This window comes from Microbacterium sp. CGR2 (genome assembly GCF_003626735.1).
Classification (GTDB): domain Bacteria; phylum Actinomycetota; class Actinomycetes; order Actinomycetales; family Microbacteriaceae; genus Microbacterium.
In genome coordinates, this window is the sequence record NZ_RBHX01000001.1 from 1,748,952 (window position 1) to 2,663,374 (window position 914,423).

At 67.5% G+C, this 914,423-nt stretch carries 861 protein-coding genes, 9 tRNA genes, 1 other RNA gene, 6 pseudogenes and 2 riboswitches (1 of these 879 only partly in view); of the genes and pseudogenes, 525 read left to right on the top strand and 352 right to left on the bottom strand.

Annotation, left to right across the window (positions count from 1 at the left end; genetic code table 11):
- Positions 1-332 precede the first annotated feature (332 nt).
- The 17 genes from D7252_RS08920 to D7252_RS09000 all read left to right on the top strand — a co-directional run bounded on the left by D7252_RS08920 (position 333) and on the right by D7252_RS09000 (position 10,212).
- Positions 333-656 carry a hypothetical protein gene (locus D7252_RS08920; RefSeq protein ID WP_147406717.1) on the top strand — a complete coding sequence of 108 codons (324 nt, stop codon included), beginning with the start codon at positions 333-335 and terminating at the stop codon, positions 654-656.
- A complete protein-coding gene (locus D7252_RS08925) occupies positions 656-1,240 on the top strand; it encodes a hypothetical protein (RefSeq protein WP_120775071.1) in 585 nt (194 codons plus the stop codon). Before D7252_RS08920 ends, D7252_RS08925 begins: the two co-directional genes overlap by 1 nt.
- Positions 1,237-1,653: a hypothetical protein gene (locus D7252_RS08930; RefSeq protein ID WP_120775072.1), complete on the top strand. Its 417-nt coding sequence runs from the start codon at positions 1,237-1,239 to the stop codon at positions 1,651-1,653. The genes D7252_RS08925 and D7252_RS08930 overlap by 4 nt, the downstream gene beginning before the upstream one ends.
- Complete coding sequence (locus D7252_RS08935; RefSeq protein ID WP_120775073.1) at positions 1,650-1,829, top strand: hypothetical protein; 180 nt, start codon at positions 1,650-1,652, stop codon at positions 1,827-1,829. Before D7252_RS08930 ends, D7252_RS08935 begins: the two co-directional genes overlap by 4 nt.
- Positions 1,826-2,530, top strand: coding sequence for a hypothetical protein (locus tag D7252_RS08940; RefSeq protein WP_120775074.1), 705 nt, complete (start codon positions 1,826-1,828; stop codon positions 2,528-2,530). The genes D7252_RS08935 and D7252_RS08940 overlap by 4 nt, the downstream gene beginning before the upstream one ends.
- Positions 2,531-2,569: 39 nt before the next feature.
- Positions 2,570-3,274 carry a hypothetical protein gene (locus D7252_RS08945; RefSeq protein ID WP_120775075.1) on the top strand — a complete coding sequence of 235 codons (705 nt, stop codon included), beginning with the start codon at positions 2,570-2,572 and terminating at the stop codon, positions 3,272-3,274.
- A gap of 61 nt (positions 3,275-3,335) precedes the next feature.
- Positions 3,336-3,464 (top strand): type II secretion system protein, encoded by a 129-nt coding sequence (locus tag D7252_RS08950; protein ID WP_120775076.1) that lies wholly within the window; start codon positions 3,336-3,338, stop codon positions 3,462-3,464.
- Between the two features lie 3 nt (positions 3,465-3,467).
- Complete coding sequence (locus D7252_RS08955) at positions 3,468-4,412, top strand: SPFH domain-containing protein (RefSeq protein WP_120775077.1); 945 nt, start codon at positions 3,468-3,470, stop codon at positions 4,410-4,412.
- A 37-nt stretch (positions 4,413-4,449) separates the two neighbouring features.
- Positions 4,450-7,131 (top strand): bifunctional DNA primase/polymerase, encoded by a 2,682-nt coding sequence (locus D7252_RS08960; RefSeq protein ID WP_259461144.1) that lies wholly within the window; start codon positions 4,450-4,452, stop codon positions 7,129-7,131.
- Positions 7,128-7,517, top strand: a complete 390-nt coding sequence (locus tag D7252_RS08965) for a hypothetical protein (RefSeq protein WP_120775079.1) — start codon at positions 7,128-7,130, stop codon at positions 7,515-7,517. Before D7252_RS08960 ends, D7252_RS08965 begins: the two co-directional genes overlap by 4 nt.
- Positions 7,514-7,885 carry a hypothetical protein gene (locus D7252_RS08970; RefSeq protein WP_120775080.1) on the top strand — a complete coding sequence of 124 codons (372 nt, stop codon included), beginning with the start codon at positions 7,514-7,516 and terminating at the stop codon, positions 7,883-7,885. The genes D7252_RS08965 and D7252_RS08970 overlap by 4 nt, the downstream gene beginning before the upstream one ends.
- A complete protein-coding gene (locus tag D7252_RS20575) occupies positions 7,878-8,402 on the top strand; it encodes an NUMOD4 domain-containing protein (protein ID WP_120775081.1) in 525 nt (174 codons plus the stop codon). Before D7252_RS08970 ends, D7252_RS20575 begins: the two co-directional genes overlap by 8 nt.
- The gene (locus tag D7252_RS08980; protein WP_120775082.1) at positions 8,399-9,049 is read left to right on the top strand and encodes a hypothetical protein; all 651 of its coding nucleotides are present in this window, start codon (positions 8,399-8,401) and stop codon (positions 9,047-9,049) included. The genes D7252_RS20575 and D7252_RS08980 overlap by 4 nt, the downstream gene beginning before the upstream one ends.
- The gene (locus D7252_RS08985) at positions 9,046-9,261 is read left to right on the top strand and encodes a hypothetical protein (RefSeq protein WP_120775083.1); all 216 of its coding nucleotides are present in this window, start codon (positions 9,046-9,048) and stop codon (positions 9,259-9,261) included. Before D7252_RS08980 ends, D7252_RS08985 begins: the two co-directional genes overlap by 4 nt.
- Complete coding sequence (locus tag D7252_RS08990; protein WP_120775084.1) at positions 9,258-9,776, top strand: hypothetical protein; 519 nt, start codon at positions 9,258-9,260, stop codon at positions 9,774-9,776. The genes D7252_RS08985 and D7252_RS08990 overlap by 4 nt, the downstream gene beginning before the upstream one ends.
- The gene (locus D7252_RS08995) at positions 9,773-10,024 is read left to right on the top strand and encodes a hypothetical protein (protein WP_120775085.1); all 252 of its coding nucleotides are present in this window, start codon (positions 9,773-9,775) and stop codon (positions 10,022-10,024) included. Before D7252_RS08990 ends, D7252_RS08995 begins: the two co-directional genes overlap by 4 nt.
- Positions 10,021-10,212: a hypothetical protein gene (locus D7252_RS09000; RefSeq protein WP_120775086.1), complete on the top strand. Its 192-nt coding sequence runs from the start codon at positions 10,021-10,023 to the stop codon at positions 10,210-10,212. The genes D7252_RS08995 and D7252_RS09000 overlap by 4 nt, the downstream gene beginning before the upstream one ends.
- Positions 10,213-10,292: 80 nt before the next feature.
- On the opposite strand, the gene D7252_RS09005 is transcribed toward D7252_RS09000, so the two are convergent.
- From D7252_RS09005 to D7252_RS09075, 15 genes are all read right to left on the bottom strand, one after another.
- Positions 10,293-10,766: a hypothetical protein gene (locus tag D7252_RS09005; protein WP_120775087.1), complete on the bottom strand. Its 474-nt coding sequence runs from the start codon at positions 10,764-10,766 to the stop codon at positions 10,293-10,295.
- A 32-nt stretch (positions 10,767-10,798) separates the two neighbouring features.
- Positions 10,799-12,091, bottom strand: coding sequence for a hypothetical protein (locus D7252_RS09010; RefSeq protein ID WP_120775088.1), 1,293 nt, complete (start codon positions 12,089-12,091; stop codon positions 10,799-10,801).
- A 51-nt stretch (positions 12,092-12,142) separates the two neighbouring features.
- Positions 12,143-12,586, bottom strand: a complete 444-nt coding sequence (locus tag D7252_RS09015; protein ID WP_120775089.1) for a hypothetical protein — start codon at positions 12,584-12,586, stop codon at positions 12,143-12,145.
- Entirely contained in the window at positions 12,586-13,095 is a 510-nt protein-coding gene (locus tag D7252_RS09020; RefSeq protein ID WP_147406718.1) for a hypothetical protein, read from the bottom strand. Before D7252_RS09020 ends, D7252_RS09015 begins: the two co-directional genes overlap by 1 nt.
- Positions 13,096-13,167: 72 nt before the next feature.
- Entirely contained in the window at positions 13,168-13,860 is a 693-nt protein-coding gene (locus tag D7252_RS09025; RefSeq protein ID WP_120775091.1) for a hypothetical protein, read from the bottom strand.
- Positions 13,860-14,537: a hypothetical protein gene (locus D7252_RS09030; protein ID WP_120775092.1), complete on the bottom strand. Its 678-nt coding sequence runs from the start codon at positions 14,535-14,537 to the stop codon at positions 13,860-13,862. The genes D7252_RS09025 and D7252_RS09030 overlap by 1 nt, the downstream gene beginning before the upstream one ends.
- A 35-nt stretch (positions 14,538-14,572) precedes the next feature.
- A complete protein-coding gene (locus tag D7252_RS09035; protein ID WP_120775093.1) occupies positions 14,573-14,926 on the bottom strand; it encodes a hypothetical protein in 354 nt (117 codons plus the stop codon).
- 23 nt (positions 14,927-14,949) lie between these two features.
- Positions 14,950-18,714 carry a hypothetical protein gene (locus tag D7252_RS09040; protein WP_120775094.1) on the bottom strand — a complete coding sequence of 1,255 codons (3,765 nt, stop codon included), beginning with the start codon at positions 18,712-18,714 and terminating at the stop codon, positions 14,950-14,952.
- Positions 18,711-20,255, bottom strand: coding sequence for a hypothetical protein (locus D7252_RS09045; protein ID WP_120775095.1), 1,545 nt, complete (start codon positions 20,253-20,255; stop codon positions 18,711-18,713). Before D7252_RS09045 ends, D7252_RS09040 begins: the two co-directional genes overlap by 4 nt.
- Positions 20,252-21,130: a hypothetical protein gene (locus D7252_RS09050; RefSeq protein ID WP_120775096.1), complete on the bottom strand. Its 879-nt coding sequence runs from the start codon at positions 21,128-21,130 to the stop codon at positions 20,252-20,254. The genes D7252_RS09045 and D7252_RS09050 overlap by 4 nt, the downstream gene beginning before the upstream one ends.
- Positions 21,130-24,792 carry a phage tail tape measure protein gene (locus tag D7252_RS09055; RefSeq protein ID WP_183055246.1) on the bottom strand — a complete coding sequence of 1,221 codons (3,663 nt, stop codon included), beginning with the start codon at positions 24,790-24,792 and terminating at the stop codon, positions 21,130-21,132. The genes D7252_RS09050 and D7252_RS09055 overlap by 1 nt, the downstream gene beginning before the upstream one ends.
- 74 nt (positions 24,793-24,866) lie before the next feature.
- Positions 24,867-25,262, bottom strand: a complete 396-nt coding sequence (locus D7252_RS09060; RefSeq protein ID WP_120775098.1) for a hypothetical protein — start codon at positions 25,260-25,262, stop codon at positions 24,867-24,869.
- 35 nt (positions 25,263-25,297) lie between these two features.
- Positions 25,298-26,041 carry a hypothetical protein gene (locus D7252_RS09065; protein WP_120775099.1) on the bottom strand — a complete coding sequence of 248 codons (744 nt, stop codon included), beginning with the start codon at positions 26,039-26,041 and terminating at the stop codon, positions 25,298-25,300.
- A gap of 115 nt (positions 26,042-26,156) precedes the next feature.
- A complete protein-coding gene (locus D7252_RS09070; RefSeq protein WP_120775100.1) occupies positions 26,157-26,912 on the bottom strand; it encodes a hypothetical protein in 756 nt (251 codons plus the stop codon).
- A gap of 11 nt (positions 26,913-26,923) precedes the next feature.
- On the bottom strand, positions 26,924-27,517 hold the full coding sequence (locus tag D7252_RS09075; protein WP_147406719.1) for a hypothetical protein: 594 nt from the start codon (positions 27,515-27,517) through the stop codon (positions 26,924-26,926).
- A 612-nt stretch (positions 27,518-28,129) separates the two neighbouring features.
- Here D7252_RS09075 and D7252_RS20580 point away from each other — a divergent pair.
- Entirely contained in the window at positions 28,130-28,363 is a 234-nt protein-coding gene (locus D7252_RS20580; protein ID WP_374225786.1) for an endonuclease domain-containing protein, read from the top strand.
- Here D7252_RS20580 and D7252_RS20040 read toward each other — a convergent pair.
- From D7252_RS20040 to D7252_RS09110, 6 genes are read right to left on the bottom strand one after another with little or no spacing between them, the layout of a single operon-like run.
- Entirely contained in the window at positions 28,311-28,565 is a 255-nt protein-coding gene (locus tag D7252_RS20040) for a hypothetical protein (protein WP_120775103.1), read from the bottom strand. The genes D7252_RS20580 and D7252_RS20040 overlap by 53 nt on opposite strands.
- 29 nt (positions 28,566-28,594) lie before the next feature.
- The gene (locus D7252_RS09090) at positions 28,595-29,059 is read right to left on the bottom strand and encodes a hypothetical protein (protein ID WP_120775104.1); all 465 of its coding nucleotides are present in this window, start codon (positions 29,057-29,059) and stop codon (positions 28,595-28,597) included.
- The gene (locus tag D7252_RS09095) at positions 29,059-29,517 is read right to left on the bottom strand and encodes a hypothetical protein (RefSeq protein WP_120775105.1); all 459 of its coding nucleotides are present in this window, start codon (positions 29,515-29,517) and stop codon (positions 29,059-29,061) included. Before D7252_RS09095 ends, D7252_RS09090 begins: the two co-directional genes overlap by 1 nt.
- Complete coding sequence (locus D7252_RS09100; protein ID WP_120775106.1) at positions 29,510-29,962, bottom strand: DUF6093 family protein; 453 nt, start codon at positions 29,960-29,962, stop codon at positions 29,510-29,512. Before D7252_RS09100 ends, D7252_RS09095 begins: the two co-directional genes overlap by 8 nt.
- A gap of 40 nt (positions 29,963-30,002) precedes the next feature.
- A complete protein-coding gene (locus tag D7252_RS09105) occupies positions 30,003-31,445 on the bottom strand; it encodes a recombinase family protein (protein ID WP_120776880.1) in 1,443 nt (480 codons plus the stop codon).
- Between the two features lie 10 nt (positions 31,446-31,455).
- Positions 31,456-32,208, bottom strand: coding sequence for a siderophore-interacting protein (locus tag D7252_RS09110; RefSeq protein ID WP_120775107.1), 753 nt, complete (start codon positions 32,206-32,208; stop codon positions 31,456-31,458).
- A gap of 100 nt (positions 32,209-32,308) precedes the next feature.
- Between D7252_RS09110 and D7252_RS09115 the strand changes: the two genes are divergently transcribed.
- Genes D7252_RS09115 through D7252_RS09130 form a run of 4 tightly spaced genes read left to right on the top strand, consistent with a single transcriptional unit; the run spans position 32,309 to position 36,113 of the window.
- Positions 32,309-33,292, top strand: a complete 984-nt coding sequence (locus tag D7252_RS09115; RefSeq protein WP_120775108.1) for a siderophore ABC transporter substrate-binding protein — start codon at positions 32,309-32,311, stop codon at positions 33,290-33,292.
- A gap of 46 nt (positions 33,293-33,338) precedes the next feature.
- Positions 33,339-34,325, top strand: coding sequence for an iron chelate uptake ABC transporter family permease subunit (locus D7252_RS09120; RefSeq protein ID WP_120775109.1), 987 nt, complete (start codon positions 33,339-33,341; stop codon positions 34,323-34,325).
- Positions 34,318-35,361, top strand: coding sequence for an iron chelate uptake ABC transporter family permease subunit (locus D7252_RS09125; RefSeq protein WP_259461075.1), 1,044 nt, complete (start codon positions 34,318-34,320; stop codon positions 35,359-35,361). The genes D7252_RS09120 and D7252_RS09125 overlap by 8 nt, the downstream gene beginning before the upstream one ends.
- Entirely contained in the window at positions 35,358-36,113 is a 756-nt protein-coding gene (locus D7252_RS09130) for an ABC transporter ATP-binding protein (RefSeq protein WP_120775110.1), read from the top strand. Before D7252_RS09125 ends, D7252_RS09130 begins: the two co-directional genes overlap by 4 nt.
- 34 nt (positions 36,114-36,147) lie before the next feature.
- On the opposite strand, the gene D7252_RS09135 is transcribed toward D7252_RS09130, so the two are convergent.
- The 3 genes from D7252_RS09135 to D7252_RS09145 form a co-directional block, all read right to left on the bottom strand.
- Positions 36,148-36,345 carry a DUF3329 domain-containing protein gene (locus D7252_RS09135; RefSeq protein ID WP_120775111.1) on the bottom strand — a complete coding sequence of 66 codons (198 nt, stop codon included), beginning with the start codon at positions 36,343-36,345 and terminating at the stop codon, positions 36,148-36,150.
- Positions 36,346-36,366: 21 nt separating this feature from the next.
- Complete coding sequence (locus D7252_RS09140; protein WP_120775112.1) at positions 36,367-37,326, bottom strand: DNA-3-methyladenine glycosylase; 960 nt, start codon at positions 37,324-37,326, stop codon at positions 36,367-36,369.
- 157 nt (positions 37,327-37,483) lie between these two features.
- Complete coding sequence (locus tag D7252_RS09145; protein WP_120775113.1) at positions 37,484-38,203, bottom strand: winged helix-turn-helix domain-containing protein; 720 nt, start codon at positions 38,201-38,203, stop codon at positions 37,484-37,486.
- 327 nt (positions 38,204-38,530) lie between these two features.
- Here D7252_RS09145 and D7252_RS09155 point away from each other — a divergent pair, with 327 nt between their 5' ends.
- The 3 genes from D7252_RS09155 to D7252_RS09165 all read left to right on the top strand — a co-directional run bounded on the left by D7252_RS09155 (position 38,531) and on the right by D7252_RS09165 (position 43,267).
- A complete protein-coding gene (locus D7252_RS09155; RefSeq protein ID WP_120775115.1) occupies positions 38,531-38,839 on the top strand; it encodes a GNAT family N-acetyltransferase in 309 nt (102 codons plus the stop codon).
- A gap of 264 nt (positions 38,840-39,103) precedes the next feature.
- Positions 39,104-40,273: an exonuclease SbcCD subunit D gene (locus D7252_RS09160; protein ID WP_120775116.1), complete on the top strand. Its 1,170-nt coding sequence runs from the start codon at positions 39,104-39,106 to the stop codon at positions 40,271-40,273.
- Positions 40,274-43,267, top strand: coding sequence for an AAA family ATPase (locus D7252_RS09165; RefSeq protein ID WP_120775117.1), 2,994 nt, complete (start codon positions 40,274-40,276; stop codon positions 43,265-43,267). It abuts the gene before it with no gap.
- A gap of 29 nt (positions 43,268-43,296) precedes the next feature.
- Here D7252_RS09165 and D7252_RS09170 read toward each other — a convergent pair whose 3' ends face one another.
- Complete coding sequence (locus D7252_RS09170; protein ID WP_120775118.1) at positions 43,297-43,854, bottom strand: nucleoside phosphorylase; 558 nt, start codon at positions 43,852-43,854, stop codon at positions 43,297-43,299.
- A gap of 109 nt (positions 43,855-43,963) precedes the next feature.
- Here D7252_RS09170 and nadE point away from each other — a divergent pair, with 109 nt between their 5' ends.
- The 3 genes from nadE (at position 43,964) to D7252_RS09185 (ending at position 49,151) form a co-directional block, all read left to right on the top strand.
- Entirely contained in the window at positions 43,964-44,782 is an 819-nt protein-coding gene (nadE, locus tag D7252_RS09175) for an ammonia-dependent NAD(+) synthetase (protein ID WP_120776882.1), read from the top strand.
- 113 nt (positions 44,783-44,895) lie between these two features.
- The gene (locus D7252_RS09180; protein ID WP_120775119.1) at positions 44,896-48,366 is read left to right on the top strand and encodes a bifunctional RecB family nuclease/DEAD/DEAH box helicase; all 3,471 of its coding nucleotides are present in this window, start codon (positions 44,896-44,898) and stop codon (positions 48,364-48,366) included.
- Positions 48,363-49,151 (top strand): hypothetical protein, encoded by a 789-nt coding sequence (locus D7252_RS09185; protein ID WP_120775120.1) that lies wholly within the window; start codon positions 48,363-48,365, stop codon positions 49,149-49,151. The genes D7252_RS09180 and D7252_RS09185 overlap by 4 nt, the downstream gene beginning before the upstream one ends.
- A 24-nt stretch (positions 49,152-49,175) precedes the next feature.
- On the opposite strand, the gene upp is transcribed toward D7252_RS09185, so the two are convergent.
- Entirely contained in the window at positions 49,176-49,808 is a 633-nt protein-coding gene (upp, locus tag D7252_RS09190) for a uracil phosphoribosyltransferase (protein ID WP_120775121.1), read from the bottom strand.
- 72 nt (positions 49,809-49,880) lie between these two features.
- On the opposite strand from upp, the gene tadA reads away from it, so the two are divergent.
- Positions 49,881-50,336 carry a tRNA adenosine(34) deaminase TadA gene (gene tadA / locus D7252_RS09195; RefSeq protein WP_120775122.1) on the top strand — a complete coding sequence of 152 codons (456 nt, stop codon included), beginning with the start codon at positions 49,881-49,883 and terminating at the stop codon, positions 50,334-50,336.
- Positions 50,337-50,444: 108 nt separating this feature from the next.
- Here the strand turns inward: tadA and D7252_RS09200 are convergent, their stop codons facing one another.
- Positions 50,445-51,416 carry a cation diffusion facilitator family transporter gene (locus tag D7252_RS09200; RefSeq protein ID WP_120775123.1) on the bottom strand — a complete coding sequence of 324 codons (972 nt, stop codon included), beginning with the start codon at positions 51,414-51,416 and terminating at the stop codon, positions 50,445-50,447.
- A 59-nt stretch (positions 51,417-51,475) separates the two neighbouring features.
- Here D7252_RS09200 and proC point away from each other — a divergent pair, with 59 nt between their 5' ends.
- Positions 51,476-52,315 (top strand): pyrroline-5-carboxylate reductase, encoded by an 840-nt coding sequence (gene proC / locus D7252_RS09205; protein WP_120775124.1) that lies wholly within the window; start codon positions 51,476-51,478, stop codon positions 52,313-52,315.
- Between the two features lie 18 nt (positions 52,316-52,333).
- On the opposite strand, the gene D7252_RS09210 is transcribed toward proC, so the two are convergent.
- The 4 genes from D7252_RS09210 to D7252_RS09225 form a co-directional block, all read right to left on the bottom strand.
- The gene (locus tag D7252_RS09210) at positions 52,334-53,926 is read right to left on the bottom strand and encodes a hypothetical protein (RefSeq protein WP_120775125.1); all 1,593 of its coding nucleotides are present in this window, start codon (positions 53,924-53,926) and stop codon (positions 52,334-52,336) included.
- Positions 53,908-54,684: an ABC transporter ATP-binding protein gene (locus D7252_RS09215; RefSeq protein WP_120776883.1), complete on the bottom strand. Its 777-nt coding sequence runs from the start codon at positions 54,682-54,684 to the stop codon at positions 53,908-53,910. Before D7252_RS09215 ends, D7252_RS09210 begins: the two co-directional genes overlap by 19 nt.
- Positions 54,685-54,755: 71 nt before the next feature.
- Positions 54,756-55,427 (bottom strand): TrkA family potassium uptake protein, encoded by a 672-nt coding sequence (locus D7252_RS09220; RefSeq protein ID WP_042538973.1) that lies wholly within the window; start codon positions 55,425-55,427, stop codon positions 54,756-54,758.
- Positions 55,420-56,850: a TrkH family potassium uptake protein gene (locus D7252_RS09225; RefSeq protein WP_120775126.1), complete on the bottom strand. Its 1,431-nt coding sequence runs from the start codon at positions 56,848-56,850 to the stop codon at positions 55,420-55,422. The genes D7252_RS09220 and D7252_RS09225 overlap by 8 nt, the downstream gene beginning before the upstream one ends.
- Positions 56,851-56,956: 106 nt before the next feature.
- On the opposite strand from D7252_RS09225, the gene D7252_RS09230 reads away from it, so the two are divergent.
- A complete protein-coding gene (locus D7252_RS09230; RefSeq protein WP_120776884.1) occupies positions 56,957-57,373 on the top strand; it encodes a helix-turn-helix transcriptional regulator in 417 nt (138 codons plus the stop codon).
- Between the two features lie 45 nt (positions 57,374-57,418).
- Here D7252_RS09230 and D7252_RS09235 read toward each other — a convergent pair.
- Together D7252_RS09235 and D7252_RS09240 are read right to left on the bottom strand one after the other, a co-directional pair.
- Positions 57,419-58,204: pseudogene (locus D7252_RS09235) on the bottom strand (ABC transporter permease); the annotation flags it as partial.
- A 45-nt stretch (positions 58,205-58,249) separates the two neighbouring features.
- Entirely contained in the window at positions 58,250-59,134 is an 885-nt protein-coding gene (locus D7252_RS09240) for an ATP-binding cassette domain-containing protein (RefSeq protein ID WP_215110930.1), read from the bottom strand.
- A gap of 100 nt (positions 59,135-59,234) precedes the next feature.
- Between D7252_RS09240 and D7252_RS09245 the strand changes: the two genes are divergently transcribed.
- From D7252_RS09245 to D7252_RS09280, 8 genes are all read left to right on the top strand, one after another.
- On the top strand, positions 59,235-60,173 hold the full coding sequence (locus D7252_RS09245) for a TetR/AcrR family transcriptional regulator (RefSeq protein ID WP_120775129.1): 939 nt from the start codon (positions 59,235-59,237) through the stop codon (positions 60,171-60,173).
- A 107-nt stretch (positions 60,174-60,280) separates the two neighbouring features.
- Positions 60,281-60,472, top strand: a complete 192-nt coding sequence (locus D7252_RS09250) for a helix-turn-helix domain-containing protein (protein ID WP_046013605.1) — start codon at positions 60,281-60,283, stop codon at positions 60,470-60,472.
- A gap of 17 nt (positions 60,473-60,489) precedes the next feature.
- On the top strand, positions 60,490-60,975 hold the full coding sequence (locus tag D7252_RS09255; RefSeq protein WP_120775130.1) for a hypothetical protein: 486 nt from the start codon (positions 60,490-60,492) through the stop codon (positions 60,973-60,975).
- A gap of 115 nt (positions 60,976-61,090) precedes the next feature.
- Positions 61,091-61,189 carry a 30S ribosomal protein bS22 gene (locus D7252_RS09260; protein WP_003792170.1) on the top strand — a complete coding sequence of 33 codons (99 nt, stop codon included), beginning with the start codon at positions 61,091-61,093 and terminating at the stop codon, positions 61,187-61,189.
- Between the two features lie 79 nt (positions 61,190-61,268).
- The gene (locus tag D7252_RS09265; RefSeq protein ID WP_120775131.1) at positions 61,269-61,571 is read left to right on the top strand and encodes a rhodanese-like domain-containing protein; all 303 of its coding nucleotides are present in this window, start codon (positions 61,269-61,271) and stop codon (positions 61,569-61,571) included.
- Entirely contained in the window at positions 61,568-61,867 is a 300-nt protein-coding gene (locus tag D7252_RS09270) for a glutaredoxin family protein (protein ID WP_120775132.1), read from the top strand. Before D7252_RS09265 ends, D7252_RS09270 begins: the two co-directional genes overlap by 4 nt.
- A complete protein-coding gene (locus D7252_RS09275; protein ID WP_120775133.1) occupies positions 61,864-62,166 on the top strand; it encodes a Dabb family protein in 303 nt (100 codons plus the stop codon). Before D7252_RS09270 ends, D7252_RS09275 begins: the two co-directional genes overlap by 4 nt.
- 32 nt (positions 62,167-62,198) lie before the next feature.
- Entirely contained in the window at positions 62,199-62,822 is a 624-nt protein-coding gene (locus D7252_RS09280; RefSeq protein ID WP_120775134.1) for a 4'-phosphopantetheinyl transferase superfamily protein, read from the top strand.
- On the opposite strand, the gene D7252_RS09285 is transcribed toward D7252_RS09280, so the two are convergent.
- From D7252_RS09285 to D7252_RS20045, 3 genes are read right to left on the bottom strand one after another with little or no spacing between them, the layout of a single operon-like run.
- Positions 62,803-64,122 (bottom strand): M1 family metallopeptidase, encoded by a 1,320-nt coding sequence (locus tag D7252_RS09285; protein ID WP_120775135.1) that lies wholly within the window; start codon positions 64,120-64,122, stop codon positions 62,803-62,805. The two genes, D7252_RS09280 and D7252_RS09285, sit on opposite strands and share 20 nt — an antisense overlap.
- Positions 64,119-68,069 (bottom strand): Pls/PosA family non-ribosomal peptide synthetase, encoded by a 3,951-nt coding sequence (locus tag D7252_RS09290; RefSeq protein ID WP_120775136.1) that lies wholly within the window; start codon positions 68,067-68,069, stop codon positions 64,119-64,121. The genes D7252_RS09285 and D7252_RS09290 overlap by 4 nt, the downstream gene beginning before the upstream one ends.
- Positions 68,059-68,712, bottom strand: a complete 654-nt coding sequence (locus D7252_RS20045) for a hypothetical protein (protein ID WP_183055248.1) — start codon at positions 68,710-68,712, stop codon at positions 68,059-68,061. The genes D7252_RS09290 and D7252_RS20045 overlap by 11 nt, the downstream gene beginning before the upstream one ends.
- A gap of 196 nt (positions 68,713-68,908) precedes the next feature.
- On the opposite strand from D7252_RS20045, the gene D7252_RS09305 reads away from it, so the two are divergent.
- The 3 genes from D7252_RS09305 to D7252_RS09315 are packed head-to-tail and all read left to right on the top strand — an operon-like array spanning position 68,909 to position 71,311.
- On the top strand, positions 68,909-69,727 hold the full coding sequence (locus D7252_RS09305; protein WP_120775137.1) for a transporter substrate-binding domain-containing protein: 819 nt from the start codon (positions 68,909-68,911) through the stop codon (positions 69,725-69,727).
- Positions 69,728-69,761: 34 nt separating this feature from the next.
- Complete coding sequence (locus D7252_RS09310; protein ID WP_120775138.1) at positions 69,762-70,559, top strand: amino acid ABC transporter permease; 798 nt, start codon at positions 69,762-69,764, stop codon at positions 70,557-70,559.
- Complete coding sequence (locus tag D7252_RS09315) at positions 70,556-71,311, top strand: amino acid ABC transporter ATP-binding protein (protein ID WP_120775139.1); 756 nt, start codon at positions 70,556-70,558, stop codon at positions 71,309-71,311. Before D7252_RS09310 ends, D7252_RS09315 begins: the two co-directional genes overlap by 4 nt.
- Before the next feature lie 82 nt (positions 71,312-71,393).
- Here the strand turns inward: D7252_RS09315 and D7252_RS09320 are convergent, their stop codons facing one another.
- From D7252_RS09320 to D7252_RS09340, 5 genes are all read right to left on the bottom strand, one after another.
- Complete coding sequence (locus D7252_RS09320) at positions 71,394-72,485, bottom strand: ABC transporter ATP-binding protein (protein ID WP_120775140.1); 1,092 nt, start codon at positions 72,483-72,485, stop codon at positions 71,394-71,396.
- The gene (locus D7252_RS09325) at positions 72,482-73,276 is read right to left on the bottom strand and encodes an ABC transporter permease (RefSeq protein ID WP_120776885.1); all 795 of its coding nucleotides are present in this window, start codon (positions 73,274-73,276) and stop codon (positions 72,482-72,484) included. Before D7252_RS09325 ends, D7252_RS09320 begins: the two co-directional genes overlap by 4 nt.
- Positions 73,273-74,211: an ABC transporter permease subunit gene (locus D7252_RS09330; RefSeq protein ID WP_120776886.1), complete on the bottom strand. Its 939-nt coding sequence runs from the start codon at positions 74,209-74,211 to the stop codon at positions 73,273-73,275. Before D7252_RS09330 ends, D7252_RS09325 begins: the two co-directional genes overlap by 4 nt.
- On the bottom strand, positions 74,208-75,347 hold the full coding sequence (locus D7252_RS09335) for an ABC transporter substrate-binding protein (protein WP_120775141.1): 1,140 nt from the start codon (positions 75,345-75,347) through the stop codon (positions 74,208-74,210). Before D7252_RS09335 ends, D7252_RS09330 begins: the two co-directional genes overlap by 4 nt.
- Before the next feature lie 137 nt (positions 75,348-75,484).
- A complete protein-coding gene (locus tag D7252_RS09340) occupies positions 75,485-76,000 on the bottom strand; it encodes a GNAT family N-acetyltransferase (protein ID WP_120775142.1) in 516 nt (171 codons plus the stop codon).
- A 25-nt stretch (positions 76,001-76,025) separates the two neighbouring features.
- Between D7252_RS09340 and D7252_RS09345 the strand changes: the two genes are divergently transcribed.
- Entirely contained in the window at positions 76,026-76,856 is an 831-nt protein-coding gene (locus tag D7252_RS09345) for a TSUP family transporter (RefSeq protein ID WP_120775143.1), read from the top strand.
- A 91-nt stretch (positions 76,857-76,947) separates the two neighbouring features.
- On the opposite strand, the gene aspS is transcribed toward D7252_RS09345, so the two are convergent.
- Positions 76,948-78,726, bottom strand: coding sequence for an aspartate--tRNA ligase (gene aspS, locus D7252_RS09350; RefSeq protein WP_120775144.1), 1,779 nt, complete (start codon positions 78,724-78,726; stop codon positions 76,948-76,950).
- A 126-nt stretch (positions 78,727-78,852) separates the two neighbouring features.
- Here aspS and D7252_RS09355 point away from each other — a divergent pair, with 126 nt between their 5' ends.
- The 6 genes from D7252_RS09355 to ccsB are packed head-to-tail and all read left to right on the top strand — an operon-like array spanning position 78,853 to position 84,185.
- Positions 78,853-79,248 (top strand): DUF5684 domain-containing protein, encoded by a 396-nt coding sequence (locus D7252_RS09355; RefSeq protein ID WP_183055249.1) that lies wholly within the window; start codon positions 78,853-78,855, stop codon positions 79,246-79,248.
- Position 79,249: 1 nt separating this feature from the next.
- On the top strand, positions 79,250-79,879 hold the full coding sequence (locus D7252_RS09360; protein WP_120775145.1) for a histidine phosphatase family protein: 630 nt from the start codon (positions 79,250-79,252) through the stop codon (positions 79,877-79,879).
- A gap of 52 nt (positions 79,880-79,931) precedes the next feature.
- A complete protein-coding gene (locus tag D7252_RS09365) occupies positions 79,932-80,600 on the top strand; it encodes a TlpA disulfide reductase family protein (protein WP_259461077.1) in 669 nt (222 codons plus the stop codon).
- Positions 80,601-80,613: 13 nt separating this feature from the next.
- Positions 80,614-81,405 carry a cytochrome c biogenesis CcdA family protein gene (locus D7252_RS09370; protein WP_120775146.1) on the top strand — a complete coding sequence of 264 codons (792 nt, stop codon included), beginning with the start codon at positions 80,614-80,616 and terminating at the stop codon, positions 81,403-81,405.
- On the top strand, positions 81,386-83,203 hold the full coding sequence (locus D7252_RS09375; RefSeq protein WP_120775147.1) for a cytochrome c biogenesis protein ResB: 1,818 nt from the start codon (positions 81,386-81,388) through the stop codon (positions 83,201-83,203). The genes D7252_RS09370 and D7252_RS09375 overlap by 20 nt, the downstream gene beginning before the upstream one ends.
- 4 nt (positions 83,204-83,207) lie before the next feature.
- Positions 83,208-84,185, top strand: a complete 978-nt coding sequence (gene ccsB, locus D7252_RS09380; RefSeq protein ID WP_120775148.1) for a c-type cytochrome biogenesis protein CcsB — start codon at positions 83,208-83,210, stop codon at positions 84,183-84,185.
- A 22-nt stretch (positions 84,186-84,207) separates the two neighbouring features.
- Here ccsB and D7252_RS09385 read toward each other — a convergent pair whose 3' ends face one another.
- The 3 genes from D7252_RS09385 to D7252_RS09395 all read right to left on the bottom strand — a co-directional run bounded on the left by D7252_RS09385 (position 84,208) and on the right by D7252_RS09395 (position 89,606).
- Positions 84,208-84,804 carry a 2'-5' RNA ligase family protein gene (locus tag D7252_RS09385; protein ID WP_251050676.1) on the bottom strand — a complete coding sequence of 199 codons (597 nt, stop codon included), beginning with the start codon at positions 84,802-84,804 and terminating at the stop codon, positions 84,208-84,210.
- 63 nt (positions 84,805-84,867) lie between these two features.
- Positions 84,868-86,838: a YhgE/Pip family protein gene (locus D7252_RS09390; protein WP_120775149.1), complete on the bottom strand. Its 1,971-nt coding sequence runs from the start codon at positions 86,836-86,838 to the stop codon at positions 84,868-84,870.
- Positions 86,835-89,606, bottom strand: a complete 2,772-nt coding sequence (locus tag D7252_RS09395; RefSeq protein WP_120775150.1) for an efflux RND transporter permease subunit — start codon at positions 89,604-89,606, stop codon at positions 86,835-86,837. The genes D7252_RS09390 and D7252_RS09395 overlap by 4 nt, the downstream gene beginning before the upstream one ends.
- Before the next feature lie 121 nt (positions 89,607-89,727).
- Here D7252_RS09395 and D7252_RS09400 point away from each other — a divergent pair, with 121 nt between their 5' ends.
- Entirely contained in the window at positions 89,728-90,351 is a 624-nt protein-coding gene (locus D7252_RS09400) for a TetR/AcrR family transcriptional regulator (protein WP_120775151.1), read from the top strand.
- 6 nt (positions 90,352-90,357) lie between these two features.
- On the opposite strand, the gene D7252_RS09405 is transcribed toward D7252_RS09400, so the two are convergent.
- A complete protein-coding gene (locus D7252_RS09405) occupies positions 90,358-91,335 on the bottom strand; it encodes an o-succinylbenzoate synthase (RefSeq protein WP_120775152.1) in 978 nt (325 codons plus the stop codon).
- A gap of 141 nt (positions 91,336-91,476) precedes the next feature.
- On the opposite strand from D7252_RS09405, the gene D7252_RS09410 reads away from it, so the two are divergent.
- Genes D7252_RS09410 through D7252_RS09435 form a run of 6 tightly spaced genes read left to right on the top strand, consistent with a single transcriptional unit; the run spans position 91,477 to position 96,856 of the window.
- On the top strand, positions 91,477-91,809 hold the full coding sequence (locus D7252_RS09410) for a PadR family transcriptional regulator (RefSeq protein WP_120775153.1): 333 nt from the start codon (positions 91,477-91,479) through the stop codon (positions 91,807-91,809).
- A 1-nt stretch (position 91,810) separates the two neighbouring features.
- A complete protein-coding gene (locus tag D7252_RS09415) occupies positions 91,811-92,809 on the top strand; it encodes a permease prefix domain 1-containing protein (protein ID WP_120775154.1) in 999 nt (332 codons plus the stop codon).
- Positions 92,810-92,818: 9 nt separating this feature from the next.
- Positions 92,819-93,757 (top strand): 1,4-dihydroxy-2-naphthoyl-CoA synthase, encoded by a 939-nt coding sequence (locus D7252_RS09420; protein ID WP_120775155.1) that lies wholly within the window; start codon positions 92,819-92,821, stop codon positions 93,755-93,757.
- A gap of 17 nt (positions 93,758-93,774) precedes the next feature.
- Positions 93,775-94,935, top strand: a complete 1,161-nt coding sequence (locus tag D7252_RS09425) for an AMP-binding protein (RefSeq protein ID WP_120775156.1) — start codon at positions 93,775-93,777, stop codon at positions 94,933-94,935.
- Between the two features lie 28 nt (positions 94,936-94,963).
- Positions 94,964-96,061, top strand: a complete 1,098-nt coding sequence (locus tag D7252_RS09430) for an AAA family ATPase (protein ID WP_120775157.1) — start codon at positions 94,964-94,966, stop codon at positions 96,059-96,061.
- 3 nt (positions 96,062-96,064) lie between these two features.
- On the top strand, positions 96,065-96,856 hold the full coding sequence (locus D7252_RS09435) for a class I SAM-dependent methyltransferase (RefSeq protein ID WP_120775158.1): 792 nt from the start codon (positions 96,065-96,067) through the stop codon (positions 96,854-96,856).
- A gap of 33 nt (positions 96,857-96,889) precedes the next feature.
- On the opposite strand, the gene D7252_RS09440 is transcribed toward D7252_RS09435, so the two are convergent.
- Positions 96,890-97,741: a hypothetical protein gene (locus D7252_RS09440; RefSeq protein ID WP_120775159.1), complete on the bottom strand. Its 852-nt coding sequence runs from the start codon at positions 97,739-97,741 to the stop codon at positions 96,890-96,892.
- 121 nt (positions 97,742-97,862) lie between these two features.
- On the opposite strand from D7252_RS09440, the gene D7252_RS09445 reads away from it, so the two are divergent.
- The 6 genes from D7252_RS09445 (at position 97,863) to D7252_RS09470 (ending at position 103,428) form a co-directional block, all read left to right on the top strand.
- Positions 97,863-99,071, top strand: a complete 1,209-nt coding sequence (locus D7252_RS09445) for a sensor histidine kinase (RefSeq protein WP_120775160.1) — start codon at positions 97,863-97,865, stop codon at positions 99,069-99,071.
- Positions 99,068-99,703: a response regulator transcription factor gene (locus D7252_RS09450; RefSeq protein WP_120775161.1), complete on the top strand. Its 636-nt coding sequence runs from the start codon at positions 99,068-99,070 to the stop codon at positions 99,701-99,703. The genes D7252_RS09445 and D7252_RS09450 overlap by 4 nt, the downstream gene beginning before the upstream one ends.
- A gap of 93 nt (positions 99,704-99,796) precedes the next feature.
- A complete protein-coding gene (locus D7252_RS09455; RefSeq protein WP_120775162.1) occupies positions 99,797-100,558 on the top strand; it encodes an ABC transporter ATP-binding protein in 762 nt (253 codons plus the stop codon).
- On the top strand, positions 100,555-102,015 hold the full coding sequence (locus tag D7252_RS09460) for an FtsX family ABC transporter permease (protein ID WP_120775163.1): 1,461 nt from the start codon (positions 100,555-100,557) through the stop codon (positions 102,013-102,015). Before D7252_RS09455 ends, D7252_RS09460 begins: the two co-directional genes overlap by 4 nt.
- Before the next feature lie 18 nt (positions 102,016-102,033).
- A complete protein-coding gene (locus D7252_RS09465; RefSeq protein ID WP_120775164.1) occupies positions 102,034-102,702 on the top strand; it encodes a 2-phosphosulfolactate phosphatase in 669 nt (222 codons plus the stop codon).
- Positions 102,703-102,978: 276 nt separating this feature from the next.
- Positions 102,979-103,428, top strand: coding sequence for a DUF3054 domain-containing protein (locus D7252_RS09470; protein WP_120775165.1), 450 nt, complete (start codon positions 102,979-102,981; stop codon positions 103,426-103,428).
- 7 nt (positions 103,429-103,435) lie between these two features.
- Here the strand turns inward: D7252_RS09470 and D7252_RS09475 are convergent, their stop codons facing one another.
- The 4 genes from D7252_RS09475 to D7252_RS09490 form a co-directional block, all read right to left on the bottom strand.
- Positions 103,436-103,924 (bottom strand): SprT-like domain-containing protein, encoded by a 489-nt coding sequence (locus tag D7252_RS09475; protein WP_120775166.1) that lies wholly within the window; start codon positions 103,922-103,924, stop codon positions 103,436-103,438.
- 46 nt (positions 103,925-103,970) lie between these two features.
- The gene (locus D7252_RS09480; protein ID WP_120775167.1) at positions 103,971-104,498 is read right to left on the bottom strand and encodes a hypothetical protein; all 528 of its coding nucleotides are present in this window, start codon (positions 104,496-104,498) and stop codon (positions 103,971-103,973) included.
- 164 nt (positions 104,499-104,662) lie between these two features.
- The gene (locus D7252_RS09485) at positions 104,663-105,523 is read right to left on the bottom strand and encodes a spermidine synthase (protein WP_120775168.1); all 861 of its coding nucleotides are present in this window, start codon (positions 105,521-105,523) and stop codon (positions 104,663-104,665) included.
- Between the two features lie 29 nt (positions 105,524-105,552).
- Positions 105,553-106,815, bottom strand: coding sequence for an LCP family protein (locus tag D7252_RS09490; protein ID WP_120775169.1), 1,263 nt, complete (start codon positions 106,813-106,815; stop codon positions 105,553-105,555).
- 148 nt (positions 106,816-106,963) lie between these two features.
- Between D7252_RS09490 and D7252_RS09495 the strand changes: the two genes are divergently transcribed.
- The 5 genes from D7252_RS09495 to D7252_RS09515 are packed head-to-tail and all read left to right on the top strand — an operon-like array spanning position 106,964 to position 112,473.
- A complete protein-coding gene (locus D7252_RS09495) occupies positions 106,964-108,256 on the top strand; it encodes a sugar ABC transporter substrate-binding protein (protein ID WP_120775170.1) in 1,293 nt (430 codons plus the stop codon).
- Between the two features lie 13 nt (positions 108,257-108,269).
- Positions 108,270-109,244 carry a carbohydrate ABC transporter permease gene (locus D7252_RS09500; RefSeq protein WP_120775171.1) on the top strand — a complete coding sequence of 325 codons (975 nt, stop codon included), beginning with the start codon at positions 108,270-108,272 and terminating at the stop codon, positions 109,242-109,244.
- Positions 109,241-110,074, top strand: coding sequence for a carbohydrate ABC transporter permease (locus D7252_RS09505; protein WP_120775172.1), 834 nt, complete (start codon positions 109,241-109,243; stop codon positions 110,072-110,074). Before D7252_RS09500 ends, D7252_RS09505 begins: the two co-directional genes overlap by 4 nt.
- On the top strand, positions 110,071-111,582 hold the full coding sequence (locus D7252_RS09510) for a glycoside hydrolase family 3 N-terminal domain-containing protein (RefSeq protein WP_120775173.1): 1,512 nt from the start codon (positions 110,071-110,073) through the stop codon (positions 111,580-111,582). Before D7252_RS09505 ends, D7252_RS09510 begins: the two co-directional genes overlap by 4 nt.
- A 12-nt stretch (positions 111,583-111,594) precedes the next feature.
- Entirely contained in the window at positions 111,595-112,473 is an 879-nt protein-coding gene (locus D7252_RS09515; RefSeq protein WP_120775174.1) for a MurR/RpiR family transcriptional regulator, read from the top strand.
- A gap of 54 nt (positions 112,474-112,527) precedes the next feature.
- Here D7252_RS09515 and D7252_RS09520 read toward each other — a convergent pair whose 3' ends face one another.
- A complete protein-coding gene (locus tag D7252_RS09520; RefSeq protein WP_120775175.1) occupies positions 112,528-113,448 on the bottom strand; it encodes a sugar kinase in 921 nt (306 codons plus the stop codon).
- Between the two features lie 173 nt (positions 113,449-113,621).
- Between D7252_RS09520 and D7252_RS09525 the strand changes: the two genes are divergently transcribed.
- The 9 genes from D7252_RS09525 (at position 113,622) to D7252_RS20050 (ending at position 128,260) form a co-directional block, all read left to right on the top strand.
- Positions 113,622-115,295 carry an ABC transporter substrate-binding protein gene (locus D7252_RS09525; RefSeq protein WP_120776890.1) on the top strand — a complete coding sequence of 558 codons (1,674 nt, stop codon included), beginning with the start codon at positions 113,622-113,624 and terminating at the stop codon, positions 115,293-115,295.
- A gap of 143 nt (positions 115,296-115,438) precedes the next feature.
- On the top strand, positions 115,439-116,443 hold the full coding sequence (locus D7252_RS09530; protein WP_120776891.1) for an ABC transporter permease: 1,005 nt from the start codon (positions 115,439-115,441) through the stop codon (positions 116,441-116,443).
- A gap of 34 nt (positions 116,444-116,477) precedes the next feature.
- A complete protein-coding gene (locus D7252_RS09535) occupies positions 116,478-117,443 on the top strand; it encodes an ABC transporter permease (RefSeq protein ID WP_120775176.1) in 966 nt (321 codons plus the stop codon).
- On the top strand, positions 117,440-119,173 hold the full coding sequence (locus tag D7252_RS09540) for an ABC transporter ATP-binding protein (protein WP_251050678.1): 1,734 nt from the start codon (positions 117,440-117,442) through the stop codon (positions 119,171-119,173). The genes D7252_RS09535 and D7252_RS09540 overlap by 4 nt, the downstream gene beginning before the upstream one ends.
- Positions 119,174-119,406: 233 nt before the next feature.
- Positions 119,407-122,910, top strand: a complete 3,504-nt coding sequence (locus tag D7252_RS09545; protein WP_120775177.1) for a DNA-directed RNA polymerase subunit beta — start codon at positions 119,407-119,409, stop codon at positions 122,908-122,910.
- Between the two features lie 79 nt (positions 122,911-122,989).
- Entirely contained in the window at positions 122,990-126,865 is a 3,876-nt protein-coding gene (gene rpoC / locus D7252_RS09550) for a DNA-directed RNA polymerase subunit beta' (protein ID WP_120775178.1), read from the top strand.
- An 86-nt stretch (positions 126,866-126,951) separates the two neighbouring features.
- Complete coding sequence (locus D7252_RS09555; protein ID WP_120775179.1) at positions 126,952-127,881, top strand: PfkB family carbohydrate kinase; 930 nt, start codon at positions 126,952-126,954, stop codon at positions 127,879-127,881.
- 86 nt (positions 127,882-127,967) lie between these two features.
- Positions 127,968-128,049 (top strand) — tRNA-Tyr (locus tag D7252_RS09560).
- 13 nt (positions 128,050-128,062) lie between these two features.
- On the top strand, positions 128,063-128,260 hold the full coding sequence (locus D7252_RS20050; RefSeq protein ID WP_183055250.1) for a hypothetical protein: 198 nt from the start codon (positions 128,063-128,065) through the stop codon (positions 128,258-128,260).
- A gap of 15 nt (positions 128,261-128,275) precedes the next feature.
- On the opposite strand, the gene D7252_RS09565 is transcribed toward D7252_RS20050, so the two are convergent.
- Entirely contained in the window at positions 128,276-128,605 is a 330-nt protein-coding gene (locus D7252_RS09565; RefSeq protein WP_120775180.1) for a hypothetical protein, read from the bottom strand.
- A gap of 132 nt (positions 128,606-128,737) precedes the next feature.
- Between D7252_RS09565 and D7252_RS09570 the strand changes: the two are divergent.
- The 4 genes and pseudogenes from D7252_RS09570 to D7252_RS09585 all read left to right on the top strand — a co-directional run.
- Positions 128,738-128,992, top strand: a pseudogene (locus tag D7252_RS09570) (integrase core domain-containing protein); the annotation flags it as partial.
- Positions 128,993-129,163: 171 nt separating this feature from the next.
- Positions 129,164-129,808, top strand: a complete 645-nt coding sequence (locus tag D7252_RS09575; protein ID WP_120775181.1) for a hypothetical protein — start codon at positions 129,164-129,166, stop codon at positions 129,806-129,808.
- 188 nt (positions 129,809-129,996) lie between these two features.
- Positions 129,997-130,302, top strand: a complete 306-nt coding sequence (locus D7252_RS19830) for a hypothetical protein (RefSeq protein WP_147406720.1) — start codon at positions 129,997-129,999, stop codon at positions 130,300-130,302.
- 585 nt (positions 130,303-130,887) lie between these two features.
- The gene (locus D7252_RS09585; protein ID WP_120775183.1) at positions 130,888-131,445 is read left to right on the top strand and encodes a Rho termination factor N-terminal domain-containing protein; all 558 of its coding nucleotides are present in this window, start codon (positions 130,888-130,890) and stop codon (positions 131,443-131,445) included.
- A gap of 42 nt (positions 131,446-131,487) precedes the next feature.
- Here D7252_RS09585 and D7252_RS09590 read toward each other — a convergent pair whose 3' ends face one another.
- Positions 131,488-132,540 (bottom strand): hypothetical protein, encoded by a 1,053-nt coding sequence (locus D7252_RS09590; RefSeq protein WP_147406721.1) that lies wholly within the window; start codon positions 132,538-132,540, stop codon positions 131,488-131,490.
- Between the two features lie 462 nt (positions 132,541-133,002).
- On the opposite strand from D7252_RS09590, the gene D7252_RS09595 reads away from it, so the two are divergent.
- From D7252_RS09595 to D7252_RS09625, 7 genes are all read left to right on the top strand, one after another.
- Entirely contained in the window at positions 133,003-133,494 is a 492-nt protein-coding gene (locus tag D7252_RS09595) for an FBP domain-containing protein (RefSeq protein WP_120775185.1), read from the top strand.
- Positions 133,495-133,540: 46 nt separating this feature from the next.
- Positions 133,541-134,341 carry an enoyl-CoA hydratase/isomerase family protein gene (locus D7252_RS09600; protein WP_120776893.1) on the top strand — a complete coding sequence of 267 codons (801 nt, stop codon included), beginning with the start codon at positions 133,541-133,543 and terminating at the stop codon, positions 134,339-134,341.
- Positions 134,342-134,457: 116 nt separating this feature from the next.
- On the top strand, positions 134,458-135,459 hold the full coding sequence (locus D7252_RS09605; RefSeq protein WP_120775186.1) for a hypothetical protein: 1,002 nt from the start codon (positions 134,458-134,460) through the stop codon (positions 135,457-135,459).
- Positions 135,456-136,250 (top strand): inositol monophosphatase family protein, encoded by a 795-nt coding sequence (locus D7252_RS09610; protein WP_120775187.1) that lies wholly within the window; start codon positions 135,456-135,458, stop codon positions 136,248-136,250. The genes D7252_RS09605 and D7252_RS09610 overlap by 4 nt, the downstream gene beginning before the upstream one ends.
- A gap of 149 nt (positions 136,251-136,399) precedes the next feature.
- Positions 136,400-137,722, top strand: coding sequence for a M23 family metallopeptidase (locus D7252_RS09615; RefSeq protein WP_259461078.1), 1,323 nt, complete (start codon positions 136,400-136,402; stop codon positions 137,720-137,722).
- A 68-nt stretch (positions 137,723-137,790) separates the two neighbouring features.
- A tRNA-Thr gene (locus D7252_RS09620) sits at positions 137,791-137,862 on the top strand.
- 34 nt (positions 137,863-137,896) lie between these two features.
- A tRNA-Met gene (locus tag D7252_RS09625) sits at positions 137,897-137,970 on the top strand.
- Positions 137,971-138,136: 166 nt separating this feature from the next.
- Here D7252_RS09625 and D7252_RS09630 read toward each other — a convergent pair.
- Entirely contained in the window at positions 138,137-138,958 is an 822-nt protein-coding gene (locus tag D7252_RS09630) for a hypothetical protein (RefSeq protein WP_120775189.1), read from the bottom strand.
- 319 nt (positions 138,959-139,277) lie between these two features.
- Between D7252_RS09630 and D7252_RS19835 the strand changes: the two genes are divergently transcribed.
- The 4 genes from D7252_RS19835 to D7252_RS09645 all read left to right on the top strand — a co-directional run bounded on the left by D7252_RS19835 (position 139,278) and on the right by D7252_RS09645 (position 142,626).
- The gene (locus tag D7252_RS19835) at positions 139,278-140,150 is read left to right on the top strand and encodes a sce7726 family protein (RefSeq protein WP_147406722.1); all 873 of its coding nucleotides are present in this window, start codon (positions 139,278-139,280) and stop codon (positions 140,148-140,150) included.
- A 51-nt stretch (positions 140,151-140,201) separates the two neighbouring features.
- Positions 140,202-141,137 carry a sce7725 family protein gene (locus D7252_RS09635; RefSeq protein ID WP_120775190.1) on the top strand — a complete coding sequence of 312 codons (936 nt, stop codon included), beginning with the start codon at positions 140,202-140,204 and terminating at the stop codon, positions 141,135-141,137.
- Between the two features lie 280 nt (positions 141,138-141,417).
- Positions 141,418-142,071, top strand: coding sequence for a hypothetical protein (locus tag D7252_RS09640; protein WP_120775191.1), 654 nt, complete (start codon positions 141,418-141,420; stop codon positions 142,069-142,071).
- 285 nt (positions 142,072-142,356) lie between these two features.
- Positions 142,357-142,626, top strand: coding sequence for a hypothetical protein (locus D7252_RS09645; protein WP_120775192.1), 270 nt, complete (start codon positions 142,357-142,359; stop codon positions 142,624-142,626).
- 64 nt (positions 142,627-142,690) lie between these two features.
- Here the strand turns inward: D7252_RS09645 and D7252_RS09650 are convergent, their stop codons facing one another.
- On the bottom strand, positions 142,691-142,990 hold the full coding sequence (locus D7252_RS09650) for a hypothetical protein (protein WP_259461079.1): 300 nt from the start codon (positions 142,988-142,990) through the stop codon (positions 142,691-142,693).
- Positions 142,991-143,204: 214 nt separating this feature from the next.
- On the opposite strand from D7252_RS09650, the gene D7252_RS09655 reads away from it, so the two are divergent.
- From D7252_RS09655 to D7252_RS09700, 10 genes are all read left to right on the top strand, one after another.
- The gene (locus tag D7252_RS09655; protein WP_251050680.1) at positions 143,205-143,645 is read left to right on the top strand and encodes an Asp23/Gls24 family envelope stress response protein; all 441 of its coding nucleotides are present in this window, start codon (positions 143,205-143,207) and stop codon (positions 143,643-143,645) included.
- Positions 143,642-143,833 carry a DUF2273 domain-containing protein gene (locus D7252_RS09660; protein ID WP_120775195.1) on the top strand — a complete coding sequence of 64 codons (192 nt, stop codon included), beginning with the start codon at positions 143,642-143,644 and terminating at the stop codon, positions 143,831-143,833. Before D7252_RS09655 ends, D7252_RS09660 begins: the two co-directional genes overlap by 4 nt.
- Positions 143,830-144,177, top strand: coding sequence for a hypothetical protein (locus tag D7252_RS09665; protein WP_120775196.1), 348 nt, complete (start codon positions 143,830-143,832; stop codon positions 144,175-144,177). The genes D7252_RS09660 and D7252_RS09665 overlap by 4 nt, the downstream gene beginning before the upstream one ends.
- Positions 144,174-144,740 (top strand): hypothetical protein, encoded by a 567-nt coding sequence (locus tag D7252_RS09670; RefSeq protein ID WP_120775197.1) that lies wholly within the window; start codon positions 144,174-144,176, stop codon positions 144,738-144,740. The genes D7252_RS09665 and D7252_RS09670 overlap by 4 nt, the downstream gene beginning before the upstream one ends.
- The gene (locus D7252_RS09675) at positions 144,737-145,354 is read left to right on the top strand and encodes a hypothetical protein (protein WP_120775198.1); all 618 of its coding nucleotides are present in this window, start codon (positions 144,737-144,739) and stop codon (positions 145,352-145,354) included. Before D7252_RS09670 ends, D7252_RS09675 begins: the two co-directional genes overlap by 4 nt.
- A gap of 97 nt (positions 145,355-145,451) precedes the next feature.
- Positions 145,452-145,625 (top strand): CsbD family protein, encoded by a 174-nt coding sequence (locus D7252_RS09680; protein WP_120775199.1) that lies wholly within the window; start codon positions 145,452-145,454, stop codon positions 145,623-145,625.
- 125 nt (positions 145,626-145,750) lie between these two features.
- Positions 145,751-146,317, top strand: coding sequence for an RNA polymerase sigma factor (locus D7252_RS09685; RefSeq protein WP_120775200.1), 567 nt, complete (start codon positions 145,751-145,753; stop codon positions 146,315-146,317).
- Positions 146,314-146,913, top strand: coding sequence for a hypothetical protein (locus D7252_RS09690; protein ID WP_120775201.1), 600 nt, complete (start codon positions 146,314-146,316; stop codon positions 146,911-146,913). The genes D7252_RS09685 and D7252_RS09690 overlap by 4 nt, the downstream gene beginning before the upstream one ends.
- A gap of 20 nt (positions 146,914-146,933) precedes the next feature.
- Positions 146,934-147,281, top strand: a complete 348-nt coding sequence (locus D7252_RS09695) for a hypothetical protein (protein WP_120776894.1) — start codon at positions 146,934-146,936, stop codon at positions 147,279-147,281.
- 130 nt (positions 147,282-147,411) lie between these two features.
- Positions 147,412-148,953 carry an APC family permease gene (locus D7252_RS09700; RefSeq protein ID WP_120775202.1) on the top strand — a complete coding sequence of 514 codons (1,542 nt, stop codon included), beginning with the start codon at positions 147,412-147,414 and terminating at the stop codon, positions 148,951-148,953.
- Between the two features lie 17 nt (positions 148,954-148,970).
- On the opposite strand, the gene D7252_RS09705 is transcribed toward D7252_RS09700, so the two are convergent.
- Positions 148,971-150,977 (bottom strand): acyltransferase family protein, encoded by a 2,007-nt coding sequence (locus D7252_RS09705; protein ID WP_183055251.1) that lies wholly within the window; start codon positions 150,975-150,977, stop codon positions 148,971-148,973.
- A gap of 265 nt (positions 150,978-151,242) precedes the next feature.
- Between D7252_RS09705 and truA the strand changes: the two genes are divergently transcribed.
- The 5 genes from truA to glmM all read left to right on the top strand — a co-directional run bounded on the left by truA (position 151,243) and on the right by glmM (position 155,324).
- A complete protein-coding gene (gene truA, locus D7252_RS09710) occupies positions 151,243-152,094 on the top strand; it encodes a tRNA pseudouridine(38-40) synthase TruA (protein ID WP_120775204.1) in 852 nt (283 codons plus the stop codon).
- A gap of 43 nt (positions 152,095-152,137) precedes the next feature.
- Positions 152,138-152,806, top strand: a complete 669-nt coding sequence (locus tag D7252_RS09715; protein ID WP_120776895.1) for an endonuclease/exonuclease/phosphatase family protein — start codon at positions 152,138-152,140, stop codon at positions 152,804-152,806.
- A 185-nt stretch (positions 152,807-152,991) separates the two neighbouring features.
- Positions 152,992-153,438: a 50S ribosomal protein L13 gene (gene rplM, locus D7252_RS09720; protein ID WP_120775205.1), complete on the top strand. Its 447-nt coding sequence runs from the start codon at positions 152,992-152,994 to the stop codon at positions 153,436-153,438.
- 27 nt (positions 153,439-153,465) lie between these two features.
- On the top strand, positions 153,466-153,951 hold the full coding sequence (gene rpsI, locus D7252_RS09725) for a 30S ribosomal protein S9 (protein ID WP_120775206.1): 486 nt from the start codon (positions 153,466-153,468) through the stop codon (positions 153,949-153,951).
- 14 nt (positions 153,952-153,965) lie between these two features.
- Entirely contained in the window at positions 153,966-155,324 is a 1,359-nt protein-coding gene (gene glmM / locus D7252_RS09730; RefSeq protein ID WP_120775207.1) for a phosphoglucosamine mutase, read from the top strand.
- An 88-nt stretch (positions 155,325-155,412) separates the two neighbouring features.
- Here the strand turns inward: glmM and D7252_RS20055 are convergent, their stop codons facing one another.
- Genes D7252_RS20055 through D7252_RS09740 form a run of 3 tightly spaced genes read right to left on the bottom strand, consistent with a single transcriptional unit; the run spans position 155,413 to position 158,374 of the window.
- Entirely contained in the window at positions 155,413-156,144 is a 732-nt protein-coding gene (locus D7252_RS20055; RefSeq protein ID WP_183055252.1) for an alpha/beta fold hydrolase, read from the bottom strand.
- Entirely contained in the window at positions 156,141-157,592 is a 1,452-nt protein-coding gene (locus tag D7252_RS20060) for a hypothetical protein (protein ID WP_183055253.1), read from the bottom strand. Before D7252_RS20060 ends, D7252_RS20055 begins: the two co-directional genes overlap by 4 nt.
- On the bottom strand, positions 157,589-158,374 hold the full coding sequence (locus D7252_RS09740) for a glycosyltransferase family 2 protein (protein WP_183055254.1): 786 nt from the start codon (positions 158,372-158,374) through the stop codon (positions 157,589-157,591). The genes D7252_RS20060 and D7252_RS09740 overlap by 4 nt, the downstream gene beginning before the upstream one ends.
- Before the next feature lie 55 nt (positions 158,375-158,429).
- Here D7252_RS09740 and D7252_RS09745 point away from each other — a divergent pair, with 55 nt between their 5' ends.
- Positions 158,430-158,867 (top strand): GtrA family protein, encoded by a 438-nt coding sequence (locus tag D7252_RS09745; RefSeq protein ID WP_120775209.1) that lies wholly within the window; start codon positions 158,430-158,432, stop codon positions 158,865-158,867.
- A gap of 42 nt (positions 158,868-158,909) precedes the next feature.
- On the opposite strand, the gene D7252_RS09750 is transcribed toward D7252_RS09745, so the two are convergent.
- Positions 158,910-160,367, bottom strand: a complete 1,458-nt coding sequence (locus D7252_RS09750) for a polysaccharide biosynthesis tyrosine autokinase (RefSeq protein ID WP_120775210.1) — start codon at positions 160,365-160,367, stop codon at positions 158,910-158,912.
- A gap of 112 nt (positions 160,368-160,479) precedes the next feature.
- Positions 160,480-161,838, bottom strand: a complete 1,359-nt coding sequence (locus tag D7252_RS09755) for a polysaccharide biosynthesis tyrosine autokinase (protein WP_183055255.1) — start codon at positions 161,836-161,838, stop codon at positions 160,480-160,482.
- Between the two features lie 75 nt (positions 161,839-161,913).
- Between D7252_RS09755 and D7252_RS09760 the strand changes: the two genes are divergently transcribed.
- From D7252_RS09760 to D7252_RS09820, 13 genes are all read left to right on the top strand, one after another.
- Positions 161,914-163,098, top strand: a complete 1,185-nt coding sequence (locus D7252_RS09760; RefSeq protein ID WP_120775212.1) for a hypothetical protein — start codon at positions 161,914-161,916, stop codon at positions 163,096-163,098.
- Positions 163,099-163,171: 73 nt separating this feature from the next.
- The gene (locus D7252_RS09765) at positions 163,172-165,046 is read left to right on the top strand and encodes a nucleoside-diphosphate sugar epimerase/dehydratase (RefSeq protein ID WP_259461080.1); all 1,875 of its coding nucleotides are present in this window, start codon (positions 163,172-163,174) and stop codon (positions 165,044-165,046) included.
- Positions 165,043-166,173 (top strand): DegT/DnrJ/EryC1/StrS aminotransferase family protein, encoded by a 1,131-nt coding sequence (locus tag D7252_RS09770; protein ID WP_259461081.1) that lies wholly within the window; start codon positions 165,043-165,045, stop codon positions 166,171-166,173. Before D7252_RS09765 ends, D7252_RS09770 begins: the two co-directional genes overlap by 4 nt.
- Positions 166,170-166,790 (top strand): sugar transferase, encoded by a 621-nt coding sequence (locus D7252_RS09775; protein ID WP_120775213.1) that lies wholly within the window; start codon positions 166,170-166,172, stop codon positions 166,788-166,790. Before D7252_RS09770 ends, D7252_RS09775 begins: the two co-directional genes overlap by 4 nt.
- Positions 166,783-167,448 (top strand): NeuD/PglB/VioB family sugar acetyltransferase, encoded by a 666-nt coding sequence (locus tag D7252_RS09780; protein ID WP_120775214.1) that lies wholly within the window; start codon positions 166,783-166,785, stop codon positions 167,446-167,448. The genes D7252_RS09775 and D7252_RS09780 overlap by 8 nt, the downstream gene beginning before the upstream one ends.
- Positions 167,445-168,668, top strand: coding sequence for a glycosyltransferase family 4 protein (locus D7252_RS09785; RefSeq protein WP_120775215.1), 1,224 nt, complete (start codon positions 167,445-167,447; stop codon positions 168,666-168,668). The genes D7252_RS09780 and D7252_RS09785 overlap by 4 nt, the downstream gene beginning before the upstream one ends.
- The gene (locus D7252_RS09790) at positions 168,665-169,717 is read left to right on the top strand and encodes a polysaccharide biosynthesis protein (protein WP_120775216.1); all 1,053 of its coding nucleotides are present in this window, start codon (positions 168,665-168,667) and stop codon (positions 169,715-169,717) included. The genes D7252_RS09785 and D7252_RS09790 overlap by 4 nt, the downstream gene beginning before the upstream one ends.
- Positions 169,714-170,808 carry an NAD-dependent epimerase/dehydratase family protein gene (locus D7252_RS09795; protein WP_120775217.1) on the top strand — a complete coding sequence of 365 codons (1,095 nt, stop codon included), beginning with the start codon at positions 169,714-169,716 and terminating at the stop codon, positions 170,806-170,808. Before D7252_RS09790 ends, D7252_RS09795 begins: the two co-directional genes overlap by 4 nt.
- A gap of 1 nt (position 170,809) precedes the next feature.
- Positions 170,810-171,937 (top strand): non-hydrolyzing UDP-N-acetylglucosamine 2-epimerase, encoded by a 1,128-nt coding sequence (gene wecB, locus D7252_RS09800; protein ID WP_120775218.1) that lies wholly within the window; start codon positions 170,810-170,812, stop codon positions 171,935-171,937.
- A 286-nt stretch (positions 171,938-172,223) separates the two neighbouring features.
- The gene (locus D7252_RS09805) at positions 172,224-173,171 is read left to right on the top strand and encodes a glycosyltransferase (RefSeq protein ID WP_183055256.1); all 948 of its coding nucleotides are present in this window, start codon (positions 172,224-172,226) and stop codon (positions 173,169-173,171) included.
- A gap of 78 nt (positions 173,172-173,249) precedes the next feature.
- A complete protein-coding gene (locus D7252_RS09810; RefSeq protein WP_147406725.1) occupies positions 173,250-174,491 on the top strand; it encodes a lipopolysaccharide biosynthesis protein in 1,242 nt (413 codons plus the stop codon).
- Positions 174,492-174,496: 5 nt separating this feature from the next.
- Complete coding sequence (locus D7252_RS09815) at positions 174,497-175,624, top strand: hypothetical protein (protein WP_120775221.1); 1,128 nt, start codon at positions 174,497-174,499, stop codon at positions 175,622-175,624.
- 168 nt (positions 175,625-175,792) lie between these two features.
- Positions 175,793-177,529, top strand: a complete 1,737-nt coding sequence (locus tag D7252_RS09820) for a DUF4012 domain-containing protein (RefSeq protein ID WP_183055257.1) — start codon at positions 175,793-175,795, stop codon at positions 177,527-177,529.
- A gap of 92 nt (positions 177,530-177,621) precedes the next feature.
- Here the strand turns inward: D7252_RS09820 and D7252_RS09825 are convergent, their stop codons facing one another.
- The gene (locus D7252_RS09825) at positions 177,622-178,746 is read right to left on the bottom strand and encodes an acyltransferase (RefSeq protein ID WP_120775223.1); all 1,125 of its coding nucleotides are present in this window, start codon (positions 178,744-178,746) and stop codon (positions 177,622-177,624) included.
- Between the two features lie 51 nt (positions 178,747-178,797).
- On the opposite strand from D7252_RS09825, the gene D7252_RS09830 reads away from it, so the two are divergent.
- Positions 178,798-180,039: an O-antigen ligase gene (locus D7252_RS09830; protein ID WP_120775224.1), complete on the top strand. Its 1,242-nt coding sequence runs from the start codon at positions 178,798-178,800 to the stop codon at positions 180,037-180,039.
- Positions 180,040-180,083: 44 nt separating this feature from the next.
- Here the strand turns inward: D7252_RS09830 and D7252_RS09835 are convergent, their stop codons facing one another.
- Both D7252_RS09835 and lepB read right to left on the bottom strand, forming a co-directional pair.
- The gene (locus tag D7252_RS09835; RefSeq protein ID WP_120775225.1) at positions 180,084-180,869 is read right to left on the bottom strand and encodes an SGNH/GDSL hydrolase family protein; all 786 of its coding nucleotides are present in this window, start codon (positions 180,867-180,869) and stop codon (positions 180,084-180,086) included.
- A 38-nt stretch (positions 180,870-180,907) separates the two neighbouring features.
- Positions 180,908-181,588, bottom strand: a complete 681-nt coding sequence (gene lepB, locus D7252_RS09840) for a signal peptidase I (protein ID WP_120776899.1) — start codon at positions 181,586-181,588, stop codon at positions 180,908-180,910.
- A 48-nt stretch (positions 181,589-181,636) separates the two neighbouring features.
- Here lepB and D7252_RS09845 point away from each other — a divergent pair, with 48 nt between their 5' ends.
- Positions 181,637-182,707 carry an acyltransferase family protein gene (locus D7252_RS09845; protein WP_120775226.1) on the top strand — a complete coding sequence of 357 codons (1,071 nt, stop codon included), beginning with the start codon at positions 181,637-181,639 and terminating at the stop codon, positions 182,705-182,707.
- 147 nt (positions 182,708-182,854) lie between these two features.
- The gene (locus tag D7252_RS09850; RefSeq protein WP_120775227.1) at positions 182,855-183,949 is read left to right on the top strand and encodes a hypothetical protein; all 1,095 of its coding nucleotides are present in this window, start codon (positions 182,855-182,857) and stop codon (positions 183,947-183,949) included.
- On the opposite strand, the gene D7252_RS09855 is transcribed toward D7252_RS09850, so the two are convergent.
- From D7252_RS09855 to D7252_RS09870, 4 genes are all read right to left on the bottom strand, one after another.
- On the bottom strand, positions 183,895-185,328 hold the full coding sequence (locus D7252_RS09855) for a polysaccharide biosynthesis tyrosine autokinase (RefSeq protein ID WP_120775228.1): 1,434 nt from the start codon (positions 185,326-185,328) through the stop codon (positions 183,895-183,897). The two genes, D7252_RS09850 and D7252_RS09855, sit on opposite strands and share 55 nt — an antisense overlap.
- A 91-nt stretch (positions 185,329-185,419) precedes the next feature.
- Positions 185,420-186,211 (bottom strand): low molecular weight phosphatase family protein, encoded by a 792-nt coding sequence (locus tag D7252_RS09860; protein ID WP_259461082.1) that lies wholly within the window; start codon positions 186,209-186,211, stop codon positions 185,420-185,422.
- On the bottom strand, positions 186,208-186,681 hold the full coding sequence (locus tag D7252_RS09865) for a VanZ family protein (protein ID WP_120775230.1): 474 nt from the start codon (positions 186,679-186,681) through the stop codon (positions 186,208-186,210). Before D7252_RS09865 ends, D7252_RS09860 begins: the two co-directional genes overlap by 4 nt.
- Before the next feature lie 35 nt (positions 186,682-186,716).
- Positions 186,717-187,661 (bottom strand): Ppx/GppA phosphatase family protein, encoded by a 945-nt coding sequence (locus tag D7252_RS09870; RefSeq protein WP_120775231.1) that lies wholly within the window; start codon positions 187,659-187,661, stop codon positions 186,717-186,719.
- On the opposite strand from D7252_RS09870, the gene coaA reads away from it, so the two are divergent.
- From coaA to tsaB, 9 genes are all read left to right on the top strand, one after another.
- Positions 187,639-188,643 carry a type I pantothenate kinase gene (gene coaA, locus D7252_RS09875; protein WP_251050682.1) on the top strand — a complete coding sequence of 335 codons (1,005 nt, stop codon included), beginning with the start codon at positions 187,639-187,641 and terminating at the stop codon, positions 188,641-188,643. The two genes, D7252_RS09870 and coaA, sit on opposite strands and share 23 nt — an antisense overlap.
- A 122-nt stretch (positions 188,644-188,765) precedes the next feature.
- Positions 188,766-190,613 (top strand): glutamine--fructose-6-phosphate transaminase (isomerizing), encoded by a 1,848-nt coding sequence (glmS, locus tag D7252_RS09880; RefSeq protein ID WP_120775233.1) that lies wholly within the window; start codon positions 188,766-188,768, stop codon positions 190,611-190,613.
- 75 nt (positions 190,614-190,688) lie between these two features.
- On the top strand, positions 190,689-191,048 hold the full coding sequence (locus D7252_RS09885; RefSeq protein WP_120775234.1) for a holo-ACP synthase: 360 nt from the start codon (positions 190,689-190,691) through the stop codon (positions 191,046-191,048).
- Positions 191,045-192,151 carry an alanine racemase gene (gene alr / locus D7252_RS09890; RefSeq protein WP_120775235.1) on the top strand — a complete coding sequence of 369 codons (1,107 nt, stop codon included), beginning with the start codon at positions 191,045-191,047 and terminating at the stop codon, positions 192,149-192,151. Before D7252_RS09885 ends, alr begins: the two co-directional genes overlap by 4 nt.
- Positions 192,148-192,630: a tRNA (adenosine(37)-N6)-threonylcarbamoyltransferase complex ATPase subunit type 1 TsaE gene (gene tsaE / locus D7252_RS09895; protein ID WP_120775236.1), complete on the top strand. Its 483-nt coding sequence runs from the start codon at positions 192,148-192,150 to the stop codon at positions 192,628-192,630. Before alr ends, tsaE begins: the two co-directional genes overlap by 4 nt.
- Positions 192,627-193,463: a response regulator transcription factor gene (locus D7252_RS09900; RefSeq protein WP_120775237.1), complete on the top strand. Its 837-nt coding sequence runs from the start codon at positions 192,627-192,629 to the stop codon at positions 193,461-193,463. Before tsaE ends, D7252_RS09900 begins: the two co-directional genes overlap by 4 nt.
- 208 nt (positions 193,464-193,671) lie before the next feature.
- Positions 193,672-195,270 carry a cell wall metabolism sensor histidine kinase WalK gene (locus tag D7252_RS09905; protein ID WP_120775238.1) on the top strand — a complete coding sequence of 533 codons (1,599 nt, stop codon included), beginning with the start codon at positions 193,672-193,674 and terminating at the stop codon, positions 195,268-195,270.
- A complete protein-coding gene (locus D7252_RS09910; RefSeq protein ID WP_183055259.1) occupies positions 195,267-196,466 on the top strand; it encodes a hypothetical protein in 1,200 nt (399 codons plus the stop codon). Before D7252_RS09905 ends, D7252_RS09910 begins: the two co-directional genes overlap by 4 nt.
- Positions 196,463-197,080, top strand: a complete 618-nt coding sequence (gene tsaB, locus D7252_RS09915; protein ID WP_120775239.1) for a tRNA (adenosine(37)-N6)-threonylcarbamoyltransferase complex dimerization subunit type 1 TsaB — start codon at positions 196,463-196,465, stop codon at positions 197,078-197,080. Before D7252_RS09910 ends, tsaB begins: the two co-directional genes overlap by 4 nt.
- A gap of 45 nt (positions 197,081-197,125) precedes the next feature.
- Here the strand turns inward: tsaB and csrA are convergent, their stop codons facing one another.
- From csrA to D7252_RS09950, 7 genes are read right to left on the bottom strand one after another with little or no spacing between them, the layout of a single operon-like run.
- Positions 197,126-197,377 carry a carbon storage regulator CsrA gene (csrA, locus tag D7252_RS09920; protein ID WP_120775240.1) on the bottom strand — a complete coding sequence of 84 codons (252 nt, stop codon included), beginning with the start codon at positions 197,375-197,377 and terminating at the stop codon, positions 197,126-197,128.
- Between the two features lie 4 nt (positions 197,378-197,381).
- Positions 197,382-199,451, bottom strand: a complete 2,070-nt coding sequence (locus D7252_RS09925; protein WP_120775241.1) for a flagellar biosynthesis protein FlhA — start codon at positions 199,449-199,451, stop codon at positions 197,382-197,384.
- Positions 199,448-200,539 (bottom strand): flagellar biosynthesis protein FlhB, encoded by a 1,092-nt coding sequence (locus D7252_RS09930; protein WP_120775242.1) that lies wholly within the window; start codon positions 200,537-200,539, stop codon positions 199,448-199,450. The genes D7252_RS09925 and D7252_RS09930 overlap by 4 nt, the downstream gene beginning before the upstream one ends.
- Positions 200,536-201,297, bottom strand: coding sequence for a flagellar biosynthetic protein FliR (locus D7252_RS09935; protein ID WP_120775243.1), 762 nt, complete (start codon positions 201,295-201,297; stop codon positions 200,536-200,538). The genes D7252_RS09930 and D7252_RS09935 overlap by 4 nt, the downstream gene beginning before the upstream one ends.
- 4 nt (positions 201,298-201,301) lie before the next feature.
- A complete protein-coding gene (gene fliQ, locus D7252_RS09940; RefSeq protein WP_025104366.1) occupies positions 201,302-201,574 on the bottom strand; it encodes a flagellar biosynthesis protein FliQ in 273 nt (90 codons plus the stop codon).
- Positions 201,571-202,386 carry a flagellar type III secretion system pore protein FliP gene (gene fliP / locus D7252_RS09945; protein ID WP_120775244.1) on the bottom strand — a complete coding sequence of 272 codons (816 nt, stop codon included), beginning with the start codon at positions 202,384-202,386 and terminating at the stop codon, positions 201,571-201,573. The genes fliQ and fliP overlap by 4 nt, the downstream gene beginning before the upstream one ends.
- Complete coding sequence (locus D7252_RS09950; protein ID WP_259461145.1) at positions 202,383-202,772, bottom strand: flagellar biosynthetic protein FliO; 390 nt, start codon at positions 202,770-202,772, stop codon at positions 202,383-202,385. The genes fliP and D7252_RS09950 overlap by 4 nt, the downstream gene beginning before the upstream one ends.
- On the opposite strand from D7252_RS09950, the gene D7252_RS20380 reads away from it, so the two are divergent.
- On the top strand, positions 202,677-202,940 hold the full coding sequence (locus D7252_RS20380) for a hypothetical protein (protein ID WP_259461083.1): 264 nt from the start codon (positions 202,677-202,679) through the stop codon (positions 202,938-202,940). The two genes, D7252_RS09950 and D7252_RS20380, sit on opposite strands and share 96 nt — an antisense overlap.
- Here the strand turns inward: D7252_RS20380 and fliN are convergent.
- From fliN to D7252_RS09975, 5 genes are read right to left on the bottom strand one after another with little or no spacing between them, the layout of a single operon-like run.
- Positions 202,895-203,554, bottom strand: coding sequence for a flagellar motor switch protein FliN (fliN, locus tag D7252_RS09955; protein ID WP_120775246.1), 660 nt, complete (start codon positions 203,552-203,554; stop codon positions 202,895-202,897). The genes D7252_RS20380 and fliN overlap by 46 nt on opposite strands.
- A complete protein-coding gene (locus tag D7252_RS09960) occupies positions 203,551-204,480 on the bottom strand; it encodes a flagellar motor switch protein FliM (RefSeq protein ID WP_251051209.1) in 930 nt (309 codons plus the stop codon). The genes fliN and D7252_RS09960 overlap by 4 nt, the downstream gene beginning before the upstream one ends.
- Positions 204,481-204,532: 52 nt before the next feature.
- Entirely contained in the window at positions 204,533-205,342 is an 810-nt protein-coding gene (locus D7252_RS09965) for a flagellar motor protein MotB (RefSeq protein ID WP_120775247.1), read from the bottom strand.
- Positions 205,339-206,148 (bottom strand): motility protein A, encoded by an 810-nt coding sequence (locus tag D7252_RS09970; protein ID WP_120775248.1) that lies wholly within the window; start codon positions 206,146-206,148, stop codon positions 205,339-205,341. The genes D7252_RS09965 and D7252_RS09970 overlap by 4 nt, the downstream gene beginning before the upstream one ends.
- The gene (locus D7252_RS09975) at positions 206,148-206,402 is read right to left on the bottom strand and encodes a flagellar FlbD family protein (protein ID WP_120776901.1); all 255 of its coding nucleotides are present in this window, start codon (positions 206,400-206,402) and stop codon (positions 206,148-206,150) included. The genes D7252_RS09970 and D7252_RS09975 overlap by 1 nt, the downstream gene beginning before the upstream one ends.
- A gap of 334 nt (positions 206,403-206,736) precedes the next feature.
- Here D7252_RS09975 and D7252_RS09980 point away from each other — a divergent pair, with 334 nt between their 5' ends.
- The gene (locus D7252_RS09980) at positions 206,737-208,110 is read left to right on the top strand and encodes a peptidoglycan DD-metalloendopeptidase family protein (RefSeq protein WP_120775249.1); all 1,374 of its coding nucleotides are present in this window, start codon (positions 206,737-206,739) and stop codon (positions 208,108-208,110) included.
- A 3-nt stretch (positions 208,111-208,113) separates the two neighbouring features.
- Here D7252_RS09980 and D7252_RS09985 read toward each other — a convergent pair whose 3' ends face one another.
- The 20 genes and pseudogenes from D7252_RS09985 to D7252_RS10080 form a co-directional block, all read right to left on the bottom strand.
- On the bottom strand, positions 208,114-209,046 hold the full coding sequence (locus D7252_RS09985) for a cytochrome c oxidase assembly protein (RefSeq protein WP_120775250.1): 933 nt from the start codon (positions 209,044-209,046) through the stop codon (positions 208,114-208,116).
- A gap of 75 nt (positions 209,047-209,121) precedes the next feature.
- Positions 209,122-209,376 (bottom strand): annotated as a pseudogene (locus D7252_RS20385) (DsbA family protein); the annotation flags it as partial.
- Between the two features lie 89 nt (positions 209,377-209,465).
- The gene (locus D7252_RS09995) at positions 209,466-210,128 is read right to left on the bottom strand and encodes a copper resistance CopC family protein (protein WP_120775252.1); all 663 of its coding nucleotides are present in this window, start codon (positions 210,126-210,128) and stop codon (positions 209,466-209,468) included.
- 229 nt (positions 210,129-210,357) lie between these two features.
- The gene (locus tag D7252_RS10000; RefSeq protein WP_120775253.1) at positions 210,358-210,735 is read right to left on the bottom strand and encodes a hypothetical protein; all 378 of its coding nucleotides are present in this window, start codon (positions 210,733-210,735) and stop codon (positions 210,358-210,360) included.
- Positions 210,736-210,962: 227 nt separating this feature from the next.
- On the bottom strand, positions 210,963-212,123 hold the full coding sequence (locus D7252_RS10005; protein ID WP_120775254.1) for a flagellar hook protein FlgE: 1,161 nt from the start codon (positions 212,121-212,123) through the stop codon (positions 210,963-210,965).
- A gap of 32 nt (positions 212,124-212,155) precedes the next feature.
- A complete protein-coding gene (locus D7252_RS10010; RefSeq protein WP_120775255.1) occupies positions 212,156-212,611 on the bottom strand; it encodes a flagellar hook assembly protein FlgD in 456 nt (151 codons plus the stop codon).
- 18 nt (positions 212,612-212,629) lie between these two features.
- A complete protein-coding gene (locus D7252_RS10015) occupies positions 212,630-214,141 on the bottom strand; it encodes a flagellar hook-length control protein FliK (protein WP_120775256.1) in 1,512 nt (503 codons plus the stop codon).
- On the bottom strand, positions 214,138-214,560 hold the full coding sequence (locus D7252_RS10020; protein WP_120775257.1) for a flagellar FliJ family protein: 423 nt from the start codon (positions 214,558-214,560) through the stop codon (positions 214,138-214,140). The genes D7252_RS10015 and D7252_RS10020 overlap by 4 nt, the downstream gene beginning before the upstream one ends.
- Positions 214,557-215,852, bottom strand: a complete 1,296-nt coding sequence (locus tag D7252_RS10025) for a FliI/YscN family ATPase (protein ID WP_120775258.1) — start codon at positions 215,850-215,852, stop codon at positions 214,557-214,559. Before D7252_RS10025 ends, D7252_RS10020 begins: the two co-directional genes overlap by 4 nt.
- Positions 215,849-216,454, bottom strand: coding sequence for a FliH/SctL family protein (locus D7252_RS10030; RefSeq protein ID WP_147406726.1), 606 nt, complete (start codon positions 216,452-216,454; stop codon positions 215,849-215,851). The genes D7252_RS10025 and D7252_RS10030 overlap by 4 nt, the downstream gene beginning before the upstream one ends.
- A complete protein-coding gene (fliG, locus tag D7252_RS10035; RefSeq protein ID WP_120775260.1) occupies positions 216,444-217,448 on the bottom strand; it encodes a flagellar motor switch protein FliG in 1,005 nt (334 codons plus the stop codon). The genes D7252_RS10030 and fliG overlap by 11 nt, the downstream gene beginning before the upstream one ends.
- Positions 217,445-219,076, bottom strand: coding sequence for a flagellar basal-body MS-ring/collar protein FliF (gene fliF, locus D7252_RS10040; protein WP_120775261.1), 1,632 nt, complete (start codon positions 219,074-219,076; stop codon positions 217,445-217,447). The genes fliG and fliF overlap by 4 nt, the downstream gene beginning before the upstream one ends.
- Complete coding sequence (gene fliE, locus D7252_RS10045) at positions 219,076-219,381, bottom strand: flagellar hook-basal body complex protein FliE (protein ID WP_120775262.1); 306 nt, start codon at positions 219,379-219,381, stop codon at positions 219,076-219,078. Before fliE ends, fliF begins: the two co-directional genes overlap by 1 nt.
- Entirely contained in the window at positions 219,381-219,773 is a 393-nt protein-coding gene (locus D7252_RS10050; RefSeq protein ID WP_120775263.1) for a flagellar basal body rod protein FlgC, read from the bottom strand. The genes fliE and D7252_RS10050 overlap by 1 nt, the downstream gene beginning before the upstream one ends.
- Positions 219,770-220,111: a flagellar basal body protein gene (locus tag D7252_RS10055; protein ID WP_120775264.1), complete on the bottom strand. Its 342-nt coding sequence runs from the start codon at positions 220,109-220,111 to the stop codon at positions 219,770-219,772. The genes D7252_RS10050 and D7252_RS10055 overlap by 4 nt, the downstream gene beginning before the upstream one ends.
- A 112-nt stretch (positions 220,112-220,223) precedes the next feature.
- Positions 220,224-220,538 (bottom strand): hypothetical protein, encoded by a 315-nt coding sequence (locus tag D7252_RS10060; RefSeq protein ID WP_120775265.1) that lies wholly within the window; start codon positions 220,536-220,538, stop codon positions 220,224-220,226.
- On the bottom strand, positions 220,535-220,927 hold the full coding sequence (locus D7252_RS10065; RefSeq protein WP_308162482.1) for a flagellar export chaperone FliS: 393 nt from the start codon (positions 220,925-220,927) through the stop codon (positions 220,535-220,537). Before D7252_RS10065 ends, D7252_RS10060 begins: the two co-directional genes overlap by 4 nt.
- Positions 220,924-222,312 carry a flagellar filament capping protein FliD gene (fliD, locus tag D7252_RS10070; RefSeq protein ID WP_120775267.1) on the bottom strand — a complete coding sequence of 463 codons (1,389 nt, stop codon included), beginning with the start codon at positions 222,310-222,312 and terminating at the stop codon, positions 220,924-220,926. The genes D7252_RS10065 and fliD overlap by 4 nt, the downstream gene beginning before the upstream one ends.
- A gap of 79 nt (positions 222,313-222,391) precedes the next feature.
- Entirely contained in the window at positions 222,392-223,222 is an 831-nt protein-coding gene (locus tag D7252_RS10075; protein ID WP_120775268.1) for a flagellin, read from the bottom strand.
- Positions 223,223-223,327: 105 nt separating this feature from the next.
- Positions 223,328-224,128: a sigma-70 family RNA polymerase sigma factor gene (locus D7252_RS10080; protein ID WP_120775269.1), complete on the bottom strand. Its 801-nt coding sequence runs from the start codon at positions 224,126-224,128 to the stop codon at positions 223,328-223,330.
- Between the two features lie 196 nt (positions 224,129-224,324).
- On the opposite strand from D7252_RS10080, the gene D7252_RS10085 reads away from it, so the two are divergent.
- The 9 genes from D7252_RS10085 (at position 224,325) to D7252_RS10125 (ending at position 232,000) form a co-directional block, all read left to right on the top strand.
- Complete coding sequence (locus D7252_RS10085) at positions 224,325-224,807, top strand: flagellar protein FlgN (protein WP_120775270.1); 483 nt, start codon at positions 224,325-224,327, stop codon at positions 224,805-224,807.
- Positions 224,808-224,820: 13 nt separating this feature from the next.
- A complete protein-coding gene (flgK, locus tag D7252_RS10090) occupies positions 224,821-226,230 on the top strand; it encodes a flagellar hook-associated protein FlgK (RefSeq protein ID WP_120775271.1) in 1,410 nt (469 codons plus the stop codon).
- Positions 226,231-226,243: 13 nt separating this feature from the next.
- Positions 226,244-227,125, top strand: a complete 882-nt coding sequence (locus D7252_RS10095; RefSeq protein WP_259461084.1) for a flagellin — start codon at positions 226,244-226,246, stop codon at positions 227,123-227,125.
- On the top strand, positions 227,122-227,493 hold the full coding sequence (locus tag D7252_RS10100) for a flagellar assembly protein FliW (RefSeq protein WP_120775273.1): 372 nt from the start codon (positions 227,122-227,124) through the stop codon (positions 227,491-227,493). Before D7252_RS10095 ends, D7252_RS10100 begins: the two co-directional genes overlap by 4 nt.
- Before the next feature lie 106 nt (positions 227,494-227,599).
- A complete protein-coding gene (gene rimI, locus D7252_RS10105) occupies positions 227,600-228,088 on the top strand; it encodes a ribosomal protein S18-alanine N-acetyltransferase (RefSeq protein WP_120775274.1) in 489 nt (162 codons plus the stop codon).
- Positions 228,085-229,173: a tRNA (adenosine(37)-N6)-threonylcarbamoyltransferase complex transferase subunit TsaD gene (tsaD, locus tag D7252_RS10110; RefSeq protein WP_120775275.1), complete on the top strand. Its 1,089-nt coding sequence runs from the start codon at positions 228,085-228,087 to the stop codon at positions 229,171-229,173. The genes rimI and tsaD overlap by 4 nt, the downstream gene beginning before the upstream one ends.
- Entirely contained in the window at positions 229,170-229,670 is a 501-nt protein-coding gene (locus tag D7252_RS10115) for a hypothetical protein (RefSeq protein ID WP_120775276.1), read from the top strand. The genes tsaD and D7252_RS10115 overlap by 4 nt, the downstream gene beginning before the upstream one ends.
- Before the next feature lie 4 nt (positions 229,671-229,674).
- On the top strand, positions 229,675-230,766 hold the full coding sequence (locus D7252_RS10120; protein ID WP_120775277.1) for a hypothetical protein: 1,092 nt from the start codon (positions 229,675-229,677) through the stop codon (positions 230,764-230,766).
- Positions 230,750-232,000, top strand: coding sequence for a hypothetical protein (locus D7252_RS10125; RefSeq protein WP_120775278.1), 1,251 nt, complete (start codon positions 230,750-230,752; stop codon positions 231,998-232,000). Before D7252_RS10120 ends, D7252_RS10125 begins: the two co-directional genes overlap by 17 nt.
- 3 nt (positions 232,001-232,003) lie before the next feature.
- Here the strand turns inward: D7252_RS10125 and D7252_RS10130 are convergent, their stop codons facing one another.
- Positions 232,004-233,206, bottom strand: coding sequence for a THUMP-like domain-containing protein (locus D7252_RS10130; RefSeq protein ID WP_120775279.1), 1,203 nt, complete (start codon positions 233,204-233,206; stop codon positions 232,004-232,006).
- Positions 233,207-233,365: 159 nt separating this feature from the next.
- On the opposite strand from D7252_RS10130, the gene groES reads away from it, so the two are divergent.
- From groES to D7252_RS10145, 3 genes are all read left to right on the top strand, one after another.
- Positions 233,366-233,662, top strand: a complete 297-nt coding sequence (gene groES / locus D7252_RS10135) for a co-chaperone GroES (RefSeq protein ID WP_120775280.1) — start codon at positions 233,366-233,368, stop codon at positions 233,660-233,662.
- A 121-nt stretch (positions 233,663-233,783) separates the two neighbouring features.
- Positions 233,784-234,716: an EamA family transporter RarD gene (gene rarD, locus D7252_RS10140; protein WP_120775281.1), complete on the top strand. Its 933-nt coding sequence runs from the start codon at positions 233,784-233,786 to the stop codon at positions 234,714-234,716.
- A gap of 144 nt (positions 234,717-234,860) precedes the next feature.
- Positions 234,861-236,114 carry an ABC transporter substrate-binding protein gene (locus tag D7252_RS10145; protein WP_120775282.1) on the top strand — a complete coding sequence of 418 codons (1,254 nt, stop codon included), beginning with the start codon at positions 234,861-234,863 and terminating at the stop codon, positions 236,112-236,114.
- A gap of 118 nt (positions 236,115-236,232) precedes the next feature.
- On the opposite strand, the gene D7252_RS10150 is transcribed toward D7252_RS10145, so the two are convergent.
- From D7252_RS10150 to D7252_RS10165, 4 genes are read right to left on the bottom strand one after another with little or no spacing between them, the layout of a single operon-like run.
- The gene (locus D7252_RS10150; protein ID WP_120775283.1) at positions 236,233-237,000 is read right to left on the bottom strand and encodes an ABC transporter ATP-binding protein; all 768 of its coding nucleotides are present in this window, start codon (positions 236,998-237,000) and stop codon (positions 236,233-236,235) included.
- Positions 236,997-237,998, bottom strand: a complete 1,002-nt coding sequence (locus D7252_RS10155; RefSeq protein WP_215110934.1) for an ABC transporter ATP-binding protein — start codon at positions 237,996-237,998, stop codon at positions 236,997-236,999. Before D7252_RS10155 ends, D7252_RS10150 begins: the two co-directional genes overlap by 4 nt.
- Positions 237,988-238,965 carry a branched-chain amino acid ABC transporter permease gene (locus tag D7252_RS10160; RefSeq protein WP_120775285.1) on the bottom strand — a complete coding sequence of 326 codons (978 nt, stop codon included), beginning with the start codon at positions 238,963-238,965 and terminating at the stop codon, positions 237,988-237,990. The genes D7252_RS10155 and D7252_RS10160 overlap by 11 nt, the downstream gene beginning before the upstream one ends.
- 3 nt (positions 238,966-238,968) lie before the next feature.
- Positions 238,969-240,318: a branched-chain amino acid ABC transporter permease gene (locus D7252_RS10165; protein ID WP_259461085.1), complete on the bottom strand. Its 1,350-nt coding sequence runs from the start codon at positions 240,316-240,318 to the stop codon at positions 238,969-238,971.
- A 249-nt stretch (positions 240,319-240,567) separates the two neighbouring features.
- Here D7252_RS10165 and guaB point away from each other — a divergent pair, with 249 nt between their 5' ends.
- From guaB to D7252_RS10210, 10 genes are all read left to right on the top strand, one after another.
- A complete protein-coding gene (gene guaB, locus D7252_RS10170) occupies positions 240,568-242,070 on the top strand; it encodes an IMP dehydrogenase (RefSeq protein WP_120775286.1) in 1,503 nt (500 codons plus the stop codon).
- A 51-nt stretch (positions 242,071-242,121) separates the two neighbouring features.
- Complete coding sequence (locus D7252_RS10175; protein WP_120775287.1) at positions 242,122-242,436, top strand: DUF2277 domain-containing protein; 315 nt, start codon at positions 242,122-242,124, stop codon at positions 242,434-242,436.
- Between the two features lie 152 nt (positions 242,437-242,588).
- On the top strand, positions 242,589-243,632 hold the full coding sequence (locus D7252_RS10180) for a response regulator (RefSeq protein WP_120775288.1): 1,044 nt from the start codon (positions 242,589-242,591) through the stop codon (positions 243,630-243,632).
- The gene (locus tag D7252_RS10185) at positions 243,632-244,621 is read left to right on the top strand and encodes an ATP-grasp domain-containing protein (RefSeq protein WP_120775289.1); all 990 of its coding nucleotides are present in this window, start codon (positions 243,632-243,634) and stop codon (positions 244,619-244,621) included. The genes D7252_RS10180 and D7252_RS10185 overlap by 1 nt, the downstream gene beginning before the upstream one ends.
- Positions 244,618-245,337, top strand: a complete 720-nt coding sequence (locus D7252_RS10190; RefSeq protein ID WP_120775290.1) for a PHP domain-containing protein — start codon at positions 244,618-244,620, stop codon at positions 245,335-245,337. The genes D7252_RS10185 and D7252_RS10190 overlap by 4 nt, the downstream gene beginning before the upstream one ends.
- Positions 245,330-246,817 carry a glycosyltransferase gene (locus D7252_RS10195; RefSeq protein WP_120775291.1) on the top strand — a complete coding sequence of 496 codons (1,488 nt, stop codon included), beginning with the start codon at positions 245,330-245,332 and terminating at the stop codon, positions 246,815-246,817. The genes D7252_RS10190 and D7252_RS10195 overlap by 8 nt, the downstream gene beginning before the upstream one ends.
- Positions 246,814-246,957, top strand: a complete 144-nt coding sequence (locus tag D7252_RS20065) for a hypothetical protein (RefSeq protein WP_183055260.1) — start codon at positions 246,814-246,816, stop codon at positions 246,955-246,957. Before D7252_RS10195 ends, D7252_RS20065 begins: the two co-directional genes overlap by 4 nt.
- Positions 246,954-247,301 carry a response regulator gene (locus D7252_RS10200; protein ID WP_120775292.1) on the top strand — a complete coding sequence of 116 codons (348 nt, stop codon included), beginning with the start codon at positions 246,954-246,956 and terminating at the stop codon, positions 247,299-247,301. The genes D7252_RS20065 and D7252_RS10200 overlap by 4 nt, the downstream gene beginning before the upstream one ends.
- Positions 247,298-249,088 (top strand): ATP-binding protein, encoded by a 1,791-nt coding sequence (locus D7252_RS10205; protein WP_120775293.1) that lies wholly within the window; start codon positions 247,298-247,300, stop codon positions 249,086-249,088. The genes D7252_RS10200 and D7252_RS10205 overlap by 4 nt, the downstream gene beginning before the upstream one ends.
- Before the next feature lie 75 nt (positions 249,089-249,163).
- Positions 249,164-250,852, top strand: coding sequence for an ABC-F family ATP-binding cassette domain-containing protein (locus D7252_RS10210; RefSeq protein WP_120775294.1), 1,689 nt, complete (start codon positions 249,164-249,166; stop codon positions 250,850-250,852).
- Positions 250,853-250,883: 31 nt separating this feature from the next.
- Here D7252_RS10210 and D7252_RS10215 read toward each other — a convergent pair whose 3' ends face one another.
- On the bottom strand, positions 250,884-251,969 hold the full coding sequence (locus D7252_RS10215) for an FAD-dependent oxidoreductase (protein ID WP_120775295.1): 1,086 nt from the start codon (positions 251,967-251,969) through the stop codon (positions 250,884-250,886).
- A gap of 73 nt (positions 251,970-252,042) precedes the next feature.
- Between D7252_RS10215 and D7252_RS10220 the strand changes: the two genes are divergently transcribed.
- From D7252_RS10220 to D7252_RS10230, 3 genes are all read left to right on the top strand, one after another.
- Positions 252,043-253,158 carry a GuaB3 family IMP dehydrogenase-related protein gene (locus tag D7252_RS10220; protein WP_120775296.1) on the top strand — a complete coding sequence of 372 codons (1,116 nt, stop codon included), beginning with the start codon at positions 252,043-252,045 and terminating at the stop codon, positions 253,156-253,158.
- Positions 253,159-253,215: 57 nt separating this feature from the next.
- Positions 253,216-253,974 carry an SURF1 family protein gene (locus tag D7252_RS10225; protein WP_120776903.1) on the top strand — a complete coding sequence of 253 codons (759 nt, stop codon included), beginning with the start codon at positions 253,216-253,218 and terminating at the stop codon, positions 253,972-253,974.
- A 273-nt stretch (positions 253,975-254,247) separates the two neighbouring features.
- Complete coding sequence (locus tag D7252_RS10230) at positions 254,248-258,894, top strand: ExeM/NucH family extracellular endonuclease (protein WP_120775297.1); 4,647 nt, start codon at positions 254,248-254,250, stop codon at positions 258,892-258,894.
- A gap of 176 nt (positions 258,895-259,070) precedes the next feature.
- Here D7252_RS10230 and D7252_RS10235 read toward each other — a convergent pair whose 3' ends face one another.
- Entirely contained in the window at positions 259,071-259,874 is an 804-nt protein-coding gene (locus D7252_RS10235; RefSeq protein ID WP_120775298.1) for a DeoR/GlpR family DNA-binding transcription regulator, read from the bottom strand.
- A 231-nt stretch (positions 259,875-260,105) separates the two neighbouring features.
- Between D7252_RS10235 and D7252_RS10240 the strand changes: the two genes are divergently transcribed.
- The 11 genes from D7252_RS10240 to D7252_RS10290 all read left to right on the top strand — a co-directional run bounded on the left by D7252_RS10240 (position 260,106) and on the right by D7252_RS10290 (position 272,045).
- Positions 260,106-261,404: a sugar ABC transporter substrate-binding protein gene (locus tag D7252_RS10240; protein WP_120775299.1), complete on the top strand. Its 1,299-nt coding sequence runs from the start codon at positions 260,106-260,108 to the stop codon at positions 261,402-261,404.
- An 86-nt stretch (positions 261,405-261,490) separates the two neighbouring features.
- On the top strand, positions 261,491-262,414 hold the full coding sequence (locus D7252_RS10245) for a carbohydrate ABC transporter permease (protein ID WP_120775300.1): 924 nt from the start codon (positions 261,491-261,493) through the stop codon (positions 262,412-262,414).
- 2 nt (positions 262,415-262,416) lie between these two features.
- Positions 262,417-263,262, top strand: coding sequence for a carbohydrate ABC transporter permease (locus tag D7252_RS10250; protein ID WP_120775301.1), 846 nt, complete (start codon positions 262,417-262,419; stop codon positions 263,260-263,262).
- 47 nt (positions 263,263-263,309) lie between these two features.
- A complete protein-coding gene (locus D7252_RS10255; RefSeq protein WP_120775302.1) occupies positions 263,310-264,173 on the top strand; it encodes a ketose-bisphosphate aldolase in 864 nt (287 codons plus the stop codon).
- A gap of 31 nt (positions 264,174-264,204) precedes the next feature.
- Complete coding sequence (locus tag D7252_RS10260; RefSeq protein ID WP_251050687.1) at positions 264,205-265,413, top strand: ADP-dependent glucokinase/phosphofructokinase; 1,209 nt, start codon at positions 264,205-264,207, stop codon at positions 265,411-265,413.
- Positions 265,410-266,384 (top strand): class I mannose-6-phosphate isomerase, encoded by a 975-nt coding sequence (locus tag D7252_RS10265; protein ID WP_120775303.1) that lies wholly within the window; start codon positions 265,410-265,412, stop codon positions 266,382-266,384. The genes D7252_RS10260 and D7252_RS10265 overlap by 4 nt, the downstream gene beginning before the upstream one ends.
- Before the next feature lie 54 nt (positions 266,385-266,438).
- Entirely contained in the window at positions 266,439-266,927 is a 489-nt protein-coding gene (locus D7252_RS10270; RefSeq protein ID WP_120775304.1) for a DUF3817 domain-containing protein, read from the top strand.
- Positions 266,924-268,510 (top strand): glutamine-hydrolyzing GMP synthase, encoded by a 1,587-nt coding sequence (gene guaA / locus D7252_RS10275; RefSeq protein ID WP_120775305.1) that lies wholly within the window; start codon positions 266,924-266,926, stop codon positions 268,508-268,510. The genes D7252_RS10270 and guaA overlap by 4 nt, the downstream gene beginning before the upstream one ends.
- Positions 268,501-269,892 (top strand): glycosyltransferase, encoded by a 1,392-nt coding sequence (locus D7252_RS10280; RefSeq protein ID WP_120775306.1) that lies wholly within the window; start codon positions 268,501-268,503, stop codon positions 269,890-269,892. Before guaA ends, D7252_RS10280 begins: the two co-directional genes overlap by 10 nt.
- Positions 269,893-270,309: 417 nt before the next feature.
- The gene (locus D7252_RS10285) at positions 270,310-270,735 is read left to right on the top strand and encodes a YciI family protein (RefSeq protein WP_120775307.1); all 426 of its coding nucleotides are present in this window, start codon (positions 270,310-270,312) and stop codon (positions 270,733-270,735) included.
- The gene (locus D7252_RS10290) at positions 270,735-272,045 is read left to right on the top strand and encodes an RNA polymerase sigma factor (RefSeq protein WP_120775308.1); all 1,311 of its coding nucleotides are present in this window, start codon (positions 270,735-270,737) and stop codon (positions 272,043-272,045) included. Before D7252_RS10285 ends, D7252_RS10290 begins: the two co-directional genes overlap by 1 nt.
- 77 nt (positions 272,046-272,122) lie before the next feature.
- Here D7252_RS10290 and D7252_RS10295 read toward each other — a convergent pair whose 3' ends face one another.
- Both D7252_RS10295 and D7252_RS10300 read right to left on the bottom strand, forming a co-directional pair.
- Positions 272,123-272,395 carry a GlsB/YeaQ/YmgE family stress response membrane protein gene (locus D7252_RS10295; protein ID WP_120775309.1) on the bottom strand — a complete coding sequence of 91 codons (273 nt, stop codon included), beginning with the start codon at positions 272,393-272,395 and terminating at the stop codon, positions 272,123-272,125.
- Positions 272,396-272,577: 182 nt separating this feature from the next.
- Positions 272,578-273,504 carry a Bax inhibitor-1/YccA family protein gene (locus D7252_RS10300; RefSeq protein ID WP_120775310.1) on the bottom strand — a complete coding sequence of 309 codons (927 nt, stop codon included), beginning with the start codon at positions 273,502-273,504 and terminating at the stop codon, positions 272,578-272,580.
- A gap of 91 nt (positions 273,505-273,595) precedes the next feature.
- Here D7252_RS10300 and D7252_RS10305 point away from each other — a divergent pair, with 91 nt between their 5' ends.
- Positions 273,596-274,582: a glycerophosphodiester phosphodiesterase family protein gene (locus D7252_RS10305; RefSeq protein ID WP_120776905.1), complete on the top strand. Its 987-nt coding sequence runs from the start codon at positions 273,596-273,598 to the stop codon at positions 274,580-274,582.
- A gap of 7 nt (positions 274,583-274,589) precedes the next feature.
- On the opposite strand, the gene D7252_RS10310 is transcribed toward D7252_RS10305, so the two are convergent.
- Entirely contained in the window at positions 274,590-274,988 is a 399-nt protein-coding gene (locus D7252_RS10310) for a YccF domain-containing protein (protein WP_120775311.1), read from the bottom strand.
- An 89-nt stretch (positions 274,989-275,077) separates the two neighbouring features.
- On the opposite strand from D7252_RS10310, the gene D7252_RS10315 reads away from it, so the two are divergent.
- The 6 genes from D7252_RS10315 (at position 275,078) to ligD (ending at position 284,958) form a co-directional block, all read left to right on the top strand.
- Positions 275,078-276,055, top strand: a complete 978-nt coding sequence (locus D7252_RS10315; RefSeq protein WP_120775312.1) for an ABC transporter ATP-binding protein — start codon at positions 275,078-275,080, stop codon at positions 276,053-276,055.
- Positions 276,052-277,068, top strand: a complete 1,017-nt coding sequence (locus tag D7252_RS10320; RefSeq protein ID WP_120775313.1) for an ABC transporter permease — start codon at positions 276,052-276,054, stop codon at positions 277,066-277,068. The genes D7252_RS10315 and D7252_RS10320 overlap by 4 nt, the downstream gene beginning before the upstream one ends.
- A 132-nt stretch (positions 277,069-277,200) precedes the next feature.
- Positions 277,201-280,086, top strand: coding sequence for a lamin tail domain-containing protein (locus D7252_RS10325; RefSeq protein WP_120775314.1), 2,886 nt, complete (start codon positions 277,201-277,203; stop codon positions 280,084-280,086).
- Positions 280,087-280,190: 104 nt separating this feature from the next.
- Complete coding sequence (locus D7252_RS10330) at positions 280,191-282,668, top strand: ATP-dependent helicase (RefSeq protein ID WP_120775315.1); 2,478 nt, start codon at positions 280,191-280,193, stop codon at positions 282,666-282,668.
- Between the two features lie 48 nt (positions 282,669-282,716).
- On the top strand, positions 282,717-283,835 hold the full coding sequence (locus tag D7252_RS10335; protein ID WP_120775316.1) for an SseB family protein: 1,119 nt from the start codon (positions 282,717-282,719) through the stop codon (positions 283,833-283,835).
- Positions 283,836-283,884: 49 nt separating this feature from the next.
- A complete protein-coding gene (gene ligD / locus D7252_RS10340; protein ID WP_120775317.1) occupies positions 283,885-284,958 on the top strand; it encodes a non-homologous end-joining DNA ligase in 1,074 nt (357 codons plus the stop codon).
- Positions 284,959-284,980: 22 nt separating this feature from the next.
- On the opposite strand, the gene D7252_RS10345 is transcribed toward ligD, so the two are convergent.
- Positions 284,981-286,024: an ATP-dependent DNA ligase gene (locus D7252_RS10345; protein WP_120775318.1), complete on the bottom strand. Its 1,044-nt coding sequence runs from the start codon at positions 286,022-286,024 to the stop codon at positions 284,981-284,983.
- Between the two features lie 43 nt (positions 286,025-286,067).
- Positions 286,068-287,519, bottom strand: coding sequence for an NAD(P)/FAD-dependent oxidoreductase (locus tag D7252_RS10350; RefSeq protein WP_120775319.1), 1,452 nt, complete (start codon positions 287,517-287,519; stop codon positions 286,068-286,070).
- A gap of 71 nt (positions 287,520-287,590) precedes the next feature.
- Between D7252_RS10350 and D7252_RS10355 the strand changes: the two genes are divergently transcribed.
- Entirely contained in the window at positions 287,591-288,076 is a 486-nt protein-coding gene (locus tag D7252_RS10355; protein WP_120775320.1) for a hypothetical protein, read from the top strand.
- An 11-nt stretch (positions 288,077-288,087) separates the two neighbouring features.
- Here the strand turns inward: D7252_RS10355 and D7252_RS10360 are convergent, their stop codons facing one another.
- A complete protein-coding gene (locus tag D7252_RS10360; protein ID WP_120775321.1) occupies positions 288,088-289,323 on the bottom strand; it encodes an acyl-CoA dehydrogenase family protein in 1,236 nt (411 codons plus the stop codon).
- 190 nt (positions 289,324-289,513) lie between these two features.
- Here D7252_RS10360 and D7252_RS10365 point away from each other — a divergent pair, with 190 nt between their 5' ends.
- The 8 genes from D7252_RS10365 to D7252_RS10400 all read left to right on the top strand — a co-directional run bounded on the left by D7252_RS10365 (position 289,514) and on the right by D7252_RS10400 (position 298,781).
- Positions 289,514-290,722, top strand: a complete 1,209-nt coding sequence (locus D7252_RS10365; RefSeq protein WP_147406727.1) for an ROK family transcriptional regulator — start codon at positions 289,514-289,516, stop codon at positions 290,720-290,722.
- 91 nt (positions 290,723-290,813) lie between these two features.
- The gene (locus D7252_RS10370) at positions 290,814-292,115 is read left to right on the top strand and encodes a 6-phospho-beta-glucosidase (RefSeq protein WP_120775323.1); all 1,302 of its coding nucleotides are present in this window, start codon (positions 290,814-290,816) and stop codon (positions 292,113-292,115) included.
- Complete coding sequence (locus D7252_RS10375; protein ID WP_120776906.1) at positions 292,112-293,155, top strand: N-acetylglucosamine kinase; 1,044 nt, start codon at positions 292,112-292,114, stop codon at positions 293,153-293,155. The genes D7252_RS10370 and D7252_RS10375 overlap by 4 nt, the downstream gene beginning before the upstream one ends.
- Positions 293,156-293,182: 27 nt before the next feature.
- Positions 293,183-294,847: an ABC transporter substrate-binding protein gene (locus tag D7252_RS10380; protein WP_120775324.1), complete on the top strand. Its 1,665-nt coding sequence runs from the start codon at positions 293,183-293,185 to the stop codon at positions 294,845-294,847.
- Positions 294,848-294,897: 50 nt separating this feature from the next.
- On the top strand, positions 294,898-295,893 hold the full coding sequence (locus D7252_RS10385) for an ABC transporter permease (RefSeq protein ID WP_120775325.1): 996 nt from the start codon (positions 294,898-294,900) through the stop codon (positions 295,891-295,893).
- Positions 295,886-296,998 (top strand): ABC transporter permease, encoded by a 1,113-nt coding sequence (locus tag D7252_RS10390; protein ID WP_308162485.1) that lies wholly within the window; start codon positions 295,886-295,888, stop codon positions 296,996-296,998. The genes D7252_RS10385 and D7252_RS10390 overlap by 8 nt, the downstream gene beginning before the upstream one ends.
- Entirely contained in the window at positions 296,995-297,918 is a 924-nt protein-coding gene (locus tag D7252_RS10395; protein ID WP_120775326.1) for an ABC transporter ATP-binding protein, read from the top strand. Before D7252_RS10390 ends, D7252_RS10395 begins: the two co-directional genes overlap by 4 nt.
- Positions 297,915-298,781 (top strand): ABC transporter ATP-binding protein, encoded by an 867-nt coding sequence (locus D7252_RS10400; RefSeq protein ID WP_120775327.1) that lies wholly within the window; start codon positions 297,915-297,917, stop codon positions 298,779-298,781. Before D7252_RS10395 ends, D7252_RS10400 begins: the two co-directional genes overlap by 4 nt.
- On the opposite strand, the gene D7252_RS10405 is transcribed toward D7252_RS10400, so the two are convergent.
- On the bottom strand, positions 298,774-299,436 hold the full coding sequence (locus tag D7252_RS10405; RefSeq protein WP_120775328.1) for a TetR/AcrR family transcriptional regulator: 663 nt from the start codon (positions 299,434-299,436) through the stop codon (positions 298,774-298,776). The two genes, D7252_RS10400 and D7252_RS10405, sit on opposite strands and share 8 nt — an antisense overlap.
- A 146-nt stretch (positions 299,437-299,582) precedes the next feature.
- On the opposite strand from D7252_RS10405, the gene sucC reads away from it, so the two are divergent.
- Both sucC and sucD read left to right on the top strand, forming a co-directional pair.
- Positions 299,583-300,749, top strand: a complete 1,167-nt coding sequence (gene sucC / locus D7252_RS10410) for an ADP-forming succinate--CoA ligase subunit beta (RefSeq protein ID WP_120775329.1) — start codon at positions 299,583-299,585, stop codon at positions 300,747-300,749.
- A gap of 18 nt (positions 300,750-300,767) precedes the next feature.
- Entirely contained in the window at positions 300,768-301,670 is a 903-nt protein-coding gene (gene sucD / locus D7252_RS10415) for a succinate--CoA ligase subunit alpha (RefSeq protein WP_120775330.1), read from the top strand.
- A 63-nt stretch (positions 301,671-301,733) separates the two neighbouring features.
- On the opposite strand, the gene D7252_RS10420 is transcribed toward sucD, so the two are convergent.
- Positions 301,734-302,315, bottom strand: coding sequence for a TetR/AcrR family transcriptional regulator (locus tag D7252_RS10420; RefSeq protein ID WP_120775331.1), 582 nt, complete (start codon positions 302,313-302,315; stop codon positions 301,734-301,736).
- Between the two features lie 73 nt (positions 302,316-302,388).
- Between D7252_RS10420 and D7252_RS10425 the strand changes: the two genes are divergently transcribed.
- Positions 302,389-302,793 (top strand): VOC family protein, encoded by a 405-nt coding sequence (locus D7252_RS10425; RefSeq protein WP_120775332.1) that lies wholly within the window; start codon positions 302,389-302,391, stop codon positions 302,791-302,793.
- 136 nt (positions 302,794-302,929) lie between these two features.
- Here D7252_RS10425 and D7252_RS10430 read toward each other — a convergent pair whose 3' ends face one another.
- Positions 302,930-304,408, bottom strand: coding sequence for an NCS2 family permease (locus tag D7252_RS10430; protein WP_120775333.1), 1,479 nt, complete (start codon positions 304,406-304,408; stop codon positions 302,930-302,932).
- A gap of 92 nt (positions 304,409-304,500) precedes the next feature.
- Between D7252_RS10430 and D7252_RS10435 the strand changes: the two genes are divergently transcribed.
- The 8 genes from D7252_RS10435 (at position 304,501) to D7252_RS10470 (ending at position 315,271) form a co-directional block, all read left to right on the top strand.
- Positions 304,501-305,880, top strand: a complete 1,380-nt coding sequence (locus D7252_RS10435) for a DUF6350 family protein (protein WP_220659886.1) — start codon at positions 304,501-304,503, stop codon at positions 305,878-305,880.
- A 20-nt stretch (positions 305,881-305,900) separates the two neighbouring features.
- Complete coding sequence (purN, locus tag D7252_RS10440; protein ID WP_120775334.1) at positions 305,901-306,488, top strand: phosphoribosylglycinamide formyltransferase; 588 nt, start codon at positions 305,901-305,903, stop codon at positions 306,486-306,488.
- Between the two features lie 37 nt (positions 306,489-306,525).
- On the top strand, positions 306,526-308,133 hold the full coding sequence (gene purH, locus D7252_RS10445; protein WP_120775335.1) for a bifunctional phosphoribosylaminoimidazolecarboxamide formyltransferase/IMP cyclohydrolase: 1,608 nt from the start codon (positions 306,526-306,528) through the stop codon (positions 308,131-308,133).
- A gap of 83 nt (positions 308,134-308,216) precedes the next feature.
- Complete coding sequence (locus D7252_RS10450) at positions 308,217-309,785, top strand: DNA-3-methyladenine glycosylase 2 family protein (RefSeq protein ID WP_120775336.1); 1,569 nt, start codon at positions 308,217-308,219, stop codon at positions 309,783-309,785.
- Positions 309,782-310,276 (top strand): methylated-DNA--[protein]-cysteine S-methyltransferase, encoded by a 495-nt coding sequence (locus D7252_RS10455; protein ID WP_120775337.1) that lies wholly within the window; start codon positions 309,782-309,784, stop codon positions 310,274-310,276. Before D7252_RS10450 ends, D7252_RS10455 begins: the two co-directional genes overlap by 4 nt.
- Positions 310,277-310,591: 315 nt before the next feature.
- Complete coding sequence (locus D7252_RS10460; RefSeq protein WP_120775338.1) at positions 310,592-312,529, top strand: ABC transporter ATP-binding protein; 1,938 nt, start codon at positions 310,592-310,594, stop codon at positions 312,527-312,529.
- Positions 312,526-314,340 (top strand): ABC transporter ATP-binding protein, encoded by a 1,815-nt coding sequence (locus tag D7252_RS10465; RefSeq protein WP_120775339.1) that lies wholly within the window; start codon positions 312,526-312,528, stop codon positions 314,338-314,340. Before D7252_RS10460 ends, D7252_RS10465 begins: the two co-directional genes overlap by 4 nt.
- Before the next feature lie 115 nt (positions 314,341-314,455).
- Entirely contained in the window at positions 314,456-315,271 is an 816-nt protein-coding gene (locus D7252_RS10470) for a hypothetical protein (RefSeq protein WP_120775340.1), read from the top strand.
- Between the two features lie 16 nt (positions 315,272-315,287).
- On the opposite strand, the gene D7252_RS10475 is transcribed toward D7252_RS10470, so the two are convergent.
- The 7 genes from D7252_RS10475 to D7252_RS10505 all read right to left on the bottom strand — a co-directional run bounded on the left by D7252_RS10475 (position 315,288) and on the right by D7252_RS10505 (position 323,975).
- Positions 315,288-316,727 (bottom strand): GH1 family beta-glucosidase, encoded by a 1,440-nt coding sequence (locus tag D7252_RS10475; RefSeq protein WP_120775341.1) that lies wholly within the window; start codon positions 316,725-316,727, stop codon positions 315,288-315,290.
- Positions 316,724-318,958, bottom strand: coding sequence for an alpha-xylosidase (gene yicI / locus D7252_RS10480; RefSeq protein WP_120775342.1), 2,235 nt, complete (start codon positions 318,956-318,958; stop codon positions 316,724-316,726). The genes D7252_RS10475 and yicI overlap by 4 nt, the downstream gene beginning before the upstream one ends.
- The gene (locus D7252_RS10485; RefSeq protein ID WP_120775343.1) at positions 318,958-319,845 is read right to left on the bottom strand and encodes a carbohydrate ABC transporter permease; all 888 of its coding nucleotides are present in this window, start codon (positions 319,843-319,845) and stop codon (positions 318,958-318,960) included. Before D7252_RS10485 ends, yicI begins: the two co-directional genes overlap by 1 nt.
- The gene (locus D7252_RS10490) at positions 319,845-320,807 is read right to left on the bottom strand and encodes a carbohydrate ABC transporter permease (protein ID WP_120775344.1); all 963 of its coding nucleotides are present in this window, start codon (positions 320,805-320,807) and stop codon (positions 319,845-319,847) included. Before D7252_RS10490 ends, D7252_RS10485 begins: the two co-directional genes overlap by 1 nt.
- 55 nt (positions 320,808-320,862) lie before the next feature.
- Positions 320,863-322,170 carry an ABC transporter substrate-binding protein gene (locus D7252_RS10495; RefSeq protein WP_120775345.1) on the bottom strand — a complete coding sequence of 436 codons (1,308 nt, stop codon included), beginning with the start codon at positions 322,168-322,170 and terminating at the stop codon, positions 320,863-320,865.
- Positions 322,171-322,292: 122 nt separating this feature from the next.
- Positions 322,293-323,306, bottom strand: a complete 1,014-nt coding sequence (locus tag D7252_RS10500; protein ID WP_120775346.1) for a LacI family DNA-binding transcriptional regulator — start codon at positions 323,304-323,306, stop codon at positions 322,293-322,295.
- A gap of 210 nt (positions 323,307-323,516) precedes the next feature.
- A complete protein-coding gene (locus D7252_RS10505; RefSeq protein ID WP_120775347.1) occupies positions 323,517-323,975 on the bottom strand; it encodes a GNAT family N-acetyltransferase in 459 nt (152 codons plus the stop codon).
- 175 nt (positions 323,976-324,150) lie between these two features.
- Here D7252_RS10505 and D7252_RS10510 point away from each other — a divergent pair, with 175 nt between their 5' ends.
- Positions 324,151-326,370 carry an NADP-dependent isocitrate dehydrogenase gene (locus D7252_RS10510; RefSeq protein ID WP_120775348.1) on the top strand — a complete coding sequence of 740 codons (2,220 nt, stop codon included), beginning with the start codon at positions 324,151-324,153 and terminating at the stop codon, positions 326,368-326,370.
- Between the two features lie 144 nt (positions 326,371-326,514).
- Here D7252_RS10510 and D7252_RS10515 read toward each other — a convergent pair whose 3' ends face one another.
- Both D7252_RS10515 and D7252_RS10520 read right to left on the bottom strand, forming a co-directional pair.
- Positions 326,515-328,002 (bottom strand): L,D-transpeptidase family protein, encoded by a 1,488-nt coding sequence (locus tag D7252_RS10515; RefSeq protein ID WP_259461087.1) that lies wholly within the window; start codon positions 328,000-328,002, stop codon positions 326,515-326,517.
- Between the two features lie 105 nt (positions 328,003-328,107).
- Positions 328,108-328,512, bottom strand: a complete 405-nt coding sequence (locus tag D7252_RS10520; RefSeq protein WP_120775350.1) for a RidA family protein — start codon at positions 328,510-328,512, stop codon at positions 328,108-328,110.
- Positions 328,513-328,581: 69 nt separating this feature from the next.
- Here D7252_RS10520 and D7252_RS10525 point away from each other — a divergent pair, with 69 nt between their 5' ends.
- The 4 genes from D7252_RS10525 to nagB all read left to right on the top strand — a co-directional run bounded on the left by D7252_RS10525 (position 328,582) and on the right by nagB (position 334,897).
- Positions 328,582-331,860 (top strand): family 20 glycosylhydrolase, encoded by a 3,279-nt coding sequence (locus D7252_RS10525; protein WP_120775351.1) that lies wholly within the window; start codon positions 328,582-328,584, stop codon positions 331,858-331,860.
- A gap of 74 nt (positions 331,861-331,934) precedes the next feature.
- Complete coding sequence (locus D7252_RS10530) at positions 331,935-333,122, top strand: ROK family transcriptional regulator (RefSeq protein ID WP_120775352.1); 1,188 nt, start codon at positions 331,935-331,937, stop codon at positions 333,120-333,122.
- Between the two features lie 37 nt (positions 333,123-333,159).
- Positions 333,160-334,125: an ROK family protein gene (locus tag D7252_RS10535; RefSeq protein WP_251050689.1), complete on the top strand. Its 966-nt coding sequence runs from the start codon at positions 333,160-333,162 to the stop codon at positions 334,123-334,125.
- The gene (gene nagB, locus D7252_RS10540; protein ID WP_120775353.1) at positions 334,118-334,897 is read left to right on the top strand and encodes a glucosamine-6-phosphate deaminase; all 780 of its coding nucleotides are present in this window, start codon (positions 334,118-334,120) and stop codon (positions 334,895-334,897) included. Before D7252_RS10535 ends, nagB begins: the two co-directional genes overlap by 8 nt.
- 9 nt (positions 334,898-334,906) lie before the next feature.
- Here nagB and D7252_RS10545 read toward each other — a convergent pair whose 3' ends face one another.
- The 6 genes from D7252_RS10545 to D7252_RS10570 all read right to left on the bottom strand — a co-directional run bounded on the left by D7252_RS10545 (position 334,907) and on the right by D7252_RS10570 (position 342,405).
- Positions 334,907-335,314, bottom strand: coding sequence for an NUDIX domain-containing protein (locus tag D7252_RS10545; protein ID WP_120775354.1), 408 nt, complete (start codon positions 335,312-335,314; stop codon positions 334,907-334,909).
- Positions 335,307-336,671, bottom strand: a complete 1,365-nt coding sequence (locus D7252_RS10550; RefSeq protein ID WP_120775355.1) for an FAD-binding oxidoreductase — start codon at positions 336,669-336,671, stop codon at positions 335,307-335,309. Before D7252_RS10550 ends, D7252_RS10545 begins: the two co-directional genes overlap by 8 nt.
- 38 nt (positions 336,672-336,709) lie before the next feature.
- Positions 336,710-337,081 carry a YrdB family protein gene (locus D7252_RS10555; protein WP_120775356.1) on the bottom strand — a complete coding sequence of 124 codons (372 nt, stop codon included), beginning with the start codon at positions 337,079-337,081 and terminating at the stop codon, positions 336,710-336,712.
- A 9-nt stretch (positions 337,082-337,090) separates the two neighbouring features.
- On the bottom strand, positions 337,091-339,271 hold the full coding sequence (locus D7252_RS20515) for a sigma-70 family RNA polymerase sigma factor (protein ID WP_120775357.1): 2,181 nt from the start codon (positions 339,269-339,271) through the stop codon (positions 337,091-337,093).
- Positions 339,272-339,724: 453 nt separating this feature from the next.
- The gene (gene nagA, locus D7252_RS10565) at positions 339,725-340,897 is read right to left on the bottom strand and encodes an N-acetylglucosamine-6-phosphate deacetylase (protein ID WP_120775358.1); all 1,173 of its coding nucleotides are present in this window, start codon (positions 340,895-340,897) and stop codon (positions 339,725-339,727) included.
- Positions 340,894-342,405: a family 20 glycosylhydrolase gene (locus tag D7252_RS10570; protein WP_120775359.1), complete on the bottom strand. Its 1,512-nt coding sequence runs from the start codon at positions 342,403-342,405 to the stop codon at positions 340,894-340,896. Before D7252_RS10570 ends, nagA begins: the two co-directional genes overlap by 4 nt.
- A 53-nt stretch (positions 342,406-342,458) precedes the next feature.
- Positions 342,459-342,543, top strand: a riboswitch (ZMP/ZTP riboswitch).
- Positions 342,544-342,579: 36 nt separating this feature from the next.
- Between D7252_RS10570 and glyA the strand changes: the two genes are divergently transcribed.
- Positions 342,580-343,854, top strand: a complete 1,275-nt coding sequence (glyA, locus tag D7252_RS10575; protein ID WP_120775360.1) for a serine hydroxymethyltransferase — start codon at positions 342,580-342,582, stop codon at positions 343,852-343,854.
- Positions 343,851-344,729: a bifunctional methylenetetrahydrofolate dehydrogenase/methenyltetrahydrofolate cyclohydrolase gene (locus tag D7252_RS10580; RefSeq protein WP_120775361.1), complete on the top strand. Its 879-nt coding sequence runs from the start codon at positions 343,851-343,853 to the stop codon at positions 344,727-344,729. Before glyA ends, D7252_RS10580 begins: the two co-directional genes overlap by 4 nt.
- Positions 344,730-344,765: 36 nt before the next feature.
- Here the strand turns inward: D7252_RS10580 and D7252_RS10585 are convergent, their stop codons facing one another.
- From D7252_RS10585 to D7252_RS10615, 7 genes are all read right to left on the bottom strand, one after another.
- A complete protein-coding gene (locus D7252_RS10585) occupies positions 344,766-345,488 on the bottom strand; it encodes a DUF6882 domain-containing protein (RefSeq protein WP_120775362.1) in 723 nt (240 codons plus the stop codon).
- A 117-nt stretch (positions 345,489-345,605) separates the two neighbouring features.
- Complete coding sequence (locus D7252_RS10590) at positions 345,606-346,406, bottom strand: HpcH/HpaI aldolase/citrate lyase family protein (RefSeq protein WP_120775363.1); 801 nt, start codon at positions 346,404-346,406, stop codon at positions 345,606-345,608.
- The gene (locus D7252_RS10595) at positions 346,391-347,176 is read right to left on the bottom strand and encodes a 2-keto-4-pentenoate hydratase (protein ID WP_120775364.1); all 786 of its coding nucleotides are present in this window, start codon (positions 347,174-347,176) and stop codon (positions 346,391-346,393) included. The genes D7252_RS10590 and D7252_RS10595 overlap by 16 nt, the downstream gene beginning before the upstream one ends.
- Before the next feature lie 77 nt (positions 347,177-347,253).
- The gene (hpaD, locus tag D7252_RS10600; RefSeq protein ID WP_120775365.1) at positions 347,254-348,390 is read right to left on the bottom strand and encodes a 3,4-dihydroxyphenylacetate 2,3-dioxygenase; all 1,137 of its coding nucleotides are present in this window, start codon (positions 348,388-348,390) and stop codon (positions 347,254-347,256) included.
- 91 nt (positions 348,391-348,481) lie between these two features.
- Entirely contained in the window at positions 348,482-349,978 is a 1,497-nt protein-coding gene (hpaE, locus tag D7252_RS10605) for a 5-carboxymethyl-2-hydroxymuconate semialdehyde dehydrogenase (protein WP_120775366.1), read from the bottom strand.
- Positions 349,975-350,661 (bottom strand): GntR family transcriptional regulator, encoded by a 687-nt coding sequence (locus D7252_RS10610; protein ID WP_183055262.1) that lies wholly within the window; start codon positions 350,659-350,661, stop codon positions 349,975-349,977. The genes hpaE and D7252_RS10610 overlap by 4 nt, the downstream gene beginning before the upstream one ends.
- Positions 350,658-352,178: a fumarylacetoacetate hydrolase family protein gene (locus tag D7252_RS10615; RefSeq protein WP_120776910.1), complete on the bottom strand. Its 1,521-nt coding sequence runs from the start codon at positions 352,176-352,178 to the stop codon at positions 350,658-350,660. Before D7252_RS10615 ends, D7252_RS10610 begins: the two co-directional genes overlap by 4 nt.
- A 116-nt stretch (positions 352,179-352,294) precedes the next feature.
- Here D7252_RS10615 and D7252_RS10620 point away from each other — a divergent pair.
- From D7252_RS10620 to D7252_RS10650, 7 genes and pseudogenes are all read left to right on the top strand, one after another.
- A pseudogene (locus D7252_RS10620) lies at positions 352,295-353,673 on the top strand (MFS transporter).
- A 30-nt stretch (positions 353,674-353,703) separates the two neighbouring features.
- Positions 353,704-355,575: an FAD-dependent monooxygenase gene (locus D7252_RS10625; protein ID WP_120775367.1), complete on the top strand. Its 1,872-nt coding sequence runs from the start codon at positions 353,704-353,706 to the stop codon at positions 355,573-355,575.
- Positions 355,576-355,657: 82 nt separating this feature from the next.
- Positions 355,658-356,641, top strand: coding sequence for an ABC transporter ATP-binding protein (locus D7252_RS10630; protein WP_120775368.1), 984 nt, complete (start codon positions 355,658-355,660; stop codon positions 356,639-356,641).
- Complete coding sequence (locus D7252_RS10635) at positions 356,638-357,438, top strand: ABC transporter permease (protein WP_251050691.1); 801 nt, start codon at positions 356,638-356,640, stop codon at positions 357,436-357,438. The genes D7252_RS10630 and D7252_RS10635 overlap by 4 nt, the downstream gene beginning before the upstream one ends.
- Before the next feature lie 9 nt (positions 357,439-357,447).
- Positions 357,448-358,653 (top strand): sensor histidine kinase, encoded by a 1,206-nt coding sequence (locus D7252_RS10640; protein WP_259461089.1) that lies wholly within the window; start codon positions 357,448-357,450, stop codon positions 358,651-358,653.
- Positions 358,650-359,279, top strand: a complete 630-nt coding sequence (locus tag D7252_RS10645) for a response regulator transcription factor (RefSeq protein ID WP_120775369.1) — start codon at positions 358,650-358,652, stop codon at positions 359,277-359,279. Before D7252_RS10640 ends, D7252_RS10645 begins: the two co-directional genes overlap by 4 nt.
- Positions 359,280-359,477: 198 nt before the next feature.
- Positions 359,478-359,858 (top strand): VOC family protein, encoded by a 381-nt coding sequence (locus D7252_RS10650; protein WP_120775370.1) that lies wholly within the window; start codon positions 359,478-359,480, stop codon positions 359,856-359,858.
- Between the two features lie 100 nt (positions 359,859-359,958).
- Here the strand turns inward: D7252_RS10650 and D7252_RS10655 are convergent, their stop codons facing one another.
- The 6 genes from D7252_RS10655 to D7252_RS10680 form a co-directional block, all read right to left on the bottom strand.
- The gene (locus D7252_RS10655; protein WP_183055263.1) at positions 359,959-361,533 is read right to left on the bottom strand and encodes an HNH endonuclease signature motif containing protein; all 1,575 of its coding nucleotides are present in this window, start codon (positions 361,531-361,533) and stop codon (positions 359,959-359,961) included.
- 592 nt (positions 361,534-362,125) lie between these two features.
- Positions 362,126-362,602 (bottom strand): hypothetical protein, encoded by a 477-nt coding sequence (locus D7252_RS10660; RefSeq protein ID WP_147406728.1) that lies wholly within the window; start codon positions 362,600-362,602, stop codon positions 362,126-362,128.
- 338 nt (positions 362,603-362,940) lie between these two features.
- A complete protein-coding gene (locus D7252_RS10665) occupies positions 362,941-363,795 on the bottom strand; it encodes a PhzF family phenazine biosynthesis protein (protein ID WP_120775373.1) in 855 nt (284 codons plus the stop codon).
- Positions 363,796-363,821: 26 nt separating this feature from the next.
- A complete protein-coding gene (locus tag D7252_RS10670; RefSeq protein WP_120775374.1) occupies positions 363,822-365,477 on the bottom strand; it encodes a thiamine pyrophosphate-binding protein in 1,656 nt (551 codons plus the stop codon).
- A gap of 154 nt (positions 365,478-365,631) precedes the next feature.
- On the bottom strand, positions 365,632-366,036 hold the full coding sequence (locus tag D7252_RS10675) for a DUF6157 family protein (RefSeq protein ID WP_120775375.1): 405 nt from the start codon (positions 366,034-366,036) through the stop codon (positions 365,632-365,634).
- A gap of 41 nt (positions 366,037-366,077) precedes the next feature.
- Positions 366,078-367,601 (bottom strand): ATP-dependent DNA ligase, encoded by a 1,524-nt coding sequence (locus D7252_RS10680; protein ID WP_120775376.1) that lies wholly within the window; start codon positions 367,599-367,601, stop codon positions 366,078-366,080.
- Between the two features lie 69 nt (positions 367,602-367,670).
- Here D7252_RS10680 and D7252_RS10685 point away from each other — a divergent pair, with 69 nt between their 5' ends.
- Both D7252_RS10685 and D7252_RS10690 read left to right on the top strand, forming a co-directional pair.
- Positions 367,671-368,072 (top strand): hypothetical protein, encoded by a 402-nt coding sequence (locus tag D7252_RS10685; protein ID WP_120775377.1) that lies wholly within the window; start codon positions 367,671-367,673, stop codon positions 368,070-368,072.
- A gap of 178 nt (positions 368,073-368,250) precedes the next feature.
- Complete coding sequence (locus D7252_RS10690; protein WP_147406729.1) at positions 368,251-372,909, top strand: DUF4132 domain-containing protein; 4,659 nt, start codon at positions 368,251-368,253, stop codon at positions 372,907-372,909.
- Between the two features lie 15 nt (positions 372,910-372,924).
- Here the strand turns inward: D7252_RS10690 and D7252_RS10695 are convergent, their stop codons facing one another.
- The 7 genes from D7252_RS10695 to D7252_RS10725 form a co-directional block, all read right to left on the bottom strand.
- The gene (locus D7252_RS10695; protein ID WP_120775379.1) at positions 372,925-373,695 is read right to left on the bottom strand and encodes an enoyl-CoA hydratase/isomerase family protein; all 771 of its coding nucleotides are present in this window, start codon (positions 373,693-373,695) and stop codon (positions 372,925-372,927) included.
- 14 nt (positions 373,696-373,709) lie between these two features.
- The gene (gene paaE / locus D7252_RS10700; protein WP_120775380.1) at positions 373,710-374,873 is read right to left on the bottom strand and encodes a 1,2-phenylacetyl-CoA epoxidase subunit PaaE; all 1,164 of its coding nucleotides are present in this window, start codon (positions 374,871-374,873) and stop codon (positions 373,710-373,712) included.
- Positions 374,873-375,373 (bottom strand): 1,2-phenylacetyl-CoA epoxidase subunit PaaD, encoded by a 501-nt coding sequence (gene paaD, locus D7252_RS10705; protein ID WP_120775381.1) that lies wholly within the window; start codon positions 375,371-375,373, stop codon positions 374,873-374,875. Before paaD ends, paaE begins: the two co-directional genes overlap by 1 nt.
- Positions 375,367-376,236, bottom strand: a complete 870-nt coding sequence (paaC, locus tag D7252_RS10710; protein WP_374225787.1) for a 1,2-phenylacetyl-CoA epoxidase subunit PaaC — start codon at positions 376,234-376,236, stop codon at positions 375,367-375,369. Before paaC ends, paaD begins: the two co-directional genes overlap by 7 nt.
- Positions 376,237-376,241: 5 nt before the next feature.
- Positions 376,242-376,532: a 1,2-phenylacetyl-CoA epoxidase subunit PaaB gene (paaB, locus tag D7252_RS10715; protein ID WP_120775383.1), complete on the bottom strand. Its 291-nt coding sequence runs from the start codon at positions 376,530-376,532 to the stop codon at positions 376,242-376,244.
- The gene (gene paaA / locus D7252_RS10720) at positions 376,532-377,509 is read right to left on the bottom strand and encodes a 1,2-phenylacetyl-CoA epoxidase subunit PaaA (RefSeq protein WP_120776913.1); all 978 of its coding nucleotides are present in this window, start codon (positions 377,507-377,509) and stop codon (positions 376,532-376,534) included. The genes paaB and paaA overlap by 1 nt, the downstream gene beginning before the upstream one ends.
- 85 nt (positions 377,510-377,594) lie before the next feature.
- A complete protein-coding gene (locus tag D7252_RS10725) occupies positions 377,595-378,014 on the bottom strand; it encodes a pilus assembly protein CpaE (RefSeq protein WP_120775384.1) in 420 nt (139 codons plus the stop codon).
- 143 nt (positions 378,015-378,157) lie between these two features.
- On the opposite strand from D7252_RS10725, the gene D7252_RS10730 reads away from it, so the two are divergent.
- Positions 378,158-380,287 carry a RecQ family ATP-dependent DNA helicase gene (locus tag D7252_RS10730; RefSeq protein WP_120775385.1) on the top strand — a complete coding sequence of 710 codons (2,130 nt, stop codon included), beginning with the start codon at positions 378,158-378,160 and terminating at the stop codon, positions 380,285-380,287.
- Between the two features lie 20 nt (positions 380,288-380,307).
- Here the strand turns inward: D7252_RS10730 and D7252_RS10735 are convergent, their stop codons facing one another.
- The gene (locus tag D7252_RS10735; protein ID WP_120776914.1) at positions 380,308-381,075 is read right to left on the bottom strand and encodes an IclR family transcriptional regulator; all 768 of its coding nucleotides are present in this window, start codon (positions 381,073-381,075) and stop codon (positions 380,308-380,310) included.
- A gap of 151 nt (positions 381,076-381,226) precedes the next feature.
- On the opposite strand from D7252_RS10735, the gene dhaK reads away from it, so the two are divergent.
- The 4 genes from dhaK to D7252_RS10755 all read left to right on the top strand — a co-directional run bounded on the left by dhaK (position 381,227) and on the right by D7252_RS10755 (position 386,837).
- Positions 381,227-382,219 carry a dihydroxyacetone kinase subunit DhaK gene (gene dhaK, locus D7252_RS10740; protein ID WP_120775386.1) on the top strand — a complete coding sequence of 331 codons (993 nt, stop codon included), beginning with the start codon at positions 381,227-381,229 and terminating at the stop codon, positions 382,217-382,219.
- Positions 382,216-382,863, top strand: coding sequence for a dihydroxyacetone kinase subunit DhaL (dhaL, locus tag D7252_RS10745; RefSeq protein WP_183055265.1), 648 nt, complete (start codon positions 382,216-382,218; stop codon positions 382,861-382,863). Before dhaK ends, dhaL begins: the two co-directional genes overlap by 4 nt.
- Positions 382,860-385,403, top strand: coding sequence for a phosphoenolpyruvate--protein phosphotransferase (gene ptsP, locus D7252_RS10750; RefSeq protein ID WP_120775388.1), 2,544 nt, complete (start codon positions 382,860-382,862; stop codon positions 385,401-385,403). Before dhaL ends, ptsP begins: the two co-directional genes overlap by 4 nt.
- Before the next feature lie 138 nt (positions 385,404-385,541).
- Entirely contained in the window at positions 385,542-386,837 is a 1,296-nt protein-coding gene (locus D7252_RS10755; protein ID WP_120775389.1) for a hypothetical protein, read from the top strand.
- 9 nt (positions 386,838-386,846) lie between these two features.
- On the opposite strand, the gene paaZ is transcribed toward D7252_RS10755, so the two are convergent.
- Genes paaZ through D7252_RS10790 form a run of 7 tightly spaced genes read right to left on the bottom strand, consistent with a single transcriptional unit; the run spans position 386,847 to position 395,246 of the window.
- Complete coding sequence (gene paaZ / locus D7252_RS10760) at positions 386,847-388,916, bottom strand: phenylacetic acid degradation bifunctional protein PaaZ (RefSeq protein WP_120775390.1); 2,070 nt, start codon at positions 388,914-388,916, stop codon at positions 386,847-386,849.
- Entirely contained in the window at positions 388,913-389,800 is an 888-nt protein-coding gene (locus D7252_RS10765) for a 3-hydroxyacyl-CoA dehydrogenase family protein (protein WP_120775391.1), read from the bottom strand. Before D7252_RS10765 ends, paaZ begins: the two co-directional genes overlap by 4 nt.
- Positions 389,797-390,531 carry an enoyl-CoA hydratase/isomerase family protein gene (locus D7252_RS10770; protein ID WP_120775392.1) on the bottom strand — a complete coding sequence of 245 codons (735 nt, stop codon included), beginning with the start codon at positions 390,529-390,531 and terminating at the stop codon, positions 389,797-389,799. The genes D7252_RS10765 and D7252_RS10770 overlap by 4 nt, the downstream gene beginning before the upstream one ends.
- Complete coding sequence (locus D7252_RS10775) at positions 390,528-391,715, bottom strand: thiolase family protein (protein ID WP_120775393.1); 1,188 nt, start codon at positions 391,713-391,715, stop codon at positions 390,528-390,530. Before D7252_RS10775 ends, D7252_RS10770 begins: the two co-directional genes overlap by 4 nt.
- A complete protein-coding gene (locus D7252_RS10780; RefSeq protein ID WP_251050693.1) occupies positions 391,715-393,076 on the bottom strand; it encodes a dihydrolipoamide acetyltransferase family protein in 1,362 nt (453 codons plus the stop codon). Before D7252_RS10780 ends, D7252_RS10775 begins: the two co-directional genes overlap by 1 nt.
- A complete protein-coding gene (locus D7252_RS10785; protein WP_183055266.1) occupies positions 393,073-394,107 on the bottom strand; it encodes an alpha-ketoacid dehydrogenase subunit beta in 1,035 nt (344 codons plus the stop codon). Before D7252_RS10785 ends, D7252_RS10780 begins: the two co-directional genes overlap by 4 nt.
- Entirely contained in the window at positions 394,104-395,246 is a 1,143-nt protein-coding gene (locus D7252_RS10790) for a thiamine pyrophosphate-dependent enzyme (RefSeq protein WP_120775394.1), read from the bottom strand. Before D7252_RS10790 ends, D7252_RS10785 begins: the two co-directional genes overlap by 4 nt.
- A 155-nt stretch (positions 395,247-395,401) precedes the next feature.
- On the opposite strand from D7252_RS10790, the gene D7252_RS10795 reads away from it, so the two are divergent.
- Entirely contained in the window at positions 395,402-395,836 is a 435-nt protein-coding gene (locus D7252_RS10795; protein WP_183055267.1) for an Lrp/AsnC family transcriptional regulator, read from the top strand.
- A gap of 33 nt (positions 395,837-395,869) precedes the next feature.
- Here D7252_RS10795 and D7252_RS10800 read toward each other — a convergent pair whose 3' ends face one another.
- Together D7252_RS10800 and D7252_RS10805 are read right to left on the bottom strand one after the other, a co-directional pair.
- Positions 395,870-396,166, bottom strand: a complete 297-nt coding sequence (locus D7252_RS10800; RefSeq protein WP_120775395.1) for a hypothetical protein — start codon at positions 396,164-396,166, stop codon at positions 395,870-395,872.
- A gap of 115 nt (positions 396,167-396,281) precedes the next feature.
- Positions 396,282-396,878, bottom strand: coding sequence for a gamma carbonic anhydrase family protein (locus D7252_RS10805; protein WP_120775396.1), 597 nt, complete (start codon positions 396,876-396,878; stop codon positions 396,282-396,284).
- Between the two features lie 140 nt (positions 396,879-397,018).
- On the opposite strand from D7252_RS10805, the gene D7252_RS10810 reads away from it, so the two are divergent.
- The 3 genes from D7252_RS10810 to D7252_RS10820 all read left to right on the top strand — a co-directional run bounded on the left by D7252_RS10810 (position 397,019) and on the right by D7252_RS10820 (position 399,272).
- Positions 397,019-397,672: a hypothetical protein gene (locus tag D7252_RS10810; protein WP_120775397.1), complete on the top strand. Its 654-nt coding sequence runs from the start codon at positions 397,019-397,021 to the stop codon at positions 397,670-397,672.
- An 18-nt stretch (positions 397,673-397,690) separates the two neighbouring features.
- Complete coding sequence (locus D7252_RS10815) at positions 397,691-398,491, top strand: HNH endonuclease signature motif containing protein (protein WP_259461146.1); 801 nt, start codon at positions 397,691-397,693, stop codon at positions 398,489-398,491.
- Between the two features lie 172 nt (positions 398,492-398,663).
- A complete protein-coding gene (locus D7252_RS10820) occupies positions 398,664-399,272 on the top strand; it encodes a TetR/AcrR family transcriptional regulator (protein ID WP_120775399.1) in 609 nt (202 codons plus the stop codon).
- Between the two features lie 29 nt (positions 399,273-399,301).
- Here D7252_RS10820 and D7252_RS10825 read toward each other — a convergent pair whose 3' ends face one another.
- From D7252_RS10825 to D7252_RS10840, 4 genes are read right to left on the bottom strand one after another with little or no spacing between them, the layout of a single operon-like run.
- Positions 399,302-399,685 (bottom strand): DUF202 domain-containing protein, encoded by a 384-nt coding sequence (locus D7252_RS10825; RefSeq protein WP_120776918.1) that lies wholly within the window; start codon positions 399,683-399,685, stop codon positions 399,302-399,304.
- Positions 399,682-400,038 (bottom strand): YidH family protein, encoded by a 357-nt coding sequence (locus tag D7252_RS10830; RefSeq protein ID WP_120775400.1) that lies wholly within the window; start codon positions 400,036-400,038, stop codon positions 399,682-399,684. The genes D7252_RS10825 and D7252_RS10830 overlap by 4 nt, the downstream gene beginning before the upstream one ends.
- A 33-nt stretch (positions 400,039-400,071) precedes the next feature.
- Entirely contained in the window at positions 400,072-400,722 is a 651-nt protein-coding gene (locus D7252_RS10835; RefSeq protein ID WP_215110937.1) for an HAD-IA family hydrolase, read from the bottom strand.
- Between the two features lie 42 nt (positions 400,723-400,764).
- Positions 400,765-401,625: a MurR/RpiR family transcriptional regulator gene (locus D7252_RS10840; protein WP_120775401.1), complete on the bottom strand. Its 861-nt coding sequence runs from the start codon at positions 401,623-401,625 to the stop codon at positions 400,765-400,767.
- Positions 401,626-401,689: 64 nt separating this feature from the next.
- Here D7252_RS10840 and D7252_RS10845 point away from each other — a divergent pair, with 64 nt between their 5' ends.
- From D7252_RS10845 to D7252_RS10860, 4 genes are read left to right on the top strand one after another with little or no spacing between them, the layout of a single operon-like run.
- On the top strand, positions 401,690-402,595 hold the full coding sequence (locus tag D7252_RS10845) for an N-acetylglucosamine kinase (RefSeq protein WP_120775402.1): 906 nt from the start codon (positions 401,690-401,692) through the stop codon (positions 402,593-402,595).
- A complete protein-coding gene (murQ, locus tag D7252_RS10850; RefSeq protein WP_120775403.1) occupies positions 402,582-403,517 on the top strand; it encodes an N-acetylmuramic acid 6-phosphate etherase in 936 nt (311 codons plus the stop codon). Before D7252_RS10845 ends, murQ begins: the two co-directional genes overlap by 14 nt.
- Before the next feature lie 38 nt (positions 403,518-403,555).
- Positions 403,556-404,221 carry an SDR family oxidoreductase gene (locus D7252_RS10855; RefSeq protein WP_120775404.1) on the top strand — a complete coding sequence of 222 codons (666 nt, stop codon included), beginning with the start codon at positions 403,556-403,558 and terminating at the stop codon, positions 404,219-404,221.
- Between the two features lie 50 nt (positions 404,222-404,271).
- Positions 404,272-405,318, top strand: coding sequence for a winged helix DNA-binding domain-containing protein (locus tag D7252_RS10860; protein ID WP_120775405.1), 1,047 nt, complete (start codon positions 404,272-404,274; stop codon positions 405,316-405,318).
- Positions 405,319-405,323: 5 nt separating this feature from the next.
- On the opposite strand, the gene D7252_RS10865 is transcribed toward D7252_RS10860, so the two are convergent.
- Positions 405,324-406,766 (bottom strand): XRE family transcriptional regulator, encoded by a 1,443-nt coding sequence (locus D7252_RS10865; RefSeq protein ID WP_120775406.1) that lies wholly within the window; start codon positions 406,764-406,766, stop codon positions 405,324-405,326.
- Positions 406,767-406,877: 111 nt separating this feature from the next.
- On the opposite strand from D7252_RS10865, the gene D7252_RS10870 reads away from it, so the two are divergent.
- On the top strand, positions 406,878-408,740 hold the full coding sequence (locus tag D7252_RS10870; protein WP_183055268.1) for a phosphoenolpyruvate carboxykinase (GTP): 1,863 nt from the start codon (positions 406,878-406,880) through the stop codon (positions 408,738-408,740).
- Positions 408,741-408,867: 127 nt separating this feature from the next.
- On the opposite strand, the gene D7252_RS10875 is transcribed toward D7252_RS10870, so the two are convergent.
- A complete protein-coding gene (locus tag D7252_RS10875; protein ID WP_120775407.1) occupies positions 408,868-410,769 on the bottom strand; it encodes an ABC transporter ATP-binding protein in 1,902 nt (633 codons plus the stop codon).
- Between the two features lie 79 nt (positions 410,770-410,848).
- Complete coding sequence (locus D7252_RS10880) at positions 410,849-411,055, bottom strand: AsnC family protein (RefSeq protein WP_120775408.1); 207 nt, start codon at positions 411,053-411,055, stop codon at positions 410,849-410,851.
- A gap of 186 nt (positions 411,056-411,241) precedes the next feature.
- Here D7252_RS10880 and D7252_RS10885 point away from each other — a divergent pair, with 186 nt between their 5' ends.
- A complete protein-coding gene (locus D7252_RS10885) occupies positions 411,242-411,883 on the top strand; it encodes an HAD family hydrolase (RefSeq protein ID WP_251050697.1) in 642 nt (213 codons plus the stop codon).
- A gap of 36 nt (positions 411,884-411,919) precedes the next feature.
- Here D7252_RS10885 and D7252_RS10890 read toward each other — a convergent pair whose 3' ends face one another.
- On the bottom strand, positions 411,920-413,380 hold the full coding sequence (locus D7252_RS10890) for an MFS transporter (RefSeq protein WP_120775409.1): 1,461 nt from the start codon (positions 413,378-413,380) through the stop codon (positions 411,920-411,922).
- A 148-nt stretch (positions 413,381-413,528) separates the two neighbouring features.
- Between D7252_RS10890 and D7252_RS10895 the strand changes: the two genes are divergently transcribed.
- Together D7252_RS10895 and D7252_RS10900 are read left to right on the top strand one after the other, a co-directional pair.
- Positions 413,529-414,026, top strand: coding sequence for a metallophosphoesterase (locus tag D7252_RS10895; RefSeq protein ID WP_215110939.1), 498 nt, complete (start codon positions 413,529-413,531; stop codon positions 414,024-414,026).
- A gap of 8 nt (positions 414,027-414,034) precedes the next feature.
- Positions 414,035-414,538, top strand: coding sequence for a GAF domain-containing protein (locus D7252_RS10900; RefSeq protein WP_120775411.1), 504 nt, complete (start codon positions 414,035-414,037; stop codon positions 414,536-414,538).
- Between the two features lie 9 nt (positions 414,539-414,547).
- Here D7252_RS10900 and D7252_RS10905 read toward each other — a convergent pair whose 3' ends face one another.
- The 4 genes from D7252_RS10905 to D7252_RS10920 form a co-directional block, all read right to left on the bottom strand.
- Complete coding sequence (locus D7252_RS10905; RefSeq protein WP_120775412.1) at positions 414,548-416,302, bottom strand: beta-galactosidase family protein; 1,755 nt, start codon at positions 416,300-416,302, stop codon at positions 414,548-414,550.
- Positions 416,303-416,372: 70 nt separating this feature from the next.
- Positions 416,373-417,731 (bottom strand): sugar ABC transporter substrate-binding protein, encoded by a 1,359-nt coding sequence (locus D7252_RS10910; RefSeq protein ID WP_120775413.1) that lies wholly within the window; start codon positions 417,729-417,731, stop codon positions 416,373-416,375.
- Positions 417,732-417,798: 67 nt separating this feature from the next.
- Positions 417,799-418,644, bottom strand: a complete 846-nt coding sequence (locus D7252_RS10915; RefSeq protein WP_120776922.1) for a carbohydrate ABC transporter permease — start codon at positions 418,642-418,644, stop codon at positions 417,799-417,801.
- 49 nt (positions 418,645-418,693) lie between these two features.
- Entirely contained in the window at positions 418,694-419,611 is a 918-nt protein-coding gene (locus D7252_RS10920) for a carbohydrate ABC transporter permease (protein ID WP_120776923.1), read from the bottom strand.
- Positions 419,612-419,782: 171 nt separating this feature from the next.
- On the opposite strand from D7252_RS10920, the gene D7252_RS10925 reads away from it, so the two are divergent.
- Entirely contained in the window at positions 419,783-420,769 is a 987-nt protein-coding gene (locus D7252_RS10925) for a LacI family DNA-binding transcriptional regulator (protein WP_120776924.1), read from the top strand.
- Between the two features lie 5 nt (positions 420,770-420,774).
- Here D7252_RS10925 and D7252_RS10930 read toward each other — a convergent pair whose 3' ends face one another.
- The 7 genes from D7252_RS10930 to D7252_RS10960 all read right to left on the bottom strand — a co-directional run bounded on the left by D7252_RS10930 (position 420,775) and on the right by D7252_RS10960 (position 426,384).
- Positions 420,775-421,128 carry a Fe-S protein gene (locus tag D7252_RS10930; protein WP_120775414.1) on the bottom strand — a complete coding sequence of 118 codons (354 nt, stop codon included), beginning with the start codon at positions 421,126-421,128 and terminating at the stop codon, positions 420,775-420,777.
- Positions 421,129-421,176: 48 nt separating this feature from the next.
- Positions 421,177-421,650 (bottom strand): 6,7-dimethyl-8-ribityllumazine synthase, encoded by a 474-nt coding sequence (ribH, locus tag D7252_RS10935; protein ID WP_120775415.1) that lies wholly within the window; start codon positions 421,648-421,650, stop codon positions 421,177-421,179.
- Positions 421,647-422,915, bottom strand: coding sequence for a GTP cyclohydrolase II (gene ribA / locus D7252_RS10940; protein WP_120775416.1), 1,269 nt, complete (start codon positions 422,913-422,915; stop codon positions 421,647-421,649). The genes ribH and ribA overlap by 4 nt, the downstream gene beginning before the upstream one ends.
- Entirely contained in the window at positions 422,912-423,574 is a 663-nt protein-coding gene (locus D7252_RS10945) for a riboflavin synthase (protein ID WP_120775417.1), read from the bottom strand. The genes ribA and D7252_RS10945 overlap by 4 nt, the downstream gene beginning before the upstream one ends.
- Complete coding sequence (gene ribD, locus D7252_RS10950; protein WP_120775418.1) at positions 423,574-424,617, bottom strand: bifunctional diaminohydroxyphosphoribosylaminopyrimidine deaminase/5-amino-6-(5-phosphoribosylamino)uracil reductase RibD; 1,044 nt, start codon at positions 424,615-424,617, stop codon at positions 423,574-423,576. Before ribD ends, D7252_RS10945 begins: the two co-directional genes overlap by 1 nt.
- Positions 424,618-424,904: 287 nt before the next feature.
- A complete protein-coding gene (locus tag D7252_RS10955) occupies positions 424,905-425,768 on the bottom strand; it encodes an Fpg/Nei family DNA glycosylase (RefSeq protein WP_120775419.1) in 864 nt (287 codons plus the stop codon).
- Between the two features lie 52 nt (positions 425,769-425,820).
- Positions 425,821-426,384 (bottom strand): GNAT family N-acetyltransferase, encoded by a 564-nt coding sequence (locus D7252_RS10960; RefSeq protein WP_120775420.1) that lies wholly within the window; start codon positions 426,382-426,384, stop codon positions 425,821-425,823.
- A gap of 75 nt (positions 426,385-426,459) precedes the next feature.
- Here D7252_RS10960 and mfd point away from each other — a divergent pair, with 75 nt between their 5' ends.
- Positions 426,460-430,035 carry a transcription-repair coupling factor gene (mfd, locus tag D7252_RS10965; RefSeq protein WP_120775421.1) on the top strand — a complete coding sequence of 1,192 codons (3,576 nt, stop codon included), beginning with the start codon at positions 426,460-426,462 and terminating at the stop codon, positions 430,033-430,035.
- Positions 430,036-430,060: 25 nt separating this feature from the next.
- Here mfd and D7252_RS10970 read toward each other — a convergent pair whose 3' ends face one another.
- Positions 430,061-430,429 carry a glyoxalase/bleomycin resistance/extradiol dioxygenase family protein gene (locus D7252_RS10970; RefSeq protein WP_120775422.1) on the bottom strand — a complete coding sequence of 123 codons (369 nt, stop codon included), beginning with the start codon at positions 430,427-430,429 and terminating at the stop codon, positions 430,061-430,063.
- A gap of 74 nt (positions 430,430-430,503) precedes the next feature.
- Here D7252_RS10970 and D7252_RS10975 point away from each other — a divergent pair, with 74 nt between their 5' ends.
- Complete coding sequence (locus tag D7252_RS10975) at positions 430,504-431,106, top strand: gamma carbonic anhydrase family protein (RefSeq protein WP_120775423.1); 603 nt, start codon at positions 430,504-430,506, stop codon at positions 431,104-431,106.
- A 39-nt stretch (positions 431,107-431,145) separates the two neighbouring features.
- Here the strand turns inward: D7252_RS10975 and gdhA are convergent, their stop codons facing one another.
- Positions 431,146-432,516 (bottom strand): NADP-specific glutamate dehydrogenase, encoded by a 1,371-nt coding sequence (gene gdhA / locus D7252_RS10980; protein ID WP_120775424.1) that lies wholly within the window; start codon positions 432,514-432,516, stop codon positions 431,146-431,148.
- Between the two features lie 138 nt (positions 432,517-432,654).
- The gene (locus tag D7252_RS10985; RefSeq protein WP_120775425.1) at positions 432,655-435,348 is read right to left on the bottom strand and encodes a phosphoenolpyruvate carboxylase; all 2,694 of its coding nucleotides are present in this window, start codon (positions 435,346-435,348) and stop codon (positions 432,655-432,657) included.
- Between the two features lie 83 nt (positions 435,349-435,431).
- Between D7252_RS10985 and nhaA the strand changes: the two genes are divergently transcribed.
- From nhaA to D7252_RS11005, 4 genes are all read left to right on the top strand, one after another.
- On the top strand, positions 435,432-436,610 hold the full coding sequence (gene nhaA / locus D7252_RS10990) for a Na+/H+ antiporter NhaA (protein ID WP_120775426.1): 1,179 nt from the start codon (positions 435,432-435,434) through the stop codon (positions 436,608-436,610).
- Entirely contained in the window at positions 436,607-437,260 is a 654-nt protein-coding gene (locus tag D7252_RS10995) for a MazG family protein (RefSeq protein WP_120775427.1), read from the top strand. The genes nhaA and D7252_RS10995 overlap by 4 nt, the downstream gene beginning before the upstream one ends.
- 72 nt (positions 437,261-437,332) lie before the next feature.
- Positions 437,333-438,613, top strand: coding sequence for a HisS family protein (locus D7252_RS11000; protein WP_215111036.1), 1,281 nt, complete (start codon positions 437,333-437,335; stop codon positions 438,611-438,613).
- A 24-nt stretch (positions 438,614-438,637) separates the two neighbouring features.
- The gene (locus D7252_RS11005) at positions 438,638-439,585 is read left to right on the top strand and encodes an SGNH/GDSL hydrolase family protein (RefSeq protein WP_251050699.1); all 948 of its coding nucleotides are present in this window, start codon (positions 438,638-438,640) and stop codon (positions 439,583-439,585) included.
- Here D7252_RS11005 and D7252_RS11010 read toward each other — a convergent pair.
- Entirely contained in the window at positions 439,554-440,081 is a 528-nt protein-coding gene (locus D7252_RS11010; protein WP_120776926.1) for a glyoxalase/bleomycin resistance/extradiol dioxygenase family protein, read from the bottom strand. The two genes, D7252_RS11005 and D7252_RS11010, sit on opposite strands and share 32 nt — an antisense overlap.
- Before the next feature lie 94 nt (positions 440,082-440,175).
- Here D7252_RS11010 and D7252_RS11015 point away from each other — a divergent pair, with 94 nt between their 5' ends.
- Positions 440,176-441,042 (top strand): helix-turn-helix domain-containing protein, encoded by an 867-nt coding sequence (locus D7252_RS11015; RefSeq protein WP_120775429.1) that lies wholly within the window; start codon positions 440,176-440,178, stop codon positions 441,040-441,042.
- Here D7252_RS11015 and D7252_RS11020 read toward each other — a convergent pair.
- The gene (locus D7252_RS11020; RefSeq protein WP_259461090.1) at positions 440,968-442,197 is read right to left on the bottom strand and encodes an APC family permease; all 1,230 of its coding nucleotides are present in this window, start codon (positions 442,195-442,197) and stop codon (positions 440,968-440,970) included. The two genes, D7252_RS11015 and D7252_RS11020, sit on opposite strands and share 75 nt — an antisense overlap.
- A gap of 266 nt (positions 442,198-442,463) precedes the next feature.
- On the opposite strand from D7252_RS11020, the gene D7252_RS11025 reads away from it, so the two are divergent.
- From D7252_RS11025 to D7252_RS11055, 7 genes are all read left to right on the top strand, one after another.
- On the top strand, positions 442,464-443,321 hold the full coding sequence (locus D7252_RS11025) for a CPBP family intramembrane glutamic endopeptidase (protein ID WP_251050701.1): 858 nt from the start codon (positions 442,464-442,466) through the stop codon (positions 443,319-443,321).
- A gap of 31 nt (positions 443,322-443,352) precedes the next feature.
- Positions 443,353-444,012 (top strand): O-methyltransferase, encoded by a 660-nt coding sequence (locus D7252_RS11030; RefSeq protein ID WP_120775431.1) that lies wholly within the window; start codon positions 443,353-443,355, stop codon positions 444,010-444,012.
- A gap of 111 nt (positions 444,013-444,123) precedes the next feature.
- The gene (gene eno / locus D7252_RS11035; RefSeq protein WP_120775432.1) at positions 444,124-445,404 is read left to right on the top strand and encodes a phosphopyruvate hydratase; all 1,281 of its coding nucleotides are present in this window, start codon (positions 444,124-444,126) and stop codon (positions 445,402-445,404) included.
- Positions 445,405-445,453: 49 nt separating this feature from the next.
- The gene (locus D7252_RS11040; RefSeq protein ID WP_120775433.1) at positions 445,454-445,972 is read left to right on the top strand and encodes a septum formation initiator family protein; all 519 of its coding nucleotides are present in this window, start codon (positions 445,454-445,456) and stop codon (positions 445,970-445,972) included.
- Between the two features lie 47 nt (positions 445,973-446,019).
- Complete coding sequence (locus D7252_RS11045) at positions 446,020-446,562, top strand: DUF501 domain-containing protein (RefSeq protein ID WP_120775434.1); 543 nt, start codon at positions 446,020-446,022, stop codon at positions 446,560-446,562.
- The gene (locus D7252_RS11050) at positions 446,559-447,878 is read left to right on the top strand and encodes a S8 family serine peptidase (RefSeq protein WP_120775435.1); all 1,320 of its coding nucleotides are present in this window, start codon (positions 446,559-446,561) and stop codon (positions 447,876-447,878) included. Before D7252_RS11045 ends, D7252_RS11050 begins: the two co-directional genes overlap by 4 nt.
- Positions 447,879-447,916: 38 nt before the next feature.
- Entirely contained in the window at positions 447,917-449,440 is a 1,524-nt protein-coding gene (locus D7252_RS11055) for an NAD(P)/FAD-dependent oxidoreductase (RefSeq protein ID WP_259461091.1), read from the top strand.
- A gap of 51 nt (positions 449,441-449,491) precedes the next feature.
- Here the strand turns inward: D7252_RS11055 and D7252_RS11060 are convergent, their stop codons facing one another.
- Both D7252_RS11060 and glsA read right to left on the bottom strand, forming a co-directional pair.
- On the bottom strand, positions 449,492-451,132 hold the full coding sequence (locus D7252_RS11060; protein ID WP_120775437.1) for an MFS transporter: 1,641 nt from the start codon (positions 451,130-451,132) through the stop codon (positions 449,492-449,494).
- A complete protein-coding gene (gene glsA / locus D7252_RS11065) occupies positions 451,129-452,160 on the bottom strand; it encodes a glutaminase A (protein ID WP_120775438.1) in 1,032 nt (343 codons plus the stop codon). The genes D7252_RS11060 and glsA overlap by 4 nt, the downstream gene beginning before the upstream one ends.
- A 334-nt stretch (positions 452,161-452,494) precedes the next feature.
- Between glsA and D7252_RS11070 the strand changes: the two genes are divergently transcribed.
- Complete coding sequence (locus D7252_RS11070; protein ID WP_120775439.1) at positions 452,495-453,382, top strand: cation-transporting ATPase; 888 nt, start codon at positions 452,495-452,497, stop codon at positions 453,380-453,382.
- 8 nt (positions 453,383-453,390) lie between these two features.
- On the opposite strand, the gene D7252_RS11075 is transcribed toward D7252_RS11070, so the two are convergent.
- Positions 453,391-453,463 (bottom strand) — tRNA-Leu (locus D7252_RS11075).
- Positions 453,464-453,541: 78 nt separating this feature from the next.
- On the opposite strand from D7252_RS11075, the gene D7252_RS11080 reads away from it, so the two are divergent.
- From D7252_RS11080 to D7252_RS11090, 3 genes are all read left to right on the top strand, one after another.
- Positions 453,542-454,789, top strand: coding sequence for an alanine racemase (locus D7252_RS11080; protein ID WP_120775440.1), 1,248 nt, complete (start codon positions 453,542-453,544; stop codon positions 454,787-454,789).
- Positions 454,786-456,099, top strand: a complete 1,314-nt coding sequence (locus D7252_RS11085) for a D-arabinono-1,4-lactone oxidase (RefSeq protein WP_120775441.1) — start codon at positions 454,786-454,788, stop codon at positions 456,097-456,099. Before D7252_RS11080 ends, D7252_RS11085 begins: the two co-directional genes overlap by 4 nt.
- A gap of 88 nt (positions 456,100-456,187) precedes the next feature.
- Positions 456,188-456,754: a LemA family protein gene (locus D7252_RS11090; protein WP_120775442.1), complete on the top strand. Its 567-nt coding sequence runs from the start codon at positions 456,188-456,190 to the stop codon at positions 456,752-456,754.
- Positions 456,755-456,785: 31 nt separating this feature from the next.
- On the opposite strand, the gene D7252_RS11095 is transcribed toward D7252_RS11090, so the two are convergent.
- A complete protein-coding gene (locus D7252_RS11095) occupies positions 456,786-457,688 on the bottom strand; it encodes a hypothetical protein (protein WP_120775443.1) in 903 nt (300 codons plus the stop codon).
- The gene (locus tag D7252_RS11100; RefSeq protein ID WP_120775444.1) at positions 457,685-458,944 is read right to left on the bottom strand and encodes a winged helix-turn-helix domain-containing protein; all 1,260 of its coding nucleotides are present in this window, start codon (positions 458,942-458,944) and stop codon (positions 457,685-457,687) included. Before D7252_RS11100 ends, D7252_RS11095 begins: the two co-directional genes overlap by 4 nt.
- A 69-nt stretch (positions 458,945-459,013) precedes the next feature.
- On the opposite strand from D7252_RS11100, the gene D7252_RS11105 reads away from it, so the two are divergent.
- Positions 459,014-460,210 carry an AI-2E family transporter gene (locus D7252_RS11105; protein WP_120775445.1) on the top strand — a complete coding sequence of 399 codons (1,197 nt, stop codon included), beginning with the start codon at positions 459,014-459,016 and terminating at the stop codon, positions 460,208-460,210.
- Entirely contained in the window at positions 460,207-461,436 is a 1,230-nt protein-coding gene (gene ilvA, locus D7252_RS11110) for a threonine ammonia-lyase (RefSeq protein ID WP_120775446.1), read from the top strand. The genes D7252_RS11105 and ilvA overlap by 4 nt, the downstream gene beginning before the upstream one ends.
- A 59-nt stretch (positions 461,437-461,495) precedes the next feature.
- Here ilvA and greA read toward each other — a convergent pair whose 3' ends face one another.
- Together greA and D7252_RS11120 are read right to left on the bottom strand one after the other, a co-directional pair.
- Positions 461,496-461,984: a transcription elongation factor GreA gene (greA, locus tag D7252_RS11115; RefSeq protein ID WP_120775447.1), complete on the bottom strand. Its 489-nt coding sequence runs from the start codon at positions 461,982-461,984 to the stop codon at positions 461,496-461,498.
- A gap of 98 nt (positions 461,985-462,082) precedes the next feature.
- Positions 462,083-462,469: a DUF4307 domain-containing protein gene (locus tag D7252_RS11120; RefSeq protein WP_120775448.1), complete on the bottom strand. Its 387-nt coding sequence runs from the start codon at positions 462,467-462,469 to the stop codon at positions 462,083-462,085.
- 67 nt (positions 462,470-462,536) lie between these two features.
- Here D7252_RS11120 and D7252_RS11125 point away from each other — a divergent pair, with 67 nt between their 5' ends.
- Complete coding sequence (locus D7252_RS11125) at positions 462,537-462,824, top strand: hypothetical protein (RefSeq protein ID WP_120775449.1); 288 nt, start codon at positions 462,537-462,539, stop codon at positions 462,822-462,824.
- Between the two features lie 20 nt (positions 462,825-462,844).
- Here D7252_RS11125 and D7252_RS11130 read toward each other — a convergent pair whose 3' ends face one another.
- Positions 462,845-463,537, bottom strand: a complete 693-nt coding sequence (locus D7252_RS11130) for a hemolysin III family protein (protein ID WP_251051271.1) — start codon at positions 463,535-463,537, stop codon at positions 462,845-462,847.
- A 163-nt stretch (positions 463,538-463,700) separates the two neighbouring features.
- Between D7252_RS11130 and D7252_RS11135 the strand changes: the two genes are divergently transcribed.
- The 3 genes from D7252_RS11135 to D7252_RS11145 all read left to right on the top strand — a co-directional run bounded on the left by D7252_RS11135 (position 463,701) and on the right by D7252_RS11145 (position 467,204).
- Entirely contained in the window at positions 463,701-464,480 is a 780-nt protein-coding gene (locus tag D7252_RS11135) for an isoprenyl transferase (protein ID WP_120775451.1), read from the top strand.
- Between the two features lie 214 nt (positions 464,481-464,694).
- Positions 464,695-466,077, top strand: a complete 1,383-nt coding sequence (locus D7252_RS11140) for a PhoH family protein (RefSeq protein WP_120775452.1) — start codon at positions 464,695-464,697, stop codon at positions 466,075-466,077.
- 296 nt (positions 466,078-466,373) lie between these two features.
- A complete protein-coding gene (locus D7252_RS11145) occupies positions 466,374-467,204 on the top strand; it encodes a DUF559 domain-containing protein (protein ID WP_120776928.1) in 831 nt (276 codons plus the stop codon).
- Between the two features lie 172 nt (positions 467,205-467,376).
- On the opposite strand, the gene D7252_RS11150 is transcribed toward D7252_RS11145, so the two are convergent.
- Genes D7252_RS11150 through xseA form a run of 5 tightly spaced genes read right to left on the bottom strand, consistent with a single transcriptional unit; the run spans position 467,377 to position 471,660 of the window.
- Entirely contained in the window at positions 467,377-468,771 is a 1,395-nt protein-coding gene (locus D7252_RS11150; protein WP_120775453.1) for an aspartate ammonia-lyase, read from the bottom strand.
- Positions 468,768-469,472, bottom strand: a complete 705-nt coding sequence (locus D7252_RS11155; protein ID WP_120775454.1) for a carbonic anhydrase — start codon at positions 469,470-469,472, stop codon at positions 468,768-468,770. Before D7252_RS11155 ends, D7252_RS11150 begins: the two co-directional genes overlap by 4 nt.
- Positions 469,469-470,113: a DUF4245 family protein gene (locus D7252_RS11160; protein WP_120775455.1), complete on the bottom strand. Its 645-nt coding sequence runs from the start codon at positions 470,111-470,113 to the stop codon at positions 469,469-469,471. Before D7252_RS11160 ends, D7252_RS11155 begins: the two co-directional genes overlap by 4 nt.
- Positions 470,110-470,346 carry an exodeoxyribonuclease VII small subunit gene (locus D7252_RS11165; RefSeq protein ID WP_183055270.1) on the bottom strand — a complete coding sequence of 79 codons (237 nt, stop codon included), beginning with the start codon at positions 470,344-470,346 and terminating at the stop codon, positions 470,110-470,112. Before D7252_RS11165 ends, D7252_RS11160 begins: the two co-directional genes overlap by 4 nt.
- 36 nt (positions 470,347-470,382) lie before the next feature.
- Entirely contained in the window at positions 470,383-471,660 is a 1,278-nt protein-coding gene (gene xseA, locus D7252_RS11170; RefSeq protein WP_120775456.1) for an exodeoxyribonuclease VII large subunit, read from the bottom strand.
- A gap of 112 nt (positions 471,661-471,772) precedes the next feature.
- Between xseA and D7252_RS11175 the strand changes: the two genes are divergently transcribed.
- Positions 471,773-472,813 carry a 4-hydroxy-3-methylbut-2-enyl diphosphate reductase gene (locus D7252_RS11175; protein ID WP_120775457.1) on the top strand — a complete coding sequence of 347 codons (1,041 nt, stop codon included), beginning with the start codon at positions 471,773-471,775 and terminating at the stop codon, positions 472,811-472,813.
- Between the two features lie 314 nt (positions 472,814-473,127).
- Positions 473,128-473,655, top strand: a complete 528-nt coding sequence (locus tag D7252_RS11180; protein ID WP_120775458.1) for a DUF6264 family protein — start codon at positions 473,128-473,130, stop codon at positions 473,653-473,655.
- A 72-nt stretch (positions 473,656-473,727) separates the two neighbouring features.
- Here the strand turns inward: D7252_RS11180 and fbaA are convergent, their stop codons facing one another.
- Positions 473,728-474,756: a class II fructose-bisphosphate aldolase gene (fbaA, locus tag D7252_RS11185; RefSeq protein ID WP_120775459.1), complete on the bottom strand. Its 1,029-nt coding sequence runs from the start codon at positions 474,754-474,756 to the stop codon at positions 473,728-473,730.
- Positions 474,757-474,941: 185 nt separating this feature from the next.
- Between fbaA and glpX the strand changes: the two genes are divergently transcribed.
- Both glpX and D7252_RS11195 read left to right on the top strand, forming a co-directional pair.
- Positions 474,942-475,928, top strand: a complete 987-nt coding sequence (gene glpX / locus D7252_RS11190) for a class II fructose-bisphosphatase (protein ID WP_120775460.1) — start codon at positions 474,942-474,944, stop codon at positions 475,926-475,928.
- A 204-nt stretch (positions 475,929-476,132) separates the two neighbouring features.
- The gene (locus D7252_RS11195) at positions 476,133-476,417 is read left to right on the top strand and encodes a hypothetical protein (RefSeq protein WP_120775461.1); all 285 of its coding nucleotides are present in this window, start codon (positions 476,133-476,135) and stop codon (positions 476,415-476,417) included.
- Position 476,418: 1 nt separating this feature from the next.
- Here the strand turns inward: D7252_RS11195 and D7252_RS11200 are convergent, their stop codons facing one another.
- A complete protein-coding gene (locus D7252_RS11200; RefSeq protein ID WP_120775462.1) occupies positions 476,419-477,717 on the bottom strand; it encodes a DNA recombination protein RmuC in 1,299 nt (432 codons plus the stop codon).
- An 85-nt stretch (positions 477,718-477,802) separates the two neighbouring features.
- Entirely contained in the window at positions 477,803-478,396 is a 594-nt protein-coding gene (locus D7252_RS11205) for a 3'-5' exonuclease (RefSeq protein WP_120775463.1), read from the bottom strand.
- Between the two features lie 59 nt (positions 478,397-478,455).
- Here D7252_RS11205 and D7252_RS11210 point away from each other — a divergent pair, with 59 nt between their 5' ends.
- From D7252_RS11210 to D7252_RS11220, 3 genes are all read left to right on the top strand, one after another.
- Complete coding sequence (locus D7252_RS11210; protein ID WP_120775464.1) at positions 478,456-479,196, top strand: class I SAM-dependent methyltransferase; 741 nt, start codon at positions 478,456-478,458, stop codon at positions 479,194-479,196.
- A 47-nt stretch (positions 479,197-479,243) separates the two neighbouring features.
- Entirely contained in the window at positions 479,244-480,317 is a 1,074-nt protein-coding gene (gene ychF, locus D7252_RS11215) for a redox-regulated ATPase YchF (protein WP_120775465.1), read from the top strand.
- A 105-nt stretch (positions 480,318-480,422) separates the two neighbouring features.
- A complete protein-coding gene (locus tag D7252_RS11220; protein ID WP_120775466.1) occupies positions 480,423-481,088 on the top strand; it encodes a hypothetical protein in 666 nt (221 codons plus the stop codon).
- Positions 481,089-481,262: 174 nt separating this feature from the next.
- Here D7252_RS11220 and D7252_RS11225 read toward each other — a convergent pair whose 3' ends face one another.
- Complete coding sequence (locus tag D7252_RS11225) at positions 481,263-481,622, bottom strand: MerR family transcriptional regulator (protein ID WP_120776930.1); 360 nt, start codon at positions 481,620-481,622, stop codon at positions 481,263-481,265.
- A gap of 311 nt (positions 481,623-481,933) precedes the next feature.
- On the opposite strand from D7252_RS11225, the gene D7252_RS11235 reads away from it, so the two are divergent.
- Together D7252_RS11235 and D7252_RS11240 are read left to right on the top strand one after the other, a co-directional pair.
- Positions 481,934-483,259, top strand: coding sequence for an NtaA/DmoA family FMN-dependent monooxygenase (locus D7252_RS11235; RefSeq protein WP_120776931.1), 1,326 nt, complete (start codon positions 481,934-481,936; stop codon positions 483,257-483,259).
- A 14-nt stretch (positions 483,260-483,273) separates the two neighbouring features.
- The gene (locus D7252_RS11240; protein WP_147406730.1) at positions 483,274-483,747 is read left to right on the top strand and encodes a flavin reductase family protein; all 474 of its coding nucleotides are present in this window, start codon (positions 483,274-483,276) and stop codon (positions 483,745-483,747) included.
- Between the two features lie 75 nt (positions 483,748-483,822).
- On the opposite strand, the gene D7252_RS11245 is transcribed toward D7252_RS11240, so the two are convergent.
- Positions 483,823-484,602 (bottom strand): alpha/beta fold hydrolase, encoded by a 780-nt coding sequence (locus D7252_RS11245; RefSeq protein WP_120775469.1) that lies wholly within the window; start codon positions 484,600-484,602, stop codon positions 483,823-483,825.
- A 74-nt stretch (positions 484,603-484,676) separates the two neighbouring features.
- Here D7252_RS11245 and D7252_RS11250 point away from each other — a divergent pair, with 74 nt between their 5' ends.
- A complete protein-coding gene (locus D7252_RS11250; RefSeq protein WP_215110941.1) occupies positions 484,677-485,996 on the top strand; it encodes a condensation domain-containing protein in 1,320 nt (439 codons plus the stop codon).
- Positions 485,997-486,017: 21 nt separating this feature from the next.
- The gene (locus D7252_RS11255) at positions 486,018-487,679 is read left to right on the top strand and encodes an ABC-F family ATP-binding cassette domain-containing protein (protein ID WP_120775470.1); all 1,662 of its coding nucleotides are present in this window, start codon (positions 486,018-486,020) and stop codon (positions 487,677-487,679) included.
- Positions 487,680-487,686: 7 nt separating this feature from the next.
- On the opposite strand, the gene D7252_RS11260 is transcribed toward D7252_RS11255, so the two are convergent.
- Positions 487,687-488,316 carry an isochorismatase family protein gene (locus D7252_RS11260; RefSeq protein ID WP_120775471.1) on the bottom strand — a complete coding sequence of 210 codons (630 nt, stop codon included), beginning with the start codon at positions 488,314-488,316 and terminating at the stop codon, positions 487,687-487,689.
- Positions 488,317-488,451: 135 nt separating this feature from the next.
- On the opposite strand from D7252_RS11260, the gene D7252_RS11265 reads away from it, so the two are divergent.
- Positions 488,452-489,036 (top strand): ABATE domain-containing protein, encoded by a 585-nt coding sequence (locus D7252_RS11265; protein ID WP_120775472.1) that lies wholly within the window; start codon positions 488,452-488,454, stop codon positions 489,034-489,036.
- A gap of 45 nt (positions 489,037-489,081) precedes the next feature.
- Here D7252_RS11265 and D7252_RS11270 read toward each other — a convergent pair whose 3' ends face one another.
- Positions 489,082-490,062 (bottom strand): SDR family oxidoreductase, encoded by a 981-nt coding sequence (locus D7252_RS11270; RefSeq protein WP_183055271.1) that lies wholly within the window; start codon positions 490,060-490,062, stop codon positions 489,082-489,084.
- A 328-nt stretch (positions 490,063-490,390) separates the two neighbouring features.
- Between D7252_RS11270 and D7252_RS11275 the strand changes: the two genes are divergently transcribed.
- The gene (locus D7252_RS11275) at positions 490,391-490,969 is read left to right on the top strand and encodes an alpha/beta fold hydrolase (protein WP_120775474.1); all 579 of its coding nucleotides are present in this window, start codon (positions 490,391-490,393) and stop codon (positions 490,967-490,969) included.
- 19 nt (positions 490,970-490,988) lie between these two features.
- On the opposite strand, the gene D7252_RS11280 is transcribed toward D7252_RS11275, so the two are convergent.
- On the bottom strand, positions 490,989-491,333 hold the full coding sequence (locus tag D7252_RS11280) for a LysR family transcriptional regulator (RefSeq protein WP_120775475.1): 345 nt from the start codon (positions 491,331-491,333) through the stop codon (positions 490,989-490,991).
- A 79-nt stretch (positions 491,334-491,412) separates the two neighbouring features.
- Here D7252_RS11280 and D7252_RS20070 point away from each other — a divergent pair, with 79 nt between their 5' ends.
- Complete coding sequence (locus D7252_RS20070; protein ID WP_183055272.1) at positions 491,413-491,586, top strand: hypothetical protein; 174 nt, start codon at positions 491,413-491,415, stop codon at positions 491,584-491,586.
- A 96-nt stretch (positions 491,587-491,682) separates the two neighbouring features.
- On the opposite strand, the gene D7252_RS11285 is transcribed toward D7252_RS20070, so the two are convergent.
- Positions 491,683-491,982, bottom strand: a complete 300-nt coding sequence (locus tag D7252_RS11285; protein WP_120775476.1) for a Fe-S cluster assembly protein HesB — start codon at positions 491,980-491,982, stop codon at positions 491,683-491,685.
- 107 nt (positions 491,983-492,089) lie between these two features.
- Positions 492,090-492,578, bottom strand: coding sequence for a GNAT family N-acetyltransferase (locus D7252_RS11290; protein ID WP_120775477.1), 489 nt, complete (start codon positions 492,576-492,578; stop codon positions 492,090-492,092).
- 110 nt (positions 492,579-492,688) lie between these two features.
- Between D7252_RS11290 and D7252_RS11295 the strand changes: the two genes are divergently transcribed.
- Positions 492,689-493,234: a Dps family protein gene (locus D7252_RS11295; RefSeq protein ID WP_120775478.1), complete on the top strand. Its 546-nt coding sequence runs from the start codon at positions 492,689-492,691 to the stop codon at positions 493,232-493,234.
- A gap of 30 nt (positions 493,235-493,264) precedes the next feature.
- On the opposite strand, the gene D7252_RS11300 is transcribed toward D7252_RS11295, so the two are convergent.
- On the bottom strand, positions 493,265-493,786 hold the full coding sequence (locus tag D7252_RS11300; RefSeq protein ID WP_308162491.1) for a DUF6328 family protein: 522 nt from the start codon (positions 493,784-493,786) through the stop codon (positions 493,265-493,267).
- Between the two features lie 63 nt (positions 493,787-493,849).
- On the opposite strand from D7252_RS11300, the gene D7252_RS20075 reads away from it, so the two are divergent.
- The gene (locus D7252_RS20075) at positions 493,850-494,053 is read left to right on the top strand and encodes a hypothetical protein (protein ID WP_183055409.1); all 204 of its coding nucleotides are present in this window, start codon (positions 493,850-493,852) and stop codon (positions 494,051-494,053) included.
- A gap of 21 nt (positions 494,054-494,074) precedes the next feature.
- On the opposite strand, the gene D7252_RS11305 is transcribed toward D7252_RS20075, so the two are convergent.
- Complete coding sequence (locus D7252_RS11305) at positions 494,075-494,659, bottom strand: 1-acyl-sn-glycerol-3-phosphate acyltransferase (protein ID WP_120775479.1); 585 nt, start codon at positions 494,657-494,659, stop codon at positions 494,075-494,077.
- 50 nt (positions 494,660-494,709) lie between these two features.
- Between D7252_RS11305 and D7252_RS20080 the strand changes: the two genes are divergently transcribed.
- Positions 494,710-494,856 (top strand): hypothetical protein, encoded by a 147-nt coding sequence (locus D7252_RS20080; RefSeq protein ID WP_183055273.1) that lies wholly within the window; start codon positions 494,710-494,712, stop codon positions 494,854-494,856.
- 31 nt (positions 494,857-494,887) lie between these two features.
- Here the strand turns inward: D7252_RS20080 and D7252_RS11310 are convergent, their stop codons facing one another.
- Entirely contained in the window at positions 494,888-496,366 is a 1,479-nt protein-coding gene (locus tag D7252_RS11310) for an MDR family MFS transporter (protein ID WP_120775480.1), read from the bottom strand.
- A gap of 161 nt (positions 496,367-496,527) precedes the next feature.
- On the opposite strand from D7252_RS11310, the gene D7252_RS11315 reads away from it, so the two are divergent.
- Entirely contained in the window at positions 496,528-498,576 is a 2,049-nt protein-coding gene (locus tag D7252_RS11315; RefSeq protein WP_120775481.1) for an ABC transporter ATP-binding protein, read from the top strand.
- A 97-nt stretch (positions 498,577-498,673) separates the two neighbouring features.
- Here D7252_RS11315 and D7252_RS11320 read toward each other — a convergent pair whose 3' ends face one another.
- The 7 genes from D7252_RS11320 to D7252_RS11350 are packed head-to-tail and all read right to left on the bottom strand — an operon-like array spanning position 498,674 to position 506,068.
- Positions 498,674-499,447: an SDR family NAD(P)-dependent oxidoreductase gene (locus D7252_RS11320; RefSeq protein ID WP_120775482.1), complete on the bottom strand. Its 774-nt coding sequence runs from the start codon at positions 499,445-499,447 to the stop codon at positions 498,674-498,676.
- Positions 499,448-499,467: 20 nt separating this feature from the next.
- Positions 499,468-500,415 carry a glycosyltransferase family 2 protein gene (locus tag D7252_RS11325; protein ID WP_374225765.1) on the bottom strand — a complete coding sequence of 316 codons (948 nt, stop codon included), beginning with the start codon at positions 500,413-500,415 and terminating at the stop codon, positions 499,468-499,470.
- 38 nt (positions 500,416-500,453) lie between these two features.
- The gene (locus tag D7252_RS11330) at positions 500,454-501,590 is read right to left on the bottom strand and encodes a cysteine desulfurase family protein (protein ID WP_120775483.1); all 1,137 of its coding nucleotides are present in this window, start codon (positions 501,588-501,590) and stop codon (positions 500,454-500,456) included.
- Positions 501,591-501,592: 2 nt separating this feature from the next.
- Entirely contained in the window at positions 501,593-502,444 is an 852-nt protein-coding gene (gene nadC / locus D7252_RS11335) for a carboxylating nicotinate-nucleotide diphosphorylase (RefSeq protein WP_120775484.1), read from the bottom strand.
- Positions 502,444-504,024 carry an L-aspartate oxidase gene (gene nadB / locus D7252_RS11340; protein ID WP_120775485.1) on the bottom strand — a complete coding sequence of 527 codons (1,581 nt, stop codon included), beginning with the start codon at positions 504,022-504,024 and terminating at the stop codon, positions 502,444-502,446. Before nadB ends, nadC begins: the two co-directional genes overlap by 1 nt.
- A complete protein-coding gene (nadA, locus tag D7252_RS11345; protein ID WP_120775486.1) occupies positions 504,021-505,355 on the bottom strand; it encodes a quinolinate synthase NadA in 1,335 nt (444 codons plus the stop codon). The genes nadB and nadA overlap by 4 nt, the downstream gene beginning before the upstream one ends.
- Positions 505,352-506,068: an NrtR DNA-binding winged helix domain-containing protein gene (locus D7252_RS11350; RefSeq protein ID WP_120775487.1), complete on the bottom strand. Its 717-nt coding sequence runs from the start codon at positions 506,066-506,068 to the stop codon at positions 505,352-505,354. The genes nadA and D7252_RS11350 overlap by 4 nt, the downstream gene beginning before the upstream one ends.
- A gap of 243 nt (positions 506,069-506,311) precedes the next feature.
- Here D7252_RS11350 and D7252_RS11355 point away from each other — a divergent pair, with 243 nt between their 5' ends.
- The 13 genes from D7252_RS11355 to D7252_RS11415 all read left to right on the top strand — a co-directional run bounded on the left by D7252_RS11355 (position 506,312) and on the right by D7252_RS11415 (position 522,631).
- The gene (locus D7252_RS11355) at positions 506,312-508,000 is read left to right on the top strand and encodes an ABC transporter substrate-binding protein (protein WP_120775488.1); all 1,689 of its coding nucleotides are present in this window, start codon (positions 506,312-506,314) and stop codon (positions 507,998-508,000) included.
- A 40-nt stretch (positions 508,001-508,040) separates the two neighbouring features.
- Positions 508,041-509,036: an ABC transporter permease gene (locus tag D7252_RS11360; RefSeq protein ID WP_120775489.1), complete on the top strand. Its 996-nt coding sequence runs from the start codon at positions 508,041-508,043 to the stop codon at positions 509,034-509,036.
- Entirely contained in the window at positions 509,029-510,018 is a 990-nt protein-coding gene (locus D7252_RS11365) for an ABC transporter permease (protein WP_120775490.1), read from the top strand. Before D7252_RS11360 ends, D7252_RS11365 begins: the two co-directional genes overlap by 8 nt.
- Positions 510,015-510,866: an ABC transporter ATP-binding protein gene (locus tag D7252_RS11370; protein ID WP_120775491.1), complete on the top strand. Its 852-nt coding sequence runs from the start codon at positions 510,015-510,017 to the stop codon at positions 510,864-510,866. Before D7252_RS11365 ends, D7252_RS11370 begins: the two co-directional genes overlap by 4 nt.
- Positions 510,863-511,726 (top strand): ABC transporter ATP-binding protein, encoded by an 864-nt coding sequence (locus D7252_RS11375; protein WP_120775492.1) that lies wholly within the window; start codon positions 510,863-510,865, stop codon positions 511,724-511,726. The genes D7252_RS11370 and D7252_RS11375 overlap by 4 nt, the downstream gene beginning before the upstream one ends.
- A gap of 40 nt (positions 511,727-511,766) precedes the next feature.
- Positions 511,767-511,862, top strand: a riboswitch (glycine riboswitch).
- 260 nt (positions 511,863-512,122) lie between these two features.
- On the top strand, positions 512,123-513,313 hold the full coding sequence (locus tag D7252_RS11380; RefSeq protein ID WP_120775493.1) for a glycine cleavage system aminomethyltransferase GcvT: 1,191 nt from the start codon (positions 512,123-512,125) through the stop codon (positions 513,311-513,313).
- Positions 513,310-513,690 (top strand): glycine cleavage system protein GcvH, encoded by a 381-nt coding sequence (gene gcvH, locus D7252_RS11385; RefSeq protein WP_120775494.1) that lies wholly within the window; start codon positions 513,310-513,312, stop codon positions 513,688-513,690. The genes D7252_RS11380 and gcvH overlap by 4 nt, the downstream gene beginning before the upstream one ends.
- Positions 513,691-513,751: 61 nt before the next feature.
- The gene (gene gcvP, locus D7252_RS11390) at positions 513,752-516,574 is read left to right on the top strand and encodes an aminomethyl-transferring glycine dehydrogenase (RefSeq protein ID WP_374225788.1); all 2,823 of its coding nucleotides are present in this window, start codon (positions 513,752-513,754) and stop codon (positions 516,572-516,574) included.
- Positions 516,575-516,794: 220 nt separating this feature from the next.
- Positions 516,795-518,429 (top strand): ABC transporter substrate-binding protein, encoded by a 1,635-nt coding sequence (locus D7252_RS11395; RefSeq protein ID WP_183055274.1) that lies wholly within the window; start codon positions 516,795-516,797, stop codon positions 518,427-518,429.
- 99 nt (positions 518,430-518,528) lie between these two features.
- Positions 518,529-519,455: an ABC transporter permease gene (locus tag D7252_RS11400; RefSeq protein ID WP_120775496.1), complete on the top strand. Its 927-nt coding sequence runs from the start codon at positions 518,529-518,531 to the stop codon at positions 519,453-519,455.
- The gene (locus D7252_RS11405; protein ID WP_120775497.1) at positions 519,448-520,392 is read left to right on the top strand and encodes an ABC transporter permease; all 945 of its coding nucleotides are present in this window, start codon (positions 519,448-519,450) and stop codon (positions 520,390-520,392) included. Before D7252_RS11400 ends, D7252_RS11405 begins: the two co-directional genes overlap by 8 nt.
- Entirely contained in the window at positions 520,389-522,062 is a 1,674-nt protein-coding gene (locus D7252_RS11410; protein WP_120775498.1) for an ABC transporter ATP-binding protein, read from the top strand. Before D7252_RS11405 ends, D7252_RS11410 begins: the two co-directional genes overlap by 4 nt.
- Positions 522,063-522,064: 2 nt before the next feature.
- Positions 522,065-522,631: a PH domain-containing protein gene (locus tag D7252_RS11415; RefSeq protein ID WP_120775499.1), complete on the top strand. Its 567-nt coding sequence runs from the start codon at positions 522,065-522,067 to the stop codon at positions 522,629-522,631.
- A gap of 16 nt (positions 522,632-522,647) precedes the next feature.
- Here D7252_RS11415 and D7252_RS11420 read toward each other — a convergent pair whose 3' ends face one another.
- Positions 522,648-523,454 carry a CPBP family intramembrane glutamic endopeptidase gene (locus tag D7252_RS11420; RefSeq protein ID WP_120775500.1) on the bottom strand — a complete coding sequence of 269 codons (807 nt, stop codon included), beginning with the start codon at positions 523,452-523,454 and terminating at the stop codon, positions 522,648-522,650.
- 101 nt (positions 523,455-523,555) lie between these two features.
- Here D7252_RS11420 and typA point away from each other — a divergent pair, with 101 nt between their 5' ends.
- Together typA and D7252_RS11430 are read left to right on the top strand one after the other, a co-directional pair.
- Positions 523,556-525,469, top strand: a complete 1,914-nt coding sequence (typA, locus tag D7252_RS11425; RefSeq protein ID WP_120775501.1) for a translational GTPase TypA — start codon at positions 523,556-523,558, stop codon at positions 525,467-525,469.
- A 146-nt stretch (positions 525,470-525,615) separates the two neighbouring features.
- Entirely contained in the window at positions 525,616-526,578 is a 963-nt protein-coding gene (locus D7252_RS11430; RefSeq protein WP_251050703.1) for a phospholipase, read from the top strand.
- A gap of 3 nt (positions 526,579-526,581) precedes the next feature.
- Here the strand turns inward: D7252_RS11430 and D7252_RS11435 are convergent, their stop codons facing one another.
- Positions 526,582-527,130, bottom strand: coding sequence for a helix-turn-helix domain-containing protein (locus D7252_RS11435; protein WP_120775502.1), 549 nt, complete (start codon positions 527,128-527,130; stop codon positions 526,582-526,584).
- A gap of 104 nt (positions 527,131-527,234) precedes the next feature.
- Here D7252_RS11435 and D7252_RS11440 point away from each other — a divergent pair, with 104 nt between their 5' ends.
- From D7252_RS11440 to D7252_RS11465, 6 genes are all read left to right on the top strand, one after another.
- On the top strand, positions 527,235-527,951 hold the full coding sequence (locus D7252_RS11440) for an AzlC family ABC transporter permease (protein WP_120775503.1): 717 nt from the start codon (positions 527,235-527,237) through the stop codon (positions 527,949-527,951).
- Positions 527,948-528,262 (top strand): AzlD domain-containing protein, encoded by a 315-nt coding sequence (locus D7252_RS11445; RefSeq protein ID WP_120775504.1) that lies wholly within the window; start codon positions 527,948-527,950, stop codon positions 528,260-528,262. Before D7252_RS11440 ends, D7252_RS11445 begins: the two co-directional genes overlap by 4 nt.
- Positions 528,263-528,311: 49 nt before the next feature.
- Positions 528,312-528,722: a histidinol dehydrogenase gene (locus D7252_RS11450; protein WP_259461093.1), complete on the top strand. Its 411-nt coding sequence runs from the start codon at positions 528,312-528,314 to the stop codon at positions 528,720-528,722.
- A gap of 9 nt (positions 528,723-528,731) precedes the next feature.
- A complete protein-coding gene (gene fdxA, locus D7252_RS11455; protein ID WP_120775505.1) occupies positions 528,732-529,052 on the top strand; it encodes a ferredoxin in 321 nt (106 codons plus the stop codon).
- 9 nt (positions 529,053-529,061) lie between these two features.
- Entirely contained in the window at positions 529,062-530,174 is a 1,113-nt protein-coding gene (gene dapC, locus D7252_RS11460) for a succinyldiaminopimelate transaminase (protein WP_120775506.1), read from the top strand.
- A gap of 193 nt (positions 530,175-530,367) precedes the next feature.
- A complete protein-coding gene (locus D7252_RS11465; protein WP_120775507.1) occupies positions 530,368-531,657 on the top strand; it encodes a citrate synthase in 1,290 nt (429 codons plus the stop codon).
- 153 nt (positions 531,658-531,810) lie between these two features.
- Here D7252_RS11465 and D7252_RS11470 read toward each other — a convergent pair whose 3' ends face one another.
- A complete protein-coding gene (locus tag D7252_RS11470; RefSeq protein ID WP_120775508.1) occupies positions 531,811-533,190 on the bottom strand; it encodes a DEAD/DEAH box helicase in 1,380 nt (459 codons plus the stop codon).
- 238 nt (positions 533,191-533,428) lie between these two features.
- Positions 533,429-534,382, bottom strand: a complete 954-nt coding sequence (gene dapD / locus D7252_RS11475; RefSeq protein WP_120775509.1) for a 2,3,4,5-tetrahydropyridine-2,6-dicarboxylate N-succinyltransferase — start codon at positions 534,380-534,382, stop codon at positions 533,429-533,431.
- Positions 534,383-534,445: 63 nt separating this feature from the next.
- Here dapD and dapE point away from each other — a divergent pair, with 63 nt between their 5' ends.
- The 3 genes from dapE (at position 534,446) to D7252_RS11490 (ending at position 536,987) form a co-directional block, all read left to right on the top strand.
- Positions 534,446-535,519 (top strand): succinyl-diaminopimelate desuccinylase, encoded by a 1,074-nt coding sequence (dapE, locus tag D7252_RS11480; protein WP_120775510.1) that lies wholly within the window; start codon positions 534,446-534,448, stop codon positions 535,517-535,519.
- Positions 535,501-536,718 (top strand): hypothetical protein, encoded by a 1,218-nt coding sequence (locus tag D7252_RS11485; RefSeq protein ID WP_120775511.1) that lies wholly within the window; start codon positions 535,501-535,503, stop codon positions 536,716-536,718. The genes dapE and D7252_RS11485 overlap by 19 nt, the downstream gene beginning before the upstream one ends.
- Before the next feature lie 95 nt (positions 536,719-536,813).
- Complete coding sequence (locus tag D7252_RS11490; RefSeq protein WP_017203323.1) at positions 536,814-536,987, top strand: DUF3117 domain-containing protein; 174 nt, start codon at positions 536,814-536,816, stop codon at positions 536,985-536,987.
- An 81-nt stretch (positions 536,988-537,068) separates the two neighbouring features.
- Here D7252_RS11490 and D7252_RS11495 read toward each other — a convergent pair whose 3' ends face one another.
- Positions 537,069-537,707: an O-methyltransferase gene (locus D7252_RS11495; protein WP_120775512.1), complete on the bottom strand. Its 639-nt coding sequence runs from the start codon at positions 537,705-537,707 to the stop codon at positions 537,069-537,071.
- A gap of 88 nt (positions 537,708-537,795) precedes the next feature.
- Here D7252_RS11495 and D7252_RS11500 point away from each other — a divergent pair, with 88 nt between their 5' ends.
- Positions 537,796-538,167 carry a Sec-independent protein translocase TatB gene (locus tag D7252_RS11500; RefSeq protein WP_120775513.1) on the top strand — a complete coding sequence of 124 codons (372 nt, stop codon included), beginning with the start codon at positions 537,796-537,798 and terminating at the stop codon, positions 538,165-538,167.
- 402 nt (positions 538,168-538,569) lie between these two features.
- On the opposite strand, the gene D7252_RS11505 is transcribed toward D7252_RS11500, so the two are convergent.
- Genes D7252_RS11505 through D7252_RS11515 form a run of 3 tightly spaced genes read right to left on the bottom strand, consistent with a single transcriptional unit; the run spans position 538,570 to position 541,471 of the window.
- Entirely contained in the window at positions 538,570-539,691 is a 1,122-nt protein-coding gene (locus tag D7252_RS11505) for an Mrp/NBP35 family ATP-binding protein (protein ID WP_120775514.1), read from the bottom strand.
- Positions 539,688-540,203: a DUF1003 domain-containing protein gene (locus tag D7252_RS11510; protein ID WP_120775515.1), complete on the bottom strand. Its 516-nt coding sequence runs from the start codon at positions 540,201-540,203 to the stop codon at positions 539,688-539,690. Before D7252_RS11510 ends, D7252_RS11505 begins: the two co-directional genes overlap by 4 nt.
- Positions 540,203-541,471, bottom strand: a complete 1,269-nt coding sequence (locus tag D7252_RS11515) for a magnesium transporter MgtE N-terminal domain-containing protein (protein WP_120775516.1) — start codon at positions 541,469-541,471, stop codon at positions 540,203-540,205. Before D7252_RS11515 ends, D7252_RS11510 begins: the two co-directional genes overlap by 1 nt.
- Positions 541,472-541,557: 86 nt before the next feature.
- Here D7252_RS11515 and D7252_RS20400 point away from each other — a divergent pair, with 86 nt between their 5' ends.
- From D7252_RS20400 to D7252_RS11530, 3 genes are read left to right on the top strand one after another with little or no spacing between them, the layout of a single operon-like run.
- Positions 541,558-542,394, top strand: coding sequence for a general stress protein (locus D7252_RS20400; RefSeq protein ID WP_251050705.1), 837 nt, complete (start codon positions 541,558-541,560; stop codon positions 542,392-542,394).
- Positions 542,391-543,092, top strand: coding sequence for a DUF4870 domain-containing protein (locus D7252_RS11525; protein WP_120775517.1), 702 nt, complete (start codon positions 542,391-542,393; stop codon positions 543,090-543,092). The genes D7252_RS20400 and D7252_RS11525 overlap by 4 nt, the downstream gene beginning before the upstream one ends.
- Positions 543,092-543,745: an alpha/beta family hydrolase gene (locus tag D7252_RS11530; protein WP_120775518.1), complete on the top strand. Its 654-nt coding sequence runs from the start codon at positions 543,092-543,094 to the stop codon at positions 543,743-543,745. The genes D7252_RS11525 and D7252_RS11530 overlap by 1 nt, the downstream gene beginning before the upstream one ends.
- Before the next feature lie 47 nt (positions 543,746-543,792).
- Here the strand turns inward: D7252_RS11530 and D7252_RS11535 are convergent, their stop codons facing one another.
- Together D7252_RS11535 and D7252_RS11540 are read right to left on the bottom strand one after the other, a co-directional pair.
- Positions 543,793-545,211: an aminopeptidase P family protein gene (locus tag D7252_RS11535; RefSeq protein WP_120775519.1), complete on the bottom strand. Its 1,419-nt coding sequence runs from the start codon at positions 545,209-545,211 to the stop codon at positions 543,793-543,795.
- Positions 545,212-545,248: 37 nt separating this feature from the next.
- Positions 545,249-546,271: an endonuclease/exonuclease/phosphatase family protein gene (locus D7252_RS11540; RefSeq protein WP_120775520.1), complete on the bottom strand. Its 1,023-nt coding sequence runs from the start codon at positions 546,269-546,271 to the stop codon at positions 545,249-545,251.
- Positions 546,272-546,327: 56 nt separating this feature from the next.
- Between D7252_RS11540 and D7252_RS11545 the strand changes: the two genes are divergently transcribed.
- Both D7252_RS11545 and D7252_RS11550 read left to right on the top strand, forming a co-directional pair.
- Positions 546,328-547,203, top strand: coding sequence for a PHP domain-containing protein (locus tag D7252_RS11545; RefSeq protein WP_120775521.1), 876 nt, complete (start codon positions 546,328-546,330; stop codon positions 547,201-547,203).
- 63 nt (positions 547,204-547,266) lie between these two features.
- Positions 547,267-548,196, top strand: coding sequence for a DUF817 domain-containing protein (locus D7252_RS11550; RefSeq protein WP_120775522.1), 930 nt, complete (start codon positions 547,267-547,269; stop codon positions 548,194-548,196).
- Here D7252_RS11550 and D7252_RS11555 read toward each other — a convergent pair.
- A complete protein-coding gene (locus D7252_RS11555) occupies positions 548,183-549,706 on the bottom strand; it encodes a DEAD/DEAH box helicase (RefSeq protein WP_120775523.1) in 1,524 nt (507 codons plus the stop codon). The two genes, D7252_RS11550 and D7252_RS11555, sit on opposite strands and share 14 nt — an antisense overlap.
- A 192-nt stretch (positions 549,707-549,898) precedes the next feature.
- Between D7252_RS11555 and D7252_RS11560 the strand changes: the two genes are divergently transcribed.
- Positions 549,899-550,612 (top strand): ferritin-like fold-containing protein, encoded by a 714-nt coding sequence (locus D7252_RS11560; protein WP_120775524.1) that lies wholly within the window; start codon positions 549,899-549,901, stop codon positions 550,610-550,612.
- Between the two features lie 25 nt (positions 550,613-550,637).
- Here the strand turns inward: D7252_RS11560 and D7252_RS11565 are convergent, their stop codons facing one another.
- Both D7252_RS11565 and D7252_RS11570 read right to left on the bottom strand, forming a co-directional pair.
- On the bottom strand, positions 550,638-550,925 hold the full coding sequence (locus tag D7252_RS11565; protein ID WP_120775525.1) for a hypothetical protein: 288 nt from the start codon (positions 550,923-550,925) through the stop codon (positions 550,638-550,640).
- 7 nt (positions 550,926-550,932) lie between these two features.
- Positions 550,933-551,157 (bottom strand): DUF3107 domain-containing protein, encoded by a 225-nt coding sequence (locus tag D7252_RS11570; protein WP_046013903.1) that lies wholly within the window; start codon positions 551,155-551,157, stop codon positions 550,933-550,935.
- Positions 551,158-551,305: 148 nt separating this feature from the next.
- Between D7252_RS11570 and D7252_RS11575 the strand changes: the two genes are divergently transcribed.
- Both D7252_RS11575 and D7252_RS11580 read left to right on the top strand, forming a co-directional pair.
- Complete coding sequence (locus D7252_RS11575; RefSeq protein WP_120775526.1) at positions 551,306-554,512, top strand: ATP-dependent DNA helicase; 3,207 nt, start codon at positions 551,306-551,308, stop codon at positions 554,510-554,512.
- Positions 554,509-558,021, top strand: a complete 3,513-nt coding sequence (locus tag D7252_RS11580; RefSeq protein ID WP_120775527.1) for an ATP-dependent DNA helicase — start codon at positions 554,509-554,511, stop codon at positions 558,019-558,021. The genes D7252_RS11575 and D7252_RS11580 overlap by 4 nt, the downstream gene beginning before the upstream one ends.
- Here D7252_RS11580 and D7252_RS11585 read toward each other — a convergent pair.
- Positions 557,967-559,364 carry a phosphotransferase gene (locus D7252_RS11585; RefSeq protein ID WP_251050707.1) on the bottom strand — a complete coding sequence of 466 codons (1,398 nt, stop codon included), beginning with the start codon at positions 559,362-559,364 and terminating at the stop codon, positions 557,967-557,969. The two genes, D7252_RS11580 and D7252_RS11585, sit on opposite strands and share 55 nt — an antisense overlap.
- Before the next feature lie 64 nt (positions 559,365-559,428).
- On the opposite strand from D7252_RS11585, the gene nudC reads away from it, so the two are divergent.
- Positions 559,429-560,310, top strand: coding sequence for an NAD(+) diphosphatase (gene nudC / locus D7252_RS11590; RefSeq protein ID WP_120775529.1), 882 nt, complete (start codon positions 559,429-559,431; stop codon positions 560,308-560,310).
- Positions 560,307-562,028 carry an ATP-dependent helicase gene (locus tag D7252_RS11595; protein WP_120775530.1) on the top strand — a complete coding sequence of 574 codons (1,722 nt, stop codon included), beginning with the start codon at positions 560,307-560,309 and terminating at the stop codon, positions 562,026-562,028. The genes nudC and D7252_RS11595 overlap by 4 nt, the downstream gene beginning before the upstream one ends.
- Positions 562,029-562,832: 804 nt before the next feature.
- On the opposite strand, the gene D7252_RS11605 is transcribed toward D7252_RS11595, so the two are convergent.
- On the bottom strand, positions 562,833-564,263 hold the full coding sequence (locus D7252_RS11605; protein WP_251050708.1) for a zinc-dependent metalloprotease: 1,431 nt from the start codon (positions 564,261-564,263) through the stop codon (positions 562,833-562,835).
- A gap of 116 nt (positions 564,264-564,379) precedes the next feature.
- Between D7252_RS11605 and D7252_RS11610 the strand changes: the two genes are divergently transcribed.
- The 4 genes from D7252_RS11610 (at position 564,380) to D7252_RS11625 (ending at position 570,951) form a co-directional block, all read left to right on the top strand.
- A complete protein-coding gene (locus D7252_RS11610) occupies positions 564,380-565,471 on the top strand; it encodes a PDZ domain-containing protein (protein ID WP_120775532.1) in 1,092 nt (363 codons plus the stop codon).
- 73 nt (positions 565,472-565,544) lie between these two features.
- Complete coding sequence (locus D7252_RS11615) at positions 565,545-568,463, top strand: UPF0182 family protein (RefSeq protein WP_120775533.1); 2,919 nt, start codon at positions 565,545-565,547, stop codon at positions 568,461-568,463.
- 158 nt (positions 568,464-568,621) lie between these two features.
- On the top strand, positions 568,622-569,446 hold the full coding sequence (locus D7252_RS11620; protein WP_120775534.1) for a nitrilase-related carbon-nitrogen hydrolase: 825 nt from the start codon (positions 568,622-568,624) through the stop codon (positions 569,444-569,446).
- A 14-nt stretch (positions 569,447-569,460) separates the two neighbouring features.
- The gene (locus D7252_RS11625; RefSeq protein WP_215110943.1) at positions 569,461-570,951 is read left to right on the top strand and encodes a cytosine permease; all 1,491 of its coding nucleotides are present in this window, start codon (positions 569,461-569,463) and stop codon (positions 570,949-570,951) included.
- Between the two features lie 122 nt (positions 570,952-571,073).
- Here D7252_RS11625 and D7252_RS11630 read toward each other — a convergent pair.
- A tRNA-Met gene (locus D7252_RS11630) sits at positions 571,074-571,147 on the bottom strand.
- Between the two features lie 79 nt (positions 571,148-571,226).
- Here D7252_RS11630 and D7252_RS11635 point away from each other — a divergent pair.
- The gene (locus tag D7252_RS11635; protein WP_120776938.1) at positions 571,227-572,036 is read left to right on the top strand and encodes a carbon-nitrogen hydrolase family protein; all 810 of its coding nucleotides are present in this window, start codon (positions 571,227-571,229) and stop codon (positions 572,034-572,036) included.
- A 14-nt stretch (positions 572,037-572,050) separates the two neighbouring features.
- Here the strand turns inward: D7252_RS11635 and D7252_RS11640 are convergent, their stop codons facing one another.
- Complete coding sequence (locus tag D7252_RS11640; protein WP_120775535.1) at positions 572,051-573,256, bottom strand: aminotransferase class I/II-fold pyridoxal phosphate-dependent enzyme; 1,206 nt, start codon at positions 573,254-573,256, stop codon at positions 572,051-572,053.
- A gap of 83 nt (positions 573,257-573,339) precedes the next feature.
- Here D7252_RS11640 and D7252_RS11645 point away from each other — a divergent pair, with 83 nt between their 5' ends.
- From D7252_RS11645 to D7252_RS11655, 3 genes are read left to right on the top strand one after another with little or no spacing between them, the layout of a single operon-like run.
- Positions 573,340-574,821 (top strand): S1C family serine protease, encoded by a 1,482-nt coding sequence (locus D7252_RS11645; RefSeq protein WP_251050709.1) that lies wholly within the window; start codon positions 573,340-573,342, stop codon positions 574,819-574,821.
- A 47-nt stretch (positions 574,822-574,868) separates the two neighbouring features.
- Positions 574,869-576,125 carry a CDP-glycerol glycerophosphotransferase family protein gene (locus D7252_RS11650; RefSeq protein WP_120775536.1) on the top strand — a complete coding sequence of 419 codons (1,257 nt, stop codon included), beginning with the start codon at positions 574,869-574,871 and terminating at the stop codon, positions 576,123-576,125.
- Entirely contained in the window at positions 576,122-577,558 is a 1,437-nt protein-coding gene (locus tag D7252_RS11655; RefSeq protein ID WP_120775537.1) for a CDP-glycerol glycerophosphotransferase family protein, read from the top strand. The genes D7252_RS11650 and D7252_RS11655 overlap by 4 nt, the downstream gene beginning before the upstream one ends.
- Positions 577,559-577,572: 14 nt before the next feature.
- Here the strand turns inward: D7252_RS11655 and D7252_RS11660 are convergent, their stop codons facing one another.
- A complete protein-coding gene (locus D7252_RS11660) occupies positions 577,573-578,670 on the bottom strand; it encodes a glycosyltransferase family 2 protein (protein WP_120775538.1) in 1,098 nt (365 codons plus the stop codon).
- Between the two features lie 87 nt (positions 578,671-578,757).
- Between D7252_RS11660 and D7252_RS11665 the strand changes: the two genes are divergently transcribed.
- From D7252_RS11665 to D7252_RS11690, 6 genes are all read left to right on the top strand, one after another.
- Positions 578,758-580,041 (top strand): CDP-glycerol glycerophosphotransferase family protein, encoded by a 1,284-nt coding sequence (locus D7252_RS11665; protein ID WP_120775539.1) that lies wholly within the window; start codon positions 578,758-578,760, stop codon positions 580,039-580,041.
- Positions 580,038-580,802, top strand: a complete 765-nt coding sequence (locus tag D7252_RS11670; RefSeq protein ID WP_120775540.1) for a biotin--[acetyl-CoA-carboxylase] ligase — start codon at positions 580,038-580,040, stop codon at positions 580,800-580,802. The genes D7252_RS11665 and D7252_RS11670 overlap by 4 nt, the downstream gene beginning before the upstream one ends.
- 91 nt (positions 580,803-580,893) lie before the next feature.
- Positions 580,894-581,409, top strand: coding sequence for a PH domain-containing protein (locus tag D7252_RS11675; RefSeq protein ID WP_120775541.1), 516 nt, complete (start codon positions 580,894-580,896; stop codon positions 581,407-581,409).
- Between the two features lie 67 nt (positions 581,410-581,476).
- Complete coding sequence (locus D7252_RS11680) at positions 581,477-582,598, top strand: 5-(carboxyamino)imidazole ribonucleotide synthase (protein WP_120775542.1); 1,122 nt, start codon at positions 581,477-581,479, stop codon at positions 582,596-582,598.
- A 122-nt stretch (positions 582,599-582,720) separates the two neighbouring features.
- Entirely contained in the window at positions 582,721-583,188 is a 468-nt protein-coding gene (gene purE / locus D7252_RS11685; protein ID WP_120776940.1) for a 5-(carboxyamino)imidazole ribonucleotide mutase, read from the top strand.
- The gene (locus D7252_RS11690) at positions 583,185-584,639 is read left to right on the top strand and encodes an LCP family protein (RefSeq protein WP_120775543.1); all 1,455 of its coding nucleotides are present in this window, start codon (positions 583,185-583,187) and stop codon (positions 584,637-584,639) included. Before purE ends, D7252_RS11690 begins: the two co-directional genes overlap by 4 nt.
- Positions 584,640-584,814: 175 nt before the next feature.
- On the opposite strand, the gene D7252_RS11695 is transcribed toward D7252_RS11690, so the two are convergent.
- The gene (locus tag D7252_RS11695) at positions 584,815-585,399 is read right to left on the bottom strand and encodes a hypothetical protein (RefSeq protein ID WP_120775544.1); all 585 of its coding nucleotides are present in this window, start codon (positions 585,397-585,399) and stop codon (positions 584,815-584,817) included.
- A 143-nt stretch (positions 585,400-585,542) separates the two neighbouring features.
- Positions 585,543-587,306, bottom strand: a complete 1,764-nt coding sequence (locus tag D7252_RS11700) for a DUF4012 domain-containing protein (protein WP_120775545.1) — start codon at positions 587,304-587,306, stop codon at positions 585,543-585,545.
- 121 nt (positions 587,307-587,427) lie between these two features.
- On the opposite strand from D7252_RS11700, the gene D7252_RS11705 reads away from it, so the two are divergent.
- The 12 genes from D7252_RS11705 (at position 587,428) to D7252_RS11760 (ending at position 603,261) form a co-directional block, all read left to right on the top strand.
- Positions 587,428-588,501, top strand: a complete 1,074-nt coding sequence (locus D7252_RS11705) for a glycosyltransferase (RefSeq protein ID WP_120775546.1) — start codon at positions 587,428-587,430, stop codon at positions 588,499-588,501.
- A 194-nt stretch (positions 588,502-588,695) separates the two neighbouring features.
- Complete coding sequence (locus D7252_RS11710; RefSeq protein WP_183055276.1) at positions 588,696-591,965, top strand: LGFP repeat-containing protein; 3,270 nt, start codon at positions 588,696-588,698, stop codon at positions 591,963-591,965.
- 30 nt (positions 591,966-591,995) lie between these two features.
- The gene (locus D7252_RS11715; protein WP_120775548.1) at positions 591,996-592,991 is read left to right on the top strand and encodes a GDP-mannose 4,6-dehydratase; all 996 of its coding nucleotides are present in this window, start codon (positions 591,996-591,998) and stop codon (positions 592,989-592,991) included.
- Complete coding sequence (locus D7252_RS11720; protein WP_120775549.1) at positions 592,988-594,145, top strand: LegC family aminotransferase; 1,158 nt, start codon at positions 592,988-592,990, stop codon at positions 594,143-594,145. Before D7252_RS11715 ends, D7252_RS11720 begins: the two co-directional genes overlap by 4 nt.
- Positions 594,142-595,305 (top strand): UDP-N-acetylglucosamine 2-epimerase, encoded by a 1,164-nt coding sequence (gene neuC, locus D7252_RS11725; protein ID WP_147406731.1) that lies wholly within the window; start codon positions 594,142-594,144, stop codon positions 595,303-595,305. Before D7252_RS11720 ends, neuC begins: the two co-directional genes overlap by 4 nt.
- The gene (locus D7252_RS11730; protein ID WP_120775551.1) at positions 595,302-596,420 is read left to right on the top strand and encodes an N-acetylneuraminate synthase family protein; all 1,119 of its coding nucleotides are present in this window, start codon (positions 595,302-595,304) and stop codon (positions 596,418-596,420) included. Before neuC ends, D7252_RS11730 begins: the two co-directional genes overlap by 4 nt.
- Positions 596,417-597,463, top strand: a complete 1,047-nt coding sequence (locus tag D7252_RS11735; protein ID WP_120775552.1) for a nucleotidyltransferase family protein — start codon at positions 596,417-596,419, stop codon at positions 597,461-597,463. The genes D7252_RS11730 and D7252_RS11735 overlap by 4 nt, the downstream gene beginning before the upstream one ends.
- A complete protein-coding gene (locus D7252_RS11740) occupies positions 597,460-598,158 on the top strand; it encodes a cytidylyltransferase domain-containing protein (protein ID WP_120775553.1) in 699 nt (232 codons plus the stop codon). Before D7252_RS11735 ends, D7252_RS11740 begins: the two co-directional genes overlap by 4 nt.
- Positions 598,155-599,591, top strand: a complete 1,437-nt coding sequence (locus D7252_RS11745) for a hypothetical protein (RefSeq protein ID WP_120775554.1) — start codon at positions 598,155-598,157, stop codon at positions 599,589-599,591. The genes D7252_RS11740 and D7252_RS11745 overlap by 4 nt, the downstream gene beginning before the upstream one ends.
- Positions 599,592-599,690: 99 nt before the next feature.
- A complete protein-coding gene (locus D7252_RS11750; RefSeq protein WP_120775555.1) occupies positions 599,691-600,629 on the top strand; it encodes an ABC transporter permease in 939 nt (312 codons plus the stop codon).
- Entirely contained in the window at positions 600,626-601,363 is a 738-nt protein-coding gene (locus D7252_RS11755; protein WP_120775556.1) for an ABC transporter ATP-binding protein, read from the top strand. Before D7252_RS11750 ends, D7252_RS11755 begins: the two co-directional genes overlap by 4 nt.
- The gene (locus D7252_RS11760; RefSeq protein ID WP_120775557.1) at positions 601,360-603,261 is read left to right on the top strand and encodes a DUF6541 family protein; all 1,902 of its coding nucleotides are present in this window, start codon (positions 601,360-601,362) and stop codon (positions 603,259-603,261) included. Before D7252_RS11755 ends, D7252_RS11760 begins: the two co-directional genes overlap by 4 nt.
- On the opposite strand, the gene D7252_RS11765 is transcribed toward D7252_RS11760, so the two are convergent.
- The gene (locus D7252_RS11765) at positions 603,245-603,598 is read right to left on the bottom strand and encodes a DUF2304 domain-containing protein (protein ID WP_120775558.1); all 354 of its coding nucleotides are present in this window, start codon (positions 603,596-603,598) and stop codon (positions 603,245-603,247) included. The genes D7252_RS11760 and D7252_RS11765 overlap by 17 nt on opposite strands.
- A gap of 2 nt (positions 603,599-603,600) precedes the next feature.
- Positions 603,601-604,299 (bottom strand): glycosyltransferase family 2 protein, encoded by a 699-nt coding sequence (locus D7252_RS11770; protein ID WP_251050711.1) that lies wholly within the window; start codon positions 604,297-604,299, stop codon positions 603,601-603,603.
- A 108-nt stretch (positions 604,300-604,407) separates the two neighbouring features.
- Here D7252_RS11770 and D7252_RS11775 point away from each other — a divergent pair, with 108 nt between their 5' ends.
- Genes D7252_RS11775 through D7252_RS11805 form a run of 7 tightly spaced genes read left to right on the top strand, consistent with a single transcriptional unit; the run spans position 604,408 to position 612,458 of the window.
- Positions 604,408-605,535, top strand: coding sequence for a glycosyltransferase (locus tag D7252_RS11775; RefSeq protein WP_259461095.1), 1,128 nt, complete (start codon positions 604,408-604,410; stop codon positions 605,533-605,535).
- A gap of 47 nt (positions 605,536-605,582) precedes the next feature.
- Complete coding sequence (locus D7252_RS11780) at positions 605,583-606,194, top strand: acyltransferase (protein ID WP_251050712.1); 612 nt, start codon at positions 605,583-605,585, stop codon at positions 606,192-606,194.
- Entirely contained in the window at positions 606,191-607,288 is a 1,098-nt protein-coding gene (locus tag D7252_RS11785) for a DegT/DnrJ/EryC1/StrS aminotransferase family protein (RefSeq protein ID WP_120775561.1), read from the top strand. The genes D7252_RS11780 and D7252_RS11785 overlap by 4 nt, the downstream gene beginning before the upstream one ends.
- Positions 607,285-608,271, top strand: a complete 987-nt coding sequence (locus tag D7252_RS11790) for a Gfo/Idh/MocA family protein (protein WP_183055396.1) — start codon at positions 607,285-607,287, stop codon at positions 608,269-608,271. Before D7252_RS11785 ends, D7252_RS11790 begins: the two co-directional genes overlap by 4 nt.
- Entirely contained in the window at positions 608,268-609,524 is a 1,257-nt protein-coding gene (locus D7252_RS11795; RefSeq protein WP_120775563.1) for a glycosyltransferase, read from the top strand. The genes D7252_RS11790 and D7252_RS11795 overlap by 4 nt, the downstream gene beginning before the upstream one ends.
- Positions 609,521-611,380: an ABC transporter ATP-binding protein gene (locus tag D7252_RS11800; protein ID WP_251050713.1), complete on the top strand. Its 1,860-nt coding sequence runs from the start codon at positions 609,521-609,523 to the stop codon at positions 611,378-611,380. The genes D7252_RS11795 and D7252_RS11800 overlap by 4 nt, the downstream gene beginning before the upstream one ends.
- Positions 611,373-612,458 (top strand): glycosyltransferase, encoded by a 1,086-nt coding sequence (locus tag D7252_RS11805; RefSeq protein ID WP_120775565.1) that lies wholly within the window; start codon positions 611,373-611,375, stop codon positions 612,456-612,458. Before D7252_RS11800 ends, D7252_RS11805 begins: the two co-directional genes overlap by 8 nt.
- Before the next feature lie 175 nt (positions 612,459-612,633).
- Here D7252_RS11805 and D7252_RS11810 read toward each other — a convergent pair whose 3' ends face one another.
- Genes D7252_RS11810 through D7252_RS11820 form a run of 3 tightly spaced genes read right to left on the bottom strand, consistent with a single transcriptional unit; the run spans position 612,634 to position 616,021 of the window.
- On the bottom strand, positions 612,634-613,788 hold the full coding sequence (locus D7252_RS11810; protein ID WP_120775566.1) for a glycosyltransferase family 1 protein: 1,155 nt from the start codon (positions 613,786-613,788) through the stop codon (positions 612,634-612,636).
- Positions 613,785-614,891: a glycosyltransferase gene (locus D7252_RS11815; RefSeq protein WP_120775567.1), complete on the bottom strand. Its 1,107-nt coding sequence runs from the start codon at positions 614,889-614,891 to the stop codon at positions 613,785-613,787. Before D7252_RS11815 ends, D7252_RS11810 begins: the two co-directional genes overlap by 4 nt.
- A gap of 47 nt (positions 614,892-614,938) precedes the next feature.
- On the bottom strand, positions 614,939-616,021 hold the full coding sequence (locus tag D7252_RS11820) for a glycosyltransferase family 4 protein (protein ID WP_120775568.1): 1,083 nt from the start codon (positions 616,019-616,021) through the stop codon (positions 614,939-614,941).
- Positions 616,022-616,084: 63 nt separating this feature from the next.
- On the opposite strand from D7252_RS11820, the gene wecB (D7252_RS11825) reads away from it, so the two are divergent.
- Genes wecB (D7252_RS11825) through D7252_RS11850 form a run of 6 tightly spaced genes read left to right on the top strand, consistent with a single transcriptional unit; the run spans position 616,085 to position 623,214 of the window.
- The gene (gene wecB / locus D7252_RS11825) at positions 616,085-617,167 is read left to right on the top strand and encodes a non-hydrolyzing UDP-N-acetylglucosamine 2-epimerase (RefSeq protein WP_120776942.1); all 1,083 of its coding nucleotides are present in this window, start codon (positions 616,085-616,087) and stop codon (positions 617,165-617,167) included.
- Positions 617,164-619,236, top strand: a complete 2,073-nt coding sequence (locus D7252_RS11830) for an acyltransferase family protein (protein ID WP_120775569.1) — start codon at positions 617,164-617,166, stop codon at positions 619,234-619,236. The genes wecB (D7252_RS11825) and D7252_RS11830 overlap by 4 nt, the downstream gene beginning before the upstream one ends.
- A 10-nt stretch (positions 619,237-619,246) precedes the next feature.
- Positions 619,247-620,542 carry a nucleotide sugar dehydrogenase gene (locus D7252_RS11835; RefSeq protein WP_120775570.1) on the top strand — a complete coding sequence of 432 codons (1,296 nt, stop codon included), beginning with the start codon at positions 619,247-619,249 and terminating at the stop codon, positions 620,540-620,542.
- The gene (gene glf / locus D7252_RS11840) at positions 620,542-621,678 is read left to right on the top strand and encodes a UDP-galactopyranose mutase (protein WP_120775571.1); all 1,137 of its coding nucleotides are present in this window, start codon (positions 620,542-620,544) and stop codon (positions 621,676-621,678) included. The genes D7252_RS11835 and glf overlap by 1 nt, the downstream gene beginning before the upstream one ends.
- A 10-nt stretch (positions 621,679-621,688) precedes the next feature.
- Positions 621,689-622,480 carry an ABC transporter permease gene (locus D7252_RS11845; RefSeq protein ID WP_120775572.1) on the top strand — a complete coding sequence of 264 codons (792 nt, stop codon included), beginning with the start codon at positions 621,689-621,691 and terminating at the stop codon, positions 622,478-622,480.
- Positions 622,480-623,214, top strand: a complete 735-nt coding sequence (locus tag D7252_RS11850) for an ABC transporter ATP-binding protein (protein ID WP_120775573.1) — start codon at positions 622,480-622,482, stop codon at positions 623,212-623,214. The genes D7252_RS11845 and D7252_RS11850 overlap by 1 nt, the downstream gene beginning before the upstream one ends.
- Before the next feature lie 79 nt (positions 623,215-623,293).
- On the opposite strand, the gene D7252_RS11855 is transcribed toward D7252_RS11850, so the two are convergent.
- Genes D7252_RS11855 through D7252_RS11865 form a run of 3 tightly spaced genes read right to left on the bottom strand, consistent with a single transcriptional unit; the run spans position 623,294 to position 626,760 of the window.
- Complete coding sequence (locus D7252_RS11855; RefSeq protein ID WP_120775574.1) at positions 623,294-623,887, bottom strand: hypothetical protein; 594 nt, start codon at positions 623,885-623,887, stop codon at positions 623,294-623,296.
- Positions 623,888-623,890: 3 nt separating this feature from the next.
- Positions 623,891-624,853: a glycosyltransferase gene (locus D7252_RS11860; RefSeq protein ID WP_120775575.1), complete on the bottom strand. Its 963-nt coding sequence runs from the start codon at positions 624,851-624,853 to the stop codon at positions 623,891-623,893.
- Positions 624,850-626,760: a glycosyltransferase gene (locus tag D7252_RS11865; RefSeq protein WP_120775576.1), complete on the bottom strand. Its 1,911-nt coding sequence runs from the start codon at positions 626,758-626,760 to the stop codon at positions 624,850-624,852. Before D7252_RS11865 ends, D7252_RS11860 begins: the two co-directional genes overlap by 4 nt.
- A gap of 149 nt (positions 626,761-626,909) precedes the next feature.
- Between D7252_RS11865 and galE the strand changes: the two genes are divergently transcribed.
- Positions 626,910-627,899, top strand: coding sequence for a UDP-glucose 4-epimerase GalE (gene galE / locus D7252_RS11870; protein ID WP_120775577.1), 990 nt, complete (start codon positions 626,910-626,912; stop codon positions 627,897-627,899).
- A gap of 3 nt (positions 627,900-627,902) precedes the next feature.
- On the opposite strand, the gene D7252_RS11875 is transcribed toward galE, so the two are convergent.
- Both D7252_RS11875 and D7252_RS11880 read right to left on the bottom strand, forming a co-directional pair.
- A complete protein-coding gene (locus D7252_RS11875; RefSeq protein ID WP_251050715.1) occupies positions 627,903-629,183 on the bottom strand; it encodes an O-antigen ligase in 1,281 nt (426 codons plus the stop codon).
- Between the two features lie 14 nt (positions 629,184-629,197).
- Complete coding sequence (locus D7252_RS11880) at positions 629,198-630,613, bottom strand: O-antigen ligase (protein WP_120775579.1); 1,416 nt, start codon at positions 630,611-630,613, stop codon at positions 629,198-629,200.
- 68 nt (positions 630,614-630,681) lie between these two features.
- On the opposite strand from D7252_RS11880, the gene manA reads away from it, so the two are divergent.
- The 4 genes from manA to D7252_RS11900 all read left to right on the top strand — a co-directional run bounded on the left by manA (position 630,682) and on the right by D7252_RS11900 (position 636,852).
- A complete protein-coding gene (gene manA / locus D7252_RS11885) occupies positions 630,682-631,848 on the top strand; it encodes a mannose-6-phosphate isomerase, class I (RefSeq protein ID WP_120776943.1) in 1,167 nt (388 codons plus the stop codon).
- Between the two features lie 95 nt (positions 631,849-631,943).
- Positions 631,944-632,261, top strand: a complete 318-nt coding sequence (locus D7252_RS11890) for a WhiB family transcriptional regulator (protein ID WP_116635434.1) — start codon at positions 631,944-631,946, stop codon at positions 632,259-632,261.
- A gap of 128 nt (positions 632,262-632,389) precedes the next feature.
- On the top strand, positions 632,390-635,473 hold the full coding sequence (locus tag D7252_RS11895) for a glycosyltransferase (RefSeq protein ID WP_251050716.1): 3,084 nt from the start codon (positions 632,390-632,392) through the stop codon (positions 635,471-635,473).
- Positions 635,470-636,852, top strand: coding sequence for a DUF5719 family protein (locus D7252_RS11900; protein ID WP_120775580.1), 1,383 nt, complete (start codon positions 635,470-635,472; stop codon positions 636,850-636,852). The genes D7252_RS11895 and D7252_RS11900 overlap by 4 nt, the downstream gene beginning before the upstream one ends.
- 28 nt (positions 636,853-636,880) lie before the next feature.
- Here D7252_RS11900 and D7252_RS11905 read toward each other — a convergent pair whose 3' ends face one another.
- Complete coding sequence (locus tag D7252_RS11905; RefSeq protein ID WP_251050717.1) at positions 636,881-637,309, bottom strand: metallopeptidase family protein; 429 nt, start codon at positions 637,307-637,309, stop codon at positions 636,881-636,883.
- Between the two features lie 76 nt (positions 637,310-637,385).
- On the opposite strand from D7252_RS11905, the gene D7252_RS11910 reads away from it, so the two are divergent.
- Together D7252_RS11910 and ahcY are read left to right on the top strand one after the other, a co-directional pair.
- Positions 637,386-637,592, top strand: coding sequence for a DUF3499 family protein (locus D7252_RS11910; RefSeq protein ID WP_120775582.1), 207 nt, complete (start codon positions 637,386-637,388; stop codon positions 637,590-637,592).
- 51 nt (positions 637,593-637,643) lie between these two features.
- Positions 637,644-639,107, top strand: a complete 1,464-nt coding sequence (ahcY, locus tag D7252_RS11915; protein ID WP_120775583.1) for an adenosylhomocysteinase — start codon at positions 637,644-637,646, stop codon at positions 639,105-639,107.
- Positions 639,108-639,117: 10 nt separating this feature from the next.
- Here the strand turns inward: ahcY and D7252_RS11920 are convergent, their stop codons facing one another.
- Complete coding sequence (locus D7252_RS11920) at positions 639,118-639,927, bottom strand: RDD family protein (RefSeq protein ID WP_120775584.1); 810 nt, start codon at positions 639,925-639,927, stop codon at positions 639,118-639,120.
- 16 nt (positions 639,928-639,943) lie between these two features.
- On the opposite strand from D7252_RS11920, the gene D7252_RS11925 reads away from it, so the two are divergent.
- The gene (locus tag D7252_RS11925; protein ID WP_120775585.1) at positions 639,944-640,936 is read left to right on the top strand and encodes a stage II sporulation protein M; all 993 of its coding nucleotides are present in this window, start codon (positions 639,944-639,946) and stop codon (positions 640,934-640,936) included.
- 10 nt (positions 640,937-640,946) lie between these two features.
- Here the strand turns inward: D7252_RS11925 and D7252_RS11930 are convergent, their stop codons facing one another.
- The 5 genes from D7252_RS11930 to D7252_RS11950 form a co-directional block, all read right to left on the bottom strand.
- Positions 640,947-642,254 carry a DUF58 domain-containing protein gene (locus tag D7252_RS11930; RefSeq protein ID WP_120775586.1) on the bottom strand — a complete coding sequence of 436 codons (1,308 nt, stop codon included), beginning with the start codon at positions 642,252-642,254 and terminating at the stop codon, positions 640,947-640,949.
- Complete coding sequence (locus tag D7252_RS11935) at positions 642,255-643,178, bottom strand: MoxR family ATPase (protein ID WP_251051322.1); 924 nt, start codon at positions 643,176-643,178, stop codon at positions 642,255-642,257.
- A gap of 97 nt (positions 643,179-643,275) precedes the next feature.
- Positions 643,276-644,463 carry a DUF4350 domain-containing protein gene (locus D7252_RS11940; RefSeq protein ID WP_120775588.1) on the bottom strand — a complete coding sequence of 396 codons (1,188 nt, stop codon included), beginning with the start codon at positions 644,461-644,463 and terminating at the stop codon, positions 643,276-643,278.
- Positions 644,460-645,101: a DUF4129 domain-containing protein gene (locus D7252_RS11945; RefSeq protein WP_120775589.1), complete on the bottom strand. Its 642-nt coding sequence runs from the start codon at positions 645,099-645,101 to the stop codon at positions 644,460-644,462. The genes D7252_RS11940 and D7252_RS11945 overlap by 4 nt, the downstream gene beginning before the upstream one ends.
- A complete protein-coding gene (locus D7252_RS11950) occupies positions 645,098-646,480 on the bottom strand; it encodes a hypothetical protein (protein WP_120776944.1) in 1,383 nt (460 codons plus the stop codon). Before D7252_RS11950 ends, D7252_RS11945 begins: the two co-directional genes overlap by 4 nt.
- Before the next feature lie 97 nt (positions 646,481-646,577).
- On the opposite strand from D7252_RS11950, the gene mtrA reads away from it, so the two are divergent.
- From mtrA to hpf, 5 genes are all read left to right on the top strand, one after another.
- The gene (mtrA, locus tag D7252_RS11955) at positions 646,578-647,258 is read left to right on the top strand and encodes an MtrAB system response regulator MtrA (protein ID WP_120775590.1); all 681 of its coding nucleotides are present in this window, start codon (positions 646,578-646,580) and stop codon (positions 647,256-647,258) included.
- Positions 647,259-647,265: 7 nt separating this feature from the next.
- Positions 647,266-648,951: an MtrAB system histidine kinase MtrB gene (mtrB, locus tag D7252_RS11960; protein ID WP_120775591.1), complete on the top strand. Its 1,686-nt coding sequence runs from the start codon at positions 647,266-647,268 to the stop codon at positions 648,949-648,951.
- Complete coding sequence (locus D7252_RS11965) at positions 648,948-650,666, top strand: GerMN domain-containing protein (RefSeq protein WP_251050719.1); 1,719 nt, start codon at positions 648,948-648,950, stop codon at positions 650,664-650,666. The genes mtrB and D7252_RS11965 overlap by 4 nt, the downstream gene beginning before the upstream one ends.
- Before the next feature lie 96 nt (positions 650,667-650,762).
- Entirely contained in the window at positions 650,763-651,455 is a 693-nt protein-coding gene (locus D7252_RS11970) for a ComF family protein (RefSeq protein WP_120775592.1), read from the top strand.
- An 87-nt stretch (positions 651,456-651,542) separates the two neighbouring features.
- Complete coding sequence (hpf, locus tag D7252_RS11975) at positions 651,543-652,199, top strand: ribosome hibernation-promoting factor, HPF/YfiA family (RefSeq protein ID WP_120775593.1); 657 nt, start codon at positions 651,543-651,545, stop codon at positions 652,197-652,199.
- Between the two features lie 70 nt (positions 652,200-652,269).
- Here the strand turns inward: hpf and D7252_RS11980 are convergent, their stop codons facing one another.
- Together D7252_RS11980 and D7252_RS11985 are read right to left on the bottom strand one after the other, a co-directional pair.
- Positions 652,270-653,610 (bottom strand): hypothetical protein, encoded by a 1,341-nt coding sequence (locus D7252_RS11980; RefSeq protein WP_120775594.1) that lies wholly within the window; start codon positions 653,608-653,610, stop codon positions 652,270-652,272.
- A gap of 75 nt (positions 653,611-653,685) precedes the next feature.
- Positions 653,686-654,285 carry a PadR family transcriptional regulator gene (locus D7252_RS11985; RefSeq protein ID WP_120775595.1) on the bottom strand — a complete coding sequence of 200 codons (600 nt, stop codon included), beginning with the start codon at positions 654,283-654,285 and terminating at the stop codon, positions 653,686-653,688.
- 189 nt (positions 654,286-654,474) lie between these two features.
- Between D7252_RS11985 and secA the strand changes: the two genes are divergently transcribed.
- On the top strand, positions 654,475-657,279 hold the full coding sequence (gene secA / locus D7252_RS11990) for a preprotein translocase subunit SecA (protein ID WP_120776946.1): 2,805 nt from the start codon (positions 654,475-654,477) through the stop codon (positions 657,277-657,279).
- A 68-nt stretch (positions 657,280-657,347) separates the two neighbouring features.
- Entirely contained in the window at positions 657,348-658,574 is a 1,227-nt protein-coding gene (locus tag D7252_RS11995; RefSeq protein WP_120775596.1) for a pyridoxal phosphate-dependent aminotransferase, read from the top strand.
- On the opposite strand, the gene D7252_RS12000 is transcribed toward D7252_RS11995, so the two are convergent.
- Both D7252_RS12000 and D7252_RS12005 read right to left on the bottom strand, forming a co-directional pair.
- Complete coding sequence (locus tag D7252_RS12000; RefSeq protein ID WP_120775597.1) at positions 658,498-659,760, bottom strand: P-loop NTPase; 1,263 nt, start codon at positions 659,758-659,760, stop codon at positions 658,498-658,500. The genes D7252_RS11995 and D7252_RS12000 overlap by 77 nt on opposite strands.
- Positions 659,757-660,377 (bottom strand): SAF domain-containing protein, encoded by a 621-nt coding sequence (locus D7252_RS12005; protein ID WP_120775598.1) that lies wholly within the window; start codon positions 660,375-660,377, stop codon positions 659,757-659,759. The genes D7252_RS12000 and D7252_RS12005 overlap by 4 nt, the downstream gene beginning before the upstream one ends.
- Before the next feature lie 97 nt (positions 660,378-660,474).
- Between D7252_RS12005 and D7252_RS12010 the strand changes: the two genes are divergently transcribed.
- On the top strand, positions 660,475-660,753 hold the full coding sequence (locus D7252_RS12010; protein ID WP_120775599.1) for a helix-turn-helix domain-containing protein: 279 nt from the start codon (positions 660,475-660,477) through the stop codon (positions 660,751-660,753).
- Here D7252_RS12010 and D7252_RS12015 read toward each other — a convergent pair.
- On the bottom strand, positions 660,741-661,352 hold the full coding sequence (locus D7252_RS12015; protein WP_120775600.1) for a hypothetical protein: 612 nt from the start codon (positions 661,350-661,352) through the stop codon (positions 660,741-660,743). The two genes, D7252_RS12010 and D7252_RS12015, sit on opposite strands and share 13 nt — an antisense overlap.
- Positions 661,353-661,480: 128 nt before the next feature.
- On the opposite strand from D7252_RS12015, the gene D7252_RS12020 reads away from it, so the two are divergent.
- Both D7252_RS12020 and D7252_RS12025 read left to right on the top strand, forming a co-directional pair.
- The gene (locus D7252_RS12020; protein ID WP_120775601.1) at positions 661,481-661,867 is read left to right on the top strand and encodes an Rv3235 family protein; all 387 of its coding nucleotides are present in this window, start codon (positions 661,481-661,483) and stop codon (positions 661,865-661,867) included.
- Positions 661,868-661,891: 24 nt separating this feature from the next.
- Positions 661,892-663,376 (top strand): sensor histidine kinase, encoded by a 1,485-nt coding sequence (locus D7252_RS12025; protein WP_120775602.1) that lies wholly within the window; start codon positions 661,892-661,894, stop codon positions 663,374-663,376.
- Positions 663,377-663,447: 71 nt separating this feature from the next.
- Here the strand turns inward: D7252_RS12025 and D7252_RS12030 are convergent, their stop codons facing one another.
- Entirely contained in the window at positions 663,448-663,696 is a 249-nt protein-coding gene (locus tag D7252_RS12030; protein ID WP_028503730.1) for a WhiB family transcriptional regulator, read from the bottom strand.
- Positions 663,697-663,927: 231 nt separating this feature from the next.
- On the opposite strand from D7252_RS12030, the gene D7252_RS12035 reads away from it, so the two are divergent.
- Positions 663,928-664,314 (top strand): hypothetical protein, encoded by a 387-nt coding sequence (locus tag D7252_RS12035; RefSeq protein WP_120775603.1) that lies wholly within the window; start codon positions 663,928-663,930, stop codon positions 664,312-664,314.
- 24 nt (positions 664,315-664,338) lie between these two features.
- On the opposite strand, the gene bcp is transcribed toward D7252_RS12035, so the two are convergent.
- From bcp to aroA, 3 genes are read right to left on the bottom strand one after another with little or no spacing between them, the layout of a single operon-like run.
- The gene (bcp, locus tag D7252_RS12040; RefSeq protein WP_120775604.1) at positions 664,339-664,812 is read right to left on the bottom strand and encodes a thioredoxin-dependent thiol peroxidase; all 474 of its coding nucleotides are present in this window, start codon (positions 664,810-664,812) and stop codon (positions 664,339-664,341) included.
- A 9-nt stretch (positions 664,813-664,821) separates the two neighbouring features.
- Entirely contained in the window at positions 664,822-665,892 is a 1,071-nt protein-coding gene (gene rsgA, locus D7252_RS12045) for a ribosome small subunit-dependent GTPase A (protein WP_120775605.1), read from the bottom strand.
- Positions 665,889-667,211 carry a 3-phosphoshikimate 1-carboxyvinyltransferase gene (gene aroA, locus D7252_RS12050; protein WP_120775606.1) on the bottom strand — a complete coding sequence of 441 codons (1,323 nt, stop codon included), beginning with the start codon at positions 667,209-667,211 and terminating at the stop codon, positions 665,889-665,891. Before aroA ends, rsgA begins: the two co-directional genes overlap by 4 nt.
- Positions 667,212-667,280: 69 nt before the next feature.
- Between aroA and D7252_RS12055 the strand changes: the two genes are divergently transcribed.
- Genes D7252_RS12055 through D7252_RS12065 form a run of 3 tightly spaced genes read left to right on the top strand, consistent with a single transcriptional unit; the run spans position 667,281 to position 669,520 of the window.
- Positions 667,281-667,943 (top strand): sigma-70 family RNA polymerase sigma factor, encoded by a 663-nt coding sequence (locus D7252_RS12055; RefSeq protein WP_183055279.1) that lies wholly within the window; start codon positions 667,281-667,283, stop codon positions 667,941-667,943.
- Positions 667,940-668,185: a zf-HC2 domain-containing protein gene (locus D7252_RS12060; protein WP_120775607.1), complete on the top strand. Its 246-nt coding sequence runs from the start codon at positions 667,940-667,942 to the stop codon at positions 668,183-668,185. The genes D7252_RS12055 and D7252_RS12060 overlap by 4 nt, the downstream gene beginning before the upstream one ends.
- 33 nt (positions 668,186-668,218) lie before the next feature.
- On the top strand, positions 668,219-669,520 hold the full coding sequence (locus tag D7252_RS12065; protein ID WP_120775608.1) for a GNAT family N-acetyltransferase: 1,302 nt from the start codon (positions 668,219-668,221) through the stop codon (positions 669,518-669,520).
- A 78-nt stretch (positions 669,521-669,598) separates the two neighbouring features.
- Here the strand turns inward: D7252_RS12065 and D7252_RS12070 are convergent, their stop codons facing one another.
- Entirely contained in the window at positions 669,599-673,267 is a 3,669-nt protein-coding gene (locus D7252_RS12070) for a multifunctional oxoglutarate decarboxylase/oxoglutarate dehydrogenase thiamine pyrophosphate-binding subunit/dihydrolipoyllysine-residue succinyltransferase subunit (protein ID WP_120775609.1), read from the bottom strand.
- Between the two features lie 160 nt (positions 673,268-673,427).
- Here D7252_RS12070 and D7252_RS12075 point away from each other — a divergent pair, with 160 nt between their 5' ends.
- From D7252_RS12075 to D7252_RS12085, 3 genes are all read left to right on the top strand, one after another.
- On the top strand, positions 673,428-674,882 hold the full coding sequence (locus D7252_RS12075; RefSeq protein WP_120775610.1) for a GuaB1 family IMP dehydrogenase-related protein: 1,455 nt from the start codon (positions 673,428-673,430) through the stop codon (positions 674,880-674,882).
- A gap of 111 nt (positions 674,883-674,993) precedes the next feature.
- Positions 674,994-676,310, top strand: coding sequence for a hemolysin family protein (locus D7252_RS12080; RefSeq protein ID WP_120775611.1), 1,317 nt, complete (start codon positions 674,994-674,996; stop codon positions 676,308-676,310).
- The gene (locus tag D7252_RS12085) at positions 676,307-677,368 is read left to right on the top strand and encodes a hemolysin family protein (protein WP_120775612.1); all 1,062 of its coding nucleotides are present in this window, start codon (positions 676,307-676,309) and stop codon (positions 677,366-677,368) included. Before D7252_RS12080 ends, D7252_RS12085 begins: the two co-directional genes overlap by 4 nt.
- A gap of 66 nt (positions 677,369-677,434) precedes the next feature.
- On the opposite strand, the gene D7252_RS12090 is transcribed toward D7252_RS12085, so the two are convergent.
- Entirely contained in the window at positions 677,435-678,502 is a 1,068-nt protein-coding gene (locus D7252_RS12090; RefSeq protein ID WP_120776948.1) for an NADH:flavin oxidoreductase/NADH oxidase, read from the bottom strand.
- Positions 678,503-678,557: 55 nt separating this feature from the next.
- Here D7252_RS12090 and D7252_RS12095 point away from each other — a divergent pair, with 55 nt between their 5' ends.
- From D7252_RS12095 to D7252_RS12105, 3 genes are read left to right on the top strand one after another with little or no spacing between them, the layout of a single operon-like run.
- Positions 678,558-679,394 carry an ADP/ATP-dependent (S)-NAD(P)H-hydrate dehydratase gene (locus tag D7252_RS12095; protein WP_120775613.1) on the top strand — a complete coding sequence of 279 codons (837 nt, stop codon included), beginning with the start codon at positions 678,558-678,560 and terminating at the stop codon, positions 679,392-679,394.
- A complete protein-coding gene (locus D7252_RS12100; protein WP_120775614.1) occupies positions 679,391-680,629 on the top strand; it encodes a hypothetical protein in 1,239 nt (412 codons plus the stop codon). Before D7252_RS12095 ends, D7252_RS12100 begins: the two co-directional genes overlap by 4 nt.
- 3 nt (positions 680,630-680,632) lie before the next feature.
- Complete coding sequence (locus D7252_RS12105) at positions 680,633-680,962, top strand: thiamine-binding protein (RefSeq protein WP_120775615.1); 330 nt, start codon at positions 680,633-680,635, stop codon at positions 680,960-680,962.
- Positions 680,963-681,078: 116 nt separating this feature from the next.
- Here D7252_RS12105 and D7252_RS12115 read toward each other — a convergent pair whose 3' ends face one another.
- Positions 681,079-681,516, bottom strand: coding sequence for a DUF2000 domain-containing protein (locus D7252_RS12115; RefSeq protein ID WP_120775617.1), 438 nt, complete (start codon positions 681,514-681,516; stop codon positions 681,079-681,081).
- Positions 681,517-681,624: 108 nt separating this feature from the next.
- Here D7252_RS12115 and D7252_RS12120 point away from each other — a divergent pair, with 108 nt between their 5' ends.
- Genes D7252_RS12120 through D7252_RS12130 form a run of 3 tightly spaced genes read left to right on the top strand, consistent with a single transcriptional unit; the run spans position 681,625 to position 684,267 of the window.
- Positions 681,625-682,407 carry an AraC family transcriptional regulator gene (locus D7252_RS12120; protein ID WP_120775618.1) on the top strand — a complete coding sequence of 261 codons (783 nt, stop codon included), beginning with the start codon at positions 681,625-681,627 and terminating at the stop codon, positions 682,405-682,407.
- Positions 682,408-682,416: 9 nt separating this feature from the next.
- A complete protein-coding gene (locus tag D7252_RS12125; RefSeq protein WP_120775619.1) occupies positions 682,417-683,646 on the top strand; it encodes an MFS transporter in 1,230 nt (409 codons plus the stop codon).
- Between the two features lie 9 nt (positions 683,647-683,655).
- On the top strand, positions 683,656-684,267 hold the full coding sequence (locus D7252_RS12130; protein WP_120775620.1) for an NUDIX domain-containing protein: 612 nt from the start codon (positions 683,656-683,658) through the stop codon (positions 684,265-684,267).
- Positions 684,268-684,291: 24 nt separating this feature from the next.
- Here D7252_RS12130 and D7252_RS12135 read toward each other — a convergent pair whose 3' ends face one another.
- Positions 684,292-685,497, bottom strand: coding sequence for a homoserine O-acetyltransferase (locus tag D7252_RS12135; RefSeq protein WP_120775621.1), 1,206 nt, complete (start codon positions 685,495-685,497; stop codon positions 684,292-684,294).
- A gap of 154 nt (positions 685,498-685,651) precedes the next feature.
- A complete protein-coding gene (locus tag D7252_RS12140; RefSeq protein WP_120775622.1) occupies positions 685,652-686,974 on the bottom strand; it encodes a bifunctional o-acetylhomoserine/o-acetylserine sulfhydrylase in 1,323 nt (440 codons plus the stop codon).
- A 210-nt stretch (positions 686,975-687,184) separates the two neighbouring features.
- On the opposite strand from D7252_RS12140, the gene D7252_RS12145 reads away from it, so the two are divergent.
- The 4 genes from D7252_RS12145 (at position 687,185) to D7252_RS12160 (ending at position 690,030) form a co-directional block, all read left to right on the top strand.
- Positions 687,185-687,799, top strand: a complete 615-nt coding sequence (locus D7252_RS12145) for a hypothetical protein (RefSeq protein ID WP_147406732.1) — start codon at positions 687,185-687,187, stop codon at positions 687,797-687,799.
- A 61-nt stretch (positions 687,800-687,860) separates the two neighbouring features.
- Positions 687,861-688,643, top strand: a complete 783-nt coding sequence (locus D7252_RS12150) for an SDR family oxidoreductase (protein WP_183055280.1) — start codon at positions 687,861-687,863, stop codon at positions 688,641-688,643.
- Between the two features lie 2 nt (positions 688,644-688,645).
- On the top strand, positions 688,646-689,374 hold the full coding sequence (locus tag D7252_RS12155; RefSeq protein WP_120775624.1) for a uracil-DNA glycosylase: 729 nt from the start codon (positions 688,646-688,648) through the stop codon (positions 689,372-689,374).
- Positions 689,375-689,412: 38 nt separating this feature from the next.
- On the top strand, positions 689,413-690,030 hold the full coding sequence (locus tag D7252_RS12160; protein WP_120775625.1) for a GNAT family N-acetyltransferase: 618 nt from the start codon (positions 689,413-689,415) through the stop codon (positions 690,028-690,030).
- Between the two features lie 108 nt (positions 690,031-690,138).
- Here the strand turns inward: D7252_RS12160 and D7252_RS12165 are convergent, their stop codons facing one another.
- The 6 genes from D7252_RS12165 to D7252_RS12190 all read right to left on the bottom strand — a co-directional run bounded on the left by D7252_RS12165 (position 690,139) and on the right by D7252_RS12190 (position 696,084).
- Positions 690,139-690,936: an ABC transporter ATP-binding protein gene (locus D7252_RS12165; RefSeq protein WP_120775626.1), complete on the bottom strand. Its 798-nt coding sequence runs from the start codon at positions 690,934-690,936 to the stop codon at positions 690,139-690,141.
- Positions 690,933-691,724 (bottom strand): ABC transporter ATP-binding protein, encoded by a 792-nt coding sequence (locus D7252_RS12170; protein ID WP_120775627.1) that lies wholly within the window; start codon positions 691,722-691,724, stop codon positions 690,933-690,935. The genes D7252_RS12165 and D7252_RS12170 overlap by 4 nt, the downstream gene beginning before the upstream one ends.
- Complete coding sequence (locus D7252_RS12175) at positions 691,721-692,590, bottom strand: ABC transporter permease (RefSeq protein WP_120775628.1); 870 nt, start codon at positions 692,588-692,590, stop codon at positions 691,721-691,723. The genes D7252_RS12170 and D7252_RS12175 overlap by 4 nt, the downstream gene beginning before the upstream one ends.
- Positions 692,587-693,537 (bottom strand): ABC transporter permease, encoded by a 951-nt coding sequence (locus tag D7252_RS12180; protein ID WP_120775629.1) that lies wholly within the window; start codon positions 693,535-693,537, stop codon positions 692,587-692,589. Before D7252_RS12180 ends, D7252_RS12175 begins: the two co-directional genes overlap by 4 nt.
- 16 nt (positions 693,538-693,553) lie before the next feature.
- Positions 693,554-695,074: an ABC transporter substrate-binding protein gene (locus tag D7252_RS12185; RefSeq protein WP_120775630.1), complete on the bottom strand. Its 1,521-nt coding sequence runs from the start codon at positions 695,072-695,074 to the stop codon at positions 693,554-693,556.
- 92 nt (positions 695,075-695,166) lie between these two features.
- A complete protein-coding gene (locus D7252_RS12190; RefSeq protein ID WP_120775631.1) occupies positions 695,167-696,084 on the bottom strand; it encodes an alpha/beta fold hydrolase in 918 nt (305 codons plus the stop codon).
- Between the two features lie 33 nt (positions 696,085-696,117).
- On the opposite strand from D7252_RS12190, the gene D7252_RS12195 reads away from it, so the two are divergent.
- From D7252_RS12195 to D7252_RS12205, 3 genes are all read left to right on the top strand, one after another.
- On the top strand, positions 696,118-696,594 hold the full coding sequence (locus tag D7252_RS12195) for a carboxymuconolactone decarboxylase family protein (RefSeq protein WP_120775632.1): 477 nt from the start codon (positions 696,118-696,120) through the stop codon (positions 696,592-696,594).
- Positions 696,591-697,307 carry a tyrosine-protein phosphatase gene (locus D7252_RS12200; RefSeq protein ID WP_120775633.1) on the top strand — a complete coding sequence of 239 codons (717 nt, stop codon included), beginning with the start codon at positions 696,591-696,593 and terminating at the stop codon, positions 697,305-697,307. The genes D7252_RS12195 and D7252_RS12200 overlap by 4 nt, the downstream gene beginning before the upstream one ends.
- A 61-nt stretch (positions 697,308-697,368) precedes the next feature.
- Positions 697,369-697,842 carry an SIP domain-containing protein gene (locus D7252_RS12205; RefSeq protein WP_120775634.1) on the top strand — a complete coding sequence of 158 codons (474 nt, stop codon included), beginning with the start codon at positions 697,369-697,371 and terminating at the stop codon, positions 697,840-697,842.
- 4 nt (positions 697,843-697,846) lie between these two features.
- On the opposite strand, the gene D7252_RS12210 is transcribed toward D7252_RS12205, so the two are convergent.
- The 4 genes from D7252_RS12210 to D7252_RS12225 all read right to left on the bottom strand — a co-directional run bounded on the left by D7252_RS12210 (position 697,847) and on the right by D7252_RS12225 (position 701,988).
- On the bottom strand, positions 697,847-698,284 hold the full coding sequence (locus D7252_RS12210; protein ID WP_120775635.1) for a Fe-S oxidoreductase: 438 nt from the start codon (positions 698,282-698,284) through the stop codon (positions 697,847-697,849).
- A complete protein-coding gene (locus D7252_RS12215; protein WP_120775636.1) occupies positions 698,281-699,084 on the bottom strand; it encodes an arginase family protein in 804 nt (267 codons plus the stop codon). Before D7252_RS12215 ends, D7252_RS12210 begins: the two co-directional genes overlap by 4 nt.
- Before the next feature lie 62 nt (positions 699,085-699,146).
- Positions 699,147-699,890, bottom strand: coding sequence for a PspA/IM30 family protein (locus tag D7252_RS12220; protein ID WP_120775637.1), 744 nt, complete (start codon positions 699,888-699,890; stop codon positions 699,147-699,149).
- A gap of 58 nt (positions 699,891-699,948) precedes the next feature.
- On the bottom strand, positions 699,949-701,988 hold the full coding sequence (locus tag D7252_RS12225; protein ID WP_120775638.1) for a TPM domain-containing protein: 2,040 nt from the start codon (positions 701,986-701,988) through the stop codon (positions 699,949-699,951).
- 122 nt (positions 701,989-702,110) lie between these two features.
- Between D7252_RS12225 and D7252_RS12230 the strand changes: the two genes are divergently transcribed.
- Genes D7252_RS12230 through D7252_RS12250 form a run of 5 tightly spaced genes read left to right on the top strand, consistent with a single transcriptional unit; the run spans position 702,111 to position 706,176 of the window.
- A complete protein-coding gene (locus D7252_RS12230) occupies positions 702,111-702,953 on the top strand; it encodes a DUF3097 domain-containing protein (protein ID WP_120775639.1) in 843 nt (280 codons plus the stop codon).
- 50 nt (positions 702,954-703,003) lie between these two features.
- Positions 703,004-703,729: a tRNA (guanosine(46)-N7)-methyltransferase TrmB gene (gene trmB, locus D7252_RS12235; protein WP_120775640.1), complete on the top strand. Its 726-nt coding sequence runs from the start codon at positions 703,004-703,006 to the stop codon at positions 703,727-703,729.
- Positions 703,726-704,616 carry a CPBP family intramembrane glutamic endopeptidase gene (locus tag D7252_RS12240; protein WP_120775641.1) on the top strand — a complete coding sequence of 297 codons (891 nt, stop codon included), beginning with the start codon at positions 703,726-703,728 and terminating at the stop codon, positions 704,614-704,616. The genes trmB and D7252_RS12240 overlap by 4 nt, the downstream gene beginning before the upstream one ends.
- A 46-nt stretch (positions 704,617-704,662) precedes the next feature.
- Positions 704,663-705,055, top strand: coding sequence for a DUF1304 domain-containing protein (locus D7252_RS12245; protein ID WP_120775642.1), 393 nt, complete (start codon positions 704,663-704,665; stop codon positions 705,053-705,055).
- 41 nt (positions 705,056-705,096) lie between these two features.
- A complete protein-coding gene (locus tag D7252_RS12250) occupies positions 705,097-706,176 on the top strand; it encodes a DNA polymerase IV (protein ID WP_183055281.1) in 1,080 nt (359 codons plus the stop codon).
- 23 nt (positions 706,177-706,199) lie between these two features.
- Here D7252_RS12250 and D7252_RS12255 read toward each other — a convergent pair whose 3' ends face one another.
- The 5 genes from D7252_RS12255 to D7252_RS12275 are packed head-to-tail and all read right to left on the bottom strand — an operon-like array spanning position 706,200 to position 710,165.
- Positions 706,200-707,177: a zinc-binding dehydrogenase gene (locus tag D7252_RS12255; protein WP_120775643.1), complete on the bottom strand. Its 978-nt coding sequence runs from the start codon at positions 707,175-707,177 to the stop codon at positions 706,200-706,202.
- Between the two features lie 19 nt (positions 707,178-707,196).
- A complete protein-coding gene (locus D7252_RS12260) occupies positions 707,197-707,619 on the bottom strand; it encodes an organic hydroperoxide resistance protein (RefSeq protein WP_120775644.1) in 423 nt (140 codons plus the stop codon).
- A 26-nt stretch (positions 707,620-707,645) separates the two neighbouring features.
- A complete protein-coding gene (locus D7252_RS12265) occupies positions 707,646-708,107 on the bottom strand; it encodes a MarR family winged helix-turn-helix transcriptional regulator (protein ID WP_120775645.1) in 462 nt (153 codons plus the stop codon).
- Positions 708,108-708,147: 40 nt separating this feature from the next.
- A complete protein-coding gene (locus tag D7252_RS12270) occupies positions 708,148-709,287 on the bottom strand; it encodes an AI-2E family transporter (RefSeq protein WP_259461096.1) in 1,140 nt (379 codons plus the stop codon).
- Positions 709,288-709,331: 44 nt separating this feature from the next.
- Positions 709,332-710,165: a mechanosensitive ion channel family protein gene (locus tag D7252_RS12275; RefSeq protein ID WP_120775646.1), complete on the bottom strand. Its 834-nt coding sequence runs from the start codon at positions 710,163-710,165 to the stop codon at positions 709,332-709,334.
- A gap of 102 nt (positions 710,166-710,267) precedes the next feature.
- Here D7252_RS12275 and D7252_RS12280 point away from each other — a divergent pair, with 102 nt between their 5' ends.
- Genes D7252_RS12280 through D7252_RS12290 form a run of 3 tightly spaced genes read left to right on the top strand, consistent with a single transcriptional unit; the run spans position 710,268 to position 714,554 of the window.
- On the top strand, positions 710,268-710,897 hold the full coding sequence (locus D7252_RS12280; protein WP_120775647.1) for a hypothetical protein: 630 nt from the start codon (positions 710,268-710,270) through the stop codon (positions 710,895-710,897).
- A 2-nt stretch (positions 710,898-710,899) separates the two neighbouring features.
- The gene (locus tag D7252_RS12285) at positions 710,900-711,958 is read left to right on the top strand and encodes a DUF998 domain-containing protein (RefSeq protein ID WP_120775648.1); all 1,059 of its coding nucleotides are present in this window, start codon (positions 710,900-710,902) and stop codon (positions 711,956-711,958) included.
- A gap of 49 nt (positions 711,959-712,007) precedes the next feature.
- On the top strand, positions 712,008-714,554 hold the full coding sequence (locus D7252_RS12290; RefSeq protein ID WP_251050722.1) for a LuxR C-terminal-related transcriptional regulator: 2,547 nt from the start codon (positions 712,008-712,010) through the stop codon (positions 714,552-714,554).
- A 42-nt stretch (positions 714,555-714,596) separates the two neighbouring features.
- Here the strand turns inward: D7252_RS12290 and D7252_RS12295 are convergent, their stop codons facing one another.
- Together D7252_RS12295 and D7252_RS12300 are read right to left on the bottom strand one after the other, a co-directional pair.
- Positions 714,597-715,019 carry a DUF6325 family protein gene (locus D7252_RS12295; RefSeq protein ID WP_251051337.1) on the bottom strand — a complete coding sequence of 141 codons (423 nt, stop codon included), beginning with the start codon at positions 715,017-715,019 and terminating at the stop codon, positions 714,597-714,599.
- A gap of 26 nt (positions 715,020-715,045) precedes the next feature.
- Positions 715,046-715,432: an SHOCT domain-containing protein gene (locus D7252_RS12300; RefSeq protein ID WP_120775650.1), complete on the bottom strand. Its 387-nt coding sequence runs from the start codon at positions 715,430-715,432 to the stop codon at positions 715,046-715,048.
- A 133-nt stretch (positions 715,433-715,565) separates the two neighbouring features.
- On the opposite strand from D7252_RS12300, the gene D7252_RS12305 reads away from it, so the two are divergent.
- From D7252_RS12305 to D7252_RS12340, 9 genes are all read left to right on the top strand, one after another.
- Complete coding sequence (locus D7252_RS12305) at positions 715,566-716,693, top strand: AI-2E family transporter (RefSeq protein ID WP_120775651.1); 1,128 nt, start codon at positions 715,566-715,568, stop codon at positions 716,691-716,693.
- Positions 716,694-716,797: 104 nt separating this feature from the next.
- A complete protein-coding gene (locus tag D7252_RS12310) occupies positions 716,798-718,495 on the top strand; it encodes a SulP family inorganic anion transporter (RefSeq protein ID WP_120775652.1) in 1,698 nt (565 codons plus the stop codon).
- Positions 718,488-718,922 (top strand): DUF6325 family protein, encoded by a 435-nt coding sequence (locus D7252_RS12315; protein ID WP_120775653.1) that lies wholly within the window; start codon positions 718,488-718,490, stop codon positions 718,920-718,922. The genes D7252_RS12310 and D7252_RS12315 overlap by 8 nt, the downstream gene beginning before the upstream one ends.
- A 1-nt stretch (position 718,923) precedes the next feature.
- Entirely contained in the window at positions 718,924-719,265 is a 342-nt protein-coding gene (locus tag D7252_RS12320) for an SHOCT domain-containing protein (protein ID WP_120775654.1), read from the top strand.
- Between the two features lie 32 nt (positions 719,266-719,297).
- The gene (locus D7252_RS12325; protein WP_120775655.1) at positions 719,298-719,972 is read left to right on the top strand and encodes a GAP family protein; all 675 of its coding nucleotides are present in this window, start codon (positions 719,298-719,300) and stop codon (positions 719,970-719,972) included.
- 49 nt (positions 719,973-720,021) lie between these two features.
- Positions 720,022-721,422, top strand: a complete 1,401-nt coding sequence (locus tag D7252_RS12330) for a hypothetical protein (protein WP_251050723.1) — start codon at positions 720,022-720,024, stop codon at positions 721,420-721,422.
- Positions 721,423-721,439: 17 nt separating this feature from the next.
- On the top strand, positions 721,440-721,598 hold the full coding sequence (locus D7252_RS20085; RefSeq protein ID WP_183055282.1) for a hypothetical protein: 159 nt from the start codon (positions 721,440-721,442) through the stop codon (positions 721,596-721,598).
- A 2-nt stretch (positions 721,599-721,600) separates the two neighbouring features.
- Positions 721,601-722,155, top strand: a complete 555-nt coding sequence (locus D7252_RS12335; RefSeq protein ID WP_259461147.1) for a GAP family protein — start codon at positions 721,601-721,603, stop codon at positions 722,153-722,155.
- Positions 722,143-723,834, top strand: a complete 1,692-nt coding sequence (locus tag D7252_RS12340; protein ID WP_215110948.1) for a SulP family inorganic anion transporter — start codon at positions 722,143-722,145, stop codon at positions 723,832-723,834. Before D7252_RS12335 ends, D7252_RS12340 begins: the two co-directional genes overlap by 13 nt.
- A gap of 32 nt (positions 723,835-723,866) precedes the next feature.
- Here D7252_RS12340 and D7252_RS12345 read toward each other — a convergent pair whose 3' ends face one another.
- Together D7252_RS12345 and D7252_RS12350 are read right to left on the bottom strand one after the other, a co-directional pair.
- Positions 723,867-724,823, bottom strand: coding sequence for an HAD family phosphatase (locus tag D7252_RS12345; RefSeq protein WP_120775658.1), 957 nt, complete (start codon positions 724,821-724,823; stop codon positions 723,867-723,869).
- Positions 724,824-724,911: 88 nt separating this feature from the next.
- Positions 724,912-725,625 carry an ion channel gene (locus D7252_RS12350; RefSeq protein ID WP_120775659.1) on the bottom strand — a complete coding sequence of 238 codons (714 nt, stop codon included), beginning with the start codon at positions 725,623-725,625 and terminating at the stop codon, positions 724,912-724,914.
- A gap of 113 nt (positions 725,626-725,738) precedes the next feature.
- Between D7252_RS12350 and D7252_RS12355 the strand changes: the two genes are divergently transcribed.
- Complete coding sequence (locus D7252_RS12355; protein ID WP_120775660.1) at positions 725,739-727,439, top strand: long-chain-fatty-acid--CoA ligase; 1,701 nt, start codon at positions 725,739-725,741, stop codon at positions 727,437-727,439.
- 2 nt (positions 727,440-727,441) lie between these two features.
- Here D7252_RS12355 and D7252_RS12360 read toward each other — a convergent pair whose 3' ends face one another.
- The 6 genes from D7252_RS12360 to D7252_RS12385 form a co-directional block, all read right to left on the bottom strand.
- Positions 727,442-728,476 (bottom strand): NAD(P)-dependent alcohol dehydrogenase, encoded by a 1,035-nt coding sequence (locus D7252_RS12360; protein WP_120775661.1) that lies wholly within the window; start codon positions 728,474-728,476, stop codon positions 727,442-727,444.
- 70 nt (positions 728,477-728,546) lie between these two features.
- Positions 728,547-728,795 carry an alpha-L-rhamnosidase C-terminal domain-containing protein gene (locus D7252_RS12365; RefSeq protein ID WP_183055284.1) on the bottom strand — a complete coding sequence of 83 codons (249 nt, stop codon included), beginning with the start codon at positions 728,793-728,795 and terminating at the stop codon, positions 728,547-728,549.
- Between the two features lie 69 nt (positions 728,796-728,864).
- Positions 728,865-729,548, bottom strand: a complete 684-nt coding sequence (locus D7252_RS12370; RefSeq protein ID WP_120775662.1) for an SGNH/GDSL hydrolase family protein — start codon at positions 729,546-729,548, stop codon at positions 728,865-728,867.
- A gap of 74 nt (positions 729,549-729,622) precedes the next feature.
- Positions 729,623-730,663 (bottom strand): acyltransferase, encoded by a 1,041-nt coding sequence (locus tag D7252_RS12375; protein WP_120775663.1) that lies wholly within the window; start codon positions 730,661-730,663, stop codon positions 729,623-729,625.
- 70 nt (positions 730,664-730,733) lie between these two features.
- Positions 730,734-730,806 (bottom strand) — tRNA-Arg (locus D7252_RS12380).
- 16 nt (positions 730,807-730,822) lie between these two features.
- Positions 730,823-731,635, bottom strand: coding sequence for an SGNH/GDSL hydrolase family protein (locus D7252_RS12385; protein ID WP_183055285.1), 813 nt, complete (start codon positions 731,633-731,635; stop codon positions 730,823-730,825).
- A 92-nt stretch (positions 731,636-731,727) separates the two neighbouring features.
- Here D7252_RS12385 and argS point away from each other — a divergent pair, with 92 nt between their 5' ends.
- Positions 731,728-733,392, top strand: a complete 1,665-nt coding sequence (gene argS / locus D7252_RS12390) for an arginine--tRNA ligase (RefSeq protein WP_120775665.1) — start codon at positions 731,728-731,730, stop codon at positions 733,390-733,392.
- Positions 733,393-733,432: 40 nt separating this feature from the next.
- Positions 733,433-734,284 (top strand): DUF2993 domain-containing protein, encoded by an 852-nt coding sequence (locus tag D7252_RS12395; protein WP_120775666.1) that lies wholly within the window; start codon positions 733,433-733,435, stop codon positions 734,282-734,284.
- A gap of 10 nt (positions 734,285-734,294) precedes the next feature.
- Here the strand turns inward: D7252_RS12395 and D7252_RS12400 are convergent, their stop codons facing one another.
- Positions 734,295-735,341 (bottom strand): YihY/virulence factor BrkB family protein, encoded by a 1,047-nt coding sequence (locus tag D7252_RS12400; RefSeq protein WP_183055286.1) that lies wholly within the window; start codon positions 735,339-735,341, stop codon positions 734,295-734,297.
- A gap of 146 nt (positions 735,342-735,487) precedes the next feature.
- Between D7252_RS12400 and lysA the strand changes: the two genes are divergently transcribed.
- From lysA to prfA, 5 genes are all read left to right on the top strand, one after another.
- Positions 735,488-736,906, top strand: a complete 1,419-nt coding sequence (lysA, locus tag D7252_RS12405; protein WP_120775667.1) for a diaminopimelate decarboxylase — start codon at positions 735,488-735,490, stop codon at positions 736,904-736,906.
- Positions 736,907-736,927: 21 nt separating this feature from the next.
- Entirely contained in the window at positions 736,928-738,232 is a 1,305-nt protein-coding gene (locus D7252_RS12410) for a homoserine dehydrogenase (RefSeq protein ID WP_120775668.1), read from the top strand.
- Between the two features lie 2 nt (positions 738,233-738,234).
- Positions 738,235-739,182, top strand: a complete 948-nt coding sequence (thrB, locus tag D7252_RS12415) for a homoserine kinase (protein ID WP_120775669.1) — start codon at positions 738,235-738,237, stop codon at positions 739,180-739,182.
- Between the two features lie 143 nt (positions 739,183-739,325).
- Positions 739,326-741,407, top strand: coding sequence for a transcription termination factor Rho (gene rho / locus D7252_RS12420; RefSeq protein ID WP_120775670.1), 2,082 nt, complete (start codon positions 739,326-739,328; stop codon positions 741,405-741,407).
- A gap of 9 nt (positions 741,408-741,416) precedes the next feature.
- Positions 741,417-742,490, top strand: a complete 1,074-nt coding sequence (gene prfA / locus D7252_RS12425; protein WP_120775671.1) for a peptide chain release factor 1 — start codon at positions 741,417-741,419, stop codon at positions 742,488-742,490.
- Between the two features lie 11 nt (positions 742,491-742,501).
- Here the strand turns inward: prfA and epsC are convergent, their stop codons facing one another.
- Together epsC and cysK are read right to left on the bottom strand one after the other, a co-directional pair.
- Positions 742,502-743,071, bottom strand: coding sequence for a serine O-acetyltransferase EpsC (epsC, locus tag D7252_RS12430; RefSeq protein ID WP_120775672.1), 570 nt, complete (start codon positions 743,069-743,071; stop codon positions 742,502-742,504).
- An 8-nt stretch (positions 743,072-743,079) separates the two neighbouring features.
- Positions 743,080-744,018: a cysteine synthase A gene (gene cysK, locus D7252_RS12435; protein WP_120775673.1), complete on the bottom strand. Its 939-nt coding sequence runs from the start codon at positions 744,016-744,018 to the stop codon at positions 743,080-743,082.
- Positions 744,019-744,115: 97 nt separating this feature from the next.
- Here cysK and prmC point away from each other — a divergent pair, with 97 nt between their 5' ends.
- The 16 genes from prmC to D7252_RS12515 all read left to right on the top strand — a co-directional run bounded on the left by prmC (position 744,116) and on the right by D7252_RS12515 (position 759,964).
- Positions 744,116-744,976 (top strand): peptide chain release factor N(5)-glutamine methyltransferase, encoded by an 861-nt coding sequence (gene prmC, locus D7252_RS12440; protein WP_120775674.1) that lies wholly within the window; start codon positions 744,116-744,118, stop codon positions 744,974-744,976.
- Between the two features lie 52 nt (positions 744,977-745,028).
- The gene (locus tag D7252_RS12445; RefSeq protein ID WP_120775675.1) at positions 745,029-745,751 is read left to right on the top strand and encodes an L-threonylcarbamoyladenylate synthase; all 723 of its coding nucleotides are present in this window, start codon (positions 745,029-745,031) and stop codon (positions 745,749-745,751) included.
- On the top strand, positions 745,748-746,917 hold the full coding sequence (locus D7252_RS12450) for an MraY family glycosyltransferase (RefSeq protein ID WP_120775676.1): 1,170 nt from the start codon (positions 745,748-745,750) through the stop codon (positions 746,915-746,917). Before D7252_RS12445 ends, D7252_RS12450 begins: the two co-directional genes overlap by 4 nt.
- A complete protein-coding gene (locus D7252_RS12455; RefSeq protein WP_120775677.1) occupies positions 746,917-747,435 on the top strand; it encodes a hypothetical protein in 519 nt (172 codons plus the stop codon). Before D7252_RS12450 ends, D7252_RS12455 begins: the two co-directional genes overlap by 1 nt.
- 93 nt (positions 747,436-747,528) lie before the next feature.
- A complete protein-coding gene (gene atpB / locus D7252_RS12460) occupies positions 747,529-748,365 on the top strand; it encodes a F0F1 ATP synthase subunit A (RefSeq protein WP_120775678.1) in 837 nt (278 codons plus the stop codon).
- 59 nt (positions 748,366-748,424) lie between these two features.
- Complete coding sequence (atpE, locus tag D7252_RS12465) at positions 748,425-748,661, top strand: ATP synthase F0 subunit C (protein WP_025103147.1); 237 nt, start codon at positions 748,425-748,427, stop codon at positions 748,659-748,661.
- 27 nt (positions 748,662-748,688) lie between these two features.
- Positions 748,689-749,234, top strand: a complete 546-nt coding sequence (locus D7252_RS12470) for a F0F1 ATP synthase subunit B (protein WP_120775679.1) — start codon at positions 748,689-748,691, stop codon at positions 749,232-749,234.
- A complete protein-coding gene (locus D7252_RS12475; RefSeq protein ID WP_120775680.1) occupies positions 749,234-750,025 on the top strand; it encodes a F0F1 ATP synthase subunit delta in 792 nt (263 codons plus the stop codon). Before D7252_RS12470 ends, D7252_RS12475 begins: the two co-directional genes overlap by 1 nt.
- Before the next feature lie 47 nt (positions 750,026-750,072).
- Positions 750,073-751,713: a F0F1 ATP synthase subunit alpha gene (atpA, locus tag D7252_RS12480; RefSeq protein ID WP_120775681.1), complete on the top strand. Its 1,641-nt coding sequence runs from the start codon at positions 750,073-750,075 to the stop codon at positions 751,711-751,713.
- A gap of 20 nt (positions 751,714-751,733) precedes the next feature.
- Positions 751,734-752,633, top strand: a complete 900-nt coding sequence (locus D7252_RS12485; RefSeq protein ID WP_120775682.1) for a F0F1 ATP synthase subunit gamma — start codon at positions 751,734-751,736, stop codon at positions 752,631-752,633.
- 21 nt (positions 752,634-752,654) lie between these two features.
- The gene (atpD, locus tag D7252_RS12490) at positions 752,655-754,109 is read left to right on the top strand and encodes a F0F1 ATP synthase subunit beta (protein WP_120775683.1); all 1,455 of its coding nucleotides are present in this window, start codon (positions 752,655-752,657) and stop codon (positions 754,107-754,109) included.
- A gap of 2 nt (positions 754,110-754,111) precedes the next feature.
- Positions 754,112-754,372 carry a F0F1 ATP synthase subunit epsilon gene (locus tag D7252_RS12495; protein WP_120775684.1) on the top strand — a complete coding sequence of 87 codons (261 nt, stop codon included), beginning with the start codon at positions 754,112-754,114 and terminating at the stop codon, positions 754,370-754,372.
- 91 nt (positions 754,373-754,463) lie between these two features.
- A complete protein-coding gene (locus tag D7252_RS12500; RefSeq protein WP_120775685.1) occupies positions 754,464-755,210 on the top strand; it encodes a YaaA family protein in 747 nt (248 codons plus the stop codon).
- Between the two features lie 138 nt (positions 755,211-755,348).
- Positions 755,349-756,143: a large exoprotein gene (locus D7252_RS12505; RefSeq protein WP_183055287.1), complete on the top strand. Its 795-nt coding sequence runs from the start codon at positions 755,349-755,351 to the stop codon at positions 756,141-756,143.
- Between the two features lie 160 nt (positions 756,144-756,303).
- Complete coding sequence (locus D7252_RS12510; protein WP_120775686.1) at positions 756,304-757,158, top strand: PP2C family serine/threonine-protein phosphatase; 855 nt, start codon at positions 756,304-756,306, stop codon at positions 757,156-757,158.
- Between the two features lie 58 nt (positions 757,159-757,216).
- Positions 757,217-759,964 carry an FtsK/SpoIIIE domain-containing protein gene (locus D7252_RS12515; RefSeq protein WP_120775687.1) on the top strand — a complete coding sequence of 916 codons (2,748 nt, stop codon included), beginning with the start codon at positions 757,217-757,219 and terminating at the stop codon, positions 759,962-759,964.
- 5 nt (positions 759,965-759,969) lie between these two features.
- Here the strand turns inward: D7252_RS12515 and D7252_RS12520 are convergent, their stop codons facing one another.
- Positions 759,970-760,965, bottom strand: a complete 996-nt coding sequence (locus tag D7252_RS12520; protein ID WP_120775688.1) for an asparaginase — start codon at positions 760,963-760,965, stop codon at positions 759,970-759,972.
- A 108-nt stretch (positions 760,966-761,073) separates the two neighbouring features.
- Here D7252_RS12520 and D7252_RS12525 point away from each other — a divergent pair, with 108 nt between their 5' ends.
- On the top strand, positions 761,074-761,547 hold the full coding sequence (locus D7252_RS12525; protein WP_120775689.1) for an OsmC family protein: 474 nt from the start codon (positions 761,074-761,076) through the stop codon (positions 761,545-761,547).
- A 24-nt stretch (positions 761,548-761,571) separates the two neighbouring features.
- Here the strand turns inward: D7252_RS12525 and D7252_RS12530 are convergent, their stop codons facing one another.
- A complete protein-coding gene (locus tag D7252_RS12530; protein ID WP_120775690.1) occupies positions 761,572-762,384 on the bottom strand; it encodes a 1-acyl-sn-glycerol-3-phosphate acyltransferase in 813 nt (270 codons plus the stop codon).
- A gap of 123 nt (positions 762,385-762,507) precedes the next feature.
- On the opposite strand from D7252_RS12530, the gene D7252_RS12535 reads away from it, so the two are divergent.
- Positions 762,508-763,464 carry an FKBP-type peptidyl-prolyl cis-trans isomerase gene (locus tag D7252_RS12535; RefSeq protein WP_120775691.1) on the top strand — a complete coding sequence of 319 codons (957 nt, stop codon included), beginning with the start codon at positions 762,508-762,510 and terminating at the stop codon, positions 763,462-763,464.
- Between the two features lie 35 nt (positions 763,465-763,499).
- Positions 763,500-764,582 carry a 1-deoxy-D-xylulose-5-phosphate reductoisomerase gene (gene dxr / locus D7252_RS12540; protein ID WP_120775692.1) on the top strand — a complete coding sequence of 361 codons (1,083 nt, stop codon included), beginning with the start codon at positions 763,500-763,502 and terminating at the stop codon, positions 764,580-764,582.
- A 12-nt stretch (positions 764,583-764,594) separates the two neighbouring features.
- On the opposite strand, the gene D7252_RS12545 is transcribed toward dxr, so the two are convergent.
- The 3 genes from D7252_RS12545 to D7252_RS12555 all read right to left on the bottom strand — a co-directional run bounded on the left by D7252_RS12545 (position 764,595) and on the right by D7252_RS12555 (position 767,666).
- Entirely contained in the window at positions 764,595-766,211 is a 1,617-nt protein-coding gene (locus D7252_RS12545; protein WP_183055288.1) for a Mur ligase family protein, read from the bottom strand.
- Positions 766,212-766,305: 94 nt separating this feature from the next.
- Positions 766,306-766,980: a YcnI family protein gene (locus D7252_RS12550; protein WP_120775693.1), complete on the bottom strand. Its 675-nt coding sequence runs from the start codon at positions 766,978-766,980 to the stop codon at positions 766,306-766,308.
- Positions 766,981-767,081: 101 nt separating this feature from the next.
- Positions 767,082-767,666 (bottom strand): hypothetical protein, encoded by a 585-nt coding sequence (locus D7252_RS12555; protein ID WP_120775694.1) that lies wholly within the window; start codon positions 767,664-767,666, stop codon positions 767,082-767,084.
- A gap of 64 nt (positions 767,667-767,730) precedes the next feature.
- Between D7252_RS12555 and D7252_RS12560 the strand changes: the two genes are divergently transcribed.
- Positions 767,731-769,044 (top strand): RIP metalloprotease, encoded by a 1,314-nt coding sequence (locus tag D7252_RS12560; RefSeq protein ID WP_120775695.1) that lies wholly within the window; start codon positions 767,731-767,733, stop codon positions 769,042-769,044.
- 14 nt (positions 769,045-769,058) lie between these two features.
- Here the strand turns inward: D7252_RS12560 and D7252_RS12565 are convergent, their stop codons facing one another.
- Complete coding sequence (locus D7252_RS12565; RefSeq protein WP_120775696.1) at positions 769,059-770,942, bottom strand: chorismate-binding protein; 1,884 nt, start codon at positions 770,940-770,942, stop codon at positions 769,059-769,061.
- A gap of 228 nt (positions 770,943-771,170) precedes the next feature.
- Here D7252_RS12565 and ispG point away from each other — a divergent pair, with 228 nt between their 5' ends.
- Both ispG and D7252_RS12575 read left to right on the top strand, forming a co-directional pair.
- Positions 771,171-772,322: a flavodoxin-dependent (E)-4-hydroxy-3-methylbut-2-enyl-diphosphate synthase gene (gene ispG / locus D7252_RS12570; RefSeq protein WP_183055289.1), complete on the top strand. Its 1,152-nt coding sequence runs from the start codon at positions 771,171-771,173 to the stop codon at positions 772,320-772,322.
- Between the two features lie 22 nt (positions 772,323-772,344).
- Positions 772,345-773,208 carry a hypothetical protein gene (locus tag D7252_RS12575; RefSeq protein WP_120775698.1) on the top strand — a complete coding sequence of 288 codons (864 nt, stop codon included), beginning with the start codon at positions 772,345-772,347 and terminating at the stop codon, positions 773,206-773,208.
- A gap of 15 nt (positions 773,209-773,223) precedes the next feature.
- Here the strand turns inward: D7252_RS12575 and D7252_RS12580 are convergent, their stop codons facing one another.
- Positions 773,224-774,639, bottom strand: a complete 1,416-nt coding sequence (locus D7252_RS12580; protein WP_120775699.1) for an RNB domain-containing ribonuclease — start codon at positions 774,637-774,639, stop codon at positions 773,224-773,226.
- 75 nt (positions 774,640-774,714) lie between these two features.
- Between D7252_RS12580 and D7252_RS12585 the strand changes: the two genes are divergently transcribed.
- From D7252_RS12585 to D7252_RS12600, 4 genes are all read left to right on the top strand, one after another.
- Positions 774,715-775,485 (top strand): isocitrate lyase/phosphoenolpyruvate mutase family protein, encoded by a 771-nt coding sequence (locus tag D7252_RS12585; protein WP_120775700.1) that lies wholly within the window; start codon positions 774,715-774,717, stop codon positions 775,483-775,485.
- A gap of 43 nt (positions 775,486-775,528) precedes the next feature.
- Positions 775,529-777,283: a proline--tRNA ligase gene (locus D7252_RS12590; protein ID WP_120775701.1), complete on the top strand. Its 1,755-nt coding sequence runs from the start codon at positions 775,529-775,531 to the stop codon at positions 777,281-777,283.
- 124 nt (positions 777,284-777,407) lie between these two features.
- Positions 777,408-778,499: a TIGR00730 family Rossman fold protein gene (locus D7252_RS12595; protein WP_120775702.1), complete on the top strand. Its 1,092-nt coding sequence runs from the start codon at positions 777,408-777,410 to the stop codon at positions 778,497-778,499.
- 43 nt (positions 778,500-778,542) lie between these two features.
- Positions 778,543-780,597 carry a PhoX family phosphatase gene (locus D7252_RS12600; protein WP_120775703.1) on the top strand — a complete coding sequence of 685 codons (2,055 nt, stop codon included), beginning with the start codon at positions 778,543-778,545 and terminating at the stop codon, positions 780,595-780,597.
- A 24-nt stretch (positions 780,598-780,621) separates the two neighbouring features.
- Here D7252_RS12600 and D7252_RS12605 read toward each other — a convergent pair whose 3' ends face one another.
- Positions 780,622-781,980, bottom strand: coding sequence for an NAD(P)/FAD-dependent oxidoreductase (locus D7252_RS12605; protein WP_120775704.1), 1,359 nt, complete (start codon positions 781,978-781,980; stop codon positions 780,622-780,624).
- A gap of 132 nt (positions 781,981-782,112) precedes the next feature.
- Here D7252_RS12605 and nusA point away from each other — a divergent pair, with 132 nt between their 5' ends.
- The 5 genes from nusA (at position 782,113) to D7252_RS12630 (ending at position 789,052) form a co-directional block, all read left to right on the top strand.
- Complete coding sequence (nusA, locus tag D7252_RS12610; RefSeq protein ID WP_120775705.1) at positions 782,113-783,096, top strand: transcription termination factor NusA; 984 nt, start codon at positions 782,113-782,115, stop codon at positions 783,094-783,096.
- Positions 783,097-783,156: 60 nt separating this feature from the next.
- Positions 783,157-783,411, top strand: coding sequence for a YlxR family protein (locus D7252_RS12615; protein WP_120775706.1), 255 nt, complete (start codon positions 783,157-783,159; stop codon positions 783,409-783,411).
- Between the two features lie 94 nt (positions 783,412-783,505).
- A complete protein-coding gene (gene infB, locus D7252_RS12620) occupies positions 783,506-786,277 on the top strand; it encodes a translation initiation factor IF-2 (protein WP_120775707.1) in 2,772 nt (923 codons plus the stop codon).
- Between the two features lie 96 nt (positions 786,278-786,373).
- The gene (gene rbfA / locus D7252_RS12625; RefSeq protein ID WP_120775708.1) at positions 786,374-786,802 is read left to right on the top strand and encodes a 30S ribosome-binding factor RbfA; all 429 of its coding nucleotides are present in this window, start codon (positions 786,374-786,376) and stop codon (positions 786,800-786,802) included.
- 90 nt (positions 786,803-786,892) lie between these two features.
- Positions 786,893-789,052, top strand: a complete 2,160-nt coding sequence (locus tag D7252_RS12630; RefSeq protein WP_120775709.1) for a response regulator transcription factor — start codon at positions 786,893-786,895, stop codon at positions 789,050-789,052.
- 14 nt (positions 789,053-789,066) lie between these two features.
- On the opposite strand, the gene D7252_RS12635 is transcribed toward D7252_RS12630, so the two are convergent.
- A complete protein-coding gene (locus tag D7252_RS12635; RefSeq protein WP_374225766.1) occupies positions 789,067-789,966 on the bottom strand; it encodes an A/G-specific adenine glycosylase in 900 nt (299 codons plus the stop codon).
- Between the two features lie 86 nt (positions 789,967-790,052).
- Here D7252_RS12635 and truB point away from each other — a divergent pair, with 86 nt between their 5' ends.
- From truB to D7252_RS12665, 6 genes are all read left to right on the top strand, one after another.
- The gene (truB, locus tag D7252_RS12640) at positions 790,053-790,946 is read left to right on the top strand and encodes a tRNA pseudouridine(55) synthase TruB (protein WP_120775710.1); all 894 of its coding nucleotides are present in this window, start codon (positions 790,053-790,055) and stop codon (positions 790,944-790,946) included.
- The gene (locus tag D7252_RS12645; protein WP_120775711.1) at positions 790,943-791,311 is read left to right on the top strand and encodes a hypothetical protein; all 369 of its coding nucleotides are present in this window, start codon (positions 790,943-790,945) and stop codon (positions 791,309-791,311) included. Before truB ends, D7252_RS12645 begins: the two co-directional genes overlap by 4 nt.
- Positions 791,312-791,369: 58 nt before the next feature.
- Positions 791,370-791,807: a hypothetical protein gene (locus D7252_RS12650; protein ID WP_251050724.1), complete on the top strand. Its 438-nt coding sequence runs from the start codon at positions 791,370-791,372 to the stop codon at positions 791,805-791,807.
- On the top strand, positions 791,804-792,766 hold the full coding sequence (locus tag D7252_RS12655; protein ID WP_120775713.1) for a bifunctional riboflavin kinase/FAD synthetase: 963 nt from the start codon (positions 791,804-791,806) through the stop codon (positions 792,764-792,766). The genes D7252_RS12650 and D7252_RS12655 overlap by 4 nt, the downstream gene beginning before the upstream one ends.
- A gap of 199 nt (positions 792,767-792,965) precedes the next feature.
- On the top strand, positions 792,966-795,140 hold the full coding sequence (locus D7252_RS12660) for a DEAD/DEAH box helicase (protein ID WP_120775714.1): 2,175 nt from the start codon (positions 792,966-792,968) through the stop codon (positions 795,138-795,140).
- Between the two features lie 194 nt (positions 795,141-795,334).
- Positions 795,335-796,363 carry a 6-phosphofructokinase gene (locus tag D7252_RS12665; RefSeq protein ID WP_120775715.1) on the top strand — a complete coding sequence of 343 codons (1,029 nt, stop codon included), beginning with the start codon at positions 795,335-795,337 and terminating at the stop codon, positions 796,361-796,363.
- A gap of 12 nt (positions 796,364-796,375) precedes the next feature.
- On the opposite strand, the gene D7252_RS12670 is transcribed toward D7252_RS12665, so the two are convergent.
- Positions 796,376-798,475 (bottom strand): S9 family peptidase, encoded by a 2,100-nt coding sequence (locus D7252_RS12670; RefSeq protein ID WP_120775716.1) that lies wholly within the window; start codon positions 798,473-798,475, stop codon positions 796,376-796,378.
- A 155-nt stretch (positions 798,476-798,630) separates the two neighbouring features.
- Here D7252_RS12670 and D7252_RS12675 point away from each other — a divergent pair, with 155 nt between their 5' ends.
- From D7252_RS12675 to D7252_RS12690, 4 genes are read left to right on the top strand one after another with little or no spacing between them, the layout of a single operon-like run.
- Positions 798,631-799,971 (top strand): inorganic phosphate transporter, encoded by a 1,341-nt coding sequence (locus D7252_RS12675; RefSeq protein ID WP_120775717.1) that lies wholly within the window; start codon positions 798,631-798,633, stop codon positions 799,969-799,971.
- The gene (locus D7252_RS12680; RefSeq protein WP_120775718.1) at positions 799,968-800,303 is read left to right on the top strand and encodes a peptidase; all 336 of its coding nucleotides are present in this window, start codon (positions 799,968-799,970) and stop codon (positions 800,301-800,303) included. Before D7252_RS12675 ends, D7252_RS12680 begins: the two co-directional genes overlap by 4 nt.
- 28 nt (positions 800,304-800,331) lie before the next feature.
- Positions 800,332-801,261 (top strand): metallophosphoesterase, encoded by a 930-nt coding sequence (locus D7252_RS12685; protein WP_120775719.1) that lies wholly within the window; start codon positions 800,332-800,334, stop codon positions 801,259-801,261.
- Between the two features lie 51 nt (positions 801,262-801,312).
- Positions 801,313-802,773 (top strand): aspartate ammonia-lyase, encoded by a 1,461-nt coding sequence (locus D7252_RS12690; RefSeq protein ID WP_120775720.1) that lies wholly within the window; start codon positions 801,313-801,315, stop codon positions 802,771-802,773.
- Between the two features lie 33 nt (positions 802,774-802,806).
- On the opposite strand, the gene D7252_RS12695 is transcribed toward D7252_RS12690, so the two are convergent.
- Complete coding sequence (locus D7252_RS12695; RefSeq protein ID WP_120775721.1) at positions 802,807-803,676, bottom strand: fumarylacetoacetate hydrolase family protein; 870 nt, start codon at positions 803,674-803,676, stop codon at positions 802,807-802,809.
- A gap of 90 nt (positions 803,677-803,766) precedes the next feature.
- Here D7252_RS12695 and D7252_RS12700 point away from each other — a divergent pair, with 90 nt between their 5' ends.
- The 3 genes from D7252_RS12700 (at position 803,767) to D7252_RS12710 (ending at position 806,339) form a co-directional block, all read left to right on the top strand.
- A complete protein-coding gene (locus tag D7252_RS12700) occupies positions 803,767-805,068 on the top strand; it encodes a PrsW family intramembrane metalloprotease (protein WP_120775722.1) in 1,302 nt (433 codons plus the stop codon).
- Positions 805,069-805,236: 168 nt separating this feature from the next.
- Positions 805,237-805,605, top strand: coding sequence for an FKBP-type peptidyl-prolyl cis-trans isomerase (locus D7252_RS12705; RefSeq protein WP_120775723.1), 369 nt, complete (start codon positions 805,237-805,239; stop codon positions 805,603-805,605).
- 179 nt (positions 805,606-805,784) lie between these two features.
- On the top strand, positions 805,785-806,339 hold the full coding sequence (locus tag D7252_RS12710) for a YceI family protein (RefSeq protein ID WP_120775724.1): 555 nt from the start codon (positions 805,785-805,787) through the stop codon (positions 806,337-806,339).
- 32 nt (positions 806,340-806,371) lie between these two features.
- On the opposite strand, the gene D7252_RS12715 is transcribed toward D7252_RS12710, so the two are convergent.
- Entirely contained in the window at positions 806,372-807,664 is a 1,293-nt protein-coding gene (locus D7252_RS12715; protein WP_120775725.1) for an MFS transporter, read from the bottom strand.
- Positions 807,665-807,839: 175 nt separating this feature from the next.
- Between D7252_RS12715 and rpsO the strand changes: the two genes are divergently transcribed.
- Entirely contained in the window at positions 807,840-808,109 is a 270-nt protein-coding gene (gene rpsO, locus D7252_RS12720; protein ID WP_046014407.1) for a 30S ribosomal protein S15, read from the top strand.
- Between the two features lie 121 nt (positions 808,110-808,230).
- Here rpsO and D7252_RS12725 read toward each other — a convergent pair whose 3' ends face one another.
- Positions 808,231-809,235: an isopenicillin N synthase family oxygenase gene (locus tag D7252_RS12725; RefSeq protein WP_120775726.1), complete on the bottom strand. Its 1,005-nt coding sequence runs from the start codon at positions 809,233-809,235 to the stop codon at positions 808,231-808,233.
- A 160-nt stretch (positions 809,236-809,395) separates the two neighbouring features.
- Between D7252_RS12725 and efeU the strand changes: the two genes are divergently transcribed.
- The 3 genes from efeU to efeB are packed head-to-tail and all read left to right on the top strand — an operon-like array spanning position 809,396 to position 812,913.
- Positions 809,396-810,340 carry an iron uptake transporter permease EfeU gene (gene efeU, locus D7252_RS12730; RefSeq protein ID WP_120775727.1) on the top strand — a complete coding sequence of 315 codons (945 nt, stop codon included), beginning with the start codon at positions 809,396-809,398 and terminating at the stop codon, positions 810,338-810,340.
- A complete protein-coding gene (gene efeO / locus D7252_RS12735; RefSeq protein WP_120775728.1) occupies positions 810,337-811,569 on the top strand; it encodes an iron uptake system protein EfeO in 1,233 nt (410 codons plus the stop codon). Before efeU ends, efeO begins: the two co-directional genes overlap by 4 nt.
- A gap of 36 nt (positions 811,570-811,605) precedes the next feature.
- The gene (efeB, locus tag D7252_RS12740) at positions 811,606-812,913 is read left to right on the top strand and encodes an iron uptake transporter deferrochelatase/peroxidase subunit (RefSeq protein ID WP_120775729.1); all 1,308 of its coding nucleotides are present in this window, start codon (positions 811,606-811,608) and stop codon (positions 812,911-812,913) included.
- Positions 812,914-812,924: 11 nt separating this feature from the next.
- Here the strand turns inward: efeB and D7252_RS12745 are convergent, their stop codons facing one another.
- Both D7252_RS12745 and D7252_RS12750 read right to left on the bottom strand, forming a co-directional pair.
- Positions 812,925-813,788: a serine hydrolase gene (locus tag D7252_RS12745; protein ID WP_120776956.1), complete on the bottom strand. Its 864-nt coding sequence runs from the start codon at positions 813,786-813,788 to the stop codon at positions 812,925-812,927.
- 23 nt (positions 813,789-813,811) lie between these two features.
- Positions 813,812-814,942 carry an acyltransferase family protein gene (locus D7252_RS12750; RefSeq protein ID WP_120775730.1) on the bottom strand — a complete coding sequence of 377 codons (1,131 nt, stop codon included), beginning with the start codon at positions 814,940-814,942 and terminating at the stop codon, positions 813,812-813,814.
- Positions 814,943-815,053: 111 nt separating this feature from the next.
- On the opposite strand from D7252_RS12750, the gene D7252_RS12755 reads away from it, so the two are divergent.
- Positions 815,054-816,280 carry an LLM class flavin-dependent oxidoreductase gene (locus D7252_RS12755; protein ID WP_120776957.1) on the top strand — a complete coding sequence of 409 codons (1,227 nt, stop codon included), beginning with the start codon at positions 815,054-815,056 and terminating at the stop codon, positions 816,278-816,280.
- Position 816,281: 1 nt separating this feature from the next.
- A complete protein-coding gene (locus tag D7252_RS12760) occupies positions 816,282-816,926 on the top strand; it encodes an FMN reductase (protein WP_120775731.1) in 645 nt (214 codons plus the stop codon).
- Positions 816,927-816,939: 13 nt separating this feature from the next.
- Here D7252_RS12760 and D7252_RS12765 read toward each other — a convergent pair whose 3' ends face one another.
- Both D7252_RS12765 and D7252_RS12770 read right to left on the bottom strand, forming a co-directional pair.
- Positions 816,940-817,632, bottom strand: a complete 693-nt coding sequence (locus D7252_RS12765) for a response regulator (protein WP_120775732.1) — start codon at positions 817,630-817,632, stop codon at positions 816,940-816,942.
- Entirely contained in the window at positions 817,629-818,915 is a 1,287-nt protein-coding gene (locus D7252_RS12770; protein WP_120775733.1) for an ATP-binding protein, read from the bottom strand. Before D7252_RS12770 ends, D7252_RS12765 begins: the two co-directional genes overlap by 4 nt.
- 149 nt (positions 818,916-819,064) lie before the next feature.
- On the opposite strand from D7252_RS12770, the gene D7252_RS12775 reads away from it, so the two are divergent.
- Positions 819,065-820,504, top strand: a complete 1,440-nt coding sequence (locus D7252_RS12775; protein ID WP_120775734.1) for a cation:dicarboxylate symporter family transporter — start codon at positions 819,065-819,067, stop codon at positions 820,502-820,504.
- 57 nt (positions 820,505-820,561) lie between these two features.
- On the opposite strand, the gene D7252_RS20090 is transcribed toward D7252_RS12775, so the two are convergent.
- Both D7252_RS20090 and D7252_RS12780 read right to left on the bottom strand, forming a co-directional pair.
- Positions 820,562-820,738, bottom strand: a complete 177-nt coding sequence (locus D7252_RS20090) for a DUF5302 domain-containing protein (protein ID WP_183055290.1) — start codon at positions 820,736-820,738, stop codon at positions 820,562-820,564.
- A 37-nt stretch (positions 820,739-820,775) separates the two neighbouring features.
- On the bottom strand, positions 820,776-821,360 hold the full coding sequence (locus D7252_RS12780; protein ID WP_259461097.1) for a DedA family protein: 585 nt from the start codon (positions 821,358-821,360) through the stop codon (positions 820,776-820,778).
- A 140-nt stretch (positions 821,361-821,500) separates the two neighbouring features.
- Between D7252_RS12780 and D7252_RS12785 the strand changes: the two genes are divergently transcribed.
- Positions 821,501-823,441 (top strand): GDSL-type esterase/lipase family protein, encoded by a 1,941-nt coding sequence (locus D7252_RS12785; RefSeq protein WP_120776959.1) that lies wholly within the window; start codon positions 821,501-821,503, stop codon positions 823,439-823,441.
- Positions 823,442-823,462: 21 nt separating this feature from the next.
- On the opposite strand, the gene D7252_RS12790 is transcribed toward D7252_RS12785, so the two are convergent.
- Positions 823,463-824,773, bottom strand: a complete 1,311-nt coding sequence (locus tag D7252_RS12790) for a UDP-glucose/GDP-mannose dehydrogenase family protein (protein WP_120776960.1) — start codon at positions 824,771-824,773, stop codon at positions 823,463-823,465.
- Between the two features lie 366 nt (positions 824,774-825,139).
- Between D7252_RS12790 and D7252_RS12795 the strand changes: the two genes are divergently transcribed.
- From D7252_RS12795 to D7252_RS12815, 5 genes are all read left to right on the top strand, one after another.
- Positions 825,140-827,431: a polyribonucleotide nucleotidyltransferase gene (locus tag D7252_RS12795; protein WP_120775735.1), complete on the top strand. Its 2,292-nt coding sequence runs from the start codon at positions 825,140-825,142 to the stop codon at positions 827,429-827,431.
- 223 nt (positions 827,432-827,654) lie between these two features.
- Positions 827,655-828,680 carry an aldo/keto reductase gene (locus tag D7252_RS12800; RefSeq protein ID WP_120775736.1) on the top strand — a complete coding sequence of 342 codons (1,026 nt, stop codon included), beginning with the start codon at positions 827,655-827,657 and terminating at the stop codon, positions 828,678-828,680.
- Positions 828,681-828,749: 69 nt separating this feature from the next.
- The gene (locus D7252_RS12805) at positions 828,750-829,352 is read left to right on the top strand and encodes a histidine phosphatase family protein (RefSeq protein ID WP_120775737.1); all 603 of its coding nucleotides are present in this window, start codon (positions 828,750-828,752) and stop codon (positions 829,350-829,352) included.
- A gap of 59 nt (positions 829,353-829,411) precedes the next feature.
- Positions 829,412-830,152 (top strand): 4-hydroxy-tetrahydrodipicolinate reductase, encoded by a 741-nt coding sequence (dapB, locus tag D7252_RS12810; protein ID WP_120775738.1) that lies wholly within the window; start codon positions 829,412-829,414, stop codon positions 830,150-830,152.
- Positions 830,152-830,586 (top strand): hypothetical protein, encoded by a 435-nt coding sequence (locus D7252_RS12815; protein ID WP_120775739.1) that lies wholly within the window; start codon positions 830,152-830,154, stop codon positions 830,584-830,586. The genes dapB and D7252_RS12815 overlap by 1 nt, the downstream gene beginning before the upstream one ends.
- Positions 830,587-830,594: 8 nt before the next feature.
- Here D7252_RS12815 and D7252_RS12820 read toward each other — a convergent pair whose 3' ends face one another.
- The 3 genes from D7252_RS12820 to D7252_RS12830 form a co-directional block, all read right to left on the bottom strand.
- Positions 830,595-831,020 (bottom strand): OsmC family peroxiredoxin, encoded by a 426-nt coding sequence (locus tag D7252_RS12820; RefSeq protein WP_120775740.1) that lies wholly within the window; start codon positions 831,018-831,020, stop codon positions 830,595-830,597.
- Between the two features lie 83 nt (positions 831,021-831,103).
- Positions 831,104-831,679, bottom strand: a complete 576-nt coding sequence (locus D7252_RS12825) for a DUF4395 family protein (protein ID WP_120775741.1) — start codon at positions 831,677-831,679, stop codon at positions 831,104-831,106.
- 19 nt (positions 831,680-831,698) lie between these two features.
- Positions 831,699-832,112, bottom strand: a complete 414-nt coding sequence (locus D7252_RS12830) for a thioredoxin family protein (RefSeq protein WP_120775742.1) — start codon at positions 832,110-832,112, stop codon at positions 831,699-831,701.
- Positions 832,113-832,227: 115 nt separating this feature from the next.
- Here D7252_RS12830 and D7252_RS12835 point away from each other — a divergent pair, with 115 nt between their 5' ends.
- The 16 genes from D7252_RS12835 to dapF all read left to right on the top strand — a co-directional run bounded on the left by D7252_RS12835 (position 832,228) and on the right by dapF (position 847,764).
- Positions 832,228-833,037 carry a thymidylate synthase gene (locus D7252_RS12835; RefSeq protein WP_120775743.1) on the top strand — a complete coding sequence of 270 codons (810 nt, stop codon included), beginning with the start codon at positions 832,228-832,230 and terminating at the stop codon, positions 833,035-833,037.
- Positions 833,034-833,531 (top strand): dihydrofolate reductase, encoded by a 498-nt coding sequence (locus D7252_RS12840; RefSeq protein WP_285229035.1) that lies wholly within the window; start codon positions 833,034-833,036, stop codon positions 833,529-833,531. Before D7252_RS12835 ends, D7252_RS12840 begins: the two co-directional genes overlap by 4 nt.
- On the top strand, positions 833,531-834,292 hold the full coding sequence (locus D7252_RS12845; RefSeq protein ID WP_120775745.1) for an SDR family oxidoreductase: 762 nt from the start codon (positions 833,531-833,533) through the stop codon (positions 834,290-834,292). The genes D7252_RS12840 and D7252_RS12845 overlap by 1 nt, the downstream gene beginning before the upstream one ends.
- Before the next feature lie 50 nt (positions 834,293-834,342).
- Positions 834,343-835,320: a 4-hydroxy-tetrahydrodipicolinate synthase gene (gene dapA / locus D7252_RS12850; RefSeq protein ID WP_120775746.1), complete on the top strand. Its 978-nt coding sequence runs from the start codon at positions 834,343-834,345 to the stop codon at positions 835,318-835,320.
- 53 nt (positions 835,321-835,373) lie between these two features.
- The gene (locus D7252_RS12855; protein ID WP_120776961.1) at positions 835,374-837,050 is read left to right on the top strand and encodes a ribonuclease J; all 1,677 of its coding nucleotides are present in this window, start codon (positions 835,374-835,376) and stop codon (positions 837,048-837,050) included.
- 99 nt (positions 837,051-837,149) lie between these two features.
- On the top strand, positions 837,150-839,870 hold the full coding sequence (locus D7252_RS12860) for a DNA translocase FtsK (protein ID WP_120775747.1): 2,721 nt from the start codon (positions 837,150-837,152) through the stop codon (positions 839,868-839,870).
- Between the two features lie 2 nt (positions 839,871-839,872).
- A complete protein-coding gene (pgsA, locus tag D7252_RS12865; RefSeq protein WP_120775748.1) occupies positions 839,873-840,448 on the top strand; it encodes a CDP-diacylglycerol--glycerol-3-phosphate 3-phosphatidyltransferase in 576 nt (191 codons plus the stop codon).
- Positions 840,445-840,933 carry a CinA family protein gene (locus D7252_RS12870; protein ID WP_120775749.1) on the top strand — a complete coding sequence of 163 codons (489 nt, stop codon included), beginning with the start codon at positions 840,445-840,447 and terminating at the stop codon, positions 840,931-840,933. Before pgsA ends, D7252_RS12870 begins: the two co-directional genes overlap by 4 nt.
- A gap of 141 nt (positions 840,934-841,074) precedes the next feature.
- On the top strand, positions 841,075-841,383 hold the full coding sequence (locus D7252_RS12875) for a helix-turn-helix domain-containing protein (protein ID WP_120775750.1): 309 nt from the start codon (positions 841,075-841,077) through the stop codon (positions 841,381-841,383).
- Positions 841,384-841,407: 24 nt separating this feature from the next.
- Positions 841,408-841,644: a DUF3046 domain-containing protein gene (locus tag D7252_RS12880; RefSeq protein WP_120775751.1), complete on the top strand. Its 237-nt coding sequence runs from the start codon at positions 841,408-841,410 to the stop codon at positions 841,642-841,644.
- Between the two features lie 259 nt (positions 841,645-841,903).
- Positions 841,904-842,953: a recombinase RecA gene (recA, locus tag D7252_RS12885; protein WP_120775752.1), complete on the top strand. Its 1,050-nt coding sequence runs from the start codon at positions 841,904-841,906 to the stop codon at positions 842,951-842,953.
- Positions 842,953-843,765: a regulatory protein RecX gene (locus D7252_RS12890; protein WP_120775753.1), complete on the top strand. Its 813-nt coding sequence runs from the start codon at positions 842,953-842,955 to the stop codon at positions 843,763-843,765. Before recA ends, D7252_RS12890 begins: the two co-directional genes overlap by 1 nt.
- 46 nt (positions 843,766-843,811) lie before the next feature.
- Positions 843,812-845,359, top strand: a complete 1,548-nt coding sequence (gene miaB / locus D7252_RS12895; protein WP_120776962.1) for a tRNA (N6-isopentenyl adenosine(37)-C2)-methylthiotransferase MiaB — start codon at positions 843,812-843,814, stop codon at positions 845,357-845,359.
- On the top strand, positions 845,356-846,270 hold the full coding sequence (miaA, locus tag D7252_RS12900) for a tRNA (adenosine(37)-N6)-dimethylallyltransferase MiaA (protein ID WP_120775754.1): 915 nt from the start codon (positions 845,356-845,358) through the stop codon (positions 846,268-846,270). Before miaB ends, miaA begins: the two co-directional genes overlap by 4 nt.
- A gap of 37 nt (positions 846,271-846,307) precedes the next feature.
- Positions 846,308-846,841 (top strand): dihydrofolate reductase family protein, encoded by a 534-nt coding sequence (locus D7252_RS12905; protein ID WP_120775755.1) that lies wholly within the window; start codon positions 846,308-846,310, stop codon positions 846,839-846,841.
- Positions 846,842-846,891: 50 nt separating this feature from the next.
- The gene (dapF, locus tag D7252_RS12910; protein ID WP_120775756.1) at positions 846,892-847,764 is read left to right on the top strand and encodes a diaminopimelate epimerase; all 873 of its coding nucleotides are present in this window, start codon (positions 846,892-846,894) and stop codon (positions 847,762-847,764) included.
- 72 nt (positions 847,765-847,836) lie between these two features.
- On the opposite strand, the gene D7252_RS12915 is transcribed toward dapF, so the two are convergent.
- The gene (locus D7252_RS12915; protein ID WP_120775757.1) at positions 847,837-848,478 is read right to left on the bottom strand and encodes a class I SAM-dependent methyltransferase; all 642 of its coding nucleotides are present in this window, start codon (positions 848,476-848,478) and stop codon (positions 847,837-847,839) included.
- A gap of 68 nt (positions 848,479-848,546) precedes the next feature.
- Here D7252_RS12915 and hflX point away from each other — a divergent pair, with 68 nt between their 5' ends.
- Positions 848,547-850,058 carry a GTPase HflX gene (hflX, locus tag D7252_RS12920; protein ID WP_120775758.1) on the top strand — a complete coding sequence of 504 codons (1,512 nt, stop codon included), beginning with the start codon at positions 848,547-848,549 and terminating at the stop codon, positions 850,056-850,058.
- Between the two features lie 5 nt (positions 850,059-850,063).
- On the opposite strand, the gene D7252_RS12925 is transcribed toward hflX, so the two are convergent.
- Positions 850,064-850,726 (bottom strand): SIMPL domain-containing protein, encoded by a 663-nt coding sequence (locus tag D7252_RS12925; RefSeq protein ID WP_120775759.1) that lies wholly within the window; start codon positions 850,724-850,726, stop codon positions 850,064-850,066.
- Between the two features lie 141 nt (positions 850,727-850,867).
- On the opposite strand from D7252_RS12925, the gene ssrA reads away from it, so the two are divergent.
- Positions 850,868-851,237, top strand: a transfer-messenger RNA (tmRNA) gene (gene ssrA, locus D7252_RS12930).
- A 201-nt stretch (positions 851,238-851,438) separates the two neighbouring features.
- Entirely contained in the window at positions 851,439-852,524 is a 1,086-nt protein-coding gene (locus D7252_RS12935) for an ATP-binding protein (protein WP_120775760.1), read from the top strand.
- A gap of 8 nt (positions 852,525-852,532) precedes the next feature.
- Here D7252_RS12935 and D7252_RS12940 read toward each other — a convergent pair whose 3' ends face one another.
- Genes D7252_RS12940 through D7252_RS12950 form a run of 3 tightly spaced genes read right to left on the bottom strand, consistent with a single transcriptional unit; the run spans position 852,533 to position 854,450 of the window.
- Complete coding sequence (locus D7252_RS12940; RefSeq protein ID WP_120775761.1) at positions 852,533-853,033, bottom strand: GNAT family N-acetyltransferase; 501 nt, start codon at positions 853,031-853,033, stop codon at positions 852,533-852,535.
- A 44-nt stretch (positions 853,034-853,077) separates the two neighbouring features.
- Positions 853,078-853,635, bottom strand: a complete 558-nt coding sequence (locus D7252_RS12945; protein ID WP_120776963.1) for a hypothetical protein — start codon at positions 853,633-853,635, stop codon at positions 853,078-853,080.
- A 17-nt stretch (positions 853,636-853,652) separates the two neighbouring features.
- On the bottom strand, positions 853,653-854,450 hold the full coding sequence (locus D7252_RS12950) for an inositol monophosphatase family protein (protein WP_259461098.1): 798 nt from the start codon (positions 854,448-854,450) through the stop codon (positions 853,653-853,655).
- A gap of 154 nt (positions 854,451-854,604) precedes the next feature.
- Between D7252_RS12950 and D7252_RS12955 the strand changes: the two genes are divergently transcribed.
- Positions 854,605-854,677 (top strand) — tRNA-Lys (locus D7252_RS12955).
- A 93-nt stretch (positions 854,678-854,770) separates the two neighbouring features.
- Here the strand turns inward: D7252_RS12955 and D7252_RS12960 are convergent.
- Positions 854,771-855,967 carry a site-specific integrase gene (locus D7252_RS12960; protein WP_120775763.1) on the bottom strand — a complete coding sequence of 399 codons (1,197 nt, stop codon included), beginning with the start codon at positions 855,965-855,967 and terminating at the stop codon, positions 854,771-854,773.
- Between the two features lie 36 nt (positions 855,968-856,003).
- Here D7252_RS12960 and D7252_RS12965 point away from each other — a divergent pair, with 36 nt between their 5' ends.
- Both D7252_RS12965 and D7252_RS12970 read left to right on the top strand, forming a co-directional pair.
- Positions 856,004-856,201, top strand: coding sequence for an AlpA family transcriptional regulator (locus tag D7252_RS12965; protein ID WP_120775764.1), 198 nt, complete (start codon positions 856,004-856,006; stop codon positions 856,199-856,201).
- Positions 856,191-856,451 carry a hypothetical protein gene (locus D7252_RS12970; RefSeq protein WP_120775765.1) on the top strand — a complete coding sequence of 87 codons (261 nt, stop codon included), beginning with the start codon at positions 856,191-856,193 and terminating at the stop codon, positions 856,449-856,451. Before D7252_RS12965 ends, D7252_RS12970 begins: the two co-directional genes overlap by 11 nt.
- Here the strand turns inward: D7252_RS12970 and D7252_RS12975 are convergent.
- The 11 genes from D7252_RS12975 to D7252_RS13025 form a co-directional block, all read right to left on the bottom strand.
- Entirely contained in the window at positions 856,448-856,789 is a 342-nt protein-coding gene (locus tag D7252_RS12975) for a hypothetical protein (RefSeq protein WP_120775766.1), read from the bottom strand. The two genes, D7252_RS12970 and D7252_RS12975, sit on opposite strands and share 4 nt — an antisense overlap.
- 65 nt (positions 856,790-856,854) lie before the next feature.
- Positions 856,855-857,730 carry a hypothetical protein gene (locus D7252_RS12980; RefSeq protein ID WP_147406736.1) on the bottom strand — a complete coding sequence of 292 codons (876 nt, stop codon included), beginning with the start codon at positions 857,728-857,730 and terminating at the stop codon, positions 856,855-856,857.
- Positions 857,727-858,152 (bottom strand): hypothetical protein, encoded by a 426-nt coding sequence (locus D7252_RS12985; RefSeq protein WP_120775768.1) that lies wholly within the window; start codon positions 858,150-858,152, stop codon positions 857,727-857,729. The genes D7252_RS12980 and D7252_RS12985 overlap by 4 nt, the downstream gene beginning before the upstream one ends.
- Before the next feature lie 4 nt (positions 858,153-858,156).
- Positions 858,157-858,621: a hypothetical protein gene (locus tag D7252_RS12990; RefSeq protein ID WP_120775769.1), complete on the bottom strand. Its 465-nt coding sequence runs from the start codon at positions 858,619-858,621 to the stop codon at positions 858,157-858,159.
- A gap of 42 nt (positions 858,622-858,663) precedes the next feature.
- Positions 858,664-859,242 (bottom strand): recombinase family protein, encoded by a 579-nt coding sequence (locus D7252_RS12995; RefSeq protein ID WP_120775770.1) that lies wholly within the window; start codon positions 859,240-859,242, stop codon positions 858,664-858,666.
- Positions 859,243-859,393: 151 nt separating this feature from the next.
- Complete coding sequence (locus D7252_RS13000) at positions 859,394-859,849, bottom strand: hypothetical protein (protein WP_120775771.1); 456 nt, start codon at positions 859,847-859,849, stop codon at positions 859,394-859,396.
- Positions 859,846-860,127: a WhiB family transcriptional regulator gene (locus tag D7252_RS13005; RefSeq protein ID WP_120775772.1), complete on the bottom strand. Its 282-nt coding sequence runs from the start codon at positions 860,125-860,127 to the stop codon at positions 859,846-859,848. Before D7252_RS13005 ends, D7252_RS13000 begins: the two co-directional genes overlap by 4 nt.
- A complete protein-coding gene (locus tag D7252_RS13010) occupies positions 860,124-860,606 on the bottom strand; it encodes a hypothetical protein (protein WP_120775773.1) in 483 nt (160 codons plus the stop codon). The genes D7252_RS13005 and D7252_RS13010 overlap by 4 nt, the downstream gene beginning before the upstream one ends.
- A 280-nt stretch (positions 860,607-860,886) precedes the next feature.
- Positions 860,887-861,264, bottom strand: a complete 378-nt coding sequence (locus tag D7252_RS13015) for a hypothetical protein (RefSeq protein ID WP_120775774.1) — start codon at positions 861,262-861,264, stop codon at positions 860,887-860,889.
- Entirely contained in the window at positions 861,261-861,869 is a 609-nt protein-coding gene (locus D7252_RS13020) for a hypothetical protein (RefSeq protein WP_120775775.1), read from the bottom strand. The genes D7252_RS13015 and D7252_RS13020 overlap by 4 nt, the downstream gene beginning before the upstream one ends.
- The gene (locus tag D7252_RS13025; RefSeq protein WP_120775776.1) at positions 861,866-862,432 is read right to left on the bottom strand and encodes a hypothetical protein; all 567 of its coding nucleotides are present in this window, start codon (positions 862,430-862,432) and stop codon (positions 861,866-861,868) included. The genes D7252_RS13020 and D7252_RS13025 overlap by 4 nt, the downstream gene beginning before the upstream one ends.
- A gap of 920 nt (positions 862,433-863,352) precedes the next feature.
- Here D7252_RS13025 and D7252_RS13030 point away from each other — a divergent pair.
- Together D7252_RS13030 and D7252_RS13035 are read left to right on the top strand one after the other, a co-directional pair.
- Positions 863,353-863,955 (top strand): hypothetical protein, encoded by a 603-nt coding sequence (locus D7252_RS13030; protein WP_120775777.1) that lies wholly within the window; start codon positions 863,353-863,355, stop codon positions 863,953-863,955.
- A gap of 285 nt (positions 863,956-864,240) precedes the next feature.
- Positions 864,241-864,609: a hypothetical protein gene (locus tag D7252_RS13035; RefSeq protein WP_120775778.1), complete on the top strand. Its 369-nt coding sequence runs from the start codon at positions 864,241-864,243 to the stop codon at positions 864,607-864,609.
- A gap of 165 nt (positions 864,610-864,774) precedes the next feature.
- Here the strand turns inward: D7252_RS13035 and D7252_RS13040 are convergent, their stop codons facing one another.
- Complete coding sequence (locus tag D7252_RS13040) at positions 864,775-865,563, bottom strand: IclR family transcriptional regulator (protein ID WP_120775779.1); 789 nt, start codon at positions 865,561-865,563, stop codon at positions 864,775-864,777.
- Between the two features lie 102 nt (positions 865,564-865,665).
- Between D7252_RS13040 and D7252_RS13045 the strand changes: the two genes are divergently transcribed.
- Genes D7252_RS13045 through D7252_RS13055 form a run of 3 tightly spaced genes read left to right on the top strand, consistent with a single transcriptional unit; the run spans position 865,666 to position 868,286 of the window.
- A complete protein-coding gene (locus D7252_RS13045; protein WP_120775780.1) occupies positions 865,666-866,439 on the top strand; it encodes a CoA transferase subunit A in 774 nt (257 codons plus the stop codon).
- Position 866,440: 1 nt separating this feature from the next.
- Complete coding sequence (locus tag D7252_RS13050; protein WP_183055292.1) at positions 866,441-867,109, top strand: CoA transferase subunit B; 669 nt, start codon at positions 866,441-866,443, stop codon at positions 867,107-867,109.
- On the top strand, positions 867,102-868,286 hold the full coding sequence (locus D7252_RS13055) for an acetyl-CoA C-acetyltransferase (protein ID WP_120775781.1): 1,185 nt from the start codon (positions 867,102-867,104) through the stop codon (positions 868,284-868,286). The genes D7252_RS13050 and D7252_RS13055 overlap by 8 nt, the downstream gene beginning before the upstream one ends.
- Before the next feature lie 23 nt (positions 868,287-868,309).
- Here D7252_RS13055 and D7252_RS13060 read toward each other — a convergent pair whose 3' ends face one another.
- Positions 868,310-868,609, bottom strand: a complete 300-nt coding sequence (locus tag D7252_RS13060; RefSeq protein WP_120775782.1) for a hypothetical protein — start codon at positions 868,607-868,609, stop codon at positions 868,310-868,312.
- Positions 868,610-868,821: 212 nt separating this feature from the next.
- Here D7252_RS13060 and D7252_RS13065 point away from each other — a divergent pair, with 212 nt between their 5' ends.
- The 7 genes and pseudogenes from D7252_RS13065 to ilvC form a co-directional block, all read left to right on the top strand.
- Positions 868,822-870,087, top strand: a complete 1,266-nt coding sequence (locus D7252_RS13065) for an MFS transporter (RefSeq protein WP_120775783.1) — start codon at positions 868,822-868,824, stop codon at positions 870,085-870,087.
- Between the two features lie 71 nt (positions 870,088-870,158).
- A complete protein-coding gene (locus D7252_RS13070) occupies positions 870,159-871,589 on the top strand; it encodes a trehalose-6-phosphate synthase (RefSeq protein ID WP_120775784.1) in 1,431 nt (476 codons plus the stop codon).
- 27 nt (positions 871,590-871,616) lie between these two features.
- Positions 871,617-872,414 (top strand): trehalose-phosphatase, encoded by a 798-nt coding sequence (otsB, locus tag D7252_RS13075; RefSeq protein WP_120775785.1) that lies wholly within the window; start codon positions 871,617-871,619, stop codon positions 872,412-872,414.
- A 9-nt stretch (positions 872,415-872,423) separates the two neighbouring features.
- The gene (gene ilvD, locus D7252_RS13080) at positions 872,424-874,142 is read left to right on the top strand and encodes a dihydroxy-acid dehydratase (RefSeq protein ID WP_120775786.1); all 1,719 of its coding nucleotides are present in this window, start codon (positions 872,424-872,426) and stop codon (positions 874,140-874,142) included.
- A 52-nt stretch (positions 874,143-874,194) separates the two neighbouring features.
- Positions 874,195-875,997 carry an acetolactate synthase large subunit gene (locus D7252_RS13085; RefSeq protein ID WP_120775787.1) on the top strand — a complete coding sequence of 601 codons (1,803 nt, stop codon included), beginning with the start codon at positions 874,195-874,197 and terminating at the stop codon, positions 875,995-875,997.
- A gap of 3 nt (positions 875,998-876,000) precedes the next feature.
- Positions 876,001-876,513: an acetolactate synthase small subunit gene (ilvN, locus tag D7252_RS13090; RefSeq protein WP_120775788.1), complete on the top strand. Its 513-nt coding sequence runs from the start codon at positions 876,001-876,003 to the stop codon at positions 876,511-876,513.
- Between the two features lie 30 nt (positions 876,514-876,543).
- Positions 876,544-877,587: pseudogene (gene ilvC / locus D7252_RS13095) on the top strand (ketol-acid reductoisomerase); the annotation flags it as partial.
- A 54-nt stretch (positions 877,588-877,641) separates the two neighbouring features.
- Here ilvC and D7252_RS13100 read toward each other — a convergent pair.
- Positions 877,642-880,475, bottom strand: a pseudogene (locus tag D7252_RS13100) (FAD-binding and (Fe-S)-binding domain-containing protein).
- A gap of 72 nt (positions 880,476-880,547) precedes the next feature.
- Here D7252_RS13100 and D7252_RS13105 point away from each other — a divergent pair.
- Positions 880,548-881,210, top strand: coding sequence for a GntR family transcriptional regulator (locus D7252_RS13105; protein WP_120775790.1), 663 nt, complete (start codon positions 880,548-880,550; stop codon positions 881,208-881,210).
- Between the two features lie 14 nt (positions 881,211-881,224).
- Here D7252_RS13105 and D7252_RS13110 read toward each other — a convergent pair whose 3' ends face one another.
- Positions 881,225-882,166, bottom strand: coding sequence for a hypothetical protein (locus D7252_RS13110; RefSeq protein ID WP_251050727.1), 942 nt, complete (start codon positions 882,164-882,166; stop codon positions 881,225-881,227).
- Positions 882,167-882,244: 78 nt separating this feature from the next.
- Here D7252_RS13110 and D7252_RS13115 point away from each other — a divergent pair, with 78 nt between their 5' ends.
- The 3 genes from D7252_RS13115 (at position 882,245) to serA (ending at position 884,795) form a co-directional block, all read left to right on the top strand.
- The gene (locus D7252_RS13115) at positions 882,245-882,709 is read left to right on the top strand and encodes a hypothetical protein (protein WP_120775791.1); all 465 of its coding nucleotides are present in this window, start codon (positions 882,245-882,247) and stop codon (positions 882,707-882,709) included.
- Entirely contained in the window at positions 882,706-883,041 is a 336-nt protein-coding gene (locus tag D7252_RS13120) for a hypothetical protein (protein ID WP_120775792.1), read from the top strand. The genes D7252_RS13115 and D7252_RS13120 overlap by 4 nt, the downstream gene beginning before the upstream one ends.
- Before the next feature lie 149 nt (positions 883,042-883,190).
- Positions 883,191-884,795, top strand: coding sequence for a phosphoglycerate dehydrogenase (gene serA / locus D7252_RS13125; RefSeq protein WP_120775793.1), 1,605 nt, complete (start codon positions 883,191-883,193; stop codon positions 884,793-884,795).
- Between the two features lie 62 nt (positions 884,796-884,857).
- Here serA and D7252_RS13130 read toward each other — a convergent pair whose 3' ends face one another.
- Entirely contained in the window at positions 884,858-885,400 is a 543-nt protein-coding gene (locus tag D7252_RS13130; protein ID WP_120775794.1) for a TetR/AcrR family transcriptional regulator, read from the bottom strand.
- 61 nt (positions 885,401-885,461) lie between these two features.
- Here D7252_RS13130 and D7252_RS13135 point away from each other — a divergent pair, with 61 nt between their 5' ends.
- The 7 genes from D7252_RS13135 to D7252_RS13165 all read left to right on the top strand — a co-directional run bounded on the left by D7252_RS13135 (position 885,462) and on the right by D7252_RS13165 (position 893,061).
- On the top strand, positions 885,462-886,997 hold the full coding sequence (locus tag D7252_RS13135; protein WP_120775795.1) for an MFS transporter: 1,536 nt from the start codon (positions 885,462-885,464) through the stop codon (positions 886,995-886,997).
- A gap of 73 nt (positions 886,998-887,070) precedes the next feature.
- A complete protein-coding gene (locus D7252_RS13140) occupies positions 887,071-888,114 on the top strand; it encodes a 3-isopropylmalate dehydrogenase (protein WP_120775796.1) in 1,044 nt (347 codons plus the stop codon).
- Positions 888,115-888,176: 62 nt separating this feature from the next.
- Positions 888,177-889,277 carry a branched-chain amino acid aminotransferase gene (locus D7252_RS13145; RefSeq protein WP_120775797.1) on the top strand — a complete coding sequence of 367 codons (1,101 nt, stop codon included), beginning with the start codon at positions 888,177-888,179 and terminating at the stop codon, positions 889,275-889,277.
- Positions 889,278-889,305: 28 nt separating this feature from the next.
- Entirely contained in the window at positions 889,306-890,082 is a 777-nt protein-coding gene (locus tag D7252_RS13150) for a fumarylacetoacetate hydrolase family protein (protein WP_120775798.1), read from the top strand.
- Positions 890,079-891,368, top strand: a complete 1,290-nt coding sequence (locus D7252_RS13155; RefSeq protein WP_120775799.1) for an MFS transporter — start codon at positions 890,079-890,081, stop codon at positions 891,366-891,368. Before D7252_RS13150 ends, D7252_RS13155 begins: the two co-directional genes overlap by 4 nt.
- Before the next feature lie 12 nt (positions 891,369-891,380).
- The gene (gene gltX, locus D7252_RS13160; protein ID WP_120775800.1) at positions 891,381-892,886 is read left to right on the top strand and encodes a glutamate--tRNA ligase; all 1,506 of its coding nucleotides are present in this window, start codon (positions 891,381-891,383) and stop codon (positions 892,884-892,886) included.
- 100 nt (positions 892,887-892,986) lie between these two features.
- Positions 892,987-893,061, top strand: a tRNA-Gln gene (locus D7252_RS13165).
- Between the two features lie 47 nt (positions 893,062-893,108).
- Here D7252_RS13165 and D7252_RS13170 read toward each other — a convergent pair.
- On the bottom strand, positions 893,109-893,924 hold the full coding sequence (locus D7252_RS13170; protein WP_120775801.1) for a hypothetical protein: 816 nt from the start codon (positions 893,922-893,924) through the stop codon (positions 893,109-893,111).
- Positions 893,925-894,009: 85 nt separating this feature from the next.
- Here D7252_RS13170 and D7252_RS20405 point away from each other — a divergent pair, with 85 nt between their 5' ends.
- From D7252_RS20405 to pepN, 4 genes are all read left to right on the top strand, one after another.
- Complete coding sequence (locus tag D7252_RS20405) at positions 894,010-894,798, top strand: MFS transporter (protein WP_374225767.1); 789 nt, start codon at positions 894,010-894,012, stop codon at positions 894,796-894,798.
- Positions 894,753-895,307: an MFS transporter gene (locus D7252_RS20410; RefSeq protein WP_259461099.1), complete on the top strand. Its 555-nt coding sequence runs from the start codon at positions 894,753-894,755 to the stop codon at positions 895,305-895,307. The genes D7252_RS20405 and D7252_RS20410 overlap by 46 nt, the downstream gene beginning before the upstream one ends.
- A 114-nt stretch (positions 895,308-895,421) precedes the next feature.
- A complete protein-coding gene (locus D7252_RS13180; RefSeq protein WP_120775802.1) occupies positions 895,422-896,435 on the top strand; it encodes a DNA topoisomerase IB in 1,014 nt (337 codons plus the stop codon).
- A 61-nt stretch (positions 896,436-896,496) separates the two neighbouring features.
- The gene (gene pepN / locus D7252_RS13185; RefSeq protein ID WP_120775803.1) at positions 896,497-898,986 is read left to right on the top strand and encodes an aminopeptidase N; all 2,490 of its coding nucleotides are present in this window, start codon (positions 896,497-896,499) and stop codon (positions 898,984-898,986) included.
- Between the two features lie 30 nt (positions 898,987-899,016).
- On the opposite strand, the gene D7252_RS13190 is transcribed toward pepN, so the two are convergent.
- Positions 899,017-899,655, bottom strand: a complete 639-nt coding sequence (locus tag D7252_RS13190; protein WP_120775804.1) for an MBL fold metallo-hydrolase — start codon at positions 899,653-899,655, stop codon at positions 899,017-899,019.
- A gap of 149 nt (positions 899,656-899,804) precedes the next feature.
- Between D7252_RS13190 and D7252_RS13195 the strand changes: the two genes are divergently transcribed.
- A tRNA-Glu gene (locus tag D7252_RS13195) sits at positions 899,805-899,877 on the top strand.
- Positions 899,878-899,941: 64 nt separating this feature from the next.
- Here D7252_RS13195 and D7252_RS13200 read toward each other — a convergent pair.
- The 3 genes from D7252_RS13200 to D7252_RS13210 form a co-directional block, all read right to left on the bottom strand.
- Positions 899,942-901,057 (bottom strand): DUF4349 domain-containing protein, encoded by a 1,116-nt coding sequence (locus D7252_RS13200; protein WP_120775805.1) that lies wholly within the window; start codon positions 901,055-901,057, stop codon positions 899,942-899,944.
- Complete coding sequence (locus D7252_RS13205; protein WP_120775806.1) at positions 901,054-901,611, bottom strand: RNA polymerase sigma factor; 558 nt, start codon at positions 901,609-901,611, stop codon at positions 901,054-901,056. Before D7252_RS13205 ends, D7252_RS13200 begins: the two co-directional genes overlap by 4 nt.
- A gap of 62 nt (positions 901,612-901,673) precedes the next feature.
- Positions 901,674-902,306: a TIGR00645 family protein gene (locus tag D7252_RS13210; RefSeq protein WP_259461100.1), complete on the bottom strand. Its 633-nt coding sequence runs from the start codon at positions 902,304-902,306 to the stop codon at positions 901,674-901,676.
- 206 nt (positions 902,307-902,512) lie between these two features.
- Here D7252_RS13210 and D7252_RS13215 point away from each other — a divergent pair, with 206 nt between their 5' ends.
- A complete protein-coding gene (locus tag D7252_RS13215) occupies positions 902,513-903,517 on the top strand; it encodes a TerC/Alx family metal homeostasis membrane protein (protein WP_120775808.1) in 1,005 nt (334 codons plus the stop codon).
- A gap of 22 nt (positions 903,518-903,539) precedes the next feature.
- On the opposite strand, the gene D7252_RS13220 is transcribed toward D7252_RS13215, so the two are convergent.
- Together D7252_RS13220 and D7252_RS13225 are read right to left on the bottom strand one after the other, a co-directional pair.
- Positions 903,540-904,853: an LLM class flavin-dependent oxidoreductase gene (locus D7252_RS13220; RefSeq protein WP_120775809.1), complete on the bottom strand. Its 1,314-nt coding sequence runs from the start codon at positions 904,851-904,853 to the stop codon at positions 903,540-903,542.
- Entirely contained in the window at positions 904,850-906,145 is a 1,296-nt protein-coding gene (locus D7252_RS13225) for an O-acetylhomoserine aminocarboxypropyltransferase/cysteine synthase family protein (protein ID WP_120775810.1), read from the bottom strand. The genes D7252_RS13220 and D7252_RS13225 overlap by 4 nt, the downstream gene beginning before the upstream one ends.
- A 188-nt stretch (positions 906,146-906,333) precedes the next feature.
- Here D7252_RS13225 and leuC point away from each other — a divergent pair, with 188 nt between their 5' ends.
- Genes leuC through D7252_RS13255 form a run of 6 tightly spaced genes read left to right on the top strand, consistent with a single transcriptional unit; the run spans position 906,334 to position 912,716 of the window.
- Entirely contained in the window at positions 906,334-907,815 is a 1,482-nt protein-coding gene (gene leuC / locus D7252_RS13230) for a 3-isopropylmalate dehydratase large subunit (protein ID WP_120775811.1), read from the top strand.
- Entirely contained in the window at positions 907,815-908,411 is a 597-nt protein-coding gene (gene leuD / locus D7252_RS13235; RefSeq protein ID WP_120775812.1) for a 3-isopropylmalate dehydratase small subunit, read from the top strand. The genes leuC and leuD overlap by 1 nt, the downstream gene beginning before the upstream one ends.
- Positions 908,412-908,470: 59 nt before the next feature.
- On the top strand, positions 908,471-909,838 hold the full coding sequence (gene murA / locus D7252_RS13240; protein WP_120775813.1) for a UDP-N-acetylglucosamine 1-carboxyvinyltransferase: 1,368 nt from the start codon (positions 908,471-908,473) through the stop codon (positions 909,836-909,838).
- Positions 909,839-909,843: 5 nt separating this feature from the next.
- Positions 909,844-910,599: a 1-acyl-sn-glycerol-3-phosphate acyltransferase gene (locus tag D7252_RS13245; protein WP_120776966.1), complete on the top strand. Its 756-nt coding sequence runs from the start codon at positions 909,844-909,846 to the stop codon at positions 910,597-910,599.
- Complete coding sequence (locus D7252_RS13250; protein ID WP_120775814.1) at positions 910,589-911,722, top strand: NAD(P)H-dependent glycerol-3-phosphate dehydrogenase; 1,134 nt, start codon at positions 910,589-910,591, stop codon at positions 911,720-911,722. Before D7252_RS13245 ends, D7252_RS13250 begins: the two co-directional genes overlap by 11 nt.
- Positions 911,628-912,716: a D-alanine--D-alanine ligase family protein gene (locus D7252_RS13255; protein ID WP_120775815.1), complete on the top strand. Its 1,089-nt coding sequence runs from the start codon at positions 911,628-911,630 to the stop codon at positions 912,714-912,716. Before D7252_RS13250 ends, D7252_RS13255 begins: the two co-directional genes overlap by 95 nt.
- Before the next feature lie 36 nt (positions 912,717-912,752).
- Here D7252_RS13255 and D7252_RS13260 read toward each other — a convergent pair whose 3' ends face one another.
- Positions 912,753-913,235: a DUF3515 domain-containing protein gene (locus D7252_RS13260; protein ID WP_120775816.1), complete on the bottom strand. Its 483-nt coding sequence runs from the start codon at positions 913,233-913,235 to the stop codon at positions 912,753-912,755.
- Positions 913,236-913,258: 23 nt separating this feature from the next.
- Here D7252_RS13260 and thiL point away from each other — a divergent pair, with 23 nt between their 5' ends.
- Positions 913,259-914,254, top strand: a complete 996-nt coding sequence (gene thiL / locus D7252_RS13265) for a thiamine-phosphate kinase (protein WP_120775817.1) — start codon at positions 913,259-913,261, stop codon at positions 914,252-914,254.
- Here thiL and rsmD read toward each other — a convergent pair.
- Positions 914,224-914,423 carry the final stretch of a 16S rRNA (guanine(966)-N(2))-methyltransferase RsmD gene (gene rsmD, locus D7252_RS13270; protein ID WP_120775818.1) on the bottom strand. 418 nt of this gene lie beyond the right edge of the window, so 200 of the gene's 618 nt are visible here — the last part of the coding sequence; its start codon lies beyond the right edge, outside the window — the gene reads right to left on this strand; its stop codon occupies positions 914,224-914,226. The genes thiL and rsmD overlap by 31 nt on opposite strands.

Consider the following 914,423-nt stretch of genomic DNA (forward strand, 5'->3'; position numbering starts at 1 on the left):
CAAAATGTCCAAGAAATAACGTTCAGATCCTTGACCTGTCCGGCGGGGATGTGTAATTTAGTTCTTGTTCCACTACGGGACACAGAAGCCAGATCACACACGAACGGGGACCATGATGAACGGATGCGGAGGCCTTCCAAGGAGGAGGCCGGGATGCGCCAAGCATCCCGAGAAGTCACTGGCAGCGAGGGCGAAGCGCCCGCCGGTGAACACCAAGCGTTCGAGGTGGGTGGCTCGCTAACGACCTGCCACCCGCCTCGAATTAAGCGCGTATTACACATCTAGACTGGTCGAACGCCCCGCGCACGACCACGGCAAAAGGGAGAAGCACCATGAGCATGACCATTGAAGAGATGGTGGCCCGGAGGGTTCACCTCGACGAGCAGATCGCCCGTCTGACGGACGAGAAGAAGCAGATCGACGAGAAGCTCCGCGAAGAGCACGACTACGGAACGATCCCCGCCGGTGAATGGCGGGTCAGCATCGGCCGCAACCCTCAGTTCCTGAAGGAAGACTTCGAAAAGCGCTTCCCGGTCGCCATGTACCCGCACCTCTACAAGCCGGTGCCGGACACCGCTCAGGTCAAGGAGTTTTTCGCCCCCGTGGAGCTGAAGAAGTTCTACGCCGAAGGCGCCAAGAAGATCACGGTCAAGTGATGAGCGCCACCACTCTCGCCCCGCCGCTCGACGGCCTGCGCTACGAGGTAGTCCACGCGATCGACGAGACCGAGGACTACACCGAAGGCGAATCGCGCCGCCTCACTGACGACATCGCCGAAGCGAACGTGATCACGTCGCGCGTCTCCGGCGAGGAGAACCTCCACAAGGTGATCCTTGATATCGACTTCCCGGCCAAGCTCGTGCCCTCGAGCACAGACGGCCACTTCCACTTGTACATCGACAAGGCCATCCACTGGGAGGCATACGTCGACCTGCTCGGCGCGATGGCGGATGCCGGCCTGGTCGAGGAGGGCTACGTCTCGGCATCACTCGAGCGCGGTCACACTGCCGCCCGCCTGCCGTGGGTGAAGAAGTCCGACGGGCCGCGCCCCATCTGCGTCGGGTGCCGCAAGCGACCCCACGAGTTCTCCACGTACCGCTACATGGTCGCGGAGGATGGATACGCCGACGCCGACGAGGCGGTGCGTCGCAACGAAGGCACCTACAACCGCGAGAACGGCCACTTCTGGTGCGACGGCTGCTACATCCGCGCCGGTCAGCCGCTGGGGGTCGCGCAGTGAGCGCCATCACGATCGCCTACGGCCCGACCGCTTCCGGCAAGTCGACCGCGGCTCACGCCTGGCGGAAGGAGGCGCAGAGTGCGGACCTCCAGCGTGTCATCATCGACGAGGCCACGTTCAGCGCCGCCGAGCTGCGCCGCGTCGACAACCTGCTCGACGGCGGGACGGACGTCTGGCTCAACTATCTGACCGATGCGGCCGAGCCCGCGCTGCCCAGCTTCCCGAATCACGATGTCGCGATCCGGCGTTTCCACCGACGGATGCATGATGCCGTGCGTACGTACGGACTGATGCAGGAGTGCAATGGTGTCGCGATCTACGCTCCCAACCCTTACCGCGAGGAGCTGTGGGGAGACGTGAATCCTGAATGGATGTGCGCCTGCCAGCGGTACGAGGCGGCGATGGACATATGAGCGCCCACGACCTGAACTCGGCCGACTACGAGCGGATTGAGGCCGCCCTCCGCCACCTCATCCCCGAGACCAAGCGCACCGCTGCCAAGTGGCACCCGAAGGGGCTGCGGGCCTTCAACCGCACGCTCCGCAAGATCGAGCGGATCAACAAGACCGGAGAGTTCACCCAGCAATGACAAACCCCGTCCGCGCCGAGATCGACGCCATCCTCGAGAAGGCAATGATCGGCGAGCCCCGCAACATGCAGCAGGCGATGGGGCCCAGTGAGATCGGGTCCGACTGCGACCACTGCGTCGCCGCCAAGCTCGCGGGCTGGGTCCAGATGGACGAGGCCGCATGGCTGCCGTGGGTCGGCACCGCCATGCACGCCTACCTCGAGGGCGTCTTCAAGAACCTCACCGACTGGCTCACGGAAACGCGCGTCTGGGTCACCTCCGAGATTCCCGGCACGTCCGACCTTTTCCACATCCCCACCCGCACTGTCGTCGACTGGAAGCTGGTCGGCGCCACCACGCTGAAGAGCGCCAAGCGCGGCCCGACGCCGCAGTATCGCGTCCAGGCTCACGGCTACGGCCTCGGATTCTTCCGCGCCGGCTTCGACGTGCAGAACGTCGCCATCTATTACCTGCCGCGCAACGCGATCAGCCTCAAGTCCGGCATCTTCTGGTCCGAAGAGTGGGATCCCATGGTCGCACTCAACGCGCTCGACCGCCTCGACGAGATCCGGGCGACTCTCGCGAAGTTCCGCACCACCGAAGCTCGCGATGCGTACATCAGCGGCCTGCCCCGCGCAGACCACTGCTGGGACTGCCATCGCTACCCCGACGCCCCCAAGGCGGCGGCTCCAAGCTCCCTGGAAGCCATGATCGGCCTCTAGGAAGAACAAAAGAATCCACAGAGACAAAAGGAGCACAACATGAACGAATCCCTCGACGACCTGCTGGCAGGCGGCGGAAAGACTGCGAAGTTCGAAACCGTCGGCACGCGCTGGAGCGGCGTGGTCACCAAGGCGGAGCCCCGCCAGGCGACGAACTTCGACACCGGCAAGCCCGACTTCTGGGACGATGGCCAGCCCAAAATGCAGGCGGTCGTCTCGATCCAGACGGACGAGCGCATCGACGAGACCGACGACGGCGTCCGCGCCATCTACATCAAGATGTGGGGCGACCAGAAGAAGGCGTTCCGTCTCGCTGCGCAGGCGGCCGGCGGATCCCCGAAGCCCGGTGACACGTTCACCGCGACCTACATCGCCGACGGCGAGAAGCCGCAGCGTGGCTTCGCTCCGAAGATCTTCAAGTACGAGATCCAGAAGGCCAGCGCGCTGGACGCGATCGTCAACGGCACCGCACCCGCGGTGCAGCAGCCGGTCGCTCAGCAGCCGGTCGCTCAGCAGCCGGTCGCTCAGCAGGTGCAGCAGCCGGTCGCTCAGGCGGCCCCGGTGCAGCAAGCCGTGAACGTGCCGCAGGCAGGGCTCACCGCCCAGCAGGAGGCTCAGGTGAAGCTGCTGATCGGGAAGTCCCTCGAGGACGACGCGATCGCCGCGGTCATCGACGGCGCGACGCCCCAGGCCATCCAGGCGGTGCGCCTGCAGCTCGCAGCCGCGAGCAGCAACGGCTTCTGAGTCACGTAGCCGGGGTCCGCGCTCGCCCGCGGACCCCGGCACTACAGAAGGGAGGGCGACCGTGACACTCATCGGAGTCCTGCTCGTCGCGCTGATCGTCGGCGCACTGGCAACGCTCATCATCATCACCCTCGTCGGCGCGGATCGAAAACTCCGCAGGGCCCGACGTGAATCCGAAACGGAGAAATAGACCATGTTCCTGTTCATCCTCGCGATCATCCTCGCGATCATCGCAGTCGTCGGCGTGTTCGTCGCCACATCCTCAAAGGATCTGCGCTTCGGCGCGATCATCACCACCGCAATCACAGCGCTGGGCGCCATCATCGCTATCTTCTTCGCCACCTTCTACGCCAACGGCGTCGGTGAGGCGAAGGTCAAGGTCAGCTCCGTCGACCGGCAGGTCGTCGGGACTGTTGAAGAGCCTGGATCCGGCTTCAGAGCGCCGTGGGAAGACTTCGTCGAGTTCGACCTGTTCTCTCAGGAGCTGCTGTTCGCCGGCAGTGACGGCGGCGCCCCGAGCTACACCGGCGGCACGGTCAACGGCCGCGAGATCACCGTCTCTGTCGGCGGCGTCTCGGGCGGCTCCACGCAAGCCCAAGTCGACATGACCTTCGTCTACTCCGTGAACGCCGACGCCATCAAAGAGATCTACTCGGAGTACCGGTCGCAGGAGCGGTTCACTGAGCAGATCGTGACCCGCCAGGTGCTCTCGATCTCTCGGCAGGTGCCCTCCGAGTACAGCGCCATCGAGTTCCGCGGCTCCAAGCGAGGCGAGGCCGAGACGCGCATCCTCGACGCGCTCAACGAGAAGCTGGGCAAGTACGGGGTCGAATTCTCTGCGGTGACCATTCAGGACGTGCGATTCTCTGAGGACGTCGAGAAGTCGCTCACGTCCATCGAGCAGGCCAACCAGAAGGCGCAGGAGGCCGAGGCCAACCAGCGCACGAAGGAAGTCGAGAATGAGACGCTGATCGCATCCGCTCAGGCTGAGGCGGACGCCAACAAGATCCTGTCGCAGTCGCTGTCGGCACCCGTGCTGCAGCAGCGCTACCTCGACACACTGGCGAAGCTCGCCAAGGAGGGCAACCTCGTGGTCGTCCCCGAGGGCTTCAACGGCCTGGTGAACGTCGGCAAGTAGCCCAAGACCACAACTGAATACTCCGGTGAATGCACGCGTGGGGACGCGCGAGGGGAACCGGCGGCCTGGCCCTCCGAGGAACGGGCTTCACGGGCAGGAGTGCAGTAGGGCACAGCGCAGCGCGCATGCGTTACACGGGTTCGATCCCCGACCTGCCACGCAGATCAAGATCTTAAATTCGACCGAAAGGAGCAGCGTCATCAATTCCATCGACAAAGCTCTGGCACTAGCCGACCTGGACATCTACGTCTTCCCCGCCTATGAGGCGGACGAAGTCGTGGACGGGCGACTGAAGGAAGCGAAGACGCCGCGCACGCGCAGGGGTCACCACGAGGCGGTCACAGACCGCCAGCAGATCATCACCTGGTTCACCCGCTGGCCGCATGCACTCGTCGGCGTCAACGCCGGCAAGTCAGGGCTCATCTGCGGTGACATCGACATGGGCGAGGACAAGCACGGCAACGTGCACGACGGCTGGGCCACCCTCGTCGAGAACGGGCTGGACGAGCTGCCCGACACGTTCAACTACGAGACCCGCCGCGGCGGCAGTCACTACATCTACGAGCCAGTCGACGGGCGGTACCTGAACGGCACGAAGAATCACGTCACCCCCCAGGGTGTCGTGCTCGACTCGATCGACCGCCGCGCCGGCTCCTCGTACTTCATCTGGTGGGGCGACGAGGTGCCCACTGCTCGCGACGAGTTCGCGCCGGCGCCGGAGTGGCTCCTCACCCCGGCCACCGAGCCCGACTACTCCCCGTTCGGTGGCACCGCCGATGAGTGGCTCGCGAAATGCGAGCCCGGCGAGCCCGGCAGCTTCCTCCTCGAGTTCGTCGACAACATCCCGAAGGAAGACTTCGGCCACGACGAGATGATCCAGATGCAGGCGGCCCTCATCGGCCTCGGCGCATCAGGCAAGCCCGGCGTCCCGTGGGCGCTCGACCAGCTCCGCCGGGAGTGGCTGCGACCGCCTTACGACACGGAGGTCTATCAGGCCGACTGGCTCATGGGACTCCGCGGTGCGATCGACAAGTACGGAGCTTTCGAGGGCGACATCCTGGCCGACTTCGCGGGGCCGAAGGCGGCGCCCGTGGAGATCGACTACGTGGATGCTGCTGGGCGCGTGAACGACCCCGCATTCTTCACCGCCTGGACGTCGCTGCCCGCTGCAGTGACACCCGAGTCGCTCACAGAGCGCGTGCGGCACGTCCTCACCCTGGTCCTTGCAGATGGTGCAGTCAGCCGCCGGGAAGCCGTCGAGATCGCATGGAACGCAGCCGCGCGGAAGCACGCGGACTGCACGATTCAATCGCGCGAGGGTGTGGAGGCCCTCGCCGCCGACACGTTTCCGGGCGAGCGGCTATTCACGATGGAAGAGGCGCAGGCCCAGCCCGAACTAACCCAGGGCGCGAAGTCCAGCAGGCGCGTTCACCTACTCAAGCCGACCGAAGAGGCCGCGCTGGAAAGCATCACCTGGTGGGGCGACGGAAAGAGAGAGGAGAACTTCATGGCACGCATGCACGAGATCAACCCCGTCATGAGCGAGGCGTACTACCGCCTGACGCGCTGGATGCTGCTCTCGCTCATTTTCGCGAGCAAGGCGGTCATCCCCGCGGAGAACGGCACCATGGTGCCCCTGAACTTCTACGGCATTCGCCTAGGCCCGTCCGGCTCCGGCAAGTCGGAGTCGCTGCAGCCGATCCAGGACATGATGGCGGCCTACTACCTCCCCGAGGAAGACCCCGACATTGGTGGAGACTCGACGACCGCCGGCCTCACGCAGGCTCTGATTCGCAGAGACGGCCGCACGTCGTTCTTCCACGCAGACGAGGCCGACGCGGTCTTCCGCAGCTGGTCTGAGTCGCAGGGCGCGTTCAGCGGCATGAAGAACCGAATCATGGACATCTTCGGCAGCAAGGTGCCGATGCTCAACCGCACTGGGGCTAAGGAAATCTCCGGCATCCGCGCCACGGCGTACCTGTGCGTCGATCTCACCGGAGTCGACGATCGAATCACCGACGCTATCGAGCCGCACGATTGGGAGAGCGGGTTCGTCAACCGCTTCGTCTGGGCGAAGGGCGAGCGGAAGCGGATGTCCGACGAGCAGAAGATGTTCCGCATCAGAAGGCCTGGCCAGACCGGCGGCAGAGGGATCGAGAACTGGTACGGCCAGTGGGCAGCACAGTTCCGTGCAGTCTCCGAGACCCGACTGACGTCGCCGGACGGCAAGCCGGTGTGGATCGACATGAAAGACGATGTCCTCCTGCGAGATGTCGAGGTGCAGAACCGCTTCGAGGCGCTCGCTCAGAACAGCGCCTACCCGGAGAGACTCAGGCCTACGTTCACTCGAATGACGATGACCATCCGCAAGTGCGCCGCGCTCGTGGCAATCACGAAGAGGCGCACTGTCATCGAGATGGAGGACTATCTCATCGCGCTCGAGCAGGCGGAGGAGTGGGTCGAGAACATCCTCGAGATGGTGGAAGCCACCGACGAATCCCCGCGGGCTCGCCAGGCCAACCGTCTCGCCGCGCTTATCGCCTCGCGGCCGGGCCGGTCCATGAAGCGCACCGAGATCCACGCGCAGAAGGGCTACGCCGGCAACTCGAAAGACACCAACTCGCTGATCGACGAACTCGTCCAACAGGGGCGAGCGGAGATCCTGCCCATCGGCAAGACCGAAGCACTCATCCGCCTCGAAGAAGGGAGCGCAGCATGAACCTCACGCCGCTAGAAGAGGCCCACTGGGTCTACACGCACCGCGAGGAGTATGACCGTCAGCAGCGCTATGACGCCGCCGTCTCGCTCTCTCAGTGGGGGCGATTCTCGCTCCGTCAGGTGGCCGCGATCTGCGGGATCGCCCACTCGACCGTGAAGGTGGTCGCGGGCTCCAAGTCCGAGAAGACCGGCGGACGGTTCAACCCCGCCTGTCTCCCGATCCTCATCGACATCCGCGGCAGAAGGGTGCGCGGTGAGGCCGTCGACGCGGACACCGTCAGGCGTCTCGTCTCCACCGGCACATCCCTCGGCTTCGCGGCACGCCTCAGCGAAATCCCCGAGTCCTATCTCAGGCGCAGGCTCGAACGATCCGAGGAGGCAGCGTGAACGACGAGACCATGCCACTGCCCGTCTACCCGTGGCCCATCAGCGAGGCGCGCATGGCGCTGCTCCGGGAGGCGAAGGCCCGTATTGACATCCCGATCCGCGTGGTCCCTGTGGAGGCCGCTCATGGCTCGCCTGGGCGCGTTCTGTGCTTCGGCCTGACGCCGCCGTTCATGTGCAAGACGGCGCCGATTGCGCCGCAGAACGTGTTGAGCGTCGACTCGATCGAGAACGCGCTCCGGTTCTGGCTCAACCCGTTCTCCGATGAGCGTCAGTTCGACGAGGCGCACTGGATGAGCAACGTCATGGGGTGCGACGTCACCCTCGTTGCCGAAGAGGACCACACGGGCAAGGTTCGATTCGATGTCTGATTCCTGGGCACCCATCCCCGGCTGGGAGAAGCTCTACGAGGTGTCGAATGCCGGCCGGGTCCGCAGCTTGGATCGGCACTGTAACCGCGGGTTCCGAGGATTTGGCCTGGTGCCGGGTCGCCTACTGAAGGCGATCTACCGCGAGGGCTACCCCTCCGTCAACCTTCGGGATGGCGAGCGAGTGGAGCAACACGGTATCCATGTCCTCGTGGCCAGCGTCTTCGTTCCAGGCCGTGGTGAAGGGCTCGAGGTATGCCATCGCAACGGCGACCGCCGCAACCCCCAAGCTTCGAACTTGCGGTGGGGCACTCGCCAGAGCAACATCCTCGATCAGATCGCGCACGGCACACACGCGCAGTCGTCGAAGACGCACTGTCCGCAGAGACACCCGTACACCAAGGCGAACACCTACTCGCCTCCATCTAGGCCCACTGCGCGCCATTGTCGAGCTTGCATGAGAGCCCGGCACCAGGGGATCGATCCATCGTCCGTCATCGTTGAGGAGGAGATCCGATGAGCCTCTCGCCCGAAGGGACCGCCTGGGACGCCTACTTCGAGAAGTACGGCATGAAGGGCACCGGCGCCAAGGCGAAAGCCGACCAGGACGAGTCCGACGAGACGAAGTTCGACCTGCTGGAGACGCGACTGCCGCTGGGCGAGCTGACCGGCACGCAGGCGCGCATCTGGTCGGAGGCCGAGCAGGCAGGCTTCGAGCTGCAGGGGTACTCGTCACTCGTGCACTTCTACGACAAGGTGCAGAAGACCAACGGAAAGACGGCCAATGCCGGCGACATCACCAAGCCCGCGCACGACTTCCGCAACATCTTCATCGGCGGGCACCTCGCGAAGATGAAGCTGCGCTTCCACGCGAGCTGGCTGGAGAGCGGATTCACGGCGTTCGTGTGGGATCCGGTGGGTCGCTACATGTACGCGAACTCGCGCGCCGAGGACGAGCGTGAGACCCACTGGGTGATCCGCGGCTCCCAGGAATTCGAGCTGTGGATCGACGAATGGCGCGAGAGATTCACCGGCGACAGTCGCCGCCTCGAGAAGGAGCGCGCGGAGGCCCGCAAGCAGGCGCGACGGGACGCGATCTACCAGGACTACCTCGACTACCAAGACGGCGTCGGAAAGTACGCAGACGAGCGAGAGGAGGCGGCATGAGCAAGGTTCGACCGACACAGGGTCTGCGCAACAAGCGCGCGAGAAGGACCAAGGAGCTGGTCATCGCGCTGAACGACGAGGAGCACAAGGCGATCTTCGGCGCCGCGGCGTTCACCCGCGACTTCGCTGCTGTCTGGGCGCGAGACGTGCTGCTCTCGCGCGCCGCTGGCCTCTACAGGCAGCGGAATCTCCTGGACGGGGTCACCTCGTGACCTTCCAGCTGAGCGCCGACCCCGGCAAGAACACCGGCATCTCGCTCGGATACTACGACGCCACCACGCCGTACCAGCTGCTCCAGCGTTGGCAGGTCCATCACGGGCTCGAGGGCTTCCTGCGGTGGCTCGACGCGGTCGTCGACGAGCTGGAGCACGTCGACGAGATCATCGTGGAGCGGTTCATCGCCAACCACGACGAGGACGGCGACCTCTCCGGCGTGCCGATCGAGGGCGCGATCGCGCTCTGGGCCCGCCAGATCGGCGCGGTGGTCATCTGGCAGACGCGCTTCGACAAGGGCGCACTCACTGGCTACCCGGACGACGCGGTCACCAAGGCGCAGCGTCAGCGGGTCCGGTTCGACTGGCTCGCCGAGCACGGCTTCGCGAAGGCCGGCACCGAGAACGACGACACCAACGACGCAATCACCCACGGCATTGTCTCGCTCAGGAAGCGGAAGCACATGCCGACAATCAGGGCCTTCTGGGGTCGTGGAAGGAAGGATGCAGCATGAAGGAAGTCTGCAGTTGCAACGCGAGCTTCGAGTACGACCGCACCGGCGGGACCATGCCAGACGACCGGGTGGAGCGTGTCCACGAGATGCTGCTCGATTGGCGGAAGAGCCACCGCCACGAGTTCGCGCCGGAGCCCGAAAGCCATCCGACGATCCTCGAGTCCAGCTCGTCGCACGAGCGGGTCGACCAGTACCTGAGCACGGAGAACGACATCCCGTTCGGATTCACGCGGAACGAGGTTCGATGAGCGTCGCGGCGAGGAAAGCGCGAAAGAGGCTCCAGCGAAGCCTCCGCCTGTTCGACCAGCGCGAGGCAGCGGCAGCACTGTGGCGCCCGAAGGCGAAGACGCCGACCGGTCGCTACGGCGATCCTCGCGGGCTCGGGTGGATCAGCGGTCCCGAGATCATGGCTCGGATCCTCGCGCGCAGGGCATAACTCGCCGATATAGCTCACCTGCGCATGCGCCAAGCGGGCGACCCGAAGGTCGCCCGCCCAGAGATGGGATCACGCTCCTCTCAGACGGCGTTGCCCCACGGGGGCGTGGTGGGGTTGCCGTCATTCTCGACGATCTGCTCAACCTGTTTGATGTAGCCTGCACCGATCGTGTCGACTGCATCCTCAGAGAGAACGACTTCGCCTTCGTTGATCACGGCGACTTCCGACTCAGGGGTGACAGTGGCGGCGACTTCAGGCGCGACATAGACCGGCTGCGAGGAAGAACCGATCAGCCACTTCTCGGCGGCGGGCCAGCGGCGACCGATCTGCCGCGCGACCCAGTAGTAGGCGTAGATCACGGCGGCCGCCGCAATGAAACCAGCGAGCTGACGCCAGCCGGAGCCAACCTGCTCGTCGATGAAGGCGAAGAAGTCGGCCACAGCCGGGATCTGCGCGGCGAGGAACGCCAGGAGCGAGCCCCACCACACGGGCACCGCCGTGCGGAAGTATGCGGTCGCGTCAATCTTCGGGAGGATGGGTGCGAGGTTCGTCATGCGTTCTCCTTCTATTCAGTGGGGGTGGGTGGTCAGAGGATCGCGAGCGAGGCCAGGTCAAAGCCGTCTTCGGTCACATCGAAGATGAGGGTGCCGGGCAGCGAGTCGCGGCCCTTGACGTTGCGATACCAGTCCGAGCCGCTGTCGAGCGTCGGGGCTCCGACCCAGAAGCGCTCGCGCTTGGTGAACGGGTTCTGGCCGGCGACGCCGGCGCCGAACGAGTGGTAGTGCGCGGTGACCATGACGTCGGCGCGGGTGACCGCCTGGTCGCCGAAGGTCTGCCCCTGCCACCAGTCGATGGCTTTACCGGGCGCGAACTGGTTGCCGTGGACGAGCCCGATCGGCGTGCCGGCGAAGTCGACGCAGAGCGACTCGTCGAACTCGGCGGGGAAGTGCCAGGTGGCGTCGATGCCGGCGATCTCCGCGGCCTGCTGCACGCGCTTGTGAGCGTGGATGCCCCAGTCGTCGGACGGGTTGCCGAGGTTCTGCTTGCCGTGCCGCCACGCGGCATGGTTACTCGAGACGACGCCCACTTCGATGTCGTCGACATGGTCTTTCGCCACGTGTACGAACTTCAGCAGCTCGGTCGCGTAGCAGGCGATCTGGTCGGGGAGTGACAGGTCGTTGGTGAACATCGGGTTGCCACCGGACTCGAAGCCCTCGATGCCGTCGCCGCCGTCGAGGATAAGCACGGACTCGGGAGCGCGCTTGGCCAGCTCTTCGTCGACCTTGCGCCGTGCCTCCGTCAGGCGGGCGAGCAGCTCAGGGGTGCCACCGCGGCGGCCAGTCTTGCCGATCTGCCAGTCAGCCACCACGACCACGGTGGAGCGACCAGAGGCGGGTCCGCGGAGCACGGGCGTCACGCTCTCGGCAATCCTGCGTGCCTCGGCGTACAGCTGCTCGAGCGGGAGCGCCTCGGCCATCGCGATCCCGGTCTTCGGCCACGCGCTAATCTTGTTCGACGACTGGTCGATGCCATAGGCGATCGTCCTGATTGCGAAGTTGTAGAGGTCCGGGTTATCGCCGGACGAGCGGACGAGTTCGCGCGCGTCCTCGAGGGTGACGGGGCGATGCCTGATGAACCGGAACTCCTTCCCCTTGTCGGTATCTTTGCTCTCGTTCTCCTCACCGGGCAGGAGGCCGTCGGCGCCGGGGGCCGCGGACGACGCGGTCAGGACGCCCGCCTCACGCGCCTTCCTGCGGCGAGACGAGACGTAGCCGGCGCTGGCGTTCCACTTCTCGCAGACGGCGTCACGGGTCAGCTCGTCGTCGAGCAGGTCGGCATAGAACTCAGCGTTGTCCTCAAGGTCCGGTCGTGAAGGCATTTCGTGTGGTCCCTCTCGTGGTCGATTAGCGCTCTAATCGCGTGGTCGTGGTCAGGCGGATTCGGGGGCCTCATGGGCGGGCAGCAGTGTGAGATGCCCGATACCCAGGCGGCGGAGGATGGGGAGGGGAAGCTCGGGCATCGGGCCCAGTCGCTTCTCGATGTTGTTCCAGAGCCAGAGCCGGGTCTCGCGGGAACGGATGGCGTCGTTCATCTCGTGGGACTCCTGCTGGACGACGGCCAGCTTCGCGGCGAGATCGGTGACCTGCGTCTGTAGGTCTGCGACTGCAGCAGTGACTCGCTGCTGAACGACGCCTTCGACAAACTCCTGGAACTCGACCTGGCCGTTGAGGAAAGCGGTCGTGGCCGCCGATTCAGTCTTCGTCTCCTCGGTTTCCGCCTCCACCTTCTTTCCGCGGAACAGCAGCCACGCGCCGCCGAGGCCAACCGAGATGCTGCCGAGCACCGTCAGCGCAGTCCGAACAATCTCATCCATTACGACACCTGGGCGATGGCTGCAGCGACGACCGCATCCTGCGCATCCTGCTTGCGCCGCTCGCGGTTGATGCGCCAGAGCGTCCACATGGGGAAGGCGAGCAGGGCGGTGAAAGCGCAGGCGACTACGCCGCGGTCCCCCACGCCCTGGAACACCAGCGTCCAGAGAGCTGCCGCGTAGCCCCCAAGGACGAAGAGCATCAGGAGCTTGCCGGCTCCCTCGAGGTACCAGAAGCGCGGGAAGATGAGCCCGAAGGCGGCGCTCACCGATGCGACGAGGAGGGTCCAGGAAGAGATCGACGAGATCTCGGAGTTGAGGACGATGTCGAAGCTCGGCATGCCCAGCTTGATCGCGAGGATCGCCATGACGATGAGCACGCCGTCGAAGTACGGCAGGACGTACCGCTTGAGTTCCGCGGACGTCGCGTCCCGATCCACGCCCGCGGGGATCGCATCTGGATGCCAGATGGTGGCTCGGAAGATGCGTGCAGCCAGCACTTTGAGGATCAAGGTCTCACCTGTTTTCAGTCCTGCGGGTGGAAACGCAGGGGCGTTGGCGGCTGCCGAGCGCCCCTGCGTTTATCAGGCGTTCTTGATCTCGTCGACCTGCGCCTTGGTGGCGTCCCACGCCTTGGCGCCATTGAGCTTCGCGGCCTCCCATTCAGCCTTGGAGAGAGGGCGCTTCTTCCCGGTGATCGGGTGGATCACGTAGACGCGGTCGTACGGTGCTCGGTTGTAGACGTAGCTCGGTTCCATGTCGTCCTCCTCGGACTCGTCGGGCTTGGGTGCCGGCTTCGGAGCCGGCTTGGGGTTGAGGTGGGATCCGCTGCCACTGGAGGCGAACGCGGGGATGACCCAGGGGTTGTTGAAGTCGCCGACGTGCCACTGCTCGCGCGGCGAGACGAAGTCGACGCGGAGGCCGGCGAGGCGCATGAGCGCGGCGAAGCGGGCCCAGCCCATCTCGGCCCAGTTGTCCACGTCGATCGCGAAGACTTCCTGGTTGTGGTACCAGCCGCCGTGGCTCGACCATCCCGGCACCGCGGCTAGCTGGCCGAAGGCGTTGCGGTAGAGCTTCTGCGCGCTCAGAGGCCGGTAGCCGTTCCAGGTGTACTTCCCGGTACTGTTCTGCCCGGTGATGCGCAGGCGAACGCCGTACTTCTTGACGCCCTGCTGCACGGCCCAGTTCCAGCGTGCGAGCGTGCCGGCGGGCAGCCAGATGTTGTTCTGGACGTGGATCAGCTTGTGGAGGGGGACTTCGCCGTTGCGGTAGGCCATCACGCCACCTCGTATTCGAATGTCAGGTAGGCGTTGGTGCCCACGGCATGGGCGGCGCTCGTCGGATAGGTCGCGTTGACGTTGGTCCCGTGCGTGAGCGCCGATCCGACGACCTGGGGGAGACTGATGGTGAAGCTGCTTGCGCCGGTGTAGCGGGCGATGGCGATGTACGCCGTCGTGTTGTTCGCGAGGTAGAAGGACCCGTCGCCGAGGCTGCGTACCGACGTGGTGTCGAGCGGGGTGACAGGCAGGGAGACGCTGATGTTGCCCGAGGGCGAGCCGGCGCCTGTGCGCTGGATGCGGACACGGCCGCGGACCACCTTCCCTTCCTGTTCGTAGGAAGCGGTGACGGAGATCTGCGAAGCGGTGAGCCCGGTGACCGTCGGCGTGTAGGCGGTGCGGGGGCGGCTCTCGATGCTCCAGGCGCCGGCGGTGTAGCGCCAGGTCACGCCTGTCTCGACGACCAGCCAGCCGACCCCGTTACGGAGCTTCGGGGCGGCGAGGGCGAGGCGGTCGGCGTTGCTGCCGGTGTAGTAGCCCTGGCTGACGGCGATCTCCTCGACCATGTCGTCCAGGGCGTCATTGACCGCAGTGGCCATGGCGTTGAGGGTCGTCTGGATCGGGTTGACGATGGTTGTCTCGTCAGCCAGAGGGATCCCTCTCGGAGTGCTCGCCATACGTTCAACGCTAGACGCGAATTTGGCGCTTAATTCTAGAGCGCGGGAGGCATGTGAAACCAGCCGGTGAGCCAGACGTTCGCATTCTCCTTCGAGAGGAGCGCCGGGTTCACCGGGGTAACGCTCGTGCCCATGTAGAAGAAGATGTCGGCGTAAGCCAGCCCCACGCTCGCGCCAACGCGCACATTCGCCGCCGTGAATTGCTCATCGGGCGTCGCGTGGAACGAAGACACCTTTGCAGCGGTGAACGTGTAGTGGACGCGCAGCCGGTCGAGCTTCAGCTCCACGGAGGCGATCCCCGTGGACGTGTGGCCCGCGTCATTGATGGCTTGCCACGCTGTCGCGGAAACGCGACGAATGGTGCCCGAGATGTCGGGAAGATTGCTCATGATTCTCCTTGGGTGGTGGGCGGCTATGAGAACACCGGGGTGGCGGCGATGTAGCGGTCGCGCAGTACGACGGACTGGGTGCCGGTCGCGTTGGATACTCCGAACGTGGAGAAGTCCATGTCGAGTACGTAGGTAACGCCCGGCGTGGTGTCGATCCGCGTTCCGCCGCGCGCCTGCACCCAGCGCCGGGAGCCATCTGACTGCCAGGCTTGGAGGTCACGGGTCGGGCTCGCGTTGATACGGTGACCCGCGGTGGTCGCGGGCGTTCCGTTGATTCGCAGACCGACGAAGGGAACCACAACCGCGTTGGAGCTGGCGCTGTACGCGGTCGTCCATGCTTCACTGAAGTCGACGATGTAGACGGAGGCGACTGCAGTGAAGGTCAGGGTGCAGGTGTCGCTACTGTGCCTGGTGAATGCGGCCTGCGTACCTGCGGCCGACACTGAAGCGTTGTAGACGAGCGCATCCGAGTTCGCGACGCTCACCAGTCCGAATGCTGCGTTCGCCAGGGGCACCAGGGTGCCCGTGGCGGGGTTGCGCACCTCCATCCCGGTCGCGATGCCGTAGCCGATCCGCACGAGTTCCTGATTGCTCGCGTTGAGCGCGCGGAAGCCCTGGTTGGTCATCTCCGTCCGGGCGCCCGATGCGGACGAGCGGATGAGAGCACCTGTGATCGTGTGTTTCGCGGTGATGGCGTTCGCATCGAGCTTGTCCACCGTGACCGCGTTGGCCGCGAGCTTGTCCGTGGTCACGGCCAGCGCGTCGAGCTTCACCGTACTAACGGCGCCAGCGAGGATCTTGTCGGCGGTGACCGCGTTGGCCGCGAGCTGCCCTGCCGTGACCGCCAGGGCCGCGATCTCGCGTGTCGTGATGGAGTTGATCACGAGCTTGTCGCCGGTGATCGTGTTGGCGAGGATCTCATTGGCCGTGACCGCGCCGGCGGCAATCTTCGCGGTGGTTACCGCATTGGCCTCGAGCTTCGCCGTGGTGACCGCCAGCGCGTCGAGCGTCCGCGTGGTGATGGCGCCGTCGACGATCAGTTCACCGGCGACCATCCGGCGGATCCGCACGTCGCGAACGCGAACGCGGGTGGTGGAAGGCATGTCGGCAAGAGTGAAGAAACCGACTCGGACAGCGGTCGCCCCGGCCGGGATTTCGCGCTCGGCGGTGAAGGTCCCTGCCGTCGGCAGATCCATGAGGACCACCGCGCTGGCGCCATCGAACGCCAGGTTGACTCGTGCGGTCCCGACGGATCCGGCCACATTCTCGCGGGTCACGGTGAAGCGGAAGCGTTCGCCTGGAGTCACGGGGAAGCTGGTGCTTGCGTGGTACGCGCCTTGCTGCGTGCCTGTTCCGTTCTTCTCCAGTCCGCCGTTTGCCGGGGTCCATGGCGCATACCCCGCTGGGTTAGCAAAGGTGGGGTCGTTGAAGTAGTTCTGAAAGTCGGTGACCAGAAGCTTCTCAACGGAGACGGTGTTCGCCTCGAGGCGGTCGCCTTTCATCAGGCCGTACGTGCCGGAGCCGATGTTCACCAGCGGCAGGTAGGTCTCGTCGAGGGTGCCCTTCACCCACGCGTCCCCACTCCATCGCCAGAAGGCGAGCAGCTTGCCACCGACGCCAAGGGAGGACCACTGCTCCCATGTGTCCTCCACAGCAGTGCCCACACCGGATGGCTCGGTGGTAGCCCGGTAGGTTTTGGACTTGCCGGATGCGGTCTCCTGGGCCTGGTTGGCGGTCGTTTGAGCGTTCCCGGCAGCGGTCTGCGCGGCGGTCGCGGTCGTCTGTGCTGCGTCGGCGGCGGCCTTGGCCTGCGAGGCGCGGAGCTGCGCCGCGTTTGCCTCAGAGAGGGAGACGCCGGCGAAGAGTTGCTTCGAAGTGCCGCCCGAGACCATGTAGTTAGCGAGCAGGAGAACCTTCGCCTGAGACGTGGCGGGCGGGAAGGACGTGGTGGCGGCCCCGTCCGTGCTGAGATGTACCCCCTGGTAGGGAGCCGTAGCAGTGAGCTTCGTCCACTCGCCAGAGGCGTTGGGCACGACGGCTGCGCTGATGCCTGGCGCGTACATGAAGCTTCCGCCAGCCGCGTTGTTGCTGACCGGAGTTCCCGCCGGAGCGGCGGGAAGAGACCAGGGTGCGGGCAGTGTCACGGTGTTTCCACTGATGGCGCCGTTCGCGTAGACGACGAGGTTGCGGGTGTACTCGCCTGCCGCCCACTTCTTGCCCTTGCCGTCGACATAGTTCCACACAGCGAGGTAACTATTCGCCGGGGTCGAGCCATTGTGCCAACCCGCGGTGGAGGCGAGCTGGACGACGGTATCGCCAGGGTTGAGGGGGGCAGCGAGGACCGTTCGCGTGCCCGCCCGCTCGGAGTACTGGGGCACCGCGATGGCAAGTCCATCCACGTCATACGGCTCGAGGGCGAAGTACACGCGAGAAGCGACACCGGGGTTAACCTGCTTCACCCAGGTCGAAGCGAGGAGGGGCTTCGATGGGTCGATAGGCACGAACTCATCCAGCTTGCGCGAGACCGCTGTACTCGTCCCGGCGTAAAACGCTCCAGAAGTGCCCGTCGGCTGGTCGCCGACCTCGAGGGTGAACTGCGAGAAGTTCAGCGAGCCGAGGGCGGCGTCACCGTTGGTGATGAGGTCTGTGCCACGCGCCTTGATTGCATCTGCGTCAAGCTGCGCGGCGTCGGCGGCCGCCTTCGCGCTGTCGGCTTTCTGCTGGGCGGTGGACGCGGCGGTGGACGCGGCGACCGCGACGCCGGATGCAGTACCAGCGTCGGTGAGTGCTTGATCGATCTTGCCGTTGACCGCGTCCGAAATCTTCTCTTCAGTGATCGCACCGGCCTTGATGACTTCGGCCTGAATGGAGTCGAGCTTGAGGTTCCCGCCGTCGATGATGCGGCCGATGAGATCCGTGTCGACGGTCGGCTTGGTGGTGACGGGGACGCGATCGGACTCGAGGGAACGGTTGCCCGAAAAATCGACTGCTACGACGGCGTAGTGGAAGGTGGCGTTGTAGGCGGTCTCTGGGGCGACGATCGTGTCGACCCGGTCGATACGCCCGACGGGCACGGCCGTGCCGCCTGTCGCGGCGGCGTAGCGGAGCACCTCGCCGTGCGAGAAGTCAGCGGGCTGGGAGGCGCTCGTGGAGGTTCGCCCGGCCCAGGAGAGCAGCACCTGGCCTTGGCGAGACGTACCCGTAAGGGGCTCGGGCTTCGGTGGCGGCGTGGTGTCCTTAGCAAGCGTGAGTACGACGGGCGCCGAAAACTCGCCCGCGACGCCGGTGCCGGACACGGCGCGGATCTTGAATGCCCACTCCATCCCGGCGGGCAGGCCGAGCGCCTTCAGCTGCGGAGCGCCCTCGGTGCGAGGTTCCTCGGCGACATTCACCCACGACTCGCCGGCGACGTTGGGGCGCCCGAACAGCTCGTAGCGAGCGATGCTCAGCGGGAGCCCGTCGACGTCGGAGTCGACCTGCGTGGAGGTCGCGAAGACGGTCGCTCGCGGGTAGCCGTACTCATCGAAGTAGGCATCTGACGTGGCGCTGGGCTCGGCGGGAGCTGCGGGCACGCGCGCGGCCTGCGCGAGCTGCTCCTGCTGGTCGGCGAGGCTGAGGTTCGCGTCCGCGAGCGCACGGCGCGTAGCGGCGGACCCCTGCTGTGCAGCCTTGCTGTTGGACTTCGCGATGGTCGCGTTGCGAGCCGCGAAGTCCAGGTTCTCCTCGACCTTGCGGCGCCATGCCTGCGACACGTCGTCCAGGTTGGAGTCGGGCCAGTTGATAGTCACGCGGAGGCTCCGTTCATGGGGTTGGCGCTGAGTTCGCCTGCAGTGATGCCGGCCGGGTGGAAGTCGTTCCACTGCGCGGCGGTGCGGATGGTGGTGCGAGTGGCGAAGTCGAACATGGAGGACCACCAGGGCCCACCGCAGTGCTGCTCGGCCTTGAATGTGGCGCCGTCCGGGGCGTAGGTCACCGAGCGGATACGGAACAGGAGACCGTCAGCCACGAAGAAAGACCCCTCGAGGTTCCCGAGCGGGTGCGTAGCCGGGTCCTGCTGAGCTACCACTTCACCTCCGAAGAACGCCTCGGGAGTCGTGAAGAGCGTCTCGATCGTGCCGATAGTTCCGGTGATCGAGTACGTCGCAGAGGAGTGACGGGAGAGCAGCGCCTGTGCTGCGCGCCACGCCTGTTCGTACGAGTTCAGGAACGGCATCTCGACGATCGGCGCGACCTCCTGCGGCGCCCGATCGGCGCTCAGCCCGGTCGACATACGGAGCACGCTGCGCTGATAGAGCATCCCGGTGCCGTAGATGCGGAGCGAGGAGTAGTCCCCCTCGCTGGCCGTCATCGAGATTTGATACGGCGCGTACTGTTCGTCGCTCGGGCCCGTGATCGTGACCTTGATGCGGGATCCGCCGTCGAGCAGCTCGAGCTTCATGTCTCCGCCGCCCGCCTTCCACTGCGCGGCCTTGATCGGCAGGTTATCCTTGCCGGAGACGGCGTAGACCGAGGCGGAGCCGACGTACTCTCGAAGCACGGAGTCGACCACGGAGGGCTGCAGGATGGAAGTGGCGCTAATTCCATAGGCGCCGGAGGTGTCCTCGTCGGGCGTGAGGTCGATGTTGTACTCGACGATCTCGTTGGCGTCGACCTGGAAGACCTGGACGTCCTCGTTCCAGCCGCCGACGGGGTAGATGAGCTGGTTCGCGGGTGCGAAGGTCTTGCTCCACGCCACCTCGACGTTCTGAGCCAGCTGACCTTCGCTCGCAGACCAGCTGTAGTCGGCGAAAGACCGCGCGCTAATGACGGAGCAGCCGGTGAGCGTGCGGAACGCGTACTTGTCGCCGATGAGGGAGAGGGCGATCTGTTGCGCGATGCACAGATCCTTCAGGTGGTCGAGGACGTTCCCTTCCCAGCCGATGTAGTTCACCGGCCGGGCGGATGCAGCGGCGGAGACAACGATGTTGGTGGTGATGCCGCACAGGCCGAGGTAGTAGAGGATTGCCCCTCGCAGCGTGCCGGAGTACGCCTCCGCCGTGCGAGTGACGTTCAGCTTGGCGATCTTCGACAGCCCGGTCACGCTGGCGTTCACGCCGTTCCCGCTCCCCAGGCCCAGCTCGCCGGTGGTCGTACCCATCTCGGCGTCGCGAAGCGTGACAGGCTTCCCTTTCAGCACGCGGGTCGAGGGTGTCTCGGGCAGCGTGAAAGACATGGCGCCGGCGCCACCTGTCGTGTCGCCAGGGATCAGCGGGGTGGAGTCAGCGACGACAGACCAGTCGCTCAGGTTGTGGTGCCAGACATCCCCGACCTTGACGTCGACGGCGCTCACGGCCCCACCTCGACCAGTCGGGCAGAGACGCTCATCCGGCCGAAGTACGCGGAGATCGGAACCTCGGTCGGCGGGTCGAACATCCGGCAGCCGGAGTTCCCGCCGCCGCGAATGAAGCCGGCGCCGACCGGGGACTGGCCGATGGGGAGGACTTCCACCATCATCCCCGCGATCGTCCCGGAGCTGGGAAGGAGGGTGCCGCCGACGTTCAGGCCAGGCTGCACCCGGATGCCGATGCCCGTCATGTTTCCGGCCTGGGGGATCACGGTGGTGAAGCGCGTCGGGTCGCTCGCGGCGATCGCCGGGAGCGCCTGTGACGGAGCGAGTGCCGTGTGCCCATTGAAGGTCTGCAGGCTGACGATGCTGCGCTCCGCGGCGGCACTCGCAGAATGGATGCCGACGTGTGCGGCAAAGCCGGGCGGGACGGGGACGTAGCAGACGGGGGCCTGGCCGCCGGTGGTCGTGAACAGCGCGGACACCTTCGGCAGCTTCTTGGCGTTCGCTGCGGTCACTACCCCAGTCGGGCGCTGGAGGGCACCGATGATAGGCCCGTCCGTCACGCTGAGCCCAGGGAAGGACCAGTGGGCGGGGAGGGCGTTCTTGATCATGGGATCAAGCCAGTGGACAAGCTCGTCGACGTTCGTCGAGTCGACGCCGTAGTACATGTCGCTGAGCAGGCGTGCCGTCTCGGTGGGGACCGTGTTCCACGAGAGGTCGTATTCCATGTGGGTCGCGCGCGAGCGCCGCCCGGAGGTGCGTCCGTTGCGGTCTTGCGTCGTGGCGCTCCAGCCAACGGGTTGGAACGCGGTTCGCGGCGCGGGCGCCTTGATCCACTGCTCCGAGCCCCGAAGGCCCATCCAGACCGTGCTTCCCATTACGCTGCCCCTCTCCGGGCGGTGACGACGTTGTGCGAGCCCACCGAGCCCGCAAGTGCGGCGCCCGGCAGGATGAGCTGCAGGTTCGCTGCCAGCAGGTCGGCGAGGAGGCGAGCGGAGGACGCGGAGATGTCCATGGGGCCGCCGCCACCGGCTCCGATGCCTGCGGGCGCGACAGCCTTGCCCTGCTTGGCCATGCGGTGCATGAATGCCAGGTTGTTGACGCCGATCGTGCGGGTGGCGTCGGCATTGAAGACGAACTCTTTGCCGTGGACGGCGCCGCGAACCTCAGAGGAGCTAGCGCCGCCGGTGTAGCCGCCGCCGGAGAAGCCGGCGCCGTCCACCTGGATCGAACCGGTGCCCCTGTCGAACTTGGCGCCGATACGCCGTCCGGCGAGGGTCGCTCTGAGGCCCTCGGCGAGACCACCGCCGACCTGCGAACCGAGGCGAACGCCGCTGTTCCAAGCGTTGGCGCCCTGTCCGTTGGCCCAGTTGCCTGTCGGGTTGTAGCCCTTGAGGCCCTGCTCGAGACCTGCTCGAACCCCGCCGGAAGTCTTCGATCCGACCTGACCACCCGCGGCCTGGCCGAGCGTCTGCTGCTCGTTGGCCCAGCCGCTACGGATGACGTCGATCTCGCCCATGTCTGCCTTGAGGCGGTTGTCGAAGGTGTCTGCGACGCCGATCGCAAGCTCGTCACCGGCGTAGAAGGCGTCGAGCAGGCCGCCCTCGGCTGCGATGGCGATGGAGCGGCCCACGGCGTCGCCCATCTTGCGGCCGCCTGTGTTTTCGCCGAGGCCAAGGTCGAAGCCCTCACCGAATGCCGCGCCCGCGCCTGCTCCGCCCGAGGCGGCCGTAGTGGCGGCCTGGGCCATGAACTCGCTGAGCGCCTGCATGGCGGGATCGCCATTGAATTCGACCGTGATGTTGCGCGGGACGTGCTGGATGATCGTTCCCATGTCGCCGAACGACTTGGCGTACTTCTCGATCTCCGCACGGTTGTACCCGAGCCCCGTCGCCTGGTTGACGAACTCGCCACGGAGGCGAGCGGCGATGCGGATCAGCTCCTCCTGGCTGGTTCCGGAAGCGGCCAGCGACTGGAGGTATGACTGGTAGTTGCCGACGAGGCCGAGGATCTCGCCGCGGTTCTCTGCGGCCGCAGCGTTGTTGCCGACGAGGCTCTTGTTGGCCTTCGCCTGCTCGGCTGCCAGGTTCTTCTTCTCGGCGGCCATGTCGGCGTCCAGCTCTGCCAGTTCAGCGCGCAGCTTCGCGGCGCGCAGCTCGTCCTTGTAGTTGACGGCGACGGACAGCCAATACTGCTTGATGGAGCGGTCGGCGCCCATCTCGGAGAGCTTGCGCTGATGGGCTGCTGCTGCCTCGCGCGCGGCATGCGCGGCGTCGCGGATCTTCTGCCAGCCGCTGAGGATTGAGTCGAAGCTCTGGTCGCTGCCGAAGCGGATGTCGGTGGACCGCTTCATCACGGTCTGGAGGTCGTTGGCGTAGTCGGCGAGGGTGCGTACCTTCTGGGCGGCGTCCTCCGCTGCCCCGCCCAGACCCTCTGCGCCGTCGGTCGGGGCCTCCCAGTCGAGGCCTGCCAGAGTGTCGGTCAGCTCGTCACCTGCGCCGGCGGCCAGTCCGAACCCTTCAGCGAGGCCACCCGTGGCGGCGCCCGCGCCGTTGGCCGAATCGGCGAGCCCGAACAGCAGGTCGGCTGCGGCAGTGACGATACCGATGACGATGGTAGCGCGGCCGAGCGCGATGAGCGCTCCTCGTGCGGTGAGGGCGGCACCAGCGAGCGTGCGCATGCCGCCTGCCGCTCCCGCGGCAGCATTGCCGGCGGTGGCGGCGCCCGCAGCGGCCACCGTCCCTGCCGTACGTAGCCCGAGCAGGGAGGCAATGAGTCCGCCGACGCCGCGCGAGGTACCGGCCGTGACGATACCCAGCTCGATGGCAGCGAGGCGCATGGCGAACAGAGATCCAGCCCACACGGCCGCGACCGACCCGATGCCGGCGAGAGTGGCGAACAGCGCGGCCGCAGTGCCTGCGAGCCGGAACATGTAGGCGCCGAAAGGGGACTCGGCGAACGAAGCGAGCATCTGCAGGAGGCCCGACAGCGCGTCGATCGCCTTGATGATGTTCGGGGCCAGGGTGGCACCGATCGCGCCGCCGGCCTCCGCGAGGGCGTTGACGAAGATCTGCCACCGCGAAGCCAGGTCGTCGAGGACCTTGTTGAACTGACTGCTCAGCTCCGTGCCCTCCGTCCACCCCTGGTTGGAGTCTCCGAGAGCCTTGTTGAAGACGTCGACGTTCGAGGCGACACGGCCGAAGACCTCACCGGCGCGGATGCCCTGCAGGCCCAGCGCCTCGAGGGCACCCGTGCGGGAGATGGAGTCCATCTTCCCGAGTCCGACGGCAACGCGCTCGAAGAATTCGACGGGGTTGGAGCGGACGAGTCCCTCCACCTCGCCAGTGGCCACACCTGCGACGCTGGCGAAGGAGTCGAGGCGAGCCCCACCGTTCGCGATGGCGGTATTTAGGCGGTTGAAATACACCTCCATCACACCCTGAGCACGCTCGGGGGCGACACGGAGGGATGCCAGGGCGCCGGACAGTGCGATGACTTCCTGCGCGGAGAAGCCCGCGCTGGTGGCGGAGGCCGCAAGGCGAGTCGACATGGACACGATCTCCGCCTCGGTGGCGACCGAGCGGCGGCCTACGAGGGCGATGGCGGATCCGAGGTTCTCGAACTGGTCGACCCGAAGCTCAGTGCCGTCGGTGTTGCGCAGCAGCTCACCGAGTGCACCGAACGCGGTAGCGGATGCTTCCACGGTGAGTCCGGTGACGGCAGCGAATCGGGCGGTCGTCTCGGTGAAGCCTGCTACCTCGCCCGACGTGATGCCGAGCTGGTTGCCGAGGGTCGCGATCTCCGACACCTGCGTGAATGTGAGGGGGATCTCGCGGGTAAGCCCCATGAGTTCGCTACGCAGCGCGGCGACACCCTCAACGCCCATCGACTCACTGCCGTCGAGGGTACGCTCCACGTTCGTGAACGCAGACTCCTGAGCAGCGGCCAGCGCGGCCACAGCGATAGTGGCGCCGCCGAGAGCGATGGAAGTGGTGCGGGCGGTGGTGGCCACGTCGTAGAGCGCGTAGCGAAGACGGGGGGAGGCCTGGTCGGCGAGTTCACGTTCTGCCTGAGCGAGCGAGCGAACCTGCGCGGCGGCCTGCTTGGACTCGTCAGCGAGGAGGTTCGCCCCGGAGCCCTGGCGATACTGCGCGACATCCTGGCCAGAGACGCCCTGGCTGGCCATGAACCTGCGGGGGTCGACGGGAGCCCCGCCAGCTGCTGCTTGCGTCTTCGAGATGGCGCGGTAGGCATCCTCAGCCTCGCGGATGCGCCCGGCGAGGGCCCGCCACTCGTCGGATGCGCCCTCGGCGCCTGGCCCGAGATCCTTGCGTGCGGCGCGGGCAGCCGTGCCAGTCTCCCTCAGCGCGCCAGTCGTCTTCTCGATGAAGCGAGCGGCCTCCCGGCTGGAAGCACCTACCCGGTCGAAGAGATCGTCGAGATCGCCGCCCCGTTCACGGAACGTCTCCATGTCGTTGAGCGCTTGGCGCAGGTCAACGGCGATGGATAGCGCTGCCCGTGCGTCGAATGCGTCTGCCATCATCCTCCGCCTGGGGCTCGTACTGCCGCGATCTCTTCAAGGCTAGGCTCGAATTTGGGCCTTAATTCTGGGGCTCAATCGTCTTCATCTTCGACCTCTTCGGCCCGCTCGGCAGCGAGCTGCTCGTAGTACAGCGAGCGGAAGTCGCTGAGGGGAGTGTCGTCGGTCGAGTAGAACTCGGGGTAAGCGACTCCTGACTTGCTGTCGTCGTTTACGTGCTTCTTCTCCTCCTTCTTCACCTCGTTGGAGGCGTAGCAGTCGTCGAACTTGACCTTCACCTGGAGGCGCGGGTCGGAGTTCCTGCAGAGCCATCGAGGCAGGCCGCACTGCGAGCACTGCTCGTCCTTGACGATTTGATACGCCTGCATGATGAGCACGTCGAGGTGTGACCAGGGCTTGCGGTTGTCCTCTCCGAGGATCATGGTGGTGGGCCGAACGCCGGCGGCCAGACTGGCCTTGATGAGGCTCAAGTACCTGCCGCCGGCGTTAGACGACAGGTACTCGGCTAAAAATCCGCGTCGTCGGTGGCGTTGTGCTCGATCGCGACTTCGTACGACAGCTCCAGCATCGCGCGCTCAAGGCGCGGGAACTGGCCCTCGGGGAGGTAGTCGCGAAAGGTCCGGGCTCGTTCGATCGACAGCGACGAGTGCGTTTCGTCCTGCTCGACGTCCGTCCAGGATTCGACGGAGGCGACAAGCGAGACCGCGGAGTGCTCCAGCTCGTACTCGTCCACCATGTCGGCGGGGACGTTCTTGCCCCTGATGCCGAGGTTCAGGCGGGCTCGACGACGCATGTCCCGCTTGATGATGTCGGGCAGGCTGTGGAGGGTGAACTTGAAGGCCGTGGCCTCGAGGCGCTTCTTGAGCGCCGTGACTTTTCGCTTCTCCTTCGCCAGCTCGGCCTGGATCTCCTTGGCTCGCTCGGTGTCGGCCTCCGGGACTTCCAGCCCTGCCTCGACCTGATGCTCGATGCGCTTCACGAGGGAGTTGCCTTCCTCCTCGAGCTGGTCAATGCGGCCGGCGATGCCCCTACGGACGCGGCGGCCGGTTCGGATCCCGCCCTCGGTCTGGTCGAGCGCGTACCCCAGCTGGGCTCCTGCTTCCGAGTCGGTGTAGATCGTCACGGACTTGCGGCGCTTCGACTTGCCGGCCAGGCGGTTGACCAGCTCGAAGTCCGTTCGAGCTGATTCCTGGATGCCGTCGAGTTCCGCTTCGATCTCGGCGGTGGCGTCCTTCTGCTTCTTGGCCATGAGGCCCTCCTTCGTTCGTGGTCGATTCCAGGCTATGTGCGATTTAAGACGCTAATCAGGGGTGCACGACGAAGCCCCCGATTCCTCGAGGGCTCCGTCGTCCTAGGTAGCGAGACTAGGGAGCGGTGACCGTGATTGCCTTCGTCGTACCGGCGGCCGAGCCGGGGTATGTCGCCGTGATGTCCACGGAGCCTGCGGCGATGCCGATCACGATGCCGTGCTTGGTCACGATGGCCTTCGTCTCGTCGGAGGAGACGTAGGTGGCGCCGATCGTGATGTCGTTGCCCTCGTAGACCGACTTGAGCTGGATCGAGGCGCCCGCAGCGACCGTGGTGCCACCGGTGACGGTGACAGCCGTGGGCGTGGCCGACGGGATGATCCGGTTGATGCCCACGAAGCCCTTCGGCTTGAAGTCCACCGAGTAGTACCGGTTCTTGTCACCGCGCTGCTCGGAACGCGCGTCGGTGATCGTGTGGAAGACGTTGACGACCTGGCCGGGTGCGAACGGCGTCGAGGCGGGGTAGCCGTCGCGCTGAATCAGCACCAGCTCCGTGTGCGGAACTGCGACCAGGTTGCGAGTCTGGCGATAGATCGAGGACGTGTCGGCGGGCGTCGGGGTGTAGAACGAGATGCTGCCACCGAAGTTCTCGTTGCCTCGGGTGGAGGCGCCGGCCGCGTCGGTGAGGGCGCGGTCCTCGTCCTGCTCCGATGCTTCGATGCCGAAGTCGTAGCCGTCCCACTTCGTGGCCTCGGAGATGTTCTTGGCGCTGAGGAACTCAGACAGCGCCGGCGTGAGCACGCTGGCGAAGGAGGCCTTCGGGGCGACGGCGAGCAGCGTGTTCTTGTTGCTGGCGATTTTCTTGCTGGGCATGACTCGACTCCTTACGCCGCGAGGACGTAGTTGGGCTTGGCCGTGGACTTGGAGATGAAGACCTGCTGGATCTTCTGCTTCTGGCCATCCGCGTGAACGTTGACCGGGAGGTCCGTGTGCGAGTAGTACACGTCGATCTCCTGGCCGACCGCGAACGGGACGGTGGAGGCGTAGCCCACGCGGTGGACGATGATGTAGGGCACGTCCGGCGCGAAGGTGAGAGCCTTCCACAGCGCGAACACGCTGTCGGCAGCGGCGGGGTTGGCATCCCGGAAGCCGGTCATGTCGTTGTCGAAGCCGAAGTCGGTCAGGTCGACGGAGTTGGCGGGCTCGCAGAGCGTCTTCTCATCGTCCTCCTGAGAATCCGTGAAGCTCAGCGTGAAGCCGTCGGACACGATGGCGCAGGACACGTTGCCGCCCGCGCCCGCATTCGCGTGGCCGGTGCTCGTGATCGGCGCGTAGCGGTTGAGGACCGCGGTCGTCAGCGCGTCGTACGCGACGAGACCCGTGGGGGTGATGGCATTCGGGATGCCGAGCACCTCGTGGGCAGGGATGAGAAGGACCGTGTCTGTCTCATTGATCAGCTTGTCAGGAATGGGAACCACCACCTTGTCTATGGGCCCACACCTGGGGCTTCAGGTTCAAGGCTAGGCGGGTTTTGCTCCCTTAATTTTGGAACACAATGTTAGCCTTGCTGCATGCCATCACGCCCGCATTCGAAATCCCAGCCGTTCTGCCACGTAGAGGGTTGCTTCAACTTCCGCCGAAGCAACCGATACTGCCCTGGGCATACGAAGCAGGAGCGAGCGGGGCTCGCATTCTCGACGCTCCCCAAGCAAAAGCTCGAGGCGTGGGCCGTCCCGGAGTGCTCGTTCGAGGCATGCGAGAACTTCGCGTCCCGTCGAGGCCTGTGCGATGGTCACTATGCCCAGTCGAAGCGAGGTGAGGGGTTGCGCCCGCTACGCAAGCACTCATGGCAGCGTGGAGGTGTGTGCTCCTTTGATGGATGTATGCTCCCGATGAAAGCGAACGATCTCTGCGCGACACATGCCAGCCAGCGTTACTTCGGGCACGAGCTTCACCCGATTCGCGGCCGCATTTCGTGCCCGGTGCCAGACTGTGAAGGGACCTACACCGCGAAGTCGTCGATCGAGTTCTGCGCGAAGCACACACGAGTCCTGCGCCTCTATGGGCTCACTCCCGAGCGGCTCATGCAGATGTACGTCGCTGGCTCAGTTTGCGAACTCTGTGGCGACCGGACGAAGACCGCGATCGACCATGACCACGCCTGCTGCGCTGGTGAAGGCTCTTGCGGCGAATGCGTTCGCGGGACCCTTTGCCTGAACTGCAATCACATGCTGGGCAGCGCCCGTGATAGCCCGGAGGTCCTGCGCGCGGCTATCGCTTACCTGCAGAGTCACGCCGAGCGGTCTTTGCGTCTCGCCGCGTGACGTTCCCCTCACCCGACTTCTCTTCGTGGGACGCGAGATAGTCGGCGACTGCCTCGCTGGGGATCGGGGTGAAAGCGAGAGGCTTCGCATCGACGTCAACTTCGATGAGGTTTGGATCCTCGAGAGCGACTCGGCGGTCGTAGACGCCGATGAGCCCGGTGCGTGCATGGCGGTACGTCCTCGGCGCGTTCAGGTCATCCATACGCTCAAGGCTAGGCGCGATTTTGGCGCTTAATTCTGGACGGAGTGGTCCCAGTCGACGCCCTGATTCACCGTGGTCTCCAGGTAGAGCCCCTCGATGTACCGGGTAGGGACGTTTTCGGTTGCGGGGCGGCGCGATCCGAAGCCGCCCTTCGCCTCGTAAGCATCAGCGGATTCTGACGGCTTCCAGTCGACCAGCAGCTCGATGACGTCAGCCATGAGATCCTGCGCGTCATCGGGGTCGCCGGCGACGCACGCGATAGTGGCGCCCAGGACGTGAGGCTGGCCCAGCTCGCTGTTGGTGAGGTTTCGGTCGCGCTTCGTCTTCACGGGGGCGCCGAACGTGATCACCGCGTAGGCCATCACTGAACCGTCTTCGGTGTGACGCGGGATGATCGCTTCGTCGTCGACCGACCCTTGCCAGGCGCGGCCGCCGTTGATCGTCTTCAGTTTCGCCAGGGTGTTGCGTCGCTCCTGGAGTCCGTGTGCGGCCATCAGCTCACCTTCAGTCCTGCGTTGCTCAGGCGCTCGAGCATCATCTCTCGCGCCTCGACGTACGACTGCTGGAGGGCCATCATTCCTTCGATGTCCGCGGTGCCGTACTCCTGGTAGAGGTAGTAGATCTCGAGGCCAAGCTCCCAGCCCCACGAGCCTTCGACTCGGCTGCCGCCGAAGAGGTCGATGTTGGATTGGATGTCGTCGATCATGTTGCCGCTGTCAATGCGGCCGGGATGTCCGCCGCTCGTAGCAGCGCGCTCTGCACCCGTCCTGGTGATCGCCGTCTCGATGATCTCCTTCATGCGGTCCTCGCCGAAGAGGGTGGCGTCCTCGATGATCCCGTGGGCGAAGTCGAGAAGCTGCTCTTCGAGTTGGCCGCGCATCCAGTCCTCGATGTCGCCGATCGCGAGAGTCACCGATTTGCGCGCGGTGCCGTGGCGACCGCGATTAGCCACGGCCGCCCTCGGTGACTGTCTCGATCGTTCGGAGTGCGGCATGCGACGAGTTCGTGGCGAACCGCACCTGGAACTTCATCTTCGCAAGCTCTGGATCGCGGCCGCCGGTGAACTCCACGACGAGTCCCTGAGTGACCGACTCCTCGGTGATCTCCGGGTCGCCGGCGAGGATCTCGCACTGGAAGCGGTAGCGACGACTCGACTGAGCACCGCCCCCGCTGCTCGTCTCTTTCGGCGCTTGGAGGTGCTGCGCGCGGGCCCGCCGTCGACTAAGCACGATCTCGCCGGGCGTGTACGGCCCGTAGTCGCCGGTCACCTTGTCGCGTGTGCCTCGCGTGCCTTTCGTGCTGACGGTGATCTCGCCGTTGAACTCGAGGACGGCCTCGTCGCGGATCTCGTCAGCCCAGCTCGAGCTAGTGCGCGAGGGGGGACGGGAGAGGGCCATTCGTCCAGTTTAGGTTCGACCTCGTTGCCTAATTCTGGCGTCAGATGCGGCCGATCTCATCGCCGCCGGTGGTCATCCAAACGATCCGCTCGCCACCCCGCCCCTCTCGCGTGAGGTGGCCGACGACGGTCGCCTGCGCCAAAGAGCGCTTCCGCTCCGTCTCCATTACCCGGAATGATCGCGCGAAGGTCGAGAGGGACTGGCTCCACAGATCGAAGTCGATCCCGCTCGCCGCCCACGCGCCGCGTGCGCCCTCGAGGATCCGCTCCGTCCCCCGCTGAGCGAGCGCCCGATCCAACGCTAGGCGTACCTCACCGCGCTCGGCCGAGTATCGCTGCAGCAAGCTCAGTGACGTCGTCGAGCCGGTGAGCGCGTACACCTCCTCGGCACGAGCGCGCTGCTCGTCAATGCCTGCCAACTGGGCGCGGAGATCGGCTACCGCGGTGTCCTCGCCTGTTTCGGCGCCGGCTCCGAGGGCGGCGTAGAGGGCAGCCATCGCAGAACTCTCGGCGATGGAGGCGGCGATCGAGACGTGTTGCCCGTCGAATCCGTCGGTCGTCTCAATGACCGCACGGCAGACGTATGTGCGCGTCTTGGATCCCCGAGAGTGCTTCCAGCTGGACCCCAACCGCGCACCGCATGGGCAGGTGAGCACTCCCGCCAGCCACGCCTCAGAGGGGGTGCGCCCTCGGTTTGCTCGCCGATCCGGGTCAAGGATGATCGCACGCAGCTCCTCCCAAGTCTCACGATCGAGGATCGGCTGGATTTGGCTCACCGGCTGCGCGATGCCTCCGCGGACCAGGATGCCCGCGATCCGATGCCGGGTCAGGAGCGTGCGGACAGATGCATTCGTCCAGCGCCCGCCACGCGGCGCCGAGATCTCATGAGACTCGAAGTACCGGATCACCGAGCGCAGCGAACCGCCTTCAAGGATGATCCGCGCCGCCTCTCGGATGTGTACGGCCTCCGACTCTCGAACCTGGTTGCCCCCCAGTTCCCACCCGAACGGACGGTTGCCGCGGTGAGAGAACCCGCGCTCGGCGTTCTGTTCATTCGACCGTTTCTGGCGTGCGCTCTTCCGCTCGACCTCCGCGCGCGCGACAGACGCCTTGATGCGCGCGTACATGCGTCCGCCATCCGTGGATAGGTCGGCCTCACCGTTCGCCGTGACAACGATCAGGTCGCGATCGGTGGCGAGGTCGATCCAGTCCTCGAGTTGCCGCGGCTGGCGCGTAAGGCGGTCGAGATCCCAGCACACGAGGGCGTCGAAGTTGCCCGCCTCGTAGTCCGTACGCATCCGGTCATACCCCGGACGCCGGACGTCGCGCTTGCTGGCGCTGACACTGTCGCTGTAGGTCTGCGTGATCTCCCAGCCGCGGTCCCGAGCGATCTTCTCGCAGTCGCTTCGCTGGCGGTCGATGGCAAGCCCGTCGCCGTGACGGTCAATGGATATTCGGAGGTAGATCGCGGCACGGACTGACATGCCCATAAGGTTATCCCGCTTCGCCACGCTTCCAATAGCCCTTCACCACAGCTCGCGAAGGATCGACCCCCCACCGTTCGAGCAACGCCCGCCCCGGCTTGACGACGGACTGCTCGGCGGCGATGAAGACGAACGGATCATCCCCGATGGCACCTTCGGTCGTCAGTGCATCGAGAAAGGCGATGAGCGCCGAGCCCGCGGGTGCGTCGCCGCGGGGCAGCCACTCGACATCCACAGGAGCATCGATGTCGACCTCGCCTGCGGAGGCGGTGGTCTCGATCACGATGCGTGCGGATGCCGCAGCGGGGACCTGAGCGGCGAAACGGCGGATGGCGGGGATCGCGGTCTCGTCGCCGGCGAGCAGCCAGGCGCCGGGAGAACCGCTGATGATCGCAGACCCCCGCGGGCCGCCCACTCCGATCGTCGAGCCCAGGGGAGCTGTCGCCGCCCATCTCGCGGCGATGCCCGTGTCGCCGTGCACAGCGAACTCGACGTCGAGCCAGTCATCGCCCCACGCCAGAGGGGTGTACTCACGGCTCGGCGACGCGCGCAGCTCCTCGACGGAGTTCGTCGGACCGGTGGGGAAGAACAGCCGCATGTGATCGTCGGCGCCGAGAGATGTGAAGCCTTCCAGATCGGAGCCAGCGAGCCGCACTCGCACGAAGCCGGGTGTCAGCCACTCGCGCTCGCTCAGCCTGACGTTGCGGAAGCGCAGGTCGAGGCCGCGACGCTCGATCGTGAAGACGGATTTCGTATCGCTCATAAAGTAAGGCTAACCTAATTCAAGCGAGGGAAGGTTACCCTAAGCTCGCTCGTCCGGCGCCCATCGTGTGCGCAGCATCCCGCAGAACAGGAGCCTCTCCATGTCCGTGCCCAGAACCCTCACCGTCACCAGCTTCGGCCTCGTCGGACTCCTCGCTTTGGCCGGTTGCGCCTCACCGAGTGCCGCCGAACCCGAGGAGACCGGATCGGGAGCGGCATCCGTCACCATCGAGGACAACACCGGCGAGCACGAGATCGCGACGCCGCCGGCATCCGTCGTCGCCCTCGACAACCGCACGTTCCAGACGCTCTCGGACTGGGACGTCGATCTGTCGGCGGGGGCGGTCGCGCTCATGCCGGAAACCGTGTCCTACGTGAAGGATGACGGCATCGTCGACGTGGGTCTGCACAGCGAGCCCGACCTCGAGGCGATCGTCGCCGTCGAGCCCGACCTCATCATCAGCGGCCAGCGCTTCACGCAACACAACGCCGCGATCGCCGACCTCGTTCCCGAAGCGACCATCATCGATCTCGAGCCGCGGGAGGGCGAGCCGTTCGACGATGAGCTGAAGCGACAGGTGACCGTGCTCGGTGAGATCTTCGGCAAGCAGGACGAGGCGAAGGAACTCGTCGACGACTTCGACGAGGCCGTCGATCGCGCCAAGGCCGCCTACGACGACGCCGAGACGGTGATGGCCGTGAACACCTCGGGCGGCGAGATCGGCTATCTCGCCCCGACGGTGGGTCGTTCGCTCGGTCCGGTGTTCGACATCCTCGAGCTGACTCCGGCACTCGAGGTCGACGAGGCGACCGACGATCACCAGGGCGACGACATCTCCGTCGAAGCGATCGCCTCCGCGAACCCCGACTGGATCCTCGTGCTCGACCGCGACGCGGTGTTCGCCGCCGAGACGCCCGACTACGTCCAAGCCGCCGAGATCCTGGAGAGCTCCGAGGCGCTCTCGGGCGTCACCGCCGTGCAGGAGGAGCAACTCGTCTACATGCCCACCGACACGTATCTGAACGAGGGTATCCAGACCTACACCGCGTTCTTCAACGACCTCGCCGACGCTCTCGAGAAGTGAATCCTGCCCGGTCGTCGAGCATCGCCTCGACGACCGGGACCTCATCATGACCTCCACTGACACCACGATCTCCCTCCGCCCCCGGGCCCGACTCGTCGACGGGAAGCTCCTCGTCGGCGTGCTCGTCGTCGTCGCGCTGCTCGTCGTCTCGCTCTTCACCGGCGTGTACGACGTCACCGGGGCCGACGACGGCGCCGAGATGTTCCAGATCACGCGCGTCCCGCGAACCATCGCTCTCGTCCTCGCCGGCGCAGCGATGGCCATGGCCGGGCTCGTGATGCAGCTGCTCACGCAGAACCGCTTCGTCGAGCCCACGACGACCGGCACCACCGAATGGGCCGGCCTCGGGCTGCTGGTCGTGATGGTGCTGGTGCCGCAGCCCTCGCTCACGCTGCGGATGGTCGGCGCCGTCATCGCGGCGTTCATCGGCACGCTGGTCTTCTTCGCCTTCCTGCGGAGAGTGGCTCTGAAGTCTTCGCTCATCGTCCCCATCGTGGGAATCATGCTCGGTGCGGTGGTCGGCGCGGTGTCGACCTACCTGGCCTTGGCCACGAACTCCCTGCAGGTCCTCGGTGTCTGGTTCGCCGGCAGCTTCACCTCGGTGATGCGTGGGCAGTACGAGATGCTGTGGATCGTCGCGATCATCGGGGCGATCGTCTTCTTCGTCGCCGATCGCCTGACCATTGCCGGGCTCGGCCAGGAGATCGCGACCAATGTCGGGGTGAACTATGACCGGGTCATCCTGCTCGGCACCGTCCTCATCGCTGTCACCACGGGCGTGGTCACCGTGGTCGTGGGCAACCTGCCGTTTCTCGGACTGATCGTGCCGAACGTGGTGTCGATGGTGCGCGGCGATGACCTCCGCAGCAACCTTCCCTGGGTGTGCCTGCTCGGCATCGCGATCGTCACGGTGTGCGACCTCATCGGTCGCACGATCATCCAGCCCTTCGAGGTCCCGGTGTCGCTCATCCTCGGAGTCGTCGGGGCGATCGTGTTCGTGCTCCTCCTGCTGAGGCAGCGCCGCCGTGGTTGACAGTCTGGTGCGGCACAGAACGGCGGATGCTCCGTCGCGCTCGGCCGGCGCCTTCACGAGCCGGCGGTCGCAGCGTCGCTATGTCGTCGTCCTCGGCATCCTGGCCGTGCTGGCCGTCGGATCCGGCGTGGGCCTGCTGACCTGGGACAACCCGATGCCGGCCGGCTCGCCGGGATTCTGGCGGATCGCGCAACTCCGCGCGACCGACGTCACGGTGATGGCGCTGGTCGCGGTCGCCCAGGCCGTCGCGACGGTCAGCTTTCAGACCATCACCAACAACCGCATCATCACCCCGTCGATCATGGGCTTCGAGTCGCTGTACCGCGTGGTCCAGACATCGACGGTGTATCTGTTCGGCGTCGCCGGGCTGGTCGCGATCCAGGGCGTCGGCCAGTTCGCGATGCAGGTCGCGATCATGGTCGGGCTGGCGGTGGCACTGTACGGCTGGCTGCTGTCGGGGCGGTACGCCAATCTGCAGATCATGCTCCTCATCGGAATCGTGATCGGCGGCGGCCTGGGGGCTGTCTCGACCTTCATGCAGAGGCTTCTGACCCCCAGCGAGTTCGATGTGCTCACCGCCCGTCTGTTCGGGAATGTGTCCAACGCGGATCCGTCCTACTTGCCGTTGGCGATTCCCCTGGTCGTGGCGGCATCCGCCCTGCTGTGGCTGCGCTCGCGTCGCCTCAACCTGATGGCGCTCGGCCCGGATGCTGCACGATCGCTCGGGCTCGACCATCGGCGCGAACTGTTCATCGTGCTGTTCCTCGTAGCGGTCCTGATGGCGACGTCCACGGCGCTGGTCGGACCGATGACATTCCTCGGTTTCCTCGTCGCCACTCTCGCCTACCAGTTCGCCGACACGCACGACCATCGGCTGATCTTCCCCGTGGCGGTGCTCACGGCGTTCACCATCCTTGCGGGCGCCTACTTCGTGATGAAGAACATCTTCTATGCGCAGGGGATGGTGTCGATCCTCATCGAGCTCGTCGGCGGCACCGTGTTCCTCATCGTCATCCTCAGAAAGGGCAGACTGTGATCACACTCGACGGCGTTCGCCGGCAGTACAGCAGTGAAGTCGCGATCGGCCCGGTCGATCTGCGGATACCCGCCGGCGGCATCACCGCGCTCATCGGTCCGAACGGCGCGGGCAAGTCGACCCTGCTCACGATGATCGGGCGCCTGAACGGGATGGATGCCGGTGCCATCGAGATCGCGGGCCTCGACGTCGCCTCGACGAAGTCGAAGGACCTGGCGAAAGTCGTGTCGATCCTGCGGCAGGAGAATCACTTCGTCACGCGGTTGACGGTTCGCCAGCTCGTCGGGTTCGGAAGGTTTCCGCATTCGCAGGGGCGGCTGAACCGGGCCGACGAGGAGATCGTGAGTCGAGCGATCGACTTCCTCGACCTCGGTTCGCTGGAAGGGCGCTATCTGGATGAGCTTTCCGGCGGGCAGCGTCAACGCGCCTACGTGGCGATGGTGCTCGCGCAGGACACCGAGTTCGTCCTGCTCGACGAGCCGCTGAACAACCTCGACATGCGGCACGCGGTGCAGATGATGAAACACCTGCGCCGCGCTGCGGAGGAGCTCGGACGCACCATCGTCATCGTGCTCCACGACATCAACTTCGCGGGGCATTACGCCGATCACATCTGCGCGATGAAGGACGGTGCCGTGGTGGAGTTCGGTTCACCGGCCGAGATCATGACGGACGAGGTCCTCACGCGGGTGTTCGAGACACCGGTACGCGTGGTCGACGGCCCGTCCGGGCCGCTGGCGGTGTACTACTGACAGGCGGTCAGCGGAGTGGCGCGGACGAATGCTGTCAGAGTTCGATGCCGTGGTCTTCGTCATTGACCCCGGCGTTGTTGCCGCGTCGCGACTCGTATCCGAGGAACCAGGCGAGCCAGACCAGGGCAGCGATCGCCAGCCCGAGCCACACGTTCTCGAAGATCAGCCCGATCACCACGCCGAGGATCAGCAGGCCGACGGTGACGGAGGTGCGGAGCGCGCGGCGGGACATGACGTCAGCCTACGCGGATGCTCACCGGTGGCGGTGATTCTCCGGGGCCAGACGCGGTCCTCGACGGGGCTCCTTCACTCCGCTGGCGAAGATCAGACGGATGACACGCTGTCGCTGCCCGACCCACGGTTCCAGAAGCTCCAGCATGCCGTCGTCGTCAGTGCGCGAGCCGGTGAGCACGTAACCGACCTCGTGTGCGAGGTGATAGTCGCCGACGCTCACGGCATCGGGGTCGCCAAGGGAGCGTATTCGGGTCTCGGCGGAGGTCCACACGCCGACGCCGGGAAGACTGGTGAGCACCCGGTCGCGATCAGGACCGTCGACGGCTCCGCGCACGGCATGCTCGATGCGATCACCGCGTTCCGCGGACCGCACGATGGTCTTCGACTGGGGCGGTTCCACGCCCGCGCGGTGCCAGGACCAGGAGGGGATCGTCCGCCAGACGGATGCCGCGGGTGGAGCGAACATCGGTCGCGGGGTCGGCCCTGGCGCGCGTTCCCCGAACCTCGAGACGAGGTAGCGCCACGCCCCGAAGGCCTGCACTGCGGTGACCTTCTGTTCGAGGATCGAGCACGCGAGCGCGTCGAACACCTCCCCCGTGCGGGTCAGCCGGAGTCCGGGGTTGCGCCGCGCCGACTCGGCGATGAGCGGATGCTTCGACGCGTCGAAATCAGCCGCATCATCGTCTGCGCCGCATAGGGCGGGTACGACGTCGAGCGCATGCGCGGCACCTGCGCCCCAGGCCGTCACCCTGACCTCACCGCCGATCGCGCGCAAGGCCAGCGTTGCGGCTCCGAGGGGAGTTCGTACAGCGCGCCAGATGACGGAACCGTCAAGCACAGTCGTCGGGTCGATGCCTCCGCGACGGAGCACGCCCACGGTGCGGGCGAGATCGAGGTCGTGCGGAGGGCGGTAGACCGTCTTCAGCGGAGCATCCGTCGGCGCGGCTTCGGCCGCTCCGGGGCCTGCTGTCAGGGTCATGCGCCCCACCCTACGCGCGGGCCCTGACAGTCGGGCCCGGACAATCGGGCCTGACAGTCCGGCGCGGCCGCGACGACCGTGGGGACTTCGAAATCGCTCGTATGGTCGCATCCGGGCCGAAGGCCGGTCGTTCGGCGATTCGCAGCGGGGACGCGAGTCAGAAGCGGTCGGGCGAGGGGGTGCCGTGGCCGTAGCGGATGACCACGTCGGCATGCCGATCGAAGCGGTAGCCGATACCCCGGACCGTGCGGACGATGTCTTCGTACCGGCCGAGCTTGGCGCGCAGGCGGCGCACGTGCACGTCGATCGTGCGTTCGCCGGGCGTCTCGTCGTCCTGGGCCTGCCAGAGTGCGGAGACCAGCTCGCTGCGCTCGATGGTTCGTCCCTCGCGGAGCACCAGGTACTGCAGCAGCTCGAACTCCTTGTAGGTGAACGCCGCCGACTCGCCGTCGATGAGCACGCGCTTGCGGGAGATGTCGACGGTGACGCCGATCTCCTCTTCAGTGATCTCCTCCTCGGCGGCCGCCTTTGTGCGGGCGATGGCGCCCGGCTCCTGCAGCGCCAGGCGGACGACATCGAGATCGCGGCCACCGGAGCCGTGCGGGGCGAGCGCCACCGTGGCATGTGTCTCGGCACCAGGGGCGAGCTCGGCGAGGGTGCGGCGCAGGGCGTCGACGAGAAGGGGGAGGCTCACTCCTGCCTCCGCGGCCTTGACTTCGTCGAGACCGACGTAGAGGGCGAAGCCGCGCGGCGAGCGGACGGCGGGCAGGTCGGCGCCCGCGTTGCTCAGCGGGGCGGAACCCTCGGGCTGCGGCGTGCGGACGGGGCGAGCGGACGTGGTGGTGGAGGGACGCTCGAGAAGTGCGATGTTCGACATGATGATGAGTCCTCAGGACGTGAGCCGAAGAGCGGCTCTGATGCGTTGCATGAATGACCGGCGGAGCCGGGAAGCGAGCAAAGGGTGGGTGCTCGGAGACTCTGACTTCGCAGATCGCGAAGGGTCAGGTCAGGCGGGGTGGCTGATCGTTCAGCGACACATTCGGCAACACATGCCAACGCGACCGGGCATCATCATCCCGGCAGTCCTGTTCGCCTCCTGGGCGGACAAAGGGCGCGCGTTGGTGGTCATGGGGGGATTATGTCCGATCGTTTCCCTCCGTGTCAAAACGACCCGGCGCGCAGATGCGGGCGTAATCTTGCTCGAATGACGATCTCGACCAGCGTCGGCGGCTTCCTCCTGACCGATGAGAAAGATGAATCGCGCTACACCCTCATGCGAGACGGCAAGCTCGTCAGCGTCCTCGACTACCGCGACGACGGCCGCACCATCGCCCTGACGAGAGCGTTCACCGTCCCGACTTTCCGCGGCCACGGCTATGCGGGGAAGGTCGTGGAAGGTGCGGTGGCCGACATCCGGAGACGCGGGGACCGAAAGGTCGATGCCGTCTGCTGGTACGTCGCCGACTGGTTCTCCGCACACCCCGAGCAGGCGGGTCTGCTGCGCTCGCGCTGATCGCGGCGAAGTGTGACGCTCTGTTACCGAGCGAAGATCTTCCGCGCGGATAGACGTTCATCGCGGCGGCCGAGCCTGCCGGTTGCCGCCTGCCGGTTCACCTGACGGGAGAAAGCACGGATGCCGGCCCGAAACGTGCGTTTCGGGCCGGCATCCGTGAAAACGCCCGACAAGTGTGGCCGGCTCCCTGTGATTCGGCTGCCAGGAGTGGATGCTGCGGCACGCCTCGGACCGAATGTCGGAGGGGGTTCGTAGCGTGTGAGTATGCGAATCCTGCACACCTCCGACTGGCACATCGGTCGCACGTTCCATGGCAACTCGACCATGGACGCGCTGACCGAGGTGCTCGGCGCGCTCACGGAGCAGGTTCGGCAGAATTCGGTCGATGTGGTGTTGCTGGCGGGCGACGTCTTCGACTCGGCGACACCTTCGGGCGCGGCGTACACCCTGCTCGGCGATGCCCTGGTCGCGCTGCATGAGACCGGTGCCCACGTCATCGTGACGAGTGGCAACCACGATTCGGCGGCGCGCCTCGGCTTCCAGGCCCGGCTGCTGCGCGACGGCATCCATGTGCTGACCGACCCGCTGGCGATCGGCACGCCGGTGACCATCGCCGACGGCGACGGTCCGGTGCACTTCTTCGGCATTCCGTACCTTGAGCCGGCGATCGTACGCCAGCATTGGCCGGACGGAGATGCAGGCGGGCGTCAGTTGCGTACGCAGGCGCTGACCATGGCACACGCGATGGATCTCGTCCGTGCGGGCATGCGCGAGAACACGGGGCGGTCGGTTGCCATCGCTCACTGCTTCGCCGCCGGTGTCGATGCGACGGTGGGCCTCGAGCGCGAGGTGCGCCAGGGCGGCCTCGACGTCGTGCCGCTGAGCGTTTTCGATGGCCCCGACTACGTGGCTCTCGGTCACATCCACGGGCGCCAGCAGATCAGTGAGCGCGTGCGATACGCCGGGGCCCCGCTGCACTACAGCTTCGGCGAGCAGCACAAGCCACGCGGCTCCTGGCTGGTCGACCTCGACGCTCGCGGACTCGCGTCGGTCGAGTGGCTCGAACTGCCCGTCCCGCGCCGTCTCGTCACTCTCACGGGTTCGCTCGATGAGATCCTCGCTGAGGCGATGGTCGCCGAGCACGCCGGCGACTGGGTGTGCGCGATCTACACCGACGCGACCCCCCAGGCTGAACCGATGCGACGTCTCCGGGCGAGTTACCCGCACTGCGCCATGGTGCAGCATCAGCCCGGCGTCGCACCCGACGACAGCGATCGGTCGTACTCGCGGCGATTGCGAGATGCGGTCACCGACGCCGACCGCATCGAGGCATTTCTCGAGCACGTGCGAGCGGGCCGAGGTCCGACCGATGTCGAGAGCGAGCTGATCCGCGCCGTGCTCGACGAGCGTGCGCTCGCGGAGGCGCTCGTCTAAATGCGTCTCCATCGCCTGGAGGTCGAGGGTTTCGGACCGTTCCGGTCACGACAGAGTGTCGACTTCGACGCGTTCGCCGACGACGGCATCTTCCTGATCGGCGGGCGCACGGGCGCGGGCAAGTCCAGCATCCTCGACGCGGTCTGCTTCGGTCTGTACGGCGGAGTGCCTCGCTACGAGGGAGGAGAGAAGCGGCTCCGGAGCGATCACTGCGAGCCCGATGACCCCTCCGAGGTCGTCGTCGACTTCAGCACACCCTCTGGCCGCTTCCGCGTGACCCGGTCGCCCGAATACCTGCGTCCGGCCAAGCGCGGCGGGGGCATGACGAAGCAGGCAGCGGGGGTCTCTCTCGACGAGTGGACGGACGCCGGCTGGGTCGGCCGTGCCGCCCGTGCGGTCGACGTCGCCAACGAACTCGACGAGATCCTCCAACTCAGCCGCGAACAGTTCCTGCAGGTGATCCTGCTCGCTCAGAACCGTTTCTCGGAGTTCCTCCTCGCCGGCAGCAAAGACCGTCAAGCGCTGCTGCGCCGACTGTTCGGCACGCAGCGGTTCGAAGATGTGCAGGCCCGCTTCGACGACCGGCGCAGAGCCGCAGAGCAGACGCTCGGCGCGCGACTCGCGACGGTCGCGGCGCGTGTCGAGGAAGCGGAGCGGTTGGTCGTCACCGCCGACCTTCTCCGCGACGGCGAAGAGGCGAGCGAGCTCTCGACCGAGGCGTCTGCAGCCCCGCCTTCGATCCCGGAACGCCTCGAGCAGTTGCGGCGCGCTCGGGCCCGTGCCGACTACCGAGCCGAGCGCAGCGCAGCGCAGCGTACGCAGGCCGAGAAGGATTCTGCGGCGGCGGACGCCGCACTGACATCGGCGCGCGAAGAACGGCAGGCTCAAGCGGAGCGCGACCGCGCGCGAGTGGCACTCGAGCGACTGGAGGTCGAAGAGCCTCGGATCGCCGACGCGCGGGCCGAGCTCGCGGCGGCACGCGCCGCGGAAGCTCTGCGGTCCACGATCGCGGCGACGGCCCGTACACGGGTCGCCCTCGACGAGGCGACGGAATCAGAACAGTCCGCCAGACAGACATGGGCCCTTCTGGAGCTCGACGCGGGCGACGACCTCGAGTCATGGACCGCCGAGCGCACGAAGGAGGCCGGCGGGTGGGAGCATGCCCTCGAACTCGAACGGCGTGCAGAAGAGCTCGACGCTCAGGTGCGGGCGGCGCGCGAAGCAGTGGACGAGGCAGCCGCACGCGTGGCAGCGGGGGAGTCGGAGCGCGCCGCTCTGCCTGCCGAGATCACCGTGCTCACTGCCGATCGTGACGAGGCTCGCCGTGCCGCAGACCGGGCGGCCGACCTCCTCACCGCCCGAGAGGCCGCCGAGGCGCGACTCCGTGCTGCGGGCGAGACGGATCGGCTTCGGACGGCGTACACCGCCGCCGAGCAGGAACTGGCCGCCGCGAGTGCAACACATGCCGCGGCGCAGACCGAGCTGGCACAACTGAGGCAGCGCCGATTCGAGGGGATGGCAGGCGAACTCGCGGCAGACCTCGCCGACCATCAGCCGTGCCCCGTCTGCGGATCGCCCGAGCACCCGCAGCCCGCCACGCACTCCGATCCCGTGTCGGCAGACGACGTCGCCGAGGCCGAGTCGGCCCGCGACGCAGCGGCGGCGAACGAACGGGATGCCGCGGCGAGATCCTCGGCACTGCGGGCCGAGCTCGCGGCAGCTGAGACGAGAGCCGACGGGCGCAGCATCGAGCAGGCCGAGACAGAGCATGCGGCAGCAGGCGACGAGTATCTGCGAAGCCTTGCCGCCGCCGACCGGCAGACGGAACTCGACGCCCGTCTCGGCGAGCTGACGGCACGGACGGAACGGCTCGACCAGGAACGGACCGAAGATGCCGCCGCTCTGGCTGCCGCGCGTGAGAGCCATGTGGTCCTGGTCCAGCGTCAGGCGGATGCTCAGGCGCAGATAGCCGAGGCACGAGGACCGTTCGAGACAGTCGCTGAGCGTCTCGCCGCGACCGAAATCCATGTGGCGACTGCACGAGCGCTCCTTGACGCTGTTGCCGAGCGCGAACGCCGCACGCAGGCAGCCGATGAAGCCGAGCGCGATCAGGCCGCCCAACTCGCTCGGTCATCGTTCGAAGATGTGGCATCGGTAGAGCGCGCGCTTCGCCCGGCGTCGGTACAGGAATCACTCGACGCGCAGATCAGCCGCCATGCGGTGCAGCGCGAGAAAGAGCGAGCGATCCTGTTCGATCTGGAACTCCGCACGCTTCCCGAGGAGCCCATCGACCTCGCTCCGGCTGAGGACGCATCCGCGGCCGCCCGCGCCGCGTGGGTGCGCACCGTCGACGAGGCCAGTGAAGCCTCCGGCATCGCGGCGAGGCTCCGTGGGCTCATCGAGTCGGCTGCAGCGGAGCACGCCCGAACCGCCGAAGACGCCGCCGAATTCGAGGTGCTCCAGAACCTCGCCGACACGATCGCCGGTCGAGGGGCGAACACGCGCAAGATGACTTTGGAGACGTTCGTCCTCGCTGCCGAACTCGAAGAGATCGTCGAGGCGGCCAACCGGCGACTGCTCGACATGTCGACGGGGCGATATCAGCTGCAGCACTCCGACGCTCTCGCCGCCCGAGGCGCAGCATCCGGCCTCGGCATCGTCGTCTTCGACGCCTTCACCGGGCAGACCAGGCCGCCGCAATCGCTGTCTGGCGGAGAGACCTTCCTGACCTCACTCGCGCTGGCCCTCGGCCTCGCCGAGGTCGTCACCGCCCGTGCGGGCGGCATCCGCCTTGACACCCTCTTCATCGACGAAGGATTCGGATCGCTCGACGGCGACACGCTCGACGTGGCGATGCGCACGCTCGACGAACTGAGGCAGGGCGGCCGTACCGTCGGCGTGATCAGCCACGTCGAGGCGATGCAGGAGCAGATTCCCGCTCAGCTGAGAGTGCGTGCCCTCCCGAACGGACCCAGTGTCATCGAGACACGCTGAGACGGTGACACCGGCCCACGACGGTCGGCTCAGACCCCGTACTCACCGCGGATGAAATCGCGGAGCTGCACGCTGCACCGCGCCACGGCCTCGCGCCAGTCAGTGAGCGCGCCGTCCTCAGCCTGATCGGACACCGCGCGGAACACCCGGATCGGTACTCCGAACTGCTCGGCCACCCAGATGTAGGCGTAGGTCTCCATGTCGACCAGGGCCGCCCCGGACGGGCGGATGACAGCCGTGACCTCCGCATCGTCGACGAAGTGGTCGCCGGTGGCGATCAGCACGCCCTCACGCCCCGTCGACACCCGAGCGGGCAGCGAGACATGCTGTCCGGAGACGCCGTCGAGGTCGGTGACGTCGTGCTGGAAGGCGGTGCCGATCTCATGCACGGTCGTCTCCAGGCCGGGCTCGATCGCCCCGGCGGTGCCGACGACGACGATCTCGTCATAGGTGCTCGCGTCGAGAGCCCTGGTCAGCGCATACGTGGCCTGCAGTTTTCCAGGTCCCGTGATGAGACGGTCGAAGCCGTCGAGAGCCTCCGGGAATGCGGACAGTTCGGAGGCAAGGGCGGCGACGAGGAGTTTCACTTCCCCATTCTCGCAGGCCGCAGCCGCGGTCAGAGCCTCCGTGCGGGGTTCGTCACCCCCGCGTAACACGCAGGGGTGATACTGGTTCGAAGGAAGAGTGGAGGATCACGTGACGTTGCAGCAGCAGATCTCTGAAGCCCTCGGTGTCCAACCCGAGATCGACCCCGGAGCGGAGGTCGAGCGCCGGGTCGCATTCCTCGCCGAATATCTCCGGACGACCGGAGCCAGGGGCTTCGTGTTGGGTATCTCCGGCGGTCAGGACTCGACTCTCGCCGGGCGTCTCGCGCAGCTCGCGGTCGAGCGCGTGCGCGCGGAGGGCGGCGAGGCGAAGTTCCTCGCGGTGCGTCTGCCCTACCGAGTTCAGGGCGATGCGGCGGATGCCGACGCCGCCGTCGCGTTCATCGAACCCGATGCGTCGGTCGAGGTCAACATCCAGAACGGGGTCGACGGCGTCGAGGAAGACATCGAGTTCGCCGTCACCAGCGATATCAGCGACTTCAATCGGGGGAACATCAAGGCGCGCGTCCGCATGGTGACGCAGTACGCGCTCGCCGGGCACGAGGGACTCCTGGTCATCGGAACCGATCACGCTGCCGAAGCGGTGACGGGTTTCTACACGAAGTTCGGCGACGGCGCGGCAGACGTCCTGCCCCTTGCCGGTCTCACCAAACGTCAGGGGCGGTCTCTGCTGCAGTTCCTCGACGCGCCGGATCGCCTGGCCTTCAAGGTTCCGACCGCCGATCTGCTCGATGGCCAGCCCGGTCGCTCGGACGAGGACGAGCTCGGACTCACCTACGAGCAGATCGACGACTTCCTCGAAGGACGCGACGTGGAGCCCGATGCCGCGGGGCTCATCGAGGCGAAGTATCTCGCCACGCAGCACAAGCGTCATCTGCCCGTCACTCCGCACGACGACTGGTGGCGCTGACAGACCTTTCGAACGCCTCATCGTCGGCCCCGCGGCGCGCGTGACAGCCTCGGGTGTCCGGCGGTGTCGGATGCCGCGGATAGTGTCGAAGCATCCGAGAGAGCGGGAGTATCGTGCGGATCGACACTGAGGCGCAGCGCGTCATCTGGAGCGCCAGCGACCTGAAGGCGGCCGCCGAGTGCGAGTTCGCCTGGTGCCGGGCGATCGATGCGAAGCTGGGGCGGGTCCCCGCGGTCGAAGAACCTGAAGACGCCACCCTCCGACGTGCCGCGCTGCTCGGCGACGTGCATGAACGCAACGTGCTGCAGCGCTACATCTACGAGCTCGGCAGCGCACAGGTTCATCAGATCGCTCAGGTCTCGTCGGTCGACGCCGAGGCGTTGCGCTCTGCGACCACGGAAACCGTGACAGCGCTCCGGTCCGATGCTCTCGTGGTCTTCCAGGCGGCTTTCGCCACCGACGAGTTCGTCGGGTTCGCCGATTTCCTGCGCAAGGATGCCGACGGCAGATGGCGCGTGCAAGATTCGAAACTGGCGCGAAAAGCCCGAGTGACAGCGCTCATGCAGCTGGCGGCATACGTCGATCAGCTTGACCGGCTCGAGATTCCGCGGTCCGACGAGGTCGACCTGATCCTGGGCGATGGCACGCTCAGCACACACGCCGTCGACGATCTCCTTCCGCTGTTTCACGTGCGCCGGGCTCGCCTGCGTGCACTGATCGCCGACCGCCGCATCGGCGACGGCGCCAGCGGGCTTCCTCTTGCCTGGGGCGACGATCGGGGCGATCTGCAGGTCGTCGCGTGCGGGCGCTGCGCCACCTGCGAGGAGCAGGTGCTCGCCCACCGCGATCTGCTGACGATCGCCAGGATGCGCCCGGTCCAGCGGGCTCGGCTACGGGCTGCCGGCATCACCACTATCGACGCCCTGGCGACAGCCGTCGCGGTGCCGGCGGGCATGAACGTCGACACGTTCGAGAACCTCCGCGCCCAGGCACGGCTCCAGCTCCGAGCCGACGCCGAGGGGGCCCCGACGTACGAGGTCCATTTCGCCGAGGCGATCCACACGCTGCCCGTGCCGAGCCATGGCGACATCTTCTTCGACTTCGAGGGCGACCCGCTGTACACCGAGCCCGCCGCTGACGGCGAAGGGCAGTGGGGGATCGACTATCTCTTCGGGTGGGTCGACGACACCGACCAGTATTCGTCGCTGTGGGCGCATACCTTCGCCGAGGAGAAAAAGGCTTTCGAGACATTCCTCGATTTCGTGAAAGTCCGAAGGGCCGCCCATCCGGGGATGCACATCTACCACTATGCGCCGTACGAGACCTCCCATCTCGTCGCCATGGCCGCACGATACGGCGTGCGCGAGGGCGAGGTCGACCGGCTGCTGAGGGAGGGCGTCTTCGTCGACCTGTATCCGCTCGTCCTGCGTACCGTCCGCGTCGGTTCACGCTCCTACTCCATCAAGAAGCTCGAACCGCTGTACATGGGCGCCGACGTACGCACCAGCGACGTGCAGAAGGGCGATGACTCGATCGTGCAGTACGTCGCCGCTCGCGAGCTGGCCTCGGCAGGGGAGCAGGAAGAATCCGATGCCGTCCTCGCGGACCTGGCCGACTACAACCGATACGACTGCGTCTCCACCCGCCGCCTGCGCAACTGGCTCATCGACATCGCTCGGCAGAAGGGCGTGAGCCCGGCTCCGCCCGACCAGACCGATGACGTCATCTACGAGCCGTCACCGCGTTCAGTGGCGCTGCTCGCCGATGCGGAACACGCCGTGGAAGCGGGGGGCGACGGTCTCGTGCACCGCATCGCCGCTGCAGCGATCGACTACTTCCCCCGCGAATCGAAGAGCTTCTGGGTCTCGCATTTCCAGCGGCTCCGCGAACCCGTGAGCATGTGGGACGGGACCAGAGATGTCGTCCGCGTCGACGGATCGTCGTCGACGATACGCCGTGAATGGAGCGTGGGCGAGGGGCGGCGGGTGATGTCGCGCGAGGTCGAGATCCGTGGCGAGGTGTCGCCCGGGACGACTCTCGGCGTCGGATCACAACCGTTCGCGCTCTACGGCGTACCCGCACCGTTCGACACCGAGGTGCCGTCGCGTGCGGTGCACGTCCCGCACGCGGTGACCGTGACAGAAGTGCTCGATGACGGCTATCTCATCACCGAATCCGCCGTACAGGGGCAGACGTGGGACGAACTCCCGGTGGCTCTCACGCCGGCTGCTCCGCCGCGGGTGGTCTCCCTGCAGGGCGCGATCGACGAGTGGGCCGACGCCGTGCATGATGCGGCCCCCGCGTACCCGTACGACGCGGCGACAGACATCCTTCGACGAGTACCCCCGCGGACGCTGTCGGGCGCGGCGATCCCCGCCGCCGGTGACGACACGATCGACGCGATCGTGCGAGCCGTTCTCGACCTCGACCGCAGCTATCTTGCGGTTCAGGGCCCTCCGGGTACCGGCAAGACCTTCACCGGATCCCGGGTGATCGCCCGGCTCGTCAACGAGCACGGGTTCAAGGTCGGGGTCGTCGCGCAGTCCCACGCCATCATCGACACCCTGCTCGAGAGGGTGGTGGCCCATGGGGTCGCGCCGGCACAGGTCGCCAAGTCTCCCAAGGAGGGCGCTCCCGACCCCTCCTACACGCCGATTCCCAAGACCGGGATGGCGCCTTTCCTCGCCGAACATGCCGAGCAGGGCGTCGTCGTGGGCGGCACCGCCTGGGATTTCAGCAACATTCAGCGCGTGGAGCGCGACGGTTTGGATCTGCTCGTGATCGATGAGGCCGGTCAGTTCTCGCTCGCCTCGACGATCGCTGTCGCGGCGGGTGCGCGACGATTGCTGCTGCTGGGCGACCCGCAACAGCTTCCTCAGGTCAGCCAGGGTGCACATCCCGAGCCGGTGGACACCTCGGCGCTCGGCTGGGTGATGGACGGCGACCCCGTCATCCGCCCCGAGTACGGGTACTTCCTGGCACGGTCCTGGCGGATGAACCCGCAGGTCGCCGCCCCGGTGTCGAAGCTCTCCTACGCCGGTCAGCTCGCGTCGGCACCCGGAACCGAGCAGCGATCGATCGAGGGCATCGCGCCCGGTCTGCACGTCGTGCCGCTTCGGCACCGGGGGAACGCGACACAGTCGCCCGAAGAAGCGGCCGAAGTGGTTCGTCTCGTGCGGGATCTCGTCGACAGGACCTTCACCGACAACGACCCGGACGCATCGACGAGGCCGCTCCGGCAGACCGACATCATCGTGGTCACGCCCTACAACGCGCAGCGCCAGCTCGTTCTGGACGCCCTCGCCGATGCCGGCTTCCCCGATGTCCCGGTCGGCACGGTCGACAACTTCCAGGGGAAGGAAGCCGTGGTGTCGATCACGTCGCTCGCCGCGTCGAGCGGACGAGATGCTCCACGTGGTCCGGAATTCCTGCTCCTGCAGAACCGGCTCAACGTGGCTATCTCACGTGCCCAGGTGACGGCCTACCTGATCCACTCGCCGGCACTGCTCGACGACCTTCCGTTCACGCCCGAAGGTGTTGCCCGCCTCAGCGCTTTTGCTCGCCTGACAGGGGTCGCCGGATGAGCGCTCACTCCACGGACGACGTCCTTCGTGCTGCTGCCGCCTGGGTGTGGTTTCCCCGCGACAGTGAGCAGACAAACGACCATCTCCAGCTCGTGCGCTACCCGGCCCGGTTCGGTGGCGGCGTGCGGGGGTCGCAGGTGCGATCCTCGTCGGATGCCGCCACAGTGCTCGACCACGCCATCGAGCGCACAAGAAGCTGGGGCGAGCCCCGGCTGACCTTCTGGACCAACCCGTCCGACACCCCTGACCTCGAGGAGGAACTGCAGCGGCGCGGGGCCGAGCACGTCGACACGGTCACGGTCTTCGCTCGGCCGCTGGAAGAACTCCGGATCGACGTTCCGGCAGAGGCCACAGCCGAGGTCGTGCGCACCCTCGAGCAGGTCCGCGAGGTCGACGCGATCAACGTGCCGGTGTGGGAGCAGGCTCCGCTTGATGAAGAGGGACTCCGCGTCGAACTCGCCGAGGTCACCGCGACGCTGCGTGACCGACAGAACGTGCGCGTCCTCGGTCGACTCGACGGTCGGGCGGTGAGCACAGGCGGCTGCACGCTGGTCGACGGCTTCACTCGTCTCTGGGGTGCGGCCTCCCTCGAAGAGGCTCGCGGGCGCGGCGCCTACCGGGCCGTCCTCGCGGAGCGTCTGCGCGTCAGCGCAGAGTTCGGCGCGAAGACAGCCCTGGTGAAGGGGCGAGTCGCCACGTCCGCGCCGATTCTCTCGCGAGTCGGGTTCCGTCGTTTCGGCGAAGAGCGCGCCTATCGCCTCGACCTGGCCCGGGATTCGGGATAGGAGGCGCTGGGCCGCGCCGACGGGTCAGACGGTGCCGTAGAGCCGGTCACCGGCGTCCCCGAGCCCGGGAACGATGTAGCCCTTCTCGTTGAGACGCTCGTCGAGCGCACCCAATACCAGCGTGACGTCGCGGTCGCCGGCCATCGCCTCGATCGCCGCCACACCCTCAGGCGTGCCGAGCAGGCAGATCGCCGTGACATCCTTCGCCCCACGGTTGAACAGGAACTGGATCGCCGCGGCAAGCGACCCGCCGGTGGCGAGCATCGGGTCGATGGCGAAGCACTGCCGGTCGCTCAAGTCGTCCGGGAGCCGCTCGGCGTACGTCGTCGGCTCGAAGGTCTGTTCGTCTCGGACCATCCCGAGAAAGCCCACCTCAGCCGTGGGAAGCAGCTTGACCAGGCCCTCGAGCATGCCCAGTCCGGCGCGCAGGATCGGCACCACGATCGGACGGGGCTCCGAGATCTTCACGCCCATGGTCGTGGTCACGGGAGTCGTGATCTCGATCGGGCTGACCTTCACGTTGCGGGTCGCCTCGTAGGCGAGCAACGTCACCAGCTCCTCGGTCAGCTGCCGGAAGACCGGCGAGGGGGTGCGCTGATCGCGCAGCACCGAGAGCTTGTGGGTGATGAGGGGGTGGTCGGCCACGTGAACACGCATGGGTACAGGCTAATGTGCGCCGCAGCTTCGTACGACATCGGACGCTTCGGGCGGCTGTCGTAGGCTCGACGCATGACCGGCGCCGACGACCTCGCGATGCGGCGCGCGCTCGCCCTCGCCGAAGAGGCCGCCGCAGCTGCAGAGATCCCCGTCGGCGCCGTCGTGATCGGCCCCGACGGCCGCATCATCGCCGAGGGGCGCAACACGCGCGAACAGACCCACGACCCCACCGGACACGCAGAGATCGAGGCCCTGCGAAGTGCGGCAGCATCCATCGGATCGTGGAATCTCGCCGACCACACGCTGGTCGTGACTCTGGAACCCTGCATCATGTGCGCCGGAGCGATCCTCCAGGCCCGCATCAGTCGTGTCGTCTTCGGGGCGTGGGATGACAAGGCCGGCGCGGCGGGCTCGATGTACGACGTCCTGCGCGACCGGCGCCTGCCGTACCGGGCCGAGGTGCTCGGAGGCGTGGAAGCGGATGCGGCCGGGGAGCTCCTCCGCGCCTTCTTCGATCAGCGCCGCTGACGCCGACTCTTGCGGCCGATCCGAACTTCTGCGGCCGACCCGGCCGAAAGGGCCCGCAAAACGTCGAGTGGCCCGCAGAACATCACGGCACGGCGACGACTCGACGACTCAGTCGGATGACTTGAGCACGAAGACGTCGGTCGACGGCTCCGGGTCGATCGCCGGGCGGTAGACATCGGGTTCGATGTAGACCACACGTGCGACGGGTACCGCCTCGCGGATCCGTGCCTCGATCGCGTCGATGTCGTCCGCCGCCTCGCGCAGCGGCTTGTCGGCGCTGAGGGCGATCTTGGCCGCGACCATGAGCTCATCCGGCCCCAGGTACAGCGTCTTCATGTGGATGATCTTCTGGATCTCGTCGCCGGCGTTGATCGCGTCGACGATCCGGTCGTAGTCCGCCTGCGTGGCGCCTTCACCGACGAGCAGGCTCTTGGTCTCCACACCGAGCACGATCGCGATGAGCACCAGGAGCACCCCGATCATCACGGTGCCGAGGGCGTCGAAGAGCGGGTTGCCGGTGAGGAGCGTGAGACCGACGCCGAGAAGCGCGAAGGTGAGGCCGGTCAGCGCGCCCGTGTCTTCGAGGAGGACGACGGGAAGTTCGGGCGCTTTGGACCGGCGGACGAACGACACCCACGACTGGCCCTTCTCGCGCACGAGGTTGCTCTCTCGGATGGCCGTGCGCAGCGAGAACGACTCGAGTCCGATCGCGATGACCAGCACGACGAGCGGCAGCCACCACCATGTCCGATCGAGTTCGTGCGGGTTGGTCAGTTTGTCGACGCCTTCGTAGATCGCGAACAGCCCGCCGACCGAGAACAGGATGATGGAGACGACGAACGCGTAGACATACCGTTCGCGGCCGTACCCGAACGGGTGAGAGCGGTCGGCTTCGCGCCGGGCCTTGCGTCCGCCGAGCATCAGGAGCAGCTGGTTGCCGGAGTCGGCGACGGAGTGGATGGCCTCGGCGAGCATCGATGCGGACCCGGAGAGCGCCCAGGCGACGAACTTCGCGAGGGCGATGCCCAGGTTCGCCAGGAACGCCGCGACGATGGCTTTGTTTCCTCCGGATGCACTCATGGCAAGAGTCTAGAACTGCGCGCCGATGGATGTCGGAGAGCCCGCCGTAGGATGACGACATGGCTGACTCGCTTCCTTCGCTTGCTTTTCTCGGTGCCGGTTCGATGGGAGGTGCGATCCTTCGAGGTGTGGTCGCGTCAGGCATCCTGATCGACGGCGGCATCACCGCGACCAATCGCACCGCGGAGAAGGCCCAGACGCTTGCCCAGGTCGACGGCGTGACCAGCATCGCGCTGTCCGAGAAACCGCAGGGCAATGCGGATGCCGTCGCCGGCGCACGCATCGTCCTCGTCGGGGTGAAGCCCGGCATGGTGCCGGACCTGCTCCGGGAGATCGCGCCGCACCTCGCCGACGATTCGATCATCGTGAGCCTCGCGGCCGGGGTGACGCTGCAGACATTCGCCGAGGTCCTCGGTGCCGACGCGCGCGTCATCCGCTCCATGCCGAACACCCCGTCGACGGTCCGCAAAGGCGTGACGGGCCTCGCTGTCGGAGCTGCGGCGACCCCCGGCGATCTCGCGCTCGTCCGCCGTCTGTTCGAGACGGTGGGGGCCGTCGTCGAGGTGCCGGAAACGCAGATCGATGCGCTCGGCACCATCTCGGGCTCCGGGCCGGCCTATGTGTACCTGCTCATTGAGGAGTTCACCAAGGCGGCCGTCGGGATGGGCTTCCGAGATGCGGACGCACGTCTCATGGCCGAGCACACGTTCATCGGCGCGGCCGCCCTGCTGGATGCGTCGGAAGTTGGCCCCGCCGACCTCCGCCGAGGCGTGACCAGTCCGAACGGCACGACCGAGCGCGCCATCGCCGTCCTGCAGGACGCACATCTCGATCGCACTTTCGCGGATGCCGCGGCCGCAGCGCTCGCCCGGTCGAAGGAACTCGCCGCCGGCGGGTGAGCGAAGCGCCGAGCGCGCTCAGCCTTCGCTGGACACGTCGGCGAGAACCTCGGGCCAGCGGCGATCGAGGATGCGCCCGCCCAGCACCGTCCCGCCCCACAGCGCGAGCGCGCCCAGCACGATCCCGCAGACGAGGCTCACCCAGCCGAGTGCAGGATTCCAGATCGCCGCGATGGCGAACCCGAGCGCGGGGGCGCCGAGGACCAGCGTGACCGGCCCCACGATGATCATCGCGAGCAGTGATTGCACCCCACCCGATGAGCCACGGCCGAAGGGGTTCGCCTCGGGTGCCGGGGCCCGACCGGGAAGGAAGCTGCCGACCCAGGCGCCGGCACCCGCGGCGATCGCTGTCAGTCCGAGGGCTGCGCCGATACTCGCCGGTATCAGATCGGGGCGACCCGCGAGCAGGCACGTGATCACACACAGAGCGACCGTCACGGGCAACGCGATCACTCCGAACCCGAGCAGGCGCCCAGCGCGGTCCGCGGCACCGCTCACGCCGGCGATGGCGTGCGCCGCGATCGCGTCGTTGTCGTACGCGATCGCCATCTGCACGATGGTGCCGGTGAGGAGGGCGTTGACCGTGGGGATCAGAACCATGCCCGGGCCGAAGCCGGTCGAGGCGTCCTGCAGGCCGTTCATGAGCGCGAGCCCGACGAAGATCGCCGGGAACAGCAGCAGCATCACGATGTTCACCACTTGTCGTGGGTCCCGCCGGAAGTAGCGCAGCGAGCGTGCGGCGATCGCGCCCGCGGGGCTTGCCGGCAGCAGGCGATCGAGCACGCCCCCCGAGCGCACTCGTCCGCCGCCGCTGCTCTGGATCGGGGAGACAAGGCGTGCGGCCAGCAGACGCTGCGCCGCGAACCACAAGACTCCGACCGTCGCCAGGGCGATGAGCAGGCGGAGCGCTGCGGTGGAGAGATCGCCCTGTGCGACCGATGCGGGCACGCCGAACACGGCGCCGACCGGCGTCCAGGCGGCGATGTCGGCGATCAGGGCGAAGCCTCCGCCGAGGTCGGTGACGTTGCCGAGGGCGCCGATTCCGAGATTCAGCAGGAGACCGGATGAGGCCGCGAGCACCACGCCGAGGGTCACCACCAGGTCGCGGGTACTGCGCCGCGCCAGCCATCCGGCGAGCACCCCGCTCACGACGCGGGCACCGAGCACACAGGTGAGGACCGCTACGGGGATCATGATCAGCGCAGTGAGGAGCGCGGACAGGCTCACCGACCAGCCGAGGAGCATGAGCAACAGTGCGACGGTCGTGCCGATGCCGCCGATGGTGGTCGCGCCGGCGACGGCAAAGCCCGGCAGCAGTGTGCGCGCAGTCACCGGCAGCAGGGCGAATCGCTCGGGGGCGAGCGAGTCGTCGGCGCTGACGAGGATCGAGCCGATCCACCAGCCGAGGACGATCACCGTACCCGTGAGCACGAGCGCGACGACTGCGGCGTCGGGAGCGGCGAAGCGCAGAGCCACGAGCCCCGCCGTCAGCCCGGCGAGAAACCCGAGCGCGATCATTCCGGTGATGACCAGGGTCACGATCATCCACGGATTGCGGGACAGCTGATGGCGCAGCTGGCGCCACCGGAGGCTTACGAGGAGCGCAACCACGCGAGCGTCTCCGTCCCGAGGTCGTGGGCACCCACGAGGGTGAGGAACCGCTGCTGCAGCGTCAGGCCGTCGCGCACCTCGTCGAGTGTGCCGTGTGCGAGCAGCCGGCCCTCCGCGACGATCGCGACTCGATCGCACATCGACTCCACCAGCTCCATGACATGGCTCGACAGGACCACGGTGCCGCCGCCGTCGACGAAGGCGCGCAGGATCTGACGGATCGTCTCTCCGGACACGGGATCGACAGCTTCCAGGGGTTCGTCGAGGATGAGCAGGCGGGGTGCGTGGATCAGCGCGCAGGCGAGGCCGATCTTCTTGCGCATACCCGCCGAGTAGTCGACGACCAGCCTGTCGCGGGCGTCGGTGAGACCGAGCGCGGCGAGAAGCTCACCCGTTCGGGTCACCACATCCGATTCGTCCATGCCCCGAAGCAGGCCGGTGTAGCGCAGCAGTTCGGCGCCGGTGAGACGGTCGAGCATGCGGATGCCGTCGGGGAGCACACCCATCCGCGCCTTCGCTTCCGCGGGGTTCTGCCACACGTCCGCGCCGAGCACCCACGCGGTGCCGGCATCCGGCCGCAGCAGGCCCGTCGTCATGGCCAGAGTCGTGGTCTTACCGGCACCGTTCGGGCCGAGCAGCCCGAGCATCGAGCCGGCCGGCACGTCGAGAAAGAGATTGTCGACGGCGACCTTCGGCCCGAATTGTTTGCGAAGGCCGCGAAGGGCGAGAACGGGCGGGGCCGCGGTGGGGTCGGTCATGGCTCCCATCCCATCACGACGACGGGTGCCCCGACATCCGCCCTGCGGGGGAGTCGGAGCGTGTGGGGCGGTCAGCGGTCGAGGGCGGCGAAGCGCTCGATGTCGCTGTTCGTCCCGGACACGATGATGAGGTCGTGGTTGGTGACGATCGTGTTCGCCTCGGCGTAGCGGAACGGCTTTCCGGGGCTTTTCACACCGACGACCGTCACCTTGTACTTCGAGCGCACGCCGGACTCGTTGAGTCCGACGCCGCGGATGAACTTCGGCGGGTACATCTTGGCCAGGACGAAGTCGTCGTCGAAACGGATGAAGTCGAGCATGCGGCCGCTCACCAGGTGGGCGACGCGCTCGCCGGCTTCGCGTTCCGGGTAGATGACGTGGTTGGCGCCGACCCGGGCGAGGATCTTGCCGTGGGATTGCGAGACGGCTTTCGCCCAGATCTGCGGGACCTTGAGGTCGACCAGGTTGGCGGTGATCAGCACCGATGCTTCGATCGACGATCCGACGGCGACGACGGCGACCTGGAAGTCCTGCGCACCGATCTGTCGCAGGGCGTCGATGTTCTTCGCGTCCGCCTGAACGGTGTGGGTGACCCGGTCCGACCACTTCTGCACGAGTTCGAGGTTGCCGTCGATCGCGAGGACCTCGCGGTCGAGACGGTCGAGCTCGCCGGCGCAGGCTGCTCCGAACCGGCCGAGACCGATGACGAGGACGGGCGCGTCGCCCCGGAGAACTTCAACCAACGATCGGCCTTTCCACGGGCAGCGAGTAATACTGCGATCGCGATGTCGCGGCGACTGCCGCGGCGAGTGTCACTGTACCAACGCGGCCCATGAAGATGGTCGCCGCGAGGACGTACGAAGCCGAGTCGGGGAGCGACTCGGTGAGCCCGGTCGAGAGGCCGACCGTGCCGAAGGCGGAGATCACGTCGAAGAGCACATGGCTGATGTCGGCTTTGGTGATCTGCGCGATCACGATCGTGGACAGCGCCACGATGGTCGCTCCCCAGGCGACGACGCTGAGAGCGACACGCTGCACGTCGCTGGGGATGCGGCGGCCGAACGCCTCGACGGATTGGCGTCCCTTCGCCTCGGACCACACGGCGATGGCGAGGATGGCGAGCGTGGTGACCTTGATGCCGCCTGCTGTCGAGGCTGAGCCGCCACCGACGAACATGAGCATCGACCCGGCAACCAGCGAGGAACCGTTCAGATCGCTGATGTCGATGACGGAGAATCCGCCGGATCGGGTCATGGCCGAGAGGAAGAAGGCCTGGAACGTGGTGTCGACCGCGTCCATCGAGCCGAACGTCTTCGGGTTGTTGTATTCGAGGATGAGGAAGACCGCGGCACCGAGCACGAACAGCAACACGGTGGTGATGAGGGTCAGCTTGGTGTGCAGCGACCATTTGCGGACGTGCCACACGTGCTTGGCCAGGGTGTAGATGACCGGAAATCCGATGCTGCCGAGGAACACGCCGATCATCAGCAGCGTCAGCACGAAGTAGTCGTCGGCGAACACCGCCACGCCACCCACGTTCGGGGTGAAGCCGGTGTTGGTGAAGGCCATCGCCGAGTAGAAGGGGGCTTCCCAGAGGGCGGTGAGCGGGTCGATCCCGGCCATGACGAGACCGGGGTACAGCAGGACGGCGAGGACGCCTTCGATGACGAGAGTGGACAGCGCCACCGTGCGCAGCAGTTGACCGACTTCGCCGAGACGCACGGTCTGACTCTCGTTCACGACCCCGCCGTGCGCGCGAAGCGGGTTCGTGTCGCCGGCGGCGATGAGTTTGGCGCGCAGCCCGAGTCGCTTCGAGATCGCGAGACCCATGAGCGATGCCAGCGTCAGCACGCCCATCCCGCCGATGTTCACGCCGATGAAGATCACCACGTGGCCGAAGGCGGACCAGTGCGTGGCCATGTCGACGGTGGCGAGTCCGGTCACGCAGATGGTGGAGACCGCGGTGAAGAGGGCGTCGCTCAACCTCGTCACCGTGCGGTCCGCGGAGGCGATCGGCAGCGACAACAGCACTGTGAAGACGAGGATGAGGAGCGCGAAGATGACGATCGCGAACCGCGAGGGCGATGACGTCACCAGATGCTTGGCCCACATGACGGAACGCTGCAGACGCTCTGCGGGAGACGACGCCGAAACGGAGCTCGACATCGCAGTCCCCCTTCGTCCGTTGCCCGCCGCTCGCGGCGATCGCACGGCGCCTTTCGCCGAGCCTTCGTCATGGTACTCCGTGCCGGGGGAGACTACCCTGATCTTCATGACGGACATCTTCGACGTGATCGCAGACGGTACGAGGCGCGATATCCTCCAACTCCTGTTGCGACGCACATCCGAAGGAGAGTCCGGCACGAGCGTGAGTCACATCGTCGCCGACCTCGGCATCAGCCAGCCGACGGTCTCCAAGCACCTCAAGGTTCTCCGGGACGCGGAGCTGGTGACCGTCCGCGAAGACGGACAGCGCCGTTTCTACAGCCTCTCGGTCGACCCGCTCGAGGTCGTCGACGATTGGCTCGTCCCTTTCCTCGTCGACCCGTTCGGCGACCAGGCGCCTGACATCGACTACCCGGGTCTCCCGCTGACCGACAGCGCAGCGCACGCAGCCGAGGTCGTGGGTCGTGCTGCGGCATCCGCCAAGCATGTCGTCGCCACCGCGCTCAAGAGGCTCGGCGCCTGACAGCCAGACCCCGAGCCTCGAGCGGGCAGGCATGCTGCCGTCCCGTCAGCGGCGACCGGACTTCCTGCGGAACAGCCACGCGCCCCAGGTCACGGCGATCAGCAGGATGACCAGGCACCAGCCGATCGCCCACCACGGCTCGGTCTCCAGAGGAGCGTCCGTCAGCAGACCGCGGATCGTCTCGACGATCGGCGTGATCGGCTGGTGCGCGGCGACGGGCTGCAGCCATGCGGGCATGCTGTCCACCGGAACGAACGCACTGGACAGATACGGCAGGAAGAGCAGGATGAAGCCGTAGCCGTTGGCTCCCTCAGGGCTGCCCGCAGCCAGTCCGATCGCGGCGAACAGGTAGGTGATCGCGAGGATGTACAGCGCGATCAGGCCGGCCAGCGCGATCCACTCCCATGCGGTCGCGGTCGGGCGGAATCCGACCAGCACGCCCACGCCGATGACGATCGCCGTCGCGACGAGGTTCCGCAGCAGGCTGGCGACCACGTGGCCGGTGAGGACCGCACCGGCACGCAGCGGCATGGTGCGGAAGCGGTCGATGATGCCGGTGCGCAGGTCGTTGGCGACGTAGACGGCCGTGGACGATGCCCCGAAGCCGGCGCAGGTGAGGATGATGCCGGGCACCACGTAGTCGACGTAGGCGCCGGACGGATCGATCGCACCGCCGAACACCCAGGTGAACATCAGCATGAGCATCACCGGCAGCAGGATCGCCATCAGGAGCGATTCGCCGTCGCGCAGGGAATGACGAAGACTGCGGCCGACGAAGACCGCTTCGGCGGTGAAGCCGCCGAGACGGGGGCGCGGTGCGGGGGAGGGCGGGACGGATGCCGTGGCGCGTGGCGCGTGGCGCGGCGGTGGCGGTGTTCATGCGAGCTCCTTCGTCGCGGGAACGGATGCGGTGACGGCGAGGAAGACGTCGTCGAGGGTGGGGCGGCGCAACGTGACGGTGCCGTCTTCCCCTTCCTCGTCGAGCTGGTCGAGTGCGCGGCGAAGATCGGCGACCGACCCGTCTGTGGGAATCTCACGGCGGAGCTGTCCACGGCTGTCGTGGAGTTCGACGGTGTCGCCGCCGATGCGTGCCTTCAACTCGGCCGGCGTGCCGAGAGCGGCGATCCCGCCGTCGTGCAGCACGGCGATCCGGTCTGCCAGCTGGTCGGCTTCCTCCAGGTACTGCGTGGTGAGGAAGACGGTGGTGCCGGCGCCGGCGAGAGCGTGAATGATGTCCCAGAGGTCTCGTCGGCTGCGGGTGTCGAGACCGGTGGTGGGTTCGTCGAGGAAGAGCACCTCGGGCGTCACGACGAAGCTCAGAGCGAGGTCGAGGCGTCGACGCATGCCGCCGGAGAAAGTGCGGACCACCCGGCGGGCGGCATCCGTCAGGTCGAACTGCGCGATGAGCTCGGCCGCACGTCGCTTCGCGGCGGTGCGCCCGAGGCCGGAGAGTCGGGCGAACATGACGACGTTCTCGGTGGCGGTCAGGGCGTCGTCGACGGCAGCGGACTGGCCGGTGAGGCTGATGCGGCGTTGCACTTCGACGCTCTGCGTGCGCACGTCCCACCCCGCGACCCGCGCGGAGCCGGCGTCGGCGCCGATGAGCGTGGTGAGGATGTTGATCGTCGTCGTCTTGCCCGCGCCGTTCGGCCCGAGCAGCGCGAAGACTTCTCCTCGGGCGACGGCGAAGTCGAGACCGTCGACCACGTTCTTTCCTCGGAATGCCTTCCGGAGTCCCTGTACATCGATGGCGGTGTCCATCATCTTCCTCTCTGTGTATGTCACAAACTGTGTATGACCGAAGCAACTGTGTATGACGGTAACACACTGTTTACTGAATAAACAGAAGTAGGATGAGCGGATGACCGACACCGACATCGAGCCGCCGGAACTCCCCCGAGGAATCGCACTCGCCTGGGGGGTGGCGGCCGACCCGCAGCGCGGGCCGAAGCGCGAGATGAGCGTCGAGAAGATCGTCGACGCAGCCGTCGAGCTGGCGGACGCCGACGGCATCGGAGCTGTGTCGATGGCCGCTGTGGCGGCGAAGCTGGGCTTCACGCCGATGTCGCTCTACCGCTACGTGAGCGCCAAAGACGATCTGCTGCTGCTGATGCAGGAGTATGCGACCGGTCTTCCGCCGGAGAGCCACCGCGCTGTGGAGGGCTGGCGTGAGCGGCTCATCGCTCTGTATCAGGAGCAGGTGCTGCTCTTCCTGCGGCACCCCTGGATGCTGTCGCTGCCCATCACCGGGTCGCCGATCACACCCAACAGCTCGGCATGGCTCGACGCCTTGCTCGCCTCCCTCGAGGGCACGCCGTTGACGGCGGAGGAGCGAGTCGCCGTGGGGCTCGCCGTCACCGGACAGGCCCGCTGGTGCGGGATCGTGCAGGCGGGTTATACGGAGCAGTCCCGAGGGACGGGCCTGACCCCCGAGGAGGTCTCGATCCGCGAAGCGAGCCTCTACGAACGCGTGATCACTGCAGACGAGTTCCCCGCTCTGCGTCGTGCGATCGAGGAGGATGTCTTCCTCTCACCGGCCGACCCGTTCCGGTTCGGAGTGGAGCGGCTGCTCGACGGTGTCGAGTCGTACATGGCCTCGCTCGGCCGCGACGAATCGCACGAGAGCGCGACCGAGTGGATCGACCTCGACCCGGCCGAACTCGCGGGGGACCGACGGCTCAAAGAAGCGCAGAAGGCGGTGCGCGAGGCCGAGAAGGCGCTGCGGATGGCGCACAAGATCGAGCGGCAGGCCCTGCGCGAAGCGCGGGTTCGGCTGGCGAAGGTGAAGAAGTCCGGGTGATGCGCCTTCGTGAAGGTCACCGGTCCCACTGACCACACGAGCCACATGGGTTTACAGGCGTCCCAGCTAACCCTTAGAGTGTGCACATCGAGAAAGGGGTACGTGGGATGCCCGAAGTACCTGACGTCCGGTTCCTCACAGTGGCCGAAGTCGCCGAGTTGATGCGCGTGTCGAAGATGACCGTCTATCGACTCGTCCACGCCGGCGAGCTGCCCGCCATCCGGTTCGGTCGAAGCTATCGCGTGCCCGAGTCGGCCGTCGCCGACGCCCTGCAACGCCCCATCGCCGACGTCGGCTGAAGCTCGAGGAGAGCGCCGTGGACGTCGGTACCTTCTATGCCCTCTTCTCCACCACGTGCTTCACCCTCACCGGACTGTGGTGGAACGTCGTCAGAGCCCGGCGCGACTGGAGCGCTGATCCTGCGATGCGCCGCACCATCGGCGGGATCTACCTCTCGTTCCTGCTCCCGGCGCTGATGGGTCTGTTCGCCCAGGTCGGCGGCACGGACAATCCGATCCTGTGGCGGTTGTCCTTCGTCGTCATCGCCCTCGTCGGCGGCGTCTCGATGCTGCGCCTGGTCGTGCAGGCCCGCGGCGACGGCACGCCCGGCTCCGTCCGTTGGGCCCAGGCGGGAACCGTCGTGATCTACGCCGCGATCGCCGTGATGGGCGTCGCCCCGCAACTGGCAGCGCCGCTCGGCCTCACCGGCATCCAGGTCGAAGCCCTGCTGCTGATCGCCCTGGTCGCTCTCGGACACGCTCTCGTCTGGCGCTTCCTGGTCACCGAGAACGTCCCGGAATGACCCCGCACAGTCGGAGTGCTCGGGTTTGCTAGACTGATCCGAGGCATTTTTTCCGTGCCCGTACCCGGGTGTCCGATTTTGCGCGACGCCCAGCCCCTGACTTAGTGAGGTTTCCGTGGGTTCTGTCATCAAGAAGCGCCGCAAGCGCATGGCGAAGAAGAAGCACCGCAAGCTGCTTCGCAAGACTCGTCACCAGCGCCGCAACAAGAAGTAAAGCGGTCAGACACGAGCGCCTGTCTTCGGACGGGCGCTTTGTGTCTCCGCCCGCATCTTTGAACTCTCGAGAGGACGCCATGAAGTCGATCACCGTCACCGAACTCGCCGAACGGTCGAACAGGCCTCTGGTCGACGTGCGTGAGGCGTCCGAGTTCGCCGCGGGGCACGTGCCCGGCGCCGTCAACATCCCGATGTCCGAGATCGGCGACCGCCTCGACGACCTCCCGGCCGAAGCGTTCGACGTGATCTGCCAGATGGGCGGACGGTCGGCGCGCGTGGTCGAAGCGCTCGAGGGTCGCGGCTTCGACGTGACCAACGTCGAGGGCGGCACCGGCGAATGGATCGCCCAGGGTCGCGCGGTGGAGGTGCCTTCGGCGTGACCACCATCACGCTGATCGGCAAGCCCGACTGCCATCTCTGCGCTGTCGCGTCGGACGTGATCGATGCGGTCGTCGCCGAGCTTCCCGATGCTGCCGCAGAAGACATCCAGATCGTCGAGGCCTCGATCAACGATGATCCCGCTCTCTATGAGCTGTGGTGGGAGAAGATTCCGGTCGTTCTGATCGACGGCGAGTTCCACGCGCACTGGAGGCTCACGCCCGACCGGTTCCGGCAGGCTCTCGAAGATGCGGTGAACCGCGATGCGCTCGACGATCAGAAGGAGTCCGCGCGATGACCATCCGTCACGTCGTGATGTGGAAACTCGCCGCAGAGGATGCCGCAGAGCGCGCAGCGCACGGTGCTGAGGTGGCGCGCAGGCTCAACGCCCTCCACGACGTGGTGCCGCAGCTGAAGTCGATCTCCGCGGGAGCGAACGCGGCGTATCACGGGCAGAACTGGGACGTGACCCTGGTCGCCGACTTCGATTCGATCGCGGCGATCGAGGAGTATCAGGTGCACCCCGCGCACGAAGAGGTCGCGGCCTTCATCCGTTCGGTGGTCGCCTCGCGTGCCGCCGTCGACTTCGAAGTCTGACGATCGGGGCTGCGCGATCGCCTCGCGACGGCATGGGTGAGGCGACCTGGCGCGACGTCACGATCCTCTGGGCCCGCGTGTCGGACATGCGCGATTTCACCGCTGCCGACCTCGCGCAGATGGGTGAGCGTCAGCTCGCTCGATCGCGACAGCTCAGCGAAGACCGCGCCGCGGCGTTCCTGGCCGGACGTGCCCTGATCCGTGATGTCGTGAGCCGGCTCGGCGGCGGTGCGGACATCCGCCTCGACAGTCGCTGCGAACGCTGCGGAGAGGATCACGCCGCGCCGAAGACTCCGGGTTTCGTGGTGAGCGTCGGTCACGCAGAGGATCTGGTCGCGGTCGCCGCGGCCCGGGGGACTGCTGCGCTCGGGATCGACGTCGAACCGAACCATGCCGCTGGCCGTGTCGCCGAGCTCGGTCGTCTGTTCGCCCCGGCGGCTGTGCCGACCCTCGCCGCATGGACGCGCATAGAGGCGGCGATCAAGGCTGACGGGCGCGGCATCGCCATCGATCCGAGTGCGGTGCGGATGCAAGAGGAGCCGCAGACATCGGACCAGCGCCTGTGGTCGGTCGTCCTTCCTGGAGCCGTGTCGCGACTGCAGGTCACGACGTTGCCGGGGCCGGTCGGCTTCACCCTCAGCGTCGCGCGGGGCTGACCTCGACGGCATCCGGGAATCGCGGCAGTGACAGTTCGTCGAGCCAGGAGCGCATGAGTGCCCGCCCTTCTGTTCCGACGACTTCCTCGACCAGGCCGAGGAAGTCGTCGGTCGTCACCGAGAGGCCGGCGAACCTCGACGCCCATTCGCGCGTGAACGTGAAGAACAAGTCGGGTCCCGCACTCAGTCGGAGCGCATGCAGGGCCAACGCGCCGCGCTTGTACACCCGGTCGTCGAACATGTACACGGGACCGGGATCGGCCAGCAGAAGGTTTTGGGGAAGAACATCGAGACGCGCGTGATGCGACAGGGCGTGGGCGTGCGCGGATGGGCCGCCGGATGCCTCGGACCAGAGCCACTCCGCGTAGCACGCGAAGCCCTCGTTGAGCCAGATGTCCTGCCAACGGGCGACCCCTACGCTGTTCCCGAACCACTGGTGGGCGAGTTCATGGGCGATCAATCGATCGAACCCGCCGGCGCCGTCGACGTGGTTCGCTCCGAAGATGGCCATGCCCTGAGCTTCGAGCGGGATCTCGAGGTCGTCCGGCGTGACGACGATCTTGTAGGACTCCTGCGGGTACGGCCCGAAGGCGTCGACGAACGCGCGCATCATGTCGGCGAGCGGGGCGAAGTCGCTGCGCACCCGCGAAGCGAGTTCGCGGGGGTAGTACAGACGCCCCGGCGTTTCGCCGAGGGCGACATGATCGTCGGCGTATCGACCGATCTGCACGGTCATCAGGTATGTCGCGGTGAGGACGGGCTGCGTGAAGGTCCATCGGATGCGGCCGCGCTGGGTGGAACGCGTCGCCTTTCCACCGCTCACCACGGTGTAGCCGGGGTCGGTCGTGAACTCCATCCGATAGGTCGCCCGGTCGGCGGGGATGTCATTGCAGGGGAACCAGGTGGGCGCTCCGGTGGGCTGGGAGGCGACGAGTGCGCCATCCTCGAGTTCCTCCCAGCCGATCATTCCCCAGCGGCTGCGTCGTGGCGCCGGGAGTCCTGCGTAGTTCACCGTGATCGTGAACTCCTCGCCCGCAGCCCGCGTCTCCCCGAAAAGCACCTTCACCCGACGCTGGTCCTGCCGGTACGTCGCGTCGCGGTCTCCGCTGACCCGCACCTTCGTCGCCTTCAACCCGACGAGATCGAGCGACACCTGTTTCGTCTCCTCGTGCAGACGCACGTGAAGCACGGCGGTGCCGATGAGGCGGTTGGTCGGCAGGCGGTAGTCGAGTTCCAGGTCGTAGTGCAGCACCCCGAAGCGGTCGTCGCCGCTGTGCGGGGTGTAGACGTCGGCGGTCATGCGTCGGACGCCTGGTACGAACGCACCTTCACGGCTCGCCAGGGGCCGATCGGGTTTCCGCTCCAGCGGCTGCCCACGGGGACGAACTCGCCGCGCATGACAAGAGATGCCGGGCCCACTGTGGCATCCGCTCCGATCGTGGCGGCAGGGAGGATCACGCTGTGGGGTCCCAGCGTCGCACCGTTCTCGAGGGTCACTGCGTCGATGCTCATCACACGATCATGGAACAGATGGGTCTGAACCACACAACCGCGGTTGACCGTGGCGCCGTCCCCGAGGGTCACGAGGTCGGGTTCGGGCAGCCAGTAGCTGTCCGTCCACACACCGCGACCGATCTTCGCTCCGAGGGTGCGGAGCCAGATGGCGAGCGCGGGAGTGCCCGATGCCGCGTTGGCGAACCAGGGGGCGGCGACCATCTCGGTGAAGGTGTCCGACACCTCGGTGCGCCAGACGAAACTCGACCACAGGGGATGCTCACCCGGACGGATGGGCCCCACGATGAGCCACTTGGCTGCCGTGGTGATCGCTGCGGCAGCGGCGCCGGCGATGAGCATCACCGCGGGCGAGAGGGCGATGGCCCACGCCACTCCCGCGGTGTCGACGATGGCGGCGAGCGTCATCATCACCGCGAGTCCGATCGCGCAGGTGACGAGCACCGGGATGATGCGACATGCCTCCCACAGCGCCCGGGCGACGCGCAGCCCTGGGCGTGGACGATAGGTGCGCTCGAGGTCGGCGTCGTTGACCACACGTCGAAGGCGCGTGGCGGGTGAACCCATCCACGACGATCCGGCTTTGGCTTTGAGGGGAGCGACCGACAGCACGGCCACGAGCCCGTCGCGCGGGACGTTGTGTCCGCCGGCGGCCAGGCCGGAGTTGCCGAGGAACGCACGCTTGCCGATGCGTGCCCGTGCCAGTCGCATCCAGCCGCCCTGCAGCTCGTACGTCGCCACCATCGTGTCGTCGGCGAGGAACGCACCGTCGGCGATCGTCGTGAGCTTCGGGATGAGGAGCACGGTCGAGGCCTCGACATCGCGTCCGACGTCGGCTCCCAGCGCGCGTAGCCACAGGGGCGTGAGGATGCTGGAGTACAGCGGAAACAGGAACGTGCGCGCCGAGTCGAGCAGGCGCTCGGTCGTCCAGGCCTGCCACGCGACTCTCGACCGTACGGGGTGGATCCCCTCGGCCAGCCCGATGCCGAGGAGGCGGACGAGCGCCAGCACCAGGATCGCGAAGAGGGCTCCGGCGAGCAGCACGGCGGGTGCGAGCATCGCCAGCATGCCGGGGATCGCGTCGAGCAGGGAGTCTGCCCCGCGCATTCCCGTCGCGAGGACGGCGCCTCCGCTCGCGAACGCCAGGAGCGGCAGGATCCCGAGAACGGCGGACGACGCTGCGAAGGCGAGGAGCCACCGTCTTCTGCTCGGCGGACGCGTACGGGCGAAGGGCTGTGATGCGCCGCCGATGCGTGCCGCCGGTGATCCGGCCCAGCGCTGGTTGGCGCGCACTCGGCCGAACACAGCCGACCCCGGTGCGATCTCGGCGCCGCGACCGATCTTGGTACCGGGGGCGAGGGTGCTGCGCGCCCCGATCGTGGCGTCCGCCCCGATGCGGATTCCGCCGATGCGCACGGTGTCGCCGTCGATCCAATAACCCGTCAGGTCGACTTCGGGTTCCACCGATGCCCCGGCCCCGATGTCGAGCATGCCGGTGATGGGCGGAACCGTGTGTAGATCGACGTCTTTGTGGATGCGGGCACCGAGCGCCCGGGCGTAGTACACGACCCACGGCGCACCGGCGAGGCCGACCGGGTCGACCTGTTGGGCGATCTGCTCGGCCAGCCACAGGCGCAGGTGCACCGCGCCTCCGCGAGGGTGGTCCCCGGGACGCACGCCGGCGAGCAGGAGCCGGGCGGCCACCGCTGCGATCGTCATCTTGCCCACCGGTGTGGCGAAGAGCAGCAGGCCGCCGACGATGATCCAGCCCGACACATCGGGGAGGAACTCGAAACCGGGAGCGAGCCGCAGCAGCCAGCTCGCGGCGAGGACGAAGAGCAACCAACGGATGCCGGTGAAGACGAACAGCGGGAGTCCGGCGATCGTCTGCACCCACTGCATCCGCCGCGGCGTCGGTCGCGGTTGGCTGAAGACGCGGTCCTCCTGCTCGTCCTGCGCTTCGTCCTCGACGGCATCCGCCATCTGACGCAGGCGCGGCAGGTCGTACACGTCGGTCATCGTGAATTCGGGTGCGCGGGTGCGCAGGCGGGAGACGAGCTGGGCCGCGGCGAGTGAACCGCCGCCGAGTTGGAAGAAGTCGGCGTCCTCATCTGCGGGCCGGATGCCGAGGACCGCGAACCACTGCTCGGCGAGCCACGCCGCCGTGCCGGACAGGGTGGAGTCTCCGGCGTCGGGGGATTCGAGTGGCCAGGGCAGGGCGGCCTTGTCGACCTTGCCGGAGGTGCGCACCGGCAGATCGTCGACGATCGCGAGCAGGGGGATGAGCGGTGCGGGAAGAGTCTCGGAGAGTTCGGTGCGTGCCGTGTGGCGGTCGAACCCCTGGTCGGGAACGACGTAGCCGACGAGCAACGGCATCCCGGTCTCGGTCTTCTGCACCACCACGGTCGCCGCCGACACGGCGGTGAGTGATTGCAACGCCGCTTCCACTTCGCCGAGTTCGATGCGCCGTCCACCGATCTTCACCTGGTCATCGGCGCGGCCCTGGAAGATCAGCCCCGCCGACTCGAGCCGCACGAGGTCGCCAGAGCGGTAGGCGCGATCCCAGCCGAGCGAGGGCATCGCCGCGTACTTCTCCGCATCCTTCTGCGGGTCGAGGTAGCGGGCCAGACCGACGCCGCCGATGATCAGCTCGCCGGTCTCGCCCTCGGCGACGCGCTCGCCGAGGGCGTCGACGACGGCGAGGGACCAGCCGTCGAGAGGCAGCCCGATGCGTACCGGGCCTCGGCCGTCCATGCGGGAGGCGCAGGCGACCACGGTTGCCTCGGTCGGGCCGTAGGTGTTCCAGACCTCTCGGCCGTCGGACGCGAGCCGGGCCACGAGCTCGGGCGGGCAGGCCTCTCCGCCGAAGATCAGCAGGCGCACGTTCTCGATCGCGTCCTGCGGCCAGAGCGCGGCGAGGGTCGGGACGGTCGACACGACGGTGATGCCGTGGCCGAGCAGCCACGGGCCGAGGTCTTCGCCGGAGCGCACGAGCGCACGGGGCGCGGGCACGAGGCATGCACCGTGACGCCACGCGAGCCACATCTCCTCGCACGAGGCGTCGAAGGCGACCGACAGGCCCGCGAGCACGCGGTCGCCGGGTCCCAGGGGAGCATCCTGCAGGAAGATCTTCGCCTCGGCGTCGACGAACGCCGCTGCCGAGCGCTGCGAGACGGCCACGCCCTTCGGCACTCCGGTCGAGCCCGAGGTGAAGATGACCCAGGCGTCGTCGTCGATGGTCGGCGGAGCGATCGTGGGGGCCGCAGCGGTGCTCGGGTGCGGCGTGCCGCTGCGGAAGAGCGCGACAGACCGGGACCCGGCCTCCGGGGCGGCGGGACCGCCAGACGAACGATAGACGCCGTTGCCCGTGATGCTGCCGGCGATGCGGGCCTCGCGGAAGACCAGGTCGGCGCGCTCTTGCGGGTCATCGGTGTCGACCGGCACGTACGCGGCACCGGCAGCCATCGTGCCCAGGATCGCGATGTACAGCTCGCGTCTGCCCGACGCGAGCCGGATGCCGACACGATCGCCCTGCTGCACGCCGTGTTCGCGGAGCAACGCCGCTGTCCGCCAGACGTGGGCGAGCAGCTCGGCGTAACTCACCGCTCCGTCGGCGTCCTCGATCGCGGAGGCGTCCGGATGCTGCGCTGCGGTGTCTCGGAGGATGTCGATGAGCGTGCGAGGCGGTGGTGCCGCGGCGGTGCGGTCCAGCGCGCCCTGTCCGTCAGCGCTCAAGGAAGTCGATCAGCGCGGCCTTCGAGAGTCGGGAGTAGCCGGTGCGCCCGGCCATGCGGGCGCGGGCCCGCAGTTCGACCACGGTCAGACCGGAGAGGTCTTCGACCGGCGGTACAGCGCGGACGGGGGTGACCGGGGTGGTGGGCGGCACCGGGGCGGTGGGCGGCACCGGGGCGGTGGCCGGCACCGGCGAGGTGACGGGCGACGGCGCAGCGACGGGGGCCGGGGTCGCCTTCGTCGGCGTCGCTTTCGTCGGCGCCGCTTTCGTCGGGGCCGCTTTCGTCGGGGCCGCTTTCGTCGGGGCCGCCTTCTTCCGGGCGTCCGTCATGCGGGCGTCCTTCTTCGGAGCATCCTTCTTCGACGAATCCGACTTCTTCGCCTTCTTCGGCGTCTGCAGACGCGCCGTCGCGTCCTGCAGGCGCTCCGTCGCGGCCGCCGCGGACTTCGTGACCTTCTTCGGGCGGTCGGCGATCTTCTTCTTCGACACCTTGGCGGCGTCCTTGGCATCCTCGACGAGTGGCTTGAGCTTCTTCGCGTCCTTCTTCGGAAGCGACTTGATCAGCTTCTTGGCGTCTTTCGCCGCATCCTTGGCAGCATCGACGGCCGCCTCCGCGTTGCGATGCGCTGTGGTCTTCTTCGCCATCTCTGGTCTCCTTGCGTCGGAGGGCACACTCTCGTGTGTTTCGGCCATGAGGATAGCGCCCCCGAGTTAACGGCAGGTTGCAACACAAATGTGATCAGCCCGAAACATGTCGGGTTGGTCGTCGCGAGCGAGCGCATGTTTAGATGAACTCCTACCCGTCCGTGGGCAGCAACGCCCTCGTCACACTGGAGCCGACATGCCTCGTCGCAATCTCTTCGCCGGCCTTGCCCTCGCGGCGACGGCCACCCTCGCACTCTCCGGCTGCGCGACCGGAGGTTCCGACGACACCGACGCAGGCGCTCCGGCAGCGGGCGAAGACTACGGTCTGATCGAAGACGGCACGCTCACGGTCTGCTCCGACATCCCCTACGCACCGTTCGAGTTCGAGGGTGGCGACAACGGCACCGGCTACACCGGCTTCGACATCGACCTGCTCGACGCGATCGCCAAGAAGCTCGACCTGAAGCTCGCTGTGCAGGATGTCGCGTTCGAGGCTCTGCAGTCCGGCACGACACTCGCGTCGGGACAGTGCGACATCGGTGCGTCGGCGATGACGATCACCGAAGAGCGCAAGGCCAACATCGACTTCTCGGACCCGTACTACGACTCGCTGCAGTCGCTGCTGGTGGGCACCGACTCCGGCATCGAGTCCATCGACGACCTCGACGGCAAGGCCGTCGGAGTGCAGCAGGGCACGACGGGTGAGGCTTACGCCAACGAGAACGCCGAGGGCGCGGAGATCGTGCAGTACCCCTCCGACGGGGAGCTGTGGCCGGCGATGCAGTCGGGCCTGATCGACGCGATCCTCCAGGACCAGCCGGTGAACCTCGAGCACGAGAAGGCCGATGACGCCTACGCGATCGTCGAGGAGTACGAGACCGGTGAGTCCTACGGCTTCGCCTTCGCGAAGGGCGAGCGCGACGAACTGCTCGAAGCAGTCAACGGTGCCCTCGCAGAGCTGAAGGACAGCGGCGACTACAAGACGATCTACGACACCTACTTCACCGCGAAGTAATCGGCGAGCGCAGCAGGACAGGGAGTCCTTGACAATGGCGTTGAGGCGCACCACGAAGAGCAAGCTCTATCGGTACATCGTCTACGCGGTGCTGATCGCGATCGTCGTCTGGGCGGCGGTCACCACGGACTGGGCGAAGATCGGTCCGCTGTTCTTCAACCCCGAAGTCGCGGCCCAGATGTTCCCCGCGATCATCACGACCGCTCTCGTCAACACGCTGTGGTTCACGGCCGTGGCCTTCGCGGCCGGTCTGGTGCTCGGCGTCATCCTGGCGCTGTTGAAGCTGTCGAGCATCGGCCCGTTTCGCTGGATCGCCACAGCCTGGATCGAACTCTTCCGCGGGCTTCCTGCGATCCTCACCATCTTCGGCGTGGCGTACGTGCTGCCGATCGCCCTCGGCGTCTCGGGCCGAGACCTCGGCGGACCCGTGGTGCTGGGGCTGATCGGTCTGATCCTGGTGGCGTCGGCCTACATGGCCGAGACCATCCGTGCGGGTATCCAGGCGGTCCCCAAGGGGCAGACCGAGGCGGCGCGCTCCCTCGGGATGTCGCCGATGAAGACGACCTTCTGGATCGTCGTGCCGCAGGGTTTCCGCATCATCATCCCGCCGCTGACCAACGAGTTCGTGCTTCTGCTGAAGGACACGTCGTTGCTGTTCGTCGCGGGCACGTTGATCTGGTCGAAAGAGCTCACCAACTTCGCCCGTGACGCGACCACGCAGACCTCGAACGCGACACCGCTCATCATGGCGGCGGTCCTGTACCTGATCGTGACGATCCCCCTCACACGCTTCAGTGCGTGGCTGGAACGACGGATGGCGAGGCAGCGATGAGCACCGACCTGATTGATGTGCACGCCCCCGCGATCGACCTGCAGGGGCTGGTGAAGAGCTTCGGGGACAACGAGGTGCTCAAGGGCATCGACCTCACGGTCACGGCCGGTGAGGTCGTCTGTGTCATCGGTCCGTCGGGCTCGGGCAAGTCGACACTGCTGCGTTCCGTGAACCTGTTGGAGGAGCCGACCGGCGGCAAGGTGCTGATCGAGGGCATCGACATCACCGATCCCGACGTCGACATCGACCGGGTGCGCACGCGAATCGGCATGGTGTTCCAGAGCTTCAACCTCTTCCCGCACCTCAACGTGCTCGGCAACCTGACCATCGCTCAGCAGCGGGTGAAGAAGCGGTCCAAGGGGGAGTCCGAGAAGGTCGCACACGCCATGCTCGAGCGGGTCGGTCTCGCCGAGAAGGCGGACGCCTTCCCCGGACACCTCTCCGGTGGGCAGCAGCAGCGCGTGGCCATCGCGCGTGCACTCTGCATGAACCCCGACATGATGCTGTTCGACGAGCCGACCTCGGCCCTCGACCCCGAACTCGTGGGAGAGGTGCTGCAGGTCATGCGGCAGCTCGCCGACGAAGGCATGACGATGTTGGTGGTGACCCACGAGATGGGCTTCGCCCGTGAGGTCGGGTCGCGGCTGATCTTCATGGACGGCGGACACATCGTCGAAGAGGGCGACCCGCGCGAAGTGATCGGCAACCCGCAGCATCAGCGCACGAAGGACTTCCTCTCCCGCGTGCTGTAACCGGGACCACCTCGGTCGTCGAGCGTCGTCTCGTCGCTGCGCTTCTCGCTCGACGACCGGTGCGGGCGAATGAGCCCGCCGCTCAGCCGCGCGGATGCACGGCGACGGGCTCCGGCGCGACGGCGATGCGCACCCGTTCGCCGAAAGCGGGATGGATGCCGGGGGCATGCTGCACTCGGACCAGCTCCCCGGATTCGGTGCGCACCAATGTCCGCCGCATGCTGCCCAGGAACGTGCTCTCCTCGACCACCGCGTCGGCGGCGGCATCCGCATCGGAGGCGAAGTACACGTTCTCCGGTCGGAGATAGACGTCGACCGGGCCGTCTGCCGGACCCTGAAGTGGCAGGGCCTGCCCCCAGACGAACACGTGATCGCCGTCGGCGACGCCGGAGACGACGCTCGACAGACCGACGAAGGCGGCGACACCTGCGGTCGACGGCGTCGTGTACAACTGCTCGGGGGAACCGATCTGCTCGATGCGTCCCGCGTTCATCACCGCGATCCGGTCGGAGACGGCGAGCGCCTCCTCCTGGTCGTGCGTCACGAAGACCGTGGTGATGCCGAGCCGCAGTTGGATGCGGCGGATCTCGTCACGCAGCTGCACGCGCACCTTGGCGTCCAGGGCCGACAGCGGCTCGTCCAACAGCAGCACCTTGGGCTCGGTGACGAGAGCTCGCGCGAGCGCTACGCGTTGCTGCTGACCGCCGGAGAGCTGATGGGGGAACCGATCCGCGAAGTCGGCGAGACCGACGAGCGCCAGGGCGTCGAGGGCCCGCTTCGCGGCATCCGCTCTTCCTGCCCCTCGTCGGCGGAGGCCGAACGCAGTGTTGTCCACGACTCGCAGGTGCGGGAACAGCGAATACGACTGGAAGACCATGCCGATGTCGCGCTTGTTCGTGGGCACGCGTGAGACATCCCCACCTCCCAGCAGCACCGCACCCTCGTCGGCCCCTTCGAGCCCGGCGAGCACCCGGAGCAGGGTCGTCTTCCCGCAGCCGGAGGGGCCGAGCAGCGACACGAACTCGCCGGGAGCGATGTCGAGGTCCACGCCGTGCAGAACGCGTGTGCCGGCATAGCTCTTCACGATGCCCTGCAGCTCGACCCGGGTGCCCTCACCGGCTTCGGCGAGCAGCAGGTTGTCCTTGGTGCGGGGGAGGACGTGGTCGGCGGTCATGAGCGGGCCTTTCCGGTGCCGCGAGCGACGCGGCCGATGATGAGGAGCAGCAGGAAGACGAACAGCAGCGCCAACAGGGTGAAGATCGCGGGAGCGTACGGGTCCTGCTTCTGCACGACGACCATGGCGGTCTGGAAGACCTGACGGTTCAGCAGCGAAGCGATCGTGAACTCGCCCAGCACCACCGCGATCGAGATGAGGGATGCGGCCAGCAGGCCTTGGCGGAGGTTCGGAGCGAGCACTTTCAGGACGACGGCCGGCCAGCTCGCGCCGAGCGAGCGGGCCGCCTCGGCGAGGGTGCGCAGGTCGGCCGCGTCGATCGAGGCCTGGATGGACCGGAAGGCGAACGGCAGCACGGTGATGCCGTAGGCGAAGGCGAGCGTCCACGTTCCGGTACCGAGAGCGCGTCCGATCTGCAGGTAGATCGGCGCGAGACCGACGACCAGCACGATCGCGGGGATCGAGATGGGCAGCAGCACCACGAACTCGAACATCGACTTGAGCTTCGGGAACCGCAGGTTGACCAGGATCATGGTCGGAGCGAGCAGGAGCAGCACGATCGCGACGGTGATGACCGCCAGGATCAACGAGTTGCCGAGCCCGAGCCAGATCGGTCTGATCGCGGCGGATGCGGCGGGGTCGAAGAGCGCCGTCCAGCGAGCGAACGACATCCCGCCGGACGGATCGCGCAGGGTGAAGAGGAACGTCGACACCAACGGGATGAGGAAGAACGCACCGACGACGATGCCGATGATCCACCGGGTCGCGGGGGCAGGGCCGAGGCGGTTCACGACTGCCACCTCGCGGCTCGTCGCTGCACGAGGGAGTACAGGGCCATCACTGCCGCGACGACGATGATCATCCCGAGCGCGAGTGCTCCGGCGAGATTCTCGCGTCCGAGCACGGTCTCGCTGGTGAGCGCCGCCCGGATCTGCAGCGGCACGATCTGTGCGCCCTGGCTCGCGAGGGCCGCGGCCGTCGCGTACGAGGAGAACGCGTTGGCGAACAGCAGCAGCGCGCTGGCGAGGAACGAGGGGGCGAGCACCGGGATGCCGACACGCAGCCAGAAGCTCATGCGGGTTCCCCCGAGGGTGAGGGTCGCTTCGGACCACTGCGGCTTGAGTGCGGCCAGCGCGGGCATGAAGGTGATCACCATCAGCGGGACCTGGAAGTAGATGTACGGCAGGATCAGGCCGGGGAGTTCATACAGCCACGTGCCGTCCGCGAAGATGTTGAACCCGAAGGTGTCCTGGAGGAAGAGGGTGACGACGCCCTGGATGCCGATCGTCGCGATGAACGCGAAGGCCAGCATGACGCCACCGAACTGTGCCAGCACTCCGGCCGCGGCATCGACGCTCGAGCGGGTCGCGCCCTCGGGGTTCATGCCCAGCAGGGCGTAGCAGACGAGAGCTCCGACGACGGCTCCGACGACGGCCGTCAGCAGCGACAGGCCGGCGGAGTTCGCGAAGGTGGTCAGCACGACGGGATCACCGAGCGCCGACACATTCCCCCAGGTGAAGACGCCGTCCTTCGTGAAGAAGCCGGAACCGATCGCGAGCACTGTCGGTACCGCCAGGAACAGGACGACGTAGGCGGCGAACGGCACGAGTCCCAGCCAGGCCCAGGCGGGAGCGGACCGCCGGGGCCTCGCGTCGTGCGAGGGCCCGGCGGGTGTGACGGGGGCGGATGCCGCAGCATCCGCCCCCGCGGGGGCGAGGGTCGTCACTGGACGGCCGCGGCCCACTTCTCGCCGAGCAGCGTGCCGGCGTTCTCGCTCTGCGCCTCGGTCGGCACGACCGTGTCTGCGGGCACCTCGGGGAGCGCCGCTGCGAGGTCGGCGTCGATCGTTCCGGCCTCGGTCATGGCCTCCATCCGTGCCGGCCGTGCGCCGCCCTTCAGCCAGAGGTTCTGCACGTCGTCGCTGTAGAGGAACTCCTGCCACAGGCGAGCGGCCGCCGGGTTGGGAGCGTCCTTGTTGATCGCTTGGTTGTAGTACCCGGCGTAACCGGTGCCGTCGAGCACGACGACCTCCCAGTTCTCGTTGTCGGCCGTGTGCGCGGCGTTCAAGTAGTCCCAGTCGAAGACGACGGGCGTCTCACCGCTCGTGACGGTCGCGGTGGTGACGTCGACCTTGAGCATGTTGCCGGCCTTCTGCAGGTCGGTGAAGAAGTCGATGCCCGGCTGAAAGTCGTCGAGCGTGCCGTCGGACTGGACGGTCGCGAGGCCGACGGCTGCGAACGCCGCGCCCGCCTGCGTCGGGTCGCCGTTGATCGCCACAGCGCCCTTGTAATCGGCGCCCAGCAGGTCGTCGAGGGATTCGGGGGCGTCGAACTTCGAGGAGTCGTAGCCGATGGACATGTACCCCCCGTAGTCGCCGACGAACAGGCCGGTCGACTCCTTGAGGGCGTCGGGGATGTCGTCCCAGGTCTCGACCTTGTAGGGGGCGAAGACGTCGGTGTTCTGCAGGGCGACCGTGAGCCCGAGGTCGAACACGTCGGGAGCTGTGTCCAATCCTTCGTTCGTCTTCGCCGCCTGGATCTCTTCGGCGCTGGAGACATCGGGTGACGCCTCGTTGATCGTGATCTCGGGGTACTTCTCCGCGAAGAGATCGAGGATCTCGCCGTAGTTCGCCCAGTCGCGCGGAAGGGCGATGACGTTGAGCTGTCCTTCGGCCTTCGCCGCAGCCTCGAGGTCGGCGAACGAGCCGAAGTCGGCGACGGAAGTGGCGTCCGCGGCGTCGACCGCGTCGCTTCCGGAAGCCGGAGCGTCGGTCGCGCCTGCGCAGGAGGTGAGCGCGAGTACGGCGGCGGTGGCCAGGGAGATGCCTGCGCCGATGCGAGCGCGGCGGGTGATGCGAGCCATGAGTGTCCTCTCGTGTCCGGCGGGTCGCCGGGGTGCGAGTGGACACTATTGGCGGCGGGTTACCGGTGATCCTGCGCCGAGTGAACACGGGGTGACCGGGCGGTGGCGCCTCGGCTCGGGTCGCTGGTGCCGTCGATTCAGCCCTGCGGGACGTTGTACTTGAAACCCCTGTGCGAGCCGACGTAGCCGAGCCGCTCGTAGAACCGGTGGGCGTCGACGCGCTTCGCATCGGACGTGAGCTGCACCATCGCGACCCCGAGTGTCGGCGCAGCGATGTCGGAGACCCAGCGCATCGTGGCGGAGCCGATCCCCGACGAGCGCAGGTCGCTGCGCACACGCACCGCCTCGACCAGCAGGCGGCGTGCGCCGCGGCGAGCCATGCCAGGGATCGAGGTGAGCTGCAGTGTGCCGACGATCGAGTCGTCGAGCTCGACGACAAGCAGATCGTTGGCGGGATCGGCAAGGATCTCCCGGAGCGCCGCCGCGTAGGCCGGGCGATCGGATTCGGATGCCACGTCGCCCCGCGCCGCACTGATCGGGTCGTCGGACAGCAGAGTGATGATGGCATCCGCATCTTCGGTCACCGCGCGACGCAGGGTGGCGTTTCCCGCCCTGGACTCGAGGACATGCGGGAGGGCGAGGGCGTCGAGCATGTCCCCAGTCTGGCATCCTGAAACGATGGATATCGGCGCTCTCCTCGGACTCGAGCAGCTCACGTGGGGCGTGCTGATCCTCGTCATCATCGCCGCTTTCTGTGCCGGCTGGATCGACGCGGTCGTCGGTGGCGGGGGACTGCTGCAGCTTCCCGCCCTGCTGCTGATTCCGGGGATGTCGCCGGTGCAGGCACTGGCGACCAACAAGCTCGCCTCCGTCTTCGGCACAGCCACCAGCAGCGTCACGTACTACCGCCGCGCGAAGCCCGACATCCGCACCGCGATTCCGATGGCCGCCGTCGCGTTCATCGGGTCATTCGGTGGAGCGGCGGTCGCGATCATCCTCCCGCCGGCCGCCTTCAAGCCCATCATCGTGGTGGCGCTGCTGGCCGTCGCCCTGTTCACGGCGTTCAAGCCGCAGATGGGTGCCGCCACGCAGCTGCGCTTCCACGGGCACAAACACCACATCATGGCCGGCGTCTCGGGCCTCGCCATCGGCTTCTACGACGGGATGATCGGTCCCGGCACGGGCACCTTCCTCGTGATCACGCTGGTCGCCCTGCTCGGGTACGACTTCCTGCAGGCGAGTGCGAAGGCCAAGATCGTCAATCTCGCCACCAATGCCGGCGCGCTGATGCTGTTCATCCCGCACGGTGCCGTGCTCTGGCTCCTCGGTGGAATCCTGGCGGTCGCGAACGTCGCAGGCAGCTACCTGGGGTCGCGCATGGCGATCGCGCGGGGGACGACGTTCATCCGTGTGGTGTTCCTCGTCGTCGTGATCGCGCTGATCGGCAAGCTCGGCGTCGACGTCTGGAACGAGAACATCGTCCCGGCGTTCGCCGGTCTTGCGGGGTGAGGCGTTTCGTCTCGCTGGCGCTCGCTCAACGACCGGTGGGTGAAGCCCCCCGGTCATCGAGCGAGCAACGAGACGAAACGCCTCGACCGCGTCAGGCCTCGTCGTCGGGCTCGAAGTCGACGCCGGCCTCGGCGCGCTGGGCCGGGGTGATCGGTGCCGGAGCTGCGGTCAGCGGGTCGAAGCCGTTGCCCGACTTCGGGAACGCGATGACCTCGCGGATCGACTCGGTCTTCGACAGGTGCTGCAGCACGCGGTCCATGCCGAGCGCGATGCCGCCGTGGGGCGGGGCGCCGAACTTGAACGCCTCGAGTAGGAAGCCGAACTGCTCGTCCGCCTGCTCCTCACTGATGCCCATGACCTCGAACACGCGCTTCTGCACGTCTTCCCGATGGATGCGGATCGAGCCGCCGCCGAGCTCTGAGCCGTTGCAGACGATGTCGTACGCGTAGGCGAGCGCGGAACCCGGGTCGGTGTCGAACGTGTCCTGGAACTCGGGCTTCGGGCCGGTGAACGCGTGATGCACGGCGGTCCAGGCGCCGGCGCCGACGGCGACGTCACCGGAGGCCACGGCATCCGCCGCAGGCTCGAACATCGGGGCGTCGACCACCCAGGTGAACGCGAAGTCGTCCGGGTTCAGGTAGTCGAGGCGACGGCCGATCTCCACGCGTGCGGCACCGAGGAGCGCGCGGCTCTCCTTGGTGGAGCCGGCGGCGAAGAACACGCAGTCACCCGGTTCCGCGCCGACGAACTCCGCCAGACCCGCCTGCTCGCTGTCGGACAGGTTCTTCGCTACGGGGCCACCGAGCGATCCGTCTTCGTTGAAGAGCACATACGCGAGCCCACGGGCGCCGCGCTGCTTCGCCCAGTCCTGCCACGCGTCGAGCTGCTTGCGCGGCTGGCTCGCACCACCCGGCATCCGCACAGCGCCGACGTACTCGGCCTGGAAGACGCGGAACGGTGTCTCAGCGAAGTATTCGGTCGCCTCCACGAGTTCGAGACCGAAGCGCAGGTCGGGCTTGTCGGAACCGTATTTGGCCATCGCCTCGGCGTAGGTCATACGCGGCAGCGGCAGAGCGACCTCGACCCCGATCGTCGACCACATCGCCTGGATGAGCGACTCCATCAGCGTGATGACGTCTTCCTGGTCGACGAAGCTCATCTCGATGTCGAGCTGGGTGAACTCCGGCTGGCGGTCAGCGCGGAAGTCTTCGTCACGGTAGCAGCGGGCGATCTGGAAGTACTTCTCGACGCCGCCGACCATCAGCAGCTGCTTGAACAGCTGCGGCGACTGCGGCAGGGCGTACCAGCTGCCGGGGCTCAGGCGCGCGGGCACGAGGAAGTCGCGGGCGCCTTCCGGAGTCGAGCGGGTGAGCGTGGGAGTCTCCACCTCGGTGAAGTCCTCGGAGTGCAGCACGTCGCGGATCGCCTTGTAGACGTTCGAGCGCAACCGGAGAGCGGACGCCTGGGCCGGCCGGCGGAGGTCGAGGTAGCGGTACTTGAGACGCGCTTCCTCGCCGACGGTCTCGGTGTCGGCGAGGGCCGTGGACACCTGGAACGGCAGGGGAGCGGACTCGTTGAGCACCTCGACGTCGGTCGCGATGAGCTCGATCTCGCCGGTGGGAAGGTTCGGGTTCGCGTTTCCCTCGGGGCGCTGCGACACTTCCCCGGTCACCTTCAGGACGAACTCGTTGCGCAACGGGTGGGCGATCTCCTCGTCGCGGATGACGACCTGGGCGATGCCCGACGCATCCCGCAGATCGATGAATGCGACTCCTCCGTGGTCACGACGGCGATCGACCCACCCGGTGAGGGTGACGGTCTGACCGATGTGCTCGGCTCGCAGTGAGCCTGCCGAGTGGGTGCGAAGCACGGAGGATTCCTTCTGATCTGGGGAATGGTGAACCCGCCCATTCTACGGGGGCCGTGCGTGGCTCCTCGGCCCCGTTCCCCGTCGGCCGCGAAGGCTCAGTATGATCGCCTCGAACGAAAGGCGCCCATGAACACCGCTCTGGTCCACGCGGAAGCCAACGGCATCCCCGACCTCTTCTCCCAGATCTTCTCCGGAACCCTCGGCGTCGTCGCCCTCGTCTTCTACATCCTCGTCGCGGTCTCCCTGTGGAAGGTGTTCACGAAGGCCGGCTACCCCGGCATCCTCGCGCTCATCCCGCTCGTGAACCTGGTCGTCCTCGTGCGGATCAGCGGCATGAGCGGCTGGTTCGCCCTGCTCTATCTGATCCCGGTCGTCAACTTCGTCTTCGGCATCATCGTGGCGTTCAAGTTGGGGGAGCGCTTCGGCAAGGGCGGATTCTTCTCCTTCTTCCTGCTCGTCCTCTTCCCGTACATCGGCTACCTGATCATCGGATTCGGCGACGCCCGGTACCGCGAGGCGTGACGTGGCGGCCTCCCGACTCCATCTCGTCCGTCATGGTGAAGTGCACAACCCGAAGCGGGTGCTCTACGGTCGCCTCCCCGGCTACCACCTGAGCAAGGCCGGGCGGGGGATGGCGCAGGCCGCTGCGGACCATGTGGCGGGTCTCGACCGCGTCGTGACCGAGCTGTACGCCTCGCCCCTGGAGCGCGCGCAGGAGTCGGCTGAGCCGTTCGCCGCCCGATTCGACCTCGTTCCGGAGATCGACATCCGGGTGATCGAGCCGACCAACGTCTTCGAGGGGACGCAGATGCGCCGCTCACTCATGAACCCGCTGAACTGGTGGCACCTGCGGCAACCGTCTCTGCCGAGTTGGGGGGAACCCTATGCATCGGTCGCGCAGCGGATGCTCGGCATCATGGACGAAGCATGGGATGCCGCCGACCACGGCGACGTGGTGATGGTCTCGCACCAGGCCCCGATCTGGATCACACACCTCCGCGTCGCAGGCCTGCCGTTGCAGCACGACCCCCGCACTCGGCGGTGCGCGCTGTCCAGTGTGACGTCCTTCGAACGCGTCGGCGATGTGTGGCGCGAAGTCGCCTACGCCGAGCCCGCCGCGACCGGCAGTGCCGTCGACGTCGGGGCGGTCTGACAGGCCGGATCGTCCGGCCGACGCATAGGAATCCGCACGTAAACTGGGGATCGTGCCACTTGCCAGCCTGGTCCCCGAGCCCGTCGCAGGGCACCCGACTCGCAGCGACCGCCGCACCCGCACCCGCCGTTCCCGACGCGCGGGCGTCGCCGCGCTCGCCGCAGTACTCGCCATCGGTCTGAGCGCCTGCGCGTCCGATCCGGTCAGCGAATCGTTCCTCAACGGGGAGAACACCGGCTACGTGGCCGCTGATGGGGCGATCGTCGAGATCGCCGAATCCGACCGCGGGGAGCCGGTCGAGTTCGGCGGTGTCACCGAGACCGGCGAGACGTTCGACAGCGCTGACATCGCGGGGCAGGTCACCGTCGTCAACTTCTGGTACGCCGGCTGTGCTCCGTGCCGACTCGAAGCGGACGCGCTCGAAGACGTCTGGCAGGAGTACGAGGGCGAGGGCGTCTCGTTCATCGGCATCAACACGCGCGACCAGGCCGACACCGCGATCACATCCAGCAAGGACTGGGGCGTCACCTACCCCAGCCTGATCGACGTGAACACGGCCGAAGCGAAGCTCGCGTTCGCCGAGGTGACCCCGATCGCCGCCACGCCCACCACGCTCGTCCTCGACAAGCAGGGGCGCGTCGCCGCTCGCATCATCGGGCCCATCGACGGAACGTCGATCCTGTCGACGCTCGTCAAGGACGCTCTCGCGGAGTCCTCATGATCGCCGAAGCGCTGTGAACCCCGAAGCGATCATCGGATCCGGCGCCCTCTGGCTCGCGATCCCCGTCGCCATGCTCGCGGGTCTGGTGTCGTTCCTCTCTCCGTGCGTGCTGCCGCTCGTCCCGGGGTATCTCGGCTTCATCGGCGGTGCGGTGACGCCGCGCGGTGGCTCGGCTGCCCCACGAGCGCAGCGAGACGGAGCATCGTCGTCCGGGACCGATACGCCCGCGCGTGGCAGGCTCGTGCTGGGGGTGCTGCTGTTCATCCTCGGGTTCAGCGTCGTCTTCGTCGCCCTGACCGCTCTGGGCGGTGCCGCGAGCGTGTTCCTCATCCAGTGGGGTGAGCTGATCACGCGCATCCTCGGTGTCGTCATCATCCTGATGGGCCTCGTGTTCCTCGGCCTGTTCGGCTTCGCGCAGCGCGAGTTCCGCTTCCACGTCGACTCGAAGTACGGCATCATCGGCGCTCCGTTGCTGGGTGTCGCCCTGGGCATCGGGTGGGCGCCCTGCCTCGGGCCGACGCTCACCGCGATCTTCGCCCTCTCTTTCAACTCCGGCGACCCGGTGCGCGCCGGCGCACTCGGCCTCGCCTACTCCCTCGGCCTGGGCGTCCCGTTCCTGCTCGTCGCGCTCGGCTTCGGATGGGCGACGAAGACGATCGGGTTCCTGCGCCGCCACATCCGCGTCGTGAACGTCATCGGTGGCGTGCTGCTCATCGTTGTCGGCATCCTCATGGTGACCGGATTGTGGACTGAGATCATGTCTCGGCTGACGGCGGTGATGGGCAGTGTCATCCTCCCGCTCTGACGATCCCGCGACGAAGACCGATGCCACGACCAACAAGGATGCTGTGAACAGCGACGCCAGCGACCCCCTCCGCCCGTCCGACCACGTCGACGGCGACGACTCGATCACTCAGCCGCGCCTCGGCCTCGTGGGATGGCTGCGATGGGGGTGGCGTCAGCTCACGTCGATGCGGACCGCGCTGGTCCTGCTGCTCGTGCTCGCGATCGCGGCCATCCCGGGGTCGATCTTCCCGCAACGGATGGCCGACCCGAACGGCGTCACCCAGTGGGAGCGCGACAACCCCGACCTCTTCCCGGTGCTCGACGCGCTCAAACTGTTCGACGTGTACCTGTCGCCGTGGTTCTCGGCGATCTACCTGCTGCTGTTCGCCTCGCTCGTCGGCTGTGTCATCCCACGCATCAAACATCACGCCAAGGCGCTGCGCGCACGGCCGCCGCGCACTCCCGCGCGACTGCAGCGACTCGAGGACTATCGCGCCGTGGTGCGGGAGCCGGCGAATCCGTCGGCCGTGCAGGATGCTGAAGCTGCGGCATCCGCATCGATCGATGTCGCGACGAAGCAGCTGAAGGCCCTCGGGTATCGCGTCGAGCGCTACGACCGTGGTCGGGCGTTCTCGGTGTCGGCCGAGCGCGGCTACTGGCGCGAGACCGGCAACCTGCTCTTCCACCTGGCGCTCGTGGGTGTGCTGATCACCGTCGGCATCGGTGGCGGGTTCTCCTACACGGGCCAGCGTGTGCTGGTCGAGGGGGAGACGTTCGCGAACACGCTCGTCGACTACGACTCGATGAACCGCGGGCGTTTCGTCGGCGATGACGCTCTCGCGCCCTATTCGATGCGCCTCGACTCCTTCGACGTGTCGTATCAGCCGTTCGGCGAACCGGGGTCCGGTCAAGCCGGCGACTTCTCCGCCAACGTCACGGTGCAGGAGAACGGCGACGAGCGCACGGGTGCGGTGAAGGTGAACGAGCCCCTCGCCGTGGCCGACGACGACGTGTTCCTGCTCGGCAACGGTTACGCGCCGACCGTCACGGTGCGCGACGCCGACGGCGACGTGGTCTTCACCAACAGCACACCGTTCCTCCCGCAGGACAACAACATGACTTCGCTCGGCGTCCTGAAGATCCCGGACGGGCTCGCGGAGCAGGTCGGTCTCGTCGGATTCTTCTACCCCACGACCGGTGTGCTCGAATCCGGTGCCTTCTTCTCGGCGTTCGGCGACCTCACGAACCCCACGTTGACGCTCGACGTCTACACGGGCGACCTCGGAATCGACGACGGTGTGCCGCGGTCGGTCTACGTGCTCGACACGACGGGCATGACCAAGCTGACCGGGCGGACCACCGACGTCGAGTCCATCGAACTCACCCCGGGCGAGACCGCCGACCTGCCGAACGGCCTCGGCACGGTCACCTTCGACGATGAGTCTCCGGAGGGCGCCGCCGACGCCTCGGAGTCGGTGAAGCGGTTCGCCTCCCTGCAGATCCACCGCGACGACTCGGGTCCGTGGGTTCTCGCGTTCGCGCTGCTCGCGCTCGGGGGACTGATGATCGCCCTGTTCGTCCCCCGTCGCCGCGTCTGGGTGAAGGCGACCGCCGATGACGGTGCCGTGTCACTCGAGTACGCCGCCCTCGCCCGCGGTGAAGACCCGACCCTCGCGGGCGCCCTGGACGACCTCGTCACCGGGCACACGCGGTTGCTCGACGCGGCGGGCGACACCACCGCACGCACCGCCGACGAAGCCGCCGATTCTGCCGCAGCACCACAGCCGACGGCATCCGAAACCCCGAAAGTAGACTGACACCATGCCCGAGCTCACGGAGATCTCGCCCATCCTGCTGTGGACGGCGATCGCGATCTATGCGGCGGCGTTCGTGGCCTACGCGTTCGATCTCGCGCAGCGCTCGCAGGCCACGGTCGATGCGAAGATCGTCCAGGAGCCTGCCTTCGTCGGCGCCCGCGGCGGGACGCGCGGCGCGTCTGCCGTCGACGCCGCCGGCGCGGGTGCGAAGCCGCAACGCTTCGTGATGGCGCGGGTCGGCACGTCGCTCACCGTGCTGGCGTTCGCCTTCCATCTGGCCGCGACGCTCACCCGCGGATTCGCGGCCGGCCGTGTCCCGTGGGCCAACCTGTACGAGTTCGCGATGACGGGCACGCTGCTCATCGTCGCGGTCTTCCTGATCGTGCTCACGCGCATCGACCTGCGCTTCCTCGGCACCTTCATCACGGGTCTGGTCGTCGTCCTCCTCGGACTCGCCGCGACGAACTTCTACGTCGAGGTCTCGCCGCTGATGGATCCGCTGAAGAGCGTGTGGCTGGTCATCCACGTCTTCGTCGCCTCTCTCGCGACGGCGTTCTTCGCCCTCGCCTTCGCCCTGTCGGTGATCCAGCTCATGCAGTCGCGCCGTGAGCGCCTGATCGGCGAGAACGCGGCGAAGACCGGCCAGGGGTTCCTCCGCACGTTCCCCACCGCCGAGCGTCTCGAGAGCCTGGCCTACCGGTTCACCATCATCGGATTCATCCTCTGGACGTTCACCCTTATCGCCGGGTCCATCTGGGCGTACTACGCGTGGAGCCGCTTCTGGGGCTTCGACGTCAAAGAGACCTGGACGTTCGTGATCTGGGTCATCTACGCGGGGTACATCCACGCCCGTGCCACACGCGGATGGCGCGGTAACCCGTCGGCCTGGCTCGCGATCGTGGGCTTCTCGGCCGTGATCTTCAACTTCACCATCGTGAACGTGTTCTTCAAGGGCCTGCACGCTTACTCCGGCCTGAACTGAGTCCCCGGCGGCATCCTCGATGTCAGGCGCGGGTGCCCAGCGGCAGCACCTCGGCGTGCTCGACGCCGTCCTGATACCAGACCAGTTCCACCTCGTCGATGACCTCGGTGGGCGGGAGCGCCACCGCGCAGCACGCGGCACGTTCGAAGGCCGCCCATTCCGCGGCCGCGAGCGAACTGTCGTAGACGACGGAGAGGTGGAAGGTCCAGTCATCGAGGGTGCGCTCTTCGAGGCGGCGGAGATCCGTCCGTTCCAGGGCTGTCGTCAGGCTGGCGTAGGCCGCGACGAGCGACGGCGTGCGCGCCAGCCGCACGACGAGGATCTGCCACGGCGCGGGGAACGAGTCGATCGCTTCTGCTGACACGGTGATCGGATGCTGCTGGGCCGCCCACTCGGCCAGCAGCGCACCCAGCTTCTCGCGGCGTTCCGGCTCGACGAATCCGCGGAGCGTGACGTGCTCGGTGTGCGGATGCGGGACACCGGCGCCGAGACGGGCGAGGCTGGCGTCCTGAACCTCCCGATACAGCGAAGCCACGGCGGTCGTCGGACGCAGCACCAGGTACTGCTGCCCCGTCAGCGCGTCGATCTGAGCGGGGTCCTGCATGAACGGGCGGCGCATGACGCGAGCGTACGCGGTGGCCGTGCCGCGGCGATAGCCCACCGCAGCGTCACCGTTACGCGGCTACGCCGTGGCGAGTACCGCCTTCGCGGAGGTCGTGCGTCGCAGAGTCACCGCGAGTGTCGTGGCCACGAGCGACAGCACACCCCAGACGACCAGCGCCGCGACGGCGGAACCGTTCGCCTCGATGAGTCCGGCGAAGGCCGGGGCTGTCGGCAGGGCTGCGCCGATGTCAGCAAGCCAGTCGGGCACGGTCGAGATCAGGCCGGTCGCGACGCCGAGGACGCCGACGAGCGCAGCGACCCAGCGTCCGACACCGCCCAGCAGTGCGACGAGTGCCTGATTCACCGCGGCGAACACGATGCCCGCGAGAATGGCCGTCCCGGCGAACGCCCACCAGGCCGGCGCGTCGTACTTGGCGATGATCTGCACGACCAGCGCGACCAGGAGACCCTGGCCCGCCCCGATCAGGGCGGCCGGCGCGAACGCCCGGAGCGTCAGCGCGGCCGAGGAGCGTCGCGAGGTGAGCGTGCGCGCGGTATGCGCCCGCATCACGATGTACGAGGCCAACCCGCCGAACCACAGCACCGCGGCGGCGAGCAGCGGGATCGCGGTCGGACCGAAGATGGTGCCTGCCTGCGAGTTCGTCGAGACGGGGTCGGCGATGACGGAGGCCAGCGACGTCGACTCGTCTTCGCTGAACGAGGGGAGCGAGTCGGATGCCGTGCGCAGACCGCCTGCGAGGTCACCGGTACCGGTCGCGAGGGTGTCCAGGCCGGTGGCGAGTTCTGTGGTCCCGGTCGCCAGCTGGGTGGCGCCGTCGGAGAGCTGGGTCGCTCCCGAGGCCAGGGCCCGAGCGCCGGCCGCCGACTGGTCGATGCCCTCGCTCGCGAGCTGGTTCAGGCCACCCGAGAGCTCTGTGGCTCCGGCACCGGCCTGGGTCATGCTCGAGGCGATGGTCGTGAAAGTGCCGGGAATCGCGGCGAGCCCGGAGGACACCTGGTCGTTGTTGAGGATTCCCGATGCCGTGCCGGCGGACGTCGCGGCGTCTCCCGCCTTCGCGGCGGCAGCGGTAACCTGTTCGCAGAGTGCGGGGTCGGTGGTGGCGGTGTTGCACGAAGCTGCCATGGCGCCGAGCTGCTGTGCCAGTGCGGCGGTCTGATCTGCGGCGGTCCGGGCCGAGGCAGAGCCCTGCTGCACGGTGCCGACGAGCTGGTTCACGCCGCCGACGCTCTGCTGAAGGGTCGACGCTCCGCTGGTGAGCCCTGATCCGATCTCCCCGGCCCCCGCAGCGGCCTCACGCGTGCCGCCGGCGATCGTGTCGAGGCCCGACGCCAGCGACGACGCCCCGGTGCCCAGTTCCCCGGCGCCGGAGGCCAGCTGCGTGGCGCCCTCGGGGATCTCGGCTGCACCGGTGGCAGCATCCCGCGCACCGGTCGCGAGCTGTGCGGCGCCGTCGGCAGCCTCACCGATCTGGTCGCCGATGGTCGTGAAGCCGACGAGGACGTTCTCGGTGGTCGCTTCGGTGAGCATCGTGCCCATGGTCGAGGCGGCGACATCGGCGATCTGGCCGGTGATGAGATCGTCCGCCACGAGTCCGTCTTCGGGAGTGGTCACCATGATGGTGGCCTTCTCCGCTTCGCCCTCCCCGTCGGCGATCGCCTGACCCGCAGAGGTCGCCGCGGCCGAGAACTCCTCCGGGATCGTGATGACGGCCTGGTAGGAGCCGTCGGCGAGGCCGTCGGCGGCATCCTCTTCGTTGGAGATGACCCAGGCGAGATTGGAGTCGAGCTCGTCCGACCCTTCGACCAATCCGGAGGCCAGCTGGCGTCCGAGCGGCGTCACCTGATCGTCGATGGTCACCGGCTCATCGAGGTTGACGATGGCCGCGGTCATCGATTCGAGGCGCTCGGTGGGGTTGTGCAGTGCGGCGACGAGGATGCCGCCGACCGCGGCCGGCAGCAGCAGTACGCCGAGGACGGTCAGCCAGGTGATGGGCTTGCGAGAGCGGGCGCGCTCGATGGGGAGGGTCATGCGGTCACCTCGGTCGATTCTGCGGCGGGTCGGCGCGGAGCGCGCGAGTCGAGAGTGTCTGCGGTCGGCCAGCCGGCCTCCGCGAGAGTGGTGCGTGCCGATGCGGCATCGGATGCGGTCGCGAAAACGGCGAGCGGGCGAGAGGACACAGCATCCCGCAGCATCGCCGTCGCCTGATCCCGCTGGCTTCCGGAGAGACGATCGAGCCCGTCGATCACGACGACCTCCGACGTGCCGCGCAGTGCTTCGGCGAGATCGCCGAGCGCGGCATCCGCATCGTCGACCAGGACGCAGCCGACGTGCGAACGCACCCATGCGGCGCGTCCGGGCAGGAGATGGCCGGCCACGCGCAGGCGCCCGTCGGTCGGAGCGATGCGTCCGGCGATCGTGAGAGCGAGAGCTCGACGGGTGTGGGAGTCGCCACCGGTCGCGATGACGGCGGCGCCGGACGCCAGCCGCACCGACAGTCCCTCGACGACCGGCGCATCCGCGCTGATCACGAGTTCGTCGGCCGCCACCACGGATCCATCGCCGGGCCAGTCGGCCAGGTGACGCTCGCGTTCGACCGCCTCGCCCTCGATGTCGACCCGCGGGAGGATCTTCTCCAGCCAGGTCGGGATCTCCCAGGCGCGTTCGCCGAGGATCGCCATCAGCGCGGGGATCAGCGTCATGCGAACGAGGAAGGCGTCGATCGCGATTCCGGCGGCGAGGCCGAGCGCGATCGGCTTCAGCGAGGAATCACCCTCGGGGACGAACGCGACGAACACCGCGAACATGATGAGACCGGCGGCGGTGACGACCTTCGCCGATCCGGTGAAGCCGCTGCGGATGGCGCGGAGCGCGGCTGCCCGGCGTGTGGCACGGTCCGGGCTCTTCGAGTCGGGGTCGTGCACGAAGTCCTCGCGCATGCGGGAGACGAGGAACACCTGGTAGTCCATGGCCAGCCCGAACAGCACGCCCATGAGCACGATCGGCATGAAGCTGATGATCGGTCCGACCTTCGCGACGTGCAGCAGATCGGCGAACCAGCCCCACTCGAACACCGCGCCGACGATACCGAAGGCGGCCACGATCGACAGCAGGTAGCCGAGCGCCGCGGTGACCGGAACCCAGATCGAGCGGAACACGATCGTCAGCAGGATGAGCGACAGCCCGATCACGAAGATGCCGAAGGGGAGCAGCGCGTTTCCGAGCTGATCGGAGATGTCGATGGCCACGGCCGTGAAACCGGTGACCTTGAGGTCGATGCCGAACTCGTCGAGCCACTCGTCATGGTGCGACCGGAGTTCGCGGACGAGGTCGGCGGTCGCGGGGTCGTCGGGCGCCGTCTCCGGGATGATCTGCACGATGCCGGTGTCGGCCGTCTCGTTGGGCACCGCCAGTGCCACTTCCTCGACGCCGTCGATCTCCGCCACGGCGTCGCCCAGGTCTTCCATCACTCCGAGCGGATCGGTCGAGGTGACGATGGTGCCGGTGAGGATCAGCGGGCCGTTGAAGCCTGGGCCGAACTCCTCGCCGACGAGGTCGTAGCTCTGGCGTGCCTCGGAGTCTTCCGGCAGCACTCCGGCATTGGGGAGCGCGAGGTTGAGGCTGAGGGCCGGGACGGCCACGATCCCGAGACCCAGCACGACAGCGAGCGAGACGAGGACGGGATGCCGGGTGACGCCGTTGACCCATCGGGCGCTGCCCTTCACCCGGGGCCTCACCGAGGTGGCGCCCTTCTTCGGCGCGCGGGCCCGCGGAGGTCGACCCGCGACCCTGCCCTTCATGAAGCCCAGAAGGGCGGGGGTGAGCGTCACGGCGATGGCGACGGCGATGGCGACGGCCACGGAGGCGGCGATGCCCATGGTGGTGAGGAAGGGGATGCCGGCGAAACCGAGCCCGATCAGCGCGATGAGCACGGTGATCCCGGCGAAGACGACGGCGGAACCGGCAGTACCGACGGCGCGGGCGGCGGATTCCTCGGGGTCGACGCCCTCGCGCACCTGGTCCTGATGTCTGGCCATGATGAACAGCGCGTAGTCGATGCCGACGGCGAGTCCCAGCATGAGGGCGAGCAGGGGAGTCGTGGAGGACACCGTGGCGAACGCGGTCGCCGTGAAGATGCCGGCCATCGAGATTCCGACACCGAGGATCGCTGTGAGCAGGGGAAGACCTGCCACGACGAAGGAACGGAAGGTGACGATGAGCACCAGGAGCGCGATCAGGAGCCCGACGGCTTCGGTGATGGTGACGCCGGGGATCGACGTGGCGAAGAGGTCACCGCCGAGGGCCGCCTGCGCTCCTTCGGGGAGTTCGCCGGCGAGGTCATCCACGACGGCGTTGAGTTGATCTTTGGTCTCATCCGAGACATCGGTCGACTGGCCGTCGAACTGCAGTCGCACGATCGCGGCGGTCTCGTCGTCGTTGATCATGCCGTCGACCATCTCGTCGTACGGCGACGTGGCAGCGAGCACCCCGTCGAGGTCGGCGAGTTCGTCGACGGCGCTCTCGATCTGCTCTCGGTAGTCGTCGTCGGTGACCTCATCGCCCGGTGCGGCGACCACGATGAACTGGGCGTTCGTGCCGCTCACCTGGGGGAAGGAGCGGGAGAGCTGCTCTAGGCCGGCTTGCGACTCAGTGCCGGGGATGGAGAACGAGTTGTCGGTGCCTGCGCCCAGGACGAGGGCGCCCGCACCGGCGATGCCGAGGGCGAGGAGCCAGGACACGAGGACCCGCCACGGATGCCGGAACGACCAGCGGCCAAGCGAAGACAGGAGAGTGGACACGCGTTCCTCCGGAGGATGCCGAGTGGATACACAGGTGTATCCAATACATAGATGTATCGTATGGGGGACGGCGTGCCAGAGTCTGTGTGCCGGGTGGGAAAAGAAGGGCCAGGATGTATCGATGACGACGCCAGCGACCCGCAGCCGTGAGAACACTCGCGCCCGTCTGCTCGATGCGGCGACACAGTTCTTCGCCGAAGTCGGGCTCGACGGTGCATCGGTGGAAGCCGTCTGCGAACGCGCCGGCTTCACCCGAGGCGCCTTCTACTCCAACTTCGAGTCGAAGGACGAACTGTTCCTCGAACTGGCCGGCAGCGTCTCGGAGGTGCGCCTCAACGCCGTGCGGACGCGCGTGGATGAGATGACCGCCGATGGCGCCCTGGCGGACGGCTGCGACCCCGTCGTGCTCGTCAAGCAGATCATGGACCTCGGCGGCGACGACCGCCTCGGCGTCATGCTGATGAGCGAGATCCGGATCCGGGCACTGCGCGACGAGCAGTTCGGCGCGGCCTACCTCGCGCAGGAGCGGGAGATGGTCGACAGCATCGCCCACATCATCGACGACATCGTCGCCGCGGGTCGCTTCGAGTTGCGCCTCCCTGCAGAGGCCGCGGCGGGCATGCTGATGATCGTGTGGGAGGGCATGACCGTCCGTGGCGCGATGGCCGGGCAGGATGCTGCCCAGCTGCGTCACGCCGGCAGCGAAGAACTCGGACGATTGGTGCAGTTGCTCATCGCCGAATGAGCAGGGTCAGTCGGACGCGAGCACCCGGTGGCATCGCTCGAGGCGCTCGAGCCACCAGTCCCGACGATCCCCGGATGCCGCCAGGCGGGTGAGGGCGGCAGCGTCCGGGGTCACGCGGCCGACAGGGATGGACCCGTCGACCGGCCGCAGATCGGCGACGTCATCCAGGAACAGGGACGCCGTGCCCAGGCCGCAGTCGTAATCGAGGTTCGGCAGAGCCGCGGCGAGGGCCGCACCCTGCGAGAGGCCGACTGCGGTGTCGAGCGCGCTGGAGACCACGACCGGGAGCCCCGCTGCCGTCACGATCTGCAGGGCATGCGTCACGCCTCCGAGTGGCTGTGCTTTGATGACGAGCAGGTCGGCGGCACGCGCGCGGGCGACGGCCAGGGGGTCGGAGGACTTGCGCACGCTCTCGTCGGCGGCGACCGGGATGCCCATGTACTTCACCCGTTTGCGAAGATCCGCGAGCTCGGGCACGGTCGCGCAGGGCTGCTCCACGTACTCGAGGTCGAATTCGTTCAAAGCGTGCACCGCATGCTCTGCCTCATCGACGTTCCACATTCCGTTCGCGTCGACACGGATGCGCCCCTCCGGCCCCATCGCCTCGCGGATCGCACGCACCCGCGCGACGTCGTCCTCGAGGGTCTGACCGGGCTCGGCGACCTTCACCTTGGCCGTCCGGCAGCCGGCGAATCGCGCGAGAACGTCCGCCACTCGCGCTGCATCGACCGCCGGGACCGTGGCATTCACTCGGATGCGATCGCGCAGGGGGGCCGGCTGCGGCTGAAACGCGAAGTCGATGGCGGCGGCGAGCCAGGTCGCGGCCTCAGCATCCGCGTACTCGATGAAGGGGGAGAATTCGGCCCACCCCTGCGGCCCCTCGAACAGCAGTGCCTCGCGGGTGTCGACGCCGCGGAAACGCGTGTGCATAGGCAGGGTGACGACTCGGGCGGATGCGGTGAGGTCTGCGAGCGGCGGGAGCATGTCCTCACCCTACGGCCGCTCCTGTGGGCCGTGTGGTGACCTCGCGGAGGAACGGTCCATCGCGGCGGCCACGATTGGTAGGTGGCTGCCACAAGTACGTGTGATTGACAATGGTGTGTGACGCACAGTAATGTGAGGGACATGAACGAGACCCTCGACACGCACCTGCAGGAGTTGCGGCGCGGCACCATCGTGCTCGCGTGCCTGCAGCTGCTGCGCACGGCGGGCTACGGCTACCAGCTTCTCGAAGAGCTCGAACGCCGCGGCTTCGCCACGGATGCGAACACCTTGTACCCGCTGCTGCGCCGACTCGAGAAGCAGGAGTACCTCACGAGCGAGTGGAACACCGACGAGGCCAGGCCCCGCAAGTTCTACCGCACCTCGGACGCCGGCATCCGCCTCGCCGACACCCTCACCCAGGAATGGCTCGCGCTCACCGACGCGATCGCCTCACTCACTGCACAGGAGAACTGACATGCGTACATCCTTCACCGAGCGGTACATCGCTCAAACCGTCAAGAGCCTGCCCCCGGCGGCGCAGAACGATGTTCGCGACGAGCTCGAGGCATCCATCGCGGATGCCGTCGAGGCGCGCATCGACCAGGGCGAGACCCGCGATTCCGCGGAACGCGCCGTGCTCACCGAGCTCGGAGACCCGGGCGTGCTGGCCGCCGGGTATGCCGATCGTCCGCTTCACCTCATCGGGCCGCGCTACTTCCTCGTGTGGTGGCGCCTGCTGAAGATGCTGCTGTGGATCATCCCGCCGATCGCCGCCGCCGGTGTGGGCGTCGCGAAGGTGCTGGAGTTCGCCACCATAGGCGAGACCATCGGTGCGATGGCGGTGGTGAGCATCCAGGTGATCGTCAACCTCGGATTCTGGACCACGCTGGTCTTCGCGATCTTGGAGCGCACCGTCCCGATCCCGGATGCCGCCTGGACCGTCGACCAGTTGCCGGAGACGGTCGAGAATCGTGCCGGGCTGAGCGAGATGATCGGCTCGATCATCTTCCTCATGCTGGCAACGGCGGCGATCCTGTGGGACGCGCTGCGCGGTTTCATCCGCCCGGAGGGAGAAGCACTGCCGATTCTCAATCCGGAGCTGTGGCCGTGGTGGATGACGGCACTGTTCGTGTTGATGGCGGCCGAGCTCCTCCTCGCGATCGGCGTGTATCTGGTCGGCCGATGGAACGTCGCGTTCGCGGTGATCAACACCCTGCTCGCGATCGCCTTCGCCGTCCCCGCGCTCTATCTGCTCGCCTCGGGTCAGCTCGTGAACCCGGATTTCCTGCAGTATCTCGCGACCGACCATGCCGACGACCTCGCGAACGCGAACGCCGGAGCCGCCGAACAGGGAGGCGTCCTGCGCATCATCGGCGTGCTGTTCGGAGCCGTCATCGTGGGAAGTTCTGTGTGGGACATCATCGACGGATGGCGGAAGACCTTCCGCAAACCGACCGTGCGTCGTCACCAATAGGCTGGGGCCATGGTCTCCGATCTGTTCGACCCGGCCGAATGGCAGCTCGCCCCCGGTGCTGAGGGTTACACCGATATCACCGCTCATGTGACCCACGACGGCGGCATCGCGCGCATCGCGTTCAACCGTCCCGAGGTGCGCAACGCGTTCCGACCGCACACCGTCGACGAGTTGTATCGGGCGCTCGACATCGCCCGGCAGGATCCGCACATCGGAGCGGTGTTGCTCACCGGCAACGGACCGAGCCCGAAGGACGGCGGATGGGCGTTCTGCTCCGGAGGCGACCAGCGAATTCGAGGTCGTGACGGCTACAAGTACGAACCGGCCGTCGAGGGAGCGGAGTCGGACTCCCCAGTCGACCCGCGAGCGCAGCGAGACGAAACGTCCGCTCGCGTCGGGCGCCTGCACATCCTCGAGGTCCAACGCCTGATCCGCTTCATGCCCAAGGTCGTCATCGCCGTCGTGCCCGGCTGGGCCGCCGGTGGCGGGCATTCCCTGCACGTGGTCTGCGACCTCACGATCGCCTCCGCCGAAGAGGCGCGCTTCAAGCAGACGGATGCCGACGTCGGAAGCTTCGACGCCGGTTACGGCTCCGCGTACATGGCGCGACAGACCGGTCAGAAGTTCGCCAGGGAGGTCTTCTTCCTCGCCGAGGAGTACTCGGCCCAGCGGGCCTATGAAGCAGGAGCGGTGAATCGCGTGGTTCCGCACGCCGACCTCGAGCGGGAGGCGCTGAAGATGGCACGCACCGTGCTCACCAAGTCGCCCACCGCGATCCGCATGCTCAAGTTCGCCTTCAATGCGGTCGACGACGGACTCGTGGGCCAGCAGGTGTTCGCCGGCGAGGCGACCCGCCTGGCGTACGGCACCGACGAGGCGGTCGAAGGGCGCGACTCGTTCCTTGAGAAGCGCGACGCCGACTGGTCCTCGTTCCCCTGGCACTACTGAAAGATCGCGGCCCGAGCATGACCACGCTGATCCCGACGGATGCCGCAGACCCGCAGCTGTTGCGGGTCGCGCTGCGGCGTGCGCTCGACGGTGGCCCCGCTCTGGGGTTCGGGATGCTGGCGGGGTCATCCGACGTGGTCACCGATGGTGTCGCTGCCGTCATCGCGACGTCGGGATCGAGCGGCATTCCCAAACGGGTCGCGCTGAGCGCGGAGGCCCTGCGTGCGAGCGCGGAGGGGACCGCCGCGCGGATCGGCAGCGGGCGATGGCTGCTCGCGCTCCCGGCCGGCTACGTCGCCGGTCTGCAGGTGATGGTGCGCTCGATCCTCGCCGGCACGGAACCCGCGACGATCGAGGGCCGCTTCTCGCCGGAATCCTTCGCGGAGGCGACGGTGCGCCTGCAACGTGCCCGGAATGGTGGCGAGGGGATCCCCGAACTGTTCACCTCGCTCGTTCCCGTGCAGGTCGCCACGCTGCTCGACGCGGCCCTCGAGAGTGCCGCCGTGCGGTCGTCGCTGCAGGCGTATCGCGCCATCCTGGTCGGCGGCCAGTCGCTGCCGGAGCCTCTTCGGGAGCGCGCGGCCGACCTCGGCGCCCGACTGGTGCGCACCTATGGATCGACGGAGACCAGCGGCGGCTGCGTCTACGACGGCGTACCGCTCGACACCGCGGCCGTGCGCACGGTGAACGGCGAGTTGCACATCGCGGGTCCGATGCTCGCCGAGGGGTACCTGGGCGACGAGCCCCTGACCGCCCGTACTTTCATCCGCGACGAGCACGGCATCCGGTGGTATCGCACCGGTGATCTCGGCCTCGTCGAAGAGGGGATCGTGCGGGTGCACGGCCGGGCAGACAACGTGATCGTGTCGGGTGGGATCAACATCTCCCTCGATCGGGTCGAGCGGGTGGTGCGACAGATTCCCGGCCTCCATCCGGCCGTGGTCATCGGTGTGCAGGACGATCGCTGGGGTGAGGCGTCGGTGATCGTCGCCCCACGGGGAGAGGCGCTGCGGCGCAGCGAGGCGGAACAGCTCGCGCAGGCGAGGGAAGCCGTCGCCGCAGAGCTCGGCGCGCACGCTCGCCCGGCGCGGCTCATCATGGTCGACGAGCTCGAGACGCTGGCATCCGGCAAACCCGACCGGGATGCGATCCGACGCGCTGTCTCCGCACTGCACTGACCGCGGGGCTGATGCCAGACTGAGCGCGATGGACGTGCTGCGGTTGGCGGGAGTGCCCGGAGTGGGCAAGAGCGCAGTGGCGTGGGCGGTCGCTCAGCACCTGGCTCAGGAGGGCGTGCCCCTCGGCTACGTCGACATCGATCAGCTCGGCATGTGTTATCCGGCTCCGCCCGATGATCCTGACCGGTGGGTCATGAAGGAGACCGCGCTCGCTCGACTCGCAGCGCAGTTCCATCGCACGGGAGTCGAGCGGCTCGTCGTGTCGGGTGTCGCCGAACCGATCCTGCCGCCTGCGACCTCGGGCCACCCGACCGTGTCGCTGTGGCTGGACGCCGACGAGGCGACGCGGCGAGAGCGCCTGGCTGCCCGGCGGTGGCCGACGGAACAGCTCGATGCGACGCTGGCCGTGGGAACCGAGGAGGCCCGAACGGCGCACCCGTCATGGACGCGAGTCGACACGGACGGGCGATCGCTCGGAGAGACGGTGCACGCGGTGCTCGAGCTGGCGGCGCCCGTGCCGCGGGCGATTCCGACCGCGGTGTCGGAGGACGACTTCGCGCCCCGCGCCGGCGTGACGGGCCGAGTCATCTGGATCACCGGCCCGAGATGTGCCGGCTCTTCGAGCATCGGTTGGGCGATGGCGAACACCTTGTGGGGCAACGGGCAGCGAGCGGGATTCGTCGATGTCGCGCAGCTGGGGTTCGTCTGGAACGTCGGCCAGGCGATCGCTGTGCGCAACGCCGCGGAAGTGCAGGGGCTGTTCGCAGCGGCCGGCGCGCGCATATTCATCGCCGTCGCACCGTTCGAGATCGAGCCGGACGCGGTCGAAGCCGCGTTCCCGGGTGCGGAGGTGGCATTCATCCGGCTCGACGCCGACGACCGTTCTCGTCGTGATCGCGCCCTTCAGCGGGCACGCGGCGACGGGGGCGCGCTCCTCGCCGGCGATGACCTGATCGGCGCCCCGCCTCCCGTGATCGACGAGGTGGTGGCGGCGGATGCGCGCGAGCGGCCGACGCCTGTACGCCCGGGTGAACGGATCGTCGACACGTCCGGTCTGTCCGTGTCCGAAGTGATGGTGCAGGTGCGCGCGCTCGTCGATCCACGTCGTCGCGCGATGCCAGACTGAAGCATGGCCTCGTACACGCATGGACACCACGAATCCGTCCTCCGGTCGCACAATTCCCGGAACATCGCGAACTCCGCGGAATACCTTCGGCCCCATCTCACGGAGACGACGCGACTCCTCGACGTCGGCGCGGGACCGGGCACCATCACGGCTGACTTCGCAGGCACCGTCGCCCGGGTGACCGCGACCGAGATCGATGAGAACGCCCTGTCGCTGTCGCGCGGTCTCGCTGCAGAGCGCGGCCTCACGAACCTCGACTTCTCGGTCGAAGACGTGCACGCACTGAGCTTCGCGGACGACTCCTTCGACGTCGTCCACGCCCACCAGGTGCTGCAGCACGTCGGCGATCCGGTGCAGGCGCTTCGGGAGATGCGCCGGGTGACAGTCCCCGGCGGGATCGTCTCTGCCCGGGATGCGGACTACGCCGGTTTCCTCTGGTTCCCGGTGGTGCCGGAACTCGACCGTTGGCTGGCCCTGTATCGGCAGGCCGCGCGCGCCAACGGTGGAGAGCCCGATGCCGGGCGCCGCCTGCTGGCGTGGGCGCGGGCCGCGGGCTTCGAGCAGGTCACGGCGACGGCATCCACCTGGTGCTACGCGTCACCGGAAGAGCGCGATTGGTGGGGTGGGATGTGGGCAGATCGCATCCTCGAGTCGGCGCTCGCCCGGCAATTGGTCGATGAGGGGATGGCGACGTCCGCCGATCTGCAGGACATCAGCTCGGCGTGGAAACGCTGGGCCGCCGACGACGACGGCTGGTACCTGGTGCCGCACGGCGAGATCCTCTGCCGCGCCTAGCGTCCGTCCGGCGGGGTCAGGTAACGGACTCCGTCATCGTCGTGATGCCGTAGACCGCGCGGACAGCACCCGCGTGCACCCCCAGCCCATTGCCAGAACTCCGGCGACGACGAGCAGCACTCCGAACAGCCAGGCCGCTTCCTGCCCATCGACGACGCCGTGCGAGATCCCGTCGAGGAACCGGCCCAGATCGCGCGGGAACTCGAGGATGCTTCCGCCGTCGCCGAACACCCAGAGCACGATGCCCAAGATGGTCGCGCCGAGGCCGCAGAACACGAACGCCGCCGTCGTGTCGCGCTTCGCACCCTCCACCTTCTCGATGTGCGAGCCGCTGATCACCACGTCCGGTGCTCGCAAGGACAGGATCGGCAGCGTCACGATCAGACACACGCCCAGCGCGACGCAGGCGCCGACCATCCAACCGGCCAGCGGCACGAGGAGCAGTTGGGACACGATCCCCTCGGACCAGTAGTAGTGGAATCCGCCGTTGTCCGCCTGGGAACTCGCGATCGCCTCGCGCATCCCCGGGAAGATCACGGCGATCGCGAGGATGACGCCGACGGGGACGGCGACCAGGGCAGGAGCGATAAGGCAGGCCGACAACAGGCGCAGGATCACCAGCCCCACGCCCGTCGATCGCCGCAACGCCGGCTCGAACATGCACCACCCGGCATAGACCCCAGGGCCGGCGATCGCCAGGTTTCCCCAGAAGCGGTCTCCGTCGGCATCCGTCACGCTGTCGAAGACACCCCAGGTCGCCGCGGCTATCGAGAGCAGGAGCACCGCGAGGTTCACGCCGGAGAGGAGTCGGCGCAGATCCGAGCGGAGGGCCGTCTCATCGTGCGCTGCTGCTGAGCGGGAATCCGCACCTGAGCCGTCGTTCATCGGTTCTCCTCGATCAGCGGCGACACCCGTCGCGACGACGCCAGGCTATCCGAACCCCAGGCGGGCCGGGATACATCGGCAGACGGATGCTGACGCTCGGGTGCTCGCGTAGCGTGGGGGAGTGATCCGCCCGCTCTCCCGCACGGCGCTCGTCCTCGACATCGTCGGGGCCGGGCTGCTGTTCGTCGTCTTCACGCCGATGTCGATCATCTTCTACGCGCCGGGCGTGGGCGGTGCGGGAGTTCCGGGAGCTGCCGCGGCCGCGGTGGTCCTCGCCGGCGCCCTGATGTTCGGGGGTGTCGCGATCGGCCGCCTGGCTCCCGGACTCGCGCTCGCCGCTGCCTGGGCCGGTGCGGTGGTGCAGATGCTGACCGGGTTCGGACCGCTTCCGATCGATGTGGCGATCCTGCTCGTGCTCTACTCGACTGCCGCGTGGGGGACCAGACGTGTGCTCTGGTGGGGGTTCGCTTCCGCGCTCGTGGGCGGCCTCGTCGCGGCGGTGTACATGGTGACCGTGAACGGCGTCATGCTGGGCAACGGCAGCGGGTGGGATCAGCTCAACGTCGGCGTTCTCCTCCTGGTGGTCTCCGTTCTCGCTCTCGGCTTCGCCTGGGTGTGCGGCCTGCTGTGGCGGGTCGTCCTGCGGGCACGCGCCACTCGGTCGGCGCAGCTCCAGGCCGAGTCCCTCGCCGCCGAAGAGCAGGAGCGCGTGCGCATCGCCCGAGACATGCACGACATCGTCGCGCACTCGTTGGCCGTCGTCATCGCCCAAGCGGACGGCGCCCGGTATGCGGCCGCCGTGCAGCCGGAGATCGCGACGGAGGCGCTCGGCACGATCGCTCAGACTGCGCGCAGCGCCCTGAGCGACGTGCGCCTGCTGCTCACACAACTTCGCCACCGGCAAGGCGATGGTCCACAGCCGACGCTGGCCGACCTGGAGACACTGTTCGCTCAGGTGCGGCAAGCGGGCGTCGAGCCCCGCGTCACCGTCGATCCGATGCCACCGGGGGAACCGCCCGGCGCGATCCAGCTCGCCGTCTACCGCATCCTCCAGGAAGCACTCACCAATGCCATTCGGCACGGCGACGGCACCGTGGATGTGCACCTCGCCTGGCTGGCCGACAGAGTCGACATCGAGGTACGCAACGCCGTGAAAGCAGAGAGAACCGTCGTCCCGGGCGGCCATGGCCTCATCGGCATGCGCGAGCGCGCGCAACTCGTCGGCGGTAGTCTGCAGGCCGAGCAGCAGGGGAGTCAGTTCGTCGTGCAGGGTTCCCTCCCGATCGGCCCATGGACGGTCGCAGAACCCGAAAAGGAAGAGAACCGATGATCAGAGTCGTGCTCGTCGACGACCAAGCACTGTTCCGCGCCGGCATCCGCATGCTCGTCGCATCCCAGCCCGACCTCGATGTCGTGGGAGAAGCGGGCAACGGACGAGAAGCGATCGACGTCATCGGCGCCTCCCAGCCGGACGTGGTGCTCATGGACATCCGGATGCCGGTCATGGACGGGCTCACCGCCACCGCCGAGATCCTCACCCGGCCCGACCCGCCGCGCATCGTCATGCTGACGACCTTTGACCTCGACGAGGCGGCGGCGAGGGCGATCCGGCAAGGCGCGAGCGGCTTCCTCCTGAAGGACGCCGACCCGGAGTTCCTGCTCGCGGCGATCCGAACGGTGCACGCGGGGTCCAGCGTGATCGCGGCATCCGCGACTCGCGACCTCTTCGAGCACTTCGCCGAGGCGCCGAAACCGGTGCCGGCGACCTACGGCTCCCTCACCGACCGCGAGCGCGAGATCTTCGCGCTCGCCGCCCGCGGTCTCTCGAACGCGGAGATCGCCGGTCGGGAGTACCTCAGCGAGGCGACGGTCAAGACGCACATCAGCCGTATCCTCACCAAGCTCGCGCTGCGTGACCGGGTGCAGCTCGTGGTCTTCGCCTTCGAGCACGGCCTGGCCTGAGCGGCATCCGCCGCCGTGGATCATCCTTCCGATGTACACGGATGCGCCGCCGGAGCGACGCGCCGACCGTGGGGCGCGAAATAACGTCGAAGCATGGAGATCACGACCACCGACCTGGGGCTCGCCGCCCGCGTTCAGCACTTGAAGAAGACCTACGGTTCCGGCGAAGGGACCGTCCGTGCACTCGACGATGTCAGCGTCGGAATCCGGCGCGGTCAGTTCACCGCGATCATGGGGCCGTCCGGCTCCGGCAAGTCGACACTCATGCACATCATGGCAGGCCTCGACAGCCCGACCGAGGGGCGCGCGTGGATCGGTGACACCGACATCACGGGTCTCGGCGACCTCGACCTCACGATCCTGCGCCGACGCCGCGTCGGCTTCATCTTCCAGGCGTTCAACCTCGTGCCGACCCTCGACGCACTGGGAAACATCATGCTTCCGTTCGAGCTCGACGGCCGCCGTCCGAGTGCGCTCGAGCGTGCCCGTATCGAAGGACTGATCGACACCCTCGGGCTGGGGTCGCGACTGGCTCACCGCCCTCATCAACTCTCCGGTGGGCAGCAGCAGCGTGTCGCCATCGCCCGCGCACTCGCCACCGCGCCCGACCTCGTCTTCGCGGACGAGCCCACCGGCAATCTCGACTCGCAGACCGGTCGCGAGGTGCTGGGGCTGCTCGCCACGGCCAGCCGCGAGCACGGCCAGTCGATCGCCATGGTCACGCACGACGCCATCGCGGCCAGTCATGCCGATCGGGTGCTCTATCTCGGCGACGGCCGAATCGTCGCCGATCACCCGCGTCAGACCGCGGAGGAGATCTCCGCCTACATGCTCGCTGCGGAGGTGGCAGCGTGACCGCCGTCGCCACGGTCGTTCCGGAGACCACCGCGACCGGACCGCGCTTCACGTGGCTCCGCGATCGGGGTATGGGCGCCAGCGTCCTCGTCGCCGCGCTTTCGGCGGCATTCGGGGTGGTGCTGGTCGAAGCGACCGCGTACATCGGCGCGGTGCTGCAGGCCGACCCGTTCATCGGAGACAGCGGGACGCTCGCGGTCGTCGTCGCGATCCTTTCGGTCCTGCTGACCGCGGTCGCGATGTATGTGGCCGCCATCGTCACCGCGAACACCTTCTCGACCATCATCGCCGGGCGCACGAGGCAGATCGCGTTGATGCGGCTCATCGGCGCCACCGCCCGAGCACAGCGCGCGGAAGTCGGACGCCAGGGCTTCGTGGTCGGCGTGCTCGGCGCCGTCATCGGGCTTCTCATCGGACTGCTCATCGCGGCAGCCGGGGTGCAGATCGGGGCGCAGTTCATCGCCAACGACCCGTCGGACTTCACACTCGCGCAGCCGTTCGTCGCGCTGCCGGCCATCGGAGTCGCGCTCACCACCTGGGCCGCGGCCTGGGCGGGGTCGCGAAGAGTCCTCGCCGTGACGCCCCTCCAGGCCCTCGGCGGGTCGGTCGAGCGGACGCGGGAGGAAGTCTCCGGTAAGCCGGGTCGTCACATCGGAGCGTGGGTGCTGTTGATCTCCGGGGCTGCGCTGCTGGCGGGCGGGGTCGTGCTGGGGCTGCTGACCCCTCTCGGTGTCGTGGTGGCGTTCTTCGGCGGCATCCTCTCTTTCACCGGACTCGCGATCGGCTCGGTGCTGTTCATGCCGCCGGTGCTGCGCCTGGTGGGCCGGATGTTCGGTTCGAGTGCGACGGCGCGTCTCGCCGCCGAGAACGCCCTGCGCTACCCGGAACGTTCCTCGCGGATGGCCATCGGTGTCGTGATGGGCGTGACCCTGGTGACGATGTTCGCGGTCGCGCTGGAATCGGCCAAGCGCCTGATGATGAGTCAGGTCACCGGGGAGGTCCCGGAAGAGTTCTTCGCACCGTTCGACGCGTTCGCCGCGATCATGATGGTGCTGGTCGCGGTGTCTGCGGTGATCGCCGCCGTCGGTCTGGTCAACCTCCTCACGATCGGGGTGGTGCAGCGCCGTCGCGAGCTGGGTCTGCTGCGCGCGATCGGCCTGTCCAACCGGCAGGTGCGACGCATGGTCCTGCTGGAGGCGACGCACATCACTGTCGCAGCGACTCTCACCGGACTGCTGTTGGGCGTCGTCTACGGCTGGATCGCCGCGCAGTCGCTGCTGGGCTCCGTGCCCACCCTGCCGGAGTTCACCCCGGCCGGACTGGTCGCCCCGCAGGTGCCGTGGGTCCCCGTGGTCGCGATCGTGGTGGCGACCGCCGTTCTCACCTTGGTCGCAGCAGCCACCCCGACGCGGCTGGCGACACGAGTGGCCCCGGTCGAGGCGCTCGCGGGCGACTGACAGCTTTAGGCTGGACGGATGCCGTCGCCGTTCGATCAGTCCACGTACCAGGTCCGTCTCGACTGGGGGACCGCCGGCCTCGCTCGGCTGGCCCCGGCCGACATCGTCGTGGTCGTCGACGTGCTGCGGTTCTCTTCGACGGTCGCAGATGCCGTCGCCGCAGGCGTCGCGGTCGACCTGGCGGACGCGCGGGAGTGGTCACGGAACGGGGCGGCTGTCGCGGCGGGCGCTGCGGCCGCTGCCCCAGACGTGGCGGTGTTCGTCGGAGGTCTCCGCAACGCATCGGCGGTCGCACGCGCGGTGCAGCTCGTGCAGGAGCGCAGGCAGGCACGAACCTCGGTCGCGATCATCGCCGCGGGTGAGGCGGATGCTGCGGGGGAGTTGCGGTTCGCCGTCGAGGATCAGCTCGGTGCGGGAGCGATCGTCGCAGCGCTGACCGACCTGGGCATCGACCACACGGCGCCGGATGCCGCCGTCGCGGCCGAGAGCTTCCGCGCTCTCCGTCGTGCACTGCGGCACCTCATCGGCGCGAGCGGCTCCGCGCGCGAGATCGACGCCGGAATCGAGGCCACCGCCCGAATCGCGGCATCCGGCCTGGTGCCGACGTCGACGACGGATGCCGCCGTCCTCGATGCCGTGGAGGTCGTGCCGGTTCTTCACGACGGGTGGTTCACTCGTTTCGAGTGACTCGCTCTCGAGTGCGGGTCTGGGTGCGGATGCAGGGGTGCGGGTGCGGATGCTGCGTTCCGGTCGCAGTTCCTGTCGCTTGCCGGCCGGGGCCGCGGCTCCGGTCGCAGTTCCTGCCGCCTGCGCGAAGATAGAGCGGCAGAAAGTGCGACCTAAGCGGGGGCGGGTGCGGATGCTGCGCCGGAAAACAGGTTCGAGCGGGCTTCCGGCGGTCGGGTGTGGGGACTCTGAGCCTGTCGGAGGGCCCGGCTCCACACAGACCCGTATGGTCGTGGCATGAGGTACCTCCCCGCAGTCATCGTCGACGCCGTTCTCGTACTGATCTTCGCCGCGATCGGGCGCGCATCGCATCAGGAGGATCCGGCCGGTTTCCTGCTCACCGCGTGGCCGTTCCTCGTCGCTCTGGTGCTCGGGCATCTCGTGGCCGCTTTGTTGCCCGGCCGGCCCCGCCGGCCGTGGTCAGTCTCCTGGGGTGCCGTCGTCTGGGTCGTCACGGTGGCCGGTGGCATGCTCGTTCGCGTCGTCAGCGGTGACACCGCAGAGGTGCCGTTCATCATCGTCGCAACTCTGGTGCTCGGGGTGTTCCTCGTCGGCTGGCGTGCGGTCGCCGCCCTGCTGCGTCGACGTCGCAGCGCGCAGTACGGGGACGATCGTCAGCACGACGATGAGAGCGAGGAAGACGCCACGGCATCCGAGTCTCCCGCTTCCCGCGACCCCCGCGAGTGAGCCCGGATCAGCGCGGCGCCTGCGCAGCCAGACGTGCGTCGGCGGTGATCTCTCGCCGGGTCCACGAGAACACGTAGCGAGCGTCGAAGGAGCGCGAGCACCGCGCACAGGAGGTGGGCCGCGTGGGGCGGCGGTGTCGGTAGGTCACGTGACCCGCGGGGCAGCGGCCCACCCACGGGGCGAGCTCGACCGCGGTCTCTCCGTGGTGAGTGGTCCCGCCGACGTACCCGAGGTCGCGGGCGATGCGCTTCCACGCCGGGCCGTGCGCGGCCGCGTGCCCCGCAAGCGCGTGGGCGACCTCGTGCAGAAGCACCTGGTGGATGTCGTCGTCTTCGAAGCGAGCGGCCAAGTATCGCGACACGGTGATCTGCTTCTTCGTGTAGTCGCACAGACCCGCGCGACGCTTCGCATGATCGAATCCGAAGGACCAGCTGTCATCGAGATGCAGCGTGATCAGTGCCTCGCCCCAGACGCGCACACGGTCAAGTTCCGCCATGCGCTCAGATTAGGCCATGCCGCCGACATCGCGGTTCAGGCCGGGATCAGCCGGCGACGAGCTGCGTGGAGCGCCGCCGTTCGGCCGCCTCGATCGCCAGCAGAGCCGTCTCGAGAGCGGCATCCTCGGCGCCCGATTCCCGCCTCAGGAAGAGCGAGCGCTTGAAGCTCTCCCTCGCCGTCTCGAAGTCGCCGGCGTCGTAGGCGTTCTTGCCGTGATGTTGGTGCGCGAACGCCGCGATCGACAACCAGCGCTGCCCCTCTGCTTCGTCGGCGCAGGTCGCGAGCTCCTGCTCGGCGGCGGCATGAGCCCCGCGATACTGCAGGATCGTCGCGTGCAGCACTCGAGCACGCAAGACGTCTTTTCGGGTGCCCGCCATGCGTGCCTGGCGTACCGCTTCGTCGGCGAGCACGAGAGCCTCGTCCAGTCGGCCCAGCACCTTGAGCAGCCACACGCGCTCGAGCAGCGCGGGAAGACTGCGCTGCGATTCGATCTCCGCGAGGCGTGCGGCGCACTCGTCGAGATCGACCACTTCGCGGAGGGTCTCCTGGTCGTATCCCTGGATGAAACTCATTGCTCTCCTTCCGCAGCGTCCCCGTCCAGTCTGCCTGGCTGTTGCGTTCTCGACGAGGCGGCGCGCCCTGGTCGCGGCATCCGATCTGCGGAGGTGGCACGAAAGGTCGCTCGCGCAGCTGCAGTGCGGCGTCTTGCGACCCTGCGGTGCGCGTGCCGCAGAAATCAGCGAAGGAAGATGGAGGCGTCCGGACGGGGGGAGTCCACAGCGTCGGCATCCGTCACGACGCGCGCACCCTGCATGAAGGCGCGTGCTTCGGCGCCCTCCGCGATCTTGGCCGGGTGCGGTCCCGCGGCCAGCAGGCGCGGCAACCACTCGGTGGGCAGCGGTGTGGCGGATGCCGCGATGACGAGGTTTCCGAAGCGACGCCCCTTGAGCACCTGAGTGTCGGCGAGGATGCCGATCTCGGGCAGCACGTCGGCGATGGTCGCCGCCTGGCGCCGGGCGAAGGCGAGCCCAGGGCCGTCGGCGACGTTCACCAGGAGCACACCGCCCGGCGCCAGCAGGCCGGAGAGCTCACGGTAGAACTCGACGCTCGTCAGGTGCGCGGGTGTCTGCGCGCCCGAGTACACATCAGAGACGACGAGGTCGCAGTGGTCCTGCAGGGCGGCCGGAAGACGGCGTACTCCTTCGCGGGCGTCTCCGATGCGGATGCGGATGCCCGCGCCCTTCGGCAGGGGCAGGTGCTCGCGCACGAGGTGCGCCAGCGGCGCTTCGAGCTCGATGACCTGCTGGCGCGATCCCGGCCGCGTCGCCTCGATGTAGCGGGGAATCGTCAGCGCGCCCGCACCGAGGTGAACCGCGGTGAGCGGACCGGGTGCGAGCTGCTCGATGACGGCGCCCATGCGCACGATGTACTCGAAGTGCAGGTGGGTCGGATCGTCGAGGTCGACATGCGACTGCGGAGTGTCATCGACGACGAGTTCGAAACCGGTCGTGAACTCCGACGGCACGATGCGTGCGATGCCCCCGTGGTCGAGCCGGGCCTGGGGATGCTCGGTGTCGCGCGATCGCATCCGGCCCATCACACGAGCCTACGCGCTGGGGAGGGGACTCATCGCTGGTTCCCGACCGAGCAGGTCTCCTGCTCCAGGGTCTGCCCGGAGATGTCGGGCGGAAGGGTCGCCCTGACCGGGGGGCTCGTCGTCTCCGATCCCGCCGTCGCCGTGGGGGCAGGCGCCTGGGTCGGTGCGGGGGTCACGAGCTCCACACCCTCGTGGGTGGCGACGTCACCGGTGAGCTGCACCGGCTGCCCGGATTTCAGGGCGGCCCACAGGGCGTCGGCGGCTTCGTAGTTGGGCACGACGCGGTTGCTGTCGTCGGGGTCCTCGAGATTGGGGTACTGCACGAACACGAAGTCACTGAACGGCACGTCGTTGAGGGCGAGTGCGAGCTGGGCGAGGCGGAGGGGGTCGCGCAGCTCCTCGCTCGGAACGATGTTGTCGGCGATCGCGTTGGCCAGGCGCAGCACCTTGGGCACGTCCGTCAGGGTCTCTTCGCTGAGGACCTTCTTGGCGAGGCGGGACATGTACTGCTGCTGATTGGAGATGCGCGCGAGGTCGCTCTCGTCGCCGACCCCGTGCCGGGTGCGGATGAACTGCAGAGCTTCCACCCCGGAGATCGTGTGGGTGCCCGGAGGCAGATTGAGTCCGGTGTGCCGGTCGCGGATGCCGTCGCCGGCGATGCAGACCTCCACGCCGCCGATCGCCTCGGTGATGGCCATCACGCCGTCGAAGCTGAGCTTGGCCGCAAACCCGATCGGGATGTCGGCGAGGTCGCTCACCGTCTTCGCGACACAGGACAGGCCGGCTTGGTCGAACACCGAGTTGATCGACGCCTTCGCCATCGCCGGGCTGACCGTGCCGTCTTCTCTGGTGCATTCGGGGACCTCGATCATGAGGTCGCGGGGGAGCGAGACGACGGTGACGTTGCGTGGCTCCGCGGAGACGTGGACGAGGAGGTTGACGTCGTTGCGGCTGAGCCCGTCCGCTTCTTCGCAGCGCTCGGCGAAGAGCGCGGTGGCCTTCTCTCCGCACTCGTCCGTGCCCACGACGAGGATGCTGAACGCCTGGTCGGCCGGGTATGCGCCGAGCGACGGCGGCTCGACCTCCGGCGCGCCCTCGAGCGCGACGGCGTCGTCGCCGACCCGGTTGAAGACATCGACGACGAGATAGGCCCCGACGGCGACAGCCGAGACGACGACGACGCCCAGGGCGATGCCGAGGAACTTCAGGAAGCTGGAGAGCGGGCTCGGAGTCGGCAACGTCGCATGGCGCGCGACGGTGGGTCGAACGGCGTCCTGATCACGGCGGGGCATGGCGCGAGCCTAGCGGCGAGAGGCGATGTTACGGCCGTATGACGTTTGTGGGAATAACTTGCAGGCAATTAGTTAGTCGTGGATACTTTTTCCTACCGGTGAGCACCCGACGCCCGCCAGGAGCTATTTCAAAGAGGAGAACACCCTGATGCACAAGCGCATTCTTCCGGCCCTGGCGCTCGGCGCCGTGGCCACGCTGGGTCTCGCCGCCTGCGCCGGCGGCGGCTCGAACGAGGGCAGCACCGACGGGGAGGGCCAGGAGCTCACCGTCTGGATCATGAAGGGCACCAACCCCGACTCGACCGCCTTCTACGACGAGGTCTCGACGGCCTTCGAAGAGGAGACCGGAGCGACGGTCAACATCGAAGAGGTGCAGTGGGCCGACGCTCACGACCGCTTCGTCACGTCCATCGCCGGTGGCACCACCCCCGACATCGCCGAGACCGGCACCACCTGGACCGCCGAGTTCGCCGACGCCGGTGCGCTCGAGCCTCTCGGCGAGTACGTCGACGCCGAAGACGGCCTGCGCGACGACCTGGTCGAAGGCCTTGCTGTCGCGGGCACGTACGAGGACGAGCTCTACGGCATGCCCTGGTACGCCGGCGTGCGTTCGCTGGTCTACCGCACCGACGTGTTCGAGGAGCTCGGTCTCGAGGCCCCGGAGAACTGGGACGACATCGTCGCCGCCGGTGAGGCCATCAAGGCAGCCAAGCCCGACATGCTCCCGTTCCCGGTTCCCGGCGACGCCGAGTTCCAGGTGTATCCGTGGGTGTGGGGTGCGGGCGGAGAGGTCGCGACGCAGGACGGTGACACCTGGACCAGCGAACTCGACAGCCCCGAGTCGCAAACGGGACTGGAGTTCTACACGGGCCTCGCCACCGAGCACGGCTTCTCATCGGCCGGCGCGACCACCTGGAAGGAGACGGACCTTCGTGACGCGTTCACGCAGGGCAACGTCGGCATGATGCTTTCCGGCTCATGGACCCCGAAGGCGCTCATCGAGGCGAACCCCGAGCTCGAAGGCAAGATCGGCGCCGCCGTCATCCCCGGCCAGGACGGTGGCATCGCTCCCTCCGTGCTCGGCGGATCGCACCTCTCGGTCTTCAACACGACCGAGAACGCCGACCTCGCGTGGGAGTTCGTCAAGATGATGACCACGGGTGAGTTCGCCGAGCAGTGGGCGGCCGAGACCGGCTACTTCCCCGGCGTCCAGTCCGCGATGGAAGAGGCTCTCGCCTCGACCGACCCGCTCGTCGCACCGTTCGCCGAGCAGATGGTCGAGGGTGGAGCATCCGTCCCCGTCACGCCGAACTTCGGCGCCGTGCAGGCGAAGAAGACGACCAACTCCATGATCCAGGCCATCGTCAGCGGCCAGAAGGACGTCGAGACCGCGACGAAGGATGCCGCGGATGAGATGACCGAACTGCTCAACCAGAAGTAAGGCAATACCCTCCATGTCGATGGTGCAAGCGCCACTGCCGACCACGAAGGCGGAGTCCTCCTCCGCCTCCGTGGTCGGCGGCCGGCCGAAGCGAGGCCTCTCGCTCGTCTCGGCCCGTCCCTGGCTCCTCCTCGCGCCCGGGCTGATCATCCTCGCGGTGCTCATGCTCTGGCCGCTCGTCCAGGTGTTCATCTACTCGCTGCAGGACTACGGGCTGCGCGAGATCAACACCGGCGAGAGCAACTGGATCGGTCTCCAGAACTACGTCGAGGCACTCACCGATCCGCAGCTGTGGACCGTGGTGCTGCCGAACACCGTCGGCTTCGCGGCCGTCGCGGTGTTCGTCACCGTCGCCGTCGGCACGCTCGTCGCTCTGCTGCTCGCCCGCTTGGGTACGGTCTGGCGCACCATCGTCTCCAGCTGCATCATGGTCGCGTGGGCGATGCCCGCCGTGACCGGCACCTACGTCTGGACGTTCATCTTCGACCCCGACCGGGGTATCTTCAACGCCGTCCTCAAAGACGTGGGCCTGATCGACGAGTCCGTGAACTGGTTCACCAACCAGTGGTCGTTCTACGCGATCGTGCTGCTGAACGTCGTCCATCACGGCTTCCCGTTCGTGGCGATCACCGTCCTGGCCGGGCTCCTCGGCGTCTCCAAGGAGATGCTGGAGGCCGCAGCGCTCGACGGCGCGAACTCATGGCGACGGTTCTGGCAGATCATCTTCCCCACCCTGAAGCCGGTGTTCACCGTCGTGATCATCCTGTCGACCATCTGGGACTTCAAGGTGTTCGCGCAGGTCTATCTGATGCCAGGCGGATCCGGTGGCAACCGCTCCGTGCTGAATCTCGGTGTCTGGTCGTACGTGGAGTCCTTCGGTCAGAACCGGTACGGATTCGGCGCGGCCCTCGCCGTGCTGCTCACGCTCGTCCTGATCGGCATCACCATCGTCTATATTCGGTCGCTCACGAAGGAGGACGAGCTGTGAACCCCCGTGCCTCGCTCCGATCGCGGATCGGCATCGGGATCGCCGTCGCCGCCGTCCTGATCTTCACGCTCTTCCCCGTCTACTGGATGGTCTCCAGCGCCTTCGACGCGAAGGCATCCAGCGGAGGACAGTCCCTGCTGCCGCAGGAGTTCACGTTCGACAACTTCGCCTACGTCCTCACCGAAGGCGGATTCGGCACCTACCTGCGCAACTCCGCCATCGTGGCGTTGGTCACGGTGTTCGTCAGCGCGCTCGTCTGCCTGCTGGCGGCGGTCGCCGTGGCGCGCTTCCGCTTCAAGTTCCGCACCACGATGCTGATGATGATCCTCGTCGTGCAGATGGTTCCGCTGGAAGCGCTCGTCATCCCGCTGTTCCTCCAGGTCAAGAGCCTCGGCCTGCTCAACAGCATCCTCGGTCTGATGGTCGTGTACGTCGCGCTCTCCCTCGCCTTCGGCATCTGGATGCTGCGAGGTTTCGTCGCCGCGGTCCCGGTCGAGCTCGAAGAGGCCGCCTACATCGACGGTGCGAGCTGGTGGCGCATGTTCCGCTCGGTGCTGCTGCCGCTGGTGATGCCGGGGCTCGTCGCGACCAGCATCTTCAGCTTCATCACCGCGTGGAACGAGTTCATCTTCGCCATGACGATCCTGGGTGCGGAGAGCGACCAGTACACCGTCTCGATCGGCCTGAAGTCGTTCTTCGGGCTGCACTCCAACGACTGGGGCAGCATCATGGCCGCGTCGACCATCATCACGATCCCGGTGATGATCTTCTTCGTCATCGTGCAGCGACGTCTGTCGGCCGGCATGGTGGCGGGAGCCGTGAAGGGATGAGCGCCGACCTCGAGCGCCTCGCCAACGGCGTGCTCTGGCCGGGGTTCTTCGGCACCCGCGCGCCGGAATGGCTCCTCCACGAACTGCGCCAGGGGCTCGCCGGAGTCGTGTACTTCGGGCAGAACGTCGGCGAGGGACTCGCCGCGCTCAGCGACGAGATCCGACAGGCCAACCCGGATGCGCTGATCGGCGTCGACGAAGAGGGCGGCAGCGTCACGCGGCTGGAATCGGCGACAGGCTCCACCGTCCCCGGCGCCGCCCAGCTCGGGTTGCTCGACGACCTCGTCGCGACGGAGACGACCGGGGCCGAGCTGGCGCGCCGTGTGCGCGCCGTCGGCGCGAACGTCGTCCTCGGGCCGGTCGCCGACGTCAACACCGACCCCCGGAACCCCGTGATCGGCGTGCGAGCCTTCGGGGCGGATGAGGCGCTCGTCTCGCGTCACGTCGTCGCCTCCGTCGACGGCATCCAGGACGCCGGCGCAGCTGCGTGCGTCAAGCATTTCCCCGGGCACGGCGACACGCACCTCGATTCGCATCACGCCCTCCCGGAGATCTCCCTCGACATCGAGGAGTTCGAGCGCGTGCACCTCGAACCGTTCCGTGCGGCCGTCGCGGCCGGGGTGGATGCGGTCATGACCGCGCACATCGTCGTCCCCGCCTGGGGTGAAGCACCGGCGACCCTGAATCCTCGCGTTCTCGGGATGCTGCGCCAGTGGGGCTTCGACGGCGTCATCGTCACGGATGCGCTCGACATGGCCGCCATCCGTGAGACCGTGGGCATCGGCGGCGGAGCTGCTCTCGCACTCGCCGCGGGTGCCGACCTGCTGTGCATCGGCAACCCGACGAACCCCGGTGACGACGCGTTGGCCGATCAGGACCTGCAGGACTTCCTCGCCGCGCGTGACGGTATCGTGACAGCGCTCCGCGACGGCTCGCTGTCGCGGGAACGCGTCGAGGAGGCGGCCGCGCGCGTGGCCGCGCTCGCCGCCAAGCTTCACGAGGCGGCCGATCGGGATCAGGAAACCGACGACGAGTATGACGCGGGTGCGATCGTGCGCCGGGCGATCAGCATCGTCGGGACGGCTCCTGCCTCGGCATCCGAACTCGCCGTCATCGACGCGCGCCGTCGATCGTCGCTCGCCGTCGACAGTGCAGCCGGCTACGTCTCGGGCGGCCTCGCGGCAGACGGTCCGCGCGTGCGCCTCGACGTCGCCTCCACGCCCGTCGCCGAGCAGGACGAGGTACTAGACCGCGTCGCGGCGGGTCCGGGGACCACGGTGCTGCTCATCGACCGGCCCGACGCGGATGCCGCGCAGCGTGCCCTCGTGGAGCGTGCGGCCCTGAAGGACGCCGGGGCCGTCGTCGTCAACGTCGGATTGCCGGCGAAGCATCCGCTGCCGCTTCCGACCATGGAGGTGGCCGCCGCCAGTCTCGTGGGTGCGCAGGTGGCCCGCGAGCAGCTGCTGGGACGCTTCGCCCCGCCGGAGAGCACCCGTACCGCCGGCTGAGCGGGACCGCACATGGACGATGACGTTCTGGGGCTGGTGCGCCGCTCGATTCCGAGGCTGAGTGCCGCGGAGGGCCGCGTTGCGGAGACGATCCTCGGCGACCCGACGCTCGTCGTCGACCTTGCGATCAACGACCTCGCGAAGCTCTGCCGCACCTCGTTGTCGACGGTAGCCCGCTTCGCGCAGTCGCTCGGTTTCAGCGGCTACCGCGAATTGCGGGTCGCCGTGGCGCGCACGGTCACTCTCGCTCAGGCGCAGCAGGCCCGATTCGGCTTGGACAGCACGGCCATCGACCCCGACGACGGGCCTGCGGCGATCGCCGCGAAGCTGGCGGCGATGGAGATCGACGCCATCGAGAAGACCGCCCACGCGCTCGACGGGGTCGCTCTTGATCGCGCGGCCACCGCTGTGGCGTCGGCACGTCACATCGACCTGTTCGGGCAGGCATCGTCGTCGCTCACCGCGCAGGACCTTCAGTTGAAACTGTCACGGATCGGATGCTCCGTGTCGCACTCCCCGGATCCTCATCTCGCAGTGACGACCGCCGCGCTCCGGTCGGCCGACGACGTGGCGATCGCGTTCTCCCACGGAGGGGAGACGTCGGAGACCGTGCGCGCGCTCGAGGTCGCCCGCGACGCCGGGGCGTTGGCGGTCGCCGTCACCAGTGCCGCGGAGTCGTCGCTCGCTCTGGCCGCTGACGTGGTCCTGCTCACCCACGCACACGAGTCGCCCTTCCGGATGGCAGCGATGTCGAGCCGCATCGCGCAGCTGGCCCTGGTCGATGTCCTGTTCGTGCGGGTCGTGCAGCATCGGGGCGAACCGGTCGCCGTCTCTCTGCAGCTCACGCACGACGCGGCAGCACTGCGCCGTCAGACCCCCTCGGGTCGCTGATCGCCCCCGTTCGTCTCGTCTCGCTGGCGCTCGCTCAACGACCGGGATAGGGCCTCAGTCGACGTGGTCGCGGGTGCTCGCCAGAGCCCGGGTGGCGATGCGGTGGCCGCGCGCGAGACTCCCCGCAAGGGAGAGGCCCGTGAGGACGCCGGCGAGGAAACCGGCGGCGAAGGCATCCCCGGCACCGATCGTCTCCACGACGGGCACATCGAGTGCGTCGCTCGTCGCACGCTCCTCGCCGTCGAATGCGACCGCACCGCTCGGGTCGGTCAGCAGCAGATACCGCGGTTCCGGGAAGAGACGACGCAGCGCTGCCGGGTCGCCCGTCCCGAACACGGCTTCGGCGTCCGGCCTTGTGCAGAAGAAGATGTCGGCGCGCCGCGCGAAGTCCGAGATCAACGCCGCGCCCTCGTCTTCGCGTCCTCGCCACAGTGCCGGCCGCCAGTTCACGTCGAAGCTGAGCAGGCGGTCGGGTCGACGCTCGGCGAAGAGCGCCTCCTGCGCCGCACGGGCCGATGCCGACAGGGCCGGGGTGATCCCGGAGGTGTGCACGAGCGCCGCGCGGTCGAGAAGAGCGGATGCCGCGGGTGACTGCAGCGTCTGCGGTGACAGGCCCGCGGCGGCGGAACCCGCGCGGTAGTAGTGCATCGTGCCGTCCACCGCCCCGTCCGGACGCGCAGCGAGTTCCTTCACGTAGAGCCCGGTGGGAGCAGCCGGATCGACCTCCACGGCGGAATCGTCGATGCCGTGACGATGGAGCTCGGCGGTGAGGAAACGACCGAACCCGTCGTCGCCGACGCGGGAGATGACGGCGGTGGAGATGCCGGCCGATGCCAGGGCGATCGCCGTGTTCCACTCCGCTCCGGCAAGGGAACGGTGGAAGGTGCGGCTGTCTTCGAGGGGTCCTGCGTCAGCGGCGACCAGAGCGACCAGGCCTTCGCCGACGCCGACGGCGAGAGGGGAGGAGTCGGGCACGATCAGGACACTACCCGATCCGGTATTACGGGGAGATGTCGATATCGGATTGCAACGTGCCGGTGTTTGGTATCTGGGAAACCACTGGGTAGTTTCAAGGAATCACCGTGTCCGGAGGCGACGACGCTCACCGGGACGTGCAGAGAAGCGCCCTACAGGGAAGGTTCACCACCATGCACCACTCAATCACACGTCGGCGAGGTCTCATCGCCGTCACCGGAGCCGCACTCGCGGCGCTCGTCCTCTCGGGATGTGTCGCCAGCGATCGCGGAGACGACGGGGAAGCAGCCGCTGGCGACGTCGACGGCACATTCGTGTTCGCCGCATCGTCCGACCCGGCGAGCCTCGACCCGGCCTTCGCGCAGGACGGCGAGTCCTTCCGCGTTTCGCGCCAGATGTTCGAGGGTCTCGTAGGCACCGAGCCCGGCACCGCCGACCCCGCTCCGCTCCTGGCTGAGTCGTGGGAGTCGTCCGAAGACGGCATGACCCACACGTTCGCCCTCAAGGAGGGCGTCACCTTCCACGACGGCACCCCGTTCAACGCGGAGGCCGTCTGCTTCAACTTCGACCGCTGGTTCAACTGGACCGGCCTCGCCGCATCCGAGGCGTTCGGCTACTACTACAACAAGCTCTTCAAGGGCTACGCCTCCAACGCCGCAGACGCTGTCTACAAGTCCTGCGCGCCGGACGGCGAGTCGTCGGTCACCATCGAGCTCAACAAGCCCTTCGCCGGGTTCGTGGCATCGCTGTCGCTGCCGTCGTTCTCGATGCAGAGCCCGTCGGCTCTGGCAGAGTTCGGTGCAGACGAGGTGGCGGGTTCCGCCGAGGCGCCCCAGCTCTCCGAGTACGCGATGGGACACCCGGTCGGCACCGGCCCCTACCAGTTCGACGAGTGGGCTCCCGGCGAGCAGGTCACGCTCGAGTCCTACGACGACTACTGGGGCGAGAAGGGCCAGATCGACGAGATCATCTTCCGCACGATCGACGACCCCACCGCCCGCCGGCAGGCGCTCGAGTCCGGTTCGATCGACGGTTACGACCTCGTCGGCCCCGCCGACACCAAGGCGCTCGAGGACGACGGCTTCACCATGGTGTCGCGCCCGCCGTTCACGATCCTCTACCTCGCCTTCAACCAGGCGATTCCGGAGCTGCAGGACCCGAAGGTCCGCGAGGCTCTCTCCTACGCCATCGACAAGGACGCCCTGATCAGTCAGGTGCTGCCGGAGGGCACCGAGAAGGCGACGCAGTTCCTTCCCGACGTCGTCAACGGCTACAACAAGGACGTCACGACGTACGACTTCGACCAGGACAAGGCCAAGGAACTGCTCGCGGATGCCGGCTACACCGAGGCGAACCCGCTGAAGCTGACCTTCAACTACCCGGTCAACGTGTCGCGCCCGTACATGCCGGACCCCGAGCAGATCTTCACCGTGCTGTCGACGCAGCTCGCCGAGGTCGGCGTCGAGACCACCCCGGTCTCGGAGGAGTGGGTCGAGTACCTCGACCGCACCACCGGCACCGCGGATCATGGCATCCACCTGCTCGGCTGGACCGGTGACTACAACGACACCGACAACTTCGTCGGCGTCTTCTTCGGTCAGAAGAGCTCGGAGTGGGGCTTCGACAACCCCGAGCTGTTCCAGAAGCTGACGGAAGCGCGTGGAGTGCCGAACCTTGACGAGCAGACCGCGCTGTACGAGCAGATCAACGAGGATGTCGCGCAGTTCATCCCCGGTGTCCCGCTTGCGCACCCGGCGCCGACCCTGGCGTTCGACCCGCGCGTGGAGAGCTACCCGGCCAGCCCGGTGAACGACGAAGTCTTCACGGACATCGTCCTCACCAAGTGACGGCCACCGGTTCCTCTCTGATCGGTCGTTGAGCGAGGAGCGAAGCGACGAGACGAAACGCAGTGACCTGCGGGAAGCTGCGTTTCGTCTCGCTTCGCTCGCTCAACGACCTCAGGAGTGACCGGGCAATCATCGGAGATCTTTTGCTGCGCACCATCGGCGGGCGACTGCTGTTCCTCATTCCCACCCTGATCGGCCTCAGCATCCTGCTGTTCGCCTGGGTCAGGGCCCTCCCCGGTGGCCCCGCCGTCGCTCTTCTCGGTGAGAAGGCGACGCCCGAGGCCATCGCCCGAGTCAACGAACTCTACGGCTTCAACAAGCCGATCCTCGAGCAGTACTTCATCTGGGTCGGCCGCCTTCTTCAGGGCGACTTCGGCACGTCCATCCAGACCAACCGGCCGGTGACGGAGGAGTTCCTCCGTCGCTTCCCGGCCACCCTCGAACTGAGCGTCATGGCGCTGATCTTCGCCGTCGGCGTGGGCATCCCGCTCGGGTATTGGGCTGCCCGTCGGCACGGCAAGTTCACCGATCACGCCTCGGTCGTGCTGAGCCTGGTCGGCATCACCATCCCGGTCTTCTTCCTGGCCTTCATCCTGAAGTACATCTTCGCGGTGCAGCTGGGCTGGTTGCCGTCGGACGGTCGACAGGATCCACGAATAGACGCGACACATCCCACCGGGTTCTACGTGTGGGACGGCATCATCACCGGGGAGTTCGACGCGTCCTGGGACGCGATCCTGCACTTGATCCTGCCTGCGCTCGCGCTCGGCACGATCCCCCTCGCGATCATCGTCCGCATCACCAGGGCCAGCGTCCTGGAGGTGCAGAACGCCGACTACGTGCGCACCGGACGCGCCAAGGGCGTGGGATCGTCGACGTTGCGCAGCCGCTTCATCCTGCGCAACGCCATGCTGCCGGTGATCACGACGATCGGTCTCCAGACCGGACTGCTCATCTCGGGGGCGGTGCTCACCGAGACGGTGTTCGCCTTTCCCGGTATCGGATCGTTCCTGGCGAGGGCGATCTTCACACGGGACTTCCCGGTGCTCCAAGGATTCATCATCTTCATCGCGATCGCGTACGCGCTGATCAACCTCGCGGTCGATGTGTCCTACAGCTTCATCGATCCGAGAGTGAGAGTGCAGTGAACTCCTTCACCATCCCTCGCGAGGAGGACGCCTCATGACCATCGCGCTCCCTCCTGCCCAGGGGCCGTCTGCCGAGAGCGGCGGCAACATCGACACCGTCGCGCTCGCACAGGCCGACCTCAAGGGCGGCTCCGGCGGCTTCTGGAGCGATGTCTTCCGTCGACTCCGCGGCAACCCGACGGCGTGGATCGGTGCGGCCATCGTGCTGCTGTTCCTTCTCGTCGCCGCTCTCGCGCCTTTGTTGGCTCCGTACCCGGAGACGGCGCTTCCTGGCGCGAAGTTCATCACGCCGACCTACATCCCCGGACCGGGGGAGATGCCGGAGTTCCCGCTCGGTCTCGACCGGTTCGGTGGCGACGTGCTCTCCAAGCTCATCTGGGGTGCGCAGGCCTCGCTGCTGGTGGGCGTGATCTCGACGGCGATCGGCCTGGTCGGCGGCATGGTGCTCGGCCTGCTGGCGGGAACGTTCGGCGGGTGGGTCGACACCCTCATCATGCGCATCGTCGACATCATCCTGTCGGTCCCGAACTTGCTGCTGGCCGTGTCGATCGCGGCGATCCTCGGTCAGACGCCATTCGCGATCATGATCGCCATCGGTGCATCCCAGGTTCCGATCTTCGCGCGTCTGCTGCGCGCGTCGATGCTGCAGCAGCGCTCCAGCGACTACGTGCTGTCCGCGCAGACGCTCGGCCTCGGCCGGGGCCAGATCACCATGTCGCACGTGCTGCCCAATGCGATCGGTCCGGTGATCGTGCAGGGCACCCTGACGCTCGCGACCGCGGTCATCGATGCCGCTGCGTTGTCGTTCCTCGGCCTCGGCGGTGGGCGCCCGGAGACGGCGGAGTGGGGTCGCATGCTCACCTACGCTCAGGCCGAGCTCGCGATCGCACCGTGGCTGGCATTCCTCCCCGGTATCTGCATCGCCGTGACCGCGCTCGGCTTCACCCTGCTCGGTGAGGCGCTGCGCGAGGCGATGGACCCGAGGACGAGGGCGCGATGAGCGCCACGAAGGAGAATCAGATGTCCGCTGTGCCGCTGCTCTCGGTCAAAGACCTGGCGGTGGACTTCGCCACGATGGACGGCGTCGTGCACGCGGTCGAAGGCGTCGATCTCGAGATCAACCCGGGGGAGACGGTCGCGATCGTCGGCGAATCCGGATCGGGCAAGTCGACGACCGCCATGGCCATCATCGGATTGCTCGCCGGTGGCGGCAGGATCGCCGCGGGCAGCATCCGCCTCGACGGGAAGGACATCGGTCGCGCCTCGGAGAGCGAACTGCGCTCGATCCGTGGTCGAGACATCGGTCTCGTGCCGCAGGACCCGATGTCGAACCTGAATCCGGTCGCGAAGATCGGCACGCAGGTCGCCGAAACGCTCCTGGCGCACGGTCTCGCCAACCGTCAGAACGTGCAGGCCAAAGTCGTCGAGGCCCTCACCTCGGCCGGCCTGCCTGACCCGGCGAAACGGGCGAAGCAGTACCCCCACGAGTTCTCCGGCGGCATGCGCCAGCGGGCGCTGATCGCGATCGGACTGGCGTGCAAGCCGCGCCTGCTGATCGCCGACGAGCCCACCAGCGCACTCGATGTCACGGTGCAGCAGACGATCCTCGACCAGATCGGGGCGATGACCCGTGACCTCGGGACCGCCGTGCTGCTGATCACCCACGACCTGGGGCTCGCCGCCGAGCGGGCGGAGCGGGTCATCGTGATGCACCGCGGTCGGGTCGTCGAGCAGGGGTCGGCGCGGCAGATCCTCGAGGATCCGCAGCATCCGTACACCCAGTCGTTGGTGAAGGCGGCACCGTCCGTCGCAGCAGCGCGCCTCCGCCCGGAGACGTTCGCCGTCGACGCCCGGCCGTCGAACGAGTCCGCGGAGACGGAGACTGCGGACGCCAGGTCGTCGAGTCGGCCGAGCGAGACGAAGCGCCCCGACGGGGCCCGCACCGAGAACATCGTCGAGATCGAGAACCTCACGAAGGTGTACCCGGTGCGCGGTCGTGGTGAGGACTTCGTCGCCGTCGACGACGTGTCGCTGGCGATCCCGCGCGGTGAAACGGTGGCGATCGTGGGGGAGTCGGGGTCGGGCAAGACCACGACGGCTCGGATGCTGTTGAAGGTGATCGAGCCGACCAGCGGTTTGATCCGTTACGAAGGCAAGGACATCTCGACTCTCAGCCGAGGGGAGAAGCGGGACTTCCGCCAGCGAGTTCAGCCGATCTTCCAGGACCCGTACTCGAGCCTGAACCCGATGTTCACGATCGAGCGACTCATCGGGGAGCCTCTGGACTTCTACAAGCGGGGGAGCAGCAGCGATCGACGCAAGCGCGTGCGGCAGCTCCTCGACGACGTGGCTCTGCCGCAGTCGATGCTCCGCCGGTATCCGTCCGAGCTCTCCGGAGGTCAGCGGCAGCGGGTCGCGATCGCGCGGGCCCTCGCGCTGTCGCCGGAGCTGATCGTGTGCGACGAGCCGGTCTCCGCGCTCGACGTGCTCGTGCAGGACCAGATCCTGAAGCTGCTCGGCGACCTGCAGAAGGAGTACGGACTGAGCTACCTCTTCATCTCGCACGACCTGGCGGTGGTGCGGCTGATCAGCGACTACGTCTGCGTCATGAAGGACGGCAAGCTCGTCGAGGCCGCCTCGAGTGAGGAGATCTTCACGAATCCGCGCGACCCGTACACCCGGCGTCTGCTCGCGTCGATCCCCGGTAACGAGCTCAACATCGCATCCTGAGATCACCGGGTCGGGGGTCTCCCGGCCCGGTGATCCGATGCTTTTACCGCAGCATCCGAGATTGGTCAAGGACTGAGCTTGCCATGTCGTGGAATCGCACGTATAGTTGCTAGTTGCGCTCGCTTCTCCCTGCCCTCATATGGTGGTCGGCATTTCGTTGAGTCTTTGAGCGCACACTCCACCTGACGACAAAGGAATCGAGAAGCCCTGCGGGGCTCACGGAGGTTATTCCCTTGGCTGCTGCTCGCAACGCATCCACATCCACCACCACCAAGAACGGACGCGGAGCATCCCGTCTTTCGTTCGCCAAGATCTCCGACACGCTGACGGTCCCAGACCTTCTCGCATTGCAGACCGAATCCTTCGGTTGGCTCGTCGGTAACGACGCCTGGAAGGCGCGCGTTGCCGAGGCCAAGAAGGCCGGCCGCAACGACGTCAATGAGAACAGCGGCCTCGGCGAGATCTTCGAGGAGATCTCCCCGATCGAGGACCTCGGCGAAACGATGCAGCTGTCGTTCACGAACCCTTACCTCGAGCCGGAGAAGTACTCGATCGAGGAGTGCAAGGAGCGTGGCAAGACCTACGCCGCTCCGCTGTACGTCGAGGCCGAGTTCATGAACCACCTCACGGGTGAGATCAAGACCCAGACGGTCTTCATGGGCGACTTCCCGCTGCAGACCGACAAGGGCACGTTCATCATCAACGGCTCCGAGCGCGTCGTCGTCTCGCAGCTGGTGCGCTCGCCCGGTGTCTACTTCGACAAGACCCCCGACAAGACGTCCGACAAGGACATCGTGTCGGCGCGCGTCATCCCGAGCCGTGGTGCCTGGCTCGAATTCGAGATCGACAAGCGCGATCAGGTCGGCGTCCGCGTCGACCGCAAGCGCAAGCAGTCGGTCACGGTCTTCCTCAAGGCGCTGGGTATGACGAGCGAGGAGATCCTCGCCGAGTTCGCCGGCTACACCTCGATCGAGGAGACGCTCGCGAAGGACACCATCGTCACGAAGGAAGATGCCCTCCGCGACATCTACCGCAAGCTCCGTCCGGGCGAGCAGGTCGCCGCCGAGGCCGCCCGCGCGCTGCTGGACAACTTCTACTTCAACTCGAAGCGCTACGACCTGGCAAAGGTCGGTCGGTACAAGATCAACCACAAGCTCGGTCTCGACCAGCCGCTGAACTCGTCGGTGCTGACCGTCGAAGACATCGTGGCGACGATCAAGTACCTGGTGCGTCTGCACGCCGGCACCGAAGAGACCTTCACGGGAATCCGCGGTGGCAAGAAGGCCGAGATCCGTCTCGCGACCGACGACATCGACAACTTCGGCAACCGTCGCATCCGCGCGGTCGGCGAGCTGATCCAGAACCAGGTCCGCACCGGTCTCTCCCGCATGGAGCGCGTCGTTCGCGAGCGCATGACCACGCAGGACATCGAAGCGATCACGCCGCAGACCCTGATCAACGTGCGCCCCGTCGTCGCCGCGATCAAGGAGTTCTTCGGAACGTCGCAGCTGTCGCAGTTCATGGACCAGAACAACCCGCTGGCCGGTCTGACGAACAAGCGTCGTCTCTCCGCGCTCGGCCCGGGTGGTCTGTCCCGTGACCGCGCCGGTGTCGAGGTCCGTGACGTTCACCCGTCGCACTACGGCCGTATGTGCCCGATCGAGACCCCGGAAGGCCCGAACATCGGTCTGATCGGTGCTCTCGCGACCTTCGCGCGCATCAACTCGTTCGGTTTCATCGAGACCCCGTACCGCAAGGTCACCGGTGGCGTCGTCACCGACCAGATCGACTACCTGACGGCTTCCGAAGAGGTCGACTTCAACATCGCGCAGGCCAACGCCCCGCTCGATGCGAAGGGTCGCTTCCGCGAGAGCCACGTCCTGGCCCGCCCCAAGGGCGGCAGCGGCGAGGTCGACCTCTTCCTCCCGGAGGAGATCGGCTACATCGACGTCTCCCCGCGCCAGATGGTGTCGGTCGCCACGTCGCTGGTGCCCTTCCTCGAGCACGACGACGCACAGCGCGCCCTCATGGGTGCCAACATGCAGCGTCAGGCTGTGCCGCTGCTCCGCAGCGACTCGCCGCTCGTCGGAACCGGTATGGAGGGCTACACGGCCATCGACGCCGGTGACGTGCTCACCGCCGAGAAGCCGGGTGTCGTCTCCGAGGTCTCCGCTGACCGCGTCGTCGTCATGCTCGACGAGGGCGGAACGCAGGAGTACCACCTCCGCAAGTTCGACCGCTCCAACCAGGGCACGTCGTACAACCAGAAGGTCGTCGTCAACGAGGGCGACCGGGTCGAGGTCGGCGAGGTCGTCGCAGACGGTCCCGCGACCGAGAACGGCGAACTGGCGCTCGGGAAGAACCTGCTCGTCGCGTTCATGACGTGGGAGGGCTACAACTTCGAGGACGCCATCATCCTCAGCCAGGACCTCGTGAAGGACGACACGCTCTCCTCGATTCACATCGAGGAGTACGAGGTCGACGCTCGCGACACGAAGCTCGGCAAGGAGGAGATCACCCGTGACCTCCCCAACGTCAGCCCTGAGCTGCTGAAGGACCTCGACGAGCGCGGCATCATCCGCATCGGTGCCGAGGTCCGCCCCGGCGACATCCTCGTCGGCAAGGTCACGCCGAAGGGTGAGACCGAGCTGTCGGCCGAGGAGCGTCTGCTCCGCGCGATCTTCAACGAGAAGAGCCGCGAAGTCCGTGACACCTCGCTGAAGGTGCCCCACGGTGAGCAGGGCACGATCATCGCGGTCAAGGAGTTCAACGCGGAAGACGGCGATGACGAACTCGGCTCCGGCGTGAACCGCCGCGTCGTGGTCTACATCGCCCAGAAGCGCAAGATCACCGAGGGTGACAAGCTCGCCGGTCGTCACGGCAACAAGGGTGTCATCGCGAAGATCCTCCCGATCGAGGACATGCCGTTCCTCGCGGACGGAACTCCGGTCGACATCGTGCTGAACCCGCTCGGCATCCCGGGCCGAATGAACTTCGGTCAGGTCCTGGAGACCCACCTCGGGTGGATCGCGAAGCAGGGCTGGAAGGTCGAAGGCACTCCGGAGTGGGCTGCGAAGCTCCCGAAGGAAGCGTTCGAGGCCGCTCCCGGCACGAAGGTCGCCACCCCGGTGTTCGACGGTGCGAGCGAGGAGGAGATCGCTGGTCTCCTCGACGCGACCACGCCGACTCGTGACGGTGACCGCCTGATCGGTTCGAGCGGAAAGGCCCTGCTGTTCGACGGCCGCTCCGGCGAGCCGTTCCCGGCACCGGTCTCCGTGGGTTACATGTACATCCTGAAGCTCCACCACCTGGTCGACGACAAGATCCACGCACGCTCGACGGGTCCGTACTCGATGATCACGCAGCAGCCGCTGGGTGGTAAGGCGCAGTTCGGTGGACAGCGCTTCGGTGAGATGGAGGTCTGGGCTCTCGAGGCCTACGGCGCCGCGTACGCGCTCCAGGAGCTCCTGACGATCAAGTCCGACGACATCCTCGGCCGCGTGAAGGTCTACGAGGCGATCGTCAAGGGCGAGAACATCCAGGAGCCCGGCATCCCCGAGTCCTTCAAGGTGCTCATGAAGGAGATGCAGTCGCTCTGCCTGAACGTCGAGGTCCTCTCGGCCGACGGCACGCTGGTCAACCTCCGCGACACCGACGACGAGGCCTTCCGCGCAGCGGAAGAGCTCGGAATCAACATCTCCAGCCGCTTCGAGGCCGCCTCGATCGACGAGATCTAATCCGCGGGCACGCTCAGGGATCCGTCCCTGAGCGTGCCGGCGACAGACTTCTCAAAAGAATTCCGACACAGGAGAATCAGTGCTCGAGTCAAACACTTTCGATGAGCTTCGCATCGGCCTGGCCACCGCAGACCACATCCGCGCGTGGTCGTATGGTGAGGTCAAGAAGCCCGAAACCATCAATTACCGCACCCTGAAGCCGGAGAAGGACGGTCTCTTCGGAGAGCAGATCTTCGGCCCGTCCCGTGACTGGGAGTGCGCCTGCGGAAAGTACAAGCGTGTCCGCTTCAAGGGCATCGTCTGCGAGCGCTGCGGCGTGGAGGTCACCAAGAGCTCCGTCCGTCGTGAGCGCATGGGTCACATCGAGCTCGCCGCTCCGGTCACCCACATCTGGTACTTCAAGGGTGTTCCCTCGCGTCTCGGCTACCTGCTCGACATGGCGCCGAAGGACCTCGAGAAGGTCATCTACTTCGCTGCCTACATGGTCATCTCGGTCGACGAGGATGCTCGTCACCGTGACCTCGGGACGCAGGAGAACAACATCCGTCTCGAGCTGAAGACGCTCGGTGACCGTCGTGACTCGAAGATCGCCGAGCGCCTCGCTCGCCTCGAAGAGGAGCTCGCTGCTCTCGAGGCTGAGGGTGCCAAGGCCGACGCGAAGAAGAAGGTCAAGGACGCCGCCGAGAAGGAGATGTCGCTCATCCGCAAGGGTGCCGACGAACAGATCGCCAAGCTCGAGCGGGTCTGGGAAGACTTCCGCACCCTCGAGGTCGGCGCTCTGCGCCCCGAGGATGACGTCTTCCACGAGCTGCAGGACCGTTTCGGTCAGTACTTCGAGGCCTACATGGGCGCCGAGTCGATCCAGCGTCGCCTTGCGGCGTTCGACCTGGCCGCCGAGGCCGAGAGCCTGCACCTGCAGATCTCCGAGGGCAAGGGTCAGCGCAAGATCCGCGCGATCAAGCGCCTGAAGGTCGTCAACTCGTTCCTGGAGACCGGTATGAGCCCGGCCGCCATGGTTCTCGACGTCGTCCCGGTGATCCCGCCGGAGCTGCGCCCGATGGTGCAGCTCGACGGTGGCCGCTTCGCGACCTCCGACCTCAACGACCTCTACCGTCGTGTGATCAACCGCAACAACCGTCTTCGTCGTCTGATCGACCTCGGTGCCCCCGAGATCATCGTCAACAACGAGAAGCGGATGCTGCAGGAGGCCGTCGACGCACTGTTCGACAACGGTCGCCGTGGTCGTCCGGTCACCGGTACCGGTAACCGCGCCCTGAAGTCGCTCAGCGACATGCTCAAGGGCAAGCAGGGTCGTTTCCGTCAGAACCTGCTCGGCAAGCGCGTCGACTACTCCGGCCGTTCGGTCATCATCGTCGGCCCGCAGCTGAAGCTGCACCAGTGCGGTCTGCCCAAGCAGATGGCTCTGGAGCTCTTCAAGCCGTTCGTCATCAAGCGCCTGATCGACCTCGGTCACTCGCAGAACATCAAGGCGGCCAAGCGCGCCGTCGAGCGCACCCGTCCCGAGGTCTGGGACGTGCTCGAGGAGATCATCCGCGAGCGTCCGGTGCTGCTCAACCGTGCACCCACCCTGCACCGTCTGGGCATCCAGGCGTTCGAGCCGCAGCTCGTCGAGGGCAAGGCCATTCAGCTTCACCCGCTCGTTTGCGCGGCGTTCAACGCCGACTTCGACGGTGACCAGATGGCCGTGCACCTGCCGCTGTCGGTCGAGGCTCAGGCCGAGGCCCGCGTGCTGATGCTCGCGTCGAACAACATCCTGAAGCCGTCTGACGGCCGTCCGGTGACCCTGCCTTCGCAGGACATGATCATCGGCCTGCACCACCTGACCACGGTCAAGGCGGGCGCAGCCGGTGAGGGCCGTGCATTCGGTTCGGTCGGCGAGGCGATCCTGGCGAAGGACGAGGGAACCCTCGACCTGCAGGCCAAGGTCCGCATCCGCATCCCGGGTCTGACGTTCCTCGAGGGCGACGCTCCCGAGGGCTACGAGCGTCATGGTCTCGTCGACGCCTCGCTGGGTCAGGCGATCTTCAACGACACGCTGCCCAAGGGCTACCCGTTCGTCCGCGAGCAGGCAGACAAGAACAAGCTGTCGCAGATCGTCAACAAGCTGGCTGAGGAGTACCCCAAGGTCGAGACGGCTGCATCGCTGGACCGCATCAAGGATGCCGGTTTCTACTGGGCCACGCGCTCCGGTGTGACCGTCGCCCTGAGCGACATCCTCACGCCGCCGAACAAGGCGGAGATCGTCGCGGGCTACGAGAAGCAGGCCGCGAAGGTCCAGTCGCAGTACGAGAAGGGTCTCACGACCGACTCGGAGCGTCGTCAGGAGCTCATCAAGATCTGGACCGAGGCGACCGACGAGGTTCAGACCGCGATGCGGGCGAACTTCCCGGAAGACAACACCATCAACCGCATGGTGTCGTCGGGCGCTCGTGGTAACTGGCTGCAGATCCGGAACATCGCCGGTATGCGAGGCCTGGTGAACAACCCCAAGGGTGAGATCATCCCGCGTCCGATCATCTCCTCGTACCGCGAGGGTCTGTCGGTGGCGGAGTACTTCATCGCGACGCACGGTACCCGTAAGGGTCTGGCCGACACCGCTCTGCGTACCGCCGACTCGGGTTACCTGACCCGTCGTCTGGTGGATGTCTCGCAGGACGTCATCATCCGCGAAGAGGACTGTGGCACGTCGAAGGGCCTCGAGCTCCCGATCGCCGCTCCGAACTCGCAGGGTGAGCTGGTCCGCGATGCGAACGTCGAGAACTCGGTGTTCGCTCGTACCCTGGCCTCCGGTGTCGTCGACAGCAAGGGCGAGGTTCTCGCCGACGCTGGTGACGACGTGGGCGACGTGCTCATCGACAAGCTGGTCGCGGCGGGTGTCGAGACCATCAAGGTGCGCTCGGTCCTGACCTGCGACTCCGCCGTCGGTGTCTGCGCGCAGTGCTACGGCCGTTCGCTCGCAACCGGTAAGACGGTCGACATCGGTGAGGCCGTCGGCATCATCGCGGCACAGTCGATCGGTGAGCCCGGTACCCAGCTGACGATGCGTACCTTCCACACGGGTGGTTCGGCATCGGCGGATGACATCACGCAGGGTCTTCCCCGCGTGCAGGAGCTGTTCGAGGCTCGTACCCCCAAGGGTGCGTCCCCGATCGCCGAGGCAGACGGCCGCATCACGATCGATGAGACCGACAAGGCCAAGAAGGTCATCCTCACGCCCGACAACGGCGACGAGGCTGTCATCTACCCGGTCCTGCGTCGTGCGACTCTCCTCGTCGAGGACGGGCAGCACGTCACGGTCGGTCAGCCGATCCTGGTGGGAACGCTCGACCCCAAGGAGGTCATGCGTGTCATGGGCGCCCGCGAGGTGCAGCGTTACCTCGTCAACGGCGTGCAGGGCGTCTACCGCTCGCAGGGTGTGCCGATCCACGACAAGCACATCGAGGTCATCGTCCGTCAGATGCTCCGCAAGGTCACGGTCGTCGATCACGCCGACACGACTCTGCTCCCGGGTGAGATGGTCGACCTCAAGCGCTACCAGGCGATCAACCGCGAGGCTGTGGCAGAGGGCAAGCGCCCCGCGTCCGGTCGCTCGGAGCTGATGGGTATCACGAAGGCGTCGCTTGCGACGGAGTCGTGGCTGTCGGCCGCCTCCTTCCAGGAGACGACCCGCGTGCTCACCGAGGCTGCGATGCAGGGCAAGCGTGACCCGCTGGTCGGTCTCAAGGAGAACGTCATCATCGGTAAGCTCATCCCCGCCGGAACCGGTCTCTCGAAGTACCGTGACGTCACGGTCGAGGCGACGGAAGAAGCCAAGAGCGAGCGCTACCCGAACCGGATCTTCGCATCCGACGGCGCGTACGCAGACGGTGACTTCGGTTATGTCGACTTCGACGCGTTCTCAACGGACGACATCACCCCCGGTACCTATAACTGATACTGAGGCGTGACTGCACGAAGGCCCCGGGGTTCGCCTCGGGGCCTTCGTCGTGTCCGCAGGAGACGCTGCGATAAGGTCGGCGGATGAGTATCGAGTCCTCCCCAGCCGGCAGCGCGGTCGTGATCGGCGACGCGTTGATCGATGAGATCCGTGACGAGTCCGGTGTACGTGAACTCGTGGGCGGGGCGGCGCTGAACGTCGCGGTCGGGCTTCGGCGTCTCGGTGTCACGACCACTCTCATCGCCATGGTCGGTGACGATGTGGCCGGCGCTCATATCCGCGAGTACCTCGTCGATCACGGCGTCGCACTGATCGAGAGCCCCGCGCCCCACGGCTCATCGCGCGCGGTCGTCCAGCGGGCAGCGAACGGCGAGCCGGCGTACGTCTTCAATGAGGCGGCGCAGCGGCGCAGCATCCGCTATTCGGATGCGGCGCGGGCGGCGATCGCGACAGCCGATCTCGTCGCCGTCAGTTGTTTCCCGTTCGACGTTCCGGGTGAGGTCGACGCGCTGGCTGACGCCGTGGCCGGTGTTCGCCTGGCGATCGACCCCAATCCTCGGAGTGGGATGCTGAGCGATCGCGCGGAGTTCGTGCGCGGGTTCGAGCGCGTCGCCGCGGATGCGGAGATCGTGAAGGTGGGCGCCGACGATGCGACCATGCTTTACGACACGGGTCTCGATGCGCTGCGCGCGCGCCTCAGAGAGCTCGGCGTCCGTGCCGTGCTCGCGACGGCTGGCGCGGACGGCGCCACGCTGGAGACCGACGCCGGTGCGCCGGCCGTTCCGATCTCCGTGCTGCCGGGTCGTATCGTCGACACCGTCGGTGCCGGGGACGCCACCCTCGCAGCGGTGGCCGCCGGCCTGGTGTCGGGGGCGCCGTCAGCGCTCGAGGAGTGGCGCGAGCTGCTCCAACGCGCGATGGATGTCGCCGCCGCGACGTGCCGGGCCGAGGGCGGTCTGCTGCGCACGCCGGAGTCCCTCGCGGAGGCGGAGCGCGGCGTCTTCGGGAGTTGAGCGTTCGATTTCATCCGGCCGCGTCTGACGGGTATGATTGACCATCGTGCCCCCGGTTGGCTGTTCAAGTCGGACGGGTGTGCTCTGGCGAGTTACCCAAGCGGCCAAAGGGATCTGACTGTAAATCAGACTGCATCGCATTCGGGGGTTCGAATCCCTCACTCGCCACAGAGAGTTGTTCGTGGATCTCGTGAAAGTTATCCAGGAAACTCGCAAGGCAAAGAAAAACGCCCCCGCATCGGGGGCGTTCTTCGTTCTTCCGCTCCTCACAGTCGTTCTGGGAGCTCTGCGCGTGCGCCGCGCCATGTCCTTCGAGCCGACTATTCGTCATCTGGGCACGCTCGCGCCGTCCGTGTTGCCAGGAGAGATGTGTCGGTGAGAGTGAGGCGCGCGTTTAGGTCCGCGCGGGCCCGCGTCTACTTCGTCGGGCCTGGCGCGCTTCGCGGAGCTTGAGGCGGGTGCGTGCGGAGGTGCGTCGGCTGCGACGGGTGCGTGCGACAGGCGGGGTGATGCCGTCTTCGACTTCGCCAGCTCGTTCATCTCGTTCGAGGAGGAAGTCGCGGATGCGCTGCAGGTTGGCGGCGGCGATGGTCATCACTTGCAGGAACCCTTGGGCGGCGCGGCCGCGCATGCGTCGCCTACCGGGCTGTGCGAGGGCGAAGGTCGCGGAGTCTTTGACGTAGTCGTTCGCGGACTCGACTTGGGAGCGGGCGTAGCCGAACATCGCTTCCCACTCGTCGGTGCCGTACTGGTAGTGCTGGCCGAACTTGCCGTCGTCAGTGATGTCGAAGCTGGTGCGGGTCTTGTTGGTGCAGGGCTTCCCGACGCTTCGGCTTATTGAGGATGGGGATCAGACTTCGCGGCTGCGCTGGGAACGATCCAGCACCGATGGACACGCCCCTACCGACCGCCAACCAACGGCAAGGTCGAACGCTTCAACCGCACCCTCGCGACCGAATGGGCATACTCGACGACCTACCTTAGCGAGAACGCCCGATCAGCGACCTACGTCGACTGGCTCCATCACTACAAATCACCACAGACCCACACCGGCATCGGCGGCCAAACACCCTCAGACCGCGTTCACAACCTCACGGGGAAGAACAGCTAGTCAGCGACCTCAGATACGTCTGTAAGGAACTTGTTGGTGGCGCGAAGAGGTTTCCGACGGGCGGCTGAACGGCCGCGCTGGCGACACGTAGCGTGGACGACCGTAGCGCGCGAGCGCAACCGACCGGTACGTGACAAGCATCAACTGTCTCGCAACAAAGAAGGAGTCTTCGTGGCCAATACTCAGATCCGCAGATACCGGGTGCTCGCCCTCGCATCAGCAGCCGTACTCCTGATGGTGGGAGTCAGCTCACCCGCGAACGCATCGGCGGTCGATGAGCCGTCGAACGACACAGTGACATTCTCGGTGCTGGGCGATGTGGGGCAGGGGGCAGGTTCTGATGTCACGACCGAGGAACTGGCCGTGCTCGGTGTCGACGTGGATGCCGGAACCGCGACCAAGGCACCCGCTGTGACCTTCCGACAGGAGGCTCCAGCGGCAGTTCAGGCCGCAGCCACCAACAACGTGCTCTTCCGTTGGCGCGACTCCGGCAACCGGGAAGTTGTCCTGCGGAGCTTGCCGTACAACAAGATCCTGACCAAGCACAACCTGACCTACACCACGCCCCGAGTTGTGACTCAGCGCGCGACCCGGACATTCGACGCCGGCACTTCCTGGCGGTATCGACTCGCGGCCAAGGAGATCCAGTGCGACTGGCTGGGCGGCAACTGCAAGGTGATCCGCACCGTCACCGTTCGCACCATTGTCGACTTCCGCTACTACGACAGCGCTGGCACATATGGCGTCGTCACGGCGTACTGTGAAGGGATCACCGGCGCCTGCCCCAACTTTGTCAAGAATGCCCTGAACCAATGACAAGCTTCCATCGAGATCCGTCTGATGTCGCGCTGTGGCGCGACGCCCTCATCGAGTTCTCCACACTGGAGAACGTCCGACCTGAGCAAGGTCTGCTGCAGCAGATCGACCTCGGCCCCGCCGAGCTCGAGGTGACTCTGACGACAGGGGCCCGGCTGACCGTTCCCCCCTCAGCGTCGAGGACTGAGATGGCTGAGGCCATTTCCGCAGTCCTTGGCGAAACGGTCGTCGCAAACCCGAGCCTGGAGTGGGCCCCCCGGTTCAAGACGGAGAACTTCTGGTGGGCGGAGACGCTGTACAACTTCGGTGTACTCGCCCCGAACGGCATCGTCATGAAGCCCGATGTGGTGTTTCACCGAATTTCGCGACGCGATGGGGTCGCGACGATTGAGGCAAGTGATGCTCGCCACCGGGTAGCCGTTGACTTCGATCTGACGGCTGATGCTCCGCCCGCTGACACAGTCACAGACGTGCTCGAGGCTCTGTCAAGCTGAATCTCGCCCGGAGGAGAGTTCCGATGACCGGTGCTCTCCTCCACCGAGTGCACATACCGGACTACGCGAGCCGCGCGCCCGAGTTGGACCTCCGCCAAGAGCGGGCCAGATAACCGTCCGTCACGAGATCCGCGGCCGAAGGCCTGTGGGAGCATCGGGTCATGTACGGAGAGCACACCGAGTACGGGGAGTTCGTCGAGGGCGCGCAGATACCGGCGGTACAAGGGGCGCTTCCGGAAGGCAAAGAACTTGTCTTCCAACTCACTCCTCGTATGAAAAGCCTCGAGTGGGCAGCACGCAAACGGCCCGAACTGTTCGGCGGCGCGCTCCTCGCGTTCGCGCAACGCCGATACGACGCTATGCAAGCAACGCCCGAACTGTTGCCCGCGCGTGCGTGGGGCGCGTTGTCGGTCATCCCGGCAACAGATCGTCTCCGAACGAAGCTGGGCGGAACATGGGACCCGAGGGCCGCGCCCACTACCTGGCCGAATCAACTTTTTCTCGGTGTCGATGACGTTGTTCAGGTGTGCTGGTTCCTGAGAGCCGGCCTGCCCATTCCTGCCGCGCTCATCGCGCGGAGAGCCTTTGAAAGGCGAGGCCACCTCGGACAAGGGTCTTTCGGATTATCGGCGCAAGTCGTGGATTTGGCGACTGGAGTTCGACACGTCGTGGAACGAAATCTTGGAACACGTCGGCCCTCCGCTTCTCGATGAAGCGTCGGAGACCGAAGTTGCGAAGTATCTGAACGATCTGGGCTTCGACCTCGCCAGAGACCAGCCGGCGAACTGGCCCAATGAAATCGACACTGTCTCGAAGCGCGTCGTTGACGACAGCAGCGTCAACGACGTGATCGTGCAGCTTTTCGCCCTCGACCTCATCGCTCGTGGGATCAAAAGACGGACGCAGAGCGATTCGAACCGCTACTGGGTGCTCACCGACGCCGGTCGGGACCAAGTAATGAGGCTGCGCGCGCTGCGGCGACCGTCACCCGCTGTCCTTGAGACAAGACGTCGCGCCGTTCTGGATGGCATGACGGTTCCGCAGCTTCGCAAACTGGCGATAGATATGCACGATCTCGACGGCAAAGGTCGTAAGCAGGAACTCATCGATGCGATCCTCATCGCTGAAGGACACGGGGCATAGCGGCAGTGCCAGGCTGAGCAATGAGACGCGGAAGCTGATGACTCATTTCGCCGGAGGCGATTTCAACTTCTGGAGGTCTGTTGTGCTTTCTCGGAGCATGTCGAACCAGACCGGTTGAGGAACGGGCGTGGTGGCTGTGCATTCAAGCCGATCCTCGTTTGCTCCGCACAGCCGACAGAAACGATTGTGGGATGGAGGCATCAGCCTTGGAAGGAAGGTTCGTTCGCCGCAATCAGCACAAGCAAGCTCGTCGACCTCGAACCGGACCCCGGCGTTGCCCTTCGAGTTCGGAACCTCGAACCCAACGATGGCAGTGCGAGCCACACGGACAGCGCGCTCAAGGTTCGAGTGGGCCGCGTTGAGAGTGCTCATCAGGCTCACGACATTCGCGGGCTTCCGATAGGACAAGCCAGGTCCAGGGACACCGCCAAAGTCGAACGAGGGATACATCTGCGCCGTGAGTGGGTGCGCGTGAGTGATCTGGTTTCGAAGATCGTGGATCTCCCGGACCGAAGGCGTCCTCAAGAGACGCTTCACCTCGCTCAGCCATTCGGAGGGCGCGTACTGCATCCTCACCCGCTTGAAGAACCGATCCGCTCGAGAACCCTTGTCGCTGAACTCGACCGTCTTCCTGATCCGGCGAAACGCTCGCAAAGCCTCCTGCCGGTCCTTCGGCGTCTGGCGGACATGCGTGATCCCGTGATCCGCAGGGAAATCCAAATCGAACATCACCATGGAGGCTAGGCGTTCCTTGTCGCGACGCTGTGGGAGCACACCGTCCTGCAGCCCGAGAAAGTGCACAAGGATCTGGAACAGATAGTCCCAGCAGGAGCAATGCCTGCGGATTGCATCTTCAACTACATAGCGAGTCGAGAGTTCTTCGGGGTGCGCCTCGGCCGAGCGCTGCGCCACAGCCATTGCCTGGGCGAGGTCGCGGTTGAAGAAGGCCGAGACAAGACCGTCGAAGTGAGCGAGGTAGAGGCCGATCTCCCACGCGTATACCTTGGTGCGGTAGAGCGGTTCCAGCTCTGATTGATATGAACGAAACGGCTCATCGACGGCTCGCGAATCAATCGCCCTCCACTGCGGTGACATGCTCGGGTGCTTTAAGTCGACCGCGAGGTTCCTACCAAGTTCGACGACTGGCCCCACGGTCGGGGTCGAGTGACCTACTTCATCTCGTTTAGATTCCCGAGTTCTGCGCGCCATGATCTTCCTCCTCTCGGGTACCTTAGGGCAGCGCGAACGCGACCGACGCTCGGGCGCGTTCGTTTGCGGGCGGGGGGTCGAGACTGGCAATCAGTACTGTGTCGTCGACACGCCAGAGCAAGCGCGGAGGACTATCTCGAAGACCGCGGAGGATCGCGTTTCCAACCCTCTCCCGCGGGCTTCGGAATGTAGGGGACGAACGAGTTTCACGAACAACCCACAGACAGGCTGAAGAAGGGCTCCGCATCTGCGGAGCCCTTCTTCGTGCGTCGGACACCTCCGTCCCACAATGATGCGTTCGGTCTGATCGTTTCCGTGGTCGAGCGACGTCGTTCATAGACTGGGTCGATGCGAGCGCTCACAGAAGCTGAAGTCCGTGCGTCGTTCGTCAACGCCGACGACGATCAGCTGCGTGTGATGCAGATGCCGCACGATTTCCTCCTGGTCGATTGGGACTATCTGGACTTCTTCGCCTGGCGTGATCCGGGGGCGGGCGATCGTGGTTACGTGCTCGTCCAGAACCAGGGCGGGGTCATCGGTGTGGTTCTGCGTGCAACCGGACCGGGGCGCGGGCGTTCGGGCATGTGCAACGTCTGCCGTACCATGCAGCCGGGCAATCAGGTGGGGCTTTTCGCTGCCCGGCGTGCCGGTGAGGCGGGACGGCGGGGTGATTCGGTCGGCACCTACCTGTGCACTGATCTGTCCTGCCATGAGAATGTGCGGCTGGCTCACCCGCTCGCTCCGAACGAGGTCCGTCCTGCGGGCCAGGTCGACTTCCGGCTCGACGGGACCCGACGGCGGATGGAGGCCTTCGCCTCCCGGGTCTGGGCGCAGGACTGATCGCGGTTACGCTGGACCCACACGTCCCATGCTCGAAGGAGAAGCCATGAGCGATGCCGTCCTGTTCACCGTCGAAGAGGGGATGGCTCGGCTCACGCTGAACCGCCCGGCCCGGCTCAACGCATTCAACGCGGATCTGGCACATGCGTGGAAAGACGCCACGGCCGAGGCGACCACGCGTCCCGATGTGAAGGCGATTCTGATCGACGCGTCAGGGCCTGCTTTCTGTGCGGGCGGCGACGTGATCGACATGGCGACGACGATGGGTGGATCCGGAAGCGAGATCGCCGCGCTCGCCGAGGTGATCAATGCCGGTATCCGCTCCCTCACCGAATCCGCAGTCCCGGTCGTCGTCGCAGCGCACGGGACGACGGCAGGCGGTGGCCTGGGCATCATGCTGGCGAGCGACTACGCCGTCGTCGGGTCGCGTTCCCGGATCGGCAGCCTTTACGCGAACATCGGCCTGACTCCGGACCTGTCCGTGACGGCACAGCTCGCCCACGCGGTGGGTCAGCGCCGGGCTCTTCAGCTCGTCCTGCAGGATCGTCTGCTGACCGCTGAGGAATCGGTGGATTGGGGACTCGTTGCCGAGACCGTCGAGGGGGCGGATGCTGCCACCGAGGCGGAACTCGTGCGCGCCCGCGGGGAGGAGATCGCCCGGTTCTGGTTGGCCGGGGCCGCACATGCCTACGGGCAGGCGAAGCGTCTGATCCGCTCGCGGCCGGAGCGATCGTTCGCCGAGCAGCTGAGCGAGGAGGCGCGGTCGATCGGGGCGGCACTGGAGACCCCGGATGCGCGGGCGCGGGTCGCCGCCTTCGCCGCAGCATCCGCCAAGAAGGCCGGCTGACCTCTCCTCCACCGATGGTGAAGCGACAAGGATTTTCCTCAGTCTCTTGGATGACGGGGGGAACCCGCCTCCCGCGTGCCAGGATGAAGGCATCGCCGCTCAACGAGAGGACTACTGTGTCCCATTCTGAACTCTCCCCGCAACAGTCGACGCAGGGGGACAACAAGAACATGTCGCTGCTCATCCGAGGAGCGATCTGGATCGCGATCGGCGCATTGATCGCTGCCGCCCTGGTCTGCGTCGTCTGGGTGCTGATCGGCGACCAAGACGGCCTGATCGGTCGAGCGTTCCTGACGATCGTGCTGCTGGCAGCATTCGCGGGAATCGCGATCCTCGAAGCAGGACTCGCGCCCAACAGGCCGGACTGGCTTGCTCTCGCCAGCATGGTGACGTGGATCGTCGCCCTCCTCGTCGGCGCGGTGAAGATCTGGCTGCCCGAAGACGACGGCTACTTCTCCGGCGCCGAGAGGTTCTTCCAGCTCCTGCTGGTCATCGGCATCCTGCAGCTGGCCCTGTTGCACGTACGGCTCTTCACGCCGGCCGCGAAGCGTCACGTCACCACCTTCACGCGTGTCATCTACATCGTGACGCTCGTGTTCCTGGCCGGGCTCGTGGGCCTGCTCGTCTTCTTCCTCTCCTTCCCCCAGAGCTTCGACTACGGCGAGCTGTATTGGCGCATCGTGGTCGCCCTGACGATCCTGGCCGCCGTCGGAACCACGCTCATCCCGCTGCTCAACGCACTCTTCGCGCCGAAACGCCCGAGGAACGCGTCGCCGACGATCGCCGCCGCGCCCGCCTGGCCCACCTACGCCGACGGCATCACACCTCTTCCTGCGCTCCCGGACGCCACACCCGACTGGAACGCGTACTACACCGGCTACCCGAGCATCCCCCAGCCTCAGCAGTCACTTCCGGTCGCGCCGCAGGGGCGGGTCGCGCCGCAGGCACAGGCCGCTCCGCACACGCCTCCGGCGCCTGCTGCGCCTCAGGGGTTCGCAACCCCGCAGGCAGTCCCAGCAGCCGCCGAGCAACCGGCGCCGCCACAAGCCGACTCCTGGTCGTTCCCGCCGCCTCCTCCCGCACCGCAGCCGCCGGCCCCTCACCACCCGGCGCCGTGACCCTCGAACTCGAGCTTCGTGATCTCGCCACGCAGATCGCGAAGGAGGCGGGCGAACTGGCGCGGAGACGTCGGCACGAAGGCGTGCATCTCGCGGCCACCAAGTCGACTATGGCCGACATCGTCACGGATGCAGACCGCGAGGTAGAAGCGCTGATTCGAGCCCGCGTCGACGCAGCGCGACCGGATGACGGATTCCTCGGAGAAGAGTCGGCCGCCGAGCCGGGAAGCAGCGGCATCACGTGGGTGGTCGACCCGATCGACGGCACGGTGAACTACGCCTACGGCATGCCCGCCTACAACGTGAGCATCGCGGCGGTACGCGGAACGCCGGATCCGGCGGCGTGGGAAGCGCTCGCCGGGGCTGTCAACGCACCGGCGCTCGGCGAGATGTTCACGGCCGCTCGTGGTCACGGCGCCTGGCTGGGGGAGACTCGCCTCGCGGTGACATCCGACACGCCGGCCGGTGCGCTCCTCGCCACGGGGTTCGGGTACGACCCGTCCACCCACGACGGTGACATCGCGACTGTGCGTCAGGTGATGCCGATGGCGCGGGACTTGCGGCGGTCGGGCTCGGCGGCCCTTGACCTCGCCTACGTGGCGGCTGGCCGCCTCGACGGCTACTTCGAGCGGGGCCTCAGCCCGTGGGACTTCGCCGCGGGGGCGCTCCTCGTCACCGAAGCGGGCGGAAGAGTCTCGCGCCTCGACGCGGACTCGCCTCGGCCGATGCTGATCGCCGGGGGAACGCAGGTGCATACGGACTTGCTCAAGCGCCTTGACAAAAACCTCTGACCGACTCATGGCATTCTCAGGCGGATCCGGGTAGGGTTTATCCGATCGTTACTTTCATCCCCCGAAGATGGAAGTCGCCCCAGCGCCTCTGAGTTTGACGCACGACCGAGAGAAACGTTTTGCCCTTCGAGAATTTCCAGGCTGCCCCTGTGCCCACGCGCCGGTCAAGCCGACTCCGCACTGCGGCCTCTGAGGCCCCCGCGGCGGGAACGACCGAGCCGACCCTGACGGCCGAGTCCATCGTCGCTCTCGCTGCGGTCGCTCCCCTTTCCCGTCGTGCCGCCCGGCAGCGGCTGACCGTCGACGCGCCCATCGCTGACGCTCCGCTCGCGCGGGTCGACGATGCTCCTGCCGACATCGTCGCCGAAGCATCCGATGCGCCCCTGGCGACCGAGAAGGTCGAAGAGCTCGTCGAGATCACCGAGGAGATCTCCGAGTCGACCGCTGCACCGGAATCCGTCGTGTTCACCGGCCCGATCGAGATGCCGGCAGGCCCGGCCGCGCAGGCTGCGGACGCCGAGGCAGCCGACCACTCGACCGCTGACGCCAGGAACGACTCAGACGCCTTCGACCGCGCGTCACGTGCGTTCCGCGCCATGGGCTCGGCGTCGACAGCACCAGCCTTCACCGCATCGAGCGCCTCCTCCGCACCGGAAGAGGCCGACGAAACCGCCGCAACGGCCGAAACCGACGAGTCCGGCACGGCGTCGCATGTCGCCCCGCGCCGTCACCGTGGCACGCGCAAGTTCCTCGCCTTCGGCGCAACGGTCGGTGTCATGAGCCTCGCCGGTCTCCTCGCCGTCTCGATGACCCTCCCCGCCGAAGCTGTCGCCGCGGCTCAGGGCCCGGGCGCCGTCGCGGCCATCTCGCTCACGACCGCGTCCGCTGCGGCCGCGCACGGTGCTGGTGAAGACGAGATCCAGGCATTCGTCGCTCCCTCCGGTGTCGAGAACGAGTCGCTCGCGCGTTCCGACGACTTCAGCACCATCTCGCTCGTCGAGGTCGCCGCCGAACAGGGCATCAACTACTCCAACGAGATCTTCACGAACGACCCCGAAGCTGCGATCCAGTGGCCCTTCCTGGTCGGTGTCGGCATGAGCTACGGCTACGGGATGCGCAGCGGACGCCTCCACGAAGGCATCGACTTCGTGCCGGGCAACGGTGCTCCCATCCAGGCCATCGCCGACGGTACCGTTCGCACAGCGACCGAGCAGGGCGGCGCCTTCGGTGTGACGGTCTACATCGACCACATCATCGACGGCCAGAAGATCACCAGCCACTACTCGCACATGCAGTACGGGTCGCTTCAGGTGAAAGATGGCGACACCGTGAAGGTCGGCGACATCGTCGGCAAGACCGGAAACACCGGCCGTTCCTACGGCGCACACCTGCACTTCGAGCTCATCGTCAACGGTTCGACCATCGATCCGATGCCCTGGCTCAACAAGAACGCCGGTCGGTACTCGTACTGACCACCTTGATTTCATGAGGACGCCACTGTGATGGTATTCTCGTGTGGTTGCCCCGAGAGGGGCAGCACGCCCCGATAGCTCAGTGGCAGAGCACTTCCATGGTAAGGAAGGGGTCGTCAGTTCAATCCTGACTCGGGGCTCGCAGCATTCTTCTCACGCAGACGTATGCCTCGCGGCAGGGTAGCTCAGCTGGTTAGAGCGCACGACTCATAATCGTGAGGTCGCGGGTTCAAGCCCCGCTCCTGCTACAGACGTAAGCCCCCGGTTCTCCGGGGGTTTTGTCGTGTCGGGGGAAGCTTGTTCAAGCTTGATTGGCGGGATGTGCCGGTTCTGTGCCGGTCAGCGTTGGATGTTTGACTTGAGCGAGGTCGGTGTCGGTGTCGGGGGAACCCAGGTGAGGGCCCGGACACAAACCTAGGCTGGGCTCGGGGGCCGACGATGACTCGGTGTCTCGGCCGCACGCTCCTCAAACTTCGAGACGGAAGCGTCGAAGGCCGCCACCGCGGTCCGCAGCAGTGCGCTTGACACGGCCCAGGAGGTAGTGGCGTATCGGAGATGCTCGCTCGCACCTTCTATCGAGGCGAGGTTGAACGACATCCTGGCGACGGCAGAGTTCCCATGAGCGAGCGACGACGTCTGTCGCCAGGCAGCCAGGATGGTTGGTTGGGGCATCGCGGGGAGTCGGCGCTGAACGTCGATAATCATGGCAGTGCGCGTGGGGCGCGGATGATCAACTGAGTCCTGATTCAGACCCTTGATTCTGTTTTTGTCTGCTTCGAGTAGCGCGAGCATCGAAGCCTTTTCGTCACTCGCATCAGTGCCGACTTCGGCCGCGAAGTCGGCTGCGTCGTTCTGCTCCCACCATGTCCACCTCAGGGACCTGAGAGCCCGCCTCGCCAGTGTGCCCGGTTGCTGCAGCCATAGCGCAGTCACCGCGCCCTCAAGTGCTCCACGAACGAGCGAATGGCCCGCGTATCGGGTGGGGGTATCAGTGTCCTTCATGGCATCGGTGTAGGTCAAAAGGTGATTTGCTGCGACTTGCAATTGGAAGCGGGTCTGATGGCTCATGGGCATTGTCGAGGTCAGGCCGTCCGCGCGCTTCAACGTCCCACCTTCGATGGGCGTCACCGAGAGTACGCGCTTGTGCATCGCCGGGATAATCGCGCACAAACGAATATGCTCGGCGCGCCCATGAGCCTCCAAGCTTGGGCTGGCTCTGACACCGGACTCTGGCATGTACTACTCATATCAGGTGATCGGTGTAGCGGCGGAGTAGGTCTTCAGGTCCAAGCTGGATCCACAGCAGGCCAAGCGGCAGAGCTGATCAACACTAAGTCTCGCTAGAACCTCGCTTGTGGGGTGCTATGAGTTGGTTCTCCCGGCCCACGTCGGTGTGCCTTCGAAGCGAGAGGTGGCTGTGAGAACTTTCTCTACTCGTTCAAGGCCGGCCTTCGGCCGGATGGCGAGCACGGCTTGCGGTGCGTCCGGTCCTCGCTCCGCTGCGGTCCGGGCGCTCCTCGGCCGTGCTTGCCATCGACTGCCTTAGACTCTCCCCGTGCCCACCTCCGATCCGCGCGCTCTGGCCGCCGCATTCTCCCCTGCAGTGTTCAAAGCGCTGGCGGGGGCAGAAGTCGGCAGCGCGGCTGGGCGGGTGGCTCGGCTGCTTGGGCCCGATGAGCCAACTTCGACTGTGCTCGCTGATGCTTTTGAGGCAGCACACGCTCGCCTTCTCTCCACCTATCCGAGTGAGTATGCGTTTAAGAACGAGATCATTTCAAAGATCATCGTCGGTAAGCACTCGCCATCCACAGCCTCAGCCCTGCTCGAGCAGCCGATGGGGTCATCGGTCGCCGATGTGCTGATCCTCAACGGAACATCGACTGTTTACGAGGTGAAGACCGATCTGGATTCCTTCGCTCGGTTGCCGACGCAACTCGCGGACTACAGCCGTCACGCTGAGCATGTGTACGTAGTTGTTTCCGAACGACGGGTGGAGTCAGCAGAGCGCATCGTCCCAGGAACTGTCGGCGTTCTAGCGCTCCGTCGACGCGGCTCCCTATCTGTCGTTCGCTCGGCCGTATCGAACCTGGCGAATCTGCTCCACGCTGACCTCTTCCGTCTCCTACGAACGGGTGAAGCAAAGTCGCTTATCTTTAGGTTGACGGGATATAAGTCAGGAGTCGCCTCTGGCCTTGCGCGTGCAGAGATGTACGAGATCTTCACCACACTTCCTCGTGAACAAGCGCATGCTGCGACCGTCGCAGAACTCAAGGGGCGCGGTCTCAGCGCTCGAAGGCTGGTTACCAGCAGTGCTTTCCCGCCAAGTCTTCGGGCGCTGGCATATGGAAGTGAGCTTTCGGCGATCGGCACTGCACGCCTTGAGCAACGGCTGTCACTGCCTGTGGAGGCGGTGCTCTCCGCGATTTGACGCGGAGGCTCGGCTAGGCCATCATGAGGCCAGTCGAGCAATGGAGCCCTTATGTACTTCCCGTACTTGTACAGTCGTCAGGCCGAACTGAACGCGGTTTTTGACGTCTGTTCCAATTTCGGCTCCCCTCAGCGCATCTTCCCACTCATCGAGCCGGTCGAGCCAGCTGCAAAACTGATGTCCACCCTGACCGACCTTAAGTCAAAGGCTATGGCCGCGTACGTCATCGTGAACCCGCACCAGGGCAAGCTCTCAAAGTCGGCGGTCGCAACGGCTTGGCAGAGCGACTTCGCAGCAACGCTGGCCGATCCGGCGGTGGTCTACCCGACATTCAAGGAGACGGCAGCCACGACTCTCAAGGACATTGCGAGTTTCGTCGCCGCCTACCCAGGGCGCAAGATCGGCATCGTGCTGGCAACGAGCAAGCTCGCTCCCGGGGATCTTGCGAAGGCTCTTTCTGGTTCGGACTACACCGTCTTTTTCCTCGCGACTGCGAGCTCTGCGAACTATCTCGCTGCGCTAGGGCCCGCCCGAACAGTCGACGTGAGTGACAACTTCCGCAGCGAAGCCCGGAACAAGGACTACTCCGGCGAGGAGTGGCTCGGAAACAATCACACGTCATGGAGTGCAGCGGGTCGCCGCGGCTTCTCCGACTTCACCATGCTCCCCGGGACTTACAAAGACGGAGGCGGACCGGTTGGAGCGATCGCGATTCATCTAACATATGCGCTCGGTTCCGATCTCTGGATTCAGCACTTTATTTCGACTACTGATGAGCAGACTGATCCGCAAGCGACCAAATTCAAGGAAGTTCTGGGGGACATCCAGCGGCAGCGAGCGGTGACGCAGTCTCGCTTTGAGCTCTCTCCAGGACTTAGTAGCTACGAAACGCAGCGTGCTTCGGGGAACTACACGAATCTCTCCGGAAATAAGCGTCAGCAGGTTTCGCACCACATACACACTGTCGCGAAGCATCTCGGGCTATAGATCCGCACGGGAGTCAACTGGGGTGCAATCGCTCTTCGAGGGCGGGCATTCATTCATGCACCACGAATTCGCTGATGGTCGGCGCGCCTGACCCGGTTCCGGCACCCGCGGACTAGACTCCCGGTGACTCCGTCACGCGAAGCGCCCAAGGGCCGGGAGTCTAGTCCGCGGGTGCAAAGACGAAACCCCGGCGATGTGACGTGAGTCAGGGATCGTTCCGGGGTCTTCGCATACAAGCATACGGATTCTCCTTCCGATGTCAACCTAGAGGGATCGCAGCATGCCGGAGCCACTTGATCGCTCGAGACTGTTGCCGCTGCTGACTGCCGAGAGGCTCGACTCCTATCTCAGGGTGTCTAACAGCGTCAACGACGCGATCCGGCTGTACGAGTGGAACATGGCCGCGGCGGCCAGCGTCATGGAACTCACCGGGATCGTCGAAGTCGTGGTCCGGAATGCGCTTGATAGAGAGCTCCAGCAATGGGTGAAAACCAAGCACCCCGGGAGCGTTTGGTTCGACAGAGTGCCGCTGGACCCACAGGGACGCGCTGACGTCGTTAAGGCCCGAAGCCGTGCAACCCAGAAGGGTCGCCGCGCCGAAGTGCACGGCAGAGTGATCGCCGAACTCACCTTGGGATTCTGGCGGTACCTCGTAGAGTCTCGCTACCTCACCTCACTCTGGATCCCGGCGACTCACAGTGCATTCCCGCGTGGGGTTCAGGATCTGCGGCAGCGCCAACGAGAAGTTAAGTCGAGCCTCCAGCAACTTCACTTTGTGCGGAACAGAGCGGCCCACCACGAACCGATCCATAGTCGCGATCTGGCACGGGACTTCGCACGTGCGCTCGAATTGCTCGGTTGGGTATCTTCTGACGCTGCGGAGTGGGCGCGGACAACCAGTTCACTTCCCGAGGTCATCAGACGGAAGCCTTGACGGTGCCGGTTTTGTGCCGGGACCTCTGCTGAAACCACCCTCATTCAGCTGTCGCTAACCATGACCGTGCCCGCGGAATCATGCGGCAAACGAGGACGAACGAGTCCCCGCTAGACCGCAGAATCTAACTCATAATCGTGAGGTCGCGGGTTCAAGCCCCGCTCCTGCTACAGACGTAAGCCCCCGGTTCTCCGGGGGTTTTGTCGTATCGGGGTCCGGCTCGCACTATGGCCGCGAAAGCGCAACCCCCTGAGCTGAGCCCCGCATGGGGCGTACGGTCGCCAGATGAGTCGGGCACGCACGACCTCAAAAGCCCGCATCGACATCGACGGTCGCGAACTGACCCTGGCTCCGGGGCAAGACCTCGTGCGACTCATGCATGACATGGAAGAGGCCTCGCGCACGGAAGGAACTTTCGTTCACTTCACCTCGGGAAACATGCTCATGAGCGCGCTCGTCTCAGGCAGGACGCGCGTCGTGATCTCCGTCGAGGCCGACGCCGCGGACCCGCCGCATGACCTGTCCGAGCACGCGCGCACCGACTGGGATTTCTGAGAGAAGACGGATCCTGCAGAGACTCGTCGTCGTCGTCGACAGGCGAGGCTGCGGACGCGGACGGTCAGCGTCGGTCGCGTCGGCGGGTGGGAGGCGGCCGGTGCGGGATCGGGATCGGCCGGGTCGCACGGGAAGCATCCTGGAAGCGCTCGACCGCCTCGAGCACCTCGTGCACGTTCGGATACCGCAGGGCGAGAGGGAGGTCTCGCATCCAGATGACTTCGACATCGGTGGGTGCGTCGTCATAGATCCGGCAGACCACACGCCGGTGGTCGCTCTCGGGGTGGTGCAGGTCGTGGATCGCCCAGTCGGTCTCGCTCACCTTGACCAGTGTGAACCGCGGCTCTGGAACCTGCTCCATCATTCTCCTGACTGTCCCCAGCTTGCAGGATGGTCGATTTCGCGCCGGATGGGTAGGCCCTTGACAGGTTCGCGGGCGTGCGGAAGGGCTTCCACCGGGTCAGAATTCGTTTCCACAGATTTGTGACGTTTCCTCCACGGCATCCGTCTTAGTGGTGTCGTTGAAGTGCGACCCGCACCGGATGCCAGGTGCGGACACAGAAATGAAGGAGCGCATCATGGCCAATGTCACCGGCGGTACCCAGCCCAAAGCTCAGGTTGTCGCACACCAGCAGGGGTCCGCAGCGGGAAAGACGACCATCGAAGACTCGGTCGTCGCCAAGATCGCCGGCATCGCCGCGCGCGAGGTCTCTGGGGTCTATGCACTCGGCGGCGGAGGTGCACGCGTCGTCGGGGCCATCCGCGACGCTCTCAACACGACCGACCTCACTCAGGGCATCAGCGTCGAGGTGGGCGAGACGCAGGTCGCCGTCGACGTGATCATCGTGGCGGACTACCCGGTGTCACTGCAGAAGGTGGCCGACGACGTTCGCTCTGCCATCGGCAAGGCCATGGTGGAACTCGTCGGCATGGAGGTCGCCGAGGTCAATGTCACCGTCAACGACGTGCGCATCCCGTCCGACGACGCTGACACCGTGCAGGAGGCGCGGGTCCAGTGAACGCGTCGGTGATCGGTGCAGCCACCGCGGTCGTGCTCGCGTTGACATGGATCATCCTCGGCTTCTGGGCGTTCGTGCTCGTCGCCCTGGCCATGCTCGTGGGCGCGGCGATCGGGCGCATCGCCGATGGCCGACTCGACATGCGAGCGCTCGCCGAGGTCTTCCGAGGTCGGCGATCGTCGTCATGACGACAGGTCACGCACCCGAGACGGTGCACGGCGCCGTCCCGGGCGCGACGATCTTCACCGGTCGCGCCTTGGAGCACCTCGCAGTCGGTATCGCGCACGAAATCGCTGGGGTTCCCGCGCGCGACGTCGCAGTGACGCTCTCGGATGAACGGGGCTCGCTCCGTGTCTCGGTCACGGTGCCCGTCGCCGTGGCCGAGAACGGCGGCGCCACCATCGTCGAGAGCGGAGATGAACTCCGGCACGGCCTCATCGACGGGATGCGCAACCTCGTCGGCCGGACCGTCAGCACTGTCGACATCCGCTATGCGGGTGTCCTTCGAACCAGGGAGAAGAGGGTCGGATGACGAACGAACAGACGATCTACCGTCGCGTTCTCCGTCGAGAGCTTCAGGCTCCCCGAACAGTTCCGGCCGTGGTCGTGGCAACCGTCGGAGTGGTCGCTCTCGTCGGCCTGATGATCGTCGGGATCTGGTGGTGGGTCGACCCTCGGTTCCGCGAAGGGGCGCAGCCCTGGCTCGCCGGAGTGGCGGGACTCGGGCAGGAGTGGGCGGCGTCGATGGGGATCGGCGTGGTCCTCGTGCTGCTGGCGCTCTTCCTTCTCGTGCTCGCGGTCGTGCCGGGGCGTCGCCCTCGTCGCGGCCGCGCGACAGATCGAGCGGTCCTGCTGGTCGACGACGGAGTGATCGCCGATTCGATCGCCGAAACGGTGGCGCGGCGCACGGGTGTCGAGCGCGGCCGGGTCTCGGTGACCGTCGGGCGGCGCGAGGCGACAGTGCGCATCACGCCGACCAGCGGCGTGCCGGTCAGCCGTTCGGCCGCAGCATCCGCGGTGGAGGACACGCTTTCCGGAGTCGGGTTCGCTCTGACGCCCCGTGTCATCGTTGCACCCGAGGGAGTGATCGCATGAAGACCACGAACCGCGTCATGAACCGCGTGGTGCTGCTCCTCGTCGGCATCGTCCTGCTGGGCGCAGGAGTGGCGACGATCATCGCGGCGCTCCAGTCGGCTGGTGCCTCGCCAGCGTGGCTGGACGGCCCCGTGACGGCGATCTCCGAGGCATGGACGACGGTCGGCGCGTGGCGCGTCGAGGTCACGGGCATCGGTGCGGTGTCGGTCTTCATGGTCGCGGCCGCCGCTGCCGTGATCGTACTGACGATGCTGCTGCTCATGTTCGTGCTCTCACGGCGACGCGGCGGATCCAAGAATGTGCTCGACGTGAAGAGCGGCGACGGTCGTACGACGGTCGATCGCAACGTGGCGGATGCTGTGCTCACCGCCCCGCTGAACAGCCGGCCGGACGTGATCGCTGCTCGCACCAGTGCGTACCGTCTGAAGACGTCTCACGCCATCGAGCTCGCCGTGACGGTGCGGCCCGGCGCTTCGCTGGCGGCCGTGACAGAGGCCGCGGAGACGGCCATCCGTGACTGGGATCAGCTCCTCGGGTCTCGTGTCCCGATCATGCTGCACCTGTCGGACAGGCGGTGGCGGGACACGTTCCGAGCACGGACGCGGGTGAGTTGACTCGTGCGCTCGGCCCAGTGCTGAAAAGACGAACGCGCGAACACCGCGTGTGAGGATTCGGTCGCGAGATACGTGGCCGAGAAGGAAAGGAAACGCCATGGGTGCTGAAGACAAGATCAAAGCCGCTGCGGAGAAGGTCGCGGGAAAGGCGAAGGAGGTCGTGGGCAACGTGACCAACAACGACCAGCTCGCCGCCGAAGGCAAGGCTGAGCAGGCCAAGGGCAACGTTCGCGACGCCGCCGAGAACGTGAAGGACGTCTTCGAGAAGTAGCGGGCGTCGGGGAGGGGCCCGAGGGGGCTCCTCCCCGAACTTCGACCGTTCGGTGAGATCCGATGGTGCGATCCGACCGTGCATCCGCTCCGAAGGACCGGAGGGACGCGTAAAAGGATGGGCAGATGACTGACGAACGAATACATGGTGCGCTTGAGCGGGCCGACGACCGCATCGTCGCGGGGCGTGCCGCCGACGGCGACGTCGAAGCGTTCGCCGTGCTCGTTCGCCGATACACGCCCATGATGCGCGCCTACACCCAGCGGATGCTCAACGCGTCGGCTGACGTGGATGACATCGTGCAAGAGGCGTTCGTCACTGCCTGGCAGCGCTTCGGGGAACTGGAAGACCTCTCGAAGGTGAAGAGCTGGCTGATGCGGATCGTCAGCCGCAAAACGGTCGACCGTATCCGCGCTCACCGTCAGGTGTGGGACGTCGACGAGATCGATCGCGCGGCGCCGCTCAACACGTCGCCCTCTGAGATCGTCGAGGCTCGCGCAGGTGTGGCCGCCGTCGGCGCGGCGCTGCGTGAGCTTCCGGACGCACAACGGGAATGCTGGGTCCTTCGCGAGATGGGCGGCTACTCCTATGACGAGATCGCCGAGGAGCTCGGCATCCCCGCTTCGACGGCACGAGGCTTGCTGGCCCGTGCCCGAAAGCACATGATCGTACGCATGGAGGAGTGGCGATGAATGACGACCACGACATCCCCGAGACCGGGCGGCTCGGTCTCGAACCGACTGACCTCGACGGACACACCCTTGAAGAGCTGACGGACTATCTCGAAGCCGGACGGCAGCCCACCGACCCGTCCATCGAGGAATCTCCCGGCTGCCAGCTGGCTCTCGATGCCCTCGAACGACTCCACGGTCTCGGCGGACAGCTGATCGACGCGGACGCCGCAGCAGCTCCCGACGTCGACGCGGGCTGGGTCGACCGCATCCTGAACGGCATCGCATTGGATGCGCGAGCGGGCCGGCGGATCCCCTTCGAGTCCCCGGACGAGCGCGTCGATCTCGCGATCACCGAGGGCGCCGTGCGCGGCCTCATCCGCTCGGCAGAGAACGCTGTCCCCGGCCTCCTCGTCGGACGGTGCCGTCTCCAGGGAGACGTCACCGTGCCCGGCGAACCGATCCGCATCGAGATCGAAGCCAGTGCGCTCCACGGGGAGCCGATCCGACGCATCGCAGACCGGCTCCGCGAAGAGGTCGGCGAACGGCTGCGCCGCCATACAGAGCTGAACGTCGTCGCGATCGACATCGCGATCAGAGACATCCAGGAGGCGTGATGGTGGACGAAACAGAAGTGATGACCTCCCGAGCGCGCGTTGAACTCGCCGCAGAAATCGAAGAAGTCGTGCGGGCGACCGCGGGGGTGCGGAACGTCTACCGCTCCGGTTCGCTCATCTCGAACCTGCTGCGAGCAGGGGCGGCAGCGCTAGGTACCCAGAACGAGGGGGAGCCGATGATCGCGGTGGTCTCCGGTGAGCGTGGCGTCGTCGTGGAGGCATCCATCGGGATCGATTCTCGGTCGCGCGCTGCCGAGATCCTGCGCGCCGTCCATGAAGCGATCGATGAGCGGCTGAGCGCCGACGGGCTGGAGCGCGACAGCATCACCCTCAGCGTCGTGTACGTGCAGTCACCGGAGGCCACCTGACTCCGGGCGCACACACCGACGCAATCGAAGATTCTGCGGATTCCGTTGGTCCTTGAGCAGGATCAAACGGAATCAGTCGTAGAAAGAAAACGATTGACGCGAGAACCGCCGTGGCTCTACTGTTCAGAGCATGTCAGCAACGACGCCCATTCATCTCGAACGCCCCGACGGCAAGGGGCTCGCCGCCGGAACCCTCGGCCTCTGGGGATCCACGGTCATCGGTCTGGCCTCCACCGCGCCCGTCTACTCGCTCGTGGCGACGCTCGGCTTCGTCGTGCTCGCGGTGGGCGCGCAGGCCCCGATCGCCTTCATCGTCGCGTTCGTGCCCATGCTCCTGATCGCCTTCGCCTACCGGGAGTTGAACAACGCCGTGCCCGACTGTGGCACGACCTTCACCTGGGGCACCAAAGCGTTCGGCCCCTGGGTGGGCTGGATGGGCGGGTGGGGTGTGGCCGTCGCGGGTATGGTCGTACTCGCCAACCTCGCCCAGATCGCCTCGGTCTACTTCTGGTCCCTCATCGGACAGGACATGGAGAACAACGACTGGCGCGTGGTCGTCGTCGCCGTCGTCTTCATCGCCGCGATGACGTGGGTGAGTTGGCGCGGCGTCGAGATCGGTGAGCGCATCCAGAATGTCCTGCTCGCCATCCAGTACCTCGCGCTTGCGATCTTCGTCGTCGCCGCACTGTGGCAGTTCTTCGCCGGCACCGCGCCGAATCCGACCCCGCTCGACCTCGAGTGGTTCAACCCGTTCGCCTTCACGGACTGGTCGGGCTTCACCGAGGCCATCCTGCTCGCACTGTTCATCTACTGGGGGTGGGACACCTGCCTCGCCCTCAACGAGGAGACCAAGGACCCGAAGCGCATCCCCGGTCGGGCCGCACTGCTGACCACGGTCATCCTGCTCTTCACCTATGTCGGCGTGACTGTCGCCGCCATGATGTACGCGGGGCTCGGGGAAGACGGCACAGGCCTCGGTAACGAGGCGAACGCCGACGACTTCTTCCTCGCCATCAAAGACGGGTTGCTCGGCCCGTTCGGCTGGGTCCTGGTCGTCGCGGTGATCATCTCGGCTGTGTCCTCGACGCAGACGACGATCCTTCCGACCGCCCGAGGAACGCTGGCGATGGGTGTCTACCGGGCGCTGCCGGCCAAGTTCAAGAACGTGCACCCCGAATACAAGACCCCCTCCTTCTCGACGATCGTCATGGGAGTGGTCGCGATCGCCTACTACGTGGGCATGACGCTGATCAGCGACAACATTCTGCAGGACTCGATCCTGTCGCTCGGACTGGCGATCGCGTTCTACTACGCCATCACCGGATTCGCGTGCGTCTGGTATTTCCGCAAGGACCTGAACCGGTCCGCTCGTGAGTTCTTCTTCAAGGGGTTGTTCCCGCTGCTGGGGGCGCTCATGCTGACCGGCGCGTTCGTGCAGTCGGCGATCGACATGTGGGACGTCGACTACGGCTACACGGTGCTGTTCGGCATCGGCGGAACCTTCGTGATCGGCATCGGCTCGCTCGCCTTCGGCCTCGTGCTGATGTTCGTCTGGTACGCGTTCCCCCGGTCGAAGCGGTTCTTCCGTGGCGAGAGCCTGAACCGCGACACTCAGGTGATGGTGCCCGAGGAACCAGGAGCGCTCACGCGGTCGATCGACGGCGGTATCTGACAGGGACCGGGACGTGCTCAGCCCGGGCTGGCCTGCATCGTCGTGAGCGCGGCGCCGATCTGGTTCTCCAGCCACGGTCCCAGGAGCGCCATGCCGGCTGGCGCGAAGTGCGAGCCGTCCACGTAGAGCTCCTGTCCGTCAGGGGTCTGGGTCAGACAGGTGCCGTTCGGACAGGTGGACGCGGCGAAATCGAGGAGCTTGACGTTCGCGTGCTTCTCCGAGATCGCCGCGGCGACGGCGTCCTTGCAGCCCAGTCGCTTCGGGGACAACGTGCCGGACGGATCACGCGGACGATCGTTCGAGAGCAGGATGAGTGGTGTGTTCCCGGAGCTGTCTCCGATCTCGACCAGCTTTTCGAGTTGCGCTTCGTATCGGGCAGCCCATTCCGCCGAGCACGGGCCGACCCATTCACCGTTGAAGAGCTGGTCGTTTGCATCCCAGATGTTGCGAACGAGGTAGACGTCCGGCTGGCTGACCTCGTTCGCCGCGCGCAGCTCATCCTGCCATTTCCAGCACAGCTTCTTGGTGTCCATGGTGAAACCGTCGCCGGCTCGTGCGGTGTCTGCGTCGAAGATCCCGCATCCGGGCTCAGTGACGTCGGTGGCGACGATGCCGTCTGAGCTGTAGTCGGCCAGCGCTTCGTACATATTGCCCGCGACGGAGTCGCCGATGACGGTGACGGCGACGGGGCCGCCTTCATGTCCCGGAGGCAATTCGACGGTCGGGTCGATCGGGAACACTTCGCCCGGTGCCGTCTGGACAGCAGCCGGCGCGGCCGCGGGCCGAGGCGCGGTCGCGCGCTCATAGGGGAGGTACCAGGCGGCTGCGACGACGAGGCCGAAACTGATGACGATGGCGAGGATGGCCGACAAGGGCTTCCATTGCCTGACCCGCAGCGGCTCTGTGACGACGTAGTGCAGTGTGGTCGCGATCAACCATGTGACGAATCCGCCGAGGGCGAAGAGCACCAGAGGGGGGATCTGGCCTTGGGTGAGGGTCTGCAGCGCCCAGAACACCGGAAGGTGCAGGAGGAACATCGAATACGCCAGGATCCCGACGAGTCGGAACGGTTTCCAGACGAACGGTCGCGCGATGATGTTCGCCGGAAAGCACAGCGTCGCGATGAACACGGCGATCGCCACGGAGACGGCGGCGAGCCCGCCCTGATAGAGCCACGGCTCGTGATAGCTGCTGGTGGCGATGCTGGCGATGACGACGGTGGCGAGCGAGACCGCACTGGTTGCCGAGACGGCGACTCGAGCACGCGTGGAGAAGGTGGATCCTGCCCAGGACGGCGCTTTCGTGAGGATCCAGGCGACGAGTGCTGCGAATGCCGCACCGGCGACGAAGCTGACAGCGCGGGAGTCCGTGCCCAAGTACAGGCGGTCGGTGTTGGATCCGTCGAACAGCAGCGGGGCGACGAGTGCGGAGCCCAGGAGAGCGATGAAGAGTGCGATCGTGAACGCGCCGGTGCGGCGACGGAGGGCGAACCACAACCCGCCGACAACCAGCGGCCAGACGATGTAGAACTGCTCCGTGACAGACAGGGACCACATCTGTCCGAGAGGGATGATCTGGTTGGCGGCATCCCAGTACCCGCTGTCGTTGGCGATCTGATACCAGTTCGCCACCTGCGCAAGCGAGGCGATGGCCGTGCCGGACGCGGACTCCAGCTCCCTGACAGTGCCGAACTGCCACACCATCAGGAGCACGCCACCGAGCGTGATGACCAGGGCCGGCAGGAGACGTCTTGCGCGCCGGGCATAGAAGCTGCCATACCGGATGCGCCCGTTGCGGGTCGCTTCCTTGATCAGGAGCAGAGTGATCAGGAACCCGGAGACGACGAAGAACATGTCGACGCCGAACAGGCCACGGTCGGACCAGCCGGAGTGATAGAGCAGGACAGACAGGATGGCGAGTCCGCGAGCGCCGTCGATTGCGGGAACATGTGCGAAGGCGAGCACCGCCGGGCGCGGCGCCGGTGCCGCGGCATCTCGATATTCGCGCCGAGTGCGCCGGGGCATCGATGCGTCAGGCGCGTGGCCGTGTAGGGCCGGTTCGGCGGCTCTCGAGTTCATGATTCCTATCAGCGTGTGCGGCTCTACGAAGAAGAACGTCTCCGTGACGGGGGTTGTCGCGCAAAATTCGCTCGCCCAGTCTGTTCGCTTCGCGACAACAGACGACGGCGCGGAAGGCGGATTGAGTACGCCCGGCCGGCGAAGCAGTAGTCCGATCGCATCAATGGGTAGCAGGCGCGGGCGGTTTGCGAGCTTGGCCTAGGCTTGCCAGGTGCGCATCCGGCTCGACATCGCCTACGACGGCACCCACTTCCGCGGCTGGGCGCGCCAGCCTGGCCTCCGCACGGTCCAGGGCACGCTCGAGTCCGCGTTGGCCCGCATCGTCGGGTCGGACGTGCAGCTGGTGGTCGCCGGGCGGACGGATGCCGGCGTGCACGCGAGCGGCCAGGTCGCCCACGTGGATCTCGACGACACGCAGTGGGCGCGGATCGCGGCGCGAAACGGACGCGCGCCGCAGGATCCCGCCGCCTCGATCGCCGGACGCATCCGCGGTGTCCTCGGGGCATACGCCGATGTCACGGTCTTCCGCTCCGCCGAGGCTCCGGATGGGTTCGACGCGCGGTTCTCGGCAGTGTGGCGGCGCTACCGCTACCGTCTCGCCGATCAGCACGCGGGCTTCGACCCGCTACGCCGGCTCGACACCACCAGCATCCGCGGCGTCCTCGATGAGCAGGCGATGGATGCTGCCGCCCGCACCCTCATCGGACTGCACGACTTCGCTGCCTACTGCAAACCGCGCGAGGGGGCGACCACCATCCGGACCCTTCTCGACTACCGCTGGGAACGCGACGCCCACGGCGTGCTGGTGGCCGAGGTGAAGGCCGACGCGTTCTGTCACAGCATGGTGCGTGCCCTTGTCGGCGCGTGTGTCGCCGTCGGCGAAGGACGCCTCGATGTCGGCGATGTCGTGGTGCTCCGCGATGCGCTGACCCGGACCAGCGAATTCAAGGTGCTGGCCGCGCGAGGCCTCGCCCTCACCGAGGTCGGGTACCCGGCTGACGAGCTGCTCTCTGCGCGGGCCGAACAGACGCGCGCCCGCCGCGCCAGGACGAGTGACGAGTGAACGGAGCCGGGCCACAGACTCCGCGAGTAGCGTGGGAGGGATCATGAAGGTCATTTCGTACAACCTCCAGAAGCACCGCGCTGCGGGCGAGCTCGCGGCTCTCGTCGGCGAGCACGACCCTGACATCCTCTGCCTGCAGGAATGCGATGTGCCGGCCCTGCCGCGACAGATCGGTGGTCTCGTTCTCGCGGACGCCACGCATGGCAACCGCCTGGGGATCGCGCTCTTCTACCGGGAGAGCACCTACCACCTGCAGGGCATCCGGATGCTCGGGCTGAAGAAGTCGCTGCACGATCGAATCGCCAAGCCTGCGCACGAACGGGTTCTCGGTGCGCGGTTGCGCGACATCGACGCGGGTCGCGACTTCATCGTCGCGTCTTTCCACGCGGCCCCGCTCACGGCGCTCAACTCGCTGCGCCGACACCAGATCCGAGCTGCCCTGACAGAGCTCGCGACGCTGGGCGAGGGGCTGCCCCAGCTCATGGTCGGCGACTACAACTATCCGGTCTTCAAGGAGAACCTCGGCCAGGCGGTCCGTGATCACGGCTACGCGCTGACTCTGAGCGACGACCACACCTACACGCGGTACCGGGTCTTCCGTGGGCACTACGACTTCGCCACCTCGACCGGGTTCGAGATCGAGCGCATCACCACACTGCCGCAGGGGTCGAGTGACCACCGCCCGATCCTGGTGACCGTCAGCCCGAGCTGACGCAGGCCAGGCGGGTTTGGGAGAACCGGCTGCTGTGGCGTATGCTGTCTCTTTGGTGCCCTTCCCTGTACTGCGGAGAGGGTGCATCGTCCGAACGTGAGCCCTCCACTGGCGTGTTCCTCAGGGAACCACCCCGGAGTGGGATTCACGAACTTCTCCGTTCGACACAAGAAAGCAGCACTATCGTGACGCGCACTTACACCCCGAAGGCCGGCGAGGTCCAGCGTGACTGGGTCGTCATCGACGCCACCGACGTCGTTCTCGGCCGTCTGGCTTCGCACGCCGCTACGCTCCTGCGTGGCAAGCACAAGCCCACCTTCGCCAACCACATCGACTCGGGTGACTTCGTCATCATCGTGAACGCAGAGAAGGTCGCGCTCACGGGTCAGAAGCTTCAGAAGAAGCTGGCTTACCGCCACTCCGGTTACCCGGGCGGCCTCAAGTCGGTCACCTATGCCGAGCTCCTCGAGAAGAACCCGATCCGCGCTGTGGAGAAGGCCATCCGTGGCATGCTCCCCAAGAACAGCCTGGGCCGTCAGCAGCTGTCGAAGCTCAAGGTGTACGTCGGTGCCGAGCACCCGCACGCCGCGCAGCAGCCCCAGCCGTACACCCTCGACCAGGTCGCCCAGTAAGCGCCGTAAAGACTTAAGGACATACTCGTGGCTGACATCCAGGACACCACCGAAACCCCCCAGAACTTCTCGACGTCGACCCCTGAGACCGAAGCAGTCGAGGCGGCTCCCCGCCCCGTGCTCAGCGTCCCGGGTGCCGCTGTCGGCCGTCGCAAGCAGGCCATCGCCCGCGTGCGCATCGTCCCCGGTTCGGGCACGATCACGGTCAACGGTCGCACGATCGAGGACTACTTTCCGAACAAGCTGCACCAGCAGCTGATCAACGACCCGTTCACCGTGCTGAACCTCACCGGTTCGTACGACGTCATCGCCCGTATCTCGGGTGGTGGCCCCTCGGGTCAGGCCGGCGCACTGCGTCTCGGCATCGCTCGTTCGCTGAACGGCATCGACGAAGAGAACAACCGTCCGACCCTCAAGAAGGCCGGCTTCCTCTCGCGCGACGCTCGCGTCAAGGAGCGCAAGAAGGCTGGACTCAAGAAGGCCCGTAAGGCGCCTCAGTACTCGAAGCGTTAAGGTCCACTGCTCCGATGCCGATCTTTGGCACGGACGGCGTGCGAGGACTTGCCAACGGCATCCTCACCGCCGACCTGGCGCTCACCCTGGCCCAGGCGACTGCTGTCGTCCTGGGCCAGGGCCGTACTGCGGAGTCTCGCAAAGCCGAAGGCAAGCGACTCCTCGCAGTTGTCGCCCGTGACCCCCGGGTCTCTGGCCACTTCATCACCGCCGCCGTATCCGCGGGCCTGGCGTCTTCCGGCGTCGACGTCCTCGAAGCGGGGGTCATTCCGACGCCCGCGCTCGCGTTCCTCGTCGCCGACCGTGACGCCGACTTCGGCGTCATGATCTCGGCGTCGCACAACGCGGCACCCGACAACGGCATCAAGATCTTCGCGCGGGGCGGGCGCAAGCTCCCCGACGAGGTCGAGCAGCGCATCGAAGAGGCCATGTCGGGGGAGAAGCTTCGCCCGACCGGAGCCGGTGTCGGTCGCATCGATCGATTCTCCGACGCGGAGGATCGCTACGTCGTGCACCTTCTCGGTTCTCTGCCGAACCGGCTCGAGGGCATCCATGTGGTGCTGGATTGCGCTCATGGCGCGGCATCCGGGGTCTCGCCTGAGACGTTCCGTGATGCGGGGGCCGAGGTCACCGTCATCGGCGCCGATCCCGACGGTTGGAACATCAACGACGGCGTCGGTTCGACCCACCTCGACAACCTCGCCGAGGCCGTCGTGCGCTTGGGCGCCGACATCGGCATCGCCCATGACGGCGACGCCGACCGCTGCCTCGCTGTCGATGCTCAGGGAGCCGTCATCGACGGCGACCAGATCATGGCGATCCTGGCCGTGTCGATGAAGCAGCGCGGTCACCTCACCGATGACACGCTCGTCGCCACCGTGATGAGCAACCTCGGGTTGCACGTCGCGATGCGCGAGCAGGGGATCACCGTGCGTCAGACGGCGGTTGGTGACCGGTACGTCCTCGAGGACATGAACGCCGGCAACTATGCGCTGGGTGGTGAGCAGTCAGGTCACGTCATCATGAGCGAGTTCGCCACCACCGGCGATGGCCTGCTCACCGGACTTCACCTGGTCGCCGAGATGGCCCGCCAGAAGAAGACGATCGCCGAGCTGGCCTCGGTGATGAAGGTCTACCCGCAGGTGCTCATCAATGTTCGCGACGTCGACAAGGATCGTGTCGCTGACGACGAGGTCGTGCAGCAGGCCGTCCGCGACGTCGAGGCCGAACTGGGAGACACGGGCCGCGTGTTGCTGCGCAAGTCCGGCACGGAGCCGCTGGTTCGCGTCATGGTGGAAGCGGCGGATGTCGAATCCGTCCGCACTTACGCCGAGCGTCTCGCAGCCGTGGTTCAGGAGCGACTCGCACTCTGACGCTCCGACCGTCACGCAAGCAATCATCGAACGCCTCAGTCCATCGGACTGGGGCGTTCGTCATTCCCGGCCAGCGCTGGCGCGTGCCTCAGACGAGGTCGGAGATGGTGTCGTACGTGGCTGCGGCGTCGTGCAGCCAGAAGGCATGACCGACGGAAGGCAGGCGCCGGACGCCCCACCCTGCCGCGGCGAGGCGCTCCGGCAGCGGGTCAGGCACGACGGCTTGCCCCTCCGAGGAGAGCACGATCGTCGACGGCACTGCGGGTGCGGCGACGGTCGTCGGATCGAAGGTCAGTTCGCGGAACACCGGTACCGCCATCCGGGAGTCCCACTGCTTCTTCGCCCGGGCCTCTCGCTCGCGGTTCGCGGCACTGTATCGTGCGGTGCCGTTCGCGCCGCGGGATCGGGTCGCGAGCATGGTCAGGGGGAGCGTCACTTGCGGCAGGCCCCAGAACAGGCGTCCGCGCCAGCCCGCAGACGGCAGGCCGAGCTGGAAACCGGGGTCGAGATACACGGCGCTCGTCACCGCAAGTTTCGCGGCCGCGCGAACGAGCACACCGCCGCCGAGGGAGTGGCCGACGGCGGCGAACGGGCCTGCGGGAAGCGACTCGGCGAGATCGTCGACGAAGTCCGCCATGCGATAGCTCGGCGTGTGCCTCGACCGGCCGTGTCCGCGCAGGTCGGGCATCACCACCGTCCGCGTGCCGTCGGCGACGAGGCGTTCGGCGAGGTCCGACCACAGGTCGGCATTCGCCCCCAGGCCGTGGATCAGGACGACGGTGCGGGGGCCGTCGCCGAGGGACGTGACGTGGAGCTTCATGGTGCCTTGCAGATCCGGTGCCGGTCGCCCTCGACGAGAACCTCTGTCGTGCACTCGGCGCTTGTCAGGCGGGGGACTCCGGCCATCGCCGGGGCGTCGAACAGGCCGAGGTGCGCCCCGGTGAGCACGATCGGAGCGACCGCCCACCCCCACGGATCGGCGGCCAGCCACTCGACGTCGTTCTCGGTGACCCACTCGGCCAGTGGCTCGACTTCCGCTCGCTGCATCGGCAGGGTGAGGCTGCGGGGCTCGAAGGTCGAGGCGACGTGCAGGGTGGCACCTGCGGCCACAATCGCCGCGAGGACGGATGCCGCGACCACGCCGGCGGTGCGTGCGACTGTGTGCCGCGGCATCCGCACGACAGCCCAGATCGCCACGGCGGCGATGATCGGGAAGAACGCGTAGATGCCGGGGGCAGGATGCCGCACCCACAGCGGTAGTCGTGAAGCTGTCGCCCACCATCCCAGGAAGGCGATCGCGCCGACGAAGGCGGCGAGAGCGTAGGCGATCACGAGGCGATCGGCTTCCGCCGCCGAGCGCCATCTCCGGACGATTCCGAACAGGGCCAGTCCAACCGCCAGGATCGCGCCGACGACGGCGACCACCGCCGGGAGCGACCAGGATTCCGCGAGGGTGCCGAGCTTCTGCGCGACGGTGCTCGCGGCATCGCCCTGGCCGCCGCTGCGCACGAACCGCCACAGCTCCCGCACGTGATCGACGAATCCGGTGAAGCCCAGCGAGAGAAGGGCCGACAGCTCGAACAGCAGCGTCGGTACGGCGACGCACAGCAGCGGCAGCCACGCTCGGCGGAGCAGGTCGCGCAACCGCGCCCAGCCCGTGCCGTCGGACAGCACCCACAGGGCGACGGCGAACGCGGGGAGGGCGAGCAGTGCGATCAGCTTCGCCTGGATCGCGAGCCCGACGAGAAGACCGGCGAGCCAGGCCCGCCGCGGCAGGACGATCAGCGCCCATACGATGAGCGCCGCGGCCGGGATCTCGCCCAGCACATCAGCCGGGCCTTGGATCGGCGAGATCCCCGCTGATGCCGTGAAGGCGAGAGGGACGGCGACCGCGAGAAGTGCTGCCCAGCGTCCGCCGATGCGGCGCCCGATGACGAAGAGCCCTGCGAGCAGCAGGATCCAGTAGGCGAGTGGAATCAGGCGTCCTGCCATCACCGGATCCATGCCGGTGGCCAGAAGGAGTGCCACCGGGAGGAGCACAGCGGGGCCGGTCGAGATGCGCGGGTCGAAAGGGGTGATGGTCGACCCGGACAGGGCACCGTCGCTCGCGTAGCCGAGGCCGGCGAGCAGGTTGCGGGGAACAGTGAGGTTGAACGCCTCGTCCTCCCAGAAACGCCAGACGAAGAGACTGTGCCAGGCGACGATCACATGTCCGATGAGCAGGGCGGCCGCGGCCACCCAGAACAGGATCGTGCGGGTGCGGGTCATCGCGAGACGGGTTCGGGCCGACGGATGCTGCGCAGCGGTGCGGACGGGCGAAGCGACAGCATCCACGCCTCGGTGAGCGCCGCGCGAACGAACTGTCGCAGGCGCTTCGGCGGAAGGCTGACGCTGTTGCCGCGTCCCCACATGGTGCCGACGGTCGACTCACCGCGGCGCGGGATGCTCTCCACCCGCAGATAGCGCACGGTGAAGCCCGCGCGGGCCTCGGCCAGCGAGAAGTGCACGTGCGGCACTGTGGCGTCACCGGGGATCGCCTCGACGAGCACACGCAGCGCCTCGGGGCGGTAGGCGCGAAGGGGAGTGTTCACGTCGGGGATGCGGCGACCTGCCGCAAGGGCGATCAGCAGGCCGACAGCGGCGGTGAGGGTCTGGCGGTACCAGGGATCGGTGCGTCCGTCGCGCACGCCGTGCACCACGTCGGCATCCTCCTGGGCGAGAGCGGCGAGCAGCCGCGGGAAGTCACGTCCGCGGAACTGCCCGTCGCCGTCCACGTGCACGAGAACCGTCGGGTTCGCGGCGAGTCCGGCACGGTAGGCGGCGAGGGCGGTCGGGCCGTGCCCGCGGTTGAGGGCTTGCACGTCGATGGTCACGTCTGCGACGTCGTCGAACAGGCCCGCCGTGGCATCCGTCGAACGATCGTCGGCGATGTGGAAGGTGACACGATCGGCCAGGGGCGAGACGCATTCCCTGATCTCGTCGATGAAGCCACGGATGCCCTCGACTTCGTTGTACGCGGGCATGACGACGGCGAGATGGGGGAGAGTCACAGGGGTCCTAGGGGTGTCCGGGCGCAAGGCATTCTGCCAGTAGCCTAGTTGAGCCATGAATCCTCCCTCGCGATTGCGCCGTCTCGCCGGCGTGGGCAGCCGCTTCCTCGTCGTCGGCGCCGTCAGCACTCTCATCGAGATCGGCGTCTTCAACCTTCTCGTGTTCGTGTGGGGGTGGGATGTGGTGGCGGCGAAGGTCGTCGCGTCACTGGTCGCCCTGGTGAACGCCTACATCGGGAACCGGGAGTGGACGTTCCGCCACCGTGACCGTCGTGGCCGCACCGCCGAGGTCGCCCTGTTCCTCGCCACGAATGCGGTCTGCACGGTGATCGGCGCGGTTCTCGTCTGGGTGGGGGTCGAAGCGGTGGCATCCGTCCTCGAGCGGGAACCCGGCGCCCTGGCGGTCAACGTCGTCAACCTCGCGAGCATCGTCATCGTGGTGCTGCTGCGCTTCGTGCTGTACCACTCGATCGTCTTCCGCACGAAGTCCTGACGTTCTCGCAGGCCCGAACGTCGTCGCAGGCCTGGGGAGACGCTACGAGACGGTGACCTTGCGGCGCTTGGGGGCCGAGGACTTCTTCTTGGCCTTCTTCTTCTTCTTGGTCGAGGATTCCGCGTCGCCGATGTCGTGCGTCGAGCCGTACGTGTAGGCGCCGTAGCCGTAGCTGTCCGGTCCCTTGGTCGGCAGCATGGTCACCACGACACCCAACAGGTTGACACCCGCGGTCTCGAGGGTGCGAAGGGCGCCCGCGAGTTCCTGCTTCTTCGTCTTGCCGGATGCTGCGGCCACGATCACGCCGCGGGTCTTGGCCCCGATCACGGCGGCGTCGGTGACGAGCAGCAGGGGCGGGGCGTCGATGAGCACGTAGTCGAAGTACTCGCCGAGCGGCTTGAGCACCTGATCCATCGCGGCGGAGCCCAGCATCTCGCTCGGGTTCGGCGGAACCTGACCGCTGGGCAGGACGTAGAGGTCGTTCGCGCCCCACTTCTGCAGCGCGTCGGCGACATCGACGCGGCCGATGAGGACGTCGGTCAGGCCGACGCCGCCTTCGATGCCCATGTAGTCCGCGACGCGCGGGAGGCGCAGGTCGCCGTCGACGAGCAGCACGCGGGCGCCCGTCTCGGCCAGTGCGATCGCGAGGTTCGCGGTCGTGGTGGACTTGCCCTCGCCGGGACCGGCGCTGGAGACGACGAAGATCCGAGGGCCCGAATCGACGTTCAGGAACTGCAGGTTCGTGCGAAGGCTGCGGAAGGACTCGGCGCGCGGGCTGCGCGGGTCGGCGTGCACGATCAGCGGACGCTTAGTGGCCTCCGGGTCGAAGGCGATGCCACCGAGCACGGGGCGGTCGGTGAGCGCTTCGATGTCGTGGAGGGTGTGGATGCGGTTGTCGAGGACGGTGCGCAGGACAGCGATGCCCAGCCCGAGAGCCAGCCCGAGGATGCCGCCGAGGATTGTCAGCATCCGCGTGTTGGGGCTTGTGGCAACGCTGGGCGCCACGGCGGGCTCGGTGACGTTGATCTGCACCGGGCTCACTGCACCTTCGGCGGCCGGCTGCTCGAGGGTGTTCTGTACGGCGTCCTGGAAGCTCGCCGCGACCGCGTTCGCGATCGCTGCCGCCTGCTCGGGGTCGGCGTCGGTCACGGTGACGTCGATCAGCACGGTGTCCAGGGGGGATGTCGCCGAGACACGGCTGCTGAGTCCCGCCACGCTGGTGTCCAGATCGAGCTCTTCGATCACGGGCTCGAGAACGAGGGCCGTGCTGACGACGTCGACGTAGCTCGCGACCATCTGCCGCGCGAAGGTCGTCCCCTGGACGAGGTCGCCGGTGGCCGCCCCTTCGGTGCGCACCGAGACGTACATCTGCGTGGATGCCACGTATTTCGGCTCTTGCATGGCTGCGTATCCCGCGCCCCCGGCGAGACCGAGGATGAGGAGGATGAGAATCAGAATCCAGTTGCGGTGCAGGATGCGCACATAGTCGCGAAGTTCCACGCGGCAGGTTCTCTCTGTTGAGGTGCGGTATCCGTCTACTCAGACGCTCCGCATGATGATTGTCCACATTGTTTCACAGGGCGCGGCGCGCCCCAGGTTCTGCAAGTTCGATTCAGGTGTCGGTCGCTCCCGTGTATGTACCGTAGCGAGACCTCTCAGCGCCCCGCATCGGAACCTTCGTCACGACTGTACCGAGTACGCGGGCGTCGACCGCTTCGATGCTCTTGGCCGCGTCGGCGAGACGGTTGGCCTGGGTCGAACCGGAGGCCGCGACCAGAATCGCTCCGATGGTGCGGCGGGCGATGACCGCGGCATCTGTCACCAGCAGCAGCGGCGGTGCGTCGATGATGACGACGTCGAAGGCGGCGGTGAGGGCGTCGACCAGCTCTTCCATGGCGCGTGAGCCGAGGAGTTCGGCGGGGTTCGGCGGAACGGTTCCGGCAGGCAGGAGGAACAGGGCGGTGCGGCCCCAGCGCTGGAGGACGTCGTTCAACTCGACGTGACCGACGAGCACGTCGCTGAGCCCGACGCCACCCTCGATGTCGAAGTATTCGGCGACCCGGGGGAGGCGGAGGTCGCCGTCGATGAGCGCGACGCGGTGACCGGCGTCGGCGAAGGCGAGAGCGAGGTTGGCGGCGGTGGTCGACTTGCCTTCGCCGGGGCCGGAACTGGTGATGACGAAGACGCCTTGATTCCCCTCGAAAAGGAATCGCACGTTGGTGCGCAGCGCCCGGAAAGCCTCGGCCCGCGCTCCGTGCGGAGCGGCGCTGACTGCCAGGGGCCGCTCGGCGGTGTCGGCGTCGAGCGGGATCTGACCGAGCACGGGGACGGCGACGGCTGCCTCCACGTCGGATGCCGTGCGCACGCGCTGATCCAGCGTCGCGCGCAACAGAGCTATGGCGATTCCCACGGCCAGGCCGATGAGACCGCCGAGCACGAGCGACAGCTGGAGGTTCGGCGCGACCGGTGTGGTGGGCACCTGTGCGGCCTGGAGCGTGACGATGTGCACGGAATACGACGTGGACTGTTCGCGCTTCTCCAGCGTCTCGCTGACGACAGTCGAGAAGCTCTCGGTGATGCCATTGGCGACCCGAGCGGCCTGACCGGGATTGCTGTCGCTGACGCTGATCCCGATGATGGCGCTGTTGAGTGTGGCGGTAGCGGTGGTGCGGCTCGCGACCTCGTCGACGGACAGCTCGAGGCCGAGGTCATCGATGACCGGCTGCAGCACCAGCGTGCTCGTGAGAACCGAGCGATAGGTCTCGGCGACCTGGTTGGCGTAGCTGGTGGCGAGTGCACGCTCGGTCGGGGTCGCGGTGTCGGCGACTCGTACTGTCACGATGACTTCGGCGTTCGCCTGGTATCGGGGCGGGGTGAGCATCGCGACGATGGCGCCCGTCGAGAGTCCGATGAGCAGGCCCGCGATGATCAGGACGATCTGCCGCTTCAGGACGCGCAGGTAGTCATGCAAGTCCATAACTCTCCAGGTGGTGGGGGCAGATCGGCGGTATCGTCTCCTGAGACTACCCATACCGACGAAGGCAGCATGACAGCTCTCAGCGATCTTTTCCCGAACGGTCCGCGTGCGGACGTGTCCGGTGTGCCGCCGCTCGACGACCACCATACGGTTCAGAGGCTCCGGGAGATGATCGGTGAACCGCGCGAGAACCGGGCCCAGGCGCGGCCGATCGCGAACACGAACGAACTGATCCGGATGGCTGACGTCGCCGTGAAGACCGCCGTGCCCGTCAGCGCGGATGCTGTCACATCCGATCGCCCGCCCAAACGGACGAGGCGCCGGGTGGATGCACTGGCGTTATCGGCGGGTGCGCTCGCCGTCGCCGCTGTGGTCGCGGCGGGAACGATCGGTGCGGTTCAGATGGCGACGGCCAGCCCGGCGGCGAGCTCTCTCGAATCCCTGCAGGCCGACGAGGCCGCTATTCAGAATGCCTACCAGTCGTTGAAGACGACCAGCGACCGTATCGCGGCAGACATCCAGAAGCAGGCGGCGGACGCGACGGCGCTGCGTGGCGCCCTCGTGGCGACGAGCACCACGCCGGACCCGGGGTCCGAGGAAGCTGAGCCGCTGCCGGTCACCGATCCCGCGGCGCTGTCCACCGCGCTCGAAGCAATTGACAGCTACACGACAGGCCTTGCTGCTGTCTCGCTCCCCGAGCTCCCCGCGGAGTACGCCCGGCCCGACATCGACACGGAATCGCTCGTCGAGGTAGGCAGCGCGATCGATGCGGCGCAGGAACAGCTCGTCGTTCTGGATGCCGCGACCGCGGAACTGCGAACTGTCGAATCTCAGGTGGGATCGCTGGGTGCGCCGGCCGAAGCAGCAGTGGAGACCTATACGGCGACCTTCCCTGGCGCCGCGCAGGCGGCGAACGACCGTTACCCAGACGCGGATGAGGCACTGCGCACCGCGCTGACGGATGCAGCGACCCGCGTCGCCGAGGCAGACCTCTGGGAGCCGGCGAACGTCGCGGCGCTCACCGTGTACCGGGACGCCTTCGGCGCCGTTGCGGCGGACCAGCTCCGGGTCGAGATCGAGCGGGAGGTCGAGCGTCAGCGTGAGATCGAAGAGGAGCGCCGACAGCAGCAACAGCAGGACAATCAACAGCCGGATCCGGAGCAGACCCCGCCGGAGGATGGTTCGACCGAGCCGCCGGCCGACGGAACAGATCCAGGAACAGGGACGCCGCCTGACGGCGAAACCGCTCCTTAGATCACGGACCTGCACGCCACCTGTGAGAACATGAGTCTCAGGGGGAGTGCGTACCGGAGGGGGCTTTCCAGCTGTGAGCGGCAAAAAGGAGTTCGTCGATACGTCGACGGGCGATATTCCGGTGTACACGGAAGTGTCCGTCACCCAGAAGCGACGGCGCAGGCTCGCTGCTCTCGTCGACGGACTCGCCTGGAGCTTCGGGGTGGTCCTCGCGATCGCCCTCCGCTTCGAGTTCGTGATGGAGCCCCGCAACTGGATCGCGACGAGCATCCTCGCGGTCATCGCCGGTGCCATTCAGATAGTCATCGGCTTTGCGACGGGCCTCTATCGAGGTCGGTTCACGTACGGGGCGTTCGACGAGGTGCGCTCGGTCGCCCTCATCGTGGTGGTGGAGGCGTTCGCCCTTTCGCTTCTGGTCATTCCGCTCGGGCCATTCATCGGCGTTCCACGCGGAACGCTGCTGCTGGCCTTCCCGTTCGTGCTGCTGCTCATGTTCGGAGTGCGCTATCTGGCACGGCTTGTCATCGAGCGCGCACGCAAACCCGGTGAGGATGCTGAGCCCGCGCTCATCATCGGAGCAGGCTTCATCGCCGACAAGCTGCTCGCGAACATGACCACGGACCCGACGTCGCCGATCCGCGCCGTCGGCTTGATCGACGACGACCCCGCCAAACGCAATCTCCGACTGCGGGGTGTGCCGGTCGTGGGTAACACCCGGGAGCTGGCCGCTGCGGCCCAGCGCACGGGCGCGAAACTCGCGGTCATCGCCATCGGCAGCGCCGACAGTCTGCTGCTCCGCAAGCTCAGCGACCGCGCCGAGCGAGCCGGGCTCCGCGTCGCCGTGACGCCGACCCTGAACACGTTGAAGTCGGGCGAAGAATCGTTCACCGATGTGCGCGACATCAGCATCGAAGACCTGATCGGTCGGCATCCGGTCGACACCAACGTCGAACTGATTGCCGGATACATCACCGGGCGGCGCGTTCTCGTGACCGGCGCGGGTGGCTCGATCGGGTCGGAACTGTGTCGTCAGCTCTCCAAGTACGGCCCGCGCGAACTGATCATGCTCGATCGCGACGAGACCGGCCTGCAGGACGCGCAGTTGGGCACCTCGGGCCACGGGTTGCTCGACACCAATGACGTCGTCCTCGCCGACATCCGCGACGTCGAGCTGCTGGACCGCATCTTCGACGAGCGCCGGCCAGAAGTCGTCTTCCATGCGGCCGCGCTGAAGCACCTTCCGATGCTCGAGCAGTACCCGGACGAGGCGTGGAAGACGAACGTCATCGGCACGCTGAACGTCATCACCGCGGCGCGTCGCGTCGGGGTCACCACGTTCGTGAACATCTCCACCGACAAGGCGGCGAACCCCACAAGCGTTCTCGGACACTCCAAGCGTGTCGCCGAGAAGCTCACCGCCTGGGCGGGCTCCGAGACGGGGATGCGCTACCTGTCCGTCCGCTTCGGCAACGTGATCGGCAGCCGCGGCTCGATGCTTCCCACCTTCCAGCGGCTCATCGCCGAAGAGCGCGCGATCACGGTCACGCACCCCGAGGCGACCCGCTACTTCATGACGATTCCCGAGGCGTGCCAGCTGGTCGTCCAGGCCGGTGGCATCGGCCGAGCCGGCGAGGTCCTCATCCTCGACATGGGCGAGCCGGTGTCGATCCTCGAGGTCGCCAAGCGGATGATCTCGATGTCGGGCAAGAACATCGAGATCATCTTCACGGGGCTGCGCCCCGGCGAGAAGCTGCACGAAGAGCTGGTGGGGTCACGCGAGAATCTCGAGCGGCCGTTCCACCCGAAGGTCTCTCATACTCAAGCCGACGTGATCACCCCGGAACGACTCGACAAGACCGGCTGGATGGCCCGCATGTTCGCGAATCCGCGGAACAACGACACTGTCGCGATCGAACCGATCCGCCTGAGAAAGGCCACTGACGCGTGAGCGAACGCATCTACATGTCCTCGCCGGACGTCGGCGAAACCGAGGAACAGGCCGTCGTCGCGGCGATGCGGTCCGGATGGATCGCTCCGCTGGGCCCGGACGTCGACGCGTTCGAACGCGAACTCGCCGAACGAGTGGGAGTCGCGCATGGCGTCGCTCTCAGCTCCGGGACCGCCGCTCTGCACCTCGGGCTCCTCACCCTCGGTGTGCAGCCGGGCGACGTCGTCCTCACCTCGTCGATGACCTTCGCCGCGACAGCGAATGCGATCGTCTACACCGGAGCGGAGCCGTACTTCATCGACGCCGACCCTTCGACGGGCAACATGGATCCCGCTTTGCTCCGCGAGGCGCTCGTCGAGCTCCGAGACGCCGGGGAACGCGTGGCCGCCATCGTTCCGGTCGACCTGCTCGGCAAGGCCGTGGACTACACCGCGATCCTCGCCCTCGCCGATGAGTTCGACGTGCCGGTGCTGTCGGATGCGGCGGAATCCCTTGGCGCCATGCACCGAAGGCGGGCGGCCGGAAGCTTCGGCCGAGCATCCATCGTCTCGTTCAACGGCAACAAGATCATGACCACGTCCGGCGGCGGGATGCTGCTCACGGACGACGGCGACTTCGCGCATCACGTGCGTTATCTCGCCACACAGGCGCGCCAGCCGGTGGTGCACTACGAGCACACCGACATCGGCTACAACTACCGGATGAGCAACCTGCTCGCCGCCCTCGGGCGCGCGCAGCTCAAGCGGCTCGATGCGATGATCGCGCGCCGCCGCGAGATGCGGGAGCTGTACAAGCAGCTGTTCGCCGAGGTCGACGGCGTCGAGGTCTTCGGGGCAGAGGGCGACGAGGCCGACAACGTGTGGCTGACATCGATCCTCGTGGACGCCCAGGTGACGGGCTGGGAGCCCACGGCGCTCGCCGCAGCGCTCGCCGAGGACAACATCGAGAGTCGTCCGCTGTGGAAGCCGATGCACGCGCAGCCCGTGTTCGCAAATGCCCGCAGCAAGACCAGCGGCGCGTCGGAATCGTTGTTCGCACGGGGCCTCACGCTGCCCAGCGGCTCGGCGTTGACGGCGGAGCAGCGCGCGCGCATCGTGGTCGGCATCCGCGGTTTTCTGGCCCGATGAGTGCTCGGGTGCGCCCCTACGACTTCGTCAAGCGTGGGCTCGACATCGTCGCCTCCGCGGTCGCCCTGGTCGTGCTGTCCCCGATCATCGTCGCGACGGCCGTGCTCGTTGCGGTCAAGCTCGGGCGACCGGTCATTTTCGCCCAGGAGCGTCCGGGCAAGGGTGGCCGTATCTTCACGCTCTACAAGTTCCGTTCGATGCGCTCAGTCGACGAGTCGCGCGGGTGGGTGACGGATACTGATCGGCTGACTCCATTCGGTGTGAAGCTGCGCTCGACCAGCCTCGACGAGCTGCCGAGCCTGTGGAACGTGCTGCGCGGCGATATGAGCGTCGTGGGTCCTCGACCGCTCCTGGTGGAGTACCTCGATCACTACACGTCCGAGCAGGCGCGACGTCACGAAGTGCGCCCCGGCGTCACGGGTCTGGCTCAAGTGACCGGACGGAACACGATCTCCTGGGAGGATAAGTTCGCCCAGGACGTCCGGTATGTCGACCGTCGCAGCGTCGGACTCGACCTCCGGATCGTCGTCGCAACCATCGGTGCGGTGGTCAAGCGCGAGGGGATCTCCGCGGAAGGACATGCGACCATGACGAAATTCGGGGAAGCGAATGGCTGAGCGGATCGTCGTGATCGGTGCCGGCGGATTCGGACGCGAGACGCTCGACGTCGTCGAAGCTCTCATCGCTGCAGGGGAGTCGTTGCAGTTGCTCGGCGTCGTCGACTCGGGTCCGCGCCAAGTCGACCTCGGCAGGTTGGGAGAGCGCGGCGTGGTCTACCTCGGAACCGACGACGAGTGGCTGCCTTCCGCTGCCGGAGACGAGCGCTTCGTCGTGGCGATCGGTTCGCCGCGCATTCGCGCCGCCGTCGCCGAACGTCTGACCGCCGCCGGACTCCGCCCGACCACGCTGATCCACCCCCGTGCCGTGGTCGGATCGCAGGCCCGCATCGGCGAGGGTGTCGTCATCACCTCCGGGGTGCAGGTGTCGACCAATGTGACGCTGGGCGATCATGCGCATCTCAATCCAGGCGCGATCATCGGACACGACGCGACACTGGAAGATTTCGTGTCGGTGAATCCGGGGGCAATCGTGTCAGGGAACGTGATCGTCGAGAGCGGTACGCTTCTCGGCGCCGGATCGGTCGTGCTTCAGGGACTCACCGTGGGGGCGGGGGCAACCGTCGGAGCCGCGGCGTGTGTGACGAAGGACGTCGCCGCAGGAACGACTGTGGTGGGCGTGCCGGCGCGCGTGCTGAGTGAGGGAGCTGCGTCATGAAGGTGCTGATCGTGTCGCAGTACTACCCTCCGGAGGCCGTGCCGTTGCCGGCGGACCTCGCGCAGGGGCTTGCGGCCCGCGGGCATCACGTGAAGGTGCTCACCGGCTTCCCCAACTACCCGTCGGGCAAGGTGTTCCCGGGATACCGCCAGGCCTGGCGTTCGATCGAGCGAGACGGTACCGTCGAGATCCACCGGGTCCCGCTGTTCGCCGATCACTCGCAGAGCGCGGTCAAGCGCATGCTGAACTACTTCTCGTTTGCGCTCAGTTCGGCGACAGCCGCCCGGCTGGGGCGTGGAGCTGATGTCATCTACGTGTACGCGACACAGATGACTGCGGGTTTCGGTCCATGGCTCTGGCGGATCACTGGTGGACGCCCGTACGTGCTGCATGTCCAGGACCTGTGGCCTGACTCGATCGTCGGCTCCTCGATGATGTCGGGCGGCACGAAAGAGCGTGTCATCTCGGGCGTACTGGGGCCGTGGCTACGCAGCGCTTATCGTCGGGCGAACGGTGTCATCGGCATCGCGCCCACCATGGTGTCGACGCTGGTTTCTCGCGGCGTTCCCGATGAGCGAGCCCACCTCGTGTACAACTGGGCGGACGCCGGTGAGCCCGTCGAATCGACGTTGCCTGCAGCCGATGAGCCCCGCGCTGAGATCGTCTACGCCGGCAATATCGGAGACATGCAGGACCTCTCCACGGCGGTGCGCGCGGCGCACGCCGCAGCGGATGCCGGCGTCGCACTCACCCTCGTCGGCGATGGTGTCGTGAAAGAAGATCTGCAGCACCTCGTGGCGGAGCTCGGTGCAGAGAACGTCCGGTTCCACGACCCGGTCCCACGCGAGCGGATGCCGGAGATCTATGCACGTGCTGACTACGCCCTCGTCTCCCTCAAAGACATGCCCGTCTTCCGGGGCACCATCCCTTCGAAGTTCCAGGCCGTCCTTTCCGCGGGCGTTCCCGTGATCACCACCGTCCAAGGTGACGTGCGGCATCTGGTCGAAGACGGCGATGTCGGGCTGACGGCCGATGCTGAGGATGCGCGCTCGCTGGAAGCAGCATTCCGAGACGCCGCCGCTCGCGATGGCGATGAGCGCGCAGCGATGGCTCGACGCGGACGCACGATGTACGACAGTCTGTTCTCCCGCGAGTCGGGAATCTCCAGAATCGAAGAGCTGCTGACCGCAGCCACGAAGGAAACGGGTACACGACGATGAGCGAATCATACGACGGAGCGCGCGTGTTGGTCACCGGCGGGACGGGATCGTTCGGCCACACGGTCGCGAAGAAGCTCCTGGAGCGCGATGTCTCCGAGATCCGCATCTTCAGCCGCGACGAGGCGAAGCAAGATCTGATGCGTCATGAGATCCCGGATTCCCGCTTGCGCTTCTACGTCGGCGACGTACGCGACTACGACAGCGTTGACCGGGCTACGCGTGACGTGGACTTCGTGTTCCATGCTGCCGCGCTCAAGCAGGTTCCGTCCTGCGAGTTCTTCCCGATGGAGGCCGTGCGGACGAACGTGAACGGCAGCGAGAACGTCGTGCGCGCCGCCGACCGCAATGGGGTCTCATCTGTCGTGGCGTTGAGCACAGACAAGGCGGTGTACCCCGTGAACGCGATGGGGATGTCAAAGGCTCTGATGGAGAAGGTCGCGCAGTCGCACGGTCTCAACAACCCGAACACCGCGACGACCGTGTCATGCGTCCGGTACGGCAACGTCATGTACTCGCGCGGTTCGGTCATCCCGCTGTTCATCCGCCAGATCAAGGCAGGAAAGAACATCACGGTGACGAATCCGGACATGACACGCTTCATGATGTCTCTCGCGCACTCGGTCGATCTCGTCGAGTTCGCCTTCCGCAACGCGCAGCAGGGTGACCTGTTCGTCCGCAAGGCGAAGGCGACGTCGATCGGCACGCTCGCGCAGGCGACGCTGAACCTCTTCCGCTCGGACTCGAAGCTCGAGGTCATCGGCACCCGCCACGCTGAGAAGTTGTCTGAGGCGCTCGCCACTCGGGAAGAGCTGTCGCGCGCCCGCGACATGGGAGAGTACTTCCGGGTCGTCGCCGATAACCGAGACCTCAACTACAGCGTCTATTTCGAAGAGGGGGACGTCACGCAGACCCGCTTCGAAGACTACGACTCCCACACCGTGCAGCAGATGTCGGTGGGAGAGGTCGAAGAGCTGCTGTTGACGCTCCCTGAAGTGCGCGACGAACTGCGTCAGGCCGGAGTCCCTGAGACCACGGTGACGAGCTCGTGACAAAGTTCGCCGTCACCGGAGCCCGCGGTTTTCTGGGCTGGCACCTACGCGCGGCTTCGCTGGAGTCAGGTACTCCCGTCGAAGGCATCCCGCTGGGAACGGAGTTCGATTTCGACCAAGCGAAGGCCGCGGTCGATGGCGCTGCGCGCGCGATCCATATCGCGGGTGTGAACCGCGCTTCGGATGAGGAAGTGACGTCGGGCAACATCGAGTTCGCCGAGCAGCTGGCTTCCGCGCTTCGTGCCGCACCGACGCCGCCACCCGTGGTGGTCTACGCCAACTCCACCCAGGCGACGAACGGATCGGTGTACGGCGAGGCCAAGGCGCGGGCGGCCGAGATACTTGCGGCGGCAGCATCCGACATCGGCGCGGAGTTCATCGACGTGCGACTGCCGAACCTGTTCGGAGAGCACGGGCGTCCTTTCTATAACGCCGTGACCGCGACGTTCAGCCACCTCGTGGCGTCCGGCGACAGCCCCACGGTGGAGAACGACAAAGAACTCACGCTGCTTCACGCACAGCACGCGGTGGACATCTTGAGCGGGACGGTGCAGCTCCCCGCGCTCGACGGGCTGCAGCGGGCGGAGACGGTCACGGGGCTGCTCGGCCGCCTGCGGGGATACGCCGAGCTCTACAGCCGGGGCGAGATCCCGAACGTCGCCGACGAGTTCGACCGTGACCTCTTCAACACTTACCGTTCATACACCTTTCCATCGCAGTCGCCACTCGACCTGACGCGTCATGCGGACGCGCGCGGCTCGTTCTTCGAGATCATCCGCTCGCACGGGGGTCCTGGACAGTCGTCGTTCTCGACGACCGTTCCCGGAGTCACCCGCGGAGATCACTTCCACCGACGCAAGATCGAGCGGTTCACCGTGCTCCAGGGGCGCGCCCGCATCTCGCTGCGCCGCCTGTACTCTGATGAGGTCGTCTCGTTCGAGGTGTCGGGCGACGCGCCCGGCGCCGTCGACATGCCGACGATGTGGGCACACAACATCACCAACATCGGTGACGACGTCTTGTATACGTCATTCTGGACAAACGACATCTTCGACCCCGCGAACCCCGACACGATTGCCGAGGCAGTGTGACATGGCCGACAAACTCAAGGTGATGACCGTCGTCGGGACCAGGCCGGAGATCATCCGCCTTTCCGCGACGATCAAGCTTCTCGACGAGCACACCGATCAGGTACTCGTTCACACCGGGCAGAACTACGACTACGAGCTCAACGAGGTGTTCTTCGAAGACCTCGGTCTGCGTCGGCCCGACCACTTCATGAACGCCGACACGTCATCTCTCGGCGCCGCTCTGGGCTCGATCCTCACGAAGACTGAAGAGGTGCTCCGTGCAGAGAAGCCGGATGCGTTCCTCGTACTCGGCGACACGAACAGCTGCATCTCTGCCGTGATCGCCAAGCGGATGAAGATCCCCGTGTTCCACATGGAGGCCGGCAACCGGTCCTTCGACGAGAATGTGCCGGAGGAGACCAACCGGCGACTCGTCGACCACGTCGCCGACTACAACCTCGTTTACACCGAGCACGCTCGCCGCAACCTGCTCGCGGAGGGCCTGCACCCGTCGAAGATCATCCTCACCGGCTCTCCGATGCGTGAGGTGCTCGAGCAGAACCGTGCACAGATCGAGGCCAGCGATGCTGTCGAGCGCGCCGGCCTGACGGCGGGGGAGTACTTCCTCGTGAGCCTGCACCGTGAAGAGAACGTCGACAACCCTGCGCGGTTGCGGTCGGCGATCGCTTCTCTGCAGGCACTTCGCGCCGAGTACAACCTGCCGATCCTGGTCTCGACGCACCCTCGTACGCGAAAGCGCATCGAGGCGCTGGATGACGCGGAGGCGGTCGAAGGCATCACCTTCCACCCGCCGTTCGGCTTCCACGACTACATCAAGCTGCAACAGGACTCGAAGCTCGTGCTTTCGGACAGCGGGACGATCAGCGAAGAGTCGAGCGTTCTCGGCTTCCCTGCCGTCACCGTGCGCGACTTCATCGAGCGCCCGGAGGCCCTGGACGCGGGCGCGATCATCACCACCGGTCTGACGCCGGAGGGCGTGCTGCGTGCGGTCTCCGCGCGCCTCGGCATCCCCGGTGACCTCGCGTCGCTGCCCGCCGGCTACGAGATCGACAACACGGGATGGCGGGCCACGGCCTTCATCCTGTCGACGTCGCACTCGCATCGCGCTCGACTGGGTCTGCATGACTGAGACCGCTTATCCTCAGTCGGGCGAAGGTGAGCACGCCCCGCGAGTCGTCAGCACCGACGCGTGGCGCGTGTCCGTACCTTCGGGCCTGACTGAGTCGGCACCGCTGCTTATCATTCCGACAGTGCATCCTCGTGGAGATCGTCGCATCGTTCGGTGCGCCCAGGTGGCGCTCGATGCCGGATTTCGAGTGCATTTCCTCTGGCTTGGCGAGGGCACGGCGTCAAAGGACCCGCTGGTCGGTGAGTCGCTCTTCCCTTCCCCGAAGAACGCGCGGGAACGCATCGGGATGGTCGATAGAGTCGCTCAAGCCGCGGCGGCGCTTCAGGGCACTATGTGGCACATCCACGACTTCTACTTCCTCAAGGTGGCGAAGCGCTGGCGGCGCCGCTCCGGCAACCCCGTTCTGTACGACGTGCATGAGTACTACGCCTCTTATTACGCCGAGAAGCTGCCTGCCCCGCGACAGGTGCAGGATTTCATCGCGCGCTTGCTCGAGCGCTACCAGGTGCGTTCGGCCAAGGCGCTCGGCGCCGCCAATGTCGTCACGGAGCGCATGGCCTCACCGTTTCGCCAAGCGGGCGTACCGGTATCAGTGTCACCGAACTACCCGATGCTGTCGCAGTTCGGAGAGCTCCCTTCGGCACGCTTCGAGGACCGTCGGTGGACAGTCCTCCACATCGGGACGCTCAGTCGCGTCTACGGAACGGAACTGCTCGTAGATCTCGCCTCCCGCTCTGCCGATCGTTCTCTGCCGTTCAACTTCTGGATCCTCGGTCGCTATCCCTCACAGGAGCACCAGGCCGACTTCGAGCGGCTCCTCGATGCCGCAGGGCGGCCAGGGAATGTCACGATCCTTCCCACACGGCCCACCCACGAGATGCCTGAGCTCCTGGGTGGTGCCGGCTTCGGACTGTCTCTTCTGATGCCGGACGGTCAGAACGAGGAGGCGGTGCCGAGCAAGAACTATGAACATGCGATGGCCGGTCTGGTAAACGTGGTGACGGAGCGTCAGGCGCAATGGAAGTTCTCCGATGAGAATGCGGTCACCGTGCACGGGGACCGCGGATCCGCGGACTCGGTTCTGGACCAGATGCTGCGTCTCGCGGAAGACGCGCAGCAGACGGACAATGAACTCCGGTCCCGTGCGGCGGCGGCTAAGGAGCGCTTCACATGGGAGCGTGCTGTCGAGCCCGGGCTGCGCGCTCAACTCCTGCGATTGGCAGGGCGTGAGTGATGCAGGAGGTGCTCGAAGGTGAGCTTTTTCGCGCGCGTTAGGGCACTTGCCGGGGGCAAAGAGGTTCGTGGGGGCTCAGTGCTGGTCCTCAGCTCCGTGGTCGCCCAGGCGATCACCCTGGTCGCGACTCCGATCCTGTCGCGCATCTATGAGCCTGCCGCTTTCGGCTATCTGACGCTCGTGGTCTCGGTCACCGGCATGATTATCCCGGCTGTGGCGCTGAGGCTCGAATCCGCTCTCATGCTGCCCAAGGATGCACGGGAGGCTTCAGCGCTCCTCTTCATGGGACTGACGGTTGCAGCTTTGATCAGTCTCCTGTCGGCAGGCGTCCTCGAGCTCTGCTTCGCTGCCGGGCTCCTGCGGCCGATGGCTGCCCTAGCGGGCTTCAGCGCATGGGTTGGCGGCATCACCTTCTTCTCCGGCATCTTCGTGCTCTTCGGGCAGTTCGCCCTGCGGGTGCGAAACTACCCAGCCGTCGCAGCCCGCAACGTCACCCAGGCCGCGACGACAGCACTCGCACAGGTCGGTGCAGCGTTGATCGCGCCGTCTGCGGTAGGACTCGTCGGCGGCTACGGGGCGGGCCGCCTGGCGGGGGTGGTCCCACTCATCGGATCGGTGCGAGGCGAGATTCGTCGGTTCCAGCTTCGCGATGTGCGACGCATGGCCCGCGAGTACCGTGCATTCCCGCTCCTCTTCGCGCCAGCTGCACTCATGAACGCCTCGGCGCTCGCCCTGCCGGTGTTGTTCGCGGGGATCTGGTTCAGTGTGGCCGACGCTGGCCAATGGGGAATGGCGGAACGCATCCTCGCTGTCCCTCTCGTAGTCATTGCCACCGCGGTATCCCAGGTCGTCGAAGCGAGGCTCGCATTTCATGCAAGGTCCGATGCCCTCGGGAGCGCTTCTTATTACCTGAAGGTCTCGCTGCTCCTGCTCGCAGTGAGCGCCTTGGTAGGGGTCGCAGTTCTGCTCCTTGCGCCTCTTGTAGTTCCGTGGTTGCTCGGCGATGGGTGGGAGGACGCAGCCAGAATCATGCAGTTGCTTGTGCCGATGCTGGTCACGAGGCTCATAGCGAGTCCGCTCAGCAAAGCACTCGTCGTGGCGAAGTGGGCGAGAGTAAATCTGGTGCTCGACGCATCACGCTTGCTGCTGATTCTGGTCGTCCTGTTCTTGTGCACGGTGTGGGGTTCGAACATCTTCGAGTTGGTTCTCTTCACTTCACTCGCTTTCGCGCTGATTTACGCCGCCACCTGGTTGACGGGGCTCGCCGCGGCCCGACACCTGGATCGTGGGAACGAGCCTCGCGCGGTGGCGGAGGTCTAGCAGCGATGCAGCAGTGGTTCGCCGCCGGCAACGGCGCCCTCGATCTGTCTCAATCAGACACAGTGGCCCGAGAATACGAGATCGCAGTGACGCCGATTGTCCCGGGTCCACCCGTGCTGCTGTTCGGAGAGGGCGCCGTGGTGTGGCGACAACTGGCGACCGCTGAGGCGCCACCCCTCCGCCATGATGAGGGCGCGCTCGCCATCGTTCATGACCTGGAGCAGATGGGCCTCGCGGTCAAAGCCCCCAGCCATCCAGCGCGCTTATCGGCTCTACCTCGCCCCTGGCTCTCGTCCTTCAGACACGAACTTGTCTACGCCTTGCTGCAGCGGGTGGCGACGGCGGCTGGCATCGACATGGTCTTCATCAAGGGGCCTACACTGCGCGCGCAAGGGCTTCGGGAGCGGGAGCATTCCGGAGACGTCGATTGCTGGGTGCTTCCAGGCGATGACATCCGTCTTGCCGCAGCCATGCGCTCCTGGGGATGGACACCACTGATACTGCCCTTCACTGGAACCACCATCGGTCACTCTCTCACTCTCGTCGCGGGTGAATGGGGGTGCGCGATCGATGTGCACACGTCGTTCCCCGGGATGCGTGCCCACCCTGATGAAGCCTTTCGACTGCTCCGCGAGTCTGCCGAACCGCGGAGCTTCGCCGGTGTGCGGGCGTGGACGCCGCCTCGCGACGTCCACGCGGTGTTGTCGGCGCTCCATGACATGCGACCGCACAACGGTGTGGCTCCATCCGACCACGCGGTCGAGAAGGCGTCCACGGTGCTATGTGCGGCAGGCCGCGGCGTAGTGACCGTCATTGATCGACTCGACGCCGGCTACGTTCTGCGTGCCCCGCTGGAGCGTTCGTTCGCAGAGGTAGCGAACCGTTACAACGACTCGTTACCACCGCGGGACTGGGGCCTGCGTATGGAGACCGCTTCGTCGCTGCGTCATCTCAAAACCTTGAAGTTTGTGCCCGTGCGATACCGTCTCCGAGCACTAGTCCGGCTGGTCTGGCCAACTGTCGAAACGATGAGGATCGCGTTGGAAGATCCCCGCGCCACTCATAGGACAGTGTTCTTCGCCCGCGTCAAACGAGTCGGAGTAAGCGCCAGAAAGCTGACCGCGCGGCGGTGAGGGCCGGATGGCGTCTGGGCACTATCAGGAGTTTCGGTGCGCTCATGCGGTTGAATGGACGGGATGACTAGCATGCACCAGAGCCGCGCCAGCTTGCGCGCAGATGAGAATCGGAAGCAGTCCCGGCGTACCCGGCGGCGGCGGTGGGTGTGGCTTGCCGTCGGTGTCGTGGTGCTCGTCATCGCGGTTGCTGCCGCGCTGTCTGCTGTCGCGGCATCCAAGGCGCTCTCTGTACGGGATGCGTTGACTCCTGCGGTCCCTATCGCGAGCGGGATACCGGCAAAGGTGCTCGCGGGTGATGTTGAGGGAGCCGCGGCGGACGCGGCATCGCTGAAGAAGCTTTCAACAGAGGCCGTCGCGTTCACAGAAGGTGATGACTGGCGATTGGCCGAGATGGTTCCGGGCGTGGGGCAGAACCTCGCCGCGGTCCGGACAGCCGCAGAGAGTATCGACGAAGTCGCGGACTTCTCAGTGGAGTCGTTGCCCGACCTCGATCTCACCGCGTTCCGACCGGTCGACGGCGCGATCGATCTCACGGCAATTCACCGATTGGAAGGCGTCGTGACCGCTGGAGCGAACGCGTTCGCAGGCGTCAGCGCCAGAATCGATGCCGCAGACCGCACGTTCCTCCTGCCGCCGGTCGTGGAGGCCCTCGAAACGTTGGACGCCGCAGTTGCGGGGGTCGACGAGACACTCGGAACGCTGTCGCCCATTCTCGAAGTGCTTCCGGGGGCTCTTGGTGAGGGCGCACCCCGAACGTATCTGTTGATGTTTCAGGGCAACTCGGAGCTTCGAGCGGCGGGCGGAAACCCAGCGGCCCTCGCGCTCGTTACTGCTACGGACGGGCGTATCGAACTCACGACCCAGGCTACGAGCGTGCAGTTCGCCAATGCGCGACCCGAGAGCATCGCTCCGCTCGATGCGGAAACCGAGCACCTCTACTCCGACATCATCGGCCGTTGGATACCGAACATGACAGCCACGCCGGATTTCCCCACCACTGTCGAGATCATGCGCGCCTGGTGGGCCGATGAAGGTCTTCCGCCGTTTGACGATGTCATCGCGACCGACCCGGTCGCGCTGTCCTACATCATGAACGCGACAGGGCCGATCCCTCTTGAGACCGGCGAGACGCTCACGAGTGAGAATGCCGTTCCCTTGCTGCTCAACGAGGTGTACTTCAAGTATGGGGATGGAAGCGACCAGAATCCGCAGGACCTCTTCTTCGCCTCAGCAGCCGCACAGATCTTCGCGAAGATCACGTCGGGCGTCGACAACCCGCTCGCTTTCTTTGATGCCCTAGGGAAAGCGAGCGACGAGGGGCGTATGAAGATCTGGTCGTCGAACCCCGAAATCGGGGACATGATCTCTGGAACCAAACTCTCAGGTACGCTTCCCACTACGAACGCAGACAAGACGGTCGCCGGAGTGTTCTTCAACGACACGACTGGTGCAAAGACCGACTACTACGCAGACGCGAGCGTGGTGTCGAGCACGAATCAGTGCACCTCGTCCGGTGCGCCGGAGTTCGCGCAAACGATCACACTTGCGAACAACATCACGCCGGAGCAGGCCGCAGACCTCCCCTACTTCATCACAGGACCGCACTACCAACCCGGCCTCATTGCGACCGACGTCGTTGTATACACTCCGGTCGGCGCGACGATCGAGTCGTGGAAGGTAGACGGGGCACAGAGCGCCACACTGGTGTCTGAGGGAACGCATCTCGGACGCTCCGCCGTTCGCATCAGCGTCATTCTCACGCCTCAGACCGCGGCGACCATCAGCGTCGCCATGAAGGGCGCCGAAGGAACGACGGGTGGCGAGTACGGGGCCTACGACGTGTGGACGACCCCAATGGTGCGAGATACCCCCGTGACCCTGGAGCCCTCCAGCTGCGGCTGATCGGAAAGCGCTCGGGTCGACCACCGCAGTTGCGCGCGGAACACCCCGTCGGTAGACGAGAACGGTGAGGCCGACCCAGTCGGGTGCTGGTGTTACGCAGCGCCCGGCAGCTCGGCCTCTACTGGCGCAGAAGTGTAACGCTTCCGATTGAGGGCCGGTCTCTCGACGAGGTGCCACGACGCGAACGCGATCAGGCCAGAGATGAGCATCACGCCGACGACGAGAAGAGTGCCGTCGACCGCCCACTCGCGAGCGCCCCACGTGACGAGGTAGTTCACCACGATCATGTGCCAGATGTAGACACTGAAGCTGAGATCGCCGATGCGCGCTGTGAACCGACCCAGCACTTGGGGGCCGTTGTAGCCGAACCAAATCACCGCGTAGGAGAGAGGAACGGCAGCAATTGCGTTCGCGATGAAAGATGCCCCCGTATCCATGGGAAGTTTCGCGATAGCGAAGTAGAGGACAACGGCGGCGACGGCGATCCAGCCGCTCTCCTTCACCTTCGGCCAGAAATATGACCAGGCAATGCCGATCGCGAACCACCACAGGTATGGTGCGAAAGTGACGCCGAAAACCTTCCATGCCAGCGATGCGGTAGAAGTCGCCCCCGCAAGCCCATAAGCGATTACGCCCAACGCTGCCACCGAAAGCAAAGCCGATAGCATCCAGCGTCGCCCCTTCCACGCGGCGAACAGAACTATGGCAGGGACGATCACGTAGAAGGACACTTCGACCGGGATCGTCCAGAGGCTCCCGTTGATGACACCGATTCCGAAGTCATCCAGCATCGGCGGTGACCACACCGGGATGAGAAGCAAGTTCGACGCGGCGAACGCCGCGAACTGCACGGACAGCAGCTGTCCGGATGCGACGATTCCGGTCGCGAGCAGCAACAGCACAAGAACGGCGAAGTATGCGTAGATCGCCGGAAGGATTCGGAGTGCTCGGTTTCGGTAGAAATCCCGCCACGGTCGGTTCCGAGTGTGAGCGTTCGCGCCTGAGCGATAGACCATCATTCCGGAGAGGATGAAGAACATCGCAACCCCGCCGTTGAACCAGAGACTGTCGCTCGGGTGGTGCCACAAGAACGCGGCATCGAGGTGGTGCACGGAATGTTCGACGACGACCGAGAGGGCTGCTACCAAGCGAAGGAAGTCAAAGGTGTTCTGACGCCGGGCGGATTCTGCTACGAGCTCTACGCTGTTGCTTCGCATACCCCTCCATTGCTTGTCGCGGGATCAGCGTACGCAATGTAGTCTCGGGTAGTGCCGAAGACCAAGACGACCTCCAGCGAACGCGGTGGAAACTCGGTCATCGGACCCGCTGCGTTGGCGATCCTGATCTGGGCCGGAAGCCTCAAAGAAACCTTACTCTTCTCGTGGGTGCCCGCCGACCTCACCTTGCTCATGGCAGCGCTCGTGGGGCTCTCGATCATCAACTCGCGGGTTCGGGGCGGCGCGGCCGGCCAAGCTGTCGTGGCGCCGTACGCGATCTTCGTCGCATTGTTCCTTCCCGCGGTGCTCCTTACTCAATTGCCGACCTCGTACGCGAACTCGAAGATCGTCACGCTCTTCACAATCACGTTGGTACTCGCGATCGCGCCGTTCTACCTGTTGCGGTCGGTGCGGCAGCGTCAAGTATTCCTCTTCACGCTCACTGTCCTTGGGATACTCGCCGCCGCCAACCTCGTGCTCGCTCCCACAGTCGTTGAGGGCTCTCTGGGTGGGCGTCTGGTGCTCGAAGGGTCGAATACCATCGCTGTCTCCCGCGTTGTATTCGCTGCCGTGGTCGTGCTTCTGGTCGGCTCGACCATCAAGGGGCAAACAGCCCGGCGCCGCATCCTCATGTCTGCAGGGGCGGTCGCTCTGACGTTGATCGCCACGCTCACCGGTAGCCGAGGACCAGTCGTTGCCGCCGCGGTCGCCCTCGCTGTCGTGCTGATGACGGCAGTGGCCTATCGGAAGTACCGCGTGCGCGCCATCCTCGGGTTTGTCGCCGTCGCCGGCATTGGCCTCTGGTATGTGCTGCAGTCGTCACAGAGTGAGGGAGTGGCGCGAATAGTCGGCTCGCTCACCGGCGAAGAAGGGGGCGTGCCCGACGCGCGGGTCTCCATCTGGACCTATGCGCTGCAGTTGATCGAGGCCAAGCCCTTCGGCCGCGGGTGGGGAAGCTTCGACTTCGCCGGCGCTCCTTACCCGCACAACCTCCTGCTTGAGATCGGCGTCGAGGCAGGCCTCATCGTGCTGGCAGTGGTCATCGTGCTCCTCGTCGCCACCATTGTGCGTGGATCCCGCGTCGCAACGGACTGGCAGACGACGGCACTATTCGGCCTCTTCGTGTTCGCGCTCGCGAACGCGATGGTATCCGCCGATCTCAATGGAAACCGACTACTGACGGTGACCGCGTTTGCGGTATGGGCGGTAACCTACACCAAGCGCAAGGAGTTCGGAGATGAGGCGTTGCTGCCGTCCTCCACTCCACGATCGATGAGCTTACGCTCCGCCTGAAGTCTGCTCGAGGCGTGTGCCGAGCACGTGCAGCAACCTCGGCCTCATCCGAGCGTGTCCGCAACGGTCTCCGCCCAGAGCCGGGACCCGATTTCGTTCGGGTGAGCAGCATCGCGCATCAGGTCAGTCGCCCATTGCGGGTCGGCGATAAATGCCGCGTAAACGTCGATGGTAGGGACGTCGTGCAGGCGCGCCCATTCGGCTACGCTCCTCCTGCCGTGGTCTGACTCCGCCGCCTGCGCGCCGGTTCCAGGGTTCTGAAGTGTTGCAGCCAGCGCGGCGGAGCTTCCCCAGCGAGCAAGCGCGGCTGTTGTCAGTTTTTGCAGAGCAGTCCCGGTCGGCAGCGTTCCGTCGTTGTGACCAAAGTTGTAGATGATTAGATTTGGCGACTCCGGCTGCAACTTCTCGAGAATCGGCAGCGCCGCGTCGGCAGGTTGTCCGGGAACCGAGCCGTTCCAGATCACCACCTCACGCTCGCCGCGGCCGTAAACGACTCGCTTCTTATACGCGCCGGCCGTCGGATCCCAAAAATTCACGACCACCGTGGCGTCGTTCCTCGTCAGGTGCTCAGCCCAGCCAGCCACCCATTCATCCGTGTCGTTGCCCGTCGAATCTCCGATGACGCTGATGACCACGCGGTCGTCGTTGGCAATGACGTCGCGGACTGCATCGACGCCGGAATGCTCGAGGCTCGGGCGAGTAGACGGCCGCGGGTCAGGTGCGGTGCACGCGGTCAAGGTACCGACCGTGAACGCGAGCAGAGCAGCAGAGGCACTCAGGCCGAACCGCCTTGGAAGCCCACCGACGTGACATCTCCACCGCCCGCTCATCGGTGAACGATACCGGCTGGTTTCTTCCCCACGGACGCTCACGGACCACCCCAACGGGACACGGGCCAAAGTATCGGTCCCGCCTTGCCGAAAACGGATTCCCTCGTCATCCACCGCCAGCAGTTCGCTTCCGGGGTCTCGGTGCCGCGGCACGCGAACACGGAATCGGCAGAGTTCGCCCGGCTATCGCCGAGCACGAGATACGAGCCCTCCGGCACAGTCACTTTCGCAAAGCACCTCGACGACAGAGGTGAGGACGTGCAGTCGAGCTCGCCGCTCAGGAAACGGAGGTCACTGACGACGTAGGGCTCGTGTAGGGGCTCGCCGTCGACGAGTACGGCACCCTCGGCATCGCAGCATTCCACGGTCTGCCCTGGTGCGCCGATGACCCGCTTCACCATGACGTAGGGCCGGATGCCGGTCGCCTCACCCATCCACTGCATGGCACCGGTGAACCAGTTGCCGGCGGCCGGCTTCTCGCCCCAGCTCTGCCCCGGCCGAAACACAACGATGTCTCCCTGTGCGGGGTCCGAGCCGATGTAGGCGAGCCTGTTCACCACGAGCCGATCGCCCTGTTCCAGAGTCGGCGACATGGAGCCCGATGACGGTTGCCCGACGAAAGCCACGATGATCACGGTGAGCAGCAACGCCAGAGACACATTGACCCACACACCGATCCGGCGACGCGGACGCGGAGCGGAAGCCTCGTCAATGGTCATCTCGGTCTCCAGGTCGCGCGCGCGGGGTTCGGACAATACTCTCAGGGAATGGTTCCTGAATCCGAGAGCAGGGTGGCGCCGCCGACGAGGCGAAGGATCACGCGCAACACCGCACCGCAACGACTCCTCGTTCCCGATGTCCTCCGCGGCATCGCGATCATCGCAATGCTCATCGCACACGCTTCGCCTTTCGTGCCGAACGCGCCCGGTGTTGCTCGCTTCGTCACCGCGAACTTCAGCGAGCTCGCCTCGCCGCTTTTCGCGCTCGTCATGGGAATGTCGGCCGAACTCGTGTGGCGGCAGGGCGGACGCGTGGGCAAGACGCTTCTCCAGCAGACCCTTCGCGGCCTCTTCCTGATCGTCCTGGGCGTATGGATGGCCGGATGGGGCTCGTGGGTCGCGATCATTCTGGCTTACCTCGGTGTCCTCATCATCCTCGGGTCGCCGATACTGCTGGCGCGTACGCCCGCGGTGATCGCCGTGGCCGCGGTCCTCCTGGTCGCCAGCCAGCCGCTGCTCGCGTCCGCGCGCTCCTGGACATGGATGTACACAGCGCCGCTGCCCGTTCGGGAGATCCTCACCTGGGTGCTCCTGGGCCCCCAGTATCGCGTGGTGAACTTGCTCCCCCTGTTCCTCATTGGTGCGGTGCTCGTGCGTCATGGTTTCCGGAGAGACCGTGTTCTGTGGGTCCTGACGGCGGTGGCGCCGCTGGCGTACCTGGCGTGGGCGTTCGGGGAGCGAGGGGGGTCGGTGGAATCGGGGGAGTACCTCGACACCCTCAAGGACATCGGTCTCGTCTCCGTCGTCTACGTCCTCGTCGTTCTCGCCGCCACAGCCCGAAGAGAGCGTGCTCAACGCTTCTGGGACGTCGTCTTCATTCCGCTGCGCGTGTGCGGCCAGGTTGCACTGTCGCTGTACCTCCTTCACGTCGGCCTCATCGCCCTATGGAACAACGCCTACGGCCGACCAGTAGAAAATTTGTACCTCGGGTGGCTCGTCATCGTGCCCGGCATGATCCTTATCGGATGGCTCTGGTGGCGCTTCGTCGGCACCGGCCCGGTCGAGTGGATCATGGCGTGGCTGACGGGCCGGAGGAAGCCGCTGCGTCGCGTCTCGTAGCAGCGACAACGGGAGCAGCCCGCCTGACGATTGCCACCGCGGCGGCGGGAACGGTCCTCTTCGACTATGAGTGCAGCACTTCGGTCACGTAACGCTGCGGAATCGCGGAGCGCGGGTACGGGCGCGACCCGTCGATAAGCTACGACCATGCCTGACCGCTTCCTCGTCAGCGCGGTCGGAGCCATCGTCGAGATCGACGTCTCTAGCCGGGATGCTGCCTTCCGATCTCTCGCCTACGAAGCGTGGGCGGATGCGCGCTATGAAGGGGAGCGGGTGCCCGCGGCATCCGTCGCTGCTCGCGAAGATCTGGACGACGCCGCCGCCCTCTCGACGCTCTCGACAGACGTGACCGTCGCGGCACTTTCACATCGCCGCAGCGACCCGATCTGGATGCTGCACGCCGCCGGCCTCGCCCATGAGAGCGGTCGCGTCGTGGTGCTCAGCGCGCCAGCCGGCACGGGCAAGACGACCGCCGCGAGGCATCTGTCGCGCCGGTACGCCTACGTGAGCGATGAGACGGTCGGCATCCGATCCGACGGCGTGGTGCTGCCCTATCGGAAGCCGTTGTCGATCATCGAGCCGCAGTCCGCTCACAAAGCGCAGATCGCCCTGTCGAGCCTTGGCAGCGGGCGACCGCTTCCGTCAGCGCTGCGCGTCGCGAAGATCGTGGTGATCGATCGTTCTCCGGACGGCCCGGCGCAGCCGCAGCTCGAACAGCTCGACGTCGCCGAGGCGCTCGAACTTCTCGGGCCGCAGACCAGTTACCTGTGCGACGCGGAAGCACCGCTGCACCGGATCGCGGCGCTGCTGGACGCGACCGGTGGAGCCGTGCGCCTGCGCTATCGAGAAGTCGACACCATCGATGACCTGATCGATCAGTTGCTGTCCGAGCAGGAGCGCCCGGTGGCGCCGGTCGTTCCGCGCATCTTCGAGCCGGTCTCTGAGATGACGCAGCGTCCCGGAACACTGGCCAGAGGCGAGGTCGTCGACCAGCTGGACCTCGACGGCCGCACCGTGCTGCTGCGTCGCACTGGGAGCGGCGGGCAGGTGCAGGTTCTCGACGGCATCGGACCGGCCCTGTGGGCCTCCGCGAACGGGAGCACGCTCGATGAGCTCGTCGTCGCTGTCGTCGCGGTCCACGGTGAACCGGAGGGCGCGGATGCCCACTCGATCGTGGAGTCCGCGGTTCAGCGGTTGCTCGCCGACGGGTTTCTGCGATCGCTCGCGCCGTCCTGCGCGTAGCGCTCGAACGTGCCGTAGTACTCGCGCCCGTAGTACGCCGACTCGGCGCCCTTGCGCGGCACGCGGTTGAGCACGACGCCCAGCACGCGACCCTTGGTCCGGGTGATCGCGGAGATCGCGCGCTGCAGCATGTCGAACGTCGTCTTGCCCGACGAGACGACGATGAGCACGCCATCGGCGCCGGCAGCAAGCACCGCAGCATCCGTCACCGGAAGCACCGGAGGGGAGTCGAGGATGACGATCGCAGACTTGCTGATCTCGCCGAGGAAGTCGCGCATGCGCCGCGAACCCAGTAGCTCACTGGGGTTCGGGGGGATGCGTCCTGCTCCGACGACCGCCAGCGGCACGTCCTTCGACGGCCGGTGGGCGACATCCTGCAGTTCTGCTCGACCGGCGAGGACATCGGTGAGCCCGACATCGTGCGACATGCCGAAGATGTCCGCGACGACCGGACGCCGCAGGTCGCAATCGATGAGGATGGCCCACTGACCTGCCGCCGCGAGGCTGGAGGCGAGGTTCACCGACACGGTCGACTTGCCGTCACCGGGAACGGAGCTGGTGACCACGATGATCCGCGGCGGGTTGTCGACGTCGATGAACTGGAGGTTGGTGCGCAGCTCGCGCATGGCCTCGATCGTGTGGTGGGAAACGCCGTGCTGCGAGTCCAGCGAGAAGTCGATCACCTGACGTTCGCCGGCCATCGACTTCTCCAGCGGCAGCGTGCCGATCACCGAGGCCCCCGTCTCTCGCTCGATGTCGCGAGGATGGCGGACACGGCGGTCGACTGTGTGCCGAACGAACGCGTAAACGAGGCCGGCGGCGATGCCGATGAGCGCACCGAGGACGACGTTGAGCCGGGTGTTGGGCGAGGTGGGAGCCGTCGGAAGCCGAGCTGAGTCGCCGACGACCAGCGAGATCGCGGCCGGGGTCTCAGCAGTGCCGCCCTCGAGCTTCTCGATCTCGATCGCCATACCGTCGAGCCACGCCTGAGCGAGCGCTTGCGCCTCTTCCGGTGTGGGCCCGGTGGCGGTGACCATCAACGCCGTCGTGTCGATCGGGTTCGTCACGGTGATGCGGTTGACCAGAGCATCGGGCGAGGCGTCGATGTCGAGTTCGTCGATCGCGTGCTCGGCGACCGCGCTCCACGAACCGAGGTTCAGGTACGACTTCACACGGCTCTGCGCCAGCTGATTGCCGACCAGTGCACTCCCGCTCGTGCCGTCGCCGCCGACAGACGTGACGATCCCCGTCGTGTCGGCCGAGTACACGCGCGGCTGCAGGCTGCTCCACCCGAACGCGGCGAGTGCTCCGACGACCGTGGCGACGACGACGACGACCCAATGCGCCCGCAGGATGCGCGCGTAGTCTCTGAGTTCCAACTGCTTATCCCCTCGTGTATCCCGCGGGGAGCTCGGGATGCATGGATGAGAATGAGCATACGGTGAACGTCACCGCAGCGGCAGGCGCCGGTCAGCCGATGGTGGCGCGCACGATCCGTTCGACCTCGTCGAGGGCCGGGACCAGCTCGGCGGCGGAGCGCGCGTACGTCTCACGGGAGCGTCGGTAGGGGTCGACGACGTCGTCTTCGTCGCCACTGGCTCGACTGAGGCCACGCTGGTCGATAACGGTCTGGAGGACGGCAGCGAAACGTTCCTTCGGCGACTCGCCCGCAGCATCCGCCACGGCCTTCGCCTCGTCTGTGCTCACCGAGGAGGCGAGACGTGCGAACTCGCGTACGGTGAATGTCCGGCGGAGCCGGTTCGGCATCATCTTCACCACGTGCGAGCGGTGTTCGCGCGCCATCGCCAAGACGAGGTCGGCGTCGACGAGGAGCGGTTCGACGAGATAACGCGCTTGATGCGCCGACGAGATCTCTGCGGCCGCCCCCGCCTGCGCGGCGAGTTCGAGAGCAGGCTCGGGCATCCCATGGCCGACGAGCGCGTGGGTGCCGGCGCTGTGTACCCGCACGCCGAGCGACTCCAACCGCGTGCGCAGCAGCACCTCGGCCAGCGGAGACCGGCAGATGTTGCCCGTGCACACGGTGAGGATCGTCAGCGCCGCCGACGAAGCGGCGACAGGCGCCGGGCCGCCCAGGAAACCGGACAGCGGGGCGCCCTGTGCCGCCGGCGCGGGCGGAGTGGACGTGGGCGAAGGGGCCTCCGACGGAACAGGCGTCGCCACGGCGTCCGCGGACGCCTGCTTCTTGCGCCACTCTCGGCGACTCATGCCGGGGGGCGGCCCATCCTGACGGTTCGATCTCACGCGATCAGCCTACGGCTCTCCTCGGGGCGCGGGACTTCGAGCAGCAGGATGACGACCGCCACGATCGCTGCGCCGAGGAAAGTGCCGAGAGTGTTGGCGATGAGATCGGAGATCGTGGGGGAGCGAGATGGCATGAACCCCTGAACCGCCTCGATCACCACGGTCATCGCTGCGCCGACCACGACCACCTGCCACAGCCGCAGCCGCGTCCACCCGAGGGCGAGCAGCAGGCCGATCGGCACGAACAGGGCGACGTTCGCCAAGAACTCCAGCACCACTGCGCTCGAATAATAATCGGCGATGCCTCGTGCAGCGATCCATTTCGCCAGGATGCCGACCAGCCCCGTCACCTTCGCTGAGATCGTCGCGGGCAACCACACCGTGAATCCCACGAAGAGCAGATAGTCGACCAGCAGCACCCGAGCTACCACGAACCCGGAGCGGGTGCGAGCAGCGGGAGAAGTGGCCATGTCGTCATGCTAGCCAGCGCCCCCGACCGCGGCTCTCAGCTTCGGGCTCCGCTCCAACTCAGCTGCTCGATGTAACGCAGCAGCACCCCTTCGCGCAGAGCCCACGGCGACACCTCGAGTTCGTCGATGTCGAGCGCCCTCATCGCCGTATGCAGCGAGACCGCCGCCGCCACGATCTGGAAGGTGCGGTCGGGCGTGATCCCCGGCAGCTCTTGCCGAGCGGATGCCGGAAGCCGCGCGAGCCGCGGGATCCAGGAACCGAGCGAGGCTCGGGGCAGCAGCATCCGGTCAGTGCCGGACCACCCGGGTGCCGGATAGCCGGCGAGCCGGGCCAGCGATCGGATCGCCTTCGACGACCCGACGACATGGTCGGGCTTCGGCAGACTCACGAACCGCGGCAGGACGTCGGCGAGTGTCTTCCGCGCATGCGCGCGAAGCCGTTCCACGTCGTCTTCTCCGGGCGGGTCCTGGGGGAGGAACTGCACCGTCATGCGTCCGGCACCCAGGGGGACGGATGCCGCAGCATCCGGCAGTTCCTCCGCGCCGGCGGCGATCTCCAGCGAGCCGCCGCCGATGTCGAGCAGCAGCAGTTGGCCGGCCGACCAGCCGAACCAGCGGCGCACCGCGAGAAAAGTCAGCTCGGCTTCCGTCTCGCCGTCGAGCACCTGCAGCGGCTGGCCGAGGGCTGCCTCGATGCGGGCGATCACCTCGACTCCATTGCGCGCGTCGCGCACCGCGCTCGTCGCCGTCGCCAGCAGGGCGTCCACCCGTTCGGTCTCGGCGACACGTCGCGCCTGGGCGACGGCCGCCTCGAGAGCAGACACACCTTCTTCGGAGATGGCGCCGTCGGGAGTGAGGTATCGCATGAGCCGGAGCACCGTGCGATCGCTCGTCTTGGCAAGCGGCCGACCGCCAGGGCGCACGTCAGCGGCCAGCATGTGGACGGTGTTGGAACCGATGTCGAGGACTCCCAGGCGCACGGGAAGAGACTACCCATGCCCCGGATACGATGGGGACGTGACCACCGTCGACCCCACGCTGCCGTTGTCTCCGTACCGCGAGATCGGGCGCGCGGAATGGGCGCGACTCGCGGCTGACCTCGATCAGCCCCTGAGTGAGACCGAGGTCGTCGAGATCCGTGGCATCGGTGACCGTCTGAGCCTGACCGAGGTCCGTGAGGTCTATCTGCCGTTGAGCCGGCTGCTCAGTCTGTACGCCACGGCCACCAAGCGCCTCGGCGCGGCCACGTCATCGTTCCTTCAGGAGGACGACACCACCACTCCGTTCGTGGTGGGAGTGGCCGGGTCTGTCGCGGTGGGCAAATCGACCATCGCCCGGCTCCTCCGCGAGCTGATGAGTCGCTGGCCGGGTACTCCGCGGGTCGAACTCGTCACCACCGACGGATTCCTGTACCCCAACGCCGAACTCGAGCGTCGCGGCCTGATGGCGCGCAAAGGCTTCCCGGAGTCGTACGACCGGCGAGCCCTCATCGAATTCCTGACCGAGGTCAAGAGCGGCGCCGCCGAGGTGCGCGCGCCCTTCTACTCGCACATGCGGTACGACATCGTGCCCGACGCGCACGTCGTCGTCCGGCGCCCCGACGTCGTGATCGTCGAGGGCCTGAACGTGCTGCAGCCGCCGCCCGCACCGAACGACGTCGCCGTCAGCGACCTGTTCGACTTCTCGATCTTCGTCGATGCCGACACCTCGCACATCGAGAAGTGGTACGTCGACCGGTTCCTCGCCCTTCGCCAGGGAGCGTTCAGCAACCCCTCGTCGTACTTCAACGTGTTCGCGCACCTCACCGACGAGGAGGCCATCACCACGGCGCTGGGCTACTGGAACGAGATCAACATGCCCAACCTGATCGAGAACGTGATGCCGACGCGGCACCGCGCGAGCCTCATGCTGCGCAAGGGCGCCGACCACAACGTCGAGACCGTGCTGCTCCGCAAACTCTGAGTACAACTTCCGCGGCCGCGCCCGCGCCGCACGGCCGCAGAAACCGCCGACGGCCGCACGACTTCACGGGGTGCCGCCTATTGTTCGGACGACTCGCAAAAGTTGCGGCTTATCTTTGAACCATGTGTGGAATCGTCGGATACGTGGGCCCGCGCCCCAGCCAGGACATCCTTCTCGCCGGCCTCGCCCGCCTCGAGTACCGCGGATATGACTCCGCGGGCGTCGCCGTCATCGACGGAGAGGGCGGCCTCGGCATGCGCAAGAAGGCGGGCAAGCTCGCCATGCTGCGCGACTCGCTCGCCGACGCTCCACTTCCCGACGGGTCGACCGGCATCGGGCACACTCGCTGGGCGACGCACGGCGGTCCGACCGACGTCAACGCCCACCCGCACCTCGCCGACGACGACAAGCTCGCCGTCATCCACAACGGAATCATCGAGAACTTCTCCGCGCTGCGTGAAGAACTGCTCGCCGACGGCGTCCAGTTCCGCAGCGAGACCGACACCGAGGTCGCCGCAGCCCTGCTGGGTCGCGAGTACGCCAGCAACGGCGGCGACCTGCAGCTCTCCTTCCGCAACGTCGTGAACCGCCTCGAGGGCGCCTTCACCCTGCTCGCCATGCACCAGGACCACCCCGGCCTCGTCGTCGGCGCTCGCCGCAACTCGCCGCTCGTGATCGGTCTCGGCGAGGGAGAGAACTTCCTCGGCTCCGACGTCGCCGCCTTCATCGAATACACCCGCAAGGCGCTGTCCATCGGCCAGGACCAGATCGTCTCGATCACTCCGGATGCCGTCACCGTCACCGACTTCGCCGGCACCCCGGTCGAGGCCGAGCCGTTCGACGTGTCGTGGGATGCCGCAGCCGCCGAGAAGGGCGGATGGTCCAGCTTCATGGCCAAGGAAGTGGCCGAGCAGCCCGAAGCCGTCGCCAACACCATCCGCGGCCGCATCCACGACGGCCAGGTCGTCATCCCGGAACTCGACGGTCTCGACGAGCTGTTCGTCGGCATCAACCGCGTCATCATCACCGCCTGCGGCACGGCATCCTATGCGGCCCTGGTCGGCAAGTACGCGATCGAGCAGTGGGCACGCGTGGCCGTCGACGTCGAACTCGCACACGAGTTCCGCTACCGCGACCCGGTGATCGGCGAAGACACCCTCGTCGTCTCGATCAGCCAGTCGGGCGAGACCATGGACACGCTGATGGCGGTCAAGTACGCCCGCGAGCGCGGCGCACGCACACTGTCGGTCTGCAATACGCAGGGCGCGACGATTCCTCGCGAGTCGGATGCCGTCGTCTACACCCACGCCGGACCCGAGGTCGCGGTGGCCTCCACCAAGGCGTTCTCCGCACAGATCACCGCGCTGCTGCTGCTCGGCCTGCACATGGGCCGCGTCCGCGGCACCGTGGCCGACGCCTCCGAGGATGTCGCCGAACTGGCGGCCCTTCCCGAGAAGGTCGCCCGCGTTCTGGAGAGCGAGCAGGAGCACGTCACGCAGCTCGCGGGCTGGATGGCCGACACCCGCTCCGTCCTGTTCCTCGGCCGCCACGTGGGCTACCCGATCGCTCTCGAAGGTGCGCTCAAGCTCAAGGAGATCTCGTACATCCACGCCGAGGGCTTCGCCGCCGGTGAGCTCAAGCACGGTCCGATCGCCCTCATCGAGCCCGGGCAGCCGGTGTTCGTGCTGGTGCCGTCGCCGCGTCACTCGGCGCTGGTCCACTCGAAGGTGGTCTCCAACATCCAGGAGATCCGTGCCCGAGGCGCGCGCGTCATCGTGATCGCCGAAGAGGGCGACGCAGCCGTGCTGCCGTTCGCCGACGAGGTCATCCACATCCCGCTCGCGGGGGCGATGTTCGAGCCGCTCCTCGCGGTGGTACCGCTGCAGATCTTCGCGATGGCGCTGGCCACGGCCAAGGGCCTCGACGTCGACCAGCCCCGCAACCTCGCGAAGTCCGTCACGGTCGAGTAATTTCTCGTCCTCGGCCCTTGGTTGGCGCGGGCGCTCGCTCGACGACCGAGGGCCGGGGCTGGGTAGGCTGAGCAGGTGATCATCGGGACCGGCATCGACCTCGTGGACATCCCGCGGTTCGAACGGACCATGGAGCGGACGCCACGCTTGCGCGAGCGACTCTTCGCCCCATCCGAGCGTGCGCTGCGCCTGGCTTCCCTTGCCGCGAGGTACGCCGCGAAAGAGGCTCTCATCAAGGCGCTCGGCGGGTCGGACGGCGTGCACTGGACAGAGATCGAGATCGCTTCGGAAGCATCCGGTCGACCGCACTTCGTGCTTTCCGGCTCGACGGCTGCGGTCGTCGAGCAGCGCGGCATCCTCACGCTGCACCTGACCCTCACCCATGACGCAGGCCTGGCCGCCGCGTTCGTCGTCGCCGAGGGAGCACCGCTGTGACCGTCCTGTTCCGCGAAGCGACGGTCGACCTGGATGCGATCGCCGACAACGTGCGCCACTTCCGCAGGCTCACCGGCGTCGAGGTCATCGCCGTGGTCAAGGCCAACGCCTACGGGCACGGTGCCGCCGCGACCGCCGTCGCCGCGCTCTCCGGTGGAGCCACGCGGCTCGGGGTCGCCGAGATCTCTGAGGCCCTGGAACTGCGCCGACAGGGCGTGCATGCGCCGATCATGGCGTGGTTGCACGCGCCGGGGGAACGCTTCAAGCACGCCGCCGCGCAGGACATCGAAGTCGGAATCTCCTCGTTCGAGCAGCTCGAGGCGGCCGCGGTGGCGGCGGCCGTCGATCGCCCGGTCGGGGTGCACCTGAAGTTCGAGACGGGGCTGTCCCGCAACGGCATCGCCCCCGCCGATTGGGGGCGTGTTCTGGCCGAGGCCGCGCGACTCGAGCGCATCGGCCGACTCCGCGTGATCGGCCTCTTCAGCCACCTGTCCAACACGTCGGCGGACGAAGACCGCGCCGCCCTCGCGCGGTTCGAGGAGGGTGTCGCGGCCGCGGCATCCGTCGGCGTCCGGCCCGAGATCCGTCACATCGCCGCCACGGCCGCGGCCATCGATCTCCCCGAGATGCGACTCGACGCCGTGCGGATCGGCATCGGCCTGTACGGGTTGTCGCCGTTCGACGACCGGCGCTCCGCAGAACTCGGCCTGCGCCCGGCGATGACGCTGCGCGGATCGGTCGCAGCCGTGCGTCGCGTACCCGCGGGGGCCGGTGTCTCGTACGGATACGACTATCGCACCGACCGGGCCACCACGCTGGTGCTCGTCCCGCTCGGCTACGCCGACGGAGTTCCCCGCAGCGCCTCCGGCCGATTGCCCGTGTCGATCGCCGGGCGCCGTTTCACGAACGTGGGGCGCATCGCCATGGACCAGTTCGTGGTCGATGTCGGGGACACCCCGGTCGCCATCGGCGACGAAGTCGTCCTGTTCGGTGATCCCACCCTCGGCGTCCCGTCGGCGACCGACTGGGCGGATGCCGCGGGCACGATCAACTATGAGATCGTCACTCGCATCGGCCCCAGAGTGCCGCGGAGGGCATCATGAGTGTCGATCCGGCGTTCCTCGGCCGGCGCGAAGTCGCCACCTCAGAGGGGATGGAGCAGCTCGGCTTCCGCATCGGTGAACAGCTGCAGGCGGGGGACCTGCTGATTCTCACCGGTCCGCTCGGGGCAGGCAAGACGACATTCACCCGGGGGCTCGCCGAGGGGCTCGGAGTGCGCGGCCCCGTGCAGAGCCCGACGTTCGTGATCGCGCGCACCCATCCGTCTCTGGTCGGTCGGGCGCCGCTCGTCCACGTCGACGCATACCGGCTCGGGTCCGCCGTCGAACTCGACGACCTCGACCTCGATCTCGCACGATCCGTCGTCGTCATCGAGTGGGGTCGGGGGATGGCGGAAGAGCTTGCCGATGCGTGGTGGGACGTCGAGCTGGAGCGTCCCGTCGGCGGCGCCGACATCGACCCGTCCGAACTGGACGCCGACGCTCCCCGGATCGTCACGATCACGCGCGAAGGTGTCTCATGACGCAGCTTCCGGAGCGCACGCCGGTCGTGGTGATCATCGAGGATGACGCCGGGGTGCGGTCGCTTCTGGACGAGGTCTTCCTCGCGGCCGGATTCCACACCGTTCTCGCAGGCTCCGGGCTCGAGGGGCTCGCGGCCGTGGAGGCGCATACGCCGCTGATCACGACGCTCGACATCAACCTCCCCGGTATCGACGGGTTCGAGGTCGCCCGGCGCATCCGCAAGGTCAGTTCCACGTTCATCATCATGCTGTCGGCGCTCGCGGACGAGTCCGACGTCGTGCTGGGCCTGACTTCCGGTGCCGACGAGTATCTCGTCAAGCCGTTCCGTCCCCGAGAGCTCCGGGCGAGGATCGAGGCGCTCATGCGGCGCCCGCGCCTCGACGTACCGATCCCCGGGCAGGCATCCGGAACGACAGCCCAGACGCTGCTGGCGTCGCTTTCCGCACCCACCGCGCCGACCTCGATCGCGGACGCGACCGCGGCGTCGGGACAGCAGCAGGTGCATCGGGATCTCAGTCTCGACCTGGCCACCCACACCGTTCGGGCGGGGAATCGGACGATCGATCTCACACCGACGGAATTCGACCTCCTCGCGGCCCTTCTCGCTTCGAAGCGGCAGGTGCGCAGCAAGTCGGAGCTGGCGATCGGGCTGCGCGGGAGCGACACGGGCTCCGCCGAGTACGTCAGCGAACCGGACAAGCGGGCCATCGAGACGCACATCGCGAATCTGCGCCGGAAGCTGGGCGACAGCTCGACAGCACCGCACTACATCGAGACCGTTCGGGGAGTCGGATACCGGCTCACCGCGGGCGACGGTGACGTCGCACACTGATCGGGAAATGGGAGAGGCCGCGGCTCCCCAGCCGCGGCCCCGAGTGCCTGCGATCCCCATCGCGTGGCCCAGCGCCTGCGAAACCCCAGTCGCAGAATCAGCCCCCACTGAGGATGGTAAGGCTCCGGATCTGCCGAAAGAACGCAAAAGACCCGATCTTTGAGTAATCTTGCGGAAAAGCTGAGGTTCGACCGAAGGGCGGGCGCGGATGATCCGCACGGTCTCGATCTGGCGATGGCAGCTGGTCTTCACCGGCAGCATGGTGGCGATCGCGGCGATGGTGACGGCGTTCAAACCGCAGACCCTCGGCATCCCACTCTTCCTCGCCGGCCTGGCCCTCACCGTGGTCACCACTCTTCTCACGCTCGCCGTGCCGTGGCATCGACTTCCGCGCAACGCCGTCGTCACGGTGCCCCTTCTCGATGCCCTGGCCGTCGGCTTCACGACCAACACGCCGGACCTCCGGCTCGGCTTCCTCTGGGTGTTCCCGGTCACCTGGCTCGCGACGTACTTCAGCATGGCCTGGGTGCTGGGGGCCATCGCCTTCATCAGCGCTCTGCTGGTGGTGTTCGCCGAGCAATCGGGACGGCCGGAGGACGTGCTGCTGCGCGTCCTCACCGTCATCATCACGCTGAGTTTCCTCGGCGTCACGGTGCGCATCGGGACGCAGCGCGCCCGGGCCGCCCGTCGGCTGCTGCAGCGCCGCTCGGAGCAGGTGAACCGCGCCGCGGACCGCGCCGAGACTAATCAGCGTCGCGTCACGCAGATCATCGACGCGTTGAGCGTGGCCCTGGTCGTCGTCGCAGGCGACGGCCGCATCGTGCAGATGAACGACGCCTACCGCGCCCTGTACGGCCGTGACCGCTTCGGTGCCGCGCTGCCTTCGGCTGCCGTCGAATACGACCGACGCCGCGGCTCGGCTCTGCCGCCCGCGCGCACCACGCTGGCACGGGCCGCGAGCGGTGAGGAGATGCGCGACGAGCGGGTCTGGCTCTTCGACAGTGACGGCCGTTGGCGTGCACTGCAGGTGAGTACGCAGACGATGGCGAGCGCCGTCGAGGGCCAGCACATCGCGCTGGTCGTCATCGACGATGTCACGGCATCGGTGGAGGGCGCCGAAGAGCGCCGCGCGCTCACCGCTGTCGTCTCGCATGAGCTGCGCAACCCGCTCACTGCCATCGTCGGCCACGTCGATCTGCTGCTCGAACGCAGCGATCTGCCCGAGCGGGTGGTGGCGCAGCTGGAGGTCATCGCGAACGCCGGCGAGCGGATGGAGGACTTGGTCGCGAGCACCCTGCACGGCTCGAGGCCTGCGCCGAACGAGCCCTTCGAGCCCGTCGATCTGCGGCAGGTCGTGGAAGCTTCCGCAGAGTCGTACGCTCCTCTCATCTCCGGCAGCCGGCACGAGCTGGAGGTGAACGGGGCGGAGTCCCTGGAGATCTACGGAGACGCGTTCCGGCTGCGGCAGGTGCTGGACAACCTGCTCAGCAACGCCGTCAAATACACGCCACCCGGCGGCCACATCACGGTGCGCTTGCACTCCGCATCCGACGGGCGCGCTGAGGTGAACGTGGTCGACACCGGAACAGGGATCGGGGAAGACGAGCTGCCGAGGGTGTTCGAGCCGTACTTCCGGACCGACGGAGCCGTGCTCGCCGGCGTCGCGGGCACAGGACTCGGGATGGGCATCGCGCGCGACATCGTGGCGGCGCACGAAGGCACCATCGAGGTCTCGAGCGAAGTGGGCGTCGGCACGGTCGTCACCCTCCGGTTCCCGCCGCATCGTGTGAAGGAGGTGCCGAGGTGATCCCCACGCATCTGGCGCCCGTCAGCGTCGACATCACGACGAGCATGGTAGCCGTCGTGACGATTCTGGCCGCCGTGGTCCTGGGGCTCGCGACGCTCGCGCGACCCACGCGGGCCACCATCACCTGGGGTTCCGCCTTCGGCTTGGGCGTGCTCGGCGCCTACCTCTGGCTTGCGGGGCACCAGGCGGACAGCGCGGGGCTGCGAGCCGCGGCATCCGGGATCCTGCTGGGCTTCGAGCCGTTGATCTGGCTCGGCCTTCGCATGCACCGGAACCGCAGTGTTCCCTGGGTGACCGTGATCGCGGTGGTGGTGCTGATGCCGGTCGTACTGGTGGCGAGCGCCGGAACCCCGTGGTATCTGCCCCTCTTTCACCTCACGTTTCTCGTGAGCGCGGTGTTCGGCGGGCTCGTCGCCTTCGAGTTGCTGCGCCGACAGTCCGGCGCCCGAGACATCCTGCTTCCGCTCGCTCTCGCTTCGTGCGGGTTCGTCGTGGTGGCGGTCGTGAGCGGGTTCTCGGCGATGCTGAGCGATGTCGCGACCACTGACGCGCAGCTGAGCGTGATGCGGGGGATCAATGCCGTGGGAACAGTGGTGGTCAGCACCGGTGCTGCATTCACCATCGTTCTGCTGGTCCGCGCGCAGGAGCCGGCAGCGAGCGGAGCCGAAGAGGAGGAGCGGCGCGCACGTCGCCGACTGGAGAGGGCGCGGGCCCAGAACGACCTGAGCTGGTCGGTCCTCGACATCCGACTGGATGACCCGTCGGATCTCCGGGAGGCGTCGACGGGGCCGACGTTCGCGATCATCGTCGAACGTTTTCACGACGCCATCCAGGAGGCTCTTCCTGCCGCCGCCGATGCGAACCGGATCGACGAGGCGCGGGCGATCGTCCTCATCCGCGGCAGCGAGGAGGCCGTTCATCACCACATCCGCGACATCCTGAACCGGGTGTCGATGATGGAACGGGATGCTCCGGTCAACGGGGTCCGATCCTCGGCGAGCATCGGCTGGGCGACGGTGTCGGCGGTGGGGTTCGACTACGACACTCTCGTCGCCGCGGCGGCGGAGGCCGTGGGAAGGGCGAGCGGAGCCGGCGGCGATCGCTGGAAGCGGGCGGCCGTCGAGGCTTCCGCTGCCCGAGAGTCCGCCGCCATCGAGCGGGAGCAGCCGCACCACCCGACTACCCTGGAGAGGTGATCCTCGCCGTCGACACCTCCCTGGGCACCGCCGTCGCCCTCATCGACGCCGACGGCACCCGCCGCGCCGAAGCCTCGACCGCTGACCCGCTCGGCCATGCGGAGGTCATCGGCGATCTCCTCGTCGATGTGCTGGCACAGGCCTCAGGCGACGACGTCACGCACGTGGTGGCGGGAATGGGGCCGGGACCGTTCACCGGGCTGCGCATCGGCATCGCGGCCGCCCGCACGTTCGCGCTTGCCCGCCGCATCCCGCTCATCCCCGTCCCCAGCCACTTCGGTGCGGCTCTCAGCGCCACGGGTGACGACGCCGACCTGTTCGCCATCGTCACCGACGCCCGCCGCCGAGAGGTCGCCATCACGGTGTTCGACGGGACGGATGCCGACGGCGTCCCCCGTGTCCGTGCCGACACGATCCTCGTGCGGGCGGTCGACGCGGACGTCCACCTGGCCGGCATGCGGCGCATCGACGTGGCGACCCTGTCCGCGGTCGACCTCGCCCGCGTGGGCGCGCGTGCGCTCGCCTCCGGCCGCACGCTCACCGGCGACGAGCCGCTCTACATGCGCAATCCCGACGTCACGCTTCCCGGCGCACCGAAGAAGGTCGGTTCATGACTCCTGCTCCGTTGCGCTGACGGCGCCCCTCGACGCGGCGACCGGTTACTGCGCGCGGGATTCGCGTCCGCGGGCGAGAGCCGCGGTGATCGCGCTCTCTGCCGCGGCATCGGTCTCGGCCGCTGCCGAGACGTTCTCCGCGACGACCGCGTCGATGATCTCGGTGCGCTGAATGCGCGTCTCGCGGGGAGCCTTCACGCCGATCCGGACGCTGTCGCCCTTGATGTCGAGCAGCGTGACCTCGATCTCGCCGTCGATGCGCACGCTCTCACCGATCCGCCTCGTCAACACCAGCATTCGTTCAGCCTACTGGTGCGCTGGGGACGGCACCCACCGCAGCCGGCGTCGAGGGAGCATCACGAACGACACCCACGGTCTCGATCGTCAGGGCGGCGGCGGTCGCCTCCGAATACGACAACACGGGGAGACCGTCGGTCTGCGCGGAGACGAGGCGCCGCACGGCGGGCCGCAGCGACGGCGCGCACACGAGCACGGGTTCGCCACCGTCTCGAACAGACGCCACGGCCTGTTTCACGGACTCGACGACGGACTCCATCCGCTGCGGGTCGAAGACGATCTGAGTGCCCTCGTCGCCGGCGCGCAGGCTCTCGAGCATCGCCTGTTCCAGGAGCGGGTTGATCATGACGACCCGCAAGGTGCCGGCATCCGCGAACCGAGCCGCGATGGCAGGGCCGAGTGCCGTCCGCGCCGACTCGATGAGTCCCTCCGGGTCGGTCGATGTCCGTGCGCGCAGCGCGAGCGCTTCGTAGATCCGGCTGAGATCGTTGATCGGCACGCGCTCGGCGAGGAGCCCCTGGAGAACGCGCTGGATCTCGGCGAGAGACAGGAGCGCCGGCGTGAGCTCCTCGACGGCGGCCGGGGACGCCTGCTTGAGGGAGTCGGTGAGCTGGCGGACGTCCTCGCGGCTGAGCAAGCGCGCCGCGTGAGCCTGGATCACGCTCGACAGGTGCGTGATGATCACGCTGGCGCGGTCGATCACGGTCGCACCCGAGAACTCGGCGCTGTGACGCATCTCCATCGGGATCCACTTGCCTTCCAGGCCGAACACCGGGTCGAGAGCGGCCGTGCCTGGCAGACCTTCCAGACCCTGCCCCAGAGCGAGCACGGAACCGACCGGTGCCGTACCTCGCCCGGTCTCGACCCCACCGATCCGGATGACGTAGGTCGCCTGCGGCAACTCGATGCTGTCGCGCGTCCGTACGGGAGGGGTGACGAGCCCCAGGTCGAGCGCGATCCGGCGGCGGAGCGCCTTCACCCGCGCGAGGAGGTCGTCGGGACCACCGGTCACGAGATCGACGATGTCCGGAGCGAGGAGGATCTCGAGCGGATGCACGCGCATCCGCTCCATCAGCTCCTCTGGCTGCTCGCCCGCGGCCGGCGGAGCTGCCTGCTGCGTCGCGGTCTCTTCGCGCTGCTGGGTGGCTTTGATGCGCTGCGCGACCAGCAGGAGGAGGGCGCCGATCACGAGGAACGGCAGCATCGGCATGTGCGGGATGAACGACATCACGATCGCAGCGCACCCGGCGATGATGAGGGCGTTGCGCGACTGGCCGAGTTGGGCGGATGCGGCCGTTCCCATTTCGGTCTCCGCGGTGGAGCGGGTCACGATCATGCCCGTGGAGACCGCCATCAGCAGCGCCGGGATCTGAGTGACCAGGCCGTCGCCGATGGTGAGCAGGCTGTAGGTGTTCACCGCCTCTTCGATGGCCATGCCGTGCTGCACGAGACCGATGGCGATTCCGCCTATGAGGTTGATGATGATGATCACGAGCCCGGCGATCGCGTCACCCTTGACGAACTTCGATGCTCCGTCCATGGCGCCGTAGAAGTCGGCCTCTGCGGCCACCTCCGCCCGGCGTTCGCGTGCCTCGGAGTCGGTGATGAGACCGGCGTTGAGGTCGGCATCGATCGCCATCTGCTTGCCGGGCATGGCATCCAGGGTGAATCGGGCGCCCACCTCCGCGACGCGCTCGGCGCCCTTGGTGACGACGACGAACTGGATGACGACGAGGATCAGGAAGACGACGGCACCGATGATGAGCGAGCCGCCCACGGCGATCGCACCGAACGCCTCGATGACCTGCCCCGCGTACGCCTCACCGAGGACGAGCCGCGTCGAGGCCACGTTCAGCCCGAGCCGGAACAGCGTCGCCACCAGGAGCAGCGAAGGGAAGACGGAGAAGTCCAAGGGCTTCTTCACGAACATCGACGTGAGCAGGATCACCAGGGCGAACATGATGTTCAGGATGATCAGCACATCGAGGAGGAACGGCGGGATCGGGACGACGAGGAGCATGATGATGCCCACCACCCCGATCGGCACCATCAGCTTGGTCGTGAGCTCTCTCATACGGTCCTCCGGTAGGGGAGCGAGTGGATCCCGCGCGCGGCTCCGCGCCGGCGCAGGGCGTCGACGAACACGAGGACACGTGCGACGGCGTTGTACAGGTCTTCGGGGATCTCCTGGCCCAGCTCGCAGGCGGCGTGCAGGGCACGGGCGAGGGCGACCTCTCGCACCATCGGGACGCCGGCCTCGGCCGCCCTCTCGCGGATGCGTTCGGCGATCACGCCGCTGCCTTTGGCCACCACTTTGGGTGCGGAGCGGCCGGCCTCGTAGCGAAGAGCCACGGCGATGTGGGTGGGGTTGACCAGGACCACGTCCGAGCCGCCCACCGCGGCGATCATGCGGTTGCGGCCGAGCGCGAGCTGGCGGGAGCGGCGCTGCTGGCGGATCAGCGGATCGCCCTCGGAGTTCTTGCTCTCGTCGCGCACCTCGCGCTTGGTCATGCGGGTGTGCTTGCGGTTGCGTTTCATGACGACGAAGAGATCGATGGCGGCGAGGGCGAGTCCGACGATGATCGCCGTCTGCAGCAGGGCGACCGTGCCCTCGGTCGCCGTGCCCAGCAGGCGGGTGATCGAGTGGGCACCGCTGGCCATGAGCACCGGCATGATGCCCGCGATGACCATCCAGAGAGCAGCGCCGATGGCGAGGGTCTTCAGCAGCGCCTTGGCACCCTCCCAGAGAGCCTGCATGCCGAACACGCGGCGGATGCCGGTGATCACGTTGAACTGCTCGTAGCGACCGGTGAACTTCCGGAAGTGCACTCCGCCCTGCACTGCGGCACCGATGATGGTCACGACCGCGACGGCTCCGAGCATCGTCGCGATCGTCGGCAGGACCGACGCGAGACCCCGCTCCAGCAGTTCGAGTGCGGCTGCGGGCGACGGCGCCTGGATGATGGCGGTCAGCGCGATGAGCTGTTCGATGCCGGCGGCTGCGCCGAGCGCGATCGCCGCGGGCATGGCGATCGCCGCGGCTCCGATACCCAGCCAGGCGGTCAGGTCCTGGCTGCGGGAGAGCTTGCCCTTCTCCTTCGCCTCGCGAAGGTGCTTCTCCGTCGCCTGTTCACTGCGCTCGCCGGTGTCGGTGCCGCTCACGGACCCACCCCCTGCATCATGCGCAGCGCCTGAGAGGCCAGCGCATCGACGATGCCGGGGAGCGCGGCATAGACGGCGCCGGCGAGCAGAAGCGTCAGCAGGATCTTCACCGGGAAGCCCATGGCGAAGGCGTTCAACGCGGGTGCGACACGCGTGATCAGGCCCAAGCCGACGTCGGCGAGGAACAGCACCAGTACCAGCGGACCGGCGATCTGCACCGCGGCCAGCATCATCTGCGAGACACCGTCGACGAGGAGCTCCGCCGGCCCCGCCACCGCGAAGACGCCGTTGACCGGGACCGCGTCGAAGCTGCGCGCGAGTCCGGCGAGGATGAGCTGATAGCCGCCGGACGCGAACAGCAGCGTCAGCGCGGTGAGGTGGAACAGCCGGGTGAACTGCGCACCGTTGACCAGCGAGTGCGGATCGAAGGCCTGCGCGAGTTGGAACCCGCCGAAGGTGTCGATCAGGCTGCCCGCGGCCTGGAGAGCGGCGAAGCAGAGGTACACGAGGAAGCCGAGCAGGGCGCCCGTCACCAGCTGCAGGACCAGCGCACCGAAGAAGGGGCCGGTGTCGAAGTTCTCGTATCCCGGCGCGACGGCGCTGCCCACGGCGAGGGAGAGCCCTATCGCGAGCGTCGCCTTCACCCGGGCGGGGATCGCACCGTAGGAGAACGGCGGTGCGATCATGATGAACGCGGTGATGCGCACTGCGGCGAGCATGGTCGCCTCGAGCCACGCGAAGTCGATGGGGATGTACATCCGCTCACCCGCTCAGCAGCGAGGGGATGCGCGCGAACATCTCGTTGGTGAAGGCGATGATCTCCGCGATCATCCAGTTGCCGGCGATGAGCAGGGCGATCCCGACGGCGACGATCTTCGGCACGAAGGACAGCGTCACCTCCTGCACCTGGGTGATCGACTGGAGCAGGGAGATCGCGAAACCGACGACCAGCGCGGTGATCAGCATCGGCGCGGCGAGCTTCGCCGCGATGAGCAGACCCTGGGCGCCGATGTCGAGGACGGCTTCGGGACTCATCCCACCCCTCCGTAACTCTCCAGCAGGGCGCGGATGATGAGTCCCCACCCGTCGACCAGGATGAACAGCAGGATCTTGAACGGCAGCGAGATCATGACCGGCGGGAGCATCATCATGCCCATCGACATCAGCGCTGCGGCCACGACCAGGTCGATCACCAGGAACGGCACGAAGATGACGAAGCCGATGATGAAGGCCGCCCGCAGCTCGGAGATCATGAACGCGGGGATGAGCGTGTAGAGGGGGACGCTCCCGGGGTCGGCCGGGTTCTCCTGGTCGGCCATCCGGGTCATCAGAGCGAGGTCTTCCTCCCGCGTGTACTTCAACATCCATTCCCGCAGCGGGTCCTGACCGACGTCCATCGCCTGGGTGAATGTGAAGGTGCCGTCGATGTACGGCTGCACGGCCACCGTGTTGATCTCGGTGAGCACCGGCCACATGATGAACATCGACAAGAAGAGCGACAGGCCCGCCAGCACCTGGTTCGGTGGGATGGTCGGCAGCGACAGGGCGTTCCGCGTCATCGCCAGGACGACGAAGATCTTGGTGAAAGACGACATCATGAGCAGGAGCGCCGGCGCCACCGACAGCAGAGTGATGCCCAGGAGGGTCAGGATCGAGCCTGACGGCGTGCCGTCGGCGCCGTTGATGTCGATGGTGACGCCCTCGCCCGGATCATCGGGCGTGACCTCGGCGAACGCCGCCGTGCCGGAGAGCAGCGTGAAGACGAGGGCGAGAGCGAAAGCACTGACGAGGATGAGCGCTCCGCGTCGCAGCCCGTGTCCGTCGGCGACGGCGCGGGTGGTGGTCATCGGGCGCGCCGGATGGCCTCGGCGGTCTGCCGCCAGGTTTCGGGGGAGAGGATGGAGCCGCGCAGCGGATCGTTGCGATGCCGGACTCGGAGCTTCGGCGACGAAGCGGTCGGCGCCGCGAGGTCGGTGTCCACGGGGCCCGTGTGCACGGCGCCGGCTTCGGCGAGGCCGGTCGCGGCGAGGATGCGATCGAACTCCTCGGCATCCGAGGATCTCGCGGCATTTTCGGCCAGTGGCTCATCCGTGGGCGCAGCCGGCGCGACCGGGAGGCGGTCGACGACGCTCACACCGTGCTCGGTGACTCCGAGAACGTAGCGGGCGTCATCCGTCTGCACCACGACCAGTTGTGCCTTCGCACCCAGTCCCTGCCGCCCGAGGACCGTGATCGTCTCGGCGTCACGACGACGCGCCGTCGTGCGCGCGAGGCGGCGCTGCAGAAACCACAGCAGTCCGAGGACAGCGGCGAGCGAGAGAGCGACCCGCAGCGCCAGGATCAGGTCGTCCAGGATCAGACCTCGACGTTCTCGAGAATGCGCGTGATCCGCACCGCGTAGTCCTGGTCGACGACGACGACCTCACCGTGAGCGATGATCCGTCCGTTGAGCTTGACGTCGGCCGGTGCGCCCGCCGAACGATCCAGCTCCACGATCCGCCCCGGCTCCAGGTCCAGAACGTCGCGGACGGCCATCCGCGTGCGACCGATCTCGACGGTGAGTTCCATCTCGACCCCCGCGATGCGGTGCAACCGGCGTGACGAGGTCGATACCGGTGCCGGGCTGCGCGTGACATTCACGGCCAGACGACCGATCGTGCGACCCGTGGGATCCTGAAGATCGAAGACCTGCGCCTGGGGGTCGGAGAACGCCGCGGAAGCGTCGCCGATCGCCGCCTCGCCCAGTGCACCCGAACCGAGCGCGCTCACCGACGCCTCGAGGGCGTCGCGCAGCCGGTCGGCGAGGGGAGCGCTTGCGAGGCCGTCGATCAGAGCCTCGGTGTCGAAGATCTGCACCGCGACCTGCGCGCTCGCTTCGCCGATGAACTGCACGACGACGGCTTCGCCTGTATCCCCGGACACCTGCGACGCTCGCGCGACGGTGGGCGCCGCGGTCGGCAACTGGGCCGCGAATGCGGCGGCGACGGCGGATTCGTAGGTGGTGGTGCTGGTCACGCGGACTCCTCGGCGGGGGCGGGATCGGGAACGATGGTGGTCACGACGCAGGCCAGCCGAGCTCCCGCACTGCCGACGGCAGCGGTCGCGAGGGTCTGGTCGCCGACGGCGAGGATCAGGGGTCGGTCGGCGGCGTGCGGGATCGAGACGATGTCGCCGACGGACAGCTCGAGCACTTCACGCGGAAGGACCGAGCGGGGTGCGAGGCGCAGCGTCACATCGACCGGTGCGACTTCGACCTGACGACGGACCATGCCGGGGGTGGCGGCGCGATCGGTCGGTGAGGCACGGACGGTGAAACCGGCGAGCACGGATGCCGGCAGCATGATGCTGGCGGGAACGGTGCGCCCGCCCACCCGCATCGAGAGCCGGGTGACGATCACGGGTTCACCGGATGCCGCCACCTGAGCGAATTGCGGGCTGTACTGGATTCCCGCGACCGTGGTCCCTCGGGGGAGCAGCCCGTCCAGTGCGCCGGCGAGATGGTCGAGCGCGTCGACGATCAGTGATTGCAGCAGCGCCTGTTCGATCGGCGTGAACGTGCGGTCCTCGGGCGCTCCGGAGGCCCGGCCCCCGACCATCTGGACGATCCAGGACGCGGCCGTGGCCGACGGGACCTGAACGATGAGGCGTTCCTCGGAGCCGGGCAGCGCGCAGACCACCATGGTGGTGGTCTGCGGCAGCGACTGCGCATATTCGCCGTAGGTCAGCATCCCCACGTGCTCGACGGCGATGGTGGCGCGCACGTGGATCTTCGCCGAGAGCTGCGCCGACCATTGCCGGGCGAATGTCTCGAACGCGAGCTCCAAGGCGCGGGCGTGCTCGCGCGAAAGGGTCGCCGACCTGCCGAAGTCGTACACCTCGACTTCGGCGGTGTTCGTCCCCGCCCGTGCGGGCGCCGCAGAGCGCACGCCGTCCTCGATCATCACGAACCCCACTATCGGGCGGTGATCGGCATGCGTTAGGCGGAAGCGGGAGTCAGGAGGACGGCTGCGCCGCTGCAGCAGCGGGGATGAGCGCTCGCACCTCCTCTTCCGCATCGGACAGGACCACGATGTCGACACGTCGGTTCTGGGCGAGCGCCTCGGAGCTCGCCCCTGCCGCCACCGGCCGGGTGTCCCCGAAGCCGACGGACTTGAGGTGCGCCGGCGGAAGCCCGGACGACTCGACGAGATGCCGGAGGACCTGTGTGGAACGACCGGAGGACAGCTCCCAGTTGGTCGGGAACGGGGCTACCGAGCCGCGGACATCCGCGTGTCCCTCGACGGAGATCTCGTTCGGAGCGCTGGCGAGAACAGAGCCGAGCGCATCGAGCACCTGGACGGCGGCCGAACTCAGCTCGGTGCTGTTCGTCGTGAAGAACGTCTCGGCGCTCACGAGCCCGATCGTGAGGCCGCGTTCGTCGATCGTGAAGGTGACGTCGGGCTCGAGTCCCCGCTGAGCCAGCGCCTGACGGAGACGCTCCCGCAGAGTCGAGAGCTCGTCGAACTCGACCTGAGCGGCAGCGGCGTCGACATCGGCGAAGTCCTCGCCTTCCTCGTCCACGAGCTCGGGGGGTACGACGACACCCTCCGCGGTGTCCGCGAGCTTGGACGGGTCCTGACCGAAGCCGGTCGCGAGGGAGGCGCTCAGCTGTTCGAATTTCTCCTGATCCACCGTCGACATCGCGAACAGCACGATGAACATGCACATCAAGACGGTCACCATGTCGAGGTAGGAGGCCATCCATCGTTCGTCGGGCCCGCTGTGCTCCTCCTGCGGGACCCGTCGCCGGGCCCGGACGCTCACGGCACCGGCTCCGGCTCCTCGGATGCGGCGGCCTTGTCCCGACGTCCCGAACGGGCCGGCGGACGCTCGGCCACCAGCGCCCGCAGGCGCTCGCGGACGAACTGCGGCGGCGCTCCGGCCTGCACGGCGAGCATGCCCTCCATGAGGACGGTCATGCGCTCGAGTTCGAGTTCTCCCAGGCGCTGCAGCCGACCGCCGATGGGCAGCCAGATGAAGTTGGCCGAGAGGAGCCCCCACAGCGTGGCGACGAAGGCGGCGGCGATCATCGGGCCCAGCGTGTCGGGCTTGTCCAGCTTCTCCAGCACGTGGGTGAGCGAGACGACCGTGCCGATGATGCCGACGGTCGGGGCGAATCCCCCGAGCGTCATGTAGAAGCGCGACGCGGTGCGGTTGCGCGCCGCCGTCGAGGTCAGCTCGTCTTCCAGGAGAGTCCGCAGTTCTTCGGCATCCGTGCCGTCGGCGATGCTCTGAAGCGCCTGACGCAAGAAGGGGTCCTTCTCGTCGGCGAGGCCCTGCTCGAGCGCCAGCAGACCCTCGCTCCGGGCTTTCTCGGCGTAGCCGACGACCGTGTCGATCATGCTGTGCGCGCTGCGGCGCTCGCCGCGGAACGCCCGGGGGAGAGCCTTGACGGCATGCAGGGCGTCGCGGAGCGTTCCGCTCGCGAGGCCGACCGCGATCGTCGCGCCGAACACGAGCACCATCGGTGCCGGGAGGAGCAGCGAGCCGACCGTCGCGCCCTCGAGGTTGATCATCGCGACCAGAGCGCCGAAGGCGAGGACCAGGCCGAGGATGAGGGACGGGTCCATCAGAGCACCGCCTCTGCGTCGGTTCCGGGGGCGACGGCATCGGTGTCCGCGGCGGTGATCATGGCGGCCGCGGCAGCCAGTACGCCTGCGCGGAAGGCGATGATCTGAGCGATCACGTCGTCCATCGTCTCGGTGACGACGAAGGTCGCGCCATCGACCATGATGATCGTCGTGTCGGGCGTTGCCTGGACACGTTCGATCAGGTCGGGATTCACCGCGAACCGCGAACGGTTCAGGCGCGTGAGGACGATCATGGGCTCCATCCTGGAAAGTTCGTCTCCGCTCGAGGGGAGCGAAGACCCGACGCCCGTCCTGGGCTGTCAGAGTGGACTGTCGGCCAGTGGCGGCTGCGCGTTAGAACGGCGGGTTCCCGGGACCGGCCGATCCCCGGTGGGTGTGAGTTTCCTGTGACGCCTGCCACTGCACCATGCCCTCGCCCCCGCGATTCCGCGGCAACTCGCATCATCTGCAACGGGTGCCATCCGAGTGGACCAGACGATGCGAAAGGATCGAAGGGGCCGGCGCGATGACTTCCGACACTCGTTCGCACGACGGAGCCCCGACACCGGAACCGAGGGAAGGGGCCGTATGAACGACCAGCGCGTGAAGGGTGCTGCATCCGCTGCCGCTGCCGCAGCGGACGAGTGCGGATGCGCCCCCACGCCCGTCGAACGGGCCGCGATGTGGCAGGTGCCGATGAGTCGTCGCCGCGCACTCGGGCTGGGAGCGCTCACTGCCGTGACGCTCGCCGCGTTCGGAGTCGGGGCAGGGGATTCGGTCGCGCACGCGACCACCTACCCCAGCTGGGACGATGTGCAGCGCGCCAAGAACAACCAGGCCGCCAAGGGCGCCGAGATCGGGCGCATCGAAGGTCTCATCCAGTCGCTCTCGCGCAGGGTCACCGAAACACAGGAGGCCGCTGCCGCGGCATCCGATGCGTTCTACAGCGCCCAGCAGGCATTCTTCGCCGCGATCACCGAAGCGGAGAGCCTGCAGGCCCGCGCGGATGAGCAGGCCGCGATCGCCGAGTCATCCGCACGAGAAGCCGGACGACTCGCGGCGAAGCTCTACCGCAACGGTGGAGAGGACACGGCCCTCCAGCTGTTCTTCTCCGGATCGAGTGCGAACGCCGACCAGCTTCTTTCGCGTCTCGGCACGATGGACAAGTATCTCGAGTACAACCAGTCGGTGTACGACAAAGCCGTCTCTGCGCGCAACACTTCACAAGCGCTGACCGATCAGGCGACCGTCGCCCGCGGAGAGCGTGACCGCCTGCAGAAGATCGCCGAGCAGAAGATGGAGGCGGCGCAGGCGGCGGCGGATGCTGCCCAGGCTGCTCTCGACGAGCAGTCCGCGAACCTCGAGACGATGAAGGCGCAGCTCGCCGCGCTCAGGGACACCACCACGAAGACCGTTGCCGCGTATCAGGAAGGCGTCGCGGCGCGCGCGGCGGAAGCGAAGGCCCGGCGCGAACGGGAGGCGGCGGAAGCGGCCGCCAGAGCGCGCGCCGGTAGTGGTGGTGGCGGGGGCGGAGGCAGCGGCGTCGGAGGATGGGTGCGCCCGCACGGAGGTGGGCGGAGCTCGAGCTACGGACCCCGAACGCAGACCTGCGGGTCGAAGGGCTGCTCGTCACCATTCCACTACGGTGCAGATCTCGCGAATGGATGCGGAGCACCCATCTTCGCGGCGAACTCCGGCACGGTGGACTACGCGGCTTCCAACGGCAACTACGGCAACTACGTGCGCATCCAACACGGCGGCGGGATCAGCACCGGCTATGCGCACATCAAGCCCGGCGGGATCATCGTGCGCAGGGGGCAGCAGGTGAAGTCCGGTCAGGTCATCGCCTACGCCGGCGACACCGGCCGTTCGTTCGGGTGCCACCTGCATTTCGAGGTCTATGTCAACGGCGGCTACACCAACCCGGTCAGCTTCATGGAGGCCAGAGGAGTGTACGTCTGACGCTCACGCTCCCTTCCGGTGCAGCGTCTCGAGGTGCGCGTTGTAGGCGTCCAGGTCGACCGTGCCGTGCACGTCCGCATACCTGTCCTCGGCTGCCGCTCGGGCGGTGTCTTCTCGGAACCAGCGGTGCATGACGTACACGAGGATCAGCAGCGTCGGAGCCTCGCCGTACGACCACGCCAGCCCGCCCGCGAGCTGCTGATCCTCGAGCGGATCGATACCGAGTGCCTGGGTGGACGCGACGAAGGAGGTGAGGAGCGTGCTGGTGGACATCATCAGCAGAACGCCGAAGAAGGCATGAAGGGCGGCTTCCGCGAACACGTCGAGAGCACGACCGCCATGGCTCAGCCGCACCGGCAGGGGGTCGGAGCTGAGCACGGGAACGGCGAAGAGGATGCCGACGGCGAGGAACGCGAACTCCAGCGCGAGGTGCCCGCCCGGCGCCGCGAGGATCTTGTCGGCGAACCCGGTCAGATAGAGGCCGTAGAAAGCGGCCAGGTAGAGCGGCAGCGCCAGCCAGAGGCTCAATGCCCACCGCGACCCGCGGCTGCGGAGGCCTCGGTGGGCGGCATGGAGCACAGCGGCGCCGACGCCGTGATGCGGGGTGGCCCGCAGCAGAAGCGTCCCCGGGGACCCGAGCACGAGCAGCGTCGGGATCACCATCATCAGCGTGAGCTGCTGGAACATGAACACCGACAGCAGCGCGTACCCGTACACCTCCACGCCCAGCCCGGTGGTCGCTGCGAGGGCGAGGCAGCCCAGCACGAAGCTGATCGTGCGCCAGACCGGCCACCGGCGGCCCTGTCGCCACAACCGGATCGCACCCAGAAGGTAGGCCGCTCCCGAGATGCTCGCAAGGAGCGGCAACACGGGGAACGGTCCGGGAAGGATGGCGAAGAAGTCGAAGAGCGTAGGGGGTTCATCGGGGATCCACATGCTCGTCCTCTCTCGCTGCCGCGGCCGGTGGCGCGGCCGCTGCCCGCTCACGGTGACGACGTGCGCGTTCGGACATCACCACCCCGATCGCCCCGGCCACCACCAGGAAACCTCCAGCGATGAGGACGAGACCGCCGAGATAGCCGAGGTGGGTGTGCTGTCGACGCCGAGCGCTCGGCCGTCCGTCACGTCCACCTCGACACGCTCGGCGGTGGCGGGATCCGCGACGGCTCTGTCGTAGGCCTCCAGATCAAGGTCCAGGTCTTCAGCGAATCCGCGGAAGACATCTGCGCGTGACTCCTCTGCTTCGCCCCACGCCGCCTGGTTGTCGACGACGGCGACCACTCCGATGAGTATCAGCACCACCACCACCACGGCGACGGCGGCGATCCCGGCCTTCACGCGGGGACTCGGGGAGGTCATCGGACAGACCGTCCTCTGCGCCGGAACCAGACGACGGCGGCGACCAGCGCTGTCACGATCACCCCACCTGCGACGATGAGGGCTGCGGCGCCCTCCCCGGTGTCGTCAGGCGCGCCGGTGCTGGTGTCGGCCGGGGTGGGGATGGGCGAGACGTTCGCGCTTTCGCTGGGGGCGGTCGTGGGAGCAGCCCCCGGTTGCACGCGCTCCTCGTCCGAGCGACACGCGGGAACGTTCCACCCCAGGGTGGACGCCGCCCCGGGCGTCGGAGCATAGTCGAACTCGTACGACTCGGAGATCGGGTGCCCATCACTGGACAGCGCATTCCACGCAACGGTGTAGGTGCCGGGCTCGCCGAGAGCGACGGGAGTGTTCAGGGTGTTGATCTCCACCGTGGAGCACGACGTCTCGTAGTAGAGGCCGTCGGGACCTCGGACCTGCGCGAAGCTGGTTTCGTCGAAGTCGATGAGTTCGCCGCTGAATGTCAACGAGACCGTCTCGACCGTGGTGACCGTCTCGCCGGCGGCCGGCACGGTGTCGAGGAGGTTGTCGTGGGCGGATGCCGGCGCAGCCGCCAGAAACGCCACGGCTGCTGCAGTGGCGACAGCCGTGGTGGTGGTGAGGGCGGCGAGGCGGATGGAGCGTACGGGATGTGAGGTCATGTCCCTGTCCTTGCGGAGATGCGGCCGATCAGGCCGCGAACGGGAGGGGAGGCGCGCGAGCGGTCGCGCAGGTGTCCGTACCCGCCGACGAGGTCACGACACTGTCGCTATCTGGGCTCGCGGATCGACGACCGACGTTCGGCCCTGCGTGAGCAGCGAGCGCGAGAACGGTGGTCGGTTTCTGCGCGCACCGGTCGGGGGCACGGGAGAGCGGACGGCTCGGCAGCAGTCAGGTGCGGGAGATTCCGAGCTGCGTCAGGGAAAGAGCAGTCACGCGCGAGTACGCGGTCGAATGCGACGCCGTCGGGAGGCCGATCGTTCCGCGGGGTGTCGCTGATGCGCGCAGAGCCCGACGGAGTGCTGTGCGCAAGGCAGACGAGGCCGCGATGCACAGCATGACGCAGACGAGGCACAACGCCGCCGTCCAGGACGCAGCTGTGGACGATGCGGTCGCGGTGGACACCTCGCCGACCGACTCCGTGCCGGAAGGATTCACCTCTGCGCTCATCGATGGCGCAGCTGCGGAGAAGTCGCTCTCCAGATGGACGGACGTGGCGAATCCGAGAGAGATCAGCACCAGCAGCGCGACACCGATAACGAGCCTCATTATCAGAGGCGCCCCGTGCCACTTCGTCGATTGACGAGAGCGGGCTGACGAGAGCATCCGCATCAGCCTATGTCACAGAGCGGGCGACGCGAGTTCGCGCGAAAACCAGACGTGCCGTCGCGGCTGCGGCGGGTCGGACGCGCCGCAGCCATCGGCATCCGCCTGGGTTCGTCACTGCACCCCGGCCGCCGATCGCGGCATGAGAGCGGCGACCGGCGGCGAGGAGATCAGCGCTTGAGGTTCGTCAGCTCCTGCAGCACCTCGTCGCTGGTGGTGATGATGCGGGCGTTCGCCTGGAAGCCGCGCTGGGCGACGATGAGGTTGGTGAACTCCTGCGAGAGGTCGACGTTCGACATCTCGAGAGCGCCGCTGATGATGCCACCCATGCCGTCGGCGCCGGCGGACCCGATCGTCGCCTGACCTGAGTTGCCGCTGGGGCGGAACTGCGACGAGCCGACCTTCTCGAGCCCGCCGGGGTTCACGAAGCCTGCCAGCGCGACGCGCGCGAGCACCTCGGTGTCGCCGTTGCTGAACGTGCCCATGAGGCTGCCGTCGTTGGTCAGCGCGTAGGAGCTCAGCGTTCCCGCCGGCTTACCGTTCTGCTCCTTGATGGCGACGTCGCTGACATCGGCGAAGCCGCTGACCGCAGAGAGGTCGACCCGGATTCCGCCGGACACGAGCGTCGCCCCGGTCGTCTGCACGCCGTCGGTGAAGGCCATCGACGCCGTCGCACCCTTGCCGTCGGTGACGTCCCAGCCCGTGGCGGTGCGGGTGAAAGTGAGACGCAGGGTGGATGCCGTGCCCTCGGCGTCGTACACCTTGGTGTCGCGCACGAGCGTGTCGCCGACGGCCGCACCGGAGGGCAGGTTGCCGGTGACACGGGAGGTGGTCGTCGCTTCGGCGGGGCTGATCGCGCCCACCGGAAGGGTGATGTTGCCGACTCCCTGTCCGGGCACGATCACGCCGTCCTCAGCGGTCCAGCCCTGCACGAGCGCGCCGTCGGCAGAGACCAGACGGCCGCTCGCATCGAAGGAGAAGCCACCGTTGCGGGTGTACAGGGTCTCGCCGCCCGAGCGGACGACGAAGAAGCCGTCACCGGCGATCATCAGGTCGGTCGGAACGCCCGTGGGCTGGGGCGCGCCGGCGGCGAAGTTGGTGCTGATGCCGGCGACCTGCACGCCGAGCCCGACCTGCGCGGGGTTCTGACCGCCTGCGCCCTGCTGCGGGAGCATCGAGTTGCGCAGGAGCTGCGAGAGCGAGTCCTGGAACTGCACGGCCGAAGCCTTGAAGCCGGTCGTGTTGACGTTGGCGATGTTGTTGCCGGTGACATCGAGCATGGTCTGGTGCGAACGCAGACCCGAGATTCCGGCGAAGAGGGAACGGAGCATGGTGATGCCTTTCTGGAACGGTCAGGACTGGTTCAGGACTGGGGACGAGGCGCGACGGACACGCCCGACACCTTGTCGAGCGGGATGGCGACGTCGCCGATGGTGACGAGGGGAACGGCGCCGGCGTACGACACCGAGGTGACGATGCCCTTCTGCGTGACGCCGGCGGCGTCGACGTACTGCGCCTCGTGCCCGATGAGAGCGGCGGCGGTCTGGCGCATGCTGAGCGCGAAGTTCTCGGTGCTCGTGTTGGCGAGCGCGGTCAGCTGCTCCATGGACGCCAGCTGCGTGGTCTGCGAGATCATCTCGTTGGTGTTCATGGGGGAGCTGGGATCCTGGTTCGTCAGCTGTGTCACGAGTAGCTTCAGGAACACCTCGGCGTCGAGCGTCTTCTTGCGCTCTGCGGCGGGTGCCGTGCTCCCGGTCTGCACCCCGGTGGGCGGGACGGTGCCGGTGACGGGGGCGGAGATGGGATCGACCGTGGTCATGTGTGCTTCCTTGTCGGTTCAGGCGTAGACGTCGATGCCGCCGTGCGGCGACAGAAGCGGCGGAGGTGGGGTTTGCTGTGAGTCGTCGGGAGCGCGGGGCAGACCCGCCGCAGGGCGAGTGTCGGCGTGCGGACGCCCCGTGCCGGGTCCACCGCCTGCTGCCTGGCCGTTCGAGGATGCGTTCTGCTGTGTGGACGAGCTCTCCGGGGCGTCCGAGCTCGACAGGGTCAGGGATGCCTGCGGCGCGGCCGCGGCGAGATCGCGCCGGAGATCGGCGAGGATCGCCCGGAGCGCGTCGCGCCCGAGGTCGCTGGGCGCGAGGAGTTCGATGTGGATACCTCCGGCGCCGATGTGCGCGCGCACGGTCACGGGTCCGAGGCTCTCCGGCGACACCGTCAGGGTGAGACTGTGGTCGCCGTCGGCGGCCTGCGCCAGCGCCAGCACAGGAGTCGTGATCTGCGGCAGCAGGGCCGGGCGGGCGCTGGGTACCGGGACGGATGCCGGAGCAGTCGGCGAGGTCGGCGAGGTCGGTGCCTGCGCTGCCGTGGGGATCACCGCACCCGAGTCGTCCCCTCCCGGCGACGATGACCCGCTGGGGGCGGTGGTGGTGGTGGCGGTGGCGGTGGCGGCCGGGCCGTGGGAAGTGGACGGCGAGTCCGCGGTCTCGGATGCCGCCGTCTCGGATGCCGCCCTCTCGGATGCTGTGGGGGACACCGTCGACTCGACAGCGGTGGCGGTGACAGGACCGGTGGCGCTGGGACCGGCGGGAGTGCTCCCCGGCGCGGGTGCCGCGTCCACGGTCGGACTCGGCGTGGTCGGCGCCGACGCGGGGGCGCCAGGAGCCACAGCGCCGGATTGAGGAGACGTTGCCGTCGTGGGCGGAGCGGTGGCCTCCGGCGCGGACGGCCCTCCTGCGGACGCCGCTCCTGCGGCCGCGGCGGCCGGCGTAGACCCCGCACCTGATGTGGCGACGGGTGCCGTATCGAGGCCGGCGTCGGCGCCGCCGGCGAGGCCAGCCGCCGGGTCCGCCGCGACTGCGGGCGTAGGCATCTCGGCGCTCGGCACCGCGACTCCCGATGCGGGGAGGAGCGTCGTCACGCCCGTCGGAGCCGCGACGGGCGTGACCGGTTCGGCCCGGTGCTCCGTCGCGATGGTCTCGGCGGCCGGGTCGGCCCCGGTTGCCGGCTCGCCCTCGTCGATCCCCGCAGGCGGCGTGAGGTTCGCGCGGCTCGGCGGGCCGGGCAGGATCGCACCCGCAGACGTGCCGAAGGCCATCCCGGGCGGCGAAGGCGTCGAGCCGCCGTCATCCGGCGACCCGCCATCGCCCGGGAGCCTCGCTTCGTCCGCGACACCGGAGGTGCCGGCATCCGCGCCGACCTCACCGAGCGGAGCGTCGTCGGCGCGCTGCGCCTCCTGAACGATCTCGGCGAATGCGGCGGCCCCGGGCGTCACCGTCTCGGCCCGTGAGGTCGCCCCGGAGCCCCGGTGGGCTCGTGCCCCCAGGGTGTCGACGACTCCGAGAGAGGTCACCGGCCGTCCTCCCTGCGCGTGCGAGAGGCGATCTCATCCAGTTCGGCCTGCTCGGCGTGCAACTCGGCCGCTCGCACCGTCGTGGCATGGGCCTGGGCGAGACGGTCGAGCCCGCGCACCGCACGGCGAGCCGACGCGTGCTCGGACCGCGCCTCGGCGACCGTCTGCTCCTGGAGCTCCGAGAGTGCGGCGAGATCGGCGAGAAGCGTGCGCCCGGCCACGCGGGCGGCGGCGAGGGCGGCGAGAGAGCGGACATCGACCGCTTCGGTGCCCTCGCCGGCGAGGTGCGCGCGGAGCGTGCGATCGCGGGCTTCGGTGTTGCGTGCGTCGATCACAGCGCGTGACAGCCGCTGCGCCGCGGCGCGTTCCTGGATCTCACGCACACGAAGAAGACCTGCCAGCGAGAAATCACGCGTCATGAGACTCCTCCGAACGCCGCGACGAGGTCGTCCAGGCGGCGCCAGGAGTCGTCGACCGCGCTCGTCTGATCGAGGGGCTGCGTGAGGAAGGCGGAGATTGCGCGCTCGTTCGCGATCGCCGCGTCGATGCGAGCATCCGCCCCCGCCTGGTAGGCCCCGATGTCGATCAGATCGTTCGCACGACGTCGCGCGGCGAGCACGGCACGCAACGCCGCGGCGTTCGCGCGATGCGCCGGAGTCGTGATCTTGCCCGCCACGCGAGACACGGACCCGAGCACGTCGATGGCCGGATGATGCCCCGACAGGGCCAGCGCGCGATCGAGCACGACATGGCCGTCGAGGATCGAACGCACCGTGTCGGCGATGGGCTCGTTGTGGTCGTCGCCGTCGACGAGCACGGTGTAGATGCCGGTGATCGATCCTTGCCGATCGGTTCCCGCCCGCTCCAAGAGGCCGGCGAGCAGCGAGAACGTCGAGGGCGGATATCCCCGTGTGGCCGGGGGCTCACCGGCGGACAGACCGATCTCCCGCTGGGCCATCGCCACGCGCGTGAGCGAATCCATCATCAGGATGGCGTGCGCACCGTCATCACGAAACGCCTCGGCGATCCGTGTCGCGGTGTAGGCCGCGCGGATTCGGGCCATGGCCGGCTGATCGGATGTCGAGACGACGACGACCGAGCGGGCGAGACCGGCAGGCCCCAGATCGTCTTCGATGAACTCGCGCACCTCACGGCCGCGCTCGCCGACGAGCGCGATCACAGTCACCTCGGCCTCCGTGCCGCGCGCGATCATCGACAGCAGTGACGACTTGCCCACCCCGGATCCGGCGAAGAGGCCGACGCGCTGGCCGCGCCCGACGCTGACCAGTGTGTCGAGTGCCCGCACCCCCAGCGGGAGCGCGGTGTCGATGCGATCCCGTCCCATGATCGATGGCGGCGCATGATCCAGGCTCACCTGGGAGGCGCCGTGGAGTGGACCTCTGCCGTCGATCGGACGCCCCAAGCCGTCGAGAACGCGGCCGAGCAGCGCGCGGCCGGTGGGAACGCGGAGCTGTCCGCCGCGCCTTCGCACCGGAGCGCCGACCGTGAGCCCGGCGATCGGACCGAGCGGCATGCAGCGCAGCCCGTCCTCGCCCGTGGCGACGACTTCCGCATCGGTGCCGTCGAGGCCCACCACGTCGCCGACCGCACCCTCGAGGCCTCGAACCTGCACGCTGAGTCCGCGCACCTGCGAGACCTCGCCGACGCGCTCGGGGCGCGCGGCTTCGAGCACGGTGCTCCACGCGGTCATGCCGCACCTCCGGCCACAGCGGCTCGGGCACGATCGATGGCGCCCGTGATCCGGGCGTCGACATGACCGTGGTCGAGGGCGGCGACGGCATCCCCGCGGTCGAGAGTGTCGTCCGCGATGAGGGGGAATGCGGGCGTCTCTCCGTCGAGCTGCTCGAGCACGCGCAGATCGTCCGGGTGCAGCCGCAGGCCTCGGATGTCGCCGGGATCGACGGCGCCGAGCGCGCGTCGCACGGCGGCGGTCGCGGAGCGCTCGGTGTCCTGGAGTTCGCCGATCAGGATGGTCTCGGCGAGCTCGACGGCATGCTCAAGAATCTGCGAGTGTGCGATCGCGGTCAGTGCGCTCTCGCGTTCGGCGAGTGATCGTGCGGCGGAGCGCAGTGCGGCGAGGGCGGAGGCGACATCGCGTGCGGACTCGGCATCGCGCGCGGCGCGCTCCTCTTCAGCCACGCGGTGTGCGGCCGCAGCCTCCGCGGCAGCCGCACGGAATCCCTCGGCGTGGCCGTCGGCATAGCCCCGGAGCCGGGCCCGCGCGTGCTCCGTCCCGGCGCCCTGGTCGCCCAGACGCGGGAACACCACCGGAGAGAAGGCGTCAGTAGACATACTCGTCCTCGTCGACACGCTGCACGGTGATCTCACCCGCGGACTCGAGCGCGCGGATGGTGCGGACGATCTCCGCCCGTGCCTCTTCGACTTGCGACATGCGCACCGGGCCGAGGGTGCGCGTCTCCTCATCGAGGTTCTCCCGGTTGCGCTCGGAGACGTTGCGGCGGATGAGCTCGGTGATGGGCTGGTGGGCGCCCTTCAGCGCGAGGGCGAGCGAGCGGATGTCCATGCCGCGCAACACCCGTTGTGCGTCGCGGTCGTCCAGTTTCACGATGTCGGCGAACGTGAACATGCGCGAGCGGATGTCTTCGGCGAGAGCGCTGTCTCGGTCCTCGATGCTCGCGAGGATCGCCTTCTCCACGGTCGCTCCGGAGCGGTTGATGATCTCCACGAGCGGTTCGACGCCACCCAGCATCTCCGGAGCATCCCGCGTGGCGAAGCTTCCGGTGCGGGTCTTGAGAGCGTCGGCGACGATGGCGATCGCCTCCTGCGAGGCGGTTCCCATGGTCGCGATGGCATGCGCCACGTCAGTGCGTGCCGGATCGGGGAGAACAGCCAGCACGGCGGCCGCCTGGTCGGTGGACAGGTGAGCAAGGACGAGCGCGACGGTCTGGGGGAGTTCGCCGTCGAGCAGGGTGGCGAGCTGCGCGGGATCGGCCGCGCCGAGGAACTCGAACGACGAGTTCATCGACGTCGAACTCACCCGGCCGAGGACTGCCGCCGCCCGTTCGGCTCCGAACGATGCCTCGAGCAGCCCTGCGGCGATGTCTCGACCGCCTCGTGCGGGGGGCAGGTGGCCGGTGGCGATGCGATGGAACTGACCCAGTGCCTGCGCGGTGGTCGCCGCATCCAGGTCCTGCAGTCCGATGATCTCGGCGGCAACGGCCTCCGCCTCGGCCTCCGAGAGGTGCTTCATGACCTCGATCGCCTGTGCGCGTTCGAGGTTCATGATGACGACGGCGGCGGTCTGCCGGTCGGTCAGTGCGCTCATACGGGCTGCCTGTCGTCGATCAGCGTCCGCAGCAGCTCGGCGGTGCGCTTCGGGTCCTGACGCGTCATGGCCTCGACCTCCGCGCGTCGACGCTCGAGGCTCACCTGCGCGGGTTCGGGCTCCGGCTCCGGTTCGGGGTCAGGCGCGGGGACCGGCTCCAGGAACGCCAAGGGCATCGTGGGGGAGGCGTCGAGCTGCGTCGTGGGGGTCCCCGCCGCGATGGCGGAAAGCTCGGCCGGTCGGTCGCCGAACAGCTGATCGAACTCGTTCTCCGTGCTGGAGCGGCGACGGGCGCGGATGAACAGGGCGATGACAGCGGCGAGCAGCGGAACGGCGATCGCGGCGGCGATGATGAGCGTGTTCAGCAGCATGGCCTGCCGCGCGGCGTTCTCGGCATCCTTCGCCGCCTGCAATGCCGCCTGTGCGGCCTCCGCATCCGTCTGGTTGAACGAGACGAGTTCCACGGTCAACGCGTCGCCGCGTTCCGTGTCGATTCCGGCGGCCGTCGAGACGAGTTCGCTCAGCTGCACTGTGCTGAGGTCACCGCCGGCACCGGAGTCGACCGCCACGGACACCGCCTGGCGAACGATGGTCCCGGCAGGCGTGGAGGTGCTCTGGGTGCTCTTGTTGACGGCGTTGGTCCTCGTCGCCTCGGTGGCTTCGTAGCTGCCGTCCTCGCCCTCGGCGGGTACGGCGATGTTGTCGGGACCGAGTACACCTGCCTCGGTGCTCGCACCGGTCTGCGTCTCGCTCCGCGTCTGCTCGGACAGGGGCGGCGCGCCTTCGGCAGGGGTGTAGGTCTCCTCGACGCGCTCGTTGACGGAGCGATCGACCTCGGCGACCACGGTGACCTTCGCGTTGCCGGGGCCGACGACCGTGTCGAGCATCTGCTGCACGCTCGCGGTCACCCGCGCCTCATAGTCGCTCGCCTGCTGGTCGATGCCACCGGTCGACCCGATGCCGACCGCGGAGAGTGTCTGACCCGACTGGTCGACCACCGCCACGTTCTCCGGTTTCATCCCGCTGACGGCAGCGGAGGTCAGGTGCACGATCGATTCGACCTGCTTCGGCGTCATCGTCGAGTTCCCGGACGTCTCCACGAACACCGACGCGGTGGAATCGACGGTCTCCGAAACGAAGACGCTCTCCTCGGGAATCGCAAGCTGCACGGATGCCGCTGTCACGCCCTCGATGGAGGAGATGGTCGCGGCGAGTTCGCCCTCGATGGCGCGCTTGTAGGTGACGGACTGCTGGAACTCCGAGGTCGTCACGCCCATGTCGTCCAGGAGCGAGTACCCGGCGGAGCCTGCGCTCGGAAGTCCTGCTGCGGCGGCCGCGAGCCGCTGGTCGTAGACCTGCTCGTCGGGGACGAGGACGGTCGCTCCGCCATCCGCCAACTCGTACGGGACCGACGAAGAGCGCAGCTGCTCCACCACGGCGTTCGCGTCGGAGGCGGTCATCCCGGAGAACAACGGCGTGAAGGTGGGTCGGCTGAGCCAGCTCGTCAGGGCGATGATTCCCAGGGCCAGCACGGCCACGCCGATGATGGCGATCGTGCGCTGCGCGAGCGAGAACCCCGCGATCATCCGCCCGATCCGTTGGAAGACGTTCGTCACCGCGGTGGGCATCAGGCTTGCATCCGCATGATCTCGTTGAACGCGTCGACGCCCTTGTTGCGCACAGCAGCGACGAGTTCGAGGGTGACCGCCGCACGGGAGGAGGCGATCATGGCCGAGTGGATGTCATCGAGGTCGCCGGTCACCGCGGCGATCTTCAAGGAATCGGACTCGGACTGCAGGGAGCGCAGCTCGTCGATGGCGCCGGTGATGCTGTTCGCGAACGCCGAATCGTCGGTGGTCTTGGCGGGGGTGATGGCGGCGGGGGTGGGCATGGATGCCGCGGCGACGCCTTCGATTGCGGCGAGGGGGTTCATCAGCTTCGTCCGATCTGCAGGGCGGCTTCGTATGCGGTGCGGGCGCGGTCCACGGTCGCGGCGCTGGCCTGGTAGCCGCGCTGGGCGAGGATGAGCTGGCTCATCTGATCGCCGAGGTCGATGTCGGGATAGCGGATGTAGCCGTCGGCATCGGCCAGCGGGTGGTCGGGCTGGTGGACCAGCCGACCCTCGGCGCTGCCCTGCGCCGTTCCGGCCACGTAGACGCCCGGCGATTGGGTGCTCGTGCCGGCGAGGATGTACCGCGCTCGGAACGCGTCCCCGCCGGTCGGCGTGGCGGTGTTGATGTTGGAGATGTTGTCGCTGATGGCGTCGAGCCACTTGCGATGCACCGTGAGGCCGGTGCCGGCGATGCCGATCGCGTCGAAGGTCATGATGTCCTCATCGCGGTGCGCATGGAGGTGAACGAGCCGTTCACCGCTTGCGAGGCGAACTGGTAGCGCAGCATCGTGTCGATGCTCGACAGGGTCTCGGTGTCGAGGTTGACGTTGTTGCCGTCGAGTCGTGTCGGCTCCAGCGATGTGCCGACTGTCGCGGTGACGCGACCGTCGCCGGCCTCGATGGAGTCCGCGAGTGCCTCTTCGAACTGCACGCGCTTGGCGTGATAGTTCGGGGTGTTAATGTTGGCGATGTTGTCGGCGATGGCTCGCTGGCGCAGCGAGAGCCCGTCGAGCGCGCTCGTCAGCGCGCTGATGGTCACAGAATCGAACACGAACCGGCTTTCCCTGAGTAGCTGGTGTGGCCGATCCCTGGCCGCTTCTCCCGAGTGATCCTCACTCTCCGTGCTCTATCGACCGACGCGGCCCGCGCGTTAGAAGGCGCTGTCAACCGTTCACATCGAGGTAGGCGGGGGCATCGGGCCGGCGGTCGGCCGGCACCCGGCGCACGGCGTCGAGGTGCTGGCGCAGTTCCCCCATGTCGGCCGCGGCGCGCTCCATCGCTGAGCGCTGGAGCGTGACCAATCGCTGTGCGCGGTCGGCCAGGTGCAGCGGCAGCGGAGTCGCGGGCGGCGTCCACGTGTCGAGGGCGCCGGATGCGACGGGGTGCGCGCCGGGCTCGGATGCGCGGCCCTGAAGGATTCTCTCCGCATCCTTCTCGAGCTGTTCGAGGAGTGTCGTCCACTCGTCGTCCGCGCTCATGCCCGCGTCTCCGCGAGCGTGCGGGCGGCTTCATGCCATGTGTCGCGCAGCGGGGCCACGATCTCGCGGCAGGCACGCGTGCGCTCAGGGTCGCGGCCGATGTTGGCGCCGATGAGCGTCTGCGACAGGAAGAGATACAGCGAGCGCAGACCGGAGCTGCCGTTCCACTCGTCCGTCAGCGACGAAGACAGTTCCGAGACGATCGCCTGTGCGTGCTGCAGCTGCGCGTTCGCCTCTGTCCAGTCCTGTGCCCGTTGGGCGCTCTCGCCGCGTTCGATGTCCAGCAGAAGCCGGTCGTAGAGCATCGTGACCAATCGCTCCGGCGGAGCCGACAGGATCGCGTCCTCGCGGTAGCGCTGTTGTGCGCGCAGGGCGGCGTTCATGCTCATGAGCCCGAGCTCGCGTTCGCACTCGGCAGGGCGGCGAGCTGCGATGTCAGGTAGGAGGACTGCGACTGCATCTTCGACAGCATGACCTCGAGCTGCGCGTAGGTGCGCTCGAGGGAGGCCTTCCGCTGCGCGAGGCGCACGTCCCAGCGCTCCATCTGCTCGCCGAGGCCCTTGACCTCGCTCTCCTGCCCGGTGATGCGCGAGGTCAGCAGGCCGTCGTACTTGTCCGAGTAGACCTTCGCCGTGTCCTCCACGCGCGCGGCGACGGCGGAGAAGAGGCTCGCCACCGCGTCCGGGTCCTTGGTGAGCGCCTCGGCGAACTTCTCCTCGTCGAAGCTCAGCACGCCGTACATGTCGGTCGAGATCCCGATGGACGAGGGGGAGACGCCGTCGATCGGATGCTGCACGGCGTCGGCGATCGCCGTGCGCAGAGCGCGTACGGTGCTGTCGCCCGTGAACACTCCCAGGGTCGTGGCTTCGCCCTGTCCGGCAGCGATGGTCGCCTTCGACCCGTTGTCGATGCGCGTGAGGATGCCGGTGAGAAGTGCGACGAATTCGGCAGACGCTTTGGTGCGCGCCTCGGTGTCGACGGACACGGCGATGGTGACGGGGTCGGTGGACACGGCGGAGACCGTGACATCGACGCCGTCGAAGAGGTCGGTGAAGGTGTTGCTCGACGATGTCAGTACCTGCTCGGCGCTGGTGCCTGCCCACAGTCGCACCTGCGCATCGGTGCCGACGGCGACGGTGGCGGCTCCTGTCTCGGTCGACAGGTCGGTGGCGGTTCCGGCCGTGACGGCGGCGCTGTCACCATGGAAGGCGCGGAACCTGCCGGCTTCCCCGGAGTCGGCGGCGCGCAGCTGGAGGCGGTGGAGCACATTGCCGTCGGCGTCTCGTCCGGCGGGAACCGCTGCGGCGACGATCCCGAATCCGGCTTCGTTGATCGCGTCAGCGACCTCCTGCACCGACGCGCCGGCCACGTCGATCTCGCGGCGTTCGCCTTTGGCGTTCTCGAGGGTGAGGACGGACGATGCGGCGGGCCATCCGTTCGACGCCGCCGAGACGATGGTGTGGTTCTTCGCCACCCGGTCGACGACGATGTCGGCGGCGACCGCGGTGGCCCCCGTGCGCGTGGCGACGGTGACGGACGTCGACGAGGAGGAGGTCGTGAATCGCGCGAGGCCGTCGACCGCAGCGGCCTTGCCGGCTTGGGTCGCCAGATTCTGGATCGCGCTGTTGAGCGTCTGAAGGTTTGACACGACGACGTTCTTGTCGTCCATCTTCGCCTTGAGCAGCGAGCGGGGGATGGCGTGCACATCCATCAGGGCCTTGATGACCTCGGTGGTCTTCAGGCCGGAGATGAGGCCGTCGAGCGAGAGCGACATACGCGCCTTTCCGTGTCAGAAGCCGAGGGTGGCTCGGGTGACGGCAGCGCCATCACCCGAACCACCCCTACGGCGTGGTTCAGCGCAGGAGCTGGAGCACGCCCTGGTTGGCCTGGTTGGCCTGGGCCAGCATGGCCGTGCCCGCCTGCGACAGGATGTTCGCCGACGTGAACTTGACCATCTCGGCCGCCATGTCCGTGTCGCGGATCCGGCTCTCGGCGGCAGCGAGGTTCTCCGCCGACACGTTGAGGCTGTTGATCGTCGACTCGAAACGGTTCTGCAGCGCACCGTAGCCGGCACGTGCGGTCGAGACCGCCTGGATCTCCGTGTCGATGCCCGCCAGTGCCGCACCGTAGGACGCCGCGTCCGTCATCGTGGCGGCGAGCGTCTTGATGTCGGCACCGAGGGTGTCGAAGTCGGTCAGAGCGACCGAGATCTGGTCCTCAGCGGCGACAGCACCCGCGCCGACCTGGAACGTGAGCGTCGTGCCACCCGAGAGCAGCTTGATGCCGTTGAAGTTCGTGCTGTCGGCGATACGGGTGAGTTCGTCACCGAGGGTGTTGATCTCCTCCTGGATCGCTTCGCGCGACTTCGCGTTGTTCGAGTCGTTCGCACCCTGCGCGGTGAGGTCACGCACGCGCTGCAGGATCGAGTGGACCTCGGTCAGGGCGCCTTCTGCGGTCTGGATGACCGAGATGCCGTCCTGGGCGTTGCGAGCCGCGACGTTCAGGCCGTTGACCTGCGAGCGCAGGCCCTCGGAGATCGCCAGGCCGGCAGCGTCGTCTGCCGCGCGGTTGATGCGCAGGCCGCTCGAAAGCTTCTCGAGCGACTTCGACAGGTCGTTCTGGGTGCTGGACAGGTTGCGGTAGGCGTTGAGCGCCGACACATTGGTGTTGATCTGCATACCCATGATGGGTCTCCTCCGTGATTGGTTGAACTGGGAGTCCGTCCGTGGTCTCCCAGTCACACCTATCGGCGGTGCACCCGTACCCGTTAGTCGGGTGGGTCAGGAATGCTAGACCGGAGCCGTCGCCCGGAAGACGCTCGCGATGCGCGCACCACCGGCCTCGGCGATGCGAGTGAAGAACGCGTCGTGCGCGGCCGGCGAGACCCGCGCCGTCGCGGCGGGGGCCTGCCCTTCGGTGTAGTACCTGTCGAGCGCATCGCGGAGGAGGCGGATCGCTTCGGAGCGCTGCTGCGACACTGCGGAGTGGCTGACGCCCAACTCCTCGGCGATCTCCTTGACCGGCCGTTCGTCTATATAGACGGCCTGCACGATCTTCCGCATCCGCTCGGGGAGAGCGGCCACGGCGTGCGTGAGCACCTCCCGGCGTTCTCCCACGAGCGCCGACTCCTCGGGCAGCGGGATCCGGGCCGCCACGTCACGGGCAGCGGGATCGTCGAGAGTGGTCATGGTGCGAGCGGCGTCGCCGAGCGCCTCGGAGACCTCGTCCTTGGCAGCTCCCATCGCCGTGGCGATCTCTGTGACGGTCGCGGTCCGCCCCAGGGCGGCCGTCAACGTGTCGCGGACCAGCACGGTCTCCTTGATGCGCTTGCGGATGCCGCGGGTGGCCCAGTCCATGGAGCGCATCTCGTCGGCGAAAGCACCGAGGATGCGGCGGCGCGCGTACGCGCCGAAAGGCACACCCATCGTCGGGTCGAAAGCATCGGCGGCAGTCACGAGCGCGAGGGCGCCGACGGCCGCGAGCTCGTCGCGGGGGATGTGGGTGGCGCGGGCATGGGTCTCGGCTGCCAGGTAACCGACCAGAGGGAGGTTTGCCTCTATAAGGCTATTGCGCTGTGTGCGCGACGACATGGGGGATGATCCACCTCTCTGGATGCACTCCGGGAGCTCAAGGCGAAAAGGTAGAAGTACATATCATACGAGTTATGATCTGTCCATGGGGATAACTACCCATCGCCTACCCACATAGTAACCATAGGCACGCGCCTGCCGATAGAGACTTTATGTACCGTTTACTTGCGGGGGGCCGCTGGGGAAAAAGGGGATCATGGGAGCCAACGAACTATCGATGCAGCTATGGCGTGAGCGAGAGTTGCTCGAGATGCTGCTGTTCAAGCTCGATGAACAGCAGTTGCTGCTTGCCGCCGGCCGATCCCAATGGATCCAGTTTGCCGCACGGGAGATCGATCAGGTCCTTGATCGGCTGCGAGATTCGAGTCTGTCGCGCGCCGTCGAGGTCGCGGGCGTCGCGGAGGAATGGGGCGCCCCCGAGAGCATGACGATCCGCGAGCTGGTCGAGATCGCGCCGGAGGGCGCGTGGCGCGACGTTCTCGCTGACCACATGCGAGCCCTCACCCGCCTGGCCGCCGAGGTCGAGCAGATGCGCGATGCCAACGCCGAGCAGCTCAGCGGCGTCCTCCGCGCCACGCAGGAGACGATCGCGGCGCTGGGTCTGGACACCGGCGAGTACACCACCCGAGGCGACCGCGCGCGTGAAGATGCCGCGCGTATCGTCGACACCGAGATGTGACCGAGAAGAGACCATGTCGACTTTCAGTGGATTGAACACGGCCGCCAGCGGGCTGGCGGCCGCCCGACGCGGGATGGATGTGGTCGGACAGAACATCGCCAACCAGACCACGGACGGTTACACGCGTCAGCGCGTGACGACCTCGTCGGTGGCGGCGATCGCTCAGACCGGTCGGTTCAGCGCGGGAGCCCTGCCCGGGCACGGCGTCTCGATCGACGGAGTGGCGCGTCTCGGCGACGCCCTGCTCGATGCGAGGGTGCGCGACACTCTCGGCGCTTCCGGTTTCTGGTCAACGCGCGCCGTCGCCGCCACCGCGGTCGAGGCCTCGCTCGCCGAGCCCACCAAGAACGGGCTCGCGGCACGAATGACCGCCTTCTGGGCCGGATGGCAAGACCTCGCGAACACGCCGGATTCTGGCGCCGCCGCCTCGAGCGTGCTGGAGTCCGCGAAAGAACTCGCGTCGCACATCGCGGGTGGCTACCGCATGGTCGCGAACCAGTGGAGCGATGCCCGCGCCGCGGCCGACCGCACGGTCACCCAGGTGAACGCCGCGGCCGATCAGATCGCGGTGCTCAACCGTGAGATCCGCGACGCCCTCGCGTCCGGCCGCTCGGCCAACGAACTCATGGACCAGCGCGGCGTCCTCGCCCAGACGGTCGCCAGACTGTCCGGGGCCGGGGCCACGATCGAGAGCGACGGGACGATGACCGTGCGCATCGACGGCAACGCGCTCGTGTCCGGCACCGACTCGCGTCATCTCGCTCTTTCCGGTCCGACGTCCATCGACGCCGGCCAGCGTTTCACCGTCTCCTGGGAATCCGACCCGGGCCTTCCCGTCTCGATCGGTGCGGGTGAGCTCGGCGGTTCGCTCTCGGTCCTCGCTCCCGCAGCAGACGGTGGTCTGCTCGCGCAGGTCGCCGCCGGCTACAATTCCGCAGCGACGGCACTGGCCGATTCACTGAACACGCAGCACCGCGCCGGCGTCACCTCGTCCGGGCAGCCGGGCGGAGACTTCTTCGCGGTCAGTGCCACCGGTCCGGCCGCACTCGGTCTGACGGTCGCGGTGGACGCGGCATCCGACCTCGCCCTGGCCGCGCCGGGAGCCGGCGCCTGGGATGCGACGAACGCCGATCTGATCTCCGAGATCGGACTCCGCGCCACTTCTCCGGATGCCGTGTGGTCCGACCAGGTCACCCGCCTCGGCGTGTCGACGGCCGCCGACGTGCAGCGTGCCGGGGTCTCCGAATCGGCGGCAGTCGCGGCTGCCCGTGCCCAGCAGTCCGTCGCGGCCGTCGACGGCGACGAGGAGACGATCAGTCTGCTCACCTACCAGACCGCCTACCAGGCCGCAGCCCGGGTGATGACCGCTGTGGATGAGGCGCTCGACGTCCTCATCAACCGCACCGGTCTCGTCGGACGCTGATCGAAGGAGCATCGTGATCTCTCGCGTGACCTCATCCTCCATGACGCAGACGGCGATGCGCCATCTGCAGTCCAACCTCACCGAATTGGCTCGTCTTCAGGAGCAGGCCACTTCGCAGCGTGCGTTCGCTGCCCCGTCGGACGACCCCGCTGCAGCAGCCGCGGCGCTCGCGCTGCACGCCGAGCAGCGCCGGACCGAGCAGCACGCCCGCAACATCGACGACGGCCTCGCCTGGGTCACGTCGGCCGATGCGGCGATCACCGCCAGCACAGCCCTGCTCGGCCGCGTGCGCGATCTCACCGCGCAGGGCGCGAACGACGGTGCGCTCGACGCGACAGCCAAGGAGGCTCTCGCGATCGAACTCGAGGGCATCCGCGACGAGCTGCTGGCGCAGGCGAACACGCGCCTGCTCGGCCGATCGGTCTTCGCGGGGACGTCCAACACGTCTGCCTTCGCCGCGGACTACAGCCACAGCGGCGTTCCGGGGGCCGAAGTGACCCGTCGGGTGTCCGATGCCGCCGCCGTCCGCGTCGACACCGACGGCGCGGCCGTCTTCGGTACCGGTCAGAATTCGGTGTTCGCGCTGGTGGACGACATCGTCGCGGATCTCCGGAGCGGCACCAACGTCGGGCCGCGGCTCGCCGAGATCGATGCTCGCCGGACTGCCATGCTGGGCGTGCAGGGGTCCGTCGGAACCCGTCAGTCTCAGATCGAACGCGCCAAGGAGGCGGCCGTGCAGAACTCCGTGTCCCTCGAGTCCCGCCGGGCGGCGGTCGAGGATGTCGACTCTGTCGAAGTGCTCGTCCGCCTGCAGGCCCAGGAACTGGTGTACCGATCGGCGCTGGCCGTGAACGCGCGCGTGCTCCAGCCTTCCCTGATGGAGTTCCTGCGATGACCGCCGCGCTCGCTTTCGTCTCGCCGCCGCCGGGGTTCGCGCCGCACGTCGACTTCGTTCTCGCACCCGTCGACGGTGCCGATGGGCTGTTCGCCATGCGAGCCGTCGACGACGACGCCCTCCGGCTGTACCTCGTCGACCCGCAGACGGTCCTGAGCGAATACTCGCCCATCCTCACGGATGAGCAGGTCTCCGACCTGGCGCTTGCTTCCCCCGACGAGGCGATGCTCCTCGTCGTCGCCCATCCGTCGGCCGCGGGGGTGAGCGTGAACCTCTTGGCGCCCGTCGTCGTCAACCGCACCACGGGCGCTGCCGCGCAGGTCATCCTCGAAGAGCAGGACTATCCGCTGCGCGCCCCTCTCGGCTGAGCGAGCGGTGCGGAGCTCCCCTCGGGGAGCCGTACGACGACTACCCTGGAGGAGTGATCCTCGCTGCCGACTCGTCCCCGGATCCCGCCGTCGCCGGGGCGGGATCATGAGTCTGCGCGCCGCGACTCCGGCCGACCTCGAAGCGATCATGGTGATCGAGCGTCGGTCGTTCCCCACGGATGCCTGGAGCGAAGAGGCGATGGCCGCGGAGCTCGCCAGCCCGCACGGCCGCTACCTCGTCGACGAGCAGGACGGTGCCATCGTCGGATACGGCGGGGTCCGCGCCCTGCAGGGCAGCCCGGATGCCGACATCCAGACCATCGCCCTCGTCGCCGAACAACGCGGACGAGGGCGGGGCAGGACGCTGTTGCGGGCGCTGCTCGACGCGGCTGCCGAGCGGGGTGCGCGTGAGGTCTTCCTGGAGGTCAGGGCGGACAACCCGACCGCGGAAGGCTTGTACGCCGCGGAGGGCTTCGAGGAGATCGGCAGGCGTCCTCGCTACTATCAGCCGGACGACGTGGATGCGATCGTGATGCGGCTGGACATACGCCGGCGCACGCTTGGCGCACGCGCAGTCGAGGAGGCGAACACATGAGCGAACCGTTGGTGCTGGGCATCGAGACCAGCTGTGATGAGACCGGCATCGGGATCGTGCGCGGTCGCACCCTGCTCTCCAACACGATCGCCTCGAGCATGGACGAGCACGCACGCTTCGGCGGCGTCGTGCCCGAGGTCGCCGCCCGCGCCCACCTCGAGGCGTTGCAGCCGGCCATCGACGCCGCGCTCGCCGAGGCGGGCGTAAGCCTCGACGACCTCGACGCGGTCGCCGTGACCAGCGGTCCAGGGCTCGCCGGGGCACTCATGGTGGGCGTCGGGGCGGCGAAGGGGCTCGCGGTGTCGCTCGGCAAGCCCCTGTATGCCGTGAACCATCTCGTCGGTCACATCGCCGCAGACATCCTCACCCCCGACTCCGCACCGCTCGAGTACCCCACGATCGCGCTGCTGGTGTCAGGGGGCCACACCTCGCTCCTGCACGTGCGTGACCTCACCACCGACGTCGAACTGCTGGGCGAGACCATGGACGATGCGGCGGGCGAAGCCTTCGACAAGGTCGCCCGTCTGCTTTCGCTGCCGTATCCCGGCGGTCCGGAGATCGATCGCGCGGCACTCGACGGCGACCCGAATGCGATCCGGTTCCCCCGAGGGCTCTCCCGTGCCTCCGACCTGGCCAAGCACCGGTACGACTTCTCGTTCTCGGGACTGAAGACCGCGGTGGCCCGTTGGGTCGAGAGATTCGAGGCGGAAGCCGCGTCCGAGGAGGGTCCGGCGCGCGAACTTCCGGTCGCCGACGTCGCTGCGAGCTTCCGCGAGGCGGTCGTCGATGTCCTCGTGACCAAGGCGCTCGCCGCCTGCGCAGACCTCGGCGTCCCGCGTCTGCTGCTGGGTGGGGGCGTGATAGCCAACCGGCGTCTGCGTGAAGTCGCTTTAGAGCGCGCAGCGCAGGCCGGCGTGACGGTGCGCATCCCGCCGCTGTCGCTGTGTACCGACAACGGCGCCATGATCGCTGCGCTCGCGGCCGAGCTGATCTCTTCGGGGCGGCCGCCGTCGACGCTCGCCTTCGGAGCCGACTCGACGCTGCCGGTGACCGAGATACAGGTGGCGGAAGCCGTGGCCGCATGAGCGACGTCCCGCGAACCCACGACCCCGACGGCACGGCGCCCCGATCCACGCCCGTGCCCCCCACGCGGATCGAGCGACCCTCCGAAGAGGTCGAGCATCCCGCGGGGACGGCGCGCATCCCCGGGGCCAGGCGCGACGGATACACCAAGCTGCCCACTGGTCCGGTAGGCGTCGAGCCGGTGGTGGTGAGCGGTCCTGACATCGACGCCACCGACGATCACGAGTGGTCGCCGTCGACGGAGGCGACCAGTGTCGACGACACGAGGCTCGCGCCCTGGGCGCTCCTCGCCGCGATCGTGGCGCTCGGAGCATCGTTCTTCGTGGGTTGGGGCATTCCGGTCGCCATCGTGGCCGTGATCGCCGCGGTCATGTCGCTCCGGCGGCCCGTCGAGAACCGCGCCATGGCTCGGTGGGCACTCGTGCTCGGGCTCTGCGCCACCGTCTACAGTCTGGGGTGGCTCGTGTGGGCGGGAATGCAGTTCGAGAGGCTCGGATAGCCGCATGCTGAACGCCGACGAGCTCGAGGAACTCCGCGCTCTGCATGCGCGGGCTTACGGGCGCGACGGCGGTCTCACGGATGCCGAGGCGGCGAGGCTGCGAGAGCTCGACGTGCGTCGCAGGGCCGTCGACGACGCTCCCGCAAAGGCCGCGCAGCGCGAAGAATCGACGGCGCCGGATGCCCCTTCCAGGAGCTGGCAGGATCCGAAGGTGTTCGTCGCGCCACTCGGAGTCCCCGCCGAGCCTCACGAACCGGAGTCGTCTGCTTCTGCGCCTGCGTCCGCCACCTCCTTCCTCTCACTTGTACGGTCCCACTGGCGTCCCGTCGCCCTCGCCGCCGCCGTGCTCGTGGTCGGCGGCATCGGTCTGGGGGGAGCGCTGTTCGGAAAGCCCGCCGAACCGGCCCTGGAATTGACACCGGAGCAGCAGAAATGGCATGAGGCGATCGTCGCCGGAGGCGATTACGACTCCGGCTCGGTGCGAGCGGCCGCCGTGGAGGGCGACGTGGTCGTCTGGACCGCGACGAAGGACGAACGAAAGCGCACGTGCCTCATCTTCAGCGACGGCGACCAGGCGCGGCCGAACTGCCAGCTCACGGATGCCGTCATGTCCGAAGGGATCTGGGGTTCCATCGTGGTCGAGGCCAACTCGGAGATTCGACGCGAAGTCCAGGCGCAGGTGCTTTTCACCGCGTCGGGGCAGCCTGCGGTCGCCGTCAGCTCATACGAACACGACAGCGGGTCCACCGGCATGACCTACGCCAACGCGAACGAGACGCGAATCGCCGAGAAACTCGTCGGTGAGGGTTTCGACCCCCCGTCGATCTGGGTGATCGGATACGACGATGCCGTGCCGATCTGGACGGCGACGATGTCGGAATCGCGAGAGCAATGCCTCATCTACGACGGCGCAACCGACCCGATCGAGCTGTCCTGCAGTGACACCGAGTCGCTCCAGGCGGACACCCCGCTCCTCGGCCTCTCCCGCATCGATGCGTCGGGGGCGACGACGCGGTACGAGATGCAGGCGGGCAACGGTCCCTCATTCCTCGTGATCACCCGCGAGGGAGGCGAGGTCGGTGCCGCCGGCGACTGAGGACGGTGAGCTTCGCGCCCTGCAGACGAAGGCGTACGGCCGCGGCGGCGGGCTGACGGATGCCGAGGCGCGTCGCCTCCGCGAACTCCAAGCGGCGGCGGTGGCACCGCCCGCGGTCGTCGAGTCCGCCGCGTCGCCTCCACGCAGCCCGGCGGTCGTCGAGTCCGACCTTCCGACGGCGTCCGAAACTTCCGACGCCGACCCCTCGACGAGCCCGGGCCCCGGGGAATCCGACCGGGCGGCGCACTTGCACACTCACGACTCCACGGGCTCCCGAGGTAACACGGACTCCGAAGACTCCGTCGCCCCGCGCAACCCGTTGCGCCGTCGCTGGATGGTGGTGGCGGCAGCATCCGCTCTTCTGCTGGTGATCGGTGTCGGCGTGGGCTGGGCGCTCTTCGCGCAGCGGTCAGAGGGAATCGTCCTCACCGCTGAGCAGCAGCAACGCCGTCTCGAGCTGTCCGAGAAGGCGGGGTACGACGAATCGTCCGTCCGCGCCATCGGCCAGGATGACGACGCTCTCGTCTGGTTCGCCACGAAGGACGGCGGGGAGTCGACGTGCATGGTGCTCGACGTCGCGGACCAGTCCAGCGACGTGTGCCTGGAGTCGAGCGAGGTCACCCCGATGTGGTTGTCCACCTCCGTGATGCTCGCGCCGGAGGAGAACGCCGACGACGCCGCCGATGACGGCGTCGGCCCGGATGCAGCCGCTGAGGTGCCTGAGGCCACCAGCGTCTCCGCCTACCTCGTCTACGCCACGACCGGCGAGCCGCTCGCGGTGATCGATCGCTGGACCCAGGCCGACGCGATGCTTCAGGGCTTCAGCGGCGACGAGCGCGACCGGGCGCACGAACTGTTCGATGAAGGGTACGAGGCCGGGCTGTCGATCATCGGGTACTTCTACGGCGAGCCGGTCTGGCTGGCGAACCACGCCACCGGCGCGACCTTTGCGACCTGCCTGGTGGTCGATGCCGCCGACGACACCGAATGCGGTCCCGAGCAAGAAGTGCTGAGTCAAGGACTCCGGGTCATGGTCGAAGAGCCGGCGGGGACGATACCGGCCTCGTGGAACATCGAAGTGGCTTACACCCGGGGCCAGACGCCGTACCTCACGATCACCGGGGGTGGAAGGCAACCCACGTTCCGCACGGAAGACGGCGACAGGACCGAGCTCGGGGGTGAGCACGGTGATCCGATCGAGGTCACGATACCGAGCGAACCCGAAGAGAGATGACGCCTAGTCGGCGGCGGGCACGCGGTCGGCGAGGATGGCCTGGCGCTGATTTCCGACTCGTGCGAGGATCAGCGTCGCCTCCGCGTCGCCGCGCAGAGTGAGCTTCTTGCGGAACGCGGCCGGGTCGATGTCCATGCCGCGCTTCTTGATCTCCAGGCGTCCGACGCCGTTCGCCTTCAGGGCGGCACTGATCGCCTTCGGGTTGGCGGGCATCGTCTCGCGTACGCGGAACGACTGCACGAACGGGCTCGTCAGCGCCGAGTCGGAGGTCAGGTACGCGATGTGCCGGTCGAGCATGCCCGCATCCAGACTTCTCGCGACATCGCCGATGAGACGGGCGCGGATCACTGCGCCGTCCGGCTCGTGCACGAAAGCGCCCAACGGACGCACAGCGGCATCGTCCGCGTCAGCGCCTGCCGTGAGTTCATGTGACCGATCGCCGCGAATCACGAGAGCTGCGCGTCGGACTCCCTCGCGGGCCAGCGACCCTGTCCACACCACCAGCTCGACCACGCTGCCGTCGGCGCTCACCCACTGCGCTTCGGCCTCCGCAGGGAGAGAATCGCGGTCGTGCGCCGGTCCGAGCTTGATGCCGGCGGGCATGCGTGAAGCCACGTCGAACGCCCAGTCGAGAGAGGGGGAGTAGTCGTCCGCCGACACCCGACGGGTCTCGCCGTGACCCGCCGTGCGTCGTGCCGGATCCATCCACACCGCGGCAGAAGCTGCCGGCGCGGAAGTGATCGAGTCTTCTGCGGTGGCATGCCGCACGACCGCGCTGTCTCCGAACGGAGCGAGGTTGTAGGCCGCGATCACGGCGGTGACCTCGTCGGCGTCGACCGCGAGGACATCGAGCCCTGCGCCCGTGAAAGCGAGAGAGTCCCCACCGATTCCGCAGCCCAGGTCCGTGACGTGCGCGATCCCTGCGCTCCTCATCCGCTGGGCATGGCGGGCGGCGACACCGAGCCGGGTGGCCTGCTCGAGACCGGCGCGGGTGAACAGCATCCGCTCGGCGAACGGACCGAACTTGGCTCGGGCCTTCTCGCGGAGGCGCGCCTGTCCCACCACGGCGGAGACGAGCTCGGGCGAGTGGCCGGCGGTACGCAGACGTGAGACGGCGCGGGCGACTTCGGCGGTCGTCTCGATCGGGCCCAGCCCGTCCAGCAGCTCGAGGCCGGCGGGGGTCAGCAGCGCTCGCAGCTCGGACATCACGTGCTCAGCCTACGTCCCTCGATCGGATCGACTCGCGGAAGCATTGGCACTCGCATTGCATGAGTGCCAGCCGAGCGCATACACTGGCATTAGCACTCTCGGGTTGAGAGTGCGAACAAGTCTTTCGTGTCAGCGTCAAGAAAGAAGAGGTAGACCGTGTCGGTTTCCATCAAGCCGCTCGAGGACCGCATCGTCATCAAGCAGGTCGAGGCCGAGCAGACCACCGCGAGTGGCCTGGTCATCCCCGACACCGCCAAGGAGAAGCCCCAGGAGGGCGAGGTCGTGGCGGTCGGCCCCGGCCGTATCGATGACAACGGCAACCGCGTCCCGATCGACGTCTCCGTCGGCGACCGCGTCCTGTACAGCAAGTACGGCGGCACCGAGGTGAAGTTCGGCGCAGACGAGTACCTCGTCCTGTCGGCTCGCGACGTCCTCGCCGTCGTCGTTCGCTGAACCGCGTAGTCCTCGAAGAGGCTCGGATGCTCCGGCATCCGGGCCTCTTCTGCGTCTGGCCGCAGAGGTCGGCTTCCCGCTCGCGGCGCCGACCCCTCGGCGCACCGAATAGGCTCGTGCAGTGACCCCAGACACGACCCGCGCCACTCAGACCGCCGGAGTCGCCTACGCCGGAGCCGCGTACCTCCTCTGGGGTGTCCTCCCGCTGTACTTCCTCCTGCTCGCCCCGACCGGGCCCTGGGAGGTCGTCGCCTGGCGCGTGGTGCTGTCGTTGGTGTTCTGCATGCTGTTGCTCACCGTCACGCGCGGATGGGCTGCGCTCCGCGTGATCGCGACGCAGCCGCGGCTGCTCGGCTGGACCGCGCTGGCGGGCGTGCTGATCTACGTCAACTGGCAGGTCTTCGTCATCGGGACGCTGACCGGGCATGTGGTCGAGACCAGTCTCGGCTACTTCATCAACCCGATAACCACGGTGCTGCTGGGTGTCTTCGTCTTGAAAGAGCGCATCCGTCGGCTGCAGTGGGCCGCCATCGGCATCGCCGCGATCGCCGTGATCGTGATCGTGGCCGCTTACCGTTCCTTCCCGTGGATCGCGCTGTCGCTGACCCTGTCCTTCGGCGTCTACGGGCTGATCAAGAAGAAGATCGGCCCCTCCGTCGATGCGGTGAGCGGACTCACCCTCGAATCGTTCTGGCTGGTTCCCATCGCGGTCGTGCAGCTGGTCCTCGTCGCGCAGACCCCGGCGGGGATCACGATCGGGGCCAACGGCTGGCAGCACGCGGTACTGCTCGCACTGGCCGGAGTGGTCACGGCCGTGCCCCTGCTGCTCTTCGCCGCCGGAACCCGCAGAGTGAACCTCGCCGTGATCGGCATGATCCAATTCGTCACCCCGGTGATGCAGTTCATCCTCGGTGTCGCCGTGCTCGGGGAGCCGATGCCGCCGGAGCGCTGGGCCGGATTCATCATCGTCTGGATCGCCATCGGGGTGTTCGTCGTGGATCTCGTTCTCAGCGCACGCCGCGGTCGCGGCTCCGCGGCAGGACCGATCACCTGATTCGCCCGGCTCAGCGCGGCAAAACTCGGTGTCGGATCGTTAACGCACCGAAACACTTGCGACCCCTGCGCGCGCACATCTCGCCCTAGTGTTAGAGCACCCGAGCGTGGTCATGTCCACGTTCAGTTACGCAAGGGAGCATCAATGAACGCTTTGAAGGGTTCGCGCAGCGCGAAGGTCTTCGCGGGGATCGCGCTGCTCGGCGCATCCGCAATGGTCATCGCCGGCTGCAGCACACCGTCCGAGGAGCCCTCGGGCGGAGGTGGAGACAAGCCCGCCGCCGACCTGACGCTGAAGCTCGGTTCGCTGCTGCCCGCCACCGGTTCGCTCGCGTTCCTCGGCGCGCCGATGGAGGCCGGCGTCCAGCTGGCCGTGCAGCAGATCAACGAGGCCGACGCCGGTGTGACGATCGAACTCGAGACGGCCGACGAGGGCGATCTCGACAACAAGGCGTACGAGACCTCCATCACCAACCTCCAGAACGCCGATATCACGGCCATGGTCGGCGCGGCATCCTCGAGCGTCACCAAGCTGATCCTCGACGGCAACGCCGGCGCCGGCATCCTCACGGTGTCGCCGTCGAACACATCGCCGGACTTCTCGGGTATCAACCCGCTGTACTTCCGCACCGCGCCCAGCGACAACCTGCAGGGCGAGGTCCTCGGCAACGAGATCGCCGAAGACGGACACAAGACGCTCGGCATCGTCTACCAGAACGACCCGTACGGCACCGGCCTCTTCGAGGCCATCAAGTCGACGTTCGAGGGCACCGGCGGCGAGGTCGTCGCCGAGGCGTCCTACAACCAGGGCGACGGGCAGTTCAACGCACAGGTGCAGACGATCTCGGCAGCGAAGCCGGATGCTGTCGCCGTCGTGTCGTACGACCAGTTCGCGACCATCGCGCCGCTGCTCGGCAACGCCGGCATCGACACCGGGTCGCTGTACCTGGTCGACGGCAACCTGAAGGACTGGGGTGCAGACGTCTCGGTCAGCCTCGAGGGATCGAAGGGTACCCGCGCCGGCGCCGAGCTGCCGCAGGACTTCCTCGACCAGCTGAACGAGGTCTGGACCTCCGACGGCAACGAGCCGATCGACGCCGTGACGTACTCCGCCGAGGCGTACGACGCCGTGATGCTCATCGCTCTGTCCGCGTTGAAGGCCGGCGCTGTCGAGGGTGAAGCCATCGCCGCCGAGATGGGCGCCACGTCGGGTGGCTCCGGCGACGGAGAGAAGTGCACCACGTTCGAGGAGTGCGCCGAGATCATCAACGGGGGTGGCACCGCCGACTACGACGGCCTCTCCGGTGAGATCACGTTCGACGAGAACAACGACCCGAAGGGCGCAGCCATCGGCGTCTACGAGTTCGACGCGGAGAACGTGACGAGCCGCATCAAGTAACACGCATAACGCGAAGGCCCCGAGCACCTGCTCGGGGCCTTCGTGCTGCGTGTCGTTCGTGTTGCGCGGTGTGCGGTTGCGGGTGCGCGGGTGCGCGAATCGGGAGCGCGGGAGCCGGTCAGGCGGCGTCGGTTCCGAGCGTGCCGAGGTAGAGGCCGATGACCTTCGGATCGTTGAGCAGCTCGCGCCCCGAGCCCTCGTAGGCGTCACGGCCCTGGTCGAGCACATAGCCGCGGTCGCAGATCTGCAGGCAGCGACGCGCGTTCTGCTCCACCATGATCGTGGTGACGCCGGCCTTGTTGATGTCGGAGACGCGGATGAACGCGTCGTCCTGGCGCACAGGGGAGAGCCCGGCGGACGGCTCGTCGAGCAGCAGCACCGACGGGTCCATCATGAGCGCCCGCGACATCGCGACCATCTGCCGCTCGCCGCCGGACAGGGAGCCGGCGCGCTGCTTGAGGCGCTTGCCCAGCTCGCCGAAGATGCTGCTGACGAACTCCAGGCGCTCGGAGAAGGCCTTGGGGTTCTGATAGAGCCCCATCTGCAGGTTCTCCTCGATGGTGAGCGAGGGGAAGACGTTGTTGGTCTGCGGCACGAACCCGACGCCACGGGCGACGAGCTTGTCGGCCTTCAGGCCCACGATGCTCTCGCCCTTGACGGTGATCTCGCCGGCACGGATGTCGACCATCCCGAAGATCGCCTTGAGCAGCGTCGACTTGCCGGCGCCGTTCGGGCCGATGATGCCGATGAGCTCTCCCTTGTGAGCCACGAGATTCGCGCCGTTGAGGATGTTCACCCCCGGCAGATATCCGGCGTGGACACCCTTCAGTTCGACGATGACGTCGTCGTTCTTGATCTCGTTCCGGACGGGCGCTGGATCGGTCATGACTTGTTCTCCTCGGCGGCTGCGTCCTCGGCGGATTCCTCGGCTTCGACCTCGGTCTCGATCTGCTCACGGATCTTGACCGCTTCATCTTCCGAGATCACCGGAAGACGACCGGTCACCGCGCCGAGGTCGACGTCCTGGTGAGCGCCGAGGTAGGCGTCGACCACCGCGGGGTCTTCCATCACCTTGTCCGGCGGACCCTCCGCGACGACACGGCCCTCCGCCATGACGACGACCCAGTCGGCGATGTGGCGGACCATGTGCATGTCGTGCTCGACGAAGAGCACCGTCATGCCGAGGTCCTTGAGGTCGAGGATGTGATCGAGAAGCGACTGCGTCAGCGCCGGGTTGACCCCGGCCATCGGCTCGTCGAGCATGACGAGGGTCGGCTCGCTCATGAGAGCCCGCGCCATCTCGAGCAGCTTGCGCTGACCGCCGGAAAGCGACGCGGCGAAGTCCTGCTCTTTGGCATCGAGCTTGAACCGGGTGAGCAGTTCGTGCGCCCGCACCTCGATCTCGCTGTCCTGCTTGCGCCAGAGGAAGGGGAACAGGCTGGCCCAGAATCCCTCGCCGCGCTGGTTCGTGGCGCCGAGCTTCATGTTCTCGAGCACCGTGAGCAACGACAGCGACTTCGTCAACTGGAACGTGCGCACCTGGCCCATGCGGGCGACCTTGAAGGACGGGATGCCGGACAGGTTGGTGCCGTCGAACGACCAGGTGCCGCTGTTCGGCTTGTCGAAGCCGCAGAGCAGGTTGAACAGGGTCGTCTTGCCCGCGCCGTTCGGACCGATGAGGGCCGTGATGGCGCCCCGGGGGACCTCGAGGTGATCGACGTCGACCGCGGTCAGTCCGCCGAAGCGACGCTGGACGCCGTCGACCACGAGGATCGGATCGACCTTCGCGACGCCGGGCACGGCAGGTCCGTTGGTGAGCCCCGTGGTCTTCACGCGGGCTGTGCTCTTCGCGGGCGTGACCGCTCCGTCGTTCTCACTTGACAAAGGTCATCTCCCTCTTGTTTCCGAGGATGCCCTGCGGGCGGAAAACGACGATCAGCATCAGTACGATGCCGATGACGATGTAACGGACGACGTCGGCCTGTGCGCCGGACATCGGCAGGTAGCCGGCGTTCGCCATGGCGGGCAGGAGCGCGCCGAGGAACGCGAACACGATCCAGAAGAGCACGGCACCGAGTGTCGGGCCGAGAACGGTGGCGGCACCGCCGAGCAGCAGGATCGTCCAGATGAAGAAGGTGAGCGAGGTCGAGTAGCTCCCCGGGATCACGGCCGACGGGAGCACGAACACGATGCCGCCCAGAGCGCCGATCACACCACCGACGACGAGCGCCTGCATCTTGTAGGCGAAGACGTTCTTGCCGAGCGAGCGGACGGCGTCCTCATCCTCGCGGATTCCCTTGAGCACTCGGCCCCAGGGGCTGCGCATGAGCGCCCACACCACGAGGATGGCGACGGCGAGAGTGATGATCCCGACGACGCGCACCCAGAGGTCATTGGCGTTATACGTCCACGGACCGAAGCCGTAGGTGCCGGGAGGGAAGGGGTTCGAGTCGCGGAAGCTCTGGTGATACCCGGAGAGCCCGCCCGCGGAGTTCGTCCAGTCCTTGAACAGTTCCGTCACGAACATCAGACGCACCACCTCGGCCGCGGCGATGGTCGCGATGGCGAGGTAGTCGGCGCGCAGACGCAGGGTCGGGATGCCGAGGATGAGAGCGAATGCCGCTCCGCCCAGCATGCCCACCAGGATCGCCGCCCACCACGGGAAGCCGAACGTCAGGATCGAGATCGCGTAGCCGTAGCCGCCGATGGCCATGAAGCCGGCCATACCGAAGTTCAGCAGGCCCGTGTAGCCGAAGTGCACGGCGAGACCGGTGGCGGCGAGAGCGTACGCGATCGTCGTCGGGCTGAGGAGATAGGAAGCGGTGTTGCCGAAGATGCTGCCGAAGTCCATGCGTCAGCCCAACCTTTCCTTGCGCCCGAGGATGCCCTGGGGCCGCACGAGCAGGATCACGATGAGGGCGACCAGCGCCGTGGCGTATTTGAGGTCCGACGGGACGCCGAGCAGCGTCGACACCTCGACGGCGAGACCGACGATGATCGAGCCGATGAGCGCGCCGATCGCCGACCCCAGGCCGCCGAGGGTGATGGCGCAGAACATCAGCAGCAGCATCTGCATGCCCATGTCCCATTTCACGCCGGGGCGGAAGTACGCCCACAGGATGCCGGAGATGGCCGCGAGCGTACCCGCGAGGATCCAGACCGTGCGGATCACCTTGTCGACGTCGATGCCGGACGCGGCGGCCAGTTGCGGGTTGTCGGAGATGGCGCGCGTCGCCTTTCCGGTGCGGGTCTGAGTGAGGAAGAACGCGACCGCCAGGATGACGATGATGCTGGTGGACATGGCGATCATGTCGATGTACGAAAGCGAGATCGGGCCGAGCCTGATCGGCTCCGGGCTCGAGCCGGGCAGCTGATAGGTGTTGCCCCCGATGATGTACTGCAGCGCGTAACGCAGGGCGAGCGAGAGTCCGATGCTGACGATCATGAGCTGCACCACGCCGAGTCCTCGGCGGCGCAGGGGCTTCCAGATGCCGGCATCCAGGGCCCATCCGAGAGCAGCGCCCCCGATCACGGCCGCGACGATGCCGAGCCAGAGGGGAAGCTGCCAGAACGAGGTGAACAGCAGGGCGATGACCGCACCCCACGTGACCATCTCGCCGTGTGCGAAGTTCGACAGTCGCGTCGTGCCGTAGATGAGTGCGGCGCCCATCGAGGCGAGGCCGAGCAGGAGGCCGAAGTTCAGACCGCCGACGATGCGCGAGAGCAGCTGATCGAGGAACGAGACGGTGATCCGTTCCCCGGCGTCGAGGAAGAAGTTGACGATCTTGGTGCCGGTGAGTCCGAACTCGAGCTCGAACGAGGCGGTCGTTCCGGAGACGGGCTGGATGCCCTCCGGGAGCTGGGTCGCATCCACGATCACACCGTCGGGAAGCGTCGACTCGTCGACGGTGAGGGTGTACGTCTCCTTCTCGGGAACGTAGAGACGCCACTTGCCCTCGGCGTCGGTCTCGGTCTCGGCGTCGAAACCGTTGCCCTCGATGGTCATGACGACGCCCTCGATGGCTTCGTCCTGGTAGGTGACCAGTCCCGCGAAGTAGAAGTCGGTCACCTCCTGCTCATCGTCGGATGTCTCTGCCGACGCCGGTGTCGGCAGGGCGAAGAAAGCTGTGAGCGTGACGAGGACACCGAGGAAGACGACGAGCCAGGGGTGCCTTCGTCTGACGGCGATTGATGCGGGTCCCACGCAACCTCCACTGTGAGTGCTGTCCGTGCGGTATCGGGTGGCACCGCGGCGTCGGACGACGAACTTGAGCGTAGTGGGCGTTGACCGAAACGCCTACATCCTCCGCATCACGATAGGAGGACGACCGCGCAGGGAATGTTCTCGGGCTTGTCTCGCTTAGAATTCACATACGGGTTTCGGGCACCCTGAGCGAACGTCCCGAGCCTGCTCGCACTCGGATTTCGCGCGACTCGCGCAGGAGGAGCTCACATGGACCAGCACGATCCCTTCGGCTTCGTCGGACTGACGTACGACGACGTGCTGCTCCTGCCGGGGCACACCGACGTCATCCCCAGCGAGGCCGACACCTCCTCTCGGATCACCCGACGCATCTCGGTGGCCACCCCGCTGCTGTCCAGCGCGATGGACACGGTCACCGAGTCGCGGATGGCGATCGCGATGGCTCGCGAGGGCGGCATCGGCATCCTGCACCGCAACCTCTCGATCGCAGACCAGGCGGCCCACGTCGACCGCGTGAAGCGCAGCGAGTCCGGCATGATCACCGACCCGATCACGACGACCACGGACGCCACGGTAGAAGAGGTCGACGCCCTTTGCGCGAAGTACCGCATCTCCGGCCTTCCGGTGGTCGATGAGAGCGGCAAGCTGGTCGGCATCATCACCAACCGCGACATGCGGTTCGTCTCGGGCTTCGAGCGCCAGACCACCTTCGTGAAAGACGTCATGACGCGCGAGAACCTCGTGACGGCGCGCGTCGGCGTCGCCGCAGGTGAGGTCATCGCCCTGTTCGCGAAGCATCGTGTCGAGAAGCTTCCGCTGATCGACGACGACGGCAAGCTCGCCGGGCTCATCACCATCAAGGACTTCGACAAGAGTGAGAAGTACCCTCTCGCCACCAAGGACGATCAGGGGCGTCTGCGCGTGGGCGCGGCGATCGGATTCTTCGGCGACGCCTGGGAGCGCGCCGAGGCGCTGCGCGACGCGGGAGTCGACGTGCTCGTGGTCGACACCGCCAACGGCCAGTCGCAGGGCGTGATCGACCTCGTCCGCCGGCTGAAGGCCGACGAGTCGTTCGAACACATCGACATCATCGGCGGGAACGTCGCCACCCGCGAGGGCGCTCAGGCTCTGATCGACGCCGGAGTGGACGCGGTGAAGGTCGGCGTGGGCCCGGGGTCGATCTGCACGACCCGCGTCGTCGCCGGTGTCGGAGTCCCCCAGGTCACAGCGGTGTACGAGGCATCACTCGCCGCACGCCCGGCGGGCGTCCCCGTCATCGCCGATGGCGGGCTCCAGTACTCGGGCGACATCGCCAAGGCGCTCGTCGCCGGCGCCGACGCCGTGATGCTCGGCTCGTTGCTGGCCGGCACCGATGAGTCGCCGGGGGAGATCGTCTTCCAGTCGGGCAAGCAGTTCAAGCAGTACCGCGGGATGGGTTCGCTCGGCGCGATGCAGACCCGCGGCAAGCAGACCTCCTATTCGAAGGACCGCTACTTCCAGGCGGATGTGCCCAGCGACGACAAGCTGATCCCCGAGGGCATCGAAGGTCAGGTTCCCTACCGTGGTCCGCTTTCGGCGGTCGCCTACCAACTCGTCGGCGGTCTTCGGCAGTCGATGTTCTACGTCGGAGCGCGCACGATCGAGGAGCTCAAGCAGCGCGGCAAGTTCGTGCGCATCACCTCGGCCGGTCTCAAGGAGTCGCACCCGCATGATGTGCAGATCGTGGTCGAGGCCCCGAACTACAAGAAGTAGGAGCTCGGCGGCGCTCTTCCGTCGGTCGGCGCCTCGGCGTAGCGTGCCGGTATGTGCAGAAACATCGTTCCGCTGAACAACCTGGAACCCGCGGCGACCGACGAGGAGTGTCACGACGCGGCGGTGCAGTTCGTGCGCAAGATCGCCGGGACGGCGACACCCTCCCGCGCGAATCAGGAGGTGTTCGAGCGTGCCGTCGCCGAGATCGAGGTCGCGACCCGCCGCCTGCTCGACGGCCTCGTGACGTCAGCGCCACCGAAGAATCGCCAGGAAGAGGCCGCCAAGCGCCAGGCGCGTTCCGCCGAGCGATATGAGGCGATCCGGGTCTTCCAGCAGGAGAAGAGGGCTGCGCGCACGGCATCCTGAGGTGAGCCGAGTCGCGCTGCGGAGTGTCGCGGAGCGTCTATGCCAGAATCGACATGACCCGCTCGACTTTCCCCGCGGATCCGGTGGATGAAGGCACCAGGACGCGACGCTGATCCCCGTCAGCAGGGAACCTCCCCAAGGAAGAGCCGTACATGCCTGAGGCAACCCCTCGCGTTCTCGTCGTCGACGACGACCCTGATGTCGCGCTGCTGGTGAAGACGGTCCTCGAACGACGGGCCGGCTGCATCGTCGACGTCGCCGAAGACGGCAACGCCGCGATCGCCCGCATGGCGGAAGTGCGCCCCGACGTCGTCGTCACCGATATCGAGATGCCCGGGCTCAGCGGCCTCGAGCTGCTTGCCGAGCTGCGGCGCACCGCGCCGAACATCCCGGTGATCGTCATGACGGCCCACGTCTCTGTCGATTACGCCGTCTCGGCGCTGCGCGCACAGGCCGACGAGTTCCTCACCAAACCGCTCGACAACGCGAAACTGGTCGAGGCCGTCACGCGGCTCGCCGAAGAAGGGCGTCGCCGTCGCGAAGCGGCGCGCCCGAAGGAGAGCGTCTTGGCGATCGGCGCGCACCCGGACGACGTCGAGATCGGCGTCGGAGGGCTTCTCGCCGCCCATGCCCACGCCGAGGACGAGATCACCATCCTCACGCTGTCGCGCGGAGCGCGCGGCGGCGATGCCGACAGCAGGCAGAGCGAATCGCTGGCGACGGCCGAGATGCTTGGAGCGCGACTGTTCGTGAAGGATCTGGTCGACACGGAGATCTCCGGCGGCGGCGCGACCGTCCGCCTCATCGAGGAAGTCGTGCAGGAGATCCAGCCGACCATCGTCTACACGCATTCCCACAACGACCGCCACCAGGACCACCGAGCCGTGAGCGAGGCCACCATCGTCGCGACGCGTCGGGTGGGGACCGTGGCCTGCTACCAGAGCCCGTCGTCGACGATCGACTTCCGCCCGACGCGCTTTGTGCGGATCGATCACTATCTCGACGACAAGCTCCGACTCCTGGAACGGTTCAGCACCCAGACCGGAACCCGCGACTACCTCTCGCCGGACTTCGTCACGGCGACGGCTCGGTACTGGTCCCGGTTCGGCGGCGGTCAGGCGGTCGAACCCCTGGAAGTGGTGCGCGAGACGGCAGAGTTCGTCGGCGCGCACGAACTCACACGACGGGAGAGCTGATGATGACGCGCGTTCTGGTTACCGGTGCCGGCGGACCCGCAGGTGTGGCCGTGATCCGCTCACTGCTGAACCGGGCGGACCTGACCGTGTTCGCCGCCGACATGGACGGCTGGGCCAGCGGCATCTATCTCGTTCCTCCGTCGCAGCGGCGACTCGTGCCTCCCGGGCGGGATACGGACTTCGTTCCGGCGATCGCCCGGATGGTGGTGGAGGACGACCTCGATCTCGTCATCTCGACGGTCGACGTCGAACTCATCGCCCTCGCCGATCGTCGAGACGAGCTCGCGCCGGCCGTGCTGGCGGCGCCGCCGTCAGAGACTCTGCACACGGCGCTCGACAAGCTCGCGCTCGCCCAACGATGCGCTCCCACGGGCCGCACCCCGCGGACGGTCCTGGCCGGACCCGCCGCGCTCGACATCGAGTGGGAGTTCCCGGCCTTCGCCAAGCCGCGCCAGGGGGCCGGCAGCCGCGGCATCCGCCTGGTTCCCGACCGCGCAGCTCTCGAAGCGCTGCCCACCGACGAAGACCTCATCGTGCAGGACTACCTGCCCGGCGAGGAGTATTCGGTCGACGTCATCGCCGATGCCGACGGGAACGTCGTCGCCGCCGTCCCGCGCACACGCGCCCGCGTCGATTCCGGCGTCGCGATCGCCGGACGCACCGTGCGCGACCCCGAACTCGAAGAGACCGCGGCGGCCATCGCCCGGGCGATCGGCCTGGTCGGCGTGGCGAACGTGCAGTTGCGCCGCGACCGAGCGGGACGAGCAGTGCTGCTCGAAGTCAATCCGCGCTTCCCCGGTGCGCTTCCCCTGACGATCGCCGCAGGCGTGGACATCCCGTCTCTGGTCGCCGACCTGTTCCTCGGTCGCGAGATCCCGGCTCGGATCCCCTTCCGTGAGGTCGCGTCCGTGCGGTTCCTGGAGGACGTGATCGTCGAGGTCGACGAGCTGCTCGTCTCGGAACACGCCGGACATCAGGAGGAGCAGTGAGCCATCCGGCTCTGCGGGGCGACCACCATGTGCACTCGTCCTTCTCGGACGATGCCGTCTCGACTCTCGCCGAGAACGTCGCGGCCGCCGCGGGCGTCGGTCTGCACACGGTGCGCCTGGTGGACCACGTCCGCGGGAGCACCACCTGGGTCCCGGAGTATCTCGCTGCCGTGCGCGGACTGGTCGTGCCCGACGGGCTCCGGGTGCTCACCGGCGTCGAAGCGAAGATCCTCGATGCATCCGGTGAGTTGGACATCCCCCCGCTTCCCGAGGGCATCGACCGCATCCTCATCGCCGACCATCAGTTCCCCGCTGCGGACGGGCCCCTCGGCCCGACGGCCGTGCGCGGACGCATCGCCGACGGCTGGGCAGCCGATGACGTCCTCGACATGCTGGTCTCCGCGCTGATCGCCTCGATGCGTCGGCACCCGGGGAATCAGCTCGCGCACTGCTTCTCCATCCTGCCGAAGATCGGTCTGTCGGAGGACGCTCTCGGGGATCAACGCATCGACGCCTGGGCGCGTGCGGCAGCAGAGACCGACACGCTCGTCGAGGTGAACGAGAAATGGGGCTGCCCGGATCTCGGGGCGCTCGCCGCTCTGCGCAGAGCCGGAGCCGAGATCGTCGCGTCGACCGACAGCCATGTGGCGTCCGACGTCGGGCGGTACAGCCGGGTGACCGCGCTGCTGGCCGCCGAAGAGGCCGCCCATGGCTGACCTCACCTGGCTGGAGACCGTGCTGGTCGTCTTCCTGCTCCTGTGCGTCTTCATCGGGACCCTGCCCGTCATCAACACCGCGTGGCAGTTCCTCATGCTGCCTCTCCACGCTTTCCGCAATCACTACGCGGAGGCGGCGCCCTATCACCCGAACGTCGCCGTCATCATCCCCGCCTGGAACGAAGGGCTCGTCATCGGTGCCGCGATCGAGCGGCTGCTGCAGCTCGAGTACCCGGTCGACCGGCTCCGAGTGTTCGTCGTGGACGACGCCTCGACCGATGACACCCCGGCGGTCGTCCTGTCGAAGGCGGCTGCACACCCCGGCCGGGTCGTGCACCTCCGGCGGGACAAGGGCGGCGAGGGCAAGGCCCACACCCTCAACCATGGACTCGACGTGGTGCTCGCGGATGCGTGGACGGAGGCGGTGCTCATCATGGACGCCGATGTCATCTTCGCCCGGGATTCGCTGCGCAAGCTCAGCCGTCACCTCGCCGATGAGAAGGTCGGCGCCGTCACCGCGTACATCCCCGAAGCCAGCCGGGACCGCAACTACCTCACGCGGTTCATCGCCATCGAGTACGTGATCGGTCAGCTCTCCGCCCGTCGAACGCAGAACGTCGGGGGAGCGATCGCCTGCCTCGCCGGCGGGGCACAGCTGCATTCGCGCGCGAACCTCGAGGCGATCGGCGGACGCATTCCCACCGGCACCCTGGCCGAAGACACGATGACCACGTTCGAGGGGCAGCTCAAGGGGCGGCGGATGGTCTTCGAGCCGCACGCGGTCGTCGGCGCCGAAGAACCGCGCACGATCGACAGCCTCTGGAAGCAGCGGCTGCGTTGGGCGCGCGGCAACGTGCAGTTGACCTCGATCTACCGGCGACTCTGGTTCCGCCCGAGTCGCACGCACAATCTGGGCAGCGTGTCGTTCGGGCTGGCGTGGTTCACGATCCTGCTTCTTCCTGTCTTCATGGTGCTCGCCTCCGCAGCCATGCTCACCCTTCTCCTCCTGCACAGCGACATCGCCGAGTTCGTCTTCCGCTTCATGTGGATCTTCGCGGCGTGCGTGTATCTCTACTCGATGATCTACGCCGTGCAGCTGGACCCTCGCATCGGGCGGCAGTCCTGGCGGGAAGCACTCATGTTCCCGGGGCTCGGCGCGCTGATCCTGATGGCCATCGCCCTGTTCCCGTGGATCTTCGAGCAGGGCCTGGCGCAACTCGGGCTCGCGGTGACAGACGACACACGGTTCCTGTGGGCTGTGCTCTTCTACAGCTGGGGACCGATCTCGTTGCTCGGAATCTGGCTCGCGCGGGCCATCGAATCGCTTCCCGGCGGGCGTTTCTTCGCCGGACTGCTGCTCTACATCTGCGGCTTCGGCTCGCTGCTGTGCGCCATCACGGTTGATTCCTACATCAAGGAGTGGCGCCGAGCCGACGCCTCTTGGATCAAGACCGAGAAGATCGGACGGGTCGACTCATGACTCAGGCACCATCGGAGAAAGCCGAGGTCGACGAGATCGCCACGGATGCGCGGCGCGAGCGGCGTCTGATCCCGCAGGCGCTGTTGTCGCTGGCCGTGGTCGTCGTGGTCGTCGTCGTGAGAGAGCTTCTCCTCCGATGACCGGTCGGCCACTGGCCCTCGTCGTCGAGGATGCGGCAGACCAGGCGGCGCTGCTGCGTCGCTATCTGGAACGCGAGGGTTTCGACGTGTTCGTCGCCGTCGACGCGGAATCCGCGATCGCCGCCTTCCCCGAGATCGATCCCGTCGTCGCCGTCCTCGACCTCCTTCTGCCGGGGATCTCGGGTCAGGAATGCGCACGCCTGGTGCAGAAGCGATTCCCCGGGTGCTTCCTCATCATCAGCTCGGTCTTCGACGCTGCGGACTACCCGCCCGCGGATGCCGCGTTGCCGAAGCCCATCATCGGTGCGCACCTGCACGCCATCATCGCGGGGGTGCCGCGGTGAGGGCGACTCCGCTCGATCGTGCAGGGAGCCGGTGGTACCGGACCTTCGACAACCCGAGCCCGTTGGTCAAGCAGTCTCCCACGGTCATCGCCACCATCCTCGCCGCACTGCTGACGTGGTGGAATGCGGATCTGCCTTTCACTCATTTCGGTGCCGCTGCCGCGGGGATCGTCATCGTGCTGCTCGCGACCGTCCAGGCCGCAGTGTTGAGCGCTCGGCACGTGTACGACGGATGGGTCGTACTCCTCATCCCGATGATCGACATCGTGGGGCTCGGTCTGTTCCGCGCAGGAACGGGCGGAGCGGCCTCGCTCTTCTCCTCTTTCGTGCTGCTGCCCGCCGTGTGGATCGCGGCGGCTCCGGGCATCCGCTACGTCTTCGTCGTGGGCGGGTTGACCTCTCTCGCGCTGCTCATGCCGTATTTCGCGGATCCTCCCGGCAACTGGGTCGCCTGGCTGCGCGGTGTCGTCGCCCCCCTCGTGTTCGCCGCCGTCGCCGCGGTCGTCAACGAGCTGTCCCGCCAGCAGCGCGAGCGGGCGGAACAGGCGGAGGAACTCGTGGGGGAGCGCACGGCCGCACTCGCCGACAACGTCAAGATGATCGTGCAACTGCGCGAGAAAGAGCATCAGTACCGGTCTCTCGTGGAGTCCTACGAGGGTCTGTGGTCGTCGATCACGGCCCAGGCGGTCATCGCGACCAACCGGCACGGCGTGATCACGGCATGGAACCCCGGGGCGGAGCGGCTGCTGGGCCTCTCCTCCGCAGAGGCGCTGAACGACGTGCGCGTCGACCGGTTCTTCTCCGAGTCCTCGTTGGTCGCTCTGGCGAGCGACTGCACCCAGGAGCAGCTCAGCGCGCTCGACGCGGACCTGCCGCCGGGGCTGCGGGCCCTCTTCGCCGGCGCGGACGACGAGGAGACCGCGGAGAGCGATGTCGATGTGGTGACGGCTTCCGGCACCCCCGTGCCGTCCCGGGTGACGGTGAATCCGTATCGAGACGGTTCCGGTACCCAGCAGGGATACCTGCTGGTGGTGACCGACGAGAGCAAGGCGGTCGAGGTCGCGCGGATGAAGGACGAGTTCGTCGGGATGATCTCCCATGAGCTGCGGACCCCGCTGAGTGCCATCATCGGCTTCCTCGACCTGCTGCAGAACGACCCGGCGCAGCCGCTCACCGACGAGCAGCAGGAGTTCGTGGGAATCATCGAGCGCAACGCGCAGCGCCTGCTCACCCTCGTCGGCGACCTGCTCTTCACCGCGCAGGTCGAATCCGGTCGCTTTCCGCTGGATCGCGCGGAGGCCGATGTGGCCGAACTCGTCCGTGCCGCCGTCGCCTCTTCGGGGCCGCATGCGCAGCGCGGGGGCATCGAGATATCGGCCGAGGTCGACGCCGACTCCATCCGGCTCCTCCTCGACGCGAACCGTATCGGCCAGGCCCTCGACAACCTGCTGTCGAACGCGATCAAGTTCACCCCGCGCGGGGGGCGTGTCACCGCTCGCGCCCGGATCGTCGACGGCGGGGTGGAGCTCTCGGTGCGCGACACGGGCGTCGGCATCCCCGAAGACGAGCAGGGGATGCTGTTCACCCGTTTCTTCCGGGCCTCCACGGCGACCAGGAACGCGGTTCCCGGCGTGGGGCTGGGCCTCACCATCACCCGTGCGATCGTCCTCGCCCACGGCGGCACGATGGATGTGACCAGCAAGGAAGGCGTGGGCACCGAGTTCCGCTTCGTGCTGCCGTCTGCGCCGAAGACCGAGACGCTGAGGACGCTGAGCCGCGCGGACTGAGAACGCGTCATCCAACGCTGCGCCATCTGATAGCCTGGTCGGCTCGCTGTGCGGGCGGAAGGACGGCCACGCACCGTGGGATACATCGATGTTTCCGGAGTGGCGCTGACGCTGCCGGACGGCAGACCGCTTCTCGACGAGGCGACGTTCCGGGTGGGCGCGGGTTCGACGAGCGCTCTGATCGGCCCGAACGGCGCAGGAAAGACGACTCTGCTGCGGATCATCCGTGGCGATCAGGCAGCCGAGTCCGGCGTCGTGACCATCGACGGCGGGTTGGGTGTGATGGACCAGTTCGTGGGGCACGGTGAGCCCGGCCAGACGGTGCACGACCTGCTGGTGGGTGTCTCCCCTGCACGCGTTCGGGCCGCAGCCGTGGCGCTCGAGGTCGCCGAGAACGCGCTGATCGAGAGAGACGAGAACGATACGCAGATGGCGTACGCCTCGGCGATCACGGAGTATGCGGATGCCGGGGGCTACGAGCACCAGACCGTCTGGGATCAGTGCACGGTGAGCGCGTTGGGCGTGCCGTTCGAACGGGCGAGGTTCCGCGAACTGACGTCATTGTCCGGCGGTGAGCAGAAGCGACTGGCGCTCGAGGCTCTGTTGCGGGGGCCTGACGAGGTGCTGCTGCTCGACGAGCCGGACAACTACCTCGACGTCCCGGCGAAGCGGTGGCTCGAGGAGCGGCTCCGGGAGACGTCGAAGACCGTGCTTCTCGTGTCTCACGACCGCGAACTTCTCGCCCGTGCCGCCGACCGCCTGATCACGCTCGAGCCCGGTGGTGCCGGCTCGACGGCGTGGGTGCACGGCGGCGGTTTTGCGACGTATCACCAGGCGCGTGCCGACCGGATGGATCGGCTCGACGAGCTTCGGCGGCGCTGGGACGAACAGCACGAGAAGCTGCGCACCCTCGTGGCGAACCTGAAGGTGAAGGCATCGGCGAACGACGGCTTCGCTTCGCGGTACCAGGCGGCGCAGACACGTCTGCGGAAGTTCCAGGAAGCGGGGCCGCCTGAAGAACGCCCGCCGGCTCAGGACTTCGACATGCGGTTGCGCGGCGCCCGCACCGGCAAACGTGCCGTCGTGGCGTCTGCTCTCGAGCTGACCGGGCTCATGCGGCCTTTCGACGCCGAGATCTGGTACGGCGACCGGGTCGCCGTCCTCGGCTCCAACGGGTCAGGCAAGTCGCACTTCCTGCGGCTGCTGGCTCGTGGGGGCAGCGATCCGGATCCCACCCTCGGGCACGTCACCTCGGCCGCTGAGCAGGTGAGCGACGTGCCGCACACCGGCAGAGCGACCCTCGGCGCGCGCATCGTTCCGGGGTTGTTCGCGCAGACGCACGCGCATCCGGAGTTCGTCGGGCGTTCGCTCCTCGACATCCTGCATCGCGGTGATGACCGACGCGACGGGATGCCGCGGGATGCGGCGAGCTCGGCACTGGACCGCTACGGTCTGGTGCGCCAGTCGAAGCAGACCTTCGAGTCTCTCTCGGGGGGACAGCAGGCGCGGTTCCAGGTGCTGCTGCTGGAACTGTCCGGAGCGACGCTGCTGCTGCTCGACGAACCGACGGACAACCTCGACCTGGAGTCGGCGGAAGCCCTGGAGGATGCGCTGGTGCGCTACGCGGGGACGGTTCTCGCCGTCACCCACGACCGGTGGTTCGCGCGCTCCTTCGACCGGTTCCTGGTCTTCGGGTCGGACGGCGACGTCTACGAGTCCGACGCCCCGGTGTGGGACGAACGGCGGGTGGTGCGGGCGCGCTGAGCGTTCCCTGAGGGGAGGGCGCGGCGAGGCGTCAGGACAGGCGGAACGGCTCCGCCGCGCGCGCACCAGGGTCGAGGGCCAGGTCGGCGAGGACGGCGCCGATGCCGGTGGCGAATTTGAAGCCGTGACCGGAGAAGCCGGCACCGACGACGGTCCGTCCTCGCCGATCCAGCACGAACGTGCCATCGTCGGTCGACGTGTAGGTGCAGCTGATCGGGACCGCGGATGCCGCGTCGAGTCCTGGCAGCCACTCCCGCACATATTCGCTCAAAGCCTGCTGATGCGTCGCGCGGTGCGGGCGCCCGTCCGGATCGACCTGGTCTCCGACCCCGTGGAATCCCACCTTCACGCCTTCGCCGGGTGTCGGCATCCCGTACACGGTGGCAGGATGGCGGTCCGGATCCACGTAGTGGTTGAACGACGGCCAGGGGGAATCCGTGCCGGGGCGGAAGTGCGCCGGCGTCTCCTCTGTGACGGTGAGCCGAGGCAGCCCGAACCGACCGAGAAGTTCGGAACTCCACGCGCCCGCTGTCACGACCGCGGTGTCGGCGTGCACTCGGCTTCCGTTCGCGAGGGCGAGGACGACGCCCTTCGCGTCCTCGCCGATGTGCGCCACCGGCGTGCGCCAGCGCACTTCGCCACCGCCCGCGATGATGCGCTGTTCCAGCGCGCGGAGCGCGTCGGACGCGCGGATGACCCCGGCATCCGACGACCACAGGACGACACCTTCGAATCGCATGCCCGGCCATCGGGTTGCGGCACCCGTCGCCGTGAGGAGCTCGGCGGCGATGCCGCGCGCGACCAGACGATCCCGCACCGCGGCGACGTCGAGCCGACCGTGTGTCACCAGCCCGTGCAGGCGCAGCAGGGGCTCGCCGTCCACAGGCCCGAGGGTGTCCCAGCCCTCGCGGGAGCGCATCAGAAGGTCGAGATAGTGCTCCTCGGCGTAGGCGTTGTTGAAGTTACGGGTCGCCCCGTGGGAGGCACCCTGGTGATGACCGCGCGCGAACTGCTCCAGCACGACCGGTCGGAGCCCCCGCCGCGTCAACTCCCAGGCGGTCGCGAGACCCATCACTCCGCCGCCGACGACGGCGACGTCCACGGCATCCGTCTCCATGGTTCCTCCGCTTCTCGTTCCAGTCTCCCAGCCGCAGGACGTCTTGAGCGCCGGGTAGGCTGGACGGGTGACCATGGAGATCGAGCTCGGCCGAGGAAAGCGCGCCCGTCGCGCGTACACCTTCGATGACATCGCGGTGGTGCCGTCGCGTCGCACGCGCAACCCCGAAGATGTCTCGACCGCCTGGACCATCGATGCGTTCGGATTCGACATCCCCGTGCTCGGTGCGCCGATGGACTCGGTCGTGAGCCCGCAGACCGCGATCATGCTCGGCCAGCTGGGCGGACTCGGCGTCCTCGATCTCGAGGGGCTGTGGACGCGTTACGAGAACCCGGAACCTCTCCTCGCGGAGATCGCGGGTCTCGACGAGCACGAAGCGACCGTGCGCATGCAGCAGCTGTACTCCGAGCCCATCAAGCCGGAACTCATCACCCGCCGCATCGCGGAGGTTCGTGAGGCGGGGGTCACGGTCGCCGGCTCCCTCACCCCGCAGCGCACCCAGGAGTTCTACGACACGGTCGCCGCGGCCGGCGTCGACCTGTTCGTGATCCGCGGCACGACGGTCTCGGCCGAGCACGTGTCGAGCGTCGCCGAGCCGCTCAACCTCAAGAAGTTCATCTACGACCTCGACGTCCCCGTCATCGTGGGCGGCGCGGCGACGTACACGGCGGCACTGCATCTCATGCGCACCGGAGCGGCCGGCGTGCTCGTCGGCTTCGGCGGAGGGGCCGCGTCGACGACGCGCGCGACCCTCGGCATCCATGCGCCGATGGCCACGGCGGTCTCCGATGTCGCCGCCGCGCGTCGCGACTACCTCGACGAGTCGGGCGGCCGTTACGTGCACGTCATCGCCGACGGTGGAGTCGGCACGTCCGGCGACATCGTCAAGGCTCTCGCCATGGGAGCGGATGCCGTGATGCTCGGTGTCGCGCTCGCTCGCGCCACCGACGCGCCGGGGCGCGGCTTCCACTGGGGCCCCGAGGCGCACCACGCGAAGCTTCCCCGTGGGCGTCGCGTCGAGGTCGGCGGCATCGGCACCCTCGAGGAGATCCTCTACGGCCCGGCCCCGGTCGCCGACGGCACGGCGAACCTGATCGGCGCGCTGCGCAAGTCCATGGCGACCACCGGGTACTCCGACCTCAAGGAGTTCCAGCGGGTCGAGGTCGTGCTCGCGCCGTACGAGGCCTGAGGCACTGCGCGCACCGTGACGACTCCGCAGCTGTTCCCACCGACCCTTCGCGAGGTCATGCTCCGGGGACGATGGATCGGCATGCTGGTGCTGTGCCTGATCGTCGCCGCGGTGTTCGCCTGGCTCGGTCAATGGCAACTGGAGCGCGCCATCGAGACCGATCCGCCGCCCGCAGGGGCGACCGAGCAGGTGCGCCCGCTGACCGACGTGGTCGAGCCGGGGGAGTACCTGCCGGAGCCGCTGGTCGGTCAGCGCGTCGAGACCTCGGGAACCTGGATCGCCGACGACTTCCTGGTCGTTTCCGGCCGGTTCAATGACGACGTCGAGGGGTTCTGGGTGACGGGTCAGCTGCGCGTCGCCGATCGCACCTCGATCGCCGTGGCGGTCGGCTGGGCAGCCGACCGAGAGAGCGCCGATGCCGCGCTCGCCGCGCTCGCCGCGGAAGCCGACGGATCCACCGTGGAGGTGACGGGTCGCATCATCTCCGACGAGGGGCCGGCACTGCCGCCGCGTGACGACCCCGACCGGATCGACCGGATGTCGACGGCGGCTCTCCTGAGCCGCTGGCACGACGTCGAGCAGCTCGATGTGTACCGCCCGTATCTCGCGTCGACGTCGGGGGCCGCAGGTCTGGCCGACATCTCCTCGCCGGCGCCGGAGGAGCAGTCCCCGGTGAACTGGCTCAACATCTTCTACGCGGTCGAGTGGGCCATCTTCGCCGGCTTCGCGTTCTACCTCTGGTACCGCCTGGCGAAAGACGCCTGGGAGCGCGAGGTCGAAGAGTTCGAAGAGGCTGCGGGCGCGGCGTCCGCCTGATCCGATGTCGCCATCAGAGCCGGCGTCGCCGCTCGAATGGACTCCGGAGGGAGCGCATCCGCGCACTGCTTTCCGCGCGCCTGAGCAGTGACCCCCCGGGAGCATCGACCAATGGCCATGATCCGGTGAGCGGCGGGTGACCAATCGGCAAACTCCGTTGAGGATGTCGGAACCGCTCCGTATGCTCGCAAACATGTGTGCGGGCTGGGAGAACCCGGTGCGCACCGTGTCAGATCTTGAGATGTCGCACCACCGACCGAGGAGACAGCACCGATGACGTCCGCTCCCGACGAGAACCGCGCGGTTCCCGTCACGCACCGTAGAAACAGGGGGCGCATCGGCGCTCTCGCCGTGACCTGTGTGGCAGCCTTGGGCTTCGGCTCGCTGACCGCCGTTCCCGCCGTCGCCGCTCCCGACGGATCGGGCGTCGTCATCAACGAGGCCTACCTGTCCGGAGGCAGCGCCGGCGCCGCGTTCAAGAACAAGTTCGTGGAGCTCCACAACCCCACGTCCGCTCCGGTCACCCTCGACGGCATGTCGCTGCAGTACCGTTCGGCCACGGGCACGGGCAACTCCAACGGGGTCGCGCCGCTGACGGGCGTCATCCCGGCGGGCGGCCACTACCTGGTGCAGGCCAACAGCAACGGCGCGAACGGTGCCGCGCTGCCCGAGCCGGATGCCGTGAGCACGCTGACTCCGAGCGGTACCACCGGCACGCTGGCCCTCGTCGAGGGCACCGCGGCCGTCAACCTGACTCCCGGCTCGGTCGTGGGCGTCGACGGCGTGATCGATGTTCTCGGCTACGGGACCTCGAAAACGTTCGAGGCGAAGGCGGCCACCGCGCCGGCGGGGAACACCGACGTCAAGTCGCTGAACCGCACCGACGGCGTCGACACCGACGACAACAGCGCGGACTTCAGCCTGTCGGCGTCGATCACCCCGCAGGCGTCGGGCGGCACCGCACCCGACCCGGATCCCGATCCCGATCCCGACCCCGGCACGGAGCCGGCCACGGCGACGATCGCCGAAGTGCAGGGAACGACCGACGTCTCGCCGCTGAGCGGAAAGACCGTCAAGGTCGAGGGCGTGGTCACCGCCGACTACCGCACCGGCGGCTACAAGGGCATCGTCATCCAGACCCAGGGCTCCGGCGGCGCGACCGACGCGACACCGGGCGCTTCCGACGGCGTGTTCGTCTTCCTGAACGCGCTGGCCCCGACCCTGGCGGTCGGCGACCTCGTCTCGGTGACCGGTTCGGTCAGTGAGTACTTCGGCCAGACGCAGCTGAACCCCGCCACGGCGACCGACATCACCGTCGTCACGGCAGGCGTCGGCGTTCCGGCCGTCACGCCCCTGCCGGCAACCGTCGTCGGCTCCGACCGCGAGCAGTACGAGAACATGTACGTCGCGCCGGAGGGCACGTACCGACTCGCGTCCAGCCACCAGCTCTTCAACTTCGGCACACTGTGGCTGAACGCCGGAGACGAACTGAACGTCAAGAGCACCGAGACCGTGCGTCCGGGCGACGAGGCCTCCGCCATCGCTGCGGCCAACCGGGCCAACCGCGTCCTGCTCGACGACGGTTGGTCGATCCAGGTGTCGAACAACGGTCACCCCGGCGAGCAGCCGTACTTCACCGAAGACGTCGTCGTCCGCAACGGTGACACCGTCGACTTCAGTGACGAGGGCTACGTCCTGCAGTGGGGCTTCAACGACTGGCGTCTCCAGCCGACCGTGCCCATCGACGACTCGTCATCGGCTGACCTCAAGGTCGGCTTCGAGGCCACGAACCCGCGACCCTCGACGGCCCCCGAGGTCGGCGGCGACGCGCAGGTCGCATCGTTCAACGTCTACAACTACTTCACGACGTTGAAGTCGGAGAACTCCAACGCCCGCGGCGCGGCCAACGCGGCGCAGTTCGCCATCCAGAAGTCGAAGATCGTCGCGGCGATCAACGGCCTGGACGCGGAGATCGTCTCGCTCATGGAGATCGAGAACTCGGTCAAGCTGGGCAAGCCGATCGACGCGGCGCTCAAAGACCTGGTGGCCGGGCTGAACGACGATGCCGGCAGCGAGGTGTGGGACTACGTGCCGACGCCCGCCGCGCTCAACAGCGCAGCGACCACCGACTACATCACCAACGCGATCATCTACAAGAAAGATGCCGTCACCACGGTGGGTGACAGCGCGACCATCACCGATGAGACCGTCTGGGGTAACGCCCGTGAGCCGATCGCCCAGGCGTTCGACATCGACGGACGCGTCGTCACCGTCGTCGCGAACCACTTCAAGTCGAAGTCGCCGCCCGAGGGTGCGGGTGCTGAGCCCGCCGACGGCCAAGGCTTCTTCAACGCCGATCGGGTGAAGCAGTCGAACGCTCTCCTGGCGTTCACGGCTGAACTCGAGGAGACCTCGGGGAGCAGCGACATGCTGCTCATCGGAGACTTCAACGCCTACGGCAAGGAAGACCCGATCGACGTCTTCACCTCGAAGGGGTGGACCGACGTGGCCGCAGACCAGGCGCCGGGCCAGTACAGCTACACGTTCGACGGTGAGCTCGGCTCACTCGACCACGTGATCGCGTCGCCGTCGCTGACCGAATCGATCACGGGAGCCGGCATCTGGGGGATCAACTCCCCGGAGTGGAGCGACCGTGGCTACGCGTACGGCGCGACGGAGGAGGGCACGCCCTACCGCTCCAGCGACCACGACCCGATCATCGTCGGTGTCTCCTCGGAGATCCCGCCGGTGAGCATCGATGTCGTCACCATCAACGACTTCCACGGTCGGCTGGAGGCAGACGGTGCCGCGGCAGGAGCCGCGGTCGTCGCAGGTGCTGTCGACCAGTTCCGCGAGGCGAACCCGAACACGATCTTCGCCGGAGCCGGCGACCTGATCGGCGCGTCGACCTTCACCTCGTTCATCAACGATGACAACCCGACGATCGATGCGCTCAACGCCGCCGGTCTCGAGGTCAGCTCCGCCGGCAACCACGAATTCGATCAGGGCTGGGAAGACCTGCGTGATCGCGTCCAGGACCGCGCGGAATTCGAGTACATCGCGTCGAACGTGTTCGTCACCGAGACGGGTGAGCCTGCGCTCGCTCCGTCCTGGGTGAAGGAGCTCGACGGCGTGAAGGTCGGATTCATCGGCGCCGTCACGGAAGACCTCGGCTCGTTGGTCTCGCCCGACGGCATCGCCGACCTCGAGGTGCGCAGCATCGTCGAGTCGGTCAACGCGGTGGCCGACGACCTCCGCGACGGAGACGCCGCCAACGGTGAGGCAGACGTCATCATCCTCCTGGCGCACGAAGGCGCCGAGAGCACCGCGCTCGCCGACATCACCGAGGACTCGCCGCTCGGCGAGATCGTCTACGGTGTCGACGAAGACGTGGACGCCATCGTGTCCTCGCACACTCACCTCGCGTACAACCACGTCATCGACGGCCGTCCGGTCGTCTCGGCGGGCCAGTACGGCGAGAACCTCGGGCTGATGAACGCGCAGGTCGATCCCGAGACCAAGGAGCTCATCTCGATCACCAACGAGATCAAGCCCCTCACCGCCGCAGGCAAGCCGCTCTACCCGGCGGATCCCGAGGTCGCTGCGATCGTTGCGAAGGCGAAGGCCGACGCCGACGTGCTGGGCGCGGTCAAGGTCGGAGACATCACCGCCGACCTCAACCGGGCACGCCAGAGCGACGGCAAGACGGAGAACCGCGGTGGCGAGTCCACCATCGGCAACTTCGTGGCCGACGTGCAGAAGTGGTCCACGGGTGCTGATGTGGCACTGATGAACCCCGGCGGAATCCGGGCGAACCTCACCTTCGCCTCGGCCGGAGCATCGGATCCCGACGGGAACGTCACCTACCGCGAGGCGGCGACGGTCCAGCCGTTCGCCAACACGCTGGTGACGCTGACGCTCACCGGTGATCAGCTGAAGGGTGTGCTCGAGGAACAGTGGCAGCCCGCGGGTTCCGCGCGGCCGTTCCTGAAGCTCGGCGTCTCGGAGGGACTCGTGTACACCTACGACCCCGCTGCGGCACAGGGCTCGCGTATCACGTCCATCACTCTTGACGGCTCGCCGATCGACCCGCAGGCGAACTACACGGTCGCCGCGAACTCGTTCCTCGCGGGCGGTGGCGACAACTTCGCGACCTTCAAGGAAGGCGCGGACAAGCGCGACACCGGCAAGATCGACCTGCAGTCGATGGTCGACTGGTTCGACGCGAACAAGACCGCGAGCCCCGACTACGCCCAGCGTGCCGTCGGAGTCTCGGTCAGCGCAGCGGACGCCGACGGCTACAGTGCCGGTGACCAGGTGACGGTGTCACTCTCGTCGCTCGCGTTCAGCGCGGGCGAGCCCGCCCCTGGCGAGGTCTCCCTCTCCTTGGGCGACGCTCAGCTGGCGGCTGGCGCGATCGATCCGACCGTCGTCGACGCGACGGACGAGGTGGGACGGGCGAGCCTCACGTTCACGGTGCCGTCCGGAGTGTTCGGCGAGCAGCAGCTCACCGTCGCGGTGGCAGGCACCGGCACGACCGTGCAGGTTCCGTTCACGATCGCCGGGGAGGCCGAGTTCGCCGGGACGATCGATCTCGGGTCCTCCAAGGTGGCGGCGGGCAAGAAGCTCGCCCTCACGGGTGAGGGATACCAGCCGGGTGAGACGGTGACCGTCGAACTGCGACCGAAGAAGGGTCAGGCGATCGACCTCGGCACCGTCCAGGTCGAGGACGACGGCACGTTCGCCGCTTCGCCCACGGTTCCGAAGAACACTCAGCCCGGCAAGTACACCGTCGCTGTGTCGCAGGCCGACGGGGACGAGGCGACAGCCACCGTCACCGTCAACCGGGCCGGCGGAGTCGGCAGCATCATCAAGGACATCTTCGACTGGGTCTGGGACCTCATCACCGGATGGTTCTGATTCGCCGAGTGACATGACAGAGGCCGCCGGGGATCCCGGCGGCCTCTGTCATGTTCAGGCTCCGCAACTTCTGCGGGCGACAGCAACTTCTGCGGCCACACCGGCGACTCGAGGCCGCAGAAGTTCGGCCAGGCCGTTCGAACGACCCGCCGGCATGAGCGTCGCGGGAGCAGCGGTCAGGGAGTGAGCACCTGCACGTCGGCCTGCGCGAGCGCCGCGGCGATCCGTGGGGGCAGGGGAGCATCTGTGATCAGGTAGTCGGCGCGGTCCAGGAGTGCGATCTGCGCGAAGAAGCGGCGTCCGATCTTGGTGGAGTCGGCGAGAATGGCGGTGCGCTCTGCGCGCTGGATCATCTCGGACATCATCGCGGCATCACCGAGGTTGGATGTCGAGTACCCGGCTTCGTCCACAGCGCCGACCGCGATGAGCGCCAGGTCGCAGCGGATGTCGACCTCCGGACCCCCCGGGGTCATGGTGAACGTCACCGGGCCGGTCGTGGCCTGAGTGATCGAACGCACGGCACCGCCGAACACGTAGAGGTCGCGGAAGACCGAGGGGGACAGCTCTCCGGGGATGCGCAGGTTGTTGGTGGCGATCGTCAGGTCGTGATGGTTCCGCAGCGCCCGTGCGACGGCGAGCGTCGTCGTGCCCGCGTTGAGCATGATGACGGAGCCGTCTTCCACGAGCCCCGCTGCGATCCGGGCGATCCGCTCTTTCTCCTCGGTCTGCACGCGCATGCGCACGTCGAGTGCGCGGTCTTTCAAGGGTCCGCTCGCGGAGCTGACGGCGCCGCCGTGCGTGCGGACGAGCACGCCCTCGCGATCGAGCTGGTCGAGGTCTCGCCGAATCGTGTCGATCGAGACCCCGAAGTGCTCTGCGAGGTCGCCGACCGTCACCTGGCCCGTCTGCTCGACATAGCTGGCGAGATCGGCCTTGCGGCCCGCGGGAAGGCGGCGCCGTGCCGTTCCGGATGCATCCATGACCTCATCTCTAGCACATTCGCCTCCACAACACGGCATAGTCCTGCAGAAAACCGCATTCGTCATGGATCCCGCTCAGCGCGGCGATATGCACGATCCCGGCGTTGGCGGGGGTGATTGTTACCAACCGGTGCTTGACCAAGCTGCAGATGTCGGCATAACATGGCTCAAAACCGCATGAACAAGCATTGAAGCGCGTGATGCGGCACGATCTCGAAGAGGAGAGAAGTGATGAGCACAGTGGGACGAGGACGCAGACGAACCCGAACGATCGTCGGCGTCACGACCGCAGCGGTTACCCTTCTGGTCGTCGCGGGCTGCACGCCCGCCACGTCTGGGGACAGTGGCGGCGACGGCGAGAATGTCACGATCGAATTCGCCCAATGGTGGGAGCCCGAACTGCCAGACGGCGAGTTCCGCGCACTCATCGACAGGTTCGAGGAGGCCAACCCCGAGATCACTGTCGAACTGGTCAGCGGACCCTATGCCTCGACGAAGGAGCAGCTGTTCGCCGGGGCCGCATCCGGCACCATGCCTGATGTCGTCGGTCTCGACGGCGCGTGGGTGAACGACTTCGCCTCCCAGGGCGTGATCGCCGATCTCACCGCTCTCATGGAGGAGAACGACTACGACGACAGCCAGCTCGCCAGCCAGGTCCAGGTCGACGGCAGCACCTACATGATCCCCGTGGTGAATTTCGTCTACCCGATGTTCACCAACGACGATCTTCTGGCCGAGGCCGGGGTCGACGCACCACCCACGACACGAAGCGAATTCGCGGATGCCGCCGCCAAGGTCTCAGCCCTTGGCGGGGATGTCTCCGGGTGGGTGCTTCCGTTGTCGCAGGAGACTCCGAACGGTGTGCAGAACGACGTCATGTCGTGGGTGTGGGCCTCCGGAGGATCGATGCTGGACGACGGGCAGCCCGACCTGACGAACGACGACGTGACTTCTGCGGTCGACTACATCGGCGGACTTTGGGACGACGGCGTGATCGCGTCGGGATCGTTCACGATGAAGGAGCAGGACAAGGTCGAGGAGTTCACCAACGGTCGAGCCGGCATGATGATCGATTCGCTGGCCCACATCAATCTCATCCGTGAGACGAACCCCGACCTGAACTTCTCGATCTCGGCGATCCCTGCCGAGGAAGGGTACGACGGCGAGCGCGGTATCCCCTATGCATCGTGGGGGATCGGGGTCGCGGAGAACTCCGAGCACAAGGATGCCGCTTTCAAGCTCGTGTCCTACCTGATGAGCCAGGAGACCAATTCCGAACTGTCGACCATGGCGAAGGCCTTCCCGGGCAACTCGGAATCTGTTCCCGATTTCGTCGCCGACGACGAGCTGTTCGCCCAGGCGTTCGAGATCTACCAGGCGGGGTACCCCGCGAACGAGTTCACCGGCCTCCCCGTCGCGGAAGAGCTCATGCGTCTCCTCGGAGAGCAGCTCCAGTCCGCGTTCGACGGGCAGCAATCGATCGATGACGCGCTGAAGAAGGCTCAAGAGGCCTGGGAAGCGGAGTTCTGATCTCCCGTCCTTTGTCTCTCGCCTGAACGGGGTGCCGCATCGCCGATGCGGTGCGGCACCCGACCAACCAAGGAGCACCGGTTCCCATGAGCCTGAGAACGACCGACGACACCGAGGTGATCGTCACCGGCGTCGCCCTGTCGCGTCGGCGCCGCCAGCTGCGTAAGACCACAGAGTCCTACGCCTTCCTCTCGCCGACGATCCTGCTGCTGCTCGTGCTGATGATCGTGCCGATCGTCATGGTGATCGGGTATTCGTTCCAGGACAACGTCATCCTGAACAAGACACCCGAGTTCGTCGGTATCGCGAACTTCGTCCAGGTCCTCACCGACCCCGGGTTCTGGAAGGCGACAGGCAATACCCTCATCTTCACGATCGGGAGTGTGATCGCGCACCTCATCCTGGGTCTGGGCTTCGCCATGATGCTCAACAGCTCTCTGCTCGGCCGTGTCACCCGTTCGCTTTTCCGAGCGCTCTACGTCCTCCCGTGGCTTTTCACCGTGGCGGTGATCGCCGTCCTCTGGCGCATGCTGCTCGCCCCGAACGGTGTCATCAACTTCCTGCTCAACACCGACATCGAATGGTTGGCCTCGCCGCAGCTGGCGCTCGGCACCATCACGTTCATCAACATCTGGGCGGGCTATCCGTTCTTCATGGTGAGCCTGCTCGCCGGACTTCAGGGCATCCCGAACGAGCTGAACGAAGCGGCCACGGTCGACGGAGCAAGTGCGACTCAGCGGTTCTGGAACGTCACCATCCCGCAATTGCGCCCGATCATCGTCAGCCTCGTGCTCCTCGACCTGATCTGGACCTCGCAGCAGTTCGCCCTCATCTGGATGACGACCGGCGGTGGCCCGATCGATGTGACCGAAGTGCTCAGCACCTTCACCTACAAGCTGGCGTTCGCCAAGTACGACTTCTCGCTGGCGGCGACCTCGGCCGTGCTGGTGCTGCTGATGTCGATGGTTCTCGCCGTGTTCTACGTCCGTCACCAGAAAGCGAGGGACTGACCGTGGCTCTCACCGTCAAGAACCAGCGCCGGGTCGCGAAGACCGGCGTCACCATCGGCCTCATCCTCGGTGCGGTGTTCGCCGCGGGACCTGTGCTGTGGATGCTGTCGAGCTCGTTCAAGTCCAACACGCAGATCTTCGAGCTGCCCCCGCGGCTGCTCACCGAGACGTTCTCGTTCGACGCCTACATCGCCATCTTCAGCAGCGCCGAGACGATGCGGTTCTTCTTGAACAGCTACATCGTGGCCGGAGCGGTGACCGTGCTGACGCTGATCGTCGCGATCCAGGCGCCTTACGCATTCAGCAGGTTCGACTTCCGCGGCAAACGCATCCTCAACGTCGTGATCGTGAGCGTTCAGGCGGTGCCGCCGATCACCCTGCTGATCCCGTACTTCGGGCTCATGGTGGCGCTCGGCCTGTACAACTCGTACGCCGGTCTCATCCTCACGTACATGGTCTTCACCCTGCCCTACGCGATCATCATGATGACCGGCTACTTCAATACGCTGCCGCGGGAACTCGACGAGGCCGTCCGCGTCGACGGCGCAGGCTCCATGACCGCGCTGTGGCGGATCCTCGTGCCGATCTCCGTTCCGGGCATCGTCTCGGTCGGCATCTACACCTTCATGATCGCGTGGAACGAGTACCTCTTCGCGCTGACGCTCACTCGCACCATCGACATGCGCACCGTCCCTATCGGCATCCAGCTGCTCATGGGGCAGCACTCCTACGAGTGGAACCAGATCATGGCGATGAGTGTGCTCGGCTCGATCCCGGTGCTGGTGCTGTTCCTCTTCTTCCAGCGCTACTTCATCAGCGGTCTCACGGCCGGATCGGTGAAGAGCTGACGAGCGTCCGCCCTTGCCCCAGCCCACCAAAGAAACAGGAGAATCACGTGCTCTACACCGGTAAATCCATCCTCGATGTCGCCAATGCGAACAACTTCGCGATCCCGGCGTTCAACATCAGCGACTGGGCGATGTTCAACGGCATCATGGACATCAGCGAGGAGAAGGCCGCCCCGGTCATCATCGCCATCCACCCCGACGAGGTGTCCCACATCACAACCGACCTGATTCCGGCGATGCGCTCGCGCGCGCACCGCTCGAGCGTGCCGGTCGCGATCCATTGGGATCACGGCGGCACGTACGAGCAGATCATCGCAGCGATCCACGCGGGGTTCACCTCGGTCATGATCGACGCCTCACTGCTGCCGTTCGAGGAGAACGTCGCGCTCACGCGCAAGGTCGTCGAGGCGGCACACGCGGTGGGCGTGCAGGTCGAAGGTGAGCTCGGCACGATCGGAGCCAACGACAGCTACGGCGAGTCCGGTGCGGCAGAGATCATCTACACGAACCCGGCTGATGCGGTGCGGTTCGTGAAGGAGACGGGCGTCGACAGTCTGGCGATCGCGATCGGCACCTCGCACGGGCTGTACCCCACCGAGAAGAACCCTGAGCTGCGCCACGACCTCCTCGAGGAGATCAAGGCCGCCGTCGGCATCCCGCTGGTGCTGCACGGGGGGTCATCCAACCCTGATTCGGAGTTGCGCCGGGCCGTCGAATTGGGCGTGAACAAGATCAACATCTCCAGCGACATCAAAGTGTCGTACCACAACCGCATGCGGGAGATCCTCGGAACGGATCAGCGCCTGCGTGAGCCGAATGCGATCCAACCCGAGCCGATCGCGGCGATGAAGGTGACCGCGGCTGAGAAGATCGACCTGTTCGGTGCAGACGGCAAAGCCGGGTTGTACTGAGCGGTGGCGGGGGAAAGTGGGGCGATCGGACATGATCGGCGACGTGGACGGTCAGCTGGTGCTCGGGCTCGGCGGAACCGTCGACTACGAGTTGCGGTGGGACTCGGCCGTGCTCGAACGGCTCGCCCAGCGGCACCGCGTGCGGCAGGACGAGCTGACGGTGACCGCGACGATCATCGACGAGCGCTCGCTTCTCCTCACGGTTCTCGCGTTCATGGCGAGCGGCTCCGGTGGTGAACGGTTCGTCGCGTCGTCCGACGTGGTCGAGCGCTTCGCCGCACACTTCGCGTACGACGTGACCCTCGGCGGCACCGGCGTGCGGGCAGGGCTGGTGCTCGATGCCCTCGGCATCGCCAGCGTGCAGCATCTGGTGAGCATCGACGACAACGTGCGACGGTTGCTCCCGGACGGCATCACGATCGTGTCGTCCGCCGAGACCGACAGCCTGGACCCGCACCTGATCGTGCAGTATCCGACTGGGGCGCGCGTCGGGCTGGTCGACGGCGAGGTAGTCTCGCCCGGCGCCAACCGGCTCATCTTCGCCAACGATCCTCCGAATCGTTCGATGGCGATCGCAGCAGACCTCGCGGAGGAGCTCGAGCGGGCTTCGGCGTTCCTCATCTCGGGTTTCAACACGATGCAGGATCACGATCTGCTCACGCAACGGCTCGACGAGCTGCGTGCAGCGATGCGGCGCCTTCCTCCCGGTGCACTCGTGTACTACGAGGATGCCGGTTTCTACACGCGCGCCTTCGCAGACACGGTGCGGAGCCGACTGCTGCCCTCCATCGACGTCTACGGCATGAACGAGGATGAGCTGCAGGAGTACCTCGGCCGCACGGTCGACCTGCTCGATCCGCTGGCTGTGGCGAGCGCGCTCGGTGAGGTCCGCACGATCATCCCGGTTCCCGCCCTGGTGGTGCACACGCGGTACTGGGCGCTCGCGACCGGACCTGATGCGGCCCGGCACCGCCCGGCGCTGGAAAGCGCGGTACGCGTGGCAGCGACGCGTTATCGCTGCGGCGACGGCTTCACCGCAGCGGACGCCCAAGAGACCGCGTCGATGCGTCGGCACGACGGGGGAGTGGCCCTGGTGCGTTCGATCGAAGAGATGATCCCGGATGCCGTGGGCGTCGCCGCTTTCGCGCTCGACGTGGAGACGCCCACGACGGTCGGCCTCGGCGACACGTTCGTCGGTGGCTTCCTCGCCGTCCTCCTCCAGCCGAGGGCGCAGGCATGAACCCGATCGTCCTGCCGGCCAACCGCCCGCCGGAGCGTTTCTACCGTGGTGGTGCCCGCATCTCCGCGTTCCGCGGCGAAGCCCACGCGGCACCGCGGGAGCCGGAGGACTGGGTCGGCTCCACCACGACGATCCGCGGTGAGGAGCGTCTCGGCCTGACGTTGCTTCCCGATGGGCGGTTTCTCCGCGACGCGATGGCCGCGGACCCGGTGGCCTGGCTCGGCAGCGCCCACGTGCAGCGGTGGGGCGCGGACGCCCGCCTGCTGGTGAAGCTCCTCGATGCCGGACAGCGGCTGCCCGTGCACGCTCATCCGCATGATGACTTCGCCGCCTCGCACCTCGGACGCGCGCACGGCAAAGCCGAAGCCTGGTACATCCTCGAGGGCGGTGTCGTCCATGTCGGACTCCGCGAAGACGTGTCGACGCTGACACTCGCCGACCTCGTCTTCCGTCAGGACGTCGAGGGGCTCCTGGGCCTCTTGCACACTATCGAGGTCAAGCCGGGCGACGTCGTGTGGGTCCCGCCGGGGGAACTGCACGCGATCGGCGACGGGGTCCTGCTGGTCGAACTCCAGCAACCCGAAGATCTGTCGATCCTCCTCGAGTGGGCGGGATTCGAGATCGACGGTCCGGGCGAGGGGCATCTCGGGCTCGGCTTCGATGTCGCACTCACGGCGGTGACCACGACCGGTCGTCCTTCCGCAGAGATGGGCGGGCTCGTGCAGGCGGCGCCACCGTCAGGGTCTGTCTTCCCTCACGCGGCTGACGAGTACTTCCGCCTGGAGCGGCTTCCCCTGCGCGGCACGGAGGTGCTGCACCCCGGATTCGCGATCGTGATCGTGATCGACGGGGTGGTCGAAGTGGCAGGCCAGCCCGTAGCCACGGGAGCGACAGTGCTCGTCCCCGCCGCAGCGCGCCATGAGGTCAGCGGCCACGGAGAGCTGCTGATCGCGCGCCCGCCGACGCCATGAGGACCGGTCGGTTCCGGCGGATGCGGCACCGGACGCGCCGTCTAGACTGGGTGCATGCCCGAACCGAAAGTCGCCAGCTTTCCGGCGATCCGCGGTGCGCTGAAGTTCTACCAGATCGCTTCGATCATCACCGGAGTCATGCTGCTCCTGCTGGTCGCCGAGATGGTGCTGAAGTACACGCCGATCCGCCTCGAACTCTTCGCCGGAGGGTCCGGTGGGCCGCTGTGGTTCGCGCCGGTCGTCGAAGGGCCGGAGGGGCTCGAGTCGACGGGTGACGGCGCCAACCTGTCGCTGTTCATCCTCGTCGCCCACGGCTGGTTCTACGTCGTGTATCTTTTCGCATGCTTCCGCGTGTGGAGCCTGATGCGCTGGCCGTTCCTGCGCTTCATCCTGCTCGCGCTCGGCGGAGTCATCCCGCTGCTGTCGTTCTTCATGGAGGCCATCGTCGCTCGCGACGTGAAGGCCTACCTCGCCACCAGGGAGGCAGCAGATGCCTCCGCGACGACCCCAGGGACCCCGGTCTCCAAGGAAGGTGCCCGTTGACTGACCAGTCCGAGACCCAGCAGCGTCCGGCGCTCGTGGTCGATTTCGGCGCGCAGTACGCGCAGCTGATCGCCCGACGCGTCCGAGAAGCAGGCGTGTACAGCGAGATCGTGCCCCACACCGCCACCGCAGAAGAGATCGCGGCCAAGAACCCCGTGGCCATCATCCTCTCCGGCGGTCCCTCATCGGTCTATGAAGAAGGCGCTCCGCGCCTCGACCCGGCGGTTTTCGAGCTCGGCGTGCCGACACTCGGCATCTGCTACGGCTTCCAGTACATGGCGCAGACGCTCGGCGGCGAGGTCGCGCACACCGGCCTGCGTGAGTACGGTGCGACGGATGCCGTCATCTCCGGTGACGGCGGCGTCCTGCTCGGCGGGCAGCCGGCCGCGCAGAACGTGTGGATGAGCCACGGCGATCAGGTCGCCAAGGCTCCCGACGGGTTCGAGGTGCTCGCCACCACCGACGCCACCAAGGTCGCGGCCTTCGCGAACGAGGAGCGGGGCTTCTACGGTGTGCAGTGGCACCCCGAGGTGAAGCACTCCGACCACGGCCAGCGGGTCCTGGAGAACTTCCTGCACAAGGGTGCACGCCTGGCATCCGACTGGAACAGCGACAATGTGATCGCCGAGCAGATCGAGCGCATCCGGGAGCAGGTGGGTGACGCCCGTGTCATCTCGGCACTGTCCGGTGGCGTCGACTCCGCGGTGTCGACCGCGCTGGTGCACAAGGCGATCGGAGACCAGCTGACCGCGGTCTTCGTCGATCACGGCCTTCTCCGCAAGGGCGAGCGTGAACAGGTCGAGAAGGACTACGTCGAATCGACGGGGGTCCGTCTGATCACGGTCGACGCCGCCGAGACGTTCCTCGGTCACCTCCGGGGCGTCACCGACCCCGAGGAGAAGCGCAAGATCATCGGCCGCGAGTTCATCCGGGCGTTCGAGAAGGTCCAGCTCGATCTGGTCGCCGAGGCCAAGGCGTCGGGTGGCGCTCCGGTGAAGTTCCTCGTGCAGGGCACGCTGTATCCCGACGTCGTCGAGTCGGGTGGCGGTGCCGGCACAGCGAACATCAAGTCGCACCACAACGTCGGCGGACTCCCCGATGACCTCGACTTCGAGTTGATCGAGCCGCTGCGCGCACTGTTCAAGGATGAGGTTCGCGCCATCGGACGCGAGCTCGGCATCCCCGAGGCGATCGTCGGGCGTCAGCCCTTCCCCGGCCCCGGCCTCGGCATCCGCATCATCGGCGAGGTGACGGCCGACCGACTCGAGATCCTTCGCGAGGCCGATGCCATCGCGCGGGAAGAGCTCACCAAGGCCGGGCTCGACCAGGAGATCTGGCAGTGCCCTGTCGTGCTCCTCGCCGATGTTCGCTCCGTGGGTGTGCAGGGCGACGGCCGTACGTACGGCCACCCGATCGTGCTGCGTCCGGTCTCCAGCGAAGACGCGATGACGGCGGACTGGACCCGCCTGCCGTACGACGTGCTGTCGAAGATCTCGAACCGCATCACCAACGGCGTCCGTGACGTGAACCGCGTCGTTCTCGACGTGACCTCGAAGCCGCCGGGAACGATCGAGTGGGAGTAGAAGGCGCTGCGGCACAGGTTCTCCCTGATGCCGAGTACCTGGTGCTGTCCAGTCGACTGATCCCGGGTCTGGACGGCGGCTACACGATCGCGACGCTCGCGCGCGCCCGCCAGCTCGCCGGCGCAGGTGTCGCCGGGGGTGCGGGTCCGCAGTTGTTGACCTTCGATCCGGGGACGGCGAACGCTCACGCGGAGCACCGGCAGAAGTTCGCCGAACGGGGCATGCTCACCGAACCCTCCCGCATGCGCAACCTGTTCGACGAGGCTGTCGCCCCCCGTGGGGGTGGCGCCGACTGGTTGATCGCGGCGGCGGATGCTGCAGCGACCCGTGATCCCGACGTCGAATACCGCGTGCTCGCCGATGTCGACGGGCGTCCGTTCGCGGCTCTGCCGGTGATCGCCGGCGATCCCGACTGGCACCTCACGGAGGAACCGGTCCTGGTCTACGACGCGGCGGGCGAGGTCGTCGGCGGGGTGCGCGGATTCCGCGGCCTCTACCGGGCATGGTTGGGCCAGGTGACCGCCGGATACGACGACCGCACGATCATCGTGATCTGCGAGTCCCGTCAGCTCGGCGAGCTCATCGCCGACTGGGACGACCCGCGTGTGCGCATCGTTCACACCATCCACACGATCCATCTCGAGGCGCCCTACACCGCCGATGCGCCGACGAGCCCGTTCTGGACCCGATGGCTGGCGCTCGCGGACCGGTTCGACGCCGTGATCTGGCCGACGGCGACGCAGCGCGACGATGTCGCCGCTCGCTTCGAATCCTCCGCGGTGCACACCGTCGTCCCGAACCCGATCGCACCGGTCGTTCCCCGAAGCGACCTTCGGGAGCCCGGGCTGGTCGTCGTGCTCGGACGCCTCGCCGCCGGTAAACGTGTCGATCAGGCGATCCGGGCGTTCCTCACCGCTGACGTCCCGGGGACTCGGCTCGAGATCTGGGGCGGCGGGCCGGAGCAGGAGCGGCTCGCGAAGCTGATCGAGGATCTCGGTGCGGGTGATCGCATCGACCTGGCCGGTTACACCGACGACCCCGGACGAGTGCTCGACCGAGCATCCGTCGTCATGACCGCCACCGCATTCGAGGGGCAGCCCCTCTCTATCGTCGAGGCGATGCTTCACGGCGCGCCCGTCGTCTCGTACGACGTCCGCTACGGCATCCGCGATGTCCTCGGTGCCGGCGGGGGAGTCCTGGTGCCCGACGGCGACGTCGATGCGCTCGCCGCCACGCTCCGCCGCGTGCTCGAAGACCCCGCCCTGCTCGCGCGGCTGAGTGCCGAGGCCCCGCAGGTCGCGGCCGCCTGGAGCCCGGAGAAGTCGCTCGCCGCGCTCACCGCCGTACTCGCGGATGCTGCGGCTCGCCCCTCCCGCCGCTGACTTCCGCGGGGCCGGTTCCGGTCGCTGCATCCGTTCGGGTCGCAGCATTCGTTCTGGTCGCTGCATCCGTTCTGGTCGCAGCATTCGTTCTGGTCGCAGTTTGTGCCGCCTCGTCGTCGGCAGACCGGCAGGAACTGCGACCGGCGCGGAACGTCCGGGAGGCAAGCAAGGTTCTGGTCGCAGTTTGTGCCGCCTCCTCGTCGGCAGACCGGCAGGAACTGCGACCGGGGGATGAACGGAGCCGGGAGGCCGGCCGAAACTGCGACGGGAACGCGCGAAAGACACCAGGCGGGGGAGACCAGCCGACGGCGAGGGAACCAGTTCTGAAAAGAATCCCGCGGGATGTCGATCCGGGGGATTCCCGTTCGACGTCTGAAGTGAGAGGGTCGAAACACGGCCCCGAACAAGGAGAACATCATGAAGTTCATGCTCATCATGCGCGCGACCGACGAGGCCGTGGAGATCTACGAGGAGACTCCGTTCGAGGAGATCATCGAGGCCATGGGTACCTACAACGAGTCGATGATGAAGGCCGGTGTGCTGCTGGCAGGCGAAGGACTCACCGACGCTGCCGAAGGCTTCGTCGTCGACTTCAGTGCGGAGACTCCGCTCATCACCGACGGCCCCTACGGCGAGACGAAGGAGCTCTTCAACGGCTTCTGGATCATCGAGGTCTCCTCCCGGGAGGAAGCCGCCGAGTGGGCGAGCCGGGCACCTCTCGGCAAGGGGTCCTTCCTCGAGGTGCGGCGCGTCACCAGCGCTGAGGACTTCCCCGCCGACAACGAGTGGACCGAGAAGGAAGCCGGCTGGCGTGACGAGCAGGCTCAGCGCGCACAGCAGTGATGGACTCTGCTGACGGTGACACGGCGCGCTCCGCTCCCGATCGCGGGGCCACCCCGGATCGGGCTTCTGCGGAGCGCGCCGTCGCCGCGGTGTGGCGCATCGAGTCCGCACGGATCGTCGGCTCGCTCACGCGGATGGTCGGGGACTTCAGCCTCGCGGAAGACCTCGCTCAGGAGGCGCTGCTCGACGCCCTCCGACAATGGCCGGTCGACGGCGTGCCCCGGAACGCGGCGGCTTGGCTCACTGCGGTCGCGAAGCGGAAGGCTATCGACGGCTGGCGTCGGCGTGAGCGACTGGATGCGCGCGTCGCGCTCATCGCTCACGATCTGGAGCGCGAGCAGGAGGAAACGGATGACGTGCTGTGGAATCCGGATGCCGTCGACGACGACGTCCTGCGTCTGATCTTCATCGCCTGCCACCCTGTGCTCTCCAAGGAAGCGCAGGTCGCGCTCACTCTGCGGGTGGTCGGCGGTCTCTCGAGTGAGGAGATCGCGCGAGCGTTCCTCGTGCCGACGGCGACCGTGCAGCAGCGGATCGTCCGGGCGAAGAAGACTCTCGCCGCGGCCAACGCCCCCTTCGAAGTGCCGCCCCGAGAAGAGCATGCACAGCGTTTGGGGGCTGTTCTCGGCGTGCTCTATCTGATCTTCAACGAGGCGCACGCGGCCAGCAGCGGTCCAGACTGGATGCGACCTGAACTCAGCGACGAGGCCATCCGTCTCGGTCGGGTCCTCGCAGCGCTGCTGCCCCGCGAGCCCGACGTGCACGGTCTGCTCGCGCTGATGGAGCTGACCGCTGCCCGTTTCCCGGCACGTACCGATGCCCGCGGAGAGCCGGTCCTGTTGGCCGATCAAGACCGACGGCGCTGGGACCGCGGTCGCATCGGGCGGGGACGTGCGGCGCTGGCCACCGCGGACGCGCTGGTGCGAGGTCGTGGGGCGTGCAGTCTTCAGGCGGCGATCGCCGAATGTCACGCGGTCGCAGCATCCGTCGACGACACCGATTGGGATCGGATCGTGCTGCTGTACGAGGCGTTGGGCCGGATCTCACCCTCTCCGGTAGTCGAACTGAACCGTGCGGCGGCCGTCGCGATGGCAACAGGACCGGCCTCAGCGTTGCGCATCATCGACCAGCTCGTCGTCTCGGGGGCGCTGCGCGGCTACCACCTGCTACCGGCGACTCGAGGTGAGCTGTTGCTGCGTCTCGGGCGTGAGGAGGAAGCGCGGAGCGAGTTCGCGACGGCGGCCGGCCTCGCGGGCAACGATCGTGAGCGTGCGATCCTCGAGCGGAAGTCACAGGCGCACGAAAAATGACCCGCCCCCTCTCACGCGCTTTCGCGGCAAGAGGGGGCGGGTCGAAGACGCGGTGAAGCGTCAGACGCGATGAAGCGTCAGTCGCGCACCTTGTTGCTACGACCGGCGATCAGGCCGTAGATCAGCAGAACGATGATCGCTCCACCGATGGCCAGGAGCCAGCTACCGAGATCGAAGAACTCTTCGATACCGCGGCCGAAGAGCAGCGAGCCGATCCAGCCGCCCAGAAGGGCGCCGACGACTCCGAGCACAAGCGTGATCAGCCATCCGCCGCCCTGACGGCCGGGGAGGATGAGCTTGGCGATGGCGCCCGCGATCAGGCCGAGAAGAAGAAATCCGAGGAAACCCATGGTCTGCTCCTTTATTACTGTGTAAAACTCCCGGGGTGCCGGGGGTTCGTGTAACAACCTTGGCAGATTCTACGAATTCCGGCGACCCCTTGCGCTGGCGTTGCGTTTTATGCCAAAGAAGCCCGCCCCCGAAGGGACAGGCCTCTTGTGGTGCCGCGGGGCGGCAGTGACGCGTGTCGCGATCAGTTGCTGCCGCGAACGATGGCGATGATGCGCAGGATCTCGACGTAGAGCCAGACGACCGTGACCATGATGCCGAAGGCGCCCATCCAGCCGAACTTGCGGGGAGCGCCGTTGCGGACGCCCTGCTGGATCTGGTCGAAGTCGAGCACCAGCGAGTACGCGGCCATGATGACGACGAGGACACCGATGATCAGTCCGAGGGGGATACCCATGATCGAGGCGCTCAGGAGACCGAACGCCTGGCCCTCCGGCAGCACGCCGGTCCACATCAGCACGAGGTTCAGCAGCGAGAAGACGAGGTAGCCGATCATCGCGATCATGAAGATCTTGGTCGCCTTCTTCCACGCGCGGATCTTGCCGCTGGCGAAGAGGGCCAGCGTCACACCGACGACGGAGACCGTCGCGAGGGTGGCCTGGCCGACGATACCGGGGTAGATGACCTCGAAGAACGCCGAGATGCCACCGACGAACAGACCCTCGAAGACGGCGTACGCGAAGATCAGCGCGGGACGCACCTTCTTGCGGGAAGTGAAGATGATGGCCATCGCGAGGACGAAGCCGCCCAGTGCGCCGATGATCCACGGCATCATGTTCGGAGCGAACTCGCTGTACGGGTTGTACGCGGGAGCGGCGATGCCGCCCAGCGTCCACACCCAGCCGACAGCGGCCGCGACCAGCAGGATGCCGAAGAGGCCGGCGGTCTTCCAGACGGTGTCTTCGACCGACATGCGGTCGGTCTCGATGGAGCCGGCGGGCGGGGAGGCGTACATGCCCTCGAGCCGCGCGTTGGCAGCGGCATCCATCGCGCCGTGCTGAAGGGAGGCGTTCTGTGCACCCTGAGCGGCCTGTGGTCCGCCCGGGTAGGTCGCGACGTTGCGCGGGTCCTGCTGCTTGAACGCCGGGTTGTTGAAGGCGAAGTTGCTCATTGGTGGGCCTCACTCCAAAAGGGGGTCGTAGGTCGCTTGCCTCTACGATACCCGGCGCGATGATAACAGTGGCGTGTTCTACGCTGAGAGCGTGCCCAGGAAATCACCCCTCGTCATCGGCCATCGAGGTGCGCCCGGTTATCGCCCCGAGCACAGCCGCTCGTCGTACGAAATGGCCCTGGCGATGGGTGTCGACGCGGTGGAGCCCGACGTCGTCGCCACGAAGGACGGGGTGCTCGTCGTCCGCCACGAGAACGAGATCTCCGGCACGACCGATGTCGCCGAGCATCCGGAGTTCGCCGACCGCAAGACGACCAAGCGCGTCGACGGCCAGGCCCTGACCGGCTGGTTCACGGAGGACTTCACCTGGGCGGAGCTGTCGACCCTTCGAGGGCGGGAGCGGTTGCCCGAGGTCAGAGCCTCGAGTGCGAGCTTCGATGGCGCGCAGGCGATCCTGCGGCTGCGCGACGTCCTCGACCTTGTCCGGGACGGCTCGGTCGAGCACGGTCGCGAGATCGGTGTGGTGCTCGAGGTCAAACACGCCACATACTTCGCCGGGATCGGCCTCGACCTGGCCCCGCTGATCGAACGCGAACTGCGCGAGGCCGGTTGGGCGGACGGCGAGCTGCCGCTGGTGATCGAGTGCTTCGAGTCGACGGTGCTCGGCCAGCTGCGCGAGCGCGGCCTCTCGGCGTCCTACATCTACCTGATCGAAGCCTCCGGCCGCCCGTACGACCTGCTGGTCGCCGAGGGTAAACGAGCCCTCACCTACGCGGCGACCGTCACGCCCGAGGGGCTCGACGGACTCGTCGGCGCGGTCAACGGCATCAGCGTGAACAAGCGGATGCTGCTCGCCCGCGGGAACACGATCGTCCCGGATGCGCACGCCCGAGGCCTGCAGGTCTTCACGTGGACGTGCCGCCCGGAGAACGCGTTCCTCTCGCCGGAGTTCCGTGGTCCTGGCGGCAAGGGAGCGTACGGCGACTACGAGGCGGAGTGGGGTGTGATCGCGCGAACCGGGGTGGACGGCGTCTTCGTGGATCACCCGGATCTGGGTGTGGGCTTCTTCCGGTCCTGACCTCGCCTCAGAGCGAGCGGTCGAACGCGCCCTGGCGGGTGGAGACGATCTCCTTGCCGAGCGGCATGAGCGAAACCGGCACCATCTTGAAATCGGCGATGCCCATCGGGATGCCGATGATCGTGATGCAGAGTGCGATGCCCGACACGATGTGGCCGATTGCGAGCCACCACCCGGCGAGGAGGACCCAGAGCACGTTCCCCAGGAAGGAACCGACTCCGGCGGTCGGCCTGCTGACCACTTCGCGTCCGAACGGCCAGATGGCGTAGCGCGCGATGCGGAAGGAGGCGATGGCCCACGGGATCGTGATGATCGGGATGCACAGCAGGATGCCGGCGAGGACGTACCCGAGGAACAGGGCCCAGCCGGCCAGGATGACCCAGATGATGTTGAGGATCGTGCGCATCAGGCGATTGTGTCACCCGCAACCGGAGCAGGCTGAGCATCCGCCCGGAGCTCCCGGCGATCGTGGCAGGCCGATGCCAGACTGACCGGATGAGCATCGTCGTGCAAGACGTCAGCAGAGCGTTCGGGGCCGTTCAGGCCGTGCGATCGGCGACCTTCCGAGCGGACCCCGGCCGGGTCACCGGTCTCGTCGGCCCCAACGGCGCAGGCAAGACCACGCTGCTGCTCATGCTCGCGTCGCTCCTCGCGCCGGACACCGGAACGATCAGCATCGGGGGAGTGGACCCGTCGAACGACGCGCTGGCTGCCCGCCGCCTGCTCGGATGGATGCCGGATGCTCTCGGAGCCTGGCCCTCGCTCACGGCCCGCGAGACCATCGTCACCACGGCCCGGCTGTACGGCATCGCCCAGTCGGATGCTGCGACTCGGGCCCAGGAGTTGCTCGCACTGGTCGGGCTCGCAGACCTCGCCGACTCACCGGCGAAGGTGCTCTCCCGCGGGCAGAAGCAGAAGCTCGGACTCGCCAGGGCGCTCGTGCACGACCCGCAGGTGCTGCTGCTGGACGAGCCGGCATCCGGGCTCGATCCGCAGGCGCGGGTCGACCTGCGAGTGCTGCTGCGGCGGTTCGCCGCCGAGGGACGGACCGTCCTCATCTCCAGCCACATCCTGTCCGAACTCGAAGAAGTGGTCGACGATGCGGTCTTCCTCGTCGCGGGGTCGGTCGTCGACGCTGGTCCTGCCCAGGCATCCGTCCGCGGGTGGCGGGTGCGCCTCGCCGGTGCGTCACCCGAGCGGATGAGTACGGACACCTGGCAGATCGCGTCGACGCTGGGCATGGCGCCCGAGACGCTCCGTTCCGAACGCGGAGGCGTGCTGGTCGGATTTCCGGACGACGAGAGCGCGGCCCGGTCGCTGCGTGTGCTCGTGGAAGCCGGGCTCGCCGTCGCGGAGTTCGCCCCGGCCCAGAGCGACCTGGAGCACACGTTCCTCCACCTGCAGCACCCGGTGTCGCCACTTCGGCCCGAACCCCCGGGAACAGCACACGCGGGAACGGAGGCGGGCGCATGAGTCTCACGCACATCGGCACGATCGTCCGACTCGAACTCACGCAGCGGCTCCGCAGCGTCGGGTGGTACGTCCTGCTCGGCGTGTTCGCGGTCGTGCTCCTGGGCGTCACCGGTCTCGCTTTCGCGGTGTACTCCTGGGGTGACGCCGTCGGCGCGGGCGTGTACTCCATCGTCGTCAACGTCGTCCTGCTGCTGGTGGTGCTGGTATCGCCGACCCTGAGCGGCAACGCGATCAACGGGGACAGGGACGCGGCGACCCTCGCCGCCGTGCAGGTCACGGCTGCGTCGACCGGCGACATCATGGTCGGAAAGCTGCTGGCGGCGATCGCGACAGGTGGGGCGTTCCTGGTCGTCGCGCTGCCCTTCCTCGCGTTCTCCCTTCTCGGTGGCGGTGCGAACGGACTCGTCCTGCTGGTGTCCCTGCTCGTCCTGGCGGCGGAGATCGTCATCGTCGCCGCGATCGGTGTCGGTCTGAGCGGTCTCATCGCCCGCCCCCTGTTCTCGGTCGCGTCGACGTATCTCGTGGTGTCTGCCTTCGTCATCGGCACGCTCATCCTCTTCGGCCTCGGCGGCATGGCGGTGCGCAGCGAGGCGACGAGCTACAGCCGCCCCTACGACTCCCTCGGCAACGTCGACTGCGAGAACTGGAATACCCAGACCTATGAAGTGCCCCGCTTCGATCTCGTCTGGTGGGCGCTCGCCGCGAACCCGTTCGTCGTGCTCGCCGATGCGACACCGACCGAGTTCTCCCCGGACGGGTACCCGGTCGACCTGTTCGGACAGATCAAATACGGCGTGCGCAGTGCGCAGCAGTCGCCGCTCGAGCAGCGCTGGGACGAGTGCGATCCGGCCTCCCTCAACCCCAATGCGGAGGAGGTCATCGAGTCGACCGTGCCGAGCTGGTTCATCGGGCTCGGCGTGCAGATCGTCGTCGCGGGTTCGCTGTTCGCCGGCGCGTGGGCTCGGACACGCACGCCCGCCAAGCGCCTCCCACCGGGCACCCGCATCGCCTGAGCGTTCGTCGACCTCGACGGCGAAGAACGGCCACCTTCCGTTCACCCGCCGTGCACCAGAGAGACCCTCAGCGGCCACGCGGCATCGCTGGTCTGGGCTCATACCCGTCTGAGCCCTATTCAGGAGTCCTCTATGCCCCGCCTGCACTTCGCAGCGGCGGTCACGGCAGCATGCGCACTCAGCGCCGCTGCTCTGCTCGCCACGCCGATCGCCGCCACCGGCGCCGATTCCGGCATCCGCCCGACCGAAGAGATCGCGGCGGCACCCGCTCTCGTGATCAACGAGATCGTCTACGACGACGCTGCCACCGGACTCGCCGATCAGGTCGAGATCTTCAATGCCGGTACGGAGGCCGTGGACCTCGCCGGGTGGTACATCTCCGACGAGAAGCGGGACACGTTCGGAACGGCACCGGAAGGGGCTTCTCTCGCACCCGGTGAATTCCTCGTCCTCGTGAAGGATGTGGATTTCGACTTCGGGCTCGGCAAGGGCGATGAGGTGGTGCTGTTCGATCCGTCCGGCGCAGAGGTCGACGCGTACGCATACGAGAACACTGCGCCGCTGTCGGTCTGGGCCCGCTGCCCCGACGGCACCGGCGAGTGGGCACACGCCACAGCGGCCACGCCGGGTGCCGCCAACGACTGCACCGTCGACCCCGTCGGCGGATCGATCGCGATCAACGAGGTCGACTCGCAGCCTGCGGACTGGGTCGAGTTCCACAACGCCGGCGATGCGACGCTCGACATCTCCGGGTATGAGATCCGCGACAACTCCGACGATCACCGCTGGCGGTTCCTCCCCGGGACGCAGATCGATGCCGGCGGGTTCCTCGTCGTGGAGGAGGGCACCATCGGGCTGGTCGGCGGCGCCGAGGGAGCGTTCCGCGATGCGATCGGCATCGGCAGCACTGACCGCATCCGTCTCTACGACGCGGCCGGCACGCAGGTCGATGACACTCTCCCGTGGGAGGGGCACGCGGCGATCGACGGCGACTTCGCGGCAGCCACTCTGGCGCGGTGCCCCGACGGCGAGGGTGCCTTCCTGCTCGCGAATGCCACCCCGGGAGCGGCGAACTCGTGCGTGATGCCGCACGTGGCCATCAACGAGATCGAGTCGAACGGCGACTCCACCGATTGGGTCGAGGTGAAGAACACCGGCTCCACGGCAGTCGACCTGACCGGCTGGACCCTGATGGACAACGACCCGAACGGTCACGCTGCCGAGACCATTCCGCTGCCGGCAGGCACGGTGCTCGAACCCGGTGAGTACTTCGTCTTCGACCAGCCCGCCGCCTTCACCTTCGGCCTCGGCGACGGCGACACGGCGACGATCCTCGACACCAACGGCAACACGGTCGACGAGCACGTCTACACGGCGCACGCCGAGGGCGTCTGGGCACGTTGTCCCGACGGGTCCGGCGAGTTCCTCGATGTCGCCGTCTCGACCAAGGGCGAGCGCAACTCCTGCGGCAACCCGGTACGCATCAACGAGGTGGAGTCCGACGGGGGGGCGCCCGATGACTGGGTCGAGCTCGTGAACCCGACGACCGCAGCTCTCGACGTGTCCGGAATCGTCGTGAAGGATGACGACGACTCCCACGCGTACGCGATTCCCTCCAGCACGATGATCGAGCCGGGCGGCTACCTCGTCATCGAGCGCGACCAGCTCGGCTTCGGACTCGGCGGCGGCGACGCGGTCCGGCTGTTCGACGGAGATCTGCTCATCGATGATACCACCTGGGGCGAGGGTCACGCGGCCGTCACCTGGGGACGCTGCCCGGATGTGACGGGCACCTTCGCGGTGACGGCGGAGCCGACGAAGGGTGCACGGAACATCTGCGCCGGTCAGATCGAGGTCGCACCGTGGCCGGGCTCTGCCGATGTGCGCGTGCTCGACACCACGCCGACGTTCTTGGAGGACAGCTCGGGGCTCGACGTGCAGGAGACCGCGGACGGCGCGTTCCTCTGGGCCGTCGACAACGGCGAGGGCCGCATCTGGAAGCTCGCGGCGCACGCCGACGGCTCGGTCGAGATGATCGACGGCTGGGAAGAGGGCAAGAGGGTTCGATTCCAGAAGGATGCGGCGGATGCCGGAGCAGCGGGTCCCGATACCGAAGGAATCACCGTCGACGGTGCAGGCGCGGTCTACGTGGCGTCCGAACGCGACAACAGCGACAAGGGTGTGAATCAGAACATCCTGCTGAAGGTGGACCCGGATGCTGCGGCCGGCGACCTCGTCGCGCAGCAGGAGTGGGATCTGACGTCGCAGCTTCCGGCTGTCGGGGCGAACCTGGGCATGGAAGCGGTTCAGTGGGTGCCGGACACGGCGCTCGCCGGAAAGCTGTTCGATGACAACACCGGCGCGGCGTACGACCCGGCGGGCTACGCCGGTCATGGCGACGGACTCTTCTTCGTCGCGGTCGAGGACAACGGTCACGTCTACGCGTTCGCGCTGGAAGAGAACGGTACGGCCGCGCTGGTGTCGGAGATCGCGCCGGGGCTCGCCGGCGTCATGGCACTCGACTACGACAGCGTCCGCGGTGTCCTGTGGGCTGTCTGCGACGACGGCTGCCAGGGTCGCTCTGCGGAGATCACGCTCAACGGCACGGCCCAGCCCGGAGTCGCGCACTTCGATCGGCCCGCCGGCATGCCCGACATCAACAACGAAGGATTCGCCACGGCGCCGGCTTCGCTGTCCGTCGACGGTGAGCGGCCGGTGTGGTGGTTCGCCGATGGCTTCGCGTCGGAGGCACTGCGCACCGGCACCCTCCCGGGCGCCGCAGGGGAGAACCCCGGCGGGGAGAACCCCGGCGGGGAGAACCCGGGTGGCGAGAACCCGGGCGAGGCACCAGGAGGAGCGGCGCCGCTGCCCGGCGCCGGCGCCGGCGCCGACGATGGTGACAGTGGCGGCGGGCTCGCTGCCACCGGGGCGGAGCTTCCGATCGCCGCGATCGCGTTGGCCCTCGGACTCCTGGCCGCCGGCAGCGTCGCGGTGAGCCGCCGCAGGCGCTCCGCCTGAGGCGCGGGGGAGTGCGCGGGGCCGTTCGCGCACTCTCCCCGTCGGCGTGCCCGCCGACGGCACCGTGCCCGGGTGTCGGTGCCGCCGCCTAGACTCATAACGACATGACCGAAGCTCCTCTCATCGTTCCCGGAACCGTCGGCCCTCGCTCTTCAGGGGCCCAGGGACAGGAGGATCTCCTCGCCGGCCTCAACCCTCAGCAGCTCGAGGCCGTGACCTATCGCGGGCCCGCGCTGCTCATCGTCGCGGGCGCCGGTTCCGGCAAGACGAGTGTGCTCACCCGACGCATCGCCTCGCTCCTCCGGAGCCGTGAGGCGTGGCCGAGCCAGATCCTCGCGATCACCTTCACGAACAAGGCCGCGGGTGAGATGCGTGAGCGCGTCGAAGCGCTCATCGGCGACGCCGCCCGTGGCATGTGGATCTCGACCTTCCACTCGGCGTGCGTGCGCATCCTGCGACGCGAGGCCCAGCAGTTCGGTTTCACCAAGTCGTTCACCATCTACGACTCCGGCGACTCGCGCGCTCTGATCAAACGGCTGGTCAAGCAGCATGAGGCCGATGCCTACGGCCTCACCCCGGCGTCCGTCCAGTCGCGCATCTCGAAGCTGAAGAACGAGTTGTCCGACGCCGAGTCATACGCGCGTCAGGCCAACATGAGCGACCCGGCCGAACGCATCTTCGTCGAACTCTTCGCCGACTACCAGCGACAGCTCCAGCGTGCCAACGCCTTCGACTTCGACGACCTGATCGGCCAGACCGTCTATCTGTTCCGCGCCTTCCCGCAGGTGGCTGATACGTACCGCCGCCGGTTCCGTCACATCCTGGTCGACGAGTACCAGGACACCAACCATGCGCAGTACGCACTCATCCACGAGCTGACGAGGCCCGTCTCCGGCGAGTCCGCGGGGCACTCCGATCCCTATGCCTCGAACGGCATGATGATCTTCGAGCCGGAACCCGCGACCGGCGCGACAGAGGGCGAGGCAGGGGCGTCGCTCACCGTCGTCGGCGACTCCGACCAGTCGATCTACGCCTTCCGCGGCGCCGACATCCGCAACATCAGCGAGTTCGAACGCGATTTCCCCGGTGCCAGGGTCGTGCTGCTCGAGCAGAACTATCGCTCGACCCAGAACATCCTGTCGGCCGCGAACGCCGTCATCGGCAACAACTTCGACCGCAAAGACAAGAAGCTCTGGAGTGATCGCGGCGACGGCGATGCGATCATCGGGTTCACCGGCTACTCGCAGCACGATGAGGCGCAGTTCGTGGCCGACGAGGTCGAAGCGTTGCATCGCGCTGGCATGCCGTACTCCGAGATGGCCGTGTTCTACCGCACCAACTCGCAGTCCCGTGCGCTGGAAGAGATCTTCATCCGCTCAGCCGTCCCGTACAAGATCATGGGCGGCACGAAGTTCTACGAGCGTGCGGAGATCAAAGACGCCCTCGCCTATCTCGTCGCCGTCGCGAATCCTGCCGATGAGATGTCGGTGCGCCGCATCCTCAACAAGCCGCGCCGGGGTATCGGAGACGTCACCGAGACGGCGATCGCGCGGTTCGCCGAAGAGCACGAGATCACCTTCCGCGATGCTCTCTCGATGCCGGGGCAGCTGGGCGTGGGGCCCAAGATCCAAGCTGCGATCGCGCATCTCGATGCGGTGCTCGCCGAGGCCACGGCAATCATGCTTCCGGCGACCGGCGAGGTGCCGGCTCCCACGACCGTGGCAGACGGCCTCAGCCTGCTGCTGTCCAAGAGTGGTTACCTGGACGCTCTGCGCGCCAGCCGCGATCCGCAAGACGAAGCCCGCGTCGAGAACCTCGATGAGTTCGTCGCGGTCGCCCGTGACTTCGCCAGAAACAACCCCGACGGAACGATCGTCGACTTCCTGACGGAGGTCGCACTGGTGTCGGATGCCGACGATCTCGATGACGAGTCCGGATCGGTGTCGCTGATGACGATGCACACGGCCAAGGGCCTCGAATACGATGCCGTCTTCGTCACCGGAGTCGAAGAAGATCTCATCCCGCACCGGATCTCCGCGGGCGAACCCGGGGGCCCGCAGGAGGAGCGTCGACTGTTCTACGTCGGCATCACCCGCGCACGAAAGCGGCTGCATCTGTCGCTCGCCATGACGAGGGCGCAGTTCGGCGAGGTGACCGTCGCCATGCCCAGCCGATTCCTGCAGGAGATCCCGGCGGCACTGATCGACTGGCGGCAGTCTCCCGGCGATGTGAATTCTCGCGGCGGGATGCAGTCGAGAGCGTTGAACGCGCGACGACAGGGCGGGTTCGCGGGCTCGGGCGGTTCGGGCGATCGGTTCGGTGTGAAAGCGCTGCCAGGCCGAGACTCGCTCAAGCCCCTGTCCACGGCGATGGACAAGTTCCCCAACAGGGTCACTGCCAAGATGCACGACAACGGCGACCTCGAGTTGACGGCCGGCGACCGCATCCGACATTCCGATTTCGGTGAGGGCCGCGTGGACGCTGTGACCGGTGAAGGCGCCAAGCGCATCGCGCACGTGCGCTTCGATTCCGCGGGCCAGAAGAAGCTCCTCATCAAGGTCGCTCCGATCGAGAAGATCTAGCGCGGTCCGCGCGGCAGGGGTTGTGTCGCGCGGGCTAGGCTGACTGATATGGCTCTCTTCTCCCGCCGCAAGAAGTCCGATGACGACGCTGTCGCACAGGCCGCCGACACGACTGTGGGCGCTGCTTCCGAGCAGGGCCCCGCGGCAGAGGCCGTAGAGACGGCCCCCTCCGTCGGCATCTCGGTGCAGGCCTTCCGCGGCGTCGGAGAAGACGCGGGCCCCGAAGTCACCCTTCCTGACCCTGATGCTCCGGCGCCCGCCACGGCAGCCGCTGCTCGCCCGGCGGCGCCGCAGCCCGCGCCGCTGCAGCCGGAACAGACGGAGCGGCGCCTGCCTCTCGGCCCGATCCTGCCGCCCGAGCAGACGGAGACCGTCGCGGGCATGAAGGACAACGTTCTGCTGCGTGAGACTCTGAAAGAGATCGAGGCGAGCGCGACGAACGAACAGCTGCTCGGCGTGCTGCGCCAAGCTCTACAGGGTCACCTCTACATCCGCGTCAACGGCGATGCGCGCGCGCAGATCAGCGAAGGAAAGCCGCTTTCGGTCGCAGTCGTCCGAGACGACGACGGACGCCAGTTCATGCTCGCGTTCAGTTCCGCGGCCGCCGTGCGCGCGTCCGTGCAGCGGGAGTCCGACCCCACTGCCACCTCGGCCGTGGCCCAGCCCGTCACCTCCGTGCTGCAGCAGGTGGTGTCGGGGGATTTCGCCGGCCTCATCGTCGACAACGCCTCCGCGCCGAACCGGGTCGTCTTCCCCACAGAGCTGCTGGAGAAGGCGCTGGAACAGGCGGACGTCGACATGACCGTCAAGACGATCCTGGCCACGCCACGCGAGCAGGACACGGCCGTCAAGCTCGGCCAGGTGCTCGCGCAGAAGCGGATGTGGGTGGCCGTGAACGACGGGGCCGACACCGGCCAGGTCGGCATCGCCGAGGCGCAGACCACCGACGGCAAGCGGTTCCTGCAGCTGTTCTCGCACCCGCTCGAGGTTCTGGCCCTCGGGCGCGGGGACCGCCCCCTCCCGTTCGAACCGGTGCAGCTGGCGAAGGTGCTCTCGAGCCATGCGAACATGGCAGGCGTCATCCTCGACTCGGCAGGCCCCTCGATCATCGTCGAACGTGACGCGCTGGAACCGGTGCTCGTGCTCGCGGTGGACATCGACGACTGAGCCGGAGCCCGGGCTTCCGCCGAAACCGTCGGCACCTTAGGGTCGGAGCATGGCTTCCGAACGCGTGACCCTGACCGTCGCCGACTCCGACGGAGAGCGCGAGGTGGCGCTCTCCAGCCCGAACCGAGTGGTGTGGCCCGACCTCGGCATCACGAAGGCGGAGCTCGCCGAGTATGCACAGCTCGTCTCCGAGCCGTTCCTCGCAGCCAACGGAAACCGGCCCGTGTCGCTCGAACGGTTCCGCGACGGGGTCGGCCGGTCGAAAGGACCGCGAGCGGAGGGTTTCTTCTCGAAGAATCCGCCCAAGGGCACCCCTGACTTCGTCGGCGCCGTGACCGTCACGTACAACAGCGGCCGTCAGCATCCGCAGATCGTGCTCAACAGGACGAGCGCGATCGTGTGGGCGGTGCAGATGAACACGATCGTGTTCCATCCGTGGGCGTCGCTGGCGACCGATTCGGACAATCCGGTCGAGCTGCGCATCGACCTCGACCCGCAGCCGGGCACGGACTTCGCGGATGCTGTGCCCGCGGCTCACATGCTGCGCGAGGTGCTGCGGGAAGCGGGGCTGGAGGCGTACGCGAAGACGAGCGGCAACCGCGGCTTGCACATCTTCGCGCCGATCGAGCCGACGCACGAGTTCCTCGACGTCCGGCATGCGGTGATCGCCGCCGGGCGTGAACTGGAACGTCGGATGCCGAAGCAGGTGACCGTGAACTGGTGGAAGGAGGAACGCGGAGAGCGGATCTTCGTCGACTTCAACCAGGCCAACCGTGACCGCACGATGGCCGGTGCCTACAGTCCGCGTGCCCTTCCCGGTGCCACCGTCTCGACGCCGGTGGAGTGGGACGAGCTGGACGGCCTCGATCCGACGGTCTTCACGGTGCGCAGCATCCCGGAGCGGCTCCTGGACATCGGCGACCCGTGGGCCGATATGCAGCGATCTCCCGGCCGTATCGACACGCTCCTGGAGTGGTGGGAGCGGGACAAGGCCGACGGCTTGGGCGAGCTGTCGTTCCCGCCGGAATTTCCGAAGATGCCGGGCGAGCCGCCCCGCGTGCAGCCGAGCAAGAAGGTCGCCGGGAACTGGGACGAAGACGGCAGCCCCGCCGACAAGGACTGACCGCTGTCAGCCAGGACCGCTGTCAGGCCAGGACCGCGCCGAGGTCGTAGCCGGACACGGTGTCGAGCTGGTCGTACGTGCACGAGCGTGCATCACGATCGGGGCGCCAACGCTCGAACTGCACGGTATGACGGAATCGCGCTCCTTCGAGCTGGTCGTAGCGAACTTCGAGCACCCGCTCAGGTCGAAGGCGCACGAATGAGACGTCTTTGGCTCCGCTGAAACGCGAGCGCTCGCTCTCTCCCGTCACGGCGGCTCCGCTGTCATCCCGCTCCACGAGCGGTGCGAGTTCCTCGACGAGTTGCTGACGTCGTCTGTCGCTCCAGGCGGCGACTCCGCCGACCTGGCGCAGCGTGCCGTCGGCGTCGTACAGACCGACGAGGAGGGACCCCACGCCGGAGCCCGACTTGTGGACCCGATAGCCGAGGGCGACGACATCGGCCGTCCGCGCGTGCTTGATCTTGATCAGGGTGCGCTTGCCCGGGGCGTACGGCTGGTCGAGGGGCTTGGCCACGACGCCGTCGAGCCCCGCGCCTTCGAACTCCTCGAGCCAGCGGACGGCGGCCTCGCGATCCCGGGTCGTGCGGGTGATGTGCAGAGGGTGCTCCACCGGTTCCATGACCGATTCGAGACGTGCCCGCCGGGTTTCGAATGACTGGGTGAGGAGATCGTCGTCGCCGTACGCGAGGAGATCGAAGGCGATGAACATCGCGGGGGTCTCGGCGGCGAGACGCGCGACGCGGGAGGCGGCCGGGTGAATGCGCTGACTCAGCGCCTCCCAGTCGAGTCGTTGCGCGCCCGCAGGACCGGTGGCGACGACGATCTCACCGTCCAGCAGGCACGGTCCTGGCAGGAGCTGAGGGATTGCCTCGACGAGCTCGGGGAAGTAGCGGGTGAGCGGCTTCGCGCCCCGAGACCCTATCTCGACCTCATCGCCGTCCCAGGCGATGAGGCCTCGGAAACCATCCCATTTCGGCTCGTACAGCAGGCCTCCGGGAGTCTTCGCCGGGTCCGGCACGGCGGCCGCGGCCTTGGCGAGCATCGGTGCGGGGATGTCGTAGCGCATGATCCCATCCTGGCGGGGGCGGTCGCCGCGCGGAAGGGCGGACTCAGCCGAACAGGTCGTCGAGCTCGGCGGGCGCTCCGGCGTCGCGAAGAGCGGTGTGAGCGGCATGCCACCCCGCCATGCCGTTGACCGCGGGCCCCGGCGGCGTCGAGGCGGAGGCGATGTAGACCCCGCGCATCGGCGTACGCCATGGGGCGGGAGAGAGCGTCGGCCGCCGGAGCGCCTGCCGCATGTCGAACACCCCGCCCGAGATGTCGCCACCGATCTCCGCGGGATTGACCGCCTCCCGAGACGATGCGGGCACCGCGTGATGAGCGAGGATGAGATCTCGGAACCCCGGCGCGAAGCGCTCCACCTGTGCAGTGATGAGCTCGGTCGGATCGAGGTCCGAGCCGTTCGGCACGTGGATGTATGCCCACAGCACTGCTTTACCCTCGGGTGCTCGCGTGTCGTCGTGAACCGTGGGCTGCACGGCGAGGACGTAGGGACGCTCACTGACGCGGCCGGCGGCGACGGCGTTCTCGCTCGCCCAGATCTCGGCTCGCGTGCCGCCGATGTGCACTGTGGCCGCCTGTCGGACGGTGGGGTTGGTCCACGGGATCGGGCCGTCGAGGGCGAAGTCGACCTTCGCCGCCGCCGCCCCATAACGGTAGGAGGAGATGGCGCGCGCGTATCCGGCCGGCACATCGGGGTGGGTGAGCGCGAGTCGCGGAGAGGTGTTCAATACCAGGATGTCTCCGCGGGCGGCGTCCCCCCAGTCCAGCGCGCCCAGGTCGTCGACGCGCGCGCCGGCTTCCAGCGTGCCCCCGTGCGCTTCGAGGTCGGCGATCATGGCGTCGGCGATCGGCTGCGCGCCGCCACGCGGATACGGCCAGCCGCCGGCATGCGCGAGCGCACCGAGGAGGAGCCCTGCCGCGGCTCCGGCCAGCGAGGGCTGCGGGGAGTTGGCGTGGGCCACGACGCCGGACATGAGGGCAGCCGCCGCATCGGTGAGGAAGGCACGTTCGGCGAGGGGCGTGCCCTGATCCAGCATCCGTATCGCGTATCGTGCCGCCGTGATCGGATCACGAGGGACTCGCAGCAGCTGATTCCCGGTGAAATCGGTGAGACCGTCGATGTGGGTGCTGAGCGGGCGCAGGCGCGAGAGCCATGCCGCACCGTCGACCCCGAGCCCGGCAGCGGTGCGCTCGATGTCGCGCCAGGCGATCGCCGCGCGTCCGCCGTCGAGCGGGTGGGCGAAGGAGATCTCCGGATGGATCCACTCGATCCGCTCGTCGAGTCCGAAGGCGCGGAAGAACGGGGAGGCGAGGGCTGCAGGGTGCACGGTCGAGCACACATCGTGCCGGAAACCGGGGAGTGTGGACTCGGCCGTGCGGACGCCGCCGCCGATCGTATCGGCGGCTTCACGCACGTGAACTTCGTAGCCGGCGCGTGCGAGCGCGACAGCCGAAGCGAGCCCGTTCGGACCGGAGCCGATGATCGTCGCCCGTGCCATGGACCCAGTCTTACACGCCCCTACGACGGAAGCGGTCGAAGTGGGCGGCCAGACGTGCGATCCTGGAGAGGATGAAAGAAGTACAGGGGCCGACCCCCGCAGGCACGTCCCGTCCATACCGTTCGCTCCCTGAAGCGCTGCGCGCGCACCGCATCGATCTCTCCAACTACGCGTTCATCACGGCCATCGTCGACGCGGTGGGAATCAGTTCGTTGATCGATCGCGGTCGCTACATCGAGGCCATCCGTCGTGGGGAGGGTGCTTCCCTTCATATCGGCCGTACGTACACGAACGGCTTCACCGAAGACGAGCGCGTCGTCGTCGGCTCCGCTCCGCTGCGTCTGCAGCCGAGCGAAGGGCGCCCGCCGTACTTCTACGTCAGCCACCCGACCGAGTTCATCGCGCTCACCCGGCCGCGCGTCGTCAAGCGCGCGACCCCTCGCGTTGCCGCTCCTCGAGGTGAGCGTCCACCGACACCCGTCGAAGATCGCGACTACGGCGTCTGTGACGTGTGCTTCATGGTGCGTACACCCGCCGGGTCCTGCGGCTGCAGCTGACGCGAGCCCGATCAGGCGAACGCGCTCATCCCGGTGATGTCGCGGCCGAGCAGCAGCGCCTGCACGCTCTCTGTCCCCTCGTAGGTGTGGATGGCCTCGATGTCCGCCATGTGCTGCATCACGCCGTTCTCGAGCAGGATGCCGTTGCCGCCGAGCAGGTCGCGCGCCGTCGAAGCCACCCGGCGCGCCGCGCGCGTGTTGTGGAACTTCGCCAGTGACGCCTGGGTCGCGCGGAGGTCACCGGCGGTCTCCAGGTCGGCGAGGCGGCGGCAGTACAGCTGCATCGCGGTGAGGTCTTCGAGCATGTGCGTCAGACGTTCCTGCACCATCTGGAACTTCGCCAGCGGCTTGCCGAACTGGATGCGCTCCATCGCATACGCCAGCGCTGCCTCGTAGCAGGCGGTCGCGTGACCGAGTGCGGACCACGCCACTCCGGAGCGGGTCGCGTACAGAACCGTCGAGGCGTCGCGGAAGCTCTTCGCCCCCGGGAGGAGGGCATCTGCCGGCACGCGAACGTCATCGAAGCGGATGAGCGCCTGGTGGATGGCGCGCAGCGACGCCTTGCCGCGGATGACGGAAGCGTCGTAGCCGGGGGTGTCCTGCTCGACGAGGAAGCAGCGGACGGCACCGTGATCGTCGGCGCCCTCGTCCTGTACTCGCGCCCAGACGAACGTGATGCCACCGGACGCGCCATTGCCGATCCACTTCTTGGCGCCGCGGATGACCCAGCTGTCGCCGTCGCGTCGCGCGGTCGTCTCGAGCGACACCGAGTCCGAGCCGTGGTCGGGCTCCGTGAGCGCGAACGAGCCGAGCACCGACGCCTCGGCGAGGGGGCGCAACCACCGCTCCTGCTGCTCGGGGCTGCCGAACAAAGCGAGTGTGCGCAGAGCGAGTCCGCCCTGAACGGCGAGCATCGTGCCGAGGGATCCGTCGCCGCGGGAGACCTCCATGTTGACCAGCCCGGCGGCAAGCGGGGAGAGGCGGGTGAGCGCAGGGTGATCGATGCCGTCGACGACGAGATCCATCTCGCCCATTCGGCGAGCGACGTCGAGCGGGTACTCGGCGCGGTCCCAGGCGTCGACCATCCGAGGGCCGACCTCGTCGACGTAGGCCTTGGCACGATCCCACGCATCGCGGTCGGCGGCGGGGATGCCACGGAACACCTCGTAGTAGTCGCTGTCGCGGCGAGAGGTGGTGTCGTAGCCGGCGACGCTCAGGCCGGGCAGGGGAGAGGATTCAGGGCTCATCGGGACTCCTTCGGTGGCACCAAGTATCGTACTCTCCGATACTGGGTTTCACCCATCTGACGTCCGTCCTCTCTGCCGTGAGCCGTGACATTCGGTGGACTGTAAAGACTCTTGCAGGTAAATCTCGCTCCGCTCGCGTGTCGACGGAGATCAGCGGCCCGTGACCGCGACCCTCTGTCAGGATGGGGACGTGGAGCACAGTACAGCGAGGCCGACGGGCCTGAAGGACATGCGGCGGTCGAACGAGCTTCTCGTCCTCGAGGAGCTCTATCGCGAGTCGCCGTCGACACGCACGGCCGTCGCGAAAGCGATCGGCCTGACGAAGCCCACCGTCTCGGCGGCTCTGACCTCGCTCATCGAGGCCGGGCTGGTGGAGCCGGTGTCGTCCGGAGCTGTGTCGAAGTACGGCGCCGAGCTGTTTCAAGCCGCGGGGCGCTCGCTGCCGGTGCTGGGGCTCGACGTCGGAACCCGCTTCATCCGCGCGCAACTCGCCGGACTCGATGACCAGCTGCTGGCCGAGGCGCAGGAACCCGCCGGCGACCTCACCCTCGCCGGCATCATCGTCACGATTCTCCGCCTGCGCACCGAGGTGTGCCGTCAAGCGGGCGTGGAAGTGGGAGATATCCGAGCCATCGGCATCGGCATCCCCGGTGTGGTGCATCCGGTGACCGGCCGCATCGAATTGGCCGGTGGGTTCGAGGGTCTGAACGGCTCAGCACTGGCCGACGACCTCAGCCAGTTGCTGGGAACGCCCGTCTTCGTGGAGAACGACGTCAACGCCGCCGCGCTGGCCGAGCGGCAGTACGGAGCGTGCAGAGACGTCGACGACTTCGCCATGATCTCCGTCGGAGCCGGTGTCGGTGCCGCCTTGGTTCTCGGCGGACGCGTCCACCGCGGTGGGCGCGGAAGCGCGGGTGAGCTCGACCTGCTGTTCCGGCGATCCGCACGAGGTCCGATTCTCGACGATCCGAGCAGCCAGGCCATGGCGGCCTATGCGGCAGACCTGTGGCGTGCCGGTGGCGCCCTCGTCGAGGCATCGACTCTCACCGCACCCGACGACCTGCCTGGGGTCTTCGAGGCGGCTGCGGCGGGCGATGGCTTCGGCCGGGTCGTGGTGGACGAGACGGCGGCGCGGGTGGCCGCGCTCTGCGCGAGCCTGGTCGCCGTCGTGGATGTCGAGACGATCGTGCTGGTGGGCGGGGTGGGTGCGGCGATGGATGTCGGCCGGCCCGCGCTCGAGGAGCGTCTCGCCGATCTGGTGCCCTGGCCGGTCGATGTGATCCCGAGCACTCTCGGCCGCGTCGGAACGGTTCAGGGTGCGCGTTCCATCGCAGTCCGAGGTGCGCGTCGGAAAATCTTTGACGAGAAACTCGGAAAGACTCTTTACACAAATCCTTGAGTCGCATACTCTCATCAGAAAGCACGGCAGGACGGCCCCTCGCGGTTGTCGATGCGTGCGCATCTGAGAGCAGCGACCTGGGAGTCAGCACATGAAAATTGTCGTCGTCGGCGGCGGATCCACGTACACGCCGGAACTCATCGACGGGTTCGCTCGGCTGCGCGAGACGCTGCCCCTCACCGAGATCGTGCTGGTCGACCCGCATCAGGGCCGTCGACAGCTCCTCGCGGGGGTCGCGCGTCGGATGCTGGCCAAACAGGGCCACCCTGCCGTGGTCACCGAGACCGACGACGTCGCCGCCGCTGCCGAAGGCGCGATCGCGGTGCTCCTCCAGCTCCGTGTGGGCGGTCAGCAAACCCGCCACCGCGACGAGAGCTGGCCGCTCGAGTGCGGGTGCCTCGGTCAGGAGACCACCGGTGCGGGCGGGCTCGCCAAGGCGGTCCGCACCGTCCCGGTCGTGCTCGACATCGCCGACAAGGTCCGTGCCGTGAACCCGGACGCCTGGATCATCGACTTCACCAACCCGGTGGGCATCGTGACCCGCGCCCTGCTCTCGCACGGGCATAAGGCGATCGGTCTCTGCAACGTGGCGATCGGACTGCAGCGGTACTTCTCGGGCCTGCTCGGTGTGCCGCCCGAGCGTATCGCCCTGGACCATCTGGGCCTCAACCACCTCACGTGGGAGCGCGGTGTGCGACTGCTCGAGGTCGGTGAGTCGGCGACGCCCACCATGGCATCGCCCCGCCCGGGCACGGATCTGCTGCCGTCCCTCCTCGTCGACAGCGGAGAGGCGCTGGCCGCTCGCATGCGCCAGCCCGTCGAGCTCCTCCGGCGTCTGGAAGCGATCCCGTCCTACTACCTGCGCTACTTCTACCAGCACGACGCGGTGGTGGAGGAGCAGCTGGGGAGCCCCACGCGAGCGGAGCAGGTTGCCGAGATGGAGGCCACGCTGCTCGAGCTGTACGCCGACCCTGCGGTCGACGAGAAGCCGGCGCTGCTGTCCAACCGTGGGGGCGAGTTCTACTCGGAAGCCGCCGTGCACCTCGTGGCATCCCTGGTCTCCGATCGCGGAGACGTGCAGGTCGTCAACACCCTCAATCGAGGGACGATCCCTTTCCTGCCCGACGATTTCGTGATCGAGACTCCGGCCGTCATCACCGCCGGGGGCGCACAGCCCCTGCCTCAGGCGCCCGTCGAGCCGCGGTTCGCCGGGTTGATCGCGCACGTGGCGGCCTACGAGCAGTTGGCGCTGGATGCCGCCGTGCACGGCGGCCGTGATCGCATCACGGACGCTCTGCTCGCGCACCCGCTCGTCGGGCAATGGGATCTCGCCGAGAAGCTGTCGGATCGATTGATCGCCGAGAACGCAGCGTTCCTCCCGTGGGCACGATGACTCCGCACCCGGACGCAGCGGTGATCGCCGTGGACGGCGGGAACTCGAAGACGGATGTCGCCGTCGTCCGGATCGACGGCGAAGTCCTCAGCGTTGCGCGATCGGGCGGACACCGACCGCACGCTATCGGAATCGACGCGGCGGAGAGAGAACTGCACGGCGCCGTCATCGAGGCCCTCGCGACCGCGGGAGAGCCGGACGTCGTCGCCATCGGTGCGTACGTGGCGAACGCGGATTTCGCGATCGAGGAGCAGGTCCTGCGTGACCGCATCCTCTCCTGGGGCATCACCGAGGGCGTGGAGGTCGGGAACGACACGCTCGCGCTGCTGCGCTCCGGGGTCGACGATCGCGTGGGCGTCGCGGTGGTCTGCGGGGCCGGGATCAATTGCGTCGGGCTCGGCCGGAACGGCGAGGTCGCCCGGTTCCCCGCGATCGGCACCATCACCGGCGACTGGGGTGGGGGCTTCGACCTCTCCCTCGCAGCCATGTTCCATGCCGCTCGCTCGGAAGACGGGCGCGGGCCGGCGACGATGCTCAGCCCGATGATCGCTCGGCACTTCGCGCGAGCGACGACTCTCGATGTCTCCGAAGGGATGCACCTCGGAGACATCGACCAGAAACGACTGCACGAGATCGTGCCGGTGCTGTTCGACGCCGCCCAGCGGGGCGACGAGATCGCCGGTGACGTCGTCGCCCGTCAGGCGCACGAGGTCGTCTCCATGGCGACCATCGCCCTGGACCGGGTGGGGCTTGCAGACGTCGAGGCGGATGTCGTTCTCGGCGGCGGCGTGCTGGCGGCGGACTATCCGCTGCTCAGCCAGGCGGTCCGACGCGGCATCGCGGCCACTCATCCGCTCGCGCACGTCACGATTCCTGAGCTCTCTCCGCTGATGGGATCCATACTGCTCGCTCTGGACGAGCTTCCTCTCGACCCCGCCGCCCGCTCCGCTGCCGAGGAGCGCGCACGTGCCTCCCTGGTCCGCGTGAAGAGCGGCGTACCCCGGTCGGAGCGACACGTCGCTGCGACCGTTCAGCACTGATCGAACGACAACAACGAAAGGACGAAGATGCTCCGCTATACACGTCGACACCGCATCCTGGCCGCAGTCGGATTCGCTTCCGGGCTCGCGATCATCGCCACCGGTTGCTCGTCCCCGTCCGGCGATGAAGCCGGCACGGAGAAGACCCTGACCGTCTTCGCCGGCGCGCAGACGCCGGTCGTGGCGAACTTCAACCCCTTCTCACCCAGCCCGCTCGCGGGCACGACGGGCCTCGTCTACCAGCCGCTCTTCCACTTCAACCGGATGAGCTCCGAAGACGCGAAGCCACTCCTGGGCACCGCGTACGAGTTCAGCGAGGACGGTCGCGAACTCACGATCGACATCCGCGACGACGCGAAGTGGAACGACGGCGAGCCGGTGACGGTGGACGACGTCGTCTTCACGTTCACGTACGAGGTCGCCCGACCCGAAACCCTCACGGATGCCGTCGCCGTCGATGAGGACACCGTGAAGCTGACCTTCAGCGACCCGCAGTTCGTCAACGTCGTCGGGCTTCTCGGCACCGCCCTCGTCCTCCCGAAGCACATCTGGGAGGGGAACGAGGACCCCACGGCCGGAGTCAACGAGGATCCGGTGGGCACCGGGCCATACGTCGTCGACGAGATCTCCGGTGGTGCGTACACCTTCACCGCGAACGAAGAGTACTGGGCCCCGCCCGCGCTCGAGACCGTCCGCTACCTCGCCATCGACGGGAACCAGGCCGCGGAGGATCTCATCGCCGCCGGCGAGATCGACTACACCTCGATCTTCAGCGCCAACTACCAGTCCCTCGTCGACGGCGGAATGGGCTACATGGTCCTGCCTTCCGACCCGACCGTCCTCTACACCTGCGCTAACGCCGATCTGGGCTGCACCGGTCCGCAGACCGATCCTGCCGTGCGCGAAGCGATCTATCTGGCGATCGATCGGGAGACCATCACCGAGAAGGCATTCGTCGGTCTGACCACCCCGATGTCCCCCACGCTCGCGCTCCTCGGGCGCGACGACGAGTGGATCGGCGAGGGGCAGCCGCATGAGGACCCGCAGACCGCGGACCCCGAAGCGGCAGGGGAAGTGCTCGAGGCCGCGGGCTACTCCAAGAACGGCGACGGCATCTATGAGAAGGACGGCGTGCCGGTCGAGTTGACCATGAACTCGGTCGACGGGTGGACCGACTACAACAACGCCGGGAAGCTGATCGAGGAGCAGGCGGCCGCAGCCGGGATCAAGATCACCGCCGGGACCTTCTCCTGGCAGGAGTTCTCCGACGGCCGGCAGACCGGACAGTTCGAGCTGATGCTGGGCTTCATGAAGACCACGTCGCTCGCAGACCCGTGGCAGATCTACAACGACTTCCTCACCACGGAGTTCACCGCACCGGTCGGCGAGCAACTCGACCCCAGCCACTTCAACTTCACCCGCTACTCCAATCCGGTCGTGGACGAGGCCGTGGCTCGGGCATCCGCCACGGATGATGAAGCGGTGAAGGCCGAGGCCTACGACGCGATCCAGACGGAGATCGTCCGCGACCTGCCCTACATCCCGGTCAACATGAACGCCGCGCAGACGTTCTTCAACGACACCGACTTCGAGGGCTGGCCGACAGAGGACAACCTCTACGCCTACCAGCAGACCGGATCCGCGCTGGACATGGCCTACATCCTGCAGAACCTGAAGCCGGCCGGGAAGTAGTCGACGGTGCCGTTCCGAGGAGGAGTTCCGATGTATGAGAGGGGCAGTCGATGAAGTACTACGCACGGCGCATCGCGTTCTACGCGGTGACTCTGTGGGCTGCGCTGACCCTCAACTTCTTCATTCCCCGGCTGATGCCGGGCGACCCTGCCGACATCATGCTCGCGAAGCTGGCTCGGGTCGGGCGGGACATCCCGCCGGCGGTGGAGCAGTCCATCAGGCTCCTCCTCGGATCGGACACCGGCGAACCGCTGGGAACCCAGTACGTCACGTATCTCGGGCGCATCTTCAGTGGCGATCTGGGAGTGTCGGTCACCCAGTACCCGGTGTCGGTCGCGACCCTCATCAGCGAGTCGCTGCCCTGGACCATCGGACTGGTCGGGATCTCCACCCTGCTCGCGTTCCTCGTCGGGATCGCGGGTGGCATCTGGATCGGAGCGAAGCGCGGCACCTGGGTCGACGGGTTGATCCCCGCTTCCACGCTGCTGCAGTCCGTGCCCTACTTCTGGCTCGCCTTGCTGCTGGTGTACTTCTTCTCGGTGCAGAACAGCTGGTTCCCGCGGATCCACGCCTACGGGTTGGAGTTCACCAGCGGCCCGGAATGGTCCTGGGCGTTCGTCGGCTCGGTGCTCTACTACGGCACGTTGCCGGCGCTCACGATCGTGCTCTCCTCGTTCGGCGGGTGGCTGCTCGGAATGCGGAACATGATGGTGTCAACCCTGTCGGACGACTATGTCACCACAGCCGAGGCCAAAGGGCTGCGCAATTCGCGCGTGCTGCTCACGTACGCCGCGCGCAACGCGATCCTGCCGTCCATCGCCGGTTTCGGCATCTCGCTCGGGTTCGTGGTCGCCGGCTCGATCGTGATGGAGCAGGTCTTCTCGTACCCCGGCATCGGCAAGCTCCTGATCCAGGCGGTGCAGAACAACGACTACGCGCTGATGCAGGGGATCTTCCTCATCATCACCGTCACCGTGCTGGCAGCCAACTTCATCATGGATCTGGTCTACGGCTTCATCGACCCGAGGACGCGTCACAATGGATGAGAGCATCCGCGAGCGCGAGCTCGCCGAATCGATTCAGGCCGCGGCTCCCCGCGGTGACACCGGTGCAGACGGCCTCGCCGTCGAGGAGGCTCCGGCCACGGTCGCCTTCGCGGACACGGCAGCGATGGCGACACGGGAAGGGACGCGGCGGAAGACGATCGCCGCCGTCCTTCCGCCCGCGTCACCGAAACTCATCGTGGGACTCGTCCTGACCTTCGGCATCGTCCTGTTCGGGCTCATCGGACCGTTCTTCGTCCAGGACCCGAAGTTCTCCGGCAACCCGGCGATGATGCCGCCCGGCCCCGACCATCTGCTGGGCACCACTCAGCTGGGGTACGACGTGCTCGCTCAGCTCGCCTACGGCGCACGCGGATCGCTCATGGTCGGCATCATCGCGGGTGTCATCGCCGTGGTGCTGTCGCTCGCCTTCGGCATCATCGCCGGATATGTGGGCGGATGGACCGACGAGGTGCTCTCCCTGGTCACCAACATCATGCTCGTCATCCCCGGGCTGCCCCTCATCATCGTCATCGCCAGCTACGTGCCGTCGCGCACGCTCCTGCTCGTCGCTCTGGTCCTCGGACTGACGGGGTGGGCAGGGTCGGCGGTGGTGCTCAGATCGCAGGCCAAATCCTTGCGGAGCCGCGACTACGTGGCAGCGGCGCGTGTCGCCGGCGAGAAGACCTGGCGGATCATCCTGGTGGAGATCCTCCCCAACCTGCTGCCGCTGCTGTCGGCGCAGTTCCTCTTCGCGGTGATCCTCGGGATCCTCGGCGAGGCGGGGCTCTCCTATCTGGGCCTCGGACCGGTGGGATCGATCACCTGGGGCACGATGCTGAACGAGGCCCAACTGGGCACCGCACTGTCCAGCGGCGCCTGGTGGTGGTTCGTGCCTCCCGGTGCTCTGATCGCCCTCCTCGGATGCGGGCTGTCTCTGATCAACTTCAGCATCGATGAATACATCAATCCGCGACTGCGCCTGGCACCGGCCGCGCAGCGCAGCATGCGCAAGGCCCGGAAGGCGGGCCGCCAGGTCACGTCCAAGCACACGGTGGACGCCGACGGGGTCATCCTCGACGACGAGAAGAAGAAGGTAGTCGTATGACCGTCTCGGCACACACTGTCGCCCTCCCGCTGAGCAGCCCGGAGCACGCGCACTACGTCTCCGGACTCACCCCGGTGCTGACCGCTCGGAACGTGTCGATCGAGTACGAGGTCGACCCGCCCGTCGAGGCCGTGAAGAACGTGTCCCTCACGCTGCACCGCGGGGAGATCCTGGGCCTTGCCGGTGAATCGGGCTGTGGGAAGACCACCTTTGCGTACGGCCTGAACAAGCTGCTGAAGCCACCGGCCCTGATGCGCGAGGGCGAGGTCGTCTTCCACGACGAGTCCGGCAAGGACATCGACGTCGTCGCGCTGAGCGGTGACGGGCTGCGGCGCTTCCACTGGGACAAGATCTCGATGGTGTTCCAGGGGGCGATGAACTCGCTGAACCCGGTCATCAGCATTCGTGCGCAGCTGTTCGACGTCCTCACCACGCACCGTCCGGGGATGACGAAGACCGAGAAGCGCGAGCGCAGCCGCGAGCTGTTGAGCCTCGTCGGGGTCGACCCGGACAGGCTGGACAGCTTCGCGCACGAACTCTCCGGCGGGATGCGGCAGCGGGTGATGATCGCCATGGCCCTCGCGCTGCAGCCGCAGGTGATGATCATGGACGAACCGACGACGGCCCTGGACGTCGTGGTGCAGCGCGGCATCCTGCGCGAGGTGATGCGGCTGCGGGAGCAGTTCGACTTCGCCGTGATCTTCATCACCCACGACCTTCCGCTCCTTCTGGAGATCAGCGACCGGATCGCTGTCATGCTCCGTGGCGAGATCATCGAATTGGACACCGCCGAAGCGTTGTACGAGTCGCCTCGGCATCCGTACACGCGACGCCTGCTCGCCTCGTTCCCCAGCCTCACCGGGGAGCGCGGCGACTTCGTCCGAACCGGAAGCCCGGCAGGGGAGAGGGAAGACGCATGAGCGCCCTGGAAGTCCGCAACCTCACCAAGGACTTCGTGGTCCGAAACGGATGGAAGCGCTCCACGCTGCGCGCGGCCAACGACATCAGCTTCCGCCTCGAGCCCGGCAAGACGGTGGCGATCGTCGGCGAATCCGGCTCCGGCAAATCCACCGTCGCACGAATGATCGCGAAGCTGGAGAAGCCGACGTCCGGCGAGATCCTGCTCGACGATGTCTCCAGCGCGACGGCGGGGCGGGCACTGGGCGCGTACCGGCACCAGGTGCAGATGGTGTTCCAGGATCCGTTCGCCTCCCTGAACCCTTTTCACAGCGTCGAGCACCATCTCGAACGACCTCTCCGACTCCACGGCGTCACCACCGGCGCGCGAGAGACCAGGGAACGGGTGCACGAGCTTCTCGAGCGCGTGAACCTCACTCCTGCCGAGGTGTTCGCCGCAAAGAAGCCGCACGAGATGTCCGGAGGACAGCGACAACGCGTCGCGATCGCCCGGGCGCTCGCTCCGGGGGCGCGATTCCTGATCGCGGACGAACCGGTCTCGATGCTGGACGTCTCGATCAGGTTGTCGGTGCTCAATCTTCTCGCTCGCCTGCAGCGCGAGGACGACCTCGGCGTGCTCTACATCACCCACGATCTCGCGACCGCACGTCACTTCAGCGACGAGATCATCGTGATGCTCCGCGGCAACATCGTCGAGCGGGGACCGTCCGACCAGGTCATCCTGGACCCGCAGCACGAGTACACGCGTCTCCTCCTCGCTGCCGCCCCGGATCCTCGCGGTCAGGGAAAGCTGCGCGACGAGGTGCGCCGCGAAGTCGCGACGGGTGGAAAGCGACGGGGGCGAGCCCCGGACGCCGTCAGGTGAGTTCGATCTGAAGTCGGCGGGTCAGTTCCGCCGCCGGCATCGACCGCGGGAACACGGCGACCACGACGTCGTCGGGCGCGCGGTCGGCAGCATCCTCCGCGACGCCGTATCGGCGGCGGACATCAGCCAGTGCCGCCTGCAGGGTCGACAGCGGCACTTTCTTCGTGCCGCGCAGCAACTGCCGCAGAACATGATTGTGCACGGCGGTGACCAGAGCCGCGAAGCCGACGGCATCCAACGGGGCGACGCCGGGGAGAGCGCCGCGCAGATAGTCGTCGAACAGGCGCTCGTAGCGGAACACCGTGATGATCTCGCGCTCGCGCAGGACCGGCACCTCTCGGACCACCTGATAGCGGCGCCGGGCGAGCTGGGGGTCGTTGGCGAAGTGGGTGAACACGGATTCGGATGCAGCGCACACGGCGCCCCAGGGATCGTCGTGTCCCGCGGCGAGGAATTCGCGCAGCTGTTCGAGAAGCACCTCGTGGTCGGCGAAGACCACGTCCTCCTTGCCGCCGAACTGACGGAAGAACGTCGATCGCGAGACGCCGGCGGCCTTCGCGATCTGCTCCACGGAGGTCTGATCGAATCCCTGGGCCTGGAAGAGCTCGAGGGCTGCGGCGACGACGGCGTCGCGCGGTTCGGGGAAGTCGGGCATAGCGAAAGCCTAGAACCTCGTCGGGCTTGCGCAATCGGCGGGCACCGAGGACGCAGGCGGCTTAGGCCGAGGTAGTAGGCTGGGGGACTGGTCGATGTCTCGACATCGAGAGAATTACCAGACAGCAGCCCAGTGAAGGAACCACAGTGGATCTGTACGAGTACCAGGCACGAGACGTTTTCGAGAAGTACGGAGTGCCGGTCCTCGCCGGCATCGTCGCGGACACCCCCGAGGAGGTGAGGGCGGCAGCCGAGAAGATCGGCGGCGTGGTGGTCGTCAAGGCCCAGGTCAAGACCGGCGGTCGTGGCAAGGCCGGCGGCGTCAAGGTCGCGAAGACTCCCGACGAGGCGTACGAGGCGGCGAAGGCCATCCTCGGTCTCGACATCAAGGGGCACGTGGTCAAGCGCGTCATGGTCGCGCAGGGTGCGCGCATCGCCGAGGAGTTCTACTTCTCCGTGCTCCTCGACCGCGCCAACCGCTCCTACCTCTCCCTGTGCTCCGTCGAGGGCGGCATGGAGATCGAGCAGCTCGCCGTCGAGAAGCCGGAAGCGCTGGCTCGCGTCGAGGTCAACCCCCTGACGGGCATCGACAAGGACAAGGCTGTCGAGATCGCTCGCGCGGCGAACTTCCCCGAAGACCTCGTCGAGAAGGTCTCCGACGTCTTCGTGAAGCTGTACGAGGTCTACAAGGGTGAGGACGCGACCCTCGTCGAGGTCAACCCTCTGGTGCGCACCGAAGACGGCGACATCATCGCGCTGGACGGCAAGGTCACGCTCGACGAGAACGCGTCGGAGATCCGTCACCCCGAGCACGAAGCGCTCGAGGACAAGGATGCTGCCGATCCGCTCGAGGCGAAGGCCAAGGCAAGCGGCCTGAACTACGTGAAGCTCGACGGTCAGGTCGGCATCATCGGGAACGGCGCAGGTCTGGTCATGTCGACGCTCGACGTGGTCGCCTACGCCGGCGAGGCACACGGCGGCGTGAAGCCCGCCAACTTCCTCGACATCGGCGGCGGCGCCTCGGCCGAGGTCATGGCTGCGGGGCTCGACGTCATCCTCGGCGACCCGCAGGTCAAGAGCGTGTTCGTCAACGTCTTCGGCGGCATCACCGCATGCGACGCCGTGGCGAACGGCATCAAGGGCGCGCTCGAGACGCTGGGTGCCACGGCATCCAAGCCGCTCGTCGTCCGCCTCGACGGCAACCGTGTCGACGAGGGCCGCGCGATCCTCGCCGACTACGCGCACCCGCTGGTCACCCTGGCCGCCACCATGGACGAGGGCGCCGACAAGGCCGCCGAGCTCGCCAACGCCTGAGATACAAGGACTGAAGAAATGTCGATCTACCTCAACAAGGACTCCAAGGTCATCGTCCAGGGCATCACCGGCGGCGAAGGCACCAAGCACACGGCACTCATGCTGAAGGCCGGCACCCAGGTCGTCGGCGGCGTCAACGCCCGCAAGGCCGGCACCTCGGTCGCGCACACCGACAAGGACGGCAACGCCGTAGAACTCCCCGTCTTCGGCTCCGTCGCCGAGGCAATGAAGGAGACCGGCGCAGACGTGTCGATCGCTTTCGTCCCCGGCGCGTTCACGAAGGACGCGATGGTCGAGGCCATCGACGCCGAGATCCCGCTGCTCGTCGTGATCACCGAGGGCGTGCCGGTGGGCGACTCGGCCGAAGCGTGGGCCTACGCCCAGAGCAAGGGCAACAAGACCCGCATCATCGGACCGAACTGCCCCGGCATCATCACCCCGGGTGAGGCGCTCGTCGGCATCACGCCCGCGAACATCACCGGCAAGGGGCCGATCGGCCTGGTCTCGAAGTCGGGAACCCTGACCTACCAGATGATGTTCGAGCTGCGCGACCTGGGCTTCTCGACCGCCATCGGCATCGGCGGCGACCCGGTCATCGGCACCACCCACATCGACGCGCTCGCCGCCTTCGAGGCTGACCCCGAGACCAAGGCGATCGTCATGATCGGTGAGATCGGTGGAGACGCCGAAGAGCGTGCGGCCGAGTACATCAAGGCGAACGTCACCAAGCCCGTCGTCGGCTACGTCGCAGGCTTCACGGCTCCCGAGGGTAAGACCATGGGCCACGCGGGCGCCATCGTCTCCGGTTCGGCCGGCACCGCGCAGGCCAAGAAGGAGGCCCTCGAGGCCGCGGGCGTCAAGGTCGGCAAGACGCCGTCCGAGACGGCTGACCTCATGCGTGCCATCGTCGAGGCGCTCTGACCTGAGTTACGCTTGATCTGAAGGCCCCGGACTCCACTCCGGGGCCTTCTTTCATGTCCGGACTCACGACGTTCGAGGGGCCACGGCATCCAGGAGCTGGTCGAGCGCGTCGTGGGCGTGAGAGCGTGCCGCGGCATCCGTCGGTCGTTCGGAGAGCCACACAGCGAGTTCGTTCATCGCCCCGGACAGGGCGGCGGTGAGAGCGTCGACGCGTGCGGCAGACGTTCCGGCCTCGACGAGCCCCGTGCGAAGCTCTGCGGCGGGCCCTTCAGCGTCGAGACGCCGCCATTCCTCCCAGCTGAGCACGGCGGGCCCGTCGACCAGCAGCACCCGCGCTGCGGCGCCCCGCGTGATCGCGTCGAGGAACGCATGGCTGCCGTCGCGGAGGGCGCTCTTCGAATCGCTCGCCCGCGTGGCGGCCACGATCTGGTCGGCGACCTGACGCTGTTGTTCCACGGCGACCGCGGCGAACAGTCGGGGCTTGGACGAGTAGTGGTGGTAGACAGCCCCGCGGGTGACTCGGGCGACGCGGGCGATCTCATCCACAGATGCGGCGGCGTACCCGTGCGCGGCGAAATGGGCTGTTGCGACGTCGAGGATGCGACGGGCGGTCTTGGCAGCATCGATGGCGGATGCTCGGGGCATGGTCTTCCTTTACGTGCGGGGTGTATGTATTCTAGCTGCAGGATACAAACACAGTGTATGTAAAGGAGAGCTGATGGAGATCACGAGTTTCTACCCGGTCCTGATGGTGGACGACGTCGCCGAGGCTGCGCGGTTCTACCGCGAGGAGCTGGGCTTCGAGACGACCTTCGAGGCGGACTGGTACGTGAGCCTGCGCTTCGACGGCGGCGAGCTGGCAGTGCTCGACCGTCGCCACGAGACGATCCCGGAGGGGTTCCGGGAACCGGTGCAGGGGTTGCTGTTGAACGTCGAAGTGACCGATGCATCGGCGGAACATGCGCGCCTCGTGGGGGAGCGGGCGCTGCCCGAACGGCTCCCGCTGCGGGACGAGGCGTTCGGCCAACGCCACTTCATCGTGGAGGCGCCGGGTGGGGTCCTGATCGACGTGATCGAGCCGATCGAACCGGCTCCCGAGTTCGCCGAGGCCTACGCGGGCTGACCGCGGCTCCCGCGCCCACTGCCGTCTCGCTCCGTTCCGAGTGCGCAAGCTGCGTGCCCCGGTCGCGGAAAAGCAGCCATCCAAGCCGAAGTGGGTGCAGAACCGCGACCGGAGGCCGCAGCGGGAACGGAACCGGTCAGATGCCGACGCCGAAGATCGACTCGATCGGACCTCGTGCGAAGAAGATCAGGAACCCGGCTCCGACGACCCAGAGCAACGGGCTGATGCTCTTGGCCTTGCCGGAGAACGCGTGGATGAGCACCCAGCTCACGAAGCCCGCGCCGATGCCGTTGGCGATCGAGTACGTCAGCGGCATCACCGACACGGTGAGGAACACCGGCAGCAGCACACGGAAGTCGGTGAAGTCGATGTGGCGGATCTGCGCCATCATCATGGCGCCGACGATGATCAGTGCGGCCGCGGCGATCTCGGTCGGGACGATCGATGTGAGGGGCGTCAGGAACATCGCGATGAGGAACACGACGCCCGTGACGACGTTCGCGAGACCCGTGCGCGCGCCCTCGCCGATGCCTGCTCCCGACTCGATGAAGACCGTGCTCGACGACGACGAGGTGGCACCACCGGCGATCGCTCCGACACCCTCGACGATCAGAGCCGACTTGATGCGGGGGAAGTCGCCGTTGTCATCCGCGAGGTTCGCCTCTTTGGCAAGACCCGTCATGGTGCCCATCGCATCGAAGAAGTTCGTGAACAGCAGGGTGAAGACGATCATCACGATGGCGACGAGACTGACCTTGCTCAGATCGAAGGTGAAGTCGACGGCGCCGACGAGGCTGAGGTCGGGGACGCTGACCGGTGACCCGGTGAGCGCGGGAACGGTGAGTCCCCAGCCGCCCGGGTTGACCACGTTGCCCTCGTCATCGAACCCACGCGGTCCGATGTGCCAGATCGCCTCGACGATGACCGCCAGCACCGTGCCGGCGACCAGGCCGATCAGCATGCCGCCCTTGACGCGGAGCGCCACGAGAATGCCGGTCAGGAGCAGCGTGATGACGAACAGCAGGCTCGGCACGGTCGCGATCGAGCCGTTGACGCCGAGCCCGACCGGGGGAGACGACGCGCCGGTCGCGGTGACGAAGCCGGAGTTCACGAAACCGATGAAGGCGATGAAGAGTCCGATGCCGACCGTGATCGCGATCTTCAGCTGGAAGGGCACCGCGTCGAAGATCGCCTTCCGCAGGCCGGTGGCGGCGAGCAGCACGATGATGACACCGTTGATCATGACGAGCGCCATGGCCTCCGGCCAGGTGACCTGACCGACCACCGAGAAGGCGACGAAGGCGTTGATGCCGAGGCCGGCCGCGAAGCCGAAGGGCAGACGCGTGACGAGCCCGAACAGGATGGTCATCACACCCGCGGTGAGGGCGGTCGCCGCTCCGACGGCGTTGAACGCCAGCACGTCGCCGGCGACATCGGGTGTGCCCGACAGGATGATCGGGTTCAGGATCACGATGTAGGCCATGGTGACGAAGGTCACCAGTCCGCCTCGGATCTCGGTGCCGACGGTGGATCCGCGTTTGCTGATCTCGAAGAAGCGATCCAGCGCGTTCGTGGGCTCGGTGGACGCCGTATTGGGCGACGGGGCAGTTGTCATCGGGTGAACCTCCGGATAGACGCTACCGTGTCGTCCGACCCCGCGCGCGCCCCCAGGAGGTCAGCGGGAACTCGTCGTAGTCTCGATTCGATATGCAACGCCTCCTCGTCGCGCTCCTCGCCGCCTTCGACGCCGCCATCGCGGCGGCTGTCGGGCTGGCTGTGCTTCTGGCGCCGTTGACGCTGCTGTGGACGCTCGCCTTCGGAATCGACGCCGACTGGGGTGCGCTCTGGCCGCTGACGGGAACGCTGTGGGAGTTCGGCCACGGCGTCCCCCTCGAGGTCGTGATCCCCGACGCGCTCGTGGTCGCGCTGAGCATTCCTCCCGCCGCGGTCACGTTCGTGGTTTCCGTCGCACCGCTCGCGTTCCTTCTCTTCACCCTGTTGTTCGCCGCGCGCTCCGGAGCGCGGGCAGCGAAGGCAGGCGCATGGTTGCTCGGGGTGCTCTCCGGGTCCGCGGTGTTCGCCCTCATCGCGGCCGCCGTCGCTCTGACCGCGGGACTCGAGGCCGCTTCGACTCCGCTGCCCGCGGCCATCCTGCTGCCCGCGGTCGTGTATCTGCTCGGCGCTGTCTGCGGCGCGGTGCGGATCGCTTGGGAAGACGGGGACGGCGGTCTCCTCGACCGCCTGCACGACCTTCTGGATGCGCGCGAGGATTGGGCGCCGGTCCCGTCGGCCATCGTCCGTGGCGCGGCGTTCACGTTGGTCGCGGTGGCCGGTGCGGCAGCACTCGGTGTCGCGGTGATGGTCGCGACTCGCGGGGGAGAGGTCGTCGCCCTGTTCCAGGCGGCGCGTGTCGACGTGCTCGGCCTCACGGTCATGACCCTGGCTCAGATCGCCTACCTCCCCACACTCGTCGTGTGGGCGGCATCCTGGATCGCCGGCCCCGGCTTCGCGGTCGGCGCCGGCACCGCGGTCTCCCCGGCGGGCACACAGCTCGGTGTCGTGCCCGGCATCCCGATCTTCGGACTGGTGCCGGAGAACAGCTCGATCTGGATGCTGATCGTCGTGCTCATCCCCATCGGAGCCGGTGCCTTCGCCGGATGGGCGGTGCGCTCGCGCCTGGTGTGGGAGGGGACCCCGCTCAGAATGGCGCAGCGCGCCGTCATCGCGGTCGGTATCGCCGCGCTGACTGCGGGCGTCGCGGGAGTCGCCGCGCTGCTCGCGAACGGTTCGATCGGGCCAGGACGCCTGGCTGTCGTCGGGCCGGCCGCCGTGCCGTTCGCCCTCGCCCTCGGTGGGGAGGTGCTGCTGGGAGCGGCCATCCTGCTGCTCTCGCCTCGCAACCGCGACGAGCTCGCCGAAGAACGGACGGACCGGTGGGTCGCCGAGATGGCGGAATCCGACCTCGACGGAGGAGATCTGCCAGCATCCGGCCTGCCGGCGACCGACGAGGGAACACCTGATCGCCGGCCAGGGGTGCCAGGCGTCACACCGGGCGCGGAAGCGGATGCCGGACGGGCCGGCCGCTGAGCCACCGCTAGACTGGGCGCGTGCTCACGGTCGCCGTTCTCATCTCGGGCACCGGCTCGAATCTTCGCGCCCTCCTCGAGGCCGCTCGTCACCCCGATTTTCCTGCGCGGGTGATCGTCGTCGGCGCCGATCGCGAAGCCGACGGACTCGCCCACGCGGAGGAGTTCGGCATCCCCAGCTTCACCGTCCCCTGGCACGAGCATGACAGCCGGGAGGCCTGGGGTGAGGAACTGGGGCGGCAGCTCGCCGTGTGGAGCCCTGACCTGGTGGTGCTGAGCGGCCTGATGCGGCTGCTGCCTCCGGCTCTCGTGGCCCGGTACTCGCCGCGGATCCTCAACACCCATCCCGCTTTTCTTCCCGAGTTCCCCGGCGCACACGGCGTGCGGGATGCTCTCGCCGCAGGCGTCGCCGAGACCGGTGCCAGCGTGATCGTCGTCGATGACGGCGTCGACACGGGCCCGATCCTCGCTCAGGAGCGGGTCCCGATCCTCCCCGGCGATACCGAGCACAGTCTCCACGACCGCATCAAGCCGGTCGAGCGCCGACTGCTCATCGACACCGTCCGCGCGATCGCGACCGGTGAACTCGCGCTCAGCCCTGCATCCTGACTTCCCCCTCCACCACCACCGCACGAAGGAGCCCATCATGGCCGGCCCCCGCCACGACCCCTCGCTCTACCGCGACCGCGACACCGTGCCGATCCGGCGCGCGCTCGTCTCGGTGAGCGACAAGACCGATCTGCTGTTGCTGGCCGGTGCTCTGGCCGGCGCGGGAGTGGAGATCGTGTCGACGGGGTCGACCGCCGCGACGATCCGCGATGCGGGTTTCGAGGTGACCGATGTCGCCGCCGTCACCGGTGTCGCCGAGATGCTCGACGGTCGTGTGAAGACGCTGCACCCGAAGGTGCACGGCGGTCTGCTGGCCGACCTGCGCCTGGCCGACCATGAGCGCCAACTGGCCGAACTCGACATCGCCCCGTTCGAGCTCGTCGTCGTCAACCTGTATCCGTTCGTCGAGACGGTCGCCTCCGGTGCGCTCGGCGATGACGTGGTCGAGCAGATCGACATCGGCGGTCCCGCGATGGTGCGCGCAGCGGCCAAGAATCATGCGAACGTCGCCATCGTCGTCTCCCCGCAGTCCTACCCGGCCGTGATCACGTCGATCGAGAGCGGAGGCACGTCCCTGTCGCAGCGTCGTGAGCTCGCGGCTCGGGCATTCGCCCACACCGCGGCCTACGACACGGCGGTCGCGCAGTGGTTCGCCGAAGGCACCCTCACCGAGCCCGGCGACCTGCCCGCCCACCTCACCATCCAGGCCGAGCGCCTCGCCACCCTGCGGTACGGCGAGAACTCGCACCAGCGTGGCGCGATCTACACTCGCGCCGGTGGTCACGGCATCGCTCAGGCCACACAGCTGCAGGGCAAGGAGATGTCGTACAACAACTACGTCGACGCGGATGCCGCGCTGCGCGCCGCCTACGACATGGTGCTGCCCGCGGTGGCGATCATCAAGCACGCCAACCCGTGCGGGATCGCGACGACGGCGCCCAATGCGCTCGACCCGATCGCCAGCGCCCACCTGCGCGCACACGAGTGCGACCCGGTGTCGGCCTACGGCGGGGTGATCGCGGCCAACGGGACCGTGACGCTGAAGATGGCCGAGAACCTGAAGGACATCTTCACCGAGGTCATCGTCGCGCCGTCGTTCGAGCCCGCCGCGCTGGAAGTCTTCAAAGCCAAGAAGAACCTGCGTCTGCTGCAGCTCCCCGAGGACTGGCAGCAGGAGCGCATGGACGTGCGCCTCGTATCCGGTGGCCTGCTGCTGCAGGACGCCGACCGCTTCCCGGATGACATCGTGTCCGTCGCGAAGAACTGGGAGCTCGTCTCGGGCGAGCGGCCGTCGGACGAGGAGATGACGAACCTCATCTTCGCGTGGAAGGCCTGCCGTGCAGTCAAGTCGAACGCGATCGTGCTCGCCAAGGGCAACGCCACGGTCGGCGTCGGCATGGGGCAGGTCAACCGGGTGGACTCCTGCCGTCTCGCCGTCGAGCGCGCCGGCGAGCGTGCGGCCGGGTCGGTCGCGGCATCCGACGCCTTCTTCCCGTTCGCCGACGGCGCGCAGGTGCTCATCGACGCCGGTGTCACGGCGATCGTCCAGCCGGGTGGTTCCGTACGTGACGAAGAAGTGGTGGATGCTGCGCGCAAAGCCGGCGTCACTATGTTCTTCACGGGGGAGCGGCACTTCTTCCACTGAGGTCGCGGTGGGTGCATTTTCGGGCTCACCGCCGTGTCCGATTTCCGCCAGTGAGTGTCGGGCGTGCGTGGCAGAGTGGAGCCATGAGCTTCCCCGTGACCGACTTCGACGAGCGCTATCGCGCGATCAGCGCTCGTGACACCCGTTTCGACGGACAGTTCGTCACGGCGGTCAGCTCCACTCGGATCTATTGCCGCCCGAGCTGCCCCGCCCGCACGCCGAAGCCGCAGAACGTCACTTTCTACCCGACGAGCGCTGCCGCTCACGAGGCGGGCTACCGGGCCTGCAAGCGCTGCCTCCCCGAAGCCGCACCCGGTTCACCCGCGTGGGACGTGCGCGGCGACACCGCGGCCCGCGCCATGCGTCTCATCGCCGACGGCGTCATCGAGCGCGAGGGGGTCCCAGGGCTCGCCGCGCGCCTCGGCTACTCGTCGCGCCACCTCACACGGCTGATGAGTTCCGAGCTCGGCGCCGGTCCCCTCGCGCTCGCCAGGGCGCATCGCGCGCATACGGCCCGGATGCTGTTGGTCGGCACGGACATGTCGGTCTCCGACGTCGCCTTCTCCGCAGGGTTCGCCAGCATCCGTCAGCACAACGACACTATCCGCGAAGTGTTCGGCCTCACGCCCAGTGAGTTGCGCGCGCGCCGTCGCGGAGCCACCGACGACGTCGCGGTCGCGCCGGGGGCCATCGACCTCGTGCTGCCCTATCGCGGGCCCCTGGACGCCTCCGGGATCTTCGCCTGGATGTCTGCGCGCGCGCTTCCGGGAGTCGAAGTGGCCACGTCCAGCTCCTTCTCCCGCTATCTGCGCATGGCCGGCGGTCCGGCCTGGTTCCAAGTCAGCGAGCACGCCGACGGCCGGTTGCATCTGCGGACCCGCGTCGCGCAACTCGGCGATCTTGCTCCGCTGGTCTCGACCGTCCGCCGCATCTTCGACCTCGATGCCGACCCGCGCGCCATCGACGATGCGCTGTCCGCCCACCCGGAGCTGGTGCCCCTCGTCGCCCGCACGCCCGGCATCCGCGTGCCCGGCACGGCCGACCCGCACGAGATGCTGATCCGCGCGATGGTCGGCCAGCAGATCACGGTCGTCGCGGCCCGCACGGCACTGAGCGCCCTCGCTGAAGCGCTGGGGGAGCGACCCTTCGGCAGCGCCTCGACCTCCCCAGTGTCCGGCGAGACCGACGGTCTGGCCGACGAACGCTCGGATCCGGAGCCGGACCCGCTGCTCTTCCCGACGATGCAGGCGATCGCCGACCACGGCGCAGATGTGCTGCGCGGCCCCGCTGCGCGCATCCGTGCCATCACCGGTGCTGCCGCCGCACTCGCCGACGGCTCTCTGCGCCTGACCATCGGCGACGACGGCGTCGAACAGCGTGCGGCACTGCTGGCGATGCCGGGTATCGGCCCGTGGACCGCGGACTACGTGCGGATGCGGGTGCTCGGCGATCCCGACATCCTGCTGCCCGGCGATGTCGCGCTGCGCGCCGGAGCGGTGGCATCCGGGCTCCCCGGCGAACCGAAGCCGCTCGTCGCCTGGGCGGAACGAACAGCCCCGTGGCGCAGCTACCTGAGCGCCCACCTCTGGCGCGCGGCACCGGTTCGGCCCGCGCGCACACCCCGCATCGTCATCCCGAAGGAGACATCATGACCGCCATCATCCAGACCATCGACACCGCCGACGGGGCCTTCACGATCCTCGCCGACGACAGTCAGCGCGTGCTGTCCTCCGGCTGGACCGCCGATCCCGCGGCCATCATCGCCCGGTTGCCGATCGGCGCACGACCGGAAGCCGTGCGAGAGGGCGAGACGGATGCCGCAGCCGCCGCTCTCGCCTACTACGCCGGGGACATCACCGCGATCGACGCGGTCGCCGTGAAGCAGACCGGCACGGCGCTGCAACTCGTCGGATGGTCGGCGCTGCGATCGATCGAACCCGGGGAGCCGCTGACCTACACGAGCTTCGCCACGCGCCTCGGTAATCCGCGTGCGGTGCGCGCCGCGGCATCGGTCTGCGCCCGGAACGCGCCGGCTCTGTTCGTGCCGTGCCACCGGGTGCTGCGCACGGACGGGACGCTCGGCGGCTTCGCTTGGGGGCTGGGCATCAAGGCGAGCCTGTTGGCGCGGGAGTCGGCCGCGTAGCGAGTGCGCGGGATCCATGGCGCGGGCGCGGGAGGCGGTCGAGCCACGCGAATCGGGAATGCATCTTGTGTCCAGCCTGTTCACAGGAATATGCTGATGGGCTGTCGCGCCGACCGGGCGACGTCGCCGAGCCTGAGGAGGACATCATGACCATCATCGCCACCGCGCGGGTCGCAGCTCTCGGCTCGACCCCGGCGCTGCCGCTCGCTTAGAGCCCTTCGCACCCTTTTCTTCTTCGGATGTCGGACTCTGCGGAGTCCCGCTCTCGCGTCCGCCCCTCGAAACCGAATCCCATACGAAACTCGTCTGAGAGACATGTCCTCCTCGCCCTCTGCGCAGAACCCTTCCCCCTCCTCCTCTCTCTCCACACCGGCAGCGCTGTGGCGCCTCAAGCCCTTCGTCAAGCCGGTCATCTGGCGTCTCGCCGGCGGTGCCGCGAGCGCGCTCATCGCTGCGATCATCGCGCTGATGATCCCGATCGTCCTCGAGCAGATCATCGCGGGACCCGTGCAATCCGGCGAAGTCAGCGCCATCGCGTGGGGTGCGGCTGTCGTCTTCGCTCTCGCGCTCGGCGAGGCCGTCATGGTCTGGCTTCGACGCCAGTTCGTCCTGAACCCGGCCACCGAGGTCGAGTACCAGATGCGGACGACGCTCTACTCGCGTCTGCAGACTCTGCCCGTCTCGTTCCATGACCGTTGGCAGTCAGGTCAGCTCCTGAGCCGCATGATGCAGGACATCGGTCTCATCCGCCGGTGGCTCGCGTTCGGGCTCGTGCTCCTGGTCGTGAACCTGCTCACCATCGCGATCGGCTCGGTGCTGCTCTTCGGCTGGCACTGGCTCCTCGGGACGATCTTCCTCGTCACCGCGATTCCGCTGTGGATCCGGGGGTATCTGTTCGAGAAGCGCTACGGCGCGCTCACACGCCGCAGCCAGGACCAGGCCGGCGACCTCGCCACCAGCGTCGAGGAGAGCGTGCACGGCATCCGCGTGCTCAAGGCCTTCGGGCGTGGCAAGCATGCGCTCAGCCGGTTCAGCCGCCAGGCGGAGACCCTCCGCGAGACGGAGATGAGCAAGGCGGGCGCGATCGCGTCGATCTGGTTCTGGCTCGACCTGATGCCGCAGATCGCCTTCGGCCTGAGTCTCATGTCGGGAATCTGGCTGATCTCGCAAGGGGCGATCGAGCTGTCGCAGCTGTTCGCCTTCTTCGCGATGGCCACCGTGCTGCGCTGGCCGATCGAGTCCATCGGCTTCCTGTTCTCGTTCATGCTCGACGCGCGGACGGCGACGGACCGTGTGTTCGACATCTTCTCCGAGGTCAACACGATCACCGACCTCGAGAATCCCGTGCACATCGAGAACCCGCGTGGCGAGCTCGTGTTCGAGGGCGCCCACTTCCGGTATCAGGATGCCGGCGCCCACGAACGTGATCTCCTCGACGGGATCGACCTCGTGCTGCGGCCAGGGGAGACGATGGCGCTGGTCGGACTGACCGGAAGCGGTAAGACGACGCTCACCACGCTGCCGGCGCGACTCTACGACGTCACCGGCGGTCGCGTCACCCTCGACGGGGTCGACGTGCGCGACCTCTCGCTGTCGGAGCTGCGCCAGCACGTGGCCATGGCATTCGAGGATGCGACGCTCTTCTCGGCATCCGTCCGTGAGAACGTTCTTCTCGGACGTGCGGAGCTGGACATCTTCAGCGACGAAGCCGAGCGCGTGCTGCGTGAGGCCCTCGACGTCGCGCAGGCGGCGTTCGTCGACGCGCTCCCCGAGGGTGTGGAGACCATCATCGGCGAGGAGGGGCTCAGCCTCTCCGGCGGGCAGCGTCAGCGACTCGCCCTCGCCCGAGCGGTGGCCGCGAACCCGAGGGTGCTCGTTCTCGACGACCCGTTGTCGGCGCTCGACGTCGATACCGAGGCTCTCGTGGAGGAGGCGTTGCGTCACGTGCTCGCTGACACGACAGCGATGATCGTCGCCCATCGGCCGTCGACGGTCGCGCTCGCCGACCGCGTCGCGCTGCTCGAAGCAGGGCGCATCACCGCGGTCGGGACGCACAGTGAACTGCTGCGCACGAGCCGCCATTACCGTCACGTCATCTCCAGCCTGGAGGCCGAGGAGGCCGCGCGGACCGGCGCGATCCCCATCATCTACGAGGAGCCGGAGGACATCGACGACTCCGACGACTCCGACGACTCCGAGTCCTCCGATGTCGACGACGTCAACGAAGGTCAGAAGAGGGAGGTGCAGGCATGAGCTCCGCGATCACCGGTACCCAGGACGAGGACCGCTCGAGCTACACCCGCGAGGAGAGCAAGGCGATTCGTCGGCGCTCGTTGCGGCTGCTCGGTTCGCTCGTCCGACCGCTGAAGGCACAGGTGGTGCTCGCGGCCGTCGTGCTCGTCGTGTCGACCGCTCTCACGGTGGTGGGGCCGATCCTGATCAGCATCGGGCTGGATCGCGCGCTGCCGGCGGTGATCGACAACGCCGACTGGATGCCGACGCTCGTGATCGGCTTCCTGTACCTCTTCACGGGCGCCGCCGCCGCCGCGCTCATCGCGTGGTACGTGATGATCGCGGCCCGCATCACTCAGGCGGTGCTGCTGGATCTGCGCAAGCGAATCTTCCTGCACACTCAGCGATTGAGCTTGGAGTTCCACGAGTCCTACACATCTGGTCGCATCATCTCGCGGCAGACCAGCGACCTCGATTCGATTCGGGAGCTGCTCGACGGAGGTCTGAACAACCTCGTGTCCGGCGTGCTGTTCGGCGCGTTCACCTTCATCGCGCTGGTGGTCTGGGACTGGCAGTCCGGCGTGATCCTGGCGCTGGCCGGCATCCCGCTCCTGATGCTGATGCGCTGGTTCTACTCGCGCTCACAGCTGGTCTACCGTGAGTCGCGGGTCATCAGCGCCAAGGTCATCGTGCAGTTCGTCGAGACGATGACCGGCATCCGCGCCGTCAAGGCATTCCGCAAGGAACCGCGCAACGACGTGACGTTCCGGGACGTCGCCGGCGACTACCGTGACGTGAACCGCCGCTCGATGATGCTCTTCGGGACATTCGAGCCCGGTCTGATGGGCGTCGCGGCGCTCACCCTCGGCGTGGTGGTCCTGTGGGGTGGCGTCCGGGTGTCGACCGGTGCGCTCACCGTGGGCGTGCTGCTGTCGGCGGTGCTGTACGTGCGGAACTTCTTCGCACCGATGCAGGAGATCGCGATGTTCCTCAACTCGTACCAGTCCGCCACGGCTGCGTTGGAGAAGGTCTCCGGCGTGCTCGAAGAGGTGCCGACCGTTCCGGACCCCGAGAAGCCCATCGACCTGTGGGAGTCGCGCGGACACGTGAAGTTCGACGAGGTGACCTTCGGTTACAACGGCGAGAAGACGATCCTCCCGAACTTCTCTCTCGACATCCCCGCCGGGCAGACGATCGCCCTCGTGGGCACGACCGGCGCCGGAAAGTCGACGCTGGCGAAGCTCATCTCGCGCTTCTACGACCCGTCGGTGGGGCAGGTGACTCTCGACGGTGTGGATCTGCGTTCGCTGCATCCGAAGGATCTGCGTCGCGCCATCGTGATGGTCACGCAGGAGGCCTATCTGTTCAGCGGGACCGTGGCCGACAACATCGCCCTCGGCAAGCCGGATGCCACGCTCGACGAGATCCGCACGGCAGCGCGTGCGGTCGGCGCCGATGAGTTCATCTCGTCTCTGCCGGACGGCTACAACACCGACGTCAACAAGCGTGGCGGCCGGGTCTCGGCGGGGCAGCGTCAACTGATCTCGTTCGCCCGGGCGTTCCTCGCCGACCCCGCGGTGCTGATCCTCGACGAAGCGACGGCGTCGCTGGACATCCCGTCGGAGCGGTTGATCCAGGACGCGCTGCAGACACTGCTCGCGGACCGCACCGCGATCATCATCGCCCACCGTCTTTCGACGGTCGCGATCGCCGACCGGGTGCTGGTGATGGAACATGGCCGGATCATCGAGGACGACACCCCTGCCGCGCTCATCGGCGGCAGCGGCAAGTTCGCCCAGTTGCACGCGGCCTGGCAGGAGACTCTGGTCTAGCTGCGACCGCCGAATTCTGCGATCACAACTTCTGCGGCCGCTTCCGACGTGTGAATCGGCCGCAGAAGTGCATGCCTCGGAACACGCGCGGGGGCAGCGTCGGTAACATCGGAACATGGACCCCTCGCTGCTCGTGGAGTGGTGGTGGATTGCGCCTTCTGCGATCGCCATGGGGACAGTGGGGGTGATCGGGATGAACCGACGGAGCACGGCCGGCGGCAGACGCCTCGCCTACGATGCCGCCCGGCACGACCTCTCAGTCGCGCGCCAGGCCGCGATCGAGAAGCGCACGGCGCTCCGAATCGCACGCGCCGACCTCGCGCGGGTCTCGGCGGAGCGCGCCGCTCACCGCGCGACGGCGGAGCAGGTGGCGGGTGCGCGGCGGATGCTGCGCGACAGGGAACGTGACGCCCGCGCAGCCACCGCCGAGGTCCGCGCCCGCCAGATCCGGCTGAACGCCGCGCGTGCGGCCATCCCCTCGGCATCCGCTCCTCGCCCGCTCGACCGATTGCACGCCGAGCATGACGCGATCATCGCTCGGTGGATGCGGTACGAGACCGATACGGCTCTGCAGATCACTTATCCGGCGATGACCGACGTCAGACAACCGGCGACGGCGGCGTATCTGCGCGCGGCAGGCCACGCGGTCGATACGCGTCGAGCCGCCGACGGCAGGATCACGGCCGCGGAGTTCGCCGCCTACCGCGATGCCGTGGCCGAACTCGAGCGGGCCTTCGAAGCTGCCGAGCATGCGGCGAAGGTGCAGGCGGGCGAAGTGCCGCCGTCCGCTGCCGCCTGGCAGGAGACAGCGCAGGACATGCTCACGCGCTCCGCCGAGGCCATCGACCGTGCGGCCGGAGCCGCCGCATCCGCCCTGTCCGCGTGGAGCAATCGCAAACGCCCCGGGAAGCCGGGCGACCCCGACCGCTGATCGCCCGGCTCCGTCGCTACGCCTGGATGGTCCGCGTGCGAACGAGCTCGCGGTACCAGTGGCCGGAGTCCTTCACCGTGCGCTCGAGCGTGTCGAAGTCGACGCGCACGATGCCGAAGCGTTTGGCGTAGCCGTAGCCCCACTCGAAGTTGTCCAGCAGTGACCACACGAAGTAGCCGCGCAGGTCGACGCCCTGCTCCAGCGCACGGTGCGCGGCGGTGAAGTGGCGCCGCAGGTAGTCGGTTCGCTCGGGGTCGGGAACAGAGCCGTCTTCGGCGACCTCGTCTTCGAAGGCGGCGCCGTTCTCGGTGACCATGAGCGCCTGGTCGGGGAACTGCTCGGACAACGAGACCAGCAGCTCTTCGAGGCCTTCGGGAGCGATGTTCCAGCCCATGGCCGTGTACGGGCCGGGCTGCTCGACGAACTCGACGGCCTGATCGCTGCCGGGCCACGCCGTTCCACCCTCCGTGCCCTTGTGGCCGTCGTTCCGCTGCTTCTCCGAGACGCCGTCCCACAGCCGTACGGTCGCGGTCGAGTAGTAGTTCACCCCGAGCACGTCGATGGGCTGGTTGATCGTGGCGAGGTCTTCATCCTGAACGAAGCTCCAGTCGGTGACCGATGCCGTGTCCTCGAGCAGGTCGGCGGGGTACTCCCCGCGCAGCATCGGATGCGTGAATGCACGGTTGGCGAGGCCGTCGATGCGTCGCATCGCCTCAGCCGCCCCGTCGCCCTGCCCGCGGAGGACGTGGAAGTTGAGCGTCACGGAGTAGTCCGGGTCGCCGGTCGACGAGGCGCGGAGCGCCTGAATCGCGCGGCCGTGCGCGAGGTTGAGGTGATGCACCGCCGCCAATGCGGATGCCGGCTCGTGTCGCCCCGGGGCATGCCCGCCCTGACCGTAGCCGAGGTACGCCGAGCACCACGGTTCGTTCAGCGTCGTCCAGGTGTGCACGCGGTCGCCCAGAGCCGTGCCCATGATCGAGGCGTACTTCTCGAACGCGTCCGTCGTCGCTCGGGCGGTCCAGCCTCCGGCATCCTCGAGGTACTGGGGGAGGTCCCAGTGATAGAGCGTCGCGACCGGGCGGATGCCGCGCTCGAGGAGACCGTCGACGAGCCGCGAATAGAAGTCGATGCCCGCCTGATTCACCTCACCGGATGCCGTGGGCACGATGCGCGGCCACGCGATGGAGAAGCGATAGGCCCGCAGGCCCAGGTCGCTCATGAGGTCGAGGTCCTCATCGACGCGGTGGTAGTGGTCGCAGGCCACATCGCCGGTGTCGCCGTTCCACACCCGGCCCGGAGTCTTGCTGAACGTGTCCCAGATGGAGGGAGTGCGTCCGTCTTCGGAGGCCGCCCCTTCGATCTGGTACGAGGCGGTGGCGGAGCCGAAGGTGAAATCTTCCGGGAAGACCAGACCGGAGCCCCGGTAGTCATCGCGCGGGGTGAGAGGGGTGGTCATCCGGTGATCTCCTCGAGGTCGACGGTGTAGGTCTCTGCGCGACCGTCCGGGTTGGTCACGGTCACCGAACGGGTGCCCGTGCCGCCCGCGAAGACACGCAGCTGCAGTTCGTCATGGTAGTCGTACTCGGGTCCGTCGACGCGGGCACCCCACGGCAGCGCGGTGCCGGGGTGCACGTACAACGGCAGCGAGTCGAACCCGTGTGTCTCGCTGCGCCACGAGCCGCCGGTCACCGTCTCACCGGTGAGCAAGGACGTCCACTGGCCGGACGGCAGGTAGAAGTCCACCGTCCCGTCGGCGGAGAACACCGGAGCCACGAGCAGATCGGAACCGAGCATGTACTGCCGGTCGAGGTAGGCCGTGGCAGGATCCTCGGGGAACTCCAGCACCATCGGACGCATCAGCGGTACGCCCGTCTCGGCCGCATCGAGACCCTGCTGGTAGAGGTACGGCATCAGCCGCATCTTCAGGTGCGTGAAGCGGCGCGTCACGTCGACGGCCTCCTCGTCGAACGCCCACGGCACCCGGTATGAGCTCGAGCCGTGGAAGCGCGAGTGCGAGCCCAGCAGACCGAACGCCGTCCAGCGCTTGTAGACCGCGGCATCCGGGGTTCCCTCGAAGCCGCCGATGTCGTGGCTCCAGAACGCGAAGCCGGTCAGGGCGAGCGAGAGCCCGCCGCGCAGGGTCTCCGCCATCGACGTGAACGTCGACGTCGAGTCCCCGCCCCAGTGCACCGGCATGCTCTGCCCGCCTGCCGTGGCCGACCGGGCGAAGAGCACTGCTTCCCCCTCGCCACGGGTGTCGGTGAGCACGTCGAACACGGCGCGGTTGTACAGCTCGGTGTAGAGGTTGTGCATGCGCTCGGGGTCGGCCCCGTCGGCCCAGACGACATCGGTCGGGATGCGCTCGCCGAAGTCGGTCTTGAAGCAGTCCACGCCCTGAGCGATGAGTGCGCGCAGCTTGGCCTGGTACCACGCGGTGGCATCCGCGTTCGTGAAGTCGACCAGGCCCATGCCGGCCTGCCAGAGGTCCCACTGCCATACCGAACCGTCGGCGCGCCTGACCAGGAAACCCTGGTCGGCGGCCTCGCGGAACAGCGGGGAGCGCTGTGCGATGTACGGGTTGATCCACACGCACACGCGAAGGTTCTTGTCGTGCAGCCGCCCGAGCATGCCCGCGGGGTCGGGGAAGACCCGGGGATCCCATTCGAAGTCGCACCAGTTGAACTCGCGCATCCAGAAGCAGTCGAAGTGGAACACCGACACCGGCAGCTCGCGCGCGGCCATCTCGTCGATGAAGGAGTTCACGGTCTGCTCGTCATAGTCGGTGGTGAAGCTGGTCGACAACCACAGACCGTACGACCACGCCGGCACGACAGGCGGACGCCCGGTGAGCGCGGTATAGCGCCCCAGGACCTCCTTGGGAGTGGGGCCGGCGATCACGAAGTACTCCAGCACTTCGCCGGAGACCGAGAACTGCACCCGCTCCACCGCCTCGGAGCCGATCTCGTAGGAGACGTGGCCCGGGTCGTTGACGAGGATGCCGTACCCGCGGTCGGACAGATGGAACGGGACGCTCTTGTATGCCTGCTCGCTCGAGGTGCCGCCGTCGGCGTTCCAGATGTCGACGGTCTGGCCGTTCTTCACCAGCGGGCCGAATCGCTCGCCGAGTCCGTAGATGTGCTCGCCCACACCGAGATCGAGTTGCTCGTGGATGAAAGTGGACGCCGTCGGCGCACCCCCGCCCTGACGGGCGTTGTCGACGATGCCGCGGTCGACCTGCGCGCCGGGAGCGAGCTGCACGTAGCCCTGCGCCTTGTGACCGCTTCCCGTGACCCGGCGCCCCTCGACCTCGAAAGCGAGGTCCCAGGGAGATCCGGGGGAGATGCGGGCGAGGAGCGCACCGGCATCGAGGATGCCACCAGCGTCCGACACCTCGACGGATGCCGCCGCGCGACCTGCGCCGGGCAAGGAGAATCCGCCATGCCAGCGGCCGCCGGAGTGGTGCGCGATGCGGACGCGGATGACCCCCTCCGCGGGGGAGGAGAGCGTGGTGGTGAGCACGGGCCGGTTGAGCACATCGCCGCGCTTGGCGATGACCATGGTCGGAGCGGTGATGACGATCCCACGACCGTCCGGGGTGTCGTCGGTCTCGGCGATGTCGTACGCCTCCTGGGCGTAGAGCGCCGTGACGCCGGGGCGGAGTTGCCAGAACCCGTCGGTGAACTTCATTACTTGACTGCTCCTGCCGTGATGCCGCGTGTGAGGGTGCGCTGGAAGATGAGGAAGAAGATGAGCGTGGGGATGATGCCGAGCAGCGCGGACGCACTCGTGGTGGTGACGTCCATCAGCCGATCGCCCTGCAGCACGCTGATCGCGACGGGGACCGTCTGATTGGCGTTGGATGCGAGGAACGTCAGCGGGATGAGGAACTCGTTCCACGTCCAGATGAAGAAGAAGATGAGCAGCACCGACAGTGTCGGGCGGCTGATCGGGAAGATGACCCGCCACAGGATCTGCCACCGGCTGGCTCCGTCGAGGGAGGCCGCTTCGAGGACCTCCTTCGGGAACGTTCCGTAGACCGACGAGAGCAGGTATGTGCCGAAGGCCGCCTGGACCACCGTGAACACGATGATCACCGACCACACGCTGTCGTACAGCCCGACCTCTTTGAACATGTAGTACAGCGGGTAGAGGAGCGCCTCCTGCGGCAGCAGGTTCGCCATCAGGAAGAGGAGCACGATCCAGCTGCGGCCCCGGATGCGGCCGATGCCGATCGCGAAGGCGTTGAGCATGGAGATCAGCACGGCGAGGACCGAGACGATGCCGGCGATGAAGATCGAGTTCCAGACCTTCTCGGGGAAGTTGACGCGCTCCCAGAACTTGGTGATGCCGCCGAAGTCGAGGGTCTCGGGGAACGCCAGCGGGCCGGACGTCGCGTAGTCGACCGGCGACTTGAACGAGTTCACGAGCACCAGGTAGAAGGGCGCGATGACCAGCAGGGCACCGACGACGATGAGTGCCAGCAGCAGCCAGTCGATCGGCCGCTTCTTCGTCATGCCGCCGCGAGGCCGGGTCTTCGCCGGCTTCCCGGTCACGATCGCAGTGGTGGCGTTCATCACAGACCCGCCCTTTCTTTCCGCTCGAGGGAGTTCTGCACGCGGATGAAGATGATGGACACGATGACCACGACGATGGTGAGCACGGTGGCGATCGTCGCCCCATAACCCACGTTTCGCTTGGTGAAGAACTCTTGATACGCGTAGTAGGCGGGCACGAGGGTCGCGCCTGCGGGGCCACCGCGCGTGATGATGTAGACCGGACCGAAGACCTTGAGGGCCGCGATCGTGCAGGTCAGGGTGACGACGAAGATCTCGGGGCGGATGATGCTCATCGTGATGGCGGAGAACCGCTGGAACCAGTTGGCGCCGTCGAGCTCCGCGGCCTCGTAGAGCTCCGGATCGACGCGCTGGAGGGCGGCCATGAACACGACCACGGGGTAGCCGAGCTGTACCCACACCATGACGACCATGAGCACGATGAGGGCGGAGGGCATCTGACCCAGCCAGTCGTAGGGTGGGACGCCGAACCATCCGAGGATCTGATTGAGGGCTCCGTCGCCGCCGGGGCGCACGATCCATCCGATCACGATGCCCGCGACGGCGATCGGCAGGATCTGCGGCAGGTAGTACGTGGCGCGCAGGAAGCTGCCGACCTTGCCGCCGAACTTGCGACCGACGACGTCGAAGAGGAGCGCGGCGACGATGAGTCCGACGATCGTCGGGACGACGACCATCGCGAGGATCATCCACACCGAGTTGGTGAAAGACGTCCAGAAGTCGCTGTCGGTGAGGATCTTCTGCCAGTTCTCCAGCCCGATGAACTCCGGGCTTCGCACGCCACGCCATTTCGTGAACGTGAGGTACAGGTTCCAGACGAGCGGCACGATGACGATGACCAGCAGCAGGACGAAGCCGGGGAGCAGGTACAGCCAGTAGGCGCCCGTCCCACCGCTGCGCTGCGGAATCGAGGGCTGTTCGGGCGGCAGCTTCGTGCGGCCCGTGGTTGTGGCACGAGACATGTTCAACTCCAGGAGAGTGTGGGGGCGGCGCGGTCGGGCGCCGCCCCCACGGGGATCAGCGGTATTCCGCGGTGCCTTCGTCGTACTGCTCACCGAGGTTGGTGTTCGTGGTCTTCACGTCCTGCACGCCGGTGACGAGACCCTGCAGTTCCTGGACGATCACGTCGTAGAACCCGGGAGCGGGCCAGTCGGGGTAGAACGACAATCCGTCTGCCTCGAGTACGCCGTTGAATGTCTCGATGAGTTCTGCGCTCTTCTCATCGGTGATGTCGGCAGTGTCGGCGGCGACCGGGAGGCCACCGTTGTTGCCGATGATCGCCTGGATCTCGGGGCGCATGGTGATGTCGATGAACTCGTAGGCCAGGTCGGCGTTGGCGGCGTTCTCCGGAACGACCCAGAGATTGCCGGAGGAGCCCAGAGAGAGATCGGCACCCGGGAACGCGGCCATCGACCAGTCGAAGCCGGTGGCCTCGGTGACGAAGCGACCGAACCACCACGAGCCCGACACGAAGATCGGGGAGGTGCCGTTGATGAACGAGACACCGGCGTCCTCTGCCTTCACCGACGACACGTCGGAGGCGATGTAGCCCTTGTCGACGTACTCCTTCAGCGTCTCGGTCGCTGCGGTGACCTCCGGTCCCTGCCAGTCGACCTCGTCCTTGTAGAGCTGGTAGTCATCGACGAAGCCGCGGTCGCCCTCCAGGAGCGCGAGCTGATACCAGAGCTGTCCGAGCGGGTACTCCGCACCAGCCTCGGCCAGGGGGGTGACGCCCTGGGCGACGAACGCGTCGAGGACCGCGACGAACTCCTCGTACGTCGTGGGGATCTCGAGGCCCGCTTCGGCGAACGCATCCTCGTTGTAGTAGACGCCGACGAACTCGCCGTAGTTCGGAACGCCGAACCAGGTGTCTCCGCCCATGACGCCGGCCTCGTCGTACTTCGCCGTGGTCTGCAGCGACGGTGCCAGCTTCTCGTCCCAGCCGTACTCCTCGACCGCGTCGGAGATGTCGGCGATGAGGCCGGTGGAGGCGAGGAAACCCGCGGTGGCGTTGCCCTTGTTGAACTCCATCAGGTCGGGAGCGGCATCGGTGTCGAGAACCTGGCTGGCGGTCTTCTGGATCTGCTCGAAGGACTTCTCCTCGAACTCGACCGTCGCGCCGGTCTCCTCTTCGAAGATCGTGATGGCTTCGGCCCATGCCTTGCCCATCGCGCTGTCGGCGCCCTCGTAGTGCCAGAGCTTCAGCGTCTCGCCGTCGCCGCCGTCATCGCCGGAGCCGGCGGTGCAGCCGCTCAGGGCGACCCCGGTCGCGGTGAGCGCGGCCATCGCGACCAGCGCTTTCGTTCTGCGGGTGTTGCGTGCCATCGTCGGCACTCCTTTCTCGTTGGCCACAGGGGCCGGACACTTCACTGGGTCAGGTTGTTCAGTTGTGGGTGTGCATCGAAGCGTTTCGACAATCGCGACAGTCAAGCCGCGCGTGCCGGTTGTCAGTGCCGAGGTGGCGCGACCGATCCGACGGCGTGATATTCGGGCGGAATGAGGTGGATCCGGGGGGACACGTTCGACTCTTCGAGGTGTCGCACCGCGAGGTCGACCGCGAGTTCGCAGGACTGCTGCGGGATCAGCGGGATGGTGTCGACGGGAACGGGCAGCGACGACGTGTCGAAGGAGGCCGCGGCGGAGACCACGGAGACGTCTTCGCCGACTCGCAGGTCCTGCTCGCCGAGGATCGCCAGGAGCGTCTCGTGCACGTCATTGGCGGCATGCACGATGAACGCCCGGTCCCCTCGGGCGAGCGCGGCCTCTGCTGCGGCGCGCACAGCTCCGGTATCCGTGGTGGCTGTCCCGGTCGTGGCCATCTGGAGAGTCACTCCTCGCTCGGCCGCGCGCTCCTGCGCGCCGTGCAGCAAGCGTCGGGGGAAGTTCGACTTCCGGTACGAGACCTCGGTCTGTCCGAGCAGCGTGATGCGGGTGTGGCCGGCATCCGCCAGTGCGTCGACGGCGAGGTGGCCGGCGGCATCGAAGTCGAGGTCGACGCAGGTGAGGTCCGTCTGATCGTCCGGAACGCCGATGAAGACGGTCGGTGTGCGCACGGCTCGCGCGATGGCGACACGCTCGTCATCCGGCGCGACGTCGAGAACCAGTATCGCGTCGACGAGATTGCTCGCCGCCACGCGGTTCATGCCTTCCGAGGCCTGTTCGTCGGTCAGGAGGAGTATGTCGTACCCGCGTCGGCGTGCTGCCACCGCGGTGGCCAGGACGAAGGCCATGTGCGTGGGGGCGTGGGTGTCGGCGCGCAGCGGCTCGGTGAGAGCGAAGATGTGGGTGCGCCGACCCGCCAGCATCCGCGCGCCGGCATCCGGTTCATAGCCGAGGGAGCGCGCCGCATGTTCGATCCGGAGGCGCGTCTTCTCGGAGACCGGGCGCTTGCCGCTGAGGGCGTACGAGACGGTGCTGATCGACACGCCGGCGGCCTTGGCCACCTCATGGATCGTCGTCATCGTGACTCCATCGTCATCTGCGGGTTGTCGTCGAAGCGTTTCGCCAACGCCTCTGCAGCGATGATACGCACGCCCCAGGCGGGAACGCAAGCTTTTTGTGGTCGCTCGCAACATATTGGCGACCGCGCTCGCTGGGAGCGCTCCCGGGCGCGGGCGAAAAAAGGCGACGGAGTCTCGATGGGGGAGGGGATTCGAGACCCCGCCGCCGGTCTATGGGGTGACGCGGATCTCCGCGATGACCTCGCCGTAGGCCGTCTCGCCGACTGGAGTGAAACCGACCCGGTGGAAGAACGTCTCGGGTCCGTCGTCGCCCGATTCGTAGATCACGTTGACGTGCTCCATGCCCCGTGCGCGGGCCTCTTCGATCAGAGCTTCCATCGCAAAGCGGCCCACGCCGCGACCCTGGTCGTCGGCATCGACGTTGATGCGCCAGAGCACGGAACGGAAGTGCTCTTCCGGCGCCTCGTCATCGAAGTTGGCGCTGACGAACCCGACGACCTCGTCGCCGTCGAGGATCACCCGCTGCCAGGACGTCTGCGGGTTGATCACCGTCGCCGCGATCCCGTAGGAGACCGGAGCGAGGAACTGTTCCTGTCCGGGCTTGAGCGACAGGTTGTTCACAGCGACGATCGTCGCAGCGGAGAGTTCGACCATGCGCAGTTCGGACATGGTCCCAGGCTAACGCCTCGCACGCGGAGGTACACGTTCCGGCAGAACTTTTCACCGCGGACCGTCACACGGCCGCCTCGGCACGTCGTGGTGACCGGCCCCGGGCCGCAGCGCGAGGGCCGCTCAGGTATCTTGGTATCGAGACAAATACGACTCGTGAACGGAGAACCTCCCGGTGACCGACGACGCCATCATCTACACCTACACAGACGAGGCACCGGCGCTCGCCACCGCCTCGTTCCTGCCGATCATCCAGGCCTACACCGGCCAGGCCGGCATCGAATTCCAGACCCGTGACATCTCGCTCGGCGGACGCATCCTCGCCGCGTTCCCGCAGAAGCTGACTCCCGAGCAGCAGGTGGGCGACGCCCTCGCCGAACTCGGAGGTCTGGCGACCCTTCCCGAGGCGAACATCATCAAGCTGCCGAACATCTCGGCATCCATCCCGCAGCTGAAGGGCGCGATCGCCGAACTGCAGCAGCAGGGGTACGACATCCCCGACTTCCCCGACGACCCGTCGTCGCTGGAGGAGAAGGACGTGCGCGCGCGATACGACCGCATCAAGGGATCCGCGGTCAACCCCGTGCTCCGTGAGGGCAACAGCGACCGACGCGCTCCGCTCGCCGTGAAGAACTATGCGAAGAAGCACCCGCACCGCAACAAGCCCTTCCCCGAAGGGTCCAAGACGCGCGTCGCCACCATGGGGCATGACGACTTCAAGAGCAACGAGCGTTCCTGGGTCGCCGCGCACGACGACGTCCTGAGCTTCCGTCACACGGCCGCCGACGGCACCGTCACCGTTCTGAAGGAGGGGCTGAAGGTTCTGCCGCGCGAGATCATCGACGCGACGTTCCTGTCGGCGAAGCACCTCGACGCATTCCTCGACGAGACTCTCGCGGCGGCGAAGGCCGAAGGCGTGCTGTATTCCGTGCACCTGAAGGCGACGATGATGAAGGTCAGCGACCCGATCATCTTCGGCCACGTCGTCAAGGCTTTCTTCAAGGATGTCTTCGCGCAGTACGGCGACGCGCTCGCTGAAGCGGGCCTCAGCGCCAACGACGGTCTCGGTTCGATCCTCGCCGGTCTCGCGAACGTCTCCGACGGTGACAAGATCGCGGCAGCCTTCGACAAGGCGATCGCCGAGGGGCCGGCGCTGTCGTACGTGAACTCCGACAAGGGCATCACGAACCTGCACGTGCCCAGCGACGTGATCGTCGACGCGTCGATGCCGGCGCTCGTGCGCAACGGCGGCAAGCTGTGGGGCGCGGACGGCGGCGAGGGCGACACTCTCGCTGTCATCCCCGACTCGTCCTACTCCAGCGTGTACCAGGCCGTGCTCGACGACGTGCTCGCCAACGGGCCGCTGGACCCCGCCACCATCGGCACCGTCCCGAACGTGGGTCTGATGGCACAGGCCGCCGAAGAATACGGCAGCCACGACAAGACGTTCGAGATCCAGTCCGACGGCATCGTGCAGGTCCTCGACGGTGAAGGCACCGTGCTGATCGAGCACGAGGTCGGCGCCGGTGACATCTGGCGAGCGACGCAGACCAAGCACATCCCGGTGATGGACTGGGTCAAGCTCGCGGTCACCCGTGCGCGCGCCAGCGGCTCGCCCGCGGTGTTCTGGCTGGACGCGAATCGCTCACACGACGCGCAGATCATCGCCAAGGTGCACCAGGGGCTCGCGACTCTCGACACGAAGGGTCTGACGATCACGATCCTCGCGCCCGAGGAGGCCACGCGTTACACGCTGGCGCGCATGCGGCACGGACTCGACACCATCTCGGTGACCGGCAATGTGCTGCGCGACTATCTGACCGACCTGTTCCCCATCCTCGAGGTCGGCACCAGCGCCAAGATGCTCTCCATCGTCCCGCTGCTGGCGGGTGGCGGCCTGTTCGAGACGGGTGCGGGAGGCTCCGCACCCAAGCACGTGCAGCAGCTCGTTCAGGAGAACTACCTGCGCTGGGACTCGCTGGGAGAGTTCTTCGCGCTGGCCGCATCCCTCGAGCACTTCGCCGACCGCACCGGCAACGAGAAGGCGCGTGTCCTGGCCGAGACCCTCGACGCAGCGACCGGCACCTTCCTCGAGGAAGACCGTTCGCCCGGCCGTGCACTGGGAACGATCGACAACCGCGGCAGTCACTTCTACCTGGGCCTGTACTGGGCACAGGAGCTGGCGAACCAGACCAAGGATGCCGACCTCGCGGCACTCTTCGGTCCGATCGCTCGGGACCTCGCAGAGAACGAAGAGACCATCGTCTCCGAGCTCAACGCGGTGCAAGGCAAGCCGGTCGAGATCGGCGGCTACTACCGCCCGGACGACGCGCTCGTCGAGGCGGTCATGCGTCCGTCGACCACGCTGAACGGCATCGTGGACGCACTGCGCTGATCAGCGACACGCGAAGGGGGCGGATGCTTCGGCATCCGCCCCCTTCGTCGTCTCCTCGGCACGGAGCCTCTCGGTCGTTGAGCGACACGTCGACTCGCACGCCGCTCAGCGGAGATCTCCGCGAGCTGAAACGCCCCGCATGCCTCAGTTGTAGACGGCAACCTCGACGCCGACGGGCGACCAGTCGTAGACGTACTTGGCCATGTCGATCGGCAGGTTCACGCACCCGTGGCTCATCGGGGTGCCGTAGTTGCTGTGCCAGTAGGTGCCGTGGAAGCCGATGTTCGTGGTGAACCAGGTGATCCATGGCACATCTTCGGTGCAGTAGGGCGCACCTTCGTAGCAGCCCATGTCCTGCATGTCGGTGTGCGCGAAGACCTTGAAGTTCCCGGTGGGTGTCGGGGTGCCGGGGAGCCCGGTGGAGACAGCCCAGGAGTTCACGACCTCGTTGTTCTCGAACAGGTAGGCGCGCTGGGATCCGAGGTCGATCTCGATCTTGCGGAACAGATTCACCGTCTCGAAGGGCGTCTCCGAAACCGGAACAGCGAAGACGCCGTCGCCCGCGGCGAGCTGCTGAGCGAACTCGTCAGCCACGCCGGACGTGTCGCCGACGGCGCGGCCGGTGACGCCGGCCTGTTCCGTGCGCAGAACGGTGCCGGCGGAGTCGACGATGTTCTTGGCGGTGACCGGTGCGCGGTCGACGGCACCGGGGAGAGCGTCGACGGTGCCCTGGATGGCCTGCGGATCGGCCTCGATGCGCAACTGGCCGCCGTCGTTGACGATGGTGAGCCAGCTCGCGGCCACTGCAGGGGCGATGGGGACGACGCGCTCTTCGCCGACGTAGAAGCCGATGTTGCCGAGCATCGTGTTGACCGCCGCCACGGTGGCGGCGGCATCTTCGTCCGACACAGCGGCCGGAGCTTCGGCAGGGGCACCGGAGAACTCGAGTGTCTTCTCGCCGTCGGCGACCGCCTCGGTGAAGGCGGCGTTGAGCGCGACCACGTCGATCCCTGTGCCTGCCTCAGCCGGCGTGGCGACGTAGGTGGCCTTGGCGGTGTCGAAGACGACTCCGGCATCGACCGGGTCGGAGAAGCTGGTCGGCACAGCGTCGCGGAGAGCGGCTGTCGCCTTGTCGACGTCGAGCGTGATGTCGGCGGCGACCGGCTCGCCCATCCAGGCGCCGAGGTTCCACATCGGGTCCGAGGCGAAGGCCTCGTCGGCGAGGGCCGACGCGTCGAGCGTGGCGCCGAGATCGGATCCGGTGAGGACGGTGCCGTCGCCTTCGCCCGTCAAGACGACCTCGGTCTCGGCGAGGTGCGCGCTGATGGCCTCTGCTGCCGCTCCAGGGGTCAGCCAGCCCACCGGGATGCCGGCGACGGTGGTGCCGGGAGCGATGAGGATGGTAGACGCTGCACCGGCGCCGAGGGCGAGCACGCCGACGCCGAGGCCGATCCACAAGCCCAGGCGACGCTTCTTCGGTGCGGGCTCGATGGGTGCCCAGGCGAGCGGCTGCTCGCCGGTGGTCGGCGGCATGGAGTCGGGGCCGGCACCGGACGGGGTCAGCACCGCGGTGGATGCGTCATCACCGTGTGCCTCATCTGCAGCGCCGCGCGCTGCGATCAGATCAGTCACGAACTTCACCCCCCGGTTCTCAACGTGCTCTCACACCATGGTACGGGATGGGAGATAACAGGAAGGCAACGGTCCTGGCGAATCGACACGCCGCGGATCGGGTGATCAGTCGATGACGGCGAGCCCGTCGATCTCGACGAGCATCTCTTCGCGGGGAAGCCCGGTGAAGACCGTGGTGCGGGAAGGCAGCACGCCGCTCGTCGTGTGCGCGTTCACGAAGGCGCCATAGGCGTCGTTCATGATCGGGAAGTCCTCACGCTTGGTCAGGTACACGCGAAGCATCACCACGTCGTCGAACGTCGCTCCGGATGCCTCGACGATCGCCTTCACGTTCTCCAGAGTGCGGGTGGTCTGCGCGGCGACATCGCCCGGGAACAGGTATTCATTGGTCTCGGGGTCGACGGGCCCCTGGCCGGAGACCTGCACGATCGGGCCCTTGCGGACACCCTGCGAGAAGGTGTGGGCGGGGGCGGGAGCGGCATCGGTGGAAACACGGGTCTTCGCGGTCATGTCTCCAGCCTAGTAGCGTTGTTAGATGCCTCTACAAATTCCTCGGTCCGAGATCCGACCGGTCGCGACATGCTGCTGAGCGCTGAGAAAGCGAGCGCCGGTGGCGTCCGCGTGTACCGCCGCGCGACCGTGGTCGACGGAACGGGACGGCCGCGCTACTGCGCCGATGTCGCTGTCGAGGGCGCTCGCATCGTCGCGGTCATCCAGGAGGCGGATGCGGATGCTTCCGCACAGCTGACGCTCCCGGAGGGTGCCATCGAGGTCGACGCGACCGGGCTGGTGCTCGCGCCCGGATTCATCGACATGCACGCGCACAGCGATCTGGCCGTACTGCGCGGCAGTGATCATCAGGCGAAGATCAGGCAGGGCGTCACCACCGAGGTGCTGGGCCAGGACGGCCTCGGCTATGCGCCGCTCAGCGACGCGGCCGCACCCGTCATCGCCGCGCAGATCGCCGGCTGGAACGGGATGCCGGCCACGGCTCCGTGGCGCACGATGGATGACCTGCTCACGGCGATCGACGCCGCCACGGTCGCCAATGCGGCGGTGCTCGTGCCGCAGGGCAACCTCCGGATGATGGTGGTCGGCCACGAGAACCGCCCGGCGACTCCGACGGAGATCGCAGCGATGGGTGAACTGCTCGGCGCGGCCCTCGACGCGGGGGCATTCGGGATGTCGAGCGGGCTGACCTACACGCCGGGCATGTATGCCGACGTCGCGGAGCTCGAAGCGCTCTGCCGAGTCGTCGCGGAGCGCGGTGGATACTGGGCCCCGCACACGCGCAGCTACGGCGGGGGAGCGCTGGCCGCGTACCGTGAGGCCCTCGACATCGGCCGGCGCACCGGCTGCCCTGTTCACCTCACCCACGCCACGATGAACTTCGCCCCGAATCGCGGGCGCTCGGGCGAACTGCTCGCGTTGATCGACGACGCGATCGCCGACGGGGTCGATGTGACGCTCGACACCTACCCGTACCTGCCGGGTGCGACGACCCTCGCCGCCCTGCTTCCGAGCAGACTCGCCGCCACCGGTGACCTGCTGCGCACACTCGCAGAGTTGGATGCCGCCGGACGCGAGGCCGTCCGGGTGGAACTCGAGGAGCTCGGCTGTGACGGATTCCATGGCGAGAAGGCCGATTGGTCGGCGATTCAGATCTCCGGCACCGCGAACCCCGCGCTCGCCGACCTCGTCGGACGCACCATCGCCGAGATCGCCGCGAGCAGCGGACGCCGCGCAGTGGACGTGGTGCTCGACACGATCATCGCGGACGGCGGCGCCACCGGCATCCTGATGCACATCGGCGACGAGGACAACGTGCGTGCCATCATGCGCCACCCGCAGCACGCGGGCGGCAGCGACGGCATCCTGATCGGCGCACGACCGCATCCGCGAGGCAGTGGCACCTTCCCTCGATACCTCGGACACTACGTCCGCGAGCTGGGGATCCTCACACTCGAGGAAGCGGTGCGGCACCTGTCCGGGACCCCCGCGCGTCGGCTGGGTATCGACCGCGGCGACGCACCCCGTGGCGTCATCCGCCGAGGCGCGACGGCAGACCTCGTCGTGTTCGACCCGCAGACGATCGCCGCCGGCGCCACGTTCGATGTTCCGCGGGAGGCGCCGACCGGAATCGTGGAGGTGCTCGTCGCGGGGGTGCCGGTGATCTCCGATGGCGAGGTCACAGGTGCCACGCCCGGCGCGGCTCTGCGGATGCCACCTCCTCCGCATCGAGCCACCGTCCCACGCATCGATGCGCGCATCGACCCGGCCGCCCCCGGGTTCCTCTGGACCCCCCAGACGCCGATCGTCGCGTCCCCCGACCTCGCGGCGTCCGTGGCCCGCCTCGGTGGGGGAGGAGACAGTGAGGCACTGCGCCCGATCCGGCTTCTCGTCGACGAGAGCGTGGGCGGCGGCGGGGCGGATGCTGCGGAGGTGAGCGGCGAAGCCTTCCGGGTGACCGTCGCAGCCGACGGGATCGAGGTCAGGGGGCAGAGTCCGGCCGGTGTGTTCCGAGGCAGTTCGACGCTCCGGCAGCTGCGCGAGTCCGATGCGGGTGCTGCCCTCATTCCCGCGGGCGTCTGGGAAGGCGCACCGGCCTACACCTGGCGGGGGGTCATGATCGACGTGGCGCGCCATTTCCGCCCCGTCGAGGACATCCGTCGTCTCATCGACCTGCTCGCCGATCACCACCTCAACGTGCTGCACCTGCACCTGACCGACGATCAGGGCTGGCGCTTCGAAGTGCCCGGCTACCCGCGGCTGACCGAGATCGGTGCTCGTCGGGACGCGACGCAGCGCGGGCACGGTCCGCACGCGACCGTCGAACCGGGCGTGCACGCGGGCTACTACACGACGCAGGAGCTCCGAGAGCTGGTCGCTTATGCCGCCGAGCGCTTCGTCACGCTCGTGCCGGAGGTGGAGCTGCCCGGCCACGTTCAGGCGGCGCTCGCCGCCTATCCGGAACTCGGCAATCTCGATGTCGGGGAACCGGCCGCAGCCCCCTGGGAGCGTTTCGGCGTGAACCCCCGAACGCTGGCTCCGACCGAGCGTGCGTTGGACTTCGGGCGAGCGGCGATCGACGCCCTGTGCGACGTGTTCGACTCGGAGTGGATCGGCATCGGCGGCGATGAGGTTCCCGTGACGGAGTGGTCCGAGAGCCGAGCGGCGGCGAAGCGGATGCAGGAGCTCGGACTGGCGGACCCCCACGATGTGCAGCCGTGGTTCACGGCGCACTTCGTCGCCCACGTGCGCAGCCGGGGTCGCACCGCGCTGGCGTGGGACGAGGTTCTCGAAGGCGTGGTCCCGGAGGGCGTGCGGGTTCTGGCGTGGCGTGGGCCCGTCGCGATGCGCGAGGCACTGCGACGCGGCATCCCCGTCATCGCATGCCCTGACCTGGAGGTGTATCTGGACTACCCGCAGTCGGAATCGGAGGAAGAGCCGATCAGGGTGGGTCCCCCCTTGAGCATCGAGCGGTCGTACACGCTCCGCGTCGAAGACGGTGCGGTCGGCGGTCAGGCGAATGTCTGGAGCGAGCACCTGCCCACCCGCGACCGGGTGGACTTCGTGATGTTCCCCCGGCTCGCCGCGATCGCGGAGCGTCTGTGGATCGGCGGCGATCCCGCGCCGTTCGCCGACTTCGCCCGTCGCCTGCCGACCCATCTCCGCCGCCTGCACGCCGCCGGGGTGCGGTATCGTCCCCTGGACGGACCCACGCCTGATCAGCGACGTCCGGGAGTTCCCGGAAAGCCCCTCACGCTCCAGGCGCGAGAGGAGATCGTGGCGCGGCTCGTGGCTCGCCTGGTGGCGCGCTCCGATCCGGCCGCGACGGGCTCGGTGGCAGTAAAGTAACGTTTCGGTAACCCTCCCCATGCGTCCCGCGGCTGAGGTTGCACAAATTTTGTTCGTAAGGTCTACTAACAAACATGTCCGTTTCGGGTGATCAGCGCTCCGCATCGCCGTCAGAGTATGGCGGCGTCAGCGCGCACGCCTTCGGACCCGGGCGCCATCTGCGATCACGGGCCAAAGTGCTCCCCGAGCATGCCCGCGGCCACAACCGTGCGCTGGTGCTGCAGACCCTGTACCACGCAGGGGCGATGAGTCGCGCCGACCTCTCCCGCGAGACGGGCCTGACCCGCGTGACCATCTCCGACCTCGTCGCCGAGTTCATCGCCGACGGCATCGTCGTGGAGATGGGAGTCCGTGAGGCTGTCGGGCCGGGCAAGCCGCCCATCCTCATCGACATCGACCGCATCGGGCACCAGATCCTCGGCCTCGACCTTTCCGGGCCGACGGCGTTCGAGGGGGCAGTGCTCAGCCTCGACGGCGACGTCCTCGAACGCCGCGAGGTGGCACGTCCGGACTCGACCGACGGCGACGCGGCCTACGCGGCCACGCTCGAGCTCGCCCGCAGCCTCGTCGCCGCATCCACCCAGCCGCTGCTGGGCGTCGGTATCGGCACCCCCGGAGTCGTCCGCCCTGACGGGCTGGTGCTCAGCTCACCCAACCTGGGCTGGACGAATCTGCCCCTCGAAGCGAAACTCAGCATCGACCTCGACCTGCCGGTGCTGGCACGAAACGACGCCAACGCGGCAGTGCTCGCGGAGTACACCTTCGGCGACGCCAAAGCCGACTTCATGCTCATCAAACTGGGTCGAGGCGTCGGCGCCGGCATCATCACCGGCAGCCAACCGCTGCTGGGCAGTCGATTCGCGGCCGGGGAGATCGGCCACGTGGTCGTCGGAACCGACGGCGGACCAAAGTGCGCCTGCGGCAAGAACGGCTGTCTCGAAGCGTGGCTCAGCGTCAGCCGCATGCGCGAAGCGCTGGCCGCGGACCCCGACGCGCGCGACGAGATCCTCCGCGACTCCGGCACCCGCATGGCGATCGCGATCGCACCCATCGTCGCCGCGCTGGACCTGTCCGAGGTCGTGCTGTCGGGGCCGGCAGACCTGCTCGACGGGATCCTGATCGACGCGGCGATCGAGACACTGCACGCGCGCACCCTGGAGGGCGTCTTCGAGGATGTCATCGTGCGCCGCACCCACCAGGACGACATCGTGCTGCGAGGAGCCGCGGTGATGGTGCTCTCCGGACAGCTGGGAGTGTCGTGACGATCCGCCGCAGCGCACTGGCAGCGAGCGACCTCCGATGACGGCCATGGGTGCCGCCGACCGCGCCGGTCGGCAGATTCGAGTGGGCCTGGACGTCGGCGGCACCAAGATCGATGCCGTCGCCGTCGCTCCGGACGGCGAGATCCTCGGCCGCCTGCGCAGATCCACGGGCTGGGGCGAGGAAGCCGTCGTCGAGAGCATCGTGATGGCTGTCACCGCCCTTGCCGACGAGACCGGCTTCCCGCTCGCGAGTGTCCGTTCCGTGGGCATCGGCATCCCCGGACTCGTCGATGCCGACACCGGCCGTGTCGACCACGCCGTGAACCTGGGCGTCGAGTCGCTCGAGCTCGCCGTTCGCGCGCAGGAGGCGCTCGGCGTGCCGTTCCGGGTGGAGAACGACGTCAAGGCCGCCGCTCTCGGCGCCGCCGTCCTGAGTGGTGTGTCGGGATCGATGGCCTACCTCAATCTCGGCACGGGCGTGGCGGCGGGCATCGTGATCGACGGACAGATCTGGCGCGGTTCCCGCGGCACCGCTGGCGAGGTCGGACATATCTCGGTCGACCCGCGCGGACGGCTCTGCGGCTGCGGGCAGCGCGGCTGCATCGAGACGTTCTGCGGCGGGGGCGCCGTCGCGAAGGCCTGGGGGAGACCCGGGGCCCTGCCCATCAGGGACATCTTCGATGCCGCCGACGAGGGCGATCCGGATGCTCTCGTGCTCCGCGACGAACTGTACCGGGGCGCGGCCGCCGCGGTCCGCATCCTCGTACTCACGGCCGACGTCGAGACCGTCGTCATCGGGGGCGGACTCACCGCGCTCGGCGAACGACTCGAGAACGGTATCCGGGCCGCGCTGCTCGCCGATGCCGAGGCGTCGCCGTTCATGCGCTCGTTGCACCTGGACCAGAGGATCGGCATGCTTCCCGCAGGCTCACCCGCCGCCGCATTCGGCGCCGCTCTCGTGGGCGCATCGCTATCAGAGAAGGAGATCGTCCCCCATGGCTGAGGTCGTCATCGTCGAGAACGCGGATGCTGCAGGCGCGCTGGTCGCCACCGAGATCGTCGAGCTCATCGAACGGCGCCCCGACGCCGTCCTCGGGCTCGCCACCGGTTCGACACCGCTGCCGGTCTACCGGGCTCTGCGAACGCACCTCGCCGGCCGCGACGTCTCGCAGGTCCGCGGCTTCGCGCTCGACGAGTACGTCGGCCTCGACCCTGCGCACCCCGAGAGCTACCGGTCGGTCATCACCCGGGACGTCGTCGAGCCGCTCGGCCTCGACCCGCGGCGCATCCACGTCCCCAACGGGGCGGAGGAGACGATCCAACGTGCCGGTGACGACTACGAAGCCGCGATCTCGGCGGCCGGCGGCGTCGACCTGCAGATCCTGGGCATCGGCACCGACGGGCACATCGGGTTCAACGAGCCGGGGTCGTCCTTCGCCTCGCAGACGAGGGTCAAGACCCTCACGGAGCAGACTCGTGAAGACAACGCACGCTTCTTCGACTCGATCGACGACGTGCCGAAGCACTGCATCACGCAGGGACTCGGCACCATCCTGAAGGCGCGCCACCTCGTGCTGCTCGCGTTCGGCGAGGGGAAGGCGCAGGCGGTGGCGGATGCCGTCGAGGGCCCGCTGACCGCTTTCCTGCCCGGGTCGGCGATTCAACTGCATCCCCACGCCACGATCGTCGTCGACGAGGCAGCCGCCTCGCGGCTGCAGCTCGCGGAGTACTACCGGTACACCTTCGCCAACAAGCCGGCGTGGCAAGGGATCTGACGCCGCTTCTCAGCTCCGCGGAGTCGGCCAGGCGATCGGCAGCAGGTGCTCGGTGCTGAGCGGCGCCAAGGGCAGGTTCGCCGCATCGGCGGGCGTGATCCAACGCAGCTCCGCGAGCTCAGCCTGAGCGGTGGCCGATGCCGGATCGATGGTGGTCGCGAATGCTTCGGCGACGACGCGGTGGCCCGGCTCGTTCGCCGCGGCGGAGACGAACGTGCCCAGCGGGATCAGGTCTGCCTCGTCGACTTCCAGCCCCAGCTCCTCGTGCAGCTCACGGGTCAGCGTCTCGGCGGCGGTCTCCCCGGGCTCCGGCTTTCCCCCGGGCTGCATGAACCGGATGGTGCCGTGCTTGCGGACGACGAGGACGCGGCCTTCGTCGTCGACGATCACGGCGGCGCTCACATGGATGTCAGGCATCGGGAACGAACACCTTCCCGGGGTTGAGGATGCCCAGAGGATCGAAGACCGCGGTGATCTCGCGCTGCAGGCGCCACTGGTCGTCACCGAGTTCGTCGGCGAGCCACCGGCGCTTCAGGACGCCGATGCCGTGTTCGCCGGTCAGGGTGCCGCCGAGCCGGATGGCCGCGCGGAAGAGCTCATCCGCCGCGGCCCACACAGGGGGCGGTGTCTCGGGTCCGTCGAAGATGAAGTTCGGGTGGAGGTTCCCGTCACCCGCGTGGGCGACGGTCGGGATGGTGAGGCCGTATTCGCGCTCGATGCGCGCGATCTCGTCGAACATCGCGGGCATCGCGCTGCGGGGCACCGACACGTCTTCGATGAGGGTCGTGCCCAATGCGGCCATCGCGGGGTGCATCGAGCGGCGGATGGCGAGCAGCCTCTCGCCTTCCTGACGGTCGCGCGAGACGATCGTGACGCCCTCGTGGTCACGCAGGATGTCGGCGATCGTGTCGGCCTCTTCGAGGGCGGCGGGGCCATCGGTCTGAATGGTCAGCTGGGCCGTTCCCGGAGCGGGCGCCGGGAGAGCGAGGAGCGCGTGCACGGCGGCGAGACTGGCGGCATCCATCAACTCCATGATGGCCGGCTGCACGCCGGACGCGGTGACAGCGGCGGATGCTGCCGCTGCTGCCCGGACGCCCGGGAACGTGGCTGTAAGGGTGCACACATCCCCGGCGATGAGCCTGCGGAGCTTCAGGGTCGCCCCCACGACGACGCCCAGTGTTCCCTCTGAGCCGACGACCAGGGCGGTGAGGTCGAGCCCGGTCACGCCTTTGACGCTGCGATGGCCGAGATGCAGCAGCCGACCGTCGGCGAGCACGAGGTCGACGCCGAGTACGGCATCGCGGACGACGCCGTACTTCGCGCAGAGCAGGCCGCCAGCGCCCGTGGCGATGTTGCCACCGACGGTGGAGATGTCGCGGCTGGCCGGGTCGGGCGCCCACCAGACACCGTGCTCTGCCAGTTGAGATTTGAGGTCGGCGTTGAGGATGCCGGGCTCGACGACGGCGAGCAGGTCTTCGGGGCGCACTTCGCGCAGTGCGGTCATACGCCGCGTGGAGAGGACGATCTCGCCGGTGCCCGCATTGGCCGCCCCCGCCAAGCCGGTCCCGGCACCGCGGACCACGACGGGTGTGCGCGTGGACGTCGCGATGCGCATGGTCTGCTGCACGTGCTCGACGGTCTCCGCGTGAACGATGGCGAGAGGACGCCCGACCGCCGCATGCCCGGAGCGGTCAGCGCGGGCCGCCTCGAGCGCCGCCTCGCTGACGTCGACGAGCGCGCCGAGTGCCTCCTGCAGCAGGGTCAGAGTGCTCACGACAGAGAGTTCACGATCGTGTTCTCACGCGACGGCGTTCACGACAGGGCGCGACGGCCGCTCAGAACGCCGGCGACGATCGCCACGAGAGCGAATGCGGAGCCGATGAGAGCCTGGCCCATCGACCACCACGCGACGGTGACGCCGACGTAGATGAAGAGCTCGACCACTGCACGGAGGAACGGGTGCACGCGAAGCATGGGTCGCGGCGACAGGAACACCGCCCACAGCAGGATGACGATGACCGGGGCGCCCACTCCGACGATGACGTTCCACGGAAGAGACCAGGTGGCGAAACCCCAGAGCGCGAGAGATGCCACGGCGACCACCAGGACGACGGCGCGGACGATGTCGAGAACTGTGACGACGGGGCGGTCGACGCCGGGAACGGCTGCGGAATCCTGGGGCATGGATCCAGTCTATTCGGCGGGCGCAGGCTCCTCGGCCGGTGCTGTCGCGGCATCCGCGACGGGTTCGGCCGGTGCGGGGGCAGGTGCAGGCTCAGGCGCTGGTGCGGGCTCAGGCGCTGGCGCTGCCGCGGGCTCAGGCGCTGGCGCTGGTGCGGGCTCAGGCGCTGGAGCTGGTGCGGGCGCTGGTGCGGGCTCAGGCGCTGGTGCGGGCTGGGGCGCCGGAGCTGGTGCGGGGGCCGGCTCGGTCACGGTCTCGTCGGCCGCAGCATCCGCTGCCGTAATCCCGAACTCGATCTCGATGATGATTCCCGCGTCGGGCTCCAATTCGAGGAGTGTGGTGTCGACGGAAGGACCCGTGCCCGACGCGAGGAGGTAGCGGAACGTTACCGTGGTGCTCGACGCGAACACGAACTGGCTCAAGGATGGCCGGAGCTCGATGGAGCCGCGACCGTTCGCGTCCAGGACGGTCGAGCTGCCTCTGTCGCTGCTGCCGTCGACCAAGCCCTCGACGGTCGTTCCGGGTGCGCCGGTGACGGGCACGGTGTAGCGAAGCGCATCACCGTCGTAGGTGACAGTGGCGGTCTCCCAGGAGGGCGGCTCCGTGGGGTCTGCCGGCTCTGGTTCGACGGGAGTCTCGGGTTCGACGGGAGTTTCCGGTTCGACGGGAGTCTCTGGTTCGACGGGAGTCTCGGGCTCGACGGGAGTTTCCGGTTCGACGGGGACCTCGGGTTCGATCGGCGTCTCGGGTTCGACCGGTGTCGCCGGGTCGCCCGGTGTATCGGGCTCGTCCGGAGTTCCGGGTTCTACCGGGGCAGCCGGTGCCGCGGGCGGTCGCGGCGCTGCGGGCGGCGCCGGAGCGGCAGGCGCGACAGGGGTCGTCGGCGCCGCCGCGTCGGGGCCTGACTGCTCCACGAGGGGAGGGGCCGGTTCCTCCTCGATCGGGGGAGCGGGCTCTTCGTCGGGTTCGGTGGCCGGTACGTCGATGACGACAGGCTCCTCGAGGCTCATCGATGCATCCGGCCCGACCTCGGAGGAGATCGACGAGGACTCGGCATCGCCGGCGCTGGGAAGCGAAGTGGCGGGGTTCGCCCCGGCGAGCCCGGGGACGATGGTGGCCGCGGCGACGACGCCGGCCACGACGAGGGCGGCGGAACCGGCTCCGACCAGTGCCCCCATTCCACTGAAGATGCCGCCGGAGACAGCTGTGCCCCCGACGCCTCCGATACCGCCGATGCCTGTGCCGACGCCCGCGGGTGCAGCACTCGCCGACCCGGCCGCTCCCGCCCCCACACCACTGGCGGCGATGGTGCCGATACCGGGGTCGCCCGCGAAGACGGCGTCGGGGATGGAGGTCGGCATGGCAGCGAGCGCGACGGTCGGGATGCCACCCGCCTGCAGCGTCGAGAGGTACCCGGCCGCGCCGGTCACTCCGAGGACGAGTGGCAGCAGTACGAGAGCGAGGCGCGTGGAGACGTCTTTGGCTTCTGCGGAGACGATCATGCAGCGGGCGCAGTCGGCGAGATGCAGCTCGAGCCGCTTACGGTCGCGAGTGCTGAGGTTGCCCCGGGAATACGCACCGAGATGTTCGATGGTCCATTGGCACTCGGAGCCCGGGGCGGCACTGCGCAGATGCGCCTGGATCCACGCCTCGCGAAGGCCTTCGCGAGCCCGGAAGGCCAGCTGCGAGACTGCGCCCGCCTTCATGCCGAGAAGCGGGGCCACTTCCTGCGGCTTCATCTGCTCGATCTCGGTGTACCAGAGCACTTCCTGCCAGCGAGTGGGCAGGCTTCGGAATGCCTGAGCGGTCAGGCCGCGGTCGAGTGCCTCGTTCGCCGCCTGGTCGGTGGTGTCCGGATCGGCGACGGTGTCGAGCTCGTCGATGGTGGTCTCCCGACGGGAGCGCCCCCACGCTGCCGCGGTGTTGCGGATGCTGGTGAAGAGGTATGCGCGGAACGAGCCGTTGGGGCCGCCGCCCTTGACGATGGCCTGGTAGATGCGGGTGTACGACTCCTGAACGAGGTCATCCGGGTCGATCGACGAGGTGATGGAGCGTGCCACCGAGAGACCGGACGCGTAGTGCCGTCGCCAGAGTTCACCGAACGCTTCCGTGTCGCCCGAGCGGGCGCGGAGGATCAGGTCGGCGTCGCCGAGCGGCTCGTCGTGAGCGAAGGTCTTCTGGTGCACAGTCATCCATCGGTCGTGGGGCGCGAAGTCGCCGCCACAGGCAGAGACGCGTGAGAGCGACTCTCATCACGCGCCTTCCCCATTGTCTCCCGAATCCGCGGGCAGGGCCAGCCCTTGTCCAACTTGACTGTCTCGCGGATCCGGCGGTCCCTGATCAACCGGTCGTCTCGCTGCCACGACCGAATCTTCAAAAGAATCGAAGAACTCGCGTAATGATTCGGCCGCGGCCGCGTCTCATCCGTAGAGACAGCCGTACGAACTCCTCCGGGGGGCGGAGTTCAGGCGCTGGTGTGAAGGCGTGCACCGGCTCGGCGGGTCGGGATCCTCGGGGGAGGAGAACCCGACCCGCCCTCTATGAGGGGATGAGGCCGCCGGTCTGGGGAGCGGCGGCCTCCCACCTCGAGATGAAGGCGGACCGGAAAGCGCAGAGCTGCGCGTCGTCGCGCGATGGGCGGCTCTCTAGCCGAGCAGCCGTGGTCCCACCCATACGCGCGCGACGCGCAGTTCCGCATCCAACAGCACCGCGTCCCCGATCATCCCCGGGCTCAGCCGGCCGAGCGAGGCCTCGCGTCCGATGGCCCGCGCCGGCGTCTCTGTGACCGCCCGCACCGCCTCCGGCAGGCTTGCACCGGCCGCGACCGCCCGCTGCAGCGCCACATCCTGCGTCAGCGTCGAACCCGCGATCGAGCCCGTCTGATCCGTTCGCGCGACGCCGTTCTCGACGGTGACGCTCACGGACCCGAGGTCGTAGTGACCGTCTTCGCTGCCGGCTGCGGCCATCGCGTCGGTGACCAGGGCCACCCGGCCGGGCGCGGAATCGAACAGCAGCTTGATGACGTGCGCGTCGAGGTGGACACCGTCCGCGATCGCCTCCAGGATGACGCGGTGGTCTGCTGCCGCCGCCAGTACCGGGCCGGGGGCGCGGTGGTGGATGCCGGGCATCGCGTTGAACGCATGAGTGAGGATCGAGGCGCCTGCATCGAAAGCGGCTTTCGCCGTGGCAGCATCCGCGTCGGTGTGCCCGACGGCGGCGGCAGCGCCGGCGGCCACGATCTGGCGCACGGCGTCGAGTCCGCCCGGCAGCTCGGGAGCGACCGTCACCTGGCGGATCGTGCCGCGCCCGGCCTCGAGAAGATGCGCGACATCGGCCGCGACCGGGGCTCTCAGCAGCGCCGGATCGTGCGCGCCCTGGTGTCCCGGGTCGAGGAATGGGCCTTCCAGGTGCGAGCCGAGGATGTCGGCATCTGTCTCCGTCAGGTCCGCGATGGCGGCGACGCTGCGCGCCAGATCGTCGATCGACGCGGTCACCAGGGAGATCACGGCGCGTGTCGTGCCGTGCGCGCGGTGCATCGCTCGTGCTGTGCGGATCGCCGCGGCGCCATCGTCGTATGACGCTCCGGCGCCGCCGTGTCCGTGGATGTCGATGAAACCGGGGGACAGGATGGCACCGGTGCCGGCGGCATCCTCAGCATCGACCACCTCGTCGGCCGGCGACCAGTCGGTGCCGACCCCGCGGGAGACGACCGCGCCGTCTTCGATACGGATCCACCCGTTCTCCGTGACCGACCCCTCGTCGACGATCCGCGCGGAGTGGATGACCAGCGAGCCGGCCTCCGAGGAGTGGATGCTCATCGTTCGCTCCAGGTGATCTCGGGGGCGGCGTGGAAGTCCACCCCTTCAGCCTTCCACAGGGGAGCGAGCGACCCCAGACGTGCTCGGAAGGACTCCCAGGTCCGCTCGGGCCCCTCTTTCGGCGACCAGGCGACCTCGGCCTGCGCGGCGGCACGGGGGAAGACCATCTGCTCGACGTCGCGGAACGTGCGGGTGGTCTCGGACCACAGCGGGGCCTCGATACCGAGGATCGCGGTGTCCGGGACGTCGAGGATCGCGGTCGGCTCCCACTGGTAGGCCGTGCGGACGTCGATGACGGCGGCCCACGTGAGGCCGAGAGGGAAGTCCGCGGTGTACTTCATGTCGAGGTACGTCACGTCCGCTGCGGACATGATCAGCGCGCCACCACGCTCGACGAAGTGCGCGGCCTCCTCCGCGTGCGTGCCGGAGGGCGTGGTCATTCCCCAGTACTGACCCACCGTGCCCTCCGCGATCTGCGCGGCCGAGCCCATCTCGTGCCAGGCGATCGGCGTCTTGCCAGCCTCGACGACGATCGCGGTGGCGCGCTCGGCGAAGAGGTCGAAGTCGGCCTGCGGGGTGCCGAGCGACTCGTCGCCTCCGATGTGGATGTACGGTCCCGGGGTCATCTCCGCGAGCTCACGGATCACATCGCGGACGAAGTCGTACGTGCGCTCTTCGTGGATGCGCACACTGGAATGCCCCACGCCCCATCCCAGGTACGTCTCGCCGGCCACGGGCAGCGCCTGCCCGAGCCGGGCGGATTCGGTGACGAGTGAATCGTTCATGACCGGTGCCTCGACGAGCTCAGGGTAGGCGACGCCGATCGCGTGCGTGTGGCCGGGCAGGTCGATCTCGGGGATCACGACCATGTGTCGGGATGCCGCGTACGCCACGATCTCGCGATAGTCGTCCTTCGTATAGAAGCCGCCGGCGTCGCCGCCCGCCGACGTCGAGGACGAGAGCTCGGTGAGCAGCGGCCACGAGTCGATGTGCACTCGCCAGCCCTGGTCGTCACTGAGGTGCAGGTGCAGGTGGTTGAACTTCAGTGCACTCGTGGTGTCGATGAACTTCTTCACGGCGTCGACGCCGAAGAAGTGCCGCGCCACGTCGAGCATGACGCCGCGTCGTTCGAAGCGCGGGGCGTCCTGCACGTCCGCGCGAAGGATGCCCCAGCCGCTCTCGTCCTCGCGCAGGAGCTGCAGCAGGGTCTGCATGCCGTAGAAGAGGCCGGCTTCGTCGGCACCCGCGATGACGACGCGGTCGTCGACCGTCAGGGTGTAGCCCTCGGGCGCGGCGACGGCGGGGTCCAGACGGAGCTCGATCTCGGCTGCACGCTCGTCGGATCGGGAGAGGCGGATGCCGGTGCGGCGCTCGACCGCCTCGATCAGCTGCGCGGTGGTGGCAGAGGTGCCGAGGACGCGGGTGGCCGTGGTGACCGGCATCCGCCCTTCCCCAACGGTGGCGGATGCGGGCGCGGGCACGAGCGGGAGGGAATGGGTAAAGACCATGAACAAAACTTACCCCGGGGGGCGCGCCCTGCGAAGGGGGAATCCGCTATGCTCATGACTGTCGCGACTGGCGTCTGGGTGGACAACCACCGGGGAGCGACTGACCACGGAATTCGACCGCGCGCCTGGGCCGATAGGAACACCCCTTCGAATCCGTCGTCAGAGGAGCATGTCATGACCGATCGTTACTTCAACGCCCCGCTCGCAGAGGTAGATCCTGAGATCGCCGAGGTCCTCGACCGCGAACTGAAGCGCCAGCAGACCTTCCTCGAGATGATCGCCTCGGAGAACTTCGTCCCCGTCTCCGTGCTGCAGGCGCAGGGTTCGGTCCTCACCAACAAGTACGCCGAGGGCTACCCCGGTCGGCGCTACTACGGCGGCTGCGAAGAGGTCGACGTCGCGGAGGAACTGGCGATCGCCCGAGCCAAGAGCCTCTTCGGCGCGGAGTTCGCGAACGTCCAGCCGCATTCCGGAGCTTCGGCGAACGCCGCCGTCCTGCACGCCATCGCGCGCCCCGGCGACACCCTGCTCGGTCTCTCGCTCGACCAGGGCGGACACCTCACGCACGGCATGAAGATCAACTTCTCCGGTCGTCTCTACGACATCGTCGCCTACGGCGTGAACCCCGAGACCTCCACCATCGACATGGAAGAGGTGCGTCGGCTCGCGATCGAGCACAAGCCGAAGGTGATCATCGCCGGCTGGTCCGCCTACCCTCGCACGCTCGACTTCGCCGCTTTCCGCGCGATCGCCGACGAGGTGGGCGCCCTGCTCTGGGTCGACATGGCCCACTTCGCCGGCCTCGTCGCCGCAGGCCTGCACCCGAACCCGGTGCCGCACGCCCACGTCGTCTCGTCGACCGTGCACAAGACCATCGGCGGGCCGCGCTCCGGCTTCATCCTCACCAACGATGCCGACATCGCGAAGAAGATCAACTCGGCCGTGTTCCCGGGTCAGCAGGGTGGTCCGCTCATGCACGTGATCGCCGCGAAGGCGACGGCGTTCAAGCTCGCCGCGACGCCCGAGTTCAAGGAGCGCCAGGAGCGCGTGCTGCGCGGTGCGTCCCTGCTCGCCGAGCGGCTGTCCCAGCAGGATGTGAAGGATGCCGGCATCGCCGTCCGCTCGGGCGGCACCGACGTGCACCTGGTCCTGGTGGACCTGCGGGATGCCCAGATCGACGGCAAGCAGGCCGAAGACCTGCTGCACGACATCCACATCACCGTGAACCGCAACGCGGTGCCGAACGACCCGCGCCCGCCCATGGTCACCTCGGGTCTGCGCATCGGCACACCCGCGCTCGCCACCCGTGGTTTCGGCGACGCGGAGTTCACCGAGGTCGCCGACATCATCGCTCTCGCGCTGCTTCCCGGCGCCGACGTCGAAGCTCTCCGGGCACGTGCGGACGCGCTCGCCGCGGCGTTCCCGCTCTACCAGGACCTGCAGCAGTGACCGCTGTCGTCCTCGACGGGAAGGCGGCTGCGGCTGCGATCAGGGCCGAGCTCACCGAGCGGGTCGCTGCGCTGAAGGCCCAGGGCATCACGCCCGGTATCGCGACCGTCCTCGTCGGAGCCGACCCGGCCTCGCAGCTCTACGTCGGCATGAAGCACCGGCAGTCGGAAGCGATCGGGATGAACTCGATCCAGCGGGAGTTGCCGGCGCATGCCACCCAGGCCGATGTCGAAGCGCTGATCGACGAACTCAACGCCGACCCGCTGTGCCACGGCTACATCGTGCAGCTGCCGCTGCCGAAGCACATCGACACCGACGCGATCCTCGAGCGGATCGACCCGGCGAAGGATGCCGACGGACTGCACCCGACCAACCTCGGGCGGCTCGTGCTGAACGTCAACGGCGAGATCCACACCCCGCTGCCGTGCACGCCGCGCGGTGTGATCGAGCTGCTGCTGCGCAACGGCTACGACCTGAAGGGGAAGCACGTCGTCGTCGTCGGCCGTGGAGTGACGATCGGCCGCTCGATCGGCCTGCTGCTCACGCGGCGCGACCTCAACGCCACGGTTACGCTCACCCATACCGGCACCGTCGACATGCCGCGCTACCTGCGCGAGGCCGACGTGATCGTCGCCGCTGCCGGGGTCAAGCACCTCATCCGTGCGGAGGACGTCAAGCCGGGGGCTGCCGTGCTCGACGTCGGCGTGACGCGCGAGACCGACCCGGAGACGGGTAAGAGCCTGGTGTTCGGCGATGTCGCTCCCGATGTCGCCGAGGTCGCCGGCTACATCTCGCCGAACCCCGGCGGGGTCGGGCCGATGACGGTGGCGCTGCTGATGACGAACGTCGTCGAGGCGGCCGAGCGGCTCGCCTGACAGCACCCTTGCTCCGGTGCGACCGGAGCGGGCGGTTCAGCCTTCGGAGTGCAGCGAGCTCTCGATGCCGCTGATGCGCGCCTGCTCGTCGAAGCGGAACGTGGTCGACCCGGTGGCGTCGACCACGTTCGCGCCGGAGAACGCCTCGTCGGTCCACGTCAGGGTCCAGCCCGCCAGGCGAGCGAGGTCCCACACAGCGGTGCGCGCGTCCGTGAACGCGGTCGCCGCAAGGATCCGGGGGAGGGCGATGGTGGCATCCGCGACGGTCAGTGCGGGAAGCGGCGCGTCGAGGAGGAACACCGCGCGCGTACCGCCGCCGACAGGGGCGGAGTAGTACGGGGCGCGTCCCGTGAGCTCGACGGCGACGCCTCCGATGATGTGTGCCGCCCGCGCGATCCAGTCGTCGTCTCCCGCGGCGTCAGCGGGGAACGGGACCTCCGCCGTCGTCAGTTCCGCGATGCCGTGCTGGGCTCCGTACGTTTGCAGCTGCGCCGCGACTCCGTGCGCATCGCCCTGCGGGTGCGCCCACGCCCACAGCGTCGAGCGGGGCCCGGGCGCGATCGTGGCGATCAGGTGCGCGCGCGTGACCAGCTGGCGCGAAGGATCGGCGTTCGCCGTGAAGGTGATGGTGCCCGCAGCCATGTCCGCATCCCAGCGGTGCTCGCCGAGAGCGTCGGTGGCCGCCGAGAGAGCATCCTGGCGGAGCGCGGTGAACAGGGCGGCACGGTCGGCGAGGGGCTGGAGCGCGGCGAAAGTCATGCTGACAGTCTCGCGCGCGTCGCTATGAATACGCCAGCGTCAGCTCATCGACTTCCGAATCGCGCCCGTGGTCCGATCCTCTGCCGGAACGTGACCATCTGCGCGATGCCAAAGCCGTCAATAGCTTTCGCGCTCCGCGTCGTCGGACACGATGAAGCGGGACGCCAGGGCTTCGGATGCTCGGGCGAGCAGAGCCACGTCAGCACCGACCGCGACGAAGTCGGCCCCGGCGGCGAGGTAGGCGTCGGCGGCCCCAGGGTCGAACGCGTTAACCCCCACGGGTTTTCCGGCGGTCTTGACCGCGGCGAAGACACGCTCGACGGAGGCGACGACTTCCGGATGCGTCTGCCGTCCCAGAAGCCCCATCGACGCCGACAGGTCCGAGGGGCCGACGAACACGGCGTCCACGCCGTCGACGGCGGCGATGTCGGCGGCGGCATCCACACCGGCCACCGTCTCGATCTGCACCGTCAGTGAGGTGTGGGTGGCGGCCTCCTGAAGGTAGCCCTCGACGCGATTCCACCGCGCGCTGCGGGCGAGTGCGCTTCCTACACCGCGCACCCCTTCGGGCGGGTAACGGGTCGCCGCCACGGCCGCGCGAGCTTCTTCGGCGGACGACACCATGGGGACGATGAGGTTCTGCGCGCCGAGGTCGAGGACCTGCTTGATCGCGACGGCGTCGTTCGACGGCACGCGCACCACAGGAGTGATCGGGTAGGCGGCGACCGCCTGCAGCTGCAGAAGCACCGTCTCGAGCGTGTTCGCCGAGTGCTCCATGTCGATGAGCAGCCAGTCCAGTCCAGAGCCAGCGGCCACTTCGGTGACCAGGGCACTCCCCGAGCACGCCCACATGCCGACGAGGGCACGGTCGGACGCGGCCAGCCGCTCGCGGAAGGACGGGTCTAGACGAAGCGACATGCGATTGTTCCCATCGGTCCGTAGTCGCACAGCACCTCGTCGCCGCGCGACACCCACATCGGGCGTGTGAACGATCCTGCCAGGATGATCTCGCCTGCTTCGAGACGCGCGCCGTGCTGGTGGAACTTGTTCGCCAGCCACGCCACGCCGGTGGCAGGGTGGCCGAGGACACCGGCCGCCACGCCCGTCTCTTCTATCTCGCCGTTGCGGGAGAGGACGCCGGGAACCCACCGAAGATCGATCTCGTCCGGGCGGCGGTGTTCGGAGCCCAGCACCATCGCCCCGTATGCGGCGTTGTCGCTGATGGTGTCGATGATCGTGCGCCCCTCGAGTTCGATGTGCGAATTCAGCACTTCGAGGGCCGGAACGGCGTAGTCGATCGCCGCGAGCGCATCGTCGAGCGTGCAGCCCGGGCCTTCGAGTGGATGCTTCAGCACGAAGGCGAGCTCCACCTCGATGCGGACGTTCGAGTAGTGATCGACCGGGATCTCGGCCCCGGACTCGTACACGGTGTCGTCGAACATCACCCCGTAATCGGGCTCGGTGATGCCTGTCGCCTGCTGCATCGCCTTGGATGTCAGGCCGATCTTGCGTCCGACGAGCCGGCGCCCTGCGGCGATCTGCGAATCACGCCAGACACCCTGGATCGCGTAGGAGTCCTCGACCGTGGCGTCGGGGTGGCGCGCGGTGATCCGTGGGATCACGCCGTGCGTGCGGTCGGCTTCCGCGAGTTCAGCGGCGATCTGCGCAACGGTTTCCGGGGGCAGCATCCATGTCTCCGATCTTCAGGGGTGGGGCGTTTCGTCTCGCTGCGCTCGCTCAACGACCGGGTGGTGTGGTGGGGTGTTCAAAGCTGGTTGCCGAGCTTCTTCTCGCCGTCGTCCGGTCGAGTGTAGGAGAAGCCGTCGGCTCCGATGGTCACGGCCATCTCGCTGGAATCGGACCGGGCGACCACCGGTTGGGGGTTCCCGTCGAGGTCGAGCACGAGCGACGCCTCGGTGTACCACGACGGCACGACGGGGTTGCCCCACCAGTCGCGGCGCTGGTTGTCGTGGACGTCCCAGGTGATGACCGGGTTGTCAGGGTCACCCGTGTAATAGTCCTGCGTGTACACCTCGACACGGTGCCCGTCCGGGTCGCGCAGGTACAGGTAGAAGGCGTTCGAGACGCCGTGGCGACCCGGGCCCCGCTCGATCGCGTCGGAGCGTCGCAGCGCGCCGAGCTTGTCGCAGATCGCGAGGATGTTGTGCTTCTCGTGCGTGGCGAAGCAGACATGGTGCATGCGCGGCCCATCGCCACCTGTCATCGCGGTGTCGTGCACCGTGGGCTTGCGCCGCATCCATGCCGCGTAGACCGTGCCCTCGTCGTCCTGGATGTCCTCCGTCACGCGGAAGCCGAGGTCTTGCATGAACTTCACGGCGCGCGGCACGTCAGGGGTGACCTGGTTGAAGTGGTCGAGGCGCACCAGCTCCCCGGGGATGTGCAGGTCATAGCGCCAGGACATGCGTTCGACGTGGTCGGCCTGGTGGAAGAACTCGTAGGGGAAGCCGAGGGGGTCGACGACACGCACCGAGTCGCCGATGCCCTTGACGAAGCCGTCGGGGCTGCGTCGCACGTCGCATCCGAGCTCCGTGTAGAACTCGACGGCACGATCGAGGTCCTCGGGCGCGCGCACGCGGTAGGAGAAGGCGGCGACCGCGGCGAGGGGGCCCTTGCGCAGCACCAGATTGTGGTGGATGAACTCCTCGGTCGAGCGCAGGTAGATCGCCTCGTCGTCCTCCTCGGTGACATACAGACCGAGAACGTCGACATAGAACTGCCGGGACGCGGCCAGGTCGGTGACGACGAGCTCCATGTAGGCGCAGCGGAGGATGTCCGGCGGCGAGCTCTCGGGAGTGGTGACCGGGTTGTCCGAGCGGATCGGCGCCTCCTGAGACACGTAGTATCCGGCCGAGGTGAGGGTCATGTCTTCGCGGTGGGTCATGTCAGCGTCCTTGCTTCATGTTTCGGTCGCAGTTCGTGTCGCCTCGAGTGAGGGTCGGCGACAAGAACTGCGACCGGAGCGGAGGGGAGGGTCAGTTCTTGCCGAACGTCGGGTTGTGAGCGCCGCCGAGCGTGATGTGGACGCTCTGCTGATCGGTGTAGAAGTCGATCGAGCGGTAGCCGCCCTCATGGCCGAGGCCGGACGCCTTCACCCCGCCGAACGGTGTGCGAAGGTCACGCACGTTGTTGCTGTTGAGCCACACCATGCCCGCCTCGACCGCCTGAGAGAAGTTGTGCGCTCGCGTGAGGTCGTTGGTCCAGATGTAAGCGGCGAGGCCGTACTTGGTGTTGTTGGCCAGGGCCAGCGCCTCTTCGTCGGAGTCGAACGGGGTGATGGCGACGACCGGTCCGAAGATCTCCTCCTGGAAGATGCGGGCGTCGGGGGCGACGTCGGCGAACACGGTCGGGGCCACGAAGTTACCCTCGTCGAAACCCTCCGGTCGGCCGCCGCCGGCGACGAGGCGCGCCTCGCTCTTGCCGATCTCGACGTAGCTCATCACCTTGTCGTAGTGCTCCGGGTGCACGAGAGCGCCGACTTCGGTCGACGGGTCGTGGGGGTAGCCGACCTTCACACGCTTCGCCTGGGCGGCGTAGCGCTCGACGAACTCCTCGTAGATCGAGCGCTCGACGAGGATGCGGGACCCCGCCGTGCAGCGCTCGCCGTTGAGGGAGAAGACGCCGAAGATCGTGGCGTCGACGGCAGCCTCCAGATCGGCATCCGCGAAGACGACCGCTGGCGACTTGCCGCCGAGTTCCATCGAGAGCCCCTTCAGGAACGGTGCTGCGTTGGCGAAGATGATCTGCCCGGTGCGGCTCTCACCGGTGAACGAGATGAGGGGGACGTCGGGATGCTTCACCAGGGCGTCACCGGCTTCTTCGCCGAGCCCGTTGACGAGGTTGAACACACCCGGGGGGAGGCCTGCCTCCTCGAAGATGCCGGCCCAGAGCGACGCCGACAGAGGGGTGAACTCGGCGGGCTTGAGCACGACCGTGTTGCCGGTCGCGAGGGCGGGGCCGAGCTTCCACGACTCGAGCATGAACGGGGTGTTCCACGGCGTGATGAGTCCGGCGATCCCGATGGGCTTGCGATTGACGTAGTTCATCTGGCGACCGGGAACCTTGAAGGCATCGTCGGACTGCGCGACGATCAGGTCGGCGAAGAAACGGAAGTTCTCGGCGGCGCGGCGAGCCTGGCCGAGCGCCTGAGTCATCGGCAGCCCCGAGTCGTAGGATTCCAATTCCGCCAGGCGGGCGTCGCGCGACTCGACGAGGTCGGCGATGCGGTGCAGCACTCGGCTTCGCTCGCGGGGGAGCATCCGTGGCCAGGGACCCTCATCGAAGGCGCGCTTCGCCGCGGCGACGGCGAGCTCGATGTCGGCCTTCTTTCCCGAGGCCGCGGTCGTGTAGGTCTTGTTCGTCACCGGGTCGAGCACGTCGAACGTGTCTCCATCGACCGAGTCGACGAAGGCACCGTCGATGTAGTGCTGGATGTGGTCAGGAAGATCGGCGGGGATGCGCGAATCGGTCATGATGCTTCTCCTGTGGCGTGGGCGGAACGGGCGTGCAGGGCATCGAGGAACGCGTCCCTCGTGCGCCAGCGGTGCTTGCGGGCGGCGAGCTCGATTTCGAGAGAGTCGGCGCCCTCGCGGATGAGCTGCAGGATCTGCGCGTGCTCCTCCACGGAGTGCCGGGCGCGACCGGGCACGGACGCGAACGTGGTGTCGCGGATGCCCGACAGCCGTGCCCACCCTCGGTGCACGAGGTCGAGCAGGTGCGGGTTGGGGCAGGGCTCGAACAGCACGGAATGGAACTGGCGATTCAGCTCGGTGAACATGTGCGCGTCGAAGTGGTCGAGCAGCCGCGCCATCCGGTCGTTGACGTCGGATGCCGCCTCGAGCGCGTCCGCGTCCAGCAGCGGGGCCGACAGAGCGGTGGCTGCCCCCTCGACCAGCCCGAGTGTCTGCATCGTATGTGCGTACTCGCTCTCATCGACGAGAGTCACCCGCGCTCCGACGTTGCGCTCGAACGTCACCAGCCCTTCGGCTTCCAGGCGGCGGATGGCTTCACGCACCGGGACGACGCTCATCCCGAGTTCGTCGGCGATGGGACCGAGCACGAGCCGGTAGCCAGGACCGAAGGCGTGGCCGGAGATGCGCGAGCGGATCCAGGCATAGGCCTGCTCGGACTTGCTGGCGCTGGACACCGTGGTCACGAGCGGTTCTCCGAGCGCGCGTCCCGCTCGAACCGCGCGCGCCACTGGGCGTCGAGAGGGAACAGCCCATCGACAGGGTGCCCTGCAGCGACCTGTTCGGCGATCCACGCGTCTTCGATCTCCTGTGCGAGGGTGGCGTCGACGACCTCGTCGGCCAGGCTCGGCGGGATCACGATCACGCCGTCGCCGTCGCCGACGATGATGTCACCCGGCTGCACGGTCGCGCCTCCGCAGGAGATGGTGATGTCAGAGTCCCACGGGACGTGCTTGCGGCCGAGAACCGAGGGGTGGGCGCCCTGCGAGAAGACCGGAAGCCCGATCTCGGCGACCGCGTCGAAGTCTCGTACGCCGCCGTCCGTGATGACTCCGGCCGCTCCACGCGTCTGCGCGCGGAGCGCGAGGATGTCGCCGAGGGTGCCCGTCGTCGCATCGCCGCGGGCCTCGATCACGATGACCTCGCCCTCGTCGACGGCGTCGAAGACGCGCTTCTGGGCGTTGTATCCGCCGCCGTGGGTGGCGAAGAGGTCTTCGCGGAACGGCACGAAGCGCAGCGTCTTGGCTGTGCCGACCACTTTGGTGCCGGGGATGTTCGCGGAGACACCGTCGATGAAGCAGGAATGGTGACCGCGTTTGCGGAGCTGGGCGGACAGCCCGGCGGTGGGAGCATCCATCAACTTGGCGCGGAGCTCGGGGGAGAGTGGGGCGCGTTCCGTCTCGTTTCGCTCGCTCGATGAACGGGTTTCAGTGGCGAGCCCCGCCTCTTCCCGAGATCCCCATGCCTCTGCGCGCTGCAGATCATCGACGGCGGGGAGGGAGCCGAGATCCGGGTAGAACGGGACATCGCCCTGGGTGACGGTGGTGATGAGGCGGCTGGAACTCGGGGCGCCCTCGGCATCCGGGGCGTCCACCTCGATCTCGACGACATCGCCGGGGACGATCACCGACGATCCGGCTGGGGTGCCGGTGAGGATCACGTCGCCCGGCTCGAGGGTGAAGTGCTGGGAGAGGTCTGCCACCAGCTGCGCGAGCGGGAACAGGAGGCCGGCGGTGGTGTCTTCCTGGCGCAGCTCGCCGTTGACCCAGGCGCGCACGCGGAGCGCAGCAGGGTCGACGGTGCGCGCGTCGATGAGTTCCGGGCCGAGGGGGGTGTAGCCGTCGCCGCCTTTGGAACGGACGTTGGACCCCTTGTCGTTCGCCCGCAGGTCGTACAGCCCGAGGTCGTTCGACGCGGTGACGCCCGCGACGTGCGTCCAGGCGTCGGCGAGCGAGACGCGCCGCGCCGCCGTACCGATCACGAGAGCGATCTCGCCTTCGAATGCGAGCAATTCGCAACCGGCGGGCCGCTCGACGGTGCCGCCTGTGACGCCGACGGAGCTGGCCGGCTTGAAGAAGTAGGAGGGGGCGGCGGGGCGCCGACCTCGCTGATCGGCGCGGGACGCGTAGCTGAGGTGAATCGCGATGATTTTGCCGGGTCGGGTCAGGGGATCCGTCACGGGGCGCCTCCTCGCGCTTGTCATCGACGCTTGTGCGTCGTATTCGAAATCATATATCATCGGAACATTCCCCGGCAAGCACTCGGATTCCCGTCCATCGCGAGCCGTGACAATGCAGTCACAACCAAAGGAGACACCCCATGAGCGGGCAGTCACAGGCTGGGTTCACCCCCACCGGCACCATCGCGACGACGGCGGATCGCCGCCGCGTCGTGTTCGCCACCGTCGTCGGCACCACGGTGGAGTGGTACGACTTCTTCATCTACGCCACGGCCGTCGGCCTCGTCTTCGGTCAGCTCTTCTTCGAGCCGCTCGGCGCCAACAGCGCGCTGATCGCGTTCGCCACGGTCGGTGTCAGCTTCCTCTTCCGCCCGTTGGGAGCGTTCCTCGCCGGTCACTACGGCGACAAGTTCGGTCGCAAGACGGTTCTCATGTGGACGCTCATCCTGATGGGGGCGGCGACTGCGCTGATCGGCGTGCTCCCGACCTACGAGGCCATCGGAGTGGCGGCACCCATCATGCTGGTGCTGCTCCGCATCCTTCAGGGGATCTCGGCCGGCGGCGAATGGGGCGGCGCGGTGCTGATGGCCGTCGAGCATGCGCCGCGGAAGAAGCGCGGCATCTTCGGCTCCTCCCCGCAGATCGGCGTCCCGCTGGGGCTGCTGCTCGCATCGGGTGTGATGGCTCTGATGACGGTGATCGCTCCGGGCGACCAGTTCCTCGCCTGGGATGGCGCGTCCCGTTCCTCCTCAGCGTCGTGCTGATCCTGGTCGGCTACTACGTGCGCCGCAAGGTCGAGGAGAGCCCGGTGTTCACCGAGCTCGCCGAGCGCAAGGAGAAAGCGCGGATGCCGATCGTGCAGCTGTTCCGCAAGCACGCACTCCTCGTGGTGATCGCCGCGTTCGTCTTCGCGGGCAACAACGCGGTCGGCTACATGACCACCGGCGGGTACATCCAGGGATACGCCACCAACCCGGAGGGGCCGATCGGGCTCGAGCGGGGGCCCGTGCTCTGGGCTGTCGCGGGCTCTGCGGTGACCTGGTTGTTCTCGACCCTGCTGGCAGGGTGGGTGTGCGACCGCATCGGCCGACGCACGACCTACATCATCGGCTGGGTGATGCAGCTCGTCGGTGTGTTCACCCTGTTCCCGCTGGTCAACACCGGGGAGATCGGCCTGCTGTTCGCCGGGCTCGCGATCCTCACCATCGGACTCGGCTTCACCTACGGCCCGCAGGCGGCGCTGTACACCGAACTGTTCCCTGCCAGCATCCGCTTCTCGGGAGTCTCGATCTCGTACGCGATCGGTGCCATCGCCGGTGGGGCCTTCGCCCCGACCATCGCGACCGCGATCGTGCAGGCGACAGGCTCGACCCAGGCGGTCACCTGGTACCTGGCCGGTATGACGGTGCTCGGCCTGATCGCGACGCTGCTGCTGCGCGATCGTTCCGGCATCCCGCTCGGGCCGGACCATGAGGATGAGCAGGCGGTGAGCCCGATCTACGGTCTCGCCAAGGCCTGACCTCCACGCAGTCGGAAGGAATCGACGACGATGCAGTTCCACCACCACGGGTATGTCTCGGGCGACCCCCGAGTGCAGGCCGCCGCGGGAATCGGCTCCCACCGCCCGACCGACCTGCCGGGCGAGATCGATGTGCTCATCGTGGGCTCAGGGCCTGCGGGGATGCTGCTCGCCGCGCAGATGTCCCAATACCCGGACATCTCGACGCGCATCATCGAGAAGCGCGACGGCCGCCTCCCGCTGGGCCAGGCCGACGGCATCCAACCGCGCAGCGTCGAGACGTTCCAGGCCTTCGGCTTCGCGGAGCGGATCATCGCCGAGGCGTACAACATCGGGTGGATGAACTTCTGGGGGCCGAACCCCGAGAACCCCCGCGAGATCGTCCGCACGAACCGCACCGGCGACTACGCCTACGACATCTGCGAGTTCCCGCATCTGATCGTCAACCAGGCGCGCGTGCTCGACTATTTCGCCGAGGCGGCGGTGAACGGGCCCGGGCGCATCACGCCCGACTACGGCATCGAATTCGTCGGGCTCACGGTGCACGACGAGAGGGAGTATCCCGTCGAGGTGCGGCTGCGGTACGCCGCCGGGGAGCGCGTCGGCGAGGAACGCACGGTCCGGGCGAAGTACGTCGTCGGCAGTGACGGGGCCCGCAGTGGCGTGCGGCAGGCCATCGGTCGGACACACGTCGGAGCGAGCGCCGCACACGCCTGGGGTGTGATGGATGTTCTCGTGAACACCGACTTCCCGGACTGGCGCACGAAGTGCGCGATCAACTCCGCGGCCGGCAACATCCTGCACATCCCACGCGAGGGCGGCTACCTGTCGCGGATGTACATCGACCTGGGCGAGGTCGCCGACAACGACGACCACCGTGTGCGGCAGACGCCGATCGAGGAGATCATCCGCAAGGCGAATGACATCCTGCATCCCTACACGCTCGACGTGAAGCAGGTCGCCTGGCACAGCGTGTACGAAGTCGGCCATCGGGTGACCGACGGCTTCGACGACGTGGTCGACGGATCGGGGCGGACCCCGCGCGTCTTCTTGACCGGCGACGCCTGTCACACGCACAGTGCGAAGGCCGGTCAGGGGATGAACGTGTCGATGCAGGACGGTTTCAACCTGGGCTGGAAGTTGGGTTCCGTGCTGGCCGGTCGCGCCCCCGAGAGCCTGCTGGCGACGTACGGCGCAGAGCGGCGTCCGGTCGCGCAGCAGCTGATCGACTTCGACCGGGAGTGGTCGTCTCTGATGGCGCGGAAGCCGGAGGAGATCTCCGACCCCAACGACCTGGCGACCTACTATCTCGCCACCGCGGAGTTCCCGTCGGGGTTCATGACGCAGTACGCGGAGTCGATGATCACCGGTTCTGCCGCCCACCAGGAGCTGGCAGCGGGCTTCCCGCTCGGCAAACGGTTCAAGTCGGCCGAGGTGATCCGGGTCGGCGACGGCAATGTGGTCCACCTCGGGCATCACGCACGAGCGGACGGCCGGTGGCGCGTGTACGCCTTCGGGGATCGTTCGGGCGCCGCGCTCGCCGCATGGGCGGAGCAGGCCGGGTCGCTGTTCGCGCGATTCACACCGTCGGATGCTGACGCCGACGCGGTGTTCGATGTGAAAGCGATCCACCAGCGGCCGTACGAAGACGTCGAAGTCACGACGAGTCCGGCTCTCTTCCAGCCGAAGACCGGCCCGCTCGGTCTCACGGATTGGGAGAAGGTCTACGCAGCCGGTCCGAGCAAGTGGACGGAGACCGACATCTTCGAAGCGCGCGAATTGTCGCGCGATGGGGTGGTGGTCGTGGTGCGCCCGGACCAGTATGTGGCGGGAGTGTTCCCGCTCGACGGTGTTGCCGAGCTTCAGGAGTTCTTGGAGGGGGCGCTGCTGCCTGCTGCCTGAGTCCGAAGACGTGACAGGTGTCATGTCGAGCGCATGACACCGCTCTCCGGCGCCGGATCGGGCCGCAGGCGAGGCTGGAGTCATGGGATCAGCACTCACGCATGACACCGCGCTGCGAGGCGCACCGACGCCGGCCACACGAGCGTCGGGTGTTCCGCCGGTCGTCGTGGAATTGAGCGGCATACGCCGCTCCTTCGGCTCAGGAGAGCGCACAGTGCGCGCCGTCGACGGTGTGGATCTCGTCATCCGCCGGGGAGAGGTCGTCGCGCTCCTCGGGCCGAACGGCGCCGGCAAGACGACCACGCTCGACATCCTTCTCGGTCTCGTCGAGCCCAGCGCCGGCACCGTCCGGGTGCTCGGCGATCATCCGCGGCGTGCGACGAGCGGAGGTTTCCTCGGCGCGGTGCTGCAGACAGGAGGCCTGCTCTCCGACCTGACCGTTCAGGAAACCGTTCAGCTCATCGCCTCGCTGTATGGCGCGGAAGCCCTCGCCCGCGTGCCCGAAGTCCTGACCAGAGCCGATCTGGTTCCGCTCGCCCGAAGACGCATCTCGAAGTGCTCCGGCGGAGAGCAGCAGCGCGTCAAGTTCGCGCTCGCCATGGTTTCCGACCCGGACATCCTGGTGCTGGATGAGCCGACGGCCGGTATGGATGTCACGACCCGTCGCCACTTCTGGGACGTCATGCGCGCGGACGCCGACGCCGGGCGGACGATCATCTTCGCGACGCACTATCTCGAGGAAGCCGAGCAGTTCGCGCGCCGCACGGTCGTGATGCATCGGGGTGCGATCGTCGCCGACGCATCGACGTCTCGGCTGCGTGCGGAACTGGGCGGGAGGACGGTCTCAGCGACGATAGCTCCCGACAGGGCGGACGACGTTGCCGCTTCGCTGGGCGAATGCGAGGGGGTCGTCGACATTCGATGGGACGCGGATCGGCTCAGTCTCCGCGCGTCCGATTCGGATGCCGTGGCCCGAATCCTGTTCGGCGCCGGGGCGCACGACCTCGAGATCGCAGCCCCCACGCTCGAAACCGCCTTCACCGCACTCACGGAGGAACGACCATGACGATCTCACCCACGACGATCTCGCCCAGAACGATCTCACCGACGACGATGTCACCGACGATGCTGCGCATCGAGGGCATGCGCCAACTCCGCAACCCCTACACGCTCGCGTTCACCCTGGGGATGCCCGTGGCGATGTACCTGCTCTTCGGGGTGAGCATGGGGTACGGCAGCCTCTCTGCAGGCAACGGCAACGTGTCGTTCTACATCATGGCGTCCATGGCCGCGTATGGGACCGCGGTGGCGATGAGCTCACTGACCTCCCTCGCCGCGATCGAGGCGAATCAGGGCTGGGGTCGACAGCTCGCGCTGACACCGTTGACGACCGTGGGGTACGCCCTCACCAAGCTGACGACCGCCGTCGGCTTCGCCGCGTTCGCACTGCTCGCGGTCTTCACGGCGGGCTGGCTCACCGGCGCGACGGTGGACGGGGCCTGGCGGTGGGCGGCGACGGCCGGGATCATGCTCAGCCTCGGATTGGTCTATGGGCTGTACGGCCTGGGCGTCGGGTTGTTCTTCAGCTCGGAATCCGCCGCGGCTCTGGCGTCGATCTCGATGACGTTCTTCGCGTTCTTCGGGAACGTGTTCATGCCGTTGGACGGAGTGATGCTCGACATCGCCCGGTTCACGCCACTGTACGGATTCGTCGGGTTGAGCCGGTGGCCGCTCACCGAGGGGCAGTTGACCACGGGGCAGACCGACCAGATGTGGATGCTGTTGCTCAATGTCGCTGTCTGGCTCGTCGTGTTCGTGCTGCTGGTGGTCGCCGGCGTGAGACGTTCGCGTGCGCGACAGTAGGTTGGACGGGTGGTGAAGCGATCGGGGGCCGAGCGGCGGGCTTCGACTGAGCGCCGTCGAAACGTGACGACCCTCGCGGCGGCCGGCGCGCCACCGGCAGCCTGGGCTGCACCGGGGGCACGCACAGGCACGGTGAACGATCCGTGGGCCCGGTTCGGTTGGCTCATGGCGGTCGTCTGGCTGATCTTCCTCATCTACCCGGTACTCGCTTTGGTGCGATCGGAGGCGCCGATCGCCTGGGTGGTCGTCGGGTGGGTTGCGCTGGTCGCGTTCGCGGTGTTCTACGTCGTCGGTTTCCTCTACGGCATGCGCAGTGGAGGTGGGCTCGGAAACGCCCCGTTGCCGATGCAGTGGGTCACCTTCGCTGCGCTCATCGTGTGCGCCTTGCTGTCGGTGCCTGCTGAGGGCGGATCCGCGCTGAGCTTTCTGCCCTTCATCATGTCGTTCGCCTCCTACGGGCTCACTCGACCGTGGCACTGGATCACGACCGGCACTGCTGTCGCGGTCACCGCACTGTGCGTGTTCCTTCTTCCGGGTGGCATCTCCTACCTGTCGATGCTCGCGATCGTCGCGCTGTTGGGCGTGGTGAACACTGTGTCGACGTGGCTCATCCTCCGATCCATCGAGGCAGAGCGGCTCGGTCTCGAGCTCGCGACCAGCGAGGGGCGCGAGGCCCTGGCCCGGGATGTCCATGACCTGATCGGCCACTCGCTGACCGTCGTCGGACTCAAAGCACAGCTCGCCCGGCGCCTCATGGACAGCGATCCGGAGCGCGCGAAAGCGGAGCTGTCCGATATCGAGCAGCTGACAGCCGAGGCGATCGCCGGCGTCCGCACGACCGTCGCGGGTGCGCGGGGAGCGACGCTCGTGGAGCAGCTCGCCGCCAGTCGCGATGCACTGCAAGCCGCCGACATCGACATGGAGGTCGCCGGCGCGCCTGACGCGCTGTCTTCCGTGCAGGCTTTGACGGCGAGCTGGGTTCTGCGTGAGGCGACGACGAATGTGATCCGGCACTCCGCGGCGTCGATCGTTCGAGTGGCAATGGCACCCGGGAGCCTGGTCGTGGAGGACAACGGCGTCGGCCTCGCCGTCGGTTCCGGGGAGCGAGAGGGCAACGGCATCCGCGGTATGCGTGAACGAGCAGGAGCGGCCGGTGCCTCCTTCGGGTGCGCGTCTGCAGATGGCACCGGAACCCGCGTGGAGGTGACCTGGTGAGCGCAGGGAACGAAGGTGGCAGCATCCGCTTGGTGATCGCCGATGATCAGGCCCTGGTGCGTGGGGCGCTCGGGGCTCTGCTCGAGCTCGAGGGCGATCTCGAAGTGTGCGCGATGGCAGCGGACGGTGCCGAAGCGATACGGCTCGTCGGCGAGATCAAGCCCGATGTCTGTCTGATGGACATCCAGATGCCAGGGACGGATGGAGTCGAGGCGACCAGGGGTATTCGCGCGGTCAGTCCTTCCACGCGGGTGCTGATCGTCACGACCTTCGCGAGGCCCGGATACCTGCGTGCCGCGTTGGACGCGGGGGCGAGCGGATTCCTCGTCAAGGACACGCCCGCCGAGAAGCTCGCAGAGGCGGTGCGCAGAGTTCATTCCGGGATGCGCGTGGTCGATCCGGTCTTGGCGGAGGAGAGTCTCTTCGACGGGGTCAACCCGCTGAGCGAGCGGGAGCAGGCGGTGCTCCGTCTTGCTGCTGACGGGCGCAGCGCCGCCGCCATCGCTTCGGAGGTCTTCCTGTCTTCGGGCACTGTGCGCAATCACCTCTCGGCAGCGATCGGAAAGACAGGAGCGGCGAACAGAGCACAGGCAGTGCGGATCGCACTCGACAAGGGTTGGCTGTGACGGCGCGGTTTAGCTGACTACGGCGGTGGGCTGACTGCCCGGTGAGCTGACGACGGCGTGGTGGGCCGACTACGGCGGGGGATGCCTGCGGCGTGGGCTGACTGCGGGCGTGTGTGAGATCGCTGGCGCGGTGTCGGCTCTCGGGCGTAGCCTGTGACGCGGCGCGGGCGACGGAGCCTGCCAGGAGGAGTTTGCGTCATGGATTGGAAGATCGAGCTCATCTTCGTGCCGGTGTCGGATGTCGACCGGTCCAAGGAGTTCTACGTGAAGATCGGCTTCAACGCGGATCACGATCACACGCCGACAGAGGGGTTGCGGTTCGTGCAGATGACGCCGCCCGGATCGGCATGCTCCATCGCCTTCGGGACGGGCCTCGATACCGGTCTGCAGCCTGGACAGCAGAACACGATTCAGGTGGTCGTGCCCGACGCCGATGAGGCTTTGGCACATCTGCGCGATCTCGGGGTGGAGGCGCAGGGCGTCGACGAGCAGGCGTGGGGTCGTTTCGTGACGTTCGACGACCCTGACGGAAACACCTGGACCCTGCAGGAGCTGCCGGACTACGGCGCGCAGAACTGAGGCGGCGCGCAGTCGGCGGGTGCGCTGAGTGTGGTGGGCCCCTGGCGTGCTGGGTGCGTGCGGGCGCGCCTGGCTGGCGTGCTGAGTGCGAGCGGCCGGCCTAGCTGGCGTGCTGGGTGCGTGCGCGGGCGCGGGTGTGGTCGTGGGTGTGGGTGTGTCGTGGTGTGCGCCAGCGTCGGTGCGGGTCCCACCAGCCGGGTCCGCGGACGGAGGGGATGCCGTTGTGCATGCGGATCTCCCACCCTGATGTGTCGAGGGTGCGGTGGTGGTGCCAGCACAACGCGACCCCGTTGTCGGTACTGGTCGGCCCACCTCGAGCGTGCTCTTGGACATGGTGGATCTCACACCAGGATGCCGGAACATGACACCCCGGGATCAAGCATTCTTTATCTCGGAGAGTGATCGCGCGTCTCTGGTGGACGGTGAAGATCCGGTCGGTCGATCCGATACCGAGGATCCGCCCTTCCGGGTCGAACAGCACGCGTTGCACCATGCCCCCGCATGCGGTGTGGCGGGCGGTGCCGACGGTGACCGGGATGTCGGTCCCGTCGACGTGCGCCCACCCGCGCCCGGTCGCATAATCCTCCGCGGTGACAGACACCACGAGGGTCGGGGCGGCACCACCGAGGCGGGGCATCTCGTCGTGGCGGGCCGCGATACCGAGCGCTGCGGCGAGGGCGTCGTGCTGTTTCTGTGCGCGGGTTCTCGTGTCGACCATTCCCCCCGGGTCGCCGGCGGGAAGGTCATCGCCGGCCATCGCAGTCCGATCATCGGACCCGGCAGCATCGTCATCCGCACCGTCGTCAGTGGGTCGGAATGACACCCCGGGGGCGGGTGGCCCGTCGACCTTCGGGTTCAGATACGCGTCCCAGATGCGCTGCAACTGGGCGGCGACTTCGGGGAACAGGCGCCCGCTGAGGGGGATGAGGCCATCTTTCGCGCGCCCGAGGCTGACCCCGCGGCCGCGCATCGCGATGTCTTCTGCGGGTTCGGCACCATCGGGGTCGAGATACGCCAGGATCACCCGCGCCAACAACCGCAGATCCTCCGGCGTCGCCGCCGGCGCCACATCCGCATCCCCGTCCACATCCGCATCGGCATCCGCATCGAGATCGACGTCGGCGTCCGCCGCATCGTCCGCATCGGCATCCGCATCCGCATCTCCGTCCGCATCGGCATCGGCATCCTGGTGGAGTCCGCGGGCGAAGTCGGCCAACTGCGCATCCGCCCGCAACCGGTCTTCCGGGCTGATCCGCCGCCCGGCCTGCAGCAACGGCCCCGTCGCCGCCAACAACCCCTCGACCCCGATCACCCCGTCCAGCAGCGCCTCCCGCAACTGCGGCCACCGGGCAGGCAACGGCGCCCCCGAGGTGAACTCCACATCCCGCTCCACGACCTTCGCCGCCCTCACCACCCGCCCCGCACCCGCAGCATCCGTGCGCACCACCCGCTGCAGCACCTCGTTCATCGACCGGCACCCGAAGCCCCCAGGAAACTCCACATCCGCCGACGCGACCGCCTCGACCACCACCGCATCCACCCGCCGCGCCACCTCACCCGCGACCCGCAACAACTCCACCTTCTCAACATCACTCAACCCCGCCACCACCTCCGCATGCAACACCCGGTCAAGGCCGACACTGACCTGCCCGAGGGATCCGATGAGGTTGTCCATACCCCCTATCCAACCCACCACCACCGACATTCAAACCCGAAAAACCACCAGATCAGGGCGGTATTCCGGCATACCTCAGAAACCCACTAACCCTCCACAAACCACCCACAAACCCGACCAACCCACACACCCGCACCCTCACTCGGCGAGCACATAAACTGCCATCGGATAGCGCGGGAATCGACACAGGCGGGCGGGGGTCGACGGCTCACCCATGCGCGCCCTGGAGATCGCCGTTCCTGCGTTTCGAGACAGCAGGAGCCGGCCGCCTCCGATTACAACGAGGCGTGCCTCTTCGGTTGAGCCCCGCGCCCCGAATCAGCGGACGAGCCGCGTACTTCGGTGCGCGGGGCGGAGCCCGTGCGCGAAGAACTGATCATGTCGAAGAGTCATCGATTCGTTCGGCTGTACCGCGCCGAGTCCTCTTCATGTGCCATCCATATTCGACAACTCCGATGACTAGCGCGGTGTTGAGTATGCCGAGTGCGATGAGACTGGCGTCAAGGTCCTTTTCGGTGAATGCCGCTGCTGAGACCACAAGCAGAAAGCAAGTAGCCGCAGCAGCGAGTACCAGTGCGAGATGCTTCATGCGTTAACCACAGACCCTGTCGAAGGGAACGAATGAAGAGATCCCGGATCCCACCGCGCCGCAAATGAACCCGCCGACGCCACCGGTGCCGAGTGCCGCAGGCACGCAGACCATGCCTGCCCAGAGAATTGACCAGCCCCAGCTGACTGCGGATGCGGCTGCGCAACCGAAGGTGGTGAAGCTGGGTCCTCCATCCGCACCGGCGGCGACAGCGGTGAGTTCGCCATCGCGGTACTTGAAGATCGCGTGAGCGGCCCCTTCGACTCTGGGCGAATCGAATTGGATCAGTTCTGTACCGTCCAGGGTGACGAGTGTGGCGACCTGACCATCATCAGCGACTTGGACTTCGTCGCCGGGCTGAAGGTCGAAGTGAAGACCGGAGTTGCCTTCCGCCACCGTTATCGATCGTTCCAGGCCGTCCGGACCCGCGAAAGCGCTGCCATCGCCCGCGGAGGCGTTAGCTGGGGCGATTCCGAACATGAGCACCATCGCGACTGCAGCGATGGCACTCATGAGAAGGTAGGGCAAGCGCCGTTTGCCGAAGCGCTCAGCGACCGAATGAATAGTTGATTGCATGATTGCCTTCTTCGGAGTCAGCTCGCGAGACGAGGCAGTGCGTCGTCGCGGGCGGCGGTTCGCTCGAAATCAGTATCGGCGGACGCCACCGGCAAGGGCGACTGTTTCTATACTCAAAAAGAGAGCTTTCTACTACTCAATCGGGAGCTGAATCGTACTCAGAAGGCCGCTTCTGCCGCCCCGGCAGGTTCGGCTGACCTGGCAACCCGGCACCCCCAGCGTTCAGACAGGGGACGCGCGACTCACTCGATGCGCGAGGCTCCACCCGATACCACGATGCCGCCCGACGTCGGGATCGTGACGGTCAACAGACTCGGGCGCCCGACGTGCGCCCCCTGTCGGATCCGGATCGTCTGGTCGACCACACCTTGATCGCGCAGGTAGGCGCCCGTCGATGCTGCCGCCGACCCGGTAGCCGGGTCTTCTGTGATCCGGCCGACGGGAAACAGGTTCCTCGCCAGGAGATCGTGGCGACCCTCGGCATGCAGCACGGTGACCGTGCCGAGCCACCCCTGCTCGCGCATCAGCGCGGCCACATCGGCAGGAGCGAACCGGAACTGATGGAACAGCTCGCGATCGGCGAGGAAGACGATCGGATGCCAGTTGCCCGCGAACGCCGCTTTCGGCGGGTGCAGCGGGTCGAGGTCGGCTGTCTCGAGCCCGAGGAGCATCAGCAGGATCGAAAGCACCTCACCGTCGAGCGCCCGCACTTCTGGCTCGACACTCGTGAATGACGCGGTGATCGCACCTGACGCGTCGGCTTCGGACCGAAGGGTCACGGTGCCGGCCGGGGTGTCGAAGATCACGGCACCCGGCCCTTCACGCTCCGCCAGAGCGACGGCCGTGGCGACGGTGGCGTGCCCGCAGAACGGCACCTCCGCAGCCGGGGACCAATAGCGCGTGCCGAAGCGTGAGACACCGTCGTCGTCCGTCCGGGCCACCAGAAATGCGGTCTCCGAGTACCCGACTTCCGCAGCGATCCGCTGCATCTGCTCGTCGCTCAGCCCGGCGGCGTCCAGCACGACGCCGGCGGGGTTGCCGCCATCCGCCGTCGCCGCGAACGCGCTGTACCGCAGGACCTCGACTTCATCCGTCATTTCACGGAGCCTAGTGGAGCTCCGAGTCACGAATTCACGCGGATGATCTCCTGCTGATACGGCGCGATCACGTCGCCTGAGATACGCAGATCGAGCAGGAGGAATCGTCGCGTTGCTGCATCCTCCGTCGCCCACTCCCTGAGTCGATCGAGATCTGCGAGGGCCCGGACCACGAGACCTTCCGCTCCGACAGCGGCACCGAATGCCGCGAAGTCGACCTCCGGAATGCGCATCGGGCCCTCGGCGAGCCCCTTGAGACCGTAGAGGTTGACCTCGGCACCGTAGGCGGCGTCGTTCCAGATCACAGCCATGCCGCGGCCACCCGCCGTGCGCACGGCCGACTCGAGGTCAGCGATCGCCATCAGACCGCCGCCATCACCCGACGTGAGCACGATGGTCGACGACCGGCGGGCCATGGCGGCTCCGACGACGCTCGGCCATCCCTGACCTATCGATTGGAAGGCTGTGCCGATCATCATCATGCGGTCCGGAGCGGCGACGGGCCAGTACATGTTGGCCCAGCCGATGAAGTGCCCGCCGTCGGACACGACGACGCGGTCCTCCGGCAGCAGTTCCGCGATTCGTCGCGCGGCGGAGCGCGGATCGAGTCGCCCGTCGGCTGCGAGTTCGTCGCCGACGTCGTACGACCGAGCGGATGCCACGTCCACGCCGTCGCGCCAGAACACACTGCGCGCGTTTTCTGCGCCCCGCACTCTGCGGACCAGGTCCTCGGCGGCGACTCGGGCGTCTGCGCGCACGAACCCGCCGACATGGGCGTGCGTCGCCGCGGGCGTGATGTCGATCTGGAACACGCGCGTCCCCGGGGCGAACAGCTCGCCGAACCGCATCGTGAACTGGTTCAGGCAAGCTCCGAAGACGACCGCGACATCCGCCCTGCGAATGAGATCCATCGCACCATCCGCCCCGAAACCGCCGGTGACACCGAGATCGAAACGGCCGTCGGGGAACACGCCGCGGCCCAGCGCCGAGGATGCGGTGAGCGCCCCGGTCAACTCGGCGAGCTCTCCCAGCGACCGGCTCGCACCGGCCAACCATGCTCCTCGCCCGGCGAGCAGGAGAGGGCGCTGGGCTCCCTCCAGCGCCGCAGCGATCTCATCGAGCATTCCCTCGGCGTACTCGCCCTTCGGGGAGAGCGGAGTGGGTAGGCGCGGGGCCGGCGCCGGCGGGACGGGCCCCGCGTCGAGAGCGGCGACGTCGTAGGGAATCGCGAGGACGACGGGCACACGATAGGTGAGAGCGTGCTCGATCGCGATGACGGTCGTGGCCGCGGCATCCGCTCGTCCGACCGTATAGGTGCGTGCACCGACAGCCGACGCGAGGGCGATCTGATCGACGTCCCACGGGCGCGGACCCGACGTCGGTTCGTCTCCGACCACGAGCACGAGGGGAACATGCGCCTGCACCGCTTCGGCGAGGGCTGTGAGGGTGTTCGTGAAGCCGGCGCCGTAGGTCGAGGTGCCCGCAGCGATTCGACCGGACGCGCGGAAGTGCGCGTCGGCGGCGACGACCGCTCCCTGTTCATGACGGACGGCCGTGAAGACAGCATCCGTCTGCGTCTCGATCGCGTCGAGGAAGTAGGCGTTGCCGTTGCCCATGACGCCGAAGACCGCGTCGATGTGCTGGGCGAGAGTGAGCGCGACGTGCGCGGAGACCGTGGGCATGGCAGTGCCTTTCGAGACAGGGACGGAAACAGAAATCCGTATGTGTCTCGCCCCCGCGTCAGCGCGAGATGCTTCGTGCCTCTTTTTCAGGCACCGGCAGACCGCGCCGGACGCTCATCAGTCTAGCGGCGGGCCGTGCCTGACCGCGGAGAAATCAGGCACGCGACGACCGCATGGCCGCTTTGTGCGTGATGTCGGTCCGGTATGCCAGCCGGTCGTATTCCGGAGTGCCGATTCCGTGAAGAGCCACACGGCCGTCCGCGTCGTGATGCGTCCCCCAGCCATAGCGTTTCCCGAGGGGCGAGGCGCGCAAGCATGCCTGGTCTTTCGCGAAGAATCTCTCCCACCCGACCGCGCGCTCAGCTTCGGAGATGCTGTTTCTGATGGCGTGCACCGCGAACAAGATCTCATCGGAGGTCATCTCGTACGGATGCTCGCTGATCAGCTCGAACTGCAGCGCGGCCACGGTGGGCGTGGCTGTGACCGGCGGTGCCTCTGCGACGACGACCGGACAATCCGGAGCCACCGCAATGAAGGTGTTCGTGTAATTCGTGGTCATCGTCGTGATCCTCTCGTCAAGCCGTCGGCTCCGTCCACCGGTCAGTTCCGAAGCAGCGTCCGCAAAGCCTGGATCGTGTCAGCCTCGGCGGCAGTCTTGTCGGGGCGGTACCCCTTCACGCGGGCGAAGCGCAGCGCGAGACCGCCGGGGTAGCGCGGTGACTTCTGCACTCCGTCGATCGCGATCTCGACCACGATCTCGGGACGCAGATAGACCGTGCCTTGCGTGCGTCGAGTCTCGAACGCCGGGAACGTCTCGGTCTGCCACCGCAGCAGCTCGTCGGTGAGTCCCTTGAACGTCTTGCCGACCATGACGAAGCCGCCGGGGTCGCCGAATTCGCCGTCGGGATCAGCGGCGCCCAGGTGAAGGTTCGACAGCCATCCGCTTCGTCGACCCGATCCCCATTCGGCGGCGAGCACCACCAGGTCGTATGTCAACACCGGCTTCACCTTGACCCAGGACTTGCCTCGTCGGCCGGCGGCATAGGGAGCGTCGAGCGCCTTGACGACCACACCTTCGTGCCCGGCCACCAGGGCCTCGCGGGACAGCTGCTCGGCGGCATCCGGATCGGAGGTCACGATCCCCGGCATCCGCCACTCGCCGACCACCCGTGAGAGTTCGGACAATCGCACGGAGAGCGGTTCGTCGATGAGGTCGCGACCGTCGACGTGCAGCACGTCGAAGAACCACGGCCGGAGGACGAGCTCGCGGGCGACGTCGGCGCCGAAGCGCGACATCGTCTCTTGGAACGGACGCGGGCCGCCGTCTTCGTCGAGGGACAGGGTCTCGCCGTCGAGGATGAGGTCATCGGCCGGAAGAGACCGCACGATCTCGACGATCTCAGGGACGCGGTGGGTGATGTCGGCGAGGCTGCGCGTGTAGACCCCCACCTCGTCCCCGTGCCGATGCACCTGGATGCGGGCGCCGTCGAGTTTGAACTCCACGGATGCCTCGCCGGTGAGCGCCAGCGCAGCGGTGGGCGAGGTCGCCGTAGAAGCCAGCATGGGCAGCACCGGCCGCCCCACCTGCAGCCCGACGGCTTCGAGATCGCCGTCGGCGCCGGTGAGCGCGATGCGCGCCGTCTCGCCGAGATCACCCGACATCATCGCCGCACGGCGCACGACGGCGGGCACTCGCCCGGAGGCGCGCGCGATGGCATCGAGCAGAACGCCCGAGAGCGCGCCGGTGCGGAGTTCGCCGAGCATCGATCGAGTCAGGAAGTCCCACTCAGCGGCCGTGGAACGAGCAGCGAGCGCGCCGAGAATACGGCTCCGCCCGGCAGCGGACCCGGTTCCGGATGCCGCGGCCAGGGTTTCGAGCGAATCGTCGACATCGCCGACGGTCAGGGTCGGGACCTCGGCATGCGACACCTCGAGCGCGGCGATTCCGCGCCATCCGACGCCGAGACGTCCCTGACGCGGCGCTGCAAGGAGCAGTCCGATGACCGCGTCGATCTCGCTGGCCTCCGCGCGCTCGAGCAGCCGCGCGAGAGCGTCGATCTTGGACAGCCGCGACGACGTGGCGGCGACCTCTTCAGTGGTGGAGACGAGCTCGGCGAGCAGCATCTCTGCATTCTCGCACCGGTCGCCGACATCGCGACCGGCGATGTCTCAGCCCCATGCCACAATGGGCGGATGATCGTGGAAACCGCGACGCTGGGCACCCGCGCTGACGGCGGCTCACTGACCATTCCCGGTGTCGACGGCGAGCGATCGCTGAGGGCTCTGTTGCGCCACCTCGTCGAAACAGAGCTGGCCCGGTACTCGGAGCATCGATCCCGGTCGGCGGTGCTGCAGATTCTGACTCCGGCCGATCTCGCGCGCGGCGTCGCGGTGGGGCGCTACGGGCGAGAGCCCCGTTCTCTTCCCGCTCCGCCGGACGCCGAGAACGCTCTGGCGCGTGCTGTCGAGGCGTTCTCGGACGAACTCTTCTTCGCCTTCCTCGACGATGTCCGGATCACCGGCCTCGACGAGACACTTGTGATCGGGCCCCAGTCCCGTCTTCGACTCGTGCGCCTCGTCGCTCTGACGGGATAGGGAAACATTGCTCACTGCAGAACAGGCCAGAGAAGAACTGAGCAAGTACTGCTCCTGCGACGGGAGAGAGCGACGCGCGGTCCGTGCGCAAGGGTGGGGTGCACCCCGCCTGGCTCGTCGCATCGAGAAGAATCTCAACGACCGAAGCGGTGCTCACGACTCGGAGGCGGCGGCCCTCGTGCGACGCGAAGCAGAGGAGATCGCTGTCGACCTCGATGCTGCATCCGAACGCGAACGGATCAAGGTCTTCAAGGCGCTGGCGCCTCATCTCGCGAGAGAACTGGCGCATTGGTGGGAATGGTCGAGGTCGCGGCCGTATCGACAAGGCTGGTACCACCGTCCGTACCGATCGTCGGATGCCGCACGCACCCGCCCGGCGCGATGGGCGACGCTGTCCACGCTGATCCATCACGCGACCCACTACCCCCAGCCGATCGAGTGGCATGCGACGTGGTTGATTCATTTCTCGAATGACCTGGCGCTCGGCGAGCTTCTTGCATCGTCTGCGGACGCGGGGAACGACACCGTCCGGCGGACACTCGTCGAGAGCGTGACGGGCGCGCACCCCACCGCGGGCCCGTCCAAGCCGGCATATCTCGCATTGTTGGCTGTTCGGGACCGTGATGCCTGGGACGTCGTCGTGCAACAGCTGCTCGCGGCCGCGCGCGCGGAAGGACTGCGTCAGACGATCCTCGAGACCGCCGACCAGGCACACCCCGACGCACTCGCGTACGTCCTCGAGGTCGTCGTAGTGAACGACCTCGTCCGGTTCTCCAGCTCGATCCGCACCCTGTCGACCTGGGTGGGTGAAGAGCTGACCACGGAGAACTCGAGTGAGGTGGCGGCGGCCTTCGCAGCGCTCGCACGATTCACACGTCGCCCTCCTTCCATCGGCGATCTCGGCTCTGCCGCGCCGATCGAGGTCTTTCTCGGATTGTGGGCGCTCGCCGCGCGTGACGTCGACATCGCCGTCGCAGCGGCAGCCAGCCTGGTTCACGACGCGGACCCGGTTCGCCGGCTCGCAGCGACTCGGGTGCTCGTCGATCTTCACGATCCGGCGGCGGCCGATCCCCTGACGGTTGCGCTCGCTGACGCCGACCTGCGGGTTTTCGCGTCGGCGCTGTCGGCGTGGCCGGTTCGTCGCGGCGAGGCATACGGAGTCATGCCCTTCACGGAAGGAATCCGCTCGACGCTGCAGCTCCGCGTGGATCAACTGGGCGACGCGCAGAAGGCCGACACCGGCATCTCTGTGCCGCGGATGGTCGAGGTGAGCAGACCGCACGTCGTCGATGTGCTCGCTGCGTACTCAGGTGATGCAGAGATCGACCTCGAGGGAGCCTCGGCCGAGGCCCGTCGCGCTGCGGCGATTCGATACGGGAAGAATCCGTCGCAGTACCGGGCGCAGCTACTCACCCTGGCGCTGGATGTTTCACAGAGTGTTCGGTGGGAAGCGCGTCGAGCACTCGACCTGGAGACCATCACCACCGAGGAGGCGCTGACCCTGGAGCAGGCGCTCACACGGAACGCCACCGACGTGAGGAAGACAGCGCTGCGCCTCTTGCTTCGGCAGTCGCCGGAGAACCTGGAAGCCAGCGTGAAGCGGCTGCGAGCGGGCAAGCCCACTCAGCGACGCGCGGCCGACGAGCTGGGTGCGATCTCCGGCCCCGCAAACGAGGAGAGCGTCGCAGGTCAGCCTGACGCACCCGCCAGCGCGGCAGCCGCGCGGTCCGGTCGTGGAGGCGTGGCCGAGACCACGCAGGACGTGGACGATCGTCCTCCGCTTCTGAGGTTCGGTGTGGAAGACAGAACGCCAGCCGTCCGCCCGGTCGCACCCCTTCGCTCGCGGTGGGCGGAGTACCACCCCGGGGCACGCCGCATCTGGCAGTCGTTGGGTGCGTGGTTGGCGGAGCATGCGAACGTCGAGGTGCAGACGCGCAGAGGCGTCGAACTGTTAGCGAACATCACGAGCATCGGTCTCAACGGCGATGGTTCCATGCCCGTCGCCGAATTGATCGACCCTTGGTGGGAACGCATCCGCCCAGGACTCGTCGACGGAGGAGTCGAACTCGTCCTGCTCCGTCTGTTGAGGGCGGATCAAGAACGCATGGGTATGCGGGTGCTGGGCGACATCGGTCGTGACCGCGGGGATCTGACAGGTTCTCTGCGGCTGGAGCTCATCGAGCACCTCGCGCGCCGCGAGTGGCGAAAGAGTTGGGCGGAGCCCGTTCTGGATCTCATCGCCCTCGCTGCGTCGGAGTTGTCGACGGACCGCCTGATCCATCCAGGGACCGTGCAATTCGACGACCATCGCGAACGTGTCGGCAAAGATGGTCGAGAAGGTGGACCGTTGTTCCTGGGGGCGCCTGACTATCTCGACCCGGCGGCGCTCGACGACAAGCAACTCGATCGTCTGTGGCGGATGCTGCGTTTCGTCGACGAGCCGGAGGGCGCCGTAGACCAGTGGACTGCACCCAAGGTCGAGCTGCGCCAACCGTCGAGCTGGGGTGCAGTCGACCAGTACGTCGACCAGCCGTTCCGGTTCCGACCGCCGTTGAAGGTCGTCCTCGAGGCTTTCGATCGTGGCCTCGCGACTCGGGCCGACCTCGTCGATCATGTCTTCACCCGCCCTGCGCTGCGGTGCGAACCCCGCGCCGCCGAGCGAAATCCTCTCGAGGCGTTCAGCGGGATCGTCTCGGCACAGCCGGCGACGCAAGCCGTCGTCGAAGGCATGCAACGCGCGGTGGTCGAACTCGAACTCCTGCGGGGCGACCACGAGACGCCCTACTCCACCATGGCGATGTCCCTCGAACGGGCGACCGGTTCGGAGACCCTTGCCGCGGTACTTCGGGCGTTGGGTCGCCGCCCCTTCGTGCGAACCCGCCTCTATGCCCACGAACGCGAGAGCGTGTTCTCGCATCTCGTGCGGATTCACCATCCGGCATCCGACGAATCGGCCGAATCCATCGCGCGGGCATTCGCCGGGTCGCAGATCCCGGAGAGCCGAGTCATCGAGACGGCCATGTTCGCGCCGCAGTGGGCGGAGCTGTTCGAACAGCACTTGGGATGGCCTGGGTTCGCTGACGCCGTCTGGTGGGTGCACGCTCACACTCCCGTCGACACGTACGACATCAGCGCCGTCATCCGCGCCGAGCGATCCCGAGAGATCAACCAGCGGACGCCGGTCTCCTTCGAGGACCGCGAGCGAGGATGCGCCGACGCCGAGTGGTTCCACCGCCTGCACGCCGATCTGGGCGACGATCGACTGGATCGCGTACTCAAGGCGGCGAAGTATGCGTCGAAGGCGGGGGAACAGAAGCAAGCCGAGCTCTTCGCGCACGCGCTGCGCGGGCGGGTCAGCGAAGATGAACTGCTCGCGCGCATGCACGACAAGCGCCATCAGGATGCCGTGCGGGCCTATGGGCTGCTGCCGCTGAACGGCGAACGGGGTCAGCTGCTGCGCCGGTACGAGGTGCTCCGCGCCTTCGTGAGCACCGGGAAGACGACCGGCCCGCAGCGCCGTGCGACCGAGACGGCGGCCGTCCACACGGCGCTCGAGAATCTTGCTCGCACTGCTGGCTACCGCGATCCGCAGCGGCTGATCTGGGCGATGGAGGCGAGGGCCGGTGAAGATCTCAGCCGCGGTGCCGTCACTGCCGTCGACGACGATCTGACGGTCAGTCTGACGATCGACGATTTCGGCATGCCCGAGGTCGCAGTGGACCGTGCGGGCAAGTCATTGGCGACCGTGCCCGCCAAGAGTCGAAAGGTCGAGGGGATCGCCGCTCTGACGAGTCGCGCTCGTGACCTCAAGAAGCAAGCCCAGCGCGTGCGTGTCTCACTGGAAGCCGCGTGCGTGCTCGGCGATGTCATCGACGCAGGCGAGCTCGCACTTCTCCAAGCGCACCCGATCCTCGGCCGCATGTTGTCCGACGTCGTGATGGTCGATGCGGAAGGTCGCGTCGGGTTCCTCAGTTCCGGGGGCGACGAGCTTGTCCGCGCGGACGATTTCGCTTTCCGTCCCGCAGGGGGCCTGCGCATCGCCCATCCTCTGGACCTGCTGGCGAGCGGCGACTGGCCCGAGCTGCAGCACGCTGTGATGACCCGCGGTCGCCCTCAGCCGTTCAAGCAGGTGTTCCGCGAACTCTACGTCCTCAACGAGAACGAGAAGACCGAGCAGGGGATCTCCTCACGGCGCTACGTCGGGCATCAACTCTCGTCCAGACGCGCGGCGGGCGTCTTCATCTCCCGGGGCTGGGTCAGGGAGTACGGGTTCGGCTACGAACGCACATTCCACAACGAGAAAGTCACTGCCTTCTGCAATATGTCCGGCGGGTGGGGCACTGCTGCCGAAGTCGAGGAGGCCGCCGTCGATGACGTGCGCTTCGGTCATGCGGGTTCCTACCGCGCGCTCCCGTTGGCAGATGTGCCCCCTCGCGTGTTCTCCGAGACGATGCGCGATCTCGATCTGGTGGTGTCGGTCGCGCACGAGAGTGGCGTCGATCCCGAGAGCTCTGAAGCCAGTATCGAGATGCGCCGGCGCCTCGTCGATGAGACCTGCGGGCTTCTCGGGCTCCAGAACGTCGAGGTCGACGGTCACCACGCTCGAGTGAAGGGCGCCCTCGGCACGTACTCCGTGCATCTGGGGTCCGGTATCGTGCACCGGATTCCGGGGAACACGCTCTTCATCATCCCGGTGAGCGCACAGCACCGGGGGCGCGTCTTCCTTCCGTTCGTCGATGACGATCCACGCACTGCGGAGATCGTGTCGAAGGTCGTGATGCTGTCGCGCGACAGCAAGATCACCGACCCGACGATCCTGAGCCAGATCGTTCGCTGAACCGCGGTCGCAGCGTCAGCGCCCGCGGAACTCCGGCTTCCGCTTCTCCTGGAACGCCGCGAAGCCCTCGCGGTAGTCGTCCGTGTCGCGGAGGGCCGCCTGTGCGGCGTTCTCGATGTCCACGGCGTCCCACAGCGACAGCCGCTCTTCCCGCATCCGTGCGACCAGGTCTTTACTGGTGCGGAAAGCGGCGGTGGCTCCGCGTGCGGCGGTGGCAGCGGCATCCGTCGTCGCCGCTACGACCTGGTCGTCGGGGAAGACCCGTGAGAAGAGCCCGGAAGCCGCCGCCTCGGCTCCGCTCATGAGCCGGCCCGTGTAGATGAGGTCGAGCGTCTTGTGCGCGCCGAGCCGCTCCAGGAAGAGCGCGTGCCCGCCGGAGTCGAGTGTCGCTCCGAGCGCGGCGAACGGTGACCCGATCTTGGCGGACTCCGCGACGTATACGACATCGGTGGCGATGAGGAGCCCGAGACCGACACCCAGGCACGCGCCGTGTGCCGCCGCGAAGGTGGGTGCCGGGAAACGCGACATCCGCTGCAGCAGCGGTGTCACGAGCCCGCCGAGGTATCCCATCACATCGTCGTCTCGCGGATCGACGCCGGAGATGTCGCGTCCGGCGCAGAACGCCCTGCCCTCGCCGCGGAGCACCAGGGCCCGGACGGCAGCGGCCTCAGCATCCGCGTACGCCGCCCCGAGGTCGCGGAGCGCCTGCTCGTCGAGAGAGTTCAGCTTCGCCGGCGCGTTCAGCACGACCGTGGCGACGTCATCGGCGATGGTGAGATCGATCATGCGGGCCTCCGGGATCAGACGTCGTAGTCGACGACCAGGTGGTCGCTGGTGGGGTGCGACTGGCAGGTGAGCACGTAGCCGCGTTCGAGCTCGTCCGGTTCGAGGGCGTAGTTCTCGGTCATGGTGACACTGCCTTCGACCACCCGGGCGCGGCAGGTGCCGCAGACGCCGCCCGCACACGCGAACGGTGCGTCCGGACGCACGCGCAACGCCGCGTTGAGCACCGATTCGTGAGCGTCGACCGGGCTCTCCACCGTGGATGAGACGCCGTCGAGGTTCACTTCGATGCGGACCGTCTTCGCACCGGCGCGCGCCTGCACCCGTCGCGCCGCACGCAGGGGCTCGTCGCCCGTCGTGAACAGTTCGAACCGCACATGCTCAGGCGGCACCCCGGCATCGGAGAGCACCGCCCGGCACAGATCCACCAGCGCCAGGGGTCCGCAGAGGAACCACTCATCGACGCTGGTCGGATCGATCAGAGCGTCGAGGATGGTCCGCAGCTTCTGCTCGTCGATCCGGCCGGAGAGGACGGGGGCGGTGCGTTGCTCGCGCGAGAGGACATGGTGCAGGGCGACGCGCGTCGGGTAGCGGTCCTTGAGATCGGCGAGGTCGTCGAGGAACATCACATCGAGCGTCGAACGGTTCGTGTAGAGCAGGGTGAATCGCGAGCTCGACGACCGGCTCAGGACCGTGTGCGCCAGGGCCATCAACGGCGTGATGCCGGATCCGGCCGCGATGCCGACCACGTGTCGGTTGTCGAGCTCATCGAGACCGGACGTGAATGTGCCCTGGGGACTCATCACATCGATCGGGAAACCCGGATGCAGCCCGGTCTGGGCCCAGGATGAGAACAGCCCACCCTCATCGCGCTTCACCGCGACGCTGAGTCGAGTGGGCCTCCCGTCGTCGCGCTGCTCCGGGGCGCGACACAGCGAATACGAGCGGCGCACTTCGGTGCCCTCGAGTGTCAGGCGCAGCGCCACGTACTGACCCGGAAGGTAGTCGTAGTCGTCGGCGAGATCAGCGGGTACCGCGAACGTCACCTCGACCGAAGAGTCGGTCAGGGGCCGTACTTCCTCGACGGTGAGCGTATGGAAGCGGGCGCGCCGGCGCGTGCCCGTCTCGCGAAGGCGGGAGGAAGCCGACGGCTGGGCGCGTGCGGAGGTGAAGAGCGACATCAATGCACCTTGAAGTGGTCGAACGGCTCGAGGCAGGCGCGACACTCGAACAACGATTTGCAGGAGGTCGACCCGAAACGCGACACCTCTCGGGTGTCGAGGGAGCCGCACCGGGGACAGCGCACGCTCAGACCCACGCGGATCGGACCGGTCGAGACGGCCGCGCGACCGGTCGGCGGCGCGATGCCGTAGGCGGCGAGCTTCTGCTTTCCCGCATCCGACATCCAGTCCGTCGTCCACGCGGGGGAGAGCACCAGGCGCACCTCGACCCGCGCGTATCCCGCTGCGGTGAGCGCGAGGATCACGTCGTCGCGGATCGTGTCCATGGCGGGGCACCCGCTGTAGGTGGGGGTGATGTCGACGCGCACCCCGTCGCCGTCGGCTTCGACGGATCGAAGCACCCCGAGATCCTCGATCGTGAGCACCGGCACCTCCGGGTCGGGGATGGCGGCCGCGATGCGCCAGGCGCGCGTTTCGTCTCGGGTGCGGCGAATCACCATGATGCTCCCGGATGCCGCCGCGCCAGCACCTGCATCTCGGCCAGGAGATGCCCGAACGGCGCGGCGTGCGAACCCTGCCGTCCGCCTGCCGACGACGGCGGGGTGGCGGGTGCGGAAAGCTCGGCCTCGGCGAACACCGTATCGACCACGGTGTCGAACCCGGCGCGCAGGCTCGACGGCCTGGCCGCTGCGTAGCCCAGCCGCTCGATGAGGTCGTCGTCGCGGAAGAGCTCGTCGACGTACGGCCAGACATCACCGACCGCGCGGATGATGCGCCGGCGTGACTCGTCCGTGCCGCCCGCCAGCCGCAGCATCCACTGCACGGCGTGGTCCCGGTGGTAGTCCACCTCTTTGAGGGACTTCTCCGCGATGGCCGCGAACGTCTCGTCGGTGCTCGCGCGGAGCGCGGAGTAGAGCTCGAACATGTACGCCGACACGAAGAACTGCCGCGCGATGGTCTGCGCGAAGTCGCCGTTGGGCTGCTCGACGATCCACGCGCTGCGGAACGCGTTCTCGTCACGGAAGAATGCCAGGTCGTCCTCGCTGCGACCGTCGTACGAGCCTGCGTAGTGGAGGAACGAGCGTGCGTGCCCGAGCAGGTCCAGCGCGATGTTGCCGAGCGCCACGTCTTCCTCGAGTTCGGGTGCGCGGGAGATCCACGCGCCCAGCTGCTGCGCGAGGATCAGGGCGTCGTCGCCGAGCCGGAGGGCGTATTCCGCGATGTCGGCGGATGCGGCGATGCCCCCGGCGCCCGCCAGCTCGTCGGAAAGATGGACGGCATCGACGGTCACGTCGCCGTGGACGTCGTGGGTGTCGTCTCTGCGGTTCGACTCGCCGGCCGCGTGCTCGATGACCGGGTGGATTTCTGTCACAGGTGCGGCACCCCCTCGGACGCCGTGTAGTACACGGCGTGCCGATAGTTCTTGCCCGCGGAGCTTTCGAAGTAGGCGCCTTTCGCATCAGGATCGCTGGTGGTGATCGCGTCGGCGGGGACCGCCCAGATCGACACGCCTTCGCCTCGACGCGTGTAGAGATCCCGGGCGTTGCGGATGGCCATCTCGGCGTCGGGCGCATGCAGGGACCCCACGTGGACGTGGCTCAGGCCGCGGTTCGCGCGGACGAACACCTCCCACAGGGGCCAGACCTCGGAACCGGCCATCAGGCGGCCGCTTCCGTCTCAGCGCGCTGCTTCCGCGCGTATTCGGCCGCGGCTTCGCGCACCCACGCACCTTCCTCGTGCGCAGTTCTGCGGCGCTCGAGCCGCTCGGCGTTGCACGGTCCGTTGCCGCGCAGCACCTCGAAGAACTCGTCCCAGTCGATCTCGCCGATCGTGTACTGCCCGGTCTCGTCATCGAATCGCAGGTCCGGGTCGGGAAGCGTGACGCCGAGGATCTGCGCCTGCGGGACGAGCATTCCCACGAAGCGCTGGCGGAGGCCATCGTTGGAGAACCTCTTGATCTTCCACTTCATCGACTGTGCGGAGTTCGGCGACCGGTCGTCCGGCGGCCCGAACATCGCGAGGCTCGGCCAGTACCAGCGGTTCACTGCATCCTGTGCCATCTCCCGCTGTTCCGCGGAGCCCTGCATGAGACTCAGCAGGATCTCGAAACCCTGTCGCTGGTGGAAGGACTCTTCTTTGCACACGCGCACCATCGCCCGCGCGTACGGACCGTACGAGGCTCGGCACAGCGGCACCTGGTTGCAGATGGCCGCGCCGTCGACCAGCCAGCCGATCGCGCCCATGTCAGCCCAGGTCGGCGTCGGGTAGTTGAAGATGGACGAGTACTTCGCTTTGCCGTCGATGAGCTGATCCATCATCTCGTCGCGCGTGATGCCGAGGGTCTGCGCGGCGGAGTAGAGGTAGAGGCCGTGACCGGCCTCGTCCTGCACCTTCGCCATCAGGATCGCCTTGCGTTTGAGGCTCGGCGCGCGGGTGATCCAGTTGCCCTCCGGCTGCATCCCGATGATCTCCGAGTGGGCATGTTGGGAGATCTGCCGGATCAGCGTCCTGCGGTACGCCTCGGGCATCCAGTCGCGGGGTTCGATGCGCTGCTCGTGGGCGATGAGTTCATCGAACAGGCGCTCCTCCTCCGAGATCGCACCATCGACGGCGCTGAGACCTGCGGGACTTGTCATCATCGACTCCTGGCTGTCCGATCCGCTTTACTGACCGTTCGTTAGGTAATTCTGACATGCCAGGAAAGGCCGCACAAGACGACGATCAGCGAGAGCGGGAAACCAGGTCCAGGAGTGCCCTGCCGTAGGCCTCGGAAGGATCCGGATGCTCGAACGTCAGGGTCTCCCCGGCGATCCGGATCTCCACCAGGAATGCATCGGGAAGGCGGGTGAGCGAACGGAACGTGCTGCGCAGGAGATCGCGGAGCTGATCTTCGCGGGGCAGCCACACGGCGTCGGCCAGAGTGACGGCATCCAGCGCCCACTCCGTCGTGCCGTTGAAGGCGAGGTCGGTGCCGCTCGGCGTCTGGCGTGCCTCGATGGTCATCTCACTGACGGTGAAGACGTCCGCCTCCGCGTCGAGTTCCACGTCGTCGGGAAGGTCGAGCTGGAAGCGGTCGCCTTCGGCGGGGTGCCACACGAGCCCGGCATCACGCAGGGCGACGGCCAGTTCTCGAGTGATCACATGTCCACGCTAGACGACCCCGGCCGGACGGTCCTGCCCACCGCCCAGCTTTCGTGACCGCCGCTGAAGCTCCGGTGGCCGGCGGAAGCCCCACCTGTGGACGGCGAGATCGCGGTGTCGGGAGCGTGGGGCAGAGTGGACGCATGACATCTGCTCCTCTCGCTGACACTCGCGAAGCCGCTCGCGCCGCCCTGCGCGAACTCGTCGGCCGGCCCGACGCCGACTTCCACGACGGGCAGTACGAGGCGATCGAGGCGCTGGTCGAGGGGCGGCGCCGTGCTCTCGTGGTGCAGCGCACGGGCTGGGGGAAATCGGCTGTGTACTTCGTCGCGACGTTGCTGCTGAGGCGACAGGGGGCCGGCCCGACGGTACTGGTGTCGCCGCTGCTGGCACTCATGCGCGACCAGATCGCTGCGGCCGAGCGTGCGGGGGTGCGCGCAGTCGCGATCAACTCCACGAACGCGCACGAGTGGTCAGATGTGCTCGGCCGCCTTGAGCGCGACGAGGTCGACGTGCTGCTGGTGTCGCCGGAACGGCTGAACAACCCGGCATTCCGCGAGCAGCAGCTGCCGGCACTGGTCCGCCGCATCGGGATGCTGGTGGTCGACGAGGCGCACTGCATCAGCGACTGGGGGCACGACTTCCGGCCCGACTATCGCCGCCTGCGAGATCTCATCGCACAGATGCCGGTCGATGTGCCGGTGCTCGCGACCACGGCCACTGCGAACAGCCGTGTCGTGGCGGACGTCGCCGAGCAGCTCGGCACTCTCCAGCCCGGTGAGGTCGACGGGTCGGGAGTCGCGCCGGTGCTCACGATTCGCGGACCGCTCGCGCGCACCTCCCTGCGCATGGGAGTGCTGCGCCTGCGCGATTCCGCGAGTCGTCTGGCCTGGCTGCTCAGCCACCTCGACGAACTGCCCGGGTCGGGCATCATCTACACGCTCACCGTTGCGGCAGCCGTCGACACCGCCCGGCTGCTCCGCGACCACGGACATGAGGTCCGCGCGTACACCGGACAGACCGATACCGAGGAGCGCGAGGAATCCGAGGGGATGCTGAAGCGCAACGAGGTCAAAGCACTCGTCGCGACCAGCGCGCTCGGCATGGGATTCGACAAGCCCGACCTCGGTTTCGTCCTGCATCTGGGAGCGCCGTCGTCACCGGTGGCCTACTACCAGCAGGTCGGGCGCGCCGGTCGCGCCAGCGAGAGCGCCGATGTTCTTCTGCTCCCGGGCGTCGAAGACCGTGACATCTGGCATTACTTCGCGACGGCATCCATGCCTGACAGGGAACGGGCCGAGCGGGTCATCGCCGCCCTCGGCGACGCTCCGATCTCGACGCCGGCGCTCGAGGCGATGGTCGACATCCGCCGCACGCCCCTCGAGCTGCTGCTCAAGGTGCTCGACGTCGACGGAGCCGTGCGGCGCGTGCAGGGCGGGTGGGTCTCCACCGGTGCGCCCTGGAGCTACGACGCCGAACGCTACGAGCGTATCGCGGCGGAACGCCTCGCCGAGCAGCAGCACATGATCGAGTACGAGCAGACAGACGGGTGTCGCATGGAGTTCCTGCAGCGCTCCCTCGACGACGACACAGCGGCGCCGTGCGGGCGATGCGACAATTGCGCGGGCGCGTGGTTCCCGAAAGAGATCGGTTCAACCGCGACTACGCAGGCGGCCGAATCGCTCGATCGGGTGGGCGTTCCCATCGAACCGCGGAAGGCCTGGCCCACCGGGGCCGATCGCCTCGGCGTGCCCGTCAAGGGACGCATCGCCCCGGACGAGCAAGCAGGGGAGGGTCGGGCGCTCGCACGCCTCACGGATCTCGGCTGGGGAGGGGTGCTCAGGGAGGCGTTCGCGGCGGGGGCATCGGACGCGGCGGTGACTCCGCAGCTTCTTCAGGCATGTGTCCGGGTGCTGGCCGGATGGGGGTGGGAGGAGCGCCCGGTGGCGGTCGTCGCGATGCCGTCGCGCTCGCGGCCGCTGCTGGTCGATTCCCTCGCCCGCGGTCTTGCCGAGGTCGGACGCCTGCCGTATCTCGGTGCCCTCCAGCCGGTCGATGGCGGGCCGACGGGGCAGGCGGGTGGGAACAGCGTGTTCCGATTGGCCGGCGTCTGGGATCGTTTCAGCGTCGACCACCTCGACGTTCCCGCCGGTCCTGTCCTGCTGATCGACGACCTCGTCGACAGCCGGTGGACGGTGACGGTCGCAGCCCGCACACTTCGCAGGGCCGGCGCGACCGTCGTTCTCCCGTTCGCACTGGCACTGCGGGGCTGACGGCTCCGGCCGAAGAGCTCTCAGTCCTCCGCAGGAGCGACCCTCGGCGGCCATGTCGTCGCCCCGAGTTCGCGTGAGATGTTGCGAGCCGTCTCGCGGAGGGCGTCGAGCACGGCATCGGATGCGGGAAACAGCGACGTGGGCATCACCACGGCGACAGCCGCCACGATGTCGTTGGAGGCATCGGCGACGGGTGCTGCCACAGACGACTCGCCGATCACGGCTTCGTCGGATTCCGCGGCGCTCCCGCGCTCGGCGACTGCCGCGAAGTCGAGCGTCAGGCGCGCGACGTCGGTGATCGTGTCACCTGTCAAGCTGCGCAGCGGTTGCTCGAAGACGCTCCGCTGGAAGCCGAGGTCATGCGCGAGCAGGACCTTCCCCATCGCGGAGGCGTGTGCCGGAATGGCGACTCCGGTCTCGAGCATCTGCTGGCTGTCGTCGGGGCGAAGGTTGTGATGGATGACGAGCACGTCGGTGAAGTGCGGCGCGCCGAGCCGCACCGAAAGATTGGTGCGGCGTGCGAGCTCCTGCGTCCAGCGCATGGCGCGGGCCCGTACGTCCAGTGTGTCGAGGTAGACGTTGCTGAGTCGCAGCAGGGTCGGGCCCAGCATGTAGCGCTGCCCGCCGCGCTCCTTTGCGACGAGTCCGTGAGTGCGCAGGGACTTCACGATTCCGTGCACCGTGGAGGGCGGAAGGTTGAGCGCCGCGGCGAGATCCGTGATCCCGAGATGCCGCGAACCTTGCAGCAGCTCGAGGATCTTCGCCGCGCGATCGATCGCTTGAATCACTCGCATCCCTTCTTCCGGTACGTCGTCGAACCGGGTTCCCGGCTTCTGGATTGATCTTGACAACCGACCAGACCCCGAGCATATTCGACATTAACGAATTGCTTTCGGGTTTGGCCGCACAATCACGAACGAGATCAAAGGAGATCGCACGATGAAGAAGCTCATCAACGCCCCCGAAGACGTACTCATCGAGTCGCTCAGAGGCGTCGCGCTCGCGCATCCGGAGCTGGCAGTCGACCTCGAAACCCATGTGATCACTCGTGCGACGCCGAAGGCGCAGGGGAAGGTCGCCGTGGTCTCCGGGGGAGGGTCCGGTCACGAGCCGCTGCACGGCGGATTCGTCGGTGTCGGAATGCTGGACGCGGCCGTCGCCGGTCAGGTCTTCACCTCGCCGACCCCCGACCGGGTGCAAGCCGCAACCAAGGCCGTCGACCGCGGCGCGGGTGTGCTGCACATCGTGAAGAACTACACCGGGGACGTGTTGAACTTCGAGATGGCCGCGGAACTGGCCTCCATGGAGGGCATCGAGGTCGGAAGCGTCGTGGTCGATGATGACGTCGCCGTCCAGGACTCGCTCTACACCGCCGGTCGACGTGGTGTGGGGCTGACCGTGTTGCTGGAGAAGCTCGTGGGCGCGGCAGCCGAAGAAGGTCGCGATCTCGCCGCCGTCGTCGAACTCGCGAAGCGCATCAACGGACAGGGGCGTTCGATGGGGATGGCTCTCACGAGCTGCACGGTCCCGGCCGCCGGGAAACCGACCTTCGAGCTGCCAGACGATCAGATGGAGATCGGCATCGGCATCCACGGGGAGCCGGGTCGGCATCGTGAGCCGCTGGCTCCGGCATCCGACATCGCCCGCCAGCTGGTGGAGCCGATCTTGGCCGACATGTCTGCGGCTGGGCCGGCGATCGTGATGGTCAACGGCATGGGCGGGACACCGCTCATCGAGTTGTACCTCATGTACGCAGAGGTGGCGGGACTGCTGGAGAAGGCAGGGGTGCAGATCGCACGGAACCTCGTCGGCAACTACATCACCTCCCTCGACATGGCCGGATGCTCGGTCACGGTGCTGAAGGCCGACGACGAGCTGCTCCGCCTCTGGGATGCTCCCGTGAACACCCCCGGCCTGCGGTGGGGGGCATGATGGCGACGGTCGACACCGCCGTCCTGACCGACTGGGTCCTCCGGTTCCGCGATGCCATCGCGGCGAAGCGCGAGTGGCTCACGGAACTCGACTCGTCGATCGGTGATGCCGACCATGGCGCGAACATGGCCCGCGGTATCGATGCGGTCGGCGAGAAACTCGGCTCCGGCGCACCCTCCACCGTCGACGAGCTGCTGAAGACCGTCGGAATGACGCTGGTGAGTTCGGTGGGCGGGGCGAGCGGCCCGTTGTACGGGACGCTCTTCCTGCGGATGGGGATGTCCGCGGGCGCCGTGTCCGAGCTCGACGCGGCAGGCCTTGCGGTGGCGTTGCGAGCGGGACTCGACGGCGTCGTCGCCCGCGGCAAGGCGGAGGCCGGGGATAAGACGATGTTCGACGCGATGGAGCCCGCGGTCGACGCATTCGATGCGGCTCTCGCCGACGGGTCGGACGTGTCCGCCGCCGCTCGGGCAGCCGCTGATGCCGCGGCAGCCGGACGCGACGCGACAGAACCGTGGGTGGCGCGAAAGGGGCGAGCCAGCTACCTCGGTGAACGGAGTGCGGGACACCTCGATCCCGGGGCCGCATCGACGGCCATCCTGTTCGACAGTCTGGCCGCGGCGATCGACGGCGCCGCAGGATGATCGGGATCGTCGCCGTCTCCCACAGTGCACGACTCGGGGAGGCGGCGCTGGAGCTTGCCCTCCAGATGGTCCGAGGGGAGAGCGCACGGGTGCGGGTGGCAGCAGGAGCCGGGACGGATGCCGACGGCACCCCGATCCTGGGGACGGACGCGGTCGCCGTCGCCGGCGCGATCGACGAGCTAGCCGCGGACTGCGACGGGGTGCTGGTGCTGATGGACCTCGGATCGGCGGTGCTCAGTGCCGAACTCGCCCTGGAGCTGCGGATGAGTGATGTGCCCGTGCGTCTCGCGCCTGCGCCGTTCGTCGAAGGGCTGCTTGCGGCGGTGATCTCGGCGTCGGCGGGAGGTTCGCTCGACGCGGTGGCTGCCGAAGCGTCCGCGGCTCTCACGGCGAAGACCGGGCAGCTCGGGGAGCCGGACGAGATGCCGCGGGAGGGTGGGGGCACGGTCCACGCGGACACGGGCGCGGAAGGAAACGCCGACACGGGCGCGGAAGAAACCGCCGCCCTGGTGCGTCGCGTCCGCGTGCGCAATCCGCTCGGCATCCACGCGCGGCCCGCCGCGCTGATCGCCGAGGCGTCCGCCGGCGCGGATGTGTGGCTGCGTCGTCTTCCCGAGGGGCCCGAGGCGCAGGCCGGGAGCCTGTCACGGTTGCTGATCCTGGGTGCGCGCCAGGGAGATGAGCTCGAGCTGCGTGCCGTCGGAGCCGACGCTGCAGGCGCGTTGGAGCGAGTGTCGGCGCTGTTCGACGACGGGTTCGGCGAGGGGAACGCCGAGGATGCAGATGCGGTGACCGGCGCTGCGGCAGGGGCAGCAGCGAAGGACGACGCTCCCGCCACTGATGCGACACCGACGATTCCGGCCCGAACGATTCCGGCCGGGACCACGCTCCGCGGGCGCGGGGTGAGTCCCGGCCTGGTTGCCGCACCCGTGCTGCACCTCGCCCCTGCGCTCGCGCAACCCGACGAGACGGTTGTCGTCGCTTTCGCCGATCGCCCCGTCGAAGCCGCGGCGGTCGAAAGGGCAGCTGCCGCTGCCGCGGAGCAACTGGGCTCACGCGCTGCCGAAGCATCGGGAGAGACGAGAGCGATCCTCGATGCGGCACGGATGCTCGCTTCCGACCCGCAGCTCGTGTCCGAGGCGATCGCGCTCGTGCAAGGCCAGGGGCGGACCGCTGCGCGAGCGGTGTGGGAGGCTGCGGCGGAGCAGGAGCGGCAACTCACCGCCCTCGGCGGGCGGACGGCCGAGCGCGCCACCGACATCCGCGACGTGCGCGACCGGATCATCGCCGAGATTCTGAACATCGATCTGCCCGGAGTTCCGGAGCGGGATGATGTGTTCGTGCTCGTCGCCGCGGACCTCGCCCCGGCGGACACGGCGTCGCTCGAGGGCAGCAAGTGCGTGGCGCTCGTCACCGAGCAGGGGGGACCCACATCGCACACCGCGATCATCGCCCGATCCCTGGGGCTCACCGCGGTCGTCGGGGTGGCGGGAGCGACGGCCATCCCCGGCGATACCGTCGTACTCGTCGACGGCGACCGGGGCACCGTCGACGTCGACCCGGTGGCGTCTCGTCTCGCTGACGCCAGAGCCGCGGTGGCAGCGCCTCCGTTCAGCGGCACCGGCGAACTCGCCGACGGGCTCAGCATCCCCCTCCTCGCGAATGTCGGCGGCGCCGCGGAGGCCGTAGCCGCAGCATCCGCCCACGCCGAGGGCGTCGGCCTCTTCCGCACCGAGTTCTGCTTCCTGGGTCGGACGGACGCGCCGAGCATCGACGAGCAGGTCACGGCGTATCGCGGAGTCCTCGCCCCCTTCGCAGGCCGGAAAGTCGTCGTCCGCACCCTCGACGCCGGCAGTGACAAGCCTCTGCCGTTCGCGAACGCCGATCGCGAGGACAATCCTGCGCTCGGCATCCGGGGACTGCGGATCGCCCGGCGGAACCCGCAGCTGCTCGACGATCAACTCCGAGCTCTGGCGCTCGCAGCAGCTGCCGAATCCACGCAGGTCGAGGTGATGGCGCCCATGGTGTCGACCGTCGACGAAGCGCGGGAGTTCGCCGATCGCTGCCGCGCGGCGGGGCTTGCGCGCGTCGGAATCATGATCGAGACCCCGTCCGCCGCGCTTCTCGCCCCGGAACTCTTCGAAATCGTCGACTTCGTCAGCCTCGGCACCAACGACCTCGCCCAGTACACGCTCGCGGCGGATCGGCTGCTCAGCGAGCTCGGCGACCTGAACGATCCATGGCAGCCTGCGGTACTGCGGTTGATCGCCACCGTCGGTGCGGCGGGGCGCGCTGCCGGTAAGCACGTCGGAGTGTGCGGCGAGGCGGCAGGCGACCCGGCCCTCGCTCCCGTGCTCGTCGGACTCGGGGTCACCTCGCTGTCGATGGCGGCGCGATCACTCGGGCGAGTGGCGGCTGCCCTGGCGGAAGTGAGTGGCGAGGCGTGCCGGAGGGCGGCTGCGTCCGCCCTCGCCGCGCCGACGGCGGACGAGGCACGGGCGGCCGTCGCTGCTTCGAGACGAGCTGGCCGTCCTTCGTGACGGTATATGCCGTGGATGGCATGAGATCGGTCTCGTTTCCGTCTCGAAACGTCCTGACTTCTCAGCTGTGTCGGTTATGCCCTTACCATCGCGACAGGCGGATACGCCGACTGGCACCCAGGAGTCCGGAGGACTGAGATGGCACGATCGACGGCTGTCCGAGGCGCGTTCGTCAGCACGTTCCTGCTGGGGGCGCTCTTCGCGCTCTCGGCGTGCGCGGCGCCGGTCGAAGCGGCGCCGTCACCGTCCGCGGCGGCTCCTCCGCCTTCTCCTTCGCCTTCGCCCACCCCGTACGCAGGCCCCGTTGCGTTCGTCGGCGACGAACTCGAGCTGGTGCTGCCGACGGCGGAAGAGCTCACCGGAGTGCTTGCGGGCGCCACGGACGTCGGGGCTCCCTCCTCGTACCTCGAGCAGATATCCGATGGCGGGGGACCCCAACCCGCCCCGGCCATCTGCATGGCGCCATTCGCGGAGCAATCGCTGTCCAGCGTCGGCGCGCGCACGATGTCGTGGACCGTACCCGACGGCCCTCGGGGCACGACAGGTCAGCTCTCCGCGCTGCAGTTCGCCGATGAGGCCCAGGCGACCGAGCGGATGGATCAACTGGTCGCCGCAGGGGAGCAGTGCGGACAGTTCGACTACAACGGACCGGCGAGCTTCGAAGCGGTCGTCAAGGACGACTCGGAGCACGCGCGGGCGCTGGCCGGAACCCTGAGCATCAGCGAGACCGAAGGCGGGTGGAGCGAATTCGAGGCGTTCGCCGCCGTCGGCAACGTCGTCATCCACCTGCGGCATCCTGTCGTCGGAGACACCGCCGTCGACGCCGACGCCGTCGCGACACTTCTCCAGGATCAAGCCGAGCACGCATACGTCGCCCTCGTGGACGACCTCACGGCGAATCCGCCCGCGCCGGAGGTCGAGTCCACCCCCGATGCGGCTGCGCCCTGGAACGAGTGGGAGATCACCGCGACAGGAGTCGGTCCCGTCCGCCTCGGAGACACCATCGATGTGGCAACCGCTGCAGTCACGGATGCCGAAGTGACCGAGCCCGAGTTCGAAGGCCTGCCATGGACGCTGACGAACGCCGCAGGCACGGCTTCGCTGCTCATCGTGGCGCGAGAGGGCGGCGACACGGTGGTGGCGATCACTGCAGGCAACGAACGCACTCTGGACGATTCAGCGCAGGACGGTTCAGCGCTGCCTGCCCGGGGCGACATCCGCGTCGGAGGTCTGCTCTCGGAGGCCGTCGCCGCCTTCCCCGGGGGGACGACGGTCGACATCGTCTCCTCCGGAGACAGTCGCTACGAGGTCGCCACCAGAGACGGCCGTCTGTTCACCTTCCACGCCGACCGTGGCGCCACTGACGCGGAGGCGACCATCGTGGGCATCAGTGTCGAGGATGCCACGACCCGCCGCGGCCTCGTCTTCGAGTGAAGACCCCCCTCACACCGCTGCGAGCTCCTTGCTGACCAGGGTGAGCACGTCGTAGGTGGCGACGTCTTCGTCGGCCTGATTGCGGATGACGGCATCCCACCGGACTTCGCCGTACTCGTCGGTCTCTCGCGGCGTGATCTGTTTCGCGGTCAGAGTGACCCGGATCGCGTCGCCGGGTGACACCGGAGTCAGGAACCGGAGATTCTCGAGACCGTAGTTCGCCAGCACCGGACCGGGCTCCGGGTCGACGAAGAGACCTGCGGCCCACGACACGAGCAGGTAGCCGTGGGCGACACGGCCCGGGAAGAACGGATTCGCTGCCGCGGCGTCTTCATTCATGTGGGCGTAGAACGTGTCGCCCGTGAAATGCGCGAACGTCTCGATGTCGTCGAGGGTCACCTCGCGAGAGGCCGAGACGATCTGGTCCCCGATGCGCAACTCGGCCAGCGACTTGCGGAACGGGTGCCGGTCTCCGCTCTGCGCTGCCGCTCCGGCGTGCCAGACCCCGGTGAGAGCGGTGAGCATCTCGGGGGAGCCCTGAACCGCCGTGCGCTGCATATGGTGCAGCACCGCGCGGATGCCGCCGAGCTCTTCGCCACCGCCGGCGCGACCCGGTCCGCCGTGCACGAGGTTCGGGAGCGGAGAGCCGTGGCCTGTCGACGAGCGGGCATCGTCACGGTCGAGCATCAGGACGCGTCCGTTGAACGGGGCGATGCGCCGGGCGAGGTCCACAGCCTCCACCGGATCGTGGGTGGCGATGCTCGTCACCAGGGAACCGCCACCCCGGGCGACGAGCGCTGCGGCGTCGGCGGTCGTGTCGTAGGTCAACAGTGACGCCACCGGGCCGAACGCTTCGACGGTGTGCACGGCATCCGCCTGCGGATCGTCGAAGCGCAGCAGAAGGGGTGGGAGGAACCCGCCGTCGGGAGCCGCGCCCATGGTTCCGTCGGCGTGCCGCACCTCGGGGACCTCCGTCGCTCCGAGCACGAGCCTCCCGCCGGCGTCCTGCAACCGGCGCACCTGGCGGACGACCTCGTCCCGCTGGCCGATCGATGCCAACGGTCCCATCGTGACCCCATCGGCGCGCGGGTCTCCGAGGACGGTCTTCTCTTCGATGCGCGCGCGCACCGCCTCGACCACGGCATCCGCCACCGAGGTCGGCACGATCGCCCGGCGGATGGCGGTGCACTTCTGCCCGGCCTTCGCGGTCATCTCGGTCACCAGCTGGCGCACGTACGCATCGAACTCGGGCGTCCCTGGGACGGCATCCGCGCCGAGCACCGAGGCGTTGATCGAGTCTGTCTCGGTCGTGAACCGCACACCTCCGGTCTGCACCGCCGGATGTGCTTTCAGTTTCTCCGCGGTCGACGCGCTGCCGGTGAAGCCGACGATGTCGCCGAGACGCAGGTGGTCGAACAGCGTCGGGACGCTGCCGCTGACGAGCTGCAGCGACCCCTCCGGCAGCAGCCCGGAGTCGACCAGGATCCGCACCATCGCCTCGGCGACGTAACCGGTGGGGGTCGCGGGCTTCACGAGAGTCGGCATGCCGGCGAGGAACGCAGGGGCGAGCTTCTCGAGTGCCCCCCAGACGGGGAAGTTGAAGGCGTTGATCTGCACAGCGACGCCGGGAAGGGACGTGTACACGTGTCGGCCGAGGAACGAGCCGTCCTTCGACAGCACCTCCACCGGGCCGTCGACATGGACCGTCCCGTTGGGAAGTTCACGGCGACCCTTCCCGGAGTATGAGAAGAGCACGCCGATACCGCCGTCGATGTCGACCCACGAATCCGTCTTCGTGGCCCCGGCGCGTGCGGACAGCGCATACAGCTCGTCCTTGCGCTCGGTCAGCGCGAGGGCGAACTTCTTCAGCAGCACGGCTCGCTGATGGAAGGTGAGTGCGCCGAGGCTTGCATGACCGACGGTTCGCGCGTGCTCCAGCGCGGAGTCCAGATCCAGGCCGTCGGCACTCACCCGAGCGACGATCTCGCCGGTCGACGCATCTCGCACCGCCGTCGCGTCCACGGTGCCCGACGGCGTCCACCATGCCCCCTCGACGTAACTCGGAAGGTGATCGGTCATCGCGTGCCCTCGTTCCCTGTCGGTGCCGGCCATGTGTAGAAGCCTTCGCCGCTCTTCCGGCCGAGTTTTCCCTCGGCGACCATCGTGCGCAGCAACCGGGGTGGTTCGAATCGCTCGCCCAGGGTGGCGGCGAGTTCCTCCGCGATGCCCAGCCGCACATCCAGTCCCACGATGTCCGTCGTGCGCAGCGGCCCGATCGGATGCCGGTAGCCGAGGGTCATGGCGGCATCGATGTCGGCGGCGCTCGCGACGCCCTCCTCCCGCATGCGGATCGCTTCGAGGCCGAGGACAACGCCCAGTCGTGACGAGGCGAAGCCCGGGGAATCGTGCACGACGATCGGCGTCTTACCCAGTGCCCGTATCCACCCGCAGGCTTGCTGGACGAGAGCTTCCGGGGTCGCCCCGCCGCGCACCACCTCCACGAGGGCCGATGACGGCACGGGGTTGAAGAAGTGCAGGCCGAGGAAGTCCTCCGGCCGGGTGCGGGCCGCAGCGAGGTCGTCGATCGAGATCGAGGAGGTGTTCGAGGCCAGGATCGCGCCGCGTCCCAGTGCCTCTTCGGCACGGCGGAGGGCTGCGTCCTTGAGCGCTCGATCTTCGGGAACGGCCTCGATCACCAGGTCGCAGTCCGCGAAGGATGCGACGTCGGTGCCGCAGCCGATGCGCGGGATGAGGCCCGACTCGTCGACCTCGGGATCGCGCTCTGCGGAGCGGCGGATGCTCTCGCCGATGCGTTCCGCCGCGGCCTCGGCGCTCGCTTCATCCCGTTCGACGACGCTCACCCGTGAACCCGCGAGCAGGAACGCGTGTGCGATCCCCGCTCCCATGCGACCGCCGCCGATCACGCCGACGCGTGCCGGCGCCGCGGCCGAAGGCTCGTTCATCGTCGTGCCCGGCGTTCGAGGAACTCGGTCATGCGGCGCTTCTTCTCCGGCGACTCGAAAAGCTGCGCCTGCAGTTCGCGTTCGATCGCCGGATGTTCGACGGGCCGAGCGCGCAGCACACGCTTGGTGAGTTGCGTGGCGAGCGGGTCGTTGCGGCTGATCCGGTCGGCGATGGCATGCGCGGCGGCACCGAGCTCTTCGGCGGGGTGAACCGCCGAGACGAGCCCCCAGGCCAGAGCCTCATCCGCGTCGAGGATGCGCGCGGTGAGCAGCAACTCGCTCGCCCTGGCTTCTCCGACGATCTCCGGAAGGCGCCACGTCGCGCCGGCGGCGGCGATGATCCCGAGGCCAGTTTCCGGGTTGCCCATGCGCAGCGCCGGGGTGCCGATCCTGATGTCCGCGGCATAGGCGAGCTCGGCGCCGCCGCCGAGCGCGTACCCGTCGATCGCGGCGATCACTGGCATGGGCAGCTCGCGGACGCGAATGAATGCCGTCGCGTTGATGCCGCGACGAGCGTCGTCGGCCGTGCGCTCGCGGAGTTCGGCGATGTCGGCACCGGCCGCGAAGACACCCCCGGCCCCCGTGAGAATGAGTGTGCGGGGGTGCTGCTCGAGGGTTGCGCACAGCTCGTGCAGGTCGTCGATCATGCCCTGGTCGATCGCATTGCGCTTTTCGGGGCGATCGAGCGTCGCCACGACTCGGTCGTCCCGCTCCTCTACGCGGATGGTCATGCCACGCGCTCCACGATCATCGCCGTGCCCTGGCCGACACCGACGCACATCGTCGCGAGACCGAGTTCAGCGCCCTCGCGCTCCATGCGGCCGAGGAGGGTGACCACGATCCGGCATCCGCTGGATCCGAGGGGGTGGCCGAGGGCGATCGCGCCGCCGTCGCGGTTGGCGATCTCGGGGTCGATCGCGAGGCGTCGGAGTGAGGCGAGGGATTGCGTCGCGAAGGCTTCGTTGAGCTCGACGGCACCGATCCGGGAGATCGGGATGCCGACGCGCTGAAGCGCTTTCTCGGTCGCGGGAACCGGGCCGAGGCCCATGATCTCCGGGGCCAGGCCCGCCGAGGTCGTGGTGAGGATGCGCGCCCGAGGAGTCAGACCGAGACGGCGGACCGCGTCGGCGCTCGCCACCACGATCGCGGAGGAGCCGTCGTTGAGGGAGCTGGAGTTGCCGGCGGTGACGACGCTGCCCCCGGGCACGACAGGGCGCAGCCCCGCGAGAACTTCGAGGCTCGTGTCTCGGCGCGGGCCCTCGTCGGTCGTGAGCTCGCCGGTGCGCGTGGCCACGGAGACGGTCTCGGCGTCGAACCGTCCGGCGTCGATCGCGGCGATGGCGCGCTGCTGACTTCGCAGGGCGAAGGCGTCGGCATCCTCGCGGGTGATGCCGTCGCGGCGAGCGACCTCTTCGGCTGTCTCGGGCATCGAGGAGGTCGCCTTGTCTCGCGCGCGGAGGCGCGGGTTGGTGAACCGCCAGCCGATCGAGGTGTCGAACGACTCACCCGGCTTCCCCCAGGCGCGCTGTGGCTTCGCCTGCACCCACGGCGCACGCGTCATCGATTCCGCGCCGCCGGCGACGATGACGTCGGCGTCTCCGGCGCGGATCGCCTGGGCAGCCAGCGCGATCGCCGACATTCCGGATGCGCACAGCCGGTTGACGGTGACCCCGGGGACGGTGTCGGGGAGGCCTGCGAGCAGCACCGCCATGCGCGCGACGTTCCGGTTGTCTTCCCCGGCTTGATTCGCCGCTCCGAGGATGACCTCATCGACGGCGGCGTCCGGGACGCCTGCCCGGTCGAGTGCCTCACGAACGGCGAGGGCGGCGAGGTCGTCCGGGCGGACGTCGGCGAGGGCCCCGCCGTAACGCCCGACGGGTGTGCGCACCCCGCCGACGAGGAACACGTCGACCATCAGAGTCTCCCGAAGATCCGGAGCGGATGCTCGATGAGTTCGGCGACACGTCGAAGGAACCCCGCGGCGTATCCGCCGTCGCAGACACGATGGTCGAACACGAGCGACAGCTGAGCGACGCGACGTACAACGATCTCGCCCTCGACCACCCAGGGGCGTTCGATGATGCGGCCGATGCCGAGGATGGCGACGTCCGGGTGGTTGATGATGGCGGCCGACCCGTCGACACCCAACCCGCCGTAGTTGTTGAGGGTGAAGGTCGATCCGCGAAGGTGCTCTGCCGGCATGTTTCCGGCGCGGGCGGCAGCGGCGAGATCCCGCAACGCGCTGTCGAGCTGCTCGACCGTGAGGGCGTGCGCGCGGGGGATCACGGGGACCAGGAGCCCCCGCTCGGTGTCGGTGGCGACGCCGAGGTTCACGCCGTCGAACGCGATCAGTTCCTCGGCGGTCTCGCTGAGACGCGAGGCCAGAATCGGAAAATCTTCGAGCGCGATCAGCACGAAACGGCCGAGGAGAGCGGTCAAAGACGGTGCCGTCACGCCCTCGGGAGCCATCTGCGTTCGCAGGTCCCACAGAGCGGTCGCATCGATGTCGACCCATACCGTCGCCTCGGGAATCTCCGCGCGGCTACGGGAGAGCTTGGCGCTGACGGCTTTGCGCAGCGGGGACAGCCTTTCGCGCGAACGTACCGCGAGACCGTCGAGCATGGTGTCCGGGCCGACGGTCGGCGTGTGGGAGGGTGGTCCGTCCACGGCATGGTCGGCAGCGGCGCGGAGGACATCGGCCCGCGTCACGGCACCGTCTGTGCCGGTGGCCGCGATGACGCGCACGTCCAGCCCGAGGTCTCTGGCCAGGCGCCGCACGATCGGAGAGCGGACCGCGACAGGGCGAGGGGTGACCTGTGGGGTGTCGTCGGAAGTACGGATGGCCGGCCGGCGGCGTCCGGATGCTGTGCGCTCCGTGGTGCCGTAGCCGATGAGCACGTTGCCGGAACCGGCGCGCTCTTCCTGGCGGTAGGTGTCTCGGCCGGAGGTGTCTGCGGAGGGATCCGTCGCCGCATCCGTCGCCGCATCCGTCTCCGCATCCTCGTGCGAGCCGAAAGGTGCCACCTCGAGCACGGGTGCGCCGACGCCGATGGTGTCACCGGTTTCGCCATGCAGGGCGACGACGACACCGGCGAACGGAGAAGGCAGCTCCACGATGCTCTTCGCGGTCTCGACCTCGGCGACGGGCTGGTCGGTCGAGATCGCATCACCGACGGCTACGAGCCACTGCACCAGACCGGCCTCGGTCAGACCCTCGCCGAGGTCGGGGAGGCGAAAGACCTGATTCGTCGTGCCGGAGCGCATCCGGGTGCTCATTCTTCGTCGTCCCAGTGCAGCGTGTCGATGGCATCGAGGACGCGATCGACATCGGGCAGATACCAATGCTCGAGCTTGGGCGGGGCATAGGGGACGTCGAAGCCGGTGACGCGCCGGACGGGCGCCGCAAGGAATTCGAAGCAGCGCTCGAACACACGAGCCTGGATCTCGGAGGCGACGGATGCGTACCCCGGAGCCTCCGCGATGACCACGGCACGGCCCGTCGAGCGCACCGCCGCCGTGACCGTCTCGTCATCGAAGGGCGAGAGGGAGCGCACGTCCACGACCTGCACGCTGCGCCCTTCCGAGGCAGCGACGTCGGCCGCCTCCAGGGCGAGCGGCACCGAGGCGCCGTACGCCAGGAGAGTCACGTCCGTGCCGGGCCGAGCGATGCGAGCCGTGCCGATCTGGGTGGTGATCGACGTGTCCACCTCGCCTTTGGTCCAGTACAGCTTCTTCGGCTCGAGGAAGATCACCGGATCAGGGGAGGCGATCGCTGCGCGCAGGAGCGAGTAGGCGTCCTGCGGTGTCGAGGGACTGACCACGGTGAGACCGGGAGTATGTGCGTAGTACGCCTCGGAGGAGTCGCAGTGGTGCTCAACGCCGCCGATGCCGCCGCCGAACGGGATACGGATCACCAACGGCATCCGCACCTGACCGCGCGTGCGGTTGCCGAACTTGGCGACGTGACTGACGATCTGCTCGAAGGCCGGGAGGGCGAACGCGTCGAACTGCATCTCGACCACGGGGCGCATGCCGTTCATGGCCATCCCGACCGCCGTGCCGACGATTCCCGACTCGGCGAGGGGTGTGTCGAAGCAGCTCTCCTCGCCGAAACGCGCGGTGAGCCCGTCGGTGATGCGGAAGACGCCGCCGAGAGCGCCGACGTCCTCGCCGAAGACGAGCACCGCAGGGTCTGCCGCCAGCGCATCGGCCAGAGCTCGGTTGAGCGCGGCGGCCATGCTCATCTGCGCCACGTCCCGCACGGGGGCAGTGGCTTCGGTGCGGACGGCATCGTCTGCGAGGGTCACCGGGCACCTCCGACCTGGTGGTGGTCGCGGTCGGAAGCCTCGTCGGGGACGACCTCGGCGAGGCGTGCGCGTTGGATCTCGCCGCGGAGCAGGTCCCACTGCTCATCGAGTTGAGGCGACGGCGTCTCGGTCACGAACCGGAAGAGGTCGTGGGGCTCGACGTCGGCATCCCGGTTGAGATCCCTGCGCATCGCTTCGGCGATCCCGTCCGCGCCGGCCCTGTACCGTTCGTCGGCCGCCGTGTCGAGCGCGCCGATGTCGGTGAGGTGGGCGTGCAGGCGCAGCAGCGGGTCGCGAGGCGTCCACGCCTGCACGTCGTCGCGGTCGCGGTAGCGCATGTCATCGTCAGCGTTGGTGTGGGCCTGCATCCGGTACGTGTGCGCTTCGACGAGCGAGGGTCCGCCGCCTGCGCGTGCACGGGAAACGGCTTCGCCGAGCACTGCCAGGACGGCGGCGACGTCGTTGCCGTCGACGCGCTGCCCCGGCATCCCGTAGCCGATGGCCTTATGTGCCAGGGAGGGCGCAGCGGTCTGGCGGGCGAGCGGCACTGAGATCGCGAAGCCGTTGTTCTGTACGAAGAAGACGACGGCGACGTGGAAGACGGCGGCGAAGTTCAGCGCCTCGTGGAAGTCGCCTTCGCTGGTGGCGCCGTCGCCGCAGAGGGCGAGGACGACCGTGTCCTCACCACGATGCTTGGCGGCGTGGGCGAACCCGACCGCATGCAACAGCTGCGTGGCGAGAGGCGTCGTCTGCGGGGCGACGCGGTGCGCCCGCACGTCGTATCCCGAATGCCAATCGCCCTTGAGGAGAACGAGAGCCTCGGCCGGGTCCACCCCTCGACCGATGATGGCGACCGAATCGCGGTACGTCGGGAACAGCCAGTCCGCGTCGCCGAGGACCATCGCGGCGGCCACTTGGCAGGCCTCCTGGCCATGCGACGAGGGGTAGACCGCGAGTCGGCCCTGGCGCACGAGGGCTCCTGCCTGATCGTTGATGCGTCGTCCTTCGACGAGACCTCGATACGCCCGGAGCAGTGTGTCCGTATCGGGCAGCGTGAACCGAGGATCGGCGACGGGAATGCCGTCGTGGTCGAGCAGTTGCACCGCGACGTCGCGCGGGAGCATGTCGGTGTGCTGCATCCGTTCCGCCTCCTTGCCGAACTCGATGAGGACAGCATGCTCCCTTCCGGACAGACGTCCCAGGGGAGACCGCAAAAACTGAACGATCGATAAGTAATTGCGGATTCTTGCGCCGAAGTGTCAGACTTCAGCGACGGAACGAAGGGGTTCTCACGATGGTGCTGGATGCTGTGGATCACGCGATCCTGGACGAGCTCCGCAGAGACGCGCGGTCGTCGATGACGTCCATCGCCGAAGCCGTGCACATCTCGCGCGCCGGGGTGCACGCGCGGATCAGACGGCTGACGGATGCGGGTGTGATCACGGGATACTCCGTGGTGACCGACCCCGTGCTGCTCGGGCATCATGCGAGTGCGTATGTGACGCTGGCGATCGAACAGGCGACGTGGCAGGACGTGCGGGACCGTCTGCGGAACATCCCGGAGATCGAACACATGGCGCTCGTGGGCGGCGACTTCGACGTCATCCTCCTGGTGCGCGCCAATGATGCGCGGGATCTGCGCCGGATCGTGCTCGAAGACATCCAAGCCATTCCGTCGATCCGGTCGACGCGCACGACCTTGATCTTCGAGGACTTCGGGCCGAGCTGAGGTGCGCGGCCGGAGCGGCGGCTGCGGGATCGGTCAGGGAGTGTTTTCGGGTTCCCGGGCCGTGCCGGCACGGGCAGCGCCGGCACGCCGCCCCGCGAGAAAGGCCGCACCGATCAGCCCCAGGGCCAGAAGTGCCGCTCCGTTGAGCGTCATTCGGGAAACGAAGATGCCGGCGTCGCCGGGCGTGAAAGTGGCGTCGGCGAGCGGTTGATACGCAAACCACCCGAATGAGACAGGCGTGAGCAGTCCCGCGATCAGAAGGGTCAGACCGACGGTGGCGACAACGAGCGCCGCCGCCCACGCGATTCCTGCTCGACGATTCCTCTTCACCCCATCGACACTAGCGACCGGGAGTGGAGCGCGTCGCTGTCAGCCGTCCCCGTACATCAGCAGCTGGGCGGCTTCGTCTGACTCGAGATCCGGGCCGTGCATCCACGAATCGCCCTCAGTGGTCGATGGCCCGGTCGTCGGCGTGCGAACCGTAGTACTCGGACTGCTGCCGCATGAGGTCTCGCATCGGCACATCGCGTCCGACGCCATACACTGTTCCGCCGAAATCGAGGTCTCGCTGTATCGCCCAGATGTCGTCATGACGTTCCGGTGGGAGGATCGACGCGGGCGCTCCGACCGCAACCCATCCGATAGGAACCATGTCGCCGGGCTCCAGGACCGTGTTGACCTGTACGACGCCGTTGATCCGGACCTCGGCGCCCGCGCCGATACGGCTGCCAGGGAACAGAGAAGCGTTGGTGGCGATGAAGACCTCGTCCTCCACGATGCTCCCGTTCACATGGGCATGGGGTCCGATCATGACTGCCACGCCGATGTGAACGTTGTGGCCGGAACGCCCGCGTATCAGAGCGTGCTCCATGACGACGGTGTCTTCGCCGATGGCGACCTCGCCGTCCTCCGCTGTGATCACCGCTCCGTGCAGAACTCGAACGCCCGCCGCGATTCGCACGGCCCCCACGATCACGGCGGACGGCGCGATGTACGCCGTCGGGTGGATTGAGGGTTGATGGCCACGGTGTTCTAAGAGCATGTGCTCGCTCCGATCATCTTCCTCACACTAGCGGAGGCGTGCGGCCGGACGGCTGGACCGTTTCGCGGGTGTACTGGAATATCGGTCTGATCTGGGGATTACCGGGTCTGAATGTCGGTGGCTCCGGGTTGAATGGGGGTATGAACAACACGTCGGAGGTCATCGGTCGGGTCGTTGCCGATCTGGATGGTGTGGTGGGTTCTGGTGTGGTGGGTTCTGGTGTGGTGGCGGGTTTGTCGGATGCGGAGCGGGTGGAGCTTCTTCGGGGCCTGGGTGAGGCGCATCGGCGGGTGGAGGCGCTGGTGGTCGAGGCGGTGGCGTCTGCTGATCAGGGTTTCGGTGTGGCGTTCGGGTGTCGGTCGTCGAATGAGTTGGTGCAGCGGGCGTTGCGGACGGATGCTGCGGGTGGGGCGCGGGTGGTGAAGGCGTCGAAGTTGGTGCGGCGGGAGACGGAGTTGACGTCGGGGGCTCCGTTGCCGGGCCGGTGGCCGGCGCTGCGGGAGGCGTTGCGGGATGGGACGATCGGGGTGGCGGGGTTGTTGGCGGCGACGGGGCCGTTGGAGCAGGCCGGTCCCCGGATCGGGACTGAGGACCGGTTGCGGGCGGATGCGGAACTGGCGGCCTATGCGCGCGGCATGATGGGCGTGGAGCCGGGTGAGGGTGTGGTGCCGGGTCCGGCGCCGACGCCGGAGGATCTGCGGGTGCTTGCTCAGGTGATCGTGGCGTATCTGGATCCGGATGGGGCGGAGCCCGAGCATGAGCGGGCGGCGAGGTCGCGGGGTGTGCGGTTGTGACGCGCGAAAGACGGCCTGATTCCCCTGTCGGGTCGGTTGCTGCCGGAGGTCGCGGCGCAGTTGCAGCGCATCTGGGATGCATATCTGAATCCCAAGGTCGACGGGCCGCCCTTGCCCGGCGTGCACTTCGCACTCTCAGACGAGGATGATCGTGCCGAAGGCTGCAGCGAAGACACTGATCGGTTCGCGAACACGATGCCGGTCGGGATCACGGACACCCGCTCCCACATCCAACTTCAGCACGACGCCCTCGCCGCAGCGCTCGGTATCGCGGCCCGCCACGACGACATGCCCCGCCTCGGTGGTGCCGCCCCGACCCTCGTGGTATCTGTCACGGCGGAGGATTATGCGACCGGGCGCGGGTGGGCGCACGTCGACGGGACCGACATCCCGGTCACCGTCGGCACCGCCCGCCACACCGCATGCGGGGGCATGGTGCAACGCGTGCTGTTCGACCCGGAAGGGCGGATCCTCGGTATCGGATCGACCGACCGGATCTTCACCGTCCACCAGAGACGCGCGATCACTCTCCGAGATAAAGAATGCTTGATCCCGGGGTGTCATGTCCCCGCATCCTGGTGTGAGATCCACCACGTCCAAGAGCACGCCCGAGGTGGGCCGACCAGCACCGACAACGGGGTCGCGTTGTGCTGGCACCACCACCGCACCCTCGACACATCCGGGTGGGAGATCCGCATGCACAACGGCATCCCCTCCGTCCGCGGACCCGCCTGGTGGGACCCCACCCGACGATGGTGGAACCCGAACACCCACCGCACCGACGGCGCCCACCGCGATCCGCAACGGCAGACCGCGTGACCGGGTGACTGCGTGGCCGCGTGGCCGCGTGACCGCGTGACGCGTGACGTGTGACCGTGTGACGTGTGACGCGTGACGCGTGACGCGTGACGCGTGACGCGTGACGCGTGACGCGTGACGTGTGACCCGTGACCCGTGACGCGTGACCGGGCGACAGTGCCAGACTGAGCAGGTGACGGATGCACGCCCCGCAACCAGCGAACCCGCTCGTCGCGGGCGCCCCGGTTACGACCGTCGAGGACTTCTCGCTGCGGCGGTCGCGGTCTTCAACGAATCCGGTTACGACGCCACGTCGGTGGCCGCACTCGCCACCCGACTCGGACTTTCCAAGGCCGCCCTGTACCACCACTTCTCTTCGAAGGAAGAAATCCTCGAACTGGCGCTCGGCGAAGCGCTCGACGGTCTCGAAGGAGTGCTCGCCGATACGCGAAGCATCCGGGCAAGCGAACGTCTCGCCTCCGTGCTGCAGGGAGCCGTTCGTGTTCTCGCCGCCAACCTGCCCGCGGTCACCTTGCTGCTTCGCGTCCGGGGCAACAGCGAAGTCGAACGACGAGCTCTCGATCGACGGCGGGCATTCGACCAGGAAGTCAGGGAGATCGTCCGCGCCGCGCAGGGCGAAGGTGCAGTGCGGGCAGACATCGACGCCTCGGTCGCCACGAGACTCCTGTTCGGCATGGTCAACTCGCTTGTCGAGTGGTATCGACCCGGCGGAGCGGAAGACGCCGACGCGCTCGCCCGTGACGTGCTGACAGTCGCGTTGGACGGCCTGCGCACCCGCTGAATTCCGGCCCGACGGTGGATCGTGGCGGTCTACGTGGCTGCGGAGATCACGACGAGGGCAAGCGCCAGGAGCCCGAAGCCGGCGCTGAAAGCGGACAGCCCCAGGAGCAGCCCCGCGCCCGGAAGTCCCGCCCCGCGATGGACAGCCCCGCGATGATCAGCCCCGGCCGTCTTGGTCAATGCCGCCGTCACGCGCACCTGCCTCCGTCGCGCGGAGAACCAGAGGACGCACGCCGTGGCCAGTCCGATGACACTGGGTACGAACCCCCATGCATCCGCATCCGCGGGCAGCGCAACAGGAAAGACGCGCAAGGAGAGCAACGAACCGATCGCGATGGCCAACGCGGTCCGGCGCCAAGCCAGTTCGGTCCGTTCCGGCTGCAGACCCGGATCGAACGGCCTCGGCGCGGTCACCGCCACAACACTCCGGCCAAGACGAGCAGGCCGACGACCACCACGACGATCGCAAGCAGAACCGCCGAGAACGCGCCCGGCAACGGCCGCGACTGTCGAAGTGCTCGCTCCGCCCGCATCCACTCCCACCAGGCGAGCGGAGCCACGGCCGTGCCCCCGGCGATGAGGAGCAGCGACGCCGCCAGACGGAAGCCCGGGTGCAGGTCCAGGCCGAGTACTTCGAGGGCGACCCCGCCGGCGATCAGCGCGAGCGCCGTGCGCGTCCACGCCAGGAAAGTACGCTCGTTCGCCAGCGAGAAACGTGGATCGGGTTCCGTCCCGACGCCGTAGACCGAAGCGGGGAATCGTCGCATCGCCTCATCGTAGCCGCGCCGGATCGTGCGACCTCAGTCGATGCGAAGCTCGAACCCCTGCTCAGCGGCGACGACGGAGATGCCGGTCAGGTCGACGACGGCGAACTCGGGGGAGTGTCCGGCGGCATGTTCTCCGACACCGATGACCCGCATACCCGCGGCATGAGCGGCCTGGATGCCAGCGGCAGAATCTTCCAGGACGACACAGTCCGCCGGAGCGACTCCGAGCATCCTCGCGCCGAGGAGGAACCCCTCCGGATCGGGCTTCGATGCCGACACATCCTCCGCGGTGACAGCCAGCGCGGGTACCGCGAGGCCCGCCTCGCCCATCCGCGCGTTCATCAACGGCACGTTCGCCGAGGTGACGACGGCGTGCGGAAACGCTCGCAATGCCTCGAGCAAGGATGCAGCTCCCGCTATCTCCACCACACCGCCGACGTCTCCGGTCTCGTTCGCGAGCATCGCCTCGTTCTCGCGAAGGTTGATCTCGTGGTCCCGTCCGGGAAGCATGATGGCCATGCTCTGGTGACCCTGCCGTCCGTGCACCACGCTGAGGACGGTTTCCGGATCGAGGCCATGCGGCTCCGCCCACGCGAGCCAGAGCCGCTCCACCACCGCGGTCGAATCGACCAGCGTCCCGTCCATGTCGAGAAGAACAGCGCCGGCGGGGATGATGTGGGTCACCACTTCAGGCTACTGCCGAGGACAGCGGCAACTGCACCCCGCTCATTCGCCGCGGAGCGTTCGCGCAGCCTCGGCCGTCCGCTGCAGCGCGTGCACGGTGTACGCATGCCGCCGCTGACCGACTCCGACGAACAGGCAGTCCACGAGGGCGAGCTGGGCGATCCTGCTCACCATCGCCCCCGATCTCAGGCGCGGCTCGCGCGCGTGCGTGAACAGCGCATGATCGGCAGCATCCGCCAACGCGGAGTCGGCAGCGCTCGTGATGCCGATGGTCGTTGTTCCCGCCGAGCGGGCCGCCTGAAGAAAACGAACGGTCTCGATCGTGGATCCGGAGTTGGAGAAGCCGATGGCCACGCTCTTGGTCGCGCCGAGCGCGGCCGCGGCGCTCGCCTCATGGGCGTCGGCGAGAACGATGGCCGTACGGCCGATGCGCAGGAGTTTCAGCCCGAGATCGGATGCCGCGAGCCGGCTCGCACCCACTCCGAACAGCAGGATCCGCTCGGCCTCGTCGATCGCATCGACCGCTGCAGCCAGGACCGCGTAGTCGACGTTGCCGACGGTCTCCTCGATCGCCAGGAGTTCCAGTGCGGCGATTTTCGACACGGCATCGCGCAGAGTGTCGCCGAGTGCGATCTCCGACCCGAATCCGGCGGGGGCGCTGAACTGCGCGGACTCCCGCCCGAGTTCCGCGGCGAGAGCCATCCGCAGCGCGGGATAGCCGCTGAGACCGATCGCCCGGCAGAAACGCACGACCGACGCGACGGAGGTCTCGCAGGCCGATGCGAGCTCGGAGATCGTGCTCTCGATCACCGTCGAGGGGTTCTCGCTGATGACGCGCGCGATCCTCGCCAGTGAGCGCGGCAGCGTATCGGCGGCCGTGGCTATGGTCGTCTGGATGCTCATATGTCTCCTGCGCTCGGTATGAACAATTGTTTCACGCTGGCTCTGTGATGCGTAGACTATTTTCATGACTGTTTCGCCCGGCGTTCTCGCCATCGACCTCGGCAAGTCGAGTTGTCGCGCGGTCATCGCGAGCCCTGAGCGAGGCGACGTCCGTGCCGGAACCGGAGCACCCGGCCTCGCAGCGTCAGACGGCGTCTCGCTGGCGGTCGCCGCGATCCGTCCGGTACTCGCCGACCTCGAACAGGAGTTCGGGGTCGTCGGCGTCGGTGCCGCCGGGGCGTGGGCTGCTCCCGCTGCGGCATCCGATCTCTCGTCGCGCCTCTCCGCGGCGCTCGGCGTCCCTGCCGTCGTGACTTCCGATGTCGTGGCGGCCCACGCCGGAGCGCTCGACGGCCGCGATGGTGTGCTGCTCATCGCCGGTACCGGAGCCGCCGCCCTGGGCATCGACGGCGACGGTGCGCGCCTGATCGACGGATGGGGCCCCGAACTGGGCGACTTCGGCAGCGGCTCCTGGTTGGGGCGCGAAGCCCTGCGCGCGGTGCTGCGCGCCTCCTCCGGACTCGGGCCACCCACCTCTCTCACCGGAGCGATCACAGGACCGGTCGGCGCAGTATCCGACATCCCGTCCTGGCTCGCTCGGAGCACGCCGCTGCCGCGGAGCCTCGCCACTCTCGCCCCGATCGTCCTCGACGCGGCCGCCGAAGCGGACTTCGTGGCCGGCGAGATCGCCACGCACGCGGTGCGGCTGCTCACAGCCTCGGCTGTCGCCGCTTCGACGCGCACCCTCGACGTGGTGCTGCACGGGGGCCTCACCGAACACGCCTGGTTCCGTGAGGCACTGGCCTCCTCGCTCGACGCCGCGGGGCGTGTGGTCGTGCCCGCGACAGGTGATGCCCTCGACGGCGCGCTGCTCCTCGCCCGACGTTTCGATCTCCCCCATGAAAGGTTCGTGCACCGTGCCGCAGGATGACACCAGACTTCACGCCCTGCTCGAAGAGCTCGCCCAGCTCGACACCGAAGCGTCGACGACAGAACGCGGCGACCTCGACCTGCTCGACACCATCGAGCTCGTGCGGCGGATGAACGCGGAGGACCGGCGCGTCCCGGAAGCCGTGGCAGAACGTGCACCGCAGATCGCGGCGGCCGTCGACGGCATCACCGCCCGGTTCCGTCGGGGCGGCCGTCTCATCTACATCGGCGCGGGCACGGCGGGACGGATCGGCGTCCTCGATGCAAGCGAATGCCCGCCGACGTTCGGGACCGACCCGTCGATGGTGGTCGGCTTGATCGCCGGGGGAGAGGCCGCGATCCGTTCCGCCGTCGAGAATGCCGAAGACGATGCGGACGCCGCGGCGCTCTCGCTGCGCGAGCTCGGGCTCACCGAGCACGACACCGTCGTGGGCATCTCGGCGTCCGGGCGCACGCCCTACGTCACAGGTGGACTTCTCTTCGCGCGGGGCCGGGGCGCGCTCACCGTGGCCGTCGCCTCGAACTCCTCGTCGGCGATCGGCGCAGCATCCGACATCGCGATCGAGGTCGTCACGGGACCGGAGTTCATCTCCGGCTCGACGCGACTGAAGTCCGGCACCGCCCAGAAGCTGGTGGTGAACATGCTCACCACCCTGTCCATGATCAAGCTCGGCAAGACGTACCGCGGTGTCATGGTCGATCTGCTCGCGACCAACGAGAAGCTCCACGCGCGGTCCCTCCGGACTGTGTCGCAGCTCGCGGGCGTCGGGATCGACGACGCCGCCCGCGCACTCGCCTCCGCGGACGGTTCAGTCAAGCTCGCCCTGCTGATGCTCGCGACAGGTGCTTCTGCGGAGGCGGCCGCACCCGCGCTGCACGGGGCCGATGGCATCCTGCGCGACGCGATAACCGCGCTCGCCTGACCGGCTCCGGTACTGCGGTACTGCGGTACCGTAACCGGATGCCCCTCGCTCTGATCACCGGCGCCGCCCGCGCCGACGGCATCGCCGCCGGCATCGTCCCTCGCCTGCGTGCAGCCGGCTGGACCGTCGTCACCAGCGATCTGCACGATGCCGACCTCGTCGCAGACCTGTCGACCCCTGAGGGACCCGAGACGCTGATCGCAGCGGTGAATGCTGCTCACGGACCGATCTCCGCCCTCATCCTCAGTCATGCGCACGACGTCGAGTCGGGCATCCTCGACACGACGGCCGAGAGCTTCGACCTGCACGTCGCCGTCAACGCTCGAGCGAGCCTGCTGTTGATCGCTGCCTTCGCCCGACAGGTCGGCGACGACGGAGGTGTCATCGTCGCGCTCACGAGCGATCACGTGACCGGCAACCTGCCCTACGGTGCATCCAAGGGCGCGCTCGACCGGCTCGTGATCTCCGCTGCTCGCGAGCTGGGACCCCACGGGATCTCGGCGAACGTGCTGAATCCGGGGCCCATCGACACGGGGTGGATGGATGACCCGACGCGCGTCGCTCTCGGTGACGCCACTCCGCTGGGCAGGCTGGGGCGCCCGGGCGACGTGGCCGCCGTGGTCGAGTTCCTCGTCTCCGCAGAGGGACGCTGGATCTCCGGACAGCTGCTCAAGAGCGACGGCGCGTTCTCGGCCCGCTACTGACGAACGACCGGCACTCCCGCGATGTCGGCCTCGCCGGGCATGATGGGGGCATGAAGACCGCGACCCTCCTGGCCGAGCGTCTCCGATCGCATCGCCTCACCGCTCCGGCGAAGACGGTGGAGGAGGCGGCGGGGCAGCTGGTGGCGGTGCAGAGCCAGGACTTCACCGCGGGGCGGTGGGCGCTCGCGGTACGCACGCGTGGCGGACCGCGACTCAGCGATGTGGACGCCGCGTTCGACCGCGGAGAACTCGTGCGCGCGTGGACCATGCGCGGCACCCTGCACACCGTTCGCGCACGAGACCTCGGCTGGATCCTCGAGGTCACCGCCGGGCGTCAACGGCAGCAGGCCGCTTCGCGGCATCGGCAACTCGGCATCGACGACGACGTGGTCGCGGCGGCGGTGGCAGCCCTGACCCCGGCTCTGCGCCAGGGCGGTCTCACCCGGGCCGAGATCTTCGAGATCCTCGCCGGGATCGGGATCGACCCGGGAGGCCAGCGCGGCATCCATCTGCTCTTCACCCTGACGATCGACGGGCTCATCTGTCAGGGCCCGGTGGTCGCCCGCGACGGTGTCACGAGGGAACAGCGTTTCGTCCTGGTGGCGGAGCACGTGCGCGAGCAGGAGCACCCCGACGATCCACTCGCCGAGCTCTTCCTGCGATACATCGTCGGCCACGGGCCAGCCGGCGTCACGGATTTCGCCTGGTGGTCGGGGCTCACTCTCGGCCAGTCACGCGAGGCCGCCGGCCGCGCGGCGCCCCGGCTGCTCGAGATCGCCGACGGTCTGTTCGTCGCTCCCGAGCGCCCGAGGCGCGCGCCAGGCGCAGCGTCCGTCCACGCGCTCGGCGCGTTCGACGAGTACTACATCTCCTACGCCGACCGCACGACCGTGTGTGCCCCCGAGTACCTGTCCGCCGTCGGGCCCGGCAAGAACGGCATGGTGCGCGCGACGCTCGTCGAGAACGGACGTGTGATCGGATGCTGGACGCATGCGACGGCGTCGCAGGGTGCATCGCCCGAGCTGTTCCAGCCCCCGGCCGATGAGGCCGCTGTCGCTGCCGCCCTCGCGCGCTTCGCCCGGTTCATCGACGGCTGAGCGGATCACTCCTTCGCGTGCCGCCCGAGGAAGTTGTAGACCTCGTTGTCGTCCACGCCGGGAAACGCGCCTCGCGGCAGTGGCGAGAACATGTGGGTGTGCACTCGCGCGCTCGGCCAGGCCTTGCCGTTCCAGCGATCGGCGAGATCGCTCGGCGGGCGCCGGCAGCAGGCCTCGTCGGGACAGGTGGACACCGCGCGGTCGGCCGTCTCGCGCCCGCGCCACCACCGCGCGTCGTCGAACGGGACACCCACGGTGATGGAGAATTCACCGTCGCTGGAGGCGCCGGTCTGCGTCGAGCACCAGAAGGTGCCTGACGGAGTGTCGGTGTACTGATGGTGCTCCGTGGTGCGGTTCTGCTGGGAGAAGGCGGCGCGCGCTTGGAACTTCCGGCACACGCGTTGGCCCTCGACCGCACCGGTGACGTCCATCGGAAGGGGCAGGCCATCGTTCTCGTACACGCGGGTGATCGCGCCCGTCGCGTCGACCCGGAGGAAGTGAAGCGGAATCCCGAGGTGCTGCGTCACCAGGTTCGTCATCCGCATCCCGGCCGCTTCGTGGGTCACGCCGAACGCATCGCGGAAGTCTTCCACCGCGAGGTTGCGGTCTTTCTTCGCCTGCTGCAGGGAGGCGACGGCGGCTGTCTCGGGCATGAGGCAGCATGCCGCGAAGTAGTTGATCTCGAGACGCTGCTGCAGGAAGTCCGCGTAGTCGGTGGGGGGCGTGTGCCCGAGGAGCCGGTGCGCCATCGCCTGCAACGCCATGGATCGAAGCCCGTGTCCGCCGGGAATGGACGCGGGAGGAAGATAGATCCGCCCGTTCTCGAGATCGGTGACCGAGCGGGTCGAGTGCGGGAGGTCGTTGACGTAGATCAACTCGAATCCGAGCTTCTCCGCCATGATGCTGACCGTACGGTGAGTCAGCGCGCCCTGCACGTGTCCTGCGGACTTCAGCTGCTTCTCGGCGAGCTTCTCGATGTCGGGGAGGTAGTTGTCCTGTGCGCGCATCCGGAGGCGCAACTCGGTGTTGCCGCGACGAGCCTCCTCGGGGGTGGCGATTGCTTCGCGTTCGCGGCGCTGCAGCTCTCGGTGGAGCCCGAGGATCGATTCGATCATCTCGTCGCTCGTGCCTTTGGTCACGCGGACGGGAGCGATGCCGAGTTGCCGGAAGACCGGGCTCTCCTGTGCTCGTTCCAGTTCGATCTCGAGTGCGGCACGACGGTTGGGCGGTTCGCCGGAGATCAGATCGGTGACCTGGGTGCGGGTCGCCTGAGCGATCGCCTGCAGCAGGGACAGCTTGGGTTCGCGCTTGCCGTTCTCGATCAGACTCAGCTGCGAACCGGCCACGCCCACGAGCGCCCCCAGCTCGTCGAGCGTGAAGCCGTGCTCGAGGCGGTGGTGTCGGATGCGGTGGCCGAGAGTCGTGAGATGGATGCCGGTGGACGCCATTGTTTGAGTGTAGCGAAACAACGCGGGTTCTTAACGCGTCGGATGTCGGAAAGTCTGTGGGAAGTCGGAAGAAGATGGATGCAAGCCGCACACTTCAAAGGAGCAGCAGACATGGCCATTGCCGAAGTCTTCACACCCCGTACGTCCCCCGTCGCCGCGGTGCGCACGTTCGGAGCGGCGCCGACCTACGACACTCCGGCGATGAAGGAACTGGCCGCGTGGGTGGAGGAGATCCGCGCACTGACCCAGCCGGACTCCGTCCACTGGGTGGACGGCTCGCGCGCAGAGAACGACTGGTTGCTGCGCGGACTCGTCGACGAGGGCAAGCTGATCAAGCTCAACCCCGAATGGCGCCCGGGTTCCTATCTCGCCCGCTCGCACCCGAGTGACGTCGCTCGCACCGAGGGGCGGACCTACATCGCGTCCGAGCGCGAGGAAGATGCCGGCCCCACCAACAACTGGGCCGACCCGACCGAGATGCGCGCGAAGATGCGCGACATCTTCGCCGGATCCATGCGCGGACGGACGATGTACGTCGTACCGTTCTCGATGGGTCCGATCGGCGGCCCGCTGTCTCACATCGGCGTGCAGATCACCGACAGCGCCTACGCGGTGGCATCCATCGGGATCATGACCCGCGTCGGCGACGCCGTCACTCGCCGGATCGCCGACGGTGCGGCATGGGTGAAGACCGTGCACAGCGTCGGCGCGCCGTTGGCGAGCGGCGAAGCCGACGCCGAGTGGCCGTGCAATGACGACAAGTACATCGTGCACTTCCCGGAGGCGCTCGAGGTCTACTCGTTCGGTTCGGGATACGGGGGCAATGCGATCCTCGCGAAGAAGTGCTTCGCGCTGCGCATCGCCTCGGTCATCGCGCGTGACGAGGGATGGCTCGCCGAACACATGCTCCTGATCCGTGTGATCGATCCGCAGGGCAAGGCGTACCACGTCGCCGCTGCGTTCCCCTCCGCGTGCGGCAAGACGAACCTGGCGATGCTTCGTCCCACCATCCCCGGATGGCGCGTGGAGACCCTCGGCGACGACATCGCGTGGATCCGGCCCGGCGAAGACGGCAGGCTGTGGGCGATCAACCCGGAAGCCGGGTTCTTCGGAGTTGCGCCCGGAACCGGCGAATCGACGAACGCCGCCGCTGTCGAGACGCTGTGGGGCAACACCATCTTCACCAACGTCGCACTGCGCCCGGACGGTGATGTGTGGTGGGAGGGCCTCACCGATAGGGTGCCGCCGAACCTGATCGACTGGGAGGGCAACGACTGGACGCCCGACTCCGGGCGGCCGGCCGCGCATCCGAACTCGCGTTTCACGGTGTCGGCGGCGCAATGCCCGCAGATCTCGGACGACTGGGAAGAGGCGGTGCCGCTCGACGTCATCCTCTTCGGCGGCCGTCGCGCCTCGAACGTCCCGCTCGTGGTCGAAGCCACCGACTGGACCCATGGCGTGTTCCTCGGATCGAACATCTCCTCCGAGCGCACCGCGGCCGCGGAGGGCACGGTGGGAGAGCTCCGCCGGGATCCGTTCGCGATGCTGCCGTTCTGCGGATACAACATGGCCGACTACTTCGCCCACTGGCTGAAGGTCGGTCGCGGTCTCCGGTTCGACCGTGCACCGCGCATCTTCCAGGTGAACTGGTTCCGTCGCGGCGACGACGGCCGGTTCCTGTGGCCCGGTTTCGGCGACAACTCGCGCGTGGTCGATTGGATCATCCGTCGTATCTCGGGCGAGGTTCCCGCCGTCGACAGCCCGATCGGGCGACTGCCGGTGACGACGGACCTCAATCTCGACGGTCTCGACATCCCCGCGGCCGACCTCGAGGAGCTGTTCGCTGTCGACGCCGAAGCGTGGCAGGTCGAGGCCGACCTGACCGAGGAGTTCTACGACACGTTCGGTGACCGGGTGCCGGCGGCTCTGCGCGCCGAACTCGCCTCGCTTCGCTACCGCCTCGGGCAGGCGTAGCCCTCAGACCGGTGCCGGCTCGGGGGAGCCGGCACCTCCCGGGCCTCGTGCCCTACGGACCCGCGAACGCGGGACGCCGGAGACGAACCCATGGCTGAGTGGTCTCCGGCGTCTCGCGTTCGTGTTGTCAGGCGAGCAACTGGTGACGCGCGAGGTCCCGATACAACGGCGTCGACTCCACGAGTTCGGCGTGTGTTCCCTGGCCGACGACGACGCCGTCCTCCAGCACGACGATCCGGTCGCTGTCGACGACCGTCGAGAGGCGATGAGCGATCACGACGAGAGTGCGATCCGTGGAGACCGCGTCGATCGCGTCGCGCATGCGCTGCTCATTGACGCCGTCGAGGGAGGACGTCGACTCGTCGAGGAGCAGGATCGGGGCATCCGTCAGCAGCGCGCGTGCGATGGCGAGACGCTGCCGCTCTCCTCCGGAGAGCATCACGCCGTCTTCACCCACCGGGGCTTCGAGTCTCAGTGGGCTCCGATCCAGCACATCCCCGAGGTTCACCGCCCGCAGGACGCGCTCGCAGTCGGTGTCCGTGGCGTCGGGCGCGGCAAGTCGAAGGTTCTCGGCGAGCGTGCCGGCGAGGGTCGGCGCGTCCTGCTCGACATAGCCGAAATGGGAGCGCAGCTCTGCACGCGGGTAGGTGCGGGCGTCATGGCCGTGGAGTCGGATGGAACCGCCGGTCGGGTCGTAGAAGCGCTCGATCAGCGAGAGGATCGTGCTCTTGCCGGCGCCGCTGGGTCCGACGAGCGCGACCCTGGCGCCGCGAGGCACCGTGAAGGACACTCCGCGCAGCACCTCGTGCTCTGTGACGGCGGCGGGATCGGCATCCGTCGCCTCCACGTGCGCGTCGGCGAGGAGCGTCCTGGCCTCCTTCGCGGCCGCTCGGCGTGCCGCGACGACGTTCGCCGGGTAGTGGAAGCGCACATCGCGGAATTCGATCGCCGGTTCCGTGTCGACCGCGGCTCCGTCTGGTCGCACGGCTTCCGGGAGGGATGCGGCGATCGCCTCATCGTCCTGCGTCTCGGTGGGGAGGTCGAGCACCTCCTGGATGCGTCCGAGGGCACCGAGCGCCTGGTTGACCGAGGTGATGGCACCGAAGGTCGACGCGAGCGGCATCACCAGGAGGAAGAGGAACATGATGAAGGCGATCAGGGAGGCGATCGAGATGACGCCGGCAGCGACGCGGAAACCGCCCACGCCGAGCACGACGAGCAGGGAGAGCTGCATCGCGATGCCGGCGACCGGAACGACGAGGGAGGAGATCTTGGCGATGCGGACGCCGATCGCGTACGCATCGGCGGCGAGTTCCGATACCGCCGCGGTCTCGCGTTCGGTCGCCCCGGAAGCGCGAATGGTCCGGATCGAGCCGACGGCACGCTCCACGCCCGAGGACAACTCCCCGACCTTCTCCTGCTGCGCCGTGGAGGCCGTGCGGATGCGCCCACTGAGCGCCACGACGACGACGACCGAGACGCCGATCACGACGACGATGAGCAGCAGAAGGATCGGATCGATGATCAGCATCGCGATGAGGGCCCCGAGGAACAGGACAGCACTGCCGACGGCATCCGCGAGTCCTTGGGTGAGGACGGCGTAGAGGAGGGTCGTGTCGGTGCCGACGCGGGAGACGAGGTCGCCGGTGCGGCGGGCGTCGAACTCCGATGTCGGCAGGTGCAGGATGCGCGCGATGATCTGGCGTCGGCTGGAGTGGACCACAGCCGTGCCGGTGCGTTGCAGCAGGTAGTGCTGGAACCCGGAGATCACCGACGAGAGGATCACGAAACCGACGAGGAGCCACACGAGGACACCCAGCCCGCCGTCGGACTGCACCGCCTCGATGACCTGCCCGACGAGCAGTGGTTGCACCAGTGAGGTCGCAGCGCCGAACACGCTGAGGACCGCGACGACGACGAGCGTGCGCTTGTGTTCGAACAGGAAGGGGAGGAGCTGGCGGAACGTTGCGCGGGGGCCTTCCGGCTGCGCGCCGCGTCCTCGGCGGCGTGTTGTCGCCGTGCTGGACATGCGGGACCTCTATCTGAAAGGGATACTTCGACCGTACTTCGTGGGCGGAGGGTTTCTGTGGATGGGCTGGACGCCCCGATCAACGCCGTCCGAACCGCCGGTGGGCGGCTTGCTTCGTCACGCCGAGGGCGCTGGCTATCGCCTGCCAGGAATACCCGAGGTTTCGGGCGCGGCGCACCTGCGCTTCCTCGGTTCTGGCGAGTTCCTGGCGGATGCTCGCGAGCCGGTGCAACTCCGCCAGCGGTTCGCCGCCGTCGTCCTGCGCGATCGCGGTGGGCAATGTCATGATCAACCTCCTGCGTCAATACTGGTTGACGGATTCGGAGTTGTCAACAAGGGTTGACGAGCATTTCGGAAGCGCAGCTGCGGCGGCAGGCACTCCCGCCGTGTACTGAGGTCAGGACCCGACCCGGAGTCGCTCGGAAGCCTCCACTTCCAGCCCGGATGCCGCGTCCTGCCATAAAGTGTGCGGATGGGCGAGGTGAAGTGGATCCTGTTCGACATCGGGGGCGTGCTCGAGGTCGTCGACGACGACACCTGGCAGGAGAACTGGTGGCGGCGGTGGTGCGAGCGTTCCGGACTCACTGCCGAGGAGTTCGACGCCCGCGTCGCAGCCGCCGACCTCCCTGCCATCGACCTCACCGTCGGGCACGAGGCAGAGTTCTGGGACCGGATGGCGACCGCACTCGACCTCGATGCCGCCCAGCGCGACGCGATGCGCGCCGACTTCTGGGACGAGTACTGCGGCACCGGCAACATTGAGCTGATCGAGTACGCCCGCTCTCTCCAGGGGCGCGCTCGCACCGCGATCCTGTCGAATTCCGCCGACGGCGCCCGCGAGGAGGAGGAGCGGCGATACGGCTTCTCCGAGATCTTCGACCCGATCTGCTACAGCCACGAGCAGGGGGTGAACAAGCCGGACCCGCAGGCCTATCTGCTCGCCCTGCAGCGACTCGAAGCCGCTCCCGAGGATGTCTTCTTCATCGACGACCACCTGATCTCGGTGGCGAGTGCGGCCGAGGTCGGCATCCACGGCATCCTGCATCGCGACAACGCCGAGACGATCGCCGCGATCGAGACGTTCCTCGCAGGAGGTGCGCCGGCCGCGACGTGACGCGCTCCCGCCGCCCCTCCGCGCAGGGAAAGCCGCCTATCGCTTGACCTGGGCGGCGATCCCGAGGTCTTCTTCGTAGTCGCGATCCTTCGTCTCGGGGGAGAGGAACAGCGCGATGAAGGTCAGCACGCCCATCGCCGACAGGTACAGGCCCACCAGCCACGGGGCGCCGTCGCCGAGAGCCCACAGCCACACCGCGATCAGGGGGGCGACGGCCGCACCGAGGATCGAGGACACGTTGTAGGAGATCGCGGAACCGGTGTAGCGGACGTTCGTCGGGAAGAGCTCGGGCAGCAGAGCGCCCATGGGGCCGAATGTCGCTCCCATGAGCACGAACCCGAACACCAGGAACGCCTGCACGAGCGCGCCGGTGAACTTCGGGTCGACGGCCGGGAGCAGGAATGTGTTGAACGTCAGGCCGAAGACGATGATGAGTCCGGTCACCCAGAGCAGGAGCTTGCGACGACCGATCTTGTCGGCGATCGGGCCCGAGAGCAGTGTGAAGATGCCGAAGAAGACGACGCCGATGATCTGCATGAGCACGAAGTCCGTGTAGCCGAAGCCGAGGCCCGGATAGAACTGTGCCGCGAAAGCGCCGGCGTCGAAGTCGGTGCCGGCGGCCTCCGCTGCGGCCTGCGCGGCAGCGGACGCGGTCTCCAGCGACGCGGCTTTGGTGCCGTAGGCGAGGGTGAAGTTCGTCATCAGGTAGAACAGCACGTAGGTCGCCAGCATGATGAACGTGCCGAGGATGAGCTGCTTCCAGTGGTGGCGGAACACGGTCGCCAGCGGCAGTTTGCGGATGACACCCTTCTTCTCCGCGTTCTTGAAGGTGTCGGACTCGACCAGACGAAGACGGACCCAGAGACCGACGATCACCATCACGGCGGAGAACAGGAAGGGGATGCGCCAGCCCCAGGCGAGGAAGGCCTCCGACTTCAGTGCGGGGTTCTCGGAGTGCGGCAGCAGCCAGTTGATGGCGAGGAAGAGGAAGTTGGCGATGATGAAGCCGAGCGGGGCGCCCAGCTGCGGGAACGTGCCGTACCAGGCCCGCTTGCCTTTGGGGGCGTTCTCCGTGGCCACCAGCGCCGCTCCGGACCATTCGCCGCCGAGCGCGAAGCCCTGGGCGAGACGGAGGAAGAGCAGCAGCAATGCTGCCCACCAGCCGATGTCCTGATACGTCGGCAACAGGCCGATGACGAAGGTCGCTATCCCCATGGTGAGAAGCGACGCGACGAGCGTCGCCTTGCGTCCGAACTTGTCACCGAAGTGCCCGAAGACCACAGCGCCGATCGGGCGCGCCACCATCGCCGCGCCGAAGACTGCGAATGAGGAGAGCAGGGATGTGGTGTCATCGCCGGTGGGGAAGAACAGCACGGGGAAGACGAGCACGGCCGCCGTCGCGTAGGCGTAGAAGTCGTAGAACTCGATCGTGGTTCCGACGAGGCTCGCGGTGATGACGCGGGAGCGTGGATTGGCCGGCGCAGTGGTGGCGCTCATGGATGTCCTCCGATCGATGCCCGCGACTCCACGGGACTGGCGTGAGTTTACGCCTTCCTGAGTTTTCGCTGTGTGAATGCGTCGCGTGTCATCGCCCCGGGAACCCAGACTGCGTAGAGTCGAGAATCCCGAGAGAGGTGGTGTGCAGGTGTCGACGAATCTCCTCCTGCTGGCCGACACGCACGTGCCGAAGAGGGCGAAGCGGCTGCCGGATTCGGTGCTCAGCGCGGTCGAGGAGGCAGATATCGTGGTGCACGCCGGCGACTGGGTCGACGTCGCCACCCTTGACCTGCTGACGTCCAGGTCTCGCGCCCTTGTCGGTGTCTTCGGGAACAACGACGGGCCAGAGCTGCGCGCGCGCCTGCCGGAGATCGCTCGAGTCCGTGTCGAAGGTGTCGACATCGCAGTCATCCATGAGACAGGAGCCGCCAAGGGGCGGGAACAGCGGATGGAACTCGCCTTTCCCGACGCGGACGTCCTCGTCTTCGGACACTCGCACATTCCATGGGATACCGCGTCCCCGTCGGGACTGCGACTGCTGAATCCGGGGTCGCCGACGGATCGCCGCCGACAGCCGGTGTGCACCATGATGTCGGTGACGATCGACGGCTCCCGGATCGAGGCGACTCTGGTGCCCGTGCGATGAGGGAACAGATGGCCGGTCCCGCGCAGGAGTCGGCGGTCTTCCGCGCGCCGATGCGGTCGCGCGACGACGGGGTCGCCGACGGGATCGCCGTGGAGCGGGCGCTCGAGTGCGGGCTCTGCGGCATGGGCGGACGCGTGGAGTCGCCCCCGACGACTCTGGACCGTGCGCTCGCCGCCGTCGACAGACGTTTCGACGAACGAACTGCTCGACGGATCGAGCGGTTCGCCGCGGTGCCGGACGGAGCGTTCGTGTGGACTCGTGACAGCGAGGGGCTCTTCTGGCTGGGGCGCCTCGTCGGACCGTGGCGCTACGACACTTCGCAGGATGCTGCGGCGCGGGATCTGGTCCATGTCCGAGACTGCGAGTGGCTGCCGACCGCGGTGCCGCCGGCGGAGGTTCCGACGGCCGTCCGGGCGACCTTCGCGCGCGGCGGACGGAACTTGCAGCGCATCCATGCCGACGGGATCTCGCAGCTTTCCGCGAACCTGTGGGACCGGCTGGGCAACGGCTGACCCGCCGCGTCACTCCTCGGTGTCGCCGAGAACGGCTTCGCTGAGGAACGCGGCACGCGGGGCGACGAGGTTCTCCAGCTCCAGGACGACGAGACGATTGCCGCCTGCCCTGGTCACGGGCGCCGGGACGTACAGCGAGCGCTGCGGGCCGTTGCGCCAGTATCGCCCGAGCAGAAAGCCGTTGATGAACGCATAGCCCTTGCCCCACTCCGCGGTGTCGAGGAAGAGGTCGGTGGCGCCGTCGAGGGGGAAGTCGGCCACCCACGCCAGGGGACCGGCGATCGTCGAGTCCTGCGCGCGGAGGACATCGTCGTCGAAGCGGGCCGCTGCCGCTGCTGCCGCGGCAACGACGTCGAGCGGTGCGGATCGCCACGCCGAGAGAGGGACACCATCCAGCGTCACCGATCCGATCAGCCCCTTCTCCTCACCCAACCGGTGGCCGTAGTTCACGCGGCCCTGATCTTCGACGAGGATGCTCAGAGTCCCACCGGCCGGGACCCGGAGGGTGCGATCATGGCGGGTTCGCGAGAGCGTGCCCACAGGCTGCCCGTCGACGCTCACCCACGCCAGGTCGCGGACGTCATCGAGGGCGAGCAGCCCGCCCACCCCGTCGGGCAGTTCGACGTCGTAGCGCACCAGGGGGCCGAGGTGGGCGAGCTGGTCGAACGTGTGCGGGTGATCGGACGCGGGTGCGGGTGACGCGGCATCCGTCCAGGGGCCGACGGCAGTCGTCGCGATCTCGAACGTCGGCGCGACAGCGGCGGCGGAGGGAAGCTCTTCGGGCACCGAGGCGTGGCGGGCGATCACCTCGCGGAACGCGAAGTACTTCTCCGTGGGGTTCCCGGCTTCGTCGAGGGGAGCGTCGTAGTCGTAGGAGGTCACCAGTGGCAGATAGCGCCCCTTGTCGTTCGCACCGTTGGTCAGGCCGAAGTTGGTGCCGCCGTGGAACATGTAGATGTTGACGGATGCCCCGGCGGCGAGAAGCGCATCGAGGTCGGATGCCGCAGCCGCGACATCCGTGGTGTGATGCACCCCGCCCCACCAGTCGAACCATCCGTCCCAGAACTCCGAGCACATGAGCGGCCCGGTGGGCTGATGATGGCGGAGGGTGGCCAGACGCTCAGCGCTGCGCGATCCGAACGACGCGGTCTTGTGGAGGCCGGGGAGGCTCCCGTCTTCGAGCATCTGGTCTACGGGCTGATCGACGGTGGTGAGCGGGACGGTGATGCCGGCGTCTCTGGTGGCCGCCACCAGCTCTTCGAGGTAGGCCTTGTCGGCGCCGTACGCTCCGTACTCGTTCTCGATCTGCACGAGCACGACGGGACCCCCGCGGTCGATCTGGCGCGGTTCGACGATCTCGTACACACGTCGCAGGTAGTCGCCGACGTCGGCGAGGAACGCCGGGTCGGAGGCGCGCAGTCGGCGCTCGCCGCCGGTGAGCCAGGTGGGCAGACCTCCGTTGTGCCACTCCGCGCAGATGTACGGGCCGGGTCGGACGATCGCGTCGAGGCCCTCCTCGTGCACCAGGTCCAGGAAACGTCCGAGGTCGTTCCATCCCGTCGCGTCCCACTCGCCGCGCCTCGGCTCGTGCGCGTTCCAGGCGACATAGGTCTCGATGGTGTTCAGCCCCATCAACCGCGCCTTGTGGATGCGGTCCTGCCACTGATCCGGATGCACGCGGAAGTAGTGGATCGCTCCGGAGATCACCTGGTGAGGATGTCCGTCGCGGAGGAAGTCGGTGGCGCCGATGGAGAAGGAGGTCACGAGCGGGTCTTTCGGTTCGGGTGGGTCGGCTGCGCTGAGCCCGGCGTCGGGCTCAGCGCAGCCGATGGTGTCACTTGTTGACGGCGAAGCCCTGCGCGTTGCCGTATTCGACGAGCGCGTCCTGCCAGGCGGTCAGGCCGTCGTTCAGGTCGGTGCCGTTCTGATAGGACTGGCCGACGGTGTCGCCGAAGATGCTGTTGCCGTACACCTGGTAGGGCAGGTAGCTCCACCCCTCGACCACGTCGCCGGCGGCAGCGGCGAGAACCTCGTTGATCTTCTGGCCGCCGAAGTACTCCGGCGCGTCGGCGAGGAACTCCTCGCTCGAGAGCTCTGCGTTCGTCGACGGGAATCCGCCGGACTCGAGGAAGATCGAGATGCTCTCCTCGGAGTTGTTCAGCCACGACAGGAATCCCGCGGCGAGTTCCGGGTTCTCGCTCTGCTGGGTGACGGCCTGGCCGCCGCCGCCGTTCTCGGCGCTCGCGGGCTCGCCGTCATAGGTCGGCATCGGTGCGACGCGCCAGTCGCCGGCGCCGTCGGGAGCGCCCGAGATGAGGTTTCCGGGCATCCATGCGCCGATCACCAGGGTGGCCAGACTTCCGTCGCCGAGGGCACGGAACCACTCGTCGCTCCAGCTGGTGTACGGAGCCACGAGATCCTCTTCGACGAGGCGGTTCCAGTTCTCGGTCCACCGGGCGGAGCCTTCGTCCTGCAGGTCGATCGTGACGTCGGTGCCGGAGGTCTCGAACGGCTTTCCGCCTGCCTGCCAGATCATCGAGGTCGCGAAGCCGGCGTCGCCGGTGTCGTTGGTGATGTAGGCGTCGGGATCGGCTGCGTGGATCGTCTTCGCCGCCTCGTAGTACTCGTCCCAGGTGGTGGGCACCTCGACGCCGGCGGCGTCGAACACGGCCTTGTTGTAGAACAGTGCCATGGGCCCTGAGTCCTGCGGCAGACCGTAGACGGCGTCGCCGTCGGTCACGGAGTTCCACGTCGACGCGGTGTAGTCGTCTTCGAAGTCGGAGAAGCCGTACTGGGAGAGGTCCACGAAGGCGTCGGTCAGGGCGAACTGCGGGAAGGCGTAGTACTCGATCTGCACGACGTCGGGGGCACCGGAGCCCGCCTTGATGGCGTTCTGCAGCTTGGTGTACTCCTCGTTGTTGGTTCCGGCGTTGACCAGGTTGACGGTGACGTTCGGGTATTCCTTCTCGAAGGCTTCGACCTGAGCTTCGGCCGACGGCGTCCACGACCAGTAGGTGATCTCGCCGCCCTTCTCGAGGGCTGCTTCGACCGAGTCGAACGATCCGGAGCCGGCGCTGTCGCCACCGGAGGCGTCGCTGCCCCCGGTGCTGCAGCCGGCCAGCGCGAGAGCTGCCACGGTTCCGGCGGCCAACACCGTGAGGGTGCGTCGCGCGGGGGAGGGAAGGTGCTTCATTGCTGTGTCCTTTCGGGAGGGGGCGGTCCGGCGTCGGACCGCCGTGGTGGTGCAGGGCGTGCGGAAGCTACTGCTTGACGCTTCCGGCGGTGAGACCCGACTGCCAGAACCGCTGCAGCAGCAGGAAGGCGATGACGATCGGGATGATCGTGAGGAGCGACCCCATGATGACGAGGTTGTAGATGGGTTGGGACCCGGCACCGATCGCCTGCGCGCTCCACTGGTTCAGGCCCACGGTGAGCGGATACCAGGCGGGGTCGGACAGCATGATCAGTGGCAGGAAGTAGTTGTTCCAGGTCGCGACGACCGTGAACAGCGCCACGGTGACGATTCCGGGGGCGAGCAATCGCAGGGAGATCGTGAAGAAGGTGCGGAACTCACCGGCGCCGTCGATCCGTGCGGCCTCCAGCAGCTCCGTCGGCACGGATTCCGACGCGAACACCCAGATGAGGTACAGCCCGAACGGGCTGATCAGCGAAGGGATGATCACGGCCCACGGGGTGTTGGTGAGGCCGAGTTCGCTGAACAGGAGGAAGGTCGGCACCGCGAGCGCCGTTCCCGGGACGGCCACGGCGCCGAGGACGATGGCGAAGACGGCGCGGCGACCGGGGAAGCGGTACTTCGCGAGTCCGTAGCCGGCCATGGTGGCCAGCAGCGTCGCTCCGCCCGCACCGACCACGACGTACAGCAGCGTGTTGCCCAGCCAGCGCAGGAAGATGCCGTCGCGGTACGAGAAAGTCGCGATCAGGTTGTCGAAGAACGCGAAATCGTCGGCGAACCACAGGCCGAAGGAGCTAAACAGCCCGGACTGCGTCTTGGTCGAACTGAACAGCAGCCAGACCAGCGGCACCAGCGTGTACAGCGCGTAGACGATCATCACGATGAGGAGCGTGTTCGACTTCCGCGGCTTCATCGGGTCGTTGCTGCGCGTGCGCGCAGGCCGGGCGAGGGGGAGTGCCATGTCAGCGCACCTCAGACTTCGAGCCGCGCAGCTGCACGACGTAGGCGATCACCGCGGTGATGACGCCCATGATGATGGCGATCGTCGCGGCGTAGTTGAACTGCTGTCCGGCGAAGGACAGGTTGTAGGCGTACATGTTCGGGGTGAAGAACGTCGTGATGACGTTGGGAGCGAGCGGGCGCAGGATGTTGGGCTCGTTGAAGAGCTGGAAGCTCCCGATGATCGAGAAGATCGTCGCGATCACCAGGGCTCCGCGCACGGAGGGGATCTTGATCGAGAAGATCGTCCGCCATGCTCCCGCACCGTCGAGAGCGGCGGCCTCGTACATGTCGGTGGGGATCGTCTTCAGCGAGGAGTAGAAGATGAGCATGTTGTAGCCCACGAACTCCCAGGTGACGATGTTGCCGATCGAGACGAGCATCCATTCCTTCGCGAACGGAGTGATCGCGTCGACTCCGAGGAAGTCGTTGATGTTGCTCGTGAGTCCGAACTGGTCGCCGTAGATGTAGCCCCACATGAGCACGGCCACGACGGCGGGTACCGCGTAGGGCAGGAAGATCAGGATGCGGAAGAACGACGCTCCGCGCAGGCGTGCGCTGTCCAGGGCCAGCGCGGCACCGAGGGCGAGGACGAGCATGATCGGCACCTGCACCACCAGGAAGACGACGACGCGGCCGAAGGCCTCCCAGAACTGCGGGTCGGAGAGCGCGCGGATGTAGTTGTCGAATCCCACGAACGCGTTGCCGCCGATGAGCTTCTCCTGGAAGAAGCTCAGATAAAGCGCGTAGGCGAGCGGGGTGAGGAACACCAGCGCGAACACCACCATGAACGGGCCGACGAAGGCCCATCCTTTCCAGTCGCGCCGGTCGCGGCGCCGGATGCCGGGGGCTCCGGATGCGGAGGAGTGAGCAGTCGTCATCGACGAGACCTTCTTCGGGTAATGCGCTTCGGATGTGCGCTCGACGCGCCAATGTGTCAACGTCAACATAAACGACGGACTGTTAGTGTGTCAACGTCAACATATGAATGGATGGTGGCCGTGACCGCAGAGCACCCGGGAGAGCTCTCCCCGCGCCGTCGCGAGCCGTCGATGGAAGACGTCGCCCGCGCGGCCGGCGTCTCGGGACAGACCGTCTCTCGCGTGGTGAATGCGCGCGGGTATGTCGGAGCGGCCACCCGTGAACGGGTCGAAGCGGCCATGCAGAGCCTCGGGTACCGACCCAACAGCGCGGCGAGGGCCCTGCGCTCCGGGCGCTTCCGCACCATCGGCGTGGTGATGTTCTCGTTCAGCTCCTACGGCAACCAGCGCACGCTCGACGCGATCGCCGTGCGCGCCGCGCAGCTTGGCTACGCCCTGACGCTCATTCCGGTGGAATCCAGCGCCACGGAGACGGTCGCCGGCGCATTCCGCCGTCTGGAAGAGCATGCTGTCGACGGCATCATCATCGTCATCGAAGCGCATCAGCTCGACGAGTCCGACATCGAGATCCCTGACGCGCTGCCGGTCGTCTTCGTCGACTCGAACCGCGGCGCGATGCATCCCTTCGTGGACACCGACCAGGCGCAGGGGGCGAGACTCGCGACCGAGCACCTGCTCGACCTGGGCCACGACACGGTCTGGCACGTCGCCGGTCCCGCGAAGTCGTACTCGGCAGAACGACGCCGCGAAGCGTGGCGGGCGACGCTCGACGAGCGGGGACGGGTCGTCCCCGAGCCGTTGCAGGGAGACTGGTCAGCGGCATCCGGTTACGACGCGGGGGTGCACCTGCGCCAGATCGACGGGGTCACCGCCGTCTTCGCCGCGAACGACCAGATGGCGATCGGGGTTCTTCGCGCATTCCGCGAGGTTCATCGCGACGTGCCCGGTGACGTCAGCATCGTCGGCTTCGACGGTCTGCCCGATGCCGCGCAGCTGTGGCCCCCGCTGACGACCGTGCAGCAGCATCCGGAGCGCGTCGGCGCGCTCGCGGTCGACGCGCTGCTGGTCGAGCTGGACGGCGGCGAGCGAGGTCAGACGCCGCTCGTGGGTACCGAGCTCATCGTGCGCGCGAGCACGGCACCGCCGCGGTCACGCTGACCGTTTCAGCGCCAGAGCAGCGCCAGGGCGGCGTTCGTGACGGTCAGGATGCCGATGAGCCAGAACACCGCGGACGGCACGGCGTCTCCGCGCTTCTGACGTGCCGTCCCGATGCCCAGCATGGCGCCGATGATCAGCAGGATGACGAGCTTCGTGCCGATCTTGGCGTAGTTCAGGTCGTAGTCGATTCCCCACGGTGCGGCAAGGGCGAGACCGGCGAGACCGGCGATCAGCAGGCCGTAGTCCATCATCCGAGTGATCTGACGCTTTCCGCCGAAGGCCTGCACCGCCCACGAGCCGAAGAGCACGGCGAAGCCGATGAGGTGGACGAGTACGACGATCTGGCGCAGGGTCTCCATGCCCTCACCGTATTGCGGTCACGGGCGCGAGCGCCAGCCAGGCGACCCTCAGCCGCGCAGTTCCCGCGTGACGAGGGCTGTGCGCAGCGCAGCATCCGCGGCTTCGGCGCCCTTGTCCTCCTTGGAGCCTTCGAGACCGGCGCGGTCGAGGCCCTGCTGCTCGTCGTCGAGGGTGAGCACGCCGAACCCGACGGGCTTGCCGGCGTCCAGCGCGACCCGGGTGAGGCCGTCGGTCGTCGCCGCGGACACGTACTCGAAGTGCGGCGTTCCGCCGCGGATGATGACGCCGAGGGCGACCACCGCGTCCGCACCGCCGGTGAAGGCGGCCTGTGCGGCGAGAGCCAGCTCGAACGACCCGGGAACACGCACGAGGCGATGTGCGGCCTGTGCCTCGTCGAGCACCCGCACCGCGCCGGCGATCAGGCCGTTGGAGATCGTCTCGTGCCAGGTGCCGGCGACGATGACGACGTTCAGCCCACGTCCGTCGATCTTTTCGGTCTCGGGTGCTCCATGGCCGCTCATGCGTTGTCCTTTCCGTTCGCGAGAGCTGCTGCGAGCTCCGCTTCGCCGATGATGTGACCCATCCGGTCACGCTTGGTCTCGAGGTACTGGTGGTTGTTCGGGCCGACGCCGACGATCAGGGGCACCTGCTCGACGACGTCGAGGCCGAGTTCGCGCAGCTTGTCGACCTTGTCGGTGTTGTTGGTCAGAAGCCGCACCTTCGAGATGCCGAGGTCGCTGAGGATGCCGGCTGCGGCGGCGTACTCGCGGGCGTCGGCAGGCAGGCCGAGCGCGAGATTGGCGTCGACCGTGTCGAGGCCTTCCTCCTGCAGGCTGTAGGCGCGCAGCTTGTTGATGAGCCCGATGCCTCGTCCTTCGTGCCCGCGCATGTAGACGACGACGCCGCCGTCCTGCTCGATCGCATCGAGCGCTGCGTGGAGCTGAGGGCCGCACTCGCACTTCAGCGAGCCGAACGCTTCCCCCGTCAGGCACTCCGAGTGCACTCGGACCAGTGCGGTCTCGCCCGGCTCGCCCGAGACGACCGCGATGTGGTCGGTGCCGGTGACCCGGTCCTTGTACGCCAGGAAGCGGAAGACTCCGTGGGTGGTCGGCACCGTGGCGTCGGCGCGGAGACTCACGCGGCGACCGCGATGCGTCTTGGGCGTGTAACCGTCCGGATCGATCTGGTTGAGGTGCGCGATCAGCTGCTCGATCGTGATCACCGGAACGCCGTCTCGGGCGCCGAGCTCGAGCAGGCCCGGCATGCGCATCATGCTGCCGTCTTCCGCGACCACTTCGGCGATCGCGCCGACGGGCCGGAGACCGGCCAGCTTCATGAGCTCCACCGCGGCCTCGGTGTGGCCGCTGCGCTCGCGCACACCACCGTCGACGGCGCGCAGAGGCAGCACATGTCCGGGGCGGATGAGGCTGGTCGCGGTCGACGCGGGATTCGCCAGCACGTTGAGCGTATGCGCGCGGTCGTGCGCGCTGATGCCCGTGGTGACGCCTTCCGCGGCGTCGACGCTCACCGTATACGCGGTCGAGCGGGCGTCTTCGCTGGCGGCGACCATCGGCTGCAGATTCAGGTTGTCGGCGAGATCGGTGGGCATCGGGGCGCAGATGAAACCGGACGACCAGCGCACGGTCCACGCGACCCACTCGGGCGTGGCCAGCTCGGCCGAGAGGATCACGTCGCCCTCGTTCTCACGGTTCTCGTCGTCGGCCACGAGCACGGGCCGACCGGCGCGCAGAGCTTCGAGGGCTTCGGGGATGGTGGAAAGGCTCATCGTGAGCCTCCTTCCGGTGCGGCTGCGGCGGGTGCTCTGAATGCGAGCAGACGCTCGACGTGGCGGGCGAGGATGTCGGTCTCCAGGTTCACGCGATCGCCGACCGCGCGAGCTCCGAGCGTTGTGGCGGCGAGAGTCTCCGGGATGAGGGAGACCTCGAACCAGTGGCCGTCCTGACCGTTCGCGTCGCCGACGGCGCTGACGGCGCTGACGGCGCTGACGGTGAGAGAGGTGCCGTCGACCGAGATGGAGCCCTTGTCGACCACGAGCGGGGCCAGGTCTTCGGGCAGACTGATGCGCAGCACGCTCCACTCCGCTCCGGGTCGCACCTGGAGCACCTCGCCGACCCCGTCGACGTGCCCTTGGACGATGTGCCCGCCCAGGCGAGCGCCGACCGGCATCGCTTTCTCGATGTTCACCCGGGTGCCGACGGATGCCTGACCGATGGCGGCGACGTCGAGCGTCTGCTTCATCACATCAGTGTCGAAAGTGTCACCGGTCGACCCGACGACGGTGAGGCACACGCCGGACACCGCGATCGATTCGCCGTGGACGGCATCGCGCGTGGCGAGGGGTGCGCGCACGGTCACGCGCCAGCCGTCTCCGGCGGGCGTGATCGCGGTGATCTCGCCGATCTCCTCGATGATTCCGGTGAACATCAGGCGTCTCCTTCGTTCTGCGAGAGTGGGTCGTTCGCGGGGTCGGCGATCGCGAGCAGGTCGGCGCCGAGCGGCACCCATTCGGACACGTCGAGCCGCACCGCGTCACCGATCGTCGCGACGCCGATATCGGTCAGCGCGACGCGGTCGCCGCCGAGCAGCACGGGGGCGAGGTAGGCCAGCACACGATCGACGAGTCCCGCGGCGACGAACGCGCTGGCCAGCGTCGGCCCGCCCTCGACGAAGAGGCGCTGCACGCCGAGACGGTGCAGGTCGGTCGTGATCGCGTGCAGATCGTGGGTGTCGTAGAAGAGGGGGGTGTGCGGATGCCGGTGCACGGCAGCATCCGAGGGCGTCGGCCGTGCGCCGATCACGACAGGGATCGGCTGGTGGGTGAACAGGCTGTCGCCGTCGCGGGCGGTCAGGGCCGGATCGTCGGCGAGCACGGTTCCGGTGCCGACGGCGATGGCATCCGCTTCCGCGCGACGGCGATGCACATCGGCGCGGGCGAGGGGGCCGGTGATCCACTGGCTGGAACCGTCGGCGGCCGCCGCCCGCCCGTCGAGGCTCTGCGCCCACTTGACGGTGATGTGCGGGCGGCCGAGGCGCTGCGCCGTGAGCCAGCCATCGATGAGCGCATGCGCATCCGCGGCCCCTTCTCCCGCGTCGACGCTGACCCCCGCGGTGCGCAGACGCTCTGCGCCTCCGCCGGAGGCCGCACCAGGGTCATCGAGTGCGTAGACCACCCGGGAGACCCCGGCTTCGATGAGAGCGACAGCGCACGGCCCGGTGCGGCCTGTGTGGTTGCAGGGTTCGAGGGTGACGACGGCGGTCGCGCCGGTGGCCGCACCCGGGGCGAGCTTCGACAGTGCATCGACCTCGGCGTGCGGAGTGCCGGCCCCGTGATGCCAGCCCTCGGCGAGGATCTCGCCACCGGGGGAGAGGAAGACGGCACCCACCTGCGGGTTCACCCCGCGCGGGCCACGGGCGGCGAGTTCGAGCGCACGACTCATCGCGCGGCGCTCTGCCTCGTTCACTGCCATCCGTCGTCCTCCTGTGAGGCTCCGGGGCTTCTCCCGATCGGAGATGGAGGCAGAAGGCGCGCACAGCTGCGCCTCGTGCTGCCTCCCTTCCGGACTAGCGAGGTCTCCCTCGCATCACCGTCGGTTCCGGATTTCCACCGGATCGGCACCCCGGCCGAAACCGGAGCGCTCGCGGACTGTCACCGCCGGTTCGGATTCTCACCGACCCCGGAGCACGTTGATGCTCTGAGTGTACTCAACGCGCCCGCGGACATTTCATTCCGCGTCGTCGTGCGCCTGTCGTGCGCTCACTTCAGCAGCCGGGACAGGCGCCGGTCGGCGAGCACCTTCCCGCCGGTCTGACACGTGGGGCAGTACTCCAGCGACCGGTCGGCGAAGAACACGCTGCGGACAGTGTCGCCGCACACCGGGCACGCCTCCCCGCGGCGGGCGTGGACCTGCATGCCGCGGCGTTTGGCGTCTTTGAGGTCGGCCGGTGGCTTGCCGGAGGCCGCGGCGACGGCATCCGTCAGGGTCTCCTGCATCGCCGAGAACAGACGGTCGATCTCGGCCTCGTCGAGCTTTCCCGCGATGGCGTACGGCGACATCCGCGCGGCGTGCAGGATCTCGTCGGAGTACGCATTGCCGATTCCCGCGATCACCGCCTGATCACGAAGCAGTCCTTTGATCTGCATCCGTCTGTCGTCGAGGAGCGCGGCGAAGGCTTCGCGGGTGAACGTCGGGTCGAGGGGGTCGGGCCCGAGCCGTTCGATGCCCGGCACCTGCTGCGGGTCGCGGACGACGTACACGGCGAGGGACTTCTTGGTGCCTGCCTCGGTGAGGTCGAACCCGCTCCCGTCGTCGAGCGCCACCCGCAGCGCGATCGGCGACTTTCCCGGCTTGATGGGCGTCGTCGGAAGCGCGTCGTACCAGCGCAGCCACCCGGCCTTCGCGAGGTGGAACACCAGGTGCAGGTCATCGCCGCACGACAGCACGATGAACTTGCCGAGGCGGGCGGACGCCGTGATCTCGGCGCCGTGCAGAGCGGAGATCTGCGGGTCGTAGGTCTTCAGTGCGGCGATCGCGGCGACGCTGGCCTTCGTGATGGTGCGCCCCACGGCGCGCTCGCCGAGGAAAGCGGCAAGCCCCTGGACCTCTGGCATCTCCGGCATGGTGTCATCCTGCCACCGGCATCCGACGCTGTCACGCGTACGCCCATGCTCGTCAGAGGACCGGCCATCCCACCGGCGTCCGGTCGTCGGTCACGAGCAGTCCGGCGATCCAGCCGTCGTCGCGTCCGCGCGGGCTCGTGAGCGCCTGGCGCTGCAGACCCTCATAGCGGAAGCCGAGTGCGCGCGCCGAACGCGCGGAGGGGACGTTGCCGGCGACCGCCTGCCAGCGGATGCGCACGAGGTTCAGCTCGGCGAAGCCCCAGTCCAGCACCGCCAGCCCGGCTTCCACCAGATAGCCCTTGCCGCGTGCGTCGGCGGTGACCCAGTAGCCCAGCTCGGCGTGCCCGCCGGAGTGATGCTGCTCGATGTTGTGCAGACCGATCATGCCGACGAGCCGGTCGTCGGCGTAGATCCCCCACACCGTCTCGCTGCCGTCGCGCCATGATCGGCCGACATGCTTGACGAAATCCTCGGCGTCGGCGCGCGTGTACGGGCTCGGCACGGTCGTCCAGCGCGGGATCTCCGGATCCTGACATGCGGCGTCGATCGCGTCGATGTCGGCCTCGGTCGGAGCGCGCAATTCGAGGCGTTCGGTGGACAGGATGGCTTTTCGCATCCCTCAAGCCTATGTTCGGCCGCTGCGTCGCAGGCTCCGCGCCTCGATGTCGGTGGGCGCGACTAGTCTTGTCCGGTGACTGTTCCGGGGATTCTCCGCGCCTTGGAAGAGGCGTCTCTGTACCGTGATGCCCTCAGCTGGGCGCACACCGACGCCGATCTCGGCCTGGTCGACGGGCTCGACGCTCCGGTGCTCGCCGGTCTCCTCGAGAAGCGCGGTAGCGCGGGGCATCCCGCCGCACTGCTCGCCGTCGTGCCCACAGGGCGGAGGGCGGAGAGCCTTGCTCTGGCGCTGGAGGCCTACCTTCCGACCGCAGAGATCCTCACCTTCCCCGCATGGGAGACGCTCCCGCACGAACGGCTGAGCCCCAGCCCCGACACCGTGGGCCAACGGCTCCAGACGCTGCGCCGCATCGCCGAGTGGTCGGGTGAGCATCCCCTCGTGGTGGTCGCTTCCGTGCGAGCCGCGCTTCAGCCGATCGCCGGCAACCTCGGCGAGATCGCTCCGCTCGAACTCGGCGCCGGCAGTCGCGGGCACGAGCTCGACCATGTCGTCGAACAGCTCGTCGAACGTGCATACTCCCGAGTCGACATGGTGTCGCGGCGCGGCGAGTTCGCCGTTCGCGGCGGCATCCTCGACGTCTTCCCTCCCACATCCGAGCACCCGTACCGCGTCGAGTTCTTCGGCGACGAGATCGACCAGATCCGAGCGTTCTCCGTGGCCGACCAACGATCGCTCCCGGGTGCCGTGGACGGCGTCGACCTCCCGCCCAGCCGAGAGCTGCTGCTCACGCCGGACGTGCGCGACCGCGCTCGCGCTCTCGTCGGCGGCTTCCCCGCGATCTCCGGGATGCTGGAGAAGATGGCCGAAGGCATTCCCGTCGAAGGTATGGAGTCGTTGCTGCCGGCGGTCTCGGGGCCGCTGAAGTCGCTCGCCGAGTACCTGCCTGCCGGAAGCGCGACGGCAGTGGTCGACCCCGAGCGCTCGACGGCACGAGCGATCACGCTGGGCGAGACGAATCGCGAGTTCCTCGATGCCGCGTGGAGCGCGGCGACCTCCGGTGCCTCGGCCCCGATCGACCTCGGCGCGGGTGATTTCCTCACGATCGCACAGCTTCGCGAGGGCGTGCGCGACCGTGGCGGCGTCTGGTGGAGGTTGAGCCCCTTCGGCATCGGCCTGGGCGAAGGCGGAGCGGATGCGGCGAACCTCGATGCGTCCGTCATCCCGTCGTTCCACGGCAACGTCGACGGAGCGATCTCGTTCGTCGAGGCGAAAGCCTCCGACGGATGGCGCGTCGTCGTGATCGCGGCCGGCCACGGGCTGGTCGATCGCGCGCGCGATGTGCTCGCCGATCGAGGCATCGCCGCCCGCATCGTCGAATCCCTGACCGAGGCGCCGGAGCGCGGGATCGCCACCCTCGTCACCGGATCGGTGGAGGCCGGGTTCCAGATCACCGAGGCGAAGCTCGTCGTCCTCACCGACAACGAGTTCTACGGCCGCACCATCGGCGGCGACCAGCGAGTGGTCAAGAAGCTCGCCTCGCGCCGCAAGAACGTCGTCGACCCGCTCCAGCTGAAGTCCGGCGACTTCGTCGTGCACGCCACGCACGGCATCGGGCGCTTCGTCGAGATGACCAAGCGCGAGGTGTCGACCGGCGGCCGCAACGCCACCAAGTCGATCCGCGACTACCTGGTGCTCGAATACGCGCCGTCCAAACGCGGCTACCCGGGCGACAAGCTCTACGTGCCGACCGACCAGCTCGATCTGCTGTCGAAGTACGTCGGCGGCGAAGCCCCCACGCTGTCCAAGATGGGCGGCAGTGACTGGGCGCAGGCGAAGGGCAAGGCGCGCAAAGCCGTCCGTGACATCGCCGTCGAGCTGGTCAAGCTGTACTCCGCGCGCATGAACGCGAAGGGGTACGCGTTCGGGCCGGACACTCCGTGGCAACGCGAGCTCGAGGAGGCGTTCCCGTTCGCCGAGACACCGGATCAGCTGCAGACGATCGATGAGATCAAGGCCGACATGGAGCGGCCGATCCCGATGGACCGCCTGCTCAGCGGCGACGTCGGCTTCGGCAAGACCGAGGTCGCGGTGCGCGCCGCGTTCAAGGCGATCCAGGACGGCAAGCAGGTCGCGATGCTCGTGCCGACGACGCTTCTCGTCAAGCAGCACATGGAGACGTTCACCGAGCGCTTCGCCGGGTTCCCGGTGAAAGTGAGGGCGCTGTCGCGATTCCAGTCCGACAAGGAGGTGCGGCTCACGCTGCAAGGGCTCCTCGAGGGCTCCGTCGACATGGTCATCGGCACCCACCGCATCCTGACGGAGGGGGTCCTCTTCAAAGACCTCGGGCTGCTGATCATCGACGAAGAGCAGCGGTTCGGCGTCGAGCACAAGGACACGCTGAAGAAGTTGAAGACCAACGTCGACATCCTCGCGATGAGCGCCACACCCATCCCGCGCACGCTCGAGATGGCGGCGACCGGCATCCGAGAGATGTCGACGCTCGCGACGCCGCCGGAAGATCGCCATCCGATCCTCTCCTTCGTCGGGCCACGCAGCGACAAGCAGATGGCCGCCGCGATCCGCCGTGAGATCCTCCGCGAGGGCCAGGTGTTCTTCGTGCACAACCGCGTGCAGTCGATCCAGCGGGTCGCCGCGCAGCTCGCCGAGCTCGTTCCCGAGGCCCGCATCGCCGTCGCGCACGGGCAGTTGGGTGAGCAGCAGCTGGAGCAGGTCGTCGACGACTTCTGGGAGCGCAAATTCGATGTGCTCGTCTCCACGACGATCATCGAGACCGGGCTCGACATCGCCAACGCGAACACGATCATCATCGACCGTGCCGACAAGTACGGCCTCAGTCAGCTGCACCAGCTGCGCGGGCGAGTCGGGCGTGGTCGCGAGCGCGCCTACGCATATTTCCTCTACGACGAGATGAAGCCGCTGTCCGAGACCGCCGCCGACCGACTGCAGACCATCGCGGTCAACAACGAACTCGGTTCGGGCATGCAGGTCGCGCTGAAGGACCTCGAGCTGCGCGGCGCGGGGAACATGCTCGGAGCGGAGCAGGCGGGGCACATCGCCGGCGTCGGTTTCGACCTGTACCTCCGGATGATCGGCGAGGCTGTGGCGACGTTCCGTGGCGACGAGGTCGAGACCGGGCAGGAGCTGCGGCTCGAGCTGCCGATGGACGCGCGCATCCCCGAGTACTACATCGACAGCGAACGGCTGCGTCTCGAGGCGTACCAGAAGCTGTCGGCGGCCTCGGCGGCGACGGCGAAGGACGACGCGATCGACCTCGTCGTCGACGAGCTCACCGACCGGTACGGCACTCCTCCTGACGACGTCGAGGGGCTGCTCGCCATCGCGCGGTTGCGTCGCCGTGCTGCGCGCGCCGGTCTGACGGATGTCGTCGCGATGGGGTCGAACCTGCGCATCGTGCCGGCGCGGCTGGAAGACTCGATCAAGGTGCGCTTGCAGCGGCTCTACCCGAAGGCGAAGCTCGTCGGAGGAGGAGAGGCGCTCGTCGTGCCGATGCCGACCGTGGCCGCTGCGGTGGGCGTCGGCGTCGAACCGTTGCCGGATGCGCAGCTGCTCGAGTGGGTCGAGCAGCTGTTCACGGCGATCTTCCCGGAGCCGGTCAAGGTGGAGTGACCCGCGTCGACGGGATGGGGGCCGTTCAGCTCACGGTCGGTGGTGTCGCGAGGTAGAGCAGGTTCCCGTCCGGGTCGCGCACCTGTGCCACGCGCTCGCCCCACGGCATGTCCTCTGGCGCCGTCACCGACGGGGCTCCGGCAGCCACCGCCGAGTCGTACGTCGCATCCACATCGTCGGCGTACAGCCAGATCGCGACGGTATCTCCTCGCACGGTGTCCGGTTCGAATCCGATTCCGATCGTTCCGCCGCCGACCGCGAGAGCGACGTAGACATCGGTTCCGTCCTGGTCGTAGCGATACGTGACGGATGCAGCGAAGGCTGCTTCGTAGAACCCGCTGAGCCGCGACAGGTCGTGCGTGCGAAGAATCGGGAAGAGACGCGTGACGCTCATGCTGGCGAGAGTAGGCCGGGTCCGCAGCGGTGTCAACGCTCCCGCCGCGGCATCCGCGGGACTAGTCTGGCGGCATGTTGTACGAGCACCTCGGGGCTCGGCCCCGGATCCATGACACCGCCGTCGTCGCTCCCACCGCCGCGATCTCCGGCGACGTGGAGATCGGGCCGGGCTGCCAAGTGCTGCACGGGGCTGTGATCACAGCGGAGGGCGGACCGATCACGCTCGGCGAACACGTCATCGTGATGGAGAACGCCCTCGTCCGAGCGACGGCCGCCAATGCCGTTCACATCGGACCGCACACCCTGATCGGCACGCTCGCGAGCATCGCCGGAGCCACCGTCGGCGAGGAGGTGTTCTTCGCGTCGGGCGCCCGCATCTTCAACGGTGCTCTCATCGGCGACCGCTGCGAGGTACGGGTGAACGCGATCGTGCATCGCCGGGCACGCCTGCCCGCGGGCACCGTGGTGCCGATCGGCTGGGTCGCCGTGGGCGACCCGGTGCAGCTGCTCTCACCCGACCGAGAGGAAGAGATCGCGGCGGCACAGCCCGAGCTGGACTTCCCCGGCTATGTCTTCGGCGTCGACCGCGACACCCCCGACCTGATGGTGCAGCTCACCGAGCGCTACGGCCGCTCACTTGCCCGGCACGCGGATGATCGCGTGATCGCCGAGTAGGCAGCAGTCGGCACACCCAGCCGCAGGCGCTGCGCTGGTTCAGATGACGCCCTGTGCGAGCATCGCCGCGGCCACACGCTCGAATCCGGCGATGTTCGCCCCCGCGACGTAGTCGCCCGCCACGCCGTGACGCTCTGCGGCGTCGAACGCGGCCGTGTGGATGTCGGCCATGATCTCGCGCAGCTTGTCCTCGCTGTCGCCGAAGCTCCACCGCTGGCGGGAGGCGTTCTGGCTCATCTCCAGCGCGGACGTCGCCACTCCGCCGGCGTTCGCGGCCTTGCCGGGGGCGAACAGCACGCCTGCGCGCTGGAAGGCGTCGACCGCACCGGGCACGCATGGCATGTTCGCGCCTTCGGACACCGCGCGCACACCGTTCGCGATCAATGCGTCGGCATCCGCCTGGCTGACCTCGTTCTGCGTGGCAGAGGGGACGGCGATGTCCACCGGCACCTCCCAGACGCTCCCGCCCTCGATGAAGCGGGCACTCGGGCGACGGTTCGCGTACTCGACGATGCGTCCGCGCTCGGCCTCCTTGATCTGCCGAAGCAGGTCGAGATCGATGCCGGCGTCGTCGACGACGTACCCCGAGGAATCGGATGCCGTCACCGCGGTCGCGCCCAGCTGGGTCGCCTTCTGGATCGCGTAGATCGCGACGTTGCCCGACCCGGAGATCCCGACGCGCTTGCCGGCGAGGGATTCCCCGTGCACGGCGAGCATCTCCTGCGCGAAGAACACGGCGCCGTATCCCGTGGCCTCGGTGCGGACCTCGGCGCCGCCCCACCCCTTGCCCTTGCCGGTGAACATGCCCGACTCATGGCGGTTGGTGACCTTGCGGTATTGGCCGAAGAGGTACCCGATCTCGCGTCCACCGACGCCGATGTCGCCGGCCGGGACATCGGTGTGCTCGCCGAGGTGGCGGTACAGCTCGTTCATGAACGACTGGCAGAAGCGCATCACCTCGGCATCCGAGCGTCCGTGCGGGTCGAAGTCCGAGCCGCCCTTGCCGCCTCCGATGCCCTGCCCGGTGAGCGCATTCTTGAAGATCTGCTCGAACCCGAGGAACTTGATGATGGAGAGGTTCACCGAGGGGTGGAAGCGCAGACCGCCCTTGTACGGTCCGAGAACCGACGAGAACTGGATGCGGTAGCCGCGGTTGACCTGGAGCTTGCCGGCATCGTCCACCCAGGGCACCCGGAACAGGATCTGCCGCTCCGGCTCGACGAGGCGTTCCAGGATGCCGCCCTCGACGTATTCCGGATGCTGCGCCAGCACCGGCGCGATCGATTGCAGCACTTCGTGCACGGCCTGGTGGAACTCCGGCTCATGCGGGCTGCGTGACAGCACCGTTTCGAAGACGGGCTGCACGGCTGCATCGAGCGGATGGAAGTCGGCGGAAGTCGTAGCGGTCACGCGGAGAGGGCTTTCTGATGGGGGCGTTTTCGTAGGCGATCGTGTCGCGTGAGGTGTGACGGGTGTCCGTGCCGGATCGGCGAAGTTTTCACTCTAGCGGCATGAGTCCGACTCGAAAGTTCGGCACGGACGCGGGCGTCACCCGGTGTTCTGCAGTCCGGCCGCGACTCCGCTGACGGAAAGCAGCAGCAGTCGCTGCTGTTCGGCATCGGCACCGGAGCCCGCGGCCTGCTCGCCGGCAGAGCGCAGTGCCCGGAGAGCCCGGAGTTGGAGGAGGGAGAGTGCATCGACGTAGGGGCTGCGCAACTGCACGGCTCGCTGGAGCACGGGCTTGTTCTCGAGCAGTCCTTCGCCACCGGTGAGGCGGATCACCCAGCTTCGGGTGAGCGCGAGTTCGTCGAGCACGAGGGCGGCGAGGTCATCGCGGTCGCCGAGGGCGAGGTACTGGCGTGCGATGCGCTCGTCGGTCTTCGCGAGGCTCATCGCGACGTTGTCGATCATGGTGCGCAGCAGCGGCCATTCGCGGTAGGCCTCCGTGAGGAGTTCCGCGTCGCCGACGGCTTCGAGTGCGGTGCCGAGGCCGAACCAGCCGGCCAGGTTGATCCGCGCCTGCGTCCACGCGAAGACCCAGGGGATGGCCCGGAGATCTTCCAGGGACTCGACCGACAGGCCCCGCCGGGCCGGGCGTGAGCCGAGAGCGAGCAGGCCGATCTCCTCCAGCGGCGTGACCGTGGCGAACCACGGTGCGAAACCGTCGGCCTTGACCAGCGAGAAGAACCGCTCCCGCGACGTCGAGTCCATCGTCGCGGCGACCTCGGCGTACCGGGCTGCCGCAGTGCTGGTGCGCTTCTCCTCGGACGGGGACGAGGCGAGCAGGGTGGCGGCGGCGACCTGATCGATGTGCCGCATGGCGATCGCGGGCTCGCCGTAGCGGGCGAAGATGACCTCACCCTGTTCGGTGAGCTTGAATCGGCCGTCGACCGAGTGCGGCGGCTGCGCGAGGATCGCGGAGTTCGCGGGTCCTCCACCGCGGCCGAGTGCCCCGCCACGACCGTGGAACAGGGTCAGTTCGATGCCGGACTCCTTCGCCCAGCGCGCGATCTTCTCCTGCGCGGCGTACAAGGCGAGGTTCGCCGCGACCGGACCGACGTCCTTCGACGAGTCCGAGTAGCCGAGCATCACCTCGAGCCGGTTGTCGGTGGCGGCCATGCGCTCACGGAACTCGGGGAACGTGACGGCCTCGGCGAGGATGGCGGGTGCCGCCTGCAGGTCGGCGAAGGTCTCGAACAGCGGGACCACGTCGAGCACCGGTGCGTCGTCGCCGAGAGCGTACCGGGCGAGGCGATGCACGGCGGCGAGATCGGATGCCGCCTGGGTGAAGGACACCACGTACCGCCCGGCAGCGCAGAGTCCGCGGTCGCGCTGGATGTCCGCGATCACGCGGAAGACTTCGAGCACTTCCTCCGTCTGCGCGCTGACCGTCTCTCCGGCCTCGAGCTCGGCCAGAGCCTTCGAGTGCACCTGAGAATGCTGGCGCACCTCGAGCTCGGTCAGGTGGAAGCCGTAGGTCTCGACCTGCCAGATCAGGTGCTGCACGCCGCCGAAGGCGTGACGGTTCGCCCCCGCCGCGGCCAGCGAGGACTGGACGGTGCGCAGATCCGCGAGCAGTTCCTCGGGCTGCGCGTAGGCGTCCGCGCTGTCGCCGTTGCGGGTAGCGGCGACGCGATGCGCGAGCACGAGCAGCACCCGTCGGTGGGGTTCGTCGGGGGAGCGCGTGGCGAGCTCGCCGGAGACGTCGGGCTGGGCTGCGGCGAAACGCTCCCAGAGCGCAGTGACCTCGGCGCTCGGCGGTGTGTCGTCGGCGGACAGCGTGAGGGTGCGGCCGATTCGTTCGAGCGCCCTTTCCAGGCCCCGGAGCACATGGTCGGCCGCGATCTGCGACGCCTCACGGGTCACGGAAGCTGTGACGAACGGATTGCCGTCGCGGTCGCCGCCCACCCAGGAACCGATGCGGACGAAGGCCGGGACGATGGGTGCGCTGGAGCCGGAGGCGTCGCCGCGCAGCGCGTCGTCGATGCGTCGGTACACATGCGGCACGGTGGTGAAGAGGGTCTCGTCGAAGACACCCATCACCGTGCGGACCTCGTCGGTCGGCGACGGCTTCTGGGAGCGCAGCGGCGCGGTGCGCCACAGCGTATCGATCTCCTCCAGCATTCGGCGGCGTGCGCGGTGCTGCTCGGCGCCGCCCTCGCTCGCCGCATCGTGCTGGGTGAGGAGCTCGGACAGACGGCGGATGCTGGATGACACCGCGCGTCGGCGGGCCTCGGTCGGGTGCGCGGTGAACACCGGATGGAAGCGGAGCCCGCCCAGACGGCGCCGGGCCTCGTCATCGCCGACCTCTGTCCGCAGTCGCGCGTAAGCGGTCGCCACGGTGTCGGCGGCATCCTCACGTCCCGGCTGTCCGGCGCGCTCGCGCAGCACCCGCACGCGCTGGTGTTCTTCGGCGAGGTTCACCAGGTGGAAGTAGCACGTGAAGGCGCGAGCCACCTCGTCGGCGCGGGCGACGGTGAACGATTCGGCGATGGCCGCGGCGCGGTCGAACGCGCTCGAGGTCTCTTCGTCGTAGGCCTGGATCGTCGCCAGGCGCAGACGCTCGACGTCTTCGAACAGGTCGTCGCCGCCTGCCTCGCGCAGCACCTGGCCGAGCAGCGCACCCAGCATCCGGACGTCTGAGCGCATCGCATCCGGAATGCCGCGGCCGGCTTCGAAACGGCCGATCACGCGGATGGCCTCGGTGTTCGTGGGCTCGGAGAAGGTGTGTTCGGGGGTCACACGTCGAGCGTAGCCCGGGCGATCGGGGTGTCCCGTACGCATGACGCGGTCGGACGAGGAACCCCACGATCTACGATGGTGGGGTGCGCATCTCAGCGAACCCCCTCCGCGGCCAGCAGTTCCCCGCCGTCCTCCTCCTCGTCGCAGCAGGACTCGGTCTCCTCCTGGCCAATCTGCCCACCCATGACGCGCTGGACGCGGTTCTCGACTTCCACATCGCCGTGCCGTGGACGAGTCTCGACCTGTCGGTCGCGCACTGGGTGTCGGACGGGCTCCTCGCCATCTTCTTCCTGGTCGTGGCCATCGAATTGCGGCACGAGCTGACCCACGGGGAGCTCGACTCCCCGAGCAAGGCGCTCCAGCCCGCCATCGCCGCCGCCGGCGGAGTGCTCGTGCCGATCGCGGTGTATCTGCTGATCGCAGGCAACGGCGACACGGCGACCGGGTGGCCGATCCCCACCGCCACCGACATCGCCTTCGCTCTCGGCGTCCTCGCGATGTTCGGGCGCGGACTGCCCTCGAACGTGCGCGTCTTCCTGCTGGCGCTCGCCATCCTCGATGACATCATCGGCATCATCTTCATCGCCGTGCTCTTCGCGCACGACGTGCAGTGGCTGCAGGTCGGCCTCGCGGTCGTCGGCGTCGCGGTGTTCTGGTTGCTCAGCCGCCTGCTGCATGAGCACGGGCATCTGGTCATCGCCGTCGCCATGGTCGTGGTGGCCATCGTCACCTGGGGCCTCGTCGCCGCATCCGGTATCCACGCGACGATCGCCGGTGTGCTGCTCGGACTGGTGATGTCGCCGGTGCCGGCCGGCCGGGCACGTCATGTGCTCGAGCCCACGGTGAACGGCGTGATCCTTCCGGTGTTCGCCTTCGTCGCCGCCTTCGTCGTGATCCCCGCCGTCTCGTTGACGCAGCTGTCGCCGGCGTTCTGGGCGATCGTCGTCGCGCTTCCCGTGGGCAAGATCATCGGCATCTCGTTGTTCGGCTGGCTCGCCATGCGCATCCGTCCGAAGGGAGCAGCGCCGGCTCTGCCGTTTGCGGACATCCTCGCGGCCGGAGCGCTGGGAGGCATCGGATTCACGGTGTCGCTGCTGCTGGCGAACCTGGCCTTCGGCTCCCACGACGAGATCCGCGACCAGGCGATCCTCGGCGTCCTGGTGGGTTCGCTGATCGCTCTGGTCCTCTCCGGCATCATCGTGTCGCTGCGCGCGCGTTGGTACCGTCGACTCGAATCGGTGTCCCCGCCCGTGTCCGCATGAGCGCCGAGGACGATCCACTCCGCCTGGCCGCCGAGACCATGCGCGCGGTGCGCGAGCGATGCGTATGGTCGCAGCGCATCACCCACCGTGACCTCGTCCCGTATCTGATCGAGGAGTCGCACGAGGTGATCGACGCGGTCGAGAACGGCACGCGTGCCGACCTGCGTGAGGAGCTGGGTGACCTGCTCTGGCAGGTTCTGTTCCATTCGGCGATCGCGGCGCAGGACCCGGATGATCCCTTCGACGTCGACGACGTGGCGCGCACGCTGACGGAGAAGATGGTCAGGCGGCATCCGCACGTCTTCGCCGACGAGGTGGCGACGACACCCGAAGAGGTGCTGGTGCACTGGAACGCGGCGAAAGCGGCGGAGAAGCGCACCCGGCGAAGCGTCCTCGACGGGGTTCCGCGGGGAATGCCCGCACTCTCGCTCGCGCAGAAGCTGACGAGTCGTGCCGCCGCCGTGGGCGTCGACGTGCCGAACGTCGGGGGTGCTGATGCGCCCGTGCCTGCATCCGAGGCCGAGCTGGGCGAGGCGCTTCTCGGTCTGGTGGCCACGGCGCGCAGCCGGGGCTGGGACGCCGAACGTGCGCTGCGCGAACAACTCCGGATGCTCGAGAACAACGTGCGGGACGCCGAAGCGGGATCCTGACCGAACCGGGCGCGGTCGCAGCGACGGACCTGGAAAGATGGAGCCGTGCCTACTGTGAACCCGCCGCGCGGCATGCGCGACATCCTCCCCGCCGACAAGGCCCGTCGTGAGCGCGTGCTCTCTGTCATCCGCGAGCGCTACCTCGCCCACGGGTTCGACGAAATCGAGACGCCGGTGGTCGAGGAGTACGACCGCTTGCACGCGGGGATCGGCGGCGACAACGAGAAGCTGTCGTACAACGTGCTGCGCCGAGGGCTGGACGCCGATGCGATCCGGGCTGCCGCGGACGACCCCTCCGCTCTGTCGGATCTCGGGCTCCGCTACGACCTGACGGTTCCGCTCGCCCGCTTCTATGCCAGCAACCGCGCGCAGCTGCCGGGAGTCTTCCGTGCGATCCAGATCGGCCCGGTGTGGCGCGCCGAGCGCCCGCAGAAGGGCCGCTACCGCCAGTTCGTGCAGTGCGACATCGACATCATGGGCGACGAGTCCGCGAGAGCCGAAGCGGAACTGATGGTCGCATCACTCGACGCGGTCGACGCCCTGGGGCTCGAAGGGGCCACGGTGCGCATCAACGACAGGCGCGTTCTGGACTGGATGCTCGACAGCTTCGGGTTCACCGCCGAGGAGCGCCCCGGTGTGCTCATCACCATCGACAAGCTCGACAAGGTCGGGCCGGAGGGTGTGGCCGCCGAGCTCCGGGAACGGGCCACGGGGCAGACATCCGGCGGCGCTGTCGACGCGTTCGAAGCCTTCCTCCGGCGCCCGCAGACCAGGGAGTACCACCCGTTCGGTGACCGTCAGATCCGCAGGGCGCTTCCCGATGGAGCGCCCGACGAGGTCGTCGCGCATCTGGTCGGGATCGGGGAAGCCGTGGCGGCAGGCCGTGGGCTGACCGGAGCCGACCACGAGCAGTCGGACATCCCGCTCGTGTTCGATCCGTTCCTCGTGCGCGGGATGGGCTACTACACCGGCACGATCTTCGAGCTCGCGCATCCGTCCGTTCCGTATGCGCTCGGCGGTGGCGGACGCTACGACGGAATGATCGGTCGCTTCCTCGGGCAGCAGGTTCCGGCGGTCGGCTTCTCGCTCGGATTCGAGCGCCTCGTCGACCTCGTGGCGGCGGCGCCGGATGCCGAGGCGACAGCGGTCGTCCTCATCCATGACGCCGATGTCCCCGTCGTCGAACTCGTCGCCCACAAGGCCGCCCTGATCGCCGACGGTGCGCGCGTCCGACTCGAGCGCCGCACCAAGAACCTCAAGGCCCTGCTGGAGCGCTCCGCCGGAGACGGCTACAACGCGTTCGCGACGGTCTCGGCGGGCGCGGAGAAGCTCGAGGTCAAGCCGCTTTCCTGACGGGTCGCGCTCGACGCGGCACACATGTCGGGAGTTCGGACGGATGTCGGGTCGAAACGGGCGTTCACGGCCGACATCCGTGACAAGTCCCGACAAGTGTGCGCGGCGGCGGCCGGTGCCGTATCCGTTCACGCCGCGTTCACGGCGATCGGATCGAATCGAGTGGTGCGCCGCATCCGTCTCCTGCCCCTCGTCGGACTCACCGTGGCGACCGCTGTCCTCGGAATCCGGCTGGTGCTCACCCGTCAGGCGGCACTCGCACGGCGACGCATCGGAAAGCCGTTGGGGGAGGACTCCCTGGATGCCGATCGCATCTGGCGCCCCGGCTTGGACGGCGAACCCATCGACCTGCTCCTCCTGGGGGACTCGATCGCGGCCGGGCTCGGCGCCGAGCGGCGCAAGGACACGCTCGGCGGCCGTCTCGCCAAGGGCGTCGCGCGGCGGATGCGGCGACCTGTGCGTCTGCACACCGCGGCGGTCGTCGGCTCAGAGTCGCCGGATCTGCCGGCGCAACTCGCCGCGCTCCCAGCGACGTACCGACCACAGGTCGCGGTGATCATCGTCGGCGGCAACGACGTCACGCACCGGCTGCCGGTGTCGCTTTCGGCACAGCATCTGAACGAGACGATCCGGCGACTGCGCGGGCTCGGTGCCGAGGTCGTCGTCGGCACCTGCCCCGACCTGGGGGCGCTCCGACCGGTTCCGCAGCCGCTCCGCCGCATCGCGTCGAGCATGTCGCGTCGCCTCGCCGACATCCAGGCGGAGACGGCGCGACACGAGGGTGCCCGGCCCGTGGATCTTCGTCGCGCGGTGGGGCCGATGTTCTTCGATGAGCCGGAGGCGATGTTCAGCCTGGACCGCTTCCATCCGAGCGCACTGGGCTATCGACGTACGGCCGATGCACTGCTGCCGACCGTGTGCGAGGCGATGGAGGCTGCGCTCAGCTCACCGCGTCCGTCTGTGCCGAACTGAACGACTCGGCCCATTCGGCCACTCGCCGGCCGCTCTCCTCGTCGGAGATGTCCTCGACGCGGGTCATCACCGACCAGCGGACGCCGAACGGGTCACGGATGCTTGCGAAGCGATCACCCGACACGAACAGTGCCGGAGCTTCACGAACCGTCGCTCCCGCGGCCACGGCTCGTGCCACCACCGCGTCGACGTCGGGCACGTACAGGCCCATCGAGTAGCAGTCGTCGTCGCCCTCCGGGCCGGGGACGAGGTGGTAGTCCGGACTCGGCTCCCCGAGCTGGAGGTGGCCGAGTCCGAAGTCGAGGTCGGCGTGGGCGACGGCGCCACCGAATTCGGTGACGTCGACGACGATCGCACCGAAGACGTCTCGATAGAACTCGATCGCCCGCTTCGCGTCGGGAACCGCCAGGAAGGGAGTGAGGGAGGTCGCGCTGTTCGGACGGCCGTCGGTCGTGTAGGTGCCGGTTGTGCCTGTGGAAGGTGTCTCGTCGGTCATGCCCTCACGGTAGGCGGCACGGGATGCTGCGGGCTTGAAGATCCGCGACAACAGCCCCTCGCCCGGCGTCGCGGGTCGCCCGTACGCTGAGCGCATGGAGAATCGCACGCGCGGGATCCTGTACCCCGCTCGGCTGCCGCAGCTTCACCGGCTGGTGGCGCCCGCCGATGTCGCCGAGCTGGTGCGCTGGTTCTGGATACCCGAGTGGGACGTCGAGCCCGGTCGATCGTCCCGGCAGGAGATCATCGCCTACCCGGCGCTCAACCTCGTCGTCACCGCGCATGAGGTGACGCTGTCGGGAGCGACGACGCGCATGTCGCATCGGGATCTGCGCGGGCGCGGGTGGGCGGTCGGCGCCCTGCTGCGACCGGCGGCGGTGCCTGCCTTCGTCGAGGAACCGGCGGCCCTGGTCGATTCGCAGACTCCTGTGGACGCACCGGCCCTGCGCGAAGCCGTCTCGACCGCCATGGGCTCCGGGGAAGGCCACCGGGACCGCGCCGTGCTGGCCGTCTCGCGTTGGCTGCGTGACCGGGTCGGGCGTCCGAGCGACACGGCGCGCCAGGCGAACGGGCTGTTCGACGTTCTGATGGGGGAGGGCGCAGCGTCCACCACGGAGGAGGCGGCGACGCGTCTGGCCGTGTCGGTGCGCACTCTGCAGCGGATGACCCACCGACACGTCGGCGTGTCCCCGGCGGCGATGATCCGACGTCGCCGGCTGCAGGAGGCCGCAGAACTCGTGCGCGCGCGATCCGATGCCGACCTCGCGACGATCGCGGCCGCGCTCGGCTACTCCGATCACGCGCACCTCACACGTGACTTCCATGCGGTGCTCGGGATCACGCCGCGCGACTACCGATCGGACGCGGCGGCGGACTCGGCGCCCGGCTCAGGCGCGGGTGACCCGCAGCCGCAGCATCCGGTACGCGACGCCGAGCAGCACGACGACCGTGCCGACGAGTGAGGCGATCACGGGCAGCGCATTCAGCAGCACCAGGCAACCGAGCGCTCCCAGCACCTGCAGCGCCCGAGGGTAGCGTCGGGCGGGCTGCGCCTGGCGGAACGCCGCCGCGTTGGCGATGAGGTAGTACAGCAGCACTCCGAACGAGGAGAAGCCGATCGCGTCACGCAGATCAGCCACGAGCACGATGACGATGACGATGACGCCGACGGCGATCTCGGCGCGCTGGGGCACCTGATGGCGCTCGCCGACCTTGGCGAGGAACGCCGGCAGATCGCGCTCTCTGGCCATGGCGAGCGTCGTGCGGCCGATCCCGGTGAGCAGCGCCAGCAGAGCGCCGAGGGATGCCGCCGCAGCCGTGACCCGCAGCAGCGGCGCGAGCTCCGCCCATCCTGCCGTGACGAGCAGGTCGACGAGGGGTGCGGAGGAATCCGCGACATCCGCACCGAGCACCAGGACGACCGAGAGCCCGACGAGCGCGTAGACGACGACGGCTCCGCCGAGTGCGAAGACGATGGCGCGGGGGATGGTGCGTTCGGGGTCGACGACCTCCTCGCCCATCGTCGCGATGCGGGCGTAGCCGGCGAAGGCGAAGAACAGCAGCCCTGCGCCCTGCAGCACACCGTAGGCCGTGGCGTCCGGGAGGGGGGTGGGCGATGCGTCGGATGCCGAGCCGAGCCCGATGGCGACCGTCATGGCGAGGCCGAGCAGCGAGCAGACCACGAGGACACGGGTGAGCAGCGCCGTCCGTGTCACGCCGAAGCAGTTCACGGTGGCGAGTGCGGCGACGGCCACGACGGCGACGGGAATCTGCCATCCCGCGGGAGCGGCGTAGGCGGCGAACGTCATCGCCATGGCGGCGCAGCTCGCGATCTTGCCGATCACGAAGCTCCACCCGGCGATGAAGCCCCACCACGGCCCGATCTCGGCGCGGGCGTACGCGTATGTTCCTCCCGCGACCGGATGCGCGGCGGCCAGCTGAGCTGACGCGGTGGCATTGCAGTACGCCACGACGGCGGCGATCGCGAGTGCGATCATGATGCCGCTGCCGGCGACGGACATGGCAGGCGCCCACACGGCGAACACGCCCGCTCCGATCATCGACCCCAAGCCGATGGCGACCGCGTCTCGAAGCGTCAGGCGGCGGGCGAGGGGCACGCGTCCATCGTCCCACGTGAGGGTGAACGGTCGGTGACGCGTCAGCTCTTCGGCTGGAGGGTTTGCACAGTCGGGCTCCTTCGAGGAGACTGCCGACTGACGCATTCCGTTCCCTCGGCCGATGTGCGCCGCGTTCCCCGCGTGTTCCTCGTCGTCGAAGCACCGACCATGAAGGAGCAGTCATCATCCATCCATCGAAGGGCGTCGCCTGGGCGCCGGTCATCGTCTTCACCGTCGTCGCCTGTGCACTGGCGTGGCTGGTCGCGTTGCCGCTCTGGTTCGGAGACGGCCTCGCCGAACCGATCGCCGGGGTGATCCTGCCCGTGATGATGCTCACCCCCGCTGTCGCGACGGTCGTGGTGACGTTCGCGATGCGTGTGCCGGCCCGCGGTGAGCGCGCTCGGTTCCTCGGCCTGTGGCCATTGCGTCCGGCCAAGCGGGTGGTCTGGCTCATGGTCGCCGCATGGCTGGTGCCACCGCTGCTCATCTTCTTGAGCATCCTGGTGTCCGCCGCGCTCGGCTTCGTGCAGCTCGACTTCACCTTCGCCGCTTTCGGCGCCGAGATCGCGAAGGCGCTTCCCGACGACGTGCCTGTTCCCCCCGTCGAGGTCATCGTGTTCGCGCAGATCGCCATGATCCCCCTCGCGGCGCTGTTCAACTCGATCGCCGCTTTCGGTGAGGAGATCGGATGGCGCGGGTGGCTGCTGCCCGCGCTTCGTCCTCTCGGCACCTGGCCGGCGCTGCTGATCAGCGGCGCGATCTGGGGCTTCTGGCACAGCCCTGTCATCCTCCTCGGCTGCAACTTCGGCCGTACCGACGTCACGGGCGTGCTGCTGATGATGGGCGGATGCATCGCCTGGGGCATCCTCCTGGGCTGGCTGCGTCTGCGCTCCGCCTCGGTGTGGCCGGCTGTGATCGCGCACGGGTCGCTCAACGCGGCAGGCGGGCTCGTCGTGATCTTCGCTGCGGCCAAGCCCGATCTCGCACTCGCGGGGCCGCTCGGCGTCGGTGGCTGGATCGTCATCGCCGCAGTGACCTTGGTGCTGGTGCTGACGGGGCAGTTCCGGAAGCAGCCCGAACTCGCCGATTCGCCGGGACGACTCCTCTCACCTCCGCGCTCTTGACGGGGGATCGGCGTGCCGGTTGGCTGAGGGGATGGAATCCACCCCCGCGTCGTGGTCGCAGGCCGACGCCTTTCTCGTCGACACTCTGGTCGGAGCAGATCCCACCCTCGAAGCCGCGCTGACCGCGCAGCGCGACGCGGGGATGCCCGAGATCGAGGTGGCCCCAGTGGCGGGCAAGTTCCTCGACCTGCTGGTCCGCATCAGCGGGGCGCGCCGAGTGCTCGAGATCGGCACCCTCGGCGGCTACTCCACCATCTGGATGGCCCGCGCGGTCGGTGCCGACGGGCGCGTCGTGACGATCGAGGCGGAGCCGGGAAACGCCGCCGTCGCCCGCGCCAGCATCGACGCCGCGGGAGTCGGCGACCGCGTCGACATCCGCATCGGGAGGGGCGCGGATGTGCTTCCCACGCTGGTCGGCGGTTTCGACCTGGTCTTCATCGATGCCGACAAGGAATCGAACACGATCTATCTGGACTGGGCAGCGAAGCTGGGACACCCCGGCACGGTGATCGTCCTCGACAACGTCGGACGCGACGGTGAGATCGTGCGCGATGACACGACCGATTCCAAAGTCATCGGCACGCGCGAGGGACTCCGGATGCTGGGGGAGGACCCGCGGTTCGAGGCGACCGCTCTGCAGACCGTCGGCGCGAAGGGCTGGGACGGCTTCGCGCTCGCGCTCGTGGTGTGAGAGGTGTGCGGTGCGTCCTCCGGTCCCTGAGGAATGCCTGCGCGCGGGGCTAGACTGAGCGCGGACCGACGACGCTCCACCCAACTTTTTCTCTGAGCAAGGAGCACATCAGTGGCACTGATCGAGGCTGTAGGCGCACGCGAGATTCTCGACTCGCGAGGAAACCCGACCGTCGAGGTGGAGGTGCTCCTCGACGACGGCATCGTCCAGCGGGCGGCCGTCCCCTCCGGTGCATCCACCGGTGCGTTCGAGGCGTACGAACTGCGCGACGGAGACAAGAGCCGGTATGGCGGCAAGGGCGTGCTGAAGGCCGTCGAAGCCATCATCGACGAGCTCGGACCTGCCATCGAAGGCGTCGAGGCGAGCGAGCAGCGCATCGTCGACGAGATCCTCATCGAGGTCGACGGCACAGAGAACAAGAAGCGCGTGGGCGCCAACGCCATCCTCGGCGTCAGCCTCGCCGTCTCCAAGGCGGCAGCCGACTCGGCCGACCTTCCCCTGTTCCGCTACCTCGGCGGGCCGAACGCGCACCTGCTGCCCGTTCCGCTGTTCAACGTCATCAACGGTGGCGAGCACGCCGACAACGGCATCGACATGCAGGAGTTCTTCCTCGCTCCCATCGGCGCCGAGACCTACTCCGAGGCACTGCGCTGGGGCGTCGAGACCTACCACGTGCTGCGCGCGGAGCTGAAGGCAGCGGGCTACGCGACCGGACTGGGAGACGAGGGCGGTTTCGCTCCCGACCTGCCCAGCAACCGCGAGGGGCTCGACTTCCTCGTCAAGGCGATCGAGAAGGCCGGCTTCACCCCCGGTACCGACATCGCCCTGGGGCTCGACGTCGCCGCGACCGAGTTCTTCAAGGATGGCGTCTACCGTCTCGACAACAAGGACTGGGACGCCGCCGCGCTGACGGAGTACTACGTCGGTCTCGTGAACGACTTCCCGATCGTGACGATCGAAGACGCGCTGGCGGAAGACGACTGGGACAACTGGAAGCACCTCACGGATGCGCTCGGCACCAAGGTGCAGCTCGTGGGCGACGACCTGTTCGTCACCAACCCGGCGCGTCTCGCCGACGGCATCAAGCGCGGCGTCGCGAACTCGCTGCTGGTCAAGGTCAACCAGATCGGCACGCTCACCGAGACGTTCGACGCGGTGAGCCTCGCGCAGCGCTCCGGCTACACGGCGATGCTCTCGCACCGTTCGGGCGAGACCGAAGACACCACGATCGCCGACCTCGTCGTGGCGACCAACTCGGGTCAGATCAAGGCGGGTGCGCCTGCTCGCAGCGAGCGCGTCGCGAAGTACAATCAGCTTCTGCGCATCGAGGAAGAACTGGGCGACGCCGCGGTGTTCGCCGGCCGTTCGGCCTTCCCGCGCTACCAGGGCTGATCAGCTGAAAGCACGAAGACACCGCTGAGCGGGAGACGAAGGAGGAGCCGTGGTACGACGACCGGCTCCTCCTTCGGCGTCTCCGGCACCAGCGGCGTCCTCGACGCAGGCTCCCCGGAGACGGCGTGGTACACCCCGCGTCGATGTGCGGGACTGGGCCTCCGGCATCCGCCTCTCCGCGTTCTCGGTCATCATGCTGTCTCTGGTGGTCCTCGGGGCATGGGTTCTCGTGCCGACGCTGGGAACGTTCATCGATCAGCGGCAGAAGATCGCCGCTCTCGAGCAGTCCGTCCAGGTGAGCGAAGACGAGATCGACGCGCTCATCACCGAGCGCGAACGCTGGAGTGACCCCGCTTACATCACGACGCAGGCCCGCGAGCGTCTGTACTACGTGAAACCCGGCGAGGTGGTCTACCTGATCGACAACGACCTGGATCCGGCTGCCCTCCCGCGCGAGCAGGAACCGGTGAGCGACACGCTCGAGGAGAAACCGGCCGATTGGATGCCGCAGCTGCTGCGCACGCTCGTCTCGACCGGGCTGAGCGAGACAGCGACCGTCGGCCGCTGAAGCGACGTTCCGAGCATCCTCCCTGGCGCCTCCCCTACGCTGGATGGGTGACCACTCCGCCGTTCCCCGCCCCCACGCCCGCTGAGCTCGCCGTCGTATCGGCCCAGCTCGGTCGCCCCGCGCGAGGCGTGGTCGGCATCGCCGCTCGATGCGAGTGCGGCAACCCGACGGTCGTGGCCACGACTCCTCGTCTTCCCGACGGCACGCCGTTTCCCACGTTCTACTATCTGACGCATCCGGCTGCGACCGCGGCGATGTCGACACTCGAGGCGACGCAGGTCATGCCGGAACTCGCCGCGCTGCTGCACGATGACGAGTCCGTGGCCGCCGCGTACCTCGCCGCCCACCAGGCGTACCTCGCCGATCGCAGCGGGTTCGGAGACGTCTCGGAGATCGACGGTATCTCCGCGGGCGGCATGCCCACGCGGGTCAAATGCCTGCACGCCCTCGCCGGGCACGCGCTGGCCGCGGGTCCGGGTGTCAACCCGATCGGCGATGCCGCTCTCGAGCGTTCGGCGTGGAAGCCGTCCGTCTGCCGGTGCGACGACCCCGGCGCCGCGGTCCGCACCGAGGCGTCAGCCTCGGCATGACCAGGAACCGGACGCTGCGCAGCCTCACCGCCATCGCGATGGTGGTGGCGTCCGTCCTGCTGCTGGGAGCCACCGCGACGCCCGAGCCGACGCCTCCGGCCAACCCCCTGCCGATCCCCGACGATCCCACCGACCCCGTCCGGGCTTCCGAATACTGGCTCGACGGCGCCGGCATCCGCAAAGCATGGCAGACCACCCGCGGGAAGGGTGTCACCATCGCCGTCATCGACACCGGCATCGCCAAGGTCCCGCAGGCGTTCGGCGACGCGGTCGTCGGTGGCACCGACGTCTCCGGCTCGGGCACGCCCGACGGGCGCACGCCCCTCGGAGCGATCGACGGCAATCACGGTTCCTGGGTGGCGTCGCTCGCCGCCGGCCGTGGCGCTCCCGACGGCACCGGCATGATCGGCGTGGCGCCGGAAGCCGACCTGCTGTCGATCTCCGTGGGATTCGGTGCCGCCGCTTCCGTGCCGTTCACCGAGCAGGTCGCGAAGGGCATGCGCTGGGCCGTCGACAACGGTGCCGACGTGATCAACCTGTCGTTCACGACGAACACGCTCGACTGGGACGAGAGTTGGGATGACGCATTCCTCTATGCGTTCGAGAACGATGTCGTCGTCGTGGTCGCCGCGGGCAACCGGGGAAGCGGAACGAACATCATCGGCGCTCCGGCGACGATCCCGGGGGTGCTCACGGTGGGTGGTGTCGACCAGACCGGCACCGCCAGCCTCGAGGCATCAACGCAGGGGATCACGATCGGCATCTCGGCCCCCAGTGAGGGGCTGCTGGGCGTCTCCGCCGACGGCAAGATCGCGCGTTGGGGTGGGACCAGTGGTGCGGCACCCATCGTCGCCGGCGTCGCCGCGCTGATCCGATCGGCCCACCCTGAGCTCAAGGCGATCGATGTGATCAACCGCATCATCAAGACCGCGATCCCCGTCCAGGATGCCGTGAAGCCGCAGGATCCGCTGTACGGATACGGACTGGTGGATGCCGAGGCAGCGATCGCCGCCGACATCGCACCGGTCGACAAGAACCCGATGGGCGACCTCGCCGAGTGGATCCATTTCTTCCGCCGCGCGGAGAGCGAACCTCAGCCTGAACCGACGATCACTCCGGTCGCGGTTCCGCCCCTTCCCGTCGCGGACGCGCCGACCGAGGCGGGGTCACCGCTCCTTCCCAGCGCCGAGTCATTGCGTTACGGTACCCTGCCGCTCATCGCGCTCACAGTCCCTGGTATCCTTGTAGCGCTCGGCGTCACCGCAGCTGCCCGGCGCATCCGATCGGCGCGCGTTCCTCGTACGCCACGTCCCTGACTCCAAGGAGTTGTTCCCCTGTGCCTCAGAACAGCACTGTGCCCAAGATTCTGATCGTCGGCGGAGGCTACGCGGGCTTCTACTCGGCGTGGAAGCTCGAGAAGCACCTTCGCAAGGGTGAGGCCGAGGTGACCATGGTCGACCCGCTGCCGTACATGACGTACCAGCCGTTCCTCCCCGAGGTCGCCGCCGGTTCGATCGAGGCACGTCACTCCGTCGTCGCTCACCGCCGCCACCTCAAGCGCACGAACGTCGTCACCGCCAAGGTGACCGGCATCAACCACGCGCAGAAGGTCGCCACGATCACCCCGCCGGTGGGCGAGCCGTACGAGTTCTCCTACGACCAGATCGTCGTGACCGCCGGCGCGGTCTCGCGCACCTTCCCGATCCCCGGCATCGCCGACAACGCGATCGGGCTCAAGACGATCGAAGAGGCCGTGGCGATCCGCGACCGCCTCATGTCCAACTTCGACAAGGCAGCATCCCTGCCCGCCGGTCCCGCCCGCGACCGACTGCTGTCGGTGGTCGTCGTCGGTGGTGGCTTCGCCGGTATCGAGGTGTTCGCCGAGCTGCGCTCGCTGGCTTCGTCCCTGGTGTCGAAGTACCCGCAGCTGCGCTTCGAAGACACGCATTTCCACCTCATCGAGGCCATGGGTCGCATCATGCCCGAGGTTTCGCTGCAGACCAGCGAATGGGTTCTCAAGGATCTCGCCAAGCGCGGCGCCAACGTGCACCTCGACACGCAGCTGACCAGCGCGGTCGGCGGCAATGTCGAGCTCTCGACCGGTGAGGTCATCCCGACCGATCTCATCGTGTGGACCGCCGGAGTCATGGCCAACCCGACCGTCGTGCGCGGTGGCGACCTTCCGATCGAAGAGCGTGGCCGCATCCAGACCCGCGCCGACCTGCGGGTGGGCACACCGGAAGCCTTCGTCGAGGGCGCCTGGGCAGCCGGCGACGTTTCTGCCGTCCCTGACCTCTCCGGTGGCGGAGTCGGTGGTTTCTGCGTGCCGAACGCCCAGCATGCCGTGCGTCAGGCGAAGCTGCTCGCGAAGAACATCGTGGCCGTTCTCCGCGGGGAGGACCCGAAGGAGTACTTCCACAAGAACCTCGGTGCGGTCGCCGGTCTCGGCCTGTACAACGGTGTCTTCCAGTCGGGCAAGATCGCGCTGAAGGGCTTCGTCGCCTGGGTCGCTCACCGCGGCTACCACGGCCTCGCGATGCCGACGTGGGAGCGCAAGTTCCGTGTGGTCTGGGGCTGGTGGAACAACCTGTGGCTCGGTCGCGACCTCGTGAACCTCGAGACGGTCCAGAACCCGCGGTACGTCTTCGAGGAGTTCGCCGCGCGTCCGCGTCCGGCCGCTCCGGCCGCTCCGGCAGTGCCGGCATCACCGTCTGCCGATGCCGCGACGACGAAGACCGCCGAGAAGGTCGACAAGGCCTCTGCGGAGAAGGTCGAAGCCGCCGCCGAGGCCCCCGCCGCCGAGGCGCCTACCACCAAGGCGCCTGCGAAGAAGGCTGCCGCGAAGAAGCCGGTCGCCGAGAAGGCCGCCACCAAGTAGCCAGCACAGCCGAAGATCTGAGACAGCCCTCCCGCTTGCGGGAGGGCTGTCTCACTCTCGGGACTCGGTGCTCGTTCCCGTCGCGACCGATTCGGGGATCTCCTCGGGCCGATACCTCGGCAGCCGACTGGCGGGCAGGACGGCCAGCAAGCTGACCCCGGCCAGCACCAGCAAGCCGGTGCGCAGGGCGCTGAGCCGGGCGGTCTCGTTGAGGGCCACCGCCGCGTCGATCTGCTCGGGAGTCGCGTCGGTCTCGGCCAGCACCTCTTCGAGGCGATCGTTGCTCACGAAGTTCGTGTTGTCGAGGTCCACCTGCGCGGTGAGGGATGGCGGAAGATCGACATCGTCCGCGAGGGCGCTCATCACGTTGACGGTGAGGATCCCCACGAGAAGCGCGCCCGCCACCGCCGTTCCGACGGCCGAGGCCAGATTCTGCGTCGTGCCGCGGACGGAGCCGACGTCACCGGCGAGCTCCTTCGGCGACGCGGTGACGAGGACGTTGAAGACCAGGGTGACCAACGCGCCCTGGCCGATGCCGAACACGACCAGGCCGAGGATGGTGGGCAGTGTCTCCCAATTGTTCGTCACGACGAAGGACAGCCAGACGAGCGCGATCGTGGTGAGTCCGAACGAGAACATGCCGATCGTGCGCGGCGCGAACGTCTTATAGAACCGCACGACCAGGGTGGCGGTGACGAACACGGTGAGGTTGAACGGCAGCATCGCCAGGGAGGTGTCGAACGGCGTACGTCCCTGCACGATCTGGATGTAGAGCGGCACGGTGAAGTTCAGGGCGGCTTCCATGAAGACGACGATGAACATGGCATACACCGCGGCCCGTTCGCGGGACGACCCGAACACGGACAGGCTCACCAACGGAGTCCTGTTCGCTTTGATGCGGCGGCGCGTCCACAGGAAGAAGAGCTGCACGAAGACGAGGCCGACCACGATCAAGAGCGGCGCGGGAGAGAGGCCGCCGATGTCGAACGGAGCGCCGGGTCCCGCCTGCAGCAGGCCCCAGGAGTTGAGGTTGTTGACGCCGAATGTCAAAGACACGATTCCGACGCCGATCAGGACGGCCGCGACGACGTCGATCTTGATGTCGGGGTTGCCTCGGTCGGACCGCAGCCGGAAGCTGAGGACGAACACTGCGATCGCGAGGATCAGCACCACGACGAACACCTGCCGCCAGCCGACCAGGGTGGCGAGAGTGCCCCCGATCAGGAAAGCGCTGACACCGGCGAGAGCGCGGGCGGAACCGAGGGAACCGATGGCGGTCGCCTGCTGTGCGCCCCGATAGTTCTCGGCGATGAGAGCGACCAGAGACGGCACGATGATGGCCGCGGATGCGCCGGCCAGGCCCTGGGCAGCGATGACCCATCCGACAGTGGGCGCGAAGATCATCATGACGGCAGAGAGGCCGAACAGCCCGACGACGACGCGGAACACGATGATCCAGCCGATTCGCTGGCCGATCTTCGCGCCGACCATGACGAGCGCGGCGACGACGAGCCCGTAGGTGACGATCGCCGTGCTCACGTCGGTGGGCGGGACGCCGAAGTCGTCGACCATCCCGCCGAGGGTTACCGGAAGGGCCGAGACATTGTAGGACATCAGGATCTGTGCGAGGAACAGTCCGATCATCGGAACCCAGGAGGCGCGGGCCTCGGGTGCGGTCGCGACGGAGGTCATCGTTTCTCCTCTGTGAGGGATTCCGGTCGTGCGGCTGAATAGTGGGAATCGGATGCGTACACGTTGAGGCCGAGCGTCCTGGACAGGTGGGCGGTGGCGATCTGGCTCCGGATGCTGTTGCCGGCGGAGTCCAGGCGCGGCGCGTACGCTCCGATGCCGAGCTTCCCGGGCGCTACGGTCGCGAGGCCCCCGGAGACACCGGACTTGGCGGGCAGGCCGATCTCGAAGAGCCACTCGCCCGAGCGCTCGTACAGCCCGTTCGCGGCCAGGACCGCGAGGGTGTCGCGGGCGACTTCGGCAGAGACGACGCGCGTCCCGGTGAGGGGGTTCACGCCACCGTCGCCCAGGGTCGCGGCCATGACGGCCAGATCACGCGCGTCGACGGAGACGGCGCACTGGCGCGTGTAGACGTCGACGATCTCGACCGGGTCGTGCGTGATGCGCCCGTAGCTCTCGAGGAGCCGCGCGATGGCCTGGTTGCGCTGATTGGTCGCCGATTCCGACTCATAGACGACCTCGTCGATCTCGAGCGGGCGCCCGGCGAAGGCGGACATCCCGTCCAGCACCGCCGTCCATTTCTGGACCGCCGTACTCCCCGGCATGAGCGCCGTCGTGGCCAGAGCCCCGGCGTTCACCATGGGGTTCATCGGATGACCGTCGTTGAGTTCGATCGCGACGACCGAGTTGAAGGGGAGCCCGGTGTTGTTGACCCCCACGACCTCGAGCACCTTCTCGTGACCGAACTCCTCGCAGACCAGGGCGTAGACGAATGCCTTCGAGATGGACTGGATGGAGAAGCGGACGCGGGTGTCGCCGATTTCGTGAAGACCTCCGTCGACGTCGGCGATGCAGAGCCCGAATGCCTCAGGATCAGCCTCCGCGAGAATCGGGATGTAATCGGCGACGGCGCCCTCGTGATGACCCGAAGCATGAGCGAAGGCGGTGGCGAGGAGATCGTCGATGGTCGTCGGCGCCGGCACAGCTCCGGTACCCGCAGTCTGCCGGACACCGGCAACATCGAGATCCATGGGCGTCCCCGTTCACTTGCGCGCCGACGCGGCACACCTGCAATGTAATGGATCGGCGACGACGAGTCACGGAGTCGACGCGGCTTTTTCGAACGCTTTGCGACCCCGGGCGGTGGCATGGAGGCCGCACATAGGTCCGGCCGATAACGTCGGGGGCGCAAGGGGAGTACTCCCGTCTGCGGCGGTGTCGTCACTACGGACATGAAGTCATGTCCCGGCCCGTCGGCCCGCAAGGGCGGAGGAGACCTGGCACCCGCTTCGCGGGCTGCCTCGACCCCTGCCGTCGTCTGACGTCGTGGATCCGGTGGCTCGCACCGCCCACGAAAGGGACACCATGAGCAAGCTCTCCCGTCTGATCGGCATGGCCTCAGAGGCACTTGAGAAGAACTCCGGTTCGGGGCGCGGCTCATCCTCGAACGACTCCGGTTCCACGGACTGGACCGGGATGCTGCGTGGAGCCGTCGACGCCGTGCGCGGCCCGGCCGATCAGACGCCGCGAGAGACCGGCGGGCGTCCGTCCGCGTCACCTGCGGGGTCGCCCGCGGATCCCTATGCGCCGCCGCCCGCTCCCGGCGCCGTCGCCGGATCTCCTTCGCGCCCCGGTGCGCGTCCTGGGGGCGCAGGCAGTGACGCCGATCGCGCGGCCATCGCGCGGTACGACTACCTTCTCCAGACCGCCGACCCGCACCGGATCGAACAGATTCACCGCGACGCCTTCGCCCGCCTGACACCGCAGCAGCGGTCTCTGGTCGAAGAGCGGATGCGCGCGGAGTTCTCCCCGGGAGAGCGCCCCCGTTCGTCCTCGCCGGACGATCTCGCCCGGGCGGCAGGGCGCGCCGAGGCTCTGCGTCCTGGAAAGATGCGCGGGCTCCTGTCTCGGGTACGCGGTGCAGGCGTGGGTGGCGGTGCCGCGGTCGTCGCCGGTGGCGCGGCGGTCGGCGTCCTCGGCGCGGTTGCCGGTGGGGCGGTGCTCAGCACAGTGGCCGCTCCGCTTCTCGAGCAGGCGGCAGGTCTCGGTGTCGACTTCTCCGCGCTGGCCGAAGGTATCGACATCGAGGCCCTCGCATCCGGCGTCGATGTCGATGCGCTCGCCGGTGGGGCGGAGGGCATCGTGGGCTCGGTCGGTGAATCCGTCTCCGGACTCGGCGAGACGGCGACAGGCTGGGGAGACCGACTCGGCGACCTCGGCATCCCGGGCATCGGCGATATCTTCGGTCGCTGAGGGAGAGGTGCCCCCGCTGGGACTCGAACCCAGACTGAAGCGATTTTAAGTCGCCTGCCTCTGCCATTGGGCTACGGGGGCCATCCGTCAGCCTAGCCGGGCGTCTGCGGGGCTGACGGGAGCGGGGTGCGGAAACGCGCCACGTCGTAGGGTGGGGGAGTGCTCGACCTCATCGACGAACTGAGCCCTGCCCACCGACCGCCGTCCGTCGCCCCGGAGTGGGACGATCCGAAGCGGTTCTGGCCGCGCTTGTCTGCAGCGACCGAGCACCGTCCCGCACCCGTCGCCGTGATCGATCGGGAGGCGCTCCGCTACAACGCGATGGATCTGCTGGTGCGCTCCGGTGGTCTGCCGATCCGGGTGGCCACGAAGTCCGTGCGCGTACGCGCGGTGCTCGATGCCGTGCTCCGGCTCCCCGGATACCGGGGCATCCTCGCCTTCACCCTCTCCGAGGCGCTGTGGCTTTCGCACTCGCATGACGACATCGTCGTGGGCTACCCCACGGTCGATCGGGCGGCTCTCGAGCGACTTCTCGCGGATGAGCGCGCAGTCCGGCGCATCACGCTCATGGTCGACGACCTCGCTCACCTCGACCTGATCGACAGCGTGGCGGGCCCGGGCGCGCGCCCTGAGGTTCGTGTCGCCATCGACGTCGACGCGTCCTGGCGGTCGGCGCTGCTCGGACACATCGGCGTGCGTCGATCCGCGCTCTTCACTGCGGGCGAGGTAGCCGCTTTCGCCAGGAAAGTCGTCGCTCGCCGTGGATTCCGGCTGGTGGGCCTTCAGATGTACGACGCCCAGATCGCCGGCCAGGGCGATGCGGCAGGACGCGATGCCGCGTTGATCCGTCTGGTCCAGAGACGCTCGCAGAGCGAACTCCGCGAGCGTCGGGCGGTGATCGTCGAGGCGGTCTCGGCCGTCACGCCGCTCGACTTCTTGAACGGCGGCGGCACCGGCTCGCTCGAGTTCTCGGGCAGCGACGAATCCCTGACCGAGGCGAGCGCCGGCAGTGGACTGCTGGGCGGCCATCTCTTCGACGGCTACCGATCGTTCCGGCCCGCCCCGGCGGCCGCGTTCGCCTTCGACGTCGTGCGACGTCCGACGCCCGACATCGCGACCGTGCTCGGCGGCGGGTGGATCGCCTCCGGTCCTGCCCTGCCTTCCCGCCAGCCGCTGCCGACGTGGCCGGAAGGTCTGCGCACCCTTTCGCGTGAAGCGGCGGGTGAGGTGCAGACCCCGCTGCAGGGCCGCACGGCCTCGTCCCTGCGCGTGGGCGACCGGGTATGGTTCCGGCATGCCAAGAGCGGCGAGCCCGCCGAGCGCGTCGAACGCTATCACCTGGTCTCCGGCGACGAAGTCATCGACGAACTGCCGACCTATCGCGGCGAGGGAAAGGCGTTCCTGTGACGAGGATCGGCGGCACCTGGCAGAACTGGGCGCGCTCGGCATCGGTCCGCCCGTTGCGGGTAGAGCGTCCCCGGAGCCCGGAAGGGGTTCAGCGCGCGGTGGTGGCCGCCGGACGCCACGGACTGCCGGTGAAGGCCGTCGGCGCCGGACACAGTTTCACCGGGATCGCGGTCGCCCCGGGCGTACTGCTGGAGCTCGACGACATGCAGGGCCTGGTGAGAGCGGATGCCGTCACCGGTCGCGCGACGCTGTTGGCGGGTACGCGGTTGCACCGAATCCCTTCCCTTCTCGCGCGGCACGGCCTCGCGATGGAGAATCTCGGCGACATCGATCGGCAGTCGATCGCCGGTGCCATCTCCACGGGGACGCACGGCACCGGTGCGGCTTTCCCCGGTCTGGCCGCCCAGGTCGTCGGTCTCACGATGGTCACGGCGTCGGGGGAGTTCCTCCGCATCGATGAGGAGCACAACAGCGAGCTCCTCCCGGGCGCGGCGCTCGGCCTCGGCGCCCTCGGGATCATCGTGGAGGTGACGCTGCAGTGCGTGCCGGCGTTCCTCCTGCATGCGATCGACGAGCCGGCGCCGCTGGAGGACGTGCTTGTGACGCTGACGGACCGCGTCGCGGCATCCGATCATTTCGAGTTCTACTGGTTCCCGCACACGGAGGTCGCCCTCACGAAGCGTCAGACCCGTCAGTCGGAGTCCGACGTGCGCAAGCCACTCCCTACCGTGGGGAAGTGGATCGACGAGACGCTCCTCTCCAATGGCGTCTACCGCGTCACCTGCGCGGCGGGCCAGCTGGTCCCCGCGATCACCCCACGGGTGAGCCGGCTCGCGGTCACACTCACCGGCAACCGTGAGTACATCGACCTCTCGCATCGCGTGCTCACGCAGAGTCGCACCGTCCGCTTCCGGGAGACGGAGTACGCGCTGGCCGTCGAGAACGTCGTACCGGCGTTCCGGGAGGTGACCCGCTTGATCGCCCGCCGCGGGTGGCGCATCGAGTTCCCGGTGGAGGTGCGCTTCGCCCGCGAGGACGATCGCTGGCTCTCGACCGCATACGGCCGCGCGACCGCGTACATCGCCGTGCACCGCTACTGGCGCGCGGACCCGACCGAGTACTTCGAAGCTGTCGAGACGATCATGCGCGAACACGGAGGCCGGCCGCACTGGGGGAAGCTTCATACGCTGACGGCGGGGCAGCTGCGCGAGGTGTACCCGCGCTTCGGCGACTTCCTCGATCTCCGCGACCGGCTCGATCCCGAACGCCGATTCACCAACCGCTACCTCGACCGGGTCCTGGGGGAGTGACACAGGCTCCTCTCTGGCGGGCTGCGCCCAGTGCACGTGCAGACAGCCCGTCTAGGATGAGAGAAACACGAGGAAGGGTGGGCCTCTGATGGAATGGCTCGTGCCAGTACTGATCGTCGTCGGAGTGATCCTCCTCGTCGGCATCTATCTCTGGGCCACGTACAACTCGCTGGTGCAGCTCAAGATCCGCGTCGACGAGGCGTGGAGCGGCATCACGGTGCAACTGAAGCGGCGAGCCGACCTCATTCCCAACCTCATCGAGACGGTCAAGGGATACGCCTCTCACGAGAAGGCGGTCTTCGAGAACGTCACCCGCGCGCGTGCCGAGACTCTGTCAGCGGGCGGACCAGGTGAGGCCGGCATCGCCGAGGGGCACCTTCATCAGGCGCTCCGCAGCCTTTTCGCGGTCGCTGAGGCCTACCCGCAGCTGCAGGCCAGCCAGAACTTCCTCCAGCTGCAGCAGTCGCTGGTCGACACGGAAGACAAGATCCAGGCCGCCCGCCGCTTCTACAACGGTGGCGTGCGTGAGCTGAACACCAAGATCAAGGTCTTCCCGAACAACCTGTTCGCCAAGGGGCTCGGTTTCACCGAGCGTGAGTTCTTCGAGGTGGCAGACAGCGGAGCCATCTCCGAGCCGCCGCGCGTTCAGTTCTGACCTCTCTCACGCAACTCGCTTCCTGGCGGGTTCACCACGCGGAGAGCACGAGATCATCGGCGGTGAACGACACGTCTCCGCGCACCGTCCAGGAGTCCGTTCGGTAGGTGGTCATGCGGGCTGCGCCGTCCTGGCCGGTTCCCTCGACAGTGGCCACCAGCACACCGTCGTCCGCGGTGAACGCCGTCGCCGACAGGGCCAGGACGGGCAGCTTCTCGATGCGATACCGAACCTCGGCGACGGTGCTGAACTCGGTTCCCCAGGGAATTCGGATGCCGCACCCTGACGGCGCTGCATCAGCGGGAGCGGTGCAGGCTTCGAGGTGTTCGTCGAGCTTCTGCTGAGCGGCTTCCGTCGCCTCGGGTCGCAGGACCGCCGTGATCTCCGCCGTCGAGCTCTGCGACGGCAGCACCGGTACTTCGCTGCTGCCTTCAAGGAGTCCCGTCGGGGCCGCTTCGACCACGTACGTTGCGGGGATGAGCAGGACCTCCTTGCCGACCGCGACGGCTTCGCCGCCGATCGCCACGAACTCGCCCGTCGTGGCGCTCGCCGTGATCGTTCCCATCCCGGACTCATCGACCGTCCAGCGCCCGTCGGCGACGGACATCCGAAGGCGCGCGGTGTGCTCCTCGTCCGAGAGGCGGAACGACACCTCGGCCGTCGCACCTGCTTCGGATTCGCGAACCCGTGACACCCGGGCGCTCTCGACGTACTCGCTGGCCCCGCCGAACGCGGCCAGGGCCGGAGCCGATGCGTCGATACCGGTGGCCTTCACCGCCGCAGGGTCACCGGACTCGAGAGCCCTCAGGTAGGCCGCCGCGGCTTCCTCAGCGGTCGCCGGTCGACTCGACGCCTGCCAGGCCCACAGGCCGACGGCGAGCATGATCATCACACCGGCCGCGCCTCCGATCCACCACCAGCGCTTCCGCGTCACGGCGCGCTCTCCCGGACGTGCATGTGACGGTAAACCGAGGATGCCGCATTGCCCTGAAGCTCGCGGTGCAGCGCGTCGGTGGCGTCGCCCCACCCCGAGACCGACACCTGCTCGAGCCCTTGCCACCGTGCGGCGAGTGCCAATTCCGTGGCGACCGCCGCCGCATCGTCGGGTCGGGCCTGCGGTTCCCACCATGCCGACTGCACCCGCAACGTGGATGACGCACGGTCGGCCTTCAGATCGACCCGCGCAACGATGCGGTCGCCGACGAGGACGGGGAGGGAGTAGTAGCCGAAGCGTCGCTTCGCGGCCGGCACGTAGATCTCGATGCGATAGTCGAGGTCGAAGGCGCGCAGCGCCCGGTCGCGGAACCAGACCACGGGATCGAAGGGCGTCAGTATCGCCGCCGCGGCGACTCTTCGAGGCAGCACGGACTCTCGGTGTCGCCACGCGGGGAGGGGGCGGCCGCCCCGCTCCCACCCGCGCACCTGCGCCGGGTGGAGCTCGCCGATGTCGACGAGGTCGGCGATCGACTGCGCGACCGCGGCCCGGTCCCGGATTCGGTAGTAGTCGGCCAGGTCGGACTGCGTCGCCACACCGCTGGACCGCGCCGCTCGGCGGATCAGCTCCCGGATCGCATCGGCGCGGGGGATCTGCTGCGCGCGGATGTGCTCTGGGATGACATGTTCGGCGAGGGCGTATGTGCGCTCGAACCCGCGGCGTCCGCTGACGGCCACGTCGCCGGTGCGCCACAGATACTCGAGTGCGAGCTTCACCTCGTCCCAGTCCCACCAGGTTCCTCGCTCGCGCGGCGCATCGGCGCGGATGTCGGCAGGGCGCAGCGGGCCGCGCACGCGCAACTCATCCTGCACCCACTGCACGGTGCGAGCGTTGCTGCTCATCCAGGAGTCTTCGCCGGTCAGCCGTCGACGGAAGGCATCCATCCGGAACCGCCACAGCGGCCAGTCCTCGATCGGGATGAAGGTCGCTTCGTGCGCGAGATACTCCACGTAGTGGGTGGTCCCGGCCAGGAACACCCGGTCGAGCAGCGCAGGCTCATACACCCCCAGGCGAGAGAACAGCGGCAGATAGTGGGACCGAGCGAAGACGTTGACCGAGTCGATCTGCAGCACTCCCAGTCGCTCCATCACCCGGTGCACATGACGCGCGGTCACAGCGGCGGGGCGAGCGCGGGTGAAGCCCTGAGCGGCCAGAGCGATGCGGCGTGCCTGGGCGGCGCTGAGGGTCTCTGTCACGCCGTCAGCGTATCGCCGCCCGCCGACATCGCGTCACGACCGTTCCGATGAGCGCTCTAGACTTGGGCGATGAGCGAGGACCAGCGACCCCGGCTGCGAGATCTCTTCCGTCCGCGCCCGGTCTCGACGGATCGGACGGTGACGACCGAAGCCGATGCGGCGGTACCGCGCCCGCTGCGCATATCCGCCGCATACGCCTGGCGACTTCTGCTCCTCGCGGCCGCGATCGGCGTGTTCATCTGGCTCGTGATGCTGCTGAAGCTGCTGGTGATCCCGCTCATGGTCGGCATCCTGATCACGGCCCTGCTCTGGCCCGCGTTGGATTGGATGCTGCGCCACCGCTTCCCGCGTTGGCTGGCGATCCTGATCGCCCTCGTGGGCACTCTGGCCATCGTCGCCGGCCTCCTGTCGCTGGTCATCTGGCAGGTGCGGGTCGAGCTGCCGGAGGTCCGCGAAAGCACGGGCGAGTCGTTCGACCGGTTCCAGGTCTGGCTCCACGAAGGGCCGCTGCAGCTGTCAGATCGTCAGATCGCCGACTACCTCGATCAGGGGCTGGGCATGCTCAACGAGCAGGCCCAGGTGCTCTGGACAGGAGCGCTCGCGATCGGCTCGACCGTGGGCCACGTGGTCACCGGCGCGGTACTGTCGCTGTTCATCCTCATCTGCCTTCTGGCCGACGGTGCCGGCATCTGGTGCTGGACCGTCAAGCTCTTCCCGCGTGACGCCCGTGCGGCCGTCGACGGCGCGGCACGCAACGGCTGGCGGACGATCGTCAACTACGCCAGGACGCAGTTGTTCGTCGCGACCATCGACGCGATCGGCATCGGTCTCGGAGCGTTCCTGCTGCAGGTGCCGCTCGCCCTGCCGGTCGCCGTGCTCGTCTTCCTCGGTTCGTTCATCCCGATCGTGGGAGCCGTGGTCACCGGCGCCGTGGCGGTGTTCCTCGCGCTCGTCTACAACGGACCGTGGATCGCGCTGTGGATGCTGCTCGTCGTCCTGGCCGTGCAGCAGATCGAGGGGCATATCCTCCAGCCGATCATGATGGGGTCCGCGGTGAAGGTGCACCCGTTGGCCGTCGTCCTCGTCGTGGCGGGTGGGGCCATGATCGCGGGTATCCCCGGCGCACTCTTCGCTGTGCCGCTCGCCGCGTTCGTCAATGTCGCAGCAGTGACCCTGGGCTCCGGCTCCTGGCGCACAGGTGATCTGCCCAGCGGAGACCTTATCTGGAGTACAGTGCCGCGCGAGCGGCCGCGGAGGAATCGATGAGTGCAGTCCCCAGTCTTTCCGAGTTCGAGTCTGCGGCTCAGAGTCTGGCTGAGGTGATCTCCCACACGCCCACGCTCCCGTCCCGCGCGCTCTCCGACTTCCTCGGATCCCCGGTGCTGCTGAAGATGGAGAACCTGCAGCGCACGGGGTCCTTCAAGATCCGGGGCGCGACCTACCGGCTGTCCCGGCTGAGCGCCGAGGAGCGCTCACGCGGCGTGGTCGCAGCCTCCGCGGGCAATCACGCCCAGGGGGTCGCGCTGGCGGCCCAGGCCCTCGGCATCCCGGCCACGATCTTCATGCCGCTGGGCGTTCCCGTCCCCAAGCTCCTGGCCACGCGCGGTTACGGCGCCGAGGTCGTCCTGGAGGGCGAGACGGTCGCGACATCATTGCGTCTCGCGGCCGAGTTCTCCGAGCGCACCGGAGCGATGCTCATCCACCCCTTCGATCACCGCGACGTGATCATCGGGCAGGGCACGCTCGGCTTGGAACTGCTCGAGGACGCACCCCAGACCGACACGGTCGTGCTCGGCATCGGCGGGGGAGGCCTCATCGCGGGTGTCGCCGCGGCGATCAAAGCCCGCGCCGCGGAGATGGGGCGCACCGTGCGGGTCATCGGCGTGCAGGCGGAGAACGCCGCCGCGATGCCGCCGTCGCTCGCAGCCGGGGAGCCGGTGGACATCATCACCCGACCCACCATCGCCGACGGCATCCTGGTCGCACGTCCGGGCGCGATCCCCTTCGACATCATCAAGGATCTGGTCGATGAAGTCGTCACGGTCTCCGACGACGACCTCGCCCGCGCGATCCTCATCCTGCTCGAGCAGGCCAAGGTCGTCGTCGAACCGGCGGGTGCCGCCGGCGTCGCCGCGATCCTGGCGGGCAAGGTGAAGGACAGCGGCACGACGATGGCAGTGCTGTCCGGCGGAAACATCGACCCGCTGCTGCTGCAGCGTGTGGTGTCGCACGGACTCGCCGCATCAGGCCGCTACCTGACCATCCGGGTGCCGTTGCCCGACCGCCCCGGCCAGCTCGCGCGCGTCTCGGAGCTCATCGCGGAAGCCGGCGCCAACGTCATGGAGGCCATGCACACGCGCCACGGGCACGGGCTCCAGATCAGCGACGTGATCCTCGAGCTCAGTGTCGAAACGCGTGGACCGGAGCACTCCGATCACACGCTGGACACCCTGCGACGCGCCGGTTTCGAACCGATCGTCGTTCCGGACTGAGAGCCTCGACGGGTTCGGCCGCAGAGTGTGCCGCGGGGCGAGCCCGTCGAGGACCGTCGTCAGCCCGTGTAGGTCTCGACCTTGACGATCTCGACCTCGATCGATCGTCCGCTCGGCGCCTCGTAGGCTGACTTCTCGCCGACCTTCAGTCCGAGGATGGCCTGGCCGAGCGGGCTGGCCTCGCTGTACACGTCCATGTCGCTGCCTGCGGCGATCTCGCGGCTTCCGAGGAGGAAGACCTCCTCGCCGCCGGCCACGACGGCCGTCACGACGGTCCCGGGCTCGACGATTCCGCGACTTGCCGGAGCCTCACCGACCTTCGCCGTCTTCAGAAGGCCTTCGAGGGTGCGGATGCGGGCCTCCTGCTTGCCCTGCTCGTCCTTCGCGGCGTGGTAGCCGCCGTTCTCCTTGAGGTCGCCTTCTTCGCGAGCAGCTTCGATGCGCTTCGCGATCTCGTCGCGGCCGACGGTGGAGAGGTGCTCCAGCTCGGCGACGAGCCGGTCGTATGCTTCCTGCGTGAGGAAGGGAACCTGAGCGTCGGTGGTCATGACGAAGCTCCTTCTGTTCAAGATCCCGCCGACGCACTGCGGGGGATATGCCAAGACGCCCCGGCACGGTGCCGGGGCGTCGTCTGTCTGCGAAAAGTCTAGGCGACCCAGCAGGAGTTCACCAAACCTGTCGTGGCGGCGGAGACGGTCGGCACCGAGGCGTCGAAGGCCTGTGAGTGGCTCTCCACGGCGGGGAGCTCCATCACCTTCCACCCGACCACCCCGAACTCCTCGTCGAGCGCTTCGACGACGCACACGACGTCCTTGCCCTGCACACCGGAGACCTGGAAGCGCACATTGACCGTGTGCTCGTCGACGAGTTCGAAGCCGAGGTCATCGGCATCCACCGCCGTCATGGACTGGCTCACCGTCATCCACCCGAAAGCTCCGACGATGAGGGTCGCGACGACGCCGAGGATGATCCACGGCGTCCGCCCTCGTCGGGTGCGGCCATAGCGTTCGTCGAGCTCTTGTGCGGTCGTCACGAGTGGGTCTTCCGGTCGTTAGGCTGGTGGTACCAGGTTATGCGACCTGCGTACGAAAGGCCGATTCATGCTCGCTCTCACCGAGACGCCGATGCCGACACCCTCGATGACCGTCGCGCCGGAGGCGGTCACTCCCGGTTTCGCCGGGTTCGCGGCGATCGTGATCGTGCTCATCGCGGTGTTCCTTCTCATCTGGGATATGAACCGCCGGATCCGCCGCGTTCGGTATCGCGAAGAGGTGCGTGAAGAGCTCGACGCCGAAGAGGCCGCACAAGCCGACGAAACGACCGCGGACCCGGAGCGGGATGCGGATCTGCCCGACGCGGGGCACGGTGACGAACCACCCCGCACGTGAACGCCCCGAGCTGAGAGGCCTTAGGGCGCGCCGAGCGACGGCGTCAGCGGATCCAACGCGATCAGCAGGCAGGCCGTCCAGTGGCAGAGGAACGCCAGCACGGTGCAGACGTGGAAGATCTCGTGGAAGCCGAACCGCCCGGGCCAGGGGTTCGGCTTCTTCATCGCATAGACGATGGCCCCGCCGGTGTACAGGAGCCCGCCGACGATGACCAGCACCATCATCAGTGCGTTCGCGACGAACAGATCGGCGAGGTACATCACCGCCGCCCAGCCGAGCAGCAGGTACAAGGCGACGTAGAGCCAGCGCGGCGCGTCGATCCAGAAGACGCGGAAGAGGATGCCGACCAGTGCGCCACTCCACACGAAGATGAGCAGCAGCGTCCCCTTCTCCGGGGGAAGGGCCAGGGTCGCCAGCGGTGTGTACGTCCCGGCGATGAGCAGCAGGATGTTCGCATGGTCGATCCTCTTCAGGACGACCCTCACCTTCGGGCTCCAGTCGAAGCGGTGATACAGCGCCGAGTTGCCGAAGAGGAGCATCGAACTCGCCATGAACACTGCGGCCGCCCACTTCGCCGGAGCGCCCTCGGCGGCGAGGATCAGGACCACGCCCGCGACGATCGCCACGGGGAACGTGCCGGCATGGATCCAGCCGCGCCACGTCGGCTTGATCTCGACGCTCGCATCGTCGGCGGCCTCTTCGAGGAGCGGCAGCTGGGGGACGTCGGTCTCGGACGGTTCCGACGGGTCGGTCGGTTCGGATGATCGGCGAGAGCTCACGTGCCTACTTTATGCGGGACCGGATGCCGCCGAGGGCACATATCCTCAGCATCCCCACACGGTCGAGCAACCCGCGGCAGGGTAGCGTAGGTGGGTGATGTCACGCGAGAGTCCGGGGCGGGGCCCGCTGTACCGGCTCTACACGAGCCGGCTGCGTCGCCACCTCGACCCCGCGGCCGTGCCGCATCATGTCGCGATGATGATCGACGGAAATCGTCGGTGGGCCCGCCAGCTCGGATTCGCCACGCCCGCGGACGGTCACCGCGCGGGCGCCGCGAAGATGCGCGAGTTCCTCGGCTGGTGCGACGAGTTGGGCGTGCGAGTGGTGTCGCTCTATCTGCTCTCCAGCGACAACCTTCGCAAGCGCGACTCCGCAGAGCTCGCCGATCTCATCGAGATCATCGCCGAACTCGCCGAAGCGCTCTCTCAGGAGCAGAACTGGCGGGTCCAACATGTCGGCCGGGCGGACATCCTTCCTTCCGAGCTCGCCCGAGTGCTCGCCGACGCGGAGGCGCGGACGAAAGATCACACCGGCCTGCACGTGAATCTCGCGGTCGGCTACGGCGGGCGCAACGAGATCGTCGACGCCGTGCGGAGCATCATCACCAAGCACGAAGCCTCGGGTGGCACGTTGGAAGACCTTGCCGCCCATCTCACGCCCGAGATGATCGGCGAGCATCTGTACACCGGGGGTCAGCCGGATCCGGACCTCGTGATCCGCACCAGCGGTGAGCAGCGGCTGAGCGATTTCCTGCTGTGGCAGAGCGCGCACAGCGAGTTCTACTTCGTCGAAGCCCTCGGGCCCGATCTCCGACAGGTCGACTTCCTGCGTGCCATCCGCGACTACGCCGATCGGGACCGCCGGTTCGGACGCTGAGCGTCGCGGCCCGGCTGCGAGTCGCCTTCCGAAACGAGACGTTCACCAGCGCGTAAGAATCGACGGCGTGTCGAGGCGTGGTTAAGTCTCTTCGCGGTCGTACGTTCTAGGCATCGGGCAAGGAGCCCGATCGGGTCGGCCTCAGGTTGACGACTCGTGACCCCCTGGTCGACTCAGTTCGAATAGCCGGGATTCCCCGGGTCGGGAGTGGGACGTGACCTCACGTACAGCGCAGCAGTACACCAGCACCGCGCAGCAGTCCACGCGCAAGACCACGGGGCGGGCATCGTCATCAGATCCGGATCAGGATCTGCGGACGTATGTGCTCGACACCTCGGTGCTTCTGAGCGACCCGCAGGCGTTCTTCCGGTTCGCCGAGCACTCCGTCGTGCTCCCCGTCGTCGTGATCACCGAGCTCGAGGGCAAGCGCCACGATCCGGAGATCGGGTACTTCGCCCGGCAGGCCCTCCGTCACCTCGATGATCTGCGCATCGAGCACGGACGGCTCGACTTCCCCGTCGAGGTCGGCGAAGGCGGTACGCTCCGCGTCGAACTGGCGAACACCGACGCGTCGGTCCTCCCCGCCGGCATCCGACTGAGCGACAACGACACCCGCATCCTCTCGGTGGCCATGCATCTCGCTCAGGACGGGCAGGACGTGACCATCGTGTCGAAGGATCTGCCCATGCGCGTCAAGGCTGCCTCGCTGGGGCTGCGCGCTGAGGAGTATCTCGCCGAACAGGCCGTGGACTCGGGATGGACGGGCATCACCACGCTCGACCTTTCCGGCGATGACATCAGCGACCTGTACGAGAGCGAAGTGGGCATCAGCGAAGATGCGCGGGGGCTTCCGGTGAACACCGGGTTGATCATCCACTCCGAGCGCGGATCGGCCCTCGGTCGGGTCACGGGCGACGGCGAGTACCGGCTGGTGCGGGGAGACCGGGACATCTTCGGGATGCACGGGCGTTCTGCGGAACAGCGCATCGCAATCGACCTGCTCCTGGACCCCGAGGTCGGGATCGTCTCACTCGGCGGCCGGGCCGGCACGGGGAAGTCCGCGCTGGCGCTCTGCGCGGGTCTCGAGGCGGTCCTGGAACGCCAGCAGCAGAAGAAGATCATCGTGTTCCGTCCCCTGTTCGCCGTCGGTGGCCAGGAGCTCGGCTATCTTCCCGGTGACCAGGGCGAGAAGATGGGTCCGTGGGGCCAGGCGGTCTTCGACACGCTCGGCTCCGTCGTCTCGGGGAACGTCGTCGAGGAGGTCCTCGAGCGCGGCCTGCTCGAGGTGCTCCCGCTCACGCACATCCGAGGCCGCTCGCTGCACGACGCTTTCGTGATCGTCGACGAGGCGCAGTCGCTGGAGCGCAACGTGCTGCTGACGGTGTTGAGCCGGATGGGGCAGAACTCGCGGGTCGTCCTCACACACGACATCGGCCAGCGTGACAACCTGCGCGTCGGCCGCCACGACGGTATCGCCAGCGTGATCGAGACGCTCAAGGGGCACGACCTGTTCGGCCATGTCACCCTGATGCGCTCCGAGCGTTCGGCGATCGCGGCTCTCGTCACCGAGCTGCTGGAGGGCGGAGAGCTCAGCTGACGAAGCGAAGAGCGGATGCCGCGACTCGAGGTCGCGGCATCCGCTCTTTCGTGCGAGTGCCGGAGAACCAGTGCCGTCTGCATGAGGCGCACACGGAAGCATGACGGCCGAACGGGCGAGGTCATCCATCTGTGCGTTGCTCATGCATCTGCGCAGGCCCCTCGGGAGTTGCCGCTGATGCGAGCGCCGTGGCTGAGCGCGCCACTTCTCCTGCACTCTCCGCCCATTTCTTGAGGCATCCACGGAGAACGGAATATGCCGCTTGTCCGTCAAGCGCGGTGCCCGACGATGTGACGATGACCGACCCGGAATTCGTGCTCTATCACGTGGGAGACATCGCCCGCGGTGTCAGCCTTCAGACCTTCGGGTGTTCACGCGGAAGCCTCAGCGCGGCCGTCAAAGCCGGCCGCATCGTGAGGGTGCGACGAGGCGTGTTCGCCACGAGATCTGCGAACGCGGATGTCGTCATCGCGGCCGCGCACGGGGGCGCATTGAGCTGCGGGAGCGCATTGCGGGCCCTGGGGATCTGGACCCTCGACGAACCGGGGGAGGTGCACGTGTGGATGGGGCTCGGAGGGCGTCGCCACCATGCGGATTCGTGCGGGTGCGTCGCGCATTTCACGCCGGGGTCGATGGACGTCGGAATCGCGCCCATCGAGATAGCGCTCGTGCACGCGTATTCCTGCTTCGGAGACGAGTTCTTCTTCGCCGCATTCGAATCGGCATGGAACAAGCGGATGTTGAGCGCGGCCGCCCGCGCGGCGGTCCGAGCGGCACTCCCTGCGACGGCCCGCTGGCTCGTGGACTTCGCAAGAGCCGATGCGGACAGCGGGCTGGAGTCCCTTGTACGGCTGAGGCTCCACCTGATGGGGATCGAGGTGCGGCCGCAGGTCGTGCTCGACGGAGTCGGTCGTGTCGACTTCATCATTGAGGGACGCGTCGTGCTCGAAGCGGATGGGCGGGCGAACCACGGCGGTGCGGGGAACCGGCATCGGGATCTGATGCGTGATGCGACATCATCACAGCTCGGTTTCGAAACGCTGCGTTTCGACTACGCGATGATCCTGTACTCCTGGCCCATCGTTGCTGCTGCCATCCGTGCCGCGTTGGGCCGAGCTCGCGGGTGACGCCCGCCGCGCGACTGTCATCTGCAAGAGGTTCAGACGTCTGCATGACTGATGCGCCCGAGAGATCCGCCAAGTGTGGGCCACTCATGCATAGCGAGCTCTGACGAAACGAAGAGCGGATGCCGCGACCTCGAGGTCGTGGCATCCGCTCTTTCGTCGGCGTATCGCTCGATCAGCCGGGGTGCGTCATCGACAGGAGGTCGAGCTTCTCGTCGAGCTGCTCGAGGGTCAACTCGCCCCGCTCGACGTAGCCGAGGTCGATCACCGCATCGCGCACCGTGATGCCCTTGGCCACCGAGTGCTTGGCGATCTTGGCGGCCGCCTCGTACCCGATGAGCTTGTTGAGCGGCGTCACGATCGACGGGCTCATCCCGGCGAATGCGGCGGCACGACCGAGGTTGGCCTGCAGCCCGTCGATGGTCTTGTCGGCAAGCACCCGCGACGCGCTTGACAGCAGACGGATCGACTCGAGAAGCGCGGTGCCCATCACGGGGATCGCGACGTTCAATTCGAAGGAACCGGATGCTCCCGCCCAGGCCACCGTCGCGTCGTTGCCGATCACGCGGGCGCAGACCATCAGCACAGCCTCCGGAACGACCGGGTTCACCTTGCCCGGCATGATCGACGAGCCCGGCTGCAGATCGGGGATGTGCAGTTCGCCGAGTCCGGTGTTCGGCCCCGAACCCATCCAGCGAAGATCGTTGTTGATCTTCGTCAGCGATACGGCGATGGTGCGGAGCGCTCCGGAAGCCTCGACCAGGCCGTCGCGGTTCGCCTGCGCCTCGAAGTGGTCCTTGGCCTCGGTGATCGGCAGTTCGGTTTCGGCTGCCAGCAGCTCGATGACCTTCTGCGGGAACCCGAGGGGGGTGTTGATCCCGGTCCCGACCGCGGTGCCGCCGAGCGGGACCTCTGCCACGCGAGGAAGCGCCGACTGCACGCGTTCGATGCCCAGGCGCACCTGGCGGGCGTAGCCGCCGAACTCCTGGCCGAGCGTGACCGGTGTCGCATCCATGAGGTGCGTGCGACCCGACTTGACGGCGTCTTTCCACAGCACAGCCTTCGCCTCCAGGGCGACGGCGAGGTGGTCGAGCGACGGGATGAGCGTGTCGATCAGGGCCTGGGTGACGGCGATGTGCACCGAAGTCGGGAACACGTCGTTCGACGACTGTGAGGCGTTCACGTGGTCGTTCGGGTGGACGGTGGCGCCGAGGATGCGCGTCGCGAGGGTCGACAGCACCTCGTTCATGTTCATGTTCGACGATGTGCCGGAACCGGTCTGATAGGTGTCGACGGGGAATTCGCCGTCGTGAGCACCGCTGGCGACCTGGTCGGCCGCCTGAGCGATCGCGTCGGCGATCGCGCCGTCGAGGGTGCCGAGGTCTTTGTTCGCGAGTGCGGCAGCCTTCTTGATGCGTGCAAGGGCCGCGATCTGCATCGGCTCGAGGCCCTTGCCCGAGATCGGGAAGTTCTCCACGGCCCGTTGCGTCTGCGCGCCGTAGAGCGCGTTCACGGGCACTCGCACCTCACCCATGGTGTCGTGCTCGATGCGGTACTCGGTGTCGGTCATTCCGAACCCTCCTTGGTTGCGGGGTTGATCCCGGTGATGTCGACGCCCTGGATGTCGGCGCCTTCGGTGTCGATTCCGACCGTGATGACCGGCACTGCGGTGCCTTCGGCCAACCGGTAGTTGGCGCCGACGACACCCAGCCGGCCCGAGGCGACGGCGTCTCGGATCAGCTCCGAGGACTGCAACAGGTCGCTCACGGTGTTGCGCAGGTGCTCGCGGCCCACGAGTTCGGCGTCGATGTCGGCGACAGCGGTGCCACCGCTTCCGGCCAGGACCTTGCGGGCTGCCGGGACGATCGGCGCGATGAGCTTCCAGATGCGCGGGGGCAGTGGCGCGGCATCGATCGCGGTTCCGTCGATGGCCGCGCGGACGGCGCCGCAGGAATCATGCGCGAGTACGACGATGAGCGGAACTCCGAGCACGGCGACGGCGTACTCGAGGCTCGCCACGATGGACTCGCCGAGCACCTGGCCCGCATTTCGCACGACGAACAGGTCACCCAGACCCAGGTCGAAGATGATCTCGGCGGCGAGGCGCGAGTCGGAGCAGCCGAACAGGGTGGCCACGGGGTGCTGAGCGGCGGCGATGTCGGTGCGACGAGCCACGTCCTGATTGGGGTGCAGCGGGGCGTTGTCGACGAACCGCCGATTGCCTTCCTGCATCTGCTGCCACGCTGCAGCGGGGGTGAGCGGGTTCGTCATGACGCCTCCGAGAGGGACCGGATCTGGGGGACGAGGGATTCGGCGAGCTCAGCGGTCGACTCCGCCGAACGCGATCCGTAGAGAAGGACGTAGTCGTCACCGGCCTGTGTGCCGATCGCGTAGGTCACGTTGGCGTCGGACCCGTTGTCGCGCAGTTCGAAGACGTCCCAGTCGATGCCGCCGATACGTGTGGTGTCGGTGGGGGCCGTGCCGTTCAGGCGCTGCGGAGCCCAGGAGGAATCGGCGTCGAAAGCCTGCGCCACCTTGATGAAACCGCGTTCGTCGTCGGCTTTCGGAGCGAGGGTGATGTCCCACACCACCGTGGCGCCGCTCTGCAGTTCTGCGGCGTTCACGCGCCAGAAGTCGCCGACGTCCGGCACGACAGCGGGGCTCTCCATGGTCGACTCGACGCTTTCCGAGATGGCGACCAGGTCGATCTCCGGTGCCTCCGGCGCCTCACCGCGGGGAACCGCGAGGATGATCACGGCCACGACGGCCAGGGTCACCAGAAGCGCGGCGACGAGGTTGCGCACCGTCTGGCTGCCTCGATACGCCTTGCTGGATGCCGCCTTTCGCGCGGCGGTCTCGTCGGGGGTCTCGGGGCGGCCGAGCTCGGCGACGATGGGGCCGTCTTTGGTCATGACGTGCTGCCCGGGGAGTCGGATGCCGCGGCCCTGGCCGCCTCGAGCCGGCGCTTCGCGCCGAGCAGCCATTCTTCGCAGCGGGCTGCGAGTGCTTCTCCGCGTTCCCACAATGCGAGCGAGTGCTCGAGCGTCGGGGAGCCCTGTTCGAGCTCGGCGACGACGGTGACGAGTTCGTCGCGGGCCGCCTCGAACGACAGCGTTTCCACAGGGATGTCGTTCAGAGCGCTCACTCCTCCATCTTACGGCGTGCGTGATTCATGCCCGGCTCAGGATCCCTCGGGGATCTCTCCCTCGGACCGTGCCGACAGCGAACCTCGATCGACCGTGATCGTGAGGGCGCTTCCCGCCGGCGCATCCGCGGCGTCGCGCAGGATCACTCCACCGTCGAGGTGCGCGATCGCGTACCCGCGTGCCAGTGTCGCTGCCGGCGAAAGCGCTCGGAGCGAGGCTCGAAGCTCGCTGGTGCGTCGGCCGGCTGCGTCGAGCTGTCGGGTGAGAGTGTCGCGACCCCGCGACTGGAGCAGCCAGAGTTCCTGTGTGCGCGCATCGATGATCGGGTCGGGGGAGCGGAGCACCGGCCGGGAACGCAACTGCTCGAGTTGGGCGATGTCGTGCGACAGTCGCTGGGTGACCCGGGACGTGGCTCGCGAACGCAGCTGAGCGATGAGCGCGCGTTGCTCGCCGACATCGGGAACCACTCGTTTTGCGGCATCCGTCGGGGTGGAGGCACGCAGGTCGGCCACGTCGTCCAGCAGCGGATGATCGTTCTCATGCCCGATGGCGCTGACGACGGGGGTGGATGCCGCGGCCACGGCGCGGAGGAGTCGCTCATCACTGAATCCGAGCAGAGTCTGAGGGTCGCCGCCGCCGCGGGCGATGATGATGACGTCGACCTCGGGATCGGCTTCTAACCGAGCGAGGGCCGCGAGGGTGTCCGGGACGCATCTATCGCCTTGGACGGCGGCGTACTCCGTGCGGAACCGCACCTGCGGCCACCGCAGCTCCGCGTTGCGGTGCACATCCTTCTCGGCGTCGGACCGTTCGCCGGTGATCAGGCCGATGACGTGGGGGAGGAACGGCAGGCGCGTCTTGCGCCCGGCATCGAACAGGCCTTCCTGACGCAGTTGTGCGCGGAGCTTCTCGAGACGCTCGAGCTGGTCGCCCAGACCCACGTGCTTCATCGCCGAGACGGTGAAGCTGAAGTCGCCCGCCTTGACGAAGTAATCCGCCTTCACCGCGGCGACGACGTGATCGCCTACGCCGAGATCGCCGGGGATGCGTCCGCGGACGCTCGACCAGATGCGGATGGAGATCTGCGCGTCGGACTGGGTGTCCTTCAGCCGGGCGAAGACGTTGCCCGCGCGCAGGTTCCAGGACGTGATCTCGCCCTCGACCCACACCGTGTTCCAGCGGGCGATGAAGTCGCGGATCGTTCCGTTCAGCCGTGCGACGGATGTCGGCGCCTCGGACGTCGAGTCACGAGGTGCGACGGCGTCGGCGGGCGGAACCTCGCCGGGGCCCGCGGCCGCTTCGAAGACTGTCATCTGCTCCCGTTCGGTGGTCCTGCAGAGTGAGGAGGCATTCCGGCCTTGCTCAGGCAGGCGCCGGTAGAATCAAGGGGTGACTTCGACTGCCGTTCATCTCCCCATCCCTCGCATGCCACGAGTGCGTGCGGTCGGGCGGCTTCAGGATAACCCGGTCCTCGGACAGAAGCGGATTCTGCTCGCCGCGCCCCGGGGGTACTGCGCCGGCGTCGACCGCGCGGTGGTCGCTGTCGAGAAGGCTCTCGAGCGATACGGCGCCCCGGTGTACGTGCGCAAGCAGATCGTGCACAACATCCACGTCGTCACGGAGCTCGAGGCGAAGGGCGCCATCTTCGTCGAGGAGGTCGATGAGGTTCCCGCGGGATCGCATGTCGTCTTCAGTGCGCATGGTGTGTCGCCGGCGGTCGTGAATGCGGCATCCGATCTGGGACTGCACGCGATCGACGCGACCTGTCCTCTGGTCACGAAGGTGCATCGTGAGGCCGTGCGGTTCGCGCGTGATGATTTCGAGATCCTGCTCATCGGCCACGAAGGACACGAAGAGGTCGAGGGCACCGCAGGAGAGGCTCCTGACCACGTCACCGTGGTGAACTCGCCAGAAGAGGCGGACACGGTTCAGGTGAAGGACCCGTCGAAGGTCGTGTGGCTGTCGCAGACGACCCTCTCCGTCGACGAGACGATGGAAACCGTCAACCGACTTCGTCTTCGCTTCCCCGAGCTGCAGAATCCCCCGTCCGACGACATCTGCTATGCCACGCAGAACCGGCAGGTGGCGATCAAGAAGGTCGCCACGAACGCAGACCTGGTGATCGTGGTCGGGTCGTCGAATTCGTCCAACAGTGTGCGGCTGGTCGAGGTCGCGCTCGAATACGGCGCGAAGGCGGCGTACCGAGTCGACTACGCCGAAGAGGTCAAGCAGGAGTGGCTCGACGGGGTCGAGACCGTCGGCGTGACCAGCGGCGCGTCGGTGCCGGAGGTGCTGGTCGACGAGGTGCTCGAGGCCCTCGGACACGCGGGGTACCGCGACATCGAAGAGGTGCGGACGGCCGAAGAGGACCTCATGTTCTCTCTGCCGAAGGAGCTGCGTCAGGATGCCGCGGGTCAGCGTGACGCTCGTGCACTCGGCGGTCGCGCCACCAGCGGCTCCCTCTGATCCGCGCCTTCGCCGCACCCGTGACCCGCGCCGCGAAGGCAGGACGAGTTCTGCGTCTGAGCAAGAGGGGCTAGCGGTCGGGGCACGCGCCTTCCTATGATCAGGACTGTAGCGTCTGTGCATCCGGCGCTCCAGGTTGACGGAGGGTCCCCAGCTCTCCGTGACCCACTTGGATGATGAACGTCCCCAGCGTTCCGAGTCCGCGGCCCCGAGGAGTCCCCAATTCTCCGGGGCCGCCATTGTTCTCCCCGCGGTCCGCTGGTGGGCGTGGCCGGCTGTGAGGCGCTCCGAGCCTGTGCGGTTAGCATGGCGGGATGACCCAGCAGCGTCCTCAATACGGCGAGATCGCGACCCCCGAGGAGCAGCGCAGGGCAGCCGGCCTCCCGCCTCTGGAGGCAAGCGCCCCGAATGTCGCGCCTCCCGCGAGTGGGCCGGCGCACCCTCCCGTGCGCGACGAGGGCTTCCGTCGTCCGCACCGAGCGGATCGACTCGTCACGATCGGACTGCTCGCGTACGGTCTCGTGAGTGTGATCGTCACCGCCGTGTCGTACCTCGACCTGCCCCGTGTGATGAACGAGAGCATGAAGATCCTCGGCATCGAAGGGGAGTTCACGAACTTCGCTCAGGGCAAGCTCTGGGGCACGATCGCGGCTGTGGTGCTGGTGGCCGGCTGGTCCCTCACCGCGTGGCTGTCGGTCCGACGGCTTCGCCGCGGGAAGATCACGTGGTGGATGCCGTTGGTGGGTGCCGTGATCACCATGGGAATCGTCTCTGTCTGCATGGCCGTGCCGATGTTCGGAGACCCCGCCTTCATGTCGTATGTGGAGAACATGGGCGGCTGAGCGCCGCCAGACGCAGACGGGTGCCCCGGCCGATCGGCCGGGGCACCCTTCTGTCTTGCGGAGGTTGGTGACTCAGCTCTTCGACTGGCCGTGCGATCCGAGCTGACGAGTCGACTCGACGACGCGAGCGGCCATCGCCTTCTCGGCGACCTTGCCCCAGGCGCGGGGGTCGTAGACCTTCTTGTTTCCGACCTCGCCGTCGACCTTCAGGACGCCGTCGTAGTTCTTGAACATGTAGTCCGCGATCGCCCGCGTGTAGGCGTACTGGGTGTCGGTGTCGATGTTCATCTTGATGACGCCGTTGGCGACCGCGAGAGCGATCTCGTCGTCGGTGGAGCCGGATCCGCCGTGGAAGACGAGGTCGAGCGGCTTTGCGCCCGTGTTGTACTTCGCGGCGACCTCGGCCTGGATGTCGCCGAGGAGTTCGGGACGGAGCTTGACCCCACCGGGCTTGTAGACGCCGTGCACGTTGCCGAAGGTGAGCGCGGCGATGTAGCGGCCCTGCTCGCCCAGGCCGAGCGCCTGAACGGCCTGGTCGACGTCAGCGAACGTCGTGTACAGCGCGTCGTTCGAACCTTCGTGCGCGACGCCGTCTTCCTCGCCGCCGACGACGCCGATCTCGACCTCGAGGATGGCGTTGATCGCCTTCATGCGGGGGAGGAGCTCTTTCGCGATCTCGATGTTCTCCTGAAGGGGGACGGCCGAGCCATCCCACATGTGGGACTGGAAGATCGGGTTGCGACCCGCCTTCACCTCTTCTTCGGAGGCAGCGATCAGCGGCTCGACGAATCCGGCGAGGGCATCCTTGGGGCAGTGGTCGGTGTGCAGCGCCACCGTCACGGGGTAGTTCTTGGCGACTTCGGTCGCGTAGCGCGCGAAGGCGAGTGCGCCAGTCGCGCGGGCCTTGACCGTGTGGCCGGCGAAGTAGTCGGCGCCGCCCGTGGTGACCTGGATGATGCCGTCGGAGCCGGCCTCGGTGAGGCCCTGAAGGACGGAGTTGATCGTCTGCGAGCTGGAGACGTTGAAAGCGGGGTACGCGAAGCCGCCGGCCTTCGCGCGGTCGAGCATTTCGGCGTACTGATCCGGGGTGGCGACGGGCATGAGAACTCCTGCGATAGGTGAAGCCGGGACAGATGTCACTCTATCGGGGTGACCGAGCGGATGCCGCGGACGGGGCGGCGCCCCGGGGAGCCGACTCCTGCGCCTGCGTTAAGAATCGACTTTCCTTCGCCCGTACGGCAGTGAAAGGCCGAGGATTTGGTGTCTTCGCTGGTTAGGCTGGCCCCATGGTGAGTCCTGCAGCCGATCTGAGTCCGCTCCACCCCGACCGCAACCTCGCGATGGAACTCGTACGCGCGACCGAAGCCGCGGCCATCCGCGCGGTTCCGTTCATCGGGCGGGGAGCGAAAGAAGCGGCTGATGGTGCCGCCGTCGACGCGATGCGCGCCTTCCTCGGCACGGTCGACTTCCAGGGGCGAGTCGTCATCGGCGAAGGGGAGAAGGACAACGCTCCGATGCTCTTCAACGGAGAGATCGTCGGCACCGGACGAGGTCCGCTCTGCGACATCGCGGTCGATCCGATCGACGGGACATCCCTCACAGCGGCGGGTCGACAGAACGCGCTCTCGGTGATCGCCGTGTCCGACCGTGGCACGATGCTCGATGCGTCCTCCGTCTTCTATATGGACAAGCTGGTGACCGGCCCTGCGGGAGTCGGCGTGGTCGACATCCGCCTGCCCATCGGCGAGAACATTCGCAAGCTCGCCGAAGCGCTGGGCAAGCCCGTCGACGAGATCGTGGTCTCCGTCCTGAACCGACCGCGTCACGAGCAACTCATCCAGGAGATCCGTGACGCGGGGGCCGGTACTCGACTGATGAGCGATGGAGATGTCGCCGGCGGCATCAATGCGGCCCGTCACGACGCGCGAACGGACATGTGCGTCGGCATCGGAGGGAGCCCCGAGGGCATCGTGACCGCGTGTGCGATCAAGGCGCTCGGCGGGCACATCCAGGGGACGCTGTTCCCGCGTGACGACGATGAGCGCCAGCGCGGCATCGATGCGGGGCTGGACATGGACAAGGTCTACGAAGCAGACGATCTGGTGCAGGGGAAGAACGCGATCTTCGTCGCGACCGGTGTCACCGACGGTCAGCTCGTCGCCGGGGTGCGGCGTGAGCGAGGCTTCGTCTACACGGAGAGTGTGGTTCTGCGCGGTGCGTCGGGCACGATGCGGCGGATCGCCTCAGAGCACCTCGTCTCGAAGTGGCTCTGAGCTCCGCACGCCGCTGAGCCAGCGCGAATCAGTCTGATCGGCACCGTTCAGGGTCAGTCGTCTGAGACGATCATCGTTATCGACCCGGTACCGGGTCGACACCTCGTGATCCCCGGTTCGGCGAAGCGCCGTGTCACAATTGTCATTGGGTTTGTCGCCGTCGACGGAGCCGCCAGGCACCGCAGGCGCAGGAGGGGCGAACAGATGACAACGCAGCACACGAGTGGCCCGAAGGCCGCGCCGACCAAGATCGTGACGACGAACACGGGGCGCATCCTTCGAGTGAGCGCCGACTCCGAGACTCGAGTCAGCGCACCGGTTTCCTCGCCGCCCAAGACGGTGGTCGATCCAGCACGACGTGCCGATGTTCTTTTCCGCGTGCGTCGCGCCGAAGGTCACGAGATCAGCGCCTGGTGGATGATCGGAGCCTTCCTCGCCACCAGTGGCCTGGTGATCGTGCTGTTGAGCGGTGTCCCCGGCGCAGCCTGACTCAGGCTTCGTCGAATCGGGAGCGAACCGCTCCCACGTCGGCGCGCAGCAGCGCTGCGGGTGACTCTCGTGGCTCCGCCGATGCTTCTTCGTCGTCTCGAGCCCTCGACCGCGGCGACGGCTCGTCGCCGCCGATGAGTTCCGGCGCGGTGAAGCGGCGCGTCACTCCCGCGGTCACGGCCGGTGCGGCTGCGAGCCCGGATGCATCGATGCCCGGGAACTGCCGTGCCGTGACCAGCACGCGGGTCTCGAGAGAGCCGGCGAACTTGTTGTAGCTGTCGACGGTACGCTCCAGCGCCCGGCGTAGGTCGTCGGCGTGACCTGCCAGAGTGCCGAGTCGGTCGTAGAGCTGCGTGCCCAGGTTCAGCAGCGTGCGCGCTTCGGTCGAGACCTCCTGCTGCGTCCAGGTGTACGCCACGGTCTTCAGTACCGCCCAGAGGTTGACAGGGGAGGCGAGGGCCACCCGCCGGCTGAAGGCATAGTCGAGCAGGGTCGGGTCTTCGTCGAGCGCGGCCGCGAGGAGGGATTCGCTCGGCAGGAAGCAGATCACGAACTCCGGGCTCGCGTCGAGGCCGGACCAGTATGCCTTCTTCGCCAGGGCGTCGATGTGCGCGCGGACTGCCTTGACGTGCTTCTGCATATGAGCGCGGCGCTGCGCTTCGTGGGTGCCCCCGGCGGGGAGAGCGGAAGCCTCGAGGTAGGCGTCGAGCGGCACTTTGGCGTCGACGGCGATCGAGGTTCCTCCCGCCAGGCGCACGACCATATCGGGGCGACCGGTGCCGCGGTCGGAAGAGATGGTGGATTGCAGATCGAAATCGACGTGGCGGGTGAGCCCGGCGGCTTCGACCACACGGCGCAACTGCGTCTCGCCCCAGACTCCGCGAGTCGCCGTAGATCGCAGTGCCCCGGCGAGCGACTCGGTCGTGGCTCGAAGCGCTTCGTCGGACTCCTGCGCGCGCCTGAGCTGCTCGGCCAGGGTGCCGAACTGCGCCTGCCTTTCCTGCTCGATCGCGGTGACCTTGGACTGCATCTGCTGAAGGCTCTCCCGCACCGGCGCGAGCGCGGTCAGGACGGCGTTCTGCTGCTGCACGCGCTCGGCCTCCGCACGCTGCTCGGTTCGCGCGTGCTCGACGGCGTCGCGATAGAGGTCGTACTGACGATCGCGGTCATCGCGGGCAGCGGCCAACTCGGCCTCGGCGCGCGCGAGATCGGCTGCTCCGCGGCCGGCTCTCAGATACCACCCTGCGGCGACTCCGACCGCGAGAGCGGCGAGCAGCAGAACGACAGTCAGTGCATCCATGTGCCCATGATGCCTGCAGCATCCGACATCGGCCCGTTGCCCGCGCCAACATCGCGGCGTCAGCCTGCCGATCTGCTGACCGCGATCAGGCGACGGCGCGCTCCAAGACCGGAACGGACGGTTCCGTCACCCGCAGGCTCAGTGCGTCGGCGAGGCCGAACACGTCCACCGCGCCGTTCCGACGTGCGGCGTCGATCACGATCTGGGCGCACGCTCGCGCATCCGCGAGGGCGTCGTGATGGGAGAACTCCGCGAAACCGGCGGCCGCCGCGGCCTTGGGCAGTCGATAGGAGTCGAGTTGGTAGGTCTTGCGGGCGACCTGCAGGCTGCAGAGCGAGCGGTACGGCGGGCAGAGCAGCCCGGTGACTTCCGCCGCCCGGCGGAGCACGTTGAGGTCGAAGCCCGCATTGTGCGCGACGAGGACATCGGCGCCGGCGAAGTCGCACAGTCGATCGAACTGATCCACCCAGCTGGCGGCGGAGAGCACGTGTTCCGGCTGGATGCCGTGGATGCGGACGTTCCATTCCTGGAACTCATCGTGCCCGGGAGGAGGCTGAATCAGCCAGCCCGCTGTGGCGACGACCTCGCCGCCGCGCACTCGTACCAGTCCCACGGAACAGGCGGAGGCGGGGCTGGAGTTCGCGGTCTCGAAGTCGATCGCAGTGAAGTCCAGTGGCACGAGACCACTTTCTCTCGCTGTCTCGGTGGCGAGGCGCAGGCTCGCCGTAGGCTGACGACATGACGGACGAGCAGGCGACATCCTTCGGTGTTCAGGCCCACAGCTACGAGGTCGGAAGGCCGGAGTACCCGTTCGATTCGGTGGCGTGGATGCTCGAAGCCCTGCCGCACGGCGCGCGCCGGATCGCCGATGTCGGCGCCGGAACCGGAAAGCTCACCCGCACACTGCTCGGTGCACCGGATGCCGAGGTCGTCGCCGTCGATCCCGACCCCGACATGCTCGCCACCTTCCGAACCGCTGTTCCCGGTGTGCCGGCGTTCGTGGGCACGGCTGAGAAGCTTCCGCTGCCGGATGCCAGTGTCGATGCTGTCGTGCTCGGCCAGGCGTGGCACTGGGTCGACCCGATCGCCGCATCGACCGAGATCGGGCGTGTGGTGCGGAGCGGTGGGGTACTGGGACTGATCTGGAACATCCGGGATGAGAGCGTCGATTGGGTGCGACGGTTGACGGAGATCATGCACGGCAGCACCGCGGAGGTCATGCTCGCCGCGGGTGACCCGGTCGTCGCGGAGCCTTTCGGCGCGCTCGCCCAGGAGCGCTGGGTGTGGTCGCGTCCGATGACGCGCGATCTGCTGCACAAGATGGCGGCGTCGCGCAGCTACGTCATCACGGCATCCGACGATGAGAAGGCTCGGATCCGACGCGAGATGGACGAGCTCTTCGATGAGTCGGGTCTGCACGGCGAGGAGACGATCGACCTCCCATACGTCACGCGCGCTTTCCGCGCGATCCGCGACTGAGGCCGCCCACGGGAGCACGCGCACGACGAGCGGTAGACTCGTACCCCGTGGCTCTCACTATCGGCATCGTCGGCCTGCCCAACGTCGGCAAGTCCACCCTTTTCAACGCACTCACCAAGAACGACGTGCTCGCGGCGAACTATCCGTTCGCGACGATCGAGCCGAACGTCGGGGTGGTGAACCTCCCCGACCCCCGCCTGGACAAGCTCGCGGAGATCTTCCACAGCGAGCGCGTGCTCCCCGCTGCCGTGTCGTTCGTCGACATCGCCGGGATCGTGCGCGGTGCCAGCGAGGGCGAAGGGCTGGGCAACAAGTTCCTCGCGAACATCCGTGAGGCGGATGCCATCGCGCAGGTCGTGCGCGGTTTCTCCGATGACGACGTGGTGCATGTGGAGGGGGCCGTGAACCCGGCATCCGACATGGAGACGATCAACGCCGAGCTCATGCTCGCCGACCTCGAGACCGTCGACAAGGCGATCGCGCGGTACGAGAAGGAAGTGCGCGGCAAGAAGATCGAGCCGGTCGTCCTCGAGACGGCGAAAGCGGCGAAGGATGCTCTGGAGCGCGGCGTGCTGCTCTCTGTTGCCGGCATCGACCTCGAGCCCATCCGGGAGCTGGGTCTGCTGACCGCCAAGCCGGTCATCTTCGTCTTCAACGTCGACGAGGGCGTGCTGACGAACGATGCTCGCAAGGAAGAGCTCGCGGCGCTCGTGGCACCGGCGAAGGCCATCTTCCTCGACGCGAAGATCGAGTCCGAGCTCATCGACCTCGACCCGGAGGATGCCGCCGAGCTGCTCGCATCGACGGGCCAGGATGAGTCGGGTCTCGATCAGCTCGCTCGCATCGGCTTCGACACCCTGGGGCTGCAGACGTACCTGACGGCCGGTCCCAAGGAGGCCCGCGCCTGGACGATCCCCAAGGGGTCGAAGGCGCCGCAGGCCGCCGGTGTGATCCACACCGACTTCGAGAAGGGCTTCATCAAGGCGGAGATCGTCTCGTTCGACGACCTCGTCGCGACGGGATCCGTCGTCGAAGCCCGCGCCAAGGGCAAGGCCCGCCTCGAGGGCAAGGATTACGTCATGCAGGACGGCGACGTCGTCGAGTTCCGCTTCAACAACTAGTCGCGTTCCCGTTCAACGTCTGCCCAAGTGGGCGAGCATCGCGAGGACCACTGCAATGTCGTGTTCTGCGGGCTTGCATGCTGGGCCGCTGATAGCGTGCGATCCATGGATGAGTACCTCACTGCCGCGGGGGCCTCGTGGGATCCTGAACCGACTGGCGGCGAATGGATCGGTCCGCTCCTCGACTTCTTCGGCAGGACGCTCGGTCACGCCGTCCCCGCGGGGTACGAGGCGTATGCCGTCGTTCGGATCCCGTGGGGCGCTGAGATGCCGGAGCGGCAGGACTATCCGGTCCTCGAGGCGTTGATCCAGCAACTCGCGCCCTTCACTGGCGCGCAGATCGTGCACAGCGCTCTGTGGGAGGGTTGGGGATGGCTGTATGACCGCGACCAGGACCCGCGCACGGCGCCCGGATCCGCCGCCTTCGCCTTCCCCCATGATGAGGCGGTGCTCAGACAAGCGCAGGAGTCGATGGCCCGCCGTCGTGTCGCGAGACCCTATGCTGCGCCGCTGATGCTCCCGGAGCGCAACTACTTCCTGTGGTCGGGCCCACTCTCTTCCGTCGCAGCTCTGCGGCACAACGGCGACATCCCCTCGCTGATCTGGCCGGAGGATCGATCGTGGTTCATCGGTGCCCCGATCTACACCAGCGAGATCGCCGTGGGTGCTGACGAGCGCATCATCCGGGCTGTCCTGGATGCACCGGGTCTCCGTGCGCTGGGCGAAGCCCGACGAGGTGCTTCAAGGCGACGACTGACGGTTGTGCCGTAACGCCGCCGCGTCCAAGACCAGGGCGACGGGTGACGGCGTCGGGTGTTGCAGTGGTGAGGTCGAGCTGTGCGAGCGCGAGAGGTGATTCAGCTGCGGAACGTGGTTGAGTTCCGCTTCAACGTCTAAACCCCAGCTTGGAGGGCAGGCCTTCTCCGGCGTTTTCGTGTGTGGGTGTCAGGAGCGATCCATTGCGTCGATGTATCGCGTAAGGGCGTCGCGGTTCTGCTCGAGGAAGGCTATGCGCTCGACCATCTTGTCGCGCTGTTCGACGAGCACCGCGCGCAGTTCGGGATCAGGATCTGCGACGATTGTGCCGCTTGTGTCATTCAGGCACGGCAGCATGTCGCTGATGATGCGGGTAGGGATCCCCGAGTCGAGCAGCCCGCGGATCTTCTGCACGCGCGCCACGAGATACTCGTCGTATTCGCGGTAGCCGTTGTCGAGCCGTAGCGGCGTGATGAGTCCCTGCTCCTCGTAGTACCGCAGCATCCGCGTGGGCACCTTTGTTCGCTCAGCCAGCTCGCCGATCCGCATCCCGCCCATCCTTCACATCCATGTCAAGGATATCCGTCAGAACTGCCTCTTGGCCACGGCAGCGCGCCTGGAGCCAGCCAGGAGCTCGCGGAGGCGATCGGCGAGTAGCGGCGTTCCCTGGTCCACAGCGTGCACGCACCCGACTCCGCCCAGGAGGTCTGCGAGGCTCTCAGGCCCGCATGAATTCGCGATAAGTACCTCATGCCCCGCGTCGACTGCGAGACGGGCATGACTATCAAAGCCCACGCGCCGGTGTTCATGATGATTTGACATTCACATGGGTGTCAACGTTGGATGATAGGCGCATGACCATGGCAGACCGCAAAATCATCCTCGGGATGGCACTGACTGACGGCTACGGCACCCTCCCGGGTGCCTGGCGCGCACCGCACGTTGACCCCGGAAACTACTCGAAGGTCGAAGCGAACATTCGCTACGCCCAAGCCGCCGAACGCGGCGGCTTCTCGTTCGTGTTCACGCCCGACTTCCCGGCCGTGCGGGGCGACCTCGAGCACTCGACCGTGAGCAACATCATGGATCCGCTCATGGAGGCGGCTGCGATCTCGCAGGCGACGAACAACATCGGTTTCGTGCTGACGGGGTCTACGACGTTCCAGGAACCTTTCAACACAGCCCGGCAGTTCAAGACGCTCGACATCATGAGTCACGGCCGCGCCGGTTGGAACGCTGTCACGACGAGCGACCAGCTCGTCGCGGCGAACTACGGCAAGCCCGTCGCCGACAGAGCCGAGCGATACCAGCGTGCCCACGAATCGATCCAGGTCGTGCAGTCGCTCTGGGGTAGTTGGGAGAAGGACGCCTGGATCAAGGACCAGGAGTCGGGCCGCTTCATCGATCCTGCGAAGCTGCAGCCGATCAACCTCGGCGGCGAATACGTCGCATCGCGCGGACCGCTCGCGTTGCCGCCGTCGGAGCAGGGGCAGCCTGTCGTCTTCACCTCGGGCGGACCAAGCCCGCATCTGCTTGAGATCGCTGGGCGCTACGCGAGCGGCTTCATCACCGAGGTGTGGACGATCGACGAGGCCCGCGCTTCGCGCGCGGCGCTGCGGCGTGCTGCTGAGAAGGCTGGTCGCAACCCCGACGACGTGAAGTTCATCGTCGGCATCATGACCACCGTGACCCCGACGGTGCGCGAAGGACTCGACCGGCGCATGTCGATGTCGGGCGAGGTCATCGAGGCCCGCCTTCCACACCTCAGCGCGATGATCGGCGTGCCGATCCAGCCGCGGCACATCGACAAGCCGCTCGCGCCCGAACAAATGGCAATCGCGCATGCGTCACCGCAGGACCCGCGCTCCGAGATCGCGCTCAAGGTGGCGCGCGAGGGGTGGTCGCCGCGTGACATCCTCGCGCACGGCGTCATCGATTATCACCCCGTTACCGTGGGGCCGGGGGAGGTACACGCCGATCACATGCAAGATTGGTTCGATGCCGGTGCCGCCGACGGCTTCTGGCTCTCGCCCGACGTCTACGAGGACGGCATCGACGCGTTCGTCGACGAGGTCGTGCCGATCCTGCGCGAGCGTGGCCTCTATCCCGAGGGCTACGTGGGATCCACGTTGCGCGAGAACCTCGGCATCCCCGACCAGTACGGTCTTGGCGAGTGGCTGAAGTGATCACGCGGGATCGGATGCGCCATGCGCTCGCGGGGTTCTCGACCGGCCTGTCGGTCGTCGCAGCCGAAGTCGACGGGCAGATCGTGGGCATGCCCGCGAACTCGCTCGTATCGGTGTCGCTGGATCCACCGCTCGTCTCGCTGTCGTTCGCGTACGCGTCGACGACGTGGCCCGTTCTTCGGCGGGCCGAACGGTGGGGGATCAGTGTGCTCGGCGTCGGGCACGAGCAGGTGCTGAGCAATCTGCGCCGCCCGGCCGCCGAGCGGTTCGTTGGCGTCGAGATGGAGGTGAGGGGCCAGGCGGCCTTTGTTGCTGGTGCGCTCGCGACGATCGAGGTCGTTCCGCGCACTGCCGTAGAGGCGGGCGATCACACGCTGATGCTGCTGGAGGTGCTCGCCCTTGATCGCGATGAGACGCGAGAGCCCCTCGTATTCTTCGGCAGTCGTGTGCGCACGCTGGCGGGTGACGTGCTGACGTTAGCCGTGTGATCAATGGTTGGTCCGTACCGGAACTCGGTGGAGTTCCGCTTCAACAACTGAGTGAAGCCGGCGCGAACGGGCGGTCTATGCCCGACGTTCGACGTCTCGCCTCAAGATCTCGGGCCAGGTCTCGACATCTCCCGGGGTCCGGGCGACCGTCAGAGTTGCGTGCGGGAGCAGCACGGCGAGGGATTCCGCGGTGGACAGTGGGTGGCCCGGATCGCCCACCCAGGCCAAGATCGTCGTCGGCACGTCGATTCGCGCGACGGCCTCAGGGGCAGGCAGGTCACTGAGCGCCGCGCCGCGAAGCAGCGACGGCAAGAGAGCGTCGGCGACGTCGGGCCGTGTCTCCGGGGTGCCGACGGTGGCCGGTGGCGGTGTTGTTCCACGCGTGGCGGCGAGGAATGCTTCCACGCCGTCGGATTCGATGAGCGCGGCCGCTGCTCGGTAGATCTCGGCTTGATCGGGTCTGGTCGTCCAGGCAGTGGGTGGCACCATGAGCGTGAGCCCGGTGAAGCGGTCCGGCTCGATCGAAGCAGCGTGCAAGAGAGTCGCGGTACCCATGGAGGGACCGACTCCGTGGATACGTTCGCCCGGGAACCAGCGGTCGAGCAGCCGCAGAAGGTCCTCAGCGAGGTTCTGCCAGCGATAGTCCTCGGGGACCTTCCGCCCGGTCGACCGACCGTGACCGCGTGCGTCGTACCGGAGCAGTCGAGTCCCACTGAGCCCTCTACCGAGGTCGAGATTGAGGACCCGATCGCGGCCCCGGCTCGACGTGAGGCCATGCAGCTGGACGACGGGGTGTCCGCCTTCATCGCTCAAGGCGACAGCCAGCTCTGCTCCGGCTACCTCGAAAGTGGGCATCAGGGTCTTCAATCGGTGACTGATCGCGTCGGTCGTTGACTTTTCAGACTATCTGGGGCGATATGGTACTGCCCATGCGACTGACCAACGTCACGCACCTCCGCCTCCCATTCGGACGGCTCTGGGGTTACGACGTCAGCGCGTCTGCACTCGGGCGACGCCTCCCCGTGTCGTTCGATCAGCGACTCCATGTCGGCGCAGGCGATCGACCCGGCTCGTGGATGGCGTTGTCCTTCCGGCTGCCCGCATCGACTCGTCGTGAGTCGATCGCCGACGCCTGGCTGGCCGTCGTCGCTCGCCATGGCACGCTGCGATCGGCATTCGCGCCCGGTGCTGATGGCGATCCGGTGCTTCACGAGATCGAGATCGCCCCCGGAAGCTGGGTCGAGCATCCGGTGGCCCCTGGTCAGGCTGTCAACGACGCGTTGCGGGGCATTCTCGATGCGGCGTGTTCACCGTACGAACGTCCTTCGCACCGGCTGTGCGTGTTGGAGACTGCCGCAGGGCTCACTGTCGTGATCGCAGCGGACCACGCGCACGTCGACATGTGGTCGATGCTGGTGATCGCGCGCGACCTGCTGGCTGCGCTCGACACGGGGACGGCGGGCCCGCAACCGCTGCCAGGGCCGGCACCGGCGTTCGTCGAACACACGCACGCGCTGCTGGATCGGGATGCAGCACCGGACCACGTACGTCAGCGTTGGGAAGACATCATCGAGGACAGCGGTGGCGTGATGCCGCAGTTCCCGCTGCCCCTGGGCGCGCCCGAGCCGCATCCCGAGCGCGTGGAAGTGCGCGACGTGTTCGATGTCGACGACGCCGCAGCATTCACTGCACAGGCCCGCGACGACGGCGTCTCGACCCTCGCACGCGCAGTGGTCGCGATGACTGCGGTGACCCGCGAGTTGGCGGGTACCCCGCTTCGAGCTATGTTTCCGGTGCACAGCCGCTTCGAGGACCACTGGCATGACTCGGTCGGTTGGTTCATCACCAACTCCGTCCTCGAGTCGGACGTCGCCGAACCGCACGCGGCGGCGGCCGCGGTGAAAGAGGCGGTGCGACTCGGCGCATGGCCGCTCGCAGACGTACTCGCTCCGTGGGGCGGCATGCCTGTAGCGCCCGGGATGTTCGCGATCTCGTGGCTGGACCTGCGCAGACTGCCCGTGCGAATCGACTCCGTCGGGCTCGACGCCCAATATGTCAGCGCGGCGACCGACACCGATGGTGTGATGCTGTGGTTCATCCTGGATGAGGCGGGTCTGCACCTGAGATGCCGTTACCCCGACACCGCTGAGGGTCGCGCCAACGTCGGCGGATGGCTTGACCTGCTCGTCGCCAGATTGCAGGCGGACGCGCGGTCCTCGGTTCGTGGACCGGCTGACGCGTATCCGTGACCCAGGTGACAGGATTGACGGATGACCGCAACACTCGTGGCCCAAGGGCTGGCCGGCGGGTACGGCCATCGCACCCTGTTCGACTCGCTCGATCTCACCGTCGCACCGGGCGACGTCGTCGGGCTGGTAGGCGCGAACGGTGCAGGCAAGTCGACCCTGCTCACCTTGCTCGCCGGTATCCGCGATCCGCAGGCCGGCACGATCAGACTCTCGCCCGCCGACGCCTTTGTCGGCTGGTTGCCGCAGGAGCATGAGCGCATCCCGGGGGAGAGCGTCGCCGACTACATCGCCCGCCGTACGGGCTGCGCGGCAGCGACGAACGACATGGATGCTGCCGCAGCCGCGCTCAGCGACCCCGCCCTCGCCGCGCCAGGCACAGATCCGGCCGACACGTACTCGACAGCGTTGGAGCGCTGGCTGGCCAGTGGCGCCGCCGACCTCGACGAGCGGCTGCCGGTGGTGCTCGCCGACCTCGGTCTCGATCTCGGCGGTGACGCTGCTCACGCGATGATGACTTCGCTTTCGGGCGGGCAGGCAGCCCGCGTGGGACTCGCCGCGCTGCTGCTCTCGCGGTTCGACATCGCGCTGCTGGACGAACCGACCAACGACCTCGACCTCGACGGCATCGAGCGGCTCGAGGCATTCGTCCGCGGCATCCGTGGCGGTGTCGTGCTGGTCAGCCACGACCGCGAATTCCTTGCTCGTTGCGTGACCAGGGTCCTCGAGCTCGACCTTGCCCAGGGCTCCAACCGAGTCTTCGGCGGTGGCTACGACGCGTACCTCGAGGAACGCGCGACGGTGCGTCGGCACCAGCGCGAGAAGTACGACGAGTTCGCCGACAAGAAGGCCGACCTCGTGGCCCGCGCCAGGACTCAGCGGGAGTGGTCGAGCCAGGGCGTGCGAAACGCGATGAAGCAGGCTCCGGACAACGACAAGATCAAACGCAAGGCGTCGGCGGAGTCGAGTGAGAAGCAGGCGCAGAAGGTGCGTCAGATGGAGAGCAGGATCGCCCGACTCGACGAGGTCGACGAGCCCCGCAAAGAGTGGCAGCTCGAATTCACCATCGGCTCGGCCCCGCGATCGAGTTCGGTCGTCTCGACTCTGAGCTCTGCCGTGTTCCGGCAGGGATCCTTCACTCTCGGACCCGTGTCGCTCCAGGTGAACGCAGGGGAGCGCATCGGCATCACCGGCCCCAACGGCGCAGGAAAGTCCACGCTGCTCCGCGGGCTTCTGGGGCGGCAGAGTCCCGACGAGGGAACGGCAGCGCTCGGCGCGAGCGTGCAGATCGGCGAGATCGACCAGGCGCGTGCACTGCTCTCCGGGACGCAGCCGCTGGCGTCGGCGTTCGAGTCCCTTGTACCGGCCATGGCATCAGCGGAGGTGCGCACCCTCCTCGCCAAGTTCGGGCTCAAGGCTGATCACGTGAGCCGTGCCGTCGACGAGCTCTCACCGGGCGAGCGCACCCGGGCGGGACTGGCGCTGCTGCAGGCTCGCGGCATCAACCTCCTCGTGCTCGATGAGCCGACCAACCACCTCGATCTGGCGGCCATCGAGCAGCTCGAGCAGGCACTCGACTCGTACGAGGGCGCTCTGCTGCTCGTCACACACGATCGGCGGATGCTCGCGACGGTGCGCACTGACCGCCACTGGCGGGTGGATTCGGGCCAGGTCGCCGAGATGTGAAGTTCCCTCAGCGGGCCTCCCGCCCCTGTGCCGCCGAGGTGACGAGGTCGCTCTTGGGCAAGGTTTCGCCGGCGTCGAGAGCGCCCGACCAGGCATCCACCTGGGCGACGGCGGCCCAGTTCGAGTGGAGGAGCGCCATCAGAGTCGCGTGCACCTGCTGGGCGGACACACGGCCCGCTTCGTTGGCGATGTCGATCGCGCCCGTCGCATCGGAGAGGACCTCGACGGCGAAACCGAGCGGCTCGGCGGATGCTGCGGAGGACAGCACGCAGTTGTTCGTCATGTAGCCGACCAGCGTGATCGTGTCGATGCCCTGCTCGCGCAGCCACGCCGCGAGATCGGTTCCGTCGAAGACGCTGGAGAAGTGTTTGCTGACGCGCTTGGTGGCACTTTCTTCGTAAGCGGCGACATCAGGGTGGTTGCCGTGGGTGGCCGATCCGGCCGCGAAGACGGGAGCATCAGCCGGAAGCTCGTGCTGCACCAGAACGACCGGGATGCCGTTCTGCTCGGCTGCGTCGATCGCGGCTCGGATCCGCGCGATGGATTCGTTCCGCTCGGGGTACTGCATCGGGAGCAGTCCCTCGAAGTACTCCTGCTGGGCGTCGATGACGACCAATGCTCGTCGTGGTGCGCTCATGGTGTGTCTCCTCTGGTGGGAAAGTCAGTGTCGGATTCACTGCGGCCGATCCGCACCTCACGGAAAGCTGCAGTGTTTGACGTGAGCTACTCTAGCAACCATCTCACGGTAAAGAGCAACTGATACCATGAGGGCATGGATGACAGAGTTTCGGTTCCCGGTGCCGAGCAGCATCCCAGCCTCGCCCTGGTCAACACTGTGACGACGCAGACCGGAGGCGCCCCGCTCGACGAGTTGGACACGCCCGAAGAGCTGAGGAAGTGGCTCCTGAGGCGCGCCCTGATCGCACCGGAGGCTGAACTGCAGGAGCACTGCCGGAGCCGGATCGTCGCGCTCCGCGAGAGCCTGCGGATCATCTTCGACGCGCACGCGCAGGGCGACGTCCCCGCGGCGGATGCTGTCGACGAGCTCAACCGCGCTCTCACGGCGGTGCCCGGCGCTCTCCTTCTCCGGTTCGAGCCCACGAGTGGGTTCACCCGCAGCCCGGATCATCCGACGACCCAGGTGATCGAGCACGTCATGGCGCTCATCGCCGACGACGCGGCATCGTTGCTCTCTGGGCACGAAGCATCCATGCTCGCACAATGCGACGCGAGCCCATGCTCGCGGTTCTTCCTCCGCACACACGCGCGGCGGCAGTGGTGCTCGACACGCTGCGGCGATCGAGTGCGCGCGGCGCGTTCCTACGTGCGGAAGAAGGCGCCCTCGGTCCGCGAGTGAATCGACCTTCGACGGATCTCCGCTCTCTGCCACCGGACCAGGGCGTCAGACCCGCCGGATCCTCATCGAACGGACGCCCGCCCCGACGGCGACCGACATCACCGCCACCCGTACGAGCGGGTGCACGCGGAGCCAGGTGTAGACGCTCCAGCGGCCGCGCCCTGGTAGCCCGCCATGTGGATCGACGTCTTCCAGCGGACCCTCGAGATTGCCCGCGCTCGGAAGAACCGTTTCCGACGTGTGCATGAAGCGGTCGAAGCGACCGAGCAGACTGTCCATCACCGACGGCACCAGCGAGTCGCCCGCCGTGAAGAAGCGCGCACCGCCGCCCGCGTGGATCGTCCGCACCCGATGGGTGGCGGCGAAGACGATGGCCTCGGCCACGACCGAAGGCGAATAGTGGGGGCGGGGCCCTGTGGGCCGGCGAGACAGGCGATTTCGCGCATGCCGGTAGATGGGTGTGTCGATCACCGCAGGGCGCACGGCCGTCACCGAGATCTCGGGCGCTTCGGTGCGGAGTTCCCGGCGCAGCCCGTCGAGCAGTCCTTCGACGGCATGCTTGGAAGCGGCGTAGCCGCTGTGGAGGGGCAACGTGACGACCGCCTCCGTAGAACTCACGGCGACGAAGGTGCCGCCCCCGGCGCGACGAAGCGCCGGGACAGCAGCCTGTATGCCGTGCAACTGGCCGACGACGTTGACTTCGAAAAGCAGGCGCAGATCGGATGCCGTCGTCTCCGCAACCGGTGCGTAGAGCAGCACGCCGGCGTTGCCCACCCAGGTGTCGATCCGCCCGAACCACTGCTCGACCTGGTGCACGGCGGCCGCGACGCCGGCTGCGTCCGTGACGTCGCAGACGATGTACCGCGCGATCCCTCCGTCGCGCTGAATCGCCTCGACGGTGTCAACCAGAGCCGCTTCGCCTCTGGCGAGGATCACCACGCTCGACCCGGCTCGCGCGAAACGCATGGCCGCTTCGCGACCGATGCCGCGCGATCCGCCGGTGATGACCACGACCTGTTCTTTCAACGGGCGAGGGTTTCGGCTGCGCCGCTCACCTTGCCCTCTCCGTCCTCGCGCCACGGACGCACTCCTTCTCCTCGATGCGATCTCGACTTCGATCTCATGCAACCCTCGATCTCTGTTTTCCCTCAGGGGGTTTGCAGAGGCGAAGGCACCTGCGACAATCACCCGCGACACGAGAACGGCCGTCGGGCGGCGGCGACTGGTTCGGGCGGCACCTTGGCGGCGGGATACGCTGGACCGGGCGGTTCGGGACCGCGGCCCGCTCGCAGGGGCCTGCCGGGGATGTTCCGCCTCAGAGACTGATACCGACGGCACGAGGAGACTGACGCCGATGACCACCGAGACCCAGATCTTCGAACCCGAAGGCCGCGCTGTTCCGTATGTCGACGAAGGCGACGGGCCCGTCAAACTCGTCATGATCCAGGAGCGGGGCGTCCCGATGGATGTCCTCGCCGTGGCCGCGCACTACCTTGCCGAAGAAGCCGGGTTCCACGTCGTGCGGATCGGGCATCGTGGCGGCGTCGACGATGCAGACGTGTCGCTCGAGGAGCGGGTCGAGGATACGCTCGCGGTCATCGACCACGTCGGGCTCGACGACACCTGGGTCGGCGGACACGGCTACGGCGGCACGGTCGCGCGCGCGCTCGCCGCAGCCCACCACGCGCGGGTCAACGGCCTGCTGCTCCTGGGTGTCGAACAGAGCGAGATCCCCGTCGCACCCGTGATCCCGGTGCTCATCATCCAGGGCTCCGACGACACCGTGAATCCGCCCGCAAATGGTGAGCAGCTCATGGCCACCGTCCCTGAGCGTGTGAGCGTGAAGACGATCGCCGGTGGCGACCATCTCTTCCCGATGACCCATCCGATCGAGACCGCTGTCGACATCGAGGAGTACCTCGACTGGGACTGAGCGGGAAGCGCCGGGGTCGCTAGCGGCCCTGGCGCTTCTTGTACGGCTTCGGCTGTCCCTTCACGGCGGGCGCTCGCCCCTCGCCTTTCGAGGCCTTCGCCTTGCCACCCCGGGGCACAGGGGCGTTCCGAACGGGCTCCGGAGCCGCTGCCACCTGCGCACGCGCCTCGACCAGGAGCAGTTCGCCGACCTTGGTGAGCCTGGTCGGATCGTCGCGATGAACGAGCGAGTCGCCGACCTCCGCCTCGAGCTTGTCGATCGACGTGTACAGCGAGGCGAGCGGGATGCCGAGCTTCTCCGCCGCACGCGGAAAGTGCAGTTCCTCCGCGACGGCGATGAAACGGCGGAGTAGCGAGATCTTCACGGGGTGAGCCGTCCTTTCCCGCAGGGATTGCGGTACGTCTTCAGCGTACGCTGGCGAGACACCGATCGAAGGGTTCACCGTGTCCGACCATCACGACAACTCCGCTCCGGAGTGCATCCCCGCACAGTTCGAGGGGTCCGTTCCGGAACTCGAGGCCGACGAGACGATCGCTCCACGGCCGGAGGAGGAGATCGCCGAAGTCCTCCGCGCGGAGCCCGACCTGCGCGACCACACCAGCCACGATCCCGCGTGAAGCCTGAAGTCTGAAGTCTCGGAGCCCATCCACGGAAAAGACGGATGCCGCGACCTCTAGGCCGCGGCATCCGGAAACGTGTTCAGGTGAGGTCGTTCAGGCGACCTTCGGCATCACCGCGAAGGACACGGCGCCCTCGTCGTCGACGCCCGCATCGAGCACCTTGTCGTCGAGCGCGGAGGCGGCCGTCTCATCGAGGAAGAGACGGGTTCCGGAGACCTCGACGACCTGATCCTGCGGGTCCGGGTCTGCGGTGACGAGCACAGCCAGGCGTGCGCCGCCGTCCGCATCAGGGGTGGCGGTGGAGTGGATGCGCAGCCCGGCATCGGGGGCTTCGCTCTGACGACTAACGAGGGTCGTGACGATTGCGGTGGCGTTGTCGGTGAGGGTGAGCACGAGACTCTCCTTCCGGTCGGGGCATGCCGCGGTCGCGACATGTCCGGGCCACGATGCCGGACTTCGGTGCTCGTCTCAAGCCGAGGGATCGGATTCGGAGGAGGCTCTCAACCTTCGAGCGGCTTGCGCATGAAGATCTGCGCGGTCCCATCGCCATCCGGAACCCGCTCGTGCTCCTCGTAGCCGCACGACTCGTAGAGCCGGATGTTCGCCTCGCTCAGGCTTCCGGTGAACAGCTCCGCCACCCGAGCCGACGACGACTCCTCGGCTGCGGTGAGCAGCATCCGCCCGATCCCTTCGCCCTGCATGTCCGGCGCGATGGCGATGCGTCCGACGAGGAGCAGGTCGTCGCGTTCGACGAAGCGGATGGCGCCGACCAGGCGTCCGTCGATCCGTGCGGTGAAACCAGATTCCGAGCGGAGCTCCGCCTCCAGCTCGGTGAGCGTCTGCGTCAACGGAGGCATGTCCACGCTTCCGTAGATCGCCGCTTCCGAGACGAAGGCGGCGCGTTGCACCGTCAACACCTCGCCCGCATCGTCGTCGCTGATCGGGGCGATGACGACCTCCGGTCGATTGTTCTGCTGCTCTTCCCTCACGGTCCCTCTCCTCGTCACGCGGCCACACTCCGGGTTCGCCCGGTCGGTGTCAACCCCCTCGGGGTGCCGCACTCCGCCACGCTAGCGTCCTGGACAGGAGGTTAGAAAACATGGCTGAGACCAAGACGAACAAGAAGACCGGCAACACGACCAAGGGGGGAGTCAAGACCACTCGCCGTCAGAACGCCGAGAAGGGGTTCACGGCATCTCCGACCCTTGCAGCGAACATGCAGGCCGTGCTCGTCGACCTGCTCGAGCTTGCCCTGCAGGGAAAGCAGGCGCACTGGAACGTCGTGGGGCGCAACTTCCGAGACACCCACCGTCAGCTCGATGAGATCATCGAGGATGCGCGCGCCTTCAGCGACACGGTCGCTGAGCGGATGCGCGCCCTGCACGCGGTTCCCGATGGTCGAAGCGCGACGATCGCCGAGACGACCTCCCTCCCCGCCTTCCCGGCCGGAGAGGTGTCGACCACGGAGACCATCGACCTGATCACCGTGCGACTCGAGGCCGTGGTCTCGACGATGCGCGACGTGCCCGACGAGGTCGACGAAGAGGATCCGACATCGGCAGACATCCTGCACGCCGTGATCGAGCGGCTCGAGCAGTTCGCCTGGATGGTCAGTGCCGAGAATCGAAGCCCGGCAGGTCGCTGATCCTGCAGTCCTCCGACGGAGTCGACGCGGTCACCCCTGCGCGGCTCCGTCGGAAGGGCCATCGCGCCGGATGAACCGAGGCAGCGCGATCCAGAGCGCGGCGACCAAGACGGCGCCGGACACCAGCGTCACGGCGCCAGCGGTGCGGTTCACCGTGAAGTCGATGATCAGCGTCGTCACGCCCACGGTGAGTGCGCCGACCACGACCAGAGCGATCCGGACGATGAGCCCGGCGATGCGCACGAGTTCGGGCTTCTGCCGCCGGCCGAACAACTCACGGTGGATGCCGACGGGCGCCAGCGCCAGAATGCTGGCCGTCGCGGCGAACACCACGAGCACGATGTACAGGTTCCGTTGCAGTTCGTCCATATCGAGGAACCGAGGCTGGAAGGCGAGTGCGAGAAGGAAGCCGGTGAGGATCTGCGTGCCGGTCTGCATGACGCGCAGCTCCTGGAGCAGCTCGTTCCAGTTCCGATCCGCCCGCTCGTTGGGTGTCTCGTCGCGGCCGTCCGCGCGATCGTCATCCTCGTGTTCGTCGCCCGGTAGATCCACCGTGATCGCTCCTTTTTCCCGGCCTCTCCAGATTCTCCCATCCGCTGGACGAAAGAAGGAGCGATGACACTCCCGCCGATCGACGACTGGTGGTCGGAGCTGTCGGACGACGCCCGCGACGCGGTGCTCGACAGTGATTCGCCGCACCTCGACGAGACCGTGCGCGAAGAGATCAGAGAAATCACCGGTGCAGTGGTCGGGATGATCGAGGCGCTGACGGACGAAGACCTCGAGTACGCCCGCACTCACACCGAGCGCGATCGCTGACGGAGCGTCGGAGCGGTCAGCTCACGCGTCGCCGGCGCTGGAAGTCTCCTCCCGCAACCGCGGTTCGGTCCGAAGCTCCGGCCGCAGACCCGCCTTATTGGCGTAGAACGCACGGACGCGGTCCATGTCGTCGGCGACGTCGCCGGTGAGATCGAGGGTGGGGCCGAGCCCGGTGGTCATGGTTGTGCGATCGACGAAACCGAGAGTGACCGGCATCCCGGTCTCACGGGCGATGCGGTAGAAACCGGACTTCCAGTACTCGTTGCCTCCGCGCGTGCCGTCCGGGGTGACGACGAGTCCGAAAACCTTGCCGGCGTGCACCTGGCCGACGACGTCGTTGACCACGCGGGCAGGGTCGGCGCGATCGACGGGGATCCCGCCGATCCGGCGCATGATCGGCCCTCGCCAGCCCCGGAAGAGACTCTTCTTCCCGAGCCAATGCACATCGATGTCGAGCCGCCAGGCGATGGCCAGCATCAGCACGAAGTCCCAGTTCGAGGTGTGCGGTGCGCCGATGAGGACGGTCGGCCGGGTCGGGGTGGATTCGCTCACGAGAGTCCAGCGGCTGAACGCCCAGAACACGCGGGCGAGAAGTCGTTTGAGCATGAATCAACGGTACCGGTGCCACTTGCCTCAGCCGGGCGTAGCATCGAGGGATGGAGAAAACGCCGCACGGCCCCGCAGAGCAGGTCGCCCCGATCGGGCTGCAGCCTCTTCCCGGAACGCCGAACCTCCTCGAGGGAGAAGCTGCCGGGTACTGCAGCGACGGCGTCTGCCATCTCCCCGCGCCGCAGACACGGTAAGAAGCAGACGCCGTCCGGCGTGCAGGTTCGGTCAGTGACCGCTGTGCGTGGCCTCGCCGGCGTCGTCCGCCGGCTTGCTCACGAAGGCGCTCAACGCCACCGCCGCGAGCGAGATGATCGCGGCGATGAGGAACGCCATTCGAGCTCCCGGTGCGCCCGCGGCAGCCGTCGACAGGCCCTCGGTCTCACCGGCGTGGAGGATCGACGAGTAGGTGACGGTGAGCAGCGCCACACCGGCGGCCCCGCCGACCTGCTGGAGCGTGTTCAGCACGGCAGAACCGTGCGAGTACAGCGAACGCTGGAGCGAACCGAGCGATGCGGAGAACAGCGGCGTGAAGGACATCGCCAGACCGACGGACATGGCGGCCTGCACGATGATCAGCACCCACCACACGGTCTGCTCGCCGACTGTCGAGTAGTAGAACAGCGCCGCTGAGACGAGCATCGTCCCGGGGATCAGAAGCGGACGCGTGCCGCGGGCGTCGTAGACGCGCCCCATCACCGGGCCCAGCAGACCCATCAGCACCGAGCCGGGCAGCAGGATCAGACCCGCCTGGAGGGCATTGAGGCCGGCGACGTTCTGCAGGTACTGGGGGAGCAGGGTCAGCGTTCCGAACATCGACAGCGCGAGAATCGTCATGATGATCACCGAGAAGGTGAAGTTGCGCGAGCGGAAGACGCGGAGATCGAGCAGCGAGTCGTCGACCCGCTGGAGGATCAGCTGGCGCCAGACGAACAGCGCCAGCGCGACCGCGCCGACCACGAGGGAGACGATCCCGGTCGTCTCGCCGGAGCCGCCTTCACCGCCGAACTGGCTCAGGCCGAACACGATGCCGCCGAAGCCGAGTGCCGCGAGGGGGATGGAGAGGATGTCGAGCGGGACGACGCGGGTCTCACCGAGGTTCGTCATCCACTTCGCGCCCATGGCGAGGGAGACCAAGGCGATCGGGAGGATGATGGCGAACAGTGCGCGCCAGTTCCACGCCTCGAGCACCGCGCCGGCGACCGTCGGCCCGATGGCCGGAGCGAGCGAGATCACGAGGCCGACGCGGCCCATCATGCGACCGCGCGACTGGGGCGGAACCACGTTCATGATCGTGGTCATCAGCAGCGGCATCATGATGCCGGTGCCGGCGGCCTGGATGACCCGGCCGGCCAGCAGCACGGTGAAGCCGGGGGCGATCAGGCAGACGAGCGTGCCGACCGAGAACGCGACCATCGCGGCGATGAACACCTGACGGGTGGTGAACCGCTGCAGGATGAACCCGGTCGTCGGGATGACGACGGCCATGGTCAGCATGAACGCGCTGGTCAACCACTGGCCGAGCTCGGGCGGAATCCCGAGGTCGCGGTTGAGATGCGGGATGGCGATGCCCATCGTCGTCTCGTTGAGGATGGCGACGAAGGCGGCGACCAGCAGCAGCCAGATCACTCGCATGTCGGTGCGCGAGATCTCGCCTCCTGCTGTCGCGGGGGGCGTCGTGATGGAGCCGGTATCGACGGCAGACATGGCGGCCTCCTGGGCAGGAAAAAAGGGGAATTGCGTGAGAGTACGCGAGAGTCATTCAGCGTAACGGCAGCAACGGACATTTCATTCCGTCTCGACCGATATCCGCCGAGAGCGGATCCCGCCCGGCCCCGGATGTCTGATCGGCTGGGTACGCTGGCGCCATGAGCATGGGTGGTGGGCACCGCGGCGGGTTTCGGGGCATGGACGAAGACGCACAGCGGAAGATGAACGCCGAGGCGCCTCGGATCAAGGGCCTCGGAGGGCGGGTTGTCAGCTTGTTCCGGGCCTACCGCTGGCGCATTCTCTTCACCGGCATCCTGGTCGTCGTCGGTGCGGCCGTCGCCGTCATCCCGCCGCTGATCGTCCAACGTATCTTCGACGACGCCCTGTTTCCGGTGGCCGGTGGCGGGCCGCACCTCGAGCTGCTCGCCGGGCTGGTCGGGGCGATGGTCGGGCTCTTCCTGTTCTCGGCTGTGCTCGGCGTCGGTCAGACGTGGTTGACGGCGACAGTGGGCAACAGCGTCACCGGTGATCTTCGCGTCCGGTTGTTCGAGCATCTGCAGGCCATGGAGCTCGGCTTCTTCACCCGCACCAAGACAGGTGTGATCCAATCGCGGCTCCAGAACGACGTGGGCGGTGTCTCCGGCGTCCTGACGAACACGGTCTCGAGCATCCTCGGCAACGTGGTCACTGTGGTCGCCTCCCTCGTGGCCATGATCCTGATCGATTGGCGGCTCACCCTCATCGCGGTCGTGATGATGCCGTTCCTCATCTTCGTGCAGCGCCGTGTCGGTCAGGTGCGCGCGCGCATCGCCGGGGAGACGCAGGAGTCGCTGTCGGAGCTCACCTCGATCACCCAGGAGACGCTGAGCGTCTCCGGAATGCTCCTGTCGAAGGCGTTCAACAGGCAGCGCACCGAGTCGGAGCGCTACCAGGCGGAGAACCGCAACCAGGTCACGCTGCAGGTGCGGCGAGCCATGAGCGGCCAGGGTTTCTTCGCTGTCGTGCAGGTGTTGATGGCGAGCGTCCCTGCGGTCATCTACCTCGTTTCCGGCTACCTGATCGCAGGCGGCACCGGTGCCATCACGGCGGGCACGGTGGTGGCGTTCACCACCGTGCAGGCGCGGCTGCTGATGCCCTTGATGGGGCTGATGCGGGTGTCGCTCGATCTGCAGACGTCGTCGGCGTTGTTCGCGCGCATCTTCGAGTACCTCGACCTGGTGCCCGAGATCGAAGACGCCGCAGACGCGATCACCGTCGAACAGGCCCCGGGGCCCGTCGGGCGCGTGGAGTTCGCCGACGTCGTCTTCCGCTATCCGGATGCTGCAGGAGACGCTCGACCCACGCTGCAGGGCGTGTCGTTCGTGGCCGAGCCCGGGCAGCACGTCGCGTTCGTCGGTCCCTCCGGCGCCGGCAAGACCACGATCCTGTATCTCGCACCACGGTTGTATGAGGCGCACAGTGGGGCGGTGCTGTTCGCCGGCGCGGATGTGCGCACGCTGACCCAGGAGTCGATCATCGATCAAGTGGGGATCGTGTCGCAGGAGACCTATCTCTTCCATGCGACGATCCGCGAGAACCTCCTCTACGCCAAGCCGGATGCGACACAGGACGAGCTCGAGGTGGCATGCACCGCGGCGAACATCCACCACATCATCGCCGGGTTCGAGCACGGATACGACACCGTGGTGGGCGAGCGCGGCTACCGGCTGTCCGGCGGTGAGAAGCAGCGCATCGCGATCGCCCGGGTACTGCTGAAGGATCCGCCCGTGCTTCTCCTCGACGAAGCCACGTCGGCGCTGGACACCGTTTCCGAGCGGGTCGTCCAAGAGGCGCTCGACGAGGCTGCGAAGGGGCGGACGACGCTGTCGATCGCCCACCGGCTGTCGACCGTGATGGGAGCGGACGTCATCCACGTGGTCGAAGCCGGCAAGATCGTGGAGTCCGGCACCCACGCCGAACTGCTCGCCCTGGGTGGCCTCTACGCCGACCTGGCCGCGCAGCAGGTGGCCGCCTCACGCGTGCTGACGTCGGAAGCCGAGATCGAGGATACCGTGACGGGAGGCGTCGAAGCCGGCTTCGCCGAGCGGCGGGCCGACCGCGCTCCGGTCGACTCCGCCGGAGCTGACGCCGTCGCCGCGCTCACAGCGTCGGTGCCCCTGCTCGCCGAACCTCGCGTGGACGAGCGCGTGTATCCGCCCGAAGTCTGATCGCAGCCTGATCGCGCCGACGCGCGCACCTCCGCAGTGGCGCTGTCAGTCCGCAGCCGCGGTGTCCGTGCGCGGCGGCTGTCAGCGCGCGGCGCGGTCAGTGGACGGAGAGCCCGCCGTCGACGAAGAGCGAGAGACCGGTGATGTAACTCGAGCCCGCGCCTGCCAGGAAGACGGCGGCTCCCGCGAAATCACTCGGGAGACCGTTGCGCCCGATCATCGTGCGCGCGGCGAGGGCGGCCACCTTCTCCGGGTCGGTCTGCAGGCGAGCGTTGAGGGGAGTGAGCACGAACCCGGGGACCAATGTGTTGCTGGTCACTCCGGTTCCGCCCCAGGCCTCGGCCTCCGACCGCATCAGCGACTCGAGCGCACCTTTGGAAGCTCCGTAGATGCCGCTTCCGACGAAGGCGCGGTGCGCCTGCTGGGAGCTGATGTGGATGAGGCGGCCATAGCCCCGGGCAGCCATCGTCGCGGCGTAGCGCTGTCCCAGCAGGAAGGGCGCGAGCGCATTGACCGTCATCGTCGCGTCCCAGTCGTCTTCAGTGATCGCCGAGTACGGAGGGCGGATGTTGATGCCTGCCGAGTTGACCAGGATGTCCGGTTCCCCGAACGGCTCGGCTGCAGCATCGGCGACGGCGTGGATGCCGTCGCGAGTACTGAGGTCTCCCACGACGCCGGCGGCGCGGCATCCGCTCTCCTCGAGCTCGCGCACGGTCTCATCGATGCGGGCTGCCCCGCGGGCGACGATGACGGTGGCGGCACCGGCGCGAGCGAGTGCGGTCGCGATGCCGCGGCCGATGCCGGAGCTGCCGCCGGTGACGACGGCGGTGCGGCCGTCGAGTGAGAACAGGGAGGAGAGGTAGTCGTTCACAGGTGCTCTTTCGGCGCTGCTCACCACGACAGTGCCGCGGCGAGTGTGGGGTCGGGGGTGGCGTGGGCGAACTCGGGTGATGCGCGCAGCTCGGTCAGGAAGTCGTCGACCGCTTCGGCATACGCCGGATCAGCGTGGGTTTCCGCGATCTCCACCAATGAGGGGACGTCCATCGCGAGGATGAGGCCGAGTCGGGCGGCGACGGCGGCGTCGGCACCCGCTTCCCGCAGCACGCGGATCCCGCCGCGCAGGGCTGAGAGATAGTCGCGCAGCACGGGCAACTGCGCTTTGCCTTGCGTGATCGATGTGCCATCGGCCCGGACCCGCCACCGCACCACAACGTCGGGGATCACGTCGAAGAATCGGGCGCGGGTGTACATCTGCTGCGCGACCACCTGATCCTCATAGGCGACGCCCTCGGGAAACCGGAGGTCTCGCCAGAACTCGGTCCGACTGACCTTCGACCAGGCGACGATGTTCGACACCGCACGAGGATGCTGTACGAGCGTCGTGCGCAACCGTGCCGGATCCGTGGCTGCGGCCACCCAGGGCTGCACGCGTCCCGGAGTGTAGGCGTCGCCCTGCGGACGCGACCTCACGTACGCTCCCGCAGCGAAGTCGCTTCCGGTCTCGTCGAGGGTGCCGGTGAGGCGGGCGAGAGCGTCGGGCAAGAGTTCGTCGTCGGCGTCGAGAAAGCCGAGATAGGGCGTGTCGACGAGCCCGAGGCCGATGTTGCGGGCGGCGCCGAGGCCGCGGGACGGCTCGTGACGGACCACACGGAACCGCGGATCAACCGCTGCGGCGCGGGCGAAGATGTCACCGGTGTCGTCCGCCGACCCGTCATCGACGAGGATCGCACGCCAGCGTGGTTCGCTCTGCGTGCGCAGCGACGCCAGTGCGGCCGGTGCGAATGCGGCGATGTCGCGTCCGGGGACGATCATCGTCACGATCGGGGCGGATGCGGTCACGAGCCGAGTCTAGGGCCGGGGACCGACGGGAGAGCGCGTCAGCCGGCGACCGCGCGCACCGACTCGGCGACGAGGGTGGCCAGCCTTTCCGGGGCGTCGCCTGCGAGAGGGGTGCGCCCGAAGGTGAAGCGCACGGATGTCTGCGCCACGTCGGGCGAGACTCCGCAGGAGATGAGCACGTGCGACGGCTCATCGCTTCCCGCGGCGCACGCCGAGCCACTGGATGAGACGATGCCGCGCCGCTCGAGTTCCAGCAGCACGGCTTCTCCGCTGGTGCCCGCGAACGTGAAGCTCGCGGTCCCCGGGAGCCGGTGCACAGGATCGCCCGTCAGCGCGGCCTGGGGGACGGTCTTCAGCACCTGTGCGACGAATCGGGTGGTCGCATCACGCACCCCGGCGAACACCGCGTCCCGCTCGGCGTCAGCGATCTCGAGAGCCGTCGCGAGCGCCACCGCCCCGGCGACGTTCTCGGTGCCGGAGCGGCGTCCGCGCTCCTGCCCGCCGCCGTGCATCAGCGGCTCGAGGGGCACGCGACCTCGGACGGCGAGTGCCCCGATGCCCTTGGGGGCGCCCACCTTGTGTCCGGCCACCGAGATGGCATCCGCGCCGAGATTCTGAAGGTTCAGCCAGCCGGCGGACTGCACGGCGTCGAGGTGCAGCGGGACGCCCGCCGCGTGCGCCACGTCCGCGAGGGCCACGGCATCCTGGATCGTGCCGATCTCGTTGTTGGCGTGTCCGACGGAGACGAGCGCCGTGTCGTCTCGGATCGCGCGCGCGACCGCGGAAGGTGCGATGCGCCCTGAGACGTCCACGGAGAGCGCGGTCACCGTGACCGCATGGAAGCGCCGAAGGTACTCCGCGGATTCCAGGATCGACTCGTGCTCGATCGGGGAGACGACGAGATGACGCCCACCGTTCGCGAGCGCCGCCAGCACGATCCCCTTGACGGCGAGGTTGTTCGCCTCCGTGCCGCCGGCGGTGAACACGACGTCGCCGGCACGCATGCCCAGGATCCGCGCGACCCGCGCGCGGGCGTCGTCCAGCGCGCTCGCCGCAGCTTCCCCGGCGGTGTGGTGACTGGAGGGGTTGCCGAACACGTCGGTGAGGTACGGGCGCATCGCGTCGAGAACCTCCGGGCGGATCGGAGATGTGGCGGCGTGGTCGAGGTACAGCACGCTCAGTCGATCCGGACGTCCAGGCCCAGATCGAGCGCGCGTGCGGAGTGCGTCAGAGCTCCGACGGAGATCACGTCCACGCCGGTCTGTGCGATCTCTCGCACCGTCTCGAGAGTCACGCCTCCTGATGCCTCGACCGTTGCCCGATCACCGATCAGCCTCACGCCCTCCCTGAGGTCGTGGAGGGAGAAGTTGTCGAGGAGGACCGTGTGCGCGCCTCCGTCGAGAACGGCGGGTATCTGATCCAGCCGATCCACTTCGACGACGACGTGAGTCGTGTGCGGGAGGCGCGCCAGCGCGTCGCGCAGGGCCGTGGCGAGATGGGCGCCCTCGCGTTGAAGGACCGCGAGGTGGTTGTCTTTGGCCATGACGGCGTCGGACAGAGAGTGGCGATGGTTGTGGCCGCCACCTGCGACGACCGCGTGGCGCTCGAAGGCTCGCAGGCCGGGGGTGGTCTTGCGAGTGTCGACGATGCGGGTGCCGGTTCCGTCGACCGCGCGCACGTAGGCGGCGGTGAGCGTGGCGATGCCGCTCATCCGCTGAGTGAAGTTGAGGGCGACGCGCTCCGCGGTCAGGATGCTGCGGGCCGATCCCGCGACGGAGGCCAACACGTCGCCCGGGACGAACTCGTCGCCATCGCCCACGTGCAGGTCGACGATGAGTGCGGCATCCGTCAGGTGGAAGGCGGCGTCGAACACGTCGCCGCCGCTGAACACACCCGGTTCCCGTGCGACGAGGTCGGCGGTCGCCGATGCATGCGCCGGGAGCAGGGTCGTGCTGGTGAGGTCCCCCCAGGGGGCATCCTCCTCGAGGGCGGCGCCGACGACGCGTGTGAGAGTGGCGGAGGTGAGCATCAGACGGTCTCCAAAATGGATGTGGCAGGACGGACGTGCGCGTCGGTGTGTCGGTGGTGGGCGCCGATCGAGGCGGTGCGGGCGAGTGCGGCAGATGCCGTCGCCTCGGCGAGCAGGAGAAGATTCGCGTCCTCGTGGTCGGCGATGGTGTGTGGTGTGCGCGCGCCGGCCATCCAGGTGCGGAGGATCCGAACGGCGTGAGCAAGTCCCTGGTCGGTCCGCAGAAGTCCGACGTGGTCCCACATCATGCGTTGCAGGGCTTCGCGGCTGAAGGGTCCGGGCCGGGGCGTTTCGTCTGGTCGCTGCGCTCCTCGCTCAACGACCGGTCCGGTGCCCTGGTCGTGGAGCGAGCGAGGCCCAGTGTCGCTGAGCGAGCGCGGCCCCTGGTCGTTGAGCGAGCGAAGCGAGACGAAACGCCACGGCGCACCCACGGCCGCAGCCGCGCGAGCGCCGAAGACTGCCGCCTCGAGCAACGAGTTCGACGCCAGACGGTTGGCGCCGTGCACTCCGGTGCGTGCGGCCTCACCGACGGCGAACAGGCCGGGCACGGTGGTGCGCCCGTCGAGATCGGTGACGACCCCGCCCATGAGGTAATGCGCGGCCGGGGTCACCGGGACGGGATCGCGCGACCAGTCGAAGCCGCGTTCCCTGGTCACTCGATCGATGGTGGGGAAGCGCACCGCCAGCGTCTTCACCCCGAGCGTCGTGGCGTCCAGATGAACCGGGGAGCGCTGGTCTGCCGCCTGGCGGGCGATCGCACGAGCGACGACGTCGCGTGGCGCGAGCTCGCCGTCGGGATGGCTGTCGAAGGCGAACCTTCGGCCGTCGCGGTCGACGAGTGTCGCCCCTTCGCCGCGGACCGCTTCGGAAATCAGGAAGGCCGAGCCCGATGCGAGGACGGTCGGATGGAACTGGACGAACTCCAGATCCGTGAGGGCGGCGCCCGCCCGCTGGGCGGCAGCGATCCCGTCGCCCGTCGTGCCGAGGGGGTTGGTGGTGTGCGCGTAGAGCTGCCCGGCCCCACCGGTCGCGAGGATCACCACGTCGGCACCGATCTCGGATTCCGCGAGGCCGGAGAGCATCCGGATGCCGCGCACGGCCCCACCGGCGACGAGGAGTTCAGTGAGAAAGGCGTGCTCGATCACGCGGATCGACGTCCGTCGTACGGCTGCCGACAGCGCTCGCGAGATCGCTGCCCCGGTGGCATCGCCGCCCGCGTGCGCGATCCGGGCGTGGCTGTGAGCGGCCTCGCGCCCCAGCCGCAGCGTGCCGTCGGGGAAGCGGTCGAAAGCCACGCCACGGGCGATCAGCTCGGCGATCCGCGCACCCCCGTCCGTCACGAGGACGTCGACCGCCGCAGGGTCGGGCTCGCCGGCACCGGCCTGCATGGTGTCCGCCGCGTGCCGCTCCTTCGAATCGCCTGGGCCGTAGACACCGGCGACACCGCCCTGGGCGAGAGCAGTGCAGCCGTCGCCGAGCTGGCCCTTGGTCACCACCGTCACGTCATGCCCTGCCTCGTGGGCATGCAGCGCCGCCGTGAGCCCGGCGAGCCCCGAGCCGACGATCAGGACCTTCATCATGCTCCGGCAGGCACCCGCGGCTTGGCCGCGAGCATCCGCTCCAACGCCACTCGTGCCGGCGTCGCCACATCGTCGCCTACCGTTATCCGGTTGGGAGTGCGTCCTGCCACGAGCTCCTCGAGCACCCACGCCAGGTAGCCCGGGTGGATGCGATACATCGTGGAGCACGGACACACGACCGGGTCGAGGCAGAAGATGTGGTGCTGCGGGTACTGGGCGGCCAACCGTCGGACGAGGTTGATCTCCGTGCCGATCGCGAAGGTCGTCGGTTCGGTGGCGGCGGCGATGGCTCGTCGGATGTAGTCGGTGGAGCCGGCTTCGTCGGCCGCATCGACCACGTCCATCGGGCATTCCGGGTGCACGATGACGCGGACGCCGGCGTGCTCGGCGCGGGCCTGATCAATCTGGTCGACCGTGAATCGACGGTGCACGGAGCAGAAGCCATGCCACAGGATGACCCTCGAATCGGCCAGTTCCGTGGCGGTCGACCCGCCGAGCGGACGTCGGGGATTCCACATCGGCATCTTATCGAGAGGCACGCCCATCGCCTTGGCGGTGTTGCGTCCGAGATGCTGGTCGGGGAAGAACAGGACGCGATGACCCCGTTCGAACGCCCATTCCAGCACGGTCTCGGCATTGGAAGACGTGCAGACGATGCCGCCGTGGCGCCCGACGAAGCCCTTGATGGCGGCGGAGGAGTTCATATACGTGACCGGGATCACCGGCACCTTGCCTCGGGCATCCGCGATGTCGAGATCGCCGAGCACGTCCGCGAGCTGCTCCCAGCACTCCTCGACCTGGTCGATGTCCGCCATGTCGGCCATCGAGCATCCGGCAGCCAGGTTGGGCAGGATCACCGCCTGATCCGGCCGGGAGAGCAGGTCGGCAGTCTCCGCCATGAAGTGGACGCCGCAGAACACGATCGCCTCGGCATCCGCCCTGCCTTTCGCGGCGGTGGCGAGCTGGAACGAATCTCCGACGTAGTCGGCGTGCTGCACGACCTCCTCGCGCTGGTAGAAGTGGCCGAGGATCACGACGCGATCGGCGAGCGCGGCCTTCGCAGCGCGGATGCGCGCATCGAGTTCCGCTTCGTCGGCCTCCCGGTACTCCGCCGGAAGCTCACCCTGACGGGGCGCCCCGGTCGGGATCACGTCCCCCATCGACGATCCGGGGCCGTAGCCGGGACGGGCATCGAAGTCCCAGGGGTCGGCGGCGAGGTCGGTCGTGCAGGTCGCATCGATCGATGCGCCGCTGACGATGGCCTGGATCGCGTGGTCGACAGAGGCGTCGAGCTCGGGAATCTGTGGTGTGGGAACGGCGGTGATGCTCATCGGGTGCTCGTTTCTTCGGAGCCGAGAGGGCCGCGGTCAGCCAGCTCGACGTCGGTGTTGTAGCGGTACAGACGTGCAGGACGGTGGCTTCCGGTGCGGAAGCGGTCGGTGGGGAGGAGGTTTCCCGCAGCCTCCACCTGCCGACGGAAATTCGCCGGATCGAGGTGCCTGCCCAGAATCGCCTCGTAGGCCTCTCGGAGATCGGCGAGCGTGAACTCCGCGGGGAGGAAGCCGTGCGCGACACGGCTGTAGCCCACCTTGTTGCGCAAGCGCCAGATGGCGTATTCGATGATCTTGGCGTGGTCGAAAGCGAGCTGCGGCAGGGCGTCGAGGTCGAACCACTGCACGTTCTCCGGAGCGTGACCGGATGCGCGGTGCGCGGCGCTCTGCGCGACGACATCGTCTTGGCGGAGCAACGCCCAGTAGACGATGGAGACGACCCTGGTGGGGGAGCGGTCGACGGCTCCGAACGCGTAGAGCTGCTCCAGATAGCTCGGAGAGAGTCCTGTCGTCTCGGCGAGGGTGCGGGCAGCGGCATCCACCGGAGACTCCTCGGGTGTGAGCCAGCCGCCCGGGAGCGCCCACTGTTCGGCGAACGGCTCGCGTGTGCGGAGGACGAGCGGGAGCGCGAGCGCGGCCTCGCCAGTGGCGGACGGGCGCAACGTCAGGATGACCGTGGAGACGGCCACGCGGATATCCGAGCTTTGAGTCATCAGTACCTTAACCTCTCGTCTCCGATCTTAGTGTCACTCCGACCATTAGTGCGCGCAGATGACGGTGATCGCCGCCGAGTCCGAAACGTTATGTCCGAACGCGGAAGAAGGTTGTTCGCCCGGATGGGGTTTGTTAGGTTACTGTCCTAACAAACCCCTTGGTGACCGCGACGTCTCCTCCGGGGTTTCGACTCCATCCGGAGAAGTCCCTCCTGCAGTGCAGCACCGAGAGGAAACATCAGAATGATCCGTAACGGAAAGCGCAGAATCGCGCTCACCACCGCAGCGGGGGCATCCGTCCTCGCTCTGGGCCTCACCGCCTGTGGCGCAGGCGGCGGCGCTGACGGCGACGCCGACAGCGACCGGGCCCTCCGCGTCTGGGCCGGAAGCCAGACTCCGATCACCGCGAACTACAACCCGTTCGCACCGACCGTGCTCCACGGCGCGCTCGGACCGATCCTCGAACCGCTGTTCTTCTTCAACAAGACGGCGGACAGCGAGCCGGTCGGTCTGATCGGCGACTCCTATGAGTACAACGAGGACGGCACGGTGATCACGGTCACCATCAAGCCTGACCTCAAGTGGAGCGACGGCGAACCGCTCACCGCAGACGACGTCGTGTTCAGCTTCAACTACGAGGGGAACAACCCCGAAGGCAACGGTCTGGTCTCCGCCGAAGCGTCCGACGAGACCACCGTCGTACTGACGTATTCGTCGGCGCAGTACACCACGGAGTTCCAGCGCCTGGGTTCCACCTACATCCTTCCGGAGCACGTCTGGTCCGAGGTCGACGACTTCGCGAACTTCGCCAACGAAGAGCCGGTCGGATCGGGTCCGTACGTGGTCGACAAGACCACCAGCGAGTCGTACACCCTCGTCGCGAACGAGAACTTCCGCGGCGCGGACGACCTCGGCGTGAAGAAGGTCCAGTACATCGCCGTCGACAACAACCAGACCGCGCAGGACCTCCTCGCTGCCGGTGAACTCGACTGGGCCGGCATGTTCATCCCGAACCCGGACGACGTCACCGGCAACGGCAAGATCGAGTGGATCAACACGCCGCAGGACCCGACGGTGCTCTACACCTGCTCGAACGCCGACCTCGGCTGCACCGGTCCGCAGACCGACGTCGCCGTGCGCCAGGCGCTCAACGTCGCCATCGACCGCGCCACGATCAAGGACAAGGCGTTCGTGGGGCTCACCGGCGACATCTCACCGACCTACGCGCTTCTGCCTCGCGACGAGAAGTGGGTCGCGGATGCGGCGAACGAGGTCAGCCCTCAGGAGGCGGATGCTGCCGAAGCGAGCGCCATCCTCGAAGCCGCCGGGTACACGAAGGACGGCGACTTCTACGCGAAGGACGGTGTGCCGCTCGAGCTGACGCTGACCTCGGTCGACGGCTGGACGGACTACAACGACGCCGCGAAGCTGATCGCCGAACAGGCGCAGGCAGCCGGCATCAAGATCAACGCCTCGACGGTGCAGTGGCAGGAGTTCTCCGACTCCCGCCAGAGCGGCGACTTCCAGCTGATCGTCGGCGGCATGATCGGCACCTCCGTCGCGGACCCGTTCCAGATCTACCGCGACTGGTTCGGTGGCACCGAAGTCCAGTCCACCGGCCCGGTCGGCGCCGAGGTCCCGGCCGGACGCTGGAACTTCAGCCGCTACGACAACCCGACCGTCGATGCAGCCGTCCAGGCCGCGGTCAGCACCGATGATGAGGCGGAGAAGAAGGAGCTCTACGGCACGATCCAGACCGAGATCGTCCGAGACCTGCCGTACATCCCGCTGGTCATCAACGCGACCCAGACGTTCTACAACTCGCAGGACTACACCGGGTGGCCGACCGAGGAAGACCTCTACGCCTTCCCGCCGTCCTGGGGCTCCATCGCGGCAGGGTACGTCCTGACGCAGTTGCAGCCGGCGAAGTAGTCGAGAGGAGACGGGAAGCAGGAAGTCAGGAATCGGTGACATGAAATTCTATGCACGAAGAATCGGGTTCTACGCGTTCACGCTGTGGGCCGCGATCTCCATCAACTTCCTGCTTCCCCGTCTCATGCCGGGGAACCCCGCTGACATCATGATCGCCAAGATGCAGCGGGCCGGCGGCGAGGTGTCCGAGAACACCATCCGCAACATCAAGCTCCTGCTCGGTGGTGACGACGCCTCGCTCTGGGAGCAATACCTGGCCTACTGGGGACGGATGTTCCAGGGCGACCTGGGGGTATCGGTCACCAAGTTCCCCACCCCCGTGACGGAGCTCATCGCCGGAGCGCTTCCGTGGACGCTCGTCCTCGTGGGCACGACCACCGTCATCTCCTTCATCCTGGGTCTCGCCCTCGGTGCCTGGGCAGGCTGGAAAAGAGGCACCTGGGTCGACCATCTGATCCCGGCCACCACGGTGCTGCAGTCGATCCCGTATTTCTGGATGGCGCTGATCCTCGTCGCGGTGTTCGCGGTCGGGCTCGGCTGGTTCCCCATCTTCGGCGGGTACGACGTCTTCGACTTCCCCGACGGGCCGGAGCCGACGTGGGCTTTCTTCTCGGATGCTCTGGCTCATTCCGTCCTCCCGGCGCTGACCATCGTGATCAGCTCGGTCGGCGGATGGCTGTTCGGCATGCGCAACATGATGGTCGCCACGCTCGCCGAGGACTACGTCCTCACGGCCGAGGCCAAGGGGCTCCGCCCGCGGCGCATCATGACCACCTATGCATCCCGCAACGCTGCGATCCCCTCGATCGCCGGCTTCTCCATCACTCTGGGATTCGTCGTCGCAGGGTCGATCGTGATGGAACAGGTGTTCACGTACCCCGGCATCGGCAAGCTGATGTTCCAAGCCGTGACCAACAACGACTACGCACTGATGCAGGGTCTGTTCCTCGTGATCACGATCACCGTGCTCGCCGCCAACTTCTTCATGGACCTCGTCTATGGCTTCATCGACCCGAGGGCTCGCCAGAATGTCTGATCCCCAGAACACCGCCGGCCTCCTCACCGTCCAGGACGAACCGCCGATGACCTCGCCGGCCAGCACCATCTCGCTGGCCACCCAGCCCGGGGGCAAGAAGCGCCGCATTCTGCCGCGCACGTCTCCGAAGTTCATCGTCGGGTCGATCCTCGTGCTCGCGATCCTGCTGTTCGCGATCATCGCGCCGATCTTCACGCAGGACCCCCGTTACACCGGCAACCCGGCACTGCAGCCGCCATCGGCGGAACACTGGCTGGGTACCACCAAACTCGGCAACGACATGCTCGCCCAGCTCGCCATCGGCGCCCAGGGCTCCCTGCTCATCGGCGTGGTGGCCGGCGGCATCGCCATCGTGCTCTCCCTCCTCTTCGGTGTTCTGGCCGGGTACCTCGGCGGCTGGCGGGAAGATGCCCTCGCCCTCTTCACCAACGTGATGATCGTGATTCCCGGGCTGCCGCTGGTGATGGTGATCGCCTCGTTCGTGCCCGAGCGCAGCTGGCAACTCGTCGCCTTCGTGCTGGGGATCACGTCGTGGGCGGGGGCCGCGTACGTGCTCCGGCTTCAGACGCGCTCGCTGCGGACGCGCGATTACGTCTACGCGTCGAAGGTCGCGGGGGAGCGGTCCTTCCGCGTCATCCTCGTCGAGATCATGCCGAACCTGCTGCCGTTGCTGACCGCCCAGTTCCTGTTCGCGATCATCTTCGCGATCCTGGGTGAAGCGGGGCTGTCGTACCTCGGGCTCGGGCCGAACTCGTCGATCACCTGGGGGTCGATCCTCAACGATGCGCAATCGGGGCAGGCGCTCGGTCGTGGAGCCTGGTGGTGGTTCGTGCCGCCCGGCCTGATGATCGCGATCCTCGGCGCGGGGCTCGCACTCATCAACTTCGCGATCGACGAGGTCATCAACCCGAAGCTGCGCAATGCGCCCGAAGCCGCGCGGCGCGTGCGCAAGGTCGCCAAGATCAAGGGAGTGACCGCATGAGCGACGCCGTGCTGACAGCGAGGAACGTGTCGATCGAGTACGAGGTCGACCCGCCGGTCAAGGCCGTGCGCAACGTCTCGCTCACCCTGAACCGCGGGGAGATCCTCGGCCTCGCAGGGGAGTCGGGCTGCGGCAAGACGACGCTCGCCTACGGGATGAACCGTCTGCTCAAGGCCCCCGCACTGATGACCAGTGGCGAGATCGTCTTCCACGACCGTGACGGGCACGACATCGACATCGTCGGGCTCGACGGGGAGGGTCTTCGGGCGTTCCGCTGGGACAAGATCTCGATGGTCTTCCAGGGCGCGATGAACTCGTTGAACCCGGTCATCGATGTCCGCGCGCAGATCTTCGACATCTTCGACACGCATCGCCCGGGAATGTCCAAGAAGGACAAGACCGCGCGGGCAGAGGAGCTGCTCACCCTGGTGGGGGTGGATCCCAGCCGTCTCACGAGCTTCCCGCACGAGCTCTCCGGTGGCATGCGGCAGCGCATGATGATCGCCATGGCGCTCGCCCTCGACCCTCAGGTCATGATCATGGACGAGCCGACGACGGCGCTCGACGTGGTCGTGCAGCGCGGCATCATCCGCGAGATCATGCGTCTGCGGGAACGGCTGGGGTTCGCGGTGATCTTCATCACGCACGATCTTCCGATGCTGATCGAGATCAGCGACCGGATCGCCGTGATGCTGCGGGGCGAGATCATCGAGCAGGGCACTGCGGAGGAGATCTACCGCACCCCGCAGCACGAGTACACGAGGACGCTGCTGTCGAGTTTCCCGTCGTTGAAAGGCGAGCGCGGCGACTTCGTCCGCACCGGCGTGAGTCAGGAGGGGAACCGATGAGCGTGAAAGCGGATGCCGCGACGTCGACGACGACGCTGGAGGCGCGCAACCTGGTCAAGGACTTCCACCTTCGGTCCGGGTTCAAGACGAACGTCCTGCACGCGGTGAAGGACGTCTCCTTCACGATCGAGGCGGGGAAGACCGTGGCGTTGGTCGGTGAGTCGGGGTCGGGGAAGTCGACGATCGCGCGGATGCTGATGAAGCTGGAGACCCCGACCAGCGGAGAGATCCTGCTGGACGGGAAGCCGTCCGGGACACGTGGTCGCGCGCTCGAGCGGTACCGTGCGGACGTGCAGATGGTGTTCCAAGACCCCTTCGCGTCGCTGAACCCCTTCCACACGATCGTGCATCATCTCGAGCGGCCGATCCGCCTGCACCACCCCGAGCTGTCCCGTGCCGAGGTCCGAGATCGAGCCGTGCAGCTGCTCGAACGCGTGCGGCTGACGCCCGGGGAGAGCTACGCCGAGCGCCGCCCGCACGAGCTCTCCGGCGGGCAGCGCCAGCGGGTCGCGATCGCGCGGGCTCTGGCGCCGGGAGCGCGCTTCATCGTCGCGGACGAACCCGTATCGATGCTCGACGTCTCCATCCGGTTGGGCGTGCTGAACCTCCTCGCGGAACTGCAGCGGGAGGAGAACCTGGGGGTCCTCTACATCACGCACGACCTCGCGACGGCGCGCCACTTCTCCGACGAGATCATGGTGCTCTACAAGGGAGACGTGGTCGAACGTGGGCTCGCTGACGAGGTGATCCTCAACCCGCAGCACGACTACACAAAGACCCTTCTCGGGGCGGCTCCCGAGCCCGAGAATCTCGGCAGGCTCCGCGACGAGGTGCGCCGCGAGCTCGGGGTGACCGGCTGACGATCCCGCTACACTGGAGCCACAACTGAAGACAGGCCGAATGACCCACGCGGGAGAGCCCCGGCGAACGCAGCCGGGCACCGAAGGAGCAAGCCTCCCCGCCAATCTCTCAGGTAACGCGTACCGCGCGGTTCCGGCCACTCTGAAAAGCGATTTCGAGCGAAGCGAGAAATCGGGTTGAGCGAGGGCGTCCGCGCCCGAGCCGAAACCCTGGTGAGACACGTTCCGCGAGTCTCCTCGTCCTTCCTTCGCCCACCGAGATCCGCCGACGGTGAAAGCCCCGATTCGATGCTCCCTGAGCCTGTCGAAGGGTGAAGCTCTCAGGCCCATGACAGAGGGGGAGTTCCCAGGAGCGGCGCTGTTGCTGTTCCGCCCGATCCAGCCCGGGAGAACTCCGTGTCCGAACCCCGCTACACCCCGCTGCGCGAACGCCATGAGGCGCTCGGAGCGTCCTTCACCGACTTCGGTGGCTGGCAGATGCCGGTGCGATACACCTCTGACCTCGCCGAGCATCACGCGGTGCGGCGTGACGCCGGCATCTTCGACATCTCGCACATGGCCGAGTTCCTCGTCACCGGCGAATCGTCGGGGGAGTTCCTCGACTACGCTCTCGCCGGCCGTCTCTCGACCATGCGAGTCGGGAAGGCGAAGTACTCCCTGATCCTCACCGAGGACGGCGGCATCGTCGATGATGTGATCGTCTATCGTCTCGCGGAGGATCGCTACCTGGTGATCGCCAATGCCGGGAACCGTGGCTTTGTCGACGCGGCTTTCGCCTCGCGCATCCGCTCGTTTCCGTCCCTGATCGAACGGGCGGAACCTCCGCGTGCGGAGGGCGAGGAGCGCAGTTTCGCCGGCTTCCTCGGCGATCGCGGCGTGGATGTCGAAGACGTCTCGGACTCCTACGCCTTGGTCGCGGTGCAGGGGCCGTCCGCTGAGTCCATCGTCGCCGCCACGGCGGGGATCGCCGATATGAGCATCCCGTGGGCGGAGCAGAAGTATTACGCCTGGGCGGATGCCGTCTTCCGCGGGCAGCCGCTGCTGATCGCCCGCACCGGCTATACCGGCGAGGACGGTTTCGAGCTGCTCATCCCCACCGCCGAAGCGCCCGCCCTCTGGGACGCACTCGTCGACGCCGGGGCGCCTCGCGGCCTCGTTCCCGCCGGGCTCGCCGCCCGTGACACGCTTCGCCTCGAGGCCGGCATGCCCCTCTACGGTCACGAGCTGAGCCGGGAGACCAGACCGGCGCAGGCGGGGCTCGGACGTGTCGTGGCCGCCGACAAGGAGAGCTTCGTGGGCAAGGCGGCGCTGCACGGCTCCGAAGACGCGGAAGCGCCCGTGCTGGTCGGACTCATCGCCGAGGGCAAGCGCGCCGGCCGTGCAGGCTATGACGTCGTCGCCGAAGACGGCACGACGATCGGCGAGATCACCAGCGGCGCCCTGAGCCCGACTCTCGGTCATCCCATCGCGATGGCCTATGTCCACCCGTCTTCCGCTGATGCGGGGACGACGGTGTTCCTCGATGTGCGCGGGACGAGGATTCCCGCGACCGTGACCGACCTGCCTTTCTATCGGAGGACCAAATGACCGACCTCACTGCACTGAGCTACACCGAAGAGCACGAGTGGATCGCCGCTGACGCGTCGGACACCGTCACCATCGGCATCACCGACTTCGCCGCCGAGAAGCTGGGCGACGTCGTCTTCGTCGAACTTCCCGCTGTCGGCACGGAGGTCACCGCCGGTGCCGTCGTCGGCGAGATCGAGTCGACCAAGTCGGTCGGTGAGCTGTACGCCCCTGTCTCCGGCACGGTCGTCGAGATCAACGACGCCGTCGTCGACGACCCGTCGTTGGTCAACGCGGAGCCGTTCGAAGGCGGATGGCTGATCAAGGTGTCGGTCGCCGCCGGCGCGTTGGACGCACTGCTCGACCGCGATGCCTACGTCGCTCTCACGGAGGCCTGATCCTCTCGTGGTCACTTTCGCCGATCGTCACATCGGAACCACGGATTCCACCCAGCGCATCATGCTCGATGCTCTCGGGGTGGGAACTGCGGACCTCGCATCAGGATCCGAGGAGTTGATGCGTCAGGCTGTTCCGTCGTCGATCTTCACCCCGGCGACCGACTCGGCCATCCCTGCTGCGGCCAGCGAGACGGAAGCGCTCAGCGAGTTGCGCGCGCTGGCCTCGCGCAACGCGGTCAACCGTCCGATGATCGGGCTCGGTTACTACGGGACGATCACCCCGCAGGTCATCCAGCGCAATGTTCTGGAGAACCCGTCCTGGTACACGGCGTACACGCCGTATCAGCCGGAGATCTCACAGGGACGGCTGGAGGCGCTCATCAACTTCCAGACGATGGTCGCCGAGCTCACCGGGCTGTCGACGGCCAATGCGTCGATGCTCGACGAGTCCACGGCCGTCGTCGAGGGGATGCTGCTTGCGCGGCGCGCATCGAAGTCGACATCGAACGTCTTCGCGGTCGACGCCGACGCATTGCCGCAGACCCAGGCTCTCCTGGAGACACGAGCGGATGCCGTGGGCATCGAGCTCGTGTCGGTCGACTTCACCGCCGGCGACCAGCTGCCCGCCGACCTGTTCGGCGTCTTCGTGCAGTACCCCGGTGCTTCGGGTCGGGTATGGGATCCTTCGGGGGTCATCGATGCCGCTCACGTGGCCGGCGGCCTCGCCGTCGTCGCGGCCGATCTCCTCGCCCTGACACTGATCTCCTCGCCCGGCTCGCTCGGAGCCGATGTCGCGGTCGGTACGACCCAGCGCTTCGGGGTGCCGATGGGCTTCGGAGGACCGCATGCCGGCTACATGGCTGTCCGTGCCGGCCTCGAGCGTCAGCTCCCCGGTCGCCTGGTCGGAGTGTCGGTCGACGCCGACGGCAAGCCCGCCTACCGGCTCTCCCTGCAGACCCGGGAGCAGCACATCCGTCGCGAGAAGGCGACCTCGAACATCTGCACGGCCCAGGTCCTGCTCGCCGTCATGGCCTCGATGTATGCGGTGTACCACGGTCCGGACGGACTTCGTGGGATCGCGGCCGACGTCGCGTCCAAGGCCGCCCTGCTGGGGGACTGGCTCTCCGAGCGCGACGTGGACGTCGTCCACGAGACGTTCTTCGACACGCTGCGTGTCCGGGTCCCCGGTAAGGCAGCCGACATCGTCCGCCGCGCGCACGACGAGCTCGGCATCCTGCTTCATCACGTCGACGGCGACACTCTGGGCATCTCGGTCGACGAGACCACGACGTTCGCCGAAGTCTCCGCCGTGAGCACCCTGTTCGGCGCGCCGGCCAGGGTGATCGATCCCCGCGGCGACGGCACCCGCGCCCGCATTCCGAACGGTCTGCACCGCCAGGACGACTACCTCACCCACCCGGTCTTCCACGCTCACCGCAGCGAGACCGCGATGATGCGCTACCTCAAGAGCCTCGCCGACCGCGACTACGCCTTGGATCGGGGCATGATCCCCCTCGGCTCCTGCACGATGAAGCTCAATGCGGCCAGTGAGATGGCAGCGATCACCTGGCCGGAGTTCGCCGGCATCCACCCGTTCGCTCCGGCATCCGACGTGCAGGGCTATCTGGAGCTGGTCGACCAGCTCGAGGGATGGCTCGCGGAGGTCACGGGCTACGACGCCGTCTCGCTGCAGCCGAACGCCGGTTCGCAGGGGGAGCTCGCAGGCCTCCTCGCGATCCGCGGATACCATCTGGCGAACGGCGACGGTCAGCGCACGGTCTGCCTCATCCCGTCCTCAGCGCACGGCACCAATGCTGCGTCCGCCGTGCTGGCGGGGATGAAGGTCGTCGTGGTCGCGTGCGATGAACTCGGCAACGTCGATCTCGACGACCTGCGCGCCAAGATCGCGACGCACTCGGAGACGCTCTCCGCTCTGATGATCACGTATCCGTCGACGCACGGCGTCTACGAGCATGATGTGGTGGAGATCACCGCGGCGGTGCACGATGCCGGCGGCCAGGTCTACGTCGACGGCGCGAACCTCAACGCACTGCTGGGTTATGCCCGGTTCGGCGACCTCGGCGGCGACGTCTCGCACCTCAACCTGCACAAGACGTTCGCGATCCCGCACGGTGGCGGGGGTCCCGGTGTGGGTCCCGTCGCTGCGAAGGCGCACCTTGCGCCGTTCCTCCCGTCGCATCCGCTCGCGCAACGGGCAGAGCACTTCGGTGGTTTCGCCTTCGAGGGGGGAGCGGTCTCGGCCGCGCCGTACGGGTCTGCCGGCATCCTGCCGATCTCGTGGGCGTACGTGCGCATGATGGGTGCCGAGGGGCTGCGTCGCGCGACCGCGGCGGCCGTGATCTCAGCGAACTACATCGCAGCGCGCCTCGGTGAGCACTACCCGGTGCTCTACAGCGGTGACCACGGGCGGGTCGCGCACGAGTGCATCCTCGACCTCCGGCCGCTGCGCGAAGCGACGGGCATCACCGTCGACGACGTCGCCAAGCGTCTCATCGACTACGGCTTCCACGCCCCGACCATGTCGTTCCCCGTGGCGGGCACGCTCATGGTCGAGCCGACCGAGTCGGAAGACCTCGGTGAGATCGACCGCTTCATCGAGGCGATGATCATGATCAAAGCGGAAGCGGATGCCGTGGCGGCGGGGCGCTGGCCGGCGGACGACAACCCTCTGGTGCACGCGCCGCACACCGCGGTGTCTCTGATCGCCGGGGAGTGGGCACACGCGTACACCAGGGAAGAGGCCGCGTATCCGGTGCCCGCACTCGTCGCGGGCAAGTACTGGCCGCCGGTCCGGCGCATCGACCAGGCGTACGGGGACCGCAACCTCGTGTGCGCCTGCCCGCCGATCGAGGCTTTCGCCTGACGATCGAAGTTCCCGCGACGGCGCCGCGCTCTCCGACACGGAGGGTGCGGCGCCGTTTTCATGCTTCTGCATGTTTCAGGGACGTTAATATTGGTCACCACTCAGTAACGGTTCGTTAGCTGAACGCTCTGCGCGAGGACACCCCGGGTTAGTGTCAACTATCCCTACGCGCTCAACGGTGAGCGCGCAGTCTGATGAACACTCCACAGGAGGACACAAAGTGAAGCGCAACAAGATCGCCCTTGCGGGCACCGCGTTGTTCGTGATCGGCGCCATGGCGCTCGCGGGCTGCGCGAGCGGCGGTGGCAACGACGCGGCGGAGGAGACACCTTCCGGTGATCCCACGGCCGTCATCTCGGTCAACAACACCGAACCGCAGAACCCGCTGATCCCCACGAACACGAACGAAGTGGGTGGCGGCATGGTCATCCAGAGCATGTTCGCCGGCCTGGTGTACTACGACGCCGAAGGCGCCATGCACAACGACGTCGCCGAGTCGATCGAGACCGAAGACGCTCAGAACTACACGATCAAGATCAAGCCGGACCAGACCTTCACCAACGGTGACCCGGTCGACGCCGAGTCGTTCGTGACGGCGTGGAACTACGGCGCCGCCCTCGACAACGCGCAGCTCTCGAGCTACTTCTTCGAGTCCATCGAAGGCTTCTCCTACGACGAGAACGTCCCGGAGCTCTCGGGCCTCGAGGTCGTCGACGACCTGACCTTCACCGTCAAGCTGAAGCAGCCGGAGTCGGACTTCCCGCTGCGTCTGGGCTACACCGCGTACTTCCCGCTGCCGGCAGCGGCGTGGGACGACATCGCGGCCTTCGGTGAGAACCCGATCGGAAACGGACCGTACAAGTTCGAAGAAGAGGGTGCCTGGAAGCACAACGAGCGCATCGACCTCGTCAAGAACGAGGACTACACCGGTCCCCGTGAGGCGCTGAACGGCGGCGTGGACATGATCCTCTACGCCAGCACGGATGCCGCGTACGCCGACCTCCAGGGCGGCAACCTCGACATCCTCCAGGAGATCCCGGACGCCGCACTGCAGACGTTCGAGACCGACTTCGAGGGTCGCACGGTCAACCAGCCGGCTGCGGCGAACGCGACGATCGTCATTCCCGAGCGTCTCGAGCACTTCAGCGGTGAAGAAGGCGCGCTGCGTCGTGCAGCGATCTCGCACGCGATCGACCGCGAAGAGGTCACGGAGATCGTCTTCAACGGCACCCGCACCCCGGCGAAGGACTTCACGTCGCCGGTGATCGACGGCTACTCCGAGGACATCCCCGGATCCGAGGTGCTTGAGTTCGACGCCGACAAGGCGAAGGAGCTGTGGGCTGAGGCCGACGCCATCGCGCCGTGGACCGGTTCGTTCGAGATCCAGTACAACGCCGACGGCCCCAACCAGGGGTGGGTCGACGCCATCGCGAACCAGCTGAAGAACAACCTCGGCATCGAGTCGGCAGGCAAGCCGATCCCGACGTTCGCCGATCACCGCACGCTGATCACCGAGGACAAGGCGACCACCGCGTTCCGCGCCGGATGGCAGTTCGACTACCCGTCGATGTTCAACGGTCTCGGCCCGATCTTCGGAACGGGCGCCGGTTCCAACGACGGCGACTACTCGAACCCTGAGTTCGACGCACTCCTCGACGAGGGCGCGGCTGCTCCGGATGTCGAAGAGGGCATCTCGAAGTTCCAGGAGGCGCAGGAGATCCTGTTCGAGGACCTGCCCGCCATCCCGCTCTGGTACACCAACGCCATGGGCGCCTGGGGCGAGTCGGTCGAGAACGTGGAGTTCGGCTGGGACACCTGGCCGATCCTCTACCAGGTCACGAAGGACGGCGAGTAAGCCTGACGGCACTCACCTGTGAGGCGGTGACGATTCGATCGTCACCGCCTCACAGGCTGTGTTCGTCACGCTCTACCGCCTCCCCGCACGGGACAACGCATGCTCGGCTACATTCTGAGACGCTTCCTGCAGGTGATTCCGGTCTTCTTCGGTGCCACCCTGCTCATCTACTTCCTCGTGTTCGCCATGCCAGGCGACCCGATCCTCGGCCTGTTCGGCGACCGCACCCCGAACCCGGCGGTCGTGGAACAGCTGCGCGAGCAGTATCACCTGAACGACCCGTTCATCGTGCAGTACTGGTACTACATCACCGGTGTCTTCCAGGGTGATCTCGGCACCACGTTCTCGGGTCGGCCGGTTTCGGCCGTGCTCGCCGAGACCCTGCCGGTCACCGGACGTCTCGCGGTCATGGCGATCGCCATCGAGTTCGTGCTCGCGATCGTGATCGGCACGGTCTCGGCGCTCCGCAAGGGCAAGTTCTTCGACCACACGATGCTCATCGTCGCCCTCGTCGCCATCGCCATCCCGATCTTCGTCGTGGCGTTCCTCGCCCAGTATTTCCTGGCGATCCAATGGGGCTGGTTCAAACCGACGGTCGGCTCGGAGAACGACTGGGGCGACCTGTGGCTGCCGGCCATCGTGCTCGGCTTCAGCCTGTTCGCGGTGAGCATGCGCCTCATGCGCAGCTCCGTGATCGACACGCTCAATCAGGACTGGGTGCGCACGGCGTTCAGCAAGGGGTTGTCGCGCGGACGGGTCCTTCCCGTGCACGTGCTGCGCAACTCGCTGATCCCGGTGATCACCAACTCGGCCACCAACTTCGGTGTGCTGCTCGTGGGGGCGACCGTGACGGAGGGCATCTTCAACGTCCCCGGCGTCGGCAACGTGCTCTACCAGGCCGCGATCCGAAACGAAGGGCCCACCGTGGTCTCCTTCGTCACGGTGTTCGTGATCCTGTACGTCCTGGTCAACCTCCTCATCGACCTGCTCTACGGTCTGCTCGACCCAAGGATCCGCTATGCATGACCCCACCACGCAGAATCACTTCGTCGCGCCCGTCGAGACGGCGACCATCTCGGTCGACGCGGTACGCATCGCCGAGAAGCCGAGCAACCTGTGGCGTGACGCATGGGCCGACCTGCGGCGGCGTCCGCTGTTCTGGTTCTCCGTCGTGCTCGCGCTCTTCTTCATGGTGATGGCTCTGTGGCCGACACTGTTCACCTCGACCCCGCCGAACAGCAACTGCGAGCTCGGCAACAGCAACGCCGGCCCCACGGAGGGACATCCTCTCGGCTTCACGTTCCAGGGCTGTGACATCTACGCGCGAGTCGTGTGGGGGGCGCAGACCTCGCTCGCGGTCGGCCTGCTGGCCACGGCGATCGGCTCGATCGTCGGGCTCATCATGGGTGCGCTGGCCGGATTCTACGGCGGATGGCTCGACTCGCTGCTTTCGCGAATCGGTGACATCTTCTTCGCCATCCCGTACATCCTCGCGGCCGTCGTGGTCATGACGGTGTTCTCGCAGTACCGCTCCGTGCCGGTCCTCGCACTCGCCATCGGAGGCTTCGCCTGGGCGTCGACCGCTCGCGTCGTGCGCGCCGAGGTGCTGAGGGTTCGTCAATCGGACTTCGTCGTCGCTTCGAGGGCGCTCGGGCGCGGCAAGTTCGGCACCCTCGTCGCACACGTCATCCCGAACGCGCTGGCGCCGTTGCTCGTCGTGTCGACGCTGGCCCTTGCCGCGTCGATCGTCGCCGAAGCGACCCTGTCGTTCCTCGGCGTGGGCCTCGGAAGCTCGACGATGTCGTGGGGAAATGACATCAGTGCCGCGCAGGCGTCGCTCCGGGTGGCGCCGATGGCTCTCATCTATCCGTCGATCGCGCTCACGCTCGCCGTGCTCGCGTTCGTGACCCTGGGCGAGCTCATCCGAGATGCCATCGATCCGAGAGCGAGGGCACGGCGATGAACGATCGCGTGAACGCACGAGTTCCACTGCTGAGCGTGCGCGACCTCACCGTCGCCTTCCGCACGCAGGAGGGAGAGAAGGAGGTTCTGCATGGCGCGAACTTCGACATCTTCCCCGGCGAGACTGTCGCGATCGTGGGGGAGTCCGGATCGGGCAAGTCCACGACGGCCAGTGCCATCGTGAACCTGCTGCCGGGGACCGGAACCATCACCGGGGGCTCGATCACCCTCGACGGCCGTGAGCTGACGAAGCTCGGCCGTCGGGAGATGGAGGCGCTGCGCGGTCGCGAGATCGGGTTCGTGCCCCAGGATCCGATGTCCAACCTCAACCCGGTGTGGAGCATCGGCTTCCAGGTGAAGGAGGCGATCCGCGCGAACGGGATCGCCCGCGGCCGGGACGACGTGAAGGCACGCGCGATCGAGGTGCTGCAGCAGGCCGGGCTGGCCGACGCCGAGCGTCGTCTGCACCAGTTCCCGCATCAGTTCTCCGGCGGGATGCGTCAGCGGGCGCTGATCGGCATCGGCCTCGCCGCCGATCCGAAGCTGCTCATCGCCGACGAGCCGACCTCGGCTCTCGACGTCACCGTGCAGCGGGTCATCCTCGATCACATGGCCACCCTCACTCGCGACAAGGGCACCTCGGTGCTCCTGATCACCCACGATCTCGGTCTTGCGGCCGAGCGCGCGGAGAAGATCATCGTGATGAGCAACGGCAACATCGTCGAGGCCGGCCCCAGCAAGCAGATCCTCGAGAACCCGCAGCATCCGTACACCCAGCGCCTCGTGGGGGCGGCGCCCAGCGTGGCGTCGCAGCGCATTCAGGCCGTCGTGGAAGACCGGGGCATCGAGACGCTCGAGGACCTGGCGAACATCCCGCCGACGGTGCGCGTGGCCGGTCTCACCAAGGACTACAAGATCCGTCAGGGCAACTTCCGCAGCGAAGCTTTCCGCGCGGTCGACGACGTGTCCTTCGATATCCCGCGCGGCAAGACGCTCGCCCTCGTCGGCGAGTCCGGATCGGGCAAGTCCACGGTCGCGAAGATGCTGTTGAAGCTCGAAGAGCCCACCAGCGGCATGATCGAGATCGACGGGCAGGATGTGTCGAAGCTCTCGAACGCCCAGGCGTTCGGTCTGCGTCGCCGCATGCAGCCCGTGTTCCAGGATCCGTACGGATCTCTCGACCCGCTGCGGAATATCGGAAACACGATCTCCGAGCCGCTGCAGATTCACGGTGTGGGTGATCGAGCCTCGCAGCGAGAGCGTGTCGAGGAACTGCTCGATCAGGTGGCTCTGCCGAGGGCACTGGCGACGCGGTATGCGAACGAGCTCTCGGGAGGTCAGCGGCAGCGTGTCGCGATCGCTCGCGCGCTCGCGTTGAAGCCCGACATCGTCGTGCTCGACGAGGCGGTCTCTGCCCTCGACGTGCTGGTACAGGACCAGATCCTGCAGCTGCTCGCCGATCTCCAGTCGGAACTGAACCTCACGTATCTGTTCATCACCCACGACCTCGCCGTCGTCCGGGTGTCGAGCGACCTGGTGTGCGTGATGGAAAAGGGCAAGGTCGTCGAACAGGGCACCGTGGACGAGATCTTCGCCAACCCGCAGCAGGAATACACCGACCGTCTGCTCAAGGCGATCCCCGGCGCGTCCATCCCTCTGGGAGGGCGCTGACGGTGACGGCCGATCCACGACCCGAGGCCGCGCGCACCTATCGCGCGGCCTCCGGTCCGGTATCCCTGATCGTCTCTGCGCTGCTGGCGCTGTTCCTTCTCGGCGACGCGGTCATCCGCGCCGGGTGGGGCTCCATGCTGCTGCTCGCCCCCTGGGTGCTGCTCGTGCTCTGGGTCGTCTACGAGGTCGCCGTGGCGTCCGTCGTGCGCACCGATGCCGAGGGTGGGACGGTGCAGAACATGCTTCGCCGGACCACGTTCGGGTGGCGCCGTGTTCGTGACATCGACCTCCGGTGGCAATTGGTCTTCTCGTTCGACGACGGCACCGATCTGACGTGCTTCGGCGGACCTGCGCGTGCGCGTCCGGTGCGGAAGCGTGGAACGCAGGGGGAAGCGCCGAAGGCCCCATCCGGTCTCCGCGACCTCACCGAGATCCGAGACCGCTGGGAGGCGGCGCCCGCTGCCGCTGACGCCCCGATCCAGCGGAGCTGGGATCTGCCCGCGCTCATCGCCCTCGGCGTGATCGTGGTCTGGGCCGTCGTCGCTGTCCTCATCGTGAACGGCGGCTGAACCCTGCCGACCCCTCTCAGCCGGGCAGACCGAACAGCTCCGGCCAGGTGGCCGCCGCCCACGGGTAACCGACGAACACCGTCGCGTCGATGAGGAAGTGCGCGACCAGGAACGGCAGCAGCCTGCCGGTGCGTTGGTAGAGCCAGCCGAACAGCAGTCCCATCGCCAGGTTCCCGATGAAGGCGCCCGGCCCTTGGTACAGGTGATAGCTGGCGCGCAGTACGGAGGTCGCGACGATGATCGTCCAGGGGCCCCAGCCGAGCTGCTTCAGACGGGCGAAGAGGTAGCCCAGCACGACGAACTCCTCCTGCAGAGACGCCCGCGCGGCGGCGAGGAGCAGGATGGGTACCGTCCACCAGTGCGCATCGAGTCCGGCGGGGTTCACCGCGACGAAGAGACCGAGCGCCCGACCGACGATATACAGGCCGAGCCCGGGAATTCCGATCGCGAGCACCAGCAGGATGCCGCGGCCGGTGTCTGTGCCCACCCTCGTGCCGTCGAGCCCGAGCCGGCCGAGGTGCGGTCGGCGCGACTGCCAGAGAAGGAAGCAGACCAGCAGCACGGGAACGAGTGAGAACCCGATCGAGAGCACCTGGTAGATCAGATCGAAGATCTCGCGGTCGCTTCGCGACGGATTGAGGGTGGCCGTCTGGTCGGCCAGCGGCGTCTCGTCCGTGAGGCGGTAGGCGAGCTGCACGATCGCGTACACGGCCGATTGGCCGAGCCCGAGCGCCAGGACGATCGCGATCTCCCACCAGAGGCGCGCGCGTGACGGTGCGGGGATGTCCGACAGGGTCACGTCGGAGGTCGGAGATCGAGTCACGATTTCGATGCTATGACCTCTGCTCAGGAACAAGCCCTGAGGGTGCGTTATCCTGAAATGTCGGCTTCTCGACACAATCCCACACCTTTTAGGACTTCTGCATGGCGCACGCCCTCCGTTCTGACCTCCGCAACGTCGCAATCGTCGCGCACGTCGACCACGGCAAGACCACCCTCGTCGACGCCATGCTGCGTCAGACCGGCTCCTTCGGCGAACATGCCCACGTCGACGATCGTGCCATGGACTCCAACGACCTGGAACGTGAGAAGGGCATCACGATCCTCGCCAAGAACACGGCGATCACATACAAGGGCGTGCACGCCACCGATGGCGAGGTGACGATCAACGTGATCGACACCCCCGGCCACGCCGACTTCGGCGGTGAGGTCGAACGCGGCCTCTCCATGGTCGACGGTGTCGTCCTGCTCGTCGACGCGAGCGAGGGCCCGCTGCCGCAGACCCGCTTCGTGCTGCGCAAGGCACTCGAGGCGAAGCTTCCCGTCATCCTCCTGGTCAACAAGACCGACCGCCCCGACGCTCGCATCGCCGAGGTCGAGGAAGAGGCTCACGACCTGCTGCTGGGCCTGGCGTCCGACCTCGTCGACGATGTGCCCGACCTCGACGTCGATGCGCTCCTCGACGTCCCGGTGGTCTACGCCTCCGGTCGTGCCGGCGCGGCCTCGCTCAATCGTCCCGCCGACGGCTCGCTGCCTGACAACGACGACCTCGAGCCGCTCTTCGGTGCGATCCTCGAGCACGTCCCCGCGCCGTCCTACGACGACGAGGCCCCGCTGCAGGCGTGGGTCACCAACCTCGACTCCAGCCCGTTCCTCGGCCGCCTCGCGCTGCTGCGCGTCTTCAACGGCACCCTGAAGAAGGGGCAGACCGTTGCGTGGGTCCGCGCTGACGGCACCCACCAGAACGCCCGCATCACGGAACTGCTGAAGACCCGTGCGCTCGAGCGCTACCCGGCCGAATCCGCAGCCCCCGGTGACATCGTCGCCATCGCCGGTTTCGAAGACATCACCATCGGCGAGACCATCGCCGACCCGGAGGATGTCCGCCCCCTTCCGGCGATCACGGTCGATGACCCCGCCATCTCGATGACGATCGGCACGAACACGTCCCCGCTCATGGGCAAGGTCAAGGGCCACAAGCTGACCGCGCGCATGGTGAAGGACCGCCTCGACAAGGAGCTCATCGGCAACGTCTCGCTCAAGGTGGTCGACATCGGCCGTCCGGACGCGTGGGAAGTCCAGGGTCGTGGCGAGCTCGCCCTCGCTATCCTCGTCGAGAACATGCGCCGTGAAGGCTTCGAGCTCACCGTCGGCAAGCCGCAGGTCGTCACGAAGAAGATCGACGGCAAGACCTACGAGCCGTTCGAGCACCTGACGATCGACACTCCGGAGGAGCACCTCGGGGCGATCACCCAGCTTCTCGCGAACCGCAAGGGCCGCATGGAGAACATGACCAACCACGGCACCGGGTGGGTGCGCATGGAGTTCATCGTCCCGTCCCGTGGCCTCATCGGATTCCGCAGCGAGTTCCTCACCACGACCCGCGGCACGGGCATCGCCAACGCGATCTCGCACGGCTACGAGCCGTGGGCAGGTTCCATCACCACGCGTCAGAACGGTTCGATCGTCGCCGACCGCCAGGGAGTCGTCACACCGTTCGCGATGATCGCACTCCAGGAGCGCATGTCGTTCTTCGTGCAGCCCACGCAGGAGGTCTACGAGGGCATGGTCATCGGCGAGAACTCCCGCGCTGACGACATGGACGTCAACATCACCAAGGAGAAGAAGCTCACCAACATGCGTGCGGCGAGCTCCGACACCTTCGAGTCGATGACTCCGCCGCGTCAGCTGACTCTGGAGGAGAGCCTCGAGTTCGCCCGCGACGACGAATGTGTCGAGGTCACCCCCGAGGTAGTCCGTATCCGCAAGGTGAACCTCGATGCGAACACTCGCGCCAGGGAGACCGCGCGTCTCAAGCGTCAGGACGCGAACGCCTGACTCTGGATCCGAGCGCTCTGCAGAGGGCCTCGCACCGCCGAACGGCGCGTGTGGGGCCCTCTTCTCATGTAAATCCCAGGTGAGGGATATATTTCGTTCAGGTTTGTGGGCCAGACTCGAGCACTTGCGCCTGGGATGACATCCCGATGAGTCTCCTGCACGGGCGTACGACGACCCGAAAGTCGACCATGCTTCATGAATCACGTGCGCTTCGGCGCGCCTCGGCAGCGGCATCCGCTCGCGCTGCCGTCACCTCCCGTCGCCCGATGATGATCCTCGGAGCCGCCGCCGCGACCCTGCTCGGCGTCACCCTGACCGCAGGCTTCGTGTCTGCGCCGGCCGCAGGAGCCGAGAATCCGGATCCTGCCGCCGCCATCGCCGAGATCTTCACCGCTCCCGAGACGCCCGCGAAGGTGGCGGACGCCGCCGCGATGCCCTTGGCCGACGCGCAGGAGGCGGTGACGGCCGCACAGGCCCTGAGCGAAGAGGTGTCCGCCTCGGGCTTGGCGGTGGATGGCACCCCGTCCGTCGACGTGGTCGAGCTGAAGGAGGATGTCGACGCGCTCGCCGATCGCGATGCGATGCCCGCGGTGGTGGTGACCGTCCTCGCGAGCGAGGTCGAAGCGAAGACGGCGACCACGATCGCCGCAACGGACGCTCTGCAGTCCGCGTTCTCCGCGGCGAAGGAGAAGAAGGCCGCGGATGAGAAGGCCAAGGCCGCAGCCGCGGCCGCCGCGGCTGCCGAGGCCGCCGCAGCGGAGAAGGCGGAGGCTGCGGCTGCAGCGCTGGCCTCTTCGAACACGGTCGAGGGTGCGAAGGCCACCGCGCAGCAGCTGATGTCCAGCCGGTATGGATGGGGCGGAGATCAGTTCTCCTGCCTCGACTCGCTGTGGACCAAGGAGTCGGGCTGGAACTACCAGGCGTACAACGACGATGGTGGCGCCACCGGCATCCCGCAGGCTCTCCCCGGGAGCAAGATGGCCGCAGCCGGAGCCGACTGGCAGACGAACGCCGCCACGCAGATCGCCTGGGGCCTCGGCTACATCTCCGACGTCTACGGCACGCCGTGCAGCGCCTGGGGGCATTCTCAGGCGATGAACTGGTACTGAGCGTCAGCGGAGCTCGGAGATGAGCACGGCGCTCGTACCCGGGGCGGTCGCCGCGAAGACGTGTGGTGCGTCTCCGGGGTAGGTCAGATAGTCCCCGGGTCCCAGCAGCACCGGAGCCTCGGCCGGGCCGACCTCGGCGCGGCCGCCGATGAGGACGACATGTTCGACGGTGCCGGGGTGGTGCGGATCCGAGCGCCGGGCCTCACCGGGCTCCGCCCGGATGAGATAGAGATCGCGCCGGGCGCCGGGAGGGCTCGCCGACAGAAGCGTCGCGCTGTACGCAGCGGCGGACGAGGGGACGCCGGCGAGATCGTCGGCGCGGATGAGCGTGGGAGCGTTCGCCTGTTCGTCGACGAGCACCGCGAACGGCACGCCGAGAGCCACCCCGAGCGCCCACAGCGTCTCGACACTGGGGTTGCCTGAGCCGCTCTCCAGTTGAGACACCGTCGCCTTGGACACACCGGACTGCCGAGCGAGTTCGGAGACCGAGAGGCCCACGGACTCCCGCTCGCGGCGGAGTGTGCGGGCGATTCGGGTGCGGAGTTCCTCCATGCGTTCATCATGCCAAACGATCGTTCGCTTGACTATCCCGGTTAAGGTGTTCAGAATGATAGTCATGTGTTCACTAAAGCGAACGCCAGCGGGAACGTCGCGCTATGTCCGCTGAACGCGAGGTGTGGCGCGAAGCCCTCGGCGTCGTGCTGGCGACGAGCGCCTACGGCATCTCCTTCGGCGCGCTGGCGGTCGCCTCCGGGCTCGACGTCCTCCAGGCCTGCGTGCTGAGCCTGTTGATGTTCACCGGCGGATCGCAGTTCGCGTTCGTCGGAGTGTTCGCCGCCGGCGGGCTGGCCGCGCTCCCGTCCGCCGTCGCGTCCGCGGCACTGCTCGGAGTGCGCAACGTCGCCTACGGCATGCGCATGTCGCCGCTCGTCGGTGGGGGAGTACCGCGCCGTGCCGCAGCGGCGCACTTCACGATCGACGAGTCCACGGCGGTCGCGATCTCGCAGTCCGACCCGCGACTGCGTCAGATCGGATTCTGGGTCACCGGCATCGGCATCTTCGTCGGCTGGAACATCACGACGCTCATCGGCGCTCTCGTCGGCGATGTGCTCGGCGACCCTCGCACGTGGGGACTGGATGCCGCCGCCGCAGCAGCATTCCTCGCGCTCCTCTGGCCGCGGCTGAAACAGCGCCAGGCTGTTGCCGTGGGCGTGGCCGCGGCCGTGGTGGCCGCTTCACTCACGCCGTTCCTCATGCCGGGACTGCCGGTACTCGTCGCCGCAGTCGTCGCCGTCGTGGTCGGCTGGTTCAACTGGCTCGGGCGCCCTCCGGTGACCCCGGAAGAGTCGGCGGATGCGGAGGCCAGGTCGTGAGCCTTTGGAGTGCCATCCTTCTCGCCGCGGTGATCTGCCTCGCACTCAAGGCGGCGGGCTACCTCGTTCCCCCGAAAGTCCTGGAGGCTCCGCGCCCGGCTCGGATCTCGGATCTGCTGACGGTGGCTCTGCTCGCCGCGCTCGTGGCGGTGCAGTCGCTGGGTGACGGCCAGGCGATCACCGTGGACGCCCGGGTCCCCGCTCTGCTCGTCGCAGGGGGGCTTCTCTGGCTGCGTCAGTCTTTCCTCGTCGTGGTCGTGGCGGCAGCGCTCGTGGCGGCTCTCCTTCGGCTGTTCGGGCTGGCTGGATAGCGCCGCAGCCCGGCGGATTCCGGCCTGGCGCCGCGGGTAGGATCGACGGGTGCGCGTGAACTGGGTGTCGAGAGTGCTGTCGTGGGTGGCGGCGGCCCTGGTCGGGGGCGTCTACGGCATCGCCGGGACGATCGGTCACAGCCTGATGTGGGGTCCGATCCCGGTCGGGCTCATCGTCGGAGCCATCGCCTGCGCCGCGATCCTGACCGCCATCCGTGTGCTCACGCACGACAGGGGGGCAGCGGTCGCCGCCGGTCTGGGAATGATCGGGATGCTGGTGATCATCTCCGGTCAGGGCCCGGGCGGATCCATCGTCGTGCAGAACTCGCTCGCCGGGCAGATCTGGACCTACCTGGTCGCTGGAATCGTGCTGCTGGTGGTGGCCTGGCCGTCTTTCTCACGGCTCCCGACCCGCGCGGAGCCAGCCGCTTCGGAGGAACAGGCCGTCCGCGAGTCGTAGACTGAGTGGGTGACGTATGTGATCGCCCTCCCGTGCGTCGATGTCAAGGATCGCGCCTGCATCGACGAGTGCCCCGTTGACTGCATCTATGAGGGTGAACGCTCGCTCTACATCCACCCCGACGAGTGCGTGGACTGCGGGGCGTGCGAGCCGGTGTGCCCGGTCGAGGCGATCTACTACGAAGACGACCTCCCGGACGAGTGGCAGGACTACTACAAGGCCAACGTCGAGTTCTTCAACGAGATCGGTTCCCCCGGCGGTGCTGCCAAGGTCGGCGTGTACAACTTCGACCACCCCGTCATCGCCGCCCTCCCGCCCCAGGGCGAGTAGGCACGCACCGTGAGCGTCCGCGACCTCGCCGAGTACCCGTGGGACGCAGTGGTCCCGTTCCGCGAGCGTGCCGCTCGGCATCCGCTCGGCATCGTCGATCTTTCCGTGGGCTCCCCGGTCGATCCGACACCCGAGATCATCCGGCGTGCGCTGGCCGACGGCACCGATGCGCACGCGTATCCGCAGACGGTCGGAACGGCTGCCCTCCGCGAAGCCATCGTGGAGTGGTACGCCCGCCGCCGCGGGGTGTCCGACCTGACCGTCGACAACGTGCTGCCGACCATCGGCTCGAAAGAGCTCGTCGCTCTGCTGCCGACGCTGCTCGGGCTCGGCGCTGGCGACATCGTCGTGCACCCGCGGGTGGCGTACCCGACGTATGAGGTCGGGGCGCGCGTCGTCGGGGCCACGCCCCTTCCGGCCGATGACCCTGCGGAATGGCCGGAGGGCACGAAGCTCATCTGGATCAACACGCCGGGCAACCCCGACGGCCGCACGTGGACGGTGCCGGAGCTCGCGGCGGCGGTCCGCCGTGCGCGCGAACTCGGAGCCGTGCTCGCGAGCGATGAGTGCTATGCCGAGCTGGGCTGGGAAGGGACATGGGCGAACGAGCCGATTCCCTCGGTCCTCGATCCTCGCGTGACCGACGGAAGGCGATCGAATCTCCTGAGCGTCTACTCGCTGAGCAAGCAGTCGAACCTCGCCGGCTATCGGGCCGCGTTCGTCGCCGGCTGCGCCCACATCGTCAGCGATCTGCTCACAGCGCGCAAGCATCTCGGCCTGATGCCGCCCGCTCCCGTGCAGCACGCCATGGCTGTCGCCCTCGGCGATGACGAGCACGTCGCCACGCAGAAGGAGCTCTATCGCACCCGGCGTGACGCCCTGCGGCCTGCTCTGGAGTCGGCGGGTTTCCGCATCGACGGTTCCCAGGCAGGCCTGTACCTCTGGGCATCCGAGGGGCGCGACGCGTGGGACTCGATGGGGCGCCTCGCCGATCTGGGCATCCTCGCCGGTCCTGGGCCGTTCTACGGCGCGAGCTCCGGTCAGCACGTCCGCCTCGCTCTGACGGCTCCCACCGACCGCGTCCTGGAAGCGGCACGCCGTCTTCAGGGAGAAAAGCTGTAGCTTCCCTCTTTGTAAATGACGTCCGTTTGGCGGATGTCACAGTAGGCCTGCGTGGCTACTAGGCTGTAGAGGCGATTCGGTCGTTACCCGACCTGGTGCTTCGGCGCCGTGAGATCGCCTATTCCGGCTTGATCAAGATCTTGTCTGGCACCGACGCGACGAGCGCACGGTCAGACACCAGGAGGAGGTCCGCGTGAGTGCAGCGGCAGACCAGACGGCGAAGCTGACGATCGGCGACACGACCGCCGAATTCCCGCTGGTACGCGGCACGGCGGGCCACGACAGCATCGACTTCTCGACGCTGACCCGGCAGACCGGGTACACGGGTCTCGACTACGGGTTCGTCAACACGGCGTCGACGAAGTCCGACATCACCTTCATCGACGGCGACAAGGGGATCCTGCGCTACCGCGGCTATCCCATCGAACAGCTGGCGGGAACGACCAGCTACCTCGAAGTCGCCTGGCTCCTCATCTACGGCGAGCTGCCCTCGGCGTCCGAACTCGCCGAGTTCGACGAGAAGATCCGTCGACACACGCTGCTCCACGAGGATCTCAAGCGGTTCTTCTCCGCGCTGCCGCACACGGCGCACCCCATGTCCGTGCTCTCGTCGGCCGTCGCTGCGCTGTCGACCTACTACGAGGGTCAGACCGATCCGCACAACCCGGAGCACGTCGAGCTCAACATGGTGCGCATGCTCGCCAAGCTCCCCGTCATCGCGGCCTACGCCCACAAGAAGAGCGTCGGTCAGGCGTTCCTCTACCCGGACAACTCCCTCGGCTTCGTGGAGAACTTCCTCAAGCTCAACTTCGGGGTGCTGTCGGAGCCGTACGAGATCAACCCGGTCATGTCCAAGGCGCTCGAGCTTCTGCTCATCCTTCACGAGGACCACGAGCAGAACGCCTCGACCTCGACGGTTCGCCTGGTGGGTTCCACCGGAGCCAACCAGTTCGCGTCGATCTCCGCCGGCATCCAGGCCCTTTCCGGGCCGCTCCACGGTGGGGCGAACGAGGCTGTGCTCACGATGCTGGGTCAGATCCGCGACTCGGGGCAGAGCGTCTCGCGGTTCGTCGAGCGCGTGAAGAACAAGGAAGAGGGCGTGAAGCTGATGGGCTTCGGGCACCGGGTCTACAAGAACTACGACCCGCGCGCCAAGCTCGTCAAGGACGCCGCCGACGAGGTGCTCTCGTCGCTCGGGGTCACCGACCCGCTGCTCGACCTGGCCAAAGAGCTCGAAGAGCTCGCGCTTGCCGACGACTACTTCCGCGAGCGTCGCCTGTACCCCAACGTCGACTTCTACACGGGCGTGATCTACAAGGCCATGGGCTTCCCGACCAGGATGTTCACGGTGCTGTTCGCCATCGGGCGTCTGCCGGGATGGTTGGCGCAGTGGCGAGAGCTGCAGCTCGACCCGCAGACGAAGATCGGCCGCCCGCAGCAGCTGTACACCGGGTCCCCGGAGCGCACCTTCCAGACGCGCTGACCTCAGGGCGCGCTGAGCCACACTTGAGGCGCGGCGCCCCCGCGACCGAGGCCTCCGCCAGCTCGCCGGGCGACGCGTCAGACCGGATACGAAACGCCCCCTCCCGCCGAAGCGGAGAGGGGGCGTTTTCGATTCAGCCGGTATGGCCCGGGGTCAGCGACCCTGCGAGCGGCCGCCCTGACGAGCCTGGCCGCCCTGACGCGAGTAACCGCCCTGACCCTGCGCGGCGCCACCCTGTCCGCCGGAGCCGGGACGACGACGGCGGGCGGGGGGAGTGGTCGCTCCGGAGCGCTCACCGCCGGCGGGGCGCTGCTTGGCCTGGCGCTGCGGCTGGACCGCCTGCACGGGCGCGGGACGCACATGCGCGGCACGCTCGGGCACGAGGCCCGTGATCGCGTCGGTCGTGGCGTTCTCCAGCGGAGCGCTGATGGCGGCCTTGCGCAGAAGGTCTTTCACGTCGCGGCGCTGCTCGGGGAGCACGACCGTCACGACGGTGCCGGCAGCGCCCGCACGTGCGGTGCGACCGGAACGGTGCAGGTACGCCTTGTGCTCGACGGGCGGGTCGACGTGGACGACGAGGTCGACGTTGTCCACGTGCACACCGCGGGCGGCGACGTCGGTGGCCACGAGCACACGCACGCCACCGTCTTCGGGCGCCGCCGAGAACGCGCTGAGGTTTCGCTCGCGGGCGTTCTGAGACAGGTTGCCGTGCAGGTCGACTGCGGGGATGCCCGCGGCCGTGAGCGACTTGGCCAGCTTCTTGGCCTGGTGCTTGGTGCGCGTGAACAGGATGCGACGGCCGGTGCCGGACGCGAGGTCGCGAACCAGCGCAGTCTTGTTGTCCGTCGAGTCGACGACCAGCACGCGGTGCGTCATCTCGCCGACGGGCACGCTCTCTTCGTCGACCTCGTGGCTCACGGCGTTGGAGAGGAAGCGGCGGGCGAGAGTGTCGATGCCGCGGTCGAGGGTGGCGCTGAAGAGCAGGCGCTGGCCACCGGCCGGGGTGGCGGTGAGGATGCGGGTGACGCCGGGGAGGAAGCCCAGGTCGGCCATGTGGTCGGCCTCGTCGAGCACGGTGACCTCGACCGCGTCGAGGTGCACGATCTTCTGCTTCATGAGGTCTTCGAGGCGGCCGGGGCACGCGACGACGATGTCGACGCCGTTGCGCATGGCCTGCTCCTGGGGACGCTGGCTGACGCCGCCGAAGACGGTCGTGACGCGCAGGCCCTTGGCTTCGGCGAGCGGAGCGATCGTCGCTGCGATCTGAGTGGCGAGCTCGCGGGTCGGGGCGAGCACGAGTCCACGCGGGTGACCGGCGCGGCTCTTGCGGGAGGAGGCGGCGATCCGGGCGACGAGGGGAAGCGCGAACGCGATCGTCTTGCCACTGCCGGTGCGACCGCGGCCGAGCAGGTCGCGACCTGCGAGGGAATCGGGAAGCGTATCGCGCTGAATGGCGAACGCCTCGGTCTTGCCGTCCTTTTCGAGGACAGCGGCGAGGTCGGCGGGCACGCCGAGATCGAGGAAGGAAGTCATGGGGTATCTCCGAGAATGCACGCACGACAGTGAGGCCGGGTGCGGGAAGGTGGGCGACGGCGCGGGATCGCGCATCGTTTCGCCGTTCGAAATGGCCAGAACCAGCTAGTGGCGCGGGAGCGTGTCGACGACGCAGACGTCTCGCATGGCGAAGAACGTCACTGGCGAGACTAGCACGCGAACCTGTGCGGACGGCTCAGCGCGGCGCCGCGCGGGTCTCGCCGTGCGGCGGAGACGGTCAGGCGTGCAGTGCCTCGTTGAGGGTGACGCCGGCGCCTGCGCGGCGCACCGCCTCGATCGCGCCGCTGAGAGAGTTCCTCCGGAAGAGGAGCCCGTGTTGTCCGGACAGCTCCGCACCCTTGACCGTCTTGCGCCCGCCACCGGCCGTCGCCGGTCCGTCGACGAGCACGATCTTGCTGCCGGCTGTGACGTAGAGACCCGCCTCGACGACGCAGTCGTCGCCGAGAGAGATTCCGATACCGGCGTTCGCGCCCAGCAGTGTGCGGGCACCGATCGACACTCGATGCGAGCCACCGCCCGACAGGGTGCCCATGATCGACGAGCCGCCCCCGATGTCGCTGCCGTCGCCGACGACCACGCCCTGCGAGATCCGTCCCTCCACCATCGATGCGCCGAGCGTGCCCGCGTTGAAGTTGACGAATCCTTCGTGCATCACGGTGGTGCCGGGAGACAGGTGGGCGCCGAGGCGGACGCGCGAAGCGTCGGCGATGCGCACACCCGTGGGCTGCACGTAATCGGTCAGACGGGGGAACTTGTCCAAACCCTGCACCTGGATGCCGGCTCGCTGAAGAGCAGGACGCAGCCGTGCGGCGTCGTCGGGGTGGATGGGGCCCGCGTTCGTCCACGCGACGGTGGGAAGGTGGCCGAAGATGCCGTCCAGATTCAGCTCATTGGGACGTACGACGAGATGCGAGAGCGCGTGCAGACGCAGGTAGGCATCGGGCGTCGACGCCGGAGCCTCGTCGAGGTCGATGTGCAGCTGCACCACCTCGACGGTGACGTTGCGTCGCTCGTCGGGCCCCGTGAGTGCCTCCCAGGTGGCGATCACGGCGGCAGCATCCCCGGCGGCTGGAGCGCTTGATCCGACCTCGGGGAACCAGGCGTCCAGAACGGTGCCGTCTCCGGCGGTCGTGGTCAGTCCGATGCCCCACACGCTGCGCGAATCACTCATACGTCCACGGTATCGCGCCCGCCGTGTGACGAGTCCACGCGTGACGGTAAGTAGGCTGTGGGCATGGTGCTCGATCTGACCGCGTCGTCCGCAGACCTCACCCGCGCTATCTGCGACATCCCCAGCGTTTCCGGCGACGAGAAGACTCTCGCGGATGCGATCGAGTCGGCGATCGCCCCGTTCGCCCATCTCGAAGTCATCCGACACGGCAACACCATCGTCGCGCGCACCGACCTGGGGCGCGCGCAGCGCGTCGCCATCGCGGGTCACATCGACACCGTGCCGATCAACGCCAACGTCCCCACGCGAGACGTCGAGATCGACGGCGAACCATATCTCTGGGGACGCGGCACAGTAGACATGAAGGCCGGCACCGCGGTGCAGCTGAAGCTCGCCGCAGAACTCACGGACCCCGTCGTCGACATCACCTGGATGTGGTACGACAACGAAGAGGTGGAGGCGTCGAAGAACGGCCTGGCACTGCTCGCGGCCGTGCGCCCCGACCTCTTCCAGGCCGACTTCGCGATCCTCGGCGAACCTTCCGACGGTGAGGTGGAAGGCGGGTGCAACGGCACTCTGCGTGCGATCGTGCGCACGACGGGCGTCCGCGCGCATGCGGCCCGAGCCTGGATCGGTGAGAACGCGATTCACCGAGCCGCGCCGATCCTCGCCCGTCTGGCCGAGTACCGAGCCAGGGAGATTCCCGTCGACGGCCTGCTGTACCGCGAGAGCTTGAGCGCGGTGAGGATCGCCGGGGGAGTGGCCGGCAACGTGATCCCCGACGCGTGCGAGGTCGAGGTCAACTACCGGTTCGCGCCCAGCAAGTCGGCCGCGGACGCGGAGGCGCATGTCCGCGGCGTGCTCGCAGGTTTCGAGATCGAGATCACCGATGCGGCCGAAGGCGCGCGCCCGGGCCTCGATGCTCCGATCGCTCGGCAGTTCGTCGCCGCCGTGGGCGCCGAGCCGCGCCCCAAGTACGGGTGGACCGACGTCGCACGCTTCTCCGCCCTCGGCATCCCGGCAGTGAACTACGGCCCCGGTGACCCGCACCTCGCGCACCACGACGAAGAGCGCGTGCCGATCGCGCAGATCGACGCGGTCGAGCGGGGCTTGCGCGCATGGCTCACCTCGCGCTGAGGACCGCTCGACGATGGGCGCGAGCGCCCATCGCGCTGCGCATCGCGGTGATCTATGTCGTCGCGCGCGTGATCACCACCGGGTTCCTGATCGCGGCGGCATCCCAGTCGACCTCGCTCTCGCGATTCGGCGCGGATGCCGGTCTGGTCGACTTCGTCCTCGGCTGGGATGCCCAGTGGTACTGGGTCGTCGCGGAGAACGGCTATCCGGCGGAACTGCCGCTGACCGATTCCGGCGACGTCACGGAGAACGCGTGGGCGTTCATGCCGGTGTTCGCCTTCGCCGCCAGAGCAGTGGGGTTCCTCTTCGGATCCTGGGGGGTGGGAGCCTTTCTCGTCTCGTTCGCCGCGGGGTATCTGGCCTGCCTGGCGCTGCACCGTCTGCTGCGAGATCGCGTCGGCAGTGCCGCGGCCACGTGGGCCGTCATCTTCTTCGCAGCGGGTCCGCTCGCGGCGATGTTCCAGGTCGGCTACGCGGAGAGCCTGTTCCTTCTGCTGCTGTTCCTCGCGCTGGACGCCACGACACGGCGCCGCTACGGCTGGCTCTACGTCTTGATTCCGGTGATGGCGTTCACGCGGCCGGGAATCCTGGCGTTCGCGCTGTACCTCGGGCTGCACGGCATCGTGCGGTGGCTGCATCGGAGGGACGACCCCCTCACATCCCGCGAGATCGTGCACATCATCGCGCTCGGCGCGATCGCGGTCGCCACCGGCTTCGGGTGGCAGCTCATCGCCGGCGTCGTCACCGGAGTCCCGGGGGCGTACCTCGCCACCGAACTCGCGTGGCGTCGCCACTGGGTCGCCGGCGGTGTCGACGGTTTCGTGCCGTTCGAGGGCTGGGTCCAGGCTGCGCAGTTCTGGTTCGACCTGTGGGGCCTCCCTGCCTGGTGGGGCCCTGTCGTGCTGGCGCTGATGGCGGTCGCTGTCGGCGCGGCCCTGCTGCGCGCCCCCCAGGTGCGGGCGATCGGCGTCGATCTCAGACTGTGGAGCGCCAGCTACCTGCTCTATCTGCTCGCCGTCTTCTTCCCCCAGTCGAGCACGTTTCGGCTCCTGCTCCCACTCAGCCCCCTGTGGGGAGCGGTCGCCGTGCCGCGCTCACGACTGTGGCGCATCGGCGTGCTGGTGCTGTGCCTCGCCGGTCAATGGCTGTGGATCTATCACATCTACGCCCTCGGCAACACCTTCTGGCAGGTGCCGTGATTGTAAATGCCTGATGCATTTCTTCGGAGGTGACGTCCAGGTCCGGGTGACACCCGATAAACTCATTTCATACCACCGGAGGAAAAGGAGCCACGATGGCAGCGATGAAGCCGAGGACCGGAGACGGACCCATGGAGGCCGTGAAAGAAGGGCGACTCATCATCGTGCGCGTTCCGCTCGAAGGCGGCGGCCGTCTGGTCGTCTCCGTGAACGACGCAGAGGCCAAGGAACTTCACGACGTGCTCGCCGCCGTCGTGGCACCGGCCTGATTTACCCGGGTCCGTTCACACGGATTCCGAGGGCGATGGATCTTCTGATCCGTCGCCCTCTTCTCGTCGCCTCGAAGCTCCTCAGCTGCGGTCGGCGATGCTGACCAACTGCAGCAGGCCCTCGCCCGCAGGGGAGACGGTCGCGAGGACAGCAGAAGATTCCTGCGTCTCCTGGACCAGAGAGCGGTAGGCGGCTGTGATCTCGTCGCGCTGCACCGGGTCGGCGACACGGCCACCGCCGAGTACGCGAGGCACGAGAACGATGCCGCCGGTTCGCACCAGTCGCAGCCCGTGCTCGACGTACTCGATGATGTGCTCCGGGTCGGCGTCGACCAGGACGATGTCGTAAGAGGCCTCGTTCATGCGGGGGAGGACGTCGGCCGCACGCCCCGTGATGAAACGCGCTTTCGTCGAGGGTACCTTCGCGTCGGCGAAAGCCTGGCGCGCTGCGGCGAGGTGCTCAGGTTCGTTGTCGATGGATGTGAGCACGGCCTGGGGCGCGCCGCGCAGCAGCCACAGGCCGGAGACACCTGCACCCGTGCCGATCTCGACGATCGAGCGCGCAGCCGTGGCGGCGGCGAGCACTGCGATCTGCGACCCCACGACGGCGCTGACGGGCATCGCTCCCAGCTCCACCGCGTGGGCGCGGGCGCGGGCGATGGCGGCCGGTTCTGCGATTGATTCGCGAAGGAACCGCGCGTTCGCGTCATGCTCGCTCATAGCCTGTTCTCCCTGCTGCACTGTGATTTCTCCCAGGGTATTCGCTCGGTATGCACGACGAGCGGAGGCGCGACGGTAGCCTGGACAGATGACGTTCGGGCTCACCTTCGAGAAGCTGGTGCTGATCGGTCTCATCGCGGTCATGATCATCGGTCCGGAGCGCCTTCCTCGTGCCGCCGAGGGGTTCTCGCGCATGGTCCGCAAGGCAGGCGAGTACCTTCGCGACACGAAGTCGAGGATGCGTCAGGAAATGGGGCCCGAGCTCGATGACGTGGACTGGCGCAAGCTCGACCCGCGCCAGTACGACCCGCGCCGCATCATCCGCGATGCTCTGCTGGAGGACCCGCAGCCTGCGCCGGCGGCACAGGCGCGATCCACGATCGCGGAGCCGGTCGCTCCTCGCGTTCACCAGGAGTTCGACGCGCAGAATCGGCCCCCGTACGACGTCGAGGCCACCTGACTCCCGGGAGACCCGCCGAGGGTCGCGCGTGCCTCAGGCGATCCGGGCGCGCAGCGCCGCGATGTCGTCATCGGTGAGGAGTGCCCGCGGAATCGCCGTGGCGACCGAGGCGCCGCGCACCTTCAGCAGCACCGCACCCGTGCCGACGCGCATGCCCTGGAACGTGCTGTACGAGATGTCCGAACGACGTCGGCCGCGGCCGACCTGCAGTGTGTGTCTTCTGCGAGGGCGAACCAGACGAGGGTTTCCGGTGGCATCGCCACGCGCACGGCCCGCCGCGCACTCGACACCGACAGGATGACGGCGTAGAGGGCGAGTCCGATGATCAGGGGCGGCATCCACGCTACGAGCGGGCGGGCACTGAGCCTTTCTCCCACGGTGCTCACTCCGTTCAGTGCGGCGTCAGTTCAACGACATGGGCAGCGCACGCCCGGCGAGTCCGCGCCCCTGACGCGCGAGAGAACGGGCCAGATCATCGATGGCGACGGCTGCGGCATCCGCCGGGTCACCGAGGACCACCGGGACGCCGACGTCGCCGCCCTGTCGGAGCGCCGGGCTCAGCGGGATCGACGCCATCAGCGGCACAGTGGCGCCGGGCGCGGAGAGCGCCTCGGCGACGGCGGCCCCGCCGCCCGCGCCGAAGAGGTCCACCACGGTGCCGTCGGGCAGCGTGTAGGCGGTCATGTTCTCCACGACGCCGATCACCCGCTGCCCGGTCTGCCGGGCGACGAGTCCACTCCGGATCGCGACGTCGGCGGCTGCCGTCTGGGGCGTCGTCACGACGAGAACCTCGGCGTGGGGGAGGAGTTGGCCGATCGAGATCGCGATGTCTCCGGTACCGGGAGGCATGTCGATCAGCAGCACATCGAGGTCGCCGAAGAACACGTCCGTGAGGAACTGCGACACCGTCCGGTGCAGCATCGGACCGCGCCAGGCGACCACCGCCTCGCCGTCGCGGAGGAACATGCCGATCGAGATGGTTTTCACCGCGTGGGCGACGGGCGGCAACATGAGGTCGTCGATGCGTGTGGGCTGGGTGCCCGCAGGGATGCCCAGCAGGCCAGGAATGGAGAATCCGTGCACGTCGGCGTCGACGAGCCCGACGGCGAGTCCCTGTTCGGCGAGGGCGACGGCGAGGTTTGCGGTCACCGTGGACTTGCCCACACCACCCTTGCCGCTGGAGACGAGGATCACGCGGGTGAGCGAGTCGGGGCCGAACGGCATCTGCCGTGCGGGGCGCCCATCGCGGAGCTTCTCGGTCAGAGCCCGGCGCTCGTCCGGCGTCATCACGCCGACCTCGATGTCGACGGTCGCGATGCCCTGGACGGATGCCGCCGCCTGGCGCACGTCGGATTCGATGCGCGCTGCGGCCGGGCAGCCGACGATCGTCAGCACGATACCCACTCGTGCCCTGTCGCCGGTCACCTCGATCTCTCGGACCATGTCGAGGTCGCCGATCGGACGGCGCAACTCCGGATCCGTGACCGCGGCCACGGCGGCTCGGACGCTCTCGGCAGAGGTCATGAGGTCGAGCTGCCCGTGGGCGGATCGGTGGCCTCGTCAAGCTCCGCGAGAAGGGCCTTCAGTTCGTGGCGAAGCACATCGCGGGTCACGAGCTGGGTGTTCCGTTCCTCGAGCGACATCCGAAGGGCCACGATCTCCCGCGCCAGGTACTCGGTGTCGGCGAGGTTGCGCTCGGCGCGCTGCCGGTCCTGCTCGATCTGCACGCGGTCGCGGTCATCCTGGCGGTTCTGCGCGAGCAGGATGAGCGGCGCCGCGTAGGACGCCTGCAATGAGAGCATGAGCGTCAATGCGGTGAACCCCAGCGCGGCATCGTCGAAGCGCAGGTTGTCCGGCATCAGCGTGTTCCACACGATCCACAGCACACAGAACAGGGTGAGGATCAGCAAGAAGGCCGGAGTTCCCATGGCTCGGGCGACCCACTCGGTGAACCGCCCGAAGCGGTCGCGCGAGGTCGGCCGCGCGCGGGTGGCGCCGCGGCCGAGCGGTGCATCGAGGCGAGGGGAGCGTGCCATCAGCGCGTCTCTTTCACAGCAGGGGCCGCGCCGTCGCTGTCGTGCGAACGCCAGTCATCGGGCAGCAGGTAGTCGAGGACGTCGTCGATGCTGATGGCGCCGACGAGTCGATGAGCGGCATCCACCACCGGAAGCGAGACGAGGTCATAGCTGGCGAGCATGCGGGCCACCTCCGCTGCTGATGCGGTGACGGGGACCGGCTCCAGGCTGTCGTCGACGATGGCACCGAGTCGCTCATGGGGTGGGTAGCGCAGCATCCGCTGGAAATGCACGAGTCCGAGCAGCCGGCCGGTCGGGGTCTCGAAAGGCGGGAGCGTGATGAACACGGCTGCGGCGAGAGCCGGATGCAGCTCATGACGGCGGATCAGCGCCAGAGCCTCGGCGACCGTGGCATCCGCAGACAGGATGATCGGCTCCGGGGTCATCAGTCCGCCGGCGGTGTCCGGGCCGTAGCGGAGCAGCATCCTGACGTCTTCCGCCTCCTCCGGCTCCATGAGCTCGAGGAGATGCTCGAGCCGGTTCTGCGGAAGTTGCGCGAGGAGGTCGGCTGCGTCGTCAGGCTCCATCTGGTCGAGGATGTCGGCGGCGCGCTCGTCGCCGAGGCGATCGAGGATGTGCACCTGCTCGTCTTCCGGCATCTCTTCGAGCGCGTCGGCCAGGCGATCATCGGACAGCTCTTCGGCGACTTCGATCATGCGCTGCTGCGGCAGGTCGAGCAGCGTGTTGGCGAGGTCGGCGGCGTGCAGCTCCGAGTAGGAGGCGACGAGCTGCTCGGCGGACTGCGATTCGCCGGGTGCGCGCTGTTCGGCGACCTCGTTCCAGGCGGCGAACGTCGTCGGTCCTTTGGCGAACGGCGATGCGCTCGTCTTGGGGCGCCGCAGGAACAGCTGGCTGACCGCCCACTCGCCGAGTCGGTTCGGCTCGATCGCCACGTCTTCGATGACAGCCGTCCCGCTGGCGTCGACGAAGCTGACGCGGCGGCCGAGCATCTCGGCGAGCACTCTCACCTCGCCCGCTCGCGGCGAGAACCGACGCACGTTGATCAGGCCCGTGGTGATGACCTGACCGGACCGGATGGAGGTGACCCGACCGATGGAGAGGAACACCTGGCGCCGCCCCGGGATCTCGACGACCAGACCGATGACGCGCGGAGCCGCGGAACTTCGATACACGATGACGACGTCTCGGACTTTGCCGAGCCGATCGCCCTGGGGGTCGAAGACGGCGCACCCGGCCAGGCGCGCGGCGAAAACCCGTTGTGTGCTCACGATCCCAGCGTAGTGCGAGGCCCCTGAGGCCGCCCTGCGGGTTGTGCACCCGGGCCGGACACTGTAGCGCGTGGAAGAATAGCCGGATGAGCATGCTGAACCGTCCTGTGAACGGTACCGACACCGGCGAGGTGGTCGCGTCGACGCGCGACTACGAGAGCGCGCAGAAGACCGTGTCGAAGTTGATCGCGGGGGAGGTGCCTGCGCGAGACATCGCGATCGTCGGCCAGAGCGTCCGCACGGTCGAGCGTGTCACCGGCAAGCTGGGATATGCCGCTGCAGCTCGGTCGGGTGCGATCAACGGCGTGTTGATCGGGCTGTTCCTCTCGGCGATCCTCGTGCTCGGAAACCCCGAGGTGCCGATCCAACTGTTCGTCGGCTTCGTCTTCATCGGCGTCGCCCTCGGCATGCTGCTCAGTCTCGTCACCTACGCCATCGTGCGTCGTCGTCGCGACTTCGCGAGCGTGACGCAGTTCGCCGCCGACCACTACGAGGTGACCGTGACGGCGACATCGCTCTCGAAGGCGCGTCAGGCACTCGGCGCCGCGCACACCGCGGCGGTACGCCCTCCGGTGAACCTCGACGAACCGCCCAGGTACGGCGAGCGGATCCCGCCCGCAGCGCCCGCTCCGGAGCGTCAGCCGGCACCCGAGCCCGCCCCTGCTCCTGAGCCCGACCCTGCTCCTGAGCCCGCTCCGGCACCCGAGCCCGACCCCGCTCCGGTTCCCGAGCCGGCTCCGGCACCCGCACCGGCTCCGCCGGATGAGCCCCGGTCTGCTCCCGCCGGACAGCCCGCGACCCCGCCGCGCCCCGCCGATCCCGCACCCCATCCGGGTCGGGGTGCAGGAGCGCCAGGAGCCGGACCCCTCGACGGACCCACTGCTGCCGTCAACTCCATCTCTCCCCAGGAGGACGCACGATGAGCTCGAATGACCAGGAGAACTCCGGCGGCTACGCGCCGCCGCAGGCACCCGGCTATACCGCCCCGCCTGCGCCGGGCGATACCGCGCCGCCTCCGCCCGGTTACACCGCTCCGCCAGCGACGCCTGCGCCCGGCTATGCCGCGCCGCCTGCGCCGGGCTATGCCGCGCCGCCTGCGCCGGGTTACGCACCTCCTCCTGCCCCCGGCTATGCGCCTCCGTCGACGCCCGGCTACGCCCCGCCCGGATACGGCGCTCCCGCCGCTGCGCCGCAGATGTACTCCGCTCCCGGATACCCCGCTCCGGTGCCGGCGCGGGGGCTTCTCCCGTGGGTCCTGGGATTCCTCATCCTGGTCCCCTTTCCTTTCCTCGGCGGCATCGCCTCGGGGATCGCAATGGCGGCCAGCGGCGGATCCGCACGCCGCGCCGGAGGACCGGCCAGCGAGAACGCTCGGGCCGCGTTGAATTGGGGTCTCACCTACCTGATGGTGTCGACCCTGCTGCTCATCCTCCATTTCGTGGTGCTGTTCTCTTTGACCGCGGACTCGCCGGCGACGGGGTTCTATCCGCTCGGTATCCCGATCACGCTCTACTTCGCCGTGTCCGTGGTGCACTTGGTGCTCGTCATCGTGGGCACCGTGCGGGTGTCGTCGGGGAAGGTCATGCGGGTTCCGTTCGCGATTCCCTTCGTTCGGGCCTGATGGTCGATATCGACGTCGCTCTGCCGAACGGACCGGCCACCATCTCGGCCGATTGGTCCGAGGGCGAGAACGGCGCGACCGTCATCGTCGCGCACGGGGCCGGCACCGGCAAAGACCACCCCTTCCTCACTGGCTTCACGGACGCGCTCGGTGAACTCGGATTCTCCACTCTTCGGTTCAACTTCCCCTACGTGGAGCAGGGGCGGCGAATGCCGGGTCCTGCGGCACATGCCATCGCCACCTGGGAAGCCGTCGCGGCGTTCGCGCGCGCCGCAGACCCCGCCGCGAGTGTCTGGGCCGTCGGCAAGTCTTACGGGGGACGGATGGCGTCGATGGCGGTGGCCGCCGGCCTCGAGGCGGAAGGGCTCGCCTATCTGGGCTACCCCCTGCATCCTCCTGGCCGATCGGACAAGCCGAGGATCGAGCACCTTCCCGCGATCGAGGTGCCCCAACTGTTCGTGGAGGGGACGAACGACCCGTTCATCCAGCCTCTCTCACAGTTCGAAGACGCTGTCGCGTCCTGTCAGGATGCGCGTGTGGTGTGGATCGACGGTGCAGGTCACACCTTCGAGGTGAAGGGGCAGAAGCGCGCGGCATCCGACATCGGGGCGTCCCTCGCCCCGTTCGTCGCGGAATTCGCGCGCCCCCGCTGAGCGCCCCCGCTGAGGGCGCGACCCCCCCCGCGGATGGAGGCTCGCCGTCAGCCCTGGACCCGGGCGATCCAGGCCTCGACCTCATCCGCTGTTCGGGGGATGTCTGCGGAGAGGTTCACCGGTCCGTCCTCGGTCATCAGGATGTCGTCCTCGATGCGCACACCGATGCCACGCAACTCCGCCGGGACGGTGAGGTCATCGATCTGGAAGTACAGCCCCGGCTCGATGGTGAACACCATGCCCGGTGCCAGGACGCCGTCGTAGTACATCTCGCGGCGTGCCTGCGCGCAATCGTGGACGTCGATTCCGAGGTGGTGGGAGGTGCCGTGAACCATGTAGCGGCGGTGCTGCCCGCCGGCGTCCGCATCGAGAGCCTCCTCGGCGGTGACGGGGAGAAGGCCCCACTCGGCCGTGCGCTGGGCGATCACCGTCATCGCGGCGCTGTGCACGTCACGGAACCGCACGCCCACCTGAGCAGCGGCGAACGCGGCATCTGCGGCTTCGCGCACCGTCTCGTAGACCCGGCGCTGCACCTCGGTGAAGGTTCCGGAGACGGGGAGCGTGCGCGTGATGTCTGCCGTGTAGAGGCTGTCTGCCTCCACGCCCGCATCCACCAGGATCAGGTCGCCGGGGACGACCGTGCCGTCGTTGCGGGTCCAGTGCAGGTAGCAGGCGTGCGGGCCTGATGCGGCGATCGTGTCGTAGCCCTCCCCATTGCCGTCCTCTCGGGCCCGGCGGTGGAAGACGCCCTCGACCACGCGCTCGCCGCGGGAGTGTGCGATCGCCTGGGGAAGCTCGCGGATGATGTCGTCGAAGCCCGCGGCCGTGATGTCGACCGCGCGACGCATCTCCTCGATCTCGAAGTCGTCTTTGATCAGGCGAAGCTCCGACACGAAGCGGGTGAGGTCTTCGTCGTCGTCGAGGATCAGCTCGCCGTCGACGGGCACGAACTCGTGCAGGTGTGCGGTCTCGATGGCGAGGTCGGCCGCGACACCCGCGAGGGACGGCCGCGGTCCGATCCAGAACTCCCCGACGGTGGCGTCGGCATAGAACTCCGTCGTGGTGCGGTCTGCGCGCTCACGGAAGAACAGCGTGATGTCGTGTCCGGCGTCGGTCGGCTCGAACACCAGGATCGAGTCGGGCTCGGCGTCCGCAGCCCACCCGGTGAGGTGCGCGAAGGCGGAGTGCGCGCGGAACACGTAGTCGGTGTCGTTGCTGCGCTGCTTGAGGGAGCCGGCGGGAATCACCAGACGCTTGCCCGGGAACGCCGCGGATACCGCGGCCCGTCGATTCGCGGCGAACGGCGCCTGCGTGCGCGGAGCGGGCAGCGTCTCCGGGCGTTCGGCCCAGCCCGAGGAGATCGTGTCGAGGAAGCCCTGCGGGAACGGCTGCTTCCGGTTGGTCGTGCTGTTCTCAGCCGTCTCGGTGGTGGGTTCAGCGATCGTGTCGCGCTCTCCGGTGCTCATCCCACCAGTCTGTCATCTGAGGGGAGGGTGCGGGAGATCAGCCGGCGGGTTCGAGCTGAACGACCAGCGCACGGTGGTCGCTGCCGCCCGCGTCGTCGAGCACCATCGAGCCCGTCGGGGTCCAGTTCTGAGACGCCATGACGTGATCGATCGGCGCGCCCGCCAGGGGCGGCACCGAACTCGGCCAGGTGCCGGTGAGGCCGTTGCCGGTGCGGGAGGCGACGTCGCGGCACTGCCCGATATCGCCGCCCTCGACGCCGAGCGGCGCCATGTGGTCGACCGTGGCGTTGAAGTCGCCCGCGAGGATGAAGTCACCGGCGGGGCACTGGTCGGCGATCCATTGCAGATCGCTGCGCCACTGCTCCATCTCTTCCATCCGCGGCGCCACCGCATGCACGGCGACCACCGTGGGGCCGCTGCCGTCGATCGGCATCAGCACGGCGCTCGGAACCGAGCCCGTGTTGCTGGATCCGTCGCGCGACGACTCGATCACCGAGTACTCGCCGAGGTCGGGGGCGACCAGCACCGTCGTCTGCCAGGACTTCGGGCCATCGGGCACGTCGGGGCGGAACTGCACGTGATGCACCCACATCGGGTGGCCCTGCTCGCGCAGCATGATCGCGATACGCTCGCCGACCTCTTCGGTCGTCTCCGGGAGGGCGACGATGTCGGCTTCCTGCGCGAGGATCTGCGTGGCGATCTGCTCGGCGGACACCGCTTCGCCCGCGGTGTTCCACGACAGGACGCGGACGCTGGTCTCGGTCTTCTCCGGCAGCACGGATTCGCCGAAGCCGCGGTTCATGCCGACGACGCCTGTGGCTATCGCGCCGAGCAGAGACACGATGAGCACGGATGCGGCGAAACCTCGGAGCGGGCGCGCGAGAAGCAGCAGGAGCGCGAGGACCGCGATCACGAGAAAACCACCCAACACCAGGCCGCGTACCGAGACGAGCTGCGCGAACGGATAGGTCTGCTCGAGGTGGAAGAACTGCGGCCACACCACGACCGCTGCCGCGATTGCGAGCAGCACGGTGAAGAGAATCCCCAGGAGACGAAGCATCCCCCCAAGCCTAGAAGCGTCGCCTGTGAAGTCCCTGCCCTCGGTACGCTCGGAGAATGGCCTTTCCGTCGTCTTCCGGGTTCGCGGGTCCCGCGGACCTGCACCTGCACTCCAATCACTCCGACGGCACGGAGAGCCCCGCCGAAGTCGTGCGTCAGGCGCATGCGCACGGGGTGCGCACGGTCGCGCTCACCGACCACGACCGCTCCACCGGGTGGGGGGAGGCGGGTGACGCGGCTGTCGCGCTCGGCATGACCTTCGTCCCCGGCATGGAGCTCTCCGCGAAGCACGAGTGGCGCAGTGTGCACGTCCTGGGGTACCTCTTCGACCCGGAAGACCCGCGCCTCGCCGCCGAGACGGACCGGATTCGCGGTGACCGGATCGGCCGTGCCGAGCGGATCGTCCGCAACATCGGACGCGACTACGACCTGCTCTGGGACGACGTCGTCGCCCAGACGACGCTGGACGCCACCGTCGGGCGGCCGCACATCGCCGACGCGCTCGTGGCGCGCGGGATCGTTCGCGACCGCACCGAGGCGTTCGACGGCATCCTGCACCCTCGCGAGGGGTACTACGAGCCCCACTACGCGCCGGATCCGCTCACCGCGGTACGGCTGATCACCGACGCGGGAGGAGTGGCGATCATCGCCCACCCGGTCACGACCGGACGCGACCGGATGATGCCCGTCCCGTTCATCGAGCGCCTCATCGCCGCGGGGCTCGGCGGCTTCGAGATCGACCACCGGGAGAACACCGAATCGGGCAAACGGATGCTGCGCGACATCGCGGCAGCGCACGACCTCATCGTCACGGGCTCCAGCGACTACCACGGCGCCGGCAAACCGAACCTTCCGGGCGAGAACACCACGTCCGATGAGATGGTCGCCAGGATCATAGAGCAGGCGTCGGGCGTCTCACCGCGCTATCCCTGATCCTCGGCGTTCTGTCGGCTGCTTCCCGGCGGTCTGTCGAAGTCGACCGATACCTTTCGATGCATGCAGCGAGCGACGTCCCTGGAGCGCCGCGTCGACGCGTTCGCTCACCGCGTGCTCTCCAGCGCTCCGGCGGGAGGCGTCCGCGCGGGCCTCGTCGAGTTCGCCGTCTTCGTCCTCAAACAGGCGTGGGCCTGCGTCTTCGGTGCCGCCCTGCTGATCGTGATCGTGGCGGCGCGGCTCTGGTATCCCGACGACGCGGTCCTCGCGCGGAACGATGCTCTCACCATCGCGGCGGTGCTGATCCAGATCGCCATGCTGGTGTTCCGTCTCGAAAGCGGCCGCGAGCTGTGGGTGATCGTCCTCTTCCATCTGACCGGCACGGTGATGGAGATCTTCAAGACCGACATGGGCTCGTGGGCATATGCGGCGGATGGAGTGCTGCGGATCGGCGCGGTACCACTGTTCAGCGGCTTCATGTACGCGGCCGTCGGCTCCTACATGGTGCGCGTCTACCGTCTGTTCGATCTCGGTTTCACCCGGTATCCCCGGCGATGGGTGACGGCGATACTGGCCGCGGCCATCTACCTCAACTTCTTCACCCATCACTGGTGGTGGGATGCGCGGTGGTTGCTCCTGGCGGCCGTGGTCCTGCTGTGGCTGCCCACCGTGATGCACGCACGGGTGTGGCGGCGAACCATCAGGCTTCCGCTCCTCGTCGTGTTCGGCGGGGTGTCCGTTTTCATCTATCTCGCCGAGAACATCGCGACCAGAGCCGGGGCGTGGGCCTACCCGGATCAGGTCGCCGAATGGCAACCGGTCTCGCTGAGCAAGCTCAGCTCGTGGTTCCTGCTCATGATCATCTCGGTGGTGCTCGTCGCCTGGGTGTATCCGCCGCAGGTGCCGCGATCACTGCTCCACGACGACGAAAGACGCGTCGGCACCCGCGTGCGAGAAGACCCGCACGCGGGGCAGCCGATCAGGCGCCGGTGACGGGAGCCGCCCCGGTGCCACCCGAGCCGCCACGACGACGGCGGCGGCGGCGCGCCGGAGCGGGCTTGCCGTCATGGTGTTCCTTGCCGGCGCCGTCATGGGTGCCCGCTCCTTCGGCGCTGCGGTCGGTCTTCAGCGCGCTGTGGCCGTCGGTGGACGGAGCCTCCGACGAGCCCTCGGCGAACGTGGACCCGACCGGCGTCTCGCTGTTGCGACGACGACGCCGACGGCGGGTTCCGCTCTCTTCGGTGCCCTCTGCCGCAGCATCCGCCGCCCGTTCCGGCCGACGAGTGCGCTCGGTCTTCACCGACTGGGTCTTCGGAGCCGACACGAGTCGACCCTTCGTTCCCGCCGGGATGTCGAGGTCTTCGAACAGGTGCGGGCTCGACGAGTAGGTCTCGACAGGATCCGGCTGGCCGAACTCGAGGGCCCGGTTGATGAGAGCCCACTTGTGCAGGTCCTCCCAGTCGACGAAGGTGACGGCGATCCCGGTCTTGCCGGCGCGGCCGGTGCGCCCTGCGCGGTGCAGGTAGGTCTTGTCCTCATCAGGGATGGTGTGGTTGATGACGTGGGTCACGTCATCAACGTCGATACCGCGGGCGGCGACGTCGGTGGCGACCAGCACATCGCGCTTGCCGGCCTTGAACGCAGCCATCGACCGCTCACGCTGGTCCTGGCCCATGTCTCCGTGCACACCGCCGACGTTGAAGCCGCGGTCGCCGAGCTCGTCGACGAGACGCTGCGCCGCCCGCTTCGTGCGCGTGAAGATCACCGTCTTTCCGCGGCCCTCCGCCTGCAGGATGCGGGCGATGATCTCGTCCTTGTCCATCGAGTGGGCGCGGTACACCAGGTGCTTGATGTTCGCCTGCGTGAGGCCCTCGTCCGGATCGCTCGCCCGGATGTGGATCGGGTTGGTCATGAATCGACGCGCCAGCGCGACGATCGGGCCGGGCATCGTCGCCGAGAACAGCTGCGTGTGGCGGACGGCCGGAAGCTTCTGGAAGATCTTCTCGATGTCGGCCAGGAAGCCGAGGTCGAGCATCTTGTCGGCCTCGTCGAGCACGACCTCGGTGGCGTTGGACAGGTCGAGCAGACGCTGTCCGGCCAGGTCGATGAGACGACCGGGTGTGCCGACGACGATCTGAGCGCCCGCCTTGAGCTGGTCGATCTGTCCTTCGTATGCCTTGCCGCCGTAGATCGCGACCACGCTGGTCGAGCGATTGCTGGTGAGCAAGTCGATGTCCTCGTACACCTGCACCGCGAGCTCGCGGGTCGGCACGACGATGAGCGCCTTCACGCCATGCTCGGGGTCTTTGCCGAGGCGCTGGACGACCGGGATGCCGAAACCGAAGGTCTTACCAGTTCCCGTCTTGGCCTGGCCGATGATGTCCTGGCCGGGGAGGCCGAGCGGAATGGTCTGTTCCTGGATGGGGAATGCGTCGACGATGCCTTTTGCGGCGAGTGCGTCGACGATGTCCTGATCGATGCCGAGATCAGCGAAAGTTGTCACTTGTTCAGATGCCTGTCCGGCGCCCTTGCGGGATCACCACGTAAACGGATCCACGCCGTCTCTTGTGCCACAGGCGCGGGGCCCCGCTCCGACGGCGGGACAGGCTCAGCCTACCGGAGGGGTGGCGCGAGCCCGGAAGAGCAGTCGTTCACGAGTAGTGTGAACGACGTGACGCTCTAGGGAGGAGACCCGGTGGTGAAGTGGTTCTGGCAGCGGGACAACGCACCTCGCCGTGCGCTGTCCCTCCGCAGTCGTGGAGATCAGGGGGACGCGACGCGCGTCGACTTCGCCGAACTCGCTCCTGAGCTCAGCCGATTCCTCGGTCAGGCCGCCTATCTGCAACTCGGCTATTTCGAGACCCTCACCCGCCTGATCAGGGCGACACCGGAACTCTCCGAGAAGGAGTCGCTGTCCCGCGCCGCCGGAGCCGCGTTGACGAAGCATCGCGCGATCGTCGACCTCATCGCCGAGCGCGGGGACGACCCCACGCAGCTGATGCTTCCGTTCCGCGAGAACCTCGATGCTTTCCGCCGGAAGACGATCGGCGCTCGGCCTCGGGAGACTCTGCTCGCCGTGTACATCACAGCGGGAATGCTGGACGACTTCTACCTCGCGCTCGCCTCCAGCTATGCCGACACCGGACGACGGGTGGTCGAGATCCTCCGGGAAGACGATGCCCGCCACGAGATCGTCTCGATCATCCAGGAGACGATCGAGAGCGATGAGGAATGGCGCTCGCTGCTGTCGATGTGGGCGCGCCGCCTCGTCGGCGACACCATCCTGGTCTGCCGGTCGGCGCTGCGTCCGGAGCGGCTCGCTGCAGACGACGAGCGGATCGAGCCGGTCTACACGGTGCTGATGGGCGCCCACGCGCGTCGTATGGACGCCATGGGGCTGGCCTCATAGCGTCCTGCGACCCGCGGGGCGGATGTCAGATGCCGAGCGCGGCTTTCGCTTCGGCGTCCGCCTGATGACGCACGGTCACCAACGCGACCGTCGCCAGCGCTGCCACCAGTGCGGCACCGACGGTGCTCGCGAGCCACAGCCAGATGCTGTCCTCGCCCACGCCCGCCCACTGCATGCCGGTGTAGACGATCGCCGAGACCGCCGTCGCGACAGCCGGCGTGACCACGACGCCGCGCAACTCGCGGCCGCCGATCAGATAGTGCGCGCCGATGCCGAGCGCACACGCGCCGATGAGCGCGAGGAGGATGTACATCGCTCGGTCAGGCGACGAAGCCGACGCGGCGCGATTCCTCGGTGCCCAACTCGATGTACGCGAGATTCGCGGTGGGGACGAGGTAGGAGTTGCCCTTCACGTCGGAGAAGTTCAGGTGGGTCGAGCTCTGCTCGAGTGCCGCGGAGACCTGGGTGCGGACCTCATCCGCGCTCGCGCCAGTGTCGAAGCTCAGTTCACGGCCGGTGTTGATGATGCCGATGCGGATTTCCACGGGTGCTCCTTGAAGTTCGTCGGACTCGCCAACTCTACCGCGCACGCACCGCGCCGGATCGGCGCTCAGCGGCTGTTTCGCCGTGAGCGCACAGGGCGGAGGGCGAGCGGGCAAGGCGATGTCCGTCCGCCCAGATAGCGTGGAGAGCATGACACCGGATGCTGCCCAGCGAGCCGTCGTCGCCGCCGCGTCGACAGCCTCGGGCGTCATCATCGGCGCCCCGGGCACGGGTAAGACGCAGACTCTCGTCGACCGCGTCGTGCATCTGCTCGGCCCCGACGGCATGCGCCCCGAAGAGGTTCTCGTCCTCACTCCCAGCCGCCAGGCCGCGACCGCACTGCGCGATCGCATCGGGGTGCGGGTGGGGCAGGCGACCCCCGGACCCCTTGCCCGTTCGCTGGGTTCCTTCGCGTTCCAACTCGTACGCGGGGCCATGGTCCGCGTCGGCGACGAGCCACCCGCTCTGCTCACCGGCGCCGACCAGGACCGCATCATCGCCGAGCTGCTCCGTGGCGACGCCGAAGATGGGCGCATCACGTGGCCGGAAGCGCTCAGCCCGTCCGTGCGTGCGTCGAAGGGCTTTCGGTCAGAGCTTCGGGCGTTTCTCGCCGAGTGCACCGAGATCGGCGCACACCCCGACGAGCTTCGTGCGTCGGGGAGCGGCGTCTGGGCAGCCGCGGCCGACTTCCTCGTGGAGTATCGCGAAGTGCTCGACGCCTTGCGCTCGGCCCACCGTGACGCCGCCGATCTTCTGAGCGAGGCGAGCGGCATACTGCAGTCGGCAGAGCCGGCGGCGCTGGGGCCGCTCGCCCCGCTGCGCGTCGTCCTCATCGATGATGCGCAGGAGCTCACACGCGGGGGGATCGAGGTGGTCCGGGCTCTGCGCAGCAGGGGGATCGCCGTCTCGGCCTTCGGAGATCCCGACATCTCCTCCGGGGCTTTCCGTGGCGCGAGCCCTGAACTCTTCGCTCGGCTCGCCGGCGCACTCGGCGAGGTGCACGTGCTGGACGGGCCGCACCGACAGCACCCTGCGCTGACCGCACTCACCAGGACGGTGACCCAGGCGATCGGAGTGTCCGGTCGGGTCGAACATCGTCGCGCACCGGTACCGGTGGCAGACCCGGCATCGTCCGTGACCACCTTCATCGCCCCTTCACCGTATGAAGAGCTCGACCGCATCGCCGGCGTCATGCGGGACTGGCATCTCACCGACGGCATCCGCTGGGATCGGATGGCCGTCATCGCCCACGACACGCGTCAGGTCAGCACGTTGGAGACCGAGTTGGCGGCGCGCGAGATCCCCACCAGGGCCGCCGGGGTGCAGCGCCCGCTCGGCAGTGAGGGAATCGTGCGCGACATCGTCGGCATCGTGCGTCTCGCGTTGACGCCGGCCGACGAGCGCACCCCGCAGGCGCTCGAAGAGGCTCTGCGGACCCCGTTCGGAGGAATGGACGCCATCGGTCTCCGGCGACTGCGTGCACGCCTGCGCCATATCGAGCTCGAACAGGGCGGCTCCACGCCCGCGCGCGAGCTGCTGCGACAGGCCATGGCGAATCCGGCACACCTGACACTGATCGACTCGCCGGAGTCGCGCACGGCGACCCGCTTCGCGGAGACGATCGAAGCCCTTCACCGCGCGGCTGCCGAGGGAGAGACCATCCACGACCTGCTGTGGCGAGTGTGGGACCAGGCACGCGCGGTCGACGGTCGACGGCTGCAGACCGCCTGGCGAGAGATCTCCATGCTCCCGACGGGAGCAGAGACGGCGCGCTCTCTCGACGCTCTGGTCTCGTTGTTCGACGCGGCGAAGCGGTTCGTGGAGCGCACGCCCAACGAGAGACCCGAGATCTTCGTCCGTGACATCCTCGACAGCGAGGTGCCGGAAGACTCACTTTCGACGCCGGAGCGTCCGGGCAAGGTCACGCTCTTGACGCCGGCGACAGCCCTCGGCACCGAGTTCGACGCGGTCGTCGTCGCGGGTGTGCAGGACGGCGTGTGGCCCAATGTGCGATTGCGCGGAGGGCTGCTGCAGACATGGCGCCTCGCGGATGCGCTTGAGGCGGCGCGCACCGGAACCAGTATCGAGCCGCTTGGGGCCCTCGACCGCCGTCGAGCAGCGTTGCACGACGAGCTCCGCCTGTTCGTGCGGGCGATTTCGCGGGCGCGTCATCGCCTCCTGATCACGGCCGTGAATGACGACGACATGACACCGAGCGCGTTCTTCGGGTTTCTTCCGCCACCTGAACCCCCGGAGAGGCACGCCTCCGCCGAACATCCGCTGACGCTGCGCGGTCTCGTGGCGCGGCACCGCCGAGCGCTCACCGCTGTCCCGTCGGAGCATGTGCGTCGGGAGGCGGCAGCGCAGTTGGCCGTCCTCGCGCGCGAGGGAGTGCCCGGTGCCGACCCCCGCGATTGGTACGGGGTGACCCCGCCGTCGACGGACGCGCCGCTTCGTGATCTGTCGGTCACCGGAGCACGGGTGTCTCCGTCGAAGATGGAATCCTACGAGGAGTGCGGCCTGAACTGGGTCGTCTCAGCCCTCGGCGGAGACACAGTGATGCCCCCGACGGCGGGGATCGGAACGATCGTGCACGAGGCGATGGAACGGGTGCCAGACGGTGAGCTCGAGCTGATGCGTGCCATCGTCGAGGAACACTGGCCCGAACTCGACTTCGAGACGGAGTGGATCGGCCGCAAAGAGCGTCGCCGCGCCGATCTGTTCATCGACCGGCTGCACTCCTACGTGGGCGACGTGCGCCGCGAGAACGGGCGCGTGATCGGCAGCGAAGTGGAGTTTCGCTTCGCGGTCGACGTGCCGGTCGACGAAGCGCCTCCCACGGTCCACGCGGTCGGTGAGGATCGCGCGAATCAGGCCATCATCCACGGATACATCGACCGTGTCGAGGCGTATCCGCCCGGGGCCGGCGAGCATCCGCACGCCCGTGGCCGAGGGTGGGAAGGCATGTCAGTGGAGCGCGGCGGTCCTGTCGTGGTGGTCGATCTGAAGACAGGCAAGACCGATCCCGAGTCCGACTCCGGGGTGCTCGAGCACGCACAGCTCGCCGCCTACCAGGTCGCGGTGCAGCAGGGACTCGTCGAGGGCGCGCCACCGGAGTCGCTGGCGGGCGCACGCCTCGTGATCGTGTCGAAGACGCTTGCGAAGAGCGACTACCGCATCGCTCACCAGCACACGCTCGACGACGATGCGCGCGCGTCGTTCCTCCGTCGGGTGACGGGGGCTGCGCGTGGCATGTCGGCGTCGAGCTTCACCGCGCAGGTCGAATCCCACTGTGCCGACACCCAACGGCGCGTGCATCCGTGTCGCATCCACACGGTTCCGGCGGTGAGCTCATGACCGGATGGCCCGGCGAGGGCGAGATCTCGGCGGTCGATCTCGCGGCGGCGCTCGGACAGCCTTCACCGACACTCGCCCAGCAACGCGTCATCGAGGCGCCGCCGGAGCCGGCGCTCGTCGTGGCAGGTGCGGGCAGTGGCAAGACCGAAACCATGTCGGGGCGCGTGGTGTGGCTGGTCGCCAACGGGCACGTGCGGCGCGACGAGGTGCTCGGCCTGACCTTCACCCGCAAGGCTGCCGGCGAGCTCGCCGAGCGAATCGGCTCGCGACTCGCGGTGATCGACGAGTACGGACGGCGCGGGTTGCTGCCACATCTGGCCGAGATCGTGCGATCGGACTCGCTGCGCCGGGTCGACGAGGCGGCATCGGGTCGTCAACGTGACCTCGTCCGCGCGCAGGTGCTGGACGAGCTGGCGGCGAGCCATGGCACGGGGTGGGATCCTGCGACGCCGCGTGCCGCGGAAGATCTGATGATCAGGCCCCGAGTATCGACGTACAACGCCTTCGCCGACGGCATCGTCCGCGAGCATGCCGCGCGGATCGGTCGGGATCCCGACGTGGCGATGCTCAGCCAGGCAGCGTCGTGGATGCTGGCACGTGAGGTCGTGCTCCGCAGCGACCTGCCCGAACTCGAGAGCATCGACTTCGCGCTCGGAACCGTCATCGATGCCGTGCAGCGGCTTGCCGGGGAAGCCCTCGATCATCGCGTCGATCTGTCTCTCGCCGAGCGGATCGCGCTCGATCAGGCCGGCGCCTTCGAGCCGTATCGTTCGAACGCCGATGTCGAGAAAGCCGCCACGAACCTGCTCAGCCTGCCGACGCTGGCGGCTCTGGTGCGCGATTACATGGCAGAGAAGGATCGCCGCGGTGTCCTCGACTTCGCCGACCAGGTGGGTGGGGCCTACGACATCGTCGAGTCCGCACCCGACGTGCGCGCGGAGCTCCGAGAGCAGCATCGCGTCGTCCTTCTCGACGAATACCAGGACACCTCGGTCATCCAGACGCGCTTCCTCGCGGAACTCTTCCGCGACTCCGCAGTCATGGCCGTCGGGGATCCGCACCAGTCGATCTACGGGTGGCGCGGAGCAAGCGCAGACAACCTGTACGCGTTCTCCGCGACGTTCGCGAGCAGTGCGTCGGCGCAGACCTACAGTCTGATGACGAGTTGGCGCAACGATCGGAAGATCCTCGACGTCGCGAACAAGATCCTCGAGCCGCTTCAGCGGCCGGGACTCGACGTTCCTCCGCTGGAACCGCGCCCCGGCGTCGGCGAAGGCAACGTCGGGGTGAGGTTCGCGTTCACCGTGGACGACGAAGCCGCGGAAGTCGCCGAGTGGTTCGCGGAACGGCGCGCAGCGCACGATGCGCGCCCCGCGGGGCGACCGCAGTCCACCATTCCGCACACCGGCGCCATCCTCTTCCGCTCGAAGCGGCACATGCAGACCTTCGCCGGTGCGCTCGCGGCACGGGGCATACCCCATCGCATCCTCGGGCTCGGCGGACTCCTCGCCACGCCCGAGGTGGTGGACCTCGTGTCGACGCTGCGCGTGGTGCATGATCCGACGGCGGGTTCGGCTCTCATCCGGCTCCTCACCGGACCGCGCTTCGGCGTGGGGGTGGCCGACATGGCGGCGCTCTACGATCTCGGCCAGAGTCTCGCCGAACGCGACACGGCGATGGCTCCGCTTCCGGAAGAGGTGCGTGCACGACTGCGTTCCTCACGTGGGGCCGACGAGGCGGTATCCATCATCGATGCGGTCGACGTGGTGCGCGCGGTGCGTGACGACTACCGGATGCTGGAGGGGATCACCCCCGATGGTCGATCCCGCATCCGAGCAGCCGGCGAGATGCTCGAGCGGCTTCGACGCGCATCGTCGCAGCCGATTCCCGAACTGATCCGCCTCATCGAGTTGGAACTGCGCCTGGACATCGAGCTGGCGGCCAACGAGACGCGCGGCCCCGCTCGGATCGCCGCGACACAGTTGCGGGCGTTCGCGGACGAGGTGCGAGCATTCCTCGCCGCCGACGAGCGTGGCACGATCGGAAGTCTGCTCGCCTGGCTCGAGAAGGCCGAGAGCACCGACGAGCTGATGCCCCGACCGGAGCCGCCTGAGCCGGGAGTCGTCCAACTGCTCACGATCCACGGATCGAAGGGCTTGGAGTGGGACGCGGTCGCCGTGGTCCGGTTGGTCGCCGACGAGCTTCCCAGCAGAGTGTCAGACACTTCCGGGTGGTTCGGTTTCGGCGTGGTGCCCTTCGCCCTCCGCGGCGACCGCGACGCGCTGCCGCGGTTCCGGTGGGATCCGGACGAAGCGACGGGCAACGAGCCCGACCCCGTGAAGCGGCAGAAGCTCGCTCAGGCTTCTCTCTCGGGCGGAGCGACGAAAGCGAACCCGCAGGGCGGCGCCCTCCGGCGCTTCAAGGACTCGTATCGCGCCTATCAACAGCAGGAGGAGCGCCGGCTCGCCTATGTGGCCGTCACTCGCGCGCGCACGGATCTGCTGCTCAGCGGTGCGCATTGGGCGGGGCAGAAGGCCCCGCGAACCCCCAGTCCTTTCCTCCTGGAAGCCATCGATGTCTGTGGTCTCGACCCCATCGACCCCGTCGATCCGACCGAGAACCCGTATGAGGGACCGGGGTCCACGCTGCGTTGGCCGCTCGATCCCCTCGGTGCGAGACGAAGCGCCGTCACCGCGGCGGCCGCTGCTGTTGAAGAGGCCGCGCGCGCCGGCGCTGCGGAGCCGTCGGTCGAACTCGCGCGCCTGCTCGCGGAGCGCGCCGCCCGCCAGCGCGGAGCCGATGCGGTTCCCCCCACTCGTGTGCCGGCATCGCGCTTCAAGGACTACGTCACCGACTTCACCGGCACCCTGTCGACGATCGTGCGGCCGATGCCCGAGCGACCTTATCGGCAGACCCGCCTCGGCACGCTGTTCCATGCCTGGGTCGAGCAGCGCTCGGAACTCGTGGGCGTGGGGAACCGCGTCGATGAGGCGCTCTGGGAGCTCGACGAGGACGAGTCGGCACCAGAGCGCGCATCAGGCGTGGCGGAGTTCGCCGGACGGTCGGAGACACCGGCGGATGCTGCCGATCTCGCCGTTCTCCAGGAGACGTTCGAGCGCAGCGAGTGGGGCGGGCTGAGGCCGATCGCCGTCGAGATCGAGATTGACTTCGCACTCGGTGCCGGCCTCGCAGACCAGGGTGAGCGGGCAGAGGCGCACATCGTGATCTGCAAGCTCGATGCCGTGTACCGGCGAGAAGACCGGGGTGGCCGCATCGAGATCGTCGACTGGAAGACAGGCAAGGCGCCCCGCACCGACCAGGAGCGGGAGGAGCGGATGCTGCAGCTCGCGCTCTACCGCCTCGCCTATCACCGGCGCTTCGGAGTGCCGCTGGAGGACATCGACGTCGCCCTGTACTACGTCGGCGACGACCTGATCATCCGGGGCGACCGGGTTCACTCCGAGGAAGAGCTCTTCCACCGCTGGAGCGCGGCGCGCGCGGCACGCTGAGCTTCATCGGAGTCGTCGTCGCCCGAATTCTCGACAGCGCTCGCACCGGTGGCGACGGGTCGCGCGGTCAGCGGGGGCGAGGCCTCGCGAACACCCGCGGCCCCGTTCGTTCCGGCGAAGACGGTGGTGACGCCCGAGAGGTCCTCGGTCTCGATGTTCACCATCGCGGAGCGGTGCGCAGCCTCCGACGAGGCCGCATCCACATTCTCGTCGCGGCTCTGCACCCATGGCGGGCGCTCGCCATCGGGCTCGTCGACGTCGTCGGTCTCGTCTGCCTCGCTCTCGACCCAGAGGTCCTCAGGGTTGTACGCGTCGGTCTGCATCGAAATGTCCGTCGTCGAAACGGCATCCGCCGGCACACGGCCGAGTGCGTCCAGAGCGGAGTCGACCCCCTCGTTGCGCGCCGCGATGACACTCAGGTCGTCGTCGCGGAGGCCTTCGGCCAGCGACTCCAGGAGCGCTGCCGCGTCGTCGACGATGTCCGGGCGGCGCAGGGAGTCGCCGTGCACCAGCCACCGGGCGAACTCCAACTCGGCGAGAAGCCTCGCGCGAACCTCGAGGCCGGCGTCGGGGCCGCGGTCGACAGCGCGCGCGTACGACGCGTGGACGTCGGCCGCAGCATCCGGTGCCGCCGACAACCACGACAGGTCGAGCGCGGGGTCACCGACCGAGAGGCCGTGCCAGCCGAGGACACCGATGACCCCGGGGCCGCGTCCGGGATCGTCTTCGAACAGGAACGACGTCGCCTGCACGCCGCCGAGGATGACGGTGGATTCGAAGCGCCACAGGTCGTCTTCAGCGACAGCATCGCGCCAGCGCACCGTGAGGCGTGCCGGAACGCGCCCTGTGGAGGCGGCTGCGTCGACGAGGCGATTCAGCTCTTCGCGGCTCTCCTGGGCCGAGCGCGTTGCCAGGCCCGCTCCGCGCACCACGGAAGTGGGGAGGCCGTGCACCGCCGCGATGGCGGTGCCCATGGACTCCGCGGCCCCGCGCCCTGCCGGCACCATCGACGCCTCGATCTGGAAGCCCGGGAGGAGTTCGGTCACCAGCGCTCGTCCGTCGCCGATCCGCGTCTCGCCGATGTATTCGGGCGCACGGAAGGGGAGCATCGCCCTGGCACCGTCGGTCAGGGCGCGCAGCGCGAGCGACTCGGCGGCCAACTCGCGGGCAGTGTCGTCGTCGTCCGCGACCCGGATCGCGAGTTCGCGTCCGTCGGCGAGTGAAGCCACCGCGGAATCGAAACGGCCGTCGGTCGTCGCGCTCAGCCGGCGGGCACCCGTGACCTCCGCGCCGGGCAGAGCGGCCGTCACCGCCGCGGCTAGAGTGAATGGAGAGCGTCCCATGCCCCCAGGGTAGGTCGGCTCAGGGGCGGTCCCGCCCCCGCCACGCCCGTGAGAGAGGGAGTCGATGTCCATTCCGCGTCCGTCTCTCGACCGCGCCGCCGAACTCCGCGACGAACCGAACGTGCTCGATCGTCTGCGCGCCGCACCCGACACTCGCGTGGTCGTGGTGAGAGAGGGACGCGTTCGGGTCACCGAATCGTCGCTGTTGCGGGTCTCTGCGGGAGAGATCACTGACGCGACCTGGGCGCTGCTGGGGCGGGATCGGGACGGTGTCGTGTTGCTCCTCGCTGCCGCTCCACCGGAGCCCGATGACGTCGACGCGGTTCCGGACGAGACCTGGTTGCGTCTGCGGGATCTCGGCGGCCGCATCGCCGCCGAAGAGATCGAACTGCTCATCGAGGCCGTCGCCCTGGCGGGCTGGCTGCGCGACGCGGCTTTCTGCCCGACCTGTGGCGGCAGCACCGAACTTCGGCAGGGCGGATGGTCGAGGCGCTGCCTCGTCTGCGGACGCGATCACTTCCCGAGGACCGACCCCGCGGTGATCGTGGCCGTCGAGAGTCGTGACGGCCGGCGTCTCCTGCTCGGCGCGAATGCGAACTGGGGCGGACGGATGTATTCGTGTTTCGCCGGGTTCGCGGAAGCCGGCGAATCGCTCGAGGGGACGGTCCATCGCGAGATCGAAGAAGAATCCGGAGTGCGCCTGTCGGCGTTGCGGTATGTCTCGTCGCAGCCGTGGCCGTTCCCGCGTTCCCTGATGATCGGGTTCCGCGCGGTGGTCGAAGACGAGTCCGCGGCGCGCGCCGACGGTGAGGAGATCATCGACGTCCGGTGGTTCACCCGGGAGGAGATCGGCTCCGCGCTCGAAGGGAACGGGCCGGTCGGGCTTCCGGGCCCTGCGTCCATCGCGCGGGCCCTGATCATCGAGTGGTTCGAGGACGTCGCGTGAGTGCACTCGATGCCCTCGACGAGCGGCAGCGGGAGGCAGCATCCGTGCTGCGCGGTCCCGTCGCCGTGCTCGCCGGCGCGGGGACGGGCAAGACGCGAGTGATCACGCATCGCATCGCGCATGGCGTCGACACCGGTGCCTATTCTCCCTCGCGGGTGATGGCGGTCACCTTCACCGCCAAAGCGGCGGGCGAGCTCCGCGGACGTCTGCGCGCACTCGGTGTCGAAGGCGTCGCCGCCCGCACGTTCCATGCGACCGCTCTCGCGCAGCTCAATTTCTTCTGGCCCACGCTCGCCGGATCCCCGGCACCGGCGATCATCAACAACAAGGTGCGGATGCTCGGACAGGCCGCCGACGCGATCCGGCTGCGCCCGAGCACAGCCACCCTTCGCGACATCGCATCCGAGATCGAGTGGCGGAAGGTCTCGATGCTGTCGATCGACCAGCACGCCGCGCTGGGGCGAACAGTCAGCGGGGTCGACGCGAACCAGCTGGCCGAGCTCATGCGCGGCTACGAGGCGTTGAAGGACGAGCGTCGTCAGCTCGACTTCGAAGACGTCCTGCTGGCCTGCGCGGGCATGTTGGAAGCCGAGTCGCGAGTGGCGGCATCCGTGCATGAGCAGTACCGGCATTTCACGGTGGACGAGTTCCAAGACGTCTCGCCGCTGCAGAACCGTCTGCTCGAGCTCTGGCTCGGCGACCGGCAGGACATCTGCGTGGTCGGGGATGCCAGCCAGACCATCTACTCGTTCGCCGGGGCGGAGCAGCGGTTCCTCCTCGAATTCGAGCGTCGGCACCCGGACGCCACCGTCGTGCGACTCGAGACCAACTACCGTTCGCAGGCTCCCATCCTCACCGCGGCGAACGCATTGATGCGCGGCCGGCCCGGAGCTCTCGAACTCGTACCGGCGCGAGAGCAGTTCACCGCGGACGCGCCGACCATCACGGCGTACGACAACGAGACGGCGGAGGCGGCAGGCATCGCGGCCGACATCTCCGCGCGGATCGCCGCGGGTGCCTCTCCGTCGGATATCGCGGTGCTGTACCGAGCGCACGCGCAGTCTGGCGTGCTGCAGCAGGCGCTCGGCGCGGAAGGTATTCCGACGTCGGTTCTGGGCGGCACCCGCTTCTTCGCCATGCCCGAAGTGCGGCAGGCCATTCTCGCGCTGCGGGCCGCGGCGGTGGCCCCCACCGAACAGGGATTCCTTCCCGGCGTGCAGCGGGTCCTGCGTGAACTCGGCCTCAGCGATGAGCCACCTGCCGCGGGAGGCGCGCAACGTGACGGGTGGGAAGCCCGTCGGGCGATCCTCCGGCTCGCGGAGGAGGCCGGACCGGACGCGAACCTGCGCACCTTCAGCGACGCGCTGATGGCCCGGGCGAAAGACCAGCACGAACCGACCATGCGGACGGTCACGCTGTCGACGCTGCATGCGGCGAAGGGCCTCGAATGGGCCCACGTCTATCTCGCGGGATGGGCCGAGGGTTCGCTGCCGATCTCGTATGCGACGAGCTTCGAGGCCGTCGACGAGGAGCGCCGGCTGGCGTACGTCGGAGTCACGCGGGCCGCGCGAACGCTGGGTCTGTCATGGTCGCGGTCGGCAGGGCGCGGAGAGCGGGCGCCGTCGAGGTTCCTCGCGGAGATGGGCACGACTGCTCGCGGCACCGGCATTCTTCGTGAAATGTCACCGAGCGCCACGCGCGCGAGCCGTTCGCGCTGACGCGCACGCTGCGCGCCGGGATCGACTCGTCCGACCGGAGGAGAGTCGCGACGAGCAGCCCTGCATCGGCGACCTGGGCGGCCCGCAGAGTGTCGGGCCCGCGGCCGATCATCTGCGAGTGCAGGAGCGGCCATGCGGGATCGTCGTCCGTCCGGTGCGCATCCCGGCAGGCGAGACAGGGCGACTCGCCCGGCATGACCAGCGGTCCGACGCTGAGGTGTCCTGGCTCGAACGACACCGGCAGGTGGGCGGTGTCGTCACGCAGATGACGGGCGAACTGGACAGCGGCGGCCGCGCCCTGCACCAGGACCACCGCCACGCCGTGCGGGGTGGCGGGGTCGACGAGCGGGACCCCCTCATCCGTGAGGGCCTCGCGGATTCGGTATTCGCTGCGACCGTCGGTGATCCCGATGTTCTCGATCCACGCCGGGCGGTGGCGGGGGTGAGCGTCGATCAGAAGGTGTTCGACGCGAGCGAGCAGCCGTCGCGCGTCCTCCCGCGGTGCCCCCACCCCATGCGCGATCACATCGAATGAGCCGCGGCGGAATCCCGCGCACATGCGACTGAGGAGGAGTTCCACCCAGGCTTCGTCGGCCGCGACGTGCAGCGCACTCTCCAGACCGAACTGCAGCGTGCGCTCATCGCGCCAGAGCAGCGGGACGCTCGGGTCGAGGCGCGTGCGTGTCGGCGGAGTGAGCGGCATCCCCCGATTCTGGGGAATCAGGTGACGCGGTGGGGTCCGAAACGACTATCTGTGGACAACTATCGTCGTCCGCGGGCCGGGGGAGGAGCGGTGTGCGACGGTCAGACCGGCCGGTCTCCCTCAGGCGCGGGATCTTCCGGCTCAGGGCCTCCCGGTGCAGAGCCGCCGTCGTCGTCACCATCGCTCGTCGAGGGCTTCTCCGCTGAGAAGTCATCTCCGTCCAGCAGGCGGGCGAGCGCCTCGTCGAACTCGTCGGCGATCGGCTCCTCACCGCGTTCCGCGGCCTGCAGACGCGCGACGAGAGCGCGGGGATCGTCGATGTCCTCGGCGGTCGGCATCAGGTCCGGGTAGTCCCACAGGGCGTCGCGGGCACCGATGCCCACGGCATCGGTCACGGCCTGCCACATCGCCGATGCCTCGCGCATCCGCCGCGGACGCAGCTTCAGGCCGACCAGCGCGCCGAGGGCATCCTCGGCCGGGCCGCCGACGGCTCGACGACGCCGGGCCGCCTCGGCGATGCGAGCGCCGTCGGGGAGTCGGGATGTCGCTTGCGCGGTGACGACGTCCACCCAGCCGTCGATGGTGGCGATCAGATTCTCGAGCCGCGTCAACGCCTCTCGCTGTGCCTCTGTCTGCGTGGGCAGAAGCGCCCCGCCCTCGATGGCGGCCCTGAGCTCCTCGGGGTCGGACGGATCCAGGCGACTGGCGACATCCTCCAGAGCCTCCACGTCGACGGTCACGCCGCGGGCGAAGTCCGTGATCTGCGCCATCACGTGCAGGTGGAGCCACTTCGCGTGCCGATAGAGGCGTGCGTAGGCGAGCTCGCGGGTGGCGAGATACAGCGCGATCTGATCCTCGGGGATCTCCAGCCCTTCTCCGAAGGCCGTGAGATTCTGCGGGATGACGGCGGCCGTGCCTGCGGGCAGCACCGGGATTCCGACGTCGCCGCCGGAGACGACCTCGAGTGAGAGGTTCCCCAGGACCTGTCCGAACTGCGCGGCGAACACCGAACCGCCGAGGCCGCGCATCAGCTTGCCTGCGCCCTGGACGACGCTGCGCATTTCTTCGGGGACCTGGGTGTCGAGTGCGGAGGTCAGCGCGTCGGCGATGCTGGTGGACACCGGGTCGGCGATCTCCTTCCACACCGGCAGCGTCTTCTCGACCCATTCGCCGCGGGTCATCGCGGTCGGGGGCTCCGAGAGCTCGGAGATCGTGGTGACCTCCCCGAGCCAAAGCCCCGCCAGTGCGAAGGAATCGACGAACGAGCTCCGCGAGCCGTCGGTGATTCCCTGACCGTCGCGATTGGCGATGTGCAGGGCCTGACGGGTGGCGTTGTCCCAAGGATCGCCGCCGAACGCGCCCTGCAGCTGCGACATGATCGTCTGCATCATCGCCGGGTCGAACTGGAGGCCGTCCATGCCCTCGAGGGCACCTCGGAGCGCCTCCGGGTCGATGTCGCCACCGCCCTGATTGGAGAGCATCCGTCTCAGGAACTCCTGGAAGTCCTCGGGTGTCGGGTCGTTGTCTGCCATGTCGTCGCCCTCTCAGCACGCCTAAAGCCGTGGCATCTACGCTAGTCACAGGTTTCTGCGCGCGTCCCCCCAGCGAGCAGATCGCTGTACGCCGCTCGCGAACGACGGAGGATGCTGTGGATCGAACGCGGTCTGGAAAGCCCGGACTGGGTGTCTGGGCGCTGATCGTCGCGCTCGTCGCCCTCGTCGTGCTGACCTTCCTTCCCACGCCGTATGTGATCCAGCGTCCTGGGCCGGTCTACGACACCCTCGGCACCGCCACGGGCAAGGACGGCGAGGAGGTGCCGCTGATCAGCGTCGAGGGCACCCGGACCTACGAGACGGCGGGTGCGCTCGATCTCACCACCGTGCAGGTCGTCGGCAACCGCGAGCGCACGCCGAGCTGGCTGGAGCTGGCACTGGCGTGGACGGACTCCTCGCGCGCCGTGGTCCCGTTGGACTCGGTGTTCCCGGAGGGTGTCACGACGGAGCAGCGCGACGAACGGAACGCCATGCTGATGGTCGACTCCCAGCACGAGGCGACCGCGGCAGCGCTGAACGAGCTCGGCTACGACACGGGGGCGGAGGTCGTCGTGGTGGAGGCCGTCGAGGGGACGCCGTCCGACGGGCTTCTCGAGGCTGACGACGTGATCACGGCGATCGACGGAACGACCGTCACCTCGGCGACCCAGCTGCGCGAGGCGATCCAGGATGCCGAAAGAGACCCGGTCGCACTCACCGTGCTGCGTGACGGGGAGGAGCAGACCGTCGAGGTCGCACCGGAGAAGCACACCGAAGACGGCGTCACGACCTGGTTGATCGGCATCACGTTGCGCACGGACTACGACTTCGAGGTCGATGTGACCATCCAGCTCGACAACGTCGGCGGTCCGAGCGCCGGAATGATGTTCGCGCTCGGCATCGTCGACACGCTCACCGAGGGCGAGCTCAACGGCGGCGAGAACATCGCCGGCACCGGGACGATCGATGCCGCGGGGACAGTCGGGCCGATCGGCGGCATCCGCCAGAAGCTCTACGGCGCGCGCGACGCCGACGCCGAGTACTTCCTCGCTCCGGCGGCGAACTGCGACGAGGTCGTCGGCCATGTGCCGGACGGCCTCCAGGTGATCCGCACGGCGACGCTCGAGGAGTCGCTGGACGCGCTCGAGGTCATCGCCGACGGCGGGGACGTCGAGGCGCTGCCCGCGTGCGAGGTCCCGTCCTCCTAGTGCGGCCCCGGCGTGACCGCGTCGTGACCGGGATGACAGCCCCCGCACAGTGAGGCCCGCCTAGGATGGGAGGGTGACCTCGACATCTGCTCCGAACCCGGCCACGCCTCGAACCTCCCGACGCATTCTCGGCATCTCCCTGGTGATCATCGCCGCGTTGATCGCGACGTTCTTCGTGTTCGCCTCCCTGTACACCGAGTTCCTCTGGTTCGACCAAGTGGGCTTCACCGGTGTCCTCACCACCCAGTGGATCGCCTCGGCGGTGATGTTCGTGGTGGGCTTCCTCGGAATGGCTGTGCCGCTGTTCGTCGTCATCCAGCTGGCGTATCGACTGCGCCCGGTGTACGTGCGCCTCAGCTCGCAGCTGGACCGGTATCAGGAGGTCATCGAGCCACTGCGCCGTCTGGCCATGTGGGGGATGCCGATCTTCTTCGGCCTGTTCGCCGGCTTCGCCGCCGCGGGACAGTGGGAGACCGTCTGGCTCTGGCTCAACGGTGTCGCCACGAGCGCTGTCGACCCGCAGTTCGGCATCGACACCGGCTTCTACATGTTCGCGATGCCGTTCTACTCGGTTCTGCTCGCGTTCGTCTCAGCCGTCCTGCTGCTCTCGCTGCTGGTGACCGCCCTGGTGTCGTACCTCTACGGCTCGGTGCGTCTCGGCCAGGGCGAGCTGCGCATCTCGAAGCCGGCACGCATTCAGCTCGCCGTCCTCGCCGGCCTCTACCTGCTCGTGCAGGCGGCAAGCCTGTGGCTCGACCGCTACAAGACTCTCGTCGCCCCCGACGACCGCATCACGGGTGCCGCCTACACGGGCGTGAACGCGACGATCCCGGGTCTTGCGATCCTCGCCATCATCGCCGCCGTCGTGGCGATCCTCTTCTTCGTCACCGCGGTCATCGGACGCTGGCGTTTCCCGCTCGCGGCGACCGCCCTCCTGATCGTGGCCTCGCTCGTCGTGGGCGTCGGGTACCCCTGGGTGGTCACCACCTTCCAGGTGAAGCCGAACCAGAACGCTTATCAGGCCGAGTACTACCAGCGGAACATCGACGGGACGAAAGAGGCCTACGGCGTCGCGAACCTCGAGACCACCGCTTTCGAAGCGGAGACGGATGCCGCCGCCGGCCAGCTGCGGGAGGACGCCGCGACCACGGCATCGGTCCGCATCATGGACCCGCAGGTGATCCCGCCCACCGTGCGCCAGCTCGAGCAGTACCGCGGGTACTACCAGTTCCAGACCACGATGGACGTCGACCGCTACGAGATCGACGGCGAGATGCAGGACACGGTCGTGTCCGTGCGAGACCTCGACATGTCGGGGCTCGGCGACGGCGACAACTGGAACAACCGCGTGGCGGTCTACACCCACGGCTACGGACTCGTCGCGTCGGCGGGCAACCAGCGCACGAGCGACGGCGAGCCGGTCTTCCTCGAACGCGGCATCCCCTCGTCGGGATTCCTCACCGATCGGGAGAACTTCGAGCCGCGCGTGTACTTCGGCGAGTACTCGCCCGAGTACTCGATCGTCGGCGCGCCGGAGGGTTCCGAGCCGGCCGAGATCGACTACCCGCGCGGCAAGGACGGCTCCAGCGAGACGAAGACGACGTTCTCCGGCGATGGCGGCCCGAAGGTCGGCAACACCTTCACGAAGCTCCTTTATGCGCTGAAGTTCCAGTCGGAGCAGATCCTCTTCTCCAACCTCGTGAACGAGGAGTCTCAGATCCTCTACGACCGCGACCCGTTGACGCGCGTGCAGAAGGTCGCACCGTACCTCGAGCTCGACAGCGACCCGTACCCCAGCGTGGTCGACGGCCGCATCGTGTGGATCGTCGACGGCTACACCACGAGCGCGACGTATCCGTATTCGACGAGCGTGAGCCTGTCGGACGCGATCGCCGACTCGAACGTGCCGTCGCCGACGCTCGCGATCGACGACATCAACTACATCCGGAACTCGGTGAAGGCCACCGTCGACGCCTACGACGGTTCGGTCACCCTGTACGCGTGGGACGACGAGGATCCGATCCTCGAGACCTGGCAGAAGGTCTACCCGTCGACGGTGAAGCCGATCAGCGAGATGTCCGGCGAGCTGATGAGCCACGTGCGCTACCCGACCGACCTCTTCAAGGTGCAGCGCGATGTGCTCGGCATCTACCACGTCGACACGGCGGGCTCCTTCGCTCAGCAGGACAACCGCTGGCAGACGCCGAACGACCCGCGCAGCGAGTCGCAGCTGCAGCCGCCGTACTACCTGACGATGCAGATGCCCGGTCAGGAGACCCCGCGGTTCTCGATGTTCTCGACCTTCATCCCGGTATCGCAGGGCGCAGGAGGCAGCCGAGACGTCCTGATGGGCTATCTCGCGGTCGATTCGGATGCCGGTTCCGAAGCCGGAGTGAAATCGGATGGCTACGGTCAACTGCGCATGCTGGAGATCGACACCGACACCACGGTCCCCGGTCCGGGTCAGGTGCAGAACACCTACAACTCGGACACCGCCGTCGTGCCGCAGCTCAACCTTCTGCAACAGGGTGAGTCCGAGGTGATCTACGGAAACCTGCTGACGCTGCCCGTGGGTGGCGGTCTGCTCTACGTGCAGCCGGTGTACGTGCAGTCGTCTGAGGGTACGCAGCTGCCGCGTCTGCAGAAGGTGCTCGTCGCCTTCGGTGATCGCGTCGCCTTCGAGAACACCCTCACAGAAGCACTCGACACGCTCTTCGGTGGCGACTCCGGTGCGACCGGTGGTGACGAGACGGTCGAGCCGAGCGACCCGGAGGCACCCGCCGAGCCCGACCCCGACACCGGTGAGGTGCCGACCGAGCCGACAGAACCCACGAATGCCGAGGCGGCAGCGCTGGCCGCCGCCCAGCAGGCGCTGCTCGACCGGGAAGCCGCTCTCAAGGCCGGTGACCTGGAGGCGTTCGGCGAAGCCGACAAGCGCCTGACGGCCGCGGTCGAGCAGCTGCTCGAGCTGGAGTCCGCCGCGGGGGAGTAGGTCCTCGCACAGCATGAATGGGCGCCCCCGGTGGGGGCGCCCATTCATGCGTCCGGGCTCATCCGTCTGCGGCCAGTCCACCCGGTACTGGGAAACCCTGTGATCACCATCGCATTCCTGGGGTTGGTGACGGGAGGAGGGGAGCCTACTGTGACGTTATGGCGTCTTCCCGATCCCGCGTGCTCGACGCTGTGGCGGTCAGTCCCGACATCGTCTTCGGTGATGTCGCCGGCAACCTCGAGCGCCTGTCCGAGGCCTTCGCGCGCACGGGGGACGACGTCGCCCGATTGATCGTCGCACCCGAATTGGCGACGAGCGGGTATGTCTTCACGGACCGCGCTGAGGCGCTGCCGCTCGCGATGAGTCGTGACGACGAGAGGCTGAGAGAGCTGGGTCGGGGCCTGGGACACCGCTCCGTCGCCGTCTTCGGATTCGCCGAACGCGACGGCGACGCTCTCTTCAACACCGCGATGGTCCTCTCGCGCGACGGAGTCATCGCGACATATCGCAAGTCGCATCTCTGGGGTGCGGAGAAGCTCGTGTTCGATCCGGGCGAGAAGGCGGGCCTCGTCGTTGCCACGGAGGTCGGGCGACTCGCCGTCGCGATCTGCTACGACAACGAGTTCCCGGAGGTCCCGCGCGCCCTCGGCCTCGCCGGTGCCGACATCCTGGCGCTGCCGGTCAACTGGCCGATCGTTCCGCGACCGGCGGGGGAGCGTGCGCCGGAGACCATTCAGGCCATGGCGGCTGCTCGGTCCTCGCGTCTGCCCACCGTGATCGCCGACCGATCAGGGGTCGAGCGCGGCGTCGAGTGGACCGGCGGTACGGCTGTCATCGACGGAGAGGGATGGGTCGTGGCCGAAGCACACGACGGTATCGCCGCAGCGACCGTCGTCATCGAACCCGGCCATAAAGGTCTGGGACCCCACAACGATCTCTTCGCCGACCGGAGACCCGACCTCTATCTCGGCCCCGCATCCTGACCCGAACGGAATCCATGAACAACTCACGCGGCGATGCGCCGATGCCCGGTGTCGTACAGACCGAGGTCTCCGTACCGGCCACGGCGGGAATCGAGATCAAGTCGATCGATTGGGTGCCGCTGACCGAGCGAACCGGCAAGCCCTCGAGCCTGTTTTCCATCTGGTTCATGTCGAACGCGAACATCACCACCCTCGCGACCGGGATGGTGGGCGTCGCGATGGGCGCCAACTTCCTCGTCTCGGTGCTGGCGATCGTTCTCGGCGTGGGCGTGGGCACGGTCTTCACAGCGTTCCATTCCGCGCAGGGCCCGCAGCTGGGCTTGCCGCAGATGATCCAGTCGCGCGCACAGTTCGGGTACCGAGGCGTGGCGATCGTCTGTCTCGTGGTCGTTGCGAGCATCGTGGGGTTCAACATCTTCAACCAGCTGCTCGCCGGTCAGGTGCTCACTGCGACGACCGGCATCGACGCCGGTGCCTGGTGGTACATCCTGATCACAGGCCTCGCCCTCACTCTGGCCATCGTCGGCTATTACTGGATCCATCGGGTGCAGAAGTGGCTGACGTGGCTGTTCCTGGCGACCTTCGGCGTCTTCACCATCGTGGCGATGGTCGTTCTGCCGCTCGCCCCTGCTGACTGGTCGTTCGAGAACGTGAACTGGCCTGCGCTCCTGGTGCAATTCGCTGCCGCTGCGGCCTATGCCCTTGGCTGGGCGCCTTACGTGTCGGACTACTCGCGGTACCTTCCGCCCCAGACGAGTCCGCGCAAGGCGCTGTTCTACACCGCGACGGGCGTCATCGTCGGCGCCGGGTGGCTGATGATCCTCGGCGCCTTCGTCGCCTCCCTGTTCGCGGATGCCGACCCTGTGGCGGCCCTCGCCGCAGCTGCCGATGCGATCATGCCAGGCCTCGGGGTGGCTCTGCTGTGGTCGGCGCTTCCCGCGCTCATCACCGTCATCACGATCAACATCTACGCGGCGAGCATCGAGCTCATCACGGTCGCCGATTCGTTCCGCTCCGTGCGTCCCACGCGGCTGACCCGCATCGTCGCATGCACCATCATCGGCCTGGGGGGTCTGCTCGGCGCAGCTCTCTCCACGGGGGAGTTCCTCGATTCCTTCGGCAGCTTCCTCGTGGTGCTGCTCTACGTCCTCGTCCCGTGGACCTCGGTCAACCTCGTCGACTACTACCTGGTGCGCCGCGGCCGCTACGCCATCGCGGAGATGTTCCGCCCGCACGGGATCTACGGTGCGTGGGGCTGGCGCGGCCTCGCCGCGTACGCCATCGGAATCCTCGCTATGATCCCGTTCGTCGTGACGACCTGGTTCGTGGGGCCGATCGCGGCGGCCATCGGTGGAGTGGACGTCGCTCTGTTCGTCGGGCTGGCGGCATCGGGGGTCGCATACGTGCTGCTGGCGCGCGGGCTCGATCTCGACGCTGAACGTCGGCTGGCGCGCCGAGAAGCGGATGCCGCGGGAGTGCGCTCCGTGAGCTTCAGCCCGAGCTGAGGTCGGTCGATGCCGGCCAGTGGGGTCTGAATCCGACGAGGTTCGGGCCCCACCACCGCGTGAGCGCAGCGTCTGATACGCAGAAAAGGCCCGATCCTTGCGGATCGAGCCTTTTCCATTTGTTGCGGGGACAGGATTTGAACCTGCGACCTCCGGGTTATGAGCCCGGCGAGCTACCGAACTGCTCCACCCCGCGGCACAAGAAGTAACTTATCACGGATCTCGAGAGCTCGCGAATCGAGGCGCGGGGTCGGCGGATGCGAGAAGATGAGGGCATGTCAGACAGCGCAGCAGTCCCCGTCGCGGTGTGCCAGTTCGCCCCCACCGCGTCCCGGTCCGACAACCGCGATCGGATCGCCGAATTGACTGCGGATGCGGCTGCGCGGGGCGCGAAGGTCATCGTCTTCCCCGAGTATTCGAGCTACTTCGTCAACCCGATGGACTCGAGTCTCGCGTCGAATGCGGAAGACCTCGAAGGGGAGTTCGTCGCCGCGCTGACGGCTCTGGCTGCCGACTACGCCGTCGTCATCGTCGCCGGGCTCGTCGAGCGGGCGACCGATGGTGATCACGTACGGAACACGGTCGTGGCCGTGCGGGGCGACGGCATCCTGGCGGTCTACCGGAAGCAGCACCTGTACGACGCGTTCGGACAGACCGAGTCGGACTGGATCGAGCCCGGTGATCCTGGCATGGCGTCGACGTTCGACGTGGCAGGACTGCGCTTCGGGCTGATGACCTGCTACGACCTGCGTTTCCCTGAAGTCGCTCGAGTGCTCATCGACGCCGACACGGATGTGCTCGTCGTTCCCGCCGAGTGGGTGCGGGGGCCCCTGAAAGAGCATCACTGGACCACGCTGCTGGCTGCCAGAGCGATCGAGAACACCGCCTATGTGATCGCCGCCGATCATCCCGGCCCCATCGGGGTAGGGCACTCGCAGATCGTCGATCCCGAGGGCGTCGTGCTCGCGGGAGTCGGTGCGGTCGAGGGAATCGCGGTCGCAGCGGTCGAACACGCGTCGATCGAGCGCGTACGCGACGTGAACCCGTCGTTGCGCGTGCGGCGCTACACCGTGACCCCGCGATAGGGCGGGCCGGCGGATCAGGCGCCGAACGCAGCCGTGAGGCGCGCGGCTGCGTCTTCCAGCACTTCGACGCGCTTGCACGCGGCGAAGCGCACCAGGCCGGCGTATTCGTGCCGCCGCGCCGCCGACGCGAACGCTGTCAGCGGGATCGCCACGACGCCCGCACGCTCGGGAAGCGCGCGGCAGAAGGCCGCCGCATCCGCCCCGCCCAGAGCCGTCGCGTCGGCGACGGTGAAGTAGCCTCCCTGCGGCGTGTGCACGGCGAACCCGGCAGCACTCAGCCCCTGGCCCAGGATCTCGTGCTTGCGGGCGAGTGCTGCCGCGGCATCCGTGAAGAAGTCGTCCTGGAGGCGGAGGCCCACGGCGACCGCCGGCTGGAAGGGTGCACCGTTCACATAGGTCAGGTACTGCTTGACCGTCAACACTGCCGAGACGAGGTCAGCCGGTCCGTGCAGCCAGCCGATCTTCCAGCCGGTGACGGAGAACGTCTTGCCCGCAGACGAGACCGTGAGGGTGCGCTCCGCGGCACCGGGGAGTGTGGCGATCGGCACATGGGGCGTGCGGAACGCCAGGTGCTCGTAGACCTCGTCAGTCAGGATGACGGCGCCGTGCCGCGCGGCCAACCGGACGACTTCGGCGAGTACGTCGCGATCGAAGACGGTGCCGGTGGGGTTGTGCGGATCGTTCACGAGGATGATCCGGGTGCGATCAGACACGGCGGCGGCGAGGAGATCGAGATCGGGCTGGAAGTCCGGTGCACGCAAGGGCACGGTACGCAGCCGGGCCCCCGCGAGGGCGACCGCGGCGGCGTAGGAGTCGTAGTACGGCTCGAAGACGACGACCTCGTCGTCCGGCCCCTCGATGAGCGCAAGCAGGGTCGCTGTCAGCGCCTCGGTCGCGCCGGCGGTGACGATGATCTCGGTGTCCGGGTCGACGTCGAGGCCGTAGAACCGGCGCTGGTGCTCGCTGACGGCCATCCGAAGGTCTGGGATGCCTCGCCCGGGAGGGTATTGATTGGCTCCGCGTGCGATGGCTTCGCGCGCGGCTTCTCGCACGACGTCGGGGCCGTCCTCATCCGGGAAGCCCTGACCGAGATTGATCGCGCCCGTACGGGCCGCCGCGGCAGACATCTCTGCGAAGATGGTGGGCGCGACGGTTCCGTCCGAGGCGAGGAGGCCGGCACCTGCTGCTGTGCGTCTCCATGCGCCGGGAATGTCACTCATGAAGAACAGGCTAAGGCCATAGCGGAAACTCATCTTCGCCATAGAGAACGCACAGACACAGGCGTCACTCTGGAGGAGCGACGATGGAGGAGCACACCATGAACCAGGACGACAACCACGACTACCGACCGGCGGCGAACGCGGGTCCCGAGAATGCGCCGACAGCGCCCAGACAGGGACACGAGGTGCCGTCGGTGTTCACGTCGCGGCCGCCCGTTCCCCCGGTCGGGCAGCCCGCGTCGGGATCGGCATTCGGCGTTCCCAGCGCTGCGCCGCACACCCAGCCGACGCAGCCGCTCGACGACTCCGTGCGATTCGGCTCCGCGGGTGGACCGGCCGACGCCACCACGACCAAGGATGCGCGATCGAAGGGTGGCTCGAAGATCGCCGCGGTCATCGTCGCTGCAGCACTCGTGGGCGGCGTTGCCGGGTTCGGCGGCGGGGCGCTGCTGACCGGCCTTCAGGAACAGCCTTCCTCGGGGATCGCGGGAGGGCCGCAGACGGTCACCGTGAACAACCCCGGATCGGTCAACGAGACCACCGCCGTCGCGACCGAGGCCCTGCCGTCGGTCGTCACGATCGAGGTCGCGGGTTCGGAGGAAGCCGGCAGCGGTTCCGGCGTCATCATCAGCGACGACGGCTATGTGGTCACCAACACTCATGTGGTCACCCTGGGGGGCGCGGCCGCCGACCCCGCGATCCGCGTGACCACCTCGGACGGCCGCATCTTCGACGCCACGATCGTCGGCACGGACCCCATCTACGACCTGGCCGTCATCAAGCTGACCGATGCGGAAGGCCTCACCCCGATCGAGTTCGCGAACTCGTCCAAGCTCAACGTCGGCGATACGGCCGTCGCTCTCGGTGCTCCTCTCGGCCTGGCGAACTCGGTCACGACCGGCATCGTGAGCGCCCTGAACCGCAGCATCCAGATCGCGTCCGCGGCTCTTCCCGAGTCGTCGTCCGAAGACGCACCCGAAGAGCAGCAGACCCCGGAAGAAGGACAGGGCGAGGGTCCGTTCCAGTTCGACCTCCCGGGCAACACCGCGCAGCAGACCTCGGAGTCGATCTCGATCGCGGTCATCCAGACGGATGCTGCGATCAACCACGGCAACTCCGGCGGCGCCCTCGTCAACAGCAAGGGCGAGCTGATCGGCATCAATGTGGCGATCGCCAGCGCCGGCAGCTCGGAGGAATCCGGGTCGATCGGCATCGGCTTCGCGATCCCCTCGAACATCGCCCAGCGCGTCTCCGAGGAGATCATCGCCGACGGAACCGCCACCCACGGTCTGCTCGGGGCCTCGGTCCGCGATGCCGCCAGCGTGGAGGGCTCAGACGTCGCCGGTGCGTACATCGCCGAGGTCACCGGCGGGGGCGCGGCCGCGGAGGCCGGGCTCGAGGCGGAAGACGTCGTGACGGTGTTCAACGGTGTTCCCATCACCAGCGCCAGCGACCTCACCGCTCAGGTGCGTGCCGCGGCCGGTGGCAGCGACGCCACGATGACCTACGTCCGTGGCGGCAAGGAGTACGAGGTGGATGTGACGCTCGGCGATCTCGCCGGCTGATCCTCGACGTCGCAGAGAAGGACGCCACCCCGCGATAGGCTCGCGGGGTGGCGTCCTTCTCTTTCGGCACCGGCAACGCGGCCAAGCTGGTCCGGATCCCGCTCTACGCCGCAGGACGCATCGGCACCCTCCTCGTCCCGCGTGGACAGCGCTGGGTGTTCGGGTGCGGCGCCGGGATCGGCGACGGCGCCCTGGCGCTGCACCGGTACGCGACGGCCGCGGGGCACGACACTCTCTGGCTCACGTCCTCCGACCGAGAGGATGCGGATGCCGCCGCTCTCGGCATCCGGACCACTCGCAAGAGCGGCCTCCGAGGCTGGCTGGCCACAGCCACAGCGGGGGTCCTGGTCGTGACGCATGGTCTGGGTGACGTGAACCGATACGCCAACGGCGGCGCGTTCATCGTTCAGCTCTGGCACGGCATCCCCCTCAAGCGCATCGGACTCGATTCGCCCGCCACGACGCAGGTGCCCTCCGTCCCGGGAGCGCCCGTGCTGCGCCGCCTGGTCGAATGGCTCTACCGCAGCTCCGCGCGGCGGATCAGCGTGCTTCCGGCAGCGTCGCACCGATCCAGAGGGCGTCTGGAATCCGCGTTCGGGCTCGGTGATGAGCGGGTGGTCGTCACCGGAGAGCCTCGCGTCGATGTTCTCTCGGCCGGACCGCTGGATGCGCGTCAGGCAGCGGCGCAGGCCCGCCTTCGTGACGCCGTCGGCGATATCCCCCCGGGCGCGCGCACCGTCCTCTACGCGCCCACGTGGCGAGATGGGGCGGCAGACCCTGCTGTCCCGACCGCCACCGAGTGGGTCGAGATCATCGCGGTGCTCGAGCAGAACGATGCCGTGCTTCTGGTCCGCTCTCATCCGCTCGGGGAAGGCAGCTATGCGCCGCCGCTGCAGAGCAGGCGAGTGCGGATGCTGGGGGCGTCCGTCGTCCCCGACGTGACTCCGGTACTCGCCGCGGTCGACGTGCTCGTCACCGACTACTCGTCCCTGGCCTACGACGTGGGCCTGTTGCAGACGCCCGTGCTCTTCCTCGCTCCCGATGCGGCCGAGTACGCGCAGACCCGTGGTTTCTACGGCCGGTTCGAAGACGTCGCAGGTGACGGCGATGCGGCCGAAGGATGGGACGATCTGCTCGCACAACTGCAGCGTCTGCTGTCCGACCCCCGCGCGTACGAAGCGAGGTCTGCCCGCTCCGCTACGCTCAGCGCGGGGATGCATGCATACCGTGACGGGCACAACACCCGTCGGGTCTACCAGGCGATCCGCGCGCGGGGCATACCCGCACCGAAGGGAGCACTATGACGACGGCCCGCATCGATGAGCAGGCGGAGGCGCTGATCATCGCAGGGACAGGGCGCCGACCGGCGGTGGCCGAGCTGGTCGGACCCCGGGCGCGTGTCGAGGCGCCCATCGGCGTCGACGGCGAGAACTGGGAGGCGAAGCTTCCGCTGCAGGCATCGCGCTGGGGCGGTGCCGAGCTGCCGCTGCCGACGGGCGAGTACCAGCTGCGCATCGATGACGTGGACCTCAGCGCACTTCTCGTCGCGCCCACCGTCCTTTCCGGCCTTCGTATCGCCGTCGATGGCGACACGGTACACATCAACGCGCCGATCGCCCCGGTGTACGAGTCCTTCGAGGGGCAGGCGACCCTCGAGGGACGCTACGCGAACCAGTCCGGGGGCACCGAGAACGCCGTGTTCTTCGAGAGCTTCTACGGACGCAGCGTCGGCTGCAATCCGCGGGCCATCGACCGCGAACTCGCCGCGCGGGCGCCCCAGGTGCGCAGATACTGGAGCGTCGTCGATCTGTCCGTCGCCGTACCCGAAGGCGCGATCGCCGTCGTCGAGGGCAGCCCGGAGTGGTGGCACGCACGCGGCGCGGCCCGACTGCTCGTGGTGAACGACTGGCTCCGCCGCCGATTCGTGCGCAAGCCAGGTCAGAAGGTGCTGCAGACCTGGCACGGCACCCCGCTCAAGCGGCTCGCGCTGCATCGTCCCGGCTTCGATCCGCGCAGGATGGCCGCCGTGGTGAAGGAATCGCGACGGTGGGATCTCCTGCTTGTGCAGAACATCTATGCGGAACGCATTCTCCGCAAGGCGTACGCCTTCTTCGGGCGGCCCATCTGGGTCGACGGGTATCCGCGCAACGATGCGTTGGCGACGGGAGACCCGGCGGCGATCCGGGGCGCGCTCGGCATCGGCCGAGAGGAGCGCGTCCTGCTCTACGCCCCGACCTGGCGCGACGACCGCACCGAGATGGTGGACTTCATCGACCCCGAGTCCTTGGCACGCCAGGCGGATGCCGTGGTGCTCGTGCGCGGACACTCGCGCACCCTCGAGCAGGGTCGTGACCGCGCCGGAGCCAGGGTCATCGACGTGACCGGGTACCCGGAGACCACCCAGCTGCTCCTCGCCGCGGACGCGCTGATCACCGATTACTCGTCGGTCATGTTCGATTTCAGTGTCACGGGAAAGCCCATGTACTTCCTCGTTCCCGACCTCGATCACTACCGGGGAGAGCTGCGCGGATTCTATTTCGACCTCGCGGAGCGTGCACCGGGCCCACTGGTGCAGACGCAGGAAGAGCTCGCCGCGGCGCTGGCGGATGACGGACACGAAGCGCGGTACGCGACTCGTTACGCCGCGTGGCGAGCTCAGTTCAACCGGCTCGACGACGGCCACGCGGCCGAGCGCGTGGTCGACCGCATCCTCGACCTGGGATTCGTCACCCCCTGATCAGGAGCGTCTGCTCAGGGCAGTGGCGTGTTGCGGGTGCCGAGGCGCGAGGCGTCGACGGTGTCGCGCGCGCCGCGCAGGACTCCGCCGAGGAACCCGACACCCCAGGCGAGGTGCATCGTCGGCAATACCACCAGCGTCCAGAGGCGCTGACCGAGCGCGCCGCCGCCGGGCGCGAACGCGACGCCGAGCACCAGGATCACGTAGAGACCGAGCGGGACGAAGGTCACGAGCCCGGCGACCACCGCGGCGACGCCGGTGAGCACGCCGGTCAGCTGCAGGACGCCGACGACGAGGCCGAGGGCCACCAGGAGCACGAGAGCCGGTGGGGCGAAGTAGCGGATGCCGTTGCGCCGGCCGAACCTGCGCACCAGCTCACCGCGCCATGCCCCGGTGGCGCGGAACTGACGAGCGAGGCGGATCCAGCTCTCTCGCGGCCAATAGGTGACGGACAAATCAGGGTCGAACCATACGCGATGCCCGGCCTGACGGATGCGGAGGTTCAGCTCCCAGTCCTCGCCGCGGCGGATCGACTCGTCGAAAAGACCGATGTCGTCGAGCACCTCGCGGCGCATCACGCCCAGGTACGCCGACTCGGCCTCGCCCTCGTGCGTGCGCCCGTGGTAGGCGCCGCCGCCGAGCCCGACGGGGGAGTTGTACAACCGGGCGACCGCTTTCTGGAAGGGCGTGCGTCCTTCGGCGTGCATGACGCCGCCCACGTTGGCGGAGTGCGTGCGATCGAGCGTCTCCAGAGCACGGGCGGCGTACCCGGGGGAGAGTTCGGAGTGTGCATCCACTCGCACGATGGTGCTGTAGCGGCTCGCCCGGATCGCGGCGTTCAAACCGACGGGGATGTGCGCCGCGGGATTCTGCACCAGGCGGATCCGGTCGTCGGCGGCAGCCAGCCGTTCGGCGAGCTCCGTGGTGCCATCCGTCGACGGGCCGAGGGCGAGAACGAGCTCCGCCGGAGCATCGAGTTCCTGGGCGAGCACGGACGCCACCGCATGCTCGAGGTAGGCGCGCTCGTTCAGGACCGGCATCACGAATGAGACCCCGGGGAGGGGCGGGACGGATTCGTTGGCGGGCACATGACGATCATGGCATGGCGACATCGGGCGTTCCCTGATGCGCGGCGCGCGGCAGGTCAGCCGACGCCGCACCCGCCGCGGCGGTGCCGCGCGACTCAGTATCCTGGAGGGATGGGTGCACTGTCTGACGCGAAGAAGGCGTACCGTCTCCTGAGACGGGCGATGGCCTCGCGCAGCGCCGTGCAGCGGGTGCGTCGTCGGCTCGCCGGTCGCGAGCCGTATCCGCTGGACCATTTCCGGATCGCGGTGTACTTCGCCGACGGTGCCGTCAACATGTACCAGATGCGTCAGTGGTATCGGCCGCTCGCCGAGCTCTCCCAGCGCTGGCCTGTCGTGGTGCTCTCCCGCTCGGCCACCGGAGCGGAGCAGCTGCTCGACGAGGATGCTCCTCCGGTCGCGTTCGTCCCCAAGGTGCGCGACCTCGAGCGGTTCATCGCTCAGCAGGACATCCGGGTCGTTCTGTACGTCAATCAGAACACCCGCAACTTCCAGATGTTCCGGTACGGACGCCGCTGGCACGTGTTCATCAATCATGGCGAGTCCGACAAGATGTACATGACGACCAACCAGTACAAGGCCTACGACTACGCCTTCGTGGCCGGTCAGGCCGCGCGGGATCGGCTGTCCCGCACGCTCTGGGACTACGACATCGACCGGCGGACCCTCGACATCGGCCGCCCCCAGGCGGATCACTACTCCGGCACGCTGCCGTACACCCCCGACGAGCGCACCGTCGTGCTCTACGCGCCCACGTGGGAGGGAGACCGCCCCAGCGCGCATTACGGTTCGATCGCCAGCCACGGCGAGACGCTCGTCGCTCAGCTGCTCGCGACAGGTTCACATCGCGTGATCTATCGTCCGCATCCGCGAAGCGGCGTCGTCGACGAGGTGTACGGCGCAGCGCATCGGCGTATCGTCGCTGCGATCGGCGCGGCGAATGCGGCGGATGCCACGGCGCAGCACATCTACGACGACGGAGCGGAACTGGGTTGGCAGCTCTCGGCGGCGGATGTCGCGATCGTCGACATCTCAGCCATGGTCTATGACCGGCTTGCCGCCGGTAAGCCCCTGATGATCACCCGTCCGGTTGATCCGGAGGCCTCCATCGACACCACGGGCTATCTCGCGGACTGCGAATGGCTGACGGTGGATGCCGCGCCCCGCATCGCCGGGGAGATCGACCGTGTCCGCGCCGACGATGTCGCCGTCGCACGCTTGCGGATGTGGGTGCAGCACTACTTCGGCGACACGACTCCGGGCGTCGCCACCGCGAAGTTCCACGCCGCGATCGAACGGCTGATGAACGAGTGGGACCAGTGGCAGGCGCATGAGGTCGGGGCGATTCGCGAGGACCAGGACGACGACGACGAAGAAGCCGACGAGGAAGAAGCGTGAGCTTCCCGCTCGGAGCCGCGGCGGCCGCACGTCTGGATGTGGTGCCGCGAACCGGATCGACGAATGCGGACCTCCGCGACCACGCCGACGATCCCGAAGGCTGGCCGCATCTGTCGACCCTCCTCACCAGGCATCAGACGGCAGGCCGCGGGCGTCTCGACCGCACCTGGGAGGCTCCTGACGGCGCGGCGCTCGCCATCTCCGTCCTGCTGCGTCGGGTTCCGACAGAGACCGCCGCGCGCGGTTGGATTCCACTGGTGGCCGGCGTCGCCATGGCGGAGGCCGTCGAAGCGCAGCTTCCCGGCCACGACGTCGCCGTGAAATGGCCGAATGACGTCCTCGTCGATGGCCTCAAGATCTGCGGCGTCCTCGCGGAGGCGACGACGGATGCCGTCATCGTGGGTGCCGGCGTGAACACGGACATGACGGCCCGCCAGCTCCCCGTGCCCACCGCCACCTCGTTCGCGACGATGGGCGCCAAGGCCGACGAGGACCGCTTGCTGGCCGACTACCTTCGCGGACTCGAGCGCTACATCTCATCGCTGGCGGCGGCGGAAGAAGCGATGACGAGCGGGGTGCACGCGGTCGTCACCGCCCGGTGCGCGACGCTCGGGCGCACGGTGCGTGTGACGATGCCAAGCGGGGACACGATCGAGGGGGTGGCATCGGCGCTTGATCCCGAGGGGCGGCTTCGGGTGTCCACCGGCTCCGGCGAGCGAGCGATCTCCGCCGGCGACGTCGTGCACGTGCGCCCCGCGTGATCTGACACGCCGCCGCGCAGAGCGCTTTGTCGCAGATCACAGGCACAATGGTGGGGTGACTCAGCCCGTGACGCTCGGTGGTCGGCCCTTGATGCCTGCGCCCGGCGCGCCGTCGGAGGAGCTGCTGATCGCACGCTTCCGCAGTCATGCTCGCCGACTGTTCTGGTCGGCGCTCGTCCTCATCGCCACCTTCGGTGCCACCGCCTACTTCTACGGCAACCTGCCCGAAGGGCTGGAGAACTGGATGCTGCTCGTTGCGGCGAGTCTGGTCGTGCTGGTCCTGGTCGTCGTGCCTTTCACGGTCTGGTACTCGCGCAGCACCACGATCACGACCCGGCGAGTCATCGCGCGGCACGGGATCGGCGCGCGTCGGCGGCAGGAGATGTCACATGCACGGGGCTACACGATCGCCGTACGTCGCGGACCGCTGCAACGGCTGTGGGGTTCCGGCACGATCACTCTTTCGAACGGCGTCGATGCGCCTCTTCGGCTGAGCGAGGTTCCCAACGTGACGCTGGTGCACGAAACACTCGCCGACCAGATCGAGGTCGGACAGATACTCGCGCACCGCGACGCGCAAGGCACCGACAGCTTCGGTCACGCCTGATCCGCTCGAGCGTGATCGACAGCGTCTCCGGTGCGGAAGAATGGGCACGGACGAATGGAGGCGGCAGATGGCGCTGCGTGTGGGAGTTATCGGCGGAGGACAGCTGGCCAGGATGATGATCGCCCCGGCGGTGGAGCTCGGGCTCGATCTGCGGGTGCTCGCCGAGGCCGAGGGCATGTCCGCGCAGCTGGCAGCGACAGCGGTCGGCGACTATCGCGATCTCGACACCGTCCGAGCCTTCGCGAAAGACGTCGACGTGGTCACATTCGATCATGAGCATGTGCCCCAGGACGTCCTTCGGGCGCTGGTGGCCGACGGCATCGCGGTGCGCCCCGGGCCGGACGCCCTGCAGTTCGCGCAGGACAAGCTCGTGATGCGCTCCCGGCTCGCCGAGCTCGGCATCCCCCAGCCCGATTGGGCACCCGTCCGCGACGCGGCGGATCTGCAGCTGTTCCTGGACGAGCACGGTGGGGCCGGAGTCGTCAAGACGCCACGAGGCGGCTACGACGGCAAGGGCGTGCGCGTGGTCCGCTCCAGTGCCGACGCACAGGATTGGCTCGATGATCTTCCCGCGGGCGACGCGCTCCTGGTCGAAGAACTCGTGCCCTTCGTGCGAGAACTGGCGCAGCAGGTGGCACGTCGGCCCAGCGGTGAGATCGTCGCCTATCCGGTGGTGGAGACCGTGCAGCGCGACGGCGTGTGCGCAGAGGTCATCGCCCCGGCGCCCGCCGCGCACGAGCGCCTTGCTCAGGTGGCCGAAGAGATCGGACGCACGATCGCCGAGGGCCTCGATGTGACCGGAATGCTGGCCGTCGAACTGTTCGAGACCGACGACCGCATCCTCGTCAACGAGCTCGCCATGCGTCCTCACAACAGTGGGCACTGGAGCCAGGACGGCGCGGTGACCGGTCAGTTCGAGCAGCATCTGCGTGCGGTCGCCGATCTGCCGCTCGGCAGCGCGGCTCCGCGCGCCGCGTGGGCGGTGATGGTGAACGTGCTCGGAGGTCCCGCCCAGGGAACGCTCGAGGCTCGGTTCGACGCCGCGATGGCAGAGCACCCCACAGCGAAGATCCACACATACGGAAAGGCTCCGCGTCCCGGCCGCAAGGTCGGTCATGTGAACGTCGTGGGCGATGACCTCGACGATGCCGTGTACGTGGCGCGGGCCGCAGCAGCCCATTTCGACTGAGTCGATGGGCCGCTCAGGGGCAGATTGGCGTGCCGTTGGGGACTTCTCCCAGCGGCAGACCGTAGCCTGATCAGGTGACTGAGCCACTGCACTCTTCCGCCGCGCCTCTGGTGGGCGTCATCATGGGATCCGACTCCGACTGGCGCGTCATGAGCGACGCTTCTCAGGCGCTCGCGGACTTCGGCATCGCACACGAGGTGGAAGTCGTCTCCGCCCACCGCACGCCGGACAAGCTGATGTCGTACGCGCGCGAGGCTCGTGCTCGTGGACTCCGCGTGATCATCGCCGGCGCCGGGGGAGCAGCGCATCTGCCGGGTATGGTCGCGTCGATGACCGCACTTCCCGTGATCGGTGTGCCCGTTCCTCTGGCCTACCTGGACGGGATGGACTCTCTGCTGTCGATCGTGCAGATGCCTGCCGGCATCCCCGTCGCGACCGTGTCGATTGGCGGGGCGCGCAACGCGGGCCTGCTGGCGGCACGCATTCTCGGCGCTGCTGATGCCGACCTCGCAGACAAGGTGGAAGCGTTCGCGCGCGACCTCGAATCTCAGGTCGAGCAGAAGAACGAACGGCTGAAGGGTTCGCTGTGACCCTTGCGCCGCCGCGCGCGACCGGTCGCCCCCTGATCGAGACGCGGCCGTTGCGGCACCCGGATGCGGCGGACCCCGGCCTGATGGCGAAACGCGGTTGGTGGCTCGTCGTACTCAATCTTCTCGTGCCGGGTTCTGCGCAGATCCTCGCCGGAAACCGTCGACTCGGCCGCTTCGGCCTGGGCGCCACCCTGCTGGCCTGGTTCCTGGCGATCGTGGCCGCCGGGCTCGCCCTGTTCGCTCGGCCTGTGCTGTTGTGGCTGACGATCGGTGGGGGATGGTTCTCCGCGGTTGTGCTGACGCTCGTCCAGATCCTCCTGGTCGCCTACGTCGTGCTCTGGATCGTGCTGACCTTCGACGCCCTGCGTCTGGTGCGGCTGGTGAAGGTGCCGCGTGCTTCGCGGCTCGCGATCCCGGTCGTGGCCCTCGTGCTCCTCGGCCTCGTGGGCGGGGCGGCCGGTTACGCCGCCACCGCCGTCGGATCGGCCCGCAACACGATCAGTTCCATCTTCGGTCTGAGTGGGCCGAGTGTCGAGCCGAGTGAGGGCTATTACAACATCCTTCTCCTGGGCGCCGACAGCGGCGACGGTCGCGATTCGCTCCGTTATGACAGCATCTCGGTGGTCTCGGTCAACGCCGATACCGGCGCTGTGACGATCACGGGCATCCCGCGCGAGCTTCCCCACGCGCCGTTCAGCGAGGGCAGCCCGATGCAGGCGCTATACCCGAACGGCTTCGAGGGTCAGAGTTCGTCGACATGCGGGTGGAACGGCTGGATGAATCACGTGCGCAACGCCGCAGAGGTCTGCCGCGAGGATGGCGGAGCTGAGCTTTATCCGGATGCCGCCTCGCACGGATCGTCGCCAGGGATCGAAGCGACCAAGGACGCGGCCGAGGGCGTGCTGGGAATTGAGATCCCGTACTACGTCTTCGTCGACATGCACGGTTTCGCCGAGGTCGTCGATGCACTCGGGGGCGTGGACATCAATGTGACCGAGCGTCTGCCGAAAGGCGGTCCGCCCGACGGGTGGACCGGGACAGACGTGAACGAATGGGCCATCGGCTGGATCGAGCCAGGCCAGCAGCACATGGACGGCGACACGGCCCAGTGGTACGCACGTTCGCGGTACACCACGAGTGATTGGGACCGCATGGAGCGCCAGCGCGAGCTGCAGGAGGCGATCCTCGCCCAGTTCACTCCGCAGACGGTCCTCACCCGGTTCAATGAGGTCGCCGCTGCCGGGACGGCGCTGATCGACACCGACCTGCCGCAGGACAAACTCCCCGAGTTCTTCGATCTGATGCTCGACGCGAAGAAGCAGCCGGTGACCACGATCGAACTGACCCCGGCCAATGGCGTCGACGAGCACCAGCCGGATTACGCCGTCGTCCACGAGATGATCCAGCAGGCGCTGCACCCGCCGACGGAGACCCCCGCTCCCGAGCAGTGATCGAAGCGGGGCGTTACACAGCCCACGGGCATGCCGCAGCCCACGGCCGTCGCTCGAGAGAGTGAAGGACGACCGTGGGCTTCCGGTGCGGACACCGGGTGCACCAGACGACGGTGATCGGAGGGGGAGGGATCACCGTCGTCCAGTCGACCACCGCCGGAGGCGGTAGCCGGATCTAGGCCCGCTTGCGTCGCGCAGCCCCAGCTGCGACCAGCGCGCCCCCGCCGACGAGCGCGAGCGCTCCGCCGCCGACGATCCACGGCGACACGTCGCCACCCGTGAGAGCCAACTCGATGCCCTGGCCGGTGAGCGGCAGCTCGGTGCCCGCAGGCGCTGCCGTCGGGTCCTGACTGCAGCTCGAGGCCGACTCGTCGCCCTGTGACACGGTGATGGTCGCATTGTACGAGCGCGAACCTCCGAAGGCGATGCCGTAGGAGCCCTGGCCGTCGGACGGCGGACGGAAGGATACCGTCAGGCTTCCGTCGGCGCCGGCGGTGTTGCCGGACACCTCGGCACCGGAGGCGTTCAAGCCGGACACCGAGACATTCACGTCTTCTGACGGCAGGAAGTAGCCCTCGCCGAAGACGATGGTCGAGACTCCGCAGACGTCGATGATCGGATCGCCGACCTTCGGGCCCGGCGTGTCCGCGTAGGAGCCGGAAGCGGCCCCGTGAACGGGCGGCGCGGCAGTTGCGGCGGTCGGTGCGATGAGCACCAGTGCGCCGACAGCAAGGCTGATGGCAGCAAGTTTTTTCAGCATGATTCTCCCCAGAATTTCATGCGGAATCGCACCCGAACACACCCCTGCGTTCGACTGCGTGAGCTCATCTTGCCCCCACGGCAAGATGACAGAGCCCAGATATTCCCCAGTGAGGCCGACAGTATCCTATCCAGCGAAGAAAGTCACGATCCGCAGCGCAGCTCTTCGCGTGATTCTTCGGGAGCTTCGATCATCGGCGTGTGTGAGATGGTCGTCAGCCTCTCCCCGGCACCCGTGCCCTGGAACTCGACGGTGATGGTCGTCGATTCTCCCGGGGTGAGGGACACCTCGTGCTGCACCGCGGAGCGATCGCCGATCATCGCCGTCTGAACTCCTTCTTCCGCGCCATCGCGATCGATGTGTGACGGGACGGCACCGGCGGGACCGTACACCGTGATGAGCGACCGCACGGTGCCCGCGGGAACGCCGTAGAAACCGTCTCCAGTGACGTAAGGCGGGAGGGACGTCGCGGCGTCGGCAGGGGCTGTGCTCGTCCAGGTCACCTGCACCTGGGTGGTCGCTTCACCCTCGCACGTGCCGACCGCCGTCGAGATCGATGCACGCGTGTAGTAGTCCATCTTGGCGCCGGTGGTGTCATTGATCAGCACGCCGACGTGGGTTCCATCGGCACTGTCGAGGGGGATGGTGCCGCCCAGGGCCGAGGCTGCCAGCATGGACTGCTCCGATTCGTGGGCGCTCCAGATGCGGATGCGACCTTCGTCGGCGGACTTCGCGAGGGCGCCGATGAGCGCCTTCGGGTCGCCGCCGGACAGCGCGGCGCCGAGAAGGCCGCTTGCGGCCTGGGCGAAGAGTTCGTCCTGGACGACCGGATCGGGAACCGCCGCGTAGATCTCCGAGAGGAGAATGCTGGTGACGGTGTCGGCAGTGGCGGTGAACGGACCGAAGGTCAGGTTGCCGGTCACGGCCATCAGGTGCTCGGCGACCACGGCATCCACGGCGATGACACCGTCGATCTCCCCGCCGAAGCGGCCCTGCCAGCGCGTGGCGATGGTGGGCCCTGTCTCGGCGAAGTCCGGGATGCTGGTGATGTTCTGCAGGTACCGGCCCGGGCTGTCCTCGAAGAGGGCGACCGTGGATTCGCTCAGCGGCAGTGATGTCGCCAGAGGCGGGAAGTCGAGCGTCGACGCCTGTTTCTGCAGCGTGATCGTACCGTTCTCGGCATGCAGGAGTGCGATCGAGCCGATGATGCCGCCCGACGAGCGCAGCTCCGCGTTGTTCTGCATCGCGAGGACGTAGTTGCGGGGCCCTTCGCCGCCGAGCATCGTCGGCAGCAGGACGGAAGCTCCATGCAGAGACCCGACCACGGTCGCGGCCTCGGTGACGGCTGTGCGCAATTCGCCTACCGCCTCGGAGAGGGGAGGGAGGGTGGCGTCCGCGTCGATACGCTGGGCGCGCAGCTGGGCGGACGTGAGCGATGCGCTCGCCGTGCCCAGCGGCGCCTCGATCGTGGCGAACGGCGTCAGATCGATGGAGCCCCCGCTGAATCCGAGGCTGGCGAGGTCGAACTGGGCGGCGACGTCGAGAAGCGGCGCCAGCGCGTCTTCACTGACCTCGTCAGCGATCGCGGCGACCTCGCTGACGGCGCGGAAGTTCGGCCCCAGCCAGGGGACCAGACCGAAAGCGTGCCAGACCGGGTCGGAGGTCAACTCGTGCGCGGACGCCGCGTTGTGGGCGATCGTCGCGGCGATGGGCTCCGCTCCCTCGAGATCGCCATCGGCGATCGATGCCTTGAGCTGCGACGCACCCTTCGCCACCTGTTGCAGGTCGCCGACTGCGCCGATGCCGCGCACGGTGACCCATCCGACGGCGATGACGAGGAGGGTCAGCACGATGCCGACGGTCCAGCCGATCCATCGGCGCCGCACGGGAAGTCGACCGTCGCTCACGTGAGCATTCAAGCACGAACCCGTGTCGGGCGTGCGCCGGATGCTGTGGGATAGCTGACAGCCGCGCGGCTCGAGGCCTGCGCTCCACGGGGCGATGGCAGAGCGGGGATAGCCTGTCCGCATGGGTGCTCGGCTGCGAATTGTTCTGGATCAACTCGTGCACGTCGTCGACTCCGATCACGCGACCGCCGCTGTGGACCTGGCGGCCGGTCTCGTGTCGACGGCGCCGGCGGGGTGCAGCGTCGATGCCATCGTCCCTGCGGGAGCGGAGGTGCCTGTCGCCGGAGTCGCGCAGGTACGGACCCTCGGGCTGGCACGTCGGGAATTGGCGGCGTCCTGGCAGCTCGGGATCGCGCCGGGTGTCGGGGGCGGACTCATCCATTCGGCGACGCTGATGGCGCCGCTGGTCCGGCACGACCGCGTTCACGACAACGATCAGACCACGGTGACCGTGTGGGATCTGCAGGCATGGGACTCGCCGGAGCAACTGCCGAAGAACGCGGTCGCGTGGCAACGGGGAATGCTGCGACGCGCAGTGCGGCACGCAGATGCGGTGGTGGTCCCGTCGCACGCGGTCGCCGAACGGCTGTCCGAGATCGCCAAGCTGCACGGGCGCATCCGGGTGATCGCCGGCGCTGCGCCCGGTGGATTCACGGTACCGACAGACGGCGCCGAGCGCCGGGCGGCACTGTCGCTGCCGGAGGCCTACGTCGTGCTGACCGGACCGGAGGCATCGCTCGCGGAGGGGTTCCGGGGTGCCGTCGCGGCAGGCGTCGATGCGGTGGTGCTCGATGCTCCCGAGGGGGCGGAGCCTCGCTTGGCGGAAGTGGCGGCCGCTGCAGGGCTTCCCGAGCGTCAGGCCCACGTGCGCGGCACTCTCTCCGCTCAGGACAGGGCAGCCGTCCTGGCCGGCGCTTCGGCATACGCCGCGACCAGCACCGTGGCGGGCTGGCCCTGGCGTGCGGTGGAGGCGATGACGCTGGGTGTTCCGGTGGTCGCGGTCGACGTCGGATGCCATCGCGACGTCGTCTCCGACGGTGGCCTGGTGGTCGCGCGCGAGGAGCTCGCCGAGGCGATCGCGACGGCCGCGGGAGAAGGTGCGGAGCGGCTGCGCGTCCTCGCGGCCGACCGTTCGCGCGCATTCTCCTGGGCTGGTGCTGCCGAACGCGTCTGGGCACTGCACGCAGACCTGTAATGACCTGAAAGCCACCTGCGGGTCCGTCCGACACGCCGCGTTCTTGCAGCAGTTTCCCAGTAACGGTGGCATCATCGCGCAACTTCCGTCACACTGGTCACATGTCTCGACGTGCCCCACGCTCTCGAAACACTGTGAGGATCTCCCGCCTCCTCACCTGTTTCCTTGCTGTCTCCGCCTTGTTCGTTGGAACGGTGGTCCCCGCCACCGCCGCCAGCGCGTCCGTCTCATCGAGCGCAACGGCAAGCGCGTCGCGGGCCGCCGCCGACCCGGCTGCTGCGGGAATCGTCAAGACCTCGTTGGTCGGATTCAACGCCGGAAACATCATCAGCGATACCGTGTTCACCAACGACAACACGATGACCGAGGCGCAGATCCAGTCGTTCTTCAACAGCAAGGTCTCGCGCTGCCTGGGCGGCCGGGACGAAGACGGCAAAGCGATCGTCTGCCTGAAGGACTTCAAGATCTCCTCCGTCACTCGCCCGGCGGATGCGTACTGCAGCGGCTACCAGGGCGCAGCGAACGAGTCCGCAGCGCGCATCATCTATCGCGTGTCCAAGGCGTGCAACATCAACCCGCAGGTGCTGATCGTCATGCTCCAGAAGGAGCAGGGGCTCATCACCCACACGTGGCCCAGCGCATGGCGCTTCAACATCGCGCTGGGTCAGGGTTGCCCCGACACCGCGCCCTGCGACCCGGGGTACATCGGGTTCTTCCATCAGATCTACGGCGCCGCGCGTCAGATGCAGATCTACATGGAGGGCAAGTGGTTCCAGTGGTACGCCCCCGGGAAGACCTGGAACATCCTGTACAACCCGAACGCTTCGTGCGGATCATCGCCTGTGCGGATCGCGAACGACGCCACCGCCGCGCTGTACTACTACACGCCTTACCAGCCCAACACCGCAGCCCTTCGCGCCGGGTACGGCGAGGGCGACCGGTGCTCGGCCTACGGCAATCGAAACTTCTACAACTACTTCACGGACTGGTTCGGCTCGACTCAGGGGATGAACCCGCTCGGCGAGATATCCCGCGTCTACGCCAACCTCGGGGGCGCCTCTGGCGTCCTCGGCAAAGCCGGACCGCAGCCGAACTGCACGACCTCCTCGACGCGCTGCACCTGGAACTACGCGAAGGGTGTCATCACCTGGACGCCCGCGCTCGGTCCCGTCACGGTTTATGGCGTCGTCTACACGGAGTACGTCGCAAAGGGCGGTCTCACCGGCACGCTCGGCTACCCGATCGGTACGCCCAAGGCCATCACAGACCCGAATGGGAACGGCATCTCGCAGCAGTTCGCCAAGGGCTGGATCCATTCCTCGTCTCGCGGAACGTTCACCTCGTCGAGCACCGTGATGAAGGCGTACAGCGCCGCCGGATGGCTGCGCGGTTCGCTCGGGTGGCCGACAAGCGCCGAGACCTGCACGTCGCAGAAATGTCTGCAGACGTTCGCGGGGGGTGTGATCCGTTACGACTCGGGTAAGCCCGCATACGTGGTTCCCCCGGTCAGCAACGCCAAGATCAAGGCTGTGTACACGGCCCAGGGCGGATCGACAGGACCGCTCGGACACGCGGTGAAGGCTGCTCAGAACGTCGTCGATCCGAACGGCAACGGCGTCGCTCAGCCCTTCGACGGAGGCTGGATCCACTCTTCCGCGGCGGGGACGTTCGCGTCTTCCACGACCATCATGACCGCGTACAGCAAAGCCGGCTGGATCCGGGGCGCCATGGGATGGCCCACCAGCGCGGAGACCTGCGCCGGAAACATCTGCTCGCAGTCGTTCCAGCACGGCGCGTTGCAGTACACCAAGGGTGGCGCCGCGGGTCCTCCCGCGGAGGTCACGAATGCGGCGATCCTGAAGGTGTACAACGCCTCAGGCGCCGAGTCCGGTCCGCTCGGCTACCCGCTCCAGGCTGCGAAGCGGATCACCGACCCGAACGGCAACGGGTATGTGCAGCAGTTCGCCGGCGGCTGGATCCACTCCAGCGCTCGCGGCACGTTCGCCAGCTCGAGCCAGATCATGGCGTTCTACTCCGCAGCCGGGTGGCTGCGCGGGTCTCTGGGCTGGCCCTCCGGTGTAGAGAAGTGCACGAGCCTCGGATGCACCCAGACGTTCGCAAACGGAACGTTGACGGCAGCCACCGCCGGCTCCGACGGGGTCAAGATCACGGCCGCCATCCGCACGCTCCATCAGAGTCTCGGGGGAGTGTCCGGATGGATGGGCGCCGCGGCCGGGACGGTGCAGCACGTCGTGGACAAACAGGGCAACGGTGACGCGCAGCGATTCAAGAGCGGCTGGATCCATTCCTCGTCGAAGGGCACCTACGCGTCGTCGACGCCGGTGATGTCCGCGTACAGCGCCGCAGGATGGGTGCGTGGAAAGCTCGGATGGCCGATCGGCGCTGAGACGGTGGTGACCGATCCGAACGGCAACGGAGTGACGCAGCAGTTCGCCGGCGGCTGGATCCACTCGTCGGCGAAGGGTGCGTTCTCGTCGTCGACCGCCATCATGAAGGCCTACAGCGCGGCGGGCTGGTTGCGAGGAAGCTTGGGCTGGCCGACCGGTGCCGAGGCGACGGTCACCGACAAGAACGGCAACGGCCTCGCCCAGAAGTTCAACGGTGGCTGGGTCCACTCGTCGGCAAGCGGATCATTCGCGTCATCTGCCACCATCATGAAGGCCTACAGCGCGGCCGGCTGGCTCCGCGGGCCTCTCGGCTGGCCGACCAGCGCGGAGAAGTGCGACTCCGGATCCTGCGCCCAGTCGTTCAAGGGTGGCGTCATCCGCTACGAGTCCGGTTCGCCGGCCGTGGTGATCCTGATGGGAGAGAACCCGGCTATCCAGAAGGCGTACGCGGCGGCCGGAGGCCCGGCGGGCTTCCTCGGCTATCCCGTCGCCGCGGCGACGGCGGTCACCGACCGCAACGGCAACGGCTTCGCGCAGAAGTTCGACGGAGGTTGGATCCACTCCTCGAGCCGTGGAACCTTCACGTCGTCGACGGCGATCATGGATTACTACAGTGAAGCAGGATGGGTGCGCGGGTCACTGGGCTGGCCGGTGGGTGCCGAGAGCTGTGCGAACGGCGGGTGCCGACAGGCCTTCGTGAACGGAGCCATCAACACCACGAAAGGACGGGAGAACATCGTTCTGACGTCGACGAACGCGAATATCTCGAAGCTCTATGCATCGATGGGTGGAGCGAAGAGCATCCTCGGGTTCGCGGACTGGAATGTCAGTCAGATCACCGATCCCAACGGCGACGGCTTCGGACAGGCGTTCACAGGCGGGTGGATCCACTCCTCCGCGCGCGGCACCTTCGCGTCGTCGACGGCGATGATGAATCTCTACAGCGCACGGGGATGGATCCGCGGCGATCTGGGATGGCCGACGAGCGCGGAGACGTGCACCGCGACCACGTGCACGCAGTCCTTCGCAGGCGGGAAGCTGTCGTACACCAAGTAGGCGCGAGGAGCGCTCGGATAGACTGGCTGCATGAAGGTACTGCTCACAGGAGCTGACGGATTCATCGGATCGCACCTCGCGGAGCAGCTCGTCAGAGACGGTCACGATGTTCGGGCGCTCGTCCTCTACAACTCGTTCGATTCGCGCGGATGGCTCGACGGCATCGACCCGGAGGTGGCTTCGCAGATCGAGTTCCTCCCGGGGGATGTGCGCGACCCCGCGCTCATGATGTCGGCGGTGAGCGACCGAGACGCGGTACTGCACCTGGCGGCGCTGATCGCGATCCCGTATTCGTACGCTGCTCCCGATCTGTACGTGCAGACGAACATCCAGGGCACGCTCAACCTGCTGAACGCGGCCCGCGCCGCCGGCGTCAGCCGCTTCATCCACACATCGACGAGCGAGGTGTACGGCACGGCCCGCTACGTGCCGATGGACGAAGGCCATCCGCTGCAGGGGCAGTCGCCGTATTCCGCGTCGAAGATCGCCGCTGATCAGATGGTGAACTCGTATCACGCCTCGTTCGCGCTGCCCGCCGTCACGATCCGGCCCTTCAACACGTTCGGCCCTCGGCAGTCCGCCCGGGCCGTCATCCCGACGATCATCAGTCAGCTGGCCGCGGGCAAGCGTGAAGTCCAGCTCGGCGCCGTCACGCCGACGCGTGACTTCACCTTCGTCCCCGACACCGTGTCCGGCTTCACGACCGCGCTCACCAGCACGGCAGGTGTCGGAGAGGTGATCAACCTCGGGGCCGGGTTCGAAGTCTCGATCGGGCAGACATTCGACCTCATCGCCGAGGCGATGGGCATCGATGCGGTGGCCATCGAGGATCCGGCGCGTCTGCGGCCGGCCAACTCCGAAGTCGAGCGTCTGTTCTCCGACAACTCGAAGGCGCGAGAGATCCTCGGCTGGAGCCCGCGCTTCACCGGTGTCGACGGCTTCCGAGAAGGACTGCGCCAGACCGCTGAGTGGTTCACCGACCCTGCGAACCTGGCCCGGTACCGCACCGACGCCTACGTCGTATGACGAGCGCTGAGGACTTCGTCCGCACGGTGCGGTGCGTCGTCGGCGACGAACCGTTCGTGGGGCTCCACATCCCCGACATCACCGATGCCGAGAAGCAGAAGGTGAAGGAGTGCCTCGATTCGACATTCGTGTCGAGCGTGGGGAGCTTCGTGGGGGAGTTCGAGCAGGGAATCGCCGAGTTCGTGGGGGCGGGATACGCCATCGCCGTGTCGAACGGCACGTCGGCGCTTCAGGTCGCTCTGGAACTGGCCGGAGTCGTTGCCGGTGATGATGTCATCGTGCCGGCGCTCTCATTCGTCGCGACGGCGAATGCCGTGTCACACGCCGGTGCGCAGCCGTACTTCGTCGACAGCGACGAGGAGACGCTCGGGCTGTCCGTCGAGGCGGTCGGTGCCGTTCTCCGCGCGGCGAAACCGAGCGCGAATGGCCTGATCAACGCCGCGACGGGCCGCAGGATCGGCGCCATCGTCCCGATGCACACGCTCGGCCACCCGATGCGCATCGCCGAGCTCGTCGAACTCGCCGATTCCTTCGGCATCCCCGTCGTCGAAGACGCCGCCGAATCATTGGGCAGTCGGGTGGGCTCTCGCCACACCGGCACTTTCGGGATTCTCGGCATCCTCAGCTTCAACGGCAACAAGATCCTGACCACCGGCGGCGGGGGAATCATCCTGACCGACGATGAGCAGCTCGCCCGCCGCGCCCGTCACCTCACGACGACCGCGAAACTCGCCCACCGCTGGGAGTTCGAGCACGACGAGGTGGCGTACAACTTCCGGATGCCGAATCTCAACGCCGCCTTGGGCGTGGCCCAGCTCGAACGCCTTCCCGAGTTCCTCACGGCGAAGCGACGCTTGGCCACGCGTTACCAGGAGGCGTTCGACGGTGCCGCCGACCTGACGTTCCTCGCGGAACCGGAGGGGACCGAGAGCAACTACTGGCTGTGCGCTGTGCGCACGGAGGGCGGTATGGCTCGTCGAGACGAACTGCTCGAGGCGACGAATGACGCGGGTCTGCAATGCCGTCCGTTCTGGAACCTGCTGCATCGGCAGGCCGCCTACCGGCATCTTCCGCACGCGCCGACGCCCGTCGCGGAAGCGCTGCACGCCAGTGCGGTGTGCATCCCCAGTTCGCCGGCACTGGCACGCGCATGAGGCGCATCGCCGTCCTCACCGGCACGCGTGCCGACTACGGGCTCCTGCGCGGCCTGCTGCGAGCGATCGAGGCCGACGCCGAACTCGACCTGCAGATCATCGCCACCGGAACGCACCTTATCGACGCGTTCGGGCGCACCGAATCGGAGATTGCCGCCGACGGATTGCGCATCGCCGCATCGGTGCCGATCTGGTCTGCGTCGGACAGCAGGCTTGCCGTGGCGGCTGATGTGGGCAAGGCTCTCCCGCTCTACGCGGAGGCCCTCAGTGCCCTCGATCCCGACGTCCTGGTGGTGCTGGGCGATCGGCTCGAAGCGTTCGCCGCGACGACGGCAGCGACGATCCTCTCCGTCCCGGTAGCCCATGTCCATGGTGGCGAACTCACCGAGGGTGCGATGGACGATGCGCTGCGGCACTCGATCACGAAGATGGCCTATCTGCATTTCGCTTCGACGGAGGAGCACCGACGCCGCGTGATCCAGCTCGGCGAGGAGCCGGACCGGGTGCATTTCCACGGCGCTCCGATCGTCGACGCTCTGAGCGCGCTGGAGTTGCTCCCGCGCGAAGAGGTCGAGAAGCGGTTCGACATCCGTCTTCCCGAGCCGACGGCGCTGGTGACGTTCCACCCGGCAGTGATGGACGTCGATTCCCCGGAATCGCTGCTGGAGGAACTTCTCGAAGGGTTGCTGGCGGTGCCAGAACTGCATGTCGTCATCACCGGATCGAACTCCGACATCGGTACGGCGGACGTGCGTCGAAGCATCGAAGAGTTCGTGGCCGCTCGCCCCGATCGAGTTGATTTCGTCGAATCATTCGGCCAGCTGGGGTATTTGAGCGCGATGGCCGCAGCGGCGGTGGTGGTGGGCAACTCCTCCAGCACGGTGCTGGAGGCTCCGGTGCTCGGCATCCCCTCGGTGCTGGTCGGCGATCGGCAGAAGGGGCGGCCGCTCTCCGCGAGCGTCGCCGTGCCGTCGCCCCATCGAGATTCGATCGCAGAAGCTGTCCGAGAGGCGCTCAGCGATCGGGCGCGGCCCGAGGGAACGGCGATCTTCGGCGGTCCAGGGTTCGCGTCCCGAACGACCCAGATTCTCCGTGACGCTGATGTGCCGCGGCCGCCCCGCAAGAAGTTTCACGACCTGAAGGAGAGTTCGCACTCATGACCGAAGGTGTCTTCGTGATCGCCGAAGCAGGCGTCAATCACAACGGATCGCTCGCCACCGCCAAGGAACTCATCGACCTCGCGGCCTCTGCAGGAGCGGACGCCGTCAAGTTCCAGACGTTCTCGGCCGACAACCTCGCGCTCGAGAGCGCGGCGCTCGCCGACTATCAGCGGACGTCGGACGAAGACAGCCGTTCACAGCACGACCTCCTGCGCCAGCTCGAACTGAGCCAGGACGAGTTCCGCGAGTTGCGCGACCGCTGCGATGCGCAGGGCATCCAGTTCCTCTCCACGGCGTTCGACGTCGCCGGTCTCGACTTTCTCGTCAGCGAACTCGGCATCCCGATGGTGAAGATCGCCTCCGGTGACCTGACCTTCGCGCCGCTCCTGGTAGCCGCCGGGCGCACGGGACTGCCCGTCATCCTCTCCACCGGGATGGCGGAGATGCCGGAGATCGAGCGCGCCCTGCGCTTCATCGCGGCCGGCGTGGCGCAGGCGAAGGGATCGCTCGAGCGGGGAAGCCGTCTCACCGACGATGTGCTGGATCAGACCTGGCAGGCGCGCCATGAGCACCTCGATTTCGCACAGCACGTCACGATCCTGCACTGCACCACCGAGTATCCGGCCGCCGACGAGCACCTGAACCTCCGCGCCATGCAGACCATCGCGTCGACGTTCGGTCACCGTGTGGGCTACTCGGATCACTCGCTCGGGTCGCTCGCCTCCGTGCTGGCGGTGGGTCTGGGCGCCGCCGTCGTCGAGAAGCACTTCACTTTCGACGTGGATGCCGAGGGACCTGACCACGCTGCCTCCCTCGATCCCGACGGGCTGCGCGACTACGTCGCTGCTCTCCGCCGAGTCCCCGTCCTCCTCGGCTCAGAGGAGAAACGATGCCAGCCGGTGGAGGAAGGCAATCGTGCCGTCGTTCGGCGCAGCCTCGTCGTCACGGCCGACATCGCAGAGGGGCAGATCGTTGCGGAGTCCGACCTGGCGTGCTTCCGCCCGGCATCCGGTCGCACGTCGTTCGACTTCTGGGACGTCGTCGGCGCGCCGGCGACCCGCGCTTACCGTCGTGGAGATCTCATCTATCGGTCGCCAGAGGGCGAGGAGTCATGATCGACAGGGAATCGCTGATCGTCACGCCGGAGACGAGCATCCGAACGGCCCTCGCGCGGCTGGATCGCGGGGGACTCCAGGTCGTCTTCGTCGAGGACGCCCGCGGAAGGCTCGTCGGCGCCGTGAGTGACGGCGACATCCGCCGTGGCCTTCTCTCGGGATCGGCTCTGGAGGACAGCGTCGACTCGGTCATGAACCGCGCTCCCGCAACCGTGCACCCCTCGGCGACCCAGCAGGACGTGGACGCGCTCAAGACTCAGCGCGGCATCCGCATCGTCGCGGTCGTCGACGACGGCGGTCGGATGGTCGACGTCGTGGGGGAGAGGCAGAGCATCGCGACGCCGCTCGACACCCCTGTGGTGCTCATGGCGGGTGGGAGGGGCCAGCGGCTGTATCCGATCACCAAGGACATCCCGAAGCCGCTCGTCCCGCTCGGGGATGTGCCGATGATCGACATCATCCTCGGACGGCTGCACGATCAGGGCTTCCGCCGAGTGTACGTATCGGTGAACCACCTCGGCCACCTCATCGAGGAGCACCTCGGAGACGGCAGCCGACTGGACCTCGAGATCACCTACCTGCACGAACCCGCTCCGCTGGGAACCGCCGGAGCACTGGCACAGTTGCAGGACGAGATAGCGGTGCCGTTCGTCGTCATGAACTCGGATCTGCTCACACAGGTCGATCTACGACGGATGCTGGCGTTCCACCAGGGGATGGATGCCGCGGCGACGATCGGTGCGCGCGAGTACGGATTCGAGATCCCGTTCGGCGTGATCAGGCGTGAAGGCGACGATGTCGTCGCGCTTGCCGAGAAGCCGTACCACAGCGAACTTGTCAGCGCGGGTATGTACGTGCTCCAGCCGCGTGCGCTGGAATCACTGGTCGCGGATGAGTACTGCGACATGCCGACCCTCCTTGCTCGTCTCATGGAGGCAGGGCAGCGGGTCGGGGCCTTCGAGATCCATGAGGAGTGGATCGACGTGGGCCGACCGGAAGACCTGGAGCGCGCGCGTCAGGCATGGGAGCGGAGACAACGATGAGAATCTGTACGATCACAGTGCGCGCGGGGTCCAAGGGCGTACCGGGCAAGAACCTGCGTGTCGTCGCGGGGCGTCCTCTTTTCGGCCATTCGGTCGCGCAGGCGGTGGCGACCGGCCTGTTCGACGAGGTCGTCGTATCCAGCGACTCGGAGGAGATCCTCGCGCTCGCTCAGACGTTCGGCGCGACGGGAGTCGTCCGTCGGCCGGCGGAGATGGCCACCGACACAGCAGGCAAGGTTCCCGCGATCGCCCACGCCGTGCGCTCGACCGAGGAGCGCACAGGGCAGCGGTACGAGGTCTGCGTCGACCTGGACGCGACGAGTCCGCTGCGCACCGTCGAAGACATCCGCGCTGCGGTCGAGATGTTCGAGGCGGGGGAAGTCGAATCTCTCATCACCGGTGCCGAAGCGCGCCGGAACCCCTATTTCAATCTGGTCGAGGAGCAGCCGGACGGCACGGTCGCAGTCAGCAAGAAGCCGGATGATGCCGTGCTGCGGCGGCAGGATGCGCCTCGATGCTTCGACATGAACGGCTCGATCTACGTCTGGCGTCGGGAATCCCTTCTCGAGGACCAGGTCGTGTTCTTCCCGTCGACGATCCTCTATGAGATGCCATCAGATCGGTCGATCGACGTCGACAGCGAGTTCGACTTCCGCGTCGTCGAGTGGCTCATGAACCAGCGGGTTGACTTGTGAGCCACGAACCGCTGGCACGCAGTCACGCTGTACAGTCGCTCGTCGACCTGGAGAATGCCGCGCCCGACGAGCTCTTCGAGATCCTGCCCGGCTCCACCGTGCCCTTCTGGGCGCAGGTCAGAATGCGGTTCGCACTGGCGCTGTCAGCACAGACGACCGGCAGCCTTGAGGTGGACACGAACAACTGGAGCCGTACCGCAGAACTGCGGAGGCTTTCGAAGGCCTTCCTTCCGAGCCGCTGGGATGCGCGGCTTCGTGCTCGTCCCCACGAGGTCCTCTTCTACGTCGGAGGAGGAACGACCAGCGCCGAGGGCGATCGCGCTCGGAACTGGTTGGTCGAGGACTTCGCCGAGTCAGCCGATTCGATCGTCGTGCAACGTCGTCCCATTCCGTCCGCGGACGGATATCCGTCGTTCTCGCCGACGGTGAGCATGGAGGCGGCCTCGGCGCGCTCACGGTTGTGGGCGCGCGGCTACCGGCCCCCATCGCAGACGATGGAGACAATCGACCGACTGGTGGATTTCTACGGTGAGCGTCTCGGTGTGGGCGATCCGTTCCGGAGAAAGCTCAGGGCTCTCGTCTTGCGGTCCGAGGCGCACAGGCCCCACGAACTCGCCGAGCTGCGACGCGTCGTCCGTCGCGTCCGCCCACGCGTCGTGATCATGGACACCGCGTCGTACACATACAACGGTGAGTCGGTCGGGGTCTTCAAGGACGCGGGAGCTCTCGTCGTCGAACCTCAGCACGGTTGGATCGGCCCGTCTCACGCCGCGTACAACTACGGTCGCGCCTTCGACGAGGCGTCGTTGCGGCGCGCTCTACCCGACGAGCTCCTCACCTTCGGCCGGTTCTGGTCGGAGTCGATCGATTACCCCTCCCGGGTGACGGCGGTGGGGAAGCCGCATCTGGAGCGGCGCGCAGCGGTCGCAGCGCGCGATCGGCCGAAGACGGTGCTCGTGGTCTCTTCTCGGGCTGAGCCCGATCAGACCGACGCTTTCGTGCTCGCGCTTCGTTCCGCGCTGCCGGCGGAGTGGGAGGTCACCTTCCGACCTCACCCCGCCGAGCGCGGCGAGGTGATCCTTCGCTACCCTCGACTCTCGGTGGCAGCGGGTGTCTCCGTCGACACGAGTGCAGATGTGTACGACTCCTTGTCCAAGACGAAGGTGGTCGTCGGCGTGGCCAGCACGGTCCTGTTCGAGGCCGTAGCCTTCGGTTGCGTCGTGGTGGCGCGCGACAACGACTTCGCGTCGACCATCATCGGCGACATCTTCGGACCACGAGTGGTCGACGCCGCGGAGGCAGCGAAGAGAGTGTTGGACGCGCAGGACGAGCGCACATCGGCATCCGCACCCGACCCTGATATCTGGGCGTCCGACTCGATCGAGACTTTTCGAGGCTGGCTCTCGACGACGCTCGCGGCGCGCGCGTCGTGACGTCGCCGGCGATAGCCCTCCAGGGTATGCACGGAGGACCGTGCTTTAGACTGATGACATCGTGGCGGTCCTCGTCGCCACTGCCGATTGAGTGGGCCTGTGACTGATACCCGAGATCTTTTCGCCGCCGTCCCGCGTTCCGAGTTCGACACCCCCGGTAAGAGCCGCGGGCTGATCGATGTCGTGCGCTGGCGCTACCTGCTGAACCTGCTGGTGCGCACGGGCGTGACCACGCGTTACCGCAACTCCGTGCTCGGGTGGACCTGGTCATACGTGCGGCCAGCCGCCCAATTCCTCGTCTTCTGGGTTGTCCTGGGGATCTTCATGGACCTCGATCGGGGGTTGCCGAACTACGCGGTGTACCTCTTCTCGGGCATCGTCGTCATCAACCTCTTCTCCGAGGGGTTCAAGAACGCCACGTCCTCGATCGTCGGCAATGCTCCGCTGGTGCGCAAGGTGTTCCTCCCTCGACAGCTTTTCGCCGTCTCCTCGGTGATCGTCGCCTTCGTGCATTTCCTCCCGCAGGTCGGGCTCCTGCTGGTCGTGTGTCTGCTGATGGGGTGGGTCGCGCATGTGTCGATCTTCTCGGTGCTCGCGATCTTCGCCGGAATGATCATCGTGATGATCTTCAGCCTCGGCCTCGGCCTTTTCTTCGGCGCCGTGAACGTGCGTTTCCGCGACGCCGAGAACATCGTCGAATTGCTGCTGCTCCTGGCGACCTGGGCCTCTCCGGTGCTGTACGCCTGGACGCAGGTGCAAGACGCGATCGTCGACCGACTCGGGTGGCCGGAGTGGATCGTCGAGTTGTACCTGCTGAATCCGATCACTCAGGGTGTGGAGCTCTTCCACTACGCATTCTGGCGTCCCGCCACGGAAGGAATGGTCTCGGCGTCGAGCTACGTCGGCGAACTCATGATCCCCGTTCCGCCGGGCTTGGCCTGGAACACGCTGTGGACGTTCCTCATCGCGCTGGCCACGCTGTTGTTCGGTCAATTCGTCTTCCGACGTCTCGAGGGAAGGTTCGCGCAAGACCTATGAGCGCTCAGACGGCAACAAGACCCAGCATCATCATCGACGGCGTGCGCAAACGTTTCACGCTGAACCATGCCTTCTCGCTGAAGGACACGGTCGTCTCCTGGATCAAGCGACGAAAGCTGACGAGTGAATTCGAAGCGCTCAAGGGCATCGACGTGGCGATCGGTGAAGGCGAGTCCGTCGCGATCCTCGGGTTCAACGGTTCAGGGAAGTCCACACTTCTGAAGCTCATCTCCGGCGTCATGGAACCGGACGACGGTGTGGTGCTCACACGGGGCCGGGTTGCCGGCCTCATCGAAGTCGGCGCCGGGTTCCACCCCGAGCTCTCCGGACGCGAGAACGTCTTCCTCAACGCCGCCATTCTGGGTATGAAGAAGCACGAGATCGAAGCCCGCTACGACGAGATCGTCGCGTTCAGCGAGATCGAACAGTTCATCGACCAGGAGGTCAAGCACTACTCCTCCGGGATGTTCATGAGGCTGGCTTTCTCCGTCGCGATCCACGTGGAACTCGACGTCCTCCTCGTCGACGAGATCCTCTCCGTGGGCGATGTGCCCTTCCGTGAGAAGTGCCGCCTGAAGTTCGAGGAACTCATCTCGCAGGGAAAGACCCTCGTCGTGGTCAGCCACGACATGGAGATGGTGCGCGAACTGTGCACGCGAGGCATCGTGCTCAACAAGGGCGAGGTCGTCTATGACGGTGAGGTCGAGGGCGCCATCGCTCTGGTGGACGCATGAGCGAATGGCTCGGGCAGGTGCCGGCCCTGTTGCTCGCCCTGTCTCTCCTGGTTCTTCCCGGACTGCCGGTCGCGCTGTGTCTGCGCGGGGTGCGCCCCATCGCGCGCCTCGGAGTGGCGATCGCCGTCTCCCTCGGCGTGATCGCGACCGCTGCGCTCGCCGGACCACTGATGGGAATGCGCTGGGGGCTTCTCCCTGTCGCCGTCGTGACGGTCGTCGTCTGGGCCATCGCCGGAGGACTGCGATTCTTCGACCGGCGACACACCCCGCGTGAGGTCGCTCCGTCGGCCGCACAGGGCGCAGGGGCGTGGGCCGCGGTGGCCGTGGCCTTCGTCGGCTGGGGAATCATCGTCGCCTACGGCATCGGCGGCCCCGGCGACCCGTCTCAGCTGTACGACGGTCTTTTCCACCTCAATGCCGTGGAGTTCATCGCGAAGACCGGAGACGCGTCTCCGCTGCACATGACGATGGTGTACCCCACCCAGGAGATCTCGTTCTACCCCACGCTCTGGCACGCGTTCGTCGCCCTGATCGTGCCCGCGGCCGGCAGCGTGGTGGCGGCGACGAATGTCACCACGCTGGCCGTCATCGCACTGATCTGGCCCGTCGCACTCGCATCTCTGGCAGCCGTGGCGTTCCCACGGCACCCGGGTGCGGCCATCTGGGCCCCGCTGGTGAGCTTCGGCTTCGTGGTCTTCCCTCTGGGGTTCCTCAACTGGGGCGTGCTGTATCCCGGTCTTCTGGGAACGGTGCTCGTTCCGATCCTCTTGGCGTCGGTGCTGGTGGCGTTCGCTCCCGGTCAGTCGTGGGCGGCGCGCACCTTGCGGATCCTCGTCGCACTTGCTGCGGCGGGCGCGACGGCGCTCGGTCATCCCTCGGCTCTGCTGGGTGCGGTCGCGCTTCTCGTGCCGTATCTGCTCTGGCGGGCCTGGCGTACCGCACGCGCCGGAAGCACTGTGATCCGCGTGGTCGTGGGCATCGTCGTACTGGGCGGCCTGGCGGCGCTCGTCGTCGTGTGGATCGAAGCGAACGTCACGACTCACGAGTGGCGCCCGACGCAGAGTCTGGCTCAGGCGTTCGGCGAAGTCGCGTTCCTCAGCCCGGTCGGTCGCGCTGCCGGCATCCTGCTCGGACCGCTGGCGGCGATCGGGATCTGGAGACTGGTCAAGGACCGCACCTGGTGGATCCTTGCCTCCTACTCGGTGAGCATCCTCCTGTTCCTGGCCTCGACGTGGCTTCCCTTCCTGTCGATCCGCAGCTTCTTCGTCGGCGTCTGGTACGACGACACGACCCGCGTGGGGGCGTTGCTCGCCATCTGGGGCCTCCCGCTCGCGGCACTCGGCGCGAGCATCGTGGCGCAGTGGCTTCTGGAATCATGGCGTTCGGGGCGCCGGGTTCGGGCGGTCGCCGTGGTCGCGCTCGTCGCGGTCGCCGCAGCCACCCATCTCCTCGCGGTGCGCGATGAGGTTCGATACATGCGCTGGGTGAGTTTCGAGTTCGGCGAGACGTCCCAAGGGCTGTCGCCCGATGAGGCGGCGTTGTTCCAGCAGATCGACGCTGAGCTGCCGGAAGACGGTCTCGTCATCGGTGATCCGCTGACCGGCGCGGGGCTCCTGTACGCGTACACAGGGCACGACGTCGTGTTTCCCCATGTCACGGGACGGTACGGCGCCGATGCCGCGCTCCTTGCGCGATATCTGGCCGACGGCGGTCCGGAGGTGTGCGCGGCGGCGGAACGGCTCGGTGTGACGCACGCGTTCGATTTCGGCGACACGGTGCTCTTCGAGAACCACTACACGACGTACGACGGACTGCATGACCTCGACGACTCACCGATCCTGACCGAGGTTGCCCAGGTGGGGGATGCGGTGCTCTACGAGCTCACGGGCTGTGAGTAGGGCGATTCTCGTTCTCTGACGCCTCGAGCAAGGCGATCTTTCGGGCGAGGAGCGTCAGCTGCCGCTGCAGAGCGATGTTTCGCCGGTACTGGGAGTAGACGAACGCCAGGAACATCACGATCAGCGCGTACAGCACGAGGTCTGTTCCGCGGCCGACGCCGACGAGGCTCGCCAGCCAGCTCAGCCACTGCGGGAACAACACCGAGAGTACGGCGGCGACCACAAACAGGCCCATCAGAAGTCGTCGAATGGCGAGGTGACTGTCTGCGCCGGTGCGGCGCATCATGAACACGGCCAGGATGACGATCGCGGTGATCAACAGGAACTGGATCCACATGGTCAGCGCACCACCAGATCGACGAGGATGTTGACTGAATTGAGCACGCTTTGACCCTTCGCCTTCGAGTAGTCGGTGTAGAGGAGTTCGACCGGGTACTCCTTCCACGGGAGATCCGTACGGCCGAGCTCGAGCACGATCTCGGTGGCGTGGGCCATCCGGTCCTGACGAAGATCGATGGCCTCGGCGGCATCGCGCCGGATCACTCGCAGACCGTTGTGCGCGTCGGTGAGTTTGAGGCTGGTCGTGAGGTTGGTGACCCACACGGCGGTCTTGAGGATGACCTTCTTGATCCAACCGGGGTTCGTGCGGTCGTCGAGGAATCGAGACCCGAACACGATGGCCACGTCGTCGCGGCGGGCGAGTTGCAGCATCCCGAGTGCGTCTTCGATGCGATGCTGCCCGTCGGCGTCGAACGTGACGATGTACTCGCACTCCGGGTGGGAGAGAGCGAAGGCGAAACCGGTCTGAAGAGCGGCGCCCTGGCCGAGGTTCACCGGGTGCTGCACCAGATGGGCACCGGCTGCCGCGGCTTCGCGTGCGGATCCGTCGGTGGAGCCGTCGTCGACACAGACGATGTGCGCGAAATGCGGCTTCAGACTTTCGACCACACCGCCGATGACGCTCGCCTCGTTGTAGAGGGGGATGACGACCCAGGCGCTGCGGTCGGGGGAGGAAGGCGCGGGGACGCTCATGGACATGGTTCTATTGTGTCAGGTGTCGGTTCGGACGCCGGTCAATCGAGCAGCAGGGGCACGATGCCGAGGAGAAGACGCGTCGTCATCGCGACGAGGTTGTACGCGCCAGAGGTGACAGCGGCCAGCTTCCGGATGGATGCTCTCGCCCGCGCACTGGCACAGGACTCGGATGTCACGGTGCTCACCAGCCGCCCACCCCGCGGTTCCGCGATCGAGGATCCGCCGGCAATCACCGTGCGTCGCGCTCCGGTCCTCCGTGATCGTTCCGGAGCGATCCGGGGCTATGTGCAGTATCTGTCGTTCGATATTCCGTTGTTCTTCCGGCTGCTCCTCCACCGGGCGGATGTGATCATCGCCGAAGCGCCTCCGACCACGGGAGCGGTCGCTGCGGTGGTGTCGACCATCACACGACGCCCGCTGGTCTACTACCCCGGCGACGTCTGGACGGACGCCGTCGCGTCGATGGCCGCGCCACGCGCGGTCGTCGCTGTGATGCGTGCGATCGAGAGCTTCGTGCTCTGGCGGGCCGCCGGAGCGGTCGCCGTGTCGAGCGAGGTCGCCGAGCGCCTCGGCGCCATCGGCGGTCGGCCGGATCGTGTGACGACGGTCGGCAACGGCATCGATACCGACGTGTTCTCCCCGGATGTGCCGGCGGCCGCGACGGACCGGCCGTACTTCGTCTACACCGGCACGATGTCGGAATGGCAGCAACCGGACGTGTTCATCCGCGCTCTTGCGGATATCGCCGACCCCGAGGTGGAGATCCGGTTCTTCGGTCAGGGCGCCGTGGAATCCGAGTTGCGGGCGCTGGCCGAGCAGCTCGTGCCAGGGCGCGTCCATTTCGGCGGCCTTGTGGGGCCGGCAGAGTCGGCCTCCTGGATTCGCGGGTCCGTGGCTGCCCTCGTCAGCATCGTCCCGGGTATCGGCTACGACTTCGCTCGACCGACGAAGACGTATGCGGCGGCGGCCGTCGGCACGCCGGTGCTCTTCGCCGGTGCGGATACCGGGGGACAGGTCGTGCGCGGCGGAGACCTGGGCGAGGCAGTGGGGTTCGACGCGCACGAGGTCGGCGCAGCGATGCGGCGTTTGCTCGCGGCGTGGGCCGACGGTTCAACCGAGCGCACGCGTCCTGACCGCGTCGCATGGGCGGTCGGCAACGCCTCGTTGCGCACAGTGGGGGAGCGGGCTGCCGAAGTCGTTCGCGGCGCGCATCGAGGTTCGCGCCGCGGCGGCCAGTAGAATCTCGTCAGTGCTGCCTCTCCCGGGCGGCGTGCTAGGAGCCCCCCTTGACTGAAACCTCCCGTGTGCGGATCGTCGATTCCGCCGACGTTTCTCCCGACGCCGTGATCGGTGCCGGTTCATCGATCTGGCACCTCGCGCAGGTGCGCGAGGGCGTCCGGATGGGTGAGAACTGCATCGTCGGGCGCGGCGCCTACGTCGGCACCGGTGTCGAGATGGGCGACAACTGCAAAGTACAGAACTACGCTCTCGTCTACGAGCCCGCAAAGCTCGGTGACGGTGTGTTCATCGGTCCGGCCGTCGTCCTCACCAATGACACCTACCCCCGCGCGATAAACCCCGACGGATCGATCAAGAGTGCCCACGACTGGGAACCGGTCGGGGTGACGATCGAGCGCGGCGCATCGATCGGCGCGCGCGCCACGTGCGTCGCCCCCGTGACGATCGGCGCCTGGGCCACGGTCGCTGCCGGGGCGGTCGTCGTCAAGGACGTCCCCTCGTACGCGCTCGTGGTCGGCGTGCCTGCCCGGCGCATCGGCTGGGTGGGGGAGGCCGGTGTCCCTTTGGCACCAGGTGAAACCGCAGACATCTGGGTCTGCCCGTCCACGGGCACCCGGTACATCGAAGCAGCAGGCATTTTGAGCAAGGAGACCGTGTGAGCGATTTCATTCCCCCCGCGAAGCCCATCATCGGCGACGACGAGCGCGAGGCCGTCGACCGCGTCCTGCGCAGTGGCATGGTCGCCCAAGGCCCTGAAGTGGCGGCGTTCGAACAGGAGTTCTCGGCGCATTTCGTCCCGGGTCGCCCGTCGGTCGCGGTGAACTCCGGCACGGCCGGTCTGCATCTCGGGCTGCTCGCTGCCGGTGTGGGCGCCGGCGACGAGGTCATCGTGCCGTCGTTCACATTCGCAGCGACCGGAAACTCCGTCGCGCTGACCGGAGCGACTCCGGTCTTCGTCGACATCGAGCCCGAGACCTTCACCCTCGACCCCGACGCTGTGGCGGCAGCGATCACACCCAAGACCAAGGGCATCCTGCCGGTGCACCTCTACGGTCACCCCGGTCGCATGCGCGAGCTCGAGGCGCTCGCCGCCGAGCGCGACGTCGCCCTTTACGAGGACGCCGCACAGGCTCATGGCGCATCGCTCGACGGACGCCCGGTGGGCTCCTTCGGCGAGTTCGCGATGTTCAGCCTGTACCCGACGAAGAACATGACCAGCGGCGAGGGCGGCATGGTCACGACAGCGACGGATGAGATCGCCCGTCAGGTGAAGCTGCTTCGCAATCAGGGCATGGAACGGCAGTATGAGAACGAGATCATCGGCTTCAATGCCCGTATGACCGACATCCACGCCGCCATCGGCCGCGTGCAGCTGACCAAGGTCGACGGCTGGACCGCCACCCGGCAGTCCAACGCGGCGTTCCTCGACGCGAACCTCGAGGGCGTCGTCGTCCCGCCCGTTGCCGACGGCGCTGTGCACGTCTATCACCAGTACACGATTCGAGTGCCCGAAGATCGCGATGGCTTCGTCGCCGCGCTGAAGAACGAGTACAACGTCGGAGCCGGGGTCTACTACCCGATCCCGAACCACCGTCTGCCCTCGCTCGCGCACTTCGCCCCCGGACTGGATCTGCCGGAGACCGAGCGCGCCGCGCGCGAGGTCGCGTCGCTGCCCGTGCACCCTTCGCTCAGCCAGGACGACCTCGAACGCATCGTCGCCGCGGTCAACGCCCTCTCGAAGGCAGGCGTCTGATGGTCCTGCGCGCCGGCCTGCTCGGCGTGGGGATGATGGGGCGCCACCATGCGCGAGTGCTTCGCGAGATCGAGGGAGTCGAACTCGTCGCGATCGCCGACCCGGGCGGGGACCCGCACGGGGTCGCCGGAGACCTCCGGATCCTTCCCGACATCGAGGCCTTGATCGCCGCCGGCATCGATATCGCCGTCGTCGCGGTCCCCACCAGGTTCCACGAGGATGCTGCGCTCAAGCTCGCGGCTGCCGGTGTGCACACCTTGGTCGAGAAGCCGATAGCGCACACGGTCGATGCCGGGCAGCGCATGGTGGACGCCTTCGCCTCCGCGGGTCTGGTCGGAGCGGTCGGGCACATCGAGCGTTTCAACCCGGCTGTGCAGGAGATGCGGCGCCGGATCGAAGCGGGGGACCTCGGCGCGGTGTACCAGGTCGTCACTCGTCGTCAGGGTCCGTTCCCGTCGCGAATCGCCGACGTGGGCGTCGCGAAGGACCTCGCGTCCCACGACGTCGACCTCACCGCTTGGGTCGTGCAGAGCGACTACGAGCGTGTGTTCGCCCAGACGGCTTTCAAGAGCGGCCGAGAGCACGAAGACATGATCACGATCACCGGACGCACCGAATCCGGGGTCATCGTGAACAACATCGTCAACTGGCTCAGCCCCATGAAGGAGCGCCTCACCGTGGTCACGGGAGAGAAGGGCGCATTCGTCGCCGATACCTCCACGGGCGACCTGACGTTCTATGCCAATGGCACGATCCCCCTCGAGTGGGAGTCCGTGTCGTCGTTCCGCGGGGTCTCTGAAGGAGACGTCACGCGCTATGCGTTCGCCAAGCGTGAACCGCTGCGCGTCGAGCACGAGGCCTTCCGCGATGCTGTGCTCGGTCAGCAGACCGACGTCGTCACCATGGAACAGGGCCAGCGGACGCTCGTCGTCGTCGAGGCAGCTCTCGAATCGGCTCTCACCGGACACTCGATCACACTATGAGTCGCCCGTTGGGTGCGGATACGACCCGGGCGGGCGCAGACACGACGAACAGGGCCGAGGCGCCGCGCACCGCACTGGTGCTGTCCTACTCCGACATTGCGTCCGATCCGCGGGTGCGCCGCGAAATCGACTGGCTGGTCGACGACGGATGGGTGGTCGACACACTCGGACTGGGCGAGCATCCCACGGATGAAGTGCGCGACCACTTCGCACTGGCGGATCCGCTGGCCTGGACCCGGGGGCGTGTCGGTGCGTTGCTCGTGCATCTGCTGCTTCCGGCGCGGATGCGCTTCAGAGCGCTGATGACCGCCCGGGTACCGCGCGTGCTCCGAGAGCGAGTGCGCAGCGGACACTACGATCTGGTCGTCTTCAACGAGCTCGAGTTCGCGCCATGGGTGGACGATTCCCGCGACTTCACGCCGGAGGCAGGTCGGGGGCTGCGCCATCTCGACCTGCACGAGTACCACAACCCGGACGTCCGCCGTCAGAACCTCGGCGGGAAGATCACCGGGCCGCAGTACCGATGGACGCGATCGCACATCGGATCGGCAGGCTTCACCAGCAGAACGGTCGTGAACACTCCGATCGGGCGCTTGTATGCGGACGAATTCGGCATCGCTGTGCCTGCAGAGGTCCGCAACGCACCGCCGTACGTGAGCGACCTGGAGCCCAGTGCGGTGGATGCCGACGACATCCGTCTCCTCTTCCACGGGTTGCCCAGTTGGTCGCGAGGCTTCACCGAGATCCTCGCGGCGATGCGGGAGTTGCCACCGCGTTTCTCCATGACCTTCATGTTGACGTCGAATCCGGCTGTCCACGCCCACCTGCGCAGCGAGTTGGAAACGCATCCCGCCCGCGAACGCATCCGGATCGTGCCGCCGGCGCCGATGCGCGAGATCGCTCAGCGGATCAACGAGTACGACGTCGAGATCGTGTTCTACCGGCCGAAGGGCATCAATCTGCAGTACGCCATGCCGAACAAATTCTTCGAAGCGGCGCAGGGGCGCCTTGCCCTGGTCGTCGGCGAGACCGAGACCATGGCGCCTATCGTGCGGCAGTACGGCCATGGTGTCGTCGTGCCCGAGTTCACCGCCGAGTCGCTGCGTGACACTCTCGCCGGTCTCGATGCAGAACGCGTGAGAGAGATGAAAGAGAAGGCGGCCGAGGCCGCGGCTGCGATGAACTCCGAAACCGAAGGTCGCGCCTTCCTCGCGGCGATCAAAGCGTCAGCGCGTGAATCAGAAGGTCGATGATGAAGGCCACCTGGGGTCTCTACCGTGAAGTACTGAGTGTTCTGCCGCGCAGCGCCGCACGATTCCTCGCTTATTACGCCGCCATCATGGGTGTCCTCGCTTTGATGGACGGTCTCGCGCTCGGCCTGCTCGCCGTCGTGATCGCGCCGCTCGTCAGCAACGCGCCGTTGGTCCTTCCGATCGTGGGAAGGCTGGAGGGCCCCGCCATCCTCTGGCCGCTTGGCCTTGTCTGCCTGTTGATCGTCGTCAAAGGCGTCCTCACCCTCACTCTTCAGTGGTTCGCAACGCGACGCTTCGCCCGATACGAGCTCGAACTCGGCGCTCGGGTCTTCGACGGATACATCCGCGCGCCCTGGGTGGAGCGTCTGCGCCGGAACTCCTCCGATCTTGTTCGGATCACCGACGCGAGCGTGAGCACCACCATTTCGGGATTCGTGCTGCCGGGAGCGTCTCTGATCGGGGAGTTCCTGAGCTTCTTCTCGCTCATTCTGGTGCTCGCCATCGCGCAACCGTTCGTCGGAGTGGTGACGCTTGTTTATCTCGGCGTCATCGCGCTCCTGCTGCAGCTGCAGATCTCTCGTCGATCCAAGCGAGCGGGGCTGGTCGCTCTCCGATACTCCCTGCGCTCCTCGCGGCTGATCACCGAGATGATCGGCGCGCTCAAAGAGGTCACTTTGCGCGGCAGCGCGACCGAGGTGGCGGGCGTCGTTCGCGAGAACCGCTCATTCGCGACACGAGCGCGGGCAAACTCGCAATTCCTCGCCCAAGTGCCGCGGCACATCATGGACATGGCGTTGATCGGCGGAATCGTTCTCGTCGGCGCGGCCGGGTTCATCGCAGGAGGAGACGTACAGGGCGCGATCGCGTCGATCGCTCTGTTCGGTCTGGCGGGGTTCCGACTCGCCCCGTCGCTGGTGCGCTTCCAGGGGGTGCTTCAGCAGCTCAACGTCTCGACGCCGCATGCGCAGGCGGTACTCAGCGAAGTTCGCAACTCGGATCGGTACATGGAGGCTGCGGGCACGGGAGACACCGCCTCCCTTCCGGAGGAGCCGAAGGTCCTCCGCTTCGACGACGTCAGTTTCCGGTACAGCCCGGAGGCGGATGATGCGGTGCGCGGAGTCAACCTCGAGATCCCCTTCGGCTCTCAGGTCGCGTTCGTCGGTGCGTCCGGAGCGGGGAAGTCGACCATGGTCGATCTGCTCCTCGGGCTGATCGAACCGACCAGCGGCTCCATCACCGTGGACGGGATTCCTCTCAGCGACGTCGTCAACGCCTGGCGATCGCAGATCTCGTACGTCCCCCAGGAGGTCTCGCTCTTCGATTCGACGGTGGGACAGAACGTGGCGCTGAGTTGGCGGGCGGATTTCGATCGTGATCGTGTGCGCTCCGCGCTCGACCAGGCCCAGCTGCTGCCGCTCATCGATGCACGAGACGGTGGCATCGACGGTCGCATCGGCGAGCGTGGGCTTGCCCTCTCCGGTGGGCAACGCCAGCGGCTGGGAATCGCTCGCGCTCTCTACACCGTGCCGCAGGTCCTCGTCATGGACGAGGCCACGAGCGCACTCGACACCGCGACCGAGGCAGCTGTGACCACTGCCATTGAAGCGCTGCGAGGTCGGGTGACCACCATCACGGTCGCCCATCGACTGTCGACGATCCGTCATGCAGATCGGATCTTCTTCATGCGCGACGGCCACGTCGCCGCTTCGGGGACCTTCGACGAGGTCGTCGCGGACGAATCCGAGTTCGCCATCCAGGCCGCGCTCGCGGGCCTCGTGGCCTCCGAAAGTCCTCCGCACGCGGAGGGGGAAGAAGAAAGAGAGCTCTTGCGACCCGAGGACGACGTCAATGGCTGAAGCTGAGATCATCATCGGCGTCCACAGCGCGACGCGGCCGGTGGAGCGCGCTGTCGCTTCGCTGCTCAGGAACACTCGGGAGGTGAGGGTGACCGTCATCGCCCACAATCTGGCGCCGGAGGCGATCCTCACCCGACTCGGCGACCTCGCGAAGGACTCTCGCGTGCGCGTGCTCCCGCTGGCTGATGGGGTGCGCTCGCCTGCCAACGCGTTCAACTTCGGTCTGGACAACGCCGTTGCCGGTTACGTCGGGCTCCTGGGGTCCGATGATGAGCTCGCCGACGGTGCACTCGATGCATGGCTCACCCTGGCAGAGCGCCACGATGCCGATGTCGTGATCGCTCCGATCCGCCGGGTGGAGTCAGGGGCGGTCCCTTCTCCCCGGGTGCGCCCCGGTCGAACGCACCATCTCGACGGCGATCGCGATCGACTCTTCGAGCGCACTGCGCCGCTGGGGCTGTGGCGGCGTGAGAAGTTCGACTCGTTGCGATTCACGGAGGGGCTGCCGCGAGGCGTCGATCAGTCATTCGGCCTGCACCTCTGGTTCGGCGCTGCGTCGATCGTTTTCGACCCCGCCTCGCCGCCCTACCTCGAGCACGACGACCAAGGCGATCGCGTCACCAAAGTCGTCGGTCCTGCTGCTGACGACCTTGCTTATCTCGATGCGATCGAGAGCGATCCTGTCTTCACGCGGATGTCGGCGGATGCGAAGCGAGCGGTCGCCGCGAAGATCCTCCGGGTGCACGTGATCGCTTCCATTCAGACTCACATCCGCGCGGAAGGGCTCGCCGCCGCGGACCGAGCGACGTTCGCCGCGGTCTGGAAGCGACTGGACGGATGGGCCCCGGGCGTGGGCGGCATCCTCGCGGTGCGCGACGTGCGGGTTCTTCGAGAAGCGGTGAAGTCCACGGCGACCGAGGCGTCGCTCCGGGCGGCAGTGGGGGATCGGAGCCGTTTCCTGACATTCGATGCGCTCATGCCCGCCAACCCGTTGCGGGTGCTGCACCGACATGCACCTTTTCGGTCGCTGTTCGGCGGGCGTCGTGTCGCCAAGACGGTCAACGCGGTCGTACGCTGAGCACGGCAGCTGCCGCCCGAGCTATCAGCTGTCCCAGTCGCGGAAGTTCAGGCTCATCTTCGCGACGCTGGTCTGACTGACCCCGCCCTGTGGGCTGCGCGCATCAACGAAGAGGTGATTGCCGGCCCAAGACAGGGCCGAGAGCGGATACCTCGCTCGCGCTGCCCGAATGGCGTCAGAGAATCGTGTCCTCGACCTGGTGCGCCCGCAGACGATCGACCGCTTCCACCCAGGTCCCGACCTGATGCTCAGCGGACATCTCGCCGGCCGCGGCATGCGCCGCTGTCTTCCACGCGGCGACGGTTTCTGGTGTGAGGTCATCGAGGACATCGGCGACGTCGCGCGCGGCGAACCCTTCGGTCACCGCGCCGAATCCGTGGCGCTCGGTCATGCCAGCCATCGCCGCCGTTGGGCCGACGATCACTCCGAGCCGGGCCTGGACGAAGTCGAAGAACTTGTTCGGGAGCGCCAGACGATGGTTCGTCGAGGTCGCAGGGAGGATGTGGATGCCGACGTCGTGCTGAGCAAGCGTTTCGATGAGCGCGTCATGCGGGACAGCATCCAGGACCTGCACATTCGGAAGCTGCGCGGCGCGTGCGCGGAGCTGCTCGATGTAGGCACGATCATTCGGCATCAGGTGAAGGGTGAGCGCAACGTCGGCGCGGCTGAGGGCGACGCCCTCGATCATGGTCTCGAGGTGGCGCCCCGCCAGGGCGGCCCCGGTGTGAACGAGGCGGATGGGCGAGCCGACCGGCTGCACATCCCGATCCTGGAGATGCGACGCGTTCGTGACGACCTGCGGATCGAGTCCGAACGCCCGATACCGTTCGGCGATCTCCGCAGCGACAGTCGTCGTCGAGGCGGCAGGCTTCGCGAACCGACGGACCAGCCAGCCGTTGAAGGGGCCGCGGTATGCGGCCCATTTCGGGTTGTCGTCGTGCAGCCCGGGAAAGAACTCGTGGAGGTCGACATGGACCTTGTCCGGGGCGACGATGTCGTAGGCCAGAGGTGCGGCATCGATGTCGTTCGCGAGGACGATGTCGGTGTCCACTCCGCGCAATGCCCGTCGGGCCGCCCGGTGCGACGGCGAGGTCGCGTGAAGGAGACGATACGCCCGGAGGCGCAGCAAGATCGATTCCACCTGCAGCCGTCGCTTCCGAGACGCTCCGCTCAGTGGTTGCGGGAGGACGATGTGTTTGCTGACACCGGCAGGAGCAGCCCCCCACCCGGCGGTGATGACCTCGTACGTGTCGGTGAACGCGCTGATCTGGCGCTGCAGGCGTGCGTCGCTGGCGAGGTTGGAGAAGGAGATGATCAGGAGTTTCGTCATCGACGAGCCTTTCGGTGGATGTCGATCGCGCGCTCGTAGGCGTGCTCGTAGCCGGCGAGGACGGCCGCAGCGGAAAACCGCCCGCGGAGCGTCGCGGCCACCGACTCGGGGTCGAGGCGGTCGAGATGCTGTCGGATGTCGACGACTGCGTCCGCGTACGCCTCAGGGGTGCGTGCGTCGACCAGACGTCCGTTGTCGTCGGTGATGTAGTCGCGCTGGCCGCCGCGCGATCCGATCACGACTGGCCGTCCGTGCGAGATCGCCTCAAGCGCGCTCAAGCACAAGGTCTCGCCCCGGGTGGGCAGGAGGAAGACATCGGCGGCGTTCAGCGCTGTCGTGACCCCCGTACTGTCCAGGGCGCCGTGAAGCGTGATCCCGTCGTCATCCTCGGTCAGACTCTCGATCTGCGGTCGCAACGGACCGTCGCCGACCCAGTCCAGCGTCGTCTTCACTCCTCGGCGGCGGAGTTCCTCCACTGTGCGGACGGCGAGCATCGGATCCTTGCCGTCGCTGAGCTGTCCCACCGAGACAAGTCGCAATGTCGCAGGGTCCTGGCCGGTTCGGCCGGCGGGGGCCGCGTCGGCGACGACCGAGGGCACGACCATCGTCGGTCCTGAGCGGAACCGCTTCACCTGGGAGAGGAGATGATTGCTCACCGCGGTGACGATCTCCGGCCGGCGGAGGATCGGTCCGGTCAATCGGAGAACGAGCCGCCCTCTGGGCGTCAAGGAGTCTGGATCGCCGATTCCGGACCAGTGCTCGGAATGCACCCAGGGCTTGCGCACGCGGTGGCCGAGGAACGGTGGAAGCGCACGGAACGCGTGCGTGTGCACGACGTCGAAGCCGGGAATGAGGTCGCGGATACGCCGCCACGCGGCGATGAGATCGGTCGGACGGCTCGGCGACATGGGCACGCGGTGCACCGGGTACGCAGAGCGGGAATCTGCCGCGAGGTCGGCCTCGGAGAGGAGCGAGGGATCGACGAGGTGCACGAGTTCGACGTCGTGGTCAGTACTGATGAGTTCGGTGTCCCGCCGGACGAACACGCCGGCGACGGGCGAGCCGATGGTGGGGTACCAGGGCGTGATGACGAGGATGCGCACTTCCCAACGCTACCAATCGAACACCGTGCGCCTCCACGCACGGGTGATCATCGAACGCGGTCGTAGATCGTCGTCAGGGCGGCAGCCACGGTGGTGGAAGTGAAGCGGTGAGCGACCGTCGCCGCGATCTCCGACGAGCCGACGCCGACCGTCGCGTTCGCCAGGTCTTGGATGGCGTCGGCGTAGGCGACGCCCGTCTGCACGGTCACGAAGCGACTCACCGACGGTTCGGCGTAGTCGACCGCACCGGTTGCGGCACCGCTGACGACCGGACGCCCGTGCACGAGAGCTTCGGCCGCCACGACGCAGAAGTTGTCGCCCTGGGTGGGCAGGATGAACATGTTCGCATCATTCAGCTCGCGCGCCACCCCCGCGTCATCGAGGGCTCCTGTGAGCCGCACGCGTTCCGAGATGCCTCGGTCGTTCGCTTCGCTGAGCATCTGTGCGCTGAGGGGTCCTTCCCCGACCCACGTGAGAGTCGTGTCCAGCCCGCGCGAGACGAGCTCGGCGACCGCAGCGACGGCGAGAAGCGGACCCTTTCGAGGGATGATGCCACCGACGCCGACGAGATGGATGCCGTCAGGTCTGCGCGGCTCCATGGCATCCGGGGTGTCGACGACGCAGGGCACCACATCGGTGCCGGTCCTGCGGAACCGCCGCATCGCTGTCGCCAACCGCGTACTCTCCGCAACGACCGCGTCCGGCGCGGACAAGCGGCGTCCGAGAACGGCGAGAGCGCCGCGTTCGCCGAGGCCGAGGGTCTCGGGTGCGCTGATGCCGGACCAGTGCTCGGAATGCACCCACGGGCGGTCGCCTCCCGGACGTCCGAACGGCCAGGGCAGGAGGACGGTCAGCGCGTGGGTGTGGACGACGTCATGATCACGGGCGGCATCTGCGACGGCGCGGCGTGCCCGATGGTACGCGCGGGGGTCGGTACGCCCGAGGCTCTCGTGCCGGTAGTCGTGGCCGGGATGCGCCTCGGCAGCCAGGGGGACGCCGCGCTGCCAGTCGAGGTGCAGCACGGTGACGTCGTGGACGGCCGAGAGCGCTTCGACTTCTCGGCGGACGAACACTCCTGAGACCGGCGCGTTCGTGGTCGGGAACCACGGGGTCACCACGAGAATGCGCATCGGTCCAGAGTATCGCCGATGCGGATGCCGGAGCGGGCCGCGGTCGCGATCTAGACTGTGTCCGTGAAGATCGTCAGTGTCGTGGGCGCGCGCCCACAGTTCGTCAAGCTCGCCCCCATCCACAAGGCTGCGCTCGCGGCCGGCGTCGAGCACGTCATCGTCCACACCGGACAGCACTACGACCCCATGCTGTCGGACGTCTTCTTCGAAGACCTCGGAATCGGCGCTCCCGACGTCCACCTCGGCGTCGGCAGCGGGTCGCACGGTGTGCAGACTGGTGCGATGCTCGCTGCGCTCGACGCGGTGTTCGACGAACACCGCCCGGACTGGGTGCTGGTGTACGGCGACACGAACTCGACGGTGGCCGCCGCCCTCAGCGCGGTCAAGATGCACATCCCGGTCGCGCACCTCGAGGCAGGCCTGCGCAGCTTCAACCGACGGATGCCGGAGGAACACAACCGGGTGATGACCGATCACGCCGCCGATCTGCTCCTCGCCCCGACGCAGGTCGCTGTCGATCACCTCGCCGACGAGGGCCTCGCAGCTCGCACCGTTCTCGTCGGCGACGTGATGACGGACGTGCTGTTCGAGGTTCGCGATGAGGTCGGCTCGCGACCCTCGCCGTTGCTGGCCGAATTGGGCCTGGAACCCGGCGGCTACTACGTGGCGACGATCCACCGCGCGGAGAACACGGACGATCCCGACCGCCTGGCCGAGGTCGCGGCTGCTCTCGCGGATCTGGACAAGCCGGTCGTGCTCCTCGCGCACCCTCGGGTGGTCGCGAAAGCCGCCGCGCACGGAATCACGCTCACGCAGGGATCACTCATCGCGCACCAGTCGCTCGCCTACGCCGAGCTCATCGCCGCCGCACTCTCCAGCGCAGGTGTCGTCACCGACTCGGGTGGCCTGCAGAAGGAGGCCTTCCTGCTGCGCGTCCCGTGCACGACGGTACGCACCGAGACCGAGTGGGTCGAGACGATCGAGCTCGGCTGGAACGTCCTCGCGAACTCCTCCGAGGAAATCGCCGCCGGCGTGACCCGCCCTCGGCCGATCGACACGGACGTGGCGCCGTATGGTGACGGTCATGCTGCCGACCGTGTCGTCGCAGAGCTTGTGCGAGCGGCCGGCGGCGCTGGCGTCGCGTGACGACGGAGACCTCCGCGCGCACCGCCGCAGCGACCGGCCGCGCATTCCGGGCGGACATTCAGGGTCTCCGCGCGATCGCGGTCGGACTCGTCCTCCTGTACCACGCCGGCGTTCCCCTGATCACGGGCGGGTACGTCGGAGTGGACGTCTTCTTCGTGATCTCAGGGTTCCTCATCTCCACGCACTTGCTGGAGTCGCTGCAGAGGGACGGTCGCATCCGGTTCGCGGACTTCTATGCGCGCCGCATCCGCCGCATTCTTCCGGCGTCGTTGACCGTCGCCGTCCTCACCGTCATCGCGGCCGTCATCTTCTACCCGCCCCTCGCGCTCGAGCGGGTTCTCCGGGACGGGCTGGCCACCATCCTCTATGTCCCCAACTTCTGGTTCGCCATCCAGAACACCGACTACCTGGCTGACCATTCGCCATCGCCTTTCCAGCACTATTGGTCGCTCGGGGTCGAAGAGCAGTTCTACCTTCTCTGGCCGGTGGTTCTCTTCCTCATCTTCCTCGCGACCAGGCGGCGGCCGCGCCTCCTGCTGGCCGCGGTGAGCGTGATTGCCCTCGCCAGTCTGGTCGCGGGCGTGATGCTCACTCCCGTCGATCAGCCGAGCGCGTTCTTCCTGCTGCCGACGAGAGCATGGGAGCTCCTCTTCGGCGCAATCGTCGGCGCGATCCTGCTGCAAGGCTCGCGGCCGCCGGGACGGGTCGCCGCGGTGGCGGGCTGGGTCGGACTGCTGATGATTCTGGGAAGCGCGCTGTTGTTCAACGATTCGACCGCCTTCCCCGGTGTCGCGGCGGTTCTTCCGACGCTCGGAACCGCGCTGGTCATCTTCGCCGGAGCCTCTGACACCCGCATGGGGCCGACGAGTGCCCTCTCGCTCCCACCGCTGCAGTTCATCGGACTCATCTCATATTCGCTCTACCTGGTGCACTGGCCCTTGCTCGTCGTCACCCAGGCGGCCGTGGGAGAGCAGAATCCGTTGCCGGCGTGGATGCGCGTGCTCTTCGGGATCGTGATCGCCATCGTTCTCGCCTGGGTGCTGTTCCGTTGCGTCGAGATGCCGTTGCGCGCTCCGCGGATGCTCGTGCAACGGCGTCCGCGCTCCACCCTGCTCGCGGCGCTCGGCGTCACGGTGGTGCTCGCGGTCGGGGTCGGCGCGGCAGTGAACTGGTCCGCTGATCGGCTCACGGGAAGCGGCGATGTGGTGACCGAGTCCGCGGACTATCCCACCTCGCCGCCGAATCCGACCGCCTTCGTGCCGAGCAACATGACGCCCGCGCTGCAGGACGTCGATGACGATCTCGCGCCGGTGTTCACCGACGGGTGCCAGCTCGACCCCAAGAGCGAAGCCGTTCAGGACTGCGAGTACGCGGATGCGTCCGGAGACACCCGGATCGTGCTGTTCGGAGATTCGCATTCCGCGCAGTGGTTCCCCGCGGTGGAGGAGTTCGCGCGTGACCGGCCAGGGACATCGCTGCGCACCTACACGAAATCGTCATGTTCGGCTGCGGCAGCGACCGTGCTCGTGAAGGGCGTGCCCTACTCCTCGTGCGACCGGTGGCGGAGCAAGGTCGTCGAACACCTCCTCGCAGACCCGCCCGACCTCGTCGTCATCTCCAACTACGCTCACTACGTCCTGGCTGACAGCCCGGATGGTTCTCAGCGGCTTCCCCTGTGGGGCGAAGGGCTCCGCGCCACCGTGCAGCAGCTGCGCGACGCCGGGAGCGAGGTGCTGCTGATCGCGGATTCTCCGCGCCTGCGCGCGGCGCCTGACAGCTGTGTCTCGACGGACGTCATGGATGCGGCGCGTTGCGACGAACAGCGCGAATGGGCGATCGACGCCGAGCTCGCCGCAGTCGAGCGTGATGTCGCAGCGGAGACGGACGCTGAGTACGTCGACTTCACCGAGTTCATCTGCACTGATGCCACGTGCCCCGTGATCATCGATGATCTGTTCGTGTATCGCGACGTGAACCACATGACATCGACGTTCGTGTCGTATCTCGCTCCCGCCCTCGAGCCGACTCTCGCGTCCCTCCTCGACGTCGACCCAGCTACGGCCCCATAGACTGGATCCCATGCGTATCGCCGTCGTGGCCCTTGGAAAAATCGGGCTCCCTCTTGCCGTCCAGTTCGCCTCTTCCGGTCACGACGTCATCGGTGTCGACGTCAACCAGAAGGCCGTCGATTCCATCAACGCCGCCAAGGAACCCTTCCCGGGTGAGGCCGAACTCCAGCAGCGCCTCGAAGAGCTGATCCCCTCGGGCCGCCTGCGGGCGACGACGGACTACGCCGAGGCGATCCCCGGTGCGGATGCCGTCGTGCTGGTCGCACCCGTCTTCGTCAACGACGAGACGTGGGAGCCGGACTTCAAGTACATGGACTCCGCGACGAAGTCGCTCGCCGAGCATCTCACCCCCGGCACGCTGGTGTCCTACGAGACCACGCTGCCGGTCGGCACCACGCGGTCGCGCTGGAAGCCGATGCTCGAAGAGGGGTCGGGCCTGACCGAGGGCACGGACTTCTTCCTGGCCTACTCCCCGGAGCGTGTACTGACCGGTCGCGTGTTCGCCGACCTCCGCAAGTACCCGAAGCTCATCGGCGCTCTCTCCGACGAGGGCAACCGCCGCGCACGCGAGTTCTACGAGGCGGTGCTGCAGTTCGACGAGCGTCCCGACCTGCCCCGCCCGAACGGTGTGTGGGACCTCGGCACCACCGAGGCCTCCGAGATGGCGAAGCTCGCAGAGACGACCTACCGCGACGTGAACATCGGCCTGGCGAACCAGTTCGGTCTGTTCGCGGCGTCGCACGGCATCGACGTCTACAAGGTGATCGAAGCCTGCAACTCGCAGCCGTACAGCCACATCCACCGTCCAGGCATCGCTGTCGGCGGCCACTGCATCCCGGTCTACCCGCGGTTGTACCTGTCGACCGACCCCGATGCCGACATCGTGCGTGTCGCCCGTCAGCTCAACGCCTCGATGCCCGAGCGGCTCGTCGCCCAGGCCGAGGGGATCCTCGGCGACCTGAGCGGTCAGCGCGCCGTCGTGCTCGGCGCCGCGTACCGCGGGGGAGTGAAGGAGACGGCGTTCTCCGGCGTCTTCCCGACCGTGAAGGCGCTCGAGGACCGCGGGGCGAAGGTCGTCGTCCACGACCCGCTGTACACCGATGAAGAACTGCGTGGCCTCGGCTTCGAGCCTTACGCGATCGGTGGCGAGGTCGACCTCGCCGTCCTGCAGACCGACCACTCCGACTACCGGGAGCTCACTCCCGCCCAGCTGCCCGGTATCAAGCTCCTCGTCGACGGACGCAACGCCTCGGATGCCGCGCTGTGGTCCGGCACGCCCCGCATCGTCGTCGGAACGGCCGCCTGATGGATCTTCTCGTCGTCGGGTCGGGTTTCTTCGGCCTCACCATCGCAGAGCGCGCCGCCGAGGCAGGGCGCAAGGTCACCGTCATCGATCGCCGCCATCACATCGGCGGCAACGCCTACAGCGAGGCCGAACCCGAGACCGGGATCGAGGTGCACCGCTACGGCGCGCACCTGTTCCACACCTCGAATGCCACGGTGTGGGAGTACGTCAACCGCTTCACGACCTTCACCAACTACGTGCACCGCGTGTACACGACCCACAAGGGCACCGTGTTCCCGATGCCGGTGAACCTCGGCACGATCAACCAGTTCTTCAACGCCGCGTACACCCCGGATCAGGCTCGCGCGCTTGTGAAGGAGCAGGCCGGCGAGTTCGACGTCAAGTCCGCCGCCAACTTCGAAGAGAAGGGCATCGCCCTCGTGGGGCGCCCGCTGTTCGAGGCCTTCTTCCGGGACTACACCGCGAAGCAGTGGCAGACCGACCCGCAGAAGCTGTCCGGTGACATCATCAGCCGACTTCCCGTTCGCTACACCTACGACAACCGCTACTTCAACGACACCTGGGAGGGTCTGCCGACCGACGGCTACACGGCGTGGCTGGAGCGGATGGCGGATCACCCGAACATCGAGGTCAAGCTGAACGTCGACTACTTCGACGAGGCTCAGCCGCTCAGCAAGAAGGCGACCGTCGGACAGGTGCCGGTCGTCTACACCGGTCCCGTCGACCGATACTTCGACTACGCCGAAGGCGCCCTCAGCTGGCGCACTCTGGACTTCGAGCAGGAGGTCCTGAACATCGGTGACTTCCAGGGCACCACGGTCATGAACTACCCGGACATGGATGTGCCGTACACCCGCATCCACGAATTCAAGCACTTCCACCCCGAGCGCAAGGAAGTCTTCGAGTCGGACAAGACGGTCATCATGCGCGAGTTCTCGCGCTTCGCCAACCGCGAGGACGAACCGTACTATCCCGTGAACACTCCCAGCGACCGCGAAGGCCTGCTGGCGTACCGCGAGTTGGCGAAGGGCGAGAAGGACGTGCACTTCGGGGGGAGACTGGGGACTTACCAGTACCTCGACATGCACATGGCCATCGGCTCGGCGCTGTCGCTGTGGAACAACACTCTCTCCTAGACTCGACATCGTGAGTCACGCTGCTGTCGGGGCGCCCGGGACGCCCCGGCGCTATCTGCATTCGTTGTGGCTGCTGTCCGCCCGCGACCTGAAGGTCCGCTACGCGACCAGCCTCCTCGGCTACGTGTGGTCGGTCCTCGATCCGCTCGTGATGAGCGCGATCTACTGGTTCGTCTTCACCCAGGTGTTCACACGCAGCGTGGGCGAAGACCCGTACATCGTCTTCCTCATCGTCGCGCTCCTGCCGTGGGTCTGGTTCAACACGTCGGTCTCCGATTTCACGCGGGCCTTCAAGCGGGATGCTCGACTCGTGCGCTCCACCGCGATCCCGCGCTCGATCTGGGTGAACCGCATCGTCCTGAGCAAGGGCATCGAGTTCCTCTTCTCGATGCCCGTGCTCGTGCTGTTCGCGGTCTTCAGCGGTGCCGAGGTCAACTGGATGCTGCTCTGGTTCCCGGTCGCGATCCTTCTGCAGATCATGCTTCTCGTCGGGCTCGGACTCCTCGTGGCGCCGCTGTGTGTGCTCTATGCCGACCTCGAACGCACGACGGCGCTCATCCTGCGCGCGCTCTTCTACGCATCGCCGGTGATCTACAGCTTCCGCGACCTACCTGCACCGTTCGACACGCTCGGCGCGTTCAACCCGCTGGCCGGCATCTTCACGCTCTACCGGGTCGGCTTCTTCCCCGACCTGTGGGAGCCGGTGCCGATCCTGATCTCCGTGGTCATGTGCGTCGGCATCCTCGCCCTGGGCACGTGGACCTTCGGACGCCTCGAACGCCCCGTGTTGAAGGAGCTGTGATGTCTGCAGCAATCGAAGTACAAGGACTCGGCGTCCGGTTCCGCCGCAACAGGCGCGGCCGCCGGAGCTTCAAGGATCTGTTCGCCGGAGCGTCGCGGCGCTCCCGGCCCGGCGAGTTCTGGGCGCTTCGAGACGTGTCCTTCACCGTCCAGCCGGGTGAGTCGATCGGCGTGGTCGGCCGCAACGGGCAGGGGAAGTCGACGCTGCTGCGCCTCGTCGCCGGAGTGCTGCTCCCGGATGAGGGCGGCGTGACGGTCAACGGCGGGGTGGCACCGCTGATCGAGATCACCGGGGGTTTCGTCGGCGACCTGACCGTGCGCGAGAACGTGCGACTCACGGCAGGTCTGCACGGCATGTCGCGGGACGAGGTCTCCCGACGCTACGACGGGATCATCGCCTTCGCCGAGCTCGTCGGATTCGAGGACACGCCCTACAAGCACCTCTCCAACGGGATGAAAGTGCGTCTGGCCTTCTCCGTGGTCTCGCAGCTCGATGAGCCGATCCTGCTCGTCGACGAGGTTCTCGCTGTCGGCGACAAGGCATTCCGCGAGAAGTGCTACAAGCGCATCGACGAGCTCCTCGCCGAGGGCCGGACGCTCTTCTTCGTGAGTCACAACGAGCGTGACCTGCGCCGGTTCTGCACGCGCGGACTGTACCTCGACAAGGGTGCGCTGGCGCTCGATGCGCCCATCGCCGAGGTGCTCGACAGATACAACGCCGACCACACCGTGTAGCCGGATCAGAGGCGCCACCGCGTCAGTGGCGCAACCGCATCGGCGGTGTACCGGGGGCGGAGGTGCTACGGCCTCGGAGTCAGAGGCCGACCAGGCTCTTCAGGGTCTGCGCGGATGCCCGCGCCGCATCCACGGCGGCGGCGACACCCGAGTCGCCCTCGATGGCTGACCTGAGGTCCGTCAGGCGTTGCGCGTACGCGGTCACGCCGTCGCTCCAATCCTGCTGGATGGAGGCCGGCGGTGGTGTGTCGGAGAGTCGCTGCGCATCATCCTGCAGCGTCTCCACGACCGGCAGAGCGTCCTGACCGCTGGCGCCGGAGACGATGTCCAGCCCGCGAGTCGCCGAGCTGAGCCAACCGCTCACCTTGTCGCGGAACACCTCCACCGTCGGGTCGGCCACCGGCGGTGCCGTCGTGATCGGTGTCTCCGTCGGCTCCGGTGCGGTGGAAGGGCTCGAGGAGGGCGAGGGCGTGCCACTCGCCGTGGCGGCAGGCGTGGGAGACCCGCTGGTTCCCGGGTCGGGAGACTCGCCGCGGGGGAGGAGGAAGAACAGCAGAGCCCCGACGATCACGAGAGCCGCGACCACGAGCCCGACGATCAGCCAGATCCGCCCCTTTCGTTTCGGCGGCGCAGGCAGGGGAGCCCATCGCAGTTCGGGCTGCTGCTCATCCATTCGTCATGCCTCCAGAGGTGCCATGGGCTGCCAGCTGCGGTCTCGTCCGACTTTCCCGCCGTCACGGATGCCGCGGAACAGATTGCTCGTACCGCGGAGAGTGCGCTCGACGAAAGCGAGCCGGATGAGCTCCTTGGTGAAGGTCGCAGCGGTGCCGAGGCCGAACAGGATCGGGTTGTAGACGCCATGGACGCGGTAGTACTGCTTGATGAAACCGCGGTTGCGCATGATGTAGTAGCGGTATGCGTTGCTGGACGCGTTCATGTGGCGGATGCCCATATCCCACTGCTTGATCTCGCGCGTGCGTCGCAGCACGAACTCATCGACGATCACCGCGGTGGTGCGCCGCGAGGCGAGCCAGCCGTACATCTGGTCATCCCAGTAGATGAAGAACCGCGGGTCGGGCAGGCCGATCTGCTGGACGATCGAGCGATGGATGAACATGCCCTCGAAGCATCCGCTGTTCATCTCTTTGAAGCCGGAGTCGTCGAAGCTCGAGGGGGCGAACGGGATCGGAATGCCCATGCGCTCCGCGATGCGGTATTGCCAGTAGAACTCGCTGCCGTCATAGTCGAAGCGGCGACCCTGGATGCTCTTGAACCGCGGTGCCCAACGGCCCATCTTCGCGAGACCGTCGGTGAGGACTTCGACGTCGTCGTCCATCATCCAGATCCACTCGGAACCGAGTTCGTACGCCGTGCGCATCCCCTCGCTGAATCCGCCGGACCCGCCCGTGTTGGTCTCGAGTCGGCGGTAGACGATGTCGGTGCCGATTCCGTCCCGGAACGAATCGACGACTGCAGTGGTGTCGTCTGCGGAAGCGTTGTCGATGACCACGACATGCCCGGGCTTGGGGTCCATTGCCGTGATGCTCGTGAGAAGCCCGGTGAGCAGGTGTGAGCGGTTGTAGGTGACGATGACGATCGTCGCCGTCGCCGGGTCGAACGAGGTGGGCACCGAGGTCACCGCTTCTCCTCGAACGTCCGCTGCCAGGACTCGACCGACACTATCTCCGGCAATCCGGCGCGATACCGCTTCTGCAGCTCCGGCCACCGGCGTCGCAGCTCGGCGTGGAGGCGCACGGTCTCGCGCAGCATCCGTCGGTACATCGCGCGATCGCGCGTGTAGATGTTCTTGCCCGAGCCGTCAGCCGCGCTCACCAAGGCGCTGTCGAACGCGGGCAGGCGCCACCACTGCGCATCTCCCTTGCCGAATTCGACTTCCGGCTGGGCGACGTTCGCCGGGTTCGGCTTGTGCAGCCAATGCGCGGTGAGCGTGGACAGCGTGAACCAACGGAGCTTCAGACCCTTGGGGCTGTCGAACACGTTCCTCGCGAGCTGCTTGTAGACCTGTCGACCCTTGCGCGAATGCAGCACCGTCGACGGGTCGCGATGCACGACGGTCTCCGGGTGCTTCGCCGCGAGCGCGCGGGCAGCGGGCATGGCCGTCGCGAGGTTCCGACGCATATGCTCCGGGCCGGACAGCACATCCCGCAGGGCTTGCGCCCGCAGGGCCACGGGGTAGTACTGCATCATCATGAGGTGCTTCAGATCGACGCGCCTGCTGTGAGTGAGCAGTCGACCGCCGCGAGGCGCATCCGAGTGCAGGAGTCCTGCCACGAGCCGATTGCGGGCATGGAAGTACGCCTGCCAGTCGATGGAGTCGTCCTTGTTCACCCAGGACACATGCCAGAGCGCGACGCCCGGCATCGAGACGGTGGGGAATCCGGCCTTACCGGCGCGGATGCAGAACTCGGCGTCATCCCATTTGATGAACGCCGGAAGCGACAGGCCCACCTTGCGGATGGCCTCGACGGGGATGAGGCACATCCACCAGCCGTTGTAGTCGGCATCCATCCGCATGTGGAGCAGTTTGGACTGACGGAGATTGGATACGCCGAAATCGTGCGGCATCTTCTCCTGGTAGAGGTTGCGCCACATGAACGGGTGCTCATCGATGACCTCGGCCCAACCGTGCAGCTTGGGGCGATCCAGCAGATCGAACATGTGCCCGCCCACCAGAGCGGGCGACGTCGCGAACTGGCCGAAGACGATGGAGCGGCGCAGCGACTCCGGTTCGATCCGGACGTCGTCGTCCAAGAGCTGCACGAAGTCGCTCTCCGGCCGCTGGAGCGTTTCGCTCATCGCGCGCGCGAATCCGCCAGAGCCGCCGAGGTTGTCCTGACGGATGACCTGGAGCGTGTCGCCGAGGCGCTCCGCGACATCGGCGTAGCCGTCCTGCTCCGCGACCAGCTGTGTCCCCTGATCGATGAGGAAGATGCGATCCACGAACTCGAGGGCATCCGGCGACGCAGCGAGCGCGCGCAGGGTCTCGACGCAGTAGTCGGGCTTGTTGTAGGTCGTGATGCCGAGCGACGCCTTACCGGTGCGCGCCGGCTCCTGCTCGGTTGTCCATTCGGCTCCCTCGAGCACGGCGGGCTTCTCATCGGCCACGACGTCGAACCAGATCCAGCCGCCGTCGCTGTACTGCGTCAACTCGAGGTCGAAGGACGTGGACGACTCGCCGGTCACCTCGCGAGTCGCGACGCGCTGGCGGATACCGCCACCGTTGGAGCGGTAGACGAGGATCGTCGCGGGCCCGGTCGTGCGGACCGTCAGCTTGACCTGGCGCACGCTGGTCCAGTGCTGCCAGTAGGAAGCGGGAAAGGCGTTGAAGTAGGTCCCGAGCGAGACGCGACGCCCCGAGACGATGCGCGCGCGGTGGCGACCGAGGATGTTGCCCAGATGCGCGCGATTGGACACGCGAACGGGTTCCTCATCGATCACAGACCACGTCTCGGGGTCGGCGTAGAGGGGGAGCAGATCGGGGTCGCGATCGAGTGGGAAGACGACATTCTGAAGGACGTGGGCCACTGGCATGTTCTCCGATGTTGGTGCCGCAGACCACCGCCCGAGGGCAGTGCGCGACTCGACGAGCAGTGAGTAGCCTATCGCCCGTCACCTTCGGATCAACGGAACGCCGACCGCCGAGGCGTACCGACCGGGTGGCTAGACTCGGAGCGATGAAGGTATTGATCACCGGCGGCGCCGGTTACATCGGGTCCACCGTGGCTACCGCGTGCCTCGAGGCGGGTATGCAGGTGGTGATCCTCGACGACCTCTCCACAGGGCTTCGGGCCTTCGGCGAAGATCGCAATCTCTACGAAGGTGACATCGCGGACCCGGCGGTGCTGGAACGCCTGCTCGCCGATCACCCGGACATCGATGCCGTCGTGCACTGCGCAGCGCGCATCGTCGTCCCTGAGTCCGTCGCCGACCCCCTCGGCTACTACGAGGCCAACGTCGGCAAGACGATCATCTTGCTGCAGCGACTGCGAGATGCCGGCATTCCCCGCATCGTGTTCAGTTCGTCTGCGGCGGTGTATGCGGGAGAGAGCGGTGCGGGCGTCGACGAGAACAGCGCGTTGGCACCATCGAGCCCGTATGCGACGACCAAGGCGATGGTGGAGCAGATCCTGAAGGATGCGGCGAACGCCGGCGACTTCCGCGCGATCGCGCTCCGCTACTTCAACCCGATCGGCGCCGACCCCGAGATGCGGACCGGACTGCAGAATCCGACTCCGTCGCACGCGCTGGGAAAGATCATGCAGGCGCGGGCGTCGGGTGAGCCGTTCCCTCTCACCGGCACCGATTGGCCCACGCGAGACGGCTCGGGTCTGCGCGACTACATCCATGTCTGGGACCTCGCCCTCGCGCACGTCGCCGCCGTGCAGAAGTTCGACGAGGTCGCCACCGAAGCCGACCGGTACCAGGTGATCAACCTCGGCGCCGGTGACGGCGTCACCGTCCGTGAGCTGGTGGCCGCTTTCGAGCGTGTGACGGGCGAGCCCCTGCCTGTGGTCGAGACTGCGCGACGCCCGGGAGACCAGGCCGGAGCATTCGCGATCGTGGACCGCGCCGGTGAGATGCTCCAGTGGCACGCCGAACGCTCGGTCGACGACGGCGTGCGGGATGCGCTCGTGTGGGCGCAGAAGCTGCCCTCGCTGCGCTGAGATCTACTCTTGCGGCCGCAGAGTCGGGATGGCGCCGGTCTGGGCAGCGTCGATGTTCTCGCGCCATGAACGCGACTGCCCCGCGCGCAGCGCGCACAGCACGAGCATGAACCACCCGGCGCCCACCAGGGTGAAGCTCTCGAACATCGAGTCCACCGCGAGGGTCACCAGGATGATCGGCGTCCAGGCGTAGACCACGGATCGACGAACGCTGGCGACCAGCCACGAGCGGATGAGCGCGACCCCGCCGAGCAGGAGGAAGAGCACGAGTCCCGCAGCGCCGAGCTGCAGCAGGACGTCGAAGAAGGCGTTCAGCGCGCTCTGGTGATGGTCGTCGAGCTGGAAGTTGATGTAGGTGAAGGGGTATTCGCCACGCGCCCACCCGCCGAACCAGCCCCAGCCCTCGATCGGCTTCAGGGCGACGAAGTCGAGGATGGTGTTCCACAGGGTCGCGCGGATCGAGAAGTCCGAACCTGCGTCGAGCAGGGCGATGATCTGGTGGCGGAACGCGAACGCGATGGTGAGCGCGAGAGCGACCAGCCCCCCGAGGATCCACTGCACGAGGGTGCGGCGCTCCGGTGAGGCATGGCGCACGATGGTCAGCGCCCCGGTCACGATGCCGACGGCGACCGCGAGGACGAGGACGGTGGGCGATGCCGACAGGAAGGCCAGAGACCCCGCCAGTGCCATCGACACCACGGCGAGCGGCGGGTTCACCGACTGCGTGCGCCACTCGATCACGAACGTGATCAGCGCGATGACCGCGACGAATCCCAGCATGTTGCGGCTGCCGAAGATGCCCTGGATCGGACCGCCTGCGGCGAGGTTCCCCTGGATCGCGAGGAAAGTGAACGGGATGTCGAGGAGGATGCCGGAGAGGATCTCCATCGCGAGCGACACCGCGAGCAATCCGCGCAGTGTGTCGCCGATCGCGCGGACGGTCTGGAGAGTGTCGCGGATATGACCCACAGTGAGCGCCAGGAACGCGAAGCCGAACAGTGAGAGCCAGCCGAAGAAGGTGTCGGTGCGGTCGGTGGTCCACACCAGACTCACCAGTGCCCAGGCGAGGAAAGCGACCAGAGAAGACGGGGCGATCCGCAGCGGAGAGAGCTCCTCCCGCCGCACCCAGAGGATCGCCACCCCCAGCAGACACAGCACGGTGATGATGGCCGCGAGCGTGACCGCTGAAGTCATCTCCTCGATGGCGAACGACCCGAACACCGCGGTGAGTGTGGCGAGGGTGAACGCGCGCGCCATCTCCACCGAGCCGAGCAGGCGCATCATCGGTCGACCCTGCGTCACGGGACCCGCCGTGGGCGCGCGCCGCGCTCGAACAGGAGATCCCGCTCGCCCACGCCCACGAGCGGCACGGACTTGAGCTTGAACGAAAGCATGATCAGGAGCATCCAGCCCCAGAGCATGATGGGCGTGGATTCCGACAGGCCCTGGACGAGGAGGACGACGGTGAACAGGCTCGGCAGCAGAGTGAGCGGCGAGAAGTTGCGTGCGGAGTTCAGATCCCACCGCGGACGGTCCACGGCGAAGAACCACGATCGCCACAGCAGGCTGAGATAGGCGACGGCCATCAGGACGACCCCGACGACGCCGAGTTGAAGCAGTACGTCCAGCCACATGTTGTGCGCGTGGAACACCGTGATGCCGTGGTCGGTGATCCAGCCGTCGAACGCCGGGTCCTGGGGAATCCACGGGCTCGAGAAGCCGTTGCCGACGATCGGATGCTCCGCCGCGCGCTCGAGCACCTTGGTCCAGATCTTGTCCGAGCGGCCGGTGAGGTCCGAGCTGCGGCCGAGGAGACCGAGGAGGACGTCGCGCAGCAGCCAGACGGCCAGCAGCGCCGCGACGGTGGTGCCGATGGCGATCACATAGATGCGCGTGCGCGCAGCGGGGGTCGTGGCGCGTCGCATCAGGAGGGCGACGACGAGGACCACCGCTGCGGCGGCGGCGCAGACGAACGCGGTCGCCGAAGAGGTGCGGATCAGGAAGTAGGCGGCGAGGAGCGTCCACAGCCCGAGGGTCGTCCGCCACCGTGCTCGCGCGGCGAAGAGCACTCCGAAGGTGATGATCGCGAACAGAGAGATGATCGCCAGCAGGTTCGCGTTGCCGACGATCCCCTGGATCCGGCCGCCGTCGAAGAGGTTGTCGCGTACCCAGTACCACTGCGGATCGATGTCGCCGTCCGGCAGGTCCGTGAAGTTCGGCAGCAGCGGGTCGTGCAGGACCAACGAGACCCAGAGCTCCAACAGCAGGGACAGGCCGAGGATCCACTTGAACGTCGACGAGAGAGCACGGATGATCTCGTGCCAGGTGAGGACGTGGGCGATGAACAGGGCGTGCACTGTGACGGCGGCGAGCAGCGCCCAGGTGAGCAGCGTCGGCCCGCGCCACTGCGACCATGCGACGGACACGAGCGCGAAGGTGGTGTAACCGAGAGCCGCCCAGGGGAGTCGTCGCCAACGGAACGGCTGGGGCCGGTTGCGCGTCAGCATCGGCACGCCGATGGCGACCGTCGCGAGGGTGAGGGTCGCGAGCACGATGGCGGCGCCGAACATGCCGAGCAGGTTGTAGACCGCAGAGTGGGCGAAGGTCACGAAGAGCGTGAAGATCACGTAGCTGCGCAGCAGGAGATGCCCCGTCGACTCGCGTTCCGGCGCGGTGGGCGGGGCCGCCACCGGATGCTTGGTGTACTGGGCCATCCGGTTCAGGCTACAGCGCCCGGCCAGGTGCGTCTGTGTGCATCGCTGAGCGCCTCTACGCTGGGTTCATGCTGCTGAGCCTGACGAACGCGCCCCGCGACTACGCCTGGGGATCGGACACTCTTCTCGCCGGACTCGAGGGACGCGCGCCCTCTGGTGCCCCCGAGGCGGAGGTCTGGTTCGGGGATCATCCCGGAGATCCAGCCGACGTCGCAGGAGGAGGAACGCTGGATCAGATCACCGGCGGCACTCTTCCGTATCTGCTGAAGCTGCTGGCTGCGGGCCGGCCCCTCTCGATCCAGGTGCATCCCACGCGAGAGCAGGCGCGTGCGGGATGGGAGCGGGAGAAGGGGCTCTCCGGGGATGACCCGGAGCGGAACTACCGGGACGACAACCACAAGCCCGAACTCATCGTCGCGCTGAGCGATCGATTCGAGTCCCTGAGCGGGTTGCGTCCGATCCCGGCCACGATGGCTTTGCTGGACGTCCTCGACGATCACGCCGGTGTCGTGGAGCTGCGGCGGCGGTTGAGTGCCGAGGGCGATGTGCTGCGTGACGTGATCGGCTGGCTCCTCGGAGGGGAGGCGCAGTCCGAGGTGGACGACATCGTGGCGGCAGTGGCGTCGGCGGCGGAATCGGATGCCGGCGAGTGGGCGCCCACGCTCCGGATGATCGCGGGCGTCGCGAAGGTGTATCCCGGGGACGCCGGCGTCGTCGTCGCACTGTTGATGAATCATGTCGTACTGCGTCGCGGCGAGGGGATCTTCCTTCGCGCCGGCCTGCTGCACGCGTACCTCTCCGGGCTGGGTGTGGAGATCATGGCCGCGAGCGACAACGTGCTCCGCGGCGGACTCACCCCCAAGCGCATCGATGTACCCGAACTGCTGTCGATCCTCGACACGACGCCCGGCGAGGTGCCGGTACTGCGCCCCTCCGTCGACGGCGCGGTGACCGCGTACCCCGTGCCGGTGGCCGACTTCGCGCTCGAGCGGGTCGCTCTGACCGGGGAGCCGGTCCGGCGCGAGGTCTCCGGCCCGACGATGGTGCTGGCCACTGTCGGAACGGTCACCGTCACCGCCTCCGCTGGAGACGGGCGGGACGTGGCGGTCGGTGCGGTCGCCTTCGTGACCGACGACGAGGGGGCGATCACGCTCTCCGGCCACGGCGAGGCCTTCATCGCGGCACCGGGACGCGACACGCCGATGCGGGCGCAAGAACCTTCAAGAGTCGATTGAGGGTTTACGATCCGCGACTTGACCCGAGCGAATGACACGAGTGTAATTAGTTCAGCACGGCCCGCCGGGGGCGGATACAGAGGTTGGAGTTCGAGATGACGGGATACCGTTCCGACGTACCGGAGAACTGGTTCGTCGACCCGATCAACCTCGGAGTACCGGGGGTTCGGAAGCCGAACGCCGAGGACGACAACGCCCTCGCCTGGCAGAGCGACGCATTGTGCTCCCAGACCGATCCCGAGGCCTTCTTCCCCGAGAAGGGCGGCTCCACGAGAGACGCCAAGCGCATCTGCACCACCTGCGACGTCCGCGGAGAATGCCTCGAGTACGCACTCAACAACGATGAGCGCTTCGGCATCTGGGGCGGACTCTCCGAGCGCGAACGCCGCAAGCTCAAGCGCCGCGCGAGCTGAGACGGATCGGGGCGCGGTCGCGCCGCATCCTGGTGAACGTCACGGTCGCACCGCGTCCGGTGTACTTCGCGGGCGCGCCGCGTCCGGTGTCTTCGCCACGGTCATCGCGCGCATAGGCTGACCACGTCATGCCAGCCCGAGTTCACGCCATCATCGTCGCGCGCCCCGGATCCTCTGCCCGCGCGCAACTCCTCCGCACTCTCGAAGCCGTCCGCACCCAGACGAGTCCGGCGGCCGCCGTCACCCTCGTCATGTGCGGCGACGCGACCTCGGCCCGAGAAAGCGAGGCGATCGCCACCACCGTCGAGGGGATCATCGAGGCTCGGTCGACGACGTCGTTCGCTGAAGCGGTCGAGCTCGCGCGACCCCGCGTGCTCGAAGGCTCGGCCGTCTGGCTGCTCGCCCAGGACACCGCACCGCACCCGCGGGCGCTCGAGCGCCTCAGCGGAGTGCTGGAACGCTCCCCATCCGCGGCGATCATCGCCCCGAAGCTGGTGGCGACCGACAATGACCGTGAGATCGTCTCACTGGGCGTCACGATGACCACCCTGGGACGCTCGGTGGAGTTGGCGGCGGGAGAACTCGACCAGGGCCAGCACGACGGCATGGACGATGCACTCGGGGCCGACATCCGCGGAATGCTCATCCGAGGCGAAGTCCGGGACGCCCTGCGTCCCGATCCTGCCCTCGCCGGAGCCGACGAAGGACTCGATCTGGGAGTGCGGGCGCGACTCGGCGGCGGGCGCGTCGTCCTCGCGCCGAGCGCGCGGATCTCCGTCTCTCCCGGGGGCCCGGCCGCCCTTCCTTCCAGCACCTGGCGCCGCGCGTACGTGCGGCGGCTCGCGCAGTTGCACCGCCGACTCGCGTACGCGCCGGCCCCGACGGTTCCCCTGCACTGGCTCTCGCTCCTTCCTCTGGCGCTGTGGCGCTCGATCACACAGCTGATCGGCAAGCGACCGGAAGCGGTGATACCCGAGTGGGCTGCGGCGGTGACCGCGATGGTGCGTGTCGGCGCGATCGTGCGCTCGCGTGCGCGGATCCGCGCGTTCCGCGCGTCGACCTGGGCGAGTATCGCTCCTCTGCGAGTGACGTCGCTGCAACTGCGTCGGCGACTAGACGACGGGCACGGCAGCGAGGGCGGCGCTGTCAGCGAGCTGCGCTTCTTCTCGGGAGGAGGAGCATGGGCAGTGCTGGCCGCGCTGGTGGTGAGCATCGCCTCGTTCACCACAGTCCTGGCCTGGCCCGCCATCGGGGGCGGCGGCCTGCTGCCACTCCGTGAAACGGTCGCCGCGCTTTGGGACGACGCTGCGTGGGGGCTCCGCGGCGTCGGGGTGGATCTGGTCGGTCCGGCTGACCCGTTCGCCGCGCTCATCGCCGTCATCGGCACCCTCTGGCCCGGCGAGCCCTCTTTCATCCTCGTCCTCCTCTGGATACTCGCCCTCCCGCTCGCCGTTCTCGGTGGGTGGTTCGCCGCGACCCGCGTCACCGATCGCGCGGGTCTGCGTATCTTCGCCGGCGTCGCATGGGCGGTGGCGCCCACCTTCCTCACTGCTCTGGTCGACGGGCGCCCGTCTGCCGTGCTCGCCCATCTGCTCCTTCCGTGGCTCTTCCACGCGGCAGCCGTCGCCCACCGGTCGTGGGGCGCGGCCGGCGCGGCATCCCTCTTCCTCGCGGCCGTGCTCGCCTGCGCACCATCGCTCGCACCGGCGCTCGCCCTGCTCTGGATCATCGCCATCGGCATCACGCTCGCCGGCGCGCGGTTCCGCGGCGCCGGGCGACTGCTGTGGCTTCCGGTTCCCGCTGCGCTGCTCTTCGCGCCGGTCGTGCTGTGGCAACTCGCCCACGGACGCCTGCTTTCGCTGCTGGGCGACCCCGGGCTCATCTGGGTGGGCCCGCAGGCGTCGGCGGATGCCGTGGGCCGCCACGCGCTCGCGACAGGTTTTCCCACGGCCGATCTCGGGGGATGGACTGCGGTCGTTCCGACGGAGTTCGGGGCCTGGGCGCCGTTGTTGTTCGCGCCCCTCGCTCTGCTCGCTCTCGCCTCGGCGGTCGCACCGCGTTGGCGGGCCGGAATCACCCTGCTGGTCGTCGCTCTCTCCGGCATGGCGACGGCCTTCCTCGCCGTCGGAGTCTCCGTGAGTTTCACCCAGGGAGTGCCGGTCGCGATCTGGCCGGGCGCCGGCTTGAGCCTCGCCTGGCTCGGTGTGATCGGGGCGGCGCTGGTCACGCTGGACACGGCGCTCACTCATCCGCGCGTGCGCCTCGCCGCCACCGCTGTCACCGCGGTGGCGCTGGTGGTCTGCGCTGTGCCCGCCCTCACGGCGTTCCACGGCGGGCGGTCCGTGCTGACGAACGGTCCCGAATCGACCCTCCCTGCCTACGTCGCGGCCCAGGCCGCAGACGACCCCTCGATCTCGACGCTCGTGCTCACGCCGCAGAACGACGGGGGGCTCGCCGTCGAGGTCGTGCGGGGGGCGAGTGAGACCCTCGGCGCTCAGACCGCCATGATGTCGACGGCCACGGCTCCGCAGGGCACGGACATCACGACCCTCAGCGTCGACATCATCTCCGCGCGCGCATTCGATGCCCCGGCAGAACTCGCGGGCCACGGCATCAGCTACGTGCTGCTCGCTGAGACGGCCGGAGGCGAGGGCGACAAGGCGCGCTCGCTGCGCGCGACAGCCGTGGCATCGATCGATCAACGGCCCGGCTTCGTGCACGCCGGAAACACCGACCGCGGTGTCCTGTGGCGGCTGGAGGTCGATCCCGCCGGCCCCGCGCCGTTGACCGTCGCGGAGAAGGCCACCGCCCGGCTGGTGATCACGCTGCAGATCGTCGCCGTCCTCGCGGCGCTGCTGCTGTCGATCCCGACGCGCGCGTCACGTCGTGCGGCGCGTTCACGCTCGCGGATCGTCGGTCGTGTCCCGGAAGAGCCGCTCGTCCTCCCGCGACACGCCGAGGATCGTGAGGCGGAAGACGATCACGCAGCCGCGACCAACGCCACCCCCGTCGCGATGGTCACCGCCGATGAGCCTCCCCGCGACGAGCTGCCCGACGCACCCGTCGATCGCGACGAATCCGGCGACGTCGTCAACGACGAGGCCCGGCAGGACGGGGCCGAACACGACGAGGCCCGACAGGACGGGGCCGAACACGACGAGGCCCGACAAGACAGGGCTGAACACGACGAGGCCGAAGAGGAGCAACGATGAACGGCACCCGCGCGTTTCGAGTGGCGACCACCGGCGCCCGCCTCGTGACCGGCGTCGTCGTCGCCGTGGCCTGCGTGGTCGGCGTCACCGTCGGCGTCCACGCCGCTTGGCCGCAGGTCACCCACGAACCGGCGAGCGTCGAAGTGACTCCGCTGCCGGGCGACAGCGTGCTGGTGTGCAATGGTGACCTCCGTGCGCTAGGACGGGACTCGTCGGCACCGCTGGACATGCGCTCTGCGGCATCCCCCGAGTTCACCGCCGACGGCACGAACGGCGCTCCCGACGTCGAGCTGATCGACACGCCGGACCTCATCGATGCCGGGGAGGTGCGGCTTCTCACGGGCACGGTGGAGGGACGTGAAGTGCCACTGATCGGCGCGGCGGAATCCGTATCGGTCGCGGCGGACGATCTGGCAGGGCTCGCAGCGCTTCCCTGCGGCGAACCTCGACTGGAGTCCTGGCTGGTCGGGGGGAGCGTCGGCACCGGAACCTCGGATCTCGTCATCCTCACCAACGCGGCCGAGGTGCCGACGACGGTGACCCTGTCGGTCTACGGGACTCTGCGGAGCGCGCGAACAGTGGTCGTCGCACCGCGGACGCAGGTCGCCCTGCCGCTCACGTCGATCGCCGCCGGCAACGAGTCGCCCGTGGTGAAGGTCACGTCGGTCGGAGCGCCCGTGCGAGCCGTGCTGCAGTCGTCTCTGATCCGAGTTCTCGACCCCGCGGGCATCGACCTGCAGGAGGCCGTGGCCGGCGCCCAGGAGAACGTGGTGCTCGCCGGCGTCCAGACGTTCGCCGTCGACGGCGACGACGCCGACACGACCGTCCTGCGGCTGCTTGCGCCCGGAGCCGACGCGCAGGCGCGCATCAGTGTCCGGCCCACCGGATCGGCAGCGCCGGCGAGCGAGTTCTCCGTGCCGCTGCGCGCGGACGAGCCGGCGGACGCGGCGCTGAGCGGCCTCGAGCCGGGAACCTACTCGGTCGAGGTCGAGGCGGATGCGCCGGTGGTCGCGGCCGTGCGCCAACACGACGGAGAAGGCGCGGGGGCCGACTTCGCCTGGGTGACTCCGGCGCCCGAGATCGACTCCGACGTCCTCGTCGCGATCCCTGCGGGTCCGTCCCCTCAGCTCCAGCTGGTCAACACCACGGAGACGGATGCGACGGTGTCGCTCGAGCCGGTCGGTGGCGGCGACGCGCAGGAAGTGGTGGTACCGGCCGGGGCGTCACGCAGCCTCGCTGTCGAGGCGGACACGACCTATCGACTCCGACCCTCCGGCACGGTGCACGGGGCTGTGAGCATGACCGCCCCTGGAGCGTTGGCGGTGCTCGCCGTGCAGCCGGGGGCGGGAGCGGAGCAGTCCATCACCGTCTATCCGTGATGGCGACGTGCCTCGCGACGCTCCGGGATCAGTGGTCGTGACCGAGATCCCACGGCTCACGGCCGACGTATTCGGCGGCCGCACGGAAGACGGCGCTCTCGATCGCCATCCGGCGGTGTGCGGTGTCGTCATGGCCGGGAGGCAGGAGACGCTCGATGGGAAGCCGGAAAAGGACGATTCGTTGATTCTCGCGGTCGAGGTGCCACCGGGGGACTTCGTCCACCGGGTCGAAACCCGGGATGGCGCCGATCTCGAAGCGCACTTCCTGCAGTTCGGGCCAGGTGCCACGAAGAAACTCGACCGCGGTGCCGACGGTGAGGTCGAAGCGATCGAGGCGACCGTCGAGCGGAGCGAGAGGAGGACGCACGACCTCGCTGCGCCCGAGTCGTCCGTGCCGACCGTGTCGCGCCCCGCGCCGAGGAGCGGCAGCGGCGCGAGTGGCACGACGACGAGGCATGTCGAAAGTCTAGGCGTTGCGGTGGGTGCGGCGCGGCAACCGTGTCCGCGCTCCCGGCCCACGTAACCTGACTCCAATGGACGAGAGACTGTGCTCGAAGGTCGGATGCGCGCGAGAAGCCGTGGCGACTCTCACTTACGATTACGGCGACAAGATGGCGGCGCTCGGCCCCCTCGGTGCTGCCAACGACCCGCAGGCGCACGACCTGTGTTCACCGCATGCGGATCGCCTCTCCGTGCCGGCCGGTTGGCTTGTCGTCAGGCACGAGGCCCTGCGCGCCTGACTCACGGACGCATCCCGACACACGCGCCGTGCAGGGTGGAACAATGGGCACATGCCCGAGCTCGACTACCGCGTCGCCGATCTGTCCCTCGCTGAAGCCGGACGCCATCAGCTCCGGCTGGCGGAGAACGAGATGCCGGGGCTCATGGCGCTCCGCGCCGAGTTCGGCTCTGCGCTTCCGCTGAAAGGCGCGCGCATCGCCGGGTCGTTGCATATGACCGTTCAGACGGCGGTGCTGATCGAAACCCTCGTGGCGCTCGGCGCCGAGGTGCGGTGGGCGAGCTGCAACATCTTCTCGACCCAGGATGAGGCGGCCGCCGCCGTCGTGGTGGGGCCGGACGGGACCGTCGACGAGCCGACAGGTGTTCCCGTCTTCGCCTGGAAAGGGGAGACGCTCGAGGAATACTGGGAGTGCACCGAGCGCATCTTCGACTGGTCCGCCACCGGCTTCGAAGGACCGAACCTCATCCTCGACGACGGCGGCGATGCCACCCTCCTGGTGCACAAGGGTGTGGAATTCGAGAATGCCGGAACCGTACCCGATCCTGCCCTCGACTCAGCGGGCGGTCAAGCGGACTCCCGGGAGTACACGATCATCCTCGACGTCCTGCGCCGTTCGCTGGCTGCAGCGCCGGACCGCTGGACCAAGGTCGCCTCCGGCCTCGTCGGGATCACGGAGGAGACGACGACCGGCGTCCATCGGCTGTACGAGCTCGCCGCGGCCGGCGGGCTGCTCGTTCCCGCCATCAACGTCAACGACTCGGTCACGAAGAGCAAGTTCGACAACAAGTACGGCATCCGTCACTCGCTGCCCGACGGGCTCAACCGTGCCACGGACGTCTTGATCGGCGGCAAGGTCGCTTTCGTCTGCGGGTACGGCGACGTCGGCAAGGGCGCGGCCGAGGCTCTGCGGGGCCAAGGCGCCCGCGTCATCGTCAGCGAGGTGGACCCGATCTGCGCGCTGCAGGCGGCCATGGACGGATTCCAGGTGGCGCGTCTGATCGACGTCGCCGGCGAGGTCGACATCGTGGTGACGGGAACCGGCAACCGCGACGTCGTCACCTGCGAGCACCTGCTGGCATTGAAGCACCTCGCGATCGTCGCCAACGTCGGTCATTTCGACAACGAGATCGACATGGCGGGCCTCGAGGCGCTGGATGGTGCGGAGAAGATCGAGATCAAGCCGCAGGTGCACGAGTGGCGGATGCCGAACGGGCGGAGCGTCCTGGTGCTCAGCGAAGGGCGGCTGATGAATCTGGGCAACGCCACGGGACATCCGTCTTTCGTGATGAGTGCGTCGTTCACCAATCAGGTGCTCGCGCAGCTGGAGCTGTTCACGAACGTCGGCGCGTACCCGACCGGGGTGCACACGCTGCCGAAGGCTCTCGACGAGAAGGTGGCGCGCCTGCACCTGGATGCTCTCGGGGTGCAGTTGACGACTCTGACGGACGGTCAAGCGGCGTACATCGGGGTTCCGGTCGACGGCCCCTACAAGCTGGCACACTACCGCTACTGACCGAAGAGGCTCAGACGCCGATGCGGCGGCCGGTGAGCTTCTCGGCGCGACGGTCGGAGTTCGCCAACGCGCGGCTCTCCCGCTCCCTGCGAAGAACGGTGATCCCCACCAGCACCGCTTCCGGAGGCGCCTGGGGCATCGGCGACACGTAGGGAGTCGCTTCGGTGAGCAGATCCTGGGCCACCCTGGCGCGCGCTGAGGGGATCATGCGTGGCGCGCTCTGCAGGAACTGGGAGATGCGTCGTGCGAGCCTGTCGGGAAGGCGTGCGACATCCGCGATCTCGGCCCATCCTGCGAGCATCGGCGGAAGCACGGGCGCGAGCGAGACGAGCTTCGGGGTGCGGACCCGCTGGCTGTAGGTGCCGGCGACCAGATCGCCGAGACGCTGGGATCGCGCGTTGAATGCTCCCGTGAGCACCGCGATCCCGCCGAGGGTCATATAGATCTCCAGCACACCGAGAAGAGCGCGGATGAATGCGTGGCGGAAACCCGCAGCGCCCCCGTCCACACGGACGATGCGCCCGCCAACGGCCAGCTTGCCCAGGCTGCGCCCCTTCAGCGCCACCTCCATCGTGATCGGCAGCACGACGAAACTGACCACCAGCGCGGACACGGTCGCGATGCGGTCGGTGGCGTCGTCCAGGATGCCGGCGTCGAGGAGCCAGATACGGAGGAAGATCCACAGGATGAAGACGGCGAAGCCGAGCAGCATGTCGATCAGTGCGCCGACGGCTCGGAGGAGGAACCCGACCGGCTGCACGTCGATGGCGACGGCCTCACCGGAGAGCACCTCATCGGACGCATCGATCTGGACGGACATGAGTACAGTAAATCAGGTGGATGCCGATGCGCTGACTGATGCTCGCCGCTCCGAATGGGAGCGACTGGAGGAACTCAGCCGCGCCCGGCTCGACGGGGCGGGAGTCGATGAGCTCATCGTCCGCTATCGGGCCGCGTCCGCCGACCTCGCAGAACTCAAGACGTCGATCGGGGATTCCCCGCAGGGCGATTACCTCTCCACCATCCTGGTGCGAGCTCGTCTTCGTCTCACGGGCGCGGCAGACAGCATCCTGACGCAGACCGGTCGCTTCTTCCGCCGGCAGCTTCCGGCTGCCCTCTACCGACTGCGGTGGACGACGCTCATCATCGCTGTGGCGTTCGTCGCGATCGCGGTCGGCACCGCCGCCTGGATCGCGAGTGATCCCGCACTGATCGCGACCCTCGGCCCGCCGGACGCGTTGGAGCAGTATGCCGACGAGAGCTTCACCGGCTACTACACGGAGAATCCGGCGGCGGTCTTCATGGGCATGGTCTGGACCAACAACGCCTGGATCGCGATGCAGTGCGTGCTCTTCGGCGTCACCGGCATCTGGCCGATCTACATGCTCGTTCAGAATGCCTTCGGTCTCGGCGTCTCCGGCGCGGTGATGGCGGCGCACGACCGCGCTGACGTCATGGTGCTGTACATCCTTCCGCACGGCATGCTCGAGCTGACATGCATCTTCGTGGCCGCGGCGGCGGGTCTGCATGTGTTCTGGGCGTGGGTGGCGCCAGGGCCGCGCTCAAGGGGAGAGGCGCTCGCCGAGCAGGGAAGGGCACTCGCCACGGTGGCGATCGGTCTGGTCTTCGCGTTGTTCCTCGCGGGACTCGTCGAAGGCTTCGTCACCGGATGGGCGCTGCCCTGGCCGGTGAAGATCGGCATCGGTGCCGCGGCCCTTGCCGTGTTCCTGATCTACATGCTCGTTGCGGGTGGGCGCGCTCACCGCTTGGGGGAGACCGGCGACCTGGTGGAGTACGAGGCCGGAACGCCGCGTCTGGTCGCCGGCTGACCAGGTCCGTTCACAGCCGTCCGGCTGCCTTGAGCTCCAGGTAGCGGTCGGCGATGCGAGGAGGAAGATCCTCCGGGTCGGCGGCGATGGCCTCGCCGCCTGCCCGTCGGATCGCGTCGGCGACATTCTCCGCGTCGTGGATGGCGTGTTCCGCCGCGGCGGCGAGGTAGATCTCCTCGCGCGACCCCCGTCGGCGGGCGAGCGTACTGATGTCGTCATCTGTGACGGAACCGACGAGCACGGTCGTCGCCCGAGATGCGTTCGGGAACGCCCCGAGGAACCCTCTGGCCGATTCGGCGGCATCCTGTGCCGTCAGCACGACGATGAGCGAGGGGCGATTGGTCAGGCTGCGCACGGCACCGAAAGCGCCGTGCCAGTCGGTATCGACGAGACGCGCGTGCACGGGCGCCATCGCGTCGGTCATCGCGGGCAGGAGGGCGGCACCGTCGATCCCGCTCACGCGTCCGCGGACCACCCGGTCGTACATCAGCAGGTGAACGTGATCGCCGGCACGCGAGGCAAGCGCAGCGAGCAGCAGGGCCGCTTCGAGCGACGCGTCGACGCGGGTGCCGTCGCCGACACGCGCCGCCGCAGTGCGTCCGGTGTCGATGATGATGACCACATGACGGTCGCGTTCCGGGCGCCACGTGCGAAGCATCGTCGTCCCCGCTCGCGCGGTGGCGCGCCAGTCGATGGACCGCACGTCATCTCCGCGGACGTACTCGCGCAGCGAATCGAACTCCGTCCCCTGCCCTCGAACCTGGATGCTCGTGTTCCCGTCGAGCTCGCGGAGTCGCGCCAATCTCGACGGCAGGTGCTTGCGCGAGGCGAAGGCGGGGAGGACCCGGATGGCGCCGCGCACGTCATGCCGAGCCTGTCGACCGGCGAGACCCAGGGGGCCACGAGAGCGGATCATCACGAATTCGCTGACGAGCTCGCCCCGACGGCGTGGGAACAGCCCGAAGGTCAGGCGTGCGCGCTCGCCTGCGGGGACGCTCAGTCGCTGACGTTCCGTCGGCGCGCCGGCCGTGGGCTGCCAGGCGTCGCGGATCACCGCATGGAGCATCCGGGAGCCGTGATTGTGCAGGGCGACGCTCACCGGAACCGGTTCGCCGATGCGCGCTCGTGCAGGCACTCGTCGGCTCACCGTGACCGACCGAGGGTTCGCGGCGCCTGCGACATCGATGGCCGACAGCACCAGGCACAGCGCGATCCAGCCGCCGAGCACCGCGTACGCCGGATATCCCGCCGCGCCTGCGAGGACGAGCGGGATCACTCCCACAGCGAGGGCGATGCCCAGGCGACCGGTGATGAACACCTAGATCGGAACCCTGGTCTGCTGCACGACCGAAGTGAGCACGGCATCTGCCGATACTCCCTCCATCTGTGCATCCGGTCGCAGCTGCAGGCGGTGGCGCCACACGGGGACCAGCATGGTCTGGACGTGGTCGGGAGTCACTGCCGTCGAGGCGTTGAGCCAAGCCCATGCCTTCGCCGCGGCGAGCAGTCCGGTCGAGGCGCGGGGGCTCGCACCCAACTCCACGGAGGGCGATTGGCGGGTCGCTCTGGCGAGGTCGACGACGTAGCCGAGGACATCGTCGGTCACCTCGACGCGCCCGGCAGCCTCCTGCGCCGCGCGGATCTCGGCCGCACTGACCACAGGTTCGACCCCGGTGAGCTCGCGTGGCGAGAAGCCCTGAGCGTGTCGACGGAGGACGGCGACCTCGGCGTCGCGTTCCGGCATGCCCACCACGAGCTTCATGAGGAAGCGGTCGAGCTGTGCCTCGGGCAGCGAGTACGTGCCTTCATGCTCGATCGGGTTCTGGGTCGCCGCGACCAGGAAGGGGTCGGGGAGCGGTCTGCTTGCCCCGTCGGCCGATACCTGGCGCTCTTCCATCGCCTCGAGCAGTGCCGCCTGCGTCTTCGGCGGCGTGCGGTTGATCTCGTCCGCGAGCAGGATGTGCGTGAAGACGGGCCCTGCACGGAAATCGAACTCGCCGCTGCGTGCGTCGTACACGAGGGAGCCGGTGACGTCGCCGGGCATGAGGTCGGGCGTGAACTGCACGCGTTTCGTGTCCAGGCCCAGCGCCCGGGCGAACGAACGCACGATCAGCGTCTTCGCGACACCCGGCACCCCTTCGAGGAGCACGTGACCGCGGGCGAGAAGGGACACGAGAAGTCCGGTGACGGTACCCGCCTGGCCGACGACCGCCTTGTCGACTTCGGTGCGGACCCTGTGCATGGCCTGACGCAGCGCGGCGTCGTCAGCAGGAGTGTTCTCAACGGTCACGTGATGCCCTCGGCTTCCGTGGTGGTGGGTGTATGACGGTCGGTGTGACTCATTGGTCGTCCTTCGGGGCGCGGCCGGTGGCATCGACGGCGGACTCGAGTTCCTCGAGGCGTCGCGCCAGTTCCACGAGCGCCGAGTCGTCGGACGGCAGCGGCCCGGCGAGGAGCGTCTGCAGCGTACCGCGCGGGATTCCCAGGCGATCGGATGCCGCATCGGCGACCTCGTCTGCAGTGGCGTGCGCGGCCAGGGCCAGGCGGCGAGCCAGCCGGCGCCGAGAACCGTCGCGCAAGGCCTGTCCGGCGTGTGCGGCGTCCCCGGCCTTCGCCGTCAGGCGTGCCCGGCCGTGCATGGTCTCCGAGGCGCGCACCGTGACCGGAAGAGTCTCGGCCACGAGCGGACCGAAGCGCTGGCCGCGCCAGATGGCTGCGGCGATCCCGGCGATGAGGATCAGCAGGATCACCGGCGTGACCCATGGCGGCGTGAGGCTGCCGAGCGTGTCGGGAGACTCGCCCTCGATGTCGGTGTCGCCGAAGGACGGCACGTACCAGACCACCCGCTCGCTCTGGCCGAGGAGCGCGAGCGCCAGAGCCGCATTGCCGTTCTCCGCGAGGTAGGCGTTGCTGAAGAGTCGTGAGCCCTCGACGAGGGTGCGGCGGACGCCGTCGCGGTCGTCGATGAGCACGGCATCGCCGTCCGCGGACCCGAAGCAGCCCGTGACCTCGTCGGCGGGGGAGAAGAAACGATCGGCGCGGATCTCCCCGACGCGGGCGAACTCGGGCACGGAGCACTCGGCCTCCCGCGGCGAGGAACTCCCGGGGGCGTTCTCGCCGATGTCGAGCACGCGCAGCAGATGAGTCCCGGTCGAGAGGAAGACGACCCGTTCCGCGGGGGCGATGAGTTCGGCGAGCGCCTCGTCGCTGAGTGTGTACGGGTTCGTCATCACCAAGGTCGTCTCATCGTCGATCGCCGATCGTGCCTCCGCACGCGACCGGAAGACCGACACCTCGACCCCCTGATCGCGAAGGATCTCCGCCAGCGCCAGTGCACCCGAGTCGTCGCGCCCCTCCGGGTCGAGCGCACCGCGCGCGCCCGGGGCCGCCGCGCTCACGCGCAGGGCGACGAACGCGACGGCGAGCACCAGCACGACGATGATGATCCATCCGACGACGGAACGGATTCGCTGTGGTCGCCGTGCCGCCGTCGACGACTCGATCGTTGCGGGGCTGCTCGTCGTCATGCGGGCACCGTTTCCGGTCGCCGCGCCCGAAGGCGGTCATCTGTCGCCGCCAGTTCACGGTAGTGCTCTTCCGATGCCGGATGACGCAGGTACCGCACGTCGTCGAACGCGACGGCAGCGTTGCGCATGGCTGAGGCTTCGTCTGTGAAGACCTCGCTCGCCGCGCGCGCGATCGACTGCGCGGTGGCGCCGGGAGCCGGATCGATCAGGTCGCGTTCGAGGAGGCTCCGCGCGATGGCGCGATATCGGAGGATCACCGCGGCGTCCCAGTCGCCGTCGCGCGCGCGGCGTTCGGCGTCCGAGCGCAACTGGGCTGCGCTGCGATCATCGCTCGCGCCCAGCAGATCTGTACGCGCCGAGCGTACCGCTCGCGATCGGCGCGGTCTGCCCCAGAAGATGAGGGCCGTGATCAGTGCCGCGGCGATCAGCACCGTCACGATGATGAGCGCGGACGGCCCGATGTTCGCCCCGTTGTCGGAACTGAACAGATCGGCGAGGAAGCGCCCGATGTCGCGGGCGACGAGATCGAACCATGTCGGCTTCGCCTCCGCGTAACGCGGATTGGAGAGCTCTTCCTCCGCCCAGCGGCGGGCTTCGTCCCCGTCGGGGACGAACGGGTCGTCGGTCACTCGGATCATGCCCTGCCGTCACCGCTGCCCGGGGCTGTCCAACCACCGTCAGCGGGGGAGGCCCAGGGGCTCTCGTTCGGTGCGGACGCCGACTCGGGGCCGGCGGGAGACGGCATCGCAGGAGCATCCGTCGCGCCCGGTGGGAGGGGCGCAGCAGCGGGCGGCACCGCCTGTGCCCCGTAGGGCTGTGTGCCGTACTGGGGTGCCCCATACGGCGGCGGATAGCCCTGACCGGGGATCGGCTGTCCACCGGGCTGCGGATAGCCGTAGCCCTGGGTCATCATCACGTGTTCCGGTACCTGCTTGGGCGGCGGAGCGCTCGTCACTGCGCGCGCAGGATCGACAGCGAACGGGTCGCCCAGCTGCTCCTCGGTCCAGCCGAGGTCTCGACGCTCGACGTGCGCGATGAGCGTCTGATCCAGTCCCTCGTACCGCATCCGGCAATCGAGGTACACGAGCGCCGAACCGGTGCTCTGCACGACCAGGGTGATCGCCTGCAACACCAGCAGCAGGATCTGCGGCGCGAGAAGGGTGAGGACGAAGCCGACGACCGCGCTGGGTTCGGGTGAGCCGGTGGGTGCCACGACGGATCCCAGCAACGAGCCCAGCAGAGTGACCGGGATGCTCACGACCTGCATCGCCAGCCCCATGATGACGCTGATGAGGAAGGTCACGCCGAACGCGACCCAGAAGCGACCACGAGTCAGGCGCCAGGAGCGGACGAACGCGTCCCGGAATCGGGCACGTTCCAGCACGAGGATGGACGGCACCAGCAGCAGTTTGGTGGTCAACCACACGGCCAGCGGAATGCATGCCAGGGCGATGAGGATCACGATGAGGACGATGAGACCGATGGATTCGACGGTGCCGCCGAGCCCGCCTGCCACGAAGGCGCCGATGATCACCGCGACGATCGCGAAGATACCGAACACCGCGAGCACCGACAGCGAAGCGAAGCCGGCCAGTCGCCAGAACGACGGAGCCATCTTCCGCCAGAGCATCCGAAGACTCGCCTTCACGCCGATGGAGGCGTAGCCGACCTCCGCCGCCACGACGCCCTGCATCATGGCCGTGAAGGCGATCGAGGTCAGACCGACGGCGAGTCCCGCGACGATGTTGATCGCGATCGTGCCCGCCATCACGGCTTCGAAGTCGGGGGAGGATGGAGGGACGGTCTCCAGTCGCGAGAAGGTCGTGAAGAGCACCACGCCCATCACGCCCGCCGTGGCCACCACGACGATGAGCTGGATCACGACCGCGAATCCGAAGAGGACCTTGGGGTTGTGCCGCAGCGCAGCGAAGGCCTTTCCCAGCAGCATCCCGAATGTCAGAGGATGGAGGGGAATGATCCCCTTCTTCGGGGCAGGTGTCCACGTCTGGCCGCTCACAGGCACTCCCTCCATCGTGCGCTCCCATCGTGTCATATCCCCGTGCGTGGTGCGCAGACCTGCGGAGGGCGGTACCCGGTGCCATAAGGTAACAGGTATGACCTCACGGATCCTTGTGGTCGACGACGACACCGCGCTCGCCGAAATGATCGGCATCGTGCTGCGCACCGAAGGCTTTGAGCCGGTGTTCTGCGCCGATGGTGCACGCGCGGTCGACGAATGGCGCACGCAGCGACCTGACCTGGTGCTGCTCGACCTCATGCTCCCGGGTATGGACGGCATCGAGATCTGCACGCGCATCCGCGCCGAGTCGGGCGTCCCCATTCTCATGCTCACCGCGCGGAGCGACACGGCCGACGTCGTCCGTGGCCTCGAGGTCGGCGCCGACGACTACATGGTGAAGCCCTTCAACCCGAAGGAACTCGTCGCCCGTATCCGTACCCGACTGCGACCGACGCCGCAGGCCACCAGCGAGCAGCTGAAGGTGGGAGACCTCACCGTCGATGTCGACGCGCACGAGGTGCGCCGAGGCACCGCGCCCATCGCACTCACGCCGCTCGAGTTCCAGCTCCTCGTCGCGCTGGCGTCCAAGCCTCAGCAGGTCTTCTCGCGAGAGATGCTGCTGGAGCAGGTCTGGGGCTACCACTACAAGGCCGACACGCGGCTTGTGAACGTCCACGTCCAGCGGCTGCGCGCCAAGGTCGAGCTCGACCCGGACAACCCGAAGATCGTGATGACCGTGCGCGGTGTCGGCTACCGTGCCGGGAGCGTCGGCTAGGCGCACGATGGCCGCGACGACAGCGACCACCACGGCGGTCGCTGTCCTGCGCGACTGGCGAGGTTGGCCGACCGTGCTGGGAGCGCTGTGGCGACGTTCACTGCGGTTCCGCACTCTCACGATCACGCTCATCGCGACATCATTGGCCATCTTCATCACCTGCGTGACGATGGCCCTCGTGATCCAGAACGACCTGTTCGTCTCCCGCAAGAACGTCGCGCTCGAGGACTCCCGGCGAGCCGTCGACGAAGCGCAGATCATCCTCGACGTGGCAGAGGTCGGCGACGACCCCGCCGCGCTCACGGAGCTGTGGAACAGCATCCAGACCAACTTCGCGCGGACATCGAGTGCCGACCAGCTGGCCGGCTACCCGATCGAGACGGGTTCCGACGGTGTCGGGCTGAACGGCTTCACCGCCGGCGGTCTGAGCGAGGATCAGCTGAGTCCGGAGCTCCGCGCCCGCGTCGTCGAGTTCGACGACCGTCAGGCGTGGCAGTCCGTCGCGCTGCCTGTCGGCGACGGCGGCGACGTACCCGGGATCGTCGTCGGCCAGCAGCTGCAGGTGCCGGAGGCTGGTCCGTTCGAGGTCTACTTCGCCTACGACCTCGAAGACGCCGATCAGACGCTCGTGTTCGTGCAGCGCACGCTGTGGATCGCGGGAATCGGGCTGGTGGCGATCGTCGCCGCGATCTCCTGGATAGTGCTGCGAACGGTGTCCACCCCGATCGTCCAGGCCGCGGAGACCAGTGCGCGTCTGGCTGCAGGAGACCTCGGTGTCCGTCTCGAAGTGCACGGCGAGGACGAGCTGGCCACCCTGGGTCGATCCTTCAACGCGATGGCTGACAGCATCGAAGCGCAGATCAAAGAGCTGGGTGAGCTCTCGCTGGTGCAGCAGCGCTTCGTCTCGGATGTGTCGCATGAGCTGCGCACCCCGTTGACGACCATCCGGCTGGCTGCCGACATGCTCAACGACCGGCGGTCGGAGTTCGACCCCACCACCGCTCGTGCGGCCGAGCTTCTGCACGCGCAGGTGCAGCGATTCGAGACGCTGCTGTCCGACCTCCTGGAGATCAGCCGCTACGACGCGGGTTCCGTGCAGCTCGAGTTGGAGGCGACCAGCCTCGCGCACCTCGCAGAGGACATCATCGAGCAGATGCATCCCCTCGCGGAGGGACACGGTTCCGAACTGAGGCTCGTGGCGCCGGGGGGCTATTCTCCGGTCGACATGGATCCCCGCCGTGTCCGCCGCGTTCTGCGGAATCTGATCGGAAATGCGATCGAACACGGCGAGGGGCGCCCCGTCGTCGTCACTGTCGACAGCAACCAGCATGCGGTCGCGGCGGGGGTGCGCGATTTCGGGCTCGGGATGGACCCTGCCGATGCCGAGCGCGTCTTCGACCGTTTCTGGCGCGCTGATCCCTCTCGCCAGCGCACGATCGGAGGCACGGGGCTCGGTCTTTCCATCGCTCTCGGCGATGCGACCCTCCACGGCGGGACGCTGTCTGTCTGGTCGCAGCCGGGCGTCGGGACGAACTTCGTCCTCACCGTTCCCCGGCACGGCCCTGTTCTCGAAGGACCGAGCCCCATTCCGACCGAGCCGCAGGAGCCGCTCGCGGAGCTCGGTGACGCCACTCAGCCCATCTCCCTCGCGGAGATCCCGCCCGAGCTGCTCGGCGAGACGGAGGCGCGATGACCGAGTCCGGTTGGAAGAAGATGCTGAAGGGCGGCGCACTCGTCGTGGTGGCCTTGCTCCTGCCCGCGTGCGCAGGCCTCCCGACAAGCGGAGACGTGGCAGTGGGACTCGAACTCGGCGAGTCACCGCCCGACGTCGACTTCCTTCCGGTGGCATCAGGACCGATCGCCGGTGCGGGGCCGCAGGAGATCGTCGAGGGTTTCCTCGAGGCAGGCGTCACGACGTCCGACAACTGGGACACTGCGCGCGACTTCCTTGCGCCGGAGCTCCAGCAGTCATGGACACCCACCGCCGGCGTCTCGATCGACAGCGGCATCCCCGCGCGAAGGCTGGAGTCATCCGTCCCTGAAGCCGAAGTAGAGAGTGCCGACAGTGCGGAGGTGCAGGTGCTTCTGGCTCTGGTGGCGAGCGTGGACGAGTTCGGCGCGTACTCCGAGGCCGTCGGTGCCTCGAACGTGCCGTTCACTTTGGAGCGCATGGACGACGGGGAATGGCGCATCACCCAGGCACCCGACGGCATCGTCATCGACGAGCCCCGCTTCGCCAAGGTGTTCGAAGGTTACGCGTTGCAATATTTCGACAGCAGCTGGACGCGCCTCGTCCCCGATGTGCGATGGTTCCCCCGGCGCCAGAGTCCCGCCACCACCGTCACGCAGGCGCTCATCGGCGGAAGCCCGAGTTCATGGCTCGACCCCGCTGTGCAGACGGCGTTCCCCGTCGACGTGCAGTTGGCCCAGGAGGCCGTCCCGATCGAGGCGCAGATCGCGGAGGTTGCGCTCACGCGGGCGGCGACAGGCCTCGACGAACTCACTCTGTCTCGTATGCGCACGCAGCTGCAGGCGACCCTGCGGGCGGCGGGAGTGGCGGTGTCGCAGGTGCAGTTCACGGTCGACGGGCGCGCGATCGACGCCGGCGTGGTCGAACTCGCCGACTCGTCGGCGGATGTCGGGACGCTGGTACTGCGAGACGGCGCCTTCGGTCGGGTCGTCGGCGACGAGATATCGCCCATCCCGGGCATCAGCGAGGAGATCGCCGCCATCTCGGATCCGATCGCCGCGATCGACGTCGCCGTCGACGATTCCCGCGCGGCCGTGCAGCTCGGCGACGGCCATGTGTACCGGGTCGCCGAAGGAACTCGCGACGAACTGGACTCACGGCCGGGTCTGATCACCCCTTCTCTCGATCCCTACGGCTACACCTGGACGGTGCCGGCAGGCGACCCCGACGCAGTGCAGGTGTCGGGGAGCGATGCGGTTCCCCTCAAGGTCGGCAACGCCTGGCCGAACGCTTCCGCGGTGAGCGACCTCCGGGTGTCCGCCGACGGAGCCAGAGTGGCTGCCGTCATCACGGTCGGCCAGCAACGGTGGATCGTCGTCGCGGCGGTGATCCGCGATTCCGAGGGGGTCCCGATCGAGCTCGGCGAGGTCAAGTCGCTCGACCGTACCCCTGCGCCGTCGTCAGGTCTGGCGTGGTTGGGCTCGGATCGACTCAGTGTCCTCGTCGATCCCCAGAATCCGCAGCTGATCACTCAGATGGTCGGCGGACCAGGGGGAGCAGAGGCCGCACCGACAGATGCCGTCTCGATTGCCGGCGCACGGACTGTCGCCGGCGTGCGCGTTCTCGGATCCAGCGGCAAACTCTTCGCACACGCCGGTTCCGCGTGGCGCGAGGTCATCACCGGAGTCACGGTTCTCGCCACCCGCGCAGGGGAGTGAACGCAGCTCTGCTGCACAGCCGGGGCGGGTCCGCGATTCTCCCCGGGTGAGCCATGAGGGCGCTTCCATGACATCGCGCCGGCGCAGGATGAGCGGATGCGTGTGAACCAGACTCTGCGTCGCGTGGGCGCCGACGTCGCCGCGTTCCTGATGGCCTCCACCTGCGCCGGGTGCGACGAGCCGGGGCACCTCCTGTGTGCATCCTGCCGACACGCTCTCGCGCCGTCACCGCGCGAACTGGTGACACCGCGCGGGCTGCTCGTGCGCTCGGCACTGGAGTTCGACGGCGTCAGCGCACGATGCATCCGGCGCCTCAAAGGCGATGGAGAGACGCACCTCGCTCGTCCTCTCGGCTCAGCGCTCGCCGCAGTGCTGTCGCCGTTCCTGGCGGTGTCGGCGGCCATCGTCCCCGTGCCGACCTCGAGCAGAGCGTTCCGTCGCCGCGGGTATCGTGTCCCCGACCTGCTCGCGCGACACGCCGGAGCCCGGCCGCAGCGCCTGCTCTCTCTCGAAGCGACTCCGCGAGATCAGAGGGGGCTGGGCTTCCAGGCGCGCATCGACAACATCCAGGGCAGCATGAAGGCGCACCGCCGCGAGAACGGAACCTCGGTCGTGCTGGTCGACGACGTCGTCACGACCGGCGCCACCATCGACGAAGCCGCGCGGGCACTCCGCGCGGGAGGGTTCCATATCGAAGGGGCCGTGACCCTGGCAGCCACGCCGCGGCTCTCCGGATTCGCAGGAGACGCATCGGGAACTCATCGCCGACACGACGAAAGTCCCCCGTGACATCCACCGGCATGCGGACTACGGTTGGGGACCACAAGGCGACCACGGTCCGCCCTTGGCCGGGAGGACCGGGACAAGGAGGCAGCAATGGAAACAAGCATCGTTGGCGTCGGAGTAGGTATCACTGATCGCTTCCGAACCGTTGTCGAGGAGAAGATCGCCAAGGTTCAATCGTTCGCGGCCCGCGCGCAACGACTCGACGTGAAGGTCACGCATCGGGTCTTCCGCAATGGGCACGTCCCCGAGGAGACGGTCGAACTCACGCTCGTCGGGAAGGGTCCCGTGGTTCGCGCAGAAGCGACCGACGGCGACAAGTTCGTGGCGCTCGACCTCGCCGTCGACAAGATGTCGGAACAACTGCGCCGAGCGAAGGAAAAGCGGGTCGACGGGCGTCAGCACCCTCGTGGGCCGCATTTCGAGAAGGAGACCGGACAGCTCGAAGGCATCGATGTACAGCCGGCATCCGCCGAGGTGCTGCATGCGGTCGCCACGGGAAGCGTGCCGATCCAGAGCGAAGAGGACGAGGCGTATTCGCCCGTCGTCATCCGCACGAAGAGTTTCGACGCGGAGTGGATGACCGTCGAGGAGGCTGTCGATCGGATGGAACTCGTCGGACACGACTTCTTCCTCTTCGTCGATGTCCGCACCGACCACCCGAGCGTCGTGTACCGACGCAAGGGCTGGGATTACGGTGTCATCGCGTTGAGCACCCAGGCTCCTCCGTCGGAGGCGCTCGCCTCCTGACGCGACAGGAAACGGCCCGCCTCGAGAAGGGGCGGGCCGTTTTGACGTCGGGGCGAAAGCGGGCTGTGCGTCAGTCGAACATGCCGTCGAGGAGGCTGCCGATCACGAGGCCGCCGAGCAGGCCGGAAGCGATGTTGCCGCCGCCGCCGCCCGGTCGGCCGCCCCAACCGCCCCCGCCTCCGCCCCAGCCGTCGCCGCCGCCCCAGCCTTGATCCTGCGGGCGGGCCGAGTCGATATCGCGTTGCGCGAGTTGCAGTGCCTCGGACGCGAGGTGAGCCACTCGCCGTGCTTGAACGAGCGCCTGTTCGCGCGTCGCCTCTGCGGGAAGCAGATCCGAGACGTCCACCCGAAGCCGCTCGGCCTCGGCGAGGCGTGTGCGCGCGTCAGCGCCGATCCAGCCGCGGTGGCCGGAGATGAGACCGCGTGCCACGCCCAGCTGCCGATCCGCGTCGTCGATGGCGTGCTGGACCTGCGCGATGCTCGGCAGCGGATTCTCGGCACGGTGCCGGGCGTGTGCGATGGCTTCGTCCAGAGCGGAGTTGGCGTCGCGCAGCTGCGACAGCTCGGCGAAGGGGTCGTTGGGCGTCCCGGAGGGGGTGAGTGCGCTGAGCGCCGCCTGCAGGTTGGCGATCGCCTCGGCGACGGCGGGTTCCCTCGGCGCCGTTCGTGCGGCGATCAGGTCGCCGCGCGAGTCGGCCACCACCTCGGCGAGGGTCGACTCGGCCCGCAGGGCCTCGATCTCGAAGTCTTCGACCGCATCCAGCAGCGCCGACGCGCGGCGCGTCGCCTCCGTCGCCGTTTCGAGGGCGAGGTTGGCTTCTTCGTTCTGCTTCGCGGCACGACGACGCTCGGAGACGTCGGCGCTGTGCGTCGCGAAAGCGATGAGCTGCTCGGCTTCCGCGGCACTCGCGGTGATCTGGTGCATCGCCGACTCGGCATAGCGAGCGGACAACCGCTGTACGGACTCATTGGTCTGGGGGATACGGGCGCTCAGTGCTGCGGCATCCGCGCGGATCTGTGCGACGATCTCGGGGGCCCGGCGGACCTTGGCGACGGATGCCGCGAGCACAGACGTCTTCTCATCGAGCAGATCCTGCGCCCAGTCGCACAGCTGGAGGATGCGTGCGTTGCGGGTGCGCAGCTCTTCCGGAGTGTCGGGGATCTCGTCGTGGTTGAGCTGGTGCATCTGGAACGCCTCACGCAGGTGGGTTCGCACGGCCGCGAGCGCCTTCCTGAGGTCTGCGGTGAGAGACTCGCCGAGCTCGGCTTCCGCGAAGGCGAGTTCATCGGACGTGGTCCGGATCCTCTCGTCGGCGCCGACCAGGGCCTGCTCCGCCCGACGGGCGAGATCCGCATCCTGTGCGGCGAGTTCTTCCTGTTCGCGTTTGCGTCTGCCCCAAATTCCAGCCATGACCCGATCCTAGTTTCCTCTGCGCCTGCCATGGCTGAGCATCCGCTTCGGGGGGCGTCGGGTTCGCTGCAGGCGTCACGCCGCCACGGGGCGACGCGAGGTCGGGCGGCCGCGCTTCGGCCGCTCGGCGGCCAGTGGGAGCTGCAGCGCGTGCGTCGGCTGTTCGGCGAGGCGTTGTGCCGTGTGATCGAGCCAGCGCAGCTCGGCCTCCGCTGCGAAGATCATGGAATCGGTCATCAGCCGCCAGGCGAGCTCCTCGGCACCATCGACCGTGCCGGGGTATCGCGCGTGCTGGAGGGCCTCGAGCTGATCGAGAGAGGCGGAGCGTTGCGCCTCGAGGACGCTGGTCACGTCGATGCCGGGCAGTGTCGCGGCGATGGCGAGCTTGACCGCGAGTTCGTCGCGCGTCGCCTTCGTCCGCACCACAGGGGCCACGAGCCACCGTGCGACGTCTGCCGACCCGGCGTCCGTGATCTGCCAGTACACGTGACCCTGCTCGTCGGCGGCACCTCGGCGCACGAGACCGTCCCGCTCGAGCCGCTCGAGAGTGTTGTAGATCTGTCCGACGTTCAACGGCCAGGTCGAGCCGGTCCGTCGATCGAATTCGAGGCGGAGTTGATAGCCGTAGCAGGGGCCCTGGTCGAGGATCGCGAGCAGGCTCTGGCGTACGGACATGAAGATCCCCTCGTGGTGCGACGTGAAAGCAATGCCGAGTATATGCATACCGAGTATTGACTCGAGTCGGCGCGCGGAGGAATGCTTGCAGGCGACGTGCAGGTCACAGACCGGTAACATGGCGAAGTATGCCTGGCGCTCGCCCTTCTGGCGGCTGGCGCTTTACCCACTGACAGGGAGATGACATCCGTGGCCAATCCTCTTGAGAAGCTGCTGCGCGCTGGTGAGGGGCGGGTCATCCGCCGCCTGAACCAGGTAGTCAAGGCAGTGGGCGCACTGGAGGACGACATCTCCAAGCTCACCGACGATGAGCTGCGCAACGAGACGGTCGAGCTGCGGGCACGCTTCGAGAAGGGCGAGACGCTCGATCAGCTCATGCCTGAGGCGTTCGCCGCCGTCCGCGAGGCCGCCAAGCGCACACTCGGCATGCGCGCCTATGACGTGCAGATCATGGGTGGCGCGGCCCTTCACCTGGGAAACATCGCCGAGATGAAGACCGGTGAAGGAAAGACGCTCGTCGCGACATTCCCGGCTTATCTCAACGCGATCGCGGGCAAGGGCGTTCACATCATCACCGTGAACGACTTCCTCGCGAGCTACCAGGCCGAGTTGATGGGGCGTGTGTTCCGCGCGCTCGGGATGACCACCGGGATCATCGTCTCCGGGCAGGTTCCTGCCGTCCGCCGTGAACAGTACGCCGCCGACATCACCTATGGCACGAACAACGAGTTCGGCTTCGACTACCTGCGCGACAACATGGCGTGGCGCAAGGAAGACCTTGTGCAGCGCGAGCACTTCTTCGCGATCGTCGACGAGGTGGACTCGATCCTCATCGACGAGGCGCGTACGCCGTTGATCATCTCGGGCCCGTCGTCGGGCGAGGCCAACCGGTGGTTCGCCGAGTTCGCGAAGATCGCCCGCACGCTCGAAGCCGGGGTCGACTACGAGGTCGACGAGAAGAAGCGCACAGTCGGTGTGCTCGAGCCTGGAATCGAGAAGGTCGAGGACTACCTCGGCATCGACAACCTGTACGAGTCGGCGAACACCCCGCTCATCTCGTTCCTGAACAACTCCATCAAGGCTCTCGCTCTGTTCAAGAAGGACACCGACTACGTCGTCATGAACGACGAGGTCATGATCGTCGACGAACACACCGGCCGCATCCTCGTGGGGCGTCGCTACAACGAGGGCATCCACCAGGCGATCGAGGCGAAGGAAGGCGTGCCGGTAAAGGCTGAGAACCAGACCCTCGCGACCGTCACCCTGCAGAACTACTTCCGCCTCTACGAGAAGCTCGCGGGCATGACCGGTACGGCCGAGACCGAGGCCGCAGAGTTCATGTCGACCTACAAGCTCGGCGTCATCGCCATCCCCACCAACCGGCCCATGGTCCGCAAGGATCAGTCCGACCTCGTCTACAAGAACGAGACGGCCAAGTTCGCTCAGGTGGTGGAAGACATCGCGGAGCGCCACTCCAACGGACAGCCCGTGCTGGTCGGAACGGTGAGCGTGGAGAAGAGCGAGTATCTTTCGCGCCTGCTTGCCAAGAAGGGTGTGAAGCACGAGGTCCTCAACGCCAAGAACCACGCGCGTGAAGCGGAGATCGTGGCGCGTGCCGGTCGGTTGGGTGCGGTCACCGTGGCGACGAACATGGCAGGGCGTGGAACCGACATCATGCTCGGTGGAAACGCCGAGTTCCTCGCGGTTCAAGAGCTCAAGGGCAAGGGACTCGACCCGGTCGAGACACCCGACGAGTACGAGGTCGCGTGGGACGAAGCCTATGAGGCGATGAAAGCAGTCGTCGCCGAGGAGGCCGAGAAGGTCATCGAGTCCGGCGGGCTCTACGTGCTCGGCACGGAGCGTCACGAGTCGCGCCGCATCGACAACCAGCTGCGTGGTCGCTCCGGCCGTCAGGGCGACCCCGGAGAGAGCCGCTTCTACCTCAGTCTCACCGACGATCTGATGCGTCTGTTCCAATCGGGCGCCGCTGAGGCGATCCTGGCGCGTACGAACTTCCCCGACGATGTGCCGATCGAATCCGGGCTGGTCTCCCGCGCCATCCGCAGCGCCCAGTCGCAGGTGGAGTCGCGGAACGCCGAGATGCGCAAGAACGTCCTCAAGTACGACGACGTCCTGAACCGTCAGCGTGAGGCCATCTACGCCGATCGCCGCCACATCCTGCAGGGCGACGACATCGCCGACCGGGTGCAGCACTTCATCGAAGACGCCATCAGCGGGGTGGTGCGCGACCACACCGGTGAAGGTCACAACGAGAGCTGGGACTTCGACGCGCTGTGGACCGAACTCAAGACGCTTTACCCCGTCGGCGTCACGATCGACGAAGTGGTCGCAGAAGCGGCAGGCCGCAAGGGCGGAATCAGCGCCGACGGACTCACCCGCGAGCTCCTCTCCGACGCGAAGATCGCGTACGAGAAGCGTGAGGAGTCGCTGGGCGAAGCTGCGACGCGCGAGCTCGAGCGTCGCGTCGTTCTGCAGGTTCTCGACCGTCGCTGGCGTGACCACCTCTACGAGATGGACTATCTGAAGGACGGCATCGGTCTTCGTGCGATGGCGCAGCGTGACCCGCTCATCGAGTACCAGCGCGAGGGCTACTCGATGTTCCAGTCCATGATGGGGCAGATCAAGGAGGAGTCGGTCGGTTACCTCTACAACCTCGAGGTGGAAGTGCGCCGCGCGGCGGACTCCGAGGTCACCGAGGTGGAGGCGAAGGGCCTCTCCGAGGGCAGTGCTGAACAACGCCTCGAGTATTCTGCAGCCAACGACGCCGGTGAGGTCGAGGTGCGGAACGACCGCGGCCAGGTCCAGCAGGCGGCTACCGATCGTCTTCGTCAGGCGGCCGCGCGCACACAGCCCGAACCGGCCGAGGAGGCCGAGCAGGGCGCTCGCGGCGCCTTCGGTCAGCGCACGGATGCTCCCGCGCCCGAGGCCGGCAACCGCGAGCAGCGGCGCGCGCAGGGCAAGAAGAAGAAGTGACTTTCTGCTGACGAAGAAGGGCCGATCCGTGTGGATCGGCCCTTCTTCTGTCGCTGTAGGCTTGCGCAATGACACCATCGCGCCACTTCGATCAGTCGTCGAAGCTCAAGAACGTTTTGTACGAGATTCGCGGAAACGCCCTCGTCGAGGCGGCGCGGCTGGAAGCCGAGGGCCACAATGTCCTCAAGCTGAACACCGGGAACCCGGCGATCTTCGGGTTCGATGCCCCGCACCAGATCGTGCACGACATGCTCGCCGCCGTCCCGACGGCTCACGGTTACAGCGACAGCAAGGGCATCATCTCCGCTCGTCGCGCCGTGGTCAGTCGCTATGAGCAGATCGAGGACTTCCCGCGGTTCGACCCCGACGATGTCTTTCTCGGCAACGGCGTCTCCGAATTGATCACGATGACGATGCAGGCGCTGCTGGACGAAGGCGACGAGGTGCTCATCCCCGCGCCGGACTATCCGCTGTGGACAGCTATGACGAGCCTCGCCGGCGGTACGCCGGTGCACTACCTCTGCGACGAGGACGACGGCTGGCAGCCTGACCTCGAGGACATCCGATCGAAGATCACGCCTCGTACCAAGGCAATCGTGATCATCAACCCGAACAATCCGACCGGTGTGGTCTACTCCCGCGAGATTCTCGCGGGCATCGTGCAGATCGCGCGCGAGCACGAGTTGTTGCTGCTGTCGGATGAGATCTACGATCGGATCCTGTTCGACGGCGCTGAGCACATCCCGACGGCGACCCTCGCACCTGACCTGCTCTGCTTGACGTTCAACGGGCTCTCGAAGACCTACCGCGTGGCCGGATACCGATCGGGCTGGCTCGTCGTCACCGGGCCGCAGGGGCATGCGAAGGGCTTCCTCGAGGGGATCACGCTGCTGGCCTCCACGCGGCTGTGCCCCAACGTGCCGGCCCAGCACGCTGTGCAGGCCGCGCTCTCGGGCGTGCAGTCGATCGATGCTCTGATCGCGCCGACCGGACGTCTGCACGAGCAGCGAGACATCGCATGGCAGGGGCTTGAGGCCATCCCCGGTGTGTCCTGCGTCAAGCCCGAGGGTGCGCTCTACGCCTTCCCTCGGCTCGACCCGAACGTGCACGAGATCCGCGATGACGCGAAGCTGGTCTACGACCTGCTTGTCGCCGAGCACATCCTGCTGGTCCAGGGCACCGGATTCAACTGGCCGACGCCCGATCACCTGCGCCTGGTCACTCTGCCCGAGCCGAGAGTATTGAGCGAAGCCGTCGAGCGACTGGGGAATTTCCTCGCGAGTTATCGCCAGTAGGCGCCGCTCGTGCGCCGGCGGGCGCTGACGTCGACGCGGCAAGGCGGCGGACGGCGGCGACGAAGGGCGAGCGTGGCGTCACATCCGACATCGGCCGAGCGTGCAGCAGCGCTGCGTCGGCGGCCCTTTGGTCGAAGGGCAGGAACGAGACATCGGTGATGCCGGCGAATCGTTCGAGCGTGCGTCTCACCTGGCCCCGGGCGTCAATGCCCAAGGGGCCCGGACGGACCTGATTGACCACGACGGTGAGCGGTGTCGGAGAGACGATTCGCCGCAGCTCCGCATGGTCCCTGAGGAATCGACTGATGCCCAGAGGGTCTGCCGAGGCCACGGCGATGATGACGTCGGCTTCCCGCAGCACGGATGACGTTGCGGCATGACGGCGAGGACCTGCGAGGTCGTGGGTCACCTCATCGTCGGCGTCGAACGCGCCGGCGACGTCGACGACAGTCTCGTCGATCCAGTCGCGACACGCGCGGAGAGTCGCGGCCACGCGTGTGGACGAGAGCTCCGGCCACCGACTGGGCCGATTGATGCCGGGAAGCACCTCGACCTCACCTGCACTGCTGGCGACTGTCGTGGCGAGACGAGTGAGCTCCGCGGCGTCGAGGCCTCCCAGCTCTGCTCGTCGGCAGGCGGCGGCCATGCCCGGCGCGTCGTCGCTGAGCCCGAGCAGGAGAGCCAGCGACGGGGCGACGGTGTCAGCGTCGACCAGCGCCGAGCTTCGGCCGGCGCGAGCAAACTCGACGGCGAGTTGGATCGCGACTGTCGAGCGCCCCGGAGCGCCGTGCGGCCCCCACACCGCCGTCACACGGTGCGGGGCTTGGGCCGGAGTCGCGGGCGCGGTGGGGGAGTCTGCGGCCAATGCTGCCGCGATCTCCCACCCTGCGGCCGCGACGGGCAGCGGATCTCCGAGGCCTAGGCGGCCCAGCAGACGGCTCTCCGGGCTACCGAGAGCGAGGATGCGCACCGCGGCCCGGTCGCAGGCGGCGACCAGCTCCGCCGTCAGAATTCCGCGTTCAGCGGGGACGATGATCGCCTGAGCGTCGGAGATCTGCGCGTCGGAGAGTTGCTCCCAGGGGTCGCGCGCCGATACGACTGCGACCACCCTGATGCCTTCCAGTTCGAGCTCGGCGGCGAGCTCATCGGCTCTCGGCGGTGCAATCGCCACCACGACCGAGGTCATGGCTCTGCCCGGACGGGAACGACAGACAGAGCGGCTCCACCGGTGACCGCAGCGAGCACATCTGCGACATCGGCCCTGTCGATCACGATCTCGACCTGGGTGCCTGCGTCGGCGAGCACTCCGTCGGTCTCGAGCACGGTTCGGACGATGACATCCGCGACCAGAATGCGAGGAGCGTCATAGGAGCGCCCGTCATCCAAGGGCGGCGCGTGCCAGAGTTCGACCACCGTGCCGGGCTCGACATCCTCGGGGATGCCCGTCGTGCTCTCGACTACGATCGTCGTGCTGCGGTTGGCATCGGCTGGAGCGGCCACCGCGACGGGCACGATCTCCCCTTTCCACACCGTCCGCGACGCTACCTGTCCCGGCTGGAGGTCTTGAGGGCCGAGGTAGTCGTCCGTCAGGGCACCGAGACCGACTTCGACCACTTGGAAGTCGCCGGAGGCGAGCGTTTCTCCCTTCGTGATCGTCCTGCTGGCCAGAAGCACGGGCGTCGCATCGTCGGAGGCGGAGACGATGAACCACACGCCGCTGATGGAAAGAGCCACCAAGGCGATGCCGATGAGGAAACGGACATCACCCCAGAAGGCGCGTCGGGGGCGGAGAGGGGTAGCCATGGCGACATGGTCACAGAAATCCGCCGAGCACCTCATGAGTTATCCACAGGGCGTGCCAAGCGTGGGGTCCGAGCCGCGGGTGGGGAACAATGGAGACATGGCACATGCCCCCGCGCCCGCCCCGCGATTCCTCGCGCCTGCCCAGGTGGCCGAGTTGTTGAGCATCAGCGTGGACGAGGTGATCGCGCTGGTCCTCGAAGGACGGTTGCGCGGGTCGCAGGTCGGCTCCCCGCAGCGCTGGCGGATCGAGGAGTCGAGTCTGCGGGACTACCTGTCGGAGCAGTCCGAAGATGCCAGAAGAATGGCGCTCTGGCGGCAGTCTCAGGCGGCGAGCTTTCCCGAGGTGTGGGGAGTCTCCTCTGTTCAGGGCATCTGACTGCCGGGGGTTCGCACGGCTGTCACCGCTGTGAAGGGGATGAGCCGAAACCCCTGAACCGCGCCGGCGCGACGGGCTTCCCCAGCGTCGTGAAGGGCGAGATCGAGATGGTCCGCCGCGGCGCGGTCGATCGTCCCGTGCACGTCTTCGCCGACGAGCGTGCTGATGTGCACGGGTACCCGACGCCGTGCGAGATCGCGCATCACGAAGCCGAGCGTCATCCGTTCCCGAAGTTCGTGGCCTTGCGGATCCGTCTGTTCCAGGCTCGACAGGATCATGCCGTGGTCGAGGGTCAGCCCTGTGATCGCATGCTGCGGGATGATCAGGGTCGGCCGGGGGAGGCGGGGCCCGGTGCCCACGCGAGAGATCGCAGCGATCCAGTCGGCCCCCATGGCCTCCAGCGTGACGGGAAGGCGCTGCCCGTCGCCGAGATCGAGCGTGGCGTCGGCGCCGGTGGCACATAGCACTCGCAGACGAGCGCGCAGTTCGAGCCGCGAGATGCGCAACCGTTCGGATTCTGCGTCGAGCGCTGCGCGCTCGGCCTCCCACTCGGAGGCCAGCTGGCCCTCGAGCTCTTCGAACAGGCGATCCCAATGCACTCGATCGACAGTAGGCGACCGTGATATCCGATGTACGAGTTATCCACATTCTTTCCTCCCAGCCGGATTCGCCTCCACCCCACCGTGCTGTACTGGCTCGCAGTTCTACCGGATCGAGAGTTCAGATCATGACGCTTCACGAGTACTTCGCACCGCAACCGACTCCCACCGTCGAGCTTCCCGACCCCGCGCCGCTTCTGCGCAGTCTGACGCGCGGCGTGCTGGAGGTGCTCGCAGGCGTGCGAGAAGTCGACCAGCTCGCCCGATGGTTCAGCGAAGATGCGTTCCGAAGCCTGGTGGCCCGCTCCAACCTGTCGGCGCGGGCTCGAAGCGCGCGCGGAGTTCCGCCCGCGCGTCCGAGTTTCGAGATCCGGTCTCTGCGGGTGACGGAGCCTCTCGACGGCATCATCGAGGCAGTGGTGGTCGTGACAGGGCCAGGGCGCACCCGAGCGGTGGCGATCCGACTCGAAGGACTGGATCATCGGTGGCGCGCGAGCTCGCTGGCAGTGCTCTGAGTGATCTGACTCTAGGCTGGTGACGTGTCAACCCTCAGCGATCTCGCCCATGCCCAGGGCCGTCTGAACGACGGCGACGTTGAGTGGCTGCACAGGCTCGCCGGCGACGGCCAGCTCCTCGCCGACCTCGCCTCGGCAGACATCGTCGTCTGGATACAGACGGAAGACGGTTCCTTCATCGCCGTGGCCCACGCCAGGCCGAGCGGGGCGGCGACTCTGTTCTATCGCGACATCGTGGGCGAGCGGGTGCGACCGCAGTGGCGTACGCAGGTTCAGGGCGCGTTCGAGTCCGCCGAGATCGTCGACTCGTCCTCACCGGATTGGTTCGAGGAGACGCCTACGCGAGTGCGCGCCGTCCCCATCATCCGAGAGCGGCGCGGAGGCGATGCCGCGCCGACCGTCATCGGAGTGGTCACCAGACACACCAATCTCGGTGAGGCCCGCACGCCCTCGCGCCAGCAGATCACTTTCGAGGAGTGCGCCGACGATCTCTTCCGGATGATCGCCGACGGCAGTTTCCCCGATCTCGCGGCTCCGACGTCGCCGCGTCGCGGGGCGCCACGTGCGTCGGACGGGCTGATCCGCATCGATGTCGACGGAATCACCACATTCGCCAGCCCCAACGCTCTCTCCGCGTTCAATCGAATGGGTTTCGATGATGAGCTCGAGGGGGAGTCCCTCGCCGAGGTGACGACGAGGCTGGTGCCCCCGTCTCGGCAAGTCGACGAGTCGCTTCCGGTCGTCGTCACCGGGCGCGCGCCCTGGCGCACCGACATCGAGGCCAGGGGCGTGACGGTGTCGTTGCGAGCGATCCCGCTCAAAGACCACGGGACGCGCATCGGTGCGATTCTGCTCTGTCGCGACGTGTCGGAGCTGCGTCACCAGGAGCAGGAGCTCATCACCAAGGATGCGACGATCCGCGAGATCCATCACCGGGTGAAGAACAATCTCCAGACCGTCGCATCGCTGCTGCGCATCCAGGCGCGCCGCACGCACTCCGACGAGGCGCGCGAGGCCCTCACGCAGGCGATGCGCCGAGTGGACTCGATCGCGGTCGTGCACGACACGCTCGCCCAGGGTCTGACGCAGAAGGTCGACTTCGACGAGGTCTTCCATCGTGTGCTCAAGCTTGTCGCCGAGGTCGCGTCCGCGCCCAACACGCGTGCCCGGACGCACTCCACCGGACGGTTCGGTGTGCTGCCCAGCGAATATGCGACTCCGCTGGCGCTGGCACTCACCGAAGTCGTGACCAACGCCGTCGAGCACGGTCTCGCGGGGCGTGAAGGGTCAGTGACGATCGACGCGACCAGGACAGAAGACAATCTGCGCGTGACGGTGCATGACACAGGGCTCGGTCTGCCCGAGGGGCGGATCGGCCAGGGGCTCGGCACGCAGATCATCCGCACGCTCATCCAAGGCGAACTCGGGGGGACGATCGAGTGGCGCGGGAGTGATGGCGAGGGCACCGAAGTGGTCATCGACATCCCACTGCGCTGGCTCGAGCACTGAGCGGCCGCTTTCGAGCAGGACGAGCACGCGAAAGCGGCCTGAGACCAGGTCTCAGGCCGCGTCGGTGAAGGTCAGGAAGCGCGGCGGGCGCGTGCAGCGCGGCGCTTCAGCGCGCGGCGCTCGTCTTCGGACAGCCCGCCCCATACGCCAGAGTCCTGGCTGCTCTCGAGTGCGTACTGCAAGCAGATCTCGGTGACCGTGCACGTCGCACAGACGGTCTTCGCCTTCTCGATCTGGTCGACGGCCGGGCCGGTGTTCCCGACGGGGAAGAACAGCTCGGGATCGACAGTCAGGCAGGCGGCCTTGTCGCGCCAGTCCATGGGGGCTCCTCGGTGTGGATTCGAGCTTCCGCGATGCGGCGGCTCAGATTCGGGTGACCGTTCGGGGTCGGCTACCCTGGTGAAATGCGGACGGACGCCCGCGAATCGTGATGCGGGCGAAGCGCCCGCCCCACGCCGCTGTGGGAGCACATGACGCTGTCTATTCTGTTACATGAAACCTGCGAAATCAAGGGTTTTCCGCCTTCTCACTCGATTCTCAGGAGACCCATCGTGCACGCACCACGCCTCGCCTTCGCGGCCGCCGCTCTGCTCGCGGCGGAAGGAGCAGCACTCGTCGTCTTCGCACTGATCGAGGTCGCGGGGCTGGGCGCCGGCGATGCGGCGTCGCTCCCTACTGCGGTGGCTCTGATCGTGCTCACCCTCATCGGGGCCGCTGCTCTGTTCGCGTTCGCTTTCGGGGTACGCGCGGGTCGCTCGTGGGCACGGTCAGGCGGAGTGGTCGTGCAGGTGCTGGCCATCGCGCTCGCCTTGGCGTCGCTGACTGTTCACCCGGTCCTCTGGGCGTTCACCGTGGGCGTCGGGCTGCCCGGCCTGCTGGGCTTCGCCCTGCTGATCGCGAGCGCTCGTCGCGAGGCCGAGCGACCGGAAGCCGACTGATCCGCCGAGAGACGCGGGTAAGGCTCAGCCGTCGAGGCCGAGGAGTTTCCGCACGCGTGCGACGTGTCCCGTGGCCTTGACGTTGTAAAGGGCGAGACGAACGGTGCCGTCTTCGTCGAGCACGAAGGTGGAGCGGATGACGCCCTCGACGACCTTGCCGTAGTTGAGCTTCTCGCCCCAGACGCCGTAGGCGGAATGCACAGAATGGTCGGGATCGCTGAGCAAGGTGAACGTCAGTCCGTCTCGGTCGCGGAACTCCGCGAGCTTGGAGGGCTCGTCGCGCGATATGCCCACGACCCGGTACCCGGCACCCTCGAGCGAGGAGATGTTGTCCCGGAAGTCGCACGCCTGCGTGGTGCACCCCGGTGTCATCGCCGCCGGATAGAAGTAGAGCACGACTTTCTGGCCACGCAGATCGGCGAGACCGACGGGGGAGCCGCCCTGGTCGAGGAGCGTGAAGTCGGGGGCTGCGGTTCCGGGTTCGAGGCGCTGAGTCACGGAGCCAGCCTATCGGCCAGGAGTCTGCTCGGCCTTGTCTGCGAACGTCTGCAGCAGACGCTGCAGCGAATCGAGCCTTGCCCGTCCGGTCTCGCTCAGCTCGTCGCGCTCGGCCGCCTCGATCAGCGCGCAGTCGGGGGCATCGACGAGGTGGGTGCAGCCGCGCGGGCAGTTCTCTGCAATCGCGGCGAGTTCCGTGAAGGCGGCGAGGATGTTCGCGGGGTCGACGTGCCCGAGTCCGAAGGATCGCACGCCGGGGGTGTCGATCACCCAACCGTTTCCCTCGGCCCCGCTGTATCGGAGGGATACCGTCGACGACGAGGTGTGCCGGCCGCGGCCGGTGACCTGGTTCACGTGCCCGGTTGCGCGGCCCGCCGTCGGGACGAGAGCGTTGACGAGCGTGGACTTGCCGACACCGGAGTGTCCGACGAAGACGGTGGAGTGTCCGACCAGAGCTGCACCGATCTCATCCACTGGCATCCGGTCCTCTGCGCTTGTGAACACGTGCAGATCCAGTCCCGCGAAGTGCGCGAGAAACGGTGTCGGATCCGCGAGATCGGTCTTCGTCACGACGAGGAGCGGGCGTACGCCGGCATCCAGAGCGGCCACGAGGTAGCGGTCGACGAGACGAGCGCGTGGTTCCGGGTCGGCAGCGGCGACCACGATGAGCATCTGATCGGCGTTCGCCACGATCACGCGCTCGACCTGGTCGGTGTCATCCGCACTGCGGCGCAGCAGCGAGGATCGATCGAGGATACCGACGATGCGTCCGAGCGTCCCGTCCTCTCCGCTCACGTCTCCGACCACCCGGGCGTGGTCGCCGGTCACGATCGGGCTGCGCCGCAGCTCGCGCGCACGCGTCGTCGTGATCAGACGCTCGTCGTCGGTCTCCTCGTCGAGCAGCACGGTGAATCGACCGCGATCGACACCGAGAACGCGACCGATCTGGGCGTCGTCATGCGCGGGCCGTCTCTTGGTGCGCGGACGATTCGCCTTCGGGTTGGGACGGGTGCGGATACTGGCCTCATCGAAGTCCTCGAACTCATCGTCGGGATCGTCGGTGTCATCGAGCCAGCTCATCCGCGGCCCCGCAGCATCCGCTCCCAGAGCATGGTGAACTCGGGCAGAGTCTTGGCCGTGGTGCCGATGTCATCGATCTCGATGCCGGGCACCCGCAAGCCGATCAGGGCACCGGTGGTCGCCATTCGGTGATCGTGGTGTGCAGCCCATGGTCCTCCGCGGAGCGCGCGCGGCGTGATGCGCAGTCCGTCGGAGAGCTCTTCCGCCTCGCCACCGAGCGCACGGATGTTACCCACGAGCGCGGCGATCCGGTCGGTCTCATGCAGGCGGATGTGACCGATGCCCCGGATGGTCGTCGGAGATTCGGCGAACACCGCGATCCCCGCGAGGGTCGGAGTGAGCTCGCTTGCGGCCGAGAGATCGAGATCGAGCCCGCGGATGTCGGTACCCGCGCGCACGGTCAGAGTTCCCCCGTGTCGGCCGACGTGCGCACCCATCGCCTGAAGGATCTCGGGCAGCAGGGCGCCCGGTTGGGTGGAGTGCGCCGGCCACCCCGTGATCGACACGGAACCGCCCGTCACGAGCGCAGCGCCGAGGAACGGGGCCGCGTTGGAGAGATCCGGCTCGATCGCGATCTCTTTCGCGCGGGGAACACCGGCCTCGACCAGCCACTCTCCGACGGCGGGGCGCTCGATGCGGATGCCGCGGCGGCTCAGTGCCTCGATGGTCATGTCGATATGCGGGAGGCTCGGCAGATGCTCACCCGTGTGCACCAGGTGCAACCCGACGTCGAAGCGCGGCGCGGCGAGCAGGAGACCCGAGACGAACTGACTGGAGGCGGAGGCGTCGACCTCGACGCGGCCGCCGCGGATGCGCCCGTGACCGCGGATCGTGAAGGGGAGAGCCCAGGTTCCCTCGTCATCGATGTCGACTCCGAGATCACGGAGTGCGCTGATGAGGCCGCCCATCGGCCGGTGCAGAGCCGTCTCGTGTGCGGTCAGGTGCACATCCTTCTGAGCGAGCCCGGCGAGCGGGGCGATGAACCGCATCACGGTTCCCGCCTGGCCGCAGTCCACGGTGGCGCCGCCCTGCAGTTTCGCGGGGGTGACGATGAGGTCAGGGCCGAACTCGTGGCCCGCATCCTCCTCCTCGATGCCGATGCCCAGGGCACGCAGCGCATCGACCATGCGGCGGGAGTCGTCGGAATGGAGAGGAGCGATCAGACGGCCGGGCCCATCGGCGATGGCCGCGATGATGAGCTCTCGGTTCGTCAAGGACTTCGATCCCGGGATGGTGAGCTCTGCCTGGATCGGCTCGTCCTTCGACGGCGCGATGTAGGCACCCTGGACACGGGACGGGGAATACCTGTTGGCGCTCATCGGTTCTCACTTTAGTGAACAGGACGCCTCTCGCGTGAGAAGAGGGGTGACCACAAGGAAGGAGAGCGCATGCAGGCGACGCTGGAACGCGAGGCGCTGGACATCCGCGGCCTAGACTGGTCGGTGATGGATGACACCGGAACCGCAGACAGCATCGGCGACCCTCGACGCGAGTTCGAGGAGCAGGCGATCCCCTTCATGGATCAGCTCTACGCCGCCGCGATGCGCATGACGCGCAACCCGGCCGACGCAGCCGATCTGGTGCAGGAGACGTTCGTGAAGGCGTACGGCTCCTGGTCCACGTTCTCGCAGGGAACGAACCTGAAGGCGTGGTTGTACCGAATTCTCACGAACACGTACATCAACATCTACCGCAAGCGTCAGCGCGAGCCCTTCCAAGGCGCCATCGATGAACTCGAGGACTGGCAGCTGGGCGGGGCGGAGTCGACCACGGCCACGCACAGTCGTTCGGCGGAGGCAGAGGCCATCGACCGGATGCCGGCATCCGTGGTGAAGGACGCCCTCCAGGCGGTTCCGGAGGACTTCCGGCTCGCGGTCTACCTCGCAGACGTCGAGGGATTCGCGTACCAGGAGATCGCCGACATCATGAAGACACCCATCGGCACCGTGATGAGCCGTCTGCACCGAGGCAGGCGGATGCTGCGGGAGCTGTTGGCAGACTACGCCGCTGAGCGGGGCATCGCCGCGGCTGACACGAGGAGCACGAAATGAGCGACTGCGGCTGCGACAAAGCCCGGAAAGATCTGGAGGAATACCTCCGCAACGAGGTGTGCAACACCGAGCACACCGAGATCCGCGAGCATCTCGAGCACTGCCCGTCGTGCCGCGATGAGGCGCTGGTGGCCACCACGTTGACCGAGGTCGTGGCTCGCGCCTGCAAGGAGAGCGCTCCAGAGGAGTTGCGCGATCAGGTGTTCGCCCGCCTCCGTGAGGTTCAGGCCGCCCAGCACTGAGCGACCGTCGGAGGGCGTCGCTAGGGTGGAGTGATGAGCTTCCCCGATGCGCGCGACGTACCTGCCGACCCCACCTCGATGGAGCGGCTGGCTGCTGTCGGTCTCGAGTATCGCGTCGTCGACATGGCCGACGACGCGAGCGCCGAGGCCTTTCAGCGCGCCGGCGACCGCGGTTTCCTCGATGCGGAGCCGAACGCCGAGTCCCTCGCTCAGGTGCGCAAGACCTACAGCGAGCGTCGCAACGTCGGAGTGTTCGAGAGCGGCGCTCCTGCATCCGCGCTCCCCGTGGGAACGACCAACTCGTGGGTGACACCCCTCACGGTTCCCGGGGCCGAGCTGAGCATGTGGGCGATCAGCATGGTCTCCGTCGCGGCCACCCATCGACGACGGGGCATCGCGCGATCGCTGCTCGAGGGCGAACTGCGCGCCGCGGCATCCGCCGGTGTTTCCGTGGCCGGTCTCACCGCGTCCGAGGCCACGATCTACACTCGCTACGGATTCGGTGCGGCGATTCCTGCGATGCGCTATTCCGTCGATACTCGTCGCGCGGGCTGGAGAGGACTCGAACCTGCCGGACGGGTCGAGTACGTCGACCGGGAGACGCTCGCGAACGACCTCGGCAGCGTCCACGATCGCGCGCGACGAACCGTTCCGGGCCGCGTCGCCGGGTGGCGAGGCCGCTGGGAAGGGATGTCGGGTGCTGCCACCTCTGAACCGGAGCGAGACAAGATCCGCGGTGTCCGGTACACCGACGAAGCAGGCGAAGTGCGCGGCGCGCTCGCTTACTCTCTGCATCAGATCGGTGACGGCTTCCGCTTCCGCTTGAACGTCCGGATCCTCGTGGCCGAGACGCCGGAGGCTCTCGCCGCACTGTGGCGGTTCGCGCTGCAACACGATCTCGTCGACGAGGTGACGGCGGACTCCCGGCCCGTGGACGACACGCTGCCGTGGCTGGTCGCCGATCAGCGCGCGGTGACGCAGACCGTGCACGACCACGGCTGGCTGAGGGTCCTCGACGTTCCGGCCGCTCTCACCGCGCGCCGCTACTCGGCGGCGCTCGAGCTCGTGATGCACGTCGAAGATTCCCTCGGGTTCGCGCACGGTGACTGGCGGCTGCGCGTCGACGGCACCGGCTCAGCGACGGTGGAACCGGCTGAAGACGGCGACGCCGATGTCACGCTCGACGTCTCGGCGCTGTCTGCGCTGTACGCCGGTGGAGTGCGGGCGGCGTCGTTGCACGGCGCGGGGAGGATCACCGCGGACGCGCCCGCCGTCGAGGCGCTCGACCGCGCGTTCATCTCGTTCCCCGCTCCGTCTCTCGACATCTGGTACTGAACCGTCTTCACACGAAGAGAGGCGCCCGACCTGTCGGTCGGGCGCCTCTCTTTCTCCCTGTGCGGGCCAGGCGACGTATCAGCCGAGAGTCAGTGCTTCGCGCAGCAGCGCTGCCTGCTCTGCGGCATGCACCTTCGAAGATCCTGTGGCCGGCGACGCCGAGGCCGATCGAGCCACCGTGCGGAAGGACCGGTCGCCGGGAACGTCGGCGAACGCGAGCGCCAAGAACGGCCAGGCGCCCTGGTTCTCCGGCTCCTCCTGAACCCACACCAGTTCGGCGTTGGGGTAGGAGTCGGTGATCTCCTTGAGTCGGTCGATCGGGGTGGGGTACAGCTGCTCCAACCGGACCAGCGCGACCGCCGGGTTCGGGTTCTTCTCAAGCTCCGCACGCAGATCCCAGTGCACCTTGCCCGAGTGCACGAGCACGCGCTGCACGCCGGAGCGGTCGAGATCGCGGTGGTCGTCGATCACCGGTTCGAAGCGGCCCTGCGTGAACGCTTCGACCGGGCTCGTGGCACCGCGCAGACGCAGCATCGCCTTCGGGGTGAAGACGATCAGCGGCTTGCGTGGTCGGGCGTACGCCTGGCGACGAAGCAGATGGAAGTGCGATGCCGGGGTCGACGGCCTGGCCACGATCATGTTCTCCTGCGCGCACAGCTGCAGGAAGCGCTCGATGCGAGCCGACGAGTGGTCCGGTCCCTGGCCCTCGTAACCGTGGGGGAGCAGCAGCGTGACGCTGGAATTCTGACCCCACTTCTGCTCGGCGGCCGAGATGTACTCGTCGATGACGGATTGCGCACCGTTGACGAAATCGCCGAACTGTGCCTCCCACAGCACGAGAGCTTCCGGAGCCTCGACCGAGTAGCCGTATTCGAAGCCGAGGGCAGCGTACTCGCTGAGCAGGGAGTCGTACACGAAGAACCGACCCTGCGCATCCGACAGGTTGGACAGCGGCAGCCATTCCTGGCCGTTGGCGCGATCGTGCAGGGTGGCGTGGCGCTGCACGAAGGTGCCGCGGCGGGAGTCCTGTCCGGCGAGTCGCACCGACGTGCCCTCGACGAGCAGCGAACCGAAGGCGAGCAGTTCGCCGAAGCCCCAGTCGATCCCACCGTTGCGGCTCATGTCGTGGCGCTTCTCGAGCAGCTGCTGGATCTTCGGGTGCACGGAGAAGCCCTCGGGCTTGTTCACGAACGCATCGCCGATGAGCTGGATGACCTCGTTGGGCACGCCCGTGACATCGGGTGCGCCGACCTGCTCCTCGGGCGGCAGGGTGTCGGGGATCGTCTCGTTCGTGCCGGTCTGGGCTGCGTGCGTTTCGGCGAACGCGATCTCCAGACGGTTCTGGAAGTCGGCCTTCGCCTCCTCGTACTCCTGCTCGGTGATGTCGCCACGGCCGACCAGGGACTCGGTGTAGAGCTTTCGGACAGACCGCTTCGCCTGGATCAGGTCGGTCATCAGCGGCTGAGTCATCGAGGGGTCGTCGCCCTCGTTGTGGCCGCGTCGGCGGTAGCAGACGAGGTCGATCACGACGTCACGGTGGAAGCGCTCACGGTACTCGAACGCCAGCTGCGCGACGTGGATCACGGATTCGGGGTCGTCACCGTTCACGTGGAACACCGGCGCCTGGATCGTCTTGGCGACGTCCGTGGAGTACACCGAGGAACGCGCGTCGCTGGGCGTCGTGGTGAAGCCGACCTGGTTGTTGACGACGACGTGGATCGTGCCACCGGTGCGGTATCCACGCAACTGCGACATCTGCAGCGTCTCGACGACGACGCCCTGACCGGCGAACGCCGCGTCGCCGTGCACCAGGATCGGGAGCCACGCGAAGGTTCCGATGGGCTTGCGATCCTGCTTGGCGCGGACGATACCCTCGAGCACTCCGTCGACGGTCTCGAGGTGCGAGGGGTTGGCGGCCAGGTAGACGGGGAGCTCGGACTTGTCGTCGGCGACGAAGGTGCCCTCGGTGCCGAGGTGATACTTCACGTCGCCGGATCCGCGCCGGTTGCCGGGCGTCTGGGTGCCCTCGAACTCGCGGAACACCTGACCGTACGTCTTGCCGGCGATGTTGGTGAGCACGTTCAGGCGGCCGCGGTGGGCCATGCCGATCGCGGCGCCTTCGAGGCCGGCGGTCGCTGCGCCCTGCAGGATCTCGTCGAGAAGGGGGATGAGCGACTCACCGCCTTCGAGCGAGAAGCGCTTCTGACCGACGAACTTGGTCTGCAGGAACGTCTCGAACGCTTCGGCCTCGTTCAGTTTCCGCAGGACGCGCAGCTGCTCGTCGTGGCCGGGCTTCTGATACTTGACTTCGACCTTCTCCTGGAACCAGCGGCGCTGCTCCGGGTCCTGGATATGCATGTACTCGATGCCGAGCGTGCGGCAGTAGGAATCGCGGAGGACGCCGAGGATGTCTCGCAGCTTGGCGACGCGACGACCTCCGAAGCCGCCGGTGACGAACTCCCGATCGAGGTCCCAGAAGGTGAGCCCGTGGCTCTCGATCTCGAGGTCGGGGTGCGAGCGCTGCACGTACTCGAGCGGGTCGATGTCAGCCATGAGGTGGCCGCGCACGCGGAACGAGTTGATCAGCTCCTGCACGCGCGACTGCTTGTCGACGCGCTCGGCGAGGTCGACGGCGATGTCGGGGTTCCAGCGGATCGGCTGGTAGGGGATGCGCAGCGCCGCGAAGATGTCGTCGTAGAAGCCACGCTGCCCGATGAGCAGTTCATGCACCTTCTTGAGGAACTCCCCGGAGCCGGCACCCTGGATCACGCGGTGGTCGTATGTGCTCGTGAGAGTGATGGTCTTGCCGATGGCGAGTTCGTTGAGGGTCCGCGCGCTCGCGCCCTGGAACTCCGCCGGGTACTCGAGTGCACCGGCGCCGACGATGCAGCCCTGGCCCTTCATCAGACGCGGCACCGAATGCACCGTGCCGATGCCGCCCGGGTTCGTCAACGAGACGGTCGTTCCCTGGAAGTCGGCCGCCGTCAGCTTGTTGCCGCGAGCGCGGGTGACGAGGTCTTCATAGGCGATGAGGTACTCGCTGAAGCTCATCGTGTCGGCGCGCTTGATGCTCGGCACCATGAGCGCACGGGTGCCGTCGGGCTTGGGCAGGTCGATCGCGATGCCGAGGTTGACGTGCGCCGGCGCGACGACCGAGGGCTTGCCGTCGATCTCGGCGTAGAACACGTTCTGGCTGCGGAACTCGTCGAGCGTGCGGATGAGCGCCCAGCCGATGAGGTGGGTGAAGCTGATCTTGCCACCGCGGGTGCGCGCCATGTGGTTGTTGATGACGATCCGATTGTCGATCATCAGCTTGGCGGGCACCGTGCGCACGCTGGTCGCGGTCGGGACGGTCAGCGACTCGTCCATGTTCGCCGCGAGAGTCTTGGGCAGACCGCGGAGCGGGGTGACCTTGTCTTCCTCGGCGGCATCCACGGCTTCCTTCGCCGCAGGCTTGGGTGCCTGGGCGGGAATGGGAGCGGCCGCGGCGGGCTTGGTGGTCGTGCGAGCCACCGGCTGCGATCCGATGACGGGGATCGGAGCGGTGACGGGATGCTCGGGCTGCGCGGCCGGTGGTGGAGTGCCTTCGGCCGTATCCGCCTCGGAGTGGTACTTCTCCAGGATGGGCCACCACTCCTTGTCGACGGAGTCGCGGTTCACCTTGAACTGCTCGTAGAGCTCTTCGACGAGCCACGAGTTGGCTCCGAACCCCCCGTCGCCGCCGACGCCGGTCACCTGGTTCGACACGCTGTATCGCCCTCTTTCATCGCTGAAGCACTCTGGTGCCGACACAGACGCAGGATGCGCTCGGGTCCGCACACTCTCAACCATCAAGCCTAACGTGTTTCGCTTCGGTAATCGCCGAAGCCATGCGCCGAGCGCACAGAGATCTGGGTACCGTGGAGACATGGAGTTCTCCGGCGCGCATCCGACTGTCGATCTGACCTATTCGGACGTCTTCCTGGTGCCGCGACGCTCCGCGGTCACCAGCCGCCTGCAGGTGGATCTCGCCCCGCAGGACGGCACTCCCGCGACCCTGCCGCTGGTCGCTTCGAATATGAACTCCGTGACCGGGCCGCGGCTGGCCGCCGTGATCGCCAGAAGAGGCGGACTCGGCGTGCTCCCGCAGGACCTTCCGCTGCAGGAGTTGGATGCCGCCATCCGCGACGTGAAGGCGCAGCCGGTCCTGTGGGACACGCCCATCATCCTCCCGCCGGAGGCATCCGTCGCAGACGCGCTCCGTCTCCTCCCGCCGACCGCGGGCCACGGCATCGTCGTCGCACGCGGACGCGGAACGATCGAGGTCGGTGACATCCTCGGCATCCTGCCGGCCACGCGCCTCGCCACCGCCCTGCCCGACGCGCAGCTCGGCGATCTCGTCCACACGGGCGTCCCGTCGATCGACGCCGACGACATCGGGTCCGAACGGCACGCCTTCGATGTCATCACCGACGCCGATGTGGAGATGGTCACGGTCATCCACCACGGACACCTCGTCGGAACCCTGAGCGCCCGCAGCGCTCTGCGCTCCACGCTCTACCGGCCGGCTCTCGACACCGGCGGTCGACTGGCGGTGGCTGCGGCCGTCGGCATCAACGGCGATGTGGCGGCGAAGGCCAAGGCGCTCGCTGCGGCCGGTGTCGACGCACTCGTCGTCGACACCGCCCACGGGCACCAGGACGGGATGCTCCACGCGCTGCGCGCCGTATCGGACCTGGGACTCGGTCTGCCGATCGTCGCAGGCAACATCGTCACGGCTGACGGCGTGCGGGATCTGGTCGACGCCGGCGCGACGATCCTGAAGGTCGGGGTCGGTCCCGGCGCGATGTGCACCACCCGCATGATGACCGCTGTCGGTCGGCCGCAGTTCTCTGCTGTGCTCGAGACCGCGCAGGCGGCTGCCGAAGCCGGTGCGCACGTCTGGGCGGACGGTGGCGTGCGATACCCCCGCGACGTGGCGCTCGCGCTCGCCGCCGGCGCAGCATCCGTCATGGTCGGGTCGTGGTTCGCCGGAACGATCGAGGCGCCGGGGGAGCTGCAGCGCGAGCCGGACGGCCGTATCTTCAAGGAGTCCTGGGGTATGGCCTCGACCAAGGCCGTGCAGGCGAGGTTCGGTCGACTCGACGCGTACGAGCGGGCGCGCAAGGAACTGTTCGCCGAAGGGATCTCATCCTCGAAGATCTACCTCGACCCGCTCCGCCCCGGACTGGAGGATCTGCTCGACATGATCACTTCCGGCGTGCGGTCCTCATTCACATACGCCGGGGCTTCCTCTGTGCCGGAGTTCCACGATCGTGCGCTCGTCGGGCTGCAGTCCGCGGCAGGGTATGAAGAGGGCAAGGCCCTGCCGGTCAGCTGGTGACTGAGTCGCACTCACGGCGGCTTTCTGTAGAATCATCCGCATAATGGACGACCCTCCCAGTTGTAGATTCTCGCCCCACTGTCCGCCCCTCTCATCGGAGGGGAATCACTGATGGATTACATCATGTTGGGCGTGGGGCTCCTCCTCACGGTCGGCACGGGACTCTTCGTCGCAAGCGAGTTCGCGCTGGTCAATCTCGACCGCGCCGACCTCGAAGCGCGCCAGGCGCGCGGCGAATCCCGACTGTCTCTCACCATCAGTGCTCTCCGGCACACGTCGACTCATCTTTCCTCCGCGCAGCTCGGCATCACGCTGACCACGCTGCTCACCGGTTACACGATGGAACCGGCGCTGTCGAACCTTCTCCGCCCCACACTCGTAGCCTGGAACATCCCCGAAGCCGCTGTGGCTCCGATCGCGACCGTCGTCGCGATGCTGGTCGCCACCGTGCTGTCGATGATCCTCGGTGAGTTGGTGCCGAAGAACTTCGCTCTCGCGCTGCCACTGGCGACGGCGAAACTCGTCGTGCCGTTCCAGATCGCCTTCACGACAGTGTTCAAGCCCGCGGTCGTCGTGCTCAACGGCAGTGCCAACGGCGTGCTTCGCAGTATGGGCATCGAGCCGAAAGAAGAGCTCTCCGGGGCACGCACGGCGGAGGAGCTCTCCTCGCTCGTCCGGCGGTCGGCGAGTGCCGGCCTTCTCGAAGCCGACACCGCGACACTGCTCGACCGGACGCTGACATTCTCCCGGCTCACCGCTGCCGACGTGATGACGGCACGACCGAGCATGCACGCGATCGCCGGCGGTGACTCGGCCGATGACGTCATCCAACTCGCGCGTCGCACGGGCCACAGCCGCTTCCCGGTCTTCGACGACGACCTCGATGACATCACCGGGGTGGTGCACCTGAAGGCGGCGATCTCGGTGCCGCGTGAGCGGCGGACCGAGGTGCCCGTCGGTGCGCTCGCCACGGAGCCGCTCCGCGTTCCGGAGACCGTGCACATCGACGGCCTGATCGCGGAACTCCGCGCGCGCGGGTATCAGCTCGCCGTCGTCGTCGACGAGTACGGCGGAACGGCCGGGCTCGTGACCCTGGAAGACCTGGTCGAAGAGCTCGTCGGCGAAGTGTCCGATGAGCACGACCGCACCAGGGCCGGCGTCGTGCGCGGTCGGGACGGCATCACGTTCCCGGGCGAGCTGCGGCCCGACGAATTGCGTCGCCGCGCCGGAGTGGTCGTCCCCGAAGGCGACGTGTACGACACCGTCGCCGGATTCATCATGAGCGTCCTGGAGCGCGTTCCGCGCGTCGGCGATGAGGTGCCGCTGGACAGCGGCACCCTCCACGTGGTCCGGATGGACGGGCGCCGCGTCGACCGCATCCGCTACGTCCCGAGACCGCACGAACCAGGAGAGGAGGCCTCCCGATGAGCGATTGGGGAGGACTGGCCTGGCTGGTCGTGCTGCTCGCGGCGAACGCCTTCTTCGTCGGCGCCGAGTTCGCCGTGATCTCGGCGCGACGCTCGCAGATCGAGCCGCGGGCGGAACAGGGTTCTCGCGCGGCGAAGACGGCCTTGTACGCGATGGAGCACGCGACGCTGATGCTCGCGACCTCGCAACTCGGCATCACGATCTGCTCCCTGCTGATCCTGAACGTCTCGGAGCCGGCGATCCACCACCTGCTGGCCGTGCCGCTGCACGCGTTCGGGTGGTCGGACGGTGTCGTCGACGTCGTCGCGTTCGTGATCGCGCTGTTGATCGTCTCGTTCCTGCACGTGGTCTTCGGCGAGATGGTGCCGAAGAACCTGGCGTTCTCGGTGCCGGATCGCGCGGTGCTGATCCTCGCGCGACCGCTGGTGTGGGTCTCGCGGGTGTTCATGCCCGTGATCTGGGTGCTGAACGCGGCGGCGAACGGCGTGCTGCGATTGTTCCGAGTGGAGCCGAAGAACGAGGCGGCCTCGACCTTCACGCTCGAAGAGGTGGCGACGATCGTGGATCAGTCCCGTCGTGAGGGGCTGCTGAACGACGCAGCGGGGGCTGTCGCAGCCGCCGTGGAGTTCACGGACAAGAAGGCGCGCGACATCGCGGTACCACTGGGCGACCTGGTCACCTTGCCGCAGACGACGACGCCGGATGCCATCGAGAAAGCTGTCGCTCGCTACGGATTCTCGCGCTACGTGATCGTGGACGATTCGGGTGCCCCGGTGGGTTACGTCCACCTCAAGGACATCCTGCGGGCGTCCGAAGGTCCGGGATCCGCCACGAAGCTCGTGGAGCCGGTCCCCGCGAAGCGGATCCACCACATGGTGCCGGTGCAGGAGGACACGGACCTCGAGGACGCCCTGGCTCTCATGCGCCGGGCGGGTCGCCATCTCGCCAAGGTGCGCGACGCCGAGGGACGGACGACCGCGGTGCTCTTCCTCGAAGACATCCTGGAGGAGTTGGTCGGCGAGGTGCAGGACGCGACGCGTCGCATCCGAGGACACTGAACCCGCTGAGCAGATGCGAGGGCCGCAGATCCGTCACGGATCGGCGGCCCTCTTCGCATCGTTCGGTCAGCGCCAGCGAGCCCGCTCGTACTGGGGCGGCCACGCCACATCAGCGCCGAGCTCATGGGCGGCGCGAAGTGCGAAGTGCGGATCACGGAGCCACTCACGGCCCGCGAAGATCGCGTCGGCCGCGCCGTCCACCAGGACCTGCTCGGCCTGAGCGGATGCCGTGATCAGGCCCACCGCCGACACGGGGATGCGACCGCCCGTGCGGACGGTGGCGGCCAGGGGAACCTGGTAGCCGGGGAACACGGTGATCTGCTGGTGCGCCACCAGGCCGCCACTGGAGACGTCGATGAGATCAGCGCTGTGCTGAGCCGCCCAATCGCCGACGATCGCCGCTTCTTCTGCGGTGAAGCCGCCCTGGGCGTGATCGGTGGCCGAGATGCGGACGAGGAGCGGCACTTCGTCGCCTGCCTCACCCCGGACGGCGTCGATCACCTGGAGCAGCAGCCGCGCCCGGTTCTCCAGAGAACCGCCGTACTCGTCGTCGCGCAGGTTCGACAGCGGTGAGAGGAACTGGTGCAGCAGGTAGCCGTGAGCCGCGTGGATCTCGAGCACGTCGAAGCCTGCATCCAGCGCACGCCTGGTCGCCGCAGTGAACGCCTCGACGACGCGGTCGATGCCCGCGGCATCCAGAGCGACGGGTGCGGCGAAGCCGTCGAAGGCGATCGCCGACGGCGCGGTCGTCGTCCACCCGCCGTCGGAAGGAGGGACGGATCCGCGCTCGGGCGCCCACGGCCACCATGTGGACGCCTTGCGTCCGGCGTGCGCGAGCTGGATGCCGGCGATGGCGCCGCGGTCGTGGATGGCGTCCACGACCGGCGCCCATGCATCGCGCTGGGCATCGTTCCACAGACCGGCATCGCGGGGTGAGATGCGCCCCTCCGGCACGACAGCGGTTGCCTCGGCGACGATGAGTCCCGCGCCACCGGAGGCGAACTGTGCCAGATGGGAGTGGTGCCATTCCTGCACCACCCCGTCGACAGCGCTGTACATGCACATCGGAGAGACCCAGAGGCGGTTGCGGAAAGTGACGGATCGGATGCTCAGAGGGGAGAAGAGAAGACTCACCATTCGACGGTACCCCGAGTGCGTATGCCGAGGCTCGCCGCACTAACGTGGAGTCATGGTCGAGGTCCGCGCGTGGTCCCAGGGCGATGCCGCACGGCACTTCCGGGTGCCGACGGACGACGATGACAAGTACTCCCGCGGGGTCGTCGCGCTGCGTACCGGGTCTTCTGCATATCCCGGCGCTGCGGTGCTCGGCGTCGAAGCAGCGTGGCGTGCTGGTGCCGGGTTCGTCCGTTACGTGGGTGCGGAGAGAGCGGGCGACGCCGTCCTCGCCCGACGACCGGAGACGGTCGTCGCCACGGACATCGGACGCACGCGGGTCGACGCCTGGGTGATCGGCTCCGGCACCGACCCCGCCGATCGAACCGAAATCGAGGCGTCGGCGCTGCGAGACATCCTCTCCGGCTCCGCCTCCGTCATCGTCGACGCCGGGGCATTGGATCTCGCGCCAGGCGCGTCCGCCCCTTTCCTCGTCACACCCCACGCCCGAGAGTTCGCCAAGGTGCAGGAACGGCTGGGACTGCCGTCGTCCGACGATGACGACCGCACAGAGGCCGCGGCACGGGCCGCCGTCGAGATCGGTGGGGTCGTGCTGGTGAAGGGGGCCCGAACGGTGATCGCCGACCCGGCAGGAAGGATCATCGCCGTCAGTGGTGCGACGGGCTGGCTTTCCACTGCCGGCACCGGTGACGTCCTGGCCGGCGTGATCGGCGCGGTCGCGGCTGCGAATCGCGGAGCACCGCTCGCAGAGGTGGCGGCGTCAGCAGTCTGGTTGCACGGGCACGCCGCGCGGATCGCGGCAACGGCGCTCGGCAGCGCAGCGGGACATCCGATCGTGGCGATGGACGTCGCCGACGCGCTTCCGCTTGCGATCGCGGACGTCCTGGCGTGACCCGATCTGCACACGCCCGCACTGCGGCACTCTGGAGCGCGTTCCTCCTCGCGCATCTCGTGACGGCGTGGACGGGCTGGGTGTACCCGAGCCAGCCCATGGGCGACGTCGTGCTCGTGTACGAGCCCTGGGCCGCGTCGGCGCTCAGCGGTGGCGGGGTCGTCGGCGTCACAGAGACGTGGGTTTACCCGCAGCTGGCGCTCGTTCCGATGCTGGTCGCCAAGGTTCTGGCCACGCCGCTCGTGCCGCTGCTCGGCGTCTCCAGCGCGTATCTCGTCGCGTGGGCGACGCTGATCACGGTCTGCGACGCCATCGCCTTCGCCGTGTTGGCAGGGCGCTCGCCATCACGGCCGCGTCGCGCCGCCGCCTGCTTCTGGAGCGCTGCGCTCGTTCTGCTCGGACCCATCGCGATCTACCGCATCGACGCGATCACCGTGCCGATCGCGGTGGTCGGCGGACTCTGGCTGATCTCGCGACCTGTCATCGCCGCGGCGCTCCTGACCGTAGGCGCATGGATCAAGATCTGGCCGGGAGTCCTCGTGGTCGCGGCAGTGGCCGCCGGCCGGGCGCGGATTCGGATGCTGCTCAGCGCTGCCGCCGTCACTGCCGGTGTCATGGCGAGCTTGGTTCTCCTCGGCGCGGACACCGAGCTTCTCGGCTTCCTCACGGAGCAGGCGGGGCGCGGCCTGCAGATAGAGGCCGTCGCGGCGACACCTTTCCTCTGGCTCGCCGCCTACGGAGGTGCCAGGGTCGAGTACAGCCTCGAGATCCTGACCTTCCAGATCGCCGCGCCAGGAGTCGATGTCGTCTCGGCGGTGCTCACGCCCGTGATGCTCCTCGCGGTGGCGGGCGTGACGGCTGTGGGCGCGGTGAAGGGATTGCGCGGAGCATCCTTTTCTCGACTCTTCCCGCCGTTGGCTCTGGCGCTGGTGACTGTGCTGATCGTGACGAACAAGGTCGGCTCGCCGCAGTTCCAGACCTGGCTGATCGTCCCGGTGATCCTGTGGATCGTGTTCGACGGCACCCGGGCTCGCATGCCCGCCCTGATCGTGCTCATCCTGTGTGCGCTGACCTGCCTGGTCTATCCGCTCGGCTACGACGGCCTGCTCCGCACCGAGTTGCTGCCCATCCTGGTGCTCACGCTGCGCAACCTGCTTCTTCTCGTCCTGCTCGCCGTCGGCATCCGTGCCCTCGTGCGTGTGCCCGTCCCTCGTCGTCCGAAACCCCAGGAGTGAAACATGCTGATCGCCTTTTCCGTCGCCCCCAGTGGCACGCCTGCCGATGGAGCGGAGCGCGCCGGCGACTCCGTGCACGATGCGGTGGCTGCGGCCGTGCGCGTCGTCCGAGATTCGGGCTTGCCGCACCGCACCACGAGTATGTTCACCGAGATCGAGGGGCCCGATTGGGACACGGTCATGGGTGTCGTCAAGCAGGCGACCGAGGCGGTGATGCCCTTCGGATCACGCGTGTCGTTGGTGCTCAAGGCTGACATCCGTCCCGGGTACTCCGGTGAGCTGGATGCGAAGGTCGAGCGCCTCGAAGCCGCGATCGAAGAATCCGGCGAGTAGACCTGCACGCCGCACGCCGCACGCCGCACGCCGCACGCCGCACGCCGCACGCCGCACGCCGCACGCCGGACGCGTCGGGACGCCTGCGGCGTGCGGTCGCTAAGTCGTGCGGTCGCTCAGTCGTGCATCCGCGCGCCTTTGACGATGCGGTCGACGGCGTTCCGAGGACCGCGGAGCGCGATGCCGACGAGGTCGAGGTCGAGCGCCGCCACCGCTTCGACCGCGGCACGATTCGCCTCGTCGTGACCGGTGCCGAACAGGTCGCGTGTGTAGATCGCGATCGACGTGTCCTCGCGTGCGGCGGCCTTGCTCCGCGCAGTGCTCAGCAGTTCGGCGTCCGCCGTCATCACGAGCACCGGCTGCCGCAGCATCGGAAGATACACGGTGCCGTCGGCGTCCCGGTAAGGGTCGCCGGTGAGGTCGCTCGTGCTGACCGCGATACCCGACATCAGGAAAGCAGTCACGTTCAGCTTCTGCCATGCCGGGAGATCGTCGCGGAGGACGACGACCACCTTCGTGTCGAAGCGCGGACCGGGGCGTGTCTCGTCGGACATTGAGCGTGACGTTGACGTTGACGTTGACGGTGAGGGTGAGGGTGTGATCGACGCGGTCATCGCCCCAGCATCGCCCGGTTGCGCGTTGCGGTCTTGTACGTTTCTTGCATGGCAGAACGATTGCGTGCGTGGCATCCTGCGGTGCCATCGCTCCGCGAGGTCTATCACGCGTCGTTCGCGCACGCCTACCCGATGCACGCGCACGACGACTGGGCGGTCATGCTGGTCGACGACGGAGCCGTCTCGTACGACCTGGATGGTTCGCGGCATCTCGCGACCTCGGCAGCAGTGACTCTCCTCCCACCGGGCATCCCTCACGACGGGCGTCCGGCTGTCGACGGACGGGGATACCGGAAGCGAGTCCTGTACTTCGAGAACGGATGGCTCCCCGAGCCGTTCCGTGGCAGCGCTGCGCGTCGGCCCACGGTGCCGGGCGCGGTCGTCACGATGGCACGCCGTGTGCATTCCGCGGTCGGTGGGCAGGGCGATCTCCTGGCGGCGGAGCACTGGGCGCTCGAACTCCGCAGACACCTGCTCACGCACATCGGGGCACAGTCGACGACCGCGCGGGATGCGCCGCTGGCCCAGCGGCTGCAGACTCTCCTCGATGACCGGTTCACGGAGACCTTCACGATCGCCTCCGTGGCCGAAGAGTTCGGCACCCACCCGAGTCATCTCACCCGTGTGTTCGCTCAGGCCTACGGGATCGCGCCGCACCAATACCTCGTCAGCCGCCGGATCGACCTGGCGCGACGGCTCCTTCTCGACGGCCACTCTCCGGCAACGGCGGCGGCGGTCACCGGATTCCACGACCAGGCGCACCTCACCCGTCATTTCCGTCGGGTGCTCGGGACGACGCCGGCGGCGTTCGCCGGGCGCGATCGCCGCTAAACTGAACCGGTGAATCCCTCGACTGAATCGAGGGGTGCGGCGAAGAGGGCGCTCCTCTCTCTCGCCATCGGCAGCTTCGGAATCGGCATGACCGAGTTCGTGATCATGGGTCTGCTCCCGAACATCGCCGCCGACCTCCTGCCCACCGTCTGGGACGCCAGCCCGGAAGACGCTCTGAGTCAGGCCGGGTGGCTGATCTCGCTCTACGCACTCGGAGTCGTGATCGGAGCGCCGACGATCGCGGGCTTCGTGGCCCGGTTCCCGCGCCACCGGGTGATGATCGTGCTCGCGGTGGCCCTCACCGTGTTCAATGCCCTCACCGTGGTCCTTCCGACTTTCGAACTCGTCGGTGCATCCCGATTGCTGGCAGGGTTGCCGCACGGCGCCTACTTCGGCATCGGCGCGCTCGTGGCCGCCGACGTGATGGGCCCGGGGAACCGCGCCAAGGGCGTCGCTTTCATCCTGACGGGTCTCACGGTCGCGAACGTGGTGGGCGTACCGCTGGGCACCTTCCTCGGCCAGCAGTGGGGGTGGCGTACCGCCTTCGCCGTGGTGGCGCTCGTCTTCGCTCTGGCGACGGCGTGCATCGCGTGCTTCGTGCCGGCGCATCCGGGCGACCCGGGCCGCACCATGCGCGCCGAGCTCCGCGTGTTCCGGATCCCCCAGGTGTGGTTCACCCTCGCCGTCGGTGCGATCGGGTTCGGCGGCTTCTTCGCGGTGTACAGCTACATCGCACCACTGGTGACCGAGGTCGCCGGTTCGCCGGAATGGGCCGTGCCGATCGTGCTGGTCCTCATGGGCCTCGGCATGACGGCGGGAAACCTCGTCGGCGGTCACCTCGCCGACATCAATCTTCGTCGCACGCTGCTGACGGGCCTGGCGATCATGGCCGTCGTCTTCGCCCTGCTCGCCGTGGTGTCGCTCTGGATCGTCGGCCTCGGCCTGGTGGTGCTCATCGTCGGATTCGTGTCCTCGGCGCTCAGCCCGACGATTCAGACCCGTCTCATGGACGTCGCCGAAGACAACCAGTCGATCGCAGCGGCGCTGAACCACTCGGCGCTGAACATCGGCAACACCCTCGGAGCCTTCCTCGGTGGCACGGTCATCGCCGTCGGCTGGGGCTTCACCGCGCCCGCGTGGGCCGGAGCGGCGCTCGCTGTGGCGGGGCTGCTGATCGCGCTGCTGTCGTACCGGATCGAAGCGCGTCGCACCGCGGTCCCGGAACTCATCGACGCGTAGAGTGTCGGCGTGCGGCCCGACGATGAATCACTGCCCGTCGCGGGAACAGTCGTGCTGCTGCGCGACGCCGACCCGGGCTTCGAGGTTCTGCTGATCCGCAGGCCCGATCGCGGCTCCTTCGCCAGCGCATGGGTGTTCCCCGGGGGCAAGGTCGAGCCCGCCGACCACCGCGTGGGCGACCAGGAGAGCGAGGATGCTCGTCGGGCCGGCATCCGGGAGACCTTCGAAGAGGTGGGGCTCACGGTGGACGAGCCGGTGCTGCTTTCGCAATGGCATCCGCCGGTCGGAGCACCGACGCGGATCCGCACCTGGTTCTTTCTGGCACAGGCACCCGAGGAGGATCCCACTCCCGCTCCGGATGAAGTGGTGGACCTCGCCTGGGTGCGACCGGCGGAAGCGCTTGCCCGTCACGCTGCCGGCGATTGGACGCTGTTCCCTCCCACGTGGGTGACGCTTCATCGACTCGCCCGCTTCGTCGACGCCGATTCCGCATTGTCGTCCGGCGGCGCAGCGGAGTTCTTTCACACACGAGCGCTCGAGGGGGAGGGCGGCACCACGTTCGAGTGGAAGCAGGGGCGCCTCGAAGCGGGGAGTCTGCCCTGGCGATTCATCGCCGGGTGAGGTCCGGACCTGTTCGCCCGGCGGTCAGCTGTCCAGCAGTCGTCGGAGATGACCGCCGACCGCCTGGGTCTCGATGAGGAACCCGTCGTGACCGAAGTCACTGGTGAGCACGACGGCCCGCTCATCGAGGACGTGCGGGATGCTGCGGGCGATCCGCTGCTGCCCGTCGACCGGGAACAGCCGGTCCGTGTCGATCCCGAGGACGAGAGTGGTGGCGGTGACGGCGCGCAACGCCTCCTCCACACCGCCTCGGTCGCGGCCGACGTCGTGCGAGTTCATGGCCTCGACGAGGGTGATGTAGCTGTTGGCATCGAACCGGCGCGTGAACTTGTTCCCGTGGAAGTCCAGGTAGGACTCCACCGCGAAACGGCCGCCGTGGCCCAGCGGGGACACGCCTGACTGCCAGGAGCGCTGGAATCGCTGATTGAGTTCGATCGGACTGCGGTAGTTCAGCAGCGCCATCCGTCGGGCGAGAGCGAGGCCGCGGTGCGGCCCGTCACCGTCTCCGAGGTCGTAGTACTCGCCGCCCTGGAAGCGCGGGTCCATCCGGATCGCCTCGAGTTGGACGGTGTTCAGAGCGATCTGGTCGGCCGTGGTGATCGGAGGAGAGGACAGCACAGCGAGTCGGGCGACGCGGTCGGGGTGCGTGACTGCCCACTCGAGGGCGTGCATGCCGCCCATCGAGCCGCCGACCACTGCCGCCCATGTCTCGATTCCGAGCGCGTCGGCGAGGCGGACCTGGGCCGCCACCTGATCGCGGATGGTGATGTAGGGGAAGCGTGAGGCCCACTCGTAGCCGTCGGGAGCGACACTCGCCGGCCCCGTGGACCCCTGGCAGCCACCCAGCATGTTCGGGGCGATCACGAACCAGCGGCCGGTGTCCAGGGGGGCACCAGGGCCCGTCACGTCTTCCCACCAGCCCGCGGTCGGATGACCCGCGCCGGCCTCGCCGCGCACGTGGCTGTCTCCCGTGAGCGCGTGCAGCACGAGGACCGCGTTGTCTCGTGCCGCGTTCAGTTCACCCCACGTCTCGTACGCGATGCGGATCCCCGGGAGCTCAGCGCCGCTTTCAGTGAGGAACGGGCCGAAGGACGCGAAGTTCCTGCCGCCGACGCGGTCGCCGTCGCGCCAGGCGCCGGTAGCCGGTGGCCGCGCGCGGAGCAGACGGACGTCGGCCTCCGTCACCGGTGCCGACGGCACCGTGTCTTCGGAGGTCGTCTGCCAGTCCATACATCCATTCTCGCGTGGTCCGGACATTCTCGACCGCAGGTTACGTCGTGCGCCCGCTTGCCGGCCTCCCCGGGCGGAGTGGCGGGGCCCGTCGAGAGACACGGATGCCCCGGACCGCAGCGGCCCGGGGCATCATGCTCTTGCGTGCGAGAAATCAGGCGCGAGCGGCCTCTGACACTCGTCGTGCCGCCGCGAGAGCCTGGTCGAGGTCTGCCTTCAGGTCGTCCACGTTCTCCAGGCCGACCGAGAGCCGCACCAGTCCCGGGGTCACTCCGGAGGTGAGCTGCTGCTCGGGGGTGAGCTGCGCGTGCGTGGTGGATGCCGGGTGGATGACGAGCGAGCGCACGTCGCCGATGTTGGCGAGGTGACTGAACAGCGACAGGCTGTTGACGAATTCACGACCGGCCTCGACGCCGCCCTTGAGCTCGAACGAGAGCACGGCGCCGACTCCCTTGGGCGCATACTCGTTCGCTTTGGCGTACCACGGCGAGGAGGGCAGACCCGAATAGTTGACCGTCGCGACGTCGTCGCGGTTGTCGAGCCACTCGGCGATCTCCTGGGCGTTCTGCACGTGACGCTCGATGCGCAGCGACAGCGTTTCGACACCCTGGATGAGGTTCCAGGCGCTCTGCGGGGCGATCGCCGAACCGAGGTCGCGCAGCAGCTGCACGCGCGCCTTGATGATGTAGGCCAGACCGTCGCCGACGGCGGCGGTGTAGCTGGCACCGTGGTAGGACGGGTCGGGCTCGGTGAGGCCGGGGAACTTCTCGACGTTCTCGGACCACTCGAACGAGCCGCCGTCGATGATGACGCCACCGATCGTGGTGCCGTGCCCACCGAGGAACTTGGTCACCGAGTGCACGACGATGTCGGCGCCGAACTCGAACGGACGGATCAGGTACGGCGTGGCGATCGTGTTGTCGACGATCAGCGGTACACCGCTCTCGTGCGCGACGTCGGCGACGGTACGGATGTCGAGGATGTTGATCTGCGGGTTGCCGATCGTCTCCGCGAAGAACAGCTTGGTGTTGGGGCGGACGGCGCGGCGCCACTCTTCGGGGTCGTCCTGGTTCTCGACGAAGGTGACCTCGATGCCGAGCTTCGCGAGGGTGTATTTGAAGAGGTTGTAGGTTCCTCCGTAGATCGAGCTGGACGCGACGAAGTGGTCGCCTGCCTGAGCGATGTTCAGCACGGCGAAGGTCGAGGCCGCCTGACCGCTGGCGAGCACGAGTGCGCCGGTGCCGCCTTCGAGCGCGGCGAGGCGCTGTTCCAGGACGTCCTGCGTCGGGTTCTGGATGCGGGTGTAGATGTTGCCGAACTCGGCGAGGGCGAAGAGGTTCGCTGCGTGGTCGGCGTTGTCGAACACATACGAGGTGGTCTGGTAGATCGGCGTGGCACGCGCCTTCGTGACCGGATCGGGTGCGGCACCCGAGTGGATCTGCTTGGTCTCGAAGCGCCAGGACTCGGGTGCGGACATGTGTTCCCCCTGGAACGATGGAAGGTCTGTTGGCGGATGCCGTTGCAGCGACAGTACGGAATACCGCCGCTGTCAACAAGGACGGGGAAATGTGACGTAACAGATTCCGCACGAAATCCGTGCATCGCCGAGGCCGGCGTGATTAGTCTGGGTGCTGTGCTGAGGGCATCGGTCGCGACGACGCGACCGCTCGATTCGGGAGGCGTGACGGTGACTGAGGAACAGAAGCCCGCAACTGCTGGGCCACAGAACGAACGCGCGAGCACGAGCGGCGTCGCGCGCAGAACGGTGCTGACGGGGGCAGCGTGGTCGCTCCCCGTCGTCGCGCTGGCGGTTTCGACGCCGATGGCCGCAGCGTCCGTCGGCGCGCTCGGAGCATTCGTGATCGAGTCGATGCTCGGAGGCACGTGGGTCAACACGCAGTACTACGGGGCGTCCATTCAGCTGCGAAACGACGACACCCGCGCCACGGCCCTGCCCGTCGAAGACATCACCAGCGGAACGGTGACCGTGACCTTCCCGCGTGCGGCCGTCGGCGCGATCGAGCCGGCCGTCATCGCGAATGCCGGTGGATCGAGTCCGACCGTCGGTGCCCTTCCGGCGACCGACCCCACCTGGACCGCGGGTGGGGCAAGCGACAACGGCGACGGCACGGTGAGCTACGTCCTGCTGTTCTCCGGCAGCCTCCCCGGCCAAGGCGTCACGAACGTGAGCTTCGGCATCCTCGGAGCCCAACCGCTGCAGCAGGGCATCTCGGTGACGGTCACGTCCACGGGAAGTCCTACGGACGGCACCGTGAGTTCGCGCACGGTGACTCTCTACTGACATTCGCTCTCGCGGCATCGTCCGCCGCAGAATACGTCGAGGAACGTCGTACGGTGGAGGCATGGTGATCAGACGTGCAGTGGTGACAGGTGCGAGTTCCGGGATCGGGGCTGCAACGGTGCGGGCACTCCGCGCGCGGGGATGGGAAGTCGTCGGCGTCGCACGTCGCGAGAACCGACTGTCTGCGCTCGCCGACGAGACCGGCGCTTCGGCCATCGCCTGCGACCTGACCGATCCGGCCGCCGTCGACGCGCTCGTGGCGGAGCTCGAGAGGTCCGGGCCGGTGCACGCTCTCGTGCAGGTCGCCGGGGGTGCCCGGGGTACCGACCGCGTCGAGGATGGGTCGACCGAGGACTGGCAGTGGATGTTCGACGCCAACGTCCTCGCCACGCAGCGCCTGGTCGCCGCTCTTCTGCCGCTGCTGCGCCGCGCAGCTGCTACGGACGGGCACGCCGATGCCGTCTTCGTGACATCGACCGCCGCGCAGACCGCATACGCGGGTGGAGCGGGCTACAACGCCGCCAAGGCAGCCGAGGCGATGCTCGTGCGCGTGCTTCGTCAGGAACTCAACGGCGAGCCGATCCGCGTCGTCGAGGTCGCTCCTGGGTTGGTCCACACGGAGGAGTTCACCCTGAACCGCCTGGGTGGAGACGCTGTCGCGGCCGAGGCGGTGTACTCGGGTGTCGAGGCACCGCTGGTCGCCGACGATGTGGCCGACGTCATCGGCTACGCTCTGGATTCGCCGTCGCACGTCAATCTCGACCTCATCACCATGCGGCCGGTCGCGCAGTCCGCACAGCACCTTCTCGCACGCGGTCCGCTGCGGGTGCGGTCGTCCGACTGACGATGGCACGCACTCTCACAGAACTCGCAGAAGACGGTCACGTCGATCCCGGGTGGGCGGAGGCGCTCGCTCCGGTGCAGGACGAGATCACGGCGCTGGGGGAGCGCCTTCGTGCCGAGCAGGCAGCGGGGCGCGGATACCTGCCCGCAGGTGGCGATGTACTCCGGGCCTTTCAGCGCCCGCTCTCCGAGGTCAAGGTCCTCATCACCGGACAGGACCCGTATCCGACACCGGGGCACCCCATAGGTCTCTCCTTCGCAGTCGACAGGGACGTGCGGCCACTGCCGAGAAGCCTTGCGAACATCTACAAGGAGCGCGAGACCGACCTCGGCATCCCGCCCGCGCCGCACGGCGATCTCACGGCCTGGAGCGACCAGGGCGTGCTGCTGCTGAACAGAGTGCTCACGGTGCAGCCGGGTGCCGCCGCCTCACACCGGGGATGGGGGTGGGAGACGGTCACAGAGCACGCGATCCGCACGCTCGTCGCCCGCGATCAGCCGCTCGTCGCGATTCTCTGGGGGAAGGATGCCGCGAACCTGCAGCCGCTGCTGGGCGACACCCCCGTGATCGCATCGGCTCATCCGTCGCCGCTGTCGGCCCGTCGCGGCTTCTTCGGTTCCCGCCCCTTCTCGCGGGCGAACACGCTCCTCGAAGAACTCGGCGCCGTTCCGGTGGACTGGCGGGTCGAGGGCGAGCCGGCCGACCGCGAACTTTCGAATCAGGGAGCCTGACCACCCGCGCCGCACAGGCGCTCGGATATCCTGAGCGCATGCAGTTCGAACCGGGGGACCGTCGCCGCGTCCTGCCGCGTCACCTCCGGCCGGAACCGGCGCCGGAAGTGTTCTCGTACACGATCCGCCCGGCGAGAACCACCGATCTCGCCCACGTACGCGAGATCTACAACCACTTCGTGAGCAACTCGGCCGTCACGCTCGATGAGCGGCGCAGCAGCATCCCGTACTGGCGCGACAAGTTCGCCCTGCTCGACCGGCTCAAGCTCCCCTTCCTCGTCGCGGTCTCGCCGGCGGGTGTCGTGCTCGGATACGCGCTGGCGCAGCCGTGGGCGGGAAAGAACGCGTACCGCTACACGGTCGAGGACTCGATCTACCTCGGCCCGGGCGCCGCCGGCAAAGGCCTCGGGGCTGCGCTTCTGCAAGCGCTCATCGACGCATGCGAGCAGATCGGGTTGCGAGAGATGGTCGCCGTCATCAGTGACAGCGGGGCCGAGGCATCGATCCGGTTGCACGCGAAGCTCGGATTCGTCGAAGCGGGACGGATGGGGCGCGTCGGGCACAAATTCGGGCGAGAACTCGGGACCGTGTACATGCGGCGGGTGCTGAAGCCGACGGGGCGGCGGCGGGGGAGCTTCTTCGGGTCGCGGCGCTGATCTGGGTGGTCCGGGCGGTGAGCGGGGCGTTTCGTCTCGCGGGCGCTTGCTCGACGACCGGGAGAGGTGCTCGCTCACGGGTCCCTCGACGTGGCGCGCGGGCGCGTGTCAGCGACCGGGAGAGCCGGGGATCACGGGGATCGCCGCAAGCAACGCCTTCGTGTAGTCGTGCTGCGGGTGGAGCAGCACGGCATCCGTCGTACCGCGCTCGACGATGTGACCGTCTTTCATGACGACCACCGTGTCGCACAGGTTCTGCACCACTCCGATGTCGTGCGACACCAGCACGAGGGTGAGATCCGTCGTTCGTCGCAACTCGATCAGCAGCTCGAGGATCTGCGCCCGCACCGTCACGTCGAGAGCCGAGAGCGGTTCGTCACCGACGAGGATGCGCGGGCGATGCACGATGGCCCGTGCGATCGCGATGCGCTGGCGCTGACCGCCGGAGAACTCATGCGGATACCGGTCCGCCATCTCGGGCTCCAAGCCCACCTGTGCGAGAACCTCGCGCACCCGCGCCCGGCGATCGCCGTCGATGTCGAGGGCCCACAGCGGCTCGGCGATGATCTGTCCCGCGGTCATCCGCGGGTCGAGCGACGCATAGGGATCCTGGAACACGAGTCCGGTCTGCCGTCGCAGCCAGTGCAACGACTTCGCGGATGCCGAGGCGTCGACCGGACGCCCGTCGACGAGGACCGTGCCGCCCGTCGGTCGGTCGAGGCCAAGCAGCAGCCGCACCAGCGTGGACTTCCCCGACCCCGACTCGCCGATGATCCCCACCGAAGAGCCCTCGACGATGTCGAGGTCGGTGGGGGCGAGGGCCGTCTGCGTGCGCGTGCGTTCGAACGCCGCCCGCTTCGGGACGAAGAAGTCGCGGGACAGTCCGCGCGCTTCGATCAGACTCATGCCTCGCCTCCCCTCGGACGCCACAGTGTCGCCGTGGCGTCGCGCAGCAAGCCCTGCGTGATCGGCGAGGTCGGCGTCGTCAGGAGCGCTGACACGGGTGCCGCTTCGACGACGCGGCCGTGCTCGAGCACGACACCCTCGGTGGCGACCTGCGACAGCACCGCCAGGTCGTGGGTGATGAACACCAGCGACATGCCCTCGTCGGCGACGAGCGACAGCAGCAGCGAGAGGATCTCGGCCTGGATGGTCACGTCGAGCGCGGTGGTCGGCTCATCGGCGATCAGAAGTCGAGGACGGCAGGCGAGCGCCATGGCGATGGCCACGCGCTGACGCTGGCCACCCGACAGCTGATGGGGGTACCTGTCTACGATCGACTCGGGGTCGGGCAGCCGCACGCGGGCAGCTTCGGCGATCGCGCGCTCCCGGGCTTCGCGGCGCCCGAGGCCCTCGTGGATCCGGATCGACTCGGCGATCTGTCGCCCGACAGTCCGTATCGGGTTCAGCGCCGTCCGTGGCTCCTGGAACACGATGCCGATGTCGTCGCCCCGCAGTCTCGCCAATTCGCGATCGGACATCCCGATCAGCTCGGTGCCGTTCCACCGGATGCTGCCACTCGCGGTCGCACCGTCGGGGAGCAGCCCGAGCACAGCCAGCGCGGTGAGCGACTTGCCGGAACCGGATTCGCCGATCAGGCCGAGGCGCTCCCCGTCGGGCACCTCGAAGGAGACGCCGTCGACCACGCGACGACCGTCGATCTCCACGACCAGTCTCTCGACCACCAAGCTCATGCGATCACCGCCGGCGTGTGCACTTCAGCGGCGCGGTGCCGCAGCGTGGGGTCGGTCGCCTCGCGCAGCCCGTCGCCGAGCAGATTCAGGGCGAGCACGGTGAGCGTGATCGCGAGTCCCGGCCAGATCACCGACAGCGGATGCACACCGATGTAGCGCTGCAGATCGGCGAGGAGAAGCCCCCAGCTGGGCTCGACGACGGAGGCGCCGAAGCCGAGGTAGGACAGCCCGGCCTCCGCGAGCACGGCGACCGCCATCGACCACGAGAGCTGCACGATGAACACCGGGGCGACGTTGGGCAGCAGATGCCGTACGAGGCTCTGAGCCGGCGTGAGCCCCGACGCCCGTGCCGCGAGCACGAAGTCGCTCTGCTGCACCCGACGCAGCTCCGGTCGCGTCACACGGGCGATGTTGACGCCGAAGCCGATGCCGACCGCCCAGATCACCACCCACAGCGATCCGCCCCACACCGAGGAGATCATCATCGCTATCAGCAGGACGGGGAAGGCGATGAGGATGTCGACCAGGACAGCGACGGTCTCGCGCATCCACCGTGCGGTGAGAGCGCCGAGGGCAGCGAGGGCGATCCCGACGGCGGTCGCCACCAGCCCCGCACCGACGCTGACGAACAGGGTCGTCCGCGCGCCGGCCATGATCAGGCTGAGGATGTCGCGACCGGTGTCGTCGGTGCCCAGCAGATGCGGCCAGCTCGGGGGAAGCCATCGGTCGCCGATGTCGGAGGCCTGCGGATCGAACGGGGTCCAGAGGGTCGAGACGAGCGCGGTCCCGACGATCACGGCGACCACGGTGAGGCCGAAGCGGCCCGTCGCCGTCTGCCAGAGTTTCACGAACCAGCCGCGGGTCATGCTGCCTCCCGCTGTCGGGGATCGATCGTGCGATGCAGCAGATCGACCAGGAAGCCGACGACCAGCACGAAGCCGGTCAGCACAAGCAGTTCACTCTGCACCTTGACGAGGTCGCGGGTCCCGACGTCTGCCACCAGCATCCGCCCGATGCCGGGCAGCGTGAACAGCTGCTCGATCACGACCGAACCGACGATGATGCCGGCGACCTGGAGACCCAGGACCGTGATGATCGAGAGTCCGACGGCGGGGATGCCGTGCTGGATCAAGGCGCGAGTGCGCGTCAACCCCTTCGCGGCGGCCGTGCGGACGAAGTCCTGGCCTGCCGCCTGCAGCGTGGCACTGCGCACGAAGCGCATCAGCATCGCCCCCTCAACGATCCCGATGGTCAGCGCCGGGAGAAGGAGAGACTCGATCGCCCGTCCGGGCGTGGACCACCCCGTACGCGGGAAGCCCTGTGGAGGCAACCATCCCAGCCAGACGGAGAACACGACGACCAGCATCATCCCCGCCCAGACGACGGGGACGGCGGCCAGAGCCTGCGCACCGATGCTGAGCGCTGTGCCACCACGCCGACCCCGCAGCAAGGCCGCGAGGATTCCGAACGGGACGGCGATCAGGATGGCGATGACCAGTGACATGATGCCGAGCGGGACGGTGACCTGCGCCTTGAGCAGCAGTTCCTCGCCGACGGACGCTCCCGAGAGCAGCGACGTGCCGAGGTCGCCTCGGAAGATCCCGCCGATCCAGTCGGTGTACTGGGCGAGAAGCGGCCGATTCAGACCGAGCGCCTCGCGAAGTGCGTCGACTTCGGACGGAGAGGCCTGAGTTCCGGCGATCAGCTGGGCGACGTCACCGGGAAAGACCCGCAGTGTGAGGAAGATCAGCGCGCTCGACACGAGGAGCCCTGCAATGAGCAGGACTCCTCGGACGAGCGTGTAGCGGATCACAGCCGGATGCCGGTCGTCAGTTCTCCGCGGAGACGGTGACACCCGCGAGGTTGATGCGCGAGTTGATCGAGTCCTCGGGGAATCCGGAGACGACCGGGCTCACCGCCGTGATGGTCTCGCCGTTGTACAGCCAGTCCACCGGGTGGTCTTCTGACACGATGCGGGCCGCTTCGGCGAGGAGCTCGGCAGACGCATCGGGATCGACCTCGGCCTGTGCCTGGGCGTACAGCTCCTGCACCTCGGCGTTGTCGTAGCCGAAGTAGTAGTCGGGGTCGGCGAAGTTGCCGAAGTCGCGCGGCTCGACGTGCAGCACGAAGCTGAGGTCGTAGTCCTTGTTCGTGTAGACGTCTTCCAGCCAGGACGGGAACTCGACCGAGTCGACCTCGAGCGCGACACCGACCTCCTTGAAATCGGAGATCAGTACCTTGGGCACCGTCGTGCCGTAGAACGACGGGATGGTCAAGGTGAGCTCGAGATCCTCCTGACCTGCTTCGGCGAGCAGTTCCTCGGCCTTCACCGGGTCGTACGACACGACGTCCGAGAGATCCTCATATCCGGGGTCGAGCTCGGGGATCGGACCGTACAGCGGTGTGCCGGCGCCCACAGCTTCGATCAGGGCGTCATGGTCGATGGCGAGACGCAGCGCCTCACGTACGCGCACGTCGTCCAGCGGTGCCTTCTTGTTGTTGAACGCGAGTGTCGCCTTGTCGGTGGTGCGGCCCTTCGTGAGCGTGAAGTCACCGGAGTCCTCCAGCTGAGGGGCGAGGTTCGGGTCGACCGCGGTGAGCACATCGACGTCACCGGCGAGAGCGGCGTTGACGCCGGCGGTGAAGTCGGGGATGTACTGGAACGCCACCTCCGCGACTCCTGTCGGCTCGCCCCAGTAGGTGTCGTTGCGTGCGAAGGTGATGCTGCTGCCCTTGTTCCAGCGCGTCAGGGTGAACGGGCCTGTCCCGTTCTCGGCACTCTTCAGATCGGTGGTGTCGCCCTTCTTGAACACGAGCCCGGCCGGCCCGGTGAGAACGAAGAGGAAGTTCTGGTTCGGTGCGGTGAGCACGATCTGCACCGTCGTCGCGTCCGGGGCGCTGACAGAGGCGACAGAGGCGAACTCCGCGTTGCCCTGCACAGTGGCATCCGTGCGGACCGTCTCGTACGAGGCCACGACATCGGCCGACGTCAATGCCGTGCCGTCGTGGAACGCTATGCCTTCGTTGAGGGTGAAGATGTAGGTCAGTCCATCTTCGGAGACCTCGTAGTCGGAGGCGAGACGGCCCTCGATCTCATTCTGCTGGGTGCGGGTGACGAGGCCCTCGTAGATGTTGTCGATGAGGATCTGCTCGAGCGCGGCGCCGCTGGTGTGTCGGATGTCGAGGTTGGTCGGCTCGAGCACCAGACCGACGTTCAACGTCGCGTCGGGATCCGGTGTGCCCGTGGGGGCCGAGGGCTCCTGCTCGCGGGTGCCGGAGCAGGCGCTCAGGACCACGGCGGTGGCCGCGAGGGCGGAGATGAGCGCGAGACGTCGGGTACGTCGGAACATGAAAGTTTCCTCTCGGTGCGGCACTCGCTGTGTGCCGTTGAATCGAGCCTAGAGACAGCAGGTGGGCAGAAGGGCGGATGAGGAACGAAACGTCACAATCCCGGAGCGGCAGCGATCAGGGACGCCAGCGCTGCAGGAGCCGTCTCCTGCACGTTGTGAGTCGCATCGATAGCCACGACCCGGGCTCCGGGCACGCGGCGCTGCAGTTCTACGGCATCCGGCTCGCTGACGAAGCCCCGGGTGGCACGCACCAGAGTGAGGCGGGCGCGGACATTCGACAGGTCGTCCCACCCCGTCTCGTGGAGCATCGACGGGCTGGCGGCCGACCCGGGGTCGTGTGCGGCGAGGGCCTGGGCGGCGAGGTGCGCGAAGTGATGTTTCCATTCGATCCGCCCGTCGTCACGAACGCGGGTGTTGAGGAACACGCCCCGCTCGGTCTCCGGACGACTTCCGCCGAAGCCGAGCGACATGGCCTTGTCGACGAGTTCGTCGCGTGTCGCGAAGTCGGTGGGGCCCGCGTAGAACTCGCGAAGGGCGGCGGGACCGGCCGAGGTGTCGATACCGGGCGTGATGTCGACGATGATGAGCTCTGAGACGAGATCAGGGCGGGAAGCCGCGAGAGCCGCTCCGGTGAGACCGCCGAGCGACTGCCCGACGACGACCTGCGGTTGAGAGGTCCACGCGTCCAAGGCCGCCGCGACATCGAGCGCGAGCGTGCGGGGCGTGTAGTCGGCATCCGCCCGCCACGAGGAATCGCCGTGACCGGCGAGGTCGATCGCCAGCAGCGGTCCGCCCAGCGCCAGCGAGGTGTTGTCCCAGGTGTGCGCGTTCAGACCCGCTCCGTGAAGAAGCGTGACGCGCGGAGAATCTTCTCCGAACCGCAACGCGCTCAGGCGTCGTCCATCGGGCAGTGACAGGGTGAGCCGCTCCACTTCCGGGAGTGGCACGCCGAGGGCTGCTGCCTGCGCGGGAAGATAGCTGAACTCGGAGATGTCGATCGCCACGTTCATATTCTGCCTGCCAGGGGCGAATATCATGAACGCATGACCGAGACGCGCGTGCACCTGTCCAAGACCGAGCCCGCCGCCTACCAGGCGCTGGATGCCTTCTCGAAGACCGTCGGCGAGATCTGCGCGGCGAACGGAATCGACGATCGACTCAAAGAGATCGTCATGATCCACTGCTCGCAGCTCAACGGATGCAGCTACTGCACCCGCATCCACGTCGATCGCGCGCTCGCCGCGGGGCTCGACACCGACACGATCATGCAGATCGCCGCCTGGCGCGAGAGCGGCGTCTTCAGCGACCGCGAACGTGCGGCGCTCGAGCTCGCTGAGTCGTTCACGTTCATCTCGGAGGAGGGTATCTCCGACGAGGTGTACGACAGCGTCGGAAGCGTCTTCACCGAAAAGGAGTACGCCGCCCTCAGCTGGGCGTGCATCTCGATCAACGCCTTCAACAGGGTCGTCATCGCCGGACGCTACCCCGTGCCTCCGCGAACCTCGCAGGCCCCGGCGTGACCGTCCTCGACATCGATGGCGTCAACAACGTCCGTGACGTCGGCGGCATCCCGACCGACGACGGGGGCCGCATCCGCCCGGGCGTGCTGCTGCGGTCGGGGCAGCTGTCCGGCGCCACGACCAACGGCGCGACGGCGCTGCGTCGCAGCATCCAGCACATCATCGATCTGCGCGACGGTGAAGAGGTCGCCGCGGAGCCGACCGAGATCGAGGGCCCCGACACGACGCACCTGCCGCTTTTCCTCGGCTCCGTGCGGTCGTTCTTCGAGACCGACACCAGCCTCGACGACCTGTATCTCCATCTCCTCGAGGAGAGCGGCGATCGGCTGGTCGCCGCCATCCGCATCATCGCCCAGGGCGCGCCCACACTCGTGCACTGCACCGTCGGCAAAGACCGGACCGGAGTGACGGTCGCTCTCGCTCTTTCCGCCGTCGGTGCCGACCGCGAAGCCGTCATCGCGGACTACGCCCTCACCGCGTCGCAGTTGCCTGAGCAGCGGTCGCAGCGCATCGCCGCCTACCTCAGGGCGCAGCATCCGGAGGCGGTCCACGCGGTCGCCCTGGCGACGGAGTCGCCGGCGCCCGTGATGCGGCATCTTCTGGAGCAGATCGATGAGCGGTGGGGTTCGGCTGCCGGGTACCTCCGCGCGAGCGGAATGACCGAGGACGAGTTGGCCGCTCTGCGGAGTGCGCTCGTGGAGCCCGTGTCCTGATGTGACGCTGACGTTCGAGGAAGGTTAGGCAAGCCTTCACTTGGTGTAGCATGAAGTCATCATGAACACCGCTCTCGAGACCCGCGGCACGCGCGCCGAACGCCGCGCAGCCCGTCGTCGTGCGCACCATCTCGTCACGGCGGACGAGCACTCGCTCGCCGAACTCGAGGTGTTCCTGACCACACTTCCGCTGTGCGCATCGGGGCGTATCTTCATCGAGGTGCCGGACGCAACCGACATCGGCGTGATCGACGCTCCAGGGCGCATGACCGTCACCTGGCTGGCGCGGGGGCAGCGTTCCGGCGCCCCCGGCTCCGGACGGTCCTGTTCACCGGGTGAGGCGCTCGCTCGTGCCACGTCGGCGTGGGCGGACGAGATGATGTGTGACGCCGAGATCGAGACGCAGGTCACTCTTCTCGGTGGATACCTCGGTACCGCCGACATCGTGGATCACCTGACCAATGCGCTGGGCGTCGAGCACGCGCTCATCCGCGTACCGGAACGCTTCGGCCTGCGGCCGACCGAGCAGCGCTGATCCGTCAGGAGGAGCGGCGCACGTAGTTGCCGTCTTCCAGACCCGCCTCGATCTCGAAGCGATTGCGCAGCGGATCCCGCCCGGCGAACAGGTAGAGCACGGGCATCAGGATGCCGTAGCGCAGCCATTGCGCCTTGTGCACGGCCTCATGGCGAAGCACCGCGTCGCTCGGCCTGGCATCGCCCGTGAGGAAGCACCCGCCCACGCAGACGCCGCCCCGACGGAAGGTCCAGCGCGGCATGCCGCGGAACACCCACAGGCCCGCGCGTCGCTCGACCGGGCCTGTGCTCCAGAGACCGCCCCAGAGCCATCCGACGGCCGTGCCCCACCAGAAACCCGCGCGGCTGATCGGCGACCGAAGCAGCACGGCAGGGATGCGCCGATCGAAGCGCCGACCCCTGGCGAGTGCTTCCTCGGCATCGGTCCGCCAGTCGGCACTCATGCGACTGCCCCGACCAGGCGGAGCAGAGCGCCGAGGTCGTCGACCGCGTCGACGGGGGACCGCGGCGCGAAACCGGCGATCGTCGCGCCGGCCAGCGGGAAGTCTTCGCGCAGCCGTCGAATCGCAGCGCTGAGAGCCGCCGGAGAGAGACCGAAAGGTGCGGCGGCGGAAACACCGGCGAACTCCGAAGGGTCGAGGACGTCGACGTCGATGTGAATCCACACCCGCGAGGCGCCGGTGGCGCGCACGGCCTCGATCAGCGCATCCGGTCGTGCGAGATCTTCGACCGACAGGTTGGTGAAGGATGCGAGTTCCGCACCTTCCGGTTCGTCGATGTCGCGCACGCCGACGGTGACGATCTTGTCGCGGGCGATCCCCGGTGAGAGCGCGAGCTGTTCTTCGCCCTCGCCGACGACGGCACGCAAGGCCATCCCGGAGAATGCTCCGGACGGAGAGGTTTCGGGGGTGTGCATGTCGGCGTGCGCGTCGCACCAGACGACAGCGACGTCGTCGGTGCCTCCGTCGAGGGCGTCGAGCGCGGCGACGGTCACGCTGCAGTCACCACCGATAACGACGGTGTCGGCGCGGAGGTGCTCGCCCACCAGTTCACGGGTGCGTTGAATCGCGCTGAGACGCCGGACACCTGTGCCCAGCGACTCGCCCGCCTCGACGGGAACGTCCAGCACGGTGGTGGATGCGCGCGGAAGGTCACCGGCGATCGCCCCCGCTCCGTCGACGAGCAGCATCGCGCGTGGCGCGGGCGAGCCCTGCCACTGCGGGACGACGAGAAAACGCACCATGGGACCTCCGAGGAAAAGGGCGGATGCCCCGGACACTCGGGTCCGGGGCATCCGTGGTCGTGTCAGTTGCCTTCGATCGCCTGACGCGGAGCGCTGCCGCCGGCCTTCAGCTCGGCGAGGCGAGCTTCGACCTCCGTCAGCTCGCCGAGGTCTTCCAGACTCTCGAACTGAGCGTCCAGGCTGGATGCGGCGAGCTCCATCTTGCCCTGCGCGAGCGCCTCCTGCCGACGGACCTTGTCTTCGAAGCGTCCGAGCTCGCTGGTGGGATCCAGCACGTTGATAGAACCGACAGCGTCCTGCACCTTGGTCTGCGCCTCGGCGACCTTGGCGCGGGCCAGGAGCTCGCTGCGCTTGTTCTTGAGCTCGCCGAGCTTGTCCTTCATGCCGTTGAGGCCGGTCTTGAGCCGGTCGACGATCTCGGTCTGCGACGCGATCTGCGGCTCGGCTCCGGTGGCCTCGCGCTCGGCGGTGATCTGGCGCTGCAGCGCGATCTTGGCGAGGTTGTCGAACTTGTCGGCGTCGCCGGCGTTACCCGTCGTGCGCATCTCGTCGGCCTTGCGGCTGGCCGCCAGTGCTTTGTTGCCCCACTCGGTGGCAGCCTGGACGTCTTCTTCGTGGTCGCGCTCGAGGAGGCGCAGGTTTCCGATGGTCTCGGCGATCGCGGACTCCGCGTCGGCGATGCTGTTGGTGTAATCGCGGACGAGCTGATCGATCATCTTCTGCGGGTCTTCCGCAGAGTCCAGGAGCGAGTTGATGTTCGCGCGGACGAGGGTCGAGATACGTCCGAAGATGGACTGCTTGGTCATGCGTGGTTCCTTTCAGAGGGTGGGACTCGAGAGCTTTACGATCATGACGGGGTGCGAATCAGAAGCGTCTACCTCCGGATCGGCCGCTGCGTCCGCTGCTTCGCGAACTGCTGCGTGAGCCGCCGCCGAAACCGGAGCTGCGGTAGCCGCCCCCGCCCCCGGAACGCCAGCTGCTGCCGCGCGAGGATCCGCCGCCGCCGGCGAGGAGGCCGCCGATGATCCCGCCGAGGATGTCGCCGCCGAGACCGGAGCTGCCGGATCGCGAACCCGACCCCCCGAACAGTCCGCCCCAGCTGTCGTCGCTGCCGCCGGGGGAGGAGAACGACTGCACGTCCGACTGGGCGGAGTACGTGGCCTGGCGGACGAGTTCGAGAGCTCGATTCGCCTCCGCCAGCGCGGCGTCCGGGTCGGCCGCACGCAGGCTCAGCGCGCTAGACAGGCTCGCCTCCGCCGCAGCCAACCTCGTTCGCGCCGTCGAACCCACGGTGCCGCGGCGCGTCTCGATGTAGTCCCGGGTCCCGCGGATCTCCGATTCGGCTTGGGAGAGCGCCTGGTCGAGCATCAGCCGAACACGGCGCGCTCGTTCCGCCGTCTCCTGGCCGCGGGCGATCGCGGCGTCGATCTGCGCGTTGGCCGCGGCGAGGGCATCGAGAGCGCGCTGCGGGTGGCGTGCGGCGCCGGTGAGGTCACTCTGTGCGGCCTGGATCTGCGACGCCGTCACGGCCGCGGCGGCCGCGATGGCGCCGTCGGCGTCGGGGAGCGCCTGCGCGGCGGCGAGATCGGTCTGGAGCTCGGCGATCAGCGCCTGCGCCTGCGCTTCGATCGAGGCGAGGTCGGATCCCAACGTGGTCACGGCGTGGGCGAGCTGAGCGGCCTGGGCGACGGCCTGTTCGGCGGTCCGGATCGCGAACGCCGCCTCGCCCGTCCGTCCGGCGGCCAATGCCTCGGCACCGGCCTGGAGCGCACGGTCGGCGAGGGTGGCGCGTTCCTGAGCCTGTTCGGGGTTGTCGCGCACCGTATTCAGCGCAGCGGGGTCGTGGGCCTCGGCCAATGCGGCCAGTGCAGGGGCGACCGAAGCGAGGACCGGACCGAGCGCTGCTCGCTCGCCGCGTACGCGCTCCAGCTCCTGCGGGGCGTTCTGTTCGAGCTTTCGCAGGGCGTCGAACGCCTCGGTGTTGTCGTCGAGGACGTCGTCGACCTCTTCGGCGAGGCCGATGATGCGGATGTGCCAGGCGCGACGGTCGTGAATGGTGTCTTCGACCTCGTCGTCGAGCTTCTGCTTGAGGTCGAATGCCTCGGCCATCTTCGCTTTGGCCGTCTCGATCGCTTGCGTGAACTCCGACGTGGCGCCTTCGCCGAACTGGGCGATCGCGAAACCCAGCTCTTCTCTGCTGGAGGTGATCGCGTCGTCGGCCTGGACGAGCGCGATCCCCGCCTGCGTCTCGACCTGCTCGTCGGTGAGCGTCGAGAAGGGGTCGTTGGGATCGGGATGCTCGGGCATCGCCCCGCGTCGGCGGATCTCGGCCTGGCGACGTGCGCGTCTGACGAGCGCGACGATGAGCCAGACGATGAGACCCGCGGCCACGATCGCGCCGACGATGAGCATCGTCCGGAGTGCTCCTGCGCCCCCGTCGCCCTGGATCTCGTCGGCTGCGAGGGTGATCGCGCCCGCCCAGTCGTCTGCGGAGGCGAGCGGCACCATCTCGTTCTCGATCTCATCGAGCTTGCTGTCGCTGAGCGGGCCGTCGGGTGCTGCCGAGATGTAGAAGCTGCGGCCGTCGACGGCGATCGCGAGGAGGTACTGGTCTTGGCCGAGATTGTTGTTCTCGGCGACGGTGTCTGCCCACTCGACGTTGTCGGCGGGCGAGGTGAATTCATCGACGAGCACCACGAACAGATCGGCGTTCGAATTCTCGGTGAGCTCCTGCAGTCGAGCTTCGACGGCCTCTTCTTCGGAGGCGCTCAGCACTCCGGCCTGATCGGTCACGTACCCGGAATCGAGCGTGAGCGGGTCGGTGGCGGATGCTGCGGAGGCGGAGAACGCTCCGATCGCCGCGGCGAGCGTCAGCGCGGTCAGCGTCAGCCACCGTCTCGTCATACTGTTTCCTCCGACCGACAGCCGTGCGCCATGTCACGAGTCTATGCACAGAGTCCGACACGCGACAGCTTCCACCGGGTGTTCTGCGTTCGCCGTCAGCGGAGGCACATACGCTGGAGGGCATGGACGACAGGTACGGATCGGACGTGCTCGCATCGGGGTGGCGTGAGCGCGCCACGAAGAAGGTGCCCCAGGTGCCGGCGGAGACGGATCTCGTCGTCGAGGTCGCGGATGACGGCTACTGCGGGGCCGTGACGCGCGTGCAGGGCGGCGCGGTGGAACTGGAGGATCGGCTCGGCCGCAAGCGGGTGTTCCCGCTCGGCGGCGGATTCCTGATCGACGGTTCACCGGTCCGTCTGGTCGTGCCCGCGGCGAAGGTGCAAGGTCCGCGTCGTACGGCATCTGGTTCGTTCGTCGTCGCCGACCAGCGTGCTCGCGTCGCGCTGCCCAGCCGCATCCTGGTGGAGGGCAAGCACGACGCGGAGCTCGTCGAGAAGGTGTGGGGCGCCGACCTGCGCGCCGAGGGCGTGGTCGTGGAGTTCCTGCAGGGTGTCGACCTTCTCGACGACCTGCTCGCCGCCGAGCCGCCGAGTGCGAGCCGCCGATACGGAGTGCTCGTCGACCACCTGGTTCCGGGATCCAAGGAGACTCGCATCGCGGAAGCGGTGGCCCGCGGACCGCACGGGCCCCACGTCCGCATCGTCGGGCATCCCTTCGTCGACGTCTGGCAGTGCGTGACCCCGCGCGCGCTCGGCATCGCGAAGTGGCCGGAGATTCCCCGCGGCATCGAGTGGAAGATCGGCATCTGTCGTGCGTTCGGCTGGCCGCACGAGACGCAGGCCGACACCGCGCGCGCGTGGCAGCACATTCTGTCGAAGGTGACGACGTACCGGGATCTGGAGCCGGCGCTGCTGGGCAGGGTCGAGGAGCTCATCGATTTCGTGACGGCGCCCGCCGCCGGCTGATCGTCGGGCGGCGGGAACGGATGCAGTGGCCCGGCGACTACCCTGGAAACATGCCCGAACCCCGTACTTTCCGCGACGAGCCGGTGTCGTTCGTGCGCCGAAGCGGCCGGATGTCCGAGGCGCAGGACCGCGCCTTCGCCGAGCTCGCACCGCACTACCTCCTCGACGTGCCGCGCGACGTCGCCTGGACCTCCGTGCACCCGGAAGCGCGACTCGATCCGACCACCGAGTACGGCCGAACCGCCGACTTGTATGTGGAGATCGGCTCCGGGCAGGGACACGCCATCGTGGCGGCGGCATCCTCCCGCCCCGACGACGACTTCCTGGCTGTGGAGGTGTTCCGCGCGGGGCTCGCGAGAACCATGCTCGACGCCGACCGCGAGGGTGCGCGCAACGTGCGGGTCGTCGAGGCCAACGCACCCGAGGTGCTGTCGTCGTATCTGCCGGAAGCGGCGGCACGCGAGGTCTGGATCTTCTTCCCGGACCCCTGGCACAAGAAGAAGCACACCAAGCGCCGCCTCGTCCGCGCGGGTTTCGGGGCCACGGCGGCGCGTGCGCTGCGAAACGGTGGTCTTCTGCGCCTTGCCACGGACTGGGAGGACTACGCCCTGCAGATGCGAGAGGTGCTCGACGCCGACCCGCTCTTCGAGCGCGCGTTCGAGGGGGAGTGGGCGGAGCGGTTCGAGGGACGAGTGATGACGGCGTTCGAGCGGAAGGGCATCGCGAAGGGGCGCGACATCCGCGATCTGGTGTACCGACGCACGGAACGCTCGTGACCGAGGTGACGCACGGCACGACACTTCGTGCAGGGCTCGCTCCGGCGCTTCTCGTCTGCGCGGCGGCTCCGGCGTTCTTCGTCCTGCAGATTCCGTGGCTGGGTTGGGCGTTGCTGGCGCTGGGGGTCGGAGCCGCCTGGCTGGTCGAGCGAGGACGCACCGCGGAGGACTCGACGGTGCGCGTCGGTGCCCGGCGCGAGACCGCTCGGGTGATCGGCGACCATCGGGCGCCCTCGCTGACGCGCGACCTGTCGTTGATCGCCTTCGGCATGCTGATCGTGAGCATCATCCCGTTGGCGGCCGAGCTCGACAACCTGGCGATGCTGCGATTCACGCTGGCGCTGGGCGGCGCTGTCGCCGTTCCGTACGTGATCTCGCGATATGTCTACCGCGACCGTGCCATCAGCTTCCCATGGCGGACGCACCGCCGGTGGGGGCGCCTGCAGTGGGGCTGGCTGGTCGCCGTGCTCGTGCTGGGGTGGCTCATCCTGCCGTTCTATTTCATCACCAGCGGCGTCTACCAGAACTGGCCGGTGGTGGACACACCCGACCTGATCGCTCGACTGTTCGTGGGTGTCGGCGCTGTCGGCATCTGGGACGAGCTTTTCTTCATCTGCACGGTCTTCGCGCTGCTGCGGCGGCACTTCCCCGATCTCGTCGCGAACCTGCTGCAGGCGATCGTGTTCGTATCGTTCCTGTGGGAGCTCGGCTACCGTGAGTGGGGTCCGCTGCTGACCATCCCGTTCGCGCTTCTGCAGGGCTTCATCTTCCTGCGGACGCATTCTCTCGCCTACGTGGTCACCGTGCATCTGCTCTTCGATGCCGTGGTGTTCGCCGTCCTCGTGCACGCGCACAATCCGGGGCTCCTGCCGATCTTCCTCGTCTGACGACGCGGGGTTTGGCGAACCGGTCGTCGGGCAGGAGAATCAGGGCATGCTCATCGTCGGTCTCGTCCTCGCAGCCGCTGCTGCGGCCTTCCACGTCTTCATCTTCGCCCTCGAGTCGCTGCGGTGGACGGAACCCGAGACGCGCAAGATCTTCGGCGTCGCGAGTGAGGCGGATGCCATCACCATGAAGCCGCTCGCCTTCAACCAAGGGTTCTACAACCTGTTCCTGGCACTGACGACGCTGCTGGGCGTCGGTCTCGTCATCGTCGGCTTCGGCACCGTCGGCGTGACGTTGGTGTTTGCCGGGACGGCGATGATGGTCGCTGCCGCACTGGTGCTCGTTCTGTCGGATCGCACGAAGGCGCGCGCTGCCGCGATGCAGGGCGTCCTTCCGCTGGCTGCGATCATCGCGACGTCGATCGGGGTCGCGATCAGCTGACAGGGGTGACATCCGCCGCGTCGAGCGTCACACTCGTTTGCATGGCCGAATGGGTGCTGCACGTGGACATGGATCAGTTCATCGCCGCGGTGGAGGTGTTGCGTCGTCCTGAGCTGGCGGGCCTTCCGGTGATCGTCGGAGGACGCGGTGATCCGACCGAGCGGGCGGTCGTGTCGACGGCGTCGTACGAGGCACGGGCTTTCGGCATCGGCTCCGGGATGCCGTTGAAGATCGCCGCGCGAAAGGCACCGGACGACGCGGTCTTCCTGCCGGTGGATCACGAGGCCTACGAGGCCGCCTCGGCGGAGGTGATGTCGACGCTGCGGGCTCTGCCGGGTGTCGTGCTCGAGGTCATCGGCTGGGACGAGTGCTTCCTCGGAGTGACCACCGATGACCCCGAGCAGAAGGCTCGTGACGCGCAGGAAGCCGTCCTCGAAGCCACCGGGCTGCACTGCTCCGTCGGCATCGGTGACAACAAGGTCCGCGCCAAGATCGCGACGGAGTTCGGCAAGCCGCGGGGGAGCTTCCGCCTGACCGAGGCCAACTGGTTCGAGGTGATGGGCGCCAGACCCACGCGCGATCTGTGGGGTGTCGGAGCGAAGGTGCAGAAGCGGCTCGCGGAGCACGGCATCGACACAGTGCGGCAACTCGCCGACGCCGACGAGCAGGAGCTCGTCCGCGAGTTCGGTCCGAAGATGGGCGTCTGGTATCACGGGCTGGGCTCAGGTCTGGGCCCGAGCGTGGTCGACGACACGCCGTGGGTCGCGCGCAACCACAGCCGGGAGACGACCTACCAGCAGAATCTCACGTCATCGGAGCAGGTCGAAGCGGCGGTTCGCGAGCTCGCCGCTGCTGCCTTCGATGACTGCGCCGCCGAGGGACGCGCGGTGATGCGCGTGCATCTCAAGATTCGCTATGCGCCCTTCGAGACGAAGACGCTCGGGCGAAAGCTCTCTGCACCCACATCCCGCCGCGACGATGTGGTGGCCGCTGCCGTCGGCCTCGCCACCGGCACTCTGGACCCTTCGCGAGAAGTGCGTCTGCTCGGCGTCCGCGCAGAGATGGCCATGCCCGAAACGGCGGATGCCGCCGAGCGAACACCGGTTCGCGGCCGGTTCTGAGTTCGCTCGGCGGCGGGTGCCGGTCAGAACCGGAGCAGAACCTTGCCCACGCGCCCCGGAGTTCCGCTGGCCCGGACGGCGTCAGCGATGTCGGACGCGTCGAAGATGCCTGCGACCGGCAGAGTGAGGGTGCCGTCGGTGACACGCTGCACCAGCTCGCCGAAGAGGGCGCTCCTCGTCGCAGGGTCCAGCGCCGGCATGACCTTGCTGCCCCAGAATCCCTTCACCGTGGCTTGCTTGAAGATCACGTCGGACGAGGAGATCTCCATCACGGGCGAGTCCATCGCGCCGAAGGCCACCAGGGTGCCGCCCTCGGCCAGCAGCGACAGGACATCGCCGGCGGACGAGCCGCCGACCGAGTCGACGCCGGCGACGATCGGCGCACCACCGGTGATGGCGGAGACCTGATCCTTCCAGTCGTCCTGATCCGTGGCGACCACGTTCTCGATGCCCTGCGAGCGAAGCTCATCGACACCGGCGCTGCGGCGCACCAGACCGAGCACGTTGACGCCTCGCGCTGCGCCCAGCTGCGCAAGCATTCGCCCGACAGCACCGTTGGCGGCGTTCTGCACGACCCATTGACCGCCCTGCACGTCCAGAGAGTCCAGCAGGGTGATGGTGCTGAAGGGCATCGAGACGAGCTGTGCGGCGCTCTCGTCGGAAAGCGAATCCGGCACCGGGATGAGTCCGGCCGCGTTGGTGACGACATACTCCGCCCAGGCGCCGAAAGTGCCGCCGGTCGCGACGCGCTGTCCGACGACGAGGTGGTCGACGCCCTCGCCGACGGCGTCCACGACGCCCATCGCTTCCGTCCCGGAGGCGGCGGGAAGGTCCGGCTTGAACCCGTAGGTCCCGCGGACGGTCCAGAGGTCGTGGTTGTGGATGGGGGAGAGGACGATCCGCAACCGTACCTGGCCCGCCTCGGGCTCCGGCACCGGGCGTTCTTCCACCTCGAGGACCTCTTCGGGCTTGCCGAACGTGGAATGGGTGAGTGCGCGCATGATGCTCCTTCTTTCGAGATCAGTCGTCGGAGACGGTGATCGTGACGTCGATGTTGCCGCGGGTCGCGTTGGAGTACGGGCAGATCAGATGGGCGGCGTCGGCCAGCGCCTGCGCCTGCTCATGGGGAATCTCGGGAACGATGACCTCGAGTTCGACGGCGAGACCGAAGCCGCCGTCGCCGTTGGGGCCGATCTGCACGCGGGCGCCCACCGAGGAATCGGCGATGGGCACCTTCTGGGCGCGGGCGACACTCTGCAGTGCCGAGTGGAAGCACGCGGCGTATCCGGCGGCGAAGAGCTGCTCGGGATTCGCGCCGTCGCCGCTGCCGCCCAGCTCCTTCGGTGCAGCGAGGTCGAACTCGACGCGGCGGTCGCTCGTGGCGACGTGCCCGTTTCGTCCGGCGCCGGTGGCCAGGGCCTCGGCGGTGTACAGAACGTCCATGGGTGTTCTTCCTTTCGCGGGAATCGTCACGCGCGCGCGGCCCGGTCGGCCGGCGCGTCGATGGTGGCGGACTGCAGTCGGGTCGTCAGATCTTGCAGTTCGGCGATCAGTCGACGACGGTGATCGTCGTCTCGGATGCCGGAGAAGCCGGCGATCTGCGCAGGGATGGAGGCGAGCTCCTGCTTCAGCGCGTGTCCGGCCGGGGTGAGGACGACGGAGACGACGCGCTCATCGTCGGCTCGACGTGCTCGCGCGACGTGACCGGCCTGCTCCAGACGTCGGACGAGCGGCGACAGCGTGCCGGAGTCGAGCTGCATGGCTTCGCCGAGGGAGCCGACGGTCTGATCGCCTTCGTGCCAGAGGATGGCGAGCACAAGATACTGCGGGTAGGTCAGGCCCCACGGGGCGAGGAGCGCGCGGTACGCCTGAGTGGTCGCGCGCGCAGCGGAGTAGAGGGAGAAGCACACGAGCTCATCGGTCACGGCCATCCAGCAAGTATTGCACTCAACTAGATTGTGTGCAATTCAATTAACGGATGCGGAGCCATACGCGCCGTCGACGAACCGAGGTCACGGGTGTCGGTTCCGGCGTCGGAGGTACGGCCGTGCGGTCGCCGGAAAGCCATCGCAGCCACGTCGTGCCCGGATCACCCTCGAGGATCAGCGCCCGCGCGAGCAGAGTGAGCGGGATCGAGAGGATCGCTCCGAGGGGGCCGATGATGAAAGTCCAGAAGACCACCGACAGGAAGCTCAGCGTCAAGCTGAGGTCGACCGCGTCGCTGACGAATTTGGGCTGGACCAGCACCTGCAGCACCACGTTGACGATCGTGTACACGGCGATGACACCCAGCAGGAGTGGCCAGCCGCCCACGACGAACGCGAGGATCGCCGGCGGGACGAGTCCCAGGACGAACCCGATGTTGGGGATGAAGTTCGTCACGAAAGCGAGGATCGCCCAGACCACGGGGACCGGGATCCCCATCCACCACAGCGCGAGCCCGTCGATGATCGCGACGATGACGCCGAAGGTGGCGTTGACGATGTAGTACCGCCGGATGCCGGAGTTCAGGTGCGAGATGCCTGCGATGACCGCGCCCTTCGTCGCCGCGAACAGAGCGGGCGCCTGTCGATAGCGGGCAGCATCCACCGCCATGAAGATGATGTAGGCGCAGACGAAGAACAGGGCCGTCGCGACGCTGAGGACGGTGCCGCCCACGCTGCGTGCGACGGCGAGCAGGGTGTCGGGATCGAGGACGGATGCCGCGGCATCCGATGCCTCTTCGTCGAGCCCCAGCGACTGCAGCCAGGCGACGAGTTCGTCGGCGGTGCGCATCAACCCGTCCTGGGAGGCGAGATCGCCTACCAAGCGGACGAACTGCGTTCCTGCGAGCCACAGCAGCGCGCCCATCGCCAACAGGATGAGGTAGGCCAGCCCGATCACCGCGGTCGTGCTCGCCCAACGCGGCCAGCCGCGGCGGTCGAGAGGACGTCGGAAGGGCTCGACGATGATCACGATCACGATGGCGAGCGCGACCGGCCCGAAGACGTCTCGCACGAAGTAGACGCCGGCGAGAGCGATGGTCGTCGCCGCCAGGGTCAGGAGTACGCGAAGGCTCGGCGACAGGGATCGTTCCGGAGCGGGGCCTGACGGCATGGGGGAGGCGGTCACCCGGCCAGCGTAGTCCTCGGCCTCGGTGCTCCACCTGTGGTGGGTCATAGGGGATCCATGGCCGTGAGGGGGAGCGGCCCGGGGTGCGCGGCGACGACGCCGTCGAGCTCTGCCGCCTCCAGAGCGACGGACACCCGGCGCACAGCATCCGACACCACCGTCGAGGTGTGCAACGGGTGATGCCAGATCTGAAGCGTGAGGATCCAGCGTGTAGGCGAGACCGACTCGACAGACACGATCGGATGCTCCCTCGTGTGCACGCCCTCGATTTCTGCCGCTGCGCCGGCGATGACGCCCATCACCTCGTCCAGGTCGCGCGTGGGCGTCCGTGCCACGCGGACACCGAGCGCGCTGCGACGTGCGCCGTGCCGGGAATCGTTCACGAGCACAGCGGTGAGCAGCAACGAGTTGGGGACGTGCACGGTTCTGCCGTCCGCGGTGGTGAGGATGACCGAGCGGCCGGTCAGCTCTCGGACCACGCCGACGATCATGCCGTCCGGCCCTTCGACGCCGATCTGCTCGCCCAGCTTGACCGTCTGCCGGGACTGGATCAGCACGCCTGAGGCGAAGTTGTCGGCCACCCCACGCAGCACGAGGATGACGATGACGACGGCGACCGCCGTCATCGCCAGCAGAGGCTGCACATTCGCGCCGAGGAACGCGAGGCCGATGCCGATGCTCATCAACAGCAGCGCGTACTGCGTGAACCGGGCCGCGATCTGCGCGACGGAGTCGGAGACGCCCGGGGTTCTTCTCGCCAGGCGCAGCACGCCTCCGCGTGCGAAGTGCGACACGATCCACCCGATCAGCACGGAGAGCAGAGCGAGCACGATCTGCGCAGACGTCACGCCGGTGGGGAAGAGGTCGTCGAGACTCATCCGTCAAGGATGCTCGCAGACACGCACTCGAGGCCGGAGGTGCTCACCCGCCGCGGGTGAGCACCGCTCCCACCGAGCTCGCAGGCCGACCAGAATATCGACATGACGGATCGTCCCGAACCCTCGCAAGGCACCCGGCAGCGTGCGCTCGAGATCACCACCGTGGTTCTCCTCTCCATCACCGCCGTGCTCACCGCGTGGTGCGGTTTCGAGTCGTCGAAGTGGGGTGGCGAGATGTCCATCGCCTTCAGCCAGGCATCCAGCGCACGGATCCAGGCAGCTTCTGCCCAGGCCACGGCGCAGGCTGCGCGTCAATACGACCTGACGCTCTACACCGAGTGGGTCCTGGCCGGCGCCGACGGTCGTGAGGATCTGGTGGCTTTCGTCGAAGAGAGATTCACGGACGAGTTCGCGGTCGCCTTCGACGCATGGACGGCCGAGGGCAGAGCTTCACGCGGGCCGTTCGTGATGGCCGAGTACGTCCCGCCCGGAACGGTCGAAGCGGAGGAGCTCAACGCGCGAGCGGACGAGAAATTCGAAAAGGCGCTGGTGAACAATCAGCGCGGGGACAACTATTCGCTGCTGACTGTGCTGTTCGCCCTCGTCCTCTTCTTCGCCGCCCTCTCGCAGAATCAGCGGGCCGATTGGCGGCGGAGGGTCTTCGTCGCGCTCAGTGCAGGCATCGCCCTCGTCGGCGTGGTCGTGCTCGCGACCTTCCCCGTGAAGATCTGACCGTGTCGGCCCCGCGAGATCTGCTCACCCAGGCCCGCGCGAACGGCGAGACGCGCGAGCGCGCACGCGAAGCCATCGGCCTCCAGATCGCGATCGTCGCTTTCATCCTCGCGGCGCTCATCGCGATCCCGGCCCTGCGTTGGCAGTCCGTGCCCATCGCCGGTCCCGAATCCCTCGGGCAATTCGTCGCGATCGCGTCCGCGGCCACAGCGCTCGTCGTCTTCGTGCTCGGACGGATCGTGGCAGCCGATCCCGGCCGTCGCCATCCCCTCGGCATCCTCGATTTCGTCGACATCGGTGCCTTCGCCTTCGCGCACGCGATGATCGCGCTGCTGGGCTGGACTCTGGTGGCCACCATCATGGAACAGGGTCTCATCGGAGCCGTCGTCTTCCCCGTCCCGTCGCTGCTGCTCTCCGGCGCCGCGGCGGCGTTGACCGCCTATGTCGTCTACTTCTCCTCGACGCATCTAGATCTGCAGCTTCTGGCGACAGTCCTGGCGGTCTTCCTGGTGTTCGGTGTCGTGGCGAGCATGCTGACCGCCAGCGACCCGCAGTGGTGGCAGGAGAACCTCAGCGCGCTGGGCATGACGGACGACCTGTCCGCACGAACCTTCAACCTCACCCTGATCGTCGCCGGCGTCCTCGTGACGACCCTCTCGCGCTACGCGACGCGAGGCATTCCGTCCTCGCATCCGCGCGGGGTCGGTTCCGTGCGGACCTGCCTGATCGTCATCGGGATCTTCCTGGGCTTGGTGGGTGTGTTCCCCGTCGATCGGTACTTCGTGTTGCACACCGGTGTGGCATCCGGCATGGCGGTGACCTACGGCATCCTCGTGATCGCACTGCGACGGTGGATTCCCGACGTCTCACGCACCTTCCTCGGCCTCGGCTACCTCTTCCTCGTCCTGATCGTCGTTCTCGCCGTGTTCTTCGTCGTCGGCTACTACACGCTCACCGCGGTCGAGCTGGTGGCGGGCGTCGTCATCTTCAGCTGGATCATCCTGTTCATCCGCACGGCGGATGCACTCAGGCGTGATGCCGGAGTCGCCTCCGAGGAGTGAGACGAGGAAGTCCTTGAGTCCGGCGCACATCCGTCAGTAGGTTGATCCCATGGTGTCTGCCGTGCGCACGACGAGGTCTGGACCAGCCGTGCGCTTTCGACCGCCGGCGCCGCAACCGGGAGCCATCCGGCGAGGCCGGATCACTGCGGCCATCACGGATGCCGCGCGGCTGAGCCCTCTCACCGTCGTCAGCGCACCGAGCGGTTTCGGCAAGACCACGGCGGTGGCCGATTGGGCCGCCGATCTGGAACACGTCGCCTGGCTTGCGTTGAGCTCCTCCGACTCCGACCCGTCCCGTCTCACTCAGGGGGTCGTCGATGCGCTCCTCGTCGGCGCGGAACTCGCGCACCGACCGCTCACCCTCCCACGGGATCTGGATGAGCCCGAACGCGCATACCGGGAGATCTGCCGAGCCGTCGAAGAGCTCGACGCCCCCGTCTATCTGATCGTCGACGACGCACACCGTGCGGGAGAGCACTGGCGTCAGGGTCTGCTCGGCATGCTCTCCGAACAGGCGCCAGACCAACTACGGATCGTGCTCGTGGGAACGACGTTGGTCGAACTCACCCTCTCCCGGCACCGTCTCACCAATCCGGAGTCGTTCCTGGGCGCCGACATCCTGCGGTTCACGTCGGCCGAAGTGCGGATGCTTCTCGGTGACGGTCCGCTCGCTCTGTCACCGGAGGCCATCTTCGAAGAGACCGACGGGTGGCCCATTGCGGTCCGGCTGATGATGATCGGCGGAGCTCGCCCCGCCGCCGAGGCCGCGAGCGCTTCGAGTTTCCTCGGAGCGTATGTCCGCGAACACGTGCTCGGGGCTCTCTCGCCCGAGATCGCGAGCTTCGTGATCGATGCGAGCGTCCGCAGTGAGCTCACCGCCGAGTTGGCCGCCGCCGTGTCGGAACGGCCGGATGCTGGAGACCTGCTCGAATCCTGCATTCGGCTGGGTCTCTTCCTGGACAGATTCGACGGTGCACACGGACCCGTCTACCGGTGGCATGCGTCGTTCGCCCGCCAGTGCGCCGACATCGGCGGCAGGGACGCCGAGCGACGCGCCGCCTGTCACCGGCGCGCGGCGGTCCATCTCGAGGCAGAGGACCCGCTGGCGTCGATATCCCACTCCCTGCACGCCGGCGACGCGGATGCTGCGCGCGAGACGCTGCTCCGCCACTGGGTGGGACTCGTGGTCGGCGCTTCCGCTGCCGAGGTCGAGTACACGACGATCGAGATGCTGCGCCACACACCGGACGACGCACAGGTGCTCCTCGTGCGCGCGTGCGCGACCGACGTGATGGGCAGTCACCGTATCGCGCGCGAGCTGTTCCGGCGCGCCGAGGGAATGCTCGCGCGCGCGGACGACGACGTCGAGCCTGTGGTTCTCCGCATCGCGCGGCTGTTCGTCTCGGATGAGCGAGCCGACGTCGCGAACGCGAGCAACGACGTTCGGCAGATGCTGCTGCATGCCGACTCGACCGATCTGCATGATCGAGCAGCTCTCAACTATCTGCTCGGCTGGACGGAGATCCGGCACCGGGGCCACCCGGAGCTTCCCCTCGAATATTTCGCCGCGGCCGCGAGGGAGGCTCGGGTTTCGGATGATCGGGAACTGGCGAAGCGCGCGCTGGGGCACTTGGCATTCGGCCAGACCTGGGCGGGGCGGCTCCTCGATGCCAAGGAGTCGCTGGCCGAAGCCGAGGGCGAGGAGGACATCACCCTCCCGTGGAGCACCTATGCCGGGGGCAGCGCTGCGGCGGCCGCCGGCTACGTCGCGTACTGGTCCGGCGAACTCGACGACGCACTGCGGGAGTTCCGCACGGTCATCAGCAGCGGCAGCTCCGACGGCTCTTTCAAGGGTGTCGCCCGGATGATGGTCGCGTATGCCGCGGCCGAGACCGGTGATGTGGGGGCCTGCCGCCGCGCGGCCATCGGAATTCAGGAGATTCCGCTGCAGGTCGGGCACGGCGTCTCGTGGCCCGCGTTCCGAGAATCGTCCGTCGCCCTCCTGGAGGAAGCGGTGGGGCGACAGGATCGAGCTCTGCGCATCGCGAGGAAGTACACGAACACCCCCGATCTCCCGATCGTCAGTGTCGCCCTGGCAGGGCTGCTCCGCCGCGCCGGAGACCATTCAGCGGCTCTGGAGACACTGCGGTCGCTGCGGACATTCGCCGAGGTCTCCTACGTGAAGTCGGCGACGCTCATCACCGCCGCGGTCCTGCGTCGACACGCCGGTCGGCACGAAGAAGCACACGAGTTGTGCGAGGCCGCCGTCGCGGTGGCGTCCGGGGAGAACATCCGCTTGCTGTTCGGCCCGCGTGAGACCGCCGTGCGGAGACTGCTGAGCGAGCATGTCCACTTCGGCACCCAGTTCGAGGACTTCATCGGCCGGTGTCTCGCTGCCGATGCCGCCGGCTCTCTGACCGATTCGCTGTCGGAACGCGAGAGGGACGTCTTCCGCCAGTTGCAGACGGCGCGAACTCTGCCGGAGATCGCGCGCGAACTGAAGGTGTCCATCAATACGGTGAAGACTCACCAGCGCGCGATCTACCGGAAGCTCGGCGTCTCCTCCGGCCGTGAGGCCGTGCAGACGACGGTATAGACCCGGGTCGATGCTCTCGGCGGGGTCGCTGCCAACGCCGCGTCACTGCCGCCGCAGCGCCGTCTCGAGGACCGCGTTCGCGACCGCGGCGGGGATGGGCTGCGTGCTGACGATGCGGTCGCCGTGCGGACCGAGATCACGCGAGAGCCGTTCGCTCCAGGTCGGCTCGACGAGGATCAGCGCTGCGAGCGCGCCGACCGGGAGCGCGGGTACGAAGTGCCGGACGTCGTCCTCGGTCACGATGCCCGGGATGTAGAGTCCGAGGCCGGCGAGAGCGAAGTCGTCCGCATCGACCTCGGCGATCCGATAGTCGTCCACTGTGAGGCGTTGAACGACGACCACGTCGAGAAGACGCAGCGCGCCGGCTTCAACCTGCCGCAGCAGCGCCTCGAGGACCGTGGGGCTGAGGTGGTCACTGTCGAGTTGCACGACGATGAACTCGACGTCGCCGAGCGCGTTCTGCATCACACCGACCACCTCAACCCTCGCGATCAGCGCAGAGCGCGCGCCTTGATGGCGGCGAACTCTTCGTTGGTGATGGTTCCGGCCGCGAGCAGCTTGGATGCCTTGTCGATCTCATCGCTGGGACTCGAACCGGCGACGCTGCGGATGTACGAGTCGGCTGCGTGCTGCTGCTCTCGGTAGGCCGACGCGGTGCGCTCCGCCATGCCACCGCCGCGCGCGATGAGGTAGACGAGCGCCGTCAGGAAGGGCACGAAGACCAGGAAGATCATCCAGATCGCCTTCACCCACCCCTTCACCGCGGAGTCCCGGAACAGGTCGGCGATGATGTTGAACAGCACCATCAGGTACGAGATGAACACGAACGCCCAGAAGAACCATCCGATGATGGCCCAGAAGCTTTCCCAGAGAGACACTGCGGACTCCTTTCGTCGAGGTACTGCAGTATCGCGATATTGACACCGCGCGAGCGGGCTCGCGCGCGCAGCTCACCCGGATAGGGCGAGCCGACTCGTCGGCTCCCCGTGGCGGCCCCGGTAACCTCACCGTATGAGCGGTGCCGAGCCCCAGCCGGGCATGAGCGAAGACGACGGTGACAGCCGATCGCGGCTGACCAGAGTCCTGCCCGCCAGGCCCCTGCTGTCGGGCTTCAGCGTGGGAGTCGGGGTGATCCTCGCCATCGCGCTCGCCGCCACCATCGCCGGTATCTCCACCGTCCTCATCTCGATCTTCCTCGGCATGTTCCTCGCGCTCGGCCTCGATCCTGCGGTGCGCGCGCTGGAGCGCCGGGGCATCCGTCGTCCGGTGGGCGTCGCGATCGTGGCCGCGGTGTTCCTCGCTTTCGTGATGGTGATTCTGCTCGTCGTCGTGCCGGCCACGGTTCGACAGCTCGCCGCGGCGATCCAGGCGGCCCCCGAGGGCATCGAAGCGATGCAGCAGGCGCAGTGGTACACCGAACTGGAGCAGAGTCTCGGCGTCGACCTGTCCGACGTCATCGCAGACGGGGTGCATTCGCTCACGACGCTGTCGTCCTTCCTCGCCATCTCCGGCGGCGTCCTCCGTGTGGGGATCGGTGTGATCGGCGGCGTCTCGAGTTTCATCATGGTCGTCGTCCTCACCCTGTACTTCGTGACTTCGCTCGAGAGCATCAAAGGAGCGATCGCCAGCCTCGTGCCGCGCTACCGTCGAGAGCGCTTCGTCCGTCTCCTCGACGAGATCACCGGGTCGGTCGGCGGCGTGGTGGCGGGCGGCGTCACCTTGTCGACCGTCAACGCGGCTGTCGTCCTGGTCATACAGCTGGCCGTGGGTTCGTCGATCCCCGCGGTCATGGCGATCGCCGCTTTCTTCATCACGCTGGTACCGATGATCGGCTCGCTGGTGTTCCTGGTCGTCGGCACCGTCTCGACTCTGTTCGTCAGCCCGACCGCCGCCCTGATCTTCGCCGTCGCCTATCTCGTGTACATCCAGGTGGAGGCCTACTACGTCACGCCGAGGGTCATGGGACGAGCAGCCGCGGTGCCGGGCGTCCTCGTCATCATCGGCGCGATGGTCGGTGCGACCCTGATGGGCCTCCTCGGAGCGCTCGTCGCGATACCGATCACAGCCTCGATCCTGATCGTCATCAGACAGGTGTGGATCCCTCGGCAGAACCGGCGGACGGTGCCGCCGGACGACTGAGCCGTGCTCACCCCATTGGGGTGAGATTGCGAACCGCAGCTGTGCGGGCGATGCCAGCATGATTGGCACATCGTTCTGCGTGGCGAGGGCACGGAGGTGAAGAGGTGCAGAGACCGCTGGTCGGGTTGACGCGGAGGAATCTGCTGCGTGAGCTTCTCGCCGGTGTCACGCTGCTGGCCATCGCCATGCCGCTCAACATCGGCTACGCCCAGATCGCCGGCCTTCCGCCGACCGCGGGGCTGTACGCGCTGGTGGTCCCGACGATCGTCTACGTGCTGGTGGTGTCCTCCCGGCAGGTCGTCGCCTCCCCGGATGCTGCGGCGGCGGCGCTCGTCGCCTCGTCCATCGGAGGACTGGCGGCGGCAGGCTCTGAGGACTACGCGACGATGGCCCTCGCGCAGGCGATCCTCTGCGGAGTCATGTTCATCCTGCTCTCGGTGTTCAAGCTCGGCCTCCTGGCGAACTTCCTTTCCAAGCCCATCCTCGTCGGGTTCGTGGGTGGCCTGGCTCTCGACATCCTCGTGTCGCAGGTCGCGAAGATGCTGGGCGTGAAGATCGACTCGGGCGGCGAGTTCCTCGAGAAGCTGGGCGACCTGCTCGGTGGGCTGGGTACTGCGAACGTGTGGGCCGTCGTCATCTCCGTGGCATCCGTGGCGGTCCTCCTGCTCGGGAAGAAGTTCCTGGGCATGGTGCCGTGGGCGCTGGTGGTCATGGTCGCCGCGACGCTTCTCGTCGTCAGCGCAGGCCTGGATGCAAAGGGCGTGGCCGTACTCGGGGAGGTGCCGGCGGGAGCGCCGACTCTCACCTGGCCGATGCTGGACTGGCAGACCTGGCTGCTTCTCGTGCCGTCGGCGATGGCTCTCACTCTCGTCACGACCGCCGAAGGACTGCTCGTCTCTCGCTCCTACGGCGAGAAACGTCACTACCGCACCGAGCCGAACCGCGACCTGCTGGCCTTCGGCGTCGCGAACATCGCCGCGGGCGCGCAGGGAAGCTTCGCCGTGGGATCCTCCACGAGTCGTACCGCCGCCATGGACCAGTCCGGGTCGCGCACCCAGTTGCCCTCGCTCGTCCTCGCGGTCGGCACCTTGCTGCTGCTCCTGTTCGGCACCGGGCTGCTGGACAGTATCCCGTCGCCTGCGATCGGAGCCATCGTCGGTGTCGCCATCCTGCCGCTGCTCGGATTCCGGGAGTTCGCGGCGCTGTGGCGTATCGACCGGTTCGAGTTTCTGATCGGTGCGGTCTGCTTCCTCGTCACGCTGTTCATCGGATCCATCCCCGGCATCCTCGTCGCTTTCGTGCTTGCGCTGATCAACATCGCCAAGCGTGCGGCCACGCCCGCCATCGACGTACTGGCAGACAACGACAACCCCCGTGAATCGCTCCTCCAAGAAGCACCGCAGGGTTCGACCACCGCGCCGGGCCTCGTGGTCGTGCGAATGGCGGCGCCGCTCTTCTTCGCCAACGGTGACACGTTCACCCAAGCCGTCCGTCATGCGGTGACCTTTCCCGGCCCCGGTGCCGTCCGGCACGTGGTGATCGATATGGAGGCGGTCACGGATGCCGACGTCACCGCCGCCGAATCCTTCGATGGACTGGTGAGTTGGCTCGACGATCAGGGAGTCACACTGTCGTTCAGTCGCCTCCGCGCCAGCGCCCGTACACGGCTCGAGCGGTTGGGCATTCTCGGTGGGCAGCGAATCTTCGACACGAACCGCGCGGCCGTCGCGGAACTGGCCGCCCCGCGATCGCAGACCAGTGGGCCAGCCTCCCACCCAGAGAAAGGGAAACTTCATGAATGACTTCCGTTTCGGACCTGCCGAGTTCTATCTCGTCGGGTTCGAGGGCGCGCGCCCCGATCCGGCGACCTTCAGCGCGTTGACCGACCTCATCAAGAGCGGGACTGTGCGTCTCCTCGACTTCGTCCTGCTCAGCAAGTCGGCAGCGGGCGAAGTCGAGATCCTCGAGCTCGAGTCGGAGGACGGGGCGCCAGGGTTGGGCGGCTTCGAACCGATCGCCGCCGGACTCGCGGGCGACGAAGACGTCGAGGCGCTGGCGAGCGCCGTGCCTCCAGGACAATCCGCCGCGATCGTCGTCCTCGAACTCGCGTTCGCCCGGACGCTCGCCCAGAACCTCGCCGCAGCAGGCGGTCAGGTGCTCCGAAGTGAGCGCGTACCGGCACCTGTGGTGAACGCCATGATGGACATCCTCGACCAGGAAGGTGAATGACATGCCCTTGAGAAGATTCGGCCGACCCGGACTGATCGGTCTCGCCGCTCGGACGGCCGTGGTGGCGGGAACCGCGTCCGCCGTGCAGGGTGCCGCGACCAGGAATCAGCAGCAGCGTGCGCAGAGCCAGTACGAGCAGCAGCAGTACGAGGCAGCGCAGCAGCAGGCTCAGATCGATGCGGCGGCTCAGAATGCGGCGGCGCAATATGCCACTCCCGCACCGGCGGCTCCGGCAGGAGGGGATGACCTGATCGCCAAGTTGCAGCAGCTCGCTTCGCTCAAGGACTCGGGAGTGCTTTCCGAGGAGGAGTTCGCGGCGGCGAAACAGAAACTGCTCGGCTAGATGATCCACCGCAACGTCGAAGGAGGATGAGCATGGGACCGATCATCGGCGAGTTGCTGCCGCTTGCTGTGGGTATCGCGATCAGTCCGATTCCGATCATCGCCGGCATCCTGATGCTGCTGTCGCCGCGCGCGCGGTCGACGGGCGTCGGTTTCCTGCTCGGATGGCTCGCCGGCATCATCGTCGTCACGACCGTGTTCACCCTCCTCTCTTCGGTGCTGCCGGAGGAGTCCGAAGACTCGTCGAAGCCGGTTCTGGGCGTGGTGCAGGTCCTGCTCGGAGCGCTCCTGGTGCTGCTCGCTGTGAAGCAGTGGCGGGGACGGCCCCGCGGCGGTGCTGAGGCGGCCATGCCGAAATGGATGCAGCAGATAGACGGGATGTCGTTCGTCTCGGCTCTCGGGCTCGGGCTGCTCCTGTCGGGCGTGAACCCGAAGAACCTGCTTCTCGGTGCGAGCGCAGGATTGTCGCTCGGCGGTGCAGATCTGTCGGGAGGCGAGACGGCGCTGTCGGTCTTCGTCTTCACCGTCCTCGCCGGGTCCACAGTGCTCATCCCGGTCATGGGCTTCCTGCTCGCGTCGGAGAAGCTGCGGCAGCCCCTCGACCGATTGCGCGACTGGCTTCAGGCCGAGAACGCGGTCATCATGACCGTCCTGCTGCTCGTGCTCGGAGTCGTCGTGATCGGCAAGGGCCTCACCGCGTTCGGCTGAGCCGCCGCACTGTCGACAAGCGTGTCATCCAACCGGAGGGAATGAGCGAATGGGTGAAGTCGAAGACCTGCGCGCGCGACTGCAGCAGCTCGAGCAGGAGAATGACGCCCTGAGGAAACCGCGCCGCAGAGTCTCCGGCAGGAGTATCGTCGCCGGGATCCTGCTGGTGCTGGCCGTCGTGATGGCACCGATCGCCGCCATGGGAACCTGGGCGCGGCTGCAGCTCGTCGACGCTGATCGGTTCGTCGCGACCTTCGCACCGCTGGCGGAAGACCCCGACGTTCAGGACTTCGTCGCCGATCAGGTGACCGCTGCCATCGACGAGCGCGTCGACCTCACTGCCGTGGTGGGCGACGTGTTCGACGGCTTGCGCACCCTCGATCTTCCTCCGCGCGCAGACTCTGCTCTCACGCTTCTGGAGGCTCCGGCGGCGACCGGATTGAGATCGCTGGTCGATGGCGTCGTGCGCGATGTCGTCGCCTCGGAGCAGTTCGCCGACATCTGGGCGCAGTCGCTGAGATTCACGCATGAGCGCGCGGTCGCGATCATGCAGAACAGCCCCGACACCGCGCTGCAGCTGGCCGACGACGGTGTGCTGTCGGTCGATCTCGGCATCGTCGTCGAGCGGGTCAAGACCGTGTTGACGGAGAGGGGCGTCGGGTTCGCCGACTTGATCCCCGAGATCGATCGATCGGTTCCGATCGCTCAGGCCGATGCGCTGATCATGGTGCGGACGCTCTATCAGGTGGCGGTCGCTGCCGGTTTCTGGATGCCTTGGGTTGTTCTCGGATTGTTCGTCGTCGGCGTGCTTGTCGCCCGCAGCCGCTCGCGTGCCCTGCTGTGGACCAGCGCGGCGTTCGCCGTGGTCTTCCTGCTCTTCGCCGCCGGCGTCGGGGTGGGGAGAGGATTCTTCGTCGGCGCGGTGAGTCCGTCCGTGATGTCGGCAGCAGCGGCGGAGTCGGTCTTCGACGAACTCACGTCCCTACTGAGTTCGACGGTCGTCGCGTTGGCGCTGGTCGGTGTGCTCATAGCTGTCTGGGCGTGGCTTGCCGGTTCGAGTCGGAACGCCGCGGCGGTGCGCGGTGCCTTCGAGAGCGGGTTCTCGTCGATCCGGAGGGCGGGGGAGCGGCGAGGGTTGTCGACCGGCCGGTTCGGAGCCGGCGTCGACCGCTTCCGCGGACCGATCCTCATCGCCGGGTTGCTCATCGGGGTGCTCGTCCTCATCACGACGCGGCCCGTCACCTTCGGCGCGGTCGTCGGGGTCTCCGTCGGTCTGCTGGTGCTCGTTCTCCTGGTCGAGGTGCTGCGGAGACCTGACGAAGGGCATCCCGACGCCGTGGATCCCGAAGAGGACGTTTCCGCGGGGACGTCGAACATCGACGTGCCGCTCGCGGATTCCCGCGTGCCGGATGCGGTCCCGGACTCGTCCTCCCGCACCGGGACGCCGTGAGCCGTCTGGCGTGACAGATGTTCGGTGCCCTGTGGCAACTCATCCCGGTGGCCATCGGCGTGATTGCGAGCCCGGTGGCCGTGATGGCGCTGATCGGCGTCCTGTTGTCTCAGAATTCGCGGCGCAACGGTGCCGCGTTCCTGGCGGGGTGGGTGGTCAGCGCGACCGTGCTGTGACCGTGGGACTGCTGGCGTTCTCGGCGGCGGACACACCTGGCGCGTTCCGATCGGCTCCCTGGGTGCCCATCGTCCACGCGGTCATCGGCGTCGTCTGCACCGGAGGTGCGCTGTGGACTTTCTTCCGGGCCCGACTGGTGGTCGCGCGGGTGGCCGAGGCGCATACGCCCGACGAGCTCACCGCGGCCACGCCGCAGCTGCCTGGTCTCGTCCGCTCGGTCGAGCGGTTCACCCCGGGACGCTCGTTCCTGCTCGGGTTCGGGATCTTCCTCACGCCGATGAACATCGCCCTCGTGGCCGCAGCGGCGATCGGAATCGTGCTCGCCCGGCTGCCGGAGCCTCAGCTTCTCCTCACGGTGTGCGGGTTCCTCGCGGCGGCCGCGGCCCCCGTGGCGATTCCCGTCTTCAGCGTGCTGGCACGCGGCGAGGAGGCTGACCCGATGCTTCGACGATTGCGGCGATGGATGCTGCACCGCAGCGGGTTCCTCACGGCGGCGGTGCTGCTGCTCGTCGGCGTCCTCCAATTCGTGAAAGCACTTCAGGGGTGGTTCTCGTGACAGTCGGGCAGAGCTGGAGCCGGTACCGTCGTCGGTTCGGATCGCGGAAGACGATCGCGCAAGACCTCAAGGCCGGGATCGTCCTGGGCGTCGAGAGCGTGCCGGACGGCCTCGCCGCCGGGCTTCTCGCGGGCGTCAACCCGTTGTATGGTCTCAACGCCTACATCGTGGGCACCCTGTTCGGCGCAGTGGCGACCGGGTCGGTCTTCATGACGGTGCAGGCGACGGGAGCGATGGCCGTCATCGTCGCGGACGTCCCCGAGATCCACGGTCCGGATGCCGTCGGCGCGATGGCGATGATGACCGTCATGGCGGGGATAGCGATGCTGGCGCTCGGGATGGCCGGACTCGGCAAGCTCGTCCGCTTCATCCCCGCCGCCGTGCTCATCGGCTTCGTCAACGCCGTGGCGGTCAATATCGTCCTCAGCCAGCTCGCGAACTTCACGGGTTTCGTCAGCACCTCCGGCAACCGCCTGACCCGCGCGGTGGACACCGTGCTGCATATCGCGCAGGTGAGCTGGCTGTCGATCCTGGTCGGGGCCGTCACCGTCCTGCTGATCCTCGTGCTGGAGCGCACCCGACTGGGTGCACTGTCGATGGTCGTGGGGATCGTGGTCGGCTCCGCTCTGGCGCAACTCCTTCCCCACGGCGCGGTGGCCATGATCTCGGATGTCGCGGAGGTCGAGCGCGGCATCCCGAGGCTTTCGCTGCCGGATCCGTCCATGCTCCTCGCGCTGATCGTTCCGGCACTCTCCCTCGCCCTTGTGGGCCTGGTGCAGGGAGCCGGGATCTCCGGATCCATCCCCAACCCCGACGGCAGGTACCCGGACGCCTCCGCCGACTTCCGGGGCCAGGGGATCGCCAACATCGCCACGGGAATGCTGCAGGGCATGCCCGTCGGCGGATCGATGTCGGCGACCGCGCTCGCGCGGGCGGCGGGAGCGAAGAGCGCGTCAGCGAACCTCTTCGCGGGGATCGTGATGGTGTCGATCGTGCTGCTGTTCGCTCCGCTGATCGGCTACATCGCGATGCCCGCGCTCGCCGGCCTGCTGATCATCATCGGAGTGCGCACGTTCAAGACCGAACAGATCATCATGGTCTTGAAGACGGGACCGGTCCAGATCGCAGTCTTCCTCGTGACCTTCGCGCTCACCCTGCTCATCCCGCTGCAGTACGCCGTTCTGACCGGGGTCGGACTCGCCGTCGTTCTGCACATCGCCCGCCAGTCCAATCGCGTGCGGATGAAGCGGTGGGTCTTCGACGACGACAGCGGACGGCCACTCGAGACGACGCCGCCCGAGACGCTGGGCGCGGGGGAGACCGTCATCCTGACTCCGTACGGGAGTCTGTTCTTCGCGTCGGCGGACTCGTTTCGACAGCAACTCCCCACACCGGAGAGGGATGCGACGGACGCGTTCGTCATCCTCCGCCTCCGCGGGACGGATGAACTGGGTGTGACCTTCCTCACGATGCTGCGCGCCTACGCCGCCGAGGTACGGGCGGCCGGAGCGACGCTGATGGTGGCGGGGATCGGTCCACGTGTTTCCGCACAACTGGCATCCACGGGCGTGCACCGTGCGATCGGCGAGGCGAATCTGTTTCTCGAACGGCCCCGGGTCGGGGATGCGGTGCACGAGGCCGTGGCCGAAGTGTCGCGACGGAGAACGCAGACAGGATGACCGCGGAGCGGCTCATCCGACCGGGGGAGCCGTCACCGGGCGTCGGCCGGAGAAGCCGAAGGATCGGGGAACACCGTCGCCCAGTCCTCTCGCACGCTGACCACCGTGTAGTCGTTGTCGGGAGCGGCGGCGAGGGCCTTGTCCGCCCCGGCGTCATAGGGCGCGTCGCCTCGCCCGTCGTCGTCGTGATGGACCAGCAGAGCGAATCCCGGGCGAGGTCCGCGGCGGGCGAAGTCCAGCATCGGCATGTCGCCGTTGGAGTTTCCTGCTGCGAACAGCGGGCGTCGTCCGATCCTGGCCCAGATCCGGATCGGCTTCTCTCCTCCGTCGTCGAAGAAGTCCAGCGCGGGGGAGTAGCGCACGGTGGCGGCATCCTCGTCGTAGGTGAGCCCGAAGGCCGAGCCGATCACGCGCTCCGGCGGGATGCCGTAGTTGGTCTGCGTCATCGGACGCATGAAGTCGCGCTCGCCGCCCGAGACGATGTAGCACGTGAAGCCGTGGCGCTCGAGGTATCGCAGCAGCTCGACCATCGGCTGATAGACCGCTTCGGCGTAGGGGCGCCGGGAGATCGGATGCCGTGCTGTGCGATAGAACTCGCTCACGGCCTCCGCGTAGTCCTCGACGCTCATACCGTCGTTGAGGCCGACGAGCGCCGAGAGCAGCACCTTCAGGTCCGAGTCGTCGCCCGCGTAGTGCTTGTCGATCGCGGTGCCGAGCCACGCGAGATCGCCGCTCGTCGCCGCCAGATAGGGCTGTCGTCGGGCGAGCTCAGGATTGCGCTCCGCCACGACTCGCCATCGCTCCACGACGTAGTGAAGTTGCGTGGGCATCGGCTTCTCCGCCCAGAGAGTGCCGTCGTTGTCGAACACCGCGATGCGTTCCTCGATCGGCACGGCACGCGGACCGTCGACGACCGAAGCGACGAACGCCTCGATGGCCCTGCGTGTGGGGGTGTCGCGCCACGAGGTCAGTCCAGCCGGATCATTCATTCTCTTCCTCGCTCTTCGGTCGACGTTCCATGGTGCCATCGGGCGCCGAGGGGGAGCCCGACGGGGTCACCCGGCATGGGCGAGGGTCTCACGTCGCCATCTCGCGCGGCGGGGGCCGCCAGCCGGAGACGACCCGCGCCACCGCGATCACGAGAAACAGCTGCCCGGTGATCGCTTCGACGATCGCCACACTCTGGACCAGCGGCCCCACCGGCACCAGATTCCCGTAGCCGGTCGTCGTGAGCGTCGTGAAGGAGAAGAAGAGCAGGCTGGAGAGTGAGTCGTCCTCTGCGGAACCGAAGAGCGGTGTTGCGGTCCACAGCACGATCAGGTTGTAGGCGAAGGTGAAGAACATGCCGACCATCACGTAGGCGGCGATGGACGCCAGAAGCGTCTGGCCATCGACGAGCGTCTTTCGGGACTGGTGCGCGATGATCGCGAACGGCGCGACGAAGTACGCCACCAGCGAGGCGAAAGCCAACGACACGTCCACCAGCTGGCCCGTGAGGCCGACCACCTGAGCGATCACCGCGGCGACGCCGACAGCGGCGATGACGATCCAGCCGATCCGCCGGAGCCCCGGCCGCACGCGCGCGACGAACAGCGTGGCGGCGACCGTGACGAGCTGGAAGAGCAGCGCGATGGCATTGGGGGTGGTCGACTGCTGCACCGCACACACCACGTACGAGATCCCCAACAGTACGAGGACGACCCAATAGCCGGAGCGCCACGATGAGTGGTGCTCCGCGCCTGTAGGAGGGGTGCTGACGACCTCGCCGTCCCCTCGAGCTGGTTCGTCCATCGGCTCCGCCTCTCCTGCGCGCCGCTCACCCCATCGGGCGGGCCTTCACGCGATGGTAGCGCCGAGCGCGCTCGCCGCTCCCACCTTTCAGCGATTCGCGGCAGGATGGAGTCATGTCCGGCAATCCGTATGAATCCCGCCCCTGGCTCCGGTCCTACGCAGACGATGTCCCCGCGGACATCGCAGATCCGTCTCAGACGTTGCCCGAGATGATGTCCGCGAGCATCAAGAGGTTCCGGCGTCACACGGCTCTCGAGTTCTTCGGCGCGACCACGACATACGAGCAGCTCGGTGAGCAGATCGAGAAAGCAGCGGAAGGACTTCGGCGGCTGGGAGTGGTCAAGGGCGATCGCGTCGCATTGGTGCTCCCGAACTGCCCGCAGCACGTGGTGGCCTTCTACGCGGCTCTGCGTCTCGGTGCGATCGTGGTCGAGCACAACCCGCTCTACACGGCTCGTGAGCTCCGACACCAGTTCGAAGATCATGGCGCCCGCGTGGCTGTCGTCTGGGACAAGGTCGTCGACACGCTCGCCGATTTCCCGTCCGATCTGAAGCTCGCGCACATCGTGAGCGTGGACATCACCGCAGCGTTGCCGTTCGCCAAACGTCTGCTGCTTCGCCTGCCGCTGCCCAAGGCCCGCGCATCGCGGGCGAAGCTGACCGGAACGCCGAAGGCCCGGCATCGGCTCGCGTGGAAGAAGCTGCTCGATCACCGCCGGATCTCGCGCCGCGTCGAGGGTCCTGTTCTCGATGACATCGCGCTGCTGCAGTACACCAGCGGGACGACAGGCGACCCGAAGGGTGCGATCCTCACCCACGCGAACCTCCGCGCCAACGCGATGCAGGGACGCGCCTGGGTTCCGGGTCTCATCGACGGCGAGGAGACCTTCTACGGGGTGCTGCCGCTGTTCCACGCCTATGGCATGACACTCTGCCTCACGTTCGCGATGAGCATCGGCGCGAAGCTGGTGCTGTTCCCGACGTTCGACCTCGGGCTGGTGACGGATGCGGCGCGCACGAGCCCGCCGACATTCCTCCCGGCGGTGCCGCCGATCTACGACCAGCTTGCCCGCGCGGCATCCCGCGGCACGATCGATCTCTCGACGGTCCGATTCGCGATCTCCGGGGCGATGAGCCTCCCGGTGGCCACCGTGCAGCGTTGGGAGGAGGCGACGGGTGGATTGCTCGTCGAGGGCTACGGCATGACCGAGAGCTCACCGGTCGCGCTGGGCAATCCGATGGGCAGGACCCGACGGCCGGGGACCGTCGGCGTGCCGTTCCCCAGCACCGAGATCCGGGTCGTCGACCCCGACGACCCCGCGATGGACAAGCCCGTCGGCGAGCGGGGCGAACTCCTCCTCCGCGGTCCGCAGGTGTTCCAGGGCTACTGGCAGCGGCCTGCCGACACCGCCGCCTCGCTCCTCGCCGACGGATGGCTCCGCACCGGCGACATCGCCGAGGTCGCGCCGGACGGCTTCGTGACGATCGTCGACCGGCTCAAAGAACTCATCATCACCGGGGGCTTCAACGTCTCTCCGAGTGAGGTCGAGGAAGCACTCGAGGCGCACCCCGACGTGGTGGGTGCGGCCGTTGTCGGCATGCCGCGTTCGAGCGGTGGCGAGGAGGTTGCGGCGGCGGTGATCCTCCGCGAAGGGGCAGAGCTCGATTCCGGCGCACTGCGCGACTTCTGTCGCACGCGGCTCACCGCGTACAAGGTGCCGCGGCGGGTCACCGCGGTCGATGACCTTCCGCGCTCGCTCATCGGCAAGGTGCTGCGTCGCCAGGTGCGGGAGCAACTGCTCGCCATGGAGTGACGTCAGGGCACGACGACGGCGCGCCCGAGCACCTCCCCGTGGTGCAGTCGGCTGTAGGCCTCGACGGCCTGATCGATGTCGTAGCGCTCGACGTGCACGCTGACAGCGCCGGTCCGTGCGAGGTCGAGCACCTCGATGAGTTCACCGCGAGTACCCCAGTACGGAGCGCGGACGGCAGCACCCATCGCGGTGGAGAAGAACCCCGCAGGCAGGATGCCGCCGCCGATGCCGACGATGTGGATGAAGCTGTCGATCCCTGCGACCTCACGCGCCAGATCGACCGTCGGCTGCACACCCGCGAAGTCGAACACGGCCGCGGCTCCGAGCCCGCCGGTCAGTTCGCGGATCTGTGCGGCGGCATCCGGGCCGGACACGACGGTGTGATGCGCGCCGACCTCCTTCGCCAGTTCCAGTTTGTCCTCGCTGATGTCGACGGCGATCACCGTGGCCTGCGAGATCGCGCGGATGATCTGCACGCCGACGTGCCCGAGGCCACCGACGCCGATCACGACCGCTGTCGCTCCGGGGTAGAGCTTCTCCTTCGCGGAGACGATCGCGTGGTACGGGGTGAGCCCCGCGTCGGTGAGAGAGACGGTCTCGACAGGATCGAGGTCGCCCAACGGCGCCAGGTGGCGGGGATCGTCGACGATCACGTATTCGGCCATGGCCCCGGGGGCGCCGAGGCCGGGAGGTGTGATGCCCATCTCGGCGGCGTATGGGCAGTAGTTCTCGGCTCCCTGGGCGCAGGCGTGACAACGGCCGCACCCCCACGGCCCGTAGATCGCGTAGGCGGCGCCGAGTTCGATCCCCTCGACACCTTCGCCGAGCTTGTCCACGACCCCGGCACCCTCGTGCCCGAGAGTGAGCGGGAGACCGTAGGTGTACTGGTCCTCCGGAAGATCCATCACGAACCAGTCCGAATGACACAGGCCCGCTGCAGTGACTTTCAGTCTGACCTGACCCGGCCCGGGTTCCGGGGTGGGGATCTCGACGACCTCAGGGCCTTTGCCGATTTCGCGGTACTGCACTGCCTTCATGACGGTTCCTCTCAGCTTGTGGCGTCGTGAATCCTGCCCTTCCATCATGCCTCCCCGCACGGATTTCCGCTCAGGCAGCGGCTGCGCGCTCTTCCGTCACGGTCAGATCGAAGGAGCCCCCTGATCGGATCTCCAGGTCTCCGAGCCCCGGGAGCCGAACGACGCCCCGGACTCCGGTGGGGACCGAGAGGGTGTACCGGATGCCGTCGGCCACGCGCCGCCACTCGCCCTCGATGCGGCCGTAGGGAGACTGGAGATGGGCGGGATCGCGGCGCGCGTGCTCGTCGAGGAGATTCTGCGGCCCGAGCAGCACACGCACGCGACCGTGACACTCAAACCTCGTCTCATCCGTCGCGCGAGCTCTTAGCCGCTCGTCGGATCGCGCTGGTCACAACGGCGGATCCAGCTGCGCGAGCGCAGCATCCATCTGCTCGGCGATGTGCCGGTAGCCGATGTCGGACGGATGCAGTTCATCGGAGGCCATCCACGAGTCGGCGGACCCGGCGTAGTGGCCATCGAGCCAGCGGCTCGCGCCCGGTATCCAGTCCGCGTCGACCGCTGCGGCGGCATCCTCGACCCAGGCGATGATCGTCTCCACGGATTCGGGCCGTTGCTCGGCGTACCAGAACGGCTCGACGACGATGAGGCGAGACGACGGCAGCGCGTCGCGCAGCCGCGTGAGGTCCTCTGTGATCGTCGCGCGGATGAGCTCGGCGCGGCGGTCGAAGCTGAAGTTGTCATTCAGCCCCATCGTGACGAAGACGATGTCGGGCTCCGCCTCGATGATGAGCGCGGGCAGATCGTCGTCGCCGAAGTTCGTCCGTTGGTTGACGAACCCGAGTCCGTTGACGCTCGGGTTGAACTCGCGCCAGCCGCGGGAGGCGCTGATGATCGTCGACCAGCGTTTCGACGCGTCGCTCGCACCGGTGCCGAGCGTGTACGAATCTCCGTAGAAGGCAACGAGCGGTCCGCTGCCGGGCGTGGGAGCAGTGTCGGGCGCGGGCGCCGCGCTGCATGCCGTCAGGCCCACAGCGAGGGCGAGCACGGAAGCGAGTGATCGAAGTCGGCGCATGCCCCTTGTTCGTCGCCCGGCGCGGGGTGGATGGGAACGTGGGGACATCGGAGTGGAGCCCCCGGCTGCCGCGCTCACGATCGCGTGGGGGTGAGGCGGCGCCCGATATCGGTGAGGGGGCGCTCATAGAGGCGGTAACAGAGCACGCTTCCGAGCAGTGTCGCGACGAGAGCGACGAGAGCGACGATGATCTCGGATGCTCGATCCCGCAGAACGATCGAGAACAGGGTGAACATGATCGGGTGGAGCAGGTACACCGAATAGCTCGCCTCGCCGAGAGTGCCGAGCGGGCGGTCGATCCAGCCGGGTGCATCGACCGCGAGCTTGTAGGCGACCGCACACAGCGCGACGCATGCTGCGGAGAACACGAATCGATTCACGCCGGTGACCAGGCTGATCTGGCCCTCTCCGGAGGGCCACGCGACGAAGATGAGAATCGAGACGGCCGCAACGGCGATCAGCGCCCAACGGGGTACGGACACATCTCTCAGCAGCTTTCCGACACCGACGCCTGCGACGAACAGGAAGGACTGGTTCAGCGGGTTCACGTAGGCGGACCACTGCTCACTCAAGGGCGTTTGCGCGTCCAGCACGCTGAAGGCGAAGAACGCGCCGATCATGAAGAACAGGATGACCGCGCCCCAGAAAGCCCATCGTCGGCGAAGAGTGAGAGCGAGCAGGGGAAAGAGCGCGTAGAAGAACAGCTCGTTGCCGATGGACCACGCTCCAAGGGCGATGTAGCCATCCCAATCGACGAACCCGAACAAGCCCGTGAAGTTCAGGATCACGGTCATCGGTTCCGGCCATTCCCGCGCGAGCACGATCGTCGCCATCGAGACGAGCCAGAGCAAGGGGAAGATGCGGAATGCGCGGCGGACGAAGAACGTGCGGATCTGCCGGAGCGTACGGATCCTCGTCGCGTACACGTGATACATCGTGAGACCGCTGAGCACGTAGAAGATCGCCACACCATAGATGCCGATACGGCCCAGGGGTGTCTGCGCGTCCTGTGGACCGGTCGTCCAGGAGGTGTAGTGATACGCGAGGATCCCGAGCGCGGCGAGTCCGCGAAGGTAGTCCAGATTGCTCAGACGAGAACCTGGTGCACCGGACATGCGCGTCACTCTACCTACCTGGGAATGGGAGAAGGGACCGCCCTCGCGGACGGCCCCTTCTGCGATCACGTGCCCCCGACAGGAGTCGAACCTGCGACCTACGGTACCGGAAACCGGCGCTCTATCCACTGAGCTACGGAGGCGTACCGATCGACAATATCACTCGTCGGGGGTGGTCTCCGACTCACGTGCTTCTGTGACCGGTGCGCCGCGCAACTCGTCCAAGGCGCCGGAGAGCCTTTCGGCCAGGTAGCGGTGGCCGTCGGTGGACGGATGCTTGCGACCGATGCCCACGTCGATGACATCGAGGTAGTTCTGCTCGGTGATCCACTTCTGTCCGATCGGTGAGATGTACCACCAGCCTCGCGCACCGGCCAGCTCGGACAGGTCCGCGTCGATCCGCGACGTCTCGGCGCCGACGGGAAGCTCATGCGGGGCAGGACCGAGAACGACGATCTGCGCCTCCGGATAGGCGGCGGCGAGAGCATCCCATGCGGCGGTCACGGCCTCGCGGTAGCCCGCGACGCCCTGGGCGCGGTCGTTGATGGAACCCTGGATGATGATCAGGTTCGGAGAGAGGGCGGGGTCGAGAAGGGCGATGCGCTCGCCGAAGGTCGGCCCGTCCAGTCCCGGCTTCAGGTATCCGCTCCCACGAACGCCGTCGACGACCGTCTCACCGGCGAGCAGATCCGCCAGGACGTACGCGTAGCCGAGCGTCGGGACGTTCGCGGCCGACCCGTACGTCCAGGAGTCGCCGAAGACCAGGACGGAGGGGTGCTCCGGCAGCGAGAGGGGGAGCGGAGCGATCATCGCGGGTGCGCTGCCTTCGCCCGCAGCGGCCCCGACCGGAGCGGCGGTGGGCGAAGGAGTCCACGGACGCCACACACCGAGGACGCCGGCGATGACTGCGAAGAGCAGGGCGAAAGCGATTCCTGTCGTGCGCAATCGGCGTCGCGTCGAAGAGGCGTGCATTGCATGAGAGTAGATCACCGGAACCGGATCACAAACTCCCCGCGCCCCTGGCCGACGGACTGCGACATCGCGCGCCCTAAACTGGGGAGGCTATGAACCCTGAAAAGCTCGCCGAAGCCATCCTCGCCGTCCTCGCTCCCATCGCCGAGGAACGTCGTCCCGGCGAGCCGTTCGAGCTGGCGGCGTCCGACATCGTGTTCGAGCGCCCTCGTAACCGCGACCACGGCGATTGGGCCTCCAACATCGCCATGCGTCTGGCGAAGACCTTCGGTACGAACCCGCGCGAACTCGCGCAGGAGATCGCCGCCGGGCTCGCCCACGTCGACGGCGTCGCCACCGCCGAGGTCGCCGGACCCGGGTTCATCAACATCCGTCTCGACGCCGCGGCCGCGGGTGCGCTCGCGAAGACCATCGTGGACGCCGGGTCCGCCTACGGCACGAACGACAGCCAGGCCGGCCGCAGCATCAACATCGAGTTCGTCAGCGCGAACCCGACCGGCCCGCTCCACATCGGCCACACCCGCTGGGCGGCGCTCGGTGACGCCATCGGCCGGGTGCTCGCGGCGTCGGGGGCGACGGTCGCCCGTGAGTTCTACGTCAACGACGCCGGTGCTCAGATGGAGCGGTTCGCGCACTCCGTGGTCGCTGCAGCGAAGGGCGATCCCACCCCCGAGGGCGGGTACGCCGGAAGCTACATCGCCGACCTCGCCGCTCGGGTCATCGCGGCCCGCCCCGACCTTCTCGATCTGCCCGCCGAGGAGCAGGTGGTCGTGGCCCGCGAGCTCGCCTACGAGTACCAGTTGGCCGAGCAGCAGGAGTCGCTGTCCAAGTTCAACGTGCACTTCGACGTCTGGTTCTCTGAGCGCACGCTGCACGCGAAGAACGCGGAGGGAGTCACCCTTGTCGACCAGGCCGTGGACCGCCTGCGCGAGCAGGGGCACGTGTTCGACCAGGACGATGCCGTGTGGGTCCGCACGACCGATTTCGGCGACGACAAAGACCGTGTCATCCGCCGCTCCAACGGCGAGTACACGTACTTCGCGGCCGACGCCGCCTACTACCTGAACAAGGGTGACCGCGGCTTCGCGCACAAGATCTACCTGCTGGGTGCGGATCACCACGGGTACGTTCACCGTCTCAAGGCCCTCGCGGGTGCGGCGGGTGACGATCCCGAGAAGGATGTCGAGGTGCTGATCGGTCAGCTGGTCTCCGTCGGCGGAGCCCGCCTCAGCAAACGCGCGGGCAACATCATCGAGATGGACGACCTGCGCGAGTGGCTGGGCACCGACGCGCTCCGTTACTCGCTCGAGCGCTCGCCCGCCGACTCGCCCCTCGCCCTCGACCCGGAACTGCTGCAGAAGCGCACCAACGACAACCCCGTCTTCTATGTGCAATACGCCCACGCCCGCACGCACAACGTCGCTCGCAATGCCGCAGACTCCGGAGTCGACCGTTCGGAGTTCGCGCCCGAGACCCTGACGCACGAATCCGAAGCCGCCCTGCTCGGCGCGCTGCAGGAGTTCCCGCGCATCGTCGCGTTCGCCGCGGAGGTGCGTGAGCCCCACCGTGTGGCCCGCTATCTCGAAGAGCTCGCCGGGCTCTACCACCGCTGGTACGACAACTGCCGGGTCATCCCGCAGGGCGACGACCCGATCGAGAGCGTGCACCGCACTCGCCTCTGGCTGAACGACGCCGCAGGACAGGTGTTCCGCAACGGCCTCGACCTGCTGGGAGTCTCCGCGCCCGAGCGCATGTGAGCCGGGGAAGACTTTCGGGTCGGTAGGGCATCATGGCACCATGAGCGACGACAACCACACACTGCCGTACCCGGATGCCCCGCGCGAGCATCCGACGCTCGTCATCCCCGGCTCCGCGGCCGGTGACGCGGCGGATGTCGAGAAGTCGCGGAAGCGACCGCGCTGGCCGTGGGTGCTGCTCGTCGTCGTGGTGGTTCTGGCGCTGCTCGTCGTCGCCGCAGAACTCGTCGCACGCGCGATGCTCCCGGGAATCGTGCGATCCGTGGTCATCGAGCAACTCGATCTTCCTGCCGATCAGGAGCTCGACGTCGACGCGGAGGGGATTCTGTTTCCGCAGCTCATCGCGGGGCGGCTGGACACACTCGACTTGTCGACGGACGCCGTCACGCTCGAGGGCATCACCGGCGCCGCCGACGTCACGGCGACCGGCGTACCGCTGCGCGGGGGCGACCTCGGCGGCGCGACCGGAACGATCCGCATCGACCAGGACGAGTTCACGACATTGCTCGCCGGCACCGAACTCCCCGTCGACTCCGTGGCGTTCGAGGCACCGAACGCCACACTGGGAGGGTCGTTCACCGTGTTCGGCGCCGCCGTTCCGATCTCGGTCACTCTGACGCCGGGTGCCGTGGAAGGCGATCTGGAGCTCACCCCCGTGGGAGTCACCGTGGGCGGGCTGGATCTCGACCTGGATCAGGTGGGCTCCACGCTCGGCGCCATCGGTGAAGGCCTCACCGAACCGCAGCGCGTGTGCATCGCGGATCAGCTGCCGGCCGGACTCACACTCACCGGGCTCGAGATCGTCGGCAGCGAAGCCGTGATCGACATCGACGTCGACGGCGCCATCGCGACCGATCAGACTCTGTTGGAGAAGGGCGTCTGCCCGCGCTGACCGCGGCCGGTCAGTTCTTGTCTTCACCCGAGGCCGCTCGCTGAGCGGCACGCAACTCTGCCGTCGCGATCTTGACATCGACCTCGGCACGCTGCAGTCGCCGCTGCACGAAAGTCGCAGCGCCGAAACGCTGATGCACCCGATCGCCCCGCTCCTCATCGGCAGTGACGATGTAGGCGCACGCCAGCAGCATCACCTGAGCCGAGAAGTTGAGCCAGATGAGCAACGCGAGCAGCGACGCGAACGAGGCGAGAAGCGGATTGCTGGTCGCGCCGCCGACGAAAAGGGTCGACAACTGCTGTAGCACCACCAGTCCGAATGCGCCGAGCAACGCCCCGCTCCAGAGCGAGCGAGCCGCCGGGCGCACCCCGGAGAGCAGCAGGAACATGCCGCCGATCAGGAGCGTGTCGAGGACGAAGACGATCAGCAGGGAGATCACTCGCACGCCCCAGATCACGAGATCTGATTCGGCGGACAGCCCGACGAGTCCGCTGACCCACGTGACACCGAGTTGGCCGACGAACGTGAACGCCGCCGCGAGAGCGAAAGAGAGCCCGATTCCGATGGCGAGGCAGAGGTTGCGGAGGATGACCCAGACGAACAGGATGTCGTCCTGCACGGTTCCGGCGATCACGCGCACGGCGATGCGCAGCGAACCGATCGCGCCGAGTGCGGCGCCGACGAGTGCGATGAGAGAGACGATGCCCGCGATCGACAGCGACGCCGGCTGACGCAGGTCGGACGTCTTGATCACACCGTCTTCGCCGATGAGCCCGGGGACCACCGACTGCACCGCGTCGATGATCGCCCGCCACGCAGCCGGGTTGTCTGCGAGCCAGAGCGCAGCGACGGAGAAGCCCAGCAGCACTCCGGCGAACACGCTGAACAGCGCCCGGTACGTGACGCTGTCCGCCAGCATCGGTCCGCGACGCTCGGTGTACAGCAGCGCGGCACGCACGGACCGGCGGGCGAGAGCCCAGGCGATGATGGCGCCGCTCACACGCGCGAACAGGCCCGCGTTCTTCGACGTCTCGGCGGGCGAATCAGAGTTGCTCACACGTCCACCCTAGGAGTCGCATCCGACCTGCGCAGGGCCTTGACGCCGGACGTCACCGTGACAGGGCTTCCGCAGCCGTTGCCCTAGAATCGGGTCATCCTCGATGCGCGCGTTCAGCCCGAGATCCGCTTCACGATTGGTGCTCAGTGCTTTCCCCTGCCGATTCGCCAGCCCCCGAATGGCTCGCCGTACCCGATGACGCGAACGACCTCGCGAGGGGCGTCTGGCCCGCGTCAGCGATCCGGGATGCCGACGGCGGGCTCGGCATCGCCGGGGTGAGTGCCGCCGGACTCGTGCGCGCCTACGGCACGCCGCTGCTCGTGCTCGACGAGGACGAGGTGCGCGGCCGCGCCAGAGCGTTCCGCACCGCCTTCGATCGGGCGACCTCCGAGCACGGCACCACCGCCCAGGTCTATTACGCGGGGAAGGCTTTCCTCAGCACGACCGTCGCGCGGTGGGTCGTCGACGAGGGACTTCGCGTCGACGTGTGCACCCTGGGAGAGCTGGAAGTGGCTCTGGCGGCAGGGGTCGCACCCGAAGCGCTCGGATTCCACGGCAACAACAAATCCACAGCAGAGCTGGAGCGTGCGGTTCAGGTCGGTGTGGGAACGATCATCGTCGACAGCCCGATCGAGATCGAGCGACTGGCGGCCATCACTGCCCGAACCGGCGCAGTACAGAGGGTCCTCGTCCGCGTCATCAGCGGGGTCCATGCCGAGACCCACGCCTTCCTCGCGACGGCGCACGAAGATCAGAAGTTCGGCATCCCGCTCGGAGAGGCAGAAGCGGCCGTCCGACGGATCCGAGAGCTCTCCGGACTCGAGTTCGCCGGCCTTCACTGCCATATCGGATCGCAGATCTTCGGCGTCGCGGGTTTCCGCGAATCGGCTTCGCGCGTACTGGATCTGCACGCGGTTCTCCTCGAGACGGGGCCGGTGCCTCAGTTGAACCTCGGTGGCGGCTTCGGCATCGCCTACACGCGAGTGGATGACCCGACCCCCATCGACGTGCTCGCGGGCGAGATCGTCGCCGCGGTGGCCGAAGGATGCGCCGCTCGCGGCATCGCGGTGCCGGCGCTCTCGTTCGAACCGGGACGCGCCATCGTGGGTCCGGCGGGAATCACACTGTACGAGGTCGGCACGACCAAGGATGTCACGGTCGGGCAGGGCGTCGTCCGGCGCTACATCAGCGTCGACGGCGGTATGAGTGACAACGCGCGCCCCGCTCTGTACGGCGCGCAGTACTCCGCCCGGCTGGCCTCGCGGGCAGGCGACGGCGAGCCGCAGCTCAGCCGCGTGGTCGGCAAGCACTGCGAATCGGGCGACATCGTCGTCGACCACGAGTATCTGCCGTCGGACCTCGCGCCCGGCGACCTGCTCGCCGTGCCGGCGACCGGCGCGTACTGCGCGCCGCTCTCGAGCAACTACAACCATGTCCCGCGTCCCCCGATCGTCGCGGTGCGCGACGGTCGGTCGAGAGTGATCGTCCGCGGTGAGACCATCGACGACCTTCTCTCTCGCGACGCGGGCATCGACGGGGCGGAAGCCCCCGAAGGAGCCAAATGACCCACCCCCGAAGGAGCAACGATGACTGACTACCGACGACTGCGCGTGGCGCTGCTGGGCGCAGGGGCGGTCGGCTCACAGGTCGCCGGTCTCCTGCTGCGACACGGCGATGAGCTCGCCGACCGAGCAGGCGCGGAACTGGAGCTCGCCGGCATCGCCGTCCGCGACCTGGACGCTCCGCGCGACGTGGACCTTCCGAAAGAGCTGTTCACCACCGACGCGGAGTCGCTCATCCTGGGCTCTGACATCGTGATCGAACTGATCGGGGGCATCGAACCGGCGCGCACGAGCATCCTGCAGGCGATCGGCTCCGGTGCTGACGTCGTCACCGCCAACAAGGCCCTGCTCGCGACACACGGACCCGAGCTCTTCGAAGCAGCGGACCGCGTCGGCGCCTCCGTCTACTACGAGGCCGCTGCGGCCGGTGCCATCCCGATCATCCGCCCGCTGCGGGATTCTCTGGCCGGAGACCGTGTCGTGCGCATCATGGGCATCGTGAACGGAACGACCAACTACATCCTCGACCGCATGGACACCGAAGGGGCGGACTTCGCCGACGTCCTCGCTGACGCTCAGCGTCTGGGCTACGCCGAGTCCGATCCGACGGCCGATGTCGAGGGGTACGACGCCGCGCAGAAAGCCGCGATCCTCGCGAGTCTCGCCTTCCACACGGCGGTGCCGCTGGACGCCGTGCACCGCGAGGGAATCACGTCCATCACGGCGGCGATGATCGAGGAGGCTCGCGCTGCGGGCTTCGTGATCAAGCTTCTCGCCGTGTGCGAGCGGATCGAGGCGGACGGGGTCGAGTCGATCTCCGTCCGCGTGTATCCGGCCCTCGTGCCTGCCGCGCACCCGCTGGCCGCCGTGCACGGCGCCAACAACGCCGTCTTCGTGGAAGCGGAGGCTGCCGGGTCGCTCATGTTCTACGGCGCCGGTGCGGGCGGCGTGCAGACGGCATCCGCCGTGCTCGGCGATGTCGTCTCCGCCGCCCGCCGCCACATCGCCGGCGGCGTGGGCGTGGGCGAGTCCACCAGGGCGAACCTGCCGGTCGTGCCGATCGGGCACGTGATCACGCGCTATCAGATCACCCTGGAGGTCGCCGATGCTCCGGGTGTGCTCGCCACGGTCGCCGGGGCGCTCAGCGACGGGGGAGTCTCGGTCGCGACGGTCGTGCAGACGGTCGAAGGTGAGGATGAGCCCACCGCTCGCCTGATCATCGGCACCCACCGGGCGACCGAGCATGCTCTCAGTGCAACCGTCGCCGCTCTTGCCGACAGCCCCGTCGTCGAGCGTGTCGTTTCCGTGTTGCGCGTGGAAGGCGAGTGACCATGCCGTCCGCCTCGGATGCGGATGCAAGCCGCACCTTCGAGGTGCGGGTGCCCGCCACGAGCGCCAACCTCGGTCCGGGCTTCGACACGCTGGGATTGGCTCTCAGCGTGTATGACACACTGCAGGTGACCGAGTTGCCGGCCGGGCAGCTGGAGATCGAGGTCACCGGTTCCGGCGCAGAAGACATCCCGCGCGACGACTCCAATCTGATCGTCCGCACGATCCGATACGTCTTCGCCGACGCCGGACGGCCGGCCCCCGGTCTCCGGATCGTCGCCGAGAACGGCGTGCCGCACGGCCGTGGCCTCGGATCCTCCGGGGCTGCGGTCGCCGCGGGAGTCCTCGCGGCAAAAGGCCTGCTCGCCGGAGACGTCGAGATCGGTGACGCCGACCTGCTCCGACTCGCCACCGAGGTCGAGGGGCACCCCGACAACGTGGCGCCGGCCCTGTTCGGCGGTCTGACCATCGCCTGGATGGGGGACCGCGGGCCGCAGCACAAGAAGCTCCTCGTGCACCGCGGGGTCTCGCCCCTCGTGCTGGTTCCTGCGTACACGATGTCGACGTCGCAGGCCCGCTCCCTGCAGCCGCCGCAGGTGTCCACCGCCGATGCCGTGTTCAACGTCTCGCGTTCGGCGCTGCTGATCGCCGCGCTGATGCAGAGCCCTGAGCTGTTGTTGGATGCCACGGCCGATCGCCTGCACCAGGACTATCGCGCCGAGGCGATGCCTGAGACGAAGCGGTTGGTGCACGCGTTGCGTGCCGCGGGCTTCGCTGCGGTGGTCTCGGGTGCCGGGCCCAGCGTCCTCGTGCTTGCCGACGGTCCGGGCAGTCGACAGGATGCCGTGGAGTTGGCCGCCGGCGTCACCGACACCCCGTGGGAAGCGCTCCTGCTCGCCGTCGACGTCCGTGGTGGTACAGTGGGGGATCGAGCGGAGGGCTCCACGTAGTTTCGTGAATCTGGCCCCATTGCACCTCTTGCAAGACCCGCACGCAAACCCCTGAGGCACAAGTGCCAAGGCTGGCTGACGCCACGCGTCAGCCCGTGCGATCGTGCGCAGCACCCGTTGTGCGCGTGGAACGCTCATTCCCCATGACATATAAGGGAGTACTCGTGGAGAACCTCTCCGAGACCCAGACCGATCAGACGACTCCGGTCGTCGACGCACCTGCGGCCGCTGATTCGAACACCGAAGCCGCGCCGGCGCGCAAGCGCGCACCGCGTCGCGCCAGCACTGCGACGGCAGCGGCGAAGGCCGAGAAGGCAGCCGAGAAGAGCACGACCGAGAAGGCGGATGCCGCGCAGGCGTCGTCCGCCCCCGAAGCGGCATCCTCCGGCGATGGCGCCGAGAAGACCGAGACCGCTCCGAAGGCGAAGGCCCCGCGTCGCAGCCGTGCGAAGAAGGCTGACGCGGACGCTCCTGCGGCCGACGCTCCGTCCGAAGCGGCCCCCGCCGCCGGCGCTGAAGCTCCCGCCGAGACCGCTCCGAAGTCGACCGGTCGTGGCCGACGCGGAGCGCAGAAGCAGTCGACCGACGAAGCGACGACCGACGCCGGTTCCGCGGACTCCCCGCGGCAGGATGCCGCCCAGAAGGGGTCCTCGAACAAGGGCTCCTCGAACAGGGCTTCCTCGAACAGGGAGTCCGCGAACAACGATTCCGCGAGCAACGACTCCGCGAACAACGACTCCGCGCAGCAGGACTCGTCGCAGAAGGACTCGTCGAAGAGCTCTTCTTCGCAGAAGGGCTCCGCCGGTAACGAGGGCACACAGAACAACGATTCGTCCGACTCGTCCGAGGCAAGCGACGAGCAGGGCGGCCGCGGACGCAACCGCAACCGCAGCCGCAACCGCGGTCGCGGACAGAACGGTGCCGCTCAGGAGCAGCAGCAGCAGCCGTCCGGTGACGACGACGACCAGTCGAACGGAAACAACCGCAACCGCCAGCGCAACAAGCGTCGCGGTGCCGCGCCCGTCGATGAGTTCGACACCGAGATCGGTGAGGACGACGTCCTGATCCCGATTGCGGGCATCCTCGATGTGCTCGACAACTACGCGTTCGTCCGCACCACCGGCTACCTCGCCGGCCCCAGTGACGTCTACGTCTCGCTCGGTCAGGTCAAGAAGTACAACCTCCGCAAGGGCGACGCGGTCGTCGGTTCGATCAAGCAGCCACGTGAGGGCGAGCAGCAGGGTCGCCAGAAGTACAACGCGCTCGTCAAGGTGGATTCGATCAACGGTCTTTCCGTCGACGATGCCGCCACGCGCGTGGAGTTCGGCAAGCTCACCCCGCTGTACCCGCAGGAGCGGTTGCAGCTGGAGACGGCGCCCGAGAAGCTGACCCAGCGGATCATCGATCTGATCGCTCCCATCGGCAAGGGCCAGCGCGGTCTCATCGTCGCGCCGCCGAAGGCGGGCAAGACCATCGTGCTGCAGCAGATCGCCGACGCGATCGCGCAGAACAACCCCGAGGTGCACCTCATGGTCGTGCTCGTCGACGAGCGCCCCGAAGAGGTCACCGACATGGAGCGTTCGGTCAAGGGTGAGGTCATCGCCTCGACCTTCGATCGCCCGGCCGAAGATCACACCACGGTCGCCGAGCTCGCCATCGAACGCGCAAAGCGGCTCGTGGAGCTGGGCCGCGATGTCGTCGTCCTGCTCGACTCGATCACCCGCCTCGGCCGTGCGTACAACCTCGCAGCGCCGGCATCCGGTCGCGTCCTGACCGGGGGTGTCGACGCCTCCGCGCTCTACCCGCCGAAGCGTTTCTTCGGCGCGGCGCGCAACATCGAGAACGGCGGATCGCTCACGATCCTCGCGACGGCGCTCGTGGAGACCGGTTCCAAGATGGACGAGGTGATCTTCGAGGAGTTCAAGGGCACCGGCAACAGCGAGTTGCGCCTGTCGCGCTCGCTCGCCGACAAGCGCATCTTCCCGGCGGTCGACGTGAACGCGTCCAGCACGCGTCGCGAAGAGATGCTGCTCTCCGCCGACGAGGTCAAGATCACCTGGAAGCTGCGCCGCGCACTCGCCGGTCTCGACCAGCAGCAGGCCCTCGAGGTCGTCCTCGGCAAGCTCAAGGAGACGCACTCCAACGTCGAATTCCTCGTGCAGATGCAGAAGGCGATCCCCGGGATTCCCGCCGGCGGCCACGGGCACGACAACAACATCCGCTGAGCGACTGACGTGTTCGAGTCCGTCCAGACTCTGATCGACGAGCATCGCCGGGTTCAGGAGGAGCTCTCCGACCCGGCGGTGCACGCCGACGCAGGCAGGGCGAAGCGCGTGAATCGTCGCTACGCCGAGCTGTCCAGGATCGTCGCCGCGTACGACGCGTGGGCGGCGGCATCCGACGACCTGGAGGCAGCCCGGGAACTCGCGCGCGACGACGAGGCTTTCGCCGCCGAGGTCCCGAGTCTCGAAGAGGGCCTGCAGGCCGCTCAGGAGCGTTTGCGGCGACTGCTGATCCCGCGGGATCCGGACGACGCGCGCGACGTGATCATGGAGATCAAGGCGGGGGAGGGCGGCGCGGAATCGGCGCTGTTCGCCGCCGACCTGCTGCGCATGTATGTGCAGTACGCCGCGTCCCGCGGGTGGAAGACAGAGCTTCTCGAGCGCAATGAATCCGATCTCGGCGGATACAAGGATGTGCAGGTCGCGATCAAGGGATCATCCGCTGATCCCGCGCAGGGCGTCTGGGCGCATCTGAAGTACGAGGGTGGCGTGCACCGCGTGCAGCGTGTGCCCGCGACGGAGTCTCAGGGACGTATCCACACATCGACCACCGGCGTGCTGGTGTTCCCCGAGGTCGACGAGCCCGAAGAGATCCAGATCGACCAGAACGATCTCAAGATCGACGTCTTCCGTTCATCCGGACCCGGCGGCCAGTCCGTGAACACCACCGACTCGGCTGTGCGCATCACGCACGTGCCGTCAGGCATCGTCGTGTCGATGCAGAACGAGAAGTCGCAGCTGCAGAACCGCGAGGCCGCGATGCGCGTGCTCCGTGCGAGGTTGCTCGCCAAGCAGCAGGAGGAGCTGGATGCCGCGGCATCCGATGCGCGCAAGTCGCAGATCCGTGGAATGGACCGCTCCGAGCGCATCCGCACGTACAACTTCCCCGAGAACCGCATCGCCGATCACCGGACGGGCTTCAAGGCGTACAACCTCGATCAGGTGATGGACGGCGCTCTCGGCCCCATCATCGACAGCGCGATCGCCGCCGACGAGGAAGCCCGTCTCGCCGCAGTCGGCAGCTGAGCCGGCTCCCGTCAGATGGAGTAGTCGGGCGCGGTGAGCAGCGCCGGCGTGGCTTCGCCGACCGTGCGCTGGCGTTGTTTGGCCGGAACGCCGACGAGGATGCTCTGGGCCGGAGCGTCCCGGGTCACCACGGCGTTGGCCCCGACGACCGATCCCGCTCCGATGGTCACCGGTCCCAGGATCTTCGCTCCTGCGCCCACGGCGACCCCGTCGCCCAATGTCGGATGCCGTTTGCCGGAATCCCGTGTCCGGCCTCCGAGGGTGACGCCGTGGTAGAGCATCACGTCGTCTCCCACCTCAGCCGTCTCGCCGATGACGACCCCCGTGCCGTGGTCGATGAAGAAGCGTCGACCGATCTTCGCACCGGGGTGGATCTCCACGCCGGTCAGCCATCGTGAGAGTTGAGAAGCGGCGCGGGCGAGCAGCCGGAGACGTCGCCGCCACAGAGCGTGCGAGACCCGGTGCGCCCAGATCGCGTGAAGCCCCGGGTACAGCAGCGCGACCTCTATGGAACTCCGCGCCGCGGGGTCGCGAAGACGTGCTGCCGCGATGTCCTCGCGCATTCGACCGATCATGTCCATCGACGCGATCAGTCCTCCCGGAGGTCCTCGAAGAGTGCGGTGGACAAGTACCGCTCTCCGGTGTCGGGGAGGATGACGACGATCGTCTTGCCGGCGTTCTCCGGGCGGGCCGCGACCTTCAGAGCCGCCGACACGGCGGCCCCGCAGGACATGCCGACGAGGAGGCCCTCCTTGGCCATCAGCTCGCGCGCGACGCGGATGGACTCATCGAACTCGGCGGTGATGACCTCGTCGAGCACGTCGCGGTCGAGGACGGCGGGTACGAAGTTCGGACCGATGCCCTGGATCTTGTGGGGGCCGGGGTGGCCCTCGGTGAGAACGGGGGAGTCCTTCGGCTCGACGGCGATGACCTGGACGTCGGGCTTGGCGGCCTTGAGCGCCTGGCCGGTGCCGGTGACGGTTCCGCCGGTGCCGACGCCCGCGATGAAGATGTCCACGTTGCCGTCCGTGTCGCGGAGGATCTCCTGCGCGGTCGTCTCGCGGTGGATCTGCGGGTTCGCGGCGTTCTCGAACTGGCGGATCCAGATGGCGCCGGGAGTCTCGGCGACGATGCGCTTCGTCTCCTCGATCGCGCCGCTCATGCCCTTGGTCGGATCGGTCAGCACGATCTGCGCGCCGAAAGCCTTGAGCAGCACGCGCCGTTCCTTCGACATCGAGGCCGGCATCGTCAGGATCACGTTGTATCCGCGGGCGGCGCCGACCATCGCGAGCGCGATCCCGGTGTTTCCGCTGGTCGATTCGACGATGGTCCCGCCGGGCTTCAGTTCTCCCGAGGCCTCGGCCGCGTTGATCATCGCGATCCCGATGCGATCCTTCACGCTGGACGCCGGGTTGTAGTACTCGAGCTTGGCGAGAACGGTTGCGCCCAAACCTTCTGTCACCCGATTCAGGCGGACGAGCGGAGTGTTGCCGAACGCGGTCGTGATGTCGGAGTGGATTCCGGTCATGAGGAGCCTTCCTTTACGGGTCGCTGCCGCACCAGCCTAAGTGAGGTGTTCTCCTCGACGGGCAATGTGACAGCTGGTTGCACTCTACGCTGGACGCATGCCCGAGAACTCCCTCGCCGCGCTCGTGCGCACGGCGACTCAGCGCCTCGTCGACGCCGGGGTGCCGGATGCGCTGGTCGACGCCGAACTGCTCGCCGGTCATGTCCTCGGGCTCGGCCGCGGCGAGGTGCAGGCTGCGCTCGTGCGTGGTGATGGTCTGAACGATGAAGACGCCGCCCGATTCGTCGAGCTGACCGCTCGGAGGGCGGGGCGTGAGCCGCTTCAACACATCACGGGGACCGCCCCGTTTCGTCATCTGGTGTTGGCCGTCGGCCCGGGGGTCTTCGTTCCTCGTCCCGAGACCGAGACCGTCGTGCAGTTCGCGATCGATGCCCTGCAGAACGCGCCGGAGCCCGCACCGATCGGAGTCGACCTGGGCACCGGGAGCGGGGCGATCGCTTTGTCGATGGCGACCGAGGTGCCGCACGCCCGCATCCACGCGGCCGAGCTCTCACCGGAGGCCCACGCCTGGGCTGCTCGGAACACCGCGGGCGCCGAGAATCTGACCCTCGTGCTGTCCGACCTGAGCGAGGCGTTCCCCGAGTTGGACGGCACCGTGACCGTGGTCATCTCGAATCCCCCCTACGTGCCGGATGCGGCAGTCCCGCGTGACCCGGAGGTGCGGCTGTTCGACCCCGCGATGGCCCTCTACGGCGGACCGGACGGTCTCGACATCGTCCGCGTCCTCAGCTCAAGAGCGCTGCGGTTGCTACGCTCCGGCGGCCTGCTGGTCATCGAACACGGGGAATCGCAGGGCGAGTCGATCCGCGGCCTGCTCACCGCAGACGGGTGGCGCGCGACGGCGACCCACCGCGACCTCACCTCGCGCGACCGGGCGACGACCGCCATTCGGCCCTGATCAGGGCACTCCGAGCATCGGCGGAACCCGGCCCGGATAGAATCGTCAGGTCATGTCTACGATCTTCGACTGCAGCGATGAGGCGCAGCTGCTCGCCGGAATGCGCAATGCGCGCCAAGCGATCGGCCGCGGTGAGCTCATCGTCATGCCCACAGACACCGTCTACGGTCTCGCTGCCGACGCATTCTCCCCGACTGCGGTGCAGCGACTCCTCGATGCCAAAGGACGGGGGCGCGATCAGCCTCCGCCCGTGCTCGTCGGCACGAAAGAGACGTTGGCGGCACTGGCCGAGACCGTCCCCGAGCCCGTCCAGCGTCTCGTCGACGAGTTCTGGCCCGGCGGTCTCACCATCGTGCTGCCCGCACAGCCTTCTCTCGCGTGGGACCTGGGTGACACGCTCGGCACGGTGGCGGTCCGGATGCCGGAGGGACGGATCGCACTGGAGCTCCTCGTCGAGACGGGTCCGCTGGCCGTCTCCAGCGCGAATCTCACCGGGCACGCCGCAGCCATCTCCGCCTTCGATGCGGAGCGCATGCTCGGCGACAGCGTGGCCGTCTACCTCGACGGCGGGATGAGCAAGGACGGAATCGCCTCGACGATCGTCGACGCCACTTCGCTCGTTCGGCGAGGTCCGGATGCCGAGCCGGGTGTCGTCCGCATCCTCCGCCACGGCGTGGTCACCCGCGCGCAGCTCGAGGAAGTCCTCGGAGAGTTGCTCGAGCCGGAAGATCATCATGACGGCCATCCGGATGATCCACAGGACGGGGATTCGTGAAGCAGTATCTCTTCACGATCGTCCTCACCGCCGTCGTCACCTTCGCGTTGACCTGGGCGGTGTGGCGTCTCAGCCTCCGCTTCAAGCTGTATCCCGGCATCCGTGAGCGCGACGTGCACACCACGCCGACCCCGCGGCTCGGCGGCGTCGCGATCTTCCTCGGCATCGCCGTCGCCTTCGGCGTCTCCGCCACGAATCCGTTCTTCCAGAGCATCTGGATCCCGCCGTCCACGATGTGGTCGATCCTCGGGGCATCCTTCCTCATCGCCGTGATCGGCGTCGTCGACGACCTCTGGGACATCGACTGGATGATCAAGCTCGGCGCCCAGTTCCTCGCCGCCGGGATCATCACGGTGGGCGGGGGACTGCAGATCCTCTCGCTGCCTTTCGGGGACCTGATCGTGTTCTCGAGCTGGGTGAGCATCACGATGACGATGTTCGCGATCGTGATCGTCATGAACGCGGTGAACTTCATCGACGGCCTCGACGGCCTCGTAGCCGGGGTGTGCCTCATCTCGAACGGCGTCTTCTTCGCCTACTCCTACATCTTCACCCGCGACTCCGGTGCCTCGAGCTACTTCAACCTCTCGACTTTCCTCGCCGCCGTCCTGATCGGAGCGTGCCTGGGGTTCCTGCCGCTGAACTGGAGTCCGGCCAAGCTCTTCATGGGCGACTCCGGTGCGCTGGTGATCGGGTTGCTGATGTCGACCTCCGCGATCGCCCTCACGGGGCAGATGGACCCGTCCGCCCTCGATCCCGAGCAGATCGGACGGTCGCAGCTGCTGGGTGCGTTCATCCCCATCCTGCTGCCGCTGCTGGTCGTCCTGCTGCCGCTGCTGGACTTCGGTCTCGCCGTGCTTCGCCGCATGACCGCAGGGAAGTCGCCGTTCGCTCCCGATCGCAAGCACCTGCACCACCGGATGCTCGACCTCGGTCACCGCGACCGTGATGCGGTGCTCATCTTCTATGCGTGGACGGCGGTCATCTCGCTCGCCGTTCTGCTGATGTACGTCGGCGCCCGAGAAGACTGGCCAGGCCAGTACCTCCCCGGCGTGGCGTTCGGCGTCGTGGGCATCGCGGCCTGCCTCGTCATCACCCTGAGTCCTACTCGCCGCAAGAAGCGCGCGGCGGGCGTTGCACCCGACCCGACACCCGTGGAGTCCTGATGAGCCCGAGCCCCGTTTCCAGCACCCCGATCCTGCGACGGACCCTGATCTGGTCGGCGGTGGCGGCGGCGGCACTCGCGGTCGTGGCCGGGACGGTCGGTTTCCTCGTCGGGCAAGGGGAGGGGCTCGTCAGCGGCCTCCTCGGCGTCCTCCTGTCGGTGCTGTTCCTGGCCATCACCGGCATCAGCATCCTCGTCGCCAACCGGTGGTACGGCGATCCGCTCTACGTGCAGTTCTTCTTCGCGATCGTGCTGGGAGGGTGGCTGCTCAAGCTCGGCGTCTTCATCGTGGTGATGATCCTGCTCAGCGGTCAGCCCTGGCTGCACCCCATGGTGTTCTTCCTCTCGATCGTCGCCGGCGTGATCATGTCGCTGGTCGTCGACGTGGTCGTCCTGAGCAGGATGCGGCTGCCCAACGTGAGCGACACGACGCTCCCCACGGAGGTGCCGGAGGATCGCGCTCCCGGCAGCGCCAACCACCGCTCTGACGACCCCGCCGACAGCGGCCCTCGGTCTTAGGGGACCCTCAGATTCTGATAGTGTTGAGACGTGCCCGCCGCTCGCCCGCGAGCGCTTGCGCTGTGAAGCACACCGACCATCGTCGCCCCGGTTTTGACCGGTGCCCCGAAGCTGGAGCCCGCGCTGTTCAATCTTGCTGCGACCCTGATCCCTCGACTCGCCTCTGACGGCGAGTTCCATGGCCCTTCGATCGACGAGTTCTTCCCGGAGATCCTCTTCGAAGTGGCGGGCATCCCCGTGCACCGCATCCACCTGGTGCAGCTGCTCTCGGTGATCGCCGTGGTCCTGATCCTCTGGCTCGGAACCCGTCGCATGACGATCGTCCCCGGGCGTTTCCAGAGCCTCGTCGAGATGGGACTCGGGCTGGTTCGGACGAACATCGCGCACGATCTTCTCGGACGCAAGGACGGCGACCGGTTCCTCCCGATCCTGACCGCCATCTTCTTCATGACGCTGTTCATGAACATCACCGGCATCATCCCGTTCCTGAACATCGCCGGAACGAGCATCATCGCGGTGCCACTGGTGCTGGCTCTGGTCAGCTACGTGACCTTCATCTACGCCGGAATCAAGAAGAGCCCGAAGAACTTCTTCAAGAACGCTCTCTTCCCGTCGGGTGTGCCGTGGCCGGTCTACATCATCGTCACCCCGATCGAGCTCCTCTCGACCTTCATCATCCGCCCGGTGACTCTCACCCTGCGACTGCTGATGAACATGGTCGTCGGTCACATGATCCTGGTCCTCTGCTTCGCAGCGACCCAGTTCTTCTTCTTCACCGCAGGCGGCGGCTGGGCCGCCCTCGGCGTCGGAACCCTCGCCTTCGGCGGCGCCTTCACGATCTTCGAGATCCTGGTGGCGGTCCTGCAGGCGTACGTCTTCACCGTTCTCACCGCGGTCTACATCCAGCTCGCGGTCGCTGAAGAGCACTGAGCCAACCAGACACTGAGCGGGCAGGCATCAGCCTTCCCACCCAACGAAAGGAAAAACCCGTGGACGCAACTACGGTTCTCGCTGAAATCAACGGTCACCTCGCAGCAGTGGGCTACGGCCTCGCTGCGATCGGTCCGGCCATCGGTGTGGGCATCGTCGTCGGCAAGACCATCGAGGGTGTCGCACGTCAGCCCGAGCTGGCCGGTCGCCTTCAGGTCCTCATGTGGATCGGTATCGCCTTCACCGAGGCGCTTGCATTCGTCGGCATCGCCGTCGGATTCATCCCCTTCCCGTAATCCCTACCGACTTCTGAAGGAGACAGGATGCTGAACGCTCTTGTCACGAACCTCGCAGCTGAGGGCGAAGCGGTCAACAACCCGCTGATCCCCGCGTGGTACGACATCATCTGGTCGGCGCTGTGGTTCGTCATCATTCTCGTCGTCGTGTGGAAGGTCGCCCTTCCCAAGCTGACGAAGATGCTCGACGAGCGTTCGGCTGCCATCGAGGGCAACATCGCGAAGGCTGACGAGGCGCAGAAGCAGGCCGAAGCAGCGCTCGAGGAGTACACCCGACAGCTGGCCGAAGCACGCACCGAGGCCGGTGAGATCCGTGAGGCCGCCCGCGAGGACGGCAAGAAGATCGTCGCCGAGGCCAAGGACGCCGCCACCAGCGAGGCAGCACGCATCACCGCGACCGCGCACACGCAGATCGAGGCTGAGCGTCAGACCGCTTTCGTCTCCCTTCGCAGCGAGGTGGGCTCGCTCGCCCTCGACCTCGCCGGCGGTGTGGTCGGAGAGACTCTCTCCGACCATGCCCGTGCGACGGCTGTCGTGGATCGCTTCCTCGCGGATCTCGAGGCGGCGAAGTAATGGGCAGCGCGACCACTCAGGCACTCGCGGCATCCATCGAGACGCTTGCCGCAGCGAACGGCGTCACGCTCGACACCGCACGGGAGCTCTTCGCTGCCGCGCGCGCCGTCAGCGAGTCGTCCCAGCTGAGCGGCGCGCTCGCTGACCCTTCGGCTCCGGTCGAGGCACGCAGGAACGTCGTCGCAGCGGTCTTCGGCGCGTTCTCAGAAGACGCGAAGAGCGTTCTGAAGACGGCCGTGGCCGAGCGGTGGTCGAACGCCGATCAACTGGTGGACGGCATCGAGGAACTCGCAATCCGCGCGGCGTCCATCGCGGAACCCGACGCTGACATCGAGGGCGAGATCTTCGGATTCTCTCGGGTTATCGCCGCCAACGCCGAGCTGGAGCTCGCCCTGGGCACCCGCCTCGGGGGAGAAGACGCGAAGGTGACGCTTGTCGAGCGACTGCTCGCCGATGGCGCCACCAGCGCTCCGGCGAAACTGATCGTCTCGTCGCTCGTGCGGCAGCCGCGTGGCCGCCGCATTCGTCAGTTGCTCAACCGCGCCATGCGCATCGTCTCGGCCCAGCACGGTCGAGTCGTGGCGACGGTCCACACCGCAACGCCGCTCAACGAGGCGCAGCGTACCCGTCTCAGCGACGCGCTCTCGCGTCGTTACGACGGCAGGGTCTCGCTCAACGTCGTCATCGACCCTGCCGTCGTCGGAGGCCTGCGCGTGCAGATCGCCGACGACGTCATCGACGGCAGCATCTCCGCTCGACTCGCAGATCTTCGCCAGAAGCTCGCGGGCTAACACGACTTCGCGCGGGGAACCGCGCACCCAGATACAAAGGGAAGACAATGGCAGAACTATCGATCAGCCCAGACGTCATCCGTGACGCGCTGAAGGACTTCGCCGCCGCCTACGAGCCCACTGGGGCCGCGGCGACCGAGGTCGGCACCGTCATCGACGCCGCGGATGGTATCGCGCACGTCGAGGGCCTGCCCGGCGTCATGGCGAACGAGCTCGTGACCTTCGGCGACGGCACCAAGGGTCTCGCGCTGAACCTCGACGAGCACCAGATCGGTGTTGTCGTGCTCGGTGACTTCACCGGCGTCGAAGCCGGTCAGGAAGTCACCCGTACGGGTGAGGTTCTCTCCGTGCCCGTCGGTGACGGGTACCTCGGCCGTGTCGTCGACCCGCTCGGCAACCCGATCGACGGCCTTGGCTCGATCGCGACCGAGGCGGTCCGCGAGCTCGAGCTGCAGGCGCCCGGCGTCATGCAGCGCAAGTCGGTCCACGAGCCGATGCAGACCGGCATCAAGGCGATCGACGCCATGATCCCGGTCGGGCGCGGACAGCGTCAGCTGATCATCGGCGACCGCCAGACCGGTAAGACGGCCATCGCGATCGACACGATCATCAACCAGAAGGCCAACTGGGAGTCGGGCGACGTCAACAAGCAGGTCCGCTGCATCTACGTCGCCATCGGTCAGAAGGGCTCGACCATCGCTTCGGTGAAGGGCGCGCTCGAAGAGGCCGGCGCTCTGGAGTACACCACGATCGTGGCCGCTCCGGCATCCGACCCCGCCGGCTTCAAGTACCTCGCTCCCTACACGGGTTCCGCGATCGGCCAGCACTGGATGTACGGCGGCAAGCACGTCCTCATCATCTTCGACGACCTGTCGAAGCAGGCTGAGGCCTACCGCGCCGTCTCGCTCCTCCTGCGTCGTCCGCCGGGCCGTGAGGCTTACCCGGGTGACGTGTTCTACCTGCACTCCCGTCTGCTCGAGCGTTGCGCGAAGCTGTCCGACGAGCTCGGCGCCGGCTCCATGACGGGTCTCCCGATCATCGAGACCAAGGCGAACGACGTCTCGGCGTACATCCCGACGAACGTGATCTCCATCACCGACGGCCAGATCTTCCTCCAGTCCGACCTCTTCAACGCCAACCAGCGTCCGGCGGTCGACGTGGGTATCTCGGTGTCGCGAGTCGGCGGTGACGCTCAGGTCAAGTCGATCAAGAAGGTCTCCGGCACGTTGAAGCTCGAGCTCGCGCAGTACCGGTCGCTCGAGGCGTTCGCGATGTTCGCCTCCGACCTCGATGCGACGTCTCGTCGTCAGCTCTCGCGTGGTGCGCGTCTGACCGAGCTGCTCAAGCAGCCGCAGTACTCGCCGTACCCCGTCGAAGAGCAGGTCGTCTCGATCTGGGCCGGAACCAAGGGCAAACTCGACACGATCGAGGTCTCCGACGTGCTGCGCTTCGAGCGCGAGCTCCTGGATTACCTTCGTCGCAACACCAAGGTCCTCGAGACCCTGCGTGAGACCAACGTCCTCGACGACGACACGGTCGCAGAACTCGAGAAGCACACCGATGCCTTCGTCCTGGAGTTCCAGGGTGGCAAGGGACAGTCCATCGGGGCTCCCGGGCATGAGGAGCACGCGGCGGCCGAGGCGGACGACGTCAACCAGGAGAAGATCGTCAAGGGTCGTCGCGCGTAACCGCGTGAGGTACTGAACTCATGGGCGCTCAACTCAGGGTCTACAAGCAGAAGATCTCTTCTGCTCAGACGACCAAGAAGATCACGAAGGCGATGGAACTCATCGCGGCTTCGCGTATCCAGAAGGCGATGGCACGTGTCAAAGCGTCCAGCCCCTTCGCGCGTGCCGTGACGAGGGCCGTGTCCGCCGTCGCGACGCACTCGAACGTCGACCACCCGCTTCTCCGCGAGCCCGAGACGATCAGCCGCTCTGCTGTCGTGATCTTCTCGTCGGACCGCGGTCTGGCCGGAGCCTTCAACTCTCAGATCCTCCGTGAGGGTCTCGAGGTTGCGGAGCTGCTTCGCGGCCAGGGCAGGGAACCGGTGTTCTACCTCGTGGGTCGTAAGGCCGTCGGCTACTTCCAGTTCCGTCGCATCGCGGCGGCTGCGGAGTGGACCGGCGACACCGACACCCCGTCGTTCCACACGGCGGAGGAGATCTCGCAGAAGCTTCTCGAGGACTTCTCCCGCGGAGGCAACGAGGGCGGCGTCGACGAGATCCACCTCGTGTACAACCGTTTCGTCAGCATGATGACGCAGTCGCCGGAATCCGTGCGTCTGCTCCCGCTGGAGATCTCGGAAGCCGACGAGTCGGAGGCGGGCAACACCGTCTACCCGCTGTACGAGTTCGAACCGGATGCCGAGACCGTGCTGGACGCGATCCTGCCGGTGTACATCCAGAGCCGCGTCTTCAACGCTCTCCTGCAGTCGTCTGCTGCCAAGCAGGCCGCGACGCAGAAGGCGATGAAGTCCGCCAGCGACAACGCCGACAAGCTCATCACCGACTACACCCGTCTGCGCAACAATGCGCGCCAGGCGGAGATCACGCAGCAGATCGCAGAGATCGTCGGCGGCGCCGACGCGCTCTCATCGAGCAAATAGACCATCAGGAAAGAGACGAAAATGACCCTCACCGCCTCGGCTGACCAGCCGGCGACCGCGGTCGTCGGGCGCGTCGCGCGCGTCAACGGTCCGGTTGTCGACATCGAGTTCCCGCACGACTCGATTCCCGACATCTACAACGCACTCAAGACCACGATCGTGATCGGCGAGTCCTCCGTCGAGATCACGCTCGAGGTCGCTCAGCACCTCGGCGACGACCTCGTTCGTGCCATCGCCCTCAAGCCGACCGACGGCATCGTCCGCGGCCAGGAAGTCCGCGACACTGGAGAGGCCATCTCGGTCCCTGTCGGTGACGTGACCAAGGGCAAGGTCTTCAACGTCATCGGCGAGGTGCTCAACCTCGAGCCCGGTGAGACCATCGAGGTCACGGAGCGCTGGCCCATCCACCGCAAGGCACCGAACTTCGACCAGCTCGAGTCGAAGACGTCGATGTTCGAGACCGGCATCAAGTCGATCGACCTCCTCACGCCGTACGTGCTGGGTGGGAAGATCGGACTGTTCGGTGGCGCCGGTGTCGGCAAGACCGTTCTGATCCAGGAGATGATCCAGCGCGTCGCGCAGGACCACGGTGGCGTGTCGGTGTTCGCCGGCGTCGGTGAGCGCACCCGTGAGGGCAACGACCTCATCCACGAGATGGAAGAGGCCGGTGTCTTCGACAAGACCGCCCTCGTGTTCGGCCAGATGGACGAGCCGCCGGGAACGCGTCTGCGCGTCGCGCTGTCCGCACTGACGATGGCGGAGTACTTCCGCGACGTGCAGAAGCAGGACGTGCTGCTCTTCATCGACAACATCTTCCGCTTCACGCAGGCCGGTTCCGAGGTGTCCACGCTTCTGGGCCGCATGCCGTCCGCGGTGGGCTACCAGCCCAACCTGGCCGATGAGATGGGTCTCCTCCAGGAGCGCATCACCTCGACCCGTGGTCACTCCATCACCTCGCTGCAGGCGATCTACGTGCCCGCTGACGACTACACCGACCCGGCCCCGGCGACCACCTTCGCCCACCTCGACGCCACGACCGAGCTGTCTCGTGAGATCGCGTCGAAGGGTCTGTACCCGGCCATCGACCCGCTGACGTCCACGTCGCGGATCATGGACCCGCGCTACTTGGGCGAGGACCACTACCGGGTGGCGACGACGGTCAAGCAGATCCTTCAGAAGAACAAGGAGCTGCAGGAGATCATCGCCATCCTCGGTGTCGACGAGCTCTCTGAGGAAGACAAGATCGTCGTGTCGCGTGCACGTCGCATCCAGCAGTTCCTCTCGCAGAACACCTACATGGCGAAGAAGTTCACCGGCGTCGAGGGTTCGACCGTTCCGCTCAAGGAGACCATCGAGTCGTTCGATGCGATCACGCGCGGTGACTTCGACCACGTCGCCGAGCAGGCGTTCTTCAACGTCGGCGGTATCTCCGACGTCGAAGAGCAGTGGGCCAAGATTCAGAAGGAGAACGGCTGACCATGGCACTGCATGTCAGCCTCGTCTCTGCCGACGCGGAGGTCTGGACGGGAGAGGCGAGCCTCGTGGTCGCCAAGACCGTCGAGGGCGAGATCGGCTTCATGACCGGCCATGAGCCGGTGCTGGCCATCCTCGCCGAGGGCCAGGTTCGCATCACTCAGACGGACGGTTCCAAAGTGCTCGCCAACGCGCAGGACGGGTTCCTCTCGATGGAGGGCGACACTCTGACGATCGTGGCCGGCAACGCGGCGCTCGTCGCCTAGCAGTCCTTTTCCGCGTCCGCCCCGGACCTTCTTGCAGCTCCTCGCGAGTCGCTCGAAGGACCGGGGCGGACGTCTGCGTTCACGAGGTCCTATGAAGTTTCTTCTCCCGCCGTCCGAGACCAAGCGTCCCGGCGGCGACGGTGCACCGCTCGATGCGACGAAGCTGTCGCTGCCGGAACTGCACGAGCGCAGGTCTGCCGTCGTCGACGCCCTTGTGGAGCTCGCCTCGGACGAGGACGCCGCGCAACGGGTGCTGAAGCTGAGCGCACGCCAGAGCGGCGACATTCAGCACAACCGGAATCTGCACACGGCGCCCACCATGCCGGCTGTCGACCGGTACACGGGCGTTCTGTACGACGCGCTCGACGCGGCGACGCTCTCGACCGCGTCACGGCGATGGCTGGGTGCGCACGTCTGGATCCACAGCGCACCCTTCGGACCCGTCGGCGCACTGGACGGGATCCCCGCGTACCGGCTGGCGGCCGGCACCTCCCTCCCCGGCGTTCCCGCGCTTCGACGGCACTGGGCCGACGCCACAACCGCAGCGATCGCGGCATCCGCACCGAGCTTCGTCCTCGACCTTCGCAGCGAGGCGTACGTCGCGCTCGGGCCCGTGCCGGCATCCGTCCCCTCGGCGTATGTCCGTGTGGTCACCGAGCATGGCCGAGCCCTGAATCACTTCAACAAGAAGTCCAAGGGTCTTCTCCTCCGGGCGCTGGCGGAGGACCGTCCACGCCTCACGTCGCTTCGTTCGCTCCGCGCCTGGGCCGCCGGCCGCGACGTGCTGCTGCGCGATTCGAACGATCCCGCCGTCGTGGAGCTTGTCGTCGCAGAGTGACATCGCGCGACATGCGGAATATTGGTCCCGCGTGGTTCATTGCTGGGGTATGGGTGCGCCGATACCATGTGCAGTGCGAGGCGGTCGCTTCGTGGTGGGGGCGAAAGCCGCTCCCCGAGACCAAAGAATGCGAGTCTCATGGACTACGACGATTACGGAGCGGGCTACGTCGGCCTGCTCCTCGCATATTCTTTCGTGATCTTCCTGATCGCGATCGCTGGCTACGTTCTGGCGTCGCTCTTCTACATGAAGATCTTCCAGAAGGCCGGTGTGCAAGGGGGCTGGCGAGCCTGGATCCCCGTGTACAACATGATGATCTTCTTCAAGCTCGGAGACCTGAGCCCCTGGCTCGTGCTGTACGGCATCGGAGGCGCTGCGCTGCTCACGTGGATCGGCGTCGGCGTGATCTTCTCGCTCGCCCTGGGAGTGCTCTCCGCCATCGCCGCATGGCGGATCGGGCTCAAGTTGCAGAAGGATGCCGTCTGGGTCATCCTCTACGTCTTCCTCAGCATCGTCTGGCTCGGAATCAACGCGTTCGACAAGTCGCGGTGGAACCCCAACATCCAGCCCGCGTCGTGGGCCGGTAACGGCTTCCTCGCCGACCGCACGGTCTGGGACGGCGTCCCGGTCCAGCCGTCTGCGGCCGCACCCCAGCAGGGGTACGGTGCCCCGCAGGGATACAACGCCCCGCAGGGTTACGCGCCGTCCGCGCCGCAGGGATACGCCCCGCCGGCACAGCCCGGCTACGCGCCTCCCGCGCAGCCCGGCTCTGGATCGCCGACGCCGCCTCCGGCACCCGCGACCGGAGCACCGGTACCGCCCCCGGTGCCTCCCGTGCCTCCGCAGGCACCTCCGGCGGCACCCCCGGTGCCCCCGACGGCCCCGCCCGCGCCCCCGTCTGACCCGTCTGACCCCACCAGGCCGCCGGCCTGATCGTCCGACACAGGGCCCTCGACTTCGGTCGGGGGCCCTGTGCTGTGCGGCGGCGTCCACACTTCCGGGTGCGGAGTGTGATCCGGGTGGGTGAGTTCTACTACGATGTTTGAGTATCCTGCGACCGCCCGATCCGCCGCAGGTCCATCGGAGGCAGTACGTGGCTGAGACGACGACGACGCACAGCGTCACGGTTGAGCAGCGCCCGCTGCTGCTCTCGTGGGCGGGCGTCACCGATCAGGGGCGCCGTCGCGAGACGAATCAAGACGCCTACCTGGCCGACTACCCGCTGTTCATCGTGGCGGACGGGATGGGTGGCCACGCGGGTGGAGAGATCGCCAGCCGCAGCACGGTCGCACGGCTCAAGGCGCTCGTCGCTGCCGGAGACATCAGCAGGCCGGCGATCGAGAATGCGCTCGAGCTGGCCGTCGGCGATATCGCCGGCCATCCGGAGACGACCGATGAGGGCACCGGGACGACCCTGACCGGCGTCTACCTCGACGACCACGGTGATACGCCGCAGTGGGTCACCCTGAACATCGGTGACTCCCGCGTCTACCTGCTGCGAGATGACCAGCTCGTGCAGGTGACGACAGACCACTCCGTCGTTCAGGAACTGATCACCGCGGGCAAGCTGAGCCCGGAAGAGGCCGAGGGCCACCCCTACAGCAACGTGATCACCCGCGCGGTGGGGGCGAGCGAGCTCACGGCGCCCGACTACATCACCATCGATGTGCGCGTGGGCGACCGATTCGTCATCTGCTCCGACGGGCTCACCAAAGAGCTCACCGACTATGGGATCCAGCACTTCCTGCGGGAGAATTCCGAGCCCCGCGCCGCCGTCGACGCCATGCTTGCCGCAGCACTCGAGAACGGCGGCCGCGACAACGTGACGCTCGTCATCGTCCAGGTCGGCGAGGCGGCGGACCCCGGCGAGACAGCAGGCTCCGGCGAAGCTGTCGAGTCCGGTGACGCCCCGGACTTGTCCTCCACATCCGCAGTGTCGACCGAGTAGTCATCGGACGCTGTGGACAGCGCGCATCCATGACGGATCGTGCTGTGCACTGAGGCGTATGGAATCCCAGCCGATCCCGCTTCCCGCCGCTCCTGTCGCGCCCCGTCGTCCCGCTGTGCCGCTGATGGCGGCGGTCGTGCCGATCGCCGCCGGAGTGGTGCTGTGGTTGGTGTCGGGATCACTGTTCGCGCTGTGTTTCGCCGCGTTGGGTCCTCTCATGATCGTCGCGTCGCTCGTCGACTCCGCCCGCACTCGGCGTCGCACCGGGCGGCGCGATGCGGCAGTGGCGGAGAAGGCGTGGTCGGATGCCGAGGAGGAACTGCAGCGCAGACAGCGTGAAGAGCGGGCGGGCCGCTGGCTCCGTCAGCCGGATGCGGCGTCGTGTATCGAACACCCGCCTCTGCGTGGTGCGCACGCTCCCGATGCGGCGACGGCCCTCGTCGTCGGCAGCGGGCGGGTACCCAGTGCCATCCGGTGCAGCGGTGGGGACGGCGAGAGGGCGCGGGGCTTCCGAAGCCGTTGCGAGAAACTCGACGACGCACCCATCGCCGTACCTCTCGGGGGCGGCGTGTGCCTGCGGGGTGCTTCGCCCATGGTTGCGGCAGCGGCTCGAGCGCTGGCGGTGCAGCTCTGCCTGCGGTTCAGCGCTCCGCAGCTCTCGCTCATCGGCGCAGGCCTCGACCGATACGGGCTCGACGAACTGCCGCATGCTGCTCGAGACCGTCGGGGAAGTTTCCGGGTGGGCGTCGCTTCGGCGGCCGAGGGGCGCGTCGACGCCGACGCTCTGATCTGGCTCGCCGCCAGCGGAACGGAGGTGCCGGAAGGAATCACGACGGTGATCGACATCGTCGAGCCCCGCCGCGCGACCCTGCGCACCCCGGACGGTCTCACGTCCCTGGCCGTGGAGTGCCTGTCGCACGCACAAGCCGGGATGGTCGCTCGGGAGTCTGTCGTGCAGGCAGACGACACCGCTGAACTCCCGGACGCGGTCGCGCTCCGCGAACTCGAGCAGTCGCCGACGCCGCACGGCCTGGCCGCGGCCATCGGACGAAACGCGCACGACGCGGTCGTGGTCGACATCGTCGAAGACGGACCGCATGCCATCGTGACCGGCACCACGGGTACGGGGAAGAGCGAACTGCTCGTCACCTGGGTCACCGCCATCGCCACCGCACACGGACCGGAGCGCGTGACGTTCGTCCTTGCCGACTTCAAGGGTGGCACGGCTTTCGAGCCGCTGCGTGAGCTGCCGCAGGTCGCGGCGGTCATCACCGATCTCGATGAGGACGGCGCGCGGCGCGGCGTTTCCAGTCTCACGGCCGAGTTGCGCCGGAGGGAGTCCGTACTCGCCGCCGCGGGCGTTCGCGATGTGCGGGACGCGGCGATGCCGCGTCTGGTGATCGTCGTGGACGAGTTCGCGGCTTTGCTGCAGGAGCACCCCGATCTCGGCGCGGTGTTCACCGACGTCGCTGCGCGGGGCCGGGCGCTGGGCATGCATCTGATCCTCGGCACGCAGCGTGCCGCGGGGGTCGTGCGGGACGCGTTGGCCGCCAACTGCCCGTTGCGGATCAGCTTGCGACTCGGCGATGCTGCAGACAGCAGGCTCGTCCTCGGAACGGATGCAGCGGCCGAGATCCCGGGCGGCGCTCAGTCCCGCGGCCTCGGGCTGGTGCGACGTCCGGAAGATCGCGAACCTGTGGCAACACGGATCGCGCTGACCGGCGCGTCGGATCTGCGCCACGTCGGTGTGCGCTGGGGAGATGCTTCGCCCCCGCTGAGCCCATGGCTCCCAGCGCTGCCCTCACACCTGACTCTGTCCGACCTCGATGCCGAGGCCGTCGCCGCGCCCGCCGTCACGGCCGACACGATCGTGCTCGGCCGCGCAGACGACCCGGCCCACCAATCGCAACCATTGGAGACGCTGCAGTGCGGTGCCGACCGCGGTCTGGCCGTGCTCGGCGCCCCGGGGTCCGGCCGCACTGCACTCTTGCGGACGATCGCGGTCCAGCAGTCGGCGGCGTGCTGGGTGCCATCGGACCTGGAAGGCGCATGGGACCTCGTGACCGCGTGGGCTTCGGGTGCCGAGCGGATGCCGCGGCTGGTCCTTTGCGATGACCTCGATGCTCTGTTCGCGGGGTTTCCGGCCGAGCACGCTCAGCAGTTCGTCCACCGCTGGGAGCAGCTGATCAGGACCGGCGTCGGTGCGACGATCGTCGTGAGCGTATCGAGAGCGGCGGGCCCGATCGGGCGTCTGCTGGATGCTCTGCCGCGTCGCGCGTTGCTGCGGATGTCGAGCCGAGTGGAGCACATCGCAGCGGGAGGCGAGCCCTCCGGGTTCCTGCGCGACCGATTGCCTGGACGCGCCAGGGTCGCTGACCGAGAGGTCCAGTTCGCCTGGATCGATCCGGAAACGTTCCGTCCGCCCGCAGGCCCCGCCGTTGCACCGTGGAATCCGACCGGGTCCACGGCATTGGTGACTCCGGGTGCCGTGTCCGTGGCTGCTCGTCTCCGAGACGCCTATCCCGAGTGCGAAGTGCTCGTCGCCGGCGCAGATCCTGTCGATGCCGACCGGCCGCGGGTCATCGTCGCCGACGCGGAGACCTGGCAGCGCAACTGGTCGGTGTGGCAGCGCGTCCGCGAGGACGGAGAGATTCTGATCCGCGCTGAGCAGCCTGCCGATCTCCGGCAACTGGCGAGCGTGCGCGAGGTGCCTCCATACGCGTCACCGCACGCGGGTCGTGCGTGGTCCGTGCGGGGCGGCGCCTCGCCGCGCCGCGTCGTCATCCCGGCTCTCGCTCCGGGATGACCGGGTCAGATGCCGGCGCCGGGCCGGACCACTCCGACGTCTTTTCCGCCCCCGAGGACCGTGAGAGGAAGGGCGGAGGCCAGCGACGCCACATCCGCCTCCGTCAGGCCTCCGGTATGCGCCAACAGGGTCGCTGCGACGATGGTCGAGGCGCGCGCGGAGCCGTCGAGGATCTTCAGCGCGACCGTCGTCCCGTTGGGAGCGACCATCACCATGATTCCCTCTGCGCCGCCCTTGGTGAACACCCCGAGCTTCTCGATCGCGATGGTGTCGGGGCGTCCGGGGCCCTCGATCGTCCAGGGGTTCTCGCGCACGGCGCGCACCAGCGAGCCGGCAACACGGTGTAACGCGAAGGGGGACCGGTCAGAGGCTGTCCCGATGCGGTGAATCGATCGGGCCAGGCCGGTGAGCGTGAGTGCGTGGACCGGTGCGCCGCACCCGTCGATCGAGGTGTGGGCGATCTTCTCGCCCGACAGCCGCTCAACCACCTCGCGGATGTGCGCCTGCAGCGGATGGGTGGGGTCGAGATATCCCTCGGTCGGCCATCCCGTGGCCACGCAGGCGCGGAGCATTGCCGCGTGCTTGCCGGAGCAGTTCATGCGAACGCGGGCCTCGGCACCGTGCTCGCGGACGAGTTCGTCGCGGGTCGCCGTGTCGGTCGGCCAGGCGGGCGGGCAGGCGAGGTGGTCCTCGGTGAGTCCACCCTCCGTCAAGATGTCCCGCACCACGGAGGCGTGCCGATCCGTGCCCGTGTGACTTGCCGTCGACAGCGCCAGCTGTTCTCCTTCGAGCGCAGCGCCCGCGGTGATGCAGGCAACGGCCTGCAGGGGCTTGAGGCTGGAACGCGGCAGGATCAGCGCGTCGGCGTTGCCGTGCCGAGTGACGACGTCGCCGTCCGGCGACAGCACCACCGCCGCGCCCGCATGGCGGGATTCGACGAATCCGCTGCGTTCGACGACGGCGAGTTCCACGGCATCCTGAACGGTGAGAGTCTCCAGCACGGATCGATCCTACCGCCGCGGGTCCGCTCGTCCACGGCAGCTGCCGGAGGGTCCGGTGTCCCAGGGTCCTGGCACACTGGTCTCATGACACAAGAGTCGACGAGCCGTATGCTCGGGGAACACCGCTATGCGCTGACGTCCTCGTGGACGGGGAACACCGGAGGGGGCACCACCGGTTACCGTGACTATCGGCGCGACGTGACGATCGAGATCGAGGGCAAGCCAGACCTCCTCGCTTCGTCCGACAAGCCGTTCCGCGGCGATCCGTCGCGATGGAACCCGGAAGATCTGCTTCTTGCTTCGCTGTCCGAATGTCACCTGCTGTCGTACCTGCACGCGTGTGTCACCGCAGGAGTCGTCGTCGTCTCCTACCGCGATCAGGCGAGCGGACTGATGCGCGAGGACGGAGCCGGCGGCGGGTCGTTCGTCGAGGTGATGCTCCGACCCGAGGTCGTCGTCGCCGAGCCGTCGATGATCGAGGCTGCGGAGCGCGCACATGCGCAGGCCAACGAATGGTGTTTCATCGCGAACTCGATGAACTTCCCGGTGCACCACGAGGCCACCGTGACCGCACAGGCGTGAGTTCGCCCTCGGCACAGGTCGAGATCAGCGGCGCTCGTGCGGCAGAGCCTGCTTGATCTTCTCGATCGTGCCCTGCGGAGGAGCCTCGTTGTAGGCGCCCGCAAGCTCTTGACCGGACAGTGCGTGGATCGAAGCCATGATCTCGTCGGTGGCCAGCCGACGTGCTCGCCCGCTCGTCGCGGGCCCGTGCGGCGAGAGGTCCAACGGTGCACCGAAACGCACGGTGATCCGTTCAGACAGTGTCGGGACCTTCGCGCCGACGGGCATCACCTTGTCGGTCCCGACGAGGCCGACCGGCACGACCGGTGCACCGGTCTGCAACGCGAGGAACGCCACACCGGTACGTCCCTTGTACAGTCGACCGTCTGTCGATCGGGTGCCTTCGGGGTACAGCGCGACGGCAAGGCCCTCATCGAGGAGCTGGCGCTGCAGATCCAGGGCGTCCAGAGCAGCCTTGCCCGCACCGCGGCGCACCGGGATCGCTCCGATGGATTGGAAGAACACTTTGCTCATCCAGCCCTTGAAGCCGCTGCCCTCGAAATAGCTCGATTTCGCCATGAAGTGCACCGGACGCGGCGCGGCCACGGGGATCGCGATCGAGTCGATGAAGGACAGATGGTTGCTCGCGAAGATCACGGCGCCCGTGCGCGGCACGTTGTCCCTGCCCTCGATCCGCGGGCGATAGATCAGACGGGCGAGGGGGCTGATCAGGCTTCGGCCCAGAGCATAGGTGAAGCCGGCGTGCCGGGGCTTCGTCTCCTCTTCTGCGGCTTTCGCTTCCGAGGGTGCCGCCTCTTCTGACGAGGATTCGGGCTCGACGGATTGCGCAGAGGTCATCAGAGCAGGCTACTCCCGGATCCATGCCCGCGTGGGAATGCAGACTCGCGCACGACTTCCCAGGGTTGGCAAAGAGTGATGGGGGAGGATGGAGCGTCCCGCCCGCGATCCTGAGGTCTCACTGTGCGCAAGCGTCCGCTCGTCCTTCTGTCCACCGTCGCTGCGGCGACCCTGCTGCTGGCAGGCTGCGCCGGTGATGCGCCGGAGAGCTCCGGTACGCCGGATCCTTCTCCGTCGAGCTCGTGTCTGGTGGACGCGAAGCCCGGTGACACGTCCGACTCGGTCGTCGTCGACGGCGAGGGCCTCGACGCGACCGTCACGGTGCCGGCAGACGCGGCATTCGCCGACGTGGAGCGCACGATCGTCTCCGAGGGAGATGGTGACGACGTCATTGCGGGTGAGCTGGTCTCGGTGACCTACCAGATCGTGGATGCCGCGACCGGTGACGTCGTTGATTCCTCCGAGCGCAGCGAAGGCGGAGAGGCATCTGTCCTCCTGGATCAGAACAGCGCATCACTGTTCATCGCCGCGCTGGAGTGCCAGCCTGTCGGCACTCAGGTTGTCCTGGCCCTCCCCGGTGCCGTCTTCGGTGAAGGGGGCACGAACAAGGTCGTCTACGCCGAAGCGGTCGACCATCTTTCCGAGGTCGCCACCGGCACCGACGTCGACCCGACCCCGGGCATGCCGACGGTGAAGCTCGATGACAAGGGCGCCCCGACCGTGACGATTCCCGACGGCGAGGCACCGACCGAGACCAAGGTCGCCGTCCTCAAGCAGGGCGATGGCCAGACAGTCGGGTCCGGCGACCTCGTCGCCGTTCAGTACCTGGGCGTGAAATGGTCCGACGGCAAGGAGTTCGACTCCAGCTGGAGCCGCGACGCGGCGCCCACGCAGTTCCCCACCACGGGTGTGGTCGCCGGCTTCCAGAAGGCGCTCGAGGGTCAGAAGGTCGGCTCTCAGGTCGTCGTCGTGATGCCTCCATCGGATGGCTACGGAGCGAGCGAAGGACACGAACTCCAGAAGGAGAGCCTCGTGTTCGTCGTGGACATCCTCGCGACGACGCCCGTGCAGGCGCCGTAGCCGGAGACGTCGGGGTCGTGTCCTAGGCTGACTTCATGCGTCGCATCATCGTCCTCGGGTCCACCGGTTCCATCGGCACTCAGGCGCTGGATGTGATCCGGGCCAATCCCCGTCGATTCGAGCTGGTCGGCCTTGCAGCCGGGTCGAATGCCGGGATGCTCGCCGAGCAGGCCGCGCAGTTCCAGGTCGAGCACACGGCGCTGGGCGCAGCGGAGGCGGAGCAGCTGGTTCGTGACGTCGATGCGGACGTGGTGCTCAATGCGATCACCGGTTCGATCGGCCTCGGGTCGACACTCGCGGCTCTGAAGGCAGGCCGGACGCTTGCCCTCGCCAACAAGGAGTCGCTGATCGTCGGGGGCGAGTTGGTTCTCGCGGCCGCAGCGGCCGATCAGATCGTTCCCGTGGACTCCGAGCATTCGGCCCTCGCTCAGGCGCTTCGTGCCGGCACGCATGCCGAGGTGCGGCGTCTCGTGGTCACGGCGTCCGGTGGTCCGTTCCGGGGGAGGAGCCGTGCAGACCTCGCGGCCGTCACACCGGCGCAGGCGCTCGCCCACCCGACCTGGGACATGGGCCGTATGGTCACCACGAACTCCGCCACGCTCGTCAACAAAGGACTCGAGGTCATCGAGGCCCACCTGCTGTTCGACGTGCCCTACGACGACATCGAAGTGGTCGTGCATCCGCAGTCGATCGTGCACTCGATGGTCGAGTTCATCGACGGCTCGACGATCGCACAGGCGTCACCGCCCGACATGCGGCTGCCGATCTCGCTGGGGCTGGACTGGCCTCACCGCGTCGGAGGAGTCGGTCGGCCCCTCGACTGGACCGCGGCGTCGTCCTGGACCTTCGAGCCCCTGGACGTCGAGGCCTTCCCGGCAGTCGCACTCGCGAAGGCGGTCGGGCGAGCGGGCACCACATTCCCCGCGGTGTACAACGCCGCGAATGAGCAGGCTGTCGATGCGTTCCACGAGGGGCGCCTGTCTTTCCTGGGTATCGTCGACACGATCGCTCGCGTCGTCGACGCCCACGAACCGCCCGACACCCTCACCGTGGAATCGCTGATAGCCGCCGAGGAATGGGCGCGGAAGACCGCCGATCGGCTGATCGAGGCGAACTGACGGCCCTCGAGGTCAGTCTTCGTCGGGGTACGGTACCGGCCACCGCGAGTCCGGCACCGGCCACCCCGCGGCGCGCAGCGCTCGTCTGGCGAGCTCTCGGGCGGAGTAAGGGGTTCGGACGCCGCGGATGTCGCGGTAGTCCTGGTGTCCGGGGCCCGCCCAGAGAATGGCGTCACCATCTCCCACCAGGTCGACCGCAGCCACGATGGCGCGCTCCGGCGGCGAGTACTCGTGGATCTCGGCATCCGGTCGCGCCGTGCGGGCGCCCTCGATCAGGGTCGCACGGATCGATGAGGGATCTTCGAACCGAGGGTGGTGGTCGGTGACCACCAGGATGTCGCTGCCTTCGACGGCCGTGCGAGCCATGTCGAATCGCTTGCTCGCATCGCGGTCGCCGTCGGCGCCGAAGAGCATCAGCACTCGGCCGGGAGTGACGCGTCGGATGGCTGCGAGGGTCTTCTCGAAGGCGTCGGGGGAGTGCCCGAAATCGACGAAGACCGCGGGGCCGCGCTCACCGGAGACGAGCTGGGTGCGGCCCGGCAGATACGCGCTGATACCGTCGTCATGCGTCAGTGCGCCGACGATGCGCTGCCACGGGTAGCCGCCCTCCAGGAGCATCACGATCGCCAGCGCGGCGTTGGCGGCCATATGCGGGCCGATCACCGGAACGGTGGTGGTGAGGGAACCGGCGGGGCCGTTCATCGTGAAGGTGGTGCCCGAGGGGCGCTCCTCGTCGATGACGACGACCCAGTCGGCCTGCCCAGCCGCATCCGGATCGGCAGCGATCGACGGGGTGCCGACGGTGACGACGGGGATCTCGGAGCGTTCGACGACGAGCGCGCCGGATGCCGAGTCGAGGCAGACGACGCCGCGGATGGCGCGGTCGGGTCGGAAGAGCGGCAGCTTCGCCTCGAAGTACTCCTCCATGTCGGCGTAGTCGTCGAGATGATCATGGCTGAGGTTCGTGAAGCCGGCGACGTCGAAGCGGATGCCGTCCACGCGGTGCCGGGACAGTGCCTGGGCGCTGACCTCGACGGCGACCGCCTCTACTTCACGCTCTCTCATCAGAGCCAGAAGAGCGTGCATCTCGGACGCTTCCGGCGTCGTCAGCCGGGACACGATGACCTCACCGGCGATGTGGCGCTCGGCCGTCGAGGAGAGCCCTGTGACGACGCCCATCTGGTCGAGGATGCCCTGGAGAAGGTGCGAGACGCTGGTCTTGCCGTTCGTGCCCGTCGTGGCGAAGAGCAGGGGGAGCGGGTCATCTGCTCCCGTGCCGTACACCCACGCGCTGAGCTCTCCGAGTACGGCGCGCGGGTCGTCGACGACGATGATGGGGAGCCCCGTGGGCTCGGCGATCACCGCACCGGGCTCATCGGTGATGACGGCGACGGCACCCTGCTCCGATGCGGCGGCGGAGAAGTCCGCACCGTGTCGATTGACGCCCTGGATGGCGACGAACGCTTCCCCGGGACGGAGGTCTGCAGTGGCGAGTGTGATGCCGGACACCACTATGCCGTCGACGTCGCCGCGGACGTCGCGAGCGAATCGGGTGGCGAGTTCGGACAGCTGACGCCGGGGCGGGTTCGCGGGGCGGAGCACGGGCGGCAGGCTGGGTTGTTTTTCCATCGACATGTCGTTTCCATGATCTCACGGCGCCGGGGCGAACCCCGCCTGCGGCACGTCTCCCCGCATGCACACGCGCGGGGAGACGTGCCTTCGGTCAGGCGCTTCGGCGCACGGCGACCACCGAGACGACCAGCGCCGCGAGACCTGCGACGAGTCCGCCGGCGCCGAGGATGGACGGCAGCGGGTCAGAATCGCTCGCGGCGTCGGCGGCGTCCGCCTTCGTCCCCGATTCCGAGTGTTCGACCTCTGCGGCAGCGGCATCCACCGTCACCACGGGTGCCGGCGAATCGAGGCTGTGCGGATCTTCGCCCTTCTCTGCCAGCTGCGTCCACTCGGTCGCGCCGTCGACGCACTCCTGGACGACGGGGAACGCGAGAGAGGCGGGAGCCGACTCGTCGAGGCCGACGGACATACTCACCGCGCCTCGCAGGTCGTTCGGAACGGGTGTCACGGCGGTGTACGTCACCGCACTGACGAGACCGTCGTCGCCCCGTTCGACGTCGATGGTCCAGTCGCCATCCATCGTGGGAGCGACAGAGGCCAGCCCCTGCGGCATGGTCACCCGAAGAGCCGTGGTCGGTGAGTTGTCACAGCCGTGGGCGAAAGAGAAGGTGAGAACGCCGTGATCTCCGGCTGTGAGATGGTCAGGGCTCACGCCGACATGCGCGCTGGCCATCGAGGGAGCCGTGAGGGCGAGGAGCGTGCCGCCGAGGATGGCGCCGGCGGTGACGGTGGTACGGCGGACGACGCCGGGGTTGCGGGTGGACATGCGAAATCTCCTGAATGCTCGGATGCGGGTGCGCCGAACGACGCGGATGCCCGCGAAAGATGATGTTGCGCCGGATGGCAGCGGATCTCTGATGCGGCAGGTCAGCCGCGAGCGAGGAGAGGCGGCCCTCGTCGGGAGACGGCGGCCGAGATGGCGGCGTCTGCTGCGGGCAGGAGAATCGAGGCGAGCGGGACCGGGCGACCGTGATCCGCAGGAGCAGAGGTCACCGAGCGTCGCAGCAACGCATGGAACCAGGCGGCGATGCGCAGCAGAACCATCTCGCCGCGCACGACGAGGGCAGCTGTGAACGCGGCGGCGACGACGTGTGCCACGAGCATGGGCGCGTCCGGCGATGCTTCGGTCGCGAACGAGTCCAGCGGGGACAGGATGACGTGATGCGCGTGCCCTGTCGCGCTGGCCCCGCGCCCGCCCGTCGGTGCCCCCAGCGACTGGAACACGAGATGGAAGGCACCCTGCGCGAGCAGGACCGCTGTGGCGACGCGCGTCGTGGAGTGTCGTGCTCCGATGAGGACGGCGGTCAGCGGTATGAGGAGAGTGGCGACAGCGAGGATCAGGAGCGGATGCGGAGCGGCTCCGCCACCGAGCGTGTGCGACACGGCGGCGACCAGCGTGGCTGCGGAAGAGATCGCACTGGCGCGCACCATTCGCCGCTGCCGTGAAGTCACGGACCCAGCCTAACCATGTCGGCGGCCGGGCGGATTCCTAGGCTGCGGGCAGTAGCGTTGGCACGTGGAAATCCTGCTCTATCTGGGCGGCATCCTGTTCATGCTGATCGGCCTCGGGCTGTCGATCGGACTGCACGAGGTCGGTCATCTTGTCCCCGCCAAGCTCTTCGGCGTGCGCGTCGGCCAGTACATGATCGGTTTCGGGCCGCGTCTCTGGTCGAAGCGGATCGGTGAGACGGAGTACGGCTTCAAGCTCCTGCCGGTCGGGGGCTTCATCTCGATGTCGGGCATGTACCCGGCGTCCAAGAACGCGGGCCCGGTCAAGGGGATCTTCCGCACCCTCATCCAGGATGCGCGTTCGGCCAACGACGAGACCATCGCCGAGGGGGCTGAGGAGCGCGTCTTCTATCGGCTGCCGGTGTGGAAGCGCGTCATCGTGATGTTCGGCGGACCGCTGATGAATCTGGTCCTCGCGACCATCATCTTCACCGTCCTCGTTTCGGGGATCGGTGTCCAGCAGGGCACCACGACCGTGGCCTCGGTCACCCGCTGCGTGGTTCCGGCCGAGTCGACGGCCACCGAGTGCTCGCCGGAGGACCCTGCGTCGCCAGCTGCGGAGGCGGGGATCGAACCGGGCGACGTGATCGTCTCGATCGATGGTCAGCCGGTGTCGACGTTCGCCGAAGCCACCGCGATCGTGCAGGCGGCTCCCGGCGAGACCCTGGACATGGTCGTGCTCCGCGAGGGGAACGAGGAGACCCTGAGCATCACGCCGATCGCCGCTGAGCGCGCGATCACCGACGCCAGCGGACAACCCGTGCTCGACGACTCCGGCAAGCCCGTCGTCAAAGAGGTGGGGTTCGTGGGCATGGGCTCGCAGATGGGATACGTGCAGCAGCCTCTGAACGCCGGGCCGCAGATGACGGCGGACACCGTCGGACGGGTGGCATCCCTCATCGTGACGCTTCCCGTGCGTCTGTGGGACATCGGGGTGTCGCTGGTGACCGGGGGAGAGCGCGACCCGAACGGTCCTCTCAGCGTCGTGGGAGTGGGCCGGATCGCCGGTGAGGTCGCCGCCACCGACGCGCCGATTCTGAATCGATTCGCGGTGCTGCTCGGGCTGCTCGGCTCGTTGAACGTCGCGCTGTTCGTCTTCAACCTCATCCCGTTGCTGCCGCTCGACGGCGGACACATCGTCGTGGCGCTCTGGGACGGCATCAAGCGGGCGTGGGCGAAGCTGTTCCGCCGACCCCCACCCGCGCCCGTGGATGCGACCAAGCTCGTCCCGCTCACCGTCGTGGTGGCAGTGCTCCTGATCGCGATGGGCGCTCTCCTGCTGGTGGCCGACCTGTTCAATCCGGTCGACATCCTGCAGTAGCGAGGTGGCGAAGCTCAGATGAGTGCGTGCCGCACGAGTCGTTCCAGCGTGTGGATGCCATCGCGAGACAGGATCGACTCGAGGTGACCTTGCACGGACGCGAAGCGCGGCCCACGGAGCGCGTAGACGTCGCCGGAGTCGGCGTCGGCTGACACCTCGGCCGTTCCGACGCGCGTGGTGCCGGGACTGACCCGCGCGGTGAAGGTGTTGTAGAACCCGATCGATGCATCCTCGCCGAACAGCGGAACCGATTTCTGGAGCCCCTGATGCGGGGCATCGAGCGCGGTCAATCCGATGTCGAGTCGATCGCTCAGGATCTGGTGGCTGAGGCACACAGCCAGCAGCGGTGCCGCCGCATCGATGCGCCGCGAGACGACGTCGCGCATTCGCGCGATGCGGGGAGTCGCCGCATCGCGCGGGTCGCCCGGCCCGGGTCCGGCGACCACGATGTCCGCGGCGTCGATGTCCGCGCCGTCCACCTCGCTCCACAGTCGGATCCGCACGGACAGGCCGAGGTGGCGCAGCTGGTGGGCGAGCATCGTGGTGAACCGGTCCTCCGCGTCGACCACGAGGGCGGTCCTGCCGGCGAACGGGCCGTCGACGTCGTCGCCCTGCGGGTTGAGCCAGAAGTCGGCGAGGCGAGCATTGCGTGAGGCGAGAAGCGTCGCGATGGTCGGGTCATCGGCGAGAGGTTGCTCCCGCCCAGGAGCGTCTGCGTCGCTGCGCGCCTCGGCCACTCGGTCTCGGTCGATGGCGCCGATGGCTCCCAAGACGCCGGCGGCCTTGCCGTGAGTCTCCGAGACCTCGCCGAACGGGTCGGAGTGCCGTACGAGCGTGGCTCCGACCGGCACGCTCAGCGCACCCCCGTTCAGGTACACCGTGCGGATGAGGATCGGTGCGTCGAGGTCGTGGCCCCCTTTGGTGTTGGGTGTGAACAGCGCGGCCACACCCGAGTAGTATCCGCGGGGCTTTCGCTCATGTCGGCGGATCACCGCGCAGGCGTTCTGCATCGGGGAGCCGGTGACCGTGGGGGCGAACATGGTTTCGCGAAGGATGTCCCGCGGATCCAGGGTGCTGCGTCCTCGAAGCATGTACTCCGTGTGCGTGAGGCGGGACATCTCCTTCAGATGCGGACCCGTGATGCGTCCGCCGTCCGAGCAGACGGCCGACATCATCTTGAGCTCCTCATCGACGACCATGAACAACTCCTCGGTCTCCTTCGTGGAGGCGAGGAAGTCGACGAGGCTTTCCTTCGTCGCGCCCCCTGCGGGGTGACGGAACGTGCCCGAGATGGGGTTCATCGTCACGACGCCCTCGCGGGCGACGACGTGCGCCTCAGGGCTCGCGCCGACGGCGATGTGACCGGGGGTGAAGACGGCGAAGGTCCAGTAGGCACCGCGTTCATGAGTGAGGAGCGCTCGGAACCAGGTCAGTGCGGCAGTGCGGTCGTCGACGTCGATCGTCGCCGTGAAGTCGCGGCGGATGACGAAGTTCGCGCCCTCACCCCGTCCGATCTCCGCGGCGATGACTCGCTCGACGATCTCGGCGTACTCGGCGTCGGCGATATCGAAACCGGCGCCGTGGAGCGGTACCGGCTCGGACGGGAGGGCATCGACGAGAGCATCCGTCGCAACGTGCACGTGCTCGTCGACGACGACGCACCGCAACGGAGCCCCGTCGTCCTGCGCGACGAAGCCGCGCTCGCGGACCTGCCGATACGGCACCATCGCGAACACCTCGCGCGGCACTCCGTCGGCATCGAGGGGGATGTCGGCGAGCATTTCGACGTCGACGACGTCGCCCGTGAGCAGTTCGACCGTATCGGCACCGTCGCGCGCGATCAGCACGAAGGATGCTGCCGGGTCGGCGTTGAGCTCGGCGAGTCGTGAGAGGGTCATCGATGTCTCCTGTGCAGGGCTCCGGCTCGGCTCAACGAAAAGACCGCCCCGGAGGCGGTCTGGATTCGTAGGGAACGCGAACACACCGCCTAAGAGGCGGGCCACCAAGGGGAGTTCGCGAGCATGGGGTGAAAGTTACCACACCGGGCGGCACCGCTCGGGTGGAGGCGGGTCGTGGATGCGGCGGACATCCAGCCCACGTGCGTCCAGGCGGCGTAGGCTGGGGACGTGCCAGCAGTGAACCTTGGGATGCCGAAAGTCCCCGAAGTCCTCGCCCCGCGACGCAAGTCTCGTCAGATCAAAGTGGGCAAGGTGCTCGTCGGTGGGGGAGCCCCCGTCAGCGTGCAGTCGATGACGACGACGAAGACGACCGACATCAACGGAACTCTGCAGCAGATCGCGGAGCTCACCGCCTCGGGTTGTGAGATCGTTCGCGTAGCCGTCCCCTCACAGGATGACGCCGACGTGCTTCACATCATCGCGAAGAAGAGTCAGATCCCGGTCATCGCAGACATCCACTTCCAGCCGAAGTACGTCTTCCAGGCGATCGACGCCGGATGCGCGGCGGTCCGCGTGAACCCGGGGAACATCCGGAAGTTCGATGACCAGGTCGGCGCGATCGCCAATGCCGCGAAAGCCGCGGGCGTGTCGTTGCGGATCGGCGTCAACGCCGGGTCGCTCGATCCGCGGCTGCTGCAGAAGTACGGCAAGGCGACCCCGGAGGCGCTCGCGGAGAGCGCTCGCTGGGAGGCGTCGTTGTTCGAAGAGCACGACTTCCATGACTTCAAGATCTCGGTCAAGCACAACGATCCGGTGATCATGGTCAAGGCCTACCGCCAGCTGGCGGAGATGGGTGATTGGCCGTTGCACCTCGGGGTCACCGAGGCCGGGCCCGCGTTCCAGGGCACGATCAAGAGCGCCACGGCGTTCGGCATCCTGCTCGGAGAGGGCATCGGCGACACCATTCGCGTATCGCTGTCCGCCCCGCCCGCAGAAGAGGTCAAGGTCGGTCACCAGATCCTCCAGTCGCTCAACCTTCGCGAGCGCAAGCTCGAGATCGTGTCGTGCCCGTCGTGCGGACGCGCTCAGGTCGACGTCTACACCCTGGCGGAAGACGTCACCGAAGGCCTGAAGGACATGACCGTTCCGCTGCGGGTCGCCGTCATGGGCTGCGTCGTGAACGGGCCGGGCGAAGCGCGCGAGGCCGACCTGGGTGTGGCATCCGGAAACGGCAAGGGGCAGATCTTCGTCAAGGGCGAGGTCATCAAGACCGTGCCTGAGGCCGATATCGTCGCCACGCTGATCGAGGAAGCGAACCGGATCGCTGCGGAGATGGGCCCGGCCGCCCCGCTCGGCACCGCCCAGGTCGTCACGGTCTGATCGAACCCCTTTCAGGAGTCGTATGTCTTCCACGATCGTGTCCTTCGCCGCGGGTGCAACGACGGGCGACGGCGTGGTCAGACGGGTCGAAGCGTCTCCCGACGGAGCGATCGTCGTCGTCGACGCAACACCCTTCCATCCGGTGGATCACACCTGGCCCGATCAGCCGGGCGATTCAGGTGAACTCGGTGTGGGTGGCGCGCGGGTAGCGGTCGTCGAAGCGCTGATGGCAGCCGCCGGCGACGCAGGCGAGTTCGCCGTCGGAGGCGCGATCCCGGTGAAGCGAGGTGCAGAAGGATGGACCTGGCTGGTCGGGCACCGGATCGAGGGCACCGTTCCTGAGTGGCTCGTACCGGGTGCGGAGGTCGCGCTGTCCGTGGACCCGGTGCGCCGCGCGGGACTCAGCCGGGGGCACACGGCCTGCCACCTGGCTTCGCTTGCGCTCGATCTTGCCGTCGCCGATCTGTGGCGCAAAGACCCGGGCGAGGATGCCCTGGGCAATCCCGACTTCGAAGGCAAGGCCAATCAATCCAGCCACATCGATGGCGATGGCGCGGTCGATCAGTACCGCCTCGGCAAGAGCTTGCGCAGAGCAGGGTTCGACACGGAAACCTTCGCCGCCACTCTGACGGACCGTGAGTCGCGGATCAACGAGCAGCTCGCGACATGGGTGGCATCCGGTGCCCGTAGCGGGATCGAAACCGACGGACCGACGATCGTCGACCGACGCCGGTGGCGCTGCGAGCTTCCTGAGGGGGAGGCCGTGATCCTCTGCGGCGGAACGCACGTCGAATCGCTCGCGGAGTTCGCCTCGATCGCGGTGACCCTCCACCTCAGCGATCCGCAACTGCTGGTGATGACGACCACGGTCACGCCGGCGGGCTGACTGAGCGCTGCGGGTTCACAGCCCGAGTTCCACCTCGCCGCGGGCGACGTCTGCCCGCAGGACACGGAGCCGCACGACGTCGCCGGGTTCGGCTTCCGCCGGTACCGGCGCTGAGGTGGTGACCGCGGGGTCCGCGATCTGGACCGATGCGCGGTCGCCTCGAAGCTCGATGATCGTCGCCTCCACCTCCGTGCCGACGAGGGGTGTCATGAGTGCCGCCTCGACGCAGTTGACTGTCGCGGAGTCGAGGCGTGAAGCGCGTTGTCCGGATGCCTGCATGAGGGCCGGGAGCTGGTCGAGCGACTCTCGCACCCACGACGGCACTTCCTGGCCTGTGGACACCGCGAGGCAGATCGCCAGAGACCAACGGTCGACGAGTCGACGCAGTGGCGCGGTGGCATGCGCGTATGGTGCCGCGATGGCCGCCTGGGAGGCATCCTTCGGTGCCTGACCGTCGAAGGTCACATATCCCGCACCCCGGAACAATGCGGCAGCGGCCTGAAGGACGGGAAGCGCGAGAGGATCGGTCCGGTCGAGGCTGCGGAGGTAGTCGCCATACGTGCCGGACGTCCACGGGCGTCCGAGCGCCCGCGTCTGGTGCCGGAATGCCTCGAACGCCTTGTCATCCGGTTCCGGCATGGTGCGCAGCACACCCACGCCGGCGTCCAGCATCAGTGACGCCGCCGCCATCCCCGTCATGAGGGAGAGCTGCGCGTTCCACTCTTCGACGGGGAGCGGGGTTCCGCGTTCGATCGCGTAGCCCCCCGTCGTGAGTCGGACGACTTCCTCGTCGGGGAGATTGAGACTCGCGCCACCGCGCAGGCGCTCCTGCTGGATACGCAGAGCGCCGATCTCCGGAAGCAGGGCGGCCGGCCCGTCCTCGTCGCGATCAAGCGACTCCTGGGTTGACCGGTAGTCCAGTTGTGCCCGCGATCGGATCATCGCGCGCTCCAGCCGGAACGCGGACACCACTCCGATGGAGTCGAGCGAGAACGTCCAGACGAGTGCCGGTCGATCGACGTCCGGAAGGAGTGAGGCGCGATCTTCGCTCAACACGGGCGGATGCAGGGGAATGCGACCGTCGGCGGCATACAGCGTCTGTCCACGGCGCCGGGCTTCCGCGTCGACCGCGCCACCGGCGATGACGAATCCGGGCACATCGGCGATCGCATACCGAACCGTGTACCCGGAGCCGTCGCGTTCGAGGTGGAAGGCCTGGTCGAGGTCGCGGGAACCCTCGGGGTCGAGCGTGGCGAACGGGATGTCGCGGAGGTCGAGCTCGGGGGTGTCGACGGTCGATGCCTCTGCTTCGGCGAGCACGTCTTCCGGGAACTCGACCGGAGCATCCAGCGTCTCTCGCAGCGCCACCAGAGCGGACGCGAGCTCGGTCTGTGCGGCGGACGGTGCGACGTGCGGTCGGCGTTGAGGCATGCTCCCACCCTAGGTCGATCCTCAGTGAGGGGTCCGCACCGCCCCGGCGTCGCCGCCCCGCGTTAGCGTGGTGTCATGACCACTGCAGCCAAGGCCCAGACCCTCGTCGGACTCTATGACGCACCGGAGATCCTCCGCGTCGTGAACGTGTGGGACGTCGTTTCCGCGCGCGCTGTCGCGGCGCTCCCCGAGACCGAAGCGATCGCGACTGCCGGTCACGGCATCGCCGCGTCCTTCGGTTTCGAAGACGGTGCCACGCCCCGTGACCTCATGATCGACATGGTCGGACGCATCGCGTCGGCCGTCCAGCTGCCCGTCACGGCCGATCTCGATGACGGGTACGGGGACGCGGGCGAGACGACCCGGCTCGCCATCGGCGCGGGCGTCGTCGGCGCGAACGTCGAAGACCGGCTCAAGCCGCTCGCCGAGTCCGTCGCGGCGGTGGAAGCGATCGTGAAGGCCGCGGAGGACGAGGGAATCTCCTTCGCCCTCAACGCCCGCACCGATGCCTTCGTCCGCGCGGGGTCGCGTCCGGTTCAGGAGAGCATCGCCGACGCGATCCAGCGTGGCAGGGCGTACATCGAGGCCGGCGCGACATCCGTGTTCGTTCCCGGCCTCCTCGACGCCAACGTCACCCGTCAGCTCGTCGAGGGCATCGGACAACGCAAGGTCAGCGTCATCGGCGTCCCCGGCGCGCTTGCGGCATCCGAGTACGAGAAGCTCGGCGTCGCCCGCATCTCGTACGGACCGCTCCCGCAACGGGTGGCCCTCACCGCGCTGCAGGAGCTCGCCGCGAGCCTGTACGGCGGCGGTGTCGTGCCGTCCGGTCTCCCTGCCCTCAACTGACGTGCGTCGAAGACGCGTGGCCACGGCTCACTACACTTGAGGCGTGGTCACACGTCTCTCGAAGTTCTTCCTCCGTACGCTCCGCGAAGACCCTGCTGACGCAGAGGTCACCAGCCATCGACTGCTGGTGCGCGCCGGCTATATCCGCCGTGCCGCGCCGGGTGTGTTCACGTGGCTCCCGCTCGGGCTCAAGGTCAAGTCGAAGATCGAGAGCATCATCCGGGCGGAGATGGCGGCCGCGGGAGCACAGGAAGTTCACTTCCCTGCGCTGCTTCCGCGAGACCCGTACGAGGCGTCAGGACGCTGGGAGTCCTACGGCGACGGGATCTTCCGACTTCAGGACCGCAAGGGTGCGGACTACCTGTTGGCGCCGACGCACGAGGAGATGTTCACCCTTCTGGTCAAAGACCTCTATTCGTCCTACAAAGACCTGCCTCTCACGATCTACCAGATCCAGGACAAGTACCGCGACGAGGCACGCCCGCGCGCCGGTCTCCTGCGCGGACGCGAGTTCACCATGAAGGACGCGTACTCCTTCGACGCGTCGGATGCCGGTTTGGAGACCAGCTACCAGGAGCAGCGAGACGCGTACGAGCGCATCTTCCAGCGACTCGGACTGGAATACGTCATCGTGAACGCGGACAACGGCCTCATGGGCGGTGCGCGCAGCGAGGAGTTCCTGCACCCGACGCCCGTCGGCGAAGACACGTTCGTCCGAAGTGCCGGCGGCTACGCGGCGAACGTGGAGGCCTTCACGACCGCGGTCCCGGAGCCTGTCGAATTCGACGCCGAGGGGCAGCCGGTCGTCTTCGACTCTCCGGACACGCCGACGATCGAGACCTTGGTCGCGCACAGCAATGCGCACCTCGACGGCGACTACACCGCCGCGGACACGTTGAAGAACGTCGTGCTCGCACTGACGCACGTCGACGGCACGCGCGAACTGATCGTCGTCGGCATCCCCGGAGACCGCGACGTCGACGAGAAGCGCGCTGAAGTCGCCTTCGCCCCGGCAGAGGTCTCGACGGCGACGGACGACGATTTCGAGAACAACCCTCTGCTGGTGAAGGGGTACATCGGGCCGTGGTCGCCGACGGGCGCCGTGCTCGGGGAGGAGTCGGCCACCGGCATCCGCTACCTCGTCGACCCGCGCGTCGGCGAGGGCACGAGTTGGATCACCGGCGCCAACATCGATCAGAAGCACGCGCACTCGGTGGTCGCAGGGCGCGATTTCTTCGCCGACGGCACCGTCGAGATCGCGAACGTGCGTGCCGGAGACCCGGCTCCGGACGGCTCCGGCCCGGTCGAACTCGCCCGGGGGATGGAGATCGGACACGTCTTCCAGCTCGGCCGTTTCTTCGCGGAGACCCTGGGCCTGAAGGTGCTCAACGAGAACGGCAAGCTCGTCACCGTCACCATGGGCTCGTACGGCATCGGCGTGACACGTATCCTCGCCATCATCGCCGAACTCAACAACGACGACAAGGGCCTGATCTGGCCGGCATCCGTCGCACCGTTCGACGTCCAGGTCGTCGCAGCCGGACGTGACCAGGTCGCTTTCGACGTGGCGGCCGATCTCTCCGCAGAGCTCGAGACCGCGGGCCTCGACGTGCTCTACGACGACCGTCCGAAGGTTTCGCCCGGTGTGAAGTTCGGTGACGCCGAACTCGTCGGCGTGCCGAAGATCGTCATCGTCGGTCGCGGTGCCGCAGACGGACAGGTGGAGCTCTGGGATCGGCACACCGGCGAGCGCGACACCCTGTCGTCGGCGGAGGCGGTCGCTCGACTCGTCGGCTGATCCGGAACGTCGAGCGCCGCGTGCCCCATCCGGGTGCGCGGCGTTCGGCATCTCACCGCGCCCGCCGCCGCCGCTCGGCGTTGCGGTCTCGACCGGACCCTGGGCGGCGTGCGACGCTGGGACCATGATCGACGAAGCACTTCCCGAAGCCCTGAGCGCCGAGATCAACGCGGTTCTCGACGACGCCGGTGTCCATGCGGACCGTCGTCTGGTGATGCGGATGCTGCGTACTGCGATCCTGCTGGGCGAAGACGGTGCCGACCGCCTCGACCTCAAGATCGCTTCCGCGGCACTGGCGGAGATGCGGGACGCGTTCCGACTCTTCGCGCCGTTCCGACACGTGCCGAAAGTGACGGTGTTCGGATCGGCGCGGACGCGCCAGGACGATCCGCTGTATTTGCAGGCCCGTGCTGTCGCATCGGCCCTCGCCGAAGACGGGTGGATGGTCGTCACCGGCGCGGGGCCCGGCATCATGCAGGCCGCCGCGGAAGGCGCGGGACCGGCGTTGTCGCTCGGCGTCTCGATCCGATTGCCGTTCGAGGAGAAGGCGAACGGTCTCGTGGCGGGTCAGGATCATGTGGTGGCGATGAAGTACTTCTTCACGCGGAAACTGATGCTCATCAAGGAGTCGTTGGGTTTCATCTGCCTGCCCGGAGGATTCGGAACGCTCGATGAGATGTTCGAGCTGCTCACGCTGCAGCAGACGGGCAAGGCCGAGCCGACCCCGATCGTGCTGCTCGACCAGCCGGGAGGTGACTTCTGGCAGGGGCTGCGGCGGTTCATCGACGAAACCCTCGCACCGATGGGAGTCATCTCGGAGGGCGACTTCGATCGCGTGATCGTCACCGACTCGGTAGAGGCCGCACGGGCCGAGATCGCGGGTTTCTGGCGCAACTACGACTCGATGCGCTGGGTGGGGGACTCTCTGATCCTGCGCATGCGCGCAGCACCGACGGATGCCGAGATCGAGGACCTCAACGAGCAGTTCGCGCCGATGCTGGCGTCGGGGCGCATCGAACGCACGAGCCCTCGTCACCCGGAAGTCGCGGACGACGATCTGCTTCATCTGCCGCGCCTCATGCTGGACCTCGACCAGCGTCAGGTCGGAAACCTCTTTCGGCTCATCGGCGCGATCAACGCTCTCGCCTCAGCCTCAGCCTCAGCCACGGACCCGAGCACGAGCGCTTCCCTTCCCGTTCACCCCGACGTCACCTGAGCGGGGAAAACTCTCGTCTGCACGACACTACGAGGAGGATCCGATGACCCTGGCAGACGACATCCGACGCCCGCTCCCGATGGCCGATCATGTGCGTGGGAAGCGCTCCGCGGTCACCTGCCACCTGAAGTGCGCCAACGCGTGCCTCGGGCCTGAGTGCAACACCTCTGCCAACGAGGACTTCCGCTCCATCGCTTCTGCGGTCTTCTCGCGCCGCGCGTTGTTCGGCCTCGGCGCCGCCGCAGCCGTGGCTGTCGCCGTCGGCGTCGGCCGCGATGCCCCCGTCTCCGCTCCTGGTGCGGCAGGGGCCGGCGAACTGGGAGTCTCTTTCGGCAAACCCGGCAAGGCGGGACTGTCCTTCCGCGCCATCGAACCGGTTCCTGCGGACATCGACGCGCTCACCGTTCCGGAGGGCTTCACCTGGCAGCCTCTCATCCGCTGGGGTGACCCTCTCTTCTCGCGCACGCCCGCGTTCTCGCTCGCGGGCCAGACGCCGGAAGCCCAGGCGGAGCAGTTCGGATACAACAGCGACTATCTCGACCTCATCGCCGACCCGAGCGGCAAGTCCGGGGTACTGGTCAACAATCACGAGTATGTGAACCCGAACCTCATGTTCCCTTCGACGACGAATGCCGCGGAGCTGCGGCGACGCGGCGACATCTACAAGGCGGCTCAAGGGATGTCCGTCGTGGAGATCCGTCGCCGGAAGGTCGGTGACCCGTGGTCGTACGTCGTCGACGGGCGTCGCAACCGTCGCATCACCGTCGAGACGGTCTTCGAGTTGACGGGCCCGGCGGCGGGCTCGGACCTCGTCAAGACGGCCGACGACCCCGAGGGACGGTGGGTGCGCGGCACGCTCGGAAACTGCGCTGGCGGCACGACCCCCTGGGGAACCGTCCTCTCGGGCGAAGAGAACTTCAACGGCTACTTCGCGTGGGCTGCGGACACCGCGGCGCAGAAGAGGTACTCGGCATCCAGCACGACCTCGACGTCGACCGGCTGGGAGACGTACGATCCGCGATTCGACGCGCACAACCCTGACTACGTCAATGAGCCGAACCGTTTCGGCTACATCGTCGAGATCGACCCTCAGGATCCGAAGTCGACACCGCGCAAGCACACGGCCATGGGCAGGTTCAAGCACGAGGGCGCGAACGTCCACGTGGCGTCCGACGGGCGGGTCGTCGCCTACATGGGAGACGACGAGCGCAACGACTACCTCTACAAGTTCGTCTCGAAGAATCGCATCTCGGGTTCGCGCAAGAAGAATCTGTCGCTGCTCAGCGAGGGCGACCTCTATGTGGCGAAGTTCTCGGGAAATTCGCCGGCGGCCGAGATCACCGGCACCGGGGCGCTGCCCGCGGACGGCGCTTTCGACGGGACCGGCTCATGGGTGCCACTGACGCGGCGTGGGAAGAGCGTGGTCCCCGGATTCACGACCGAGCAGGTGCTGGTCCACACGCGGCTCGCCGCTGATGCGGTGAGTGCGACGAAGATGGATCGCCCCGAAGACGTCGAACCCAACCCGGTCACGGGCAAGATCTATGTCGCGCTGACGAACAACACCGCGAGGAAGGCCGTGGACGAGGTGAACCCCGTTTCCGGCAACCGATACGGCCACGTGGTGGAGCTCACCGAGACCGCCGGACACACCGGAACGACCTTCGGGTGGAGCATCCTGCTGCTGTGCGGAGACCCCGCGACGTTCGAGAATGCATACTTCGCCGGGTTCCCGAAGGAGCTCGTCTCACCGATCTCGTGCCCGGACAACGTCGCCTTCGACTCGCAGGGTGATCTGTGGATCTCCACCGACGGCGCTCCGAGCACCATCGGCCTGGCCGACGGCTTGTTCAAGGTGCCGCTCCGTGGGCGAGAGCGGGGCCACGTGCAGCAGTTCCTGGCCGTGCCGCGGGACGCCGAGACCTGCGGACCTGTCATCCACGACAAGGAAGGTCTGGTCTTCGTCGCGGTGCAGCACCCGGGCGAGGACGGGACGTTCGAGGCTCCGAACTCGCTGTTCCCCGACTACGGCTCTTCCGCTGCCGGAGATGTGGCCACCGCGCCACGCCCGGCCGTCGTGCAGGCCTATCGCGCCTGATCGCGTGAGGTGAGGAGCGGATGCTCAGGCGCCCTGAGCATCCGCTTCCCGCCGGACGATCCCTGAAGCGAAGGCCGCGAGGTCGATCGTGCGGCCGAGGATCCGTTCGGCAGCCCGGCGCCCGGAGGAGAAGGCCGCACCCACGGTGGCCGGCTCCGCGCCCCACGTCGCCTCTCCTGCGAAATGAAGCACGTCTTCCACAGGCCCGGACAGAGCATCGTGGTCGTGATGCGAAGCGCCGACCGGGATATGCGAATACGAGCCCATCGAGTGCGGGTCGGAGCCCCAGCGGGTGACCCAGTGTGCGACGGTTTCCCCGACGCCCGTGCCGTACAGAGCGCGGAGAGCCGTGACGGCATCCTCGATGATCTCGTGGTCGGAGAGCCCCTGCACGCGCCTGCCGAACGGCCCTGCGGCGAACGTGAGGAGTGTCGGGCGACCGCTGACCGCGGACACGTCATACCAGGAGTGCCAGTGCGCGCCGGGCTCTCCGATCGCACGCAGTGCGTAGACGTTCTCCGACCAGAACCGTTCGGAGAACTGAAGATACACCTTGTTGAACACCCCCATGCCGAGTCGTGTGATGGGCCCGGAGACGGTCTCTGGCAGCGGCGGCGCGAACGTGATCGCGTCTGACTTGAGCACGCCGAGGGGAACGGTCACGACGACGCTCTTCGCGTGGAACTCACCACGATCGGTGGTGACTCTCGCTCCGTCAGCGGAACGCTCGATGAGCCTCACCGAGTGCTCGAGCCGGACATCGAGGCCCGATGCCATGCGCCGCGGTATCTCGTCGTACCCGCCGGGGAAGATGACCTCGTCGCCGTCGATCCCATCCTCATCGAGCCCGTGCGCGTCGAGGTCGCCGATCCATGCACCGCACTGCTCCTCCACCCGGTGGCGGAAGAATTCTCGAATCTCGTCGATCCTCTCCGGCGCGAGCCCGGAGCGGTCCAGAGCGCGCTCCGTGACGTCGAGGTAGGTGTCGCCGGATGCCGCGGTGCCGATCTCCTGGACGAGCAGCTCATCCACGTGCGCCACATCGTCGATCCAGCGCTCGGTGGCGGCAGCATCCATCGCCTTGCCCGTGCCGTCGAAGTAGTCGATCGGTCGGCCTCCGGCCTGGAAGCTTCCGACCGTGTACTCGAGCGTCGGTATGTGCAGCGCCTGAACGAGGTCCCAGAGCGGCGATTCGTCGATCCCATGGATCCACGAGGCGCCCAGGTCGACGGCGAACCCGGAGTCGCGGACCGTGTGCATCCGTCCGCCGATGCGGTTCCGAGCTTCGAGGACCACGACATGCTGGCCGGCGTCGGCGAGCATCCGGGCGGCCGTGAGGCCCGACATCCCTGCACCGACCACCACGGTGTCGAAGGTGTTCACGGGGCCTCCTGTGGCGTAAACCGGCGTGGGCACTGCTGCCGTCGTGGCAGCAAGCGGTGGGCACAGGGTATCGTGGTACGGATGTCGCGCGTGCGAACAGGCGAGCGACGAGAGCTGAATAGGGAGGCCGTCATGGACATCGAACTGAGTCTGCTGCGAGGGATCGAGAAGGAGAAGGCGATTCCCTTCGAGGAGCTCGTCTCGATCATCGAGCAGGCGATCCTGACCGCGTACTCCAAGCACGTGGCTGCCGACGGGGTGACTCCGGAAGGCGTGCGCGTCCACCTCGATCGCAGATCCGGCCATGTCGCCGTGCTCCAGGTCGTCAGAGACGAAGAGGGCGCGATCATCGGCGAAGAGGATGCGACCCCCGACGACTTCGGCCGCATCGCGGCGTTCGCCGCCAAGCAGGTCATCAGCCAGCGCCTCCGCGACATCGCCGATGACGTCGTGCTCGGCGATTTCAAGGACAAAGAGGGTGACATCGTCGCGGGGGTCATCCAGCAGGGGCCGAATCCCCGGATGATCCACGTCGATCTCGGGAGCGTCGAAGCCATCCTCCCGCCTGAGGAACAGGTGCCCGGAGAGCAGTACACGCACGGTTCGCGCCTGCGGGTGTACGTCACCAGCGTCGCGAAGGGGCTCAAAGGCCCGCAGATCACTGTCTCGCGCACCCATCCCGGACTCGTGCGCAGGCTGTTCGCTCTGGAGGTACCGGAGATCGCTGCCGGGTTGGTCGAGATCGTCTCTCTCGCTCGCGAGGCCGGTCACCGCACGAAGATCGCGGTGAAAGCCAACGATCCTGCCATCAACGCCAAGGGAGCATGCATCGGCGAACTCGGGCGACGCGTCCGTGCCGTCACGGAAGAGCTGGCGGGGGAGAAGATCGACATCGTCGACCACGACCCGGACCTGGCGACGTTCGTCGCTCATGCTCTCTCGCCGGCGAAGGTCACGAGCGCGTTCATGCTCGACGCCAGCACCAAGGCCGTCCGCGCGCTCGTCCCGGACTACCAGCTGTCGCTGGCGATCGGCAAAGAGGGGCAGAACGCCCGATTGGCCGCCAAGCTCACCGGCGCGAAGATCGACATTCAGCCGGACAGCGTCCTCGACTGACCGGATTCCGCCCCGGCGCGCCCTCGGGGCGAGCGAGGCGGGGTGGAACGCAGGTGTAAGATGGAACCCGTACGAACGTGCATCGGCTGTCGCACGCGTGCTCCCCGCTCCGCCCTTCTCAGGGTGGTGTCCCAGAACAACGTGCTCGTTATCGACGAGCGTGCTGTCCTGCCGGGGCGTGGCGCGTGGGTGCATCCGGTGCCGGAATGCACGGAGGCCGCGCTGCGGCGCCGCGCTTTCGGCAGAGCACTCCGCGTGTCCGCACCGCTGGACACGCAGAACATCGAACAGCATCCACCAAGAAACAAAGGCTGAACAGCTATGGAAACAAAGTGAACGGCTCGAAATGAGACCCGTCCGCGACTAGTGGTCTGCCCTGTCTGGGTAGACCGACCCAGACAGGAGAATTGTGGCTGGTAAACCACGCGTACATGAGATCGCCGCCGAACTCGGCGTCGACAGCAAGGTCGCTCTTGCAAAGCTCAAAGAACTCGGCGAGTTCGTCAAGAGCCCGTCCTCGACCATCGAACCGCCGGTCGCGCGCAAACTTCGCGCCGCGATCGAATCCGATGGCTCGCTGAAGGCGGGCGCCGACGCGCCTGCTGCGGCAAAGCCCGCAGCGAAGACGGCCGCCAAGTCAGCCGCCAAGCCCGGTGCCAAGCAGGCACCGACCCCGGGCCCGAGGCCTGGTCCGAAGCCCGCTCCGGAGGCTCCGGCTCCCGAAGCCCCGGCCCCCGCGGCCGCAGCTCCCGAAGCTCCGGCTCCGGCTGCGGAAAGCTCCGCACCGGCAGCAGAGGCCCCGAGTGCCCCGAAGCCCGCCGAGAGCGGAGCGCCGAAGCCCGGTGCCCCGCGCCCCGGCAACAACCCGTTCTCCTCGTCGCAGGGAATGGGACAGCGTCCGGCCGGTCCCCGTCCGGGCAACAACCCCTTCGCTTCCGCGCAGGGCATGGGCCAACGCCCTAGTCCGACGCCGGGTAACATCCCGCGTCCGCAGGCACCTCGTCCCGGTGCGCCTCGGCCGGGTGCTCCTCGGCCCGGTTCCCCGCGGCCCGGCGGTGCACGCGGTGGTCCTGGCGGCCGTCCCGGCGGTGCCCCCTTCCAGCAGCGTCCAGGCGGCCCCGGCCGTCCGGGTGGTGCCGGCGGACCCGGTGCCGGTCCCGGCGCACGTCCCGGTGGCGGTTTCGCCGGTCGTCCCGGTGGCGGCGGCGGTCGTGGTCGCGGTCCTGGTGGAGGCACCGCCGGTGCCTTCGGCAAGGGCGGCGGCAAGAGCAAGCAGCGCAAGTCGCGGCGGGCCAAGCGGCAGGAATTCGAGATGCGGAGCGCCCCGGTCGTCGGTGGCGTCAACGTCACCCGTGGAAACGGGGAGATCATCCGGATGCGCCGCGGCGCATCGATCGCGGACTTCGCCGACAAGATCGAGACGCTGACCGGCTACAACGTGCAGCCGGGCACGCTCGTGACGATCCTCTTCAACCTGGGAGAGATGGCCACCGCCACCGAGTCCCTGGACGAGGCGACCTTCGAGGTCCTGGGTGCCGAGCTGGGTTACAAGATCCAGATGGTCTCGCCCGAGGACGAGGACAAGGAGCTCCTCGAGGGCTTCGGTCTCAACCTCGATCAGGAGCTCGAAGCCGAGAGCGAGGACGACCTCGAGATCCGTCCCCCGGTCGTCACCGTCATGGGTCACGTCGACCACGGTAAAACGCGACTGCTCGACGCCATCCGTCAGACCAACGTCATCGAGGGTGAGGCCGGAGGCATCACCCAGCACATCGGTGCCTACCAGGTGTGGACGGAGCACGATGGCATCGAACGTGCCATCACCTTCATCGACACCCCCGGTCACGAGGCGTTCACCGCCATGCGTGCCCGAGGTGCGCAGGTCACCGACCTCGCGATCCTCGTGGTCGCCGCCGACGACGGCATCATGCCGCAGACGGTGGAGGCGCTGAACCACGCCCAGGCGGCGAACGTGCCGATCGTGGTCGCGGTGAACAAGGTGGACAAGCCCGACGCCAACCCGTCGAAGGTGCGCCAGCAGCTCACCGAGTACGGTCTGGTCGCGGAGGAGTTCGGTGGCGACGTCATGTTCGTCGACGTCTCGGCGCGTGCGAACACCGGTATCCAGGAACTCCTGGATGCGGTGCTCCTCACCGCCGATGCCGGCCTCGACCTCACGGCCAACCCGAACAAGGCCGCTCGCGGTGTCGCCATCGAGGCGAAGCTCGACAAGGGCCGCGGTTCCATCGCGACGGTGCTGATCCAGTCCGGAACCCTCCGGATCGGTGACCCGATCGTCGCGGGAACGGCGTATGGCCGCGTGCGTGCCATGGCCGACGAGAACGGCGATGCCGTCCTCGAGGCGTACCCTTCGCGTCCCGTGCAGGTCCAGGGTCTCAACTCCGTGCCCCGGGCCGGTGACGTCTTCATCGTGACTGAGGAAGACCGCATGGCTCGCCAGATCGCTGAGAAGCGTGAAGCCGTCGAGCGCAATGCCCAGCTGGCCAAGGCCCGCAAGCGCATCTCGCTCGAGGACTTCACCCGTGCTCTCGAAGAGGGCAAGGTCGAGTCGCTCAACCTCATCATCAAGGGTGACGTCTCCGGTGCCGTCGAGGCGTTGGAGGAGTCGCTCCTCAAGATCGAGGTCGATGATTCGGTGCAGCTGCGCATCATCCACCGCGGCGTCGGTGCGATCACCGAGTCGGATGTGAACCTGGCGACGATCGACAACGCGATCATCGTGGGCTTCAACGTCCGCCCCGACACGAAGGCGCGCGAGCGCGCTGCTCGTGAAGGTGTGGACATCCGGTTCTACTCGGTCATCTACAACGCCATCGACGAGGTCGAGAGCTCGCTCAAGGGCATGCTCAAGCCTGAGTACGAAGAGGTCCAGTCGGGTGTCGCCGAGATCCGAGAGGTGTTCCGCTCCTCGAAGTTCGGCAACATCGCCGGTGTCATCGTGCGGTCGGGAACGATCACACGAAACGCCAAGGCGCGCGTCATCCGCGACGGCGTCGTGGTGGCCGATGGTCTTGCCATCGAGTCGCTGCGTCGCTTCAAGGACGATGTCACCGAGGTGCGCACGGACTACGAGGCCGGTATCGGTCTCGGCAAGTTCAACGACATCCAGATCGGTGATGAGATCGAGACGACCGAGCTCGTCGAGAAGCCTCGCGGCTGATCAATTCGATATATCTTCGGGCGTCCTTCGCTCCGGCTCGTGAGCGAGCGCGCGAGACGAAGGGCGCCCGAAGCCTGTGCGGAGAGTGAGAGAACAATGGCCGGAGAACGACAGGCACGTCTGGCGGATCGGATCCGAGTGATCCTCGCCGAGCGTTTGGAGAAAGGGCTCCGCGACCCCCGGTTGGGGTTCGTGACGCTCACCGATGTCCGTGTGAGCGGCGACCTGCAGCACGCATCGGTGTTCTACACGGTGCTGGGTACCGAGGAGGAGCGCGTCGCGAGCGGCGCCGCACTGACCTCCGCGACGGGAATGCTCCGCAGCGAGGTCGGCCGTCAACTGAGCACGCGTCTGGTGCCCACGCTCGAGTTCATCCCTGATGCATTGCCTGAGAATGCCGATCACATCAGCGCGCTGCTGCGAGAGGCGCAGGAGCGCGATGCAGAGGTCGCGAGGCTTGCGTCCTCGGCATCTCACGCCGGTGACGCCGATCCCTACCGGGTCGACGACGACGAAGAGAAGTGATTCGAGTTTGATACTCTCGGCCGTGCGGGATCGCGTCCCGCACGGCTGAGGGGGATCGGCATCGAGGGTTCGAACGCGACCGGGGAACGGATGATCCCGCGCGCCGCGATCGAGAGTCTGGTCGACGACCTCCTGCTCGACGACCTCGGCTGCGCCCCCCACGTCGTCGTCACGCTCGCGACAGCCTTGCACGGCGACAAGTCGACGATCCGTGAGGTCGTCGGACGTCTGACGCGAGCACAGCGGCGCGGTCTGCGCTCCCTCCCCGAGCCGCTCCCGCTCGTTCCCGCCATAGCGCGCACCTTCCGGGACCTGAGTCTCAGCGATCAGGACAGAGATCTTCTCCTCGCGCTCTCCCTCTCGCTCGAGGGCGAGTCGGAACCGTTGCTCGACTTCGACGGTCGTCCTGCCGAAGCGATCGTCAGCGGTCCGCTCGGCGCTCATCTCGACCTGCACGCCGGTCGCATGACGTTCGTCGATCCTCGCCTGGAGATCTGGCTGCGGGCGAGGACGGCATCGGACACCTTCCGATCCGTGCATGAGCGTCTGAGCAGAATCTGCCGAGCACGCGGCGATCTGATCGGCACCCAGTGGCACGCCGCCCGCGCAGCATTGGTACGGGATGAACAGGCGGGCGCCGAGCTGACGCGAATAGCCCGCGGATGCTCCCAGACCGGCTCGACCGACCGAGCGCTGCTCTTCGCGCGTGAGGCGTCGAACCACGCCGAAGGCGCCGATCATGACGAATGCCGCTCCATCGTGGGTACGAGCCTGATGCGCTCCGGCTTCGCTGCGGAGGCGGTCGCCTGGCTGGGGGACCTGTTCCGCGACGGAGCGGAGAGTCAGCGCCTGCAGGGGCTCGCGGGGCTCATCGCTGCCCGCTCCTGCCTGCAGGGAACCGTGCCGGAGGTCAACCCGACCTCCCTGCGGCCCTGCACCGACGACGACGGCGATTGGCATGCGTGGGCTCGGGCGACAGCGCTGACCGCGGTGCTCTGCGCCGAACGCGGTGATCGCGCCGGGATGCGCGCCTGGCTGATGGCGCTCCGGGAGGCAGCTGCGCGCGTCGGCGCGGAGCGCGAGCTGCGCGACCCTGCGGTCGCCCTGGGGACACTCATCATCGGGGAGCGCGAGTGCGATCAGGCCGAGGACGATGCGCAGGCCGAGTCTCCACGCAGCCGTGTGCTGCGGGCCCTGCAGGCGGCCATGGCCGGGGACATCGATCAGGGACTGCGTGTGCTGCGGACGGCCGACACCGCCCTGGAGCCCGAGGTCGACTCACTCGTCGCCGGATTCGAGCACAGCCCGATCATTCGCGCGTACCGTTCCGTCGTCGAGGTGCTGCTCCTCGCCTGGCGCGGCGACATCGGACTCGCGCGGGAACGCCTCACGCTCGCCGCGCTCGAACTCCCGGTCGCATTGCCGCTCGCAGGCCTGGGTGTCGTGCTCGCACGTCGACTGGACCTGGCCGTCCTGGGCGAACTCGGGCCGATATCGCGTGCTCTCACGGCTGCGCTGCCGCCCGCGGTGAAGATCGACGCTCTCATCGATCGCGGGATCGAGTCTTTCCTGGCAGGTGAGTTCGATGAGGCGGCGATGTCCGTGCGGCTCTGGCTCGATCTCGGTGCGCCGCAGACTTCACTGTGCGTACCCGGGCTCGACGAGGTCGCGCTGACGTGGGAAGGCGGTTCGTCCACCCGAGGAATCGTGGCACCGCCGGATATCTTTCTCGCGCACGCGCTACGGCTCCGCGCGGCGACGACGGCCGACAGTTCCTGGCGCACCGAGCATGACAGAGCGCAGGAGACCGCCCGTACGCTGAGATCGCCGTTCGCCAGAGGAAGGGCGGAGGCGATGCTCGGCGTCCACAGCGCGATTCGCGACGAGCTCGTCCTCGCGCGTGGGCACCTGCAGAGCGCGCAGCGTCTGTTCGAGCTTTCCGGCGCGATGGCGTGGGCGCGCCTCACCGAGGATCGGCTGGCACGGCTCGACATGCGCGACGGAGACGCCGCCGCCGTCCCCGACGCCCTGACGACGTGTCGGCACATCTGGGCGCAGGTGCTCACCGCACGCGAGGTCGAAGTGGCGATGCGGGCGGTCGGTGGGGCGGGCAACCGCGAGATCGCCGCGGCGCTGTGCGTGTCCGTCCGCACCGTGGAGGTGCATCTGGGGCGGATCTTCGCGAAGCTCGATGTGCGCGGGCGTGTGGGACTCACCGCGCTCGCACACCGTACGAATCAGCAGCTGTAGCGCGACGTTCTGGGTCAGCGGGGCAACGAGAGCAGTGCTCCGTCAGCCTCGGCCAGCCCGTCGGAGACCAGGGAATCGATCGCACGATCGCGCTGCAGCGGGTCCGGCCACTCAGGAAGCAGCGAGCCGAGCGCCACCGGCGTCGGGGCCGCCTCTCTGAGGATGCGCAGGACCGCACCCCGCGCCTGGCGGTCCGATCCTTCATACGCCGCCTGGCGTCTGCGGTCATCGCCGGTGTCCGGACGCCCCGCTTGCAGCCAGGAACACGTCGATGCGAGAGGACACACCGCACACCGGGGCGAACGCGAGGTGCACACCGTGGCTCCGAATTCCATCGAGGCCGCATTCATCGCGGCGGCGTCGGCGTCTGCGGGCGGAAGGAGGGATTCCATGAGGACGAGGTCGCGGCGCGACGGCGAAGACGGTTGCGACCGACCCTCCACCACGCGAGCGAGGACGCGCCGGGTGTTGGTGTCCACCACGGGATGCCGGTCGCCGTACGCGAACACTGCGACCGCCCGCGCGGTGTAGTCGCCGATGCCGGAGAGCGCGAGCAGGGCGTCGATGTCCCGCGGGACCGTGCCGTGGTGCCGAGTGGTGATCTCGCTCGCAGCCCGGTGCAGCCACAGAGCCCGCCTCGGATAGCCCAGATTCGCCCACTGCTGCACCACCTCGGCGCCGGAGGCTGCGGAGAGCGCGGCGGGGGTGGGCCAGCGTGCAAGCCAGGCCGCGAGGTGCGGGATCACGCGTGCGACCGGCGTCTGCTGCAGCATGAACTCGCTCACGAGCACACCCCACGCTCCGAACTGCTCATGGAACTCGGATCGCCGCCATGGGAGATCGCGGGCCGCGGTCCGGTACCACCCGACGAGGGGCCGCAGGTCTGCGCGGAGTGGGGGTGGTTTCGCGGGCACCCCGACAGCCTAAGCGAGCCAGGGAGGGCCGCACGCCCCGTCCGAGCCGTGCAGTTCCGAGAGGGACGGCATCGTAGGCTGGGGGGATGGTTTCGCCCGGCATCCTTCTCGTCGACAAGCCCCCAGGATTGACCAGTCACGATGTGGTCGCGCGGGCTCGACGGGCCTTCGGCACCCGCAAGGTGGGGCACGCCGGCACTCTCGACCCGATGGCGACCGGCCTGTTGGTGCTGGGCCTCGAAGGGGCGACGCGTCTGCTCACCTATGTCGTCGGCGCGGACAAGACGTACGCCGCGACGATCCGCTTGGGCCAGACCACGGGCACCGATGATGCCGACGGGGAGATTCTGTCCGAGGCCGCGCCGGAGGCGTGGACCGCCGTGACCGACGACGCCGTGGCCTCGGGGATCGCCGCACTGACCGGGCGCATCCCGCAGGTGCCTAGCGCCGTCTCGGCGATCAAGGTGGACGGGCGCCGCGCCTATGACCGCGTACGTGCCGGGGAGGATGTCGTGCTCGCCGCCAGAGAGGTGGTGGTGTCGCGATTCGACGTTGTCGGACGCCGGGAGGCTGACGGCACCCTGGACCTCGACGTGATGGTCGACTGTTCATCCGGCACATACATTCGGGCGCTCGCCCGCGATCTCGGGGCCGCGCTCGGAGTGGGCGGACATCTGACGGCGTTGCGGCGGACGCGCGTGGGCCCCTTCGAGGTGGCCGATGCCGTGACCGTGGAGCATCTCGAAGGGGCGCCACTGCTGACGCCGGGGCAGGCCGCGGGGCAGATCCTCACGGTCCTCGAAGTGTCGGACGACGAGGCGCGAGACCTCCGTCACGGAAAGCGACTCAGCGGTCAGGCCCGCCGGCTCGACGGGACACCTGCTGCCGCGATCGACGCACAGGGTGCGCTGATCGGGATCGTCGAGAAGCGCGGCGACGACATCAAGAGCGCGATGAACATGCCGGAGGCTGCTCGATGATCCTGTGGCTGACGATCGTGCAGATCGTGATCGCGGTGGCTGCGGGGGTCTTCTGTCTGGTGGCAGGCTTTGCCGGCCGACGACCGAGCGACTACAGCGTGGGTGCTCTCGCCCTCGTGGAAGCTGTGCTCCTCGTGCAGGTGGTGGTCGCGATCGTGGCGCCGCTCGCTGGCAATCCGCCCACCGGCGATCTCCTCGAGTACTGGGTCTATCTCGTCTCAGCGGTGCTGCTTCCCGTCGGCGCGGTGATCTGGGCACTCACCGAGCGCAGCCGGTGGAGCACGGTGATCCTCGGCGTCGCTGCGCTCGCGATCGCCGTGATGCTGTGGCGCATGCAGGTGATCTGGACCATCCAGATCGCGTGACGGCCGACGCGGACGCACCGTCCGGCCCCGCCCGCGCGGCTCTAGGATGGTAGGCGCTATGAGCTCCACCGCCCCCTCCACTCGGATGACCGGAATCGGTCGCGTCCTCGTGATCGTCTACGCCGTCATGGCGCTCGCTGCCACCGGCCGCAGCTTCGTGCAGATCGTCCGCCGTTTCGACGAGGCACCGCTGGCCTACTCGTTGTCCGCTCTCGCAGCCGTCGTCTACATCCTCGCCACGCTCGCTCTCGTCTTCGCGGGCCGCAGCGGATGGTACGCCGTCGCCTGGGTCGCGATCCTCTTCGAGCTCACCGGAGTGCTGGTGGTGGGGACACTCAGCGTCCTGCTTCCGGATCTCTTCCAGCATGAGACGGTGTGGTCGCTGTTCGGGCGCGGGTACCTGTTCATCCCGCTCGTGCTCCCGGTCTTCGGCATCTGGTGGTTGCGTACGCACCGTCCTGTGGAGTCGGACAGCCGGGTCGAGGTCAGCGCGTGATCGTGTTCCGCGGGCCGGCGGACGTGCCGGAGGACTTCGGCCCGACGGCTGTGGCCATCGGCAAGTTCGACGGCGTACACGCCGGGCACCGCGCCGTCATCGAGCGTCTCAACGACGCGGCCGCGGTCGCGGGTGGGAGATCGGTCGCGGTCACCTTCGACCGGAACCCGCTCGCCGTGCTGAGACCGGATCGATGCCCGGAGAACGTCGTCACGGTCGATCGGAAGCTCGAGCTCCTCGGAGAGCTGGGTATCGACGCCACCATGGTGCTGACGTTCGACGCGGAGTTGGCCGACCGCAGTGCCGAGGAGTTCGTGGTGGACATCCTCGTCGAGTCTCTCCACGTGTCGCGCGTGCTGGTGGGGAAGGACTTCCGCTTCGGTCGCGGGGGAGTGGGCACGCCGGACCTCCTCCGGACTCTGGGGCCGCGCTACGGCTTCTCGGTGGAAGTGGTCGACGACGTCTATCTCCCCGGTTCTTCCCGCCGAGTCTCCTCGACGTGGATCCGCGAATTGTTGACCGAGGGAGACGTCACCGGAGCTGCCCGCGTCCTCGGCCGGTACCCCGATGTGCGCGGCGAGGTGGTGCACGGCCTCAAGCGGGGTCGGGAGCTCGGCTTCCCCACCGCCAACCTCTCGCCCATCGTGGGCGCCTTCGTTCCTGCCGACGGCGTATACGCGGGATGGCTGGTCGATCACGACACCGGGATCCGCCACCCTTCGGCGATCTCCGTCGGCACCAACCCCACGTTCGACGACGTCGCGGACCGACAGGTGGAGGCCCACGTGGTCGGCGAGACCGGGCTCGACCTCTACGGACACGACGTCACCGTGGAATTCGTCCGCAGGCTCCGCGGCATGGTCGCCTTCGAGGGCATCGAGAAGCTCACCGCCCAGATCGCGACGGATGTCGCCGAAGCGGAGCGCGTGCTGGCTGAACATCCGGAGACGAATTCGTAACCTGCGGTTCCTGGTCTCGGTGCGCGGGGCGGGATGACGTAGACTGGACACCGGTTCGCACCGAGCCTCACGCGTCTCGCGTGCATCGGCGCAAACCGGATCTATCGTTCGTACGGTCCTGGCTCACGCCACACGCGGACATCGAGAACGGACCCACAGCCTCCTGAGGATGCGGTGGGCCTTCACGCTCAGGAGGAGCATGCCGACCACGGCAACCGCCGCCACGCGGCGCAGGAAGACGTCCCGGCGGGATGACGAAGCCCCGCTCATCCCGATCCTCGCGCGCAAGGTGCGCGAGATCGAGGCGAAATCGCAGCGCGGAAAGCTCGGCCCGACCAATCGCGTCAAGTTCCAGGTGATCGCCTTCCTGGTGCGCGAGGAGCGCGCGCGGGTCAAGGCGGATGCCGAGCTCGGCGATGCCGCTCGCGCAGAACTGCTGAAGCGTCTCGACGGCGTGGCGACCATCCTCGCGAAGACGGCTGCACGCGACACCTCCCTCATCCAGCTCCTCGAGGCGGATCAGGCGACCTCGCCCGTGGCGAAGCGGATGCGGCGGGATTGGCTCCTCGAGTCCGGAGCAGAACTCGCGCCCGAAGAACTCATCATCGCGGATGCTGCCCCTGTGCAGATCGCGACGATCCCCGCCGCCATCGCCGAGCGCCAGGTCACGCCTCCGAGCGTCGAAGCCCGTCAACTCGCGAACCCGTTCCTGCCACCGAACCTGACCCCGCGAGGCACCGGTTCCACCCCGCGTCGACGCCTCGACGGTTGGGAACTGATGGGCCCGCTTTACAAGGCGTTCGAGACCGGGGCGGGCGGGTCCGTCGCCTCGATGGAACTGCCTCCTGCGCCGGAATACGATCATCTGTCGCCGAAGGGGCGCGAGGTGATGGTGCACCAGTCGCGCTTCATCGAAGCGGTGCGCTCCGGACACCGAAGCTTCCTGCTCGCCGACGAACCGGGACTGGGTAAGACTGCCCAGTCTCTGCTCGCGGCATCCGTCGCCGGCGCCTACCCGCTGCTCGCCGTCGTCCCGAACGTCGTCAAGATGAACTGGGCGCGCGAGGTCGAGCGGTGGACGCCGCAGCGACGCGCCACGGTCATTCAGGGCGACGGCACCGACATCGATGCCTTCGCGGACGTGTTCATCGTCAACTACGAGATCCTCGACCGCCACCTGTCCTGGCTCGCGTCGATCGGACTCCGCGGCATGGTGGTGGATGAGGCGCACTTCATCAAGAACCTCTCCTCCCAGCGATCGCAGAACGTGCTGTCCCTCGCCTCGCAGGTGCGCGAGCGCACTCCCGGTGGCGACCCGCTGATGCTCGCGCTCACCGGCACCCCCCTGATCAACGACGTCGAGGACTTCGACGCGATCTGGCGCTTCCTCGGGTGGACCACGGGCGAGAAGCCGGGTCCTGAACTGATGGAGAAGCTCGAGGCCACCGGTTTCACCCCCGCTGACAAGGCCTTCTACCCGGAGGCCCGCGAGGCTGTCATCTCGATGGGCATCGTCCGTCGGAAGAAGAAGGACGTCGCCGCCGATCTCCCGGACAAGCTCGTCGCCGACCTGCCGGTGCAGCTCGACGACGAGTTCGGCCGCAGCATCCGCCAGGCCGAACGCGAACTCGGGGAACGGCTCGCTGCGCGCTACCGCCGCAACATCGAAGCGCGTTCGTCGTCGGCTGGGTCCGCCGGGGGGTCGCGAGGGCTCGCGGGAGCGATCGACGAGGACGTCGTGCGTCTGGTCGCTCAGAACGAGCTCGAGGAGTCGAAGGCCGCCGGTACCGGGGGCGACAACGTCTTCACGATGGTGCGCCGCATCGGTCAGGCCAAGGCAGGGCTCGCAGCGGACTACGCCGCGCAGCTGCAGCGCTCAGTCGGCAAGGTCGTGTTCTTCGCGAAGCACATCGACGTCATGGATCAGGCTGAGGCGCACTTCGCCGCTGCCGGCATCCGGTCGGTGTCGATTCGCGGCGACCAGTCATCCACCGTGCGCCAGCAGGCGATCGATGACTTCAACGGCGATCCCGACGTCGGTATCGCGGTCTGCTCGCTGACCGCTGCGGGTGTGGGGCTCAACATGCAGGCCGCCTCCAACGTCGTTCTCGCCGAGTTGTCGTGGACGGCAGCAGAGCAGACGCAGGCCATCGATCGCGTGCACCGCATCGGTCAGGGCGAGCCGGTCACGGCATGGCGGATCATCGCAGCGCACACGATAGACACGAAGATCGCCGAACTCATCGACCAGAAGCAGGGCCTTGCTGCCCGCGCGCTGGACGGGGAGGCGATGGACGAGGTCGCGGCCGAGCCGGTGCAGCTGGCAGCGCTGATGCATCTTCTGCGTCAGGCGCTGAGCGGATCGAGCTCCTAAAGATTCCGGGTTCTTAACGCACAATCCGGGCCTTGTCGTGGCGATCGTCTCAAGATCGTCGGGAGTGGTTCGAACAGGCGGCAAGATCGGTGCTTTTCGCCACCTTCGAATGGCGCCGAGCGGCGGCATGCCGCTAGTGTCGAAACAGGCAGCGTCGCCTTTCCCCTTTCTCCCGAACGTCTGAAGGCACCAGCATGAAGATCGGCATCCTGACGAGCGGCGGCGACTGCCCCGGCCTCAACGCGGTCATCCGCGGAATCGTGCTCAAGGGCACCACGGCTTACGACCTCGAGTTCGTCGGCATCCGCGACGGCTGGCGAGGCGTCGTGGAAGGCGACTTCATGCCGCTGACCCGGCACGAGGTCAAGGGTCTCTCCAAGGTCGGCGGCACGATCCTCGGAACCAGCCGCACCAACCCGTACGAGGGAGAGCGCGGGGGAGCGGACAACATCGCCAAGACCCTGTACGGCCACAAGATCGACGGCATCATCGCGATCGGCGGCGAGGGTACGCTCGCCGCGGCGGATCGGCTCTCGAAGGATGGGATCAAGGTCATCGGCGTGCCGAAGACCATCGACAACGACCTCCAGGCCACCGACTACTCCTTCGGCTTCGATACCGCGGTCAACATCGCCACGGACGCGATGGACCGTCTTCGTACGACCGGCGACTCCCACCAGCGCTGCATGGTGGCCGAGGTCATGGGTCGTCACGTGGGATGGATCGCGCTGCACGCGGGGATGGCCGCAGGCGCTCACATCATCTGCATCCCCGAGGTGCCGATGTCGATCGACGACATCACCGCGCTGGTCACGAGCGCGCACGACCGTGGTCGTGCTCCGCTGGTCGTCGTCTCCGAGGGCTTCAAGCTGCTCGGCATGGAAGAGGCTTACAGCGACAAGGGTCTCGATGCGTTCAACCGCCCCCGTCTGGGCGGAATCGGCGACCAGCTCGCCCCCGAGATCGAACGCATCACCGGAATCGAGACGCGTGCGACGATTCTCGGCCACATCCAGCGCGGCGGATCGCCTTCGGCGTTCGATCGTGTTCTCGCGACCCGTCTCGGTCTGCACGCAGCGGACGCGATCGTCGAGGGTGCCTGGGGTCAGATGGTGGCGATGCAGGGCACCGATATCGTTCGGGTTCCTTTCGCCGATGCGCTGGGCGAGTTGAACACCGTTCCGCGGTACCGCTACGACGAGGCCGCGGCACTCTTCGGCTGAGCCCCCGCGCGCTCAGGACTCCGCGAGTCCGAGGGTGTCGAGCAGCCAGGCGAGTTCGAAGGCGCGTTCCTTCCAGGAGTTGTAGCGCCCGCTGACGCCTCCGTGCCCGGCGACCATCTCGCACTTCAGGAGGACGTCGGATGCTCCGGCTTCTCGCAGGCGTGCGACCCACTTGGCCGGCTCGACGTACGCGACACGAGAGTCGTTGAGTGAGGTCACGGCGAGGATGCGCGGGTAGGCGACGCCGTCGCGAACGTTCTCGTACGGCGAGTACGACTTCATGTAGGCGTACACCTCGGCATCGTGCAGCGGGTCGCCCCACTCGTCCCATTCGATGACCGTGAGCGGCAGCGACGGGTCCAGGATCGTCGTCAGGGCGTCGACGAACGGAACGGCGGCGAGGATGCCGGCGAAGAGCTCGGGGGCGAGATTCGCGACGGCGCCCATCAGTAGCCCTCCGGCGCTGCCGCCCTCGGCGACGAGCCGCTCCGGGGTGGTGACCCCCGTGATGACGAGGTGTTCGGCGCAGGCGACGAAGTCCGTGAAGGTGTTGCGCTTGTTGCGCAGCTTGCCGTCCTCGTACCACTGCCGCCCCATCTCCCCGCCGCCGCGCACATGGGCCACCGCGAAGATCACGCCGCGATCCAGCTCGGACAGACGGGCGACGGAGAATCCGGGGTCGATCGAATGCTCGTAGGAGCCGTAGCCGTAGAGGTGAACCGGTCGGGCCTCGGACCCCGGCTCGCCGAACGATCGCCTCCAGACGAGCGAGATGGGCACCCGCGTGCCGTCCGACGCGGTCGCCCACTCGCGTCGCTGTCCGTACTCGGCGGAGTCATGCCCACCCAGAACCGCGACCTGCTTGCGCAACAGCAGTTCGCCGGACGCGAGGTCGAGTTCGTAGACCGTTCCCGGTGTGACGAACGAGGTGTAGCCCAGTCGCAGGTAGGGCGCGTGCCACTCGGGATTCCCGCTCACCCCCGCCGAGAAGAGCGGCTCATCGAACGCGATCTCCTCGACAGAGCTCGTGGAGTAGTCGAGCAGTCCGACCCGCTCGAGGCCTTCGCTGCGGTATTCGACCGTCGCGAAGTCGCGGAACGCATCCATGCCGAGCAAGCGCCTGCCCTGCTCGTGTGCGACGATCGTCTCGCGCGGCCCCTGCGGGTCGGATGCCGCCACCGAAACGAGCTCGAAGTCCAAGGCTCCGTCGTTGTGCAGGATGAGGAGGCGGTCCTCGCCGTCGACCACGGCGTGATCCAGGGAGTACTCGACGCCCTCGCGACGCGGCCAGACGATTCGAGGTTCGGCGGTGAGCTCTCCCGCGAGGTCGACGAGGTATTCCTCACTGGTGATGCTCGAGCCGACCCCGATGACGAGGTACCGGCGACTGCGAGTGATCCCGGCGCCGAGCCAGAACTTCTCGTCCGGCTCGTGGAAGAGTCGGACGTCGTCGGATACGGGAGTGCCGAGGCGATGCAGCCACAGCGTGTCGGGGCGCCAGGCGTCGTCGCGGGTCGTGTAGAGAACGCCGGATCCATCCGGAGTGAAGAACGCGCCTCCGGTGTTCGGGATCTCGTCCGGGAGCGTCGTTCCCGAGGAGAGGTCGCGCACATGCACGGTGTACAGCTCGTCGCCTTCGAAGTCGGTCGACCACAGCAGCTTCGTGGCATCGTCCGACGTGTCGAACGCTCCGAGTGAGAAGAACTCGTGACCCTGCGCCTCAGCGTTGGCGTCGAGCAACACGACCTCACCGGGCACCGGAACGCCGGGCTCCAAGCGCGGGGGAGTCCAGTCATCGGGTGCCGCGGCGGCCCGGCAGTGGATGCCGTACTGGGCGCCCTCCTCGGTGCGGCTGTAGTACCACCAGTCGCCGCGCCGGGTGGGGACCGAGAGATCGGTTTCCTGCACCCGTCCCTTGATCTCGTCGAACAGGGTCTCGCGCAGCGCGGAGAGATGGGCGGTCGCGGCCTCGGTGTGCGCGTTCTCGGCCTCGAGGTGGCTGATCACGTCGCTCGATTCCTTCGCGCGGAGCCATTCGTACGGGTCGTCGAAGGTCTCGCCGTGATGGCTGCGAAGGGTGGAACGGCGTTCTGCGATGGGGGCGTCAGTCACCGTTCCACGGTATCCCAGGTCGAGTTGACCGGCACCGGGCAGGGTGGGAGGATTTACCGGGGCCGGTTAACGGAAGTCAAACCCACGGTGAACTCTTCGTTCGTCACGTCGATCCCGTCGACACCTCCTTCTTCCTCAACTACCGAAAGCGAACGGTGGAAACCGCAGCCCTCATCGTCGTGCTTGTCATCGCGCTGGCACTCTTCTTCGACTTCACGAACGGCTTTCACGACACCGCGAACGCGATGGCCACGCCCATCGCCACCGGTGCCCTGAAGCCCAAGACCGCCGTCCTGCTCGCGGCCGTGCTCAATCTCATCGGCGCGTTCCTGTCGACGGAGGTGTCCAAGACCATCTCCGGCGGAATCATCCAGGAAGACGCGATCATCGCCGCGGGGGCGGAGCTGTTCCTGGCGTTGATCTTCGCGGGCCTCATCGGCGCCATCACGTGGAACATGCTCACCTGGCTGCTCGGGCTGCCCTCGAGCTCCTCTCACGCACTCTTCGGCGGCCTCATCGGCGCCACCCTGGTGGGAGCGGGCCTCGGGGGCATCGACTTCGGCGCGGTGCTGTCGAAGATCGTCCTGCCCGCGCTGATCGCGCCGCTCACGGCAGGCCTCATAGCCTTCGCCGCCACCAAGATCGCGTATTCGATCACGCGGCGGTACGACGGGAAACCGGATGGCCGGGACGGATTCCGTTGGGGACAGATCTTCACGTCCTCTCTGGTCGCGCTCGCGCACGGAACGAACGACGCTCAGAAGACGATGGGCGTCATCACCCTCGCCATGATCACCATCGGCTGGCAGTCCGGCGCTCAGCACGAGCCGCAACTCTGGGTGATCGTCGCCTGCGCGTTCACGATCGCCTTGGGCACCTACCTCGGTGGGTGGCGCATCATCCGAACCCTCGGAAAGGGGCTCACCGACGTCAAGCCCGCGCAGGGCTTCGCCGCGGAGAGTTCCACGGCCGCAACGATCCTCGCCTCCAGCGCTCTCGGATTCGCGCTCTCCACGACTCAGGTGGCCTCGGGGTCGGTCATCGGGTCCGGTCTCGGGCGGCGCGGGTCGACGGTGCGCTGGCGCACTGCCGGGCGAATCGGCATCGGGTGGTTGCTGACCCTGCCCGCCGCCGGCGGCGTGGGGGCGCTGGCGGCACTGCTCGTGGTCTGGCTCGGCCCGTGGGGAGTCGCCATCGACGCTGTCCTCGCCGTCCTCATCATCCTCGGCCTGTTCATGCGTTCCCGTCGCAATGCGGTGACCCATGCGAATGCCATGAGTGACGTCGCCGAATCAGGACTCGCCGTGGAACTGCCCGACACACCGCCGCCGACCCGGCGTCAGCAGCGGGTCGCACTCGCCAAGGCGGAGGCGAAAGCGCGCGCCGCGGCGCGCGACAAGGCGAAGACCGAGGCGAAAGCGCGGAAGGTCGAAGCCAGATCGAAGTCGAAGCAGACGACGACGCTCGACGCAGACCGGAACGGAGACTCCGCATGAACGTCGTCATCGACTGGTTCGCGTTCCTCCAGGTCTTCCTCGCCGCGCTCGTCGGTGCGACCGCCATCGTCACCTTCTACTCCCTGGGACTGCGGCTTCTCGTCCGAAGCGGACGCGCTCCGGTCGTGAGCCCCGCGGAGTTCACCGACGCGATCACCGTCATCTCCGAGAAGGAGCTCCGCCGCGCGGCGAAGCAGGCGGCGAAGGCTGCCAAGAAGAGCCCGCTGACCGACAACCAGAAGTCCGTGGCTCTCGTCGGCGCGTACGGATGCTTCACCATGTGCGCCGTCGCCGTGATCGCCGGCATCCTGATCATCGTCGTCGGGCACTGATTGTCGGACGGCCGCCTAGGCTGAAGCCATGTCAGCAGGAAACGGCAGCGGCTACATGTTCGGTCGGCACCGTCCGGCGTCCCACGTCATCATCCACGTCAGCGATCCGCACTTCCTTGCGGCGGGCGCGCGGCTGGGGGGACGCTACGACGTCGAGGCGAATTTCGCCCGCACTCTGCAGGCGATCCGGGTGGTGCATCCACACCCTGCGGCGATCGTCGTGACAGGCGACCTCGCCGATCTGGGAGAGCCGGAAGCCTATCGACGCCTGCGCGCCGCCGTCGAGCCGGTGGCAGCCGAGTTGGGCTCGCCGGTCATCTGGGTGGCGGGCAACCATGACGAGCGTCCGGCACTGCGCCGTGACCTCCTCGACCTCGCCCCGACTCAAGAGCCGGTCACCGGAGTCTGGGATCTCGACGGCCTTCGTCTCATCGCGCTCGACACGAGTGTTCCTGGCTGGCATCACGGAGACCTCGACGACGCTCAGCTGTCGTGGCTGGCCGATATCCTCTCTCGGCCGGCGCCGCACGGCACGCTGCTCGCCATGCACCATCCGCCGCTGCCGAGCCATCTGCCTCTCTTCGACATCCTCGAGCTGCGCCATCAGGACGAACTGGCTGAGATCGTCCGAGGCAGCGACGTTCGTGGCATCCTCGCCGGTCACCTGCACTATTCCGCGCACGGAATGTTCGCCGGCGTTCCCGTGAGCGTGGCTTCGGCGACCTGCTACACGATGAACGTCGCGCGGCCGCCGGCGGATGTCAACGGCATGGATGCCGCTCAGGCGTTCCAGCTCGTGCACGTGCATCCCGAGACGATCACACACACCGTGGTGCCGGTGACCGACGCTCCCACGGGGGAGTACTTCTCCGAGGAGTGGCTCGAGCGCATGGCGGAGCTCACGCCGGAGGAGCGACTCGAGGCCTTCTCTCGCAAGCGTTCAAGCGGAGCCGCGTAGACTGGAAGCATCCCCCGACCTCCCACCCGCCACGACCCACAAGGATGTGACATGGCTTCTGCCGCGCCTGCCCTGACCCGCACCGAGACCGATTCCCTCGGGAGCATGGAGATTCCCGTCGACGCGTATTGGGGTATCCATACCGCGCGCGCCGACGCGAACTTCCCGATCACCAAGCGTCCCATCTCGGTGTATCCCGACCTGGTGGTCGCGCTCGCGATGGTGAAGCAGGCAAGCGCCAGGGCGAACCGCGAGATCGGGGTGCTGGACCCGGAGCGTGCGGATCTGATCGACCGCGCAGCACAGCGTGTGATCGACGGCGAGTTCCACGAGCAGTTCACCGTCGGTGTCATCCAGGGTGGCGCGGGAACGTCGACCAACATGAACGCGAACGAGGTCATCACCAACATCGCGCTCGAGATGGCGGGCCGCGAGAAGGGCGACTACGCCTACCTGTCGCCTATCGACCACACCAATCGCAGCCAGTCGACCAACGACGTGTACCCGACCGCGGTGAAGATCGGTCTCTCCTTGACGTTGCGCTCGCTCCTGGAGGAGCTGGATCTGCTGCGCCTGTCTTTCCTCAACAAATCGCGCGAGTTCCACGATGTCCTGAAGGTCGGGCGCACGCAGTTGCAGGATGCTGTGCCGATGACCCTCGGGCAGGAGTTCCACGGCTTCGCGTCGACACTCGGCTTCGACCACTCGCGCCTCACCGAGAACGCCTCACTCATGTTCGAGATCAACATGGGCGCGACAGCGATCGGCACGGGCATCACCACCCACACGGACTACGCGCCGGCGGTGCTGAAGCACCTTCGCGAGATCACCGCGCTCGATCTGATGACCTCGGCCGACCTGGTGGAGGCCACCAGCGACACCGGCTCGTTCATGTCGTTCTCCTCGTCGCTGAAGCGCAACGCGATGAAGCTGTCGAAGATCTGCAACGACCTCCGACTGCTCTCGTCCGGGCCCCAGGCCGGTTTCGGCGAGATCAACCTCCCCGCGATGCAGGCAGGCTCCAGCATCATGCCCGGCAAGGTCAACCCCGTGATCCCGGAAGTCGTGAACCAGGTCGCCTTCGCAGTGGCCGGTGCCGACATGACGGTCACGATGGCGGCGGAGGGAGGGCAGCTGCAGCTGAACGCCTTCGAGCCGGTGATCGCGCACTCGATCTTCCAGTCGATCACCTGGATGCGTCAGGCGATGTGGACCCTCCGGGTCAACTGCGTCGACGGCATCACCGCGAACCGTGATCGCCTCGGTGCGATGGTCGGCGCTTCCGTCGGCGTGATCACCGCGCTGACGCCGTTCATCGGTTATGCCGCCGCCGCCGCCCTGGCGAAGACCGCCCTCCTCACCAACCGGAACGTCGCCGATCTCGTCGTCGAGGCCGGACTGATGTCTCGGGAAGAGGTCGTCAAGCAGCTCTCGCCCGCACGCCTGTCCGGGCTGGAGACCGTGACGGCCGCGATCCCGGTGATCACCCCGGACGACCTCGTCGAGATCTGAGTGATGCGCCCCCGATCGTCGGGTCGGGGGCGCTCAGTCGGTGATGCGGCAGTGGGTGGTGAGCTCACCGATTCCGTCGATGGCGACCGTCACGGTCGAACGGTCGCGGAGGAAGATCTGCGGGTCGCGGGAGTAACCTGCGCCCCCCGGGCTGCCCGTCGAGATCAGCGTGCCGGGCAGGAGCGTGAGCGACTGCGAGAGGTGCGCGATGAGCTTCGCGACCGAGCGGACCATCTGGTCTGTGCTGGCGTCCTGCACCGTGTGGCCGTCGACCACGGTCCAGATGTGCAGATCCTGGGGATCGGCGACCTCGTCCGCGGTGACGGCGAACGGCCCGGTCGGCGTGAAGCCGTCGAAGGACTTGCAGCGTGACCACTGCGCCTCGGAGAACTGGATGTTGCGCGCGGTGATGTCATTGACCACCGTGTAGCCCCACACATGCGAGAGCGCGTCGGCCTCGCTGACGTCCTTCGCCGGGGTGCCGATGAGCACACCGAGTTCTGCCTCGTAGTCGACGGCCTCGCTCAGGCTGCGGGGCCACGACGTGGTCTGCTGGTGTCCCGACAGCGAATTCGGCCAGAGCGTGAAGACGGTCGGAGCGGCGTCGGTCTTCAGCCCCAGCTCGCTGGAGTGCGCCGCGTAGTTCAGTCCGACAGCCAGCACAGCGGGCGGGGCGATCACTGCAGACGCGTACGCCCAGTCGGCGAGCGGATGCCGTGGTGCGACGCCATCGCTGAGCGCCCGGCGCAGCGCGTCGAGCCCCGCGTCGCCTCTCTCGATCAGCTGCTGCAGGGTCGCAGGAGCGTCGTTCAGGAGATCAGAGACGAGGATGGCGTCCGAGCCCTGGATCACGGCGAGGGCCGCGAGAGGGGAGTCAGGACGGCGCAGATGAGCGAACCGCATGGGTTCTACGCTACCGGGTGGAGCCTGCTCACAGGCGTGGTGGGGCCGTCCGCAAGCGATCACAGCGGCTTGTGCCCATATGCTTTGGCTATGAGTCTCGGAGGACCGCCGCAACCGCAGCAGCCAACGCCGTACAGCCCGCCACCGGCGCAGCCTCCGGGGGCTCCGCAGTACTCCGCGCCGCAGTACTCGCATTCGCCCTACACACCGACGTCGTTCTCGCAGCAGCCGAGCTACGCATCGGCGCTGGCGCAACCGACACCGTACGAACCGCCGGCGCCGGTCCCGCCGGCGCCCGCCGAGTCGCTCCCCGCACTGCCGGTGCCGTCGAAGCGAGGCCGTACGGTCTCGCTCTGGCTGTTCGGATTCCTCGGATTCCTGCTTCTCGCACTCATCGGCTACTTCGGATGGGCCCTCGGTCCGGCGGCGTCGGTGGTCGGGTTCCTGCTCGCGCTCATCCCGCTCGCGATCGTGTTCCTCGGCGTCCGCATGATCGACCGCTGGGAGCCCGAGCCGAAGCGGATCGTCGTCTTCGCCATCGCCTGGGGGGCGATCGCCGCCGTCGGCCTCACGCTGTTGCTCGATCTCGGGCTGACCTTCCTGTTCGGCATCCGCTCCGATGCCTTCTCCGCCGTCGTGCAGGCGCCGATCGTCGAGGAGTTCTGGAAGGGGCTGGGCGTCTTCCTGATCTTCCTCGTGGCACGCCGCGCCTTCGACGGGCCGGTGGACGGCGTCGTCTACGGCGCTCTGGTGGGGGCGGGTTTCGCTTTCACCGAGAACATCCAGTACTTCGCGATCAGCCTGATCGAGGGCGGTGGCGAGCAGCTCACCGCGACCTTCGTCGTGCGGGCCCTGCTCTCACCCTTCGCGCACGCCATGTTCACGGCATTGACGGGCTTCGCGATCGGTCTCGCCGCTCGGCGCCACTCGTCCGCCGGCAGTGCGGCGGCGGCCGGACTGCTGGGCATGCTGGGGGCGATCCTCCTCCACGCGCTCTGGAACGGATCGGCGACTTTCGCCGACTTCTTCGGTCTGTACTTCACGCTTCAGGTTCCGCTTTTCGCGGGATTCATCCTCGGCATCATCGCCCTCCGCCGTGAGGAGGCCCGGTTGACCAAGGCGCGCCTCGGTGAGTACGCGGCGGCGGGCTGGTTCACGCCGGAAGAGGTCACGATGCTGGCCACACCGGCCGGGCGGAAGACCGGACTGCGCTGGGCGGCCCAGCTTCGAGGCGACCGTCGTCCGCTGATGCGCGAATTCATCAAGGATGCGACGGCACTGGCCGCCGTCCGGCAGCGCGCGATCACCGGGCGCGACCCGCTCGCCACGGAAGACGAGCGGGCGTTGCTGATCCGCACCCGCGCGGCCAGAGCGGCGTTGCTGGCTTACTGACCGGGCAAGACTCAGCGCCCGGTGCTGCGGCGATGCCTGCATGTCTCCCGGGCGCTGAGTTGGTCTGTAATCAGGGTGCACCCGGTCGCTGAGGGTGTCAAGACCATGTTCGCTGTCAGCAGGTGCCTGCACGTTGACCCGTTCCCGGCGCTCGGGTTGGATGGAGACATGACTGATCGCACAAAGCCCGAGTTCGACGCCCCTACCGGCCCCGCTCCCGCGGAGCTCGTCACCCGCGACCTCATCGAGGGTGACGGCGCCGAAGCCAAGCCCGGCGACACCGTGACCGTTCACTACGCGGGTGTCGAGTTCGACTCCGGCGAAGAGTTCGACTCCTCCTGGGGGCGTGGCGAGACCATCCAGTTCCCTCTGCGCGGCCTCATTCAGGGCTGGCAGGACGGCATCCCCGGCATGAAGGTCGGCGGGCGTCGCGAACTCGTCATCCCGCCGCACCTCGCCTACGGCCCCGTGGGCGGCGGACACTTCCTCTCCGGCAAGACCCTGATCTTCATCATCGATCTGGTCGCCGTCGGCTGATTCCGCACCGGTTTCCGAGACGCCCTGCCCCTTCCGGAGCGGGGCGTCTCGTCGTCTCGGGGAAGATTCCCCATTCAGGGGAATACATGCTTCTGAATGTAAGTTGGGACACATGACGCCGCATTCGCGGCCCGTGTCCCCCTGCCGCAGCAGCGGCTGAAGTCTCCAGAGGAGAAGCCATGACCAGCACCGACATCCCCGGCTACCGCCCCGGCACCTACGTGCTCGACCCTTCGCACAGTGAGGTCACCTTCAGCGTCCGTCACATGATGATCTCGAAGGTGCGCGGCACCTTCGGCGTCAAGAACGCGACGCTGACCGCCCCCGAGAACCCGCTGGAGGCCAAGGTCGAGGCGACGGTGGACGTCACCTCGATCGACACGAATGACGAAGGGCGCGACGCCCACCTGCGTTCGGCCGACTTCTTCGACACCGAGAACTTCCCGACCATGGAGTTCGTGTCCACGGGTGCGCGGGTTCAGGGAGACGACCTGTTCGTCGACGGCGACCTCACCATCCGGGGTACGACCAAGCCCGTGAGTTTCGAGCTCGACTTCGGCGGCTTCGGCACCGACCCGTACGGCAACTACAAGGCCGGCGCCTCCGCGAAGGCCGTGATCAACCGTGAGGACTTCGGCCTCACCTGGAACGCCGCACTGGAGACCGGTGGCGTTCTGGTGGGCAAGGATGTCACGATCAGCCTCGACCTGCAGGGTGCGCTGCAGCAGGACTGACAGCGTCCGCTCTTCTCGGAACCCCGGGCCCGTCAGGGCTCGGGGTTCTCTGCGTCGTAGTCGCGGAACCGATGGTTCCGCCGGGCGAGCAACGCCACCAGGCCGATGATGAGAATTCCGCCGAGAAGAGGCGGGAACCAGAGGGTCGTCACCGTGGCCAGTGTGCCGGCGTAGAGAGCTCCGAGACGCGGCCCACCGGTGACGACGACGATGAAGACTCCCTGCAGCCGTCCGCGCATCGCGTCCGGAACAGCCGCCTGCATCATCGTGTTGCGGTAGATCGAACTGACGTTGTCGGCTGCGCCGAAGAGAGCGAGAGCGATGCATGCCGCGACGATGAGTGCGACATGGGGGGAGCGCTCGGTGGCCGGAGCCGAGAACGCACCGAGCACGAGCACGAGGCCGAACAGCACGATCGCGGCACCATACGCTTCCACGGCGCGGGCTATCCCACGCCCGTGCCAGCGGTAGTGGACGACGCGTCCGGAGAAGAGACTCGAGGTGAAGGTGCCGACTGCGACAGCCGCGGTGAGAACACCCGTCGTGACCGCGCCTCCGCCCAGGAGAACGGTGCCGAGGGCGGGGAACAGCACGAGCGGCTGCCCGAACGTCATCGCGATGATGTCGACGATGTACTGCATCCGGATGTTGCCCGCTCGCCGCAGGAAACGCCAACCGTCGGTGAGGGATTCTCGTCCCGGCCGCACGATGTCGCCCTCGGGCCGCAGGGCGGGGAGGGTCCACAGGCCGAGGAACATCGACAGCATCAACACGACGTCGATCGTGTACGTCCAGCCGTAGCCGGTGAGCGCGACCAGGATGCCGGCAACCGCCGGTCCCGCCATGACGGTGACCCCGAACGCCACTCCGTTGAGAGCGGACGCCGCAGCGAGCATGCTCCGCGGAATCAGTCGCGGGACGATCGCGGTCCGAGTGGCCATCCCGACGGAGTTCGCCGCGGAGTTGACGATGCTCAACACGTACAGCCACCAGATCGCCTCGGCGCCTGTCCAGGTGAGTGCGGCAAGCATGGCGGTGGATGCGAAGGTCACGGTGGCGGCGATCAACGCGACCCGACGGCGGTCGAACGCGTCGGCGAGCATGCCGCCGTAGAGGCCGGCGAGAACCATCGGCGCGAGTCCGGCCACAGCGACCATCGAGACGGCGAAGGTGCTCTGCGTGAGCGCGTACACATGTAGCATCACGGTGACGATCGTGAGCTGTCCGCCGATTCCGGCGAGGGTCGAGCCGATCCACATCCTGGCGAAGGCCGGGCTGGTTCTCAGCGGCGTGAGATCGATCAAGTGCCCGCGTGCTGCGCTCACTCGACACTTCTCTCGGTCACGCATCGAGCGTAATGGAGGGTGCCTGGTCCCGTGTACCGGACGCGACCGCCCTGCTGGTAGACTCTTCAGGTTGCCGTTTGATCGGCCGCGGATAAAGAGAGCCCACGCATAAGGCGTCGGGCGCCGCGCAACGAACTGAAAGGGGATCCCATCTATGCCACTCGAATCTGACGCCAAGAAGGCGATCATGGAAGAGTACGCGACGCACCCCGGTGACACCGGATCCCCCGAGGTGCAGGTCGCGATGCTGACGCAGCGCATCAAGGACCTCACCGAACACCTGAAGGAGCACAAGCACGACCACCACTCGCGTCGTGGCCTGTTCCTCATGGTTGGTCAGCGCCGTCGTCTGCTCGGTTACCTCCAGGACATCGACATCGAGCGCTACCGCTCGCTGATCGAGCGTCTCGGACTCCGTCGCTGAGCGAAGCAGAGCGAACCAGCGTACTATCGCGCAAAACATTCTTGTGAAGGCCGCCCCACGGTGTGGGGCGGCCTTCTTCGTGTCCCGGCGCGGTCGCCGAGCCCAGCCTCAGGCCCCAGCCTCAGGCGGGAACGGACACCAGTTCGGGGTGATGGATCGCGGCTACATCGGGGTGCGCCCGCAAGCGTGACTTCAGCGCGTTCTCACCGTAGAGAGCATGGATCGGATTGCTGGGGTCGTCGGTGACGCCCGTGGCATCCGCGGCGAGGTCGGCAGGAAGCTCGAGCAGGGGCAGGCGCTTGTCGAGCGCCGGGTTGAAGAAGAACGGGACGGAGATGCGCTCGTCCGGCGCCTTCGGTGATATCACGCGGTGGTTGGTCGCCTTCAGATAGCCTCCGGTCGCGTACTCGAGGAGCTCGCCGATGTTGACCACGAAGGCACCAGGCACCGGGGGAGCGTCGACCCAGGTCCCGTCCCGCTCGACCTGGAGCCCGCCCTTGCCCGGCTCGACCCACAGCAGCGTCAGCACTCCCGAGTCCTTGTGTGCACCTACCCCCTGCTGCGGCGCGGGGGCGTCCGTTCCCGGGTAGCGCACGATCTTGATCAGAGTCGACGGCTCACCGAAGTGCTCGTCGAAGTACGTCTCGTCGGCGCCGAGGGTCTGGGCCCAGGCGCGCAGCAGCTTCCGTGCCACCTCCGACAGGGTGGCGTGCCATTCTTCGACGATCGGGCGGAGCTCGGGCTGGGCGGCGGGCCAGAGGTTGGGCCCGATGAGGCGGTTGAACGCGGGCCCCTCGTCGACCGGGGAGCGCTCGGGGCCGATGTCGATCTGTTCGCGCCAGTCGACCCTGCCCTGCGTGCGTTCTCCTCCGATTCGGGTGTAGCCGCGGAAGTGCGGGCTGTTGATGTTCTCGATCGCCAGTTTGTCGGCGTCGGGCAGCGCGAAGAAGTCCAGCGCCGCGCGGTGGAGCCGCGCTTCGAGTTCAGCAGAGATCCCCGTGCCGACGAGGTAGAAGAACCCGACATCGTGGGTGGCGGTTCGGAGGTCTTCTCGGAAGCGTGCGGCCGCATCGGGGCCCTGATCGAGCAGCGAGATGTCGAGGATGGGAAGCGAGAGGTCAGCCATGGACCGAGGCTACGTCGGCGGCGGCTCTGTGGTGCCGTGTGTTGCGCTGCGTTACCGGCGGTCACGCGCGAGGCGTCAGAGGTCGTGCCGTGGTTCCGGGCGGTGCTAGAGTCTCGTGAAGTAAGGATTGCCTTGCCTCACTTCCGCAGAAAGAGCACCCGTGTTCGCTACCTTCCTCATCGGGCTTCGTGAGGGTCTCGAAGCGGCGCTCGTCGTCGGCATCCTCGTCGCGTATCTCCGCCGGCTCGGACGGCAGGACGCACTGCCACGACTCTGGGCGGGAGTGGGACTGGCGATCGCCCTCGCTCTGGGAATCGGCGCCGTTCTCACGTTCGGCTCCTACGAGCTCACCTTCACGGCACAGGAGCTGATCGGCGGCGGGTTGTCGCTGCTCGCGGTCGCCATGGTGACCTGGATGATCTTCTGGATGCAGCGTGCCGGTCGCACGATGAAGGCGAGTCTCGAGAGCGGCGTCGACCGCGCCCTGACGGCCGGCAGCCTGTGGGCACTGATCGCGATCGGCTTCGTCTCGGTCGCCCGGGAGGGCATCGAGACGACCTTGCTGCTGTGGTCGATGGTGCAGTCCTTCGGAGATGCGCCGTCGGCGTTGCTGGGCGCGCTCCTCGGACTCGTCGCCGCCGTCGCCGTCGGCTGGTTGATCTCCCGTGGCGCGGTCAGATTGGATCTGCGTCGGTTCTTCGCCTGGACGGGAGGATTCCTTGTGATCGTGGCGGCGGGTGTGCTGGCTTACGCGATCATGGATCTTCAGGAGGCCGGTGCCCTTCCCGGTCCCTTCACTTCCGCGGCGCCCCTCGATGCGACCAGCGGCGGCGTGGCCGTGGGCTGGACGGCGATCCCGTTCGGCTGGGCGTTCGACGTCTCCGCGACCATCGCTCCGGGCGGGCCGCTGGCGGCCCTGCTGCAGGCCACCGTCGGATTCATGCCCGCGATGACCTGGCTGCAGGTGATCGCGTGGTCGCTCTACGTCCTCGTCGTCGGGTCCCTGTACATCCGCGGTCTTCGCTCGCGACGGGCGCCGACGACGGCGACGCCCGCCACGACGCGGATCGACACGACACCTCTCACACAACAAGGAGCAGCATGATCACCTCCCACCGGTTCCTCGCCGCGCTAGCTGCGGGCGGCGCCGCGACACTCGTTCTGAGTGGCTGCGTCGCCAAGAGCGAGATGAGCGCCGCGGCGGCGTTCGAAGTCTCGTCGACGGACGGCGACTGCGCCGTGTCCGCGTCGACGGCGAAGAGCGGCACGCTCACGTTCGACGTCACCAACGACACCGATCAGGTCTCGGAGTTCTATCTCCTCGCCGAAGACGGTCTTCGCATCGTCGGCGAGGTCGAGAACATCGCACCTTCCGCGTCCCGCACGCTCACCGTCGTGGCTCAGCCCGGCGACTACTTCACACTCTGCAAGCCCGGCATGATCGGTGAAGGCGTCGGCAAGTCGGCGTTCACGGTCGCGGGCGATCGCGTCGCCGTCGACGGCCCGGACGCGGAGCAGAAGGAGCAGGCCGTCGACCTGTACGCAGCGTTCGTCAAGGACCAGGTCGGGCAGCTCGTGCCGGCGGTCGAGGATTTCGTCGTGGCGTATCAGTCGGGTGATGACGAGACCGCGCGAGAGCTCTTCCCGCAGACCCGCGCCTTCTACGAGCGCATCGAGCCGGTGGCGGAAGCGCTCGGCGACCTCGATCCGCGCATCGACTATCGGGAGGTCGACGCCGTCGCCGAGGGACTCGACTGGACCGGCTTCCACCGCATCGAGAAAGACCTCTGGGTCCCGGCGGAAGACGCGCTGAACGCCGACGGCGAGACTCCCGCGTGGCAGGACTGGACCCCGTCCACACCGCAGGAGCGCGCGGACTTCGGTGATCTGCTTCTCGCTGACGCGCAGGAACTCTATGACTACGTCCACTCGGACGACTTCGTCTCAGCGCTGGACGACCAGGGCATCGGAGGCATCTCCAACGGCGCGATCGCGCTGCTCGACGAGGTGGCCACGGGCAAGATCTCCGGCGAAGAGGACTGGTGGTCCGGCACGGACCTCTACGACTTCGCCGCGAACGTGGAGGGCTCGAAGATGGCGTTCTCGCTGGTGCAGGACTTCGCCGTCGCTCAGGGCGAGGACGGTGAGGCGCTGGTCGCCGAGATCGAAGGCGGGTACGCCGAACTCGAGGAGTCGCTGGCTGCGCACGGCTCATTGGCGGAGGGTTTCGTCGGATACGCCGAACTGACGGCGGAAGACAAGCGCGAGTTCACCGACCTGATCAACGCGCTGGCGGAACCGCTGTCGCAGCTCACCGGCACGGTGCTGGAGTGATCGGCATCGTGCCGGCCGACGCGAGACCACCGCGACGTGGGTGAATCAGAGGCGGATGCCGCCGAGAGCCCGCCGACGAACGGGGAAACGGTTCCCGCTGCCGACGGACTGAGCAGGCGGGGTCTGCTCGGTCTCGCGATCGGCGGAGGAGTGGCCGGCCTCGCCGTCGGCGTGGGCTCCGGGTTGGCAGGCGGCGTGGCGCTCGGGCGAGCGCGCGCCGAGGCGGATGCCCAGGTCGCCCACGAGTTCTTCGGTTCCCACCAGGCCGGGATCACGACGCCGGTTCAGGATCACCTGCACTTCGCCAGTTTCGACATGATGCCGCGCACCGATCGGGACGACCTGATCTCGCTGCTGCAGGACTGGTCGTACGCAGCGTCGCGGATGGCACAGGGGCTCGAGGTGAGCGCCAGCGGTGCCGTCAACGGGTCGGCTCAGGCGCCGCCCGACGACACCGGTGAAGCACTGGGCCTCCCGGCGGCGGGTCTCACGATCACCTTCGGATTCGGACCCGGCCTCTTCGAGAGCGAGGAGGGCGACCGGTATGGGATCGCGTCCCTCCGTCCGGCCGCACTGAAGCGCCTCCCGGCATTCGTCGGTGACGACCTGGATCCGCAGTCCTCGCACGGTGACCTCTGCATCCAGGCATGTGCCGATGACCCGCAGGTCGCCGTGCACGCGATCCGCAATCTCAGTCGGATCGCCTTCGGCAGGGCGCGCCTGCGCTGGTCGCAGCTGGGATTCGGAAAGACGTCGCGCACCACTTCGGCGCAGGCGACGCCGCGGAACCTCTTCGGGTTCAAGGACGGCACCGCGAACATTCTCGCGGATGACGCCGCGGCGTTGGCCGACCAGGTGTGGGTCGCCCCGAACGACGAGCCGGCCTGGCTCACCGGCGGGTCATACCTGGTGGCCAGGAAGATCGCGATGCTCATCGAGACGTGGGATCGAGTGCGTCTCGCCGAGCAGGACACCATCATCGGTCGTGACAAGGGGGAGGGGGCTCCGCTCTCCGGCGGCGACGAGGGCACCGCGCCCGACTTCAGCGACGCCGCGCTCGGGGAGAACAGTCACGTTCGGCTCGCTCACCCTGCGCAGAACGGCGGTGTTCGCATCCTTCGGCGCGGCTACAACTACGTCGACGGCAACAACGACCTCGGGCGGCTCGATGCCGGACTCTTCTTCCTCTCGTATCAGCGGGACCCAGGGCAGTTCATCTCGCTCCAGCGACGGCTTTCGACCGATCGGCTGAACGAGTACATCCGTCATGTCGGTTCGGGCGTCTGGGCGATTCCCGCCGGTGTGAAGCCCGGCTCGTACGTGGGAGCGGAACTCTTCGCCTGACGGTCGGGCACTCAGCTCTCGAGCATCGCGACCACGAACGCCGCGACGGCATCCGCGCCGAAGTGATCGCTCGCCGTGAGGGTGACGACGGCGTCGCCCAGGAAGATGATCAGTTGGCCGTGGGCGCCATGCAGCCGCCACGCCTTCCCCGGGCCACCCCATCCTGCGAGGGCGTAGCGGTCATAGCCGGGGTTCTCTCCGGCGACGACCCAGTCGTCATGCATGGCATCCGTCCATTCCGCAGACACCAGCTGTCGGCCCTGCCACACACCGCGGTCCCGTACCAGCCGGCCGATGCGCGCCAGCTCGTCGGTGCGAAGGGCCAGCCCGCCACCGGCCACGATTCGTCCGTTCGGGCAGCGATCCCACTCGACGTCGGCGATGCCGAGGGGTGCGAACAGGCGTGGCTCGAGATAGTGCGCCACGTCACCGACACGGGCGGCCAGCGCTGCCATCGCCGCGTAGGTGCTCGCGTTCGCGTACTGGAAGATGCGTCCGCCGGATGGACGAGCGAGGAACTCGCGCGCGAGGTCTGGCCAGTCTGTCATCAGCGTCTCCGACCAGGGCATGTCGATGCCGCTGGACATGGTGAGCAGGTGCCGTAGCGTGATCCGATCGGCGCCATCGCCGTATTCCCAGTCCGGCAGGTAGGTGGCGACAGGCTCGTCGAAGGAGACGGCCCCCTCGTCCGCCGCGATGCCGGCGGCGAGGACGCAGACGCCCTTGGCTGCAGAGTGGATGTCTTCGCGCACGTCGGGCGTCCAACGGTGTCCCGCGGTGTCGGCGCCGATCCGTACGTGCAGCCCGTGCGCCGCGAAGCCCGACGTGTCGACGTGCTGCACGATGCGGTCGCGGACGTTTCGTGCGGAAGTCACGACCACGAGGCTATCGGCACTCGTCACCGCGGTCTGCGCGATCCCGTCGGATCGCTTCGACGACCTTCGCGGGACGCCAGCTCGGGGTCCACGAACAACCAGCGGGGTCGTGGCTCCACCAGGGGTCGGAACACTCGCCGCACCGGCTTCGTCGCCAGCGCGAGGGCGGCGACCACCGAGAGCACGGTGATCAGTGGCAGCCAGATCCACGTCGGTTCCAGCTCTCGCAGAACGCCGCTCTCGCGGAACGGGTACAGCACGAAGGAGTGCAGTAGGAACACATACATCGTGTACTGGCCGAAGGGTGTCCACCAGTGCTGGGCGCGCGGGATGAGGGCGAAGAAGGCGGCGCTGAGCACGACGGCCATCACCATCAGCGCGAGGCGGATGCCGCCGGCCCACCACTGCTCGCCACCGAGATCGGAGTAGGAGTCGTCGTAGAACAGCCAGTGGCGGAGGTCGACCTGCTGCCATACGGGGAGCCAGTTCCATGCCGCCCATCCGGCGGTGCCGAGGGCGGCGATGGCTGCGAGCCGCACCCACCACGGTCGTGCGTCGATCAGGCGGAACCGGTCGACGATCCGGTGTTCGCGCAGCCACCAGCCGAGTGCGAAGAAGGGGAGGAGACCCAAGGTGCGCGACAGCGAGAACGTGCTGTCGACGTTGGGCAGGTAGCCGACACCCACGGAGATCACGACCGTCCACAGCAGCGGCCAGCGCAACAGGGCGAGGTACGGCAGGACGAGGCGGAAGATGCCGAGAGCGAGCAGGAACCAGAGCGTCCAGCTGGGCTCGGTGATATTGGGAGTCGCTTCGCCCTCGACGAGCCACTTGGTGACGGTCCAGAGCAGTTCGAAGATGATGTAGGGGACGAGGATGTCGGTGATCACCCGTGCCATCTGCGTCTTGGTCGGCGACGAAGACTTCGAGAAGTAGCCCGAGATGATGGCGAACGCCGGCATGTGGAAGGCGTACAACGCGAGGTAGAACGCGAAAGCGATGTCGGAGTCATAGATGAGGCGTTGAATCGCATGGCCGAGCACCACCAGGACGATGCAGATGTACCGCGCGTTGTCCCAGAACGGCACCCGCTTCTTCGGCCGTGGCACGGATCCTGTGGTGGGCCCTGAGATGTCCGCCCCGGTGCTGCTCATACGTCGAGGCTACAGCCCGGGAATAAAGTTGATCTGACCGCGTTGACCCATATACATTCAAATGAATAGAACAGGATGCCAGTCATCCGGTTCACGGAAAACGGAGCAATCATGAGCGAGCAGTCAGGCGCGCAGGCGATGCAGTTCGGCATCATGTCGGTCAGCGACATCACCCGCGATCCCACCACGGGAGTCACCCCCAGCGAGCAGGAGCGGATCAAGGCGACGCTGGCCATCGCCACGCACGCGGAAGAGGTCGGCCTCGACGTCTTCGCGATCGGCGAGCACCACAACCCGCCCTTCTGGTCCTCCAGCCCCTCGACCTTCCTGGCCGCGTTGGCCGCGCGGACCGAGCGGCTCATCGTCTCGACGTCCACGACGCTGATCACCACCAACGACCCGGTACGCATCGCGGAAGAGTACGCGATGCTGCAGCACGTGTCGGACGGCCGGATGGATCTCATGCTCGGCCGTGGCAACACCGGTCCGGTCTACCCCTGGTTCGGGCAGGACATCCGTCAGGGACTGCCGCTCGCCATCGAGAACTACGCTCTGCTGCACAAGCTCTGGCGCGAAGATGTCGTCGACTGGGAGGGCAAGTTCCGCACGCCGCTGCAGGGCTTCACGTCGACGCCCAGGCCCCTCGACGGCATCGCGCCGTTCGTCTGGCACGGTTCGATCCGCACGCCCGAGATCGCCGAGCAGGCGGCCTACTACGGTGACGGCTTCTTCGCGAACAACATCTTCTGGCCCAAGGAGCACTACCAGCGCCTCATCGAGCTGTACCGCCAGCGCTACGCGCACTACGGCCACGGCACGCCGGAGCAGGCGATCGTCGGTCTCGGCGGGCAGGTCTTCATGGCGGCCAAATCGCAGGATGCCGTGAACAGCTTCCGTCCGTACTTCGACAACGCACCGGTCTACGGCCACGGTCCGAGCATGGAGGACTTCACCGAGATGACTCCGCTCACCGTGGGATCCCCGCAGCAGGTGATCGACCGGTACGCCGCGATGCGGGAGCACTACGGCGACTACCAGCGGCAGCTGTTCCTGATCGACCACGCGGGGCTCCCCTTGAAGACCGTGCTCGAGCAGCTCGACATCCTCGGCTCCGAGGTCGTGCCGGTACTGCGCCGCGAACTGGCCAAGGATCGCCCCGCAGCCGTTCCGGACGCGCCGACCCACGCGGCCCGTGTCGCCGCCGAATTCGGTGACGGGCCCACGCGTCAAGCTCGGCCCGGAGCGAACCGCGGAGACAACCTGACCGGGGACTCGCCCTACCAGGACACTCCGGCCCCTGCCGGTGCAGCGTTCGGCCTGAGCCGGAAGGAGGCGTGACATGACGACGCGCCGTATCGCCGTGGTCTCCGCGGGCTTGTCCAATCCTTCCTCCACGAGGATGCTCGCGGACCGACTCGCCGCGGAGACCGTCAAGGCCCTCGCCGCACGAGACATCGAGGCCAGCGTCGACGTGATCGAGCTCCGCGACTACGCCCACGACATCACCAACAATCTGCTCACCGGATTCGCACCCCCCGCTCTGGAGACGGCGATCAACACCGTCGTCTCCGCGGATGCGCTGATCGCGGTGACTCCGATCTTCTCGACGAGTTACTCCGGGCTGTTCAAGTCGTTCATCGACGTGCTCGACCCGGACGCGCTCACCGGAAAGCCGGTGCTCATCGGAGCGAATGCGGGCACTGCGCGGCACTCGCTCGCGATCGACTATGCGATCAGGCCACTCTTCGCCTACTTGCACGCCGAGGCCGTGTCCACCGGTGTGTTCGCGGCGTCCAGTGACTGGGGCGGTGCCGGCGACGACGTCGCTCCGCTCGCCCGGCGCGTGGAGAAGGGGGCGAAGGAACTGGCCGAGGCGATCGCCCGTCAGGACAGCACCGCCGTTGCCGACCCCTATGACCCGGCGACGTACCTCGGCGAAGGCCGGTCCTTCGGACACATGCTCGGCGGACTCGCCGGCGAGTGAGTCTGCTCGCGAATCAGGCGCCGCGGGCGTCCCGATTCCATCCGTATTCGGTCTCGGGGCGCCCGCGAGCGCCATATCGCGCTGCCCTGGTGACGACCCCCTCGTCCGCGAGGTGCTCGAGATAGCGCCGCACGGCAACGCGGGACATGCCCAGTCCCGCGGCAGCCTCACTTGCGGAGAGCGGCCCCGCACTCCGGATCGCCGCGGACACCCTGTCGAGTGAATTCTGCGAGAGGCCCTTCGGCAGCGAGATCGCGCCGGTGGTTCGTCCGAGCAGGATGTCGATCTCCGCTTGGGTCGCGGCGCCGTCCGTGGTCGCCGCGTGCTCGTGGTGTTCGCGGTACTGCTGCATCCGTTCCGCGAAGACAGCGAACGCGAACGGCTTCACCAAGTACTGGAAGACGCCGAGCGCGGCCATCTGCCGTACCGTCTCCGCGTCTCGAACCCCGGTGATCGCGATGACATCGACAGATGCCGCCCGCGCACGCAGCGTCCGGAGAACGTCGATTCCGGAGCCGTCCGGCATCGTGATGTCGAGAAGGACCAGGTCGAATGCCGCCGGACCCTGGCGATCCAGAACAGCGCTCACAGCCGCCCGTGCACCGGTGCATTCGCCGGCCACCGCGAACCCCTCCAGCCGTGCCAGATAGTCGCGGTGGAGTTCGAGGGTGAGGGGGTCGTCGTCGACGAGAAGGGTGCGGATCATGCTCGTGACCTGCGCTCCCTGTCGGCCGCGGGAAGCAGGACACGGAACATCGTCGGTCGGCCGCTGACGGTCACGGATCCTCCGGTGCCCTCCACGATGGAGCGCACCAGGGTCAGTCCCACCCCACGGCCCTGAGCACCCGCGGGTTTCGTCGAATATCCCGGCGCGAAGATCTGCTCACGACTCTCGGGCGGAACGCCGGGGCCGCTGTCAGAGACCTCGAGGATGACGCTGCCCGCTGTGCCCGGACGCAGCGATACCGCGACCCAGCGGTCTTCCGAGTCGGCGACAGCATCCATCGCATTGTCCACGAGGTTCCCGAGTACCGAGACGCTGTCGACCGTCGACAGCGTGGAACGCGGCGTCTCTGGTTCGATGTCCACGCGCCAGTCGATGCCGCGCTCGTTCGCCTGCGATGCCTTTCCGAGGAGCAGCGCGCCGACGACAGGATCGCCGTGACGGCGCGCGGTCACCTGGTCGACCAGTGACTGGCTCTGCCGAGAGGTCTGGGTGAGGATCTCTATCGCCTCGTCGACGCGACCCAGCTCGAGCAGGGCGACGGCCGTGTGCATGCGATTGCCGTGCTCGTGAGTCTGCGCGCGCAGGGCATCGCCGAGAGTTCGGATCGACTCGAACGACGACACCGCATCGCGAACCTGTCCCGGGGGAAGGTCGCCGGCGATGCGGCGCGTGAGCCGCCGTGCGAGGACAGCCCCGCACGCACCCACCGCGACGAGACCTGCGGTGATCACGAGGGACAGCGGGAGTCGGCGGGTGAGCGTGTCGGCGATGGATTCTGTGGTCACCCCGGCGGCGACCCAGCCGACGAGCGCGTCGTCCTGTGCGGTCACGGGCACGATCGTGCGAACGGAGGGACCGAGGGTTCCCGTGAATTCCTCCGTCAGGGCGCGTGGCAGGCGGGGGATGGTGCCGAGATACCGCTCACCGATCCGGTCGGGATCAGGGTGGGTCACTCTCACCCCGTCGGGGGTCATGATCGTGATGAAATCCAACCGGGCCGCATCGACGACCTGAGCCGCGTAGGGATCGAGCCGTCGGGTCGCCTGCGCCGTGTCGTCCGTGGCCAGTGCGTCGGTGACATCGGGGGACCCGGCCAGGGCGACCGCCGTCGCGGCGGTGACGCGCTCGGCTTCGGTCCGGATGGCGCGTTGTGCTTCGACGACGAGGAAGACGGCGATCAGCGCCCCGATCAGGAGGGCGGCCGCCAGGAGCACGACGAAGACGCGGGATGCCGTGCTGCGGCCGCCGGCGGAGTGCGCCATCGGGTCCCTCCCATCGTCGTCGGTGCGGGTCGTGACCAATACGACCACAAATCGCATGTACGCGCGAAGTGGGCGACGGTGAGTGTCATCGGCGGCAGAGCGGCAGCCGGACATGACACGACGACGTTCATGATCGAGGAGGAGCAGAGATGGCCATCACAACGGGATTCACCTTGCCGGGGTTCAACGCGCGGCGCGGGAAGCAGGCCTGGGACCGTCACACCTGGCTGTACGTGTCGGTGATCATCGCGGTGGTGCTCGGCGCCCTCGTCGGACTCATCTGGCCGGAGGTCGGTCAGAGCTTCGAGCCGCTGGGCAAAGGCTTCGTGGCACTCATCAAGATGATGATCGCGCCCATCATCTTCTGCACCATCGTCGTGGGAGTCGGTTCCATCGCGAAAGCGGCGACGGTCGGGAAGATCGGCGGGCTGGCACTGCTGTACTTCATGGTCATGTCGACCTTCGCGCTCGCGATCGGGCTGGTCGTCGGCAACCTGATCCACCCCGGCTCGGGATTGGACATGGCCGGCTCCTCGTACGAGGCGGCCGAAGGGGAGGCGAAGACGACGCAGGAGTTCATCCTCGGCATCATCCCGACGACGTTCTTCTCCGCCTTCACCGGCGAGAGCGTTCTGCAGGTGCTGTTCATCGCACTGCTCGTCGGTTTCGCACTCCAGGGACTCGGCGAACGCGGTGCACCGATGATGGAAGCGGTGAAACAGCTCCAGAAGCTCGTGTTCCGGATTCTCGGAATGATCCTGTGGCTCGCGCCTCTCGGCGCCTTCGGTGCGATCGCCGCGGTGGTCGGGAAGACGGGGATCTCCGCCATCTGGAGCCTCGGCATCCTGATGATCGCCTTCTACATCACCTGCATCCTGTTCATCGTGGTCGTCCTCGGGACGCTCCTGTGGGCGGTGACCCGGGTGAACATCTTCTCGCTCATGAAGTACCTCGGGCGGGAGTACCTCCTGATCGTCGGCACATCGTCATCGGAGTCCGCTCTGCCGCGCCTGATCGCGAAGATGGAGCATGTGGGCGTGTCGAAGCCCGTGGTCGGCATCACCGTCCCGACCGGGTACTCGTTCAACCTGGACGGCACGGCGATCTACCTGACGATGGCCTCCCTCTTCATCGCGACGGGTATGGGTCAGCCGATGTCGATCGGGGAGCAGATCGGCCTGCTCGTGTTCATGATCATCGCCAGCAAGGGCGCAGCCGGGGTCACCGGGGCGGGACTCGCCACCCTGGCCGGCGGACTGCAGGCCTATCGTCCGGACCTGGTCGACGGCGTCGGGGTCATCGTGGGCATCGACCGGTTCATGTCCGAAGGGCGCGCATTGACGAACTTCACCGGCAACGCCGTCGCCACGATCCTCATCGGCACCTGGACCCATCAGATCGACCGCGATCGTGTGACTCGGGTCCTGAGCGGTGCGCTTCCCTTCGACGAGTCCCTGATGGACGGAGTCGACGGGCACGGGATGTCGGACGAGCCGGAAGCGGCCGGGGTGCAGGAGCTGAGCAGCGCAGCAGTCGCCGAGATGTCGGCCAAGGAGCGACGGGCCAGGGAACGCGCCGCGCAGAACTGACCGGAGACGAAGAGAGGGATGCGGGAGCCGGCGATGTCGGCTCCCGCATCCGTGTGGTCAACCGCTCTTGCGTCGGAACTCGCGCCGCGTCTGCGGGGCAGCCGCGCCGTGCACGGCGGAATCGCCGTCGAGGTGTGCCTCGCCCTGCCGGTGGTGCGCGTTCTTCTTCTCGAGCGCTTCCTTGAACTTGCGCTTCATCTCCTCCGAGGAGGTGGCGCCTTCTTCGGTGCTCATGCCACGAGCCTAGAGCACGGTCGCGCGCAGGGGGAGATCAGCGGCGGACTCGCCGCGTGACGAGGTCGATCAACACGCCGAGCCCGAGTGCGACGCCGATCGAGATCGGCACGGCCACCAGCGGTCCGCCGGGAACGATTGCGGCGACAGTCGCACCGACAGCAGCCTGATAGAGCGCCCACCCGGTCGCGGCGAGAGTCACGAGAGCGAGATACCTCGGAGGGTGGATGCGAGAGGCGCCCGCGACCAGGTTGATGGCGAGCCGAGCGAACGGGATGAATCGGGCGGTGAAGAGCACCGTGGCCGTGCCGGCATCCAGACGACGCTGTGCCCACCCCAGCGCCTGCTGCACCTTGGCGGTCCGCATCCACCGCCACCGATCCACCCCGACATATCGCCCGATCAGGTAGCAGCACACGTCCCCGACCGTTGCGGCGGCGGCGGCGCAGACGACGACAGCCCAAAGCTCGGGAGAACCGCCGGTCACGGCGAGCGCTCCGAGCGCGGTCACCGCGATCTCGCCGGGTACGACCACGAAGAAGGCGTCACCGAGGACGAGTGCGCTCATCAGCACCAGGCCCCAGGGACCGATCAACGATTCGGCGAGCAGGTCCGTCGACACACCCCTCACTGTGCACGGCGGCGGTGAACGGGAACCAAAGACCGGATAGCCGGTGACCTGCGATCCAGCATCCGGTGAACATCTGGTGGCGAGAGCGGTTTCCGGCCGGCGGCGCCCGGCAGCGCCGCCATCCTGAGGGTGTGAGAGTAGCGATCGTCACAGAGTCCTTCCTTCCGCACATGAACGGCGTCACCGGGTCGGTGCTGCAGATCCTGCGTCACCTCGAGCACCGCGGTCATCAGGCCCACGTGATCGCACCCGCCGCCGTCGGGATGCCGGAAGAGATGAACGGCGCGTCCATCGAGGCCATCCCCAGCCTCGCGCTCCCCGGGTATCGCAACGTCAGGGTGGGTACGTCCACGGCTCACCGCGTCGCGCTCTCGCTGCGCCGCTTCCAACCCGACGTGGTGCACCTCGCATCACCGTTCGCGCTCGGATGGCGCGGGGTGCTCGCCGCGGAGCGACTCGATGTCGCCTCCGTGGCCGCCTACCAGACGGACGTCGTCGCGTACACCGAGCGCTATCGAGTCGCGGCCACCACCGGCATCGCGCAGACGCATATCGCCCGGCTGCACCGCCGCGCGACGCTGACACTCGCTCCCTCCGCGGAATCCGCGCAACAACTCGCCTCCCTGGGGATCGACAGGGTGCGGTGGTGGGGGAGAGGCGTCGACGCCGAGCGATTCCAGCCCTCGAAACGCAGTACCGCTCTGCGCGCCGACTGGGGATCAGAGGTCGTGATCGGCTACGTGGGCCGGCTCGCGCCCGAGAAGCAGGTCGAAGACCTCACCGTCCTTCACGATATTCCCGGGACGCGTCTGGTGATCGTCGGAGACGGACCCAGCCGTGCGCGGTTGGAAGCCCTTCTCCCCGGAGCGATCTTCCTCGGTCACCTCGGCGGCGACGAACTCGCCGCGGCGATGGCTTCGTTCGACCTCTTCGTGCACCCGGGGGAGAGTGAGACGTTCGGCCAGACCCTGCAGGAGGCTCATGCGAGCGGCGTCCCCGTGATCGCCACGGGGCGCGGCGGGCCGCTGGATCTGGTGCGGATGGGCATCGACGGCTGGTTGTACCGACCAGGAGACCTGGCGGATCTCCGCATGCGAGTGTCGGATCTCGCGGGCGACACGCGTAAACGCCGGGCGTTCGGCGAAGCAGGTCGCCAAGCCGTGCAGAGCCGCAGCTGGGAGAGCATCTGCGATCAACTCCTGCGCCACTTCGAGGAAGCCCGGATGCTGCGCGAGGTCGACTCCGGCGCCCGCGCTCGCCGCCTGGTCCGTCCCGAGGTGCCCGCGCCCGTACCGGCGCGCCGCTGGCGCCGTTACGTGGCACTGGGCGATTCGCTCACCGAAGGGCTCTGCGACCCTGCACCGGACGGCGCGCTGCGCGGATGGGCCGACCGTCTCGCGTTGCTGCTGGCAGCGCGCGGAGGACTGCACTACGCGAATCTCGCCGTCCGCTCCAAGCGCGTCTCCGACGTCTGCGGCAGCCAGTTGGAGAGAGCCCTGGAGTTGAGGCCCGATCTGGTTTCGATCCTCATCGGCGCCAACGACCTGGTCAAGCACCGCGTCGACGCCGTCGCGCTCGCGGCTCACCTCGAAGAGGCCGTGGTGCGGTTGCGCGGCATCGGCGCGGACGTGGTGCTCGTCACGCCGTTCCTGCCCGGGCGTCCCGCCGCCTCGATGTACACCCGGCGTTTCAGCGCCTTCGCGACCGCGCTCGCCGGGATCGCTGCGCGGACGGGTGCCATCCTGATCGACACCGATCTGTACCCGACGCTGCCTGACCGGCCCAACTGGGGTGAGGACCTCGTCCATCTGAGCAGCCGAGGACACCGTTTCCTCGCCTATCGCGCGGGCGAGATGCTCGGAGTGCCGCACGCCGATGCGCTCGGCGCACTCGACGCCGTGCTGCATGAGCACGAACCCATTGGCGCAGGTATGTGGTGGCGCCGCCACGCACTCCCGTGGGTATGGCGACGTCTGCACGGTCGCGCCGCGGGTGACGGCCGGTCGGCGAAGCATGAGGGCTACGTCTATCTCGGGCGCTCGTCCGCAGCGCGCGGTGTGAACGTCGCCTGAACGTCGACTGAGCGGTCGGTCTCAGCGGCGCCCCATGCCGTGATACTGCCACCCGGCCGCGCGCCAGGCGGCGGCATCGAGGCAGTTCCGACCGTCGACGATGATCCGCCCGCGCACGAGCCCCCCGGCGTGCTCTGGTGAGAGGTCGCGCCGGTACTCGTCCCATTCCGTGACGATCACGACCGCGTCGGCTTCGCGCAGGGCGTCGTCGCGGTCGCGGGCGAACCCCAATTGCGGATGTGCGACGACGGCATTGTCGATGGCGGCGGGGTCGGTCACGACGACATCGGCTCCGAGCCCGCGCAGGCGTACGGCCACGTCAAGGGCGGGGGAGTCGCGGATGTCGTCGCTGAAGGGCTTGAACGCCGCACCCAGCACGGCGATCCGCCGACCGAAGATCAGGCCCCCGAGTGCGTCGACCACGAGCTGGACGGCACGGTCCCGCCGCCGGAGATTGATCGCGTCGACCTCGCGCAGAAAGCCGACCGCCTCGCCGCGCCCGAGCTCTTCCGCACGTGCGGCGAACGCGCGGATGTCCTTCGGGAGGCAACCCCCGCCGAACCCGATGCCGGACCCCAGGTAGCGTCGACCGATGCGGGAGTCATAGCCGAGAGCGTCGGCGAGCAGGGTGACGTCCGCGTCGGCAGCCTCCGCGATCTCGGCCATCGCGTTGATGAACGAGATCTTGGTGGCCAGGAAGGCGTTGGCGGCTCCCTTGACCAATTCGGCGGTGGCGAGGTCCGTCACGAGGAACGGCGTCCCCGAATCCACGGCGGCGCGGTAGACCTCGTGGAGCACTGCCACGGCGCGCTCGCCCTCCGCGCCCGCCGCCGCCCCGACCACGAGGCGGTCCGGGGTGAGCGTGTCGTGGACGGCCCAGCCTTCGCGCAGGAACTCCGGGTTCCAGACGAGGGTGGCGCCGGTGTCGGTGAGGCGATCAGCCAGCCGGGCCGCGGTTCCCACGGGTACAGTCGACTTTCCCGCGACCACGTCGCCGGGGCGGAGATGCGGGAGCAGATCGTTCATCGCGGCATCGATGAAGCGAAGGTCGGCGGCGTGTCCGCCAGGCATCTGTGGAGTGCCGACGGCGAGGAAGTGCACGTCAGAGCCGGCAGCATCGGACATCCGCGTGCTGAACCGAAGGCGGCCGGACGCCAGGCCGTCGGAGAGGAGCTCGCTCAGGCGAGGCTCGAAGAACGGAGCCGTTCCCGTCGCCAACGCGGCGATCTTGCCCTCGTCCACGTCCACGCCGATCACGTCGTGTCCGATCGAGGCCATGGCGGCGGCGTGGACGGCACCGAGGTACCCGCAGCCGATGACTGACATGCGCATCACCACAGCACAGCGGATGCCGCGCACGTGACGGCATCCGCCCGGTGAACGGCGCATGGCGGGACCGTGTCGTCTTCTGTGAGGCCCGTCGGTCCTGTGGTTTCCGCTGTCGCGCTGTTAGGCTGGATGAGGCTGACGTGTGTCAACCGCACAATTTCATATCGACTCACGGAGCGAGCGGCGGAGAAGCTGGTCCCCTGTGGTGGGTTCCTCGGCACGAGAGATGTCGGGTGGCTTTCTACTGGTGGCCAGCGCAGGTGTCATTCGCGGGAGTGCCCGCGCGCCCGAACCCTGCCGTTCCGCTCCTCTTGAATGCGCTCGCGCGTCACATGGACTCGCGAGTCTAAACAAAGAAGGAGAGACCTCTTGGAAGGTCCTGAAATCACCGCCACCGAGGCCGTTCTCGACAACGGCCGCTTCGGCACCCGCACCATCCGTTTCGAAACCGGCCGCCTCGCGCAGCAGGCGCAGGGCGCAGTCGCCGCCTACCTCGACGGCGAGACCATGCTTCTCTCGGCCACGAGCGCAGGTAAGCACCCGCGCGAAGGCTTCGACTTCTTCCCGCTGACGGTCGACGTCGAGGAGCGCTCCTACGCTGCCGGCAAGATCCCCGGCTCGTTCTTCCGTCGCGAAGGTCGCCCGTCGACCGAAGCGATCCTCGTCTGCCGACTGATCGACCGTCCGCTGCGCCCGTCCTTCGTCGACGGACTCCGCAACGAGGTCCAGGTCGTCATCACCGTGCTGTCGATCGCTCCGGGCGAGTTCTACGACGCGCTCGCGATCAACGCCGCCTCCGCGTCCACGCAGATCTCCGGTCTGCCGTTCTCCGGTCCCGTCGCCGGTGTGCGTCTGGCGTTCATCCCTGGCCAGGGCGAGCACGGCGACCAGTGGGTCGCGTTCCCAACCGCCGCGCAGGTGAGCGAGGCCGTGTTCGACCTCATCGTCGCCGGCCGTGTCGTCACCAAGGCCGACGGAACCGAAGACGTCGCGATCATGATGGTCGAGGCCGAGGCCACCGAGAACAGCTGGAACCTCATCAAGGCCGGCGCGACCAAGCCGAACGAAGAGATCGTCGCGCAGGGTCTCGAGGCTTCGAAGCCCTTCATCGCGCAGCTCGTCAAGGCTCAGGCCGAGCTTGCTGCGACCGCGTCGAAGGAGCCGGGTGTGTACCCGGTCTTCCCCGCGTACAGCCAGGAGGTCTACGACTTCGTGGCAGGGCGCTCGTACGACGAGCTCGTCGGTGTCTACCAGATCGCCGACAAGACCGAGCGTCAGACTGCCGACGATGCGATCAAGGACCGCGTCCGCGCCGAGCTGATCGAGGCCACCGAAGCGAACTCGCTTCCGGCTGCCGCTCCGCTGGAGTTCTCCGCCGCATACAAGTCGGTCACGAAGAAGATCGTCCGCGGACGCATCCTCACCGAGGGCGCGCGCATCGACGGCCGTGGGCTGGCGGACATCCGTCCGCTCGACGCCGAGGTGCAGGTCATCCCGCGCGTGCACGGCTCCGCGATCTTCCAGCGCGGAGAGACCCAGATCATGGGCATCACCACGCTGAACATGCTCAAGATGGAGCAGCAGATCGACTCGCTGTCGCCCACGACCAGCAAGCGCTACATGCACCACTACAACTTCCCGCCCTACTCGACCGGTGAGACCGGTCGAGTCGGTTCGCCGAAGCGTCGCGAGATCGGGCACGGCTTCCTGGCCGAGCGCGCACTCGTGCCGGTGCTGCCGAGCCGCGAGGAGTTCCCGTACGCGATCCGTCAGGTGTCTGAGGCTCTCAGCTCCAACGGTTCGACCTCGATGGGCTCCGTCTGCGCGTCGACCCTGTCGCTGCTGAACGCCGGTGTGCCGCTGCGCGCAGCGGTCGCCGGTATCGCCATGGGCCTCGTCTCCGACGAGGTGAACGGTGAGACCCGTTACGCGGCGCTGACCGACATCCTGGGTGCAGAAGACGCGCTCGGCGACATGGACTTCAAGGTCGCCGGAACCAGCGAGTTCGTGACGGCCATCCAGCTCGACACGAAGCTCGACGGCATCCCCACGCAGGTGCTCGCCGGTGCGCTCACGCAGGCGCGCGATGCTCGCCTGACGATCCTCAACGTCCTGAACTCCGCGATCGACGCTCCTGACGAGATGGCGCCCACCGCGCCGCGCGTGATCAGCGTGCAGATCCCGGTCGACAAGATCGGCGAGCTGATCGGCCCGAAGGGCAAGACGATCAACTCGATCCAGGACGAGACCGGTGCGCAGATCTCCATCGAGGAGGACGGCACGGTCTACATCGGTGCGACCGACGGTCCCTCGGCCGAGGCGGCTCGTGCCCAGGTCAACGCGATCGCCAACCCCACCAACCCGGAGATCGGCGAGCAGTTCCTCGGCACCGTCGTGAAGATCGCCACCTTCGGCGCCTTCGTGTCGCTGCTGCCCGGCAAGGACGGACTGCTGCACGTCACCGAGGTGCGCAAGCTCGCCGGTGGTAAGCGCGTGGAGAACGTCGACGACGTCCTCTCGGTCGGCCAGAAGATCCTCGTCAAGATCACGAAGATCGACGACCGCGGCAAGCTGTCGCTCGAGCCCGTGCTCGACGACGCCGCAGCCGCAGAGGGCGCGCCTTCCGAGGCCGCGCCCGCTGAGGACGCAGCCGCCGAGTAAGCACGGCCCGTTCGATCCGGAGCCCGGGCTCGTCCGCACAGGACGAGCCCGGGCTCCGCTCGTCTTCTCCGTGATCAAACCGTTATCGGAAGTTTCCTCGCCGTTCCCGCGATTGGACGGGAGGTTCGCCGTTCTCGCTTACCCTCGAAGTACGCACCGGGGGGTGCATCAGATGGCAGTGACGCAGGTCGGAACGCACCGATCGACGCGGGGGTGAGAGAGTATGCGGTTGTTCAACGTAGGCGCAGGAGCGCCGGACGAGCGAGCCCAAGAGGCCACCGAACACCCGTCGGCTCCGATCCCGATCGTCGGCCCGGGGGTCGGCGAGACCATCCGCACGCAGCTCGGCGAAACCGGATTCGAGATGTTCCCGATGATGCTCGGCGCGGCCGAGTTCGGCTGGAACGTCGATCTGGAGACCAGCCACGCCATTCTCGACCGGTACGTGGAGTTCGGCGGCAACGCGATCCACACGGCTGACGGCTTCTCCGGCGGCCGCAGCGAGCACATCATCGGCCAGTGGCTGCGCTCGCGCGGTCAACGGGACCGCTCGGTGCTGAGCGTGCGCATCGGGGCGCATGCCGACAACCCCGGTCTCGGGTCCGTGAACCTCGTCCGCGCCGTCGAGGGGTCTCTGACACGGCTCGACGTCGACCGGATCGACGTTCTCTATCTCGACGCGACGCTCGATGCCACCACCAACCTCGAAGACACCCTCGCCACGGTCGAGTGGCTTCGTGAGGCCGGAAAGATCGGTGCCGTCGGAGCATTCCGGCTCGAGCCCGAGCGCCTCGTCGAGGCGCGCATCCTGGCTTCCGCAGGGTACCCGCGCATCGAGGTGATCGATGCGCCCTACAACCTGCTGCGTCGTCAGCCGTTCGAAGGCGACCTCCGTCTGGTGGCGGGCGCGCAGAACCTCGCCGTGACGCCCTCGCACGCGCTGGAGCACGGATTCCTCTCCGGTCGTCACCGCAGCAAAGCACTCACGTCCCAGGGTGTGCGCGGCGAGCAGCTGCGCGGTCACCTGAACCGACGTGGGATCAAGATCCTCCGCGCTCTCGACCAGGTCGCCGCCGAACTCGCCGTCCCGGTCGCGGCCGTCTCCATCGCCTGGCTCCTGGCTCAGCGAACCGTGGCTGCTCCCATCGTCAACACTTTCGCCACGGACCACGTCGACGAACTCATGCAGGGAGCCGGAGTCACATTGTCGCGTGCGCACGTCGCCGAGCTCACACGCGCGGGCAACTGAACCCCACTTCATCCGTGCCATAGGGTGGAAGAGAAGCCCGGCGGATGCTGGCGATGAAGCGAGCGAGTTGTGACGCATTACATTTATCTGGTCAGACACGGTGAACATCAGGATGCCGAGCACGGCCTCGCCGACGGCCCCCTCTCGCCGCGGGGTCAGCGACAGGCGGAGTTGATCGCCGACCGGCTGTCGGGGCTACCGCTCGATGCGGTCTGGCATTCGCCGCTGCTGCGGTCCGACGAGACGGCGCGGGCCATCGCCGGTCGTCTCCCGTCCGTCGTCCCCGAGCCGACCGCGCTGCTCTTCGATTGCGTGCCCACCGGCATGACGGAAGAGACGCCCGCCGCGTTCGAACCGTTCTTCGGGTCGGTCACGGCTGCGGAGATCGAGGCCGGTCGCGCGCAGATGTCCGACGCCGTGAACGAGTTCCTGGTGCGCAAGAACGGCGAAGTCCACGAGGTCCTCATCACTCACAACTTCGTCATCTCCTGGTTCGTCCGCGAAGTGCTCGGAGCCCCGGAGTGGCGATGGATGACACTCAACCAGGCGCACTGCGGGTTGACGATCATCGCGCAGAAGCAGGGGCGACCCTGGACGCTTCTGAATCACAACGACACCGGTCACCTTCCCGTGGAGCTTCGCACCGGCATCCCGGACCCGTTGCCTGTCTGACACTGCTCCGGCCCGCGCGCCCCCGCCTGCGCGGGGGTGGCGCTCCATAGACTGGACGCATGACAACGCAGGTCGCACTCGTCGGCGGAACCGGGAAGCTCGGAACGATCATCCACGCGGTGATCGAAGAGCTCGAGGGGTTCGAGGTGACGCGAGTGCTCACCTCGGCGAGTGACATCTCCGATCTCGACGGGGCCGACCTGGTCGTCGACGCGTCCACCCCGCAGGTGAGCGTCGACGTCGTCCGCGCCGCCGTGGAACGGGGGATCAACGTGCTCGTGGCCACATCCGGATGGTCGGCTGAGCGCATCGCGCTGGTGCGTCCGCTCGTCGAGGCGGCAGGAACGGGCGTCGTCTTCATCCCGAACTTCTCTCTCGGATCCGTCCTGGGCTCCGCGTTGGCTGCGGCGGCTGCACCGTTCTTCGGTTCGGCGGAGATCGTCGAGGCTCACCGAGAGACCAAGATCGATTCTCCGAGCGGAACCGCCGTCCGCACTGCCGAGCTGATCGCTGCGGCGCGCGCCGAGCAGGGCCCGGTCAGTGCGCCGCACGCCGACCAGCGTGCCCGAGGACAGCAGGTCGGCAGCGTCCCGATCCATTCACTTCGTCGCCCGGGTGTGGTGGCCAAGCAGGACGTCATCCTGTCCGGTCCCGGTGAATCACTCACCTTCACGCACGACACTGTGGAGCCGGCTCTCGCCTACGCCCCGGGCATCCGGATCGCCGTGCCCTTCGCCCTCAGCGCCACCGGCGTCGTGGTGGGCCTCGAGAACATGATCGACATCGGCATCCGCTCGTGATGTCGCGGATCGGCGTCGGCCTGATGGCGGCGGCGCTTCTCGCTTATCTGGCCGTCGCAGTCTGGCTCGCGGTGATGTTCCTGACTGTGGGCACGCCGGTGTCGATCGGGATGGGGGTCGCCCTGATCGTGCTGGCGCCCGTGGGGGCATGGGCCCTGATCCGAGAGATGCAGTTCGGTTTCGCCGCCGACCGGCTCGGGCGCCGACTCGAGAAGGAAGACGGGATGCCTCCCGTCGAGACCGAGCTCACTCCGAGCGGAAGAATCGCACGAGCGGATGCGGACCCTCTGATCGCACGCTATACCGCGGAGGCCGACGCCGATGCGGCCGATTGGCGGGCGCGCTACCGACTCGGGGTGGTGCAGGATGCTGCCGGGCGCCGCAAGGACGCCCGGGCGAGCATCCGCGAGGCGATTCGACGCGCTCGCGCTTGACGCACCCCTCAGGCGAGGGTCGCCTCGAGAGTGATGTCGATTCCCGCGAGCGCCTGGGAGACCGGGCAGCCGGTCTTCGCCTCCTCGGCGATCTCCTGGAACGCCTCCGGTGACAGGCCGGGCACGACTGCGTTGACGTTCAGGTGACTGCCCGTGATCCCCACACCGGGCTTGAACGTCACCGATGCGCTGGTGTTCACACGCTCGGGGGGTGTGCCTTTCTCGGCGAGGGCATGCGAGAGCGCCATGCTGAAGCATGATGCGTGCGCAGCGGCGATGAGTTCCTCGGGCGTGGTGGTGGTGTCGCTGCCTTCGCTGCGGGCCTTCCAGTTCAGCGGAAAGGTGCCGAGGTTCGACGAGGAGAGCGCGACTGTTCCCGACCCCTCCATGAGGGAACCTGTCCAGGTGCTGGCGGCTTCGCTGGTGACGGGCATGATTCCTCCGGTTCTCGTCGCGCGCGGATGCGGCGACGCGTCGTGGCCAGCCTAGCGAGCAGCCCTCAGCGAGGGAACGGCTCTCATGACGCGGATGCCGCGCGGCCGACGACGCCGGCGCGCTGCAGGAGGAGGTAGAGCCGGCAACCCAGGCAGAATGCGAAGGCGGCGTTGAGGAAAGCTGCGACAAACGCTGCTGCCGTCGCCACCGGAAGGGCCCAGGGGACGCCGAGCAGGTGGAGGACGAGCCCGGCGCCGACCACGAAGAGCCCGACCCCTTGGAAGAACCTCGGCGGCCGGGGGTCTTCGAGTTCGGTCGGGCCGGCGAGACGCGGCCGGACGAGTCGGCGGAACAGGATGCTCCAGGGCGCGGTCGTGGGAGAGACCACACCCCACAGGAACAGCAGAGCGATGATGACGGCGAGGAGGAAGCCCGGATCAAGCGCGCGCTGCAGGAGCGGTGCGGCCTGTATCGCCCAGGCGTCACGCCCGGCGATGACGGCGAAGTCGAACCCGGGAGCGAAGGCGACGTAGGTGTCGAAGAGGCGCGCGGTCGAGATGCCCACCAGAGCCAGGAACGTCGCCACCAGAAGCAGGAGAGCCGTCATGGCGGCGGCGAATCGTGGACCGCGGGGGTCGATGCCGGTGGACGTGGTCATGACTTCTCCAGTCTCGGCGTCAGAGCGCCGCGAGAGCTTCGGCGATGGCGTGGCGGTGCGGCACGCCGTGGAAGCGGGCGCGGACAGCGCCGGATGTGTCGACCACGAAGGTCGTGGGCGTCTGCAGCACCTTGTAACGGGTGGAGAGATCCGGCCGATGGGTCAGGTCGACCTCGACGTGCCGTACCCCCTCGTGGTCTGACGCGTACGTGCGGAGCATCCGTCGGACCTGTGGGCACCGTGCGCACATCTCGGTACTGAACTGCACGAGCGTCGCCGCGGTGCCGACGTCGGCAGAGCCGGCATCCGCGGGATCGAAGCGCAGGGTGCCGCCCGTGCGGTGACGCCCGTCTCGGCGGCGAACGAGCACGCCGACGATCGCGGCGAGCACGAGAAGCCCTGCCACGTATCCGAGGGCAAGCGCGGGCGACATAGGTCGAGGCTACGACCCCGCGCGGCTCACGGCGCCGATGTTTCCGTCGATGACGGCAGGGCGAGGGCGGCTCCGCATCCGCCCGACGCCGACACGGAAAAGGTATCGTGGCACCATGAGCGCAGCCGTCCCGACACCGTACGAAGACCTGCTCCGCGATGTTCTGGAGACAGGCACGCACAAGGACGATCGCACCGGGACCGGCACGACCAGTGTCTTCGGGCGGCAGATCAGGTTCGATCTCTCACAGGGTTTCCCTCTGATCACCACGAAACGCGTGCACTTCAAGTCCATCGCCTACGAACTGCTCTGGTTCCTGCGCGGAGACTCGAACGTCCGATGGTTGCAGGAGAACGGCGTCACCATCTGGGACGAGTGGGCGGATGCCACTGGCGACCTCGGGCCGGTCTACGGCGTGCAGTGGAGATCGTGGCCGACGCCGGACGGCGAGAGCATCGACCAGCTCTCCGACGTGATCGAGCAGATCCGCCGGTCCCCGGATTCTCGTCGTCTCATCGTCTCGGCCTGGAATCCGGCCGACATCCCCGACATGGCGCTCGCGCCGTGCCATGCGCTGTTCCAGTTCTACGTCGCTGACGGCAAGCTCTCGTGCCAGCTGTATCAGCGCAGCGCCGACATGTTCCTCGGGGTCCCGTTCAACATCGCCTCCTACGCGCTGCTGACCATGATGGTCGCGCAGCAGGTGGGTCTCGCCCCTGGCGACTTCGTCTGGACCGGCGGAGACTGCCATATCTACGACAATCACCTCGAACAGGTGCGTGAACAGCTCACCCGGGACGCGTTCGACTACCCGACGCTGCGCTTCGCGCGCACTCCGGAGTCGATCCTCGACTATCGCTACGAGGACTTCGTCGTGGATGATTACCAGCATCACGCGCCGATCCGCGCGGCGGTGGCGGTATGAGCCCGGCGTCTGGCGGACCGGTCATGGTGGGCCTCATCTGGGCTGAGGCGCACGGAGGGGTGATCGGCGCCCAGGGCGGGATGCCCTGGTACGTGCCGGAAGACCTCGCCCATTTCAAAGAGGTCACGCTCGGGGCCACGGTGGTCATGGGCCGTAAGACCTGGGATTCGTTGCCGGAGCGCTTCCGTCCGCTGGAGGGGCGCGAGAACATCGTCATCACGCGCCGTCAGGACTGGGAGGCCGAGGGTGCCCGGCGTGCAGCCAACGTGCAGGAGGCCGTACGTGGCCAGGACCGGGTCTGGTTCATCGGCGGAGCCGAGATCTTCCGCCAGGTCATCGGCGACGCCGACCGGCTCGAGGTGACCGAACTCGACCTCGGGGTCCAAGGTGACACCCACGCGCCCCCCAGAAGCGGTTGGCGCCTTGTCGACGAGGGGGAGTGGCAGACCTCGCGCACCGGCATCCGCTACCGCTTCCTCGGATACGAGCGCTGATGCCCACCGCACTCATCACCGGTGCGAGCGCCGGACTCGGAGCCGAATTCGCACGGCAACTGGCCAGGCGTCGAGCGGACCTGGTCCTGGTCGCGCGTTCGCGGGAGGCGCTGGAAGAGCTCGCTGCAGACCTCAGGAGCGAGTACGGCGCCGCTGTCGAGTTGATCGTCGCCGACCTCGCCGACGAGGCGGGAGTCGCCACCGTCGTGGAGCGGCTGCATGACACCGCCGACCCGGTCGACCTTCTCGTGAACAACGCGGGCTTCGGCCTGCCGCTGCAGTTCGCGGACAACGACATCGCCGACGAGGTTCGTCATCTTCGCGTGCATGTGGAAGCATCCATGCGTCTCATGCACGCCGCTCTCCAGACGATGCGCGGCCGAGGCGGACGCATCGTCAACGTCGCGTCCGTCGCAGGGTTCATCTCCCGCTCGACCTATTCGGCGTGCAAGTCCTGGCTGATCGGCTTCAGCCGGTGGGCGAACACCGAATATGCGCGGGACGGCGTCTCCGTGACCGCGCTGTGCCCCGGATTCACCCATACCTCGTTCCACGAGCGCATGGGGCTCGCCGTCGGACACGAGGGCGTGCCCGGCTTCCTCTGGTTGGATGCTCCGGACGTGGTCCGCACCGGGCTTCGCGATGCGGCGCGAGGAAAAGCTGTGTCCATCCCGTCGCTGCGATACAAAGCGCTGGTCGCGCTGACCGGCATCCTGCCGAGCGCCCTCACCTCCGGGATCGCGCGGCGTGGCCGCATCTGACCGGCCGGCGCGTCTGCGTACGCGTCATCCGAGGCGATACGCTGGGGGGCATGACGCACTCGGGTAACCCCTTCGGACAGGTTCTCGTCGCGCTGGTCACACCGATGACCGCCGACGGCGAAGTCGACTGGCCCGCCGTCGAGAAGCACATCGATGACGTCATCACCGCAGGCGCGGACGGCATCGTGGTGACGGGAACGACCGGCGAGACCTCCACGCTGACCGACCCCGAGAAGCTCAAGCTCGTCGAGGTCGGAAAGTCGGTCTCGTCCGGCCGCGCCAAAGTCATCACCGGTGGCGGGTCGAATGAGACCGCCCACGCGATCGAGTTGTACAAGGCGAGCGAGAAGGCCGGCGCCGACGGCATCATGATCGTGACGCCGTACTACAACAAGCCGACCCAGGCCGGCATCCTCACGCACTTCCGGTTGGTGGCCGACGCGACCGACCTCCCGGTGATCCTCTACGACATCCCCGGTCGCACCGGTGTGCCGATCCGGTACGAGACCATCCTGCGTCTTGCGAAGCACCCCAACATCCTCGCGGTGAAAGACGCCAAGGGCGACTTCTCCGAGGTGAGCCGCGTGCTCAACCAGACTGACCTGATGTACTTCTCCGGTGACGACGCCAACGTGCTGCCCCACCTCGCCATCGGCGCCACCGGGCTCATCGGGGTCACGGCGAACGTCGCCGCCGCACCGTATCGCACCATCGTCGACGCGGTGAACAACGGCGATCTCGCCACGGCCACGGCGGCGCACAAGCGTCTCGAGCCGCTGGTCCGGGCCGTCATGACGCACGTGCCGGGCACGGTCGCGGCCAAGTACATCCTGCACGGCCTGGGTCGCATCTCGAGCCCGCGCGTCCGACTTCCCCTGGTCGGTCCGGAGGAGTGGGAGGCCGCCTTGATCGAGGACGAGCTCGACCTCGTGAAGGACGTATCCGGTGCCGACTTCTCGAACTTCCGCCCGGACCGCAACGCGGCCGCCGGCGGTGCCCTGCCCAAGGTGCACGGCACGACGCGCTGAGCCGCGTTCCCATGAACAACCGGATGCGCACCGCGTCCGACAGAGGAGACACCATGTCCATCCCCATCACAGATCCCGCACCGCTCGACGAGGGCACACTGCGCGTCACGCCGCTCGGCGGACTCGGCGAGATCGGTCGCAACATGACCGTCTTCGAGTACGACGGCAAACTCCTGATCGTCGACTGCGGCGTCCTGTTCCCCGAAGAGCACCAGCCGGGCGTCGACCTCATCCTTCCTGACTTCGAGCCGATCCGTGACCGCCTCGACGACATCGTCGGCGTGGTGCTGACTCACGGTCATGAGGATCACATCGGAGCAGTGCCCTACCTGCTGCGTCTGAAGAACGACATCCCCCTGATCGGCTCCGGGCTGACTCTCGCTCTCATCGAGGCGAAGCTCAAGGAGCACCGCATCAAGGCGTTCACGTTGACGGTGACAGAGGGCCAGCAGGAGCGGGTCGGGCCTTTCGACCTGGAGTTCATCGCCGTCAACCACTCGATCCCCGACGCCCTCGCTGTCGCGATCCGCACGCCCGCGGGCATGGTGCTCGCGACCGGTGACTTCAAGATGGACCAGCTGCCGCTGGACGGCCGGATCACCGACCTGCGCGCGTTCGCCCGCCTTGGAGAGGAGGGCGTGGACCTGTTCCTCGTCGACTCCACCAACGCCGACGTCCCCGGGTTCACGCCGACCGAGCGATCGATCGGACCGGTTCTCGACCAGGTGATCGCCAAGGCGCCGCGCCGGGTCATCGTCGCGAGCTTCTCCAGCCATGTGCACCGCGTGCAGCAGGTCATCGACGCAGCGCACGAGAACGGACGCCGCGTGGCGTTCCTCGGCCGCAGCATGGTGCGCAACATGACCATCGCGGAGCAGCTGGGATATCTGAAGGTCCCCGCCGGCGTGTTGATCGACTACAAGAAGGCCCGCGACCTGCCCGACGATGAGATCGTCTACATGTCGACGGGCTCGCAGGGGGAGCCGATGGCCGTGCTGAGCCGCATGGCCAACCTCGACCACGCGATCGAGGTGAGTGAGGGCGACACGGTCATCCTCGCTTCCAGCCTCATCCCCGGTAACGAGAACGCGGTCTACCGCGTCATCGACGGCCTCACCAAGCTCGGGGCGAACGTCGTCCACAAGGCGAACGCGAAGGTGCACGTCTCCGGGCACGCGGCGGCCGGTGAGCTCATCTACTGCTACAACATCCTGAAACCCAAGAACGTGCTCCCGGTGCACGGCGAGTACCGCCACCTGATCGCCAACGCCAAGCTGGCTCAGGACACAGGGGTTCCCGCGGAGCGCACGATCATCGCCTCCAACGGCACCGTGATCGACCTCAAGGACGGCAACGCCCGCGTCGCGGGGCAGCTCGATCTGGGCTTCGTGTACGTCGACGGATCGTCTGTCGGTGCCATCACGGATGCCGACCTCAAGGACCGCCGGATCCTGGCGGAAGAGGGTTTCATCTCGGTGATCGTCGTGGTGGATGCCGCCACGGGTCGCATCATCTCCGGACCGGAGATCCACGCGCGCGGAGTCGCCGAAGACGACTCGGTCTTCGACGACGTCGCGCCGAAGATCGTGGCGGCGCTCAAGGAGGCTGCCGGCAATGGCGTTCGCGACACGCACTCGCTGTCGCAGGTGGTTCGTCGCACGATCGGTCGCTGGGTCAACCAGAAGCTCCGCCGTCGTCCGATGATCGTGCCGCTGGTCATCGAGGCATAACGCCCGCACCCTCCGGCGATCCGGTGCTGAACGGCACCGGATCGCCGGAAAGCCGCGTCATTGCGGGGCGATGTCGGTCGCTGGCCGTAACGTGAAGGCATGGCCAGGAGCACTACGAATACTGAGCGCGCGTCGACAAGCGCGCCGCCGCGCCCGAAGCGGCAGGCGACTCCCAAGGCCCAGCCCGCTCCGAAGAAGTACATCGACGAGCAGGACAAGCCTCCGGTCGCGGTTCGCGCCTGGGTGGGGCTGGCCCACGGTGTCGGCGGACTGTTCCGCGCGTTCGGACCCGAGACTCTCGAGAAAGACGACCGGCGCGACGGTTTCCCGTTCTTGTTGGTGCTTCTCGCGGCTCTCGGAGCGGTCAACGAGTGGTTCTTCATCGGCAACGAGGTCGCGGCGAACATCAGCGCTTACTCGGTGGGCCTGTTCGTGGGCCGCGTGGCTTTCATCATGCCGGTCCTGCTCCTGCTTCTCGCCGGCTGGCTGTTCCGTCATCCCTCGTCGGTGCACGACAACGGGCGCATCGGGATCGGCTTCGGCATGTTCGTCCTCGCGCTGGCGGGGATCTTCCACGTTGCCGGCCCGCGCCCCCATCCGAACCAGGGCATGCCGGCGCTCAGCGAGTCCGGTGGGCTGCTCGGTTGGCTGGTGGGCCAGCCCTTGACGTATCTCACCGATATTCCCGCCTACATCGTTCTGGCTCTCCTCGCGGCGCTCAGCGTCCTGATCCTCACGAAGACTCCGCCGAACCGCATCGGCGCTCGACTCGGCGACCTGTACGCCTGGATGTTCGATGCGGAGCGGCCGGAGAAGCCGACGAAGGATGCTGCGACGATCGACGAAGCCGACAAGGTCGACGATCCCGATGTTCTGCCCTGGTGGCGGCGCAACAAGACCGGCCGTGAGGAAGATCCCGACGAGGGAACCCTCGCGAGCGACGACATCACCGCGCTGCTGACGACCTCGGACCCGACCCCCGCCTACGACCAGGCCGTGGTCGTCGAAGACCCCTACGACGCGGCAACCGAGGTGCTGACCGATGTTCGCTCCGTGACGGACGCGCTGGCAGGACAGCAGGCCACGGCTCTCCTCGACGACGAGTCCGACACCGGTGAGATCCCGGAGCTTCCCGGACTCGACGGCTTCGGTACCGAAGGACCGGGGGAGCGCGGTCCGCAGGCGCCGGTGGCACCGTACATCCTTCCCTCGCCCGGGCTCTTGGTCGAAGGGCCGCCCCCGGTCGTGCGATCCGAAGCGACGGACAAGGTGATCGAGCAGATCACGAGTGTCCTCTCTCAGTTCAAGGTCGACGCCAAGGTGACGGGCTTCTCGCGCGGGCCGACGGTGACCCAGTACGAGGTCGAGGTCGGTCACGGCGTCAAGGTCGAGAAGATCCTGCAGCTGAGCAACAACTTCGCCTACGCCGTCGCCTCCAACGACGTCCGCATCCTCTCGCCGATCCCCGGGAAGAGCGCGATCGGCATCGAGATCCCGAACGCCGACAAGGAGATGGTGGCGCTCGGCGACGTGCTGCGTTCTCCGGCAGCGCAGAAGAGCACGCATCCGATGACGATCGGTGTCGGCAAGGACGTCGGCGGAAACATCGTGATCGCCAATCTGGCGAAGATGCCGCATCTTCTCGTCGCGGGTTCCACCGGCTCCGGTAAGTCCAGCTTCGTGAACTCGATGATCACGAGTCTGCTGATGCGAGCCCGACCGGCCGACGTGCGGATGGTGCTCATCGACCCGAAGCGCGTGGAACTCACCAGCTATGCCGGCGTACCGCACCTGATCACTCCGATCATCACGAATCCCAAGAAGGCCGCAGAGGCGCTGCAGTGGGTCGTGAAAGAGATGGACATGCGCTACGACGACCTCGCGTCGTTCGGCTACCGCCACATCGACGACTTCAACCGTGCGGTGCGCGCCGGCGAGATCGTGCTCCCGCCGGGCAGCGAACGGGTCCTCAAGCCGTACCCGTACCTTCTGGTCGTCGTCGACGAGCTCGCCGACCTCATGATGGTGGCCCCGCGAGACGTCGAAGATTCCATCGTCCGCATCACGCAGCTCGCCCGAGCATCCGGCATCCATCTGGTCCTCGCCACGCAGCGGCCGAGCGTCGATGTCGTCACCGGCCTGATCAAAGCGAACGTGCCCTCTCGCCTCGCCTTCGCAGTCACCAGCGTCACCGACAGCCGCGTCATCCTCGACAGCCCCGGCGCCGACAAGCTCATCGGGCAGGGCGATGCGCTGTTCTCTCCGATGGGATCATCGAAGCCGTTCCGACTGCAGGGCGCCTGGGTCGATGAGAAGGAGATCGACGCCGTCGTCAAGCACGTCACCCGGCAGGCCAGGCCCGATTACCGACCGGATGTGCAGGAGGCGCTGGAGCCGACGAAGAAGAAGGAAGTCGATGAAGACATCGGCGACGACCTCGAGCTTCTGCTCGCGGCCGCCGAACTCATCGTCTCGTCCCAGTTCGGCTCGACATCGATGCTCCAGCGCAAGCTGCGGGTCGGATTCGCCAAAGCAGGGCGATTGATGGATCTGTTGGAATCGCGCGAGATCGTCGGACCGTCCGAAGGGTCGAAGGCCCGAGATGTCCTCGCGACCGCTGAACAGCTCCCTCAGGTCCTGGCGAAGCTCCGAGGCGAAGATGTGCCGGCGGCCCCGGCGGCCGCAGCGGCCCCTGCGGCACCGGCTCACTCCGCGACGATGGGTGCCGCCCATGATCCGGTCGAGGCGCAGTTCAGCGGGCTCCCCGAGGTGGAGGCGGAGGGCGACGATGATGCCTGGGGCCTGACGGGGCGCGACTGATGATGGCCATTCCGCGGCAGCTTCCCAACGCGCTCACGGTCGCGCGTATCCCGCTCGCCGTCATCTTCTTCGTGGTGCTTCTCCTCGGCGGTACATACGGTCTCACTGAGCTGGCGTCGCGGTGGACCGCCGCGATCCTCTTCATCGTGGGGATATCCACGGACTGGGTCGATGGCTATCTGGCGCGCAAGTACGACATCGTCAGTGACTTCGGCAAGCTGTGGGATCCGATCGCCGACAAGTTGCTCACGGGAGCGGGTTTCATCGGACTCGCCATCCTCGCCGAGGTGGACTGGTGGATCGTCATCGTCATCCTCATCCGCGAGTGGGGCATCACGGTGCACCGATTGGTGGTCGCCCGCGAACATGTCGTCGCCGCCGCCTGGATGGGCAAGGTGAAGACGGCCGTGCAGGGCGTAGCACTCGCATGGGCGCTTCTCCCGCTGCACGTTTTCATCGGCCTCGGGCCGTGGACTCTCATCACCTTCGTGTTGATGATCGTCGTGCTTGTGCTCACGGTCGCGAGCGGCATCGACTACATCGTCGCGCAGGTCCGGGGCTCTCGGCGCTCGGCGTGAGCGACTCGTCCGCGGCAGCGGTGCTGTCGGCACTGCGGCAGCGAGGTTGGCGGCTCGGTGTCGCGGAGTCGTTGACCGGTGGTGCCGTCTGCGCGGAGATCGTGTCGGTGCCGGGAGCATCGGCTGTTCTGCTGGGCGGTGTCGTGGCCTACGCGACGCCCGTCAAGCACCTGCTGCTCGGCGTGGACGCTGATCTCCTGGAGCGGCACGGACCGGTGCACTCTTCGGTGGCGCTGCAGATGGCCGAGGGAGTTCGGCACGCGGTCGCTGTCGACGGAACATCAGCGGAGGTCGGCATCTCCACCACAGGTGTCGCGGGTCCGGGCGCGACCGACGGTCACCCCGTCGGCACCGTTCACGTCGGCATCGTGACGCCGGGTGGCGCGCGAACGGAGGCGTTCCACTTCACGGGAGACCGCAGCGAGATCCGGCAGCAGTCCGTGCGCGGCGTGCTTGACGTGCTGCTCCGAGTGCTTGAGGAATAGTCACGTGTCCGTCGCGGTTGTCTTCACTGTGCTCACATTCAAACCACAGAGTGCCGGGGTAGATTCTGTGCATGCCAGGAGGGCTAGACTGGTTCCCTCGATGGGGGAGACCCCAGGGGAACGATTGGGGAGGAGGTTCCGATGATTCTTGTAAGACAGGAAATCGGCGATGTGCTGAGGGACTTCCGCCTGCGTAAGGGGCGCACGCTCCGACAGGTCGCCAGCAAGGCCTCCGTGGCACTCGGCTACCTCAGTGAGGTGGAGCGAGGTCAGAAGGAAGCCTCGAGCGAGATCCTCGCTTCGGTCGCTGACGCACTCGATGTCCCCATCTCCACGATCATGCGCGAAGTCGGCGATCGTATCTCCGTGCTCGAAGGCATTCAGGTCTTCCCGGATGTCGTTCCCGACGACTTGGTCGCGTCGATCGAGCCTGAACTCTCGCTGCACTGACGTTCGAACAGTTCGGTACAGAGCATGCGTCGTAGCGAATTTCTACGCGCCGTCGACACGGAGTTCCAGGCTCGTGCCACGTCGCTGATCAATGATCTCGTTCTCGGCGGCCTGGGCGGTCGAACTGCGGCGGAGGCCCTCACAGACGGCACTCCACCGCGCGAGATCTGGCTGGCGCTGTGCGTCGAGATGGACGTGCCCGACAATCGGCGTCATGGCGTAGGCCGACAGGAGCCAAAGCGTCGCTCGGGTGTGGCCTGACGCCTTCGAGCGATTTCGCAGTCCGACTCGCCGATGATGGCGTGTCGTCGAAGATCTGTTCGAAACGGGCGTAGTCTGCTGCACAAGCGGTTCACGTGACGTGTTCTCCACGGTTGAAGGTTTCGCCCACCCAATGTCGGTGGTTCCTTCTACGGTGAATAACAGGCCACAGAGCCACACGCCTTGTCGGAGAGTTGCCCCCAATCGGGAGCGCCGCGGCAGCCTACAGGCGGCACCACGCGAGCATAAGGAGCAGACCATGCCATCACCCGCCGACCGCGAGAAGTCCCTCGAAACCGCCCTCGCCCAGATCGACCGTCAGTTCGGCAAGGGCTCCGTCATGCGGCTGGGCAGCGACGAGCGCGCGCCCGTGGCAGTGATCCCCACCGGCTCCATCGCCCTCGACGTCGCTCTCGGGGTCGGAGGCCTGCCGCGAGGCCGCATCGTTGAGATCTACGGACCTGAGTCGTCCGGTAAGACCACGCTCACGCTGCACGCCATCGCGAACGCGCAGCGTGCCGGCGGTATCGCCGCCTTCATCGATGCGGAGCACGCGCTCGACCCCGACTATGCGGCGAAGCTCGGCGTCGACATCGATGCTCTTCTCGTCTCTCAGCCCGACACCGGTGAACAGGCCCTCGAAATCGCCGACATGCTCGTTCGATCCGGGGCCATCGACCTCATCGTCATCGACTCCGTGGCGGCCCTCGTTCCCCGTGCCGAAATCGAAGGCGAGATGGGCGACTCCCATGTGGGCCTCCAGGCGCGGCTCATGTCGCAGGCCCTGCGAAAGCTGACGGGTGGTCTGAATCAGACCAACACCACGATGATCTTCATCAACCAGCTTCGCGAGAAGATCGGCGTCTTCTTCGGATCGCCCGAGACCACCGCCGGAGGTAAGGCCCTGAAGTTCTACGCATCGGTCCGAATGGACATTCGTCGTATCGAGACGTTGAAAGACGGCACGGACGCGGTCGGAAACCGCACCAGGGTCAAGGTCGTGAAGAACAAGATGGCGCCGCCGTTCAAGCAGGCCGAGTTCGACATCCTCTACGGAATCGGCATTTCGCGTGAAGGCAGCCTCATCGACTTCGGCGTCGAGCACGCCATCGTGAAGAAGTCGGGATCCTGGTACACCTACGACGGAGACCAGCTGGGGCAGGGCAAGGAGAACGCTCGCAACTTCCTGATCAACAATCCCGATATCGCACTTGCGATCGAGACTCAGATCAAGCAGAAGCTCGGCATCGGCGGGCAGGCGGCAGCACCTGCGGCCACTGATGAGCTCGCCGAGCGCCGACCGGCCTGATGAACGACGCGAATGGGGGCGGTTCTGAGCGGATCGCCCCCATCATTCCCCTCTTCGGCTCGAGGACGACGGCCTCTCCTGGGGCGCACGCAGCGAAACCATCGGTCTCTGACGACGCGATCAATCCTGAGGGCGACGGTGCCGCAGCAGATGCCGGCACTCCCAGTGAACGGCATCCCGCACGCGGAGCAGCCGCGCGAATGGCGGCGTCGCAGCAGCCTGAGCCGGAGCGTTCCGCGCCGCGGCTGCGAGCACTGAGCGACCCGCACGAGACGTCAGCCGGATCCGACGATGTTCGATCTCCCGAGCAAGTCCGTGCGACGGCAGAAGAGTCCTTGCTCCGCAAGCTCCGATCGAAGTCGCTCTCGATCGCCGAGGCGCGCCTGGTCCTCCGGGGGCACGACCTCGACGCCGCACAGATCGACGACGTCATCGACGACTTCCTCCGGCGCCGGTACCTCGACGACGCGATCCTCGCCAGCGCGCTGGTGACCTCGGGCGTCGAGCGAAAGGGGCAAGGGAGGGTCGCGCTCTCGCGGTCGCTGTCCCAGCGGGGAATCCCTCGCGATGTCATCGACGCGGCGCTCGACGAATTGCCTGACGACGATGCAGAGCGTGCACTCGACTTCGCGCGGACCAAGGCGCGATCGATGGGCAGACTCGACAACGACACGGCCTTGCGGCGCCTCGTCGGTCAGCTGGCTCGACGGGGCTACAACGGTGGGGTCGCGATGAACGCGGCCAAAACGGCGCTTCGTGAGATCGGATCCGGCGGATCACCCTCCGGAGTTCGGTTCGTCGATTCTGACTGAGCCACTCGGCGTCCGCATCCGCAAGCGCTCGTAGAATGGGGTGATCATGACTATCCCGCGCAGTGAACCGACGATCATCAGTGCGTCCTCGGCGGCAATCGACATCGACGGCCGACAGCGATCCTACGAAGTGCGAACCTTCGGGTGCCAGATGAACGTTCACGACTCTGAGCGTCTGTCCGGCTCGCTCGAAAGCGCCGGCTACATCCGTGCTTCCGCGGGTGACGAAGCCGATGTCGTGATCATCAACACGTGCGCGGTACGCGACAATGCGGCGGGCAAGCTCTACGGCACGCTCGGGCACCTCGCGTCGGTGAAACGCCGCAAAGAGGGTATGCAGATCGCCGTCGGTGGCTGCCTCGCGCAGATGGACAAGCAGGCGGTGCTCGACAAAGCGCCGTGGGTCGATGTGGTCTTCGGGACGCACAACATGGGTTCACTCCCCGGACTTCTCGAGCGGGCGCGCCACAACGGCGACGCCGAACTGGAGATCCTCGAGTCGCTCGAGGTCTTCCCCTCGACGCTGCCGACCAAGCGCGACTCCGCGCACAGCGGGTGGGTGTCGATCTCGGTGGGGTGCAACAACACCTGCACTTTCTGCATCGTGCCGAGCCTGCGGGGCAAGGAGAAGGATCGTCGCCCCGGTGACATCCTGAACGAGCTCCGACTGCTGGTCGACGACGGTGCGATCGAGGTCACCCTGCTCGGGCAGAATGTGAACTCCTACGGTGTCGAGTTCGGAGACCGTCATGCATTCGGGAAGCTGCTCCGCGCTGCGGGCGAGATCGACGGTCTGGAGCGCATCCGTTTCACCAGCCCGCACCCCGCGGCGTTCACCGACGACGTGATCGACGCCATGGCGGAGACCCCGAGCGTGATGCCGCAGCTGCACATGCCGCTCCAGTCCGGAAGCGATCGCATCCTCAAAGCGATGCGGCGCTCCTACCGGAGCGAGCGATTCCTCGGCATCCTCGACCGAGTGCGCGAGCGAATGCCGCACGCCGCGATCACCACCGACATCATCGTGGGCTTCCCCGGTGAGACCGAGGAAGACTTCGAAGACACCATGCGCGTGGTCGAAGAGGCGCGCTTCGCCGGAGCATTCACGTTCCAGTACTCGATCCGCGAAGGCACGCCCGCCGCGACCATGGAAGACCAGGTGCCGAAAGAGATCGTTCAGGCGCGTTACAACCGCCTGATCGCTCTGCAGGAGCGCATCTCGCTGGAGGAGAACCAGAAGCAGATCGGCCGCGAGGTCGAGGTGCTCGTGTCGACGGCAGAGGGCAAGAAGGATGCAGCCACACATCGCCTCACCGGGCGAGCGGAAGACAACAGACTGGTGCACTTCGAAGTCACGGCGGGCTCTGAACTCCCGCGCCCCGGCGATGTCGTCACCGTGACCGTCACGCACGCGGCGCCGTTCCATCTGCTCGCCGACGATCCCACCGGGGCTCCGCTGCGCATTCGACGCACCCGAGGTGGAGATGCGTGGGACCGCAGCCAAGCCGAGTCGTGTGCGGTGCCTGCGCCGAGTAGTGACGGCGGTCCGAGGGCCGTATCTCTCGGCCTCCCGACGTTGCGCGTCGGAGTGTGACCGAAGGACCGCGCCTCTGGGCGATCGTCGGCGCGACGGGCACGGGAAAGAGCGATCTCGCTCTGAATCTGGCCGAGATTCTGCGTGAGCGCGGCAACCCCGCGGAGATCGTGAATGCCGATGCCATGCAGCTCTACCGCGGCATGGACACCGGGACGGCGAAGGTCCCCCCTGCGGAACGTCGCGGAATTCCCCATCATCTCTTCGACGTCCGCGAGGTCGACCAGGAAGCCGCGGTCGCCTGGTACCAGCCGCTGGCCCGCGCGGCCATCGCCGGGATCCACGAGCGAGGCGGCGACGCCATCCTGGTGGGTGGGTCAGGTCTCTACGTGTCGAGTGTCGTGTACGAGTTCCATTTTCCTCCGCGCGATCCTGCCGTCCGTGAGCGCCTCGAAAGCGAACTCGCCGCTGACGGGCTTGCGGCGCTGCTTGCGCGGCTTCGAGTGCTCGACCCCGCCACGGCGGCCCGCGTTGACCCGCACAATGACCGCCGCGTCATCCGCGCTCTGGAGGTGCTCGAACAGGGCGGTGTCACGCATGGCGCGGTCCTTCCCGAGCGGCCCGAGCTGTGGCATCGGCCGACCAGGGTGATCGGTCTGAGCATTGATCGTCCGGCTCTCGTGGAGCGGCTCGATGCCAGGGTCCAGCAGATGTGGGGCGACGGGCTCGTCGACGAGGCGCTCGCGTTGCGGGAACGGGGACTCGAGCGCGGCACCACCGCACAGCGGGCCATCGGGTACTCCCAAGCGTTGAAGCAGGTCGACGGCGAATTGACGCAGGAGCAGGCGATCGCCGAGACCCAGGCTCTGACGCGACGGTACGCGCGACGCCAGGTATCGTGGTTCAAGCGATACGCAGAGATCGAGTGGAAGCCGGCGCCGGTCGCCGCCGAACGGCTCGTCGAAAACTGAGTCGACCGATGTCGGTGGCCGGTGAGACGCTGAATCGATGACGACTCACTTCTACACCGCCTCCAGCCTCGACGGGTTCATCGCCACCGAGGAGCACTCCCTCGACTGGCTGCTGAAGCAGGACATCGATCCTGACGGGCCGATGGCCTACCAGGTGTTCGAGAAGACAATCGGTGCCCTCGCCATGGGCGCTTCGACATTCGAATGGGTCATGCGTCACGAAGAGGGGCGGTGGGGATATACGCAACCCACGTGGGTGTTCACCCATCGCGATCTCGACGTCCCGGACGGCGCCGACATCCGTCTGACGCAGCTCGACGTGCACACCGTTCATGGAGAGATGCTCGAGGCTGCAGGCGACAGCGACCTCTGGGTGGTCGGGGGCGGCGACCTCGCCGGTCAGTTCGCCGACGCCGGTCTGCTCGACGAGGTGTGGGTGCAGTACGCGCCGGTCACGTTGGGATCCGGCGCCCCCTTGCTCCCACGCAGCCTCGACCTCGAACTGATCGAGGTCGCGAGAAACAGGAGCTTCATGTGCGGCCGCTATCGCGTGATCAGCGGCAGATCGTGAGTGCGCTGACGGCTGACCGGGTCAGCGTACGGAATCCCTAGACTGGGCTCATGGTCGCATTCACCAAGGGACACGGCACCGGCAACGACTTCGTCATCATCGCTGACCCCGAGGGAGACCTCGATCTCACGGTCGAGCAGGTCGCGGTGCTCTGCGACCGCAACTTCGGCATCGGAGCAGACGGCATCCTGCGCGTCGTTCGATCCTCCGCGATCCCCGATGGGGCGGCGGCGCTTGAAGAAGAACCCGACGCCGAGTGGTTCATGGATTATCGCAACGCCGACGGCTCGACGGCAGAGATGTGCGGAAACGGCATCCGTGTGTTCGCTCATTTCCTCGTCCGCGCCGGGCTTGCGACCATTGAGCCCGGCTCGACTCTGCCGATCGGAACCCGGGCGGGCGTTCGCGATGTCACGCGAAGTGCCACCGGTTATCAGGTCGACCTCGGTCGTTGGACGTTGTCGGGAGACGACCCGCTCGTGCGCGTCGATGGCCTGCCGGTCACCCGTCCTGGCCTCGGCATCGACGTCGGCAACCCGCACGTCGTCGTCGCTCTCGCCTCTGAAGCAGAACTCGCCGCTGCCGAGCTGCACCGTGCCCCTGACCTCGACCCGATCCTCCCGGCCGGAGCGAACGTCGAGTTCGTGGTGCCCGGCGAACCGCTCGTGCGTGACGGAGTGGGCCACGTGCGGATGCGGGTGTTCGAGCGGGGTGTGGGCGAGACCCTCAGCTGCGGGACTGGCGTCGCCGCGACGGCTCTTGCCGTGCGCTATTGGGCGGGCGATCAGGCACCGAACAACTGGCAGGTGGAGGTCCCGGGTGGCACTCTCGGCGTGCGGATGTTCCCGGCGGAAGACGGCGAGCACGTCGCACTTTCGGGTCCCGCGCAGCTGGTCTTCCAGGGCGAAATCGATCTGATCTGACGGGCATCGCGATCTCGCGTCGACGCCGGCTGAACCAGCCTCGCCCTGAAGCCGAACCAGCCTCGCCCTGAATCAGCTGACGGTGATCGGCTCGGTCGGCGGAGTGCCGTGCTTGCGCACCTTCAGGATGCGATATCCCTTGCCGGTTGCCGTGCGGAAGACGCTGTACCCCGGGTGGAAGGTCGCGGAAAGCCAGCGCTGCAGCGAATCCGCCCCGAGGTTGCGCTGAACGACCAGCCAGGCATCGCTGCGGTCATCCAGTCGCGGGATCCATCGCTCCAGGAGCCCGTGCAGTTCATCCTTGCCCACGCGAATCGGGGGGTTGGAGCGGATCGTGCGGAATGTGATGTCTGCGGGAACATCGTCGGGCAGAGAGGCGTTGACATTGGTAAGACCGAGTGCGGCGGCATTCCGACGCACAAGGTCCAAAGCACGCTCATTCACGTCGACGGCCCACACCGTAGCGTGCGGAGCAGCAAGCGCCATCGAGAGGCTGATGGGCCCCCAACCGCTGCCGAGGTCGAGAAGATCGCCTCCCGGGGGCACCGGGGGCATGTTGGCGAAGAGAACTGCAGTGCCGGCATCCAACCGATCCGGGCTGAAGACGCCACCTGCGGTAGTGACATCCAGGTCTCGGCCTGCGAGCGTCACGCGGATCGTTCGAAGGTTCTCGGGGCTTGCCGGAGCCGCAGTGAAATAGTGGTCGGACCCCATACGGTGAGCGTACCGGACAGCGCGGGCTAAGGTTAAGGCTCGCAACGAAACCCAGAGATCAGGAACGGATGACGGATACCACTTCACCCTCCACCGACGACGGCGCGGTCGACCGCGTGCTCGCCAACGCCGACCAGCGCTCCGAGGTGCGCGTCTTCGGCGGGGCGCAGGCGCTGCAGGACGAGGCGACGGCAGCGCACGGCGCTTCAGACGGCAATCAGTGGGATCTCGAAGACCGCCACGCGCTTCGTCGCGTCGGCGGACTCTCCACGGAGCTCGAAGATGTCACCGAGGTCGAGTACCGACAGCTGCGGCTCGAGAACGTGGTGCTCGTGGGTGTCTACCCGCAGGGCGCGCAAGAGGATGCCGAGAACTCCCTCCGTGAGCTCGCTGCGCTGGCCGAGACCGCTGGGGCCGTCGTGCTCGATGCCGTGCTGCAGCGTCGTCCGCATCCCGACGCTGCCACCTACATCGGCCGAGGCAAGGCGCAGGAACTGAAGGACATCGTCGCGGCCGTCGGTGCCGACACCGTCATCGCCGACACGGAACTCGCGCCGAGCCAGCGACGCGCGCTGGAAGACGTCGTCAAGGTCAAGGTCATCGATCGTACGACCGTCATTCTGGACATCTTCAGCCAGCACGCGAAGAGCCGTGAGGGCAAAGCCCAGGTCGAGCTGGCCCAGTTGGAGTACCTGCTTCCGCGCCTGCGCGGTTGGGGTGACTCGATGAGCCGTCAGGCCGGTGGGCAGGTCGGCGCTGGTGGCGCCGGTATGGGTTCGCGTGGTCCGGGTGAAACGAAGATCGAGCTCGACCGCCGCCGTATCCGCACGAAGATGGCGTTGCTGCGCAGGCAGATCCGCGACTTCGGTCCGGCGCGCGAGGCCAAGCGCGCGGAGCGCAAGCGCAACACGATCCCCTCTGTGGCGATCGCCGGGTACACCAACGCCGGGAAGTCCAGCCTCCTCAACGCACTCACGAGCGCGGGCGTGTTGGTGGAGAACGCTCTGTTCGCCACGCTCGACGCGACGGTCCGCCGATCGGAGACCGAAGACGGCCGCGTCTACACGATCACCGACACGGTCGGCTTCGTGAGGAACCTGCCGCCGCAGCTCGTCGAGGCGTTCCGCTCGACGCTTGAAGAAGTAGGTCAGGCAGACGTCGTTCTGCACGTGGTCGACGGATCGCACCCTGATCCGGCCGGACAACTGCAGACGGTGCGCGATGTGATGGGTGACGTCGGGGTGAGAGATCTCCCGGAGATCGTCGTCTTCAACAAGGCAGACCTCATCGATGACGACGAGCGTCTCGTGCTGCGTGGCCTGCAGCCGCACGCGCACTTCGTGTCATCGCGGTCGGGCGAGGGCATCGCCGAGCTTCGCGCCGCCATCGAGGATGCACTCCCCAAGCCCGCGGTCGAGGTTCACGCCGTTGTTCCGTACGAGCGGGGCGACCTGATCGCCGCGATTCACGAGACAGGGATGCTCCTCTCCGTGGAGCACCGCGAAGAAGGCACGGCGGTGCACGCCAGAGTCTCGGAGCGCCTGGCCGCGGAGCTCACGGCGTTCACGCACGACGCCTGAGCGATTCAGCGGGCGAGGAATCGCGCCTCGACGGTGGCCGAGATGACGATGTCGTCCGGCTCGTACTCCATCGCCGGTGCGGAATCTGCGGCGAAGGCGACACCGCGCGCCTTCACCATCGGGGAGCCCGGAGCCGTTCTGCCATCGGAGATCAGCCCGACATCGGCGATCTCGAGGGGAAGGACCTCGTGCCGTCCGAGTGCGCGAGCATAGGTGTCGGCACGCGTCACAGCCACTCCGACGGCCTGTGCCGCGACCTCCTGCTCGACACGAACCCTGGTCTCCGGCGTCAGATGCCAGTTCACGCTGCCGACTTCGATGCCGTCCCAGGCGGAGATGTCCGACACCCAGGTCGAGAGTTCGGATGCTTCGGCGAAGGTCGCGGTGAAGTCGACGCTGGCATAGTGCACCGGCGCGAGGCGCTTGCCTTCGCTGTTCCACGGGCGCTCCGCGCGAACGGCCAGTCGTTTGCTCGTCCAGTCGACGATCGTTCCTGCATCCGCTCGGTCGGAGATGCTCCTGCGCACGGGGTCGGCGAGACGCAGCGCCTGGTCGACGACCGCAGAGCGCTCAGGACCCTCCGCGCGAACACCGACCCGGATGCTGGCCCGCTCGGGTGCGACCCGCGCCTCGTGCTCACCGCGGACAGTGACCGTGACTTCGCTCATACGGTGACTCTACGCCAGCGATGCGCGCGGACGCGGAATGGCGAAGGCGCTCTCGACGTTGTAGTCTGTGATGCTCAGGTGTTCGTCATCTGAGATGAAAATTCCACAGTGCGACAGCGGCTCCTTCGAGAGAAGGTCCACGGGGCTGATCGGTTTCGACAGCGCCTGTGAATCCACGAGAAGCGGGCCGAGGATGCAGAGTTATCTCGTAAACGCTCTCTGCAAAAAAATAGTTGCCGAAACCAAGCGCAACGACTTCGCCCTCGCTGCATAAGCGAGCCCGATAGTCCGTCAGGCCGTGTGTGATTCCGGCACGGATCCTGGCGTCATTTAGGAATCTTGCTGTGTGATGGCGTCTGGACGTCACACGGGACTCTTCCCAGGCTGGGCTCGTCGACTTAGGTGTCTGTGACAAAGGTCGGAGCCGAGTAGAACGTCTGCACAGACTGCGCCCGGAGAAGGCGTGGAGACTCAGCGTTGGACGGGGGTTCGATTCCCCCCAGCTCCACCAGGTCGCTGTCGCAAGAAAGAGGCCCGCCTCCCCAGTGTTCACTGGGAGGCGGGCCTTTTTGCGTCTGCTCACTCCGTCAGGCGCATACCGAGGACGATCGGTCCGCCGTATCGTCCCCTCGCCGAAGGCGAGCACGCTGCCCGCGCTCTTCCCTGGGGTCGCGTGACAGGGCATTCTGGAGGCGACCAGAAAGAGGTGGACATGACCGCACTGACCATCGGGGCGACGATCGAGGACGCGGACACACCTGCTCGACTGGATGCGCGTCGCTTCAACCGGCATACGTTCTGGTGCGGTCAGAGCGGGAGCGGCAAGACCTACGCGCTCGGTGTCGTGCTCGAGCAGCTGCTGCTGCACACTGAACTTCCGCTGCTCATCCTCGACCCGAACGCGGATTTCGTCCGACTCGGAGAGGTGCGTCCCACTACTGCGGAGCCCGACGCGACTCGTTTGGCGGACCTCGACGTGCGCGTGTTCCGTTCCGGGCGCGCTGACGGTGAGCGGCTGCGCGTGAGATATGTCGACCTCTCACCGGCGGCCAAGGCGGCGGTGCTGCAGATCGACCCGGTCGCGGATGCCGAGGAGTACAACGCGCTGCTCCACACCGACGTGTCGACAGAGGAGTTCGACGCGGCTGAGATGGTCCGCGGTCTGCGTGCGACCGGCGATCCGGCGAAAGCACGTCTTGCCAACCGCATGGAGAACCTGCAGGTCCTCGAGTGGGAACTATGGTCGCGCGGTAAAGCATCGGTCGTCGACACGATCGATGCGAGGCCGCGCGCCACCGTTCTCGACCTGGGCGGGTTCGATCACCCGGTGGAGCCGAAAGTGGCGGCCCTCGCCGTCCTGGAGCATCTGTGGATGCGGCGTGAGGAACGTCGCCCGGTATTGATCGTCATCGACGAGGCCCACAACCTGTGTTCGCCGCAGCCGGCCACGGCGGTGGAGCGGGAACTGACGGCCCGGCTCATCCAGATCGCCGCTGAAGGCCGGAAGTTCGGTCTCTGGCTTTTCCTCTCGACGCAGCGACCGACCAAGATTCACCCGAACGTGCTCTCCCAGTGCGACAACCTCGGGTTGATGCGGGTGAACGCCCCGAGGGACCTGGCGGAGCTTGCGGACGTCTTCGGTTTCGCCTCGGATGAGGCGATCCGGCGGGCACAGTCCTTCCATCAGGGGCAGGCGCTGTTCGCCGGGGGCTTCATCGCCGAGTCCACCTTCGTGCAGATGGGGGAGCGGTTGACCTATGAGGCCGGCGGCGACGTCCGCGTGCCGTTGCGCGAGTAAGCCGCGGGTCACCGCACCCGGAGGTCGCGCACCCATTCGTTCATGACGAGGGGGCGCCCGCGGAATGCTTCGGTGAAAGAACCCTCGAGGCGGAAACCTGCCCGGCGGCACACAGCGTTCGATGCACCGTTGTCGACCTCGGGGAAGGCGACCATCGTGTCCGGGCCGTCAGCGTGAAGGAGCTCCTCGTCGATCAGGAGCCCAAGAGCCTGAGCGGCGACACCTCGGCCCTGCGCCTCCGGGAGGACGAACCAGCCGGTCTCGAGGGCATCGCGGTCACGCCAGCGCACTTTCCACGAGCCGATCGAGCCGACAGAACGCCCGTCTGCGACGATCGCGAACATCTTGGCGTCGCCTGCTGACACGAGCCGCAGGTAGCGTGCGTGCCGTTCGGCGATCTGCTCCTCGGTCTCCGGACCGTTCAGATGTGCGGTCATCTCGGGGGTGTTGGCCCGATGAAGGAGAGAGAGATCGTCATCCTGCCAGAGGCGGAGAGCAAGGGATTCCATCGGGTCAGCCTGGCAGGTACCACCGACATCCGAAAACGGGGCGCTCAGCTGCCCCAGTCGATGAGGATCAGGCTCTGCTTGGTATCGGCCAACTTCACCCAGCCGTCGTTGAAGAGGTAGGTCATCCCGTAGCCCTCGTCGTCGGTCCCCATCGCATATTGCGGGTCTTCCGTGAAGTAGACCCCTTCGGGGGATTCCTCGCGGCGCCAACCGCCGGCGGCCAGGGCCTCCTGTGCTTTCTCGGCCTGCTCGGCGGTGATCTCCGCCCACCCGTAGAGCTGGCCGTGATCGGATCCGACCGAGTAGTCGGCCCAGAAGCACAGCAACCCCTCGGTGAGTTCGACGTCTCCGACGACGAACTCCTTGGGCTTGGCCGTCCACCCGGCATCCGTCAGCGCCTCCACTGTGCCGGGGGAGATCATGGTCTCGCACGTGATCGGCCCTTCGGTCTCGGCCGACGCGCCGGGGTCTGATCCGGGAGTCGGCGTCGCGGACGCGTGAGGCGCTGTGGTCGGTGTTTCGCCGGACGCCGCGCACGACGACAAGGCGAGCGCGGCAAGCAGGACAGCGGCCGCGAAGGTGAGGGAACGGCGGCTCGACACGGGCTTCACGATCCTGATCAACGGTGCATCAGAGTCAGGAAGTCGTCGTGAAGGGCACCATTCGTCGCCAGCGTGGATCGTGCCGAGATCGTATCGGCGCCGTCGAACGCGGTCATCCGCCCGCCGGCTTCCCGCACGATCGGCACCGCCGCGGCGATGTCGTATTCCTTGACGCCGAACTCCGCGACCATGTCGATGCGACCTTCGGCCAGGAGCATGTACGAGTACACATCGCCGTAGGCCCGGTCGCGCCACACGCGCGCGGCCACCGTGAGCAGGGTGTCGAGGTGCCCGGCCTCCGACCACTGCGCGATGCTCTGGAAGCTCACACTGGCGTCGTCGAGCGTGTTCACGTCGGAGGTCTTCAGCCTTCGGGACTCCTCGCCGTCCGACGTCCACGCGCCGGCGCCCGCTGAGGCCCACCAGCGGCGTCCGAGCGCGGGCATGCTGACCACGCCGACAACGGGCACACCATCGATCGCCAGGGCGATCATCGTGCCCCACAGGGGGACTCCGCGGAGGAAGTTGGCCGTGCCGTCGATGGGATCGATGATCCATTGCCTGTGGGTGCCGCCCTGGGCTCCGAACTCTTCCCCGAAGATGCCGTCATCGGGACGCTCCGTCTCGAGGACGCCACGAATGGCACGCTCGGTCGCGAGGTCGGCATCGGTCACATGCGAGTGGTCGGCCTTCGTCGAGATCTGGAGATCTGCGGCATCGAAACGCGGGAAGGACTGCGCGTCGGCGGCGTCCGCGAGCCGGAGAGCGAGCTCGAGATCGTTGCGCAGGTCGTCGGCGCTGGGGGAGGCGGTCACGCTCTCAGAATAGTCGGCAGAACGGTGGCTCCCGAGGGACGTTTGGCCACTCTCGGGGTCTTCCCGTGGACAGCTGCACGTCCGCCCGCCTCGATTTCGCATGGAGCCCACGGACTGGTAATGTAATTCCTCGGTCGGGGTCATCCCGGGCCACGCACCTCTAGCTCAATCGGCAGAGCAACTGACTCTTAATCAGTGGGTTCTCGGTTCAAGTCCGAGGGGGTGCACGAAAAACCCCTGATCTCTCGCCAGATTCGGGGGTTTTTCGCTTTCTGGGCGAGACGCATATTCAGGATTTGGTCAGGATGCGTTCCGACTGGTCAGGATTTGTCCTGACTCTTCCGGCCCTTTCGGAGGGCTCGATCTCGGGCCTTCGTCATCTTCTCCGTGACCTCATCCATGCGGTCCGGGAAGAGCTTGGCGTACGTGTTCAGGGTCTCCTTGGCGTCGGCGTGGCCCAACATCTTCTGGACCATGAGCACGTCGGCACCGGCTGCGATGGCGAGTGACGCTGCGGTATGACGTAGCCCCTTCGGGGTGAGCCCAGCCGGGGTCTTCGCCGCCTCGGTCGCTCTCTTCCATTGTCGGTTGCGCCAGTTCCCTGGGCTCTCGTGATTGCCCTCTCGATTCACGAACAACGGGGCCGTCTTCGGGCGCTTGCCGATCTGGGCGCGGAGGTCATCCACGAGGTGCGGCGGGATCGGCACCTCACGGTTGCCGCTGCTGGTCTTCGGGCTGGTCCCGATGATCGGCTTCGCGGAGCCGTTGACCGTCCACGTCTTCGAGATCGAGAGACGACGTCGAGTGAGATCTACATCTCCCACGTCGAGCGCGAACGCCTCGCCCGGACGCAAGCCGATGTTCCCCATGATGCCGACGAGTAGTGCATCCTGCGCGGTCGCGGTCGCCCGCATGGCCTCGATCAGCTTCTCCAACTGGGCGTAGGTGAGGAAGATCACCGGCTCCGACTCTGTGCGCGGAGTCTCAACTCCCGATGCCGGATTGCGTCTGATCCATCCCTCTTGGACGGCGAACCTCAGGGCGGCGATGAACGGCACCAGTACCGCCTTGGTGGTTCTCGGTGCCAGCGGCCCCTGTGCGCCTTCCATGCCCTGTCTGCGGGCCGCGGAGCCGTCCTGGAGGGCGGAGACCCACATGTCGATGTCGGTGCGCTTGACGGCGCTCAGGCGAGTCTTCCCCCAGCGCGGCAAGACGTAGTTGTCGATGCGGGCGCGGTAGGTGCCCCGGCTCGCCTCGCCCGGATTCTTCTTCGAGTTCATCCAGGCTTCGACGGCGTCGGCCACGGTCATCGCGGCGATCTCGGGGCTTGTGTAGCTGTTCTCCCTCAGCGAGTTCTCCATGAACGTCTGGTGCGCCTCGGCCTCGGGCTTCTTCCTGAAGCTCTGAGAGCGCTCACGGTTCGTGTCGGGGTCGATCCACACGACACGCCATCGAAGGCCGGGGCCGGTCTTCGCGCCCTTCCATCGATCCGCGATCCACACTTTGGTGCTGCTCATCCTTGTTCGTTCCCTCTCGGTGCGCGTATCACGAGTATGACGAACGATAACGCCAGCTCCCGACTACTCACGCCGCGCGACGCCTCTCGATACCTGGGGCGATCCGTTGCTGCCCTGGCCCAGCTCCGGTATCGGGGCACCGGCCCTCGGTTCATTCATGCTGGGGGCCGCGTCCGCTATCGGCAGTCCGATATCGATGTGTGGCTCCAGGCAGGCGAGCGCGATGCGACGTGATCCGGGGACCTGGGATCTTGACGAGATGATCGCGTCCGGCCAGATCGAGGGCGATGCCGTTGCCGCACAGAGGCGTCTGGACAAGGCCAGGCTGGAGCGCGATTTCTTCTACGCGCTTCAGCACGACGTCGAGCTGGTGATCGAGATCGCGGAGGCATCCGGCAAGGCTGCCGCGAAGGAAGAGCGACGGGAAGCTGCGCGGGCTGCGAAGGCCCAGGACGCTGCTCTTGGGGCTTTGAGGAGGACCTAGCGGTACCGGTCGTGCTGCGGGATCTCTTCGATGATCTCGACCGCGTTGCCCCACACCCAGCACCGGAACGTCTGCTCGGTCCCGTGGAACTCGATCCCGACTGCGAGCGGCGTCGAGCGCATGATCTTGGCATCCACGCGGACGGCCTCAGCTCCGAACCGCACCCACGCCCGCACTCGTCGCTGGAGGGCATGAGGGTAGACCGTGACGGGGTGCTCGCGTAGAGCGAGTTCCCGATCAGAGAGCGACTGGAGAGGGCCGCGCTTGGCTGCGGCAGTGACGGACGCCCGCGCACTGCGTACGTAGTTCGACGCTTTCAGCCGGTCGCTCGCACCCATCCCCGCACCTCGATCTCCGAGAGATCGAGGATATCAAGAGTCGAACATACGTTCGAGACGTAGATCTAGGGAGACTCTCCAGCTCGCGAGCCGTCGTCGCGGTGATCGGGGTCTTCGTCATCGAGGACTCGAACGTCCGTTACCACCACCGCCCCCACATCGTTGCCAGCGCGATTTGTCATGCGCGCAAAGTGGACGGGTTCTAGTCCGCCGCCATCGAGTCCGCTCACTCGGAGGTACTCCTGTCTCAGCTGATCCAGTTCGGTCAGCTCAGCCTCGTGGACGTCCTCGAACTGGTCGAACAGCCAGCCGTAGTAGTCCTCGCGCAACGCGGCGTACTCTGTGACGGCCTCGGTAATGACGATGGACTCTTTGCCACTCAGGTACTCCTTGGCCCCCGCCGTGAACCTCTCGTTCGTGAGCATCGCTGCACTATTCAGCTTGGCGCTTCGGGTTAGGTGACCGTCTTGTACTCGTACCTCGAACTCCAGCGGCGGTGCAGACTGGTGAACAATGACATTCCTCAGATCCTTGATGAACCGCCCTACCGGTGCGGTCACGAGGGGAGCCCTTCGCTGCTCGTCCTGGAGCGCGAACTCCGTATCCTTGTACTTCGACATCAGAGCGCGGCAATGGTCGATGAGCGTCGCGTTCATGGACGTGTAGTTCGCCAGAAGAAGGAATGCCGTCAGCCAGAATTCGCCCATGCCGCCTCGGGCTCCGTCCGGCTGCGCGAGACGCGCTACCTTCTGCTCGGCGTCTGGTCCATTGAAATCCACGTAGCGCAGCAGCGAGTGCTCGTTGATGTTGAGCGCCGTGTGAACCATCTCTAGGGTGTTCCAGCGACGACGCGCCTGTTCGCCAGGATGATCCTGGATGCGGTCGTATATCTGGCTTGCTTCTCGGGCGCGTCCGTGGCGCTCGCGGTCGGTTTCGGTCACGGAGTCACGCTCGGCAGGATGCGGCGGTTTCGGCGTACCTCGTCGGCATCCACGAACCTCCACACGAGCACGACGTCGGGACGGCTCAGGGAGTACCGCTCTCCGACGAGCACGCCGAGTGAGTCTCCTGCATAGATCGTCCGCGGGAAGTCCTCACGGAATCTCAGCAAGCCCGCTTTCTTGGCGGGGTCTGCCTCCACCGCCGTCACGATGACGTCGCGTGTGGAGTCGTTCCGGATCGTGAAGAGGTCGCCGCTCACGTGCTCGGCGTCGCCCCATGGGGGTGCGTTGTCGTCGCGACTGTTCCGGCTCTCAGCTCGGCGTGCGCGGCGCTCTGCGAGGATGCCGAATACGAGACCGGCGATGCCGATCAGCCACGGGACCCACTCCCACACTGCCGCGCCGATCTTCTCCCAGTCCATGCCGTTACTCGGCGGTGAGGTCGTCGTGGCGGGGACCGTAGTCCGGGGGTTCGCCGTTCTCGCCCCCGACCGGCTTGCCGTCCGGGCGCTTCAGCGGGACGTGACAGGTCTGACAGATGATCCAGTCGTCGTCCTCGTCCTCGCTCGGGAGATGATGGCCGCGGGCCAGGCATTTGGCCGCGTTGGCGTCGCTGCCCTCGCGGAAACTGAGCATCATCCGGATGGTGTCGGCGTCGTTCACGAAGTAGCCGCCATCGCGCCGCACCCAAAGTCCGGCAGTCTCCAGCTCGACCGCCGTCAGCGTCGTCTCTGCGGCAATGGACTGTAGGTAGTCGTCTGGGATGAATCCCGGGGTGCCGCGTTGGAAGCTCTCGGTGATCGCGAAGTGGTGGAGCTGGAACGCGGGCATGCTCAGCGCCGGAAGCCCCTCAGCCTGGAGGAAGGTCTCGCGGTCGTCGTCATCGTCCATGGGTACAGCGTGGCAGACGCGACCGTAGCGCGAGAAGATCGGCTAGTCGGCCAGGGCTCGATAGACCGATGCGCGCGAGATCCCCGTCAGCTTCACGATCTCGGCCACCGTGCGCCCCTTGGCCTTGTGCTGCCGAATCTTCCTGACATTCTCGGCTGTCATCGCCGAGATCGGTCGGCCCGCGATCTGCTCGCCATCCTTGGCGCGAGCTGCACGAGCTGCACGTGCCTCTGCGACGCGCTCGGCGTTCATCGAGCGCTCCCACTCGGCCACGTGGGTCATGACGGCCCGCACGAGCTTGCCCGTGGGGCCGGTGAAGTCTTCGCCCGGCTTCAAGCTCTTGACGATGATGTCGCGCTCTTCGAGATCGGCCAGGGTCGAGAGCACGTGCAGCGCGGAGCGGCCCAGGCGATCCATGCTCGCGACGGTGATCGTGTCGCCGGGGCGGACGCGGGAGAGGAGATCGTCCAGCCCGGGTCGAGACTGTCGAGCACCGCTGATCTTGTCCTCGAAGATGTCGGCTCGGTCGATCCCGGCCTCGGTCAGGCGGTCGAGCTGGCGGTCATTTGTCTGCGAGGTGGTCGAGACTCTTGCGTAGCCGAAGCTCTTCGAGGTGGTCATGTCTCAACTGTAAACCGTACGGGGTATCTGAGACAAGTAGCAGAGACAGTTTTTGGTCACTTTCTCGTGACGATCTGCGTGCTGCAATGGCAGGGATTCGGAACGTCTCGAATCCTTGGATTTGAGACGCGGTGCCGCGCGGTGTTCGAGGTCAGCGGATGGCGACAAACTCCCGCGGTGAATAGAGCTTTCCGAATCGGCATCGGAAGCTCGCGATGACGTCGAGGTCGTTGGCGTCCACGGCCCACATGCACGGGTCTGTGTGACGCCCGCTACCCTCCCTCCAGGCGTCGAACCTCGCGGCACTCCACCACGTGCCGTCAGGTGACGCCGCCCAGCGGTACAACGTCGTCGGGATGTCGTTGGCCGTCAGGGGCCGGTAGTCCTCGACCTCGTAGCTCAACCGCGGATGTCCGTCGATCCACTCCGAGTCGGTGGCGACGAGATCCGCGTGCACGGGACCTACGTCGCGTAGGGCTGCGAGGACATCGGGAGGTGGCGTGCCGTACTGGCTCTTGACTGCGAGCACGGCATCGACCACGGCGTCGCGGCCCAGTGGGCGTGCGTCGGCGGTGGCGAGTCGCATCGTGAACGGGATGAGAGTCACGTCGTCACCCGTTCTGGTGGCAGAGCTGTGCGACGTCGAGGATTCGCCTGCGGCTTGGTGCGACGAATGACACCGCCATAGACACCCCAGACGCGGTGCCGGTGCTCCGCCTTCCCGTACTCGCTGCACTGCACCAGGACCGGGCAGGAGTCGCAGATCTTCCTGAGCACGGCATCATGGTCGGCGGTCTCGGAGATGAACCTCTCGTCACCATTGCACGAGGGGGTGTTAGCGGTCAGAGCGATCTGGAGGGCTTGCCAGGCGGTGGCGGCGCTCATCGGCCCAAGAACACTTCTCGAAGCTGCGTGAGCTGATTCGGAGCGAGCCCGATCATCTCGCGCATGCCCTGAGGGCGGACCACGAGGACCACTACACGTCCGGCCTCGCGGCTACTGTCGAGGTAGGCGAGAACCGCGACCTGCCGCGATGTGCGGACCATGACGTCGGCGGGGATGCGGATGTCGTGATCGCCTAGTCGAATCCAGGGGCCTGAGGTGCTGCGGAATCGAGGGGTCACGAGCTTGATGCCGTGCAGTGACGTGGCCTGCATGAGGCCGTTCAGCGCTTCCTGCATCGTCGCGGCGTCTTGCGGGCGCTGCGGTGCCGTGGGAGGCGCGGAGGGCCGCACAGGCGGTGCGACAGGCCCAGCCTGGACGGGCTGCTGCTGCGCCTCCTGCTTCGGCTGAGAGTACCCGGGCTCGTTGCGCCCACTGACTCGGAAGGCATGAATCTTGCGACCTGCGCGGCTCGTCTTCACGGTTCGCTCCCTGCTGTCGATGATGTGGACCGACCCCCGCGCTCAGTCCCAACTTTTGATCGTTTGGTCACGGGGGCCGGGGCTTGTGAGTCCCGATCCCCGCCGACCTGAAATCGGCGCATGCGTGCTCGGCGGGGATCGGGACGGGCGGGGGACGCCTCTCGCGACGCGGCGGGCGTCCCCCTTGTGCGGAGGGCGGATCGAGTCGCCCTTATCCGCGCCTCGTCGCTGGCGAAGGTCCGAGCAAGGTCCAAGGAACCGGCGACGAGGAGATCGTGAGCTAGGGCGGCGGGCGGAGGTGATCGCCGCGCACGAGTCGGGTGAAGTGATCGAGCCCGAGAATCACGAACGACTCGGAGATGTCCTTGTTGGACCTGTACTGCACGAAGGCGGAGACCTCGGCACCGTTGATCGCTCCAGCGCGGCGGGCTCCATCGAGATCCACTGCGAGCCGGTGCGTCAGTCGGCTGGAGACGTCGAGGTGCACTCCCGGGAGTCCGGCGACGTCGGGGGCGAAGGTGTGGTCCAGTGAGTCGCTGATGCGCGGGTGGTACGGCTTGGCCACGGCGTCAAAGCCTTCGCGGTCGAGGTAGCTCGCGATCAGCTCGCGGACAACTACCGCGATGGCTCGATTCTGGTTTCCTGCGGCGACGCTCATCGCTTTACCCCGGGTTCCTGTGCGACATAGTGCGACACGTGACGCACCCCGCCCTTCGCCAGAGCCTCCTGCTGCGCCTCGGCTGCGGCGATGGACGGGTCCGGGGTGCTGCTGATGATCGTGCTGGTGAGCGGCGCGGGGCCGAACCGCTCATGTACGGTCTGGAGGGCTGCTGCGCGCCGTTCGGGATCTGCCTCGGCCCATGCGGCCTTGCGTGCGTCCTCGCGCTGCTCGCGCCAATCACTGTCTCCCACGGCCCCCCACGTCGGCGTGCCCTCGGGTGCGCGGCCCAGCCGGAATCGAACCTCACCCCACCGCTCGATCTGCGCCGCGTCGTCACCGAGGAGCGACATCCACGAGTTGCCAAACGTGTCGCGGGAGGCGTCGATCATGTTCTGCGTCACGATGATGTTCTCGCCCGCCTTGGTGATGTGCGCCGTGGACATGAAGCCGTTGCCCACGCTGATCGTGACGCCGGTCTTCAGCGCGTGGAAGGTGTCAGCCGGTCGCACGGGAAGCTCTGCGCTCGCCGCCTGCTTGCGGTCGGCTACCTCGGCACGTAGCCGATCCAGACGCTCGCGAGGGGTCTCAATTGTGTGCGTCACGCGCTTACCTCTATTTCTCGATTCGAGCTGGGGGCCAGCTCTCGGATGCGGTCGGCCCAGTCGTGCCGGTTGCGGCTGGTCATCACATCGATGATCGTCTCGGCCAGCTCGGGATGCTCGCGCACGGTCGTCGCGAGGATGCTCAGGGCGTCTGTCGCGTCCTGGATCGACTCCGCGATATCGGCCCCCAGGGTGTCGAGGGGAGCCAGCACAGCGAGGACGCGAGCCTCTGCCTGCCCGGCGTGAAGGGCCGTCTTGTGATCGCCCTTGGCCTCGGCTGCTGCACGGGTGTCTCGTGCGTGGTCTGCGACATCGATCAGACGGCCTGCGAGGGTGAGCCCTGGAGCGCCGTCCACCTCTGCCACTGCTGCGCGAGCTGCTGCGGTGAGGTGATCGCGCACGTGGCGACGTACGGACTCGGGAGCAAGGCCGTGGTGCCCCGCAACGCCTCGGATCGAGGAGGTGCCCGCCGTCAGGTCGAACTCGATCTGTGTGCGGTCGGGATGGGAGCACAGCACACAGCGACGCCCGGGGCGGGCTGTGGTGATCGCTGTCGTTTCCATGTCACCAGGGATATCGGCACATCCCCGCATTCGATTGGACTTAGAGCTGGGATGGGCGCTGAAAGAGTGCGTTCGCGCTAACCGCCGTAGTGCACAGCTCACCATTAGATCCGGATCATCCCCACTCGCTCGCGAGGGTCACGGTGGTGATCACCCCCCCCTGGGCTAGAGCGAACTAGCACCAAAGGGGAGGTCGGCGTCACGTATGGAGCCAAACACTCGGCCAATGCATGCCGACGAACCGTTGGGTCAACTGAGGGTCGTGCGCTGGATGGTCCACGCCCGGGCTCGCCTTTACCGTGGACCCGACTACCTCATCGGGGTGGCCATCTTGTAGCGCTGTCGCCTACAGCGGGTCTCAGGCGGTCGTCCTGTCGCGTCACGTGTTCGGTTGTCCAGCACTTCTACTCCGAGGAGCAGATCGACCCGCCCGTCTTGGGTCACGCATTGTCATCCCGTGAGGGAGAGGGGCTGAGACTCGGTTTCGGTCGGGAGTCTCACGAGCGACCAGAAGGTGTGTTCACTTCCGGTCTGGATACGTCCCCGGCATCTCGGCTGGACTCTGCCGAACGGTCGCTACTGCCGTCGGCTGTCAGGGCCAGAGTAGGACCGGCAACCAGATAATCCAAGCTCTCCACGAAACTCGTTGACTCTGCACACTACATAGCGGGCTTGCTCTGTAGGGTTCGTCAATAAGTGCGCATCACGCGCTAGCGGCTCAATTCCAGAAACGACGAAGTGCCCTCTCCATGTGTTGGTGACAGCCGACGACTGGAGAGGGCACTGCGACGATCCTAACGCAGATGCGTGTTGATTTATACGCGCTAACCTGGGGTATTTATTGAGTGTCACGCGCTAACCGATGCGACGGGAAGTCGCATGCAGACTCGCTCATGATCTGTTGCTGCCAGACTCTACCCATGATCGGGGACTCAGTGCCGTGGCGCGAGGAGCTTCAGAAGTCGGCCAGGAGGCTGCTCCGCTGGAACACGCAACAGCGTTGGACGCATCGGACCTACTTCCTCGCCGAGAAGGACGTCATGATGGGGGCGTACGCGATCCGCCGACTGATCGACTCCGGCAAGACGTCGTCGCTGCTCGGGGCTCGACGTTACCCCGTGGTGCATTATCCGCTCGTGGGTCGCGTACCGAGGGTGCTGGACCGATTCAGCCCCGACGAGTTCTACAACCTCGACAAGCCAACGCGCTCTCAGATCGACGTCGCTCGCCTGTGCAACCAGATCATCCACAGCTTCGTGTTTCAGATCTTCCTCACTGACGAGGGCACCACGTCGGTGATGTTCGTCTCGGATCGGGACCGCGCGCAACGGCTCCACAGCATCAGCTTCGAGGTCATCGCGGACCTCTTCAGCTACGTGGCCCGCGAGGACCTGCTGCACAGAGAGAGCACCCTGCTCGACGGCGAAGAGAAGATCACGAACGTCTCGAATCACGATCTCGTGGAGTCGGGGCGGGCGGTCTACGAGGACGACGAGCGGGTCTTCATAGTCCGACACGACTAGCCGCGCTCGCCGCGTCTCAGTCAGGATGTAGTCAGGATGCGTCTGGGAACGTCCGTGATCGGGCGTAGCGACTCGTTTTCAGATTTAACCTTTTGAACTGGGTTTTCCCCAGGTATCCACACGCGCACGATAACGGTCCATCACGCTCGATTCCGCCCCTGGACGAACAGTGGGTTCTCGGTTCAAGTCCGAGGGGGTGCACGGATCAGCCTCGGAGACTCTCGCCAGTTTCCGGGGCTTTTCTGCTTTCTCTCCGGCAGTGTCAGCTCGACGTAGAGTTCAGACATGGAAACCACGCCCGATCACATCTCCGAGCTTTCACCGGAAGAGGTCTTCGTGTTCGGTTCGAACGCGGACGGGCTCCATGGCGGCGGTGCGGCGCGGGTCGCGCACCAACTCTTCGGCGCGGTGTGGGGCGAGGGGCATGGACACCACGGTCAGAGCTACGCCATCGACACCATGAGTGGGTTGGACGTGCTCGCGCGGGAGACGCGTATCTTCGTCGACTACGCGTCGGAGCATCCGGAGCTGCGATTTCTGCTGACGTCCGTCGGGTGCGGGATCGCGGGGTACACGCCGCAGCAGGTGGCGCCGCTCTTCCACGGACTCCCGGAGAACGTGACCGTTCCCACGTCCTTCGCGCCGTACCTCTGACCTCCAGCCGTCAGGAGCCAGGCCGCCTCGCCGATCAGCATGGCCGCGAGACCCGCCCCGGCCAGGCCAGCAGCACGAGCCCCTCTCGTTCCAGCTCGCCGACCCATCGCGTGATGCCCGGCTGGGTCGTCAGATGTGCGACGACCGCCCTACCGCCCCACCGCCCTACCGCCGTGCGCTCGCGATTCGCGCCGAGAGCTGATGCGCGTGCGCGAGCAGCGTGCGACCGAGGTCCGCGATGCGGTCAGGGCCGAACCGGAACTCGACTCCGGTGAGGCTCAGCGCCCATTCCGGCCGGCCGGAGCGATCGAAGACCGCTGCTCCCATTCCCCAACTGCCCTCCACGATCAATCCCGGGTTCACGGCGTAGCCGCGTTCCTTCGTCTCGGCGATCCGCGTGCGCAGGGGGCGCTCACCGTGCGACCGTCCCCACGTGCCGGCGAGGTCCGGATGCCGCTTCAGATAAGCGCTCACGTCGTCATCGGGCAGGAAGGAGAGGATCGCAAGACCGGCGCTCGCGACGCCGAGTGGAAAGCGCACGCCTTCACTGAGGACGAATGAGCGGATCGGAAAGGAGCCCTCTTCACGCAGAAGGCACACTGTCTCATCTCCGCGTCGCACGGAGAGGAACGCGCTCTCCTCCGTCTTCACCGCGAGGGAACGCACGATGTCCCGCGCCTGCGCCGTCACGTCATAGCGCGCCGCCGCGACCGAGCCCATGAGGAAGAGCTCTGGCCCCGGCATCCACCGGCCGGTGTCGCCATCTCGATCGACCAGGCCTTCGACGCGCAACGCACTGAGCAGACGGTGCGTCGTCGATCTCGACAGGGCGGACCCATGCGCAAGGTCCTGCGCGTTCGCGCCCTCGGGACCCGCCGCTGTCACAAGACGCAGCAGGTGCGCGGCACGAGCGATGGCCTGTGCGCCGGGAACGCCGCCGATCGGTGAGTCCATGATGTGGACGCTACTGCGTGAATCCACCACATAGCAAGACACCGATGGCGCGTCGTGGTCGCCGAGACGGATGCTTGATCCAGGCCTACCGAAGGAGCACGCGTGATCGACAAGCAGTGGGACTCGGCGTCGGCCGCTGTCGCGGATGTCGAGGACGGATCCTCGGTCGCTGTCGGCGGCTTCGGGCTGTCGGGCAACCCGATCGCCCTCATCGAGGCTCTGCTCGCACAGGGCACCACCGACCTCAGCGTCGTGAGTAACAACTGCGGCGTCGATGACTGGGGCCTGGGCATCCTGCTCGCCGCAGGGCGCATCCGCAAGATGACCTCGTCGTACGTCGGAGAGAACAAGGAGTTCGAACGACAGTTCCTCTCCGGCGAACTGGAACTCGAACTCACCCCGCAGGGCACGCTGGCCGAGAAGCTCCGGGCCGGGGGAGCGGGCATCGCCGCTTTCTTCACCCAGACCGGAGTCGGCACGCAGGTATCCGACGGTGGGTTGCCTCGACGCTACAACCCCGACGGATCGATCGCGGTGGCCTCCGAGCCCAAAGACCTCCGGACCTTCGCCGTGCGCGGCGTGGAGCGCGAGTTCGTGCTGGAGGAAGCGATCACGACCGACTTCTCGCTCGTGCATGCGGCGCTCGGCGATCGTCACGGGAACCTGATCTTCAACAAGGCCGCGCGCAACTTCAATCCGTTGGCGGCCATGGCGGGTCGTGTGTGCATCGCGCAGGTCGAGCGGCTCGTGGAGCCTGGGGAGCTCGATCCCGACCACGTCCACCTTCCGGGCATCTTCGTCCACCGCGTCGTCGAGGTCGGCACGGACATCCCGAAGCGGATCGAGCGGCGCACGGTCGCCGCAGAGGAGGTCTGAGATGGCACTGTCACGGGATCAGATGGCCGCGCGCGCCGCGGCCGAGCTGCAGGATGGCTCGTACGTCAACCTGGGCATCGGTCTGCCCACACTCGTACCGAACCACGTGCCCGGCGACATCGTCGTCGTGCTGCAGTCCGAGAACGGCATCCTCGGTGTCGGGCCCTATCCGCGAGAGGAGGCCGTCGACCCCGATCTCATCAATGCAGGGAAGGAGACGGTCACCGTGCTTCCCGGCTCATCGTTCTTCGACTCGGCGGCCAGCTTCGGGATGATCCGCGGAGGCAAGGTCGACGCCGCCATCCTCGGAGCGATGCAGGTTTCGGCATCCGGCGACCTCGCCAACTGGATGATCCCCGGCAAGATGGTCAAAGGTCCGGGCGGTGCCATGGACCTCGTGCACGGGGCCGGACGTGTCATCGTCCTGATGGAACACGTCGCGCGCGACGGAACCGCGAAGATCGTCGACACGTGCACGCTTCCACTCACCGGGCGAGGTGTGGTCGACCGGATCATCACCGACCTCGCGGTCATCGACGTGACAGAAGACGGACTGGTGCTGGTGGAACTGGCGCCCGGAGTCACGATCGACGAGGTGCGCGCACGGACAGACCCGCCACTCATCGTGGCCGGCACACCCATCGAGGGAAGGACTTCTGAACATGCCTGACAACGACATCGTCATCGTCGCCGCGGCGCGCACTCCGCAAGGCCGACTGAAGGGGCAGCTCGCGTCGTTCACGGCGCCGCAGTTGGGAGCCTTCGCCATCCGCGGCGCTCTGGAGCAGGCATCCGTCGACCCGGCGAAGGTCGACGCGGTCATCGTCGGACAGGTCCTCGCGGCGGGTTCCGGCCAGAATGCGGCTCGCCAGGCAGCGATCGGTGCCGGCATCGGCTGGGATGTGCCTGCGCACTCCGTGAACAAGGTCTGCCTGTCGGGCCTGACCGCCATCATCGACGCGGCGCGGATGATCCGCACGGGAGACGCCGAAGTCGTCGTCGCCGCGGGGATGGAATCCATGACGCGCGCGCCGCACCTGCTGATGGGGTCACGAGACGGTTGGGTGTACGGCAGCGTCGAAGTGCTCGACCACATGGCATACGACGGCCTGACGGACGCGTACGACAACGAGAGCATGGGAGCGTCCACAGAACGCCACAACATGCGTTACGAACTCACGCGCGAGGCGCAGGATGCCGTGGCGGCCCAGTCCCATCAGCGTGCGGCCGCGGCGCAGGCCTCCGGCGTGTTCGATGCGGAGATGGTCGCCGTCTCGGTACCTCAGCGACGCGGCGAACCGGTGCAGGTGACTCAGGACGAAGGGGTCCGCCCCGACACGTCCGTCGAAACGCTCGCGGGCCTTCGAGCTGCATTCGCCGAGGGCGGGTCGATCACCGCGGGCAACTCCTCGCAGATCTCGGACGGCGCCTCTGCGGTGATCGTCACCACCCGCTCGAACGCCGAGGCGAACGGCTGGCCGGTGCTCGTGGCTGTCGGAGCGAGCGGGCAGACCGCGGGCCCGGACAACTCGCTGCAGGCGCAGCCGGCGCGCGCCATCGAACAGGCATGCGCGAAGCAGGGCATCTCACCGAAGGATCTCGACCTGGTGGAGATCAACGAGGCATTCGGAGCCGTTGTCGCCCGATCGCAGCAGGAACTCGGGCTCGACAGCGAACTCGTCAACATCCACGGTGGCGGGATCGCGGTCGGCCATCCGATCGGGGTGTCCGGCAACCGTCTCGTGGTGCACGTGGCGCACGAACTCGCGCGACGCGGTGAGGGCACAGCCGCGGTCGGGCTGTGCGGCGGGGGAGGTCAGGGCGAGGCGCTCATCCTCACTCGCTGAGGACGCCGCGGGGAGGGCCGGAGTCAGCTCCGGCGGTCTTGCGCGTGACCCTGCGCGTCGGCGAGCGCCTTCTGCGAGCGGAACTGAAGACGCTGAGCCTTCTTCGACTTCTTGACCGACTGCGGGGAATCGGCGTCGACAGGACCGCCGTGTCGTACGCGACGCATGTCGACGACCGCGCCGACAGCGAGCGCCATGGTGATGCCCCAGCTCAGCCAGGACAACGCAGAGCGCCAGGTGATGGGTTCCTCACGGGTGCCGCGCAGCAGCGAGATGCCCGCCGAGATGGCCGCGATGAGTCCGGTGCTGAAGAGGTAGCGCATGCCCCTACGGTACCGGGCGGCATCGGCTGACGTACTGAGCCTTGACAACGAGCCCTCGGACCTGCCATCCGGCTTCGGCGAGTACTCAGTCGCACCGGATATCATGGACAGGTCGCGGCACGACCGCGGCCGCACACCGTGTATCTACCGGCCGAGGGCATTCCCTCGGACAGCGGCGGCACCCGACATCGCGTCTTCGACGCGCGAGAGCCATGACACACGCATCACTTCAGGCCCAGACAGATAGTCCTGCGGAGCCGAATCTTCTTCGTCTCGCCGGTTTCCCCTACTTTCTCATCGCGTTCGTCGCGCGCCTGCCGTTCGCCATGATGGTCGTCGGCGTCCTCACGGTCGTCGTCTCGGCGCGCGGCTCGCTCTCTCTCGGCGGTCTCACCTCCGCCGCCGTCGGACTGGGGACAGCCTGCTTCGGGCCGCTACTCGGAGCGGCCGCCGACCGGTTCGGCCAGCGCGGTGTGCTCCTCATCCTCGCTGTCGCCAACGGCGCGGCGCTTATGCTCTTCACCGCCGTGGTCTATGGCTCTGCCGCCGACGGATTCGTGCTCCTCGCCGCCGTCGGCATCGGCGCCACCGCGCCGCAGGTGGCGCCGCTGTCCCGCTCCCGCCTGGTCGGCATCATCCGGGAACGGGTGTCCGCCGACCGCCAACCGCAGACGGTGTCCGGGACGATGGCATACGAGTCCGCTGCCGACGAGACCGTCTTCGTGTTCGGTCCGTTCCTCGTCGGCATCCTCGCGTCGGCGATCGCGCCCTGGGCTCCGCTGGTCGGCGCGGCCGCGCTGACAGTTCTGTTCGTGGGCGCTTTCGCGCTGCACCCCAGCGGCCGGCATGTGTCACAGGACCGCGATGAGGACGGAAAGGCACCGTCGGCCGTCTCTGAGTTGTTCCGTCCGCAGCTGCTCATCGTGGTCACCGGCATCCTCGGCGTCGGCATCTTCTTCGGCTCGATGCTCACCTCGCTCACGTCGTTCATGGCTGACCTCGGCGAACCCGAGCAGGCAGGTCTTCTGTATGGCGTGATGGGCGTGGGCTCCGCCGTCCTCGCGCTCGGCGTCGCCTGGCTTCCGCCGAGATTCTCGTTGCGGGCGCGGTGGTTGGTGTTCTCCGGCATCCTCCTGGCCGGCAGCCTGCTGCTGGGATTCGTCGACTCGCCGGGGATGATGATGTTCGCCCTGGCGATCATGGGGATCGGCATCGGCCCGACATTGGTCACCCAGTACAGCTTCGGCGCCGCGCGCAGCCCGCGAGGTCGATCGGCGACCGTGATGACGATGCTCGGTTCCGGGGTCGTGGTCGGACAGTCGCTGGGAGCGGCGGTGACGGGGGAGATCGCCGAAAGCCTCGGGACCGCGCCGGCGCTGTTCCTTCCGATGATCGCGGCGGCCATCGCGTTCAGCGCGGGGGTCGCGAACTGGTTCCTCAGCGGTGCACAGACGCGCCCGGTGGACAGCGTCGGGTGAGGCGCTGGCAGAACTGAGGCGGCAACCTCGCTAGCCTGGGAAGCAAACAACCCCTTGCGTGAGGAGTCATCATGGCCGCCGCAGATTTCGTCGTGGTTGCCAACAGGCTGCCCGTCGATCGAGTCGTAGGACCCGACGGTGAGGAGACCTGGCGCACCTCTCCCGGTGGATTGGTCGCCGCTCTCGAGCCGGTGATGAAGACCGTCAACGGCGCCTGGGTCGGCTGGCCGGGCCAGGCCGACGTCGAGTTGAAGCCGTTCGAGTCGGGCGGCATTCGCCTCATTCCCATCGCCCTGAGCGAGCAGGAAGTGGCGGAGTACTACGAGGGCTTCTCGAACGACACCATCTGGCCGCTCTATCACGACGTCATCGCGCCTCCGCAGTACCACCGGGAGTGGTGGGAAGCCTACGTCGCGGTGAATCGTCGCTTCGCGGATGCCGCTGCTGCGGCCGTGGCGCAGGGCGGAACGGTCTGGGTGCACGACTACCAGCTGCAGCTCGTGCCCCAGATGGTGCGGGCCCTGCGTCCGGATGTGACGATCGGATACTTCCACCACATCCCGTTCCCCGCCCACGGCCTGTACTCGCAACTGCCTTGGCGCGGTCAGGTGCTGCGCGGTCTGCTGGGCGCGGACGTCATCGGGTTCCAGCGGGCGACGGATGCCACGAACTTCCTGAACGCCGTGCGCCGCCGACTGAAGTACGAGATCAAGTCGGCCACGGTCACGGTGCCTTCCGGCAACGGCGAGATCGACGACCGCGGCGATTCGCATCGTGCGCTGGTGAAGTCGTTCCCGATCTCCATCGACACCACCCCGTACATCGAACTCGCCTCGCGGCCCGACATCCAGGCGCGTGCGGCCGAGATCAGGCAGAACCTGGGAAACCCGAAACACATCCTGCTCGGCGTCGACCGCTTGGACTACACCAAGGGAATCGGTCACCGGGTGAAGGCCTACGGCGAACTGCTGACCTCCGGTGTGCTGTCGGTGGAAGACGTCACCCTGGTCCAGGTGGCGAGCCCCAGCCGCGAGCGGGTGGATGCGTACGCAAACCTGCGGGACGAGATCGAGCTCGCCGTCAGTCGCATCAACGGCGACAACGACACGATGGGGCACACGGCCATCCGCTATCTGCACCAGGGCTACCCGCGCGAGGAGATGGCGGCGTTGTATCTCGCGGCCGATGTGATGCTCGTCACTGCCCTGCGCGACGGCATGAACCTCGTCGCCAAAGAGTATGTCGCGACCCGGATCGACAATCGCGGAGTACTCGTGCTGAGCGAGTTCGCCGGTGCGGCGGACGAGCTCGGGAGCGCCATTCAGGTCAATCCACACGACATCGAAGGACTCAAGGACGCGATCATGCGCGCTGTGGAGATGCCGCCGAGGGAGCAGTCGCGGCGCATGCGATCGCTGCGACGCCGTGTCCTCGACAACGACGTCAACGCCTGGTCCGAGTCCTTCCTGTCCGCCCTCGCGGCTGCGCGCAGCGCCCGCTGATCGTCCCCGACGCTGAACTGGAGAAACGTGACCCGCACCTGGATCCCCGGAACCCCTGACGCTGCGCTGTCGAAGCTTGCCGCGACCCCGCGTCTGGTCGTGGCGCTCGACTTCGACGGAGTGGCCTCTCCGCTCGTGCCCGAACCGATGGCGGCACGCGCCCTGCCGGAGGTGAAGGAGCAGGTGGCCCGACTCGCCGCTCTTCCCGACACCGTCGTCGCATTCGTCTCCGGGCGCAGTCTGCACGACCTCCGGGTCATCACCGAGCATGACGACGATTCGGCGATCGTCCTCGCCGGCTCCCACGGCGCGCAGTACTGGTATCCCGGGTCAGGGGAGGCCGCCCCCTCCGGCGAGCCGACCGACGATGGTGCGCGCGAAGCGCTGTGGGACGCTGCTCGGCCCATCATCGCCCGCTACGAAGGCGCAGAGTTCGAGCCCAAGACGTTCGGTATGGGCGTGCACACCCGGCGCGCCGACCGGGAGACCGAGGCCCGCGTCTTCGCGGAGATCGACGCGCTGGTCGCGGAACGCTTCCCGCACTGGCGTCGACGCGCCGGGCACCGCGTGCTGGAATTCTCTTCCCGCGCGGAAGGCAAAGATGCCGCGATGGCCGCACTCCGGGAGCGTTTCGACCCGACCGGCATCCTGTTCGCCGGCGACGATGTCACCGACGAAGACGCGATGCGTGTGCTGCAACCGGGTGACCTCGGCGTGCGGGTGGGACCGGGGGAGTCCGCCGCCACATTGCGTGTGGAGAACCCACAACAGATCGCCGCGCTTCTGGAGGCGCTCGCGGACGAGCGCAGCTCGGTCCGGGAATAGACTGCCGTCATGTCCTCGCATGATCCTTCTCCCAGCGCGCCCATCGACATCAAGCCCCGCAGCCGCGTCGTCACCGACGGCATCGAGGCGACGACCTCCCGGGGCATGCTCCGGGCCGTGGGGATGGGCGACGCCGACTGGGAGAAGCCGCAGATCGGCATCGCGTCCAGCTGGAACGAGATCACCCCGTGCAACCTGAGCCTCGACCGGCTCGCGCAGGGCGCGAAGGAGGGCGTGCATTCCGGCGGCGGCTACCCGCTGCAGTTCGGCACGATCTCCGTGTCCGACGGAATCTCCATGGGGCACGAGGGTATGCACTTCTCGCTCGTGTCGCGCGAGGTCATCGCCGACTCCGTCGAGACCGTGATGATGGCCGAGCGTCTCGACGGTTCGGTGCTCCTCGCCGGCTGCGACAAGTCGATCCCCGGCATGCTCATGGCCAGCGCCCGACTCGACCTCTCCAGCGTGTTCCTGTACGCGGGATCGATCGCTCCGGGCTGGGTGAAGCTGTCGGACGGCACGGAGAAGGACGTCACGATCATCGACTCGTTCGAGGCCGTCGGGGCCTGCCGTGCGGGCCTGATGAGCGAGGAAGACCTCAAGCGCATCGAGTGCGCGATCGCTCCCGGCGAGGGCGCCTGCGGCGGCATGTACACCGCCAACACGATGGCTTCCGTGGCGGAGGCTCTGGGACTCAGCCTTCCCGGCTCCGCAGCCCCGCCCGCGGCGGACCGTCGCCGCGACTACTTCGCGCACCGCTCCGGCGAGGCCGTGGTCAACCTGCTCCGGCAGGGGATCACCACGCGCGACATCCTCACGAAAGAGGCGTTCGAGAACGCGATCGCGCTGGCGATGGCGCTCGGCGGATCGACCAACGTGGTCCTGCACCTGCTCGCCATCGCTCGGGAGGCCGAGGTCGATCTCAACCTCCACGACTTCAACCGCATCGGCGACAAGGTGCCGCACGTGGCCGACATGAAGCCGTTCGGCAAGTACGTCATGAACGACGTCGACCGCCACGGGGGCATCCCGGTCATCATGAAGGCGATGCTCGACGAGGGTCTGCTGCACGGTGACGCTCTCACGGTGACCGGAAAAACGCTCGCGGAGAACCTCGCCGATCTCAAACCTGAGCCGATCGACGGAACGGTCATCCACACCTTCGACAACCCGATCCACGCCACGGGCGGTCTGACGATCCTGCACGGATCGCTCGCGCCCGAGGGTGCGGTCGTGAAGACCGCGGGCTTCGACGCCGCCGTGTTCGAAGGACCCGCCCGCGTGTTCGAGCGCGAGCGCGCGGCCATGGATGCTGTCGCCGAGGGCTCGATCGACGCCGGGACGGTCATCGTCATCCGCTACGAAGGTCCCAAGGGTGGACCGGGGATGCGGGAGATGCTCGCCATCACGGCGGCCATCAAGGGCGCTGGGCTCGGAAAAGATGTACTACTCTTGACGGACGGACGATTCTCAGGCGGCACAACCGGCCTGTGCATCGGCCACATAGCACCCGAAGCGGTGGACGCAGGTCCCATCGCCTTCGTGCGCGATGGTGATCTGATACGGGTCGATATCGCAGCTCGCTCTCTTGACCTACTCGTCGATGAGGCAGAGCTCGCCTCCCGCCGTTCTGGCTGGGAGCCGCTTCCCCCGCGCTACACCCGAGGCGTTCTTGCCAAGTATTCGCGCCTCGTGCGGTCCGCCGCCGAGGGAGCGACGACCGGCTGACCCGGATGCCACCGGCATCCGGCGTCCTCCACAGATCATCAGAAGGAAACTCATGACTGCTGAAAACGCTTCGGCCGTGCCGAGGCCGCCCGCCCGCCAAGCAGCAGCGCCGGAGATCACCGGCGCAGAGGCCGTGGTCCGCGCTCTCGAGCTGCTCGGGATCAAGGATGTCTTCGGTCTTCCCGGCGGCGCCATCCTTCCTGTCTACGACCCGCTGATGGATGCTTCGGAGCTTCGTCACATCCTCGTACGGCACGAGCAGGGCGCAGGTCACGCTGCAGAGGGGTACGCCTCGGCCTCGGGGAAAGTGGGCGTCTGCATCGCGACGTCCGGTCCTGGCGCGACCAACCTCGTGACAGCCATCGCCGACGCGTACATGGACTCGGTGCCGCTGCTGGCGATCACGGGGCAGGTCTTCTCGACCCTGATGGGAACAGACGCCTTCCAGGAGGCCGACATCGTGGGAATCACGATGCCGGTGACCAAGCACTCCTTCCTGGTGAAGGATGCCGCCGAGATCCCCGGGGCCCTCGCCGCCGCGTACGAGATCGCATCGACGGGCCGTCCCGGCCCCGTTCTCGTCGACATCACCAAGGATGCGCAGCAGGCGACCGCCCCGTTCGTGTGGCCGCCGAAGGTCGACCTGCCGGGCTACCGTCCGGTGACCAAGGCGCACGGCAAGCAGATCCAGGCGGCGGCGGCCCTTCTTGCCCAGGCCAAGAAGCCCGTGTTGTACGTCGGCGGCGGGGTCATCCGCGGCAAGGCGTCCGCTGAGCTTCTCGGTCTTGCCGAGACCACGGGAGCGCCCGTCGTCACCACGCTGATGGCTCGTGGCGCGTTTCCCGACTCGCATCCGCAGCACCTGGGCATGCCGGGCATGCACGGCACGGTTCCGGCGGTGTTGGCGCTGCAGGAAGCCGACCTGCTCATCTCGCTCGGCGCGCGCTTCGACGACCGTGTGACGGGCAAGGCGGCGCTGTTCGCCCCCAACGCCAAGGTCGTCCACGTCGACATCGACCCGGCCGAGATCTCCAAGATCCGCACCGCGGACGTGCCGATCGTCGGTGACGTGCGCGACGTGCTCACCGATCTCGAGTCCGCGTTCCGCGGCGCGATCGACGGCGGCAAGCCGGATACCGAGGAATGGTGGTCCTACCTCGACGGGCTTCGTGATGAGTTCCCCCTCGGATACGCGCCCACGACCGATGGTCTGCTCGCCCCTCAGTTCGTCATCCAGCGGATCGGCGAACTCACCGGACCCGAGGGGGTGTACGCCTCGGGCGTCGGTCAGCACCAGATGTGGGCTGCCCAGTTCATCAAGTACGAGCGTCCCAACTCGTGGCTGAACTCCGGCGGCGCCGGCACGATGGGCTACTCCGTGCCTGCAGCGATGGGCGCGAAGGTGGCCGAACCGGATCGACACGTCTGGGCGATCGACGGCGACGGCTGCTTCCAGATGACCAATCAGGAACTCGCCACCTGCGTCATCAACGACATCCCGATCAAGGTCGCGATCATCAACAACTCGTCGTTGGGGATGGTGCGACAGTGGCAGACGCTGTTCTACGACGGACGGCACTCGAACACCGATCTCAACACCGGGCATGGCACCAAGCGCATCCCCGACTTCGTGAAGCTCGCCGAAGCCTACGGCTGCCTGGCGATCCGTGTCGAGAAGGAAGACGAGGTGGACGCCGCCATCCAGCTCGCCCTCGAGACGAATGACCGTCCGGTGGTGATCGACTTCGTCGTGAGCGCCGATTCGATGGTCTGGCCGATGGTGCCGCAGGGCGTCAGCAACAGCTATGTCCAGTACGCGCGCGAGCACGCGCCCGCTTTCGACGAAGAGGACTGAGCCATGTCGACACACGTGCTGAGCCTGCTGGTGGAGGACCGTCCCGGACTTCTCACCCGTGTCGCCGGGCTGTTCGCCCGCCGGAGCTTCAACATCGAGTCCCTCGCGGTGGGCGTGACCGAGGTTCCGGGCATCTCCCGGATCACGGTCGTCGTCGATGTGGAGGAACAGCTTCCGCTCGAGCAGGTGACGAAGCAGCTGAACAAGCTGATCAACGTCATCAAGATCGTCGAGCTCGACCCGACGTCTTCGGTACAGCGCGAGCACATGCTCGTGAAGGTGCGCACCGACAACGCCTCGCGGTCCAACGTGATCGAGGTGGTCAATCTGTTCCGCGCCTCTGTCGTCGACTACGCCCCGGATGCGCTGGTGATCGAGGTGACCGGAGACAAGGGCAAGGTCGAAGCCCTGCTCAAAGCGCTGGAGCCGTTCGGAATCAAGGAGATCGCCCAGTCCGGCCTTCTCGCCATCGGCCGCGGTGGCAAGAGCATCACCGAGCGCGTCCTGCGCGGCTGACCCACGCTCCCACAGACGAAACGCAACGAACAAGGAGAAACACAAGTGAGTACCGAGATCTTCTACGACGCAGATGCTGACCTGTCCCTCATCCAGGGCAAGAAGGTCGCGATCGTCGGCTACGGCTCCCAGGGTCACGCCCACGCGCAGAACCTTCGCGACTCCGGCGTCGAGGTCACCATCGCCCTCAAGGACGGTTCCAAGTCCGCGCCGAAGGCGGAAGAAGCAGGCTTCCCGGTCAAGTCGGTCGCCGACGCGACGGAGTGGGCTGACCTGATCATGATCCTCGCGCCCGACCAGCATCAGCGCGTGATCTACAGCGAGTCCATCGCGCCGAACCTGACCGCCGGCAAGACCCTGGCTTTCGCGCACGGCTTCAACATCCGCTTCGGTTACATCGATGCGCCCGAGGGCGTCGACGTGATCCTGGTCGCTCCCAAGGCCCCGGGCCACACCGTCCGTCGCGAGTTCGTCGCCGGCCGTGGCATCCCCGACATCATCGCGGTCGAGCGTGATGCCTCCGGCCACGCCTGGGACACGGCGCTCTCCTACGCCAAGGCCATCGGCGGCACGCGCGCGGGCGTCATCAAGACCACCTTCACCGAAGAGACCGAGACCGACCTGTTCGGTGAGCAGGCCGTGCTCTGCGGCGGCGTGAGCCACCTCGTCCAGGCCGGTTTCGAGACCCTCACCGAGGCGGGCTACCAGCCGCAGATCGCCTACTTCGAGGTGCTCCACGAGCTGAAGCTCATCGTCGACCTGATGTGGGAGGGCGGCATCGCCAAGCAGCGCTGGTCGGTCTCCGACACCGCTGAATACGGCGACTACGTCTCCGGTCCGCGAGTGGTGACCCCCGAGGTCAAGGAGTCGATGAAGGCGATCCTGTCCGACATCCAGTCCGGTGCCTTCGCGAAGCGCTTCATCGACGACCAGGACAACGGCGGCGAGGAGTTCCTCGCCCTGCGTGCGAAGGAAGAGAAGCACCCGATCGAGGCGACCGGCAAGGAGCTGCGCTCGCTCTTCGCATGGAAGCAGCAGGACGAGGACTACGTCGACGGCAGTGCTGCGCGCTGACCGCTGACCGACCGAGAAGAACGGGCATCCCTCAGGGGGTGCCCGTTCTTCGTGTCAGGGTCGGGTGAGCTCTTCGAGCACTTCGATCACGTGGCGGTACGACCGTCCGGTCGCGCGAGTCATACCGATCTCGCATGTACGGTTCGCTGAGACGTACGCCGCGAATTCGCCGCGCGACGTCTCCGCCTCCGCGATCTCGCCTGATTCCTGTGCGGTCGCGCTGGCCGTGAGTTCCGGGTGCAACATCCCGCGGTCACCGGCGAATGCACAGCATCCCCATCCCTCGGGGATGAAGACGTCGTCGCCGATCGCCTCGGCGATGGCGGTCAGCGCGGCGGTGGCGCCCAGTGCGGTCGTCGAGCACGTGGGGTGCACGGCGACACTCGCGAGCCGCGACCGCACGTCCAACCGGGGCAATACCTCTCGCGCCACGTAGGTCGTCGCATCCTCGATCCGCAACCTGGCGTAGTCGGGGCGCGCGGCGACGGCCTGCGCGAGCATCACGTCCAGGCCCTCCGTGCAGGAGGCGGCGTCGCAGACCACCGGAAGCTCGCCGCGACGGCTGGCCTCCCAGAGGGTGTCCAGCACTCGGTCGGTCATACGGGCGTAGCCGTCGAGGTGCCCCTTCGACTTCCACGGCGTTCCGCAGCACAGCCCGCCATGCTCATCCGGGATGACGACCGCGATGCCCGCGCGGTCGAGCAGATGTCGCAGCGCGTCACGGGAGCCGAGACCGTCGTTCTCTGCGCCGAACATCGTGCCGATGCACGACCCGAAGAACACGGCGCGCGCATCCGCCGGCGCGGCCGGCTTCGCGGGCGTCGTCCCGCCCGCGGGAGCCCGTCGTCGTAGAGGGGCACGGTGTCCGCGCCGAGGAGCGCGCGGCCCAGATGTGTGGCGCCACGGACGAGCGGCGTCGGCAGCGCGTCGGCGACAGTCAACGCCACCCCGCCGGCGCGGGTCACGCCTCCCCAGTGCGTGGCCGCCGCTGTCCAGACGGCGCCTTCCACCCGGTTCGACTGCTCGGCGCGAAGCCTTCGCACCAGATCGCCCGTGTTGATGTCGACGGGACAGGCGACGGCGCACATCCCGTCGACGGCGCACGTCTGCATACCGTCGTAGTCGTAGTCGGCCTGCAGCTCGCGCAGCAGCTCGGCGTCTCCCTGCTCCTCTGCCCATGCCATGTCGCGGCGGATGACGATCCGCTGTCGCGGTGTCAGGGTGATGTCCTTGCTGGGGCAGGTCGGCTCGCAGTAGCCGCACTCCACGCATCGGTCGACCTCGCTCTCGACCGTCGGGACCCGCTTGAGGTCGGCCAGGTATGAATCGGGGTCCTCGGACAGGAGGACTCCCGGGTTGAGGATGCCGTCGGGGTCGAAGAGCTTCTTGATCTCCCACATCATGTCGGTCAGTTCGTCGCCGTACTGCTTGCGCACGAACGGCGCCATGATCCGACCGGTACCGTGCTCGGCCTTGAGCGATCCTTGCTGCTGCAGGACCAGCGAGACGAGATCGTCGGTGAACCGCCGGTATCGCGCGACGCTGGCGGGGTCGTCGAAGCGTTCGTTGAGCAGGAAGTGGATGTTGCCGTCTTTCGCGTGACCGAAGATGACCGATTCCTCGTAACCGTGCACGGCGAACAGCTCGATCAGTCGCTCGCAGGTATGGAGCAGGCGGGGCACGGGCACCACGATGTCCTCCAGCAGCGCCGTGGTGCCGGAGGGGCGCGCACCGGCGACCGCCGTGTACAGCCCCTTCCGCACCTGCCAGAGCGCCGCGCGCTCCGTGGCATCGGTGGTGAGGCGGGGAAAGACGGCCAGCGGCAGCGACTCGAAGTGGGTCTGTGCGTCTTCGCTCGCACGACGGAGGCCGGCTGCGTCCGTGGCGTGCACTTCGACGAGAAGCGCCGCGTGCCCCCGCACATCGATCTCGGCGATAGCCTGCGGAACGTCGCTGAGGGTCTGTGCGACACGGAGGGAGGCGGCATCCATCAATTCGATGGTGGCGAGTCCGAAATCGGTGAGTGCCGGGAGAGCGGCCATCGCCGCAGACAGCGTCTCGAAGACCAGGAGGCCGGTAGCGACAGCGGGTCGCACATCGATGGTGCGGAAACACGCCTCCGCGACGAACGCCAGGGTCCCTTCGGAGCCGATGATGAGGTGTTCGAGGATGCGAACGGGTTCGTCGAAGTCGAGAAGGGCGTTGAGTCCGTATCCCATCGTGTTCTTCATGGAGAACTGCTGACGGATGAATCGCACGTGATCGGGGGAGTCGAGCAGACGCGCGCGGAGGTCGAGGAGTCCTTCGGCCAGGGCGGGTTCCCTCTCACGCAGCTCGGCGTCGGCGTTCGGGCTCGCCGTGTCGATGATCGTCCCGCTGGGGAGCACGACGCGCATCGACTCGATGGTCTGATACGAGTTGTCCGTGATGCCGCACGCCATCCCGCTGGAGTTGTTCGCGACGACGCCACCGATGGTGCAGGCGATCTCGCTCGCAGGGTCAGGCCCGAGCTTGCGCCGAAATCTTGCCAGACGGGTGTTCACCTGCCGGACTGTCGCTCCGGGGCCGACGCGGACCGACGCCCCCTGATCCTCGACGAGGATGTCTCGGAAGCTGGTCCGCGTGTCGACGAGGATGTCGTCGCTCACTCCCTGTCCGGAGAGGCTCGTCCCCCCGGAGCGGAAGGTGAGGGTGCGTCGTGCGGCCCGGACGGCGGTGAAGATCCGCGCCACGTCCTCCGCATCGGCAGGTGTCAGCACGGCGTCAGGGATCAGCAGGTAGTGCGACGCGTCGTGCGCCCGGGCGAAGCGGTCGATGGAGCGAGAGTGCACCTGCGTCGCGGGCCCGAGCAGCGCGGGGTCCAACGGTTGGGCGAGTGTGGTCGACACGGTGCTCCTCTGCTCCGGACAGGAATTGTCTGACAAGTGTACTGGCAGCGTACGCCTGACTAAGCTGATCGGATGACAACGAGCGTGGATTCCGGTCTCGGGATCGTCGGGGTGGTCGACGCGGTCACCGCACAGCTTCGCGCCCGCATCCTCAGCGGGGAGATCCGTCCGGAGACACCCTTGACCGAGGCGGCCGTCGCTCGGACGTTCGGCGTGGCGCGGCCGAGCGCGAAGGCAGCCATCGAGCAGCTCGTCGCCTCCGGCATCCTCGTTCGAACCGCGCACCGCAGTGCCAGGGTTGCGGGAATCGACCCCGCCACCGTCAGAGACGTGTATCGCACCAGAACGAGACTCGAGAGCGCCGCCCTGCGGGAACTCGCAGGGACCAGGACGGTGCCGCAGTTCGCCGTGGACGCGAATGCCGAGATCCTCGCCTTGCCGCCAGGACCGGATCCGGCCACCGTGGATCCGGATCTTCGGTTCCACACCGCACTCATCGACGCCCTGGAGAGCGAACGGACGAGCCGGATGTATCGCAGCGTCCTCGACGAGGTGCGCTTGTGCATGGCGCAGGTGCAAGGACGACGACTCCTGGCCGCCGCCGCGATCGCTGCCCAGCATGCCGAGATTCTCGAGGCCGTCGCGTCCGGTGAGGGGGAGCGGGCGGCGAGGCTGCTCGCAGAGCACCTCTTCGCCGCGGAGGAGCGGCTCGTGGAAGCACTCGGCGCTCGGTAGCGCCGGGCACACGGCTACTCTGCGGGCGCCGCCTCGTCGATCTGGATCGGCGCGTCTGCGGGGTCCGCCCAGACCGGGGCGGGGAGAGGAGTGTCGACCTCGCCGGCCTGGATTGCGCGGAGCGCCTCGGTGATCTCGTCGTCGTTCTCGGGCACAGCGAGATCGCAGGTGCGCAGCTCGGACGCGAATTGCAGGGTCAGGCGGATCTTCCCCGCCTCGACGGCCTCCGCCGTCGTGCCGGTTCGGATCTCGCTGCCTGTCTGGATGGCCGGCACCTGGTTGCAGACGTGGTAGACCTCGCCGCCGTCCACCCAGACGACTTCGTCTTTGCCGAGCAGCTGAATGACCGCCGACTGGTCGGCGGTGTACTGCTCGACCGACGGCGGTGAGAAGTCGATGCCGAGGACGACGGCGAGCGTGGCGAGGGCGATCCCGACGACACCGGCCGTCGCCTTCTGCCCTTTGTCCATGTCTTTGTTGAGGAAGATCAGGATGATGAGGGGGAGGAACGCGACCACCGCGATGATGGCGCCGAGCTGATTCTGAACGAAGAAGCGCAACGTGTCCGATCTGCGAGCCGGGTCGAGCCGGTTGGCCTTCTTCCACAGGATGGAGCCGGTGATGGAGAGCGTGGCGATGATCACGAGCAGGACGAGAAGAGAGATGAACGCCCACTGCGGGAACTGCGCGGTGGCATTCTGCTCCTGCAGGAGCCCGGTCTCCGGATCGCGGACGAGGGCGCCGTCTTCCCCGACGAAGACCCGCTGACGCAGCAGCCAGAAGATGCCGAACGCCTCGCCCGCGATGGCCAAGGCCCACAGACTCGCGGCGATCCAGCGGAACGTCGTCGCCTTCTTCTTCGCGGCAGGCGTGGGTGTCCAGCCGACCGGCGGATCGGTGCGTCCTGGTGTGCTCGTGTCGCGGTCGATCCGGTCCGACTTCGCGTTCTCCGTCACGGCGATCCTTCCCCGTAAGCGAGGGCACTCCGGCCCGATGCCCTGAGCATAGTGGACCGCGTGTCCTACTCTGGGGGAATGACTTCCCACTCCGACGACGCGCTCAGCTGGGACGGCGACGACGCCGCGCCGCAGAAGGATGCCGCACTTCCCGACGGGTGGAACGCCGTGGGCAAGGGGAGCGCTGTCGTCGGTCGGATCGAGGCGGATGGAACGGTCGTGCCTGCCGACGGTCAGGAGCGCGCAGGCCTGAGCACGGCGATGCTGCTCATCCTCGGAGTGGTCGGCGGCGTCTACCTCCTCTACACGATCGGATGGGTCATCGGCGGTCTGCGCCTGGGCCCGCTCGCATCCTTCCTCGTCGACGACGTCATGTTCGTACCGTGGTTCGTCTTGGCCGTCGCCGCTCCCGCGCTCTGGTTCCTCGCCAGCTGGGTGCTGACCCGCGGGCGTGCCGCGTGGATTCGGGTGGCAGCGCTCCTCGTGGGAGTCGTGCTCCTCGTGCCCTGGCCGTTCGTCACAGTGGGGGCGATCGGAGCATGAGCGAATCACAGACCACCACGCCCGTATCCGCAGGCTCTCCCCGTTGGCTTGTCGGACTCGTCATCGGCCTCGCCGGTCTCCTGTACGCCTATGCGGTGTGGAACGCCGTGGCGCACCTCATCACCATGGCGCAGAGCGGGCTCACCGGAGCCGGATGGTTGACCTTGCTGTTCGGCGTCGTGTTCCCGGCGATCGTCTTCGGATTCGCCTTCGCCATCGGACGACGGCGCCGCGTGGGAGAACTCGCGCTGGCGTTCCTCGCCGGGCTCGGGATCGTTGCCGTTTTCTGGTTGAGTCTCCTCACCCTGAGTCTGACCCTGCCCAGCGCCTGAACCCGCGGCACCCGTTCGGGTAGGCGACTCGAGCTGTCACACGGCGCGGAGCGCGCTGGCCCCTCGGGTACAGTTGACGTGATCGCGCCCCCATGGTGTGCGGCGCATCGGCCCTCTCCCGCCTGCCGCGCTGCCCCGAAGGATTCTCTGTGCCGAAGCCCGTTGTGCTCATCGCCGAAGTGCTCTCTCCCGCCACGATCGAGGCCCTCGGCCCGGACTTCGATGTCCGAAACGTCGACGGCACCGATCGGGAGGCTCTCTTCGCCTCCCTTGCCGACGCGGATGCGGTGCTCGTCCGTTCCGCCACGCGCATCGATGAGGAGGCGCTGAGCCACGCGCCCAACCTCAAGGTCGTCGCTCGTGCCGGAGTGGGCCTCGACAACGTCGACATCAAGGCCGCGACCGCCGCAGGCGTGATGGTCGTCAATGCGCCGACGTCGAACATCGTCTCCGCCGCCGAGCTCACCGTCGGACACATCCTGAGCCTCGCGCGCCGCATCCCGGCGGCGCATGCGTCTCTCGCCGCGGGCCAGTGGAAGCGCAGCTCCTTCACCGGCGCCGAGCTGTTCGAGAAGACGGTCGGCATCGTCGGACTCGGTCGCATCGGCGCGCTCGTCGCCGCTCGGCTCGCCGCCTTCGACATGCGCGTCGTCGCGTACGACCCCTACGTCACGTCGGCTCGCGCACAGCAGCTCGGTGTGCAGCTGCTGTCGCTCGACGAGCTCGTCGCGGAAGCCGACTTCCTCACGATCCACATGCCCAAGACTCCTGAGACCACCGGCATGATCGGCGCAGAGCAGTTCGCCGCGATGAAGCCGACGGCGTTCGTGGTGAACGTCGCGCGGGGCGGTCTCATCGACGAGGGCGCCCTTCATGAAGCCCTCGTCGCCTGTGAGATCGCCGGTGCGGGCCTCGACGTCTTCACGTCGGAGCCCCCGGCGGAGGGCGGCACCGCTCGCGCACTGCTGGAGCTGCCCAACGTGGTCGTCACCCCGCACCTGGGCGCGAGCACCGAGGAAGCTCAGGAGAAGGCAGGCGTCTCGGTCGCCCGCTCAGTGCGTCTGGCGCTCGGCGGAGACCTGGTGCCCGATGCGGTCAACGTCGCCGGTGGCGTCATCGACCCGTACGTGCGTCCCGGGATCTCGCTCGTCGAGAAGCTCGGCCAGATCTTCGCGGCGTTGGCGACCTCTCCGCTGACCAGCCTCGACGTCGAGGTGCACGGCGAACTCAATGACTATGACGTCAGCGTGCTCAAGCTGGCGGCCCTCAAGGGAGTCTTCACCAACATCGTCAGCGAGACCGTCTCGTACGTCAACGCGCCTCTGCTCGCCGAGCAGCGCGGCATCGCGGTCCGTCTCCTCAAGGATGACGTCAGCGATGAGTACCGGAACATCATCACCCTCACCGGCGCGCTGTCGGACGGCTCCCAGCTCTCGGTCTCCGGAACCCTCACGGGTCCGAAGCAGGCCGAGAAGCTCGTCGGCATCAACGATCACACGCTGGAACTGCCGATCGAGAAGCACCACGTCGTGATGCTGTACACCGACCGCCCCGGCATCGTCGCCGTCTACGGCCAGAAGTTCGGCGAGGCCGGCATCAACATCGCCGGGATGCAGATCGCGCGACAGGCGGCTGGGGCACAGGCGCTCAGTGTGCTGACGCTGGATTCACCGGTGTCCGACGAACTGCTCGACGACGTGCGCGACGCGATCGACGCCGATCTCTTCCGGCAGATCGAGATCACCGAGGTCTGACCGCGGGATTCTCGAAGAAGGCGGGTGGCGCGACCACCCGCCTTCTTCGTGTGTGGTGCGCGCTACGAGGTCGCGCGCAGCACGAGCGCGATCAGATCGGCGAGTTGCTCGCGATGCGGGACCAGCCGTTCGGGTCCGTGGATGTCGAGAGAGTTGTTGAAGTACAGGCCGTCGCTGAGCAGCATGACGAGGTCGAGGCTCGCGGTGTCCCGCACATGGGGGCGAATCGCGTCCTCCCACCGTCGCCGGGTGTCGCGGAGAGCCTCGGCGGCTGCGGTCGTGCCGCCCTGCGCGAGGCGTGAAGCGGCGATCAGAACTCGATCGAGGGCCTCATCCTCCATCACCGAGGTGCGGATGTAGTAGGCGACGGGGCCTTCATCGGCTGACGTCATACGTTCGAGATCCTGCGAGGCGAGGGCGTCGAGTCTCTCGAGCAGGCCGGCCGTGAGTTCTTCTTTGGATCCGAAGTGGTAGAGCAAGCCGCCTTTGGACACGCCGGCAGCCCTTGCCGTGGCTTCGAGAGTCGCAGCGCGTTCGCCGTCGGCGATGACGATTGTCTCGAAGGCGTCGAGAACCTTCTCGCGGGCGAGGGGAGGTCGGGGCATATCTGTTACTATACCAGCCGGACGGTTTAGTTATGGGCTGCTCCACGAGGAAAGGTGTGTCATGAGCCGTACTGCGTCGATTCCGACGTTCGAGACGGATGCTCCCCGCGTCGGAGCACGCGGCTGGGCCGCGCTGTTCGTCCTGATGCTCCCCGTGCTGCTGGTCTCGGTCGACAACACCGTTCTCAGCTTCGCGCTGCCGGAGATCTCACTCTCGCTCGCGCCCACCGGAGCGGAGCAACTCTGGATCATCGACGTGTACCCGCTTGTTCTGGCCGGGTTGCTGGTGACGATGGGCACTCTCGGCGATCGATTCGGACGGCGGCGGATGCTGCTGATCGGGGCCGTCGGTTTCGCTGCGGTGTCTGCGCTGGCGGCCTTCGCGCCGACAGCGGGACTGCTGATCGCGGCCAGGGCGCTGCTCGGTTTCTTCGGAGCGATGCTCATGCCGTCGACGCTGTCGCTGCTGCGCTCCATCTTCCGGAACCGCGACCAACGCCGGATGGCCATCGCGGTCTGGGCGTCGGCGTTCTCCGCCGGCGCCGCACTGGGGCCGATCGTGGGCGGATTCCTCCTGGAGCACTTCTCCTGGGGCTCCGTCTTCCTGATCGCCGTACCCGTGCTCATCCCTCTGCTGATCTGCGCGCCGCTGCTGGTGCCGGAGAGTCGTGACCCGAACCCCGGCCGGATCGACCCGGCGAGCATCCTGTTGTCGATGGCCGCGATGGTCCCCGTCGTCTATGCGATCAAGTCGCTCGCGGTGGATGGACCGTCGTTGGCGATTCTCGGCTGGGTGGTGCTGGGAGTGGGGATGGGCGCGATGTTCGTGCGGCGGCAGCTCCGCGCCGAGGTGCCCATGCTCGACATGGCGCTGTTCCGGCGGGGGTCGTTCTCCGGAGCGATCCTGGTGAATCTGCTCAGCGTCGTCGCACTGGTCGGCTTCCTCTACTTCGTGTCGCAGCACCTTCAGCTGGTGCTCGGCCTGTCGCCGATGGTGGCGGGGCTCGCGCTCGTGCCGGGTATGGCGGCCATGATCGTCGCCGGCCTCACCGTCGTCCCGATCTCTCGGCGCGTCCGTCCGCACGTGCTCGTCCCGAGTGCTCTGGTGTTCTCGGTGGTCGGCTACCTGATCGTGGCCTTCACCTCGCAGGACCACGGGGTCGTGCCGCTGATCATCGCCTTCGTGGTTCTGGGTGTCGGCATCGGCGCTGCCGAGACCATCTCGAACGAGCTGATCCTGTCGAGCGCCCCCGCGGAGAAGGCCGGAGCCGCCAGTGCGGTCTCCGAGACCGCCTACGAACTCGGTGCCGTGCTCGGGACCGCCGTCCTCGGCGGCATCATCACCGCCTTTTACCACAGCGCCCTCGTCGTGCCGGCCGGGGTGCCTGCCGACGCGGCGGCGGCCGCAGAAGAGACCCTCGCCGGCGCGTATACGGCGGCGCAGGCGCTGCCGGCGGATCCGGGTGATGCGCTGTGGGATGCGGCTGCAGCGGCATTCGGCTCAGGGGTGATGGTCACCTCCTTGATCGGGGCCGCTCTCGTGGTCGCCGCAGGTGCGATCGCCGCCGTCACACTGCGCAAGGCGCCCTCGCACTGACCAGTACGCTGGGAGGACCGGTCGGCTCGACATGCTCGGATGCCGGCCGGTTCATCCCGCTGCAAGGAGAGTCATGTCGCGTGTCGTGAAGCTGGCCGTCATCCCCGGTGACGGGATCGGTCCCGAGGTGGTCGCCGAAGCCGAGAAGATCCTCGATGCCGTCACCCTGAACACCGATGTGACGTTCGACAAGACACGGTTCTCCCTCGGTGCGGCACGCTACCTCGAGACGGGGGACACCCTCACGGACGACGACCTCCAGGCGATCGCCGCGCACGACGCGATCCTCTTGGGGGCGGTGGGCGGTACGCCCGGTGATCCGCGTCTGAAGGATGCGAACATCGAGCGGGGTCTTCTGCTGAAACTGCGGTTCACGCTGGACCACTATGTGAACCTTCGCCCTTCCAAGCTTTTCGCGGGCGCATCCGGCCCGCTGGCCGACCCCGGCGAGATCGACTTCGTGGTGGTTCGGGAAGGCACAGAGGGTCCCTACGTCGGCAACGGCGGGTCGATCCGTCAGGGCACGCCGCACGAGGTGGCCAACGAGACGTCCGTGAACACCGCGTTCGGGGTCGAGCGCGTCGTCCGGTACGCCTTCGAACTCGCCGAACGCCGAGGGAAGAAGATCACGCTCGTTCACAAGACCAACGTGCTGGTGCACGCCGGCGCCATCTGGCAGCGAGTCGTGAAAGAGGTGTCGGCGGAGCATCCCGACGTGGCCGCCGACTATCTCCACGTGGATGCCGCCACCATCTTCCTGGTGACCGACCCCTCGCGCTTCGACGTCATCGTCACCGACAACCTGTTCGGCGACATCCTCACGGACCTCGCCGGCGCCGTGACCGGCGGCATCGGCCTCGCGGCGTCCGGCAACATCAATCCGGAGGGGAAGTCTCCCTCCATGTTCGAGCCGGTCCACGGATCGGCACCGGACATCGCTGGACAGCAAAAGGCCGACCCGTCAGCGGCGATCCTCTCGGTCGCACTGATGCTCGATCACCTCGGTCTCGGGGCGGAGTCCGCTCGCGTCAGCGCGGCAGTGGAGGCGGACATCGCGGAACGGAGCGCGCCGCGCACGACGGCCGAGATCGGTTCCGCCATCGCTGCTCGCCTCTGAGCGGGCAGGCGTAGGCTGGCAGAGCGCGAAGCTGCGCCCACTTTCGAAGAACGGATGATGAGATGACGACCATCGATGCGACCGCGACGGCGACTCCGCTGGAGTTCGCTGTGACGAAGAACCTCACGGCCGCCTCCCCGGCTCGGATCGCCGAGGTCAACGAGAACCCTGGATTCGGCGTCGTCTTCACTGACCACATGGTCGACATCTGCTGGTCGGCCAAAGGAGGCTGGCACCGTCCGCGCGTGCAGCCGTACGGGCCGATCCTTCTCGACCCCGCGGCATCGGTCCTGCACTACGGACAGGAGATCTTCGAGGGCATCAAGGCCTACCGGCACGAGGACGGATCCATCCACACCTTCCGTCCGGACCGCAACGCCGCCCGTCTGCAGGAGAGCGCCCGTCGACTGGCCCTCCCCGAGCTGCCGACCGAGTACTTCATCCAGTCGCTGCGTGAGCTGATCGCGGTCGACGGTCGCTGGGTGCCGTCCGGCGCCGATCAGAGCCTCTACCTGCGTCCGTTCATGTTCGCCAAAGAGGCGTTCCTCGGCGTCCGGGCAGCGGAGAAGGTCGCCTACTACGTCATCGCCAGCCCGGCGGGCGCGTATTTCAGTGGTGGAGTGAAGCCTGTGCGGATCTGGCTGTCCGAGGAGTATGCCCGCGCCGGCAAGGGCGGCACCGGCAAGGCCAAGACGGGGGGAAACTACGCCTCGAGTCTGCTGGCGCAAAGCGGGGCGACGGCGAAGGGGTGCGACCAGGTCGTGTTCCTGAACGAGAACCGCTACGTCGAGGAGCTCGGCGGCATGAACGTCGTCTTCGTCTTCAAGGACGGGCGCGTCGTGACCCCCGAATCCGACAGCATCCTGGAGGGCATCACCCGCGACTCGCTGCTCCAGTTGGCGGAAGACCGCGGCTACACCGTCGAGAAGCGCCCGATCTCGATCGACGAGTGGCGTGACGGTGTCGCGTCCGGCGACATCGTCGAGGTGTTCGCCTGCGGAACCGCCGCCGTCGTCACGCCGATCGGCGCCCTCGTGGGCGAGGGATTCGACGAGCCGCAGCCCCTGGGCGAACTCGCGCTGTCGCTGCGCGAGGAGCTGACTGATATCCAGTACGGACGTCGCGAGGACAAGCATGGCTGGCTACTCCGCCTGGACTCCTGAGACCCGCGCGGCTCGCTAGGCTGGTGCCATGAAAATCGCCCGGTTCAGCCACGACGACGCCATCATGTACGGGATCATCGATGGGACCGACCTCGTCGTTCTCGCCGGAGATCCCATGTTCGCCGGGTACGAGACGACCGGTGCGCGCGTGCCGTTGGCGGATGCTGCGCTGCTGGCACCCGTGATCCCGCGGTCCAAGGTGGTGTGCGTCGGCAAGAACTATCACGACCACGCCGCCGAGATGGGGGGAGTGGCTCCTGAGGAGCCGCTGCTGTTCCTCAAGCCCAACACCTCCGTGATCGGGCCGAACGACGCCATCGTGCGCCCGTCGATCTCCGAACGCACCGAATACGAGGGCGAACTCGCTGTCGTCATCGGAAAGATCGCGAAGAACGTCAAGGCCGAGAACGCACTCGACTATGTGATCGGCTACAGCATCGGCAACGATGTGACCGCTCGCGACCTGCAGCGCAAGGACGGGCAGTGGTCCAGGGCGAAGGGTTTCGACACGTTCTGCCCGCTCGGCCCGATCATCGAGACCGACTTCGACTCGACGTCCGCGACGATCGAGACCCGCGTGAACGGCGAGATGCGCCAGCAGGCGCCGCTCACCGACATGATCCACTCGGTTCCCGCGATCATCGAGTACGCATCAGCCGTGTTCACGCTTCTCCCCGGTGACGTCATCCTGACGGGCACGCCGGCCGGAGTGGGCACGTTCGACGCGGGTGACGTCGTCGAGGTGGAGGTCACCGGGCTGGGGATCCTGCGCAACGTCGCACGCAACGCCGCTCCCGCCTCATGACCGACGTCGCCGCTCTGACGGCGGTGCAGCAGACGGCTGTACAGCGTCGGACGGTCCTGGTGCTGTCCGCAGGACAGGTGCTCGGCGGCATCGCGTTCGGCGCGACCGTCTCGCTGGGCGCGCTGCTGGCGGCGGACATCTCCGGTAACGATGCCCTTTCGGGGCTTGCCACCGCCTCCGTCACTCTCGGAGCTGCACTGTGCGCCATACCGCTCGCGCGGCTGGCCGCCCGAACAGGTCGGCGTCGTGCGCTCACCCTGGGCAATCTCTTCGCCCTCGTCGGGATCGCCGTCGTCATCGCCGCCGCCGCTCTCAGGACGTTCCCGCTGCTGCTCGTCGGCATCCTGATGATCGGCGCGGGGAACGCCGGCAATCTCCAGTCCCGGTTCGCGGCGACCGACCTCGCGGCCCCGCAGCATCGTGGCCGTGACCTCTCGATCGTCGTCTGGTCGACCACGATCGGGGGTGTCGCCGGGCCACTTCTTCTCGGCCCCGGGGAGATCGTCGGGGCGGCGCTCGGGATGCCGCCGCTCACCGGGTCGTACGTGTTCTCCTTCGTCGCGCAGTGCGCCGCGCTGGTGCTGTACATCGTGGCGCTGCGCCCCGACCCGCTGCTGGCGGCGGAACGGCTGGCGAAAGCCGCGGCGGCGGCGACCGGCATGCGCATCGCGGATCGCCCACTCGTGGCGAGGTACGCGATCTTCGCTGTCGCCGGCTCCCACGTCGTTATGGCCTCGGTCATGGCGATGACGCCCGTGCACCTGTCGCACATGGCGCACGGTGCCAACGGGATGGCGCCCACGCCCGCGGACGTGTCTGCCCTGGTCGGGATCACCATCGCCCTCCACGTCGGCGGCATGTATGCACTGTCACCGGTGTTCGGTGTGCTCGCCGACCGGTGGGGGCGACTCCGTGTCGTTCTGCTCGGTCAGGCCTTGCTTGCCGGTGCGCTCGCATTCGCGGTGTTCGCCGGCACCGAGGCGTGGGGCGTCATGGTGGCTCTGATTCTGCTCGGCCTCGGGTGGAGCGCTGCGACGGTGGCCGGCGCGGCACTGCTGACCGAAGCATCCGCCCCTGAGCTTCGCACTCGGCGGCAGGGCCGCAGCGATTCCCTGATGAGCCTGTCCGCCGCAGCGGGGTCCGTCCTCGCCGGCGTCATCCTGGCGAACTTCCAGTACGCCGGGCTCGGTATCGCGGCATCCGTCCTCGTCGTGGCGATCATCGTTCTGTCGCCGATGGGCCGACTGACGCACACAGCGGCGGTGGGGCAGGGCCTCGCGCCGTAGAATCGGAGAGCTATGGCTACTCCTCACCCCCTCACCACGACCGCCAGTGGTGCCGACGTCCGCGTCCGCTTCTGCCCTTCGCCGACGGGCCTGCCGCATGTCGGCCTGGTGCGCACGGCCCTCTACAACTGGGCGTACGCGCGCCACAACGGCGGCAAGATGGTGTTCCGCATCGAAGACACCGACGCCGCGCGCGACAGCGAAGAGAGCTATCGGCAGCTTCTCGACGCGCTCAACTGGCTCAAGATCGATTGGGACGAGGGCGTGGAGGTGGGTGGACCGAACGCGCCGTACCGTCAATCGGAGCGGCACGCCATCTACCGATCGGTCATCGACAAGCTTCTCGCGAGCGGCGCGCTCTACGAGAGCTTCTCCGACGCGGCAGAGATCGACGCGCGCAACGAGGCCAACGGCCGGGCCAAGCAGCTCGGCTACGACAACTTCGACCGCGATCTCACCGGCGAGCAGAAAGCGGCGTTCCGTGCCGAGGGGCGTCAGCCGGCGCTGCGTCTCCGCGTTCCCGACGAAGACCTCACCTACGTCGACCTCATCCGTGGTGAGGTTACTTTCCCGGCCGGTTCGTTCCCCGACTTCGTCGTCGTGCGCCCGAACGGCGTGCCGCTGTACACGTTCGTGAACCCCGTCGACGACGCGCTCATGGGCATCACTCATGTGCTGCGCGGTGAAGACCTGATGCCGTCGACGGCACGTCAGCTCGCGCTGTATGCCGCATTGATCGACGCAGACGTCACCACGTTCGTCCCGCGTTTCGCTCACATGCCGCTGGTGCTGGGGGAGACCGGCAACAAGAAGCTCTCCAAGCGTGACCCGCAGGCCGATCTCTTCCTGCACCGCGACCGCGGCTTCATCCACGAAGGCCTGCTGAACTACCTCGCGCTGCTCGGATGGTCGATCGGCCCCGATCGCGATGTCTTCTCCCTCGAGGAGTTCACCGCAGCCTTCGACATCGAGAACGTGAATGCGAACCCGGCGCGCTTCGACCAGAAGAAGGCCGAATCGATCAACGGCGACCACATCCGGTTGCTCGACGGCAAGGACTTCGCCGAGCGGACGATTCCCTATCTCGCCGCGGCCGGACTGTTCGACGAGCCCACGCACGATCAGCTCGTCCTCGCCTTCCGCGTCGCGCCGTTGGTTCAGGAGCGCGTTCAGCTGCTGGGCGATGTGCCGGGAATGGTCGGCTTCCTCTTCACCGACGACGTGTCCTACGATGCCGACGCGTTGAAGGGTCTCCCGGCGAACGCCGCCGAGGTGCTCGACGCCTGCGCCTCCGCGATCGAACCGCTGACCGACTTCACGCCGGAGACGATCCAGGATGCTCTCGCGGCGGCGCTCGTGGAGAAGCTGGAGCTCAAGCCGCGGATCGCATACGGCCCGCCGCGAGTGGCGATCACCGGCCGACGCATCTCGCCGCCGCTCTTCGAGTCGATGGAGCTGCTCGGCAAGGACGAGTCGCTGCGTCGACTTCGCGCGCTGTCGACTTTCCTCGCGCGCTGATCCGCGGCGCGCCCGGCCGGCGGCGCAGCGCGGCGCTTTTGGCGAACAGGCCGCCGGTCGGGTAAGCTTGACTCTCGGTGCGAGGCTCCGGTTTCGCCCTTGGGGTATGGTGTAATTGGCAACACGGCGGTTTCTGGTTCCGTTGTTCTTGGTTCGAGTCCAGGTACCCCAGCCAGACAAAAACCCCCGCGAGAGCGGGGGTTTTGTCGTTTCACCTTTCGCTCACTCGCACTCGCCGATGAATCCGAGATAGCAGACGGCCTCGTGGGTGACCGCCGGCGCGTGATCGTTGTTCGACACCTCGCGGGTGGCCAGCTCAGGCGTCCGAGCGAGGCTGCCGTAGTCGCCGAGAGTGGCCACGTAAGATCCTGGCTCGTCCAGCGCCCTCATCTCGTCGATTGCAGCGAGGTAGTCCTTGCACAGAGTCGCTGCCGTCTCGGTGAGTTCGACTCCGCTGCAGGTCGCGTCGTACTGAGCCGCCATCAGGCTGATGCAATCGGTCCAATCCTGATCGACCGTGCAGGGATTCACGGCGTCCATGGTGACGTCGTAGCGTCCCGTCTCGTACTGCTCGCTGTGAAAGGTCTCCGGCTTCTCAGGGACGTCGACCTTCGTCCAGTGGCGTGCCGTCGTCACGGCGAAGACGACGACGATCGCCGCGATGAGCAGCAGCGCCCCGAGGACGGAGAGCGTCACCCACAGCCCGACGTTTCGCTTCTTCCCGTCGGTCTCCTGGGTGGCTTGCGGAGCCTGCTCCGGGCTCGCCGGCAGCAGACGCGACAGGTCGTGATCGCCCCATGGTGCGTCCGCCCCGGCTGCGGGCGGTGCTGGTGCCTGGGACTGAGCGGCGGGCGTCACCATCTGTCCGGCCGCTGCCGTCGTGAGCCAGTAGGTGTACCAGCTCTGCGTCGACGCCGGGTCCGCAAGCACCGATTGTGCATCGGCGTCCGTCAGATCGAGACCGAGAGACGAGCGACCGTCCGCGCTGACAAGGGCTGAGCGGAACTCTTCGATCGACAGGGCCATGGTCAGGATCATGGCAGAACAGGCGCGGCGGAGACAATCGCCGCCAAGTGATGCCGCACGGCGAAGCGATGTCCGAGGCATGCGGGAGAATATCGGGGTGTCAGGTATGAAGGCGTTCTGGAATGCGCTCCCCACCGAAGGTCGATGGCTGCTTTCCACCGTCGCGGTACAGACTCTCGGGCGAGGTCTCACGCTGCCGTTCACGATCATCTATCTCCACGAGGTCCGCGGGTTCGACCTCGGCATCTCCGGAGCGCTGATGAGTCTCATCGCCATCACCGGCCTGATCGTCACCGGCCCCGGCGGGACATTGATCGATCGCTACGGTGCTCGGCGCATCCTGATCGCCGGGCTCCTCGCGATGATCGCCGGGTGCGCGCTCCTGGCCTTCGCCACGCATCCGGCTGTCGCGGCCGTCGCGGTGATGCTGATCGGGGTGAACTTCGGTGTCTCCTGGCCCGGCCTGAACGCCTTGATCGCCAGCGTCGTCGACGGCGATATCCGGCAGCAGTACTTCGGCATCAACTTCGCGCTGGTGAACCTCGGCATCGGCGTCGGCGGAGTGGTCGGGGGGTTCTTCGTCGACGTGGACGATCCCGGAACCTTCACCACGATCTTCCTGGTCGACGCCGTCAGCTGCCTGATCCCGCTGGCGCTGCTGCTCGGACCGCTGCGTCGCGTGCGCACCCAGCCAGACGCCGACGACACCTCCGAGGAGCTCGGCGGGTATCGCGACATACTGCGCCGACCCGCGGTGCTCTGGTTGACTCTCCTCACCTTCCTGTCGGTGTTCATCGGATACGGGCAGATGGAGGCGGGTTTTCCGCCTACGCGCGGCAGGTGGCCGAGGTCTCCACGCAGGTGGTCGGGATCGCCTTCGCCGTGAACACCGTCGTCATCGTGCTTCTGCAGTTCGCCGTCCTGCGACTCATCTCGGGAAAGAGGCGGACCCGAGTGATGCAGGTGATGGCTCTCATCTGGGCTCTCTCGTGGGTGCTGCTGGGCGCTGCCGGTCTGCTTCCGGCGTCGCTTGTGGCCGCCATCGGCGTGATCGCCTACATGGGCGTCTTCGCGTTCGGTGAAACGATGCTGCAGCCGACGGTGCCGGCGATGTACAACGATCTGGCTTCTGACCGGACGCGTGGTCGCTACAACGCGATCAATTCCGCCGCGTTCCAAGGCGGAGCGATCGCCGGACCCCTGGTCGCCGGAGTGATGCTCGGCGAAGGACTGGACAGCTGGTTCATCGGCGTCATGATCGTGGGGAGCGTCGCGGTGGGCGGACTTGCGATGGTGCTGGAACGGGTGGTCACGGCCGACGTCAACGGTGTGAAGAATGACGAGCCGACACCGAACGTCGCCCCTGCCGCCGCGCCGGTCGCACCAGGCGATTAGCACGCCCGAGACCGCTGCGCCACTCCCTTTCCACGGCTCTCCGACCACGGCATTCTCCAAGAGAGCGGTCTGCGACACGAGTCGACGCGCGTTCGAAACGAGGAGGACCGACGAATGGCGGCATTGACTCGGGTGGTACCCGGCGAGGATCCCGGCTTCCGGCGACGGCGCTCAGGATCCGGTTTCCGATACCTCGACCACCAGGACGTACCAGCGCCTGAGGCGGATCGAGAACGGATCCGCGACCTCGCGATCCCGCCGGCCTGGACCGATGTCTGGATCGCCACCGACCCGTTGGCGCACATCCAGGCGGTCGGTGTCGACGGTGCCGGTCGGAAGCAGTACCTTTATCACCCGTTGTGGAGTGTGTCTCGCGACCGACGGAAGTTCGCGCGCGCGCTCGATCTCGCCGCAGCGCTTCCCAGCGCTCGCGCCCAGGTGACCCGCACGCTGCGCGAGGAGGGGCAGACAAAGGACCGCGCGCTCGCGATCGCGTTCCGGTTGCTCGACGACGCCGCGCTCCGCATCGGGTCCGATCGCTATCTCGTCCGGCATGGCAGTCGTGGTCTCACGACGCTGCGCCGTCGTGATGTCCGGGTCGAGGGAAGCGACCTGGCGCTGTCCTTCCCCGCCAAGAGCGGGCGCACGGCGTCGATCGAGATCACCGACGAGTCGCTCGCGGAAGCACTCGCAGAGTTCGCCGTCGGTGCGCCCCGCGCTTTCCTACTGGCTTATCGAAAAGGTCGCCGGCGGGTCCGGATCACACCGGCAGAGGTGAACACGTACATTCGCGACATCACGGGCGCGTCGTTCTCGGCGAAGGACTTTCGAACGTTGCACGGAACGATCCTCGCGGCCGATGCGCTCGCCCGCATCGGCCGACTCGACAGTCGCGGTGAGCGGAATCAGGCGGAGCGGCTGGCCGTCCAGGCCGCTGCGGCGGCGCTCGGCAACACCACGGCGGTCGCGCGGGGCAGCTACATCGACCCGCGCGTGTTCCGTCTGTACTCACGCGGAAAGACCATGGACCTGACCGTGACGCCGGAAACGGCGATCCGTCGGCTGCTCGGCGGCCCGGAGAAGATCGGCAAGGTGGACGGGAACTCGGCCACCCGCCGAAGCGGATGACTGTCGCTCCTGCGTCATCGTCGATGACGGCACGTCGGCATCCGAATGGGAGGATGGATCCATGCACACCGCCAATCTGAGCCGAGACGAGACCGCGGCGCGATCCGCAGCGGTCACCGTGCACGGTATCCGTGTCGAACTCGATCTGACCGGAGCCCCGGAGCGTGCGCGCACCGGATTCCCCACCACGACGACCCTCGAGTTCGACGCCACCACCGACGCGACCTGGATCGACTTCATCGGGGAGGGCGTACACCGCGTCGTCGTGAACGGCGTCGACCAGGACGTGAACTATGACGGTGCGCGCATCCGACTCTCGGGGCTTGCGGCCACCAACGTGGTCCGAGTGGAGGCGGTCGGAGCCTACAGCCGCACCGGCGAGGGGCTTCATCGGTTCCACGATCCGGCAGACGACGCGACCTACCTCTACACGCAGTACGAGCCTGCGGACGCACGCCGAGTCATGGCATGTTTCGAACAGCCCGACATGAAAGCCGCGTACACGTTCGTGGTCGACGCGCCTTCCGGATGGGAGGTCTTGTCGAACCAGGGCGCGGAGCGAGTCGACGTCGGGGTCGGAGTGCAACGAGTCGAATTCGCCCCCACCCTGCCGATCTCCAGCTATATCACCGCCGTCGCCGCGGGACCCTACGCACGGGTCACGGGTGAATGGCAGCGCGGAGACCAGAGCATCGCGCTCGGACTGTTCGCGCGCCGCTCTCTGGCGCAGTACATGGAATCCGAGGAGATCCTGGACGTCACTCGCCAGGGTCTCGACTTCTTCACCGAGGCCTTCGCCTACCCGTACCCCTGGGGGAAGTACGACCAGATCTTCGTCCCCGAGTACAACCTCGGGGCTATGGAGAACCCGGGCCTGGTGACCTTCACCGAGGCGTACCTCTCGCGAGGCGCAGCGACCGATGCGCAGCGAGCCGCCAGGGCGAACACGGTCCTGCACGAGATGGCGCACATGTGGTTCGGCGACCTCGTCACGATGAAGTGGTGGGACGATCTCTGGCTCAAGGAGTCCTTTGCGGACTACATGGGCGCGCACGCGTCCGCCGTGGCCACGCGGTTCCACGACGCGTGGGTCAAGTTCGCCGCCAACCGCAAGGCGTGGGCGTATCAGCAGGACCAGTTGCCCACGACGCACCCGATCGTCGCCGACATCGCCGACCTCGAAGCCGCGAAACTCAACTTCGACGGCATCACGTACGCCAAGGGGGCGGCCGTGTTGAAGCAGCTCGTCGCCTTCGTCGGTGACGACGCGTTCTTCGAAGGTGCCCGCCGGTATTTCGCCGCGAATGCCTTCGGCAACACCACGCTGGAGGACTTCCTGGTCGAGCTGAGCGCTGTCTCGGGCCGGGACATGAGTGACTGGTCGCAAGCATGGCTGCAGACCTCCGGTGTGTCAGCGCTCTGGATGGAGACGGATGCGGAGGGGCAGAGGTTCCTGATGCAGACGGATCCGCGGCCGCATCGTCTTCGCATCGGTCTCTACGACCGTGTCGAGGGCCGGGTGGTTCGCCGCGAGCAGATCGAGCAGGACGTCATCGACGAGCGCACGCCTGTGGACCTCCCATCTGCGGACCTCGTGCTTCTCAACGACGACGACCTGACGTACGTGAAGGCACGTCTCGACGAGCGTTCGCTCGACACCGTGGAGCAGTCTCTCTCGTCGATCGAGGATCCGCTGGCCAGGGCGCTCGTCTGGTCGTCGCTGTGGAACGCGACGCGAGACGGTGAGTTCGACGTGACGCGTTACCTCTCGATCGTGCGCGAGCATGCGCCGGCAGAACCCAACATCGGGCTCCTCGCCGGCATCCTGGCCAACGCGTCGTTCGCGCTTCGGCATTTCCTCGATGGCGCGCGCCGTGCTGACGAGCAATCGCGCTGGACCGAGACGGCGTGGAGCGCATTGCAGGCTGCGGAGGCGGGCGGCGACGCGCAACTCTCGTGGGCGAGGGCGCTGGCGACGGCATCCGCTCACGATGACGCGCGGCACGTCGAGGTGCGGGCAATGCTGGACGGCTCGGTTCCGGACGGCCTCGTCGTCGACCCGGATCTGCGTTGGCAGCTGCTCACGGCACTCGTGACCCGGGGGCACGCCGATGCCGCGGATATCGCCGCTGAGCAGGAGCGAGATGACACCGGTGACGGTCACACGGCAGCGCGGCGCGCACTCGCGTCTCGTCCGGATGCCCCGGTACGCCGGGCGGCATGGGATGCCGCATGGAATGACGACTCGCTCAGCAACGATCAGCTGGGGGCGGAGATCGCCGGCTTCCGCGCGGGCGGACGCCGCGACCTCATCGAGGCGTTCGACGAGGACTACTTCGCGCGGCTCACGACGACGTGGCGGGCGCGCAGCATCGAGATCGCCAAGCGCCTCGTCGTCGGCATGTTCCCTGCGACGGACTCGTTGACGCTCGTCGACGGTTGGCTCGCGGCGAATGAGGACGCGCCGTCGGCCCTCCGTCGCCTCGTCGTCGAGCAGCGCGACCATCTCGCGCGCGATCTTCGGGTGCGGAGCCTCTCGACCGCGAGCTGACTCCGGGGAGAAGTCGGCGCGGGGACGGCCTCAGAGCTCGAGAGAGTCGCCGGCCTCGAGGACGAGGAACTCCCCGCCGCCCTGTTCGGTGGCCCACTGGAGACGCTGCCGATGCATGTTCTTGCCGACGTCGGACAGGGTCATGTCGTGTGTCCCGAATGCGCGGCGCGGCCGCACGGCGAGCACGTAGTCGATGGCCTCACCGATCTTCAGCCACGGCGCACCCAGCGGCGCCGCGAGAGTGTCTACCTCGACCCCCTCTGGGACGGCATACGAGTCGCCTGGATAGTAGAGCACCCCGTTGACGAGGACGCCGACATTCTCCACGATCGGCAGCGACGAGTGGATGACTTCGTGCGTGCCACCGAAGAAGCGGACGGTGAAACCTCCGACATCGATGGTCTCGCCGGGAGCGACCACCGTGATCGGGTAACCTTCGGCGGCCCGTGCCACACCGGCGGGCGCGAAGATCGCCGTGCCAGGAGCTTCCTGGAGAATTCGGTCGAGCTGCTCCGGTGTCCAGTGGTCCGGATGCTCGTGCGTGATGATCACACCGACGAGAGTTGCGAGATCTTTCGGGGGAGTGGTGAACGATCCCGGATCGATCAGGAGAGTCTCGCCGTCGTCGTCGATGCGGAGGGCGGCATGTTCGAACTTTGTCACGCGCATGAGTCGAGTCAACTCCTTCCGACGCCTGCGGGCAAACGCTCTTTCGTGCGCCACGCCCGAGTGTTGGGCATGCTCGGCCCGATTTTGCGGAGCGATAATCGTCATGGCATACTTGAACGGTTGTCGCGCGACGGAAACGTCCGCAAGACGGCCCCATCGTATAGCGGCCTAGTACGCTGCCCTCTCACGGCGGTAACGCGGGTTCGAATCCCGCTGGGGTCACACGACACCAGAAAGCCCCCGGTCACCCGGGGGCTTTCTTCGTATCCGCAGGATCGTCCTCGCTTCAGCCGGCCTCCGCATCCGAGTGTCGCGGCACAGCACGCCGTGCGCGGCGGGCTCGCCGCACGAGCCAGATGACGAGTGCCACGGCTCCGGCGATGACGAGCCAGGGGAGGACGAAGCCGAGCGCGATCACGAGCGCGTTCAGGGAGACCACGAGTCCATTCCAGCCCGCCAGGAGCCCGTCACTGAAACCTGCAGGATCTGCCGCCGTCGGCGCTGCGCTTCGCGTCAGATCCACTTGCAGAGTCGACATCGCGACCTGATCTTCGAGTGCGGCGAGCTGCTGCTCGTAGGACTCGAGCTGCGCCTGGCGCTCGGTCAGAGCGACCTCCGCTTCGATCAACTCGGACACGCTCCCGGACTGTGCCATCAGTGCGGTGAGACGTTCCACGGAGGCTCGTGTGGCGTCGGCGCGAGCGCGCAGGTCGATCGCGACGGACGTCACGTCCTGCCTTGAGATCGACGAGGACAGCACCTCACCGGACTCGCCCAGCGCCGTGATCGCGTCGGGAAGATCGTCCGACGGGATCCGAACGGTGATCCGTCCGTAGTCCGAGTCGACCGGGGCGGCGGGCATCGAGTCGGACGCCTCGTCCGAAACCGTCGCGCGCCCCACCTCCACGGATTCGACGTAGCCCCCCCGGTCCTCCGCCAGCTGAGTGATCGCTGCCGTGGCGGCCTGGACATCGTCGACCTGGAGCGTGGCGTTGGCAGTGGCGATGATCTCGCGCGAGCTCTCGTCGATGTCTGTGGTGACCTGTCCCGATGAGTCGGCGGATTCCGCGCCGGCGGCCCCAGGGGCGATCTCCGCGCTGGTGTCTGCGGGGCCTCCTCCGGACATGTCGACGCTCTCTGCGGTCGACGAGGCCGAACCGCCGCCCATGACACCCAGGATCGGCGGTGTCACCAGAACGCCCACCACGAAGGCGGCTGCGACGCCGAGGCCGGTGAACCACCGTCGGCGGCGCCTGCGTGCGCGGTCGCCGGCAGCACGAACGGGGGCGCGCTCGGCGGCGATCTGTGCGAACACCGCCGTCTCGATGCGTTCGATGGTGTCGTCCGGCAGCTCGGGCAACTCGTCGGTGCGGGCCCGGTTGTCGCTGGTCTTGTCGTTCATGCGTCTCTCGCTTCCGTGACGGCGCCGCGCAACTGGGTGCGGACGCGGGAGAGACGGTTTCGAACGACGGCGTGGCTGACGCCGAGCTGCTCGGCGGCAGTCTGGTACGCATACCCCTCTGATGCGCACAGTCGGAAGATCTCGCGGTCGAGGTCGCTCAAGGTGCCTACTTCGGCCGCGATCCGTGCAGCCAGCGCAGCGGTGATGACCTGCTCCTCCACGCTCACGGTGTCGGGCAGATCCTCGTCGAGGGCCTCCGCGGTGTGCGCGCGATCACGGCGACGCTGACGAAGGCGGTTCGCCGCCTGAAATCTGCAGATCGTCGCCAGCCAGGGGAGGAGTGACTCGCCCTGCAGCTCGAGGCTCGGGAGCTTTCGCCAGGCGACGATGAACGTCTCCTGCGTCACATCCTCCGCATCGGGCGGCGAGCCGAGGATGCCGTGGGCGATCCAGTAGACCGGACGCACATGCGCCCGGTACAGCTCGCGGAAGGCGCTCTCGTCACCAGCCGCGGCCTGCGCCGCCCACTTCTGATCGCTCGTCTGCACCGGCATCCCGATTCCGTTCGGTGTGTCTCTCACTGGAAAGTGTCGACGGATGCCTCATCGTCTCAGAATCAGTGCGTATTGGCTTGGGCAGCCCTCAACGTGCTCTGCGACATCTTGTCGATCCAGGCCAGGGCGACAGCCGAGACGATGAAGACCATGTGGATGACGACCTGCCAGAAGACGCCGGTGGGAGTGTAACTTCCAAGACCGCCCACTTCCTCGGCGTTGACACCGTTCGCGTCCATGTTGCCGACCGCGATGAAGGTCTTCAGGAGGTGGATCGACGAGATGCCGATGATGGCCATCGCGAGCTTCACCTTGAGGACGTTCGCGTTGACGTGCGACAGCCACTCCGGCTGATCGGGATGTCCCTCGGTGTTGATCCGCGAAACGAACGTCTCGTACCCGCCGATGATGACCATGATGAGCAGATTGGCGATCATGACGACGTCGATCAGGCCGAGCACGCTCAGCATGATCGTCGCTTCCTCGATGTGGGTGATGTCGCCGAACACGTCTTCGGTGATCAGGTGCCAGAGCTCCACCATGAAGACGATGACGTAGACGATCTGCGCCACGATGAGGCCCAGATAGAGCGGCGCCTGCAGCCAGCGGCTCACGAAGATGAGCGATCCGATGGACCGGGCCCACCTGTTGCGTGGCGACGTGTCGCGCGGATCGAAGTCGGAGGGAGTCGTCACGGGCTGCGCGTTCGAGGTCACGTCGACCATTTCACCACGCCCCGACGGTTCCGGTAGCATTGTGCGTGCGAGAGGGAGTATCCCGGATCCGCGCGTAACGTCATCACGAGCACCGACACGGCTGCTCCGGGCGCGCGACGCACTCTGTGTGCGGGGGAGAGACTTTCGGCTTCTTTCCGACCCCTTTCGAAAGGTGCAGTGCGCCCTTGGAAATTCCCCTCTGGTTCGAGATCACGTCGATGGTCGTCCTGACGATCATCCTGATCGGCGACCTCCTGCTCATCAAGCTGCGCCCGCACATCCCGTCGACGAAGGAGTCGACCCTCTGGGTGGTCTTCTACGTGGCCCTCGCCCTGCTGTTCGCCGTGCTCCTCGGCAATGTCGGCGGGTGGCAGAACGCGGGAGACTTCATCACAGGATGGGCGTTGGAGTACAGCCTCTCCATCGACAACCTCTTCGTCTTCGTGCTGATCATGGCCCAGTTCGCTGTGCCACGACGCCTGCAGCAGCAGGTGCTGATGGTCGGCATCATCATCGCGCTCATCCTGCGCGGCCTCTTCATCCTCGCCGGTGTCGCGATCGTCGAGAACTTCTCGCCGATCTTCTACATCTTCGGCGCATTCCTGATCTGGACCGCCATCCGCCAGGCGATGCCGGAGGGAGACCACGAAGGTGAGGTCAAGCGCGAGAACTTCGTCGTGCGGCTGCTGCGCCGACGCATCGACATCAGTGAGGAATACGACGGCGCGAAGCTGCGAACGACGGTCGACGGCAAGCGGATGTTCACCCCGATGGTCATCGTCTTCGTCACCATCGGCGTGACCGACCTCATCTTCGCGGTCGACTCCATCCCGGCGATCTTCGAGATCACCACCAACGGCTTCCTGGTCTTCGCCGCGAACATCTTCGCGCTGATGGGCCTGCGCCAGCTCTACTTCCTCCTCGGAGATCTCCTCGACCGCCTGCGCTACCTCCACTACGGCATCGCCGTGATCCTCGGATTCATCGGCGTCAAGCTGATCCTGCACGCGCTGCACGTCAACGAACTGCCGTTCATCAACGGCGGCGAGCACGTCGAATGGGTGCCGGACATCAGCAACATGGTCTCGCTCGGTGTCATCCTCGCGTCCATGTCGGTCGCGACGATCGCCAGCCTCATCGCCTCCTCGCGAGAGAAGCGCGTCGAGAAGCGGTCGGTCATCAACGACTAGCGGAACCGAACCTGCGCGCGGCTCAGAACGCGCGCAGGTTCGCCTGCAGCCCGCCGTCGGCGTACCCACGGCGCAGGATGCCGCGACGCCGCAGCACCGGCACGAGCTCGTCGAGCGTACGGTGCAGCGTCACAGGGTGGAAGTCGCCCCACAGCAGCACACCGTCGTTGCCCCAGTCGCCGAGTTCCTCGATGAGATCGGCGAACTCTTCGGCCGTACCGACGAAGCCGGTGCGGTCGACGATGCGGCCTGCGCGAGCCAGAGCCGTCAGGTGTGCTCGCAGCGGCGCATCCTCACCGCGGTCGCCGATCAGTCTCTGGATGCTGCCACGCGAGACGTGATCGCCGAACACGGACAGATCCAGCGGCTTGTCGAGGTCGAGCGCCGTCAGGTCGGTCTCGAGGTCGCTGGACTGCTTGCGGGCGATCTGGACGAGAGCGTCGTCGTCGGGGCGCGCTGATGCTGCGACGATGCGGTCAGCCTCCTCGGCGGACGCGGTGATCACGGGCTGGATGGCGAAGAGGATCTTGATGTCGGACGCGGAACGACCTGCGGCGACGGCGGCGTCGTGGATCTTCGAGCGGTACGCGCGAACGGAGGCTTCGTGCAGCGGGGCGAGGGCGAGCTGGACATCGGAGTTGCTCCCGGCGAAGCCGAGTCCTCTGCCGGAGCCGCCCGGCGAGACGATCGCCGGCTCTCCGTCCGTGAACGGCAGCGCATTCAGCGGGCCGTCGAACGAGAAGTGCGTGCCGCGGTGCCGGACTCTGCGCAACCTGGTGCCGTCGGCATACACGCCGGTGCTCGCGTCGGCGACGAGGGCGCCGTGTTCCCAGCTCCGCCACAGTGCGCGGAGCCCGGCGAGCCAGTCCTCGGCGCGGTCGTATGCGTCGTCGTGCCCGAGCTGCGCGGCATCCGAGAAGTGCCGAGCGCTCCCCGTGTCCGTGACCACGTTGAGCCCCAGACGATGGCCGCTCAAGTGCTGCAGTGTCGCGAACTGGCGGGCGGCGGTATAGGGAAGGTACGCCGCGGGATTCACCGTCGGCACGACGCCGAGATGCGTCGTCGCTTGGAAGAGGTAGGGCGCGAGAAGCAGCGGGTCGTGCTTGGGCCCGCCGAACGCGTGTCGCACCCGCAGATCGAGCGTCTCCGGGGACCCGAGAGAAGGCGCGTCTTCGATGATGACGAGGTCGAACCCTGCCTGCTCGAGCGTCCGGGCCGCGTCCTGATAGACCTCCGGGCGCGTCCAGTCGTAGTCCCACTCGAGGGAGGGATATCCCCATCCCTGAGGGCCGAAACCGCGAGCCAGGAACCAGCCGAAGTGCTGGGGGCGGCTCACCGGTCGGTCTCCTTCACCGGCTGCAGGACGCGGGAAAGGTCCGTGAGCAGATCTTCGATGTCTTCGATGCCGATCGACAGTCGCAGCGTCCCCGGCCGGACTCCGAGGATCGCGCGCTCCTCATCGGTGCGCTGAGCGTGGCTTGTGGTCGCCGGATGCAGCACGAGCGACCGGACGTCGCCGATATGGGTCATGTGCGTGAACACCGACACCTGCTCGACGAACCGCCGGGCGGCGTCGAGGCCGCCGCGCAGGGTGAACGTGAAGATCGAGCCGAACCCGCCCTCCAGGTAACGCAGGGCCCTCTCGTGGTCCGGGTGGCTGGGAAGTCCGACGTAGTCGACGCTTTCGACGGCGTCGTGCGCCTCGAGCCACCGCGCGACCTCGAGCGCGTTGCGGGACTGCCTCTCGACGCGAAGCCCGAGTGTCTCGGCGCCCTGGCCGATCAGGAACGCGTTGAGGGGTGAGGGGGACGCGCCGAATCGCGGCGCGACAACCTCGCGTGCGTAGGCGATGCGCGCCCGTCCTCCGTGGCGTGCCACCACGCTCGGCGCACCACCGCGGCCCGGGAGCACGAGGTGCGGCGCGTTGTGGCCGGCACTGTCGGCGGGGAAACGGCCGTCGTCGACGATCACTCCGCCGAGAACAGAGCCATGACCGGCGAGGAACTTCGACGCCGAGTGCACGACGATCGCCGCGCCGTGCTCCAGCGGGCGAAACAGGTACGGGGTCGCGAGAGTGTTGTCGACGATCAGCGGGATGGCGTGGTCGTCGGCGACGGCGGCGACGGCAGCGACGTCGAGTACATCGTTGCGGGCGTTCGCGAGAGATTCGGCGAACAGAGCCCGCGTGTGGGGACGGACGGCGGCGCGCCAGGCGTCGGGGTCGGCGATGTCGTCGATGAAGGTGGTCTCGATGCCCAGTCGCGCCAGGCTGTCGAGGAAGAGACCGCGGCTGCCCTCGTAGATGTGTGTCGACGAGACGATGTGGTCTCCCGCGCCGGCGACGGCGAGGATGGCCGTGACCACCGCCGCCTGACCGCTGGCGACCAGCACCGCCTCTGCTCCGCCCTCGAGTGCGGCGAGCTGACGCTCCACCGCGTGGACGGTCGGGTTTCCCGTGCGGGTGTATCCGAAGCCGGCGCCGGTGCTGAAGTGGTCGGTCGCATGGTCGAAGTCGTCGAACTCGAATCCGGCGGTGAGGTAGATCGGCGTGGCCCGAGACGCCGCGGTCTCACGGCTCCTCGCCGCATGGACCGCTCGAGTGGCGAAGCGTGCGGTGTCGACGGTCATGCGGGGCCTCTCGGTCGTGGGTGATGAACAGAGTGTCATGACGGATCGGAGCGCGTCCGAGCGGTGGTAATCTGACGTCATGCGGACCGTGCTCCTTCTTCTTAGCGGCCGCGACGAGACCTCGTTCTGAGCCCCTCCTCGTCGCGGAGTCCATCGTGGGCCGAACCGCCAGCCACAGGAGACACGCAATGAGCACCGCAGCACCCGGTACCGATTCCGCACGCCCCAGGACCCTCGCCGAGAAGGTCTGGGACGATCACCTCGTGGTCAAGGGCGCCGACGGCGAGCCCGACCTCATCTACATCGACCTGCATCTCGTGCATGAGGTGACCAGCCCGCAGGCATTCGACGGTCTGCGCAGTGAAGGGCGCCCGCTCCGCCGGCTCGACCTCACGATCGCGACCGAAGATCACAACACTCCGACGTGGGAGATCGACAAGCCGATCGCCGACCTGACCAGCCGCACCCAGATCGAGACGCTGCGCCGCAACGCGGCGGAGTTCGGGGTGCGTCTGCATTCGCTCGGCGATGCCGAGCAGGGAATCGTGCACGTGGTCGGACCGCAGCTCGGCCTCACGATGCCTGGGATCACCGTCGTCTGCGGCGACTCGCATACGTCGACCCACGGGGCATTCGGCGCGATGGCTTTCGGGATCGGCACCAGCGAGGTCGAACACGTCATGGCGACACAGACCCTTCCGCTCAAGCCGTTCAAGACGATGGCGATCAACGTCGAGGGGACCCTGCGTCCCGGGGTCACGGCGAAAGACGTCATCCTTGCCGTCATCGCCAAGATCGGCACCGGCGGCGGCCAGGGCTATGTCCTGGAGTTCCGCGGCAGTGCGATCCGCGCGCTCTCGATGGAGGGGCGGATGACGATCTGCAACATGTCGATCGAAGCGGGCGCGCGGGCCGGCATGGTCGCCCCCGATGAGACGACCTTCGCCTACCTCGAGGGGCGCCCGCACGCGCCGAAGGGTGAGGACTGGGACGATGCGGTGACCTACTGGCGCACGCTTCCCACCGACGATGGCGCGGCGTTCGACGCCGAGGTCTTCATCGACGCCGACGAGCTCGAGCCGTTCGTCACCTGGGGCACCAACCCTGGGCAGGGCACCTCGCTGTCGGCATCCGTGCCGAACCCGGCGGAGATCGACGACCCGAACGAACGGGCGGCCGCCGAGCGAGCGCTGGAGTACATGGATCTGACGCCGGGCACGCCTCTCAAAGAGGTACCGGTCGACGCGGTCTTCATGGGCTCATGCACCAACAGCCGTATCGAAGACCTGCGGGCGTTCGCCTCGATCATCAAGGGCAAGAAGAAGGCGGACGGCGTTCGCGTGATGGTCGTCCCCGGCTCTGCCCGGGTGCGTCTGGAAGCTGAGGCGGAGGGCCTCGACCAGGTCATCAAGGATTTCGGCGCGGAATGGCGTTTCGCCGGCTGTTCCATGTGCCTCGGAATGAACCCGGATCAGCTCGCGCCCGGCGAGCGGTGCGCGTCCACCTCCAACCGCAACTTCGAGGGTCGGCAGGGCAAGGGCGGGCGCACGCATCTGGTGTCGCCGCTCGTCGCCGCAGCCACCGCCATCCGGGGGACGCTCTCCAGTCCCGGCGACCTCGAAGACGCGGCCCCGGAATACGCGACGGCGCTCGACGGAAAGGCCATCTGATGGAGAAATTCACCACGCACACAGGCATCGCAGCTCCGCTGAAGCGCTCGAACGTCGACACCGACCAGATCATTCCGGCCGTGTTCCTCAAGCGCGTCACCAAGACGGGCTTCGAGGACGCGCTCTTCCACGCATGGCGCCAGGACCCTGATTTCGTCCTCAACCAGTCGCCTTTCCAGGGTGCATCCGTCCTCGTCGCCGGATCGGACTTCGGCACCGGATCGAGTCGCGAGCACGCGGTGTGGGCGCTGCGCGATTTCGGTTTCAAGGTCGTGCTGAGTCCCCGTTTCGCTGACATCTTCCGCGGCAACTCCGGAAAGCAGGGCCTGCTCGCGGCGACGATCTCGGAAGACGATCTCGAGCGGATCTGGGCCGAGATCGACCGGAATCCCGGCGTGCAGATCACCGTGAGTCTCGAAGACCGGACGGCCTCGATCGGCGGCATCCAGGCTGACCTCGGGATCGACGATTACACTAGATGGCGGCTCCTTGAAGGGCTCGATGACATCGGGCTCACGCTGCGCAATGAAGACAAGATCGCGCAGTTCGAGGCCCGTCGCGAGTCGTGGCGGCCGAGGACTCTTCCCGTTCTGTGAAGCGGTGAGGGCGGGGGAGCCAGGGGCAAACCCGCCCCCGATGATGAAGTGAGGCCCGAATGACGACACCTGTGCGCGACGCTATCCCGGAAGAAGTCCCCGCACTCACCGGCGATGTCCTCGCCATTCGAGGAGGCCGCCCGCTTCGCGGCCGCGTCGATGTCAAGGGTGCGAAGAACCTCGCCACCAAGGCCATGGTCGCTTCTCTTCTCGGCGAGACGGTCAGTGTGCTGCGTGACGTGCCGGCGATCAGCGACGTGGCGGTCGTCCGCTCGCTGCTCGAGGTCCACGGCGTCCGCGTCTCCGACGGAGACGAAGCCGGCGCGCTGGTGTTCGACCCGAGCGACGTCGAGTCCGCTCACTTCGAGGAGATCGACGCGCACGCCGGTGCATCACGCATCCCGATCCTGTTCTGCGGCCCGCTTCTGCACCGTCTCGGCCAGGCGTTCATCCCCGACCTCGGCGGATGCCGCATCGGCGACCGTCCCATCGACTTCCACCTGGACGCTCTGCGCAAGTTCGGCGCCATCGTCGAGAAGCAGCCGAGCGGCATCCGGTTGTCGACCGGTGGAGCCAGACTGCACGGTGCGAACATCCACCTGCCGTACCCGAGCGTGGGCGCCACCGAGCAGGTGCTGCTCACCGCCGTGCGCGCAGAAGGCACCACAGAGCTCCGCAACGCCGCCATCGAGCCCGAGATCATGGATCTGATCGCCGTGCTGCAGAAGATGGGCGCCATCATCTCCTACGAGCCCAACCGCGTGATCGTCATCGAGGGTGTGGAGAAGCTTCGCGGCTACGACCACCGCTCGATCTTCGATCGCAACGAGGCCGCCTCGTGGGCATCCGCGGCGCTGGCCACTGACGGTGAGATCTTCGTCGGCGGGGCGAAGCAGCAGGAGATGCTGACTTTCCTCAACGTGTTCCGCAAGGCCGGCGGCTGGTTCGATGTCAAGGAAGACGGCATCCTGTTCCGTCGCGACGGCGAGATCAAGCCCGTCGTCATCGAGACGGACGTGCACCCGGGGTTCATGACCGACTGGCAGCAGCCACTCGTCGTCGCGCTGACCCAGGCGCAGGGGCGATCCGTCGTTCACGAGACCGTGTACGAGAACCGGCTGGGCTTCACCGACGCCCTCGTGAAGATGGGCGCCGACATCGTGGTGCATCCCCGCGGACTCCAGGACGGTCCTCGGCGCGTGCCGCGTCGCGACCTGGAGCAGGCCGCGGTCATCACCGGGCCGACCCCACTGCACGGCGCCGACATCGTCGTTCCCGACCTCCGCGGTGGTTACAGCCACATCATCGCCGCATTGACGGCGACCGGGGAGTCGAAGGTGTCCGGAGTCGACATCCTCAGCCGTGGGTACGAGAAGTTCCTCGCCAAGCTCGACGCCCTCGGCGCTGACTTCGACGTCATCCGGTGACGGCGATGGGTGCCAGGTCACCGGAGAAGTCTCGACCGAGCATTTTCTGGCCGTTGGCCGCCGTCGTCGTACCGCTGGTCTCCCTGATCGCCAAGATCCGTGTCAGCGGTGCCGAGAAGCTGCCTCGGGAGGGCGCGTTCATCCTGGCGCCGAATCACTACTCGGAGTTCGATCCGCTGATCGTGGCGGTCGCCGTGTGGCGGTCCGGCCGTGCGCCGCGCTTCCTGGCGAAGGAGAGTCTGTTCCGGATCCCGGTGCTCGGCTGGTGCTTGCGCCGAACCGGGATGATCCCCGTGGCCCGCACATCGTCCGCGGCTTCCGCCAAGCAGACGATGAAGCAGTCGGAGGAGCTCGTCGAGCACGAGCGCGGTGTGATCGTCTATCCGGAAGGGACCCTCACTCGTGATCCCGAACTCTGGCCCATGCGGGGCAAGTCCGGAGCGGCCAGGCTCGCCCTGGCGGACGGCATCCCGCTGATCCCGATGGCGCAGTGGGGTACCCAGGAGATCATGGGGCGCTACCAGAAGGGCCTCAGCCTGTGGCCGCTGCGCAAGCCGGTTCGCGTGCTGATCGGCGACCCGGTCGACGTCTCCGACCTGCGGTCTCGGGCGACGGAACCTGCTGCGCTCAACGAGGCCACGGCACGTCTGATGGCGGCGATCACGCAGTTGCTCGAGCAGCTGCGCGACGAGAAGGCACCCGTCGAGCGCTGGAACCCGTCGAGCCACGGCCAGAAGGAGACCGGTCGCCTTGACTCCTAAGAGAAACGCTCCGGTCGGGCCGCGGGTGACGGTCATCGGTGCGGGCAGCTGGGGCACGACGTTCGGCAAGATTCTCGCCGACGGCGGCGCACAGGTGACCATGTGGGCGCGCCGGGCCGAGCTCGCGCATGAGATCGACGAGGCCAAGCGGAATTCCCGCTACCTCCCGGGCATCAATCTTCCGCGCACCATGGCCGCGACGCACGAGCTCGCGACGTCGCTCCGCGGAGCCGAGCAGGTGTACCTCTCCGTGCCGAGCCAGTCGCTGCGAGAGAACCTCAAGGCATTGCGCCCGCTGCTGGCCGACAGCGATTCGAAGATCGTGAGCCTGATGAAGGGCGTGGAGCGCGGGACCGGACTGCGAATGAGTCAGGTCATCCAGCAGGAGCTGCGCTGCGACCCCGATCGCATCGCCGTGGCATCCGGGCCGAACCTGGCGCTCGAGATCGCGCGGGAGCAGCCCACGGCAGCGGTCATCTCCTCCCGCAGTCAAGAGACGGCCGACGTGGTGGCTCGCGCCGCACGCAACAGCTATTTCCGGACTTTCGTGAACACGGACGTCATCGGCACCGAATTCGGTGGCGTGCTGAAGAATCTCATCGCGGTCGCCATCGGCATCGTCGACGGTGTCGGCTACGGCGAGAACACGAAGGCGTCGATCATCACCCGGGGGCTCGTGGAGATGACCGACTTCGCCGTCGCGAACGGGGCCCAGCCCGAGACGCTGCAGGGGCTCGCAGGGCTCGGCGACCTCATCGCCACCTGCCAGTCGCCGCTGAGCCGCAACAACACCGCCGGCCGTCTGCTCGGACAGGGTTACAGTTTCCAGGACGTCGTGAAGCAGATGCAGCAGACCGCCGAGGGACTCGCCTCCGTGGCGCCCGTGCTGCAGCTCGCTCGCGAATCCGAGGTGCACATGCCCATCGTCGAACAGGTGAAGATGGTGCTCGACGGGAAGATGGATCCCCGCGATATCGCCCCTCATCTGACGACGGATGACGACACCCCACAGGGTGAGAGGACCAACCATGGACAAGCAGACGGTGGTGGTGCTCTTCGGCGGGCGCTCCAGCGAGCATTCGATCAGTTCCGCAACGGCGGGGGGCGTGCTGGGCGCGATTGACCGCGCTCGTTACGCCGTCATCCCCGTCGGGATCACCCGTGAGGGGGCGTTCGTCCTCGAGGAGGACGACCCGGCCAAATTCCCTCTCGACGCGGCCCACCTGCCGGAGGTCGTCGACAACGGCACCCGCGTGATGTGGCCGGAGCCCGGCGGAGACCGCACTCTGCGGGTCGTGCACCCGGACGGTGCGGTCGAGGGGCTCGGCGTGATCGACGTCGTGCTGCCCCTGTTGCACGGGCTGCATGGTGAAGACGGCGCGATCCAGGGGTTCTTCGAGGTCATCGACATGCCGTACGCAGGCTGCGGCATCCTCGATTCGGCCATCTCACTCGACAAGCACTTCACCAAGCTCGCGCTCACCTCCGCCGGCATCGCCGTTTCGCCGGGGTTCACGGTTCGGCGCAGCGACTGGCGGGCCGATCCGGCAGGTGTCCGTAAGAGGGTCGCCGAACTCGCGGCGGTGGTGTTCGTCAAGCCGAGCAGCGCCGGCTCCAGCGTGGGCGTCTCACGCGTCGACCGTGGCGAAGGGCTGGATGCCGCGTTCGAACTGGCCTTCGCGGAAGACGACAAGGTTCTGGTCGAAGCGCGAGTCGAGGGGCGCGAGATCGAGGTCGGCGTGCTCGCCGGTCGTGGCGGCGAACGCGCCAGGGCGTCTCTGCCGGGTGAGATCGTCCTGACAACCCGCGATTTCTACGACTTCGAAGGCAAGTATCTCGGGGGCGAGGGCGTCGACATCGTCTGCCCGGCAGAGGTCGAGGACGAGCTGATCGAACGCCTCCGCGAGACGGCGGTTCGGGCATTCGAAGCGGTCGACGGCAAGGGCCTCGCCCGGGTCGACTTCTTCGTCACTCCCGCCGGTGATCTCATCGTCAACGAGTTGAACACGATGCCGGGGTTCACGCCCATCTCGATGTTCCCGAAGTGCTGGGTGGCGTCGGGTCTGAGCTACGGAGATCTGATCACCGAGCTCGTCGAGGCCGGTCTGCACCGCTGACAGCGCCGAAGACCGCGCTTCGGGTCGATCGTCGGCTCAGCCGGCCGGGAACTCGACGCGGTCGGTGCACTGGCCGGTGGCGGGCGCGAGTCCGGGCTGGATGTTGGTGGAGATCGTCTCGACGATCGATTGGAAGTCGACCTGCTCCCCGCGGCGGATGTTGACCTCCACGGCCGGCTCACGCCCGTAGGTGACCAGACGCTGACGGTTCTCCTCCTGCTCGAGGACGAGCCAGTCGACGCCGCCGAGGGTCGTGCACACGAGTTCGGACGGCGCGGGTGGCTCGACACCACAGCGCAGGACGACCGTCGGCTCGCCCCAGGCTCCCGTCGCTTGCGCGTCGGTCCAGACACGATCGAAATCGCCGACGCTGTCGGGAAGCAGCACCGAGACATCGGCGCAGGCCGGGTTGTCGGCGTCGATGGCCGGATCGACGTGCACGGTCGTGGAGCAGCCGACGAGAGCCGCGGCCACTGCCACCACACCCGCGACGGCAGCGAGGCGACGAGAACGGAGCATGCTTCCAGGCTACCTTTGACAGCATGCCGTCCCGTCCCGAAGCCGACGACCCGCGTCTGGGCGACCTCTCCGAAGGACGCATCCTCAAGGCGATCCTCGACCGCACTCCGCCGGGCGCCCAGACGCTGCTCGGGCCCGGCGACGATGCCGCCGTGATCGCCGCACCCTCCGGTTCGGTGGTTGCGACCACGGACACTCTTGTGCACGGGCCGGACTTCCGGCTCGCGTGGTCGAGCGGGTACGACCTCGGCTGGAAGGCCGCGGCTGTGAACCTCGCGGACATCGCCGCGATGGGAGCGCGCCCGACGGCCCTGCTCGTCGCCCTCGCCGTACCGCGCGATCTTCGCCTGTCCTTCGTCGAGCGAATGGCCGACGGTCTTCGTGAGGCGTGTGCAGCGCTCGCGCCCGACTGCGCGGTGGTCGGCGGAGACCTGACGGTCTCCGATGTCCTCACGGTGGCGGTGACGGCGCTCGGTGATCTGGAAGGCCGTCCGCCGGTGACGCGCAGCGGCGCGCGTCCCGGAGACGTCGTGGCGGTGGCAGGGGAGCTCGGGGACGCCGCCCACGGGCTGGCCGTGCTGTTCGGTCGGTTCCGCGAGGGGGACACCCCGATCTCGGTGGACACTTCGCGCCTCGCTTCGGGTGAACGTTCCGCCGTCGCCGCGCAGCTGCGTCCTGCGCCGCCGATCGGACTGGGCCCCGTGGCCGCGGCTGCCGGGGCGACGGCCATGATGGACATCTCCGATGGACTGGCGCTGGACGCACGAAGGATGGCGGCGGCCTCGTCGGTGACCATTGCGCTCGACGGTGCGAGGCTGGGAAGCGATCCGGAGCGTGCGATGGCCGGCGGGGAGGATCACGCCCTGTTGGCGACATTCCCGGCGGGAGCGCTGCCTCCGGGATTCCGAGTGATCGGCGAAGTGCGTCCGCTCGGCGATGACGACCTGCTGTGCGATGACCGGCCCGTCGACACCTCTGGCTGGGACCCCTACCGCGACTGGGACTCGGCGGCGGGCTGAGCGTCGGCAGGCGGCTCAACGAGGTACTCCGTCGGTTCCGCCCACCAGAGGGCGGTGTCGCCGTAGGCCTTCTCGCGGATCAGTACCAGGCCTGCCGCCGTGAAGTCGGGCGGTGTGGACCGTCGTGCGCGTTCGACGACGACGAGAGCGTCGGCGGAGAGCAGCGGAG

Coding starts and splice junctions, on each gene's coding strand:
- D7252_RS08920 (WP_147406717.1), top strand. CDS start 333: ATGAGCATGACCATTGAAGAGATGGTGGCCCGGAGGGTTCACCTCGAC.
- D7252_RS08925 (WP_120775071.1), top strand. CDS start 656: ATGAGCGCCACCACTCTCGCCCCGCCGCTCGACGGCCTGCGCTACGAG.
- D7252_RS08935 (WP_120775073.1), top strand. CDS start 1,650: ATGAGCGCCCACGACCTGAACTCGGCCGACTACGAGCGGATTGAGGCC.
- D7252_RS08940 (WP_120775074.1), top strand. CDS start 1,826: ATGACAAACCCCGTCCGCGCCGAGATCGACGCCATCCTCGAGAAGGCA.
- D7252_RS08945 (WP_120775075.1), top strand. CDS start 2,570: ATGAACGAATCCCTCGACGACCTGCTGGCAGGCGGCGGAAAGACTGCG.
- D7252_RS08955 (WP_120775077.1), top strand. CDS start 3,468: ATGTTCCTGTTCATCCTCGCGATCATCCTCGCGATCATCGCAGTCGTC.
- D7252_RS08965 (WP_120775079.1), top strand. CDS start 7,128: ATGAACCTCACGCCGCTAGAAGAGGCCCACTGGGTCTACACGCACCGC.
- D7252_RS20575 (WP_120775081.1), top strand. CDS start 7,878: ATGTCTGATTCCTGGGCACCCATCCCCGGCTGGGAGAAGCTCTACGAG.
- D7252_RS08980 (WP_120775082.1), top strand. CDS start 8,399: ATGAGCCTCTCGCCCGAAGGGACCGCCTGGGACGCCTACTTCGAGAAG.
- D7252_RS08985 (WP_120775083.1), top strand. CDS start 9,046: ATGAGCAAGGTTCGACCGACACAGGGTCTGCGCAACAAGCGCGCGAGA.
- D7252_RS08995 (WP_120775085.1), top strand. CDS start 9,773: ATGAAGGAAGTCTGCAGTTGCAACGCGAGCTTCGAGTACGACCGCACC.
- D7252_RS09000 (WP_120775086.1), top strand. CDS start 10,021: ATGAGCGTCGCGGCGAGGAAAGCGCGAAAGAGGCTCCAGCGAAGCCTC.
- D7252_RS09005 (WP_120775087.1), bottom strand. CDS start 10,766: ATGACGAACCTCGCACCCATCCTCCCGAAGATTGACGCGACCGCATAC.
- D7252_RS09010 (WP_120775088.1), bottom strand. CDS start 12,091: ATGCCTTCACGACCGGACCTTGAGGACAACGCTGAGTTCTATGCCGAC.
- D7252_RS09015 (WP_120775089.1), bottom strand. CDS start 12,586: ATGGATGAGATTGTTCGGACTGCGCTGACGGTGCTCGGCAGCATCTCG.
- D7252_RS09025 (WP_120775091.1), bottom strand. CDS start 13,860: ATGGCCTACCGCAACGGCGAAGTCCCCCTCCACAAGCTGATCCACGTC.
- D7252_RS09030 (WP_120775092.1), bottom strand. CDS start 14,537: ATGGCGAGCACTCCGAGAGGGATCCCTCTGGCTGACGAGACAACCATC.
- D7252_RS09035 (WP_120775093.1), bottom strand. CDS start 14,926: ATGAGCAATCTTCCCGACATCTCGGGCACCATTCGTCGCGTTTCCGCG.
- D7252_RS09050 (WP_120775096.1), bottom strand. CDS start 21,130: ATGGGAAGCACGGTCTGGATGGGCCTTCGGGGCTCGGAGCAGTGGATC.
- D7252_RS09055 (WP_183055246.1), bottom strand. CDS start 24,792: ATGGCAGACGCATTCGACGCACGGGCAGCGCTATCCATCGCCGTTGAC.
- D7252_RS09065 (WP_120775099.1), bottom strand. CDS start 26,041: ATGGCCAAGAAGCAGAAGGACGCCACCGCCGAGATCGAAGCGGAACTC.
- D7252_RS09070 (WP_120775100.1), bottom strand. CDS start 26,912: ATGCCCAGCAAGAAAATCGCCAGCAACAAGAACACGCTGCTCGCCGTC.
- D7252_RS20580 (WP_374225786.1), top strand. CDS start 28,130: ATGTACGTCGCTGGCTCAGTTTGCGAACTCTGTGGCGACCGGACGAAG.
- D7252_RS20040 (WP_120775103.1), bottom strand. CDS start 28,565: ATGGATGACCTGAACGCGCCGAGGACGTACCGCCATGCACGCACCGGG.
- D7252_RS09090 (WP_120775104.1), bottom strand. CDS start 29,059: ATGGCCGCACACGGACTCCAGGAGCGACGCAACACCCTGGCGAAACTG.
- D7252_RS09100 (WP_120775106.1), bottom strand. CDS start 29,962: ATGGCCCTCTCCCGTCCCCCCTCGCGCACTAGCTCGAGCTGGGCTGAC.
- D7252_RS09105 (WP_120776880.1), bottom strand. CDS start 31,445: ATGTCAGTCCGTGCCGCGATCTACCTCCGAATATCCATTGACCGTCAC.
- D7252_RS09110 (WP_120775107.1), bottom strand. CDS start 32,208: ATGAGCGATACGAAATCCGTCTTCACGATCGAGCGTCGCGGCCTCGAC.
- D7252_RS09115 (WP_120775108.1), top strand. CDS start 32,309: ATGTCCGTGCCCAGAACCCTCACCGTCACCAGCTTCGGCCTCGTCGGA.
- D7252_RS09120 (WP_120775109.1), top strand. CDS start 33,339: ATGACCTCCACTGACACCACGATCTCCCTCCGCCCCCGGGCCCGACTC.
- D7252_RS09135 (WP_120775111.1), bottom strand. CDS start 36,345: ATGTCCCGCCGCGCGCTCCGCACCTCCGTCACCGTCGGCCTGCTGATC.
- D7252_RS09140 (WP_120775112.1), bottom strand. CDS start 37,326: ATGACCCTGACAGCAGGCCCCGGAGCGGCCGAAGCCGCGCCGACGGAT.
- D7252_RS09145 (WP_120775113.1), bottom strand. CDS start 38,203: ATGTCGAACATCGCACTTCTCGAGCGTCCCTCCACCACCACGTCCGCT.
- D7252_RS09155 (WP_120775115.1), top strand. CDS start 38,531: ATGACGATCTCGACCAGCGTCGGCGGCTTCCTCCTGACCGATGAGAAA.
- D7252_RS09160 (WP_120775116.1), top strand. CDS start 39,104: ATGCGAATCCTGCACACCTCCGACTGGCACATCGGTCGCACGTTCCAT.
- D7252_RS09165 (WP_120775117.1), top strand. CDS start 40,274: ATGCGTCTCCATCGCCTGGAGGTCGAGGGTTTCGGACCGTTCCGGTCA.
- D7252_RS09185 (WP_120775120.1), top strand. CDS start 48,363: ATGAGCGCTCACTCCACGGACGACGTCCTTCGTGCTGCTGCCGCCTGG.
- upp (WP_120775121.1), bottom strand. CDS start 49,808: ATGCGTGTTCACGTGGCCGACCACCCCCTCATCACCCACAAGCTCTCG.
- tadA (WP_120775122.1), top strand. CDS start 49,881: ATGACCGGCGCCGACGACCTCGCGATGCGGCGCGCGCTCGCCCTCGCC.
- D7252_RS09200 (WP_120775123.1), bottom strand. CDS start 51,416: ATGAGTGCATCCGGAGGAAACAAAGCCATCGTCGCGGCGTTCCTGGCG.
- proC (WP_120775124.1), top strand. CDS start 51,476: ATGGCTGACTCGCTTCCTTCGCTTGCTTTTCTCGGTGCCGGTTCGATG.
- D7252_RS09215 (WP_120776883.1), bottom strand. CDS start 54,684: ATGACCGACCCCACCGCGGCCCCGCCCGTTCTCGCCCTTCGCGGCCTT.
- D7252_RS09225 (WP_120775126.1), bottom strand. CDS start 56,850: ATGTCGAGCTCCGTTTCGGCGTCGTCTCCCGCAGAGCGTCTGCAGCGT.
- D7252_RS09230 (WP_120776884.1), top strand. CDS start 56,957: ATGACGGACATCTTCGACGTGATCGCAGACGGTACGAGGCGCGATATC.
- D7252_RS09240 (WP_215110930.1), bottom strand. CDS start 59,134: ATGGACACCGCCATCGATGTACAGGGACTCCGGAAGGCATTCCGAGGA.
- D7252_RS09245 (WP_120775129.1), top strand. CDS start 59,235: ATGACCGACACCGACATCGAGCCGCCGGAACTCCCCCGAGGAATCGCA.
- D7252_RS09250 (WP_046013605.1), top strand. CDS start 60,281: ATGCCCGAAGTACCTGACGTCCGGTTCCTCACAGTGGCCGAAGTCGCC.
- D7252_RS09265 (WP_120775131.1), top strand. CDS start 61,269: ATGAAGTCGATCACCGTCACCGAACTCGCCGAACGGTCGAACAGGCCT.
- D7252_RS09275 (WP_120775133.1), top strand. CDS start 61,864: ATGACCATCCGTCACGTCGTGATGTGGAAACTCGCCGCAGAGGATGCC.
- D7252_RS09280 (WP_120775134.1), top strand. CDS start 62,199: ATGGGTGAGGCGACCTGGCGCGACGTCACGATCCTCTGGGCCCGCGTG.
- D7252_RS09285 (WP_120775135.1), bottom strand. CDS start 64,122: ATGACCGCCGACGTCTACACCCCGCACAGCGGCGACGACCGCTTCGGG.
- D7252_RS20045 (WP_183055248.1), bottom strand. CDS start 68,712: ATGGCGAAGAAGACCACAGCGCATCGCAACGCGGAGGCGGCCGTCGAT.
- D7252_RS09305 (WP_120775137.1), top strand. CDS start 68,909: ATGCCTCGTCGCAATCTCTTCGCCGGCCTTGCCCTCGCGGCGACGGCC.
- D7252_RS09310 (WP_120775138.1), top strand. CDS start 69,762: ATGGCGTTGAGGCGCACCACGAAGAGCAAGCTCTATCGGTACATCGTC.
- D7252_RS09315 (WP_120775139.1), top strand. CDS start 70,556: ATGAGCACCGACCTGATTGATGTGCACGCCCCCGCGATCGACCTGCAG.
- D7252_RS09320 (WP_120775140.1), bottom strand. CDS start 72,485: ATGACCGCCGACCACGTCCTCCCCCGCACCAAGGACAACCTGCTGCTC.
- D7252_RS09335 (WP_120775141.1), bottom strand. CDS start 75,347: ATGGCTCGCATCACCCGCCGCGCTCGCATCGGCGCAGGCATCTCCCTG.
- D7252_RS09340 (WP_120775142.1), bottom strand. CDS start 76,000: ATGCTCGACGCCCTCGCCCTCCCGCATGTCCTCGAGTCCAGGGCGGGA.
- D7252_RS09345 (WP_120775143.1), top strand. CDS start 76,026: ATGGATATCGGCGCTCTCCTCGGACTCGAGCAGCTCACGTGGGGCGTG.
- D7252_RS09355 (WP_183055249.1), top strand. CDS start 78,853: ATGAACACCGCTCTGGTCCACGCGGAAGCCAACGGCATCCCCGACCTC.
- ccsB (WP_120775148.1), top strand. CDS start 83,208: ATGCCCGAGCTCACGGAGATCTCGCCCATCCTGCTGTGGACGGCGATC.
- D7252_RS09385 (WP_251050676.1), bottom strand. CDS start 84,804: ATGCGCCGCCCGTTCATGCAGGACCCCGCTCAGATCGACGCGCTGACG.
- D7252_RS09390 (WP_120775149.1), bottom strand. CDS start 86,838: ATGACCCTCCCCATCGAGCGCGCCCGCTCTCGCAAGCCCATCACCTGG.
- D7252_RS09400 (WP_120775151.1), top strand. CDS start 89,728: ATGACGACGCCAGCGACCCGCAGCCGTGAGAACACTCGCGCCCGTCTG.
- D7252_RS09405 (WP_120775152.1), bottom strand. CDS start 91,335: ATGCTCCCGCCGCTCGCAGACCTCACCGCATCCGCCCGAGTCGTCACC.
- D7252_RS09410 (WP_120775153.1), top strand. CDS start 91,477: ATGAACGAGACCCTCGACACGCACCTGCAGGAGTTGCGGCGCGGCACC.
- D7252_RS09415 (WP_120775154.1), top strand. CDS start 91,811: ATGCGTACATCCTTCACCGAGCGGTACATCGCTCAAACCGTCAAGAGC.
- D7252_RS09420 (WP_120775155.1), top strand. CDS start 92,819: ATGGTCTCCGATCTGTTCGACCCGGCCGAATGGCAGCTCGCCCCCGGT.
- D7252_RS09425 (WP_120775156.1), top strand. CDS start 93,775: ATGACCACGCTGATCCCGACGGATGCCGCAGACCCGCAGCTGTTGCGG.
- D7252_RS09430 (WP_120775157.1), top strand. CDS start 94,964: ATGGACGTGCTGCGGTTGGCGGGAGTGCCCGGAGTGGGCAAGAGCGCA.
- D7252_RS09435 (WP_120775158.1), top strand. CDS start 96,065: ATGGCCTCGTACACGCATGGACACCACGAATCCGTCCTCCGGTCGCAC.
- D7252_RS09440 (WP_120775159.1), bottom strand. CDS start 97,741: ATGAACGACGGCTCAGGTGCGGATTCCCGCTCAGCAGCAGCGCACGAT.
- D7252_RS09450 (WP_120775161.1), top strand. CDS start 99,068: ATGATCAGAGTCGTGCTCGTCGACGACCAAGCACTGTTCCGCGCCGGC.
- D7252_RS09455 (WP_120775162.1), top strand. CDS start 99,797: ATGGAGATCACGACCACCGACCTGGGGCTCGCCGCCCGCGTTCAGCAC.
- D7252_RS09465 (WP_120775164.1), top strand. CDS start 102,034: ATGCCGTCGCCGTTCGATCAGTCCACGTACCAGGTCCGTCTCGACTGG.
- D7252_RS09470 (WP_120775165.1), top strand. CDS start 102,979: ATGAGGTACCTCCCCGCAGTCATCGTCGACGCCGTTCTCGTACTGATC.
- D7252_RS09475 (WP_120775166.1), bottom strand. CDS start 103,924: ATGGCGGAACTTGACCGTGTGCGCGTCTGGGGCGAGGCACTGATCACG.
- D7252_RS09480 (WP_120775167.1), bottom strand. CDS start 104,498: ATGAGTTTCATCCAGGGATACGACCAGGAGACCCTCCGCGAAGTGGTC.
- D7252_RS09485 (WP_120775168.1), bottom strand. CDS start 105,523: ATGGGCCGGATGCGATCGCGCGACACCGAGCATCCCCAGGCCCGGCTC.
- D7252_RS09490 (WP_120775169.1), bottom strand. CDS start 106,815: ATGCCCCGCCGTGATCAGGACGCCGTTCGACCCACCGTCGCGCGCCAT.
- D7252_RS09495 (WP_120775170.1), top strand. CDS start 106,964: ATGCACAAGCGCATTCTTCCGGCCCTGGCGCTCGGCGCCGTGGCCACG.
- D7252_RS09500 (WP_120775171.1), top strand. CDS start 108,270: ATGTCGATGGTGCAAGCGCCACTGCCGACCACGAAGGCGGAGTCCTCC.
- D7252_RS09510 (WP_120775173.1), top strand. CDS start 110,071: ATGAGCGCCGACCTCGAGCGCCTCGCCAACGGCGTGCTCTGGCCGGGG.
- D7252_RS09515 (WP_120775174.1), top strand. CDS start 111,595: ATGGACGATGACGTTCTGGGGCTGGTGCGCCGCTCGATTCCGAGGCTG.
- D7252_RS09525 (WP_120776890.1), top strand. CDS start 113,622: ATGCACCACTCAATCACACGTCGGCGAGGTCTCATCGCCGTCACCGGA.
- D7252_RS09535 (WP_120775176.1), top strand. CDS start 116,478: ATGACCATCGCGCTCCCTCCTGCCCAGGGGCCGTCTGCCGAGAGCGGC.
- D7252_RS09540 (WP_251050678.1), top strand. CDS start 117,440: ATGAGCGCCACGAAGGAGAATCAGATGTCCGCTGTGCCGCTGCTCTCG.
- D7252_RS09555 (WP_120775179.1), top strand. CDS start 126,952: ATGAGTATCGAGTCCTCCCCAGCCGGCAGCGCGGTCGTGATCGGCGAC.
- D7252_RS09565 (WP_120775180.1), bottom strand. CDS start 128,605: ATGTTCGGCTACGCCCGCTCCCAAGTCGAGTCCGCGAACGACTACGTC.
- D7252_RS19830 (WP_147406720.1), top strand. CDS start 129,997: ATGGCTGAGGCCATTTCCGCAGTCCTTGGCGAAACGGTCGTCGCAAAC.
- D7252_RS09590 (WP_147406721.1), bottom strand. CDS start 132,540: ATGTCACCGCAGTGGAGGGCGATTGATTCGCGAGCCGTCGATGAGCCG.
- D7252_RS09595 (WP_120775185.1), top strand. CDS start 133,003: ATGCGAGCGCTCACAGAAGCTGAAGTCCGTGCGTCGTTCGTCAACGCC.
- D7252_RS09600 (WP_120776893.1), top strand. CDS start 133,541: ATGAGCGATGCCGTCCTGTTCACCGTCGAAGAGGGGATGGCTCGGCTC.
- D7252_RS09630 (WP_120775189.1), bottom strand. CDS start 138,958: ATGCCAGAGTCCGGTGTCAGAGCCAGCCCAAGCTTGGAGGCTCATGGG.
- D7252_RS09635 (WP_120775190.1), top strand. CDS start 140,202: ATGTACTTCCCGTACTTGTACAGTCGTCAGGCCGAACTGAACGCGGTT.
- D7252_RS09640 (WP_120775191.1), top strand. CDS start 141,418: ATGCCGGAGCCACTTGATCGCTCGAGACTGTTGCCGCTGCTGACTGCC.
- D7252_RS09645 (WP_120775192.1), top strand. CDS start 142,357: ATGAGTCGGGCACGCACGACCTCAAAAGCCCGCATCGACATCGACGGT.
- D7252_RS09650 (WP_259461079.1), bottom strand. CDS start 142,990: ATGATGGAGCAGGTTCCAGAGCCGCGGTTCACACTGGTCAAGGTGAGC.
- D7252_RS09655 (WP_251050680.1), top strand. CDS start 143,205: ATGGCCAATGTCACCGGCGGTACCCAGCCCAAAGCTCAGGTTGTCGCA.
- D7252_RS09665 (WP_120775196.1), top strand. CDS start 143,830: ATGACGACAGGTCACGCACCCGAGACGGTGCACGGCGCCGTCCCGGGC.
- D7252_RS09670 (WP_120775197.1), top strand. CDS start 144,174: ATGACGAACGAACAGACGATCTACCGTCGCGTTCTCCGTCGAGAGCTT.
- D7252_RS09675 (WP_120775198.1), top strand. CDS start 144,737: ATGAAGACCACGAACCGCGTCATGAACCGCGTGGTGCTGCTCCTCGTC.
- D7252_RS09680 (WP_120775199.1), top strand. CDS start 145,452: ATGGGTGCTGAAGACAAGATCAAAGCCGCTGCGGAGAAGGTCGCGGGA.
- D7252_RS09685 (WP_120775200.1), top strand. CDS start 145,751: ATGACTGACGAACGAATACATGGTGCGCTTGAGCGGGCCGACGACCGC.
- D7252_RS09690 (WP_120775201.1), top strand. CDS start 146,314: ATGAATGACGACCACGACATCCCCGAGACCGGGCGGCTCGGTCTCGAA.
- D7252_RS09695 (WP_120776894.1), top strand. CDS start 146,934: ATGACCTCCCGAGCGCGCGTTGAACTCGCCGCAGAAATCGAAGAAGTC.
- D7252_RS09700 (WP_120775202.1), top strand. CDS start 147,412: ATGTCAGCAACGACGCCCATTCATCTCGAACGCCCCGACGGCAAGGGG.
- D7252_RS09705 (WP_183055251.1), bottom strand. CDS start 150,977: ATGCCCCGGCGCACTCGGCGCGAATATCGAGATGCCGCGGCACCGGCG.
- D7252_RS09715 (WP_120776895.1), top strand. CDS start 152,138: ATGAAGGTCATTTCGTACAACCTCCAGAAGCACCGCGCTGCGGGCGAG.
- glmM (WP_120775207.1), top strand. CDS start 153,966: ATGCCGATCTTTGGCACGGACGGCGTGCGAGGACTTGCCAACGGCATC.
- D7252_RS20055 (WP_183055252.1), bottom strand. CDS start 156,144: ATGAAGCTCCACGTCACGTCCCTCGGCGACGGCCCCCGCACCGTCGTC.
- D7252_RS20060 (WP_183055253.1), bottom strand. CDS start 157,592: ATGACCCGCACCCGCACGATCCTGTTCTGGGTGGCCGCGGCCGCCCTG.
- D7252_RS09745 (WP_120775209.1), top strand. CDS start 158,430: ATGAATCCTCCCTCGCGATTGCGCCGTCTCGCCGGCGTGGGCAGCCGC.
- D7252_RS09760 (WP_120775212.1), top strand. CDS start 161,914: ATGACAGCTCTCAGCGATCTTTTCCCGAACGGTCCGCGTGCGGACGTG.
- D7252_RS09775 (WP_120775213.1), top strand. CDS start 166,170: ATGAGTGCTCGGGTGCGCCCCTACGACTTCGTCAAGCGTGGGCTCGAC.
- D7252_RS09780 (WP_120775214.1), top strand. CDS start 166,783: ATGGCTGAGCGGATCGTCGTGATCGGTGCCGGCGGATTCGGACGCGAG.
- D7252_RS09785 (WP_120775215.1), top strand. CDS start 167,445: ATGAAGGTGCTGATCGTGTCGCAGTACTACCCTCCGGAGGCCGTGCCG.
- D7252_RS09790 (WP_120775216.1), top strand. CDS start 168,665: ATGAGCGAATCATACGACGGAGCGCGCGTGTTGGTCACCGGCGGGACG.
- wecB (WP_120775218.1), top strand. CDS start 170,810: ATGGCCGACAAACTCAAGGTGATGACCGTCGTCGGGACCAGGCCGGAG.
- D7252_RS09805 (WP_183055256.1), top strand. CDS start 172,224: ATGGTCGATAGAGTCGCTCAAGCCGCGGCGGCGCTTCAGGGCACTATG.
- D7252_RS09815 (WP_120775221.1), top strand. CDS start 174,497: ATGCAGCAGTGGTTCGCCGCCGGCAACGGCGCCCTCGATCTGTCTCAA.
- D7252_RS09825 (WP_120775223.1), bottom strand. CDS start 178,746: ATGCGAAGCAACAGCGTAGAGCTCGTAGCAGAATCCGCCCGGCGTCAG.
- D7252_RS09835 (WP_120775225.1), bottom strand. CDS start 180,869: ATGAGCGGGCGGTGGAGATGTCACGTCGGTGGGCTTCCAAGGCGGTTC.
- lepB (WP_120776899.1), bottom strand. CDS start 181,588: ATGACCATTGACGAGGCTTCCGCTCCGCGTCCGCGTCGCCGGATCGGT.
- D7252_RS09845 (WP_120775226.1), top strand. CDS start 181,637: ATGGTTCCTGAATCCGAGAGCAGGGTGGCGCCGCCGACGAGGCGAAGG.
- D7252_RS09850 (WP_120775227.1), top strand. CDS start 182,855: ATGCCTGACCGCTTCCTCGTCAGCGCGGTCGGAGCCATCGTCGAGATC.
- D7252_RS09865 (WP_120775230.1), bottom strand. CDS start 186,681: ATGGCCACTTCTCCCGCTGCTCGCACCCGCTCCGGGTTCGTGGTAGCT.
- coaA (WP_251050682.1), top strand. CDS start 187,639: ATGTCGAGGACTCCCAGGCGCACGGGAAGAGACTACCCATGCCCCGGA.
- glmS (WP_120775233.1), top strand. CDS start 188,766: ATGTGTGGAATCGTCGGATACGTGGGCCCGCGCCCCAGCCAGGACATC.
- tsaE (WP_120775236.1), top strand. CDS start 192,148: ATGAGTGTCGATCCGGCGTTCCTCGGCCGGCGCGAAGTCGCCACCTCA.
- D7252_RS09900 (WP_120775237.1), top strand. CDS start 192,627: ATGACGCAGCTTCCGGAGCGCACGCCGGTCGTGGTGATCATCGAGGAT.
- D7252_RS09905 (WP_120775238.1), top strand. CDS start 193,672: ATGATCCGCACGGTCTCGATCTGGCGATGGCAGCTGGTCTTCACCGGC.
- csrA (WP_120775240.1), bottom strand. CDS start 197,377: ATGCTGGTGTTGACGAGGCGGATCGGTGAGAGCGTGCGCATCGACGGC.
- D7252_RS09925 (WP_120775241.1), bottom strand. CDS start 199,451: ATGAGAGAGCTCACGACCAAGCTGATGGTGCCGATCGGGGTGGTGGGC.
- D7252_RS09935 (WP_120775243.1), bottom strand. CDS start 201,297: ATGTACATCCCCATCGACTTCGCGTGGCTCGAGGCGACCATGCTCGCC.
- fliQ (WP_025104366.1), bottom strand. CDS start 201,574: ATGAGTCCCGAAGCCGTCCTCGACATCGGCGCCCAGGGTCTGCTCATC.
- fliP (WP_120775244.1), bottom strand. CDS start 202,386: ATGACCACCACCCGCGCCGTCGCCGACGGACACGGGCTGCGACGCGGA.
- D7252_RS09960 (WP_251051209.1), bottom strand. CDS start 204,480: ATGATCGAGGACGGCGTGCGCTCTGCGGCGCCCGCACGGGCGGGGACG.
- D7252_RS09970 (WP_120775248.1), bottom strand. CDS start 206,148: ATGGACCCGTCCCTCATCCTCGGCCTGGTCCTCGCCTTCGGCGCTCTG.
- D7252_RS09975 (WP_120776901.1), bottom strand. CDS start 206,402: ATGATCGTCCTCACGCGCCTGAACCGTTCGCGGTTCGCGGTGAATCCC.
- D7252_RS09980 (WP_120775249.1), top strand. CDS start 206,737: ATGAACGACCAGCGCGTGAAGGGTGCTGCATCCGCTGCCGCTGCCGCA.
- D7252_RS09985 (WP_120775250.1), bottom strand. CDS start 209,046: ATGTGGATCCCCGATGAACCCCCTACGCTCTTCGACTTCTTCGCCATC.
- D7252_RS09995 (WP_120775252.1), bottom strand. CDS start 210,128: ATGACCTCACATCCCGTACGCTCCATCCGCCTCGCCGCCCTCACCACC.
- D7252_RS10000 (WP_120775253.1), bottom strand. CDS start 210,735: ATGAGGCTCGTTATCGGTGTCGCGCTGCTGGTGCTGATCTCTCTCGGA.
- D7252_RS10005 (WP_120775254.1), bottom strand. CDS start 212,123: ATGCTCCGTTCCCTCTTCGCCGGAATCTCGGGTCTGCGTTCGCACCAG.
- D7252_RS10010 (WP_120775255.1), bottom strand. CDS start 212,611: ATGACCACGGTCGATCCCATCTCCGCCCCCGTCACCGGCACCGTCCCG.
- D7252_RS10020 (WP_120775257.1), bottom strand. CDS start 214,560: ATGACGCGTGATTTCTCGCTGGCAGGTCTTCTTCGTGTGCGTGAGATC.
- D7252_RS10025 (WP_120775258.1), bottom strand. CDS start 215,852: ATGACCGCGTGGAGCACCGTGCTCGAAGCCGCGCGCCCCGAGCGCGTC.
- D7252_RS10030 (WP_147406726.1), bottom strand. CDS start 216,454: ATGTCTACTGACGCCTTCTCTCCGGTGGTGTTCCCGCGTCTGGGCGAC.
- fliG (WP_120775260.1), bottom strand. CDS start 217,448: ATGAGCGCACTGACCGACCGGCAGACCGCCGCCGTCGTCATCATGAAC.
- fliF (WP_120775261.1), bottom strand. CDS start 219,076: ATGCCCACCGCGGTGACGAACGTCTTCCAACGGATCGGGCGGATGATC.
- fliE (WP_120775262.1), bottom strand. CDS start 219,381: ATGAACCCCCTCGCCGCAATCGAAGGCGTCGCCGCGGCATCCATGCCC.
- D7252_RS10050 (WP_120775263.1), bottom strand. CDS start 219,773: ATGACCTTCGACGCGATCGGCATCGCCGGCACCGGCCTCACGGTGCAT.
- D7252_RS10060 (WP_120775265.1), bottom strand. CDS start 220,538: ATGAGCGCGGACGACGAGTGGACGACACTCCTCGAACAGCTCGAGAAG.
- D7252_RS10065 (WP_308162482.1), bottom strand. CDS start 220,927: ATGAGCATGAACGCCGCCCTGCGCGCACAACAGCGCTACCGCGAGGAC.
- fliD (WP_120775267.1), bottom strand. CDS start 222,312: ATGTCGCTCTCGCTCGACGGCCTCATCTCCGGCCTGAAGACCACCGAG.
- D7252_RS10075 (WP_120775268.1), bottom strand. CDS start 223,222: ATGGGTATGCAGATCAACACCAATGTGTCGGCGCTCAACGCCTACCGC.
- D7252_RS10080 (WP_120775269.1), bottom strand. CDS start 224,128: ATGTCGTCGCGCACACAGCGCAATAGCCTTATAGAGGCAAACCTCCCT.
- D7252_RS10085 (WP_120775270.1), top strand. CDS start 224,325: ATGGGAGCCAACGAACTATCGATGCAGCTATGGCGTGAGCGAGAGTTG.
- flgK (WP_120775271.1), top strand. CDS start 224,821: ATGTCGACTTTCAGTGGATTGAACACGGCCGCCAGCGGGCTGGCGGCC.
- D7252_RS10100 (WP_120775273.1), top strand. CDS start 227,122: ATGACCGCCGCGCTCGCTTTCGTCTCGCCGCCGCCGGGGTTCGCGCCG.
- rimI (WP_120775274.1), top strand. CDS start 227,600: ATGAGTCTGCGCGCCGCGACTCCGGCCGACCTCGAAGCGATCATGGTG.
- tsaD (WP_120775275.1), top strand. CDS start 228,085: ATGAGCGAACCGTTGGTGCTGGGCATCGAGACCAGCTGTGATGAGACC.
- D7252_RS10115 (WP_120775276.1), top strand. CDS start 229,170: ATGAGCGACGTCCCGCGAACCCACGACCCCGACGGCACGGCGCCCCGA.
- D7252_RS10120 (WP_120775277.1), top strand. CDS start 229,675: ATGCTGAACGCCGACGAGCTCGAGGAACTCCGCGCTCTGCATGCGCGG.
- D7252_RS10130 (WP_120775279.1), bottom strand. CDS start 233,206: ATGTCCGAGCTGCGAGCGCTGCTGACCCCCGCCGGCCTCGAGCTGCTG.
- D7252_RS10145 (WP_120775282.1), top strand. CDS start 234,861: ATGAACGCTTTGAAGGGTTCGCGCAGCGCGAAGGTCTTCGCGGGGATC.
- D7252_RS10150 (WP_120775283.1), bottom strand. CDS start 237,000: ATGACCGATCCAGCGCCCGTCCGGAACGAGATCAAGAACGACGACGTC.
- D7252_RS10160 (WP_120775285.1), bottom strand. CDS start 238,965: ATGGACTTCGGCAGCATCTTCGGCAACACCGCTTCCTATCTCCTCAGC.
- guaB (WP_120775286.1), top strand. CDS start 240,568: ATGGACCAGCACGATCCCTTCGGCTTCGTCGGACTGACGTACGACGAC.
- D7252_RS10175 (WP_120775287.1), top strand. CDS start 242,122: ATGTGCAGAAACATCGTTCCGCTGAACAACCTGGAACCCGCGGCGACC.
- D7252_RS10180 (WP_120775288.1), top strand. CDS start 242,589: ATGCCTGAGGCAACCCCTCGCGTTCTCGTCGTCGACGACGACCCTGAT.
- D7252_RS10185 (WP_120775289.1), top strand. CDS start 243,632: ATGATGACGCGCGTTCTGGTTACCGGTGCCGGCGGACCCGCAGGTGTG.
- D7252_RS10195 (WP_120775291.1), top strand. CDS start 245,330: ATGGCTGACCTCACCTGGCTGGAGACCGTGCTGGTCGTCTTCCTGCTC.
- D7252_RS20065 (WP_183055260.1), top strand. CDS start 246,814: ATGACTCAGGCACCATCGGAGAAAGCCGAGGTCGACGAGATCGCCACG.
- D7252_RS10200 (WP_120775292.1), top strand. CDS start 246,954: ATGACCGGTCGGCCACTGGCCCTCGTCGTCGAGGATGCGGCAGACCAG.
- D7252_RS10215 (WP_120775295.1), bottom strand. CDS start 251,969: ATGGAGACGGATGCCGTGGACGTCGCCGTCGTCGGCGGCGGAGTGATG.
- D7252_RS10220 (WP_120775296.1), top strand. CDS start 252,043: ATGGAGATCGAGCTCGGCCGAGGAAAGCGCGCCCGTCGCGCGTACACC.
- D7252_RS10225 (WP_120776903.1), top strand. CDS start 253,216: ATGCTCCGGGGACGATGGATCGGCATGCTGGTGCTGTGCCTGATCGTC.
- D7252_RS10230 (WP_120775297.1), top strand. CDS start 254,248: ATGACGTCCGCTCCCGACGAGAACCGCGCGGTTCCCGTCACGCACCGT.
- D7252_RS10235 (WP_120775298.1), bottom strand. CDS start 259,874: ATGGATGCATCCGGAACGGCACGGCGCCGCCTTCCCGCGGGCCGCAAG.
- D7252_RS10240 (WP_120775299.1), top strand. CDS start 260,106: ATGAGCACAGTGGGACGAGGACGCAGACGAACCCGAACGATCGTCGGC.
- D7252_RS10245 (WP_120775300.1), top strand. CDS start 261,491: ATGAGCCTGAGAACGACCGACGACACCGAGGTGATCGTCACCGGCGTC.
- D7252_RS10260 (WP_251050687.1), top strand. CDS start 264,205: ATGATCGGCGACGTGGACGGTCAGCTGGTGCTCGGGCTCGGCGGAACC.
- D7252_RS10265 (WP_120775303.1), top strand. CDS start 265,410: ATGAACCCGATCGTCCTGCCGGCCAACCGCCCGCCGGAGCGTTTCTAC.
- D7252_RS10270 (WP_120775304.1), top strand. CDS start 266,439: ATGCCCGAACCGAAAGTCGCCAGCTTTCCGGCGATCCGCGGTGCGCTG.
- D7252_RS10285 (WP_120775307.1), top strand. CDS start 270,310: ATGAAGTTCATGCTCATCATGCGCGCGACCGACGAGGCCGTGGAGATC.
- D7252_RS10290 (WP_120775308.1), top strand. CDS start 270,735: ATGGACTCTGCTGACGGTGACACGGCGCGCTCCGCTCCCGATCGCGGG.
- D7252_RS10295 (WP_120775309.1), bottom strand. CDS start 272,395: ATGGGTTTCCTCGGATTTCTTCTTCTCGGCCTGATCGCGGGCGCCATC.
- D7252_RS10300 (WP_120775310.1), bottom strand. CDS start 273,504: ATGAGCAACTTCGCCTTCAACAACCCGGCGTTCAAGCAGCAGGACCCG.
- D7252_RS10310 (WP_120775311.1), bottom strand. CDS start 274,988: ATGCGCACGATCCTCAACATCATCTGGGTCATCCTGGCCGGCTGGGCC.
- D7252_RS10315 (WP_120775312.1), top strand. CDS start 275,078: ATGAGCATCGTCGTGCAAGACGTCAGCAGAGCGTTCGGGGCCGTTCAG.
- D7252_RS10320 (WP_120775313.1), top strand. CDS start 276,052: ATGAGTCTCACGCACATCGGCACGATCGTCCGACTCGAACTCACGCAG.
- D7252_RS10325 (WP_120775314.1), top strand. CDS start 277,201: ATGCCCCGCCTGCACTTCGCAGCGGCGGTCACGGCAGCATGCGCACTC.
- D7252_RS10330 (WP_120775315.1), top strand. CDS start 280,191: ATGACCGAAGCTCCTCTCATCGTTCCCGGAACCGTCGGCCCTCGCTCT.
- D7252_RS10335 (WP_120775316.1), top strand. CDS start 282,717: ATGGCTCTCTTCTCCCGCCGCAAGAAGTCCGATGACGACGCTGTCGCA.
- ligD (WP_120775317.1), top strand. CDS start 283,885: ATGGCTTCCGAACGCGTGACCCTGACCGTCGCCGACTCCGACGGAGAG.
- D7252_RS10345 (WP_120775318.1), bottom strand. CDS start 286,024: ATGCGCTACGACATCCCCGCACCGATGCTCGCCAAGGCCGCGGCCGCC.
- D7252_RS10350 (WP_120775319.1), bottom strand. CDS start 287,519: ATGGCACGGGCGACGATCATCGGCTCCGGTCCGAACGGGCTCGCTTCG.
- D7252_RS10355 (WP_120775320.1), top strand. CDS start 287,591: ATGAAAGAAGTACAGGGGCCGACCCCCGCAGGCACGTCCCGTCCATAC.
- D7252_RS10360 (WP_120775321.1), bottom strand. CDS start 289,323: ATGAGCCCTGAATCCTCTCCCCTGCCCGGCCTGAGCGTCGCCGGCTAC.
- D7252_RS10370 (WP_120775323.1), top strand. CDS start 290,814: ATGAAAATTGTCGTCGTCGGCGGCGGATCCACGTACACGCCGGAACTC.
- D7252_RS10375 (WP_120776906.1), top strand. CDS start 292,112: ATGACTCCGCACCCGGACGCAGCGGTGATCGCCGTGGACGGCGGGAAC.
- D7252_RS10380 (WP_120775324.1), top strand. CDS start 293,183: ATGCTCCGCTATACACGTCGACACCGCATCCTGGCCGCAGTCGGATTC.
- D7252_RS10385 (WP_120775325.1), top strand. CDS start 294,898: ATGAAGTACTACGCACGGCGCATCGCGTTCTACGCGGTGACTCTGTGG.
- D7252_RS10390 (WP_308162485.1), top strand. CDS start 295,886: ATGGATGAGAGCATCCGCGAGCGCGAGCTCGCCGAATCGATTCAGGCC.
- D7252_RS10395 (WP_120775326.1), top strand. CDS start 296,995: ATGACCGTCTCGGCACACACTGTCGCCCTCCCGCTGAGCAGCCCGGAG.
- D7252_RS10400 (WP_120775327.1), top strand. CDS start 297,915: ATGAGCGCCCTGGAAGTCCGCAACCTCACCAAGGACTTCGTGGTCCGA.
- D7252_RS10405 (WP_120775328.1), bottom strand. CDS start 299,436: ATGCCCGACTTCCCCGAACCGCGCGACGCCGTCGTCGCCGCAGCCCTC.
- sucD (WP_120775330.1), top strand. CDS start 300,768: ATGTCGATCTACCTCAACAAGGACTCCAAGGTCATCGTCCAGGGCATC.
- D7252_RS10420 (WP_120775331.1), bottom strand. CDS start 302,315: ATGCCCCGAGCATCCGCCATCGATGCTGCCAAGACCGCCCGTCGCATC.
- D7252_RS10425 (WP_120775332.1), top strand. CDS start 302,389: ATGGAGATCACGAGTTTCTACCCGGTCCTGATGGTGGACGACGTCGCC.
- D7252_RS10430 (WP_120775333.1), bottom strand. CDS start 304,408: ATGACAACTGCCCCGTCGCCCAATACGGCGTCCACCGAGCCCACGAAC.
- D7252_RS10435 (WP_220659886.1), top strand. CDS start 304,501: ATGCAACGCCTCCTCGTCGCGCTCCTCGCCGCCTTCGACGCCGCCATC.
- purH (WP_120775335.1), top strand. CDS start 306,526: ATGGCCGGCCCCCGCCACGACCCCTCGCTCTACCGCGACCGCGACACC.
- D7252_RS10450 (WP_120775336.1), top strand. CDS start 308,217: ATGAGCTTCCCCGTGACCGACTTCGACGAGCGCTATCGCGCGATCAGC.
- D7252_RS10455 (WP_120775337.1), top strand. CDS start 309,782: ATGACCGCCATCATCCAGACCATCGACACCGCCGACGGGGCCTTCACG.
- D7252_RS10460 (WP_120775338.1), top strand. CDS start 310,592: ATGTCCTCCTCGCCCTCTGCGCAGAACCCTTCCCCCTCCTCCTCTCTC.
- D7252_RS10465 (WP_120775339.1), top strand. CDS start 312,526: ATGAGCTCCGCGATCACCGGTACCCAGGACGAGGACCGCTCGAGCTAC.
- D7252_RS10470 (WP_120775340.1), top strand. CDS start 314,456: ATGGACCCCTCGCTGCTCGTGGAGTGGTGGTGGATTGCGCCTTCTGCG.
- D7252_RS10475 (WP_120775341.1), bottom strand. CDS start 316,727: ATGACCACCCCTCTCACCCCGCGCGATGACTACCGGGGCTCCGGTCTG.
- yicI (WP_120775342.1), bottom strand. CDS start 318,958: ATGAAGTTCACCGACGGGTTCTGGCAACTCCGCCCCGGCGTCACGGCG.
- D7252_RS10485 (WP_120775343.1), bottom strand. CDS start 319,845: ATGAACGCCACCACTGCGATCGTGACCGGGAAGCCGGCGAAGACCCGG.
- D7252_RS10490 (WP_120775344.1), bottom strand. CDS start 320,807: ATGTCTCGTGCCACAACCACGGGCCGCACGAAGCTGCCGCCCGAACAG.
- D7252_RS10495 (WP_120775345.1), bottom strand. CDS start 322,170: ATGGCACGCAACACCCGCAGAACGAAAGCGCTGGTCGCGATGGCCGCG.
- D7252_RS10500 (WP_120775346.1), bottom strand. CDS start 323,306: ATGACGACGATCCATGAGGTGGCCAAGGCCGCCGGCGTGTCGATCAGC.
- D7252_RS10505 (WP_120775347.1), bottom strand. CDS start 323,975: ATGTCCGAACTGCGCATGGTCGAACTCTCCGCTGCGACGATCGTCGCT.
- D7252_RS10520 (WP_120775350.1), bottom strand. CDS start 328,512: ATGACCGCGAAGACCCGTGTTTCCACCGATGCCGCTCCCGCCCCCGCC.
- D7252_RS10525 (WP_120775351.1), top strand. CDS start 328,582: ATGCTGCTGAGCGCTGAGAAAGCGAGCGCCGGTGGCGTCCGCGTGTAC.
- D7252_RS10530 (WP_120775352.1), top strand. CDS start 331,935: ATGTCCGTTTCGGGTGATCAGCGCTCCGCATCGCCGTCAGAGTATGGC.
- D7252_RS10535 (WP_251050689.1), top strand. CDS start 333,160: ATGACGGCCATGGGTGCCGCCGACCGCGCCGGTCGGCAGATTCGAGTG.
- nagB (WP_120775353.1), top strand. CDS start 334,118: ATGGCTGAGGTCGTCATCGTCGAGAACGCGGATGCTGCAGGCGCGCTG.
- D7252_RS10545 (WP_120775354.1), bottom strand. CDS start 335,314: ATGCCTGACATCCATGTGAGCGCCGCCGTGATCGTCGACGACGAAGGC.
- D7252_RS10555 (WP_120775356.1), bottom strand. CDS start 337,081: ATGCCCCAGGATTCCGCAGCCGTTCCCGGCGTCGACCGCCCCGTCGTC.
- D7252_RS20515 (WP_120775357.1), bottom strand. CDS start 339,271: ATGACTGTGCACCAGAAGACCTTCGCTCACGACGAGCCGCTCGGCGAC.
- nagA (WP_120775358.1), bottom strand. CDS start 340,897: ATGAGCATCCACTCCTCGGAGGCCGGCTCGCTGGTCATCCACTCCGCG.
- D7252_RS10570 (WP_120775359.1), bottom strand. CDS start 342,405: ATGGTCTTTACCCATTCCCTCCCGCTCGTGCCCGCGCCCGCATCCGCC.
- glyA (WP_120775360.1), top strand. CDS start 342,580: ATGACCGATCGTTACTTCAACGCCCCGCTCGCAGAGGTAGATCCTGAG.
- D7252_RS10585 (WP_120775362.1), bottom strand. CDS start 345,488: ATGACTTTCGCCGCGCTCCAGCCCCTCGCCGACCGTGCCGCCCTGTTC.
- D7252_RS10590 (WP_120775363.1), bottom strand. CDS start 346,406: ATGTCGCTTCGTCTAGACCCGTCCTTCCGCGAGCGGCTGGCCGCGTCC.
- D7252_RS10595 (WP_120775364.1), bottom strand. CDS start 347,176: ATGCTGCCCCCGGAAACCGTTGCGCAGATCGCCGCTGAACTCGCGGAA.
- hpaD (WP_120775365.1), bottom strand. CDS start 348,390: ATGACCCACCGCGAAGACATGACCCTCACCTCGGCCGGATACTACGTG.
- hpaE (WP_120775366.1), bottom strand. CDS start 349,978: ATGACCGATTCGCGCATCCCCGCCGATCTTCCTGACCACATCCAGCAC.
- D7252_RS10615 (WP_120776910.1), bottom strand. CDS start 352,178: ATGACAAGCGCGAGGAGGCGCCCCGTGACGGATCCCCTGACCCGACCC.
- D7252_RS10625 (WP_120775367.1), top strand. CDS start 353,704: ATGCAGTTCCACCACCACGGGTATGTCTCGGGCGACCCCCGAGTGCAG.
- D7252_RS10630 (WP_120775368.1), top strand. CDS start 355,658: ATGGGATCAGCACTCACGCATGACACCGCGCTGCGAGGCGCACCGACG.
- D7252_RS10635 (WP_251050691.1), top strand. CDS start 356,638: ATGACGATCTCACCCACGACGATCTCGCCCAGAACGATCTCACCGACG.
- D7252_RS10650 (WP_120775370.1), top strand. CDS start 359,478: ATGGATTGGAAGATCGAGCTCATCTTCGTGCCGGTGTCGGATGTCGAC.
- D7252_RS10655 (WP_183055263.1), bottom strand. CDS start 361,533: ATGGACAACCTCATCGGATCCCTCGGGCAGGTCAGTGTCGGCCTTGAC.
- D7252_RS10660 (WP_147406728.1), bottom strand. CDS start 362,602: ATGTTCGGAATCGCCCCAGCTAACGCCTCCGCGGGCGATGGCAGCGCT.
- D7252_RS10665 (WP_120775373.1), bottom strand. CDS start 363,795: ATGACGGATGAAGTCGAGGTCCTGCGGTACAGCGCGTTCGCGGCGACG.
- D7252_RS10670 (WP_120775374.1), bottom strand. CDS start 365,477: ATGCCCACGGTCTCCGCGCACGTCGCGCTCACTCTCGCCCAGCACATC.
- D7252_RS10675 (WP_120775375.1), bottom strand. CDS start 366,036: ATGACCACGAATTACACGAACACCTTCATTGCGGTGGCTCCGGATTGT.
- D7252_RS10680 (WP_120775376.1), bottom strand. CDS start 367,601: ATGCTGCTCGCCGAGCTCGTCTCCACCACTGAAGAGGTCGCCGCCACG.
- D7252_RS10685 (WP_120775377.1), top strand. CDS start 367,671: ATGATCGTGGAAACCGCGACGCTGGGCACCCGCGCTGACGGCGGCTCA.
- D7252_RS10695 (WP_120775379.1), bottom strand. CDS start 373,695: ATGATCGATCTCACCATCGCCGATGACGTCGCCACGGTCGTGCTGAAC.
- paaE (WP_120775380.1), bottom strand. CDS start 374,873: ATGTCGCTCTTCACCTCCGCACGCGCCCAGCCGTCGGCTTCCTCCCGC.
- paaD (WP_120775381.1), bottom strand. CDS start 375,373: ATGGTGATTCGCCGCACCCGAGACGAAACGCGCGCCTGGCGCATCGCG.
- paaB (WP_120775383.1), bottom strand. CDS start 376,532: ATGGCCGGTTCCGAGGTCTGGCCCCTGTGGGAGGTGTTCGTCCGCGCG.
- paaA (WP_120776913.1), bottom strand. CDS start 377,509: ATGACAAGTCCCGCAGGTCTCAGCGCCGTCGATGGTGCGATCTCGGAG.
- D7252_RS10730 (WP_120775385.1), top strand. CDS start 378,158: ATGACATCTGCTCCTCTCGCTGACACTCGCGAAGCCGCTCGCGCCGCC.
- dhaK (WP_120775386.1), top strand. CDS start 381,227: ATGAAGAAGCTCATCAACGCCCCCGAAGACGTACTCATCGAGTCGCTC.
- dhaL (WP_183055265.1), top strand. CDS start 382,216: ATGATGGCGACGGTCGACACCGCCGTCCTGACCGACTGGGTCCTCCGG.
- ptsP (WP_120775388.1), top strand. CDS start 382,860: ATGATCGGGATCGTCGCCGTCTCCCACAGTGCACGACTCGGGGAGGCG.
- D7252_RS10755 (WP_120775389.1), top strand. CDS start 385,542: ATGGCACGATCGACGGCTGTCCGAGGCGCGTTCGTCAGCACGTTCCTG.
- paaZ (WP_120775390.1), bottom strand. CDS start 388,916: ATGACCGATCACCTTCCGAGTTACGTCGAGGGGGCATGGTGGACGCCG.
- D7252_RS10765 (WP_120775391.1), bottom strand. CDS start 389,800: ATGAACGAGCCTTCGGCCGCGGCGCCGGCACGCGTCGGCGTGATCGGC.
- D7252_RS10770 (WP_120775392.1), bottom strand. CDS start 390,531: ATGACCATCCGCGTAGAGGAGCGGGACGACCGAGTCGTGGCGACGCTC.
- D7252_RS10775 (WP_120775393.1), bottom strand. CDS start 391,715: ATGGTCGACGTGTTCCTCGTCGGCGGGGTGCGCACACCCGTCGGGCGT.
- D7252_RS10780 (WP_251050693.1), bottom strand. CDS start 393,076: ATGAGCACCCGGATGCGCTCCGGCACGACGAATCAGGTCTTTCGCCTC.
- D7252_RS10790 (WP_120775394.1), bottom strand. CDS start 395,246: ATGCAGCACACCGACATGCTCCCGCGCGACGTCGCGGTGCAACTGCTC.
- D7252_RS10795 (WP_183055267.1), top strand. CDS start 395,402: ATGGTGCTGGATGCTGTGGATCACGCGATCCTGGACGAGCTCCGCAGA.
- D7252_RS10805 (WP_120775396.1), bottom strand. CDS start 396,878: ATGCTCTTAGAACACCGTGGCCATCAACCCTCAATCCACCCGACGGCG.
- D7252_RS10810 (WP_120775397.1), top strand. CDS start 397,019: ATGAACAACACGTCGGAGGTCATCGGTCGGGTCGTTGCCGATCTGGAT.
- D7252_RS10830 (WP_120775400.1), bottom strand. CDS start 400,038: ATGCGACGATTCCCCGCTTCGGTCTACGGCGTCGGGACGGAACCCGAT.
- D7252_RS10840 (WP_120775401.1), bottom strand. CDS start 401,625: ATGAGCATCCAGACGACCATAGCCACGGCCGCCGATACGCTGCCGCGC.
- D7252_RS10845 (WP_120775402.1), top strand. CDS start 401,690: ATGACTGTTTCGCCCGGCGTTCTCGCCATCGACCTCGGCAAGTCGAGT.
- D7252_RS10855 (WP_120775404.1), top strand. CDS start 403,556: ATGCCCCTCGCTCTGATCACCGGCGCCGCCCGCGCCGACGGCATCGCC.
- D7252_RS10860 (WP_120775405.1), top strand. CDS start 404,272: ATGAAGACCGCGACCCTCCTGGCCGAGCGTCTCCGATCGCATCGCCTC.
- D7252_RS10865 (WP_120775406.1), bottom strand. CDS start 406,766: ATGGCGTCCACCGGCATCCATCTCACGACTCTCGGCCACCGCATCCGA.
- D7252_RS10870 (WP_183055268.1), top strand. CDS start 406,878: ATGGCCATTGCCGAAGTCTTCACACCCCGTACGTCCCCCGTCGCCGCG.
- D7252_RS10875 (WP_120775407.1), bottom strand. CDS start 410,769: ATGTCCAGCACGGCGACAACACGCCGCCGAGGACGCGGCGCGCAGCCG.
- D7252_RS10880 (WP_120775408.1), bottom strand. CDS start 411,055: ATGACATTGCCCACCGCGATCGCGCAGGACGACGGCGGCGAACCGCTG.
- D7252_RS10885 (WP_251050697.1), top strand. CDS start 411,242: ATGGGCGAGGTGAAGTGGATCCTGTTCGACATCGGGGGCGTGCTCGAG.
- D7252_RS10890 (WP_120775409.1), bottom strand. CDS start 413,380: ATGAGCGCCACCACTGCGCCGGCCAATCCACGCTCCCGCGTCATCACC.
- D7252_RS10900 (WP_120775411.1), top strand. CDS start 414,035: ATGGCCGGTCCCGCGCAGGAGTCGGCGGTCTTCCGCGCGCCGATGCGG.
- D7252_RS10910 (WP_120775413.1), bottom strand. CDS start 417,731: ATGAAGCACCTTCCCTCCCCCGCGCGACGCACCCTCACGGTGTTGGCC.
- D7252_RS10915 (WP_120776922.1), bottom strand. CDS start 418,644: ATGAAGCCGCGGAAGTCGAACACGCTCCTCATCGTGATGATCGTCTAC.
- D7252_RS10920 (WP_120776923.1), bottom strand. CDS start 419,611: ATGACGACTGCTCACTCCTCCGCATCCGGAGCCCCCGGCATCCGGCGC.
- D7252_RS10925 (WP_120776924.1), top strand. CDS start 419,783: ATGGAAGACGTCGCCCGCGCGGCCGGCGTCTCGGGACAGACCGTCTCT.
- D7252_RS10930 (WP_120775414.1), bottom strand. CDS start 421,128: ATGGAGACCCTGCGCCAGATCGTCGTACTCGTCCACCTCATCGGCTTC.
- ribH (WP_120775415.1), bottom strand. CDS start 421,650: ATGAGCGGCCATGGAGCACCCGAGACCGAAAAGATCGACGGACGTGGG.
- ribA (WP_120775416.1), bottom strand. CDS start 422,915: ATGAGCCTTTCCACCATCCCCGAAGCCCTCGAAGCTCTGCGCGCCGGT.
- D7252_RS10945 (WP_120775417.1), bottom strand. CDS start 423,574: ATGTTCACCGGAATCATCGAGGAGATCGGCGAGATCACCGCGATCACG.
- ribD (WP_120775418.1), bottom strand. CDS start 424,617: ATGGCAGTGAACGAGGCAGAGCGCCGCGCGATGAGTCGTGCGCTCGAA.
- D7252_RS10955 (WP_120775419.1), bottom strand. CDS start 425,768: ATGCCGGAGATGCCAGAGGTCCAGGGGCTTGCCGCTTTCCTCGGCGAG.
- D7252_RS10960 (WP_120775420.1), bottom strand. CDS start 426,384: ATGCGAAAAGCCATCCTGTCCACCGAACGCCTCGAATTGCGCGCTCCG.
- D7252_RS10970 (WP_120775422.1), bottom strand. CDS start 430,429: ATGAGCGTCACGCGTCTCTTCCCGATTCTTCGCACGCACGACCTGTCG.
- D7252_RS10975 (WP_120775423.1), top strand. CDS start 430,504: ATGTTGTACGAGCACCTCGGGGCTCGGCCCCGGATCCATGACACCGCC.
- D7252_RS10995 (WP_120775427.1), top strand. CDS start 436,607: ATGAGCGCCGAGGACGATCCACTCCGCCTGGCCGCCGAGACCATGCGC.
- D7252_RS11000 (WP_215111036.1), top strand. CDS start 437,333: ATGCGCGACATCCTCCCCGCCGACAAGGCCCGTCGTGAGCGCGTGCTC.
- D7252_RS11005 (WP_251050699.1), top strand. CDS start 438,638: ATGTCGGGAGTTCGGACGGATGTCGGGTCGAAACGGGCGTTCACGGCC.
- D7252_RS11010 (WP_120776926.1), bottom strand. CDS start 440,081: ATGACCGACGAGACACCTTCCACAGGCACAACCGGCACCTACACGACC.
- D7252_RS11015 (WP_120775429.1), top strand. CDS start 440,176: ATGGAGAATCGCACGCGCGGGATCCTGTACCCCGCTCGGCTGCCGCAG.
- D7252_RS11030 (WP_120775431.1), top strand. CDS start 443,353: ATGGAATCCACCCCCGCGTCGTGGTCGCAGGCCGACGCCTTTCTCGTC.
- D7252_RS11050 (WP_120775435.1), top strand. CDS start 446,559: ATGACCAGGAACCGGACGCTGCGCAGCCTCACCGCCATCGCGATGGTG.
- D7252_RS11060 (WP_120775437.1), bottom strand. CDS start 451,132: ATGACCTCCGTCGCGACCGCACCCGAGGCCCGCGCCTCCTGGGTTCCG.
- glsA (WP_120775438.1), bottom strand. CDS start 452,160: ATGGATCTCGATGTTGCCGGTGTCCGGCAGACTGCGGGTACCGGAGCT.
- D7252_RS11070 (WP_120775439.1), top strand. CDS start 452,495: ATGAGCAAGCTCTCCCGTCTGATCGGCATGGCCTCAGAGGCACTTGAG.
- D7252_RS11090 (WP_120775442.1), top strand. CDS start 456,188: ATGGAATGGCTCGTGCCAGTACTGATCGTCGTCGGAGTGATCCTCCTC.
- D7252_RS11105 (WP_120775445.1), top strand. CDS start 459,014: ATGAGCGAGGACCAGCGACCCCGGCTGCGAGATCTCTTCCGTCCGCGC.
- ilvA (WP_120775446.1), top strand. CDS start 460,207: ATGAGTGCAGTCCCCAGTCTTTCCGAGTTCGAGTCTGCGGCTCAGAGT.
- greA (WP_120775447.1), bottom strand. CDS start 461,984: ATGACCACCGACGCTCAGGTTCCCTTCCTCACGCAGGAAGCATACGAC.
- D7252_RS11125 (WP_120775449.1), top strand. CDS start 462,537: ATGCTCGCTCTCACCGAGACGCCGATGCCGACACCCTCGATGACCGTC.
- D7252_RS11135 (WP_120775451.1), top strand. CDS start 463,701: ATGTCACGCGAGAGTCCGGGGCGGGGCCCGCTGTACCGGCTCTACACG.
- D7252_RS11145 (WP_120776928.1), top strand. CDS start 466,374: ATGACCGACCCGGAATTCGTGCTCTATCACGTGGGAGACATCGCCCGC.
- D7252_RS11150 (WP_120775453.1), bottom strand. CDS start 468,771: ATGACCGACACCGAGTACCGCATCGAGCACGACACCATGGGTGAGGTG.
- D7252_RS11155 (WP_120775454.1), bottom strand. CDS start 469,472: ATGACGAACCCGCTCACCCCCGCTGCAGCGTGGCAGCAGATGCAGGAA.
- D7252_RS11160 (WP_120775455.1), bottom strand. CDS start 470,113: ATGACCAAAGACGGCCCCATCGTCGCCGAGCTCGGCCGCCCCGAGACC.
- xseA (WP_120775456.1), bottom strand. CDS start 471,660: ATGACAGTCTTCGAAGCGGCCGCGGGCCCCGGCGAGGTTCCGCCCGCC.
- D7252_RS11175 (WP_120775457.1), top strand. CDS start 471,773: ATGCCACGAGTGCGTGCGGTCGGGCGGCTTCAGGATAACCCGGTCCTC.
- D7252_RS11180 (WP_120775458.1), top strand. CDS start 473,128: ATGACCCAGCAGCGTCCTCAATACGGCGAGATCGCGACCCCCGAGGAG.
- fbaA (WP_120775459.1), bottom strand. CDS start 474,756: ATGCCCGTCGCCACCCCGGATCAGTACGCCGAAATGCTCGACCGCGCG.
- glpX (WP_120775460.1), top strand. CDS start 474,942: ATGGTGAGTCCTGCAGCCGATCTGAGTCCGCTCCACCCCGACCGCAAC.
- D7252_RS11195 (WP_120775461.1), top strand. CDS start 476,133: ATGACAACGCAGCACACGAGTGGCCCGAAGGCCGCGCCGACCAAGATC.
- D7252_RS11200 (WP_120775462.1), bottom strand. CDS start 477,717: ATGGATGCACTGACTGTCGTTCTGCTGCTCGCCGCTCTCGCGGTCGGA.
- D7252_RS11210 (WP_120775464.1), top strand. CDS start 478,456: ATGACGGACGAGCAGGCGACATCCTTCGGTGTTCAGGCCCACAGCTAC.
- D7252_RS11220 (WP_120775466.1), top strand. CDS start 480,423: ATGGATGAGTACCTCACTGCCGCGGGGGCCTCGTGGGATCCTGAACCG.
- D7252_RS11225 (WP_120776930.1), bottom strand. CDS start 481,622: ATGCGGATCGGCGAGCTGGCTGAGCGAACAAAGGTGCCCACGCGGATG.
- D7252_RS11235 (WP_120776931.1), top strand. CDS start 481,934: ATGGCAGACCGCAAAATCATCCTCGGGATGGCACTGACTGACGGCTAC.
- D7252_RS11240 (WP_147406730.1), top strand. CDS start 483,274: ATGCGCCATGCGCTCGCGGGGTTCTCGACCGGCCTGTCGGTCGTCGCA.
- D7252_RS11245 (WP_120775469.1), bottom strand. CDS start 484,602: ATGCCCACTTTCGAGGTAGCCGGAGCAGAGCTGGCTGTCGCCTTGAGC.
- D7252_RS11250 (WP_215110941.1), top strand. CDS start 484,677: ATGCGACTGACCAACGTCACGCACCTCCGCCTCCCATTCGGACGGCTC.
- D7252_RS11255 (WP_120775470.1), top strand. CDS start 486,018: ATGACCGCAACACTCGTGGCCCAAGGGCTGGCCGGCGGGTACGGCCAT.
- D7252_RS11260 (WP_120775471.1), bottom strand. CDS start 488,316: ATGAGCGCACCACGACGAGCATTGGTCGTCATCGACGCCCAGCAGGAG.
- D7252_RS11265 (WP_120775472.1), top strand. CDS start 488,452: ATGGATGACAGAGTTTCGGTTCCCGGTGCCGAGCAGCATCCCAGCCTC.
- D7252_RS11275 (WP_120775474.1), top strand. CDS start 490,391: ATGACCACCGAGACCCAGATCTTCGAACCCGAAGGCCGCGCTGTTCCG.
- D7252_RS11295 (WP_120775478.1), top strand. CDS start 492,689: ATGGCTGAGACCAAGACGAACAAGAAGACCGGCAACACGACCAAGGGG.
- D7252_RS20075 (WP_183055409.1), top strand. CDS start 493,850: ATGACACTCCCGCCGATCGACGACTGGTGGTCGGAGCTGTCGGACGAC.
- D7252_RS11305 (WP_120775479.1), bottom strand. CDS start 494,659: ATGCTCAAACGACTTCTCGCCCGCGTGTTCTGGGCGTTCAGCCGCTGG.
- D7252_RS20080 (WP_183055273.1), top strand. CDS start 494,710: ATGGAGAAAACGCCGCACGGCCCCGCAGAGCAGGTCGCCCCGATCGGG.
- D7252_RS11310 (WP_120775480.1), bottom strand. CDS start 496,366: ATGTCTGCCGTCGATACCGGCTCCATCACGACGCCCCCCGCGACAGCA.
- D7252_RS11315 (WP_120775481.1), top strand. CDS start 496,528: ATGAGCATGGGTGGTGGGCACCGCGGCGGGTTTCGGGGCATGGACGAA.
- nadC (WP_120775484.1), bottom strand. CDS start 502,444: ATGCTCACCTCCGCCACTCTCACACGCGTCGTCGGCGCCGCCCTCGAG.
- nadB (WP_120775485.1), bottom strand. CDS start 504,024: ATGATGAAGGTCCTGATCGTCGGCTCGGGGCTCGCCGGGCTCACGGCG.
- nadA (WP_120775486.1), bottom strand. CDS start 505,355: ATGAGCATCACCGCCGTTCCCACACCACAGATTCCCGAGCTCGACGCC.
- D7252_RS11350 (WP_120775487.1), bottom strand. CDS start 506,068: ATGACTCAAAGCTCGGATATCCGCGTGGCCGTCTCCACGGTCATCCTG.
- D7252_RS11355 (WP_120775488.1), top strand. CDS start 506,312: ATGATCCGTAACGGAAAGCGCAGAATCGCGCTCACCACCGCAGCGGGG.
- D7252_RS11360 (WP_120775489.1), top strand. CDS start 508,041: ATGAAATTCTATGCACGAAGAATCGGGTTCTACGCGTTCACGCTGTGG.
- D7252_RS11365 (WP_120775490.1), top strand. CDS start 509,029: ATGTCTGATCCCCAGAACACCGCCGGCCTCCTCACCGTCCAGGACGAA.
- D7252_RS11370 (WP_120775491.1), top strand. CDS start 510,015: ATGAGCGACGCCGTGCTGACAGCGAGGAACGTGTCGATCGAGTACGAG.
- D7252_RS11375 (WP_120775492.1), top strand. CDS start 510,863: ATGAGCGTGAAAGCGGATGCCGCGACGTCGACGACGACGCTGGAGGCG.
- gcvH (WP_120775494.1), top strand. CDS start 513,310: ATGACCGACCTCACTGCACTGAGCTACACCGAAGAGCACGAGTGGATC.
- gcvP (WP_374225788.1), top strand. CDS start 513,752: ATGCTCGATGCTCTCGGGGTGGGAACTGCGGACCTCGCATCAGGATCC.
- D7252_RS11400 (WP_120775496.1), top strand. CDS start 518,529: ATGCTCGGCTACATTCTGAGACGCTTCCTGCAGGTGATTCCGGTCTTC.
- D7252_RS11405 (WP_120775497.1), top strand. CDS start 519,448: ATGCATGACCCCACCACGCAGAATCACTTCGTCGCGCCCGTCGAGACG.
- D7252_RS11410 (WP_120775498.1), top strand. CDS start 520,389: ATGAACGATCGCGTGAACGCACGAGTTCCACTGCTGAGCGTGCGCGAC.
- typA (WP_120775501.1), top strand. CDS start 523,556: ATGGCGCACGCCCTCCGTTCTGACCTCCGCAACGTCGCAATCGTCGCG.
- D7252_RS11430 (WP_251050703.1), top strand. CDS start 525,616: ATGAGTCTCCTGCACGGGCGTACGACGACCCGAAAGTCGACCATGCTT.
- D7252_RS11435 (WP_120775502.1), bottom strand. CDS start 527,130: ATGGAGGAACTCCGCACCCGAATCGCCCGCACACTCCGCCGCGAGCGG.
- D7252_RS11440 (WP_120775503.1), top strand. CDS start 527,235: ATGTCCGCTGAACGCGAGGTGTGGCGCGAAGCCCTCGGCGTCGTGCTG.
- D7252_RS11470 (WP_120775508.1), bottom strand. CDS start 533,190: ATGACTTCCTTCCTCGATCTCGGCGTGCCCGCCGACCTCGCCGCTGTC.
- dapD (WP_120775509.1), bottom strand. CDS start 534,382: ATGAGTGATTCGCGCAGCGTGTGGGGCATCGGACTGACCACGACCGCC.
- dapE (WP_120775510.1), top strand. CDS start 534,446: ATGGTGCTCGATCTGACCGCGTCGTCCGCAGACCTCACCCGCGCTATC.
- D7252_RS11485 (WP_120775511.1), top strand. CDS start 535,501: ATGGCTCACCTCGCGCTGAGGACCGCTCGACGATGGGCGCGAGCGCCC.
- D7252_RS11490 (WP_017203323.1), top strand. CDS start 536,814: ATGGCAGCGATGAAGCCGAGGACCGGAGACGGACCCATGGAGGCCGTG.
- D7252_RS11495 (WP_120775512.1), bottom strand. CDS start 537,707: ATGAGCGAGCATGACGCGAACGCGCGGTTCCTTCGCGAATCAATCGCA.
- D7252_RS11500 (WP_120775513.1), top strand. CDS start 537,796: ATGACGTTCGGGCTCACCTTCGAGAAGCTGGTGCTGATCGGTCTCATC.
- D7252_RS11505 (WP_120775514.1), bottom strand. CDS start 539,691: ATGACCTCTGCCGAGAGCGTCCGAGCCGCCGTGGCCGCGGTCACGGAT.
- D7252_RS11510 (WP_120775515.1), bottom strand. CDS start 540,203: ATGGCACGCTCCCCTCGCCTCGATGCACCGCTCGGCCGCGGCGCCACC.
- D7252_RS20400 (WP_251050705.1), top strand. CDS start 541,558: ATGAGCATGCTGAACCGTCCTGTGAACGGTACCGACACCGGCGAGGTG.
- D7252_RS11525 (WP_120775517.1), top strand. CDS start 542,391: ATGAGCTCGAATGACCAGGAGAACTCCGGCGGCTACGCGCCGCCGCAG.
- D7252_RS11530 (WP_120775518.1), top strand. CDS start 543,092: ATGGTCGATATCGACGTCGCTCTGCCGAACGGACCGGCCACCATCTCG.
- D7252_RS11535 (WP_120775519.1), bottom strand. CDS start 545,211: ATGAGCACCGGAGAGCGCGACACGATCGCTGAACCCACCACCGAGACG.
- D7252_RS11540 (WP_120775520.1), bottom strand. CDS start 546,271: ATGCTTCGTCTCCTGGGGATTCTCTTCACCGTGCTGCTCGCAATCGCG.
- D7252_RS11545 (WP_120775521.1), top strand. CDS start 546,328: ATGGCCTTTCCGTCGTCTTCCGGGTTCGCGGGTCCCGCGGACCTGCAC.
- D7252_RS11550 (WP_120775522.1), top strand. CDS start 547,267: ATGCAGCGAGCGACGTCCCTGGAGCGCCGCGTCGACGCGTTCGCTCAC.
- D7252_RS11565 (WP_120775525.1), bottom strand. CDS start 550,925: ATGTACATCCTCCTCGCGCTCATCGGCGCGTGTGCGCTCGGCATCGGC.
- D7252_RS11575 (WP_120775526.1), top strand. CDS start 551,306: ATGACACCGGATGCTGCCCAGCGAGCCGTCGTCGCCGCCGCGTCGACA.
- D7252_RS11580 (WP_120775527.1), top strand. CDS start 554,509: ATGACCGGATGGCCCGGCGAGGGCGAGATCTCGGCGGTCGATCTCGCG.
- D7252_RS11585 (WP_251050707.1), bottom strand. CDS start 559,364: ATGGGACGCTCTCCATTCACTCTAGCCGCGGCGGTGACGGCCGCTCTG.
- nudC (WP_120775529.1), top strand. CDS start 559,429: ATGTCCATTCCGCGTCCGTCTCTCGACCGCGCCGCCGAACTCCGCGAC.
- D7252_RS11605 (WP_251050708.1), bottom strand. CDS start 564,263: ATGGCAGACAACGACCCGACACCCGAGGACTTCCAGGAGTTCCTGAGA.
- D7252_RS11620 (WP_120775534.1), top strand. CDS start 568,622: ATGGCGTCTTCCCGATCCCGCGTGCTCGACGCTGTGGCGGTCAGTCCC.
- D7252_RS11625 (WP_215110943.1), top strand. CDS start 569,461: ATGAACAACTCACGCGGCGATGCGCCGATGCCCGGTGTCGTACAGACC.
- D7252_RS11635 (WP_120776938.1), top strand. CDS start 571,227: ATGTCAGACAGCGCAGCAGTCCCCGTCGCGGTGTGCCAGTTCGCCCCC.
- D7252_RS11640 (WP_120775535.1), bottom strand. CDS start 573,256: ATGAGTGACATTCCCGGCGCATGGAGACGCACAGCAGCAGGTGCCGGC.
- D7252_RS11645 (WP_251050709.1), top strand. CDS start 573,340: ATGGAGGAGCACACCATGAACCAGGACGACAACCACGACTACCGACCG.
- D7252_RS11655 (WP_120775537.1), top strand. CDS start 576,122: ATGACGACGGCCCGCATCGATGAGCAGGCGGAGGCGCTGATCATCGCA.
- D7252_RS11660 (WP_120775538.1), bottom strand. CDS start 578,670: ATGTCGCCATGCCATGATCGTCATGTGCCCGCCAACGAATCCGTCCCG.
- D7252_RS11665 (WP_120775539.1), top strand. CDS start 578,758: ATGGGTGCACTGTCTGACGCGAAGAAGGCGTACCGTCTCCTGAGACGG.
- D7252_RS11675 (WP_120775541.1), top strand. CDS start 580,894: ATGCCTGCGCCCGGCGCGCCGTCGGAGGAGCTGCTGATCGCACGCTTC.
- D7252_RS11680 (WP_120775542.1), top strand. CDS start 581,477: ATGGCGCTGCGTGTGGGAGTTATCGGCGGAGGACAGCTGGCCAGGATG.
- purE (WP_120776940.1), top strand. CDS start 582,721: ATGGGATCCGACTCCGACTGGCGCGTCATGAGCGACGCTTCTCAGGCG.
- D7252_RS11695 (WP_120775544.1), bottom strand. CDS start 585,399: ATGCTGAAAAAACTTGCTGCCATCAGCCTTGCTGTCGGCGCACTGGTG.
- D7252_RS11705 (WP_120775546.1), top strand. CDS start 587,428: ATGGGTGCTCGGCTGCGAATTGTTCTGGATCAACTCGTGCACGTCGTC.
- D7252_RS11715 (WP_120775548.1), top strand. CDS start 591,996: ATGAAGGTACTGCTCACAGGAGCTGACGGATTCATCGGATCGCACCTC.
- D7252_RS11720 (WP_120775549.1), top strand. CDS start 592,988: ATGACGAGCGCTGAGGACTTCGTCCGCACGGTGCGGTGCGTCGTCGGC.
- neuC (WP_147406731.1), top strand. CDS start 594,142: ATGAGGCGCATCGCCGTCCTCACCGGCACGCGTGCCGACTACGGGCTC.
- D7252_RS11730 (WP_120775551.1), top strand. CDS start 595,302: ATGACCGAAGGTGTCTTCGTGATCGCCGAAGCAGGCGTCAATCACAAC.
- D7252_RS11735 (WP_120775552.1), top strand. CDS start 596,417: ATGATCGACAGGGAATCGCTGATCGTCACGCCGGAGACGAGCATCCGA.
- D7252_RS11740 (WP_120775553.1), top strand. CDS start 597,460: ATGAGAATCTGTACGATCACAGTGCGCGCGGGGTCCAAGGGCGTACCG.
- D7252_RS11755 (WP_120775556.1), top strand. CDS start 600,626: ATGAGCGCTCAGACGGCAACAAGACCCAGCATCATCATCGACGGCGTG.
- D7252_RS11760 (WP_120775557.1), top strand. CDS start 601,360: ATGAGCGAATGGCTCGGGCAGGTGCCGGCCCTGTTGCTCGCCCTGTCT.
- D7252_RS11765 (WP_120775558.1), bottom strand. CDS start 603,598: ATGTGGATCCAGTTCCTGTTGATCACCGCGATCGTCATCCTGGCCGTG.
- D7252_RS11770 (WP_251050711.1), bottom strand. CDS start 604,299: ATGTCCATGAGCGTCCCCGCGCCTTCCTCCCCCGACCGCAGCGCCTGG.
- D7252_RS11795 (WP_120775563.1), top strand. CDS start 608,268: ATGAGTCGCCCGTTGGGTGCGGATACGACCCGGGCGGGCGCAGACACG.
- D7252_RS11800 (WP_251050713.1), top strand. CDS start 609,521: ATGATGAAGGCCACCTGGGGTCTCTACCGTGAAGTACTGAGTGTTCTG.
- D7252_RS11805 (WP_120775565.1), top strand. CDS start 611,373: ATGGCTGAAGCTGAGATCATCATCGGCGTCCACAGCGCGACGCGGCCG.
- D7252_RS11810 (WP_120775566.1), bottom strand. CDS start 613,788: ATGACGAAACTCCTGATCATCTCCTTCTCCAACCTCGCCAGCGACGCA.
- D7252_RS11820 (WP_120775568.1), bottom strand. CDS start 616,021: ATGCGCATTCTCGTGGTGACCCCGTGGTTCCCGACCACGAACGCGCCG.
- D7252_RS11835 (WP_120775570.1), top strand. CDS start 619,247: ATGCGTATCGCCGTCGTGGCCCTTGGAAAAATCGGGCTCCCTCTTGCC.
- glf (WP_120775571.1), top strand. CDS start 620,542: ATGGATCTTCTCGTCGTCGGGTCGGGTTTCTTCGGCCTCACCATCGCA.
- D7252_RS11850 (WP_120775573.1), top strand. CDS start 622,480: ATGTCTGCAGCAATCGAAGTACAAGGACTCGGCGTCCGGTTCCGCCGC.
- D7252_RS11855 (WP_120775574.1), bottom strand. CDS start 623,887: ATGGATGAGCAGCAGCCCGAACTGCGATGGGCTCCCCTGCCTGCGCCG.
- galE (WP_120775577.1), top strand. CDS start 626,910: ATGAAGGTATTGATCACCGGCGGCGCCGGTTACATCGGGTCCACCGTG.
- D7252_RS11875 (WP_251050715.1), bottom strand. CDS start 629,183: ATGATGCGCCTGCTCGGCTCGGTGGAGATGGCGCGCGCGTTCACCCTC.
- D7252_RS11880 (WP_120775579.1), bottom strand. CDS start 630,613: ATGGCCCAGTACACCAAGCATCCGGTGGCGGCCCCGCCCACCGCGCCG.
- manA (WP_120776943.1), top strand. CDS start 630,682: ATGCTGCTGAGCCTGACGAACGCGCCCCGCGACTACGCCTGGGGATCG.
- D7252_RS11890 (WP_116635434.1), top strand. CDS start 631,944: ATGACGGGATACCGTTCCGACGTACCGGAGAACTGGTTCGTCGACCCG.
- D7252_RS11895 (WP_251050716.1), top strand. CDS start 632,390: ATGCCAGCCCGAGTTCACGCCATCATCGTCGCGCGCCCCGGATCCTCT.
- D7252_RS11900 (WP_120775580.1), top strand. CDS start 635,470: ATGAACGGCACCCGCGCGTTTCGAGTGGCGACCACCGGCGCCCGCCTC.
- D7252_RS11905 (WP_251050717.1), bottom strand. CDS start 637,309: ATGCCTCGTCGTCGTGCCACTCGCGCCGCTGCCGCTCCTCGGCGCGGG.
- D7252_RS11910 (WP_120775582.1), top strand. CDS start 637,386: ATGGACGAGAGACTGTGCTCGAAGGTCGGATGCGCGCGAGAAGCCGTG.
- ahcY (WP_120775583.1), top strand. CDS start 637,644: ATGCCCGAGCTCGACTACCGCGTCGCCGATCTGTCCCTCGCTGAAGCC.
- D7252_RS11920 (WP_120775584.1), bottom strand. CDS start 639,927: ATGTCCGTCCAGATCGATGCGTCCGATGAGGTGCTCTCCGGTGAGGCC.
- D7252_RS11935 (WP_251051322.1), bottom strand. CDS start 643,178: ATGCACAGGGTCCGCACCGAAGTCGACAAGGCGGTCGTCGGCCAGGCG.
- D7252_RS11940 (WP_120775588.1), bottom strand. CDS start 644,463: ATGACGACGAGCAGCCCCGCAACGATCGAGTCGTCGACGGCGGCACGG.
- D7252_RS11945 (WP_120775589.1), bottom strand. CDS start 645,101: ATGATCCGAGTGACCGACGACCCGTTCGTCCCCGACGGGGACGAAGCC.
- mtrA (WP_120775590.1), top strand. CDS start 646,578: ATGACCTCACGGATCCTTGTGGTCGACGACGACACCGCGCTCGCCGAA.
- mtrB (WP_120775591.1), top strand. CDS start 647,266: ATGGCCGCGACGACAGCGACCACCACGGCGGTCGCTGTCCTGCGCGAC.
- D7252_RS11965 (WP_251050719.1), top strand. CDS start 648,948: ATGACCGAGTCCGGTTGGAAGAAGATGCTGAAGGGCGGCGCACTCGTC.
- D7252_RS11970 (WP_120775592.1), top strand. CDS start 650,763: ATGCGTGTGAACCAGACTCTGCGTCGCGTGGGCGCCGACGTCGCCGCG.
- hpf (WP_120775593.1), top strand. CDS start 651,543: ATGGAAACAAGCATCGTTGGCGTCGGAGTAGGTATCACTGATCGCTTC.
- D7252_RS11980 (WP_120775594.1), bottom strand. CDS start 653,610: ATGGCTGGAATTTGGGGCAGACGCAAACGCGAACAGGAAGAACTCGCC.
- D7252_RS11985 (WP_120775595.1), bottom strand. CDS start 654,285: ATGTCCGTACGCCAGAGCCTGCTCGCGATCCTCGACCAGGGCCCCTGC.
- D7252_RS11995 (WP_120775596.1), top strand. CDS start 657,348: ATGACACCATCGCGCCACTTCGATCAGTCGTCGAAGCTCAAGAACGTT.
- D7252_RS12000 (WP_120775597.1), bottom strand. CDS start 659,760: ATGACCTCGGTCGTGGTGGCGATTGCACCGCCGAGAGCCGATGAGCTC.
- D7252_RS12005 (WP_120775598.1), bottom strand. CDS start 660,377: ATGGCTACCCCTCTCCGCCCCCGACGCGCCTTCTGGGGTGATGTCCGT.
- D7252_RS12010 (WP_120775599.1), top strand. CDS start 660,475: ATGGCACATGCCCCCGCGCCCGCCCCGCGATTCCTCGCGCCTGCCCAG.
- D7252_RS12020 (WP_120775601.1), top strand. CDS start 661,481: ATGACGCTTCACGAGTACTTCGCACCGCAACCGACTCCCACCGTCGAG.
- D7252_RS12030 (WP_028503730.1), bottom strand. CDS start 663,696: ATGGACTGGCGCGACAAGGCCGCCTGCCTGACTGTCGATCCCGAGCTG.
- rsgA (WP_120775605.1), bottom strand. CDS start 665,892: ATGAGCTGGCTCGATGACACCGACGATCCCGACGATGAGTTCGAGGAC.
- aroA (WP_120775606.1), bottom strand. CDS start 667,211: ATGAGCGCCAACAGGTATTCCCCGTCCCGTGTCCAGGGTGCCTACATC.
- D7252_RS12055 (WP_183055279.1), top strand. CDS start 667,281: ATGCAGGCGACGCTGGAACGCGAGGCGCTGGACATCCGCGGCCTAGAC.
- D7252_RS12060 (WP_120775607.1), top strand. CDS start 667,940: ATGAGCGACTGCGGCTGCGACAAAGCCCGGAAAGATCTGGAGGAATAC.
- D7252_RS12065 (WP_120775608.1), top strand. CDS start 668,219: ATGAGCTTCCCCGATGCGCGCGACGTACCTGCCGACCCCACCTCGATG.
- D7252_RS12075 (WP_120775610.1), top strand. CDS start 673,428: ATGGAGTTCTCCGGCGCGCATCCGACTGTCGATCTGACCTATTCGGAC.
- D7252_RS12080 (WP_120775611.1), top strand. CDS start 674,994: ATGGATTACATCATGTTGGGCGTGGGGCTCCTCCTCACGGTCGGCACG.
- D7252_RS12085 (WP_120775612.1), top strand. CDS start 676,307: ATGAGCGATTGGGGAGGACTGGCCTGGCTGGTCGTGCTGCTCGCGGCG.
- D7252_RS12095 (WP_120775613.1), top strand. CDS start 678,558: ATGGTCGAGGTCCGCGCGTGGTCCCAGGGCGATGCCGCACGGCACTTC.
- D7252_RS12105 (WP_120775615.1), top strand. CDS start 680,633: ATGCTGATCGCCTTTTCCGTCGCCCCCAGTGGCACGCCTGCCGATGGA.
- D7252_RS12115 (WP_120775617.1), bottom strand. CDS start 681,516: ATGTCCGACGAGACACGCCCCGGTCCGCGCTTCGACACGAAGGTGGTC.
- D7252_RS12120 (WP_120775618.1), top strand. CDS start 681,625: ATGGCAGAACGATTGCGTGCGTGGCATCCTGCGGTGCCATCGCTCCGC.
- D7252_RS12135 (WP_120775621.1), bottom strand. CDS start 685,497: ATGGACTGGCAGACGACCTCCGAAGACACGGTGCCGTCGGCACCGGTG.
- D7252_RS12140 (WP_120775622.1), bottom strand. CDS start 686,974: ATGTCCGCACCCGAGTCCTGGCGCTTCGAGACCAAGCAGATCCACTCG.
- D7252_RS12150 (WP_183055280.1), top strand. CDS start 687,861: ATGGTGATCAGACGTGCAGTGGTGACAGGTGCGAGTTCCGGGATCGGG.
- D7252_RS12155 (WP_120775624.1), top strand. CDS start 688,646: ATGGCACGCACTCTCACAGAACTCGCAGAAGACGGTCACGTCGATCCC.
- D7252_RS12160 (WP_120775625.1), top strand. CDS start 689,413: ATGCAGTTCGAACCGGGGGACCGTCGCCGCGTCCTGCCGCGTCACCTC.
- D7252_RS12165 (WP_120775626.1), bottom strand. CDS start 690,936: ATGAGTCTGATCGAAGCGCGCGGACTGTCCCGCGACTTCTTCGTCCCG.
- D7252_RS12170 (WP_120775627.1), bottom strand. CDS start 691,724: ATGAGCTTGGTGGTCGAGAGACTGGTCGTGGAGATCGACGGTCGTCGC.
- D7252_RS12175 (WP_120775628.1), bottom strand. CDS start 692,590: ATGACCCGCGGCTGGTTCGTGAAACTCTGGCAGACGGCGACGGGCCGC.
- D7252_RS12185 (WP_120775630.1), bottom strand. CDS start 695,074: ATGTTCCGACGTACCCGACGTCTCGCGCTCATCTCCGCCCTCGCGGCC.
- D7252_RS12190 (WP_120775631.1), bottom strand. CDS start 696,084: ATGAACGTGGCGATCGACATCTCCGAGTTCAGCTATCTTCCCGCGCAG.
- D7252_RS12195 (WP_120775632.1), top strand. CDS start 696,118: ATGACCGAGACGCGCGTGCACCTGTCCAAGACCGAGCCCGCCGCCTAC.
- D7252_RS12205 (WP_120775634.1), top strand. CDS start 697,369: ATGAACACCGCTCTCGAGACCCGCGGCACGCGCGCCGAACGCCGCGCA.
- D7252_RS12210 (WP_120775635.1), bottom strand. CDS start 698,284: ATGAGTGCCGACTGGCGGACCGATGCCGAGGAAGCACTCGCCAGGGGT.
- D7252_RS12215 (WP_120775636.1), bottom strand. CDS start 699,084: ATGGTGCGTTTTCTCGTCGTCCCGCAGTGGCAGGGCTCGCCCGCGCCA.
- D7252_RS12220 (WP_120775637.1), bottom strand. CDS start 699,890: ATGACCAAGCAGTCCATCTTCGGACGTATCTCGACCCTCGTCCGCGCG.
- D7252_RS12225 (WP_120775638.1), bottom strand. CDS start 701,988: ATGACGAGACGGTGGCTGACGCTGACCGCGCTGACGCTCGCCGCGGCG.
- D7252_RS12230 (WP_120775639.1), top strand. CDS start 702,111: ATGGACGACAGGTACGGATCGGACGTGCTCGCATCGGGGTGGCGTGAG.
- trmB (WP_120775640.1), top strand. CDS start 703,004: ATGCCCGAACCCCGTACTTTCCGCGACGAGCCGGTGTCGTTCGTGCGC.
- D7252_RS12245 (WP_120775642.1), top strand. CDS start 704,663: ATGCTCATCGTCGGTCTCGTCCTCGCAGCCGCTGCTGCGGCCTTCCAC.
- D7252_RS12250 (WP_183055281.1), top strand. CDS start 705,097: ATGGCCGAATGGGTGCTGCACGTGGACATGGATCAGTTCATCGCCGCG.
- D7252_RS12255 (WP_120775643.1), bottom strand. CDS start 707,177: ATGCGCGCACTCACCCATTCCACGTTCGGCAAGCCCGAAGAGGTCCTC.
- D7252_RS12260 (WP_120775644.1), bottom strand. CDS start 707,619: ATGGACGTTCTGTACACCGCCGAGGCCCTGGCCACCGGCGCCGGACGA.
- D7252_RS12265 (WP_120775645.1), bottom strand. CDS start 708,107: ATGGCCGTGACCGATGAGCTCGTGTGCTTCTCCCTCTACTCCGCTGCG.
- D7252_RS12275 (WP_120775646.1), bottom strand. CDS start 710,165: ATGAGTCTCGACGACCTCTTCCCCACCGGCGTGACGTCTGCGCAGATC.
- D7252_RS12280 (WP_120775647.1), top strand. CDS start 710,268: ATGACGGATCGTCCCGAACCCTCGCAAGGCACCCGGCAGCGTGCGCTC.
- D7252_RS12290 (WP_251050722.1), top strand. CDS start 712,008: ATGGTGTCTGCCGTGCGCACGACGAGGTCTGGACCAGCCGTGCGCTTT.
- D7252_RS12295 (WP_251051337.1), bottom strand. CDS start 715,019: ATGCAGAACGCGCTCGGCGACGTCGAGTTCATCGTCGTGCAACTCGAC.
- D7252_RS12305 (WP_120775651.1), top strand. CDS start 715,566: ATGAGCGGTGCCGAGCCCCAGCCGGGCATGAGCGAAGACGACGGTGAC.
- D7252_RS12315 (WP_120775653.1), top strand. CDS start 718,488: ATGAATGACTTCCGTTTCGGACCTGCCGAGTTCTATCTCGTCGGGTTC.
- D7252_RS12320 (WP_120775654.1), top strand. CDS start 718,924: ATGCCCTTGAGAAGATTCGGCCGACCCGGACTGATCGGTCTCGCCGCT.
- D7252_RS12325 (WP_120775655.1), top strand. CDS start 719,298: ATGGGACCGATCATCGGCGAGTTGCTGCCGCTTGCTGTGGGTATCGCG.
- D7252_RS12330 (WP_251050723.1), top strand. CDS start 720,022: ATGGGTGAAGTCGAAGACCTGCGCGCGCGACTGCAGCAGCTCGAGCAG.
- D7252_RS20085 (WP_183055282.1), top strand. CDS start 721,440: ATGTTCGGTGCCCTGTGGCAACTCATCCCGGTGGCCATCGGCGTGATT.
- D7252_RS12345 (WP_120775658.1), bottom strand. CDS start 724,823: ATGAATGATCCGGCTGGACTGACCTCGTGGCGCGACACCCCCACACGC.
- D7252_RS12350 (WP_120775659.1), bottom strand. CDS start 725,625: ATGGACGAACCAGCTCGAGGGGACGGCGAGGTCGTCAGCACCCCTCCT.
- D7252_RS12355 (WP_120775660.1), top strand. CDS start 725,739: ATGTCCGGCAATCCGTATGAATCCCGCCCCTGGCTCCGGTCCTACGCA.
- D7252_RS12360 (WP_120775661.1), bottom strand. CDS start 728,476: ATGAAGGCAGTGCAGTACCGCGAAATCGGCAAAGGCCCTGAGGTCGTC.
- D7252_RS12370 (WP_120775662.1), bottom strand. CDS start 729,548: ATGCGCCGACTTCGATCACTCGCTTCCGTGCTCGCCCTCGCTGTGGGC.
- D7252_RS12375 (WP_120775663.1), bottom strand. CDS start 730,663: ATGTCCGGTGCACCAGGTTCTCGTCTGAGCAATCTGGACTACCTTCGC.
- D7252_RS12385 (WP_183055285.1), bottom strand. CDS start 731,635: ATGCACGCCTCTTCGACGCGACGCCGATTGCGCACGACAGGAATCGCT.
- argS (WP_120775665.1), top strand. CDS start 731,728: ATGAACCCTGAAAAGCTCGCCGAAGCCATCCTCGCCGTCCTCGCTCCC.
- D7252_RS12395 (WP_120775666.1), top strand. CDS start 733,433: ATGAGCGACGACAACCACACACTGCCGTACCCGGATGCCCCGCGCGAG.
- D7252_RS12410 (WP_120775668.1), top strand. CDS start 736,928: ATGACTGACTACCGACGACTGCGCGTGGCGCTGCTGGGCGCAGGGGCG.
- thrB (WP_120775669.1), top strand. CDS start 738,235: ATGCCGTCCGCCTCGGATGCGGATGCAAGCCGCACCTTCGAGGTGCGG.
- rho (WP_120775670.1), top strand. CDS start 739,326: ATGACATATAAGGGAGTACTCGTGGAGAACCTCTCCGAGACCCAGACC.
- epsC (WP_120775672.1), bottom strand. CDS start 743,071: ATGGACATGATCGGTCGAATGCGCGAGGACATCGCGGCAGCACGTCTT.
- cysK (WP_120775673.1), bottom strand. CDS start 744,018: ATGACCGGAATCCACTCCGACATCACGACCGCGTTCGGCAACACTCCG.
- prmC (WP_120775674.1), top strand. CDS start 744,116: ATGCCCGAGAACTCCCTCGCCGCGCTCGTGCGCACGGCGACTCAGCGC.
- D7252_RS12445 (WP_120775675.1), top strand. CDS start 745,029: ATGTCTACGATCTTCGACTGCAGCGATGAGGCGCAGCTGCTCGCCGGA.
- D7252_RS12455 (WP_120775677.1), top strand. CDS start 746,917: ATGAGCCCGAGCCCCGTTTCCAGCACCCCGATCCTGCGACGGACCCTG.
- D7252_RS12470 (WP_120775679.1), top strand. CDS start 748,689: ATGCTGAACGCTCTTGTCACGAACCTCGCAGCTGAGGGCGAAGCGGTC.
- D7252_RS12475 (WP_120775680.1), top strand. CDS start 749,234: ATGGGCAGCGCGACCACTCAGGCACTCGCGGCATCCATCGAGACGCTT.
- atpA (WP_120775681.1), top strand. CDS start 750,073: ATGGCAGAACTATCGATCAGCCCAGACGTCATCCGTGACGCGCTGAAG.
- D7252_RS12485 (WP_120775682.1), top strand. CDS start 751,734: ATGGGCGCTCAACTCAGGGTCTACAAGCAGAAGATCTCTTCTGCTCAG.
- atpD (WP_120775683.1), top strand. CDS start 752,655: ATGACCCTCACCGCCTCGGCTGACCAGCCGGCGACCGCGGTCGTCGGG.
- D7252_RS12495 (WP_120775684.1), top strand. CDS start 754,112: ATGGCACTGCATGTCAGCCTCGTCTCTGCCGACGCGGAGGTCTGGACG.
- D7252_RS12500 (WP_120775685.1), top strand. CDS start 754,464: ATGAAGTTTCTTCTCCCGCCGTCCGAGACCAAGCGTCCCGGCGGCGAC.
- D7252_RS12505 (WP_183055287.1), top strand. CDS start 755,349: ATGGACTACGACGATTACGGAGCGGGCTACGTCGGCCTGCTCCTCGCA.
- D7252_RS12515 (WP_120775687.1), top strand. CDS start 757,217: ATGGAATCCCAGCCGATCCCGCTTCCCGCCGCTCCTGTCGCGCCCCGT.
- D7252_RS12525 (WP_120775689.1), top strand. CDS start 761,074: ATGCTCGGGGAACACCGCTATGCGCTGACGTCCTCGTGGACGGGGAAC.
- D7252_RS12530 (WP_120775690.1), bottom strand. CDS start 762,384: ATGACCTCTGCGCAATCCGTCGAGCCCGAATCCTCGTCAGAAGAGGCG.
- dxr (WP_120775692.1), top strand. CDS start 763,500: ATGCGTCGCATCATCGTCCTCGGGTCCACCGGTTCCATCGGCACTCAG.
- D7252_RS12545 (WP_183055288.1), bottom strand. CDS start 766,211: ATGGAAAAACAACCCAGCCTGCCGCCCGTGCTCCGCCCCGCGAACCCG.
- D7252_RS12550 (WP_120775693.1), bottom strand. CDS start 766,980: ATGTCCACCCGCAACCCCGGCGTCGTCCGCCGTACCACCGTCACCGCC.
- D7252_RS12565 (WP_120775696.1), bottom strand. CDS start 770,942: ATGACCCTCTCACGACTCGCCGAGCTCAACGCCGACCCGGCAGCATCC.
- D7252_RS12575 (WP_120775698.1), top strand. CDS start 772,345: ATGTCTTCCACGATCGTGTCCTTCGCCGCGGGTGCAACGACGGGCGAC.
- D7252_RS12580 (WP_120775699.1), bottom strand. CDS start 774,639: ATGCCTCAACGCCGACCGCACGTCGCACCGTCCGCCGCACAGACCGAG.
- D7252_RS12585 (WP_120775700.1), top strand. CDS start 774,715: ATGACCACTGCAGCCAAGGCCCAGACCCTCGTCGGACTCTATGACGCA.
- D7252_RS12595 (WP_120775702.1), top strand. CDS start 777,408: ATGATCGACGAAGCACTTCCCGAAGCCCTGAGCGCCGAGATCAACGCG.
- D7252_RS12600 (WP_120775703.1), top strand. CDS start 778,543: ATGACCCTGGCAGACGACATCCGACGCCCGCTCCCGATGGCCGATCAT.
- nusA (WP_120775705.1), top strand. CDS start 782,113: ATGGACATCGAACTGAGTCTGCTGCGAGGGATCGAGAAGGAGAAGGCG.
- D7252_RS12615 (WP_120775706.1), top strand. CDS start 783,157: ATGGAACCCGTACGAACGTGCATCGGCTGTCGCACGCGTGCTCCCCGC.
- rbfA (WP_120775708.1), top strand. CDS start 786,374: ATGGCCGGAGAACGACAGGCACGTCTGGCGGATCGGATCCGAGTGATC.
- D7252_RS12630 (WP_120775709.1), top strand. CDS start 786,893: ATGATCCCGCGCGCCGCGATCGAGAGTCTGGTCGACGACCTCCTGCTC.
- truB (WP_120775710.1), top strand. CDS start 790,053: ATGGTTTCGCCCGGCATCCTTCTCGTCGACAAGCCCCCAGGATTGACC.
- D7252_RS12645 (WP_120775711.1), top strand. CDS start 790,943: ATGATCCTGTGGCTGACGATCGTGCAGATCGTGATCGCGGTGGCTGCG.
- D7252_RS12650 (WP_251050724.1), top strand. CDS start 791,370: ATGAGCTCCACCGCCCCCTCCACTCGGATGACCGGAATCGGTCGCGTC.
- D7252_RS12660 (WP_120775714.1), top strand. CDS start 792,966: ATGCCGACCACGGCAACCGCCGCCACGCGGCGCAGGAAGACGTCCCGG.
- D7252_RS12665 (WP_120775715.1), top strand. CDS start 795,335: ATGAAGATCGGCATCCTGACGAGCGGCGGCGACTGCCCCGGCCTCAAC.
- D7252_RS12680 (WP_120775718.1), top strand. CDS start 799,968: ATGAACGTCGTCATCGACTGGTTCGCGTTCCTCCAGGTCTTCCTCGCC.
- D7252_RS12685 (WP_120775719.1), top strand. CDS start 800,332: ATGTCAGCAGGAAACGGCAGCGGCTACATGTTCGGTCGGCACCGTCCG.
- D7252_RS12690 (WP_120775720.1), top strand. CDS start 801,313: ATGGCTTCTGCCGCGCCTGCCCTGACCCGCACCGAGACCGATTCCCTC.
- D7252_RS12695 (WP_120775721.1), bottom strand. CDS start 803,676: ATGCGGTTCGCTCATCTGCGCCGTCCTGACTCCCCTCTCGCGGCCCTC.
- D7252_RS12700 (WP_120775722.1), top strand. CDS start 803,767: ATGAGTCTCGGAGGACCGCCGCAACCGCAGCAGCCAACGCCGTACAGC.
- D7252_RS12705 (WP_120775723.1), top strand. CDS start 805,237: ATGACTGATCGCACAAAGCCCGAGTTCGACGCCCCTACCGGCCCCGCT.
- D7252_RS12710 (WP_120775724.1), top strand. CDS start 805,785: ATGACCAGCACCGACATCCCCGGCTACCGCCCCGGCACCTACGTGCTC.
- rpsO (WP_046014407.1), top strand. CDS start 807,840: ATGCCACTCGAATCTGACGCCAAGAAGGCGATCATGGAAGAGTACGCG.
- D7252_RS12725 (WP_120775726.1), bottom strand. CDS start 809,235: ATGGCTGACCTCTCGCTTCCCATCCTCGACATCTCGCTGCTCGATCAG.
- efeO (WP_120775728.1), top strand. CDS start 810,337: ATGATCACCTCCCACCGGTTCCTCGCCGCGCTAGCTGCGGGCGGCGCC.
- D7252_RS12750 (WP_120775730.1), bottom strand. CDS start 814,942: ATGAGCAGCACCGGGGCGGACATCTCAGGGCCCACCACAGGATCCGTG.
- D7252_RS12755 (WP_120776957.1), top strand. CDS start 815,054: ATGAGCGAGCAGTCAGGCGCGCAGGCGATGCAGTTCGGCATCATGTCG.
- D7252_RS12760 (WP_120775731.1), top strand. CDS start 816,282: ATGACGACGCGCCGTATCGCCGTGGTCTCCGCGGGCTTGTCCAATCCT.
- D7252_RS12765 (WP_120775732.1), bottom strand. CDS start 817,632: ATGATCCGCACCCTTCTCGTCGACGACGACCCCCTCACCCTCGAACTC.
- D7252_RS12770 (WP_120775733.1), bottom strand. CDS start 818,915: ATGGCGCACTCCGCCGGCGGCCGCAGCACGGCATCCCGCGTCTTCGTC.
- D7252_RS12775 (WP_120775734.1), top strand. CDS start 819,065: ATGGCCATCACAACGGGATTCACCTTGCCGGGGTTCAACGCGCGGCGC.
- D7252_RS20090 (WP_183055290.1), bottom strand. CDS start 820,738: ATGAGCACCGAAGAAGGCGCCACCTCCTCGGAGGAGATGAAGCGCAAG.
- D7252_RS12790 (WP_120776960.1), bottom strand. CDS start 824,773: ATGCGCATGTCAGTCATCGGCTGCGGGTACCTCGGTGCCGTCCACGCC.
- D7252_RS12800 (WP_120775736.1), top strand. CDS start 827,655: ATGCGGTTGTTCAACGTAGGCGCAGGAGCGCCGGACGAGCGAGCCCAA.
- dapB (WP_120775738.1), top strand. CDS start 829,412: ATGACAACGCAGGTCGCACTCGTCGGCGGAACCGGGAAGCTCGGAACG.
- D7252_RS12815 (WP_120775739.1), top strand. CDS start 830,152: ATGTCGCGGATCGGCGTCGGCCTGATGGCGGCGGCGCTTCTCGCTTAT.
- D7252_RS12820 (WP_120775740.1), bottom strand. CDS start 831,020: ATGCCCGTCACCAGCGAAGCCGCCAGCACCTGGACAGGTTCCCTCATG.
- D7252_RS12825 (WP_120775741.1), bottom strand. CDS start 831,679: ATGACCACGTCCACCGGCATCGACCCCCGCGGTCCACGATTCGCCGCC.
- D7252_RS12830 (WP_120775742.1), bottom strand. CDS start 832,112: ATGTCGCCCGCGCTTGCCCTCGGATACGTGGCAGGGCTTCTCGTGCTC.
- D7252_RS12835 (WP_120775743.1), top strand. CDS start 832,228: ATGAGCGCAGCCGTCCCGACACCGTACGAAGACCTGCTCCGCGATGTT.
- D7252_RS12840 (WP_285229035.1), top strand. CDS start 833,034: ATGAGCCCGGCGTCTGGCGGACCGGTCATGGTGGGCCTCATCTGGGCT.
- D7252_RS12845 (WP_120775745.1), top strand. CDS start 833,531: ATGCCCACCGCACTCATCACCGGTGCGAGCGCCGGACTCGGAGCCGAA.
- dapA (WP_120775746.1), top strand. CDS start 834,343: ATGACGCACTCGGGTAACCCCTTCGGACAGGTTCTCGTCGCGCTGGTC.
- D7252_RS12855 (WP_120776961.1), top strand. CDS start 835,374: ATGTCCATCCCCATCACAGATCCCGCACCGCTCGACGAGGGCACACTG.
- D7252_RS12860 (WP_120775747.1), top strand. CDS start 837,150: ATGGCCAGGAGCACTACGAATACTGAGCGCGCGTCGACAAGCGCGCCG.
- pgsA (WP_120775748.1), top strand. CDS start 839,873: ATGGCCATTCCGCGGCAGCTTCCCAACGCGCTCACGGTCGCGCGTATC.
- D7252_RS12875 (WP_120775750.1), top strand. CDS start 841,075: ATGATTCTTGTAAGACAGGAAATCGGCGATGTGCTGAGGGACTTCCGC.
- D7252_RS12880 (WP_120775751.1), top strand. CDS start 841,408: ATGCGTCGTAGCGAATTTCTACGCGCCGTCGACACGGAGTTCCAGGCT.
- recA (WP_120775752.1), top strand. CDS start 841,904: ATGCCATCACCCGCCGACCGCGAGAAGTCCCTCGAAACCGCCCTCGCC.
- D7252_RS12890 (WP_120775753.1), top strand. CDS start 842,953: ATGAACGACGCGAATGGGGGCGGTTCTGAGCGGATCGCCCCCATCATT.
- miaB (WP_120776962.1), top strand. CDS start 843,812: ATGACTATCCCGCGCAGTGAACCGACGATCATCAGTGCGTCCTCGGCG.
- D7252_RS12905 (WP_120775755.1), top strand. CDS start 846,308: ATGACGACTCACTTCTACACCGCCTCCAGCCTCGACGGGTTCATCGCC.
- dapF (WP_120775756.1), top strand. CDS start 846,892: ATGGTCGCATTCACCAAGGGACACGGCACCGGCAACGACTTCGTCATC.
- D7252_RS12915 (WP_120775757.1), bottom strand. CDS start 848,478: ATGGGGTCCGACCACTATTTCACTGCGGCTCCGGCAAGCCCCGAGAAC.
- hflX (WP_120775758.1), top strand. CDS start 848,547: ATGACGGATACCACTTCACCCTCCACCGACGACGGCGCGGTCGACCGC.
- D7252_RS12925 (WP_120775759.1), bottom strand. CDS start 850,726: ATGAGCGAAGTCACGGTCACTGTCCGCGGTGAGCACGAGGCGCGGGTC.
- D7252_RS12935 (WP_120775760.1), top strand. CDS start 851,439: ATGACCGCACTGACCATCGGGGCGACGATCGAGGACGCGGACACACCT.
- D7252_RS12940 (WP_120775761.1), bottom strand. CDS start 853,033: ATGGAATCCCTTGCTCTCCGCCTCTGGCAGGATGACGATCTCTCTCTC.
- D7252_RS12960 (WP_120775763.1), bottom strand. CDS start 855,967: ATGAGCAGCACCAAAGTGTGGATCGCGGATCGATGGAAGGGCGCGAAG.
- D7252_RS12965 (WP_120775764.1), top strand. CDS start 856,004: ATGACGAACGATAACGCCAGCTCCCGACTACTCACGCCGCGCGACGCC.
- D7252_RS12970 (WP_120775765.1), top strand. CDS start 856,191: ATGCGACGTGATCCGGGGACCTGGGATCTTGACGAGATGATCGCGTCC.
- D7252_RS12975 (WP_120775766.1), bottom strand. CDS start 856,789: ATGGGTGCGAGCGACCGGCTGAAAGCGTCGAACTACGTACGCAGTGCG.
- D7252_RS12985 (WP_120775768.1), bottom strand. CDS start 858,152: ATGGACTGGGAGAAGATCGGCGCGGCAGTGTGGGAGTGGGTCCCGTGG.
- D7252_RS12990 (WP_120775769.1), bottom strand. CDS start 858,621: ATGGACGATGACGACGACCGCGAGACCTTCCTCCAGGCTGAGGGGCTT.
- D7252_RS12995 (WP_120775770.1), bottom strand. CDS start 859,242: ATGACCACCTCGAAGAGCTTCGGCTACGCAAGAGTCTCGACCACCTCG.
- D7252_RS13005 (WP_120775772.1), bottom strand. CDS start 860,127: ATGAGCGCCGCCACCGCCTGGCAAGCCCTCCAGATCGCTCTGACCGCT.
- D7252_RS13015 (WP_120775774.1), bottom strand. CDS start 861,264: ATGAGCGTCGCCGCAGGAAACCAGAATCGAGCCATCGCGGTAGTTGTC.
- D7252_RS13025 (WP_120775776.1), bottom strand. CDS start 862,432: ATGGAAACGACAGCGATCACCACAGCCCGCCCCGGGCGTCGCTGTGTG.
- D7252_RS13030 (WP_120775777.1), top strand. CDS start 863,353: ATGATCGGGGACTCAGTGCCGTGGCGCGAGGAGCTTCAGAAGTCGGCC.
- D7252_RS13035 (WP_120775778.1), top strand. CDS start 864,241: ATGGAAACCACGCCCGATCACATCTCCGAGCTTTCACCGGAAGAGGTC.
- D7252_RS13040 (WP_120775779.1), bottom strand. CDS start 865,563: ATGGACTCACCGATCGGCGGCGTTCCCGGCGCACAGGCCATCGCTCGT.
- D7252_RS13050 (WP_183055292.1), top strand. CDS start 866,441: ATGGCACTGTCACGGGATCAGATGGCCGCGCGCGCCGCGGCCGAGCTG.
- D7252_RS13055 (WP_120775781.1), top strand. CDS start 867,102: ATGCCTGACAACGACATCGTCATCGTCGCCGCGGCGCGCACTCCGCAA.
- D7252_RS13060 (WP_120775782.1), bottom strand. CDS start 868,609: ATGCGCTACCTCTTCAGCACCGGACTCATCGCGGCCATCTCGGCGGGC.
- D7252_RS13065 (WP_120775783.1), top strand. CDS start 868,822: ATGACACACGCATCACTTCAGGCCCAGACAGATAGTCCTGCGGAGCCG.
- D7252_RS13070 (WP_120775784.1), top strand. CDS start 870,159: ATGGCCGCCGCAGATTTCGTCGTGGTTGCCAACAGGCTGCCCGTCGAT.
- ilvD (WP_120775786.1), top strand. CDS start 872,424: ATGTCCTCGCATGATCCTTCTCCCAGCGCGCCCATCGACATCAAGCCC.
- D7252_RS13085 (WP_120775787.1), top strand. CDS start 874,195: ATGACTGCTGAAAACGCTTCGGCCGTGCCGAGGCCGCCCGCCCGCCAA.
- ilvN (WP_120775788.1), top strand. CDS start 876,001: ATGTCGACACACGTGCTGAGCCTGCTGGTGGAGGACCGTCCCGGACTT.
- D7252_RS13105 (WP_120775790.1), top strand. CDS start 880,548: ATGACAACGAGCGTGGATTCCGGTCTCGGGATCGTCGGGGTGGTCGAC.
- D7252_RS13115 (WP_120775791.1), top strand. CDS start 882,245: ATGACTTCCCACTCCGACGACGCGCTCAGCTGGGACGGCGACGACGCC.
- D7252_RS13120 (WP_120775792.1), top strand. CDS start 882,706: ATGAGCGAATCACAGACCACCACGCCCGTATCCGCAGGCTCTCCCCGT.
- D7252_RS13130 (WP_120775794.1), bottom strand. CDS start 885,400: ATGCCCCGACCTCCCCTCGCCCGCGAGAAGGTTCTCGACGCCTTCGAG.
- D7252_RS13135 (WP_120775795.1), top strand. CDS start 885,462: ATGAGCCGTACTGCGTCGATTCCGACGTTCGAGACGGATGCTCCCCGC.
- D7252_RS13140 (WP_120775796.1), top strand. CDS start 887,071: ATGTCGCGTGTCGTGAAGCTGGCCGTCATCCCCGGTGACGGGATCGGT.
- D7252_RS13145 (WP_120775797.1), top strand. CDS start 888,177: ATGACGACCATCGATGCGACCGCGACGGCGACTCCGCTGGAGTTCGCT.
- D7252_RS13150 (WP_120775798.1), top strand. CDS start 889,306: ATGAAAATCGCCCGGTTCAGCCACGACGACGCCATCATGTACGGGATC.
- D7252_RS13155 (WP_120775799.1), top strand. CDS start 890,079: ATGACCGACGTCGCCGCTCTGACGGCGGTGCAGCAGACGGCTGTACAG.
- gltX (WP_120775800.1), top strand. CDS start 891,381: ATGGCTACTCCTCACCCCCTCACCACGACCGCCAGTGGTGCCGACGTC.
- D7252_RS13170 (WP_120775801.1), bottom strand. CDS start 893,924: ATGATCCTGACCATGGCCCTGTCGATCGAAGAGTTCCGCTCAGCCCTT.
- D7252_RS13180 (WP_120775802.1), top strand. CDS start 895,422: ATGGCGGCATTGACTCGGGTGGTACCCGGCGAGGATCCCGGCTTCCGG.
- pepN (WP_120775803.1), top strand. CDS start 896,497: ATGCACACCGCCAATCTGAGCCGAGACGAGACCGCGGCGCGATCCGCA.
- D7252_RS13190 (WP_120775804.1), bottom strand. CDS start 899,655: ATGCGCGTGACAAAGTTCGAACATGCCGCCCTCCGCATCGACGACGAC.
- D7252_RS13200 (WP_120775805.1), bottom strand. CDS start 901,057: ATGAACGACAAGACCAGCGACAACCGGGCCCGCACCGACGAGTTGCCC.
- D7252_RS13205 (WP_120775806.1), bottom strand. CDS start 901,611: ATGCCGGTGCAGACGAGCGATCAGAAGTGGGCGGCGCAGGCCGCGGCT.
- D7252_RS13225 (WP_120775810.1), bottom strand. CDS start 906,145: ATGACCGTCGACACCGCACGCTTCGCCACTCGAGCGGTCCATGCGGCG.
- leuC (WP_120775811.1), top strand. CDS start 906,334: ATGAGCACCGCAGCACCCGGTACCGATTCCGCACGCCCCAGGACCCTC.
- leuD (WP_120775812.1), top strand. CDS start 907,815: ATGGAGAAATTCACCACGCACACAGGCATCGCAGCTCCGCTGAAGCGC.
- murA (WP_120775813.1), top strand. CDS start 908,471: ATGACGACACCTGTGCGCGACGCTATCCCGGAAGAAGTCCCCGCACTC.
- D7252_RS13245 (WP_120776966.1), top strand. CDS start 909,844: ATGGGTGCCAGGTCACCGGAGAAGTCTCGACCGAGCATTTTCTGGCCG.
- D7252_RS13255 (WP_120775815.1), top strand. CDS start 911,628: ATGGACAAGCAGACGGTGGTGGTGCTCTTCGGCGGGCGCTCCAGCGAG.
- D7252_RS13260 (WP_120775816.1), bottom strand. CDS start 913,235: ATGCTCCGTTCTCGTCGCCTCGCTGCCGTCGCGGGTGTGGTGGCAGTG.
- thiL (WP_120775817.1), top strand. CDS start 913,259: ATGCCGTCCCGTCCCGAAGCCGACGACCCGCGTCTGGGCGACCTCTCC.